The following is a 909611-nucleotide window of genomic DNA, read 5'->3' on the forward strand; positions in this document are numbered from 1 at the left end:
GACCAGCCCGGTCAGTCCGACCAGGAGTGACAATGCCAGCGGCCACTGGCTCCGGCGGTGGGTCTCGCCTGCCATCAGCACGTCACACCTGGGGCCGCCGTACGGTTCACCGGGGGAGGCCCGCTTCGGCGGCCTCGACCACGTTGGTGAGGAGCATCGCGCGGGTCATCGGGCCGATCCCGCCGGGCATCGGGGCGATCCAGGCCGCCTGCTCGCGGGCCGCCGGGTCGATGTCGCCGACGATCTTTCCCTCGGCGTTCCGGCTGGTGCCGACGTCGAGGAGCACCGCGCCCGGCTTCACCATGTCCGCCGTGATCAGCCCGGCCGAACCGGCCGCCGCGATCACGATGTCGCCGGTACGCACCACGGCGCCCAGGTCCTTCGTACCGGTGTGGCACTGGGTGACAGTCGCGTTCTCGCTCCGCCGGGTGAACAGCAGCCCCATCGGGCGCCCCGCCGTCACACCCCGCCCGACGACGACCACGTGCGCGCCTGCGATCGGTACGTCGTACCGCCGGAGGATCTCCACGCAGCCCTTCGGAGTACACGGCAGCGGGCCGTCCTGCCCGAGCACCAGCTTGCCGAGGCTCATCGGGTGCAGGCCGTCAGCGTCCTTGGCCGGATCGATCAGCCCGAGGATCGTGTTGGTGTCGACGTGCTTCGGGAGCGGGAGCTGGACGATGAACCCGGTGCAGTCCGGGTTCTCGTTGAGCTCCCGCACCTTGGCCGCGATCTCGTCCTGGGTCGCGGTGTCCGGCAGCTCGACCTGGATCGAGGAGATCCCGACCGCCGCGCAGTCCCGGTGCTTGCCGGCCACGTACGCCCGGCTGCCCGGGTCGTCCCCGACCAGAATCGTCCCGAGCCCGGGCACCACACCCTGCTCGGCCAACTTCGCGACCCGGACCTTCAACTCGTCCTTGATCGCCGCCGCCGTCGCCTTACCGTCCAGAATCTGCGCCGTCACCCGAAGAGTCTCCCACGCCCCGCTCCGGCCCCTGCCCGCGGACCGCCAGGCCATCACAATCGGCCCCGCGGCGCCCGGCTGAGCGGGGAGAGCCGGTGCCGCGGCGATTGTGATGGCGTGGACGCCCGGTCCTCAGCATTGGCGGCGCGGTGGTAGTTGGTCGGTGTGAGAGGGGCGGCGGGTGCGGAGGGTTGTCGTGGGGCGGACGTCTGGTCCTGAGCAACGGTGGCGCGGTGGTAGTTGGTCGGTGTGAGGGGCGGCGGGTGCGGGTTGTGGTGGGGCGGACGTCCGGCACTCAGTAATGGTGGTGCGGTGGCGGGTTCGCAGGCGTGAGAGGTCCCGGTGCCGGGCGGCTGCGGAGGGTTGCTGAGTGGTGGGGGTCCGGGCAGCGTGCCGGGGTGAGGCTGTGGCGCCGGGGGCGGCGCTCGGTGGGGTTGGCGTGCGGGCCGGCCGGGCGGTTGGGGTCGCCCGGCCGGGGGTTCACGAGGTGAGCTTGTAGACGGTGGTGGTGCCTACGGTGGTGGCGGTGTAGTTGGACTTGACCCAGGACTGGATCTCGCTGGCTGCGGAGGAGCCGCCGGGGCCGCCTTGGCCGCCGCCCTGGCCGCCGGAGATGTAGTATGTGATCTTGCCTTCGGCCACCCATTGCTTGAACTGGGTGAGGGTGGGGGCGTTGTCGGTGCCGCTGAAGCCGCCGATGGCGATGACGGACTTGCCGGTGGCCAGTTCGAGGGAGGCGGCGGACTGGGAGCCGCTGGTTGCGGCGGCCCAGGTGGTGGTGGTCTTCGAGAGAAGAGCCGTCAGTTCGCTGCTGGCTGAGGCGTCGCCGCCCATCCGACCACCACCCATTTCCGCCCTCCCGGTCGACCCCGCCCCGGTGGATCCGGTCGAGCCAGTGGAACCCGTCGAGCCGGTCGATCCGGTGGAACCCGTGGATCCGGTCGACCCCGCCCCGGTGGATCCGGTGGATCCGGTCGATCCGGTGGAACCGGTGGATCCGGTCGAGCCCGCCCCAGTGGATCCGGTGGAGCCGGTGGAGCCGGGGTTGGTGTTGGAGGTGCCTGGGGGTGTGGTGCCGGTCGGCGGGGTGCCGCCGCCCGGGCCGCCCATTCCGCCGCCGCCCATTCCGCCGCCCATTGCGCTGGAGGTTGGGCCTGCGGTGGGGATGGAGCCGTTGTGGGGTTGGGCCGCGGTTGCGGCGGCGTAGGCCGTGCTGCCGAGGCCGAGGCCGAGGGATACCGCGACGGCCAGTACGACGGCGGGTAGTGCCCGGCGGACGTGCCGTCCGAGGAGTAGCAGCAGGGTGGCCAGTACGCCGGTCGCCACGATCGCGTACTTCGCCCACGGCGCGAACGTCGGCGTACGGGTGAGCAGTACGTAGTCCCACACCACCGTCGGCAGGATCATTGCCGCCAGCAACCACCGCTGCTTCCGGCCGATCCACACCCCCAGTCCGACCAGGCCGCCGATCGCCGGCGCCAGGGCGACCGCGTAGTACGGGTGAATCGTCCCGGTCATGAAGCTGAACACCGCGCCGGTGACCAGCAGCCAGCCGCCAAACAGCACGATCCCGGCGCGCAGCAGGTCGGTCCGCGACGCCCGCCGTGTCGCCCACAGTCCGCCGACCAGCGCGATCAGTGCCGCCGGCAACAACCACGAGATCTCGGTCCCGAACGCGGTACCGAACATCCGCGTGATCCCCGTACTCCCGCCGAACCCGGTGTTCCCGCCACCGCCACCGCCACCGCCACCGCCGCCGCCGTTCCCGGACCCGCCCAGCAACCGCCCCAGCCCGTTGTACCCGAGCGCCAGCTCCAGCAGTGAATTGTTGGTCGACCCGCCGATGTACGGCCGACTCGACGCCGGCCACAGCTCCACGAGCGCGACGTACCAGCCAGCACTCACGAGCACCGCACCGAACGCCCCGACCAGATGCAGCAACCGCTTCCGCAGCGACGTCGGCGCCGCGATCAGGTACACCAGCCCGAACGCCGGCAGTACCAGGAACGCCTGCCCCATCTTCGTCAAGAAGGCGAACCCGATCGCCGCCCCCGCCAGCATCAACCAGCGGGCCGACGCCTTCTCCAGCGCCCGTACGACGAAGTACGCCGCGGCTACCAGCAACAGCACCAGCAACGCGTCCGGGTTGTTGAAGCGGAACATCAGTACGGCGACCGGAGTCAACGCGAGCGCACTACCGGCGATCAACCCGGCAACCGGCCCGGCCACCCGCTTGCCGGTCAGGTAGAGCAGCCCGACCGCGGCGATCCCCATGAACGCCTGCGGTGCGAGCACTGTGAAGCTGTTGAACCCGAACGCCCTCGCGAACGCCGTCGCCACCCACAACGCGCCCGGCGGCTTGTCGACGGTGATCGCGTTCCCGGAGTCGAGGGACCCGAAAAGCCAGGCCTTCCAGCTCTGCGTCCCGGCCTGTACGGCGGCGGCGTAGAAGCTGTTCCCGTACCCGGACGCGGTCAGGTTCCACAGGTACAGGAACGCCGTACCGATGAGCATCGCCAGCGCGGCCGGCCGGACGTACGCCGACTGCCCGGACGGTCCGCGCACCAGCCGTCGCAGCCTGCCTGGTGGTTGCACCGGGGTCTGAGGTTCCGAAGGGCGGTCGAGCAGCGTCGTCATGATCATCTCCAGTTCGCGGGACGGGCTTCCACTGACGACGGTGCCAACTGGGCCTCCGACGACCCTGGGCGGAGCCTGGGAGGTCCCTGTGAGCCGGGAATACACCTGCTCTTGCCGCGGTTCGACCAGATAGTTTATTCTTGAACTACCAACCGAACGAGGAGCGCGCCATGCCCGCCGTGACCGTCAGCGACATCACAGTCCTGCCCCGGATCAGCCCGCAGGACCCGGCCGTCGTGCGTGAGCGTCCCGTGAAGTCTGTGACGTCCGCGCCGAGCGGCTACGAAGGGGAGGGCTTCCCGGTACGGCGTGCCTTCGCGGGTGTCGATCTCCGTGACCTGGACCCGTTCATCCACATGGACCAGATGGGCGAGGTCGAGTACGCGCCGGGCGAGCCGAAGGGCACCCCGTGGCACCCGCACCGCGGCTTCGAGACCGTCACCTACATGCTCGACGGGATCATGGAGCACCAGGACTCCAACGGCGGTGGCGGCGTGATCTCCAACGGCGACACCCAGTGGATGACGGCCGGCAGCGGCCTGCTGCACATCGAGACGCCGCCCGAGCAGCTCGTGGTCAGCGGCGGCCTGTTCCACGGCATCCAGCTCTGGGTGAACCTGCCGAAGGCGCTCAAGTGGGCCCCGCCGCGCTACCAGGACATCCGCGGCGGCGACTCGGCCCTGCTCAGTACGCCGGACGGCGGCTCGCTGGTCCGCGTGATCGCCGGCTCGGTCGACGGCCACGACGGTCCCGGTACGACGCACACCCCGATCACGCTGGTACACGCCACGGTCAGCCCGGGCGCGGAGCTGGTGTTGCCGTGGCAGCCGGACTACAACGCGCTCGTCTACGTGCTGGCCGGTCAAGGTACGGTCGGCTCCGAGCGGCGCCCGGTCCGCAAGGGCCAGCTGGCCGTCTTCGGCGCCGGCGACGTCATCCGTACGGCGGCGAGCACCTCGCAGCCGCAGGCCGAGCCGAACCTCGACGTCCTGGTGATCGGCGGTCGCCCGATCCGCGAGCCGGTCGCGATGGCCGGGCCGTTCGTGATGAACACCCGCGCCGAGGTCATCCAGGCGTTCGAGGACTTCCAGGCCGGCAAGCTCGGCACGATCCCCGCGGTGCACGGCGCCCCGACGGAGCTCCGCAGTACCGAAAACTAACCCTCGGGGTAGAACAGGAACAACGTGCAGCCCGCGACTGATTGCGGGATGTGCGACGACCCGGCCGGGGCGTGGATGAACGAACCGGCCGCGTAGTCGCGTTCACCGTCGTTGAAGACGCCGTCGACGACGAACACCTCCTCCGGGCCGGGTTCGTGCACGTCGATGCCCTCCCAGGTCGAGCCTGGCTCCATCTGCAGGACGAACGCCTTCGCGACGGCACCGGACCACAGCGGCCGGAGCCGGATGCCGGGGAACAGTTCACGGACCGGCGCGTCGTCGACCGATGCCCACTCGTATTTCTCCATGTCTTGATCCTGGCGTTGTCCACAGCCCGATACCCAGTGTCCGGATAGTCCCGAGCAGGTACTTTTCTGCCATGCCCTCTTCCGCCGTGCACCGCGTCGTCGCGCTGGTCACCGCTCCGCAGGCGAGTTTCGAGTTCGGCTGTGCGGCGGTGGTGTTCCGGGATCCGCCGTACCGGTTATCGGTCTGCACGGAGGTGCCGGGGAACGTGCGGACTGCCGAGGGGTTCGACATGGTGGTCGGGCCGGGGCTGCGGGCGCTCGACCGGGCCGACACGATCGTCGTACCGGGCTGGTTGCCGATCAACCGGGAACCGTCGGACGCGGTCCTGCGCGCGCTGAGGCGGGCGCATCGGCGCGGCGCGCGGTTGGTGAGTATCTGTTCCGGGGCGTATCTGCTGGCCGCTACCGGGCTGCTCGACGGGCGGCGGGTGGCCACGCACTGGCGGTATGCCGAGGAGTTGCAGCGGCGGTTTCCGAAGGTGCAGGTGGATGCGGAGGTGCTGTACGTCGATCACGGGGACGTGGCGAGCAGCGGCGGGTCGGGGACCGGGATCGATCTTTGTCTGCAGCTGGTGCGGAGAGATCTGGGGGCGGGGTACGCCGCACGGGTCGCGCGGCGGATGGTGATGCCGCCGCATCGCGAAGGGGGTCAGACGCAGTACCGCTCCGAAGGCCCAGAACTCGAACGTGAGGAGCGCGGGGCGCCGGGGCGGGGCGCTGGTGGTGAGTCGTTGGCGGTGGTGTTGGAGTGGGCGGCCGAGAGGCTGGGGGAGGAGTTGACTGTCGACGACCTGGCGCGGCGGGGGAGTGTGTCGCAGCGGACGTTGGCCCGGCGGTTCGGGGAGCAGTTGGGGGTGTCGCCGGGGCAGTGGTTGCTGGCGCAGCGGATTGCCAGAACACGTGTTCTGCTGGAGGAAACGGAGCTTTCCGTGGAGGCGATCGCCGCACGCGTGGGGCTCTCGTCGGCGACGAACCTGCGGCGCCGGTTCCGGGCGGCGCTGCAGACCACGCCGAGTGCGTACCGCCGGGCGTATCAGGGCAGGTAGTCGTCGCTGTCGTCGAGCGTGATGTAGTGCTCGATCCGCGGGTCGTCCGGATCGCCGCCGGACAACTCCACGAACCGCCGCGCCGCCGGGAGTCCGCCGTACTGCGGATTCAGCCCGCCGCGCAGGCTCTTGAACATCAGCGCCAGGTCGACGTACCGATCGCCGGCCCCGAGCCGGCTGACATCCAGTACGCCGCTGAACTGCAGCGTCGACGGGTCGACGAACACGTTCGGCGCCGCGTAGTCCCCGTGCGTCACCGCGTCCCCCGCACCGGGGAACGGCGACCGGAACGGGCACCCGGTCAGCGAATCCAGCGCCCGCCGCCCCTCAGCGATCGCCGCCAGCACCGCAGGCCGATCGCGAGCCGCCCATGGCTGCGACGCGTCCCGCCCCGCCAGCTCCGCCGTCAGCAACCAGTTGTTGCCTCGATCAACGATCCGCGGACACGGAAACCCGGCCGCCCACAGCCAGGCCAGCCGATCGCCCTCCGCGTCGACGCCCTGACCGGTCTTGTAGTACAGCCGTTCCGACGACCGCTCCAGCCGAACGACGGTCGCCGACGAGTGTCCGAGCTGAACCACGGAGCCGTCGTCGGCACCGAACCGGTCCAGGAGCGCAGCGATGTCCACGCACCGCAGACTACTGACTGGCCCCCGTCAGCGGCATCCTGAGGGGATGACGATGGACAGTACGGTCGACTGCCCGCAGTGCAGCCGGCCGTTGCCGACCGATCGACGGTACGCCGTCTGGTGCCGGCACTGTGAGTGGAACCTGGAGCCGGCACCCGCCGCGCAGGAACCCGCCTGGCAGCTCGACCGGGAGCGCAAACTCGCGGACGCCCTCACCGAGCGCCCCGCAGCCGGTCCGGAGCGCTCGCTCGGCGCGTTCCTGCTCTCGCTGCCGGTCCTGCTCGTGCCACTGCCCGGGCTGCTCGGTGGGATCGCCCTGCTCGCGTTCTACCGCCCGCTGTGGTTCGCCGCGCCGTTCGCCGCGGTCCTGTTCGTCCTCACCGCGGTCTTCCGCCCGCGCATCACCCGTCTTCCGGACAGCGCCCGGCCGGTGAGCAGAGCGGAGGCGCCGCAGTTGTACGACGTACTCGACCGCCTCGCCGCGCAGACCGGGTCGCCGAAGCTGGAGTACGTCGTCGTCACCGTCGACGAGCGCATCGCGATCGACCGCATCGGTTGGCGGTACCGCCGTACGCTCCGCATCGGCCTCCCCTCCTGGTCCGTACTCGGCCCACAGGAGCGGTACGCCGCCCTCGCCCACGCCCTGTACGACGACCAGCGCGGCGTCCACGACCGCGTCCTCGGGGCCGCCCAGCACATCATCGGCGAACTCGCGGCGACCGTGACGCCGGGCAGGCTCGACTCGGCCGGGTCGGGGCGGATCCACCACAGGGAAGGCGTCGTCACGATCCAGCAGGGCAGCGACGACCAGATCCTGCACAGCTGGCTGGTCAAGCTCTCGAACGCGGTCCTCGGCCCGCCGATCCGCTGGTACTGGCGGCTGCTCCACCGCCTCGACCTGGCCGGTCGGCAGCGGCGTGAGTACCGCATCGACCGCCGGGTGGCCGAGCACGTCGGCTCGGAGCCGGCCGCCGCCTCTCTCGAACGCGTGCTGCTCGCTGGCATCTGTGTCCGCGCCGCCGAACGCGTCGTCCGGTTCGATCGTGCGCGCGACCCGCTCGACACGTTGCGGCGTACCGCTGCCGAGATCCCCGAGCACGAGTTCGCGCGACTGGTGCGGGTCGACCGGGCGCAGAACGGGCGTAGCGACGCGGAGCATCCGCCCACCTGGCAGCGGACGCGCCTGCTGCGCGCGCACCCGACGCCGACGACCACCGTGTTCGCGCCGTCCAACGACGACGAGCTCGCCAAGGCCGCACGGGCTGCCCTGGCTGCGCTCCACGACTGACGAGATCCGGCAGTCGTCCAGCGTCAGCACCCGGGTGCACGGATAGGGTCGCCGGTATGACGACTGTTGCCGCCGACCTCGCGCCCACCGGTGTCCTGCGCGCGTCCATCAACCTCGGCAACCCGGTGCTCGCGCAGGGTACGCCGGACGCGCCGGCCGGGATCACCGTCGACATCGCGCGGGAGCTGGCGAAACGCCTCGAGCTGCCGCTGGAGCTGGTCTGCTTCGACGCGGCCCGGAAGTCGTTCGAGGCGCTGACCACCGGGCAGGCGGACATCTGTTTCCTCGCGATCGAGCCGGCTCGCGCGGCCGAGGTGGCCTTCACCGCGCCGTACGTCGTGATCGAGGGCGTCTTCGCCGTACTGCGGGACTCGGCGCTGACCACGGTCGCCGAGGTGGACGCGCCGGGCGTGCGGATCGGCGTGAAGCAGGGCTCGGCGTACGACCTCTACCTGACCCGGACGGTGCAGCACGCGACGATCGTCCGGGGCGCCGACGGCGTCGACGTATTCCGCGCCGACGGGCTCGACGTCGCGGCCGGGATCCGGCAGCCGATCACGCGGTACGTCGCCGAGCACCCGGACCTCCGGCTGATCGACGAGCGGTTCATGCAGATCCAGCAGGCCGTCGGTACGACGAAGGACAAGAACGAGCAGACGGTCGCCTACCTCCGTGACCTGGTCGAGGAACTGAAGGCGGACGGCTTCGTCGAGGCCTCCCTCACCTCCGCCGGGCAGTCCGGCTCACTGGTCGCCCCCTGACATAAAGTAGTCAGGCAGGAACCTGCCGTGGCAGGTGTTCCTGGCAACCTTTCGCCCGGTCCCGGACATCTACCGGTGAGTGGCCGCCCAACTCCACTCCGTGAGTGGTCTGGTGCGGTCCGATGTGAGGTCATCGATCGGGAGGGACTCATCGTGCTGTCCACACCACGATCGAGGCGCATCGGCGTAGCCGCCGTCGCCTCGATCGCCGTTCTAGGGCTCGGGCTGTCCGCCGCGGGCCAGGCCGTCGCAGGACCACAAGCCGGACCGCCGGCCACCAGGTCGAAGTCGCCGGACCGCAGTGTCACGCTGATCACCGGCGACCGGGTGACGCTGCTGGGCGGTGACCCGGCGCGCGCGACGATCACGCCCGGCGCCGGCCGGACCAAGGTCGCGTTCAGCTCGTACCGCGAGCAGAACCACCTGTACGTCGTACCGTCGGACGTCCGCGCGCGTCTGGCCGAGGGGAAGCTCGACAGCCGGCTGTTCGACGTGAACGAGCTGATCAAGGACGGGTACGACGACCGCTCGAGCAGCACGCTGCCGCTGATCGTCACGTACCGCGGCCAGGCCCAGCAGCGTGCCGCCGTACCGGGGGCGACCGTCGCGCGTCAGCTCCCGGTGATCAACGGTGCCGCGCTGAAGGTGACCAAGGAAGCCAAGGTGCTGAACAGCGCCGGCATCGACAAGGTCTGGCTGGACGGCAAGCGCAAGGTCACGCTGGACCAGTCGGTCCCGCAGATCGGCGCGCCGACCGCCTGGCAGGCCGGGTACACCGGCAAGGGCGTCCCGGTCGCGGTCCTGGACACCGGCATCGACAAGTCGCACCCGGACCTCGCCACCCAGGTCGTCGGCATGAAGAACTTCACCGACGCCCCGGACGGAGACCACTTCGGCCACGGCACCCACGTCGCGTCGACGATCGCCGGTACGGCGGCCGCGTCGAACGGTAAGTACAAGGGCGTCGCCCCGGATGCGCGGCTGTACGACGGCAAGGTCTGCGACGACGGCGGCAGCTGCCAGGACTCCGCGATCCTGGCCGGGATGGAGTGGGCCGCGAAGGACATCAAGGCGAAGGTCGTGAACCTGAGCCTCGGCGGCACCGACACCCCGGGCATCGACCCGCTCGAGGAGGCCGTGAACCGGCTGACCGCCGAGACCGGCACGCTGTTCGTGATCGCGGCCGGCAACGACGGCCCCGGTGCGCGCACGATCGGCTCGCCCGGCAGCGCGGACGCCGCGCTCACCGTCGGCGCGGTCGACAAGCAGAACGGGCTGGCCGACTTCTCCAGCCGCGGCCCGCGGATCGGCGACGGCGCCGTGAAGCCGGACATCAGCGCGCCCGGTGTGTCGATCGTCGCCGCGAAGGCGAAGGACTCGGTGATCGGCGAACCGGTCGGCGACCAGTACCTGCGACTCGACGGTACGTCGATGGCGACCCCGCACGTCGCCGGGTCGGCCGCGATCCTCGCGCAGGAGCACCCGAACTGGACGGCCACCGAGCTCAAGGGCGCGCTGATGGGTTCGGCCAGGCCGGCCGCGGACCAGACCGCGTTCGAGCAGGGCGCCGGCCGGGTGGATGTTGCCAAGGGCATCAAACAGACCGTGATCTCGGAGCCCGGCGACCTGTCCTTCGGTACGGCGGCGTGGCCGCACGGCGACGACACCCTGGTCACGAAGACGCTGACGTACCGCAACCTCGGCGACAAGGCCGTGACGCTCAACCTGGCCGCGACCCTGAACGGTCCGGACGGCGCAGCGGCTCCGGCTGACGCACTGAAGCTGAGCGCGACCACGGTGACGATCCCGGCCGGCGGCACCGCTGCGGTGCAGGCGACCTCGAACACCAAGCACAACGGCCCGGACGGCTTCTACTCGGGCCGGATCACCGCGACCGGCGGCGATGTCAGCGTCACCTCCGCGATCGGTCTGGAGAAGGAGAAGGAGAGCTACAACCTCACGCTCAAGGCGATCGGCCCGGACGGCAAGCCGGCCGAGTTCGCCGGTGCGCTGGTGGGGGTGAACAGCGACCTGTTCCAGTTCCTCGGCGACGGGAGCACCGCGCTCACGCTGCGGCTGGAGAAGGGCGAGTACCTGGCGCAGAACAGCCAGTTCGTGGAGAAGGCGGACGGCAACTACGCGTCGTACGACCTCGTGCAGCCAGCGGTCCAGCTCACCAAGGACACCACGGTGGTGTTCGACGCACGGGCGGCGAAGCCGGTGAAGGTGACCGTGCCGCAGGCCGGTGCGCAGGCGGCGCTCGCCGACATCGGGTACGACCGCAGGTCGGCGGACGGTCTGCACAGCTCCGGCTACTCGGGCCTGCAGTTCGGGTTCGGTGAGAGCTACACCGCACAGGTCGGCTCCGCGGTCCTGCCCCCGCAGCAGTTGACCAGTCATGTGGCGTCGCAGTGGGCGAAGCCGGACGCGAACGGGAACTTCGGCAACTCGCCGTACCTCGTCGGGCAGGTGAACACCTTCCCGGGCGTGTACCCGACCGGCTTCGTGCGGGCGGTGAAGCCGAGCGAGCAGGCCGCGGTCCAGCAGACCGTGAACGCCACCAGCGATCGTGCACTCGAGCGCGTCGTGCAGGGCGTCGGGCCGGGCATGGGTGGTAGCTGGGCGATCGGCCTGTCGTACGGCAAGGCGCCGCTGACGACGACGCTGTACGCGGACGGCGAGCCGGTCACCTGGCAGAGCGAGTTGGACGAGGTCGTTCCGAGTACCGACCCGAACGACCCGTTCCCGCAGACGGTCAGCCGGCTGACCTCGCCGACGAAGTCGTACCGGGCGGGCCGGACGTACCACGAGCGGTTCAACGCGGCGGCGTTCTCGATCGCGCCCGACCAGGCCATCCGGACGGACGGCAACCTGTACGTGTCCGTGTACGGTCTCGCCGACGCGGACGGGAACAACGGCGGCATCCTCCCCGACACGGGATCGAGCAAGCTGATCCAGAACGGGAAGGTCGTCGCGGAGTCGCCGTACTTCGGGTACGTCGAGGCGGCCGGCCTGCCGGCGGCGAAGTCGACGTACACGCTGGAGTCCTCGCAGACGCAGTCGACCAGCCCGTTCGCCACCCGGACCGAGCTGAAGTGGACGTTCAGCTCGGCGGCGACCGCGAAGGGGACCCCGCTGCCGTTGCTGGGGATCCGGTACCGGCCGAAGGTCGACGACCACAACCTCGCCGACCGCAAGCCGGTCACGGTGCTGCCGGTCGTCGTGGATCCGCAGGCCGGGGAACAGTTGCCGGTGATCCGGAAGTTCACCGTCCAGGTGTCCGGTGACGAGGGCAAGACCTGGCACCACGCCGCGGTCGTGCCGATCGGGCACGGCCGGTACAAGGCGATCTTCGAAACGCCGGAGGGCCAGAGCATCTCGCTGCGGTCGAAGCTCGCCGACGGTTCGGGCAATCAAACGGACCTGACCGTAATCAAGGCCTACGTCTTGCGCTGAGACAGACAGAGGGCCCCGACGAGCGGGGCCCTCTGTGTCAGGTGCTGGTTCAGCCGATCAGGCCGAGGTCCTTCACCGCGTCGCGCTCCTCGCCGAGCTCGGCGGTCGAGGCGTCGATCTTGCCGCGGGAGAACTCGTTGATCTCCAGGCCCTGGACGATCTCCCAGTTGCCGTCCTTCGTGGTCACCGGGAACGAGGAGATCAGGCCCTCCGGGACGTCGTACGAGCCGTCGGAGACGACCGCCATCGAGGTCCAGTCGCCCTCGGCCGTGCCCTTCAGCCAGTCGCGGGTGTGGTCGATGGTGGCGGCCGCGGCGGAGGCGGCCGAGGACGCGCCCCGGGCCTCGATGATCGCGGCGCCGCGCTTCTGCACCGTCGGCAGGAAGTCGCTCTCCAGCCAGGCCTGGTCGTTCACGACCTCGGCGGCGTTCTTGCCGGCCACCTCGGCGTGGAAGATGTCCGGGTACTGCGTCGCGGAGTGGTTGCCCCAGATCGTCATCCGCTTCAGGTCGGTGACGTGCACGCCGGCCTTCTTCGCCAGCTGCGCCAGCGCCCGGTTGTGGTCAAGGCGGGTCAGCGCCGAGAACCGCTCGGCCGGGATGTCCGGCGCGTTGCTCTTCGCGATCAGCGCGTTGGTGTTCGCCGGGTTGCCGGTGACGGTGATCCGGATGTCGTCCGCGGCGTGGTCGTTCAGCGCCTTGCCCTGACCGGTGAAGATCGCGCCGTTCGCCTCGAGCAGGTCGCCGCGCTCCATACCCTTCGTCCGCGGCCGCGCACCCACCAGCAGCGCGACGTTGACGCCGTCGAAGACCTTGTTCGGGTCGTCGCCGATCTCGATCCCGGCCAGCGTCGGGAACGCGCTGTCGTCGAGCTCCATCACGACGCCCTCGAGCGCCTTCAGCGCCGGGGTGATCTCCAGCAGCCGCAGCTCCACCGGGGTGTCGGGCCCGAGCAGCGCACCGCTTGCGATCCGGAACAGCAGGCTGTAACCGATATTCCCCGCGGCCCCGGTAACGGCCACCTTCACCGGTGTAGTGCTCACGACTCGCTCCTAGCTCATCAGATTGTGTGCTTCGGACGCTAGCAAGCCGCGTCCTCGGTACCAACGCTGGGGGCGGGCGATTACCTCACATCCCGATGGATCGTTCACCGATCGGTCATCCGGCGACGACTTCGTGATCATCAGGCACCGGGGCGCGTCCGGGTACCGGCCCGAGCACACGCTGGCGTCGTACGAGCTGGCCGCCCCGATGGGTGCCGACTTCATCGAGCCGGACCTGGTCACCACCAAGGACGACGTGCTGGTCACCCGGCACGAGCCGGAGATCTGCGGTACGACGGACGTCGCGAACCACCCGGAGTTCGAGGACCGGAAGAAGACCAAGCTGCTGGACGGCGTCGCCACGACCGGCTGGTTCACCGAGGACTTCACGCTGGCCGAGCTGAAGACGCTGCGCGCGGTCGAGCGGATCCCGGCGGTCCGGCAGCACAACACGGTGTTCAACGGGCGGTACCAGATCCCGACCTTCCAGGAGGTGATCGACCTGTCGAAGCGCCTGCCCAAGGAGCTCGGCCGGCCGATCGGCATCTACCCCGAGACCAAGCACCCGACGTACTTCCGCGCACAGGGACTCCCGCTCGAGCCTGAGCTGCTGGTGCAGCTGACCAGCGCGCCGTACGACTTCGTGGTCTCCGGCGACAAGCGCACGTACGCCGACATCGTCAGCGCGGCCGGGCTGGTCGTGCATCCGTACACGTTCCGGGTCGAGAACACCTTCCTGCCGGCCGACTTCCGCAGCTCGGCGGTCGCCTCGGACTCGGGCGACCTGCTCGGCGAGATCGCGGCGTACCGGAAGGCCGGGATCGACGGCCTGTACACCGACAACACCGACATCGCCGTAGCCGAGGAGAAGGAAGCCCGCTAGTCCGACCCACCGTGTCGTCGTCCGCCACCGGATTCCGGGCGGCCGGGCTCGCTGGACGTGGGGCTTGGTGGTCCTGGGCCCGCTGGTCCTGGAAGGATGGTTGTGTGGAGCGGCGGACAGGATCAGGGCTGGCGAGTGTCGAGGCGGAGCAGGACGGGACGTTCGTACTGCGCATCGACGGGTCGCCGCAGTCGCAGGTCGACCTGGCCGATCCGAGCCACCTGTCGTTCGAGTACATGCGCCGGATCGGCGACGTCGTGGACGCGATCGCGCCACGACGTCAGCCGATCGCGGTGCTGCACATCGGCGGCGCCGCGCTGAGCCTCCCGCGGTACGTCGCGGCGACCCGTCCGCGCTCCCGGCAGATCGTGCTCGAACCGGACGAGGACCTGACCGAATTCGTCCGCGAGGCGCTGCCGCTGCCCAAACGCTCCGGGATCAAGGTCCGCCCGGTCACGGGGCGGGCCGGGATCACCGAGCTGTACGACGACTCGATGGACCTGATGATCCTGGACGCCTTCGAACACGAGGCAGTCCCGTCGAACCTGGTGACAGCGGAGTTCTTCGGCGAATGCGCCCGGGTACTGCGGCCGACCGGCGTACTGGTCGCCAACCTGATCGACGGCCAGGCCGGGCTGCCCTTCGTCCGCCGTACCGCAGCCACCGTCCTGTCGGCGATCGGCCCCGGCGTAGCCCTAGCCGAACGCAAAATCCTCCGCGGCAAAGGCTTCGGCAACGTCATCCTGCTCGCCTCCCCCCACTCCCTACCAGACCTCACCGCCCCCGGCCGCCACGCCCAGCCCCCCTACGACGTCACGCCCCTCCAAGACCTAGCCGGCAAAGCCACCCCCCTCACCGACACCGAACCCTTCACCACCCCCCGCGCCCCCGCCTCAATCTTCCGCACCTGAACCCCAGCCCGAAACCCCCGCCGGCACCATCCAACGGCCCCGCCCCCCGCCCATCGACCGTCACCGCCAACGACTGGCCCGCCGCTCAACGACTGACCCCTCCGCTCGGCGGCAGGCCTGCCCGCACGTCAGCCGGCGTACGGAGTCGGGTGGTCAGGCGGTCAACGGGTTGTGGTTCGGGCTGGTTCGCTGGCGCTCAGCCTGTCCAGGGTTCGGGCGACGGCGGTGCGTTCTTCCGCGGTGGCGCCGACCGTGCGGACCAGGTGGTCGAGGCGGTCTCGGCCGGGTGCGCGGGTGCCTCGGAGCCAGGCCTGGATTGTTGCCCGGGGAATCCCGGTCTCCTGCTCGAGGGCCCGCAACGAGCGCGGCTGCGCGAGCGCCGCAACAGCTGCCCCCAGCTGCTCGAGCGACTCAGCCTTGTCCAGCAAGCTGACGACGTCGCGCGGATCGCGGCTCGCCTCGTCCCAGCGCCGTCGCCAGACCGGCATCAGGTCCGCGGGTACCCCACATCCCCCGAGGAACGCCGCCGCCACCTCCCACGTCGGCAACTGCTTCCCGCTGGTGGCGCGGATCAGATGCGGATGCGAGTAGTGCGCCCGCTGCGCCAACTCGCGATACGTCACCGCCGCATGCCGCCGTACCCGTTGCAAGGCCGCTGCGAACCCCTCGACATCCTGCACGTGATCAAACATAACTCAACACGTTTCAACAGATCAAGCGCCAGTTACCCTTGGGGACGTGTCTGTCGCAAAGGTCGCCGCCCTCACCTACTACCCGGTGAAGGGACTCGCCGGGATCCCCGTCGAATCCGCCGAGCTCGGCCCCACCGGCCTCCTGAACGACCGCCTCTTCATGCTGGTCGAACCCGACGGCACCTTCCTCAGCCAACGCAAACTCCCGGCGATGGCGACACTGCGAGCCTCCTTGGCCGGCGACGTACTCCGGCTCTCCGCCCCGAACGCCCCCGACCTCGAACTCACCGTCCGGTACGACGGGAAGCGCCGCGACGTCAGCCTGTTCGGCAAGTGGTTCGGGCAGGGCGTCGTACAGGATCCGGACGCCGACGCCTGGTTCACCGAACGCCTTGGTACGCCGACCGCCCTCGTCCGCGTCACCCCCGAACACGAACGCCCCGGCTGGGGCGCCCACCGCGGCCTGACCGGGTACGGCGACGCGCACGCGCTGATGATCACGTCCCAGTCCTCCCTCGACGGCCTCAACGCCCGCATCCTCGAGCACGGCGGCACCGCAATACCGATGAACCGCTTCCGCCCCAACCTCGTCATCTCCGGCTGGCCCGAACCGCACACCGAGGACAAGATCCTCCGAATCACCGCCGGCACCGCCACGATCGGCTACTCCGCCCGCGGCATCCGCTGCGCCGTACCGACCGTGGACCAGTCAACCGGCACCAGGTCCGGCCCCGAACCGACACGAACCCTCGCAACGTACCGCCGCGAACCCACGTACGGCGGCGGCGTCAGCTTCGGCATCAAAGCCGCAGTACTTGCCCCCGGCAACATCCAGGTAGGCGACGAAGTCACCGTCCACGAATGGATCCCACCCAACACCGACCCCGCCGAACCAACCACCCGCTAGACCTGACAACCCCCGCAAACAACTGACAGCCAAGGCCCTACCCGAGACAAGCCCGGCCACACCAGCCCTATACGCGAGCGGCAACCGGCGAAAGGGCCAACAGCCACGCGGCGACCTGGAGAAGAGCCGACAGGTGGTACTGCCCTAGGCCGGGCCGATGAGCACCCATCCGACGAACCGCCAACAACCGAGCAGCTCCCGGTAGCGCTGCCAGCTGCCACGGGATAGCACGGACAACCGAGCAACCACCTGGGAATGCTGGCAAACACGAGGTGCTACCTGCGGCAGGCGGGCGCAAGGCGGGGTGCTACCTGGGCGGGGGGAGCAGGCGGGGTGCTACCTGGGCGGGGGAGCATGCGGGGTGCTACCTGGGGAAGCGGGGGAACGGGTGGGGTGGTGCGACCTGGGGAAGCGGGGAACAGGTGGGTACTGCCTGGAACGGGCTGACAGGTGAGCAGCTACCCGTGGAAGAGCTGACGAACGTGCAGGCTCAGCCGGCCAGCCGACCGCGGCCCTGCCGGGACAACCTGCTTCTTCCCGCGCGGTGGTAGCTGGAGGGCCGGGGCGGGTGGCGCGACGGTCAGGTTGTTGCGAACGATGGAGGCCCGGTGCTGGGGTCGTTCGCCGGGTTTCCATCCCAGACCGCAAACCGTGCAGCCTCGGCATAGGTAGCGGCATCCGCACGCCACCGACTCGCCCGCTCGCGCGCCACGACCGTCTTGGACGAGACCGTCTCGGCCCGAGCCGTCTCGGCCTGAGCCGTCTCGGCCTGAGCCGTCTCGGACAGGGTCGAGTCGGGCTGGGCGTTCCCGGACAGAGCTGTCCCCGGCGAGGATGCCTCAAGCGGGGCTGTCTCGGGCAGGGCTGATTCGGGCAGGGCTGATTCGGGCAGGGCTGTCCTCGGCAGGGCCGGGGTGGCGTGAGCTGGTTCGCTCCAGGGGACATCTGCTGGGGTTGTCGTTCGTGGTGGGCTTTCCGCCGCGAACGGCTCACCCCACGGGTCAGCCTTCGGGGGCGAGGTTTGCGTAGACCCGTTGAGTGAGGCTTCGGGGCGTGCGGGACTCGCACCCGGTACGTCGGATGGTCCGAGTGGTTGGGCTGGACGACCGGATGCACCGGATGCACCGGATGCACCGGCTGGACCGGCTGAACCGGCTGCACCGGCTGGTCTGGTTGGGCCAGCTGGTCGGGGTGGTTGGGGTGGTTGCTGGTGGAGGGGTGGTGGGTTGGCCCAGGTGGGGCGGGCGACGTGGACTTGGCCGTGGGTGATGGTGATGGTCCAGCGGCCTTTGTGCAGGTCGGTGTGGTGCCGGCGACAGAGCAGCACGAGATTGTTCAGGGCTGTCGGACCGCCGTCGATCCAGGAGGCCAGATGGTGTGCGTCGCACATTACTGGGGGTGCGGCGCAGACGACGCAGCCGCGGTCGCGGGTGTTCAGGGCGCGGCGGATGGGTTTGGTGACGAGGCGTTCGGAGCGGCCGACGTCGAGGGGTTCGGAGTTCGAGCCGAGGACGATCGGGAGGATGTTGGCGTCGCAGGCGAGGCGGCGGATGGTGGCGGCGGACAGGCCGTTGCTGTAGACGGTGTGGCCGATGGTGTCGGCGGTGGCGGCTTTGAGGTCCTGCAGGTCGATGGTGACGGTGATGTTCGCCTTCGCCCCGTACCCCGGTACCGGTGCACCCCGTCCGGAGCCTCCGGCCGTACGAGTCTGCCCGCGTGGTGCGACATCCGCAGCCGGGCCGGTGGCGGGGGCGGCGCCTCGTGGGCTGGCCGCCGAGCTGCCCGGCGGGCTCGTCGGTACGTCGGCCGGCCAGTTGCTCGGTGCGCCGACCGGTCGGGTGGCCGGTGGGATGGTCGGGGCGTTGCCCGCTGGGTCGGCGGGCGAGCTGCCCGGCAGGCTCGCCCGTACGTCGGCCGGCGAGCTGGCCGGTGGGGTTGTTGGTGGGGTGGGCGGTGCGCTGCCCGGTGGGGTGGGCGGTGTGCTGGTCGGCGGAGTGGCTGGTGGGGTTGCTGTGTTGGTGTCCCAGGTGGTGGCGGCGATGGTTAGGGCGGTGGACAGGGCGTCGGCTTGGCGTTTGTCGTGGGAGCGTGGGTCTGGTTCGCCGTCGATGGTTTTGTGGGGGCGGGCGCCGGCGTGGACGATGGCGCGGAGGAGTTCGGCGTTGTCGTTGGCCAGGTAGCCTTTGAACTTCACGCCGCGGTCGGCTGAGGTCAGTGTCAGTGACTCGCGGGCGGCGGCTTTGTGTTCTTCGGGCTCGGGGCCGTCGGAGTCGAGCAGGTCGCAGACGTCTCGGGCGGCGGCGCGGAGTTCTGCGGGTGACAGGTGGGCTGCGAGGGCGACGAACTGTTCCTCGACGATGTCCAGGTCCTTGACCGGTACCCGGGGACGGACCCGTTCGAGCTCGGACACGATCGCGGCCGCCTGCGCGGTCCGCAACAGCCGCACACCCCCTACACCACGCACACCAGGCACACCACGTGGCACGCCATCGGCCGGCACGCCATCGGGCCTGCCGGCCCGGGCGTCGTTCCCGGTGCCCGCAGCGTCCCCGGTGTCCGGGGTGACGGTGCCGTCAGCCTCGCCGGTGCGGCTGCCCTCGCCGGCGCCATTGCCCTCGCCGGCGTCGGTGTTCGTGTCGGTGTTGGTATCGGGGTCGGTGTCGGTGTCGGTGTCGGGGTTGGTGGGGAGTTGGATGCCGTTGGTGAGTGCGGTGGCTATCGCGTTGTATTTGGGGAGGGCTTTGGCCAGGCGGACGTCGCGCCAGACTTCGGCGCGGTCTCGGCGGTGGCGTTTGGAGACCAGTTCGACGGCGTCGCGGGCGCCGAGTTCCTGGGCCTGGCCGGTGTCCTCGACGCGGGCGATCAGCTGTAGCCGGACCTCTTCGAGATAGGTGATCGTGGCGTCGACCGTGTCGAGGGCAGGCAGCACCTCGCCGTCGCTCAGCGACACCACCGATCGCCCGTCGAGAACATCCATGCCCACAACGGTACCCGCGGCCTCCGACAGTTTTCAAAACCGGAATCGCCTTGTTTTCAAGGGACATTCGGGATCTGAGGTTATCCACAAGCCCGAACTGATACATGAACCCTGTGGATCTTGCCTAAGGCAACCATATGGATTCGCACGGGCGTCCGGGCCAGAAGCGCTGGTTTGCCGTCGGGTGGTTAGCAGCCGACGCGGGCGCGGCCCGCGACTGCCTTGTAGGTGCAGGTGTCGAAGGTTTTGCCTGCTGGGGTTTGGAAGCGGGCGGTGTCGCCGGTGTTGTTCCAGACGTACCAGCTTTGGTTCCAGTACAGGGTGAGGGCGCGGTTGCGGTTCTTGCCGGTGCGGACGATCACCGTCGAGCGGCCTGGCAGGACGTAGCCGCGTGGGAAGACGAACACGTGGTTCGCAGTGTCCAGTACGCGGAAACCGGACAGGTTGATCGGGCGTGAGCTGATGTTCCGGACCGTGAAGAACTCGTTGTTGATCTGGGCGTTGGTACGGGTGTCGGCGCCTGGCGGGTCGTACTGGATCCCGCCCAGGACCGCGGTGATCGCCGCGTCGGCCGTCAGTGGTGCGAGTACCGCAGTACCGGCAATGACCACGGCGGCCGTGGCGGCGGAGAAGAGCGCGCGAAAACGTTTTACGAACACAGGAAATATCCCCCTTGGCAGTGGGCCGATGTCCCCCCGGCCCGGTGTACTCAAGCTGCCGGTTCCCCCCGGCGGTCGCACGCTAGCGTCACGCTCCGTACCCGTCAAGCTCTCAAGCAACCGTTTTCGGAACGCCGTGTTCGAGCATTTCCACGCGGTCCTCCAGGCCGGCCTCCCGGAACGCCGCGAGGAACTGCTCCGGGCCTTCGCTGAAGTGGGTCCAGCCCTCCGTGTGTACAGGCACGATGGTCGCGTCGCCGAGGATGCGAGCAGCGTCGACCGAGTCCTCCGACGTGAGCGTCAGGTTGTCCCCGTTGAGCAACCCGGTACGGGCCGCGCCGGCGAACAGAACCGCGACGTCGATCGGCGCGAACCGGTCCGCGATCTCCTTCACATGGCCGAGCGACGCGTTGTCGCCGGAGACGTAGACCGTCGGCAATCCCTCGCCCTGCAAGACGAATCCGGTGACGAACCCGACGACCGCCTCGGCGCCCTCCGGGCCGTGCAGTGCCGGTACGCCGGTCACCGTGACCACGCCACCGTCCGGTCGGGGAAGTTCGATCGCCTCCCAGTTCTCCAGGCCGCGAACCCCCTCGATGCGCAGCGCCGCTCCGGGCGTCGAGAGGACCGTCGGGACCGACTGCAGCAGCGCACGGCCGGCGTCGTCGAGGTTGTCCTTGTGTTCGTCGTGCGAGAGCAGTACGACGTCGACCGGGCCGAGCTCCGCGGCCGGGATCGCCGGGCCGGTCAGCTTGGTCATCACCCGGCCCGGGAGCTGGTAGTCGCGCGGCTCGTCGAAGGCCGGGTCGGTCAGGAACGTGATGCCGCCGAGGTTCAGGACGGCGGTCGGGCCGCCGATGTGCGTGATCTCCATGGCCACGATCCTCCGCGACGCGGACCGTTCGTACCATTGGCCCGAGAGCCATAGTTGCCGAAGATCGGGCCATCCGGGTAATACTGGGCTCATGCGTACTGTCGCGGTTCTCGCGTACCCCGGGATGAGCCCGTTCCACCTGTCCGTGCCGTGCCTGGTCCTCGGCGAGCGGCGCGGCCTGCCGGACCGGTACGACGTACAGGTCTGCGCTGAGCAGCCGGGCTCGTTCCCGACCAGCGCCGGGTTCGGGATCACGGTGGATCACGGGCTCGACGTGCTGGAGCGGGCCGACGTCGTCGTGCTGCCCAGCTGGGAGCCCGGGCTGGTCGCGTCCGACGTACTGCTGGCGGCGATCCGACGGGCGCACGCGCGTGGTGCGACCGTGGTCGGGCTGTGTGTCGGCGCATTCCTGGTCGCGGAAAGCGGTATCGCGGAAGGGCGTGAGGTGGTGACGCACTGGCGGTTCGCCGACGAGCTGCGGTCGCGGTACCCGGCGTTGAAGGTCCGGGCGGATGCGCTGTGGTCGGATCAGGGTGACCTGGTCACATCGGCCGGTACTGCGGCGTCGCTGGACTGCTGCCTGCACCTGGTGCGGACGCACCACGGGTTCGAGATCGCGGAACAGGTCGCCCGGGACATCGTGGTCGCGCCGCACCGGAGCGGTTCGCAGGCGCAGTACATCCCGGTCCCGGTGCCGCCGGACCCGGCCGACGACGTGATCGAGAAGGCGATGGTGTGGGCGCGGACGCGGCTCGACCAGCCGGTCACGCTCGACGAATGGGCCGGGGCGGTGGCGTTGTCGCGGCGTACGTTCACGCGGCAGTTCCGGGCGCGGACCGGGAGTTCGGGGCAGGCATGGTTGTTGCGGCAACGGCTCGACCGGGCGCGATTGTTGCTGGAGACAACCGATCTGCCGGTGGAGCGGGTCGCGGCGGAAAGCGGGTTCGGCAGCAGCGACGCGCTCCGGCACCACTTCCACACTGTGCTCGGTACGACGCCGCAACGGCATCGGCAGGAGTTCTACAGCAGCACGAGCAGGATGTAGACCACCGGCGCCGCGAACGTGATCAGCAGGATCCAGGCCATCATCCGGTGCCCGGGCTTACCGCGGTCGAGGGACGAGGCGAAGTACAGCACGGCGCCTTCCTCGGTATGCCGGCTGAGCCCGATCTTGCGGGCCTCGTCCGGCCGCGGATCCGGTCGCTCCTCGGCCAGCGCATCCGGATGAATCCCGTAGTGCGCCGGCCCGGCCGGATCCACGTCATCACGCTCGAAGAACATCCAGCCTCCCGCAGGTTGGTGGACCAGGTCGCCCAACCATGGTCGCACCAACCGGCAAGAAGAGTGCCGAACTACTACGAGAACTTCGCCACCCACGCGTTGCGGTCGGTGGAGCCGAGGCACCCGATGATGATCGGAATCGTGCACCGTTGGGCGGTGCCGAAGCCGACGCCGAGCGTCGTCAGGCCGCAGTTCAGAACGGTGCTGCTGCTGCTGCTGCTCGACATCAGCTTGTTGTAGGCCTGCTGCGCGGTCATCTTGTCGCCGCCGGCGCCTGCCTGCGAGTCCGAGCTGGAGTTCATGCCGCTGCCGGACGTTGCCCGGCTGTCTGCCGTCGACCTTGCGCCGCCGGTCAAGCTCGGGTCCTGCTTCAGACTCGCGCAGCCGTTGTTAACCCGAGCGTTGTCGATCAGATCGAACAGCTGCTTCTCGTTCGGCTGCATGCGGCCGTCGACCGGTGGCGGGGTGGTCGTCGGGGGTGGGGTGGTGGGGGTCGGCTTGGTGGTGGTGGTGATGGTGCGGCCGGGGGACGTTGGGTGCGCGGTGGGTTTGGTTGACGTCGGGGGTGGGCCGGACGTCGGGGTGCCGGTCGGGACCTTGGTGGGGGAGTCCGTCGGCGTGTCGGTCGGGGTGTCCGTCGGGCTGTTCGTCGGTGTGGCGGAGGGGGTGTTCGTGGGGGTCGCGGAGGGGGTGGCCGTTGGGGTTGCCGTCGGGGTGACCGTGACGCGTGCTGACGGGGTTGCGACGGCTGCCTTGGTGGAGGGGGTGATGTACGTGTCGTCGGTGCGGGTCACCATCGGCACTGAGGCGTCTGCCGGGTCGTTCTGGGGCTGGTGCAGGAGGATCCAGGAGATCGGGGTGATTACCAGGAGTACGGAAGCCACCGCGATCGCCGCTCGCCGTCCGCGGGAAGCCCGCCCTACCCGGCCGGCGCTTCGGCGGCCCGGTCCCGAACCTCCGGGGCCGGGGCTGCCGGGGCCGGAGCCGCCGGGGCCGGAGCTGCCGGGGCCGGAGCTGCCGGGACCCGAGCTGCTGGGGCCGGAGTTGCCGGGGCCGGAGCCGGAAGGGCCGGTTCCGGATCCACCGGCGCCGGAACCGCCACGGCCGCCGGCGGCTGCTACGTGCTCGCCGTCAGCTGCGTACGCTCCCGCACCGGTCAGCCCGCTCGCCGCGAACGCACCAGCACCTGCCGCGACGCCGTACTCACCGGAGGCGCCGGTACGTCCAGCACTCGATGCTGCGCCGTACCCGCCCGCGGCGCCGGTACGTCCAGCACTCGACGCTGCGCCGTACCCGCTCGCTGCCTCAGTACTTCCAGCAGCAGCGGCTGAACCGTACTCGGTGGCTGGTCTCGTGCGCCCGGCGCTCTGCGACGTGCGGGTACCAGCTGCATCTGTCGGCGGGCTGTAGTTGCTGGTCGCGGCGGAGGCGTCGGTGCCTGTGATCGCGCCGTACTCGCCAGATGGCGTGCTGTGGCCGGTGGAGGCCGCGCCAGTTGCTGCGCCGTACTCGGGGGTTGCTGTTATGCCGTCAGTTGGTGGGTTGTAGGTCCGGTCTGTGGTGTTTGACCCGGCGGCTGAGCCTGCGGCGGCCAGGCTGCCTGCGGCGGAGCCGGCTGCTGCTAGGCCTGCGGCTGCGCTGGTGTCGGATGCGCGGCGGGGGTTTGTGGCTGGGGTGGGGGTGTCGGTGGTGTTGCTCGTGCTGGCGGCCAGGCGGTCGGTTGAGGCTGTGCCGAACCAGGTGTCGGGTTCGCCGCTGGTTGTTGAGCCTGTTGGGGTGGCTGCTGGGCCCAGTGAGGCCCAGTCGTCGGCTGCTCGGCGGGAGGACCAGGTACCTGCGGCCTCACCGAGGGAGGCGCCGGCCACGCCTGCGGCGCCGGACTCGCCACGAGCGGCTGACCCACCACCTGCGGAGGACCCACCACCTGCTGCGGACGCGGATCCGCCAATGGCGGCGGACGTCGACCCACGAGCGCCGGACGCGGACCCACCAGCAGAACCGGACCCACCAGCGGACGCGGACCCACCAGCGGACGCGGACCCACCAGCGATCGCGGACCCACCAGCGGACGCGGACCCACCAGTGGGCGCGGGGTCTGGGGTTGGGGAGAGGGACTGGTTGACCCAGGAGGGGGTGCTGCGGGTTGGGTGGGGAGTCTCGGGGGTTGCTACCTCGGGAGTTGTGTAGCTGGGTAGTGCGCCGCGGGGTGCGTACTGGGGTGTGGCGGGGCGGGACTGGTTGCTGCCGGCCCAGAAGGGGGACTCGGTGCCGCCCTTGGGTGCGTTGGCCCAGAAGGGGGACTCGTCGCTCGAGCGCGGTGCGTACCGCGGTGGTTCGGGCGGGGTGGATTCCGCGGGCGGAGTAGGACGGTTGCCGGAGCGCGACGAGCGGGCCGCTCGGGTCGCCTTCCGTCGTGGTTTGTACCGGCCGTTGCCGGACTCGGACATTATTTCGTTGTTCCCTTCAAAGTCGCGCCCCCAGGACGTGCCTCATCAACGAGACGAGCCTCACCAGCCGCCTCTCCGGAGCCCCCCAGGAACGTCCGGCAACATGACAAGGACGGATCTACCCGCCGCGACCGGCCGCCAAGCGGCCGGACATTGTGGCTCTGGGACAACATTCCAGCCACACTCGGTGCTCTCGAAACAATGACATCCACGATGACATCCACGGGCGGCCTCAGCTTCGCCCGAAGTCCTGGACCCAGCTGCCCGGTCCGTAGTCGGAGCGCACCTGGCCCGGGTCGTAGCCGACGCCGATCGAGGTGAACCGGCAGTTCAGGATGTTCTTGCGGTGCCCGTCGCTCTGCATCCAGGCGGCGACCACCTTCTGCGCGGTGTCGTACCCGGCCGCGATGTTCTCGCCCCACGTCGACCCGCGGTACCCGGCGGCCGTCATCCGGTCGCCCGGGCCCTGGCCGTCGGGGTTGGTGTGGTCCATGTAGTGCCGGCGGACCATGTCCGACGCATGCTTGCCGGCCGCCTCGACGAGTGCGCTGTCCAGCTTCAGCGGGCCGCAGCCCTGCTGCTGGCGGATCTGGTTCGTGTAGTCGAGGACCTGCCGTTCCTGCGCGTTCGTCCCGCCGCCGCTGACCGGCGGCTGCGGGGTGTCGCTCGGCGTCGGCTGGGTCGTCCGGGTCTTCGTCGGCGTACTCGACGGCTTCCCGGTCGGCGTCGTACGCACGCTCGGCTTCGGTCGCCCGGTGGCAACGCCGGTACTGCGTGGCGCGGTCGGCGACACGATCACGGTGGTGACCCCGACCGTGGGCGTGGCCGGCGTCGTCAAGGAACTGGTCGGCGAACCACTCGGCGTACTCGAGGTGTCGGACGACGGTGAAGCGGGTGCCGAGCCGACGGCTGCCGGACCGACGACGGCGGTCGAGGTCACGCCGTTCGGCAAGGTCTTCGTGATCGTGATCAGCGGCCCGGCGGTCGTACCCTCGACCGTCGCGCTGTCGTCGACGGGGCTGTTCTCGACGACGCTCACGACCCGCTCGGCGCCGTCGGTACGGGCGTTGCCGTGCGACATCAGCCAGACCACCGGGCCGATCGCGACCAGGACCGAGAGCGCGCTGACAGCCGGGCCGACCAGACCGCGGCTCCGCCGGGGAGCTCTTCTACTGCCGCGGTGCTGCCGGGGGGTAGGCGAATCCGTCATGGGGTGGGCGAATCCTCTTCGTTTCTTCGTGATACCGAAACAGCGCGTCGTTCCCCGTGGTACAGCCAGGTCCCCCCTGGTCACCGAACAGCGACCTTAACCGACGCGCGAGGTCATCGTTACGTGGACGTGAACCCTCTTAACAATTCCTGAAGAAAACGATTGACTGAAAGCTGCCCACCGGCCGGTGTCAACCGCCGAAGTCCTGTACCCAGCTCCCGTTGCCCCACTGCGGTTTCACCTGGCCGGGGTCGTACCCGATGCCGATCAGCGAGTATCCGCAGTTCAGGATGTTCGCCCGGTGCCCGGGGCTGTTCATCCAGCCTTTCATGACCGCCGCCGGACTGGTGTACCCGACCGCGATGTTCTCGGCCATCGAGCCGCCGCCGAACCCGGCCGCCTTCATCCGGTCGAACGGGCTCCGGCCGTCGAGGCTGTCGTGAGCGAAGAAGTGCTCGTCGACCATGTCGGTCGCATGTGCCTGGGCCGCCTTCGTCAGCGACTTGCTGGTCTTCAGCGGACCGCAGCCGGCCTTCGCGCGTTCCTGGTTGGTGAGCCCGAGCACCTGCTGCTCGGCGGACCCGTTCCCCTCGACCTTCGGCGGCTTCGTGCTCTTCGTTTTCGTCGGCGTGGGAGTCGGCGTGGGAGTCGGCGTTCGAGTCGGTGTTCGAGTCGGCGTACGAGTGGTCGTGGGCGTCGACGTGGGACTCGGAGAAGGAGCAGAAGTACGAGAAGTACGAGTCGTAGTAGGCGTGCGAGGGGTCGCAGTAGTACGCGTGGTTGGACGAGTCGGCGTACTTGTGGGTGTCATGCTTGGCGGGGTCACGCTGTACGCCGGCTTGGCGGATGTTCGCGTAGACGCCGTCGACGCGACCGGGTTCTCCTGGCCGGCCGGCCGCGGAGTACCGGACTGCCGCATGACGAACCACCCGACACCCGCGAGCAGGATCAGCGCCGACAACGATGCGAGCAGCGGACCGGCCACACCGTTACCCGGTGACCGCCTGTGGTTCGTCATGCTGAGCAGCCTTGCCCAGGTCAGCGGGTGCCAACTCGCAGCAGCACAAGCACTTCACGAAGCTCTGACGATGGCAATCGTTTGAAAGATCGCCCGAACGATCACCGCGAGCGGGCGATCACGATGTCCGCGATCACCTTCCAGCCCAGGCTTCGGTACAGCCGGAGGCCGTCGATGGAGGCGATCAGGATGCCGCGCTTGGCGCCCTTCGCCGCGGCCGCCTCGACCAGGGACGCCATCACCGCGCTGCCGAGTCCACGCCGCCGGTGCGCCGGGTCGGTCTCGATCCGGTCCGCGACCGCGTCCTCGCCGACCACGGCCATCCGGCCGCTGGACACCACGCCGCCGTGCAACGTGGCGCGGGTGATGATGAGGTCGTCCTCGAGTTCGGCGTGCAACGCGTAGCGCTCGTGCAGTTTCAGGGCCGGCTGCTCGGACAGCTGGATCGTCATCAGCCAGTCCTGGTCCTGCTGAACCTCGAGACCAAGATCCTCGAGCTGCTCGATCCGGGCCTCCTTGTCGTCGGTGGCCAGCGTGATCCAGCCCGAGCCGCGTCCACCACCGTCGGCGAACGCCAGCTGGGCGGCGCGTTCCACCCGTTCCGGTTTACCGTCGGCATCCAGTACGACGTACTCGGTCGGCCGGCTCTCCTCACCTGCCCGGACGATCAGAATGCCGTTGTTGTCGTCCTCAACCGTGGTCCAGCCCCTCGAGACGGACCACCCGGCCTGCCAACGGCGGACGAGTTCCTCACGATCTATCACCCGTCGATTCAAGCAGCCCGGCCGCGCAACGGCGAGGGGAACCGGTGTCGGATGACACCAACTGGCCGTAAATCCCTGCCTGCGCTCGGTGACCAATACTCCCGCGACCGAACCCGGGTCAACCCCTCAGCGTTCACCCGCCGAGCAGGTCGTCGGAGAGCAGATCGGTGGCGAGCAGGTCGTAGGTGAGCAGGTTGTCGTAGCTGCCGTCCCGGCGCGGGTCGGCGCGGCGTTCGTCGCCGACCTTGGTGAATCCGTTGACCTCGGCAACGTGCGCGGACGCGGTGTTCACGTCGGCGCACCTCACCACCAGCCGGTGCCGGCCCAGCCCGCCGTCCTCGACCGGCCGGAACGCGTGCGCGATCGCCAGTTGTACGGCGGTCGTCATCACCTTGCGGCCGCGCGCCTCCGGGTGCATCCAGTACCCGATCTCGCCGCGCGTGCCGTCCAGCCGGCTGCTCATCCCGAAGACACTCACGTTCCCCAGCAGTTCGTCGGTCTCGGCGTCGGCGATCGCCCACGACACGGCATCACCGCTCGCGGCCGCATCCGCCCGGCTGCTGATGAATTCCTTGGCGCCGTCGAGGTCGTACGGCGACGGCATCCCCGCCAACCAGTGCTGCGTCCGTTCGTCGTTGCACGCCTCCATCACCCGCTGCGCATCCGACTCGCGCAACGGCCGCAGGCGAATCCCCTCGCCCTCCACGACAGGCACCGTCCACCAGGTGCCCTTCGGTTCGAGCTCGTCGTCGCGGCCGACCGTGGCGACCCACTCGTCCTTCCGTACGCCGCGCGACCGCCCGCCGTCCGGGATCGTCACCAGCCCGTGGAAGCCGGCCTTCCAGGCCACCCGGCGGCTCGCGAAGTTCCCGACGTACGCGCGCCAGATCACCCGATTCCAGTCCAGTACGTCGAACGCGTACCGCACCACCAGCCGCAGCGCCCGCGTCATCACCCCGTTGCCGCGGACCTCCGGCGACACCGCGAAGCCGACCTCGCCGACCCCGCCCTCACCGTCGCGCAGGTCGACGGTGCCGGCGTACTCCCCGGCGTACTCGATCGCCCACGCCCACGAGGTGTTCGCCCGCCAGCCGGCCGGGATCACCTCGGTGAGGTAACCGACGGCGTGCTCGTGCAGGTACGGGACCGGGATGGTGGTCCACTTCTGCATCACCGGGTCCTGGCACATCCGGTACGCCGGCTCCACGTCGGCGGCGATGTGCGCACGCAGGGTCACCACGTCGTCGGTCAGCACCGGTACGTCTTCAGGGAATCGCATGCTCCAGGGTGACGCGCTGCCACCGGTCGGGCAACAGATTTCCCTGCCGGCGGGGCTATTCTGTGGTCGTGAACGCAGCCGGAGCAGAACCGCCCCGCGGCCGCGGTGGCCAGTTGGCCGCCCAGCGGCAGGCCACGATCGTTGCCGAGGTCAACAGCCGGGGCGCGATCACGGTGGCCGAACTGGTCGACCGGTTCGGCGTCTCGGACATGACGATCCGCCGCGACCTGGACGCGCTGGACTCCAGCGGCCTGCTGCACAAGGTGCACGGCGGCGCCACGTCGGTCGGCCTGCGCAGTGCGCACGAGCCGGGGTTCGACGCCAAACTGACGCAGGAGTCCGCGGCCAAGCAGGCGATCGCGGCCGAGGCCGCCACCCGGGTGCAGCCGGACAGCGCGATCGGCATCGGCGCCGGTACGACGACGTACGCGCTGGCCCGGCAGCTGTTGCGGGTGGAGAACTTGACAGTTGTCACGAACTCGGCGCGGATCGCGGACGTGTTCCACGGCAACAGCCGTTCGGATCGCACGGTCGTCCTGATCGGCGGGATCCGGACGCCGTCCGACGCGCTGGTCGGCCCGATCGCCACCGCGGCGCTCGCGTCGCTGCACCTGGACCTGCTGTTCCTCGGTGCGCACGGTGTCGACGCCGAGCACGGGCTCAGCACGCCGAACCTGATGGAGGCCGAGACCAACCGGTCGTTCATCGCCGCGAGCCGTGAGGTGGTCGTGGTCGCGGACCACACCAAGTGGGGGACCGTCGGCCTGAGCACGTTCGCGACCTGGTCCGACCTGGACGTGATCGTCACCGACGACGGACTCTCGACAGCCGCCCGCAAGGCGATGCGCGACACGGGATGCGAGCTGGTGATTGCTAGCTGACCCTGGAAGCACCCGCCGACGGGGTCGCGGCGAGCGAGCTCGGCGCCGTGAAACCGTGTTCCGCAAAGGCTTTCTCGATCGCGGACAGCACGGCGTCCGCCGCCGACGCCTCCACGAGCGCGATGATGCAGCCGCCGAATCCGCCGCCGGTCATCCGGGCACCGAGCGCACCGGCCTCCAGCGCGGTGTCGACCGCGACGTCCAGCTCCGGAACGGTGATCTCGAAGTCGTCCCGCAGCGACACGTGCGACGCGGTGAAGAGCGGCCCGACCTCGCGGAGCTTCCCGGCCCGCATCAGTGCGACCGCGTCCTCGACCCGCCGGATCTCCGTCACCACGTGCCGGACCCGCCGCCGTACGACGTCGTCCGGCAACCGCCCCAGCGCGTCGTCGAGGTCCTCGACCGCGATCGAGCGCAGCGCCGGTACGCCGAGCTCGGCCGCCGCCTGCTCGCAGCTCTTCCGGCGCGCGGCGTACTCGCCGTCGACGTGCCGGTGCGGCGCCTTCACGTCGACGACCAGCAGCGCCAGGTCGTCGGCGGACGGGTCGAACGGGATCTGGTCGGTGGACATCGCGCGGATGTCGAAGTACAGCGCGTGTCCTGCCGAGCAGCACATCGACGCCATCTGGTCCATCAGCCCGACCGGCGCACCGACGTACTGGTTCTCGGCCCGCTGGGCGAGCCGCGCGACCTCGGCGGGATCGACCTCGAGCTCACGCAGGCCGAGCAGCGCGACCAGCGTCGCGCAGAGCAGCGCCGCGGACGAGGACAGACCGGCGCCGGACGGGATGTCGGACTCGAACCGCAGGTTCGCGCCGCCGATCGGGTAGCCGGACTCCCGCAGGATCCAGGCCGCACCGGCCGGGTACGCCGCCCAGTCGCCGACCGATTCCGGGGCCAGCTCATCGATCGCGAACTCGGTGACCCCCTTTTGCCCGGCGGAGGCGACCGCGATCCGGCCGTCGTCGCGCCTCGAGGCGGTGACCACGATCCGGTTCGGCAGCGCGATCGGCAGCACCAGCCCGTCGTTGTAGTCGGTGTGCTCGCCGATCAGGTTCACCCGCCCCGGTGCCCGCCAGCGGCCGTCGGGCGCCGTACCGAAAACGGTTTCAAAAGAAGAGCTCACGAGCCAACCTTCCGCAAAGTCTCGGCCACGTCCTCGGGCCGGGTGTCGCTGATGAACGCGCCCATACCGGACTCGGAGCCGGCCAGGTACTTGATCTTGTCCTTGGCCCGCCGGATCGACAACACCTCCAGGTGCAGGTAGCCGAGCTCGCGGTCGACCCGGACCGGGGCCTGGTGCCAGGCGGCGATGTACGGCAGCGGCTCGCCGTACAGACCGTCGAGGCGCTGCAGGACCTCCAGGTACAGCTCGGCGAAGTCGTCGCGCTCACCGACCGACAGCTCGTCGATCCCGCCGACCTGGCGGTGCGGGTACAGGTGCACCTCGACCGGCCAGCGGGCGGCCTCCGGGACGAACGCGGTCCAGTTGCCGTTCTCCCCGATCACCCGGGTGCCGTCCTTGCGTTCCGCGGCCAGGACGTCGGCGAACAGGTTGCTGCCGGCAACCTCCTGGTGCTTGCGGGCCTGCGCCAGCAGCGTACGCATCCGCGGCGGGACGAACGGGTACGCGTAGAGCTGGCCGTGCGGGTGGTTCAGCGTGACGCCGATCTCCCGGCCCCGGTTCTCGAACGGGAACACCAGCTCGACGTCGTCCCGGGCGCTGAGCTCGGCGGTCCGGTCGGCCCAGGTGTCGACGACCAGCCGCGCCTGGCCCTGCGACAGGCCGGTGAACGAGCCGTTGTGGTCACTGGTGAAGCACACGACCTCGGTCCGGCCGGGGCCTGCGAAGGACGGGAACCGGTTCTCGAAGACGGCGACGTTGTAGTCGTGGTCCGGGATCTCGGTCGGGTTGCCCGGCTTGCTCGGGCACAGCGGGCACTGGTCCGCCGGCGGCAGGTAGGTCCGCGTGTTGCGGTGCGTGGCGTAGGTGATCACGTCGCCGGTCAACGGGTCCGTGCGCAGCTCCACCTGCGGCTGTGGGGCGGCCAGGCCGCGGGTGTCCTCGAGCGGCACCCGGACCGGCGCGTCGGCCGGGTCGTAGTAGATCAGCTCGCGGCCGTCCGACAGCGTGGTGTCGGTACGGCGTACACCGCGGGGTGTGTTCATCGTGTGACCTTCCCGGCCGTACGACGCGTCCGGCCAGGAATCATCGTAAACCAACAAACTCGAACACGCATGGTAGACCGGCCGCCCGCTAGTCTTGGTCAATGGACGACTACGCCCAACGCACGCCCTCTCGACAGCTGACGAGAGGGCGCTAGGAACTCCGACCCATGAACGAAACCCTGCTGAACATCGTTCTGATCCTGGTCTTCGTGCTGATCGGTGGCGTCTTCGCCGCCGCCGAGATGGCCCTCGTGTCACTGCGGGAGAGCCAGCTGAAGGCCCTGTCACATCGCGGCAGACGCGGCGAGATCGTCGCCAAGGTCGCCGCCAACCCGAACCGCTTCCTGTCCGCCGTGCAGATCGGCGTGACGCTGATGGGCTTCCTGTCCGCCGCCTTCGGTGGCGCAACCCTCGCCGACGGCCTCGCGCCGCACCTGCGCAAGCTCGGCCTGCCACAGTCGCTGGCGAGCACGGTCGCGCTGATCCTGATCACCATCTGCATCTCCTACGTCTCGATCGTGATCGGCGAGCTGGCCGCGAAACGCCTCGCGCTGCAGCGCGCGGAAGGCTTCGCGCTCGCCCTCGGCCCGCTGGTGGACCGGCTCGCTTCTGGCGCCCGCCCGGTGATCTGGCTGCTCTCGAGGTCCACCGACCTGGTGGTCCGCGCGCTCGGCGGCGACCCGAACGCGAACCGCGAGGTGATGAGCGACGAGGAGCTTCGCGGCCTCGTGACGGCCAGCGAGTCGCTCGGCGAGGAGGAGCGGAAGATCGTCGACGACGTGTTCGAGGCCGGCGGCCGGCAGCTCCGCGAGCTGATGCTGCCGCGCACCGAGGTGGACTTCGTCGACGCCGAGATGCCGGCGTACAAGGCGGTCAAGTTCGCCGCCGAGCGGCCGCACTCGCGGTACCCGGTGATGAACGGCTCGGCCGACGACATCGTCGGGTTCGTGCACGTCCGGGACCTGTTCGACCCGGCTGTCGCGACCCGTTCGGTCCGGGTCGGCGACCTGGCCCGTGACGTGCTGATGCTGCCGGACACCGCCAAGCTGCTGCCGACACTGACCGAGATGCGCCGCCGCAGTACGCACCTGGCGATCGTCCTCGACGAGTACGGCGGTACTGCGGGCATCGTCACGCTCGAGGATCTGGTCGAGGAACTGATCGGCGACATCAAGGACGAGTACGACGAGGAACCGGCCGAGACCACCCGGCTGGGCAGCGGCGACCTGGAGATGGACGGCCTGCTGAACCTCGACGACTTCGCCGACGCGACCGCGATCGAGCTGCCCGACGGCCCGTACGAGACGGTCGGCGGGTTCCTCGCCGCCAGCCTCGGCAAGGTCCCGTCGGCCGGCGACGAGGTCCGGCTGCACGCGCACACGCTGACCGTCAGTGAGATGGACGGCCGCCGGGTCGCCCGGGTCCGCCTGCACCTGCTCACACCGGCTGAGGAACAGCCTGAATCGCCAGCGCCCGCCGTCGAGTGAGTACCACCAGCCCGCCGGCGACGTACCCGAGTCCCTGGACGACCAGGACCGGGATGATGCCGACGGCGTCGCCGAGGACACCGGCCGCCGCGATGCCCACCAGCACCGCGACGCTCTCGGCGGCGCCGACCGCGCCGTAGATCCGGCCGCGGGTGCCGTCCACGGTGAGGTTCTGGAAGACGGTCATCATGCCGGCCACCATGAGAGCACCGGGCAGGCCGACGGCGATCATGCAGACGAACGCCGGGATCACACTGCTCGACACCAGCGGGTAGAGGAACATCGCGGTGTCGATCAGGCCGAACGCGAACGCCCCGGCACCCCAGAGCGCGGCGGCCGGGAGACGGGAGCCGATCGCGGCGGCGATCAGCCCGCCGACGATCCCGCCGATCGCCTGGGACGAGACGATCAGCCCGTACACCTTCCCGTCCCCGCCGAGCTCCGCGCTGACGAACGGGGCGAACAACGTACTCATCACGCCCTCGCCGACCCCGGTGACCAGGCAGAACACGAAGAACAACCGCATCGCCGAGCCCGCGACGCACAGCCGCAACCCCTCGGTCCACTCCTCCTTCAGCCGCCGGATCGCGCCGCCCGCCGTCTCCTCGTCCTTGGGCGGCCGGTGCCGCCGGTGCCGCATGGCGGCGACCAGTACGACGGCGACGAGGAACGTCGCGGCGTCCCCGAGCGCGAGCAGGGTGAGCCCGCCGGCGGCCGCGAGTACGCCGCCGAGCGCCGCACCGATCAGCCGCGCGAGGTCACGGATCTGGCTGTTCAACGCGTTCGCGGTCACCAGTTGGTCGGGGTTCACCAGCAGCGGGACCAGTGACTGTTCGGCGGGCGTGAAGAACTGCTGCAGACAGCTCTGCGCGAGGACCACGGCGTACACGATCCAGATCAGGCTCGCGCTGTGTACGGCGATCAGCGGGAGCAGGACGACCGCGTTCAGCACGTTCGTCACGATCATCGTGGTCCGCTGGCTCCACCGGTCGACGAAGACGCCGGCGAGCGACCCGAGCAGTACGGCGGGCAGGAACGAGGCCAGCAACAACCCGCCGGACGCCAGCGTCGATCCGGTCAGGACGTACACCTGGAAGGCCAGACCGGTGCGCAGCAACCAGTCGCCCACCAGCGAGATCAGCCCCCCGCCGAGCAGCAAGCGATAGTCGCGCTGCCGAGCAAGAACGCCCCACAAGTCCTTCATCGCTCAGGTCCTCTCTGGTGATCCATCGCCGACTGCTGGGCCCCCGGCACAGCACCTCACCCCCACACACCGACCCGACCGCACCGACCTGCCGCACCGACCCGATCGCACCGACCCGATCGCACCGACCGACCGCACCGACCGACCGCACCGACCGACCGCACCGACCGACTGCACCGACCTGCCGCACCGACCGACCGACCTGCCGCACCGACCGACCGACCTGCCGCACCGACTGACCGACCGCACCGACCTGCCGCACCGACCTACCGCACCGAGCGCCTCCTCGCTACGGCGCTGGATCACCAGGGAGGACCTGCTCCTCCGGGGTGATCGTGACGATCTGGGTGAACGAAACGTGCCGACTGCCCGGCGGGCGGGTGGACTTGTCGTCGATCGGCCGCTCGTCGACCCAGCGCTGCAGCAGGTCGTTGACCTGCCCAACGATCTCAGCGAGCTCCTCGCCGGTCAGGTACAGCCCGGTCTGCCCGATACCGGAGTTGTCCCGCCAGACCGGGTCCGCGTCCGGGCGGTGCTGCTGCCACTTCGCGAGCGCGTCGAGCGCGCGTTCGGCCATCAGCTGCTCGAGTACCTCGGCGGCCGCGGCGACCTCCGGTCTCTTGAGCGCGTCCTGCCAGGACTGCGACGTCGACACCACCCGCCACGGCCGCTCCCGGTTGTCCTTCCCCGGCGCCGGCTCGACGAAGTCGTACTTCGCGAGCTGCCGCAGGTGGTGCGACGCCAGCGCCTGACTGATCCCCAGCCGCCGCGCCGCGTCCGCCGCGGTCATCGGCCCGTCCCGCCCGAGCAACGACTGCAGATCCAGCCGCACCGGATGCGCCATCGCCCTGATCGCCAGCGGATCGTCCAGCAGCCGCGCCCGCCGCGGATCCTTCTCCAAAGACATGCTTGGAATATGGGCCACCCCAAACCCAATGTCAAGCCATCGCTTGGAATACCCTCGCCCCGCTCCAGCCCAACCCAAGCCCAGCCCCCGCCCAAGCCCAGCCCCCCGCCCAAGCCCGGCCCCCGCCCAAGCCCAGCCCTCGCCCAAGCCGAGCCCTCGCCCAAGCCGAGCCCTCGCCCAAGCCCGGCCCCCGCCCAAGCCCAGCCCCCGCCCAAGCCCGGCCCCCGCCCAAGCCCGGCCCCCGCCCAAGCCCGGCCCCCGCCCAAGCCCAGCCCCCGCCCAAGCCCAGCCCTCGCCCAAGCCCAGCTCGTGCCCAGCCCCGCCCAAGCCCGGCCCCCGCCCAAGCCCAGCTCGTGCCCAGCCCCGCCCAAGCCCAGCTCGTGCCCAGCGCTCCAGCGTTTCGGGGGTTAACCACTGACGTTGTCCCTTCACTCCTGGCATGCAGCTGGTGAAGGGACAACCCGCGGGGTGAACCCCTGAAATGGCACCGGGGCGGGCCCGGACAGGCGGGCCGGGTCGGGGGTGGGCCGGTCAGGTCAGGCCGGGCGGGTCAGGTCGGCTCAGGTCAGCCCGGGTCGGTCAGGCCGGGTCAAGTCGGGCCGAGTCTGGCGGGCCGGGCCGGGCCGGGTCGGGCTGGGTCTGGCGGGTCGGGCCCAGGCAGATCGGGCTGGGTCAGATCGGGCTGGGTCAGATCGGGCTGGGTCAGATCGGGTCGGGTCGGTCAGGCCGGGTCAAGTCGGGCCGAGTCTGGCGGGCCGGGTCTGGCGGGTCGGGCCCGGGCAGATCGGGCTGGGTCAGATCGGGCCGGGCCGGGCCGGGCCGGGGCAGATCGGGTCGGCTCAGGTCAGGCCGGGTCGGTCGGGCCGGGTCGGGGTGGGGGCTGCGGGTCGGGTCGGGGTTTGGGTTCCGGCGTGGGGCGGTCCGAGGTGGTCAGGTGGAGTGGGTGTGGAGCCAGTGGAGGGCTTGGTCGGCCTGGTTCAGGATGGTGATGTGGCTGAGGTTTTCGTGGGTGGCGAGGGTGGCGGTCGGGATGGTGGCGGCCAGCCATCGGGCGTGTGAGCAGGGGATGATGCGGTCGGCGGTGCCGTGCAGGAGCAGGGTGGGGGCGGTGATGGCGGCCGGGTCGCAGCCCCACGGGAGGACGTAGGAGCAGTCGTCGTCGACGGCGCCGTCGGGGCCGTTCGGCATCGCCTTGTCGCCGGCGACCGAGCCGAGCCAGCCCCACGCGCCGCCGAACATCGCGAGGTCGGTCTCGGTGAACTCCGGGTCGTACTCGATCTCCTCGTTCCGCATCCGGGCATCGCGTCCGGCCGCGGCGGCCCGGAGCGAGGCGACCCCGGACGCGATCATCCCGCCGTACCAGTCGAGGCCGGCGGCAGCGGTGGAGGCGGACGTGTCGGCGGAGTGGGCTGTGCCGGGGGAGTGGGTCGAGTGGGCAGTGGTGGTGGGGTACGGCGCGATGGCGGCCAGGGTGGCGACGGCGGTGGTGCGGTTGCCGAGGAGGGCGGTGGCGCCGAGGGCGTAGGTGCCGCCGCCGGAGTATCCGAGTTGGGCGAACGAGCCGATGCCGAGGGTGTCGAGGACGGCGGTCAGGTCGGTCGCGACGTCGGCGACGGTACGGCCCGGTGCGGCCGTGGATCCGCCGTACCCGGGCCGGTCGAACGAGATCCAGCGGATCCCGAGCCGCTCGCTCGCCGCGGCCAGCGGGGCGGGCGGCGTACCGAGGTTCGGCGTCCCGTGGTGCCAGACCACCGCGAGCCGGTCGGTGGCTCCTGGCGCGCTGTCGTACCCGTGCAGAACCCGGCCGTCCGCGAGCCGGAAGTCGATCTCGTCCATGAGGCCCAGCCTAAGAGGGCGAAATGTCGAGGACCGGCGGGCGCTTCCGACCTCTGCTGCGAAGATCCAGTCACCTGTTCCGAAAGGACACCCGGACATGAAGTACCTGCTGATGATCCACAGCAACCCGATCACCTGGGGCCACCCGTCGTTCCTGCACACCGAGGAAGGCAAGGCGCTTCCGAAGAAGGCCCGTGACGCGCTGGCCGCCCAGCTCGACAAGCTCCTCGACGAGCTGCACGCCAGCGGCGAGCTGATCAACGCTGTACCGCTCGACCCGCCGTCGAAGACCCGCGTGGTCCGCGTCCGCGAAGGCGTCCGCGCCACCACCGACGGTCCGTACTCCGAGGCCAAGGAACAACTCGCCGGCGTCTTCCTGATCGACGTCGCCGGCCAGGACCGCGCCGAGGAGATCGCCGCCACCATCCCCGAAGCCGAGTTCTATGCCGTCGAGGTCCGCCCCGTCTCGGTCTTCGACTGACCACCTGGTAGTAGCGGCGGGTCAGTCGACCAGGCGGGCGTGGGTTTGCGGGGTGGCCAGGGCGGTGTCGAGGGCGCCGAGGGCCAGCCAGGTGGCGCCGCCGACGCCGTCGCGGGCGGTGCGGACGTCGCCGGCGAAGTATTCCCGGATCAGTTGACCGACCGGTGAGGATTCGCCGGCGACGCTGCCGGCCAGCACCATCGGGCCGATGTCCGACGCCGTCTTCAGCCGCGCGGCCGTTTCCGTGAGCAGTTCGGCTGCGCGTTTCACCAGCATCTGTGCAGTTTTGTCGTGCTGGGCGTACGCCGTGATGACCGTCGGTGCCAACTCTGCGAGCATGACCGGTGGCCGACTGTTCACGGTCATCACCAGCTGGTCACGCAGCGCGTCGTATCCTTCACGTTGTGCGGCAGCATGCTCGTCCCGGCCGGGCAGGATCGCCTGTACGACGGACTGTCCGAGCAACCCCAGCGGCTCCCGGAGATCCAGCGACTCCAGGACGCTGCGTACCGCCTCCCGGCCGAGCCAGAAGCCGGACCCGTCGTCCCCGAGCAGCCAGCCGTGCCCGCCCGCGGTCCGCTGCAGCTGGTGGTTGCGCACCAGCCCGACATTGCTCCCGGTGCCCGCGATCAGCACCGTCCCGTCGGGTTCCGGCGTACCCGAGGCGAAAGCGACCTCGAGGTCGCCGATGTACTGGGGCGCCGACCTGAGCCCGGCGCCGGTCCACGCAGCCTCGAACTGGGCCGCCACCTCCGGCCGCTGCAGCGCGACGCCGCCGGCCATCCCGACGACCGCGGACTTGACCGCGGCCGCATCGAGCCCGGTGAGTGCGGCGTGCAGGGCCTGCCCGAAGTTGGCCGCCGCACTTGCGGGATGGCTGGTCGGATTGCCGCCCGCGGCCGCACCGCGACCGACTACGTTGCCCTCGGAGTCCGCGATCACGATCCGCGTGGAGGTACCGCCGAGGTCCCCGCCCAGGACCAGTTCGTCCGACATACGCAATGCTCCAAACTGCTTACGCAACAGTCCCGATTGGGGAGATCACACGGATGAGCCTTGACTTTAGCTGCGAGTTGAGAAAAGTTCTGTCCAGCAAACCGCAAACTTGCGCATTTGTCGGCACTGCGTGTGTCGCTGTGAGCCGATTTCGAGGGGTGGGCCGCTGATGGCCAGCAGTAGCACGGGGGAGACCGACGGTGTCCAGGGCGTGAGTGCGCAGGCTTATGTGCACACCCTGACGCCGATCCTGGCCGCGGTCAGCACCCAGATCGACGGTCCGATCCAGGCCGGCGCCGACCTGATGACCGCCGCGCTGCGGGCGAACGGCGTGATCCAGGCGTTCGGCTCCGGGCACTCCGAGGCGCTCGCGATGGAGATCGCCGGCCGCGCCGGCGGGCTGATCGCCACCAACCGGATCGCGTTGCGCGACCTGGTGCTGCTCGGCGGCGAGCCGCCGGAGCTGCTGCGCAGCGCCGAGCTCGAGCGCGACCCGGCGTACTCGCGGAAGCTGTACGAGCTGTCCGCGGCCCGCGAGGGTGACATGTTCATCATCGCGTCGAACTCGGGCGTCAACGGCTCGATCGTCGAGCTGGCCAGTGTCGCCAAGGAGCACGGACACCCGCTGATCGCGATCACCTCGCTGCAGCACACCGGCGGGATGGAGTCCCGGCACCCGTCCGGCAAGAAGCTGATCGACTTCGCCGACGTGGTGCTCGACAACCACGCGCCGTACGGCGACTCCGTCCTGGACCTGCCCGGCGACGCCGGCAAGGTCTGCGCGGTGTCGTCGATCACCGCCGCGCTGATCGCCCAGCTGCTGGTCGCCGAGGTACTGCGCCGGATGACCGACGCCGGCGAGACGCCGCCGGTGTACCTGTCCGCGAACATCCCGGGCGGCGACGAGCACAACCACGCTCTCGAGGCGCGGTACGCCGGCCGGATCCGCCGTACCGCCTGAAGCCTGAAGGCTGTAGCCACCCTGAGGCACTAGCCTGCCGGAGTGCTGAGACGGCGGACGTTACTGCAGGGGGCGCTGGCCGGTGCGCTCCTGAGCGGGTGCTCCAAGGCCCCGGGCGCCCCGGCGGTGTCGCCGGAGAACCCGTTCACCGTGGACGGGAGCGCTCCGGTCGACGTCGTCATCACCGAGGAGTACGGCGGGTTCGCGGCGGCGGCGTACCGGAAGAAGTACGCCGGGGCGACGATCACGCCGAAGCTGTCGACGCAGCTGCTGGACGAGCTGATGCCGCGGTTCGCCACCGGAACGCCGCCGGACGCCGTGCTGTCCACCGGCGACCAGAAGCTGGAGCTCGGCCGCCTGGTCAAGGACGGCCAGCTCGCCGACCTGCAGCAGCTGCTGGACGCGCCGTCGTGGGACAACCCGGCGGCCAAGGTCAAGGACCAGCTGCTGCCCGACATGCTGGACGCCGGCCGGTTCGACGGGACGCAGCGGACCCTCGACTACATCTCGACCGTGTACGGGATCTGGTACTCGGCGAGCCTGTTCCAGCGCAACGGCTGGCAGGTACCGCAGACCTGGCCGGACCTGCTGGCGCTGGGCGCCGACATGAAGGCGGCCGGGCTCGGGCCGTTCATCTACGCGGGCACCCACCCGTACTACCTGCTCGAGCTGGTGCTCACGCTGGCGGCGAAGACCGGCGGCCCGGACGTGACCAAGCGGATCGACAACCTCGAGGACGGCGCCTGGAAGGACGCGAACGTCACCCGGGCGGTCAACGCGGTCGGCGAACTCACCAAGCGCGGCCTGCTCGCGACCGGCGCCGCGCAGTACGACCACATCGGGTCGCAGAAGCGCTTCCTCGCGTCGAAGGCCGGGATGCTGCCGTGCGGGAACTGGCTCGAGAACGAGATGAAGGGCCTGATCCCGGACGGGTTCGCGCTGACGATGTTCGCCGTACCGCCGCTGGACTCGTCGCCCGCGCTCGCGAGTGGGCTGCACGTCGCGGCGACCGCGCCGTTCCTCGTTCCGGAGAAGGCGAAGCACAAGGCCGGCGGGCTCGAGTACCTGCGGGCGCTGCTGTCCGCGGACGTCGCGAAGCAGGTCAGCTCCGAGTCCAAGCAGCTCACGATCGTCCGCGGTTCGGCCGACGGGCTGGAGCTGACCACCGCGCTCAGCTCCGCCCGCGACCTGGTGTCCGCGGCCGGCGACCAGGTGATCAGGTGGTACTTCGACACCTGGTACCCGGGGTTCGCCACCGCCGCGGCCGAGGCCACCGGACAGTTCATGGCCGGCGGGCTGCAGCAGTCCGAGTGGACCGCTCGCATCCAGGCAGCCGCGGACAAGGTCAAGCAGGACGACGCGATCACGAAGTACCGCCGGGACTGATTCTCGCCGTACGCTCTGTAGTGGGAGTGAGAGCGATGGCATGGCTGGTGTCGTTGGGTGTGTTCCTGGTGCTCTGCGTCCTGCTCGGAGTGTTGCTGCCGAACCCGCCGCCGGCGCGCTGGCGTCGCGGTCTGCAGCGCGGGGCTGCCTGGCTACCTGAGCGGCTGATTGGGCGGCTGATTGGGCGGCTGCGCCCGGCGACGCCCCCGGAGCCGGACCCGTTCGACACGCTCCGGCTGCAGACCCGCCTCGGCACGGTCTCCACGAAGATCCGCAGTATCGAGTCCACGCCGCACATCTACGCGCGCGCCCACCGCCTGATGGCTCTCGAGGCGGCGTACGACGACCTGCTCGACGAGGCCTGCCGGCTGGCCGGCTGCCCCGACCCGCCCGACACCAAGCGCTCCGAGGCGAAACGCTGGGAAGAAGAGCAGGCCCTGGCCGCCCGCGGCTGGAGCTGGTGAAACCTAGTGTCCCGAGATGGGACTGATACGCCTCCCGGGTGTGGGGCGAACTTCCACCGCTGGCAGAATCACCCTTATGTCTCATGCTGCGTCTGACCCCTCCGCAGCCGGTTCCCAGCGCCGCCCCCGCGTGCTCTCCGGGATCCAGCCGACGGCCGACTCCTTCCACTTCGGCAACTACCTCGGTGCGGTGCGGCAGTGGGTGGCCCTGCAGGACGACCACGAGGCGTTCTACTGCGTCGTCGACCTGCACGCGATCACCGTGGAGTACGACCCGAAGGCCCTCCGCGAGCGCACCCGCCGGTCCGCGGCGCAACTGCTCGCGGCCGGTATCGACCCGGAGCGCTCCACCCTGTTCGTCCAGTCGCAGGTGCCCGAGCACGCGCAGCTCGCCTGGGTGATGTCCTGCATCACCGGGATGGGCGAGGCCAGCCGGATGACGCAGTTCAAGGACAAGACCGCGAAGGGCGGCGCCGACCGCGCCACCGTCGGCCTGTTCACGTACCCGATCCTGCAGGCCGCGGACATCCTGGTGTACCAGGCCGACCGGGTCCCGGTCGGCGAGGACCAGCGGCAGCACGTGGAGCTGACCCGCGACCTGGCGCAGCGCTTCAACCACCGGTTCGGCAAGACCTTCCGGGTGCCTGAGGCGTACATCGTCAAGGAGACCGCGAAGATCTTCGACCTGCAGGACCCGTCGTCGAAGATGAGCAAGTCCAGCTCGTCGGCGGCCGGCATCATCGACCTGCTCGACGAACCGAAGGCGAGCGCGAAGAAGATCCGCTCCGCGGTCACCGACTCCGGCCGGGACGTGGTCTTCGACGAGGAGAACAAGCCCGGCGTCGCGAACCTGCTGACCATCTACTCGGCGCTCACCGGCCGGAAGATCAGCGAGCTCGAGGACGAGTACGCCGGCCGCGGGTACGGCGACTTCAAGAAGGACCTGGCCGACGTGGTGGTCGAGTTCGTCACGCCGTTCCGGGAGAAGACGCTGACCTACCTGGACGACAAGGCGCAGCTGGACGCGATCCTGGCGGCCGGCGCCGAGCGCGCCCGGGCGGTCACCGAGCCGACCCTGGCCAAGGTCTACGACCGCCTGGGTTTCGTCCCCGGCCCGGCCCGGGCATGACGACTATTGGCGTCGCCATCCCGATCGCGGAGCCGTACGGCACGGAGCTGCAGAAGTACCGGGCCGACTTCGGCGATCCGATGGCCGCGTCGATCCCGACCCACGTGACGCTGCTGCCGCCGACGGAGATCGCGGCCGGGGACCTGGAGACGATCGACGCGCACCTGCTCGCGGTCGCCGCCCGGTTCCCGCGGTTCCGGATCCGGTTGCGCGGTACGGCGACCTTCCGGCCGGTCTCGCCGGTCGTGTTCGTGCCGCTTGCGGAGGGCATCTCGTCGTGTGAGGTGCTGCAGTCGCAGGTGCGCTCCGGGCCGTTGCAGGTCGGCCTGAAGTTCCCGTACCACCCGCATGTCACGGTGGCGCACGACCTGGACGAGGACGCCCTCGACCGGGCGTACGACGCGCTGTCGGAGTACGACTGCGACTTCGACGTCGAGTACTTCAGCCGTTACGAACACGGCGCCGACGGCGTGTGGCGCCCGCAGCGGTCGTTCCCGCTGGCAGGCTGACCCTCCTCACCTCGGGTACTGGAGACGGATGAAGCAGCTGAAGGCGGTCTGGCGGCGGTTCAGCCGGACCCAGCTCTGGCGAGCCTGGCAGCGGTACGGGAAGCAGCGCGGCGGGCGGCTGGCGGCGGCGAGTACGTTCTTCGGGTTCCTGTCGCTGTTCCCGCTGATCGTGCTGTCGGCCGCGGTCGTCGGGTCGCTGCTCGGCCACGACGCGATCCAGGCGCTGAAGGACTCGCTGCAGCAGAACCTGCCGGGGATCGGCAACAAGATCGACATCGACGGGCTGATCTCGCACGCCGGCACGATCGGCGTGGTGTCCGGTGTCGGCCTGCTGTTCACCGGGCTGGGCTGGATCGACGCGATGCGGGCCTCGATCCGGCTGATGCACGACCTCGACGACGATCCCGGCAACGCGATCCAGCAGAAGGCCGCGGACTTCGGCGCGCTGCTCGGGCTCGGCGTGATCGGGCTGATCGCGACCGGCGCTTCGTCGGTCCTCACCGGGCTGTCCGAGCGGATCGTCCGGTCGAGCGACCTGGAGGGCACCTGGCTGGCGAGCTGGGGCCTGCAGCTGATCAGCATCGTGGTCGGCATCGGCGCGGGCGCCCTTCTGTTCGGGTACCTGCTGACGGCGTTGCCGCGGATCGTGCTGCCGCCGAGGATCGCGCTGATCGGAGCGCTGGCCGGCGGAGTCGTGTTCTACCTCGCGCAGCGGCTGGGCAACGTGTACGTCGACCACGTGATGGGCACGAACGCGGCGTACGGCACGCTCGCCCTGCCGCTCGCGCTGCTGGTGTGGATCTACCTGGTGATCCGGGTGATCATGCTGATCGCCGCGTGGACCACGGAAGCAACCCTCGACCGCGCCGGTGGTCCGGGCGCGGTGCGCGCCGGTGAGCCCGCGGTCGAGGCCGAGCCGGTCGCGGAGCCCGAGCCCTTGCTGCTCGGCCCGCCTGGCAAGCGCTACAAGGTCGTCCCGATCCCGGAGCGGAAGGCCGACACGGTCGCGGTGGCCGCCGGCGCCGTACTGGGAGCCACGCTCACGACGCTCGCCGTACAGGCCGTCCGTGCGGTCCGCGCCGTACGGCGCCAGTGATGTGTCAGTGATGTGTTAGTGACGGCGGCGCCGTAGCGCCCGGGGACGGCGGAGGAACAGGCCGAGCAGCAGGACCGGCGGGCCGGCGTACGCCCAGGCCGGGACCCGGAGGGCGAGGGACGTGACCGCCTGGCCAGGGCCGAGCGCCGTACGGGCCGGTGGCTCGCCGGCCTTGCGAGCGGTCGGCTTGTCCTGGTTCTTGCCTTCGGTCTGCGTCTTCGGTGGCGGCGCGGCGGCCGGCTTGACCAGCGTGCCGACCGGCTTCAGCTTGCCGTAGTTCGCGAACGTCCAGGTCAGCAGGTTGCTCGCGTCCTGGGTGATGCCGTGCGGCGCGTTCATCATCGTCACGACCAGCGTGTGCCCGTCACGGCGGGCGGCGCCGACGAACGTGTTGCGCGCGAGTGTCGTGTACCCGGTCTTCACGCCCAGCGCGCCGTCGTAGCCGAACAGCAGCTTGTTCTGGTTCGCGACCTGGTAGGTGCCCTTGTTCCCGGCGTTCGGGAAGTTCGTGTACTTCGTGGACGCGTACATCGCGAAGTCCTGCCGGGCCAGGCCCGCCTGCGCGAACAGCGCCAGGTCGTACGCGCTGGAGTACTGCCCGTCGGCGTCCAGCCCGGTCGGGTCCGTGACGGTCGTGTCGAGCGCGCCGAGGTCGTTCGCCTTCGCGTTCATCCGCTGGACGGTCGCCGGGATCCCGCCCTCGTCGTGCGAGCAGAGCGCGTGTACGGCGTCGTTCCCGGAGGCCAGGAACATGCCACGGAAGAGCAGGTCGACGGTGTAGTGCAGTCCGGGGTACACCCCGACCTTGCTGCCGATGATGCCGGCGTCGGCCGTCGTACCGATCACCGGATCGGTCTTCTTCAGCCGCGGCAGCAGGACCAGCGCGGTCAGCGTCTTGAGCGTGCTCGCCGGGCGCAGCCTGGCGTGCGGGGCCTTGGCCGCCAGCACCTGACCGGTGTCCAGGTCGGCCACCACGTACGCCGACGCCTGCACGGCCGGCGGTGCCGCCCCGTCGGCGACCACCGTCGGCTTCGCGGTCAGCAACTCGCCGCCGACCATTTTGTCGTGGCCTTGCGGGCCCTGGTCGGCGGCGGTCGCTGTCAGAGGTCCGGTGGCCACCAGTGCGGTGGTCGCGCAGGCCGTCAGAAGCAAACGCATCGGCCGCACTCTAGTTGCCGAACGGTCCAGATGTCACAGTCGGGTCTCGTACCGCGGGTCAGGCGCGGTAGGCGGTCCACATGTTGCTCATCCGGGTTGACTGGCCCGGGTCGAACCGGTTATGGCCACCGCGCCGCATTGACAGCCGTCGTTAGTCCTGAGTCAATGGACTGGAAACAGACCAATAGAGTTCGGGAGTGGTCGTGTTGGGTGTCGAGGAGTTGCGGCGGCTGGTCGAGGCCGGGGTGGTTGACACGGTGTTGGTGGCGATCACGGATATGCAGGGGCGGTTGCAGGGGAAGCGGTGTGGGGCTCGGTACTTCATGGAGGAGGTGCTGAAGCACGGGACCGAGGGGTGTAACTACCTGCTGGCTGTCGACGTGGACATGAACACGGTCGACGGGTACGCGATGTCCTCCTGGGAGCGCGGGTACGGCGACATGGTGATGGCGCCCGACCTCGACACGCTGCGGCTGGTGCCGTGGCTGGAGGGGACGGCGCTGGTGCTGTGCGATGTGCAGTGGCTGGACGGTACGCCGGTGATCGCGTCGCCGCGCCAGGTGCTCCGCAGGCAGCTCGACCGGCTGGCCGAGAAGGGGCTGAAGGCGTACGTCGGGACCGAGCTCGAGTTCATCGTCTTCGACGACACCTTCGAGACCGCCTGGAACAAGCGGTACCGCGACCTGGTCCCCGCGAACCAGTACAACGTCGACTACTCGCTCGTCGGCACGTCCCGGATCGAGCCGCTGCTGCGCGACATCCGCAACGGGATGGAAGGCGCCGGCATGTACGTCGAGTCCGCGAAGGGCGAGTGCAACCTCGGCCAGCACGAGATCGCGTTCCGGTTTGACGAGGCGCTGGCCACCTGCGACAACCACTCGATCTACAAGACCGGCGCGAAGGAGATCGCGGCGAAGCACGGCAAGAGCCTCACGTTCATGGCGAAGTACGACGAACGGGAGGGCAACTCGTGCCACATCCACCTGAGCTTCCGCGCCGGCGACGGCGATCCGGTGCTCGCCGGTGAGCGTGATCATGGGTTCTCCCAACTGATGGAGCACTTCATCGCCGGGCAGCTCGCCTGCCTGTCCGAGTTCACCTATCTGCTGGCGCCGAACATCAACTCCTACAAGCGATTCGCGAAGGGCAGCTTCGCGCCGACCGCGGTCGCGTGGGGTCTCGACAACCGCACGTGTTCGCTGCGCGTGGTCGGTCACGGCGACTCGCTCCGGGTCGAGAACCGCCTCCCCGGCGGCGACGTGAACCCGTACCTCGCGGTCGCCGCGATCATCGCCTCCGGCCTGCACGGCATCGAGCAGGAACTGGAACTGGAGCCGCTGCTCAAAGGCAACGCGTACGAGTCCGACAAGGTCCACGTCCCGACCACGCTGCGCGAGGCTTCCGCGCTGTTCGCCGGCTCGAAGCTCGCCCGGACGGCGTTCGGCGACGAGATGGTCGACCACTATGCGAACGCCGCCCGCGTGGAACTCGACGCGTACGACGCGGCCGTCACCGACTGGGAGCGCGTCCGTGGCTTCGAACGGCTCTGAGCGGCCCCGGATCGGCATCACGACGTACCTCGAACCGGCCACCTGGGGCATCTGGCACCGCGAAGCGGCGCTCGTACCGCGCGTCTACCTGGACGCGGTCGCCGCGGCGGGTGGTACGCCTCTCCTGCTGCCGCCCGTGGGCACCGATCCGTCCGTACTGGGTTTGCTGGACGGTCTGGTGATCGCGGGTGGATGCGATGTCGACCCAGGTGCGTACGACGCGACACCGCATCGCGAGACCGTCGACACCCGGCCGGACCGAGACCACCACGAAGCAGTCCTGATCCGAGAAGCCCTGGATCGTGAATTGCCGTTGCTGGCGGTGTGCCGGGGGCTGCAGATGCTGAACGTGGCGCTCGGGGGGACCTTGGAGCAGCATCTGCCTGACGTCGTTGCGCACGACCGGCACCGGCCCGCGCCGGCGGTCTTCGGGCGGGTCGACGTGAAGGTCGAGCCCGGCACACTCACCGCACGGATCCTCGGCGAGCATGCGACCGGCAGCTGCTACCACCACCAGGCGCTCGATGTGGTCGCGCCCGGTCTCAAGGTCACCGCTCGGGCGGACGACGGAACGGTAGAGGCCGCCGAGGTGGAGGGCAAGAAGTTCGCACTAGGCGTGCAGTGGCACCCGGAGGAGAACCCCGAGGACCTGCGTCTGTTCACCGCACTGATCAGGAGCACCAATGACGTATGACGTACTCGATCCGGCGACCGAGAAGGTGGTTCGGACGGTCGAGCTGGCCGACGAGGTGGCCGCGGACGCGGCGATCGAGCGGGCGCGGAAAGCGTTTGATTCCTGGCGGAACGTGGCGCCGGCCGACCGCGGCCGGCTGCTCCGGCGGTTCGCGGACGCGGTCGACGCAGACCTGGAGAACCTGGCCGCGCTCGAGGTGGAGAACGCCGGTCATACGATCGGCAACGCCCGCTGGGAGGCCGGCAACGTCCGCGACGTGCTCACCTACTACTCGGCCGCCCCGGAACGCCTTTTCGGACAGCAGATTCCGGTTTCCGGCGGGATCGACGTGACGTTCCAGGAGCCGCTCGGCGTGGTCGGCGTGATCGTCCCGTGGAACTTCCCGATGCCGATCGCCGGCTGGGGTTTCGCGCCGGCGCTGGCGGCCGGCAACACCGTCGTACTGAAGCCCGCGGAGCTCACGCCGCTGACCGCGATCCGCCTCGGTGAGCTCGCACTCGAGGCCGGACTGCCCCCGGGCGTGCTCGAAATCGTCCCCGGTAAGGGAAGCGTTGTCGGAAACCGTTTCGTCACGCATTCCGCGGTACGCAAGATCGTCTTCACCGGATCCACCACCGTCGGCAAACAGATCATGGCCGGGTGCGCCGACCAGGTGAAGCGGGTGACGCTCGAGCTGGGCGGGAAGTCCGCGAACGTCGTGTTCGCCGACGCGGATCTGGAGAAGGCAGCAGCGCAGGCGCCGTACGGCGCGTTCGACAACGCGGGGCAGGACTGCTGCGCGCGGTCCCGGATCCTGGTGGAGCGGTCGGCGTACGACAGGTTCATGGAGCTGCTGGAACCGGCGGTCAAGAACTTCAAAGTTGGTGACCCCAACGATCCGGCGACGGAGATGGGGCCGCTGATCTCGAAGGCTCAGCTGGAGCGGGTTGCTTCGTATGCCGAGAACCCGGCATTCCAGGGAAGTGCGCCAGCCGGGCCCGGGTTCTGGTTTCCGCCGACGGTGCTGGCGCCACCGTCGGAGCGAGCCGCGCGCGAGGAGATCTTCGGGCCGGTCGTCGCCGTGATTCCGTTCGAGGACGAGGCGGATGCGGTGCGGATCGCCAACGACAGTGAGTACGGGCTGTCCGGGTCGATCTGGACGCGCGACGTCGGACGGGCGATCCGGGTCGGTCGCGGGGTCGAGGCCGGGAATCTCTCGATCAACTCGAACTCGTCGGTCCGGTACTCGACACCGTTCGGCGGGTACAAGCAGTCCGGCCTCGGCCGGGAGCTCGGCCCGGACGCGCTGGCCGCGTTCACCGAGACCAAGAACATCTTCATCTCCACGGAGGACTGAATGACTGTTGACATGGGTGGCAACGCTCATCGCCTGGAAGGCCGTGTCGCAGTGGTGACCGGCGGCGCGAGCGGCATCGGGCTGGCCACGGTACGGCGGTTGGCCGCCGAGGGCGCGCACGTCGTGATCGGTGACCTCGACCCGGCGGCCGGCAAGAACGCGGCGGACGAGGCCGGCGGGCTGTTCGTGCCGACCGACGTCACCGACCCGGCCGCCGTGGACAACCTGTTCAAGCAGGCCTTCGACACGTACGGCGCGGTCGACATCGCGTTCAACAACGCCGGCATCTCGCCGCCCGACGACGCCTCGATCCTGGACACCGGCCTGGAGGCGTGGCGGAAGGTCCAGGAGGTCAACCTGACCTCGGTGTACCTGTGCTGCAAGGCCGCGATCCCGTACATGCAGCGCCAGGGCAAGGGCTCGATCATCAACACCGCGTCGTTCGTCGCGATCATGGGCGCGGCGACGTCGCAGATCTCGTACTCCGCGTCCAAGGGCGGCGTACTGGCGATGAGCCGGGAGCTCGGCGTCGAGTTCGCGCGGCAGGGGATCCGGGTGAACGCGCTCTGCCCGGGCCCGGTCAACACGCCGCTGCTGACCGAGCTGTTCGCGAAGGACCCGGAACGCGCCCAGCGCCGCCTGGTCCACGTCCCGATGGGCCGCTTCGGCGAACCGGAGGAGATCGCCGCCGCCGTGGCCTTCCTGGCCAGCGACGACTCCTCGTTCATCACCGCCAACACGTTCCTCGTCGACGGGGGAATCTCGGGCGCCTACGTGACCCCGCTCTAGTCTGGGCACATGGTCGTTCAGGCAGATGACGCGGTGTTCCGGCCGGTGCGGGCCGGGAACCCGTTCGAGGAGACGGTCGAGCGGTTGCTGCAGGCAATCAAGCTCGGCGTCGTCGTGCCCGGCGACCGGTTGCCGCCGGAGCGCGAGCTGGCGGCCCGGCTGAACGTCAGCCGGGTCACGCTCCGGGAGGCGATCCACGCGCTCACCGAGGCCGGGTACGTCGAGTCGAGAAGAGGCCGGTACGGCGGGACGTTCGTCAACGAGCAGCTCCCGAAACCCCGCCGTACGCCGGCCAAACGGCTCGCGCGGGACCTGGCCGCCGGCCTCGACGACGCCCTCACGCTCCGGGTCGTGCTGGAGACCGGCGCCGCCGAGGCCGCCGCGTCCCGCGCGCTCAGCGACGCCGAACGCGACCACCTGCAACGCTGCCTGGCCGAGACCGCCGCCGCGAGCCTGACCGACTACCGCCGGCTCGATTCCCGCCTGCACCTGGCGATCGCCGAGGTCACCGGTTCGCCGTCGCTGACGTCCGCGATGGCCGACGTCCGCATGCGTCTGAACGGGCTCCTGGACGCGATCCCGCTGCTGGAACGCAACATCGAGCACTCCAACGAACAGCATGCAGCGATCGTCGACGCGATCCTGGCCGCGGACTCCGAAGCCGCCCGCCGCGCGATGCAGGAGCACCTGCAGGGTACCGCCGTACTGCTGCACGGCTTTCTCGACTGACTCCTTGACACGCGGGTCACCGGGCTGCCTCAATGAATTAAAGGTCTGGGGGGAGACCATTGAGGCGCCACTGTCCAGGAGGCCAGCAGTGAGCAACGACCGTGCCGAATCCGCCGCCCCGATGACCGACGACGAGAAACGCCTGCACCAGTTGGGCTACGCCCAGGAACTGTCCCGGACGATGTCCGGGTTCTCGAACTTCGCGGTGTCCTTCACGATCATCTCGATCCTGTCCGGCTGCCTGACCCTGTACGGGTTCGGGATGAACACCGGCGGCCCGGCGCTGATCGTCTGGGGCTGGCCGATCGTCGGGCTGATGACGTTGTTCGTCGGTCTCGCGATGGCCGAGGTCTGCTCGAGCTTCCCGACCGCCGGCGGCCTCTACTACTGGGCCGCGAAGCTCGCGCCGTCGAACGGTGCCGCCTGGTCGTGGTTCACCGGGTGGTTCAACTTCCTCGGCCAGGTCGCGGTGACGGCCGGCATCGACTTCGGCGCGGCGTTCTTCCTGAACGCGTTCCTCGACCTGCAGTTCGGCTTCACCGCCACCCCAGGGCACACCATCTTGCTGTTCGGGATCATCCTGCTGGTGCACGCGCTGCTGAACTCGCTCGGCGTGAAGCTGGTCGCGAAGCTCAACGACATCAGCGTCTGGTGGCACATCGTCGGCGTGCTCGGGATCGTCGTCGTGCTGGTCGTCGTACCGTCCAAGCACCAGTCCGCGTCGTTCGTGTTCGGGCACTTCGTGAACAACACCGGCTGGGGCTCGACCTTCTACGTCGCACTGCTCGGCCTGCTGCTGGCGCAGTACACCTTCACCGGGTACGACGCGTCCGCGCACATGACCGAGGAGACGCAGAACGCCGCGATCGCCGGGCCGCGCGGGATCGTGATGTCGATCCTGGTCTCGCTGGCCGCCGGGTGGGTGCTGCTGATCGGGCTGACGTTCGCGATCCAGAGCTACGACGGCGCACTGAAGAGCTCGACCGGCGTACCGCCCGCGCAGATCTTCATCGACGCGGCCGGCGCGGTCACCGGGAAGATCCTGCTGCTGGTGGTGATCGGCGCGCAGTTGTTCTGCGGGATGTCGTCGGTGACCGCGAACTCGCGGATGATCTACGCCTTCTCCCGGGACGGCGCACTGCCCGGGTCGTCGCTGTGGCACAAGATCAACGCCAAGACCCGGACACCAACGAACGCGATCTGGCTGGCCGCCGGCGGCGCGTTCGTACTCGGCCTGCCGTACCTGTGGAACGCGACGGCGTACGCCGCGGTGACGTCGATCGCGGTGATTGGCCTGTACATCGCCTACGTCCTGCCCACGTTGCTCCGGTTGCTGCAGGGTGACCGCTTCCAGGCCGGCCCGTGGAACCTCGGCCGCTGGAGCCGGCCGATCGGCATCATCGCGATCGTCTGGGTCGTCTTCATCACGATCCTGTTCATGCTGCCGCAGGTCAGCCCGGTCACCGGTAGTACTTTCAACTACACGCCGATCGCGGTACTGGTCGTGCTCGGGTTCGCGGCGGGGTACTGGTTCCTGTCCGCCCGCCACTGGTTCACCGGCCCGAAGGTCCAGGGCACCGAGGCGGAACTGGCCGCGATCGAACGCGACCTCGAATCCATCTAGACAGCTCACGCAGCGTGCCGGGGCCCAAGCGTGCCCCGGCACCATCGTGCCGTGTCGTTTCGCCTGCGGGCTGTGATAATCCTCGAAGGCCACATAACGAGGGAGCGGCCTTCAGGGAGCTGGATGACTGACGACGAGCTGGTCGGACGTGCCGGACTGGTCGAGCGCGCAACAAAGCAGCTCGAGACCAGCGGCAGCGTGCTGCTCTACGGCCCGACCGGTATCGGAAAGTCTGCCCTCGGCCGGGCTCTGGTCGCGGACTTCGCCCGCAAGGGATCCCGGCTGCTCAGCGCGGCGCCGTCCAACTCCGAGGCCGGCCTGCCGTACGTCACGCTCCTGGACCTGCTCTCCAGCCAGCTCGAGTTCGCCTGGCAGGTGCTGCCCGACCACCTCCGCCAGCCGCTCGAGGTCGCGCTGCTGAAGGCCAGCGCGCCGGACACGGTCCGTGACGAGCTCGCGGTCCGGCTCGCCGTACTGCACGTCCTCCGCCGCCTCGCCACCACGGGACCGGTGCTGATCGTCGTCGACGACATCCAGTGGGTCGACCCGTCCAGCCTCGAAGTGCTCACGTTCTGTGCTCGCCGGCTGTCCGACGGCGTCCACGTGCTCGCCACCGAACAGGTAGCAGACGGTGACCTCCCAGTGATGGCGGACGCGTGCCCGGAGCCGGTCCTGCAGCTCGAGGTCCCGCCGCTGACGGAGCCCGACGTACTCGGCCTGCTCCGGCAGCGGCTGTCCAGCCCACTCCCGGTCCGTACGGCGCGCCGCATCTTCGCCGCGAGCGCGGGCAACCCGTTCATGGCTCTCGAGCTGGGTCGCGCCGTACTGCGGCACCCGAAGAGCGTCTCGCCCAACGATCCGCTCCCGGTCTCGAACCGCCTGAAGACCCTGCTCAGCGAGCGGCTCGCCGACATGTCCGCCGGTACGCACGAGCTGCTCCTGCACGCCGCGTCGTCGCCGCGCCCGACCACGACCCAGCTCGCCCGGTCGCTGGAGCGCCCGATCGACGCCGACCTGGCCGCCGCCGAGACGCTCGGCCTGATCGACATCTCCGCGGAACGGCTCCGCTTCACGCATCCGCTGCTGCGCGAGTTCGTGTACGCCGAGGCGACGTCGGCGGACCGCCGCCGGGCACACGCCAAGCTCGCCGCCGTGGTCGACGAGCCTGTCGAGAACGCCACCCATCGCGCGCTCGCCACCCAGGAAGCCGACGTGCACCTGGCCGCCGCGATCGAGGAGGCCGCCACGGTCGCCGCCGGCCGGGGCGCGCCCGGCGCCGCCGCCAACCTGTGGCGGCTGAGCGCGGAACGTACGCCGGTCAGCGAGCCCGACGAACGCGCCCGCAGGCTGACCCGGGCCGCCGACGACGCGGTCGCCGCCGGTCACCCGGCCGAGTCGGCCGACATGGCGCAGCTCGCCGCGCAGGTCGCGACCAGACCGGAGACCAAGGTGCCGGCGCTGCTGCTCTGCGCCGACGCGGTCTGGCCGGACCGGGACCGTCGGGTGGAGCTCCTGGCGGAGGCGTTCGCGGCCGCCGTCGGCAACAAGAGGCTCGAGGCGCGGGTCCGGATCGAGCGGGCCAACAGCCACTACTTCGACCGCAGCCTCGACGCCGCCCAGGAGGACGCGCGGATCGCCGAGCAGCTGGCGCGGGAGGCTGGTGACACCGAGGCCGTCGTCGACGCGTTGAGCGCGGCCAGCTCCGTGCTGGTCGTCCGCGACGCGGGCGAGTCCGCGGACGCGCTGCTGCAGCAGGCCGCCGAGCTCGCGAAGGGGCTGCCGCTCACCCGGACCACCGTGAACGCCCGCCAGATGGCCGCGATGCAGGAGCTGTTCCGCGGCCGGACCACCGAGGCGATCACCGCGATCAACGCGCTCGCCGACGAGGTCCGCGACCACGGCGCGATGCGCTGGCTGGCGTCCGTACTGATCTCCGCGACGGCGATCTACGAGCGCAGCGGCCACGGCGCCGACGCGCTGGCCGCCGGGCACGAGTGCCATCAGCTGATGCAAGACATCGGCGACGAGTCCGAGGTCGGCCTGGTGATCGCGAGCCGCGCCGAGTGGGCCGGCGGTACGGCGGCGATGGCACGGCAGCTCGCGGAGGCCGCGCTCGAGAGCGTCCGGCTGGTCGGGAACGACGAGTGGACCGGCCCGGCGCTGGCCGCGATCGGGCTGACCGGCGTCCTGGCCGGCGACCCGCAGCGGGCCGTCGAGGCGTTCGACGCGATCGCGGACTCCGGCGACACCGCGATGCCGTTCGACCCGGCGATCATCCCGTGGCACGCCGACTACGCCGAGGCGCTGGTCGGGGCCGGGCGGCTCGACGACGCGGCTGCGCTGATCGCCGAGATCCGCACCCGCGCCGAGAACCTCGACCGCGTCGTGGTGAAGCTCGGCCTGGACCGCGCCGAGGCGCTGCTGGTCGCCAAGCAGGGCGACCCGGCCGCGGCGCTGGAACTGCTGGAGAAGTCGATCGGTACGGCGGGGGACCGGGTCTACCGGCTCGACCTGGCGCGCGGTGAGCTGACCCGCGGCCGGATCGCGCGCCAGGCCCGCCGCCGTTCGGTCGCCCGGACCGCGTTCCTGGACGCGATCGAGCAGTTCGAGGCGTACGGCGCACCCGCCTGGCGGGAGGTCGCGGAGACCGAGCTGGCGCGGCTCGACGTACCGAGCCGGAGCCGGCAGCCGTCGGAGCTGACCGACAACGAGCAGCAGATCGTCTCGATGGTCCGGGACGGCTCCACGAACCGCGAGATCGCCGCCGCGCTGTACCTGTCGGTGAAGGCCGTGGAGTCCCAGCTGACCCGTCTCTACCGGCGCTTCGGGGTGGCGAACCGGACCCAGCTGCTGAGGACTGTGGACCGGCCTGGTCACAATGGCTAGGTGAAACTCGAACGCAAGCACGCGGTTGTCCTGCTCGGTATCGCCGCCTGGAATGTCATCACGTACGCGCGTTTCATCAAGGCGCTCGCCGACACCGAGGGCCGGCCGACCGGGTACTACGTGGCGCACACGATCCTGATCATCGTGAACTTCCTGATCGCGGCGCTGCTCGGCACCTGGGGTGTCCGTGCGTACAAGGGGGCGTCCAAGGCAACTAAGAGGGAGTCGCAAAGCTCTTCGGTGTGACGCCGAGCACCTTCTTGAAGTGCCGGGTGAAGTGCGACTGGTCGTAGAACCCGGCCAGGGTCGCCACCTCGGCCGCCGGGTACCCGTCCAGCAGGTACCGCCGGGCGAGATCGACCCGCCGCCCGGTCAGGTACCGGTGCGGCGGCATCCCGTACTGCCGACCGAACGCCCGCACCAGATGCACCGGATGCGCATGGACGACCTTCGCCGCCTCCTCCAACGTGATCCCCTCGGCGACCTGCGCATCCAGCAGGTCCCGCAGCTGACCCGCCACACCGGCGTCCCGCAGTCGACCGCCCACGCCGGGGTCCCGCAGCCGGCCCGTGCCAACGCCGTGGCGCTCACCCGGCTCCCCGACCTGCCGCATGAGGTGCTGCCGGAGCCGCTCCTCGATGAACACCAACCGGCTCTGGGCCTCCAGCTCCTCCTGGCCGTCCAGGAACACCCGATGCAACTGGTGAATCCGGTGCCGCAGCAACGGGTCGACGTACTCCGGCTGATCGACCGCCGCCCCGATCAGGCCCTCCCCAAGCCGATCGGGTGCCAAATAGAGCACCCGCTTGCGGAAGCCCCCAGGCCTGGCAGACCGCCCGTCGTGCGGGACATGCGGCGGCAACAACGACACCTGGGCCTGCGCCAGCCCGTGCTCGTGCCGATCCAGGTCGTACCGCACGGCACCCTCGTCGACGATCAGCACCGTCCACGCGTCGTGCGTATGACTCGGATACACGTGCGACGGGAAATGCGCATGCAGCACCTCGACGACCCCGGCCACCCCGGGCCGCCACGCCCGCACCTCGGCGCCGCCGCTCATGGTTAGAACATAACCTGCTACCCGTGAAGGTCTATGTGAGTGCGGACATGGAAGGCGTCACCGGGGTCGTCGACGCGGAGGACGTGCAGCCGCCCGGGCGGGACTACGAGCGGGCCCGGGTGCTGATGACCGAGGACGTGAACGCCGCCGTCCGCGGTGCGTACGCCGCCGGCGCCACCGAAGTACTGGTCAACGACGCGCACGGCCCGATGCGCAACCTGCTGCCGGACCTCCTCGACCCGCGCGCCCTGCTGATCAAGGGCCGCCCGAAGCCGATGGGCATGATGGAGGGCCTGACTCCCGAGTACGACGCCGTCGTCTGTATCGGCTTCCACGCCCGCGCCGGTGTCCTCGGCGTCCTCAGCCACAGCTTCATGGGCCACGAGATCGAGGACATCTGGCTGGACGACCAGCTCACCGGCGAGATCGGCCTGCTGCACGCGGCCGCCGCGGCTCACGGCGTACCGGTAGCCCTGCTGACCGGCGACGACACCGCCTGCGACGAGATGAAGGCGTGGGACGCCGCCGTCGCGACGGTCCCCGTCAAGTTCGCCAAGGACCGCTTCGCCGCCCAACTCGTCCCCGTCACCGAGGCCCGCGCGGCGATCGAGACAACAACAGCCGACGCCCTGCGCAGCCTCCGCACCTCCGACCCCCAGCCCGGCCCCCGAACCCTCGCTGTCCGCTGGCAGTCCGCCTCAGTCGTCTCCCACGTCACCGCCATCCCCGGCGTTACCCGACGCGACGATCGGACGGTCGTGGTGGAGGCGGACATGCTCCAGCTCTACCGCCTGTTCAACTTGTTCCTCCGGGTTTGTACGGCGGTCACGTCGAACCCGCCGTACTGCTGAACCTGCGCGCATGCACAAGTCCCTCGACGGCCCCGATTTCGCCGCCGAATGGGCACTTCTGCGTGCGTGCAGGACCAGGTTAAGAACGTACAAGACCAGCGGCAGACCCGCGCAGGACCATCAAGTGGTGGAAAAGTTCGAGACGAAGATTGCCGTGCTGCTGCGGGACGATCTGGCCGTCTGGCAGCGGTTGAACGTGACGGCGTTCCTGGTCAGTGGGATCGCCGGGACGCACCCCGAGATCATTGGTGAGCCCTACGAAGACGCGGACGGCACCAGCTATCTGCCGATGTTCCGGCAGCCGGTGATGGTGTTCGAGGGGTCCAAGGAGTTCATGACCACCGCTCACGAACGCGCCCTCGGTCGCGGCATCGAGCACTCGGTCTTCACCCAGGACCTGTTCGCCACCGGCAACGACCACGACAACCGGGCCGCGGTCCGCGCCGTCCCGACCGCCGAGCTCGACCTGGTCGGCATCGCCGTCTACGGCCCGAAGAACGCCGTCGACAAGACCCTCAAAGGCGCCACCAAGCACCACTGAGTGAATCAGCACCTCGAGCCGGAAACCCGTGTCACAACTCCGCCCGTGCATGGCCGGCCCCCCGGCCGCACCTTGGCGTGGAGCTGATCAGAACCCAACCTTGAGAACCCACCAACCACATTCCGAGGCGAAATCTGGTTGACCCGTGCCCAAGGTATCGGCCCGAGTGGGCCGAGTGGTCGAGTGGGTCGGTGAGCGGAAGGACCGTGTTGCCGGCAATCGATTGCTTACGGCAAGGTGGCGACGCTCGGCGCGGAACCGCCGAGCACGGGCCACCCGCGCCACCCGGGGATGGGGCGCACGGGTTGGTGCTCGAGTTTCGGGTACGGCAGGCTAGCGAGGGGCGAACTTCGTCCAGGTGGCGCCGTTGTCGGTGCTCAGGACCACCCCGGTGGTGCGGCGTTTCGGGACCTCGGGGCCGTAGAGGAGGTGCTGGTCGCCGGAGAGGTCGGCCAGGTCGCCGGGGTAGCCGCCGTTGAGTTTCGCGGCGCCCTCGCTGATCCGGTACACCCGCGGCCGGTCCCCGGAAGCCCCGCCGATCATCATCGCCGTACCGTCGTCGAAGGCGACCGGTGACGTGCTCAGGCTGGCCGGTGGGTTCTGCACGGGGGTCCAGTGGTTGCCGCGGTCCGTGGAGATCGCCATCTTCGCGACCTGCTGCCCGCTGCCGGTGACGACCACCGTGGTGCTGACCAGCGTCTGACCGTCGGGGCTGACCGCGAGCCCGCCGAGCTGGTTGCGGGTGTCGAGCGACTGCGCGCCCCACGTCTTGCCGCCGTCGTCGGTCCAGACGATGTCGGTACGGCCGATCCCGCTGAGCATCCAGCAGCGCCCGGTGCCGTCGCAGATCGGGGAGCGGGTGCCGCGGCCCTGGAGGATCCGGACCGTCGAGTCCTGCGGGTTCACCACCGCGATCCGGCCCGGCACGATCTGGTCGGACAGCACCTCGCCCTGCGAGAACGTCGTGGTCGGCACCCGGTACCGGAGCTTGGTGAGCTGCGGGCCGTCGTACGTCAGCCGGAACATCATCGACGCGCTGCCGTCCAGCGTGCCCTCGAGCGGCGGCGCGACCGCGATCGCCTCGGTGCCGGTCTGCAGGGTCACGTACGGCACCGGCCAGGACGGTGCGGTGGCGCGGACGCCGTCGCGGTCGATCACGGCGGCGTACTTGCAGCCCGGGCCGGTGGTGCAGTCCGACCAGCCGGCCGCCCAGCGGTTCCTGGTGGCCATCGTCATCGACAGCACCTGGGCGCGCGCCGAGGTCACCACCGCGGTGCCGGGAGGCCCGGCGACAGCGGGCGAGACCGCCGGCGGTTTGTCCGCCACCGCCTCGGGCGTCGACAGGTGCAGTACGGCGACGACGATCGACGTCACCGCCGCGAGCACCCCGACGACCAGGATCGGCGGCATGCTCCGGGGCAGGCCGCAGCGTTCCAACAGCTCCACCGAGCGACGGTAGAAGCGGTCGGACAGCTCACGCAGGCGCGGCTCCACTGTCACCCCCCAAGGCAGAGATCTCCCCCGCACGGCAGGGTCAGGTCGGCGGCAGAATCTTACCTGGGAGGAGGCTTACCCTCACACCCGACGGAAAATGAGCGCTCGTTTGACTTCCTGGATCGCCTTGGTGACCTCGATGCCGCGGGGGCAGGCCTCGGTGCAGTTGAAGGTGGTCCGGCAGCGCCAGACGCCTTCCTTGTCGTTCAGGATCTCCAGCCGCTGCTCGGTGCCCTCGTCGCGGCTGTCGAAGATGAACCGGTGCGCGCCGACGATCGCCTGCGGGCCGAAGTACTGCCCGTCCGACCAGAACACCGGGCAGGACGTCGTACACGCCGCGCACAGGATGCACTTCGTGGTGTCGTCGAAGCGGTCCCGGTCGGCCTGCGACTGGATCCGCTCCCGGGTCGGCTCGTGACCGTCGGTGACCAGGAACGGCATCACCGAGCGGTACGCCTCGAAGAACGGGTCCATGTCGACGACCAGGTCCTTGAGCACCGCGAGCCCCTTGATCGGCTCGACGGTGATCTCCTTGTCCGGGTTCAGGTCCTTGATCAGCGTCTTGCAGGCGAGCCGGTTCCGGCCGTTGATCCGCATCGCGTCCGAGCCGCAGACGCCGTGCGCGCAGGACCGGCGGAACGTCAGCGTGCCGTCCTGCTCCCACTTGATCTTGTGCAGCGCGTCCAGCACCCGGTCGGTCGGCTCCAGCGTGACGGAGTACGTCTTCCACTCCGCCTCGTCCAACACCTCGGGGTTGTACCGGAGGATCTTGACCCTGACGTCCATCAGTACTTGCGCTCCATCGGCTTGTAGCGGGTCTGCACGACCGGCTTGTAGTCCAGCCGGATGTTGACGTTGCCCTCGGCATCGATCTCGCGGTACGCCATCGTGTGCCGCATGAAGTTCACGTCGTCGCGGGTCGCGTAGTCCTCGCGGAAGTGCCCGCCGCGGGACTCCTTGCGGGCCAGCGCGCCGGCCACCAGCACCTCGGCCAGGTCGAGCAGGAAGCCCAGCTCGACGGCCTCGAGCAGGTCGGTGTTGAACCGCTTGCCCTTGTCCTGTACGGCGACGTTCGCGAACCGGAGCTTGAGCGCCTCGAGGTCGACCAGCGCCTGCTTGAGCGAGCCCTCGGTCCGGTACACCTGCGCGTTCAGGTCCATCGTCGCCTGCAGGTCGGAGCGGATCGCCGCGATCCGCTCCGCACCGGTGGAGTTCCGCAGGCCCTCGACCAGGTCGACGACGTACTTTTCCGGCTCGGAAGGCAGCTCCTCGAACGACGCGGTCTCGGCGTACTCCGCGGCGGCGATCCCCGCGCGCCGCCCGAACACGTTGATGTCCAGCAGCGAGTTGGTACCCAGCCGGTTCGCACCGTGCACGGAGACGCACGCGACCTCGCCTGCGGCGTACAGGCCGGGGATCACGTCGTCGTTGTTGGCCAGCGCCTCGCCCTTGATGTTGGTCGGGATGCCGCCCATCGCGTAGTGCGCGGTCGGGAACACCGGGATCTGCTCGGTGTACGGCTCGACGCCCAGGTACGTCCGCGCGAACTCGGTGATGTCCGGGAGCTTCGCGTCGATGTGCGCGGGCTCCAGGTGGGTCAGGTCGAGCATCACGTACGCCTTGTCGGGCCCGCAGCCACGACCTTCGCGTACTTCGTTCGCCATCGCCCGGGCCACCATGTCGCGCGGCGCGAGGTCCTTCACGGTCGGCGCGTACCGCTCCATGAAGCGTTCGTTGTCCGCGTTCCGCAGGATGCCGCCCTCACCACGGGCCGCCTCCGACAGCAGTACGCCGAGACCCGCCAGGCCGGTCGGGTGGAACTGGAAGAACTCCATGTCCTCCAGCGGAAGCCCCTTGCGCCAGACGATGCCCATCCCGTCGCCGGTGAGCGTGTGCGCGTTGGACGTCGTACGGAAGACCTTGCCGAAACCGCCGGACGCGAAGATCACCGACTTGGCCGAGAACACGTGCAGCTCGCCGGTGGCCAGCTCGTACGCGACCACGCCGCTCGCCTTGCCGTCGGTCATCAGCAGGTCGAGAACGTAGTACTCGTTGAAGAACTCGACGTTCTGCTTGATGCACTGCTGGTACAGCGTCTGCAGGATCATGTGACCGGTACGGTCGGCGGCGAAGCAGGAGCGCCGTACGACGGCCTCGCCGTGGTTGCGGGTGTGCCCGCCGAAGAACCGCTGGTCGATCTTGCCCTCGGCCGTCCGGTTGAAGGGGAGGCCCATCTTCTCCAGGTCGAGGACCGCGTCGACGGCCTCCTTGCACATCACCTCGGCCGCGTCCTGGTCGACCAGGAAGTCACCGCCCTTGACGGTGTCGAAGGTGTGCCACTCCCAGTTGTCCTCCTCGACGTTCGCCAGCGCGGCGCACATGCCGCCCTGGGCCGCGCCGGTGTGCGAGCGAGTCGGGTAGAGCTTGGTGAGTACGGCGGTCCGGGTCCGCTTGCTCGACTCGAGGGCCGCGCGCATTCCGGCTCCACCGGCGCCGACGATGATCACGTCGTACTGATGCTGTTGCATGACGTCCTTTATTTGCAGACCGACAACGTGGAGTTGGGGTCGAGGCAGGGGTCGAAGGTGAAGATCACCAGGGTGCCGAGGACCACGACCACGACCGCGGCGGTGATCAGCAGGGCCTTCAGCCAGAACCGGGTCTGGTCCTTCTCGGCGTAGTCGTTGATGATCGTGCGCAGGCCGTTCGAGCCGTGCAGCATCGCCAGCCACAGCATCAGCAGGTCCCAGACCTGCCACAGCGGGTTGGCCCACTTGCCGGCCACGAAGCCGAAGTCCAGCGCGGTGATCCCGCCGCCGAGCATCAGGTTCACGAACAGGTGCCCGAGCACCAGGATCACCAGGGCGAGTCCGGACAGCCGCATGAACAGCCAGCTGTAGAGCTCGAAGTTGGTCTGGCCGGAGCGGTTCCGGCCGCCGCCCTTCAGGTTTCTCGATCGGCTGCTCGACCGGGGAGCCGCGATGGCTGGAGTGGATTCTGGCATCTCAGCCTCCGAACACGTGGGTCAGATGCCGGATGACGAACGGGACGAACAGCACGACCCAGAGCACTCCGACGCCGATCATCAGCTGCCGCTGGTAGCGCGGGCCCTTGGCCCAGAAGTCCACCAGGATCAGCCGGATGCCGTTGAACGCATGGAACAGGATCGCCGCAACCAGGCCGACCTCGAGGAGTCCGATGACCGGGTTCTTGTAGGTGCCGATCACCTCGTTGTACGCGTGCGGCGAGACCCGGACCAGCGCGGTGTCCAGCACGTGCACCAGCAGGAAGAAGAAGATCCCGACACCGGTGATCCGGTGCGCGACCCATGACCACATGCCCTCCCGGCCGCGGTAGAGCGTGCCGGCTGGTTTGCTGGGCAAACCGTCCTCCGATCGGACCCGAAGAACCTGGCGGAATCCAGGTCGATTCGATGCTAATCCCGCCGTACCGGCCGAAAGGTCCTTACAGGTGTGAGATCCGTCGCGTCGGTGGCCCATCCGCCTGGGCCGCGAGTGGCCCTCGACTCCGGGCTTGACTTCAACTTGACTTGAGTTCGTTGCCTATGAACATGACGGATGAGCGTGGCATGACTCAAGAGGGGAACAACACGGTGAGTTTCTGGATTTGTGCGACCTGTGCGGTCGAGCACTCCGAGCAGGTCGAGGTGTGCGCGATCTGCGAGGACGAGCGGCAGTGGGTGCCCGCCGACGGGCAGCACTGGACGACGCTCGACGAACTGGCCGGTACCGAGGTCACGATCGACGAGGTCGAGCCGGGCCTGTACGGCATCCGCTCGAAGCCGCCGGTCGGGATCGGCCAGCAGTCGATGCTGTTGACAACGACCGACGGCAACCTGCTCTGGGACCCGATCGGCTACCTGGACGACGACGCCGTCCGCCGGGTGCGGGATCTCGGCGAGGTGGTCGCGATCGTCGCCAGCCACCCGCACATGTACGGCGTCCAGGTCGAGTGGAGCCATCGCCTGGGCGACGTGCCGGTGTACGTCGCGGAGGCCGACAAGGAGTGGGTCGCCCGCCAGGACGCGGTAATCCGGACCTGGTCCGGTCAGCTCACCCCGCTACCCGGCGTGACCGTCCTGCAACCCGGCGGCCACTTCCCGGGCAGCGCGGTCGTGCACTGGGCGAACGGTGCCGACGGCAAGGGAGTGATCCTGTCCGGCGACACGATCTTCGCCAACCCGGACCGCACCTCGGTCAGCTTCATGCGGAGCTACCCGAACCGCATTCCACTGTCCGGCGCGGTCGTCGACCGGGTCGCCCGCTCGCTGGACCCGTTCGAGTACGACCGCCTCTACAACAACTTCGGCGCCTCGATCCCGGTCGACGCGAAGGCAGTCGTACGCCGCTCCGCCGACCGGCACGCCGCCTGGGTCCGAGGGGACTTCGACCACCTGACGTGAGATGCGTACCGACCGACGGGCAGTGGTGCCGTCGCCGACAGGAGCGCACGCTCAGCGTTCAGCGCCGATCGCCGCTGAGCAGGACTACTGCCCGTCCTTCGGTACAGCTCAGGCCGCGAGGCGCGAGCGGGCGAGGCGGCTGTGGAGCGTCAGGAGGCGGTCGGTGCAGGTTTGCCAGGTGTAGAGCTCGGCCCGGCGGCGGGCCGCCGAGCGGCGGCCGGGGAGGTTGGCGAGTGACAGGACTGCGTCGGCGAGGTCGGTGGGGTTGGCGGGGGCCCAGCGGCCGCAGGTTTCGTCGACCAGTTCGCGGGCGCCGCCGGTGTTCGCGGTGACCACCGGGGTGCCGGCGGCGAGGGCTTCGAGGACGGCGAGGCCGAAGGTTTCGCCGGGGCAGACGGACAGCGCGATGTCGGCCTCCGCGAGGTGCTTGGCGAGGGTACGGCGGCCGTCGACGTACCCGTGGAAGTGGACCGGCGCGTCAGCGGCGATCTCCTGCAGTTCGTCGAGGTGCGGGCCGGTGCCGTACACGTCCATCCGCAGGTTCACGCCGCGGCGGTGCAGCTCGGCCGCCGTGGCGACCGCGAGGTGCGGACTCTTCTCCCGGGACAGCCGCCCGGCGTGGACGAGCTTCAGTACGCCGTCCTGGGCCGGTTCGCCCAGCGACGGGTGGAACGTGTCGAGGTCGACCCCGAGCGGGATCCGCACCAGCGGCGTCGTCACCTCGTCGAACTCGGCCGCCGCGTAGCGCGAGGTCACCACGACCGCGTCGTACGTCCGGCCGAGGATCTTGTACAGCGCGGCGACGGTGGCGACCATGTGCAGCTGGCTGTACTTCACGCCGTCGGCGCCCCACCACACCTGGCGCAGGTTCGCCCCGCCGAGCATCCGGCCGGGCCGCAGTACGTCGTTCCCGCCGAGCTGACCCGGCCGCGCGGCGCCCAGGGCGAGCATCGCGTCCAGGCGTTCGTGGCTGAACAGGACCGTGCCGATGTCGTTCCGCCGGGCCCAGCGGGCGACCGGGAGCAGCGTCGACTTGTCGGAGATCTCGACCGTGGTCGGCTGGAACTTCTTCAGGATGTCGATCACGGTCCACGGGTTGGTGATCAACCGGTACCCGCCGCTCACCTTCGGGGCCTTCACCCGGACCACGGTGCCGAGCTCGGTCTCGACCACGACGTCCTTCTCGCCGGGCGTGATCACGATCCGCTCGGCGCCGGCCTCGACGTACCCCTGACCGACGTGCTCGATCGCGGTCCGCATCCCGCCGGACGTCGGCCCGACGAAGTTCGCGAGCTGCGCGATCCGGAGCCCTGTCATGCGACGCGCCGGACCGCGGCGGCGTCCCGGAGTACTTCGGCGTAGTGGCGGTCGACGAGGTCGTCGACGACGGCCGGCCAGGTCCGGGACTGCACCCGCTGCAGGCCGCTCGCCGCCATCCGGCCGCGCGCCGTCGGGTGGTCCAGCAGCGTCTGTACGGCGTTCCGCAGCGAGCCGGGCTTGCCGGGTTCGAAGAGCAGACCGTTCTCGCCGGGGTGGATCAGGTCGAGCGGGCCGCCCGCGGCCGGGCCGACGGTGGCGACGCCGGAGGCCTGCGCCTCCTGGATCGTCTGGCAGAACGTCTCGTGTTCACCGGTGTGTACGAACACGTCCAGCCCTGCGAAGATCGACGCCAGGTCGGCGCCCCGGCGCATTCCGAGAAAGGTTGCCGTCGGCAACGCGTTCTCCAGGGACGCGCGGTCCGGGCCGTCGCCGACGACCACGATCCGGCAGTCCAGCCCGGTCAGCTCCGCGAGCCGCCGGACCTTCTTCTCCGCGGCCAGCCGGCCGACGTACCCGACGATCGGTTTGCCGTCCGGGGAGATCTCCCGGCGCCAGTCCTCGTCGCGGTTCGCCGGGTCGAACAGGTCGAGGTTCACACCGCGGCCCCATCGGTACACCCGAGGTACCCCGCGCTGCACCAGCGCGTCGACGGCTGAGGTCGAGGGCGCGAGGGTGCGGTCGGCGCGGGAGTGGGTCCGGCTCACCCAGCGCCAGATCCCGCGGTCCGCGGCGGCGTACCAGGGGTACTGGCGGGCGAAGCCGGCGATGTCGGTCTGGAAGATCGCGACCGTCGGTACGCCGAGTTTCCGCGCCGCGCGCAGCCCGTACGCGCCGATGATGAACGGCGACGCGAGGTGCACGAGGTCCGGCTTGAAGTCGGCCATCGCGCGCTCGATCGACGGGTCCGGCAGGCCGACCGGGTACTCCTTGTACCCCGGCGTCCGGAAGCTCCGGGCCCGCAGCACCGGTACGTCGCCGTACGTGTCGGGGCCCGGTCCGGGGGCGATGATCAGCAGGTCGTGCCCGCGGGCGCGGAGCCGGTCGGCGACGTGGCGAGCCGTGTTCGCCACGCCATTGATCTGCGGCAGGAAGGTCTCGGCCACCATCACGATTCGCACATCTCGAAGGTTCCTCACCGCTCATGAACCCTGGGCGACACTCTCGTGACACGGCGTCGATGCCCTGTCGACGGCTGCAGGGCCTTGAAGTGTCCTCCAGATGGCCACCGAGCTGTGCTTGGTTAGTCGTATGCGAACTCTGGGGATCGCGGTCGCGGACCAGGCTCTCGCCGACGCCCTGACCTGGCGTGTGATCTGTATGACCATCTGTCCCCGGCGGCGCTCGGGTTCGGTCGGGACGCGTGACCCGGAGTGCCGGAGGTCATACCAGTGCGGCGGTGGTTCGGAATACCTTGGGGGGATGAGTCATCGCAGCGAGTCGGGGTTCGAGTTCGCGCCGGTGTACGGGCCGCTGGACGGGTTCGACCCGGCGGCCAAGCTCGGCGAGCCGGGGCAGTACCCATACACCCGGGGCGTGTACCCGACGATGTACACCCAGCGGCCGTGGACGATGCGCCAGTACGCCGGGTTCGGCACCGCGGCCGAGTCGAACCAGCGGTACCACCAGCTGATCGACCATGGGACGATGGGCCTGTCCGTCGCGTTCGACCTGCCGACCCAGATGGGGTACGACTCCGACGCCCCGATCGCGCACGGCGAGGTCGGCAAGGTCGGGGTGGCGATCGACTCGATCGACGACATGCGGGTGCTGTTCGACAAGATCCCGCTCGACCAGGTGTCGACGTCGATGACGATCAACGCGCCGGGATCCGTCCTGCTGCTGCTGTACCAGTTGGTCGCGGAGGAGCAGGGCGTCGCCGGTGACAAGCTCACCGGCACGATCCAGAACGACGTACTGAAGGAGTACATCGCCCGCGGCACCTACATCTACCCGCCGAAGGAGTCGCTGCGGCTGATCAGCGACATCTTCGCGTACTGCCATGCCGAGCTGCCGAAGTGGAACACGATCTCGATCTCCGGCTACCACATGGCCGAGGCCGGCGCGACGCCCGCGCAGGAGATCGGGTTCACCTTGGCGAACGGGATCGAGTACGTGCGGGCCGCGATCGCGTCCGGGCTGGACGTCGACGAGTTCGCGCCGCGGCTGTCGTTCTTCTTCGTCGCCCGGACGACGCTGCTCGAGGAGGTCGCGAAGTTCCGGGCGGCGCGGCGGATCTGGGCGCGGGTGATGCGGGACGTCTTCGGCGCCACGAATCCGAAGTCGCTGATGTTGCGCTTCCACACCCAGACGGCCGGCGTACAGCTGACCGCCCAGCAGCCCGAGGTCAACCTCGTCCGCGTCGCGATCCAGGGCCTCGCCGCGGTCCTCGGCGGCACCCAGTCGCTGCACACCAACTCGTACGACGAGGCCATCGCGCTCCCGACCGAGAAGGCCGCCCGCCTCGCGCTCCGCACCCAGCAGGTCCTCGCCTACGAGACCGACGTGACCGCGACCGTCGACCCCTTCGCCGGCTCGTACGTCGTCGAGTCGCTGACCGACGAGGTCGAGGCCGCCGCGGTCGAACTCATGGACCAGATCGAGGAGTACGGCGGCGCGGTCGCCGCGATCGAGCAGGGCTTCCAGAAGCAGGAGATCGAACGCTCGGCGTACCGGATCGCCCAGCAGATCGACTCGGTCGAACGCGTCGTCGTCGGCATGAACAAGTTCAAGATCGCCGACGAGGAACCGTACGAACCCCTCCGGGTCGACCCGGCCATCGAAGCCCAGCAGGTAGCCCGCCTCACCTCCCTCCGCGCCACCCGCGACCAGGCCGCCGTCGACGAGTCCCTCGCCGCCCTCAAGAAAGCTGCCCAAGGCAACGAAAACTGCCTCTACCCGATGAAACAAGCCCTAAAATCCCGAGCCACTGTAGGCGAAGTCAGCAACACCCTCCGCGAGGTCTGGGGCACCTACATCCCCGCCGACACCTTCTGAGCGGTGTCCCGGTGGACGGCCACGCAGGCAAAACCCGCCGTTCGGGGGCTGTTCGGCCCAGTTTCCCGAAGTTTTGCCTGCATGACCCGCAGATCGCCTCTTGGTATGCCGAGCTTGGAGTCCCAGAGGCTCAGTAGATCCACTCTCGTTGAGCGTGTGCTCAACGGCGACAACAGCAGGCGAGGGCAGCTGAAGGTGGTGCCTTCGTCACGGAATGTACTGTCCGGGCGGGTCCACTGCTCCGTCGCGTCAGTCGAGGAGGGCTGTCGAGGTGAGGAGGGTGGTGCCTAGGGTGATGGCTTCTTCGGAAGGGGTGAAGCCGGGGGTGTGGAGGTCGGCGGCTGATTCTTGGGTGGGTGGGCGGACGCCTAGGCGGGCCATGGCGCCGGGGACGTGTTCGAGGTACCAGGCGAAGTCTTCGCCGCCGAGGCTCTGGTCGGTGGGGGCGAGGGCGCTGGTGCCGAGGGTCTGCTGGACGGCGTTCTGCAGGACGCTGATCGCGGTGGTGTCGTTCATGACGGGTGGTACGCCGTGGGTGACCTCGGTGTCGACCTCTACGCCGTACGGCGCGACGAGCTGAGCGGCGAGTTCCGGGAGGAGTTCCTCGGCGAGGCGCCAGGCGTTGGCGTCGAGGCAGCGCAGGGTGCCTTCGGCCTCGCCGCGGGATGGGATGGCGTTGGCGGCGGAGCCGGAGGTGATGCGGCCCCAGACGAGGGACATGCCGGCGCGCGGGTCGACGCGGCGGGACAGGGCGGCGGGGAGCTCCGACACCAGGATCGCGAGTGCATAGACCAGATCAGCCGTCAGATGCGGACGAGACGTGTGACCACCCGGCCCTGTCAACCGCACCAGCAGCTTGTCGGCAGCGGCGGTCAAAGCCCCGACCCGGAGCCCGACCTGGCCGACCTGCAGCCGCGGGTCGCAGTGCAGGCCGTAGATCCGGCGTACGCCGTCCAGCCCGCCCGCCGCGATCACCCCGAGGGCGCCGCCGGGCATGACCTCCTCGGCCGGCTGGAAGATGACCCGGACGCGCCGGTCCAGCTGCCCGTCGCGCGCCATCCCGGCCAGTACCAGAGCCGCCCCGAGCAAAGCGGACGTGTGTACGTCGTGCCCGCACGCGTGCGCCACGCCGTCGATGGTCGACCGCCACGGCGCCTCGACGGCGTCCGGCACCGGGAGCGCGTCGATGTCGGCGCGCAGCGCGACGCAGGAGTCGCCCGCGCCGATGTCGCAGATCAGCCCGGTCCCGGTCGGCAGCACCCGCGGCGACAGCCCGGCGCGGACCAGTTGCTTCTCGAGCAGTTCGGTCGTCCGTACTTCGTGCCACCCGAGCTCGGGGTGCGCGTGCAGGTCACGGCGTACGGCGACCATGTCCTCGCGCACCGCCTCGACCCGCGCCAGGACGTCGGCGACCAGCAACTGATGACTCATCCCGAGATTGTGACACCCGCGCTCGGCATCGCCCTCACCCAGCGCCCCGACCACGGAACGTGAGCGTAACCACGGAGCGTGCACACCGTGACCTCGAAACAGCAGCCCGTGACCACACCGGAGAAGTTGCCGAAATGTGACGGATGAGCCGGTCACTTTCCGGTATCGAGGCCTGCTCGTCGTTCAAAGAACGACGGACCGCGCCCTATAGTCTGCGAATGGTACGTGGGGGAAGGCGTGCCGGTTAAAGGATTCTGGTCGACGAAGGAGACGTTCGGTGAAGAAGTACGTGCGGGGAACGGCGATCGTGGGCGTACTGACGCTCGCCGTCGCCGCGTGTGGCAGCAAGCCGACCGACAACAGCTCGAGCGGCAGCACCGCCAACAAGAACTTCAAGGCCTGCATGGTCTCCGACTCGGGGGGCTTCGACGACAAGTCGTTCAACCAGACCTCCTACAAGGGTCTGCAAGACGCGGTCAAGGAGAAGGGCCTCACCGAGGTCAAGGCCGAGTCGAAGTCCGACAACGACTACACGACGAACATGACCGCGATGGTGAGTGCCAAGTGCAACGTCATCGTCGCCGTCGGCTTCAAGCTCGAGGACGCCACCGAGGCGGCCGCCAAGGCGAACCCGAACATCAAGTTCGCGATCGTCGACTCGGCGCCGAAGGCCCCGATCGCCAACCTGAAGCCGCTCCTGTTCAACACCGCGCAGACCAGCTTCCAGGCCGGCTACCTGGCCGCCGCGATGACCAAGTCCGGCAAGGTCGGCACGTTCGGCGGTCTGCAGATCCCGACCGTGACGATCTTCATGGACGGCTTCGCCCAGGGCGTGCGGTACTACAACCAGAAGAAGAGCAAGAACGTCCAGGTGCTCGGCTGGGACGACCAGAAGCAGAAGGGCCTGTTCACCGGCGACTTCGAGGACAAGGCCAAGGGCCAGAACAACGCGCAGAACCTGATCACCCAGGGCGCGGACATCCTGTTCCCGGTGGCCGGCCCGTCGGGTCTCGGCGGCCTGCAGGCGGCCAAGGCCAGCAACGGCAAGGTGAACGCGATCTGGGTCGACACGGACGGCTGCGTGAGCGCCGCGGAGTACTGCCCGAACCTGCTGAGCAGCGTCGAGAAGGGTATGGACGTGGCCGTGAAGGACGCGGTCGTGTCGGTTCTCGACAACAAGTTCGACAACACGCAGTTCACCGGCACCTTGCAGAACGGCGGTACGGCGATCGCGCCGTTCCACGAGTTCGACAGCAAGATCCCGGCGGACGTGAAGTCCGAGCTGGACACGATCAAGGCCGACATCATCAGCGGCAAGATCGTCATCGAGTCGAAGGTCCAGCCCAAGGCGTCCTGATCCGCACATCTGCGTAGTACGGTGCGAGCCAGGTAGGCAGACCCACAAGGTCCTGCCTGCCTGGCTCGCCGTCTGAAGGGAAGGCTGCGCATGCATCTCGAGCTCTCCGGGCTGACCAGGAGTTTCGGCTCGCTGGTCGCCAACGACCACATCGACCTGGTGATCGAGCCGGGCGAGATCCATTGCCTGCTCGGTGAGAACGGGGCCGGCAAGAGCACCCTGATGAACATGCTCTACGGGCTGCTGCAGCCCGACTCGGGCGAGATCGTGATCGACGGCGAGAAGGTCCGGATCACCTCGCCGAGCGACGCGATCCGGCACGGCATCGGCATGGTCCACCAGCACTTCACGCTGGTCCCGGTGTTCACCGTCGCCGAGAACGTCATGCTCGGCCGCGAGACCACCCGCGGCGGCGGCGTACTGGACCGGAAGAAGGCGCACAGCCGGGTCACCGAGCTGTCCGACCGGTACGGCCTGGCGGTCGACCCCGAGGCCATGGTCGAGGACATCCCGGTCGGCGTCCAGCAGCGCGTCGAGATCATCAAGGCGCTCGCCAACGACGCCCGGGTACTGATCCTGGACGAGCCGACGGCGGTGCTCACCCCGGCCGAGATCGACGACCTGATCGCGGTCATGCGGCAGCTCAAGGAGAGCGGTACGTCGATCGTCTTCATCACCCACAAGCTCAAAGAGGTGAGGGCGATCGCGGACAAGATCACCGTGATCCGCCGCGGCAAGGTGGTCGGCCAGGCCGAGCCGTCCGCGTCCGAGGAGGAGCTCGCCGAGCTGATGGTCGGCCGGGCGGTCGACCTGGTCGTGGACAAGGCCCCGGCGGAGCCGCAGGACACCGTACTGCGGGTCACCGGGCTGACCGTGATCGACGAGCGCGGGTTCACCGCCGTCGACGACGTGGACCTGGAGGTCCGGGCCGGCGAGATCCTCGCGGTGGCCGGTGTCCAGGGCAACGGTCAGACCGAGCTCACCGAGGCGCTGCTCGGGCTGACGCCGATCGCGGCCGGCTCGATCACGTTGTCCGGCGAGGACCTGACCACGAAGTCCACCCGGCACCGGCTCGAGGCGGGTATCGGGTACATCCCGGAGGATCGCGCGCACGACGGCTTCGTCGGCTCGTTCACGGTCGCCGAGAACCTGATCCTGGACCTGTTCCGGGAGGCGCCGTTCGGCAACGGGCTGGCGCTGCGTACCGACGAGATCGACAAGAACGCGACCGCCCGGGTGCAGGAGTTCGACATCCGTACCCAGGGCATCGGCCTGCCGGTGTCGTCGCTGTCCGGCGGTAACCAGCAGAAGGTCGTGCTGGCCCGCGAGCTGTCCCGCCCGCTGAAGCTGCTGGTCGCCTCGCAGCCGACCCGCGGGGTGGACGTCGGCTCGATCGAGTTCCTGCACAACCGGATCGTCGAGGAACGCGACCACGGTACGGCGGTCCTGATCGTCTCCACCGAACTCGACGAGATCGCCGCGCTGGCGGACCGGGTCGCGGTGATGTACCGCGGCCAGGTGGTCGGCGTGGTACCGGCCGACACGCCCCGCGACGAGCTCGGCCTGATGATGGCCGGCGCCTCCAAGGCCGAGGCCCACGAGACGGCGATCGAGAACCCGACCACGTTGGGAACCATCTGATGAGCACCGAGACAACGGCCGCGCCCGCGCCGGCCAAGGGGGAACCGCCACGTTCCGGTCTGCCGTCGTGGGCGGTCCAGGGACTGGTGTCGCTGAGCGCGATCGTGCTGGCGCTGGTGGTCGGTGCGGTCCTGATCATCATCGGCGACCAGGGAGTCCAGAAGGCGGCCGGGTACTTCGGTGCCGCGCCGATGGACACCTTCTCCGCGGCCGGCAGCGCGGTCGGCAATGCGTACCAGGCGCTGCTGTCCGGCGCGCTCGGCGGGATCACGCCGATCAGCGAGTCGTTGACCCAGGCAACACCGCTGATCTGCGGCGGCCTGGCGGTGTCGCTGGCGTTCCGCACCGGGTTGTTCAACATCGGTGCCCAGGGCCAGCTGATCGGCGGCGCGATCCTCGCGGCGTACGTCGGGTTCGCCTGGCACCTGCCGCCGGTGCTGCACGTCGTCCTCGCGGTGGTCGCGGGCCTGGTCGGCGGTGCCGTGATGGGCGGGGTGGTCGGCCTGCTGAAGGCCCGGACCGGCGCCCACGAGGTGATCGTGACGATCATGCTGAACTACGTCGCGCTCTACCTGCTGCAGTGGCTGCTGACCACGACGACCTTCCAGCGGCCGGGTCGGACCGACCCGATCTCCCCGATCGTCGACGCCAACGCGCAGTTCCCGAAGTTCGGCGGCACCCGGCTGCACCTCGGGTTCGTGCTCGCGCTGCTTGCCGCGGTGTTCGTCTGGTGGCTGCTGAACCGCTCGACGATCGGCTTCGAGCTGCGCGCGGTAGGCGCGAACGCGGACGCCTCCCGGACCGCCGGGATGTCGGTCGGCCGGGCGTACGTGATCGCGATGGTGGTGGCCGGCGCGCTGGCCGGGCTGGCCGGTGTCCAGCAGGTGCTCGGCACCGACCTGCCGCTGACCGACGGGGTCGCGGCCTCGGTCGGGTTCGACGCGATCACGGTCGCGCTGCTCGGTCGCGGTACGCCGATCGGCACCGTGCTGGCCGGCCTGCTGTTCGGCGCGCTGAACGCGGGCGGTCTGCAGATGCAGCTGATCACCCAGACGCCGTTGACCCTGACCACTGTCCTGCAGGCCGTGATCGTGCTGTTCGTCGCGGCTCCGGCGCTGGTGCGCTCGGTCTTCCGCTTCCTGCCCAAGGAACGCGGTGCGGGTGCCGTCCTCGCGAAAGGCTGGAACGGATGAGCGAGCGGAGCGAGCGAACAAAAAGCACCGGCGAGACAACTCCGGACGCGGTACCCTCACCTGCCGCGCCGCCGAAGCCGGAGATCATCGAAGGGCCGGCCGAGCGGACCCGCCGGCAGCGTGTCGGCAGCGTGATGCTGGTGTTCGCGCTGATCGGCCTCGGCCTGGCGATCTTCACCAAGGGCGGCAAGGCGACGTTCCAGCTGGTCTCCGGCGACCTGCAGCACAACCTGCTCGGGCTGCCCGCGCAGCCGGTCGGGCTGATCCTCGGCATCCTCGGTACCGCGGCCGCGGTCGCGTACGTCGTACCGTCGGTCCGGCGGCGGGTCCCGCAGCGGTACGCCGGCTGGCTGGCCGCCGTACTGGGGATCTGCTTCATCGGCGCGTTCCTGTGCTGGGCCTCGGCCGGTAAGACCTTCCCGCTGGCGAACCAGTTCCAGGGCACGCTGAACTTCGCGACGCCGCTGATCCTCGGCGCCCTGGCCGGCGTGATGTGCGAGCGGGCAGGTGTCATCAACATCGCGATCGAGGGCCAGTTCCTGGTCGGCGCGTTCACCGCGGCGCTCGTGTCGAGTACGACGCACAGCGGGGTCGCGGCGCTCGCCGCGGCGGCCGCGACCGGCGTACTGATGGCGGCGCTGCTGGCGGTGTTCTCGATCAAGTACCTCGTCAACCAGGTCGTCCTCGGGGTCGTGCTGGTGGTGTTCGCGACCGGTATCACCGGGTTCCTGTTCGACCAGTTCATGCAGCCGAAGGCGGACCAGCTGAACACGCCGGTGGTGCTGTCCGCGATCAAGATCCCGGTGCTGGGGGACATCCCGTTCATCGGGCCGATCCTGTTCCGGCAGACGATCCTGGTGTACCTGATGTACCTGGCCGTCGCGGTGGTCACGTTCGTGCTCTTCGAGACCCGCTGGGGCCTGCGGATCCGCGCGGTCGGCGAGCACCCGAAGGCGGCCGACACGGTCGGCATCAAGGTCAAGCGGATCCGGTACTCCGCGGTCCTCGCGGCCGGCGTACTGGCGGGTCTCGGCGGCGCGTTCTTCACCGTCGGGTACGCCGGGTCGTTCAGCAAGGAGATGACCGCGGGCAACGGGTTCATCGCGCTGGCGGCGCTGATCATGGGCCGCTGGCACCCGGTCGGCGCGACGGTCGCCGCACTGTTCTTCGGCTTCGCGACGCAGTTGCAGTCCCAGCTGCAGATCATCCAGATCCCGATCCCCGGCTCGCTGCTGCTGATGGCGCCGTACGTCGCCACCATCATCGCGGTCGCCGGACTGGTCGGCCGGGTCCGAGCCCCGAAGGCCGACGGTGAGCCCTACGTCACCGACTGAGATCGACTGGCCGGCACTCCGGGCGGCGGCAGTCGAGGTCATGCACCGCGCGTACGCGCCGTACTCCGGGTTTCCCGTGGGCGCGGCGGCGTACGTCGACGACGGGCGGGTGGTTGCCGGGTGCAACGTGGAGAACGCGTCGTACGGGATCACCCTGTGTGCGGAGTGCGGGCTGGTGTCGGAGTTGCACCGGACCGGTGGCGGGCGGCTGGTGGCGTTCACCTGTGTGGATCGGCACGAGCATCTGCTGACGCCGTGCGGACGGTGCCGGCAGTTGCTGCACGAACACGGCGGCCCAGCGCTGCTGATCGAGACCACGACCGGGATCCGGCCGCTGCGCGAGCTGCTGCCGGACGCGTTCGGACCCGAGTTTCTGGAGGACTGATGAGCTTCGACGCTGTGGACGTGATCCGTACCAAGCGCGACCGGGGCGAGCTGAGCGACGGCCAGATCGACTGGGTGATCGACGCCTACACCAAGGGCGACGTCGCCGACGAGCAGATGTCGGCGCTCGCGATGGCGATCCTGCTGAACGGGATGAACCGCCGCGAGATCGCCCGCTGGACCGCCGCGATGATCGCGTCCGGCGACCGGATGGACTTCGGCACGCTGTCCCGGCCGACCGCCGACAAGCACTCGACCGGCGGCGTCGGCGACAAGATCACGTTGCCGCTGGCACCGTTGGTGGCGGCCTGCGGGGTCGCCGTACCGCAGCTGTCCGGCCGCGGACTCGGGCACACCGGCGGCACCCTGGACAAGCTGGAGTCGATCCCCGGCTGGCGGGCGTCGCTGTCGAACGACGAGCTGATGCGGCAGCTGGAGGACGTCGGCGCGGTGATCTGCGCCGCCGGTGACGGCCTGGCCCCGGCGGACAAGAAGCTGTACGCGCTGCGCGACGTGACCGGTACCGTCGAGGCGATCCCGCTGATCGCCAGCTCGATCATGAGCAAGAAGATCGCCGAGGGCACCGGCGCGCTGGTGCTGGACGTGAAGGTCGGCTCCGGCGCGTTCATGAAGGAGCTCGCCGACGCCCGCGAGCTGGCCGAGACGATGGTTGCCCTGGGCACGGACGCCGGCGTGAAGACCGTTGCGCTGCTCACCGACATGTCGGTCCCGCTCGGCCTGACCGCCGGGAACGCCCTGGAGGTGCGCGAATCGGTCGAGGTGCTGGCCGGCGGCGGTCCCGCGGACGTGATCGAGCTGACCGTTGCCCTCGCCAACGAGATGCTCGCCGCGGCCGGCGTCACCGGAGTCGATCCGGCCGAGAAGCTTCGCGACGGTACGGCGATGGACGCCTGGCGGGCGATGATCTCGGCTCAGGGCGGTGACCCCGCGGCGGTACTCCCGGTCGCTCCCGAGCAGCACGTCGTACCGGCTCCGGCTTCCGGCGTACTGTCCAAGCTGGACGCGCTCGCCGTCGGGGTGGCTGCGTGGCGGCTCGGTGCCGGTCGTGCGCGTAAGGAGGACCCGGTCTCGGCCGTGGCCGGTGTGGAGCTGCACGCCAAGCCGGGCGACCGCATCCAGGAGGGACAGCCGCTCCTGACCCTGCACACCGACGACCCGACGCGGATCGACCGCGCTCTGGAGTCGCTGACCGACGCGATCGCGGTCGCCGACTCCTACCAGCCGGGCCCGCTGGTGATCGACCGCATCACGGCCTGACGGGATTGGCTCAGGGTCAGTTCGACGGCGCGGTCAGGCGGGTGCGCTGGTCCTTGACCAGGGTGGTGATGAGGCCGGTGTCCGGGGTCAGCGCGGTCCCCAGGGCGGCGGCCTCGCGGACCGTGAACTCGACGACGATCTCGCCGATCGCGAGGCTGGCCTCGGCTACGGCTACGGACTGGTCGGCGGCGCCGTCGTACTGGACGTTCGCGTCGGAGAGCGCGTTCGGGAGGGCGAACGGGTGGTCGTGGGTGTCCTGCTTCCAGAGACCGTCCTGCAGGGCCTGCGCCTTCGTCGCGGAGCCGGTCTTGAACAGCTGGACGGTGTAGCGCTTCTTCTTGTCGGGGCTGAGCCGGGTCGCCCGGTACCCCTCGACGAAAGCGGCGTTCAGCAGCAGGGCGCGGTCCACCGCCGGGTCGGCGGACCAGGTGTTCAGGTACGACGTCGCCGTGAACGCGCCGGTGAGGCTGCCCGGATCGGCGACGTACCCGCGGGGCAGCACGACCAGGTCGGCGAGCGTGTTCTTCGCCGTCTTGTCCGCCGTACCGGTGAGCGCCGAGTGCTTCGCGGCCGGCGTCTCGGCAGCCGTCGCCGAACTACGGCCGTCACTCCCACAAGCCGTCACGCCGAGCAGCAGCGCAGTCACTACAACGGCAACTCCTGCAGCATTCCGTCTCACTGTCCCTCTCCGTCCGGCCACTCGCCCCGAGTGCATCCGATGATTGGCACCGATACCAACAGAAGTTGGTTAACTTCAGGCGAACAATCTTGTGTCAGGACGAGGTTGTCGCGGTGAGAAGGGTCTCGATCCGGGCCCGGGCGGCCTTCGGGTGCAGGGGTTCGCAGCCGGCGGCGACGCACCGGGCCACCACCTGCGGATCGTCACGAAGCAGCAACAGACCGCGACGGAGCAACGTCAGCGGGGGTTTCCGGTGCTCGCGCAGATCGCGCTGGAAGCGCCGCGCGAACGTGACGATCCGGTGGTGGTAGACGCAGATCGCCGCGGCGAGCAGGCCGCGCTCGGTGAGCGCGCCGGTGATCTGGTCCGCGAAGATGCCCTCGGCAACGATCAGCGGAGCGTCGCCGATGCTGACCGGGCGGTGACCGACGGTACCGTCGGCGGCGATGTCGTAGACCGGAAGTTCCGCGGATCCCGTCGTACACAACTGCTCGAGGGCCGCGACCGCACGGTCGCCGTCCCAGGACCGCGGGTCGTCCCAGTCGACGATCCCGAGCGGCGACCGCGGCATCGCCTCGTCGTCCCCGTCGCGGTAGAAGTCGTCCAGCCGCACCACCGGCAACCCGACCCGCTCCGCAAGCCGCGACTTCCCCGCCCCCGAAGGGCCGGCCAGCAACACCACCCGTGAACGCACCGCCTCATTCTCTTCCACTCCATCCAGTAACAGTCAATCCGGTCCGCCCGATAACCAGACATGCCAAAGCTGAAGCTGGGTGCAGCCTTGTACGCGCTGCTTGCGCTCGTCGAGTTGGTGTCCGCTGTGCTGGTCTACGCGGCGCACGGCGACTACGCCCAGGGTGAGCCGTGGTTTCTGGTGGTGGTCGCGAGCATGTTGGCACTCATCGGCGTGCTGTTGGGCGTCGGCGCGGTCACCCGGCGCGGGCTCGTGGCCGACGACGGGCCGTGGATCTGCCGGAAGGGCTGGATCGTGGTGATCGGCCTGACTGCGGCGACGTTCGCGGCGCTGATGCTCAGTGATACGGGCACCATCCGCACGTTTCCGAACCCGGCAATCGTGTTCTTACCGAATTTCGTCAAGCGGCTGCAGGAGAAGTACTACGAGGGCGTGGAAGAGGCCGAGCGGGAGATTAATGCAGCAGAGCCTGATGGTGAGCGGCCGACGACTGGTTGAACCAGGTGTTGGTGCGGTCGGTGAGTTCTGCTTCGCCCGTCGTCCAGCGTTGGCGGAACCAAGGGTGGCCGGACTCGGCGCCGCGGCGTACGTAGTCCATGCACCAGATGTGGTTGTCGGCGGCCGCGTCCACCAGGCGGGCGCGGTCCGCGTCGGTCAGGCCGTAGGTGTCGGCGAAGCGGCGGAAGCGGGTCAGTGAGCGGCCTCGGCGTACGTCGTGGGTGTCGGGGTCGGGGCGGAGCGGGGCCCACAGGCGGATCGCGGTCGCCACGTCCCACAACGCCGACCCCGGTCCGGCGAGGTCGAAGTCGATCAGAGCTACCGCGACGCCGTCCCGGAACACCACGTTGTCGAGGTTCGGGTCGTTGTGGCTGATCAGCCCGGTCACGTACGACGCCGGCACCGGCTCGGCCCACGCCAGCCCGACCGGCCGGAAATCCGCCACCGCCTCGTGGTACGCCCGCAGCAGCAGCGCGACGCTGTCGAGCGCCTCGTCCGTCATCGACCACGCCGGGTACGGCGCCTGCACCGTCTCGCCAGGCAGATACGACAACACCTCCCGCCCCTGCGAGTCGACGCCCAGCAATCGCGGCGCACCGTCGAACCCGACCCGCTCGAGGTGCTCCAGCAGCGCGTGCGTCGCCGTACTACTGGCGCGCAGCGGTCGTCGGACGGTGTCTCCGACCCGCACGACGAACCCGCGGTTCGCAGTCCCGCCGAGCAGCAATGTCTCGTCAGGCATCGCGCGCTAGTCTGTCGCGTTCAGCAGCGCCTTCGCCAGGGGTGCGTGGGTAACGATCGCGTTCACCAGCCCGCTGCGGACGGCGGCGCGGACCGCGGCCACCTTCGCGAGCCCGTACGGGATCGCGATCACCTCGTCGATCTTGTCCATCTGCTCGGCGTTGATCGCGATCACCCGGTCCGTGACCCGGCTCTGCACCGCGACACCGTCGGCGTCCACGAAGACCCCCGAGATGTCGGCCACGACGCCGCGCCGCTGGAGCTGTTCGCAGGCCTTCTCGTCCATCGCGTCGTACAGCGTCGACTGCCCGGCCTCCCAGGACCCGAGCCCGACCACCGCCTTCGACACCGAGTCGAAGTGGCTGATCGCCTCGGCCACCTCGGGCTGCTGCCGCAACGCCCGCGCCGTCGCTGCGTCCGGGACCACGAGCGGCGCATAGAACAGGTACGCCGGACCGCCCGACAGCCGAGCCGTGTGCCGGACCAGTTCGACCGAGTTCGCCTCGACGTCCGGGCGGGTGAGCGCACCGGTCAGCTGTACGACGGGCACCGGGGCGAGGGACGTGAGCTGCTCGGTCATCGCGGTCACGGCCCGCGCCCATGCGAGCCCGAGCACGTCGTCGGGCGTGACGATCTCGGACAACAGGTCGGCGGCGGCCTTACCGAGCTGGGTACGCAGCGCCGGCTCGTCCACCTCGGGGGTGTCGACGACGATCGCGCGGCGCAGCCCGAGCGCCTCCTGCAGACGGGCGGACAGGTCCAGGTCGATGGCGCCCGGATGGCTGATCTCGATCCGCACCAGCCCGCTGCTGCGCGCCTGGTCGAGCAGCCGCGCGACCTTGAACCGGCTGAGCCGGAACTCGTCGGCGATCTCCACCTTCGAGCGCCCGTCGACGTAGTACCGCCGCGCGATCGACGCCGTCAGTACCAGCTGCGCCGGCCCCAGGGTATCCATCAACGCTCCCCACTCCCGTCGCCCGCTCATATGAGCACGCGTGTACCCAAGTGTTGCACAGACCCTTGACAGGTCAAGAGGCCTCCGGTCTACTCGTGCTGTGAGCGGAGGCTCGCTCAGATGAGCAAGCCAAAGACAAAGCCAAAAGCACCCGCCTCGCTTCGCTCGGCGGGGGTGTAGGTCGAGGGAGTGGCTGTGCTGAGTAGGCGCAAACGCATCGGAGTGGCCGGGGTCGCGGTGCTGATGACCGCGGTCACCGGCTGTGCGGGCTGGGGCGGTGGCGTCGGCGGCGGTGGTGCGGACAGCATCAACGTGCTGATGGTGAACAACCCGCAGATGGTGGATCTGCAGAAGCTGACCGCCGACAACTTCACCAAGCAGACCGGTATCAAGGTGAACTTCACCGTGCTGCCGGAGAACGACGTCCGGGACAAGATCAGCCAGGAGTTCTCCAGCCAGGCCGGTCAGTACGACGTCGCGTCGGTGAGCAACTTCGAGATCCCGATCTACGCGAGGTCCAAGTGGATCGCGCCGTTGTCGGACTACATCGCCAAGGATCCGTCGTTCGACCAGAGCGACATCCTGAAGCCGATGACCCTGTCGATGACCGGCACGGACGGCAAGATCTACGGCGAACCGTTCTACGGCGAGTCGTCGTTCCTGATGTACCGCAAGGACATCCTGGCCGCCAAGGGCATCACGATGCCGGCCAAGCCGACCTGGCAGGAGGTCGCGGACATCGCGGCCAAGGTCGACCATGCACAGCCCGGTATGCGCGGGATCTGCCTGCGCGGCCAGCCCGGCTGGGGCCAGCTGTTCGCCCCGCTCACCACGGTCGTGAACACCTTCGGCGGCACCTGGTTCACCAAGGACTGGCAGCCGCAGGTCAACTCGCCGGCGTTCACCGAGGCGACCAAGTTCTACGTCGACCTGGTCCGCGCGCACGGTGAGGCGGGCGCGCCGCAGGCCGGCTTCACCGAGTGCCTGAACAACACCATCCAGAGCAACGTCGCGATGTGGTACGACGCCACCTCGGCGGCCGGGTCGCTCGAGGCGCCGAACTCGCCGGTCAAGGGCAAGATGGGATACGCGCCGGCACCGGTGATGAAGACCGACAGCTCCGGCTGGCTGTACGCGTGGGCGTGGGGGATCCAGCAGGCGTCGACGAAGAAGGACAACGCCTGGAAGTTCATCTCCTGGGCGTCCGGCAAGGACTACGAGAACCTGGTCGGCCAGAAGGTTGGCTGGTCCAACGTTCCGGCCGGCAAGCGGGCGTCGACGTACCAGAATCCGGAGTACCTGAAGAGCGCGGCGGCGTTCGCGGAGCCGACCAGGAGCGCGATCGAGCACGCGGACCCGAACAACCCGGGCACCCAGCCGCGGCCGGCGCCGGGCATCCAGTTCGTCGACATCCCGGAGTTCCCGGACCTCGGGACCCAGGTCAGTCAGGACGTGAGTTCGGCGATCGCCGGGAAGACGAGCGTCGACGACGCCCTGAAACAAGGACAGAAACTCGCAGGCGACGTCGCCGAGCGGTACCGCTCGCGCCAGGCGAAGAAGTAAGGGGGACAGGTCATGTCTGTTGACTCCAAGTCTGACACCGGCGCGAAAGCAGGCCGCCGCCGCGCGGCCGCGCGGTCCGGCTCACAGGGCACGATGATGCGCACGGCCGGCGACTGGGCCCGTCGCGGACCGTTGCTGCCCGCGCTGATCTTCATGATCGTCGTGACCCAGCTGCCGTTCGTGGTGACGATCATCGTGTCCTTCATGAACTGGAACGCGTACTACCCCGACGACCGCGGGTTCGCCGGATTCGCGAACTTCCGCCGGGTGCTGACCGACGCGAACACCCGGCACGCGATCTGGGTGACGATCCTGCTGACCGCGGGCGTCGTGCTGGTCAGCCTGGTCCTCGGGCTGCTGATCGCGCTGCTGCTGGACCGCAGGTTCCGCGGCCGGGGCGCCGTCCGGACGATGATGATCACGCCGTTCCTGGTGGTCCCCGTCGCCGCGGCACTGCTGTGGAAGCACGCGCTGTACAACCCGACGTACGGTCTGTTCAACGGTGTGCTGAAGTGGATCTTCGGTGCCAACGCTCCACAACCCGACTGGATCAGCAACCAGCCGTTGTGGTCGATCATCTTCGCGCTGGTCTGGCAGTGGACGCCGTTCATGATGCTGATCCTGCTGGCCGGGCTGCAGAGCCGGCCGCTGGACGTCATCGAGGCGGCCGGGATCGACGGCGCGAACCAGTGGGAGATCTTCCGCTACATGACGCTGCCGCACCTGCGTCAGTACCTGGAGCTGTCCGCGCTGCTCGGGTCGATCTACGTCGTACAGAACTTCGACGCGGTCTTCACGATCACCTCCGGCGGCCTCGGTACGGCGAACCTCCCGTACACGATCTACCAGACCTTCTACACCGCGCACGACTACGGACGGGCGTCCGCGGCCGGCGTGATCGTTGTGATCGGCACGATCGCGATCGCGACCTTCGCCCTGCGCTCGGTGTCCACACTGTTCCGAGAGGAGACCGGCAAATGAGTTCCCAGGTCACGATCGTGACTGGGAAGAAGAATCGCGGTGGTGGGTTCGTCCTCAGCGGTGTGGCGTGGATCGTCGGGATCCTGTTCGTGCTGCCGGTGCTGTGGATGCTGCTGACCTCGTTCCACTCCGAGCCGAACGCGGCCAAGAACCCGCCGGACGTCGCGGCGCCGCTGACGCTGGACGGCTACCGGTCGTTCTTCAGCACCGGACCGTGGCCCTCGATCGCGAACTCGCTGACCTCGAGCATCCTGTCCACGGTGCTGGTCATCCTGCTCGCGTTCCCGGCGGCGTACGCGTTGTCGATCCGGCCGGTTCGCAAGTGGACCGACGTACTGTTCTTCTTCCTGTCCACGAAGATGCTGCCGGTGGTGGCCGGGCTGCTGCCGATCTACCTGTTCGCGCAGTCGGTCGGGTTCCTGGACAACATCTGGCTGCTGATCATCCTGTACACCTCGATGAACCTGCCGATCGCGGTCTGGATGCTGCGCAGCTTCCTCTCCGAGGTGCCGGTGGAGATTCTGGAGGCTGCCTCGGTCGACGGGGCTTCACTGATCCGCACGCTCAGATCGGTGGTCGCGCCGGTCGTGACACCCGGGATCGCCTCGGCCGCGCTGATCTGCTTCATCTTCAGCTGGAACGAGCTGCTGTTCGCCCGGGTCCTGACCGGCACGGTGGCGCAGACGGCTCCGGTGTTCTTGACTGGGTTCGTGACCAGTCAAGGATTGTTCCTCGCCAAAGTCTGTGCCGCGTCCATCGTGGTGTCGCTGCCGGTGCTGATCGCCGGGTTCGCCGCGCAGGACAAGCTCGTCCAGGGCCTGTCGCTGGGGGCGGTCAAGTGAAGTTGTCCGCTGCTGGTGTCGATGCTCTTGGCAAGGATGTCGCGGTTCCGGGGTACGACCGTACGGCGGTGACGCCGGGGATCGTGCACTTCGGCGTCGGCGGCTTCCATCGGGCGCATCAGGCGATGTACCTGGATCGGTTGATGAACGAAGGGAAGGCGCTCGACTGGGGGATCGTAGGGGTCGGGGTGCTGCCGAACGACCGGCGGATGGCGGAGGTGATGGCGGCCCAGGACTGCTTGTACACGTTGGTGATCAAGCATCCGGACGGCACGCTGGAGCCGCGCGTCATCGGCTCGATCGTGGGCTACTTGTTCGCCCCTGACGACCCGGAGGCAGTGCTGGCGCGAATGGTGGATCCGGCCACAAGGATCGTGTCGTTGACGATCACCGAGGGCGGGTACCACGTCAACCAGGTGACGGGGGAGCTGGACGCCTCGGATCCAGCGCTGGCCGCGGACCTGGTCCCGGGGGCGACGCCGGGGAGTGCGTTCGGGTTCATCGTCGAGGCGCTGCGCCGGCGGCGGGAGGCCGGCGTACCGCCGTTCACCGTGATGTCCTGCGACAACATCCCCGGGAACGGGCACGTGGCACGGAAGATGATCGCCGGGTTCGCCCGGCTGAAGGACCCCGTCATGGCGGAGTTCCTGGAGAACGAGGTGCGGTTCCCGAACTGCATGGTGGACCGGATCACGCCGGTCACCACGGATGCGGACCGCGCGGCGCTGGCGGACCGGTTCGGGGTCGAGGACGGGTGGCCGGTGGTGTGCGAGCCGTTCACCCAGTGGGTGCTCGAGGACGACTTCGGCGGTGTGCGGCCGCCGTACGAGGATGTCGGCGTCCAGATCGTCGAGGACGTCGAGCCGTACGAGCTGATGAAGCTGCGGCTGCTCAACGCCTCGCATCAGGCGCTGTGCTACCTCGGCTTCCTGGCCGGGTACCGGTACGCGCACGAGGTGTGCCAGGACAAGCTGTTCGTCGACTTCCTGCTCGGCTACATGGACAACGAAGGTACGCCGACGTTGCCGCCGGTGCCCGGGGTGGACCTGGAGCGGTACAAGCACCAGCTGATCGAGCGGTTCGCGAATCCCGAGGTACGGGACACGCTGGCGCGGCTGTGCGCGGAGAGCTCGGACCGGATCCCGAAGTGGTTGCTGCCCGTGGTTCGTGAGCAGTTGGCGGCCGGGCGGGAGATCAAGCGGTCGGTGCTCGTGGTCGCGTCGTGGGCGCGGTACGCCGAGGCCGTCGACGAGCAGGGGAACCCGATCGAGGTCGTGGACCGGTTGCGGGACAAGCTGGTCGAACGGGCGCAGCACAACCGGGAGGATCCGCTGGTGTTCATCTCGGACCCGGACCTGTTCGGGGACCTGGCGTCCGACGAGCGGTTCGTGACGCCATACCGCGCCGCCCTGAAGTCGCTCCACGAGATCGGCGCCCGCGCAACGCTGGAAGCACTCTAGTGTGGGGGCATGACTGAGCTGAGGCTGGTCGCCGGGGTGGACTGCTCCACCCAGGCGACCAAAGTTCTGGTGTGCGACGCCGAGACCGGAGCGGTCGTCCGCGAAGGCCGGGCACCGCATCCCGACGCCACCCAGGTGGATCCGGCCGAGTGGTGGAAGGCGTGGGAGACCGCGTCCGACGGCCTCCTCGACGGCGTCCGGGCGATCGCGGTCGGCGGCCAGCAGCACGGCATGGTCCTCCTCGACGATGCCGGCCAGGTCGTCCACCCGGCCGTCCTCTGGAACGACACCAGCTCGGCAGACGCCACCACCGAGTTGATCGCCGAGCTGGGCGGCCCCGAGGCGTGGGCCGAAGCGATCGGCTCGGTCCCCGTCCCGTCCTTCACCGTCACCAAGCTGCGGTGGATGCGGGACGAGGCGGCGGGCAACGACGTACGGCGGGAGGCTGTCCGGAGGGCTGCGGCGGTGGTGCTGCCGCACGACTGGATGACGCACCAGCTGGCCGCCGATCGGTCCGGGATCGAGGGGATCACCACCGATCGGGGAGATGTCTCAGGGACCGGTTGGTGGTCGCCGACGACGGACAGCTATCGGACCGACCTGGTGGAGCTCGCGTTCGGCCGGCAGCTGCAACTGCCGCGGGTTGCCGGGCCGGCGGAGATCGTCGGGCAGACGGCGTTCGGTGCGGCGATCGCGGCCGGTACCGGGGACAACGCGGCCGCGGCGCTCGGGCTCGACCTGCAGCCCGGTGACGTCGCTGTCTCGCTCGGCACCAGCGGTACGGCGTTCGCGCGGTCGGCGCACCCGACCAAGGACGCGACCGGCCTGGTCGCCGCCTTCGCCGACGCCACCGGCGAGTACCTCCCGCTCGTCTGCACGCTGAACGCGGCCCGCGTGATGTCCGCGACCGCGCAGATGCTCGGCCTGGAACTCTCCGCCTTCGACGAGGCCGCGATCACTTCACCCGGCAGCGACGGCCTGGTCCTGCTCCCGTTCCTGGACGGCGAACGTACGCCGGACCTCCCGCACTCCACCGGCCTCGTCTACGGCCTGACCCGGGCGACCATGCAGCCCGCAACCATGGCCCGCGCCGCGGTGGAAGGCCTGCTCTGTGGCCTGGCCGACGCCGTCGACGCGCTCCGCGACCAGAACGTCCCGGTCCGGCGCGTCCTCCTGCTGGGCGGCGGCGCCCGCTCCCGCGCCGTACAAGCCCTGGCCCCCGCCCTCCTGGGAGCCGAGGTCGTCCTCCCCGAACCAGCCGAGTACGTAGCCCTCGGCGCCGCCCGCCAGGCCGCCTGGGCCCTCTCCGGCGCCCCGACCCCACCGACCTGGCAGATCCCCCTCACCAAACCCGAACCCGCCGTCACCGTCGACGCCGCCACCATCCGCGCCAATTACCACCAAGTCCTCACGAACACCCGCCCTCTCCTCTCCCAGCCGTACAGCCGTTAGGCGGGGAAAGAAATGGTCGTATGCTGACGGTTTCTTTCCCCCTCAGCCGGACTTGGCAATGCGCCTGAGCGCAGTGCGGAGAACTACCGGGGCGTCGCCGAACAACTCCTCGTCCAGGGCCTGGGCGATCGCGATGGCCTTGCGGGTGGTGCGGCGGCCCGCCGGGGTGAGCTGGAGCCGGTAGGCGCGACCGTCGGAGGGATCCGGCGTACGACTGAGGAGGCCGGCTTCCTCGAGGTTCTTGACGACCTTCGAGGTCATCATCCGGTCGGCGCCGGCGGTCTGTGCGACCTGCTGCTGGGTCGGCGCGCCGTGGGTGTGCTCCGCCCATCCCGCGGACGCGAGCAGCAGGAACTGGGTCGGCGTCAGGCCGATCTCCCGCAGGCGCCGGTCCAGCTCGGCGCGCCACCGCAGGGCCGCGTGGTGCAACCAGAACCCGGGCGAGGCCAGCGGGCCTTCGGCAGTCTCGTGGGCCTCGCCGGCGGTCACGCGACCGCCGCGGCGCGGGCTTCGAGGGCCGCCCAGGTACGGAAGAAGTCGTGGCGCATCCGGCGGCCGAAGTGGAGCCGGAACAGCGGGACGAGCGGACCGGTGACCCGAACGGTCCGGGTACAACGGATCTTGCCGCCGGGCAGTTGCTCGTAGTCGTTGGACCCCCACAACGTGCCGCCCGGCAGCTTGCACTCAGTCGCCCAACGACGCTCCGGAACGACTTCGGTCACCGTGAACGCCGCGCCGGGATTGCCCTTCTGCTTGACCCATCCGGTGCTTCCGACCGCGAAGTCGCCGTCCAGCCGCGCGACGTCCTCGTGCGGATCCCACTCCGGCCACCCGGCGACGTCGGTCACAACTCGCCACACCGCGGCGGTCTGCCCGGTGATGACGGTCTCTTCTCTGATTTCGTACATCGCGACCTCCTGTTGTCGCGACAACAGTAATTGTCGTCGCGACAACAAGTCAAGAGGTGCTGGAAACGACCTCTACAGTTGGTGGATGGTGTACTTCGGTGGGTTGCTCGGGCTGGTCGGGCTGCTGACGCTGTTGTTTCGCGACGGTGATGTCGTCGGGCTGCCTGCGGCCGGCGTCGGGGTTGGGTTGCTGGTGCTCGGCGCCGGGCTCGGCGCGCTGGGCGTGGTTCGCCGGCGCGTCGTACGCCGCCGGAAGATCGAGCGCGGCGAGCCGGTCCCGGTGGGCAACGTGCTCGAGCGGGCGCAGGCCCTGCCGCGGTTGCTCCGCGACGTACGCCGTGGCGCCTACACGGACCTCCCGCGGAACCGGACGTTCCTCTGGCTGCTCGCGATCGTCTACCTGGTGTCGCCGATCGACATCATCCCGGATCTGCTGCCGATCATTGGTGTCACCGACGACGCCGGTGTGTTCATGTGGCTGCTCACCAGCGTCTCCACGGCCGCCGGGCTCTACCTGCGCAAGGAGCGCGAGCAGCTCCCGCAGCAGCCGCCGCCGCGCGGCCGCCGGGCTACGGACGACGGCTGAGCCAGTCGGCGACGTCCTCGGCCGCTTCCTCGAGATGCTCGTAGGCGAACAGCTGCAGGGCGTCCGTCGGCGTACCGCGGCCGCCGAGACGGTTGGCCGCGGCAACCAGTTCCTGCGCGGCGGCGAGTACCCGCGCCGCCTGCGCCGCCGCCTCCGCCGGATCGTCCAGCGACACGGCCGCAGCCGCCAGGTCCGCGACCTCGCAGGCCTGGTAGGCCATCGCGACCCGCGCCGGGCTCATCTGAAGGCCCTAACGAAGAACAGCCCGGTCATCAGTACGGCGGTGCTCAGCACCAGCCCCCGCAGTACGCCGGCCGGCAACCGCCGGACGACATGTGCTCCGCCGTACCCGCCGATCGTCGCGCCGGTGAGCATCGCGACCAGCTGTGACGGCTGCGCCAGTACGTCGGCCGCGAACACGAAGATCACCGCCGCCGTCAGGTAGACCGCAGCGACCTGGACGACCCGCAGCGGGTTGCCGCGGGCCGGGTCGAGGGTGGTCGTCGCGGTCCAGAACGCGAGCATCATCAACCCGACCGCGCCACCGAAGTACCCGCCGTAGATCGCGAGCAGGAACTGTCCGGCCAGGATCGCCGCCGGCCCCGGATACCCGAGTCGTAGTGCAGCGGTAAGCCGCTTGCCGAAGGCCAGCACGAGGGTCGCGAACGCGAGCAGCCACGGAACGGCCGCATCGAATGACGCCGACGGCAGCAACAGCAACAACCCGGCCCCGATCGCACCACCACAGGCGCTCGCGAGAGTCAGCCGCAGCGGCGACGGCCGGTGGAAGCCCTCGAGTTCGCGGCGGTAGACCCACGCGCTGGTCGCGTTCCCGGGCAGCAGCGCGACGGTCGTGGTCGCGTTCGCGGTCACCGGCGGCATCCCGGCGCCCACCAGCGCGGCGAGGGCCACGAAGCTTCCGCCGCCGCCGACGGCGTTCAGGGCGCCGGCCGCGACACCGGCCAGGAGGATCAGCAGCACCCTTCGAGGATCCGGGTTCCGCGGACACTCCACAATGCGCGATCCCCGTAGTCAGCCTCAGCCTGGGACGTAGGCTGAGGGCATGCGGTACGACCTCGACGATCTCCGGCTGTTCACGCACGTCGCGGCGGAAGGCTCGATCACCGCCGGAGCGCGGGTGATGCACCTCAGTCTGCCTTCGGCCAGTGCGCGGGTCAGGGCGCTCGAAGCGCAGGCCGGCGTACCGCTCCTGGTCCGCGAGCGGCGCGGCGTCCGGCTGACCCCGGCGGGCGCCACGCTGGCGCGGCACGCGCGGGAGGTGCTGGCCGAGACGACCCGCCTGGACAGCGCGGTCGCGTCGTACGCCGTCCCGCGCTCGGCCCCGATCCGGCTGGTCGCCGGCGGGTCCGCGATGCACCAATTGGTCCCGCTCGCGCTCGCCACGTTCCTCCGCGACCATCCGGAGTACGACGTGAACGTGAGCGAGCGGCGGACCGTCCGGATGGTCCGCCTGCTCGCGGCGGGCGAGGCGGATCTCGGCGTGATCCTGGACGACGAGCCGACCCCGCTGCGCACCGAACCGCTGGCCGACGACTCGCTGGTCGTGATCGGCCAGGCGGGCGGCACGCTGTCGGGGCGGGCGTCGATCGCGTACGCCGAGGTCGCGGAGCACCCGCTGGTGGGGCTGGATCGGAACTCGCCGCTCAGCCAGTGGATGGACGATCGGCTCGGCCCGCAGGCGCCGGCGCCGCGGTACCGCACGCTGGTGCCGACGTTGCACGCGCTGATCACGCTCGCGACGGCGGGCGCCGGGCTGGCTGTCGTACCGCGTCGTGCTGTCGATCCGAGCGCCGAGGTCGACATCTGCCCGCTGCAGGACGCGTGGTCGACCCGGCATCACCTGGTCTGCTACGCGGCCGATGCCCCGGAGGCGGCGTACCTGCTGGCGGAGCACCTGCACGCAGCAGTTAGCGTTCAGGCATGAGCGCGGACATCCCACTGCAGGCGTTCGAGGCCCTGTTGCACAGTCCGAACGCGCCGACGGTCTGCCGGGCGCTGAACATGTACCAGGTGGCCGCGGCCTACACCCAACTCAGCGGCGGCAACCCACTGGAGCCACTGGCCGCCGACGTACGCCAGGTAGCCCTCGCCATCCTCTCCCACCCACCGGTCGAGGCGAGCGAGGACATTGCCGCCGCTTTCGACCACGTGAGCGCCCTGAACGTCCTCACCACCCTCGCCCAGCCGGAAGACCTCGACGTGATCACCGGGATCCTCGATGGCACGTCCGACGACCAGGTGCGCGCCATCGCCGAGTTGGCGGCGCAGACCGCGCGCCGGGGGTAGTGGACCTGCATGCATGCAGAACCCCCGGTTTCAGGCCCGGAACCGGCCGCGCCTGCGGGTTGTGCATGCGCTGGCGTCCTCAGCGCACGGTGAGCCGCTCCGCGACAGCCTTCCGAGCCTGGTGGATGCGGGCTTTGACGGTGCCGAGCGGGACGTCCAGCTCGTCGGCGATCTCGGCGTACGAGAGGGCTCCGAGGTCGCGCAGGACGAGGGGCTGGACGAGTTGCGGGTGGCTGGACTCGAGGGCTTCCAGGGCCTCGAGCAGGTCCAGGCGGGAGCCGGCGATGACCGACGTTGTGCGTGGGTCGACGGACTCCGGGAGCACCTCGGCGGACTGCTCGACCGAGCGGCGCTTCAGCGTCCGGTAGGTCTGGCGCGCCTGGTTCGTGGCCACGATCGTCACCCAGCCGGCGAAACTCCCGGTGCCCCGGAACGTGTGCACCTTGTTCGCCACCTGGAGGAGCGTGTCCTGGACCGCTTCCTCGGCGTCCTCCCGGTGCGGCAGGAACTTGGCCACCCGGCGCTGCACCTGCGGACGGATCGCCTGCAGAAGTTGTGGAAGCACCGTCTGGTCCCCGGCCGCGGCCCGGGCTCCGAGTTCTTCCAGTTCCTCCGTCATGCTCCCCCTTGTGGACTGGTTTGTGACCGACAATAGCCGGGATGGATGTCATCGGGCGGTACCGGTTACGGGACAAGATCGGCGCGGGTGCGTTCGCGACCGTCTGGCGGGGGTACGACGACGACCTGGACGTCGACGTCGCCGTCAAGGTGCTGGCGGACAACTGGGCGTCGCGGGCCGACGTGCGGGAACGCTTCCTGTCCGAGGCGCGGCTGATGCGGCGGATCTCCAGCGACCGGGTGGTCCGGGTCTTCGACCTGGGCAAGCTCGACGACGGCCGTCCGTACTTCGTGATGGACTACGTCGGCGGCGGCACGCTGGCCGACGTACTGCGGCAGGGCCGGCTGGACGCGGTGGACGCGCTCTGGTGGGGCGCCGACCTGGCACGGGCGGTGGCCGCACTCCACGGCGAAGGCGTCGTACACCGCGACGTCACCCCGGCGAACCTGCTGCTCCGGCCGGGCGACGAGGCCGGCGGCGGGACGCACCGGATCGTGCTCGCCGACCTCGGCCTGGCGAAGCGCGCCGCGGAGGCGTCCGGCCTCACCCAGGCCGTCGGTACGCCGTCGTACATGGCGCCGGAGCAGGGCCGCGGCGACGGCGGCTTCGACGAACGCGCGGACGTCTACGCGGTCGGCGCGGTCACGTACGCACTGCTCACCGGCCATCCGCCGTACACCGCGGCCTCGATCGGCGACGTCCTGAACCGTGACCCGGACCTGCCGCCGCAGAGCCTCCGCCCGGTGCTGCACGACTCGGTCGGCCAGCTCGACGACGTCTTCGCACGGACGCTCGCGTACCGGGTCGCCGATCGCTGGGAGCGTGCCGACACCCTGGCCGACCGGCTGGAGGCGGAGGCGTACCGCCTGGAGCAGGAGGCACCGCAGCGCGCCGCCGAGCGGACCACGATCACTGAGGACGACCTGGACACCACAGTCGCCACCGATCCGCCGGTACGCCGCCGGCGCCGGATGCGCGCGTGGTTCCTACTGGCACTGCCGATCGTCTTCGCAGCAGCCGGCATCGGCGGATGGATCCTGTTCGGGCGATAACTCAGTAGACGACGGTGATTCGTTTCGCGGTCGGGTCGATCCGGGCCTCGCCACCGTACGGGAGGGTCAGCATCGGGTCGGTGTGGCCGATGTCGAGGCCCTTCACCACCACCGCGTCGGGGTTGTACTCCGTCAGCACTCGATCGACCGCGAGGTACTGATCGGTGACGTAGGCGACCGACTGCTCCGGCGTCAGCTCCTGGAACAGCGACCGCGACTTCGGCCGACCCCACAGCACAGCCTCGAAACGCTCCAGCAACCCGCGTTCGCCCATGTTCCGGAGGATCCGGTACACGGTCTCGGCGGACGGCATCTCCTCGCTGGTCTCGCCGAACAGGACACCGCCGTACGACTCGGTCGGCAGCATCCAGCGGTTCGCGGACAGCTGGAAGTCGAGGATCTCGACGCAACCGCCCCAGAGCTTCCCGGTCACCTCGCGGGTGCCGTTCCACAGCCATCCGGTCCCCGGGAACAGCGGCGGCTCGGTCTCCAGGTTCGCCGGGACGTTCCAGTCGTGGTCGGCGTCGGTCCAGCCCGTGGCCGGCGTCAGGTCGAACTCGCCGCCGGTGAACAACGCCGCGCGCAACGACCGCTCGGTGTCCGGGTGCATCGCGCCGCCGCGGCCGAACTGCACCATCACGCTGCCGCCGTAGTACCCCGGCAAGCCCTGTGAATAAAGGAAGTTCAGCAGGTTCGTGTTGTCGCTGTACCCGAAGAACGGCTTCGGATCCGCGTGGAACACCGCCGGGTCGAGGTGCTTCAGCACCGTGAGCTGGTCGTCGCCGCCGATGGTCGCGAACACCGCCCGGATCGACGGATCCGACCAGGCCGCATGCAGATCGGCGGCGCGCTCCGCCGGCGTACTCCCGAGCTTGCGGGTGGTCGGGTACTCGACCGGCTCCAGCCCGAAGTCGTCGCGCAGCCGCCGCAGCCCCAACTCATAAGGCCCCGGGAAGATCTCCGGCAGCCCGCGGGACGGCGAGACGATCGCGACCCGGTCACCTGGCTTCAAAACTGAGGGCATGTCTCACAATCCCACGCCTACTGCGGGGCACTCGGCACGGCACCTCGCCGCACGGGTGCAAAGGCCACGATGCTCCGCATCGAGACCTTCGCCCCCGCGCGCCGAGCTACCGCACCGAGCACCTCCTCGCGACGGCGTGGGATTGTGAGACATGCCCTAGACTCCGATCGGGTGCCAGACGGTTTTCAGTTCGAGGTACTGCGTGAGCCGGGACAGGCCCTGGTCCGCGGACCAGTCCTCCTCGGCGGGGCGGCGTACCCGCTTGAGGTTGCCGGCGGCGGCGATCTCCAGGTCGCGGGCCTCGTCCGCGGTCTCGATCCCGCACAGGTCGATCGCGTTCACGTCCTGGTGCGACGCCAGCCACGGCCCGATCTCGGACGCGGAGCCGGTCAGGAGGTTCACCACCCCGCCCGGTACGTCGGAGGTCGCCATCACCTCGCCCAGCGTCACGGCGGGCAACGGGCGCTCGTACGACGACACCGCGACCACCGTGTTGCCGGACACGATCGCAGGCGCGATCACGCTGGTCAGGCCGAGCAGGCTGGAGTCCTGCGGGGCGAGGACCGCGACCACACCGGTTGCCTCGGGCAACGAGAAGTCGAAGTACGGGCCGGCCACCGGGTTCGAGGAGCCGACCACCTGGGCGATCTTGTCGGCCCACCCGGCGTACCAGACCCAGCGGTCGATCGCCTCGTCCACGACTGCGCGCGCCTTCGAGATCGACAGCCCCTCGGACTGCGACACCTCCGCGCTGAACTGCTGGTGCCGGCCCTCCATCACCTCGGCGATCCGGTACAGCACCTGGCCGCGGTTGTACGCCGTCCGCGCGTGCCAGCCGTTGAACGCCTTCCGGGCCGCGACCACCGCGTCCCGGGCGTCCTTGCGGGAGGCCTGCGACGCGTTCGCGAGGAACTTGCCCTTGGCATTGTTCACGACGTACGACCGGCCGGATTCGCTGCGTGGGAAGGCGCCGCCGATGTAGAGCTTGTAGGTCTTGCGCACTTCGAGCCGTTGCGTGGCGGTGTCCTTAGTGGGCAAGGTAGGCCTCCAGACCGTGGCGACCGCCTTCGCGGCCGTAGCCCGACTCCTTGTACCCGCCGAACGGCGAGGTCGGGTCGAAGCGGTTGAACGTGTTCGCCCAGACCACGCCCGCGCGCAGCTGGTTCGCCATCCAGAGGATCCGGGAACCCTTGTCGGTCCAGATCCCCGCGGACAGCCCGAACGGGGTGTTGTTCGCCTTCTCGACCGCCTCGGCCGGAGTGCGGAACGTCAGCACCGACAGCACCGGCCCGAAGATCTCCTCGCGGGCGATCCGGTGCGCCTGCGAGACACCCGTGAAGACGGTCGGCGGGAACCAGTACCCCTGCGGCGGCAGCTCGCACGCCGGCGACCAGCGCTCGGCGCCCTCGTCCTCGCCGATCTGCGACAGCTCGCGGATCTTCGCCAGCTGGGCGGCCGAGTTGATCGCGCCGATGTCGGTGTTCTTGTCCAGCGGGTCGCCGACCCGCAGGGTCTCCATCCGGCGCTTCAGCCGGCCGAGCACCTCGTCGTACACGCTCTCCTGGACCAGCAGCCGCGAACCCGCGCAGCAGACGTGGCCCTGGTTGAAGAAGATGCCGTTGACGATGCCCTCGATGGTCTGGTCGATCGGCGCGTCCTCGAAGACGATGTTCGCCGCCTTGCCGCCAAGCTCCAGCGTGACCGCCTTGTGCGTCCCGGCGACCGACTTCGCGATCGCGCGGCCGACCGCGGTCGACCCGGTGAACGCGACCTTGTCGACGTCCGGGTGCTCGACCAGCGCCTGACCGGTCCGGCCCGCACCGGTGACGATGTTGACCACCCCCGGCGGCAGATCCGCCTGCTGGCAGATCTCCGCGAACGCGAGCGCGGTCAGCGGGGTGGTCTCGGCCGGCTTCAGTACGACGGTGTTGCCCGCGGCAAGCGCCGGGGCGATCTTCCAGGCCAGCATCAGCATCGGGAAGTTCCACGGGATCACCTGGCCCGCGACACCCCACGGCTGCGGGTCGTCACCGACACCGGCGTACTCCAGCTTGTCGGCCCAGCCCGCGTAGTAGAAGAAGTGTGCGGCCACCAACGGGATGTCGACGTCGCGGGACTCGCGGATCGGCTTGCCGTTGTCGAGCGACTCCAGCACCGCCAGCTCACGCGAGCGCTCCTGGATCAGCCGGGCGATCCGGAACAGGTACTTCGCCCGGTCCTTGCCGCTCATCGGGCCCCAGACCTTGTCGAACGCCTTCCTTGCGGCGCGAACCGCCTTGTCGACATCCGCCGGCCCGGCCTCGCTGACCTCGGCCAGCACCTCTTCGGAGGCAGGGCTGACGGTCTTGAAGGGCTTGCCGTCGGTGGCGTCGGTGAACTGGCCGTTGACGAACAGCCCGTACGACGACTTGATGTCGACGATCGCCCTCGACTCCGGGGCGGGTGCGTACTCGAATCTGCTCATGCCTGTCAGTCCAAGGTGAAGTAGTCGGGGCCCGGGTAGTGCCCGGTGGCCAGCTTGGTGCGTTGCATCAGCAGGTCGTTCAGCAGGCTGGACGCCCCGAAGCGGAACAACTCCGGGTCCAGCCAGTCCGGTCCGGCCGTCTCGTTGACCGTGACCAGGTACTTGATCGCGTCCTTCGACGTCCGGATGCCGCCGGCCGGCTTGACGCCGATGTGCAGCCCGGTGGCCTCGTGGTAGTCGCGGACCGCCTCCAGCATCACCAGCGTGACCGGCAGCGTGGCCGCGGGGGACACCTTGCCGGTGGAGGTCTTGATGAAGTCCGCGCCGGCCAGCATCGCCAGCCAGGACGCCCGCCGGACGTTGTCGTAGGTGACCAGCTCGCCGGTCTCCAGGATCACCTTGAGATGTGCGTCACCCGCGGCCTCGCGGATCGCGGAGATCTCGTCGAAGACCAGCGCGTACCGCCCGGAGAGGAAGGCGCCGCGGTCGATCACCATGTCGACCTCGTCGGCACCGGACGCGACCGCGTCCCTGGTGTCCTGGACCTTGATCGCCAGGCTGGAACGCCCGCTGGGGAAGGCGGTCGCGACACTCGCGACGTTGATCCCGGAGCCCTCCAGCTCGCGCTTCGCGGTGGCGACCAGGTCCGGGTACACACAGACAGCGGCCACCTGCGGAGCGGTCGGGTCGGCCGGGTCGGGCCGTTTCGCCTTCGCACACAGGGCCCGCACCTTGCCGGGGGTGTCCTGGCCCTCCAGCGTGGTCAGGTCGATCATCGAGATCGCCAGGTCCAGTGCGTAGGCCTTGGCGGTGGTCTTGATCGACCGGGTGCTCAGGGTGGCGGCACGGGCCTCCGCGCCGACCTGGTCGACGCCCGGCAGCCCGAGCAGGAACCGGCGCAGCCGATCCTCGGACGAGGTCACGTCGGCCAAGCTGTCGACGCCGCTGTCGAGTGTGGTCACCCAACGCAGTCTAGTGCCGATTCTGAGCGCCGGTTACGTTGTGCTGGTGAAGTCGAAATCGCCGGAGAGCGAGCAGTACCTGTCCCCGTCGAACCGGATCACCGGGACCGTCGTGCTGGTGATCGGGGCACTCGGCCTGCTCGACGTGGTCCTGGAATGGCGGACCGCGACGGGTGTCCTGGTCGGCAGCATCATCGGGATCTTCATGGTGCTTACGTACGTCGGCCTGATCCGGCCGTCGGTGACGCTCGACCCGGACCACCTGCTGCTCCGCAACCACCTGCGCGACCACCGGATCCCGTGGTCGAAGGTGACCGGCGCCGACGTCACCGACCTGCTCCGGGTGCACACCGAGGCGAACCGTTACCGCGCGCCCGGCGTCCAACTGGTCATGCGCGATCTTCGGAAGCAACGGGTCGGCGGCCGCAAGCTCGCCGCGGACAGCTCGATCTCCAAGGCCGACATCGTGGTCAGCCGGATCGAGAGCCACCAGGAGCAGTACGCCGGGAAGTCCGGCGGCGAGGTGGTCACCGCCTGGGCCCGGCCGGAGCTGATCGTGCTCGCGGCGCTGGCCGTGATCGCCGTCGTCGCAGGCATCCTGCGCTGATCAGGTGCTGATCCGTTGCTGACCCGACGTACGTTCGTCCGCGCCGGCGGCGCTGCGGCCGTCGCCGGCGTCGCCGGTGTCGCTGCCCTCGAGACCGGCACGGTCCCCGGCCGTGGCCGGGTCCACCAGCTCCTCGGACTGACCGGACCGGACGGCGTGGTCCCCGACGTCCCCGCGGGCCCGGTCGTGTCCGGGACCTTCGCGTCCCGCGCCCGCCGTACCGACGTGGGCTACAGCGTCATCTACCCGGACGGGTACGACGCGACCGCCGAACTGCCTGTCGTCCTGGCCTTGCACGGCCGCGGTGGCGACCACACGTCCGCGATCAACGACCTCGGGATGGACCGCTTCCTCACCGCGACCGTCCGGGCAGGCACGCCGGCCTTCGCGCTCGCGTCCGTGGACGGCGGCCGGGATAGCTACTGGCACCGGCGGGCCAACGGCAACGATCCCGGTTTCATGATCGCGCAGGAGTTCCTGCCGCTGCTGGCCGGCCGCGGCCTGCGTATCGCCCGGTACGGCGTCTTCGGCTGGTCGATGGGCGGGTACGGCGCGTTGCTCTGGGTCGCCCTGCACTACTGGCAGCGTCAGGTCGGGCCGGCAGCGCGGGCGGTCGCCGTCGGGGCGCTCAGCCCGGCGCTGTGGCACCGGTACGAGGATGCGCAGCCCGGAGCGTTCGACGACGCGGCCGACTTCGAGAGCAACCAGCTGTTCGGCCGTCCGAACGGGTTCCGGGACGTGGCTGCCCGGATCGACTGCGGGCGGGACGACCCGTTCGCGGCAGCGGCCCGCGATCTGCGCACCGAGCTGGACGCGGACGGCGGGCAGCAGCCCGGTCTGCACACCGGTGGTTACTGGCGGCGCATGCTTCCTGACCAACTGCGATTCCTGGGTGCGAAACTTGGCGGCTGAGAAGCAACTCGGCGGAACTGTGGCGCGAATCGCCGCGTCAGAGCCCGTGTTCCCGCCCTGGTGAACCCCTGTGCACCTCAGGATTGGTCCAACAGGTCCCTTAGACACATCGAGAGTGGAGCTCATGGTCAACCTCTCCCGTTTCACCCTGCGTGGCATGGCCACCGTCGGTGCCCTGGCCGGCTTGGCCGCCGTGGCACTGCCGAACGCCCAGGCCGCGCAGACCACCAGCACGGCGACCACGGCCAGCACGGCCGCGACCGCGTCTCAGTCCGCGCCGGTCGACGGTACGGCGTACGCGATCGGCAACCCGCCGGCTGGTGATGCACTGACCACGAAGTCGTCGCTGACGAACGTCGTGCAGTACAACCGGCTGTACAAGACCGGCGCGATCCCGACCTCCAACTGCAAGGAGCTGAACGTCTCGCTGCGGACGTTCTCCGGTGTCGTGGCGTACGAGAACAATCTGTTCAAGTGTCTGTACGGCTCCTGGGCGCTGCCGCTGAAGCAGGCCGGCGCGGCGTACAAGGTCGCCCCGAAGCTGGTCGTGCACAACAGCCGCACGGTCAACTCGAACTGCGGCGTCGTCACCGACACCGCGTTCTTCTGCGGCTACAACGGCAAGGCCTGGATCTACATCCCGGCGTACCAGATCATGAACTACTGGAAGCAGAGCCCGACCATGGCGCGGGCGTACGCGACCTTCACGCTGTCGCACGAGTACGGCCACCACGTGCAGTGGCTGACCGGCATCCTGAACGCGTCCTGGCAGCGGTCGGCCGCGTTCAGCACCAACGCCGCCCGGCTCGAGGAGAGCCGTCGTCGTGAGCTGCAGGCGTCCTGCCTGGGCGGTGCCGTGGACGGCGCGAACAAGCGCAACTACCCGTTCAGCGGCGGTTTCATGAGCCAGTACAACTGGGTGATCAGCCACAGCGGTGACCAGCCGGGCGGACCGCGGGACCACGGCGCGATCAAGAACCACGCGTTCTGGGTGACCGCCGGCTTCAACGCGCGGCACAGCTTCACGGTCGCGGGCAACTGCAACACCTTCAGGGCAGCCTCCAGCGCGGTCGCCTGATCGCACCGAGGTTCTGACGTAACTCAGCCGCCCGGTACGCGTTGGCGTACCGGGCGGCTGTTGCGTTTTGGCGACACCTGCACGATCTGCGATCGTGTGGTTACTTGTTCGGAGTGCGCAGGCCCTAGAGTTCTGAGTCGATCGTCGAACGGCAGGAGTCAGAGTGAACTACGACGAGTTCAACACCGAGTACGCGAAGGTGCTGGACAAGATCAAGAGCGGTCGGTCCACCTGGTCGGAGCTGTCCGGGCACGTCACCCGGCTGCGCCAGGCGACCGCGGGCATCACCGTGCCGGTGGAGCGCACCCAGGTCGACCACGACCTCACGGCGCTCAGCCAGATGGTGGACATGTCCCGGCGGACCAACGACAAGGAAGACGTCTGGACGGTCACGTCCGACGCGATCCGCAAGGCCAGCAGCCAGGAGGGTACGGTCGCCGACCGGATCGCCCGGATCGAGGCCGCCATCAACGACATCTCCGCGTTGGCGAACCGGAACCCGGACGAGCGGGACGCGCTGATGCAGTCCACCAGCACGCTCCGCATCCTGCACTCGTCGCTGCAGAGCTCTCTGCGCGCCGAGGCAGCCGAGGCAGCCGCAGCCGCTCGCTGAGCCCCGGAACCACCCGCCAGGTGTTCCGGCTCAGATACCTGCCGCGGCAGCCAGATCTGTTGTGATGGCTGCCAACGCGCCCGCTGCCTCGATCCGTGCCGCGGCCACGTCCGTGGTGACCGGCACGACCACCTCGAGGTAGCACTTGAGCTTCGGCTCGGTCCCCGACGGCCGCACGACCACGCGTGCGCCGTCGGACAGCGTGTAGCGCAGGCCGTCCGTCGGGGGCAACGACTCGGACCCCTGACCGAGGTCGTCGATCCGCTGCACGCTGTACGCACCCAGCGTCGTCGGCGGTGCCGCGCGCAACCGGTCCATTGCCTGCGCGATCAGCGACAGGTCCTCGACGCGCGCCGACAGCTGGTCGGTCGCGTGCAGGCCGTACTTGACCGCGAGATCGTCCAGCAGGTCCACCAGGGTCCGGCCGGCTGCCTTCGCCTGGGCCGCGAGCTGGAGCACCCGGACCAGCGTCGACACGCCGTCCTTGTCCTTCACCGCCGCCGGGTCCACGCAGTACCCGAGCGCCTCCTCGTACCCGAAGACCAGCTCCGGGACCCGGCCGATCCACTTGAAGCCGGTCAGCGTCTCGACGTACCGGACGCCGTACGACGCGGCGATCTTGCCGAGCAGCGACGACGAAACAATCGAGCAAGCCGCGACGCCGTCCGGGCCCGACGACAGCAGGAACTCGCCGAGCAAGGCGCCGAGCTCGTCGCCGCGCAACATCCGCCAGCCGTTCACATCCGGTACGGCGACGGCGCAGCGGTCCGCGTCCGGGTCGTTCGCGACCGCGATGTCCGCGTCGATCGAGCGGGCCAGGTCCAGCGCCGCGTCGATCGCGCCCGGCTCCTCCGGGTTCGGGAACGAGACAGTCGGAAAGTCCGGGTCCGGGTCGGCCTGCGTCGCGACCACCTGCGGTACGGCGAACCCGGCGCGGGCGACGGCCGCCTCGACCAGGGTCCGGCCGACGCCGTGCAGCGGGGTGTACGCGACCTTCAGGTCCCGCGGGGCGTCCGCGGGGACGAGCTGGGCGATCCGGTCCAGGTACGCGTCCAGCAGGTCGTCGCCGGCGGTCTGCCAGTCGTCGCCGCGCGGGACCTCGGCCAGCGGTCCGACGGCGGCGATGGCGGCCGCGATCTCGGCGTCCGCGGGCGGCACGATCTGCGAGCCGTCACCCAGGTAGACCTTGTAGCCGTTGTCCTGCGGCGGGTTGTGGGACGCGGTCACGACCACGCCGGCGACCGCGTGCAGGTGCCGGATCCCGAAGGCGACCACGGGCGTCGGGGCCGGGCGGTCCAGCAGTACGGCGTCCAGGCCGGCGCCGCGGATCACCGCCGCGGTGTCCCGGGCGAACACGTCCGACTTGTGCCGGGCGTCGTACCCGATCAGGACCGGGCCGTCGGTCAGGCCCTTCGCCTTCAGGTACGCCGCGAGACCGGCGGCGGCGCGGATCACGACCACCCGGTTCATCCGGTTCGGTCCGGCACCGACGGCCCCGCGCAGGCCCGCCGTACCGAACTCCAGGGTGCCGGAGAAGCGGTCGGCCAGCTCAGCTGTGTTCCCTGCGGCCAAGAGTTGAGTCAGCTCGGCGCGCGTGTCGGGGTCGGGGTCCTCGCGCAGCCAGGCTTCGGCGGCTGCCTTCAGGTCTTGGTTCACATGCGCACTCTAATGACCCGACGACTGACACGGCCGGGACCGGATGTCCGCCACGTAGTCGTCGGGTGCGCCGGCCGCCTCGGCGGCCTCGGCCAGGATGCCCAGGTAGCGGGCCGACGGCAGCCCGCCCTCGTAGGCGTTCAGCACGTACATCCAGGCCAGCTGCTCGCCGTCCAGGGTCTGCACCCGGACCTGGATCTTGCTGTACACGCCCTGGTCGATGGCCTCCCAGTCGTCGAGGCGCTCGACGTCCTTCGGGTGTACGTCGTACAGCGCGACGAAGACCTGGTTGGCGGGGTCGGCCGGGTCCTCGACCACGGTCGCCATCGCGCCCTCCCAGCCGAGCTCCTCGCCGCCGAAGGTGAGCCGCCAGCCGGCGATCCAGCCGGTCCCGCGCAGGGGCGAGTACGGGCACCGCTCGGACATCAGGTTCGGGTCCAGATTCGACGCAAACGCGGCGTACAGGGTCACGGAAAAAGAGGATACGGAACAATGGCCTCTCGTGGCGCGAGTTGTGATCATCGGAGGCGGTCCAGGCGGGTACGAAGCGGCGAGTGCGGCCGCCCAGTTAGGGGCGGAGGTGACGGTCGTCGATTCCGACGGGATCGGCGGTTCCGCTGTGCTCACGGACTGCGTACCGAGCAAAACCCTGATCGCCACCGCGGAGGTGATGACCGAGGTGGAGGAGGCCGGCGAGCTCGGGGTCCGGCTGGACGACGGCGACGGTGACACCGTGGATCCGGCGAACTCCGTGCGTGTCGATCTCTCCGTCGTCAACAAACGGGTGAAGGCGCTGGCCGCCGCCCAGAGCGAGGGCATCTCGCGGCGGCTGGAACGGGACAAGGTGCGGCTGATCAAGGGCCGCGGCCGGATGGACGGCCCGGAGACGGTGGTCGTCGGGGACGAACGGCTCGCCGCCGACGTGGTGCTGATCGCCACCGGGGCACGGCCTCGCATCCTCAAGGGTTCGGAGCCGGACGGCGAGCGGATCCTCACCTGGGAGCAGGTCTACGAGCTCGAGGAGCTGCCGGAGCGGCTGATCGTGGTCGGGTCCGGTGTCACCGGGGCGGAGTTCGCCAGCGCGTACGACGCGCTCGGGAGCGACGTCGTACTGGTGTCGTCCCGGGACCGGGTGCTGCCGGGAGAGGACGCCGACGCGGCCGCCGTACTGGAGGACGTGTTCAAGCGGCGCGGGCTGACCGTGCTGAGCAAGTCCCGGGCCGAATCCGTGCAGCGCCGCGGCGACGGAGTCGTGGTGACGCTGACCGACGGCCGCACGGTCGAGGGCTCGCACGCGCTGCTCGCGGTCGGGTCGCTGCCGAACACCGACGACCTGAATCTGGCCGAGTCGGGCGTGTCGCTCACCGACGGCGGGTTCGTGCAGGTCGACCGGGTGTCCCGGACGACGGCCCGCGGGGTCTACGCGGCCGGCGACTGCACCGGCGTACTGATGCTCGCCTCGGTGGCCGCGATGCAGGGCCGGATCGCGATGGCGCACGCCCTCGGCGACGCCGTCACACCGTTGGACCAGTCAACGGTGTCCGCCAACGTCTTCACCGCCCCCGAGATCGCCACCGTCGGCCTCACCCAGGCGGTCGTGGACGCCGGCGGCAGCACCGGGCTGGTCGTCAAGGTCCCGCTCTCCGACAACGCCCGCGCCAAGATGCAGGGCGTCCGCGACGGCTTCGTGAAACTCTTCTGCCTCCCGAACACCGGCATCGTCGTCGGCGGCGTGGTGGTGGCCCCCCGGGCCAGCGAACTCATCCACCCCATCTCGCTGGCCGTAGGCGCCCGCCTCACCGTCGACCAGGTAGCCCAGTCCTTCACCGTCTACCCGTCGATCTCCGGCTCGATCGCGGAAGCAGCCCGCCGCCTCCACCTGCGCAACTGACCTACTCGCCGCACGCCAGGTCGCCGGAAAAGTTGTCGGCAACTTTGGTGGTTGGGCTCGCATCGAGCAGGTTGTGGAGAGCCTGAGACAAGCCCCCGCGGTCGCGGCGTCGGCTGGACGAGCTGGACGAGCTGGACGAGCTGGAACAGCGTTTGCCAGTACCCGGGTTGGGCTCTACACGATCCACATCCCGGCGGACACCCGGTGACTTCCCGCTGGGGGCTCGATGACGCCCTTAACAGAAACGGTGAATGATTCCTATGAAACTCCAGCGCGCATCCGCGGCAGCGGCTTCGGCGCTCCTGCTCGGCGGCGTTGCCGTCGCGTCCGCGGCGACCGCCGGTCCGGCGGCCGCGGCCCCGACGGCAACCACCGGCCCGACCGCCGCCTGCAGCGTGACCGCGGGTTCGATCACGAGCGCCGGTGATTTCGCGGGTACGACGGCGACGGCGACCGTGCCGCCGACCGGCGAGCACGGCAAGGGTCCGCACCTGTTCACGCCGGGCATCGCGAAGGCGAGTTCGACCTGGACCACGTCCCTCGACGTACCGGCCGGCTCGACGACGTCCGGTCTGGTCGTCCTGAACGACACGCTGTACTCGGCGTACTACTCCGACACCTCCGGCGTGCCGCCGACCGGGCTGAAGAAGATCGGCTCGGGCTGGAAGTACTTCTCGATGGTCGAGGCGTCCTTCTGGCAGAAGGCGCCCGGTTCGACGGTGACGGCGAGTGCGCTGTACGGCTTCGACGGCGGCCCGGGGTTCCTGCACCGCTGGGTCGCGGACGCCAAGGGTGCCCGGCACGGTGAGGTCGCGACCGGGTTCTCCGCGGTGAAGACGATGGCGCTGATCAGCGAGACGCAGACCTACGACACCTTCCTGGCCAACACCCGCGGCGGCGCGCTGTACACGATCCGGATCCCGCGGACCTCGCCGATGAAGCCGATCGTGAAGAAGGTGCGGACCTCCACCTGGCAGACGTTCGAGTCGCTGGTCGCGGAGAAGTGCGGCGCGCAGGGCACGCTGCTGACCGCGATCGACAAGGACACCGGCACGGCCTACCTGTACGCCGTTGGCCACGCCAACGGTACCGCGACCGTGATCAAGGGCCTCGGCAAGGTCCCCGGGACGTTCAAGGACCCGGTCTACTTCCTCGGCACCGCCGAGGGACAGGCCCCGCTGTTCGGCGAGTGAACCCATGACAAGGCCCCGATGACCAGCAGCTGGTCACCGGGGCCTCGTCGTCGCTAGAAGTCGCCGCCGAAGTCTCCGCCGCCGAAGTCGCCGAAGTCGAAACCGCCGCCGTCCCCGCCGTCTCCGCCGCCTCCGTCACCGAAGTCGCCGCCGTCCCCGCCGTTGTCCCCGGAGTCGCCGTCGGACATTCCGTCCTGGTAGCCGTCCGCGTAGTCGCCGTACCCGCCGCCCGCGAACATGCCGCCGAGCGCAGTACCGATGAACATGCCGGTCAGCACGCCGCCGACGCCGCCGAACAGACCCTGCGCGTACGGCGAGTACGCCGGGCCGGCCTCCCAGTACGGCACCCGCTGCGGGCCGACCATGACCTTGCGGACGTCCGGCTCGGCGCCGACGCGGACCCGCTCGGCGTCGGCCGCACAGGCCGGCACCTCGCGCGGCGCGCCGCCCGGCGGCGACCACATCACGTCGACCACCGACGGGCCGTGCTGCGGGTTGAAGAAGCAGGCCGGGCGGCGCTGCGGCAGCGGCTCGCCGTTCACCCGGGCCTTCACACACGCGGCGGCGTACCGGCCGTCCTCGAGGATCTCGATCACGTGTTTGATCTGGTCGGCCTGGGTCACCTGCCCGACCGCCTGCTTGGCGGACTCGTAGGAGTCCAGTGCGCGCTGGTAGTCCTGCCGCGCGCCGTCACCGAGGTCCTTGCCGACCATGTCCAGGTCGAGCGCCTGCAGCTCCTCGCCGAAGCGGGTGATGTCCTCGTCGGCGGTCCGCTTGACCGCGTCGAGCTCGGCTGCGGTGATCTCGTGCTGCTTCTTGTTCCGCAGCTGGGTCCGGCGATAGGAGTTGTACGCCAGCACCGCGATCACCACGACCGCGATGATCAGGATGAATTCCATGACGGGCCTCTCTCGGGGGTCCTTTCCGCCAACCCTATCGAATGCCTCAAGTCGGCGGTCGCCACGCAGGGTGATGCAATCCCAGGAAAGCGGTCACCGGCGACGCATAATCGAGGAGCGCGCCGCCCAGCGTCTGTCCTACCCCCGCCGGAAGGCTGTCCATGGGCAAGACCGCGCGACTTCTCCCGCTCGTGCTGACCGCGACCGCACTCGTCCCGCTGCACCCCGCCGACAACCCCTCCTACCAGGAGATTCCCCTCGACGGACCGTCCGTCCAGGCCCGGACCGCGCCGTACGGAATGGTCGGCGTCACCTGGCCGGAAAGTGTGCGGAACGTGACCGCCAAGGTCCGGGTGGAGCAGAACGGGAAATGGACCGATTGGCAATCGTTATCGGTCGAGGACGATCACGGCCCAGATGCATCGGACACCGAAGGAATTCAGCGGGCCGGGACCGAACCCTTATGGGTCGGAAATGCGACCGGTGTCCAGGCCAGCGCGACCAGTGACGCCGGTACGCCGGTTTCCGGCGCCAAGGTGGTGCTCATCCAGCCGGGTGTCCTCGCCTCGGACGCCGACGTGCCCGACGGGGTCAGTGCGACGTCCAGCGCGTCGCCGTACCCGATGCCGTTGATGGTCAGCCGACGGCGGTGGGGCGCCGACGAGGGGCTGCGGACGTACAACGGGGCGTCCTGCGCGCGGCCGAAGTACACGACGACAGTGCTGGCCGCGTTCGTGCATCACACCGCGGACCGCAACGACTACACCCGGACGCAGGTCGCGGCGATGGTGCGGGCGATGTACGCGTACCACGTGAAGAGCCGCGGCTGGTGCGACCTCGGGTACAACTTCCTCGTCGACCGGTTCGGCCGGATCTTCGAGGGTCGCGCGGGCGGCGCACAGCTGCCGGTGCTCGGCGCGCACACCGCGTCGTACAACGCGAACTCGTTCGGCGTCGCGGTGATCGGGAACTTCGACCAGGTCGCGCCGCCGGCGGCGATGCTCGAGTCGACGGCCCGGGTGATCGCGTGGAAGCTGGACGCCAACTACCGGTCGCCGTCGGCAACGATCAAGCTCGACGGAAAGTTTCTGCACACGGTTTCCGGACATCGCGACACGAAGGCCACGGACTGTCCGGGAACCCAGCTGTACAAGAAACTCGGCTGGCTGCGGCAGCGGGTGAACACGTTGATGGGCGGCACGTTCTCCACCCCGATCTACCGGTACGCACGGAAACTCGGTTTCCGGAACCTCGGCCAGCCGTTCTGGGGCGAGCACCCGACGCGGACCGGGAGGGCGACGTACTTCGCTACCCGGGACGTCTTCTACTCCGTTGCCACCGGCCCACATTCCACCGCCGGCGCTTTCCGGACCCGGTTCCGGCAGCTCGGCGCGGGAAGCGCGCGGCTCGGGTTGCCGATCACCGACGCGTACCAGGTGCACGGCGGGGTCCGGCAGAAGTTCCAGCGCGGCTGGCTGGTCTGGGACCGCCGCGCCCGGCAGGTCCACGTCGTCTACGGGAGAGCAGAATGAGAAAACGTGTGATCGCGGCGGTCGTGCTGTCGTCGACGGTGGTCAGTACGACCGCACACGCCCGCGAGATCACGCCGGCCGTGCCTGCCGTGACTGGGCCGGACACCGCGATCAACGGCCGCGGGTTCGGGCACGGTCGCGGGCTGTCCCAGTACGGCGCCCAGGGGGCCGCGCTCGCGGGGAAGTCGGTGAAGCAGATCCTCGACTTCTACTACCCGGGTACGACCTCCGGGAGGGCGACCGGCAACATCCGGGTGCGGATCAGCGCCGACACCACCGACGGCGTCCGGGTCGGCGCGGCGAACGGGCTCGCGGTCCGCTCGTTCGCCACCGGGAAGGTCTACCCGTTGCCCAAGGCATCGACGATCAACCAGTGGTCGATCGACCCGAACGGCGAGCACGGCACCAAGCTCAGCTCGTACAACGCGACGACCAGGACCTGGACGCTGTACAAGACGTTCACGGGGATGGCACAGTTCGAGGGCGCGTCCGTGATCGGGCTGGTGCTGCCGAGCGGCGACGTACGGCGGTACCGCGGTGCGCTGCGGGCGATCGACGTCTCCGGTTCGCATCTCGACACCGTGAACGTGCTGCCGCTCGAGTACTACCTGCGCGGCGTCGTACCGCGGGAAGCCGTGACGAGCTGGCGGGCGGCGGCGCTCCAGGCCCAGGCCGTTGCCGCGCGCACCTATTCGGTCTTCCACCGGGACCGCGCAGGCGCGAAGGCGTACGACCTGTGCGACACCACGTCGTGCCAGGTGTACGGCGGGTACGACGCCGAGGAGACGTCGACGAACACCGCGATCGCGGCGACCGCCGGGCAGATCCGGCTCTACCAGGGCAGGCCGATCTTCGCGGAGTTCTCCTCGTCGAACGGCGGGGCGACGGCGGCCGGTGACGCGCCGTACCAGCTGACCAAGGTGGACGGCTGGGACGCGTACCCGCGGAACGGGAACCCGAACGTCACCTGGAAGGTGACCCGGACGGCCGCCGAGATGCAGGCGGTGTTCGACGTCGGGTCGATCCGGTACGTCCGGGTGCTGAAGCGGACCGGGGTCGGCCCGGGCGGCGGGCGGGCGCTCACCGTACAGGCCGTCGGGTCCCGCGGGTCGCGGGTGCTGACCGCGGACCAGGTCCGGATCCGGCTGCACCTCCGCTCGGGCTGGATCAGCTTCGCGGCCCGCTGACCTGATATGCCAACTGCGGTCGCCGAAGAGCCGGTGGCTGAACCATTGACGTGCCCGCTCTGCGCCGGTTAGAACGTGACATCGCTGTCAACCACCGCCCAGGAGGAGCAGGTCGATGCGCACAAAGCTTGGTATATCAACACGTCTGGCCGCTGGAATGCTGACGGTCGCGGTCCTTGGATCGCTGAACCTGGCCACGGCGAGTGCAGGCCCCGAGGGCGGGGCCGACCCCGTCGCAGCGGCTCGGGCCAGGGCGTCGTACGACGCCATCAACACGTACTTCGACGCCGGCCGTGGGCTGCTGCTCGAGGAGTACCCGAACACCCAGTCCAACGCGTACTCGTACGTCTGGCCGTACTCGCAGGCGGCGATCGCGGCCGAGGACCTGGCCGGTGTACCCGGCGCGGGCCGCGCCGGGTCCGCGGAGGCGGACCGCCGGGTCGCGGCGTACCAGTTCTACTGGAACTCCGGGACCACGCCGACCGGGTACGACTCGTACGTCCGGCCGCCGAACGGGCAGGGCGGCGACAAGTTCTACGACGACAACGAGTGGATCGGCCTGAACATGATCCAGCGCTACAAGCGGACTGGTGACCGCGCTGCGCTGGCTCGTGCCAAGGACATCTTCGCGCTGGTCGTGCACGGCTGGGACACGGATCCGTCGCACCCGTGCGCGGGTGGCGTGTACTGGACGCAGGCGCCGTGGAGTCAGGACCGCAACACGGTGTCGAACGGTCCGGGAGCGGAGCTCGGTGCGCACCTGTACCTGCTGACGCACGACAAGTCCTACCTGACGTGGGCCAAGAAGATGTACCAGTGGGCGCAGACCTGCATGCTGGCGCCGAACGGTCTGTACTGGGACCACATCGACCTGGCCGGGAACGTCGAGAAGACGCAGTGGAGCTACAACCAGGGCGTGATGCTCGGCGCCGGCGTGTTGTTGTTCAAGGCAACGGGTGACGGGCGCTACCTGCGGGACGCGAAGTCGGTGGCGAACGCGTCGCTGGCGTTCTACGACACCCCTGAAATGCTCGCGAAACAAGGCGCCGCGTTCAACTCGATCTGGTTCAAGAACCTGCTGATCCTGGACTCGGTCAGCCCCGACCCCCGCTACCGCAAGGCGATGCAGTCCTACGCCGACTACAACTGGAACACCACCCGCGACCCCGCCACCAACCTGTACAAGTTCCGCGCGGGCACAGTAGAACTCCTCCAACAATCAGGCATCACCCAGGTCCACGCCCTCCTGGCCTGGCCCCGCTCCCGCTACGGCCTCCTCGCCTAACCAGAAACCGTTACGTCCGAAGATGTGAGGGCTCGCACCCACACTTCTTCGGACGTAAGCGGTGGTCAGGCTGCTGCTGTTGCGGTTTTGATGTCGACCGGTGTGATGGGGGTGCCGTCCTGCGGGCTTTGCTGGGGAGTGACGCCCGCCTCCGCCGCCTTGTCGATCAGCTTCAGACTCGGCTCGTCGATCGTCCCGAACGCCGTGTACTGCGCCGTCAACCCGGAAGCATCGCCGTACACAATGAAGAACTGACTGCCATTCGTACTCGGCCCCGAGTTCGCCATCGCCAGCATCCCGCGCCCGTACTTCAACGTCGGATAAACCTCGTCCGCAAAGCTGTACCCCGGCCCACCCGACCCGGTCCCGGTCGGATCCCCGCACTGCAACACCTGCAGCCCCGCACCAACGGTCAACCGATGGCACTTCGTGTTGTCGAAGTACTTCTGCCCGACCAAGCTCAGGAAGTTCTTCACCGCACACGGCGCGAGCGCACTGTCCAGCGTCAGCTGCAGATCCCCGATCGACGTGGACAGGCTGACCTTCGACGTACCGGACGCCTTCGTCTTCCCGTCCGCCGGCAGGTTCACCTTCTTCGCCGCCGGATCAGCGCTCTTCTTGTACGTGCAGTTCATCTCGGCAGCCAGCGGCTTCGCCCGCTTCGGCGCCGGGAACATCGCGGTCGGGATACTCGACGGCTTGTTCTCCGGCGCCACCGACGGCGCGGCCGCCGGCTTCCCGGCACCGCCTCCGAAGACCACGAACGCCCCGACGACGACCACGACCACCGTCACGACCGCCGCCACGGTGACCGCGACGTTCCGGCGCTGTCGCCGGTGCTCCGCGTCCCGCTCGGCCTGTCGCTTCGCCTTCCGCGCCGCCAGCTGCTGCTGGTGGGTCTTCTTGGACATGCAGTAACCCTCCTCAACCGGATGCCTGGACGGAACCTACAGCGTCAACCTGAGAACTGTCTGTCAAACCGAGGTCTGCAAGCACGATTACCCGATCGTTAGCGGTCAGCGCCAGTGCGGCCTCCCGCGGAGGGTTCAGCACGACGCCGTACCCCGGCGGCTGGTGGAACCTGCTCGCGACCCGGTACCCGATCGCCGTCTCGCCCCGCCGGCGCGCTGCCTCCGCGACGGTCGCGAAGTTCGCGACGGTCCCCGGTACGAGGTAATCGCCGGCCGGCTTCAGGTAGATCTCCGCGCCCTCCGGCCCGAGCAGCTCGGTGAACACCTCGGCCAGGTGCAGGTTCTGGCTGAGCTGGGTGAGCAGCAGGCTGATCAGTTTCTCGCTGACCACGAAGTCGTCGGCCTCGGTGACCTGCGCGATCTCCCGGTTGGCGTCGTCGTTGATCTCGCTGACGATCGAGTACGGCGCGTTCAGCCGCTGCTCGAGGTCGCGGATGTGCAGCAGGGTCAGCAACGTACGGGCGTCCGCCTGCTGCTCGTCGAGGTCGTCCGCGGCCAGGATGATCACGTGCTGGTAGCCGCCGACGTCGAGTGCCTCGAGGGCGCCGCGGTTCGTCGGGTCGCAGGTCGTCGTACCGATCGTCAGGTTCGGGTACGTACCGGGCCGCGGCTCGCCGGTACCGGCGATCTGCAGGTGCGAGCCGCAGGTGGCGAAGCCGTCGAGCAGGTCGAGGATCTTCGGGGCGCGCTTGTTCCAGCCGATCATCAGCGTCCGGGCGGGGCACGGCTCGGGTTCGGCCGACAGCGCGATCGCGTCCTCGACGATCTGCGCCGGGGCCGCCGACCGGCGGATCAGCGCCTCGTCCTCGGCGAGCAGGATCAGCTCGTCGCCGTCAGCCAGCACGGCGTCGACGGACGGGTTCAGTACGACGCGCCCGTCGACGTACCGGATGCCGACCGGGATGCCGCGGTCGTACGTCCGGCTGGCGTCGCCGAACGGCTGCCCCACCGCCGCCGGATCGCTGCGCAGGTAGAACTCGTTGCCGCCGAACGACAGCAGCTCCATGCACACCGCCGACAGCCCGGACTGCCGGTGCGCCTGCACGATCAGCCGTACGGCGAGGTCGTCGGCGCCGATCAGCTGCGTCCGCGGACCTCCCGCGAGCTGTGCCGCGGCCAGGTTGTCGGACTCCCGCAGCGCCGCCACCACCTGCGGCCCGTCGGCGCGGCGGGCCCGTTCGCCGAGAGCGAGCAGGATCTTGATCACCTGGATGTCCGCGTCCTCGGTGGCCGGCGGGAGCACCATCACCGAGCTGGCCGCGGACAGGTTCACCAGGTCGAGGTCGGCCGGGCGCAGCGGATTCCCGGTCCGGCAGACCACGACGGTCTTCCCGTGGTCGCCGATGCGGGCACGGAGCTCGTCCTCCATCTCCACCTTGTCCTTGTCGGCGAGGATCGCGACGCAGGTACGGCGCTGGTCCTGGTTGGCCTGCACCAGCTCGGCGACCACCGTGAACACCTGCTCGGACCACCCGAGGACGACCGTGTGCCCACGCTCGACGACCCGCGAACGCCCCTTCCGCAGGTCCTCGATCTTCGCGTCCAACCCGGTTGTGATGACTCCGATGAACGCACTCACGACGAAGATCCCGCCGATCGTGATCAGCAGCATCAGGAACAGGAACAGCGGACTCCCGCTGTCGCCGGCGACCGTGCCCGTGTCGATCGCCCGCATCAGCGTCATCCAGAACATCTCCGCCCAGCCCCCGTGCTGAACGACATCCTTCGGCACCAGCCAGATCGCCAGCAGCGACATCACCAGCACCAGCACCGCCGAGGCGCACCCCAGCCACACAATCAACGCCGGCGTCCCCCGCGACATCGTGCTGTCGAACCAGTACCGAACCCGCTCCCGCCACATACCCCACTCCTCACATCCAACCCAACCCGCGCACTATGCCACGCCGAAGGTGAACGAGCACCCGCCACCGGGGAACGCGACACCACTGGTCCGGTTGCCACCTCCGGCGAGTGCGCGTCCGGTGCTGAGGCGCGGCCGTCTTGGCGCCCCGGCTATCCCCAGGGGAGGCTGCTCGTTCAGCTCGAGTCCCACCCCAGCTGAGGTGGGGTGGCGCGGGCCTTGCGCACGGCACCTCAGCTGGAGTGCGGCCGAGATGCGGCTGATCCCGGCCGGGTCAAGGAAGTGCTTCAGCCGCAGGAGTTGCGTGGAATGCATCGGCAGACCCTCGGACCTGGCCGGATAGATGTAGGCGATGTCAGTGGACTCGTCCGACCAACGAGTTGTTCCTCCGATGGTGCGCGCCGTCAGGCAGCCGATGGTGCGTGCCGTCTGAATTTTCCTGAATCCGCAGTACGCCGTGGGCGCGCTGGCGAGGTGCGTCGGGCGGCGGCTGCAGAACGAGACGGTCACGCAGCGATCTGGGGGAGCCCGGGCTGGGTGCTACGGGTACCCGGCTGGGTGCGCGAGCCGACGCTCGTTCCGCCACTTATCCACGCCGTCCGCCGATCCCCGATCCCCGACCGTCGATCCCCACGCGCCGGTCCCCACGAGGGCCGATCCCCAACGAGGGCCATCCCCACGAGCCAATCCCCCGAGAGGACCGATCCCCACGAGCCAATCCCCCCAGAGGACCGATCCCCACGAGCCAACCCCCGAGTGCCGATCCCGTCCGCTGATCCCCATGCGCCAATCCCCCTAGCGCCGATCCCCGTGCGCCGATCCCCGTGCGCCGATCCCGCGGGCGCCGATGATCTGGAAGGGGCTCATCTAGAAGGGGGGTAGGTCGTGCGGTGGGTCTGGTGAGGATGGTTGCTGGGTGATGGGTCCGCGGGCTGGTGGGATGGTGGTGTATCTGTGGCCGGTGGGTGCGGTCAGGGTGAGGGAGCCGTCGGGGTGGTGGGTGGTGGTCCAGCCCCAGGTTTTGGTGTCTTTGATGACGTGGTGGTATTCGCAGAAGGGTGCGAGTCCGGCGAGGCTGGTTTCTCCGGTGCGGGCGTATGGGGTGATGTGGTCGCGGTCGCATTCGCGGGAGGTGCGGTTGCAGCCGGGCCAGGCGCAGACGGGGTGTCTGGCCAGCAGGGTTTCGGTGACCAGTGTGCCGGGGTCGTGGCGGGTGGTGGAGGCTTCGAGTACGGCGCCGTTGGTGGGGTCGGTGAGGAGTCGGCGCCAGGTGCCGTTGGTGGCGATGCGGCGGGCCATGTCGGCTGGGATGGGGCCGTAGCCTGCGAGTTCGCAGGTGTCGTCGTCCATGCCGAGCAGTGTGGTGATCGGGATGAGGACTTCGATGTGGGGCCGTCGCCGATGCTGATCGGGGAGTCGTCGGCCGAGCCAGTCGAGCCCGTTGTGCAGGATCTGCTCGAACAGGTCGGCGACCACGTCGGCGCGCCGCTGTGGCGCGATCCGCCCGTCGGGCCCTGTCCCGGCAGCAGGGCGAGCGGTGCCGGGTGGTCCTGCTTCTGGTCCGGCTGGGTGAGCGGGGTTGTCTGGTCCCGGCCCGGCTGGGTGAGCGGGTTTGTCTGATCCCGCCCGGGCAGGGTGCGCGGGGCCGTCAGGTCCCGGCCCGGCTGGGTCGATGGCGTCGGCGGTGGCGGGGGTTTGCGGGTCGGTCGGCGCCGCGGTGTGGAGGTCGTGAGTGGTGGCCTCGTGTGCGAGTACTTCGGCCGCCGGCTGCTCGGTGGTGGGCAGGCCGGCGTACCCCTCGGTGGTGGGCGAGTCGGTGCGCGCCTCGGCTGGAGTGGGCGAGCCGGTGCGCGCCTCGGCTGAAGTGGGCGAGTCGGTGCGTCCCTCGGCTGTACTGGGTGAGGTGGTGTGGGTGTCGGTTGGGCTGGGTGGACTGGATGGGGCAGTGTTTTCGGCGGGGGTGCTGGAGCGGTCGGTGCTGGTGTTTCGGTGGCGGCGGGTGAGTGTGCCGGATGTGCCGTCTGCATGGCTGCGTGGCGCCTGGTCGGGTTCAGGCTCTGGGGCGGCAGTGTGATCGGCGTCGTCGGCGGGCGCGTCGGCGGGCGTGCTGGGGTTCGTGGGTGTGGGGTTGTTGTCGGGTGGGGTGGTGCGGGTATCAGAGGGCCGCGCGGGGGTGCTGCGTTTGGCGAGGTCGGCCATGGCTTGGATGACGATCCACATTTGCTGGATTTTGTCGGCGGTGTGCACGATCCACAGCCCGGCCATGCCGTCGGCGAGGGGGACGATCTTGCAGGTGCGGTCGGTGGTGGCGGCGTGGTGCCGGTCGGTGTGTTCGCGGGTGGTGTGTTTGGCGACCTGGCGGCGCAGGGAGGCGTTCAGGTTCTGGTGGGTTTGGCCGGGGGCGCGTTTCAGGACGTGGGTTTCGACGGCTTGGGCTGCGGTGGGTGGCAGGGTGCGGGTGGCTTCGGAGATGGCGAGGGCTTTGGAGAACGTGAGTGCGCCGCAGCGCAGGGCGGTGTGGGTGGCGGTGAGGGTGCTGGTGAGGTGCAGGGCGGTGTCGATGTGTCTGGCGGCGGTGGTGGTGGACAGGTGCAGGGCGGCGGCGATCTCGGCGGCCCAGGAGCGTTCGGGGTCGATGGGGCGGCCGGAGGGGTCGAGCTGGGTTGGGCGGGGGATCTCGGTGGCCTGGGTTTTGCGTTGCCGGACGAAGCAGGCCTGCGCGCCGGTCCTGATCGAGGCGGCCCAGGCTTCCATCCGGGCTGCGGCTTTCATTGCCTCGATCAGCGCGATCGGGGACTCGCATTGCGGGCGTAGCTGTTCCAGGGCGGCGGCCAGTTCGGCGCCGGGTGGCAGGAACACCCAGGCCGGTGCCTTCAACCGCAGCATCGCGCGTTCGGCCTCGTCCTGGTCGACTCCGGCCCACTCCTCCCAGTCCAGCCGGTCGACCCGCGACATCGGCGGCAGGTCGTCGTACAGGTCCTCCTCGGACAGGTACCGCGGCACACACGAACCATCAACGTCATACAGATCGTCAAGATCGTACGAATCATCCGGCGGAACGAGGAAGGATCCGTCGGGTGGCGCGCACAGACAAGCCCGTGGAGCGGAACTCTCCGCCGGGCCGGCATCCGGGCTGATCGCCACTGCGTTCATGGATTGATAATAGAACAGATGTTCGAAGTGGCCAAATCTGGGAGCTCTTTGGAGACTGTGATGTCTCAGGACTTCGGTGACGTTTGGGGTTTGTCGGTGTGTGGTCCGGGTGGTCTGCCGTTGCCGACGTAGGCGGTGCCGGGTGGGGTCGGGTGTGTTCGATGAGGATCTCGCCGTGGAGGTCGGTGATGGTGATCGTGTCGCCGGTCTTGTTGCCGTTGGTGATGACGAGGACGTGCTGGAAGCCTCGTCGCCCGTCGACCATGTACTGGGTCTTGTCCAGGTAGAAGGCGCCGTTGCTGGTCAGCGTCTTCACGACGGTGTCGTCGGGCAGGTCTGTGGGTGCCGGTGCGGGGGCGGGTCGGGGCCGGCTGGCGGGACGGCGGATCAGGTCGTGGGTAGGGCGAGGTGCCTCGGCCTTCGCGGTGGTCTGCCAGGCGGTCAGTGGTGTGACACGGCCGGGCAGTCCTTAGTGGGGACGTTGGGTGTTGTAGATGTGGTCGAAGGCGTCGACCTGGGTCTGCAACTGGGCCAGGTCGGCGGCGAGTGGTTGTTTGTCGAGGTAGCGGAACAGGGTCTGGTGGAAGCGTTCGTTTTTGCCCTGGGTGGTGGGTTTGTAGGGCTTGCCGGTGATCGGTTCGACGCCCAGGGCCATCACGTGGACGACGAGCTGTCCCAGGAGTCCGCGGCGTGACGGGTTGAGCGCGGACCCGTTGTCGGACAGCAGCCGTTGCGGCACGCCATGGGCGGCCACGGCCTTGTCGAACACGACGATCGCGGCCTCGGCGGTCTCGCCCCACGCGACGTGGGAGGCGACCGCGTAGCGGGAGTGGTCGTCGATGAGCTGGAAGATCACGCATTTGCGCCCCCGGGTGAGCACGTATTCGGTGGCGTCGAGCTGCCAGCACGCGTTCGGGGCTGGATACACGAACCGGCGCCACGCCGCCCTCGGCTTCTTGCACCCGGACGGCCTGCGTCTTGACTTCGTCGGTCAGTTTGGACGGGCTCGTCCTCGGCCGGCGGGTCCGGGGCTCGAGCACTGCGGCCGGCCCATCGACCAAGGCGCGCTTGCGCAGCTCGTAGAACGACTTGCGGGAGATGCCGTGCTCGACACAGAACGTCGACACCGCCCCGCGAGGAGCATCATCGGGCCACTGCGAGATCGCGAGCCGAACACGAGGATCGATGGGTTCACTGGCAGCCGTCCCCGAACCGTCGGGGCTGAAGTGTCACCACCAAGAACACCCAAACCGTCACCGATGTCCTGATGCAGAACTGTCACCTATGTCCTGAGACATAACAGGAGCTCTTAGGAGATCTCCTGTCTCAGGACAGGAGCTCTTTGGAGACCTCGAAGGTGGTGTCGATCGGCGCAGGCGTGTTCGTAAGGACGGGATGAGGGCTGCCCGGGAGCGGCGTGCTGACGGGAGCTGAGAAGGACGTTGCTGATGATGGCGTAGACGGAGTTGGGCGCCGCCACCTTCCGCCGCTCGAGCGCTCGCCATGGGCGTCGTGTTCGGCCCCGGTTCTCGGGCTGCTCGGGTTGGCATGCTTGAGTTGCCGTACGGCCTGATCGTGGGCTCGACCAACGGCTGGGGTGGTGTCTTGTTCTTCGCGGTCTTCTGGTTCTGGCCGCTCTCAGGCTCCCGCTCAGAGTTCGACGAGGGTCCAGCGGAGGTAGGTTTCGTCGATGTAGGGCGTCCAGGCGCGGGGTGGGGATGTGGGACTGGGTGGCGGCGTGGGTTCGGTAGGCGTGGGCTTGTAGTGCGGGTTGATTGTGGGCGAGCGAGTCCGCGACGTCGGCGTACATCTCGCTTATGGTGAACCACTTCGGGCCGTCGAAGCCGCCGCCCTCGGCGTCGAACGTGCCGACGGAGCCGTGCAGGTCGCCTTGGCGCAGATCCACGAGGAGATGGGAATCGGTGCCTGCGTCGCCGATCGGGAGGAATCCGTCGAGCCATTCGGAGGACCGGCTGCCGGCCGGCTGGGTCTCGGCCGGACGGTCCCACTCGGAGTAGATCCTGCACAGCATCTCGCGGTCCCGTAGCATCCGGTCGATGCCCATCGGGGTGTACAGGACGGGGATGAGGTTTCCGAAGGCCGCCCGCCGGCCGAATCCGTTGTTCATCAGCAACCAGGCGATCAGGTCGCTCGGCAGGCGGCGATCCATCGCGGTCCGGAGCGCGGAGATCTCGCCCATCGACGCCGGCGGCTGGAGGTGTTCGAGGGCAGGTGGCAGGTGCTGCTCCAGCCAGGCGACGATCGAGTGCCACGACTCGGCTACCGGACGGCTCATAACTCCCGGATGATGTCAGAAGCCGGGCTCAACTCGTACGGGGGAAGAGGCGGCCGGCGAGATCGAGGCCGGTGATGGTGCCGTCGGAGGCGCGGGTGAAGTAGCCGAGCTGGCCGGTCAGGCCGCCTTCGGTGACGATGTATTCGTCGTTGGGGAGCAGGCCGATCTCGGCGGCGGGGTAGTCCGGGGGCATCTCGGCGTCGGAGGCGGCGCGGAGTTCGGGTTTGATGCCGACGGCGAGGGTGATGTGGGTGCCGTCGGTGGCGATGTCCAGGTTCATCGCGTCGATCTCGTAGCGGCCGGCGGCCTCCTGTGCGCGGGTGGCGTCGTACGGCAGGGGTTCGGGGTCGTGCTCGGTCAGGCCGAGGAAGTGTTCGAGCGCCCACCGGACCACGGTCTGGTTGAAGGTGTAGCCGTCGGGTCCGCCGTTCGTCAGGGACACGATCGCGAAGTTCCGGTCCGGTACGACGAGCAGCTCGGCGAACTGCCCGTTGCCGGAGCCGCCGTGCCCGATCGTCCGGACGCCGTCGATGGTCCGCGTGAACCAGCAGATCCCGATCCCGTCGCCGAACGAGCTCGCCCGCAGCTCGACGGTCCGGTCGCGCATCCCGTGCAGTACGTCGGCCGGCAGCAGCCCGTCACCGGTACCGAGGTGAAACCTTGCCCAGCGCAACAAATCGCCAACGGTGGTGACCACGCCGCCACCGGGGTTGTTGCCGCGCTCGCCGGCCCGGTTCGCCTTCCACGGTACGGCGGGCCGCAGCGTGCCGTCGTCCCCGCGGTTGTGGCCGACGACGAACTTCCGGATCATCACCTCGTCCACGTCGAACAAGGTGTTGCGCAACTCGAGCGGTTCCAGCAGCAACGAGGCGATCGCCTTCTCGTACGGCTGCCCGGTGACGTTCTCGATGATCCGCCCGGCCAGGTTGTACCCGGCCTGGCTGTACGACGCCCTGCTGCCGGGGACCGCGATGATCGGCAGCGTCGCCAGCTTCCGCACGAACGCGGCCAGCGACACGTCCCCGTCCTCGGTGTCGATGACGTTCCACTCCAGGCCGCCGGTGTGGTTGAGCAGGTTGAGCACGGTGATCCGCTCGGCGACGTCCTCGTCGAGCAGCCGCAGCTCGGGAACGTAGCGCCGTACCGGAGCGTCGAGCTGGACCTTGCCCTGCTCGACCAGCCGCAGCAGCGCGGTCGCGGTGAAGGTCTTGGAGACCGACGCGATGTGGAACAGCGTGTCCCGGTCGACCGGCTGCGGGTTGGCCAGGCTGGTCACGCCGTGCGTCACCACCGTCTCCTCGCCGTCCATCAGCACTCCGACGGCCACTCCCGGGATCCCGAACTGCTCCGCGCTCTTCGCGACGAACTCGGTCAGCATCTGCCTCACTCCTTCTCGACTTGAACTAAGTGCAAGTAGACTCTAACCCGACAATTGAACTAAGTTCAAGTCATGCCCCGAGACGTCCTCACGGTCGACCAGATCCTCGCCGCGGCCATCGCGCTGCTCGACGAGGAGGGCCTCGACGGCCTGAACATGCGCGCCCTCGGCCAGCGGCTCGGATCGGCGCCGACCGCGATCTACTGGCACATCAAGACCAAGGACGAGCTCGTCCAGCGGGCCGGCGACGCGATCTGGGCGGAGATCACGCTCCCCGATCTGGACGCCACGGACTGGCGTACGGCGGCTACGGGACTGGCGACCGGTCTCCGCGCGATGCTGCTGCGGCACCCCTGGTACGGGCAGGCGTTCGGCAGCCACCTGATGTCCGGCCGCGGCAAGTTCCGGTACGACGACCACACGCTGGACCTCTACGAACGCGCCGGCTTCGCCTCGGCGGACGCGGATCGCGCAGCCGCCACGGTGCTCGTCTACGTCCTCGGAAGCTCGCTCGGTGCCGCCGCGGAGGTGTCGCTGAACCGGCGGCTGAGCCGTGGCGGGCAGGACGCCGAGCGCACGATCAAGGAGTTCGTCGGCGAGGCGGCATCCGTGGCGGCGGAGTTCCCGCGGCTACGGGTGCGCCTGGAGACGACGGCCGCGACGGAGTACGCCGCGGCGCCCGACGACGCGTTCGAGTTCGGGCTGCGGGCGATCCTCGACGGCTTCGGGACCCGGCTTCAGCTGTGACCGCCGCCCCAGACGACGCAGAACTCGTTGTCTTCGACCGCGTCGATGACCGGGACGGGCTCCACCCGATCAGCCCTTGATCTCGCAGATGGTGGCACCGGCCGCGACGGTGGCGCCGACCTCGGCGCTCAGGCCGGTCACGGTACCGGCCTTGTGGGCGTTCAGCGGCTGCTCCATCTTCATCGCCTCGAGGACCACGATCAGGTCGCCCTCGGCGACGGTCGCGCCCTCCTCGACCGCGATCTTGACGATGGTGCCCTGCATCGGCGACGTCAGCGAGTCACCGGACGCCGCGGAGCTCTTGGTACCGCCCGCGCGCCGGGCCGGCTTCTTCTTGCCGGCAGCCCCGGCGGCCGGCGCGACCCCGCCCAGGCCGGCCGGCAGCACGACCTCGAGCCGCTTACCGCCGACCTCGACCGTCACCTTCTCCCGCTCGGCCTCGTCAGGCGTTTCGGCCGTCGGCCCGTCGTACGGCGTGAGCTGGTTGTCGTACTCGGTCTCGATCCACCGGGTGTGCACCTTGAACCCTTCGGTCCCGACGAACGCCGGGTCCGAAACCACCGAAGAATGGAACGGGATCACCGTCGGCATGCCCTCGACGACGAACTCGCGCAGCGCCCGCCGCGACCGCTCCAGCGCCTGCGTCCGGTCCCGCCCGGTGACGATCAGCTTGGCGACCAGCGAATCGAACGCACCCGGCACGGTCTCGCCCTGGTCGTACCCGCCGTCCAGCCGTACGCCGGGACCCGAAGGCGCGTGCCAGCGCAGCAAGGTCCCCGGGGCGGGCAGGAACCCGCGGCCGCCGTCCTCGGCGTTGATCCGGAACTCGATCGAGTGCCCGGACACCGCCGGGTCGTCGTACCCGAGCTCCTCGCCCTGAGCGATCCGGAACATCTCCCGCACCAGGTCCAGCCCGGTGACCTCCTCGGACACCGGGTGCTCGACCTGCAGCCGGGTGTTCACCTCGAGGAACGAGATCAGCCCGTCCTGCCCGACCAGGAACTCGCACGTCCCGGCGCCGACGTACCCGGCCTCGCGGAGGATCTTCTTGGACGACGAGTACAGGATCTCCAGCTGCTCAGCGGACAGGAACGGCGCCGGCGCCTCCTCGACCAGCTTCTGGTACCGGCGCTGCAGCGAGCAGTCCCGCGTCGACACCACCACAACGTTGCCGTGGGCATCGGCCAGGCACTGCGTCTCGACGTGCCGCGGCTTGTCCAGGTACCGCTCCACGAAGCACTCGCCGCGGCCGAAAGCGGAGACAGCCTCCCGGGTCGCCGACTCGAACAGCTCCGGTACCTCGTCCAGCGTCCGGGCGACCTTCATCCCGCGGCCGCCACCGCCGTACGCCGCCTTGATCGCGATCGGCAGCCCGTACTCCTCGGCGAACGCGATCACCTCGGAGGCATCCGCGACCGGGTCCGGCGTACCGGGAACCTGCGGCGCGCCGACCCGCTCCGCGATGTGCCGTGCCTTGACCTTGTCGCCGAGCGAGTCGATCGCCGACGGCGGCGGGCCGATCCAGATCAGCCCGGCGTCCAGGACCGCCTGCGCGAAGTCGGCGTTCTCGGCCAGGAAGCCGTAGCCCGGGTGCACGGCGTCCGCCCCGGAGCGGGCCGCCACGTCCAGGATCTTGGCGATGTTCAGGTAGGAGTCGGCCGGCGTCGACCCGTCCAGCGCGTACGCCTCGTCGGCGAGCCGGACGAAGAGCGCGTCCCGGTCCTGGTCGGCGTACACGGCGACGCTGCCGAGCCCCGCGTCGGCGGCGGCCCGGACGACCCGGACGGCGATCTCGCCCCGGTTCGCGACCAGCACCTTGGTGATCTGCTTGCTGTCGGACACAGCTGGCTCCCTTCGGCTGGCCCGAGTCTAGGGTCAAGCAGCCGTCCAGGAGGACAGGGCGTTGATCACACCACGGTGCTGGTCACCCTGTCCACCTGGTGGACAGCACTCCAGGGCTCAGCGGTAGGCCTTCGAGACCGCGTCCAGGAGTCGTTCGAGCGTGTCGTACGTCGGGGTGTCCGCGACGTCGATCACGTCCTTCGCGACCGGGATGTTGCGCTGGCTCACCACGTCCGCGAACTGGGTCTCGTCCGCGGTCCGGAAACCGTGCCGGGCCGCGAGCCGCTGCAGTTCGGTGTCGGTCGAGAGCAGTTCGCCGAGCTTCTCGCCGTTCGCGTTCAGCGAGACCAGCGTGTGCTTGGACTGCACGGTCGGCGACGGGTACATCAGCACCATGCCCGGCTTGAGCTTGCGCTCCACCGCGGCCTCGACGAACTGTGCCTCGTAGATGTTGACCATCGGCGACTTGCCCATGCCGAGCGACAGGTAGTCGTCGAACGGGCCTTCGCTGGAGTTGTCGGTGTAGCCCTGGTTAACGAACAGCGGCGCGACCAGCGGGAGCACCTTCCGCTCGTCCGCCGCGCTCTGCACCACACTGTTGTGGTTGGCAACATACGTGACGATCGACAGGAACATCGCCGCCGAGTTCGAGGTCCGCGGGTCGGTGGTGGTGATCAGGATCCGCTTGTTCACCGGGTACGTCGTGTTGCCGCGGATGTTCGTCCAGCGCCAGTTCGCCTTCGCGAGGTCGACGTACTTGCGGATGTCGAAGTACCAGGTGCCGTTGATCTTGCGGGCGATCCCGCTGGCCGACAGCAGGTCGACGATCGGCTGGTACGTCGCGATCGCCATCGGCGAGGAGAACACGGGGTAGGTCTTGCCGTGCACCGCGGGACGGCCCGAGGTGGGCTGCAGGATCCGCTCCGCGGCGGTGCTGCTGGACGGGAACGCGAAGTCGTACTTGCCGAGGTCGACCGAGGTGGCGATCTCGCGCGACCCGGCGGTGTCGACCTGCACCGCGAACCCGTGCTTGGCGAGCGCGGCCTTGACGTCGGGGTCCTCGAAGTACGCGCGCTTCTCGGAGCCGATGACCCCGCTGACGGTGATGAGTCCGGGGTTCGCCTGCGCGTCGTTGCCGTTGCGTACCACCAGCACGGTTGCCACGGTCGCCAGCACCAGAACCCCGGCAACCGCAGCCGGCAGCGCGATCGGGAAGCGGCGGCGGAAGGCACCGAACCCTCCCTGACCGTCCCGACCGCCACCACCCGCGGCGCCGTCACCGGCTGTCTCGGTGGCCGCCGCGGCGTGCTTTCCAGCTTCCAGGGTGACGGCCGGTCTGGTCCACTTGGCCTTGCGTTCGTCCGGTGCGGACTGCTCGGCCGGGTCGGGCTTCGGGGTCAGCTCCTCGCGAACGATTCGTTCGATCAGGATCGGTACATAGTCGCGGACCGGGTCGCCGGCGAAGGTCTCGCGGGCGGCGCGGATCGCGGTCTCGATGTCTTCGGGAGTATGGATGTCGGCGAAGGTCGAGGTGAGCCTGCTGGTCAGGTTCTCGATCGCCTTCTGTTCACGCACGGTGTCAAGCTTCAAGAGGATGTCTCCACATGACGGTCACTTGAGCGGCGCCGGACCTGAAGCCCCCGTATGCGGCGCCACGCATATCCTTCCGTCTGAGAGGTCCAACCAGAGGAGACGTGATGACCGGAATTCTTGAGCCGTTGGCAGGTTCCGCCCCGGCGGTCTGGGAGAAACTCGACGACCGGTTCGCCGGGATCCGCGGCGACAGCCGGCTCGAGCGGCTGTGGACCGGCGGCCGCTGGGTCGAGGGCCCGGTGTACTCCGCCGCCGGCCGCTACCTGCTCTGGAGCGACATCCCGAACGACCGCATCCTGCGTTGGGACGAGACGTCGTACCAGGTCTCCGCCTTCCGGCACCCAGCCGGCAACACCAACGGCCACACCCGGGACACCGAGGGGCGCCTGGTGAGCTGCGAGCACGGGAATCGCCGGGTGACACGGACCGAGCACCACGGGGGCATCACCGTGCTCGCCCACGAGTACGACGGCAAGCGCCTGAACAGCCCGAACGACGTGGTGGTCAGGCGCGACGGATCCATCTGGTTCACGGACCCGGCGTACGGCATCGACTCCGACTACGAGGGCTACAAGGGCGAGATCGAGACCGGTGGTTGCCACGTCTACCGGGTCTCGCCGGACGGCGTCCTGACCCGCGTCGCCGACGACTTCGACCGGCCGAACGGGCTGGCCTTCTCGCTTGACGAGTCCTTGCTCTACATCACCGATTCCGAGGCGGCGACGATCCGCGTCTTCACCGTCGACGGCGACAAGCTCACCGGCGGCGAGCTGTTCGCCGAGTGCGGCAACGGCGTCTTCGACGGCATCCGCCTCGACACCCAGGGCCGGATCTGGGCCTCGGCCGCCGACGGTGTCCACATCTACCACTCCGACGGCACCCTGCTCGGCAAACTCCTGGTCCCCGAAACCGTCAGCAACCTCGCCTGGGGCGGCCCCAAACGCAACCGCCTGTTCCTCACCGCGACAACCTCCGTCTACTCCCTCTTCACCACCGCCAACGGCGCCCCCGAGGCCTACGGCCCGCACCGCTGAAATCCGTTCGCGTCAGGGCGGCGGGCGGGAGATGATGGTCTGCTGACCTGATGCGAGGAGGAGCTGTGACTGTGGTCGGCGAGCGAGTGCCCGAACATCTTCGAGGGCTTGCGGAGCAGGTGGTGAAGTCCGCCGAAGCGGACGAACGGATGCTGGCGGTGGTCGCCGGCGGATCGATCGCCGCCGGAACGAGCGACGAGTACTCGGACCTGGATCTTGTGCTGGTGTGTACGCCGGAGAGCCACGAGCAGGTGCTAGCCGCGGCCACCGAGTTCGCAGAACGCGTCGGGCCGGTGCTGACCAGCTTCACCGGCGAGCACGTCGGAGAGCGGCGGCTGCTCATCGTCCTCTACGGCCCGCCGTTGGCGCACGTGGACCTGAAGTTCGTCACGCCCGAACAGCTCCAGGACCGGGTCGAGGACGGCATCGTGCTCTGGCAGCGCGACGATGTCGTCGCGCGCGGGTACGCCGGATCGGTGCCGCACTGGCCGGAACCGGATCCGCAGTGGATCGAGGACCGGTTCTGGGGCTGGGTGCACTACATCGAGGTGAAGATCGCCCGCGGTGAGCTGTTCGAGGCGATCGACGGGCTGGCCGCGCTGCGGTCGGCCGCGATCGCTCCGCTGGCGCTCCGCGGCCGGACCGCGAGGCCGTCCGGCGTCCGGCGGCTGGAGGCACTGGTGCCCGAGCTCGTCCCGGAGCTGCGCGCCACCGTCGCGACCGCGGACGCCGACGACTGCCGGCGCGCGTTGCGGGCGGCGGTCGCCGTCTACCGCACGGTCCGCGAGGGCGTGCCGATGGTACGGCGGACCGCCGCCGAGGAAGCCGTTGTCGGCTTCCTCGGCTGAACCTGCGTGCAGGCAGAACCCCGCTCCACCGTCCTCGAACCGCCCGTTCGAGCGGGTTCTGCCTGCGTGGCGGTCCGCGTTACAACTTCTTGAGTTGGTCGATGGCGGTGAAGACGGCCAGGAAACCGAAGGCGAGGAACGAGAACAACAGCACCGCGGTGCGGGAGGTGGTGATGCGGATGGCGTCGGGGAGGGCTCGGGAGTTCATCCACCAGAGCAGGGCGGAGTAGATGAACATCATGGTGCCGGCGGTGCAGGCCGAGATGACCAGGAGGACGAGGGGCTGGGTGAGGCCGGCCAGCAGGACGATGATGCCGAAGGCAACGAGTCCCCAGACCAGCCAGAAGTAGAGCTTGGACTCGGTGATCTTCGACGTCCGCAGGTAGCGGGCCTTGATCATGTCCGAGGCCAGCCGGGACGTGTAGTCGACGATCCCGGCCGCCGCGGCGAACAGCGAGAACGCGCCGACTGCCCAGAACAGGTACCCGAACCAGCCGCCGGCGATCGTCTGCAGCGTCGTACCCTCGAGCTTCAGGAAGCCGATGCTGTTCTGCACACCGGCGTTTCCGAACAGGGTGGCGTGGGCGAGCATCGAGGTGAACGCGATCGTCAGTACGGTGATCGCCACGAAGGTCGAGGCCTGCTCGATGTTCGCGAACCGCCACCAGCGCCGCCAGCGGGCGAGGTTCGCGTCGTCCGGCGGGAACGTGTAGCCGTTGGCGGTCGGGTCGGCCTCGGTCTCGCCGGTCACCGGCGACGTCAGCCGCGGCACGTGCACGCCCATCCCGAAGCCCTTGTCGCGGATCCAGTTGCTCTGGACGAGGTTCTGCCCGCCGCCGGCACCGGCGTACGCGATCGCGCCCATCACCAGCGCGAACCCGAGCTGCTCGGCCGGGAACTGCGGCTGGGTCACCGCGTGCCCGAGCGCGCCGTAGGTCTTCCCGCGGATCGCGAACACCAGCGCGAGCACGACGAGCAGCGCGACGGCCGCGATCTTCACCGCGATCAGCCGCTCCAGCATCACGTAGACGACCGGCGCGAGGGTCAGGATCGCGCCGATCACCAGCAGCATCACGATCGCGATCCAGCGCGGGTCGCCGCCGCCGAACAGGTAGGTGAGCATGCTCGCCGAGCTGGTCGCCCAGCCCGGCCAGAGGTTCGCGAAGTACGTCATGATCGCGAAGAACAGGCCCCAGTGCTTCCCGTACCGGTTGAAGCCGGTCAACGCTGTCTCACCAGTTGCCAGCGTGTACCGCTCGATCTCCATGTTCAGGAACCATTGGACGACCACGCCGACGACGGCGCCCCAGAGGAACACCAGGCCGACCTGGCTGGAGATGTACGGCCAGAGGATGAACTCGCCGGACGCCAGCCCGACACCGGCGCCGACCATACCGGGGCCGATGATCTTCCAGGTGCTCGCGGGCGGCTCGGGAAGGTCGCGGACCTGCGGTGCGGGCAGGTTCTTGGTCGGTAGTGCGAAGTGTCCGTGGTCGGTCGGTGCGGTGTCTGTCATCAGGCTCCCTCACTGGTCGACCCCCTGGACCGGAGGGTAGCGAATACTGTCGACAACGGCGACCCGACACAGACCGATGGCAGACTGGCGCTCATGGGTGGGGTGACAGTTCTGACCGCGTCGTACGCCGGGGCCGCGAGTGCGCCGGCATACGCCCGGCTGGCGGGGTTGGCTGCCGAGCTGGCGGGGGAGCAGCTGGTACGGCGGGACGCCGGATGGCCGGTACTCCTGTACGCCTCCGCGGACGAAGCGATCGAAGCGGCCAAGGCCCTCCGCGAGGCGGCCGCGCTGGTGCCGGCGGGCGAGCTGCTCCGGATCGCGCTGCACACCGCGATGGCGGTCGCCCCGGCGGTCCGCCACGCGGAGCAGTTGCTCGCGATCGCCAACCCCGGCCAAACGTTGCTAACCGCAACAACCACGGCCATGGCCGAGGCCCGGGGCATCTCGGATCTTGGTGTGCACAGGTTGCGGGATCTCGGATCGGCGGAGCGGATCTTCGAGTTGACGGCGACCGGCGTACCGCTGCACTCGCTGGACTGCGTACCGAACAACCTGCCGGTGATGTTCACCAGCTTCGTCGGTCGTACGACGCAGGTCGCCGCGCTGCGCACGCAGCTCGCCGGCAGCCGGCTCGTCACGCTGACCGGCCCTGGCGGCAGCGGCAAGACCCGCCTGGCCGCTCAGACCGCCGCGCACCTGGCGGAACGCTGGACGGACGGCGTGTGGTGGGTCGACCTGTCAGCCGTGACCGACAGCACCCAGATCCCCGAGATGGTGGCGGCCGCGGTCGGCCTGCTCGTCGAGCCGGGCGATCGCCTACTGATCGGCCAACTGCGGCACAAACAGGCCCTCGTCTGCCTCGACAACTGCGAGCAGATCATCGACGGCGTCGCCGAGTTCGTCACCGCCCTGCAGACCGGCTGCCCCGAGCTCAGCATCCTCGCCACCAGCCGCGAACCTCTCGACGTCCCGGGCGAGTCCGTCTGGCGAGTCCCCGCGCTCTCCCCGGACGAAGCCCGAACCCTCTTCCTGGAACGCTCGGACGCGTCAGCGGACGACGTCGAGGCCGAGCGGGCGGTCAGGGCGATCTGCCTGCGGCTGGACGGAATCCCGCTGGCGTTGGAGCTGGCGGCCGCGTGGGGCCGGACGTTGACGCCGATGCAGATCGAAGCAGGCCTGGAGGACCGGTTCGGGCTGCTGACGAAGAACGTGCGCGGAGCTGCGGCACGGCAGCGTACGTTGGCGGCCTCGATCGACTGGAGCTACGACCTGCTGGATGACGACGAGCGGCAGGCGTTCCGTCGGCTGGCCGTCTTCGCAGGTGGGTTCACACTCGAGGCCGCGGCAGCGGTGAGCGGCGCCGTACCGAACATCCTCGCGCGGCTTGTCGACAAATCGCTTGTCGTCGCCGAGGACGGGCGGTACCGCTTGCTGGAGACGATCCGCGAGTACGCCGCCACCCGCCTGGCCGACGACGACGTACGGGATCGGCATCTCGACCACTACCTGTCCGTCGCCGAGGCCGCGGAAGCGCTGCTGGACAGTGATCGGGACGCCTGGCGGGCGCTGATCGAGCCGGACCGGGAGAACTACCGCGCCGCGCTCGAACACGGTCTCGCCGCCGACGACCCGGACCGCGGCCGCCGGCTCGCCGCCGCGCTCCGCTGGTTGTGGAACCTGCAGGCGACCGGCGCCGAGGGCATCGGCTACCTGCGGCGGGCTGTCGACCGCGCCCCGGACGACCGAACGTTGCTGCAGGCCCGCTTGTTCTACGGCTATGCGACGGTCGCCGACACCGTCGACCCGTTCGGGTACGACGCCGCCGGCCGCGGACTCGACCTCGCCACCGAGCTGGGCGACGACCGGCTGCGTTCGCTGTTCCTCGCGATGGTCGCCGTCGGCGAGTTCTTCACCGACTTCCAGAAGGCCTGGGACCTGACGGCCGAGGGCGTGCGGCTCGCCGACGGCATCGGCAACGAACACGCCCGGAACGCCAACGTCGGCCTGCAGTGCGTCCTCCTGTCGCTGTGGGACCGCCACGACGACCTCTACCCGCTGCTGGACCGTGCGGCCACCGGCCTGATCACCAGCGGCGAACGCGGGATCGCGTCGACAGTCCTCACCACCTGGTCCGAGAGCCTGATGTCCACCGGCGAACCACGGAAGGCCGTCGAGCTCGCCGAACGCGCCCTGGCCGCGGCGGAACCGCTCGCCGACTTCCACCGCGTCGGCTCGGCCCGCGCCCAGCTCGCCTCCGTCCTGGTACGCACCGGGCGGCCCGACGAGGCCCGCGCACTGATGCGACCGCTGCTCGAGCTGGCCGACACGGGCTCCGTCGTACCGAATCTCGGGCAGGTGATGAGCGTGATCTCGTACTGGACGGGGGAGTACGACGCTGCCGTCGAATGGCTCGCCCGTGACACCGCGCCGGACAGCCCGCTCGCCGGGACGTTCGCGCCCGCGATGCTGCTCCCGACCGTCGCCGCCGCCAAGCGTGCCCTGGGCCAGGACACGACCGAGCTGCTCGAACGTGCCGCCGACCTGGCCCGCGCCTACAACCTCCCGCGGATCCTCGCCGACGCACTCGACCAGCTCGGCCGGACCGCGATCGCCGAACGACCCGACAAGGCCGCCGAACTCCTGCACGAGGCGCTGACGATCCGCGTCGACCACGGCCTCCGCACGTACCTCATCGACAGCCTGGAATCCCTTGCCCTGCTGGCGAATCACACCAACCGCCCCGCGGACGCGGCTCGCCTGGCCCGCGCGGCTTCCAACGCCCGCGACGACATCGGCCTCGCCGTACCGGCCGACCACCCCGAACTGCCGTTGTCCGACGAGGCGCCGCTCACGCTGGACGAGGCCGTCGCCTACGCCCGCCGTACCCGAGGAACGCGCGGCCGCCCGTCCTCCGGCTGGGCCAGCCTCACCCCGACCGAGGAACAGGTCGTCGCGCTGGCGGTCGAGGGCCTCAGCAACCCGGAGATCGGCGAACGCCTGTTCATGAGCCGTGGCACCGTCAAGACCCACCTGGCCCACGTCTACACCAAACTCGGCGTCGCCAACCGGACCGAGCTGGCGTCCCTCAAGAAGCCCTGACCAGCTCCACAGCCTTCGCGATCCGTCGCCGGCACCTCCACCCAGGCGCCGCCGGCGTCGTTCACCACGATGTTGCCCTCGAACGTCGCCATGTCCGGCAGCCTAGGACGCCAGCTTGCTGGGCCACCAGACCTTCTTGCCGATGTCGTGGGCCAACGACGGGACGAGCAGGGAACGTACGACGGTGGTATCGAGAAGTACGCCGAACGCGACCATGAAGGCGATCTGGGCCAGGAACAGGATCGGAAGGACCGCCAGCGCCGAGAACGTCGCGGCGAGGACCACCCCGGCCGACGTGATCACGCCGCCCGTGACGGCCAGGCCGACCAGGATGCCCGGTCTGGTGCCTTGTTCTTGGGACTCCTCACGGACCCGGGTCATCAGGAAGATCGAGTAGTCGATGCCCAGGGCAACCAGGAACACGAACGCGTACAACGCGATCCCCGGGTCCGCGCCCGGGAACTTGAACACGTGGTTGAACACCAGCGCGCTGACCCCGACCGTGGCGCCGAACGACAGCACGTTCGCGATCACCAGCAGGACGGCGGCGACCAGCGAGCGGAGCAGCAGCATCAGTACGACGAAGATCACCGCGAGGATCGTCGGGATGATCACCTTGAGGTCGCGTTGCGCCGCGTCCTGGACGTCGAGGTTGATCGCGGTGTTGCCGCCGACCAGGACGTCCGGGCTGATCGAGTCCAGGTCCGCCCGCAGGTGCTTGACCACCTTGATCGCGGCGGGCGAGTCGGCCCGGATCTTGAGCGTGGCCTGGACCAGGACCTTGCCGTCCACAACCTTCGGCGGTACGCCGGGAGCGACCGACGCGGAGGCGGCGCCGACACCGTCGACCTTCATCGCGGCCTGCGCCACCTGATCCGCGAGCGCCACCGGGGTGAGGATCTCGACGGGCGTACCGGCGCCGGCGTCGAAGTGCTTGCCCAGCTGCTCCTGCCCGGTGACCGACTCGACCTTGTTCAGGAACAGGTCCTCCTGCGACGTACCGCTGGCCTTGAACGTCGGCAGGAACGCCGCGCAGGCCAGCAACGCCAGCGCACTGATCACCCAGACCCGCCGCGAACGCCGGCCGACCAGCCCGGACACGCGGCCCCAGAGCCGCCGCCCGCCGACCTGGTCGCGGGAGTGCACGTGATCGACACGCGGGATCGACGGCCAGAAGATCCGCCGCCCGAACGCGAGCAGGACCGCGGGCAGGAACGTCATCGCCGCGATCAGCGCACCGGCGATCCCAAGCGCACCGACCGGGCCGAGACCCTTGGTGCTGCCAAGCCTGGAGAGCAGCAGACAGAGCAGACCGAGGATGACGGTCGCGGCGCTGGCTGCGATCGGCTCGACCGCCGCCCGCCACGCGACCCGCATCGCCTGGTACTTGCTCTCGTAGTCGTGCAGCTCCTCCTTGTAACGGGAGACGAGCAGCAAGGCGTAGTCCGTCGAGGCGCCGACGACCAGGATGAACAGGATGCCCTGACTCTGCCCGTTCAGCTGCAGAACGCCGTGCTTGGCCAGCGGGTAGACGACCGAGGCGGCCAGTGCGAGCCCGAAGACCGCGGTCAGCAGTACGGCGATCGGCAGGATCGGGCTGCGGTACACGATCAGCAGGATCACGAACACGACCGCGAGCGCGACGCCGAGCAGGATCCCGTCGATCCCGCTGAACGCGACCACGAAGTCGGCGAACACACCGCCCGGACCGGTGACGTACACCTGCAGCCCGGCAGGAGTGAGCGTGTCCTTGATGTCGGCGCGAAGTGCCTTGGCCACGGCGTACAGCACGGTCTCGCCCTGGCCGACGACCTCGTCGGCACGGTTGCCGTCCACCTGCACGGTGAGTAGCAGAGCCTGGTGGTCGTCGGACGGCCGTGCGGTCCCGACCGGGGCGACCAGGTAGTCGCCGACCTTCTTGCCGGCCCCGAGGTCGAGCGCCGGGATGCCGGCCACGAACGCGGTGACCTTGTCCTTGTCCGCGGTGCCGATCGGGGTGTCGCGTTCGATCAGGACGAAGTACGGCAGGGCCTTGGAGTCGAAGAACTTGGCCGCCTCGTCAGCCACCACCGTCGACTCGGCCTTCTTCGGAAGGAAGTTGGCATTGTCGTTCTGCTGGACCTCGCTGAGCTTGCCGACGGCCGGACCGCCCACGGCGCCCAGGACGAGCCAGACGATCAGTACGGCGGCGATCCCCGCCCTCCACCTCCACCGGTTCACGTGCCGCAGAGTACCCGCAACCTCTCAGTCCCCGCCGGAGGGTGTGCGGGACCCGTTTCGGCGGCGTAACAACAAGATGACTACGCGGAAACACCCCGGTCATAACGTCCAGGCCTAATCGATGAGGTCGGATGATCGGAGACTTGCGATGACGCTCGAGGCAGGACAAGCGGCTGTCGCCACCCGCGAAGCAAGTGGCGCGGTCGGTACGGTCGAGGCCCCGCGACGCGCGCGCTGGATCGACGTCTGGGATCCCGAGGACGCCACGTTCTGGGCCGGGAAGGGCCGTGCGGTCGCCCGCCGGAACCTCTGGCCCTCGATCTTCGCCGAGTTCCTCGGCTTCTCCGTCTGGCAACTGTGGAGCATCGTCGTGGTCTCGATGCCCAAGGCGGGCTTCAGCTACGACACGAACCAGCTGTTCTGGTTGGTCGCGCTGCCGAGCCTGGTCGGCGCGACGCTGCGGCTGCCGTACACGTTCGCCGTACCGCGGTTCGGCGGGCGGAACTGGACCACGGTTTCCGCCTTGCTGCTGCTGATCCCGACGGCGGGACTGGCGTACTTCATGACGCAGCCGCACACGCCGTTCTGGCTGATGGCCCTGGTCGCGGGGACCGCGGGCGTCGGCGGCGGAAACTTCGCCAGCAGCATGACGAACATCTCCTTCTTCTACCCCGAGAAGGAAAAGGGTTTCGCGCTCGGCGTGAATGCTGCCGGCGGGAACCTCGGGGTCGCGGTCGTCCAGCTCGTGGTGCCGATCGTGATCGTCGCCGGTGCCGGCCTGGCGCTGAACCGGTCCGGCCTGATGTGGCTGCCGCTGATCGTCCTGGCCGCAGTCTGGGCCTGGAAGGCGATGACGAACCTGTCGGTGGCGAACTCGTCGTTCCGTACGTCGATCGCCGCGGCGAAGCGGCCGCACACGTGGGTGATCTCGTTCCTCTACATCGGGACGTTCGGGTCGTTCATCGGGTTCGGGGCGGCGTTCCCGCTGCTGATCAAGACCACGTTCCCGGACGTCACACCGGCGCACTACGCGTTCCTGGGCGCGCTGGTCGGGTCGATTGCGCGGCCGTTCGGCGGCAGGCTGGCCGACCGGGTCGGCGGCGCGTGGGTGACCGTCTGCTCGTTCGTGGTGATGGGGCTCGGGATCGTCTCCGCGATCTTCTCCCTCAAGGCGGGGAGCTTTCCGGCGTTCCTGGCGAGTTTCCTGGTGCTGTTCGTGGCCAGCGGGATCGCGAACGGGTCGACGTACCGGATGATTCCGGCGGTCTTCCGGCTCACCACCGCGGACGACCCGGGCCGGGCCCGGCGGGAGGCCGCGGCCTGTATCGGAATCGCGTCCGCGGTCGGCGCGTACGGCGGTTTCCTCGTACCGCGGGGTTTCGCGATGTCGACGAGCCACTTCGGCTCGCTGATCCCGGCGCTGTACGTGTTCTGCGGGTTCTACGTGCTGTGCCTCGTGGTGACGTACTTCTGCTACCTGCGCAAGGGTGGCCCGCTCAGCCAGGAGCGCGTGTGACAGCTGTTCCGACTCACTGCCCGTACTGCGCTCTGCAGTGCGCGACCACGCTGCACCCGGTCGAAGGGCCGGGTGCGGTGGAGGTGCGACCGCGGGCCTTCCCGACCAACCGAGGTGGGTTGTGCCGGAAGGGCTGGACGGCTCCCGACGTACTCACGGTGCCGGACCGGCTCACCGTGCCGCTCGTCCGCAACGCTGCGGGCGAACTGGAGGAGACCAGTTGGGACGACGCACTGGACTTCGTCGCGTCGCGGATCAAGTCGTTGCAGGCCGCGCACGGGCGGGACTCGGTTGCGGTGTTCGGCGGCGGTGGGCTGACCAACGAGAAGGCGTACGCGCTGGGGAAGTTCGCACGGGTCGCGCTGCGAACGGCGAACGTGGACTACAACGGACGGTTCTGTATGTCGTCCGCGGCGGCCGCGACGAACCGGGCGTTCGGGATCGACCGGGGGCTGCCGTTCCCGCTGGCGGATCTCGGCGGCGCGGACGCAGTACTGCTGGTCGGCAGCAACCTCGCGGAAACGATGCCGCCGGCGGTCGCGCATCTGCAGGGCGCCAGGGGCGCGGGTGGACTTCTGGTCGTCGACCCGCGCCGCTCGGCCACCGCAGGCCTGACCGACGACGAGAACGGCATCCACCTCCAGCCAACCCCCGGGACGGACCTGGCCCTGCTCCTCGCCCTGACCCACGTAGTCCTCCAGGAAAGCCTTGCGGACAACGTATTCCTGGGCGAACGGGTCGATGACCCTGACCTGCTGATTCGTTCGACTGCCTCCTGGTGGCCGGAGCGCGCCGAGCGGATGACCGGCGTACCAGCTGCGACCATCCGGCGTGCGGCGCGGGTACTCGCGGCGGCTGCTCCGGTGCACGGTGGCGCGGGCGCGTTCATCCTGACCGGACGTGGGGCTGAGCAGCACACCAAGGGCACCGACACGGTGACGGCATGTATCAACCTCGCGCTGGTGCTCGGGTTGCCCGGGCGGGTGGGAAGCGGGTACGGCTGCATCACCGGGCAGGGCAACGGGCAGGGCGGGCGTGAGCACGGGCAGAAGGCGGATCAGCTGCCTGGCTACCGGAGCATCGCGGACCCGGCAGCGCGTTCGCATATCGCGCAGGTTTGGGGGGTTGCCGCTGAGGAGTTGCCGGGGCCCGGGAAGAGTGCGGTTGAGCTGATCAACGCTTTGGGTACGGCGGACGGGCCGCGGGCGTTGCTGGTGCACGGGAGCAACCTGCTCGTGTCGGCGCCGAACCTCGCGTCCGTCCGGGAGCGGCTGTCCGCGCTGGAGTTGTTGGTGGTCGCGGATGTCGTGCCGTCGGAAACGGCATTGCTGGCGGACGTGGTCTTTCCGGTGACGCAGTGGGCCGAGGAGGAAGGCACGATGACGTCCCTCGAAGGGCGGGTACTGCGGCGGCGCGCCGCGGTCGCCGCACCGGGCGAGGTACGGAGCGATCTCGCGGTCTTCGCGGGGCTCGCGGAAAGACTCGGGATCCCGAGGTTTTCCGCGGATCCGGCCGAGGTGTTCGAGGAACTGCGCCGGGCGAGTGCCGGCGGCAAGGCCGACTACTCGGGGATCACCTGGGCGCGGCTGGACGCGGGCGAGGCGCTGTTCTGGCCGGTTCCGTCCGAAGGGCATCCGGGGACGCCGCGGTTGTTCGCCGACGGGTTCGCGACGCCGGACGGGCGGGCGCACGTCGTACCGGTCGATCACCGCCCGGTCGCGGACGACCTGAGCGGGCAGGCCCCGCTGTACCTGGTGACCGGGCGGTTGCTGCAGCACTACCAGAGCGGCGCGCAGACCCGGCGGGTGCCGGAACTGGTGGCGGCCGAGCCGGAGGTGTTCGCGGAGATCCACCCGCGGGTGGCGGCGCAGCTGGGGATCGGCGACGGGCGTCCGGTACGGCTGCGGACCGCGCGCGGGTCGATGGTGCTGCCGGCCCGGATCACGCCGGACGTCCGGCCGGACACCGTTTTCGTACCGTTCCACTTCGGCGGGGCGGAAGCGGTCAATGAGCTCACGAACGACGCGCTGGACCCGGTGTCGCGGATGCCGGAGTTCAAGGCGTGTGCGGTGCAGGTGACGGCCGCCGAGCTCGGCGCGACGGGGGTGCCGGCATGAGGGTCGTGATCATCGGCGGCGGGATGGCCGGGCGACGGCTGGCCGAGCTGTTGCCGTCGTACGACGTGACCGTGCTGGCGGACGAGCCGTCGTACAACCGTTCCCGGCTGACCGAGTACGTCGCCGGGCGGGCCGAGGTTGCCGTCGGCAACGAGCCGGTGGTGGGTGCGGTCGGGGTGGATCGGGTACGGCGGGTTGTCGTCGGGGCTGATGGTGCCGAGTACCCGTACGACCGGTTGGTGTTCGCGACCGGTGCGGTGCCGGTCGTGCCGCCGGGGGTCGAGGGCGGGCTGGTGTTGCGTTCCGTCGACGATGCGCGGGCCGTGGTCGCGGCGGCGGGAGCGGCGCGGCGGGCCGTCGTACTGGGCGGCGGGGTACTCGGCGTGGAAACCGCTTGCGCACTGCGCGAACGCGGCGTCGCGGTCACGCTGGTCCACGACGGGGAAACCCTGCTCGACAAGTCCATCCGATCGTCGGCCGGCCGTCGGCTGACCCGTGCGGTACGCGGACTCGGTGTCGAGGTGCTCCTCAACTCCCAACTCTCCAAGACTCAGCTGAAGAACAACCGCTTCCATGCCCTGCACCTGCGGAACGGCCACCAGGTCTACGGCGACCTGCTGGTTGTCGCCTGCGGCGTCCAGCCCCGCACGGAACTGGCCGCCGGACTGACAGTCCACGACGGAATCGTCGTAGACAACACCTTCGCCAGCCCGGACGACCCCACCATCCACGCAATCGGCGACTGCGCCGAACTCGCAGGAGTTGTTGCGGGCACCGTCGCGTCGGCGTGGTCCCACGCAGAACAACTGGCTGCCCACCTGCACGCCCCTGCCCCACCAGCACTACCCGAGGAGGAGACGGATGCTCCGCCCCCCACAGCGCTGGGGATGGGTGCTTCCGGTGGTGCTGGGGTGGAAGTTGTGCGGGTTACGGCGGGTGGGCTGGATGTGCTGGTGATGGGGGACAAGGACGAAGTTGGCGAGGTCGTTCGGCTCGAGGATCGGGAGCGGTACGTGCGGGCCGTGCTGCGGGACGGGGTGGTGCGGGCTGCAGTGGCTGTGGGGGCTCCGGAGGTTGCGGCGGAGTTGGTGTTGCTGGCGGACCGGGGGACGCCTGTCGTGGCGGACGGGTTGCTTGGTACGCCCAACGAAGTACCGCAGAAGAAGATGGCGACCGTGTGCAGGTGCAACGGCGTCACCAGGGTCGCGATCGAGGCGGCCTGGCGTGGGGGTGCCGACAGTGTCGCCGGCATCGCCGCGACGACGCGGGCGACGACCGGGTGCGGGAGCTGCACCGGCGCCGTCGGCGAACTGCTCGACCGCTTCCGGCGCGGCGAGACCGAACCAGTCCCGAGCAGGAGGGCGACGATGGCAGAGCTGAACAAGGCCAAGCACGTGGTGGTGGTCGGCGGGGGTATGGTCGCGCACCGCCTGGTCGAGGCGATCCGGCAGCGCGACACGACCGTCGAGTACCGGATCACCGTGTACGCCGAGGAGCCCCGGCTCCCGTACGACCGGGTAGCCCTCACCAGCTACTTCTCCGGCCGCGACCCGCAGGACCTGTCGCTCGGCGACCCGGACCTGTGGGACGACCCGGCGGTGAACCTCCGCAAGGGCGTGAAGATCACCGCGATCGACACCACAGCGAAGACCGTGACGACGGTCCGCGGTGACCAGGTCGGGTACGACGAACTCGTCCTGGCGACCGGCTCCGCGGCGTTCGTCCCGCCGGTGAAGAACAACGACGCGCAAGGATGTTTCGTCTACCGCACGATCGACGACGTCGCAGCGCTCCGCGTCTACGTCGAGCGGCTGAAGTCCGAAGGCAAGCAGGTCAACGGGGTCGTCGTCGGCGGCGGCCTGCTCGGCCTGGAGGCAGCCGGTGCGCTCAGAGCCCTCGGCGCCGCGACCAAGGTCGTCGAGTTCGCCCCACGGCTGATGCCCTTGCAGGTCGACGAAGGCGGCGGCGCGGCCCTGTCCCGGTTGATCACCGCCCTCGACGTCGACGTACTCACCGAGACCGCGTGCCAGCGCGTCAAGCTCACCTCGCAAGGTGCCGCCCGCGCGATGGCCGTTGCCGACGGCCCTGATCTGCCCGCCGACGTGGTGGTGTTCGCGACCGGCGTCCGCCCGCGTGACGAGCTCGGCCGCGACGCGGGTCTCGAGATCGGCGAGCGCGGCGGCGTGATCGTGGACGAGGCCTGCCGTACGTCCGTTCCTGGTGTCTGGGCGATCGGCGAAGTCGCGTGCATCGACGGGCGGGTGTGGGGCCTGATCGCCCCGGGCTACACGATGGCCGAGATCGTCGCGGACCGGCTGCTCGGCGGCGTCGCGACGTTCCCCGGCGCGGACACGTCGACGAAGCTGAAGCTGCTCGGCGTCGACGTCGCGAGCTTCGGCGACGCCTTCGGTACGACGGAGGGCGCGCTCGACATCGTGTACGCCGACCCGGTGGCGGGTGTCTACAAGAAGCTCGTGCTGTCCGATGACGCCCGTACCCTGCTCGGCGGCATCCTGGTCGGCGACGCGTCGGCGTACTCCGGACTCCGCCCGATGGTCGGCCGCGAACTCGGCGCCGACCCGGCCGCGTTCCTGCTGCCCGAAGGCGCCGCACCCGTGCAGCTCGAGCTGCCCGACGACGCCCCGGTCTGCTCGTGCAACAACGTGTCGGCAGGCACGATCCGGTGCGCCGTACGCGACGAGGGCTGCACCGACATCAAGTCGGTCTGCGGGAAGACTCGCGCGGGCACCAGTTGTGGATCCTGTCTGCCGATCGTCAAGAACCTCCTGAACTCCGAGCTCACCAAGGCCGGCGTCGAGGTCAGCAAGGCGCTCTGCGAACACTTCGCGCTGTCCCGCGCCGAGCTGTTCGACGCCGTCCGGGTCACCGAGCTGCGCACGTTCAGCGAGATCGTCGAGCGGCACGGCACCGGGCGCGGCTGCGACATCTGCAAGCCCGTGGTGGCGTCGATCCTGGCGAGCATCGACCCGGCCGGGCACGTCCTGGACGGCGAGCGCGCGACGCTGCAGGACACCAACGACCACGTGATGGCGAACATGCAGAAGGACGGCACATACTCCGTCGTCCCCCGCATCCCCGGCGGTGAGATCACACCGGAAGGGCTGATCACGATCGGCGAGGTGGCCCGCGACTTCGGGCTGTACACGAAGATCACCGGTGGGCAGCGCGTCGACCTGTTCGGCGCCCGGATCGAACAACTGCCGGCGATCTGGAAACGGCTGGTGGAGGCCGGCTTCGAGTCCGGGCACGCGTACGGCAAGGCGCTCCGGACCGTGAAGTCGTGCGTCGGTTCCACCTGGTGCCGGTACGGCGTCCAGGACTCGGTCGGGATGGCGATCGCGCTGGAGCTCCGGTACCGCGGGCTGCGCTCGCCGCACAAGCTCAAGCTCGGCGTCTCCGGCTGCGCCCGCGAATGCGCCGAGGCGCGCGGCAAGGACGTCGGCGTGATCGCGACCGAGAAGGGCTGGAACCTGTACGTCGGCGGCAACGGCGGGATGACGCCCCGGCACGCGGAGCTGCTCGCCTCCGACCTGAGCGACGAGGAGCTGTTCCGGACCGTGGACCGTTTCCTCATGTACTACATCCGGACCGGAGACCGCTTACAGCGGACCTCGGTGTGGATGCGGGAGATCGGCCTCGACCAGGTGCGCGACGTCGTACTGAACGACAGCCTCGGGATCGCGGCCGACCTGGACGCCGCGATGGCGCGGCACGTCGACTCGTACGTCGACGAGTGGCGGGCGACGTTGGACGACCCGGACAAGCTGGCCCGGTTCGTGTCGTTCGTGAACGCGCCGGACCAGCCCGACGCCGACCTGCGGTACGTCGTCGAACGCAACCAGCCGCGCCCGGCCACCCCGGCCGAACGCGGGCAGCTGGAGCCGGTGCTGCTGGCCGGTCCCCGATTGGAGGTCCGCCGATGAATGTCTGCGCTTTCGACGTACTGCTGCCGGAGCGCGGCGTGGCCGCGTTGCTCGGCGACGTACAGATCGCGCTGTTCCGCACCCACGACGGCGAGGTGTTTGCCATCGGCAACCAGGACCCGTTCAGCGGGGCGAACGTGATGTCGCGGGGCATCGTCGGCAGCCGCGGCGACGTACCGACGGTGGCGTCGCCGATGTTCAAGCAGGTCTTCGATCTGCGCACCGGGGCGTGCCTGGACGATCCGTCGGTATCGCTGCCGGTGTACCCCGTGACGATCCGCGACGGTCAAGTAGTGGTGGGTTCGGGTGACCACTAGGACCGGCCCGCTGAGCGGCTGCACGATCGCGATCACCGCGCACCGGCGCGCGGAGGACCTGATCGCGTCGTTCGAGCGGCGCGGGGCGAAGGTGCTGCACGCGCCGACGCTGCAGATCGTGCCGGTCGCCGACGACCGCGCGCTGCTCGAGGCCACCCGGCGGGTGATCGCGAACCCGCCGGACGACGTGGTGGTGACGACCGCGGTCGGGTTCCGCGGGTGGGTGGAGGCCGCCGACACCGCCGGTCTGGCGGCGGAGCTGCTCGGCACGCTCGAGCAGGCCCGGATCCTCGCCCGCGGCCCGAAGGCCCGCGGTGCGATCCGGGCGGCCGGGCTGGTCGAGCACTGGTCGGCGAGGTCCGAGACGACGGTCGAGGTCGTCGAGTGGTTACGCACCCAGGGCGTCGGCGGCCGGAAGATCGTCGTACAGCTGCACGGGCTGTCGGATCCCGCGCTGCAGGACGCGTTGCGGGCGGCGGGCGCGTCGGTCCGGGGGCTCGAGGTCTATCGGTGGGGTCCGGCGCCTGACCCGGTGGTGGTGGAGCGGATGATCTCGCAGGTGCGCGGCGGGACCGTGGATGCGGTCGTCCACACCTCCGCTCCGGGTGCGCAGGCGATGCTGGACGCCGCGGCGCTGACCGGGCAGTACGACGAGCTGGTGGCGGCGTTGCGGACCGGGCGGGTGCTGAACGCGTGCGTGGGTCCGGTGACGGCAGGGCCGTTCGTGGCGTTGGGGCTGGAGCCGTTGGTGCCGGATCGTTTCCGGTTGGGGGCGTTGATCCGGAGCGTCACCGATCAGCTCACCGAGGACAACGCGCGGTCGATCGAGACGGAGTTCGGCCAGCTGGTGATCCGCGGCGGCGCGGCGGTGCTGGACGGCGTCGTACTGCCGTTGGGACCTGGGCCGCGGGCCGTGCTCGCCGCGCTGGTCGCCGCCGGTGGGGACGTGGTGTCGCGGCCGGAACTGCTCGCGGTGCTGCCTGGCGCGGAGGATGTGCATGCGGTGGAGGTGACGGTGAACCGCCTGCGTACGGCGGTCGGACGGCCTGAGCTGGTCCGTACGGTGGTGCGGCGCGGGTATCGCCTCGCGGTCGAATCGGCCGGGGTGCCGACATGACCGATCTGATCGCGGTGGCTCACGGTACGGCGGATCCTTGCGGGATCCGGGTGGTGCACGATCTCGTACGGGAGCTGGCTGTGCTGCGGCCGGACCTCCCGGTCTCGCTGGGCTTCGTCGATCTCGTCACGCCCGCCCTGCCGTCGCTGGTCCGGCGGGTCACCACGGACGCCGGCGACGCGGTCGTCGTACCGCTGCTGCTCAGCTCGGGGTATCACGTGTACGTCGACGTCGCGGCCGAGGCCCGGCGCTACCCGGGACGGGTCCACGCGGCGGCTGCGCTGGGGCCGGATCCGGTGCTGGTCGACGTACTGGCGGATCGGCTGGGGGACCTGTCGCGGATCGACGAGGTCGTCCTGGCCGCGGCCGGTTCGTCGGACCCGCGGGCGCTGGACGACTGCGAGACAACAGCCGAACTCCTGGGTGAGCGCGTCGGCCGCCCCGTTGCTGTCGGCTACCTCTCTGGTATCGGTGAACGCCTGCCCGACGTTCTCGACCGGATCGTGGGTCGCGTTGCGGTTGCGACGTACCTGCTGACTCCGGGCTTCTTCGCCAACCGCGTCCACCGCCTGGCAGGCGGTCGCCCGGTCGCACCACCGCTCGGCGCCGATCCGCGGCTGGCCGCGCTCGCCCTCCGCAGGTACGACGAGGCCCGGGCGAAGGCACCCGCCGGACCGCCACGGACAGTGAGCGTGTCTGCTTGCCTCCGGAGGCCCAGCAGGCGCATCGTGGGGGTGTGAGCGGGATGCGGAAGTGGGACGAGCTGAGCCCCGGGAAGCAGCGGCTGATCGTGGTCGGGGCGGTGGTCGAGACCGTGTTGAAGGCCGTCGCGCTGGCGGATCTCGCGCGCCGTCCCTCGGCTCAGGTGCGGGGACCGAAGCCCGTGTGGGCGGTGTTCCTGACGTTGTTCAACTCGGTCGGCGCGGCACCGGCGGCGTACTGGCTGTTCGGGCGGCGCAAGACCTAGCAGTTCGGTCTTTTGGGGGCATCATGCCTGAGGCTGTACACACGGTCCGGATCAACCGGTCGCCGGCAGATGTGTTCGCGTACTTCGCGGACGGCGAGAACGACCCGCAGTGGCGTCCCTCCGTCAAGGAGATCAGCCGCAGCGGCCCGATCGGGCCGGGTTCGACGTACCGGCAACGGATCGCGGGACCGGGCGGCCGGGCGATCCCCTCGGACTACCGCGTGACGGCGTACGAACCCGACAGTCATCTGGCGTTCAAGGTCACCGCGGGGCCGGTGCGCCCGGTCGGGGACTACCGTTTCGCGCCGGTCGACGACGGGACCGAGGTGACGTTCAAGCTCTCCGCGGACCTGTCCGGCCTGAAGAAGCTCCTGATGTCCAAGCCCGTCCAGCACTCGATGAACGCCGAAGTCGCATCCCTCAACCGCGCCAAGAACATCCTCGAGCGCTAGCACCGAGGTGCCTCCTCGCAGGCGCAGTGCGCGAAACCCTAAAGGCCTACGAAGACGCCCAGTGGATCCCGCGCCCGCCTCGTCTGCCCAGGTTGGGGAGGATTTACTGCCCGAATCGGGACGAGATCCTCCCCAAGTGGTCAGCCGTGGAACCGGATGCGCCGCTACAGCACTGGTCTGCGCGGATGGGGGTCCACGACGTCAGGTGGAACGGGTCGTCGGAGCAGCGCATCCAGGTCGGATCGCTCAGCTGGCGACGTCGGATACCGGAGCCGGCTGACCTTGGCTGATGGGTTGCGGCTGAACCGGATCGCGGACAGCTGGGACAACAGCATCCACTTCGTCGTCCGCGCGGCCTGCACTCGGCTCGAGTGCCGGATGTCGAGGTCTCCTGGGAGTACGGCGTACCTGGGCTCTCCATCGGAGGCGGAGGGTACGTCGTTGCGCCGGATGTCAGGTCCTGGTTCGATCGATCCGCAGTACGGCGGGAGGTCGCGTTCCGGCGGTTGATCGAGCGGTGGCGTACGGCGGGTGGCGTCGAGTTGGCTACGTGGTTCGACTACTCGCGCGCCGAAGCCGAGAGCACAGGACTGGTGCGCCTCGAGCAGTAGGTCACGCTGTGCCGTTGCGGAGGGCCTTCAGGTCGGTGTGGCAGCGGGTTTCTACTTCGGCGAGGTCTTGGAGGGTGTCTTCGATGTCGCGGCGGCGTTGTTCGAGTTCCTGGCGGCGGTGGGTGATCTGGTCGAGGAGGTAGACGAGTTGGCCCTCCTCGCCGGGTTCGGCGTCGTACATGTCGACGATCCTGGCGATCTCGTCGAGGGAGAAGCCGAGGCGTTTGCCGCGCAGGATGAGGGAGAGGCGGACGCGGTCGCGGGGGTGGTAGACGCGGGTAGTGCCGCGGCGTTCGGGGGTGAGCAGGCCGCGGTCCTCGTAGAAGCGGATCGTGCGCAGGGTGACCTCGAACTCGGCGGCCAGTTCGGCTATCGACCAGGTTGTCACCGGGATATTGTGCACGCACCCCAGCGTGCTTTACGTTTACGTAAGCGTCAAGCGTGAAGGGGTGCTGCATGTTCGAGTTGTCCGCGGAGCATCAGGAGTTCCGTCGTAGCGTTCGCGACTTCGCGGCGGCGGAGATCGCGCCGCACGCCGCGGAGTGGGACCGGAAGCACTACTTCCCGGTCGAGGTGGTGCAGAAGATGGGGCAGCTCGGGCTGTTCGGACTGACCGCGCCCGAGGAGTACGGCGGTGCCGGCGGCGACTTCACCAGCCTGTGCGTGGCGATCGAGGAGATCTCCCGCGTCGACCAGTCGATGGGGATCACGCTGGAGGCCGCGGTCGGGCTCGGGATCAACCCGATCCTGACGTTCGGGACCGAGGAGCAGAAGGCCACCTGGCTGCCGGAGCTGGTCGCGGGCCGCAAGCTGGCCGGGTTCGGGCTGACCGAGCCCGAATCCGGGTCGGACGCCGGCGCCACCAAGACCCGCGCCGCGCTGGACAACGGCGAGTGGGTGATCGACGGCTCCAAGCAGTTCATCACCAACTCGGGTTCGAGCATCACGAGCTGCGTGACGGTCACGGCCCGCACGGGTGAGCGCGACGACGGCAAGCCGGAGATCTCCACCATCATCGTCCCGAGCGGTACGCCGGGATTCACCGCGGAAGCGGCGTACGACAAGCTCGGCTGGCATGCGAGCGACACGCATCCGCTGTCGTTCGTGAACTGCCGGGTCCCCGAGGCGAACCTGCTCGGCCGGCGTGGCAAGGGGTTCGGCCAGTTCCTCGCGACGCTCGACGACGGGCGGGTGGCGATCGGCGCGGTCGCGCTCGGCTGTATCCGGGCCTGCCTGGAGATGTCGGTCCAGTACGCCGGTGAGCGGCAGACGTTCGGCGTACCGATCGGCCGCAAGCAGGGGGTCGCGTTCCAGATCGCCGACCTCAAGGTGATGGCCGACGCCGCGGAGCTGCTCGTCTACCGGGCTGCCGCGCTGAAGGACGCCGGGGCCTCGGTCCAGGAGTTCAAGCAGGCCGCCGCGGTCGCCAAGCTGTACGCGACCGAGTCCGCGGTGACCGCGACCCGGATCGCCACCCAGGTGTTCGGCGGCTACGGCTTCATGGAGGAGTACCCGGTCACCCGCTTCTACCGCGACGCCAAGATCCTCGAGATCGGCGAGGGCACGTCGGAAGTCCAACGCATGCTCATCGCCCGCAGCCTCGGCCTCCCCGTCGAATGATCCGTTACGTCCGAAGAACTGTGGTCTACAGCCCGCGGATCTTCGGACGTAGCAGGTAGAAAGGCAGTTATGACGCGCGATCATTGGACCGAGGTGAAGGTTGCTCGCGAGGCGACGCTCGCGCCGCCGGAGAAGGCGGCCGCGAAACTCGCGAGTCAGAACAAGCTGTACGTCCGTGACCGGATCGCGCTGCTCGTCGACGAGGGCAGCTTCGTCGAGGACGCGCAGCTCGCGAACGCGCTGAACCCGGGCCTGCCCGCGGACGGCGTGGTCACCGGCCGCGCGCTCGTCGACGGCAGGCCCGCGCTGCTGGTCGCCAACGACCCGACCGTGAAGGCCGGATCGTGGGGCGCCCGGACGGTCGAGAAGATCGTCCGGGTCACCGAGGTGGCGCTCCGCGACGAGCTGCCGATTTTCTGGCTGATCGACTCGGCCGGCGCCCGGATCACCGACCAGGTCCAGCTGTTCCCCGGTCGCCGGGGCGCCGGGCGGATCTTCCACAACCAGGTCGCGCTGTCCGGCAAGGTCCCGCAGATCTGCTGCCTGTTCGGCCCGTCGGCCGCCGGAGGGGCCTACATCCCGGCGTTCTGCGACATCGTGATCATGGTCGACGGCAACGCGTCGATGTACCTGGGCTCGCCCCGGATGGCCGAGATGGTCGTCGGCGAGAAGGTCACGCTGGAGGAGATGGGCGGCGCCCGGATGCACACCAGCGTCTCCGGCTGCGGCGACCTGCTCGCGGCCGACGACACCGAGGCGATCGAGCTGGCGAAGCAGTACTTCTCCTACCTGCCCGGTTCGTGGCGGTCGCGGCCCCCGTCGTACGACGCCTCGGACGCGGGCCGGGACTTCACCCGCGACCTGGTGCCGGCCGAGGAGAGCATCGGGTTCGACATCCACGACGTGATCGACGCGGTCCTGGACGCGGACACGTTCTTCGAGATCAAGCCGGCGTACGCGCCGGAGCTGGTGGTCGGGTTCGGGCTGCTCGCCGGTCAGGTGGTCGGGATCGTCGCGAACCAGCCGGCGGTGAAGGGCGGCGTACTGTTCGTCGACTCCGCCGACAAGGCTGCGCGGTTCATCTGGCTGTGCGACGCGTTCAACGTGCCGCTGGTGTACCTGTGCGACGTACCGGGGTTCATGATCGGCAGCGAGGTCGAGCGGGCCGGGATCATCCGGCACGGCGCGAAGATGATCACCGCGGTGTCGGAGGCGACCGTGCCGACGGTGTCGGTGATCGTCCGGAAGGCGTACGGCGCCGGGCTGTACGCGATGTGCGGCCCCGGCTTCTCGCCGGACGCGTGCGTCGCGCTGCCGACCGCGAAGATCGCCGTGATGGGTCCGGAGGCGGCGATCAACGCCGTGTACTACAACAAGATCCAGGAGATCGCCGACTCCGGCGAACGGGTCGAGTACGTCGCCAGGCTCCGCGAGGAGTACGAGACCGACATCGACATCCTGCGGCTGGCCGCGGACCTGGTGATCGACGCGATCGTCGAGCCGGAGAACCTCCGCACCGACCTGATCGCCCGGCTCGCCGCGGCCCAGTCCAAGGACCGGACGTTCTCGCACCGCAGACACGGGGTCCCGCCGGTGTAGATAGTGTCCGGACCATGAGTGCAAACGATTTCGCGCTGAAGGTTCGGGCTCGCGAGCAGCTGGTGGGGTACTGGATCACGTTGGACTCGCCGGCGGCCGCCGAGCGGATCGGGCGGCTCGGGTACGACTACGTGGTGCTCGACGGGCAGCACGGGTTGATCGGGTACCGGGGACTGGTGACCGGGTTGCTGGCGATCGACGCGGGCTCGTCGATCGGCCCGCGGGCGTCGGTCGGGCTGGTGCGGGTGGAGGCGAACGACCCGACGCCGATCGGGCGGGCGCTGGACGCCGGGGCAACCGGGGTGATCGTGCCGCTGGTCGACACCGCGGACGACGTGGCGCGGGCGGTCCGGGCCGCGAAGTACCCGCCGGCCGGGGCGCGGTCGTTCGGGCCGATGCGGGCCGCGCTGCGGATCGGCCCGGTGCCGGCGGACAGCAACGAGGCGACCGTCGTACTGGCGATGATCGAGACGCCGCTCGGTCTGCGGAACGTGGCCGAGATCTGCGCGACGCCCGGTCTGGACGGCGTGTACGTCGGCCCGTCGGACCTCAGCCTCGCCCTCGGCGCGAAGTTCCCGGGGGATCCGGAGGTGGACGGCCCGTTCGAGGAGGCGGTCGAGTTGATCGCGAGGACCGCGCGGGAGGCCGGGGTCGCGGCCGGCATTCACACCTTCGACGGGGAGGCGGCGAAGCGGCGGCTGGCCCAGGGGTACACCTTCGCGACGGTCGCCTCCGACCTCAGCCACCTGGAAGCCGCCGCCGCGGCCCACCTCACCACTGCCCGGTCCTAGGAACACCCCGCCGCCCTCTCGGGTTAAGTTCGTTGAGAGCACATCGAGGAGGCCGGGATGAGGGCACCCGAGCGCGGCGCGTTGCCGCTGGGGCTGGCTGGGACGCTCGGGCGGGCGTACGGGCGGCTGACCGAGACCGTGCAGGGGTTGAGCGACGCTGACTTCGCGCGCGAGACCCGCTGCCCGGGCATGCCCGTCGGTCCGCTGCTGGTGCATCTGCTGTACGACGCGGAGCGCGCGCTGACCGCGTTCGCCAGCCCGGCCGTGGCCGAGCCGGACCGGGACTTCGTCAGCTACTGGAACGACGTACCGCCGCAGGGCGACACGAGCTTCGTGCGGACCGTCGCCTCGGCGTACCGGAAGCCCGCGATGCTGGTGCAGCACTGGCGGGAGGTGTCCGAGGCTGCCGTCCGCGCGTCCGCGGCCGCGCTGGCCACGAAGGGCCACCGCGTCGAGACGCAGGGCCACGTCCTGCGCGCGACCGACTTCGTCGCCACCTTGGTGCTCGAGGCAACGGTCCACCACCTCGACCTGATCGTCGGCCTGCCCGCTGCCCCGGAGCCCGATCCCGAGGCGCTGCAGGTCACCGCGCGCACGTTGGACGGGCTGTTCGGCCCGGACGCGTGGGACGTGATCGCCTGGGACACCACGACGTACGTCCTGAAGGCCACCGGGCGCGTCCCGCTCGACGAGTCCGACCACGACATGCTCGGCCCGCACGCGAACCGACTGCCGCTACTGGGCTAGAAAACTCCGGCGAACGGGTCTTCCAGGTTGTTCCAGTCGAGGCTGGCCAGCTCGGACTCGGTCAGCAGGCAGGCGTCGAGGACGGCCTGCAGCCGGGCAGGGTCGAGGCTCATTCCGGTGGCGACCACTGTGCATTCGGCCAGGTGCTCGGTCTCCGACCACTCGCCGAGCATCCCGAGGGACGCGCTGTAGCCGGCGGACTCCCAGCGCACCCGCTGGGTCGGACGGTTCGCCAGCCAGACCACGCCGCGGCTGCGGACGACGCCGTCGACGATGTCCTCGAGCGCGTCGTTCAGCCGGGCCGGATGCAGCGGCCGCGTCGACCGCCACAGCACCGTCGTCACCCCGTCGTCGCTCGGCTGCACGCGGTCCGACGTCGCCGGCTCACCCGCCCACGCCTCGGCAGCGTCGAAGTCGAACCGCCTGGTCCGTGCGACCTGACCGTCCGGTACGCCGGACGCCCCCGCCGTCACCACCGTGGTCCGTGGGTTCAGGTGCTCGAGCAGGTGCTCCAGCCGCTCGGGCGCCGTACTGCGATGGGCGTTCGCCAGCACGCAGACGTCGGCGTACTCGATCTGGCGTGCAGTTAGTTCCGCGACGTTGCGCCGGTCCGGCAGCCCGAGCGCCAGGCCGCGCTCGGCGAGCAGCTCGTCGCCGGACAGTTGTGCGACCACCAGTACGGAGTCGACGACGCAGGTGACGGTGTCGACGCGGATCTCCGGCAGTGCCGAGACGAGCGTGCTGACCAGCGGCCGGGCCTCCATCGCCGGGGGCGCCGAGAGTACGAGGTGGTCCCAGTGCGCGCGCTCGACGAGGGTCTCCAGCAACGGCACCAGCGACTCGATCAGCTGGCACGCGCCGCAGTCGTCGCCGACCGTGAACTCACCCGCATCGATCGGCCCCGATCGGTCGCGCACCCGCCAGGACAGGACGCCGCGACCGGGGAGCTCGTCCTGGTCGACCTCGACGACCACTGTGGTCGCATCGGTCATCGCCTCCAGGACAGGCTCCCGCAGAGTCGCGGAAAGCCCCACCAACAAGGACAACGGAGTCTTCGCTCGGGCGGTCATGAGCACATTATATGAAAACGGTTTTCATCAGTCCACCGGTACGGCGTGTCCGAAAACAGGAGGCCGCAGGTCCCGATCTTCTGGTAGGCAAGGAGCATGGCGATCGAGATCGGGAATTTCGCGGGTGCGTGGGCCGAGTTGCTGGAGCTGCTGGACATGGCGTTCTCGGCGCCGTGGACCGACGAGCAGTACGAGTCCGAGCGGCAGATCTGGGAACCTGAGCGGAGCATCGTCGCGACCGACGACGGTCAGCTGGTCGGGCACACCGGCTCGTTCTCGCACCTGATGGCGGTGCCCGGCGGGCAACTGCCGACCGCGGGCGTGACGATGGTCGGCGTGCGGCCGACGCACCGGCGGCGCGGGATCCTGCGCGACCTGATGCGGACGCAGTTGACCGACGTACACGAGGCGGGCGAGCCGCTGGCGGCACTGACCGCGAGCGAGCCGGTGATCTACCCGCGCTTCGGGTACGGGCTGGCGTCCGATCACCAGGCGATCGTCGTACCGAAAGCGTCCCGCGCACTGCGCCCAGTGGCCGGCATCGACGACGTACGCATCCGGTACGTCGACGCCGACGAGAGCCTGGCGCGCTGCGCGGAACTGCGGAACAAGCTCGCGCTCGAGCGGCCCGGGATGTTCCAGCACAACGAGAGCTGGCAGCAGTACGCGATCAGCGCCACCGTCGTCAGCGACATCGCGAACGCCTCCAGGATCCGGTGTGTCGTCGCCGAGCGGGACGGCGAGCTCACCGGCTTCGCGCACTACCGGACGACGCGCGCTGACAAGGGGTACGTCGACGTACTGCGGGTGCATGCGGCCGACCTCGCGTCGCACGCCGCGCTCTGGCGCTACCTGCTCGAGCCGGACCTGCTCAGCCAGACGCACTGCGAGATGCTTGCGTCCGACGACCCGCTGCTGGACCTGCTGCTCGACCCGCGGGCGCCGGGCGCGATCACCCGCGACGGCCTGTGGGTGCGACCGGTCGACGTCGGTCGCGCCCTGGCCGGGCGGACGTACGCGCGGGACCTCGACGTGGTGATCGAGGTGGTCGACGACTTCCTGCCGTGGAACGCGGGCCGCTGGCACCTGACCGGCGGTACGGACGGCGCGACCTGCGAGCAGGTCCGGCGGGACGCCGACCTCACGCTCGACGTACGCGATCTGGGGGCCGTCTACCTGGGTCGCCCGTCGCTCGCACGGCTCGGCCGCGCCGGCCTGGTCACCGAACACACGTCCGGCGCTCTGGCCGCGACCGCGGAAGCGTTTTCCACATCTCGGCTTCCGTTCCTCGACACGGGCTTCTGACGAGGTAGCCTGCCGGGATGCAGACGCAGCGTAGGGGTGCGCTCGCGGCGGCTGTCGTTGTGTTCGTGGGGATCGTGGTGGCTGGGTTCGTCGTGCTCGCGTCCGCGAGTGGGCCGGTGCGTCCGGTCAGCGACAGCACACTGAAGGCGAGCCCGCGTCCGCTGCCGACCCGGATCGTCACCCAGACGCCGCCGTCCGCGGCCACGCCGTCGCCGCGGCTGCTGCCGCAGCACCAGACGCCCGGGTGGCTGCTCGGGCTGTGGCAGGCGATCGTGTACCTGATCATCGCCGCGGTCGTGGTGTTCGTCGTACTCGTGATCGTCCGGGTCGTACGCCGGATCCGGCTGCCGAAGGCGGAGCCCGCCGACGAGAACTGGGAGCGGGTCAAGGCCGAGCGGCTGGCCGAGGCGGTCGACACCGGCCTCGCACAGATCGAGAGCGGTACGGCGTCCGACGCGGTGATCGCCTGCTGGGTGGCGCTCGAGGAGGCGGCTGCGTCGGCAGGCGTCGCGCGGGAGCCGTCCGAGACGCCGGCCGAGTTCACCGTCCGGGTCCTCGGGGTCGGCGGGATCTCGGAGCCGGAGCTGATCCGCCTCGGCCGGCTGTACCGCGAGGCGCGGTACTCCACCCACGGCTCGACCGAGGAAGCCCGCACGATTGCCCGCGCCGCCCTGCTCCGCCTCCGCGACGAACTCGCCACGGCCCACCCGGCAGACGCCGAGGTCGCCCCATGACTGTGCACATGCCGCGACTCCGTCGCGGCGCGTCATGGGGCTGTGACTCCGGGTCTTCCCTCGTCGCTCTGGTCGCTTCGCTCCCGCCGCTCCTCAGTCCAGACCCGGAGGCCCCATGACTGTGCACATGCCGCGACTCCGTCGCGGCGGGTCATGGGGCTGTTGCTCCCGGTCTTCCCTCGTCGCTCTGGTCGCTTCGCTCCCGTCGCTCCTCAGTCCAGACCGGGAGGCCCCATGACCTACCGGTGGAGTGCGCTGGAGGAGAAGGGGCCGCCGCCGGAGGTCAAGAAGCGGCGGTTGCCGAACAAGATGCTCGTCCAGCATCTCGGCATCGCGGTGCTGGTCAGTCTGGTGCTGGTTGGGATCTTCGGGGCCGCCGGGATGGCACCGCGGCCGTTGTGGTTCGTGGCTGCGGCGCTCGGCGTCGGGCTGGTCTCGCTCGGGATCCGGCTGTTGCTGCCGGAGGTGCTGGAGACCAGCTGGCCCGGCCGGCACGACGACCGGCTGGCGGCGCTCCGGATCCGGAACAGCGACAACCGGACCCAGTTCCTCGCCACCTGGCTGCAGGAGTCGAGCCGCGAACGGCGGGCCGGCGAAGGCTCGCAGACCTTCGCCCGCCGGATCCGCCCGCTGCTGCTCGAGCTCGCCACCGACCGCCTGGTGCACCGGCACGGCGTCGACCCGGACCTCGAGCCTGACCGAGCCCGCGAGCTGACCGGCGACCGGCTCTGGGCGCTGATCACCGGCGACGACAGACGCACCGCGTCCCTCGACGAGATCGAGGACGCGATCCACACCATCGAGAACCTGTGAGGGATAGTGACTGAGGAGCTGACGCTCGGAGAGGTTTCCGGGCTGAGCCGGCAGGTGCTGGAGCGGGTCGGCCAGGCCGTGGTCGGGAAGAGTGAGGCGCTCGAGCTGGTACTGGCAGGCATTCTGGCCGGCGGGCACGTGCTGCTCGAGGACTACCCGGGCCTGGCGAAGACGCTGGCCGCGCGGTCGTTCGCGCAGGCGCTCGGGCTGGAGTTCCGGCGGGTGCAGTTCACGCCGGACCTGCTGCCGTCGGACGTGACCGGCGCGTTCGTGTACGACCAGAAGGAGTCCGAGTTCGTCTTCCGGCCAGGCCCGATCTTCACCGGTCTGCTGCTCGCCGACGAGATCAACCGCACGCCGCCGAAGACGCAGGCCGCGCTGCTGGAGTCGATGCAGGAGCACCAGGTCACCGTCGAGGGCCAGACGTTCCCGCTGCCGACCCCGTTCCACGTGCTCGCGACCGCGAACCCGGTCGAGTACGAGGGCACGTACCCGCTTCCCGAGGCGCAGCTCGACCGGTTCATGCTCCGGATCGGCTTCGGGTACCCGAGCCCGGCGGAGGAGTGGGAGGTGCTGCGCCGACGGATGAGCCGCCGTCGCGAGGACCAGTCGGTCGACGCGGTGACCGACGCGGCCGGCCTGCTCGCCGCGCAGCGGACCGTCGAGACGGTGACGGTGGACGACACGGTCGGTCAGTACTGCGTGGATCTCGCGACCGCGACCCGTCGTGACTCGCAGGTCCTGGTAGGCGCGTCGCCTCGTGGTTCGCTGGCGCTGCTGCTGACGGCGCGCGCGTACGCGGTGATCCAGGGCCGGGACTACGTCGTACCGGAGGATGTGAAGACGGTCGCCGTGGCCGCGCTGGCGCACCGGATCACCGTACGGCCGGAGCTTTGGCTGCACGAGGTGACCGGGGCGACCGTCGTGCGAACCGTGCTGGGGTTGGTGCCCGCGCCGCCCACGGTCGCGGTCGCCCGATGAGTTGGCGGCCGACCCACGCGCAGATCCGGGCGATCTGCGTCGCCGCGGTGCTGCTCGGTGCGGCCGTGCTGCTGCGCCGGCCGGATGCGGCCGTGTTCGGGTTGCCGATCGCGTTCCTTGCCGTGTGGGGACGGTACTTCCGGCCGCACGCGCGGCCCGAGGTGCACACCGAGCTGGACGCGGACGTGCTGTTCGAAGGGCAGGGTACGACGTACCGACTGCGGGTGCCGGGGGTCGTGGACCCGGACATCGACCTGATCGTGGCGGCGTTGCCGCGGACGTTGTGGTTCCAGTACGACCCGCCGCAGGCCGCGATCGCCGAGCCGGTATCCGGCGGTGAGGTGACGCTGGAGGTCGGCGTCCGGTCGAAGCGCTGGGGGCTGCGGTCGTTGGAGCGGCCAACGGTGACGGCGACGTCGGCGGTGGGCGCGTACCGGGTCCAGGTGACGTCGGCGGAGCCGCAGGCGGTGACGACGCTGCCGTTGCGGGAAGGATTCGAGGCGGTGGACGCCGTACCGCGGCCGGCCGGCCTGGTCGGGCTGCACCGGTCGCGGCGGCCCGGCGAGGGGACGGAGCTGGCCGGCGTACGGCCGTTCCGGACCGGCGACCGGTTGCGCCGGATCAACTGGGCGGTGTCGGCCCGGACGCAGGAGCTGCATGTCACGTCGACCTGGTCGGACCGGGACACCGAGGTCGTGATCATGGTCGACACCGGCGGCGAGATCGGGATCAGCGAGGGCATCGACGGGCGGTCGTCGAGCCTGGACACCGCCGTACGGGCGGCCGCGGCGGTCGCCGAGCACTACCTGCGGAACGGCGACCGGGTGCGGCTGATCGACACCGGCAGCCTGTTCCGCGGCGTCCGGTCAGGAAGCGGGCGCGGGCATCTGCGGCGGATCCTGGACACGCTGGTGCACGCGGACCGGCGCGGCCGGCAGCAGGACCAGGAGCAACTCGCCAGGCGGAACCGGGTCCGCTCGGACAGCCTGGTGCTGGTGCTCAGCCCGCTGCTGCGCCAGACGATGCTCGGCTACATCGTCACGCTCGTGCACTCCGGCTGTACGGTGATCGCGATCGACACGTTGCCGCCCGACGTCGCCTCGATCATCGACGTCGACGCCCACGACGTACGGTCCTGGCCGCTCGCGTGGCGGCTGCGGCTGCTCGAACGCCGGCGTGACCTCGACCGGCTCAGCGACCTCGGCGTACCGACGGTTCCGTGGCAGGGGTCCGGGACGCTGGACGAGGTACTGCGGGACGCGGCGCGACTGTCCGCGGCGCCGAGGATCCGCTCTTGAGTGCCGACGAGAGGATCACCCTCTGGCTGGCGCAGCTCCGCGCTGCCGGACGTACGGTGCTGCTGGCCCGCTTGGTGATCGCGCTGACCGGCGCGATCGCGCTTGTCGTGTCGGCCGTCCAGCCGTGGGACCAAATGGACCTCGTTCCGTACGTCGGCGTACCGCTGCTGCTCGCCGCCGTCGTACTACCGGACTCGCTGGCCGCGATGCTGTTCATGCTGGTGATCGCCCTCGGCTGGCTGATGCGCGCACCCACCACCGTCAGCTGGGGCCTGGTCCTCACCGCGGCCGCCCTGGTGATCCTCCACCTCTCGACCGCCTTCGCCGCCCAACTCCCGTCCTACGCCCGCGTCCACCGCACCGCCCTGCACCGCTGGTGGTTGCCCGCAGCAACAGCCACCGTCCTGGCACCCCTGATCGCCGGCGCCGCCGCGCTCGTCCACCACGCCAACGTCCCCGGCTCCCTCGCCGTAACCGCCGCCGCCATCACCCTCACCGCCCTGACCATCTGGCTCACCACCGGCCAGAAACTCAGCCGCGACTGAACCTGCGCGCATACGGAACCTCCCACAAGCGGGAGGCTGTGCCCCTTCTGCCGGGGTTGTGTATGCCTGCAGAACCAAACTAGTCGAAGGTCTTGGCGATCTCGGTCGCCCAGGGCATGGGGATGGGGTTGGGGCCGAGCACCTGCATGGCGGACATGACGGTCATCAGCATGCCGGCGGAGAGGAACTCGCGGGCCTGTTGCGGGGTGGCGCCGGTGAGGGTGCGGATCAGGGTGTAGATGCTGCCGAAGCGTTCGCGGACGCAGTCGCCGATGGCCGGGTCGCCGCTGGCGGAGAAGCCGTGCAGGAGGACCAGGAGAATCTCGGGCTCGGCGAGCAGACGGTGGTAGTTCTGCCCGAGGTAGGACAGCTCGGGCTTCTCCTCGGCGGCCTCCCGGAAGAGCTGCTCGATCCGCGTGCAGACATGCTGTACGGCGGCCAGGAACAACTGCTGCTTGGTCCCGAACAGGCGGATCACGTACGGCTGGGAGACACCGGCCAGCCGGGCGATCTCGTCGGTCTTGGTGCCCTCGTAGCCGGACACGGCGAACGCTTGCACCGCCGCCCGCAGGACCTCGTCGCCGCGTTCCTTCGCGGTCAGCCGCACCTTCGGAGTCACTCGTTCCCCTCTCGTCGGTTGACATGTTATCAGTGGATGCATACTCTCGTCATCGAGCTTGTTATCAGTCAATTACAACAAGGGGTACGAGATGACATCGACCGCTCTCCAGGAGAGCCGAAGGACGGTCCCGCGCGGCCTCGGTGTGGTGCTCGCGGCGGTGGGGATCCCGACGTTCATGGTCACGCTGGACAACCTGGTGGTGACCAACGCACTGCCGGTGATCAAGCACGAACTGAACGCGTCGCTGTCCGACCTGCAGTGGTTCGTCAATGCCTACACGCTGGCCTTCGCCGCGCTGCTGCTGACCGCGGCCGCGATCGGCGACCGGCTCGGCCGGCGGCGGATGTTCCTGGCCGGGATCACGCTGTTCACGCTCGCGTCGGCCGTCTGCGCGCTGGCCACCGAGCCGTGGATGCTGACCGGCGCGCGGGCCATCCAGGGCATCGGCGCCGCGGCCGTGATGCCGCTGTCGCTGACCTTGCTGGCCGACGCCGTACCGGAGCGGCAACGGAGCGCCGCGATCGGCATCTGGGGCGGCATCTCCGGGCTCGGGGTGGCCGTCGGCCCGGTCGTCGGCGGCGCGGTCGTGGACGGCCTGAACTGGCAGTGGATCTTCTGGCTGAACGTCCCGGTCGGCGTCGTCGCCGTAGTGCTCGCCGCGCGCGTCCTGACCGAGTCCACCGGTACGGCGAAGCGCCTCGACCTGCTCGGGTTCGTCCTCGCGACGGCCGGCGTACTGTCCGTCGTCTGGGGCGTCGTGCACGGAGCCGACGACGGCTGGACCTCGGCCGGCGTACTCGGCACGTTGATCGCGGGCGGCGTCCTGCTGGCCGCGTTCCTCGGCTGGGAGCGTCGTACGGCGGCCCCGATGCTGCCACTGCGGTTGTTCGCGGTCCGCTCGTTCAGCATCGTGAACGTACTGGCGTTCACGTTCGCGGTGGGGGTGTTCGGATCGGTGTTCCTGCTGGCGCAGTACTTCCAGGTCGTGCAGGGTTTCACGCCGTTCCAGTCCGGCGTCCGGACGTTGCCGTGGACCGCGGCCCCGCTGGTGGTCGCACCGATCGCGGGCCTGATCGTCGACCGGGTCGGTGCGCGGACGCTGATCGTGACCGGGCAGGTGTTCCTCGCGACCGCGCTCGCCTGGATCGCGGTGATCACCACGGCGACGACGCAGTACGGCGAACTGGTCGCGCCGTTCGTCCTGGCCGGCGTCGGGATGGGGCTGACCTTCGCGCCGTCCGCGAGCGTGGTGATGGACAGCGCGTCCGAGGCGGACCGGGGTGTGGCGTCCGGGACGAACAACACGATCCGTGAGGTAGGCGTCGCGATGGGCGTCGCCGTACTGGCCTCGGTGTTCGCGTCGGCCGGTTCGTACGGATCACCGACGCAGTACGTCGACGGTCTCGTCCCCGCGGTCTGGACCGGCGCCGCGGTGGTCGCGGCCGGTGCCGTCGTCGGGCTCCTGCTCCCGGGACGCCGGCGTTCTGCTGGACACTAAAGTGTGACCGTGCTCGATGCAGACGACGTACGACGGATCGCGCTGTCCTTCCCGGAGACGGTGGAGAAGCGGCGCTGGGGGCACCCGACGTTCGACGTCGCGGGGCGGATGTTCGTCACGGTCCCGGACGACCGGACGTCGTTCGCGGTCCGGTGCCCGCGGCTGGAGCGCGACGAGTTGATCGCCGCGGAGCCGGAGAAGTTCTGGGTGCCGAAACACGAGGCGGGCTCGAACTGGGTTCGAGCCCGCCTCGCCGTGCTGGAGGACGCCGGCGAGCTGCGGGACATCCTGCTTGATTCGTGGCGGCAGGTCGCGCCGCCGGAGTTGTCAGCTGACGTTCGCCGGTGACGCCGAGAAGGTGTTGCAGCTGGCCGGGTTCCCGGTCTTGAACGACTGGCCCATGAACCGGCCCTGGCTGGCCACGCTGCCGTGGTCGCCTTCCTCCGGCTTGTCGCCGGCGGTGACGACGTACTTGTTCCAGACGTACAGCATGTTGCCGTTGATCGGGTAGCTGGCCTTGTTCACCGCCAGGAACACCCCGGCGAAGCAGTTCGCCTGGAGCTCCATCCGGCGGGTCATCCGGGTCTGGCCGGCGTAGTCGGTCTGCTCGTACCGCAGCTTGCTGGCCGCCTGCAGGATGCCGGTCATGTTCTGTACGCCGTGGCCGAACTCGTGCGCGAGCGACCGGGAGTACCACATCCGCGCGTACGCCTGCGCGATCGGATCTCCGGGGTACTCCGTGTACGCCTGGACGAACACGTCGACCTTCATGTACAGCATGTTGTTCGCCGAGCAGAAGAACGGCACGCTGATCGCACCGCCGCCGCACGGGTTGGTCACCGTGGTCCCGGACCAGTAGGTCATCTGCGGCGACTCGAACGTGTACCCGGCCTTCTCGACCAGCGGCTTCCAGGACTGGTCCAGGCACGGCTTGAGCGCGGCCCAGTAGGCGGCCGCGTTCTTCGCGCTGGTCGGCCGGACCTTCGGCTCGTGGCAGTTCACCGAGGCCATCTGGCCGACGTTGTAGATCGCGTTCTTCGCCACGATCGTCTCGCTGGACGCCTGCGTGGGTGAGCCGGTCGAGGTCGAGGTCGGCCGTCCGGTCGGCGCGCCGGTCGGCTTCGGGGTGTACCGGGTCGGCGTCACCGGCGGCGTGGTGACGTCGTTGGCAGCCTTCCTCACCAGGCCGATCAGCGTGGCGCCGACGATACCCACGGCGACGATCGCGAAGATCGCGATCAGCGGGGCCTTCGACTTCTTCCGCCGCGGCGGCTGCCAGCCGGGCCTGCCCGGGCCGGGGCCGAAGCCCGGCCCCCAGCCGTAGCCGGGACCCTGCTGCCGCGGCGGACCGTACTGCGGCGTGTACTGCGGGGCGCCGTACTGCTGCGGCGGGCCGTACTGTCCCTGCGGAGGAGGCGGGCCTGGCTGCTGGTACTGCGGGTTCTGCTGGTACGGCGGGTTCTGGCCCGGCGGCCCGTAGGGTGGCTGGCTCAACGCGCCGTTCCTCTCGTCCCTCGTGCTGGCATTCAGCGACCGCCACAGTATCGGCCGGCAAAGAGGTCAGCCCGCGCGACCCCGGCCGGGTAGGGTCGGCCAGGTGACGGAAGCTACCAAGCCGAACAGCCCGATCGACCAGCTCGCCGAGCGGCATCTCGAGCAGGACGTCGTCCTCGACCCGCTCGGCGCCACCGAGATGGGCATCGCCGGCCACGACCACGAGCTGCCGGACTTCACCCCGGACGGGTTCGCGGCCCGGATCGACCTGACCCGGCGGTCGCTCGCCGAGGCCCGCGCGATCGAGCCGTCGAGCCCGCGCGAGGAGGTCGCCAAGGATGCGTTCGTGGAGCGGCTCGGGCTGGAGCTGGAGATGTACGAGGCCGGCGTACCGCAGCATCAGCTGAACGCGATCTCGTCGGTGCCGGCCGCGCTCCGGCAGGTGTTCGACCTGATGCCGACCGGTACCCAGCAGGACTGGGAGGTGGTCGCGATCCGGCTGAACCAGATCGGTACGACGCTCGACGGGTACCGCGACACGCTCCTCGAGCAGGCCGCGCTCGGCCGGATCTCAGCCGTACGGCAGGTGACCGGGCTGGCCGACCGGATCGCCAGCTGGACCGGTGCCGACGGCGACGACTTCTTCGCCGGACTGGCCGCACAGGCCCCCTCTGGTGCGGTGAAGCCGACCGTGGAGGCCGCGGCCGCGTCGGCGCGGAAGGCGTTCGAGCAGTTCGGCGCCTGGCTGACCGCCGAGCTCGCGCCGCGGGCGCCGGAGCGGGACGCGTGCGGCCGCGAGGTGTACGAGCTGGCCTCGCGCAACTTCCTCGGCGCGAAGGTCGACCTCGAGGAGACGTACGCGTGGGGCTGGCAGGAGCTGGCCCGGATCGAGAGCGACATGCAGGACATCGCCGCCGGGCTGAACGGCGGCGAGCGGAACATCGAGGCCACCGCCGCGCTGCTGGACAACGACCCGGCGCGCAGCATCCAGGGCAAGGAGGCGTTCCGGGACTGGATGCAGCAGCTGTCCGACGCGGCCGTCGCCGAGCTGGGCGGTACGCACTTCGACATCGCCGACGAGATCCGCACGCTGCAGTGCATGATCGCGCCGACCTCCGACGGCTCGATCTACTACACGCAGCCGAGCGAGGACCTGACCACGCGGCCGGGCCGGATGTGGTGGGCGGTGCCGAACGGCGTCGAGACGTTCGCCACCTGGCGCGAGGTGACCACGGTGTACCACGAGGGCGTGCCGGGGCATCACCTCCAGGTCGCGCAGACCATGCTGCGGACCGACCTGCTGAACCGCTGGCAGCGGATCGCCTGCTGGGTCTCCGGTCACGGCGAGGGCTGGGCGCTGTACGCCGAACGCCTGATGGAGGAGATCGGCTACCTCGAGGACGCCGGCGCCCGGTTCGGGATGCTGGACGCGCAGGGCTTCCGGGCCGCGCGGGTGATCGTCGACATCGGCATGCACCTGGAGCTGGAGGTGCCCCGGGACAACCCGTTCGGCTGGCGGCCGGGGGAGCGCTGGAACGCCGCGCTCGGGTTCGAGTTCCTGCGCGCGCACTGCCGGATGGAGACGGAGTTCCTGCAGGCCGAGCTGAACCGGTACCTCGGCTGGCCGGGGCAGGCGCCGTCGTACAAGGTCGGTGAACGGATCTGGCTGCAGGCGCGGGAGGAGGCCAAGCAGCGCAAGGGATCCGCGTTCGACCTGCGCGAATTCCACCGGGACGCGCTGAACCTGGGGTCGATCGGCCTGGACCCGCTGCGCCGGGCGCTGGCGAAGCTGTGAGCATCCGATTCGTGCTGGCGTCGGCGTCGCCGGCCCGGCTGAAGACGCTGCGCAGCGCGGGGATCGAGCCGGAGGTGATCGTCTCCGGCGTCGACGAGGACGACATCACCGCGGAGAACCCGGGTGAGCTCGCCCGGCTGCTCGCGACCCTGAAGGCCCGCGCGGTGGTCGCGGGCCTGACCGACCACGCGACCGTGCTCGGCTGCGACTCGGTGCTGGAGTTCGACGGGGAGCCGTACGGGAAACCCGGGACGCCGGACGTCGCTCGCGAGCGCTGGAAGATGATGCGCGGGAAGAGCGGTGTACTGCACACCGGGCACTGTCTGATCGACACTTCCGGCAAGCAGGAACTGCGCGAGCTGTCGTCGACGAAGGTGCAGTTCGCGGAGGTGACCGACGAGGAGATCGACGCGTACGTCGCCACCGGCGAACCCCTCGTGGTCGCCGGAGCGTTCACCGTCGACGGCCTCGGCGGGCCGTTCGTGACCGCGATCGAGGGCGACTACCACAACGTCGTCGGCCTCTCGCTGCCGTTGCTGCGCCGGATGCTGATCCAGGTCGGCATCTCCTGGCCCGCCTTGTGGAACTCCCAGAAGCCCTACACGTACGACGAGCCGGTCGCCTCGACGTACGACGAAACCCGCGGCGGCCAGGTCCGGGCCCAGGCCGCCGCGCACGCCGTCGACGAGTTGCTGCCGAAGGGCAGCCGGGTACTGGAACTGGCTGTGGGTACCGGCATCGTCGGCGCCGAGCTTGTTGCTCTTGGCAACCTTGTGCACGGGTTCGACCTGTCGACCGCGATGCTGCAGCGCGCCCGGGTCCGGCTGCCCGGTCATGTCGCGGCCGCCGACGCCGCGCGACTGCCCGTCGCCGACCGTAGGTGCGACGCGGTCGTCGCGGTCTGGCTCCTGCACCTCCTCGACGACAGCGAACCGGTGATCGCCGAGGTCGCCCGCGTCCTCCGCACGGACGGCGTCTTCATCACCACCACCGAGAAGTCCGACGCCAGCAGGTACGCCGACACCCGCGGCCCGGCGGACACCCGCTCCCAGGACGCCCTCGCCCACCTCACCGCGGCAGCTGCCCGCCACGGCCTCACACTGGACGGCGCCACCACCTTCCCCGGCCCGGTACGCAACACCGGCGAGGCTCCGGTTTATCCACTCGTCCGGTTCCGGCGCGTTTGATCGGCAGCTCGACAGGAGGTGTCGCCGTTTCCGGCACCTTCGGATGCCAGGCTAGGCGTGACCCGCCGGTCTAGTAGAGGTTTACGTACTGTCGAGCTGCAGGATTATGGGTGCGCCGACGCGCGCCACTGCCCAGGCCCAGGGTGGAACGGCGTACGGGCGTTGCGCCAGTAGGTCGCCCAATTACTGGAGCGGTCGGTGCCGGGCGCCGGCACGACGCCGCGTGCAGCGACCACCGCGACCAGCGCCGCGAGCTCCTCGACAGTAGGCTCGCCCTTCACCACCCGCAGCACAGCCTCGCTCATCGAGCACTCCTTTCTCGTAAGCGTCGTTACAGCGGGATGTTCCCATGCTTCTTCGGCGGCAGGGTGTCGCGTTTGGTGCGGAGCAGGCGCAGGGCGCGGACGATCTCGGCGCGGGTCTCGCTCGGCTTGATCACCGCGTCGATGTAGCCGCGTTCGGCCGCGATGTACGGGTTCGCCAGGTGGTCCTCGTACTCGGTGATCAGTTCCTGGCGGCGGGTCTCGGTGTCACCACCGGCGTCGGCGACTGCTGTGAGCTCGCGGCGGTGCAGGATGTTCACAGCACCTTGGGCGCCCATCACCGCGATCTGCGCGGTCGGCCAGGCGATGTTCATGTCGGCGCCGAGGTGCTTCGAGCCCATCACGTCGTACGCGCCGCCGTAGGCCTTCCGGGTGATCACCGTGATCATCGGGACGGTCGCCTCGGCGTACGCGTAGATCAGCTTCGCGCCGCGGCGGATGATGCCGTTCCACTCCTGGTCGGTGCCAGGCAGGAACCCGGGGACGTCGACGAAGGTCAGGATCGGCAGGTTGAACGCGTCGCAGGTCCGGACGAACCGCGCGGCCTTCTCGGACGCGTCGATGTCCAGCGTGCCGGCGAACTGCAGCGGCTGGTTCGCGACCACGCCGGCCGGGCGGCCCTCGACCCGGCCGAAGCCGACGATCAGGTTCGGCGCGAACAGCGTCTGTACCTCGAGGAAGTCGCCGTCGTCGACCACCGCCTCGATCGCGGTGTGCATGTCGTACGGCTGGTTCGGCGAGTCCGGGACCAGCGTGTCGAGCGCGAGGTCCGTGTCGGTCGGCTCGAGGTCGGCCGGGGCGTCGTACACCGGGGGATCCTCGAGGTTGTTCTGCGGGAGGTGACCGACGAGCGCCTTCACCCACTCGATCGCGTCCTCCTCGTCGGAGCCGAGGTAGTGCGCGTTGCCGGACTTGGTGTTGTGCGTCCGGGCGCCGCCGAGCTCCTCCTGGGTGACGTCCTCGCCGGTGACGGTCTTGATCACGTCCGGGCCGGTGATGAACATGTACGACGACTCGTCGACCATCACGGTGAAGTCCGTGACCGCGGGGGAGTAGACCGCGCCGCCGGCACACGGGCCCATGATCAGCGAGATCTGCGGGATCACCCCGGACGCGCGGACGTTGCGGCGGAAGATCTCGCCGTACAGGCCGAGGGAGACCACGCCTTCCTGGATCCGGGCGCCGCCGGAGTCGTTGATGCCGATCAGCGGGCAGCCGATCTTCATCGCCAGGTCCATCACCTTGACGATCTTCTCGCCGAACACCTCGCCCAGGCTGCCGCCGAACACGGTGAAGTCCTGCGCGAACACGCACACCTGGCGGCCGTCGATGGTGCCGAACCCGGTCACCACGCCGTCGCCGTACGGGCGGTTCGACTCCAGGCCGAAGCTCGTCGACCGGTGCCGCGCGAACTCGTCCAGCTCGGAGAAGGAGCCCTCGTCCAGCAGCAGCTCGATCCGCTCGCGGGCAGTCTTCTTGCCGCGGGCGTGCTGCTTCTCCACCGCACGCTCCGACCCGGCATGCACGGCCTCGTCGAGCCGGTGCTCGAGGTCCGCGATCTTCCCGGCGGTGGTGTGGATGTTCACGGTCTCTCCCATGAACGGGCAGCCTACGCGCCAGTACGCCGTCCCGCCTGTGACCTCCGCCGCAGCCGACGCACTGAACCCGTCCGGGGATAGGTTTCCGGCGTGGCTGCCGCGGATGTCGACAAACTTGCGCACAGGGTCATCCAGCTCGTCGAGCGGGACACCGTCGACGGGGTGTCGGGACTGCGGCCGGGGGACCGGCTCGCGCTGGACCCCGCGCACGTGGAACTGCTCGAGCCGCTGGCGCAGAACCTCGACCTGCCGGGGCGGCTGGCGCCGATGATGCGGAGGTTCACGAAGCGCCAGGACCCGGAACGGCCCGACCGCAGGGACCCGCTCTGGCACGACCCGCGGGAAGGCGCCCGCCGTGGGCTGACCACCCTGGTCGCGCGGTGCGCGGACGCTCTCGAACCGGATCCGCAACTGCCGCCGCCGGACGACGCCGAGGCCAGGAACCGGCTGGCGACCGCGGTCTCCCGCGCGTACGCCGCCAACGCGACACCGCGACTTGTCGAGCACCTGTTCCCGAACGGCCGGCCGGACGACCTCGGCCTGTTCACACCGCCGCAGCTCGAAGGCGACGTGGCGGCGGCCCGGGCGATGGCGATCGCGATCGGTGCCCGGACCGCGACCCGGGAGGAGGACGTGCTGCGAAAACTCGTTGCCGAAGGCCACGGGGGTGCGGCGCACGCGGCCGCCGACCTGCTGCTGAAGGAGCGGCCGGACTTCAAGTCGCTGCCGACCGGGGAGCAACCCGGGATCCGCCGGCACCTGGCCCGCGGCATCGAGGCTGGGTTCGCCGTACGGGACGTCCGCGAGGCCAGGCACCGCGAGCTGACCGAGGAACTGGAGAACCGCCGCGAGGACGTCACCGGCGGCGCCGGAACCATCGACACCGCGAGCGCGCTGGCCACCGACGAACTGACCAAGCTGAACGCCTTCCTGCAGGACATCGACTACTGGCAACAGTCAGCCACCACCGAGCCTGGCCTTGCCGAGGTGCGCGCGATCGTCACCGACCGGCTGGTCACCAGGGTCGAACACCACGCCGGAATCGACACCTCCCTCACCCGCGCCGAGCTGAAGTCACCCTCCGCCGTGTCGGCCGCCGCCGCGGACGCGATGGTGGCAACCTCCACCATCCCCCGCGAGAGCCGGCCCGCCGCAGTACAAGCGACCGCGACCATGCTCACCGAAGGCTTCGACGAGCTCCCCCAGCATCTCGCCATCTGGCAGGCCGAGGCCCGCGACATCCCCCGCGAAGCCGCCTCGTACGGCGCCGCCCTCGGCGATCGCACCATGGCCGCCGTCCGCACCTTCGAACACCACCCACCCGAGCCCCTCCCCGACCCCTCCACCCGCTTCGCCACCGACCCAGCCCTCTCACGCCCCGAGGTAGTCCCCGCCACCCCCGCGACGTCCACCGCGACCCCCAGAACCACCCGGCCCACCCCAGCCCAAGCCCGCACCGTGCCCGGTGCTCCGAGCAGGTAGGGCGGGCTACGTCGGGCCGGTGGTGAAGAGTTTGGGGAGTCGGGCGGCCTGGGCCAGGTCGCCGCGGACTGTGAGGCGTTGTTTGAGGAGGGCGAGGATCGGGTCCTCGTTGCCGGTGACGACGCGGAGCAGGGTGGTGGGGTCGGTACGGATCGAGATGTCGGGGGGAGTGGGCTGCGGGGAGATCACCGTGCAGTGGCCGTCGTGGATCCGTAGCCAGTACTCGTCGACGGTACGGCCGGGCCCGCGCGCGCCGGTGATCTGCCAGCCGATCACAGCGTCGAACCCGGCCGCCCGGGCGGGTCGGAGGTACTCCGGCATCCGGCGAAAGATCTCGCGCAACGCGATCTCTCGTACTCCCCCGATGAGTCGATGCCGGAGCTCCCGCTCCGACGTCCGGTCGACCAGTCGAGCGAGCTCGCTCGCGTCCAGGGCGGTCACACCCTCGGACTCGAGCCAGCCGGCACTGCCTCGTTCGGTCATCGACCACCCCCGCGGCAGTTCCTACCAGACTGTAGGAATTTGCTACGGTGTTGTAGCTTTGTCAAGTGGTCGGGGACGCTGAGAAACGCCGGCGGGCGCCGCACCTCGGGCCGGAGCGGCGTCGGCCGCTGATCCTGGACGCCGCCCTCGGGGTGTTCGCGGCCAAGGGATACTCCGGTACGACGATGCAGTCCGTCGCCGACGCCGCGGGTGTCACCAAACCCGTCGTCTACGACTGCTTCGCGAACCGTGACGAGCTCCTGCTGGCGCTGCTCGCCCGCGAGGAGCAGCACCTGGTGATCACGATCGTCGGCGCCCTGCCCCCGGACCCCGGCGTCGGTACCCCCGAGGAACACGTCCGTGACGGCCTGACCGCGTTCCTCACCGCCGTACAGAAGAACCCGCAGTCCTGGCGCATCGTGTTCGGAGCGCAGTACGGCGCAGCGCCCGTTGTCGCCGAGCGGGTCCGCGCCGCCCGCGCGTTTCTGGTCGAGAGCCTGCGGCTGACCCTGATGAAGTCGCTCCCGGACGTCACCGACCCGGACGCGAACCTCCCGGTGCTGGCCGAGCTGCTCGCGTCGATGACCGAGACCTGCGCCCGGATGCTCGTCAGCGACGCCACCGACGCCACCGACGCCACCGACCGCACGCCGGCCGAGCTCGCCCGGACGGTTTCCCAGGTGGTCGCGGGTGGTTTCCGAAACGTTTGATTCACATACTGTGAAGTAACTGAACACACGGTCACGATCGGCTTCCAGTAGGCGGACTCGGCAGCACCGACGGGCGTCCGCCGATAGGGTGGGCGAACGTGACCGAGACCGGTAGTGAGACCCGTACCCGCGCGCGGTTCGAGGTGCCTGAGGAACTCAGGGCCGACGTCCGCCTGCTCGGCGAGATCCTCGGCAAGGTGCTCGTCGAGTACGCCGGTCAGCCGCTGCTCGACGACGTCGAGAAACTGCGCGAGCTGACCATCGCCGGTGACGGCGCCGCGGCCGAGGAGCTGGTGGCGTCGTGGCCGCACGAGCGGGCCGAGGACGTGGCCCGGGCGTTCACCTGCTACTTCCACCTGACGAACCTCAGCGAGGAGCTGCACCGCGCCCGGGTGCTCCGCGAGCGCGATCGGGCCGGCAGCGAGGCGGTGGTGTCCGAGCTGGCCCAGGCCGTCGAGCAGATCGCCCGCGACAGCGGGGAGCAGCAGGCGCGGGCGTTGCTGAACGGGCTGGAGTTCCGCCCGGTGCTGACCGCGCACCCGACCGAGGCCCGGCGCCGCGCCGTACTGGCGACGATCCGCCGGATCACGTCGCTGCTCGACGCGCGCCACGACCCGCGCGCCGGCGACAGCGACCTGGCCGAGAACCGGCGCCGCCTGGTCGAGCAGGTCGACATCCTCTGGCGTACGTCGCAGCTCCGGACCAGCCGCCCCACGCCGCTGGACGAGGTCCGCTCCGCGATGGCTGTCTTCGAGGAGACCTTGTTCGACGTCGTCGGCAACGTGTACCGCCGGCTCGACGACGCGCTGTCCGGAGACGCGGCCGGGACCAGGACCCCGGTGGTGGCGCCGTTCGTCCACCTGGGTTCGTGGATCGGCGGCGACCGGGACGGCAACCCGAACGTCACCGCCGCGATCACCCGCGAGGCGATGCAGATCCAGGCCGACCACGTGCTGCAGGCGCTCGAGCGGGCCACCGAGGCGCTCGGGCGGTCGCTGACGCTGGACGCCGCGACCACCCCGCCGTCCGCGCCGGTACGCCGGATCCTGGAGGACGCCCGCGCGGTCAACCCGGAGCTGATCGCGGACATCGAGACCCGCTCGCCGGCCGAACCGCACCGGCAGCTGCTGCTGCTGGCCGCGCGCCGGCTGGCCGCGACCCGGTCCCGTGACGCCGACTTCGGGTACCCGCGGTCCGCCGACTTCCTGCACGAGCTCAAGGTCCTGCAGGACTCGCTGGTGACCGCGGGCGCGCCGCGGCAGGCGTTCGGCGAGCTGCAGCAGCTCATCTGGCAGGTCAACTCGTTCGGCTTCCACCTGGCCGAGCTGGAGATCCGCCAGCACTCGTCGGTGCACGCCAAGGCGCTCGAGGAGGTGCTCGGCGGCGGCGAGCTGTCCGACCAGACCGAAGAGGTGCTCGCCACCCTCCGGGTGATCTCCCAGATCCAGCAGCGGTTCGGCCCGGACGCGTGCCGCCGGTACGTCGTCTCGTTCACCCGCAACGCCGGCGACCTGGCCGCGGTGTACGAGCTGGCCGACGCCGCGCTCGACGGCCGCCCGATCGAGCTGGACGTCGTACCGCTGTTCGAAACCGGCGAGGACCTGCAGAACTCGGTCGAGGTGCTGGACAACGCGATCCAGCTGACCCGGGTCCGGCACCGGCTGACCGCGAACGACCGGCGCTTCGAGGTGATGCTCGGGTACTCCGACTCCGCGAAGGACGTCGGCCCGGTCTCGGCGACGCTGGCGCTGTACGACGCGCAGGCGCGGATCACCGCGTGGGCGCAGCGGAACGCGATCCGGCTGACCCTGTTCCACGGCCGCGGCGGTGCCCTCGGGCGTGGCGGCGGCCCGGCGAACCGCGCCGTCCTGGCGCAGGCTCCCGGGTCGGTGGCCGGGCGGTTCAAGCTCACCGAGCAGGGCGAGGCGATCCCGGCGCGGTACGGCAACGCGCCGATCGCGCAGCGGCACATCGAGCAGGTGACCGCGGCGACGCTGCTGGCGTCGACGCCGGCCGTCGAGGAGCGGGCGGCCGCTGCGGCCGACCGGTTCGCGGTGGTCGGGAAGACGCTCGACGAGGCGGCGCGGACGGCGTACCACCGGCTGGTGAAGGCGGACGGGTTCGCGGAGTGGTTCAGCACGGTGACGCCGTTGGAAGAGCTGGGGCAGCTGCCCCTCGGTTCGCGGCCGGCCCGGCGTGGTGTCGCGGTCTCGTCGCTGGAGGACCTGCGGGCGATCCCGTGGGTGTTCGCGTGGTCGCAGGCCCGGGTGAACGCTCCCGGTTGGTACGGCCTCGGTACGGCGCTGGCAGCGGTCGGCGACGTGGACCTGCTGCGGGACGCGAACCAGAACTGGCCGCTGTTCCAGGTGATGCTGGAGAACGCGGAGATGTCGCTGGCCAAGACGGACCGGCGCATCCTCGGCCGCTACCTGGAGCTGGGCGACCGGCCCGACCTGACCCAGCAGATGCTGGACGAGCACGCGCTCACCACCGAGTGGGTGCTCAAGGTGCTCGACCAGGAACGCCTGCTGCAAGGGCGGCGGGTGCTGGGGCGCGCGGTCGAGCTGCGGAACCCGTACGTCGACGCGCTCAGCTACCTGCAACTGCGGGCGTTGCGGACGCTGCGGACCGACGACTCGCTTGACGAGCAGCAGATCGTCCGCACCCGACAGCTGCTGTTGCTGACCGTTTCCGGTGTTGCCGCAGGTCTGCAGAACACCGGATGAGTTTCAGCGAGCTGGAACGGCCCCCGCTGGACGAGAAGTTCCTGCGGGGGCGGTTGGTGCGCCCTGGTTCGTTCTGGACGCAGATCGACGTCGTGGAGGACACGCCGTCGACGAACGCCGACGTGGCAGCTGCGGCCGCAAGTGGTCAGCCTGAGGGCCTGGTCATTGCTGCTGAGCACCAGTCCTCCGGGCGTGGGCGGCTGGGGCGCACGTGGACCACACCGCCACGCTCTGCCTTGTTGATGTCGGCCCTGCTGCGTCCTACGGGTGTCGACGCGGCACGGTGGCCGTGGTTGGGCCTGCTGGTGCCTCTTGCGGTCGCGGCCGCCGTACGGCGGGTTGCCGAGGTGCCTGCCCAGGTGAAGTGGCCCAACGACGTACTGGTGGAGAACCGCAAGCTGGCCGGGATCCTGCTGGAGCGCATCGAGGGGCCGGCAGTCGTCATCGGCATCGGCCTGAACGTGAGCCTCCGCTCCGACGAGAGGCCCCACGAGGCCGCGACCTCCCTCGCCCTGGAACACGCCACCACCACGGACCGAGCCACGATCATGGCCGCCGTGCTCCGAGAACTCGCCTCTCGCTACCAGTCCTGGGTCGACGCCGCGGGTGATCCCGCGACGGTGCTCCCGGAGTACCGCGAGCTGTCCGCAACCCTGGGCCAGGCCGTACGCGTCGAGCTTCCGGACGGGACCTTCCTCGAAGGAACCGCCCGCGACCTGGCCGACGACGGCCGCCTCGTCGTGGACACTCCCGCCGGGATGCGACCGCTGGCAGCAGGCGACGTGACGCATCTCCGCACCACCTGAATCGCCGGCGGCGGGGAAACAAATATGCACGGAGCGAACATTTCTTTCCCCGCAGCACCGGCTTCAGTCCGTGCAGATTCTGGCCGCCGTGTCGGGAGGGGACAACCGGACCTCCGACCTGTGAGACTGGGGGTATGGCGATCTCCGCGAAGTTGTTGGGTGAGGACGAGTACGTCGTCGTCAGCACCCGGACGCACTGGAAGGCGATGATCGGCCCGGTCCTCCTGCTCCTGGTGGTGGCGGGGCTCGGCGCGTTCCTGGCCGCGATCGTGCCGTCCGGGTCGCTGCAGAGCCCGGCCCGGATCGCGATCCTCGCGGTCGGCGTGGTGCTGATCGCGGCGTTCGCGGTCCGGCCGTTCCTGGACTGGTTCTTCTCGACGTACACGATCACCAACCGGCGGCTGATCACCCGGCACGGCGTGCTCACCCGGACCGGCCGGGACATCCCGTTGATGCGGATCAACGACGTGTCCTACGAGCACGGCCTGATCGACCGGATGCTCGGCTGCGGCACGCTGCACATCGAGTCCGCCGGGGAACGCGGCCAGGTGGTGCTGCCCGACGTACCGCACGTCGAGCACGTCCACCTGCAGATGTCCGACCTGCTGTTCGGTGGTCCGGACGGCAAGATGGGCGACGGCATCCTGGACGACGAGGAGCCGCCGGAGCACATGCGCCGCCGTCCGCCGGAGCAGCCGCCGAAGCAGCAGCCGCGCGGGGACGACGGCGACACGATCTTCAGCTCGGGCGACGAGCGCTAGTGCCCCGATAGCGTCAAGCTACATCGCTCACGGGACACTAGAAGATCTCCAGGCTCACCGGCGAGACCGGCCAGCGGAACGCCGCGGTCGTCCGGTGCAGTGCGCCGGACGTGTGCTCGACGACCCGGCCGGTGGCGGCGAACTCGGTCAGTGGCCGCTCGCCGAGGTAGACCGCTCCGAGCTCGGTGACCGACAGGCTCAGGTCGGGCGTGTCGTCGGTCCGTTCGCAGGTCACCGACGATCCGTCCGCGGTCAGCCGGAACCGCCCGGCGTTCGCCTCGATCAGGTCGTCGCGCACCTCGAGAACGACCTCGACCGGTACGGAGTACTGCCGCTGCCGCAATGCCCGCGGTACGTCGGTCACGCGCACCCAGAGCGACTCGCCCACCCGGCGCTCGAGCGCGGTCGGCGTCGTGACGAGCTGCTGCAGCGGCTCGTCCATCGCGCCGTGCCCGTAGTTGAGCTTCGCGCAGAGGTCCATCGTCAGCAGGTGCTGCCACAGCTCCCGGTACGCCGTCGGATCCGGCGCCGCGATCTCCTCCACGGACACCTCGTTCGCCGGGCCGACCGGGAGCCAGTTCATCTTGCCCCGCCAGAGCGCGTAGCCGTCGATCGTGCCGTCCTCGGCGCGGTGCACCAGGATCTCCTGCGCGGTCTGCCCGCCACGCTGCTCCACGTTGTCCTGCAGGCGTTTCTGCCACCGCGGCCCGGACCGCCCGGACACGCCGGGGCGCTGCTCCTGCAGGCGACGCAGTACGGACGGAAGCTCCTTGACCGCCTCGTCGATCGTCAGTACGCCGAGCGCGCCCGGCCGGATCCGATCGTTGGTCGGACCAACGCGGTGAAGGTCGATCTCGTAGTTCGTCGCCCAGGCGCACGCCGCATACCCGAACCGCCCGTAGATCCCCGACTCGGTCGCCCACAGCGCCGCGATCGCTTCCGGTACGTCGCGCAGCTGCTGCCCGATGAGGCGCGCCATCAGGCCCCTCCGGCGATGCGTCGCGAGTACGCCGACCCCGGTCACGTGCGCCGCGTCCACCACCGCACCCGGCACCGAGAGGTCCCGCGTCAGTGCCATCACGGTCCCGACGACCGCAGAGCCGTCGGTCGCCACCAGCGTCCGATCGGCCTCGAACAGTTGCTGGTCGAGCTCGTTCTCCGGCCCCGGGTCGAACATCATCGCCGCACTGAAAACCGCCTGCACCGCGCCGAACTCGTCCGCACCGGCCGCTCGTACCTCGATCTCACTCATTCCCGCATCTTCACATGCGTTACGCACAACTATCGCCCCCCAGCGACCATCAAGGCAGATATAGGGGGTGGGACCAATGATCAAACCACTCGGAACGATCGCGGCGGCCGTACTCGTCACCGCGACGCTGGTGCCGACGACAGCGACCGCCAAGACGATCGCCCGGACGATCGCCCAGCCGGCCGTCAACTGCTCGGTGAGTGCTTCGTCGATCACGGCCGCGGGGGACCACGACAACGTGGCGGTCGTGTCGACCACGCCGCCGGGCGCCACGAAGTCGCCGCTCGGGCGGGGTGCGTTCACGGCCGGCCAGGTGAAGGACATGGCCACGATGGCGGTGCTCGACGACGGCTTCGGCGGGTACTCCGTGTACGGCTACGTCATCATCGGCGACAGCCTGTACCAGGCGACGTACAGCGGTCACAAGGGGACCGCCGACCGTCCGGCCGGGCTGCGGCGGATCGGTGGCGGCTGGGGGAAGTTCACGATGGTCGAGGAGGCCGAGTACCAGGGCCCGACCCAGGCCGGGATCTCCCGGTGGACCGTCTACGCGCTGCGCAACGACGGCGTACTCTTCCGCTGGACCGTCAGCTCGAAGGGCGTCTGGCGGAGCGCCGGATCCGCGCCCGGGTTCGCGGCGGTCACGTCGATGGCGCTGGTGAGCAAGGCGGCGACGTACGACACGTTCGTCGCGAACGCACGGGGTGGCGCGCTCTACACGATCCACATCCCGACGAGCGCACCGATGAAGCCGGTCGTGAAGCAGGTCCGCAGCAGGACCTGGCAGGGCTTCGAGACGCTGCTCGCCCAGAAGTGCGGCGCATACGGCACGGTCCTGCTCGGGATCGACAAGGACACCGGTACGGCATACCTGTACGCCGTCGGCCGCTTCACCGGAACGAGCACCGTGATCCGGTCGCTGGGCAAGGTCCCCGCGACATTCCCCGACACCGTCTACGCCCGGATCAAGGACCCGGGCGCCCCGTTGAATGGGGAGTAGGTCAGCGAACGACGGGCAGGTCGCCCGTGGACTCCCCGTCGAGCTCCGCCGGGGAGTCCGGCGCCGGGGTGTGCTCGACCTCGTCGAGCGCGATCTCTTCCTTGAAGACGAACTTCCGGTACGACCAGAACCGGAACAGCGTGCCGAGACCGAGGCCGACGAAGTTCGCGGCGATGTTGTCCGACAGCCAGCTGTGCAGATCCAGGGCGTAGCGCGAGAAGGCCAGGCAGCCGGCCGCGATCAGCAGGCCGATCCCGTTCAGCACGAAGAACAGCACGTACTCCCGGTGCAGGCCCGAACGCTCCCGGTGCCGCCACGTCCAGTACCGGTTTCCGAAGTACGTCGCGACCGTGGCGACCGTCGTCGAGATCAGCTTCGCGGTCAGCGGCTTGTGGTGCAGCATGCCGATCCCGGAGGCCCCGAGGACCGTCGGGTTGTCGAACACGAGCCAGTTGTAGATCGGCAGGTCCACGACCAGACCGAGCACACCGACCAGACCGAACTTGGCCACTTCGTGCACCAGGTGCTGGAACTGGTGGTACAGCTTGGTGACGAGCTTCAACGGGGTTCGGAACCTTCTGTGATCACACCGCGACGGCAGGGCAGCTTCCCACGGTACCCGGCTTGGGGGCGAGCCCGAAATCGCCAGCGCGCCGCGGCAGCCGCCGTACGACCGATGATGTATGGACATTAGGCTCACGGTTGTGAAGTTCGATCGCAAGGACCTTCCCGTCGGTACGCCGGTGGTCGGCATGGTCGGTGGCGGCCAGTTGGCCCGGATGACCCAGGAAACAGCCGTCGCACTAGGCATCCAGCTCCGCGTGCTCGCCGAAGGCCCGGCGGTCTCGGCGGCCCAGGCGGTCGCGGACGCCCCGGTCGGCGACTACAAGGACCCCGAGACGGTACGGCGGTTCGCCGCGGAGTGCGACGTGGTGACGTTCGACCACGAGCACGTGCCGACCGAGCTGCTGCACGCGCTCGAGGCGGACGGCGTCAAGGTGCACCCCGGTCCGGACGCGCTTGTGCACGCCCAGGACAAGGCCGTGATGCGCGCCCGGCTGGACACCTTCGCCGCGCCCGCGCCCGCGCACCAGGTGGTCGGTACGGCGGCCGACGTCGCGGACTTCGCCAAGCGGGTCGGCGGCTTCCCGATCATCCTCAAGACCACCCGCGGCGGGTACGACGGCAAGGGCGTCTGGTTCGTCGACGGGCCGGACGACCCGCAGGTCGCGACCGCGTTCGGCAGCGGCGTACCGATCCTGGCGGAGGAGAAGGTGGACTTCGTCCGCGAGCTGTCCGCGATCGTGGCGCGGTCGCCGCACGGCCAGGCGGTCGCGTACCCGATCGTCGAGTCCGTGCAGCGCGACGGCATCTGCGTCGAGGTCACCGCGCCGGCGCCCGGGCTCGACCCGGCGAAGGCTGCCCAGGCGCAGCAGACCGCGCTCCGGATTGCCGGCGAGCTCGGCGTGGTCGGCGTCCTCGCGGTCGAGATGTTCGAGGCCCGCGACGGCCGGCTGCTGGTCAACGAGCTCGCGATGCGCCCGCACAACACCGGGCACTGGTCGATCGACGGCGCGGTCACCTCCCAGTTCGAAAACCACCTGCGGGCGGTGCTCGACCTGCCGCTCGGCTCGCCGGCCGCGCGGGCGCCGTACACCGTGATGGTCAACGTGCTCGGCGGCGACGTCGAGGACATGCACCGCGGGCTGCTGCACTGCCTGGCCCGCGACCCGGGTCTGAAGGTGCACTTCTACGGGAAGTCGGTGCAGCCGGGCCGCAAGGTCGGCCACGTCACGGCGTACGGCGACGACCTGGAGGAGACGCGCTCCCGCGCGCGGCACGCGGCCGCCTATCTGACCGGCACCATCGACGAATAGGAAGACCATGATCGGGATCGTGATGGGGTCGGACAGCGACTGGCCGACGATGAAGGCGGCCGCCGAGGTGTGTACGGAGTTCGGCGTGCCCTTTGAGGCAGACGTGATCTCGGCGCATCGGATGCCGGCCGAGATGCTCGACTACGGAAAGTCAGCCCACGAACGCGGCCTCAAGGTGCTGATCGCGGGCGCCGGCGGCGCCGCGCACCTGCCCGGGATGCTCGCCGCGGTGACCCCGCTGCCGGTGATCGGCGTACCGGTGCCGCTCAAGTACCTGGACGGGATGGACTCGCTGCTGTCGATCGTGCAGATGCCGGCCGGAGTTCCGGTTGCGACCGTCTCGATCGGGAACGCTCGCAATGCGGGGCTGCTCGCGGTCCGGATCCTGGCCGCCGCCGACGAGAAGTTGCTGGACCGGATGATCGCGTTCCAGGAATCCCTCGCCGAGGTGGCGCGGGCCAAGGGGGCTACGGTGCGTGACGGGGCGGCAGAGCTGCGTAAAGGCTGAGGCAGTCACTGGTTTTCCACAGGAGGGGGCGGGTAGTCATGAGTTCCCATTGGTTGTCGTCTAAGGTCGTCGATCGTGACTCCGCCCACTGAATCGGACACGCAGCGCATTCCGGTCCGCTACTGGATCTGGTTGTTCGGCGCCGCCGTGTCCCTCCTCGGCGACCTGACGATGAGCTTCGGCATCGGCTGGTCCGCCACCCGGCACGGCGGCAGCGTCGCCGGCCTCATCCTGCTCCTCGCCGCCGCCCCCCGCGCCGCCCTCCTCCTGGTCGGCGGAGCAGTAGGCGACCGCTACGGCGCCCCCCGAGTCCTCCTGGCCAGCTGCACAGCGATGTTCGTGGTGACGGCCGCTCTGGTTCCGGCGTCGGCGGCCGTGGGCGAACCGGTCTGGCTGCTGGTGATCCTGGCGCTGGTGGTCGGATCGATCGACGCGTTCTTCCTGCCGTCCTCACGGGCGATGCCCCGCTTGCTCGTTCCGCCGCAGCAGGTGCCGCGGGCGCTCGCGAGCTTCCAGGTGACGGGTGTGGTGTTCGCGGTCACGGGTACGGCGGTCGGCGGAGTCCTGGTCAGCTGGTCAGGGCTGAAGGCCGCCGGTGGGTTCGACGCGCTGACGTTCGGCGTGATGATCGTCGTACTGCTCGTCCTGCGGAAGACGATGGCGCCGGCGGGCCGGATGCCGAGCGGGATGCTGCGGTCGATCGGCGCCGGGATCCGGGTGGCCTTCGGCCGTCCGCTGACCCGGGCGCTGCTGATCACGATGTTCGTCGCGGCCGGCCTGCTGATGCCGCTCGACGCACTGCTGTTTCCGCTGCTGGCGCGGGACCACGGCTGGAACGCCGCGACCGCCGGACTGCTGATCGCCAGCCGCAGCCTCGGCGTCGGGGTGATCGCGCTGCGGATCCTGATGCGGGGCGCGTTCCCGCGGCCGGGCATCGTCGCGGCGCTCGGCCTGCTGCTCGCAGCGGTCGGCTTGCTCGGCCTGGCGTTGCTGGACCCGTTGCCGCTGACGTTCGCGGCGGGTGTGGTGAGCGGCGTCGGAGTCGGCACGTTCACCGGTCACGTCCTGCCGTTGCTGATGAACTCGGTGGAGCGAGAGTTCCAGTCCCGCCTGCAGTCCATCGTCGTACTCAGCCAGAACATCGCGCTGATGGTGATGAACCCGCTACTGGGCGGCCTGGCCGACGTACGCAGCCTGGGCATCACCGGTGTCTGCCTGGGGATCTCGGTGCTGGCAGCCATCACCGGTGGCGTCGTACTGACCCGCCCCGTCGTTCGTGCGGCGACTGTCGCCTAGGGCTTTCCGGGTGCGCGGTAGGTCCAGCCGGCTGCGCGCCAGGCTTCGGCGTTCAGGTTGAGGCGGGCGTCCACGACGACCGGGGTGCTGACGACGTTCTTCAGGGTGGCCGGGTCGAGTTGGCGGAACTCGGGCCACTCGGTGAGGTGCAGTACGGCGTGGGCGTCGCGGCAGGCGTCGACGGCGGACTGGGCGTAGCGCAGGGTCGGGCGGACGCGGCGGGCGTTCTCCATCGCCTCCGGGTCGTAGACCGTGACGTTCGCGCCGTGCAGCTGGATCCGGCCGGCCACGTCGAGCGCGGGCGAGTCGCGGACGTCGTCGGTACCGGCCTTGAACGCGGCGCCGAGCACCGTGACGTTCTTGCCGGCCCACTCGCCGCCGAGCATTTTGTGGGTGATGTCAACGATCCCGGCGCGCCGGTGGTGGTTGATGTCGTCGACCTCGCGGAGCAGCGTGATGACCTCTTCGACGCCGAGCTCGCCGGCCCGGTGCATGAACGAGCGCAGGTCCTTCGGCAGGCAGCCGCCGCCGTACCCGGGGCCGGCGTTCAGCATCCCGCGGCCGATCCGCTTGTCGTACCCGAGCGCGTCGGCCAGCTGGGTGACGTCCGCCCCGGTTGCGTCGGCCAGCTCGGCGAGCGCGTTGATGAACGAGATCTTCGTGGCCAGGAAGGCGTTCGCGCCGCCCTTCACCAGCTCGGCGGTCGGCAGGTTGCAGACCACCACCGGCGAGCCTTCGGCGATCGGGGTCGCGAAAACCTCCCGCAGCCGGGTCTCCGCGGCCTCGGACTGGACGCCGAACACCAGCCGGTCCGGGTGCAGCGTGTCGTCCACGCCGTGCGCCTCGCGGAGGAACTCGGGCTGCCAGGCGACCTCGACCGTCGTACCGGCCGGGGCCTCGGCGTGGAAGCGCTTCTCGACGAGTTTCGACGTACCGACGGGGACCGTGGACCGGCCGACGACCAGGGTCGGCTTGGTGAGCAGCGGCGCGAGCATGTCGACGACCGAGTTGACCTGGCTCAGGTCGGCGGCCTCGCTGCCCTCGAGCTGCGGCGTGCCGACGCAGACGAAGTGCACGTCGGCCCAGTCCGCGATCTCGCGGTAGTCCTTGGTGAACCGCAGCCGGCCGGAATCCACGTGCTTCTTCAGCAGCGGGTCCAGCCCGGGCTCGTACAGCGGGGCCTTGCCGTCGTTGAGCAGCTTCAACCGGTGCTCGTCGATCTCGACCCCGATCACGTCGAAACCGAACTCGGCCATCCCGGCGGCAGTGTTCGCCCCGAGGTAGTTGGTACCGATCACGGCGATCCGCAGGGGGCGGGAGGTCGCTTCACTCATGTCCGGGACTCTACCCATCGTGGTTAGCAGCCGGTGACCGGCTCATGTCTGGAGAGTGCGTACTTGCTCACTTTCGGCGTACGACGCACCCCACGCGCAGGTTGTTCGTCGTACAGTGCAACTCGTGAGTAACCCATTCGAGCTGTACGCGCTGCCCGAGGAGTACCAGGCGATCCGCGAGGCCGTTCGCGACGTCTGCGACGCCAAGGTCGCCCCGCACGCCGGGGACGTGGACGAGCTGGCCGAGTTCCCGAAGGCGTCGTACGACGCGCTGAAGGCGTCGGACTTCCACGCGCCGCACATCCCGGAGCAGTACGGCGGTGCCGGCGCGGACGCGCTCGCCACCGTGATCGTGATCGAGGAGGTCGCCCGCGCGTGCGCGTCGACGTCGCTGATCCCGGCCGTGAACAAGCTCGGCTCGCTGCCGCTGCTGCTGGCCGCGTCCGACGAGGTGAAGCAACGCTACCTGCCGCCGGTGGCCGCAGGTGACTCGATGTTCTCGTACTGCCTGTCGGAGCCGGAGGCCGGTTCGGACGCCGCCTCGATGAAGACCCGCGCGGTCCGCGACGGCGACGGCTACCTGCTGAACGGCGTGAAGCGCTGGATCACCAACGCCGGCGTCAGCGACTTCTACACGGTGTTCGCGGTCACCGACCCGGACGCGCGCTCGAAGGGCATCAGCGCGTTCGTGGTCGAGAAGTCCGACGAGGGCGTGTCGTTCGGCGCTCCGGAGAAGAAGCTCGGGATCAAGGGCTCGCCGACCCGCGAGGTGTACTTCGACAACGTCCGGATCCCCGCGTCCCGACTGATCGGCGCGGAGGGCACCGGGTTCGCGACCGCGATGCAGACCCTCGACCACACCCGGGTGACGATCGCCGCGCAGGCGCTCGGCATCGCGCAGGGCGCGCTCGACTACGCGCTCGGCTACGTCCAGGAACGCAAGCAGTTCGGCAAGGCGATCGCCGAGTTCCAGGGCCTGCAGTTCATGCTCGCCGACATGGGCATGAAGATCGAGGCGGCCCGCCAGCTCACCTATGCGGCCGCGGCCAAGTCCGAACGCGGCGACGAGGACCTCACCTACTTCGGCGCCGCCGCCAAGTGCTTCGCCTCCGACACCGCGATGGCCGTCACCACCGACGCCGTCCAACTCCTCGGCGGCTACGGCTACACCCACGACTACCCGGTCGAACGCATGATGCGCGACGCCAAGATCACCCAGATCTACGAAGGCACCAACCAGGTCCAGCGCATCGTGATGGCCCGCCAACTCCTGAAGGGCATCGGCTGACCGTCATGACCACGATCGACCCGGCGGTCCGCGCCGAGCTGGACAGTCTCCGCGACAGTATCGACAACCTCGACGCGGCTCTGGTTCACATCCTCGCCGAACGCTTCAAGTACACGCAGCAGGTCGGGCGGCTGAAGGCCGAGCACGCGCTGCCGCCCGGTGACCCGGCCCGCGAGGCCAACCAGATCGCCCGGCTGCGCGGCCTCGCCGAGACCGCGAAGCTCGACCCGGCCTTCGCCGAGAAGCTCCTCGGCTTCATCATCAGCGAGGTCATCCGGCACCACGAGCAGATCGCCGAGAGCACCAGGAGCTAGGTCCTGTCTGGTAATCCAGCGATCCGCCCCGCGGCGACACGCTGGGTGATTGCGTAAGAACTCTCCGGATGCGGCATGATTTGCGCGTTGCAGTCTGTGACTGCCGGGGTGGAAGGACCAGAAGGTGGCGCCAGGTGGTGCCCAGGTCGCTCGTGGTGCGTTGGCCGGGCTGCCTGAGGCGTTGGGGAGGATCGCGGCGGAGGGGGACTGGGACGCGCTGCAGCGTGTCTGTGACGAGCATCTACTGTCGGTGGAGGGGGAGCTGGCGACACGGTTGCTGGACGCGCTGACGCTGGTGCCGGACGACGAGTTGCGGGCCCGCCCGCGGTTGATGCTGTCGTGGCTGAGCGTGTACTACGCGGCGACGCAGCCGGACGCCGTCGAGCTTCGGCCGTTTCTGCGGCACTACACCGAGCTCGGGACCCGGCTCGCGGCGTCGATGGACATCGACAGTGAGACGTCGGTGGCGACACTGACGACGGTCGGGGTCGCGGCGATGATCGCGCTGCGGGAGCAGGGGCGATGTGTCGAGGCGGAGGAGCTGGGGCAGCGGCTCAGTGCGCGGGCCGCGCAGCTCAGCCCGCTGCCTGGGGTCGACGGTGCCTGGCGGCCGGGGTGGCTGCCGTTGCAGCGCGGCCTCACCCGGACGTTGATGGACGACCGGCCGGCCGCGGTCGAGCTGTTCCGGCACGCGTTCGAGCTCGCGACCCTCGAGCCGGCCACCGCCGCCACCGCGCTGAACGCCGCCGCGAACCTCGCGATGATCTTCGCGAATCTCGGCCATACCGGGTCCGCGCAGCAGTGGCTGCAGCGGATGCAGGAGTTCGAGGTGCCGTCCCAGCGGGTCCGGTACCTGCTCACCGCCGGCGGATCGATCGCCGAGGGCTGGGACGCCCTGGACCGGTACGACGACACCGAACTGGCGAGCCTGCTGGAGATCGTCGGCGACGGCACCCGGCGGATCGAGGTCTGGCCGTTCGCGGCGGCGCTGGTGTTCGCCCACGGGCTGTACCGCGGCGACCAGGCGTCGGCGCTCGCGCATCTCGGCACCCTCCGCCTCAGCCACGCGCCCGAGCTCACCGAACTCACCGCGGCGTCGCAGGTACTGCGGCGTGCGTGGATCGACCTGCTGATCGCCACCGGCCAGGGAACGCGCGCGTTGCGGCTGATCAAGGAAACGGGCGCGCACGAACCGTGGCTCACGCTTTCGACCGCACGGATCCGGTTCCTCAACGGCGAGTACGCCGCGGTCCGTGCGCTGGCGTCCCGGCTGCCGTGGGACACGGTCACGTCGTACCGGGATCTGCGGCAACTCCTGCTGCTCAAGGCGATTGCGGCATCGCGGATGGGCGACGTACCGGAAGCGCGGGCGGCCGCGGACCTGGCTGATCGGCTCCGGACGCCGGACGAGGTGCTCTCGCTGGCGTCGCTGTCTCCGGCCGAGCGCGCGGAAATCCAGGAAATCAAGGAATTTCCGTTGACCGACGAGGCCCGCGAACGGCTCGCCCGGGCGCGGGGAGTGTTTCCGGATCGCCTGGATCTGGTGGAGCTGACCAGCCGGGAACACGCCGTACTGACCGAACTGGACGCCGGCGGGAGTACGCCGGAAATCGCCGGAAAACTGGTGGTTTCGGTGAACACCGTGCGCACCCAGGTGAAAAGCGTCTACCGCAAACTCGGCGCCTCGACCCGCGAGGACGCGGTACTGCGTGCATACGAGCTCGGCCTGCTCTAGAACAACGTGCTGCCCAACGGGCGCCGTGGATCGAACCCGGGGAGGATCAGGAACGTCGCGCTGGCTGTCGTCTTCGTGAACGGCAGCAACGCGTCCCCGTTCTCCATGTGGGTAAGGGTTGCGGTGAACGTCCGCAGGTCGTTCTGGAAGCTGACGAAGAGCAGACCCGGTGCCGGTTCGTCGATGCTGTACGAACGACGGAGCATCAGCCGGACGCCGACCACGGCCGCGTGCGCACGACGGGCGTGGGCGTCGGCCGGCACGAGGTACCGACCGTCGGGCGTCTTCGCACCAAGATCGGGGCCGTCGGCAACAACTCCGCCGGACAACGGGATCCCGGTGTCCCGGTGCCGGCCGATCACAGCCTCCTGGTGCGCGGCGGACAGCCCGGCGAAGCGGCGCAGGTCCAGCTCCATCCGGCGCAGTACGGCGATCGTGCCGCCGGCCACCGGCGCGGGTTCGTCGAGCCAGAGGTTCAGGCTCTGCTCCGCCTCGGTGTGCGGACCGACGATGCCGTCGACGAATCCCAGTTGGTTGCGTGGCGCGGTGAGGCCTTCGGCCACCTGTACGGCCGGCCCTCGTCGTGCTGACTGGCGCCAGCGTTCCCGCAGCCGATCGCCGGCCCGGTCCAGCAGGGCGGCGGCCGCGACCGAGAGGACCAGCGGGTCGCTCGCACAGATCTGCAGCAGTACGTCGCCGCCGCGCGCCGCGGGGGCGATCTGTTCGTGCGCGAAGGCCGGCAGGTCGGTCGCGCCGGGCAGGGTACGTCCGGCCATCCGCACCAGCCGCGGGCCGACGCCGACCGTCACGGTGAGATCGCCCGGCACAAGCCCGACCAGCCGCGGCTCCGTCCCCGCCGACAGCGCAACGATCGTCTCCCCAAGCTCAGCAAGCAGCCGCCCAACGGCGGACAGGGGCCCGGATGGGGCACCCGACGGCACGGCGGACGGGGCGGCGGAGGGGGCGGCCGACTGAACGGCGGATGGGGCGAGGGACGGGGTGATGTCGGCGATGATTGCCAGCAGGTTGGGTTGTGGGGTGTGGGGTGTTGCGATGCCTGCTTGGTGCGTGCCGGTCGGCGTGACCTGGCCGGGTGCCGAGGCAGTGGCTGCCGGTGCTGCGGGCTGCCCGTTGGAGTCAGCGGAACAGCCTGCCGTCAGGACGGCCGCGGAGGCGGCGCCGAGGAGTGTGCGGCGCGACGGGCGGTCGTCTGCTCGGATCACGGAGCGAGAGTGCCACATCACCCGCAGTACTCGCGAATCGGTCGTCCGTGCCACACTGCCGCCATGTCACGTGGAGGTTGCCGGGCCCAAGTTCTGACAATGGTCCTGGTCCTGGGGGTCCTGGCACTGGCGGGGTGCAGTGGAGCGGAAGCAGATCAGGTACGGCGGCCCGCGGGCGCGCACGTGACGATCCGGGTGCCCGCCGACGCCCCGACCATCTCGGCCGCGGTATCGGTCGCGCAGCAAGGGGATCTGGTCCTGGTCGCGCCGGGTACGTACCACGAGTCGGTGCGGATCACGACCGCGCACGTCACGCTCCGCGGGGAGTCCCGGGACAAGGTCGTCATCGACGGCGAACTGCGGCAGCCGAACGGCGTCGTGGTCACCGCACCGGGTGTCGCGGTCGAGAACCTGACCGTCCGGGGCAACACACAGAACGGCGTCCTCGTCACCGGCTCGGTGAAGGCCGCCGACACGCAGCCCGGGCAGGGCGGATACGACACCGGTGACGAGCCGGTACGGTTCCTCGACTCGTTCCTGGTGTCACACGTGACGTCGACCCGCAACGGCCTGTACGGCATCTACGCGTTCTCCGCGCGGAACGGCGTGATCACCGATTCGTACACGTCCGGCGGTGCCGACTCGGGGATCTACGTCGGCCAGTGCAAGCCGTGCCACGTCGTGGTGCAGGACAACGTCGCGGAGTACAACGCGGTCGGCGTCGAAGGCACCAACGCGAGCGGCGAGATGTACTTCGTCCGCAATCGCATCACCGGCAACCGGGTCGGGCTCACCACGGGCTCCGACCACCAGGAGAAACTGCTGCCGCAGCAGGGCGCCGTTGTCGCGGGCAACCTGATCGCGGGCAACCAGCAGGCCGCCACGCCCGAGCAGGCGGACGGCGGCTGGGGCATCGGCGTCGGGGTCGACGGCGGCAGCGGCAACCAGATCGTGCGCAACCGGATCACCGGCAACGTGAACGCCGGCGTGGTGCTCACCGCGACCCAGGACATCGCGCCGGACGGCAACACGATCGCCGGCAACACGTTCGCGGGTAACGCCGTCGACGTCGGCTGGACGTTCCCGACCCCGACGAAGGGCCACGGCAACTGCCTGACCGCCACGACGGCCCGAACAGTGCCGGCCGGGCTGGCGACCACCTCCCCATGTCCGCGGTCCGGCAGCCCGTCGGCTGTCGCCCCGCCCGGCCGCTCGTCCTCGTCGGCTGTGTCGCCGTCCGGCACGTGGACCGGCCCCACCCCGCCGCCCGGCATCCCGTTCAACGAGGTAGCGCCGCCACCGGCGCAGCCGCAGTTCCCGAACGCCACAACCACCGGCGCCACAACCGTCCCGGCCGTCCCCGCGCTGCCGAACCTCGCCCAGCTAACGCCTCCGGCGCCATCGTTACTAGCCGCCCAAGCCCTGGCCAACGCCAGCTGACCCCCCGCGCTGCCCCACGCCCTGCGCCGTGTCCTGCGCTGCGCCCTGCGCTGCTCGGAGGACTACTTCGGGGCGACGTACGGCTGGGTGTCGAAGTCGATGACGACCGGCTGCGGCTCCGAGGCGACCGCGACCTGCACGCGGTACATCGTGCCGTCGGCGCCGATCCAGTACCGCACGGTCCCTTCGGTGTCGGGGCGATCGCGCGCGCCCGGCCCGACCATCACGTCGGTCTGGTGCCCGTTCACCGTCTCCTGACCGATTCGGCTCGCGCCGTTCTGCGGCAGCAGCTGGGCGTTGTCCGGCCGGTCGGCCCCGAGCCCCAGCGCGATCCGCAACGCGGTGTCGAGCGCACTGCCGGCCGTCTGCAGCGGACGATTGGTCCACCCCACGGTCGCCGACGCGGCGGACAGCTCCGTCGACGTCCACCGGATCGGCCCGTCGCTCGAGGAGTTGCGCCCGTCGCCGCGCAGTACGCCGTACGCCCGCTTCGCCCGGAAGTCGACGGACGCGGTGACGGTCAGCCCGCCGGCGGTGTCCGGCACGGTGATCCGGACCGCGCGCCCGCCGGATGCGTAGTTGCGGAACCGGGTGATGGCCAGCCGGTTCGCCTCGTCCGCGGTGAGTGCCCGCGGCGCGGAGGCGTCGGAGTTCGAGCTGACGACGAGCAGCACGGTGGCCACCGCGGCGCAGGCCGTGACTCCGGCCGCGATCACCCATCGGGCGCGCCGGGTGAGACTTCGCAGGTTCCGCATGGCGCCGCACGCTAACAGGCCGGCAGATTCACCCAGTAATTCACCCGATACGGACGGTCACAGAGTGCGCCGTTCTGGTTGGCTGAGTCGATTTGAGTGCACCAACCAAAGGGGACAGCAACAACTATGAGAAGACGGCTGTTGCGTGCAGGCTTGTCGGCCCTCTTGTTGGCCGGCGGCGCTGCAGGCGCGATGGTTCCGGCGAGCGCCGCAGCCATCCAGGACCAGGACGGCACACTGACCGTCCAGGTGCTGCGCGATTTCTTCGGCACCGGCGTGATCAACGCCGCGATGGACACGCCGCAGCAGGGCATGGCCGTCGAGGTCACCGACACGGCGGGCCACCACGTCCGGGGTACGACGGACGCGACCGGCAAGGTCGTCGTACCGCCGTCGTCCACGCTGGCCGGCGGGCAGTACCGGGTGGACGTGTCGATCCCCGCGCCGTACGACGGGTACCTGCGCGCGGCGCCCGCGTCGACGAAGGACAACCACTTCGACAGCTTCACGTCGTTCGTGGACGTCCGGAACGGCAAGGCGGACTCGGTGATCACCGCAGTCTGGAACCCGGCGGACTACACGCTGCCGGACTCCAAGTACTACGTACCGGTGCAGAGCCCGGCCGTGAACGCCGACGGCAGTGCGCCGGACCCCAACGCCCGCGCGCTGGTGTCGTTCGGCCAGGACGCGCGCGGTACCTGCCCTGACCAGCTGGCCTGCCCGGCGGTGGTCAACACGCAGTCGCAGGTGGGGACCACGTGGGGCCTGGCCTACGACAAGTACCGCAAGCGGATCTTCCAGGCCGCGTTCGCGAAGCGCTTCACGGAGTACGGTCCGGAGGGCGGCGGCGCGATCTACACGACCCCGCTCGACGGTTCCGGTACGCCGACGCTGTTCGCGAAGGTGACCGGCGCGGCACTGACGCCGCACGGCCCGGGGGACATGCGCAAGGACCAGCTGTTCACGGACGCGCCGGGCAAGGAGAGCCTCGGCGGTCTCGCGCTCTCCGAGGACGGCACGACCCTGTACGCGGTGAACCTGCGGAGCCGGCGACTCCTGAGCTTCGACGCCACCGGCGCCAAGGCCGCGCTGCCGGCGAAGTCCGTACGGATCCCCGATCCGGGCTGCGCGTCCGCGAGTGACTGGCGGCCGTTCGCGCTGACCGCCCACGACGGCAAGCTGTACGTCGGTGGCGTGTGCTCCGCGGAGAGCACCCAGCAGCGCGCCGACCTGAAGGCTGTCGTCTACACCTACGACGGTACGACGTTCGCGCCCGTACTGACGCAGCCGCTGACCTTCACGCGCGGCCAGGTCCTGATGGGCATGACCCAGCCGACGGCCGATCACTGGAACCCCTGGGACACCCGGCTGTCGAACTGGGACAGCCGTGCGATCGGCGTGAACCTGTACGTCAACCCGCAGCCGGAGCTGGCCACGCTGGCCTTCACCCGGAACGGGTCGATGATCGTCGGCTTCCGCGACCGGTTCATGGATGTGATCGGCAACGGCATGGACCCGCGGCCGGGGAACGACACGATCCAGGCGGGCATGTCCGGCGGCGACATCAACATGGCCTGCGCCAAGCCGGGCGGTGGGTACGACTGGGAGGGTACGGGCGACTGCCCGAACCACGGCACGTTCGCGACGAACGGTCACGAGCCGGGCGACGTCAAGGAGTACTTCCACGGCGACTTCTTCGATCCGAACCGCTCCGGCAACGGGCTGCACCAGGAGACGTCGCAGGGTTCGGTGGCGTACATCCCGCAGCAGCAGTGGGTGGTCAGCACCGAACTGGACCCGGCGCGGGACGTCAGCTCGAACGGTGCCGGCTTCTACAACGTGGAGACCGGGGTCGGCCCCGGGCAGGACAACCCGGCGCACGGGTACCAGTTCGTGGGTGCGACCAACAGCTTCGGGAAGGCCGGCGGTCTCGGTGACGTCGCCTACGCCGCCGCGAACGCGCCGATCCAGATCGGCAACATCGTCTGGTTCGACGGCGACCACAACGGCATCCAGGATCCGTACCACGAGGACGAGGTTCCGCTGGCGGGAGCGACCGTGAACCTGCTGGACGCGTCCGGGAAGCAGGTTGCCGGCACGAAGACCGACCCGGCGGGCGAGTACTACTTCGGCGGCGTCGGGGCGGAGTACGAGCTGACACCGGGAGCGAAGTACACCGTGGAGTTCAACGTGTGTACGGCGGACACCGGTAACGTGCCGCGGCAGCCGGCGGCCACGGAACTGCGGTTCACGCTCCCGGTCGCGGGCGCGGATCGTGCGCACGACTCGAACGTCACACCGCCGACGAGTGGGCAGCTCTGCAAGGGATCCACACAGGTGACCGCGCCGAGTACGCCGGGCGGGGTCGACCACACGATCGACGCGGGGGTCTACCTCCCGCCGCCGACCCCTCCGACGACGCCGACACCGACGCCGACTCCCACGCCGTCGCCGTCGCCCAGCCCGTCTGCGACGCCGAGCACGACGCCGAGTGCGACGCCCACCGTGGCGCCGTCCACGACGCCGCCGGCCAACCCGCCCAAGCCGGGCGGGCCGCTGGCGTCCACCGGTGCGGAGGTCTCACCGCTGGTGTTCATCCTGGCGGGGGTCCTGCTGGCCGCGGGTGGCGTGTTCCTGCTGATCAGCCGGAAGCGCCGGACGAGCCGGCAGCACTAAGACCGCTGAGCGTCCTGCCCGACCCGCTCTCGGGCAGGACGCGACGGTCAGCCGCGTTCGGGGTCGGCGCCGGCGGCCTTGGTGACGCGGTCGCCGACCTCGAGGGACTTCCACAGGTCGCGGTTCACCTTGACGTCGCGGACCTCTCCGCCGTCCAGCTCTACTTCGAGTTTGCGGTAGAGGTTCGCGCCGTCGTACATGGCTCGTGACTTCTTCACGACAACCCCGCTCCAGGCATCCCCGTCAGCCATTGGTAACTCCTTCGTCACGGTGAGTGGACTCCTGCAGGGTATCTCCGGCTCAGCCCATCGCGAGGTCGTTGACGAAGCTGTCGGACCAGTCGGACAGGGTGGGGAGCCGTTCGGACCAGACCTTGGTCCGGGGAGTGCCGGCGGTGCTGGGTTCGCCGTTCTCCGGCCAGTAGCCGATCATCGACCGCAGGGTGCCGAGGTGTTCGCCGAAGTGGTCGTCGCCGGGCACGATCGCGGCGACCCGGACGGCGCCCAGCCGGGCGACCACCTCGGGGTCGCGGAACGCGGTCCGGATCGCACCGCCGAGGTTCGCGAGCTGGGAGTCGCAGGGCTGCGCGGCCACCGGCTCGGCGATCACCAGGATGTGGGTGTCGGGGAGGTACCGGCCCTGGCGCTCGGCGATCCGGTACAGCTCGGTCAGCCGGGTCCGCAGGTGCGGCGTGGTGGCGAGCCCGGTGCCGTGGTCCTCGCAGGACGACGCGTGCAGGTAGGTCAGCGTGCACTCGGTCCAGCTCTGGCAGAGGATCCGGATCGCCTCGAACGCCGGGTCCTCGCCGACCGTCCGGTACGTCTTCCGCAGTTCGTCGAGCGCCACCGTCAGCGGGACCTCCCGCTCCGCGAGCCGCCGCCCCGCCGCGGCCGCGTGCGGAACCGGGTCCGACCCGGCCGCCAGCGACTGCAGCAACGGCCGGAAAACGGTGTCGTTGCTCGGCCCGTTCAACCGATGCCGCCCACGGCCCGGCGTCGGCTCCGAGATCTCCGGCTCCGGCTCCGGAGTAGTGGTGGTGGGCGGTTGTCTGCGCAGCTTGTCGATCAACATGGCGGATCCCCGTTTGACTACCGATCGTGGTCACCTACCTGGCCGGCAGGCAACTCGTACGCCCTGAGACGCTCGTCCTGGCGAAGCATGACGCGGGTCTGCCAGAAAATTCGGAAGGTACGCCGGGGACTCCGGGAAACTGTCGCCGGCGACAATCAGGTTGAGTGCTGCCGCCAAGAACAGCCAGTTACCAGAGTTGTGGCTGGATCGCCGGGTCGGTGTAGTCAGGGTCGGGGTTGCGCCGGACGAGGTCGTCGTTCGGATGGCCGGAGCCGGGGCGCCAGCGGTTGTCCGAAGGCTGCAGGTGGATGGCCAGCGACCGGCGCGGCGCCGTACTCAGGTTCGCCGAGCTGCCGTGCACTGTCCGGCAGTGGTGGAAGCTGACCTGCCCACGCTTCATCCGCGGTACGACGGGAGCCGGGTCGAAGCCCTGCGCGACGATCGACGCCTCGAGTCCGGCCGCGTCCTGCGAGAAGAAGTCCAGCCCGGTCACCGGCCAGCGGTGGCTGCCGGGCATGAACGCGACCGCCCCGTTCACCTCGTCGACGTCGTGGAACCCTACCCACGCGGTCAGCATGTTGTCCGACGTACACGACTGCCAGTACTGCCGATCCGTATGCCAACCGACCGTCGCCGCCGGCCCGCCCGGTGCCGATTCGCTGGGAGGCTTGTACAGCAGCTGGTCGTGCCACAGCCGGATCCCGTCCGCCCCGGACAGCGCCGCGGCCGTTTCCGCGATCGCCGGATGCCGGACCAGCGCCGCCAGCTCGTCGACGCGCAGCGACGAGTAGTCGTTCTTCCGCAGTACGTCGCCGTGCTCCGGCTGCCAGCCCCGCGTCGCCGGTACGTCGGGCAGCACGTGATCGTGGTCGTTCGCGTAGAACCGGTCCATCCCGCGCTCGGCCGCGTCGAGTACGTCGGGCGGCACGATCACCGGCGAGATCCAGTACCCGTGCTCCTGGTAGAAGGCAATGTCGTCAGCGTTCATGGGACCACGGTAGAAACCGGCGACCGCTTCGGGCGTTGCCGATGTTCAGCCGGATGGACACAATCTTCAGGTGTCCCTCTATCGCCCCGACGGGCTCCGCGCCGGCTTCCACGCCGAAGGGTTCGCGCCGGGCAGCGGCCTGTTGCACGCCGGCGAGCAGTGGGTGCCCGAGCAGTTCCTGATCGAGCCGCACGAGCATCCCGTCTGGGAGATCTACCTGCAGCAGCACGGCACCACGCACTGGGTCGCGGGCGGCGAGAGCTACGTGCTGCACCCGGGCCACGTGTTCGCCGTACCGCCCGGCGTCACCCACCACCTCGCGGGCCGGTCCGGCAACCACCACTTCTTCTTCGCCGCGATCGACCTCGACGCCGTCGGCCGGCGCCATCCTGGTCTGGCGATGCCGGCGGCCGTCGTCCATCGGGAGGCCGGGGAACTCGCGTACGCCTTCGCGCAGCTGGTCCGGGAGCTGACGACCCGCTACGAGTACGCCGACACCGGTCTGACGCTCGCCGTCGACCATCTGGTGCTCGCCTTCTCGCGGTCGATGGCGCCGACCGCCGTACCGCAGCTCGCTATGCATCCCGCCGTGCGGACGGTGAAACGCCTGCTGGACCAGGAGTTCCACGAACGCTGGACGTTGAAGGAGCTGGCGGACCGGGCCGGGCTCGCACCGGCGTACCTGGCCGAGCTGTTCGCCGCCGAGCTCGGCCAGCCGCCGCACCGCTACCTCAACGAACGCCGCATCGACCGCGCCCGCCAGTTGCTCGAGTCCAGCGACGTCACGATCACCGCCCTCGCGCTGAGCCTCGGCTTCAGCTCCAGCCAGCACTTCGCCCGGGTGTTCCGGCAGCTCACCGGCAGTACGCCGACCGCGGTCAGATCGTCACGAGCGCGGTGACGCCGAGCGCGATCCCGACCAGATAGGTGCCCATGGGCGCGGACCGCGATCAGCAATCGGTCGGCGGGGTCGGCGAGCACGAGTACGCCGTCGTCCGCGACGTCCTCGACCGGCTGGTCGGCGTCCTCGACCGGTTCGCGTCCGAAGCGGATCAGGCCTCGTCCGCGGCCGGCGGCAGCGTCGGGTAGTCGCCGATCGGGTAGAGGCCGACGGTGAAGCCGTACGTCGTACCACCCGCGCGGGGCAGCTGGTCGAAGGTGTGGATCAACGCGTCCACCTGCTGCCAGAACTCGGCGGCCCGCTCGTCGGGGATCCGGGCGTGCCGGATGAACGAGCGCAGCTCGCCCGCGTCGTACGCCGGCTTGGACTCCTGGGCCGCCACCTCGAAGTCGTTGAAGTCGTCCGGCAGTCGCCCTTCCGCGCCCTGCCGGCCCAGCCCGACGAAGAACATCCGCGCCGCGCGCCCGTAGAACCGCTCCTCGATCGCCCGCACCCGCCGGGTCCGCACCACCCGCAGGATGCCCGCGTCGGTCAGCACCTTCACGTGGTGCGCCACCGTGCTCTTCGGCCGGCCGACCGCGGTGGACAGCTCGGTCACGGTCGCCGCCCGCTCGTGCAGCAGCCCCAGGATCGTGGTCCGCAGCGGGTCGCTGATCGCCCGCACCTGCTCCGCGGTGGTCAGCTCGACGGTCTCCGCGAGCTCATAGTCCGGGATTCCCGAGAGCTTGTTGATCGACATGGTTCGAATAGACTAGCATCGCGGATTGTTCGAGATATTTGGATCATTGGAGCTGATGATGGCTGAGGTCGTGATGTACCACCACGCGCAGGGGCTGACCGACGGGGTGAAGGCGTTCGCCGACGAGCTCCGGCAGGCGGGGCACACCGTCCACACGCCGGACCTCTACGAGGGCAACACCTATGCCACCCTCGACGAGGGCATGGACTACGCCCGGGCGACGGGCTTCGGCGCGATCGCGGAGCGCGGTGTCGCGGCCGCGCAGAGCCTGCCGGAGAACGTCGTGTACGCCGGGTTCTCGCTCGGCGTGGTGCCCGCGCAGCAACTCACCCAGACCCGCGCGGGCGCGGCCGGCGGGTTGTTCTACTACTCGTGCCTGCCGGCCGAGGAGTTCGGCAGCTGGCCGGACGGCGTACCGGCGCAGGTGCACGCGATGGAGGAGGACCCGTTCTTCGCCGAGGAAGGCGGCGACATCGACGCGGCCCGCGCCCTGACCGCCGCGGCCGACACCGTCGAACTGTTCCTCTACCCCGGCAAGGAGCACCTGTTCGCGGACTCCTCGCTGCCGGGCTACGACGAGGGCGCCGCGAAGCTCCTGCTGCAGCGCACCCTCGACTTCCTCGCCGCGATCAGGTAGCTCTCAGCTAGTTCGGCCTAGCCTTCGGGGCCATGCGAACACGAGTTTTCCCGGCCCCGAAGGTCCCAGCGGTGTTCCTGATGTTCTGGGCGGTCAAGCTGCTGACCACCGGGATCGGCGAGACCGCGGCGGACTACCTCGGCACCGTCAGCATCCCGCTGGCTGCCGTTATCGGGCTCGGTAGCTTCAGCACCGCCATCTATCTGCAACTGAAGGCCGACACCTACCATCCGGTGCGCTACTGGGCCACCGTGCTCAGCGTCGCCCTCTTCGGCACGATGGTCGCCGACGGACCGCACATCGCGCTCGGTACGCCGTACTGGTTCGACTCGATCGTCTACCTCGGCCTGCTCTGCGGCCTGCTGACCTGGTGGCAGCGCAGCGAGGGCACCATCTCGGTGCACTCGATCACCACCGCCCGGCGCGAACGGTTCTACTGGGGCGTCGTGCTGCTCACGTTCGGCCTCGGTACCGCGGTCGGCGACGCCACCGCCATCGACTTCGGCCTCGGCTTCACCTGGTCGATCGTGCTCTTCGCCGTGCTGATCGTCGTACCGCTCGGCCTCTGGAAGCTCGGCCTGAACGCCACGATCGCCTTCTGGGCGTCGTACGTGCTGACCCGGCCGCTCGGCGCGTCGATCGCCGACTGGTTCGGCAAAGACATCCACAAGGGCGGCCTCGGCTGGGGCATCGGCCCGGTCACGCTGGTCGGGCTGCTGCTGTTCGCCGTGCTGGTCGCCTACCTGAGCCTGACGCACAGCGACGTCGACCACGCCGCCGACCACGCCCGCGAGTCAGCTGTCCGTGAGCCCGACCCGGTCCTCGAGTGACCGCTCCGCGAATCCTCCGGCCGGGACCGGCTCGGCGGCGCGGCGGGCGGGGATGAACGACGCGACGGCCAGTGCGGTGAGCGCGGCGCCGGCGCCGATCAGCAGGACGACCCGGAAGCCACTCTGCGATGGCAGGGTGTAGCCGCCCAGGCTGACCGTCAGGTTGGCCAGGATCACGCCGGCCACCGCGCTGGACACCGAGGTGCCGATCGACCGCATCAGCGTGTTGAAGCTGTTCGCGGCCGCGGTCTCCGAGACCGGTACGGCGGACATGATCAGCGCCGGCATCGCGCCGTACGCCAGGCCGATACCGGCACCGATCAGCAGCGACACCAGGACGAGCTCCCAGACCGAGCTCATCAGCACGCTGCCCACGCCGTACCCGGCGGCGACCACGAGCGCGCCGAGCATCAGCGTGACCTTCGGGCCGCGGGTGCTGGAGATCTTCGCCGAGAACGGCGCGGTGACCAGCATGACCAGACCGGACGGGCCCATCACCAGACCGGACGCGAGCATCGACTGGCCCAGTCCGAAACCGGTTGCCTTCGGCATCTGCAGCAGCTGCGGCAGCACCAGCGACATCGCGAACATCGCGAACCCGAACACCATCGACGCGAGGTTCGTCAGCAGTACCTGTGGGCGCGCCGTGATCCGCAAGTCGACGAGCGGTTCGCTGGTACGGCGTTCCCACCAGCCCCAGGTGAGCAGTGCGACGACCGCGAGCGCGAACAGGCCGACCGTCCGGCCGCCGGTCCAGCCCCAGCTCGCGCCCTGGGAGATTGCCAGCAGCAACGAAATCAGGCCGACCGACAGGCCGATCCCGCCGAGCAGGTCGAAGTGGCCGCCGGAGCGCACCGACGACTCCGGGACGAAGCGCAGTACCAGCCCGAAGACGATCACGCCGAGTGCGGCCGAGAGCCAGAACAGCGTGTGCCAGTCGAAGTTGTCGGCGAGCAGCGCGGCCGCGGGCAGGCCGAGCGCGCCGCCGACGCCGAGGGAGGCGCTCATCTGCGCGGTCGCGGTACCGAGCTTCTCGGGCGGCAGTTCGTCGCGCATGATGCTGATGCCGAGCGGGATCACGCCGGCGGCGAGGCCCTGGAGTGCGCGGCCGGCGATCATCGGCACGAGCGAGCTGCTCAGTGCGGCGACGACCGAGCCGGCGACCAGCATGCCGACACTGATCAGCAGCATCCGGCGCTTGCCGTACATGTCGCCGAGGCGGCCCATGATCGGGGTCGCGACCGCGGCCGCGAGCAGCGTGGCGGTGATCGCCCAGGCGGTCCCGGCGGCCGAGGCGTGCAGCAGCCGCGGCAGCGTGGGGACCAGCGGGATCACCAGGGTCTGCATCAGCGCGACCGTGATACCGGCCGAGGCGAGCACCGGCACGACGGTCCCGGCGCGCACGGATGGAGCAGCGGACATCAGCAGCCTCCTGGGCTGAGAACAGATAGTTGGTTTCTGCAACCAATAGCCTAAGTCAGGCAGTTGACTTAAACAAGCGAGCGAGGCAAGCTGGAGGAACAACCACACGGAGGTGATGGCCTGTGACCGACAGTGAGCAGCTCGTCCAGTACCCGATCCCACCCGTCGACGCGATCGAACCGCCGCCCGAGTGGGAGCGGCTCCGGCGACGGTGCCCGGTGGCGCAGGTGCAGCTGCCGAGCGGCGACGAGGCCGCCTTGCTCACCCGGTACGACGATGTCCGCCAGGTGCTGTCCGACGCCCGGTTCAGCCGGACGGCGGAGGGGTCCGCGCGGGTGTCCGCGGAAGGCGCCGGCGTCTTCGACCGGCGGCGCCCCGGCGTACCGCAGTCCGGGGACGGGCACCAGCGCTGGCGGCGGATGATCACCAAGTGGTTCACCGCGAAGCGGATGGCGGCGCTCCGGCCGTCGATCGAGGCGATGGCCGACCAGCTCGTCGACGGCATGGTCGCGGCCGGTCAGCCGGCCGATCTGAAGGCGGCGCTCGGGTTTCCGCTGCCGGTCTGGGTGATCTGCGAGCTGCTCGGCGTCCCGGCCTCCGACCGGGAGCGGTTCTCGTACTGGTCCGACACGTTCCTCAACCTCAGCCGGTACTCGGCCGCCGATATGGAGGCCGCGCACGCCGAGTTCGCGGCGTACATGACCGGGCACATCGAGGCGAAGCGCGCGCAGCCGGGCACCGATCTGCTGAGCGACCTGATCACCGGCACCGACGCGGCGGGCGAGAAGCTGACCGACGACGCGCTCGTCTCGACCGGGATGGGCCTGCTGATCGCCGGGCACGAGACCACCACCAACATGATCGGCAAGATGATGGCGATGCTGCTCGCCGATCGGTCGCGCTGGGAGCAGCTGCTCGCCGACCCCGCCCTCGTCCGTACGGCGGTCGAGGAGGCGTTGCGGTACGACGCGAACGCCGGGTTCGGGATGATCCGTTACGTCACCGAGGAGCTCGAGCTGTCCGGCGGCGTCCTGCCCGCGGGAACGACCGCGGTGTGCAGCATGGCGTCGGCGAACCGGGACGAGCGGATCTTCGCGGACGCCGCGGACATGGACCTGACCCGGACCCCGAACGTGCACCTGGCGTTCGGCGCCGGGCCGCACTCCTGCATCGGCCAGTCGCTGGCGCGGACCGAGTTGCAGGTCGTACTGGAAGTGTTGTTGCGTCGGTTGCCGACGTTGGCACTCGCAGTGCCGGCGGCGGAGCTGCCACTGGTCGAGGGGCTGCTCGTCGGCGGGCTGCGGGAGGTAAGGGTGATCTGGTGATGATGGCGAAAGAGGTGCGGGGCGCGCGGGTGAACGCGACCCGGGAGCTGATCCTGGCGACGGCGGAGCGGATGTTCGCCGAGCGCGGTGTGCACGAGGTGTCGAACCGGCAGATCAGCGAGGCGGCCGGGCAGGGCAACAACACCGCGGTCGGGTACCACTTCGGGACCAAGACCGACCTGGTCCGGGCGATCGTCCGCAAACACGCGGAGCCGGTCGAGGCGCGCCGCCGGGAACTGCTCGCGGAGCTGGGCGCGGAGCCCGACGTACGGGACTGGGTGACGGTGCTGGTGCGGTCGGCGACGGACCACATGGGCAGTCTCGGTACGCAGAGCTGGCTGGCGCGGTTCAGCGCGCAGCTGATGAACGACCCGGCGCTGCGGGAGATCCAGTTGCTGGAGTCGCGGAGTTCGCCGTCGCTCACCCGGGTCGTCGACGGGCTGGCGTCGCGGCTCGCCGATCTGCCGCCGGCGGTGCGGATCGAGCGCGGCGACATGGCGCGGCACCTGATCGTCCAGATGACGGCCGAGTTCGAGCTGGCGCGCGCGGAAGGGCGGCCGACCGCGCGGGCGACGTGGGAGGAGATGGCCGACGGGTTGATCGACGGGATCGTCGGGCTGCTGACCGCGCCGGTGACTTCGTGAGCGTGCTGGTGGTGGGTGCCTCCGCGGCCGGGCTGACGACCGCGGAAGCCCTGCGGCGCAAGGGTTTCCGGGATCCGATCACTGTGCTCGGGGCCGAGTATCACAGGCCGTACGACCGGCCGCCGTTGTCCAAGCAGTTTCTGTTGGGGGACTGGGACGAGACTCGTACTCGCTTGCGGCCGGACACGATGCTGACAGCCCTCGACGCGGAGTTCGTGCTCGGCGATCCTGCGGTCGCGTTGGACGGACACACCGTCCACACCACCTCAGGCCGATCCCTGACCGCCGACCACGTGGTGATCGCCACCGGCCTCACCCCACGCCGTCTCCCGGGCCCAGACCTCGAAGGCGTCCACGTACTCCGCACCCTCGACGACGCGGCCGCACTGCGCAGATCCCTCACCCCTGAGGTGCAGGTGGTTGTTGTGGGCGACGGGGTGCTTGGGGCGGAGATTGCTGCGACCGTCTGCAAGCTCGGCCTCTCCGTGACGCTTGCCGGCCCACAGGCGGCGCTGATGGAGGCTCAGCTTGGTGCTGTTGTGGGGGGATTGCTGGGGGAGTTGCACACGGCTGCAGGTGTTGAGCTTCGGTTGGGTGTTGCGGTTGATGGGCTGACAGGTGTGGGCGGGCGGGTGAGCGGCGTACGGCTGGCAAACGGGGACTTGTTGCCGGCTGACGTGGTGGTGGTTGCGTTGGGGGCTGCGCCGGCTACCGGGTGGTTGGAAGGTAGTGGGCTGACGGTTGAGAACGGTGTGGTGTGTGACGAGTACTGCCGCGCCGCGGACGGGGTGTACGCCGCGGGCGATGTCGCGCGCTGGCGTGCCGAGGACAGGCTTGTCCGGCTGGAGAACCGGACCAACGCCACCGAGCAGGCCCTGTGCGTCGCCGCGAACATCCTCGGCGAGAGGCAGCCATACCGCCCGATCCCGTACTTCTGGACAGACCAGTTCAGCACCCGGCTCCAGGTTCACGGCCGCCCGTCCGCGGACCTGACGATTGCCGAGGGCAACATCGGCGAGCGCTTCGTCGCGCACTACCGCGACGCCGGCCGGATCGTCGGTGTCCTCGGCTGGAACGCACCGAAACAGACCCGTGCGCACCGGCAGCACCTGGTACGTACGTAAACCTCTCTGGGGAAGGACACATATGACAACGCCGGCCTATCCGATGACCAGGGCAACAGGTTGTCCGTTCGATCCGCCGCCGCAACTCCGTGAGCTGCAGGCGGAGGAGCCGCTGACCAAGGTGAACATCTTCGGCAAGGACGCGTGGCTGGTGACGCGGTACGACGACCAGCGCACGCTGCTCGCCGATCCGCGGCTGAGCTCCGACGTCCGGCAGCCCGGCTACCCGAGCCCGACCGGTGAGCCGCCGCGCAAGGACGGGGTCGGGATCGGGTTCATCCTGATGGACGACCCGGAGCACGCCCGGCTGCGGCGGATGGTGACCGCGCCGTTCATGATCAAGCGGATCGAGGCGATGCGTGCCGGCGTACAGCAGATCGTCGACGGCCTGATCGACGACCTGCTGGCCGGGCCGAACCCTGTGGACCTGGTCGAGGCGTTCGCGCTGCCGGTGCCGTCGCTGGTGATCTGCCGGCTGCTCGGCGTCCCGTACGCCGACCACGACTTCTTCCAGCAGAACAGCAAGAACCTGATCCGGATGTCCGCGGCCCCGGAGGAGCGGGCGGCGGCGCACGGCAACCTGGCGACGTACCTGGACAACCTGGTCGGCGAGAAGCTGGAGAACCCGGCCGACGACCTGCTGTCCGGGCTGACCGAGCGGGTGAAGGCGGGCGAGCTGACCCGCCAGGACGCCGCCGGGATGGGCGTCCTGCTGCTGCTCGCCGGGCACGAGACGACCGCGAACATGATTGCCCTCGGCACCCTTGCGCTGCTGGAGCACCCGGACCAGCTCGCCGTACTGCGGGAAACCGACGACCCGAAGGTGGTGGCGGGCGCGGTCGAGGAGCTGCTGCGCTACCTGAACATCACACACAACGGCCGGCGGCGTGCGGTACTCGAGGACATCGAGCTGCACGGTCACGTGCTGAAGGCCGGCGACGGCGTCATCCTGCCGAACGACATCGGCAACCGGGACCCGTCGGTGTTCGCGGATCCGGACGCGCTGGACCTGAGCCGGGACGCGCGCCGGCATGTGGCGTTCGGGTTCGGCGTACATCAGTGCCTCGGGCAACCGTTGGCGCGGCTCGAGCTGCAGGTCGTTTACAGCACGCTGTACCGGCGGATCCCGACGTTGCGCCGGGCGGTCGGGCTGGAGGAGATCCCGTTCAAGCACGACGGCGCCGTGTACGGCGTCTACTCGCTTCCCGTGACGTGGTGAAAGGACTCTCAATGAAGGTGATCATCGACCAGGACAAGTGCGTCGCGTCCGGCCAGTGCGTGACGGCCGCGGCCGACGTGTTCGACCAGCGCGACGAGGACGGCATCGTCGTACTGCTCACCGACAACCCGCCCGAGGAACGCGCGGCCGACATCCACCAGGCCGCCGCGGTCTGCCCGGCGCTGGCCATCGTCGTCGAGGACTGAGAACGCGGCTACAGTGCTGTAGATGATCAACGGAGCGCACGCGATCATCTACAGCACTGACGCGGACGCGGACCGGGCGTTCTTCCGGGACGTGCTGGAGTACCCGTCCGTCGACGCCGGCCACGGCTGGCTGATCTTCAAACTCCCACCTGCCGAAGTCGCGGTGCATCCGGCCGAGGCGGCGTCGCACGAGTTGTTGCTGATGTGCGACGACCTCGAGCAGACGATGAGCGATCTGACGGCGCGGGGAGTGGAGTTCGTCCGACCCGTGGAGCGGCAGCGGTGGGGTGTGCTGACGGCGTTCCGGCTGCCGGGCGGCGGCGAGGTCGGGTTGTACGAACCGCTGCACGAGCGGGCGCATGATCTCTGAGTTCCGGATCGCGATCGCCGACGCGGAGGTCGCCGAGCTGCGGGAGCGGCCGGCGCGGGTTCGTTGGCCTCGGCAACTACCCGGCGGGTGGGAACGCGGGGTGCCGGTCGACTACCTGCGGCGCGTGGCCGAGCCGTGGGCGAGGTACGCCGACCTGCAGGGAACGCGTCCGCAAACGGTTTCCTTCGGGCTGAGCGACTCGCCGGTCGGGCAGCTGGCGTGGATCCTGGAGAAATTCTGGGAGTGGACCGATCCCGCGATCCGCCGGGTGCTAGACCGCCGGCACCGAATCGTCCATTGGTCGGAGTTCACCAGCGGCGGGCACTTCGCCGCACTCGAGGCACCCGGTCTGCTCGTGGACGACATCCGCGCGTTCTTCCGGCTGGTCCGGTAGCCGCGCCGGTGCGACGAAGCTCAGCAGCGCCCCGTCGCGGTCGACCGTCGCGTCCGGCCAGCGCCGCCGTACCATCCGCAGCGAGCGCTCGTTGGCGGCGCTGACCACGAACAGGAAGTGCGTCGCCCCGGCGGCGATCGCGTCCGCGGCGGCGATCGACAGCATCCGGATCCCGAGCCCGCGGCGCTGATCGTCCTCGGCGATCACCGCCGCGAGCTCCGCGGTCGCCTCACCTGGAGCCCAGGCCCACATGGCGTGCCCGACGATCGCCGGGCCGCGGGTGGCGACGAACGCGGCGCCGGCCGGGCAGAGCATCCGCAGCAGCAGCGCGGACCGCGGCGGCGACCCGATCGCGGTCTGGAACCGGAAGTAGCGGCTGAGCTCGGTCAGCCCGGTCAGCATCCTGGCCAGCTCGTCCGTGTCGGGTTCGCCGGCGCGGCGGACGAGTGGCGGTCCCGTCTGAGTCTGGTTCACGGATTCAGCGTTGCTGGCTTGGCTGAGTCTGTCAAGCAGACTTATCATCGATCACATGGATACGGCGGTGAGCGAACGGGTTCCGGAAGCGATGAACTGGTCCACGGAGAACTGCACGATCTCCCGGACGATGGACATCCTCGGCGACAAGTGGACTTTTCACGTACTGCGGGAGGTCTTCGTCGGCGTGCGCCGCTTCGAGGACATCCGGGCCCGGGCGGGTGTCCCGCGCCAGGTGCTGACCGAGCGGCTCGCCGCCCTGATCGAGCGCGGCCTGATCCGCCGCCACCCGTACCGCCTGCCCGGCCAGCGCGAACGCTCGGAGTACCGCCTCACCCAGGCCGGCCTGGACCTCTACCCGGTGCTGGTCGCGATGGTGCAGTGGGCCGACCAGTACCTCCCGCTCGACGCCGGCCCGCCGCTCGAGCCGCGCCACCGCGGCGACTGCGGCGAGCGCGTCAGCGTGGTGCTGCAGTGCGAGGGCGGCCACCAGCCGACCCCCCGCGAGGTCGCCTTCCGCCCCGGCCCAGGGGCGCAACGCCGCTAGAGCTCGTCGAGCCGTTCGATGGCGCGGCGTAGCAGGCCCTCGGTCTCGCGGGGCTGGGCCGCGGTGATCGAGACGGCGTCCATCGTGACGACGTACGTGTCGAGCTCGTCGCGCTTGTCCAGGTAGACCGCGCTGCTCAGGTGCTCGATGTAGACGATGTCGGGCAGGTCGGCGTCGTTGTACCGCAGCAGCGTGAACGCGCCGCCGGTCGAGGTGTACCCGCCCATCTCGAACGGGATGATCTGCAGCGTCACGTTGTGCCGCCGGGACGCCTCCAGCAGGTACTCCAGCTGCGTCCGGAGGATCTCGGGGCTGCCGATCGGGCGGCGCAGCACCGCCTCGTCCATGACCGCCCACAGCCGCGCCGGTCGTTGCCGCGTCAGCACGTCCTGACGGCTCATCCGCAACGACACCAGGCGGTCGACCTCGGCCTTCGGCAGCGGCATGTCCTTTCGGGCCATCTGGATGACCGCCCGCGCGTAGTCCGGCGTCTGCAGCAGCCCGGGCACGAACTGCAGCTCGAACGTACGGATCAGGTCGGCCGCCATCTCCAGGCCGAGGTACGAGTGGAACCACTGCGGCGTCAGGTCGTCGTACCGCTGCCACCAGCCGGGGTTGTTCGCCTCCTGGGCCAGCGTCAGCAGCCGCTCGCGCTCGTCCGGGTCGTCGAGCTTGTACAGCGTCAGCAGGTCGTCGACGTCGCGGACCTTGAAGCCGACGCGGCCGAGCTCCAGGCGGCTGATCTTGGACTCCGAGCCACGGATCGCCCAGCCCGCGTCGGTACGTGTCACGCCCGCGGCCTCGCGCATTCGGCGCAGGTACACGCCGAGCATGATGCGCAGGGCGGTCGGGCCGCCGTACGCCCCCGGCTCGGTCACCTCTCGCCTCCCAGCAGCTGACACCGGATGGAACAGCTGATCATTTCACAACAGATCGGGAACGCGTCCACCCCGACCCGCAGACACGGTGTGTTCAGCGCCCCGTACAGTCAGTAGAGTCGGCGGAACAGACTCCCGATCACTCTCTGCGAGGTCCACCGTGCCAGATGCCACCAAGGCACCCAGTTCCAACCCGGTGGGCGTGGACACCACTCGGGCGAGTATCGCCCGGGTGTACGACGCCGCGCTGAACGGCAAGGACAACTTCGAGGTCGACCGCGAGGTGCTTCGCCAGGTCGCCACCGTCGCGCCGCAGGTCGCCGACCTGGCCTGGTCGAACCGGAAGTTCCTGATCCGGGCGTGCCGCTTCCTGGCCGACAACGCCGGCATCACGCAGTACCTCGACTGCGGGTCCGGCCTGCCGACCGCCGAGAACACCCACCAGGTCGTGCAGCGCCTGCAGCCGGACGCCAAGGTGCTGTACGTCGACAACGACCCGGTGGTGCTCGCGCACGGCCGGGCGCTGCTCGAGGAGAACGAGAACACGCTGTTCGTCAGCGCCGACATCTTCGACCCGGACGAGGTGCTGAGCAGCCGGGAGGTGCGCAGCTTCCTCGACTTCAGCGAGCCGATCGCCGTGATCCAGAACGGCACCCTGCACCACTACATCGGCGACGAGGGCGCGCAGATCATGCAGAAGTACGTCGACGCCGTGGTGCCCGGGTCGTACACGGTGATCGCGCACTTCTACGACCCGGAGACCCCGGAGCACTCCGAGGTCGCCCGGAAGATGGAGGAGAAGTTCGTGCACAGCCCGATGGGCAGCGGCCGGTTCCGCACCCGGGAGGAGCTGCTGTCGTTCTTCCCCGGCCAGGAGCTGGTCGAGCCGGGCCTGGTGCTCTGTGACGACTGGTGGCCGGACGGGCCGCGGATCAAGCCGCTGAACCAGGTCGAGGAGTGCATCGTCGGCGCAGTCGGCCGCAAGATCTGAGTCAGCGGTAGCGCAAGACTGCGGTTGCCCGGGGCATCAAGTGCCCCGGGCAACTTTTTTTGGGTCAGACGTGCTCGGAGACCAGGGTCGCGGCGGTGTTCTCCTCGAGCGCCTGGAAGACGTGCGGCAGGTCGCCCGGGTAGGCGATGTAGTCGCCCGGCCCGAGTTCCACCGGGTCGTCGGTGGGGCCGACGAGGGCCCGTCCGGAGCCGAGGATGACGTGCTCGACGACGCCGGGCATGTGCGGGTCGGACTTCCGGCCGGGGCCGGGGGAGGCGACGATCCGGTAGATGTCCCGGCGGGCGTTCGGGGGGCTGGACGCGACCAGCGTGGCGCTGTAGTCGGCGTGGTCGGAGTAGATCGCCGGGCCTTCGCCGGCCCGGATGATCTGTACCTTCGGGCGCGGCGGGTCGAGGAGCGCGGCGAACGGCGTGTCGAGCGCGACCGCCAGCGCCCACAGGGTCTCCACGCTCGGGTTGCCGGTGCCGGACTCCAGCTGGGACAGCGTGGACTTCGCGACGCCGGCCCGCCTGGCGACCTCGGTCAGCGACAGGCCGGCCCGGGCCCGGTGCCGGCGCAGGGAGGCGGCGATCACGTCCAGTGGTGCCTTGCTGTCCATCGGTGTTCGCTCCATCGGTCTGATCGTTCGGCTTGACGAACCGGCAGTGGATTGTTCATCATAATGCCCATGCGTTCGATTTGGCGAACACTCGATCGGGGACTCGCCCGCGACATCGCCCTGGTCTGCCTGGCCGACGGTGTCGTAGGGCTGTCGTACGGCGCGATCAGTGTCGGCGGCGGGTTGCCGTTGTGGGTGCCGATCCTGTTGTCGATCGTGGTGTTCGCCGGGGCGTCGCAGTTCCTGTTCGTCGGGATCGTGGCGGCCGGCGGCAGCCCGATCGCCGCGATGATCGCCGGCCTGCTGGTGAACAGCCGGCACGTCGCGTTCGGTCTGGCGGTCAGTGACGTCATCGGCGGCGGCTGGCGGCGGTGGCCGGGCAGTCACCTGATGACCGACGAGAACGTCGCGTTCGCGATGGGGCAGGACGAGCCGGGGCAGCGGCGCGCGGCGTACTGGGCAGGTGGGATCGGCATCTTCGTCTGCTGGAACGTCGGCGTGGTGATCGGTGGACTGGCCGGTTCGGTGATCACGAACACCGACGTCTTCGGGCTGGATGCGGCGTTCCCGGCGGTCCTGCTGGCGCTGGTCCTGCCCGCGTTGCGTGACCGCAGAACGCGGACGGCGGCCCTCGTCGGCGTCGTGATCGCACTCGCCGCGACGCCCTTCCTGCCGGCCGGCGTGCCCGTATTGCTGGCCCTTGCCGGCCTCTTGTTCTACCGCGCGGACAAACCCGCGCTGGAGGTGGCCCGATGACGAACACGCCGCTGCTGCTGACCGGCATCGCAGTACTTGCCGTAGGCACCTTTTCGCTGCGGTTCGCGGGGCCTGCGCTGCGGAGCCGGATCGAGATACCGGAGAAGGCACAGCAACTGCTCGCCGCCGCCGCGATCGTGCTCCTGACCGCGCTGGTCGCCACCTCCGCGCTGACCCAGGGGCACGGTCCGGCCGGGATCGCCCGGCCCGCCGGGGTGCTGGTCGGCGGGGTGCTCGCCTGGCGGAAGGTGCCGTTCGTGCTGGTCGTGGTGGCGGCCGCCGCGACCGCCGCGGGTCTTCGTCTGCTCGGCGCACCCTGACGCCCGATACGGTGCAGTCATGAGCATGCCCGGGATGTCCGCAGCGCCCAAGAAGTCGATCCTGCCCACGCTCGCGATCGTCTGCTTCGTGGTCGGCGCGGTGCTGACCGCGTTCTTCGTCTGGCGGATCGTCGTGACCGCCCCGAGTACGCCGCAGCCGATCGAGGGTGGCACGGTCCACCTGAAGAAGGAGGGCCTGACGATCTACTCGTCCGTCCCGGTGCTGACGCCGCCGTGCACGGTGAAGGACGCGAGCGGCAACGACGTACCGACGAAGAAGCCGGGCGGGTCCGAGACGATCACGATCAACGGCGACACCTGGTACGTCGTGGCGCGGTCGGCGTCGACCGTGCCGGCCGGTGACTACAGCATCTCGTGCACCGACAGTGGGACCAGTGCGACGTACGCGGCCGGGCCGAAGTCGTCGATCGGCGCGTTCGTGCTGTCGATCTTCGCGACCGTCCTCTCGCTGCTGATCTTCCTCGGGCTGGGCGTCACGTTCCTCACCATCGGCCTGGTCCGCAAGAACCGCGGCCGCCGCCCCACCGGCACCTTCCCCACCCAACCAGGTGCCCCCGGCAACTACCCTCCCGGCAACTATCCCCAGCAGCCGATGCCGCCCCAGCAGTCCAACACCTTCCCGGCGCCGCCGCCCTACAATCCCGGCCAGAACCCGGACCGCCCCCAGGGGCAGTGATGGATCTCGACTGGCCCGGGTGCCGCAACGTACGGGACGTCGGCGGGCTGCCGACCGCTGACGGGCGGGTGCTGAAGGACGGCGTGCTGATCCGCTCCGACAGCCTGCAGTACCTGACCGCGGACGGGGTCGAGGAGGTCCGGCGGTCCGGTGTGCGCCGGATCCTGGATCTGCGTGGCGACGGCGAGGTGGCGGCCTCGCCGACGCCGTTCACCGGTACGCCGCTCGCGGTCCGGCAGTCGCTGCAGGACCCGGCCGACCCGGACCACGGGCAGCCGACCATCGTCGACGCCTGTACCTGGATGCTCGACCAGCGGCCGGAGCTGTTCGCGGCCGCGGTGAAGGCGATCGCGGACGAGCCGGAGGGCGCGGTCGTCGTGCACTGCCACGGCGGCAAGGACCGCACCGGCATGGTGGTCGCGCTGGCGTTGAGCGTCGCCGGCGTACCGGAGGACGAGATCGTCGCCGACTACTACCTCACCCAGGCGCGGCTCGCGGGCTGGCTGGAGGAGCAGCTGGCGGCCGAGCCCGACACCTCGAAACACCCGGAAATGATCGAGTTCCGCGACACCCGCGCGGAGTCGATCGTCGCGATCCTGCGCCATCTGGACACGAAGTACGGCGGGGCGGAGGCATACCTGCTGCACGGTGGTATCACTGAAAACGACCTCAGCAACCTGAAAGCCCGCTTAGTGGGCTGACCTGCGTCACGACGGCGTCACACAGCGCAGTACATTGCTGCAATGCCGACCGCCGCAGTGCCGACAGAGCCGACCGGGGTATCCGTGGACCCCGCGGCACTGGCCGAACGCTACGGACTCTCCAAGAGCTCGATCCGCCCGCCGCTCGGCTCGTACCTGCGCGAGCTGTGGAGCCGTCGTAAGTTCGTCGTCAGTTACGCCACCGCACGCACCTACGCCATGTACGCCGGAGCCCGCCTGGGCTCGATCTGGCAGATCCTGACCCCGCTGCTGAACGCCGGGGTGTACTACCTCGCGTTCGGCGTCCTGCTCGGGACCAAGAACGGGATCAACAACTACGTGGCCTTCCTGCTCAGCGGGGTGTTCGTGTTCACGTTCACCCAGCGCTGCATGACCGAAGGGTCGCGTTCGCTGGCGCTGAACCTGTCGCTGATCCGCACCCTGCACTTCCCGCGCGCCACACTGCCGTTGGCCTACGTGCTGAACGAGCTGAACCAGATGCTCATCTCGCTGGGCCTGCTGTTCCTGGTCGTCGGCTTCACCGACGGGCCCGCGTGGCGCTGGCTGCTGGTGGTGCCGGCGATGCTGTTGCAGGTGATGTTCAACATCGGCATCACCCTGGTCTTCGCGCGGATCGGAACGTTCGTGACCGACATCAGCCAGCTGCTGCCGTTCATCACCCGCACCTGGCTGTACGCGTCCGGGATCTTCTTCTCGCTGCCGTACAAGCTGTCCCAGCTGCACGCCCCGGGCTGGGTGGTCCAGGTACTGGCGTTCAACCCGATCTCGGCGTACATCGACATCGTCCGGCGTTCGTTGCTCACCGAGCACCAGAAGAACCAGCTGCCGTACGCGTGGACGATCGCGGTCGTCTGGGCGTTCGTGATGCTGGCCGGCGGACTCTGGTACTTCTGGCGGGCGGAGGACCGTTATGGGCGTGGCTGATTCGGTGGCTGGTTCAGGGGTTGAACCGACGGTCATCGCGGACCGCTTGGACATCATCTACAAGGTGATCGCCGGCCAGGGCGGCAAGGGTACGGCGGCGACCGCGCTGCGGCGGATCGTCAACCGCCAGGACCGGCCGACGATCCGCGAGGTGCACGCGGTCAGGAACGTCAGCTTCACCGCCTACAAGGGCGACGCGATCGGCGTCATCGGCCGCAATGGCTCCGGCAAGTCGACGATGCTGCGCGCGATCGCCGGCCTGCTGCCGCCGGTGTCCGGCGCCGTCTACACCGGCGGCCGCCCGTCGCTGCTCGGCGTCAACGCGGCGATGATGAACGACCTCACCGGCGAACGGAACGTCGTCCTCGGCTGTCTCGCGATGGGCATGTCCCCGGCCGAGACCCAGCGCCGGTACGCCGAGATCGTCGACTTCTCCGGGATCGGCGACTTCATCGACCTGCCGATGTCGACGTACTCGACCGGCATGCAGGCCCGGCTGAAGTTCGCGATCGCGTCCGCGAAGACGCACGACATCCTGCTCGTCGACGAGGCGCTGGCGACCGGTGACGCCGAGTTCCGGGTCCGGTCGGAGCGCAAGATCAAGGACCTCCGCGACCAGGCCGGCACCGTGTTCCTGGTCAGCCACAGCCTGGACGTGGTGCAGGAGACCTGCAACCGCGCCCTGTGGCTGGACGCCGGCGTACTGAAACTCGACGGCCCGGTCGACGAGGTCATCGCCGCCTACATCCGCTCCACCCGGGCAGGCTAGCGCGGTCGCACACCAGTGGATATCCACTGGTGTTGGGGGTTCTCCACCGGTACTGGAGTGAAGAACCCCCACTGCGAAGGGATATCCACTCGCGAGGAAGTTGTCCACAGATGCCTGGTCGGGGGCCTCCGGCGCTGGCTGTTCGTTGGATGCTTGATGGGTGAACCAGCGGCTCAGACTCATCGCGCAGCAACAAGGTGGCGTCTTCAGCCGTCGCCAGGCCCTTGCCAGTGGATGCACCCACGAGCAGATCGTCCGCTGCCTGCGGGACGGTAGCTGGGAACAGGTCCGACGCGGTCAGTACGCCGAGATGCTTGACCTGACGGGTCTGCCGCCGTGGGAACGCGCCCGTCTGCTGCACCTCCGGCAGGTGCATGCGGTGGTGAACGCGATGCGCCCGCGCTCCGTCGCCGTCAGCCATCAGTCGGCGCTGGTCCTGCACGGTCTGCCGATCTGGGGCCTCGACCTGAGCCGCGTGCACGTCACCCGGGTTGACGGACGGTCCGGTGGTGTCGTCGCCGGCGTACAGCATCACCTCGGAGTGCTGACCGACGCCGACCTGAGCGTCGTCAACGGCCTCCTCGTGACCAGCATGGCGCGGGCGACCCTCGAATCCGCTTGTACGACGTCGTTCGAGGTGGGGGTGGTCGGGGTTGACGCTGCGCTGCGCGCCGGCTGCCTCGGGGAGGACGAGGTACGGCGTCTGCGGTGCGCGACGGCGTTCTGGCCCGGATCCGCCGCAGCCCGGAAAGCGCTGCTGTTCGGGAACGGACTGTCCGAGTCGGTCGGTGAGTCACGGCTCCGGGTGCTGATGTACGAGCATGGCCTGCCGCGACCCCGGCTGCAGACGGAGTACTACGACCGTCTCGGCCTCATCGCCCGGGTCGACTTCGACTTCGACGGGTACGAGACGGTGGTCGAGTTCGACGGGGCGCTGAAGTACGGCGGCGGGTCACCCGAGGTCCTGATCCGGGAGAAGCGCCGCGAGGACCGCCTCCGCGCCCGCGGCCTGTCCGTGATCCGCACCGACTGGTCCGACTTCGATCATCCCGCCGAGCTCGCCGCCGGCATGTTCCGAGTCCTGAACCGCTACCGCCGCCCCGCCTGACCGCCACCCCAGCCGGGTCGCTGGATATCCACCCGCGTTGGGGGTTCTTCCATCGCATACCAGCGGAGAACCCTCAACACGAACGGATAACCACTCGGTTGGGAACCGGTGGGTCAGACGGCCTTCGGGCGTTCGGGGAGGCCGACCAGGAAGCCGAGGCCCCAGGAGACGTGCATGGTCGCGCAGACCAGCGGCATCCAGAACAGCGCCTTCCAGGGCAGGTAGCGGCCTTCCATCGCGGAGCCGAAGATCAGCAGCAGGGCATAGCCCAGCGGGGCCAGGAAGCCGATGTCGAGCCAGCTGACACCGGTGGCCAGGCCGATGATCCCCAGGATCGTGCCGACGGCCAGGCCGATGACCGCGACCGGCGGTGCCAGGTACCGCTTGCTGGCGGTCTCCGGGTGCCGGCGGATCACCTCGCGGCGCCACTGGCCGGTGTGGAAGAACTGCTTCGCGACCGCGGACAGCGAGGACCGCGGCCGGTACGTCACCGAAAGGTCCGGGCTGAACCAGATCAGCCCGCCGGTCTTCCGGATCCGGTAGTTCAGCTCCCAGTCCTGGGCCCGGTGCATGGTCTCGTCGAAGCCGCCGACCCGCTCCAGCGCGGCCCGCCGGAACACGCCGAGGTACACCGTGTCCGCGGGGCCGGCCGTGCCGCCCTGATGGAACGTCGAGGCACCCAGACCGAGCCGGGAACGGTACGCGCAGGCGACCGCCATCTCGGTCGGGGTCCGACCCTCGGCCGCCATCACGCCGCCGACGTTGTCCGCGCCGCTCTCGTCCAGCACCTCGACCGCGCGGGTGATGTACCCGTCGGTGAGCGCGCCGTGCCCGTCCACCCGGACCAGGATGTCGTGCTTGGCGTGCGCGATCCCGACGTTCAGCGCGGCCGGCGTCTTGCCGGTCGGGTTCGGCACGATGCTGATCCGGTGGTCCTTCTCGGCCAGCTTGTCCGCGATCTCCTCGGTCCGGTCCTTGCCCGGGCCGATCGCGAGGACGACTTCGAGCTCACCCGGATAGTCCTGGTCGAGGACGCGGCCGACCGCCTCCTCCAGGTGACGTTCCTCGTTCAGCACGGGCATCACGACGGACACGGGCGGCCAGTGGGACAGCGGCATATCAGGTCAGGCCTTACAGATCGAGGCGACGTCGTCGACGCCGTTGGCGGGTGGTGTGGTCGTTGAGCTTGTCGGCTTCTTGCTCGGTTTCTTCGTGGTGCTGGTGCTCGGGGCGCTGCTGGACCTCCCCGCGGTGCTACGCGGAGTGGTCGAGGTCTTACCGTCTCCTCCCGAGCCGTCGTTGTCCAGCGATTCGGACTTGGCGATCGCCTCCGCGACCTTGGTCCGGATCAGTGCGAAGTCCGGGTCGCTGCCCTTGATCAACGGCGGAACCGCGGAGAAGCTTGACACCGGTAGCTTCTTCGCGTCCAGTGCGAGGTCCGTGAAGGTGCCCAGTTCGCCGGCGGGGATGTTCGTCTGGACCACTTCCTTGCTGGCCGACGCGATGCCCTGGAACTTGGTCAGCACGACCTGCGGCGACAACTGGTTGAGCATCGCCGAGATCACGCACTTCTGCCGTGCCATCCGTGCGTAGTCCGACGAGTCGGCGCGGGACCGGGCGAACCAGAGCGCGTGGTACCCGTCCAGATGGACGTTCTTGCCGGGTTCGATGTAGCCCTTGATCGGTGTGCTCTCGCCGCCGATCGGTACCCGCACACTGATGTCCAGGGTGATCCCGCCGACGGCGTTGATCAGGTCGCGGAAGCCCGTCAGGTCGATCAGCGCGTAGTAGTTGAGCTTCAGCCCGGTGGTCGCCTGGATGGCCTGGCTGGTCGCGGTCACGCCGGGATGCGGGTCGCCCGGGAACAGCTGCTTGTGATCGGTCGCCCAGGTGAACACGCCGTTCAGCCAGCAGTTCGGGGTGCAGCCCTTCCACTGGAAGCCCTGCGGGAACTGCTTGGCCATCGCCGTACCCTCCGGGAACGGCACCTTGGAGAGGTTCCGCGGTACCCCGATCAGCACGGTCCGGCCGGTGTTCGCGTCGATGCTCGCGATCGTCATGCTGTCCGGCCGGGTGCCGACGCGGTCCGCACCCGAGTCGCCTCCGAGCAGCAGCACGTTGTAGCGGCCCTTGTCGGCCTTCGAGGACTTGCCGCTGCCGAACACGCTGGCGACGAAGTCGCGCTGGGTGTTCACGATCACGCTCGCGTAGATCAGCGCCCCGACCACGACGAAGATCAGCGCGCCGTCGAGGATGCTGGTGATCAGCCGGTGGTTGCGCTCCAGCGTCAGCGGCTGGCTGATCCGGTACGCGTCCACGAACAGCGCCGCCCAGCCGAGGGCGAGCACGATCAGCAGGATCTGCACCAGCCGGAGAGTGCTGGGCCGGGCCAGGATGTTGATCGTCCCGGAGCGCCAGATCAGGCCCAGGACGACGAAGAAGACGATGATCGCGATCAGCCCGGCGACCACCCGCCAGGCCCAGCGGCCGGCCGTCCTGGAGCCCGCGACGATCTGGGCCGATCCCGGCAGGATCAGCGTCATCAACAGCAGTGTCAGTGCCCGCTTGAACCGGACCGGCTCGCGGAGACTGCGCAGGTCTGGCTTCTCCTGCGGCATGACGTCCTTCCCCTGAAAATCCCAGGCAGTTCCCTCCGGGCGGTCTGCTCCCGACCGTACCTGGTTGCTTGTCATCACTTGGTACGACGTGCCGGTGGCACCGATGGTTCGCACCCGGGCGGATCCGGAGACGAAGGGTAGCAGCCCGGACACGGAGCGCAGGAAATCCCCTGCTCTGACCCTGCTTGACACAGCTGTGATGGTCGGCGGCGGACAGATGCGTTACGAAGTCCTTTACGTACAACCAGTGAGGAAACCGCCCCCATGAAACTGTTCCGTACGCTTCTGGCCGCCACCGCGGTCGCCACCACGACACTTCTCGGTACGACGTCCGCACAGGCGGCCGCGCCGGGAGCCGACTTCACCGGCATCGCCGCGCTGAGCAACTGCTCCGCCTCCCTCGTCCGGTACACCGAATCCGTCGACACCGACAAGGCCCTCGTACTGACCAACGGGCACTGCTACGAAGGGGGGTTCCTGCAGCCCGGCCAGGTGCTGGTGAACAAAGCCTCGACCCGGTCGATCACGCTGCTGAACCCGGACTCCAGCCGGGCCGGTACGGTCCGCGCCGACAAGATCCTGTTCGGCACCATGACCAAGACCGACCTGATCGTGTACGAGGTGAACGAGACCTACGCCTCGATCAAGAGCCGGCTGAGCGTCACCCCGCTGACCCTCGCCAAGCAGGCCCCGGCCGACGGCGCCGGCATGGCGGTCGTCTCCGGGTACTGGAAGCGGATCTACACCTGCTCGGTGCAGGCCACCATCCCGCAGCTTCGCGAGGGCGACTGGACCTGGCAGAACTCGATCAAGTACCACCAGCCCGGTTGCGAGACGATCGGCGGTACGTCGGGATCGCCCGTGGTCAGCACCACCACCGGCGAGATGATCGGGATCAACAACACCGGCAACGAGAACGGCGAGCGCTGCACCGTGAACAACCCGTGTGAGGTGGACGCCAGCGGCAATGTCACCGTCGAGCAGGGTGCGGCGTACGGCGAGCAGACCTGGTGGCTGTACACCTGCCTGACCGCCGGCCGCACGATCGACCTGAACAAGTCCGGCTGCGAACTGCCGAAGCCGGCCAGCCGCCGCTGACGCTTCGTAAAGTTGCCTGCGGGGTGACGCACACCACTTGGAAATCCGGTAACGTCCCCCCGCATGGCTGTCGACTCCGCTACAGACCACGTCTCCACGCCCAGTTGGCCGAGCCCGTTCGGAGTACGGACGCGGTTGGTCGCGTCCAGCGCGCTGATGCTCTTCACCGAGCTCGCGCTGATCCGCTGGACAGGCTCGAACGTCGTCCACCTGAGCTACTTCTCGAACTTCGTCCTGCTCGGCTCGTTCCTCGGCATCGGGATCGGGGTACTGCGCTCCAGCCGCGCGAAGCGGCTGCCGTACTACTCGCCGATCATGCTCGGACTGCTGGTCCTGGTGATCGCCTGGAAGCCCGTCACGGTCGACCGGGGCAGCTCGTCGAGCGTCATCTACTTCACCAGCCTGAACACCACCGGCCCGCCGGTCTGGGTGATCCTGCCGATCATCTTCGTCGCGGCCGCCGTGGTGCTGGCCGGCCCGGCGGAGCTCGTCGGCCGCTGTTTCGCGGAGCTGCCGCGGTTGACGGCGTACCGCTTCGACCTGGTCGGCAGTCTGGTCGGGATCGTCTCGTTCACCGCGCTGTCGTTCCTTGGGGCGCCGCCGATCTGGTGGGGCCTGATCGTCACGATCGTGTTCGCGGTGCTGATGATCCCGCGGACCGTGACGGCGCCGGGGAAGCGTGTGGTGGCGACCGCGGTCAGTGCTGCGCTGGTGCTGACGCCGCTGATCGTGATGCTCGGCGTGCTGTTCCACGAGTCGACCAAGTCGGACCTCAGTTGGTCGCCGTACTACAAGGTGCAGACCAAGCAGTACACCTGGGAGAACGTCCCGCTGCTCACCATCACGGTGAACGGCGTACCGCACCAGCAGGCGATCCCCGCGGACGCGCGGCTGCAGTGGGAGCCGCAGTACGGGCTGCCGTACGAGCGGGCGACCACCGGCAAGACGCCGAAGAACGTGCTGATCATCGGGGCGGGTTCCGGCTCCGACGTGGCGATCGCGCTGAAGAAGGGCGCGACGCACGTGGACGCGGTCGAGATCGACCCGCGGATCCGCGACCTCGGCAAGCAGCTGAACCCGGACCGTCCGTACCAGGACCCGCGGGTGACGTCGCACATCGACGACGGGCGGGCGTTCCTGTCCCGGACCGACAAGAAGTACGACATGATCCTGCTGGCGCTGCCGGACTCGCTGACCCTGGTCAACGGTGCGAGCTCGCTGCGGCTGGAGAGCTACCTGTTCACCAAGCAGGCGTTCGAGTCGGCGCGCGAACACCTCAACCCAGGTGGCGCGTTCGCGATGTACAACTACTACCGCGAGACCTGGCTGATCGACCGGCTGGCCTCGACCGCACAGGCGGCGTTCGGGCACAAGCCGTGCGTGGACAAGATCGGTGACGGTCTGCAGCAGGCCGTCGTCACTGTCGGCCTGACCGAGCAGGACCAGTCCTGCGCGTCCGAGTGGGCCGGGGCGACCTCGGCGACGCCCCCGCCGGCGACCGACAACCGCCCGTTCCTGTACCTGTTCACCGACCGGATCCCGTCGTTGTACCTCATCACGCTCGGGTTGATCCTGGTCGCAGGCCTCGTCGGCGTCGGGATCGCCGGCGGCGGCGCGTCGTACCGGCGGATGCGTCCGTACGCGGACCTGTTCCTGCTCGGCGCCGGCTTCACGCTGCTGGAGACGAAGAGCATCACCGGGTTCGCGTTGCTGTTCGGTACGACGTGGGTGGTGAACGCGATCGTGTTCGCGGGCGTGCTGGTGGCGGTGCTCGCCGCGGTCGAAGTGACGCGGCGGTTCAAGACCCCACCGGTGAAGGTGATGTTCGCCGTGCTGTTCGGCGGGCTCGCGCTGTCGTGGGTGTTCCCGGACAGCTGGCTGCTCGGGATGCCGCTCGGCCTTCGGGTAGTTGTCGCTGTCCTGATCGCGTTCACGCCGATCTTCGCGGCGAACGTGATCTTCGCGAAGCGCTTCACCGACACCGCCGACGGCACGGCGTCGTTCGGCGCGAACCTGCTCGGCGCGATGCTCGGTGGCTGCCTCGAGTACGCCGCACTGGTGATCGGCTTCCACGGCCTACTGATCATCGCCGCCCTGCTGTACGCCGGCGCCTTCCTGCTGACACCGAAGCTCAAAGTCTTCGGGTCTGCTGGCAGCTAACTGGTAGTTGGTACAGGTTCGGCCCGTTCGCGAGGGTTCGGCGGGGTGCGGGTGGCAGGATCTGGGACATGACGTGGCTTGTGACTGGTGGTGCCGGGTACATCGGAGCGCATGTGGTGCGGGCGTTCCGCGACGACGGGATCGACGTGGTCGTGATCGACGACCTGTCGAGCGGGAAGGCCGAGTTCGTTCCGGACGGCGTGCCGTTCGTGCGGGCGAACCTGCTCGACGGCAAGGCGGTGCGCGAGGCGCTCGACGGGGCCGAGGGCGTGGTGCATCTCGCCGGGTTCAAGTACGCCGGGGTCTCGGTCGAGCGGCCGTTGCACACGTATACACAGAACGTGACCGCGATGGTGTCGCTGCTCGAGGCGATGGCAGAGCAGTCGGTGCGCAACATCGTGTTCTCGTCCAGCGCCGGGGTGTACGGGACGCCGCGCGACGAGGTGGTGACGGAGGACACCGCGCCGGACCCGCAGTCGCCGTACGGCGAGTCGAAGCTGATCGGCGAGTGGCTGCTCCGCGACGAGGCGGCCGCCGCGGACCTGCACCACACCTCGCTGCGGTACTTCAACGTGGTCGGTTCCGGGGACCCGACCGTGTACGACGCCAGCCCGTACAACCTGTTCCCGATCGTCTGCGACCTGCTGACCCAGGGCAAGACCCCGCAGATCTACGGCACCGACCACCCGACCCCGGACGGTACGTCGGTGAAGGACTACGTGCACGTCGCCGACCTGGCCCGCGCGCACGTCGCGGCTGCCCGCGCGCTCGAGGCCGGCAAGACCCTCGAGCGCGTCTACAACCTGGGCAGCGGCACCGGTACGTCGGTCCGCCAGATCATGGACGCCGCCCGGCGCGTGACCGGGATCGACTTCACCCCGGCCGAAGGCCCGCGCCGGCCCGGCGACCCGTCCCGCGTGGTGGCGAACGGCGACCTCGCGGCCCGCGACCTCGGCTGGCGGAACACCTACACGGTCGACCAGATGTTCGCGACCGCGTGGGAAGCCTGGCCTTCCAGTACTCCTTCTTCTAGTACTCCTTCTTGAAGAACCCAGACGGGCCGAGGTTCATCCCGCCCGGCCCGGTGAGGACGCCGCCTTCCACCGGGAGGGTGTGGCCGGTGATCCAGGAGGCGTCGTCCGAGGCCAGGAAGGCCACGGCGGCGGCGATGTCCTCCGGCTCGCCGACCCGGCCCAGCGGGTACAGCTTGCCGAAGCGTTCCAGGGTCTCCGGCTGGCTGTCCCAGTTCGGGGTCTTGATGGTGCCGGGGGCAACGACGTTGAAGCGCACACCGAGCTCGCCGTACCGCGCGGCGTAGTTGACGGTCAGCGCGATCTGGCCGGCCTTGGCAGCGGCGTACTCGATGTTGCCGAAGGCGGCGAGCCCGTTGACCGAGCTGATCGTGACCACGTTGCCGCGGTGCTTCACCAGCTGCGGGAGTGCGGCCTGGATGCAGCGTGAGGCGCCGACCAGCGTCAGGTCCAGCTGTGCGTGGAACTCCTCGGCGGTGGCGTCCTCAGGCACCGACCGGACGATGCAGCCGCCGGCGTTGTTCACCACGACGTCCAGCCGGCCGAAGCGGTCCACCGCGGCCGCGACGGCGGCGTCCACGTCGTCGCGGTTCGTCACGTCCACGCGGACCGGCAGCGTCTGCTCGCCGATGCCGTTCGCGACCTCGGCGAGCTTGTCCTCCTGGAGGTCGGTGACCACGACCGACGCCCCCTCGTCGGCCAGCCGGCGCGCGACTGCCGACCCGATTCCCTGCGCCGCCGCTGTGATCAGCGCTACCTTGCCCTCGAACCGTCGCACTACCCCTCCAGGATTCGGTCGACCTTCTCGTCCGCGACCCGGCGCTCCAGTTTCGCGGCGTCCAGGTTGCGGCAGAGCACGATCGAACCACCTCCGGCGATCACACCGACCAGCAGGCCCAGACCGTCCCGGTCCGTGAGCGTGCGGGTGACGAGGATCCGGTCGGCGACGGGGTCCGCCGTACCGATCAGCTGCTCGTGGGTGAGTTCGTCGTACGCCGGGGAAGTGGGCGTGGGGGCGTCGTACGGAGAGAAGACGTCCGGGTGGTTGTAGACCTCGGCGCCGTAGTCGTGCACGCCGTCCGGCAGCGGTTCGCGGAAGCGGCCGCCGAGCGGGAGGAGAGCCGACGCGACGGTCTCGCGCTCGCCGCGGATCGCGAAGTCCGGGCCGGTGATCGCGATCGTCCCGGTGCCGCTGGTGAGGACGGCGCCGGCCGACCAGGTGGACAGCGCCCAGACCACGCCGAGCCAGTGCGGGGGGAGGCCGATCGCGACGGTGTCGCCGGACTCGACGTCGTACTCGTCGGTGAGCAGGTTGGCGGTTTTGGCGACCCAGTTCGCGGTGGTCACCGCGCTGAGCTCGATCCGTTCGCCGGTCGCATCGTCGTAGTAGGTGAGGAACGGCCGGGCGCCGTCCCGGCGGACCGCGGCCGCGAACAGCTCGGGCAGGACTTGTGACATATGGCCCACCCTACGGTTCGCGGATCGGCGTACGTTGGGAGGGAATGAGTGGAGAGAAGGGCAAGTCATGGTGCCAGAGCTCGCGCTGCCCGAAGGCGGCGAATGGATCGTCATCCTGGTCATCGTCGTACTGCTGTTCGGTGCGAAGAAACTCCCGGAACTGACCCGCAACGCCGCCAAGGCCATGAAGGAATTCGAGAAGGCCCGCCAAGGCGACGACGAACCCCCGGCCCAGGTCACCCAAACCCAAGCCCCAGCTGCGTCCCAGGCACCGACCCAAACCCAGACAGCAGCCCCAGCTCAGCCCCAGGCAACAGCTCCATCCGAGCCACAGGCACCCACTCCCTCTCCCACCCCCAGCCAGCCTGAGGTGTCGGCGCCTTCTGCTGGTCCGGTGCAGGCGGAGGGGTCAGGCGAGGGGGAGTTCGGTGGTGGCGGCTCGGAGGGCAGCCGCTAGTAGGGCGACTGGCTCCGGCAGCCGGCCGGGGAGGCGGGCGAGGATGGTGCGGCGGAGTTCCTGTGGGCCGCCGCGTACGGTGATCACCCGGACACCAGCCGGCACGGCCGGTGCCATCGACGCGGAGATCGTGGTGATCCCGGCCCCGGCCGCCACCAGCTGCAGCTTCGCGAACCAGTCGCGCACCGTGTGCGCGACCACCGGCCGCTCGTCCAGCCCCGGCCACACCCCCATCAGCAGCTCCCCGCTGGACGCCGGCCCCGCGATCCATCGCTGACCTCGCAGCTCGCCGATGTCCACCGCGTCGTACGCCGCCAGCGGATGCCCGGTCGGCACCGCCAGCATCAGGCTCCGCTCTGCCAGCGTCTCCAGCTTCAATGCCGGAGTCTCCGCGTCCGGCGGCCGGAACGGCGGCGCCGACGCGATCACCGCGAGGTCGATCGTCCCGGCCCGCAACGCCCGTACCAGCGCCGGCGTGGACCCCTCCCGCGTCGTCACGGTCACCGCCGGATGCGTACGCCGTACCGCGCTGATTGCCCGCGGCAACAACACCGCCCCGGCGCTCGGGAACCACCCGAGCCGTACCGTCCCGCCCGCGACCGGCAACCCGGCAAGCTCCCGCGCCGCCGCGTCCAGCTGGTCGAGGATGACCGCCCCGGTCCGCAGTACCACCTGCCCGGCCGCGGTCAGTACGACGCCTTCGCGCCGCCGCTCCAGCAGCCGGCTGCCCGCCGCGCGTTCGAGCGAGGCGATCTGCCGCGACACAGCCGATTGTGTATACCCGAGCGCCGCCGCGGCAGCCGTGAACGTACCCCGCTCCGCCACCTCCCGGAACACCCGCAACGCCACCAGCGAGACATCGGTGAAGTCCATGACGTATACGCATACCACCTGTGCCGAACTTTCGCTGGAGTCATACCTCTCGCAGACCTACGTTTGCCCCATGAGAATCGCACTGATCACCGGAGCCAACCAGGGCATCGGCTACGCACTTGTAGAAGAACTCGCTCACCGCATGAACCCCGAAGACCTCGTACTGCTGACCGGCAGAAGCCCCGAACGAGTCGCGGCCGCCACCCGGTCGGCCGTAGGTGGGGGAGCTCGGGTTGAGGGGCGGGTGCTGGATGTCACCGACGGGGAGGCGGTGCGGCGGCTGGCTGATGAGGTTGGCGGTGTGGACATCGTGGTGTCCAACGCGGTTGGTCCGTTGGAGCCGGGGAAGGCGCCGGGGGAGCAGGTGGACGAGTTCGTGGATGTGGCGAATGTGGGGGCGCAGTTCATGCTGCGGGCGTTCGGACCGATCTTGCGCCCTGGCGGCCGGTTGATCGTGGTCGCGAGTTCGCTCGGGACGCTCGAGCAGTTGCCGGAGAGTCTGTGGGGGCGGTTCGACGGTGCCTCGCTGGACGATGTGGAGAAGGTCGTCGAGGAATGGCGTACGGCGGTCCACGACGGTACGGCGGTCGCGCAGGGCTGGCCGGAGTGGATCAACCTCCCGTCGAAGGTCGCCCAGGTCGCGGCGGTCCGCGCGGTCGCCGGCGAGCGACGTGAGGACGATCTCGCCGCCGGCACCCTGGTCGCCTCCGTCTGCCCCGGGCTGGTCGACACCCGCGCCTCCCGGCCGTGGTTCGACGACTTCAGCCAGGCGAAGTCCCCGGCCGACGCGGTCCGCCCGATCGCCGACCTGATCCTCGCCGACGCCGTCGACCCGGCCTTGTACGGCGAACTGATCCGTGACGGCAAAGTCGTCCCGTGGAAGCCGTCCACGGCCAGGTAGCCCGCAGGCGTGGTGTGCGGCCGAGGTCGGCGGCGCACTCCGGATGCGCGCGTACACCCGGGCGGCCGAGGACGGCCTGGACGTCACCGACCCCGCAGTACCGCAGTCGCTCGAGTTCTCATAGGGTTTGGTCATGTTGATCCTGGCCGGCCTGGGCCTGATCCTGGCGCTGACCGTTGCCACCGGCTACTTCGTGTCCCAGGAGTTCGCGTACGTCGCCGTCGACCGGAACCGCCTGAAGACCCTCGCCGAGGACGGTGACGCGGCGGCCGCCCGGGCGCTGAAGGTCACCGCGCGGCTGTCGTTCGTGCTGTCCGGCGCGCAGGTCGGAATCACGATCACCGCGCTGCTCGCCGGGTACTTCGCCGAGCCGTACCTCGGCGAGGGCCTGCAGCACCTGCTCGGCGCGGCCGGCGTACCGGAGGCCGTGAGCCTGTCCGTCTCGGTGATCCTGGCGTTGCTGCTGGCAACGATCATCCAGATGGTGCTCGGTGAGCTGGCCCCGAAGAACCTGGCGATCGCTCGCGCGGAGGCGATCGCGCTGCGGTTGTCCCGTTCGACGCTGCTGTACCTGGCGGTGGCCGGGCCGGTGGTCCACCTGTTCGACTCGGCGTCCAACCGGATCCTCCGCCGGGTCGGGATCGAGCCGGTCGAGGAGCTGCCGCAGGGCGCGACGCCGCAGGAGCTCGACCGGATCATCGAGACGTCGTACGAGCAGGGCCTGCTGGACCAGGACACCATGCGGCTGCTGGACCGCGGCCTGGACTTCCGCGGCCGGACCGCCGGCGAGGCGATGGTGCCGCGCGTCGACGTCGTCACCATGCACCGCGACGAGCCGCTGACCCGGGTGGTCGAGCTGCAGGACACCGGGCACAGCAGGTTTCCGGTGATCGGCGAGTCGGTCGACGAGGTGATCGGCGTGGTCGCGATCGGCGACGTCGTCGAACTCGAACCGGCCGATCGCGCGACGATCGCGGTCGGCTCGCTGGCGACCCAGCCGGTCGCCGTACCGACGACGCTGCCGCTGCCCGCGGTGCTGGAGCGGCTCCGGACCGCGCGCCGGCAGCTCGCGATCGTCGTCGACGAGTACGGCGGGTTCGCGGGCATCGTGTCGCTGGAGGACATCGCGGAGGAACTGGTCGGCGAGATCCGCGACGAGGACGACCTGCCGGAGACCGGCCTGGTGCAGGGCGGCGACGGGTCGTGGGTGGTGCCGGCCAGGTGGCGGCTCGACGAGGTCGCCGAGGCCACCGGCGTACCGCTGCCGGAAAGTGACGACTACGAGACGGTGTCCGGGCTGGTGATGGCACGGCTCGGCCGGATTCCGGACGTCGGTGACACGCTGGTGGTGGAGTTGCCGCAACGGATCGACCACGACGGGAAGCCGGTGCCGACGGAGTACGTACGGCTCACTGTGCAGACGATCGAGCGCCGGGTGCCCGGCATCGTCCTGATGGAGAAGACGGCATGAGTACGACGTGGGCGCTGATCATCTCCGCCGTACTGCTGGCGCTGAACGGGTTCTTCGTCGCGGCCGAGTTCGCGCTGGTCGCGTCGAAGCGGCACCGGCTCGAGGAGGCGGCGGCGTCCGGCAGCCGGTCCGCCCGGGCCGCGATCGCCGGGGTCAGCGAGTTGTCGTTGATGCTCGCGGGGGCGCAGCTCGGGATCACGCTGTGCACGCTGGGGCTCGGTTCGCTGAGCGAGCCGGCGATCGCGCATCTGCTGCATCCGCTGTTCGAGCTGGCCCACATTCCGGAGGGCGTCGGGCACGTGGTCGCGCTGATCCTCGCGGTCGGCGGGATCGGTCTGCTGCACGTGCTGCTCGGGGAGATGGCGCCGAAGTCGTGGGCGATCAGCGATCCGGAGCGGTCCGCGCTGATCCTGGCGCTGCCGTTCCGCGGGTTCACGTACGTGTTCCGGCCGCTGCTCAGCCTGCTGAACTGGATCGCGAACCTGTGCATCCGGCTGGTCGGCGTGACGCCGCAGAACGAGATCGCCAACGCCCACGGCCCGGACGAGCTGCGGCTGCTGATCGAGTCCTCCCGCGAACACGGGACGCTCGAGCAGCCGGAGCACGAGCTGCTGACCGCGATGCTCGCGTTGCAGAACACCACGGTCGGTCAGGTGATGACGCCGATCGCGGAGCTGTCCACGGTCCCGGTGACCGCGTCCGCTCGCGAGATCGAGCTGACGAGCCGTCGCGAAGGACACTCCCGCCTGGCCGTTGTTTCCGGTACGTCGATCTGCGGCATCGTGCACGTCCGCGACGCGGCCCGGGCGACCACCGCCGGCGACACCGAGAGCCGGGCGTCGGACCTGATGATGGCCGCGCTCGAGCTCGGCGACAACACCCCGGTGGCGACGGCGATCCGCACCATGCGGGAGGAACGCTCCCAACTCGCCGTAGTCTGCGGCGGCGACCAAGCGATCGGCGTAGTCGCCCTCGAGGACCTCCTAGAAGAGGTAATCGGCGAGTTCGACGACGAAACCGACCCCATCGTCACGGCCGCCCGTCCCGAGTGACGTTCTTTGGGCACGCACCAACCGTTCTGAGGCCTTCGACGTGGTTGGTGGGTGCTCAAGGTTGCCGGGTTACCGTGTGGTGTGGCGATTTCGCGGCTTGGGCTGGTGGTTCATCAGGGGCGTCCGGTGGCGGTGGAGACCGCGGGGACCGTACGCCGGTGGGCCTCCGCGCACGGCATCGGCTGTACGGACATCGATGTCTGGAAGGACCACGAGGAACGGCGTACCGGCACCGACGAGCTGCATCATGCCGGTGACCCGGACCTGGTCGTCACGCTCGGCGGCGACGGCACGTTCCTGCGTGGCGCGCGGATCGCGGCGAAGAACAACGCCGCCGTCCTCGGGGTCGATCTGGGCAAGGTCGGGTTCCTGACCGAGGTCGCCTGCAAGGACGTCGAGGCCGCGCTGGAAGCGGTGCACCACGGCGGCGCGACGTACGAGGAACGGATGACCCTGACGATGCGGGCGTCGCGGCCGCTGGAGATCCCGCAGGGCATCGAGTCGCTGCTGCGGTACGGCCACGGTCCGGCGCTGCCGCCGCCGCCGATCCGGCACGAGATGGCCGAGGGCGACGGCTGGGGGATGGCGCTCGACGTCACCGCGCTGAACGACGTGGTGGTGGAGAAGCTCGCGCGGGATCACCAGGTGGCGCTGGGCGTGTACCTGTCCGGGCGGTTGCTGGCGTCGTACTCCGCGGACGCGGTGATCGTGGCGACGCCGACCGGGTCGACGGCGTACAGCTTCGCGGCCGGCGGGCCGATCCTGTCGCCGAACACCGAGGCGATCGTGTTCACTCCGGTCGCACCGCACATGACCTTCAACCGTACGGTCGTCGCCGCACCGGACGAGCCGATCGCGGTGCGGGTGCTGCCGCATTCGGGGCAGGCGGCGGTGAGCATCGACGGGCAGCTGCGCGGCGTACTCGATCCGGGGGACTGGATCGGGGTCTACGGATCGCCGCAGCGGTTGCGGCTGGTACGGCTGCGCCCGACCGACTTCTACGGCCGCCTGCGCGACCGCTTCCGCCTGACAGACGCACCGGCGACAGCGCAGGACGGCGAGGCCGAACTGTTCTGGCAGCCCGCGGACTCACCCGTACCGCCAGACCTCAAGCACCTACGGATTCCGCAACCGCCCAGTGACGACCGGTAGGGTCTCCGCATGCGAAACGTGGTGATCCTGGCGGGTGGTTCAGGGACGCGGTTGTGGCCGATGTCCAGAGACGACAGGCCGAAGCAGGTGCTGCCGCTGGCGGCCGGCCAGTCGCTGCTGCGGGTGGCGTACAACCGTCTGCTGGGACTGGTCGCCCCGGAGAACATCTACGTGTGTACGGTCGGCGCGATCACGGACGTCGTACGCAAGGAGCTGCCGGAGCTCGGCCCGCACAACATCATCGGCGAACCGGCCCGCCGGGACACCGCGAACGCGGTCGGGCTGGCGTCGGCCGTGGTCGCGCGGAACAACCCCGACGCGATCGTCGCGTTCGTCGGGTCCGACCACCTGATCAGCCCCGAGGACGAGTTCCGGACCGCGATCGAGCACGGGTTCGAGGTGGTCGAGGCGCGCGGGCGGTCACTGGTCACATTCGGCATCGAGCCGACCCACCCGCACACCGGCCTCGGGTACATCGAACGCGGCGAGCCGATCGAGGGCACATCGGCGTACGTCGTGGACCGCTTCCGGGAGAAGCCGGACCGCGCGACCGCCGAGGAATACCTGGCCACCGGGCGGTTCTGGTGGAACTCCGGCATGTTCGTCTGGCGGGCGTCGACGGTGCTGAACGTCCTCGACACCCTGCTGCCGGACTCGGCCGCCCGGCTGCGCGAGGTCGCCGCCGTCTGGGACACCCCTGCACGTGAGGCGACGCTCGCGGAGATCTACCCAGGGTTGCGAAAGATCAGCGTCGACTACGCGGTGATGGAGCCCGCCTCCCAGGGCAAGGTCGACGCGGACGTGGTCGTCGTACCGATGCCCGTGCACTGGCTGGACGTCGGCTCATGGGCCGCCCTCGCGGACACGTACGACGCCGACCCGAACGGCAACCGCACCGACAGCAGCACCCTCAGCTGCCTGCTCGACTCCCACGACAACATCATCGTCACCGACGACCCCGACCACCTGGTCGCCACCGTCGGCCTCCGCAGCCACATCATCGTCCACACCCAGGACGTCACCATGGTCTGCCCCCTCTCCGACGGCGAACGCGTCAAAGAACTGGTAGCCCAGGTCCAATCCGACCACGCCGACTACATCTGACCCACACAACACGAGGGATATCCGGACAACACGAGCGGACATCCGGACAACACGAGCGGATGTCCGGGCAACACGAGTGGATGTCCGGACAACACGAGGGGATGTCCGGCTCTTCTGCTCGATGTGTGGGTGGTGGTTGTCCTGATTCGGGGTCGTGAGACAGGTTGTGGTGGGTGGAGACCTGGTATTGCCTGTCTCCTGCCACCAGTGCCTGTTCCCGGTCTCCACCGTCGCCCCGCAGTTGCTGCACACCCCGCCACGGGATTCCCCACTGCCGGAACGCGGCGCGGCGCAGCCCTCCCCGGCAGGGGGCCGTCGACTCGGGCCGCGCCCTGCCGTACACGCTCGCACCAGCAGGACCTGTGGCGTGACGGCGGGGTTTGACAGGGGGTTGCCCGCCGCATCACCGGGGTTGCCCCGTCGTTTGGAGGGTTGCCTGCTCAGATTTTGAGGGGGCAACCCTCCCGTTGAGCGGGCAACCCCGCCGCGAGACCGGCGAAGCCGCGGCTGGTGGCCGGGATGGTGGATGGTGGAGGGTTTTCTGGGATAGCGCCGGACAGCCTCCACCGATGTGCTGGAAGTCTCCACCCAAGCGTGAATCAGGCCGGCGAGCGGAGCCGACGGACGGTGGACCGGGCGAGCCATCCGGTTCGACCCAGTTGCGTCCCGCAGAGTGGTGTACGACGTGGTGGTGGCCGGCCCGGGTGTGGACGTGGGTGCGGTCACCGCGTGATTCTTCGAGGAATCTCTCACAACCCACTCGAAGAGAAGAGCACAGCGATGACCGCATCACCCAGTATCGACCCTGCCGAGTTCTTGCACGAGCACCTGCAGCAGGCCAGTCCTGATCTGCTGCGCGAGCTGATGGAAGGCTTCGTGAACACGTTGCTGTCGGCCGATGCCGACAGCGTGTGCGGCGCCTCGTACGGAACCCGCGACCCCGAACGAGTGAACTCTCGCAACGGCTACCGCCATCGCGAGCTGGACACGAGGATCGGGACGCTGGATGTCGCGGTCCCGAAACTGCGCGAAGGAACCTATTTTCCCGACTGGCTGCTCGAGCGGCGCCGGCGTGCCGAAGCCGCGCTGACCAGTGTGGTGGCGACCTGTTATCTGCTTGGGGTGTCGACTCGGCGGATGGACCGGCTGGTGCAGTCGCTCGGTATCACGGGCCTGTCCAGGTCGCAGGTGTCGGTGATGGCCAGGGACCTCGACGAGCTGGTCCGCGACTTCCGCGAACGACCGTTGAACGAAGGGCCTCACACGTTCGTGGCGGCGGACGCGTTGACGATGCGAGTCCGCGAAGGTGGCCGGGTGATCAAGATCGCGGTCATGGTGGCCACCGGCGTGAACGCGGACGGGTTCCGCGAAATCCTCGGCGTCTCCACCAGTACCGCCGAGTCCGGGGCCGGCTGGAACTCGTTCTTCAAAGACCTGGTCGCCCGCGGCCTCAACGGCGTCGCACTCGTCACCAGCGACGCCCATGCGGGGCTGGTCGACGCGATCGGTGCGAACCTGCCCGGCGCATCCTGGCAACGCTGCAGAACCCACTACACCGCCAACCTGATGGCGATCTGCCCCAAACACGCCTGGGGAGGCGTGAAAGCGATGCTGCACTCGGTGTTCGACCAAATCGACACCACCGCCGTCCACGCCCAGTACGACAAACTCCTCGACCAGACCGAAACCACCCTGCCGGCCGTCCACGCCCACCTCGACGACGCCCGCGGCGAAGTACTCGCGTTCACCACGTTCCCCCGCGACGTCTGGCGACAGATCTGGTCCAACAACCCCAACGAACGCCTCAACCGCGAAATCCGGCGCCGCACCGACGTCGTCGGCATCTTCCCCGACCGCGGCTCCATCATCCGACTCGTCGGCGCCGTCCTGGCCGAACAACACGACGAATGGGCCGACGGACGCCGCTACCTCGGCCTCGAAGTCCTCCACCGCAGCCGACTCACCCTCATCACCAACCCCGACCAGACCACCACAACCACCATCGCCAGCGCCATCAGCGCCTAACCAGACAACGACGAATCACAAACCGTCGTACACCACTCCACGGGACTTGACCTTCGACCCGTATCGCGCGGGCGTGACAAGTCGCCACGGCTCAATCAGAAGAGCCGGATATCGGCTCGTGCTGGGGGTTCTCCGGCGGTGCGCTGGCGAAGAACCCCAACGCGAGCGGATAGCCCTCGAACGAGGCGGGAGGTCAGCCGACGGCCGCCGCCGGCATGCGCGCTCCAGCGCGGTGACCACACCGCCGCCCCGCGCACCCGAACCACCGGACGGACCCGCCCAACGCACAGACCACCGGGCGGACCCGCCCAACGCACAGACCACCGGGCGGATCCCGACCGGCCCTCGGAATCCCGCCCGGACCGCGCGGCGTCCGGGCCCGACCGCCGGCTGGACCAGTCGTCGGCACCCGACCGCCGGCTGGACGAGCCGTTGCCGGAGTGGGCGGATCGGTATCCGCTCGAGGTACGCCGCCGACTCGCAGCAGACGATACGTTCGCCAGACTCCAGTACACGTCGCCCCGCGACGCCGAACCGGACCGCGCAGCCGACACCAGGCAACCAGCCACGACGCCCGAAGTACCTGAACCCGACGCTCCGGACCGCGCCGAACTCGACGCTGCCGAACCTGTCCGCGAAGCCTCGGCGGATCAACTGCCCCAGCTGTCGGCGAAACTCCGCGAGCAGCTGGCCAAGGATCCAGTCTTCACACGCGAAGGCTGGAGCCGCCCAGACCACGAAGTCCGCGACGCGGATCCCGAAGACCAGCCGCAGGATCTGGGAGACCAGCCGCAGGATCCCGAAGACCAGCCGCAGGATCTGGGAGACCAGCCGCAGGATCTGGGAGACGAGCCGCGGGATCTGGGAGACGAGCCGCGGGATTTGGGAGACGCTGGCTCAGGCTCGGCGAGGTCGCCGGTCGACCTCATCGAGGAATCACCGACCGGACAGAAGCCGACGGACGACGCTGATGCGCACACCCCGCGCGATGACGACATCGTCGATCAGTCGACTGATCCGATCCGGCCCGAGGACCTCCGACAAGAGCGCCGTACCGACCACGACAACAGCACCGCACACCCATCCGACGATGCACGTGCGGAGACACCCGATGACATCCACCGAGCCGTCGACGCCGAGGCCGACAGCGCCGGCCCCGCACACCCGCGACGAGACCGCCGAGCCGTCCGCGGTCGAGCCCGCAGCGGATCGGTCCGTCGACGACGCTGACGCACCCGAGCACGAGTTCGTCGAGGATGCGGATCCGAAGGACATGGAGACGTACCGCCGGATCCGCGAAACCGACGACGTGGATGCCGTCGCCGAGAACACGGGCTTCCCCCGCGAGGTCGTCGACGCTGTGAAGGATCACCTCTTCATGCGCGAGCACGATGTGGCGGTGAGGCCGGGGGTGCTCAAGCATGGCGCCTTCACACCGCTCGAAATAGTCGGTCTGTTGTGGGACCGGGGTGCATCGGGTGCCGAGCTGACAGACGAAGAGCGCACGCAGTTCTGGTCGCTGCTCGCGCACGAGTACGTCGAGGCAAAACTGATGCAAGCCGGCCTTCCGTACAACTCGGCGGACGCGGATGCGTGGAACGAGTACGGGATGTCGAAGGTCACTCCTGAACATCCGACGGCGCACAACATGGCACCACGGAGTCTGCAGGAGCGCAGGGTGGACCTGCTCGCGCACTGGGAGAAGCTGGATATATCGAGAGGTGGGCTGCTAGTGGCGGACGATTTGTCCAACCTGGACGAGGTGGTTCGGGTGGCAAAGGAAGGACTGGGGTTGTGACGGATACGGCGGCGTGTGAGCGGTTGCTCGAACGCCTGATCGCAGCGCGGTGGGACGACCAAGAGGCCGAAGATCTGCACCAGACCTCGCGGGGTGCGTTGGCCAGCGAGTTCTTCCGGCGGAAGGCCGTCTGGGCGAACGCACTGGGCATCACCAAACTGTGGCCACTCGCTGAGGTTGCTCTGGCGTTCGACCCGTCGATCGAAACCGATCCGCTGTGGCTGGAGCGGCTTGAGACCGCCGTCGGTCATGAGTTGATGCCGCAGGTCCGCCGGGTGGTGACAGACATGTTCCGGTGGGCGTCGCTGGGCAACGGTCCGAAGGAACGATTCCCCGACTTCGATGATCCGTACGAGCCAATGGCGCAATTGCTGGAGCGGGGTGGCCAGTTCTGGCCGGGCCAGGGAGGGATCGATCTCCCCATCGCCACCGCCTCCTACGGCAGCCTCAGCAAGCGACTCGCCCAGGCACCGATCCCGATCGACGCCGAAGCTCTGGCTGTACTGGACGAGAGGGACCGGATCGAGCTCGAGAAGATTCGTGCCCGGGCGGCCGCGCGACGCGCCGCGGAAGCCGCTGGGCAGGAGCCCGGTGGGTCTGGCGACTCTGCGTGATGTGGAACGACCCCGGGAGTGGTGCTCTCGGGGGCGTTCGGGGAGGGTCAGCCGCCGTTGGGTTCCTGGGCGTCGGTGGCGGGGTATTTCTCCATGAACTGTTTGAGGGCCTCGCCGCTCACCGAGCTGCAGAACTGGCGGTGGCCGTAGGACTTCTGGTCGGTGCCGGGGCCGCTCCAGTGGGCGAAGGCGAGGTTCTTGCCGTCCGGCCAGCCCTTGCCCTCGGACTGCTTGTAGGGGGCGGCGATGAGCTTGTTCAGCGAGGTGTCCGGCAGTTTCGACTTGGCGATCTTCTCGATCTTGTCGATCTGGTCCTTCGGCAGGGTGTCGCGGTACCAGAGGATCGTGTACCCGTGCTCGAGGTTGTGCACCAGGTTCTCCACCGGCGGCCGGTCGGTCATCGAGTAGAACTTCTTGCCGAACGGCGCCCAGACCGCGTAGTGCGGGCCGGAGGACGGCGGGGACACGGAGTACAGGATCTTCTCGCCGTCGGGGCGGTGGTCCTGGGTGCCGCCGGCGGTGTCGTTGGTGGCCGGGTCGCAGGACGCGGAGCCGGCCGCGACACCGAAGTCGGTGAGTGCCTGGTTCTTGGTCCGGGAGTCCTGGACGAGCTTGATCGCCGGGTAGGCGATGATGGCCAGTCCGACCACGATCGAGCAGACCACGATGATCACGGTACGGCGGCGGTCCGAGGCGGCCTGCTCGCGCTGCATCTTCTCGATCATCTGGCGGCGCGAATGTTTCTGCGACGACGCTTTACCCACAGTGTTGTTCTTCCCGGGTAGGGGCGGCCATCGCGCCGCCGTGCGAAGGCAGTGTACGAGGTGACCCTAAGAAGTTGCCTAGAAAACTACCTCGACCGTGAGCCGAACGTGACCGTCGCCGCACTGCCGGGACCGGGCCGCACCGCGACCCCGTAACCCTCCGCATGCAGCAGCACCGCGAGCCGCTCCGCGACCACCCCGACCGTCACGGGATCCTCACCGACCACGGTGACAGCGTTGCCACCGACCTCCAACCGCACCCCGTCGACACCCGGCAGGTCCGACCACACCGCGGTATCCGCCTCCCGCGGCCCGGCCGGTGGTTGCCGGTCGAGTACGGCGGCCCGCGCCGCCTCGCGGGTTCCGAGGCTGAACATGTCGTGCTCGGCGTCCCGTACCAGCGCCCGCGCCCCGGGACCATCCGAGCCGACCGGCAGTACGACGTCCTCGAGCCCGCGCAGCACCGCGACCGGTACGCCGTCGGCCTTGCCCTTCACCAGTTCGCTGGCGCCCGCGATCTCGTCCGCGAGCGCGGGCTCGGTGACCGCGAGGACGTTGCCGTGGCTGTCCGTCGTACCGCGCAGGTCCTCGACCACGCGGACCCCGGCGGCGCCGATCGCCACGTCGGTCTGGCCGGTGCGCCACGGGCGGCCGAGCGTGTCGGTGACGACGACGCCGACGTTCACGTCGTACCGCTCCTTCAAGGCCGAGCGCAATGAGCGCGCGGACTCGTCCGGGTCGACCGGGAGCAGCAGGACCGTGCCGGGCGCCGTGTTCGAGGTGTCGGTGCCGGCCGCGGCCATCACCAGGCCGTGCCGGGTCTGCACGATCCGGGTGTCGCCGCGTTGCGCGACCACCCGGACGAGCTCGGCGTCGATCGCCTCCTGCCGGGTGCCGTACGTGAGCCGGCCCTCCGCCTTGCTGACGATCTTGGACGTCACCGAGACCACGTCGCCGTCGCGCAGGTCGGTGCCGTCCGCGATCAGCGCGGCCAGGTCGGCCCCCGCCGCCACCTCGGGCAGCCCGGTCACCGGAAAGATCTCCAGGTGCTTCCTCATCGCCGTACGGCCTCCGCGAGGGTCAGTGCCGCGTCAGCCATCGCGGCGGTGGTGGTCTCGTCCGTCATCCACAACGGCACCGCCTGGACGTGAATTCCGGCTCCGGCGATCGAATCCGCCTGGATCGCGTCCGAGGTGTCGATCAGCCAGCCGTCCAGGATGCCGCCGGACGCGCGCGAGCCGTAGTACCGCGCGACCGCCGACGCGGTGGCCGCGACGCCGACCGTGGCCAGCACCTTGTCGGCCATCCCGCGGACCGGGCCGGTCCCGATGATCGGCGACAGCCCGATGACCGGGGCGGCGGTCTCCCGGACCGCCTCCCGGATTCCCGGTACGCCGAGGATCGTGCCGACCGAGACCACCGGGTTGGACGGCGGGACGATCAGTACGTCGCAGTCCGCGATCGCGTCCAGGACGCCGGGCGCGGGCTTGGCCTTGTCCTGGCCGACGGCAACGATCTGGTGTGCCGGGATGCCCGCCTGGTAGCGGACCCAGTACTCCTGGAAATGAATGGCCTTGCGGCGGCCCGGCTGCTCCGGGTCGTCCACCACCACGTGGGTCTCGATCCGGTCGTCGCTCATCGGCAGCAGCCGGACCGGGAGCTTCCAGCGGGCGCAGAGCGCTTCGGTGACCGCGGTCAGGCTGTACCCGGCGTCCAGCATCTGGGTCCGCACCAGGTGCGTCGCGACGTCGCGGTCGCCGAGCCCGAACCAGGTGGGCTCCACGCCGTACGCCGCGAGCTCCTCCTTGATCACCCAGGTCTCGTCCTCACGGCCCCACTTGCGCTCCTCCGAGATGCCGCCGCCGAGGGTGTACATGACGGTGTCGAGGTCGGGGCAGACCCGCAGGCCGAACAGGGTGATGTCGTCCGCGGTGTTCCCGACGACGGTGATCTCGGCGTCGGGACGGGCCTTGAGCAGACCACGCAGGAAGGCGGAACCGCCGATGCCGCCGGCCAGCACGGTGACACGCTCGGGGAATCGCTTGGGCAGGTGGGTGCGAACTTGCATGGGAAGAGTCTGCCCGAGTCGTCAATGCGTCGGCCCACCGCACGACTATGCTGCGGTGAGTCATCAGATCCGCACAGCTCAGTTGTACGGCCCCCCAACATCCGAGGAGCCCTCGTGGTCACCGACGCAACCAAGAAGCTCAGAGAGCCGGTCGCGTACATCTTGCTCGCATTCACCGGCCTGCTCGCACTGGCAGCGCTCTTCCAGTTGTTCGTCGGCGGGATCGGCTTCGTGGCCGCATCCGCGGGCGTGCACAGCATCATCGTCCCGCCGTCCGTCACCACGATCGCGCTGATCCCGGCGCTGGTGGGCGCGGTCTGGCTGGTCAACGAGGGCGAGCGCACGCCGAACGCCCGGATCGTCACGCTGGCCGCGCTGGTCATCACCGGTCTGTTCCTGCTGATCGGCCTGGTCGCGACGTTCGCGCAGTTCAACGGCGGCGGCACGGCCGGCGAGAAGATCGTCGGTTTCATCGCCTCGCTCGGTGGCCTCGCGCTGTACGGCGGTGTCGGGCTGTACGCACTGAAGACGTTCCAGGCGCTGCCGGCGCCGGTGAAGGCCCCGAAGGCGGGGCAGTTCCAGCAGCCGGGCCAGCACGGGCAGCAGGGCCAGTTCGGTGGCCAGCAGGCGCAGTACGGCCAGCCGGGCTACGGCCAGCAGCCGGGCTACGGTCACGACCAGCAGGGTCAGTACGGCGGTCAGCAGTACGACCAGGGCCAGCAGCAGTACGGCGGTTACGCGGCTGCCGGTGCGGCAGGTGGTTACGCAGCGGGTCAGGGCGACCAGCAGCAGTGGCCGCAGGAGCAGGGCTGGAACCAGGGCGAGCAGCAGCAGGCCTGGTCCGCCGGTGACGTCGAGGCCCAGCAGGCCGGTCAGCACACGGACCCGCAGGTCGCACAGCCGGCCGCACAGCCGGAGCAGGCGTGGCCGGCCGAGGGCCAGGCCGCTGCCGAGCCGACGCAGGCGTGGAACTCCGAAGGCCAGCAGCAGTGGAGTGGCCAGGAGCAGGGCCAGCAGTGGCCGCAGGAGCAGCAGCAGTGGGGCGGCGACGCCGGTCAGCAGCACGGCCAGCAGCAGTGGAGTGGCCAGGACTACGGCCAACAGGGCCAGCAGGCCCCGCAGGGCCAGGAGTGGGGCCAGCCGGAACACGCTGCTGCTGAAGGTTCGCACGAGCAGCCCGAAGCCCAGCAGGGCCAGCAGGCCTGGCAGCAGGAGCAGTCCTGGCAGGCCGACGACAAGCCGGCCGAGCAGCCGGCGGCCACAGAGCCTGCACAGCAGGCGGAATCGGCCGACGAGACCCGCGTCGACCCGCGTGTCGAGGGCGACAAGAACGACCCGAACCAGCCGGGCCAGGGCCAGCAGGGCTGGTGGTCCCAGCCTTCCTGACCGGTCAGCAGATCGGTCGGCGGCTGGGGCAGCAAGCCCTTACCGCGGCTGCGGAAAAATCGCGGCACCACGAGGTTTGAAGCCGGGTACCCGGCGCGAGAGGCCTGCATCTGCAGGCCTCTCGTTCTTTTGCGGGCGTGTTGCGGATGGTCCCAATAGCAGAGCACGGCTTGACTTTCGTGCATTGCAGGAATGTAATTTCAACCGTGTCGTTCGTTAGGACACTCGGTATCGGGGACCGTTGCAGAGCGTAGGACGGACGAGGTCAGGCATGTGGACCGCAAACCCACATGTACAGGGGAACGAACAGGGTCGAGGAGGTCGTACCGTGACAGAGCTGATGGCGATTGTCGACGGTGAGGCGATCGAGGAGGAGCCGAACTGGCAGGAAAGGGCGCTGTGCGCCCAGACCGATCCAGAGGCTTTCTTCCCGGAGAAGGGCGGTTCCACCCGCGAGGCCAAGAAGGTGTGCCTCGGCTGCGACGTCCGGGGCGAATGCCTCGAGTACGCGCTGCAGAACGACGAACGCTTCGGAATCTGGGGCGGTCTGTCGGAGCGGGAGCGCCGCAAGCTGAAGAAGAAGGCCGTCTGACAGCCGGCTGAGAGCACAACGCAACAGCAGAGACTTCCGCGAGGCCCTGGACGATCCGTCGTCCGGGGCCCGCGGCTTTTCCACAGGTGAGGCCGTGGCTTTCCAGACACTCCGAGAGCGGCTGTATGGTGAGTCCTCGCCGGGACCTGCGGTCGCGGTGACCGTCCGCAAGCATCGAGGTGTCACAGCTCCGCATGGAACAAGAAGCTCCGGCTGGTTGGGAATTCTTCGACTCCGTCGACTTCCCGACCGATCACACTGGCGGCCACATGCGCCGTCCGCGGGTCCGGCATGTCGTCACCGCCGTGGTGGTCGGGCATGAGGGCGCGGCCTGGCTGCCGCGGCTGTCCGAGTCCTTGTGGGCACTCAACCCGCGTCCGGACCGGCTGATCGCGGTCGACACCGGCTCCACCGACGAGACCGCCGAACTGCTGGCCGCGATGCCCGGCGTCGAGCCCGTGGTCAGCGTGTCCGCGCGGACCGGCTTCGGCGTGGCCGTCGCCCGCGGCCTGGAAACGCACGGTTTCGCGCCGATCCCGAGCGCCGTCGGTCCGTACGGCGACGACGGCCAGGTGCCGGTGGTGGAGTGGCTGTGGCTGCTGCACGACGACTGCGCGCCGGCTCCGAAGGCACTGGAGAAGTTGTTGCTCCAGGCCACTATTTCGCCGGAAACCGGAGTGTGGGGTCCGAAGCTCCGGCTCTGGCCGCGGGACCGCGAGCTGCTCGAGGTCGGTGTCACCACGTCGCTCGGCGGTCGCCGCGACACCGGGATCGAGAACGGCGAGCTCGACCAGGGCCAGCACGACCAGCCGCGGAACGTGCTCGCGGTCAGCTCGGCCGGCATGCTGGTCCGCCGCGACGTCTGGGAGGCGCTGCACGGGTTCGACCCGCGGCTGCCGATGTTCCGCGACGACATCGACTTCGGCTGGCGCGCGAGCCGCGCCGGGTACCAGGTCGGCGTCGCGCCGGACGCGGTCGTCTACCACGCCCAGGCCGCGGCCACCGGCGAGCGGGCACTGGCCGGCACCCGGCGGCACGCGTACCAGCTCGACCGCGCCCATGCGTACTACACCGTTCTTGCGAACGCTCCTGGCAAACTGCTGCCGCTGCTGATCCTGCGGTTCCTGTTCGGCACCGTGCTGCGGTCGATCTGGTTCGTGATCGGCAAGACACCGTCCGGCGCGGTCGACGAGTGGACGGCGCTGCTGGGCACGCTGCTCGCGGGCGGCTGGACCACGGCCCGGAAGAACCGCCGGGATCTCAACCAGGTCCCGTACGACGACATCAAGGGCCTGTTCTCCCGGTCCGTGCACGCACTGCGGCACAACCTGGAGGAGACCACCAGCACGATCTCCGAGCGGATCCGCGAAGCCTGGGCGGACGAGCCCGACGAACAGGTCGTCACCACGGCCCGCCGGGCGAAGTCGACCGCGCGCGTCGCGGTCGACCAGCCGCGCTGGCGCCGGCAACTGATCCGGCGGCCGTTCCTGGTCGCTTGGGTGGTGCTCGCGCTCGGGGCGGTCCTGGCGGCTCGTGGCCTGATCGGCGGCGGTACGCTGCGTTCGCACCTGCTGCTCCCGGCTCAGGAGAACCTCGCGGCGCTGTGGCACGCGGCCGCGTCCGCTCCGCCCGGCGTCACTCCGCCGGCGTGGTTGGGGCAGATGTGGGCGTTCTCCACGATCCTGTTCGGTCCGGGCGGTGCGACGAACATCCTGCTGCTCGGCGCGGTTCCGCTGGCCGGTCTCGCGGCGTGGGCGTTGCTCCGGTCCTTCGTCGTCGACCGCGTGGCCCGCGCCTGGGGCGCATCGGCGTACGGGCTGGCGGTCTTCACGAACGGTGCGATCTCGCAGGGGCGGCTCGGGACGTGTGTGGCGGCGATCGTGCTGCCGCTGCTCGGTGCCGCCGTCCACACCGTCGCGCGGCGGCGACGTGTGGTTGTGCAGGGCAGCTGGCGGGCCGCGTGGTTCGCCGGCGCCTGTCTGGCCGTGCTGTTCGCGTTCACGCCGGCGCTCGGTCTGCTGATCGCCGTCGTCCTGGTGCTGGGCGCGGTGTTCGGCCTCGGCTGGCGGCGCCAGGGGCGACAGCTGGTCTTCTCGGTCGTGCTCGGTCTGCTGCTGGTGCTGCCGTGGACGATCGACCTGGTGCGGCACCCGTCGAAGCTGGGCCAGGAAGCGGGCGGCCCGCCGACCGCCGCGGTCGGTCCGGGTGACAGCCTGCTGCATCTGCTGACCGGTACGCCGATCGGTGCCCCGACGCCCTGGTGGTTCGCCGTACCGCTGATCGTGGTGGCGCTGGTCGCGCTGCTGCGCGAGTCGCGGCAGCGGTACGAGTTGCTCGGCTGGTTCGCCGCGCTGGCCGGTCTGGCCGGGACGCTGCTCTCGAGCCGGCTCGGCGGCGGCAGCGGGCCGTTGATGTTCCTGATGACGGCCGGCTGGATCATGTCGGTCACGGTCGCCTGGGACTCGGTCGGGAAGTCCCGGGAGCTCATCGTCCAGGGCGTGCTCGGGCTCGCGCTGGTGACGACGATCGTGACGGCGGGCTTCTGGATGGTGCGCGGCGCCGACGGTCCGCTCTGGCGCGGCTCGGCGCAGGACCTCCCGGCGTACCTGGTGGCCTCGCAGGATCCGCCGGACAACCAGTCGATCCTGGTCGTACGCAAGGCGGACGGCGGCCAGATGCGGTTCTCGCTGGTGAAGAACGGCGGCCCGCGGATGGGCGCGCTCGAGGCGGCGCCGACCCCGGCGCAGACCAAGCCGATCACCGACGTCCTGGCGACCCTCGGCGGTGGTGGTAGCGGCGAGGAGGGGCGGCAGTTGGCCGGCCTCGCGATCGACTACGTGTACCTGCCCGGTCCGGTGGACCCGACGTTGCAGGCGGCGCTCGACTCGCTGCCGGGCCTGACCCGGGCCAGCGCGAACGACGGCGACGCCTCGTGGCTGGTGGACCGCTCGAAGATCGAGGGCAGGACGCCGATCGTCGACCAGACGCATTCGCTGTGGCGCATCCTCGGGCTGATCGGCTGGATCATCGCGCTGATCTTCTGCCTGCCGACGGTCCGCCGTACCGTCGCCGTACCGCAAGGCACGCACGCGAGAAGGGACCCCCGGTGAGCCGGTTGCTGTCCGACCCGCGCCTCCGGATCGGGGCCGTCGTCGCCGCCATGGCCGTGCTGGCCGGGCTCGGAGTGATCACTCATCCGGGCAAGGCCGACACCCGCGTGGAGGCGGCCGCCGCCAAGCCTGCGCGGGCCGTCGTGAACCGGACGGCGCTCGCGTGCCCGGTGGTCGCGCCCGGCGGCAGGATGACCAGCGTGGTGAACGCGGTCTCGCCGACGCTGCCCGAAGGTACGGCGACCTCGCCCGGGACCGCTCAGCCGTTGTCGATCGTGCCGCTGCCGGCCACGTCCAACCCGGTCGGATCCCTGCTCAAGCGCGGCACCATCGGCTCGAGCCCCGTGGCGGTCAGCCCGGTGCCGCTGTCGATCCAGGGCAGCGGTCCGCTGGCGGCCGGGACGGTCGGCACGAGTACGACGACCGCGCCGGACGGCGAGGTGAACCGCGGGATGGCCAGCGTGCCGTGCCAGCTGCCCGGATCGGACTTCTGGTTCGTCGGCGCGTCCGGGGCGAGCGATCGCCGCGACGTCCTGGTCCTCACGAACCTGGACAGCATCAACGCCGAGGTGAACGTCAGCGTGTACTCCCGCGCCGGCTCCGCCGACCTGCCCGCGGCCCGCGGCATCGTGGTGCCGGCCCGCGGTACGTCGGAGGTGTTCCTCCGGCAGGTCGCTCCGAACCTCCGGGACATCGCCCTGCACGTCGAGTCGACCGGCGGCCGGGTCGCCGCCGCGGTCCGGTCGAACGCATCGACCGGTAGCAGTCCGGCCGGTGTGGACTGGCTGAACACGTCGGCACCGCCGGCCACCATGGTGTTCGTGCCCGCGGTGGCGCCCGGCGGCGGGGGACGGATCCTCTCGATCGCGAACCCGACCGACCTGCAGGCGACCGCGAGCCTGACGATCAACGGCCCGAACGGCCCGTTCAAGCCGGCCGGGCTGGAGACCGTCGCGGTGCCCGCCGGTACGGTCCGGACGATCTCGCTCGGCAAGGTGCTGAACGGCGATGCGAGCGCGATCACGATCAACTCCGACCAGCCGGTGACCGCGGCGATGCGGACCACCGACGCCAGCCAGACCGAGTTCTCGTCGATCGGGTCCGCGGAGGCGTTGACCGGCCCGGCGTACCTGGTGCTGCCGGTGCACAAGCAGCCGGCCGTTCTACAGGTGACGGCGCCGGGGAAGACCGGGAGCGTCAAGTTCGAGCTGCGCGATGCGGCCGGACGGGTGCTGGTCACGCGGGCGCTCGACGTCCTCAACGGTGCGACGACGCCGATCTCGTTCCCGGCGCAGCCGCGGCCGACGTACCTGATGGTGCAGCAGACCCGCGGGACCGTGGTCGCGGGCGTCACGCTGATGCCGGCGCCGAAGCCCGCGAAGGACGACGTACCGCAGGTGGCCGCGTGGCCGCTGTCGACGTCCTTGGTGTTCCAGGCCCAGCTCGGCGCGCAGCCTGACGTGAGCGCCGCGCTCCGTTAACCCTCGGTGGTGTTGGCGCCCGGGTCCTGGAGCATCCGGAGGTGACCGCGGCGGGCGACTTCGACCGGGGCGCCCGGGGTGCCGGCGCGGGGCTCGCCGCGCGGTGGGAGCGGGCGGGCTGCTTCCCGGACCGCGTTCGCCAGCGCCTCGAGGTCGTCCGACGACGGACCGGCCGCGGCCGGGTCCGGAGCGAGCCGGATGACCTCCCACCCGTTCGGCGCGGTGAGGCGGTCGGCGTGGTCGGCGCACAGGTCGTAGCAGTGCGGCTCGGCGTACGTGGCCAGCGGACCGAGGACACAGGTCGAGTCGGCGTACACGTAGGTGAGCGTCGACACAGCCGGCTTCTGACATCCGGCGCGCGAACAGATCCTGGCGATGCTCACGGACAGACATTACGCCCACTAGGCTGAGTGCGTGACCGAGGCTCGCCGTCATCGCAGGCACATAGACCGCCACGGCCGTGGAATGCTCGGCCCGATCAGCCGGCCGAGCAGGTTCGCGCCGCGTGGCCTGCCGCTGCAGCGGTCCGCCGCCGCGCAGTTCGACGAGGTGGTCGCGATCGAGGTGACCCGGCTGGAGAAGCGGCTGCCGCAGGTGATCGCCCGGGTCGAGTTCGCGATCGAGGACGTCCCGAACCTGGAGCTCGACGCGACCGAGATCCCGCTCACCCACGCCACCGGCGGTACGTCGCACGAGCCGTACCGGATCGTGGTGTTCCGGCGCCCGATCGAGCTCCGCGCCGAACGCTCCGGCAGCAGCCTGTCCTGGCTGGTCCGGTCGGCCCTGGTGCTGGAGCTGGCCGACGTACTGGCGCTGGCTCCCGAGCAGATCGACCCCGACTTCGATCCCGACGGCGACTGAGGCCTCGTTACCGGTCTGTTACTCAACGCCGGTTGACCGATGTTGAAACCTGTTCCGTAGTGTGGGAAGCAGTTGTGTCCTTCGTTGTCATCGGGAGAGGATCGTGGGTGTGAACGATCAAAAACTGCGGGTCGGTGTGGTCGGACTGGGTTTCGCCGGCAGGACCGCGCTGGAGGCGTTCTCCGAGTTGCCGGACGTCGAGGTGATTGCGCTGGCGGGCCTGGAGAAGGACACGCTGACCAGCCTCGGCGAGAAACACGGCGTACCCCATCTGTACGAGAAGTGGGAAGACCTGCTCGCGACGCCGGGGCTGGAGGCGGTCAGCATCGGTACGCCGACGCAGCTGCACGCCCCGATCGCGCTGGCGGCGCTCGGCAAGGGTCTGCACGTGCTGTCCGAGAAGCCGCTGGCCCGGACGGTCGCCGAAGGTACGGCGATGGTCGAGGCCTCGAAGCAGGCCGGCCGGGTGCTGAAGGTGGTGTTCAACCATCGCGAGCGCGGTGACGTGGCGGCCCTGAAGCACCAGATCGACGAGGGTCAGCTGGGCCGGATCTACTACGCGAAGGCGCACTGGATGCGCCGCAACGGCATCCCGGGGATGGGCGGCTGGTTCACGAACCGGGAGCTGTCCGGCGGCGGGCCGCTGATCGACCTGGGCGTGCACATCCTCGACATGGCGCTGCACCTGCTCGGCGAGCCGGAGATCAGCACGGTGTCCGCGGACACGTTCGCGGAGCTCGGGCCGCGCGGCAAGGGCAGCGCGAGTACGCCGGACCGCCCGACCGTCGACACCCTCGGGTCGAAGTTCGAGGTCGAGGACCTGGCGACGGCGTACCTGCGGCTGAAGGGCGGCGGCGCGCTGCAGCTGGAGACCAGCTGGGCGACGTACCGGGCGCCCGGCGACAACTTCGGGATCGAGCTGTTCGGCACCGAGGGCGGCGCGAAGATCGACGTACAGAACTACACCACCGCGGACACGCTGCGGATCTTCACCGACGTGGCCGGGGTCCCGGCCGAGGTGAAGCCGGCCACCGGTGCGGGGCCTCGGGCACCGCGCGGTGGTGAAGGAGTTCGTGCGGATCGTGCGGAGCGGTGAGTGGGAAGGCCAGAACGGGTCCGAGGCGCTGCTCCGGACCGAGATCATCGACGCCTGCTACGCCTCGGCGAAGGCGGGACGAGAGGTTGTGCTCAATGCCTAGGACAGCTCAGGGTCCGATCCGCGTCACGGTGTGGGGCGAGAACGTCCACGAGGGACGCGACGAGACCGTCCGGAAGGTCTACCCGGACACCATGCACGAGACGATCGCGGCGGCGCTGCGGGACAAGCTCGGGCAGGAGGTCGTGGTCCGTACGGCATGGTTGCAGCAGGACGAGCACGGCCTCACCGAGGAGGTGCTCGCGGACACCGACGTACTCACCTGGTGGGGGCACGCCGCGCACGGCGACGTCGACGACGCGATCGTGGACCGGGTCCAGCAGCACGTGCTGTCCGGGATGGGCCTGATCGCGCTGCACTCCGCGCACTTCTCGAAGATCTTCATCCGGTTGATGGGGACGACCTGCTCGCTGGACTGGCGGGCCGAGAACGACCGCGAGCTGATCTGGACGGTCGCCGCCGGCCACCCGATCGCGCAGGGCGTCCCGCACCCGCTGGTGATCGAGCGCGAGGAGATGTACGGCGAGCTGTTCGACATCCCGCAGCCGGACGAGCTGGTCTTCGTCAGCTCGTTCTCCGGCGGCGAGGTGTTCCGCTCCGGCTGCTGCTACCGCCGCGGCCAGGGCCGGGTCTTCTACTTCCGCCCCGGCGACCAGGAGTACCCGACGTACCACCAGCCCGAGATCCACCAGATCCTCGCCAACGCCACCAAATGGGCCGCACCGGTGGTCCCGCGCCAACTCCCCACCGTCCACCACCGCGCCACCCCGGGCTGGTTCGAGAAGGCCTGAGATACACGTTGGTCGGTGGGCCGGATAGGGTCCGTGCATGGTTGATGTTGCGGGGATCTTCAAGGCTTATGACGTGCGGGGGGTTGTGCCCGAGCAGCTGGACGAGACCGTGGCTCGGGCTGCTGGGGCTGCGTTCGTCGAGGTGCTGGATGTGCTCGCGGGACCCGGGGCCGTGGTGATCGGGTACGACATGCGGCCGTCCAGCCCGGCGTTGGCGGCGGCGTTCGCCGAGGGTGTGACCTCGACCGGCGCGGACGTGATCGACATCGGCCTCGCGTCCACCGACCAGCTGTACTTCGCGTCCGGGCGGCTCGACCTGCCCGGCGCGATGTTCACCGCGAGTCACAACCCGGCGCAGTACAACGGCATCAAGATGTGCCGCGCCGGCGCCGCCCCGGTCGGCGCCGACTCGGGGCTGCGGGACATCGCCGACCTGGTCGCGAAGGCCCTGACCGAAGGCCCGGCGACCGGCTCGACCCCGGGGCACCTCACCCACAAGGACCTGCTCACGGCGTACGCCGATCACCTGCACGACCTGGTCGACCTGAGCGGCATCCGCCCGCTCACCGTGGTCGTCGACGCCGGCAACGGCATGGGCGGCCACACCGTCCCGGCAGTCTTCGCCGACGGCCCGGTGACGATCATCCCGATGTACTTCGAGCTCGACGGCAACTTCCCGAACCACGAGGCGAACCCGCTGGACCCGAAGAACCTGGTCGACCTGCAGGCCAAGGTCCGCGAGACCGGCGCCGATCTCGGCCTCGCGTTCGACGGCGACGCCGACCGCTGCTTCGTGGTGGACGAGCAGGGCGACCCGATCTCGCCGAGCGCGATCACCGCCGCGGTCGCCGTCCGGGAGCTCGCCAAGCACCCCGGTGCGACGATCCTGCACAACCTGATCACCTCGAAGGCGGTCCCGGAGCTGATCGCCGAGCACGGCGGCGTACCGGTCCGGACCCGGGTGGGGCACTCCAACATCAAGCAGAAGATGGCCGAGACCGATGCGGTGTTCGGCGGCGAGCACTCCGCGCACTACTACTTCCGCGACTTCTGGCGCGCCGACACCGGCATGCTGGCCGCGCTCCACGTACTCGCCGCGCTCGGCGAGCAGGACCGACCGGCCGGCGAGCTGTTCGCGGAGTACGAGCGGTACGTCGCCTCCGGCGAGATCAACAACAAGGTCGCGGACGCGGCGGAGACGGTCGCGGCGATCGAGGATACGTATTCTGGCCGCAGCGAAACGGACGGCGTGACCATCGACCACCTGGACGGGTTGACGGTATCGGCGGGACAGTGGTGGTTCAACGTCCGTGCGTCGAACACGGAGCCGTTGCTGCGGCTGAACGTCGAGGCCGCGGACCGTGCCGGCATGGAACGCGTCCGTGACGAAGTACTGGCCCTGATCACCGGCGCATCGGTGGAGGAGAACTGAATGGCAGTCAATCTGGACCCGGACCTGCTGAGCATCCTGGTCTGCCCGAAGTGCCGCTCGGAGTTCCGCGTGGACGACGAGGCGAACGAGCTGATCTGCACCAACGCGGCCTGCGCGCTGGCGTACCCGGTGCGTGACGACATCCCGGTGCTGCTGATCGACGAGGCTCGGGACACTCGTGCGGAAACCGAGTCCGCGAGCAACTGATGAGTCTCTTCGACGACACGCGGCTTGACGACCCGGCCGCACTCTCGGCGGCGGACCACCTGCTGCGCCGGCTGGCGACAGCCGGGGCACGTGTCCGGGCCGAGCTGGAGGCGTCCGAGGACGTCTTGTCCAAGCTGACGTCCGACGGTTTCCGCCCACGGGCGGTTGTAGCCGTCGGCCGGGACGCCCGGCTGGTCCGCGCCGTGCTGGAGACGGTCTGCCCGGTCCCGTTCCTCGCCTGGCCCGGCCCGGGCCTGCCCGGTTGGGCCGGTCCGCTGGACCTGGTCGTCGTACTGGGTGGTGCGACCGAGGACCCGGACGCGGTCTCGGCGGCCGGTGAAGCGGTACGCCGTGGTTGCGGGCTGATGGTCGCGGCGCCCGAGGACTCACCCGTGGCGATCGCGTCCGCGGGGCTGCGGCACGCGATCCGGCTGCCGTCGCAGTCCGACGACCAGCTGGCGTCCGCGGTCGCAGTACTGCAGGCGTTGCACCAGATGGAGCTTGGCCCGGAGGTCGACCACAAGGCCGTTGCGTCGATGCTGGACGACGTAGCGATCGAGTGCTCGCCCAACAAGGACGTGGCGTCCAACCCGGCCAAGGACCTCGCCCTGGTGCTGGCTGACGCGCTCCCGCTGGTCTGGGGCGGTTCTGTGCTGGCGGCGCGGGCAGCTCGCCGTGTGGTCGAGGCGTTCCGGCTCGCGAGTGGCCGGCCGGCCTTGGCTGCTGACGCGGGGCACCTGCTTCCGGTACTTAACCAGCCGCCGCGGGACCTCTTCGCTGACCCGTTCGACAAGCAGGAGGAGCTGCGGCCCGCTCTGGTCGTGCTGGACGACGGCATGGAGGACGGCGGCGTCGCAGAGCAGCGCCGCAAGCTGGAGGATAAAGCGCAGGCACACGACGTCCGCGTGTACATCGTGACGCAGGCGAACGGTACGGACATCGCCCGGTACGCCGCATTGACCCAGCACGGCCGGTACGCCGCGGCGTACCTCGGTCTCGGCCTGGGCCGCTACGGTACGGCGACCGACGCCGACCCGGCCGAGCCTGGTATCCCGTCGGAGGACCCGGCGTGGTAGTCCCGCTGCAGAACACGATCCGCGACTACGCGTGGGGCTCGCCGACCGCGCTGCCGAAGCTGCTCGGCGTCGAGCCGACCGGCAAGCCGCAGGCGGAGCTGTGGATGGGCGCGCACGAGTCCGCCCCCTCGGTGCTGCCGTCCGGGGACACGCTGTACGACGCGGTCTCGTTCGATCCGGCCGCGGTGCTGGGGGAGGAGACGGCCGAGCGGTTCGACGGCCGGTTCCCGTTCCTGGCGAAGCTGCTCGCGGCCGCGCAGCCGCTGTCGATCCAGGCGCATCCCTCGCGGGAGCAGGCGATCGACGGGTACCAGCGCGACGAGGCGGCCGGGATCCCGCGGGATGCCGCGGACCGGAACTACAAGGACGCCTGGCCGAAGCCGGAGATCCTGATCGCGCTCGAGCCGTTCGACGCACTGGTCGGTTTCCGGCCCCTCGACCGGACCGTCGCGTTGCTGGACGCAGTGGCACCCGAAGGATTCGCTGAGTTCGCCGACCTGCTCCGGAACGGCAAGCTGCGCGAGGTGTTCACCGATTTCATGAGCCGCGACCGGGACGCGATCCGTCCGCTCGTCGCTGCTCTCGGTCAGGCTGTTGCCGGTTCGGCCGGCGACTTCGCGCTGGAGCGGGAAACCCTCGCGACGTTGTGCGCCGACTTCCCGGACGATCCCGGCGTACTCGCGGCGCTGCTGCTGAACCGGGTGCGGCTGCAGCGGTTCGACGCGGTGTACCTGCCGGCCGGCAACGTGCACGCGTACCTGCACGGGCTCGGGTTCGAGGTGATGGCGAACTCCGACAACGTGCTGCGCGGCGGCCTGACCCCCAAGCACATCGACGTACCGGAGCTGGTCTCGGTGGTGGACTTCGAGCCGCTGGCCGACCCGGTACTGACCGCGACGCCGGACGGTGTGTACGAGACGGGGTGCGAGTACTTCGCCGTACAGCGGGTCGAGCTGACGAACGACGAGCGCACGGTGGACGGCGTCGGTCCGCGGATCGTGTGCTGCGTGGACGGCACTGTGGATGCCGTCGGCAAGGAATCCGCTGTGACGTTGTCCGCGGGACAGTCGGCGTTCCTCTCCGGACCCGAAGGACCCTGTACCCTGCGTGGTTCCGGCACGGCGTTCGTCGTGTCCGCATCCTGAATCGCGCATCGGTTTCCTGGGAGGATCTGAACAACCATGGCTGGTGGCGGTAACAAGGCCGTTGTCGCGGCGCTGGCGGCCAACCTCGGGATCGCGGTGACGAAGTTCGCCGCCTGGGCGCTGACCCAGTCGGCCTCGATGCTCGCCGAGGCGATCCACTCGCTGGCCGACTCCGGCAACCAGGGCCTGCTGCTGCTCGGCAGCAAGCGTGCCAAGCGGGCCGCCGACGAGTTGCACCAGTTCGGCTTCGGCCGGGAGCGCTACGTCTACTCGTTCGTCGTGTCGATCGTGCTGTTCAGCGTCGGTGGTCTGTTCGCGCTGTACGAGGGGTACCATAAGGTCCACGATCCGCACGGGATCGACAGCTGGCAGTGGGTTCCGGTGGCCGTGCTGCTGCTCGGCATCGTGATGGAGGGACTGTCGTTCCGGACCGCGGTGAACGAGTCCAACAAGCTGCGCGGGAATGTTTCCTGGGTCCGGTTCATCCGGAACGCGCGGGCGCCGGAGCTGCCGGTGATCCTGCTCGAGGACTTCGCCGCACTCACCGGCCTGGTGCTGGCGCTGCTCGGCGTCATCCTGACGCTTGCCACCGGCAACGGTGTGTTCGACGGCCTGGGATCGATGGCGATCGGCGCGCTGCTGGTCTGCGTGGCGATCTTCCTGGCGATCGAGATGAAGTCGCTGCTGCTCGGCGAGTCCGCGACCCGCGAGGCCCAGCAGCGGATCGTCGCCGCCATCGAGAACACGCCCGGCGTCACGCGGATGATCCACATCCGCACCCTGCACCTCGGCCCCGAGGAGGTGCTGGTCGCGGCCAAGGTCGCGGTCGAGCCGACCTCCGACGCGGCCGTGGTGGCGCAGACCATCAACGCCGCCGAACACGCGATCCGCGAGGCCGAGCCGATGAGCCAGCACATCTACCTCGAGCCCGACATCTACGTCGAGAACTACACCCGCGAGGACCGCCCCGCCGTACCGGACGCGCCTTCGCACTGACACCGGCTGTCAGGCTGTCGCCGTACGCTTCTTCCCGAGCCGGTCCTGGTCAGGCCACTTGACGTCGTACGCCCAGCCGAGCTGTTCGGATCGCCTGATGATCCAGGCGTTGATGTCGATCTGTCCCTTGAGTACGCCGTGGCGGGCGCAGGTGGGGTCGGCGTGATGGAGGTTGTGCCATGACTCACCCTGGCTGAGGATGGCGAGCCACCAGACGTTGCCCGACCTGTCGCGAGCCTCGAACGGCTTCTTGCCGGTGACGTGACAGATCGAGTTGATCGAGAACGTGACGTGGTGCATCAGCGCGACGCGGACCAGCGTGCCCCAGAAGAATCCGGTCGCGGCGCCGTGCCACGACCTGTCCAACAGTCCGCCGATCAGCGCGGGCGCGAGCAGGGAGACCGCGGCCAGGCTCCGGAAGTGACGCGAGATCGCTGCCATGTCGCGGTCGCGCAACAGGTCCGGCGCGTAGTGCCTGGGCTCGGCGCGATCCACCCCCCACAGCACCCACCCGGCATGGGCGAAGACGAATCCCTTGGTCACCGCCCAGGCCGTGGTGCCGTAGCGCCAGGGCGAGTGCGGATCGCCCTCGCGGTCGGAGAACTTGTGGTGCTTGCGGTGGTCGGCCACCCAGCGGATGACCGGCCCCTCGAGGGCCAGGCTGCCCGCGATCGCGAGGGCGATCTTGAGACCGCGCTTGCTCTTGAAGGAACCGTGGGTGAAGCAGCGGTGGTAGCCGGTGCCGATGCCGGTGGTGGTGATCACGTAGAACACGACCAGGAGGAGGAGGTCGTGCCAGCCGATCCAGCCGCCCCAGGCGAAGTACATCGCGGGCAGCAGCGCGAGGGTGGGCACGACGATGAACACCCAGATGAGCCCTCGCTCGAGTCTGCCGCCGACCGCTTGGAACTCGCTCGCGGCCGAATCGCCGGGATCAGCTGCTGAAGCCATGATCGACACCCCCGTAAGCATTTCGTCGGAGTCCGCTGGGGACTGGGGCAGCATCGCTCCCGGCCAGCGGAGCGTGGCACTTGGGACGATATCGCCGATCCGCGCCCACAGCATCTCGAAGCTCCTTGCCGGCCTCGGAGGTCAGCGGGGTCTGGGCGGCAGTACGCCGGAGCGGCCGAGCCAGCGGAGGGCGCGTTCGCGGTCGATCTCGGCCTGCGTGGGCGGGGCGCTGAGCCGTCCGGTGCGGTAGCCGAGGTTCCGGATGTCGGCGGCCACGGACGGTTCGGCGAGCGCTCTGAGGGCGAAGGCGAGCGCGGCCGGCGTCACGTCGTACCGGCGTTCGAGATCGAGCGCGAGTTGTACGGCGGCCAGGTCGCGGTCGTCGTACTGGCGCTGCGCTGTGTGCTCGGATCGCGAGCGCGGGAGCAGCCCGAGGGCCTCCCGGTAGCGCAGCATGCGCGGAGTGGTACCCAGTTGGCGAGCGGCCTCGGTGATGCGCATAGCTCAATCTTGACATTTCGATGTCAAAAACGCGCCTGGAGCGATCAAACCGCGTGGCTCGGCCCTCTAGGCTCAGGTCGGTAAGAATCCAGTCTTCAGGGGAGCGGCATGACCTTCGACTACAAGGTGGCGGACCTCGGACTCGCCGAGTTCGGGCGCAAGGAGATCCGGCTGGCCGAGCACGAGATGCCCGGCCTGATGGCGATGCGCGCGCAGTACGGCGAGAGCAAGCCGCTGGCCGGCGCCCGGATCATGGGCTCGCTGCACATGACGATCCAGACCGCGGTGCTGATCGAGACGCTGACCGTGCTCGGCGCAGAGGTGCGCTGGGTCTCCTGCAACATCTTCTCGACCCAGGACCACGCGGCCGCCGCGGTCGTCGTCGGCAGCGGTTCGGCCGACGCTCCCGCCGGTGTGCCGGTCTTCGCCTGGAAGGGCGAGACGCTGGAGGAATACTGGTGGTGCACCGAGCAGGCGCTCACCTGGCCGGGCGGCGAAGGACCGAACATGATCCTCGACGACGGCGGTGACGCCACGATGCTCGTCCACAAGGGCACCGAGTTCGAGAAGGCGGGCGCCGTACCGGACCCGTCGACCGCTGACTCCGAGGAGTACGGCGTCGTCCTGAAGCTGCTCACCCGCACGCTCGCCGAGTCGCCGTCGAAGTGGACCACGATCGGCCAGGGCATCAAGGGTGTCACCGAGGAGACCACCACCGGCGTGCACCGGCTGTACGAGATGCACAAGGCCGGCGCGCTGCTGTTCCCGGCGATCAACGTCAACGACTCGGTCACCAAGTCGAAGTTCGACAACAAGTACGGCGTCCGGCACTCGCTGATCGACGGCATCAACCGCGCCACCGACGTCCTGATCGGCGGCAAGGTCGCGGTGGTCTGCGGGTACGGCGACGTCGGCAAGGGCTGCGCCGAGTCGCTGCGCGGTCAGGGCGCCCGGGTGATCGTCACCGAGATCGACCCGATCTGCGCGCTGCAGGCCGCGATGGACGGGTACGAGGTGACGACGGTCGAGGACGTGGTCGGGATCGCCGACTTCTTCGTCACCACCACCGGCAACAAGGACGTGATCACCGCGGACCACATGGCCGCGATGAAGCACCAGGCGATCGTCGGCAACATCGGCCACTTCGACAACGAGATCGACATGGCCGGGCTGTACAAGACCGCGGGCGTCGAGCGGGTCAACATCAAGCCGCAGGTCGACGAGTTCCGGTTCCCTGACGGCCACACGATCATCGTGCTGTCCGAGGGCCGGCTGCTGAACCTCGGCAACGCGACCGGCCACCCGTCGTTCGTGATGTCGAACTCGTTCACCAACCAGGTGCTGGCGCAGATCGAGCTGTTCGTGAAGACCGCCGACTACCCGACCGAGGTGTACGTACTGCCGAAGCACCTCGACGAGATGGTCGCCCGGCTGCATCTGGACGCGCTCGGCGTGAAGCTCACCGAGCTGACCAAGGAGCAGTCCGCGTACCTCGGCGTACCGATCGAGGGCCCGTACAAGGCGGAGGCCTACCGCTACTGAGTGGTCCCCCGCGCACGGCGAATCGCCGCGAGGGTTTATCGGCTTCGTCGAGTACGGCGACCTCGGCCGCGTCCCACCCAGGCCTGCCAGTCCTCGACGCGGGGTGGTTAGAACTCGTTGCTTCCGGGGGCTGCCCAGCCCTGGGCGTTGACGATGGCCGGACGCGAGTTGGCCGGCGGGGTGGGCGGCGCGAATAGCCCAGGCGGGGCGACGGGTGGAAGCACGCCGTACGGGCTGGGTGGGGCGAACGGCCCTTGCGGGATGCCGTACGACGATCCGCCGGGGACGAACGGGGCGGTGTATGGGCTGGGGGTGAAGGGGCCGGTGTGGAAAGTGCGTTGGGTGGACAGGCGGTGGAGTTCGCGGCGGCGGCGTTCGGCGAGGACGGCGGAGAGGTAGGCGGGGGCGATGATCGGGTGCGGGGGCTGGGGGGCGGTGGCGGCGGCGACCCGGGCGGCGAGGGCTTCGCCGAGGGCGAGCTGGGGGCCGGGGAGGAGTTCGGTGTACCGCGCCAGGTAGTCGCGGGCCGTGTTCGCGAGGTCGTCGGACAGCCGCGACAGCTCGAGCGACTGCGCCCACTGCACCAGCAGGCCCGGGACGAACAGCGGCGGCGACGCCATCGGCTGCTGCCGTTCGCGGATCACGACCGTACCGGCGACCATGTCCCCGATCCGCTTGCCCTGTTTGTTCATCAGGCTGGCGACGATCCCCGGACTCGCAGCGAACCACGGCGCGAAGTCCACGAACAACCACAGCAGCGTCCGCACCAGCGCGTGCCGGAACCGGATCGAGCTGCCGTCGTCGCGGACCACCTTCAGCCCGAGCACCATCTTCCCGATCGTCCGCCCGCGGGTCAGCGTCTCCATCACGACCCGGTAGCCGATCAGCACCAGCAGTACGACGACGAAGATCAGCGCGACCGTCAGCGCCTGACTGGTCTTGCTCCCGAGCAGGAACCCGGCGAGCAGACCGACCAGTACGACCAGCACGGTGCCCTGCAGCAGTACGTCGATCGCACACGCCAGCGCCCGCGTCGGCATCCGGGCGATCCGCACCTGGAGGACGACCGCCTCACCGGTGACCAGCTGAGACACGTTCGTCGCCCCCCTCCTGCGTAGACACTCGGTCCGGTTAGTCTGCCATCACACGGGTGGAGGAGGTGGCTGTGGACGTAGAAGCGTTTGTGTCGGTGCACCAGCCGCAATGGGACCGCCTGGCGCTCCTGACCCGTCGCCAGCGCCGCCTGACCGGTGCGGAGGCCGAGGAGCTCGTAGTGCTCTACCAGCGCGTCGGCACGCACCTGGCCGCGCTGAGAGCCGGCGGTGCCGACCCTGTGTCGATCGGTCGCCTGTCCGGGCTCATCGCAGACGCCCGTGGTGCGGTCACCGGTGCCCAGGCGCCCGTCTGGCGGGACATCTCGAAGTACTTCCTGGTGAGCTTCCCGGCCGCGCTGTACGCGTCCAGACGCTGGTGGATCACCATCGGCCTGCTCTTCTACCTGGTGGCGGCCTGGACCGCCTGGCGGGTGCTGGCGCATCCGGAAGTGGTCAGCTCGATCGCTACGCCCGAAGAGGTCAAGCAGCTCGTCAACCACGACTTCCAGTCGTACTACTCGGACAACCCCGCTCAGGACTTCGCTCTGCGTGTGTGGATCAACAACGCGACGATCAGTGCCGCCGTACTGGCACTGGGCATCCTCCTGGTCCCCTCGGTCTTCGTACTGTGGGACAACGCGATGAACCTCGGCCTCAGCGCCGGCCTGATGATCGCCAACGACAAGGGCGGCCTCTTCTTCAGCCTGATCACGCCGCACGGTCTGCTGGAGCTGACGGCGGTCTTCATCGCCACGGCGGCCGGCCTGCGCCTCGGCTGGTCCTGGATCGTCCCAGGTCCCCGCACCCGCATGCAGTCCCTCGCACAAACCGGCCGCGCCACTGTAGGCATGGCGATCGGCCTGGCGGCGGTCCTCCTCGTCACCGGCCTGATCGAGGCGTTCGTCACCCCGTTCCTGCCCGGCCCGGTCCGCGTCACCATCGGCATCGTCGTCGAGCTGGCCTTCTTCACCTACGTCTGGACCTTCGGCCGCCACGCCTACCACCACGGCGAGTACGGCGACATCGACGAGTCGGACCGCGAAGCGACGGCACCGGTCTCCGCCTGACAGGTTGTCGCGCTGGGTTTTCCCGTTGGGCACCGGCAAGGAATGAGTACCGCCCAGCAAGTGCGACACAGCCGGACCTATGACATTGCCATCACGGTCGGCCTGGTCGCGTACGGCATCGTCCATCTGCTCGTGGCCTGGATCGCACTCCAGCTGGCGTTCGGCAGGCCGTCGCAGGAGGCCTCCCAGCAAGGCGCCCTCAAGGAGCTGGCGGGCCGGCCGCTCGGCGGCGTACTGCTATGGGTTGTCGCGGCCGGCCTGTTCGTCCTGGTGATCTGGCGGGTGCTGGAACTCGGCTGGGGCCACCGCGACCTGCACAAGAAGCTGTCCTCGGTCGGCCGCGCGATCGTCTACCTGGTGCTCGGCGTGAGCGCGGTCAAGGTCGCGGTCGGCGCCGGCGGTTCGAGCAGTGGGGAGCAGCAGACGCTGTCCGCACGGCTGATGTCCCACGCCGCGGGCCGGGTGCTGGTCGTGGGCATCGGCGTCGCGATCATCGGGATCGGCTGTTACCAGGTGTACAAGGCGATCACGAAGAGCTTCACCGAGGATCTGGCCGGCGGCGTCGCGGAGGTCACGGTGCTGCTCGGCCGGATCGGGTACGCCGCGAAGGGCGTCGCGTTCGTGGTCGTGGGCGGACTGTTCGGGTGGGCCGCGATCGGCTACGACCCGCAAAAGGCCGGCGGTCTCGACACGGCCCTGCGCACGATCAAGGACCAGCCGTTCGGCTCGGTGCTGCTGACGGTGCTGGCCGTCGGGATCGCGGCCTTCGGCGGCTACTGCTTCAGCTGGTCGCGGAACGCCCGCCGGTGAGGTCGTCGCTGCGTCCCGCCGCGATGCGGGACCACTGGGCGATCGGCCGTCCGTCGATCACCTTGGGTGATCTCGACGGTTCGGTGGCCCACTGCTTCGGCCAGCCGGCCGGAGAGTCCTCGTACGGTTCCTGGCGGCCGTAGACCATCAGGTCCATCAGCGCGTAGTTGTTGTCCATCACCTCGACGCCACGCATCGTCGTCCAGTACGTCTCGTAGACGCGGTCGCCCTGGCGGACGTACGAGATCAGGTACATCTGGCCGATTTTCCGGCCCTCCAGGAGGTGCTCCAGCGAGCCGACGGCGGAGTACCACGGCATGCTCCAGCCCATGAAGTCGTGGTACGCACGGCTCTCGGCGTACGGGCCCTGGCAGAAGACGGCGAACGTGATGTCGCGGGACTGCAGGTACGAGATCTCCTGGATCTGGCCGGCGCACCACGTGCAGCCTGGGCACTGTTCGGTGGCCGGGTGGCCGGTGTGCCACATGTAGTAGTACGCGAGCAGCTGCTTGCGGCCGTCGAACGCGTCGAGCAGGGTGACCGGCCCGTCCGGACCGGTCACCGTGAGGTTCGCGTCGACCTCGACCATCGGGAGCCGCCGGCGTTGCGCGGCGATCTCGTCTCCTTCGCGGGTGTGCGCCTTCTCGCGGACGTGTAGTTCCTCGAGATCCGCGGTGAACGTCGTACGGTCGACAACCGGCGGGAGTGCTGTGCTGTCTTCAACGCTTCGCTTCATGTCAGCCTTCATATCAGCAACGTCGGAGCCGTCTGGACGTTCTCGACACGGTCAGGCGGGCAGGTCTCTGCGGCGCAGGCCGACGAGGCCCGCCAGGCCGACTGCCAGCGCGATCGCCAGCAGTACGACGAGTGGGCCGACTGAGACCGGTCCGCCCGGTAGCGACGGGAGGTGGGTGAACGGGGAGATGTCGCGGATCCACGGAGCGGTGGCGACGCCGGCGCTGACCAGGCCGATCACGATGCACACCGCCGGCCCGGCCCAGGACACCATCGACGCCTGCGGGACGAACCCGAAGATCGCGATCGCGAACGCGGCCAGGACCCAGACGGCCGGCAGTTGTACGAGCGCTGCACCGATCATCCGCGGCAGTTGACCGCCGACGTCGCCGATCGCGAGGCCGTACGCCAGTCCCTGCGTGACACCTGCGGCGAGCAGTGCGACGGCCGGACCGAGCAGGCTGAAGACGAGATGGCTCGCGGCCCATTGCCAACGGCTGGTCGCGGTCGCCAGCACCGGCTCGACCCGCCCGCTACTCTCCTCGACCCGCATCCGGAGCGTGGCCTGGACGGCGTACGCCGACGCGATCAGGCCGACCAGCAGCATCACCCCGGCCAGGAACGAGTCGATCAGCCCGGCCGCGCCGCCCATCCGCCGGAACATCTCCTGGATGGTCGGATCGTCGCGCATCATGTCGCCGACACCCTTCGCGACCCCGCCGAACAGCAAGCCCAGCAAGGCGAATCCGGCCGTCCACGCGACCAGCAGCCCGCGGTGCAGCCGCCAGGCCAGCGCGAGCGGCGACCCGATCGTCCCGTCCGCCGGCCCGAGCCGGTCGGGCAGCAGGCCCGCGCCCACGTCCCGTCGTACGGCGAGATTCACGGCCACAACCACCAGCAGTACGGTCACCGCCAGGATCGCCAGCCCCAACCACCAACGGTTCTCGGCGTACGGGTGGATCTGCTGTGCCCAGCCGATGGGGGAGATGTACGACAACCAGGCGAGCGGGCCGTTGGTGTGCGCACTCGTGTCACCGGCGGCGCGTAGTACGTAGGCCGCGCCGAGTACGCCGATCGCAATACCACGGGCCGTTCCGGAACTGGCGGTCAGCTGTGCCGCGACGGCGCCGACGCCCGCGAACAGGAACCCGGCCCCGGCGTACTCGATGCCGATGGCAACCGATCCGGCGAGCGGCAGGTTCTGGCTGTGCATGCCGAGGGCAAGCAGTACGGCGAGGACGACGTTCGCGCCGAGGGTGCTGGTCAGCGCGGCGGCGAGCTGGGCGTGCCGGCCGACAACGGTTGCCCCGAGCAACTCGCGGCGCCCGGTCTCCTCCTCGACGCGGGTGTGCCGGATCACCGTGAGCAGGCTGATCAGCCCGACCATCACCGGGACGAATCCCAGCCGCCAGGTGACGAACTCGCCGAGCGTCGACCCGGAAAGCTCGCCGTACAAGGTGATGAAGCCCGCGTTGCTCGCGTACTTGACGCGCGAGTCCGGCGTCGGGAACAGGTCGCCGTACTGCTTGACGTAGCTCACCGAGATCGCCGTGAGCAGGATGATCCACAACGGCAGGACGATCCGGTCGCGGCGCAGGATCAGCCGGATCAGCCCGCTCGTACCGGCGAGGCTCTTCATTTGACGGCCTCGGGTTCGTACAGCCGGAGGAACAGCTCCTCCAGCGACGGCGGCTGACTGACCAGACTCCGTACGCCGATCTCGGTGAGCCGCCGCAGTACCGGGTTGATCTCGTCGGTGTCCACGTCGAACCGGACGTGGCCGTCGTCGACCTGCAGATCGTGCACGCCGGTGAGCTGCGCGAGACCGTCCATCGGGCCGGCCAGCTCCGCCTGGATCGACGTACGGGTAAGGTGCCGCAGCTCGTTGAGCGTGCCGCTCTCGACGGCGCGGCCGGCGCGGATGATCGTCACCCGGTCGCACAGCGCCTCGACCTCGGACAGGATGTGGCTGGACAGCAGCACGGTCCGGCCCTCGCGGTCGCTGATCTCCTGCACGACCTCGCGGAACACCTCCTCCATCAACGGATCCAGGCCGGAGGTCGGCTCGTCGAGCAGCAGCAGCTCCACGTCCGAGGCGAACGCGGCGACCAGCGCGACCTTCTGGCGGTTGCCCTTCGAGTACGCACGCGCCTTCTTGCGCGGGTCCAGGTCGAACCGTTCGAGCAGCTCCGCCTTGCGCTTCTTATCCACGCCGCCGCGCATCCGGCCGAGCAGGTCGATCGCCTCGCCGCCGGACAGGTTCGGCCACAAGGTCACGTCGCCCGGCACGTACGCGAGCCGCCGGTGCAGGGCGGTCGCGTCCGACCACGGGTCGCCGTCCAGGACCGTTGCCTTCCCGCCGTCCGCGCGGGTCATTCCGAGCAGGATGCGAATGGTGGTGGTCTTCCCCGCGCCGTTCGGGCCGAGGAACCCGTGCACCTCACCGGTTCGCACCGTGAGATCGAGACCGTCCAGGGCGTAGGTCCGCCCGAACCGCTTGACCAGACCTTCCGTGCTGATCGCAGCCGGCATGATCATTTCTCCTGTTTCCGAATGGTTTCGACTTGTTCCTGCGTGACGATCGGGATGCTGAACACGTCCAGCAGCCCCTGGCCGATCCGCGCGTACCCGGACGGCGTGGTGATGTCCTCGCCGAGCGCCTTCGACACCTGGTCGCGGAACGCGAACACGCTCAACTTGATCGCGGCCAGCGCGGCGGAGTACGCCCGCCGGTCGTGTGGCTCGATCCCGTACCCCTCGGACCACTCCTCGATCGTCTCGACCGCCCCCAGAAACAGGGCCGTCGCCGTCTCGGAGCCGTCCATCATCGAGCGGACCAGGTACAGCTGCAGCGGAAAGACCCGCGGATGCAACGCGACCGGATCGAGCGCCGCGACACCTCCACTGGTCGCCAGCTCCGTACTGACCTCGAGCATCCGCTCCTTCGCGTAGTCGTCGCAGGCCTCCCGCAACGACTCCTTCGACCCGAAGTGATGCCGCACCAGCCCCGACGAAACCCCCGCCGCCGCGGCAATGTCCCGGATCGACGCCCCCTCGATCCCGCGCTCCCCGAACAACCTGATCGCCGCATCCCGAATCCGGGCCCGCGCCGTCAGGTCCTCAGCCCGCCGATCCATCCCAACTCCTCTCGCTACACACAACAGCAAACTACTACACGGTCGTGTAGTCAACTGGAAAGAAGATTACTTACGTGTGACAAAGTTTCGTATCTCGTTGACAGGAGAGCGCTTGCTGGTGTGGGTTCGTCCCCAAACACCAACACCGGCTGGGGAAGGTGGGCGGCCCGATGAGGAAGTGGCTGGCGGTGCTGGCGGCGTTGTGTCTGCTGGCGGTGGGGCCCGGTACGGCGGTTGCGGCCGGACCGGGGAACAAGAAGGTGATCAAGATCGGGGTGACCCAATCGGTCGACTCGATGAACCCGTTCCTGGCCGTGCGGCTGGTGACGGGGCAGATCCAGCGGTTGATCTACGGGTTCCTGACCGTGCCCGACTCGAAGACGCTGCAGCCGAGCCCGGACCTCGCGGAGTCGTGGACGACGTCGCCGGACGGGCTCACCTGGACGTTCAAGATCCGGCAGGCGAAGTGGTCGGACGGCCAGCCGATCACCGCGGACGACGCGGCCTGGACGTTCGGCAAGATGATGACCGACGACGGCGCGAAGACCGGCAACGGGCCGGCGGTGGAGAACTTCCGGAGCGTCAGCGCGAACGGCCAGGAGCTGACCATCAAGCTCAAGGCCCCGCAGGCGTCGATGCTCGACAACCCGGTGCCGATCATGCCGAAACACGTCTGGGAGAAGATCAAGGACATCTCGAAGTACGACGGTGAGACGTACCCGACCGTCGGCAGCGGGCCGTACGTCGCGGTCGAGCACAAGAAGGACCAGTTCGTCCGGCTGGAGGCGAACCCGGACTACTGGCGTGGCCGCCCGAAGGTCGACGAGCTGCAGATCATCTTCTACGACAACCCGGCCGCCTCGATCGTCGGGCTGAAGAAGGGCGACATCGACCTGATCGGCCGGCTGAACCCGCCGGACTTCGAGTCGCTGAAGGGCGACGGCAACATCGTCCAGTGGAACACCCAGGGCCGGCGGGCGGCGTACCTGCAGATCAACCACGGCGCGACCACCAGCGACAACAAGCCGATCGGTGGCGGGCATCCGGCGCTGAAGGATCCGCGGGTACGGACCGCGCTGCACTACGCGATCGACAAGCAGAAGCTGGTCGACGAGGTGCAGGGCGGGCTGGCGAAACCGGCCGACGGGTCGATCATCCCGCCGCTGTACAAGGACTTCTTCTGGGCGGCGACCGGTGCGGAGAAGGTCACGTTCGACCTCGCGAAGGCGAACAAGATCCTCGACGACGCGGGCTATAAGAAGGGCCCGGACGGGGTCCGGACGATGCCGGACGGGTCGCGGAAACTGCAGTTCCGGTTCAGCATCCACACCGGCACCCCGATCGAGGACAAGCTCGCCGAGTACCTGACCGGCTGGTTCAAGGAGATCGGCGTCACGCTGACCACGAAGCGCCTGGACTCCAGCAAGTTCACCGAGGAGACCGGGACCACGGCACTGTTCGACATCGCGATCAGCGGCTGGTCGGTGAACCCGGACCCGGAGGAGGTGCTCGCGACGCACCTCTGCAGCCGGCGCCCGACCGCGACCGGTGAGGGCGGCGGGACCGAGTCGTTCTACTGCGACCCGACGTACGAGAGCCTGTATCTCCAGCAGCAGAAGGAGCTCGACCGGACGAAACGGGCCGGCATCATCAAGAAGATGCAGGAGCGGCTGTACGTCGACGCGCCGGTGATCGCCCTGTACTACCCGAACGACCTCGAGGGCTACCGCAAGGACCGGATCGCCGGCATCACGCCGATCCCGGAGGACAAGGGCCTGCTGTACGGCGGATCGGGTTACTGGCCGTTCTACACGCTGGAGGCGGTGTCGACCGACGCCAAGGCCTCCGGTGGATCGAACGGCGGCCTGATCGCCGGTGTCGCGGCCGGTGTCGTCGTGCTGGCGATCGGCGGGCTCTTCCTGGCACGCCGGCGCCGGGGCGTCGCCGACGAGCGCGAATGACGACCACATGACCAGCGCTGTCGATGAGTTGGAGGAGGCCCCCGCCCGCCGCGGTCTGCTGCGGTACGCCGCGACGAAGGCGGGCGGGGCTCTGCTCAGTATCGCGATGGTAATCGTCGCGACGTTCTTCCTGTTCCGGCTGCTGCCGGGCGACCCGGTCCGTGCGCTTGCGCAGGGACGGAACATGACGCCCGAGCAGCTGGACCTGGAGCGCGCGCGACTCGGGCTCGATAAGCCTGTACCTGAACAGTTCCTGCATTTCGTCTCGCAGACGCTGCGCCTGGACCTCGGCGTTTCGTACGAGTACAAGCGCCCGGTCCTCGACCTGATCGGTGAGCGGATCGGGTCGACGCTGCTGCTCACGGGGACGGCGCTGGTGCTGGCGGTCAGCCTCGGCCTGTGGCAGGGCGCCCGCGCCGGGTGGAAGCCGGGCAGCAGGTTCGACAAGGTGTCGACGGCGATCTCGCTGGTGCTGTGGTCGGTGCCGACGTTCTGGCTCGGGCTGTTGCTGCTGATGGTGTTCGCGGCCGGCATCGGCCCGATCCCCGGGATCTTTCCGACGCGTGGCAGTTCGAGCGTCGACAAGCCGGGCGGGTTCGCCGGTGTGCTGGACGTCGGGCAGCACATGGTGCTGCCGTGCCTCACGCTCGTCGCGGTGGTGTATGCGCAGTACCTGCTGGTGATGCGGTCCTCGGTGATCGACGAGGTCGGCCAGGACTACATCACCACCGCCCGGGCGAAAGGATTGCGCGACGACGACGTACGCCGCAAGCACGCCGTACCGAATGCGCTGCTGCCGACCGTGACGCTGGTGTTCCTGCGGATCGGGTTCGTCGTCGGCGGCGCCGTGACGGTGGAGGCGATCTTCAGCTGGCCGGGGCTCGGGCAGCTGTTCTACGAGGCGATCCGGGTGCCGGACTTCACGTTGATGCAGGGCACTTTCCTGCTGATCACGGTTTCCGTGATCGTGATGAACACGCTTGCCGACGTGGTCTACCACGTCCTCGATCCAAGGGTGCGGTCGGCATGAGCAGTGTCGTACGGGTACGGCGGAAACGGGCTTTCGGAAAGTTCTGGAACGATTTCCGAAAACGTCGCGCCGGAGTTTCCGGGCTGGTGATCCTCGGGGTCGCGGTGGTGCTGGCGTTGATCGCGCCGCTGTTCATCGACGCCGGCGTGACGAACGTCGTCAGCGGGACCGGCGCGAAGCTGGCGCCGCCGAGCCTCGACCATCCGCTCGGCACCGACGAGTCCGGCCGGTCGGTGCTGCTGATGATCTGGTGGGGTTCGCGGACGTCGCTGCTGATCGGTTTCCTCGCGGCCCTGCTGAGCATGGTGATCGGGACCGTGCTCGGAATCGCGGCCGGGCATTTCCGCGGCTGGATCGGCGCGGTGATCCTGCGGGTGACCGACTGGTTCCTGGTGCTGCCGTCACTGGTCACCGCGCTGGTCCTCGCGGCGATCCTCGGCGGCTCGACCGCGACGATCATCGTGGCGATCGGTGTCACCTCGTGGCCGTCGACGGCGCGGCTGATCCGTGCGCAGACGCTGGCCGTCGAGGCGCGCCCGTACATCGAGAGGTCGCTGGCGCTCGGGGCCGGCCACTGGCACATCGCGACCCGGCACGTGCTGCCGAACGTCGCACCGTTGCTGTTGGCAAGTACGACGCTGGAGGTGGCGAGCGCGATCGTCACCGAGTCGACGCTGGCGTTCCTCGGCGTCAGCGCCAACAAGACCTCGTGGGGGACGATGCTGCGCGGCGCGTACGACTGGGGCGCGGCGACCGCCGGCGCGTGGTGGTACATCCTCGTACCGGGTCTGTGCATCGTGACCGTGGTGATGGCGTTCACCTTGTGTGGAAGGGCTCTGGAGACAGTGCTCAACCCACGCCTGCGGACCCGGGAGGCCTGATGCTCGCACTCGAAGAGCTCTCCGTCACGTACAGCCTCGGAGCCGTCGAGGTTCCCGCCGTCCGTGGAGTGTCGCTGGAGCTTGCCGCCGGAGAGGCGCTCGGGCTCGCGGGCGAGTCGGGGTCGGGGAAGTCCTCGGTCGCGCTCGCCCTGCTCCGGCTGCTGCCGCGGTCGGCCGTCGTCGGCGGGCGGGTGCTGCTCGACGGCGAGGACGTGCTGACGATGAACTGGGGCCGGTTGCGTGCGGTCCGCTGGTCGTCCGCGTCGATCGTGTTCCAGGGCGCGCAGCACGGCCTCAATCCGGTACGCCGGATCGGCGACCAGATCGCGGAACCGCTGCAGGTGCACAAGCTGGCGTCGGGCGCCGCCGCCGACGCGCGGGTGAAGGAGTTGCTCGAGCAGGTCGGTTTGCCGGCCTGGCGGGCGCGTAGTTATCCGCACGAGCTGAGTGGTGGCATGAGGCAACGAGTGATGATCGCGATGGCGCTGGCGTGTGCGCCGCAGCTGATCATCGCGGACGAGCCGACGACCGCGCTCGACCTGATGGTGCAGGCGCAGGTGCTGACGCTGATCCGGCAGCTGATCGCGGAGCACGGGATCTCGCTGCTGATGATCTCGCACGACCTGTCGGTGCTCGCGGACGTGTGCGACCGGTTGGCGGTGATGTACGCCGGGCGCCTGGTCGAGGTCGGGCCGTCGGCGGGGGAGTTCCGGCACCCGTACAGCAAGGCGCTGGCGGACGCGTTCCCGACGGTCGGGGATCCGGCGTCGCGGCTGGCGCCGCGCGGGCTGGCCGGTGATCCGCCGGATCCGCAGCGGTTGCCGGGCGGGTGCGCGTTCCACCCGCGCTGTCCGGTCGCGGTCGAGGAGTGCGCGAGTACCGACGTACAACTGCTGGTGTCAGGCGACCGGGCGGCCGCCTGTGTCCTGGTGGGGGAGTGACTCTTGCTAGAGGCAACTGAGCTGCAGGTCGAGTTTCCCGGTCGCGCCGGGCGCCGGGCGCGGGCGGTCGACGGCGTCAACCTGTCCGTCGGAGCCGGCGAGATCGTCGCGCTGGTCGGCGAGTCCGGGTGCGGCAAGACCACCCTGGCTCGCACTCTCCTCGGCCTCGAACGCCCGTCCGCCGGCCGGATCACGTACGACGGCACGCCGCTGAACTACTCCACCCGCGCCCTGCGCACCTTCCGCCGCCAGGTCCAACTGGTCCTCCAGGACCCGATGGGCTCCCTCAACCCCCGCCACACCGTCTACGAGGCAGTGGCGGAAGGCCCTCGCATCCACGGCCTGCCCGATGAGGAATCCATCGTCACCTCCGCCCTGGCGCGAGCGGGTTTGCGGCCGCCGGAGCGGTTCTTTCAGCGATATCCGCACGAGTTGTCGGGTGGGCAGCGGCAGCGGGTGGTGATTGCCGGTGCGTTGGCGCTGGAGCCGAAGGTGCTGATCGCGGACGAGCCGGTGGCGTCGCTGGATGCCTCGGTCCGGGGTGAGATTCTCGCGTTGCTGCTCCGGCTGCGCGACGAGCTCGGCCTGTCCGCGCTCGTCGTCACCCACGACCTCGGCCTGGCCTGGAACATCGCCGACCGGGTCGCCGTCATGTACCTCGGCCGGATCGTCGAGTCCGGCCGTACCGAAGACGTCCTCACCAACCCGCAGCACCCGTACACCCAGGCCCTGCTCTCCGTCCTCCCGGAGTCCCCGGCCCGCATCGTCCTCACCGGCGAACCGCCCGACCCCACCCGCATCCCCTCCGGCTGCCGCTTCCACCCCCGCTGCCAACTGGCCGCCGCCGGCACCGCCGTCGGCGCCTGCACGACCACCCCACTCCCCGTTCTCTCCACCGCCACCGGCACCCAGGTCGCCTGCCACTTGGTTCCAGCCGTTGACAATAGTTAACAGATGGTAGAACTATTGCGGCATGGCGCAAGATCAGGTGGATCGGTTCTTCGAGGTACTGGCTGATCCGACGCGACGGCACGTCGTGCAGCTGCTCGGCGACGGTCCCCAGCGGGCCGGCCGGCTGGCCGCCGCGACCGGGACCTCGTCGCCGGCCATGAGCCGGCACCTGCGAATCCTGCTGGCGGCCGGGCTGGTCGCCGCCGAGCGGGTCCCGGACGATGCGCGCGTCCGCGTGTTCCGGCTCAACCCCGAGCCCGTCGTCGCCGTACAGGCCTGGCTCGACCAGGTCCAGGCGCACTGGCGCGACCAGCTCGGCGCCTTCAAGTCTCATGTCGAGCAGAAGGAGAAGTCCGATGACTGAACCGTCCGCGACCGCAGCGGTCGAGGTCGCCATCGACCCCGCGACAGCGTTCAAGGTCTTCACCGAGGAGATCGACCTGTGGTGGGTCCGCGGCCCGATCAACTTCTGGGACTCCGCCCGCGCGGTCGAGATCCGGATCGAGCCGGGCGTCGGCGGCCGGATCCTCGAGGTGTACGCCGACGACGCGCTGGAGCGGGGCGTGATCACCGCCTGGGAGCCGGGCGCACGGTTCGAGTACCGCAGCTCCACCGACGACACCGAGACCACCGTCACCTTCGACCCGACCGCCGCCGGTACCCGCGTGACCGTCGTCGAGGCGCTGGTCCCGGGTGGCACCGACGCCGTCTACTCCTGGCAGAACGTGCTGCACTGGTTCCCCGCCTGGGTCGCCCGCCGCGACATCGCACCACACCAGGTCCGCGAGGTCGGCCGGCTCGCGGTCGCCTTGTCGTACGACGATCCCGCCGCCGCGGCGCGCTGGCTGCACACCGTGTTCGGGCTCGAGACCTGGGACCGCGTCCCCGAAGAGGGCCGGCAGCCGTCGTGGATCGAGCTGCACGCCGGCGCGTCCTCGATCATCCTGCTCCGCCGGACCGAGTCGGGCGCTCCGGGCGCCGACCACGCGACCTGGGTGTACGTCGACGACCTCGACGCGCATTTCGCGCACAGCCAGGAGAACGGCGCCAAGCTCCTCTCCGAGGTCCACCAGCACGGGTACCGCTGCTACGAGGCCGAAGATCTCGAAGGCCACCGCTGGACCTTCCTCCAGGCCCGCCCGACGATGCAGTGACCGAACAACCTCTCACGGGCGGCCGGATGACGCCCGGCGTGGTGCGGGTCGGTGACACGGTACGCCGGCCCGCATCGGAGCGTTCCGCATTCACCGCGGCCCTCCTGGAACTCCTTGCCGACAAGGACTTCACGCCCAACTACCTGGGCCAGGACGAGTACGGCCGCGACATCCTCACCTACCTGGAAGGCGACGTACCGTCCAGGTGTCAACGGTGGGAGGACCAACAAATAGCGGCGGCCGCCACCCTCCTTGCGTGCCTTCCACGACGCGACCCGCGACTCGTGCCTGTCCGGCGACCACGAGGTCGTCTGCCACCACGACCCGGCGCCCACCAACTTCGTCTTCACCGACGGCCTCCCCACGGCCCTGTTCGACCTCGACCTGGCCGCCCCCGGCGACCCCCTCGAAGACCTCGGCTACGCCGCCTGGACCTGGTGCATCGCCTCCAAACACAACGACCCCACCAGACAGGCCCACCAGGTACGCGTCCTGGCCGACGCCTACGATCTACGCGACCGGTCAAGCCTCGTCGACGCGATCCTTCAAAGCCAACTGGACAACGTGCAGTTCTGGATCGACAGACCCTGCGACGCCGCACCCGAACGCACCGCCTGGTCCCACCGCGAGCACGCCTTCACGCTCACCAACAGACAGCTGTTCGAAGAAGCCCTCGCCTGATGCGCGGCTCAATCGCGCGGAGATTCGATCGCAGCCAGCAGTTCGTGCATCGTCGACGACGGGTTGTCGTCCGGGAAGTTGCTGTCGTTGCGTTCGTGCCGGGTGGCTAGTCGCATCGCTCGCTCGCAGGCGTCGTGCCTGAGTGGCATGTACTTGGCACCATCCAGTCGCTTACCGGAACGACCGTCCAGTTGACGACTGACAGCCTCTGCGTCGCGCGTCTGCAAGAAGCCGGCTTGCTCCTGAAAATGCAGGATCAACCACAACTCGAAGCACGGATTTGATACGGCGATCCGGATTCCTTCGGCCGCGGCCAGCCGCAGGGCTCGATCCAGATGCGGATGGTGTTGCGGCCACTCGACGTCGAACACACACCAGCATTCATCGATCTCCGGGTCCCGGTGCAGTCGTTCGACGGCCTTGGTCACGAGATCCATCGGAAGTCCGTACGACGGATCGATCACCAGACTGATGGCGGTATTGGCCCGGATCTCCGGGAGGCGCTTGACTGCGTTCAGATAATCCGGCTCCGACGCCTGGCCCTCGCAGAAGATCAGTACCGTCTTGCGTTCGGGACGGCTCGCTGTCCTGCGTCGGAGGTCTTTCGGCTTTCCGCGGACCTGTCATCAGGCGATCAGGCCGAGTGCTCGCAGGAGCTCGGTGCGGTCTGTGTCCGGCAGCGCGCCGAACCTACCTTGAAGGTAGGCCCGCTCCAGGTTGACCGACGTCCGGACCCGCTCGCCTGCGAACTCCGCCAGCGCGCCGAGGCGGGTTATGCCGTCATCGGACTTCTCCGTCAGCCAGACCTCGTCGCGGTTCAGGTGGTTGAGCAGGCTCGTGTCGTGGGTAGTGAAAATCAGTTGTGCATCTCGAGGATTGGTTGCTGGATCCTGGAACAGCGAGATGACCTGCTGTGACAGTGTCGGGTGCAGGCTTGCGTCCAACTCGTCGAACAGCAGCACCGATCCCTGCTTCAACGCCATCAACACTGGACCGATCATTCGGAACCACGTGCGCGTGCCTGACGACTCGGCGGCGAAGTCGAGGGGAACTGCGCCCGTTCCTGTTCGGTGTGTCAGGCGAAGTCGCTGCGCACGTCCTCGCAGCGGGGCGCCCCGGAGCGTGGGTTCCGCTGCTTCGGCCGGCACTACGTCGTCGATGCCCAGGTCGGCCAGACGAAGCAATGCCAGACCCTGCGCCCGGTCTGTGCTGTCGAAGGCGCTCGGGTCGCTGATCTCGAACAGTGATTGCTGGCCGGACTCCAGGTCGGGTTCGAAGAGGCTGGTGGTCGGTCTCCAGTCGATTGCGCCTGGGCGGCCAGGAGTTGCCAGGCCAAGGGTCTGAATCCGCAGAAGCTCCGCGGCGAAGTCTGACACCAGCGGTTCGTCGAATCGCCTTGCGATTGACAGCGCAAGGGTGCGGTCCGTCAACAGCTCTCTGGTGCCGGAGAGGCTGCCGAGGCCTCTTTGAAGCTTGAGGTCACGAGCTTCACGCTCGAAGACACGACGTCGCTTCTTTTCGGGATAATGGAACAGGCCCTCGTAGGCGACCGCCTGTCGATCGAGTTCGACCAGGTACTCGAACCGGACTCCGCGGATCGCACATTCGACAGCGAACTGTGTCGGCCTGTCCGAGCCGCTGCTGAATGCAAAAGGCTCGACCGGGATCGTCTCGTCCCACATCTGCAACGAGAGTCGGACCGCGTCCCGCAGCCAACTGAGCGCGGCAATGATATTGGACTTGCCAGCAGCGTTCGGGCCGAAGATCGCTGCCACGTGGAGCAGGCTCTCGCCCAGGTTGGGCACCTCGCGGGCCGTCTCGCGCCCCGAGTCGACCGCGACCATCGACAGCTCGACCGGATCCAGGACGGAGCGGAAGTTGGACACCTCGAAGCGGATCAACATGTACGGTCCTTACGTCGCAGACTGCAATCATAGCCCCGTTCTCGTCGAAAACGTGCAAGATTCGCTATTTGCCTGCGCAGCTCTTACAGTCGGCCGGCCTTCTTGAGGGACAGGTAGGTGTCGGCCAGGGCCGGGGCGATCTTGTCCGGGGGCTCGTCCAGCACGGTGACTCCGGCGCGGGTGAGGGTGGCGGTCAGGCGTTCGCGGTCCAGGCGGGTGCGAGCGGCCGAGGCGGCGCCGTACACCTCGACCAGATCGCCGCGGGTCGACTCCAGCTCGGTCAGCCGCGGGTCGGCAACCGAGGCGAGCAGTACGACGTGCCGCCGCAGCAGTGGACCGATGACCGGCAGCAGGGACTCCTCGATCGCGGCCGGATCCAGCCCGGTCAGCAGCACGACCAGCGAGCGCTGACCGAGGCGTTCGAGGACCTGCGAGACGACGATCCGGAAGTCGGTCTGGACGAGCTCGGCCTCGACGTTCGCCAGCGCGTTCACGAACGACGGCAGCACGTCCTGCGGCGCGGGCCGTCGGACGTCCGCCCGTACGGCGGAATCGCAGGCCAGCAAGGAGACCCGGTCGCCGGCCCGGGTGGCGAGTGCGGCCAGCAGCAGTGCGGCGTCCATCGCGTGGTCCAGCCGGGGCGCGTCGCCGACCCGGCCCGCGGACAGCCGCCCGGAGTCGATCACGATCGCGACCTGCCGGTCCCGCTCCGGCCGCCAGGTCCGCAGTACGACGTTCCCGCGCCGAGCCGTGGCCCGCCAGTCGATGCTCCGGACGTCGTCACCGGGGACGTAGTCCCGCAGCGAGTCGAACTCCGTGCCCTGCCCGCGCACCAGCAACGCCGTACGTCCGTCCAGCTCCCGCAACCGCGCCAGCCGTGACGGCAGGTGCTTGCGGCTCTTGAACGGCGGCAGCGCCCGCACCGTCCACGGGACCTGGTGCGAACCCTGCCGTCCCGCAAAGCCCAAGGGGCCGATGGCTCGTACCGTCACCCGGCTCGCCTGCCGATCCCCGCGACGTGTCGGCACCAGGTGAGTCGTCACCCGACGGCGCTCACCCGACGGCAGGTCCAGCTGGTGCGGCGGATCCAGTACGCCGGCAGACGGCGGCCAGGCGTCCCGGAGCAACCCCCGCACCCGACGGCCCGGGTTGGTGACCAGCATGTTCACGACGGCCTGCTCACCCAGCCGTACGGCGTTGTCGCCCTCACGGCTGAACTGCAACCGCCGCGGCGACCCGGCCAGCAGGATGTCCACCAGACACACCACCAGCACCACTCCAACGACCACACCGATCCCGGCCCACGACGGCATCACCAGAGCCACGAAGATGACTCCAGCAGCAGCCAAGAGGCCGGCCCGGCCAGTAAGAACCATCAGCGTGGGACCGGCACCGTAGCGAGCACGCTTTCCAGTACTGCGTCCGGGCTGACACCTTCGAGCTCCGCCTCCGGGCGCACCTGCACCCGGTGCCGCAGACATGGACGCGCCATCGCCTTCACGTCGTCCGGAATCACGTAGTCCCGGCCCGACAGCCAAGCCCACGCACGGGAGACCGCCAGCAGCGCAGTAGCGCCCCGCGGCGACACCCCTAGCTGCAGCGACGGTGACTGACGCGTGGCGCGACACAGGTCCACGACGTACGCCAGGACGTCCTCCCGGACCGCAACCTGACGTACGGCGTGCTGCGCGGCCTCCAGGTCTTCGGGCCCAGCCACCGGACGTAGACCTGCAGCCGCTAGGTCGCGCGGGTCGAAGCCCTGCGCGTGCCGAGCGAGTACGGCGATCTCCGCGTCGCGGGGCGGGATGTCCAGCGTCACCTTGAGCAGGAACCGGTCCAGCTGCGCCTCCGGCAGCGGGTAGGTGCCCTCGTACTCCACAGGGTTCTGGGTGGCGGCCACGACGAACGGGACAGGTAGCTTGCGCGGTTTACCGTCAACCGTGACCTGACGCTCCTCCATGGCCTCCAGCAGCGCAGCCTGGGTCTTCGGTGGCGTCCGGTTGATCTCGTCCGCCAGCAGGATGTTCGTGAACACAGGCCCGGGCCGGAACTCGAACTCCGAAGTCTTCGCGTCGTACACCAGCGACCCGGTGACGTCACCCGGCATCAGGTCGGGCGTGAACTGCACGCGCTTGTTGTCCAGCCGCATCGCTGTCGACAGTGCCCGCACCATGAGCGTCTTCGCCGTACCAGGAACGCCCTCCAGCAGCACGTGCCCGCGGCACAGGAGGGCGAGCACCAGCGCGGTCACTGCGGTGTCCTGTCCGACCACCGCCTTGCCGATCTCGGTCCGGAGCGCGACCAGCGCCTGCCGGGCCTGGTCCGCGGTGACCTCGGTAGTCGTCACGGGTGTCGTACCTCCTGCGTCAGTACGTCGAGTTCATGGGACAGGGACATCAGAGCGGCGTCAGTGAGGGGCGGAAGCCCGTAGAGCAGTTCGTACAGCATCGCCGGGTCCCGGTCGGTCCGTGCAGCGACCGTAGCGACAACAGCCGACGGGTCCGCCCGCCGGGGGATGCCGTGCGCCTTGTGCAGCTGGCCGAGCGCTGAATCGCGTAGTGCGGCCGCAGCACGGTCACGGGCCCTTGACCGCCGGTAGAGCCGCGCCCTGCCCTCCGTGGTCTCGGCAGCGTGCACGATCACCGGCAGCCGCTCGGCCACGACAGGGCCGAGCCGCCGTCCGCGCCAGATCGCTACGACCAGCACGGCGAACGCCAACGCCCAGCCGATGTAGCGGACGTACGGCGGGATCAACGGCGGTCCGTCCTGGCCTGGGTTGACGCCACGGGACTGGAACTGCGGCAGGTACCACGTGAGGTCCTTGTGCGTGCCGATCAGATTGAGCGCCAGCGCCGCGTTGCCGTCCTCTGCCAGCTGGTCGTTGGTGAACGACCTCGCCGTACCGACCACGTCGATGATCCGGTCGCCGAGCTGCAACCGCACCACGGTGTTGTGGATGCCGTCGCCGTAACAGCTGGTCGCGGCCTCCGGTGCGCTGTACGTCGGCCCGCTGACCGTCGCCGTACCGGCCTTGACGGCGGCCGGAAGGCTGCAGCCGGGTTGACGACTGCCCGACGACACCGAGTCGCCGCTGAGCTGCACCCCTGGTGCGAGTGCTCGCAGTGCCTCGCCGCTGGGCCGGATCAGGACGACGTGGCTCCACTCGGCCTGAGCGATCCGCTGCCAGTCAGCAGAGTCCAGATAACCGGACGGCCCCACCAGCAGCGTCTTGCCGTCACCTGGCTGCGTGGCGTCGTCCAGCGACTCAGTGCCGTGTACGTCGACGTTGTGGTTCTTCAGCAACGCCGACAGCGCACGTGCCCCGTCCACCTTCGTGGAGTCCGGACTGAACGTTCCCGAGGTCTGCGACGACGTAGCGATCAGTACGACGATCGCGGCCAGCACGATGAGACCTGTCACCAGCAAGGGCGTCCGCAAGGCCCGCCAGCTCTCAACGACTCCCCGTGCCTCTGACGTACTCATACAGCCACCCGCGCGGTCCGTGCAGCGTCGTCAGCAGCCACGACAGCGGCGTACCGCTCCGGCGTGCCAGGGCGGTTGCCGTAGACAACCTCCGTGAACACGTGGGCGGCCGGCTGCAGCACGTCCCGCAGTACGGGAGCTGCCTTGGACGCGTCGGTGACCACCTCGTACGCCGTACGTCCGGGCCGCTCGTCCAGCACGGTCCGCTCGGTCAGCTCGGCCACGCACGCACGGAACCGGCTGCGGCAGGCCAACGCGAAGTCACCGGACGCGGCCTCCCGCTCCGCCAGCGCGCGGTACTCAGCTGCGCTCTGCGGCCGGGCCGTGTCGAAGACGGCCTGCGACGTCACCTTCTTGCTGGTCCGCAGCACACCGGCTCGCCAGAGCACCACGCCGACGACAAGTAGCAGCAGGCAGATCAGCACGGCCAGACCGGCGTGGCCGTTCGGTGACGAGCCGGTCAGACTGTCCAGCAGGTCCTTGATCCAGTTGACGACCTTGCCGAGCGCCTTGCTGATCAGCGAACCCGAGTCCCGGTACGTCGACTTGGACAGCTCCTTGGCCGCCTCCTGTGCGGCCTGGTCCCGGCTGATGTCGACCGGCGGCTCCAGCGGGAAGAGGATCACACGCTCTCCCCGGATCGCAATGCCGGACGCATCCACAGGTCGAGACCTTCCCGCCGGACCCGGAGGTCCAGGTAGATCAGGGCCTGGACGGCCGACATGAACGCCAGGCTCGCGATCACCGTCATCAGCGACGCGGTACCGACCGCGACGCCGAGCACGATCGTCACCGCGGTGGCGCCGGTGCCGTCGGCCGGACCGGCCCAGGAGCTGACGGTGAACATCAGCGACGTGATCCCGAACTGCAGGGCGTAACTGATGATGTTCACCACCACCCCGCCGAACAGCAGGATCCCGAACACCCGCCAGAACTTCCCACGCACCAGCCGCCACGAGCGCCGCAGCGCCCCCCAGACACCCACCCGCTCGGGGATGTACAGCCCGATGTCGGGTGAATGCCGCCCCTCCATCAGTACGACGGTCCCGGCGAGCACGAGCCGGACACCGAAGATCAGCACCAGCACCCCGCCGACGAGCATCATGACCAGCGCCACGGCACCCGCGACGTCCGAGGAGACCGCTGCGTTCGCACCGGCGCCGATCCCGAGTACGGCGAGGCCCCAGCCGCCGATGAGCAGCACGAACGACAGGGACTGCATCAGGCCGACAGCAGCGAGTGCGGGCAGTGCGGGCCGCACCAGCCGCAAGAGCTCACGCGGACCGGCCCTGTGCGCCAGCTGGCTGCGGACCGCGGCCAGGGCGATGATCCCGGCCAGCATGCTCGACACCACCGAGAACAGCACCACCTGGACGCCGTACGTCAGCAGCAAGCCCGCACCGGCCTGTCCGAACGGGTCGTTCGCGCGCAAGAACCCGGCCAGACCACCTGGTACCGCAACCTCGGTCAGCGCGGCCTGCAACGCCAGCAGCGCGATCCCGGCCAGCACCGGCAGGCCCAGCATGATCGTCTTGTTGTCGGAGATGGTCCGGGCCGCGTTGTCCAGCAGGTCCGCGGGCAGCCACGGCCGCAGCGGTTCCGATGCCACGTCGTCGTGCAAAGTCATGCTCTGATCGGCCATCGGCGGACCCTCTTCCCCGGGTGACGAGTTGTGGTGGACCCCGGACGTGCACCATGATCCCGGATGATCACAGCCCAACTCGGGGTCACACGGCGATCCGGCGTGTGCACTACCGCGGGAATGGGACACTATCCGTAGTGCGTACGGCCTGGCACCCGCCGCGCGCATTCCGATCGGTCGGCAGAAGCGGACGGCAAGGAGCTATGGGCGTGGCAGACGGAAACCGGACGATGCGGGGCCGGATCCTCATCGTCGACGACGACACAGCGTTGTCGGAGATGCTCAGCATCGTGCTGCGCAACGAGGGATACGACACCTATCTGTGCGCGACCGGCGACAAGGCGGTACCTGCGTTCCGCGAGTTCAAGCCGGATCTGCTGCTCCTGGACCTGATGCTGCCGGGGATGGACGGGATCGACGTCTGCCGCGCGATCCGGGCCGAGTCCGGCGTACCGATCGTGATGCTGACCGCGAAGAGTGACACCGTGGACGTGGTGCTCGGGCTCGAGTCGGGTGCCGACGACTACGTGGTGAAGCCGTTCAAGCCGAAGGAGCTGGTGGCCCGGATCCGGGCCCGGCTGCGCCGGATGGACGAGCCCGGTCCGGAGTCGCTGGCGATCGGCGACCTGACCATCGACGTCGCCGGCCACTCGGTGAAGCGGGCCGGCGAGACGATCCAGCTGACGCCGCTGGAGTTCGACCTGCTGGTCTGCCTGGCGTCGAAGCCCTGGCAGGTGTTCACCCGCGAGGTGCTGCTGGAGCAGGTCTGGGGGTACCGGCACGCCGCCGACACCCGGCTGGTCAACGTGCATGTCCAGCGGCTGCGCTCCAAGATCGAGAAGGACCCTGAGCACCCGGAGATCGTGGTCACGGTCCGCGGTGTCGGATACAAGGCGGGTGCGGACTGATCGAGTACGGTCGCGGCCAAGAGTCGCAGACGGCCGCCGATGAGCAGGTAGCGGCATCGGTGACCGAGTCCGGCCCGAGCACCAGAGAGGGCACCGGGCAGCAGGCCCCACCCGAGCAGGAGGTGGCCGCGTCCCGCGGGACGGAGCTTGAGCTCACGTCAGCCGCGGCGGACTGGTCTGCCCAGCCGCAGCCGCTCTGGCGTACCCACCCGAGGCACTGGCCGGACATCTGGCGGCGCTCGATCCAGGCCCGGATCGTCACCGGCACCCTGCTGATGTCGACGCTGGTCCTGATCCTGGTCGGCTGGGTGATGATGAGCCAGGTCACCGACGGTGTGCTGGAGTCCCGCCGGGGCAGCGCACAGGCCGAGGTCCGTGCGCAGCTCCAGCAGCTGTCCGCCTCGATCGACGCCGCGAACCGGAACACCGTCAACCAGCAGCTGTCCGAGCTGGTCCTCGGCTCCAACCGCCCGGGCCTGTACGACGTGCTGCTGGTCCCGACCGACCAGGCCGCGTCGAACGCGATCCGCTACACCGGACTGGTCGACAGCGACTCGATTCCGCCGGCGCTGGCGTCGTCCGTGGTCAGCGACGGCGCCAAGCTGTGGGACACCTACACACGGATCAACTACCGGGACAGCCCGAGCGTCCCGGGCCTGGTGATCGGTTCCCAGATCCGGATCGACTCCACCGGCGACAAGTACTCCATCTACTTCCTGTTCCCGCTCACGGCGCAGCAGGAGACCCTGGACGTCGTCCAGCGCGCTCTTGTGACCGCGGGTCTGCTGCTGATCGTTCTTCTCGGTGCTATCGCCTGGCTCGTCACACGGCAGGTCGTCACGCCGGTCCGGATGGCCCGGCGGATCGCCGAGCGACTGGCGGCGGGCAAGCTCGAGGAGCGGATGCAGGTCCGCGGTACCGACGACCTGGCCCGGCTGGCGGTCTCGTTCAACAAGATGGCGTCCAACCTGCAGCGGCAGATCCGCCGGCTGGAGGAGCTGTCCCGGCTGCAGCGCCGGTTCGTGTCGGATGTGTCGCACGAGCTGCGGACACCGCTGACCACGGTCCGGATGGCCGCCGACCTGCTGCACGAGAGCCGCGACCAGTTCGACCCGATCAGCCGCCGCTCGGTGGAGCTGCTGCAGAACGAGCTCAACCGGTTCGAGGAGCTGCTGGCGGACCTGCTGGAGATCAGCCGGTTCGACGCCGGCGCGGCCGCCCTGGACCTGGAGGACGTGGACCTGCGCGACATCGTCAACCGCGTCCTGGAGAACCACGAGACCCTGCTGGAGCGCAAGGGCTGCCCGGTCGAGCTGGACATGAAGGCGCCGTGCCGGGCCAAGGTCGACTCCCGCCGGATCGAGCGGATCCTGCGGAACCTGATCGGCAACGCCATCGAGCACAGCGAGGGCCTGCCGATCAAGATCAGCACGGCGTACGACGACGACGCCGCCGCGGTCGGGGTCCGCGACCACGGGGTCGGGTTCCGCGCCGAGGAGGCGGAGATGGTGTTCAGCCGGTTCTGGCGGGCGGACCCGGCGCGCGCCCGGACCACCGGCGGTACCGGCCTCGGCCTGTCGATCGCGCTCGAGGACGCCCGGCTGCACGGCGGCCGGCTGGACGCGTGGGGCTCGCCCGGCGAGGGCGCCTACTTCCGGCTGACGCTCCCGCGCCGCCCGGACGTGGCGCTGACCGGGTCGCCGCTGCCGCCGCGCCCGCCGGATGCGAGCCGGGTGATCGCGGAGCTGGTCGACGTGGGCGCGCCGTACCAGAAACTGAACGGCGGTGACGACCGGTGAGGCGCAGGCTGCTCGCGGTGCTGGTGTCGGTCGCCGTGCTCGGCGGCTGCGCGGCCGTGCCGACCAAGGGCACGATCCGGAGCGGTGATCGCGCCGGATCGGCCCCCGACCTGGGCGGCGTCGGCGTCGAGGCCAAGCCGCCGCGGGCGAACGTCGGCGACATGTCGATCGTCAGCGGATTCCTGGAGGCGATGTCGGACTCCCAGGCGTACGACGTGGCCCGCCAGTACATGACTCAGGCCGCCGCCGGCAACTGGAAACCCGAGTCGCAGACCGTGGTGTACGACCAGCAACCCGACTCGCTCACCCGCAAGGGCGACGGGATCCAGCTGACCGCCAAGAAGATCGCCACGATCAACGACCGCGGTGAGTGGATCCCGGCGCCCGCGAACGCCAAGGCCGACTTCTTCTTCAAGCTGAAGAAGGTCAACGACCAGCTCCGCGTCGACACGGTCCCGCCGGGCGCCTACCTCGGCAGCAACCAGGTCGACCTGAAACTGGCCGCCCGCGACCTGTACTTCTTCAACCAGACCAAGGACATGCTGGTCCCGGACCCGGTCTACCTGCCGCAGAACCTGCCGTCCGGCCAGGCAGCGACCCAGATCATCCAGGAGCTGCTGAAAGGCCCCACCGGCCGGCTCGGGAACGGCGTGGTCTCCGCGGCGCCGCCCGGTACCGAGGTGCAGGTGTCGGTCCCGGTCGACCTGGGTGTCGCCAACGTGGCGCTGAACGACACAGCCAGCTCGCTCCGCGACCAGGACCGGCAGCTGCTCGCGGCGCAGATCGTCTGGACGCTCAACCAGCTCAACCTGCGGGCCAAGATCACCGTCGGCGGCGCACCGCTGCTCCCGGACTACCCCGAGGTGCTGCCGTTCCCCACCTTCAACCAGTACGACCCGCAGGTGCCGGCCGCGTCGATGACCAGGCTGTACGGGCTGCAGAAGGAGCTGCCGCAGCGGATCGTCGGGCAGGACGGCTCGACGGACGTGTCCGCCCAGCCGCTGAACAACAGCCCGCTGTCGCTCTACCGCGCCCAGTCCCTGGCCGTCACGCTGGTCGGGGACGCCGGAGCGATCGTCACGTCCGATGGCCACGATGTCGTGTACGGCGGGCTGGACCCGGCCGGCAAGGACGACAAAAAGAAGAAGTCCAGTTTCAAGGTCGACGGCAAGACGCTGCCGCCGAGCTTCGACAAGGAGAACAACCTCTGGGTGCTGGACCGGGCCGACACCGACCACCCGCGGCTCCGGGTGCGGACCCAGGACGGCGGGCTCACCCCCGTCCAGACCGACTTCAAGGGCGACACCCCGGTGACGCTCCGGATCGCGCCGGACGGCGTCCGGGTGCTGCTGGTGATGCAGCAGGCGCACACCAGCCAGAACTACGTCGAGACCGCGACCGTCCAGACCACGAACGGTGGCAAGCAGCTCGTGCTCGGAGCGTTCCGGCCGTTGCAGCTGCAACTCACCAGCATCTCCGACGCCGCCTGGAGCAAGGCCGGCTTCATCGTCATCGGCGCCAAGGACACGTCGGTGCGGCAGATCTGGTCGGTCAACGTCGACGGCTCCAGCCTGCAGCTGCTGCCCGGTTCGTCGCCGAACTTCGCGCCCGAGCACGTCGTGTCGAACGTGAGCAAGGACACCCTTCCGGTGATCGAGGACGACAACGGCAGGATCCACTGGCTGACCAAGGACCTGCTCTGGGTCGGCATGGACGCCGACGGGGATCACCCGCCGATCGTCCCGACGTACCCCGGCTGAGCCCGTGCGGTTGTCCACAGGCGCCGTACGGCGGACTTGTGGGCGCCACGGCGGGTCCCGGATCGTGGTGGGGTGCCGGTGCGGGACGCCTTCGTCGATCTGCTGCTGGGCGGGCGCTGCGCGGGCTGCGACCGGCCCGGCGTCACTCTCTGTGGTGGTTGCCGACGGCTACTGACGGGTGCGACTCCGTTCCGTGCTTGGCCGGACCCACGACCCGCCGGTCTGCCGCCGCCGACCGCTGCCGCGCCGTACGCCGATCAGCTCCGGAACGTGATCCTCGCCCACAAGGAACACGCCCGGTACGCGCTGGCCCGGCCGCTCGGCCGGCTGCTCGCGGATGCCGTCCGGACCGCCCTCGGGGACCGGCGGGCGGTGTGGCTGTGCCCGGTTCCGTCGCCCCGGGCAACGGTCCGGCAGCGCGGGCACGACCCGCTCCGGCGGATTACGAAGGCTGCCGTCAGATCCCTGTGCAGGCAGGGGATCGACGCCCGCGCGGCGGCGGCGCTGCGGATCGTCAGGCGCCCCGACGATCAGGCCGGGCTGTCCGCGGAACGCCGTACCGCCAACCTGGACGGGGCTTTCGCGGCGCGTTCGCCATGGGCTGAAACGCTGATCGATCAGCCGGTCCTGCTGGTCGACGACGTGATCACCACCGGTTCCACGCTCACCGAAGCCTCCCGGGCCTTGGAAACGGCGGGCGTCCGGGTGCTCGGCTGCGCCGTCCTGGCCGCCACCGCGCGACACCGGACGTCTGGTTCATGAGAACTTCTCTACCGGTTTTCGCCGAAGCCGACTAGCGTTGGCCTATGACACCCGCTAGGGCTTGTCGGGCAGTGGAGTGGTGCAGGACCGGATCAGCCGGATTCCTGGCCACGGGGTCCGACCGGCTCGACTGCGGGTGTTCTCGTTTCGGGCGCCCCAATCGCATCCAGCTGAGCGAGAACAGGAAGGACGGGGGCCTGCAGACGTAACAGAGAAGTCGCCGATCGATGGAGGTTTCCGTGGACGTCGTTGTCAAGGGTCATCACTGCGAGGTCAGTGACCGCTTCCGGCAGTACGTCGAGGAAAAACTCGAGCGGATCGAGAAAGTCGATCACCGGGTACTGCGTTGCGAGGTGGAAGTCAGTCAGGAGAAGAACCCGCGACAGCACGATCGGGCGATGCGTGTCGAGCTCACCATGTACACCAAGGGCCCGGTGGTCCGCGCAGAGGCGTGCGGCGAGACCAAGTCGGCGGCCTTCGACGTCTGTCTGGACCGGCTGCGGACCCAGGTCCGCAAGGCGGCCGACCGGCGCCGGGTGCACCGCGGTGAGCGGGCGCCGGAAGGCCTGCGGCACGTGAACGCGAAGCAGCCGCTCAACGGCAACGCACCTGTAGTGGAGGAACCAGTCGCCGAGGACGAGGTGGCGACGCACAAGTACGGATCCCTCACGGTCACCGGCGACGGTCCGCTGGTGATGCGCGAGAAGACCCACTCCGCCAAGCCGATGACCCTGGACCAGGCTCTCTACGAGCTCGAACTGGTCGGGCACGACTTCTACCTGTTCGTCGACGCCGACGAGAACCAGCCGAGCGTGGTCTACCGCCGTCGCGGTTACGACTACGGCGTGATCCGGCTGTCCGTCTGAGCCTTCGGGAGGAGCACCAGAAAGGGCCCGGGCTCGCCGGGCCCTTTCGCGGTAAGCGTGTCAGCTGTCGATCTGCTGCTGGAGCTCTGTCGCGTACGTCGCCACCTGGGCGTAGACGCCCGGGTTGCCGGCGTCCGCGCAACCGACGCCCCAGGAGACGACGCCGAACAGACGGCCGTTGAGGACCAGCGGGCCGCCGGAGTCGCCCTGGCAGGAGTCCTTGCCGCCCTGCTCGTAGCCGGCGCAGATCTCGCCGTCGGGGGTGTAGCCCTGGCTCGCGTACGCCTTGGCGCAGTAGTCGTCACCCAGTACCGGTACGTCGACCTTCTGGAAGGTGTCCTCCGGGGCCGGTGCCCTCCGTGGAGCCCCAGCCGTACACGACCGACGCCGCGCCGGCCTTGTCCGCGGCCTTGTCGGTCTCCAGCGCGAGCGTGTCCACACCGTCGAACGGGGTGGCCAGCGTCATCACGGCGACGTCGTGGGCCGGCGACTTGCCGTACTGCGGGTCCACCCAGATGCCGGCGATCTTGGATTCCTTGCCGGTGGACTTGTCGGACAGGTCGTCACGGCCCTGGATCGCGGTGTAGGTGCCGACCGCTTCCTGCGCGCAGTGCGCTGCGGTGACGATCTTGTTGGCCTTCACCAGCGTCGAGCCGCACCACTCACCGGTGGCGTCGGGGGAGCCGCTGTTGGACAGCTGGATGGCCCACGGGGCGTCGGCGGTGTGGGCGATGGTGCCGCCGACGATCCGGTTGACGGGTCCACCGGGTGCCTGCGCGGCCGACGCGGTGCCGGCCACGGCCACCGCTCCGAGGGACGCCGCGGTCAGGACACCGGCCGCGAGGGCAGCGCGGACCACAGACTTCTTTCCTGTCATGCCTCACTCCAGGGTGATAGGGGCCGCACGGGCGGACGGCCTCCTGGCAGGTTCCCCCGAACACCATCCGTAGCGCACCTCCCACTTTCGGTAACTCCGGAGTTATGCCGTCCTTCCTTGAGCACCCACCAGCCAAATTCGGGCTGTGGAACTGGTTGGTGGGGGCTCAAGGAAGGAGTGCGGGCGGATTGTCGGTGGCGCCCGGGAGAATCGGCCCCATGATGACTGAGGTGCTGTCGACGGGGCAGGCGCGGCGGGTTGCGCTGGCGGCGCAGGGGTTCATGGATCCGCGGCCGAAGGGGGTGCCGGATGCGCGGGCGTTGTCCCGGGTGCTGGGGCGGATCGGGCTGATCCAGATCGACTCGGTCAACGTCCTGAGCCGCACGCAGTACCTGCCGCTCTACTCCCGCCTCGGGCCGTACCCGCGCGACCTGCTGGACCGCGCCGCCGGCCGGGCCCCGCGCCGCCTGGTCGAGTACTGGGCGCACGAGGCGTCGCTGATCCCGGTCGAGACGCACCCGCTGATGCGCTGGCGGATGGCCCGGGCGACGCAGGAGGCGTGGGGCGGTCCGCGGTCGATCGCGAAGGAGCGCCCCGACCTGGTCAAGCAGGTGCTCGCCGACGTCCAGGCGCACGGGCCGCTGACCGCTCGCGAGATCGACGACGACGTCGAGCGCACGAAGGACAACTGGGGCTGGAACTGGTCCGACGTGAAGCGCGCGCTGGAGTTCCTGTTCTTCGCCGGGGACATCACCGTCGCCCGGCGCAACCAGCAGTTCGAGCGGCTGTACGACGTACCGGAGCGGGTGCTGCCCCGGGCGGTGGTCGACACGCCGACGCCGTCGCTCGACGAGGCGCATCGCGGGCTGGTGTCGATCGCGGCCCGGGCGCACGGGGTGGGGACCGCGCAGTGCCTGCGGGACTACTTCCGGACCGCGCCGGAGCCGACCCTGCAGGCGATCGCCGAGCTCGTCGAGGAGGGCGAGCTGCTGCCGGTCCGGATCGACGGCTGGAAGCGCCCGGCGTACCTGCACAAGGACGCGCGGCTGCCGCGCCGGGTGAACGCCCGCGCCCTGGTCAGCCCGTTCGACTCGCTGGTGTACGAGCGCACCCGGACCGAGGTCCTCTTCGACTTCCGGTACCGGATCGAGATCTACGTCCCGGCCGGGAAACGCGTCCACGGGTACTACGTGCTCCCGTTCCTGCTCGGCGACCGGCTGGTGGGCCGGGTCGACCTGAAGGCGGACCGCGCGTCCGGCGTACTGCTGGTCCAGTCGGCGCACGCGGAGCCGAAGGCGCCGGTGGAGACCGCCGCCGAGCTGGCCGCCGAGCTGGTCCAGCTGGCCGGCTGGCTCGGGCTCGAGCAGGTCCGGGTGGCCGGTGGCGGTGACCTCGCGCCCGCGCTGAGTGACGCACTGCGCGGTTTCTGAGAGCATGCTGGGAACTTTCCGGCCGGCTCACGCGTGGGTGAAGTAGGGCTCGAGGCACGCTGCGGGCGTGGCTTGGCACACCCGGCCCCGTACGATGGGGGACGCACGCCTTCCCGTGGGGTTGGCTGTGCCCTGTCGGCGTTCGGCCGTACCCAGGCTTCACCAGCAAGGAGAGAACTCCCCACCATGAAGGTTGTCGACAAGGTCCTCCGGATCGGCGAGGGCAAGATCCTTCGCGAGCTCACCCGCATCGCGAAGATGGTCAACTCCATCGAGGACGACTTCGTCGCCATGTCCGACGAGGAGCTGCGGGGTCAGACCGCGGACTTCAAGCAACGCGTCGAGAACGGGGAAGACCTGTACACGGTGATGCCGGAGGCCTTCGCGGTGGTCCGGGAGGCGGCCAAGCGGACCCTGCACCAGCGGCACTACGACGTCCAGATCATGGGTGGCGCGGCGCTGCACCTCGGCAACATCGCCGAGATGAAGACCGGTGAGGGCAAGACGCTGGTCGGCACGCTGCCGACGTACCTGAACGCGCTGTCCGGCAAGGGCGTGCACGTGGTCACGGTGAACGACTACCTGGCCAAGTACCAGGCCGAGTGGATGGGCCGGGTGTACCACTTCCTCGGCCTCGACTACGGCGTGATCCTGCCGGAGATGTCCCCGGCCGAGCGCCGGATCGCGTACGCCAAGGACATCACCTACGGCACCAACAACGAGTTCGGCTTCGACTACCTGCGCGACAACATGGCGGGCAGCATCGATGACTGCGTCCAGCGCGAGCACAACTACGCGATCGTGGACGAGGTGGACTCGATCCTGGTCGACGAGGCCCGGACCCCGCTGATCATCTCCGGCCTGGCCGAGGACCCCCAGAGCTGGGCGGAGTCCCAGCGCTGGTACGTCGAGATGGCCCGGATCGCGAACTCGCTGAAGGCCTGGACGCTGGCCGACGAGGCGGAGCTGAAGAAGAAGAACCCGCGGATCACCGACCTGGAGATCGACGAGACCAAGCGCCGGGTCGCCGACTACGACGTGGACGAGAAGAAGCGCACGGTCGCGGTCCTCGAGCGCGGGATCGAGAAGGTCGAGGACCGGCTCGGCATCGACAACCTGTACGAGTCGGCCAACACCCCGCTGATCAGCTACCTGACCAACGCGCTGAAGGCCAAGGACCTGTTCTACCGGGACAAGGACTACGTGGTGGTCGGCGACGGCGAGGTGCTGATCGTCGACGAGCACACCGGCCGGTCGCTGAACGGCCGCCGGTACAACGAGGGCCTGCACCAGGCGATCGAGGCCAAGGAAGGCGTCGAGATCAAGGAGGAGTACCAGACCCTCGCGACGATCACGCTGCAGAACTACTTCCGCCTCTACAGCAAGCTGGCCGGCATGACCGGTACGGCGATGACCGAGGCGAACGAGTTCTCCAAGGTCTACAAGCTCGGCGTGGTGCCGATCCCGACCAACAAGCCGATGATCCGGGTCGAGGAGCGAGACCTGATCTACCGCACCGAGGACGCCAAGTTCGCGGCGGTGGTCAAGGACATCGTCGACGTGCACAAGACCGGGCAGCCGATCCTGGTCGGTACCACGTCGGTGGAGAAGTCCGAGCGGTTGTCCCGGCAGCTGCTCAAGGAGAACATCAAGCACGAGGTGCTGAACGCGAAGCAGCACGAGCGCGAGGCCGCGATCATCGCCGAGGCCGGCCGCAAGGGCGCGGTCACGGTGGCCACCAACATGGCCGGTCGTGGTACCGACATCATCCTCGGCGGCAACCCGGAGTTCCTCGCCGACAAGGAGCTGCGGGCCCGCGGCATCGACCCGGCCGAGGACGTCGAGCAGTACGAGGCGGAGTACCCGTCGGTGCTCGAGCAGTTCGAGAAGCAGGTGAAGGAGGAGCAGGAGGAGGTCCGCGCGCTCGGCGGCCTCTACGTCCTCGGCACCGAGCGGCACGAGTCCCGCCGGATCGACAACCAGCTGCGCGGTCGCGCCGGCCGACAGGGCGACCCGGGCAAGTCCCGGTTCTACCTGTCGCTGGAGGACGACCTGATGCGGCTGTTCAAGCGTGAGATGGTCGACTGGGCGATGTCGCGGAACAACGACGACAGCCAGCCGCTGGAGAACAAGGTCGTCACCAAGGCGATCGCGTCCGCGCAGGGCCAGGTCGAGGCGCAGAACTTCGAGACCCGGAAGAACATCCTCAAGTACGACGACGTGATGAACCGTCAGCGGCACGTCGTCTACGACGAGCGCCGCCGCGTGCTCGAGGGTGCCGACCTGCGCGACCAGGTGCAGGACATGCTCGACGAGACCGTCACCGGGTACGTGCAGGGCGCGACCGCGGACGGCTTCGCCGAGGACTGGGACCTGGACGCGCTGCTCACCGCGATGAAGACGCTGTACAAGTCCGAGCTCACCGAAGAGGACCTGATCGAGGAGGCCGGCGGCGAGAAGGCCGGCCTGACCCAGGACTTCCTGATCGAGCGGTTCCTCGACGAGGCCCACGCGGCGTACGAACAGCGCGAGGAGTTGCTCGGTGAGGAGGCGATGCGGGAGCTGGAGCGGCGCGTCGTGCTGAGCGTGCTGGACCGCAAGTGGCGCGAGCACCTCTACGAGATGGACTACCTGCGCGAGGGCATCGGCATGCGCGCGATGGCGCAGCGCGACCCGCTGGTCGAGTACCAGCGCGAGGGCTACGACATGTTCGCCACGATGATGGAGTCGATCAAGGAACAGTCGGTCAACTTCGTCTTCAACGTCGAGGTGGACGTGGAGGCGATGCGCGCCGAGATGGAGCTCGCGAACGAGGCCGCACTGGCCGACGAGGACAGCCTCGAAGGCCGCCGGATCGAGGACATCCTGAAGCCGAACGCGCCGGTCGCGGAGTTCGCCCGCAAGGGTGAGGCCGCCGACGAGGACGAGCGTCCGCAGGACACCCGCCCGCAGGACACCCCGCGGCAGGCGCCGCGGCTGCGCGCGAAGGGCCTGACGAACGAGCCCCGGCAGCAGCGGCTGACGTACTCGGCGCCGACCATCGACGGTGACGACGAGGTCGCGATGCACCAGGAGGGGGCCGAGGACGGCAACCTCGAGTACGCCGGTACGCCGCGGAACGCCGCCTGCCCGTGCGGCTCCGGCAAGAAGTACAAGCGTTGTCACGGCGACCCCCAGTCGGACGTCTACAAGTTCTGAGCACCACCCGCTGACGGCCGGCCCCACTCTCGGGACCGGCCGTTCCGCATGTGTCGCCGGCCGATGCCGTGAACACCTTCTGGGGTCGGGGGACAGGCAATACCTTGTTCACGGACCCGGGCGGGTGTTTCCGCTCCCGGGAGGTGGCGCGGGTGTTCTCGCCCCCGGGATGTGGCGCGCGGCATGGCGGGCTGGGGGTGGGGTGTGGTGCGCTGGGTGCATGTGGCTGACGGAGAAGTTCGGGCTGAGGGTGCCGGTCGTCGGAGCGCCGATGGCCGGCGTGAGCGGGGGAGAGCTGACGGCGGCGATCTCCGCCGCAGGTGGGTTGGGGATGCTGGGCGCGGGATCGGCGGCCTCGGCGGACTGGATCCGGACCGAGGGCGCGATCGCGGCGGCGGACGGGAAGCCGTACGGGATCGGGCTGATGGCCTGGTCGGTGGCTGACCACGCCGAGCACCTGGAGGCGGTTCTCGAACTGCGCCCGGCGCTCGTCTCGCTGAGCTTCGGCGACTATGCGCCGTACGTCGGCACCCTCCAGCAGGCCGGCATCGTCGTCGCGACCCAGGCCGGGACCGTCGCCGATGCCCGCGCAGCAGTCGCCGCCGGCGTCGACGTGATCGTTGCCCGAGGCGCCGAGGCCGGCGGCCACGGACGGAACGCCGTCGGCACCCTGCCGCTCCTCCAGGCGATCCTCGACCTCACCGACCTCCCGGTACTGGCCGGCGGCGGCATCTCCGGCCCGCGCGGTCTGGCCGCCGTCCTCGCGGCAGGCGCCGTCGGCGGCTGGATAGGTACGGCGTTGCTCACCTGCGTCGAGGCCCAGACGAAGGAGCCCGCCCGCCGACGCATCATCGAGGCGGACGAGACCGACACCGTCTACGGCACCGTCTTCGACGCGGCCTCCCGCGCCGGCTGGCCGGACGAGTTCGGCGGCCGGGCCCTCCGCAACGCCTACTTCGACCACTGGCAAGGCCACGAGGAGGACCTGAAGTCCGACGACACCGCCCACGCCGAGTACGTCGACGGCACCCGCACCGCCGACCCGGCCCGCGCCTCCATCTACGCGGGCCAGGGTGTCGGCGCCCTCACCGGCCAACCGACAGCGGCCGAGGTACTGACCGGTTTCGCGACGTACCGCGACTACCTGAGGACCGCCCTCAACGGCGGGTCCAGGTAGTTGTGGTGGGCAAGGACCAGGTCGTTGCAGAGGGACCAGATCTGTTCTACGGGGAGGGTTCCTGCGGTTGCGGGGTCGAGCATGACGGCCTGGCGGATTGCTCGGGGGTCCTCGGTGAGGGCTGCTTGGACGGTCAGCTCGGCGACGTTCAGGTACGAGCGGTTGAGGGCCGCGCACTGGGATGGGAGGTCGCCTACCGCGGTTGGCTGGATGCCCGAAGCGTCCACCAGCGACGGGACCTCGACGACGGCCCCGGACTGCAGGTTGGAGATCAGGCCGGTGTTGGGGACGTTGGCGTAGACCGTGCGCGGGGTGCCCGTCACGATGCTGTGGATGATCTGCGGGGCGTATTCCATCGTGGGTTCTACCTCGACGGGGTTGCCGGACTTCAGGGCGTTGCGGGTTTGTTCGTACGTCGCCAGGTTCTCCGCGACGATGTCGAGGTACGCGCCGACCGGTAGCCGGAGCCGTTCGACCTCGCTGGTGTGGCCGAGGTACCAGGGCACGTACTCCGAGGAGTGTTCGCTGGTCTCGGTCGGGTAGAAGCCGAGGCGTCGGTACATGTCGACGCGGACCCGCCGGAGCAGCTCCGGGTCGGTCGCGATCGCCTCGTCCAGCCGGTCGTACAGGTTCTCCCGGCCGCGTTCGAAGCGCAGTACCCACGACTGGTGGTTGACGCCGGCGGCCAGGTAGGTGACGTCGTCGTACGGTACGCCGACCAGCTCGGACAGGCCCTGCATCGTCCAGTACACCGAGTGGCAGAGGCCGACGACGTTCCGGACGCCGAGCGCCTTCAGGTACCAGACGTTCATCACCATCGGGTTGGTGTAGTTGAGCAGCCAGGCGTCCGGGCAGACCTCCTTGATGTCGTCGGCGAGGCCTCGCAGTACCGGGAAGGTCCGGAGCGCGCGGAACACGCCGCCGACGCCGAGCGTGTCGCCGATCGTCTGCCGCAGCCCGTACCGCGCCGGGATGTCGAAGTCGACGTGCGTGGCCGCGTTCATGCCGACCTGCACGATGTTGATCACGAAGTCGGCCCCGTCGAGCGCTGCCCGGCGCTCGAGGTGCGTGGTGATCTGCGGGGTCACGTCGTGCTCGCGAGCGATGTACGCCGCGGCCGCTGCCGCCGTGCCCAGCCGCTCGGGATCGATGTCGTGCAGCCGGATCTCCAGCGGCCCCAGCTCGAGACCGAACAGATCGGCCAGCAGCCCTTGCGTGAACACCACGCTGCCCGCTCCGATGAACGCGATCGTCGTCATGGCGTCACACTCCCGATGGCCTCGTCCCAGGACGGTTGCGCCGCGGTCCCGCCGGCGCCGCGGGTGGACAGCGAACCGCAGGCGGCCGCGATCGCGAGTGCTCGGTCCGGCTTGGATCCGTTCAGTACGGCGGCCACCCACCCGGCGTCGAAGCTGTCGCCGGCGCCGACGGCGTCGACCGTGTCCACCTTGAGCGCCGGCGCGGTGATGACCTTGGACCCGTTGTGGGCAAGGGCCCCCTGCGAACCGTTCTTGACGACGACGAGCGTTCCTCCGCGGGCCAGTCGGCGCGCGAGGATGCCGGCCGCGTCCTCGACCGAGTGATGGCCGGTGAGCGCCAGCGCCTCGGCCGCGTTGGGCAGGAAGTAGTCCGTGACCCGCAGCACCGGGTCGAGAACCATCCGGTCCCACTTCCCGGCCGGATCGTCGTTCGGATCCAGCGAAGTGGTCGCCTTGGCCGCCTTGGCCTCCTTGAAGATCCCCGCCAGCCCGGCCGCCAACTCCGGCATCAGGTAGAACGACCCCGCATGGACGTGCCGCACCGACCTGATCAGGGTGCGCGGCACATCCTCCGCCGAAGTACTCGGCAAACATCCCGGGGAGGTCAGGATCGCGCGATCGTCGCCCGACGTGAGGATCGTCGTCAGCGGTGTCGGCAACGAAGGGTCCACCGCCAGCGCGTCGACATTCACCCCGCGGTCGGACAACGCCGTACGCACGAAGTCGCCCGCCGGATCGTCACCGACCCGCCCGGCGAACGCGACCCGTAGCCCGAGCCGGGCCGCGCCGCAGGCCATGATCGAGGCGGAGCCGCCGAGGACGAGGGAGCCGTGCGGAACGAGTCGCTCCCGCTGGCCGAAAACGATCGGCTGGTCGACGGGCCCGACAACCACGTCGGGGTTCGCGTCGCCGATCACGAGTAGGTCGAACATCTTGTCAGCCTTTGAGTCCGGTGGATGCCAGCGAGCGGATGAACGCCTTCTGGGCAAGGAGGAACCCCAGCAGGACCGGCAGCACCGTGATGACGTTGCCGGCCATCACGGCCGACCACTGGGTGTGGTGCTGCCCCTGGAACGTCGTCAGTCCCAGCTGGAGGGTGTATGTGGAGTCGCTGTTGATCGCGATCAACGGCCAGGTCAGGTCGTTCCAGGTGGCGAGGAAGGTCAGTACGGCGACCGTGCTGAGCGCCGGCCGGGCGAGCGGCAGCACGATCGACACCAGGATCCGTAGCCGCCCGCAGCCGTCGATCCAGGCGGCCTCCTCGAGCTCGCGGGGCAGCGAGACGAAGAACTGCCGGAACAGAAAAACGGAAAGCGGTGTCACGAGTGAGGGGACGATCAGCGCACCGAGGGTGTCGATCAGTCCGAGCTGCTTCATCACCAGGAACGTCGGGATCATCGTGAGCTGGAACGGGATCACCATCGTGGCCAGCATCAGCCCGAGCACGAGCTTCGACCCGGCGAACCGGATCCGCGCGAACGCGTACCCGCCGAGCGATCCGAGCACCAGGTTCGCGGTCACGGCGACCGCGGAAACGATGAAGGAATTCAGGAACCAGCGCGGAAACAGTGCGTTTCCGAGCACGTACCGGTACCCGTCGAACTTGATGCTGTGCGGCCACAACGCGGGCGGAAAGCGGTTGATTTCCGCGTTGCTCATCACCGAACTGACCAGCAGCCAGATCAGCGGCAACGCGAACAGCAACGCCAGCGGCGCGAGGACGAGGTGCCATCCGCTGATCCGTCTCATCGGGCCGCCACCCGCCGCCGGTAGAGCTGCAACGCGACGCCGACCACCAGGAGCGCGACCGCCAGCGTGTACGCCGCTGCCGCGCTGTACCCGGCCGTGAACGTCTTGAACGCCTTCTCCCAGATGAAGTACACGATCACCGTCGTCGACCCGAGCGGCCCGCCCTTCGTGGTGACGAACACCAGGTCGAAGACCTGCAACGCGTTGATCGTCTGGAACAGCAGCAGGAAGATCGACACCGGCGCCAGCGCGGGCAGCGTGACATGCCGCAGTACGCCCCAACGACCCGCGCCGTCGATGCGTGCGGCCTCGACCAGCTCGCCCGAAACCCCTTGCAGACCGGCCAAGTAGACGATCACGCAGAAGCCGGTGCCGCTCCACAACGAGATCGCGACCAGCAGGTACAGCGCCTGTCCCGGATCGCTGAAGAACCCCTGCGCGGGCAGTCCGGCCTTGTGCAGCAGGGAGTTCGCGACGCCGAACTCGGGATCCAGTACGAACGAGAACAGCACGCCCTGCGCCGCCGCCGACACCACGAACGGTACGAACACCAAGGTCCGGTAGAGCCCGATCAGCGCGATCTTCCGGTCCAGCGCGATCGCGATCGCGAGCCCCGCGATCACACTCAGCGGTACGTAGAGCGCCGTGTAGACGAGCGTGTGCGAGACCGCCGAGCCGAACGTCGGATCCGTCAGCAGCGCCTTGTAGTTCGCCAGGCCGACCCACTCGCTCGGGGAGACCAGGTCGTTGACCTGGAACGACAGCAGCAACGACCACAACACGGGTACGACGCTGAGCCCGAGGATGATCACCACCGACGGACTCACGAACGCCCAGCCGGTCGCCCCTTCACCCCGCCGGCGCCGCTTGGCCGCCCGGCTGCGCGGATCGACGGTGAACGTCCCGACCACGCTGCTATGACCGGCCATCAGCTCGGCACCGCCAGCAACTGGTTGCACTGGTCAACGGCCTGTTTCAACGCGTCCGCCGGGCTCTGCTTCCCCAGCAGTACGGCCGCGATCGCCTGCCCGACCTGCTCCGAGATCTTCGGGTACGTCGTGATCGTCGGCCGCACCTTCGCGGTGTCGAGGACCTTCACGAACACCTCCAGCCCGTTCGTCTCGGCCGAGTGCTTCTTCCAGGCCGGCAGGTCCGCGGTCGCCTTGGTGATCGGCAAGCTGCCGCCCTTGATGTCCCACTGGATGTCCTGCGCCGGTTCGGCCAGCCAGCTGACGAACTCGGTCGCCGCCTTCACCTTCGCCTTGCCGTTGTCGAAGATCGTCCAGGTGTCCGGCCCGGAGATCGTCACCGGCTTCCCGGAGTACGTCGGCAACGGTACGACGCCGTAGTCGATCCCGGCGTCCTTCAGTGCCGGGAGCTGCCAGGGGCCGGTGGCAACCATTCCCATCCGCCCGCCGAGGAACACCTGGTACAGCTGCTCGCTGCCGGGCTTCGGGTCGACGTACAGCGACTTGTCGGTGCGCAGCCTGTCGAGGGTGCCGAGTGCCTGCTCGCCGACGGCGTCGAACCCGACCTTCTTGCCGTCGCCGCTGACCACGTCGCCGCCGAGGTCCCAGATCATCGGCCAGATCCGCCAGACCGTGTCCTCGTCGCCGACGCCCGGCCAGCCGGTGCCGAAGACGCCCTTCGCCGGGTTGGTCAACTGCTTGGCGGTGGCAACGAAGTCGTCCCAGGTCCAGCCGTCCTTCGGCGGCGCGACGCCGGCGGCCCTTGAACAGCAACTTGTTGTAGACCACGCAGAGCGAGTCGAGCAGCGCGGGCGCGGCCCGGACCTTGCCCTTGACGCTGACCGCGTCCTTCGCGGCCGGCCAGTAGTCGTCGATCTTCAGCTGTCCGGTCAGGTCGGCGACCTTCGGGCTCTTCGTCAGGCTGGCGAGGTCGGACCCGAAGATGTACGCGATGTCCGGGTAGGACCCCGCCGCCAGCCCCGCGGTGACCTTCTGCAGCATGCTGTCCGCGGTCACCCCGCCACCGCCGCCGACCACCTTGATCTTCGGGTGGCTCTGGTTGAACGCGGCGATCAGCGAGTCGATCGCCGCCTTGCCCAGATCCACCTGGCCGTGCCACAGATCGAGCGTGACGACACCGTCGGCGCCGGCGCCCTGGCCGTCGTTCTTGCCGCAGGCCGCCAGTGTTCCGGCGGCAGCCGCGGCGGCCGCGGCCCGGAGGACGTCGCGGCGGGACAGGTTTCGAGCATGCTGAGACATGTCGGTCTCCAGAAAGGGAGCAGGAAAAGGAGTTTCAGCAGGTCTTGCGGACGTACCCGGAGTTGCCCGGGACGGACAGGTCCGCATCGCCCTGCACGATCGACAGCGTTCCGCCGTACTGCGAACACGCTTTCCGGCGGCCGCTGTCGGTGGAGTCGATCACGATCACGTTGTTGCCGAAGGCACTGACGTCGCGGGTTTCGACCGCGCTGCTACGAGCAGGCGGCGGGTGCGTCTGGACACGATTGCTCCATCGGTCCCGGGGACGCGACCCCGCCTCGGGTTCTCACCAACCCTGGCGCCGGAAAACCGGACTCCAGACCTTCGGTCTGCTACCGGCTGGGTGCGTCACTGCGGCCAGTTAAGCGACACGCCAGGGGAGCAGTCAAGCGATCGGGTGCAAACGAGTGCGCGGAACCGCCTGCAGATTGCGGTACTGCGCACCATCTGAGTTCTTGACATCCGCGATTTAAACCGGTTTAAATGCTGCTTAAACCGGTTTAAAGGAGCGCCAGCGTGACGAAACGGCCGACGATCGCGGATGTGGCCCGCCGGGCGGGAGTGTCCAAGGGATCGGTCTCGTTCGCCCTCAACGGGCGGCCCGGGCTGGCGAGTGCGACCGTGGACAAGATCCTCGCAGCCGCCGACGAGCTCGGCTGGCGGCCGAGCAACCGTGGGCGTTCGCTGTCGGTGTCGAAGGCGTTCGCGCTCGGCCTGGTGATCACCCGGGATCCAGCGGTGCTGTCGTCGGATCCGTTCTTCCCGGCGTTCATCGCCGGAGTCGAGAGCGTGCTGTCGACGCACGGCCAGGCACTGGTGCTGCAGGTGGTTGCCGACGGCTCGGAGGCGGACGGCTACCGGCGGCTCGCGCAGGACGCGCGCGTCGACGGCGTGTTCCTGTCCGACCTCCGGCACGACGACCCGCGGATCGACCTGCTGGTCGAGCTCGGCCTCCCCGCGGTGACCCTGAATCGTCCGGACGGTGAGTCGCCGTTCCCCGCCGTCACCCTCGACGACCGGCCGGGCACCGTCGCGGTCGTCGAGCACCTGCTCGGCCTCGGGCATACCCGGATCGCGCACGTCGCCGGTCCGCCCGCCTTCGTGCACGCGACCGCGCGGTCCACGGCGTTCGTCGCGACCCTGGCCGCGGCCGGGCTGGCGCCGGTGGCGGTCGAGGCCGGCGACTTCACCGCGGCCGGCGGGATCGAGGCCACCCGGCGGCTGCTCGCGCTGCCGGAGCCGCCGACCGCGATCGTCTACGCGAACGACCGGATGGCGATCGCGGGCCTCGGCGCCGCCCAGGCCGCGGGCCTGACGGTGCCGGACGACCTGAGCGTCGCCGGCTTCGACGACAGCGAGCTCGCCGAGTACGTCCATCCCGGGCTGACCACGGTGCGCGCCGATCCGTTCCACTTCGGCGCCGCCGCGGCCCGGACCCTGAACCGGGTCGTCGACGGCGAATCCGACGTACCCGATGTCGAACTGCCGCCGGCGGAACTCGTTGTCCGGCGTTCCACTGCTGCACCCCCTGCCGAGGAGGACACATGAGGTTACAAGCTGGACTGCTGGCCATCGCCCTGGCCGGCTCGCTCGCCGCGTGCGGGAGCGGCGGTGGCGGCGCTGGTGACGCCGGCGCCGCGGCCAAGGCCCGCGGGCCGATCAAGATCTGGTACTCGAACAACGCCGAGGAAGTGGCCTGGGGCAAGCAGATGGTCGCGGCCTGGAACGCCCAGCACGCGGACCAGAAGGTCACCGCCCAGGAGATCCCGACCGGGAAGTCGTCCGAGGAGGTGATCGGCGCCGCGATCACGGCCGGCAACGCGCCGTGCCTGATCTTCAACACCTCACCGGCCTCGGTCTCGCAGTTCCAGAAGCAGGGCGGCCTGGTTCCGCTGGACGCGTCGTACGTCGAGGAGCGATCGGGGGACGTCGCTCAGCAGTACAAGTCGCCGGACGGCAAGTACTACCAGCTGCCGTGGAAGTCGAACCCGGTGATGATCTTCTACAACAAGAAGATCTTCGCGAAGGCCGGAATCTCGAATCCCTCGTTGCGGACGTACGACGAGTTCCTCGCGACGTCGCGGAAGATCGTCGCGTCGAAGGCCGCGAAGTTCGCGATCTATCCGGCGCCGAGCAACGAGTTCTTCCAGTCCTGGTTCGATTTCTACCCGCTGTACGCCGCCGAGACCGGCGGCAAGCAACTGGTTGCCGACGGCAAGGCAACGTTCGCCTCCGACGAGGGTAGGAAGGTCGCGCAGTTCTGGCGGACTCTGTACGCCGAGAAGCTCGCCTCGCAGGAGAAGTACACCGGGGACGCGTTCGTGGACGGCACCGCCGCGATGGCGGTCGTAGGCCCGTGGGCGATCGCGACGTACAAGGGCAAGGCCGACTGGGGCGTCGTCCCGGTGCCGACCTCGTCGGGCAAGCCCGCGGCGGAGATTCACACGTTTTCCGACGCGAAGAACGTCGCGATGTACTCCGCCTGCCAGAACCGCGGGACGGCCTGGGACGTGCTGAAGTTCGCCACCAGCAAGGAGCAGGACGGCAAGTTCCTGGCCGCGACCGGGCAGATGCCGCTGCGCAAGGACCTGGCGACGACGTACGCGGACTACTTCACGAAGAACCCTGACTACAAGCTGTTCGCGGACCAGGCCTCGCGGACCGTCGAGGTGCCGAACGTGCCGAATTCGATCACGATCTGGCAGACCTTCCGTGATGCCTACTCCAAGTCGGTGATCTTCGGTCAGCAGGACGTCGGCGCGGCCCTGGACGGCGCCGCACAGAAGGTCGATCAGCTCGTCAAACAGTCATGAGACGTGGGCTGATCGGCCGGCTCCTCGGTGCGCACCCGGTCGGGACGGCGTTCGTCACGCCGTACGTCGTGTTCCTGGCCGCGGTGTTCGCGTATCCGCTCGGGTTCGCCGTGTACATGTCGTTCCACGACTACTTCTTCGCGGCGCCCGGCGCGGTCGTGGAGCGGCCGTTCGTCGGGTTCGACAACTACGTGACGGTGCTGTCGGATCCCGCCGTACGGCGGGCGTTCGGGAACGTGCTGATCTTCCTGGTGATCAACGTTCCGCTGACCGTCGTGCTGTCGCTGGTGCTGGCGAACGCGCTGAACGCGGCGATCCGGTGGCGGACATTCTTCCGGGTGTCGTACTACGTCCCCTACGTCACGGCTTCCGTTGCGGTCGTCGGGGTCTGGCTGTTCCTGTTCAACTCGAACGGCCTGGTCAACTCCGTCCTCGGCCCGCTCGCGCCGGACCCGTCCTGGCTGGTGAACTCCGGGCTGGCGATGCCGACGGTGGCGATCTACGTGACGTGGAAACAGCTCGGATTCTTCATCCTGCTCTACCTGGCCGCGCTGCAGAACGTTTCCAGGGACCTGTACGAGGCCGCGGCGATGGACGGCGCGGGACGGTGGAAATCGTTTCTCAACGTGACCGTTCCGGGCGTCCGGCCGGCGACCACGCTGGTCGTGCTGCTCGCCACGGTCACCGGCGCGAACCTGTTCACCGAGCCGTACCTGCTGACTGGCGGCGGTGGACCGGACGGTGCGTCGGCGTCACCGGTCCTGATCATGTACCAGCGCGGAATCGAGCAGGGAAACCCGGATGTCGGTTCCGCGATCGGCGTTCTGCTGGTGATCGGCGTACTGCTGCTCGCACTGATCGAGCGTCGCTTCGTGGGGAAGGAGGAGTCATGAGGCTGAGGTTCGTCGCGCTGCTGATCGGTGCCTTCGTGTTCCTGTTCCCGTTCTACTACATGCTGATCGGCTCGTTGCAGGCGGAACCGGATCCGTCGGTTTCCGGAGCGTTTCCGAAACCCGGAAACCTGACTTTCCACAACTACGCGGAGATCAACAAGGCGATCGACCTCGGCCGGTCGCTGATCAACTCCGGCATCTTCACCGGCGGCGTGATCCTCGGGACGCTGGTGTTCGGCGTCCTCGCGGGCTACGCGCTGGCACGGCTGCAGTTCCGCGGGCGGGGTCTGGTGTTCAACCTGATGCTGCTGATCCAGGTCGTGCCGTTCCAGTTACTGACCATCCCGCTGTACGTCCTGATCGTGCGCAGCTACGGCCTGGCCGACTCGTACCTCGGGATGATCCTGCCGTTCCTGATCAACTCGACGGCCGTCTTCGTTTTCCGCCAGTACTTTCTGCAGTTGCCGGCCGAACTGTTCGACGCGGCCCGGATCGACGGGGCGTCCGAGGTGAGCATCCTGTGGCGGGTCGCCGTACCGCTCGTCCGGCCGGCGCTGCTCACCGGCGTGCTGCTGACCTTTATCGGACCGTGGAACGAGTTCCTCTGGCCGTTCCTGATCACCAAGCAGCAGGATCTGCAACCGCTCGCGGTCTCGCTGTCGAACTACCTCACGACCGTCTCGTCCCGGGCGACGAACCCGTTCGGCGCCGTTCTCGCCGGGGCGTGCGTACTGGCCGCGCCAGCGGTGACCCTGTTCGTCATCTTCCAGCGCCGGTTCATCTCCGCGAACCTGTCGTCCGGCGTCAAAGGCTAATTCCAGAAGGGTTTCCTGTGACTTTTCCTTACACCCTCACCCGTGTCGGCGTCCTGATGACCGCGGAGCCCGGCAACGAGCTCGAGGCCGAGGGGGTGCTGAACCCGGCGACCGGGCACACGCCCGACGGGCAGCTGTACCTGCTGCCGAGGCTCGTTGCTGCCGGCAACGTGTCACGGGTCGGGCTGGCCGCCGTGGTGCTCGACGACGGCGTGCCGGCCGGGGTCCGCCGGGAAGGGGTCGTGCTCGCACCGGACGAGGGGTGGGAGCGCGGTACGAACAACGCCGGCGTCGAGGATCCGCGGGTGACCTACGTCCCGTCGCTCGGGTTGCACGTGATGACGTACGTCGCCTACGGTCCGCTCGGTCCGAAGCCCGCGCTCGCCGTGTCGTCGGACCTGCGGGAGTGGCGTCGGCTGGGTCCGCTGCACTTCGAGTACCAACCCGACCTGGACACCGACCTGAACCTGTATCCGAACAAGGACACCGTCTTCTTCCCCGAGCCGGTGCCGGGTCCGGACGGCGAACCGTCGTACGCGATGCTGCATCGGCCGATGTGGGATCTGGGGTGGTTCCGGGAGGGGGAGGGCGTGCACCTGCCGGCCGGGATCACCGACGACCGGCCCGGCATCTGGGTGTCGTTCGTGCCGGTCGCCGCCGTCGAGGCCGACGTCCGGAACCTCGTCCACCTGCGCAATCACCGTCTGGTCGCGATGTCCGAGCACCCGTTCGAGGAGCTCAAGATCGGTGCCGGCCCGGCGCCGCTGCGGATCCCCGAGGGCTGGCTGGTCATCCACCACGGTGTCACCGGTGAGCAGCCGCAGGGTTTCGACCCGACCACCCAGAAGGTCCGGTACGCCGCCGGCGCCCTGATCCTCGACGCCGCGGACGTCACCCGCGTCGTCGCCCGGACCGCCGAGCCGCTGATGGTTCCGGAAACCGAAGCAGAAAAAGTCGGAACCGTCGGAAACGTCGTTTTCCCCACGGCGATCGAGGAGATCGACGGCATCCACTACGTCTTCTACGGCATGGCCGACGCCGCGATCGGCGTCGCCAGATTGGACCGGACCTCGTGAAACCGACCCGCCGCACCGTCCTCGGCGGAGCTGTCGCGGTAGCAGCCGGATCAGCGGTCACCCGGCCGGCTGCCGCCGCCCGTCGGCCGACCCAGCTCTCCAACCTCGCCCACCTGGACTTCCTGCGCGCCGCGGTCACGCCGCCCGCGACGCCGGGCCACACCACCTACGGTTCCGGGCCGATCGGCGTGCTTTGGACGTACGCCGAGCACCAGGCAGACGGGTCGTACCGGCAGGTCGGCGGCGGAACCTACGACGCCACGACGAACACCTACGGCCAGGGCGCGTACAACGCCGACGACATCGCGCGGGCCGCTGTGGTTTACCTGCGGCACTGGCAGCTCTTCCACCGTCCCGCCTCACTCGATGCGGCTCGCGGGCTACTGCGGGCGCTCACCTTCCTGCAGTCCCCGAACGGGAACGTCGTCCTGTGGATGCAGCCCGACGGCACCCTGCACCCGAGCGCTGAACCGGTCGAGCTCCCCGACCCGTCCGACTCCGGTCCGTCGTACTGGCTGGCCCGCACCGTCTGGGCGCTGGGCGAGGGGTACAACGCTTTCCGCCACACGGACAGCGTTTTCGCGAATTTCCTCCGTGGCCGGCTCGAGTTGGCGATCGCAGCACTCGACCAGCAGGTCCTGGTCCGGTACGGCGAGTACAACGTGGTCGACGGGCGCCGGCTCCCGGCCTGGCTGATCGTGAACGGTGCGGACGCGACGTCCGAGGCGGTGCTCGGGCTGGCGGCGTACGTGCGGGCCGGTGGCTCGGTGCCCGCACGCCGAGCCCTCGCCCGGTTCGCGGAGGGCATCGCGAAGATGAGCGCCGGTTCGACCCGGGAGTGGCCCTTCCGCGCGCTGCTGCCGTGGGGCGAGTCGATCTCGGACTGGCACGCCTGGGGCGCGCAGATGCCGTCCGCCCTGGCCGCGGCCGCGTCGGCCCTCGGGCGGCGCGATCTGCTGCCGCCCGCGATCAGCGACACCGCCGGCTTCACCCCGCTGCTGCTCACCGCCGGCGGCCCCGACAACGGCTGGCTCCCCGTCCCGATCGACCGGTCCCAGATCGCGTACGGCGTCGACGCCCGGCTGCAGGCTCTGCTGGCCGTCGACCGCCCCGGACCGAAGCAGCTCGCCGCGTTCGTCGCCGCGTGGTACTTCGGCGGCAACCGCGCCGGCGAAGCGATGTACGACGCCGCCACCGGCCGTACCTACGACGGCATCTCCGGCGACGGCGTCGTCAACCGCAACGCCGGCGCCGAGTCGACGATCCACGATCAGCTCTCGATGCTCGCCCTCGACGCCCATCCGGACGTCGCCCGCCTGTCCGGCGCCCCGACGTACGACGGGCTCCAGATCATCGAGGCCGAGTCCGCCACCGGCGGTCAGGTCGTCACTCCGCCCTCGGCCTGGACCGGAGAATCCCAATGGAGCAACGGCTCCTACCTGTCCCTCGACGGTACGGCGACCTGGATGGTGCCGGCGTCATCACAACAGCGACTGGTCCTGCCGGTGGTCAACCTGGTCGACAGCACCACCCCGGCCAAGACCACCTGGACCAGCGGCACGCGAACGCTGGGCACACTCACACACGTCTGCGGCCCGCAAGGCATCTCCGCTGCCCCTGGCGCGCTGCAGCCGCTGACCCTCGCCAACCCGCTGCCCGCCAACGCCACAGTTCTCAGTGCAACGTCCACGCGCACTGCTCAGTTGGACGCCATACTCCTTCTCCCGGTCGTCAGCAGCCTTCGTATCGGCGAGGCGACGTTGCTGGTGAGTGTCGACACGCATCCGCGCGTGGTGCCTGTGCCGGGCAAGCAGGCGTACAGCTACGACGCCGACGGTCAACTGGTTGCCCGGGGCTCGCGCGCACTCGTCGTACCGGGTGGGTTCACCGTCGTGGTCGGGTGAGCGCCTCGGCGCACCAGTTCGCGACGAACAGCAGGGCCTGGCCGCGTTGCTGGAAGAGGTGCCGGCTGTCGGCCTGCTGGTGGTAGGCGCTGTGCGTCGCGTCGGACGCGCGGCCGAGCAGGCCCGGGAGCAGCCACGCGTACTTCACGCCGGACGCCATCACCGCAAGGCGTACCTGATCCGGGTTTCCGCGCCAGCCCGCCTCGCGCAGGCCGTCGACGTAGTTGGTGATGCAGGTCTCGGCGAGTTCGGGCATCCGTTCGGCCGGCCAGAACAGGTCGAAAACGGCGTCCGGGATGTAGTTGCCGATGTCCTCGCCGAGCGCGCCGTCGCCGAGGAACGACCAGTCGAACAGCGCAAGCTCGCCGGTTGGTCGCTGGATCACGTTCGAGACCCAGAAGTCCAGGTGGCAGCGCGCGCGGGGGAGCGAGCCGACCAGCTTCAGCAGGGCGTCGCGGTGCACCAGGAGGGCCGTCCACGCCTGGCGGAGCTCGGGCGGCCAGTTGTCGCGGACAAGCGGCTGTTGCCAGGCGTCCTCGTCGGTCATCAGCTGCCACGGGACGACGCGGGTCGTCGAGTAGTCCCGGAGGAAACCGGTTGACGTCCACGGACGCTCGGCCGCCGGCAGTGCCTGCCAACGACCGCAGGCCCTGGCGAGTACGGCGTGTTCCGCGAGGCTGAAGTGCGTGCCCGGCGTACCGGCGATGTCCTCCATCAGGATCTCGGCACCGTCGGGCCGCTCGTCCACCTCGGCCCCCGGCAGCACTAGCCCCGCGTCGGCGAGCCGAGCGCGGAGTTCGTCGTCACGGTAGACCTCGAGCTCGCGACGCCAGTAGTTCCAGTGCCGCGGATCGGACGACGCCGCCCATGGACCCGTCTCGGTGGCCGGCCGCTTCAGTTCTTTGCGTACGGCGGTGTGACCGTCGGCGTACGTCACCCGCTCGACTTTCGCCGTCACCGCGTTGAGCGGGTTGTGCCGCAATGCCACCGTCCCGACCTCGGTCATGCCGAGCAGTGTGTCAGCCGATGAGGACCTTCGGTGGCAGTCCGGTGAGGGCTTTCACGTCGCGAGTCAGGTGTGCCTGGTCGGCGTACCCGGTGATCATCGCGACGTCGGCGAGCGGGAGGCCGGTGCGGGCGTGGTCGAGAGCGACGTTCATCCACAGCACGCGGTCGAGGAGCTTCGGGCCGTATCCGAACGCGTCCAGGCAGCGGCGGTGCAGTTGGCGCTCGCTCAGGCCGATGGTCCCGGCCAGGCGGGAGACGCCGGCGGTGCCGCGGAGCAGGCCGCTGCGGACACTGGTGAGGACCTGCGCGGTCAGCCCGTCCGTGGGTCCTTCGGCCAGCCGGGCGACTTCCAGGTCGAGCGCGGCCGGCTGGTCGGGCGCCGATCGGATCCGGTCCAGCAGCCGGCGCGTACGGTTCGGCGACCAGAGCTCGGCGAGCGGGACCTGTTCGTTGAGCAGCTCACGGGCCGGCACGCCGAAAAACCCCGGCGCGGCACCCGGCGCGAACCGGATCCCGGCGTACCGCGTACCCCGCGGCGCGCTCCCCGTCCACGCGCGGTTGTCCGGCCCGGCGACGTACAGCTCGCCGTCCATCAGCATCAGATCCATGCAACCGTCGGGCAGGATCCGGAACTCCCCGCCCTCCGCCGTGCGCGTCCAGAGCTCGGCCCCGGCGATACGCGCAGGCCGCTCCCGATACGGCTCGACAGCTACAGTCACCTCTCCAGTCTGCTACGCCCCACCGACAGTTTCACCGCAGCACTGATCACTGCGGCAGGATCACGTCCACGACCGGGACGTCGACCGGGAGGTACTTGACGAGGGCAACGTTCTCGCGGACCAGTTCGTCGCGCAGCGCGGCCCCGGTACGGCGGTCGATCACGGTCCGCCAGATCTCGTTCCGCCGGAAGTAGTCGCCACCGGCCCGCAGGAAGCGCTCGTCCTTCGAGAACACCCGGTACGACGACTCAGCCGGCACGTCGGCGAGGATCTCGCCCTCCAGGTACCGGTCGCCGACACCGACGCGCAGCTGGAACGTCTGGTCGGTGTCGTTGCGGAACTGCAGGTCCACGTAGTTGTAGACGATGCTGCAACCGACACCCCACGGCAGCACGCGGCCGTTGTCCGGGAACGGGTCGAAGCTGTGCGTGGACCGCTGCGTCACGGTCAACGGCGAGTGCAGGACCATCCAGTGCAGCAGGTTCGCGAGCTGGCAGATGCCGCCGCCGATCCCCGGTTTGGCCTGCCCGTTCGAGAGCCGCATGCCCTTCTGGTACCCCTTGCGGCGGGTCGCGTTACCGACCACCTTGTTGAACGAGAACGTCTCACCCGGCCGGATCAGCAGCCCGTCCACCTGCGCACACGCGAGCTTCAGGTTCGTGACCTTGTTGTGCTGCATCCACATCTCGGTCTCCCCGAGCTGGCGCAGCAGCAGCGACTTGTGGCGCTTGATCCGCACCGGCAGCGCGGTGCCGTCGTGGGTCCCGGCGTACGGCGTGCTGGACCGCATCCACTCGACGCGCTTCACGGCCCGGTGGTAGCGCACGGCCAGCGGGTACAGCAGCGGGATCCGCTCACTCCACCGCTTCCGCCGTACGGCCGGCAGCACTCGCGCGCGCTCGGCACCACTCAGCTCCTGCACCTCGATCCGCCACGACTTCGGCGTACCTTCATCCAGCGGTGTGACAGTTGTGCTCACAGACATACCCGTTTCCCCGAGTCCGATCCGGTCACCGTACGCCGCCGCGCCCCCGACCGCGTGACAACAGCAGCACAATCAAATTGCGCAATCTGAGACGCCCCACACCGGGAAAGAGTTGGCACCCGTTTTCGGCCGGGGTGGTGAGGGTGGTCAGTGACCAACGCGTCGCCGACCAGGTGGCCGTAGCAGGTCCGGGCCCGCGCCCTCGTCAGCCGAGCTCGAGCGCGGTGCACACCCACCGATTCCGACGTACTTCCAGCCGGAGCGCCACGGCCCGCGACCGCTCCCCGTGCCGCACATGGGCCGCAACCTCGGCAATCCCCGGCTCCGGCACGAACACCCGCACCGACCGCACCGTGCTCTTCTCCTTGGCGCTCCGCAGACCCGCAGTCGTGTTCAACCCGAGCAGCCGAACCCGCCGGTTCAACTCGAGGAACACCCGATCATTCGTAAACCGCACCAACTGCGAAATCGGACGATCTCCCACCAACACCTCAGAAACCGCCTGAGCCAACCTCCCACCCCACAACCGAACATCAGGCAGCACCGGCGCGTCCTCCCGCACCAAACCCCGCCGCCCAACGCCCCCACCGTCCTGCCGCCCACCCGCACGACCAACCGCACCGCCAGTGCCCGCACCCGCGGTATCCGCCGAAGCAGCTGCCGTAGCGATGGTGTTGGCGAGCACTGGGCTTGTGCCGGAACTGGTGGTGTTGGTTGTGATGTCTGGTGTGGGAACGGACTTGAGTGGTGCCTGGGCTCCGTCAGTCCGCTTAGGCACCGCGCTTGCCGGCGCGGGCGGGGTAGCGGAGACCCCGAGGCGAGTGATGGCCTGCAGCCGGAGCGCCAGAGCACCTTCCGTCAGCTCCCCGGAGTACCGCGCCGTCGCCGGCACGGAGTGCTCCCCTTCCCCGCGCACCGACCGCAACCGAGGCCGAGTAACCGCCTCAAACATCCCCGACCCCGACAGCTCGCCCGCACCACCAACGACCGAGCCGTCAACAGCCGAGATCCCGACCGCCGAGCTGCCTGCGGTACCACCCTCCGAGCCACCCGCGACACCAGCCGTCGAGCCGTCGGCAGTACCAGCCGCAGGCCCGTGCGCAGTACCAGCTGTGGAAGTGACGGCCGTGCCGGCCGTTGACTCGCTTGCGGTGGGGCCGGCCGGAGCCTCTGCTGGTCGGGTGTCGGCCTCGTCGGCTTCCGTGGTGGTCGGGACCAGGGTGAGGTCCGGGGCGGTGGGGGTGGGGAATTGTTCGGGGAGCTTGGGGAGCGGGTTGACGGGCATGGGAGCCTCCGGGGCTTGTGGTGCAGACGTGCCGGGGGTAGGAGCGGGGCGAGCGTTGGGCGTGTGCGTCGTACCAGCGGGGTCCTCAATGCCTGTGGGTACGGCGGTGAGGGGAGCTTTGGGCTGGAGGTCGTCCGGCTGGAGGCTGTGCTGGCTCATGTCACTGCTCCTGTTGATGAGGCGGGAGGCGGTCGCCGTGGGGTGCGGGCGGGGTGCGGAGGACCTGCCCGGGGAGGATGAGGTCGGGATCGTTCCCGATCACGTGACGGTTCGCGGAGTACCAGTCGTGCCAGCGGGCTGCGATTGCTTCGTTGGTGGCGGACGGGCCGAGCTCGCGGGCGGCGATGCTCCAGAGCGAGTCACCTTCGCGTACGACGACGCTCACCGGGACGGCCGGCCGTAGGTCGGTGTACCGCGTGGGGGCTCCGTCGGTAGGCCGATCCGGCACACCCACACGCCCATCGGGCTGCTGAGCACCAGTCGTCCGCTGCGACGATCCGGTGCCCTGCCCAGGCGTGGTCGGACTACCCGAGCCCGTGCGCTCGGCGGCTGGCTTGGTGGGGGTGATTTGGAGTTCGGAGGGAGGCTCGGTGGCGCGGTAGTCGGCCTGGTCGGTCGCGCCGATCTCGAGGTGCGAGGCCTGCTCGGTTGCGCGGTAGTCGCCTTGCTGGGTGCCGCCGATCTCCAGCTTGGAGGCCGCCTCGGTGGAGGTGAACTGGGTGGCCGACTGGGGGTCGGACCGGGTGACGTGGCGGACGTGGGCCGAGTCGGTCGGTGCGGCGTGGGCGACGCCGACGGTAAGGGGCGTGACGGCCGCGACGCCGAGGCCGGAGCGGAGGAGGGCTCGGGCGGTCTTCGTGGTGATCCTGCCCGCGACGGCGCCTGCGAGCGCGCCGACCACACCGGGGACCTGCTCGAGGACCGTCAGTACGACGGCCAGCGCGAGCCAGCTGTACGCGATCCAGGCGATCGTGCCGACCGCCAGTACGGTCAGCGAGTCCAGGTCGTACGTGCGCAGGCCGCTGATCGAACCGGCGGTCATCCAGCGCAGCAGCCACCCCAGGCCGGCCAGTGCGAGCACCGCGAGGATGCCTTTGAGGGCCCGGATCATCGCATTCATCCCGCTTCGCTCCCGACCTTTGAGTTTGCGTTAGTTTGCTTTGGCTTGATCACTATAGACCGGTACTAGGTTGCCTTTGCAAGTCCTTAACGCACGCTGCGTCGGTTTCCGCTGCAGAGGGTGAACGGCGGCACCCGGGACCGGTAGGTTCACGGTCATGCGGTGGGATGCGTTGTTCGCGGACCTGGAGTCGCAGTTCGAGGCGCTCCAGGAGGGAGATCTGTACGGCGAGGTGGCCGACCGGATCCGGGCCGAGGTCGGGAAGATCACCGTCCTGGACCGGCTGCGCGGCGCGGTGAACACGGTCGTCCGGGTGGAGGTGAACGACGCGGACCCGGTCCGAGGGCTGCTCAGCCGGGTCGGGAAGGACTGCCTGCTGATCGAGACCGAGCGCTACGAGGAGTGGCTGATCCCGGTCGAGGCCCTGGTCGCCGTACACCGGCTGGGACCGTGGGCGGAGCCGGCCGTCGGCGCGGTGGAGGGCAAGCTCGGCCTCGCGCACCTGCTCCGCGGGATCGCCCGGGACCGCTCGCCGGTGACGCTGTTCTGCTCCGGGGGTGGCCCGGTCACCGGGACCGTCGACCGGGTCGGCGCTGACTTCCTGGAGATCGCGGAGCACCCGCTGGACGCGCCGCGCCGCCGTACCGAGGTCTACAACGTCCGCCTGGTGCCGACCCAGGCGCTCCGGGCCCTACGCCGCCGCTGAGCCGAGGGCTAGAGGTGGGCGTCCTCCGAGGCGTCCACCTCTTCGCCGAAGGGGTGGGTGTCGATGAACTGCTTGGTCTCGGTGTAGAGCCGCTCGATGTACTTCTCCAGCTCGGCGGACTCCACCCGCCACTGGCCGCGGCCGCCGATCTTCACGGCCGGGATGTCGCCGCGGCGGACCAGTGCGTAGACCTGGTTGGCGGAGATGTTCAGGACCTCGGCGACGTCGGCGAGCTGGAGGAACCGGGGACCCGGCATCGTCGTACTCCTTCACGTAGTAGCTGGTTCCTTCAGTTTGCCACGGTTGGCGGGTGGATGACCCAGTTTGTCCCCAGGTCATGACAGCCTGTGGATGACCGTTCACGGCCAGCTCGGGGACCAGGCAGAATGTCCGCCGACAGGCGATCGATCGACTGGGGAGACGACGTGGTCGACACACAGGTGCGAAGCGGGTTCGGGGCAGCGGCTGCTCCGGCGCAACGCAGCCGCAAGGCGCGCTGGAAGGACGGCCGCCTGGTGCTCGGCGTCCTGCTCGTCGCGGTGACCGCGTTGGCCGGCGCCAAGCTGCTCGCGTCCGCGGACGACACGACCACGGTCTGGGCGGCCAAGCACGAGCTCCGGGTCGGCAGCCCGCTGACCGACGACGACCTGACCACGGTCCGGGTGCGCTTCACCAGCAGCAACGACTCCGGGAAGTACCTGTCCGCCGACGCGGACCTGAAGGGCCTGGTCGTCGGCCGCGCGGTCGGGCCGGGCGAGTTCGTCCCGAAGGACGCCGCGGTTCCGAAGTCCGACCGGGAACGCACCGAGATGCCGCTCTCGGTCGCCACCGGCCACCTGCCGCCGGACCTCGCGGTCGGCGACGCGGTCGACGTCTGGGTGGTGCCCAAGGAGGAGGGCCACCCCGCGTCCCAGCTGTGGACCTCCGTCCGGGTGCTGCAGGTCGACTCGGTGAAGGGTGTCGCCGGCGGTTCCGCGCGCCGGCAGGTGACGATCGATCTGGCGGCCGCCGACCAGAGCCGGATGGGGACCTCGCTGGCCGCGATCAACGCCGGTGAGCCGACCCTGGTGCGGAAGGCCGGCTGATGTCGATACCGGTGCTGCTGGCCGTCACGGGCGCTCCGTGGGAGGCGGATGCTGTACGGCGGACCGAGCACGCGCCTGGGATCCGGGTCGTCCGGCGCTGCGTGGACATCGCCGACGTGATGGCCGCGGCCGCCAGCGGGCAGGCCCGCGCGGTGCTGGTCGCCGACGCGATGGCCCGGCTGTCGTCGGACGCGGTCGCCGCCCTGCATTCGCGCGGCATCGTCGTACTGGCCCTGGTCGACCCGCTGGAGACCGGTGCACCGTTCGGCGCCGAGGACCGGCTGGCCCGGATGGGGATCGAGCGGATCCTGCCCGCCGACGTCAGCCCGGCGGACCTCGGTCGCGCGGTCGCCGACGCGGTCGAGTCCGGACCGCCGGTCGCCAGCTCGCACTTCGCGGGCGGGTTCGTGCCGCTGACCCCGGAGGACGCGGCGAACCCGCGGCCGCCCGCGTTCCCGCAGGGCACCGGCCGGCTGATCGCGGTCTGGGGCCCGACCGGCGCCCCCGGGCGTACGACGGTTGCCGTCAACCTGGCCACCGAGCTGTCGCTGCGCAGCGTCCCGACCCTGCTCGCCGATGCGGACGTGTACGGCGGGACCGTCGCGCAGATGCTCGGCATGCTCGACGAGACCTCCGGCCTGGCCGCCGCCGCACGGTCCGCGTCGAACGGCTCGCTCGACACGGTGATGCTCGCCCGGTACACCCGCGAGGTGAACCCGCATCTCCTGGTGCTGTCCGGCCTCAGCCGAGCCGACCGCTGGACCGAGCTGCGGCCCGCGGCGGTCGAGTCGATCTGGGCGACGGCGCGGACCCTGGCGCCGCTGACCGTCGTCGACGCCGGCTTCTGTATCGAGACCGACGAGGAGATCTCGTTCGACTCGCTGGCGCCGCGCCGCAACGGCGCGACGGTGTCGACGCTCGAGGAGGCCGACGAGGTGATCGTCGTCGGTACGGCGGACCCGGTCGGCCTGACCCGCCTGATCCGGGCGGTCCACGAGGTGCGCGCCGTCGTGCCGTCGGTCGGCGTCCGCGTGGTCGTCAACCGGCTCCGCTCCGGCGCGCTCGGCGGCTCACCGGGCGAGGCCGCGACGGATGCCCTGCAGCAGTACGCCGGGGTCGACCGCGCGGTCCTCCTGCCGTACGACCTGACCGCCACGGACACCGCGATGGCGCACGGCCGCAGCCTGGCCGAGGCGGCGAAGTCGAGCAAGCTCCGCAAGGCCTTCCAGCAACTGGCCGCCGACGTCGCGGAGGCATTCCATACAGTCCCTGCCTGAACCTCAGGGTTGATCCGGGGGAGATCCCGACCGACAACGGCGTCCCGACCTGACAGGGTTGAGGCATGTCTGAAGTCCAGAGCCACCCGCGGGGCACGATGAGTACCCAGCGGCGGTACGGGATCGCCATCTCGGTCGCGCTGGTCCTCGGCGGTGCCTACTGGGCGCTCACCGGCGTGACCGAAGGCACGAAGAACGACCAGAGCAGCTACCCCGTGCAGGGCACCGAGCTGCTGGTGAATGGTGCGTCCGCGACGATCGAGGTGCGGCCCGGCGACGGCACCGAGGTGAAGGTGGAGCGGCAGTTCGAGCGGAACGTGTTCGGCTCTGACCCGAAGGACAGCTACAACGAGGGCCGGCTCGAGCTGGACAGCGGCGGCTGCGGGTTCCTGTCGTTCGGCTGCAGGACGAGTTACGTACTGACGGTCCCGCGCAACGTGAAGCTGACGCTGGAGGCCAGCAGCGGCCACGTCACGGTGTCCGGGCTCGAGGCCGGCGCGGACCTGAAGACCAGCTCCGGCAGCATCGAGGTGCACGACGTCAGCGGGCCGCTGGACCTGCGCTCGAGCTCCGGCAACCTGGACGCCGACGGCCTGACCTCGACGGCGGTGTCGGCGCACAGCAGTTCCGGCAACCTGGCGCTGGAGTTCGCCGCCGTTCCGCAGTCGATCGACGCGAAGGCGAGTTCGGGCGACGTGTCGATCGCGATCCCGCCCGGCGACACGACGTACAAGCTCGCCACCGACACCTCCTCCGGCGACCGGTCGGCGAACGTGAAGAGCGACCCGAACGCGACCCGGACGATCACCGCGCGGACCTCCTCGGGCGATGTCAGCATCGACTACACGCACTGAGCACACTGTGTGAGATCCAGGGTGGGGAGGGTGATCGCACCTTCGGCCTGAGTAGGCTGGCCGCCATGGTCGAGGTGCGTGGTCTCCTGGTGGACTGGGGCGGCGTCCTCACCTCCGGGCTGGAGCCGGCGCTGCGCCGCTGGGCGGAGCTGGACGACTTCGACTTCGATTCGTACCTCGAAGCGGTCATGAAATGGCTGCCGTCCGAGAACGTGACCGCCGAGCTGAACCCGGTGCACGCGCTGGAGCGCGGCCAGATCGCGGTCCCCGACTTCGAGCGCAAACTCGCCTCGCTGCTGGTCCGCCGCGACGGTACGCCGGTGCCCGCCGAGGGGCTGATCGAGCGGATGTTCGCGCACTTCGAGCACCAGCCCGCGATGGCCGCGCTGGTCCGCCGGGTCAACCAGCACGGGATCCGGACCGCGCTGCTGTCGAACTCCTGGGGCAACACCTACCCGCGCGACACCTGGGACGGGATGTTCGACGACATCGTGATCTCCGGCGAGGTCGGGCTGCGCAAGCCCGAACCGGAGATCTTCCTGCTTGCCGCCCGCCGACTGAACCTGAAGCCGGAGGAGTGCGTCTTCGTCGACGACCTGCAGCTGAACGTCGACGGCGCCCGGGCGGTCGGGATGACCGCGATTCTTCACACCGAGTACGACGAGACCCGGCGAGCGCTGGAAGACCTGTTCGGAGCCGACCTGACGTGACCGTGACCACCCCTCCTTCTTCTCCAGTCCGGCCGGACGGGCGTCGGCGTACGCTGATCGCGATCGTGGCGTGCGCCGTGCTGGTCGCGCTCGGCGCCTGGATCGGCAGCCTGTTCGGCGGCATGATCGACCTGCGCGTGTACCGGATGGGCGGCTCGGTGCTGCTGCACGGCGAGTCGCTGTACGACGCGAAGCTGCCCGGCTCGGGGCTGCCGTTCACGTACCCGCCGTTCGCGGCGATCGCGATGGTGCCGCTGGCCGCCGTACCGTGGGCGCTCGCGCTGATCGCGTGGACGACGATCTCGGTGCTGTGCATCACCGCCTTGTGGCGGATCAGCCTGACCAGGACGTTCTGGTCGTTCGTGACGCAGCGGAAGCGGACGGCGGTGCTGGTCGCGTTGACGATCTTGTCGCTGCTGCTCGAGCCGGTCTGGCAGACGATCCAGTTTGGCCAGATCAACCTGTTGCTGACCGCAATGATCCTGCTGGACCTGGTGCGCCCGAAGGACACCCGGCTGCGCGGGTTCTGGCTCGGCGTCACGATCGGCGTCAAGCTCACCCCGCTGCCGTTCCTCGCGCTGCTCGTCGTGACGAAGCAGTGGCGGGCGCTGCGGAACGCGGTGTTCGGGCTGCTGGCGACGATGGGGATCGGCTTCGCGATCGTGCCGCACCAGTCGTGGCACTACTGGACCAAGGTGATCCTGGACGCGAACCGGGTCGGCGGGATCGCGTACACGGGCAACCAGTCCTTCAACGGCTTCCTGCACCGGATCGGCAACCAGGCGAGCTGGGTGCAGCCGACCTGGTTCGTACTGTCGGCGGTGTTCGGGCTGGCGGTGCTTTGGCTGGCCCGGAAGTACTGGCTCGCGGACGAGCGGGTGACCGCGATCTCCGTGATGGCGCTCGCCGTCCTGTACGCGTCGCCGATCTCGTGGAGCCACCACTGGGTGTGGATCATCCCGCTCGGCGTCAGCCTTATCCGCGGCGTGAACCGCGTCTGGGGCCTGAACCCCGCGGTGGTTACCGGCGTACTGTTCTACGGCTTGTTCGTGCTGCGCTCGATCTGGTGGGTACCGTACCGCGACGACCGCGAACTGAGCTGGACCTTCTGGCAGTCACTCCCCGGCAACTCACACCTGATCGTCGGCATGATCGCCTTCATCCTGCTGATCGTCACCAGCCGCAGCCTGCCCAAGCCGTCAGGCGGAGAAGAGCAGGAGTAGGCCGGCGCAGGTGTAGCCGACCATGACGACGAGTAGGGGGAGCTGGCCGGCTAGGGCCTTGGCACGGGGGAAGAGGGCGACGGCGCGGTCGTGGGCGGAGGTGACGCCCAGGAGGTGGCCGCAGACGACGGCGAGCACCTGGATGACGGCGATCAGCGTGCTGTGGTTGGTGATGTCGGTGTTCACCGCGAGCAGGCCGGTGCCGAAGATGTTGGCGCCGTTGCTCAGCGGGTCGCTCAGGTAGATCAGCGTCCGCTGGCCCTCCAGGATGAACAGCGTCAGGTAGTGCGCCACCACGTACCCGAAGGCGATCGGTACGACGGAGTGTGCGAACAGGCCCGGTAGCGCCGTCCTGGAACTGTCCGAGAGCCGGCCCGCGAGCACCGTCGCGCCGGAGTACGTGACCAGGACGACCAGGATGAAGACGATCAGCGCGCCGGTGCCGAGCCAGGTCATCGAGACGTTCTGGTTCTGCGCCCAGCCGATCCAGGTGGACGAGTTCGAGAACCCGTCGTACGCCGTGGAGCCGAGCAGTGCGGCGACCATCCCCACCAGCCCGGGCTGCGGCTTGAGGCCGTCGAGGTTCTCCAGCGGGCGCCGGACCACCAGCGCACCGTCCGTACGGCGGCCCCACGGCGACAGCCGCGCCATCAACGACGCGTACACCTCGAACGGATCGCCCTGCGCGAACCACTTGTCGCCGAACAGGATCGCCCCGAACATCGTGATCACGACGTACAGCGCGATCCAGGCCTGCAGGACCGGGATGGTCGCGCGGTCCGGAGCGACCAGCTCGAGCCAGGTGAACGCGAAGATGCCGAGCGCGGCCGGCCACAGCCCCACCCAGCGCGGCAGCTCCAGCAGGCCCTTCGACGGCGGCTGGCGGAGCAGCTTCGAGAGCAGCAGGTGGATGGTGCGCAGCGGGTTCAGCGTCCGCCAGACCGGGCCGAGCACGATCGAGATCGGCACCAGCCCGACCCAGACCAGGATGTAGACGAACCCGAAGATCGGGTTCGTCAGCCGGTCCACGCCGAACATCAGCGACACCATCGCGTACAGGAAGATCGCCAGCCCGGCCAGCCGGACGACCCAGCGGAACCAGCCGGCGTCGACGGTCCGGGTGATTGCGGCCGGCAACGGCTTCCCGGACGCGTTCCCGCGGTACTTCGGACTCCGCCAGGCCAGGCCGAGCACGACGAAGGACACCGCGACCGCGACCGAGGCACCCCCGACCGCCAGCCCGAACGGGATCGGCAGGTCCTGCCGCCCGCCGATCCCGTGCAGCGGCAGGATCAGCGGCAGACTCACGAGACGACGAGTTTGGCGACGAGCTTGCCGCTCTTGTGGGTCTCGACCTCGAAGGTGCCCTTCATGTTCGCGGTGAACTTCACCGAGGCGGGCTTGCCCGGGGTGAGCTCCAGCATCTTGTCGTACCCGTGGATGTGCAGTTCCTCGGCGGCGTCGCTGGTCGCGGTGACCAGGACGGTCTGGCCGGCCTTGACCTTGATGGTCGCGCCGCTCGGGTTCACCTTGCCGTTGGCAACGGTGACGGTGATGGTCACGTCGGCCGTCTCGCCGGACGGGGAGCCGGTGTTCGGCGCGCCCGGGGTCGGCGTGCTGGCCGGCAGCGTGGAGGTCGGCGTACCGGAGGCGCTCGGCGACGGGGTGTTGCTGCCGCTGGTGCCGTCGCCTCCGCCGCAGCCGGCCAGGACCAGCATGCCGAGGGTGGGCAGAAGAGCGGTGGCAGCACCGCGAGTGAGCGTCGTACGCATCGGTCCAGGAGCCTTTCGAGGGGTCGTGTGACGTCGCCGGGTGCGGGACACACCCTCTTGCCTGACGAACGCGGATAGCTCAGTGTTCCCGTACAGGAAGTGTTGCAGCACACTGTCGGACCCACCCACTAGGGTGAGAAACCTGTCGACGAGAGGAAGGTGACTGACATGCCGGACCGGCTGACGTCGCTCGATCTCACCTTTCTCAAGGCCGAGTCGCCGGCCACCCCGATGCACGTCGGGACGGTCGACATCTTCGAGCCGCCGGTGCACGGCCCGGGGCTGGCGGAGGGGTTCGACTACGAGAGCCTGGTGGCGCTGATCCGGGACCGGATCGCGTACGTGCCGCGGTACCGGCAGCGGGTCCAGCAGATCCCCGGGCGGTTCGCCGGGCCGGTCTGGGTGGACGACGAGGAGTTCGACATCACCTTCCACGTCCGGCGGTCCGCGCTGCCCCGGCCGGGGACGCACGCGCAGCTGCTGGAGCTGGTCGCCCGGATCATGTCCCGGCGCCTCGACCGGGCCCGGCCGCTGTGGGAGATGTACCTGGTCGAGGGCCTCCAGGGGGACCGGTTCGCGATCATCGCGAAGTCGCATCAAGCGCTTGTCGACGGCAACAGCACGGTCGACATCGGCCAGGTGGTGCTGGACGCCACCGCGCACCCGAAGGACACGCCGACCGACACCTGGCAGCCGGAGCACCCGCCGTCCGCGCTGGAGCTGCTCGCCGGGGTGTTCGCGGACGCCACCCGGAACCCGACCGCCGTGCTGGAGCTGGCCCGTGCCGAGCTGGCCGGCCTGACCGGCTCCACGTCGGTCCGCGAGGTGCTCGGCGGCGTGGTCGGCTCACTGGTCGCGCAGCGGCACGCCCAGGAGAGCTCGCTGCACGTGAAGACGTCCGGTCAGCGCCGGTTCACCACGGTGCAGACCGACCTGGAGGACTACCGGACGATCCGCGCGGCGCACGGCGGCACCGTCAACGACGTGATCCTGGCGGTGGTGGCGGGCGCGTTCCGGTCCTGGATGATGACCCGCGGCGAGGGCGTCGGGCCGACCCGGAGCGTCCGGGCGGTGGTTCCGGTCAGCATCCGCGACGACGAGGACGAGGAGCCGACCTCGCTCGGCTCCCGGGTGATCGCCTCCGCGGTGAACCTGCCGATCGGGGAGAACTCCCCGGTCATGCGGCTGCACCAGATCTCGTACCAGACGAAGGTGCACAAGGACACCGGCCGCGCGGTCAGCGCCCGCTCGCTGGTCGGTATCGCCGGGTTCGCGCCGACCACGTTGCACGCGCTGGCGGCCCGGGTCGCGACCACCACGGTGCGGCCGATCGACGACGTGGTGATCACCAACGTTCCCGGCCCGCAGTTCCCGCTGTACGCGCAGGGTGCCCCGATGCTGGCGTCGTACCCGGTCGTCCCGCTGATGCCCGGGCAGGGCCTGTCGGTCGGCGTCACGTCGTACGACGGCAAGGTGTACTACGGTCTGAACGCGGACCGCACCGCCATGCCGGACCTCGCTGTTTTCGCCCAGTGCGTGACCGACGCGCTGGACGAGTTGCTCGACACCACCAGGGGCAGCCGGAACCGGGCCTCCCGGGGCCGGAAGAAGCCCCGCGGCACGACCAAGAAGGCGGGCTCATGAGGGTCTATGTCCCATCGACGCTCCGGCTGCTGAGCGCGGCGTGCAACGCCGGCGAGGCCGGCCCGGCGCCGCTCACGGTGTACGCCGTGACGCCCGCGCTGCGGGAGTGGTACGCCGAGGGCGACGACGAGGAGCTGGAGTACGCCGCGATGGCGCAGGCGGCCCGCGCCTCGGTCGGACTGCTGGCCGCCGATCCGGGGACCAGCCGGAGACGGGTGGTGATCGCGGCCGAGGTCAGCGCCGTACCGCCGGCGGACGGGTCCGTGGAGCTCGGCGACGCCCGGCTGGAGCTGCACGTGGTGATCCCGTGGCGCTCGGTGGCGTCCGTGCACCTGGACGCCGCCCAGGCGACCACGGTGATCGGTAAGGCCGCCGATCTCTGGGACGCGGCGCACGGTGTCGGATCTTCAGCGGTAGACGACGACGCGGTGTTCGCGCTCGATTCGTGCGAGGCTGAAGACCTGATGTGGTACGCGACACAGGAGATCCCCGATCTGCTCGCGGCGGAGGGGCCGCGCGGCGGACAGCGTATATAGGGAGCTGATGGCGATGCAGGCGATCTGGAAGGGGGCCATCTCGTTCGGGATGGTGACGATCCCGATCAAGGTGTTCTCCGCGACCGAGGAGAAGGACATCTCGTTCCGTCAGGTGCACGTCGCCGACGGGGGCCGGATCCGGTACAAGCGGATCTGCGCGATCGACGGCGAGGAGGTGCCGTACTCCGACATCGGCAAGGGGTACGAGATGCCCGACGGCCGGATGGTGGTGCTGGACTCGGACGACTTCGCCGACCTGCCGCTGTCCAGCAAGAAGGTCATCGACGTGCTGGAGTTCGTGCCGGCCGACCAGGTCGACCCGCTGTACCTCGGCAAGTCGTACTACCTGGCCGCCGACGGCGGGCCGGGCGCCAAGCCGTACGTACTGCTCCGGGACGCGCTGGAGGGGTCCGAGCTGTACGCACTGGTCAAGGTCGCGCTGCGGTCCCGGGAGAGCCTCGGGCTGCTCCGGACCGTCGACGACGTGCTGGTGCTGCAGGTGATGCTCTGGCCGGACGAGATCCGCGACAAGTCGTTCGCGGCGCCGCCGGAGGACGTCGAGATCCGGTCCCAGGAGAAGGCGATGGCGTCGTCGTACATCGACACGCTGCGCGGCGAGTTCGACCCGGACCAGTACCACGACGACTACCGCGAGGCGCTGGAGAAGGTCGTCGAGGCGAAGGCCCAGGGCGTGCCGCTGCCGGAGTCCGAGGAGGAAGAGGCAGGCGAGGGCGCCGAGGTCGTCGACCTGGTGGCCGCGCTGCGCGCCTCGGTCGAGGCCGCCAAGGCACGGCGTGCTGGTGGCGGGTCCGAGTCGGCCCCCGCGAAGAAGGCACCCGCCAAGAAGGCCGCCGCGGCGAAGAAGGCCCCGGCGAAGAAGGCTGTCGCCAAGAGTGCACCGGCGAAGAAGGCTGCGAAGAAGAAGTCTGCATGAGCGAAGCACGGCAACGTCTGGGCCTTCCGGCAGCTGCCGTGGCGGAAGTGATGCATCAGGCGCGTTCGTGCTTGACGGTGCTGGCGTGGCACGATGCTGGTGTCACGCCAGGCCACCCGAACCCGGCGTGCCCAGTACGATCCACCACCTGATCGAGGAGTGCCGCAGCATGGATGCCGTGACCGCCGTACCGACGCCTGCCAACGAGCCTGTGAAGGGCTATGCGCCCGGATCGGCCGAGCGTGCGAGTCTGGAGGCGAAGCTCAAGGACTTCGTGGCGGGCGGGTCGATCGAGCTGACCTGCACGATCGGTGGCGAGCAGAAGCTGGGCGGCGGCGCGCCGATCGACGTGGTGCAGCCGCACAAGCACGCGCACGTGCTCGGCACCCTCGGCAACGCGACCGAGGCGGACGGCCGGGCGGCCGTGGACGCGGCGCTGGCGGCCGCTCCGGCGTGGCGCTCGCTGTCCTTCGACGACCGCGCGGCGATCTTCCTGAAGGCGGCCGACCTGTTGTCCGGCCCGTGGCGCGACACGCTGAACGCGGCCACCATGCTCGGTCAGTCCAAGACGATCCAGCAGGCCGAGATCGACGCGGCCTGTGAGCTGATCGACTTCCTCCGGTTCAACGTGGCGTTCGCGCGGCAGATCGTCAGCGACCAGCCGATCTCGTCGCCGGGCGTCTGGAACCGGGTGGACTACCGGCCGCTCGAGGGCTTCGTGTACGCGATCACCCCGTTCAACTTCACCGCGATCGCCGGCAACCTGCCGACCGCGCCCGCGCTGATGGGCAACACGGTGGTGTGGAAGCCGTCGCCGACGCAGCAGTTCGCCGCGCACTGGACGATGCGGCTGTTCGAGGCTGCGGGCCTGCCGGCCGGTGTGATCAACCTTGTCACCGGTGACGGCATCGAGGTCAGCAAGGCGGCGCTCACCCACCCGGACCTGGCCGGCATCCACTTCACCGGCTCCACGAAGACGTTCCAGTCCCTGTGGGGGACGGTCGGCACGAGCATCGCGTCGTACAGGACGTATCCGCGGCTGGTCGGCGAGACCGGCGGCAAGGACTTCATCCTCGCGCACCCGTCGGCGGACCCGGCGGTGCTGAAGACCGCGATGGTGCGCGGCGCGTTCGAGTACCAGGGGCAGAAGTGCTCCGCCGCGTCGCGGTCGTACGTGCCGCGCTCGGTGTGGAACCTGATCAAGGACGACATCGTCGCCGAGACCGACTCCCTGACCATGGGCGACGTCACCGACCTGTCGAACTTCATCGGTGCGGTGATCGACGACCGCGCGTTCGCCAAGCACAAGGCGGCGCTGGACCGGGCTCGTCAGGTCGCCTCGATCGATGTTGTTGCCGGTGGCACCTATGACGACAGCGAGGGGTACTTCGTCCGCCCGACGCTGCTGGTCTCCGGCGACCCGACCGACGAGATCTTCAGCACCGAGTACTTCGGCCCGATCCTCGGCGTGCACGTGTACGACGACGCGGACTACGAGACGGTGCTGCGCGAGATGGAGCACTCGGCGCCGTACGGCCTGACCGGTGCGGTGATCGCGCAGGACCGGCACGCGATCGCGGCGGCCGCGGAGTACCTGCGGTTCGCGGCCGGCAACTTCTACGTCAACGACAAGCCGACCGGCGCGGTCGTCGGCCAGCAGCCGTTCGGCGGCGCCCGGGCGTCCGGCACCAACGACAAGGCCGGCTCGATGTGGAACCTGATCCGTTGGGCTTCCCCGCGTTCGATGAAGGAGACCTTCACCCCGCCGACCGACTACCGGTACCCGCACCAGGGCTGAGTTATTCGGAGGCGCCGGGCGGCGGCAGTTGCCTATGCTCGGCGCCATGAGGTCCGGCGCGCAGGACGATCCTTACCGCGAGGTGCTCGGCCGGCTGGCCGAGGGGGCCGACCATCGTGACGCCGAGCGGCTGCTGCTCAGCGCCGGGTGGATGCCCTGCGGTGCTGGGGACTGGGCTGTCGCGTACCGTGCGCCGGACGGTCGTGCCGCCGCGCGGGTCAGCCCGTTCGATCCGGCGGGGCCGTACACGGCGGCGTTGTACCGGGAGGCGGCCCACACCGGCCAGGTGCCGCGGCTGTTCGAGCACCGTCGGTTGGTGGGCGGTGGGGACCTGCAGCTCCTCGAATGGCTGTCGCCGGTCGCGGCGGAGGAGGCCGCCGAGTTCCACCGGGCGCTTGCCGCGCGGGAGCCTGAGGTCGCGGCGTTGGTGGATGTCGTACGGCGGGTGCACGAGCGCGGGCTGCGGGAGTCGCCGTGGTTCGCGCCGAAGGTCGACGACAATCCCGACAACATCATGCGCACCGAAGACGGGCGGCTCGTCGCGGCGGACTTGTTCAGCGCGGACGGGCCGAAGCTCTACGCAACCGTGCTCGACGACCCCGACCTCGTGGTCGCCCGGATTCCCGAGAGCGAGCGGCGGTTCATGACCGAGCTTCCGCTGACCTACACAGGCCCCTGGTCGGACGAAACCCGCGAGGCGATGCGCAACGGCCTCGCTGCTTCCGACGCCAGACGTTAGGCGGTGTGGTGCAGTTCCTGCGTGGGCGGGTCGACCAGGAGCGCCGAGCCGCACTTGGTGCAGATCCACTCGTCGGGCTCGTCGATCTGGTAGTCCGACGGCTCGATGCGTTCGAACGGCATCACGGTGGCGCAGAAGGCGCAGTACTGGGTCGCGTCAGATGGGGTTCGGTCGCGCTTCTTGCGCAGGACTGTTCGCATCAGTACGGGTCACCTCCGGTGCAAAGCTTCTTCTCAGGTTCCCACCGGAGGTGCCGTGGTCAGCGCAACGACACGGGGTTTACTTGCCGCTCCACTCGTGACCCAGGTCGTGCTCCTTCTGCAGGCCGTTGCGGATCGCGTCCACCACGAACGGCTCCATCTTCCGGCCGATCAGCGGTACCGCGACCTTGATGTCGAGGTCGATCGCCTGGATGCTCTGCGCGCCGTTCGCCGCGATCCGCGCCGTACCCTTCAGCGTCACCGGGGTGTTGCTGATCTCGCCGGACACGTCCGCGGTCCGCGAACCGTCCGCCGCGGCCGGGTGCCAGGTCTCGGTCTGCACGACGGTCAGCGTCTCGCCGACGAACTTGCGGGCCATGTCCGGGATGTCCTTGGCCTCCATCTTCCGGCTGACGCGGATCACGGTGTCGTTGCCGGACGTGCTGACCTTGACGTCGTACGACAGTGCCTTGGTCTTCTCGCAGGCCCTGCTCGCGGAAGGCCGTGTCCGTCACGATCGCGAACACTTCCTCGGGGGTGGCGTCGTACGACGCCGACATCTTCAGCTCCATGTCGTCATCATGGCATCAACGTCGTGGTTTTCAGACCGTGTTCAGCAGGTCGACCACGGACTGCTGCCGTGCCGCGTCGAGCTTGTCGACCGGTCCGGACCAGCGCAGGCCGTACTGGTCCATCGGCGTCCGGTCGGCCGCGTACGCGCGATCGGCCTGGCGCTGCAGGTACGCCGTGTACGGATGGTCCGACAGCGCCGCGTTGAGCTTGCCGAGGCCGCGGACGTGGGCGCCTTTGAACGACGGGCCGTCGCCGCCGCAGTCGCCGTCCTCGCACGGCTCGCGGAGGATGCCGTCGGCGGTGTGCAGCGATGCCGCGGTCGTCGACGCGTCCGCGAGCTGCCGGGCGCTGGTCAGGTACGCCGAGTTGTTCGTTGCCTTGGACAACTCGGTCAGCGCGCCGATCAGCACGCCCTGGTTGTACGTCCACGCGGTCTGGCCGTTGTTCTTGCACGTGGACAGGTCGATCCCGTCGTTCACCAGGTGCGAGCCGTTGATCATCCCGGTCTGCTGGAACCACGTCCAGCCGTTCTGCGCACGTTGCAGGTACGTCGTGTCACCGGCGATCCGGGTGTGCAGCTGCGCGTTCAGCTGGATGTACAGCGAGTTCGAGATCGCGTTCTTGTACGTCTTCGCCTCGCTCCACCACACCCCGCCGCCGCACGTGTTGTCCCAGTACGCCGCCATGTGGTCCGCGTCGGCGCGCGCCGTCTGCAGGTAGCGCGCCTCGCCGGTCAGGTCGTACGCCGCGACCCACGCCAGCCCCCACCACCCGGTGTCGTCGATGTAGTCGTTGCGGAACTGGCCCTCGAACTTGTTCAGGTTCAGGTCGTACGTCTTGCCGATCGCGTACTTGTAGCTGGTCATCCCGCTGGCCCGGATGTTGTCGATCAACGCGTTCAGCGCATTCGCCGAGTTCCACCAGCCGGTGGTGTCGAACAGCCCGCTGGACAGGTTGTAGTCCTGCATCAGCGCGGTCGCGGCCGCCGTACGCCGGTCCCAGGCGTTCCACGTCACCCGCGCCCACGGCGTACAGGCGATGTCCGCGCGGTCGCCGGCCTTGCCGCAGGCGCGGAGGGCGCCGACGCCGAGGTTGTTCCAGTCGTCGACGTTGTACATCAGCGTCCGCCAGCCGCTCTGCCCGGACGGGATCGCGGTGTTGCCGAGCCGGCTGCCGGCGGACCAGGTACGGCCGCCGTCCATCGAGCGGTCGAGCCAGACCTCGTCGCCGGGGTTGCCGTTCTCGATCGAGGCCCAGCCCATCGCGTCGTCGTCGTCGAGGTGCAGGGTGATCGTGCGGCCGAAGAGGGTTGCCGATACCGGGGTGCGCTCCTTCGGCGCGAGACCGGGGTCGCGGGCGTCGCAGTACTTGTTGCAGATCGTTGCCTGGGCGGACATGTTCACCGGTGGGGTCTCGGCCGGCGCGGGCAGCGGTGCGCCGAGGGGAGCGATCAGGAGGGCAAGGCTGGAAACGATTCCAACGGACATCACGGATCTCCCTGGGGCGGTAGGAAGAGAGCGGTGTCACCGACGGTAGGCGGAGGACCTCAACGCGTCAAGGGTGGAGATCAGAAGACGAGCAGGGCGGCGAGGACCGTCGTGGCCACGACGAGCGCGGTGGCGATCGCGAAGGCGCGGCCCCGGGCGCGGCGGCGGGCGAGGGCGGTGCGGTCGGGGCGGGTGCTGCACGGGTCGAAGCCGAGCGCGTCGGCCGGTGCGAGCACCGAGCCCAGCCGGGCCAGGACCGACCGCTGCTCGGCCTGCCGGGTGGCCTCGTCGACGACCCGGCGGCGCATGAATTCCCGGTGCCCCCTCGGCGGAACCGGCAGCCCCGGCGGGAGCGCTCGCTGGACAACAGCGTGTGCGGCCGCCACCCGCCTCGCCCGGCTGATCGCAGGCGGGAGGATCAGGTAGGCGAGGTGGACGAGCGACCGGTAGTCGTCGAGCAGCAACGCCTCGACCAGCGGTTCCTCCCGCGGAGGCCCCTGAACCGGAGCGCGCATGAACGGAGGGCCGATCGGCGTCTCGACCGTGGCGGACATGCAACTCCTCGACTCGGCGTACCGCTGCATCTTCCTGGACCAACGAACGAATCACTGACCAGTCACGGACCTGTGGGCTAGTCTCCGTCACATGAGCGCTGGCGACGGGGTGACGGGGCAGTGGGGCGGGGTCGACGTGCACTTCGGCGAGGAGGGCGGCCGGCTCACGTACGGCAGTTACCTGCGCCTCACCGAGCTCCTCGACCAGCAGCGGCTGGAGTCGGAGCCGCCGGCGCACGACGAGCTGTTGTTCATCACGATCCACCAGGTGTACGAGCTGTGGTTCAAGCAGAACCTGCACGAGCTGACCGCGTCCCGAGACGCGATGCTGGCCGGTGAGCTGTGGCTGGCCGAGCACCTGCTCCGCCGGGTGCACACGATCGAGCGGGTGCTCACCCAGCAGGTGGACATCCTGGAGACGATGACCCCGCAGGACTTCGGCGAGTTCCGGCACCGGCTGTCGCCGGCGTCCGGGTTCCAGTCGGTGCAGTTCCGCGAGATCGAGTTCCTGTCCGGCGCCAAGGACCCGTCGTTCGTCCGCCGGTTCCGCGGCCTGACCGAGGCGGAGCAGGACCGCCTGCGCCGCCGCCTCGAGGAGCCGACGCTCTGGGACGCGTACCTCGACGTCCTGCGCAAGGGCGGTTTCGACACCGACTCCGAGGACTCGATCCGGGACGCGCTGCGCAAGGTCGCCGGCGACCGCTCGCACTACGCCGCGATCTGGGAGCTCGCCGAGGCGCTCCTCCAGCACGACGAACTCGCCGCCGCGTGGCGCGCCCGGCACGTGGTGATGGTCGAGCGGATGATCGGTACCAAACCGGGCACCGGCGGCTCGTCCGGCGCCAACTACCTCCGCAGCCGCCTGGACCTCCGCTACTACCCGCTGCTCTGGGACCTCCGCTCGAACCTCTGACTCTCTGACCGAAGGGCCGACCGCGTGAAGCTCTACTCCGACGTAGGAGCACAGCGGGCCGGGCAGGTGGTGGGGGATCTGCTGCTGGTCGCCTGGATCTGGTTGTGCGTGGAACTCGGGCTGCTCGTGCATCGGATGGTCGAAGCCCTCGGTACGCCGGGACGCAAGGCCGCCGAGGCCGGCGATGGGCTGGCCGGCGACCTGCGGAAGCTGTCGGCGCCGATCGGGAAGGTGCCGGCGGTGGGCGACGAGTTGCGGGCGCCGATCGACAGCGCGGCCGGTGCCGCGGGCAAGCTGGCGCAGGCGGGGCGGGACCAGGTGCACGCCGTCGACCAGTTGGCGTACGTGCTCGCGGGCGTGACGATCGGCCTGCCGGTGCTGTTCGCCGTACTGATCTGGGTACCGCGGCGGATCCGGTTCGCACGCCGGGCGACCGCGGCGCAGAAGTTCGTCGACAGCGCGGCAGACCTGGACCTGTTCGCGCTGCGCGCGATGGCGAACCAGCCGATGCACGAACTCGCCAGGATCTCCGACGACCCGGTCGCCGCCTGGCGCGACGGGGACGCCGAGGTGATCGCCCAGCTCGCCGGCTTGGAGCTGCGCGCCACCGGGCTCCGGCCGCCCCGCACGTCCGCTTGAACCTGGCTTGAGGATGCCTTGAGCCTGCAGAAGCTACCCTCGGGGACATGGCGCGGGTGCTGCTGATCGAGGACGACGATGCGATTCGGATCTCGTTGGGGAAGTCTCTGACGGCGGCCGGGCACGTCGTGTCGGCGGTCGCGGCCGGTGCCGACGGGGTCGCGGCAGTCGCCCGGGAGAAGCCCGAGGTGCTGCTGCTCGACCTCGGCCTCCCGGATCTGGACGGGCGCGACGTACTCGCGATGGTGCGGGCGGTCAGCGACGTACCGGTGATCGTGGCGACGGCGCGGGACGACGACGCGAGCGTCGTACGGCTGCTGGACGCGGGCGCGGACGACTACGTGATCAAGCCGTTCAGCGCCGCGCAGATGGACGCGCGGATCCGGGCGGTCCTGCGCCGGCTCGGGACGGACCAGCAGGGCGAGTCGACCGTGGAGGTCGGTGGGCTGCGGATCGATCCGCGCAGCCGGGAAGTGAGCGTGGACGGCGCGCCGGTGGAGCTGACCCGCAAGGAGTTCGACCTGCTGCTGGCGCTGTCGCGTCGCCCCGGGGCGGTCGTCAGCAAGCGGGAGCTGCTCGCAGAGGTCTGGGGGCTGCCGTGGGGCGGTGGCGACCGGACTGTCGACGTCCACCTGTCCTGGCTGCGGCGGAAGCTCGGCGAGACGGCGGCCGAGCCGCGGTTCCTGCACAGCGTGCGCGGCGTCGGGGTCAAACTCGCTGTTCCTGACGGAGACGGCTGAGCATGCGCCGCAGGATCCTCCTCCTCTCGGTCGGCATGACCACGCTGGTCGTCCTCGCGTTCGCTGTCCCACTGATCCTCCTGCTGCGCAGTACGACCGCCAGCGAGTCCAAGGACAAGGCGCGCAACCGGGCGGAGACCGTCGCCTACTACGTCGGCGACCAGGGCCGCACCGCCGACGACGTCACGGCGTACATCAACGGGCTCCCGGCCGGGCCGGGGAAGATCTCCGTGCGGATGGCCGACGGTACGACGCTGGGCAGCCCGCCCCCCGGCGGTGTGCCGACGCCGAAGGCGGTGCCGGCCGGGTACGACGACGGCGGCGGCGGCAAGAAAGGCCCCCCGAAGGTCGGGGACGCGGAGTACCGCGACGTGAGCGGCGGCCTCGCGGTCGACGTCGGCGTCGGTACGCCGAACGGCACCGCCTCGGTCTGCCTCTACCTGACCGGCGACGAGCTGTACGCCGGGCTCACACCACGGATCCTGATCCTGGTCGGCGGCAGCCTGGTCGTCCTGCTGCTCAGCATCGTCGGCGCCGAACTGGTGTCCCGCCGGCTCGCGCGACCGCTCGAGGAGACCGCGAGTACGGCGGAACGCCTGGCCCGCGGCGACATGGACGCCCGCGCCCCGACCACCGGCCCCGCCGAGGTCGCCAAGGTCGGCTCCGCGCTCAACGGACTCGCCGACCGGATCGACGAGGTGATCGCCGTCGAACGCGAAGCCGTCGCGGACCTCTCGCACCGCCTTCGGACGCCGCTGACCGCGCTCCGCCTGCAGGTCGAGGCGATGCCGGACCGGGACAGCGCCGAAGAGCTGAACACCCAGGTCACCAGCCTGGAGCGGACGCTGACCGCGGTCATCAGCGCGGCCCGCCGCCCGCAGCGCGAAGGTCGCGTCCCGCACTCGGACGCGGTCGAGGTGAGCCGTCAGCGGGCCGCCTTCTGGGAGCCGCTGTTCGAGGACCAGGGCCGGGAACTGGCGCTGGACCTGCCGGGCAAACCTGCGCCGGTGCGCTCCTCCGCGGAGGACCTCGGCGCGGCGCTGGACGCGCTGGTGGAGAACGTCGTCGCACACACCCCCGACGGGACACCCGCCCGCATCACCCTCACCCGCGCGGACGGCATCGTCCGAATCGTTGTCGCCGACAACGGCCCCGGAATCCCCCTCGGCGCCGGCGAACGCGGCCGCAGCGACCGCGGCTCCACCGGCCTCGGCCTCGACATCGCCCGCCGCTGCGCCGAAGCCGCCGGCGGCACTCTCACCCTGCACCGCAACGAGGTCGAGCTGACCCTCAAGTCCGCCGCCGAGAACTGACCTCGACCTTCCACCATCCCCACGCTATGTAGTTGATCAGCTACATTGAGTTCGTTGTGTGGTATGCCTGGCTGGCGACTGCTGAACAGAACGGGGAGTTCGGATGGCCGTTCGTGGCCGTGGGTTGCGGATGTTGCTCGGGTTTGTGCTCGTGGTCACGACCGGATTGGTGCTACCGGCAACTGCCCGGGCGGACACCGTGCGGGACTTCGGGAAGGTGTTCGGCGCGCAGACGAACGGCGCGGTCCGGATCACCGGGAACAGCCTGCTGACCTGTGACCGGTCGGACGCCACCTGCCGCGCGACGCTCGACGGCGGGCGGACCAAGGCGAACAACAACGACTGGAACATGGAGCTCCTCGACCTGGACTCCGACCCGTCGACGAAGTCCTCCTCGGGCGCGACCGTGGCGCTGCCGGCCGGTGCGCAGGTGCTGTACGCGGGCCTGTTCTGGGGCGCGGCCCGCGGCGCCGGCAAGGGCGGTACCAGTACCACTGACGACGGTACGACGATGCGCCTCCGGTTGCCGGGCAAGTCGGCGTACCAGACCGTCACCGCGGACCGGACCGACTACCTGAACACCGGCTCGAAGAACGACTACTCGTCCTACCTCGACGTCACCGACCTGGTACGGGCCGGGGGCAACGGTGAGTACTGGGGCGCGGACGTCCCGACCGGGACCGGTGCCGACCGGTACGCCGGGTGGAGCCTGGTGATCGCGTACCAGCAGGCCGACGAGCCGTTGCGCGACCTGAGCGTCTTCAACGGGTACGCCAAGGTCTCCAGCGGCGAGCCGGTGCGGACCAGCATCTCCGGGTTCCTCGCGCCGCCGAGCGGTGCGGTCAACGCACGCTTCGGCAGCGTCACGTACGAAGGTGACGCCGGGATCAGCGGCGACTACTTCGCGGTCAACGGCACCCGGCTCGCGGACGCGCAGAACCCGTCGGCGAACTTCTACGGCAGCCGGATCACCGACGGCGGCGAGAACCTCGCCGACCGGACCCCGGCCAGCGTGAACAACCTGGGCATGGACGCGAAGGTGGTGGACGCGGCCGGCATCCTGCCGAACAACGCGACCAGTGCCGAGCTGACCTTCGCGAGCACCGGCGACGTGTACTACCCGGCCGCGCTGACCACCCAGATCGACCTGTACGCGCCGACCATCGTCGGCACCAAGACGGTCCGGAACCTCGCGGGAAACACCCCCGCGAAGGTTGGTGACACCCTCGAATACACGTTGAGCTTCAGCAACACCGGCGACGACGCCGCCCTCCGGTCCGCGGTCCGCGACGAGCTGCCGGCGAACACGACGTACGTCCCGGGCTCGCTGTCGATCGTGTCCGGTGCGGGCGCCGGTGCGAAGACGGACGGATCCGGCGACGACCAGGCGGACTACAGCGGTCGCACGGTCCGCTTCCGCGTCGGCACCGGCGCGAACGCGACCACCGGCGGCCGGCTGGCGAAGGACCAGAGTACGACGGTGCGCTTCCGGGTGACGGTCGACAAGGCCGCCGCCGGTACGACGCTGGACAACGCCGGCCTGCTCGACTACACGGCCGAGACGCTGAACAAGCAGTACACCTACCGGACCGACGAGGTACACACTCCCGTCGCGGCCGAGGCGGACCTGTCGATCACGAAGACCGGCAAGCCGGACCCGGTCGCCGCGGGCGGCGAGGTCACCTACACGTTGGTTGCCCGTAACAACGGTCCGAGCGCCGCGGAGGACGTGAAGGTCACCGACACCCTGCCCGACGGCGTCGAGCTGGTGTCCGCCAAGCCCACCCAGGGATCCTGCACCTCGACGACCTGCTCGCTGGGGACCATCGGTTCCGGGTCGACGGCAACGATCACCATGGTGGTCCGGGTTCCGGCCGCAAGCACCGCGACCAGCCTCACCAACGTGGCGACGGTCACCAGCTCCACCTCCGACCCGAACCAGGACAACAACACCTCCTCCGTCACCACCGACGTCACGCGTACGGCGGACCTCGCGCTGGTGAAGTCCGTCGATCCGGCGCACCCGGCGCCGGGTGAGCCCGTGGTCTTCACGCTCGCCGTCAAGAACAACGGCCCGTCCGACGCCGCGCAGGTCCGGATCGCCGACGCGGTCCCGGCCGGCTTCACGATCACCGGCGTACAGTCCACGGCGACCTGTACGACGGCAGCGCGCGACGTGAACTGCACCCTTCCGCGGCTCGCGTCCGGCGCGAGCGTCGCGGTCCGGGTCGCGGCGACACTGGACTCCGGCTACCAGGGCGGCGCGCTGACGAACACCGCGAAGGTCATCAGCGACACCCCGGACCCGAACGAGTCGAACAACACGGACACCGTGACGATCACCCCAGCGGCACCGAAGGCGGACGTGGTCGTCACGAAGACGACCGTGACCAAGCCGGTCGTCGCGGGCGAGCCGATCACCTACCAGATCAAGGTGCACAACACCGGCCCGTCCGACGCGAAGGCCGTCCACCTGAGTGACGCCGTACCGTCGGCGCTCACCGACGTCACCGCGGACACCTCCGCCGGCTCCTGTGCCATCAGCTCCGGGCAGGTCGCCTGCCCGCTGGGCGATCTCCCGGCCAGCGAGACCGCCATCATCACCGTGACAGGGCTCGTGTCGCCGAAGGCGATCGGTGACCTGACCAACTCCGCGACCGCCGAGAGCACGACGCCGGACCCGGACACCAGCAACAACACCGGACGTACGACGGACACCGTGACGACCAGCGCCGACCTGGCGATCACGAAGACCGCACAGCCGGTCCCGGTGCACGCAGGCCAGCCGGTCACGTACACGCTGACCGTCACGAACAATGGGCCGTCCGCGGCGCAGTCCGTGAAGGTAACCGACCCGGTGCCGGCACCGCTGCAGTACGTATCGGCCAAGAGCTCCGCCGGCAGCTGTACCGAGGCCAGCGGCACCGTGACGTGTGCTGTCGGCACGGTGGCGCCAGGAGACACAGTCACGGTGACCGTGGTGGCAAACGTCCCGTCCGGCACCCCGCCGAACGACCTGAAGAACACGGCGACCGTCTCGTCCCCGACGGCGGACCCTGTCGACAGCAACAACACCGCGACGTACACGATCACCACGGCCGCACAGGCGAACATCACGATCACCAAGACCGCCTCGCCGGACCCCGTGGTCGCGGGCAAGGCGATCACTTACAAGTTGACCGTGCGCAACACCGGCCCGTCGGACGCGCAGGGCGTCAGGGTCGTGGACGACGTACCGGCGGCTGTCACCGGAGTAACAGCGTCCGCGACCGGTGGAGCGACCTGCACTGCGGTCAACGGGCAGGTGCGCTGTCTGGCCGCAACGCTCGCGGCCGGGGACAGCTTCGTCGTCACGGTGACAGGAACGGTCGCCGCGAAGACCGCGCCAGGGGAGCTCGTCAACTCCGCGACAGCCACCGCTGAGACTCCGATGGACCCCACGAAGTCGGACAACACCTCGACCACTACGCCGACCGTCCGGACCGAGGCGGACCTGTCCGTCGTCAAGACCGCGCCTGCAACGGCCGTCGCGGGTGACGAGCTGACGTACACGCTGGCCGTACACAACGCCGGCCCCTCGGACGCTGTCGGAACTGTAGTGACCGACCCGCTTCCAGCAGGTACGACGTTCGTCAGCGCTGCCGGCTGTACGCACGCAGACTCGGTGGTCAGCTGCGATGTCGGCCGCCTGGCACCTGGTGACGGCAAGACGATCACTGTGGTTGTCAAGGTCTCACCGGACCAGCCGGCCGGGACCCTGACCAACAAGGCCACGGTGAGCTCGCAGACACCGGATCCCAACGACAGCAACAACAGCAGCACGGCAGCGACCAAGCTGACCACTGCCGCGGACCTGGCGATCAGCAAGACCGTGCAGCCGTCGCCACTCGTGGCCGGTGGCGAGGCCGTCTACACGCTCACCGTGCACAACAAAGGTCCGTCCACGGCACAGCAGGTCTCAGTGACCGACGCAGTACCGGCTGGCCTGTCGGTGCTGGACGCAACGAGTGCAGACGGTACCTGTACGACGGCCAACGCCACGGTGACTTGTGTGCTCGGCGCTGTTGGTGCTGACGGCAACGCGGTCGTCGTCATCCGGGTAGCCGTCGCGTCGTCGCACACTGCCGCCGTGACGAACAGTGCCTCGGTGAGCAGTACGACGACCGACCCGGACCCGTCGAACAACAAGACCCAGGTGACGACAGAGGTCCAGCAGGTCGCCGACGTCGAGGTCATCAAGACCAGCGACGACGCGACCGTAGTCGCCGGAGGGGGAGTGACCTACCGCCTGACGGTGGTCAACCACGGCCCGTCCGACGCTACTGCGGTCACTGCAACCGACAGCCTGCCGACCGCGCTGAAGGTCACCTCGGTCGACCCGGCGTGCACTGCCACGGGACAGACAGTCCGGTGCGCGCTCGGCACCATCGCCGCGGGCAAGGCCGTGACTGTGGTCATCACCGCAACGCTCGACCCGGCGTACCAGGGGAGGTCGCTGGCGAACACGGCCACGGCCACCTCACCGGTCACGGACCCGGACGAGAGCAACAACAGCTCCACGATCACCACACCGGTCGAGACGCGGGCAGACCTCAGTGTCACGAAGACGTCCGACCCTGCCGGGGTGACGCCGGGCAGTGCGTTCGACTACACGATCGTCGTCAACAACGCCGGTCCGTCGACCGCACGGGCAGTAGTACTGTCCGACACCGTGCCGGCTGGCCTCACGGTCAGCTCTGCGTCGAACGGGTGCACCGTGAAGGGTCGTGCGGTCACCTGTCAGCTGGGCGACCTGCCGATCGGACAGGTGGTCGTAGCGCTCCACGTGCGGCTGGCAGCCGGGTACGACGGTGCCAGCGTCGTCAACACCGCAACCGCGACCTCACACACGACCGACCCGGATCCTTCCAACAACACCGGTACGGCGGAGTCGCCGGTCACCGCGTTGGCCGACCTGGCGATCACGAAGACCATGTCCCCGCCTGCACCGGTTGCTGGGCAGTCCGTGAAGTACGTGCTGACTGTAAAGAACAACGGCCCGTCACACGCCCGCCTGGTGACCATCACAGACGAGCTGCCGCGTGGGCTCAGCAACGTCACCACAACGGGCAGTGCCTGCATCCTGCTCCCGCCGGAAGCACCTGGCGCCCCGGACACTCCTGCAGCAGGCACGGTGCGGTGCAGTACGTCGGAGCTCCCCGTTGGAGGCACGGTCACCGTGACGGTCACCGCAACCGTCGTACCCGGGTTCAGCGGCACCCTGGAGAACCTGGCACGCGTCGGCTCGGCCACACCGGACCCGGTGATCGCCAACAACGAGGCGAAGGTCAGCGGCCGTACGACGCAGTCCGCGAACCTCAGCGTCCACAAGACCGCGTCGGCGGCAACCGTGATCGCAGGGCACTCGCTGGTCTACACGATCGCCGTCCACAACGCCGGCCCGTCGTCAGCAGCGGGTGTCACGATCACCGACGTCCTGGCAAACGGCCTACGCCTCACCAGCACACCGGAGCACTGCACGGCCGCCGGCCAGAAGGTCACCTGTTCTGTAGGCCGCATAGACCCCGGTACGACGGCACAGGTCTCCCTGAACGTCCTGGTGGACACGACGGATACCTCAGTGACCAACACTGCAACGGCCCAGTCGACCACCCCGGACCCCGACCCCAACAACAACACGAGCACTGTCACGGTCCGAGTCACACCACCCCAGCCCGGCCGCCCGAAGCCGGAACTCCCCAACACCGGTAGCGACGTGAGCCCCGCCGTACTCCTGGCAGCCCTGGCCCTGATCGCAGCCGGCGTCGGCGCCATCGTCGCAACCCGCCGCCGCGGCTAACCTGCAACAAGCTGCAACTTTCTCTCAGCTTGTCCCCAGGATCGGCTATAGTCAGCGCGATCTCGGGGGCAGGAGAGATCTTTCTAGAGGGGAAGCCTATGAAGTTGCAGCGTTTTGCGCTGGCCATCGCCGGTGCCGGTCTGCTGGCCGCCGCTGTCGCATCCGTCCCGGCCGCCGCCACCGGCCAGGCCGATCCGAAGCACCCGTTCGCCAAGAACGTGACGCCGAACACGATCAAGGCTGCCGGCGACCCGTGCATCAGCGACGTCATGTCGCCGACCGCCGCGGGCATGTCGCAGGAGACCCTGGCGATGCCTGGACGGCACGTCCAGGCCTTCCAGGACACGGCGTTCAAGTTCGTCGGCAGCCGCGCGAACACGACCTGGTACGGCGCGGTGAACGCCTCGGGCAGCCAGATCTACTACTACGGTCTGTTGCTGCAGGGTGGCAATCTGTACCGGCACACGACATACGTGCGGGACCAGGGTGACACCTTCACCTGGTCGCCCACCTTCAAGAAGGTCGGGTCGGGCTGGACCAGCTTCAAGGCGCTCGCCACGTCGAACTTCAGCGTCGCCGCGCCCCGCCACGCCTACCTGTACGGCCTGAACAACAACGGCAGCCTGTACCGCTACCAGATCGTCGGCGCCGGCTTCCGGTCGCTCGGCCCGATCCCCGGGTTCAAGGGCTTCAAGACGATGACGGTGATCAGCGAGACGGCGACGTACGACACGCTGCTGATGACGACGAACGCCGGTGCGCTCTGGACCGCGCACATCCCGGTCGCCGCCGGGGCGAAGCCGGTGATGAAGCTGATTCGTTCGTCCGGCTGGTCGGCGTACGAGTCGCTCGTCGTCCAGGGCTGCGGTACCCGCGGTGGTTCGCTGCTCGTCGCGGTCGACAACGACACGCAGTCCGGCTACCAGTTCGCGCTGAGCAAGGCGAACGGCGCCGCGACCGCGATCACGCCGTACGGCAAGATCCCGGCCGTCTTCAACGTCGCCGACCACGTCTCGGTCACCACGCACTACGACCAGCTGGCGGGCGAGTAGTCGTCGAAGCCGGTCATCGTCAGGCTCAGCCGGTGCTGTGCGATCTCGTGCGCGTACAGCACCAGCGTCCTGTCGCCCTCGGCGAGCTCATCCAAGAGCTCGCCGAGGGCGGCTCGCCGACGAGCAGCCCACCTCGCCCCGGCAACCGCCTCGGTCTGCTCCCGCAGTCGCCCGACCCGGCGGACGGCGTACTCGGTCAGCTCCGCGTCCTTCAGTAGCTGACCGGCGGCCAGCGTGACGAACGTGCCCTTGGCCGCGATGTTCGTGTAGCTCATCGCGACGTTGCGCCGGATGATCGACCGGGCCGCGTGCCCGAGCGCCGTCCGCACCGCCGTCCGCACCGCCGTTCGGGCCGCCGTTCGGGCCGCGTCGGACAGCCGCGCCTCGTGCCGGAACAGCACGAACGCCAGCTCCCGCCCGATCAAGTCCGCCCAGTTTCAGTCCGGCCGGATCAGCTGGGCGTCGAACCGGTCGTTGGAGTCGTGCACGATCTTGTACCTCCTGCTGGGACGGGACGATCAGCCGCCGGCGACCTCGGACGCCTTCTGCCAGCTGGACTTCAGCGGCCAGGCCTTGAGGTCGGCCGAGGTCGTGCCGTTCTCGGCGAACAGGGTGACGCCGCGGCTTGCCGGATCCGGGAAGATCTGGTCTGTGAGCGTCACCTGGCCCTGGTCGGCGAAGACCTCCACCGACGCGCGGTCGACCAGGATGCGAAGCGTCAGTTCGCCGTTGACGAGGTTCAGCGGAGCACTCTTCACGTCGGCGAACGACGTACTGAAGTCGACCGCCCCGGAGTGCCTGCGATCGACGTACAGCTTCTTGCTCCGGGTGTCGTAGCCGATCTGCGTGTACTGCGTACCGCCGGTACGGACGTTCAACCCGAACCGGCCGGCGGTACCGGCCCGCAGGTGTGCCTCGATCTCGAGCGTGTCGCCGCTGACGTTCACGGCCCTCGTACTGCTCGTAGCCGTGACGTTCCTGACCTGGACGGCCGTCCCGCGAAGGCTCGTGAGGCCGGCTACCGGCTGCTGGACCAGCTGGACCGAGCCGTCGATCGTCCGCAGGGAGAGGTCACGCGGAAAGGTGGTAGCACCCTGCCACGGGGTCGTCGGGATCTGGCCCGCGTACGCCCAGTTGCTCATCCACGCGATCCCGACGCGCTTCCCACCGGTCCCGTTCCACGTGTTCGCGGCATAGAAGTCGCTGCCGAAGTCCATCCAGTGCGCACGCTCGTTCGTACTCGACGCAGGCGAATCGCTCAACCGGAAGTCGTCGGCAAGGACGTGCCCCCACCCGCCACTGCTGTGGTCGACGACCTCGAGATGCGCCTGCTTGCCGATCAGATCCTGTAGATCCCACGACGTCCAGTCGAGCGCCTCACTGTTCGCACCGGTAGCCGACCGTACGACCTTCCCGTCGACGACCAGGTTGACGCCGGTCTGCACATCCCACGGCTTCGCCGGACTGTCCGCGAACAGGATGTCGCCCACCATCAAATGACCCCAGCCGGACGCCTCGGTGTTGTCATCGACGACCTGCAACTGCGCCCGCTTGCCCTGGTACTGGCTGACATCCCAGTTGTTCCAGGTCAGATCCGGCGCATTCGGCCCGCTGGCCGTGGCGACTACCTTGCCGTCGACGAGCAGGTTGACCGCGGTCGGGTTCGGCTGCCCCCACGGGTGGTCGCCGCCCGCCACCTGCAGGTCGATGTACGGGTGGCTGATCGTGAAGACCGGCGACGTGATGGTCCCGGTCCCGGCGTCGCCGTCGGGCGTGAACGTGTCGAGCACCTGTGGCCCAAGCTGATTCGGCAGGCTCGACGGCGACGGACCCGATCCGGCGAACGACCCGGTGGCGGTCCACCCGTCGCCGTACGTCGATCCGGAGAAGTCCGCGAACACCTCGCCCGACGGGAGCGTGCCGAACGGCGTGGCGCCCTCGACGTACGGATGCTGCCCGCCGCCGATCGCGAAGTTCAGGTGCGGCTTGGTGATCGTGAACGCCGGCGAGCTCAACGTCCCGGTGGACCGGTCGCCACCGTTGTAGCTGTTCACGAGACGCGTCCCGACGAAGCCGGACACCTCCTGCTGATCGGGCAGCGTTCCGCTCGCGGGCGCACTCCCGAACGCGTCACCGCTCGTCGTCCAGTCCCCGTAGCTCCCGGACTCGAAGTTCTCCAGCGGTACGCCGGCCGGCGGGGTGTACGTCGCAGGCCCGTCCGGCGTATACGTCGTACCGTCGAACTTCCCCACGAAGTACTGCACCCCCGTGCTGCCGACGCTGACCGACAGCACCCACTTGGTGGTCTTCCCGTCGACCCGCAGCGGAAAGAGATCCGGCATCTCCCACACTCCGCTGATCGAGCCGAACGGCCCGAAGTCGCTGAGATGCTTCCACTGCTTGAGATCCGGCGAGCTGTAGACCGACACCTTGTGCTGGTCCGACAGCGTGATCACCATCCGCCAGCTGTCCTTGTACCAGAACACCTTCGGATCGCGGAAGTCCTTCGAGCCGAGGTCGAGCACCGGGTTGCCGTCGTACCGCGTCCAGCTCCGCCCGTGATCGGTGCTGTAGGCAAGGGATTGCGCCTGGACGCCCGAGCCTTGCTGCACGCTGGTGTACATCGCGACCATCGGCGGGTTCTTCGACGTCCCGAACCCCGTGGTGTTGTGCGTGTCGACGACCGCGCTGCCGGAGAAGAACGCATTGCTTCCGGTGTCGCGCTGCGGGCCGGTGACGGGCACGTTCTGCCAGTGCACGAGATCCTTGCTCGTGGCACCTTCCCAGGTGCCGTAGCTGTAGAGGTGATACTGGCCGTTCTCGTAGACCAGGCCGTTCGGATCGCCCATCCAGCTGTGCGGAAGGCTGAAGTGGAACTGTGGTCGGTAGGGCTCTGCATAGGCACCGGTGGCCAGGCTCGTGGCCAGGACGAGGGACAGCGCCGTACGGAACATGGAGACTCCTGTCAGCGGTCGAGGGTCCAGAAGTGGGCGTTGTGCGGTGCTTCGACGCGCCAGATGGGCGGGGTGGTCGGGTAGACGCGGGTGCTGAGGACACGGCCGGCGCTGGTGAAGACCTCCAGCACCGAGCCGTCGAGGAAGATCCGGGCCGCGGGACGGCCGGATCCCGGATCGAACGCGTCGGACACCTGCATCCGGTCGCGATGGGCGTACGGCGAGAGGCTGGCCTCGGTACGGTCGATCGTCAGCGTGTCCGCGTCCAGCTCGATCACCACCCGCTCGTGGTCGCTGAAGCGGATGATCACCTGCCCGGATCCTTCCGGTACGGCGATCTCGCACTGCGGGCCCGTCGTGCAACCGTCGGCCGGTACGCCGGGGCCGGTGCGGAGCGTGTCGACCGTCGGCACGGGCGCGCTCCGGAGCGACGAGTCGGCGCCGAGCCAGACGACCCGAGGCAGCGAGATGACCCCCGCCCAGTCGTCCCAGCCGTCGCGGTCGCGTCCTTCGGTCAGCCACCCGAAGAGCAGCGGCCCGAACCGGCTGTCGCGCATCGCCGACGCCGCGTAGAAGTTCGTCCCGTGATCGACCCGCTGCGGCGTCACCGGTACGTCGACGTCGAACGACAGGACCTCCGCGGGGCCGCTCTCGGGCGACCACGACGCGACGACCGCGATCCGCCGATTGTCGATTGTCAACAATTGCGGGCATTCCCACGCCGCGCCGGTGTCCTCGCCGCCCGCGACACCACGAGGCAGTTCGGCGAGCGGACCGACGTACGTCCAGTCCCGCAGGTCGCTCGATCGGTAGAGCGTGATGCTCGCGCCGCGGTCGGCGTACCCGGCTCCGACTGCGAGCCACCAGCTGCCGTTCTCCTGCCAGACGAAGGGATCGCGGAACATGATCGCGTCGTCGGCCGGATCCGGCACCACCTGCCGGGCCGGCCCGAACGACCTGCCGCCGTCGTCCGACACCGCGGTCAGCACGGACTGGTACGGGCTTTCGTCGATCCGGCCGGAGTAGTACGCGCGGATCCGGCCGCCGTCGAGGACCGTGTTACCCGACCAGCAGCCGTCGGTGTCCGGCCCGCCCGGCAGCGGGGCCATCGCCGGGCGGTGCAACGTCCAGCGCACGTAGTCGGTCGACGTCGCGTGCCCCCACTCGACCGGTACGTGCATGTCGAGCGTGGGCCGCGACTGGAAGTACAGGTGTACGTCGTCGTCCACCTCGATCGGGCCGTTGGGGTCGTTGAGGTATCCACGCGGCGGCCGGACGTGGAACGCGGGGCGGAGGTGTGCGGCCGTACGAGGGTCGGCCTGGACCTGGGTCAACGGGATGCTCCTGCCGTGATGCCTGCGATGAAGTACCTCTGGGCGAAGACGAACAGCACTACGCTCGGCAGGATCGCCAGAACGACTCCGGCCAGTACCACCGAGATCGAACCGGTGCCGAGGTTGCCCTGCAGGCCGACGAGGCCGAGCGGCAGGGTGAAGCTGTCCTGCGACTGCAGGAAGATCAGCGGCCGGTAGAACTCCGCCCAGAAGCCGGAGAAGTTCAGGATCGCGAGTGTGGCGATCGCCGGGCCGGCCATCTTGGCGTAGATCATCAGGAACGTCTGGAAGTGCCCGGCGCCGTCGATCCTTGCCGCCTCGCCCAGTTCGCGAGGCATCTGCATGAAGTACTGCCGCATCAGGAACGTCCCGAACGCGCTGCCGAGCGCGGAGACCACCAGCGACAGCGGGCTGTCCGAGAGTCCGAGGTACCGGATGATCACGAACACCGGGATGATGATCGTCTGCAGCGGCACCATCATCGTGGCCAGGAAGATCCCGAAGATCACCGAGCGTCCCGGGAAGCTGATCATCGCGAAGGCGTACCCGGACAGCGTGCAGGTGACGGTCTGCCCGGCCACGATCAGCCCGGTGACGAGCACACTGTTCACGAAGAACCGGCCGATCGGGATCCGGTCGAAGACCGCGCTGTAGTTGGAGAAGTCCGGGTGCAGCGGCAACCACTGCGGCGGGTTTCCGAACGCCTCGGCGGGTGTGCGGAGCGAGGTGGTGACCGTCCACAGCAACGGGCCGAGGGCAACCATCGCCGCGACGACCAGCACCATGATGCCGGCGATCCGGCCGATCCGTGCCAGGGTCGTGGTGGAGTGGCTCATTGGTAGAACACCAGCTTTCGTGCCGCGAGGAACTGCAGCCCGGTGATCACCAGGATCGCCGCCAGCAGCACGATCGCGATCGCCGATCCGTACCCGAACTGCAGGTTCTGGAAACCCTTCTGGTACATCTGGATCGTCACCGTCGTGGTCGCCGAACCCGGGCCGCCCTTGGTCATGATGTAAGGCTGGTCGAACAGCTGCATCGCGTTGATCAGGGCAACCACCGCGGCGAACAGGATCGTTGGGCTGATCAACGGGACCTTGATCCGGAACAGTGTCCGCAACGGTCCGGCGCCGTCGATCTGCGCGGCCTCGAGGACATCGGTGGGCACCGACATCAACGAGGCGACGAACAGGACGAACGTGAACCCGACCTGCTGCCACACCGCGATCAGCACGATCGTGCTCGCCGCCCCGAAACCGCTGGTCAGCCACGCCACGTTCGGGATCCCGAGCACGCCGAGGTAGTAGTTCACGACGCCGAACTTGTAGTCGAACAGGTAGCCCATGAAGATCGACACGGCCGCGGTCGACGCCAGCAGCGGCAGGTAGAACGCCGTACGGAACAGTGTCCGTACCCACACCAGCTTGCGCTGGTTCACCAGGACCGCGAGGGCGAGGCCGATGGTCAGCTGCAGTACGACGATCGCGAGCGCCATCCCGAGCGTGACGCCGAACGACTTCAGCACCGGCCCGTCGTTGAACAGCTGCTGGTAGTTCTTCAGCCCGACGTACTGCGGGCTCGAGATCACGTCCCAGGAGAAGAACGACAGGCCGAGCGAGGCGACGATCGGGATCGCGGTGAAGACCGCGACGAACAGCACCGACAGCGCGATCATCGCGAAACCGAACCGCGCTTCCCCGTGCGCGGCCGGATGGCTCCGCCGTTTCACGACCGTCTTCGGTACATCCGCGATGACGGCGGACATCAGCTCGCCCCCGCTGCCTTCTCGAGGTCGGACTGCAGCCCGTCGAGCGCGGCCTTTGCGTTACCGGACGAGATCGCCTGCGTGGTCCGCTGGTTCAGCGCGGTCGCGAGCGCGTTGTAGTACGGCGGGGCGGGGATCGGCGCGGTGTCCGGGTGCTTGGTCAGCGTGTCGTAGAAGACCGACCAGTGCTTCGGCCCGGTCTTGGCGTACCGCGCGGCCGTCACCAGGGACTTCCGGCCGGGGGTCGTCACGTTGCCGGGGAAGACCAGGTCGAACGTGTCCGGCTTCACCAGCAGTTTCAGGACCTCCCAGGCCAGGTCCTTCTTCTTCGACGACTTGAAGATCGCGTACCCGCCGGCGCCGAACAGGTGCCGCTGACTCTTCCACTTCGGGAACATCGTGACGTCGAAGCTGCCGTTCTTCATCCCGGCGTTGGCCAGGCCGCCGGCCCAGAACCCGCCGCCGATCGACATCCCGATCCGGTTCGACGCGAACAGGCCCTGCAGCGTGCCGCCGCCGCCGACATCGGGGGACGGCGAGAGGCCCTTCTTGGTCAGCTCGATCATGTAGTTCAGCGCCTCGACGGTGGCGTCGGAGTTCGCGGTCGGGGCGCCCCACTTCCAGCCGCCCTTGCGTCCAGCGGCGGCCGCGTCACCGGCGTACGCCTTGTTCCACAGCCAGTCGCCGCCGTCGTACTTGCCCTCCTCGAGCAGGTTGGCGTTGTTCGCGTACATGAACGACGTCCAGCTGCCCCACAGCCGGACCACCCAGCCGAACGCGTTGATGCCCTTGAACTTGGCGATTTTCGTCGCCGCGGTCTCGAAGTCCTGGAGTGTCCAGCTCTCGTTCGGCGGTACGACGCCGGCACGCTGGAAGAGCTCGGTGCTGTAGAACATGTTCCCGGCGTTGAAGCTGTCCGGGAGTTCCCACAGGTGGCCCTGGTACATCATCGACTCCACCAGCGCCGGGTGGATGTCGGCGAAGTACTCCTTGAGCGCCGGCAGGTCCTTGGTGACGTAGTCGTCGAGCGGGAGCGCGAGCTCCTTGGACGCCATCAGCTGCAGGCCCTCGGTCGCGACGCTGATGATGTCCGGCGGGGTGCCGGCCGCGATCTGGGTCAGCACCTTCGCCAGGAAGTCGTTCCAGTCGGTGCCGTTGATCGCGGAGATCTCGAACTTGATGCTCGAGTCGAGCTTGGCGATCTGCGGCTGCAACCGGTTCTGCAGCTGGGTGGCCGCCGCCTGCTCGCCGAAGTACAGCATCTTCAGCGACTTCGACGAGCTGCCGCCGCCGTTGCTGCAGGCGGCGAGATCGGCCAGCGCGGCGAGGCTGAGACCGCCGGCTCCGGCCTTCAGCAGGGTCCGGCGGGCCAGCGTCCCACCGGGCGGATGAATACCTGTCATGGGTTCCTCCTAGTCCGCCCAATACGTATTGACCCGGGACGGTAGCAGCGGCTTAGAGTGGGGTCAATACGTATTGGCCCGATCTGTGATAGTTGTTGTCGGCGGTGCCAACGCCGCCGCACCGTGGAGGGGGATCGATGGCGAGGAAGCCTGCCGGCGGGCCGAAACGCGTCACGATGACCGATGTCGCCCGCCGTGCCGGGGTGTCCCAGCCGACCGTCTCGTTCGTGCTGAACGACCGCCGCGACGTCGCGGTCGCCGAGGAGACCCGGCGCCGGGTGCTGCAGGCCGCGGCCGAGCTCGACTTCGTGCCGAACCGCGCGGCCCAGCTGCTCCGGTCGAACCGGTCCTTCACCATCGGCGTCGTGACCAGTGGGATCGTCTCCCAGCCGTACGCCGGTCTGATCGTGCTCGGCCTGCAACAGATCGTCCAGCCGGCTGGATACGTATGTATGGTCGTGGACACCACCGGCGACCCGGGCCAGGGCGACGACGCGGTGGCCAGCCTGGTCGCGCAGGGCGTCGCCGCGATCGTGTACGCGTCGCTCTCGCCGAAGCCGCTGCACCGCAGCCCGCGGCTCGACGGGATCCGGACGATCTTCGTGAACTGCTGGCCGGAGGAGGGGCACTCCGACACGGTGCTGCTGGCCGACGAGTACGCCGGCGGGCGGGCCGCGGCGGCGTCGGTGTTCGAACGCGGGCACCGTGACGTCGCGTTCCTCGGCGGTATGCGCAACGACTACGCGTGCAAGGAGCGCCGGCGCGGTTTCGACGACGCGGCCCGGGCGGCCGGTCTGCGCCCCGCGGATCTTGTGCACCGGTACGGCAACTACCAGATCGGCAACGGGTACGACCTCGCGACCGAGGTGATTCACGAGCACCGGTCGACCGCGCTGGTCTGCGGCAACGACCGGATGGCGATCGGCGCACTGCTCGCCCTGCATGCGCTCGGCCTGACCTGCCCGGACGACGTCAGCATCGTCGGCTTCGACGACCAGCCCGACGTCGCCGACCAGGTCCGCCCCGGCCTGACCACCGCCGCCCTCCCGCACCTCATGCTCGGCCGCCGCGCGGGGGAGCTGGTGCTGGCTGCCCCGGAGGACGCTCCCGCCCGCGAGATCGTCCCCTGCAACCTGATCGAACGCGACTCGGTCGGCGCTCCACCCACCCCGCGCCGCCCGACCCCTCCCACTCCACCCGCTCCGGGTGACGGGCATCGGCGGAGGAACTCGAAGTGATGCATTGGCGGCCGGCGTCGGGGTTTGTCGGGGACGTCATTCCGTTCTGCCACGACGGGCGGATCTGGTTGTTCTACCTGCTGGACGAGCGGCCGGACGACCCGACCGCCGGACCGAGCGGAATGCCGTGGGCGCTGGTGTCGACCACGGACTTCGTGCACTACACGGACCACGGCGTCGTACTGCCTGCCGGCGATCGGGACGCGGTGGACTTCGACTGCTACACCGGCAGCGTGGTCGCGGACGGCTCCCGGCTGCACCTGTTCTACACCGGGCACAACCCGCGGCGCGGCTCGGCGGACGGTGCGTTCCAGGTGGTGTGTCACGCGGTGAGCGACGGCGACCCGACGCGATGGACCAAGCTGCCCGCGGATACCTTTGGTGCACCCAACGGTTTCGTCCCGCAGGACTGGCGGGACCCCTTTGTCTACCGGACCGCTCCGGACGAGCCGTGGCAGCTGGTGCTCGCGGCACGGTACGCCGATGCGCCCGATCGCCGGTGCGGTGTGGTGGCGCGGCTGTCCTCTCCTGATCTGTCGCAGTGGGAACTCGCGCCGCCGTTGTGGGAGCCGCACCGGTACATCACCCAGGAATGCCCGGACGTCTTCCAGTGGGGCGACTGGTGGTACCTCGTGTACTCCGAGTTCAGCGACGCCTTCCAGACGCGGTACCGGATCGCCCGCGGACCGAACGGTCCTTGGCTCGCCCAGCCCCGCGATACCGTCGACGGCCGGGCGTTCTACGCCGCGAAGACGGTGGAGTTCCAGGGCCGCCGGTTCTTCGTCGGCTGGATCCCCACGAAACAAGGCGATGCGTGGCAGTGGGCCGGCGACCTCGCCGTACTCGAAGCACACCAGCAGCGCGACGGTGCGCTCGCTTTCGGACTCCCGTCGGAGGTGGTCGCGGCGTACGGCGATCCGGAAGACGTGAAGCTGTCACCACTCGACGGCGCATCCGCGGAACCCGGCCAAGGAGCCACCGACCGGTACGCCGCCTGGATCGGCGACGTCGTACCGCCGCACTGCCTGATCACGCTGACAGTCGACGTAGCCCCCGACACCCACTCCTTCGGCCTGCTGCTGCACGCGACCGAGGACGGCGAGCAGGCCACCATCCTCCGCCTGGAACCCCAACGCAACCGCCTCGTCCTGGACTACTGGCCCCGCGGCCGCACCGGCCCGGCCCAATGGCAAATCCACGGCGACATCCCCCACGCCGTAGACCTCGAATGCCCCTGCCCCCTCCCACCCGGCCGCCATACCCTCCAGGTCCTCCTGGACGGCCCAACAGCCCAGGCAGCAGTCGATCACCGAGTCACCCTCACCTTCCGCTCCGCCCCCACGGTACGTTCCGCCCACGTCGGTCTGTTCGTAACCGACGGCGCCGTAGACCTCGTCGAGCTCCAGGTCGCCCGGCTCGGTGGATAGATCGCGGCGCCATCGTGTGGAGGTCCGCCGTACGACTCTCCTCTTCCGTCACCGCGTCCAGCAGCCTGTACCGGTTCGGCACCGAAGACTTCGCGCACCCGGTCTCGCGCATTTCGGCTCGAAGGGCTACCTGTTCTGCGCCAGCGTGGGCTACGGCACCCGCTGGACGACATCGATCGCCCGGTCCGCGATCCACGGCCACAACCCTCGCCCGGGTCGACCACGCCAGCCCCATGCTCTGGGCGGCCGAAGTCTTCCAAAGCTCCGACACCCACGGCGCCCTCTACATCACGTACTTCACCGGCGAGTCGGCCTCCCCTCACGTGCACTGCACCGTCGGCATCCAGATCCGCGCCGTCCAGCGGACACCCGGACCGAGACCCGCGTCGTCGGCAGCAGCATCGCGAAGATCATCAGCTCCACCAAGCTCGAAGGCCCGTCCGGGATCGCCCATGGTGACAAGGTCTGGCTCTTCACCTCCCGCGGCGACTACATCAACTGCTCGTACAACACCGACGTCAGGGTCCGCGAGTACGTTCTGGGCGGACCCTTCACCCGCGTGAAGACCCTGATGACAACCGCCTCCACAAAACACTGCGGCCCCCGGCCCCACCGTGATCAACGTCGGCGACACAACCCGCATCGCCTTCCACGCCTGCGTCGACGCCAACCGCACCCACTCGCTGCCCTCGGTGATCCCGGGATCCAGAACGTGTACCGGCGCAGTTCGTACGGCGTCAAGGACTTCAACACCCGCCAGGCCTTCACCGCCACCCTCAACTGGGACTCTCACGGCCGCCCTTACCTGGCCTGGCATTGGGATCGGGACTCGCGACTCGGTGGGTGCCGGTTGGGTCGACGTGGAAGGTGAAGCCGTGGGGTGTGGTCCATTCGAGGGTCTTGTAGTCGATGCGGCGTACGTTCCAGCCGCGGGCGTGGGTTTTGACCCGGTGGCCGAAGCGGCCGAGTGGGGCGAGGTTGGTGGTGCTGGTTTGTGCGGGTGGGCCGAGGGGGTGGTAGGGGTGGATGTGGTCGAGGTCGATGGTGTTGGTGGTTTCGCGGTTGCCGTAGGGGAAGAGTTCGACGGGGTGGGTGAGTTTGATGTGTTCGCGGATGCGGGTGGGGATTTCGTAGGCGTTGACGCTGATGGCGTTGTTGAGGTCGATGACGGGTGTGACGGTGTAGGGGCCGTGGCCGACGAGTTCGGTGAGTTGGGTGGCGAGGAGTGGTCCGATGGTTTCGGCGCGCAGTACGCCGGTGCCGGTGGCGAGGGTGTGGTCGGTGAGGTGTACGACGACCTCGGTCTTGCCTGGCCGCACCGGTGCCTTGCGGGCACGGGTCGGGACCGTCGAGCTGCCCGGTCCATCTGATCCGCCCGCTCCACCCGCTCCACCCGCTCCACCCGCTCCACCCGGTCCGCTCAGTCCACCCGGTTCACCTAGTCCACCCGGTCCGCCCGGTCGACCTGCGCTGTCCGGTCCACCTGGTCCGCACCAGTCGCCTGGGTCGCCTGGGTTGGTTCGGCTGTGCGGGTGGGCGGGGCCGCTCGGGCCGGTGTGGGTGGGATTGGTGTGGGTGGGGTTGGTGTAGGCGTCGTGTTTGATCTGGGCGAGGCGGGCGTTGAGCGCCTTGAGTGCGGCAGGGTCCATCGGCGAACCGTGGTCGGGTTCGCTGTGTGGATGCGGGTGTTGTGCTGGTGGGTGGTTGTCGAACGGGTCGGCCAGTGGTTCGGGGTCATCGGGCCCGGTGGCTTCCAGCCAGGGATCGTCCGGTGGCCCCGTGGGTACCTGCCGGTCGGCCGGGTCGGGAATCGCGGTGCGGCCACACAGGCCGGAACTGGCTGTGCGGCCGGGCAAGCTCAAGTCGTCGATGCCTCCGGAGCTACCTGAGTCGTCCGCCAAGCCGGGGTTGGCGCGACGACTGGTGCTCGGACCAGTGCTCGAACCGGCGCTCGGGGTCGTGCTCGAGGTGGTACTCGAGGTCGTGCACGAGTCGGTGGGCGGGGCGGTGCTCGGGGTGGTGCTGGAGGTGATGCTTGAGTCGGTGTGCGGAGCGGTGCTTGGGGTGGGGTTGGTTGGGGATGGGTTTGGGGTGTGGGGTTGGTGGGTTGGGTCGGCTGTGGCTGTGGCTGTGGTTTGGGCTTGGGTGAGGAGTTCTTGGGTGAAGTAGGGGTCGGGGAGGATGTCGATGGCGTGGGCTCGGCGGTGCTGGAGGGGGCGGGTGTCGCCGAGGGTTTTGAGAGCTTCGGCGATGCTGGTGATGGCGGCGTCGTGGCGGTTGACCGCGGCGGCTGGTGCTTTGATGTAGATGGTCTTGTTGCCGTGGTTGTCGCCGCGGCCGACGAACACGCCGCGTTCGTCCGCGGCGGCAGCGGCCTCGTCGGTGGCGTGTTGCGGGTCGGCGTGCAGCTTGGCGGCCTGGGCGATCTTGTCCAGGCGGTACGGGGAGATGGTGTCGATCAGGGGGGCGGTGCGGCGGTCGACGTACTCGGCGGCCGGGTGGTCGAGGCGGGTGCAGGCGCGCACGATCTGGCGGGCCTTCCAGGCGGTGGCCTCGCCGGTCCGGACACGGGCCCAGGTTTGGGGGAAGCGGTGGCGGAGTGCGAGGGCGTCGGCGATCAGGTCCCGGCCGACGCCGGGAGACACTCCGAGCACGATCGCGAACTCGGCGACCGCGAACTCCGCGATCTCCGGGCAGCCGGCACCGCCCAGAACCACCGCCCGCTCGCGGCCGTCACAGGAACGGCGCGACGGCCGGGAACCACACACCGAGGGGTGGTAGCGGTCGGCGTAGGCCTGGGCGCAGGCGAGCAGATCGGCATCGGACCGGTTCGCGGCCGCGCGGCAGCCAGCGGCCCGCTCCAGCAGGTCGCGGGTCGGCAACGCATCCAGATCACACTCGAACATGTGTTTGATTCTACGGGATCGAGTTCGAGTTCGCCAAGTCGTCGGGAGGCTTGAATTCCGTTGTCCACAAGGGGAAACGTCACATTCCGGGAGGGTCCGAACCGGGTATGCGCCGGCATGGTCGAGAGGGGTTCGCTGAGTCGTGGGTGTTGGCTGGCGGAAACCACCACGATCCACGACTCGAGGAGCGGGGTCGATCCGGGTGGGATGGGGCGGTGGTTGTCGAGGGGGCGGCGCGGCTGTGGTGACCCGCGCCGCCCGATGACGCGCGCCGTGGCGGTGACCGTGCCCGGGTATCGGGGTGGCCTGCGTGGTGGTGCCGTGGGCGGGTGTGGGGGTGCGTGGCGTGGCGTGGCGGTGACGTGGGTCGTTCGCGGTGACGTATGCGGTGTGGCGGTGAGGTGGGTGGTGCGGTGGTGAAATGCGTGGGGTCGCGGTGAGGTGCGGGGTGGGATTGGGTGGGCCTGAGGGGCTCCGGGGTACCGTCTGATGTGGTCTGGGAAAAACCAGTTCAGCTCTTTTCCTGAAGAGGTTCTGCTCTTAGGATGCCGGGCAAGCTAAACCGGTATATCTGGGGAGTGTGAGGCGATGTCGGATCCGGTGAAGGTCTCCCGTAGGACTCTGGTCACCGTTGGTGGGGCCGGGCTGGCGGTGGCGCTGGCCGGGGGTGGCGGCACGGCCGCGGCGGCCTCGGGTGGCGTAGCGGCGGAGGGCGCACCTGGCGGCGTAGTGGAGAACGGTGCGCCTGGCGGCGTTGCGGCGGGGGGCGCGGGTGGTCGTGTGGCGGGGGCTGTGCCGAAGCCGGGGTCGGGTGGGATTCCGCCGGGGCCGTCGACGTACGGGTGGAATCCGGCGGACCTGCTCGACTTCGATCCGGCTAGGCATCCGTGGGGGCGGCACCTGCGTTGTCTGGTCCCGCTGGCGCCGCGGATCGCGCCGTTCGCGCCGACCCAGGCGCACCCGGACCTGGACCCCGGCGTGCGGCTGTCGACGCTCAGCCTGGACGACGCCGGCACCATCTACGAAGGCCGCAACCAGCCGATCGGGCTGGAAGGGCATACCTACACACAGCGGTTCTGGCCGTACATCGACGTCTGGGGGACCTGGCACGGGCAGGTGCTGCCGTCGGTGCCGAGCGACGTGGTCGCGAACCCGGGCGCCCCCGGCCGCAACTACGGCGTCATCGACATCCCGAACCCGGGCTGGACCGAGGCCGCGCACAAGAACGGCGTGAAGACCATCGGCGGCTGGTTCTGGCCGCGGTCCGGTGTCGACTTCGGCGAGTTCCTGGTGCAGGCCGCGGACGGTTCGTTCCCGGTCGGCGACAAGCTGATCGAGATCCGCCGGTACTTCGGGTTCGACGGCCTGTTCATCAACCAGGAAGCCACGATCACCACCACCCAGGCCGGCAAGCTGCGCGACCTGTTCCGCTACATCAAGGCACAGGACCCCGCCTTCTACCTGCAGTACTACGACGCCGACCTGCCGAACGGCGACCTCGACTACCAGAACACGCTGAACGCGCGCAACGTCCCGTGGCTCGGCAGCCCAGGCGACCAGACCGTCGACTCGATCTTCATCAACTACGGCTGGCCGTACGCCGACTCGGACCTGAGCGGCAGCGCGAAGACCGCGACTGCTGCCGGGTTCGACCCGCGCGCGGTCGCGTTCGCCGGCGTCGAGCATCAGCAGGGCGGCTTCAACCCGGAGGAATGCTTCACCGACTACGCGTACCCGGGCCACCCCGGCCCGGTCTCTGTCGGGCTGTTCGTCGAGGACCAGTACTGGGCGACCGCCGCGAACTCCGGCGCCACCACGACGCCGGAAGGACGCGCGAAGTACCGCGACCTCGAACAGCGCTTCTGGTCCGGCCCGACCGGCAACCCGGCGACCTCCGGGCGGCTCGAGCCGCGCAAGCCGCCGTACCGCACGGACGTTCTGAACTACAAGAAGTGGGACGGTATCGCGCACGGCATCGTCGAGCGGTCGACGTACGGCGCGCTGCCGATCGTGACGTCGTTCAACATCGGCGTCGGCAGCACGTTCTACCTCGACGGCAAGCAGGTCCGCGACAGCGGCTGGGACAACCAGGGCTGCGCGGACCGGTCGCTGACCTGGCAGTTCTGGACCGACGGCGTCACGGTGACCCTCGACGAGAGCACGGCGTACGAAGGCGCGCACAGCCTCGCGCTGTCCGGCACGGGCGTCATGCACCTGTTCAAGACCGACATCACCCAAGCCGCCGCCACCGAGGTCCGTGTTGTCGCGCAAGGCCTGTCCACGCTGGAGGTCGGTGTGACCCGCCGTACGAACCCAGGCAGCGTCAAGTGGATCCGGCTGACCGCGGCGAGGCGATCGGCCGGCTGGACCGAGTACCGCGGCCGCGTCCCCCGGGACAACGACCGGATCGCCCGAATCTCCTTGCGTACCAGCGGATCCGGCCACCTGGGCAAGATCCTCCTCGCCGACGCCCGAACCGCCGACACGGCCCCGACCCGCCCCAGAATCTTCACGGTCGCCGACGCAGGTCCCGGCGCCGGCGCGACCCGCCACCTGACCTTCGCCTGGCACCTCCAGCCGGACGCCACGGCGTACGACGTCCTCCAGAACCACCGCTGGCTGGGCCGCGTCCACCGTGACGTGTTCTTCGCCGAATCCGTGGACCTCACCAACGGCCGGACCTTCGACCTCGTCCCGATCGCCCCGAACGGCAACCGCGGCCCGTCCATCCGCACCACCTTGTAGCTCCGCACGGGGGCGCCACGCCGAGTGGCGCCCCGTCGAGTTCTTGCAAAGATCGATCGACATATTGCGCAACTGTGTCCGGGGTATTACGGTCTGTCGCTAACCGCCCCGTCGAGAGTGAGCTGCGCATGTTCCGGTCGATGAATCCCCGGAGGGCACGCGCTGTCGTGCTCGCCGCCTGCGGCGCGCTGGTCGCCGCGAGCCTTTCCGTCCTCGCCCCCACATCCGCCTGGGCCGCCGCATCCGGCGGCGTCGGCGCGACCTTGCCGTACGTCGAAGTACAGGCCGAGAACTCGTCCACCACCGGGACCGTGATCGGGCCGAGCGCCGACTACAACACGCTCGCCGCCGAGGCGTCGTACCGCAAAGCCGTGACGTTGCAGGGCAGCGGGAAGTACGTCGAGTTCACGACGCCGGTCGCGACGAACTCGATCGTGTTCCGCTACAGCATCCCGGACACCGGGTCCGGCTCGGTCTACACGCCGCAGCTGTCGTTCTACGTCAACGGGTCGAAGCAGTCGAACTTCACGCTGACCAACGCGTACAGCTGGTACTACGGCGGCTATCCGTTCACGAACTCCCCGGGCAGCAACCCGCACCACTTCTACGACGAGGCGCATCGGCTGTTCCCGACGACGTACCCGGCCGGTACGAAGTTCCGGCTGCAGGTCGACGCCGAGGACACGGCCGCCTCGTACACGATCGACTTCGCCGACTTCGAGAACGTCGCCGGTGCGCTGACCCAGCCGGCCGGATCGGTCGCGGTGACCAGCCAGGGCGCGGACCCGACGGGTGCCGCGGACTCCACGAACGCGTTCAACGCGGCGATGGCCGCGGCCGGCGCGGGCGGCACCGTGTGGATCCCGGAGGGGACGTTCAAGATCCCAGGGCACCTGATCCTGAACAACATCACGATCAAGGGCGCCGGTATGTGGCACTCGACGATCGTTGGTGCGGCCCCCGGTTTCTACGGCAACTACGCGCCGAACGCGAGCAGAGGCGTACATCTGTCGGACTTCGCGATCTTCGGGGACGTACAGGAACGCAACGACGGCGCGCAGGTGAACGGCATCGGTGGTGCGCTGAACAACTCGACCGTGGACCGGGTGTGGATCGAGCACGAGAAGGTCGGCGCCTGGATGGACGGCCCGCTCGACAACCTGGTTTTCAACGGCATGCGGATCCGCAACGTGACGGCGGACGGTGTGAACTTCCACGACGGCGTCACGAACTCCAAGGTGACGAACAGCGACCTGCGCAACCTGGGTGACGACGGCCTCGCGACGTGGTCGGACCAGAACGCGGACGCGAACGACTCCTTCGACCACAACACCGTGCAGTACCCGATCCTGGCCAACGGCATCGCGATCTACGGCGGCCACGACAACTTCGTCACCGACAACCGGGTCATCGACGCCGGGCTCACGCAGGGCGGCGGCATCCACGTCGCGCAACGGTTCAACTCGACGGCGCTCGGGCGGACCGACGTACTGCGGAACACCATCATCCGGTCCGGCAGCCTGGACCCGAACTGGCAGTTCGGCGTCGGCGCGCTGTGGTTCGACGCCCGCGACGGCGCGATGTCCGGATTGACGAATGTTGACAATCTTCTGATCCAGCAGAGCCCGTACGAGGCGATCCAGTTCGTGTCGGGCTCGAACATCAGCAACGTCAGGATCAACAACGCGACGATCCAGAACACCGGGACCTGGGTGGTCCAGGAACAGGTCGGCGGCTCGGCGACGATCACCAACAGCACCGCGACGGGCACCCAGGCGCCAGGCCCGATCTACAGCTGCGGCGTCGGCTTCACGCTCACCGACGGCGGCGGCAACTCGGGTATCTTCGGCGCCGGACAATGCCAGAACATCACCGCGCCCGCGTTCCCGCCGTACCTGCCGGACAACGGTTCGTCGATCGCGATCAGCCCGACGGCGCTGAGCTTCGGATCGGTCGCGACCGGTACGTCGAGCTCGGCGCAGACCGTCACCGTCACGAACAGCGGTACGGCGGCGGCCCCCGGTCAGCTCGGTCGGGATCACCGGTGACTTCACGCAGACCAGCAACTGCGGCACCAGCATCGCGGCCGGCGCCTCGTGCACGGTGAACGTGACGTTCACGCCGACGGCGGCGGGCGGCCGGACCGGAAACCTGTCCGTCAACGCCGCTGGAGTGCTGAGCACCGTGCCGCTGTCGGGCACCGGCGTCGCGCCCGGGCCAATTCTGAACGCGAACCCGGGCAGCCTGTCCTTCCCGGACACATCGGTGGGCAGCGCGTCGCCGACGCAGACCGTCACGCTGACGAACTCGGGTACGGCGTCTGCGACGGTCTCCGGTGTTGCTGCAACCGGCGACTTCAGCCAGACCAACAACTGCGGAGCCGTCCCGGTCGGCGCGTCCTGCACGGTCACGGTCACGTTCAGGCCGACCGCGTCGGGAGCGCGGTCCGGCGGCGTGACGGTGACGAGCAACGCCAACAACAGCCCGACGTCGATCTCCCTGACCGGCAACGGCATCGGGACCGACACCAACCTCGCACTCAGCAAGCCGACCACGGCCAGCAGCCAGGTCAACGGCACACAAACCCCCGCTACAGCAACGGATGGCGACGCAAACACCTACTGGGAGAGTGTCAACAACGCCTTCCCGCAGTGGTTGCAGGTGGATCTCGGCGCGACCCGAAGCATCGGCAAGGTGACGCTGAAGCTCCCGCCGTCGTCGGCCTGGGGCACGCGTACACAGACGTTGTCGGTGCAGACGAGCGCTGACGGATCCAGCTTCAGTACGGCGGTCGCGTCCGCGACGTACACGTTCACGTCGCCCATGAACGTCGTCAACATCGCCGTACCGACGACCAGCGCTCGCTATGTGCGGGTCAACATCACGGCGAACAGCGGATGGCCCGCCGGACAGGTGTCGGAATTCGAGGTGTACCCGAGCGGTGGCGCGGGGGCGACCCTGAGCGCCAACCCGTCCTCGCTCACCTTCGCATCGCAGACCCTCAACACAACCAGTGCCGGGCAAGCGGTCACCGTGACCAACACAGGCAGCCTCGCGGCCTCGGTCTCGAGCGTCACGGCCACGGGCGACTACACGCAGACCAACAACTGCACGACCATCGCAGTCAGCGCGTCCTGCACGGTCAACGTCAGCTTCCGGCCGACCGCGTCCGGCAGCCGCGCCGGCACGCTGACAATCAACAGCAACGCGACCAACACCCCGAGCACCGTCGGGCTGTCCGGCACCGGCGCCGGCTCGACGAGCACGAACCTCGCCGCGGGCAAGCCCACCAGCGAGTCCAGCCACAACGACGTCTACCCGTCGAGCAACGTGACCGACGGCAACCAGTCGACGTACTGGGAGAGCGCGAACAACGCCTTCCCCCAGTGGATCCAGGTCGACCTCGGCGCCGCCACCAGCGCCAGCCGGATCGTCGTACAACTGCCGGCTTCCTGGGGAGCGCGCACAGAGACCTTGTCGGTTCTCGCCGGCACCAACGGCACGACCTTCGACACGCTGGTCGGCTCCGCGAACTACTCCCTTGCCCCTAGCAACAACAACACCGCAACCATCACCTTCACCCCGACAACCCAGCGCTACTTCCGCCTGAACGTCACCGCCAACACAGGCTGGCCAGCAGCCCAACTCTCCGAACTCCAGATCTGGAACTCCTAGGCTGTGCCAGAGCGCTGTCTCTCGTGCTCAGCTGACCGTTGGTCATCTCGACAGCCATCGGGAACGGGTGCTCGCAGTACTCCTCGACCGTCGGTGCGTGGTACACGACCTGCTCGCCGACGGTCTCGGTCAGCAAAGCGGCGTACTGGGGCCGGTGAGGTGGTCGCCGGCGATGCTGATGGTGGTGCCGATGAGATCGGGGCGCTTGAGGATCGCGAAGGCGCTGCGCCCGATGTCGTCGGGCGCAGCGAAGGAGAACGTGGTCCGCAGGATCGTCGGTACGCCGTACTTCGTGAACAGCGCGTCTGCCTCGCCCTTCGCGTCGAAGTGCGGGACCTTGTAGCGCCCGTCGTCCAGGCTCGGTACGTCGTCCCGCCTGGCGAAGAATGATCGGATGCCCTCGAGTCGACCAGGTGCTGTACGCCGGCGTCGCGGGCGGCCCGCGCCGCGATCTCGGCCTGCTCCAGCTCCATCTCGGCCCGGGTGCGCGTGGCCTGCTGCGCCGGGGTGAGCGGAGCCCAGTAGTTCGTCACCATGTAAGCGCCGTCCGCGCCGTTGAACGCGGCCCGTACGCTCGCCTCGGCGTCGAGGTCGGCCGCCGCCACCTCGGCGCCGGCCGCCGCGAGCTCCTGCGCCTTGGCGGAGTCCGGATAGTCCTTCGGGTTGATGTGTCAACCCAGGTGGGTAGGATGGTTGGTGTGAGCAAGGGACCGTGGCTCGGCGACGGCGAGCAGAAGGCATGGCGCAGCTATCTGCTGATGCAGCGGACGCTGGAGACGCACCTGGAGCGGCACCTCCAGCGGGACTTCGGGCTGTCCACGCCGGACTTCGAGATCCTGGTCAACCTGTCCGAGTCGGAGCACGGCCGGATGCGGGCGTTCGAGCTCGGCCGGTCGACGCAGTGGGAGAAGAGCCGGCTGTCGCATCACCTGTCCCGGATGGAGAAGCGCGGCCTGATCCGCAAGGAGGCCTGCGAGTCGCGGTACCCGGAGATCGTCATCACCGAAGCGGGCACGGCGGCGATCGAGGCGTGCGCGCCGGCGCATGCGGCGCGGGTCCGGGAGTTCTTCGTCGACGTGTTCGGGCCGGAGCGGTTCGCGATGCTCGGCGAGGCCGCGGACGAGGTCGTCGAGGTGGTCGGCAAGCATTGCGCGACCGACTGCGCGCTCGGCTCCTGAGAACTGTTCTCAGGGACCTTTCAGCAGAACTTGACGGTGGCTTGAGCTTCTCTTGGAGCGCGGCTGAAGCGCCTCGGCCGAGTCTTGGGGCATGGTCAGAACAGATGAATCCCAGCCCAACCGTCCGCGCTGGTTGCGCCGCGCGTCGGCCGCCGCGATAGCCACGGCCGTCCTCGGTGTCGGCGCGACCGGGGTGTCGGTCGCGGTCGTCTCGGCGAAGCACTCGAGCAGCAGCACCTCGGGGACGACGTCCAGCAGCTCGACCTCCAGCAGCTCCAGCTCAGGAAGCAGCTCGAGCACCAGCGGTCTCGGCTCGACGGCCTCCGGCTCCTCGACCGCGCAGGGTGGGAGCCACGGATCATGACCGCCGCCCGCACCTGGTCCGCCTGGAGCTGCACGGTCCGCCTGACCGTCGACGATCCGGCCGTACTCGGTGCTGCCTGCGGTGAGCTCAGGACCCTGATGGACCGCGTCGACAAGGCCGCGAGCCGGTTCCGCCCGGACTCCGAGCTGTCGATTGTCAACAATCGTGCAGGTGCCCTCGTGCCGGTTTCCCGGCTGCTGGTCGACCTGGTCGACGTCAGCCTGGTGGCGGCGCAGGTGAGCGGCGGGGCGGTCGACCCGACCGTCGGTCCCGCAGTGATCGCGGCGGGGTACGACGCCGACATCGAGACGGTACGGCGGCGCTTCCCGCAGGAGCCCGGTGAGCCGAAGCCGGTGGCCGGCTGGCAGCAGGTCCGGTTGAACCGGAAGCTGGCGATGCTCGGCGTACCGAAGGACTGCGCGCTCGACCTCGGTGCCACCGCGAAGGCGTGGACCGCGGACCGCGCCGCGAACGTGCTCAGCAAGCGCTACGGCTGCGCGGTGCTCGTCGAGATCGGCGGCGACCTGCGCGCAGCCGGCGTACCGAAGAAGCCGTGGGTCATCACGGTCGCCGAGCGCGCCGGTGAGATCGGCGTACTCGTGACGCTGGGGCACGGCGGTCTGACCAGTTCGACCCGGACGGTACGGCGGTGGCAGACGCCGGCCGGCTACGGCCACCACGTCATCGACCCGCGCACGGGTCTCCCCGCGGACGGGCCGTACCGCACCGCGTCCGTGTGGGCGCCGACCGCCGTACGGGCGAACACCTTCAGTACTGCGCTTGTGGCCACAGGGGATGGCGCGCTCGGCCGGCTGAAGCTTGCTGGGCATCCGGCGCGGTTGATCGACGCGGACGGTGAGGTCACCGAGTTGTCGGGCTGGCCGACGGCGAGCAGGGCCGCCTGATGACGCTCTGGTACCTGGCCCGTGCAGCCGGCGTGGTCACGATGGTCATGTTCACGATGTCGGCAGTACTCGGCATGGTGATGCCGCGAGTGCAGTCGGCCGAACGGCGGTTCTGGCTGCAGTACGTACACCGCTCGGCTGCTGTGACCGGTCTGGTCCTGCTGGTGACGCACGTGGTCGCAGTGATCGCCGACAGCTACGTGAGCATCAGCCCGGTCGTTCTGGTGTGGCCGTTCGCGTCTGGCTACCGGCCGTTCGCCATGGTCGTCGGTGTGCTCGCGCTCTACAGCCTGGTACTGGCGTCACTCGTCGGAGCGGCGCGTGGCCGCCTGGCCGTGTCCGAGAGGTTCACGAAGTACTGGCGCAAGCTGCACATCGCTGCGTCGGTGGGGTGGCTCTTGTCCATCGGGCACGCACTGCTGGCCGGCACGGACCGCAGTACGCCGTGGATGCTCGGCATCACGATCGGCTGTCTGGCCGCGGTAGCGACTGCAGGTGCCTATCGGCTCAACGCACTACCTACCAGAGTTTGGAGGACCCAGTGATCACCGTGGACGACGTGAGAGTGATCGGTGAGGCCAGAGTCCTCGCGGGACTCGACCAGGGGCGCCTGGACTTCCAGCGGCACCTGTTGACGCACGGACAACAGCCTGAGCTGACCCGCCACGAGTACGTGCGGCTGTGTGAAGCAGTAGGACTCAGGGGACGTGGTGGTGCCGCGTTTCCGGTCGCCCTGAAGGTGCAGGACCTTCCGGCTCGTGGTGTGGAAGCCGTTGTGGTCAACGGTTCTGAGAGCGAGCCGGTGAGCCGCAAGGACCGTCTGCTTCTTACCCGTGCGCCCCACCTCGTTCTTGACGGTGCGGTCGGTCTGGCGCATGCACTGCGCGCACCACACGTGCTGATCGCCGTACATGACCAGGAGGCGGCCACGTCGCTCCGGGAGGCGCTGATGGAGCGCGACGACCAGTTGGCGATCGAAGTACGTGAGACACCGGGCCGGTTCGTCGCAGGGGAGGCCCGTGCGGTGTTGAGCGTGCTGGAAGGCGGTACTGCCGTACCACCGGGGCGTCGGGTGCTGCCGACGCGCAAGGGGTACCACCGGCGTCCGACGTTCCTCTCCAACGTGGAGACGTTCGCCCAGCTCGCCGTACTGGCGCGGCTCGGGTCTCGTGGGTACAGCAGCACCGGGCTGAGCAGTGAGCCGGGTACGCAGCTCCTGACGATCGGCGGGGCCGTCCAGCACCCCGGCGTACTGGAGACACCGAACGGTGTCCCACTGGACACAGTCCTGCAGTACGCCGGTGCGGAACCGGGCCCTGTCCTGCTGGGCGGGTACCACGGGCGCTGGCTGCCGAACACCGACGGCCTGACGCTCCAGCGGCCGGAGGTGTCCGCGGGCATCATCCTGGCGCTCGGCTCCGACACCTGTCCGCTGGGAGAGGTCACCCGGGTCGCCGAGTGGCTGAGAGGTCAGTCAGCAGGACAGTGCGGCCCGTGCGTGTTCGGCCTCGGCGCTCTGGTCGACGACTTCGCCCGGATCACGATCGGCGACCCGGACGGCTGGTACGACGCCCAGCGGCATCTCGGGCTGGTTCCGGGCCGAGGAGCCTGCGCGCACCCGGACGGGACTGCGAGGTTCCTCACATCGGCGCTCGAGGTGTTCGAGGACGACGTACGGCGGCATCTCAACCACGAGGGGTGCGGCAGGCCGGTCCGCGGCGTGCTGCCGGTATCGGGAGGCCAGCGGTGAGCAGGCTGGAGATCGACTGGACCCGGTGCGACGGGCACGGCTTGTGCGCCGGGCTGTTGCCCGACGACATCGCCCTCGACGAGTGGGGATTCCCGGTGCTCCGGGGCCGCGAGATCACCGCCGGTGAGCTGCCGGATGCGCGCCGCGCTGTGCTCGCCTGCCCGGCTCTCGCACTGCGTCTCACCAAAGGTCTCACCAAACGATGACAGGCTCGTCCCAACACCACACCAGTGACAAAGGTGGACTAATCTCTGAGTGACCGCACAATGTCGTGCGGTCCGGCGGGAGCCGACCGCCGACGTCACGTGTGGAGACGGTGGGGAATGCAGAGCAAGCTGGACGTCCTGAAGGCCGATGTGATCGCGAAGGCGGTGGCCACGGGGACCCATGGGCACGACAAAGTGGTCGACCCGGTCAGGCTGAAGACCTTCCTCGAGCAGTACTACCGGCATGTTGCCGCCGAGGACGTCGCCGAGCGCCAGCCGAACGACTGCCTGGGGGCCGCGCGGCACCACTACAAGTCGGCCATGTCCCGGCCGCAGGGTACGGCGAAGGTGCACGTGTTCACCCCGACGCCCGAGGAGTTCGGCTGGTCCGCGGCCGGCCGGACCGTGGTCGAGATCGTGGTCGACGACATGCCGTTCCTGGTCGACACCGCGGCGATGGTGATCACCGAGCGGAACCTCGAGCTGCAGCTGCTGATCCACCCGCAGTTCGTGGTCCGGCGGGACGTCGCCGGCACGCTGCAGGAGGTCCTGGACGACACCACCTCGGCGGACGAGCACGACCTGGTCCGCGAGAGCTGGATGCACCTGGAGATCGAGCGGATCGCCGACGTCACCGAGCACCGTGCGCTCGAGCAGGACCTGCTCAAGGTGCTGAACGACGTCCGCGAGGCCGTCGAGGACTGGCCGAAGATGCACGAGAAGGCCGTCAGCATCGCGGCCGGCCTGCACGCCGCCGATCTGCCGGTGCCGGAGAGCGAGGTGGAGGAGGCCCGCGAGCTGCTGGAGTGGCTGGCCGACGAGCACTTCACCTTCCTCGGCTACCGCGAGTACGACTTCACCATGGAGGGCGCGCAGGGCATCCTGCGTGGCAGCGCCGGCACCGGGCTGGGCATCCTCCGGCCGGACCCGAGGCCGGGCTCCGGCAAGCTGCCGCCCGAGGTAAGCGCCAAGGCGCGTGAACGCAAGCTCATGATCCTCACCAAGGCGAACTCCCGCTCCACCGTGCACCGCTCGACCTACCTGGACTACGTCGGCATCAAGCAGTTCGACGAGAACGGCGACGCGGTCCGCGAGTGCCGGTTCATCGGCCTGCTGTCGTCAACGGCGTACACGGAGAGCGTTATGCAGGTCCCGGTGCTGCGGCGCAAGGCGCTGGAGCTGTTCCGGCTGACTGGCTTCGACCCGAACAGCCACAGCGGCAAGGGCCTGCTGGACGTACTGGAGACGTACCCGCGCGACGAGCTGCTGCAAGCGCCGGTGGAGGACCTGCTCCCGATCGTGCAGTCCGTCCTGCACCTGCAGGAGCGGCGCGCGGTCAAGCTGTTCGTACGCCGTGACGTCTACAACCGGTACCTGTCCTGCCTGGTGTACCTGCCGCGGGACCGTTACACGACGGCGGTCCGGCTGCGCATGCAGCAGATCCTCAAGGACGCCATCGGCGCCGAGTCCGTCACGTACGCGGCGTACGTCACCGAGTCCGTGCTGGCCCGCGTGCACTTCGTGGTCCGGATGAAGCAGGGCGAGACCGTAGGCGAGTACGACGCGGACACCCTGGAGCAGCAGGTCGTCGAGGCGACCCGTGCCTGGGAGGACGACTTCACCGCGGCGCTGCACGCGCAGGGCGGCGACGGCGCGGTCACCAAGCTGTTCCGCCGGTACGCCGACGCGTTCCCGGAGGCGTACAAGGAGGACTTCGACGCGCGCGTCGCGGTCAACGACGTCCACGTGCTGGACGGGCTGCCCGCGGACAACGGGCTGGCCATGTCGCTGTACAGCCCGATCGACGAGGAGTGGGAGGGCGAGCGCCGCTTCAAGGTGTTCCGCACCGGGTCGGCGCTGTCCCTGTCGCACGTGCTGCCGCACCTCAGCGCGATGGGCGTGGAGGTCGTCGACGAACGCCCGTACGAGATCCGCCGTGCCGACGGCAGCATGGCGTACATCTACGACTTCGGGCTGCGGGCGCCGGAGGACAGCGAGGAGCGCGAAGAGCTGCGCACACTGTTCTCCGACACGTTCCAGGCGGTATGGGAGGGCCGGGCCGAGTCCGACAGGCTGAATGCGCTCGTACTGCGTGGCAGCCTCAGCTGGCGGCAGGTGTCGATCCTGCGCGCGTACCAGCGCTACATGCGCCAGGGCGGTACGCCGTTCAGCCAGGCCTACATCGAGAACACCTTCCTGAACCACGTGGACGTGGCGGGCCTCCTGGTGCAGCTGTTCGAGACCAGCTTCGACCCGGCGCGCGGTGCGGCCGACGACCCGGACCGGACGATGCGTACGGACCAGCTGGAGAAGGAGATCCTGGCGGCGCTGGACACGGTGCAGAGCCTGGACGAGGACCGCATCCTGAGGTCGTACCTGACCGTCATGAAGGCGACCCTGCGGACGAACTACTTCCAGCCGGGGCCGGACGGCCGGCCGCGGCCGTACATCTCGCTGAAGCTGGAGCCGAAGGCGATCCCGGACCTGCCGCAGCCGCGGCCGGCGTACGAGATCTTCGTCTACTCGCCGCGGGTCGAAGGTGTGCACCTGCGGTTCGGCGCGGTCGCGCGCGGCGGTCTGCGCTGGTCGGACCGGCGCGAGGACTTCCGGACCGAGGTGCTCGGCCTGGTGAAGGCGCAGATGGTGAAGAACTCGGTGATCGTGCCCGTCGGCGCGAAGGGCGGGTTCTACGCCAAGCAACTGCCGGACCCGTCGGCGGACCGGGACGCCTGGCTGGCCGAGGGCATCGCGTCGTACAAGACCTTCATCTCCGGGCTGCTGGACATCACCGACAACATCGTCGCCGGTGACATCGTTCCTCCTCGGGACGTGGTGCGGTACGACGGGGACGACGCATATCTGGTGGTTGCCGCGGACAAGGGAACGGCGACGTTCTCCGACATCGCGAACGGGGTCGCGAAGGAGTACGGGTTCTGGCTGGGCGACGCGTTCGCGTCCGGCGGCTCGGTCGGGTACGACCACAAGGCGATGGGCATCACCGCCCGCGGCGCCTGGGAGTCGGTCAAGCGGCACTTCCGCGAGCTCGGCCACGACTGCCAGAACGAGGACTTCACGGTCGTCGGCGTCGGCGACATGTCCGGTGACGTGTTCGGCAACGGGATGCTGCTGTCGGAGCACATCCGGCTGGTCGCGGCGTTCGACCACCGGCACATCTTCCTGGACCCGGCGCCGGACGCGGCGGTGTCCTTCGCCGAGCGGCGGCGGCTGTTCGAGCTGCCGCGATCCTCGTGGGCGGACTACGACGCGTCGCTGATCTCCGCCGGCGGCGGGGTGTACCCGCGAACCGAGAAGGCGATCCCGATCTCCTCGCAGGTCCGTGAGGTGCTCGGCATCGACGGTAGCGCCACGAAGCTGACGCCCGCCGAGCTGATGAACGCGATCCTGAAGGCGCCGGTCGACCTGTTCTGGAACGGCGGCATCGGGACGTACGTGAAGTCGTCGAACGAGTCGAACGCCGACGTCGGCGACAAGGCGAACGACGCGATCCGGATCAACGGCGCCGAGCTGCGCGCCCGCGCGGTCGGCGAGGGTGGCAACCTCGGCTTCACCCAGCTCGGCCGGATCGAGTACGCCGCGAACGGCGGCCGGATCAACACCGACTTCATCGACAACGTGGCCGGCGTGGACACCTCCGACCACGAGGTGAACATCAAGATCCTGCTGGACACGGTGGTCGCGGACGGCGACCTGACCGAGAAGCAGCGCAACGACATCATCGCGTCGATGACCGACGAGGTCGGCGCGCTGGTGCTGAAGAGCAACTACCGGCAGAACATCGCGCTCGCCAACGCGACCGCGCAGGCGCCGGCGTTGATGCACGTCCACCAGGACTGGGTGCGGCGGCTGGAACGCCAGGGCCTGCTCGACCGGCAGCTGGAGTTCCTGCCGAGCATCCCGGAGTTCAAGCGCCGCAAGGCCGAGGGCCGCGGGCTGACCTCGCCGGAGCTGTCCGTGCTGATCGCGTACACCAAGATCGTCATGGAAGCCGAGCTGCTCAAGACGTCGCTGCCGGACGACCCGTTCCTCAAGCACAAGCTCGCCAGCTACTTCCCGAAGGCGATCCAGGAGCGGTTCGCGGATCAGATCCAGAGCCACCAGCTGCGCCGCGAGATCATCACCACGCAGGTCGTGAACGAGTTCGTGAACACGTCCGGCATCACGGCGTACCACCGGCTGTCGCTGGAGACCGGCGGCAACGAGGAGGACGTCGTCCGCGCGAACCTCGCGGCCTCGCGGATCTTCTCGCAGCCGGAGCTGCTGGCGGCGAACGCCGAGCTGGACAACGTGGTCGACGCCGAGACGCAGACCGGGATGCGGCTGGAGACCCGCACGCTGGTCGAGCGGGCCACCCGGTGGCTGGTGTCGAACCGGCGGCCACCGGTGGACATCGAGGAACTGATCGAGTTCTTCGGCCCCGGCATCGCGAAGCTGACCGCGGCGTTGCCCGAGGTACTGCGGGGTCGCGAGCTGGCGCTGTTCGAGCAGCGCCGGGAAGCCCTGGTGCAGAAGGGGGTCTCGGAGGACTTCGCGACCCGGATCGCGGTGCTGCCGCCGACGTACGCCGGACTCGGGATCGTCGAGACCGCGTCCAGCGACGACCTCGACATCCTCGAGGTCGCCAAGGTCCACTTCGCCCTCGGCGAACGCCTGCAACTGGGCCGCTTCCTCGAACGCATCATCGGCCTGCCGCGCACCGACCGCTGGCAGACGATGGCCCGCGCCGCCCTCCGCGACGACCTGCACTCGGTCCACGCCCGCCTGACCCGCCAGGTCCTGGCCACCACCGACGCCACCGCCGAACCCGAGGACCGCGTCATCACCTGGCAGGACCGCAACGCTGCGGCCCTCTCCCGAGCCGCCTCCATGCTCGAGGAAATAGTAGAAATCGAGGGCCCGGAACTCGCCCACCTCTCAGTAGGCCTCCGCCTGGTCCGCACCCTCCTCGCCAACCAGGCCTAACGTTCGGACACCACGACGTCGACGGAGTACTGGTCGGCCCGGTAGCAGTGGCTGCCGTATTCGACCGGGGTTCCGTCGGCGGCGTAGGCGGCGCGGGTCATGGTGATCAGGGGCTCGGCCTTGGACATGTGGAGGGTGCGGCGTTCCTCGGCGGTGGCGTTGCGAGCGCCGATGCGTTGCCGGGCGACCGCCGGGCGGATGCCGCGGGCGCGGAGTACGGCGTACAGGCCGTCGTTCGTGAGGTCCTCGAGGGTGAGGTCCTCGAGGGCCGGGGGCAGCCAGTTGCGCAGGATCGCGAGCGGCAGGTCGTCGGCGTACCGGAGCCGGACGATCGAGACCAGCGGGGTACCGGGCGGGAGCTCGAGGACGGCGGCGGCGCGTTCGTCCTGCGCGGCGCAGTCCAGCGCGAGTACTTCGGTGTGCGGCGTCCGCCCCTCGCGGGCGAGGTCGTCGTACAGGCTGGTCAGCTCGGCCTTGCGGTGCACCATCTGGTTCGCGACGGTGGTGCCGATGCCGCGGCGGCGGACCAGCAGGCCCTGGTTGACCAGCTCGGAGATCGCGCGGCGCACCGTCGGGCGGGACAGGCTCAGCCGGTCCGACATGCCGATCTCGTTCTCGAACGGGTCGCCCGGGCGCAGCCGGCCGTCCGTGATGGCAGCGGTCAGCTGCTCGGCCAGCTGGTGGTACAGCGGCACCGGGCTGGACCGATCGAGCTGGATCGGCAGGGCGGCATTCATGACCGGATGGTACTGCGTATGTCCACACGTGAGAATGTGTTAACAAAGTCTTGACACCTCTGCCGCAGGCCCGGAAGGCTGGCAGTCAGCGCGCCGCCGTGGCGCGCCCTTACTCGAGAGAGGGCTGCGCGGATGCGGATCGGGTTGGTCGGGATCGGGCGGATCGGGGCGTTCCACGCCGCGACGCTGCAGGATTTGCCGGCGGTGGATCAGGTGGTCGTCGCCGACGCGGACCCGGCCCGGGCCGAGGCGGTCGCGAAGGAGCTGGGCGTTACGTCGGTCCCCGACGTACCGGCGTTGCTCGCGTCCGAGCTGGACGGGTTCGTGATCGCGGCGGCGACCTCCGCGCACGCCTCGCTGATCGAGGCGGGGCTGGCGGCCGGCGTACCGACGTTCTGCGAGAAGCCGGTCGCGCTCGACCTGGCCGAGACCGAGCGGGTGCTCGCGCTGGTCGAGGCCTCGACGGTGCCGGTACACATCGGTTTCCAGCGCCGGTTCGACGCCGGGTACCAGGCGGCGCGGGCGGCGGTCGCGTCCGGCGAGCTCGGCTTCGTGCACCACGTCCGGGCGAACACGAACGACGCGTTCCCGCCGCACCAGGACTACATCCCGCAGAGCGGCGGCTTCTTCCGCGACTGCACGGTGCACGACTTCGACATCATCCGGTACGTCACCGGCCGCGAGGTGGTCAGCGTGTACGCGACCGGCGCGAACCGCGGCGAGACCTTCTTCGGCGAGTACGGCGACGTGGACTCCGCCGCCGCGCTGCTGACCCTGGACGACAGCACGTTCGTCGCGGTCAGCGGGACCCGGTACAACGGCGCCGGTCACGACGTACGGATGGAACTCCACGGCAGCCTCGGCTCGATCGCCGTCGGCCTCGACTCGCATACTGCTCTGCGCTCGGCGGAGCCCGGCGTCGCGTTCCCGGACGGGCCGCCGCACATGACCTTCATGGACCGGTTCCAGCCCGCGTACGTCGCCGAGCTGACCGCGTTCACGGAGGTCGTCGCCGGTACCCGCAAGGTGCCGTGCACGGTCCGCGACGCGCTCGCCGCGTTCCGGATCGCCGACGCCTGTGAACTGTCCCGCCACGAAAACCGCATCGTCACGCTCTGAGGGGGCCTTGACATGACCGACATTGCTGCCCGGATCGCCGGTGCCCCGATCTCGTGGGGCGTGTGCGAGGTCCCGGGGTGGGGCTGGCAGTACGACGCCGCCACCGTACTCGCCGAGATGCGCACGGTCGGGCTCGCCGCGACCGAGTTCGGCCCCGACGGGTTCCTGCCCGACGACCCTTCCGACAAGGCGAAGACGCTCGCGGACGTCGGGCTGCGGGCGGTCGGCGGGTTCGTTCCCGTCGTACTGCATGATCCTGGGGTTGATCCCTCCGTCGAGGTGCTGCGCGCGCTTGAAGGGTTCGTGGCGGCTGGTGCCGGGACGTTGGTGCTTGCCGCCGCGACGGGGCAGGAGGGGTACGACGACCGGCCGGTGCTGGACGCGTCCGGCTGGAGCACCTTGCTCCGTCGGCTCGACGAGCTGTCCGCGCTCGCCGCGTCCCGCGGTGTCCTCGCGACCATCCACCCGCATGTCGGGACCATGGTCGAGAACGCCGACGACGTGTCGCGGGTACTGGAGGGGTCGACGATCGGGCTCACGCTCGACACCGGCCACCTGCTGATCGGCGGGGTCGACCCGGTCGCGCTGGCCGTTGGCAATGCTGCGCGGATCCGGCACACCCATCTGAAGGACGTCGACGCGGCGTGGGCCGCGCGGGTGCAGTCGGGCGAGGTCACGTACACGGACGCCGTACGCGCCGGCCTCTACCGGCCACTGGGCGCCGGTGACATCGACATCACCACGATCGTCAGCACGCTGGAGAAGTCCGGGTACGACGGCTGGTACGTCCTCGAACAGGACACGATCCTGCAGGCACGCCCGGTCGACGAAGGCCCGGTCGCCGACGTACGCGCCAGTGTCGCCCACTTGTACGAGATCGCGGCCGCGGTCCGATGACGCTGCGTGGTTCTTCGGGTTGCGGGGTACCGACGGACCGGCGGGATGGGAAGGTCTGATGGTGGACGACGTACAGCTGGATGTACTGACGATCGGGCGGATCGGGGTCGACCTCTACCCGCTGCAGCTCGGGACGCACCTGGAGGATGTCACCTCGTTCGGCAAGTTCCTCGGCGGGAGCGCGACGAACGTGGCGGTCGCGGCGGCGCGGCACGGCCGGAAGTCGGCGGTGATCAGCCGCACCGGCAACGACCCGTTCGGCACCTTCATCCACCGCACCCTCGGCGAACTCGGCGTCGACGACCGCTTCGTCACCCCCGTCGACGACCTGCCGACCCCGATCACGTTCTGCGAGATCTTCCCGCCGGACAACTTCCCGCTGTACTTCTACCGCTTCCCCAAGGCCCCCGACCTCGTCATCAACCCCTCCGAACTCGACCTGCCCGCCATCCGCAACGCCCGCATCTACTGGTCCACCGTCACCGGCCTCTCCGCCGAACCCTCCCGCTCCGCCCACTTCACCGCCTGGCAAGCCCGCGGCCGGAAGCCTGCTGCTGACGGGTTCACCGTGCTCGACCTCGACTACCGTCCGATGTTCTGGGCGGATCCGAGTGAGGCGCACGAGCAGGTGTCGCGGGCGCTCGAGTACTGCACGGTTGCTGTCGGCAACCGTGAGGAGTGCGAGGTCGCCGTCGGCGAGACCGACCCGGACAAGGCCGCTCAGGCCCTCCTCGACCGCGGCCTCGAACTGGCCGTCGTCAAGCAAGGCCCCCGCGGCACCCTCGCCCGTACCCGCGACGAACGCGTCGAAGTCCCGCCGTACCCGGTCGAGGTAGTCAACGGCCTCGGCGCCGGCGACGGCTTCGGCGGCGCCCTCTGTCACGGCCTACTGGCCGGCTGGCCCCTGGAGAAGATCATCCGCTTCGCCAACACCGCCGGCGCCCTCGTCGCCTCCCGCCTCGAATGCTCCACCGCCATGCCCACAACCACCGAAGTCCTCTCCCACCTGGGACCCGACGCATGACCCCCCACAACGAAGACACCCCCACCAACCGCCAGCACCCCGCCGACCAGCGCTCGGGCGAGCACTCCTCGGGCGAGCACTCCTCTGGCGACCGGTACTCCGAGGGCCAGTACTCCGAAGACGCCCGCCCGATCCCCATCCGCCGCCCCCGCTCCACCGAAGACCGGGACGCCACCATCGACACTCACGCCGACGACCCGGACGCGACCGTTCTCACCCCCACCACCAACGACCCCACCGTCCTGACGCCCCGCGTGGGTCCGCGCCCCCCCGCACCGGACGACCCAACCGTCATCACCCCACCCACCTCCCAGGGAACCTGGTGGGTAGCCCCAACCGACTACCCCCAGTACCCCCACTCCAACCCAGCTTCCAGCACCGCCGAAGCCGCCACCCCCACCAGCAACACCAACCCAGCCACCAGCAACACCAACCCAGCCACCAGCGGAGCCGGTCCAGCAGACACACCGCTCCAACGGACCGAACCACCCGCCACCGAGGCAGCAGACCCAACGCACAGAACTCCCCACACCCAAGCCCGGAACAACGCACCCACGCCAGGCCGGAACATCCCACCCACGCCAGCCAACCCATCCGCCGGCGGGGCAACGCACACAGCCGGACCGAATGAGCCGACCGTGATAGTGCCGCGCTCCGAAGGCCCCGGCGTACCGGGTCCCGACGATCCCACGGTGATCACGGACGCGACCGACCTGAACGTCGGCGTCAACGACCCGACTGTCGCAGTACGCCGTACCGCTGCCCTTGGGCCGGACGACGTAACAGTTCTGCTGGGTTCGACCCCTGACGGCCAGACAACCGTCATAGGAAACCTGAACCTTCCCCCCGGCCGTCCCCCTGCGAACGAACCCCGCCCGGAGCAGTCGCGTGGTAATCAGCTCGCTGCTGACCAAGCCCGCGCCAACCAACCACCACACGACGAGCAGCCGGTCCGTGAGCAGTCGGTTCGTGGCGAGCAGGCGACGGGCGCCGGGCGCTCGGTGGACGACGAGGTGACAGTGCGCGGTGCGGGCTCGGTGGACGGCGAGGAGACGGCGCGCGGCGAGGGCTCGGTGGACGAGGTGACGGTGCGCGGCGAGCAGTCGGCGCGCGGTGTCCGGTCGGCAGCTGAGGAGTCGTCCCCGGGTGGTGGACGGTCGGGTACGTCGGGTGTTCCGCTCGGGCATCAACTGAGTGGACAAACCGTGCGTGGTCCCCAGCAGGCGACCCTCTCCACCCGCCAACCGGCCACCCAACCTACGCAGCCTCAGGCCGAGCCCTCTCTGGGCGAGCAGCAGTCTGAGACCGGCGCGCCACTGGCCGAGCAGGTCCGGGGCGACCAGCCCCAGGCCGGGCAGCCCCAAGCCGGGCGGCTTCAGGTCGAGCAGGTTGAGGTCGGACAGGTTCAAGCCGGGCAGGTTCAGGACGAGCCGCGTCAGAGCGGGAGGGCTCAGGTTGAGCATGCTCGGGTTGAGTTGCCGGGGGTGGCTGGCGAGCAGGAGGTTGCGGCGGGGGCCGAAAGCGCTGGTCTGAGTGAGGGTGGAGGCCAGGGGATCGCGGACGAGCGTTTGGTTGCGCGGTCGGGGGATGTGGATGGCCGTGAGGGTGACCGGGTGTCCTCGAGGGGGGACGAGACGCAGGCTGGTGGGGCTCGGGGAGCCGGTGCGGGGGATGGCGGTGGTGACGGGGTCGGCGGTGCTGGGGCTGCGGGTGCTGCGAGTGCTCGCGGTGGCTTGCGAGAGTCCGGTGTGAGTGATGCCGCGGCTGAGGTGGGTATGGCGGGAGCGGAGGCCGCCGGTACGTCCGCGGGCGCTGCTGCTGCTGGGGGATCTGCTGCGGGGGCTGTGGGTGGAGTTGTCGCCGGCGTCGCTGCAGGTGCTGTTGCGGCGGGTGTCGTGGCTGCAGGTGCTGCGGCCGTCGGGGCTCGTGTGGCTGGCAGGGATGGGACAAGTGCTACGGAGGCAGGGCTGGCGGGTGAGGAGTCTGCTGCTGGTGCTGGGCGTGCGGAGACCGCGCGTGTTGGTGCTGGGCGTGCGGAGGGTGTCGGTGGTGGGCTTGCGGGGGTTGTGCGGGGGGCTGGGTGGGACGAGGTTGCTGGGCGGGTGGGGGAGTTGACTGAGGTTCGGGTTCGGGAGCCGGGGCGGGTGGCTGAGGGGTGGTTGCGGCGGCGGACTCGGGCGTTGGTGGGGGATGATGGGCGGCTGCTGATTGTGGCGGCGGATCATCCGGCTCGGGGAGCGCTGGGGGTTCGTGGGGAGCGGATGGCTATGGGGAGCCGGGTGGACCTGGTTGCCCGGTTGGTGGTCGCGTTGCAGCGGCCAGGGGTGGACGGGGTACTGGCTACGCCTGATGTGCTCGAGGATCTGTTGTTGCTCGGTGCGTTGGAGGGCAAGGTCGTCATCGGGTCGATGAACCGGGGCGGGCTGCAGGGGTCGGCGTTCGAGTTGGACGATCGGTTCACGGCGTACCGGAGTGCCGAGGAGATCGCGGCGCGGCGGCTCGACGGCGGGAAGATGCTGACCCGGATCGATCTCGCGGATGCGGGGACCGTGGCGACGTTGGAGAGCAGCGCCGCGGCGGTGACCGGGCTGGCCGAGCACAAGTTGATGGCGATGGTCGAGCCGTTCTGGTCGACGCGTGGCGAGGACGGGCGGGTGACGAACCTGCTCGATCCGGACTCGGTGATCAAATCGATCCAGATCGCGTCCGGTCTCGGTGCGACGAGTGCGTATACCTGGCTCAAGCTGCCGGTCGTCGACGAGCTCGATCGGGTGATGGAGGCAACGACCCTGCCGACGCTGCTGCTCGGCGGCGATCCGACCGCGGCCCCGGAGACGACGTACGCCTCGTGGGGCAAGGCGCTCGAGCTGCCGTCGGTCCGTGGACTCGTGGTGGGCCGGGCCTTGCTGTTCCCGCCGGACGGCGATGTGGCCGCGGCGGTCGACCACGCGGCCGCGCTGGTGCACGGCAGCGACACATGACCGGCCCGTCCAACGAAGGGCGATTGGGATGACTGAATGGGTTCGGCCGGCCGGTACGGCGGCGGGTGACGGGTTCGAGGTGGTGGTGCGACCCGATGAGTCGGACTGGCATCACAGCGGCCTGTTGGTACGCACGTTGCTGCCTGGCCAGTCGGTGGAGATCGACACGGGGGACTGCGAGTACATCGTCCTTCCGTTGAGCGGGTCGGCCGAGGTGATCGTGGACGGCGAGTCGGTCCCGCTCGGGGGCCGGGCGGACGTGTTCGCCGGTACGACGGATCTCGCGTACGTACCGCGGAACTCGACATTCGCGGTGGTCAGCGCCGGTGGTGCGCGGGTCGCGTTCCCGCACGCGAAGGCGGCTGCGGATCACCCGTTCCGGCGGATCGCCGCCGACGAGGTGGAGACCGAACTGCGCGGCGCCGGCGTCGCCTCCCGGCAGGTCCGGAACTTCGGTACGCCGGGAGTGCTCGACGCCGACTCGATCATCGCCTGCGAGGTGATCACGCCCGCCGGCAACTGGTCGTCCTACCCGCCGCACAAGCACGACGAACACCGGCCGGGGAAGGAGAGTGAGCTCGAGGAGATCTACTACTTCGAGCTGCAGCTGTCCGACGACGTACCGGAAGGTGTCAAGGGCAACGATCCGATCGGGTACCAGCGGGTCTACGGGACCGAGGACCGGCCGATCGACGTACTCGCCGAGGTCCGTAGCGGAGACGTCGTACTGGTCCCGCACGGATGGCACGGCCCGGCGATGGCGCCGCCCGGCTACGACATGTACTACCTGAACGTGATGGCAGGCCCCGGCACCGAACGCCAGTGGCTGATCACCGACGACCCGCAGCACGCGTGGGTGCGCGAGTTGTGGAATTCGCAACATATCGATCCTCGGCTGCCTTTTGGAGGGAAAGACTCATGACGGTGCGTCTCACGGTCGCGCAGGCGCTGGTGCGATTCCTGAGCGTCCAGTACTCGGAGCGGGACGGGGTACGGCAGCGGCTGATCGCCGGGAGCCTGGGCATCTTCGGGCACGGCAACGTGGCCGGCGTCGGCCAGGCGTTGCTGCAGTCCGAACTCGAGGACCCGAAGGCGTTGCCGTACATCCTGGCTCGTAACGAGCAGGCGATGGTGCATACGGCGGTGGCCTTCGCCCGGACCCGTGACCGGCTCCAGACCTACGCCTGCACGGCAAGCGTCGGTCCGGGCTCGACCAACATGGTGACCGGAGCGGCCCTGGCGACGATCAACCGGCTGCCTGTTCTGATCCTCCCTTCGGATGTGTTCGCGACCCGGGTGGCGACACCCGTGCTGCAGGAACTGGAGAGCTTCGGCGCCGGTGACGTGTCGGTCAACGACGCGTTCCGCCCGGTGTCGAAGTACTTCGACCGGGTGTGGCGGCCGGAGCAGCTCCCGTCGGCGCTGATGAACGCGATGCGCGTGCTGACCGATCCGGTCGAGACCGGAGCGGTGACGCTCGCGCTGCCGCAGGACGTCCAGGCCGAGGCCTACGACTGGCCGCACGAGCTCTTCGCGGAGCGCACCTGGTACGTCGCACGCCCCTTGCCCGAGGCATCAATTGTCGACAAGGCGGTAGATCTCCTCCGGACTGCGCAGCGCCCGCTGATCGTGGCCGGCGGCGGCGTGCACTACTCGGGCGCCGAGGACGCACTGCGCGAGTTCGCCGAGCGCACCGGGATCCCGGTGTCGGAAACCCAAGCAGGTAAGGGATCGCTGAGCTACGATCACCCGCAGTCGGTGGGCGCGGTGGGGTCGACCGGGACCACGGCAGCCAACGCGCTGGCGCGAGACGCCGACCTGGTGATCGGCATCGGCACCCGCTACAGCGACTTCACGTCGGCGTCGCGGACCGCGTTCCAGAACCCGCAGGTCAAGTTCCTGAACATCAACGTGGCGCGTTTCGACAGCACTAAGCATGCCGGCCTCCCGGTGGTGGCCGATGCGCGGGAGGCCCTTGTTTCGTTGGGATCCGCGCTCGGCGAGTGGTCTGTTGACGCCAAGTACACCGCAGCAGCCCAGGAACTCACCAGGAACTGGAACGGAACTGTTGACGCAGTTTTCCGGCCCTCCGCCGAGCGAACCGCGGCCGAAGGACTGCTCACCCAAGGCGAGGTGATCGGCACCGTCAACGAATTGTCGGCGGCGTCTGATGTGGTTGTCTGCGCGGCCGGCTCGATGCCGGGTGACCTCCACAAACTGTGGCGGACGCGCGATCCGAAGGGATACCACGTCGAATATGGCTACTCCTGCATGGGATACGAGATCGCCGGCGGACTCGGGGTCCGGCTCGGCGCCCCGGATCGCGACGTGTTCGTGCTGGTCGGCGACGGGTCCTACCTGATGATGTCCAGCGAACTGGCCACCGCGGTCCAGGAGAACATCAAGATCATCGTGGTCCTCGTGCAGAACCACGGGTTCGCCTCGATCGGCGCGCTCTCGGAGTCGCTCGGCTCGCAGCGCTTCGGTACGGCGTACCGCAAGCGCACCGGCGACGGCCGGCTGGACGGCGACTACCTGCCGGTCGACCTGGCGGCGAACGTGCGCAGTTTCGGGGTGGACGTGATCGACGTGCACAGCCGGACCGACCTGGAGCAGGCGATCCGGACCGCGAAGGCGGCAACCGGGCCGATCGCGATCCACGTCACCACCGATCCGCTGATCGGCGGCCCGGACAGCGACTCCTGGTGGGACGTCCCGGTCAGCGAGGTCTCGGAGCTGCAGACCACGCAGGCCGCCGCGGCGTCGTACGAGGAGAGCAAGAAGGCGCAGCGCCCATACCTCTCGCCGGCAGAGGGAGACAGCTGATGGTCGGCATCGGTACGGCGCCGGACTCGTGGGGAGTCTGGTTCGCCGACGACCCGCAGCAGACGTCGTGGACGCGGTTCCTCGACGAGGTGGTCGCGGCCGGATACACCCGGATCGAGCTCGGTCCGTACGGTTACCTCCCGACCGACCCGGTGCGGTTGAAGGACGAGCTCGACCGGCGCGGCCTGACGATGACCGCGGGGACGACGTTCGAGCAGCTGCATCGTCCGGACGGGTGGGACGCGACCTGGCGCGACATCGCGAAGACGGCCGAGCTGACTGCGGCGATGGGCGCGCAGCACCTGGTCGTGATGCCGTCGATGTGGCGCGGCGACAACGGTGAGATCGTCGAGGAACGCCTCGACCACGAAGGCCAGGCGAAGCACGGACAGGCGGTGACCGAGCTGGGTCGGCGGCTGGCCGAGGAGTTCGGGCTGCAGACGCAGTACCACCCGCACGCGGACGGTCACATCGACACGCAGGACACGGTCGAGCGGTTCCTCGCGGAGACCGACAGCGCCTACGTGAACCTGTGCCTCGACACCGGGCACATCAGCTACTGCGGCGGCGACAACCTCGAGCTGATCCGGAAGTACCCGGACCGGATCGGCTACGTGCACCTCAAACAGGTGGATCCGAAGGTCCTCGCGGAGGTCGAGGCCGAGGGCCTGAGCGTCGACGAGGCGGTACGGCGGGGCGTGTTCCGCGAGCCGCCGTACGGCGCGCCGGAGCTGCCGCCGGTGCTGGAAGCGCTTGCCGGGCTGGACGCCGAGGTGTTCGCGATCGTGGAGCAGGACATGTACCCGTGCGCGCCCGACGTACCGCTGCCGATCGCGCAGCGGACGCTGGCGTATCTCACCGCACACGGAGGTAGCCGATCGATCTGACGGCCGAGGGAGTGTGACACTCTCTGGGTCCCAAGCAAGCCCGGAACACCCGAAAGGCTGGTAGCAAGTCATGGTTCGGTGGCAGAAGAAGGCGGTGGCCGCGGTCGCGGCCGTCGCACTCGCCGCGGCTCTGGCCGCGTGCAGCTCCTCCGGCGGGAAGCAGAAGGAGCAGAGCTCCAGCGGCAGCGGCGGAAACGTCGCCGGCACGCCGCGGATGAAGGTTGCCCTGATCACCCATTCGGGGCCCGGCGACACCTTCTGGGACATCGTCCGGCGCGGCGCCGAGGCGGCCGCGCAGAAGGACAACATCGAGCTGCAGTACTCCGCCGACCCGGACGGCGCGGCCCAGGCGAACCTGGTGCAGACCGCGATCGACTCGAAGGTCGACGGCATCGCGGTCACGCTGAACAAGCCCGACGCGGTGATCCCGAACGTCAAGAAGGCGATCGCGGCGGGTATCCCGGTGACGATCCTGAACGGCGGGCTCGACCGGTGGAAGGCCACCGGCGCACTCGGGTACTTCGGCCAGGACGAGCGGATCGCCGGCCAGGCGACCGGTGAGAAGCTCAAGCAGCTCGGCGCGAAGAAGGTGCTCTGCGTCATCCACGAGCAGGGCAACGTCAGCCTGGAGGCGCGCTGCCAGGGCATCAAGGACAAGTTCGGCAACGTCGAGAACGTGAACGTCAACGGTACCGACCAGCCCGGTACGCAGGCGACGCTGACCTCGAAGCTGCAGGCCGACAAGTCCGTCGACTACGTGGTCGCGCTGAACGCCGGCATCGCGCTGACCGCGGTCCAGGCGGTCAAGGACGCAGGCTCGTCGGCGAAGGTCGGCAGCTTCGACATGAGCAAGGAGATGGCGAAGGCGGTCCAGGACGGCACCGTGCAGTTCGCCGTCGACCAGCAGCCGTACCTGCAGGGCTACCTCGCGATCGACGCGATCTGGCTCTACAAGAACAACGGCGACACCATCGGCGGCGGCCAGGCGACGCTGACCGGCCCGGCGTTCATCGACAAGTCCAACATTGCGGCGGTCCTGAAGTACGCCGAAGCCGGGACGCGCTGAGGTAACGCCATGGCCTCGACCATCACTTCACCGGCATCGGCGGACGACCGAGTCTCCGCCCGGTCCCTCGGTGCCCGGTTGCTCAGCCGGCCCGAGATCGGGTCGCTGGTCGGCGCGGCCGTGATCCTGGTGTTCTTCCTGATCACCGCGACGCCGTTCCGCAACATCGACAACACCGGCACGATCCTCTACCAGGCCGCGCTGATCGGGGTGATGGCGGTGCCGGTCTCGCTGCTGATGATCGGCGGCGAGTTCGACCTGTCGGCCGGGGTCGCGGTGACGACGTCCGGCCTGACCGCAGGCATCCTGTCGTACCAGTTCAGTCTGAACGTCTGGGTCGGCGTGATTGTCGCGCTGGTGTTCTCGCTGGCGATCGGTGCGTTCAACGGCTGGCTGCTGATGCGGACGGGACTGCCCAGTTTCCTGGTGTCGCTGGGTACGTTCTTCATCCTGCAGGGCCTGAACATCGCGGTCACCCGGATCACCTCCGGCGCCGTCGCGTCGAACTCGATCAGCGACATGGACGGGTTCGGCGCGGCGAAGGCGATCTTCGCGTCGGAGTTCAAACTCGGTGGCGTCACGGTCAAGATCATCGTCGTCTGGTGGATCGTGTTCGTGGCGATCGCCGCCTGGGTGCTGCTGAAGACGCAGATCGGCAACTGGATCTTCGCCGCCGGCGGTGACGCGGCGGCCGCGCGGGCGGTCGGCGTACCGGTGAAGAAGGTGAAGATCGGGCTGTTCATGGCGGTCGGGTTCTTCGCCTGGTTCACCGGGATGCAGTTGCTGTTCAACTCCAACGGGGTCGTGCAGTCCGGTGAAGGTGTCGGCAAGGAGTTCCTGTACATCATCGCCGCGGTCGTCGGCGGCTGCCTGCTGACCGGCGGCTACGGCTCCGTCCTGGGAGGGGCGATCGGTGCGCTGATCTTCAGCATGGTCCAGTTGGGTGTCGTGTACGCCGGCTGGAACCCGGATTGGTTCAAGGCGTTCCTGGGTGCGATGTTGCTGCTCGCAACCATCGTCAACCTGGTCGTGAAGAACCGGGCGGAGGCGCGATGACCACCACGAAGTCGTTCGCGGACGACGCCACGACCAGCCCGAACACGCCGATCGTGCTGCTCGAGGACATCGGCAAGAGCTACGGCAACGTCAACGCGCTGCGCGGGGTGTCGCTGGCGGTCCGGCAGGGCGAGATCACCTGCGTGCTGGGCGACAACGGGGCCGGCAAGTCGACTCTGATCAAGATCATCGCCGGCCTGCACGACTACACCTCGGGCAAGATGTCGGTGAACGGCGAGGAGCGGCACTTCTCCTCGCCGCGCGAGTCGCTCGACAGCGGGATCGCGACCGTCTACCAGGACCTCGCGCTGGCGCCGCTGATGTCGGTCTGGCGGAACTTCTTCCTCGGCAACGAGCTCACCAAGGGGCCGCTGGGTCTGCTGGACACGGCGCAGATGAAGCGGATCGCGCAGCAGGAGCTGTCCAGGATGGGGATCTCGATTCCCAATCTGGAGCAGCCAGTCGGGAAGCTGTCCGGCGGTCAGCGGCAGTGCGTCGCGATCGCGCGGGCGATCCACTTCGGGGCGAAGGTGCTGATCCTCGACGAGCCGACCGCGGCGCTCGGCGTGAACCAGTCCGGCGTCGTGCTGAAGTACGTCGTGAAGGCGCGGGACGCCGGGATCGGGGTCATCTTCATCACCCACAACCCGCATCACGCCTACCTGGTCGGCAACCACTTCGTCGTACTGAAACTCGGCCGGGTGGCGCTGGACACCCACCGGTCGGAGATCACGCTGGAGCAGCTGACCACCGAGATGGCCGGCGGTTCCGAGCTGGAGGCCTTGAGCCACGAGCTGCGGGAGATCGATCCTGAAGTGGTCGTGGACGAACCACAGGGGAGGGACGATGAGTGACCTGCGGGTCGGCGTCGCCGGCGTCGGTGTGATGGGTGCCGACCATGCCGAGCGCGTCGCGCGGAAGACGTCGGGCGCGCGGCTGGTCGCGGTGTCCGACGCCGATCAGAGCCGGGCCGAGGTACTCGCCGCCCGGTTGTCGGAGGGGCTGGGTGTGCCCTCCAGGAATGATGCCGGGAGGCACTCGGGCGGCGCGGCGTACGGCGACGGCGTCCGGGTGGTGGAGGATCCGCTGGAGCTGATCGCCGCCGACGACATCGACGCGGTGATCCTCGCCTCGCCCGGGTCCGCGCATGCCGAGCAGCTGTTCGCCTGCCTGGACCACGGGAAGCCGGTGCTCTGCGAGAAGCCGCTGACGATGGACGCAGCGTCGTCGCTGCGGGTGGTCGAGGCCGAACACAAGCTCGGCCGGCAGCTGATCCAGGTCGGGTTCATGCGCCGGTTCGATCCGGAGTACGCCGCTCTGAAACAGCTGCTCGACTCGGGTGACCTCGGGCGGACGCTGGTGCTGCACAACGTGCACCGGAACAAGTCGGCCGCACCGTCGTTCCGGAGCGAGATGATCGTCCGGGACTCGATGGTGCACGAGGTGGATGTCGCCCGCTGGCTGTTCGGCGCGGAGATCACCCGGATCACCGTGCGCACCCCGAAGCCGACGAGCCTGGTCGCGGAGGGCGTCCTCGACCCGCAGCTGGCGGTGTTCGAGCTGGCGAACGGCGCGATCGCCGACGTCGAGGTGTTCGTAAACTTCCAGGTCGGGTACGAGGTCCGGTGCGAGGCGGTCGCCGAGCGGGGCAGCGCGACGATCGGGCTCGGGTCCGGCGTGTTCACCCGGGCCGGCGAGCACTGGGGCGGCGCGATGCCGGCCGACTTCCGGATCCGGTTCGAGCAGGCGTACGACATCGAAGTACAGCGCTGGGTCGACGCCACCCGGCGCGGCGAGATCGACGGGCCGAGTGCCTGGGACGGGTACGCCGCGGCGGCCGTCTGCGAGGCCGGGCTCGAGTCGCTGAGCAGCGGCACACCGGTCGACGTCGCGCTGGCCGACCGCGGCAAGGTCCTCGGATGACACAGGAAAGATGAGGAAGCATCGTGAGTACTGAGAACAAGCGCATCACCCACCTTGTCGGCGGCAGCCCGTGGACCGGTGTGTCCGAGCGGACCGGCAAGGTCTACAACCCGGCGACCGGCCAGGTCACCGGCGAGCTGGACCTGGCCTCGGCGGCGACCGTCGACGAGGTCGTCAAGGTCGCTCACGGCGCCTCGAAGGGCTGGGCGCAGACCTCGCTCACCAAGCGTGCCCAGATCCTGTTCGCCTACCGCGAGCTCGTCAGCCGGAACAAGGAGCGCATCGCCGAGCTGATCACGGCCGAGCACGGCAAGGTGCTGTCCGACGCGCTCGGCGAGGTGACCCGCGGGCTCGAGGTGATCGAGTTCGCGTGCGGCATCCCGCACCTGCTCAAGGGCGGGTACAGCTCCGGTGTCTCGACCAACGTCGACGTGTACTCGATCCGCCAGCCGCTCGGTGTCTGCGCGGTGATCTCGCCGTTCAACTTCCCGGCGATGGTGCCGATGTGGTTCGTCCCGATCGCGGTTGCCTGTGGCAACAGTGTGGTGATCAAGCCGTCCGAGAAGGACCCGTCGGCGGCGAACGCGATGGCCGAGCTGTGGAAGGAGGCCGGGCTGCCGGACGGCGTGGTGAACGTCGTGCACGGCGACAAGGAGTCCGTCGACCGGCTGCTCGAGAACCCGGACGTGAAGTCGGTGTCGTTCGTCGGCTCGACGCCGATCGCGAAGTACGTCTACGAGACCGCCACCCGGAACGGCAAGCGGGTGCAGGCGCTCGGCGGCGCGAAGAACCACATGATCGTGCTACCGGACGCGGATCTCGACCTGGCGGCGGACGCGGCCGTGAACGCCGGGTTCGGCTCGGCGGGCGAGCGCTGCATGGCGATCTCCGCGCTGGTCGCGGTGGAGCCGATCGCGGACGAGCTGATCGGCAAGATCAAGGAGCGGATGGGCACCCTGAAGACCGGCGACGGGACCCGCGGGTGCGACATGGGTCCGCTGGTCACCGGCGTGCACCGGGACAAGGTCGCCGGCTACGTCGCGGCCGGGGTCGAGTCCGGCGCGGAGCTGGTGGTCGACGGGCGCGAGGGTGACTTCGACGGCGGCGACGACGGGTTCTGGCTGGGCCCGACGCTGTTCGACAAGGTCACGCCGGAGATGTCGATCTACACCGACGAGATCTTCGGGCCGGTGCTGTCGGTGGTGCGGACGGCGTCGTACGACGCGGCGCTCGAGCTGGTGAACTCGAACCCGTACGGGAACGGGACGGCGATCTTCACGAACGACGGCGGCGCGGCGCGGCGGTTCCAGAACGAGGTCGAGGTCGGCATGGTCGGGATCAACGTGCCGATCCCGGTGCCGATGGCGTACTACTCGTTCGGCGGGTGGAAGAACTCGCTGTTCGGCGACACCCACGCACACGGCACCGAGGGCGTGCACTTCTTCACCCGCGGCAAGGTCGTCACATCCCGCTGGCTGGATCCGTCCCACGGCGGCATCAACCTCGGTTTCCCGACGCACGACTGACAGGCTCCCCTGGGTGTAGCGTCGAAGGGGACCCCCGGGGCATGAGGAGTACCGCGGCGTACCAGGGCCGTCGGCCCGTTCTCAGTCCGCGATCATCAATCCCCGGAGTGTGTCATGTCGAAGAACAAGGGTGGGCGCGAAGTCCGCAAGCCGAAGCAACCCAAACAGCCGAAGGCCAACCCGAGCGACAGCGCGATCATCCCGCCCACCAAACAGACGCGGAAGTAGCCGCCGGACCAGAGGTCTACTGCGCCCATCGGTCCCGGTTTCCGCCGGGACCGATGGGCGTCGTAGCTTGCGAGCGTTGACCGGATGACGTCGGGCTGGGTACCGTCGGTGGGCGCATGAGGGCGCGTCGAGACTCGCCGGAAGGCTGGAAGCCACCTCAACTCCGAGAACCGAGTGAATCCGCGCCGGGCACGTCGCTTGCGAAGGCGCAGCGGGTGTTGGCCGGGGAGTACAGAGAGCGGGACTGGCCTGCGTTGAAGGCTGAGGTTGAGCGGCGGGTGGGGGATACGCCTGCTGCGCCTCCCGGGCTGGCGGAGGAGTTGGCTGAGGCGTTCGGGCTGGGGACCGTGACGGAGGCGGCGCGGCCGGTGGTGTTCACGGCGATGGGGCGGTGCTGGGATATTACGACTGACCGTGGGCGGTGGCTTGCGGTCACGGTCTATCAGTGGATCACGAACGAGCAGGCGGAGGTCGGGGCTCGGCTGCGGGATGCGGCTACCGCGGCGGGGTTGGCTGCGCCGGTACTCGCGCGGAGTCCGCACGGGCGGTTGATCGAGAGTGTGCGGGGGGAGAGCTGGCGCGTTCATGAGTGGCTGGAGGTTGGGCCGTCGCCGGTCTTGCCGGTGGCCGCGGAGCTGGCTCGTCGTGCTGGGGTGGTGTTCGGGACGCTGCACGGGCTTGCCATTGCCAGCGATGAGCCGATCCACGGGTATCTGACGTATCGGCGTTCGTTCGACGAGTGGCAGGAGCTGCTTGGCCGGGCGCGTGCGGCGGGTAAGCCATGGGCGGAGCGGCTCGAGGCGTTGCTGCCGACATTCCGTGAGCTGCAGGCGATCGAGCTCGATGTGCCCGGCGAGTTGATGCTGTGTAACCGGAACCTGAACCCGGAGCATGTTCGGCAGGGGCGTGACGGTGATCTTGTGGTGATGGAGTGGGACTTTGCCGGTTCGCTCACGCCGGAGTTGGAGCTTGGTTCCGCGCTGATGCACTGGGTGTCGCGGCCGGAGGTCAACACCAAGGGACTTCGGGCGTTCCGGGACGGGTACGGCGGGGCGCGGGAGTGGCCGCTTGTAAGGGGCTTGAGGAACTACTGGTGGTTTGACGGCCGTGGCGTCATCCCGGCTGCGACGTAGCACTCGTCGATCAGCTGCATCGTGGCCAGTGCGTCGTCGGCGTCCGTGAGCAGCGGGGCGCCGTTGCGGATCGCGCCGGCGAAGGCCTCCAGCTGGTACGTGTACGACGTACGGGTGCCGAGGTGTTCGACCCAGGTGTCTTCCCTGGTTGTCACGATCACGCGGTCGTCGTTCTGCGGCAGTACGTAGAACGGGGCGAACGCCTCGCCACGGCTGCCGACGACCTTGAGACTGAACTCGACGTTGTCGGCAGCCATGCTGGTCCGCACGGCACCGGTCGCACCGCTCGGGAACTCCAGGTCCGCGTTCAGCCACTCGTCCACGCCAGGCATCCGCTTGCGCTCGCCCGCGCGTGCGTTGAGCAGCTTCGGCGCGCCACCGGCGTAAGCAGCGAACATGCGTTGCGCGTGCAGTGCGTAGCAGCCGACGTCCATCACGGCACCACCAGCGAGCGGCAGCGACCAGCGCGGGTCGTCGTCAGCCGGCGGGGGCATCACCATGGTCGCCTCGACGTGCTGCAGCTCGCCCAGCTCGCCCTTGGCGACCAGCTCCTGCAGCCGCCGCATCACCGGGTGGTAGGCGTAGTGGAAGGCCTCCATGAACACCAGGCCGGACGAGCGCACAGCCTCCTGCACCTGCAGCGCCTCGGCTGCGTTGCTGGCCGACGGCTTCTCGGTCAGAACGTGTTTACCGGCAGCAAGCGCCTGCAGGTTCCACGGGCCGTGCAGCCCGTTGGCCAGCGGGTTGTAGATCGCTTCGATCTCGGGATCGTCTAGCAGTTCCTGGTACGACGCATGGACCCGTTCGACCCCGTGGTCGGTCGCGAAGGCCGCGGCCCGGTCGGCGTCGCGCGCAGCGACCGCGACCAGCCGGGCTCCGGTCAGCTTGGCCGGCTCGACGATGGCCCGGCCGGCGATCCGGGCGGCACCGAGGATGCCGATCCGCAGCGGTTCCATGCCTTCTCCTTCGGTCGGCCGAACGGGACCAGATCCGGTACGGCGGTTCGTCCAAGGGGCGTGTTCCGCCGGTAAGGGTAGTCCCTTGGCCCGGCGGCGAACGCGCCATCCTGCCTGACGGGCGCCGCCGCGGGACACCGGTTGCCCGCGATCCGGACTCGGTTCACCGAACGTTCACCGGTGAGCATGTCTGATCAAATCCTCTCGGTGGCTCGACGGAATCCGGTGCAGCCCTCAGGATGAGCCCATGAGTACCGTCCAGGTCCAGGTCGATCGGAGCAGCCGTACGCCGTTGCACGTGCAGCTGGCGCAGCAGCTGGAGGCGGCCATCCAGGACGGCGAACTACCCGTCGGCTCCCGGCTGAGCAACGAGGTGGACCTGGCTGAGGCGTACGGGCTGAGCCGCCCGACCGTGCGGCAGGCGATCGCCCGACTGGTCGACCAGGGCCTGCTGGTCCGCAAACGCGGCGTCGGCACGCAGGTGGTCGGCAGCTCCGGGCAGGTACGGCGTTCCCTCGAACTGACCAGCCTGTACGACGACCTGGCCGCGGCGCACCGCAAGCCGCAGACCGACGTACTGCGCTTCGGGATCTCGCCTGCAACCGCAGAGGTCGCGACAGCGTTGCAATGCGAGCAGGACGACCGTGTACTCCGGCTGGAACGGCTCCGGCGTGCTGACGGCGAACCCCTCGCTCTGATGCGCAACTGGCTGCCGCCCGAGATCCTGGAGACGGACCCGGCCACGTTGGCCGAGCGTGGGCTCTATGAGCTGCTGCGCGCCGAAGGGATCCGGCTGAAGGTGGCGCACCAGACCATCTCCGCCATACCCGCAACGGTTGAGCAGGCACGGCTGCTGTCGGAGGAGCCGGGCGCGCCGCTCCTGGCGACCACCCGGATCACGTACGACGACCACGGCCAGCCGGTCGAGTACGGCTCCCACCTGTACCGCGCGAGCCGCTACTCGTTCGAGCACACGCTCGTACACCGCTGACCGTCCCAATTGCAGCAAGCTGCAGTTTTCTGGACCTGCAGTGAGTCCGTCGATACGGTGAGTGAGCCATCGGCGTGTCACGGTTATCCACAGGGACGGCGAACGTGAGTGGCGCCCGGTCCGCAGGAGTTGAGAGGATGACCCGCATGGTGACCGAGAGTGGTCACCTGATGCGACTGACACGGGGAGATCGATGACTGCGGACAGGCTGGACGCGCACCGCTCGAGCTGGAACGGTGCCGCGACCGACATGTCCCGGAACGCAGTCGAGCTGATCGACGCACAGGTCCGCGACCTGGTCCGCCGCGAGGGCATCGACCCGCTCCGCGACCCCGGTGCGGTGAACCATCTCGTCGCGACCGTAGTCCGGGAGTACGACGAGCGCAGCCTGACCGGCGTGGTGCCGCCGATCGGCGACCTGGAGGCGGTCAGCCGGGAGGTGCACGACCGGGTCGCGGGCTTCGGGCCGCTGCAGCGCTACCTGGACGACCCGACCGTCGAGGAGATCTGGATCAACGAGCCGAGCCGGGTGTTCATCGCCCGCGAGGGCCGGCACGAGCTGACCACGACCGTGCTGACCGAGGAAGAGGTCGGCGACCTGGTCGAGCGGATGCTGAAGACCACCGGCCGCCGGATCGACGTCTCCCAGCCGTTCACCGACGCCCGGCTCCCGGACGGCAGCCGGGTGCACATCGTGCTCGGCGGCATCACCCAGCGGTACGCCGCGATCAACATCCGCAAGTTCACCGTCCGGGCGACCCGGCTGACCGACATGGTGCAGCTCGGATCGCTGACGCCGCACGCGGCCGCGGTGCTGGAGGCATCCGTTGCCGTCGGCCTCAATGTGCTGGTCTCCGGCGGCACCCAGGCCGGCAAGACCACGATGCTGAACGCCTTGGCAGGCTCGATCCCCGGCAGCGAGCGGGTGATCAGCTGCGAGGAGGTCTTCGAGATCAAGCTGCCGATCCCCGACTGGGTGTCGATGCAGACCCGGCAGGCCGGGCTCGAGGGCACCGGCGAGGTGCGGCTGCGCGACCTGGTGAAGGAGTCGCTGCGGATGCGGCCGTCCCGGATGATCGTCGGCGAGGTGCGCGGCGAGGAGTGCCTCGACCTGCTGCTCGCGCTGAACAGCGGCCTCCCCGGGATGTGCACGATCCATGCGAACTCCGCCCGCGAAGCGCTGACCAAGATGTGCACGCTGCCGTTGCTGGCCGGGGAGAACATCGGGTCCCGGTTCGTGCTGCCGACCGTGGCCGGCTGCGTCGACATCGTCGTCCACCTGGGGGTCGCGGCGGACGGGCGCCGCCGGGTGCGCGAGATCGTCGCGGTGACCGGCCGGGTCGAGGAGCAGGCGATCGAGACCGAGACGCTGTTCAGCACCCGCGACGGGTACCTGCGTCGCGCCGAGGGACAGCTGCCGCACACGGAGCGGTTCCAGCAGGCGGGGTACAACGTGGCCGGCCTGCTGACCGAGCTACCGCGACGGGGCGCCTGATGGGGCTTCTGATCGGGCTGTTCTTCGGGGTCGGGCTGCTGCTGATCGTCGCGGCGTTCGTGGCGCCTGCCGAGGCGGTGCCGGGCGCGGACGGGCGGCTGCGGGGGCCGGAGCCGCGATCTGCTCGCGAGCGCGGGCATCGAGGGTCTGACGCCGGGTGCGTTCATCGGCGCCTGCCTGGTCATGGGGCTGGTCGCGTTCCTGCTGATGTTCGTGGTGTCCAGGACGCTGCCGGTCGCGCTGGTGTTCGCGCTGATGGCCGGCTGGCTGCCGATCGCGCTGGTGCGGTCGCGGGCGCGGAAGCGGCTGGCCGAGTTCCGTGAGCTGTGGCCGGACGTGGTGGACAACGTCGCGTCGGCCGTGCGGGCCGGGCTGTCGTTGTCGGAGGCGCTGGCCCAGGTCGGCGAGCGCGGTCCGTTGCAGCTGCGGGAGCCGTTCCGGCGGTTCGGTGCGGACTACGCCTCGACCGGGCGGTTCGCCGAGTCGCTGGACCGGTTGAAGGCACGGCTGGCCGACCCGGTCGGTGACCGGGTGGTGGAGGCGCTGCGGATCGCGCGTGAGGTCGGCGGCGGCGACCTCGGCCGGTTGCTGCGTTCGCTGTCGTCGTTCCTGCGCGACGACGCCCGCACCCGGTCCGAGCTCGAGTCCCGGCAGTCGTGGTCGGTCAACGGCGCGCGGGTCGCGGTCGCGGCGCCGTGGCTGGTGCTGCTGTTGCTGTCCTTCCAGGGCGACGTCATCCAGCGGTACAACTCGCCTGTCGGTGCCGTGATCATCGCCGTCGGCGCCGTCATCTGCGTGATCGCGTACCGGGTGATGCTGCGGATCGGCCGGCTGCCCGAGCCCGAGCGGGTGCTGCGATGAACCCGATCCTGCTCGGCGGTTTCCTCGGCGCGGTGCTCGGCGCCGGGCTGCTGATCGTCGTACTGCGGTTGCCGTTCCTGCGCAAACCCACCGTGGACGAGCGGATCTCGCCGTACCTTCGGGATCTCGGGGCGCCGGACGTGTTCGTCGGGGTCATCGACTCGCGGTCGCCGTTCTACGCGATCCTGCGGCTGTTCGGTCCGTCGCTGCGGTCCGCCGCACAACGGCTGGAGCGGATCCTCGGCGGCGCGAACACGATCCGCCGGCGGTTGCAGCGGGCCGGGATGGAGCGGACGGTCGAGGAGTTCCGGATCGAGCAGTTGCTCTGGGGAGCGATCGCGTTCGGTGCCGGGCTGGTGATCTCGATCGTCGCGGTCGCGGTCGGTCTCGGGGATCCGGTCGCGCTGCTGGTGTTCTGCCTGGTGCTCGGGATCACCGGAGTGCTCGGCCGCGACACGTACCTGACGTCCCAGGTGCGGCGGCGCGAGCGGCGGCTGCTGGTGGAGCTGCCGACCGTGGCCGAGCTGCTGGCGTTGTCGGTCGCCGCCGGTGAGGGGCCGGCCGCCGCCCTCGACCGGGTCGCCCGGTCGTCCCACGGCGACCTGTCGAACGAACTGAAACGCGTCCTGGCGGAGACCAGGGCGGGAGAGTCCCTGGTCCGCGCGCTCGATGCGCTCGCGGACCGGACCGGGTTGCTGGCGCTGTCGCGCTTCGCGGACGGGCTGGCGGTGGCGCTGGAGCGCGGCACCCCGCTGGCCGACGTACTGCGTGCACAGGCCGGCGACATCCGGGAAGCCGGGCGCCGCGAGCTGATCGAGTCCGGCGCGCGCCGCGAGGTTGCCATGATGGTCCCGGTGATCTTCCTGGTCCTGCCGGTGACCATCGCGTTCGCCTTCTACCCGGGCGCTGTCGGAATCCGGCTGATCGCCGGATGAACTGAGGAGAGGTCATGTCCCTGTACCTGACGAGGCTGTTCCTGACGTTGCTGCTGAAGCCACGTCCGGCGCGGACCGAGCGCGGTGACGTACCCGGCTGGGTGCTGATCACCGTGATGACGGCCGGCCTGGTCGTCGCGATCTGGAAGCTGGCCGGCGACCAGCTCGCCAAAATGCTCACCGACGCCCTGTCCTCGGTCACCAACAAGTAATGCGTCGAGCCCGCCGCGAGCGGGGATCGGCTGTCGTCGACTTCGTGCTGGTCTCGACGATCCTGGTGCCGTTGTTCCTCGGCATCCTGCAGGTCGGCCTGTTCCTGTACGTACGCAACACCGTGACCGCTGCCGCCTCCGAGGGCGCGCACTACGCGGCCGTGCTGAACCGGGCACCGGCCGACGGTGCGGCGCGCACCCGGGAGCTGATCGGCGGCGTGGTCGCGGACAACCTGATCGACTCGGTGTCGGCGGACGCGACCGACATCGACGGGCAGCCCGTCGTCGTGGTGTCGGTGCGCGCGCACATGCCGCCGCTCGGGATGTGGGGACCGGGGATCGCGTTCAGCGTCCAGGGGCATGCGGTGAAGGAGACCGGCGAGTGAAGCTCCGCAGGCGCGACGAGCGGGGCAGCGCGGTCGTGGAGTTCTCCTGGCTGGCGATCCTGCTGATGGTTCCGCTGGTATACATGATGCTCGGCGTGTTCGACGTCCAGCGGGCGTCGTACGGCGCGACCGCGGCGACCCGGGCGGCCGGGCGGGCATTCGTGATCGTCCCGGACGGGGTGTCCGAGGACGAGGCACGGGCGCGCGCGTTCGCCGCGGCGCAGCTGGCGATGAAGGACCAGGGCATGGAGTTGTCCGCCGACGAGCTCCGGATCAGCTGCAACCCGGCCTGTCTGCAGCCGGGCTCGACCGTGACCGTCTCGCTCGAGACCAAGGTCCGGCTGCCGCTGATCCCGGACGCGCTCGGCGGTGAGCCACCGGCGATCCGGATCAGCGCCTCGCACACCGAGGCGTTCGGCGACTACCGCGAAGCCAAGGGCGCCGGATGACCCGCCGCACCCGGGGCGAGAACGGGCAGATGACGATGCTGATCGTCGGGTTCACCGTCGTGATCCTGCTGATGGTCGTCGTGGTCACCGACATCTCGAAGGCGTTCCTGGTCCGGCGTGACCTGGACGCCACCGCCGACGGCGCCGTACTCGCGGCCGCGAACGGGCTGGCCGCGGTCTACGCCCAGCCCGGCGCCGGCGGGAACGCCGCGATCGACCCGGACCGGGCTCGGCGGCTGACCGCGGACTACCTCAATGAAGTTGCTGCGAGCAACAGATTCGACAACCTCGACTGGTCGGTCGACGTCGAAGGTACGACGGTCACCGTCCACCTCACCTCCACCACCCGCCTCCCCTTCCACCCACCAGGCTTCCCCGGCTCGGCCGACGTCTCCTCGGACTCAGCCGCAATCGTCCCGATCCGCTGACCCCACCAGCCGGGTCAGGTGAACAGGCCCGGGTTGTCTGTCAGCCAAGTGGAGAACGAGCGGGCGGTGTGGCCGGTGAGGAACTCGACGGCGGGCTCGATGGTGGCTGGGGTGCCGACGCGGGAGGCCCAGTAGGCCAGGAGGGTTTCGCGTTGGCCTTCGTCGCGCAGCTGCAGCTCGGCGCGGGCCTGGTCCGGGGTGAGGTCGACGGGCTCGATCGGTACGCCGGTGACCGACGTGATGAGCTCGATCTGGTGCCGTCGGGTCATCGACTCCGGTCCGGTCATCGGGTAGCCGCGGCCGTCGTGGGCGTTGCCCGGGCCGTCGAGCAGCACCCGGACCGCGGCGTCGGCGATGTCGCGCTCGTGGATCGGGGCCTCCTCGGCGTCCAGGTACGGCAGCCGGATCTGGCCGGTCGCGCGGACCTGGTGCGCCCAGTACTTGGCATTGCTCATGAACGCGCCGGGCTGCAGGCGAGTGGTCGCGTACGAACCGGCGGCGATCACCTGCTCGGTCTTCGCGTGCGGGTCCGCGGGGCCGCCGAGCGACGACAGCGACGAGAGCAGGACGACCTGTTTGACGCCGGCGGCTTCGGCCGCGGCGGCGAAGGCGGGCGCCGTCGACGGGTCGGAGTACAGGAAGACCTGGCTGATGCCGCGCAGGGCGGGCGCCGGGTCGGCGGCGTCGTACGCGACGGCCGACGGGACGGCGTCGGGCTCGCGGCTGGCGACGCGGACGTCCTGTCCGGCCTCGGTGAGCAGGGCAGCGACGGCGCGGGCGATCGCGCCGCGGCCGCCGGTGACGAGAATCGTCATTGGATGTGCTCCAAAGATGTAGTGACTACAAGAATGGATTCAGTAAAACAGATCCACTACAGTGAGCGCAATGGAGCTCGGGCGGCGGGAACGCAAGAAGCAGCAGACACGGCAGGCCATCTCGGACGTGGCCACCGGTCTGTTCCTCGAGCGCGGCTTCGACGCGGTGACGGTGGCCGAGGTGGCGCGGGCCGCGGACGTCGCCGTACAGACCGTCTTCAACCACTTCCCGGCCAAGGAGGACCTGTTCTTCGACGAAAAAGGGTGGTGGACCGGACCTGCGCGGGCGGTCCGCGAGGCGCCGGCGGACGCGGATCCGGTCAGCGTCCTGGAAACGCAGTACGTGCAGGAGACGCGGGAGCGGCTGAAGGTCGGGCATCTGGCCACCTGGAAGCAGTTCGTGCGGACGATCGAGGGCAGTCCCGCGCTGCTCGCGAGGCGTCGTCTCACCGCCGAGGAGCTGGAGAGATCGCTCACCGAGGCGCTCGACGAACGGACGCCGGACCACCTCCGCAACCGGCTGACCGCGGCCCTGTACGCCGCCGCGCAGAAGGTGCTCGAGGAGAAGCTGATGGCCGTCCTGCCCGACGACGCGTCACCCGCGGAGCTCGAGCAGGCACAGCGCGAACTCGAGGCCGCGGTCACCGAAGTCTTCGCCGTTCTCCGTCGCGGTCTCGGCTGAGCTAAGCTCCTAGGTTGTGGCTGGACTGGATTTTGACGCGGAGCTCAAGCAGCTCGACGCGACGATGACCTCGATCGAGAAAGTGCTCGATCTCCCTGCGTTGCGCAAGGAGATCGACGAGCTCGGCGAGCAGGTCGCTGCGCCCGACCTCTGGGACGACCAGGCGAACGCGCAGAAGGTGACGTCGCGACTGTCCAGCCTGCAGGCCGACGTGGAGCGGGTGACCGCATTGCGCGGCCGCGTCGACGACCTCGGCGTGCTGGTGCAGATGGGCCGCGAGGAGAACGACGCGGACACCCTGGCCGAGGCGGAGAAGGAGCTCAGCTCGCTGAGCAAGTTGATCCAGTCGCTCGAGGTCCGCACGCTGCTGTCCGGCGAGTACGACGAGCGTGAGGCGTTGGTGACGATCCGTTCCGGCGCGGGCGGTGTGGACGCCGCGGACTTCGCCGAGATGCTGCAGCGGATGTACCTGCGCTGGGCCGAGCGGCACGGGTACCCGACCGAGGTCTACGACACGTCGTACGCCGAAGAGGCCGGCCTCAAGTCGACGACGTTCGGGGTGAAGGCACCGTACGCGTACGGCACGCTGTCGGTTGAATCGGGAACCCACCGGCTGGTGCGGATCTCGCCGTTCGACAACCAGGGCCGCCGGCAGACGTCGTTCGCGGCCGTCGAGGTGGTCCCGGTGCTCGAGCAGACCGACGAGATCGACGTACCGGAAGAGGAGCTACGGATCGACGTGTACCGGTCGTCCGGTCCGGGCGGGCAGAGCGTCAACACGACCGACTCCGCGGTCCGGATCACACACCTCCCGACCGGCACCGTGGTCTCCTGCCAGAACGAGAAGTCCCAGCTGCAGAACAAGGCCAGTGCGATGGTCATCATGAAAGCCAAGCTGCTCGCGCTGAAGAAGGCCGAGGAGCGGGCCCAGATCGACGCGCTGCGCGGTGACGTGGCCGGCTCGTGGGGCGACCAGATGCGCTCGTACGTCCTGCACCCGTACCAGATGGTCAAGGACCTGCGGACGCAGTACGAGTCCGGCAACACGTCCGGTGTCTTCGACGGCGAGATCGACGAGTTCATCGAGGCCGGCGTCCGCTGGCGCCGGACCGGCCAGACGGTTGCCGACCACAACTGATCTGCGGGCCGACTGCGGTAGCTGCTTCGGCCTCTGCTGCGTCGTGCTGACGTTCGCGAGGTCGGCGGACTTCGCGATCGACAAGCCCGCCGGCGAGGCGTGCCCGAACCTGAGCGACGACCACCGCTGCACGATCCACAGCCGGCTGCGCGACGAAGGCTTCCCGGGGTGCACCGTGTACGACTGCTTCGGCGCCGGCCAGGAGCTCTCGAAGCGCGGGCCGGAGATGTTCGCCGCGCTCCCGATCCTGCGCCAGCTGCACGAGCTGCTCTGGTACCTGACGGAAGCCCTTGAGTACAACGCGAACGTGCAACCGGCGATCGACCGCGTCGAGAGCGTCAGCCGTACGCCGAACCTCGCGGACGTCGACGTGGCGGCCGAGCGGGCCGTCGTCAACGAGCTGCTGCTGGAGACCAGCCGGGCCGTCCGGGGCAAGCAGCCGAAGAAGAAGGAACGCCGCGGCGCGGACCTGATCGGCGCGCGCCTGCGGCAGGCGGAGCTGTCGAAGGCGAACCTCCGCGGCGCCTACCTGATCGGCGCCGACCTCCGCGAGGCCGACCTGCGGCAGGCGGACCTGATCGGCGCAGATCTCCGGGACGCGGACCTGCGCGGCGCCGACCTGACGGGTGCGCTGTTCCTCACCCAGTCTCAGGTCAACGCCGCGCGCGGCGACCAGTCAACGAAGCTCCCGAACGCTCTTACGCGCCCTTCCCACTGGACCGCAGCTGGTGCGTGACTGGGGTCATCAGCAACGAGATGACCGTGATCGTCAGCGCTACCGCCGCCAGTGCGCCGCCCTGGCCCCAGCTGGTGCCGGCCATCGACAGGTACGCCGTACCGACCGTGGCGGCTCCCAGGGCCAGGCAGGTCTGCTGTGTGGTGAGCAGGATGCCGCTACCCATGCCTGCTTGAGCTGGTGGGACCTGACCGAGCACCACACCCATCAGCGGGACCATGACCAAGCCGGAGCCGAAGCCCGCGATCAGCATCGGTACGGCGAGCTTCAACGGGTTCACGTCCGGCCACAGAGTGAGCGCGACGACCGCGAGTACGGCGTACCCGACGCCCTGGATGATCCAGCCGCGCACGATGAGGCCGGCGCCGTACCGCACCTGCAGGCGTGGGCCGTAGATCGAGGTGATCAGGAAACCGACAGCCATCGGTAGCAGGCTCAGACCGCCTTCCAGTGGGGACATGTGCGCTTCGCCCTGCGTAGCGAGTGCGAACACGAACATGAAGCCGCCGAACGTGGTGAAGAACGCAACTGCCAGCAGCAGACCGGTGCGCATCGCCCGCAACCGCAGCACTGTCGGGGGGATCAGGGGAGACCGACCGGACCGTTCGGACCGGTGCTGGTGTGCGCCGAGCGTCAGTACGGCCGGTATCGTCGCTGCGAGGCAGAGCCAGGTCCAGAGCGGCCAGCCGAGCGGCCTGCCCTCGGTGAGTGGCAGCAGCAGGAGCACCAGAGTCACCGCGAGCAGTGCGGCTCCAACGAGGTCGACGCGCTGTGCCTTGTCGGCCTTGGTCTCCGGGACCAGCCGGATCGCAGCAGCCACGCCCACGGCGCCGACCGGCACGTTGACGAGGAACACTGCCCGCCAGCCGAGGTCGAACACGTTGGCCTCGACCAGTACGCCGCCGAGAATCTGACCGAACGCCGCCGCCGCGCCACCGGCCACGCCGTACAGTGCCATGGCCCGGGCGCGGTGCTCGCCCGTGAGCACGCTGGTGATCGTTGCCAGCACCTGTGGGGTGACGGCAGCGCCGGCAGCGCCCTGGACGACCCGGGCGACCAGCAGCACGCCGATGCTCGGGGCGATGGCGCAGATCAGCGACATCACGGTGAAGCCGATCAGGCCGATCAGGAACAGGCGTTTGCGGCCGAACGTGTCGCCGAGGCGACCGCCGACCACGAGCAGGGTGGCGACGGCGATGCCGTAGCTGCCGACCACCAGCTGGAGCTCGCCGGAGGTCGCCCGCAGGTCGGAGCCGATCGCGGGCAGGGCGACGTTGATGACGAAGAAGGAGAGCATCGGCAGGAAGGCGCCGAAGATCAGAGTCGTGAGCGCCACCGGCTTCAGCGGCACCGCAGCGGCCAGCGGCCGGGCGGGGACACCGGTGGTGGCGGCTTGGAGCTGGTCTGTCATACGTCCAGCCTGAGCCAACCCAGAGCCTGGTGGTGAGAGCCTGGTTATCCTATTACTCGCAGCACCTGGCACCCGGCTCGGCGGATGTCCATGATGGAAGCATGACAGCCATCACCGACACAACGGCAACGGCCCAGCGCCGCGAGCTCGGGGTGTTCCTGCGCAGCCGCCGGGAGCGTATCCGGCCGGACGAGGTCGGCTTCGCGCCGGGCGGCCGCCGCCGTACGCCGGGACTGCGGCGCGAGGAGGTCGCGCTGGTCGCCGGCGTCGGTGTCACCTGGTACACCTGGCTGGAGCAGGGCCGGGACATCAACGTGTCCGCACAGGTGCTGGACGCGATCGCGACGGCGCTGCGGTTCGACCGGCAGGAGCGTAACCACCTGTACCGCTTGGCCGGCCTGCAGTTCGGGCCTACGCAGGGCGCGTGCTCGGCCTTGCCCCCGTCGGTACGGAAGACCCTCGATGCGGTCTCGCCGTACCCGGCGGTGGTACTGAACGAGCGGTACGACATCCTCGCGTTCAACGAGGCCTACTGCCGGGTGGTCATCGACCTCGACCAGGTGCCGGTCGAGGAGCGGAACATGCTCTGGCTGAACTTCGTGTCGGACGCGTGGAAGTGCAGCTTCGTCGACGCCGAGACGACCAAGCACCACATGGTCGCGTCGTTCCGCTCCGCGTCCGCAGAGCACGTCGGCGAGGCCCTCTGGCAGGACCTGATCGAAGGACTGCTGAGCAGTTCGCCGTACTTCGCGGAGCTGTGGGAGCGGTACGACGTGGCGGCGCCGAGCACCCGGATGAAGACGCTGGAGGTCGAGGGCTTCGGGCTGCTCCGGATCGATCCGGTGAACCTGTGGCTGTCGCAGCTCGGGCCACTGCGGGCGACCGTCTACACGGCGTTCGACGACGAGACCGAGGACAAGCTGCGGCGGATCGTCTGTGTCAGCTGACCGGGGCCGAGGAGGTTCACGCCGTGTCGCGGTCGGGCCAGGCGGCTTTCAGGGTGCCGAGGGCGACCGTGATCGCGGGGCGGCGGGACGTGGTCGTCCGCCAGACGGCGTACAGCCGGCGGGTCGGTGCGGGTTGCAGCGGTACGACGATTACGCCGTCCGGGACCGGGCCGCGGCCGAGGCGGGGGAGCAGGCCGATGCCGATCCCGCGGGCGAGCATCGCGAGCTGGGTCTGGTACTCCGCGACCGAGTACGCGACCTCCGGCTCGACGCCCGCGCGACGCATCGTCCGGATCAGCCACTCGTGGCAGATCGAGCCGGCCGGCTGGCAGATCCAGCGCTCGCCGACCAGGTCCTCCGCGCGGACGAACGCCTTGCCGGCAAGGCGATGCGTCGCGGGCACCAGGACGTCGGCCGGGTCGGCGCCGAGCTTCACGCGGGACAGCCCCTCGGGCAGGCCGAGCGGGGTGTTGTGCCAGTCGTGGACGATCGCGATGTCGAGCTCGCCTCGATGCACCGCGGCCACCGCCTCGAACGGGTCCGTCTCGGTCAGCCGTACGTCGAGCGTGGGGTGGTCGTCGATCAACCGCGCCAGCGCCGGCGGGAGCAACCCGCGCGCCGCGGTCGGGAACGCGGCGATACCGAGCGTGCCGATCGCCTGCCCGCGCTGCTCTTCCAGTGTCAGCTCGGCGTCCTCGACCAGCTCCAGGATGCGCGCCCCGGTCGCCGCCAACTGCCGCGCTGCGTCTGTCAGGACGATCCCGCGTCCTTGCCGCTCGACCAGCGTCGTGCGCGTCTCGCGCTCCAGCTTCGCGAGCTGCTGCGACACGGCGGACGGCGTGTACCCGAGCACCTCGGCCGCGCGATTGACCGATCCGTACTGCGCCACGGCGTGGAGCGCGCGCAACCGGCCGAGATCGATCATGTAGCACTCCTACATCGATAGCGGTAGCAATCAGTGCTGGTGCTTAAGTATATCCCCGCCGACACTGGACCGTATGAAGCCTCGTGACCTGCTCCTCGCACTCGCCGTCGTGGTTGTCTGGGGCATCAACTTCGTCGTCATCGACGTCGGCCTGGAGGGCATTCCGCCGCTGCTGCTGTCCGCGCTGCGGTTCTTCTTCGCGGCCGTCCCGGCGATCTTCGTGCTCGGCAAACCGCGCGTCCCGTGGCGGTACGTCGTCGGCGTCGGGCTCGCGCTCGGGGTCGCGAAGTTCGGGCTGCTGTTCATCGCGATGGACCACGGCGTACCGGCCGGCCTGTCGTCGCTGGTCCTGCAGAGCCAGGTGATCTTCACGGTGCTGTTCGCGATCGCCGTACTGCGGGAACGCCCGCGGCCGGCGCAGCTCGCCGGTATCGTGATCGCCTGCGTCGGGATCGCGCTGATCGTGCTCGACCAGCAACTGTCCGCGCCGCTCGGTGCGCTCACACTGGTGATCGTCGCCGGCGGATTCTGGGGCGTGTCGAACACCATCACCCGGTACGCGAAGCCGCCGGACACGCTGCGCTTCATGGTGTGGGTCAGCGCGGTGGCCGTCGTACCGCTGCTGCTGCTCTCGCTCCTCACCGAAGGACCTCGCGCCGACATCGACGCACTCCAGGGGATCCGGCTGAGCGGGATCGGCGCGATCGCGTACCTCTCGTTCGCGGCGACGCTGTTCGGGTTCGGCGTCTGGGGTTACCTGCTGCGCCAGTACGACGCGAGCACGGTCGCGCCGTTCTCGCTGCTGGTGCCGGTCGTCGGGATGTCCGCGGCCTGGGTACTGCGCGGCGAGGCGGTCGGGCCGCAGCAGGCGATCGCGTCCGTGCTGGTGATCGGCGGGATGGCGTGCACGATCGTCCGCCGCCGGACCCCGCGGAAGGCGGAGTCCGGCGAACTCGTGTCAACTGCCTGACAGGACCATGGGCGGCATTTCCCAGCCGCGGGCGAGCGACGACGGATACGCCGGCGCCCCGCCCGCGAAGTACTCGGTGAACTTCATGATCAGCGGGTCCCAGCGCAACGGGTCGATGTAGCGGTCGTTGCTCATCAGCAGCTCCTCGCGAACCCGGACCTGCTCGACCTGCATCTCCAGCGCGCACAGGTGCGAGTCCGGGCCACCGATCTCGTGGATCGCCGTGATCCGTCCTTCGAGGTTGATCGGGCTCTCGGCGACACCGTCCAGGCCGATCCCGGTCGCCTCGCGGGTCAGCCCGCCGGCCGCGAACTTGTCCGGCTCGTACCGGTACCCGCGGCCGCGCTTCGCCTCGGACATCTCCTCCGACCCGGTCAGCAGCGCGATCCGGTCGAGCGCCGCGACCATGTCCGGATCGACCAGGTTCAGCACGATCTCCGGCCGGGCGGCGAGGTTCTTGACGGTCTGGGCGCTGGTCCCCATGCCGAGCATCGCGGTGTACCCGAGCCACCACGCGGACGACATCGGGGCGAGGTTCGTGCTGCCGTCGGGGTTCCGGGAGCTGATCAGGACGACCGGCGTACCGAAGTACAGGACCAAGCGACACCGCGCACGGGACGCTTGGGCTGGACAGTTCGCTTCATGCGGGTTGAACGTGGATGCGCGATGATGTGTGAGTGGACGCCGAACAGGTCGGGCGCCTGACCGCACGATGGATCGCCGCGCTGCCCGGCGAGGAGAGCACCGTCGTGTCCGGGCTCGGCGTACAGCCGCTGCTCGCGATCCTGGCCGAGCTCGCCGACGAGCCCGCCCACACGGAGTTGGCCGAGGCGGCCGGGGAACGGTACGGCGGTCTGCTGCAGGCGCCCGAGTTGCGGATGGCGCTGGGGCTGTGGACGCGCCCGTGGCTCGAGCTGCAACCGGGTGTTGATCGGTTCCTGCCGCCGGAGGTCCGCGGCCTGTTGACCGATCAGGACGCGCTGGACGCGTGGGTGGTCGAGCACACGGACGGGCTGCTGCAGCGGATGCCGATCGACCTGACGCTCGACGTACTCGTGGTCCTGGCGTCGGCGCTGGTGCTGAAGACCGAGTGGGAGCTGCCGTTCAACGAGCACCGGTGGGGTGTTCGCCGGTGGCTGGACCGGACCGACCGCGACCTCGACAGCTTGCAGGTGTACGAAGGCGCCGCGGGTCCGTTGACCGTGGTGACGGTCCGGGGCACCGGTGAGATCGACGTACGGCTCGTGGTCGGTGACGGCGGGCGAGCGGCCGTGCTGTCGGCGGCGCTGGCGCTTGACGGGGACGGGATGAGCGGGACGGACGTGCTGGCGGCGGAGCGGTCCGCGCCCGGTGTGGAGCTGGTCGAGTCCGTGCGTCCGAGCGTCGTACTCTCCCTGCCGTACTTCGAGATTCAGGCGGAGCACGATCTGCTCCAGCACAAGGACGTCTTCGGGCTCACGGCCGCATCGGACAACAGGCGAGGGCACTTTCCCGGCCTGAGCCCGACGCCACTCGCGATCGACCAGGCGCGGCAGGCCGTGATGGCTCGGTTCACGGCGACCGGCTTCGAGGCGGCCGCGGTCACCGCGGTGGGGATGGCGTTGTCGCGCGGTCCACTTCCCGAGGCGAAGGCGCTGCGGGTGCAGCTCGACCGGCCGTTCGGGTTCGTCGCCGTCCATCGCCCGACCGGGGTGCCGGTGGTCGCGGGCTGGGTGAACTACTCGTAGGGATCGGCAGGTGCGGATCGCCAGGCCATCACAATCGCGGCTTCGGCCGACCGCCGGGCGTACCGACCGCAGTGACCGGCCGATTGTGATGGCCTGGGCATCCGGACGTGGCAGGGTGGAGAGCATGGATGCCGATGTGGTGCGTGCAGTCAACGAACTGACCAGCCGCTGGGCGCGGGCGCTGCCCGCGGAGAACACCGTGGTGGCCGGGCTCGGGGTCTGGCCGTTGCTAGCACTGCTCGCGAGCGGTGCGGACGAGCCGGGGCGCACGGAGCTCGCCGCGGCGGCCGGGGTGGACCCGTCCGGCGGCGCGACCGCTGCGATCCGGCTGATCGAGGCGATCGAGGGGTCCGCTGATCTGCACGCGGCGCTGGGCGTGTGGGTGGACGAGCAGCTCAAGCTCGCGGAGACCTTCGACAGCGTGGTGCCCGCGCCGCTGGTCGGCATGCTGACCGGCAACCCCGCCGTCGACCGGCAGAAGCTGGACGCCTGGGCGGCCGACCACACCGACGACCTGATCCGTGAGATGCCGGTCGATCTGAACGGCGGCATCGAGCTCCTGCTGGCGTCGGCGATCCTGCTGCGGACGAAGTGGGTCCGCCCGTTCGAGGAGCACACCCGCCGGGTGCCGGACGGTCCGTGGGCCGGCTCGTGGCGCTGGCTCGAGCGCTCGACGGCGGACCTCGACAGCATCCGCCGGTACGAGCATCCGTCCGCGGCCTGGCTCACCGTCGTCACGGTTGCCGGCGACGCCGATGTCGACGTACTGCTCGGGATCGGGCAGCCGCAGACGGACCAGGCCGACGTACTCGCAGGTCTGCTGGATGCCGCGGCGGGCCTGGACGACGGCTTGGACGGAGCCGCGTTGATCCAGCAGGGTGAGGTGGGTGCGGAGGTCGCGCCGGGAGTGCGGATCGGGGAGACGACCGCGCCGCGGCCGCAGCTGCAGGTGTCGTTGCCGGCGTTCAGCATCGACGTCGAGCACGACCTGATGGAGTCGCGGGAGTTGTTCGGGCTGACGACGGTGTCGTCGGATCCGGGAGCGCACGGGCACTTCAGCGCGCTCAGTCCGACGCCGCTGCGGATCGACCAGGCCAAGCAGCGGGTGCTCGCCCGGTTCTTCGCGTCCGGGTTCGAGGCGGCGGCGGTGACCGCGATGGCGATGACGCGGGCCGCGATGGTGACCAGCAAGCAGCGGCGCCTGGAGGTCGCGTTCGACCGGCCGTTCGCGTTCGTCGCCGTACTGCGGGACTCGCGGCTGCCGATCGTCGCCGGCCGGGTCGAGGTACCTACCGAACCTGGAGCGTGAACAGCCGGTTGAGCAGCGCGGACGCCTCGTCGACGGCCGCGCGGTCACCGGTCAGCAACAGGTCGAACAGCAGGCCGCGGGACGCCGCCAGACCGAGCCGCGCGTACGCCGGTGCCTGGTCGGTGGGGATGCCGACGCGGACACACAGGTCGGTGAGTGGCGGTAGCCAGACGTCGATCAGGTCGGCCTTGAGCGACTCGGTGTGCGGGAGATCCTGCATCGCGTGCGCGCTGAGCTCGAAGAACAGCGGCCCGTAGACGAGCGTCGCCTCGGTCACCCGGCGCCAGAACTGCTCGGCCTGCTCCTCGATCGGCAGGTCCGACAGGTCGGCGAGCAGGTCACGCTGCTGCTGCTCGACGATCCGGACCACTTCGGCCAGCAGACCCTCGCGGGAGCCGAAGTGGTAGATCAGCATCCGGTGACTGGTACCGATCGAGGACGCGATGGTGCGCAGGCTCGCGTCCCCGATCCCGTTCTGCGCGAAGTGCTCGACCGCGTCATCCAGCAGCGTCGAGCGACTCACTGACTTCCTTCAGCTTCTGGGTCTCGGTGGTGACGTAGCTCTTGGTGAGTCCGGCGTACAGCTTCCCGAACAGCCAGCCGAGCGGACCTTCCTGGACGATCGTCGCGGTCGCGACCGTACCTTCCGGCGTGCTGATCACGCGGTGGCCGCCGGTGGTCCTGATCCCGGGGGCCTTGGAGACCCACTCGAAGTACTGCCCCTCCTCGAACGCGGTCACCTCCCAGACCGCGACCGGGAGCTTGGGCTGGCGGATCCGGGTGCGGGCGCCGACGTGCAGCCGGCCCGCGTCCAGCCGCTCGACGGACTCGACGGTCGGGGTCCAGTCGGGCCACCGCTCGACGTCGCTGAAGACCTCCCAGACCCGCTCGGGGGCGGCCTGGATAGTAGTGGAGTGATCGAAGCGCATGTACCAAATGGTACATGGACCTGTGTCACTCACCAACGCCCGCCAGCTCCGCCCACCGGCGGTGGACGGAGCGTGAGCAGTCGGTAAAACCGGACCCTTGGTGAGTGGCGGGGGTCCGGGGTGCGGGTAGGGTCTTGGGCCATGGCTGACCAGAACGTCCCGCAGAACGTCGAGAACGAGCAGGACCCGGGCGCGAGCACCCAGATGTTCCGCGCCTTCGTCAACGAGGGCCAGGCCGAACCCAAGAGCGAACCGAAGATCAACGGCCGGGTGCTGGCCATCGTCGGTGCCGCGGTGATCCTGATCGCCGTCGTCGCCGCGATCGCCGTTCTGTAGCTGACCGACCTGCACGTCGAGGTCGTCCGGGTCCTTCACCGACCCCGACGGCCGATTCGGCAACCCCCGCCGAACCCCGCATCCGCACCCTCTAATACCACGCGAAGCATTCGGCGCGGTTACCGGTTGTTCGCATCCGTTGACGGCTGACCCGGGACGGATGGAGCATGGGGGCTCGGCTACTTGGGGAGGTTCTTGTGGCGGCGGTTGTCAGGGCTGCGCTTGTTCAGACGTCGTGGACGGGTGACAAGGAGTCCATGATCAAGGTGCACGAGGACTATGCGCGGCAGGCTGGTGCGGCCGGGGCGCAGGTGATCTGTTTTCAGGAGTTGTTCTACGGGCCGTACTTCTGTCAGCAGCAGGATGCGGAGTACTACGAGTACGCCGAGTCCGTCCCGGGCCCGACCACCGAGCGGTTCGCAGCCCTCGCACGGGAGCTCGGGCTGGTGATGGTGCTGCCGGTGTACGAGCAGGAGCAGCCGGGGGTGCTGTACAACACCGCTGCGGTCATCGATGCCGACGGCACCTATCTGGGGAAGTACCGGAAGAACCACATTCCGCAGGTGAAGGGGTTCTGGGAGAAGTTCTACTTCCGGCCGGGCAACCTCGGGTACCCGATCTTCGACACCGCGGTCGGGTGGATCGGGGTGTACATCTGCTACGACCGGCACTTCCCGGAGGGCTGGCGGGCGCTCGGGCTGGCCGGGGCGAAGATCGTGTTCAACCCGTCGGCGACCAGCCGCGGGCTCTCGGCGTACCTGTGGAAGCTGGAACAGCCCGCGAGCGCGGTCGCGAACGAGTACTTCATCGGTGCGATCAACCGGGTCGGGATCGAGTCCGAGTTCGGCGACAACGACTTCTACGGTACGTCGTACTTCGTCGACCCGGAGGGGAAGTTCGTCGGCGAGGTCGGCCACGACCACGATCCGGAACTGATCATCCGCGACCTGGACCTCGGCCTGCTGGACACCGTCCGGGACCGCTGGCAGTTCTACCGCGATCGCCGCCCGGATGCGTACGGAGACCTGACGAAACCGTAGAGGGGACCGGGAATGTTGTTGCTCGTCAAGGGTGGAACCGTCGTCGGACCGACCGGAACCAGGACGGCGGACGTGCTGGTCGACGGCGAGAAGATCGTCGCTGTCCTCGACCCCTCGTTCACGCAGACGATCACCGCCGACCAGGTGATCGATGCCGCCGGCAAGTACGTGATCCCGGGCGGGATCGACGCGCACACGCACATGGAGATGCCGTTCGGCGGTACGTCGGCCAGCGACACGTTCGACACCGGCACCCGGGCCGCGGCGTACGGCGGGACCACCACGATCATCGACTTCGCGATCCAGCGCACCGGTGAGGTGGTGCAGGACGGGCTGGCCGCCTGGCACGCGAAGACCGAGGGCGAGTGCCACATCGACTACGCGTTCCACATGATCCTCGGCGGCGTCGACGCCGACGCGCTGAAGGCGATGGACCAGCTGGTCGCCGACGAGGGCATCACGAGCTTCAAGCTGTTCATGGCCTACCCGGGCGTCTTCTACTCCGACGACGGGCAGATCCTGCGCGCGATGCAGACCGCGCGGGAGAACGGCGCGCTGATCATGATGCACGCCGAGAACGGGATCGCGATCGACGTACTGGTCCAGCAGGCGATCGAACGCGGCGAGACCGACCCGATCCACCACGGCATCACCCGCCCGGCGGCGCTCGAGGCCGAGGCGACGAACCGGGCGATCGCGCTCGCCGAGGTCGCCCGGGACTGCCCGCTGTACATCGTGCACCTGTCCGCGAGCCAGGCGCTCGAGAAGGTCGCGGCCGCGCGGCACGAGGGCCGCAACGTGTTCGCGGAGACCTGTCCGCAGTACCTCTATCTGACCCTCGAGGATCAGCTCGGCGCGCCCGGGTTCGAGGGCGCGAAGTGGGTCTGCTCGACACCGCTGCGCAGCAAGCACGAGACGCACGCGCGGGACCTGTGGAAAGGCCTGCGGAACAACGAGCTCGCGGTCGTGTCCACCGATCACTGCCCGTTCTGCATGAAGGACCAGAAGGAGCTCGGCCTCGGCGACTTCTCCAAGATCCCGAACGGGATCGGCGGCGTCGAGCACCGCGTGGACCTGGTCTTCCAGGGGGTTGTGGACGGCAAGCTGTCGCTGGAGCGCTGGGTGGAGACGGTCGCGACCACGCCGGCCCGGATGTTCGGGCTGTACCCGCAGAAGGGCGTCGTGCAGCCCGGCTCCGACGCGGACCTGGTGATCTACGACCCGAACGGTACGACGCGGATCGGCGTCGCGACGCACCACATGAACATGGACTACTCGGCGTACGAAGGGGTCGAGATCCAGGGCCGGGTGGGTACGGTGATCTCGCGCGGCGAGGTGATCGTGGCCGATGGCAACTACCATGGCCGCAAGGGACGCGGGAAGTTCCTGAAGCGCGGCCTGTCGTCATACTTGATGTAGGGGGAGACGCCCGTGGACTTCGGTGTGGTGTTCCAGTGTGATCCGCCCGCGTCCACGGTCGTGCAGCTGGCCCGGCAGGCGGAGGACGCGGGGTTCGGCTACGTGTGGACGTTCGACTCGCACCTGCTCTGGCAGGAGCCGTTCGTGATCTACAGCCAGATCCTCGCGGCCACCCGGCGGGTGATCGTCGGGCCGATGGTGACGAACCCGGGGACCCGGGACTGGACCGTGATCGCGTCCCAGTTCGCCACGCTGAACGAGATGTTCGGCAACCGGACGATCTGCGGGATCGGCCGCGGCGACTCGGCGCTGCGCACGCTCGGTGCGAAGCCCGGCACCATCGCCGAGCTGAAGCAGTGCGTCGAGGTCGTGCGCGCGCTGGCCCGCGGCGAGACGGTCGAGTACCGCGGGCAGCAGCTGAAGTTCGCGTGGGTCGACAACGGTGCGCTCGACGTCTGGGTGGCGGCGTACGGGCCGCGGGCTCTGCAGGCGACCGGTGAGGTCGGCGACGGGTACATCCTGCAGCTCGCCGATCCGGACATCGCGGAGTGGATGATCACCGCCGTACGCCGGGCCGCGGAGCAGGCGGGCCGCGATCCGCAGGCGATCAAGTTCTGCGTCGCGGCGCCGGCGTACGTCGGGGACGACCTGGCACACCAGCGCGAGCAGACCCGCTGGTTCGGCGGCATGGTCGGGAACCACGTGGCCGACATCGTGGCGCGCTACGGGACGTCGAGCGCCGTACCGCGCGCCCTGACCGACTACATCGAGGGCCGGAAGGGCTACGACTACACCGAACACGGCCGCGCCGGCAACACGCACACCGACTTCGTTCCGGACGAGGTCGTCGACCGCTTCTGCATCCTCGGCCCGGTCGAGAACCACCTGTCCCGCCTCGCCGACCTGAAGGACCTCGGCGTCGACCAGTTCGCCCTCTACCTCCAGCACGACGCCAAGGAACAGACCCTGGCGTCGTACGGCAAGGACATCATTCCGGCGTTCTGAGCCACGATCAAGGCCCGTGCCGTCGACCCCCGTACAGACGCGGAGCGCGCCGAGAGCAAGCGGGCGGCTCGCGAGCGGCTGGACACGTATGTGCGCGGACACCAGCTCGCCGAGATGCGTAAGGCGGCTGGTGTAACGCAGGCCGAGCTGGCTGCGACACTGAAGGTGTCGCAGGCTCGCATCTCGAAGATCGAGCACGGTGAGGTCTCTGGCATCGACGTCATTCGCCCCCCGCTCACCCTGTGCCTCGTCTAAGGCGTCCAGCGGTAGGCGCCCGGGAGGAGGTCTGTGGCGAGGGCCGAGCCGGGGCCGGTGGGGGACGGCAGGATGACGCGGATGGTCGGGTGGTAGTCGACGAAGACCTGGCGGTCTCGGCCGCACGGGCCGACGACGCCGCGGCCTTCGTTGCCGACGGCCACGATCGTGGTGAGTTCGCGGGCACCCTCGGCGCGGGCCCGGCCGAGGGCGACCAGCTCGGCACAGGGGCCGCCGGTGAAGTGGTACAGGTTGATACCGGCGTACATCCGGCCGTCGATCCCGCGGACCGCGGCGCCCATCGTGTGGACGCCGTCCGGCCCGTCGGTGTTCGTGTCGACCGTCCGGCGGGCCAGCTCGATCAGCTCGCGGTCGTCGTCGGTCAGTGGTTGCAGGGCGAGCGTCATCCGGCGATCCGCTTCAGCTCGGCCTCCGTCACGGTCTTCACGGTCTTGATCTCGGCGGCCGGGTCGGCGCCGCTGCGGATGATCTTGTTCAGCGCGTCGGAGTACGCCGAACTGGCCTTCGGCGACCAGAGCATCGGGTTCTGCGGGTGGCCGTTGTCGTTCAGCAGCTTGACCGCGTCGGCGGCCGGGCCGGACTTCAGCCTCCCGGCCTTCGCCGAGAGGCTCTTCCGGGCCGGTACGTGGAAGCCGTACGACTGCGCGAAGTCCAGCTGGTCGTCGGTCTGGTCGACCCACAGCCACTTGACGAACTTCTTCGCCGCGTCCAGGTTCTTCGACTTCGCGTTCACGCAGGCGCCGTACGCCCCGACCGGGACGCTCGGCGCGCCGGTGGTCGCGTTCAGCTTCGGCCACGGCAGTACGCCGTAGTCGCCGGGCAGCGCCTTCTCGATCACCGGCAGCGTCCACAGGCCGGTGAACTGCATCGCGGTCAGGCCCTGCGTGAACGCGGACGGGTCCGACCAGTCGGTCGGTGCCCCGAGCAACAACACCTTCGAGGTCCAGAGCTCACGCAGCTTGGCCAGCGACTCGAACGCGGCCGGGTCGTCGAACCCGAACTGGTTGTCCTTGGTCAGGTAGTCCAGGCCGGCCGACCAGAGCGCCGGGCCGCCGAGCACGCCGACACCGCCGTCGTTGCCGACGAACAGGCCCTTGACCTTGTCGGTGGTGAGCTTCTTCGCGGCAGCGAGCAGCTCGTCGACGGTCTGCGGCGGCTTGACACCGGCCGCGCTCAGCAGGCTCTTGCGGTACACGAGCAGCTGCATGTCGATGACCTGCGGGATCGCGTACAGCTTGCCCTGGTACGACATCCGGTCCAGGAGCGCGGAGTTGAAGTCGCTCTTCGCATCGCCGAGCAGGTCGGTCAGCTCGACGACCTGCTTGCCCTTGACCATGTCGATCGTCGGGCCGTTCGGGTACTCGAAGACGTCCGGGCCTTGGTCGGTGAGCAGCGCGGTCGCGGCCTTCTTCTCGTAGTCGCCCGGCGACCACTGGACCGTCACCGTCGCGTCCGGGTACGCCTTAGCGTACTTCTCCACCGCCTGCTGGGTACCGGCCTCGCCGTACTGGTGGTACCACTGCTGCAGGGCCGGTTTCGACCCGTTCGAACCGCCCGACGACGGGCGCCCGGAGTTCGAGCCGCACCCCGCCACCGCCATCGCCGACAGCCCGGCACCGATCCCGAGCAACCGCCGCCGCGTCATTCCACCAGTCATCTTGCCGCCTCCGTTCAGCGCACTCGCGCAGCCTGCGTAGACCCTACGACCGCGGAGGCCGAACAACGCGGTATTTCCAGCGGTTGGGAACGGGTATGGTTGTCGCATGCATTCCCTCCGTGACTAGAGACGGCTCCCACGCGGTGCGTGGTTCTGAGCCCATTCCCGTCTCTTTCCTGGAGCGTTCTCGTGTCCGGCACCATTCGTGCCGGGAGCTACCGTGACGTCCTGCTGTTGCCGTCGGCGCTGCGCACGTTCGTGCCTGCGCTGCTCGGCCGGCTGTCGTACGGTCTGCTCCCGTTGTCCCTGCTCATCACGGTCCGGCAGTCCACCGGGTCGTTCGCCGTCGCCGGCGCCGCGGTGGCTGTCTTCGGCGTGACCTCGTTGTCGATGCCGTACAAGGCGCGCCTCGTCGACCGGTACAGCCAGCGCCGCGTCCTCCCGTTCCTCGCTCTTGGCGCGTCAGCCGGCCTGTTTGTGACTTCCGGTACGTCGGGTTCCGCCGTACTGCTGCTCGTCGCGGCGACCGGCCTGCTCGCGCCGCCGTTGGGGCCGTCGATGCGCTCGAACTGGCGGCTGCTCACCGACGGCCTGCCGCTCAAGGAGCGTGCGTACGCGCTGGACGCCGTCGCCGAGGAGTGCCTGTTCCTGGGCGGCCCGCTGATCGCCGGCACACTGATCAGCGCGTTCGCGGCGCCGGTCGCGCTCTGCTGCTCGGCGGCGCTGATGCTGGTCGGCACGCTGGCGATGGTGACGAGCCCGGTGACGACCCACACGGCCGCGCCGGCCCCGTCCCGGCATCCGCTCGGCCCGCTCGTACTCCCCGGGCTGCGCCGGATCCTGCTCGTCATCATGCTGACCGCGTCGGGCATCAGTACGGCGTACCTCTGTGTCGCCGCCGTCGCGCAGCAGGCGGGCCGTCCGGGCGCGGCCGGGTACGTCGAGGCGGCGATCGCGGCCGGCAGCGTACTCGGCGGCATGCTCTGGGCCCGCCGTACCCACACCCGCCCCTGGCCGATCCACCTCGCCGGTCTGATCGCCGTACTGGCGGCCGGCCTGATCGCAGCCTCGTTCATGCCCGGCCTGATCCTGCTCGGGGTGGTCCTGGGCGTCGCGGGCGTAGCCGTCGCCCCGCTCTTCGTGGTCTCCTACCTGGCCGCCGACCAGGTGACCCCACCCCACCAACACACCGAAGCCAGCACCTGGATCAACACGGCCAACAACGTCGGCTCCGCAGGAGGCGCCGCCCTGGCCGGCCTCCTCGTCGACCACACCACCCCGTCCTGGGGCTTCCTCACCGGAGGTGTGCTACTCGCGGTCGTCGCGCTGAGCGTTGGACGGAGGAGTTAGGCGGGGGCCGGGGTGGGGGAGTCGTTGCCGTTGTCGGGGTGGGCGTTGGCGATTCGGGCCACCGCCTCGTCGGGTTTGCGGCCGGCTCGGCGGGCCGCTTCGACGTGCAGGCGGGCCAACTCGATCACCTGGCGGGAGACCTTCACGGTCCGCTTGTCAGCCATGGTCACTGTCTCCCTCGACGACCTCGATGTCAGCTTCCGCAATATCAGCGTACGCGTCCGCTCCGACCCGGTCGATCGCAACGGCGGCGGTCAGTGCGGCGACCAGGTCGTAGTCCTCCGGCTGTAACAGCTCCGACCGCATCAGTGAGCGGAGCGTGACCACGCCGGCGTCCGTCCCGGCGTCCTCGCCCTCGAGGATCTGCTCGACCGCCCAGCGCACCATCCGCATGGTCTCCTCGCGGTGCCGCCAGGTGTCGAGCTCGCGGTCGGACTTGCGGGTCAGGTAGGCCCCGAGCATCACGCCACCGAGCGCGAGCAACGGTGACAGCACCGTCATAACGACCCCGACGACCGAGATCCAGGTAGGAATCACGGACACCTCCGAATTCCATGCAATGAAATGGTCTTGACCGGTCGATGATGCTACGAAGGAGCATTCCATCGACGACCGACAGGCCAGCCTGACAAGGAGTAGTGTCACCGTGACGGACCAGCAGGACGGGTACGACGTATTCGTACAGGGGACCGTGTTCTACGACATCGTCATGACCGGCCTGGCGTCCGCCCCGACCACCGGTACCGAGATCTTCGCCGAGGGGATGGGTTCCTGCCCCGGCGGCGTCGCGAACTTCGCGATCGCGGCCGCCCGGCTCGGCCTGAAGAGCGGCCTGGCCGCGGTCTTCGGTGACGACGTGTACGCCGACTTCTGCTGGCGGACGCTGGCCGACCAGGAGGGTGTCGACCTGTCGCACTCCCGCCGGATCGGGCACTGGCACTCGCCGGTGACGGTGTCGATGTCGATCAACCGCGACCGCGCGATGGTGACCCACGCGCACGAGGCGCCGGGCGACCCGAGCAAGCTGGTCGGGCCGGGGCTGAAGACCCGCTCCGCGATCGTCCCGGTCGCCGAGGAACTGCCCGGCTGGACCGTCGAGGCGCGGGAGTCCGGCGCGCTGCTGTTCGGGGACGTCGGCTGGGACCCGACGGACGAGTGGTCACCGGCCGTGCTCGACGTACTGGACGGTTTCCACGCGTTCACGCCGAACGCGGACGAGGCGATGGCGTACACCCGGACCGACACCCCGAAGGCCGCGCTGCACAAGCTCGCCGAGCGGGTGCCGCTCGCGGTCGTGACGAACGGTTCGGAGGGAGTCCTCGCGATCGACTCGGCCACCGGTGAGGAGGAGCGGGTGCCGGCGCTGCCGGTGCACTCGTACGACCCGACCGGCGCCGGCGACGTATTCCTCGCCTCGCTCGTGCTCGGCACGCTCCGGGGCTGGCCGCTGGCGCACCGGCTGGCGTTCGGCAACCTGTGCGCCGGGCTGTCCGTGCAGCAATTCGGCGGCTCGCTCGCCGCGCCGGGCTGGGGCGACATCATCGACTGGGTCCGCGACCACAGCCGGCACCGCCCGGGCGACGTCGACCCCGACGTACTGCGGCACTACGCGTTCATCGGCGACGTACTCCCGGCAGGCCCGGTCCCGATCGTCAGGCGAGCCTCCGCCACGATCGCCCGGCAGTCCGACGCCTAGAACGTCCGTTTCAAACACACCGGGTATCGGACGGGGGTGTACGCAGCGGCAGGTCTGTTCGGCGGCACGCCGTGGAACGCCTAGACTGACCGGCGGCCGCTCCGGTGGCGTACGGTGCACTTCGTGGTTACCGTCACGTCGCTCCCTGTTCCCGACCACGGCCGGATGAACCCGTGATCCGCTTCGAGAATGTTTCCAAGACGTACGAGGGCCAGTCCAAGGCCGCTCTGCTGAACGTCAACGTCGAGATCGAGAAAGGCGAGTTCGTCTTCCTGGTCGGTACCTCCGGGTCCGGCAAGTCGACGTTCCTGCGCCTTGTGCTCCGTGAGCACCGGACGTCCAAGGGCCACATCATGGTGGCCGGCAAGGACCTGAACCGGCTGGCGAGCTGGCGGATCCCGCAGATGCGCCGGCAGATCGGAACCGTGTTCCAGGACTTCCGGCTGCTGCCGAACAAGACCGTCGCGGAGAACGTCGCGTTCGCGCTGCAGGTGATCGGCAAGCCGCGGTCGCACATCCGCAAGACGGTCCCCGAGGTGCTCGAGCTGGTCGGTCTGGACGGCAAGGAGGACCGGCTCCCGGACGAGCTGTCCGGCGGTGAGCAGCAGCGCGTCGCGATCGCCCGCGCGTTCGTGAACCGGCCGATGATCCTGATCGCCGACGAGCCGACCGGAAACCTCGACCCCGGTACGTCGGTGGGCATCATGAAGCTGCTGGACCGGATCAACCGGACCGGTACGACGGTCGTGATGGCCACCCACGACGTGTCGATCGTCGACCAGATGCGCAAACGCGTGATCGAGCTGGAGAACGGTCATGTCGTCCGCGACGAGTCGCGCGGCGTCTACGGCTACCAGCACTGACCGCCGACACAGTGACTGCTAGGGACTGACTGACGAAATGCGCCTGAACTACATCCTCTCCGACCTCGGTATCGGCCTGCGGCGGAACATGTCGATGACGATCGCGGTCGTCGTCACCATCTGGGTCTCGCTGTCGCTGTTCGGCAGCGCGTTGCTCGCCCACGAGCAGGTGAACCTGATGAAGGGGAACTGGTACGACAAGATCCAGATCTCGGTGTTCCTGTGCACCAAGGACTCCGGCGGCCGCGGCTGCTCCGGCGCCGAGGTGACCCAGGAACAGAAGAACCGGATCCAGCAGGTCATCGCGTCGAATCCGGACACCGCGCCGGACGGCGTGTTCACCGAGACGAAGGCGCAGGCGTTCGACTCGTTCAAGAAGCTGTACAAGGACTCGCCGATCGTCAGCACGGTCACCCAGGACCAGATGCAGGAGTCGTTCCGGATCCGGCTGAAGGACCCGCAGCGCTACCAGAACCTGACCAGCGCTGTCGCCGGCCTCCCCGGGGTGGACACGGTCCAGGATCTCAGACAGTACCTCGACCCGCTGTTCAAGGCGCTGAACTGGCTGCAGGTGGGCTCCTACTTCGGAGCGGGCCTGCTGCTGGTCGCCGCGCTGATGCAGATCGCGAACACGATCCGGCTGGCGGCGTACGCGCGCCGGCGTGAGATTGGCATCATGCGCCTCGTGGGTGCGTCCAACTTCTACATCCAGCTGCCGTTCCTGCTGGAGGCGGTGCTGGCGGCCATCATCGGCGCCGCGTTCGCCTGCGGCACGCTGTGGATGATCGTGTACTTCATGGTCATGCGCCAGGCCCAGGCGACGTTCCGGGTCTGGCAGTGGGTCGGCGCGTCCGAGACCTTCCGCGTCACGCTGATCATGGTGCTGGTCGGCCTGGTGCTGGCGGTCATCCCGACATTCCTGACGACGCGGAAATACCTCAAAGTCTGACCTGGGTGACCTATCGTGCAGTATCAGGAGTCACACGAGTAACTCCTGTACCGCAAAACTTCATCCAGAGCAAGGGGTCGACCTGTGGTCCCGCACTTCCCCGGTGCGAACCCGCGTCAGCGGGGGAGCATCAAGCGAGACGACAGCACCGGTACCCCAGCCGCGCCGTACCCGCGATCACGTACTCGACCGCCGGGCCGGCAGACCTTGGTTACCGCTTGCTGCCTTGTCCTGTCCCTGTCCGCCGGCGTCCTGGCCGCGGTTCCGTACGCTCCGTCCGCGGAGGCGAGACCGCCGGATCCAGCCGTCAAGAAGAAGCAACTCGACTCGAAGATCAACCAGTCCAAGGCTGATCTCGACGACGCGTCCGACCAGCTCGGCAAGTCCGTTGCCGCGTACAACCAAGCCGTCACGAAGTACCAGGCCGTGCAGGCCCGGTACGCCGTCGCGCAGGGGCAGCTCGCCGCCGCGAAGGCCGCCGATGCGGTTGCCGCGGGCAAGCTTGTCGCGGCCGAGGCGGCGGTCAGGACGGCGACGTCCGACGTGGCGGCCGGCCAGCGGCAGATCGCCGAGAAGCGTTCGGTGGCGGGTCGCGCCGTACGGTCGGCGTACCAGCAGCAGAACGGTCTGGTCGGGCTGTCGATCGCGCTCAGCGGCGCGGCGCCGGCCGACATCGCGACCGGGATGCAGGTACAGCGGAACGTGTTCGGCATCCAGAGCAACGCGATCGCGAACCTGAACACGGCGCAGGCGCAGCTGGCCAGTAAGCAGGTCAAGCTCACCGCGGCGGAGAAGGACGCCGAGACCGCCCGCGCCGAGGCGGCCGCGACGGTCAAGAAGGTCACGGAGCTGACCAAGCAGGTCGCGGCCGACCGGGCGGAGGCGGCATCGGTCGCGGCGGTCAAGCTGACCGCGTTCAAGGCTGCGGAGAAGGAGAAGAACTCCGAGCTCGCGCAGTACAACTCGCTGCTGCGGGAGCGGAACCGCGTCCAGCAGATGCTGATCGCGCAGGCGAAGGCCGAGAAGGCCGCGGCCGCGCGCCGGAACATACCGGATCCGGTGCCGACCGGTGGCGGGCGGCTCGCGTATCCGGTCAGCAGCTACATCACGTCGCCGTACGGCATGCGGTTCCACCCGATCCTGCACATCTGGAAGCTGCACGACGGCACCGACTTCAGCGCTCCCTGCGGTACGCCGGTCCGCGCCGCGGCGGACGGGGTGGTGACGGACAAGTACTTCAACGGCGGATACGGGAACCGGCTGTTCATCTCACACGGGGTGATCGCTGGTCACTCGATCACGACGGTCTACAACCACCTGTCGAAGTACAAGGCGCAGGTCGGCGAACGGGTGCAGCGCGGCGAGATCATCGCGTGGTCCGGTACGACCGGGTACTCCACCGGGTGCCACCTGCACTTCATGGTCTACAAGGACGGCACCGTGGTTAATCCGATGGGGTGGCTCTGAGGTATCTGGGATACTGGCCGGATGGTGAAACAGTCCGGCCGGGAGAAGCCGATCGCGCAGAATCGCAAGGCGCGACACGACTACCACATCGATGACGTGGTGGAGGCCGGGCTGGTGCTGACCGGGACCGAGGTCAAGTCCCTCCGGCAGGGCCGGGCCTCCCTGGTCGACGCGTTCGCCGCCGTCCGCGGGAACGAGCTGTGGCTGCAAGGGATGCACATCCCGGAGTACAAACACGGCACCTGGACCAACCACGAACCCCGCCGTACGCGGAAGTTGCTGCTGCACAAGGACGAGGTCGAGAAGCTGATCCGGGCCGTCGAGCAGCAGGGCGTCTCGCTGATCCCGCTGTCCCTGTACTTCAAGGACGGCTACGCCAAGGTCGAGCTGGCCACCGGCCGCGGCAAGAAGGACTACGACAAACGCCACGCCCTCGCCGAACGCCAAGCCACCCGCGAAGCCCAACGAGCCCTCTCCGACCGCCGCCGCGGCTGACCCTGTGGAAAAGTCCACCGGCTGATCGCCGAATCCGGATACGCTCAAGCAGGAAGAACAGGGGCGGGGCGGCGACGCCCGGAGCCGGGGTGGGGTTCGGTCAGGGGTCGTTCCGGGCTGAACCCGATGGGGTGGAGGAGCTCGGGCGCGCACAGTGGGAGCATGTCCACTTCAGAGTTGCTGGTGACGTCGGCGCAGCGGGATCGGGCCGTCGAGATCCTGAAAGAGATGTACGCCGACGGCCGCCTGGACCACATGGAGTTCGACCTCCGGCTGGACAAGGCCCTCAAGGCGCGGACCCGGGCCGAGCTGAACAGCACGTTCGACGGGCTCGTCGCCCGGCCGGTGCCGACGTTCGCCCCGGCCGCCTTCACCCGGCCCGCGCCGCCGCAGACCTACCAGGGCGACGGCCGCGGGATGGGCACGATCGCGCACTGGCTCGGGTACCCGACGTTCTTCGTCGGCCCGGCGCTGGTCGTCGCGACGGCCGGCCAGAAGAACCCCGCCGTACGCCGGCACGCCGTCGAGGCGCTGAACTTCCAGCTGACCGCGGTCGGGGCGTTCGCGCTGCTCGGGATCATGACCGGGTTCACCCACGGGTTCCTCGGGTTCCTGTTCCCGATCGTCGGGATCCTGTGGTTCCTGCTGACCGGCATCGGCGGTCTCGCCACCGCGGCCGGCGGTAAGTTCCGGTACCCGTTCACGCTGCGCCTGATCAAGTAGGCCCTACCCTGCTGGAATGGGCGTTCCGGTCGGGGTGCGGTGGGAGGTCGGCGCGTTCCTCGGCCTGACCGCGGCGACCGGGCTGATCGACGCGGTGAGCTACCTGAAGCTCGGACACACCTTCGTCGCGAACATGACCGGAAACGTGGTGTTCCTCGGGTTCGCGGTGGCGCCCGGGTCGGGGTTCCGCCTCGGCCCGCCGGTGGTCGCCGTACTGGGGTTCGTACTCGGCTCACTGCTCGGCGGCCGGGCGGCGCGGGTCCTGGAGGCACGCCCGCGGCGCTGGCTCGGGATCGCCTTCGGGGCACAGGCCGCGGCGCTCCTGCTGTGCGGGCTGCTCGTCGGAGTCGGCGTACTGCGGGATTCCGGCGGTACGTCGTACCTGCTGATCCTCGCGCTGGCCGGGTGCTTCGGGCTGCAGAACGCGACCGTACGGCACGTCGCCCCGAAGGACATGACGACGACCGTACTCACCCTGACCCTGACCGGCCTCGCCGCCGACAGCGTGCTCGGAAACGGCCGCGCCGCCCCGCCGTACCGCCGCCTCGGCTCGATCCTCGCCATGCTCGCCGGCGCCGCCACCGGCGCCCTGCTACTCCAGGTCACCACCGCCTGGGTGATCGCCCTCGCCGGAGCCGTGGTCGCCACCGCGGCGGCGATCTTCCTCCTGGCGCCCGCGGACTGAGGGAATGTCAGGTGCGGGCGGCTGGTTGGACTTGGTAGTGTGGAGCTTCCACCGCGGTACGGGTGGGAGTTTGACAACTCAACAGGGGGTGAACGGTTTCGACTTTGGACGTATGTTCCAAGGGAAGCGGGCCGAGGATCCAGGGTTATCTCGTAAACGATCTCTGGAAACCAATAACTGCCAAAACTCAGCGCAGTAGCTTCGCTCTCGCCGCCTGACGGCCTGAGCACTTAAAGAAGCGGTCAGCCCGGGGATGCTCTCGCCCCGGTTCCTGGCCTCAGCTAGAGAGCTTGCTTTGTTAGTCCGGTCACGGGGCTAACACGGGACATTTACAGTGACTGAGCCTGTCAGCGAGATGTCTGTACAAACGCTGGGGCTGAGAAAAGCGACATTCAGACTGCGCCCGGAGAAGCCTTGAAGCAACGCCGAAGGACGCGGGTTCGATTCCCGCCACCTCCACCCCTGAAGAACGCGCAGGTCAGCCCCGCTGACCTGCGCGTTCTGCTGTCTGCGACCACACAGCGACCGCTTGATGCCGTCTCGCGGTCGAGGATTGTGGCTGCCGCCGCGAACGCCACACCGCGACCAAGGTAGACGTCCATCGGCATCGATGGCTTCGCGTGATCGCCAGGTCTACGGTTGGCATCCCGACCAAGCGGCGGGTGCACGCGGTCTACCTCCGGACTTGACACTGTCCCGCGAGCCGAGGCGCCGGGATTGTGAGCGTGTCGGTCTACTGCTGCGCCAAACGGCGCGCCTCCAGGGCGTTGAACACGTAGATTTGCCCGTACTCGTTGACCGCGATCCCGACCAGTTGAGGCTTCGCCTCGGTCAACGCCACCAGCGCCCACACCAGCAGCCGCAGCCCGAACGTCAGCAGCGACAGCACCCCGTGCAGCAGGTGGTTGGTCGCGGCCGGCATCCGCCACACGTGCGCCTGATATACCCCTACCCAGGTGACGCGGTTTCCTTGCGATGCTTCCAGCATCAGCGCGTTGTGCAGGATCTGCCGACGCTCCACGTCTGTGATCATCTCTCGCTCCCCCTTATGGTTAATCGCGGTTCGGGGGACTGTGTTACGGGGGGCAGTCCGTATCCATCGCCAGCCAGACGAAGCCGAGCGCGAGGGTACGTCGGCACCGGGTGGCCGCCATGGACCACGGCGACGGCTGGGGTAGGTACTCCAGTTCGTGCTTCGTCGTGATGTCCCGCAGTCCGAGCAACCGGGTGGTGCTCGAAGTCGATGGGGTGCGCAGTCCGAGCGGTCGGCCGCGAACGCGACGCCGCCGAATTAGCTCAGATCGGTGGAGGGCTCGCCGTACAGGCAGGCGAGGTGTGCCGAACCGACCGCAACTTCAGGGGTTCACCTTGCAGGTTGCCCGTTCACCCGCCGCATGCCATTGGTGAAGGGGCAATGTGATGGGTGAACCTCTCAAACGGCGTCCGCCGCGAGGAGAGTCGAGCCGCTCTGGTTCAGCGGCGACACCTCGCAGCCTGGACGGCGTCAGCGACAGGTTGGTGGCGGTGATGACCTCGAGATGTTGGGGCAGTTGTGGGATCAGCTGGAGCGCGAGCTTCAGGGGGCGATGTTGTGGTCCGGGCTGGGGCCTGGCGACAGGACGAGTTGCTCGGAGCGGATGGTGTCGGCCTCGCCGAGCGCGGCGTACTCGGTCACGGTGAGGAGATGGGTGGACGGCAGCGGCATGGCTGTCATTGTCTCCACCTCGTCCAACGACCAGCGTTCCGTGTGCCGGCCGGTGAAGGGTGGGCGGCATCTGGAGTTGGGGACGTTGATCGTTACACCTGGGTCGTCGGCGCTGGAGGCGGCGGTTGCCGGACCTGCAGGTACTTACCTTCTCCGTTGACGTCTGTTCAGCCCGGACCCGTTCGTCGGTGGGTTAGACGAAAGGATTTGGACATGCTGCGTGAAGTCAACGGTGTCGAGTTGTGGGTGGACACGTTCGGGGAGCCGGCGGATCCGCCGGTGCTGCTGATCGGCCTGAGCTGGCCCGACGACCTGTGTACCCAGCTGGCCGGGCGGTACGTGACGCGCTACGACCTGCGCGACACCGGCCGTTCGACGTACGCCGACCCCGATGGGCCGAAGTACGACCTCCGGGACCTGGTCAGCGACGCGGCCGAGCTGATCGACGGGCGTGCCCACGTGGTCGGCCTGGGCGTCGGCGGGTTCATCGCGCAACTGCTCGCCCTCGACCACCCCGATCGGGTCGCCTCGCTGACGCTGGTCTCGACCCGATCGGTCGCGCCCGGGCCGGTCGACCCCGACCTCGAGGACCACGAACTGGCGGTGATGCAGCAGATGTTCGGTCGGCCGCAGCCCGACTGGGCCGATCGGGACAGCGTGGTCGACTACATGACAGGCTCCGCACGGTTGCTGGCCGGGTCGCAAGGGTTCGACGAGCAGGACACAAGGACGGCGGCGGGCCGTGTGTTCGACCGATCCCGCAAGTCGGCAGCGGCACAACGCGCGAGCCACCTCGGCACCACGTTCGCAGCCGTCAACTGCCAACCCCGCTGGCGCGAACGGCTCCCCGGCATCACGGCAAAAACCCTGGTGATCCACGGCGACGAGGACCCCTTCTTCCCGCACCAGAACGGCGCAGCCCTGGCCGCCGAGATCCCGCACGCCACCCTCCTCACCCTCCCCGGCATCGGCCAAGGTCTCCCGCGCGCCAGCTGGCCGATCGTCGTACCCGCCCTCCTCAGCCACACGGCGTAGCCGTTCTCATACAGGTGGGGGATGTTGCGGTACGCCGGGGTCGCGGAGCCTGGAGGGTATGGGTGAGGGAACGGTCACTGCGCTGGGGCATGCCGGATTGCGGGTCGACGGGGACGGGGTACGGGTTCTCGCGGACCCGTGGCTGTCGCCGGGCGGGGCGTTCCTGGGCGCCTGGTTCCCGTTTCCGGACAACTCGCACCTGCTGACGGCGGAGACGCTCGACGTCGACGTGGTCGTGGTGTCGCACGAGCATCTGGACCACCTGGACCTCGACCTGATCGCGGGCCTGCCCGCGACGGTGCCGGTCGTCGTACCGCGGTATCCGTCGACGATCATGCAGCGCCGGTTGCGCGCGATCGGGCGGACGCGGATCGTCGTCCTCGACGCCTGGGAGCGGTACCGGCTGAACGACCGCGACTGGCTGACCGTGATCCCCGAGCAGTGCCCGATGAGCCACGATTCCGCCGTACTGCTGAAGATCGGCGCGCGGAGCGTCCTGCACACCAACGACGCCCGGATCTCGCTCGCCCAGGCGCGGCGGGCGATGACCGAGGCCGGCGGGCAGCTGGACGTGATGGGCGTGCAGATGTCCGGGGCGAGCTGGCACCCGGTGCGGTACGAGTACGACGAGGTCGAGCGGGAGCGGATCTCGACGATCAAGCGGGTCGGCAAGTTCAAGGCCGTCACCCGGCTGATCCGGCAGGTGCAGCCGCGGCTGGTGATGCCGTACGCCGGTCCGCCGTGCTTCCTCGACGACGACCTGTTCGAGCTGAACAGCGGCCTGCAACCGGGCGGGATCTTCCCGGACCAGGGCGAGGCGCTGGCCTGGCTCGCGGACCGGATCCCCGACCAGCGCGGCGTCTGCCTGCTGCCGGGCGACCGGATCCGGCTCGACGACCTCGAGGTCGTCCGGGACCCGCACTGGAACGGCTTCGCCCTGGACGCCGGACCGGAGCAGCGCAGGCAGTACCTGAAGGAGTACGCCGCCCGCCGCCGGCCGGCCATCGACGCCGCCTGGGCCGCGAACCCCGTGTCGCGGCCCGGGTTGGCCCATCGCTTCAAGGCGCACCTGGAGTCGCTCGGCACCCTCTCGGAGTACTTCCTGGCCCGGATCGGCATGACGCTGCGCTTCGACGTCTCCGGTCCGTACGGCGGTGTCTGGGACGCGCACATCGGACCGGACCGCGTCGTCGTCGACCTCGACGGCGGGACCGGGCACGCCGACTACACGCTCACGATGGACGGCCGCTGGCTCGACGGCGTGGTCTCCGGCCGGACCCGCTGGGAGGAGCTCCTGCTCTCCCTGCGCTTCACCGCCCGCCGGCAGCCCGACCGGTACAACGACTACCTGGTCGGCCTGCTCAAGCACGCGGACCGGGCCGCGCTCAGGGCCGTCGAGCGTTTCGAGGCCGCCCGCGATCCGGAGGAGACCACCACGATCGTTGTCGGTGGCAAGCAGTTGCAGGTGAGCAGGTACTGCCCGCACGCCGGCGAGGATCTGGCCGAGACCGGCGTGGTCGTGAACGGCGTACTGCGGTGCCTCGGCCACAACTTCGAGTTCGACCTGACCGACGGCACCTGCCTCAACGCCCGCTGTGACCCGCTTCTGGTGACACCGGCGCCGTACGTGGAAGAGGCAGTCTGACCGGCTGCTGCAGGTCCGCCAGCCCGACGACGAACAGCCCCGTCACCAGGACGTAGTACAACGTATGGCGGATCGTCGGCCGGTCCAGGTACTCCCGGTCCGCGGCCACCCGCAGCGGCACGAGTACGTCGAGGTACCAGCGCTCCACGTCCGTCCAGGCAGCGGGCGGTACGGCGGAACGCTCGCGGTAGCGCAACTGCGCCGGACCGGTCAGCCCGGGCCGCGCGAGCAGCACCGGCCGGCACGCGTCCGGGTAGCGCGCCGCCAGAATCGCGCTCTCCGGACGCGGACCGACCAGCGTCATCTGGCCGCGGACCACGTGCCACAGCTGCGGCAGTTCGTCGATCGCGGTCCGCCGCAGGAACCCTCCGAGGCGGGTGATCCGGGCATCCGCGGCTGCCGTCACTTGGGGGCCCGAGGCAACTGTCCGCATAGTGCGGAACTTGTACAAGGTGAACGTCCGCCCGTTCTCACCCACCCGCGCCTGGCGGAACAGCACCGGCCGGCTGCTGGTGACAAGCACCAGTACGGCGACGATCGCCAGGAGCGGAGCCGCCACCACCAGCAGCAGCCCGCCCATCAGTACGTCCAGTAGCCGCCTGCCCGGACCGACCCGTGCTGACATGGTTCTCTCCTAACCGGTGCCGGCGGCAACGAAGACCGCGGTGAACGCCTGGGCGGCGAGATCGCACTCGTGGCCGAAGGCGGTGATGTCGGTGGGCATCATCGATGGCGTCATGTGGGTGATCAGCCGGACCCCGATCCGGCGCTGGGCCAGCAAGGAGGTCCAGAGCGGGTTGGTGCTGAGGTCCGGGGCGAGCAGGCTGAAGGTCTTGCCCTGGTAGTGCTGCCGCCAGGTCCAGATGTCCACCGCCTGTGCCCCGGCCGCGACGGGTTCCGTGATGTAGGTGGCCGTGTCGGTCGCGGCCTGGGCCGCGGCTCCTTGGTAGCCGTCGGCCGCAGCCAGGGCCTTTCGGGACTGCAGGATCGTCATGGCTTCCCAGCCTTGGGCGCGGACGCGGTTCCAGATCTCGGTCTGCGCGGCCTGCTGGGTGAGACCCCAACTCGCGTAGGTACTCGGGCTCAGCAGTCCGGTGCTGAGATCCAGCCGGTCGATCAGATGAGCCCGCAGATAGCCCTCGATGGCGATCGCGCTCGCCGCCGGGTACTTGAGCCGGACCCGCTGCGCGCACCCCTCCTGGTTGCCGCCGCGCCACGGCAGGCACCCGAGCTCCGGTACGACGGTGTCCACCAGAAGCGGCATGCCCGGGGCAACCTGTGCCAGGCTGCTCCGCGCCTGCCGGAGGAAGTCGGTGGCCTGCGCCACCGAGGTGAGCCCGTCGCCGTACCCGATCTCGTCGGAGATCTTGAACCCGGCGGTCCCGGGGACCGCGGCCAGCTGGCCGAGCCGGGCGATCGCTCCCTGGAACGCGGCCGGCCCGTCGAGCCAGCGCTTCACCAGGTCGGTTTCCCACCAGATGGCCACACCGCGCTGGTGCAGCGCGGTCGCGAGTGCGACGTACCGGTCGCCGGGCAGCACGACAGGTGCGGTGCTGGGCGTCGTCGTACCCGACGGCGACTGCGTGGGAACCGACGACGTCGCCGGCGGGCTGCCGTCCGGAGTGGACTGCGGCTGGTTGCTGGGCGTGCCGCCCGAGCAGCCGGCCAGCACCAGCAGGAGACCGGTGGCGATTGCGATCGCTTTCATGGTGTTCCCTCTCCGACAGCTACGGCTGTACGACGGCGTGCCGCCGGCGCGCTCAGCCGCAGCAGCAGGCCGATCAGCAAGACATCGGTGGCCAGGTACGCCGCGGTGGACGCCACCGCTGCGCCCATTGCTCCGTGGCGGGGTATCAGCGTGACATCGAGCACGACCGTGACGACGAGCCCGGCGCCGAGGACGATCGAGTTGAGTCCCGGACTGCCGCGACCGTAGAGGTACGCGCTCGCGACGCCCGAGCCCCCGGCCAGCACCATGCCCGCGACCAGTACCCGGGCCGGCGTCACGGCCGATTCGAACGAGGTGCCGTACAGCAGCCGCATGACCGGTCCGGCGAGCAGCGCGACCGGGATCGCGGCGGCCGCGACACCGGCCAGCGTCGGCCGGATCAGCCGCCGCGCGATCTCGGCGGCACGCTGCTGCTCGAGTTTAGCCAGTCGCGGGTAGAAGACCCAGGTCAGCGCGGTACCGGGCAGCCGCAGCAGTTCGGCGTACTTCGAGGCGACCGCGTACCCGCCGAGGACGGCCGGGCCGGCGATCGCACCGAGGATCGCGACATCGAGGCGGAGGTTGAGCAGCGTGATCAGGCCGCCCACCTGACCGCGCAGTCCGTACGACGCCACGCTCCTGGTCAGGTCCTTGTCCGGCCGGCCCCACCACCCGCGGTCGCCGCCGGCCAGACCGAAGCGCCGCCAGCCGAGCCGGCGGGCGACCCGGCGCCAGGCGTCGACCGCGACGACCAGGTCGGCGAGCCCGAGCCCGAGGATGATCGCGCCGATGCCGTGGATGCCGACGACGAGCGGCAGCACGAAGCAGGGCAGGAACGCCAGCTCCTCGGCCGCGATCACCACGTCACCGCCGCGCCGGTCCTCCAGCCCTTGCAGAGCGGTCTTGCCCAAGGTCAGCAGAAGTTGGCTGGCCACGGTCGCCCCCGCGGCCGCGATCAGCCAGGGCGCCTCGTGCGGGAAGAAGACCTTCGCCAGCAGCGGCGACGCGGCGATCCAGAGCGCCGTACCGGCGGCTGCACCGGCGGCTCCGATCGCCATCAGCGTCGGCCAGAGCCGGGGAAGGTCCCGTCGAGGTACGGCGAGGAAGTACGCCAGCGCTCCGGGCAGGCCGAGGACGCACAGCACACCGACCAGGCCGGGAAGCATCCGCAGCAGCGCGTACTCGCCGACCGCCGACGGCCCGCCGGTCCGGGCGACCAGCACGGTGGCCAGGGTCAGCCCGAGTATTGCGAGCAGCCGCGCCGAGCAGTTGGACAGCACCGACCGGATCATGTCTTCTCCTCACGCTGGTCCTGCATCGCGAGCACGAGCGCCGCGATCAGGCCGAGCCAGGTCCAGAGATGCCGGAAGTGCAGGACCTCGTAGAACCCGGCCGCGGTCGCCATCACCGGGCCGATGACGGCCAGGAACCACGGTCTGGGGACGAGTTCGGCGTACGGTTTCGGCAGGTTCCCGAAGACCAGCCGCAGGCAGCGGACGAACAGCGCGACGCCGAACAGCAGCAGCCCGATCCCGCCGATCACCCCGCGCTCCAGCAGCGTCGCGAGGTAGTCGTTGTGGGCTTCCTTGACGTACGGCGCCTGGGTCGCCTCCAGCGTGGCTTTCGTCCGGGCGGGACCGTAGCCGGTGGCGTCGCCGTTGAGGAACAGGGCCGTGCCTTCGCTGACGATCGTTGCCCGTTCGCTGCTGGAGCTCCCGCTGCGCCCGAGCGAGTCGCGGAGCAGCGGAATGCTGCCGGCCGCCTGCGCGCGCAGCGAGCTGAGGTCGACGCGCGGCATGACGACACCGGCGACGAGTCCGCCGGCCAGCGCGGCGGTCGCGAGAAGCGCGGCCCCCGCGACGGCACCCCGGCGGCGGTAGATGGTCACCACGACGGACAGCAGCAGGCCGATCAGCAGCGTGAGCATCGCACCGTTCGAGCCGGTGAACCCGATCGCGATCAGCACCAGTACGTAGGCGATCCGGCGGACGCCGGGGGAGCGCGGATGCTTGCAGGCGGCGATGACGAACAACGAGACGACCAGGTAGTTGCCGGCCAGGTTCGGGTCGCCGAAGGTGTACGGCGCCCGGACGCCGTCCTTGGCGGACACCCCGGTCAGTGCGCTGATACCGGCCAGGTACGCGAACACCATCACGCCGGAGTAGACGGCCGCCGTACGGCACCAGGCCACCGTGACGGCGCGGACGATCGCGGGATTGTGCCGGCCGAGGGCGAGCGTCATTCCCCAGGTGAACAGCAGGAGGTCCTGGATCAGCACCAGCCCGGTGGCAGCCGGTGCGACGGAGATGTACGCCGCGAACGCTCCACCGAGCATCATCCCGGCCACGCCCGCCGCGTACGGCAGCCGGATCGGGAGGTGCTCGCGTCCGGCCCAGAGCAGGCCGAGCACGATGCAGAGCAGGATGCCGGCGTCCGCCGCGGCGGTGTTGCCCGGGCCGGCCGGGGTCAGGAACGGCAGCAGACAGGTTGTCAGGCCGGTCATCGCGACCAGCATGTCGCCGCGGGGCAGGCCGGGCGAGCCGACGATGCCGATCGGCTGCACGGGCTCCGTCGCGGGCAGCGTCGTCGTCATAGGACCTCAACTCCGACGGGTCCGTCGGTGAGCGGCCAGTACGGCAGCCCCGCCAGCAGTTCGAGGTGGTTCGCGGCGAACTCGTCGTCGTTCGCGGACGCGGCGATCTCGCCGAGGCCGGCCAGCGCGGCGCCGTACCAGAGGACCGTCGGCAGGCCGAGGTGGTCGAGGCCGGTGCGGAGGTACAACCGGACGAGATCGGGGAGCCAGCCGGCTTCGAGCAGGCCGTACCTGATCCCGGCACCGAACCCGGTACGCCGTAGCCCGCGGTGCCCGTGCACCTCACGGCCGGGCCGGGTGTGGCGGTCGAGGTAGAGGCAGTAGCTGAGCGCGAACCGGATCAGGTCGCGCAGCGGCGATCCGCTGCGGGCGCCGTTCTCCCAGTCGACGACACCGGAGATCCGGCCGTCGTCGACGAGCAGGTTCCCGAACCAGTAGTCGCCGTGGACGACGGTCGCGGCGACCCGCTGGCTGTGCAGTTGCCGGTCCGCGGCCGCGAGCCGGACCTGCGCGGCCTCGAACATCGGGTGTCCCGACCAGCGTTCGCGGACCGCGCCGGAAACCTCGCTCGCCCAGGTGATCCGCCCGCTCGTACCGGCTGTCGCCAGTTGCAGATGCCGAAGCCAGCCGCCGGCCAGCGCGAAGTCCTCCGCCACGGCTCGCGGCCGGGACGTGTGCAGCCAGCGGTGGTACCCGACACTCATCGGGACGCCGCGCACCACCGTCGTGACGGCGGCCGGCAGCCCGTCGCTGTCGAGCGTCTCCAGGTAGCGCGGAACGGTTCTGCCGAGCTCGCCGAGGTCCGCCTCGCCGATCGCGATCAGCATCCGCGTCTCGCGGGAGATGGCGCCTGCGGCCGCGACCGTGACGGGGATCTTGATCGCCACCGGGCCGGCCGGACCGTCGGTGTAGGTTCCGGCAGGCGGAGTCACGATGAAGGTCCGCTTGGCGTCCGGGTCCTTCGACGTCGCGATCAGCACCCCGCGGCTGCCGGGCGCGAACAACAGGTCGTGCACGGACCGCGGCCGGGGCTGGAACGCCTTCGATGCTTCGGTCATCGCCGCCTCCCGACCACTACGCGCGCCGGTGCGAGCGCCCCGGTCCACCGCCACGGCGCCCGCCGCGCGAGCCCGAGGGCGGCGGATGCCGGTACGGCGAACGCGAACCCCGGAGGTACCGTGGCCACCGCGGTCCAGAAGTACCGGACCGCTTCCTCGACGTCGTCGACGACGACCATCGGCCGATCGAGCGTCGGCAGTACGACGAACTCCCGCTCCAGTACGACCCCGAGCTCCTTCGCCGTACGGCGAAGCCGGTGCCGGCTGCGTGGCCGCTGGTCGACCAGCACCACCGGGCCGTCGGAGGACAGCTGGTCGGCCCGCACCGGACCGTCGCGCAGGTCGATCCCGACCGTTCCGGGCGGGCACAACTGCAACCACGGCGCGATTGGCTGCCGGCGATCAGCCTGCTCGCGATCGCCCTGCCCGCGTTCACTCTGCTCGCGATCGCTGGGGGCCACGTGCTCGACCGGACTCGTCATGACGTCACCAGCTCCGTTCGCCGACCGGCGGAGTACACCTCGTCGAGAACCTCGGCCAGGCTCTCGGCGTTGTACGTGCTGCCGGCGGCGGCCTGCCCGCGCCGGGCCATTCGTTGGGCCTTCCTACGATCGGCGAGCAGGTCGTCGATCGCCTCGGCCAGCAGCCGCGGGCGCCCCGGCGGAACCAGCAGACCGCTCTCGCCGGGGACGACCAGGTCGGGTACCGAGTTGACCGCGGTCGCCACCACCGGAATCCCGCAGCGCATCGCCTCGACGACCGCACAGGGCAGGCCTTCGTACCGGCTGGCCATCGCGAACACGTCGAACGCGGGCAGCAGCTGCGGTACGTCGGACCGCTCGCCGACGAACCGGAACCGGTCCGTCAGTCCCGCGCGGCGGACCAGTTCCTTCGCCTCGCGGTCGCCCGGCCCGGAGCCGATCCAGACCGCGACGGCGTCGGTGTGCCGCAGTACGGCGATCGCGGCGATCAGGTGTTCCGGAGCCTTCTGGTAGTCGATCCGGCCGACGGTGCCGATCAGCGGCGTGGTCGCGTCGACCCCCAGCTCGGCGCGGGCCGCCGTACGGGAACTCTCGGTCCGCGGAACGGTGACCGCGTCCACCACCGGAGTGATCGTCCGTAGCGTGCTCGGGGTCGCGAGCCCGAGCCGCAGGGCTTCCGTCGCGACACCGGTACCGATCGCGAGTACGTCGTCGGTGATCCGCGCCAGCCGGCGCTCGACGGCGATGTACGCCGCCCGTCGTACCGGGTTCTGGAACTGGTGGAACGGGAAGCCGTGGTAGGTGTGCACGATCCGCGGCACCCGGGCACGATGCGCGGCGAGCCGGCCGAGGGCGCCGGCCTTCGCGCTGTGGGTGTGGACGACGTCGTACCCGCCCTCCGTGCACAGCTCGGTCAGCCGCCGCAGCGCCCGCCGATCGTCGTTCGGTGACAGCGGGGAGACCAGGGACGGCTCGATCAGTACGCGCATTCCAGCGGCGGCCGCGCGATCGGTCAGCGGGCCGCCCTGCCCGGTGATGATCGTGACCCGGTAGCGGCTGGGGTCGAGCGGCAGCACACCGCGCAACGCGACCCCACCCGCACCGGCGATGAACCGGGTGACAATCACGGCCACCTCGATCCGCCCGCCCTCGATCCGGCCGCCCTCGATCGGGGCGCCTTCGGGTTGCGTGCTCATCAGCCGGCCCGCCCGGTCCGGATCGCGGCCAGCGGATGCCGCAGCAACTCGGTCAGCCCGGCCCCCGGCTCACGCCCGAGCAGCAGTTCGACAGCCGGCAGCCGGGAGCTGAGCCGTACGGCGACCTCGCCGATCGGCGGATGCACCGGCCCGCAGCCGGTCGCCGTCGCGACCACGGCCGCGATCGACCAGAACCGCCGGAGCTCGCCTGCCGCGTACGTCCCGGCGACGAGCCGCCGCGCGGCCGCAGCCGCACTCAGCTCACGCAACTCGGGCGCCTCCTGAGATCCGCGCCGCAGTACGACGATCAACTCCGGAGGCAACGACCTGACTCGGTGCGTCCAGGCCTGCTCGCGCCGCCCGTGCATCGCCCGGCGGCCGGTGCCGTCGAGCAGCCGCAGCGGTTCGGCCACGCCGTACGCCGTCGACCCGTCGGAGACCGCCAGGTTGTCGCAGGTCGCCCGCGAACCGTCGGCCATCGCCCGCGCGACCAGCGTGGACTTGCCCACCCCGCCAGGCCCGGCCAGCAGGACCACGACACCGCCGACCTCGACGATCGACACGTGCAGCGGTGCGAATCCCTGCTGCAGCGCAAACCACAGCGCCGGGTAGTGCAGCAGCACCTGGCTGTTCAGCGCATTCTGCCGCGCCGGAAGCAGCCGGCCGGCGGCGGTCTCCCGGTACGACGGCCGCCACCGGCTCGCGACCCGGAGCCCGTCCGCGTCGATCGCCCACCGCTGGTCGAAGCCGGAGCCACCGACGTTCCGCAGTACAACCTCGCCGCCGGGCGTCACCCAGACGCCGCGGGTGATCAGCTCCGCGTCGCGGATCCCGAACGGCTGCCGGGTGTTCTCGACCGACAGGACCACGTTCGGCGGGTCGGCGGCCGCGAGCCCGGGCCGCTCCGGCCCACCCGCAGCGGCGAGAAGCGTTTCTACGACGCGCTCCGACCCGTGCACCGCGACCCGCTGGCCGGCAGTGTGCAACAGCCCTGCGCTCATCCCTGCATTCATCTGCGCGCTCACCGCGACCTGCCGAACCGGCGCTGCGCCGGACCGTTCACGAGGCCGAGCACCGGCCACCGGACCGCCTTCAGTACGTCGTCCAGGTCGTCCAGCCGGCGCAGCAGCACAGTGCCGGCGGACACGACGACCACCCCGGCCGTCATCTCGTCCGCGGGCGTGACCGCGGACAGTCCCGTGAAGCGGACATCGGTGAAGCCGGACAGGCCGGTGTCGTCGAGCTCGAAGACCGAGCTGTTGTCGTCATGCCCTGCGGGTTGCTTCGACGGCTGCGAGCTGTGCGACATGCCGGACAGAGCGAACAGCAGCGTGCTCACGGTGTCCTGGTCGCCCTCGTCGGCACCCATCAGTACGACCGAGTCGACACCCTGCCGACGGGCGGCCAGGGCCATGGTGTTGCGGAGCGAGCCGATTTCCTCGGTCGACTTGCCGAGCACCGGGGCCTGCAGCAACCGGGCCAGTGCGCGGATGCCGTTGACGCGCGGACGGAACGTCTCCAGAACGGTCGCCGCCGTCAGGCCGAGGACCAGACCGAGGAGCAGCGCCAGCGCTAGCTCCGGGAGGATCGAACTCGGTTCCCGCCGGACGTCGGGCTGGTTGCTCACCAGAACCACCTGGTCCCGGGTCGCGTTGTTCGCGACCAGGGTCGCCCGCTGGCCGTTCAGTTCGCTCAGCAGCTGGTTGGCCGACTGGATCTGGACACCGAGGTCGGCGCGGGCGGTCACGTCCGCGATCCCGCGCAGCTGGGCGACCAGCTTGTCGCGACGGGCGGTGGCGTCGTCGATCTGGGTGGTCAGGGCGGCCACCGTGATCCGGTACGTCGCCTGGTCGCCCTGGTTCATGAACAGCACCACCCGCGGGGCGAGCTCGCTGACGATCCGGGCGGCCGCGAGCGCGTCGTCGTCGGTGACGCTCAGCTCGACGACCGAGGAGCCGCCGATCCGCTGCGCCGACACGTTGTTCGCCGCGAACAGGTCGACGTCCCGCGCGGCCTTGGCGGCCTGCAGCGCCGTACCGAGCAGACTCGGCGTGGTCGCCACCGCGAGCACCCGGCTGTTCATGCCCTCGGCCTCGGACGTCGACTTCGGCGAGCCGGCGATCACCTGCATGCGGATCGAGGCGATGCTCGGATCCGGCCGGTGCGCCAGCAGGACCGCGGCGCCGGCGATCGGTATCAGCACGCACACCAGGATCAGCGCGAGGTGGGCCTTGACGATCCGGCGGAACATCTCTTCGAGCGTCATCGCTGCGTCCTTCGTCCGTGGCCGGCCATCACGGAATGACCAGCACTGTCTTGGTGGCGGAGGCAGACAGCCCGCCGGTGTCGGTGACGGTCACCTTGACCGTGTAGATACCGATCGCGTTGTAGGTGCAGCTCACACTCGAACTGGTCTGCGGCTTGACGGTTCCGCCGGCGCCGCAGCTGAAGGTGTAGGTCGCGATCGGTGTCTTGTCGACGTCGGTCGACTTCGACGCGTCCGCCTGGACGGACTGCTTGATCCTGACGATCGTCTTGTTGACGGTGAGCACCGCGGTCGGCGGCTGGTCGGCCAGGATCGTGACCTTGGCCGTCGCCCGGCTGGTCAGGCCGCCGGTGTCGAGCACGGTGACCGCCGTCGTGAAGGTGCCGGCCGTCGTGTAGGTGCAGCTGGTCGTCGCCGTCGTCAGCGCGCCGGTCGTCTGGCCGTTGCCGCAGTCGAACGTGTAGCTGGCCAGTGGCCGGCCGTCGGCGTCGGACGAAGCGGAGGCGTCGAGCACCACCGTCTGCGGCGCGTAGGCCTGCGTGGGTGTTGCCGTCAGCCGTGCCGTCGGTACGCCGTTGGGCTGTACCACGACCGGAGCGCCGGTCCAGGTGTCGGTGCGGCCGGCGGTGTCGGTCACGACCAGGGTCGGGGTGTACGACCCGGCCGAGGTGTAGCTGCAGGTGCCGCTCGCCTGGGCGACCGTCGTACCGTTGCCACAGGCAATGAGGTACGACGCGATCGGTGCGGCCAGGCCGGCACTCGAGGTGCCGTTCACGGTCACGTCCACCGGCGCGAAGCCGGAGGCCGGCGTCACGGTCGCCCGGGCGACCGGCCCGATGTACTCGAACCCGCCGAGGTCGGCGTAGGTGACCGGTCCGGTGCCGCTGTTCGCGACCAACGGATCGTCGACCGGCGCGCTGCCGTCCTTGTCGGTGGCGCTCCAGCCGGCCGGCGAGGTGTCGGCCGCGTCGATGGCCGGGGACGTGGAGGTCAGGTGCAGGTCGCGCGTGGTGAGGTTGACGAACCGCGGATTCGCGGACTGGCCGGCCGCCTCCTGGGCGCTGCCGCTCTGGAAGGTGGCCAGCGTGGTGTAGTCCGTCCCGGACCACTCGTACAGCGGTCCGCCGGAGGTCTGGAACACCAGGTCGCGATCCAGCGTCGTGCCGGTGGTCGAGGTGCTGTCGACCCGGATCTCGGCGACCGTCCGGGTGCTGCCGACGGCGTTGTCCGTCGTCACGTTGTCCCGGGCGAGGGCGCCGCTCGAGCCGCCCTCGAAGTTGATCCCGGCGGTGGCGTTGCCGACCACGGTGTTGCCGATCACCTGCGAGCCCGGAGCCGCGAAGTCGTCGATGCCGTGGTCGCCGTTGTCGTACACCACGTTCCGGCGGACCAGGGTCCCGGAGGCGCCGGTGTAGGACTCGATGCCCGAGTCGTCGTTGCTGTACGACAAGTTGCCGTCGACAACGGTGTTCTGCGCGGACGACGACACGTCGATACCGGCCGCGATCCGGGCCGAGAGCCGCTTGTTCCGGTACGTCGTCACGCCGGTCACGGTGTCCCGCGCGCCGCCTTGCACGCTGACGCCGTGGAAGTTGTTGTCGTGCGTGACCGAGGCGCTCAGGGTGCTGTCGGTGGTGTTGAAGAGCCGGACCCCGATGGACTGGTTCGCCGACGCCTGGATGCCGCTCAGCATCACGTTGCCGGAGTTGTCGGCCGTGACGCCCTGGGCGCCCGACTGGGCGGTGTCGATGGTGCCGAGCGACACGCGCTGCACGGTGTCGAAGTACACGCCGCTCAGGTTGGTCTGCCGGACCGTGAAGCCGCTGACGTTCACGTCGGAGACCTGGCGGAGCAGGATGCCGAAGCTCCGGGCGCCCGCGCCGATGGTGTGTCCGGTCGCCGGGTTGGTCCCGCCGGTGTCGACGTACAGGGTCGCGGTCGGGGTGTCGTAGAACCACGTGCCGCTGGTGGTCGTCGTACTACTCGTTGCCTTGGCCAACGGTTGCCCGTCCAGGAAGACCTGAGTGGGTACCGGGGTGAAGGCGTGCTTCCAGGCGGTGGTGGTGGTCGCGGACCAGCCGGCCGCGTCGGACACGTCGTTCGTGCCGAGGATGACGGCCGACGGTGACGTCGCGCGCAGCGTGATCGGCGCGCCGGGTTCGCCACTTGCGGTCAGCTGGACCTGCTCGCGGTACTGGCCCGCACCGACCAGGACGGTGTCGCCGGCGAGCGCCTTCTTCGTGGCGGCGCCGATCGTGCAGAACGGTGCGGTGGCGCTGCCCGGGCCGGTGTCGCTGCAGGCCGGGTTCGTCTGCTCGACGGAGTACGTCTGCAGCTGCCGGCTGCTGACGACCTCCTGCGCGCTGGCGGTGTCGGTCAGGCCCGCGGTGTCGGTAACCGTCGCGATGACCGTGAACGTACCGATGGTCGTGTACTTGTGGGTCGCCGTCGCTCCTGGCTGCGGACCGACCACGGTGCCGTCACCGAAGTCGAAGGTGTACGACGCGATACCGCTCACGTCGGCGTCGCTCGAACCGCTCGCGTCGGCCGTCACCGGCGTCGACGGCGGCACGTTCACCGCGCTGAGGTCGAGCACCATGGTCGCGTGCGGCGGGTAGTCGGTCGCCCCCGCGATCGGCTGGAACTCCAGAGCACCGCGGTCGGCGTACGCCGGGGTACCGGCGCCGGTGTCCGGCACGATCGGGTCGTCGGCCGGCGCGTTGCCGCCCTGGTCGGCGGCCACGAAGTTCGCCGGCGAGGAGTCGGCGGAGTCGACGGCGGCGGAACCGGCCTTCAGCCCGAAGTCCGCGCCGGCCGGGTTGACGAACGCCGGGTCGAGCGCGAGGCCGTGGGCCTCCTGGCCGGTCGCGGTGGCGAACGCGGTCAGCGTCTTGTAGATGATGCCGTTGACCTTGGTGGTCGGCGCGACCACGTGGTTGTAGGCCATGTCGCGATCGGCGCTGAGACCGGAGTACGAACCGGCGTCGACGTACAGGTCGTACTCGGTCGCCGTGGTGCCATTGTCGACGAGCAGATTGTTGACAACCGTGGCGCCGGTCGAGTTGCCCTCGATCGAGATGCCGTCGCGCCGGTTCCCGTACGCCGTGTTGTTCAGGTACTGCACGCCGGTCGAGGTCAGGGTGTCGAAGCCGTGGTCGCCGTTGCCGTACGAGAGGTTGCGCGCGACGAGGGCGCGATGGCTGCTGCTGTAGACCTGGATCCCGCTGTCCTGGTTCTGGTACGCGACGTTGCCGATCACCCGGTTGTCCGGCGAACTGGTGTCGACGTCGATGCCGTTCGCGGTGGCGTTCGGATTCAGCGAGACGTTGGCGTACAGCGTGTTGCCGGTCAGCAGGTTGTTCGGAGAGGTGGCCAGCCCGATCCCGTGCAGGCCGTTGTTGTGACTGCTGGACGCGGTGACCGTCACGCCGCTGGACGCGTTGAGCTTGATCCCGGTCGACAGCGCGTTGTCCACGGCCGCGGAGCGGATCGTGATCGAGCTGTTCGGGCAGGTATCGACCAGTACGCCGTTGCCGGCCGACTGGGACGTGGTGACGTGGTCGACCGTGATTCCGGACGACGACAGCAACCGCACACCGGACAGGTTGGCGCGGTCGAGTTCGAGGTTGCTGACGACAACGTTCTGCTTGCTGCTGGTGGTGACACCGAACGACTGCGCACCGGCCTCGACCTGGTGCCCGTCTCCCGGGTTCGCGCCGCCGAGGTCGACGTACAGGACCTTGGCGGTCGTGTCGTAGAACCAGCTGTTCGGCGTGGTCGTGGTGGCGGAGGTGGCGCTGGCCAGGCGCTGGTTGTCGACGAAGACCTGCTTCGGTGCGGACGGCGGCGCGTACGGCGTGGACCAGGCCGTCGTACCGGTCGCGGTCCAGAGTGTCGCGCCGGTCAGCGACCGGGTGCCGAGCACGACGACGCCCGGAGCGTCGCCGGTGACCGTGATCGGGCCTGTGGCGGTGCCCGACGCGTTGATCGTGACCTGCTCGCGATAGGTGCCCGGGGCAACGTGCACGGTGTCGCCCGGGAGCACGGCCTTCTTGGTGCCCTGGGAGATCGTGCAGAACGGCGCCGCCTGCGTGCCGGCGCCGGTGTCGCTGCACGTCACCGTGTTGTTGACCCAGTAGCCGGTACCGGCGGCGGACGCCGGGCTGCTCGTGACGACCATCAGCAGGGCCGCGGTCATTCCGATGACCGTGCCCGCCGCAGTGTTGCGTAGCCCTTTGTGCATTGTTCTCTCCGAACGTCAGTGCAGAACTGCGACAGGTCGCATCCGCGCGACCGGCCGGACCAGGCCGTGGCGGACGAGGACGTCGAGGGCCGCGTTCACACCGCGGTCGTCGAAGTGGTGAGCGTCGGTGGGTGCGCCGTCGTCGTACCGGTAGCGCAGCGTTTTCCGTTTGAGCGGGTCGTCGCCGGAGATACCGCGGGCCACCAGGTCGGAGACCACGGTGCCGGCGCCGTGACAGGCGGAGTACAGGCTGGTCGCGGCGCGGTCACCGGCCACGGCCAGGTAGCTCGAGGTGCGATGGGTGCCGGGCAGCAGGACGGCCTGGCCGGTCTCCGCGAACGTCGTCCCCGGGGTCATCATCGAGGCCGGGAAGGCCCGGCAGGAGTTGTGCCGGTGCACGACGCCGGTCCGGTCGCCGACCGGTTCCTCGTAGATGCTGTTGTGCGGCGAGTCGACGACCAGCCGGCCGACGGCGCCGCCGAACGAGTCGGCCGCGATCCGGCGCAGCGCGGCGTACGTCGCGGTCCGGAACGCGAACCCGTAGTTCATCGCGGCCGCGGTCGCGAGCATCAGCCGCTGGCCCTCGTCACTGGCCAGCGGAAGCGGCGTACAGCCGGCGGTGAAGTACAGCCCGAGCCGGGCGCGCAACTGCGCGAAGGACCGTGCCGAGCGGAGGTGGAACCACGGCTTCAGCGCGGCGTTCACGGCCTTGATCTGTGCCGGGTAGTCCTTGCGGCGGAAGAACAGCCGGCCGATCTCGCCGGTGAACACCCCGCCACCGCCGTGGTACTGGATGGTCAGCTGCCCCTCGGCGACGCCGAGTTTCGCGGCCCGCTCCGGGTCCAGGATCTCCTCGACCCGCTGGAGCTCGACGAAATGGTTGGACGGGCCAATGGTGCCGAAGCGGTACCGGGCCAGCTGGAACGCGACCCCGGGCAGCTCGGCCCGCAACCGGTCGAGGCCGCCGTACCGCTCGAGGTCGATCCGGCCGCCCTCCTCGATCCGCTCCAGGTCCGCCGCCGGGGCGTCCCAGCGCTCGACGCTGAACTCGGAGCCGGCGCCGACCGCCCGGAGCACCTCCTGGCGGCTGAGCTCGGCGGTGCCGCGGGTCGGGTACGGGTAGCGTTCCCGGACCGCCCGCATGAACACGTCGACGGCCTTCTCGTCCGGTACGTCGGAGTCGACCGCGATCAGCGCCATCCCGCAGTTCACCGAGGAGCTGGTCAGCTCCGGACGGACGGTGCCGCGGGTCGCGACCGCGACACTCGACGGCAGCTCCATCTTCGACTTGTGGTGGAAGTCCGGCAGGACCACCGGTGGCGCCGCCAGGTCCGCGCCCTCGACACGATGTCCGAGCGCCGAGATCGGCGCCCGGCCCGCGGGAAGCAGGGTGGGGTCATCGAAGACCGTCGGGGGGATGGTGACGGTACCGTCGAGGACGCGGACGTCCGGTGGCGGGCTGGCCTCAGTGGTCATGCTCTACTCGCAGCCTGTTCGTCGTCGGGCGGTACTCCGGGACCAGCCGGCACAGGTGCCGGAACACCTCGTCGGGCCGGTTGTGCGCGGCCGCGTCGTACAGCTCGCGCAGCCCGGCCCGGAACCCGGCCGGCGGTGGCGGCGCGACGGTCATCGAGATCCGCGGGTGATCGGTCGGGGTGGCTTCCTCGCCGGCGCCGAACAGCTCCTCGGTGAGCTTCTCGCCGGGCCGCAGCCCGGTGTACCGGAAGTCGACGTCGCGGACGTTCAGCAGACCGGCGAAGTTCCGGACCAGGTCCACGATCCGCACCGGTTCGCCCATGTCGAGCACGTACGTCGCGGAGCCGTGCGACATCCGGGCCGCCTCCAGGACCAGCCCGACCGCCTCCTCGATCGTCATGAAGAACCGGCTGATGTCGGGATGCGTGATCGTCACCGGTAGGCCGCTGGCGAGCTGGTCGCGGACCACGTGCAGCAGCGAACCGCGGCTGCCGAGCACGTTCCCGAACCGCACCGCGGTCAGCACCGTCGTGGCCGGCTGCTGCGACTCCAGGATCAGCTCCGCCAGCCGTTTGGTTGCCCCGAGCACCGATGTCGGGTTCGCGGCCTTGTCGGTGGAGATCAGCACGAACTGTTCGACGTCGTGGGCGACGGCCGCCTCGACCAGGTTCTGGGTGCCGAGGACGTTCGACTTCACCCCCTCGCAGGGATGCCGCTCCAGGACCGGCAGGTGCTTCAGCGCCGCCGCATGGAAGACGATCTGCGGGCGGTGGTCGCGGAACAGCTGGTACAGCCGCTCGCTGTCGCGGATGTCGGCGACCACGGTGTTCTCGGTGTCCAGCAGCGCCTCGCCCCACAGCTCGAGATGGCTGCGGTGCAGGTTGGACTCGTCGTGGTCGAGCATGATCAGCTGCTCGGGACCGAAGCCGTGGACCTGGCGGCACAGTTCACTGCCGATCGAGCCGCCCGCGCCGGTGACCAGCACCCGCTTGCCGGCGATCGCGTCCCGGGCATGCCGGCTGACGACGTGCATCTCGGGCCGCCCGATCAGCGGGCCGACCTGCAGGGCCTGCATGTCGGTGCCGGCGATCTGCCGTTGCAGTGCGGACAGGAACGGCGGCAGGTGCAGCACGGTCGCGCCCAGGGCGGCCGCGCGCAGGCCGAGCTGCCTCACCTCGTGTGCAGGCATCGACGGGATGGCGACCACCACGACGTCGACCCGGCTGCGTTCGAGGACCTTCTCCAGGTCGGCCAGAGTGCCGAGGACCCGGCGCCCGCCGTACCGGCGGCCCCGCTTGGTGGTGTCGTCGTCCAGGAACCCGACCGGCTCCAGGCCGAACGAGCTGACCCGGTGCAGGTCGCGGGCCAGCGCGACCCCGGCCTCACCGGCGCCGACGACGACGGTCCGCAGCAGCAGGCTCCTGTCGCTGTTCTGTAACAGCAGAGGCTGAGTCATTCCGTTCCCTTTCCTGAGATGCCCCGATGCGCGATGCCGGTGACCGCCCTGCACACCGCGTCGACCTGCGCGTCGGTCAGTCGCGGATACATCGGCAGCGACAGCAGCTGGTCGAACAGCGCGTCCGCCCCGGTCAGCCCGGTCGACGGAATCAGCGCGGCCTGGCTGAAGTAGGCGAGCCGGTGGACCGGGACGAAGTGCACCGACGTACCGATGGCGCGTTCCGAGAGCGCCGCGATGACCTTGTCGCGATCACCGCCGCCGTTCAGCCGCAGCCGGACCGGGTACAGGTGCCAGGCGTGCGTGCCGTCCCCGGGTGCCGGGCGGTGCGGGAGCCGGACGCCGGGCAGCCCGGCGAGTTGTTCGTCGTACCGCGCCGCGATCTGCGCACGGCGGCGCTGCCAGGCCGGGAAGTGCGCGAGTTGCGCGCGGCCCATCGCCGCCTGGACGTCGGTCATGTTCGCCTTCAGGCCGGCGTCGGCGACGTTGTAGCGCCAGCTCCCGCCGGGCAGGTACCGGCGCCACGCGTCGGCGGTCATCCCGTGCAGCCGCGCCCTGCGCAGCCAGTCGGCGCGCGCGTCGTCGTCGGTGGTGATCATCCCGCCCTCGCCGAGCGGCAGGTTCTTGGTGGCGTAGAAGCTGAAACAGGTCGCGCCACAGCCGGAGCCGACCGGCACCACACCGGCGTACGTGCCGAGCGCGTGCGCGGCATCCACGACCACCCGGTCGAGCGGTACGCCGGCTGCCTCGGCCAGTGCCGGTACGTCGGCGACGTCGCCGGCCCAGTGCACGACGACCATCGCGGCCGGTCGCCCGTACGCCTGTGCGGCGGTGCGTACCGTCGCAGGCGTCGGCATCCCGGTGGCCGGGTCGACGTCGACCAGGACCGGCTGGAGCCCGGCGTGCACGATCGCGTGGACGGCGCCGCAGAACGTCATCGTCGAGCTCAGCACCAGCGACCCCGGCGGCAGCCCGAGCGACCGCAACGCGAGCTCGATCCCTTGTGTGCAGGACGAAACGGCCACCGCGTGCGTGGCCCCGACCGCGGTCGCGAACTCGGCCTCGAACGCCACGGCCTCGCGACCGGTGGTCACCCAGCCGGACTGCAGCACCCGCAGTGCGGCGGCCTGCGCGTCGGCGGTGATGTGACAGTCCGCGAACGGTACGGCGATCTCGCCGGCCGGTGCCGGCATCGTCACGACCCGCGGCACAGCAGTGATTCGGGTAGTCATCCCGATGCCCCCCTCGAAGCCCCCCACGGGCCCTGATGTCCCTCGACGCTACGGGCTGTGACCACGGCCCGCGCCCGCTGAGGAGACGAGAACCTCTACGTCAAGCGGATGACCCGGGGCCGGTGGCGATTACGGACCCCTCGGTCTCGTCGATGCCGGTCACACCGTGTGAGCGGGCAAAGGCGACCAGTGCGAGCGTCGAATGCTGCCCCGAACGGCGGAGCAGACTCTGGATGTGCGTCCGGATCGTGTTCGTGGACACGAACAGGTGCGCGGCGGCCTCGGCCCGGGTCATCCCGGACACCAGGCAGCGCAGGACATCGAGCTCCCGGTGGGTGAGCTGGTCCACGAACCCGGAGGCGGCCCGTTGCCGGCGTACGTCGCTCATCAGGTGCCGGAGGACCGGTTGCAACGTCGCCGGTGACAGGTACACGTTGCCGTCCAGCACCTGCCAGAGCGCCTCGACCAGCGCGCTCAGCTTCGTCGTCTTGGACAGCCAGCCGCGGGCGCCGGCTTCGAGCGCCTGCACGATCGACCGCGGATCCGTGCTGCCGGACAGCATCACGACGGCGGTCGGGGCGGGGTCGTTCGCGAGTTCGGCGAGCAGGTCGTTGCCGGACTCCTCGGCCAGCGAGAGGTCGAGCAGCACGATGTCCGGGCGGCCGGCGGCGATCAGGGTCCGGGCCGTGTCGAGGTTCGAGGCGACGCTGACCTCGCTGATGCCGGCTTCGGCCGCGAGCAGGCTCCCGAGCGCCTCGGCGAAGACGCGGTGATCGTCGACGAGCAGAACCGCGATCCCGTCCGGGCCGCTCACCGGTGCCCGTCCGCGACGAGCTCCTGGACGTCGACGAGTCCCGCGGAGGCGGCCGCGTGGGCGATCTTGCCGCGGGCGTGGACGCCGAGTTTGCGCAGTACCTGCTGGACATGGGTACGGACGGTGTGCGTGCTGACGCCGAGCCGGTCGGCCATCCACTGGGTGGAGTGGCCCTGCACCACGAGGCGCAGTACCTGCAGTTCCCTGCTGGTCAGCGGTTCGACGACGGCCGCTCGGCGGCGGCGCTCGGAGACCGGCCGGCCGGCGACCACACGGTTGCCGCCAGCAACTGACTCGACCGCGTCCACGAGCGTCAGCAGCGCACAGGACTTGCTCACCACCCCGTCGGCGGTCCCGCGGTCGTACGCGTCCCAGACGAGGTCGTCCTGCGGGTCGGCGAGCAGTACGACGTACGGCCTGGGGCGGAGGTCGCGGAGTCGCGCGGCCGTCGCCGGGGAATCGACGACGAACAGCTCCGGCTGTACGCCGTCGTCGAGCAGTTGGCGGGCGTCGTCGGTGGTGAGCACGACCTCGTGGCCGTGCCGGGCGAAGGCGGCCGAGAGGACCGCGGCGAACAACCATTGACCGTCGCAGATCGCCAGCCTCATGCCGACCTCACCGCGGGCTTGCCGGCGGGCAGGCAGAGCCGGACGGTGGTTCCGCTGCCGGGCAGGCTGACGATCTCGATCCGGCCGCCGAAGGCCCGGGCGGCGGCCGCGACCACCTGCAGGCCGTGCCCGGTGCCGGCGGCGATCTCGCCGAAACCAGGGCCGTCGTCCGACACCTCGACGGACGCCTCACCGTCGGCCGAGTCGACCCGCAGCTGGACCTGACCGCCGCTGCCGGCCGCGCGGCAGGCGTTGTCGAGCAGGTTGCCGACGGCCCGGCGCAGCAACGCCTGCTCGCCGGCGACCATGACCCGCGGAGCGCGCTCGAAGATCACCGGCACCCGGTACGTCAGCCGCACCAGGTCGGCGCACTCGCCCGCGAGCTGCGTCAGGTTGACGCCGCCGATCCGCCGCGCCGGCGTCTGCTCGAAGTCCAGCAGTTCGGCGATCGCCCGGAACTGCTGATGGATCAACGCCAGCCCGCCCGGGCCCACCAGTTCGGCGGCGGCCGGGTCGGACAGGAACAGCCCGGCGGCGACGTACTGCCGCAGGTCGTGGCACAGCTCTAGCAGGTGCTGTGAGTCGTCGTACCCGATCGTCGTTGGCGACGCGTCGGCAGCGCTCATGGGTGACCCCCCTCAGGTCCACCCGAGTCGGCCGCCCACCGCGGCCCACGTCGCCAAGCCCTCGACAACCACGGACGGTGACACACCGCCCCCGGATTCCCCGCCGAGCCCCCCAGGCCACGCGTCTCGGTCCCAGGCACCAGTAGAGGTCCCCACCAGGCAAAAGAGGCAGGGGATCGGCGTATACGTCATGATTCGGTCATGTTTGCGTCATCTGTTGTTCAGCTCTGTATGACGCCGAATCGTTACTGACCGTAATCAGGGCTGGTATTCGTACGCTCCGAGATCGTCGTACGGCCGGGGGCCTTCCGCGAAGGTGTTCGGGGTCGCCGGGTCGTCGACCCGGGGCAAGCCCCCGATGTCGGTGGACTGGGCTCCGGAGACGCCCGAATCGCCTCGATCGATCGCCGCAGAGCCCGCCTGGAGCCGGAGGTCCCAGGTCGACGCGGACGCGAACAACGGGTCGGCCTGGACCCCGTGCGCTTCCTGGTGGGTCGCGGCCTGCATGGCGGCGAGCGAGGTGTACGTCGTACCGAACGCGTACATCTTGCCGCTCTTCGTCAGCCAGACCAGGTTGTGATCGACCGTCGTCGAGGCGGGCGCGGAGTCCCAGATACCGATGTTGCCGGCCCGCCGTGAACAGGCGATGCCGTTGTACGTCGGATAGACGCCGTTGTCGACCGCGACGTTGTCGTAGACCAGGTAGTTGCCGGAGGTCCCCTCGACGTTGATGCCTGTCGTGCAGTTGCGGTAGACGGTGTTGCTGATCAGCCGGCCGCCGGTGACGTTGAGGTCGTCGATCCCGTGGTCGCCGTTGTTGTACGTCACGTTCAGCGCTGCCAGGTTGTCGTTGCCCCCGGGGTAGAACTGGATGCCGGAGTCCTCGTTGTCGTGGGTGACGTTGCGCAGCACGGTGTTGCCCGGGCTGATCACGTTGATCCCGTTGGCGTTGCGGCGGAACCCATCGGCGTTGAAGGCGGCGGAGTTCTCGCTGACCAGGATCCCGGTCGAGCCCGAGGTGATCAGGATGCCGGTGCCGTTGTTGTGGTTCACATCGTTGCCGCTGACAACTGACGAGGTGGACGAGCGAATACTGATCCCGTACGCCGTCTGGCCCGAGGCGGGCCGGCCCGCGCCGGTGACCGTGTTGCCGCTGATCGTGATGTCGTGGCTCCCGGACACATAGACGCCGTCGTACCGGGTCCCGGTGAAGGTAAGGCCGGAGACGGTGATGTAGGCGCGCGAGGTGATGTTCGCGCCGTAGCTCGCGGGCGCGATGACCGGGTGCCGGCCGGGCCAGGCGGTGACCGTGATCGGAGCGGACGCCGTTCCCGAGACCGCGGGTTTGACGGTCTCGCTGTAGGTCCCGTCACCGACGTACAGCGTGAAGCCGGGCGCGAGCTTGCTGACACCCTTGACGACGGTGCAGTACGGCGTGTCCGACGTACCGGGACCGGCATCGGAGCAGCCGGCGGTCCGGTCGACGTACACGGTGGTTGTCACACCACGGGCGACGAGCGGGCACGCCACCGCGGCCCCTGAGAGCAGGAGCACGCCGCCCAGTCTTCCAGCGATCCCCATGGCACCAGCGTTACTCCGGTTGGCGGCGGTTCGCATCGCCCAATTGGCGTAGGTCCTGTCTGGTGGTCCAGACAGGACCTAGTCGATCCCGCGCACCGGGCGAGAACGGGCTGCGTACGCCCGGCCGGCCGCGCCGCCGGCCGCGACGAGGGGGTGTCGTCGACCGGAACCGGTGCGGCGTCCGGAGCATGTGGGGTGCGTCCGGCGCGTCGGCGACGTACGCAGCATGTTCCCCTCCTGGCAGGGTGACGGCGGACATCGTCCCGCGGCAAGGGAGATGACGGGGCCGTCATCGAGTGGACAGGACTCGCGCGCTACGCCGGCAGCCGGAGTTCGAAGACGGCGCCGCCGTCCGCGGCGTTCCGCGCGGTGAGCGTGCCGCCGTGGGCGATCGCCGTGGACCGGGCCATCGCGAGGCCGAGACCGGTGCCCATTCGGCCGTTCGGCGCGATCCGGTGCCAGAACCGGTCGAACACCTGCGGCAGGTCGATCGGGTCGATCCCCGGCCCGGAGTCGGTGACCTCGACGCTGCACCAGCCCCCCGAGCGGGCGCAGTACAGGCTGATCACGCCGCCGTCGGGTGTGAAGTTGACGGCGTTCTCGACCACGGCGTCGAGGGCCATCTCGATCCACTCCGGGTCGGCGGTGATCGTGCCGGTGGGTGCACAGTCGACCTGCCAGACGTGGTCCGGGTTGGCGGACCAGTTGGCCGCCAGCTCGTGGACCAGGCGGCACAGATCGACCGGCAGGGTGGACAGCCCGTCGCCCGCGTCCATCCGGGCGACCGCGAGCAACCGGTTCGACAGAGCGGACATCCGGTCGAGCTGCAGCATCGCCACGGACAGGTCGGAGCGGACCTCCGCGTCCAGATCGGCGGCGGTCGCCAGCTCCAGGTGGCCGCGGGCGATCGTCACCGGGGTCCGGATCGCGTGCGAGGCGTCCCGGAAGAACTCGCGTTCCCGCTCGACCGCGCTCAGCTGGCGGTCGGCCATCCCGGCCAGTTCGGCGACCGCGGCGGCGCGCCTCCGGACGTGCCAGACCATCACCAGCAGAACCAGCGGCATCAACGGGATCTCGGCGAGCTCGGCGCTCGGCAGCCGGCCGTCCGCTGCCTGCCCGACCATCAGCCCGCCGCTGGCCAGCGTGATCGCCGCCGTCATCGCGAGCGTCGGGACCACCGGCCAGATCCGGTACGCGTAGGCGATCGCGACTGCGAGGAACATCAGGTGGAACGGCCCCGCCTCGTGGCCGGGGAGCGCGACCATCAGCCCGAGCATGCCGACCACGACCGCGGCGACCGCCACGTCGATCAGCACGCCGAACCGCTGCGCCGGCCTCGCGGTCCGGTACACGTCAGGCGCTCTGGAGCTGGTAGCCGACGTTGCGAACCGTCACGATCAGGTCCGACCGGAGCTTCGATCGCAACCGGCCGACGCAGACGTCGACGACGTTGGTGGAAGGATCGAAGTCGTAGCCCCAGACCTCGGACAGCAACTCCTGCCGCGAGCAGACGGCGTCCGGATTGCGCATCAGGTACCGCAGCAGCAGGAACTCCCGCTTCGGCAGCACCGTGGGCCGGCCGTCGACCAGCAACTGCCGGGCCTCCAGATCGAGCACCAGGTCGCCGACCCGGAGCTGGTTCTTCCGCCGGTTCGAGGCGTCCTCGCCGAGCCGGCCGCGGACCCGGGCGATCAGCTCCCGGATCGCGAACGGCTTCGCCAGGAAGTCGACCGCACCCTGCTCCAGGCAGCCGATCCGGAGATGTACGTCGGCCGTGGCCGACAGGATCAGCACCCGGAACCCGGGATCCTGCGCCAGCAGCGCCGACAGCACCGCCTCGCCGTGCATCCCCGGCATCACCAGGTCGAGCACGATCAGCGCCGGCTGCTGCTCGAGCGCCAGCCGCAGGCCCCCCAGCCCGTCGGTCGACCCCAGTACCTGGTACCCCTCCGCCTCGAGTGCCCGCCGTACGAACCGGATCAGGTCCGGCTCGTCGTCAATCACCAGAATCTTGGTCATCCGTGCCCCCCTCAGGATGATGACCACACATACCACTGGTCTTATTGTCGACTCTCCCGCCCGCCCACGGAACCCCCCGTAACACTTTTGTGCCACTCTCTGTTAATCACCCGTTCACCTCGGGTGTCTCAACTGACCCTCGACACTCTTCCGGTCGCGCTCTGTAGCCAACCTCCCTAGGCTGAGAGCCGCCGAGCCGGAGTACCGGCATCTGACCGTGGTGTCAGTGGGGTTTGGCATGCTGGTGGTGTGGGTGAGATCGAGGTGGTGGGTGGGGTCGCGGTCGAGAGTTTCGGGGCCGGGCCGGGGGTGGTCGTGGTGCCGGGGACCAATCGGCGGGCGCGTCATTACGAGGCGTTTGCCCGGGAGTTGGCGGGGGCGCACACGGTGCATGTGATCGAGCGGCGCGGGCGTGGGGCGAGCGCGGCGCGGGGTACGTCGTACAGCGTCGAGGCCGAGGTCGACGACGTGCTCGGGGTGCTGGAGCGGACCGGGTCGCGGGTGGTGTTCGGGCACAGTTACGGCGGGCTGATCGCGTTGCACGTCGGGCTGCGGCGGCCGCTGGACGCGTTGGTCGTGTACGAGCCGGGGGTCAGCCTGGACGGCTCGTTCGACCTGAGCTGGATGGAGGCGTTCAACCGCAAGGTCGCGGACGGGCGCTTCGTGTCCGCGATGACGACGTTCCTGAAAGGCGCCCAGCTGTTGCCGTTCCGGGCAACTCCGTTGCTATGGGCAATCTCCGTGCTGCTGCTCTTCGGGCGCGAGGAGCGGGACCTGATGCCGCTCACGCCGGCCGAGCTCGGCGAGATCGCGCGGCTCGACTCCGACGGCAGCCGGTACGCCCGGATCGCGGCCCCGACGCTGCTGCTCGGCGGCGCGAAGACCCCGGCGTACCTGACCGGCGTACTGCCGCAACTGGCGAAGATCCTGCCCAGCGCCGAGTATTCGATCCTCCCCGGCCTCGACCACAACGCCCCCGACGAAACCGCCCCGGACGAGGTGGCCCGCCAGCTCCGCCAGTACCTGGTCCGCCGCAACCGCTGATAGAGGAGATCTGTGGACAGGCCAGTTGGAGAGTTGTTGCGGGAGTGGCGTAGGCGGCGGAAGCTCAGCCAGCTGGACCTGGCGATCCAGGCGGACGTGTCGGCGCGGCACGTGAGCTTCGTGGAGACCGGGCGGACGATTCCGAGCAGTGCGATGGTGCTGCGGCTGGCCGAGCAGCTCGCGGTGCCGTTGCGGGAGCGTAATCGGCTGCTGGTCGCTGCCGGGCACGCCCCGGTGTACCGGCAGACGGCGCTCGACGACCCGGACCTGACGCGGGTCCGTGCGGCGCTCGAGCAGTTCCTCCAGGCGCACGCGCCGTACCCCGCCCTGGCCGTCGACCGGCGCTGGAACCTGCTGCTGGCGAACGACTCCTTCAACGCGTTCCTCCGCACCGTCGACAAGTCGTTGCTCGAGGCACCGGTCAACCTGATGCGCCTCGGCCTGCACCCGGACGGCCTCGCGCCGCGGATCGCGAACCTGGAGCAGGTCCGCGGCTACCTGCTGCCCCGTCTGGCCCGGCAGGCCGCGACGACCGGAGACCCGGTGCTGCATCAGCTGTACGACGAACTCGTTGCCCACGGCCCCGTCGTACCCGCGCTGCCGGACCCGGCCGAGATCGCGCTCCCGATCCGGATCCGGCACCGCGGCGTCGAGCTGACCTTCCTGACCGCGGTCACCACGTTCGGTACGGCGTTCGATATCACGCTCGAGGAGATCGCGGTCGAGACCTACCTCCCGGCGGACGCGGCCACGTCGGCGTACTTCCGGCGTACCTAACGCAGCGGCCGGAACGTCCGTTGCAGGCCGTCCTGCTCGAGTTTCGCGACCAGGCTGGTTTCGATGTTTACTTGCTGAGGAGCACTCCGGAGACCGCGAAGGTGGTGGTGCCGGACTTGAACGTGAGCACCGCCTGGGTGGCGCTGTCCGGGAGGTGGCCCTTGAACGTGATCGTCCCGTGGTCGCTGCCGCCCGCGTCGATCCGGCTCGGCCAGGAGCTCTTGCCCGGGTCGGCATGCAGTGCGGTGCCGTCAGCGGCGGTGAACGTCGTACCGTCGATCGGGATCGTGAACGCCTGCTTGCCGCTGTTCCCGACCTGGACCTCGATGCGGGTGAAATGGCTCGTGTACGTGACGTTCTCGACCGTGACGCTGATGCCGGAGCCGGCCTTCGCGACCGGTTTCACCAGCCGGTCGGCGCCGGACTCGTTACCGGTCAGGTAGCCGGACACGTACTCCGTCCCCGCGGTGAGCGCGAACCCGCCGACGCCGATGCCGACCAGGACCACGCCGATCGCGATCAGCACCGACACGTCGAACCGGCCCGGCCGGTGCGGCTTCGGGGCAGCCGCGTCGATCAGCGCGAGCACCATACCGGTGACGAGCGCGATGCTGGGCGCGACGAGCCAGCCCAGCATGCTGCCGGGGCCGGCGGCGAAGAAGCCGGCGATCAGGTTGACGACCAGGCCGAGTACGACGATCCCGCCGGAGACAATCAGGACCCGCGACAGCCGAACGGTACCGACCGCTTCGTGGTCCGCATCCGGGAAGTCTGCGTGCTGGTCTGCGTGCTGGCCTGGGTGCTGGTCTGAGGGTTGGTCTGGGTGCTGGCCCGAGTCTTGGTCTGGGTGCAGGTCTGAGTGTTGGTCGGTGGGTTGCTGGTCGGTGCCGGCTCCGCGCCGGTCGTCGCCCGTACGGCGGTCTGTTGCAGCGGGCCAGCTGTCGGACTCGTTCCAGTTCGGCGCCGACTGTTCGATCTGCCCCGACACCTCCCACGGCGACCGCACCGGCTCCGGGTTGTCCGCCGACGGGTAAGCCGCCCACGTCCCCCCACCCCGCCCCTCGAACCCCGGCACCAACCCAACAGGCCCGTCCTCCCGCCCGACGTACCCACCACCACCCTCCGGCGCGAACAGCCCCGCGCTACCGGCGGGATTGCCAGCTGCGGCGTCACCGGAGCCAACTCCATCCGGCGGACCCTCAGGCGCGAACGGACTCCGGCCTCCGTCGCTCGGCGGGTAACCATCCGTCCGCGGGGCGGACCCGCCGGCTGCTGCGAGACCATCGGGCGCGAACGGGCTCAGGCCCGCGTCGTCCGCGGGGTAGCCGTCATCGGTTGGGATGCTGTGGTCGGTTGGGATGGTCGGGTGGGGTGGGGTGGTGTGGTCGGGTGGGAACGGAGTGGCGGGGTGCGGCTGGTCGGTGAACGGTGGGCCGGGGTGGTACTCCGCGGGGGCGGTGCTCGGTGGGAGACCGTCGGGTAGGGGTGGCGTCGTGGCTGGGGGTTGCGTCGGGGCGGCGGCGCGGTGGGAGGTTGGTGCGGGGGCTGGTGGTTGGGCGGGGTCCGCGTTCGGCGGGTACGTCGGTGCGCGGTGGGAGGCCGGGGCGCCTGGTGGGGCTGCTGGGGCCGCAGCTGAGTCGGTGGGGGCGCGGTGTGAGCCCGTGGACGGGCCGGCCGGCGGGGCTTCGGTGGACGAGTGGAGGTCGGGTACGGCGGCGTACACGTCGTCTCCGAGTGGATCCGCCAGAGCCGGTGCGTCGGCGGGTCCGTAGGACGCGACCCCGTCGACGGGTGCGTAGGACGCGGCCTCCTCGGCGAGTGTGTACGGCGCGGCCTCGTCGGCGGGTGCCTCGGCGTGCGGCAGCGCGCTTGCGGGGTCGGCGTACGAAGGGGTGGCGTATGGCGGTGGGGTGGGCGGAGCGGGGTACCGGGGCTCGGCGTCGGGGGAGGTGTGTCCGCGTTCGGCGGGCATGCGTTCGGGGGCGGAGGGCGGGTCCGCCTTGGGGGTGGTGTGGAAGGTGAGGATGGAGCGGCCGATGTGGATTCGGTCGCCGGGAGACAGCGGGGTGGGGGTGGTGAGGCGGTGGCCGTTGAGGCCGGTGCCGTTGCGGGACTCGTCGTGCAGGATCCAGGTGCCGGCGTCGCGGGTGAGGCGGGCGTGGATGCGGGAGATCTGGTCGTCGGCCTGCAGGCGGATGTCGGCGTTCGAGGCGCGGCCGATGGTGATCGTGGTGGCGCCGGGTGGCAGCGGCCAGCGCTGGTCGCCGGCGGACAGCACGAATTCGGTTTCCACACACACCCCAGCGTCGTCCCGTCGCGCCGCGCGAGCCGCACGTCCCGCGGCGGCCGATCTCCGGCGCCCCGCAGCCGCACCTCGTCGCAGCATCCCGTCTCCGGACCGTGCCCCGCAGCCTTGTCGAGCGGCCTGCGGAACTCCGGTCCGTCTGCGCGATTCTGCCATTCGCACCTGCACCAGAACACCAGCAGTTCGCTGACCGCGCAACTTGACGACTGTCCGCGTTGGCACCCCCGCGCGCCGTGATGATTCTCAGCTTGGCCGCTCCCATGTCAGCGCTAAGTAGTGATGACAACGCGGTCAGTTGTCATCGGCGTGCCAACGGCACGAAAGCGCCTTGCCCGCCCACGGCGCCGGACATAGTGTCACGCCGCGCGATTCATCGGGATGGAATGGAAAGGGGCTTTCCGAGGCAGCTCCCGAATGAAGAGGCCGGAGGTTCCAGGCGAAGTGGTGCACCTCCTGCAGTCCGGCCGAGCGCGCAACCCGCCCAGCACCCAGTTTGTGAAGGGACCACTACCAATGGTCTTGTTCCAGCGTTCCCGCAAGCCTGCCGTCGTGCTCGGGGTCACCAGCCTCGCCGCGGCAGCACTCGCCGGACTCGGTACGTCGGCCGCAGGCGCCGCGCCGAGTGCGGCCCCGCCGCCCCGTCCGTCAGCTGCGCAGTCGAAGGCGTTCGCCGCCGGCTCCGCGTCCTCGCTGGTGGCCGGCCGGCCGAGCGCCCTGCACGCTTCGAAGGACGACAAGTTCACCGCGAAGCCGGTGATCTCGGACCGGTCCGGTCTGCAGTACGTCCCGTACGAGCGCTCGTACAAGGGTCTCCCCGTCGTCGGTGGCGACTTCGTCGTCGTGACCGACAGCAAGGGAGCCGTGAAGTCCACCTCGGTCGCCCAGACCACCGCCGTACCGGATCTGGCGACGTCCACGAAGGTCACGGCCGCCGCCGCGCAGAAGGCCGCGAACAAGCAGCTGAAGGTGGTCAAGTCCTCGACCACGCCGACGCTCGCGGTCTACGCCCTGAACGGCACCCCGAAGCTCGCCTGGCAGTCGCGGGTGAGCGGCAGCAACGGCAAGGAGCCGTCGAGCCTGTCGGTGTACGTCGACGCGCAGACCGGCAAGGTGCTCGGTACCAAGGAACACGTGATGTTCGGCAACGGTACGTCGGCCTGGAACGGCCCGAACCCGGTGCACCTGGACACCACGCTGTCCGGCAGCACGTACTCGATGACGGACCCGTCGATCACCAACCTGTCCTGCCAGGACGCGGCGAACAACACCACGTTCACCGGTCCGGACGACAACTGGGGCAACGGGACCGCCACGGTCAAGGAGACCGGCTGCGTCGACGCGCTGTTCGCCGCGCAGACCGAGAAGAAGATGCTGACCGACTGGCTCGGTCGCAACGGCATGGACGGCAGCGGCGGCGCCTGGCCGATCCGCGTCGGCCTGGCCGACGAGAACGCGTACTACGACGGTTCGCAGGTGCAGATCGGCCACAACAGCCAGAACCAGTGGATCGGCTCGATCGACGTCGTGGCGCACGAGATGGGTCACGGTATCGACGACCACACGCCGGGCGGGATCTCCGGCAACGGCACCCAGGAGTTCGTCGCGGACACCTTCGGTGCGACCACCGAGTGGTACGCGAACGAGCCGGCGCCGTACGACACGCCGGACTTCCTGGTCGGTGAGCAGATCAACCTGGTCGGCAACGGCCCGATCCGGAACATGTACAACCCGTCGGCGCTCGGCGACCCGAACTGCTACTCGAGCGCGATCCCGACGACCGAGGTGCACGCAGCGGCCGGTCCGGGCAACCACTGGTTCTACCTGCTGTCCCAGGGCAGCAACGCGAACCCGGCCAGCCCGACCTGCAACAGCTCGACGGTGACCGGTCTGGGCATCCAGAAGGCCATCAAGATCATGTACAACGCGATGCTGATGAAGACCAGCAGCGCCTCGTACCTGAAGTACCGGACCTGGACCCTGACCGCGGCGAAGAACCTGTACCCGGGCAGCTGCACCGAGTTCAACACCGTCAAGGCGGCGTGGGACGCGGTGAGCGTACCGGCGCAGTCCGGTGACCCGACCTGCAGCGCCACCGGTGGCGTCACGGTCAGCAGCCCGGGCAACCAGACCGGCACGGTCAACACGGCGCTGACGCCGTTCACGCTGACCGCGTCCGGCGGCACCTCGCCGTACACCTGGTCCGCGACCGGCCTGCCGGCCGGTGTCACGATCGGTTCGTCGACCGGCACCGTGTCCGGTACGCCGACCGCGAGCGGCACGTTCAACGTCACCGCGACGGCGACCGCGAGCGCGGGCGGTTCGGGCTCGGCGCAGTTCACCATCACCGTCAGCGGCGGTACCGGCAGCTGCTCCGGCCAGAAGCTCGGCAACCCCGGCTTCGAGACCGGTACGGCGGCCCCGTGGACGTCGTCGACCGGCGTGGTCGACAACACCACCTCCCAGCCCGCGCACAGCGGTTCCTGGAAGGCGTGGATGAACGGCTACGGCCAGACGCACACCGACACGCTCAGCCAGTCGGTGACGATCCCGGCCGGGTGCTCGGCGACGTTCTCCTTCTACCTGCACGTCGACACCGCGGAGACGACCACGTCGACGCAGTACGACAAGCTCACGGTGAAGGCGGGCTCGACGACGCTGGCGACGTACTCGAACCTGAACGCGGCGAGCGGTTACTCGCTCAAGTCGTTCAACCTCTCGTCGTTCGCCGGCCAGACGGTGTCGATCAGCTTCAGCGGCACCGAAGACAGCTCCCTGCAGACCTCGTTCGTCGTCGACGACACGGGCGTCAACCTGAGCTGACCTAACCAGCGAACCGGCCGCCGTACCCCTGTCATGGGGTACGACGGCCGGCTCGTTTCTCAGCCGAGCGTCATCCGGGGCTCGCCGTTGACCAGGCCGGTGCCGGCGATCGTGCAGGTGCCGCCGCGGTTCTGGGTGTACGTCTGGCGGACGCAGTTGCGGAGCGCCAGCTGGGCCCAGTAGTTCGGGTGCAGGGACTCCTGGATGAAGTAGTTCGAGCCGACTGTGGTGACGGTGCGGATCTGGTTGATCCACTCGGTCCGGTCGACGGCGGTCGGCTGGGTCCAGGAGCTCAGGCCGACCTCCTCGTACAGGCCGACGCCCTTCTCGCACAGCCGGCGGCCGTTGAAGGCGGACTGGAGTTCGAGCAGCCGGGTGTTGCTCAGACCGGACTGGCCGATCGCGTCCCGGACCGTGCTGTTGATCGTGACCAGCGCGGTGCTGTTCGCCCAGTCGGCGTCGGCGTTCCAGAAGCCGCAGCCGCCGGTGCTCTGCCGGGTGTACCCGCTCTGGCTGTACCGGAACCCGCTGGCGGACGGGATCGGCGACGGATACGTCTGTACGACAAGGTTCCAGGCGGTGTCGCCGTACCCGGCGTTCCGCATCGCGGTGCGCAGGTTCTGGAACGCGGTCACGATCCTCGCCCGGACCGCGGTGATGTTCGCCGACGTGAAGTTGGCGACGACCGAGGAGTCGTCCTTGCAGTAGTCCGGGTTCCAGGACGGCGACAGCAGGAAGTCCTGCACGCACTGGCTGACGATCGACGCGAAGTTGAAGTCGTTGCCGCCGATCGAGACGACCACCTGCTTCACGTTGTGGCTCGCCGCGAACTGCTGCAGCAGCTTCGCCTGCCCGAGATGCCCGGCGCCGTCGTCGTAGAAGTCCAGGCCCGGCTTGAAGTAGTCGCCGGTGCCGGTCGTGGTGCGGGCGCCGGAGCAGGCCAGGTTCAGCCCGCCGACGCCGCCGCCGACGTACGCCTCCGCGGACAGGCTGCGGTGGCAGCGCGGGATCTGTTCGGCGGTGTGACCGGCGTTGTCGTCGTACGCGTGCGCACCGAGCGCGTCGGCCGGTGCCTCGGAGTCGTTCGAGCTCCCGGCCCAGCGGCCGGCCTCGCCCGAGATGTAGGAGTCCCCAACGGTCACGACGTACGGCGTCCCGGATCCGGGACCGTCGGCGTGCGCCGGGGGAGCGACCAGGCCGAGCCCGGTCAGGGAGAGTAGGAGGACTGCTGCGGACACTCGACGACTTCGCATTGGAAGGCCTCTCACGCCGGGAGTTCGGTAGACCGAGCGTACTGACCTGCACGCTCTCTGTCACCGCTCCGTCACCGCTTCGGCAGCGCGAGGTGCGGATCTCCAGGCGATCACAATCGGCGCCTCCAACCCCGCGCAGGCGGAGCGCAGGTCCGCGGCGGGCAATTGTGATGGCGTGGGGATCCGGGGTCGGGCAGCACGGCACGGCGCCGGACCCCGCTGGGCTCGGGCGCTGATCGCCCTCTTTCGACACTCCTGTCCCATCTGTGGGCGGATTCTGAGCTGCGCAGAGTCGGGCATGAGGTGCAATCGCGCCGGGATTCGGGGATAGGCCCGCGTGCCGGAGGCGTTGAACAGGTTATTGCCTGGGTGGATGCACCAGCACTTGTGCAACGGCCCTCGGCCTGCGCCGACGCCCTCGGCCGCCGGTGCGAACCCGTCCATCGGGCCGAAGAGCCTCCTTACTACGTTGTAGCGCTTTAGGGTATTTACTTAACTTCGTGAAGCATTGACAACGAGACTGTTCGGGTAAATAGTTCCGTCCTGAAATCAATCAGAAAGCAGAGTGAATCAACAGTGGCGAACATCGAGATTCTGCAGCTCCGGGCCGCGGGCGTCAGCCTGGTGCTGGACTGCTCCGGTCCGGCGTTGCCGTCCGTCCTGCACTGGGGTGCGGACCTGGGCGACCTGACCGGGAACGCTCTGCTGGAACTGCGGCGCGGCGCCGGGACGGCACAGAACGGCAGCGGCCTGAACGAGGACCTCCCGGTCGCGATCGTGCCGGAGTACTCGGCCGGCTGGTTCGGCCTGCCCGGTCTGAACGGGCACCGCGACGGCCAGGACTTCTCTGCGAGCTTCCGCCTCACCAACGTCGCGCAGACCGGCAACACGGTGCAGGTCGAGGCCGCCGATGCCGGACTCGAGCTGAAGCTCACGATCGAGCTCACCGACTCGGGTCTGGTGAAGACCAAGGCCGACCTGACCAACGCCGGTACGACGCCGTACACCGTCGACGGGCTGTTCATCGCGCTGCCGGTGCCGACCGAGGCGACCGAGCTGCTCGACATGACCGGCCGGCACATCGGTGAGCGGCACCCGCAGCGGCACGCGTTCACGCAGGGCACGCACATCCGCGACAACCGCCGCGGCCGGACCGGCGCCGACGCCACGCTGTTGCTGCTGGCCGGCACCGAGAGCTTCGGCTTCCGCACCGGCGAGATCTGGGGCGTGCACACCGCCTGGAGCGGCAACCACCGTTCGTACGCCGAGCGCGGCATGACCGGGTACGGCGTGATCGGCGGCGGCGAACTGCTGCTCCCGGGCGAGGGCCGCCTGCAACCCGGTGGTACCTACAGCACCCCGTGGATCTACGGCTCGTACGGCGCGGGCCTCGACCAGCTCGCGGATCGCTTCCACGAGTACCTGCGGGCGCGGCCGAACCACCCTCGGAGCGAGCGTCCCGTCGTACTGAACACCTGGGAGGCTGTGTACTTCGACCTCGACCTGGCGAAGCTGAAGTCGCTCGCGGACGCGGCCGCCGAGGTCGGCGCCGAGCGCTTCGTCCTGGACGACGGCTGGTTCCGGGGCCGTCGCGACGACCACGCCGGGCTCGGCGACTGGTACGTCGACGAGGGCATCTGGCCGAACGGCCTGCACCCGCTGGTCGATCACGTGAAGGGTCTCGGCCTGCAGTTCGGGCTGTGGGTGGAGCCGGAGATGGTGAACCCGGACTCGGACCTGGCCCGCAAGCACCCGGACTGGATCCTCGCCACCGGCGACCGGATGCCGCCGACGGCGCGCAACCAGCAGGGCCTGAACCTGGGCATCCCGGAGGCGTACGACTACATCCTCGAGCGCCTGGACAGCATCCTCGGCGAGTACGACATCGCGTACCTGAAGTGGGACCACAACCGCGACTTCGTCGACGGCGGCAACCAGCACACCGGTACGGCGGGGATCCACGAGCAGACAGCGGCCGTGTACCGGCTGATCGACGAGCTGAAGCGCCGGCACCCGGGCCTGGAGATCGAGTCCTGCTCGTCCGGCGGCGCCCGCGTCGACCTCGGCATCCTGGAGCGCACCGATCGGGTCTGGGGCAGTGACAGCAACGACGCACTCGAGCGCCAGACCATCCAGCGGTACACGCAACTGCTGCTGCCGCCGGAGCTGATCGGCTGCCACGTCGGCCCGCCGCGGGCGCACACCACGGGCCGGACGCAGACGCTGTCGTTCCGCGCGATCACCGCGCTGTTCGGGCACTTCGGGATCGAGTGGGACATCGCGTCGGCGAGTGCCGAGGAACGCGCAGAGCTGGCCGGTTGGGTCGCGCTGCACAAGGAGCTGCGGCCGCTGCTGCACACCGGTCGCGTGGTCCGCGCGGACCGTGGTCCCGAGGACGTGCTGGTGCACGGCGTCGTCGCGCAGGACGGCTCCCGCGGTGTGTTCAGCGTCGTACAGGTGGCTCAGTCGGTGACGTCGGCGGTCGGTCGCGTGCGGCTGCCTGGGCTCGACCCGCAGACGACGTACCGCGCCAGCTTGGTCACGACACCCGGTCTCGAGTCGCGGTCCGCGGGCTGGTCGGCCGACGGTGGAAGCGTGGAACTGAACGGCGCCGCCCTCGCCTCGGTCGGAGTGCTCATGCCTGCGCAGTGGCCCGAGAGCGCGATCTTGCTCGACGTAACAGCGCTCGGGTAGTCCGCCCGGGCGCAGGCACAGAAGAAGGAGATCCCCCGTGACCACAACCAACGCACCACCAGACGCCGAACGAAGTCACGGGGGACAGGCCGCGCCGCCGGGGAAGAGGCGCAGCCTGGGAGACCTCAAGGTCGCGATGATCTTCCTCGCCCCGGCCACGCTCGGGTTCGTGGTGTTCTACATCTGGCCGACGCTGCGCGGCGCGTACCTGAGCTTCACCGAGTACAGCCTGCTCTCGGCGCCGAAGTTCAACGGGCTGGCCAACTACGACCGGATGATCCACGACAGCTTCTTCTGGAACGCGCTCGGCGTCACGGTCGAGTACGTCGTGATCAACATCGGCCTGCAGACCGTGCTGGCGGTCGGGATCGCGATGCTGATGTACCGGCTGACCAAGTCGATCACGGTCCGGGCGATCATCCTGGCGCCGTACCTGGTCGCTAACGTGGTCGTCGCGCTGGTCTGGTACTGGATGCTCGACGTGCAGGTCGGCGTCGTGAACACCTTCCTGAGCTGGTTCGGGGTCGACCCGGTGGCGTTCTTCGGCGACTCGCACTGGGCGATCCCGACCGTTGCCGGGATCAACGTCTGGCGGCACATGGGGTACACGGCGCTGCTGGTCTTCGCCGGACTCCAGACGATTCCGTCGTACGTCTACGAGGCCGCCGAGGTGGACGGATCGACCGAGTGGAAGACGTTCTGGCGGATCACGCTGCCGCTGCTGCGGCCCGTGCTGGTGATGGTCCTGGTGGTCACCATGATCGGGTCGTTCCAGATCTTCGACACCGTCGCGGTGACGACCCAGGGTGGTCCGATCAACGCGACGCGGGTCATCTACTACTACATCTACGAGCGCGCGTTCACCCGGTTCGACTTCGGGTACGCGTCGGCGATGGCACTGGTGCTGTTCGCGATCCTCGCCGTGGTGTCGCTGGTGCAGCTGCGGCTGCTGCGGGCCAAGGAGAGTGATCTCGCATGAGGCGGCAGGTCAGTGTTGGCCGCACGGTCGCCTGGGTGCTGTTGTTCATCCTGCTGATCGTGACACTCTTCCCCTTCTACTGGATGTTGCGTACGGCGTTCTCCGACAACACGCAGCTGCCGGGGCACCCGCACTCGCTGCTGCCGGTGGAGACCACGCTCGGCGCGTTCCGGCGGGTGCTCGGGCTGGCGTCGATCAAGGAGGCGCAGGCACAGGGCGGTTCCGGTGCGGCCGTGAACTTCTGGCTGTACCTGCGTAACTCGTTGGTAGTGGCAACGGTCACGACCGTGTGCCAGGTGTTCTTCAGCGCGATGGCGGCCTACGCGTTCGCCCGGCTGCGCTGGCCGGGGCGGGACAAGGTGTTCGCGTTGTTCCTGGCCGCGCTGATGGTGCCGCCGATCTTCACCACGCTGCCGAACTTCGTGCTGATCAAGAACCTCGGGCTGCTGAACAGCTTCGCCGGCATCATCCTGCCGGGCGCGTTCATGACGCCGTTCGCGATCTTCTTCCTCCGGCAGTTCTTCCTCGGTATCAACCGGGAACTGGAGGAGGCGGCGATGATCGACGGCGCCGGGCACCGGCGGATCTTCTTCGGGCTGATCATCCCGATGAGCGGTGCGCCGATCGCGACGCTGGCGATCCTGACCTACATCAACTCCTGGAACGACTATTTCTGGCCGCTGCTCGTCGGGCAGCAGGAGAACGTCCGGGTGCTGACGGTCGCGCTGGGCGTGTTCCGGTCGCAGACGCCGCAGGGCGGTCCGGACTGGGCCGGGCTGATGGCGGCGACGCTGGTCGCGGCGCTGCCGATGATCATCCTGTTCCTGGCGTTCGCCAAGCGGATCACGAACTCCATCGGCTTCTCGGGGATCAAATGAGACTCTCACGAAGGACCTTGCTGAAAGCAGGACTCGGCGCGCTCGCCGTACCGGCTGTTGCCGCCTGCAACAACGGGGCCGCGGCCCGGGGCGACGGCGAGATCATCTACTGGCTGTGGGACTCCGCGCAGCTGCCGATGTACACCGAGTGCGCGAAGCTCTTCCACGAACAGAACCCGAAGTACTCGGTGAAGATCGAGCAGTACGGCTGGAACGACTACTGGTCGAAGCTCGTCACCGGATTCATCTCCGACACCGCGCCGGACGTCTTCACCGGGCACTCCTCGAAGTACCCGCTGTTCGCGGACAAGGGCCAGGTGCTGCCGATCGACGACTACGTCAAGCGGGACAACGTCGACCTCGGCATCTACCAGAAGGGTCTCGCGGACCGCTGGATCGGTGCCGACGGCCACCGGTACGGCTTACCGAAGGACTTCGACACCGAGGTCTACTTCTACAACAGCGCGCTGACCGAGGCCGCCGGGATCAGCACGGAGCAGCTGAACTCGATGACGTGGAACCCGCAGGACGGCGGGACGTTCGAGCAGATCGTCCGCCGGCTGACGGTGGACTCGAAGGGGCGCCGCGGCGACCAGCCCGGGTTCGACAAGGGCACTGTGAAGGTCTACGGACTCGGGTACGGCGACGCCGGCGGCGGAGACGGGCAGACCAGTTGGAGCTGGTACGCCGCGAGCAACGGCTGGAAGTACTCCGAGGGCGAACCGTGGGGGACGAAGTTCTTCTACGGCGACCCGAAGTTCACCGACACGATCGCGTGGTGGCGGGGCCTCATCACCAAGGGCCTGATGCCGACGTACGCACAGGCGAAGTCCGGGGTGGACGTGACCACCACCTTCGGTGCGGGCAAGTACGCGATCACCCCGAACGGCTCCTGGATGCTCGGGACGTACGGCCAGCTGAAACAGGTGAAGACCAAGCTGGCGCGGCTGCCGATCGGCCCGATCGGCAAGCGGATGTCGATGATGAACGGCCTCGCGGACACCATCTGGGCCGGGACCACGCGGCGGGAGGCTTCGTGGGCGTGGGTCAAGTTCCTCGGGTCGCAGGCGGCTCAGGACATCGTCGCCAAGGCGGGGGTGGTGTTCCCGGCGGTGGCGGCGAGCATGCCGGCAGCCAAGGCGGCGTTCGCGAAGAGCGGCTGGGACGTGACACCGTTTTTGGAGCCGGTCGAGGCGGGCGACGTGTTCCCGTACCCGGCCAACCCGAACGCAGCGGACGTGACCGCGGTGATGACCCCGGCGATGGAGTCCGTGATGTCGTTCGTGGCCGAGCCGTCGTCGCTGGCGAAGGCGAACAACGACGTCAACAAGATCCTCTCCGCGAACGCTTGAGGCCGACCTTGAGCACCCACCAACCGTTTCGGTCGCCGGAATCCGGTCGGTGGGTGCACAAAGTACCTCGGGGTTTCCTCGGGGTAGGTGTACGCCCGGGGGAGTACGTCGTACTGCGTCCAGCGGTGCAGCGTGCTCCTCCGGGGGTAGCGGAGGTGCCGCCGCTGAGGCGACGCGGATCGGGGGTGTTCGGCGACAACCTTGGTGCCATCGGAGAACCTTCGAGCACCGAGGAGAGTCATGAACGAGGAGCAGCCGGGCGGACCCATCCGCATCGGCGACCGTGAGCGCGAGGACGCGGTCACGCGTCTGGGCGAGCACTACCAGGCCGGCCGGCTGAGCGCGGAGGAACACTCCGAGCGCGTCGAGCAGGCGCTGAAGGCGAAGACCGAGAGCGACCTGACCGCTCTGTTCGCGGACCTTCCGGGTCCGCACCACGCCGCGGCGAGTGGCCCAGGTGGAGCGGGCCCTGACAGCGGCGAGGGCTGGGCCGGTCCGTGGGGCTGGCGTAAGCCGCCGTGGACTGCACCGGAGAACGCGGCGGCGTCCAGCGGCCCGGGGAACGCGCGGAAGGGTGCCGGGTTCGGCGGGCCGTTCGGTGGGCCGCGGCCGGAGTGGGCCCGGCGTGGGTTCATCGGGCGGATACCGCTTCCGCTGCTGATTCTGCTCGGCGTACTGGGTGTCCTGGCCTCCATCGGCTGCGTAGTGGGCGGCGGGCACCCGCCGATCCTGCCGATCGCGCTGATCGTCGCCGCGGTGTTCGTGATCCGCAAGCGCCGGATGGAGCGCCGGGCATGAGAAACGTGTACCGGATCGTCGGCATGACGATCGCGATCGCGGTCGTCCTGCAGGTCGCGTCGATCGCCCTGTCCGGCTTCACGATCGCCAAGGACGCGAACGACGGCGCTTCGATCGGCGCCGACTACAGCAACTTCGGCGAGGCGTACCACAGCATCGCGGGCTCGGTGATCGGCCTGCTCGCGCTGGTGTTCCTGATCGTGTCGTTCCTGACCGACGTACCGCGCGGCCGGGTCCTGGCCGGGATCGTGGTCGGCCTGGTGGTCGTGCAGTTCCTGCTCGCGGTGGTGTCCTTCGGCGTACCGGCGCTCGGCGTCCTGCACGGCATCAACGGCCTGGTGATCGCGGGGATCGCGAGCGCCGGCGCCCGGCGGGCCGCCGTACCGAAGGAATCCGTGACCAGTGCCTGAGGTCAGGAAACGGAAATGGGGCCGACTGGTCGCACTCGGGGTGGTCCTGGCGGTACTCGTACCGCTCGGCTACCTCTGGGCGACCAGCCTGGTCCCGGGCTCGTACAACCCGGCGGAGATGGGGTACGCCGACTACGGCGGCGGCCCCAGCTCGATGGGGCACATGGACCACATGGACCACATGGGCGGGATGAGCGTCGCCGACCTGACCGGGCCGAAGACGGGTACGCCGGACGTGAACGTGACGCTGGTCGCGCGCAAGCAGAAGTTCCAGCTCGCGTCCGGCGAGACCGTCGACGGATACACGGTGAACGGGACGTCGCCAGGCCCGCTGATCCGCGCGAAGGTCGGGGACCTGGTGCAGGTCACGTTCGTGAACGAGTCCGTGAAGGACGGCGCCACGCTGCACTGGCACGGGATCGACGTACCGAACGCGGAGGACGGGGTCGCCGGGGTCACACAGGACGCGGTGCCGGTGGGCGGGAAACACGTGTACCGCTTCAAGGCGGAGCAGGCGGGGACGTACTGGTACCACTCGCACCAGGTGTCCAGCGACGAGGTGAAGGGCGGGCTGTTCGGCCCGATCGTGATCGCGCCGGCCACCCCTGGTGAGGTGATCGCGACGATCCACACGTACGACGGGAAGCGCACGATCAACGGGCGGACCGGGGCGGCGCGGGTGGATCTTCCGGCGGGTACGGCCGCGCGGGTGCGGGTGATCAACACCGACAACGCGATCCTCCGTGTCGGGCTGCTCGGGACGCCGTACAAGGTGGTCGCCGTCGACGGTCACGACGTACACGGTCCTACGCCGGTGACGGCTGCCTATCCGCTACCTGCCGGCGGCCGCGTCGACCTCGAGGCGGTCGTACCAGCACGAGGGATGCGGTTGGTGGCCGGTGCGTCGTCGTTGTCGCTCGGCATCGCCCCCGCAGGCACCGACCCGCCGACCGGCGACCTGCCCGGCGACACGGTGGACCTGCTGACGTACGGAACGCCGGCGCCGCTGGGCTTCGACCCGTCCAAGGCGAACCGGAACTTCGACTACCGCATCGGCCGGACGGCCGGCTTCCTGGACGGCAAGCCCGGCCTGTGGTGGACGATCAACGGCCACATGTTCCCCGACGTACCGATGTTCATGGTGGCCGAGGGGGACGTCGTCCGCATGAAGATCTCCAACACCAGCGGCCAGGCCCACCCCATGCACCTGCACGGTCACCACGCGGTAGTCCTGTCCCGCAACGGCGTACCCGCCACCGGCACTCCCTGGTGGACCGACACGCTGGAGGTAGGCAACAAGGAAACCTACGAAATAGCCTTCGTAGCCAACAACCCGGGCCTCTGGATGGACCACTGCCACAACCTCCCCCACGCCTCCCAAGGCCTCATGACCCACCTCATGTACGAAGGCGTAACCACCCCGTACCGGGTAGGCGGCAAGGCCGGCAACACGCCGGAGTAGTCAGGACGCCTGGGTGAGGGTGGCGAGGTGGGTGCAGGCGGCCTGGAGGGCGGCTGGTTGGGTGGTGTAGGTGCCGTGCCAGAGGGGGTTGTCGGGTTGGGGGTCGAGTTCGTCGTCGACGTCGGCGTACCACTCGTCGGTGGTCCGGAAGATCCGTGCGTGTAGATGGTTGTCGTTCACCGCCACACTCCTGGAGTGAGAACCGTGTACCCAACTCCAGGATGTGACCACGATTCGGATGATCCGGTGAACGACACGCCTACGTGACCAGGACGGTGATGCGCTGGGCGGTGTTGTTCGCGAAGCCGCCGCGGTTCCACTCGGCCTCGACGGGTTGTTCGCGGCCGCTGGTGTCGGACGCGCGGACCGTCAGCACGTGCTCGCCCGGCGTCGCCTCCCAGTCGTATGCGAAGGCCCGCCAGGCGAAGTCGTCGTTGCCGGGGGCATCCAATCGTGCCGGGTGCCAGTTCACCCCCGCGTCGGTGCTGACCTCGACCCGGTCGATCGGCGCCCAGCCCGACCACGCCCGGCCGAACAGCGGAACGGGGCCCGCGGCAACGAACCGGTGCCGGCTCATGAAGTCCGGGAACCCCGGCGGCACCAGCAGCGCCCGCGGCTCGATCCGCGTCACCGCGCGCCCCGGGTCGTCCGGCCCGGTCCGGAACCGGTACGCGACCGCGTGCTGGAACCCGTCGAACGCGTGGTCGATCACCTCGATCGACCGCAGCCACTTCACACTCGCCATCCCGTACCACCCCGGTACGACGAGCCGCAGCGGATACCCGTGCTGCGGCGGCACCGGCGTACCGTTCATCTCCCACGCGACGATCGCGCCCGAGTCGAGCGCCTCCGAAACCGTCAACGCCCGCTGGTAGTCCTGCTCGACCCCGCGCTCGACCCCATGATCCGCGCCGGTGAACACCACATCCACCGCGTCCGTCCGCAGCCCGGCCGACCGCAGCAGATCCGCCAGCGGCACGCCCGTCCACTCCGCCGTACCGACCGCCTCCGACAGCCACGGCTGACTGATCGGCCGCGGCTGCAGGGTCGCCCGCCCGTTCCCGGCGCACTCGAGCGTGACCCGGATCGTCCGCCGCCCCATCGCCCGCAGCTCGGTCAGCCCGAAAGACAACGGCTCCTCGACGCACCCGTCCAGGCTGAGCCGCCAGTCGCCCGCGTCCGTCGCCGGGATGTCGTAGTGCACGAGTACGTAGTGCAGCCCCGGCGGCGTCACGTCGTACCGCAGTCCCTCCAGCGGCATAGCGTGGTTCCGCGCCGCGAGCTGGAGCTCGTCGGGCGTGATCCCCTCACCCGTGTCCGCCAGCCTCCCGCGGACACTGAAATCGCCGATAGTCATACGGATCCCCCTCCCCAGGACCAACCCTAGAGGTAGGGACCGGCTACAACCACCCGTTGTCGAGCGCGATCCGGGCGGCCTCGGCACGGGTCCGGGCGCCGGTCTTGCCGATCGCCGCGGACAGGTGGTTGCGGACGGTGCCTTCGGAGAGGTGCAGTTCCTTCGCGATGTCGGCGACGGTCCCGCCGTCCCGGGCGGCCCGCAGTACGTCGGACTCGCGTCCGGTCAACGGGCTGGTTCCGGCCACCAGCGTCTCGGCCGCGAGCGACGGGTCGACAACGCGGAGCCCTTGGTGCACCCGCCGTACCGCGTCCGCCAGTTGCGTCGCGGGCGTGTCCTTCACGACGAACCCGGCGGCGCCGGCCTCCATCGCGCGGCGCAGATACCCGGGCCGGCCGAACGTGGTCACCATCAGCACCCGGACCCCCGGTACGGCGGTACGCAGCGCGGCGGCCGCCTCGATCCCGTCCAGGCCCGGCATCTCCACGTCGAGCAGCGCGACGTCGGGGTGCGAGTTCTTCGCGGCGTCGAGCACCTCGTCGCCGCGGCCGACCTCGGCCACCACCTCGAGGTCGGGCTCGAGATCGAGGAGGGCGGCGAGCGCGCCGCGGACCAGCGCCTGGTCGTCGGCGATCAGCAGTCGGATACTCACAGCCCCAATACTCACAGACCCATCCTCACAGCCCAGCTCTCGTACGTCGCCACGGCCCGTCCCGCGACGGCCCTCACCGGGCGGCCCGTCCCGCCACGGCCCTCACCGGCCGACCTTGACGGCGAGGCGGAACCCGCCGCCGGGCGCCTGGCCGACCTGTACCGCGGCCTCCGCCTGGTCGGCCCGCTCCCGCAACCCGACCAGCCCGTGACCCGACGCGCCCCCTCCGGGCGTCGGACCCTTGCCGTCGTCGAGTACCTCGATCTCCCCGGCGCTGAGCTTGATCGTGCAGCGCTTCGCGCCCGAGTGCCGTACGACGTTCGTGACACCCTCCCGGACCACCCAGGCGAACAGCTCCCGGTTGTCCTCCGGTACCTCGTCGACCGTGGTCGGCAGGTCCGCCTTGATCTCGGCCGCCTGCAACGCGGACCGCGCGGACACCAGCTCACCGGCCAGGCTGAGCTCCCGGTACCCGGCGACCGCGGCCCGTACGTCGGCCAGCGCCGCGCGGGCCAGGCTCTCGACGTCCGCGACCTCCGACGCGGCGCGCTGCGGGTTCGCCGCGATCAGCTTGCCGGCCAGCTCGGCCTTCACCGTGATCACGGTGAGCGAGTGGCCGAGGATGTCGTGCAGGTCGCGGGCGAACCGGTTCCGCTCCTCCTGGACGGCCAGCTCGGCCATGTCCCTGCGGGCGGCGTCCAGCTCGATACTGCGCTGGATCGCGCGCCGCATCCCGTACACCGCGAGCGCGCCCAGGAAGATCGCGAAACCGTAGCTGCCGTCGTCGCGCCAGCCGGGCACGACCCGCATCGAGATCTCCGCCCCGGCCAGCAGCGTCAGCACCAGTGCGGCTCCGGCCGGGAGGGACAGCAGCATCACCCCGCAGGCCGCGATGTAGACCAGCCCGGTGAGCGCGGTCTGCCCGGCGGTCGGGATCATCAGCAGGCACAGCAGCAGCATCACGGCCAGGTAGCCGATCCGCTGCCAGGGCAGCAGGTCCCCGTGCTTGACGGTCCAGCGGACCAGCCCGAAGAACCCGAGGTAGCTGGCCGCGAACAGGATCACCGTGACGAACCCCAGCACGCGGACGGCGCCGTGCTGGCGGTCGGCCACGCTCTGCAGCGGCTGCGAGAGGTAGAACAGCCAGATGGCGCCGCCCACCCAGGCCCAGCGGCCCGGGCCTCTGCCGATCCGGTTGGCCACGCCGTCCAGGATCGTCGGATTCGTGTTCACGGTGGTCACGGTAATCCTTCGGGACTCGCCCTGGGGCTGCTCTGCCTCAGGCGCGGGCGGTGTCGGCGCGGAACCGGCGCAGGCCGATGAAGCCGAGGACGACGGTCCAGCCGATCACCACCAGCAGCGCGTGGGTGTCCAGGCCGCTCTGCGCGAGCGCGCTCCGGGACGTCTGGCCGGTCCAGTACGCCGGCGTCAGCTCAGCGACGTACTTCATCGCCTTGGGCATCTGGTCGACCGGCAGCCAGAGGCCGCCGAACGCCGCGATCAGCATCGTGCTCAGTCCGGTGATCGGCTGCACGCTGTCCGGCTTGGCGACGTACCCGATGACCAGGCCGATCGCCGCGAACGGCAGGGCGCCGAGCCAGGACACCAGCGCGACGGTCACCCACTGCGCGACGCTCAGGTGCACGTGGCCGAACGTCATGCCGAACAGGAACACCACGAGCAGCGGCGGGATCGCCAGCAGCAGGCTCAGGATCACCTTGTTGACGACGTACGCCTGCGGCTTCAGCGGGGTCAGCCGGAGCGTCCGGTTCCAGCCGCCGTCGCGCTCGGCCGCGATCGCGCCGCCGCTGCTCATCGCGGCCGACATCGAACCGAACATCGCCATGCTCACCATCACGTACGCGATCGCGGAGATCCCGCCCTCGCTGGCTTCCTTCGGGATCGTCAGCCCGAAGATCAGGAACAGCACCACCGGCATCAGGATCGAGAAGATCATCACCCGGCGGTTCCGCAGGGTGCGGCGGATGTCGAAGATCAGATAGTCGCGGTTCATGCCAGCGTCTCCTGTGCCTTGTCTTGGTGTGCCTTGTCCTGGTGTGCCTTGTCTTGATCGGTGATGGCCAGTACGGCGTCCTCGAGGTCCGCCGAGGTCACCTCGATGTCGTGCGCCTGGGTGTTGTCCAGCAGGTACCGCAGCGTGTTGTCGGAGTCCGCGCACTGCAGCAGGACCACCTCGCCGCGGGTCTCCACGTTGCGTACGCCGGGAAGCGCCGCCAGCGCGGCCAGGTCGGCGCCCGGCACGGTGGCGCGGATGGTACGCCCGGAGACGCTCGCCTTGATCTGCGCGGCGGTGCCGTCGGCAACCACCTTGCCTTGCCGCATCAGCACCACGCGGTCGGCGTACGAGTCCGCCTCTTCCAGGTAGTGGGTGGCGAACAGCACGGTCCGGCCGCGGGCGGTCTCGGCGTGCATCGACGCCCAGAAGTCGCGGCGGGCCTCGACGTCCATGCCGGTCGTCGGCTCGTCCAGCACGATCAGGTCCGGCTGCGGGATGATCGCCATCGCGAACCGCACGCGCTGCTTCTGCCCGCCGGACAGGCCCTTCATCGTCCGCTTGGTGAGGTCGGCGATCCCGGCGCGCTCCAGGGCTTCCTGGACCGGCATCGGGTCCTTGTGCAGGCCGGCCACCAGGTTCAGCAGTTCGCCCACCTTGGCGTCCTCGATGATGCCGCCGCTCTGCAGCATCACCCCGACCTGTCCCTTGGTGATCGCGTCGGTCGGTGTTCCGCCGTACACGTGCACCGTCCCCTGATCCGGTCGGACCAGCCCGAGCAGCATCTCGATCGTGGTCGACTTCCCGGCCCCGTTCGGCCCCAGCAGCGCCACCACCTCACCGGCCCGGATGTCCATGTCCACCCCGGCGACGGCCTGCACGTCCGCGTACTTCTTGGTCACACCCCGCAGGCTGACCGCAGTCGTTGTCGTCATACCAAGAGCATCCCGAAACCCGCCCCCGATCACCTGGACCACCCGTCACAACTCACCCATGACATCCGTCAGCCCACTCTCAGGGTGGCTTCTCGGGGTGGCTCCTCAGGGGTCGAGCAGGGGCTACTGGTACGCCGGCAGACCGAGGAGGTGGTCGACCGTGGTGAAGTCGTAGCCCTGCTCGCGGAGGCGCGGGACGAGGAGCTTGACTGCTGCGACGGTCGCGGCCCGGTCACCGCCCTTCCCGTCGAACCCGTCGTGGAAGATCGTGATCGAGCCGGAGCGGGTGCTGCGCAACGCCTGCCGGGCAATGCTCTCGGGACTGGGTTGCGCCACCTCGAGCAGGTGGCAGAACTCGCCGGAGATCACCCGGAGCCCGTGCTGGTCCAGCAGGCCGGGAAGCGCCGGGATCCGGAGCAACCACGGCGGCCGGTAGAGCGCCGGCCGGAGCCCGACCTCGGCGAACGCGGCCATGCCCTGGTCCAGCTCGGCGGCGAGCGAGCGCGCACGCAGGTACCGGGTGAACTCATGGGTGTGACCGTGCAGACCGACCACGTGCCCCGCGTCCACCAGCCGTTTCGTCACGTCCGGGTGACGCTGGACGGCGCGGCCGACCTGGAAGAACGTGGCCGGGATGCGCTCGCGCTCGAGGTAGTCCGCCAGCTCCGAGGTGTACGGCTCGTTCGGCCCGTCGTCGAACGTCAGTGCGACGGTCCGCCGGTTGTCCGGACCGCGGTAGGGAAACGGCCCGATCGCCTGCGAGTACGGCGACATCATGAACCAGTACGCCGCGCCGGCCGCTGCACCCACCGCTGCCGGGACGGCGACCCGTCGCAGGCTCATCGTTTCGCCAGCCACGTGTCCTGCACCAGCTCGGCGGCGACGACCGCGACGGCGACAATTCCTGCCAGCCAGACCATGCCGACCACCCGCGCCCTGAACCACTGCCGGCGCGAGGACGGCTGGGAACTGCCGGACAGGGCCGGTCGCGATGAGCCCGGCACGGAGTTCCGGAATGCTGGTGCCGTGCCGATCACCGCCCTGCCGGCCATCCGGTTCAGAGCGACCGCGAGCGCGTAGTAGAAGATGAACGACACGACGAGGTTGTACGCCAGCCCGTGCGTCAACCGGCGCGCGGAGGTGAAGGTGGGGTTCGTCAGGTCGAAGGCGACGCGTCCGCGGGCCTGCAGCTGGGACAGCAGGCCCAGCTCGTCGGCGCCCTGGGTGCCGGTCAGGTCGTAGCCCGACCAGGCGTCCTTGCGGAACGCGATGTTGGTCGCCGTGACGTAGAGGACCCGCCCGGTCAGCCGGTAGACGAGATGCACCAGCCCGAACAGGATCGCGGCGTACGCCCGGCCCCACCACGGCCCGCCGACGTACCGGCAAGGTCCCGCCACCGCCACCTGGTCCGGCTCCTGCCGGAAGGTCCGGTCGATCCGGGACAGCCAGCCGCTGTCGAAGACCGTGTCCGCGTCGCTCGACACCACGATCTCACCCCGGGCCGCGACACTGCCCCGATGCCGGGCGGGGCAGACGCCGGGCTGCTCCTCGGCCACCACGACCGCGCCGTGCCGCCGGGCGATCTCCGCCGTCCCGTCGGTGCAGTTGTTGTCGACGACAACCACCTCGTACGCGCCCGCGAAGTCCTGCTGCGCGAGCGAGCGCAGGCAGTCCGCGATGAACCGCTCCTCGTTGTAGGCCGGGATCACCACGGTGAACCTGGGCGCCTGATCAACGCTCATCTCGCGCGTCCTTCCGTGGGCTCCCGCCGGTCCTGACCGCAAACGCGACCAGCCTGCCGTCCGGATCCGGAGTTGGGTGAACCCCACCCGAACGGCAGGCGAAAGGAAGGAGGCAGAACCGGGCTGTTCTCGACATGTCGCACAGGCTAAGGAGACCACGTCCGCGGCAACTAGGGTGCTACCTCCCGTATCCGTAGGGTGGTTAACCCCCGGTGGACGCCGAGGTCAGACATCCGGATGCGCCGAGACGAAGCTCTGGAAGGCGCTGTACGGCGGGTTCAGCGGCGTACCGTCCGCCTCCGTCAGCCCCCACTGGGCGCCGCCGTCGAGTTCGTAGAACATCGACGACAGGAACCCGTCGGTGGTCCGGGCGGCCTGGAACCCGGCCAGCTGGGTCTGGAGGTACGCCGCCCGGTGTGTCGTGCCCTGGTTGGGGTCGGAGTTCCACTCGGTCAGTAGGAACGGCTTGCCGAACCGAGCCTTCACGTACACCGGCAGGTTGAACGACGGCCCCGCGCCGTCCGTGCCGATGTGGAAGATGTCGCCGTCGCCCTCGTAGTTGTGCCAGGTGGTCAGGTCCCAGCGGATCTGCGGGTAGCCGCCGGTGCCGTCCGGCTGCATGCCGTCCCAGAGGGCGTCGGCCGCGGCGATGTCGGAGTTGCAGAAGTTGATCCCGCACAACGCGCTCGGCTGGGCGGTCTTCACGCCGTCGATCAGCCCCTTCATGAACCCTCGCATGATCGGCCAGTTGGCGTTGTTGAAGTCGATCGCCTTGGTGCCGGCGTCGGCCTGGTGCCCGGGCAGGATGATGTACGGGTCCCGGGTGAGCTCGTTGCCGCACTCGTACATCGTGACGCCGTGCGGCGCGCAGGCCTGAGCCACCTGCGTGCCGACCGCGCGCGCCGCGTAGTACGCGTCGGACTCGTTGCCGTACGCAAGGTTGCCGGCGGCGTCCCGGAGGCCGGCATCGATCACCGGGAACGTGGTCCTGCCGGCGCTGCTCAGGTAGCTCGCGATGTTCGCGACCGCCCCGATCGTGCTCGCGTCGCCGCCGGTGTTCACCCGGAACACGGTCGCTCCGAGATCGGACATCCGGGCGGCGATGGTGGCCGGCGACAGCTGCGTGTCGTGGTGACCGTTGACGCCGTACATCAGGCCCGCCGGCACGGACAGCGGGACGCGTGGGTCGGCGCATTTCAGCCAGGCGTCGTTGAGTACGACGTACCACTGGCCGCCGGTGCCGCAGTGGTAGACCATCCCGCCGTACCAGAGCAGGACCGTGACGTTGAAGGTGTTCCCGACGGTGCCGCCGTTGCGGTAGATGACGCCGCCGGACAGCGTCCAGACGTTGCCGCCGTTGTCGGTGATCGAGGTGGCCGAGGGGATGGTCGTGCCGTCGGGCGAGGCGTTGGGCGAGTCACCCAGCGACGCGGCGGTGGCGGGTACGCCGGTCGTCAGCGTGACGGCGGCTGCTGCGGCGGTGCCGAGCAGGACGCGGCGGGAGATGGATTCGGGCATGCGGTAGCTCCTCGGGGTGCGGACGAGGTGGTGTGCGCAATCGTGTGCGCAACTCAGGTTGCGCCGCTGGTGGGATGTCGTCAAGAGCTCGGCCCCCGCCGTTGACAAGGTTGTCTCAGCGGTTCTACCGTCCCCGATCATCAGCCAATTCCTGCGTGAACCTCCTCGAACGACGGAGTCCTCGTGAAGATTCGCCCGCTCTCGGCAGGGCTCGCCCTTGTGGTGCTCTGCGCAATCGCTACCCCACCATCCGTGCAAGCGTTTTCGCGAGCCCTGCCCGCGGATCCGGCGGTGCCCGCGCGGCCCGCGCCGCCCGTGGACTGCACCCCGGCACCCGCCAACCCGACCACCGACAACGTCGCCGACTACCGCCTGGACACGAACGTGGTGGCGCCGGGCCGCTGGTCGTACCAGTTCATCGACGGCAACGCCACCGGCCTGCTCGGGAAGGGCGGCTCCGGCGCGTTCGCGGCCGACGAGTGGGCCGCCGACGTGCAGAAGCCGGAACACGCCTGGTTCGTGAAGGCGGACGGCTCGATCGGCACCGACTACCGGTCGATCTCGGAGACCTACACGGTCGCCGACCAGGCCGACGGCAAGACCGTGCACGTCCGCGGCTCGTTCAGCTCGCCGGGCGGCCGGTTCCGGGTCCTGCTCGCGCACGACGGCGACTCGGCCAAGGTCACCGGTCCGTTCACCGAGTTGTATACGTATTCGGGAACAGCCGCCGCGTTCGACCTGAACCTGGTCGCCGCGAAGGGCGACGACATCCTGTTCGTCAGCGACCAGGTCAGCACCTGGTGGGTGCCCGGGAAGCTGAAGGCCTCGATCACGACCGAGTTGGCCCCGGAGACGGCCGCCGTCACCGCGACACCTGGCCCCGGCGCGGTCGCCACCGGGACGACCGTGCAGCTCGCGAGCGCGACGCGGAACGCCTGCGTCACCTACACGACCGACGGCAGCGACCCGGCCACGTCGACGACCGCGCAGCCGTACCGCGGCCCGATCGCGATCACCGCCGACACCGACGTCAAGGCCGTCGCCGGCGCGACCGGTGATGCGCCGAGCGTCGTCGCCGACCTGCCGTTCGTACTGCAGGAGCCGTTCCGCGCGTTCGCCGGGGAGAACCAGGGCAGCCAGACCGGGCTGGTCGCCGGTATGCAGTGGGACCGGATGGACTTCGACTGGGGCTCCGTCGAACCCAGGAAGGGCCAGATCGACAAGGCCGCGGTTGCCGAGTACGTTCGGCAGTTCAACCTCGCGAAGTCTCACGGCATCACGATCCTGCCGGTCCTCGCGTACACCGCCGGCTGGGCCGCGAACCGTACCGGCTACTCGTACGACTTCCACGGCAAGACCTACGAGTACGGCGCCGTCACGTCGGAGAACAACGGCCAGTTCACCCGGCACCTCACCATCAAGCAGAACGGCAAGGTGCTGTCCTCGAAGGACGTGCAGACCAGCATCGGCCGTACGCCGCCGCAGAACCCGGACGACTGGAAGAACTTCGTCAAGATCGCCGTCGACACCCTGAAGCCGCTCGGTATCACGTACTTCCAGATCTGGAACGAGGCCTACCCCGGCTCCGGGTTCTGGGAGGGCGGCATGGATCAGTACATGACCGACATCCATCTGCCGGCCGCCAAGGTGCTGCACGACAACGGCGTCAAGGCCGTGTACGGCGGCTGGATCTGCGGCGCCCCGCTGAGCGAGTACATCGCGCTGCTGGACAAGTACAGGGCCTGGCAGGGCATCGACGTGTTCGACATGCACTACATGCCGCTCGGCACCATGCAGACCATCTACGCGGCGGCGCAGCAGCGCGGCGTGAAGGACCCGGCCGTCTGGCAGACCGAGCTCGGCTTCACCACCGAGGACAAGTTCGTAGCCGACGTCTACCCGCGCGCCTTCCGCTGGGCGCTGAGCAAGGGTGGCAACAACCTCGACCGGTTCAAGCTGTTGTACTTCGCCGAGTGGGCGCCGGACGACCCGAACGCGTTCGGCTACAACCGGACCCTGCGGACCGGCAGCAACCTCAGCCCGAAGGGCAGGACGCTCACCACGCTGGCCAACCTGCTCCGCGGCACGAAGGCGGAGGCGTACGACAACTTCACGACCACGCCCGAGCTCAAGCCTGAGCTGAACGAGGCGCTGTCCACCGCGAACGGCTTCCGCCTGGACGACAAGCGCGTCGTACTCGCGATCGACCTGAAGCGGCAGAACCAGGCCGACATCTTCGAGGACCCGAACACCGGCGACACCATCCACCTGAACTTCGGCGACCCGACGATGACGGTGACGTTCCGGAATCTCACTGCCAACGTGAAGTCGCTGGAGCGTGTGGACCTCTACGGGAACCGTACGCCGCTGCAGTGGAGGAGCATCGGCAAGAACCAGGTCCAGGTCGACGTACCGATCATCGACCCGGACGGGACAGTGAAAGCGCTCAACCAGACCGAGAACGAGGACGTCTTCTACCTGTCCCTGCAGCAGAACTGACCGCGCAACGGGCCGCCCTTCCACGGGGAGGGCGGCCCGCCGGCGTCAGAAGGCCAAGGCCTTCATCCAGTCCTCCTCCAGCAGCGCATGCCCGCCGGGCCGGACGTGGTACCCGATCCCGCCGGGACCGAACGCCGGCCGGGCCGCCTCGACGGCCAGGTACTCGCCGACCGGATCGGCCCACGCGTCGTCCTCCGCGCTGCATACGTATACCCGGCGTGGTGCGATGCTCGCGAGTAACTGGTGCTGGTCCACCGGCAGCTCGTCCTCCTTCCCGGCGTACTGCGCGAACGAAGGGACGAACCAGTGCGGGAACTTCCTCGTGATCGCCTCGATGTCCTCCCCGCCCGGGTGCCGGAAGAGCGCGGCGCCGCAGCAGCCGGAGTCGTTCGAGACCGTCAGCGCGAACCGCTCGTCCTGGACGCCGGCCCAGAGCGCGGCCTTGCCGAGCCGGGAGTGGCCGATCACGACCGCGCCCGCCGGGTCGATGCCGTCGACGGTCCCGGCGATGTCGAGCAGCCGGGACAGACCCCACGCCCAGGCGGCCACCGCGCCCCAGGACTCCGCCGGGAACAGTCCGCGCACGCCGGGGGTCGGCGGGTTGGGGTCGTCCGGTTCGATCTGGCGGTACTGAGCGGTGAGTACGGCGTACCCGGCCTCGACGATCTTCTGGTACGGCCAGTCGGTGAGGGTCTGGTCGTTCCCGTCGAAGTTCAGGATCACCACGACCGGGGCGTCTTCGCGCGTGGGCAGGTGCAGGAGGGTGTCCAACTCGAGGTCGCCCAGCGGGCACCTGACGGTGGCGCGGTGCCTCAGGCGGTCCGCTGTGCCGTCGAGTACGCCGTCCTCGCGGGACTGGAGCACGACGTCCGCGAGCTCGCCGCCGGGCGGCGTACAGCCGTAGATCGTGCGGGTGAACTCGCCGACGAGGTCGGGTCCGAGCGGTGGCAGGGGTGGTAGGTCCGGCATCGCTGCTCCAGTCCGTGTGCGCAAGTATTTTCGCGGCCAATTCTCCCCGGTCAGAGGGCATTCATGCGCAACTGTTTACACTCGGGTTCGGGACGAGCCGACAGGAGGACCGATGCCGAAGCGGGCCAGCATGAGTGACGTCGCGCGGGTCGCGGGCGTCTCGCTGACCACGGCGTCGCGGGCGCTGAACGGCGTCGGCCGGGTGTCCGCGGAGACCCGGGCCCGGGTGATCGAGACCGCGGAGCGGCTGCAGTTCCAGCCGGACATGCTGGCGCGGTCGTTCGTCACCGGCCGGAGCTTCATCGTCGGCGTCCTCGCCGAGTCCGCGCTGGGCCGGTTCAGCATGCCGCTGATCATGGGGGCGACCAACTATCTCGGGCGGGAGAACATCGCCACCGTCACGCTCGACGCGCGGGGTACGCCGCGGGTCCTGAACGACTACCTGAAACGGCTCCGGTCGCGCCGGATCGACGGCCTGCTGGTCGTCGGCGACGATCCGAACCGGGCCAGCCTGGTGCTGTCCGAGGACTTCGCCGTACCGGTGGTGTTCGCGTCCTCGTCCGCCACACCGGAGACCGACTACGTGGTCGCGCCGGACAACCGCGGCGCCGGGCGGGCGGCCGCCGAGTACCTGATCGGGCTCGGCCGCCGGAACATCGCCCACGTCACCGCGGCCGTCCACGAACCGGCCGTCGACGCGCGGGTCGAGGGGTTCACCGACGCGATGCGGTCCGCCGGGATGCCGATCGCGATGGGCGGCCCGCTGTACGGAAGCTACCGGCAGGGCTGGGGCCTGAACGCGGGGGAGCGGATCCTCGCCGGCGGCCGGCCCGTCGACGCGATCTTCGCCGCCAACGACGAGATCGCGATCGGCCTGTTCGCGACCTTCCACCGGCACGGCGTCCGGGTCCCCGACGACATCGCGATCGTCGGCTACGACAACCGGCTGGCCGGCGTGATGCGCCCCGACCACCCGCTCAGCACCTTCGACCCCGACCTCAGCATCGTCGGCGAACGCGCCGCCGAACGCCTCCTGCAGGCCATCGGCGGCACCACCACCCCCGGCATCCACTACGTCCAGCCCACCTTCGTCGAAGGCCGCTCCACCATCGGCCCCACCCTCGAGCCGTACGACATCCTCTGACGCAAACCCGAGGCTGCTTTGGTGCCAGCTCCCCTTGCAGCGGAGGCCATTCGAGAGGTTCAGCCGTCACCGTGCCCCTTTACCAACGGTATGCGGGGCGTGAACGGGCAATTTCAAGGGTGAACCGGGTCTTCTGCGCTCCGCGCGGCAGCCGGATCGACGCGTCCAGGCCGGCGTGCTGGTCGTTTCGCGCGGAGAGGACTGCGCCGGGCCGGGCCCCGGAACTGCCACTTGAGTTGTGGAGGTGTTGTGGATGGCCCGTGGCCTGGGTTGCCGCGGCAGTTGCAGCGTGAGTTCTGGCTGTTGGTGCGTGCTGGTGCGGAGTATGCGGATGTCAGCTCGGCCGAGGGTGCGCCCTCGGCCGAGCGCTTGCCAAAGGCAAGTACCCGCGCCGCCCGCGTGCTGTGCGCCGCTTCCACTGCGTGCCACCTGCTGCGTGCCGTGCGCCGCATACCGTTCAGGGCCGGGCCGCGCCGAAAGCCGTCCAGTGAGACCGACGCCAGGGCGAAGAAACTGGACGTCCTTTCGTCGAGATGCCGGTACGTCGGAGCGGCGGGTGGCGGGGCGATTCCCGACCTGGTTACCAGAGCTTGTCGATGGTGCCTGGGTGGAGCGGGATGCGGGCGTTGTCGAAGGACGGCGCGGCCTGTTGGGCGTCGGGGCTGAAGAAGGCTCCGAGGGCAACCTTGTCGAAGGCCGGTTGGTCGCTGGGGAACGGGTCGTTGGGGGTGCCACCGATCAGGGTGGTGCCGGGGAGGTGGTGCCAGCCGGCGGATTCGTAGAACGGCAGCAGTGGGCGGTCGCAGGTGAAGATGCCGAGGTCCAGGTGCTCGTCGATCATCGTGGTGCGGGCGGCCGTGACCAGGCGGTGGCCGTGGCCCTGGCCGCGGAGGTCGGCGCGGGTGACGACCGTACTGAGGCCGCCGGCCTGGAAGGTGTTGCCGGCGTGCCGGAGCTCCTTGCGCAGGATGTCCAGGGCGGCCACCACCACGCCGTCGTCGACGAGGAGCATCGACAGCGGCCGGAGTGCCGGGTCGTGGACGGGTCCGTCCGTGGGATCACCCGGCCAGGCCTGGTTCTGGAGCGCGTGGACCTGGCGGCGGAGGGCTTCGGGTACGGCGGATTCGGCGTACGACTCGATCCGCATCAGCTGGTCTTGAGGGTGTGCAGGCCGTGCCAGAGCAGGTCCTGGAGGGTACGGGCGACCTTCTCGGGCGTCGGCGGGTTCGCGCTGCGGGTCCGCCAGATCGCGAGCCGTTCGGTGGCGCCGGAGATGCTCTGGGCAACGATCTGGATCTCGTCGTCGTCGGCCGGGCGGTCCGCCGGTACGTTCATCCGGACCATGGTGGCGATCAGCTCGATGAAGGCCGCCCGTACCTCGTCGGTGGCCTCCGCGGCCGGTCCCGCGCTCAGCATGCCCTCGTCGACCAGCACCGACCACGCCTGCGGGTGCTCGTCGAGGAACCGGAACCAGGCCAGGAAACCGGCGTACAGCGCGTCCTCGGCGTTCGCGGCCGCCATCACCGCGTCGGCGACGGTGTCCAGCAGTTGCCCGCGGAGCCGCGCCAGGCAGGCGAGGAACAGGCCGTCCTTCGAGCCGTAGTACTGGTAGATCAGCGGTTTCGACACCCCGACCTGCGCGGCGACGTCGTCCATCGAGGTGCCCTGGTACCCGCGTTCGCCGAAGATCCGCTCGGCGGCCTCGAGGATCTCCCGCTCGCGGGCGGCCCGGTCGCGCCGGCGCTTGGGTGCGGTGGTGGACGTCACTTGCGAAGTCTAACTGACTCCGAGTAACTTACTGGGAGTAAGTTCTAGCCGAGGGAGGCCCGGAATGAGCGAGCAGCACCGGATCGTGGTGGTCGGCACCGGATTCGCGGGGATCGGGATGGCGGTCCGGCTGAAGCAGGCCGGGTACGACGACTTCGTCGTCCTGGAGCGCGCGGACGACGTCGGCGGCACCTGGCGGGACAACACCTACCCGGGCTGCCGGTGTGACGTGCCGTCGCACCTGTACTCGTTCTCGTTCGCGCCGAACCCGGAGTGGTCGTCGACGTTCTCGCCGCAGCCCGAGATCGAGGACTACCTGCGCAAGGTCACCGACGCGTTCGGCGTCCGCCCGCACATCCGCTTCGGCCACGCCGTCGAGACCGCCGACTGGGTGGACGGCAAGTGGCAGGTCGTGACGAGCCAGGGCACCTTCACCGCGGACGTCCTGCTCTCCGGGATGGGCCCGCTCGCGGAGCCGTCGCACCCGAAGCTGCCCGGGATCGAGGACTTCGAGGGCGAGGTCTTCCACTCCGCCCGCTGGAACCACGACCTGAACCTCGGCGGCCGCAAGGTCGCGGTGATCGGCACCGGTGCCTCGGCGATCCAGTTCGTGCCGGCGATCCAGCCGGAGGTCGAGGAACTGCACCTGTTCCAGCGGACGCCGCCGTGGGTGATGCCGCGGCCGGACCGGAAGATCTCCGCGGCCGAGAAGGCGATCTACCGGCGCTTCCCGCTGGCGCAGAAGGCAATCCGGGCCGGCATCTACTGGGGACGCGAGTCGATGGTGCTCGGGTTCGCGAAGCTGCCCGCGATCATGAAGCAGGCGCAGAAGGTCGCCGAGAAGCACCTCGCCCACCAGGTCCGCGACCCGTTGCTGCGGGCCAAGCTCACCCCCGACTTCACCCTCGGCTGCAAGCGCGTGCTGATCTCCGACGACTACTATCCGGCGGTCGCGCGGCCGAACGTCGAGGTGGTCACCGACGCGATCGCCGAGGTGACGCCGACCGGCATCATCACCTCCGACGGTGTGAAGCACGAGGTCGACACGATCATCTACGGCACCGGCTTCAAGGTCACCGACCTGCCGGTGATGGACATGGTGCACGGCCGCGACGGGGTCTCGCTGCGGCAGGCGTGGACCGACGGCATGGAGGCCCACCTCGGTACGGCGATCAACGGCTTCCCGAACTTCTTCATGCTGATCGGGCCGAACACCGGCCTCGGGCACAGCTCGATGGTGTTCATGATCGAGTCCCAGATCGCCTACATCGTCGACGCGCTGCGGACCATGGATGCGCAGGGTTTGCGGGAGGTCGAGGTACGGCGGGACGTGCAGCGCGCGTTCGTCGACGGGGTCCGGGCGTCGATGCGGAACACGGTCTGGACCCGCGGCGGCTGCAGCAGCTGGTACCTCGACTCCGAGGGCCGGAACACCACGCTCTGGCCGTCGTTCACGTTCCGGTTCCGGCGGCTGACGCGGCGCTTCGATCCTTCGGAATATCAGACTCTCGTTATGTGACATCGAGCGTGTTACATTCGATCGGTCGGATAGTCCGGATGATCGGAGTGCACGGTGCTGCCACTGCACGGGATCGGCGGTCGAGGGGACCTGCCGGTGCCGCTGTGGCTGGCGATCTACTCCGCCGGCGCCGCGGTCGCGGTGTCGTTCTTCGCGCTGGCCGCGTTCTGGTCGCGCCCGCGGTTCGAGGGGACCGCGGGCGCGCCGCTGACTGTCTGCACGCGGATTGTCGACAATCGGATCGTTCGCATCGTGCTCAAGGCGCTCGGTGTCGCGGCGCTCGCGTTGTTGCTCGGCGCCGCCTGGTTCGGGAACCCGACGCGGAATCCCGCGCCGACCTGGTTGTACGTGTGGATCTGGGTCGGGATCATCCCGCTCTCCCTGCTCTGCGGCCCGATCTGGCGGCTCGCGAACCCGTTGCGGACGATCGCCGGCCTGGTACGGCGTCCGTCGTACCGGCGACTGCCCGGCCGGGTCGCGTACTGGCCGGCCGTCGTGGGGCTGGCCGGGTTCCTCTGGCTGGAACTCGTGTACCCGGACGGGTCGGACCCGCGGGTGGTCGCGATCGCGGTCACCGCCTACGCCGTCGTGAATGTTGCCGCGGGCATCGTGTACGGCCCGGCCTGGTTCGCGATCGGGGACAGCTTCGAGGTGTACGCCGACGTACTGGCGCGGCTGAGTCCTGTTGGCCGCACCAATGGTCAGCTCGTACTGCGTAACCCGCTCGCCGGGCTGGCGACGCTGCCACAGCGGCCGGGGATCGTCGGGCTGCTGTGTTTGTTGCTCGGGTCAACGGTCTTCGACGGGATCTCGCGCTGGTCGGCGTGGTCGCAGCGCACGGGGGAGCTCGATCGCCCGCAGCATCTTGCCGTGTACACACTCGGGCTGATCGTCGCGGTGGCGATCGTCGCCGGGCTGTTCCTGCTCGCCGCGCGGACCACCGGCGCCGCGCAGATCCGGCCGGGCCGGATCGGATCCGCCGGGCTGCCCGGGGCGTTCGTACACTCGCTGGTGCCGATCGCGATCGGGTACGCCGTGGCGCACTACTTCTCGTTCGCGATGTTCCAGGGGCAGGACGGCTGGCTGCTCGCGACCGACCCGTTCGGGCGCGGCTGGGACCTGTTCGGGACGAGCGGGGCGCGGATCGACTACGCGTTCCTCGGGACCGGTCTGATCGCGGGTGTGCAGATCGGCGCGATCGTGCTCGGGCATGTGCTGGGCGTGGTGTCAGCGCACGACCGCGCGACGGCGCTGTTCCGGCGCCGGCAGTTGCGGCGGGCGCAGTACCCGATGCTGGCCGCGATGGTCGCGTTCACCGCCGGCGGGATCGCACTGGTGACGGCCTCATGATCGCGCTGCACCTGGGTGGGATCCCCGAGACCGCGATGGTCCTCGGCCCGGTGTTCCTGATCATCGCCTTCATCCGCATCGCCCGCCGCAACGAGGCAACCCTCCCCGACGACGAGGACGATTGGGACGCGGACCTCGGCGATCTTCCCCATAAGTGAGGCCCGGAGGACCCCCTGCGGTCCGCCGGGCCCCACTCCGTTCCCCGTTGGTTCAGGCAGCCAGAGCTGGTTCGTAGGTGCCGCTGAGGCGCGGCAGGTCGGTGCTGGTGACGAGCTTGGCGAGTTCGGCGCAGCCGGCCGCCAGGGCGGACTCCAGGGTCGGCCACCTGTCGACGCACCAGTACGGGTCGTCCGGCTGCCGGTCGTTGTCGTCGTCGATGTCGGCACACCAGCCGCCGGTGCGGACGTGGTGGACGTGGAGCCGGAGCTTCATCTGAGTGCTGCCTTCAGAACGGTAGCTTGCGGCCGGACGGCGTCCGGAGGTCGAGGGTCTGGTCCTGCGTCTGGCGGCGGGTCGTGCTGGTGCGGGGCCGCCGACGGATCTGGATCTGGCGCATCCTCTTCCTCCTGCCTGGTGTTTGTCTGACAGCTACACGCTCCCGCATGAGGCCCGGTTCACACATGCGGAGGATTACCTATCCATCCCTTGACTTTCCCTAAGGGAAGACGCTGAGTCCGCCGTACCGGTTCCCTAGCCAACCGACGGAGAAACCACGATCTACGGCGAATCGGCCCTAGGCCTGAGCCGCCGCCTCCCGCGCAAGCACCCGCTGCGAGGAGACGACGGACGAGCGGAGGCCTGTGGTCGCCGGTCCCGGGTGCCGGGGGATGGATCTCGGGGTCGGGAGGTACTTCTTCGGTGCGGGCCGAGGCTGAGGCGGCCGACTTCGCCGAAGCGATCGAGGCCGCGACGTCCAGGCGGATGTCGGCAGCGAACTTCCTGGAGGCCGCGGTGGCGATGGACAGCGCCCGGGATCCCGTGGTGAGTCGCCGGTTCGACGAGCTCGTCGCTGCGGCCGAGATCGAGGTGGACCCGGTGGCCGAGGCGCAGGTCCGGATCGCCCGCGAGGCCTATCGCGACTTCGGCAAGGGCAGCGGCCATCCCGCGGGCCTCAACTTCGGTGACTGCTTCGCGTATGCCCTCGCCAAGGAAGCGGGCGAGCCTCTGCTGTTCAAGGGCAAGGACTTCATCCACACCGACCTGGCTGCAGCCCTGCCCGGCTCAGCCGGTTGAGGGCAGGCCTCTGGGCTCGAGGCCCAGTTCTTCGTAGGCGACTTGTTCTATTTCGCGGGCCATGGCTTCGCGGAAGGCGGCGACGAGGGCCTGGCCGGCCAGGGGGATGATGCCTTCGAGGGTGCGCTGGATGTCGGGCCAGCCGTCGGCGGGCATCCCGGCGGCGGTGAAGTCGCGCCAGACGGTCGAGCGGAACAGTTCGACGTACGTCTTCGCGACCGCGTCGGCCTGCGTGAACAGCTTCGGCAGCATCTCGAAGATCGCCTGCATCGGGACGCCGAGCTTGATCACCTCGAGGCCGGTGCGGAGCAGGTCGGGGTTCCGGATCCGCAGCCGGCCGTCCGGCAGCCGCTCCGCGATGCCCAGTTCGACGATCTGCGCGATCACCGCCGGATCGTGCGGTACGCCGGCCCGCTCGGCGAGCTGGTGCTCGTCGAGCTCCTCCGGCTCGGCCGGGGTCCACGGGTTCACCAGCGTCTCGAACACGCCGAGCGCGAGCTCGCCGTCCGGCAGTTCGCCCATCATCCGCTCGACCGCGGCCAGCGTGTAGCCCTTGTCGAGCAGCTCCCGGACCAGGGTCAGGCGGGCCACGTGCTCGGGTCCGTAGTACCCGGTCCGGCCGACCAGCCGGGGCGGCGCGATCAGCCCCCGCCCGGCGTACGCGCGCACGTTCCGCACCGTCATGCCCACCTTCGCGGCGAGCTGGTCGACGGTCAGCTCCTCGTCCGGCTTTCGTTCCACCCTTGACAGTCTTCCAGACTCCACGTTACATAGTGTATGTAACATGCTTCATGGCGCATGTCCCGAATGCCCTGAACTGAATGCCCCTGGAGGAGACCGCCGATGGCGATCCCGCTGGCGACCACCGGTACGGCGACGTTCGACCAGATCGCCATCGTCACCGGCGTGGTCGGCTGCCTGTACGTCGCACTCGCCGTGCTCCTGTGGCGGGAACGCACCGGCCACGGAACCCTGGTAGGGAGGTTCGCGGACACCATCGGGAGACTGGACGGAGCCCCCCGGTGGGCCGCGCTCACGCCGTACCTGCACGCGGTCTCGCTGCTGGCCTGCGCGTTCGGGGTCTGGTGGGACATCGCGATCCACATCGACCGCGGCCGCGACACCGGCCCGTTCGGCACCGCGGCGCACTACCCGATCTTCTTCGGCATCCTCGGCGTGATCGTCTCCGGCGTACTGCCGATCGCGCTCGCCCGCAAACCACTGCCGGCCCGCATCATCAAGCTCACCAAGGGCTGGCGGATCCCGTGCAGCGCGGCGCTGGTCACGGTCTGCGGCACGTTCGCGCTGGTCGGATTCCCGCTCGACGACGTCTGGCACCGGTTGTTCGGTGAGGACGTCACGCTGTGGGGGCCGACGCACCTGCTGATGATCGGCGGCGTGGTGTTCTCGATCTTCGCCCGGCTGCTCGCGATCGCCGAGGTGGAACAGTTAGGTCCTGTCTGGCAATCCAGCCAGGACCTGGCCGGCCCGAACAAGCGCCGGATCTTCCAGGAGATGGTGTCGGTCGGCGCGCTGCTGATCGCCTGGGACCTGTTCAGCACCGAGTTCAACTACGGCGTACCGCAGTTCCCGCTGATCCTGCAGCCGATCCTGATCGCGTTCGGCGCCACGCTCGGGTTCACGATCCTGCGTGCGCGGCGCGGGCCGGGGTCCACGTTCGTCGCGCTGGGCGTGTACCTGCTGATCCGCGGCGGGATCGCGTACGCCGTCGCCGAGCCGCTCGGCCAGATCGTCGGGCACTTCCCGCTGCTGATCGTCGAGGCGGTCCTCGTCGAGGTAACGGCGTTTGCCCTCGGCAACAAGAACCGCTTCCGGCTCGGCCTGGTCGCCGGCGTGCTGATCGGGACCGTCGGCGTGGTCGCGGAGTACGCCTGGAGCCACGTCTGGATGCCGATCGCCTGGCCGTCGTCGATGCTGCCGTCCGCGATCGGGTACGGCGTGGTCGTCGGCGCCGGGGCCGGTCTCGTCGGAGCCTGGCTCGCGACCCGGTACGCCGAGGTGGCCGGCGAGGAGCGCGCGACCGGGATCAAGCCCGTCCGGGCGGTCGCGGTCCGGCGTACCCATCAACTCGGTGCCGTCGGGCTCGTGGCGGTCGCCGCCACGGTGTTCTTCTGCGTGCCGCGGTCCGCGGATCCGGGCGTGAGCGGGGTCGTGTCGTTGGAGCGGGTGGCCACGGGGGCCGAGCCGACGGCGTACGTCACGATCTCCCTCACCCCCGCGGACGCAGCCGCCCAGGTCGACAGTGCGCGCTGGTTCGAGGCGCTGGCCTGGCAGGGCGGCGGGCTGGTGTACCACCCGATGGAGAAGGTTGCCGAAGGCACCTACCGGTCGCGGGGCGCGCTGCCGATGTACGGGAAGTGGAAGTCGATGGTCCGGCTGCACCAGGGGCAGCGGGACATGGTCGCGGCCTGGGTGTACGCGCCGGAGGACGCGGCGATCGCGAAACCGGTCGTCCAGGTGTCGAACGGGCAGACGGTCGAGTTCATCGACGAGCAGCAGGTACTGCGGCGTGAGGAACGGACCGACGTGCCACGATGGATGTGGAACGCCGGGTACGCGCTGCTGGCGGTGGTCGGGCTGCTCGAGGTGGCCGGGATCGCCTGGCTGGTCGGGCGCGGCGCCCGCGGCGGACGGATGCGAGCGGCTCATCTGGCCGCCGATGAACGGGAACGGGAGATTGCGTGACGATCCAGCTCGAGCGCTCCGGGGTAACCACCTCTGATGGAGTGCGCCTGAACGTCGAGGTGACCGGGCCGGCCGACGCACCGGTGACGGTGCTGCTGGTGCACGGCTGGACGTGCTCGACCCGTTCCTGGCACAACCAGGTCGAGGGGTTGCCGCAGATCCTCGGGCCGGACGCCGTCCGCGTGGTCACGTACGACCACCGCGGCCACGGTCGCTCGGACGCCGCGCCGCCCGGGTCGACCCGGCTCGACCAACTTGCCGACGACCTGGTGACCGTGCTGGACGAGGTCGTCGGCGACGGGCCGGTCGTGTACGCCGGCCACTCGATGGGCGGCATGACCCTGATGGCCGCCGCCGACCGCTACCCGGAACTGTTCGGCACCCGCATCCGCGCGGCCGCCCTGATCAGCACCACCTCCGGCCACCTCACCGAAGGCGCCCTCGGCATCCCGGCCCGCCTCGACCCCACCGCCGCCCGAATCGCCCCGCGGGTCCTGAACGCGGTAGGCCGAAGAATCGACCGCCGAGCAGCAGCACGAGCGGCCGCCGGGAGCCGCGGCTCGGAGGCGGCCGGCGAACTCCACCAGGCGACCGCCCTGGTGGACGGAGGCCGCCAGGCCGCGACCGGAACCGGCGCTGCCCGGAGCGGGCAGGAGAGCGCAGGCCGCCGGGACAGGGTGCCCGCGGCGGGGTCGGTGGCGCGGCTTGCTGGCGTTGGGCGGCGCGCTGCGGTGCGGGCGGCGCGGTTGCAGGGGCCGGTGCTTCGGCGGGTGGTGTTCGGGAAGAAGGCGGATCCGGCCGAGGTGGAGTTGTTCATGGAGGACCTGGCCGTGGTGCCGGGGGCGTCGTACGGAGGGTTCTTCGAGACGATGCTCGAGCATGACCGCGGTGACGCGCTGAAGGTGCTGGAACAGTTGCCGGTGGAGATCATGCACGGCACCTGCGACCGGCTCCTCCCGCCGCGGCACGCCAACCGGATGGCCGCCCAGCTCCCCACCGCCCGGCTCTGGATCTACCCCGGCGCCGGCCACATGCTCATGCAGGAACGCCCCCGCGACATCACCCATCGCCTCGCCTCGCTCGTCCGCAAGGCGTCCACCTGAGAGATCTGGTCTGGCTCGTCCGCAAGGCGTCCGCCTGAGAGGCTCATCACGGCCCACTACGGCGTACTCGCCTACGCTCGACCCGTGCAGAACCTTCTCTCGGACGTCGTGGTCGTCGACCTAACGCGCGCCCTCGCCGGCCCGCACGCGGCAATGATGCTGGGGGATCTCGGCGCACGGGTGATCAAGGTCGAGACCCCGAACGGCGGCGACGACAGCCGCGGGTGGGGCCCGCCGTTCGTCGACGGTGAGTCGACGTACTACCTGTCCGCGAACCGCAACAAGGAGTCGGTCACCGCGGACCTGAAGTCCGAGGACGGCAAGGACTTCCTCACCAGGCTGGTCCGCAAGGCCGACGTACTGATCGAGAACTTCCGCCCCGGCGTGCTCGACCGCCTCGGCTTCGGCACCGCGCGGCTGCACGAGCTCAACCCCGGCCTGGTGATCCTGTCGATCACCGGCTTCGGGCACGACGGCCCCGAGGGCGGCCGCGCCGGGTACGACCAGATCGCCCAGGGCGAAGGCGGCCTGATGAGCATCACCGGCGAGACCGAGCCGACGAAGGTCGGCGCCCCGATCTCGGACCTGCTGGCCGGCATGTACGGCGCTTACGGTGCGCTGGCCGCGCTGCACGAGCGGGCCATCACCGGCAAGGGCCGCGTGGTGCGGACCAGCCTGCTGGCCGCGGTCGTCGGCGTGCACGCGTTCCACGGTACGAAGTGGACGGTCGCGCACGAGCTGCCGGAGCGGGTCGGCAACCACCACGCGCAGATCGCGCCGTACGGGCTCTATCGCTCCCGCGACGACATCGTGCAGGTGGCGGTCGGCAGTGAGGGACTGTGGCGGCTGTTCGCGCCGATCGTCGGACTGGCTGCGGACGACGCACGTTTCGCGGTCAACTCGGAGCGGGTCGCGCACCGCGACGAACTGACCGCCGCGATCGAGGCCGCGTTCGCCGGGGACTCGGCGGACGTGTGGCTGGAACGCCTTGCGGAGAAGGGGATCCCGGCCGGCAAGGTCCGCGACTTCCGGCAGGTCTACGAGTGGGACCAGACCCGCTCCCAGGGCCTCCTCGTCGACGTCGAGCACCCCACCCTCGGCACCATCCAGCTCCCCGGTCCACCCCTGCGCTTCGACGACAACCCGTACGCCGGCGCCCGCGAAACCAACCTCCCGCCGCCCCGGCTGGGCGAGCACAACGAGTCCGTCCGCGCCTGGCTGGAGGAGTAGGAGCGGACCTGCAGCACTCAGCAACCGGCGCCGTGCCCACGAGTTCACGCTTGCGGGGGCGGCGCCGGTGTCTGTCCGCACGGGTTGATGAGTGGTGGCGGTCCGCACTTTTCGACCGAGATGGAAAGGCTGCCGAGACCGGACCTCGACGGCGAAGCTGGGTCACGGATGGGTCCGTTGACCTGGTGAGGGGTTGACGGGCCCGCGGGCGGCGGTCTAGCGTCCGGGAAATCGATTACTCGCCCGATCGCGGAGGTGCTGTGTTGAATTGCCACGCCTCCGGCGCGGCGGGGTCATGGGGCTGGGGCTCCCGGCCTTCCCTCGTCGCTCGAGTCGCTTCGCTCCCGCCGCTCCTCAGTCCAGGCCGGGAGGCCCCATGACACGGCCTGACCTCGTGACGATGAGTGCGATCGGGAAGCGGTACGGCGGAGTGCGGGCCTGTCACGAGGTGGACTTCGTGCTCGGGGCCGGTGAGGTGCATGCGCTGCTCGGGGAGAACGGGGCCGGCAAGAGCACGCTGATGAAGATCCTGTCCGGCGACGTCACGGAGTACGCGGGCAGCATCGCGATCAACGGCGAACCGGTGCGGTTCAACGGCCCCACCGACGCGCAGACCGCGGGGATCGCGATGATCCACCAGGAACTCGACCTCGTCCCGGCACTGTCGGTCGCGGACAACATCTTCCTCGGCCGCGAGCTCCGGACGCCGTACCGGACCGTCGACCGCCGCCGGATGGAACGCGAGGCGCGAGACCTCCTCGACCGCAGCGGCGTCAGCCTCGATCCGCGCCGCCCGGTCGGCGAGCTCCGGGTCGGCGAGCAGCAGCTCGTCACGATCGCGAAGGCGATCTCCCTCGACGCCCGCGTGCTGATCATGGACGAGCCGACCTCCGCGCTCACCAGCTCCGAGGTCGAGCGGCTCTTCGACGTGATCCGCGAGCTCCGGCAGAGCGGCGTCGGGATCGTCTACATCTCGCACCGGATGGAGGAGATCGCCCAGGTCGCCGACCGTGCGACCGTCCTCCGCAACGGCCGCATCGTGACCAGCTTCGACCCGCGCGAACTCAGTACGGCGGAAGTCGTCGAGGCGATGGTCGGCCGGCCCGTACAGACCATGTTCACCACCCCCGACAGCGACACCGGCGACGAACTGCTGCGCATCGAGGACCTCGTCGTGAAGGCGAAACGCCCCGGCCGCCGCGACCCGGACGGCATCTCGCTGACCGTCCGCGCCGGCGAGATCGTCGGCCTCGCCGGACTCCTCGGCGCCGGCCGCACCGAACTCCTCGAGACCCTGTACGGCGTCGCGCCCGGCGGCACGCTGACGGGCCGGATTCTCCTGCAGGGCAAGCCGATCCGGCCGCGCAGCCCGCGGCAGGCGCTGGCGCACGGCATCGGGTTCGTCCCGGAGGACCGGCGCGCGTCCGGGCTCGTGCTGTTCCACTCGATCCTCGCGAACACGGTGCTCTCGAGTCTCCCGGCGTACGGCCGGTTCGGCCGGTTCGGCCGGTTCGGCATTGTCGCGCGCCGGCTCGAGCGGGCCGCGTCGGCGTCGATGGCGGATCGGTTGCGGCTGAAGTTCGGGCGGATGCAGGACGAGGTCGGCACGCTGTCCGGCGGGAACCAGCAGAAGGTCGTGTTCGGCCGGATGCTGCTCACCGAGCCGAAGCTGCTGCTCCTCGACGAGCCGACCCGCGGCGTCGACGTCGGCGCGAAGGCCGAGATCTACCGGCTGCTCGGCGAGCTCGCGGGGCAGGGCATCGGCGTACTGCTCGCCTCGTCCGAGCTCCCCGAACTGGTAGGAGTCTGCGACCGCGTCGTCGTGCTGCGGGACGGGCGCGACGTGGCGTCGTTCAGTACGGCGGACTCGGGCGAGGGCGATCTGCTGGCCGCCGCGATGGGACAAATCGAAGTCGGAGGAGTGCGATGACCGACGTACAGGACCGGCCGGCGGTGGGCGCGCCGGCCGGGCAGCGCAGCGTGGCCGCGACGCTGTTCCGGTTCCAGAGCGTCTTCGGGCTGATCGCGGTGTTCGTCGCGGCGATCATCTTCTCGCCGCGGAAGAACGGCGAGATCCTGTTCATCAGCGCGGACAACCTGGCGAACGTGGTCCGGGCGGTGTCCGAGATCGGGATCATCGCGGTCGGGATGACGTTCGTGATCCTGATCGGCGGGATCGACCTGTCGGTCGGCGCGGTGCTCGGCCTGGCCGCGGTCGGTTCCGCCGTACTGATGGTCGAGAACGACTGGGGTTTCCTGCCGTCGGTCGTGCTCGTGCTCGCGATCGGCCTGGTCTTCGGTGCCCTGCAAGGGATCGCGACCGCGATGATCGGGATCCAGTCGTTCATCGTGACCCTGGCCGGCCTGCAGATAGCCAGAGGTCTGGCGCGGATCTGGTCCGGCGGGCAGGGCGTCGCGATCGCGTACGGCAACGGGCCGAACGAGGCGCCGGCGTCGTTCGCGCTGCTCGGCGAGCGCACCTTCGGCGGCCTGGTGCCGATCCCGGTGATCATCTTCGCGGTGGTCGCGGCTGCCGCGGTGGTGTTCCTGCGGGTCAGCGCGTTCGCCCGGCACCTGTACGCCGTCGGCGGCAACGAGAAGGCCGCGCGGCTGTCCGGCGTACCGGTGGTCCGGGTGAAGGTCGCGGTGTTCGCGATCTGCGGGTTGCTCGCGTCGCTGGCCGGCATCGTGCACGCCGTCCAGCTCAACCAGGGCAGCCCGAACGACGGTATCGGCTACGAGCTGGACGCGATCGCCGCGGTGGTGATCGGCGGCACCAGTCTCGCGGGCGGCCGTGGTTCGGTGGCCGGGACGGTGGCCGGCGCGCTGCTGCTCGGCGTACTGAACAACATCCTCGCCCTGAACAACATCGACTCCAACATCCAGCTCCTGATCAAGGGACTGGTGATCGTTGCCGCCGCCGCGCTGCAACGGCTCCGCCCCACCTCGTAAGGAAGGCTCTGTCATGCGTTCTGTGAGAATTCCGTTGGCCGCGGCAGCTGTGGCCGCGCTCGTGCTGGCCGGTTGCGGGACCACCAGCGAGCGAACGGCGGGTTCGTCGCCCGGCGCGTCCAAGTCCTGCAAGGGGGCCGACGGCAAGTACACGATCGGGATGAGCCAGGCGAACGTCGCCGAGCCGTACCGGCAGCGGATGGACGACGACATCAAGAACGCGGCCAAGGACGTGCCGCAGTTCGACGTGAAGTTCGCGGACGCTGCGCAGGACAACGCCAAGCAGGTCGCGGACGTGGAGAACTACATCACCCAGCAGATCGACCTGCTGATCATCAGCCCGAACGAGGCGAAGCCGCTGACCGCGGTGGTGAAGAAGGCGTACGACAAGGGCATTCCGGTGATCGTGCTGGACCGGAAGGTCGAGGGGGACGCGTACACCGGGTTCATCGGCGGCGACAACGTGCAGATCGGGCGCGAGGCCGGCAAGTACATCGCGGAGAAGCTGCTGCCTCAGGGCGGGAACGTCGTCGAGCTGAAGGGCCTGGCCGGGGCGACGCCGCAGGCCGAGCGGCACGAGGGATTCGTCGAGGGGATCAAGGGCAACCCGAAGGTCAAGGTGATCGCGAGCGCGAGCGGTGACTGGCTGCGGGAGAAGGGCCAGTCGCAGATGGACGCGCTGCTGAAGGCGAACCCGAAGATCGACGTGGTGTTCTCGCACAACGACCCGATGGCGGAGGGCGCGTACCTGGCCGCGAAGGCGGTCGGCCGGGAGAAGCAGATGAAGTTCACCGGCATCGACGCGCTGCCGATCCCGTCCGGTGGGATCAAGGCGGTCGAGCAGGGGCGGCTGTCCGCGACGTTCACGTACCCGACGAACGGCAAGGAAGCGATCGCCGCCGCGAAGAAGTTGCTCATCGACTGCGGCACGATCCCGAAGACGCAGACGCTCCCGACGCGCCTGATCGACCCGTCCAACGCGGCGAAGATCTACGCCGAGGAGAACCCCAACGGGTGACGGGTGGACCGGCACGCAGGCAGAACCTCCCGAAGACCCCGGTTTGCGGCCGTTCAATGCCACTTCTGCCTGCGCGCAGGTCCGCTCACCGCCGCGAGCTTGCCCGCTCGATCAGGCGGGCGCCGAGGGTGGTGGCCGTCGGCGGGCGCGTGGGGTCGGCGATCCTCGCCAGCAGGAGGCGGGCGGCGACGGCGCCCAGCTCGTACGCCGGTTGTGCGACCACCGTCAGCGGTGGATCGACCAAGGCGGCCCACGGGGCGTCGTCGAAGGTGACCAGGCCGACGTCGCGGCCGGCCCGGACACCACGTTCCTGCAGGGCCTGCAGCACTCCGACGGCCATCGCGTTGTTCGCGACGAGCAGCGCGTCCGGCGGCTCCGGTTGCGCGAGTAGGTCGAGCGCTGCCCGGTGTGCGCCGTCCGCCTTGAACTCGGTACGACGTACCAGCTTCGTCGTACTCCGGCGCCCGGCCGCCCTCAACGCCTCCCGGTATCCGGCCAGCCGGTCGTCCGCGGTCCGTACCCCGGACGGCCCGGTGACACAGCCGATCCGTTCGTAGCCCTGGGCAACCAAATGTGCGGTCGCCTCGCGGGCGGCCGCGCGGGTGTCGACCAGCACCACGTCGCTGTCCGCACCGGGCAACGGCCGGTCCACCGCGACGTACGCCGTACCCCGTGACACCAGCTTCGCGACCGACGACTCCGGCCCGCTCGGCGACAGGATCACCCCGGCGACCCGCTCCTGCAGCGCGACGTCGAGGTACCGGCGCTCCTTCGCCGCGCTCTCGTCGGAGTTGCACAGTACGACGGAGTACCCGACCTCGTGCGCGACGTCCTCGACCCCGCGGGCGATCGCGGTGAAGAACGGGTTCTCCACGTCGGAGATGATCAGCGCGACCACCGCGGCCTCCTGGCGGCGCAGGTTCCGCGCCGGGCCGTTCGGCTGGTACCCGAGCTCGGCGGCCGCGACCCGGACCCGCTCGGCGAGGCCGGGATCGACCGTCGGCTTCCCGTTCAGCGCCCGGGACACGGTCGCCGTGGACACCCCGGCGCGCGCGGCCACGTCGCTGACAGTCGGCACTCTGACTCCTTCCCTGACGGAACAGTAGCGGGACGAGTAATGGATTACCCAGTGGTCTGTGGTGCACTTTACGTACGTAACCCTCGAGCCTTACCAGTGACATGAGAGGATCACCCGCGTGACTGCCTTGCCGAGTGTTTCGTACTCCATCACCGTTCGCCTCGAGGTGCCCGCGGGTGGCTCGACGGTGAGCAAGCTGACGACCGCGGTCGAGCAGGCCGGCGGTCTGGTCACCGCGCTCGACGTCACTGCCTCCGGCCACGAGCGGCTGCGGATCGACGTCACCTGTGCCGCGGCCGACACCGAGCACGCCGGCCGTCTGGTCGAGGCGATGCGCGCCGTACCGGGCGTGGAGATCGGCCGGGTCTCGGACCGGACCTTCCTGATGCACCTCGGCGGGAAGATCTCGATGGAGGCCAAGCACCCGATCCGTAACCGGGACGACCTCTCGATGATCTACACCCCAGGTGTCGCACGGGTCTGCCTGGCGATCGCGGCCAACCCCGAGGACGCCCGCCGGCTGACCATCAAGCGGAACAGCGTCGCGGTCGTCACCGACGGTTCCGCCGTACTGGGGCTCGGCAACATCGGCCCGAAGGCCGCACTGCCGGTGATGGAGGGCAAGGCCGCGCTGTTCAAGCGGTTCGCCGAGATCGACGCCTGGCCGCTGTGCCTGGACACCCAGGACACCGAGGCGATCATCCAGGTGGTCAAGGCGATCGCTCCCGGGTTCGCCGGGATCAACCTGGAGGACATCTCCGCGCCGCGCTGCTTCGAGATCGAGGCCCGGCTGCGTGAGGAGCTCGACATTCCGGTCTTCCACGACGACCAGCACGGTACGGCGGTCGTCGTGCTGGCGGCGCTGTTCAACGCGCTCCGCGTGGTCGGCAAGGACATCACGAACGTGCGGGTCGTGCTGTCCGGCGCCGGCGCGGCAGGTACGGCGATCCTCAAGCTGCTGCTCGCCGCGGGCCTGAAGGACGCGGTGGTCGCGGACATCGACGGCGTCATCCACACCGAGCGCGACGGCCTGTCGCCGGAGCTGCGCTGGATCGCCGAGAACACCAACGCGGCCAAGTACAGCGGCAACCTTAAGGGTGCGCTGGCCGGTGCCGACGTGTTCATCGGCGTCTCCGCGCCGAACATCCTGAACGGCGCCGACATCGCGACGATGAACGACGACGCGATCGTGTTCGCGCTGGCCAACCCGACGCCCGAGGTCGACCCGGCCGAGGCCGGCGAGCACGCTGCCGTGGTGGCCACCGGCCGCAGCGACTACCCGAACCAGATCAACAACGTGCTGGTCTTCCCCGGGGTGTTCCGCGGTCTGCTCGACGCGCAGTCGTCCAAGGTGTCGGTCGACATGGAGCTGGCCGCCGCGAAAGCGCTCGCCGGGGTGGTCACGGACGAGGAGCTGAACGCGACGTACATCGTGCCGAGCGTCTTCCACCCGGAGGTGCACACCCGGGTCGCCCACGCGGTCCGCGACGCAGCCGGCGGCAAGGCCCCCGCCCACGAGAACTTCCCGGACGACACCCCCGCCTTGTGACGGTCACCACGGAGAACACCTCACAGGTCTCGGTCTGGGTCTGGCGGATCGCGTTTGTCGGGGCGGTGGCGTTGCAGTTGTACGGCGTGTACGCGCCGCGTGAGGCCGGTCCGGATGTGGGCATCCCGCAGATCGACAAGGTCGCGCACTGCGTCCTGTTCGGTGCGGTGGCGTTCACCGGGCTGAAGGTCGGCCTGCCGGCCCGCTGGTTGCTCGGGGTGCTGGCCGCGAACGCGGTGGTCAGTGAGCTGGTGCAGCACTGGTTCCTGCCGCAGCGCGACGGCGACCCGTTCGACGCGCTCGCGGACCTGGCCGGGGTCGCGCTCGGCGCCTGGCTCGCGACATTGCGACGCCCGCGGGCAGCCCGCCGTACGCCATGATGGAGACATGACGGTCTCGACCCTGACCGGATCGCTGCTGGTGGCGACTCCGTTGCTCGACGAGCCGCCGTTTCGCCGCTCGGTGATCCTGCTGCTGGACCACGACGACGACGGCGCGCTCGGGGTGGTGGTGAACCGGGCCGCGGACCTGTCCGTGGACCGGGTGCTGCCGAACTGGTCGACGGCCGTCGACGAGCCCGGCGTGCTGTTCATGGGCGGCCCGGTCGGCACCGACAGCGCGCTCGCGGTCGCCGAAGTGGACGCGGGCACCGACCCGCCCGGCTGGCGGGAGTGCTTCAGGCGGATCGGGCTGGTCGACCTCGACGTACCGCCGGAGCTGCTCGAGGGCGCGATCACCCGGATGCGGATCTTCGCCGGGTACGCCGGCTGGTCCAGCGGTCAGCTCGAGGGCGAGATCGCCGAAGGCGCCTGGTACGTCGTGGAGTCCGAGCCGGCCGACGTCTTCGGCCACGACCCGGACACCCTCTGGCGCCGGGTCCTCCGCCGCCAGACCGACCAGATGGCCTACGTCTCGACCTACCCCGACGACCCGACGCAGAACTAGCTACTCGTCACCCTGGCCGCCGCCGTCGCCGTCGCCCGGGTTGAGGGAGTCCCAGATCTCCTTGCACTCCGGGCAGACCGGGAAACGCTGCGGGTCGCGGCTCGGGACCCACACCTTGCCGCACAGCGCGACCACCGGCGTGCCCATCACCATCGCCTCGGTCAGCTTGTCCTTCGGCACGTAGTGCGAGAACCGCTCGTGATCGCCGGGCTCTGCGGGTGACGGCTTGGTCCGCTCGTCGACAACCGTCTCCGCGCCGGGGGTCAGCTGAGTACTCATACCCCCGAGTGTAGGACGTGTCACCAGCCGATCCGGAACTTTTCCACAGCTCGGGGAATCCCGGGGCAACCCGGGGCAGATCGCGGCACCTTCTCTGACGTGACCGACCAAAGGAGGCAGTATGAGTCTCGTGGAACCCATCCCGACCGAACCTGCGGTGCCTTGGCGCCCCGTTCAGCCGTTGACCAGGGACGACCTGGATCGGATGCCCGATGACGGGCATCGGTACGAGCTCATCGACGGAGTGCTGATCGTGAGCCCCGCGCCAAAGCGCGTCCATCAGCACGCGTTGGGCAACCTGTACTACCAGCTCAGGACACTCTGTCCGGCTGAGCTGACAGTTCTGTTCGCACCGTTCGACGTGGCACTGGCCGAAGACACCGTGATCCAACCCGACCTGCTGGTCGCACGAAGTGACGACTTCACCGAGCACGACCTCCCGGGGCCGCCGCTGCTTGCGGTCGAGGTGTTGTCGCCGAGCACCCGCCGGTTCGACCTCATGCTCAAGTGGTCGCGGTACGAGGCGGCGGGGTGTCAGGCGTACTGGGTGGTGGATCCCGACACGCCGAGTCTGATCGCGTGGGAACTGCGGGACGGCGCATATGTGCAGGTCGCGAAGGTCACCGGCGACGAGGCGGCCCACCTGACGAGTCCGTTCGGCGTGACGGTGGTGCCTGCGGATCTGATCTCGTAACGGATCTCGGGTAACCTTCCTGCCCGGCACACTGTCGACTTCGGGGGAGTAGCTGTCTGTGGATTCGCACGTGCCGGCCAATTCTGCTGTCCTGCCGCCGGCCTACCCGGACCGGGCGGCGTGGGGTACCGCGAGCAAGCTGCGAGCCTGGCAGGCCGAGGCGCTGCAGCTGTACCTCGACAGCAACCCGCGGGACTTCCTCGCGGTCGCGACGCCGGGCGCCGGTAAGACGACGTTCGCGCTGACGGTGGCCGCCGAGCTGCTGCACCGGCGGCAGATCGAGCGGATCACGGTGGTGACGCCGACCGAGCACCTCAAGACCCAGTGGGCCGATGCGGCGGACCGGGCCGGAATCGCGATCGACCCCGCGTTCGCCGGGCGTCGCGGCAAGACCAACAAGGACTTCCAGGGCGTCGCGGTGACGTACGCCGGTGTCGCCGTGAACCCGCTGGCCTTCCGGGTCCGGACCGAGCGGTTCAAGACGCTGGTGATCCTCGACGAGGTGCACCACGGCGGTGACGCGCTGAGCTGGGGAGACGGCGTCCGCGAGGCGTTCGAGCCCGCCGCGCGCCGGCTCTGCCTGACCGGTACGCCGTTCCGCAGCGACGACAACCCGATCCCGTTCGTCACCTACGAAGAGGCCCACGACGGGGTCGCCCGGAGCAAGGCGGACTACTCGTACGGGTACGGTCGCGCGCTGGAGGACCACGTCGTACGGCCGGTGATCTTCATGTCGTACTCCGGGGAGATGCGCTGGCGGACCAAGGCCGGGGACGAGGTCGCCGCGCGGCTGGGCGAGCCGCTGACGAAGGACCTGACCGCGCAGGCGCTGCGGACCGCGCTGGACCCGACCGGTGAGTGGATGGGCGCGGTGCTGGCGGCCGCGGACAAGCGGCTGACCGAGGTACGGCGGCACATGCCGGACGCCGGCGCGCTGGTGATCTCGGGCGACCAGAACACGGCCCGCGCGTACGCGAAGACGCTGCGGGAGATCACCGGGGAGTCGCCGACCGTGGTGCTGTCGGACGAGAAGGCGGCGAGCAAGAAGATCGCCAAGTTCTCCGAGGACGAGTCGCGCTGGATGGTCGCGGTCCGGATGGTGTCCGAGGGCGTCGACGTACCGCGGCTTGCGGTCGGTGTGTACGCGACGCCGACGTCGACGCCGCTGTTCTTCGCCCAGGCCGTCGGACGGTTCGTCCGGGCCCGCAAGCGTGGGGAGACGGCCTCGGTGTTCGTGCCGTCGGTGACCCGGCTGCTCGGGTTCGCGGCCGAGATGGAGGTCGAGCGCGACCATGTCCTCGGCCGCAAGAAGAGCAACGAGGACGGCGACATCTTCGCCCTCGAGGACGACCTGCTGAAGCAGGCGAACCAGGCCGAGGGCGCCAGCGACGAGCTCGAGGGGAACTTCGAGGCGCTCGGGTCGGACGCGAGCTTCGACCGGGTCGTGTTCGACGGCGGCGACTACGGCACCGGCGGCGACAACGCGTCCGACGAGGAGCTGGACTTCCTCGGGCTGCCCGGTCTGCTGGAGCCGGACCAGGTCCGCGAGCTGCTGCACAAGCGGCAGCAGAAGTCGCTCGCCGCCCAGAAGCTAGCCACACAGAAGAAGGCCCAACGTCCGGAAGATCGCGAGGACCCGACGCCGACCGAGCTGGCCACGCACGAGCAGATCGCGCTGCTCCGCCGCGAGCTGAACAGCCTGGTCGCGGCCTGGCACCACCGCACCGGCCAGCCGCACGGCGTCATCCACAACGACCTGCGCCGCAAGCTCGGCGGTCCGGCCGCGGCGCACGCCTCGTCGATCCAGCTCAAGGAGCGGATCGAGCTGATCCGCGACTGGGCCACCCAGCGCCGCGCCTGAGATCGCCCCTGATGGGCTGGGGGCCCAGCACCCCGCCCGAGGTGCTGGGCCTCAGTCCATCAGGGGCGGTAGACCCGCACGTAGTCGATCTGCATCGACTCCGACGTCACGGTGGGTGGGATCTTCCCGTACACGAACAGGTCCAGGATCAGCGCGTCGCCGGTCCCGGCGTACGCGCCCTGGCGGCAGATCTCCTTGCCGTCGACATACCAAACCGTATGGTCTGGTCCCAGCTGCTCGGCGATCGTGTGCCAGTCGGTGGTGAGGTCGGCCGGCGCCTGGTACGTGCAGCTGCCGCCGGGGGCCTGGTGGTTGGTGAGGTACAGGGCCTGGTGGTTGTCGCTGTAGAACTCGTACGTGTCCTGCTCGTTCGAACCGTTGCCGTTCCAGGTCCACGTCGACGGCCAGAAACCCTTGGCCGACGGGAGTTTCAGCCGCGTCTCGACGTAGTCGCCGGGCTGGACGGCGAAGGACTTCGACGGCTCGTGCCCGCATGCCTGGCCGGTGGTGATCAGCGCGCCCGACCACTCGTAGCCCGGCGCCGGGTTGTTCTTCGTGGCGGTCATCGTCAGCTTGCCGTCGCGCACCGACAGCGCGTCCCAGGTGTGCCACTCGAGCTGGTCGTTGCCCTTGTTGCCCAGGCACTGGTCGCCTTCGGCGTTCGAGTGGATCGCCCACTTCGTCCGGTCGATCGCCGTACCGTCGAACTCGTCGGCGAACACCAGCTTCCCCGGCTCGGCCGCGTCTGCTGCGCGCAGTGGAACGACGAGCAACCCGAGCACCACCACGGCCGTAAGTAACTTACGCATCAGGCAACCCTCTCCGTCGGAAAACGACGGATCAAACAGTCGCTTGATCAGGGCTTGGTTGTCAACTCCTGTATCCAGGGAGTGCCGGTCCCAGGGTCGGCTCGCTCTGCCTCGGGCGGCCTGGGGGACGGAGGTTGGCGGCATGAACACGAACAAGGTCGCGCTCGTCACGGGCGCCAACAAGGGCATCGGCATCGAGATCGCACGGCAGCTGGGGGAGCGCGGGTTCATCGTGCTGGCCGGATCGCGGGACGCGGACCGTGGTGCGGTCGCGACGAAGGAGCTGGTTGCCGAGGGCCTCGACGTGGTCGCGCTGCCGGTGGAGGTGACGGATCCGGAGTCGCGGATGTCGACGGTGCTGACGCTCGGGTACAACTCGTCGAAGGCGGCCGTGAACATGGTGACGGTAATGCTCGCCAGCGAACTGCGCGGCACCGGCATCCTGGTCAACGCCGCCGACCCCGGCAACTGCGCCACGGACATGGGCGGCTGGACCGCGGCGCGCACACCTGCGCAGGGTGCGGCCGTCGCGGTAGGGCTGGCGACGCTGGACGCCGACGGCCCCACCGGCCAGGTGTACGCCGAAGAAGGCCGCCCGCCCTGGTAAACCGGTGGGTCAGACGATGGCGCCGGACCAGGCCAGGGCTTGTTTGAGGAGCTGGCCGCGGCCGCCCTCGAGGTCGTTGAGGAGGCTCGGCGCCAGGGCCTCCTCCGGGGTCAGCCAGGTGAGCTCCAGCGCGTCCTGGCGCGGGTTGCACTCGCCGGTGACCGGTACGACGTACACCAGCGCGACCGCGTGCTGCCGCGGGTCGTGCAGCGGGGTCATCCCGGGGAACGGGAAGTACTCCGCGATCGTCACCGGGACCAGCGACGCGGGCAGCCGCGGGAACGCCGCCGGCCCGAGGTCCTTCTCGATGTTGCGCTGCAGCGCGTCGCGGATCGACTCGTTGTGCATCACGCGGCCCGACACCAGAGTGCGGATGATCTCGCCGGTCGCGGGTGAGGTGCGCAGCAGCACCCCGATGTGCTCGATCTGGCCCAGCGTGTCGACCCGGGCGGGGACGGCCTCGACGTACAGGATCGGCACCCGCGTCCGGGTCTCGGCGAGCGCGAACTCGGACAGCCAACCGGGATTCGGGTCAGGCGTTTGCAACGACGACGTCATGAGCACATCTTTGCTTACGGCCTGAAAGCGGATCGGTACTGGGAGGGGCTGAGGCCGAAGGTCGCCCGGAATCGCCGCGTCGCGTGGCTCGGATCGTGCCACCCGACTGCGGCGCCGATCGTCGCGACCGGGAGTTCGGTCTCGATCAGCAGCCCGGCTGCTCGCTCGGCCCGGATGCGGTTCAGGTAGGCCATCGGCGACATCCCGACGGACTTGCCGAACAACCGAACCAGGTACCCGGGCGCAACGCTGACGCGGGCCGCGAGCCGTTCGAGCGTCCAGGGCTCGGCGAGGTCGGCCTCCAGCAGCCGCATGGCGTGCTGCACCGCCGGATGCACCGCCGCCCGCACCCCCGTCCCTACGCCGCCCGTCCCGGACACGCCGGGTATGAGGGCGCCGGACAGCAGCCCGAACACATCCGGTCCCAGGTAGGCGTTGCGTACCACCAGCCCGTCGCAGTCGACGTACCCGTGCCACTCGCCGGGCCGCAGTACGACGACCGAATCCGGGCCCAGCTCCACCTCGCCGCCGGCGGACACGTGGGTGCCGCGGCCGGCCACCACGACCGCGATCTCGAAGAACGCGTGGCTGTGCGGCGCGACGTCCGCGACCACCTCCAGCCGCTCACCTGCGACCGGCAGCCGCGGATCCGGGAATACCGCACTGCTCAGCACGTTGTGCACGACCGGCCTCCCAGGAGGTCAATATCAGTCAACCCGTGGTCAACAAGATCCTGTCCCCGGCGGCACCGACCCGCGAGGCTGGAAACACCTTCCAGTACGACGGAATCCAAGGAGCCGACCGATGACCACCACCGACCCTACGGCAACCACGGCGCTCGACGAAGAGACCATTTCCGCCTACCGCCGGAACGGCGTCGTCCGGATCCGGAACATCATCGGCCGCGACGAGGCGGCCCGCTTCCGCGACGCCGCCGTCGCCCACACCGCACAAGCCGACGACCTGTTCAAGGAGTCGAAGATCTTCAACCAGTACGTCAACGTCTGGCGGCAGAACGACGTACTCAAGGAACTCACCCTCGACCCGCGACTGGCGGCCGCCGCGACCGCGTTGGCCGGCGTACCGGTCCGGATCTGGCACGACCAGTTGCTGATCAAACCCCCGCACAACGGCGCCGCGACCGAGTTCCACCAGGACGCCCCGTACTGGCCGCACGCCGGCTCCCGCGCCTCGCTGTCCGCATGGGTGGCGCTGGTCGACGTACCCGTGGAGCGCGGCTGCATGACCTTCATCCCCGGCTCGCAGAACCACCAGGACCTGCGCAGCCAGGACCTGTCCGACCGCGACGACATGTTCCGCGCGGCGCCCGACCTGCGCTGGGAGGAGCGGCTGACGATCCCGTTGCAGGCCGGCGACTGCACCTTCCACAACGCCTACCTGGCGCACTCCGCGACGCCGAACTTGACCGACGACCCGCGGATCGCGCACGTGAACATCTACTTCGACGCCGAGGCCACGTACACCGGCGGCGGGCACGTGGTCACCGACGGGCTCGGGCTGACGGCCGGCGAACCACTCGACCACGAGCTGTTCCCGACGGTCTGAGATTCACACCGTGACATAAGTTGTCTGCGTGCGTCTGCTCACCGACATCCGCCCGCTGCGCGAGTCCGCAGACTTCCGGCGGCTGTGGATCGGGTCGACGGTGTCGCAGCTCGGTCAGCAGATGACCGCGGTGACGGTCTCGATCCAGGTGTACGCGCTGACGCACTCGACGTTCTCGGTGGGGCTGGTCGGGCTCTGCTCGCTGGTCCCGCTGATCGTCTTCGGGCTGTACGGCGGCGCGATGGCCGACGCGATCGACCGCCGTACGCTCGCGCTCGTCTCGTCGACCGGGCTGTGGCTGCTGTCGATGGTCCTGGTCCTGCAGTCGCACCTCGGCTGGGGACAGGTCGGGGTGCTGTACGGCGTGGTCGCCTGCCAGTCGGCGTGCTTCGCGGTGAACAACCCGGCCCGGTCCGCGATCATCCCGCGGCTGATCCGGCCGGAGCTGCTGCCGGCCGCGAACACGCTCAGCCAGGCCGCGTTCAACCTGGGCTTCACCGCCGGGCCGCTGCTCGGTGCGGCGGTGATCGCCTGGCAGGGGTTCGCGGCGGCGTACCTGGTCGACGTGATCACGTTCACCGCGGCGCTGTACGCGCTGTTCCGGCTGCCTCCGGTCCCGCCGACCGGCGAGGTCCGGCGGGCCGGGCTGCGCTCCGTGCTGGAGGGGTTCACGTTCCTGCGCACGGCTCCGGCGTTGCTGGCGACGTTCCTCGCGGACATCCTCGCGATGGTGTTCGCGCAGCCGCGCGCGCTGTTCCCCGCGGTGGCCGGGGCGTTCTTCGGCGGCGGCGTACGGACGGTCGGCGTCCTGCAGGCCGCACCGGCGATCGGGGCGCTGATCGGCGTGCTGTTCTCCGGGTGGGTGACCCGGGTCCGCCGTCAGGGCGTGGCGATCGTCCTCGCGATCACGGCGTACGCCGCGGCCGTCGGGCTGTTCGGGTTGTCGCGGACGATCTGGCTGGGCGTCGCGCTGCTCGCGATGTCCGGGGCGGCCGACATGGTGAGTTCGGCGTACCGGAACACCGTGCTGCAGTCCGCGGCGCCGGACGCGATGCGCGGGCGGTTGCAGGGGGTGTTCATCGTGGTGGTCGCGGGCGGGCCGCGGCTCGGCGACTTCGTCGTCGGTACGACGTCCTCGCTGACCAGCCCGACCGTCGCGCTGCTCGGCGGCGCCGCGGTCTGCGTCACCGGGCTGCTGATCCTGCTCGCCCGGAACCGGCCGTTCCGGGCGTACGACGCGCGGACGCGGGCGCTGAGCTAAGAGGGTGTCTGAGAACTCTGACCCGGTCAGCCGCCGGTGGCGAGTTTCTTCAGCACGGTGAACCAGGAGTCCAGGTCCGGGTTCACCGCGGTCATCTCCTTGCCGCCGACCGTGACGATCTTGCGGTCGCCGAGCGGCTTCTTCAGCTTGATCGGGGTCAGCGAGATGTTGCTGTCCGGCGGGCACGGTACGTCGCTGTCGAGGTAGATCTTGATCTCGGTGTCCGACTGCTCGACCCGGAGATCGCTGACGCACTTGCCGCCGGCAGGGACCAGCAGGTTGGCCTCGTCGTACTTCGGAGCGTTCTGGATCCACTTCAGGTACTTCGGCCGCTTGCCCTTCACCAGCTGGTAGTACTGCAGCGGCTGCGGGGACTTCTCCTGCGCGGTCCCGGTGCCGTCGCCGAGGAACGTGCCGTAGATCATCTCGTAGCACGGGTCCTTGATGTCCGGGCCGTCGATCGCGCCGAACGCGCGGGCCGCCTTGTAGCAGCCGACCGCCTCGCGGTTCAGCGAGACGTTGAAACCGATGATCGCGAGCGCGCCGACCACCAGCGAGATCGCCAGCATCCGGCGGGACCGCAGCTGCTGCGGGCCGAGAACACCAGCCGCCCGGCGGGTCTCCTCCGGCGTGGCGTCGGCCGGCAGCGCCGTACTGCGGAACAGCGCCATGATCGAGCTCGTCCACTGCGGGTTGACGATGGTCGGAACGGCGTAGACCAGAATCAGACCCACGATCACGAGGACGGCGGGGAGCAGCGACCAGTAATTTCGCACGGCAGCAAGATACGGGGCCACCGGGCCGTGCCCGAATAGCGGATAGTCTGGCCAGGTGCCAGCCGAGACCTCGCAGACGCTCGACCGGGGACTCACCGTCCTCGAGTTGCTGGCGGACGCCCCGGACGGGCTCTCCATCACCGAGCTCGCGGCGGCGCTGGGGGTCAGTCGGACGGTGGTGTACCGCCTGGTGAACACGCTGGAGCTGCACCGGCTGGTGCGCCGGGACAGCGAGGGACGGGCGCGGCTCGGTCTCGCCGTACTGCACTACAGCCGCCGCGTGCAGCCCACGCTCCGTGACGCGGCGCTTCCGGTACTGCGTTCGCTCGCCGAGGACACCGGCGCCACCGCACATCTCACCGTCGCCGACGGCGAGGAGGCGCTGGCGATCGCCGTCGTCGAGCCGAGCTGGACCGACTACCACGTCTCCTACCGGATGGGCTCCCGCCACGCGCTGGACCAAGGCGCCGCCGGCAAAGCCATCCTCGCCGGCCGCCGCAAACCCGACCCCGCCGGCCGCCCCTTCGTAGTAACCGCCGGCGAACTCCAAGCCGGCGCCCAAGGCGTCTCCTCCCCGGTCCTGGGCGTCCCCGGCGTCGAGGCATCCATCGGCGTGGTGGTCCTCGGCAAGCTCGACCGCGACTTCGTCGGCCCGAGGGTCGCCCGAGCCGCGGTCGAGGTAGCCAAACGCCTAGCCTGACCCGCCCGCCACCCCAACGCACCTGCCGCCCCCGGCACCTGCCGCCCCCGGCACCGCCGCGCCCGGCACCTGCCGCGCCCGGCACCTGCTGCCCCGGCACCGGCTGCCCCGGGCACCGCCGCGCCCCGCCCCCGGCACTCGGCACCGCCGCGCCCCGCTCCCGGCACCCGGCACTCGGCACCGCCGCGCCCCGCTCCCGGCACTCGGCACCGCCGCGCCCCGCTCCCGGCACCCGGCACTCGGCACCGCCGCGCCCCGCTCCCGGCACCCGGCACTCGGCACCGCCGCGCCCCGCTCCCGGTACCGCCGCGCCCCGCTCCCGGCACCCGGCACTCGGCACCGCCGCGCCCCGCTCCCGGTACCGCCGCGCCCCGCTCCCGGTACCGCCGCGCCCCGCTCCCGGCACCCGCCGCTCCCGGCGGCCGGGCGACAGCTTGCGTCCCATGTCGCGCCCGGCCGCACCTCCTTGCATTTGAGGGGTGAACCTCTCAAATGCACCCTTTGCCTCTCGCATGCGAGGGGCAAAGGGGCAACCCGAGAGGTTAACCACTGAAATGCCGGGTGCCCGGTGGGGTCGGGTACGGGCTGGTCGGTGCGGCGGTGCGGCGGTGCGGCGGTGCGGCGGTGCGGCGGTGCGGCGGTGTGCCGGGGTGCCAAGCGGGTGCTGATCACCCCCTGATCCGGGGTTCCCGGTGTGCGGGTGTGCGGATGCGCGGGGTGCTGGTGTGAAGCCGGCGGTCTACGGGGCTGGGGTTAGTGTTCGCGGGTGGCCGCGTCGACCAGGGGTAGTACGCGGTGGGGGATTTGTTCGGCCAGCGCGATCACCGTGGACGCACGCTGGATGCCTCGGACGATGACTACCTGGTCGATCACCCGTTGCAGGTCCGCGTTGGAGCGGGCGACTATTCGGCACCAGAGGTCCTCGGCGCCGGTGATCGTGTGCACTTCCAGTACTTCGGGGATCCGGGCGAGGGCTTCGGCGACCGTGGTGTGACCTGAGCCCTGCTCGATCTGCAGGGTGGCGAACGCCGTGACCGGGTAGCCGATCGCGGTGGTGTCGATGTCGGGCCCCCAACCGCGCACGACCCCGTCGCGCTGCAACCGGTCCAGCCGTGCTTGCACGGTCCCGCGTGCGACCCCCAACCGCCGCGACGCCTCGAGTACGCCGACCCGCGGCTCGGCGGCGAACAACCGCAGGATCCGGGCGTCCAGCTTGTCCACCGACATACGAGTCCTCCGCTGATAGTCAGACTGACCAAATAGCCTAGCAAGGTCGGCAGAAGACTAGACAGCTTGCCTAGTCAAACAACGAACTGTTGCGCAACCTGCCGCCCACAAACAAGGCTCGGTGACACCACCTCGACCCGGGAGGACCCCCGATGACCAGCACCGACCTCACCCCTGCAGAGCTCGACGCCGATCTCGACCTCGACCAGCTGAAGCAGCTCGTCGGCCTGGTGCCGTACGACGAGAGCACCGACCCGTTCCCGGTCACCGCGATGGACGCCGTGGTGTTCGTGGTCGGCAACGCCACCCAGACCGCGAAGTGGTACCAGCTCGCCTTCGGCATGGACCTGGTCGCGTACGCCGGCCCCGAGACCGGCAGCAAGGACGCCAAGTCGTACGTCCTGAAGGCCGGCTCCGCCCGTTTTGTCATTTCAGGCGGTGTCGGCCCGAAGAGTCCGCTGCTCGACCACCACCGCAAGCACGGCGACGGTGTTGCGGACATCGCCCTCGAGGTCCCGGACGTGGACAAGTGCATTGCGCACGCGCGCAAGGTCGGCGCGATCGTCCTGGAGGAGCCGAACGACGTCTCCGACGAGCACGGCACGGTCCGCCGCGCGGCGATCGCGGCGTACGGCGACACCCGGCACACGCTGATCGACCGGAGCAAGTACGACGGCCCTTACCTGCCCGGCTTCGTCGCGGCGACCACGCGGGTCACCCGCCCCGCCGGACACCCGAAGCGGCTGTTCCAGGCGGTCGACCACGTCGTCGGCAACGTCGAGCTCGGCAAGATGGACGAGTGGGTTGCCTTCTACAACAAGGTGATGGGCTTCGTGAACATGGCGGAGTTCATCGGTGACGACATCGCCACCGACTACTCGGCGCTGATGAGCAAGGTCGTCGCCAACGGCAACCACCGGGTGAAGTTCCCGCTGAACGAGCCGGCGGTGGCGAAGAAGAAGTCCCAGATCGACGAGTTCCTGGAGTTCTACGACGGCGCCGGCGCGCAGCACATCGCGCTCGCCACCAACGACATCCTGCGCACCGTCGACATCATGCGGGCGAACGGCGTCGAGTTCCTGAACACCCCGGACTCGTACTACCAGGACCCGGCGCTGCGGGCCCGGATCGGCGAGGTCCGGGTGCCGATAGAGGAACTGCAGTCGCGCGGCATCCTTGTCGACCGGGACGAGGACGGCTACCTGCTGCAGATCTTCACCGCGCCGATCGGCGACCGGCCGACGGTGTTCTACGAGCTGATCGAGCGGCACGGTTCGCTCGGCTTCGGCAAGGGCAACTTCAAGGCGCTGTTCGAGGCGATCGAGCGCGAACAGGAGCGCCGCGGCAACCTCTGACGGCCGCTTTGACGATCAAAAGCTTGCCAGCAGCAACTGGACACGGCGTGTCGCCGTCCGATTACCGGAATGACTGTCCGGGCAGGCTCCGTTCGCGTAGTGTGCCTTCCTGAGTGCGCGTCGGGGCGTGCGCTCAGGAAGGGTTTCGTCATGAAGACACTGGGCTTGCTGCTCAGCACCGCCGGTGTGGGGATGGGCGCGATCGCCCTCTCCGCGATGCCGGCCGCGGCGGTCAACGCCGCCAACTGTTCTGGTGCCACATCCATCGCATCGGCGCCGATGCTGCGAAATCACCAGCCGCCGAGCTGGGGCACGATCCGGCTGGTCCGGGACGGCTGCTCGCAGTACTGGGCCGAGATCACCATGGCGTCGCCGGTGGTGGCGAACGCCCAGGCCAACGCCTTCCTGGTGCAGTCCGGCGGCGGCAACGACGGCCGGGTGCTCAGCTGCGACAGCAGCGGTGGCAACGGCTCCGTCATCCAGGGCCAGCGCACCTGCCGGACACCGAAGGTGAAGGCCACCGGCGGAAACATCACGTTCACCGCGATCGGCCGCGAGTACCACAACTACGGCGGCGGCTACCAAGAGATCTCGGAGAACGCCACTACGCGCACGCGCTGAGACTGGGGTGCGCAGTACCGCGCGGTAGTAACTAGGCTCGGCATATGAGTGAGGTTGTCGAGCAGCTGCGTCAGGTGCTGCCGCCCGAGGCGTTGGTGACCGATCCGGACCGGATGGAGAGCTACCGGTACGACCGGGCGATGTTCTGCCCGGCCGGGATGCCGTTGGCCGTCGTGCTGGCCCGGGAGACCGCGCACGTCCAGGCGGCGGTGCGGGTCGCGAACGAGGCCGGCGTACCGATCGTCCCGCAGGGGGCGCGTTCCGGCCTGTCCGGCGCCGCCAACGCGCTGGACGGCTGCATCGTGATCTCGCTGGAGAAGATGGACCGGATCCTGGCGATCGAGCCGGTGGACCGGTACGTCGTCACCCAGCCGGGCGTCTACAACGCCGTACTGTCCCGTGCGGTCGCCGAGCACGGGTTGTTCTACCCGCCGGACCCGTCCAGCTGGGAGTTCTGCTCGATCGGCGGCAACCTGTCCACGAACTCGGGCGGCCTGTGCTGCGTGAAGTACGGCGTGACCACGGACTACGTGCTCGGCCTGGAGGTCGTGCTCGCCGACGGGCGGATACTACGGACCGGCCGGAAGACCGTGAAGGGTGTCGCCGGGTACGACCTGGCCAAGCTGATCGTCGGCAGCGAGGGCACCCTCGGCATCATCACCGAGGCGACCCTGATGCTCCGCCCGGCGGCCGCGAAGCCCAAGACGATGGCCGCGCTGTTCGGCTCCGGCGTCGAGGCCGGCAACGCGATCCTGGAGATCATCCGCAGCGGCGTCTCGCTGAGCCTGCTGGAGATCATGGACCGGACCACGATCCAGGCGGTCAACAAGTACAAGCGGATGGAGCTGCCCGAGGAGGCGGCCGCGATGCTGATCGCGCAGTCCGACGCGGGCGGCGAGGCGGGCGCGGCCGACGTCGCCGCGGTCGCGAAGCTGTGCCGCGACCACGGTGCGCTGGAGTGCATCGAGGCCGAGGACGACGCGGAGGGCGACCTGCTGCTCGAGGGCCGCCGGGTCGCCCTGACCGCCTTGGAGCAACTCGGTACGACGATGATCGACGACGTCGCCGTTCCGCGGTCGCGGCTGGCGGAGTTCATCGGCCGGCTGGAGCAGCTGTCCGTGGAGCTGGACATCACGATCGGCGTCCTCGGGCACGCCGGCGACGGGAACATGCACCCGACGGTGGTGTTCGACCAGGCCGACCCGGCGCAGTCCGAGCGGGCGCAGCAGGCGTTCGAGCGGGTGATGGAGATCGGGCTCGAGCTCGGCGGCACGATCACCGGCGAGCACGGGGTCGGCGTCCTGAAACGGACCTGGCTGGCCCAGGAGATCGGGCCGGTCGCGCTGGACGTGCACCGGGCGATCAAGCACGCCCTGGATCCGAAGAACCTGCTGAACCCGGGCAAGATCGTGGCCGATTGAGCTTGTGACGTAACCGCAACAGAACTGCCGAGCCCATTCGACGTCCACGGCCATCGAATGTGACGTCGGGACTGGAGCATAGGAAGCTAGGTTGTTGAACTCGCGGGGGGACCGGATGCAGGGTAGGAGGCGCCCGATGGGTCGGTGGCGCCGTGCCGTGCTTCCCGCGATCGCCGCGGTGGTCGCGACCGCCGCGCTTTCCGCCTGCGCGAACGGCGGCGGGCTGCGCGTCGAAGGCCCCGAGTCGCCGCCGTCGGACACCCCGACGCCGTCGGTTGCGCTCGGCACCAGCACCCCGTCGCCGCCCCCGGAACGCACCCCGAAAGTGGCCGTTGACCTGTACAAAGTTCGGGCCCGGCTGCTCGCCGACAAGCACCTGACCGGCTACGACCGGACAGTGCTTTCGAATTGCACGGTGATTTCGCGTTGCCTCAGCAGGGGTAAGACCGTTGATGTATTGCACAGCGGTACACCTCAGCAGATCGTCCTGATCCACACCCTGGACAAATTCGTCTTCGGTATCTTCCTGATCGCCGTCGAGCCCACGGGCCTACGGCCGATCTGGAACCTGGATGTCGAGCAGCCGACCGTGAACGCCAGCCCGCAAGGGGACCTGGTGGTCGAGTCGAAGATCTTCACGATCAACGACCCGGTTTGCTGCCCGTCGGGTCGCCGGGTCGAGGTCTACCGTTGGAACGGTCGGCAGATGACCAAGGTGAGTTCGACGGACCAGTAGGGAGACTGAAGTTCGGTGGTACCGGAAGAACCGGCAGCGCGCATTCTCATGGTCGAGGACGACGCGGTGATCCGTGAGGCGACCCAGTTGACCCTCGAGCGGCACGGCTACGACGTGACCACGGCCGAGGACGGCCTGGAAGCGATCGAGCGATTCGAGAAGATCCATCCGGACGTCGTGATGCTGGACATCATGCTGCCCGGGCTGGACGGGATCTCGGTGTGCCGCCGGATCCGCGAGACCAGCACGGTCCCGATCGTGATGGTCTCGGCCCGCGGCGACGCGCTCGACGTCGTACTCGGCCTGGAAGCAGGCGCCGACGACTATGTGACCAAACCCTTCGACACCCAGGTGCTGGTGGCGCGGCTGCGGGCGGTGATGCGGCGCGCGGTCTCGGATCCGGAGCGCCCGGCACCGACGGCCGGGTCCGGCGTCGAGTCGTTCGGCGACCTGGAGCTGGACCGGGAGGCTCTGGAGGTACGCCGTGGTGGCGCGATCGTCCAGCTGACTCCGACCGAGCTCAAGCTGCTGATCGAGTTCGCGAACAACCCGGGCGTGGTGCTCAGCCGCTCGACGCTGCTGCAGCGCGTCTGGGACTACGAGTGGGGCGGCGACGGCCGGCTGGTCGACGTCCACCTGCAGCGGCTGCGGACCAAGATCGGTGCCGACCGCATCGAAACCGTCCGCGGCTTCGGGTACAAGCTGCGGGCTTAGTCGATGGGGCTCAGTTGATGGGGCTGCGCGGCAAGCTCGGCCTCATCTTCCTGCTGGTCTCTTCGCTCGCGATCCTGGTGCTGTGCGTCGCGGTCTACACCCAGGCCCAGTCGGCCCGGCTGGACCGGACGCGCAGCTTCGCGGACGAGCGGATCCAGCTCGCGGCGCAGAGCTACGACACCAACGACGTACCGGTGTTCGGGGCGAAGCTCGACGATCCGGATCTGCCGCCGCAGCTGCGGGACGCGGTGCTGTCCGGGAAGCGGGCCACGTTCAAGACCGGGTCGCCGCACGCGAAGATGTGGGCGGCGGTCGCGGTCAAGGACGGCAAGGTGCTGTCGATCGAGCAGGACTACGACAACACCGACGACTCGATGCAGGCGCTGCAGCAGGCGCTGATCCTCGGCGGGATCGGTACGGTCGCGCTGGTCGCGCTGGTCAGCGTGATCCTCGCGGGCAGCCTGTCGAAGCGGATCGTCGCGGTCGCGGGTACGGCGCGGCGGATCGCGGCCGGCGATCTGGACGCATCCGCGGCCGCGGCCGTCGGCAAAGGCAAGGACGAGGTGCAGTCGCTGGCGACGGCGCTCGACACAATGGCCAGCTCGCTGCGCGGTCAGCTCGAGGCGGAACGCCGGTTCACCGCGGACGTCGCCCATGACCTGCGGACGCCGGTCACGGGTCTGACCACGGCGGCGGAGCTGTTGCCGCCGGGGCGTCCGAGCGAACTGGTCCGGGACCGGGCGAAGGTACTGCGGCGGCTCGTGGAGGACCTGCTGGAGATCGCCCGGTTCGACTCCGGCGTCGAGCAGGCGGACCTGGAACTGGTCGGGCTCGGCGCGTTCGTGGGGTCCGCGGTCGGACGGTTGCGGATGCAGCAGGCGCTCGCGGCCGACGACGTGATCGTGCACCTGAACGGCCCGGACGAGACGGTGTCCACGGACTCCCGGCGGATCGAGCGGATCCTGGCGAACCTGATCGTCAACGGCCTGCGGCACGGCAAGCCGCCGGTCGAGGTGACGGTCAGCGGTCGGACCGTCGAGGTGGTTGACCACGGCAACGGCTACCCGGAGGAACTGATTGCCGAAGGCCCGCGCCGGTTCCGCTCGGGAATGGCCGAGCGGGGCGTCGGCCACGGCCTCGGGCTGACCATCGCGGCCGGCCACGCGAAGGTTCTCGGCGCCGAACTCACCTTCGGCGAGGCTCCTGGCGGGGGTGCGCTGGCACGGCTCGTGCTGCCCGCCGGACCTGAGACGGAGTCGTAACACAACCTTTCCGGTGATCGCCGCGTCTTCCTCTCCGTAACACCAACAAAACGAGGGGAAACCACAGATCATGCGTACTCAGTTCGTTCGTCGTACCGCCGCCGCTTTCGCCGGTGTCGCCCTGGCCGCCGCCGGCCTCGGTGTCGCGGGTGCCCTGCAGGCCAACGCCGCCACGACGCAGCCGACGGCCGTCAGCACGCCGGCCGCGGCGAAGTCGATCACGATCAAGTCGGACAAGGCCACCGCGAAGGCGTGGGCGAAGGTCTCCTTCACCGGCAAGACCTCCGGGATCGCGGCGAACACGGTCGTCCAGGTGCAGCGCCTGGAGAACGGCAAGTGGGTCAACTTCCCGGCCACCACCAAGGTGACCGGCCGCGCAACTTACTCGGTGTGGGTGCAGAGCGGCCGGGTCGGCGTCAACACCTTCCGCGTCGTAGCCGCGAACACCGCGTCCGCTCCGGCCTCGGTGACCATCACCAAGTAGCCCGATGCCGGCGAACCGCCGGGGGCGGGGACAAGTACTGGGGGCGTTGCACAAGACATAACCTGTGCAACGCCCCCAGCTGGTGTTCAAGTCCCCGGTCAGTGGGTTCCGTAGACGTTCAGCTCGGCAGCCGAGCCGAAGACCGCGCCGTTGAGCGAACTGGTGCCGACGAACTTCACATACCGGCCGGGCTCGGCGGGGAAGTCCAGCCGCTGTACGGCGGTCGAGTTCGGGAACTGGCCCGACGCAACCGGCGTACCCCAGTCCTGACCGTCCGCACTGACGTAGACCTCGTACCCCTTGAACATCCCGTTCGTACCGCTCTGCCGGGGCAGATAGCTCAACCCGTTCACCTGGTACGTCGACCCGAGGTCGAGCGTCATGAAGTGTGGGAAGCCGGCCGGCGTACTGACCTGGGACCAGGCGGAATGCCAGATGGTGCTGGGGTTTCCGTCCAGCGCCATCGTCGCCGCGCCGCCGGTGGCGACGTCCTCGCTGTCGACGTCCACCACCTTGATCCGCGACTGCGGGACGATCCCCGGCGGCAGGACGGTGGCCTCGCCGGTGATCGTCGCCTGACCACCCGTTGCCGTCAGCACGTACTTTCCTTCCGGCGTACCGGCCGGCGGGCTGACGTCCCAGGTGGTTGTCGCGGTCGCACCGGCGGCGACCGTGGCGTGCGTCGCCGGAGTGGTCGCGGTGACGGTCCAGCCGTCGGGCGCGGTCAGCCCGAGCGTGATGTTGCTGGCAGCCACCACGTCGTTGTTGGTGAACGTGGTGGTGACGGTGTTCGCCTCACCCGGCACGAGCCCGGTCAGACCGGTCACGGCGACCGAGGTGCAGTCCGCCGGTTCGGTCGTCGTACCGAGGTCGGTGACGGCGAAGTTGTCCATCACGAAGTCGGTCTGGTCGCCGCCGTCGGTGAGCTTCCGCAACCCGACCCAGTTGTCACCGCCACAGCCGGCGACGAACTCCTGGTCGAACGTCGCCTTGGTCCGCTGCTCACCGATCGGCGTCGCCTTCACTTCCACAGATCCCGGCCGGTCGACGCCCTGGATCCACGCGTACTGCCCCGCACGTCCGCTCTCGTAGTCGAAACTCACCTTGTACTTGTGGCCCGCCTGGAAGTTCACCGTCCACGGCGCGGTCCGATAGACGAGCCCCTCGTTCTCCTCGTGCGACTTCAGCGACCAGTTCCCGTCCAGGACATCGTCGACAAGCTTCCCGTTCCACCCAGCCTGCGTGTACGGCGCATGCTTCTTGGCAAGCACCGTCCGCGGATCGGTAATCCCGCCGGCATCTCCCTTGATGAACGGCCCCCACCCCTGATCCACGTTCTCGAAGTCCTCCACTCCCCGGGCGGGGGTCGTCTCGACCACCCGCACGTCGTCCACCCGGACCTGCGCAGCTCCCGCGGCTGCTCCGATGGCCAGATCGGCGGTGCTCCCCCTGGCCTGGAAGACGACTCGGGCCCGCTGGTAGTACGCGCCGTGCTTGTCATCAGCAGCAACCATGTTCTTCACCGTCGACCGAGTGATCACGTTCGTCACCCCGTCGACGCTGATGGTCGTCGGACGGTTTGCCTCCACCCACGCGGATGCGCTGTACGTACGACCCTTCGTGAGTCCGGTAATACGCTGGCTCACCGACGAAGCCTTTGTCCCGAGCTGGGCGACGTGCTGCCCGTTCTCGAGCGTCGCGATGCCCGCACCGCCGGTCGCGTCCCAGGCCGCCAGGTTCCCGGCGTTGAAGCCCGGGTCCTTCAGATGCGTGTCTTCACCCCAGTTCACGGCCCGCGGCTTCGGAGCGGCGACCGGGTAGAGGACGTACGGCTTGCCCGGGATTGCGTCGAGCGTGATCGAGCCGTGGTTGACCCGGATCGTGACCGGCTTGGCCCTGCCGGTGTCGGTCAGCTGGTACGCCGTGAACGTCTTCACGCCCGCGAACGCCGCCGGCAGCTGCCAGGTCGTCCGTCCGCCGGCCGGGTTGTAGTGGTACGACTTCTTGCCGTTGTCCCACGGCAGCAGGTACTTGTCGCCGTCCAGCACCTTCGCGTTCCCGACGTACACAGTCCGCTTCCCGTTCTCGACCGCACCCCGGACGCCGCCGGTGAACCTGATGTCGTCGGCCTTCCAGTCCAGGATCTTCTGCTGCTGCAGGAACTTCGCCGGCAGGTTGCGCTGCCAGATGTTCGCGTAGAACGCGTTCCAGTCGGTCTCGCCGGTCCAGCCCTCGAACTCGACGATCGCGGACTGCCCGAGGATCGGGTCGTTGTTCCAGACGTCCTTCTCGTGGTTCCGGACGAACCGGATGATCTTCGAGTTCAGCCCCTTGTTGGTCGGGCCGCCGTAGTCGAGGTCGTTCGCCCAGTGCGACCAGAGCGACGTCCGCTCGTGCCGGTCGGCCCACTCGGTGGCGATCTGCCAGCCCTGCGCGGTGAGCTGCCGGGTGAGGCCGTCGGCGAGCCAGCCGGACTGGTAGTACACGTCGATGTACAGCTCCTGCAGGTTCTTGTCGGTCTCGTCGCGGAGCTGCTGGAACCGCTTCACGATGTTGCCCGAGGCAAGATCGGGGCGCTGCTTGATGTAGTAGCTCTGGTTCAGCCAGTTCCAGCCCTTGGCATTCTTGTCGACCAGGTCCTCGCTGAACGCGTTCGCCTCCGGGTACGACTCGGTCGCGTTCACGTGGACGCCGAACGCCGCGTTCCACGACTTGCCCTGCTTGAGCAGCGTGTTCAGGTCGGTCAGACCGCCCGCGCGGAGGTTGTAGTTGCCGCCGTAGTCAGGGTGTCCCGAGTCGTGCCCCTCGGACGCGTAACCCTTCAGCAGCGCCATCTGGCCGAGCCCGTCGGTCGACAGCGAGATCCGCTTGACGTCGTCGAGGGTCCGCAGGAACGGGTGCGTGGCCTGGCTGGCGAAGTTGAACGGGATGTGCGTGATCACCCGGTCCTTGACCTGGTCGCCGCCGTTCGGCTCGGTCATGATCGAGCGGAACGCGACCGCGCCGTCCTCCCAGTCGACGGTCTTGTCGTGGTTCGCGTCCGGCGTCACCACGACCTTCGCCCAGGGGAGCGGTTCGGTGTACGGCGAGGTGTCGGCGCGGTACGTCCACTGACCGCTCCAGACGCCGACCCGCGTGCTGCCGTCGCTGCCCTTGCGGGCCTGATGCCAGAAGCGGGCGCCGTCGTCGACCGACTGCCCGGACGGCTTGTCGTACGTCGAGTTCGACTCGATCCCGGCGGCCAGCCCGCTGGTGTTGACGAACGCGTACGCCGCACCCGTCGCGGACGCCTCGCCCGGCGTGCTCGCGGTGACCGGGGTGATCTTGTCGGCGTTCCGGGTCGAGTCCGGGTCGAGGGTCGTGAACGCGGTCGTCGCGCCGGCGTCCGTACTCGACACCGACACCAGGTCCTGGTTCGGGATGTCGATCGTGTGCACGCGGCTCGTCCCTGGCGTCCCGGTGTCGCGGACCGCGTCGATCGCGAAGGTCGTCACCCGGCCGGCGACGCTCAGACTGGTGTCCAGCTCGACGCCGGGCAGCGCGTCGAAGCCGAGCGTGTACGACGCCTTGGTGTCAGCGATCGCCGGCGGCGCCACGAGGTGCGCGGTGCGGGCGACCCCGTCGATCGTGACCGTCGAGATCGCGTCCGGTTGTCCGCCGAGCGCTTGCCCGGAGGCGTTGTCGACGTACCTGATCACCCGCGGGAAGTCCGCCCCCACGGTGACCGTCAGCTCCGGCGACCGCAGCGCCGGATCGCCACCCACCGGCTGCGCCTGCGCGCCGGCCGGCGCGACCAGCACGGCGGCGGCCATGGCTACAGCCAGTACTCCACACCCCACTGAACGTTTCATGCGGACGAAGTTCGCACGCAACCGCTAACTCGTCAAGAGAAACGAACAGTAATGAACAAGATTTCCCCGAGTACGGCGTGGCGGTGAGTGGGTGTGAGGACAGGCGTGGGGGTCGCGGAACAAGCTGTTACTTGTCCCGTGACCCCGGGGTGATGCGCCCGGTTACCTCGCCGAGGCCGAGGCCGAGGCGGGACCCGTCGGAGCCACGTGCCCAGGCGGAGATTGTGAGCTCGTCGCCGTCTTCGAGGAAGGTGTGGTGCTTGCCGTTGACGAGGAGGGGTTCGCGGCCTCCCCAGGTCAGCTCGATGAAGGAACCGCGCTGGTTCTTCTCCGGGCCGCTGACGGTGCCGGACGCGTACAGGTCGCCGGTGCGGACGCTGGCGCCGTTGGCGGTCAGGTGGGCGAGCATCTGGGCGGGGGACCAGTAGAGGTCGCGGTACGGCGGGCTGCTGACCAGGTGACCGTTCAGGTAGACCTCGAAGGTGATGTCGTAGTTCACCAGGTTCTTGCCGGCCAGGTACGGCAGCACGGGTGGGTCCTGGGCCGGGAGGGGTACGGCGGATGCCGCGAGGGCGTCGAGGGAGACGACCCAGGGGGAGATGGACGTGGCGAAGGACTTGCCGAGGAACGGGCCCAGCGGGACGTACTCCCAGGCCTGTAGGTCGCGGGCCGACCAGTCGTTGACGAGCACCACGCCGTACACGTGCTCCTCGAAATCCTCAACAGACACAGGCTTTCCGAGCGTCGACGGTGTGCCGACGACGTACCCGAGCTCGACCTCGATGTCGAGTCGCTGGGACCGGCCGTACGTCGGGACCGTCGCGTCCGAGGCCTTGCGCTGGCCGGACGGGCGGACGATGTCGGTGCCGCTGGCAACGATCGTGCCGGCGCGGCCGTGGTAGCCGACCGGGAGGTGCTTCCAGTTCGGGAGCAGTGGCTCGGAGTCCGGGCGGAACAGCCGGCCGAGGTTCGTCGCGTGCTGCTCGGAGGCGTAGAAGTCGACGTAGTCGGCGACCTCGACGGGGAGTTGCATGCCGACCGCCGACTGCGGGATCAGATGCGGCTCCACCGTGTCCCGCTCGGCGGAGTTGCTGACCAGGTCGAGCAGCCAGTTCCGGGTCGCACGCCAGGCCGGGCGGCCGAGGGCGAGGAACGCGTTCAGGCTCGGCTGCGCGAACAGCTGGGCGCCGTCCAGCATCTGTGCCGACGCGACCGGTGCGAGGTCGATAACCTGGTCGCCGATCGCGGCGCCTACCCGCGGCTCCTCGTCGCCGTGCCGGAACACGCCGAGCGGCAGGTTCTCCGGCCCGAACGGCGAGCCGTCCGGGATGTCGATCCAGCTCATGATGCCTCCGTCAAACCCAGTGTTGTCAGGTCGTTCCGCGGTTCGTCGATGCTGCACGATCCGAACGACGTGAACCATCGCCGGGTGCTTGCCGCCTGGTCGTCGGTCAGCCCGCGGGCCTGCTCGGCCAGTGCCTGGCCGTCGCGCCGCTCCAGCAGTTGAATCAGCTCGTCGTGCGCAGCCCCGTCGAGCGACGCGCGGGTCGCCAGCAGCACGTTGAGGAAGCCGTGGTGCTCGAATCCCGTGTCCTCGGCGGTATGGCGGACCGCGTTGTGCAGCCCTGCCGTGCACTTGAAGGCGACCTCCCGATCGAGGCAGGCCGTGATGAAGGACGCCACCTGGCCGGCCGACGGGAACAGGGCGGCGTCCATCCCGCCGGTGCGTAGTTTCGCGGCGTACCCGGCGTCGGCGACCACGTCGAGCGCACGCTCCCACGCTCCGTCCAGGCCGAGTTCGACGTACGCCGTCTCCTCGTCGAGGCAGCCGTCGCACGCGCGGACGACGCGCAGCGCGTTGCGGGACAGGTCGTCCTCGTCGCGCAGCCGGACCTCGACCGCGGCCACCTCGACGTCCTTCGAGCGGTCGCCCCAACGGATCGCGGGCTCGATCCCGCCGGCGCCGCCGGAGATCACCACCGAAACCCGCAGCGGGCCGGAGCCCCCGCCGGTGCGGGCGGTCTCGGCGACCTTCAGCAGGTCCTGGTCGGTGCAGACGAGCGGGCCGACCAGGTCGGCGTACGGCGACTGCAGGTGCGAGCGGTGGGCGGGGACCGCTTCGGGCAGCGGCAGGTCGCCTGGGGGGAACATCGACGCGTCGTCGACCAGGTGCCGGTACAGGGCAGGGACGGTTGACATGCTCCAGAGCCTAACGGATGCTTTCGGTAAGCGGACGCACGCGTTCGATTATCGTTCAACGGAGTAAGTATGGCGTTCTATCGGCAGGTCGGGGAAGTACCACCGAAACGGCACACCCAGTTCCGGAAACCGGACGGCGGGCTGTACTACGAGGAGCTGATGGGCGAGGAGGGCTTCTCGTCCGACTCCTCGCTGCTGTACCACGCCGGCGTACCGTCCGCGCTCGTCGACTCCCAGGTGTGGGACCTGCCGGACCTGGCCACCGTCCCGAACCACCCGCTGACGCCGCGCCACCTGAAGCTCCACGACCTGTTCACCGACACGTCCAAGTCGAACGCCGTCGAGGACCGTCGCCTGGTGCTCGGCAACGGTGACGTCCGGATCTCGTACGTCGTCGCCGAGCAGCCGTCGCCGTACTACCGGAACGCGATCGGCGACGAGTGCGTGTACGTCGAGAAGGGCTCGGCCACCGTCGAGACCGTCTTCGGCGTACTGAACGCGGTCGAGGGCGACTACGTGATCATCCCGCGCGCGACCACGCACCGCTGGCTGCCCGGGCCGGACGGCGTGCACGCCTACGCCATCGAGGGCAACTCGCACATCGCGCCGCCGAAGCGCTACCTGTCCCGGTACGGGCAGTTCCTCGAGCACTCGCCGTACTGCGAACGCGACCTGCACCCCACCACCGAGCCGTTCGTCGAGGAGGGGACGGACGTCGAGGTGCTGGTGAAGCACCGCGGGAACGGTCCCGGCGGGATCGTCGGCACGCGGATGACGTACGCGACGCACCCGTTCGACGTGGTCGGGTGGGACGGCTGCCTGTACCCGTACACGTTCAACGTGAGCGACTTCGAGCCGATCACCGGGCGGGTGCACCAGCCGCCGCCCGTGCACCAGGTGTTCGAGGGGTACAACTTCGTGGTCTGCAACTTCGTGCCGCGGAAGGTCGACTACCACCCGCTGTCGGTGCCGGTGCCGTACTACCACTCGAACGTCGACTCCGACGAGGTGATGTTCTACTGCGGCGGCGACTACGAGGCCCGGAAGGGCTCCGGGATCGGGCTCGGGTCGATCTCGCTGCACCCGGGCGGGTACGCCCACGGCCCGCAGCCGTCCGCGATCGAGGCGTCCCTCGGCGCCGAGCGGTTCGAGGAGCTGGCGGTGATGGTCGACACCTTCCGCCCACTCGAACTGGGTGAAGGCGGCCAAGCGGCAGACGACGGCGTCTACGCCTGGACCTGGGCCGGAAGGCGCAAAAACTGACGGTGTGTGGGACTCTTTCCCGGTGAGTGAGGACGGGGACGCAACTTCACAGGTCGCGGAGCTGGACGCGGCAGACGACACGCCGGAGGTAGCGATGCCGCCAGGTGATTCGGGACAACCGTTCGTGGTCGGGATCGACCGGGACGCGGTGCTGCGCCGGCGCGAGGTGGTGCGGACCGTGGAGCGGCGTGGCGCCTGGGCGACGGCGATCCTCGGCGCGATCGGCATCGTCGCCGCGGTCTACGCGCTGTTCGCGTTCCGCGGCTCCGGGATGTGGCCGTTCGCGCTGCTGCTGATCCTGGCGATGCTCCCGCTGGTGCTCAGCACGCTGCTGGTGTACCGCGTACAGACCGACCGGCAGCAGTGGTACGACGCGAACGAGCTGCCGCCGGTCGCGATGCGGATCTCGGTGAAGGGCCTCGAACTGGCGTGCGACGGCGCGGCGTTCCCCGTCGTACTGCCGTGGGCGACCGTCCGCGGCTTCACCCAGCACAAGCTGCTCGGTCAGTACATGCTCGACCTGGCGCTGGAGCGCGGCGTCGGCGCGACCACCGCGGGCGTCCGCGGGCTCGACCAGCGGCCGGTCCGCAGCGTCGTCAAACCCAACCCGCTGCTCCGGCCCACCGGCATGTTCCTGATCAAGGCCCTCGACCAGCCCGTCCACGTCATCGACGAAGCCCTCCGCCACTTCTCGAACGGCACCGCCGGCGTACAGCGCTAGGGCATGGGGCCGGGAGTCACGCCCTAGCAGGGCAGCGAGCGGTAGGTGTACCCCTGCTGGGTGAGTTTCGTGAGGGCTTGATCCAGGGCGGCGACGGTTTGGGAGCGGTTGCCGCCGCCGTCGTGCATCAGGATGATCGCGCCGGGGCGGGCGCCGGCCATGATCGCGTGCTCGACGTGGGCGGTGCCGGGCTTCTCCCAGTCCTTCGTGTCGACGTCCCAGAGGACCTCGCGCTGGTGGTACGCCGCGGCGATCGCCTGCACCTTCGCGTTGGTGCCGCCGCCCGGCGGGCGTAGGCACTTCGACTTGATGCCCATCGCGATCTCCTGCTGGACCTTGGCGTCCGGCAGCAGCGTGAGCGTCTTGTGGTCGAACGTGTGGTTGCCGATCCGGTGCCCGGCGGCGCGCTCGGCGGCGATCAGGTCGGGGTACTGCGCCACCTGGATCCCGAGCACGAAGAAGGTGGCCTGCGCGTGGTGCTTCCGCAGTACCTGAAGAACCTTCGGCGTCCACTCGTGCTGCGGGGCCGTCGTCGAAGGTCAGGTAGAGGACCTTCCCGTGGCCGGCCAGGTTCCAGTCGTCCGCGGGCAGTGTCGTCGGGGTCGTCGGGGTCGGCTGCACCGGCTGCGTGCTCTCCTTGCCGGCCGACGGTTCACCACGCTTCGACGTACCGGGCGTACTGAGGAGTCCGTGGTCCGGCGTCGTACTGACCACGGGCGCGGCGGACGTCACGGAAGGACCGGACGGCGAGGCGGCTTGGGCGAGGACGGCACCGCACAGCAGGGCGGCGACCAGCGGCAAGAGTTTGCCGGGCGGCCCGGTCACGGGGCCTCCCGCCCTGGACTGAGGAGCGGAGGGAGCGAAGCGACCGGAGCGACGAGGGAAGGGCGGGAGCTGAAGCCCCGTGACCCGCCGCGCCGGAGGCGTGGCATGAGGGCGGTCATGGGCGGCATCCTCTCGCGAGGAAGGGGGCATCCGTTCACCGGGCCGGGGCGTGTCTCGCTTATCGTGTGCACTCGTGCCGGAGATCCCGGCGAAGCGACCTTGTGAGGCGGGGCGATGACCGACAGCGGTGAGCGGAACACGATGACGCGACGCACAGTGATCGGTGCGGGGATCGGTGCGGGGATCGGCGGCGCGGCGGCGCTGACCGCGGCCGGATTCGAGCCGGCGCCGGCGTTCGCGGGCGGTTCGGGGAAGACGGTCCGGCTGACCGTGATGGGCACCACCGACCTGCACGGCAACGTGTTCAACTGGGACTACTTCAAGAACGCCGAGTACGACGACTCCGCGCACAACGACATCGGCCTGGCGAAGATCTCCACGCTGGTCAGCGCCGTCCGGGACCGGATCGCGGCGGACCGGCACGCGCCGCGCCCGCTGATGCTGGACGCGGGCGACACCATCCAGGGCACCCCGCTGGCCTACTACTACGCGAAGATCGAGCCCATCACCGGCGGCCACACGCACCCGATGGCGGCCGCGATGAACCGGATCGGGTACGACGCCGCGGCGCTCGGCAACCACGAGTTCAACTACGGCCTCGACATCCTCCGCAAGTTCCAGCGCCAGTTGCGTTTCCCGCTGCTCGGCGCGAACGCCCAGGACTGGACGACCGGCCTGCCCGCGTTCCCGCCGTACGTGCTGAAGCGGGTGCACGTCCCAGGCGAGAAGCCGATCACGGTCGGCATCCTCGGCCTCACGAACCCGGGCATCGCGATCTGGGACAAGGCGAACGTCGAGAACAAGCTCAAGTTCGGCGGCATCGTCGAGCTCGCGCGGCAGTGGGTCCCGAAGGTCCGCGCCGCGGGCGCCGACCTCGTGATCGCCTCGGTGCACTCGGGCATGGACCTGTCCTCGTCGTACGGCGACGCGCTGCCGTACCCGGAGAACGCGTCCGTACTGATGGCCGAGACCGTCCCGGGCATCGATGCCGTACTGGTCGGCCACGCGCACCTGGAGATCCCGGAGCGCCTGGTCACGAACAAGACCAGCGGCGAGCAGGTCGTGCTGAGCGAGCCGCTGAAGTGGGGCATGCGGCTGTCGCTGTTCGACCTGGACCTGCAGAAGGTCCGCGGACAGTGGAAGGTAGTCGCCCGGCACAGCCAGGTGCTGAACGCGAACACCGTCGACGCCGACCGGGACGTGGTCGCGCTGCTGCAGAAGGACCACGACAAGGTCGTCCAGTACGTGAACTCGAAGATCGGCACCTGCACCGAGGCGATGTCCGCGGCGACCGCGCCGTGGGAGGACACCGCCGCGCTCGACTTCGTGAACTTCGTCCAGGCGGACGCGGTGTCGAAGGCGCTCGCCGGTACGCCGCAGGCCTCGCTGCCGGTGCTGGCGATCGCGGCCCCGTTCAACCGGGACGCGGCGATCCCGGCCGGTGACGTATCGGTCCGCGACGTCGCGGGGCTGTACGTCTTCGACAACACGCTGCTCGCGGTGACGATGACGGGCACGCAGGTCAAGGAGTACCTCGAGTTCTCCGCGCAGTACTTCAAGCAGATCAGTGGCACCGGCCCGTTCCCGTCGGACCAGGTCACCAACGCGCCGACGTCGACCGCGCCGAACGGTACGCCGGACTACAACTACGACATCGTCGGCGGCCTGACCAAGCCGCTGACGTACAAGATCGACATCGCCAAGGCGCCCGGCGCGCGGATCACCGACCTCGCGTACGGCGGCACCCCGGTCGCCGCCGACCAGCAGTTCGTTGTCGCGGTCAACAACCACCGCCAGTCCGGCGGCGGCAACTTCCCGCACATCAAGACCGCCCCGGTGGTCTACAACCGCCAGGTCGAGATCCGCCAGCTGATGATCGACTACGTGACCACCACCGGCACCGTCGACCCGAAGACCTTCCACACCACCGACTGGTCCCTGACCTCCAACGGCACCCCGATCACCGTCACCACCTGAACCTGCAGGCATACACAACCTGCCAGGTGCCGCCCAGCCTGTCCGACCGGTTGACCGATTCCCGGGATCATCCGGCAGGGCAGGCTGCGGCCGGGGACGCGATCCCGCCGGGCAGCCCGGCGTTCGCGCTGACCCGCGAGCACCTCGACAACCTCCGTCGTACCGTCGAGTCTGCCCCGGAGCGGTCATGAGCACCTTTCCGGAAAGAATCCGTCGCCACGCGACGAGAAGTTTCCGGAAACTGGCGGAGATGACGACCTACGAGGCGGCGGTGCGGGAGGCGCCGCTGGTGATCATCCCGGTCGGCCGCCGGTCCCGTACGGCGTCTCCCCGCACCACATCGCGTTCGCCGGCACGATGAGGTTGTCACCGGCAACCTTTCTGCAGGTACTGCGGGACCTGGTCGGGCACCGCGGCAACAACCCGGCCTGTCCGTGCTCGCGCAGGAGTACGTCCGCACCGGCGTGACGTACGCGTGGACGCCGGTCACGTCCGTGGTGCCGGACCTGATCACGGACGTCAGCGCCGTACACGGCCACGCCGGCGAGGCGGAGACCGCGCAGGCGTCCCCCTAGAAGCCCCCGTCAAGGTTCCCGCCCGTGTGTGTGCCGGTCGACAGGTAGAGCACCGGCGAGACGCCGTACGCGCGATCACGTTTACGCTCAGGTGCACTACCTGACCGGTCGACACCTCCTGTCGAGAATGCACACCAGGAGGGCGCCGCCACCAAGGCGTTGTCGCCGGCCTGCGTCGGTACCTGGTGCGTCCCCGCAGGAGGCAATAGGTCAGTCGTCGCGGAGCGGTGTCCGTCTAGGTGACGGTGATGCCGGCGTTGCGGAGGTCGGTCAGGGCTTGGTGGGTGGTGGGTTCGGCTACGCCGGCGGTGAGGGTGGTGAGGACGGTGGTGTCGAAGCCCTGGGCCTTGGCGTCGAGGGCGGTGGCACGGACGCAGTAGTCGGTGGCGATGCCGCAGACGTCGACGTCTGTGACGCCCTTGCCGCGGAGCCAGTCGGCGAGTGGGTGGCCGCCTTCGTGGGACTTGCCTTCGAAGCCGGAGTACGCCGCGGCGTACTCGCCCTTGTCGAAGATCGCGTCGAACGGTTGCGGGTCGAGGTTCGGGTGGAAGCTGACGCCGTCGGTGCCGGCCACGCAGTGCGGAGGCCAGGAGTTCACGAAGTCGGGCGTCTTGGAGAAGTGGTCGCCCGGGTCGATGTGGTGGTCACGGGTGGCCACGACGTACGCGTACTGCCGCTCGTCCGGCTCCGCCTCGTGCCACTCGTGCAGCAGCTCGCCGATCCGGAACGCGACGTCGGCGCCGCCGGCGACGGCCAGGCTCCCGCCCTCGCAGAAGTCGTTCTGCACATCAACCACGATCAGTGCCCGGGCCATCGCGCCGCTCCTTTGCCGGAGTACTCCTGAGCCCACCGTACAAGCGCCGACGCCGTCCAGGCTGCATTACGAGGGAATCAGGTCGCCGCCCGTGACGTGCAGGAGCTGGCCCTGGATCGACCTGGTACGCGGGGACGTGAGGAACAGGATCGCGTCGGCGAGCTCGGACGCGTCCGGCAGGTGCCGCGCGGTGAAGCCGGCCGCGATCCGCTCCAGCGCGGGCTGCGGAATCACTCGGTGTACGCCGTTCTCCAGCGTGATCCCGGGCAGTACGACGTTGACGAGTACGCCGTCCGCGCCCAGATCGTGCTGCAGGCTCGCGGCCAGGCCGTGCAGCCCCGCCTTGGCCGCGCCGTACGCCCAGGAACCGGCCATGCCGCGTTCCGCCAGGTCGGTCGAGAGCAGGACGAGCCGCCCATGTTCCGAGCGCCGCAGCGCGGGCGCGACCTGCTGCACCAGGTGGAAGTTCCCTTCGAGGTTCGCCCGGATGATCCCGGTCCACCACTCCGGCCGGGACTCCTCGATCCGCGACGGCCGCTCGTCGTACCCGAGCGTGCCCCAGCTGACCGCGTTCGCGACGACCGCGTCGAGACCGCCCCAGTGCTCGACGGTCGAGGCGACCGCCGCGGCGATGGTCTCCGGCGCACCGAGATCCATCGGTACGACGTACGCCGTGCCGCCGGCCGCCTCGATCTCCTCCGCGACCGCCTCGGCGGCGTCCTTCCGGGTGTTGTAGGTGATCGCGACCCGCGCGCCTTCCCGCCCGTACGCGATCGCGGTGTCCCGCCCGATCCCGGACGACCCGCCGGTCACCAGCACTGCCACGTCCTTGAAACCCAGGTCCATGACCCGTCCTCCTGGTTATAGTTAGTCGGCTAAGCAGAAAACTTAGCCGACTAATAAACTCGATGCAAGCCCGGTTTCCGGAAGCCATGTGCTGACAGTTATGGTTTGACGGCGCATTGTTACCGAGTCATGGGGCCGGCATCTTCCGCCGGGGCGGGCCCTTGGGGGGTTCGTTCATGAAGAAGGCCGTTCTGGCCGCGGTTGTCGCCGCGGCCGTCATTGCTGCTGCGTTGGTTCCGTCCGGGCCTGCGGTGCAGGCTGCGACCGGGAGCGCGGCGCGCAGTGCGCCGCGCGGGTTCGGGTCCGCGTTGTCGTCGGTGGAGCAGCTGTCCTGGCAGACGAACGCGAGCGTGAACGCGGTCGCCGTCGCCGGGGACCTGGTGTTCGCCGGTGGTCTGTTCACCCGGGTCCGGCCGCCGGGCAAGGCCCGTGGCGTGGGGGACGTGGCGCGGAAGTACTTCGTGGTGCTCAACCGGACCACCGGCGTACCGACGCGGTTCGCGCCGAGCGTGAACGGGCCGGTCTGGAGCATCGCCGCGTCGCCGGACGGCCGCCGGGTCGTGATCGGCGGCGACTTCACCGTGGTGGACGGCGTACCGCGGTCCCGGGTGGCGATGTTCGACGTTGCCACCGGCAAGCTCGTGGCCGGCTGGGACCCGGTGGTGAACTACCGCGTCGCCGCACTGAAGGTCACCGCCGGCACGGTCTATCTCGGCGGCTCGTTCGGCGCCGTCGACAAGGTCGCCCGGGAGCGCCTCGCCGCGGTCGCGCTGAGCACCGGCGCGCTGCTGCCGTGGGACCCGGGCGCGAACGACGACGTCCACGCGCTCGAGGTGTCGACCGACGGTGCGCGGGTCTTCGTCGGCGGCGGGTTCACCACGATCGGCGGCCGCGACCAGCACGCGCTCGCGATGCTGAACGCCCGGACCGGCGCGGTGCTCGCGATGCCCGCCGCGGCCGCGATCCCGCCGCTGTCCGAGGAGTGCGACAGCCGGGTCAAGGACCTCGAGGTCCAGGGAGACAAGGTGTTCGCGTCCAACGCCGGCACCAACAGCATGCAGTGCTACGACGGCGTGCTCGCCGCGGACAGCACGACCGGCAAGCTGCTCTGGCAGAGCAAGTGCCTGGGCGCGACCGAGGCGATCGTTGCGATCGGCAACTGGCTGTACAAGGGCTCGCACGCCCACGACTGCAGCGCGGACGGGGAGTTCCCCGACAAGACCGGCATGCATCACCTGCTCGTCTACAGCACGATCACCGGCAAGCTCGGTCCCTGGTTCCCGAACACGGATGCCGGCGGTACGACGCTGGTCGGCCCACTCGCGTTCGCGTCCGGCGGCAACGACCTCTGGGCGGGCGGTGACTTCACGGCGGTGAACGGCAAGCCGCAGGAGGGGCTGACCCGGTTCACCGACGTACCGGGCGGTGCCGCGCCGGCGCGTCCGGCCGCGCCGAAGGTGGCGAGCGCGCGGCCGAACAAGGTGACGATCGCCTTCGAGACCGTGCTCGACCGCGACAACCTGACGCTCACCTACCTGCTGTACCGCGGCAACACCCGGATCGGCAGCTGGTCGCGGACGTCGAACTCGTGGACCAGGCCGACCGTCACCTCGGTGACCGACTCCGGCCTGACCAGCGGTCAGACGCTGTCCTACCGCGTCGAGGTCAGCGACGGCCGCAACGTCAGCAGGAGCGCCGCGGCCACCGTCAAGGTCCGCTGACCGCTAGCACCGGGTTCCACGAGCAGGTACGACGAGCTCGGCCAGGTAGGCGTCGATCTTCGCCCGGGCGCACGCGTTGAACTGGTACAACGTGTGCCCGGGCCCGTCGTGGTAGATCGACCCGCTGCCCGGCACCTGGTCGACCACCCGCGACGCCGCCTGGAACTCGCTCCAGTTCCCGGCCATCAGCAGCGGCGGCAGACCGTCCGGCAACGCGGCCGGCCGGTTGCGTACTGGGATCGGCCAGCCGACGCAGGACAGCATCGCCTGCTCGATCGTCGCCACCGCCCCGGTGTACGGCGCGGCCGCGCGCATCCGGCGTACCTGCTGCTCGAGTTGCCGGTGGTCGGCCGGGTGCGGCCAGTCGGTGCACTCCACGACACCCGGCGAGGCGGTCATCGCGAACGGCGCGTTCGGCGGATCCGGGATGAAGCCCGACGCGTCCCCAGTCGACGCGGCCTTCTCGAGTGCCGCGGCGAGTCGCGGGTACGACGCCGCGCCCACCCGCGCGAGGGCGACACCTTGCGCGCGGATGTCGTCGCCGCCGTACTTCACGTCGCCGGCCGGTAGCGGTGTCCGATCGGCGCGGGCCGTGATCCGCTGCCAGAGGGCCGGCGCGTTCGCGCAGTTTCCTTGCGTACGGCACCAATCGAAGAACCGGATCAGGTAGCTCTGGACGTCCCGCGCGAGCCGCGCCAGCTCACGGTCCCAGTCCGCGGCGCTGTGGTTCCAGGTCCCGTCCAGCACCATCGCGCGGACCCGCTGCGGGAACAGCTGCGCGTACGCCTGCCCGATGAACCCGCCGTACGACGCGCCGTAGAAGCTCGTCTGCCGCTCGCCGAGCGCCTGCCGGATCGCGTCGGCGTCGCGGGCGTGGGTGGCCGAGTCCATCGCGCCGAACAGCTCCGGATCCTTCGCCTGGCAGCGTTCCGCGGCCGCGCGGTTGGTGGCCGCGATGCGATCGAACTCCGCCTGGTCCCGCGGCAGCGCCGGGATCCGGGCCCCGGTCCAGTCGCACCGGAGGTTCGTACTGAGGCCGGGGAGGTTCGGCCCGCCGCGGAGGTCCCAGGTGACGATGTCCATCTTCTGCCGCAGCCCGGCGAAGGACTCCCCGCCGCCGTACTTGCGCATGAGATCGATGCTGATGCCGACCGGGCCGCCGAAGTTGACCAGCACCGAGCCTTTCGGCTTCGGGGCCGTGGAGCGGAGCCGGCCGATGGTCAGCGTGAGCCGGCGGCCGTTCGGGTGGTCCCAGTCGACCGGGACCTTCAGCGTGGCGCATTGGATCCCGACCGAGCCGGGGCCGCCGGGGCATTCGCCCCAGGTGAGCGTTTGGGCGGGTGGGGTGAGGACGTTGGTCGTCAGCATCCCGCTCGCCGCGAGTGCGAGTAGTTTCAGCATGCGGCTCACGGTTCCGCGGATTCCCCGTCCGCACATCGGACCAGGAGCCGTCGGACCACGGTCCGAGGCGAGGTGCCGAGCCGTCGGCTAGGTTCGACGCGTGACGGAGTACGGCTTGGCCAGGCGGCAGTTGATCGCCGTGGACTGCTTCGTCGCGATCGGGTACGCCGTACTCGTCCTGGCCACCACATCCACCACAGCAGGGCTCGTTGCGCTGGGGCTCACCCTGCCGATCGCGGTACGGCGGATCTGGCCGGTGCCCGCGTTCGCGATCGCGGCGGTCGTCTCGGTCGTCGCCGTCCTCGCGAACGCGCTTCGCGATCCGCTCCTGGCGGCCGCCTACGTCCTGTACGTCGTCGCGCTCACCCGGCCCTCGTCCCGCCCGGTGTCGAGCCGCCGCCTGCTCGGGCTGGCCGGCGGGCTCGGGTTCGTCGTACTGCTGCTCGCCGTGGTGGCCGGTGCGCCGGCAGGTCAGTCGCGGGCCGCGGTCGTGCTGACCGGGTTCGCCGCGCTGTACGGCGCGTGGGTCCTCGGACAGGTCGTCCGGGACCGGCGCGCGGCGGCCGCCCGCGCCGCGCAGGCGCTCGCCGAGCAGGCCGTCGCCGCGGAACGGTTGCGGATCGCCCGCGAGCTGCACGACATCGTTGCCCACAGCATGGGTCTGATCGCGGTCAAGGCCGGAGTCGCGAACCATGTCCTGCAGGTCCGTCCGGAGGAGGTGTCCGACGCGTTGTCCGTGATCGAGTCGACCAGCCGGGACGCGTTGGTCGAGCTGCGGCACATGCTCGGACTGCTGCGGACGTCCGACGACGAACCCGCGGACCTCACCCCGCCTGCCGGGCTGGCCGCGCTGCCGGAGCTGGTCGCCCGCGTCGAGTCCACCGGCGTCCGCGTCGACCTCACGCTCGACGTACCCGAACCGCTCCCGGAGGCCGTCGGGCTGACCGTCCACCGGATCGTCCAGGAGTGCCTCACGAACGTCACCAGACACGCCCGCGCCGACCACTGCCGCATCACGGTCACCGGCAGCGGGAACGCAGTACACGTGGAAGTGACCGACGACGGCGCCGGCGGTACGGCGGTCGAGGGACACGGGCTGATCGGGATCCGCGAGCGCGTCAGCGTGTACGGCGGGACGTACCGCGCCGGGCCGTTGCCGGGTGGCGGCTTCGAGGTCGTCGTACGGCTGCCGCATGCCTGAGATCCGGGTTTTGGTCGCCGACGACCAGGCGTTGCTGCGCGGGAGCTTCCGGGTGCTGATCGACACCACGCCGGGGCTGATCACGGTCGGCGAGGCGGCGAACGGTGTCGAGGCCGTCGAGCTCGCGCGCCGGGAGCAGCCCGACGTCGTACTGATGGACGTCCGGATGCCCGTGCTGGACGGCATCGAGGCCACCCGGCAGATCTGCTCCGAGAGTGTCAGGACCAAGGTGCTGATCCTGACGATGTTCGACCTCGACGACGCGGTGTACGCCGGGCTGCGCGCCGGGGCGAGCGGCTTCCTGCTGAAGGACGTACCGCCGGTCGAACTGCTCCAGGCGATCACCGTCGTCGCGGCCGGCGAGGGACTGCTCGCACCGTCGATCACGCGCCGGCTGATCGCGGAGTTCGCGCGGCTGGCCGAGCCCGGGCAGGCGCCGCTGGCCGGGCTGACCGGCGTGACCGACCGCGAACGCGAGGTCCTGACGCTGATCGCGCGCGGCCTGTCGAACCAGGAGATCTGCGACCACCTGAACGTCGGCCGTGGCACCGTGAAGACCCACATCGGCCACCTCCTCGCCAAGCTCCACGCCCGCGACCGCGCGCAGCTGGTGATCGCCGCCTACGAGTCGAACCTGGTCCAACCACGCCGCCGCTGACCTACGGAGAGTGAGTCTGCGGGGTCGGCGATAATCGGGGGGTGACGGGTCCCGAGCAGTTGGCAGTTGTCGGTGCGGGGCTGGGTGCGGGGATTCTTACGTCGACCGTCGGTGTCGCTTCGTTGCTGAGCTTTCCGGTGCTGATCGCGTTGGGGATTCCGCCGGTGGTTGCGAACGCGTCCAACACGCTGGGTTTGCTTCCGGGGGCGCTGAGTGGCGCGTTCGGGTACCGGCGTGAGCTGCGGGAGGTGCCGCGCCGGCAGGTCGTTGTCGTCGTACTCGTCTGTGCCGTCGGCGCGATCGGCGGCGCGGCCCTGCTGCTGGCGCTGCCGTCCCGGGTGTTCGCGTCCGCGGCACCGTGGCTGATCCTCTTCACCTGCCTGACCGTCGGCGTCCAGCCGTGGATCTCCCGGTGGCTGCGTTCCCACTCCCAGCACCCGCACGACCTCCGCCGATCGATGACCCCGGCGACCATCGCCGGCACCGCGTTGACCGGCGTGTACGGCGGCTACTTCGGCGCAGGCGCCGGCGTGATGATGATGGCCGTCCTGGGCCTCGGCCTGGACCTGGAACTCCGCGTCGTCAACGGGTTGAAGACCCTCGCCCTACTCGCCGCCAACCTGGTCGCCGGCACCATCTTCCTCTTCATCGCCGACCTCAACCTCCCCGCCGCCGCCCTTCTCGCCACGGGATCCGTCATCGGCGGCTACCTCGGCGCCCACATAGGCCGCCGCCTCCCCGCCACCTACCTCCGCACCCTGATAGTCCTGGCCGGCCTCACCGCCGCCACCCTGATGCTGTTCTAGAGGTGCGGGACGATCGCGAGGGCCGTGATCAGCAGGCAGATGGTGCCGTTGAGGTACGGGTGGCTGGCCAGTACCGCGATGAACTCGCGGATTGTTGCTGTTGGCCAGTAGTAGGCCGCAGTGGGGGAGCCGACGACCTGGCCGTTCACCTTTGCCTTGCGGGCGGTGAGGGCGGCGCGGAAGGCGTGGAAGTTGTTCGTGACGATCAGGCAGCGGTACGCCGGGCGCAAGCCGGCCATCAGGTCCCGGCTGAAGGTCAGGTTCTCCCAGGTGGTGGTTGACCTGTCCTCGCGGAGGATCTGGTCCTCCGGTACGCCGTGCTCGACGAGGTACGCCGCCATCGCGTGGGACTCGGGCAGGTCCTCACCCGGGCCTTGGCCGCCGGACGTCACGATCCGGGGCGAGCGGCCCTTGCGGAGCGCCCGCTCGTACACCTGCCGTGCGCGGTCGAGGCGGCTCGCGAGCAGCGGCGGGACGCGCGATCCGATCAGGCCGGAGCCGAGTACGACGACGAAGTCCACCTTCCGCGACGAGCGGACCCGGCTGTAGAAGAACGCGTACACCAGGAAGCAGAGGAAGAGGAACGAGATATAGGTCAGTACGCCGAGCAGCACCGACCGTACGGCGGCCAGCGGCTCCCACCCGATCTTCTGCACCAGCACGCTGAAGATCACGAATCCGATGATCCCGAGCCCGACGATCAGCGACAGCAGGTTCGACAGCCGGCGGCGTTCCCGGCGCAGCATCGTCACCCCGTTGATCACCAGGAACACCGCGAGCAGGCCGATCGCCACCGGGATCGCGATCACGATCGCCCACACCATCGCGACCGCCACCGGCTTGCTCACCGTCTCGACCGCGAAGATCACGCCGAGCCCGGCGAACATCAACGTCAGAACCAGGAAGATCCCGTTCTTGAACAGCCGCCGGTCCCGCCAGAAACTGACGCCGAAGATCAGGAGCCAGAACCCGGCGGCACCGAAGCAGATGACCATCGGGCGCCATCCAACCACGCACGGTCGCCGGGGTGGGGGAGGCTCGGTGTGTGGACGGGACCAGGCCGATCCGGACCCGGTGTGCGAGGCTGCAGGAATGACGAGGAACTGGGCCGGAAACGTCGAGTTTGCGAGTGAACTGCGGCGACCACGCACGGTCGGGGAACTGCAGGAGTTGGTGGCGCGGGCCGAGAAGGTTCGGGTGCTGGGCACCGGGCACTCGTTCAACCGGATCGCCGACACCTCCGGTGTGCTCGTCGGCGTGCAGGAGTTGCCGCAGGTGATCGACATCGGCGACCCCGGCAGACATGGCGTGACGGTGTCGGCCGGGACGCGGTACGGCGAGATCACGGCCGCGCTGCAGGCCCGGGGGCTGGCGTTGCACAACCTCGGGTCGTTGCCGCACATCTCGGTGGCGGGGGCCTGTTCGACCGGTACGCACGGCTCGGGCGACACCAACGGGCCGCTCGCGGACGCGGTCAACGCGATCACGTTCGTGAACGCGGACGGCGAGCTCGTCACGCTCACCCGTGACGACCCGGACTTCGCGGGTTCGATCGTCTCGCTCGGGGCGCTCGGCGTCACCGTCAGCCTCACGCTCGACGTACAGCCGTCGTACGAGATCAGTCAGGTCGTGTACGACGGCGTGCCGGTCGACCGCCTGCAGTCGGACTTCGCCGACGTGATGGGCAGCGCGTACAGCGTCAGCGCGTTCACCGACTGGGTCGACCCGGAGGTCATGGTCTGGCGCAAGCGCCGCGAGCTGAGCGAACCCGAGCCGCAGTGGATGGGTGGCCGGCTCGCGGACGGCGCGCGGCACCCGATCAAGGTGATGCCGGCCGACTACGCGACCCAGCAGGGCGGCGTACCCGGGCCGTGGAACGAGCGGCTGCCGCACTTCCGGCTCGAGTTCACCCCGAGCAACGGCGACGAGCTGCAGTCCGAGTACTTCGTGCCGCGCACCCGGGCCGCCGAGGCGGTCGACGTACTGCGGGCCCTCGGCAACCGGTTCGCGCCGGTGCTGCAGGTGTCGGAGGTGCGGACCGTCGCCGCCGACGAGCTGTGGCTGAGCCCGAGCCAGGGCCGCGACACGGTGGCCCTGCACTTCACCTGGATCCAGGACGAGGCCGCGGTCCGGCCGGTCGTCGCGGACCTGGAGGAGGCGCTCGCCCCGCTGGACACCCGCCCGCACTGGGGCAAGGTCTTCGAGGCGGACGCGGCCACGCTGGCGGAGCGGTACCCGAAGGTGAAGGACTTCGTCGGACTCGCGGCGAAGTACGACCCGGCGGGCAAGTTCCGCAACGAGTACCTGGACACCTACCTGCCGCTATAGCTGGGTGACGTCCTCGAGGGTCGAGGTGATCGACCAGAGCAGGTTCCGGATGGTACGGCGGTCGTCGGCGGTCAGGTTGGCGAGGGCGCGGCGGCCGGCCCGGTCGTAGACCTCCTGGACGGTGTGCGCGAGCGCGACGCCGCGGTCGGTCAGCTCGATGCCGACCTGCCGCGCGTCGGTCGCGCTCTTCACCCGCCGTACCAGCCCGGCCGCCTCCATCCGCTGCGTGGTCTTGGTCGCGGTCGGTACTTCGACGTCCAGCACCTTCGCCAGCCGCGCCACCGGGAGCGAACCGTGGTGCAGGAGCTTCGCGAGCACCAGCTCCTGCCCGGTGTGCAGCTCGGTCCCGGCCAGCTCCTCGGCCACGGCCTTCCGCGCGGCCCGCTCCGCGAACCGCAGCGCGATCAGTACGTCGGCCTCGTCGGCAGGCGCGTCCGGCGACCACTCCTCACTCATGTGTGGCTCCGGGACCGGAACGGGTTCCGCGCGTCGTAGTCGCCGACGTACTCGGTGGGGATCGCCGGCTCGCCGCGGCTCAGCTGGTTGGCCGAGCGGGGCAGCTCGTAGCGGGCCTTCTCGTGGTGGGCCTGCGACTCCTCCGGCGTGGTCCGGCCGACGATCTTGCCGGACTCGACCAGCGACTTCAGCAGCATGCGGTCGTCGCCGTCGTCGACCGGCTGCTCGCCGACGCCGATCAGCTCGACCTCCGCGACACCGGCCGCGGACCGCCGGCGCAGCGCCCACTTCCGGCCACCGATCGAGATCTTGTCCGGGCTCTTCTTCGCCACCGGCACCAGCTCGCCGCTCGCGTCCTCCCGGGCGACCAGCTTGTACACGAACCCGCACGTCGGGTAGCCCGAGCCGGTGACCAGCGACGTACCGACGCCGTAGCCGTCCACGGGCGCCGGCGCGAGCGCGGCGATCTGGTACTCGTCCAGGTCGCTCGTCACGATGATCCGGGTCTTCGTCGCGCCCAGCGAGTCCAGTTGCTCACGGACCTGCGCGGCCAGCGACGGCAGGTCGCCGGAGTCCAGCCGTACGGCGCCGAGCTCCGGGCCGGTCAGCTCGATCGCGGTCCGGACCGCCTCGGCGACGTCGTACGTGTCGACGAGCAGCGTCGTACCCTTGCCGAGCGCGTCGAGCTGGGACCGGAACGCGTCCCGCTCGCGGTCGTGCAGCAGCGTGAACGAGTGCGCCGCCGTACCGGTGCTCGGGATGCCGTACCGGCGGGCGGCCTCCAGGTTCGAGGTGGCGCCGAAGCCCGCGATGTACGCCGCCAGCGCCGAGGCGGCCGCGGCCTCCTCGTGGGTCCGCCGGGAGCCCATCTCGATGCAGGGCCGCCCACCGGCCCACCAGGTCATCCGGGAGGCGGCCGAGGCGACCGCGGAGTCGTGGTTCAGGATCGACAAGAAAACGGTTTCCAGGAGGACTGCCTCGGCGAACGAGGACTCCACCACCAGGACCGGCGAGCCCGGGAAGAAGATCTCGCCGTCGGCGTAACCGGAGATGTCGCCGGTGAACCGGTAGCCTGCCAGCCAGTCCCGGGTAGCCTGGTCGACGACGCCGCGATCGGCCAGGAAGGCGATCGTCTGCTCGTCGAACCGGAACTGTTCGAGCGCGTCCAGGAGCCGGTTGACGCCGGCGACCACGCCGTACCGCCGACCGTCGGGCAGCCGCCGGGCGAACAGCTCGAACACCGAGCGGCGCTCCGCCGTGCCGTCCGCGAGCGCAGCCTGCAGCATGGTGAGTTCGTAATGATCGGTCAGCAGGGCCGTCGAGTGGGTCACGAGGGCAGCCTATTGCGAACCCGGAACCGATGATGGAGAGAATGGACTGGTGAGCACCGCACCGAGCGAGCTGGAGAGCCCCGAGGTCGACGAGGCGATCGAGCTGAGCCCACCCTGGGTGACGATCGTCTGGAACGATCCGGTCAACCTGATGGACTACGTGACGTTCGTCTTCCAGACGTACTTCGGCTACTCCAAGCAGAAGGCGGAGAAGCTGATGATGCAGGTGCACTCCGAAGGCAGGTCGGCGGTGTCGAACGGGAACCGGGAAGCGATGGAACGCGACGTGGAAGCGATGCACTCCTACGGCCTGTGGGCCACCTGCGAGAAGTCGTGACGCGGTTCCGCAAGCGCCGCAAGACCGTCGTCCTCAGTTTCGCCGAGCACGAGGCGGACATCCTGGCGAACCTCCTGCGGAACCTGGTCGAGCTGCTGTACGACGGGTTGCCGCCGCGGACCACCACGCCCGTGGACCCGCTGGAGGCGCTGCTCAGCGACAACGACGGCCCGACCTCGCCGCCCGAGGACGTCGTACTGCAGCGGCTGCTGCCGGACGCGTACAAGACCGACGACATGGCGTCGTCGGAGTTCCGGCGGTTCACCGAGCGCGGGCTCCGCGAGGGGAAGGTCACCGACGCGAAGCGGGTGCTGTCCGCGCTGGAGGAGTCCCGCGCCGACGAGATCGCGCTCGAGCCGGACGAGCAGCTGTCCTGGCTGCGCGCGCTGAACGACCTACGGCTGGCGATCGGCACCCGCCTCGACATCAAGGACGAGGACGACTACGCCACCTGGGAGAAGCTCGACGACGACGACCCACGGCGCCTGACGTACGACCTGTACGACTGGCTCGGCTACCTCCAGTCCGCCCTCCTCCACAACATGCGCTGACACTAGGGTTGGCCGCATGGAGACGCGGCGGCTTGGGCGGACCGGGCGAAATGTGGGTGTGGTCGGGCTCGGGGCTTGGCAGCTCGGGGCGGACTGGGGCGCGGTCGGCGAGAGCGACGCGCTCGCGGTGCTGCACGCCGCGATCGACGGTGGGGTGACGTTCATCGACACCGCGGACGTGTACGGCGACGGGCGCAGCGAGCGGCTGGTCGGGCAGGTGCTCAAGTCGGTCGGCGGCCTGACCGTGGCGACCAAGATGGGGCGCCGGGTCGAGCAGGTCCCGGAGAACTACACGCCGGCGAACTTCCGTGCCTGGAACGACCGCTCCCGGCGGAACCTCGGGGTCGACACGATCGACCTGGTCCAGCTGCACTGCCCGCCGACGGCCGTGTACTCGGACGACGCCGTGTTCGACGCCCTCGACGGGATGGTCGACGAGGGGCGGATCGCGGCGTACGGCGTGAGCGTCGAGACCTGCGCCGAGGCGCTGACCGCGATCGCCCGTCCGAACGTGGCGTCCGTCCAGATCATCCTGAACGCTTTCCGCCTGAAGCCCCTCGACGAGGTCCTCCCTGCCGCGCAGGCAGCCGGGGTCGGCATCATCGCCCGCGTCCCGCTCGCCAGCGGCCTGCTCTCCGGCAAGTACGACGAACACACCACGTTCGCCCCCGACGACCACCGCACGTACAACCGCCACGGCGAGGCCTTCGACGTCGGCGAAACCTTCTCCGGCGTCGACTTCAGCACCGGCCTCGAGGCAGCCCGCCGCCTCACCGCAGCCGTGCCGGAAGGAGCCACCCTGCCCCAGTTCGCCCTCCGCTGGATCCTCGACCAACCAGGCGTGTCGGCCGTCATCCCGGGCGCCCGCAACCCCGCGCAGGTAGCCGGCAACCTGGCCGCCGCCGACCTCGCCCCGCTCACCGCCGACCAGCTGGCCGCGGTCCGCGAGGTATACGACGAGCTGATCCGGCCGCAGGTCCACGACCGCTGGTAGCGCGGACGCCCAGGCCATCACAATCCGGCGCTCCGGGTGCCCCCAGGCGTAGCCGCCGCCCCGGGCGGCCGATTGTGATGGCCTGGCGGTCCGCTCCGACGCTGTCCCAGCATCTGGACGCACCGTGCGGTCGGCGGGATGCCGCGATTCGGCCAACTACCGTGGAGGTGTGCTGGTCATCGAGGAGGCGACGTATGAGGCGATCGTCGCGCATGCCCGGAAGGATCATCCGGACGAGGCGTGTGGGGTGGTTGCGGGGGCGGAGGGGTCGGATCGGGCGACCCGGTTCGTGCCGATGCTGAATGCCGCGATGTCGCCGACGTTCTACGAGTTCGACTCGGGTGATCTGTTCCGGCTCTACAAGGAGCTGGACGAGCGGGACGAGGAGCCGGTGGTGATCTACCACTCGCACACCGCCACCGAGGCGTACCCGTCGCGGACCGACATCAACCTCGCCCAGGAGCCGGGGGCGCACTACGTCCTGGTATCCACCCGGGACGGCGCACATGACCCGGCGTACGACGGGCCGATCGAGTTCCGGTCGTACCGCATCGTCGGCGGCGAGGTCACGGAAGAAGAAGTGCGCGTGGTTGGTTCCTATGAAGCTGTATCTGTTGAAGATGGCCCAGAAGGAGAAGACTGAGATGGCGATCGAGCTGCGCGTGCCGACGATCCTGCGCACCTACACCGGCGGGGCGAAGGCGGTCACCGGCGCCGGCGCCGACCTGGCCGCGTTCATCGACGACGTGAACGGCAACCACCCGGGCCTCAAGGAGCGCATCGTGGAGGGCGACCCGGAGGAGCTGCGCCGGTTCGTGAACGTGTACGTGAACGACGAGGACGTCCGGTTCACCGGCGGCCTGAAGACCGAGGTCAAGGACGGCGACGTGGTCGTCGTGCTGCCGGCGGTGGCCGGCGGCTCGATCTGATGCGTTTCGACAGCCTGCTCGACTCGGTCGGCGGTACGCCGCTGGTCGGGCTGCCCAAGCTGTCGCCGTCGGCCGACGTACGGCTCTGGGCGAAGCTCGAGGACCACAACCCGACCGGTTCGATCAAGGACCGGGCGGCGCTGCGGATGCTGCTGGACGCCGAGAAGGACGGCCGGCTGCGCCCGGGCAACACGATTCTCGAGCCGACGTCGGGCAACACCGGCATCTCGCTGGCGATGGCCGCCAAGCTGCGCGGGTACCGGATGGTCTGCGTGCTGCCGGAGAACACCTCCGAGGAGCGCCGGCAGATCCTCCGGATGTGGGGTGCCGAGATCATCTCGTCGCCGGCCGCGGGTGGGTCCAACGAAGCGGTCCGGGTCGCGAAGCAGGTCGCGGAGGAGCACCCGGACTGGGTGATGCTGTACCAGTACGGCAACCCGTCGAACGCGCTCGCGCACTACGACGGCACCGCCCGGGAGATCCTCGACGACCTGCCGTCGGTGACGCACTTCGTCGCCGGCCTCGGCACCACGGGCACGCTGATGGGGGCCGGCCGGTTCTTCCGCGAGCACAAGCCGGAGGTGAAGATCGTCGCCGCCGAGCCGCGGTACGGCGAACTCGTCTACGGCCTGCGCAACCTGGACGAGGGCTTCGTCCCCGAGCTGTACGACAAGACGCTGATCGACGCGCGCTTCTCGGTCGGGCCGCGGGACGCCGTCCGCCGGGTGCGCGAGCTGCTCGACAACGAGGGCATCTTCGCCGGGATCTCCACCGGCGCGATCCTGCACGCGGCGCTCGGCCAGGCGGCCAGGTGCGTGCGGGACGGCGAGCAGGCCGACATCGCCTTCGTGGTCGCGGACGGCGGCTGGAAGTATCTGTCCACCGGCGCCTACGAGGGCACCATCGACGAGGCCGAGGATCGCCTCGAGGGACAGCTCTGGGCCTGAGCCGGGCCGGCGGGCGGAGAGCCGGGCCGGGCTCGGTGCCTGATTGTTGCCTCGGGCACCTTCTTGCAGGGGTTTGCAGGGGTTAGGTCATCGTCCGCCTACGGTTGTTTGAACAGGACCTTGCGGCCGAGTCGGGGGTGGACCCCGCGTCCCTTGCAACTGCTGCAGGGGCGTTGGGCGTAACTGAAGATGCTGCCGTGGTGCCGGCCGGCACCCTTGCACCTGGTGCACTTGGCATTCGGGTGCAGCGACAGCGAGACGACGTACACAGCGACGATCGCCATCAGCAGCAACAGCAGCAGACCCATCGGTCCGATCGAGGACGCGACGTCCGCGGCTGTGCCGTTGTTCGACTCCGCACTCTGGCTCGCCGCTTGTCCTGCGACAGCGACGTGGTCGGGCTGCGGAGTTGGTGCAGCGGTGGTCAGGGTCACCGCGAGGTGATGCAGCAGGTTCATGGCATCACGAGGGGCGGTCGAGCAAACATCGCTCCAGAGTGGCGTGCATCACGCGAAAAGGCAATTCCATAACGTAAAGATGTGGACAACCTCGGCGTGTCGGTTGCAGAGATTAGGTAAGGCTGGCTTGTGATCTGCCCGCTGCCGGACCTGTATAAGCTCTTCCCGTGGCTGACGCACCGGTGGGGATCTTCGACTCAGGTTTCGGGGGACTCACCGTCGCCCGCGCGGTTCTCGACCAGTTGCCGCACGAGCCGATCCTGTACCTCGGCGACACCGCCCGGCAGCCGTACGGCCCGAAGCCGATCGCCGAGGTCCGCGAGTACGCGCTCGAGTGTCTCGACCACCTCGTCGACGCCGGCGTGAAGATGCTCGTGATCGCCTGCAACTCGGCGAGCGCCGCGATGCTGCGCGACGCCCGCGAGCGGTACGACGTACCGGTCGTCGAGGTGATCCTGCCGGCCGCGCGGCGGGCCGTCGCCGCGACCCGGAACCAGCGCGTCGGCGTGATCTGCACGAAGGCGACCGCGCAGTCGCTGGCGTACGAGGACGGGTTCGCGGCCGCGCCGCAGGTGGAGCTGTTCACCCGCGCCTGCCCGCAGTTCGTGGACTTCGTCGAGTCGGGCGTGACGTCGGGGCCGGAGTTGCTGGAGGCTGCGCACGAGTACCTGGACCCGCTGGTCGAGGCCGGCGTCGACACGCTGATCCTCGGGTGCACCCACTATCCGTTGCTCACCGGCGTCATCTCGTACGTGATGGGCGACAACGTCACGCTGGTCAGCAGTGCGGAGGAGTGCGCGAAGGACGTGTACTCCGTGCTCACCAAGGCGGACCTGTTGCGCCCCGACGACCTGCCGACGCCGGAGCACCGTTTCGTGACCACCGGTAACCCGGCCGAGTTCGCCGCGATCGGCTCGCGCTTCCTCGGCCCCGCACTTTCGAACGTGGACCAGTTCGCCTGGGTACGTTGACGGTGTGGCCTGATGTGACCTGAATCGTCCTGCGCCACAGGCGACTCGCCGGTAGGGTTTCAGGTATGAAGCTCACCGTGATCGGTTGCTCCGGGTCCGTACCCGGGCCGGACTCGGCCGCCTCGAGCTATCTGGTCACCGCCGACGGGTTCAGCCTGGTTCTCGACCTCGGCAGTGGCGCGCTCGGTTCGCTCCAGCGGCACCTCGCGGTCCCGGAGATCGGGGCGATCGGCCTGTCCCACCTGCATCCTGACCACTGCATGGACCTCTGCGGGCTGTACGTCGCGGCGCGCTACGCACCCGGGTCGCCGATCCCGCGGATCCCCGTGTTCGGGCCGCCCGGTACGTCGGAGCGGATGGCGCTGGCGTACGACCTGCCGCTCGATCCCGGGATGGAGGAGGAGCTGGAGTTCCATACCTGGCAGGAGGTTCAGCGGATCGGGCCGTTCACGATCCGCACCGCGCCGATGGTGCACCCGGTGCCGGCGTACGCGCTGCGCGTTGAGTACGGCAACAAGTCGCTCGTCTACACCGGCGACACCGGGCCGAACGACGCGCTGGTGGAGCTTGCCCGGGGCGCCGATGTGCTGCTGTCCGAGGCCGCGCTCCCGGACAACGACCCGAGCAACCCGGCCGACCTGCACCTGACCCCGTCGGATGCCGGTGAGCACGCGAAACGGGCCGGCGTGAAGCGGCTCGTGATCACGCACGTGCCGCCGTGGTTCGACCGTGACACGCAGGCCGAGCACGCCCGGCGTACCTTCTCCGGCCCGGTCGAGATCGCTACCCCGCATGCCGTTTTCGACATCTGACGGCGTGCGGTTGTGGACCGCAACGACCGGTACGACCAGTACGGAGCCGGCGCGGCCGCCGGTCGTGATCCTGCACGGCGGGCCGGGGCTCTGGGACGACTACGAAGTACTCGCGGAGATGCTCGACGACCTGACCGTCGTCCACCGCTTCGACCAGCGCGGCTGCGGCCGCTCGGGTCCGTCGGACACGCAGACGATGGACCGGCTCGCGCAGGACATCGACGAGCTCCGCGCGTACTTCGGTCATGAGCGGATCGTTGTCCTCGGCCACTCGTTCGGCGCCTCGCTCGCGATGACGTACGCCGCGGCGTACGGCGATCACGTCGCCGGCCTCGTGTACCTGGACGGGGTCGGTGTCGGCGACTGGCGGACGGCGTACCACGAGGAACGCGCGCGCCGGATCACGCCGGAACAGGACGCCCGGCTGGAGGACCTGTCCGGCCGGCCGCGGACACCGGGTGAGGAGATCGAGTTCCGGGCGCTGTCGTGGTTCACCGACCACGCGGACTCCGGGCGCGCGATGGAGTGGGCGTACGCGAGCGCGTCCGTCGACCTGCCGATCAACTTCGCCGCCAACCGTGCGCTGGGGGCGACCGGGCGCAAGACGCACGACGAGCTGAAGGCACTGGCTGCCACGATCCAGGCCCCGGTCACGTTCGTCCACGGCGCCGGCGACCCGCGCCCGGCCTGGGCCGTCCGCGACCTCGCCGACCACGTGCCGAACCACACCTTTCACCTGATCCCGGCCGCCGGTCACTCGCCGTGGCTGGAACAGCCCGACCTCGTCCGGGAGGTTCTCCGCAGCGCCCTGGACAGATCGCAATTCTGAGATCTACTCTCAAATTAGAGTTGATCTCAGAAAGGTGTTTGTCATGCTGGATCCGCGCCGGTGGTGGGCCCTGGCGGCGATGTCCGTCAGCCTGATCGTGATCGGGCTGGACCTGACCGTGCTGAATGTCGCGTTGCCGACGCTCGCGACCGATCTGAAGGCGTCCACGAGCCAGCTGCAGTGGTTCGCGAACGCGTACACGCTGGTGCTCGCGTCGCTGCTGCTGCCGGCCGGGCTGCTCGGCGACCGGTTCGGGCCGAAACGGCTGATGCTCGGGGCGCTCGTGGTGTTCGGGCTGGCGTCGGCCGCCTGTGCGTTCGCGCAGACGCCGGGCCAGCTGATCGCCGGCCGCGCGGCGCTCGGGATCGGGTCCGCGTTCCTGATCCCGCTGTCGATGTCGCTGCTGAACATCCTGTTCGCGCCGGAGGAACGGCAGCGCGCGATGACGATCTGGCTGATGGCGAACTCGATCGGCATCCCGCTCGGCCCGCTGCTCGGCGGCTGGCTGCTCGACCACTACCGCTGGGGCTCGGTGTTCCTGATCAACCTGCCGCTGGTCGCGGTCGGGCTGGTCGCGGTCGCCGTCCTGATCCCGAGGACGGCCGGTCACCGGTCGCGGCGGATCGACGTACCCGGAATCCTGCTGACCGCGGCGGGGCTGGTGGCGCTGACGTACGGGTTCATCGCCGTGGGGGAGCACGGGTGGGGCTCGGCGTGGGCGCTCGGCGGGATCGCGGCCGGGCTGGTGTTCCTGGTCGCGTTCTGGGCGTGGGCCCGGCGTACGGCGGATCCGTTGATCGAGCTGTCGTTGTTCCGCTCGGCGGGTTTCACCTGGGGCACGCTGCTCGCGACGCTGGCGTCGTTCGCGCTGGTCGGGTTGCTCTTCGTACTGCCGCAGCTGTTCCAGGCTGTGCAGGGCGCCGACGCGTTCCAGGCCGGGCTGCGGCTGCTGCCGATCATCGGCGGGATGCTGATCGGCGCGAAGATCGCCGAACGCCTGCTGGAGAAGGCGGGCGCGCGGGTGTCGGTGGTGTTCGGGTTCGGGCTGATGCTGGCCGGGCTGGCGATCGGTGCGCTCACCAAGGCCGGTGACGGGTACGGGTTCACCGCGATCTGGGTCAGCCTGGTCGGGCTCAGCATCGGCTTCACGCTGCCGCCGATGAACGGGATGGCGCTCGCCGCGCTGCCGCTCGACCGCAGCGGCTCGGGATCCGCGCTGATCCAGGCGTCCCGGCAGGTCGGCGGCACGCTCGGCGTCGCGATCCTCGGCACAGTGCTGAACGCGGCCTACCGGAACCAGTTGGACGTCGGCGGCCTGCCGCCGGAGGTCGCGCACATGGCCCGGGACAGCGCGTCCGCCGCGATCGCGATCGGTTCGCCCGACCTCACCCGCTCGGCACGGTCCGCGTTCGTCGACGGCATGGACGTGACGCTCTGGGTGTGCAGCGGCCTTGCGGCGGTGTCGATCGTGCTGGCGCTGGCGTTTCTGCCACGTCGTACGGGCGCCGTCGTGCCGGAAGCGGTCACAATCAAGGCACGTGAGTGAGCGAAGCGAGCTCACCGTCAAACACAGCGGTCCGCCGCGCAGCGGCGCCCGCAGCGAAGCGAGGACGTCGATGAGTGGTTTGCGGGAACGGAAGAAGGCGAAGACCAGGGCCGCGATCCAGGAGCATGCGCTGCGGCTGTTCCGGGACCAGGGGTACACCGAGACGACGGTCCAGGAGATCGCCGCCGCGGCCGAGATATCGCCGGCCACGTTCTTCCGGTACTTCCCGACCAAGGAGGACGCGATCGTTTTCGACCGCCTGGATCCGGTGATGATCGAGCTGTTCCGCAGTCAGCCGACCGGCCTGCACCCGACCGAGGCGCTCCGGGCCGCGATCCGGCAGAGCATGGACGTGCTGAGCGAGGACGAGTGGGCGCTGGAGTCCGAGCGTCAGCGGCTCGTGATGAGCGTGCCGGAGCTACGGGGCCGGATGCTCGACCAGCTGTACGCCGGTATCGACCTGCTCGCCGGTCTCGCGGCCGAGCGCACCGGCCGTGCCGCCGGCGATCTCGCAGTCCGCGCCTGGGCGGGAGCGGTCGTCGGCGTGGTGATGGCGACGTACCAGTTCCTGGCTGTCGACGCCCCGCTCCCGGAGTACCTGAAGACGATGGACGAGGCCTTCGACCAACTAGCCGGCCTCCCGTTGCAACGGTAGGACGACCTCGCCGGGGCGGAGGCCGAAGGCGGCGGCTGCTGAGCCGCCGCGGATCACCAGCTCGGTGAAGCCGGTGCCGGAGCTGCCCGGGACGATGCCCGGGGTGTTCCGCGGTACGGCGGTCAGGTGCGGGTAGCAGGTCACGTCGACGATCGTCGTACTGCCGTCATCGTTGCGCTGGGCAACGGACAGCGCGCCGCCGGGGACCAGGTCGAGGCTACGGTCGAGCTTGCAGTTTCCGAAGTTGTCGACGTGCGCGACCACCGGATCGGCGTCGGCGAGCTCCGGTACGGCGGTCTCCGCCGCCGGCACGGGACGCCCGTCGGCGACCCATTTCGCCAGCAGCGGCACGTACCACAGGCTGCGGAACTGGGTGCCGGCGATCTTCTCGACGTCCGCCTGCCCGAACCCGGCCGCCGTCACGGCCTCGCGGATGTCGGTGACGTGGACCTTCTCGATCCCGAGCTCACGCCGTACCAGCGACAGCACGCGCGCGTTGAAGGTGCTGACGACCAGGTGCTTGCCGTAGTGGAAGAAGCAGAACGGTACGCCGTTCGGCCAGACGCCGTCCCGCGGCGCGATGTTGAGCAGCGTGATGGTCGGACGGCCTTCCTCGCCGAGCAGCTCCAGCGATATCAGGCAGTCGAGCAGGGTGAGCGCGGCGAACGACTCCGGATCAGGCCCGTCGGCGGCGACGATCGTCGGGGCCTGGCCGAAGAGCGCGCCGATCCGGGTGCTGAGTCTGGCGCGGGCGTTACCGTCGTGACAGTCGGTGATGTACGTGATCATGTGGCACTCCAGGTGGTTCGCAGCTTCGGGTGAACGAAAAGAGGCCCCCGACATCGGGGGCCTCTTGCTGCAAGCACACGTGCCTACGCCGCTGAAGTCCTCCCGCATCGAGGGCTCAGCATTCGCAGTGCGGCGTACCAGGTCACGTCGATGAGAGTAGCACCCTCAGCGAGCCTGCCCGTTGTCGAAATAGCTGATCAGGTTCGGGTCCAGGGCGGGCACGTCCTGCGGTACGCCGTCGGCGCGCAGGGACTGGGTTGCGGCGTACCCGGCGGCGACCGCGGCGCGGGCTGCGACCGGAGATGTCAGGGTCGCGCCGCCGTCCCGGACGAAGTTCACGAACTCCGCGACGAGGTGCGGGTCGGCGCCGCCGTGGTTCTCGCTGTCGCCCTCGATCTCGACGACCTGGTCGGCGTCCTCGCGGTACCCGGAGCGACGGCTGTTCCACACCTTTACCACGCCGCCCGGCCCGTCACCGAAGTTCTCCAGCCGGCCGTGGGTGCCGATCACCGTGTAGTTGCGCCAGTAGTCCGGCGTGTAGTGGCACTGCTCGTAGGTGAGGAAGACGCCGTTGTCGAGCAGCAGGTTCGCCATCGAGATGTCCTCGACGTCCATCACCGGTGCCAGGCCCTTCTGCTCCAGCGGCGGCCAGTTGTCGCTGGACACGAAGTCCTTGAACCGCTGCCCCGTGCGGTCCTGCCGGTCGGTGATCCCGCCGTACAGCGTGAGCGCGCCCATCGCGTTCACCCGGGTCGTGTACCCACCGGCCAGCCAGTGCATCACGTCGATGTCGTGGGCACCCTTCTGCAGCAGCAGCCCGGTGGTCCGGCTGCGGTCGGCGTGCCAGTCCTTGAAGTAGAAGTCGCCGCCGTGGCCGACGAAGTGCCGGCACCAGATCGCCTTCACGTCACCGATCGCGCCGTCCTGGATCAGCTTGCGCATCGTCAGTACGACGGGCATGTGGCGCATGTTGTGGCCGACGTACAGCCGTGCGCCGGAGTCGTACGCCGCCTGCAGGACCCGGTCGCAACCCTCGGTGGTGATCGCCAGCGGCTTCTCCACGAACACCGGGACGCCCGCCTGCAGGAAGTCGACGGCCGGACCCTCGTGCAGGTCGTCGGGCGTGGTCAGGAACACGCCGTCGAGCTTCTGGTCGAGCAGTTCGGTGTGGTCGGCGTACGCGGTCGCCTCCGGGTACAGCTCGAGGGCCGCGTCCCGCTGCGGAGCGGACGGGTCGGCCAGGGCCACGACCTCGGAGCCCTCGCCGGGACGGTGCGCGTACTGGGCGATGCGGCTGCGGGCCCCGAGGCCCACGACGCCAAACCGAAGATCAATCATTCCAGGCACTCCTGCACATAGTTGTTTACAACACCCTAACTCCGAGCAATTCCGGCAATCAATCACCCATCCTCCAGTTGGAATTGGGCTGCCGGTCACCCGCCGCACATCGGCGTCTCGCTCCGTACCGTCACCATGGCGGAATGTGAGCCTCCACTACGTGGCACTGGGGGACTCGACCACCGTAGGGGTCGGGGACCCGATGAACGGCAGCAGTACGACCGACCTGTCCGGTGCCGGTGCGCGCCCGGGCGAGGGGTGGCGGGGCTGGGCCTCGCTGCTCGCCGACTCCCTGGCCAGCTCCCACCGTGTGACGTTCTCCAACTTCGCGACCAGCGGCGCCACCGTGCCGGTCGTCGCGACCGAGCAACTGCCCGCTACCGGCGCCGGCCCCGATCGACATCGCCTCACTGATCGTCGGCGTCAACGACACCCTCCGGTCGACGTTCGACGCCGGCCGGATCCGCGACCACCTTCACCAGTGCGCGGAGCACCTGACCGCGCGCGGCGCCGTACTGCTGACCGTCCGGTTCCACGACCACGGCAAGGTGTTCGGCCTGCCGCGCTGGCTGCGGCGGCCGCTGTGGCAGCGGATCGAGCAGGTGAACGTCGCGTTCGACGACCTGCACACCCGGTACGGCGGGATCCGGCTCGACATGGCCGACTACCCCGAGGTGTACCGGCGGGACTTCTGGAGCGTGGACCGGCTGCATCCGGGGGAGCGCGGGCACCGCAAGCTGGCCCGGGCGTTCGCGGACGAGCTGGCAGGCCGCGGCGTGCGGATCGACGTACCGCCGGACCTGGACTGCGCGTCCCGCCCGCCGAGCAAATGGGCGGACGCCGTCTGGCTGGTCCGCGAGGGCGCTCCCTGGGTCGGGCGCCGCGCCCACGACCTGCTGCCCTGGGCCGCCCGGATGGCCGTCACGCAGGTGCGCCCGCAGATCAGCCCGCTCGGTCGTCCGGCCGGTCCGCTCGTCCTCCCGCCGTCGTCCATCGCCCTTCCGCCCTCGTCCCATTCGGAGGTGCGGCGCCTGGAGGCATAGGGTCTGATTCATGGCCCGTATCGATGGACGTAATGCTGACCAGCTCCGCCCGGTGAAGGTGACCCGGAACTGGCTCGACCACGCCGAGGGCTCGGTGCTGGTCGAGTTCGGGCGCACCCGGGTGCTGTGCGCGGCGAGTGTGACCGAGGGCGTGCCGCGCTGGCGGAAGGGCTCCGGGCTCGGCTGGGTGAGCGCGGAGTACGCGATGCTGCCGCGGGCCACCAACACCCGCTCGGACCGCGAGTCCGTGAAGGGCAGGATCGGTGGCCGTACCCACGAGATCTCCCGGCTGATCGGGCGCTCGCTGCGGGCCGTGATCGACTACAAGGCGCTCGGCGAGAACACGATCCTGCTGGACTGCGACGTGCTGCAGGCCGACGGCGGCACCCGGACCGCGGCGATCACCGGCGCGTACGTCGCACTCGCCGACGCCGTGTCCTGGTTGCGGGAGCGGAAGCTGCTGAAGAGTGAGCCGCTGACCGGCAGCGTCGCCGCGGTGTCGGTGGGGATCATCGACGGTACGCCGATGCTCGACCTCTGCTACGAGGAGGACGTCCGGGCCGAGACCGACATGAACCTGGTGATCACCGGCGACGGGAAGTTCATCGAGGTGCAGGGGACCGCGGAGGGCGCGCCGTTCGACCGCTCCGAGCTGGACAGCCTGCTGGAGCTCGGACTTTCCGGGTGCGCGGATCTCGCCAAGCTGCAGCAGGAGGCCCTGGCGTGAGTCGGGTTTTGCTTGCCTCGAACAACAAGAAGAAGCTCGAGGAGCTGCGGCGGATCCTGACGCCGATCGTGCCCGGTATCGAGGTGCTCGGGCTCGGCGACGTGCCGCCGTACGAGGAACCGGCCGAGACCGAGCCGACGTTCGAGGGGAACGCGCTGCTGAAGGCGCACGCGGCGCTGAAGGCGACCGGCCTGCCGTCGATCGCGGACGACAGCGGGATCTGCGTGGACGCGCTGAACGGGATGCCCGGCGTACTGTCGGCGCGCTGGTCCGGGCCGTCGAAGGACAACCACGCGAACAACGTGCTGCTGCTCGGTCAGCTCGAGGACGTACCGGACGAGCGGCGCGGGGCGTCGTTCGTGGCGGCGGTCGCGTTCGTGCGGCCGGGCGGGCCGGACGAGATCGTCCTCGGCGAGATGCGCGGCTCGGTGATCCGTTCGCTGCGTGGCACCGGCGGGTTCGGGTACGACGTACTGTTCCAGGCCGAGGGGTACGACCGGACGACAGCCGAACTGTCGATCGAGGAGAAGGACGCGATCAGCCACCGGGGCAAGGCGTTGCGCTCGCTCGCCCCGATCGTCGCGAAGGCATTGGGGAGCTAGGGATGTTGTTCGCCGGATCTGACCGGGACGGGGTCGCCGACGGGCGGATCACCGTCGCCTATCGCCGCTGGGCCGAGCCGCGGGTCGCCGAGGGACGGGTGTACCGCACGAACGCGGGGCGGATCGAGGTCGACAGCATCCGCCCGGTGAATCCCGAGCTGATCGCGGACACCGACGCCGACCTGCAGCTGGCCGATCGGCAGAACGCCCGCGACGTCCGCCGGCGGCTGCGGGGCGACGAGTCGTTGCCGACGTTCCTGATCCGGTTCCATCTCGTCGAGGGACCGGATCCGCGGGAGGAGCTGGCGGCGCGGACGTCCTTGAGCGCTGAGGAGTTCGCCGACCTGCAGGACCGGCTCGCGCACTTCGACTCGCTGAGCCAGCACGGGCCGTGGACGCAGGACACGCTCCGCCTGATCGAGAGCAGTCCGGCCGTGCGGGCCGGGGACCTGGCCGCGTCGGTCGGCCGTCAGACCGCGCCGTTCAAGCTCGACGTACGGAAGCTGAAGAACCTTGGTCTGACCTACAGTCTCGAGGTCGGCTACCGGATCTCCCCCCGGGGTGCGGCGTACCTGGACGCGACTAGGAGCGCGTGAGCCCGAGCGTTGCCAGCAGGTCCTCGTGCAGCTCGAACCACACCCGGTGACACGAGTCCACGTCGCTGCGGTCCACCCACTTGTGCTCGATGGCGGCCGAGAACCGTACGTCGTACCCCCGGAAACGGGGGAGCGCCGTCGTCAACCGCCGCACGAGTGGCGCAAGCGCGACCCCCAGCACCCGAAGCTCGTCCAGCACACCGGCGTCCCAGGCGGCATCGGAATGATCGTTCACGCCCAACGGATCCCCGTCCACCGGCCGCAACTGCCAATCCGTGCACGCCTGCTGCAAGATCCCGTTCAGCGGCAGGAACTCGTCGTACACCTGCTGCACCGTTTCTGTGCTGCTCTCGTCCTTCAGCAGGCGCTCGTTCTCCGAGCGTCCTTCCTCCGTGAGCGACCAGCCCGAGGTGCCGGCGAAGCTGCTGTACGTCGTCCACCCGCGCGCCTCGGCGTCCTCGAGCGCGTCCTGCGTCTCGTCGACGGGCAGGTCGAAGCGCTTGGCAACCGCAGGGGTGTCCGCGAACCCGAGCAACCGGACCGCATGCAGCACCAGCAACATCACGACACCCCGTCCTGCCGCGCCGCCAGCCGGTTGAACCGCTGCTGACATGCCTGCGGCGAACTGAACCCCATCGCGTCCGCCATCTCCGCCCAGGTCAGTCCCGAACTCCTTGCCAGGAACAACAACCCCGCCTCGACCTCGTCCACCTCGGCGCGCGCCGCCGGCAGCAACGCCAGCGCCGCCAGCAGGTCGTCGTCGCCCAGCTCCGCGGCCCGCCACGCCGCGAACTGCGTGAGATCCACCGCCGACAACGGCACCGGCGGCGGCCGCCACGGCCGCGCCGGCAACTCGTCGGCCCCCCTCGCCAGCAGTTGCTCGCGAGCCGTCCGCTGGCGCTCGGCCTGCAGCTGATCCGCGTTCTGGTTGCGTCGCATACCAATACAGTGGATCATCAACAAAACGTTGTCAACAAAACATTGTCAACGCTCCGTTGCTAGAAGGTTGGCCGATGCTGATCCCCCTCTCCCAAGCCACCCCCACGACCTGCGGTCCCAAAGCCGCCTCTCTAGCCACCCTCCTCCAAACACACCTCCCGGTCCCCGACGGCGTAGTAATCCCCTTCCCCATCTCACCTACGCCTGACGGAAACGCTGGGATTGGTGGGGAGTCGGTGGTTGGGCGGGGGTGTGGTGGTGGGCTTGCGGCGGAGGAGGTTGAGGAATTGCGGCGGTGGTTGGTGAGTGCGGGGGATCCGGTGGTTGCCGTGCGGTCGTCGGCGTCCAACGAGGACACGGGCCTGGCATCGGCGGCGGGGCAGCATGACAGCTTCCTCGGCGTACACGGGATCGACGCGGTCGTCGACGCCGTACGGGCGTGCCGGGCGTCGCTCTGGTCCGAGCGTGCAACGGCGTACCGGAAGGATTCCCCGACACCCGCGATGGCCGTGATCATCCAGCATCACGTGGACGCGGCGGTCTCCGGCGTCCTGTTCACCTCGCCCGACGGTTCGACCCTCATCGAGGCATCCTGGGGCCTGGGCCCGAGCGTCGTCGAAGGTCACGTAACCCCCGACCGCTACGAAGTCCGCAACGCTGGAGTCACCCGGACGATCGCCGACAAACCCACAGCGCTGGTCCGCGACGGCTCCCACCTGGTCACCCGCCCGGTCCCCGCCGATCAGCGCCGTACGCCGACCCTCTCGGACGCCACCGCCGTACACCTGGCGACCCTCGCCCACCGAGCCGCCACCACGTTCGGCTCCCCACAAGACATCGAATGGGCCATAGCCGCCAACACCATCTGGCTCCTGCAATCCCGCCCAGTCACCACCCACCCACCAACCCCCACACCTACGCCACCCTCCACCAGGGCCGTCCTCAGTGGTACTCCCGCCAGTCACGGTGTGGCGACCGGATCGGCGCGCGTCGTCCGTGGCCCGGCTGACTTCGGGTTCGTCCGGCCCGGTGACATCCTCGTCTGCCCGTACACCGACCCGGCCTGGACGCCGCTCCTGTCCATCGCCGCCGGCGTGATCACCGAGACCGGCGGCGTCCTCTCCCACGCGGCGATCGTCGCGCGCGAACACGGCATCCCCGCCGTACTCGCCGTCCCGCGAGCAACCGACCGCATCCCCACCGGCGTCACCATCACCCTCAACGGCTCAACCGGCGCCGTGCACCTCAACCCCGCTTCAGAAACCTGAGATAGAACGCAAGAAACACCAACACGATCCCGACGTTGGCGAACAGCCGCGGCCAGAACTGGTGCCGGAAGAACCCCACATCCACACCAACCACAACCGCGACCATCATCGCCACGTAGACACCGGCGAGCACCTGTCTCCCCATGCTCCGATGGTACTGCCGACTACCGACAACTCCGCGCCCCAGCTGAATGAAACTCCCCGAGGCCGTAGAGACTTCAGTCCTGTCGCCTCGGTTCGTGGTTGCGGCGAGTGAGCTCGCGGTCGACCGGGGAAGCGCGTAGTGGCGTCAGTTGTGGTACTTCCGGTCGTCGTTCTACGAGTTGGACGGCGGGACGCACTTGGGGTCGACGAGGGCGGGCGGTACGCCGCTGATCCCGCCGTGCACTGCGTTGCAGAGTTTCGTGTCGTCGCATCCGGATCGTAGATCTCTTGAAAACAAGGGGGTTCGTTGTGAGAACTGTCGGAGGCGGCGGCTAGAGTTGCCGGTATGGATGTTCTCGGTGGACGCTCAGTGGTTGCCTTGGGCAACCATGAGGTGCTGCCTGCGCTCGACGCGGTCGACGCCGAGATCATCCGGCTGCAAGGGATCCGGCTGCAACTCGTCACCCGCGCAGAAGAAGACGGCCACGCCCAGGAACTCGGCGCCCGCGACACCGTCGAGCTGCTCAACCTGCGGCACCGCCGCGACCGCTCCGAGGCCTGGCGCGATGTGCGTCTGGCCCGCGTGTTGCCCAGGTACGGCGCGGTCGGTGCGGCCCTGGCTGACGGGATCCAGTCCGGCGATGGCACGGTGCGGCTCATGCAGACCGCGCACGCGTTCGCGATCGTCACCGAACTCGAACGTGTCCGTGCTCGCGTCCCGGTCGAGGACCTGGACGTCGCTGAGACTCAGCTGGTGTCCCTCGCGGCCCACCTGACCCCGAAGGAGTTGCGGTCGGCCGCTCATGAACTCTGTAACCTGCTCGATGCTGACGGCGTCGAACCGGAGGAACACAAGGCGTACGCGCGGGAGTCGCTGACGTTGACCACGGCCGAGAACGGCGTGAAATTCAGGGGCTACCTCGCCAACGAGAACGCCGAACTGCTGCGCGCCATCGTCCACGCCGGCGCCCGCCCCCACAAAACCGTCGACGGCGAACACGACCCCCGGTCCCGCGACAAGCGCCAGGCCGACGCACTCACCACCGCACTGACGGTCGCCGCGAACGCCTGGGACACCGCTCCGGCCGGGCACGGCGCGAAAGCGACCATCACCGTCACCATCGACCTCGACGACCTCACATCAGCCACCGCCGACGCGACCGGCCAGACGGTCTACGGCGACGCCCTGTCCGCCGCCGCGATCCGCCGCCTGGCCTGCGACGCCAATGTCATCCCGCTGGTCCTGGGCTCCACCTCCGAACCGCTGGACGTCGGCCGCCGCGAACGCCTGGTCACCAAACACACCCGGCACGCCCTGAACGCCCGCGACCGCGGCTGCGTGGTGTGTGCCGCGCCGCCGGTCATGTGCGACGCCCATCACCTCACTTCCTGGCTGGACGGCGGCCCGACCGCCCTGACCAATCTCGTGCTGCTGTGCCGCCGCCACCATGTAGACCTCCACGCCGGCCGCTGGCACATCACCATCACCAACGGCAAAGTCCACATCGCCCGCCCCACCTGGGCCAACCCACCAAGCACCAGCCCACCAAGCACGAGCCCACCAAGCACCAGCCCACCAAGCACGTGCCCACCAAGTACCAGCCCACCGGCACGCGCTCGCATCGCGCAACCGGATCCCCCAGCCGGTCAACCACTGCGCGACACACCCAATACACCCAACGCATCGGACACACCCGGCACACCCGAGCCACCGGGCGCCGTACCCGCATGCCCCGACGATCCCGGCAACAAACCCAGACCGCCCGAACCCCACAAGCCGCCAGGCGACCCCTGGGGCGACATAGACGTGCCCGCCCCACGCACCAGCCGATGGAAAGCCGACGAAGCGACCCTCACCGCCGCAGCCCGCTTCGCCGTCTGGGGCGAACGCACCCCCACCGAACCCGCCACCGGCCCACCATCTTTCGCAACCATCTGAGCCAGGCTGGGTCCGAGGGCAGACTGAGGTACCGCGCTCCTTGTGCTGCTGGGGGATCCCCGCCTGATCACCACGACCTCGACGGCGCCGAGGGCGCTCTCCGTGGATCGCGAGGGCGACGCCACCCGACCATCTCGGCGACGTGCGGCTGTCGCCGAGGAGAGTCCAGTGTCAGCCGCAGCAGCCCGAAGACTTGGTGGTGTCGTTCTCGATGACGGTCAGCAGGCCGCCGCTGATCCCGGTCGCCAGTCCACGGTCGGCGAGTACGGCTTGCGGCGCGGGGCCGCAGCAGCCGTCGGCCTCGTCCGCGCTGCCGCCGTAGGCGAGGTTGGACGAACAGACGCCCGTTTCGGGGAGGTCGAGCTGTACGTCGCGGGCGGCGTCCCAGTCGCCGGCCAGCGCGGCGACCACGGAGCGAGCCTGTTCGTAGCCGGTGGCAAGGAGGAACGTCGGAGCGCGCCCGTACGACTTCGCGCCGACGGCGTAGTACCCCGGCTCCGGATGCGCGAGCTCGTCGGCACCATGCGGCGGAACCGTCCCACACGAATGCTGATTCGGGTCGATCAGCGGCGCGAGCGCGCGGGTCGAGCCCATGATCGGGTCGAGGTCGAGCCGTAGTTCGGAGACCATGTCGTGGTCGGGACGGAACCCGGTGGAGTTGACCACGGTGTCCGCGACGACGGTCCGTTCCCCGGCGGCGAGCACGACGCGGCCGTTCGCCGTACCGATCGACTCGATGCGGAACGAGCTGACCAGCTCAACCCGCCCGGACTGCACGAGCACCTTCAACCGGGAGCCCAACGCGCCACGGGCGGGGAGTTCGTCGGCATCACCGCCGCCGTACGTACGGGCCTGATCGGTGCCGCGCACCACCCACACGATCTCGGTCCCGGGCTCCTCGTCGGAGAGCCGTCCGAGGTCGAGCAGTGTCGTCGCCGCGGAATGCCCGGCGCCGACCACCGCCGTACGACGACCCGCGTAGCGCTCCCGATCCACTCCGAGTACGTCGGGCAGCGCATGGGCGACCCCATCCAGCCCCACCTCACCGCGAGCCGGGATGCCCGAACCGCCGAGCACGTTCGGCCGTCGCCAGGTCCCGGCCGCGTCGATCACCGCGGACGCGAGCAGCTCGCTCCCGTCGGCCAGCCGGATCAAGTACGGCGCGTTCTCGCGGCCCGCGGTACGGACGCGATCGAACCCGACCCGCGTCACCGCGACCACCTGAGCGTGGTACCGGATGCGATCGTTCAGTGCGGGCGTCTTGGTCAGCGGAGCCAGGTAGGCGTCGATCAGCTCGCCGCCGGTCGGCAGCTTGCCAAGCTCGGGCTCCACCCACCCGGTCGGCTCCAGTAGTCGCCGGGCCGCGGCGTCGATGTCGTACCGCCAGGGACTGAACAGTCGTACATGCCGCCACTCCTCGATCGCCGCCGCGACGCCCGGACCGGATTCGAGTACGGCGAAGTCCAGTCCGCGTTCTGCGAGGTGTGCGGCTGCTGCCAGGCCGATCGGTCCTGCGCCGATGACGACGATCGGCGCTGCTGTCTGCTCGACCACGATCCCACTCCCTGTCTAGAAGATCATCGAAACAACAGTCAGCTTGCCTCCTGATTAGACAAGAGTCAAGATAGATCCATGTCGAAACAAGAGATCGCGCTGACCGCACGGGCCGCCGGTGGTTGCTGTGCGCCGATCTCTGCTGCCGCGCTCGATGAGGCGGGGGCCGCGGAGGGTGCTGCGGTGTTCAAGGCGCTGGCGGATCCGATCCGGCTGCGGCTGTTCTCGATCATCACCTCGGCGGGCGGCGAGATCTGCGTCTGCGATCTGACGCCGCAGTTCGAGGTGAGCGGGCCGACGATCTCCCACCACCTGAAGGTGCTGCGCGCGGCCGGCCTGGTGGACTGCGAGCGGCGCGGGACCTGGGTCTACTACTGGCCGGTGCCCGAGAAGCTGCGCTGGGTCGCGGACCTGCTGGCCGCACCAGAAGCCACCCCGCAAGCCGTACCGGAAGTCACACCGGAAGTCGCACCGCAAGCTGCGCCCCAAGCCGCGCCGCAAGCTGTACCGGAAGTCGCGCCCGAACTTGCGCCGGAAGCTGTGCCAGAAGCCGTGCCGGCCGGCTGATCCGCCCGGGCGCTCGTCTTCGGCCGGTCGGTGGGTTGTTCGCGTTTGACTCTCGGAAATACCTCAGTAATTATTGAGTCAATGAACACTGAGCGATTCAATCTGGCGGAGCGAGCCCGGATTCATGCGGCGCTCGGCGACCCCGCACGCCTCGCGATTGTCGACGCCCTCGTCGGAGGCGACGCCGCGCCCGGCGAACTCGGCGCCGCCCTGGACCTGCCGACCAACCTGATCGCCCATCACCTCAAAGTGCTCGAAGACGCCGGCCTCGTCGTCCGGACCCGATCAGAGGGCGACCGCCGCCGTACCTACGTCCGTCTCGAACCCGAGGCCCTGTCCGCGATCGCCACGCCCGTGCTGCTCGCGGCGAAGCGGGTGGTGTTCGTCTGCACCCAGAACTCCGCCCGCTCCCAGCTCGCAGCCGCGATCTGGTCCCGCCGCAGCCACGTCCCCGCGGTGTCGGCCGGCACCGAACCCGCGGACCGGGTGCACCCGCGCACGTTGAAGGTTGCCCGCCGCCACGGCCTCGACCCGTCCGGCTGGCGTCCCGTTCAGTTGCGCGACGTCGTTCACCCCGACGACCTGCTGATCGCGGTCTGCGACAACGCCCACGAACAGCTGGTCGCCGAACGCCTGGTCCCCGAGCACCTGCCCCCCGAGCGCCTGGTCCCCGAGCACGTGGTCCCCGAGCACGTGGTCCCCGAGCACGTGGTCCCCTTGCACCTGCTCCCCGAGCACCTGCCCTCCGAGCACCTGCCCTCCGAGCACCTGCCCTCCGAGCACCTGCTCCACGAACACCTGGTCCCCGAGCCCCTGCTCTCCGAACAACGCCCCCGTCTGCACTGGTCCGTCCCGGATCCCGCACCGGCTGACACCGACGCGGCCTTCGAAGCCGCCTACTCCGAGCTCGCCGACCGCATCGACCGGCTGGCCCCCGCCCTGGCCCCCGGACAGGTGCGCCGCGGATGAGCCACGCGCACCCCTTGTGGCGCCGTACGTTCGCCGAAGGGCTCGGGACCGGCCTGCTGGTGACCGTCGTCGTCGGCTCCGGAATCGCCGCCGCCAGCCTCTCGCCCGGTTGCGTCGGCCTGCAGCTGCTGGAGAACTCGTTCGCCACCGCACTCGGACTCGCCGTCCTGATCCTGATGTTCGGCCCGATCTCCGGCGCGCACTTCAACCCCGTCGTCTCCGCGGTCGACTGGTGGCTCGGCCGACGTTCGGGCTCCGGCCTCACCGCGCAGGATCTCGCGGCCTACCTCGCCGCCCAGCTCGGCGGCGGCATCGCCGGTGCGATTCTGGCGAACTTGATGTACGGCGAAACCGCCGTGTCCTGGTCGACCACTCACCGCTCCGCCGGACACCTGTACGTCGGCGAAACCGTCGCCACCGCGGGACTCGTCCTGCTCATCTTCTCCCTCGCCGCATCCGGCCGCGCCAAGGCCGCACCGGCCGCGGTCGGCGCCTACATCGGCGCGGCCTACTGGTTCACGTCGTCCACCTCGTTCGCCAACCCGGCCGTCACCGTCGGCCGGGCGTTCACCGACACCTTCGCCGGCATCGCACCCAGCTCCGTCCCCGGCTTCATCGCCTTCCAGCTCGCCGGCGCCGTCGTCGGCGCCGCCCTGGTCGTGGCCCTCTATCCCAACGCGGGTAAGGCCGTCACGCCCCACACCGAAACCACTGCGGGAGCATCCTCGTGAGCAAACCCAGCGTCCTGTTCGTCTGCATCCACAATGCCGGCCGCTCCCAGATGGCGGCCGCCTGGCTACGCCACCTGTCCGGCGACACGGTCGACGTACGCTCCGCAGGCTCCGAGCCCGCCGATCAACTCAACCCCATGGCAGTCGAGGCCATGCGTGAGGTAGGCATCGACATCACCGCCGCCACACCCCAACTCCTCGCCCCCGAAGCCGTCCAGACCAGCGACGTGGTCATCACGATGGGCTGCGGCGACACCTGCCCGTTCTACCCCGGTAAACGGTACGAGGACTGGAAACTCACCGACCCCGCCGGCCAGCCTCTGGAAGTCGTCCGCGAGATCCGCGACGACATCCGCACCCGGGTGACCGAACTCCTTGCCGACCTACCAACCACCTGAACAAACCTGTGCCAGAGACGGGAGTTGAACCCGCACGCCCGGGGGCGCCGGCACCTAAAGCCGGTGTGTCTGCCGTTCCACCACTCTGGCCGAGGAGGCTGGCCTCCCCTGGGGGTACATCTTAGGGGAGGCCAGCCGGCTCAGCGGCTCTGGAGGGCGTCGATGAAGACGCTCTTGAGGTCACTGGGGTTCTTGGCGACGTACGCCTGGCCGCCGGTGGCCTGGGCCAGGGCGGTCAGCTCGTTGGCGTTCGCCTCGGGGCCCATACCGAGGGCGATGATGCGGACGGGGCGGGACGGGTCCTGGAGGCCCTGGAGGGTCTGGACGGCCTTGTCCAGGGTCGGGCTGTTGGGGTCGTCGTTCTTGCCGTCGGTGAACAGCAGGATGGTGTTGACGGCGCTCGACTTGTACGTCTGGCGGACCTGCCGGACGGCCGCGATCGCGGTGTCGTACAGGCCGGTGCCGCCGCCGATGATCGGGTGCTGGCTGTTCAGCTGGCTGACGATGGTCTGCCGCTGCGCCTTTGTCAGCGGTGCGATCGGTACCAGCGGCTTGTAGTCGGCGTTGTCGGACCCGATCTTCGTCGAGAACGTCCACAGGCCGAGCTCGGCGCTGTCCGGGAACAGGTTCAGGCCGCTCGAAGCCGCCTCGACGGTGAGCTGCCAGCGGGTCTTGTCGCCGACCTTCTCGGCCATCGAGCCGGAGACGTCGATGACGGCCAGCGAGTGCGTGGACAGCGACAGCCGGGTCCAGTTCTGCAGCGTGCTGTCGATCGCGGAGCTGGTCGGCTTGGTCAGCTGGGTCACGTCACCGACACCGCGGCCGCCACTCAGCGGGCTCAGCGTGGTGTCGCGGAAACCGGCCTGATCCCGGGCCTGTGCGGCCGAGTCGGTGAGCAGCTCGGTGGCCAGCGCCTGCGCCGCGTCGCTCGCCTGCTGGTTGTCGGACTTCGCGGTGACCACGATCGGGTAGTCCAGCGTCAGCGTGCCGGTGGCCGGCAGGATCGCCTTCAGCTGGGCGTCCGGGTGCGCTTCCTGGTACTTCACGAAGCTCTGCTCGGACGCCGGTACGACGGTTTTGCTGCCGTCCTGGTCCGCCCGGCCGAACAGCGCGTTCACGTCCGTGTACGGCTTGGCCATCGAGCCGAGCCGTTGTGCCAGCGGTACGACGACCTGTGACACCTGGGTGTCCGACGCCGAGGTCTTCTGCCGCTCCGACTGCACCGCGAGCAGCGTGAGCGCACCCGGTGAGGTGCTCAGCGGATCGAGCAGGGCCGGCTCGGTGGCGCCGAGCAGCCGCAGCCAGCTCGAGATGTCGCCGAAGTTCTCGTTGCGGCCGACCAGCACCAGCGGTGAGGTGGCGACCGAGGGGACCGCGATGCTCGGGACGTTCTGGCCGTCGTCCGCTTGGGCGACCCACAGCGAGGAGTCCGGCACCCAGAGGTCCGGCCGGCTGTCGCTGCCGTGCGCGACGTCCCGGGCGACCTGGGCCGACGGCGCCGCCGTGATCGTGACCTGGTAGCAGGCGTTGCCGTCCTTGCCGCCCTTGGCCGACAGCGACTTGGCGGCGGCCTCGAGCGGGGCCTGCATCTCCGGGGTGGTGGACAGCCGGATCTGGGTCGGGTCGGTGCAGGACTTACCGCCGCCGAGGAATCCGTCGGCGCCCTGCTGGGATCCGAAGGAGCGGACCACAAAGACGGCGCCCAGTGTGAGCACCAGAATCCCGACCGCGGTGATGTACACCGAGCGACGGTTGTTGTTACTACGCGTCACCGCAGAGGAGTGTTTTCCCATCGCGGCAGGTCCCTCCCTCCCAGATGCTGCCAGAGGCTGACTGCGCGCGCAGAGTACCCAATTTCCGCACGTCACGGAGAAGGCCGCGATCGGCGTGACACAGCCGTCGCCGAACCGGAACCTGCCACGGCGTACAGCTCATTCACAGGAACGCCGGAAAACTCACCGTGTGTGCCGGTGCCGCTGCGGTCAGCTGAGATCCTGCTGTGATCCAAATCACAGCAGGACTTTACTCAAGCGACCGTTCTATGGACCACATCCGTGAAACGGTCGGAGGTTTCCCTCCGAAGTAGGTCCTGACAAGGTTGTCTTTGGGTCAGCGGTGTCAGAGACCGAGGTCGCGGCGCAGCTTGGCGACGTGCCCGGTGGCCTTCACGTTGTACTGCGCGACCGCGATCTTCCCGTCCTGGTCGACGACGAACGTGGACCGGATCACCCCGGTCACCTTCTTCCCGTACATGGTCTTCTCGCCGAACGCGCCGTACGCCGTCAGCACCTCCTTGTCCGGGTCGCTGAGCAGCGGGAAGGTCACCGCGTCGCGCTCGCGGAACTTCGCCAGCTTGGCCGGCTTGTCCGGGGAGATCCCGAGTACGGCGTACCCGGCGGCCTGCAGCGAGTCGAGCGAGTCGCGGAAGTCGCAGGCCTGCTTGGTGCAGCCCGGCGTCATCGCGGCCGGGTAGAAGTAGACGATCACGTTCTTCCCACGGAGGTCCGCGAGCGCCACGTCGTTGCCGTCGGCATCGGGCAGGGTGAAGTCGGGTGCGGTGTCGCCGACGGACAGACGATCGGACATCAGGTCCTCCACGAGATAGGTCTACTGGGCGCAATGTTACGTGCGCGGTGACGTGCGCGGCGGCCTGGGCAGTTGCGGCTAGCCTGAGGCGATGCGGGCCATGACAGTCACGCCGGGCAAGAGCGACTCGGCGGCAGTGGGCGACGTACCGGAACCGCCGGTGGTCGACGGGTCGATTCTCGTGGAGGGCCTGCTGACGGGCATCTGCGGGACCGACATCGAGCTGGTCACCGGAGCGTTCGGCAGCGGCCGTCCGGGTGCCGACAGGCTCGTCATCGGGCACGAGTCGCTCGGACGCGTGCTGGAGGCACCGATCGGCTCCGGCTTCGCCGCCGGGGACTTGGTAGCCGGAGTGGTACGTCGGCCGGACCCAGTGCCCTGCCCGGCGTGTGCCCGCGGCGAGTGGGACTTCTGCCGCAACGGGAAGTACACAGAGCGCGGTATCAAGGACATGGACGGGTACGGCGCCGAGCGCTGGCGGGTCGACCCGTACTTCGCCGTACCGGTGCCTGCTGCGCTCGGGAACCTCGGCGTACTCGTGGAACCGGCCAGCATCCTCACCAAGGCGTGGGAGCAGGTGGACCGGGTAGGGCAACGCTCCTGGTACGCACCGCAGCACGTGCTGGTCACGGGCGCCGGGCCGATCGGCCTGCTGGCCGCACTGATCGCACGGCAGCGTGGGTACGGCGTACACGTGCTGGACCGGGTCACCGACGGGCCCAAGCCGGAGTTGGTACGGGAGCTCGGTGCGACATACCTGACGGACCTGCAGCGACTGGACGTCGTACCGGATGTGGTGATCGAGGCAACCGGTGTCGGGCAGCTGGTGTACGACTGTGCCTCACTACTGCCACCTGCAGGCGTCATGTGCCTCGCTGGGATCCACCCCGGCCCGGCCACTGTCGACGTACAGCTGGACGCGCTTGTGCGGCAGCTAGTGGTGCGGAACGCCGCACTCGTAGGCACGGTCAACGCTGGTAAGAGGCACTACGCGGACGCTGTGGACGTGCTGACCAAGGCCGACCGGACCTGGCTGGAACGGCTGGTCACCCGGACCGTGCCGCTGTCCGAATGGCCGAAAGCACTCGTTCGGGAACCGGAAGACATCAAGGTGGTCGTGGACTTGCGGAGCTGACCTGCGAGGATGGGTGTGACCAGGGGCAGCTCGGGGCATGCCCCGCCGACGGAAGGGAGCCGACACGTGTCGGACACGAAGGCTCGGACCGCCGAGCAGATCGAGGCGGACATCGCCGCCACCCGCGACCGCCTGGCCTCCACCGTGGACGAGCTGGTCGACCGGGCGAACCCGAAGGCCGTCCTCGAGCGGCAGGTCGAGCAGGCCAAGTCCCAGGTCTTCGACGAGGACGGGCAGCTGCGCACCCAGAAGATCGTCGCGGTCGCCGGTGCGGTCGTCGGCGTGGTCGGCGTGCTGCTGGTGATCCGCCGGCTGGTGGGTCGCCGGTGACTCCTCGCAAGCGGCTCTCCGACGACAAACTGCCGATCCGGATGCTGCACGACCGCGTCCTGGTCTCCCTCGAGCAGGAGGGCGAGCGCAAGTCGTCGGCGGGCATCCTGATCCCCGCCACCGCCCAGCTGGGCCGCCGGCTGTCCTGGGCGAAGGTGGTCGCGATCGGCGCCAACGTTCGTACCGTGGAGGTCGACGACCGGGTGCTGTTCGACCCGGAGGACCGCGCGGAGGTGGAGGTGCGCGGCGACGACTACATCCTGCTGCGCGAGCGCGACCTGCACGCGGTCGCCGCCGGCCGCCTCGAAGACGGCCAGACCGGCCTCTATCTCTGATCGTGGGGCTGTGGACAGCCGAACACCGTCGCTGAGCAGGTGGGGGAGAATAGCCGGGTGATCTTCGAGACCTCCAGTCGCCTGCCGGACTTTCCGTGGGACAAGCTCGCCCCGTACCAGCAGAAGGCGGCCGCGCATCCCGACGGCATCGTGGACCTGTCCGTGGGAAGTCCGGTGGACCCGGTGCCGGACCTGGTGAAGCAGGCGCTGGCCGACGCGGCGGACGCCCCGGCGTACCCGACGACGATCGGTACGTCGGCCGCCCGGCAGGCCGCGGTGGACTGGATGCGGCGGCGGCTCGATGTGACCGGTGTCGACCCGAAGAGCGGCGTGCTGCCCGTGATCGGCACCAAGGAGCTGATCATGATGCTGCCGACGCTGCTCGGCATCGGCGCCGGCGACACGGTCCTGATCCCGGACCTGGCCTACCCGACCTACGAGGCCGGTGCCGCGCTCGCCCGGGCGACCAGCGTGCCGGTCGCGGACCCGGCGGCGTACGACGGGCCGGTGCGGGTCGCGTACCTGAATTCCCCACGCAACCCGTCCGGCCAGATCACGCCCGCGGCGGACCTGCGGCGTGCGGTCGAGTGGGCGCGTGCGAACGACGTACTGCTGGTCAGCGACGAGTGCTACACCGAGTTCGGCTGGGACGAGAAGCCGGTGTCGGTGCTGCACCCGGACGTGTCCGGCGGGAGCTTCGACAACCTGCTGGCGGTGCACTCGCTCTCGAAGCGCTCCAACCTGGCCGGGTACCGCGGCGGCTTCGTCGCGGGGGACCCGACGGTCGTCGCGGAGCTGCTCGCCGTACGGAAGCACGCCGGGCTGATGGTGCCGTCCCCGATCCAGGCCGCGATGGCGGCGGCGTTCGCGGACGACGTACACGTGGAGGAGCAGCGCGCCCGTTACCTGCGTCGCCGTGCGGTGCTGCGGGACGCCCTGACCGACGCCGGCTGGGAGATCACCCTGTCGAACGGCGGGCTGTACCTGTGGGCGTCGCACCCGTCGTACGACGCGTACGGCTCGGTCGGCGCGCTGGCGGACAAGGGGATCCTCGTCGCCCCCGGTGTGTTCTACGGGACTGCGGGTGAGCGGCACGTGCGGGTGGCGCTGACCGGGACCGACGAGCGCGTCGACGCAGCGGTCAAACGGCTGTCGGAGTAGAAACTTCGCGGCTTCGTGTGACGTCCTCCCGGTGTCACTGCCTCTAACAGGGGTAAGTGATGTCGAGGGAGGGGAGGGCACATGCGGCTGCATCTGCTCGGGGTCGTGGCGGTACTGCTGGCTGGTGTCACGCCGACACCTGCACCAACACCATCACCAACAGCCTCACCAACACTGACTCCCACACCGGCGGTGGTGTCCCCGACGCCGACGCCGGACTGGTCGATCACGCTGGCCCAGCCGGCCGCGTCCTGGGAGGACCGGCCGACCGTCTTCACCGGCAAGATCAGCAAGCCGGTCACCGGCTCGTACGTCACGCTCTGGCAGCGCGTCCCCGGCGCCTGGGTGCTGCGCGGCTCCACCCGGACCACGGCCGGCGGCGCGTACCGGTTCAGCTACGTGTCGGCGGTCACCGGCACCTGGGCGTTCCGCACGATGATCGGCGTCAAGGCCGAGACCGCGCTCGCCATCTCGGACTACCGGACCGTGCCGATCCAGGACCGGAAGATCGTCCTCAACACCCCGGCGTCCTGGTACGCGACGCTCACCGGCGTCTCGGTCGCCGGGAAGCTCGTGCCGGCCGAGCCGGGCAAGGAGGTCGCGCTGCAGCAGTACCTCGGCAGCGGGAAGTGGCAACTCCTGAACGTCGCGACGATGGATGCCGGAGGCAACTTCCGGCTCCGGGTGCCCGACGACCTGCCGGCCACCCGTACTGTCCGCGTGGTCACGCGTGGCGTCAGCCAGGCCGCGATGGAGTACTCCGCGCTCGCGAAGATCGTGATCAGGGCGGCACTCAACCCCAAGGTGTACGCCGTCTCCGCGGCGATGGTGCCGAACACGTACCGGGCCGGATGCCCCGTGAAACCGTCGGCGCTACGCCTGCTGCAGCTGAGCTACTGGGGCTTCGACGGCCGCGTGCACCGCGGTGAGCTGATCCTCCGGGACGCCGCGGTCGCGAAGATGATCACGGTCTGGACCTCGACGTTCGCGGCGAAGTTCCCGATCCGGCAGATGCGCCGGGTGGATGCGTTCGGCGGCAACGACGTCCGGTCGATGGCGGCGGACAACACGTCGGCGTTCAACTGCCGCCGGGTGACAGGCGATCCGTACTCGCTGTCGCCGCACTCGTACGGCTGGGCGATCGACATCAACACTGTCGAGAACCCGTACCTGGCCGCGAACGGCGTCTGGTACCCGTCGAACGGCCTGGCGTACCGCAACCGCGCAGTGGTTCGTCCGGGCATGCTGTTCGCCAACAGCGTCGCCACGAAGGCCCTCATCGGTCAGGGCTACTTCTGGGGCGCCGGCTGGGCCAAGCCCGACTACCAACACTTCGAGCCCAGGTGAAGCCGCTGGTGGTCGCATGCGCGCTGGCACTCCTGCTGACAGGCTGCAGCTCCAAGCCCGCGGCTGAGCCGCCAACGCACTCTGCCCCCTCAAAGGCAATCCCCAGCATGGTCAGCGGCACGGTGCCCGTTCCCACCAACACGCTCCCCACCAACGAGCCGACCGACGCTGCCGTCCCACCGCAGCTCCCGGAACGAGCGACCGCCCCACCACCAGCCAACGCCGGACCGCTAACAGCCAGCAACCTCCCAGCCCCAGAGAAGCTGGGTGCCGGCTGGAAGACCTACACCGACCCAGGCGGCGCAGAAGCCGGCTTCATCGGCAACAACACCTGGACCCGCCGTCGTGACCCCCACCAAGCCTCCTACGAAGCCCTACCTTCCGGCTGCTCCGGCCAACCGGTCAAAGGCTCCCTCGCCGTCCCCGCCTACGCCCTGACCGGCAGCTACCGCACCCCGGACCACCTACCCGCCACAGCCCTCCTACTCCGCTTCAAGGACGCCACCGGAGCCGAGAGCTACTACGCGGGTTACCAGGCACGTATGCACGCGTGTGGCTCCGGCGGCGACCTCTCCGTCAAACAACTCTGGGACACCACCACAGCAGCGACCGCCGTACGCTCATACGCCGGAGCTGAGTCCTACGTCGACCTCTCAGTAGTCCGTGGCTCCACAGTCGCCCTACTGGCCACCACCTCCACCCACCCGGACCAACAGTCCGACTGGGCGCACACCGTCGTACCAGCCCTGGAGTCCGTCATCGACTAGGGCGAGTGCTGGAAGATGTATTACCTTTCAGTATTTCGTGACCTACACTCCGGTTATGGGTGACTTCGACCGGTATGCCCGCCTGACCGCGCAGCTCGACGCGCCGTACGCCGTGATCGACCTGGCCGCGTTCCGCCGGAACGCCGACGACCTGGTCCGCCGGGCCGCCGGTACCCCGGTCCGGATCGCCTCCAAGTCGGTTCGCTGCCGCCCGCTGATCGCCGCCGCGCTCGAGCGGCCCGGGTTCCACGGCGTGATGAGCTACGCGCTGCCCGAGGCGCTCTGGCTGGCCCGGAACGGCGTCGACGACATCCTGCTCGGCTACCCGACCGCGCACCGGGCGGCGCTCCGCGAACTCTCCGAGGACCCCGAGGCGGCGTCCCGGATCACGCTGATGATCGACTCGCCGGAGCACCTCGGATTCATCAAGGCCACCGCGACCGGGACTGCCCGGATCCAGGTCTGCCTGGACGTCGACGCCTCGCTGCGGATCCTCGGTCAGCACCTCGGCGTCCGGCGGTCCCCGCTCCGGACCGCGACCGACGTGGCGACCCTCGCCCGTACGGTGGCGGCCGACAGTGCGTTCGAGCTGACCGGCGTGATGTTCTACGAGGCGCAGATCGCCGGGCTGCCGGACACGTCGCCGGCCGTCCGCTGGGTGAAGCGCCGTTCGGCCGCGGAGCTCGCGGACCGGCGCGGCGCGGTTGTCGACGCGGTCAAGCAGGTGGCGCCGCTGCGGATCGTGAACAGCGGCGGCACCGGCAGCCTGGAGATCAGCAGCGCCGATCCGGTCGTCACCGAGGTCACCGCCGGCTCCGGCCTCTACGGCCCGACCCTGTTCGACAAGTACGACGTCTTCCAGCCCGAGCCCGCGATGGCGTACGCGGTGGACGTAGTACGGCGGCCCGCGCCGCGGATCGCCACGCTGTTCGGCGGTGGGTACGTCGCGTCCGGTCCGGCGAAGAAGTCGCGGCTCCCGCTGCCCGCATCGCCGTCCGGGCTGAAGCTGCTCGGCACCGAGGGCGCCGGGGAGGTGCAGACTCCGGTGCAGGGACAATCGGCCGATCGGCTGAAAATCGGCGACAGAGTGTGGATGCGCTACGCCAAGGCAGGCGAGATGCTGGAGCGGTTCGACGTCCTGCACGCGATCGACGGCGAGGACGTCAGCGAGCTCGCGACGTACCGGGGCGAAGGGAAGAACTTCGGATGAGCACCTGGCGGAACTGGTCCGGCACCGAGTCGGCGACCGGCATCGAGACTCTGCGACCAGGGTCGACCGACGAGCTCGCGGCGACGGTGAAGGCCGCGGCCGAGCAGGGCAAGAAGCTCAAGGCTGTCGGTTCCGGGCATTCGTTCACCGGCTGCTCGGTGCCGCAGCAGGTGATGGTCCAGCTCGATGGCCTGTCCTCGATCCTGCACGCGGACCAGGCGTCCGGCCGGGTCACGGTCGGTGCCGGCACCGACCTGCGGAAGCTGACCGCTGGGCTCGCCGCGTTCGACCTGGCGATGGCGAACCTCGGCGACATCGACAAGCAGACGATCTCCGGTGCGATCTCCACCGGGACCCACGGGACCGGTGCTCAGCTCGGCGGCCTGGCCACCCAGGTCGTCGCGCTCGACCTGGTCACCGCGGACGGCTCGGTCCTGCACTGCTCGGCCGAGGAGCACCCCGAGGTGTTCGGCGCGGCCCGAATCTCGGTCGGCGCGCTCGGCGTGATCAGCGCACTGACCTTGCAGTGTGTGCCGGCGTTCCTGCTGCGTGCGCAGGAGATGCCGCTGCCGCTGGCCGACGTCCTCGACGGCTTCGACGAGTTTGCCGACGGCAACGATCACTTCGAGTTCTACTGGTTCCCGCACACCGAGATCGCGCTCACCAAGCGGAACAACCGGGTCGGTGCGGACGTTGCTGCGGCGCCGGTCGGGCGGGTCCGCGGCTGGGTGGACGACGAGTTGCTGTCCAACAAGGTGTTCGAGCTGACGAACCGCCTGGCCGTACGGCGGCCCGGGATGGTTCCGCGGATCAACCAGCTCGCGTCCCGCGCACTCTCGGCCCGGGAGTACGTCGACGCGTCGTACAAGGTGTTCTGTTCCGAGCGGAGTGTCGTGTTCCGCGAGTCGGAGTACGCCGTACCGCGGGAGAGCGTGGTCGAGGTGCTGCACCGGTTGCGGGACTGGATCGACGCGTCCGGCGAGCGGATCCCGTTCCCGATCGAGGTCCGGGTGGCCGCGCCGGACGACATCTGGCTGTCCACCGCGTCCGGCCGCGCGACGGCGTACATCGCGATCCACCAGTACCACCGGCTGCCCCACGACCCGTACTTCCGGGCCTTCGAGAACATCGTCGCCGACTACGGCGGTCGGCCGCACTGGGGCAAGCTGCACACGCTGACCGCGACCGACCTGCGCGCCAGGTACCCGCGCTTCGACGACTTCCTCGCCGTCCGCGACCGCCTCGACCCACACCGAACCTTCGAGAACGCCTACACCCGCCAGGTCTTCGGGGACTAGCCTGCGAGCATGGAGCTCGAACCGGTTGTCGAGGATTGGCAGAAGGCACTGGCGGTCGTCGCGCATCCGGACGACCTGGAGTTCGGTGCGGCGGCGGCGATCGCGCGCTGGACCGGGCAGGGAAAGCAGATCGTGTACTGCCTGCTGACGTCGGGGGAGGCCGGCATCGACGGCGTCGACCCGGCCGAGTGCGGCCCGCTGCGGGAGGCCGAGCAGATCGAGTCGTCGCGGATCGTCGGGGTGTCGGCGGTCGAGTTCCTCGGCCAGCCGGACGGCACGATCGAGTACGGCGTACCGCTGCGCCGCGTGATCACCGCAGCGATCCGCCGGCACCAGCCCGAGATCGTGATCACCAACAACTTCCGCGACACCTGGGACGGCGACGCGCTGCTGAACCAGGCGGACCACATCAACACCGGCCGCGCGACCCTCGACGCGGTCCGGGACGCCGCGAACCGGTGGATCTTCCCGGACGCCGGCGACAAGTGGGACGGCGTCCGGCAACTGTGGGCGGCCGGCTCACCCAGCGGGCGGCACGGCGTGGACACCACCGGGAGCTTCCAGACCGGGGTCCGGTCGCTGAAGGCCCACAAGGCCTACATCGACGGCCTGAACTGGCCCGACTTCGACCCGGAGGAGTTCCTCGAAGGTGTGTCGCGTCCGGCCGGCACGCTGCTCGGCACGAAGTACGCGGCCCGATTCGAAATCTTCACTCTTTGAGGTACTCCTGCAAGTGCGGCGGCGTCGGCTTCGGCCGGCGCGGCTCGCGGTCGCCGGCGGTGCCGGGGCCAGGCGGGTTGTTCGGGCCGGCCCAGGAGCGGATCAGCGCCCGGCCGCCCTTGCGGGTCAGCCGGTGCAGGTCGATCCGCTCGACGTCGCCGGCCGGGATGCCGAGCTGGGCGAGGCTGCGGTTCGCCATCGCGCAGGCCGCGTCGTGCTTGCGCGGCGACATCTTCTGCTGCAGGACGATCGCGATCGAGCCGTCCGGCAGGTCCTCGATCCGCTGGAACCGCATCCCGTTGTCCAGCGACCAGGAGTGCAGGGCCAGGTCGATGTAGTCGGCGTTGGAGACTCGCCGATCGGGCTTCGCGCGCGCAACCACTTCGTATCGGGCCATGTCCCGATCATCCGTCGCCGGCCGCCGGATTTCCAGGAATCTGCGATCAGCGAAGTACGTCGATCGCCGCCGCCACCCGGGCCGGGTCCGAGATCAGCGTGAGGTGGTTCGCGTTCGGGATCAGCGTCGGCGCGGGCGCGCCGATCCGGGTCGCGGTCTCGGCCGCGTTGCCGCCGTTGGTGTCGTTCGCGCCGAACACCACCGACTTGGGGAGCTTCAGCTCCTTCAGCTTCGCCAGCCGGTCGGCCGGGACCGCGGGAATCCCGTTCGCGGTCATCTGCCACACCGCGTTCTCCGCGCCGGGCTGCCGGAACGGGCGGGTCCACTCGTCGACGTCCATCTGCGGGCAGCCGGGCGTGCAGACGCTGTTGTAGATCTTCTTCAGCAGCCAGCCCTGGTCCAGCACCAGCCGGAACAGCGAGGTCCGGTACGGCGGGATGATCAGCCAGCTCGGCGGACCGGGTTTCCCGCCCGGCAGCGGCAGGCCGTCGCCGTCCAGGAACATGATCCCGCCGACCCGGCCGGGCGCCTCCAGCGTCGCCTCGGCCGCGACCCCGGCACCGAGCGAGTGCCCGACCAGGATCGGCCGCGGCTGACCGGGACCGCCGAGGTGCATCGCGTCCAGGAACCCGAGCAGCTGCGCCGCGAGATGCTCGATCGTGTACGGCGCCTTGCGCTCGGAGTACCCGTAGCCGGTGATGTCGTACGCGTACACGCGGTGCGTCTTCGCGAGCAGCGGCACCAGCCGCGACCAGGTGTCGACGGACTCCGCCGCACCGTGGACGAGCACGACGGGTGTGCCCGACGTACCCCAGGTGTCGTACCGGGTGTTGATGCCGCCCGCCTCGACGTACTTGAGGCCCGGCGGTGGCGCAGCTGTTCCGTTGGTGGCGAAGTTGAAGCCGAACGACGCGACAGTGACGATCAGCCAGAGCCCGAGGAGTCCCAGGAACCCCCGCCACAGGAACCGTTTCACGCCCCTAGTGTTACAGCACCACCTAGAGCTGCAGGACGCGCTGGGCTTCGGTGAGTACGGCGGGGGAGGCGAGGGAGTGCCAGCGGGGCAGCTGCTCCTGGAGGAACGGGCGGAGCTGGTCGGCCCGTTTCGCGTCGTTGTCGAGGACGTCGAGCTCGTTGACGATCGTCAGGTCGACGAAGTCCCGCAGGGCGGCGGCGCCGAGCTCCTCCGACGTACCGGTGAAGCGGTCGGTGACCGTGCGGTGCTCGGCCAGGTCCCGCCAGGTCGTCTCCCGGTCGCAGGCGCCGTACCGGTAGACGATCGCCTCGGCCTCGGCGCCGATCACCGATTCCAGCACCGGGCGCTCGGTCTGCCAGTCGAACAGGTGCGTCGGGTAGCCGTCGGTCCCGTACGCCGCGTGCGCCAGCCCGGCCAGCACCAGCGTGTCGGAGGCGCCGAGCGACCCGAGGCGCTTGGCAACCCGGTGCAGGTGCACGTACAGCGTGCCGCCCGCATGGTCGAACTCGTCCGCGCCGCGCACCAGCAGCAGCGAACCCAGGTCCTCGAGAGTGCTCATCCGACCCCTTCTCACCCCGGAGCGGCCACGTCCTGCAGATCACCCACGGTAAGGCCAATAGGCGGCCCCCGCCCAGCACCTCGGCGTGCCGTTTCAGTCACACGGCGGGGGCGTGAAACAAGAACTGGTGACGTGGGATTGGAAATGACCTGTGCAGCGCCACCGCCACGCCGGCCCAGCCCCACTCTGGGGCTACGCTCGCAGCTCAGCCGACCCCGGCGCCAGCTCAGGTTGTTGCTATGGGCAAGGGCTGAGGGTACGGCAGGTCCGGGGTGGTTGAACAGGAAGTGGTGGGCTCCGGCAGGCAATGACCTGTTCAAGGCGCCGGCAGCCTGGTGGACCTCCCGGGAGTTGGTCGAGTTGCCCGCGGTCGCCCACCGCGCCCTGCGGCACGGTGATCGCCGTCATGATGCCCCGTGCTCCGAGCAGAATCAGGCGATCTCGGCGACGTGCAGGGCGATCAGCGGTCCGCCCGCCTGCATGAGCCGCCCGCCGTCACGCAGTCCGCCTAGTACGACGGCCGCGAGGCCCAGGGAGTCGACGAAGGCGGCGACTGTGGCGTTGGCCTCGGTGTCGTCGCCCGCGAGGAAGATGACGAGGCGGCCGTCGGTCCGGTCCGCGCTCTGTGCGACGACGTTCATGAAGACCGTGTTGAACCCCTTGACGACGCGTGCGCCGGGCATCAGCGTCGCGATGTACTCACTGCCGGTCTGATCGCCGAGATCGACCGGGGCTTGCATGTCGTGGTGGTGCCACTGGTTCGTGGTGTCGATGACGATCCGCCCGTTCAGGTCGCCCCCGTTCTCGAGGGCGGCGGGCACCTGGTCCCAGCCGACCGCCAGGATCGTGATGTCGGCTCGGGCGGTGTCCTCGACAGTGCCTGCGGATGCACCCTCGCCCAGTTGGCCGACGAGATCGGTGAGGGACTCGGGGCCGCGACTGTTGCTCAGGATGACCTGGTGACCGGCCGCGAGGGCGAGTCGGGCGATTGTCTGGGCAACACGACCCGCTCCGATGGCGCCGATGGTCAGCTTGTCGTTATCTGACATGTGATCCTCGTACTTTCATGGAATCGGAGAGGTGTCAGGCGCTTTTCGGCCAGTGCGGGAAGGCGTGTCGCCTACCCGCGATGGTCGCGATCGCCGTGGGAATCATGATGGCGACGGCTGTCCATGGAATGGAGGTGACGCCGAGTCCGGAGAGCAGGAGTCCGCCGAAAACTCCGCCGGCCGCGATGCTGAGATTGAAGACGGTCACGAGCATCGACTGGACGCCGTCCGTACCGGCCGCCCGGATGCCGGCGGTGACGAACAGCGTGGCCGAACCGCCGAACCCGAAGCCCCAGGCGGCTACGCCCAGGTAGAAGATCACCGGACTCAGCACAGCGAACCCGAGGACGAAGGCGCCGCCGCCGAGGACCACCATGCTCATGACGACCAGCCGACGGTGGTGCGGGTCGACATAGGATCCGGTTGCCCAGATGCTGAGCAGCGCGGCTGCACCGAAAACGACGAGGACCCACTCGACCTGGCCGCCGGCATGCGCAGCGATCGCCAGCGGAGCGATGTAGGTGTACAGGATGCTGTGGGCGACCATGAATCCGGCAACGACCCCGAGAATCGGCCGTACCCCAGGGGCACGGAGGATGGTCACGAAACGAACGTGGTCTTTCTCGGCCTGGCCCGGAAGGCTCGGCAGTGAGACCAGCACCCAGACGATCAGGGCGACGCTGATAGCCGCCGCCACGGCGAAGGTCGCCTGCCAGCCGGCTTCATCGCCCAAGAAGGTGCCCAGCGGAAGCCCGAGCGACAGGGCGATGGGCGTGCCCGCCATCGCAATGGCGATGGCCTTGCCCTGCAACGCCGCGGGGGCGATCCGTGCCGCGTACCCGCCGAGGTTCGACCAGATCAGTCCCGCTCCGACGCCGGCGACGAAGCGTGCGACGAGGATGACCATGAAGCTGCTGACGAGCGCTACGACTGCGTTCGCCAGTGCGAAGGTGACCAGCGCCGCCACCAGGACGATCCGGCGGTCCAGGTTCTTCAACGCCGAGTTGATCGGGATCGCCGTGAACGCCGTAGCGAGCGCATACACCGTGACCGTTTGACCGGCGGCGGCCTCCGAGAGCCCGAGGCTGTTCGACATCGTCGGCAGCAAGCCGGCAGGGATCGTCTCGTTGATGATTCCCAGGAAGCCCGCTGTGAACAGCGCCAGGAGGCCTGACAGCGGGAGCCTTGCCTCCTTCCGAACGCGGGGTTCTGCATTGGTTGGCAATGACATGTTCAGTCCTTTCGATGGCCGGCCAGCGAGTCCCGCACGGCGGCCAGGCCGTCGGCGTGCGAGATCACCGGCTGGTATCCGAGTTCGGCGACGGCCTTTTCGGTTCGCAGCGTGCACATCTGGCCGAGGAACCACCGGGCCGGAACGGCGATCTGCCGGGCGGCGGTTTCGGCGTCCACGTCGGGAATCGGGGAGCTGACGTCGTACATCGCGAAGTGGGTCTCGAGGAATTCCCGGAGGATCACACGGTGCTGATCGGTGATGAAGTACGCCTGACCGGGTCGGCCGCGACGCCATCCGAGAATGAGGCCCTCAACGGCGTTGTCGACGAACGTCACATCGGTCGTGTGCCGGCCGCCCTCGATCCAGGCGAAGTGTCCAGCCTTCGCCGCCGCCGCGAGTCCCTCGACGAGGAAGCTTCCGGGCCCCCAGACGAACCTTGGGCGGATCGACACCGTGGCGAGACCCGGCCCGCTCGCATCCAGCACGATCGCCTCCGATCGGGCCTTCGCCGCGCTGTATGCAGCTTCTGAATCCGGCCGGAGCGGTGCGGTCTCGTTGACGTCCACGAGCGGCTCACCGGCCAGGAGAGCAGCTTCGCTGCCGCAGTGAACGAGCCGGGGAACGCCGGCGAAGCGGGCTGCGTCCAGGGCCGCCCGAGTGCCTCCGACCGACACGAACTCCTGCCGCGCGCGGTCGGCCGTGATGTCCGTCTCCGCCGCGAGGTGGAACAGCACCTCGCTGCCCGTGACGTGCTCCTGCCACGTGGCCGCATCGGTCAACTCACCCCGCACCGGCTCCGCGCCCAACGCCGTCACGACGTCAGCCGACGCCGTACTGCGGACCAGGACGCGGACTGTATGCCCGTCGCCGAGAAGCCGGCGAACCAGCCTCCGGCCGATGAAACCCGACCCACCCGTTATGAATGCCTGTGCCATCTGGCTCTCTCTCAGCGAAGGGTGCCCTCTCCCCGAGATCGGGAAGAACGCTCTTGCCTGGTCAAACCGGCACTGGGACTTTCCGCTTCCCTCCATCGCATTGATACTTCGATGGCCTGCGATAAGATCTATGGATGGCAAGCTTGCGGGCGCTGGAGTGTTTGGTCGCGGTCGCGGACACGGGATCGATCACGCGAGCGGCGCGACTGCTGCACTCGTCGCAACCGGCGATCTCCCATCAGCTCGCCGGACTGGAACGCGAGGCCCGGACGGAGTTGCTTCGCCGCGAACCGCGCGGTGTCAAGCTCACCCCAGCTGGACGAGCCGCCGTCGTCGATGCGCGGCGAGCCATTGAGGCGGCTGCATCGGCGGTGCGCTCGGCACGCGCGGTAGGCGAGGCGACCGGGGGAGCGCTGCGACTGGCGTGCGCGCAAAGTCTGACCGTTCCGCTGCTTGCGCCGGTCATCCGTGACTGGCATCGGCGTCAGCCGGAGGTAGCGATCAGTCTGCGGGAGTCCGCGGTGCCGGGCGAGCTCTTCGGGTTCATCGAGGCCGACGAAGCGGACGTGGTGCTGGTGCCGGGTCCAGTGGCCGAGCGATTCACCTCCACGGTGGTCGCCGAGGAGGAGATCGTGCTGACGGCGCCGAAGGACCACCGTCTTGCCGAGCAGTCGTCGGTGAAGCTGGGCGATCTCGACGGTGAGCGGCTCATCCATTTCGCGCCGGACAACGGGCTCGGCAGCTGGCTCGATTGGTCGCTCAGTCGGGCCGGTGTCCGCCCGGAGCCGGTGATGAGAACATCGGTGACTACCGCCGCTCCGCAGCTCGCGGCGGCCGGGCTCGGCGCCGCGGTGACACCTGTCAGCGCGGTGAGCGCGGGCTTCCTGGGCGCGGTCCGATCCTTCTCGCCACGATGGACCAGGCAGTTGGTCGCGGTGACCCCTGGGGGTGCGGATCCACTCGCCACACGATTCATCGCCAACCTGCGGGCGCGTGGCGTTCGAGTGCCCCGCGATGTCCAGGCCCAACTCACCAAGGCTCGGTGAAGAGCCGGACCGCCAGCGAGTTCCAGAACCCGCCCGCAACCACCTCACACAGTTGCGGACGGGTTCTGACTTTTCCTACCCGTGGTCGTCAGGGAAGGTGACCACCACGGGGAGCCTGCGTCGGGATCAGGAGTGTTGTCAGTCCAGGTCGGCGAGGGCCTTGCGGGCGACCTCCAGCTCGGCCTCGAGGGCGGCGACCTTGGCGGCCTGCTGGGAGCGGGCCTCCTCGATCACCTCGTCGATCGGGGTCGACAGGTCCTCGTGCAGCTCCTTGGCCGCGCGCGACACCGCGGCCGCGGCGACGGCCAGGTCGCGCGCCAGGTACGTCGTGCCCTGCCTGAGCTCGGCGTGCCACTCGCCGTCGGCCGTGCCGGTGACGGTCAGCGTGAGCTCGATGGTCTTGGCCTTCTTGCCGGCCGCCTTCTTCGCCGGAGCCTTCTTCGGCTTCGGCGCTTCGACGGATTCGGGGGCCTCGACGACCTCGGGAGTATCGACAACCTCGGGAGTGTCGACCAGGTCTGACGGCGCTTCTACTGCAAAGGTGTCTACAGTCATCGTTGCGGCGATCTCCTTCTGACTGGCTGGATCGCTATTAGAACATATGTTCGACAGACACGCCAACCAGCTTGCGCAGGAAGTGTGATGTCTCAGGACTTCGGTGACAGTTCTGCATCAGGACATCGGTGACAGTCGATGTCTCAGGACTTCGGTGACGTTTGGGGTTTGTCGGTGTGTGGTCCGGGTGGTCTGCCGTTGCCGACGTAGGCGGTGCCGGGTGCGGGTCGGGTGTGTTCGATGAGGATCTCGCCTTGGAGGTCGGTGACGGTGATCGTGTCGCCGGTCTTGTTGCCGTTGGTGATGACGAGGACGTGCTGGAAGCCTCGTCGCCCGTCGACCATGTACTGGGTCTTGTCCAGGTAGAAGGCGCCGTTGCTGGTCAGCGTCTTCACGACGGTGTCGTCGGGCAGGTCTGTGGGTGCTGGTGCGGGGGCGGGTCGGGGCCGGCTGGCGGGACGGCGGATCAGGTCGTGGGTGGGGCGGGGTGCCTCGGCCTTCGCGGTGGTCTGCCAGGCGGTCAGTGGTGTGATGCGGCCGGGTAGGCCTTGGTGGGGACGTTGGGTGTTGTAGATGTGGTCGAAGGCGTCGACCTGGGTCTGTAACTGGTCCAGGTCGGCGGCGAGTGGCTGTTTGTCGAGGTAGCGGAACAGGGTCTGGTGGAAGCGTTCGTTTTTGCCCTGGGTGGTGGGTTTGTAGGGCTTGCCGGTGATCGGTTCGACGCCGAGGGCCATGACGTGGACGACGAGTTGGCCCAGGAGTCCGCGGCGTGACGGGTTGAGCGCGATCCCGTTGTCGGACAGCAGCCGTTGCGGCACGCCGTGGGCGGTCATGGCCTTGTTGAACACGACGATCGCGGCCTCGGCGGTCTCGCCCCACGCGACGTGGGAGGCGAGTGCGTAGCGGGAGTGGTCGTCGATGAGCTGGAAGATCACGCATTTGCGCCCGCGGGTGAGCACGTACTCGGTGGCGTCGAGCTGCCAGCAGGCGTTCGGGGCCGGATACACGAACCGGCCATGCCGCCCTCGGCTTCTTGCGCGGTTCCAGCCGCGCCACGCCGGCCCGCCGGAAGATCCGGGCCAGTGACGCGACCGACGGCACCAGCTCCAGGCCCATTGCGTGCATCTTGTCGTGCACGCTGATCGGGCCGCAGTCCAGCCCAGACTGCTCGAGTGCAGCCCGGACCCCGATCGCCTGCCGCTCGACCTCGTCGGTCAGCTTCGACGGGCTCGACTTCGGTCGCCGCGACCTCGGCTCCAACGCTGCCGCGGGCCCGTCAGCCAGGGCGCGCCGCCGGATCTCGTAGAACGTCTTGCGCGAGATGCCGTGCTCGGCGCAGAACGTCGAGACCGCCCCGCGAGGCGCATCAGACGGCCACTGCGTGATCGCGAGACGGACACGAGGATCGATGGGTTCATTGGCAGCCACCGCCCGAGCCTCGGGGCGGAAGTGTCACCACCAAGAATCCTTGCAGTGTCACCGATGTCCTGATGCAGAACCGTCACCTATGTCCTGAGACATAACAAGCTTGCGCAGGAAGCGATCGACCCGGTCCGCCGGCGCCGGCCCGGCGTCCATGCACGCCTGTACGGCGGCGGTCGCGCGAACCGACAGCGCCTCCTTGAAGATCAGCTGCATCCGGCGGTTCAGCGTGCTCTCGTGCAGCACCTTGTAGAGCCCCGCGTACTCCTGGGTCCAGGTCCCGGGGAACAGTAGCCGCGCCCGCAGGCGTGCCACCGGATTGGCGCCGGCGGCCGCCTCGGCCCGCTCGAGGTCGCGCAGCCGCCGAGCGTGGCAAGGCGTTCGGCATCTACGGCGCAGTCATGGGGAGTGCTTCGGGCCTGGGTGTACTGGCAGGCGGCGTACTGACGCAGTACCTGGACTGGCGGTGGTCCATGTACGTGAACGTCCCGATCGCCGCACTGGCAGCAGCAGGCATCCTGTACGCCGTCCGCCCGGCGCCACGCACCAGCGGACTGCGAGTCGACGTACTAGGGGCGTTGCTGGCGACCGCGGGACTGATGGCTGTCGTCTTCGGGTTCGCGCGAGCAGAGTCGGACGGCTGGGGCGCGCCGCTGACCTACGCGTCGCTGGGCGCTGGAGTAGCGCTCCTGGCAGCGTTCTTGGTGGCACAGGCTCGCGTGAGCAACCCGCTGTTGCCGCTGAGGGTCTTGAGAGATCGCAGGCGCGGCGGCTCGTACCTGGCCGTGCTGACAGTCGGGTTGATGGTCGGCGTACGTGCTGTCAGCCGCCTGTTCGCGAAAGTCAGCGTGAGGGCGCTGATCTGCCCCGGGCTGCTCACCATCGCCGCAGGGCTCGCTCTGCTCGGGCTGGTGCGTGCAGACAGCAGCTACTGGCTACACGTGATGCCCGTGTTCCTGCTGGTAGGTCTTGGGACCGGGTGGGTGCTGGTGACCGCCAACAGCACCGGCACCCTTGGCGCCGGCTCCGACAGTGCGGTAGCCGGCGCCACGGTGATGACGTCGCAACAGGTAGGTGCCTCACTGGGCACGGCCTTGCTCAGCTCGCGGTCTACTGGGTGCTCTCGGAGCGGTCGCCCGACCACTCCAGGTGGAAACTGCCCTCACGGTCGACGCGCTTGTAGGTGTGCGCGCCGAACAGGTCGCGCAGTCCCTGGATCAGCGCGGCCGGGAGACGCTCCGCCCGCAGACCGTCGTAGTACGACAGGGCGGCTGAGAAGCCAGGAGCCGGTACGCCGACGGTCGCCGCCGTCGCGACCACCCGTCGCCAGGCCTCCTGCCCGCTGGCGACCGCATCCTTGAAGTAGCCGTCCACGAGCAGCGAGGGCAGCGCCGGGTTCCGGTCGTAGGCCTCCGTGACACGGTCCAGGAACCGTGCCCGGATGATGCATCCGCCGCGCCAGATCTTCGCCATCGCGCCGAGGTCGATGTTCCAGTCGTACTCCTCGCTGGCGGCCCGGATCGCGTCGAAGCCCTGGGCGTACGCCACGATCTTCGACGAGTACAGCGCATGCCGCACGTCCTCGACGAACGCCTTCCGGTCGACGTCGACCTTTACCTCGGTTGGCCCCGGAAGGACGCCGGCGGCAGCCTCCCGCCGTACGACGTCACCGGACAGCGAGCGCGCGAAGACGGCCTCGGCCATGCCGCTGACCGGTATGCCGAGGTCGAGCGCGGACTGGACCGTCCAGCGGCCGGTGCCCTTCTGCTCGGCCTGGTCGAGGACGACGTCCACGAACGGGCCGCCCGTGGTGGGGTCGGTCTGGCTCAGCACCTCGGCGGTGATCTCGATCAGGAACGACTCGAGGTCGCCGGTGTTCCAGTCCCGGAACACGTCCGCGAGCTCGGCCGGAGACAGCCCGAGCACGTGCCGGAGCAGGTCGTACGCCTCCGCGATCAGCTGCATGTCGGCGTACTCGATGCCGTTGTGCAGCATCTTCACGAAGTGGCCGGCGCCGTCCGGGCCGACGTGCACGCAGCACGGCTCGCCGTTCACGTGCGCGGAGATCTTGGTCAGCATCGGCTCCAGCGCGGCGTACGACTCGGGGGAGCCGCCGGGCATGATGCTCGGGCCGTTCAGTGCGCCCTCCTCGCCGCCGGACACGCCGCTGCCGACGAAGTGCAGGCCCTTCTCGCGCAGCGCGGCCTCGCGGCGCCGGGTGTCCAGGAAGTGCGCGTTGCCGGCGTCGACGACGATGTCGCCCTCGTCCAGCAGCGGCACCAGCTCGTCGATGACCGCGTCGGTCGGGGCCCCGGCCTTGACCATGACGATCACCCGGCGCGGCGGCTCCAGCGACTCGACGAAGCCCGCCAGATCGGTGGACGGGACGAACTCGCCCTCGGAGCCGAACTCCGCCACCAGGGAGTCGGTCCGCGCCTGGGACCGGTTGTGCAGGGCGACACGGAACCCGTTACGTGCGAGGTTCCGGGCCAGGTTGCGGCCCATCACCGCGAGGCCGGTGACGCCGATCTGGGCTTTGCCGTCAACAGCACTGGTGCTCATCGAATCTCCCGCAAAGTCTGAAGTTGTGTGCGGGGTCCAGTCTGCCTGAGGCCTTCTCATCGGGAAACATCGGTGGTAAACATCTCAGAAATCGATTTCCCATCACGAAGGACCCGCCCATGCTCCGTCGTGTCATCGCTCTGGCCGCCTGTGTGCTCCTGGCACTGCCCACCACCGCGTCAGCCAATCCACCCGGGAACGACAACGGTCCGGTCGGTTGGGACGTGTACCGGAATCTGGACCGGTTGCCCGAGCTGCAAACCGGAGTCCGCACCAAACAGTTCTCCAGCTTCGGCCGCGACGGGACCAACAACGACGGCTTCGACGGCACCTACTCCTGCCTCCGTACGACGGACGCGGGGTGCGTCATCGCCGAGGCCAGCGGCGCCGGGGAGATCGCGTCGATCTGGTTCACCCGCGACGGGGGCAACGTGACCAAGACCGGCACGATCACGGTCGAGCTCGACGGCAAGCAGGTGCTGCACGGGTCGCTGCAGGACATCGTCGACGGCAAGCTCGGCGCCCCGTTCAGCTACCCGCTGGTCGCGAACGGCGTGCAGAGCAGCGGCGGCGTCTACCTCCGGGTGCCGATGCCGTACCGGTCCTCGATGCGGATCACCACCCAGAACAACCCGCTCTTCTACCACGTCGACTACCGCCAGTTCCCGGACGCGAACGGCGTACGGACGTTCGACCCGACGGACAAGGCCGAGGACGTCCTGGCGATGCTCAACGCCGCGGGCACCAAGGACCCCAAGCCGGCGAAGCCGAACGCCACTACGACCGCCACGCCGCTGAACCTTGCCCCGGGCAAGCAAGTCACGCTGGCGGACACCCGCGGACCCGGCGAGCTGAGTGCGCTCAGGCTGAAGCTGCCCGACATCGTCGGTCTGGACCTGAAGAGCCTCGCGGACGACGGCCGCGCGTTCCTCGGCGGCAGCACGTTCACGCTGAAGATCGACCCGGCGAACACGGGCGTGAAGCTGACCCGCCGGATGGACCTCCGGATCGGCAACCAGCGGGCCAAGATCCTCGTCGACGGCGCACCGGCCGGTGAGTGGGCGCCGCTCAAGGCGCAGGGCGCGCAGTGGTACGACCAGTCCGTCGACCTGCCGGCCGCCCTGACCGCGGGCAAGTCGCAGATCACGATCACCAACCAGTTCGTCTCGTCCGACCTGGACTTCAACGAGTTCGCGTACTGGGTCGACTCCACGGCAGGGCGCACCGACACCCTCGACGTCGGCCCGAACCACGTCGCCGACGAGCAGGCCCACGGGTACTCGATCAGCAAGCAGAACTGGAGCGGCGAGCACGCGATGACGTACGCCGCGACCGATGCCGACGCGGCCCGGGTGAAGCCGTCCGACACGCTGCTGGCCGGGGTCCGCGTCCAGGTGACGATCGACGGCCAGAAGCGCGTGGACGCGCCGCTCGGCGAGTTCTTCGGCTCCGGCCTCGGCGAGAACCCGGTGCACTCGCTCTTCTTCGCGATGGACCCCAACGGCTGGTACTCGTCCTGGTGGCCGATGCCGTACGTCGCCCGCGCGACGGTGACGCTGGTCAACCCGACGACGTACCCGCTGAAGGGCCAGGCCGAGGTGACGGCCGCTCGCGACGGGAGCAAGGCGGCCCAGCTGGCGACCGGGAAGATCGGGTACTTCACCGCGATCTCGAAGCGCGGCGAGACCACGCAGGGCAGCGACTGGACGTTCGCGGACGTGGCCGGGCGCGGGAAGTTCGTCGGCGTCTCGCAGACCATGGAGGGACTGCTTGCCGACGGCAACACCCGCGGGTACCTCGAGGGTGACGAGCGGGTGTACGCCGACGGCGAGCGGACGCCGGCCATCCACGGCACCGGGACCGAGGACTTCTACGAGTCCGGCTGGTACTTCAACGCCGGCACCTACTCGACCCCGTTCCACGGCAACTCCGCGCACGAGGTCCGCGCCGGCTTCTGCACCAACGAGTGCGACGGCGCCTGGCGACTGCACATCACCGACTCGGTCGCGTTCGAGAACCAGCTCCACTTCGGCATCGAACACGGCCCGCAGGACGACCACCCGGCGATCTACGGCTCGACGGCGTTCCTCTACAAGGCCGCCGGCTTCGGCGCCCGCGAGACCGACCGCATCGACGTCGGCTCCGCGACAAGCCGCCAGCAGCACGGCTACACCGACAACGGCATCCAGACCGACCTGACCTCCGTGTACGAAGGCGACCACGACGACATCACCCTCACCGACCAGGTCCGCACGACAACCCAACCGATCCACTTCCGCGTAGCCGTCGACCCGGCCAACCGGGGCGTGACCCTCCGCCGGACCAGCGATCAGAACACTCCCGGGCAATCGGTGCAGGTAGTTGTCAACGGCAAACAGTCGGGCACCTGGCTGCAACCCCTCGGCAACACCCACCAACGGTGGCTCGACGACAACTACCAACTGCCGGCAGCCCTCACCGCCGGTCGCGACCACCTCGACATCGAACTCCGGCCCACCGGCCCGGCGTGGACAGCTTCGTCGTACGTCGTCCAAACCCTCACCAGGCCGTACGAGGACCGCCGCGCGCCGGGTGCCGTCACCGGCCTCGCCGCCGACGGACGACCGGACAACGCGATCAACGTGGCGTGGTCGGACGTGGCTGACGACAGTGGGATCGCGTACTACAACGTCTATGGGACCAAGGCCGGCGGACCGGAGAAGCTGCTGGGGACGAGTCCGCTGCCCGGCTTCCTGCACCGAGGCCTAGGACTGGGAGAGACGTGGACGTATCGGGTTTCCGCGGTGGATCTTGCAGGGCATGTCGGGCCCAAGTCGGCGGGTGTGCAGGGGACCAGCGGGCGGACGTTGCGGATCGAAGGGGAGGCGATGTTGCCGCCGGTGTCGTCCACCGTTGCCGTTGATCCGCAAGGGAACTGTTGTGGGGTCAGCTGGTCCGGCGGTGCGCAGGCGTGGATCCACGGGGCGAAGGCCGGTGACCAGGCGGTGTTCGCCTTCGACGTCCCGACGACCGGCACGTACCAGTTGTCGACGGTACTGACGAAGGCCGCCGACTACGGGACCGTCGACGTACAGGTGGATGGCGGTACGGCGGTGTCGTTCGACGGATACCAGTCCTCGGGGGTGGGCACGCAGATCGTTGACCTGGGCACCGTTCAGCTCGGCGCCGGCACGCATCGGCTGAGCGTGACAGTTACCGGCAAGAACGCGGCAGCAATCGGCTACCTCGCCGGGGTCGACGTGGTCGATCTTAAGCTCGGCACGTGAACCCTTTGGAAGGACGCCGTACCGCGCTCGTCCTGATCGACCTGATGCCACGGATCGTCGCGTTGCCGACCGCGCCGTTGAGCGGTGCCGACGTACTGGAACGATCCGTGGCACTGGCCGCGGCGACCCGCACGACCGGCGGGCTGGTGGTGAACGTCCGGGTGGAACGCCCGGGCGTCGAGGTCCAGCCCGACGGCAGTGGTTTCGCGCCCGGGGCCGAGTCGCAGCCCGGTGACCTGGAGATCGTGAAACGCACGATCGGCGCCTTCGGCCGTACGCCGCTCGACGCCGAGCTGCAGTCCCGCGGCATCGCGAACGTCGTACTGGCCGGGATCGCCACCAACTTCGGCGTCGAGTCGACCGGCCGCGCCGCCTCCGACCTCGGCTACGAGACCTTCTTCCTCACCGACGCGATGACAGGCCTCGACGGCGACGCGCACACCTTCGCCACGACGTACGTGTTCCCCCGGCTGGGCACGACCTGCGACACCGCGGAATACCTGCAGGCGTTGACCGGATAAGCCCGGATCCGTGGACGCAGCGCCGGTCCGGCACCCGTGGCCACCCTGGGCGGCCGAATCGCCGCAATCCAAGGGGTTGACCTCTCACATTGTTCCTTCGCCCACCGCATGCCAGGGGCGAAGGAACAACGTCAGAGGCCAACCCCTGAGATGATGCCCACCGGACCACTCACTTCACCGCCAAGGTCCTACCGTCCACGGGTTCAGGATAAGGTCGGGCAATGGGGTCGTTCGAGGTGCTGCTGGACGACGAGCGGACGCAGCTCGACGCGTTCGTCGAGGAGCATCGCAGCGCTATCGAGGCGACCCTCGACGGGCTGACCGAGGAGCAGGTCCGCCGTCGGCTCGTCCCGTCGGCAACCACCTTGCTCGGGCTGCTCAAGCACCTCACGTGGATGCAGCGGGTGTGGTTCGAGGAGTGTCTGGGCGGTAAGTCCCGCCGGGAGCTCGGGCTGGTACAGACGCCGAACGACTCGTTCCAGCTCACCGACGACGACACGATCGCGTCGGTCACGGCCGCCCATCGGAAAGCGTGCGCGACCGCCAGGTCGGCGGTCGCCGACCTGGCGCTGGACGCGGTCGTGACCGGGCATCCGAGGGGACCGCGCACGCTGCGCTGGGTCTACCTCCAGGTCCTGCGCGAGCTGGCCCAGCACCGCGGCCACGCCGACATCCTGCGCGAACAAGTGCTAGCCGAATAGTGCGCGGTTCTCCTGCGTCCAGGTCTGGAGCGTGCGGGCCGGGTGGCCTGTCGCGTCGGTGACCGTGGTGTTCACCGAGGTCTCGTCGACGGTCCCGTCGCCGAAGAACGACTCGATGGCGGCGGCGTACGGCTCGGGCATGGTGGTGTGCAGCTCGGCGTGGGTCTCCGCGCGGCTCATCGGGTACGCCGTCAGCGGCCGGCCGAGGGTTTCCGCGAGGACCGCGACCTGCTCCACCGGCGTCAGCGCGACCGGCCCGGTGAGCCGCAGTACCTCGGAATCGTGAGCGCCCTGCAGCGCCCGGACCGCGATGTCCCCGATGTCGCGCGGGTGGATCGTCGACACCGGCACCTCGGGGAACTGCACGCGGACCTCGTCGCCCGCCCGGAGCTGGTCGCGCCAGCGCAACGTGTTCGACATGAAGGAGTTCGGCCGCAGAAAGGTCCACTCCACGTCGGCCGCCCGGACCGCCTGCTCGGTGGCGTGGTGGTACGCGGCGACCGCGTTCGTCAGCTCGCCGTCCAGCGAGCTGCTCGACAGTACGACGACCTTCCGCACGCCGGCGCGCACCGCGTTCGCCAGTAATTCGTCGAGCCGTTCGTAACCGCTGAGCAGGAAAATCCCGCTGACCCCGGGTAATGCGCCGACGAAGGTTTCCGGCCGATTGAGGTCGCCGTACACCGGCTCGATCCCGGCCGGCAGGTCTGTCGCGGTCCGGACCAAGGCCCGGCCGGGGACGCCTTGCTCCGCGAGTGATTGCACGACCGCGCCGCCGGCGTTTCCGGTCGCGCCCGTAATCAGGATCGTCATTGCTCAACCCTGGCACAAAAGCGGGACCCGGAATAGCAGGAATCTTTTGTCCGTACATTACAGCGAAATGTCGGTTCGTCATCGATCGTGTTCATGTTCCGCTTCGGCCTAGTTCACTACGCGTTGTCCGCATCTGGTGACGCTCCATATCGACTGCGCTGGGGGAGAGGTTGGAGGAGGGCTGGTGGGGGTGCGGATGCAGTTCCTGGAGGACCCGCGAGGCGGTGACCGGATCTGGCGGCTGCTCTCCGGGAACAACCGCCCGTTGGCGATGGGCCGCGGTGACCGGCGGTCCCCGCTGGACGTGCTGGCCGCCGTCCGTCACCTCGCGCGGGAGGCCGAGCCGACGCTGCGCCGCGCCGCGGACGGCCGCTGGCGATGGGAGCTGACCACCGACGACGGGCGGTGCCGTGGCACCAACCCGTCGCGCGAGGACTGCTGGGTGCAGTTCATCCCCGGTACCTGGGCGACGTTCGGTGCCGACGGCAACGGTGACGGGATCCGCGATCCGCACAACGTCTTCGATGCGGCGCGGGCGACCGGGGACTACCTGTGCCAGGTCGGCGCCGACCTGAGCAATCCGCAACAGCTGGTGCAGGCCGTACTGCGGTACAACCACTCGATGGACTACGTCTCCATGGTGCTCCGCTGGATGCAGTCGTGCAGCCGCCAGACCGTCGCGATCCCCGACTCCCACGACCACATCCCCGACGCCGGCAACACCGGCAACACCCACACCACCGACGACAAGTCCCACCGCACCACCCCACCACCGCCCCCAGGCATCACCCCCACACCATCACCCACCGCGGTCCCCACCGCCCCACCGTCGGCCATCATCCCGACCCCCACCCAACACCCCGTCCGTCCCACCACCCCAACCTCCACCAGACCCCCGTACATCCCCCCGCCAACAACCCACCCCACCCCACCCCCGCCCACAACCCTCGAAAACACCCCAACCCCCACCCCCGACCCAACCACCCCACCCGACACCCCAACCCCCGAGACGACACCCTCAATCACCCCACCCGACACCTCCACCTCGACCACGCCGTAGAACCCAGGGACGCGAACCACCCGGCACCTCGACGTCGAGCACGTCGTAGAACCCCGTGACGCGCGAACCACCCGGCGCCTCGACGTCGGGCACGTTGTAGAACCCCGTGGCGCGAACCACCCGGCATCTCGACGTCGGGCACGTTGTAGAACCCCGTGGCGCGAACCACCCGGTACCTCGACGTCGGGCACGTTGTAGAACCCCGTGACGCGAACCACCCGGCATCTCGACGTCGGGCGCGTCGTAGAACCGTGACGCGCCAACCACCGCGTCGGCCGACCGCTCCACGATCCCGACGACAGACTGCTGCCCCACAAGCGCGGCGCTGGGCGGCCACCCGCGACTGCGGCGTCGGATGACTGCCCCACGAGGGGTCGCTGGACTGTCGCTGCGCCCGCGACGGCGGATGGCTGTCCCACGAGGACGCGCCGGACGGTCGCCCCTGCGGCTGCGCCCGCGACGGCGGATGACTGTCCGACGAGGAGGCGCCGGACGGTCGCCCCTGCGACCGCCGTGGCGGGTGGTCGTCCCGCGACCCGCGGCGGCGCGTGGTTGTGGTGACCGAGGTGGCGGGTGGCTGGCCCACGCGGGGGCGTTGGACGGTCGCGCTGCGATCGCGGCGGGAGGTTTGTGGTGCGGTGGCGGGGCGGGTGGTTGGCCAGTGAGCTTGGGCGGGTGGTTGTCGTGTGGCGGGTGGTTGTGCTTGTGATCGGCGAGTGCGTGGGTCAGGCGGCGGGTCGGGCGTCGGACCGCCGGCACTGACCAACCACAGGGTTGGGCGGGCCTCCTGCGATCGCCAGGCGGGTGGGTCTGGTGGGGCGGCCGGTTGGTGAGTGTTGGAGGTCCGCGGTGTGGTGCTGATCGGGGGTGGCATCGGGTGGGGTGTCAGCTGAGCTCAGGTCCCGAGGATGGTCGGCCGTTCAGGCAGCTGGGGTGTGCCGGGCGGCCGACCGTGGATGGTCGGCCGTTGAGACGGCTGGGGCCGGCCGGCCGTGGATGGTCGGTCGTTGAGGCAGCTGAGGTGTGCCGAACTGGCCGTGAGTTCAGGGGTTCACCTCTCGCGTTGTCCGTTCAGCCCCTGCATGCCGGTGGTGAAGGGGCTATGTGAGGGGTGAACCTCGCAAGGGGGATGCGCCGCCTGCCGTCGGTGGGGTCGGGGTTGCTCGGTGCCAGGTTCGGGGGCCGGATTTGAGGATGACCGGGAGGTCGACCTCGGTGGCTGGGTTGTGCTGGCGGATGCCGTTGAGGGTTACCGCGCCCTGACGGAGGAGGCGGCGGAGGTCGGAGTTGCTCGCGTTCGGGTGGGCCGCCCGGAGGAGGTCGAGGACCGTTGGGTGGGCCAACGCAACGGTGAGCTCCGGCATGTCCGCCGGCTCCGTGCGGTCGGTGAACGTACGGCGGAACGCGTCGAGCTCGGCCTTCGCGACGCCCGCGCCGTGGTACCGGGTGACGACCGCCGCCGCGAGCCGGAGCTTGGCGTCCCGCGCCGCCGGCCCCGACGCGTCCGCGAGCGCGGCAACCGTCTCCGGTGGCAGCTCGGTGTACACCCGGGCGTAAGCCTCCACCAGCTCGTCCGGAATGCTCATCAGCTTCCCGAACTTGTCCCGCGGGCTGTCGGTCAGCCCGATGTAGTTGTTCAGCGACTTCGACTGCTTGGCGCGACCATCGATCCCGGGCGTGATCGGCGTGGTGATCACGACCTGCGGCGGCGCCCCCAGCCGCTGCTGGAAGTGCCGGCCGAGCTGCTCGTTGAACAGCTGGTCCGACCCGACGATCGTCAGGTCGCTCTCCATCGCGAAGCTGTCGTACCCCTGCAGCACCGGGTACACCAGCTCGTGCACCGCGATCTCCCGCCCCGCGGCGACCCGGTCCCGGAACATGTCCCGCGCCATCAACTGCGCATGCGTGACCTGCGCGAACAACCCGAGCAGCTCCGCCACCGGCATCGCGTCGTACCACTCGGAGTTCCGCCGTACCTCGAACACCGACGGGTCAGTCCGCAGTACCAGCGAGACCTGTTCGAGGAACGATGCGGCGTTCGCGTCGATCTGCGCGGGGGTGAGGACCGGGCGGGTCTCGGAGCGCCCGGTCGGGTCGCCGACGCGCGTGGTGAGATCGCCGAGCAGGAACACCACCCGGTGCCCGAGGTCCTGCAGTTGGCGCATCATCCACAGGTTGACCGCGTGCCCGAGGTGCAGGTCGGGCGCGGTGCAGTCCACGCCGTACTTGATCCGCAGCGGCCGTCCGGAGTCCAGGCGTTCGCGCAGGTCGTCCGCACCGACGATCAGGTCGGTGGTACGTCGTAACCGGTCGATCACAGCGTTCATCAAGGGGTTCCTCTCAGGGCGAGGCACCCGTGCCACCAGTGCCTCCGGCAAACGGAACGAGGCAGGAACCGGACGGTTCCTGCCTCGGAGGCTCTGGGTGGTGCAGACTGCAGGGACTACCGAACGTCGGCCCCTCCCAGAGCCGGTCGATAGATCACACAGTGCTTGGTCACACGGTGAGGCTAGCAGGCACCCAGCCACAGCCGGAACCGGATTAGGCTCGACCACGTGATCGACGAGCGGGTGGTACTGGTGGACGACGGCGGGCGCGCGATCGGGACCGAGGCGAAGGCAACAGTCCATCACGCGGCGACGCCGCTGCACCTGGCGTTCTCCAGCTACGTCGTCGACGCGGACGGGCGGGTGCTGCTCACCCGGCGCGCACTGCACAAACCGACCTGGCCGGGCGCCTGGACGAACAGTTGCTGCGGGCACCCACTGCCGGGGGAGCCGGTCGCGGACGCGGTCCGCCGGCGGCTCGCCGACGAGCTAGGCATCGTGGTGGACACGGTCGACCTGGTGCTGCCGGAGTTCCGGTACCGCGCCGAGATGCCGAACGGCATGGTCGAGAACGAGATCTGCCCGGTGTACCGAGCGCGGTGGACCGGTGACCCGACGCCGAACCCGGCCGAGGTCGCCGACTACCGCTGGTCCTCATGGCGAGCGGTCCGCAGCATCCCCGACCTCTCGCCCTGGTGCCTCCTGCAACTCGGCGAACTCCCCACCGAGCCGGCCGACTGGCCGATCGCGGACCCGTCCCGGCTACCAGCCGCCGCCCAGATCTGACTCCAGCAGATCACCGTGTACGGCGACCGCCGCGGTGCTGGCGTGCCCCGCCGCCCCGATCGCGAGCAACGCCGGCGCGGCCGTCGTACCGACCGCGTACACCCCGGGCACAGTGGTCCGTCCGCCTTCGTCGACCACGACCGCACCGTCGGCGACCTGGCACCCGAGCCGCTCGGCCAGATCGCTCTGCTGATGCTGCCGCACCACCACGAACACGCGCCGCGCGGCCAGCGATTCCCCGTTGACCAGCCGCACCCCTGACCCGACCTCGGCCACGCGCTCGGTGCGCACCTTGACTCCGGCGGCCGCCAACCGATCCAGGTGCGTCCCGCTGAGTGCATCGCCGTCCGTGCACAGCACCACGTCGTCACTCCAGCGACTCAGCAGCAAGGCCCGCGCCACCGACCGATCCGGCGCACCGCGCATCCCCAGCTGCACCAGCGGCTGATCCCGTACCTCCCACCCATGGCAGTGCGGACACGCCACAACGGACTGCCCCCACCCATCGGCCACCCCGGGGACGTCGGGCAGCTCGTCCCACAACCCGGTCGCCAATACGACGACCCGCACCTGCCGCCCGTCGACCACGAACCCGTCGTCGTCCGGCGTCACCTCCTCGACGCGACCGTCCCGTACCTCCACGCCGTACGTCGCCAACTGCCGCCGTCCGATCGCGAGCAGCTCAGCGGGCGCGACGTCGACGGCGCCGAGGTAGTTGTGCACGTGCGACGCCGTCCGGTTCCGGGCCTGCCCGTCGTCGAACAGCACCACCTGCCGCCGCGCCCGCCCCAACGTCAACGCAGCCTGCAGCCCCGCGACACTTCCACCGATGACCGCAACATCCATGTTGCCATCATACGAGACCGCAAGTCTCACATAATGGAACCAAGCAGATCTGGACCAGCCCAGGTGCGTCGCGAGGTCTCCGCCTCCCGGATCAGCGAGACCAGCTTGGCGTTCACCGGCGCGGTCCGGCCGAGGGACGCGGCGAGCCGGACGACCTCGCCGTTCAGGTAGTCGATCTCGGTCGGGCGGCCTGCCTCCAGGTCCTCCCACATCGACGTCCGGGCCAGCGGATCGACGGCCAGCACCTTGCTCGCGAGGCGCCGGAACAGGAAGTCCGGCAGCCGTAGTACGGCGGGGAAGCGCTGCATCGGTACGGCGAGGAGCTGCGCCGGCCGGATCCCGGCCGCGGCGAGCAGCTCCAGCGCCTCGGCCTGCGCGGCCGCCAGACAGCGGCGGTACGCGCGCTGCGAGAGCTCGTCGCGCAGCGGCAGGTTCGACAGGGCGTTGATCGGGTTGTTCAGGTTCAGCAGGAGCTTCGACCACTGGACCGGCAGGACGTCGTCATGCTGGGTGAGCGGCAGGCCCGCACGCTCGAAGGCCTCCGCGTACGGCGCCAGTGCCGGATCCCGTTGTACGTCGAGCTTTCCCTCGGTGCCCTGGTGGAACACGCCGCCGCCGCGATTGAGCACGTTGAACGGCACCATCCCGGCCACCACGACCTGGGACGGCAGTCGCGACCGCAGGACCTCGGCGTTCCGTACGCCGTTCTGGAAGCTCACCACCACCGCGTCCGGCGGCAGCACCTCGGCCAGCTCGTCAGCTGCCTGTGAGGTCGCCGCCGACTTCACCGTCACCAGCACGAGGTCGGCGCCCGCGGCACCGGCGGGCGTGGTCTCGAACCGGACGTCGGCAACCTGCAGGTCGGCGCCCAGGTAGTCGGTCAGCCGCAACCCGTGCGCCGCCACCTCGTCCGCCGTCCGCGGCCGGCCGACGAACGTCACCGGCGTCCCCGTCGCCGCGAGCCGTCCGCCGACGTAGCAGCCGATCCCGCCGGCACCATAGACAGCGATCATGAGGGACAACGTACCGAAGAACGGGCAGTACCCCGCAGTGAATCGTTTCGATCCGTTCCGGCGGATCGAAACGGCCTACTACTGCCCGTCCTTCGGTACAGCCGGTCAGTGCAGCCGCACCCGCGGATCCAGTACGGCGTACCCGATGTCGACCAGGATGTTCGCGACGACGACCGCGGCGGAGGCGAACAGGACGATGCCGATGATCACCGGCAGGTCCTGCTGGTTGATCGCGACCACCGCGGTCTGCCCCAGCCCCGGGAGGCTGAACACGGTCTCGGTGACGACCACGCCGCCGACCAGCTGCCCGAGGTCGATACCGAACTGCGTGACCACCGGCGTCAGCGCACTGCGCAGACCGTGCCGGACGATCACCCGGCTTTCCCGGATTCCTTTCGAGCGGGCAGTCCGGATGTAGTCCTCGCCGAGCACGTCCAGCATCGATGCCCGGGTCAACCGGGTATACGTTGCCGCCAGCAACAGTGCGAGCGCGATCCAGGGCAGGAACAGATGCTGGAACCACGCCCCGGCACCGCTGGTCAGCGGCGAGTACCCACCGGCCGGGAACCAGCGGAAACCGGCCAGCGTGAGGCGGAAGTACAGGAAGTACAACAGCAGCAGGCCGAGCAGGAACGACGGGAACGAGTAGAAGAACAGCGAGAACAGCGTCAGCCCGCGGTCCGCCAGCGACCGTGGATGGATCGCCGAGATGACCCCGTTGAAGACGCCCAGCAGCAACCAGAGCACGGACGCGCCGAGCGCCAGCGAGATCGTCACCGGCAGCGCCTGCCCGATGATCGTGGTCACCGGCACCTGGTGGTAGTAGTCGTACCCGAGGTTCCCCTTCGCCGCGTTGCCGAGGAAGTGCAGGTACTGCTGCCAGACCGGCAGGTCCAGGCCAAGCCGGTGCTTGATCAGCGCGATCGTCTCCGGCGTCCCCTGCCGGCCGGCGAGCGTCTGCGCGACGTTGCTCGGTGCAACGAAGAACAGGGCGAACACCGCGATGCTGATCAGCCACAGGACCAGGAGTCCGTGGCCGATCCGTCGTACCAGGAACATCGCCATGATCAGCTCCGATCCCCGCGGGGGTCGAACGCGTCCCGGACCCCGTCACCGAAGAGGTTGAAGGCGAGCGTGGTGACCAGCAGCGCCAGACCGGGGAACATGATGAACCACCACGCGGTCGTGTAGTAGTTCTGCGACGCGCTGATCATCCCGCCCCAGTCGGCCGTCGGCGGGGCGAGACCGAGCCCGAGGAAGGACAGCGTCGCCTGCGTGACGATGACGACCGGGATCAGCAGCGTGCTGTACACGATCACCGGTGCGATCACGTTCGGCAGTACGTCGACGTACATGATCCGGGCGTCGCCCGCCCCGAGCGATCGGGCCGCCTCGACGTACTCGCGTTCCCGGATCGACAACACCTGACCGCGGACGATCCGGGCCACCGAGGCCCAGCTGAAGAAGCCGATCACCAGCACCGTCACCGTCAGGCTCGGGCCGGTCACGGACACCAGCGCGATCGCGACCAGCAGGAACGGTACCGACAGCACCACGTCGATCAGCCGCGCCAGAATCGTGTCGGTGATCCCCCCGAGGAACCCCGCCGCGAGTCCTAGCACGACACCGATCGCGACCGTGATCGCGGTCGCGATCACACCGACCAGCAGTGAGATGCGGGCACCGTAGGCGATCCGCACCAGGATGTCCCGGCCGAGGTCGTCGGTGCCGAGCCAGAACGTGCCGTTCGGCCCGCGCGGCAACCCGTCCGGGGTGAGCCCGATGGAGCGGTACTGCTCGTTCGGCGGATGCCCGGTGATCGCCGCGAACAGCGGCGCCAGGAGCGCCATCAGCACGATGAGCACGATCACGACCAGCGAGATCATTGCCACCTTGTCCTTGCGCAGCCGCCGCATCGCGAGCGCGAACGGGCTGCGGCCTTCGATGACCTTCGGCTCATCGACGACATCGACCAACTCGAGGGCAGTACTCATGAAACCTTCAAGTCAGGGACAGCGGTGGACAGGTCCTCGCCCACCGTCAACGGGTAGAAACATGCGGTCCGGTGGCCGGGCGCATCGCCCAGCACCGGCTCCAGCGGTGGTTCGTCGGCCGCGCAGTCCAGCCGGGCCTTCGGGCACCGCGTGTGGAACCTGCACCCCTCCGGCGGGTTCGTCGCGGCCGGGATGTCGCCACCGAGGATGATCTGTTCGCGGCTGTCGGCGGTGTCCGGGTCGGCCACCGGCAACGCCGACAGCAACGCCCTGGTGTACGGGTGCCGGGTCTGCCCGAACAGCTCGCCGGTCGGCGCCAGCTCGACGATCTTGCCCAGGTACATCACCGCGATCCGGTCGCTCACGTGCCGGATCACGGACAGGTCGTGCGAGATGAACACGTAGGTCAGGTCGAACTCCTTCTGCAGGTCGGAGAGCAGGTTGATGATCTGCGCCTGGATCGACACGTCCAGCGCCGACACCGGCTCGTCGCAGATCACGAGTTTGGGCCGTAGCGCGAGTGCACGGGCGACCCCGATCCGTTGCCGCTGGCCACCGGAGAACTCGGCCGGGAACCGGTTGTAGTGCTCGGGGTTCAACCCGACCAGCTCCATCAGTTCCTGGACCTTCTTCTTCCGTTCGTTGCCGGAAGCAATCTTGTGGATGGCGAACGGGTCGCCGATGATCGACCCGACCCGGCGGCGCGGGTTCAGCGATCCGTACGGGTCCTGGAAGATCACCTGCACGTCGCGGCGCAACGGCTGCATCGCCTTCCGGGACAGCTTGGTGATCTCCTTGCCCTCGAACCACACCTTGCCCGACGTCACGTCGTACAGGTGCGCCATGCACCGCGCCAGCGTGGACTTCCCGCAGCCGGTCTCGCCGACCAGTCCGAGGGTCTCGCCCCGGTGCACCTCGAGCGAGACGCCGGCGACGGCCTGGACCACCTCCTTCGAGTGGGTCGGGAAGTCCTTCCGGACGTCGTCCACCTTGAGCAGTACTTCGTCGTTCACGACGCCACCGCCTCGTCCGCCTGGTGGGGGAGCCAGCAGGCCGACTGGTGCCGGGGATCGCCGCCCACGTTGAGCAGCGGTGGCGTCTCCGAGCACTTGTCGAACACGTGCGAGCAGCGGGTCGCGAACGGGCAGCCCTTCGGCAGGTTGATCAGGCTCGGCGGAGTGCCCGGGATCGGTGTCAGCCGGTCCTCGCTGCGCGCCGGCAGCGAGGCGAGCAGGCCCTGGGTGTAGGGGTGGTGGTTGCGGTAGAAGATGTCCCGGCGCGGTGCGCGCTCCATCACGGCACCGGCGTACATCACGACCACCTCGTCGGCCATCTCGGCCACCACGCCGAGGTCGTGGGTGATCAGGATGATCGCGGTACCGAATTGCTCCTGCAGGCGGCGCATCACGTTCAGCACCTGGGCCTGGACGGTCACGTCGAGCGCGGTGGTCGGCTCGTCCGCGATCAGCAGCGCCGGGTCGAGCGCCATCGCCATCGCGATCATCACCCGTTGCCGCATCCCGCCGGAGAACTGGTGCGGGTAGTCGTCGATCCGGTCCGCCGCCCGCGGGATGCCGACCAGCGTGAGCAGCTCGGCGGCCCGTTTCCGGGCCGCCTGCTTGCTGATCTCCAGGTCGTGCGCCCGGATCATCTCGACGATCTGCCAGCCGACCCGGTACTGCGGGTGCAGGCTGGACAGCGGATCCTGGAAGATCATCCCGATCTGCGCACCGCGCAGCCGGCGCAGCGTGCGTTCGTCGGCGGTGATCAGGTCGGTGCCGTCGAAGTACGCCGTACCGGACACCTTCGCGCCTCGGGTGAGGCCGGTGATGGTCTGGGTGGAGACGCTCTTCCCGGATCCGGACTCACCCACCACGGCGAGGGTCTGGCCGGCTTCCACGTCGTACGACAGCCCCCGAACGGCACGGACGGTGCCGTCCGGGGTGTCGAAGGAGACCTTGAGGTCCCTTACTTCGAGTAGAGCCATGGGGTCAGCCCTGCTTGTCCTTGTCGATCCACACGTTGGTCGGGTCGAAGTTCTGGATCGCGGGGACGTAGTTGGCGTTGTGCACCTGCGCCGCGTGGTAGTTCGGGTTCTTCGGGTTGGTCAGCGGGAAGAACGGCGCGTCGGCCATCACCTGTGCGTCGGCCTTCGCCCACAGCGTCGACGCCTGGTCCTCGGTCGGAGCCTTGATGGCCTGGTCGATCAGCGCGTTGGTCGCGGAGCTGGTGTACAGCCCGAAGTTGCTGCCGATCGGCGGGTACGACGGCTCGCCGGAGAACAGCGGGTTGAAGAACGACAGGGCCGCGTTGCCGTACCAGTCAGCACCCCAGCCGGCCAGCGACAGGTCCCAGACGCCACGGCGTGCGACGCTCGGCACCTGCAGGTACTTGACGTAGAAGTCCGCGTTCGGCGACGGTACGCCGGTCACCGTGATGCCGGCCTTCGACAGGTCCTGCTGGACCGTCTGGAAGGCCTTGCTGCTGCCCTCGGAGGCGTTCCGGTACAGGAACTTCAGCGTCAGGTGCGGGAATCCCGCCTCGGCCAGCAGTTGCTTGGCCTTGTCGACGTTGTACGGGTACGGGTCGTTCGGCTTCGAGCCGACGATGTTGTCCGGCAGCACCTGGGTCAGCGGCGGGTTGATGGTCGGTCCGCCGAGTACCTGCAGGACGTTGGAACGGTTGATCGCGTAGCTGATCGCCTGCCGCACCTTCACGTTCGCGAGCGCCTTGTTGTTGTTCGGCGACGCGGTGTTGTAGACGACGTACGGGTTGCTGGACGCGGTCGGGCCCAGGTTCAGGTTCGGGTCCTTCTTGGCGATCAGGGCCGGCAGCTGCGACGGCGGCGGCCCGGCGTCGAACTCCATGTCGGCGGTCGGGGTGCCGGTCTGCAGCTGTTGCTGGATCGAGTCCTGGCTGACCGTCTCGTTCACGACGATCTTGTCGACGTACGCCTTGCGGACCGGGTCGGAGGCGGCGTCCCAGGCGGAGTTGCGGGAGTACGTGATCGACTTGGTCGGAACCCACGAGTCGACCTTGTACGGGCCGTCGGACGGGAAGTGGTTGCCGAGCTCGGTGCTGGCCGGCAGGTACTTGAGTGCCTCGACCGGCGCCGGCGAGAAGGCCGACAGCGTCAGCATGTCGACGAAATACGTGGCCGGCTGGGTCAGGTGGAAGACGACCGTGGTGTCGTCCTTCGCGACCACGCCCGGCAGCGGCGTCTTGTCGATGTACTCCTGGATCCCGGCGACCGTCTTCGGCGCCTTCGCGAAACCGTCCGCGAACGCCTTGTACCCGACGATCAGGTTCGCGAAGTCCGGGATGCCGCCGAACGGCTGCTGCGGGTTCGCGGTCCGCTTGACGCCGCGGACCAGGTCGGCCGCGGTCACCTGCCGGGCCGGGGTGGTGTCCCACTTGGCGCCCGGGCGGAGCTTGATCGTGTAGGTGAGGCCGTCGGCGCTGAGCCCGCCGTTCGCGGCGGTCGGGATGTCCGTGGCCAGGTCGGCCACCGGCTTGGTGTTGTCACTACCGGGATCGGCCGGATAGGTGAACAGCTGGCGGCTCCACATCCGCAGGTTCAGGTAGCCGATCGAGTAGTAGCTCACGTTGGGATCCATGTAGTCGACGTCGCCCGTCCCGAGCATGTTCAGGGTGCCGCCGGTGACCGGGGTGCCGGCTGTGCTGGATCCGGACGGTGTGTTCCCGCCATTGCTGCAAGCCGCGAGCATGATGCCCGTCACGGCGGCAAGGGTGATTGCCGCCAGCCGTCTTCTGGCCATTGGTCCTCCTCCAGGACTCGGTACGGCCGAAGCTAGAACTTCCGGGCGCAGCCGGAACCGCGGTCACCGAACCGTCAACCAGATGTCACCCGGCACCCGCCCGAAGATGTCGGATTCATGACAACTGTTACCGGCGCTTCGACCGTCCGTGAGCGACACTGGACCCGTGGCACACAGCCTGTTGCTGGTCGATGACGAACCGCGGATCCGGCGGGTACTGCGACTTGCCCTGGAGGACGAGGGCTACCAGGTCTCCGAGGCCGCCAACGGGTACGACGCGCTCGCGGCCCTGCGCCGGGAGCCGCCGGACGTGGTGCTGCTGGACCTGATGCTGCCGGACCGGGACGGTTTCACGGTCTGCCGGGAGATCCGCCGCTCCAGCGACGTACCGGTGATCATGGTGACCGCGCGGACCGACAGCCACGACGTGGTCGCCGGCCTGGAGGCGGGCGCCGACGACTACGTGACGAAACCGCTTGTTGCCAAGGAGTTGTCGGCCCGGATCCGGGCGCTGCTCCGCCGGGTCGAGCCGGCCAACGCGCGGCAGGCCGACCTGATGGAGGTCGGCGACCTGCGGATCGACGTACCGGGTGCCGAGGTCACGCGGGACGGCGAGGTGCTGCCGCTGACCCGTACCGAGTTCAAGCTGCTCGCCGAGCTGGCCGGTGCCGAGGGCAAGGTTCTCAGCCGGGAGCAGCTGCTGTCGAAGGTCTGGGGCTACGGGTACTTCGGGGACAGCCGGATCGTCGACGTCCACGTGCGGCGGCTGCGGCTGAAGATCGAGCGCGACCCGGCCAGCCCGAAGCACCTCGTCACCGCCCGCGGCCTGGGCTACCGACTGGTGAGCTGACCTTGCTGGGACGATTCACCCTCCGGGGCCGGGTGATGCTGGCCTACGGCCTGCTCGCTCTCGGGTTGTCCGCCGTACTCGCGATGGTGACCTGGGGCGTGGTCTCGGACTACCTGACCCAGCAGCGTGAGCAGTCGGCGAAGTTCACGACCGAGGACCACGAGGCGGCGCTGCGGTACGGGTTGTTCGGCCCGCCGGCGCCGTGTCAGCCGGCCCGGGAACATGCCGAGTGCCCGAGCCCGTCGCTGCTGCCCGGGGTGTCCCCGATGGACGTCCTGAACAGCCTGCCCTCCACCGACGCGGCGGCCTCGATGCTGTACCTCGACGAGCACTGGTACGCGATGACCGGGAAGCCGTCGGACCTTCCCCCGGACCTGATCCAGACCGCGCTCGGTGGTAAGGCGGTGCAGCGCCGGATCGAGGTCGGCGGGCAACCGGTGCTCGCGATCGCGGTACCGGTCGGCCCGGCGGGCGACGCGTTCTTCGAGTGGCATCCGCTGGCGAGCCTGGACGACACGCTGCGGACGCTGAAGATCACGCTGATCGCGGCGGCGGTCGCGACCACCCTGATCGGCCTCGCGGTCGGGCGGCTGGCGAGTACCGTCGCGCTGCGGCCGCTGGCCGAGCTCGCCGGGGTCGCGGACGCGGTCGCGCGGGGCAAGCTGGACGCCCGGTTGCAGGCCGAGAACGACAAGGACCTCGGTGGTCTGGCGCGGTCGTTCAACCAGACCGCCGAGGATCTGGAACGCCGGGTGGCCGCGGACGCCCGGTTCGCCGGCGACGTCAGCCACGAGCTGCGGACGCCGCTGACGACGATGCTGAACTCGATGCAGCTGATCCAGAACCACCGCGACGAGCTCCCGGCCGCGGTCCGGGAGCCGGTCGAACTGCTCGGCGACGACCTGGACCGGTTCCGGCGGCTGGTGATCGACCTGCTGGAGATCTCCCGCGACGACGGCGGCGACCGGGGCAGCCGGGAGATCGTCCGGATCGCCGACCTGGTCAGGGCCGCGGCCGACGCGGCCGCCGGACGCGAGGTCACCGCGGTGGAGCACGAGGCCGAGGGGCTCACGCTGCAGGCCGACAAGCGGCGGCTCGAGCGCGTGGTCGCGAACCTGGTCGAGAACGCCGAGGACCACGCCGGCGGCTGCAAGGGTGTCGGCGTACGGACCGGAGGTCTCGGCGTGGTGATCACGGTCGACGACGCCGGTCCCGGGATCGCGGTCGAGGAGCGGGCGCGGATCTTCGAGCGCTTCGGCCGCGGCGAGACCTCCGGCCGCGGCCGCGGTGTCGGACTTGGCCTGGCGATCGTCGCCCGGCACGTCCAGTGGCACCACGGAACCATCCGCGTCACCGAGCGGCCTGGCGGCGGCGCGCGGTTCGTGATCGAGCTGCCCGCGAAAACCAGCTGACGGCGGTTGCCCGCTCCGGTTACCGTGGGCGCATGGCTACTTGCCTCTGTGTCTAGCCGGCGCACTCACTCCCACAGGTGAAGTGCGTCCACTAGTATTCACGGAGAGTAACCATGATCACCGTTCGCGGTGTTGATATTCGCGTCGCCGCCCAGCTGCTGCTGGCCGACATCTCGTTCACCGTCGGCGCCGGGGACCGCGTCGGGCTCGTCGGCCGCAACGGCGCCGGCAAGACCACGCTGATGAAGACCCTGGCCGGTGAGGCACGTCCCGCCACCGGGCAGATCGCCGTCACCGGGTCGATCGGCTACCTGCCGCAGGACCCGCGGGCGGCCGATCCCGCGATCACCGTCACCGATCGCATCCTGTCCGCCCGCGGTCTCGATGACGCCGTACGGCGGTTGCGCGCGGCCGAGACCGCGATGAGTACGGCGACCGGTGCGACCCAGGAGAAGTCGATGGCGGCGTACGCGCGGGCCGAAGCGGCGTTCCAGGCGGGCGGCGGGTACGCGGCCGAGGCGGAGGCGGCACGGCTCGCGGCCGGTGTCGGCCTGCCGAACCGGGCCATGCAGCAGCCGATCGGCGAACTGTCCGGCGGTCAGCGGCGGCGCGTGGAGCTGGCCCGGATCCTGTTCGCGCAGCACGACACGTTGCTGCTCGACGAGCCGACCAACCACCTCGACGCGGACTCGGTGCTGTGGCTGCGGCAGTTCCTGCTCGGGTACCCGGGCGGCCTGATCGTCATCAGCCACGACCGGGAGTTGCTGAAGGCAACGGTCAACCGGGTCTTCCACCTGGACCCGCAGCGGCTGACGATCGACCTGCACAACACCGGCTGGACGAAGTACCTCGAACAGCTGAAGCTGGACGAGCGGCGGCGGCAGCGGGAACGCGTGGTCGCCGAGCGGAAGGCCGCCGCGCTGCACACGCAGGCGGCGAAGATGCAGGCGGGCGCGAACACCGCGGTCGCGGCCAAGAACATGGCGCGGCGCGCGGACAAGCTGCTCTCGGACCTCGAGCCGGTACGGCGGGCGTCCCGGGTCGCGAAGATCCGGCTCCCGGCCCCGGCACCGTCCGGCCGCACGCCGCTGTCCGCGGTCGGCCTGAAGAAGTCGTACGGCGCTCTGCAGGTGCTGAACGGCGTGGACCTGGCCGTCGACCGCGGCAGCCGGGTCGTCATCCTCGGGCTGAACGGTGCCGGCAAGACCACGCTGCTCCGGCTCCTCGCGGGGCGGGAACAGCCGGACGCCGGTCGCGTCGTACCGGGGCACGGTCTGCGGCTCGGGTACTTCGCCCAGGAGCACGACACGCTGGACCTGGCGGGCACCGTACGGCAGAACCTTGCCGCGGTCGCGCCCGGTCTGACCGACGGCGAGGTGCGGAACGTGCTCGGGTCGTTCCTGTTCAGCGGCGACGACGTGGACAAGCCGGCCGGCGTCCTGTCCGGCGGCGAGAAGACCCGGCTGGCGCTGGCCGGGCTGGTCCACTCGAGCGCGAACGTGCTGCTGCTCGACGAGCCGACGAACAACCTCGACCTGGCGTCCCGGGAAGAGGTGCTCGGGGCCGTCGGCAGCTACCCGGGCGCGATCGTGATGGTCACCCACGACGAGGGCGCCATCGAGTCCCTCCGTCCGGACCGCGTCCTGCTCCTCCCCGACGCCACCGAGGACCTCTGGTCCGACGACTACCGGGACCTGGTGTCGCTGGCGTGACTCAACCCGGGGGTTGAGGCCCGGGATCCACCCGGGTCTCACCTCCGGGCTGACGTTCCGGAGCGCGAATCCGAGGAGGGTTGTGACCAACAACGAAACCTCCTCGGAAGGAACTGAAATGTCGGCCGTAATCGGAATCCTGATTGGCGTGCTTGTGCTGGTACGGGTGATCGGCCGGCAGGTGACCGGCTCCCTGGTCACCCAGAAGGGGCTGTTCCTGATGCCCGCGATCCTGCTGGGTATCGGCGTCCTCTCGCTGGCCTCGGTGGTACACACCGCGACCCCCGGCGAACTCGCCTTCCTCGCCCTCGACTGCGTCGTCCTCCTCGGCCTCGGCGTCGCCCGCGGCGCCAGCATCCGGCTGACGAACACCGACCAGGGGCTGTGGCAGAAGGGCACCACCGCGACGCTGCTGCTGTGGCTCGTGACGATCGCCCTCCGGGTCGGTACGGCGTTCGCGTCGGCGGCGCTGTGGCCGCACAGTCCGGTCGGCCAGGCCACGATCGCACTGACCATCGGCCTCACGATCGGCGCCCAGAACGCGATGGTCTACCGCCGGGCGCTCGCGACGAACGTCCCGCTCGCCGCGCAGCGGGCATGATGTCAGCATGAGTTGGACGCTGGCGGGCCAGGTACGGGACTCCTCCGTGCCTGGCCTGCTGCTGCGCGCGGTGCCCGGCGTGATCACGATCATCTCGGTGGTGGTCGCCGCGCGCGGGAAGGACGAGCAGCGGCTGCCGTTCTGGGCGGTCGTCGTCCTCGGCGTGATCGTTGTCGTCAGCAACGTCTCGCTGTTCGGCCTGAAGTACGGCGAACCGCCGGGACCGGCCGGGTACGGGATGCTGGTGTTCACGGCGGCCGGGTGCCTGCTCTGGTACGCGCTGCCGGCCAGCGCGATGATCGTCATCCCGTACTGGGCCAGCCGCGGCGCGGTCCGGTACTTCCGGCCCGGCCGGCTGGAGTGGGCCGTCGTCGCCGTCAGCATCGTCGGCGTGAGCGTGCCGCTGTACATCACCACGCGGTCGGCCCCGGGCGCGTTCGGAGCGGCGTTCGGGCTGGTCGCGCTGACCCTCGCGGCGGTCAACCGCAGGTCGCGGGAGCAGCAGCTGGAGGAGCTCGAGGTGTCGCTGGCCCGGAAGCAGGCCGCGATCGAGGAGCACGGCCGGGCCGCGGCGCTGGCCGAGCGGGCGCGGATCGCCCGCGACATGCACGACGTACTGGCGCATTCGCTGGCCGGGCTGTCGCTGAGCCTGCAGGGGGCGCGGCTGATGCTGGTACGGGACGGCGCCTCGCCCGAGGCGATCGAGCAGGTGACGCGAGCGCAGGGGCTGGCCGCGGAAGGGCTCACCGAGGCGCGGCGGGCGGTCGCCGCGCTGCGGGAGGACGCGGTTCCCGACGTACGGGCGCTCGGGGATCTGGTGACGGCGTACCGGCTGGAGAGTGGTGCGGAGGCTTCGTTCGAGGTTGAGGGTGCGGAACGGGAGTTGCCGGCGGAGGTGATGAGCACGTTGTACCGGACGGTGCAGGAGGCGTTGGTGAACACGCGCAAGCACGCACCGCGCGCGCCGGTGCAGGTGCGGTTGTCGTACGGCGACCCGATCCGTCTGGTCGTCGACGACACGCAGGACAAGCGCCCCGAGCGGGCAGCGCCGGGTGGCTATGGTCTGCTCGGGATGCGCGAACGTGCCGACCTGGTCGGCGGCTCACTGGAGGCCGGCCCGACATCGACGGGCTGGCGGGTAGAACTGAAGGTGCCTGCGTGAAGGAGCGAAGCGAGTTCACCAGAAGACACAGCGTGGTCCGTGCCTCAGCCGCGCCCGGAGCGAAGCGAGGACGCGGATGAGCTTGCGAGTGGTGGTCGCCGACGACCAGACCGTGGTCCGGGACGGGCTGGTGACGTTGCTGAAACTGCTGCCCGGTATCGACGTGATCGCGGCGGCGTCCGACGGGCGGGAAGCGGTCGAGCTGGTGGCCGAGCACGATCCCGACGTACTGCTGGTGGATCTGCGGATGCCGACGATGGACGGTGTCGAGGCGACCCGGCAGGTGCGGACCGGGTACCCACGGACCGAGGTCGTGGTGCTGACGACGTACAGCGACGACGACTCGGTGATGGCCGCGTTGAAGGCCGGCGCCCGCGGGTTCCTCACCAAGGACGCCGACGCCGAGTCGATCGGCCGTGCCCTGGAGGCGGCCGCCGACGGTCAGTCGATCCTCGACGCCGACGTCCAGCGCCGCCTGATCGAAGGCACCACTGCCACCCCGAAACCACCCACCGACTCCGGCCTCACCCCCCGCGAACTCGAAGTCCTCCGGCTGATCGCCGAGGGCCTCTCCAACACCGAGATCGCCCGCCACCTGGTAGTCAGCGAAGCGACGGTCAAAACCCACATCAACCACCTCTTCGCCAAAGCCAACCTCCGCGACCGAGCCCAAGCCGTCGCCTACGCCTACCGCCTAGGCCTCGCCTGACGCACCCCATCCATCAACAGATCAAGGTGCCCCGATGCTGCGCGATCGCCGGCAGCGGCCAGGCCGCCGCCTCGGCGTAGCTCACCTCGGACAGTCTGGCCAGGCCAGTGGCCTCTGCTCCGCGGACGACCGGGCAGGCGGCAGGTAGTGCACCAACGAGACACTGTACGCACGAACGCGCTGACGCTCAGGTGCACTACCTGGTTGCCCGACATCTCCTGTCGAGCTGACCGCCGTTCGGCGCCACCGCCCCGCGCTCGGTTTCCTGCCATCTTTGAGAAGCCACCGGTCATTCCCGGGCCGGCGAAGTGGTTGGTGGCTTCACGAAGTTGGGCCTGACACGCTGTGGTTGCTGGCTTGCGGGTGGTGCGTTACTTTGAACGTATGAAGAGTTCTGCAGATGTGCAGCATGACTCGTGCAACGTGCGGTTGGTGGATCCGGAGCGGGTGGCGAGTGTTGATGCCAGGATGCCGGGGGAGCAGGACATCGTCGACACGGCGGACGTGTTCGGGCTGCTCGGGGATCCGCGGCGGCTGAAGCTGCTCGTGGCGCTGCTCGACGGGGAGTTGTGCGTCTGCGACCTCGCCGCGATCACCGGGCTCAGCGAGTCCGCGACCTCACACGCGCTCCGGCTGCTGCGTGCACACCGAGTCGTCGCCGTACGGCGGGACGGGCGGAACGCCTTCTACCGGCTCGACGACGCGCACGTACGGATGCTGCTGGATCTCGCCGTCGCGCACACCGAGCACACCGACGCCATCCACCCGGAGAGGGCGGACGCATGAGCGCACGGCACGAGCACGGTTCGGAGACTGCTGCCGCAGGGCGTGGTCGGGGGCAGGGTCAGGGCCACGGGCACGGGCACGCCGTCAACGCGGCCGCGGACCGGAAGCTGCTCAGCGGCGCGCTCGCGCTGATCGTCGGGTTCATGATCGCCGAGGTGATCGTGGGACTCGCGGCCGGTTCGCTGGCCCTCGTCACGGACGCCGCCCACATGCTCACCGACGCGATCGCGATCGCCCTCGCCCTCCTCGCGATCCGCCTCGCCGCCAAACCACCGCGCGGCGGATTCACCTACGGCTTCAAACGCGTCGAGATCCTCTCCGCGCAGGCGAACGGCATCACGCTCCTGCTCCTCGCCGTGTACTTCGTCTACGAGGCGATCAACCGCCTGATCCACCCGCCCGAGGTCCAAGGCGCGCTGGTACTGATCACCGGCCTGGTCGGCATCGTCGTGAACCTGCTCGCCACCTGGCTGATCAGCAAGGCGAACCGCTCCAGCCTGAACGTCGAGGGCGCCTTCCAGCACATCCTCAACGACCTCTTCGCGTTCATCGCCACCGCGATCGCCGGTCTGGTCGTGCTGCTCACCGGCTTCGCCCGCGCGGACGCGATCGCCGCGTTCGTGGTCGCCGTACTGATGCTGAAGGCCGGTATCGGGCTGGTCCGCGACTCCGGCCGGATCTTCCTGGAGGCCGCGCCGGCCGCGATCGACCCGCAGGCCCTCGGTGCCGAGCTGTGCGCGGTTGACGGCGTCGTCGAGGTCCACGACCTGCACGTCTGGGAGATCACCTCGGGCGAGCCGGCCGCGTCCGCGCACATCCTGGTCGCCGAAGGGCTCGACTGCCACCAGATCCGGATCCGGATCGAGGAGGTGTTTGCCGAGCGCCACCAGCTGACGCACTCCACGCTTCAGGTCGACCACGCGACCGCGGGCCTTGCGGAGCACTGCACTGACTCCCACGGGGTTGTACACAGGTCGCCTACAACCGCTGGGCAAGCACCTGACCCGGCCAGTCCGGCCCATTGACCCGCGGTACGGCGAACTCGGCGTACCGCGTGAACCCCTGCCGCTCGTAGTACCGGACGAGCGCCTGGTCGTCGCCCGCGAAGCAGTCGACCCGGAGCAGCCGGACGCCGTCCGCGCGGGCCAGTTCGCGGGCGTGGTCGAGCAGAGCGGCGCCGAGGTTCTGTCCCGCGGAGGCGCGTTCGGTGACGAGCAGCCGGACGTACAGCTCAGGCTCGGCCGCCGGCGGCACGTAGTCCAACGCCGCCCCGACAGCGAGAGCCCCGACGACGCGTCCGTCCGCCCCGTCCGCCCCGACCGCCGGTCCGTCCGCCCCGACCGCCGGTCCGTCCGCCCCGACCACCGGTCCGTCCGCGTCGACCACCCGGCCGTCCGCCCCGACCACCCGGCCGTCCGCTTCGGCGACCCACAGTTCGCCCTCGTCCGCGAAGCCGGTGAGCTGCGCGACCCGGCGTGGGCTGGTCGAGTGCGGCGTCGTACCCCACTGCCCGGTCCGCCCGCGGGCGACCAGCCACTCGGTCGCCCCGTCGAGGAGACTCAGAACCGCCGGTACGTCGTCCCGCCCGGCCCGGCGGATCGTGATCTGCACAGTTTTCAGAATAGTGTCGAAATCCCGGCGGCAGCCTCTACCCAGTTGTGTAGAGAGGAGCTCACGATGAGCAAGCTGGACAAGACGTTCACCGCGCCGCTGCTGAAGAGCGACGCCAAGGGCGGTTGGACCTACGTGCAGATGCCGGGTTCGGCCGAGTACTTCGGGACCCGCGGACTGGTCAAGGTCCGCGGCACCATGGACGGGCACCCGTTCGAGAGCTCGTTCATGGCGCTCGGTGACGGGACCCACAAGCTGCCCGTGAAGGGTGCCTTGCAGGCGCTGCTCGGCAAGCAGCCGGGGGAGCGGATCACCGTACATCTGGAAGAGCGTCTCTGATGAGAGTGACTTCCATTTGATCTGAGATCACCGTCACAGCGGGTCATGTTCTGAGTAAGGACTCTGTGAAGAATCGGTGCTGACCCGCTGCTCGGGGTGGGGATCCTTCCGGCCGGACCGTAAGTTCGGATCGGGTGGTCCGACGAAGAGGAGTGAACGAAGTGCTACGGGGCTCAGCAGGCATGCCGTTGGCGTGCCCAACATCAACGGTTCCGGATTTTTCGTGACCGCGCTGAAGAAGGTGCCCGGCGTCGCCGGGGCGGTGCTGCTGCTCGGCGGCGCGCTGCTCGGGTTCCGGACGGTCTCCGCGAGCGGGGCGGACTGCGGTTCGGCGTTCCGGCCGGCCGCCGGGATCACGCCGATGGCCTGCGACAACGCGCTGAACAGCGCGAGCACGCTGACGACGGTGGTCATCATCGCCGGCGTGCTCTGCCTGATCGGTGCGATCGCGGTGAAGCTGCTCAGCGACCGAGGACAGCAGAAAGTCACTGCCTGATCCGCAGGTTCTGTGCCACAGTGCGGCAGTGACGATCGAACCGTTCCGGCTGGACGTGCCGGAGAGCGAGCTGGACGACCTGCGCCGACGGCTGGACCTCGTGCGCTGGCCGGCCGAGCTACCGGGAGCCGGCTGGACCCGCGGCGTACCGCTCGAGTACCTGCAGGACCTGGTCGCGTACTGGCGGGACGGGTACGACTGGCGCGCTGCTGAAGCCCGGTTGAACACCTGGCCGCAGTACACGACGGTCATCGACGGCGCCTCCGTGCACTTCGCGCACCTCCCGTCGACGTCACCGGAGGCGATCCCGCTGGTGCTGACGCACGGCTGGCCCGGATCGATCGTCGAGTTCACGTACGTCGCTCCGCTGCTGAGGGACTTCCACCTGATCTTCCCGACCATTCCGGGGTTCACGCTGTCCGGCCCGACGCGTGAGGCCGGGTGGGAGTTCCAGCGGGCGGCGCGCGCGTGGACTTCGCTGGTGACGTCGCTCGGGTACGACCGGTACGGCGTACAGGGCGGGGACTGGGGCGCCGCGATCTCGCGTGAGGTCGGGCGGATCGACGCCGAGCGGGTGATCGGCGTACACCTGAACCTGATCCCCGGCGCGGGCGCGACGTCCGAGCCGACGTCGGCGGAGCTTGCTGCGCTGGACGCGGAGGAGCAGGAGCGGACGTGGGCGTCGTGGCGGCGGCAGCAGGGGTTCGCCTCGGAACAGCAGGGGTACGCCGACCTGCAGTCGACGCGGCCGCAGACGCTGGCGTACGCGCTGACCGACTCGCCGGTCGGGCAGCTGGCGTGGATCGCGGAGAAGTTCGCGACCTGGTCGGACACGCCGATCGACCGGGACATCCTGCTCACCAACGTGATGCTGTACTGGCTGACCCGGACCGGCGGATCGTCCGGCGCGATCTACTACGAGCGCGCGCACGCGGCGTACTGGGGTCAGCCGCCCGAGCCGTCGCGAACGCCGACCGCGCTGCTCGACCTCGCGCACGAGAACTTCATCCCGTTGCGGCACAAGGCCGAGCAGAGCGACAACATCGTGCGCTGGACTTCGCATCCGCACGGCGGGCATTTCGCGGCGCTGGAGCAGCCGGAGCTGCTGGCCGCGGACATCCGCGCGTTCTTCAGGGCTTGAGGATCAGCTTCCCGGTGGACCGGCGGGCCAGCAGGTCCTCGTGCGAACGGCGGGCCTCTTCCAGCGGGTACTCGGCGCCGACGAGCGGGCGGAGTTGCTTGCGGGCGGTGAGATCGAGCATCGCGGTCAGCGGGTACTCGTACATGCCGGGCAGGTTCATCGCGGGCACCAGCCAGAAGCCGGCCACCGAAAGGTTGCGCTGGGCAAGCGCGCTCGGGTCGATCGGCGGTCGTCCTTCGCGCCCGGCATTGCCGTAGTTCACCAGCCGCCCGAAGTCCGCCAGGCAGTCGAGTCCGGCCTGCGTCGCCGCGCCGCCGGTGGGATCCAGGACGATGTCGACGCCGCCGTCCGAGGCTCGTCGGACCCTCTCCACGTAGCCGTCCAGGTCGTTGTCCACGGCAACGTCCGCGCCGAGCTCCAGCGCCAGCTCGCGTTTGGCCGGCGTGGACGCTGCCGCCACCACCCGGCCGGCGCCGAAGTGCTTGGCGAGCTGGATCGCGAGCGAGCCGACACCACCCGCGGCCGCGTTCACCAGCACGGAGTCGCCGCAGTCCATCCGGGCGCTCTTCCGCAGTACGTGCCAGGCCGTCAGCCCCTGGATCAGCAGCGCGAGCGCCTGCCCGTCGGTGACCTCGTCCGGTACGTCGACGGCGCGGTCCTTCGGCGCGACCGCGTACTCGGCGTACCCGCCGCCGGTCGTGAGGATCGGGGCGAGGATCCGCCGGCCGGTCGTCGTGCGCCCGACGATCTCCACGCCCGGTACGAACGGCAGCGTCACGCCGCCGCGGTACGAGCCGTCGGTGCGATGGGTGTCGGCGAAGTTCACGCCCGCGGCGCTGACCTCGACGAGCAGCTGATCCCTGCCGGCGACCGGCGGATCGAGCTCGGCCGGGACGAGTACCTCGGGGCCGCCGAACTCGGTGACCTGGATCGCGCGCATCTGGTTCCTGTCCGATCTGCTGGGCGAACTATCGTAACGACATGAGTTTTACCGGTTTCCCGGCGGCGGCGCTGGACTTCTACGACGATCTCGAAATGGACAACACCAAGAGCTTCTGGACGGCGCACAAGCACGTCTACGAGGAGTCGGTGCGGGCCCCGATGGCGGAGCTGATGGCCGAGCTCGAGGAGGAGTTCGGTGCCGCGAAGCTCTTCCGCCCGTACCGGGACGTCCGCTTCGCGAAGGACAAGACGCCGTACAAGACCCACCAGGGCGCGTACGTCGCGGTCGCGCCGGCCACCGGCTGGTACGTCCAGGTGTCAGCCCCCGGCGTCCGCGTCGGCGCCGGCTTCTACGACGCAAGCTCGGACCGCCTGGCCCGCATCCGCACCGCCATCGCCGACGACCGCCGCGGCAAACAACTCGAGAAGATCCTCGCCAACCTCGCCAAGGCCGGCTGGAGCATCGGCGGCGACAAACTCAAAACCACCCCCCGAGGATACGACCCCGACCACCCCCGTATCGACCTCCTCCGCCACAAATCCCTCAACGTCGGCAAGAGCTACGGCTTCGACCCCTTCATCCACACCCCCACCCTCACCACCCACATCCGCACCGACTGGCAAGCCACCAAACCCCTCATCACCTGGCTCACCGACAACACCTGAGCAACAAGGGAAAGCGAAGGTACGGCGCTTGCCCGGGCCGGCCCTGCTGCGTAGCGAAAGAGAAAGAAGTCGAGGAGAAAGACGGGAGGCGGGTGTGGCCGACCGACGGTCGGCGGGGTGTGGGTGTTGACCCGACTCGGTGGCTGGACTCGTCGGCCGCATGCTGTTGGTGATGGCGTCGCTACCGCTAGTCGAACAGGTCTGCTGAGTCGAGCACGGGGGAGACCGGCGCGGGGGTGCGCGCCGTAGTACCGGCGCCGACGGGACACCGGGTGAGCCAGTCACGGTGACTGATTCCGTCGGGGCTTGTGGCGTAACCGTGACGGGTGTCGTAGCCGATGAATGCGGATCCGGTCCGCCACATCCCTTCGTGAGATAGCCGCTGCCAAACGCACCGCCGTACGCGCTGAGCATCTCCGAGGGTTCCTGGGCCATGTACTCCGCGAATCCGGACCTTGGGAATGTGGTTGTCGACGAACAGCAGTTCATGGCCAGCAGCGGAAGTACCTTCGCGGTGGCCAACAGCCGGCGCCCTTGGGATCAACTGCCATCTGGCACGAACCTGTGCATCAAGACGATCAACAATCGCAGCGGGGTCGTGACGGTGACGTGGACGCGGAATCCTGACGGCATCGTCGACCACGTGACCGTCGCCGGCACACTCTGGAGACCGGTCAAGGAGCGATCATCGCCAGCTCTGACCTGCGACGGATGAGTACGTCGTTGGGGCTACAGGACGCCGATGCCGGACTCGAAGTCCTTGCGGATCTTGGTGAGGATTTCGGGGGTTTTGCTTGGTGGTGGGGCTGCGACGCACAGGGCTTCCATGGCGGACGTGTACTGGTCGAGTTCCTCGGGCTTGTCCAGGTACAGGGAGCTGTCGAGGTGCTCGATGTAGACCTTGTTGGGCAGGTCTTCCTCAGGGAAGCGGAGAATCGAGAACGCACCTGCGCTCGCGGCGTGGCCGCCGAGCGCGAACGGCACGATCTGCAGCGTGACGTTCGGCAGCTGCGACTTCTCGATCAGGTTGTCCAGCTGGTCGATGATGCACTGGACACCGCCGATCGGCCGCCGGAGCGCCGCCTCGTCGACCACGGCCCACAGCCGGACCGGATCCGGACGCGTCAGGATGTCCTGACGGTTCAGCCGCAGCCGCAGACGGCGCTCGATCTCCTCCGTCGGCACGACCCCGCGACCGAGCTGGATGACGGCCCGAATGTATTCGGCCGTCTGCAACAGCCCAGGAACGAACTGCAGTTCGTAGACGCGGATCATCTGCGCTGCGGCTTCGAGATCGATGTAGCTGTGGAACCAGTTCGGCAGCACGTCGCCGTACCGGTGCCACCAGCCGGGGTTGTTCGCCTGGCGGGCGAGTTCGAGCAGCCGTTCGCGCTCTTCGGCGTCGTCGAGGCCGTACAGGGTGAGCAGGTCGCTGACGTCGCGCTCGCGCAGACCGACGCGGCCCAGCTCCATCCGGCTGATCTTCGACTCCGAGGACCGGATCTCCCAGCCGGCGTCGGACCGGCTGATACCGGCCGCCACCCGCATCCGTCGCAGGTGCCCTCCGAGGACCATCCGCAGCGCGGTCGGCCCGCTTTGCGCGCCCGACACGGTCACACCCACCTCCCAGCGGCCCCAGCGATCACCAGTGATCCACAGACGCACATCATCGCACGCGGCGGCGCCGTTATGCCGAAGTCCTTACAAAACCACGACACACGCGCATCGAGCATCACGGAGCGTGAGTCTAGCCGACGAGCGATCCATCGATTTGTCAGTACATGAATCCTCGTCCAAGGCCCGCTGAACACCGTTCGATCTCGCCTGATTCGGCCCGATCCAGGCTTGGAGGGGTGCAAAGTGGTCTCGAATTGGAAAACGTGCGGATGCACGTGCATCGGGCGCTTGCATTCGCTACGTGCTGACGCCATGATTACTTCATGCACAGAAGGTGAGCTGGATCATGCGATACGTGACATCGCGTGCGCCGGCAGGCCGGTCCTACAGAGCGCCGACGGCCCCCCGTTGGCATGACTGGTTGGGGAACCCGTGTCGATGAACGACAACGACAGTGAACTGGTGACGCACTCCGCCGGCACGGCTGGTGGTGGCGCGCCCGAGGAACTGACGGAACGGGAGATCCAGGACCTGGTCGCGCGCTGCCCCGAACAGCAGCGCTGGGCTTTCGAGGGCTGGTTGCGCGGTGTCCGTCAGCTCGACGGCGACCCGATCGTGAGCCTGGCCCCATGACCACAGGAGGAGGACGGAAGATGGTGCGGATCTGGCTGGGTGATCACCTGATTGCCGAGTATGCCGCCGAGCCGGACCGCGCCTCGCGGTACCAGCGGGTGATGACCCCGAAGTTCACCGGATTGCGAATCACCGTTGACAATTCGGTCACCGGGAAGGCCTCGGAGCTGCCGAGCGAGCAGCTCTGGCCGCTCACCGTCCAGTAAGTCCGTACCTGCCCCTCAGGCACGTCAGGGCCGACTCTCGCCGGAGAGTCGGCCCTGACGCTTTGTACGTCGTCGTACGGCGCGTCGCGGCGTCCCGCGGGACTCCGGCGCGGGGACCGGCGCACTGCTTCTGCCTGGGCACATGAAAGGGCCCCTTCGTCACTCGCCTGGCGAAGGGGCCCTTGCTTCGGTGGTGCTGGTGTTGCTCAGATCAGGTCGTCGAACTCGCCGTCGTGAACGCCGCCGAGGAACGCCTCCATCTCTGCCTTCGTGAACACCAGAGCGGGGCCGTTGGCGAAGCGCGAGTTGCGCACCGCGGTGCCACCGTCCGGCAGTTTCGCTACCTCGACGCAGTTGCCCTGGGGTCCGCTGCGCTGGCTCTTCTTCCAGCTGAGGCTGATGTCGGAGTCGCCTGCCATGCCGTTGTAGATCTCTGTCATGGTCTGCACCTTTCATATGCGGCTGCAGATGCACGTGCATTTGGGCTTGCATCTGCATCGTACACACTTTTGGGTCCTGTGTCCGCACCCTTACTTCTGGTAATCGCGATCCGCTGAAACGAGCGTTCGATCACCGGATCCGGTCGCGGTCGGTGACGATTCAGGGGTTCGGAGCGGGTGCGTGCATGAGATCCGCTGAGCTGGGTACGTCTTCAGATGCAGGCATGACCGTGGTTCAGCGAAGTGCCACGCCGCGAAGACACAGTCGCGAGGTCATACCAATGGTCACCAACACGATGGAGCGGGCTTCGGCCCGGTACGGCGCCCCGACCGATCGGGCCGCCCGTGAAGCAGCCACCCGGGAACTGATGGAACGCAGGGCGGCAAGCACCTCGGCGGACGAGCGCCAGGAAATCCTGGAGCAGGTCGTCGAACTGAATCTGGAGATGGCCCAGGGCGTCGCGCGCCGCTTCCGCGGCCGGGGTGCCGAGGCCGACGACCTGGAGCAGGTCGCGTACCTGGGACTGGTCAAGGCGGCGCACCACTACCGGCTGGAGGCCGAGACCCCGTTCATCGGGTTCGCGATCCCGACCATCCGGGGTGAGGTCAAGCGGTACTTCCGCGACTGCGCCTGGACGGTCCGGATCCCGCGCCGGCTCCAGGAGATGCAGGGCACGATCGCGAACAAGCTGCCGGAGCTGGAGCAGGAGCTGAACCGCGAGCCGACGCCGGCGGAGCTGGCCGAGCACCTCGAGGTCGAGGTCACCGAGGTCGAGCAGGCGCTCGCGGCGAAGGGCTGTTTCAACGTGCTGTCGCTCGACCGCCCGGCCGAGGCGGACGCCGAGCTGACGCTGGCGGACGTGGTCGCGGACGACGACGACGCGAGCATCGACCAGCTGGAGACGGTCGAGATGCTGGAGCCGGTGCTCGCCGATCTCGGCGACCGCGACCGCCGCATCCTGCAGTTGCGCTTCGTCGAGGGCTGGACCCAGTCCGAGATCGGCGACGACATCGGTGTGAGCCAGATGCAGGTGTCCCGGGTCCTCCGCCGGATCCTGGACGACCTGCGGGACAAGCTCGTGCCGGAGCAGGCGGCGGCTTAGGCGGACCGCCAGGCCATCACAATCGGCATCGGCAGGAGTGCCTGAGCGCGGCGCTCCCCGGATGCGGGCGATTGTGATGGCCTGGGCGTCCGCGCCTTCGCGACTCGCTGGCTGCCGATCTCACTCCGCGTGCCGGGGGAGCGGCACAATGGGGGTGGACGAGGGGATGAGTCGTTGTTGTTGGCCTTGCGGATGTTCCGCACCGTGCCCGCGGACGCGGTCGCGGTGCTTCGTGCGTATCCGCCGATGGTGGTCTGCTTCGCCGCCGCGCTGACCGGCACCGCGCTGGTGTTCGACGTCTTCTACCTCGTCGCCAGCCCCGGACTCACGCTCGCACTTGTATATACAGTGCCGGTGCTCGCCGGTCTGATCGCCGGATTGGTCGCCGCGGCCGACGACGTCGGGCTCGAGCGCCGGGTGCTGCTCCGGACCGTTGCCCTGGCCGTTGCCCTCGGCATCACCAACGCGATCGTGGTCGCGATGGTCGCCGCGATGTTCCGCACCAGCCCGTCGAACTGGACCGCCGGCGGGCAGTCGGTACTGTTCGCCGCCTGCACCGTGCTCGCGGTCGCCGTCTCGATCGTTGCCTGCCGCAAGCTGATCGGTGCGCTCGGCATCGAGCTGCGGACCCGGCTCCCGCACCGCAGCCGGCCCCGTAGCCCGATCGCCGCTCCTACGGTCGCTGCCCCGCGCCCCCGCCCCAGCAAAGAGGCGGCAGCTCGCGCCGAGCCGCCGCCTCCGCCGCCCGAGCCGGCCGTCGAGGAGGAGACGATCCCCGTCTTCGTGCCGCCGCCCCCGAAGATCGTCGACCTCGACGAGGCCCGCCCGATCACCTCGTCCGCCGCCGCCACCCCCAGCGCAGCGCGCCCGCGCCGTACACCCCGCCGCACCAACAAGCCGGGCCGCCGCCCCGGCACTTGATCCCCGCCGCACACCCGGCGGACCGACAAGCCGGGCCGCCGCCCTGGGACCTGTTCCGCCGTACACCCCGGCGGACCAACAAGTCCGGCCGTCTGATTTCGGCTAGCAGGTCTGGTCGGTGGGTAGGCGGCCGCTGAGCAGGTAGTCGATCACCTTCGTGTCGACGCATTCGTTGCCGTACTCACCGAAGATCCCGTGCTTGCGCGCGTTCCGCACCGTGATCATCCGTGCCGACGGCAGGTCCTTCCGCAACGCGGTGGCGTACGGGTAGATCGCGCGCGGGTCGCCGTCGGCCGCCACGATCAAGGCCGGCTCCGTGTTGGCGATCCGTGTCGGTGCCTCCTGTGGCCGCACCGGCCAGGACGCGCACGGCGAGATCATCCGCGTCAGCGACGCGAAGTGCGGTTCGGTACGCCGGTGCTCCTGGATGTCGCGCCAGTACACCTGCGGGTCCCGCGGCGCCGCCCGGTCGCCGCAGAGGATCGCGATCTGCGCACTCGCGACCTGCGACGACGCCGGCGTCAGCACCGAGTCCAGGAACCCGCCCAGCTCCGCCCCGGGCTGCACCGGTCCGTACGTCGCGTCGAGCAACGTCCAGACGAACCCGGCGTACGTCGCCCGCGCCGCATCCCGGTCGTCCGCCAACGGCCCGAACAGCAACAGCGGCACCACTCCGTCGTCGAGCCGGTACTTCCCGACCGGCAACCCGCTCCGCCCCGCGACCCGCAGTACCCGATCCACCGACGCCAGCACCTGCGCCGTCGTCGCCCCAGGTGGTACGTCGAGTTGCGCGCCGCCGCCCAGGTGGCCCAGCTACGCAACGCGGACTCGTTGGCGGGACCAATGGTGCGGAGCAGGCGTGGACCGTACGGCACGGGATCGATCGGGCCGTCCAGCAGTACCCGATCCGTCCGTCCCGGGAACAGCTGCAGATACACCGACCCGAGGTAGGTCCCGTACGAGTACCCGAGGTACGAGATCTTCCGTTCGCCCAGCGCGGCCCGCACCTGGTCGATGTCCCGCGCGGTGTTCCGGGTGTTCACGTACTGCAGGTACTGCCCCGCGTTCGCGCCGCACCGCCGGGCCACGTCCGCGACCTGCGCGGACACCCGGTCGAACGACGCCCGGTCCGCACCGCCGGCCCACGGCCAGGCGGCGTACGGGAGCTTGCAGTCGATCGGCGTACTCCGGCCGACGAACCGCGGGTCGAGTCCGATCAGGTCGTACCGCGTCCCGGCCGCCTTCATCTCGGGCCGCAGTCGCAGCGGCATGCTCAACCCGGGTCCGCCCGGTCCGCCGTCGTTGAGCACCATCGCGCCGATCCGCTCGCCGGTCGCCCGGAGCCGGGACAGCGCGAGCGTGATCTTCGGCCCGTCCGGCCGCGCGTAGTCGAGCGGCACCTTCAGATCGCCGCACTCGGCACCGGCCCGGTCGAGCGCGGCTCCTTCCTCGTCCGCGGCGTCGAGCCGGCACTGATGCCACTCGATCTGCGGGCGTTCCACCGGCGCCGCGACCGGCATACCGAGCAGCGTGAGCACCACAAGCAGTTTCATGGTGTCGACGCTAGAGATCGGCGCGCCCGCGCACAGTGGACCGGCGACCCGGCCGACGGTCGCGCACGCGCTACCTGGAACTGCGACACTGTCCGACGTGTGGGATCTGATCGTGGTCGGAGCGGGACCGGCGGGGGCGTCGGCCGCGCTGGGGGCGTTGGCGGCGGACCCGAGTTTGTCGGTGCTGCTGCTCGACAGGCACGACTTCCCGCGGGACAAGGCGTGCGGTGACGGCATCGCGCCGCACGTACTCGACCTGCTCGCCGGCGTCGGCGTGACCGGGATCCTCGACGACTGGACTCCGGTACGCCGGTTCGTGCTGAACCGCGGGTCCGCCGGCGTCGACCGGGAGCTGTCCCGGCCGACCTGGGTGGTGCCGCGGACCGTGTTCGACCACCGGCTGGTCGAGGCAGCCCAGGCGGCCGGTGCGCAGTTCGTCCGGCGGCGCGTCCGCGGCCTCGCGGTCAGGCGCGGTTCCGTCGCGGTGGACGACCTCGACGCGCGCTTCGTCGTCGGCGCCGACGGCGCGCATTCCGTCGTACGGCGGGAGCTCGGCGTGAAACCCGGACCGGTCGCGCTGGCGATCCGCGGGTACGCGCCGACGCCGGCCGCCCGCGCGGCGAGTCAAGTGATCGCCTACGGCCCGGGACGGCAACCGTCGTACGCCTGGTCCTTCGACCGCGGCGACGGCTGGTCGAACGTCGGGTACGGCGAACTCCTCGCCGGCACCCGCCCGACGCGCGCCGACCTGCTGCGGAACCTGGAACAACTCCTGCCCGGCGCGAGCGACGGCGGCGAATCGTGGTGGGGGCACCACCTCCCGCTGGCCGGCTGGTCCTGGCGACCGCGCCGCGGACCGGTGCTGCTCGCGGGCGACGCGGCCGGGCTGATCAACCCGATGACCGGCGAAGGCATCTACTACGCGGTCGCCACCGGGCTGCTCGCCGGCCGCGCGATCGCGGACGCACTCCGGGCGGGCTCGTCGGACGCCGGTACGCCGTACCGCCGCCGCACGTCCCGCCTGCTCTCCAGGCACCTGCGCGACACCGCGCTCGTCGCCCAGCTCAGCCGGTCGGACCGCATCCTCGACGCCGGAATCCGCGCGGCGGCCGGCGATCAGCACATCTTCGACGACCTGGTCGAGCTAGGTCTCGCGGACGGCGGCCTCACCCGCCGGCTGCTCCGCACCATCCTGCCCTGAGCTCTTCGCCGCGTACTCCAGTACGTCGGTCACCCGCTCGACAGGCCAGCCGAGCGCGGCGGCGAGCTCCTCGGCGTCCAACCTCTCCTGAAGAACCGCGAGCACCGCGAGGCAGTCCTGGAAACCGGCGCCGCCGGACATGTCCTCGCTGAGCCGCGCGAAGAAGTCGGCCATGTGAGACAGGCGCTGCCCCGCCGGGGTGTCCGCCCCGAGCAGGGCGATTCCCTCGGCGGCGGTCTCGGCCCAGTTGTTGTTGGTACGCGCGCTCACCTCCCAGGCCTTGAACCACACGTCGTCGGCGACCACGTAGTGCTGCAGACGGCGTACCGGGTCGGGCTCGCGGTGCACCATGCCGACCTGCTCGAGGTACCCGATCGCCTTCGAGATCGACGCGGGGCTGACCTGCAAGTCGCGGACGAGCTCGGCCGCGGTCAGGGTGCGCGAGTCGGACGTATAGAGCAGAGCCAGCACCCGCGACGCCATCCGCGGCAACCCACCCTCGACCATCATCTCGGCAAACCGCTCCACAAAAGCCCGTCGAGGATCCCCGGCGCCGCCCGGCCCACCCGCGCCCGCTGCGCCGTTCTCGCGCCCCGTGCGACGCCGGGCGCGAGCCGCCGTCGCGTAGTGCGCGTGATCGGCGCGATACCCGCCCGCGCCGCCGTTGCGCGCGACCTCCCGGCTGATCGTCGACGTCGGCCGCTCCAGCCGCCGCGCGATCTCGGTGTACCCGAGCCCGCCCGCCAGCCCCTCCGCGATCTGCAGCCGATCCTGATGACTCAGCCTGCCTCCCGGCATCCGAAACCTCCGCGCATTCACCATCAGCCCATTGCAACGAATTGCATTCCGCGGCATCCTCATTGCACAGAATGCCATAAATAGCAGGAAAAACCGAAGGCAGCGACGAGCGACAACATTGCCGATTGAGTAAACGCAACCTACCTTCAGCACCATGGTGATGACAGTTGACGGCCTCCGGATGCGGTACGGCGACACCGACGTCCTCGACGGCGTCTCGTTCGAGGCCCGCCCCGGCGAGGTGCTCGCCCTGCTCGGCCCGAACGGGGCCGGCAAGAGCACCACGATCGAGATCCTCGAAGGCTTCCGCCTCCGCTCCGCCGGCCACGTCGACGTACTCGGCGCCGACCCGGCCACCGCCGGTGAACGCTGGCGCTCCCGGATCGGCATCGTGCTGCAGTCCTGGCGCGACCACGGCAACTGGCGGGTCGGCGAACTCCTCCAGCACCTCGGTTCCTGCTACACGCCGTACCGCAGCCCCTGGCCGACCGCCGAACTCCTCGACGCCGTCGGCCTGACCGAGCACTCCGGGCAGAAGATCAAGACCCTCTCCGGCGGTCAGCGCCGGCGCCTCGACGTCGCGATCGGAATCGTTGGCCGCCCCGACGTTCTGTTCCTCGACGAGCCGACCACCGGGTTCGACCCGGAGGCCCGTTCGGAGTTCCACGAACTCGTCCGCCGGCTCGCCGCCGAGCAGGGTACGACGGTCCTGCTCACCACCCACGACCTCGACGAGGCGAGCAAACTCGCGCACCGGATCCTGGTCCTCGCCGCGGGCCGCATCATCGCGTCCGGCAGTGTCCCCGACCTGACCCAGCTGATCGCGGGCGAGGACGAGGTCGGCTGGACGGTCGACGGGCAGCGGTTCCGCAAGTCCACGTCCGACGCGACCGCCTTCGTCCGCGAGCTGTTCGCGACGTACGGCGACGCGCTCGGCGAGCTCGACGTACGCCGCGCGTCCCTCGAAGACACCTACCTCGCACTCGTCCGGGAGCAAGCATGAGACGCGGCTGGCAGCGCGGGCTGATCGAACTGCGGCAGTCCTTCACCAATGGCCCGGAGCTGGTCAGTCACTTCCTCTGGCCGGTACTGATGCTGGTCGCGCTGTTCTTCCTGCGGCATCGCGACTTCGGGTCGAGCGGGATGCTGCTCGGCGCGCTCGCCCTGCCGAGCATCCTCGGGATGAACGCGGCGATGGGCATGGTCAGCATGAGCCAGCAACTGACGGCCGACCGCGAGGACGGGACACTGCTCCGGGCCAAGGCCATACCAAACGGTATGGTCTGTTACCTGGTCGGCAAGGTGGTCTCGGTCGCTGGTGGGCTGATCGTCGACCTGGCGATCCTGCTGATCCCCGGGCTGTTCCTGGTCCACGGGATCGCGGTCGGGGCGGCGCACTGGTTCACGTTCGTCTGGGTGCTGCTGCTCGGCCTGGTCGCGACGCTGCCGATCGGCGCGGTCCTCGGCTCGGTGTTCACCACCGCGCGGTCGCAGGGCCTGATCCAGTTGCCGATGCTCGGGCTGATCGCGATCTCCGGCATCTTCTACCCGATCACCGCGCTGCCGGGCTGGCTGGCGGGGATCGGCCAGCTCACTCCGGTGTACTGGATGGGCCTCGGCATGCGGTCGGCGATGCTGCCGTCCGAGGCAGTGGCTGTCGAGGTCGGACACTCGTGGCGCCACCTGGAGACGGTCGGCGTCCTCGGCCTCTGGGCGGTCGCGGGCCTGCTGCTGGCTCCCGTCGTACTGCGGCGAATGGCACGCCGCGAATCCGGCTCCAAGGTCGCCGAGCGTCGCGAACGTGCACTCCGCCGCGTCGCATGATGGATCCATGGACGAGATGCAGGCATGGACAGTCGCCCGACCGGGTCCCATCGACAGCGGTCCGCTCCGGCCGGTACGCCGTACCGTTCCGGAGCCTGCGGCCGGCGAGGTCCTGGTCGAGGTCGAGGCGTGCGGCATCTGCCGGACGGACCTGCATCTGACGGAGGGCGATCTGCCGCCGAAGCATCCGGGAGTCGTCCCCGGGCACCAGGCCGTCGGCAGGGTGGTCGCTCGGGGCGGCCGCGCTGCGACAGGCGGGCGAACTGCGACAGGCGGGCGGGATGGCGGGGGAGGTGTTGTCGCGGACGGCGGGAGTGTCGAACGGTTCGGGATCGGGGAGCGAGTGGGGATTGCCTGGTTGCGGGGGACGTGCGGCGTGTGCGAGTTCTGCCGCGGCGGTTTCGAGAACCTCTGCCCGCGATCGACGTACACCGGCTGGGACGCCGACGGCGGATTCGCGCAGTACGCCGTGGTGCCGCAGGAGTACGCGTACGCGCTGCCGGACGACCGTCCCGCCGCGGAGCTCGCGCCGTTCCTGTGTGCGGGGATCATCGGCTACCGCTCCCTGCTCCGGGCGAACCTGCCGCCGGGCGGCCGGCTCGGGATCTACGGGTTCGGGTCCAGCGCGCATCTGACCGCGCAACTCGCCACGGCACAGGGCGCGGAGCTGTTCGTGATGACCCGCGGCGAACGGAACCGCACCCTCGCCCGGGAGCTCGGCGCCGTGTTCGTGGGGGAGACCGCGGACCGTCCGCCGGTCCCGCTCGACTCGGCGATCGTGTTCGCCCCGGCCGGCGACGTGGTCCCGTACGCACTCGAGGCGGTCCGGCCGGGTGGGACGGTCGCGGTCGCCGGCATCTATCTGTCCGACGTACCGGCCCTGAACTACGAGCGGCACCTGTTCCACGAGCGCGACCTGCGGAGCGTCACCTCGAACACCCGCCGGGACGGCGAGGAGCTGTTCCGGCTGATCGCCCGGCTACCGGTCACCCCGCACATCACGACCGTGCCGTTCGATGCCGTCGACCGCGCGCTCGCGGACGTCGCCCACGGTCGCGCGAGCGGCTCGCTGGTCGCCGTACTCGACTAGGTCCTGGCTGGATCACCAGACAGGACCTATGAAAAATCGGGTGAACCGATCTGCGCCGGGGTGCGTTAGAACTGGGTGAAGATTCCACCAAGGGGTCCTGCGGACTTCAGCAGCGGTGGCTAGCTGCGTTAGATTTGATCAAATCTTACCGAGCTGCCAGGGAGTGAACGTGCGGATGTGGGATCTGACCCACCACTCGTGGTCGGTCCTCGTCGTACCCGCAGGCACCAGAGAGGGCGGCCGGTGCTGAGCAAGCTCCTCGGCGCGGTGGGTGCAGTCCTGCTGATCGTCGGGGTGGTGCTCGCCGTTCGCCCGGTCCACGCCGGCGGCGACGCCTGCGGCTCGGTCTTCCAGCCCGACGAGGGCATCACGCCGATGCAGTGCGACGCCCGCCTCAGCAGCCGCGGCACCCTCGCCGCCGGCTTCGGTGTCGGCGGCCTGGCCCTCGGCCTCACCACCCTCACCCTCACGACCATCCGCGACCGCCGCTCCCGCACGCTCTCCTGAGGGTCTGACCTTGACGTAGTGCCCAGGTCACAGAACCAGGCTGACCGTCGCGAACGAATGCGGCGGCAGCGTCACCCGCAGCCCGCGTGGCTCCGGTTCCACTGCGAGTGCCACCGGAACGACCGCGTCCGGGTCCGCGACCGTGTTGTGCGCCTGCGGGTTCGATGCCGTCAGCAACCGTCCGGACGCTTCCCAGGATGCCGCACCCCGAAGATCCAGTACGACGTCCAGTGCCGTCTCCGGGTCCAGGTTGCTGAGCGACACCAGCGCCCGGCCGTCCTTCACCGATGCGGACGCCGACACCAGCTCCGTCGCCGTACCGTCGAGATCGTGGGTGCGACCCTCGACCACGTGCACCGGCAGCGACTGTGCGTCGTGGTGACCCTTGTTCATCTCGAAGACGTGGTACGTCGGGGTCCGGACGAGTGCGCCGTCATCGCCGGTCAGCAGCATCGCCTGCAACACGTTGACGGTCTGCGCGATGTTCGCCATCACCAGCCGCTCCGAGTGCCGGTGGAAGACATCGAAGTGCAGGCTCGCCACCAGTGCGTCGCGCATCGCGTTCTGCTGATACAGGAAGCCTGGGTTCGTCCCCGGCTCGACGTCCCACCAGGTGCCCCACTCGTCCAGTACGAGGCCGATCTTGCGCTCCGGGTCGTACGCGTCCATCAGTGCCGAGTGCGCCTTGATCACCCGCTCGATGCCCTGGGCCTTCTGGATCGTCCGGTAGTAGCCGTCCAGGTCGAAGTCGGTCGCGCTGCCCTTGTGCTCCCACGTCCCGGCGACCGTGTAGTAGTGGAACGAGATCGCCTGGAAGATGTTCTTCGGTTCGCGGCCGCAGCCCAGGCAGCTGACCGCCTTCAGCAGCGCCTCGGTCCACGCGAGGTCGTCGTCCGCCGCGCCGGCCGCGATCCGGTACAGCTTGTTGTCGCCGTGGTCCTTGAGGAACGTGGCGTAGCGCCGGGCGAGGTCGGCGTACGCCTCGGCGCGCAGGTTCCCGCCGCAGCCCCACGCCTCGTTGCCGATGCCCCAGAACGGCACCTGCCACGGCTCGTCCCGCCCGTTCGCCTTCCGCTCGCGGACCATCGGGCTGTCGCCGTCGCGGGTCAGGTACTCGACCCACTCGCTCATCTCCCGCACGGTGCCGCTGCCGACGTTCCCGTTCAGGTACGGCGCGGCACCGAGCAGCTCGCACAACGCCATGAACTCATGGGTGCCGAAGTGGTTGTTCTCCTCGACGTTGCCCCAGTGCGTGTTCACCATCGACGGCCGGTCCGCCCTGGGGCCGATGCCGTCCTTCCAGTGGTACTCGTCCGCGAAGCACCCGCCGGGCCAGCGCAGGTTCGGGATCTCCAGCGCCCGCAGCGCCTCGACCACGTCGCTCCGGATGCCACCGACGTTTGGGATCGGTGAGTCCTCGCCGACGTAGAACCCTCCGTAGATGCACCGCCCGAGGTGCTCGGCGAAGTGCCCGTACAGGTGCCGGCTGATGGTCGCCCCCGGTACGTCAAGGTCGATAACGACGCGTGCTTCAGACATTGAGCCCTCCGTTGTCCTTAGAGTGGTCGATATGGGGAAGCCGTCGAGTGTGGTGACGATGGCCGATGTCGCGCGATTCGCGGGGGTCTCGACGATGACCGTGTCGAACGTGATCAACGGCCGGCCGCGGGTCGGTCCGGAGACCCGCGAGCGGGTACTGGCGGCGATCGGCGAGCTCGGATACCAGGTCAACCTGGCCGCCCGGCACCTGCGCGCCGGGCGCACCGGCGTGATCGGCCTCGCCGTACCCGAGCTGGAACGCCCGTACTTCGCGCAGCTCGCCGGCCGGCTGGCGGACCGCTTCGAGGTGCACGACCTGCGGATCGTCACCGAGCGGACCGGCGCCAGCCGGGAGGGGGAGCTGGACGCGGTCGCGTTCTCCCGGTTGCGGATGTACGACGGGCTGATCCTGAGCGTGGTCGACATCGACCCGGCCGAGCTCGGCCAGCTCCGGACCGACGCGCCGGTGGTGATGATCGGGGAACGCGCGCTGCCGTCCCGCTTCGACCACGTGATGATGGACAACGTCGACGGCGCCCGCCAGGCGACCGCGCACCTGCTGGCCACCGGCGCGCGCCGGATCGCGATGATCGGCGGCGACCCGGCCGGTACCGCGACGATGCCCGCGCTCCGTGCCGAGGGATACACGATCGCGCACGCCGAGGCCGGCGTACCGGTCGATCCGGAGCTCAACACCCGGTGCTCGTTCGGCCTGCGGGACGGGTACGACGCGATCCGGGGCCTGCGCGATCGCGGGATCGGCTTCGACGCCGTGTTCGGGCTGACGGACGTGGTGGCGATGGGGGCGTTGCGGGCGCTCGCCGACGCCGGGCTGCGGGGGCCGGACGACATCCAGGTGATCGGCTTCGACGATATCGACGAGTCCGCGTACCTGGTCCCGGCACTGTCCACCGTCGACCCGGGCCACGACGTGATGGCCGACGCGATCACCGCGCTGCTGATGGCGCAGATCAACGGCAACGCCGGCGGCGACCCGCAGGAACTCGTCGTCCCCGCGCAGCTCGTCGTCCGCGGTACGACGAGGTGAGGGCGGGCCGGGCGTGTGCACGGTAGAGGTATATCGATAAACCCACGGATCGGGCAAGACCTGGAGGTTTCGGTGCTTCACTCCGCACCGTCCTTCAGCTGAGGTGCGTACCGACGAACGGGCAGTACACCCCCGAATCCCGGTCCGACCGGAGTGCGCCCCGCCTGCCGATACGCCAACCCGAGGACCACTACCCGTTCTTCTGTACACCTTCTGCCCGGGCCGCCAGGGCCCGGTTCATCGCGTCGAACTGCGGCTTGATCGTGTTCTTCAGCATCGACTGGGTGAAGGGGACCGCGGCGCCGCTGAACTTCTCCTCCTGGACGAGGTGCGTGCGACCGCCGGGCAGGGGTGTGATCCGGAAGGAGTGCTCACCGTCGAACAGTGCGCCGGGTGGGACCTTGCCGATCCAGCGGAGTTCCTGGTTCGGGACGACCGCGAGCAGCGTCGGGGTGAACCTGGTTTCGCCGCCCTTGGTGTCGCGGAGCACGTTGGTGATGGTGCCGCCGACCTTCAGTTCGCCGGTCGACGAGATGATGAACGGGTTCCAGTCCGGATACGACTGCCGGTCCATGAGGGCCTTCCAGACGTGCTCCGGCGAGGCGTCGATGTCGAGCTCGGTGTGCAGTACGAACGGTCGCGCGACCGTGTAGACCGTCCAGCCGGCGAGCACCACCAGAACGGTGCCGAGGGCAACGAGGAACTTCTTCATGACTGCTCCGGTCCGAGGGTACTGAGCACCAGTGCCCTCACATAGGCGGGATGGATCGGCTCGCCGGTGATCAGCAGCCGGTAGTACAGCGGGCCGACGAACTGGTCGACGAGGACCTGCGGATCGGCGTGCACGGGCAGCAGCCCGTCCGCCTGCGCGTGCGCGATCACCGCGGTGACGGCGGCGTGCCGCTCGGCCCAGAGCGCGCGCACGCTGTCGCCGACGCGCGGCTCCCGGGCGGCCGCCGCGGTGAGGTCGGCGACCAGCGTGGTGGGGATGGCTTCGAGGGTGGCGGCGATCCCGGTGACCAGCTCGGTCAGGTCCCGCCGCGGGTCGCCGCTCGGCTCGAACGGTACGGCGCTGCGCAGGCCGGCGATCAGCGCGACCACGAGCTCCGCCTTGCTCGGCCAGCGCCGGTAGAGCGTGGTCTTCGCGACCCCGGCCCGCTCGGCGACCCGGTCGACCGACATCCCGTCGTACCCCCGGGCCCGCATCTCGGTCATCGCGGCGTCCAGCACCCGCGCCTCGACCCCCGCGTCCCGCGGCCGTCCGCGTCCGGCCATGCGCCGCCTCCTTTATCGCTACTGCAGTGTCGAAAAGAACCGTAGCAGGGTTTACGCAACTGCGGTAGCGGAAATAAACGCTGCCATCCGTTGTCAGGTATCGCTGTCACCGTTGGTAGGTGACTTCGCGGACCCGGTTGCTGCTGCCCGCAACGTTCATCACCTCCCTCGGGAACAACATCCAGCTACTGGGCGCCGCGCTGCTGCTGGTTCGCGCGCACGGGTCGATGCTGGACGTCGGGTGGTTGTTCATCGCGGTCGCGGTCCCGCAGGCGGTGCTCTCGCCGTACTTCGGCCGGCTCGCGGACCGGTTCGACCGGCGGCGGCTGTGGGTGGTGTGCGATGTGCTGAGCGCCGGCGTCGCGCTCGCGTTGCCGGTCGGTCTCGCGCTGGGTGTGCCGCAGCAGCCGCTCGTCTACGCGACCAACTTCGCGCTGGCTGTCATCGCCGCCCAGTTCACCCCGGCCAGCGCTGCCCTCATCCGTGAACGCGTCGCCGCCGACCGCCTCCGCCACTTCAACGCCCACTACGAAATAGCCCTCCAGTCCGGCATGCTCCTCTCCGCAGCCGTCGGCGGAGTAGCACTCCAGTACTTCGGCCCTCAACCCCTCTTCACCTTCAACGCCTGCACCTTCGCCCTCTCGGCCCTGCTGGTAGCAGCAGTAGGCGCCAAGCGCGGGACCGTCGTCCCCATCAAGCCCTTGCCTGTATTGCACCCAACGAATCGCGGACAGGTTCTTGGGCTCGGGCCGTTGGTTGTGCTGTTCGGGCAGGGGCTTGTGGTGGTGACTGTGTTCAACGCGTTGATGCCGGTGCTCGTCGTGGGGGAGTGGCATCGGGGCGCAGGGGTGCTCGGGGTGACGGATGCGCTGGGTGGGGTCGGGTTCTTGCTGGCGGCAACCGTCTACCGGTGGTCGGGGAAGTGGTTGGGGGATTTGCGGTTGGCGGTCGGAGGGTTCCTGGTCTGCAGCGGTTTGCTGGTGCTGCAGCCGCTCTTCGGAGTGCCGGCGCTGATGGGACTCGTGCTGCTCGGCGCGTTCTTGTTCGGGCAGTCGCGGATCGCCACCCGGTCGCTGCTCATGACCTCCGTCGACGAGTCCCGCGTTGGCCACGCCTTCGGTGTCGCCAACGGGTACGGTCTCGCCGCGACGGTCGTCGTGATGCTGATCGCCTCCCTCGTCACCGGCCGCTCCGACACCCGCTTCGGGTTCGCCGTACTCGCGCTGATCGGCGTACTGTCCGCAATCCTCGCCGCCGTCTGGATCTCAACCATTTCCCGGCGGGCCGCATCCAACCAGCATGAACCGCGCCCAGTCGTTCGATCACCTGGCGGAGCGCTATGACCGGCTCGGCGAGCTGACCGCCGACCACGTCACCGCCTGGCTCCCCACAGTCCTCCCGGCGAACCGCCGCCGCGCCATCGACCTCGGCTGCGGCGCCGGCCGGCACGCCGTCGTACTCGCGGACCACTTCGACCAGGTCGACGCGATCGACCTGTCCGGCCCGATGATCCGCCTCGCCCGCCGCAAGCGCCCGCGCGCGAACATCTCGTACGTCGAAGCCGGCATCCTCGACATCACCGGCCAGTACGACTTCGTCACCAGCTCCGCGACCCTGCACCACGTCGCGGACCTCCCCGCCGTACTGCGACACATCCGCTCGCTCCTCGCCCCCGGCGGGATCGCAGCCCTCGCCGACACCGTCTCAGCACGCCCCGCGACCCCACGCTGGTGGCTGTACGGCGGGCAGCTCCGCATCCTCACCCGCAACCTCGCGAGCCGGAATCCGCACGCCTGGGAGATCTTCCGGCTGGCCACCGGCGACTGGCTCGAGCACCGCGCCTCCGACCGGTACCTGAGCCGCGAGACCTTCGAGCAGACGTACGCAGCCGCGCTCCCCGGCGCCCGCTTCACCCGCGTCGGCAACCAGCACGCGGCGCTCTTCGAAAAATAACAGCACTTATATAAGTGCTGTTATGATCGCCCCATGGAGGATCCCACCGAACAGAGTTTGTGGCGGCCGTTGCACGAGCTGCTGACCCGGATGGACGGCGAGATCGGCCGGATCTACACCGACCGGGCGGTCCAGGGCCTGAAGCCGACATACGTCCGTGAGCTGCTCCAGCTGCATCTCAAGGGCCCGATGACGATCACCGAGCTGGCCGACGCGATCGGGCGCACGCACTCGGCGCTCAGCCAGAAGGTGTCCGCGATGCGCACCGCCGGCCTGGTCCGGACCGTGCCGGGCGCGGACGCCCGCAGCAAACAGGTCACGTTGACCGCGAAGTCCAAGAAGCTCGTCGAGCTGCTGGCGGACGAGTGGCGCGCGACCGAGGCCGCGCTCGCGGAGCTCGAGGCAGAGCTGCCGTACCCGATGTCCCAGGTCGTCCGCGATGTCGAGGAAGCCCTTGCGAAGAAGAGCTTTCACGACCGGATCGCGGACCAGCTGCGGTGAAGAACGCGCTCATCGACCTCGGCCCGCTGAAGGTCCTGACGTACCGGAGGCTGTGGATCGGGCAGGTGCTGTCCGGGTTCGGCGGTCAGCTGACGTTCGTCGCGGTGATGTTCCAGGTCTGGGACCAGACGTCGAGCCCGGCGTGGACCGGCGCGGTCGGGCTCGCGCAGGCGTTGCCGCTGATCGTGCTCGGGCTCTTCGCCGGCACCCTCGTCGACCGGCTGGAGCGCCGCAGGATCTACCTGGTCACCACGATCGGCCAGTGGCTGGTCGCGACGGTGATGGCGAGCCAGCTGCTGTTCGGCCGGGTTCCGGTCGGCGTACTGCTGGCGCTGATCGCCGTCCAGTCGTCATTCGGCGCGACCGCCGGACCGGTGGCGCGGACCGTACTCCCGAAGCTGCTGCCCCGCGACCAACTGGCTGCCGGCATCGCGCTGAACCGGATCGGTTTCCAGGGCGCGATGCTGCTCGGCCCGGCGCTCGGCGGCTTGATCGTCGGCGCCTGGGGAGTCGGCGTCTGCTACCTCATCGACGCACTCAGCTTCCTGGCGGCGTTGTACGGCGTACTCGGGCTGCCGCGGATGCAGATCGAGAGCGCCACGAAGCCGGGTCTGCGCGGGGTGTGGGACGGGCTGCGGTTCGTGACCGCGACGCCGGTGATCCGCGGGGCCTTGATCACCGACCTGGCCGCGACCGTGTTGTCGATGCCGATCAGCCTGTTCCCGGTGATCAACGCCGAGCGGTTCGGCAACAACCCGCGGACGCTCGGGCTGTTCCTGACCGCGATCGCCGTCGGCGGGGTCGCCGCGTCGTTGTTCTCCGGTGCGTTCACCCGGCTCCCGCGGCACGGTGCCGTGATGCTGTGCGGTTCGGCGGCGTGGGGGATCGCCCTGCTGCTGTTCGCGTTCTCGCCGGTTCCGTGGCTGGCGTTGGCATGCCTCGCGATCGCCGGTGCCGCGGACACGGTCGCCGTCGTGTCCCGCAGTACGATCGTCCAGCTCCACACGCCGTCGGAGTTGCTCGGCCGGGTGAGTGCCGCCGAGCAGATCGTCGGTCAGGCGGGTCCGGACCTCGGCAACCTCCGCGGCGGACTCGTCGCCCAGCTGACGTCACCGGTCGCATCGCTGGCGTCGGGCGCCTTGCTGTGTGTCGTGGCCGTTGCGGCGGTGGCGGCGACCACTCCGGGTCTGTCAGCGCGCGACGGTGCGGAAGCCGGCGTTGCCCATTGACGAGTCCGGCGTGTTCGACGAGCGGGCGGCGTTGCGGTAGCGGTTGCAGTACGAGTCGTGGCACAGGTACGAGCCGCCGCGCATCACCCGGGCCGCGCCGAGCGAGGGACCGGGCGGGTTCGCGGCGGGGGAGAACTTGTAGTACCGCGGGCCGAACCAGTCCCCGCACCACTCCCAGACGTTCCCGACCATCTGCCACAGGCCGTACCCGTTCGGTTCGAACGTGCGCACCGGGGCAGTGGTGAGGAAGCCGTCCTCCTCGGTGTTCGTCCGTGGGAACTCGCCCTGCCAGATGTTGCACCGCCACTCGCCGCTGTCACCGCCGCTGTCGCCGCCGCCGAGCTCGTCGCCCCACGGGTACCGCTTGCCTTCCAGCCCGCCGCGGGCGGCGTACTCCCACTCGGCCTCGGTCGGCAGCCGCCGTCTCGCCCACTTGCAGTACGCCGTCGCGTCGTTCCAGCTCACGTGCACGACCGGGTGGTCCTCGAGCCCGTCCAGGTCCGACCGCGAACCGCCCGGATGCCGCCAGTCGGCACCGCGGACACCCGCCCACCACGGGGTCCCGGACGCCGGCCCCATCACCTCGTCCGGCGCGGCCGCGAGCGCGAGGTGGAACACCGCGGAGTACCCGAAGGTCTCGGCCTCGGTCCGGTACCCGCTGGCATCGACGAAGCGCGCGAAGTCCGCGTTGGTCACGCTGGTCGCATCGATGCTGAACGGCGCGAGCTCGACCTGATGCACCGGCGTCTCGCCGTCGGCAGGGTTCTCGTCACCGTTGCCGTTACCCATCGCGAACACCCCACCACCGAGCCCGACCTGCTCGACCCCATGCTCCCCCTGCCCGGCCGGCACCGCGGGAGGCGTCACCCCGCCAGCACGAGAAGGCGCACAACAGGACGGCTGCTCGTCGGTCATACCTGCAGCTTAGATTCGGCGCCGGAACGCGTCGGAAGGTAGCTCACCTGTCGGAGGTGCGTAGCTTCAGTTGAGGTCCAGAAAGTCCCGGAGCCATTGGTCGATCTCGTCGAGGCAGCCGGCCTCGACCTGCCCCGCCGGTCGGCTGATCCGTTGGCGGCTGATCGTCCGCGGCTGTTCCGTGAGGGCCCAACTCGCCTTGTGCAGCTTGAGTTTGGTTCCGCTCAGCCGCACGTGATGGGGCCAGCCGCGGTCCTTCGTCGTGACCGGCAAGGCGATCGCCAGATCCGGCACCGCGTCGAGATAGTCGTTCGAGGCGACGATCACCGCCGGTCGCTCGCCGAACTGCTCACGCCCAGGAGTCGGGTCGGAGTCGACCCACACCACGTCGCCGCGGCGTAGTTCACGCATCAGCCAGACCGTCCTCGCCCGCCTCGTCCCAGGCGGCGGTGACCTCGTCGTAGTCGCTGTCGCGGTTGCCCTCGGCGTATGCCCGACGGACGGCGGCGAAGCGCTGGTGCCGGGCATGCTCGTCCGTCACCCGCTGCAGGAACTCCGCAGCAGTCAGTCCTTCGGCACGCGCGGAGCGCATGATCGAGTCACGCACGTGCTTCGGCACCTTGAGGGAGGTCATCTCGGACATGCCACCAGGCTACCAGATCGTATCCAAGGAGGGGATACCGTTCGGCATACCGTGGGGGTCAGTCCAGGCTCGGCGGGCCTTGTTCGATGCGGTGCAGGACGGGGCCGAGGCGGTAGAAGTCGGTGCCGGTGATCAGTTGGCGTTCGTCCCACCAGGTGGCGCCGGCTTCGGCGAGTGGTTCGATCAGCGGGCGGGCGTCCTTGGCGGGGCTGATGCCGCCGACGATCACGTCGTACGGCGTACTCCGGTCCGCGCGCTGCTGATCCAGGAACGCGATCAGCTCGCGGACCTCCTCGACCGCCGGCGCCTGGCCGTGGTTGGCGTTCGCGAACAGCGGTACGGCGCCGTCCCAGCGGGCCGCGCGCCGCATCGGGGCCTGGCGCGGCCAGTACCCGGCGATCCAGACCGGCGGGCGCGGGCGCTGCACCGTTGCCGGCAGCAACTCCACGTCGTCGGCCCGGTAGTGCTTGCCGTCGTGGTCCACCCGCTCGCCGGACCAGTACGCGGCCATCAGACCGAGACCTTCGTCGAGCTTCTCGGCGAGCACCTTCGGATCGGTCTCGTCACCGAAGCTGCCGAACTCGTCGTCGATCGGCCCGCCGAGCCCGGCGCCGAAGATCACCCGGCCGCCGCTCAGCGCGTCCAGCGTCGCGACCTGCCGGGCGAGCTGCTCGGGGCGCCGCCGCGCGACCGGCGTGACCAGCGGACCGAGCCTGATCCGCGACGTCGCCAGCGCGGCCGCCGTCATCAGCATCCACGGATCGCCGAACGGCTGCCCGCGCCGCCGCTCCTTGCTGTGCACCACGTGGTCCCAGAAGAACAGCCCGTCCCACCCGGCCTCCTCCGCGGCGCGAGCCACCTGAGCGACCGCGTGAGCGTCGGCGAAGTCCCCGAAGTTCGGGATGTTCACAGAGAAACGCATGATCACAACCTACGGTGTCGGCACCTGTAACGTTCGGGTCGTGCGGATTCTCTTTGTCGGGAACAGCTTCACGTCGAACAACAACCTGCCCAAGCTGCTGAAGGGCCTGGCCGGGGCGCGCGGGATCGAGATCGAGCACAAGGTGATCTCGGCCGGTGGCGCCTCCCTGCGGCAGCACCTCAACGCGGGCAAGGCCCTGGACGCGATCGCGAACGGCGGGTACGACGTCGTCGTACTGCAGGAGCAGAGCACGCTCCCGATCAAGAGCCCGGCACGGTTCCGGGAGAGCGCCCGCGACTTCAACGAGGCGATCGCCGCGGCCGGTGCCCGGACCGCGTTCTACCTGACCTGGGCCCGGAGCAACGCGCCGGAAACGCAGCAGGCGCTGACCGACGCGTACGCCGGCGCCGCGTCCGAGCTGGGCGGAACACTGATCCCGGTCGGCATGGTCTGGGAGCGGTTCCTCGCCACCCACGACAAGCCGGTGCTGCACGAGTCCGACAACAGCCACCCGACCCTCGCCGGCAGCTACCTCGGCGCCTGTGTGTTCCTGATCGCCCTCCTGAACGAGGACCCGGTCGGCATCGACGTACCGATCAAGGGCCTCGACGACGAGACCGCCAACCTGGTCCGCCAGGCGGCCTGGGACATCTGCACGGAGCTGGCCGGCTAACCGCTGAGAACAGACTGAGCGGGCGGTTGAGCGGCTCTGTACTTGTTAGGCAAGGCTCGCCTGTCTTATTGTCGGCGCGGCCATCAATCGTCGCGTCGCTCGGAGCACGTCATGTCAGGTACACAGATCGCCCTACTCGGCGCCATCGCAGGGTTCACCATCTTCCTGGGGCTCCCGCTGGGGCGTCTTCGCAATCCCGCTCCACGACTGAAGGCCGGGCTCAACGCCGTCGCGATCGGCATTCTGATCTTCTTGCTGTGGGACGTCCTCAAGCAGGCCTGGGAACCGACCGACTCCGCGTTGACCGACCATCACTGGGGCAAGGCGGCCGTCTCCGGACTCGTCCTTGCCGTCGGCCTCGCCGCCGGCCCTGGTCGGTCTGGTCCGCTACGACCGCTGGAGCGCCCGCCGGCACGCCTCCGCAGCGGCCGGGTCGTCGCACGGACCAGGCGCGGCGGCGGCGACCGAACTCGCCGGAACCGGAGCGTCGGCGGCCGCCCGCCTCTCGCTGATGATCGCGATCGGAATCGGTCTGCACAACTTCGCCGAAGGCCTGGCCATCGGAAACTCCGCCGCCTCCGGAGACATCTCGCTGGCCGTCCTGCTGATCGTCGGCTTCGGTCTGCACAACGCCACCGAAGGCTTCGGCATCGTCGCCCCGCTGGCCGCCGAGGGCACCCGGCCGGCCTGGGGAACGCTGGCCCTGCTCGGCCTGATCGGCGGCGGCCCGACGTTCGTCGGCACCCTGATCGGTCAGCATGTGGTCAACGACACGCTGGCCGTGGCCTTCCTCGGCCTGGCGGCCGGCTCCATCCTGTACGTCGTCATCGAGCTGCTCGCGGTCGCACGCCGCGCCAACCTCAAGGAACTCACCACCTGGATGATCCTGGCCGGACTCTTCCTCGGCTTCGGGACCGACGCCATCATCACCGCGGCCGGCGTCTGACCATCCAAGGACATCGAAGGAACGGTCTACTTCGCGTCGTGGAAGACCAGCCCGAGGGTATGGCGCTGGCCTGAGCGGATCGCGGAGACGCCGTGCCGGACCGGGGCCGCCGACCAGCCGCGGGACGAGCGGACCGGGCGGTCGCGGGTGGTGAAGAGCAGGCCGTGGCCGTGCGGGATGAGCGTCGACGTACCGCGGGACTGTGCGCGCGGGCGTTGCTCGACGAGCAGGAACTCTCCGCCGGTGTGGTCGATGCCGGGTTCGTTCAGGTTGATCACGACCTGCAGCGGGAACACCTTGTCGCCGTACAGGTCCCGGTGCAGCGCGTTCCAGTCGCCGGCGCCGTACCGCAGCAGGATCGGGGTCGGGCGGGTCTGGCCGGCGCGGTGGCAGACGTCCAGCCATTCGTCGAGCGTGTCCGGCCATTCGGCGTCGCGGCCGAGCTTGGCGTACCAGTCCCGCGCGATCGGCAGCAGCCGCGGGTAGAGCGCGTGCCGGAGCGCGTCGATCGCCTCCGGGAACGGCTGGTCGAAGTACCGGTACTGCCCTTCGCCGAACCGGTGCCGGGCCATGTCGATCGTCGCCCGGAAGCGGCGTACCTCGTCGTACATTCCGGCGATCACCGCCGCCTCGGCCGCCGTCAGCAACTGCGGCAGCAGCGCACACCCGAGATCGTTCACCTCCGCGGTGACACTCTCCCAATCGGCTCCGGCCACACGTCGTTCGTACTTGTTCATACCTCCTGAACGGTCTGGCGCAGGATCGTGTGAGTCTGCTCCAGCACGGTGATCGGGGCCAACATCGTCGCGTCGTCGAGTGGGCGTTCGCGGGTTTCCAGCATCCGCAGGAAGACCTTCAGACCCGGTACGACGTACTCCGAGTCGAGCCGTACGTCGCGACTGACCAGCGCGGTCCGTCCGACGAGCTCCGCGTGGAAGGGGACCCGGCCGGCGTCGGTCGGCTTGACCAGCTGCAAGGTGACGAGGACGCCGTTGCAGCGGTAGCGCACGACGACCGTGGATCCGGCGCGCTCGACCTCGACCGGGCCCGGCTCGCCCGGCGCGAGTCGTTGCGCCAGGTCGGCCGCGTGGATCCCGTAGAAGAAGATCCCGCTGTACTCGCTGTCCGGATCCGCCGGCCCGGTGACGGTGATCGCCTGCAGATCCTCGACCTGCGCGGCCGCCAGCTCGTCGGCGTCCGGGACCCAGCGGACCGCGGAGTACGACGTGACCGGTGCGCCACCGCGCCGTGCGGCGTCGAGGATCGCCTGTGCGTCCGCAGTACTTGCCGCCAGCGGCTTGTCCACCCACACCGGCACGCCGGCTTCGAGGAACGGGACGGCGTGCTCGCGATGCCGCGCGCCGTCGCGGTTCGTGACGATCAGCGCGTCGACCTCGCCCAGCAGCTCTTGAGAGGTCGGGACGATCCGCGTGATCCCGCCGGCCGCGGCGAGCTTCTGGTTCCGCTCGTCGTCAGCGCCGACCAGCGCGACGATGCGGGCTTCGTCCGAGCTGTGGTCGGCGTTCAGGTGCCGGACGATCTCGTCGGCGTGGCTGTTCTCGGTACCGACCAGGGCGATGCGCATCAGTCCTCCAACTCGACAGGACGCCCGGTACGGGCGGACTCGTACACGGCAAGCACGGTGGCCAGCGACCGCCGGCCCGCTTCCACCGTCACCGCGGGCGGACGGCCCTCGCGGACGGCGGCGATGAAGTCGCGATACTGCGCGAGATGCGCCAGCTCGACGGGACCCCAGTCGTCCGGGCCGTCCAGCGCAGGTGCTGCGGGTTCCTCGGCGTTCGCGGCGGCGAAGTACGCGAGCTGGTCGTCGTCGAGGATCGCGGTGCCCTGGTCGCCGTGGATCGTCAGGCGGACCGGCCGGCCTGGGTACGCCGCCGTACTGGCGAGCATCAGGCCGATCGCCCCGCTCTCGAACACGATCGACGCGCCCGCCAGGTCCTCCACCTCGATGCCCTCGTGGGCGAGCCGGCCCGTCTGCGCGCTGACCCGCACCGGGCGGCCGAGCATCCAGACCAGCAGGTCGAGCGCGTGGATGCCCTGGTTCATCAGCGCGCCACCGCCGTCGACCGCCAGGGTGCCGCGCCAGTCGTCGCCGTCGTAGTACGACTGCGGGCGGAAGAACGCGGACTCGGCGATCCCGGAGGTGACCCGGCCGAGCGCGCCGCCGTCGATCGCCGCCCGGATCTGCGCAACCGGCGGCTGGAACCGGCGCTGGCTGATCACGGACACCGTCAACCTGCTCGCCCGCTGCGCCGCGATCAGCCGATCCGCAGCGGCGAGCGTGATGTCCACCGGCTTCTCGACGATCACATGCTTACCGGCTTCCAGCGCCTCGATCGCGACATCCGCGTGCAATGCGCTAGGCAGGCAAATCCCCACCGCGTCGAGTTCTTCCGCCGCGTAGGCGTCAGCCGGCGTCGCATACGCCCGCGCACCGTACTGCTCCGCCAGCTTCCCGCCACGCTCGAGGTTCTGATCGACGACCGCAACCAGAGCGGCCTCGTCACCCAGGGCGTCAATCAAACGCGCATGCACGGTGCCGATCGCCCCGGCACCAATCAGAGCAAAACGCATGAGACCTCTCTTCAGTTGATGGTCCAGTCGATGGGTACGCCGCCCTGCTCGGCCGACTGCTGGGCCAGCAGGGCGATCCGGGTGGCGAGGATGCTTCGGTCGGTGGCGATGTCCGGTTCGTTGCCCGCGGCAAGCGCCTGCAGCGGCAGTTCGGCCGGGCGGTGGCCGGCGGGCAGCGGTACGTCGTACGGCGCCGCCTCGTGGGTGGTGAGGACGAGCCGGTTACGCGCCCACAGGAGCTCCGCCGTCCCGTGCGTCCCGACCAGCTTCATCCGGTAGTCCCCGTGAACCGGCGACCCGGCCGGGTTCATCCAGTCGACGCCCGCCGTGACCACCGCACCGGCTCCGTTCAACGTCGCCACGCCGTACGACCCGCCGATGACCGCGCCACTGACGGTCCCGCTCGTCATGCCGGTGAAGAGCAGGGCCGCGTCGATGTCGTGAACGGCGAGATCGTTCAGCACCCCGCCGTACCGCTCCGGCTCGAAGAACCAGTCCGGCCTCGTCGGCCGGTTCAGCTTGTGCGGGCCGGACGACGTCACCCCGTGGATCGTCCCGAGCTGACCGACGATCTCCCGCGCGGCCAGCGTCACCGGGTAGTAGCGCTTCTCGAACAGCACAGTCACGTGCCGGCCGGTACGCCGCGCAGCCTCCGCGATCGCATCCAGGTCCTCGAGCGTCGTACACAACGGCTTGTCGGCCAGCACATGACACCCCGCGTTCAGCGCATCGACGACCACCCGCCCGCGGTCGCCGTAGATCCCCGCGACCATCACCACGTCCGGCTCGACCTCGCGCAGCATCTCCTGGTGGTCGGTGAAGACCTTCGCGTCGTACGGCGCGGCCCACCGCTCGGCGGTCTCCCGGGACGGGTCCGCGACCGCGACCAGCACGGCTCCGGCCAGGTGATCGAGCTCCGCGGTCAGGTAGGCCACGTGCGGATGGGCGGCACCGGCGATCGCGATCCGAGTCATGCCCGTGAGTTGATCATGCAACCGGTTGCATTGCAACCATCCATTCTGTGAGACAAGGTCCAGTAAGTCGATCTGTTTAGTACCTTTTGATCACGGAACGTGACCCGAAAGAAGGACGAGATGACCGAACCCAGCTGGTCGTTCGAGACCCGGCAGATCCATGCCGGGCAGACCACCGACCCGACCACCAAGGCCCGGGCGCTGCCGATCTACCAGACCACGTCGTACACCTTCGACAGCACCGACCACGCGGCCGGCCTGTTCGGGCTGAAGGAGTTCGGCAACATCTACACCCGGATCCAGAACCCGACCCAGGACGCGGTCGAGCAGCGGATCGCCAGCCTGGAGGGCGGCACCGCGGCGCTGCTGCTCGCTTCCGGCCAGTCCGCCGAGACCCTCGCGCTGCTGAACGTCGCGGAGTCGGGCGACCACCTCGTCAGCAGCCCGAGCCTGTACGGCGGGACCTACAACCTGTTCCACTACACGTTCCCGAAGCTCGGGATCGAGGTGTCGTTCGTTGACGACCCCAACGACCTCGAGTCCTGGCGGGCCGCCGTCCGGCCGAACACCAAGGCGTTCTTCGCGGAGACGATCGCGAACCCGAAGAGCGAGATCCTCGACATCGCCGGCGTCGCGGACGTCGCGCATGCCGCGGGCGTTCCGCTGATTGTCGACAATACTGTTGCCACGCCGTACCTGATCCGCCCGATCGAGCACGGCGCGGACGTGGTGGTGCACTCGGCGACGAAGTACCTGGGTGGGCACGGGACCGCGATCGCGGGCGTGATCGTGGACTCCGGAAGGTTCGACTACGCGGCCGATCCGGAGCGGTTCCCCGGGTTCAACCAGCCGGACCCGAGCTACCACGGGCTGACCTACGCGCGGGACCTCGGCGTCGGATCCGACCTCGGCAACCTGGCGTACATCCTGAAGGCCCGCGTGCAGTGGCTGCGCGACCTCGGGCCGGCGGCGTCGCCGTTCAACGCGTTCCTGATCGCGCAGGGCCTGGAGACGCTGTCGCTCCGGATCGAGCGGCATGTCGACAATGCGCTGAAGGTGGCGCAGTGGCTGGAGCAGCGGGACGAGGTGGATTCGGTCGCGTACGCCAGCCTGCCGTCGTCACCGTGGTACGAGCTGGCGCAGAAGTACGCGCCGCGCGGCGCCGGTGCGGTGGTGGCGTTCGAGATCAAGGGCGGTGTCGACGCGGGCAAGCGGTTCGTGGACGCGCTCAAGCTGCACAGCCACGTGGCGAACATCGGCGACGTACGCTCGCTCGTCATCCACCCGGCGTCGACGACGCACAGTCAGCTGTCGGCCGAGGATCAGCTCGCGTCCGGCGTGACACCGGGGCTGGTCCGGCTGGCGGTCGGGATCGAGCACCTCGACGACATCCTCGCGGATCTGGAGGTCGGCTTCGCGGCGGCGAAGTCCTAGACCGTGAAGCGGTTCGCCGAGGTTGGGGATCTCAGGCTCGAGCGCGGTACGACGCTGCCTGGCGTGCGGATCGCCTACGAGACCTGGGGCCGGCCGAACGTTGCCCGGGACAACGCCGTACTGATCTGTCATGCGCTCACCGGTGATGCGCATGTGATCGGACCGGCCGGACCCGGGCAGCCGACGCCCGGCTGGTGGGACGGGCTGACCCGGTACCTCGACCCGGCGGACTGGTACATCGTCGCGGCCAACGTGCTCGGTGGTTGTCAGGGAACCACCGGGCCGTCGACCGAGGCCCCGGACGGGCGGGCGTGGGGGAGTCGCTTCCCCGCGCTCACCGTCCGGGACCAGGTTGCCGCCGAGGCGGCACTGACCGATGCCCTGGGCATCGATCGCTGGGCGGCGGTGATCGGCGGTTCGATGGGCGGCATGCGTGCACTGGAATGGCCGCTGATGTACCCGGACCGCGTCGGTACGGCGGTCGTCCTCGCCTCCACACCTGCCGCCTCGGCCGAACAGATCGCCTGGAGCGCACCGCAACTCGCCGCGATCACCTCCGACCCGGACTGGCAGAACGGCGACTACTACGGCACCGGCCGTACGCCGGCCACCGGGCTGGGCATCGCCCGCCGGATCGCCCACATCACCTACCGCTCCGAATACGAGCTCGCCTCTCGCTTCGGCCGCACCCGCCAGGGCCCCGACGACCCGAGATTCGCCGTCGAGTCCTACCTCGACCACCACGCCACCAAACTCATCAACCGCTTCGACCCCGGCTCGTACCTGACCCTCACCAAAGCCATGAACACCCACGACATAACCCGCGGCCGTGCCGGGGACCTGGCTGCCGTGCTGGGAAGACTCAAGGCCCGCCTGGTGGTAGCTGCTGTCGACTCCGACCGCCTGTATCTTCCGGCTCAGTCCAGGTCCGTCGTCGTCGCGCATCCGGCGGCGGGTCCGTTGCACGTGATCAGCTCGCCGTACGGGCACGACGGGTTCCTGATCGAGCTGGATCAGGTGGGGAAGCTGATTACCTCACAACTGCGAGTCTGAAGGTCATGCCTTCGGACGTGAGTACCTTGAGGCGGGTCGGTGAGACGCCGGGACTGTCGTAGAAGCGGGTGCCTTCGCCCAGCAGTACGGGGGCGATGTGGAGGGCGAGTTCGTCGACCAGGCCGGCTTCGAGGGCCAGGCGGGGTACGGCGCCGCCGGTGACGATCAGGTCCTTGCCGCCCGCCGCCTTCAGGCCGTCGGCCACCACGTCCCGGATGTCGCCGGAGACGTACGTGAACTCCGGCGCCACCCGTGTCGCCGGGTCCTTGTGCGTGTAGATCAGGATCGGCCCGGTCCAGCTACCGCCGTACGGGCGGTTCTCGCTCATCACCTCGACCAGCCTGCCGCCGCACAGGAACGCGCCGCAGTTCGCGACCACCTCCGCGCCGAGCCCGGACGGACCGCCGTCGGCGAGGAACATCCAGCCGACGCCGTCGTCGCGGTCGCCGATGAAGCCGTCGAGGGACATCGTCATGTGCCAGATCACTTTTCCGGTCATGACCACCAGCCTGCGCCCGACCGGATTCATGCGTCCAATGCCAATCCGGCGGCGAACACATAGATACCATCGATACATGCTCGACCTCGTCCGGCTGCGGGTGCTGGCCGCGGTCGCCGCGCACGGTTCGGTCACCGCGGCGGCCACGGCGCTGCACTACACGCAGCCCACCGTCAGTCATCACCTCGCCCGGCTGGAGGCCGCGACCGGCGCGAAGCTGGTCCGCCGGTCCGGCCGCGGCATCCGGCTCACCCCCGAAGGCGAGGTGCTCGCGCGTCGCGCGGCGGAGATCGTCGGCCGGGTCGACGCCGCCGACGCGGAGCTCGCCGCGCTCGTCGGCCTGCGCTCCGGGCGGGTCCGGGTCGGCGCGTTCAGCTCCGCGCTCAGCGAACTCGTCCCACCCGCGGCCGCCGGCCTCCGCCGCGACCACCCGAACCTCGAGCTCGAACTCACCGACGCCCACCCGCGGGTCGCCGTACCGCGGTTGCGGGCCGGCGAGCTCGACCTCGCGATCGTCTTCCGGTACGACGGCGAGCTGCCGGACGACGGCATCCGGTACACGTACCTGCGCGACGACCCGATGCACCTGCTCAGCCGCCGTACCGGGGAGACGCTGGCCGACCACCGGGACTCGGACTGGATCGCGGGCTGCGTGAACTGCCGCCGCGAGCTGCTGCAGCACTGCGCGGACGCCGGGTTCACGCCGCGGATCGCGTTCACCAGCGACGACCTGATCGTCAAGCAGGCCTTCGTCCGGGCAGGCCTCGGCGTCACCACCACACCCGGCCTGGCCCTCCGCGCACACCGCGCCGCCGGCGTCCGCTCGACCGAACTCCCGATCGTCCGCCGCATCTTTCTCGCCACCTACGGCGAACCGCCGGATCCACCGGCCACAGGAGCCTTCATAGATGCGCTAAAACGAGTAACACTGGACTAAGGCCTGTCTCCCAATCCCGCGCCTACTGCGCGGGCGGGGGACTGCGGTTGGAGGACCGGGTGATGGGGCACTTGGTGGGAATGGTGGACGTCGGGCTGCGGTACGAGCGGATCTGGCGGGCGGCCGTAGGGCTGCTTGCCGCGATCGGGGTGCTGTCGGCGCTCGTGTTCGTGTCACCGGCGACCAACCTGGCGGCGTTCCTGGTGGCCGCGTTGACGATCGGCGCGGTCTACCTGAGCATCGGCCTGGGCCGCGACCTGCCGAACGCGGACCTGGTCCGGGCGGTGCCGCGCGGAGCCGTGCTCGGTGCGCTCTGCGTACTGGCGGTCTGCGGGTACGCCGCCGCCGTCGGCGCGCGCACCGTGATGCTGCTCCTGGTCGTCCTCGGCGCCTCCCCACCAGTCATCAGCTGGCTGCGCTCGGGATCCTCGGACGGCGAACCCGCCTGGACCGGCCGCGCAACCTCAGGCTGGGGCGAGCGAGGCCAAGGCTCCGGCCCGGCACGAGGCGCGGGCTCCGCGTGGGGTGGACCGCACGGCGACGCGAACCGCCGCCCGGCGCGCCCCGGCTGGGGCAAGCGGAACGCGGCCGACGCCGCATCACGGCGCGCGGGCTCTGCGTGGGATGAGCGGCACCGGGAGGACGGTGCGCCGCGGGGGCCGGGCTCCGGGTGGGACGCTCCGGGCCGGGGCGACGGTGCGCCGCAAGGCGCGGGCTTCGGGTGGGACGAGCCGGGCCGGGGCGACGGTGCGCCGCAGGCGGGCTCCTTGTGGGATCAGCCGGACCGCGGCGACGGTTCGGCGTACCCCGGGTGGAGCAAGCGAGACGAGGGCGCTGCGGGATCCGGGTGGGGGAAGTCGGACCGGGGCGATGGTTCGGCGGGCGGCACGCATTTCGGGTGGCTGCGTCGGCGGTCGCGCCGGGTGGAGAGAAAGTTGCCGACGGCTCCTTCTTTGCGGGACTTGCCGATGCCGAAGTACCTGACCGCCGTCGTGCGCAGCGTCGGCGAGCTGACCGACGAGGAGCTGTGCCTTGCCTGGCGGCGCAGTTTCACCCAGCTGGAGCGCGCCGTACGCGTCGACCACCGCCAAGCGATGGTCGACGTACGCCGTGCCTACCTGGACGAGCTCGAACGCCGCCACCCCGACTCCTTCGCCACCTGGCTCGCCTCGAACCCCCGCGCCGCCGGCAACCCCGCCCGCTTCTTCACCCACCGAGCAGACCACTAGCCGAAGGTCGCACGGAGGTCCGCGGCGATCAGCTCGACCGCGTGCCTCCCGGCTGACAAGGCGGCCGGGAAGTTCAGGAACGCGTGCATCGTGTCGGCGTACTCGATCAGTTCCGTCGGTACGCCGTCCTGCTCGAGCCGGGCCGTGTAGGCGACCGCGTCGGCGCGCAACCAGTCCCGCCCGGCCGCCAGCATCAGCGTCGGTGGGAGACCTTTGAGTGAAGCGGCCTGCAGCGGTACGGCGCCCGCCGGGATCTCGCGGGTACCGAAGTACCACTCGTGCCAGTCTGCGCTCGGATCCAGGTCGAGGACCGGGTAGCAGAGGATCTGCCGTTCGGGGAGCGGAGTACCGGCGTCCCGCGCGAGCAGGCAGGCGCCGGCGGCCAGTGCGCCGCCCGCGCTCTGGCCGCCGATCGCGATCCGTCCGTCGCCGTGCAGGTGTTCGCGAAGCCAGCCGAGCGTGTCGTAGACGTCCTGAAGTCCTGCTGGGCAAGGGTCTTCAGGTGCCAGGCGATAGTTGACTGAGACAACCGTAACGTTGCCGTCGGCAGCTATCCGGGAGGTCGCGTACTCGATGTCGCGGAGGTCTCCGCCGACGAAGCCGCCGCCGTGCAGCCAGAGGAGGATCGGGCGCGGCCGGATCGAATGCCGGTAGACGCGGGCCTGCAGCGTTCGTCCGGGAAGGTCGACGGAGATGTCCTCGGTGGCGACTCGTGGGTCGGGTTCGCCGGCGATGGCGGGGTCGGGGAGGTCCTCCCGATCGAGCAGCAGCGCCTGGTACGGGTCGAGGTCGGGGTTGGCCGGCAGGTCGGCGAGGCGCTTGAGGAGTGCGTCGGTCTCCGGGCCGAACTGTGGATTGTCGACAATCGTCATGCAGACACCGGCTGAAGGTGTCGCGCCGCGTGCGCGAACAGCATTCCGTCGGGCGTCGTCGACACGTACTCGGCCAGCGCCCCGATCCCGCCGTCGAACCCCGCGCCGGTGGCCGGATCCGCCCAGGCTGCTTCGTCGTACTGCGTGAGCTCGGCGACCAGCGCGTCGCCGACACTGCGGAACCGGTGCAGTATCAGCTCGGACGGGATCCGCCGGCCGGCCTCGACGCCGCCCAGGTTGAGCGCGCTGCCGATCTCCGCGGTCTCCCAGCGCGGGTCGAGACTCCAGTGCAGCCGGCCCGCCCGGGCATCCTGGAGTACGGCGAGGTTGATCTCGTCCCACATCAGCACGTGCGCGACGAGGTCGTGCAGCGAGTCGCAGAAGTGCCCGAGCGGACCGTCGTGGACGTCGTACGGCGCCCGTAGTTCGTCCTCGGTCCTTCCGTCGATCCGGCTCAGCAACAGCTCCTGGTCGCGGCGGATCATCCCGGCCGCCTGGGCCGGTGTCGTCGTCGGTGTGCGCATGACCGTCAATCAACCAGCCGCCCGCGCTCCGCGCCGCCGGATTGCGCGAAGTTCTCAATCCGCCGAGCGGTACGTCGCCATCTTGGCGCGGGCGCCGCAGGTGTTCATCGAGCACCACCGGCGCCGGCCGGCGCGGCTCGCGTCGACGAACAACAGCGAGCAGTCGTCCGCGGCGCAGGTCCGGATCCGCCCGCCCAGCGGGCCGGTGAGCAGGTCGATCCCGTCTCGCGCCAGGACGCCGAGCAGGTCTGTCGCAGTCGGCGAGGTGCCCTCCAGACTGCGCTCCGCGGTCAGGCGCGGCCCGGGCAGTCGGCGGCTGCTCCACCGGTTGACGACGCCGACATCGGCCGGCAATGCGGTGCCGGAGAACAGCCGGTACAGCGCTTCGCGCAGCTCGACCGCCAGGCCGCGGACGGCGCGCGACACCTGCGGCGCGACCTGCGCGAGACCGGCTTCCTGGAACCAGCGGCCGAGGTCCGCCGGCTCCGGGATCCGCTCGAACGGCGCCTGCTGCCGCTTGCCCAGGGTCGCGGTGAAGTCCACCGACGGGCGGCCCCCGACCCAGGTGAAGCTAGTCTGCATGGCGGATAGTCTATCATTTGTGTTACCAGACAAACCGGTAACAGAGGAGGCGGCGTGAAGATCGGGATCGTCGGCGCGGGCGGTGTGGGCGGGTACTTCGGCGCCCGGCTGGCGGCGGCCGGGCAGGATGTCGCGTTCGTGGCCCGAGGCAAGCACCTGGAGGCGATCAGGTCGGCCGGGCTGGTCGTGCACAGCCCCGCCGGTGACCTCCAGCTGCCGGTGCGCGCGACCGGCGTCCCGGCGGAGATCGGCACGGTCGACTATGTGCTGATCTGCGTGAAGACCTGGCAGCTGCCCGACGTGATCGAGGCGATCCGCCCGCTGGTCGGCCCGGACACCGCGATCGTCACGGTGCAGAACGGCGTCGAGGCCCCCGACCAGGTCGCGCAGGTCTACGGGCGGAACGCCGTACTGCCCGGCGCCGCCGAGGTGATCGCGTACGTCGAGGGTCCCGGCGTGATCCGGCATCTCGGCAACGGGAAACTCACCGTCGGCGAGTGGGAGAACGGACCGGCCCCGCGGCTCGAACGACTCCGGGACGCGTTCGTCGCCGCCGGACTGCAGGCGACGATCCCGGATGACATCTGGGCGGCGCTGTGGACGAAGTTCCTCTCGGTCGTCCCCACCGGCGGCCTCGGCACGGCCACCGGCGCCGGGTACGGCGTACTCCGCACCCAGCCCGCCACCCGCCAGCTCCTCACCGAGGCCACCGGCGAGATCCGCGACCTCGCCCGGGCCCGCGGGGTCCAGCTGGCCGCCGACGTCGTCGAACGCACCCTCGACTGGATCGACCAGCTCCCGGCCGACGGCACCACCTCGCTCCAGCGCGACCTGATCGCCGGCCGCCCGTCCGAGCTCGACGCCTGGACCGGCGCCGTCGTCCGCCTCGGCCGCGAGTCCCGCGTCCCGACCCCGATCAACACGCTGCTCTTCGAGTTCGCCACCGCCCGAGTACTTGCCAGCGGCAACTAGGCCCTGTCTGGTAATCCAGCGGGGAACTTAGCCGGCCGGGCGGCTGTGCTCACGGCCCGAGCTGTGCATAATCGGGCGGAGAAGCGAGGGAGGGGCGATGGAGATCGAGCGGCACAAGGCAGTCGTCCGCGAGTTCGACGACCTGGGCAACGGCAGCGGCGACCTGGATCGCCTCGACGTGTTGTGCACTCCGGACATGGTGAACCATGCGCTCGCGCCGGGCATGCCTGCGGGCCTGGACGGAACCCGGCAGTTCCTTCGGCGGGCCCGGCGTGACGTCCATCCCGCCCGCTGGATCGAATCGGCGGTCGTCGCCGAGGGCGAGCTCGTCGTACAGTTCGGCAGCCGCGAGGTGTACTGGCCGGGCGGCAGTTTCCGTGGGTTCGAGCTGAGCGCCGGGGTGGTGAGCCGTGACGTCGCCTTCGCGTACCGGTTCCGGGACGGCCGGATCAGCGAGCGCTGGGCCATTCGTGACGACCTGGCGATGGTTCACCAGCTCGGAGCGAGCAACCCGGGCGAATCGCCGGCCGGCCAGGGCGGGTACGTACTGGCGCATCCTCAGTGCCGCGACTCCTCGAAGCCGAGTTCGGTGAGGATGTCGTCGACCGGGCGTCCGGGGGCGGCGGCGGTGACGAGGCCGCGGATGCAGGCGGTCATGACCATCCGGAAGTAGGCCTCGCCGCTGATCTCGGGGAGTTCGGTCTGGGCGCCGCCGAGTACGTCGTCGCCGGCGAGCAACTCGTACACCTTCTCTAGCTCGCGACGGTGCGAGCCTTCGAAGTACGGGCGATGACGTTCCTCGGCGGCGCTCAGGTTGATCGCGAGCGCGGCGACGCTGCCGGACAGCATCAGCGCGGCGCCTGGGCCGTAGCCGCGCCGCCCGAGCGCCTCGACCGCCTCCCGCTGGAGCCTGACGCCGGCGGCGCCGCGGGGGAACAGGCCCTGCATGTACACGGCCAGCCCCGGGTGGCCGAGGACGAAGTCGTGGATCTGCTGGGCGAACGACAACAGGTGTGCCTTGATGCCGTCAATCGGATTGTCGACAATCTGCAGATCCCGCAGTACCGCTTCACCGACCAGCGCCTCGAGGCCGAGTTTGCCGTCGACGTGCCGGTACAGGGCCGTCGGGCTGACGCCGAGTGCGGTCGCGACGCCGTTCACGGTCAGGTTGGGCAGGCCGAGCCGCAGGCCCTCGCGTTCGATGTCTTCGACCGTGATCTGTGCCTGGCGACCGCCGGTCTTCCGGCGGGGCGGATTCGCTGTCACAACCCTCCTCTGTACGGGGCTGACCCCAAAGTTATGCTACTAACTTAGATCGACGCCGTCGCTGACGGTGATCTGTTCTGTTCCCTTACTCCTCAGGAGATCATGGTGAGCGCACCTCGCCCCACCCGGCGCACGATGCTCAAGGCTGCCGGCGGGTTGACCGTCGCCGCCGGCCTCGGCGCCGGCACCATTCTGGCCACCTCCCTCGCCGCGAACGCCGCCGACGACGGGTTCGGCCTGCACATCACGGATCGGAACGAAAGCGATCCGCGGATGTGGTACTACCGTTTCCAGACCGCCGAGATCAGCTGGGCGCCGGGCGTGAACGTCCTGCTGCCGAGTGACTATCACACCAGCGGGCGCACCTACCCCGTGCTGTACCTGCTGCACGGCGGCAACGGCGACTTCATCGAGTTCGACCACCACCACATTCGTGAGCTGACGGCGGACAAGCCGCTCATCGTGGTGATGCCCGACGGTGGCAAGGCCGGCTGGTACTCGAACCCGGTCAGCAGCAACTCCGGCCCGCACAACTGGGAGAGCTTCCACCTGAACCAGCTCGTGCCGTGGGTGGACGCGAACTTCCGTACGTACTCCGAGTTCGCCGGCCGCGCCGTCGCCGGCTTCTCGATGGGTGGCTTCGGCGCACTCAAGTACACCGCGAAGTACTACGGGCACTTCAGCTCGATCAGCGCGCACTCCGGTCCGCCCAGCCTCCGCCGGGACGCCGGGCTGGTCGTGCACTGGGCGAACGTGTCCTCAGCGGCCGTCGACCTGGCCGGCGGCACGATCTACGGCGCCCCCGCCTGGGACGAGAAGCGGGTGTCGGCCGACAACCCGATGGAGAACCTCGAGCGCTACCGCGGCAAGCGGATCTTCCTGGTCGCGGGCACCAGCCCGAGCCCCGACCCCTTCGACTACGCCAACGAAACCCAGGTCCTGGCGGGCCAGCGCGAGTTCAAGGCGGCCCTCGACAAGGCCAACATTCCGTACACCGCCCACGAGGACCCGGGCGGCCACATGATCCGCGAAGACCGCCTCGCCGAAGACCTGGAAGGCATCGTCGCCCACCTGAAGAAGGCCTGACCCGCCACGTCCGTTTGAGTGGTTAACCCTCGAAGATGCCCGTTCGCCCCTCGCATACGAGGGGTGAACGGGCATTTTGCGCGGTTAACCACTGAACGGCCGGCGTGCGGCGTGCGGCGGGCTGGGCCGGCGAGCGGGCCGGCGGGCGGCGCCGGGCTGGGGGCGGCGGGCGTGGACGGCCAGCTGGGGTCGGCGGGCGGCGGGCGTGGACGGCGGGCTGGGCCGGCGGGCGGGGTCAGTCGTCGGCGAGGCGGCGGAGGAGGGCGGCGAGGGTTTGCTGCTCGTCGGGGGTGAGGCGCGCGAGTTGGCTGACCATGACGTCTCGGCGTTTCTCGCGCAGGGTGGTGAGGATCTGGCGGCCGTCGGGGGTCAGGTCGACCAGTGTTGCGCGGCGGTCATGGGGGTCCGGTTGCCGTACGACGAGGCCGGCCGCCTCCAGGTCGTCCACGACGGAGGTCGCTGAGCGCGGCACGATGCCCAGGCGGGCGGCCAGTTCGCTGAGGCGGATCGGTTGGTCGGCGTGGTCGAGGGTGCGGAGCACCCGGAACTGGCCGTGCGTGACGTTCTCGCCGAAGCCCTCGCGGGAGGCCCGGCGCTGGCGGCGGACGATGCCGTCCAGAAGCGCCGCGATCTGCTCGGCCGAGTCGGCGGAGTCGTCGGGATCACGCATGTGCAGAGCCTAGTGGTCGGCGTACGGCGAGGTGCCGCGGACGCGGTTGGGAACAAACAGGGATCTTGTGAGGTTTGCTCATATTGAGTTAACCTCAGTATATCTGGTCCCCTGGCGAAAGGAACTGCATGTCGCAGATGTCCGGAATCCCGGGCGGGGGAGGTGGCGGCGGGCGCGCGATGCGCTCGCTGCTCAAGGACTCCTCGGTCCGGCATCACAAACTGTCGGCGGGCACGCTCCGCCGGATCCTCGGGTTCGCCCGTCCGTACCGCGGCTATCTGGCCGCCTTTCTCGTTCTGGTGGCGTTCGACGCCGGCACCGGCGCCGCCACCCCGCTGCTGTTCAAGGCGATCATCGACAAGGGCATCGTGCCCCGGCACGCCGACGTGGTCGTCTGGCTGGCGCTCGTGGTCGCGGTGCTCGCGCTCGCGAACGGCGCCATCACGCTCGGCGAGCGATGGTTCTCGGCGCGGATCGGTGAAGGTCTCGTGTACGACCTGCGCACCGCCGTATTCGACCATGTCCAGCAGTTGCCCGTCGCGTTCTTCAGCCGCACGCAGACCGGCGCCCTCATCCAGCGGCTGAACGGCGACGTGCTCGGCGCGCAGCAGGCGTTCACGTCCACGCTCTCGAACGTGGTCAGCAACCTGCTCAGCGTGGTCCTCGTCCTCGGCGCGATGTTCGTGATGTCGTGGCAGATCACGCTGCTCGCCCTCGTCGTACTGCCGCTGTTCGTGATCCCGGCCCGGCTGCTCGCCGGAAAGTTGCGGGCGGCAACGGCGGAGACGTACAAGCTGAACGCCACCATGGCGCAGACGATGACCGAGCGCTTCAACGTCGCCGGTGCGATGCTCGCCAAGGTCTTCGGCCGTACCCAGGACTCGTCGCAGGACTTCGCCGGCAAGGCCGCCCGGGTCCGCGACATCGGCGTCACCACCGCGATGTACGCCAGCGTGTTCCGGGTCTCGCTGACCCTGGTCGCGGCGCTCGCGGTCGCGCTCGTGTACGGCGTCGGCGGCGTACTCGCGGTCGCCGGGACGCTCGGTATCGGCACGGTCGTCGCGCTGACGGCGTACCTGAACCGGCTGTACGGACCGCTCACCGCGCTGTCCAACCTCCAGGTCGACGTGATGACCACGCTGGTCAGCTTCGAGCGGGTGCTCGAGGTGCTGGACCTCCCGCCGATGGTTGCCGACCGCAAGGATGCGCAGGCGCTCCCGGCGAGCGCGGAGCCGTCGATCGAGTTCGACCACGTCTCGTTCCACTACCCGTCCGCCGAGGAGGTGTCGCTCGCCTCGCTCGAGTCGGTGGCGACGCTGTCCGCGAAGACCGGGGACGAGGTCCTGAAGGACGTCACGTTCACCGTCGAGCCCGGGCAGCTGGTCGCCGTCGTCGGCCCGTCCGGCGCCGGGAAGTCCACGCTGTCGTCGCTCGTCTCCCGGATGTACGACGCCACCGGCGGAGCCGTGCTGGTCGGCGGGCACGACGTACGCGAGGTCACCCAGAGCTCGCTGCGTGCGGCGATCGGTGTGGTCACGCAGGACTCGCACATGTACCACGACACGATCCGCGCGAACCTGCAACTGGCCCGGCCGGACGCGACCGACGCGGAGCTGCACGAGGCGCTCGAGGCCGCGCAGATCGCGACGCTTGTCGGCAATCTGCCGGACGGGCTGGACACCGTGGTCGGCGATCGCGGGTACCGGTTGTCCGGCGGGGAGCGGCAGCGACTGGCGATCGCCCGGCTGCTGCTCAAGTCGCCGTCGATCGTGATCCTCGACGAGGCGACCGCGCATCTGGACTCCGAGTCCGAGGCCGCGGTGCAGACCGCGCTGGCGAACGCGCTGGTCGGCCGTACCTCGCTGGTGATCGCGCACAGATTGTCGACAATCCGCAACGCCGACGTGATCCTGGTGCTCGACGACGGGCGGATCCAGCAGCGCGGCACGCACGCCGAGTTGCTCGCGCAGGGCGGCCTGTACGCCGACCTGTACGCGACCCAGTTCGCCAAAGCAGCCTGAGGGCGGCCTGACCACCAGCCGGACCCCTGGTCGCGGGCGGGGCCGCCGCCGGGGGAGGATTCCGGTATGAGAGATCGGATGACTGCGGCCGCCACCGAGCTGACGTACGACGCTCCCGCGGCGAGCTGGCTGGAGGCGCTGCCGCTCGGCAACGGCCGGATCGGTGCGATGTGGTTCGGCGGTACGGCGCAGGACCGGATCGCGCTGAACGACGAGACGTGCTGGTCGGGGAGTCCGGCGACGACGCAGCGGCTGGCGACTCCGAACGGCGAGGTCGGGTCCGCTGCGCTGGAGCGGGTGCGGGAGGCGATCGTGCGGGGAGACGTGCGGGCCGCGGAGGAGCTGGCGGGCGGGTTCCAGAGCGGGCACTCGCAGGCGTATCTCCCGCTGGGCGATCTGGTGCTGGACTTCGAGCGCGACGGTGAGGTCGCGGGGTATCGGCGACGGCTGGATCTGGACACCGCGGTCGCGCGGGCGGAGTACACCATTGGCGGGGTGGAGGTCTGGCAGGAGGTGTACGTCAGTGCGCCGGCGCGGGCATTGATCCTACGTCTGGGGGTTGCGGAACCGGTCACGGTGACGCTCAGTCTCAGTTCGCAGCTCCGCTCGACCACCCAGGCCCTCGGCGAGAACGGCCTCGCGTTGCTCGCCACCTGCCCGTCGTCGGTCGCACCACCCCACAAGGGCAGCGGCGAGCCGATCCAGTACTCCGACGGGGACGACCGCGGGATGAACGCCGCCGTCGTACTCCGCGCCCAGACCGACGGCATCCTCACCGCGGCCGACCACGCGCTGACAGTCGCCGACGCGACCGAGCTGTACGTCGTGCTGTCCACTGCCACGGGCTACGAAGGACCGCACACGCCGCCAGCCCGCACCCGTGAGGAATGCCGCGAGCTGGCGGACACAGCCGTCCGCGCCGCCCTCGCCCGGTCCATTGGGTTGCGGGAGGAGCATGTGCGTGACCACCAAGAGCTGTTCCGGCGGTCGGTGCTTGTGCTGCCTTCGGGGGCAGAGTTGACCACGGATCGGCGGCTGGTGAGTGCGGGGGACGATCCGGGGCTGGCAGCGCTGATCTACAACTTCGGGCGGTACCTGATGATCGCCAGTTCGCGTCCCGGCGGGCTGCCGACCAACCTGCAGGGGATCTGGAACGAGCATCTGCAACCGCCGTGGAGCAGCAACTACACGGTGAACATCAACACCGAGATGAACTACTGGCCGGCCGAGACCACTTCGCTCCCGGAGTGTCACGAGCCGCTGCTCACCTACGTGAAGAACCTCGCCCTGGCAGGACGCAGTACGGCGGAAGTCCTGTACGGCGCCGCCGGCTGGGCCGCGCATCACAACGCCGACGCGTGGTGCTGGACAGCCCCCGTGGACGGCAACCCGAAGTGGGCGAACTGGCCGATGGCCGGTGTCTGGATGTGCCGTCATCTGTGGGACCACTACGCGTTCACCGGCGACCGGGATTACCTGAACGACGTCTGGCCGGTCCTGAAGGGCGCCGCCGAGTTCTGCCGTGACTGGCTGATCGAACTCCCGGACGGCACCCTCGGCACCGCGCCGTCCACCTCGCCCGAGAACGAGTTCATCGCGGCGGACGGCAAGCCCGCCTCGGTCACCACCTCGTCCACGATGGACCTCTCGCTGATCGCCGACCTCTTCGACCGCTGCGCCCAGACGGCCGAGGCCCTCGACCTGACCGACCCGTTCATCGAGGACCTGAAGGCAGCCCGCAAGCGCATCCCAGACCCGAAGATCGGTGGCCAAGGGCAACTCCAGGAGTGGCGAGACGATCTCCCCGAGGCCGAGCCGCTGCACCGGCACACATCGCACCTGATCGGCCTGCACCCCGGCGACCAGATCACTCCGGACGGTACGCCGGAACTCGCCGCGGCCGCCGCCCGTACCCTGGAGCTCCGCGGCGACAAGTCCACCGGCTGGTCGCTGGCGTGGCGAATCGCCTTGTGGGCAAGGCTTCGCGACGGCGCCGCCGCGCACCGCCTGGTCCGCGAGCTTCTCACGCCGGCCGGCGACTCCGGCACCGACTACGTGGGCGACGGCTCCGGGCTGTACCCGAACCTGTTCTGCGCGCACCCGCCGTTCCAGATCGACGGCAACTTCGGCGCCACCGCCGGGATCGCGGAGATGCTGCTGCAGAGCCACACCGGCGAGCTCGAGTTCTTCCCGGCGCTGCCGACCGCCTGGCCGGAGGGCCAGATCACCGGACTCCGCGCCCGCGGCGGGATCGGTGTCGATCTCACGTGGTCCCCCGAAGCCGCCAACGCAGTCATCACCTCCGACCATGACGCCACCGTCGTACTCCGCCACAAGGACCGCCGCGAGGAGGTGTCCCTGACCGCGAACGCCCCGCACACCTGGACAATCAACGGATGAGCTTCGTGATCGGCGTCGACATCGGTACCGGCAGTACGAAGGCCGTTCGCTGCACGCTCGACGGTGAGGTGGTCGCGGTCGCCCGCCGCGACCACGCGCCGAGCCTGCCGCGGCCCGGGTGGGCCGAGATGGATCCCGAGCGCGACTGGTGGGGCGACGTCGTGGAAGTCCTCGCCGAGCTGGACTCCACCGACGTCGTCGCGGTCTGCGTCTCCGGCCTCGGCCCGTGCGTCGTACAGACCGACGTCGACCTGCGCCCGCGGCGCCCGGCGATCCTGTACGGCGTCGACACCCGGTCGACGCGCGAGATCGCCGAGATCACCGAGCAGCTCGGCGCCGGCGCGATCCTCGAGCGCTGCGGAAAAGACCTGTCCAGCCAGGCGATCGGCCCGAAACTCGCCTGGCTCAAGCGCGACGCCGGTGAGGCGTGGCGGCCCCAGGACCGGTGGTTCAGCGCACACACGTACGTCGTCGCCCAGCTGACCGGCGAATGGGTGCTCGACCACCACACGGCCAGCCAGTGCGACCCGTTCTACGACATCCACCGCCAGGACTGGGCCACCGACTGGGTCGAGCAGGTCCTGCCGGGCCTCGCCCTGCCGCGCCTGGTCTGGCCCTCCGAACAGGTCGGCACCGTACGCCGGGACGCCGCCGCACAGACTGGTCTAGCCGAAGGTACGCCGGTCGTCGCGGGCACCGTCGACGCGTGGGCGGAGGCCTTCAGCGTCGGCGTCCGCCACCCGGGCGACCTGATGCTGATGTACGGCTCGACGATGTTCTTCGTCCAAGTGTTGGCCACCCCAACGAGTGTGCGAGGGCTCTGGACAACGTCCGGCGTCGAACGCGGATCGCACACGCTGGCCGCCGGGATGGCGACCTCCGGAACCGTCACCACCTGGCTGCAGGACCTCACCGGCGGCGTCCCGTTCGAGACCCTCCTGCGGGAAGCGGCCGCCGTACCCGCGGGCAGCGAAGGGCTCGTCCTGCTCCCGTACTTCAGCGGCGAGCGCACCCCCGTCTACGACCCGCTGGCGCGCGGCGTGATCGCCGGCCTCACGCTCCGCCACGGGCGCGGTCACCTGTTGCGCGCGACGTACGAAGGAATCGCCTGCGGGGTGCGGCAGATCCTCGACGTGTTCGGTCCGGCGGAACGCATCGTGGCCGTCGGCGGCGGTACGCAGGGCGGCCTGTGGACGCAGATCGTCAGCGATGTCGCGGGCGTCCGGCAAGTCGTTCCACAGCAGACGATCGGGGCGTCGTACGGCGGCGCGCTGCTGGCCGCGATCGGCGTCGGCGCGGTACCACCGGACACGGACTGGACCAGGCCGGATCACGTCGCCGTACCCGATCCGGCAACGGCAGCGACGTACCGGACGCTCTTCGAGACGTACACCGAGCTGTATCCCGCGACCCGTGACCTGATCCACCGGATCGCTCAGTGATATCGATAAGTGAGGTCGTGCAGGTGCAGCACGGTGCCGCTGTCGATGTCGCGGTCGAGCAGCGACCAGATCGCGCGCGCCGCCGTCTCGGGCTTCTCCAGCCTGCCCAGTGCCTCGAGTTCCCGGAAGCGGACCGTTTCCGGGAAGTCCTCGGGATCGGCGCTGCGCAACAGTGCCTGCATGTCGGTGTCGAGCGTGCCGGGCGCGACCGAGAGCACCCGGCAGCCGGGACTTCGGCGGCGTTGCTCCAGACCGACGGTGCGAACCCACTGGTCCAGCGCGGCTTTGCCTGCGCAGTAGCTGGATTCGCCTTCGTGCGGGCGGTTCGCGGCACCCGACGACACCATGATCAGGTGCTGCTCGCAGTCGCGCCCGTCGAGCGCGCTGAGGAACGAGTGCCCGAGGACCTGAGCGGCAGCTGAGTTCAGCAGGACGTTCCGGGTGTACTGCGCGGTGTCGACACGATCCGCCGGGCCGAGCGGGGCCAGGGTTCCGGCGTTGTGGATGAACACCACCATCGCCGGCTCGCCGTCCCCGATCCGCTGCCGGAAGTCCTTGTCCACCACGGGCCACGAGTCCGGATCGGCGAGATCCACGGCCACGTGCTGGGTTCCCGGTGTCCCGCCGCGGCGGGAGATGTCGACCAGCTCCGCGTTCTCGAACGGGACCGTGGCCGCGAGCGCGGCACCCAGCCCGGCCGAGGCCCCGGAGATCCAGATCAGGATCCGGCGCAGCGGAATCATCGTTGCCTCAACCCCGAGCGCAGGCCAAAACCCAGCGTCATGCAGTTCCCCCCTGCCCAACGTCTTGTGAAGAGCAGCGTACGTCGGGAATCGCCGCAGCCGAAGAGTTCTCGGCATTTCTTGCCACAAAGCGATCGCGCGGTCGCGGACTGCTCGCTAACCTCTGCAGGTGAGCGACTGGAACTGGCATTGGGACGAGACGTTGTACGCCGGCAGTGCGCGGCACTACGCGGTCGGGCGGATGGCCTACCCGGCGGCGCTGGGCGACGTACTCCGGGACGAACTGCAGCTGAACGGGCACGGCAGACTGCTCGACGTCGGCTGCGGGCCGGGGCCGGTGACGTTGTTGCTGGCGCCGTACTTCGCGGAAGCGGTCGGTGTCGACGCGGACGCCGACATGCTCGACGTGGCGGCGGCGCGGGCCGCGGAGACCGGCGTACGCAACGCGAAATGGCGGCAGCTACGGGCCGAGGAGCTGCCTGCGGACCTCGGGACGTTCGACGTGGTGGCGTTCGCGCAGTCCTTCCACTGGATGGATCAAGCGCTGGTTGCGCGACTGGTCCGCGGGATGCTCGCGCCCGGCGGGGCGTGGGTACACGTCGGCGCGACGACGCATCGCGGGCTCGACGGTACGGCGGAGCTGTCGCACCCGAGGCCGCCGTGGGCCGCGATCGACGAGCTGGTGGCCCGTTACCTCGGTCCGGTACGACGGGCCGGCCGGAGCGTGCTGCCGACGGGCACGCGGGGCGGTGAGGAGGACGTGATGCGCGCGGCGGGGTACGCCGGGCCGACGAAACTGGTGGTCGGCGGGAACGAGATCGAGGACCGGACCGTCGACGACGTGGTCGCGTCGGTGTTCTCGTTGTCGAGCTCGACACCGCATCAGTTCGGCGCGGACCGGCCGGCCTTCGAGGCGGAGCTGCGCGAGCTGCTCACGAACGCCTCCGACCACGGGCTGTTCGCCGAGGAGCGGCGCGAGATCGAAGCGGTGATCTGGCGCTGAGCGCCTGCTGAGTGCCGGCCGCGATTCTGCTGAGAGGGCGGCCGCGCACACGGCGGCCGCGGCGGGTGCCGCGGCCGCTGGGTGTGCTGCGTCAGGCCGAAATCAGGACTGGTTGTCCTGGTTGTTGTCCTGGTTGTTGCCGCCGCCCTGGCCACCGAGCTGGTCCTTGGCGAAGTTCTCGCCCTGCTCGATCTGGTCCCCGAACTTGTTGCCGGTCTTCTCGTTCAGGAACTCACCGGCCTTCTCGAGGCCCTGGTTGACCTGGTCCGGATGGTCCTTGGCCAGCTCTTCGGCCTTGTCCTTCATCTCGTCGAACAAACCCATCGTCTTTCCCCGTTCCTCGATGGTTGCCTTCCACTACCTAGCCCGTCTTACCCGATCAGGCCGATTCCACACAAGGACTCGCCGTCGGTTGGCGCGGCGTTCACTCGGCAAACGGATTCCGGTCCGCCTGCAGCGCGGGGAGTACGCTCGCGGCGAACACGCCGTACAGGTGCCGCTGGAACATCGGCCCGAAGCTGACCCGGGCCACGCCGCGGCCTGCGTAGTCGGCGACCGAGTGCGCGCCCTGCCCGTAGGCGACGTTCACCGGACCGGCCAGTTCCTTCGTCAGCGTGCCGATCACGTCGAGGTCGCCGACCCCGATCGGATACACACAGTCAGCCCCGGCGGCCAGGTATTTCGTACCGCGATCGATTGCCGTCCGTAACTGTTCCGCCGCCGTACCGGCCTTGCGGATGAAGGTGTCGATCCGGGCGTTGACCACCAGTGCGTCACCGGCCGCGGCCCGGACCGCCGCCAGGAAATCGGCCTGTTCACCCGGGTCGATCATCGCTCCGGTCGCCGGGTCGGAGTCCTCCAGGTTGAGGCCGGCCGCGCCGGTGGCGACGAAACGTTCGACGAGTTCGGCCGGGGCCAGCCGGTACCCGCGTTCGAAGTCGACCGTGACCGGGACCGAGACCGCCTGCGCGATCCGGGCCGCTCCGGCGAGTACGTAGGCGACCGGCGCGTGCTCGCCGTCGTCGTACCCGAGGACCGCGGCCGTCGCGTTGCTGCTGGTCGCGACCGCGGCGAACCCGGCCTGCTCGATCAGCCGCGCCGACGCGGCGTCCCAGGCGTTCGGTACCACCAACGGCGTACCGGAAACGTGCAGGTCTCGCAAAGTAGTTGCCAACGACATCAGGATCTCCCATCGATCAACGGCAGCCCGAAGGCCGGGAACAAAGCAGGTTGATGGAACGCGAGCACCGCCGCGACCGCGTCCTTCGTGAGCGTCAGCACCTTCACCGAGTGCGCGTGGAACTGGCCGTCGGTGCCGCGGATGTACATCGCGAACGCCGGCTGCCCGTTCGCCGAGGTGGCGACCAGCCGGCGCCGGTCCGGACCCGGCCGGAGCTTCGAGTCGAGCAACCGCAGTACGTCGGCACGCCCGCTGAACCAGGTCGGGATCGGCGGCATCTCCCAGCGCGCGTCCGCGGTGAACAGCCCTTCGAGGAGCACCAGGTCCTTGCTCTCCATCGCGGCCTGGAACTGGTCCAGCAACGCCCGCCGCAGCGGTTCCTCCGGTTCGCTCAGCTCGTCCTCGCGCGGCCGCAGCCGGGCGAGCTCGGCGCGGGCCCGCTGCAGCGAACTGTTCACCGCGGCGGTCGTTGTGTCGAGCAACGATGCGACGTCGGCGGCCGGCCAGGTGAGCACCTCGCGGAGGATCAGCACGGCGCGTTGCCGCGGCGGCAGGTGCTGCATGGCGGCGACCATCGCGAGCCGCAGACTCGCCCGGTCGCCGACCACGGTGGCCGGGTCCGCCCCGAGCAGCTGGTCCGGGAACGGCTCCAGCCACGGCACCTCGAGCGCCTGGGCATGGATGTCCTCCGGATCGTTGCCCGGGGCACCCAGCGCCGACGGGACCACCCGCCGGCTGCTGTGCTGCAGGAGGTTCAGGCACACGTTGGTGGCGATCCGGTACAGCCAGGTCCGGACCGACGAACGGTGCTCGAAGTCCGCGTGCCCACGCCAGGCGCGCAGGTACGTCTCCTGGACGGCGTCCTCGGCGTCGTGCAGCGAGCCGAGCATCCGGTAGCAGTGCGCGACCAGCTCGCCCCGATGCTCCGCGAACTCCTCCTCGAGGTTCATCGGACTCCTTCCACCACCTTCGCCTTCGCCTTCGCGTCGGCCCGTGTCGCCGGGGGCCGGGTGGTCCGGCCGCGGGCCGCGATCACGAGGCCCGACAGCGCCGCGAGCAACGACAGTACGCCGGAACCCGCGAGCGCCCGGGTGAAGCCGTGACCGGTGTAGCCGCCGGCCGCGGTGAACACCGAGCCGAGCACCGCGACACCGGCCACACCGCCGAGCTGGCGGTTCATGCTGTAGATGCCGGACGCGATCCCGACCGACTCGCGCGGCAGCGAGGACATCGCCGCGCTCTGCGCCGCGGGCATCGCGAGCGAGATCCCGGACCCGGTGACCATCAACGGCACGACCAGCTCCCAGTAGTGGCTGGTCCCGCGACTGACCCAGAACATGCCGGCCGCCTGCAACGCCATGCCGATGACGACCAGCGGACGCTCGCCGACCCGGTCGACCAGCCGCCCCGCGATCGGCCCGATCACGAACAGCGTCGCCGTCCACGGCAGCAGCTGCAGACCGGCCTTGAGCGGCGCCGACCCGAGCACGACCTGCATGTACTGCGAGAGGAAGAACACCGCGCTGAACAGTGCCGCGCTGAGGAAGAAGCCGGCCGAGTTCGCCGCCGTGAACGTCCGGTTCCGGAAGAACGCGAGCGGCACCATCGCATGCTCGGTACGGCGTTCCCACACCCCGAAGCCGATCAGCATCACGGCACCGATCCCGAACGCGGACAGTACTTCGGCGCTCGTCCAGCCCGCCGACCCACCACGTACCGTGCCCCAGACCAGCCCGAGTACGGCGAGGCTGATCAGCACCGCGCCGACGAGATCCAGCCGCCGGGCCGGGCCGGTGGACTCCGGGACCTTCGCGAGCACCAGACCGATCGCGAGTACGCCGATCGGTACGTTGATCCAGAAGATCCACTGCCACGACAGTCCTTCGGTGACCGCGCCGCCGATCAGCGGACCGCCGAGTACGGCGATCCCGGTCACGCCGCTGAACACACCGATCGCACGACCCCGGCGTTCCGGCGGGAACGCCGCACCGAGCAGGCTCATCGCCAACGGCATGACGAACGCCGCACCGGCACCCTGCACCGTCCGCGCCACGATCAGGAACGGCAGTGAGGTCGCCAGCGCACAGGCGACCGACGCGGCCGTGAACAGTGCCAGGCCGGCCGCATAGGTACGCCGCCGCCCAAGGCGGTCGCCGATCGCGGCGGCCGTCATCAGAAGCATCGCAAAACTCAACGCATACGAGTTGACCGTCCACTCCAACTGCTCGGCCGAAGCACCGAGATCACCCCGGATCGTCGTCAGCGCCGCAGCCACCACCAGGGTGTCCAACGCCACCATGAACGAACCGAGAGAGGTCAACCCCAAAACCCATCGTTCGCGCACAAGCCCCTCCAGGAATCGCTGTCACCCCTGTAGACCAGCGAGTCCCCCCAAACTCATCGCTCCGATGAGCACGAGTTCTCTCAGCGTTCGGTGCGGGAGTCGACTTGGATGAGGTTTTGTTGGCCGGCGGCGACCAGGGTGTGGGTGGTGGGGGTGATGCCGTAGACCTCCAGGCGGCAGATCGTCAGGGTGCGGCCGGGTTTGATGACGGTGCCGACGGCTTCGAGGTGGTCGCCTTCGGCGGGGGCCAGGAGGTTGATCTTGAACTCGACGGTGAGGACCGACGTACCCTCGGGGAACAGGGTGAAGGCGGCGTACCCGCCGGCGCTGTCTGCGATCGAGCTGGTGGCGCCGGCGTGGAAGTAGCCGTGCTGCTGGGTGACCTCGGGGCGGCTGGGCAGCTGGATGTGTACCTCGGCCGTCGCCTCCACCATGCCAGGAGACTACTGGGGGAGCGGAATCAGCGCCGCGGCCGGCATCGTCGGGGTCCGTGAGCCGCCGTCGGGTTCCACGGTGAGGCCGAACGTGGTCATCCCGGTGGTGGAGCCGTCGATCACCCGGGTCAGGTCGCCGGCGGCGAGGCCGATCGAGTGCGCGGTCTGCCGCGGGTCGATCATCCAGAGCTGCCAGGTCCGGTCGGACGGGAGCTTCGGGAGGTCACGGAGTACGACGACCGACTTGTTCGCCCGGCCGGACGTGACGACCGTGGCCTGGCCACCGCCCCGGACGGCACCGTGCACGGTGTGTGCGTCCGGCTCGGCGAGTACGGCGGCCACCTGCCGGCTCGCCTGCTCCGCGGTCGTCCGGCCCTGGTACTGGTCGATCGCGATCCCGCCACTCAGCGCGACCAGCGCGGCCGCCGCGGCGAGGGCGAGCAGCGAACGCCGGCCGATGCGACGCCGTACGGCGGGAACCGGCGCCGGGTCCTGGACCAGCGGCGGGAGCTGGCGGACGTGCTCGATCGCGGCCATCACGTCGGCCTTGAGCGCCGGCGGTGGCGGGGTCGCGACCTGGGTGGCGAGCTTGACCGCGGCGGCGCGGAGCTCGGCGACCTCGGTCCGGCAGAACGCGCAGCCGGTGAGATGGGCCTCGAAACGGGCCCGTTCGTCGTCCGGCAGGGCGTCGAGGACGTACGGGCCGGTGAGGGTGTGCACGTCGGATTCGGTCATCACGCCTGCCCCTTCGTGGTTCCGAGGCAGTCGCGGAGCCGGATCAGGCCGTCGCGCATTCTCGCTTTGATAGTCGGAAGCTTGGCGCCGAGCTGCTGGGCGACCTCGGGATAGCTGTAGCCGTTGTAGTACGCGAGCTCGATCGACTCGCGTTGCAGCTCGGTCAGGCTGCCGAGGCAGCGGCGTACCTGCTCGGCTTCCAGCCGGGTACTCACGGTGTCCGCGACCTGGTCGAACTCGACGTCGACCGAGCGGGCGCCGACCTGTTCGGTGCGGTCGGCGGCGGCCTGCTCGGAGCGGACCCGGTCGACCGCGCGGCGGTGCGCGATGGTCAGGATCCACGAGTGCGCGGAGCCGCGGTCGGCGTCGTACCGGGTCGCCGTCCGCCAGACGTCGAGCATCACCTCCTGGGTGACCTCCTCGGACTGCGCCGGGTTCCGGAGGACCCGGCGGACCAGGCCGAACACCCAGGGGGCCACCCGGTCGTAGAGCGTGCTGAACGCGGCGGCGTCGCCGGTTGCGGTCAACGTCAGCAGGTCGCCGTCCGTGATCCCGCCGGACCGCTGCTGCGGTCCGGCCGGCCAGGGGAGCGCGGTGGGTTCGGTCACGATCAACTCACCGTAGCGTTCGCGGGCATGACGTTGCGCCTTCCTCGGAGGGTGCTTCCAGAGGTACTTCGGCGCCGGTCCCGGGCCGGATGGGTCGTTCGGGAGACCTGAAAGTGAATGTTTGTGCACCCCTGCCGGCGTAGAGTCGCCTGCCGGTCGGAACCGTCGTGGAGAGGTGGAGCAAGTGCTTCGAAAGCTGATCACCGCGGCCGTGGCGGCGACTACTGCCGGTACGTCGCTCCTGCTGATGCCGGCCGCGAACGCGGCACCTGAACCGTCCGTGCAGCTCGGGGGAGTGCACGACGGCCAGGTGACGCTCGACGGACTCACCGAGCTCGTCATCCAGCGGATCCTGATCGGCGACGACGTCGCGGCGTCGAAGTACTTCAGCGGCAAGCCGGTCGACGACCCGGTCCGGGAGCAGCAGATCCTGACTTCGGTACGGGCGTCGGCCGGTCGGCTCGGCATCGACCTGGACGCGACCGCGGCGTTCTTCCAGGCACAGATCGACGCCAGCAAGGTCGTGCAGCGCGGGCTGCTCGCGGACTGGGCCGCGCACCCGGACAAGGCGCCGACCAGCGGCCCGGACCTGAACGTGATCCGCGAGAAGCTCGACGCGCTCACCACCCAACTGCTGGCCGAACTGGTCCGCGTCGATCACCTGCGCCAGAGCGGCCTGCGCTGCGACATCGCGCTGGTGGTCGCCAACGCGACCGGTGCGGCCCGTCACCACCTGGACCCGCTGCACCGCCGCGCGCTGCGGACCGGCTCGGCGGCGACCTGCTGATCACCCCATCCGCGTCAGTGGATCCCTGTGCATACAGAACCTCCAGAATCAGCCTCGGACTCGTCGTTCTGAGCGGGTTATGCGTGCGTGTGGGTACAGCCAGGCCCTACGCGGTGGCTGCGCGGGAGGCGCGGGAGGCGCGGGCGACCAGGAGGTGCAGGGTGACGGTGATTGCCAGTACGACGGCCGAGACGCCGAGCAGCCCGTTCGGGGCGGCGCCCGCGGTCAGGGCGACGCCGCCCAGGCCGCTGCCGAGGGCGGAGCCGAGGGAGATCGCGCTGCCGTTCAGCGCCATCACGATCGCCGCCGAGTCCGGCGCCATCGAGGCGAGGCGCGCCTGCTGGGGTACCGCCCCGCCGCCATTGCCGACGCCGGCCGAGAAGAACCACACCAGGCCCCAGACCGCCGCCACCATGGCCGGCGCGAACATCAACGCGACGATGCCGAGTACGGCGTTCAGGAACAGCCCGACCAGTACGACGGTCAGCACCTTCAGCGCGGTGAACTTGTCGACCAGCCGTCCCGTCACCGCGTTGCCGGCCATGCTCGCGACGCCGTACCCGAACATGATCGCGATCATCGCCCACTTGACGTGGAAGTGCGGCTCGAGGATGAGCGTCGCGTACGTGAAACACGCGTAGCTGCTGCACAGGATGCCGGTGGTGACGAGCAGACCGGCCACCAGCCGCGGCTGCCCGAGCGGGCGCAGGCGTTCGACGAGAGTCCCGCCGGGCAGATGCAACCGCGGCAGCCGGAGCAGGATCCCGGCCAGCGCGATCGTGCCGACCACGGCGACCATGATCATCGGGAACCGCCAGCTCGACTGCCCGATCACCAGCCCGATCGGTACGCCGAGCGCGGTCGCGGTCATCCACCCGCCGAGCACGAACGACAACGCCTTGCCGTGGTGCTCGGACGGGGTCAGCGCGAGCACGTACCCGGTGACGGCCGCGTTCAGCAGGCTGCCGCCGAGCGCCGCGAGCACCCGGCCGCTCAGCGCGACCGGGTAGTTCGTCGCGACCGCGACCACCACGTTGCCGAGCACGAACACGCCGAGTGCGAGCGCGATCGTCGTACGGCGTTCCCAGCGGGAGGTCAGGGTGCCGAGCACCGGACCGGCCAGCGCGGCGGTGAAGGCGAACACCGACATCAGCTGCCCGGCCGCGGCCGGGGTCACCTTCAGGTCGCCGGCGATCTGCGGCAGCAGACCGGCCAGCACGTAGCCGTCGATGCCCATCGAGAACGTCGCGACCGCGAGCCAGATGAACGGGCGGTAGGAGAAACCCCGCCCCTCGGCCGTCGTATCGGCGGGTCGCGTGTCCGTCATCTGCCAATCTCACCCCGAGCGGCTGGCTCACGGCAAGAGGAAGTTGATCAAATCTGTCAGGAACTGCGAATTCAGGTGCAGCTCCGATCACAATTACGGAGGCTGTATTCCATAGTCGTGGATCTTGCGGTAGATGGTGGCCCGGGACATGCCGAGGGATTTCGCGGCCCGGCCCTTGTGCCCGTCGTTGGCGATCAGGCTGCGGATGATCGCGTCGCGCTCGAGCGCCTCCAGCTGGCTCAGGCTGCGGCGGCTGACCGCCTGGGTCCGGCCCGGCAGGTCCGCGGGCACGATGACGCCCGCCCGGCGCCGCCGTACGACGACCTGCTGCAGCACCTGGCACAGCTCCGCCGTGTTGCCGGGCCAGGCCGACCGCAGGAGCTGCTGCATCGTGTCCGGCCCACAGGTGAGCTCGCCGTGGCTGAGTTGGTCCAGGAAGTACGGGACCAGCTCGCGGACGTCCTCGACATGGTGTCGCAGCGGCGGTACCTCGACGGTCAGCGGGAACAGCGTGAGCAGCTCACCGAGGTGCTGTGGTTCGTCGCCGGTGAGCGTCAGTACGACCCACGGAGGCTCGGCAGGCCGGCGTTCGAGGACGTCGTACAGCGCCTCGGCGAGGGCGTCCACCTCGGCCGGATCGAGTGCCTCGACATGCTGGACGACCAGGGTTTGCACCGAGTCGTCGGACAGCTCCGCTTCGAGTTCGGCGGCGAACCCGTCGCCCGGTCGCGCGGCGTCGACGACGTGGAACAGGCCTGTCCGGTTCTGCCGGTGCGCGGCCCGTGCCAGCGCGACCTTGCCGACGCCGCGCTCGCCGGTCAGCACGACCCACTCACCGGCGCGGCAGGCGTTGTCGGCCTCGCGGCTGCTGCCGAGCCACGGCGCGCTCCGGCCGACCAGCCCGGGCAGCACCGGACGTGGCGGCGGGCGATGGCCGGACTCGGGAGACCGCAGGGCGAGCGCCGTCGACTGCGGGCTGACCTGGATGATCCCGGCTCCCGGCCGTCCGCCCACGGGCCGGCAGGTGATCCGGGCCCAGGACCCGCTCGGCAGCTCGGTCAGGATCGCCTCGGTCGCTCCGCCCACGAGCATCTCCGACGCGTACGCAAGGACCGCGCGCTGGTCGTCGGTGTCCAGCGACTGCCGCGCCTTCGCGTTCATCAGCAGCAGGTCCTCGTCGACCGCGATGACCAGGTCGCCCAGCCGGCGGGAGTGCTGCAGGTAGGTCTCGAGCAACGTCAGCTCGCGGGGGGAGCTGTCCTTGAGCAGCGCCGCGCGGATGTTCTCCGCCGTGGTTTTGGCGAGCGCCATCAGCAGTGACCCGGCGTCCTTGCGCCAGCAGGTCAGGTCGATGGCCCCGATCGTCTTGCCGTTCAGCGGATTCTTGATCGGTACGCCGGCGCACGCCAGGTCCTCCAGGTCCTCGGCGTAGTGCTCGTGCCCGAAGACGTGCATCGGACCGCCGCCTTCCAGCGCGGTACCGATGCCGTTCGTGCCGGCGAACTCCTCGGAGTAGCTGAACCCCGGCGCCAGGTAGACCCGGTCGAGGTGCCTGGCCAGCCCGGTGTCGGCGGTCAGCCGTTGCAGTACCAGGCCGGACCGGTCGGTGAGGATCACGCTGATCGGTTGCCCGTCGAGGTTCTCGTGCAGCTTCCGCAGGACCGGGCCGGCGCTCCGGGCGAGCGGGACCTCGAGGTCCGGGTCGGCGACGTACGGCAGCTCGATCTTGTCCGGCGGCAGCTTCCAGTGCTGCGACCGTACCCAGGAGGCGAGGATCGGCGGCCGGACGTCGCGGACTTCGACGGGATCGAACGTGAGGAAGTTCAACCGGGCCGTGGCGGTCCGGAGGTTGTCGTCCGCCGTAGGTGTGAGCTCGTCCACGGGGCCTCCCTGACGCTTCCTTCGAGCCTAGTGCAGTGGGCCGCAAGTGCTGTCTCAGAATGAGACAACCGCCCGGTGACGCGGGGGTTGTGATGGGCAGATGGAGGACGAGTCGTACAACCCGTGGTCCGTCGTACATCTGGTCTTCGAACACCTCGCCGACGCCGGCCTGCACCCGGTCCTGGGCGCCACCGGGCATCCCGGGGAACCGGCCGCGGAACTGCTCCGCTGCCTGGGGATCCGGCCCGATCCGCAAGGCGATCAGCGGCTGGCCGAGCAGACCGACGCCAAGCTCGCGGAGCTCCGGGACGCCTTCTTCGGGGAATCCTGACCGCTTCTCAATTTGAGACCTCCATCACACTCCGGCCCGGGCTGTACTGCAGGTGACAGCCGGTCACATGAGCGGGAGGAGTGCCATGAGTCGCCAGAGTGTGGCGAAGGCCCACCAGAAGATCCAGGAGTTGTCCTGGGAACCGGCGTACCACGAGCCGGTCTCCCAGTACGGCACCGACTACACGTTCCGGAAGGCCCAGAAGAAGGACCCGCTGAAGCAGGTACTGCGGTCGTACTTCCCGATGCAGGAGGAGAAGGACCACCGGGTGTACGGCGCCTCGGACGGCGCGATCCGCGGCAACATGTTCCGCCAGGTCCAGGAACGCTGGCTGGAATGGCAGAAGCTGTTCCTGAGCATCATCCCGCTGCCGGAGATCTCCGCCGCCCGGGCGATGCCGTTGCTGTTCCGGACCGTGCCGAACCCCGAGCTGCACAACGGGCAGGCCATCCAGATGATCGACGAGGTCAGGCACTCGACGATCCAGCAGAACCTCAAGCGCTTGTACATGAACAACTACATCGACCCGGCAGGCTTCAACTCGAGCCTGCGGAACTTCCAGAGCGACTACTGCGGCACCATCGGCCGGCAGTTCGCCGAGGGGTTCATCACCGGTGACGCGATCACCGCGGCCAGCATCTACCTGACGATCGTGGCCGAGACCGCGTTCACCAACACGCTGTTCGTCGCGATGCCGGCCGAGGCCGCCGCGAACGGCGACTACCTGCTGCCGACGGTGTTCCACTCGGTCCAGTCCGACGAGTCCCGGCACATCAGCAACGGGTACGCGACACTGCTGATGGCGCTGGCCGACGAGGACAACCACCAGTTGCTGGCCCGCGACCTGCGGTACGCCTGGTGGAACAACCACCGCGTCGTCGACGCGGCGATCGGCACGTTCATCGAGTACGGCACGAAGGACCGCCGCAAGGACCGCGAGTCGTACGCCGAGATGTGGCGCCGCTGGATCTACGACGACTACTACCGCAGCTACCTGGTGCCGCTCGAGAAGTACGGTCTGGAGATCCCGCACGACCTGATCGAGGAGTCCTGGAACCAGATCTGGAACAAGGGCTACGTGCACGAGGTCGCACAGTTCTTCGCCACCGGGTGGCTCGCCAACTACTGGCGGATCGACCCGATGACCGACAAGGACTTCGAGTGGTTCGAGTACAAGTACCCGGGCTGGTACGACAAGTACGGCGCCTGGTGGGAGAACTACAACCGGCTCTCCCGGCCGAACGGGCACAAGCCGATCGTCTTCGAGGACGTCGACTACGAGTACCCGCACCGCTGCTGGACGTGCATGGTGCCGTGCCTGGTCCGCGAGGACATGGTGATGGCCAAGGTCGACGGCCAGTGGCGGACGTACTGCCACGAGATGTGCAAGTGGACCGACGAGACCGCCTTCCGGCCGACGTACCAGGGCCGGCAGACGCCGAACATGGGCAAGCTGATCGGTCACCGCGAGTGGGAGACGCTGTACCACGGCTGGAACTGGGCCGATGTGGTGTCCGACATGGGCTTCGTCCGCGACGACGGCAAGACGATGGTCGCGCAGCCGCACCTGGATCTGAACCCGGACAAGATGTGGACGCTCGACCACCTGCGCAAGTGCCCGCCGCTGGCGAGCCCGAACGTACTGCTGAACGAGATGAGCGACGACGAACGTACGGCGTTCGCGGCCCGCTACGTGAAGGGTGGTCCCGCCGGACGGCCCGCGCCGGCCGAAGCCTGATGGCCTGATGAAGCACGTCGTGAGGTTCGAACCGGTCGGCATCGAGATCGAGGTCGACGAGGACCAGACGATCCTGCGGGCCGCGGCCGAGCAGGGCGTGATGCTCATGCACGGCTGCAAGGAGGGACAGTGCGCGTCCTGCAAGTCGTTCGTCCTCGACGGTGAGGACATCGACCTGGACCGGTACTCGACCTTCGCGCTCCCGGAGTACGAACTGGACGAGGGCTACACGCTGCTCTGCCGCGCGCACGCCTTCGAGGACCTCACGATCGAGCTGCTGAACTACGACGCGGAGATGATCCGCTCCGGGCTGCCGATCCAGGAACGCACCGCCGAGGTCGTGGCGATCACCCCGGTGACCCACGACCTGCGGCACCTGGTGCTGCGGCTCACCGAGCCGGGGGAGCTGAAGTTCTTCCCCGGGCAGTACGTCGACATCGCCGTTCCGGGCTCGGCGGAGACCCGCTCGTTCTCGATGGCGAACACGTCGAGCCGGGCGAGCGGGGAGCTCGAGTTCGTCATCAAGGTGTACCCGGGCGGCGTGTTCTCGGAGTTCCTCGACCGGCGCCTGCAGGTCGGCGACCGGCTGGAGCTGACCGGGCCGTTCGGGGTGTTCACCCTCCGGGACAACCTGGACGCCCGGTTGGTCTTCCTCGGCGGCGGCGCCGGGCTGGCACCGATCCTCGCGTTGCTCCGGTCGATGGCGGAGCGGGGGATCGACCGGCCGACCACGTTCTACTACGGCGCGCGGACGCCGCGGGACCTGTGTTTCGAGGACGAGCTGGAGGCGCTCGCGCGGAAGCTGCCACGGTTCAGGTACGTGCCGGCGCTGTCGGACCAGGATCTTGGCGGCGAGGACTGGGACGGCGAGAACGGCCTGATCACCGACGTGGTCAAGCGGCTGGAACCGGACCTGACCGGAGCCGACGCCTACGTGTGCGGACCGCCGCCGATGGTCGAGGCGGCGATCCCGCTGCTCGAGCGGATCGGCGTGGCGACCAAGCACATCTACTACGACAAGTTCACGACGACCGGCGACGCCGGTGACTCGAAGGTGCTGGAGGCAAGATGACCACCACACAGGACTCACCCAAGACTGAACGCAGTGTGCCGAAGCCGGTCTTCACCGACGCGGAGGCAGGTGCTCGGGAGTTCCCGGACTCGACCGTGCGGCACTACAACTACTACAAACCGCAGAAGCGCAAGCAGAGCCACTACGAGGACGTCACGGTGGACGTCCAGCCGGACCCGCGGCACTACCTGAGTCAGGGCTGGCTGTACGGCTTCGCCGACGGCCGCGGCGGCTACCCGCTGGACTGGACCGTGCTGAAGGCGTGGGGCTCGGACAAGCCGTCTCCGGAGCGCGGACCCGGTACCGGCGGTCTGTTCGTGAAGGAATGGCCGGCCACCGGCTGGCACGAGTTCCGGGACCCGAACGAGGAGTGGGAGCTGACGCTCTACCGCTACAACTCGAACGTCGTCCGCCAGGTCACCCAGAACGTCGAGGCCGCCAAGGCGTCCAAAGCCTTCGAGCAGTGGAACCCGAACTGGGTGCGGTTCGTCGAGCAGCACATCGGCGCCTGGATGCACGTCGACCACGGCCTCGGCCTGTACCTGTACGCGAACGCCAACCGGCGCGCGCCGACGAACATGCACAACAACGCGATCTCGGTGAACAGCATGCACCGGATCCGCGCCGCGCAGGACCTGGCGCTCTACAACCTCACGCTGTCGGAGGAGATCGAGGGCTTCGACGGCAGCGCGCACCTGGAGACCTGGAACCACGACCCGGCCTGGCAGGGCGTCCGCGCGGTCGCCGAGGAACTGACCGCGATCGACGACTGGTGCGAGGCGATCTTCGCCGCGAACGTCGTCTTCGAGCCGCTCGTCGGCGAACTGTTCCGCAGCCAGCTGGTCCAGCAGGCCGCCCCGCGCAACGGCGATTTCGTGACGCCGACGGTGGTCGGCGCGGCGGAGTACGACTTCGCGGAACGCGACCTGCGGTACACCACCGCGATGTTCGAGCTGCTGACGAACGACAAGGAGTTCGCCGGGCACAACAAGGCGATCCTGGCCGACTGGGCGAGCACCTGGACCGCGAAGGCACTGACCGCGGCCCGGACCCTGCAGCCGCTCTGGTCGCAGCCGGACGCCAAACCGCCGCGGTTCGAGGACGGTCTCGACCGCGTGAAGAACCGGTTCAGCGGCATCCTCGCCTCGCTGGGCCTCGAGGCACCGAAGGAGTTGGCACAGTGACCACGCTCAGGGCCGTCGCCGAGAGCCCGTTCAAGTCCGACAGCACCGCGTCCAACAAGTGCGGTGTCACGCTGATGAACAACCAGGTCGGCGCGATCGTGGCCGAGGTGATGACCGGGCTGGACAACGTCACGGTGACGCCTCTGCCGTCGATGATCCGGGTCGACGCGGTCGGCCGGATGGACTTCGTGTACGACGACATCTCCGAGGCGCTCGGCGAGGAGCCCGGGTTCTTCGACCAGGCGGAGTTCGAGGAGAACATGTCCACCCACTACGGGCGGATGGTGCACCTCGACGACCGGACCATCATGTTCGCCAACCCCGAGGACGCCGCCGACTACATCGGCTTCGACCTGACCGCATCCAGCTGACAAGGGGGCCTTTTCGTGTACGAGAAGAACGGTGAGAAGTACTTCGTGGTCGACAGCCACATGCACATGTGGAAAGCCGGCCCGGACAACTGGGTGAAGGGCGCGGAGCAGTACGCGAAGGGCTGGATCGAGTGCTTCCACGCGTACCAGAGTCTCGGTCCGCCGGCGACCCACTGGACGATCGAGAAGTTCATGAGCTACACCGAGGACGACCTGATGAAGGACGTGTTCGAGGACGGCTACGTGGACGTCGCGGTGTTCCAGCCGACGTACCTCAAGGAGTGGTACAGGGAGGGCTTCAACACTACCGAGCAGAACGCGAACCTCGGTGAGAAGCACCCGGGGATGTTCGTGCTGAACACCCGGTTCGACCCGCGCGACGGTGACGCCGGCCTGGAGGAGCTCGCGCACAACGTGGATCGGTACGGCTCCACAGGCGTCAAGCTCTACACGGCCGAGTGGAACGCGGGATCCCGCGGGTACAAGCTCACCGACCCGGCGGCGTACACGTACCTGGCGAAGGCGCAGGAGCTCGGGATCAAGAACATCCACGTCCACAAGGGCCCCACGATCTGGCCGCTGGACAAGGACGCGTTCGACGTCTCGGACGTCGATCACGCCGCGACGGACTTCCCCGAGCTGAACTTCATCGTCGAGCACGTCGGCCTGCCGCGGATCGAGGACTTCTGCTTCATGGCCACCCAGGAACCGAACGTGTACGCCGGTCTGTCGGTCGTCATCGGCGGCCTGATGCACGCCCGGCCGCGGTTCTTCGCGAAGGTGATGGGCGAGCTGCTGTTCTGGGTCGGCGAGGACAAGATGACGTTCGGCAGCGACTACGGGATCTGGGAACCGAAGTGGCAGGTCGAGGGGTTCGTGGACTGGGAGTTCCCGGACGATCCGGAGTTCTCCGACTACCCGCGGCTGGGGGTCGACGGCAAGAAGAAGATCCTCGGGCTGAACGCCGCCAAGCTGTACGACCTGAAGGTTCCGGACGAGCTGCAACTGAAGGAGGCGACGCCGGCCGCGCAGGACGACTCGAAGTTGGTCACGTCGTAATGCTGACCGGGGCGGTGGGGCGGGGCAGCAAGGAAATGGCGGTCATGGCTGAGCGGGACCGGGTCCTGGACGCGTTGGGCGCGGTCCGGGACCCGGAGCTGGACGAGTCGATCACGACGCTGGGTTTCGTGTCCACCTGCGTCGTGTCGGCCGCCGGTGACGTGGTCGTCCGGCTCCGGCTGCCGACGTACTTCTGTGCGCCGAACTTCGCCTTCCTGATGGTCGCCGACGCGTACGACGTGGTCGCTGCACTGCCCGCCGTACGCTCGGTCGACGTCGCGCTGGAGGATCATTTCGCGGCCGCGCAGATCAATGCCGGGGTAGCGGCGCGGGCCGGTTTCGTCGCGTCCTTCGACGGTGAGGCGACGGCCGAGCTGGACGAGTTACGCCGTACCTTCGTCGCCAAGGCGGTGCTGGCCGGGACCGATCAGGTCTGCCGGCCATTGGTTGCGTCAGGCATCGATCCGGCCGGCGTCGCCCGGCTGACGATCGCCGACCTGCCGACGTCACCCGCGCTCGACCGGCTGCTCCGGCGCCGTGCCGAGCTCGGGCTGCCGGCGGGTCCGGACGCGCCGCTGCTCGTCGACGTCGGCACGGGGGCGGCGGTCGCCGCCGCCGGGGCGGCGCGGCACCTCGGGCTGGCCCGGCTGACCCGGACCGGGATCGAGGCCAACACCGGGATCTGCAGGGGAATGCTGAGGCACCGGTACGTCGGGACCGGTGCGGGCGAGGAGGAGCTGGGATGAAGGCCGTTCGACTGCACGGGTACCACCGGCAACCAGTCGTCGACGACGTACCGGAGCCGGTCGTCAAGGGACCGCTGGACGTCGTCGTCAAGATCGGCGGCGCCGGCGTGTGCCGTACCGACCTGCACATCATCGAAGGGCAGTGGGACGCCGCAATGCACCCGGCGCTGCCCTACACGATCGGGCACGAGAACGCCGGCTGGGTGCACGAGGTCGGCTCCGCGGTCACCAACGTGCAGGTCGGCGACACGGTCATCCTGCACCCGACGCCCACCTGCGGGCTCTGTCGTGCGTGTCGGGCGGGGGACGACATGCATTGCGTGAACAGCACTTTCCCGGGGCTCGACAGCGACGGCGGGATGGCGGAGTACCTTCTCACGTCCGCGCGCGCGTGCGTGAAGCTCGATCCGGCGACCCAGCCGCAGGACGTCGCCGCGCTCGCGGACGCAGGTATCACGGCGTACCACGCGGTGCGGAAGGCGTTGCCGTTGCTGCCGCCCGGTACGACGGCGGTGGTGATCGGCGCGGGCGGTCTGGGCCACATCGGCGTACAGTGCCTGGCCGCGCTGACCGCGGCGCGGATCATCGTCGTGGACCGCAACCCGGACGCGTTGAAGCTGGCCGAACAGCTCGGCGCCGATCAGACAGTTGTTGCTGACGGCAAGCAGGTGGAGAGGGTCCTGGAACTGACCGGCGGGGCGGGCGCACAGGTGGTCCTGGACTTCGTCGCCGAGCAGGGCGCGGAGCAGGACGGCTTCGCGATGACCGGCCGGGGCGGGTCGTACTTCGTGATCGGGTACGGCGGCCAGGTGCAGATCCCGACCCTCGACATCATCTCGACCGAGCGGAACATCGTCGGCAACATCGTTGGCACGTTCAACGAACTGGCCGAGCTGATGGCACTCGCCGAGGCCGGCAAGGTCACGCTGCACACCCGCACCTACCCCCTCGAAGCGGCCGCCGAAGCAATCGCCGACCTCGACGCCGGCCGCATCCGCGGCCGCGCGATCCTCGTTCCGTAAAAGACCATTTCCGTCCCCTCCTCCGCTCTTTTCTCTTCTTCTTTTGTCTTTCTGTCCACCTAGCACATGACCGGAGGGGTTTTCATGGCGAAGGAACTGCGGTTCGGAGAAACTGCTCGCGAACTGCTGCTGGCCGGGGTCGACCAGTTGGCGGACGCGGTCAAGTCGACGCTGGGCCCGAAGGGGCGCAACGTGATCCTGGAGAAGATCACCGGCTCGCCGGTGGTCACCAACGACGGCGTCACGATCGCCCGCGAGGTCTACCTCAAGAACCAGTTCGAGAACATGGGCGCGCAGCTGGTCAAGGAAGCCGCGATCAAGACCAACGACATCGTCGGCGACGGCACCACGACCGCGACCGTGATCGCGCAGGCGATCATCCGGGAGGGAATGGCGGCGATCGACTCCGGCGGCAACCCGGTGCTGGTGAAACGTGGCATCGACCTGGCCGTGGCTCGGTTGGTGGACCGCCTGCGCGAGGTCGCACACCCGGTCCAGACCGAGCACGACTATGCCCGGGTCGCCGCCATCTCGGCGAACGACGACGACATGGTCGGCGCGGTGATCGCGAGGGCCCTGCACCGGGTCGGGGACGGCGGCATCGTCACCGTCGAGGAGTCCGCGGCCCACGGGATGAGCGTCGACTTCGTCGAGGGATTCGAGTTCGACAACGGCTACCTGTCGCCGTACATGGTCACCGATCCGGGCACCCTGCAGGCCGTCCTCGACGACCCGTACATCCTGTTGTGCAGCGAGAAGATCACCAAGGTACAGGAGGTGATGCCGCTGCTGGACAAGATCATGCGCGACCCGCGGCCGCTGGTGATCATTGCCGAGAGCCTCGAAGGTACGGCGCTCAGCATGCTGGTGCACAACCACGTCAACGGGCTGTTCCAGTGCGTCGCGGTGCGGGCGCCAGGGTTCGGCGACCGGCGGTTGCACAAGCTGGAGGACATCGCGGCGATCACGGGTGGCGCGGTGTACAGCCGGCACTCGGGCTTCAGCCTCGAAACCATGACGATCGACCAGCTCGGCCGGGCGGACCAGGTGCGGGTCAACGCGGACCGTACGGCGATCGTCGCCGGCTCAGGGCATGAGCAGGACGTGGCGTTCCGGGTCGCTCAGCTCCGCGCCGAGCTGGAGCGGGCGACGTTCGGCGTCGACGAGGACGTACTGACCGAGCGGATCGGCGCGCTGTCCGGCAAGGTCGCGATCATCCGGGTCGGCGCGCCGACACCTGTCGAACTGAAGGAGCTGCAGCATCGCGTCGAGGACGCACTCTCGGCGACCCGCGCCGCGATGGCCGAGGGAATCGTCGCCGGCGGCGGGATGGCGCTGCTGCACGCAGCACCGGTGCTCGACGACCTCGACGTACGGGGCGACTACCGGATGGGGGTCGAGATCGTCCGCCGCGCGCTGCGGGAACCGGCGTACCTGATCGCGGCGAACGCCGGCTACTCCGGCGCCGAGGTCCTCGAACGTACCACCGCGATGGACGTCGACGACGGCTTCGACGCCCTCGAAGGCCGCTACGGCAACATGCTTGCCATGGGCATCATCGACCCCCTCCGGGTAGCCCGCTCCGCCCTCCAGAACGGCGCATCGGTAGCGGGCCTGCTCCTCACCACCAACACCCTCATCGCCGAAGAACAAACCCCCTGGGGCGGCAGCGCCGCCCTGATGACCGAATACGGCGCCCTCGACGAAGGCCTCCACCAACCGTCCCCCGACTCCAGCACCCCCCAATCCCTCGGCCTCGGCCCCTCCGTCGGCTGAGACGGCCTCAGTGGTCGGCGTCCACGGCGGGTTGGGCTACGCCGCGGGTGCCGGCCATGGCGCCTCCGGCGACGCCGTCGACGAGGTAGCGCTGGAGGTGTTACTGCGCGTGCGAGATGTGCAGGTCGACAGTACGTATACGTGTAGTACCCGCGCTCGCACGCCTGGCGACCGGCTGGATCCCCGGACCGTGGACGTATACGTACTGTCGACCTGCACAACATCCGAACGGCAGTCGTCCGAGCCGCCGCCGAACGGCGCGCAGATCGCGGTTGGCCGGAACTCCCCAGTCACCGACCCGTCCGACGCTCAGACGACCGACGGCCGGATATCCGTCGGGCGGGGGCGGTGGGGGTGACACTTAGCGGCCTTCGGTGCTGATCAGTACGACGGAGCTCGCCGGCAGCGCGGCGGCCCGGGCGCCGGCGAGGGCTGCTGCGCCGCACGGGCCGGCCGGGATGTTGTGAGCGTGGAGGACCTTCATCGCGGCGTGGGCCTGGTCGTCGGTGACCGTGACGGCGGCGTCGAGGTGGTCGCGGATGGTGGGCCAGGCGATGGACGAGACGGTGCCGCAGTTGAGGCCGGCCATGATCGTCGGCGCGGAAGTGTCAACGGACACAGGCCTTCCGGCCTTGAGGGATGCCCCGACGCAGGCTGCGGTGGTCGGCTCGACGGCGAGGACCTTGGCCCGGCCGCGGTAGTGCTCGAGCGCGGACTGGAGGAGGGAGCCGACGCCGGTCGGGACCACCACCAGCTCAGGAATGCCTGGATGTTGTTCGTCGATCTCGCTGAAGAGGGTGTCGTAGCCGGCGACGATCCAGCGCGGGACGGCCTCGTACCCGGGCCAAGCTGTGTCCTGGATCAGTACGTCGTCGCCGTCGACGGTGCCGGCCGCCAGCTGTACGGCGTCGTCGTACGGACGACCGGTGTCGATGACGGTCGCGCCCTCGTCGCGGATCGCCTGCACCGTCGGCTCCGGCAGGCCAGCGGGTACGTAGATCCGCGCGGCGACCCCGAGCGTCCGGGCGAGGTACGCGAGCGCACGCCCGTGGTTGCCGTCGGTCGCGGTCACCAGCGTGACGTCCTTGATGTCGGCAGCCAGTTCGGCGAACGTCCGCGCCGGGCCGAGCGCCTGGTTCACCGCCCACGACGCGCCGAGCACCTTGAACGCGGGCAGCCCGAACCGGTTCGACTCGTCCTTGACCCAGACGCTGCCGACTCCCAGCAGCTCCGGCACCTCGATCAGCGGCGTCGGCGCGTACCCGGGCATGCTCCGATGGAAGTCGACGGTGTTCGGCATCCTCCGAGTTTGCACCGTCAACACCCGCGACGCCGCTCCCGGGAGCCGAAACCGTGCTCCGGGATCCGAACCGTGCTCCGGGATCCGCAGATTGCGTTGGCGTCCCGGCTGCGGACGTGTGTCACTTCGTCGCAGGGTGTGCCAGAATTCATCGCAGAGCGTCTGACCCCGGACCCGTGTCGTAGCTCGCGATCGTCGGCGAGACAGGGGAGGGCTGCGATGACAGTTGGGGATCTGACGCGGGACTACCGGTCGAGGCTGGCCGAGCTGCTCGGCGAGCCGTTGATGGTGGACGACCCGCTGATCACGACCGCACAGGCAGCGGTCCTGCTGGGCGTTGAGCCGCAGCGCGTCGCCGGGCTGGTCCGCGCCGGGCATCTGCCGGCCCGGTCGCGGTCGCATCGCCGGTTGTACTTGTCCGACGTGGTCCAGTCAGGTCTCGACCAGTGGATGTCGGTCGCCGAGGCGGGCGCGGTCCTCGGCCTCGGGCAGACCGGCGTACGGCGGTTGATCTCCGCCGGCCTGCTGGCAGCGCACGGCAAGGAGCTGCCGCTGCGCCGCGCCGAAGTGGAAGTGCTGGCCACGCTGCGCGACGGATGGCTGACGTTGTCGACCGCCGCGAGCGCGCTCGGCGTGGACGTCGACGAGGTCCAGCGGCTCCTCCGGAACCGGCATCTCACCCACACCTGCGACGTGGCCCGCCCGGTGTACCGGCACGAGCTGGCCTTTGTTCTCGCCGCCCGCCGGTGACCAGGTCCTGTCTGCGCGGTCGGCGTGTGATGATCGGTCGGTGGAATCACACAGCCGGCAGGTGACCCTCGACGAGGTCGCGGCGCGCGCCGGGGTGTCCCGGTCCGCGGCGTCGCGGGTGCTCAACGACGCGCCGCATGTCAGCAAGGCGAAGCGCGAGGCCGTCCGGCGGGCGATCGCCGAGCTCGGATACGTGCCCAACGCAACGGCCCGGGCGCTGGCGTCCCGGCAGTCGGGCTCCGTCGTACTCGCGGTGTCGGCCGAGGACCCGGCGGTGTTCGCGGACCAGTTCGTCGCGGAGGTGGTGGTCGGCATCCTGTCGGTGCTGGAGGAGACGGACCTCGAGCTGACGCTGGTGACCGCGACGTCGAGCCGAGGGCAGCAGCGGCTGGAGAAGCTGCTGCGGAGCCGTACGACGGCCGGCGTGATGCTGATGTCGATGCACGGCGACGAGCCGATCGCGCGGCTGGCGGAGGACGCGGAGCTCCCGGTCGTGTTCGGCGGGCAGCCGCTGACCTTCGAGCCGCGGTACTACGTGGACGCCGACAACCGCGGTGGCGCCCGGCTCGCGACCGAGCACCTGATCGGGATCGGGAGGACGCGGATCGCCACGATCACCGGCCGGATGGACGAGGCCGCGGGAACCGCGCGGTACAAGGGATTCCAGGAAACCCTCGCGGTCGCCGGCCTCGATCCGAGGCGGGTCGTGCACGGAGACTTCTCCGAGGACGGCGGGCAGCGGGCGATGACGGAACTGCTGGCGAGGCATCCGGAGACCGACGCGGTGTTCGTCGCCTCCGACCAGATGGCGATCGGAGCGCTCGGTGCACTGACCGCGGCCGGGCGATCGGTGCCGTCGGACGTCGCGGTCGTCGGGTTCAACGACATCCCGATGGCCCGGCACACCACCCCGCCGCTGACCACGATCAGCCAGCCGATCCGGTCACTGGGCCGGGAGATGGCCCGCATGCTCCACGCCGTACTCAACGGCGAGCACCCGTCCCCACTGATCCTCCCAACCCGCCTGGTGTTCCGCGACTCCGCCGCAGGACCTAGTTGCCGTTGATCAGGTGTGTTGCCAGGTCGGGGCTGAAGGTGCCGGCCGGGATGCCGGCGCCGATCCCGCAGTCGCCGTCCGAGTCGCCGGGGACCTTGATCCAGAGCCGCATCTCGGGGCCGCCGCCGTTCTGCGAGGTGACGCCGAGCTTGCGGCCCGGCGGGTTGCACCAGTCGTTGCCGGTCCCGTTGCCGTTCCGGCTGGTGTCGACGACGTAAGGCTTCTGCGCCGGGAGGTGACTGTTCACCGCCTTGCCGTACGTCACGGACTGCGCGGTGGTGTAGTAGTTCGAGACGTTCAGCGCGAAGCCGTGCGCGTTCGCCAGGCCCGCACCGGTGAGGCGCTGCGCCATCACATCGGCCGCGACCCAGCCGGCGTTCCCGCCGTCGAGGTACGCCCACGCGTTCGGAGCGTTGCTCTTGAACTGCTGCAGGGCGTAGCTCAGCATGCCGTTCCGCTCGGCGATCTGGTCCGCGTTCATGCAGTTGAAGTCGCCGAGCGCGTCGGGCTCGACCACCACGATCGCCGGACGGTTGCCGACGGCAACGGCGAAGTCATGGATCCAGGTCCGGTACGCCGCCGGTGACCCGGCCCCGCCGCCGGAGTGACCGCCGCAGGCGTCCCGGCCCGGGATGTTGTACGCGACCAGCACCGGCAGTTTGTCCGCGCGATCGGCGGTCCCGACGAAGTTGCCGACCGCCGTACCGATCGGGCTGCTCCAGTTGCCGAACCAGCGGGCCATCGGCTTGGACGCGATCGAGTTCTGGATGGCGGTCTTCCGGCCGTCGTTCGGGTTGTTGCGGACCCAGGTGGCCGGGTTCGAATCCGGGTCGACGTAGAAGCCGCTGGTCGACCGGGTCGGGTTGCCGGTCGTGGCGGCGCCCGCGGCCTGGTGGGCGGGGATCACGGCGGCGAGCGCGAGCCCGGTCGCGACCAGGCTCTTGACGATCCGTCTCATCTGCTTGCTCCAGTTTCGAGTCGGGGGCGGACACTCCGGGAGCGCTTCCAGTTCCTGACCGATCGTGACCGATCGCTCACGCTTCCGTCAACCGCCCGTCCCCAACTCTCAGTCGGTGGGAGCGCTTCCAGTCAGCTCACCGGGCGTGCGCGGCCGAGCGTCGACGGGGTGAGTACCGGGTGCGCCCGCAGGTACGCGATGAACCCCTCGTGGTCGCGGTCGTTGCGGACCGGGTCGGTGAAGCCGGTGAACACCGTCGTACCGTCGCCGCCGATCAGCGTGTACGCGAGCGCGGCGACCCGGTACTTCCGGTTCAGGTCGAGCGGCTTGCCGTCGATCAGGATCGCTGCCGGGTCGACCCGTTGGCCGATCGGCTTGCTGGTGTCGTAGCTGTAGCTGACGTTCTGCGACACCGCGAACGGCGCGAACTTCACGGTCCCGTTCGCCTGGGGCACCCACTGTGCCTCGAACGCGGCGTGCAGTTGGGTCCCCGGCAACGTCACGGTCAGGATCGGGTTGCCGTACCCGAACGCGTTCCACGCCTCGCCGAACAGCACGGTCCCGTCCGCGTCCGCCGCATTGGTGCCCTTGGCAAACAACAGGTCACCGGTCAGCGCGTTCGACCCGGACACTGGCTTGGTCGAGATCAGCGCCAGGTCGGCGCGGCCGTCGCGGTGCTGGTTCGCGTCCCAGTGCGCGAAGTCCGCGGCCAGGTTGCCCATCGTGCTCTCGCCCGACGCGTTCGCGATCCGGGTGAAGTCGCCGGTGACCTTCGCGAGCGGAGCGGCGTACCGCTTGGCGCCCTTGGCGGTCCAGTAGTCGGCGATGTACTGGAGTTCCTCGTCGACCGGTACGTCGCGGGTGTTCGCGTGGTTCGTCGACGTGGTCAGCTCGCGGATCACCGCGCCGGTGCGCGGGTCCAGCTTGAGGTTGATCTCGTTGATCAGCGAGCCGTGGTTGCCGGCCTCGACCACCGGGCGCGGTACGCCGTTCGGGTCCGGGACCATCATGTTGAATCGGCAGTGCCAGTGCCCGGTGACGATCGCGGCGATGTCCGGGGACGCCTGCGCGGCCAGCTGGAACACCGGGCCGGACGGGTTCGTGCCCGCGTTGTAGTCGTTCCCGGCGACACCGCCGTCGTGGATGTTGATCACGATCGCGTTGACCCCGCGGGCCTTCAGCTGGGCGGCGAGCTTGTTCGCCTGCTCGACGTCGGACAAGGACTTCAGCCCCGGCTGGTACGACGTGGACCCGACCTCGGTGCCCATCACGGTCAGGTGGATGAACGCGATCGGCAGCTTGCGCCCGCGGCCGGCGTCGACCCATTCGATGTTGTACGGCGGGACGATCGTGCGGCCGGTGCCGGCGTACACCATGTTCGCGGTGTAGAAGCGGAAGTTCGCGCCGCGGAACTTGTGGCCGGTGGAGTCGACGAAGTTGTCGTCGCGGCCGTTCACCGGGTACGGCGCACCGTGCTCCATGTGGTCGACCAGGAAACTCACCGAATGGTCGAGCTCGTGGTTCCCGACCGTACTGAACTGCAGGCCGAGCGCGTTCAGCGCCTCGACGGTCGGCTCGTTGGCGTGCGCATCGATCTCGAACGGCCAGCCGGAGAAGTTGTCCCCGGAGGAGAAGAAGATCGAGTTCTTCCGGCCCTGGCGAAGCTGCTTGAGGTGCGTGGCCAGGTACCCGACACCGCCGACGGTCACCTGGACGCCGCCGGCGCCGGTGATCACGCTGCCCTGGCTCGGCGTCGTCGGCTGCAGGTAGCCGTGCAGGTCGGTGATGTTCAGCAGTTGCACGTCGACGTACTCGGAAGCGCTGTCGAGTGCGTGCGGGGTGGCGTAGGCGACGTCGCCGACGGCAGTGGCGGTGGCGAGGGCTCCGGTGGCGGTGAGGAACGTCCGGCGGCGGATCCGACTGTTCACAGCGAACCTACTTCCTGGCAGGGGGTTGCGCGTTCTTGCGCATTATTGCCTCTTTCCGACATTATTAAGCCGCGAGATCGGATAGCCGTCAACGGCCTGCTGAACAAAGGCCAATCGGCTGCTGAACTCAGATGCTGCGTGCGACCAGCGGCCGAAGAGGGCCGCGGGTGGGGGTGAGGAGGCGGTCGTTGAGCGCGTCCAGGGCGAGGCTGGCGGCGCCGAGTGCGACGCAGAGCGCGCCGAGCGCGGAGGCGCGTACCTCGGGGACGCGCGGGCAGAGACGCTCGAGTTCGGTGGAGAGTGGTTCGAGCAGTACGTCGGCCGCCTGGGAGAACGCGCCGCCGAGGACGAGCACGCGTGGGTCGACGATCGCGATCGCGGTGGCGGCCGCTACTGCCATCGCCTGCGCGTACTTCCGCACCGCGGCCCGCGCGGCACGATCCCCGTCCCGCGCGGCGGCGAACGCCCGCTCGGCCTTGTCCACCGTCGGGACGCCGGCCGGCACAACAGCATGCAGATACTCGAGCGCCGCCTCCCAGGCGACCCCGGTCAAGGCCGACATGTCAGCCGCCGCCCCGAACGCTCCCCGCCGCAACTTCCCATCCATCACCAACGCAAGCCCAGTTCGCCGCCCCGCATGCAAAAACACCATGTCCGCAGGGGCGGAGGCGGTGGGGGGCCGGGGTCTGCGTTGTTCGGCGAGGGCGGCCAACTGGCTGTCGTTGTCGGCTACGGCCAGGTGGGTTTTGAAGTGGGCCGGGAGGTTGGTGCCTGCCCAGTCGGGGATGGCGTTGGCCTGGACGACGGTGCCGGTGGTGTCGACGATTCCTGTGGTGCCGGCGCCGACCGCCCACACCCGGGTCGGTGGTACGCCGGCCTCCTGGGCGCAGGCGGCGACCACCTCGTCGGCGACCGCGAGCCGTTCGGCGCGCGGCAAGTCGGGCGTCACGGTCTGCCGGGTACTCCCGAGCATCCGCCCGTCGAGGTCCGTGAGTACCCCGCGCACGGAGTACGCCCCGATGTCGAGCCCCACGACGTACCCGGCCTCCGCACGAAAACGGTAGCTCCGCGCCGGCCGCCCGCGCCCGCGGATCGCCGGGCTCTCCTCCACCAGCCAGCGCCGCTCGACCAGACTCGCCAGCACCTCTTCGACCGCAGTACGCCCGAGCCCACTCTCGTCGACGATCTGCGCTACCCGCAGCGTCCCACCCGACCGCACAGCGGCGAGCACCGCACGCTCGTTGAGCCGCCGCAACCGCGATGGATCCCCGCCGTCCGCCACCATGATCGCCCCAGCATAGGACCGCCGCGTACCGAAGGACGGGCAGTACTGGCGATCCCAGCGGTCGCCCCAGCGTGGCGACCGCCTGAAGCAGGCACACGCGCAGCACCACTGCCCGTTCTGCGGTACGCGCCTACTAGTGCGCAGCGCGGGCGCACCGTTGAGGTCCTCGATCGCGTACCGCGAACCGGCCGGGCGGCGAGGGGACCGCCATCAGCGCTTCGACATCGCCGTTCTCGCAGGCGGCGAGGAAGCGTTCGGTGACCTGCTGCTGGATGGCGCGATCGGTGTCGTACCGCCGCCGGCGAGCGACGACGGCCTTTCGGGTGGTGAGCGTGGACTCCGGGCGCCACGGGCCGACGTACGACTCCCGCCGTACCGTCGCATCGCGCAGCCGGTCGATCGCGAGCTTGGTGGTGGCGCTGCCGGGCAGCCGGTACGCGACGGCGTACGACAGACCGCGAAACGATCGCTCATCAGAGGTGGTTGCGCCCGCGTCCTCAGGCGGGCAAACCTGGGACATTGCACTTCAACAAACCGTTGACGGCGTACGACCCGTGTGCCACTCTGTCGCTGTTCGGAATCTTCTTTCCGTAGAGCGGAAAGCGTTGGAGGCAGTCATGGCATCCACCACCCCTGCACCCGCCCGCCCCGAAGACGAACGGCTGCCGTTCGCGCAACTCGTCGTCTACGGCACCCAGCACATCCTGACGATGTACGGCGGGCTGATCGCACCGCCGCTGATCGTCGGCAGTGCGGCCGGGCTGTCCGCGCAGGACATCGGGTTGCTGGTCACGGCCGGCATCTTCATCAGCGGTCTCGCGACGCTGCTGCAGTCGTTGGGACTGGGACCGTTCGGGGCCCGATTGCCCATCGTGCAAGGGATCTCGTTCGCCAGCGTGTCGACGATGGTGTCGATCGCCTCGCACGGCGGCGTCCGGCCGGTGTTCGGCGCGATCCTGGTGGCGGGCCTGGTCGGCGTGATCGCGTCGTCGTTCTTCGCCCACCTGGTGAAACTGTTCCCGCCGGTCGTCACCGGTTCGATCATCACGGTGATCGGGGTGTCGCTGCTGCCGGTCGCGTTCGACTGGGCGCTCGGCGGGGTCGCCGCGTTGGGGTACGGGAACCCGAGCAACATCGCGCTCGCGGGCCTGACGCTGCTGGTGATCCTGGTGATCAGCCGGGTCTTCCAGGGGTTCGTGTCCCGGCTGTCGATCCTGATCGGGATGATCGTCGGCACACTGGTCGCCGTACCGTGGGGCAAGGCCGACTTCTCCGCCGTACCGCACGGGAAGGCCGTCTCGTTCCCGCCGATCTTCGGGCTCGGTACGCCGGTGTTCGACGCCGGCGCGATCGTCGCGATGACGGTCGTGATCTTCGTGATCATGACCGAGACGATGGCCGACATCATCGCGATCGGGCAGATCGTCGAGACGCCTGTCGATCACAAGCGGGTGGCGAACGGGCTGCGCGCGGACATGCTGTCGAGCACCGTCGCGCCGGTCTTCGGCGCGTTCCCGGCGAGCGCGTTCGCGCAGAACGTCGGGCTGGTGGCGATCACCGGGATCAAGTCCCGGTTCACGGTCGCGGTCGGCGGCGGCGTACTCGTACTGCTCGGGCTGGTACCGATCTTCGGCCGTATGGTCGCGGCGATTCCCGCTCCGGTGCTCGGCGGCGCCGGCATCGTGCTGTTCGGCTCGGTCGCGGCGAGCGGCATCCGGACGCTGTCCCGGGTCGAGTACGCCGACAACCTGAACCTGGTGGTGGTCGCCGTGGCGATCGCGATGGGCCTGGTGCCGATCGCCCGCCCGCACTTCTGGGACAAGTTCCCGTCCGGCGTCGGCGTCGTGCTGGACTCGGGCATCAGCGCCGCGGCCGTCACCGCCGTACTGCTCAACCTCTTCTTCAACCGCTGGCGCGCCCTCGTGAAGGACAAGCCGTCCGTCTTCGCCGCAGCCCCCGACGAACGCGGCAACACCCTCCCGACGGACTCCTGAACCAACGGATCGTGGTCACGCCGTCACGTTATGAAGTACGGTGCTGACTGGTCCGGTCTGTTTGGAGGGGCGGTGGTCGTGAGCGAACTGCGCGGGAGGGCCGGCGACCGCGAACCCAGCCGGCCCGAGCAGATCCCGGACCCACGGCCCGACCGGCCTGATCCTGAACCGGAAGAGCCGCTTCCGGACTGGGCGGACCGCTACCCACTCGAAGTACGCCGCCAACTCGCCACCGACGACACCATCGCCAGGCTGCACCACATCTCACCCCGCGCCCCGACCGAACCATCAGCGATCGAGAACGCCGACCAGGACCCGCTGCCGCGCGTCGAGCACGACGCCGCCGAGCCCGTGCGCGAACCTTCGATCGACCACCTGCTACACCTACCGGCAAAGCTCCGTGACCAGATGGCGAACGACCCGGTCTTCACCCGCGCCGGCTGGGCCCGGGATGACCCAGATTCCCCCCAGAACCAACCGCGCCCGAGTGCCACAGACGACTCCAATCGGGCCCCGGCGAGGCCGTCCCCCACGCTCGAACAACCGGCGACACCGCAACCGACCGAGCAGAAGCCACCGCACAACAACCCTCCACAACCACCGCGACTCGACGCGATCACCGACCATCCAACAACCCCGACCGACCGGCCCGCCCCCGCCGTACAAGACCATCGCCCACCCCCCAACGCCACCGAACCCCACCCGCAATCCGTGGACCCGCCCGCCGACAGGGAACCACATCCGCCGTCCGTGGACCCGCGCGGCGGCAGCGGACCACGTCCGCCGTTCGTGGACCCAACCGACGACGCGCGCACGACGTCCGCCGAAGCGAGCCGCCGACCGGCCGCCGATCAACCGCTCACGGCACCCCTGAACGCCGGCGGCGACGGGTCAGATCAAGCAGACGACCTGACCGCCTCCGAGTTCGAAGCGGACCCGCACGTCGAAGGCACGGACACGCCCGAGCACGAGTTCATCGAAACGCCCGACGATCCGCGCGACATGGACACCTACCGCCGAATCCGCGAGGCTGACGACCTCGACGCGGTCGCGACCAACAGTGGATACCCACGCGAGGTCGTCGAGGTGGCGAAGGACAACCTCTTCATCCGCCAGCACGACGTGGTGGTGAAGCCCGGGGAGGTCAAGCACGGCAACTTCACGCCGCTGCAGGGGATCGGACCGTTGTGGGAGCGCGTCGCTTCGGGAGCCGAGCTGACGGATCGGCAGCGAACCGAGTTCTGGTCGCTGGTGGCACACGAGTACGTCGAGGCGAAACTGATGGCGGCCGGAGTGCCGTACCTGATGGCCGAACCGGACGCCTGGGACGAGGACGGCAGACCGAAGGTTGAACGGGAGTACCCGACCGCGCACACCGTGGCGCCGCTGAGCCTGCAGTCAGCCAGGAAGGATCTCTTGCGACTATGGGACACGAGGCTGGACATCCCGAGAGGTGATCTGCGGGTGGCGGAGGATTTGTCGAACCTGGACGAAGTGGTACGGGTCGCTAGGAAAGGTTTGGGATTGTGACTGATACGGCGGCCTCTGAGCGACTGTTGGCGCGGCTGGTGGCGGCGAAGTGGGACGACGAAGAGGCGGAGGAACTGAACTACCTCTCGCGCGGGCGGTTGGCGAACGAGTTCTTCCGGCGTAAGGCAGCCTGGGCGAACGCGCTGGGTGTGACGGACCGTTGGCCGTTCTCCGACATCGCTGTGGCCTTCGATCCGGCGGTGGCAACCGACTCGGTGTGGCTGGAGCGACTGGAGTCCGCGATCGGGCGTGAGTTGCAGCCGTTGGTTCGCAAGGTCGTGACCGACATCTTCCGCTGGGTGTCCCTGGGCGACCGACCCAAGGAGCGGTTCCCCGAGTTGGATGATCCATACGAGCCGATGGTGCAGGTCTTCGAGCGTGGTGGTGAGTTCTGGGAAGGCCAGGGCGGGATCGAACTCCCCATCGGGCCGCTGCTCTACTTGGACATTGCCGACCGGTTGGCGCAGCCGCCGTTCGCGATCGATGCCGCGACCCTGGCCGAATTGGATGAGAGGGATCGGACCCGGTTGGAAGCGGCACGGGCCCGGTTGGCAGCGCAACGCTCACAGCGACTCGGGAGTCCGGACAAGACCGCGGGATAGCTTCGCTCGAGGCCAGGGTGGGGACGATGGGTCGAACCTGGACGGGACGGCGCGGACGTCAGCCGAACATTGAAGACAATCACCGTTCTATATCTCTACGTTTCTGTTCTTTCCCTTGATCTTCTCTTCTTTCAGTAGGTTAGAAACCCTCAGTCGAGCGCCGAAGCAGGACGTCACTCCGTATTCTTCTTTTCTGTTCTTCTTGGTGGGTTCACTACAGGTCGGTGTGGCCGAGCCATGGGTGGGTGGTGAAGGTGGCGGTTGGGGAGTCTGGGGTTTCTAGTTCGAGGATGGCGAGGTTGTTGGTGCCGGCAACGAGTAGGGGGGCCGGGACGTACAGGGTGTGCTGGGGGCCGCGGCGCCAGTAGCGGCCTAGGCAGAAGCCGTTGATCCAGGCGAAACCCTTGCCCCAGGCATCGGTTCGGAGGAACAGGTCGGACTGGGCGTCCGCCTCGAACGTTGCTCGCCAGGCGGTCGGGCCGGTGCCGATGGTGGTCGGCGTTGGGCCGGCCGAATGCCACAGGCGGGGGAGGTGGTCGAGGTCGATCGGGCAGACGGACCAGTCGGACAGCTCGGTGGTGCCGAGGAGGAGCGGGGCGATCAGGCCCTTCGGCTCGCCGATTCGTGCGCCGTAGTTGACACGTCCCATGTCCTCGACGACGAGTTCGAGCCGGCCGCGGGTGTGCGGGAGCATGATTGTGCGCTCGTGTCGTTCGCGTTCCAGTACGCCGACCGGTGCGCCGTCCAGGAACACCTGCACCCGGTCGCGGACCTCGCCGAAGGTCAGTGCTGCCGGCCCGCCGTGGCGCAGTTCGGTGCGGAAGATCGCCAGCCGGGCGTCGAGCTCGTCCAGGGTCGGTACGTCGTGGTGCTCCGACCAGCTCCCGCCCGGACAGGCGAGAAGCCCGATCGGGTCCGCCAATGCAACGTTGAACTCAGGCGCAGCCGCCGCTGGCGAGAGCGACGATGAGGGCGCAGGCGAGGACACCGACGAGGGCACCGACGAGGGCGCAGCCGCCGACGAGGGCGCGGGTGGAGGCACCGACGACGGTGTCGGGGCGTGTCGGGAGATCGCTTCGCGGAAGGCGAAGTACTTTGCGGTTGGGTTGCCTGCCTCGTCGAGGGGGGCGTCGTAGTCGTAGGAGGTCACGGTTGCGCGGTACACGCCCTTGTCGTTGGCGCCGCTGGTGAGCCCGAAGTTCGTCCCGCCGTGGAACATGTAGATGTTCACGGAGGCGCCCGCGGCGAGCAACGCGTCGAGCTCAGAAGCCGCGTCGGCCGCCGAGGTCGTGTGGTGCCGGCCGCCCCAGTAGTCGAACCACCCGTCCCAGAACTCCATGCACATCAACGGCCCGGTCGGCTGGTGCTTGCGCAGGGTCTCCAGCCGCGCCTCGACCCGGGACCCGAACGACCCGGTCCGCAGTACGCCGTCCAGCCCGCCCGCGGTGAGCATCTCGTCGGTCGGCTGGTCGACCGTGACGAGCGGAACCGTCGTACCGGCGGTACGGATCACCTCGGCGAGCGCCTTCAGATACGTCTGGTCGTCCCCGAAGGCGCCGTACTCGTTCTCCACCTGTACGAGGAGGACCGGCCCGCCCTGGTCGATCTGCAGCGGCCCGACGATCTCCAGCACGTCCTGGAGATACCGAGTCACCGCCGTCATGAACTGCGGCTCGAGCCGCCGTACGCCGAGACCCGCCGTACGCAGCAGCCACGGAGGTAGGCCTCCGTTGTCCAGCTCGGCGCAGATGTACGGGCCGGGCCGGACGATCGCGTACATCCCCGCCGCGGCCACTTCGCGCAGGAAGCGGCCGAGGTCGAGGATCCCGGTGGTGTCGAACTCACCGGGCCGTGGGCTGTGCAGGTTCCACGGGACGTAGGTCTCGATGGTGTTGAGCCCCATCTGCCGTGCCTTCTCGATGCGGTCGGCCCAGTAGTCCGGATGCACCCGGAAGTAGTGCAGCGCACCGGAGATGATCTGGAACGGGCGGCCATCCAGCAGGAAGTCGGATGGACCGATCGTGAAGTCGGGCACGTGTTCTCGTTTCGGTAGGGGCGGTCAGCCGTTGACCTGGAAGCCCTGCTGGTTACCATACGAAACCAGCGCGTCCTGCCAGGATTTCAGGCCGGTGTTCAGGTCGGACTTGGACTGGTACGACTTGCCGACGGTGTCGCCGTAGATGCTGTTCGCGTAGAGCTCGTACGGCAGGTAGGTCCAGCCCTTGACCACGGAGTCGGCGGCACCGGTCAGTACTTCGTTGATCTTCTGGCCGCCGAAGTACGCGCTGCCCTTGCCGACGAACGCCGGGTCCTTCAGGTCGGCCGTGGTGGCCGGGAAGCCGCCGCTGGCGAGGAACGTCTTGACGCCCTCGTCGTGGTTCAGCCAGCGGACGAACGCCGCCGCGAGGGCCGGATTCTTGCTCTGCTTGAGGACGGACTCGGTGCTGCCGCCGTTCTCCGCGGTGGCCGGTTGGCCGTCGTACGTCGGCATCGGCGCGACCGCCCACTTGCCGGCGCCGGCCTTCACCGAGGACTCCATCACGCCGGGCATCCAGGCACCGGTCGGCAGCGTCGCGATCGTGCCGTCGCCGAGCGCCTTGTACCACTCGTCGGTCCAGCCGGGGATGCTCGACACCAGGCCGCCCGTGACGAGCTGGTTCCAGGTCGCGGTCCACTTCTTCGAGCCGTCGTCCTGCAGGTTGATCGTGACGTTCTTGCCGTCGGTCTTGAACGGCGTACCGCCGGCCTGCCAGATCATGCTGGTGGTGAACCCGGCGTCGCCGGAGTCGTTGCTGATGTACGCCTTCGGGTTCGCGGCGTGCAGCTTCTTCGCGGCGGCGACGTACTCGTCCCAGGTCTTCGGTACGGCGATGCCGTACTTGGCGAAGACCTCCTTGTTGTAGAACAGCGCCATCGGCCCGGAGTCCTGCGGCAGCCCGTACAGCCCGCTGCCCGCGTGGACCGAGGCCCAGGTGGAGGCCGTGTACGACGACTCGTACTGCGAGAACCCGTACTGGTTCAGGTCGACCAGCGAACCCGGCAGTGCGAACTGGGGGAGTGCCTGGTATTCGACCTGTGCGACGTCGGGAGCGCCCGAGCCGGCCTTGATCACGTTCTGCAGCTTGGTGTACTGGTCGTTGCCGGTGCCGGCGTTGACCAGGTTCACCTTGACGTTCGGGTACTGCTTCATGAACGCGTCGACCTGCGCCTGCGCCGACGGCGTCCAGCTCCAGTACGTGAGCTCGCCGCCCGCCTTCAACGCGGCGTCGACCGCGTCAGCAGAGCCTGTGGTCGTGCCGCCGCTGGCACTGTTGTTGGACGATCCGCCGCCGCACGCCGCGACGACGGCCAGCGCCGTCAGTGCGGCCCCGGCAACCACCAGCTGCCGGAGGCCACGAAGGTGTGACTTCATGCTGTTTCCTTTCACTTCACACTGCCGGCGCTCAGGCCTGATTGCCAGAAGCGCTGGAGAAGGAGGAAGGCGATCACCAGCGGAACGATGGTCAGCAACGATCCGGTGATCACCAGGTTGTAGATGGGACGGGCGCCCACTCCGGTCGCCTGGTTGCTCCACTGGGTGAGCCCGACGGTGAGCGGGTACAGATTCGGCTTGCTGAGCATGATCAGCGGCAGGAAGTAGTTGTTCCAGGTCGAGACCATCGCGAACAGCAAGGTGGTCACGATGCCCGGGCTGAGCAGCCGCAGCGCCACCGTGAAGAACGTCCGGACCTCCCCGGCGCCGTCGATCCGGGCCGCCTCGAGCAGCTCCGGTGGGACCGCGTCGGCGGAGTAGACCCACATCAGGTAGAGGCCGAACGGGCTGACCAGCGACGGGATGATGATCGCCCACACGGTGTTGGTCAGCCCGAGGTTGGAGAACATCAGGAACGTCGGTACGGCGAGCGCCGTCCCGGGTACGGCGACCGCGCCGAGCAGTACGGCGAACACCGCGCGGCGGCCGGCGAACTTGTACTTCGCCAACCCGTAGCCGGCGGCCGTCGCGAGGAGTGTCGCCCCGCCGGCGCCGACCACGACGTACAGGAGCGTGTTGCCGAGCCAGCGCAGGAAGATCCCGTTGTCGTACGTCAGGGTGTCCTTGATGTTGGCGAAGAACGCGAAGCTCTTGCCGAACCACAGGCCGGGCGTGGACAGCAGGTCGTCCTGGGTTTTCGTTGCGCTGAGCAACAACCAGACGAGCGGGACGATCGTGTAGAGCAGGTACAGCACCATCACGCCGGTGAGTACCTTGGAGCGCTTCGGGCGCAGGGGCGACGTCATGACACTCACAGGGCCTCCCTGGATCCGCGGAGTTGCACGACGTACGCGATGATCGCGGTGATGATGCCCATCACGATCGCGACGGTGGCGGAGTAGTTGAACTGCTGGCCGGCGAACGAGAGGTTGTAGGCGTACATGTTCGGCGTGTAGTACGTGTTGATCACGTTCGGCGCCAGCGTGCGCAGGATGTTCGGCTCGTTGAAGAGCTGGAAGCTGCCGATGATCGAGAAGATCGTCGCGATCACGATCGCCCCGCGGAGCGCCGGCAGCTTCACCGCGAGGATGGTCCGGAACGTGTTGGCGCCGTCGATCGCGGCCGCCTCGTAGAGCTCGCCGGGGACCGTCCGCAGCGCCGAGAAGAAGATCAGCATGTTGTAGCCGACGAACTCCCAGGTGACGATGTTCGCGATCGACGGCAGCATCCAGCCGCCGCTCAACGGCTTCAGCGCCGTACCGAGCAGGTCGTTGAGGTTCGCCGCGAGGCCGAAGTTGTCGCCGTAGATGTAGCCCCACATCAGTACGGCGACCACGCCCGGTACGGCGTACGGCAGGAAGATCACGATCCGGAAGAAGCCGGCCGCGTGCAGCCGCGCGCTGTCGATCGCGAGCGCCGCGAGCAGCGCCAGCGCCAGCATCACCGGCACCTGCACGACCAGGAAGATCGCCACCCGGCCGAAGGACTCCCAGAACTTCGGGTCCTGCAGCGCCTCGGTGTAGTTGCTCAGGCCAACGAACGCGCGGCCGCCGAAGAACGCCTGCTCACGGAACAGGCTGAGATAGATCGCGTACCCGATCGGGGCCAGGAAGGTGACCGCGAAGACGGCCAGGAACGGGCCGACGAACAGCCACCCCTTACCGTCCTTCGACGCCCGCTTCCGCCGGGTCGCGGGCCGTACCACCACCCGCTGGGCCACGGACTCCGCCATGTCCGTCGACCTCCGTTTCTGTTTGTTTCTGTTTACGCAAACATCTGAGCCGGACGCTAGCCTGTTTACGTGAACATGTCCAGCGATGTGTGACGTAGGAATCAGCGGGGCCTGCGCGGTGCGGCGGTGCGGCGGTGCTCGGACGATCAGCGGCGCTTACGCGGTGCGGCGGTGCTCTCACGGATGATCAGCGGTGCGGCCACCGTGCCGTGGAAGTCGGTCAGCGGGGCGCCCTGCCGGAGCTGCCGGAGGATCAGCTCGACCAGTTCGTTGCCGATCTGCTGGAACTGCTGCCGGACGGTGGTCAGCGGCGGCCAGAAGTGTTCGGCCAGGTCGATGTCGTCGAAGCCGACGACGCTCACGTCCTGCGGTACGCCGCGGCCGGCCTCGTGCAGTGCGTGGATCAGCCCGCACGCCATCTCGTCGTTCGCCGCGAACACGGCCGTGACGTCCTTGCGCTTCGCGAGCACCTTGCCCAGCTCGTACCCGGAGTCCGCGGACCAGCCGCCGCGGAGGATCGCCGGCACCCTGCGGCCGGCCTCCTCGAGCGTCTGTCGCCAGGCGGTCGCGCGCAGATCGGCCGGCCCGGAGTCGTCCGGCCCCGCGAGGTGGTGGACGGTCTTGTGCCCGAGGTCGAGCAGATGCTGTACGGCGGCCTTGCTGCCGCCGACCTGGTCGGCGCCGATCGCGGGGTGGTGGCCGATGAACCGGGAGTCCGAGACTGCTACCGGCAGAGTCGGGGGCAGCGCGAGGGTGGTCGGTGTGGCGGTCTCGGCGCGGATGATGATCAGCCCGTCGATCGCCTGGTGGTTGAGCTGCTGCACGGCGTCGCTGACGTCGCTCGACGACGGCGTCTCGACGTCGACCAGGCTGACCGAGTACCCCTCGCGGCGGGCGGCCTCGATGACCGCCTCGATGGTTTTCGACTCGCCGGTGCGGATCACCTGGTGCGCGATCAGCCCGATCGAGCGGAAGTTCCCGCGGCGGAGTGCGCGGGCGGCGTGGTTCGGTGCGTAGCCGAGCTGCCGCATGGCTTCGAGGACGCGTTCCTTCGTCTCCGGGCGGACCGGCTCCGCGCCGGTGGAGACCCGGGAGACGGTCTGCGCAGAGACCCCGGCCAAGCGCGCCACGTCACCGATCGAGGGCCCCGACTTCGGATGCCCCTTGACTCCGCGACGCGACGGCTTGGGCTGGTTCGACATGGGATCAATATAGGGAGTGTTCTCAGTTGTCGCGGGAGATCAGCAGCCAGCTGAGCTGGATGTCGGGGGAGCGGGTGGGGGTGATTGTGACCGTGATGTTGCCGTCGGCGCCGACCTGGATGCCGGCGTAGGACGCGGCGGTGCCGGTTGCGGTGAAGAGGCGTTGATTGTCGACAATCCGGTTGTTGATTGTTATCTGGGCCGCGCGGTTCGCCCACGGCCAGGGGTCGTAGTAGCCGGCGTGGACCGTGTAGATGCCGGGGGCGAGGCCGCCGAAGGTGTAGACGAGCGGCTCGTGGTTCTTGGCGTAGCGGAGGGTCGTGTAGAGGTCGCCGGTGCCGGACGGGGCGCTGGATCCGGTGTAGCCCCAGGTGGTGCCGGTGCTGGGGTCGGTGCCGAGCGGTTGCTCGGGTGCCGAGTTGAGCAGCGGCTGCTGCGCGGCGAGCGTGGTCCAGTCGGGCGTGGCCGTGCCGCCGGCGTTCACGGCGTACCGGAGATTGTGGGGGACCACAACGACCGAGCGGGTGAAGGTCCGGCCGTCGGCCAGCGTGCCGCGCAGGTTCCCGGGTCCGGGTTGCGTGACGCTCGCCGGGTCCCAGGTGACGGCGACCTGTTGCGCGCCGCGCGCGGTAGTCACCGTGACCGCAGACGGCAGGTTGCTGGTGTCGTTGAGCCAGACGTGGTCCGGGATCGTGCTCGTCACGGTCCAGCGCGTGTACGGCGTGAGGTGGCTCAACGACCACTCGGTGTCCGGGCCGACGGTCAGCGAACCGCCTTCACCGAAGGTCATCGGCATCCACACGTACGGCGCGTTCGCGAGATCGCTCGGCGTCCAGCGGTCGCCCATGAACAGGAACTTGTTCTGCTTCTGGTCGATCGTGATCACGTTGGTGCTCTGCGACCCGTACGTCGTCGCCGCGCCGGATCCGCTGATCGGGACGCCGCGATCGGTGAACTGACCGAGGATGTTCGGCGAGGTCGCGTAGTGCAGCGGATTCGGGTCCCATCCCGTCGCGCCGGACGTCAGCAGGTAGTACGTGCCCTCGGACTTGAACATCGCAGGCGCTTCGCGCTGGTTGCAGACCAGCGTCCGGGTGAAGTCCTTGCCCTGCACGGCCCGGTCGGGCGACGCGGACAGATACGTGTAGGACTTGTTCAGCTTGGAGATGTACATCGTCCGGTTCTCCTCGGACGAGTAGATGATGTACGCGGTACCGTCGTCGTCCACGAACAGGTTCATGTCCCGCGCCATCCCGCCGGCCGGGTCGAACGACGATCCGCTGCCGCACCACGGGACCGAGTCGCTCGGCACGTGGTCGAGGCGGTACGAGTCGATCCAGCGGAACGGGCCTTTCGGCGAGTCCGCGATCGCCACGCCGGCCTCGGCGCGCGCGTAGTTCGACGTACTGGTCGGCGACGACGGCCCGTCGGAGTGCACCCACATCACCCACTTGCCGGTGGACCTGTTGTAGACGACCTTCGGCCGCTCGAGGATCGACGAGGTCGCCCAGCCGTCGGTGCGCACGTTGTTCGTCGACAGATCCCGCCAGACGGTCTCCTTCTGCGCGGGCGTGTAGTGCTTGTAGAGCTTCGCGAAGTACTTGTCGTTGTCGAACTGGTCGACCGAGCTCATCGCCCGCAGCGCGAGCCCCTCGTCCTTCCAGTTGTAGAGGTCGTACGACGAGTACAGGTGCACGCCGGGGCTGTTGTAGTACCCGTTGCTGCGGTCCTCGCCGTACCAGTAATAGACCCGCCGCCCGTCCTCGTCCTTCGCGGCGACGACCTGTCCACCGTGCGCCTGGATCACCTTCCCGCCCGTGTCCAGCCACGGCTGCCCCGGCCGGAACGAGCCGTTCGGCGCCGCCGTACTCGTCGGCACCACCCACAAGCTGAGGCCGAGCGCGGCCAGCAGCACACCAATCACCATCCGAGTCCTGTGCACATCTGCTCCTCGGTTGCCACCAGGAATGTTTACGTGAACAGAGTCGGCTGATCGAGCCGCCCGCGCCACCCCTGGGCGTGTCGAATTGCACGTATTGACATTCGGGTGAGGGGGCTTCCGGAGCAGACCGCTGACGTACTCCCCGCGTTCGTAACTCTCGGACCTGGGGGCGTTGTGTCGGTTCGTCCTGTTCAGCTGCTGCGGTGGGGGCTGCCGGCGGCGTTGGTGGCTGGTTCGTTGGTCGCGTTGACCGGATCGTCGGGGTCGGCGGCCGAGCCGGGGCGAAGGTCAAGGCGGACCCCGCCGTCGAGCTTGCCGCGCTGAGCTACCGGCGGCAGGTGGCCGCCGTACAGGACGGCAATGCACTCGCCAGCAAGCTGCTGAGCCGCGGCGCCAGCCTCGCGGTGCACAACTGGTCCGGCCGGCCGACGGTCCCGGCCGTCGGCGCGCGCCCGGACGACTTCTCGCAGTACGCCGACCCGCAGCAGCGTCGCCGTACCGGTCAGCACCAGCACCTTCCCGCGCTGCCGCCGAACTCGTGCCCAACGCCAACGTAGGAACGACGCGAAGTGCAGCACGGGGTGACACCCCCGGTCGCCCACCGTCGCGATGTCAATCACAAGCTCAACCGAAAGAAGCAGCCGTCCGCGCACGTTCGGCCAACTTCAGAGGACTCCCTTTGGGCTGCGGTGGAAGCCTGGGAGATCCTCGTGACCGATGCGGTGGAGCAGTTCCTCGAAGCGCTGTATGAGGGCGATCGGGCCACCGCACAAGCTGGTCAACCAGGCGATACTTGTGCTGGAGCGCAACGGTCCAGCTGAAGGCCGCCCGCTGGTGGACACCATTACTGCGTCGTCGATCCCGAACATGAAGGAGCTGCGGCCGGGGTCGATGGGTAAGAGTGAGGTTCGCATTCTGTTCGTGTTCGATCCGTAGCGGTCCGCGATCCTGCTGATCGCCGGTGACAAGGCCGGCCAGTGGCAACGCTGGTACCGGGAAGCGATACCGCAGGCCGAGCAGTCGTACGCGATGTTTGAAGGAGCGCCGGAAGGAGATCGGGCGATGGGCGGGTACCGCAAGTGGCGAGATACCGACCACCTCGAGCGCGCCGTCGAGACGGCCGGTGGCCCGGACGAGTTCAACCGCGAAGTGCAACGAATGCGAGACGGGGCCCGTGGCTGGCGGCTTGCCGAGCTGCGCAAGCGTCGTCGCCTGACCCAGGCAGAGGTGGCACACCGGATGGGGATCTCCGTTTCCCGCGTCTCGCAGATCGAGAAGGGTGACGTCTCCACCCGAGACGTTCTCGACCGCTACGTCGCCGCCCTCGGTGGCACGCTCCACCTGGTGGCCGACTTCGGCGACGAGCAGCTCAAGGTCGGCTAGTACCGACTCCCAGGGCGACGTGCCGGAACAGCTCAGCCGGCTAGTAGTTGGATCTCTGCCAGGTTGGTGAAGCCGCCGTGGGGGTCGGTGATTCGGATCGCTGGGTACGTCGCTTGGGTTGCCAGGGGGTAGGTGTACCACTGGTCGCCGGAGGTGATGCCGGTGATGGTGGTGAGGGTTGTCCAGGTTGTGCCGCCGTCGGTCGAGGCCTGGACCAGGTCACCGTTGGCGCGGTCGGGGAGGTTGCTGCGTGGGTGGACGCGGACCGTGTCGAAGGTCAGGGTTGTACCGGGCGGCGGAGTGACGGAGACCCAGCCGGTGCTGGTCGTGGTGTCGGTGAACGTGGTCAGGTCGCCGTCGAACATTCGCCAGCCGTTGGCCTCGGGGGTGCCGACGCCGGGGTACGCCGGGCTCGACGCGACCACCCAGCTCTGCTGGATCGGCACCGTGCGGACGTGCGTGTTCCAGAGCGCGAGCGACGTACCGTCCGTGGTGTAGACGATCGTCGCACCGGTCTGCCCGGCCGCGGTCGTGTAGTCGACGGTGAACTGCAGCGCCCGACCATAAGCGACGTCGTCGGGCAGCGTGACAGTCGCCGTCCAGTGCTGGTCGTCGGTGTGGCTGACCTGCGCCGCGAGACCCTCGATCGACGCCTCCAGGTGGCTCAGCGGCTCGGCGGCCGCCATCGTCAGCGTCACCCTGTCACCGTTCTGCGCCAGCTTCGGATCGCTGTCCGACGACGACAGCGACACCGCGTTCAGCGCCGTACTGACCTCCGCCCGCTGCCCGTAGATCCGGAACTCGCTGAAGCTGGAGATTCCTGGGTACGCCGGATCCGTGGGCGGGCCGGGATGATCCACCTGCAGCTTCAGGAACCGGAAGCCGAGGCCCTTGACCTCGTCCCGGACCGCGATCTTCTCCAGCGCGAACCCTTGACCCGAGGTGTCGGTGGTCTCCCGCGACGTCAGCACCGTCCAGGTCCGGCCGTCGTTCGAGCCGTACACGTTCGCGCCCTGCGTCCGGTTACCGAAGTTGTACCGCGCCTGCAGCCCGAAGGCGTCCGCGGTGACCCGGAAGACGGCACCGAAGTCGATGACCGCGGGCGCCCGCAGGTCCCCGGAGTAGGTGTTGAAGTCGCCGTCGAGCATGTTGCCCAGGGCAACCTGTGACAGCGACGCCGACGTCGCCCGTCCCCAGTAGTCGAACGAGCCGTCGTCGCTCAGCGTCGGGGTCAGCTTCTCGAGGTGCGCGACCGCGGTCTGCAGCGCGACCAGATCCGCGGCGAAGGTCGCCGGTTCCGCCCCAACTCCTGCCTCGGCCGCGGCCTTGGCCGACTCGACCGCAGTACGAGTGGACCGGACGTACGTCGTTCCCGCGTCGTAGCCCGTGAGCGCCGAGTTGACGGCGTCCTGACGAGTCGCGCTGACCGACAGGCGCACCCGCAGTACTGAATCCGTGGTCGCGTTGGAGGCGACGACGAACGTGTCGTGGTCACCGACCTGGCCAGGGTTCGGCTGCCAGGTCAACGCACCGGTCGCCGGGTCGAGCGACGCCCCCGCGGGAAGAGCCGCACTGTAGGACAGGGCGTTGGTGGCGGACAGTGTTGTGGAGAAGAGCTCGCCGGCCACCGCGAGCAGCTGTACGTCGGATCCCTGGGCGAACTGCGGCGGCGTGAGCTGGTCCTTCGCCTGCAGGTTGATCGCGTCGACGTCGACGGTGATCGCGGGCGACCCGGTGACCGTGTAGTACGCGAGCGAATCGCCGCCGGCGTTCCCGCGGAGCTTGCTCGTGTCCATGTCGTACGTGACGTACCGCCAGGCGCCGTGCGTGTCCGGCAACGTCAGCGTGTAGTACGGAGCGAGCCCCTGCTCCTTCCGGAGTTGCAGCGTCGCCGTACCGTTCGTACGGATCCGGACGCCGACCGGGCTGTACCCGTTCCGGTTGTCGTACAGCATCGTCCGTACGGCGATCGTCGTACCGCCGCGCAGGGGCCGCATGCGCACGTACCCGTCGCGCACCGACGTACCCGGGGTGAGCGGCGTACTCCGCGTCTCCGCCTGCACCAACGCGTCACGCTGCACCGGAGGCGCCGAACCGGCGACCGAGGCCGGGAAGGACAGCCACGAGTCCGGGTTGAAGTCGGGGTTGCTGTTCCAGAAGTTGTACGACGACGTACCCCAGTAGAACTGGGCGCCCGAGTCCTGCCTGGTGGCGACCTCGGTGATACTCGGCGCGACCGCGGAGATCGCCGGCCCGAGCTTCTGCCGGTAGATCGTGTAGAGCTCGTTCGTCGGATCGAAGATCCGCCCGCGGTACGCCTGCGACAGCACGCCGCCGCGCTGGGTGGTATCGATCCACGGGATGGTCTTGCCGATCATGAACGCGAAGAACTGCTCGGCCCCGCGGAGTAGCCGATCGCCGCCGAAGGCGTACACCGACACCGCGTCCGGCCGGGCCGACACGGTGCCGCGGACCGGGTCCAGCCTGGTGCCCTGGATGTCGATGACACGGGCGAGTTGGGTCAGCATCGTCACGTCGTCCCAGGCGTGTGCCTGGTCGCGGCCCATCTCCTGCAGCTGGACGAACGTCCTGTGGTACGGGTTCCGCGGGTCGTGCTTGGAGATCACCGGCATCACCTTGCTGAGCGCGCCGTTGGTGTCGTCGTCGGGGTTCGCCGAGTTCACCGAGAACCACTCGACTGCCTCGCGGTAGCGCGGCAGGTTGTCGGTGAATACGTAGCCGGCGATCGCGCCGATCAGCGAGTAGCTGTGCTGGCCCATGAAGTTGCGGTTCCGGTACAGGAACGCACTTGTCAGCGGCACGATCAGATTCCCGGTGAGGTCCGCGGTGTCGCCGTCGCTCCACTTCAGGTCGTAGCCGTCGGCGGCCGGCGCGGTGACCGACGAATAGCGCAGGATCTCGGCAGCCGCCAGCATCCGCAGCAGCGGTGCGCCGCTGTGGATGTGCGCGTCCGGGTAGTAGACGTAGCCGTTCGGATCCATGTGCGCCCAGATCCGGATCAGCTTCAGACTGTTCTCGCGGTAGACCGGGTTGCCGTTGAGGAAGTACAGGATCGCCTGTGTGTACGCGCGGAACGCGTCGTCGATGAACTTCGACTCGACGCCCTGCGAGTTGAAGGCGGCGGTCCCCGGCCGGTCCACGACGGAGCCCTGGTTGCGGGAGCTGAACGTCGTCGAGGCGTACGTCGTGGCGGTCATCGCGGCGTAGTACGACGCCCACGGCTCGACTCCCGCGCGGGTCTGCTTGCGGGCCAGTTCGAGCGACGACGCGCTCACCGCCAGCCCTGGGTGGACGAAGCCGGCACTCGACCGCACGGGGGTGAGTACCGGCAGCGGATCAGCGGCGGGTGCAGCGGCGGCGACCGGTACGACGCCGACGACAGCGAGGAGCACGGCCAGGACGGCCAGTGCGATCGATCTGAGACAAGCCATCGAACACTCTCCAGCGGGTGTGACGGGGTGGTGACAGGCGCGTCGGAGCCTCGCACCGGCACCCACCCACCGCCAGCGCCCGGCAACGCCCGAAATTTTTGCTCCGCTGATAGTTAACGTTTTCTATGCCAATCTGACCGCATGTCTCCCGTACCCGCGAAACCGCCGGCGCTGGTCGCCCTCTCCGCCGAGCACTGGCCGCCGCTGTTCCCGCCGGACCTCCGCCGCCGGCTCGACCGGTTGGTGCGCCTGGAAGGACCGGTCGACCGCTTCGACCTGGATCGGCTGGCCGAGGTGGAGGTCCTGATCACCGGGTGGGGCTGCCCCGCCGTCGACCGTCACGTCCTGGAGGCGGCACCCAAACTGCGGGCGGTACTGCACGCCGCCGGGAGCGTGAAGGGGCACCTGAGCCGCGAGGTGTGGGAGCGCGGCATCGTGGTCTCGTCCGCCGTGGACGCGAACGCCGTACCGGTCGCGGAGTTCACGCTCGGCGCGATCCTGCTGGCCGGCAAGGGCGCCTTCGACCTGCGCGAGCGGTACCGGCGGGAGCGGACGTTCGAGCTCGGCCACATCCACCCCGGCATCGGCAACCACGGGCGGACGGTCGGGCTGATCGGTGCCTCGCGGGTCGGCCGTCAGGTCCTCGAACTGCTGCGGCCGTTCGGGTTCCGGGTCCAGGTCCACGACCCGTACGCCGCCGACCTCGACGTACCGCTGGTCGACCTGAGCACGCTGCTGCGTACCAGCGACATCGTCAGCGTGCACGCCCCGCTGACCGCGGAAACCCAGCAGTTGCTGGGCTCTGCCGAACTCGCCCTGCTCCGGGACGGTACGACGTTGATCAACACCGCACGCGGGCAGGTCGTCGACACCGACGCGCTGATCGGAGAGTTGATCTCCGGCCGGATCAGCGCCGTACTGGACGTCACCGAGCCCGAACCGCTGCCGTCCGACTCGGTGCTCTTCACGCTGCCGAACGCCTTCGTCACGCCGCACATCGCCGGCTCGCACGGCAACGAACTCGCCCGGCTCGGCGGCTGCGTGACCGCAGAACTCGAGCGCTTCCTGGCCGGCGAGCCGCTGCACTTCGGCATCAGCGCGACAGACCTTGACCGCGCCGCCTGACGACAAAGACAACGTTTGCCATCCAGATTCACGGTCTTGACGTCACAAACCCACGGCGCTACCTTCATCGGCAGATGGAAAGCGCTTTCTAGATCAGCTGCCGAAGGAGCTCCGGAGATGACCACCCGAACCCCACTGCGCACCAGCCTCCGGCTGGGATTGCTGGCGCTGCCGGCGGTCGCGTTCTTCCTGGTGTTCAGCTACGCGCCGCTGGCCGGTCTGGTGGTGGCGTTCAAGGAGTTCGACATCAGCAAGGGCATCTTCGGCAGCCCCTGGAACGGTCTCGCGAACTTCCGGTACTTCTTCAGCTCCGGCGACGCGCAGCGGATCCTGCTGAACACGATCGTGCTGAACGTGCTGTTCCTGGCCGCGACCCTGGCGGCCGGCGTGACGCTGGCGATCATGCTGAACGAGATCCGCGGCCGGTTCTTCAAGCGTGCGGCGCAGTCGACGATCTTCTTCCCGTACTTCGTCTCGCCGGTCGTGATCGCGATCATGCTGCAGGTGCTGCTGTCCGGGCCGAACGGCTCCGGAGGTGTCGTCAACGACGCGCTCACCGGGCTCGGACTGCCTGAGGTCGGCTGGTACACCGAGCCGGGGCCGTGGCCGTGGATCCTGACGTTCGTCAAGGTCTGGCAGCTCGGCGGCTACATGAGCGTGATCTTCCTGGCCGCGATCACCTCGATCCCGGAGGACGTCTACGAGGCCGGCCAGATCGACGGCGCGAGCCGCGCGCAGATGGCGCTCCGGATCACCCTTCCACTGCTGAAGCCGACCGCCGCGGTGCTGCTGGTGCTCGGCGTCGGCCGGATCTTCTACGGCGACTTCGGCACGATCTACGCGATCGTCGGCGACAACGGGACGCTGTTCCCGACCACCGACGTGATCGACACCTACGTGTTCCGGTCGCTGCGCCAGATCGGCGACTTCGGCACCACCGCCGCGATCGGCCTGTTCCAGTCGGTGGTCGGTTTCGTGCTGGTGTCGACCGCGGTGCTGATCCAGCGCCGGTACTCCAAGGAGACGAGTCTGCTGTGACCACCATGCCATCTGTGACCTCGAGCGTCGCGAAGACGACAGCCCGGACCACGGCGCGAAGGGCCGGTGGCCTGGAGCCGTTCACGCTGATCAGCATCGCCGGCGTCGCACTGTTCATGATCGCCTGCCTGATCCCGTTCTGGGTGATCCTCTCGGGTTCGTTCACCGACGAGCAGACCCTGGCCGGCAAGGGCTACAGCCTGCTCCCGCACCCGTTCTCCCTGGCCGCGTACAAGCTGATCTTCACCGGCCCGACGCTGGTCAGCGCCTACGTCGCCAGCGTGTTCATCACGCTCGTCGGTACGGCGCTCGCGCTCAGCTTCACGTCCGGCCTCAGCTGGGTGATCGCCCGCCGGCTGCCGTACGTCAGCCGGCCGCTCGCGATCTTCGCGTACATCCCGATGCTGTTCAGCGGCGGACTGGTCCCGCTCTACCTGCTGGTCACGCAGTACCTGAAACTCCAGAACAGCTACTTCGCGGTGATCCTGCCGTTGCTGGTGGCACCCTTCCTGGTGTTCATCCAGGTGTCGGCGTTCCGCCAGCTGCCCGAGGAGATCCTCGACTCCGCCCGCGTCGACGGCGCGGGGGAGCTGCAGATCTTCTTCCGGATCGGGCTGCCGCTGTCGAAGCCGATCCTGGCCGTCGTCGGGCTGTTCTACGCGGTGCACTACTGGAACGAGTGGTTTACCGCGCTGCTGTTCATGTCCGACGTCCACAAGTACCCGCTCCCGCTGCTGTTGCAGAACCTGATCTCGAACGTCTCCTTCTCGCAGATGCTGCCGGCAGCGGCGCAACAGACGACGCCGGTCTACCAGCTCCGGCTCGCGCTCACGGTCGTCACCATCGGCCCGATCCTGCTCGCGTACCCGTTCGCGCAGCGCTACTTCGTCAAAGGCATCACCTTGGGAGCCACCAAAGGCTGACGGCTCCACCACTCTTCAGGAGGAATTGTGCCCGCCACATCTCCCGCCGGCCTCAGCAGGCGCGGCTTCCTGGCCGCCGGCGGCGGCCTTTCCCTCGCGGCCGCGCTCGGTCTGAGCGGCTGCGGAGGTTCGCCCTCGTCCGGTTCCGGCAAGTCCGCGGACACCCTCGCGCTGCTGCTCCCCGGTGATGCTCCGGCCGGCTGGGACGCAGTACTTGCCAAGGTCAACGAGAAGCTCGGGAAGGACCTCGGCTTCACGATCGCGCCGCAGTTCACCGCGTGGTCGAACTACCAGCAGCAGACGCTGCTCAAGTTCACCGCCGGCGAGACGTTCGACACCGCGCTGCAGGCCCGCTGGCTGAACATGATCCAGCTGGTCGCGAGCAAGTCGCTGGTCCCGGTCGGCGACCTGATCCCGAAGTACCCGAACCTGAGCAAGCACCTGGATCCCCAGCTGCTCGACCAGAACAAGTGGTCCGGCAAGCTGTACGGGATCCCGCAGGTGAACTCGGCCGCCCGGTTCCAGCACTTCACCGTCCGCCAGGACCTCGCCGACAAGCTCGGGATCGGCGACATCACGACGTTCGACCAGCTGGAGAAGTACTGGTACGACGTCAAGCAGAAGGCGAAGATCACCCCGGTCGGGATCTCCTCGAACATGCCGAAGCTGCTGGTCGCGTTCGCGCCGGTCGGCTGGCTGAACCAGCACGACTGGGAGAACCCGCATGTCAGCGTGCAGACCTTCAGCGGCGGCTCGTTCCCGTTCTTCCTCGCGCAGGACGGCAAGAGCACCGGGTCGGCGCACCCGATCCCGTTCTGGGAGGCGCCCGGCGTCGTCGACGCGCTCCGCAAGGTCCGCCAGTACTACCTCGACGGCATCATCAACAAGGACGCGCTGAACGTCGACTCGAGCACGATCGGGTCGCAGTTCGAGGCCGGCCGGATCGCGACCCGGTGGGCGATGACGGACGGTCTCTCCTCGCAGTCGCTGGCGCCGCTGCGCAAGGCGGTACCGGCCGCGCAGATCGCGAACGTCGTACCGCTGCGTGGCGGGAAGGCCGCGAAGCCGAACCAGACGTTCCAGGCGGACAACTTCGTCGTGCTGAACGTCAAGGGCCAGAGCAGCGAACGCGCGATGCAGCTCGAGGACTGGGTCTCGATCAAGGAGAACCACGACCTGATCAGCTACGGCGTCGAGGGCAAGGACTGGAAGCCGGTCGGCACCGACAAGTTCGAGCAGCTCACGCAGTACGGCTTCCCGGGGTTCGCGCTGTGCTGGCGGCAGAAGCTCGAGCTGAAGATCAAGGACATCACGCCGACCGAGAACGCCTGGTTCGAGTGGGCGCAGAGCTACGGCAACTTCACCTTCGATCCGTACGCGTCGTTCGTCCCGGACGTGACGCCGGTGAAGCGGCAGGACAGCCAGGTCGTCGCCGCGATGACGCAGTACGGCAACCCGTTGTGGATCGGCGCGGTCGACGTCGACAAGGGGCTCGACACGCTGAAGAAGGCGGTCGAGAAGGCCGGGCTGGCCGACCTGCAGGGGGAAATGGAGAAGCAGGCGAACGCGTACCTCAAGGGTCAGTGACCTCGGTGTCCGCCCCACGGAGGAAGCTCGCGGTGGTCGCCCGCGAGGCAGGTGTGTCGATCTCGACGGTGTCGAAGGTACTGCGCGCCTACCCGGACGTCGCGCCGGCGACCCGGACCCGGGTACGTGAGGTACTGCGGCGGGCCGGCTACCCGGTGGATTCCGATGCCTCGGGCAACCGTCGCGAGGAGTCCGTACTGGTCGACGTGGTGGTCGCCAGCCAGAGCAGCGGCCGGGCCGGCGAAGTACTCGCCGGCCTGGCCGACGCCGCCCGGGAGCCGGGGCTCGCGCTGGTCGTCACGACGGTGAACGGGGGAGAGCCGGTGCCCCGGCTGTGGCTGGAACGGCTGTTCGCCCGTGGTACGCGTGGGGTGGTCGGTCTGGATGTGGAGTTCACCGACACCCAGTTGGCCTACCTCGCGGCCTATGAGATCCCCTGTGTGGCGGTGGATTCCCGAGCGTCGATTCCCGAGGTGCTGGCGGCCGTCCTGGATGGCAAGTACCTCAGCCGAGCCGGCTGACCGAGCTGCGGACCACGACGTGGGTCGTGAAGAGCCGGTGGTCGCCGGTCCAGTCCGGCTGCTGGTGCCGGGGGTCCAGCGCGATCTGCGCCGCGGTCCGGCCGAGTTCCTCGTACGGGACGTGCACGGTGGTCAACCTGGGGCGGAGGTCCTGAGCCAGTTCGACGTCGTCGTACCCGACCACCGAGAGGTCGTCGGGGACGGTGAGGCCGAACTCGGCCGCGGCGGCGTACACACCTGCGGCGACGACGTCGGTGGCTGCGAAGACGGCGGTGAAGTCCTGGCCCACGACCAGCCGGTTCCTGGCCAGCTGATAGCCGGAAGTCCGGGTGAAGACCCCGTGCTCGACCAGCGTCCCGTCGTCCGGTACGCCGAAGTCGCGGAGCGCCCGGCGATGGCCCGCCAGGCGCTGCATGCTTGTGCTCTGCCGCTCGGGACCGCCGAGGAACAGGATCTGGCGGTGCCCCTGCGACAACAGGTGGCTGGTCATCGCGTACGCGCCCTGCTCGTTGTCGTACTCGATCACGGCCGTCGGTACGTCGTCGCCGAGCGCCGGCCGGCCGCACAGCACCAGCAGCGAACCGGCGGCGTGCAGCGAGCGCGCCAGCTCGGTCATCCGCGCGCGATCGTCGGCCGACTCGTTGGTCACGCCACCGATCAGGATGACCGCACCCGCCCGCTGCTCCCGCATCAGCTGGACGAGTGCGAGTTCCCGTGCCGAGTCGCCCTGGCTGGTCCCGATCAGGCTCAGCCAGCCGCGGCGGGAGGCCTCCTGCTCGACACCGTGCGCGGCGTCCGCGAACGACTGCCCGCGGACGTCGGCGAGGATGAACGCGATGGTCTTCGACTGCACCCCGGCGAGTGCTCTGGCATGCGTGTTGGCGGCGTAGTTGAGCTCGCGGATCGACCGCAGTACGCGCTGGTTCGCCGAGCGGGAGACCGGGTAGTTGCCGGCCAGCACGCGCGACACGGTGGCCGGCGAGACGCCCGCGTGCGCGGCGACATCGGCCAGCGTCGGCGAGTTGGTGGTCTTGCGCTTAGCGGGCATTGTTCTCCCGGGGCGGAGCGGCCGAGTCCCTGATCACGACGTGCGTCCCGAGCAGCAGATGCTGGTCCAGCGCGTACTCGTCACGGTGCAGTGCCAGCCGTACGGCGGCGCGTCCGAGCTCCTCGTGGGGGATGTGCACCGTGGTCAGTGCCGGGCTGAGGTCCGCGCTCAGCGGGATGTCGTCGTACCCGGCGACCGAGATGTCCTCGGGGACCCGCAGACCCGCCTCGCGGAGCGCGGCGAGGATCCCGCTCGCGACCATGTCGGTGATTCCGAGGATCGCGGTCATCGCAGGCTCAGTTCCCGTGTCGCGGGCCAGCAACGCCTTGGTCTGCCGGTAGCCGGACTCGCGGTCGAACGTCCCGCCGACCACCAAGCTGTCGTCGACGGTCAGGCCGTGCGCCCGGTGTGCCCGGGTGTAGCCCTCGAAGCGTGCGCTGGTGGTGGTGTGGTTCGGCTCCGCGGCGCCGACGAACGCGATCCGCCGATGGCCCAGCGAGATCAGGTAGTTCGTCACGGCGAACGCGCCGCCCTCGTTGTCGTACTCGACGACGGTCGACGGGGCGTCCGGGCCGATCGGTGGGCGGCCGCAGAGCACCAGCCGGGAGCCGACCCGCTCCAGCGAACGGGCGATCTGCGCCATCCGCTCGAGGTGCTCCGGCGTACGCAATCCACCACCGACCAGGACGACCGCCTCGGCCTGCTGCTCGCGCATCAGTTCGATCAGCTCGAGCTCGCGGTCGGCGTCGCCGTGATGCGTACAGACCAGGCAGACCCTGCCCTCGGCGGTGGCCTGCTGCTCGACGCCCTGCCCGATGTACGCGAACAGCGGGCCGACCAGGTCGCGGACGATGAACGCGACGGTCCGCGTCGAACCGCCGACGAGCGCACGGGCCTGGGCGTTGATCACGAAGTCCAGGTCCTGCACCGCCCGGAGCACGCGCTTGCGGGTCGAGGCGCTGACCGGATAGTTGCCGGCGAGCACCCGCGACACCGTCGTCGCGCTGACCCCCGCGGCCACCGCGACGTCCTTCACCGTCGGACGGCCTCCGGCGATCGCTCTGGCCACGCGGGAACTCCTGTTCCGCTCGAAAATTTCTGCCCCTGCACCGCGTAGAAAACGTTAACTATGCTGCCATTCATGACGGCGATTGTCGAAGCCGGGGTACCGCTCCGGTTCCATGCCGCGGGCCGGCCACCGCGGTCGACTGGCGACACCGGCGCCGGTGATCCGCTGCTACTGGTCCACGGCTGGGGCGGCGACGCCCGCGCCTGGAGCGGCCTGGACTTCGGCCGGCGCCAGGTCGTCACGGTGGATCTCCGGGGCCACGGGCACTCTCCGGTACTGCGGAACGGATACCGGCCGACGGACTACGCGCGTGATCTCGCGGGCGTAGTCGAGCGGCTGGACCTCGGCCCGGTCGTTGCCGTCGGCCACTCGATGGGCGGACAGATCGTCGCCCAGCTCGCTCTTGAGTACCAGGAGCTGGTGCGTGCGGTGGTGGCGGTGGATCCGGCGTACGGTGCGGACGAGGCCGAGGCGGCGACGTTCGCGGACCGTCTTGCTGCGCTGCGGAAGGACGGTGCCGCCGCAGCGGTCCGGCAGCTCGGGCTGCCTGCCGGTGCTGTCCGCGACCAGTTGCTCGCGACGCCGGGCCACGTGCTCGCCGACAGTTATGCGGGGATGTACACGGACCCGGACGCATTCGGCGCACGCCCGGCAGCCCGCGCTCGGTTGTCCGGCCTGGGGCAACCGCTGCTGACTCTGCGATCCGTCCCGTCGATGGCGGCCTGGGACGTCGGGCTGTCGCTACCGTACGGATCCCGAATCGCACTGTGGACCGGCTGCGGCCACTTCCTCCACCACGAACGCCCGCACCAGTTCGTCGCCCTACTGGAAAGCTGGCTGACCTCCCTCCCCGAGCCGCGTGCACATGCTGGCAGCAGCGAAAGTTTCAGTGTGGGTAGGACGCGGCCGGGCCGTTGACCGGCTGTGGGTTCCTCTCATTACCTTGGCCGCTCAATCAGCGGTTTTTCGAGGAGGAGTGCAGATGCCGAAATCCGATGTCGCCTCGTTGTCGACCATGAGTCGTCGCTCGTTGCTCATCGCTTCCAGCGGCTCGGTTCTGGCGGCTCAGCTCGGATCCGCCGCAGCGGCGCCCGCGGCATCCACCGGCTCCGCTGCGGCTGCGGCGTTCAGGCATCCAGGACTGCTGCACGACGCCGACGACCTGCAGCGGATGCGGCGGTGTGTGGCGGACCAGGCGAGTCCGGCGTACGACGGATTCCGGGCGATGGCGGCGAACGCCAGGTCGTCGTACGACTATGTGATCCGCAACATCGGGCAGATCACCTCGTGGGGGCGTGGGCCCGCGAACCACATGAACGAGGCGGTGAGCGATTCGGGGGCGGCGTACCAGAACGCGTTGATGTGGTCGGCGACCCGTGATGTCCGGTACGCCGACAAGTCGCGGGACATCCTGGACGCGTGGTCGAGCAGTCTGACGGCGATCACCGGCGCGGACGGTCAGCTCGGTGCCGGGTTGCAGGTGTTCAAGTTCGTGAACGCTTCGGAGATCCTGCGGCACAGCGGGTACGACGGGTGGGCGCCGGACGCTGTCCGGCGGTGTGAGGAGTCGTTTCGCAGGGTGTGGTACCCGGCTGTCTCCCTTCGACCAGCTGTCGGGCGTGGTTCTCGACCGCGGCACACCACAGTTCGTCCAGCGACTGCGCGTCGCGACCGGCCTCGTCACCGCGAGCGGCACCGCGACCGGCACCGGTACGCCCGCCTGGCTGCGCATCCGGCGTACCGGAAACGTCTTCGCGGCCGACGTCTCCGCCGACGGCGAGAACTGGACCGCGATCGGCGTACCGGGCGAGATCGCGTCCTTCGGGGCAGCGCCGTACTACGCCGGCCTCGCGGTCGTCTCCGGCGACCCGTTCGTCCTTGCCACTGCCGTCTTCGACAACGTGACCCTGTCCTGAGCACAACAGTGGCCCGGCCGTCACGGCCGGGCCACTGTTGGTTCTACTTGGCGGGTCTACTTGGCGTATGCGAGCGTTCCGAAGCCCGTCTGGTCGAACCCGCCGCTCGTCGAGCCGTAGTCACCGCCGCCACCCTCGGGCCGGACCTGTGCGGCCATCGCCGAGATGTACGGCACCGAGAGGTTCCTGCGGCGCGTGTAGTGGAAGTGCAGGATCTCCCACACCGGCCGCGACTGCCCGCGGCTCGCGCTCGAGATCACCGTGTGCTCCTGATAGGCGCAGTTCTGCCCGGTTCCCCAGGTGTACTTCGTGAACGGCACATCCTCACCCAGGTTGTACTTCGCGACGTACTGCGCGGCCTTCATGAAGCGGTTGTCGTCGTACCCGTAGAGGTCGTCGCCCTGGTTCCAGGCCATCTCGCAGAACGCGCCCAGCTGGCCCATCCCCATCATCGTGTGCCCCTGGTCCCGTCCGGACTCCTGCCACTGGGCGAGGCCTTGGTCGTCGTACACGAACGGCACCGCGTGTGCGATCGAGCCGTTGCCGGCGCCGTTCTTGAAGTAGTTGACGGCCTGGTCGTACTTCGCGGCGTCGTCGCAGAGGATGCCGATGGCAAGGATCGAGTTCATGGTGCAGAGATCCCAGTTGGCCCAGTAGTTCGTGATGCAGGCACCGTTGTGGTTCTTCAGGAAGTCGTTGTTGATCGGATAGAAGACGTTGAGCATCATCGTCTTGAACCGGGCCAGGTCGAAGCCCGGGTAGTCGCGCATCAGCTCCGCGACGTTCGCGAACTGGTACCCGTAGATGCCGGCCGCCAGGAACCGGTCTGCGTTGCCAGTCACCGTGGTCAGTGTGGACGACCAGGCGTTGAGGATGTTGCGGGCGCAGTCGCCGTTCGCCGCGGTGCCCTGGACGTGCCAGCGGAGCGCGTTCTGGTAGGCGGCGTGGATGTCGTTGTAGAGGATGCCGTAGTTCTCGCCGGTGCCGCCGCGGATGACGGTCGCCTGCGGGTTCGGCTGCCAGGTCGACTGGGCGTGCCCGTTGGCGACCAGCCGGTTCCAGCCGGACAACCACGGGTCGTTGCCAGCGGCAACACGGACCTTGGCCCGGTTGAGATCACCCCAGTTGTGCAGTCCTCCGGGGTGGGTGAAGGTCGCCGGAGCGGCGTCCGCGGGTGCGCCGACGACGGCGACTCCGGCGGTGGCCGCAGCCATCGCGCCGGCCGACCTGAGCAGTGTGCGTCGATCGATCATCTCTCTCCTTGGGGCGGTAGGCGGTGCTGCCGAGGTGTTGTACGCAAGCGCAGACGGGTGGTGCCTGCAATCATTCGGGACTCCTCAACTCCACTGAGAGGGTTCTGAAACCTTGCACAGGCAGGCCGAACCCGAGCAATAGCAACCACGACCAGCGAAATTTTCGCGCCGCCGGACCGGCGGTCAGTGCAGCCAGGTGTAGTGGTGTTCGGGGCGGCCGGTGGAGCCGTAGTGGAGGGTCAGGGTGACGCGGCCGGTTTTGGCGAGGTCGGCCAGGTAGCGCTGGGCCGTACCGCGGGAGATGCCGGCGTCGTCGGCGACCTGGGCCGCGGTGACCGAGCCGCGGGCGGCGATCAGGATGTCCCGCACCAGGGCGGTGGTCTCCTGCGAGCGTCCCTTGGCCGCGGACAGGTCGCCGCTGTGCAGGACGGCGTACGCGTGGTCGATCTGCGTCTGGTCGACCGGGCGCGGTCCGGTGAGGGTCGCCCAGCTGCGTGCGTACGCCGTGACGCGGTCGGCGAGGACCTCGATCGGGAACGGCTTCAGGATGTAGTTCACGGCACCGGCCCCGAACGCCCGGCGGACCGTCCCGGGATCGTTCGCCGAGGTGATCATGATGCACGGCGCACCGAGCCGGCCGATCAGCGTCGTACCGGGCGCGTCCGGCAGGTACTCGTCGAGCAGCACCAGGTCCGGGCGCTGGGCCCGCGCCAGGCGGAGCGCGTCGGTCGCGCTCCGGGCCTGGCCGATCGCCTCGCAGTCCGCGAGCGTGTCGATCGCGTCGGCGTGCAGCTTCGCGACCCGGAAGTCGTCGTCGACCACGAGCACCCGGAGCTTCATGGCAGTACCGCCGTCGTCGGGGCCGCGACGACGTCCTCCAGGCGGGCCGAGAAGACCGCGCCGTGCGTTCCGGATCCGCCCGGGTCGGCGAGCAGTACGTCGCCCCGGTACCGCCGGGCGGTACGGCGGGCCAGGCCGAGCCCCAGCCCGTGGCCGTCGCGGGCGAGCTCCCGGGTGGTGAAGCCCGGCTGGAAGATCTCGTCCCGCGCCCCAGCCGGTACGCCGGTACCGGAGTCGACGACGTGCACGACCAGCGCGTGCCCGTCCGAGGCGAGCGTGATCTCGACCCACGCGCCGCCGGACCCGGCGGCGGCGCGGATGCCGTTGTCGACCAGGTTGCCGACGACCGTGATGCAGTCCAGCGGCTGCGTCAGGCGTCCGTCGACCCAGGTCGTGTCCCCGAGCCGCAGCCGGACTCCGGCCTCCGAGGCGGCGGCCGACTTCGCGGTCAGCAACCCGGCCAGGTACGGATCGGCGATCCGGTCGCCCCAGACGGTGGTGGACCCGCCGAGCTCCCGGAGGTAGTCCCGGGCCTCGTCGACGTGGCCGAGCCCGAGCATGCCCGACACCGCGTGGATCCGGTTGTTGTGCTCGTGGGCCTGGGCCCGCAGCGCGTCGGTGAGAGCGCGGGTCGCCTCGAGTTCGCGGGCGATGCTGTCGAGGTCCGAGTGGTCCCGCAGTACCAGCACCTGCCCGAGGTCGGTGCCGTCGCGGACGACGGCCAGCCGGGTCGCCCGTACGGTGTTGTCGCCGATCACCGTCGTCTCGCCGACCGGCGCGTCATCGCGGGTCAGCAGCGCCACGACCGGCTCGGGCAGCCCGGCGTCCCGGACCGGCCGGCCGGCCGGCCGAGCACCGAGCAGTCGTTCGGCCTCGCTGTTGCAGGCGGTGACGATGCCGCTCGGGTCCACGGCGACGACCCCGTCGCGGACACCGCTCAGCACCGCCTCCTGCCCGCGCAGCAGGTCGGCCAGTTCGGCGGGTTCGAGGCCGTGGGTGGTACGCCGGAACCGCCGGGCCAGTGCGATCGCGCCGCCGATCCCGAGCAGCAGCGAAACGCTGCCTCCGGCAACGAGTTGGCGGGTGAGCGTCCACACGCGTTCGTTGACCCGGCTCATCGCCAGGCCGACGCTCACGGTCCCGACGATCCGCCCGTCGGCGGCGCGCAACGGGACGCTGCCGGTGGCCGACGTACCGGAGGCCTCCTGGTCGATCGTCATCAGCTGACCGCCGGTGCGTACGGCGGTCAGGTCGGTCCGGATCCGGTCGCCGACCGCCGCCGGATCCGGACTGCTGTAGCGGATGCCCGAGGTGTCGGCGACGACGACGTACTGCGCGTTGGTCCCGGACCGCACCCGCTCGGCCTCGAGCTGCACGGGTCCGCCGGGTGTGGGCACATCGCCGAGCCACTGTGCGTAGCGGTTGTCCAGCGCGACCCCGCGGGCGATCGTCAGCGCCCGGATCTCGAACTGCCGCTGCACGATCGCGCGGACGACGTACGTCGCGATCACCACCGACGTGACGAGCGTGGCGGCGACCAGCGCCGTGACCAGCAGCAGCAACTGGTCGCGCAACCGCAGCCGCGGCCTCCGCACGGCGACACTGATCAGGCGCACAGCCCGAACCATAGTGCGAACGCCGCGCCGGCGGATCAGCGAGCGCCTGTGTTCTTTATGAACTCAACGCCGGGAACGCGCGCAATGTAGGCCGGGCCAATGCTCTTTCCTACCGTGACGGTCCACCGAACGAGGAGGACAGCATGAGACAACGCCCGGTACGACTCGCGACGATCCTGGTGACGTGCGCGGCTCTTACCGCCGCCGGCGCAGTCAGTGCCCTGGCCGTGCCCGACCTGAACGCGAAGGAGCTGACGATCTGGGCCGTCGCGCCGCAGCAGACGGTGACCAAGCAGACCGACGAGCAGGACAAGTACAACCAGGCGCACGGCCGGCCGACGCCGACGCCCGAGTTGCTCCAGCCGACCCTCGACAGCAGCCTGGCCGCGTACAAACCGCTCGGGAAGAACAAGCTGAGCGGGACCTACAACTGCGGCGCGTCCGACGTGCTCGCGGCGCTGTCCAAGGACTGGGTGAAGGAGTTCACCCAGCTGTACCCGAAGGTGAAGATCAACCTCGATCCGCCGTACGCCGGCAGCCTCGGTGCGCTCGCGCTGATCGACGGCAAGCTCGACTGCGTGTTCGTGTCCCGGGAACTCAAGCCGTCCGACGACGTGGCGTTCCGGGCCAAGTTCGGCTACGGCCCGACGTCGATCCCGATCTCCGGCGGCAGCTACCGGCACTTCGGCTTCCTCGACTCGATGGGCTTCGTGGTGAACGCGGCGAACCCGGTCAACCGGCTGTCGTTCGACCAGCTCGACCGGCTGCTGTCCACCACCCACAACCGCGGCGGTACGCCGATCCGTACCTGGGGCGACCTCGGGCTGACCGGGGAGTGGAAGGACAAGCCGATCCACATCTACGGCATCCAGCCGTGGAACGGGTTCGAGGAGTTCGTCCGCGAGCGGGTGCTCGACTACAACGGCAACCGTGGCGAGTGGCGGGCCGCGGGTACCGATCCGCAGGTCTCCTGGGACACGACGGTCTTCAAGCAGGCCGAACACGTCGGCAAGGACCCGTACGGCATCGCCTACACCGGCATGGCGTACGTCGACCAGCCGGTGAAGGTGCTGTCGCTGAGCAACCACGACAACGATCCGGCGTACGCACCGACGTACGAGAACGTCGCGTCGGCGCAGTACCCGCTGAGCCGGCTCGTCTACCTGAACCTGAACAAGGCGCCGGGCCGCGCGATGGACCCGGTGATGAAGGAGCTGATCAAGTTCGTCATCAGCAAGCAGGGGCAGCGCGTCGTCGGCAACCAGGGCGTGTTCCTCCCGCTTCGCGGCTTCCAGAGCGCGGCGTCCGCGCAGCAACTGCGATCCCTGCCCTGAGCGGACAGCGGCTCGACGGCTGTCCCGGCGCGCGCCGGGACAGCCAGGGAGCTCAGGCGTCGCGGCGCAGCACGAGGACCAGCGACAGGGCGAGGGGAAGCACGGCGTACGCCACGCAGATGAGCAGGCCCTGGAGCAGACTCGGTGAATTGGGCGGCGGTGCCGGGGTGCTGATGAGGGCGTTGCCCGCCGACCAGAGGTTCCACTTCGTGGGCCACGTGGCCCAGTCGGAGGTACGGGCGGCCACCACCGGGAGGATGAAAACGAGAGCGAACAACGTGCTGATCGCGCCGGCGGTATGCCGGATCAGCGCCCCGAGACCGACACCGAGCAGGGTCAGGGTGAGCAGGTACGCGGTGGCGCCGAGGACCGCTCGGAGTGCCCCCGGCGAACCGAGTGAGACGTCCAGGTGTTCTCGATGCAGACCGGCTTGCGCGACGAAGAAGCAGGCGAAGGCGAGCACGCCGCCGGCAACGATCGCGGTCGTCGCCGTGACCGCGGCCTTGGCCAGCAGTACGGCGAGGCGGCGCGGTACGGCGGTGAACGTCGTACGGATCTGCCCGGTGGTGTACTCCGAGGTGATCGCCAGCGCACCGAGGACTCCGAAGGCGAGCTGGGCGAAGGCGAGACCGTCGAAGCTGAGGTTCACCGGGTCGAAGGCGAGCTTGTCGGCAGGGGAGAGGGCAGCGTAGCCGGCGGCCCGCCCGGTCGCCGAGAACAGCGCCCCGGCGATCGACACGGCCGCGGCGGCGAGCAGGCTCAACGGCGTCGAGCGGACGGAGCGGAGTTTGGTCCACTCGGAGGCGACGACGGGGATCATCAGTTGCTCCTGAAGTCGGAGTCGGCGAGGTCGAGGTAGACGTCCTCCAGGGACCGTCCGTCGCGGGTGAACTCGGCGAGCGGCCCGTCCGCGATCAGCCGGCCGCGGCCGAGCACGACGAGGTGGTCGGCGACGAGCGCCATCTCGCTCATCAGATGGCTGGACACGAAGACGGTCCGGCCCTCGCCGGCGAGGTCGCGGAGCAGTCCGCGGATCCAGCGGATGCCTTCGGGATCGAGGCCGTTCATCGGTTCGTCGAGCAGCAGGACGGCCGGATCACCGAGCAGCGCCGCCGCGATCCCGAGCCGTTGCCGCATTCCGAGGGAGAACCCGCCGACCCGGCGGCGGGCGACGTCGGTCAGCCCGGTACGCCCGAGCACCTCGGCGATCCGGCGCCGCGGGATCCGTCCGGCCTGGGCGGTGCAGAGCAGGTGGTGGTACGCCGACCGCCCGCCGTGCAGGCCGTTCGCGTCCAGGAGCGCGCCGACTTCCCGTAGCGGTTCGCCGAGTGCGGCGTACCGGGACCCGTTGACGAGCGCCGTGCCGGAGTCGGGCCGGTCCAGGTCGAGCAGCAGGCGGAACGTCGTCGACTTCCCGGCGCCGTTCGGGCCGAGGAACGCGGTCACCCGTCCGGGCCGCACGGTGAGGCTGAGGTCGTCGACGGCCCGCGCCGATCGGTAGCGTTTGCTGAGGTTGGTCAGTTCGATCATGACTTCAGCCTGGATTCCGGCACCGGGCCGGGGCATCTGGCCGGAGGCGGATCCCGGAGTTGCTACCTCTGTCCGGAGATATCTGTCCTGAGGATGATGACCGGCGTCCGTCGCCCGCCTACCGTCGTGTCCATGGCCTTCCAACTGACCCGGATGCGTCCGCTGCAGCTCGCCGTCCTGGAGTGGATCCCTGCTGGTCTGTACGGCGTCCTCGCCTGGGCGCTGGCGCACAGAGGTCCGATGGCCCCGGCTCTGGTGGGGAGCGCTGCGGCGGCAGTGGCGTTGGCCCTGGTAAGTCTGCGGCCGGCGTGGTCGTTGGGGTGTGGTCTGGTGCCGCTGGCGTTGTCGCCGTTCGAGCCGTCCCTCGGCTTCGTCGCCGTGCCGTTGGTCTGTCTGGCCGTGTTCCGGCTCTCGGACCGTCGGCGATCGCTCGTCGCGGTGGTCGTCGCCGAGGCCGGTGTCGTAGCGACCGCCTTGCCGGACTTCCGCCGGTCCGGTGGGATCGTGCCGTTCGGTGCGATGGTGCTGGGCGCCTGGATCGTCGGGCGGATGGCCGCGCGGTACCGCCGTCAGTCGGAGGAACTTGCCCGGCAGCAGGAACGGATGCGGATCGCTCGCGAACTCCACGACATCGTTGCCCACAGCATGGGTGTGATCACGGTCCAAGCGGGCTACGGCAGCCTGGTGATCGACGAACAGCCGGCCGCGGCCCGGGCCGCGCTGGCGACCATCGAGCAGACCGGTCGGCAGACACTGGCCGAACTGCGCGGTCTGGTCGGCGTCCTCCGGTCCGACGAGCAGCTCGAGCTCGCGCCGACGCCCGGCCTCGCGCAGCTGGACGAACTCGTGACCCAGACCGCGAAGGCAGGCGTCCGGGTCAACCTGACCGTCACCGGCAGCTCGGCCGGGATCCCGGCCGGGATCGGGCTTTCGGCGTACCGGATCGTCCAGGAGGCCCTGACGAACGTCGTGAAGCACGCGTCGACGCCGTCGGCCGACGCAACCGTCGACTGCGGCGCCGACGCGTTGTCGATCGAGGTCGTCGACCACGGCGCCGGCTGCCCGGACCGTCCGCGGCCGGGCCACGGCCTCACCGGGCTGGGGGAGCGAGTCGCGCTGTACGGCGGCAGCCTGCACGCGGAACCCCTTCCGGACAAGGGCTTCCGCGTCCTTGCCCGGATCCCGCTCGGGGTGGAGGCGTCGTGACCATTCGCGTCGTGATCGCGGAGGACCAGGAGCTGGTCCGCGCCGGCCTGAAAGGCATCGTCGGCACCGCCCCGGACCTCACGGTGGTCGGTGAGGCCGGCGACGGTGCGGCGGCGATCGAGGTCGCCGCCTCGACCGGTCCGGACGTGGTGCTGATGGACATCCGGATGCCCGGCGTCGACGGGCTCGAGGCGACGCGGGTCATCACCCGGTCCTCGCCGGCGCGCGTCCTGATCCTGACCACCTTCGACCTGGACGACTACGTGTACGCCGCCCTGCGCGGTGGCGCGAGCGGCTTCCTGCTGAAGGACACGCCGCCCGCCGACCTGCTGGCGGCGATCCGGGTGGTCGCGGCCGGCGACGCGCTGCTCGGGCCGTCGATCACGCGCCGCCTGATCGACAAGTTCGTGGAGCCGGCCGCGCCGTCCGGCGGACAGCGACTTCCGCCGGTCACCGGCCGCGAGCGCGAGGTACTGCTACTGATCGCGGACGGACTGTCCAACGCCGAGATCGCCGCGTCGCTCCACATCGAGGTCGGCACCGTCAAGACGCACGTCGCCCACCTGCTCACCAAGCTGGATGCCCGCGACCGTGTCCAGCTCGTCATCCTCGCGTTCCGCGCCGGCCTGGCCCGCACCGGGTAATTCGGTCCCCGCGACCTCGCCGGCGCCGTACCGATCCGGCAGGAACAGCCGGAAGACGGCGGGTGCGGCCGACGCCACGACCAGCCGGCCGCCCATCGACTCGGCGAGGTTCCGGGCCAGCGCGAGACCGATGCCCGATCCGCTGCCATTACCGGAACGCTGACCGCGGCGGAAGATGTCCGGGACGTCGGCGCCGATGCTGCCCTCGTCCTGGACGTCGACGGCGGTCGTGTCGAGGACGTCGCGGGCCGCGACCCGGACCGTGCCGTGCCCGTGGGTGCGGGCATTGTCGAGGAGTACGTCGAGGATCTGCCGGCCGTTCGCGAGCGGTACGGCGCGGAGTTCGACCTGGTCCTCGATCGTGAAGACGAGTCGGCGGCCGCGCTCGGCGAGCAGGCCGTGCCAGCGGTGCCCGGTCTCGGTGAACAGTTCGCCGATCGTGCCCAGTGGACCGTGCGGTTCGTCGGCGGGGAGCTGCGACAGTTCGAGCACGTCCTGAACGGTTCGCTGCAGCGCTCCGGTCTGCTGCAGGGCGTCGTCGACGGCGCCGCGGGTGTCGGCGTCGGGGTCGGTCTGGGCGGTCTCGAGGGTCAGGCGGAGCCCGGCGAGCGGAGTTCGCAGCTGATGAGCGGCGTCGGCGGCGAAGTGCCGGGCGTGGTCCAGCACGTGGCCCAGGCGCTCGACCATGGTGTTCTGGGCGTTGGCGAGGGCGTCGACCTCGGCGATGCCGGTCGGGGTCGCGCGGGCGGACAGATCGCCGGCGGCGACGGCGTCGGCGGTACGGGCCAGGGACTCGAGCGGGGCGCTCAACCGCCTGGCCTGCCAGGTCGCGACCGTGACACCGATCAGCAGGGCGACGACGGCACCACCGAGTACGGCGAGCCAGGCGAGCACGATCCGGGTCCACACCGCGCTGACCGGCGAAGAGGCGCGGACCACGCCGATCACCGCCTCGGACGATGCGACCGGTACGGCGACGACCAGCGAGCCGGCGGCTTCGCCCTGGACGACGTGCCCGGCGAGACCGGCTCGGGTGCTGTCGTCGGCGACCTGTGGTCCGGTGCCCGCACGCAGCCGGAGCGTCCGGTCGTAGACCGCGAGCTGTCCGTCGGTCGTGGGCCGCGGCAGCTCGACCGGGTCGTTGGCGGCGAAGTCGGGGCCGACCTGGACCGCGGCGGCCAGGGCGGCGCGTTCGAGCTCGGCGCGTTCGTCGGCGAAGAACGAGATCCGGATGCCGATCGCCAGCGGTACCGCGACCAGGATCAGCGAGACCAGGGCGGCCGCGAGCGCGACCCGGACGACACGACGCCGCATGTCACCATCATGCCGGGGCGTCAGCCGTGCCGCGCAAGGTTTTGCCGTCCTCTAACCTCGGTCGGATCGGACGCTTACCCGCCAGTTCCTAGCCTCGAACGAATGAAGATACTCGCGCTCTCCCTCGGTGCCGCCGTACTTCTGACCGCCTGTGGTGGCGGCGGCTCTGCTGGCTCATCGGCTGCGCCGCCCCCGGTGACACCGACAGCCTCCACTCCCGCACCGTCGACGCCGGCGACCCAGCCGGCACCGTCGGCCCAGCCTTCGAAGCCGGTGGCCACGGAGTCCAATCCGCCGGGTGACATCCCGGACAACCAGGCGTACGTCGCGTTCCAGGGCGCCGGCTTCGCGGTGAAGGTGCCGGAGGGCTGGGCACGCACGGTGACCGGTACGACGACCGCGTTCACCGACAAGCTGAACCGGATCGAGACCACGCCGTCCAGCATGTCCGCGGCGCCGACGCCCCAGTCGGCGCAGACCACGGTCGTCGCGGAACTCAGCCGGAGCGTGCCGCGGTTCGCGATGGGCAAGGTCAGCGAGATCACCCGGTCCGCGGGCAAGGTCGTGCTGGTCACGTACCAGGGCGACTCGGCGCAGGACCCGGTGACCGGCAAGGTCGTCCGCGACGCCTTCGAACGGTACCTGTTCTACCGAGGCGGCAAGCAGGTCGCGCTGACGCTGGTCGGGCCGGCGAACGCCGACAACGTCGACCCGTGGAAGACCGTCTCCGACTCGTTCCGGTGGGCCTGATGACCGACGACGTGTTGTGGTGCCACGACCTGTACCGGTTCTATCGCTCCGGTGACGAGGAGACGCTGGCGCTGCGCGGCGTCAGCCTGCGGGTCGCCCGCGGCGAGGTCGTTGCCGTGGTCGGACCGTCCGGCTCCGGCAAATCGACGTTGCTCGCCTGCCTGGCAGGGCTGGACGAACCGGACGGCGGCGCGGTGACGCTCGGCGGTGAACGGGTCAGCCACCGGCCGGAGGCCGAGCGTGCGCGGATCCGCAGCCGTCGCCTCGGCGTCCTGCTGCAGTACGGAAATCTCGTCACACATCTGTCGGTGCGGGCGAACATCCAGCTGGTCCAGGCCCGGGCCAAGGGCGAACGGCCGGCGCCTGACGACCTGCTCGAGCAGGTCGGGCTGCGGGAGCGGGCGTCCGCACTGCCCCGTGAGCTGTCCGGCGGAGAGCTGGCCCGCGCGGGCCTTGCGGTTGCGTTGAGCAACGATCCCGACGTACTGCTGGCCGATGAGCCGACCGGTGAGCTCGACGGCCGGACCGAGCAGGTCGTCCTGGACCTGATCCGGGCCCGCGCCGGCGACGGCCGCGGCGTTCTGCTGGTGACACACAGTCCGGCGGTGACCGGGATCGCGGATCGCGTGATCACCTTGTCCGACGGGAGGATCGCGGCATGACGCTCGTTCGGTGTACGGAGGCCGCCCGCACCTTCGGTCAGGGTGATCAGGCAGTGGTGGCGGTGCATGGCAGCACCTGTGCGGTCGAGCCGGGTGCGCGGATCGCGATCACCGGCTCGTCCGGCTCCGGAAAGTCGACCCTCCTGCATCTGCTGGCCGGCCTCGAAACCCCGACCGGTGGAGCGGTCGAGTGGCCGGAGCTGGGAAACAGTGCGGCGGAGCGTTCGCGTGACATCGCCGTCGTCTTCCAAGGACCCAGCCTGTTGCCGGCGTTGACCGTGGCGGAGAACGTCGGCCTGGCCGCCGTACTCACAGGCGTTTCCGAGACCGAGGCCGATCGGCGCGCGGCCGCCGCGATGGAGACGGTCGGCGTCGCCATGCTGACCGATCAGCTCGCCGACACGCTGTCCGGTGGGCAGGCGCAGCGGGTGGCCATCGCCCGCGCGATCGCCCTCCGGCCGCGGCTGGTACTCGCCGACGAGCCGACCGGGCAACTCGACGGGGAAACCGGCGCGCACGTTCTCGACGTACTGATGGCGGCTGTCGCCGAGACCGGCGCTGCGCTGGTCGTGACGACGCATGATCCGGCCGTCGCCGGACGCCTTGGTGAGCATTGGCAGATGAATGACGGCCGGCTCGTGGTGCCGGCCCGGGAAGGTGTCCGATGATGACGCTCTGGTTGCGCGGCCTGGTTCAGCGCCGGGCGTGGCGGTTGCTGGCAACTGCGGCGGGTGTTGGTCTGTCCGTGGCGCTGATCGCCGCGATCGGCGCGTTCCTGACCGCCTCCAAGGCGACGATGACGGCTCGCGCGGTGGCGACGGTCGCGGTCGACTGGCAGGTCGAGGTACAGCCGGGCGGTGACCCGGCAACGGTGCTCGCCGCGGTGCGGCAGGCTCCGGGGATCGCGCAGGCGCTGCCGGTCCAGTTCGGCCGTACGACGGGATTCCAGGCCGCGATCGCCGGATCGACGCAGTCCACCGGGCCGGGCGTCGTCCTGGGGATCCCGAAGGACTACCGCGCCACGTTCCCGGGCGAGGTACGGCAGCTGACCGGGCGATCGGACGGCGTCCTGCTGGCGCAGCAGACCGCGGCGAACCTGCACGCGGCGCCCGGCGACACGATCCGGATCGGCCGGCCAGGACTGCCGCCCGTGTCGGTGACAGTGGACGGCGTGATCGACCTGCCGCAGGCCGACTCGCTCTTCCAGAAGGTGGGCGCGCCGCCGCAGTCGCAACCGTCCGCGCCACCCGACAACGTCCTGCTGCTGCCCGCCGACCGCTTCGCTCAGCTGATGGGCCCGGTCGCCGCCGTGGACCCGCAGGCGATCAGGACCCAGGTCCACGCGAACCGTACCGCGGCGCTGCCGCATGCTCCGGCGGCCGCCTATACCTCGGTCGTTGGGGCCGCCCACAACCTGGAGGCGGCGTCGACGGGATCGGCCGTGGTGGGGGACAACCTGGCGGCGGCGCTCGACGCGGCGCGGAGTGACGCGGCGTACGCGCAGATCCTGTTCCTCTGCCTCGGTCTGCCGGGCGCTGTGCTGGCGGCATTGCTGACCGCTGCGGTGGCCGGATCCGGAGCCGTCCGGCGACGGCGCGAACAGGCGCTGTTGCGGGTCCGCGGATTCGGGATCCGCCGGGTTGTCGGCCTGGCCGCGCTGGAGGCCGGGCTGGTCGGCGTTCTCGGCGGACTGCTGGGCGTGCTCGTGGCGGCGATCGTCGGGCGTACGGCGTTCGGCAGTACGTCGTTCGGCGCCGGGACGGGGGCTACGTTGCTGTGGTTCGGCATCGCGTTCGGCGTCGGTCTGGTGATCGCCGGGCTGACGGTGCTGCTGCCCGCGGTCCGTGATCTGCGCGGCAGCAGTGTGGTCGCCGCGCGCCGTCAGGTCGACCGGGCCCGCAATCCGTTGTGGATGCGTCTCGGGCTCGACTTCATCTGCCTGGTCGTGTCGCTGCTGGTGTTCCGTGCGTCGAGCGGCAACAACTACTCGCTGGTGCTCGCGCCCGAGGGCGTACCGCAGATCTCGGTGTCCTACTGGGCGTTCTTCGGGCCGGCCTTGTTGTGGATCGGCGGGGCACTGTTGCTGTGGCGGCTCGCGTCGCTGGCGCTGGCGCACGGGCGCGGCGCGTTGACGGTGCTGGTACGGCCGCTGACCGGACCGCTGGCGCGGACGACCGCCGCGAGCATGTCCCGGCAGCGCACGCCGCTGGTGCGTTCCGTCGTACTGCTGGCGCTGGCGATCTCGTTCGCGGTGTCGACGGCGACGTTCAACGCGACGTACCGGCAGCAGGCGGAGGCCGATGCACAACTCACGAACGGCGCGGACGTCACCGTCACCGAGTCGCCAGGAGTCGTCGCGGGACCGGGCGCCGGTACTGCACTGGCCGCGATCCCCGGAGTACGCAAGGTGGAACCGCTGCAGCACCGGCTCGCGTACGTCGGGTCGGACCTGCAGGACTTCTACGGCGTACGGCCGGACACGATCGCCGGCTCGACCGCGTTGCAGGACGCGTACTTCGTCGGCGGTACGGCGCGGGCCCTGCTGCAGAAACTGGCCCAGCGGCCGGACTCGATCCTGGTCAGCGACGAGACCGTGAAGGACTTCCAGCTGTCGCCCGGGGACCTGATCCGCCTGCGGCTGCAGGACAGCCGGACGAAGGGCTTCCGGACCGTGGCCTTCCACTATGCCGGGATCGTGAAGGAGTTCCCGACGGCGCCCCGGGACAGCTTCTTCGTCGCGAACGCGGCGTACGTCGCCAAGGCGACCGGTAACGATGCGATCGGGTCGTTCCTGGTGGACACCGGCGGCAAGAACCAGGCGGCGGTCGCGGCCGCCGTACGCAGCAAGCTCGGCGACTCCGCGAAGGTCACGGACCTGACGCAGGTCCGGGCGCAGGTCGGGTCCAGCCTGACGTCGGTCGATCTGGCCGGGCTGACCCGGTTCGAGCTGGCGTTCGCGGTGCTGATCGCGGCCGGTGCGGGTGGTCTGGTCCTGGCCCTCGGGCTGGCCGAACGGCGTCGTACCTTTGCGATCGCGACCGTGCTCGGGGCTCGCCGCGGGCAGTTGCGCGGGTTGGTGCTGAGCGAGGCGCTCGCGGTGACGATCGGCGGCCTGATCGGCGGTGCGCTGGTGGCGTGGGGGCTGTCCGGGATGCTGATCAAGGTGCTGACCGGCGTGTTCGATCCGCCACCGTCGACGGCGGCCGTGCCGTGGCCGTACCTTTCGGCGACGCTGGTGGTCGCGGTGGCGGCGATCGCGGTCGGTGCGCTGGCGAGCGCGCAGGGGTCGACGAGACCCGCGGTCGAGGAGCTGCGGGAGCTGTGACTCAGCTTGTCCTCAGTTGGGCGGTCCTACGGTCGGGGGTGTGAAATCCACGGCCGAACGTACTCCGGTGGTCATCGTCGAGGACGATGACCGGATCGGGCGGTTGCTCGAGCGGGCGTTGACGGGGAACGGGTACGAGTCCTTCTGGGCGCGTACCGGGCGGGCCGGTCTGGCTGTTGCGCGCCGGGAACAGGCCGAGGTCGTCCTCCTGGACCTCGGCCTCCCCGACGCGGACGGGGTGGATCTCGCCCGGCGGTTGCGGGCCGAGCTGCCGGGGCTCCTGCTGGTGATGCTGACCGCGCGCGGCGAGGAGATCGACATCGTGTCGGGTCTGGACGCCGGGGCGGACGACTACCTGGTCAAGCCGTTCAGCCTGACCGTGCTGCTGGCGCGGCTTCGGGCGCACCTCCGCCGTCGCCCGGCGCCGCGCGTCGAAGGCCCGGTGGCGATCGCGGACCTGACCGTGGACACGGCAGCACGGCGCTGTACGGTCGCCGCCGCCGAGCTGCCGCTGCGGCCGAAGGAGTACGAGCTCCTGGAAACCCTGGTCCTGAACGCCGGTGCGGCGCTCTCCCGCGAGGACCTGATGGCGACGGTCTGGGACGAGAACTGGTACGGCTCCACGAAAACCCTCGACGTGACGATCGCGGCTCTACGTCGCCGACTGGAGTCGGCCCGCGACGCCGTACCGTCGCTGCGGCTGCCTACGGTGTCGACGCTTCGCGGCCACGGGTATCGCTTGGATCCGCCCGCCACCCACTGAGCAGGTGCACCAGCGTGGCGAGCAGGCACAGCCAGGTCACCGCCACCGTCCACCCCGCCAGTACGTCGGTCGCCCAGTGGTAGCCGAGGTACACGCGGCTGAGCCCCATCGCGACGCTCAGCACGACAGCGACCGCCGTACCGGCGATCTTCAGTGCCCGGGACACGCCCGTGTACCAGAGCAGCGCTGCGAGCAGCAGGAAGAACACTGTGCCGCTCAGCGAGTGCCCCGACGGGAACGAGAACCCGTTGCTGACCGTGCCGAGGACGATGCTCGCGTCCGGCCGATGCCGGCCGATCAGCACCTTGAGGGCGTACGTGAGGATCGCGGCACCCGTCATCCCGGCGGCGAGGACGACGGCAGGTCGCCAGCGGTGGGTGCGAAGCCGGATCAGGCCGGCGGCGATCACGGTGAGAACAGTGAGCACCGGGACCTGGCCGACGAAGGTGATCGCCCGGGCGAAGAAGCTCAGCACATCGGTGCGGTGGGCAACGAAGTTCGTGGTCAGCTGCGGGTCGAAGGCGGCGAGGCCGTCGCCTTCCACCGCTGCGTCCGCCTGGACGACGAACGCCAGCGAGCCGAGGACAGTCAGTAGCAGACCGGCGGTGGTACGTGGTGCCACGTGCACAGATCAGCCGCCGTCGGGGTCGAGGCGGTAGCCCATGCCGCGCTGCGTCTGGATGGCGTTGCGTTCGAAGGGCGCGTCGAGTTTGAGGCGCAGGTACCGGATGTAGACCTCGACGACGTTCGGATCGCCCTCGAAGGCCGGGTCCCAGACGCTGTCCAGGATCTCGGCCTTGCTGACGGTCTCGCCGCGATGCCGCATCAGGAACTCGAGCAGGCCGTACTCGCGGCGGGTCAGCACGACCTCCTGGCCGGCGCGTTCGACGCGGCGCCGGACCGGGTCGAGGGCCAGGTCGCCGGCGGTCATCACGACCGGGCGTTCGGGGGCGCCCCGCCGGATCAGCGCGCGCAGCCGGGCGACCAGCACGATGAAGCTGAACGGCTTGGTCAGGTAGTCGTCGGCGCCGAGGTCGAACGCGTCGGTCTGGTCGTAGTCGCCGTCCTTCGCGGTCAGCATCAGCACCGGCGACCAGACGCCGCGTTCGCGGATCTGCTCGAGCACCTTGTAGCCGTTCAGTTTCGGCAACATGATGTCGAGCACGATGACGTCGTACGCGTTCTCCGTCGCGGCCCAGACGGCGTCCTCGCCGTTGTGCACGACCTCGACCACGAACCCGTCCTCGGTCAGCCCGTGCCGAACCGTCTCGGCCAGGGGGACCTCGTCCTCGACAATCAGCACCCGCATGGTTCCAGTGTCCTGCCAGGTTGCTGAGAGCAACCTGAGTCAGCGTGTCGGCAGCGGCAACGTGACCGTTGCGACGGTTCCCTGTGAGGCTGCCGGGGCCAGTGTGACGGTTCCGTGATGCGCTTTGGCGATCTCCTGGACGATCGACAGGCCGAGCCCCGAGCCGCCGCTGGCCCGCGCCCGGCTGGTGTCCAGCCGGACGAAACGCTCGAAGACCCGCTGCCGGTCGCTCTCCGGGATCCCGTCGCCGTCGTCCTCGACCGTGACGACCGCGCTGCCGTCCTGCTCGGTCGCGCTCAGTCGTACCGTGCTGTGCGCGGCGGTGGCGGCGTTGTCCACCAGGTTGCGGATCAGCTGGCTGAGCCGCAGCGGATCACCGACGACCCGGACCGGCCGTACGTCGGACTGCACCTCGAGCCGCTGAGCCGCCCGCAGCCGCCGGACCTCGGTGTCGAGCAGATCGTCCAGGTCGACGTCGGCGCGGTGCAGCGGCAGTGCGGCGTCGTCGGCCTTCGCGAGCAGCAGCAGGTTCTCCACCAGCCGCTGCATCCGGACGGCCTCGCCCTTCATCAGCTCGTGCAGCCCTTGCCACGCCTGCCCGCGGGATGTCGGTTCGATCACGTCCAGGCCGGCCGACACCGTCGCGAGCGGTGACCTGAGCTCGTGGCTGGCGTCGGCGACGAATCGGCGCTGGTTCGCCTGGCCGGCCTGCAACCGGTCGAGCATCTCGTTCATGGTCGCCGCCAGCCGGGCGATCTCGTCGTCGGTCTCCGGCACCGGGACGCGCTCGGTCAGATCGCTCGACTCGATGCCCTGCACCCGCGACCGGATCCGTTCCACCGGACGCAGCGCCTGCCCGGTGAGCATCCAGCTCGCCGCGCCGACCACGATCAGCAGAACCGGGAACCCGAGCAGCAGGTACTGCGTGACCGTGGCAACGGTCGCCCGCTGTGTCTCGACCGACGACGCGACCACCGCGGTGTACGTCGTACCGCCGTAGTCGACGCCGCGGGCAACGATCAGGTAGTCGTGATCGTCGTCCAGCAAGGGCATTTCGCCGACCTCGGCCCGCAGGACCGTACCGGCGGCCGGCCGCAACCGGGTCAGCGGAACCGTGTCCGCCCGCGCCGACGACGCCGCGACGACCCGCCCGGAACTGTCCAGCACCTGCACGATCTGGCTCGCCCTCGTGGTCCTGGCGAGATCCGCGCTGAGGTTGTCGACACCTTCGTCGCTGACCTGCGACGCGACGTCGGAGACCCGCACGTTGGCGGCATCGGAGGCCGCGCTGATCAGCCCCCGTTGCAGGAGCAGCAGCAGTACGCCGGCCCCGAGCGCCATCGCTGCCGCGACGACGACCACCGCGGCCGCGGTCGATCTGCTCCGCACGGTGGCTCGGCGGAGCCAGGAGATCGCCGGCAAACTGACAGCTCCTTCCGAGAGACCCCTGGCCCAGTGTCGGCCGTCCTGCCTGAGCATCTCCTGAGACGTCCAGCTCGGCACGTCCGACTCAGCACGCTCTCAGTGCGAGGTGCCTAGCGTCGAAAGGGTGACATCCGAAGATCACGGCCCCACGACGCTGTCCGGCTGGGGCCGCACGATACGCCGGAGGTGTGAGGTGCGGCGACCGACGTTCGACGGCGGGCTGGTCGAAGCGGTCCTGGACACGCCGCGGCTGACCGTGCGCGGTGCCGGGAAGAGCTACGGCGACGCCGCGCTCCCGGGCGAAGATGCCGGTGACGTGCTCGACCTGACCGCGTTCGACCGGATCGTCTCGTTCGACGAGGGCGACGGTGTCGTGATCGTCGAGGGCGGCGCGCTGCTGAAGGACGTGATCGACCAGACCCTCCCGCTTGGCTGGAAACTCCCGGTGGTTCCCGGGACCGAGCGGATCACGATCGGCGGCGCGATCGCGTCGGACGTCCACGGTAAGAACCATCCGGGCGCGGGTTCGTTCGGCCAGCACGTGCTGTGGATCGCCTTGCTGCGTTCGGACGGCACGATCGCCCAGCTGTCGGCAGGCCAGGACGCGGACGGGTTCTGGGCCACGATCGGCGGTATGGGGCTGACCGGCGTGATCCTCCGGGCGGCCATCCAGCTGCAGCGGGTGGACACCGGCTGGATGATCCGGAACCGCCGCCGGACCCGTTCGCTGGACGAGACCGTCGCGGCGATGCAAGCGGGCGAGACCCGGCAGGAGCTCGATCCGGAGCGGCATGTCGTCGCCTGGCTGGACGCGCACACCCACGGCGCGAGCCTCGGCCGCGGCATCGTCGACGAGTACTACGGTGCCTCGACGCTGGACCTCCCGGGCGCCGTCGCGCCGTTCCCCGAGAACAGGTCGTCCGGCAGCCGGCACCCCCGATCGCTGCCCGGTCCCGGCGTGGTGACCGGCGCGACGATCGCCGCGGCGTCGGCCGCGCGCTGGCACCTGAGCAGGTCCGGGAACTCGCAGCTCGTCGCGATGCGCTCCGCGTTGTGCCCGCTCGATCGCGCCGACGGCTGGCCCGCGGCCTTCGGGCGGAGCGGGCTGGTGCAGTACCAGTTCGCCGTACCGCCGGAAGAGATCGGCACGATCCACGAAGTACTCGCGTACCTCGGCACCCACGGGCTGACGCCGGCGCTGGCGACGTTGAAGAACCTCGGCTTCGGTACGGCGGGCGCGCTGTCGTTCCCGATCCCGGGCTGGACGCTCGCGGTCGATCTCCCGGCGCGCCGGCTGCAGCCCGGCACCATGCACCCGATCGACAAGCTGATCGCGGGCGCCGGCGGCCGGGTGTACCTGGCGAAGGACGCGGTCACCGACCCGGAGCTGATCCCGTTGATGTACCCGCGGTTGCCGACCTGGCGACGTACACGGCAACGGCTGGACCCGGCCGGGCGCTGGACGTCCGGGCTGGCCGAGCGCCTCGGACTGCTGTCATGACCGCGGGATCGGTCCTACTTGTTGGTGGCTCCTCCGAAATCGGGATGGCGGTACTGATGCAGTTGCTCGGCCCAGCGCCGCGGCAGGTGATCCTGGCCGGCCGCCCGAGCGGCGAGCTCTGGCGGAACGCCGAGAAGCTCCGTGAGGCCGGGTATCCGGTGGACACGGCGGAGTACGACGCCGCGCTCGACACCGGCGAGCTGGACGGGATGCTCGACAAGGTCTGTGCGGAACGCCCGCTGGAGCTGGCGATCGTCGCAGTCGGATCGATGGCGACCACCTCCTTCGCGGAGGGGCTGCTGGTGAACGGTACGGCGATCTCGCTGCTGCTGCAGGCCTTGGTACGGCGGAAGCCCGAGCAGGTCGTGCTGCTGTCCTCGGCGGCTGCGGTCCGGCCGCGGGCGTCGATCGCGGCGTACTCGCTCGGCAAGCAACTGGCGGACTCGACCGCGCTGGTGCTGGGGCGGCAGTCCGACGTGCGGGTTCTCGTCGTACGGCCTGGGTTCGTGACGACGCGGATGACGGCCGGGCTGTCGAAACCGCCGCTGGCGACGACACCCGAGCGGGTGGCCCGGCGGGTCGCGGCGGCGATCGAGCTGCGCAAGACCGTTGTCTGGGTACCAGGCGCGATGAGTCTCGCCGTACGGGTGCTCAACCTGCTGCCCCGCAAGCTCCTTCCGGCGGCCTGGCGATGAAGATGAACCGGAAGCGGCGGCGCTTGCGTAAACGGTGGATCGCACTGGCCATCTGCCTGTTGCTGGTGGTCCCCGCGGTCTCGTACGTCCGCGCGCTGCTCTACCCGGGCAACGCGAGCTTCAGCGTGCGGACCGTCGAATGGTTCCGCGACCACGGCGGCGGCGGTCTGATCGACGCGATCGAGACCTGGAAGTACTCGCACCAGCAGCCACCCGCAACCGGCGCACCGATCGATGTCACCACGCCCGCGACCGTTCCGGCTCCGACGACCGGTCGGCCAGGGGTGCGCCCGACGTCCACCGGGTTGCCGGCCGTCCACTTGCTGCCGGGTATCCCCGCGCTTCCACACGAGGGCGCCTGGTCGGTGGCGAGGCAGTCCACGACCGGCGTACCGCTGATCTGGACGAACTGGTTCCGCGTCGACCCCGGCCACCTGCCGGTGACGGCCGCGGCCGCGCTCATGCCGCGCAACACCTACCACCTGCACCTGCAGCCCGGCACCCGCGAGCCGACCGTCGGGATGCAGTCCAAGACCGGGTACTCCGTGCCACAAGCCGACCGGTCGGCCCTGGTGGCGACGTTCAACGCCGGGTTCAAGATGAACGACTCGCACGGCGGCTGGTGGACGACCGAGTCCGCCGCCGTACCGCTGGTCGACGGCCGCGCGTCGGTGGTGATCTCCCGCGACGGCTCGGCGCGGATCGGTACCTGGAACCGGACGGTACGGATGACGAAGGACGTCGTCGCGGTCCGGCAGAACCTCGATCCGGTGATTGCCGACGGCCAGGTCGTGCCCGGGCTGACGGTGAACGCGAACGGTCGCTGGGGAACGGTCAAGAGCCAGTTCCAGTACACCTGGCGGTCCGGTCTCGGAACCGATGCCAACGGCAACTTGATCTACGTGGTCGGCAGCAAGCTCACGCTCGCCACGCTGGCGGCGGCGATGCACCAGGCCGGCATCGTGCAGGGCATGGAACTCGACATCCACTCGGCGATCGTGAGTTTCGGCATCGAGCAGCCGGGGCCGAACGGCACGGTCACCGGGCACCGCCTGCTGCCGTCGATCAGCTCTCCGGCCAACCGCTACCTGGTCGACGACCAGCGTGACTTCTTCTATGTGACGGCGAAATGACCAGCGTTCAGACACCAGTTCCCGTTGTCCAGCAGGAGGGTACGGCGCGCGCCCTGCTGCGGCTGAGTCGGCCGCAGCAGTGGCACAAGGCCGTGATGCTCTTCGCCGCGCCGGCTGCTGCCGGTGCGTTGGAGTCGCCCGGCATCGTACTGCGGGCTGCGATCGCAGCTGCCGGGTTCATCCTGCTGGCGGTGGCGATCTATGCGTTCAACGACATCCGGGACGCGCCCGACGATCGGCGGCATCCGCGTAAACGGCTCCGGCCGGTCGCCTCCGGTGCGTTGAGCCCGCTGGTCGCGGCGGTGTTCGGCGTCACGTCCGCCCTGCTGGGGCTTGCGATCGTGAGCGGTCTTGGCTGGCAGACCTTCGCGCTGGCGGCGGCGTACCTGATCGCACAGGTGCTGTATGTCTCCGGGCTGAAGCATGTCGCCGTGATCGATCTGATCATCGTCGCGCTGGGTTTCGTACTGCGGGCGGCCGCTGGTGGGACGGCTACCGGGCTGCCGGTGTCGCATTGGTTCCTGCTGGTCTCGTTGTTCGGCGCGATGTTCCTCGTCACCGGCAAGCGCAAGGCCGAGTACCACGCGGCCGGCAACGCGGTCAGCCGTCCGGTCCTGGCGGCGTACTCGAGCTCTTGGCTCGACCAGGTGATGACCGTCGCACTGCTCGGGACCGCGATGTCGTACGGGATGTGGGCGTTCCAGTATCTCGGCCACGACGTGTACCGCGAACTGCTCGCGATCTCGTTCCTCCCGTTCTTCACCGGGCTGCTGCGGTACGCCCTCCTGGTCTCGACCGGGCGCGGTGAGGAGCCCGAGCACGAGATCTTCCGCGACCGGGTGCTGCTGGTCGCCGGGCTCAGCTGGGCGGCGCTGCTCGGGGTCGGGCTGTACTGCGCTTGATACGCGCCACGTAGTACCGTAGTCGGATGCAGGCCAACGACTCCCAGACGCTGGTGCTCTCGGTGCTGGCGGACGGCCCGAAGCACGGCTACGCGATCAACAACGCCATCGAGGAGCTGACCGGCCAACGCCTCGGCGCCGGCAGCCTGTACGGCGCACTCACCCGCCTGGAGGCCAAAGGCCTGATCGAAACCCTCGAAGAGCAGGGCCGCCAACGACCCGTCCAACTCACCCCCACGGGCCGCGAGCTCCTGGAGAAGGAACTGCGGGCAATGGCGCGGGTCGCAACCGCCGGCCTCCGCAGCCTTGGGGTGCACCTCACGTGAACCGCAGGCAACGAGGCGCCGGGCCCGGAGCTGCACGCGATGGCGCCGACGGTGATTCGAACACCGTCGGCTCGCCGAACGCGGACGTGACCGGGGCGCGGCGGGGTTTTGGAGACGGAGCCGCGGGTGATGGTGGCGGCGGTGGTTCGAACGGCGTCCGGTCGTCGAACGCGGATGGGACCGGGCCGGGGGTCGGGGTGCGACGGGTTCGGTGGGGTCCTGGGTGGTTGTTGGTGCGGTTTTATCCTCGGCCGTTTCGGGAGCGGTGGGGGGCGGATCTGACGGGTGAGGTGGATCGGGCGGGGTGGCGGGGGATGCCGCAGCTCGTTTGGGCGATTGTGGGGATGTGGCTGCATCCGGCGATCTGGCCGGCCGACTCGATGGTCGAACGCCGGCGCCGGGTCGCCGCGCTCACGGTCGTCGTCACGGCGGCTGGGTGGTTGACGGCACACGCCGTGCTGGAGCTGACCGGCGCGGTGCCGCGGGCGCTGGCGCACTCGTGGATCCTCACGGTCTGCGACACGATGACGTTCCTCGGGTTCCTGCTCGCGCTGCCGATTCCCCGGCTGCGCTCGATCGTTCAGTTGGCGGTCCTCGCGGCCCGGCGGATCGCCGTGCCGGTCGCACTCGGCGCGGGCGTGGTGGTCGCAGTGCACCGGGATCTCGCCGTACCGGCCGTGGTGAAGCTCGCGGTCGTCGCCGCCTGGTGGCTGGCGTTGATGCTGATCGCCGGCCAGGTGATCCGCACCGTCGCGGACGTCGATCTCGCGGCGGTCGCGGTACCGAGCCCACGCCGCCTCCGCCTCGGCCTGTGGACGACCGCCGCGGGCCTCGCGGGAAGCGGCCTGACCATCCTGATGCCTGCGCTGGCCGGCACCGGCGACCTCGCCGGCGTGCTCGGCGGTTGCACTGTCCTCGCACTCGCCGCCGCCGTGAACGGCACGGTCCGCGACCTCGCCGAGGTCCGAACCGTCTAAGCCTGGATCCGTGGAAGTGCCCGCGATTCCAGCGGTTCACCCCTGAGCTTGTCCGTTCGCCGCTTGCATACCACCAGCGAACGGGCCAACTCGCAGGTTAACCCACCATATGGAGCCTGCCGGATCGAGGACCACTTCAGGTCCAGCAGCACCAGCGCGGCAAGCGGCTCCACCCCCGGTGTCGCGGACACCATTCAAGAGGTTCACCCACCACCTTGCCCCTTCACCAACGGCATGCGGCGGGTGAACGGGCAACGTGCGAGGTGAACCCCTGAAGTGGGGGGCTCTTCTGCTCGATGTGCGGGTGGTTGTCCCGGTTCGGGGTCGTGAGACGGGTCGTGGTGGGTGGGACCTGTGGATCGTGGGGGTGGCGGATCGCCAGGCCATCACAGTTGGCGTCGGGTGGATCGTGGCACGCTCAGGAGTGCTGCGGTCGCGCAGTTGTGATGGCCTGGGGATCCGGGGGCCGGCCAGGTGATCGACCTCGGTCCGGGCGGTCAGCGTGGCGCGGTCAGCGTGGCGTCCGGGTACGTGGTGCGTAGGGTGTCGATGGTGGCCGGCGGGGCGTTGCGTACGGCGTGGTCGAGGAACGTCGTGACGTAGTCGTTCTGGATCGTCAGCGCCCGGCGGCCGTCGATGCTGCCGAGGCCGATCAGGCTGCGCAACGGCCGGCCCAGGAAGTACAGGTCGTAGTCGGTGAAGTTCAGGTGGTGGGCGCCGGAGACCACGACCAGCCAGTGCGGGCTCGTGCTTGCCTTCAGCAACTGTGTGGCGGTCGCCTGTTCGCCGCCCTGGTCGGTGGCCTTGGAGCCGCAGGTGCCGGTGGTGCAGGAGTCCTCGGCGCCGAGGATCATGAACGGCTTCGCGAGCCCGGTGCCGACGACCTGGCCGAACTGCGTGCCGTCGAGGTCGACCGCGCCGGCGCAGCGCGGGTCCACCCGGCATGCCTCGAGTGATGACGCTCCGCCGAACGAGTGCCCGACGTACGCCACCTTCGGCTCGATCTTCCCGCCGAACTGCCCGGTCCCCCCGAGCGCGACCACCTGCCCGGCGACGAACCGCGCGTCCGTCGCCCACTCGGTCGCCAGCCGGTCGCCGGTCCGCTGGCTCTCCCCGGTGTGCCCGCCGGCATCCGGGGGATTGCCCTGGGAGTTGCTCGTGACGGCCTGCCCGCCGAGCACGGTCAGGTTCGCGCTGTACGTCGGCGTGAGCCCGGCGACGACGTACCCGTGACTCGCGAGGCTCTCGGCCAGCGCGCTGTACTGCGGTGCGGCGAACCCGAGGCCCGGCTCGAGAACGACGACCGGGAATCGCCCGCCGGCCACCGCGGCGCCGTCGATCGAGCGCACCCGGATCTTGCCGAAGTCGGTCTCGAACCAGCCGGCCGGCGCGCCGAACGCGAGCTTCGACCAGAGCCCCGGGGTGTACGCCGGATGCGCGCCCTGCGCGTCCGCCGGCGCCGGGTACCACAGCCAGACGGACAGCCGGCGCGGTCCGTGGTGCGGGTCGAGCGGATCGGCGCGCCCGGCATCGACCCACTCGAAACTCGTCCGGCCGACCTGGTACTTCCCGGTCAGCTCGGGCAGCACCACCTGCCGCGCACCGAACGCCGCCATCGCCAGCATGTACCAGGCCAGCAGCACCATCACGCTGCCGATCCCGATCAGTACCCGTCGCAACCACCGATGTCTCCGCATGACGGCCATAGTACACGCTGCGTACTACGCGACACGTACCAGTTCGCTCAGTTTCTTTTCAGGCAACCGCCAGTAGCGTCGCCGCCATGAGGCGGCTTGTGCGTGGCGTGGGGGCAATGCTGCTCGGGTTCCTGTCCCTTGGCGCGGCGGCGCAGGCGTCCGCCACTTCTGGTCCGGTGCACGCCACCTCCGGCTCGGCGCAGGTCGTGCTGGTTGGGGTGGATGGGCTCAAGTGGTCCGATGTGTCGGCTAGTGGGACGCCGAATCTCTGGCGGCTGGTCGGGGAGTCGGCGGTGGCGGCCGTGTCGGTGCGGACGGTGGATGTGGTCGGTTGTGCTGCGGATGCCTGGCTGACGTTGAACACCGGCGTACGGACGGCGGCGCCGCGGGGTGAGAGCGGTGGCTGCGTTGCTCCGGGCGGGTTGGTCGCGCGGGGGAGTGTGTCGCGGTGGTCCGACATCGAGATGCTGGGGACGCAGTCGTCGTACGACCCGGAATTCGGACTGCTGGCCGCGGGGGCCGCCCAGCGCGGGTGCGCGACGGCGGTCGGCCCGGGGGCGGGTCTTGCGCTCGCTGATGCCCGCGGCCAGGTCGCGCACTACACAGCACAGTTGCAGGGTGCTGATCTGAACGCCTGTCCGCTGACGGTCGTCGATCTGGGCGGCGGTCCGTTGGCTGCCGTGGACGCGGAGATCGGCAAGGTGCGCGCCGCCGTGCCGTCGGCTGAGCTAGTGATCGTAGGTCTGCCTGACGGAACGGCGCCGCATCTGCAGGCGTTGCTGGTCCATGGGGGTGGGAATGGTCTGCTCGATGCGAACTCGACCCGCCACCGCGGACTGGTACAACTCACCGATCTGACGCCGACCGTGCTCTCGGCGCTGGGGGTCGCCTCGCCTGATCGAGCCGTCGGTTCGGTACTGCGGACCGAGTCCGGGGCGCCGCGTGATCCGCAGGCGCTGGTCCAACAGCTCGGGCAGTTCGATCGTGCGGCGCAGACGATTGATCGCAACGTCACGGCGTTCTACTGGCTCGCCGGTGTTGGTGCGCTGGTTGCCAGCGGTCTGCTGATCGCGTTCGGGCGGTCGCGCTGGCTGCTCCTCGTCAGCGCCTCGTTGCCCGTAGCATCGTTCCTGGCGAATCTCCTGCAGTGGTGGCGATTCTCCGCCGCCTCGCTGGTGCTGTGGATCGGCGTGATCGGCTGGGCAGTCATCGTCGGCACGGTGGCCAGGTTCGGTCCGTGGCGGCGGCAGCGGCTCGGGTCGGCAGGGTTCGTGGCCGCGGTGACGGCGGTGGTTCTGGCGGCCGACGTGGTGACCGGGTCGCGGTTGCAGCTGTCCAGTCTGTGGGGGCTCTCGCCGCTGGACGCGGGACGGTTCTACGGGGTCGGGAACGTCGCCTTCGGTGCCTTGGCGATGGCCGTTCTGATCAGCGGTGCGTGGGTCGCAAGCGTGCTACCCCGGCGCTGGGCGGTGTTGTGCGTCGCCGGAATCGGATTGGCCGCGGTGGTGGCGGACGGATGGCCGTCGTACGGCGCGGACTTCGGGGGAGTGCTGGCGCTCGTACCAGGCGTCGCCGTCCTGGTCGTGGCGGTCGCCGGGATTCGGGTCCGCGCCCGGTGGGTGCTGATCATCGGCGCGGGAGCGGTCGCGGCCGTCGTGGGCATCGCGCTGCTCGACTGGTCGCGAGGATCAGGCCGCCGTTCGCACCTCGGCAACTTCGTGCAGCAGGTGTTCGACGGAACTGCCGGCAGCACCCTGCACCGCAAGGTCGACGCCAACGTGCAGTCGTTCGCCGGCCGGCCGTGGCTCGCCGTACTGGTCGCACTCGTGGTCCTGCTCACCGCCGTGCTGGTGATCCGCCCGGAACGACTTCGGGCGGCTCAAGTCCTCAACACCGAACCGGTCCTCCGGCCGTGTATCGCGGCCTGCCTGGTGACCGCCGTGGTCGGGATGGCGGCCAACGACTCGGGCGTCATCGTGCTCGGGATCTGTTGTGCCGTGGCGCTTCCGCTGCTCGTGCACGCTATGCGGGATTCGGCGACGCAAGACCCGCGTCGTACGCGAATATGACTGCCTGAACCCGGTCCCGGGCGCCGATCTTCGCGAGTACGCGGCCGACGTGGGTCTTCACCGTCGACTCGGACAGGTGCAGCCGGGCGGCGATCTCCGGGTTGGTCCAGCCGCGGCCGATCGCGATCAGGATCTCGCGCTCGCGGTCCGTCAGTGTCCGGAGCCGCCCGCCGTCCGGGGCCGCGCCGGGCAGCTGGTACGCGTACGTGTCGAGCAGCCGCCGGGTCAGTGCGGGCGCGATGATCGCGTCGCCGGCCGCGACCGCGCGGATACCGCCGAGCAGCTCCTCGGGCCGCGCGTCCTTCAGCAGGAACCCGCTCGCCCCGGCCCGGAGCGCCGCGTGCGCGTACTCGTCGAGGTCGAACGTGGTCAGCACCAGGATCCGCGAGCGATTGCCGCTGGCAACGATCCGGCGGGTGGCCTCGATACCGTCCATGCCGGGCATCCGGATGTCCATCAGCACCACGTCCGGGTGCAGCTCGGCGGTCCGCCGGACCGCTTCCGAACCGCTCCCGGCCTCGCCCGCGACCTGCGTCTCCGGGACGGACTCGAGCAGGATCCGGAGGCCGAGGCGCTGCAGCGGCTGGTCGTCGACGATCAGGACCGTGGTCATGGTGTCCTTTGCGGGGCGAGGTCGAGCTCGGTCTGCACGCGCCAGCCGCCGGCCGGGGTCCGGCCGGTGCGCACGACACCGCCGTACAGCGCCGCCCGCTCCCGCATGCCGATCAGACCTTGCCCAGGAGCGGACTCAGCAGTCGTTTCAGGGGTCAGCGGTACGTCGACAGGCCCGGTGTCCTCGACCTGGATCCGGAGCCGCTGCTGCACGACCTCGAGGGACACCCGCGCATCGGTGTCCGGGCCGGCGTGTTTGAGCGTGTTCGTGAGCGCTTCCTGGACGATCCGGTACGCCGCCAGCTGGAGACCGCGGTCGGCCGGGAACTCGCCCGCGGTCCGGTAGCTGACCCGCGGACCGGCGGCCCGGAACCGTTCGCAGAGCGCGTCGACGTCCGCGATCCCGGGCTGCGGGCTGAGCTCCGGTACGGCAGTCTCGTCGCGCAGCGCACCGAGCGTCCGCCGGAGGTCGTTGAGCGCCTCGCGACCGGTCTCGCCGATCAGCGTCAGCGCCTGCGCGGTGCGCTCCGGATGCACCCGGACCGCGTACGCGCCGCCGTCCGCGAGCCGGATGATCACCGACAGGTTGTGGCCGAGGATGTCGTGCATCTCGCGGGCCACCCGGGCCCGTTCGCCGGCGACCGCGAGCAGCGTGCGCTGGTCGCGTTCGATCTCCAGCCGGGCGGCCCGGTCCCGGAGCGCGGCGAGCTGTGAGCGCCGGATCCGGACCACCAGGCCGAGCGCGATCGCGGCGGTCATCGCCATCACCAGGAAGAACGCGATCTCGGCGACCGACACGATCCCCGCGATCCGGATCACCGCGAACGTGAACGCCGCGATCGTGATCGCCGACGCCCAGAGCAGCCGGCGCAGCGAGCTGTGCAGCGTGAGGCTGTAGAGCGCGATCAGCACCGCGACGTCCGCCCGGAGGAACACCAGCAGCGACCACTGCACGACGAAGGCGGCCGCCGTCAGGACGAACGCGGTCATCGGTGCGCGCCGCCGTACGAACAGCGGCAGCATCAGGCCGGCCTGGAGCGCGATCATGCCCCAGCGGGGCAGCTCCGTGAAGACACCTGCCACTTCCCGGGGATCGCCGCCGCGGAACTGGTCCGGGACGCAGAACAGCAGCACAGCACCGACCACCACGAGCGTGTCGAGAACCCACGGGCGTGCGCGATCGGCGCGGCGGAGCCGCCGGGCGACCTGGCTGAGGCTGACCACCCAGGGGTGGCGCCACAGCGGATCAGGGTCGACCGGCGGCATCTGTCCACCAAGCGCCGTCGTCACGACTCCATTGTGACCGTCGATGTCCATGGCAGTGGACGGTTCTCAGCTGCCGCTCAGGCGTCGCTGTGGGACAGCCGCCAGGCCGCACCGGCCAGCGCCAGCGCCGTCCAGGCCACGAACACCAGGAAACCCGGACCGGCCGACAGCGTGTGCGGCCCGTGCTGCAGCGAGAACATCGACTCGCCCGCGACACTCGGCAGGTACGGCTGGATCGCGTTGTGCCAGGACGTCGGCAGCAGCGAGATCAGGCCCGGGATCAGCATCAGGGCCCCGACCAGCACGGAGATCGCGCCGGCGACCGACCGCAGCAGTGCGCCGAGGGCGACCCCGATGACGCCGATCAGTGCGAGGTACACGGTTGCCCCGAGCAGGCTCCGCAGCACCCCGCTGCTCGAGATCGTCAGCGCCGCCGGTGTGCTGTGCAGGATCCCGCTGTCCACGAAGAAGGCAACGAACGACCCGACCAGTGCGAGGACCAGCGCCACCACGCCGTACACCGTTGCCTTCGACCACAACACCGGCAACCGGCGCGGGACCGCGGCGAGCGTGGAGCGGATCGCCCCGGTCGAGTACTCGCCCGCGGACACCAGGACGCCGAGCACCCCGAGGGCCAGCTGCGAGATCGGTACGCCGAACAGCGACAGGCTCAACGCGGTCGCGTCCGCGAAGTCCGGGTCCATCGGCCGGCCCGAGGTGAAGGAGTGGTGGTAGCGCCAGGCGGCAATGATGCCGAAGGCAACCAGGAACAGCATCGCCAGTCCGAGCGTGATCCAGGTGGACCGCAACGACCACAGCTTGGTCGACTCCGACTGCAGGACATGCGAACCGGTGACCCGGTACGCCGGTTTCGTGGCGGCTACGGGTTCCTTGTGTGCGATCGCGGTCATGCGGCACGCTCCTCGAGATCGGTCGTGCCGTGGTACACCACGTCGTCGCGGGTGAGGTCCATGAACGCCTGCTCGAGCGACACCTTCACGGTGGTCAGCTCGTACAGCGCGATCCCGTGCTCGGCGGCCCTCGTGCCGATGGAGCGGGCCGGCAGACCGGTGATCTCCAGCTCTTCGGACCCGGCCTGGCCGACGATCTGCACCCCCGGACCGGCCAGCGCGTCCCGCAGCTTCGCCGGGTTCGCGGTCGCCACCCGGACGGCGTCACCGCCCGCCTGCTGGACCAGTTCGTCGACGGTCGTGTCGGCGAGCAGCCGGCCCCGTCCGACGACGATCAACCGGTCCGCGACCAGCGCCATCTCGCTCATCAGGTGCGAGGAGACGAACACCGTCCGCCCCTCGGAGGCGAGCCGGGTGAGCAGGTTGCGGATCCACAGCACGCCTTCCGGGTCCAGCCCGTTGACCGGCTCGTCCAGCATCACGGTCGCCGGATCCCCGAGCAGCGCGCTGGCGATGCCGAGCCGCTGACCCATGCCGAGCGAGAACTGACCTGCCCGCTTCTTCGCGACCGACTGCAGGCCGGTCAGCTCGATCACCTCGTCCACCCGGCGGCGCGGGATGCCGTGCGTCTGCGCCTGGGTGAGCAGGTGGTTGAAGGCGGACCGGCCGGGATGCACCGACTTCGCCTCGAGCAGCGCACCGACCTCCTGCAACGGCGACGAATGGTCCCGGTAGTGCTTGCCGTTCACCGTCACCGACCCGCTGGTGGGCGCGTCCAGTCCGAGGATCATTCGCATCGTCGTCGACTTCCCGGCGCCGTTCGGCCCCAGGAACCCCGTGACGGCGCCCGGCCGGACCGTGAACTCCAGCCCGTCGACCGCCGTCGTCTCGCCGTACCGCTTCGTCAGCTGCCTCGCTTCGATCATGGAGCCAACCTAGGGACCACCGACGGTGGGAACCGTAGTACCGCGGCCCGATCTTCGGACGGCCCGTCGTACCGCGGTACTACGTCGGGCCCGAGGTCCGGTGTCGACCGTGGTCGTTGTTGTGGTTAAGGTAAGGCATGCCTAAGTTTCACGATCGACTTCGCCCCGCCCGGCGGCGCCCGGTCTGGGGTCTGCTGGCGGTCCTCGCGACCGTCGCACTCGCTGCCTGTGGCGGGTCGTCCTCGGGAGCCGAACCGTCCGGATCCGGCCCAGGTTTCGGCACAGGATCCGGCACAGGATCCGGCAAGGAGACCGTGACCGACGTACTCGGCCGCAAGGTCGAGGTCCCGGTCCCGGCCCAGCGGGTGCTGCTCGACGGTGGGCGCCTGCTCTACACGACGTCGCTGCTGAACAAGGCGAACCCGCTGGAGCACATCGTCGGAATGCCCGCCGACCTCGAGCAGAACGACCCGGACACCCTGAACGAGTTCCGGAAGAAGTTCCCCGACATCGACAAGATCCAGCGGATCGGCGACGTCTGGGACGGCTCGTTCTCGCTGGAGGCCGTGCTCAAGCTCCGGCCGGACGTGTTCTTCCTGAGCGCGTCGAGCTACCAGGCGGCGATGGACGCCGGGATCGTCGACCGGCTGCAGAAGGTCGGCGTACCGACCGTGGCCGTGGACTACTTCGACGATCCGCTCAAGAACACCGTGCCGAGTGTCCGCCTGATGGGGACGGTGCTGGGCAAGACGACCGAGGCCGAGGCGTTCGCGACGTACTACGAGTCGGCCGTCGGCACCGTCCGGTCGCGGCTCGACGCCGCCAAGCAGCCGCCCACCCCGACCCTGCTCTGGCGCGCTCCGGGGTACTTCGACTGCTGCTCGAGCTTCTCGAAGTCGAACCTGGCCGAGCTGGTCACGTTCGCCGGCGGCAAGAACCTCGCCGACGAGATCCTCAAGACGCCGCAGGGCACGATCAGCCCGGAGACGGTGCTGACCCGCAATCCCGACGTGATCATCGCGACCGGCGCCAACTGGGTGCCGGGTACTCCGGCCAAGCCCGGGACGTTCGTACCGCTCGGGTACGACGAGACCCCGGCCAAGGCGAGTGCGCAGCTGGCCTCGATCGTCCACAAGCAGGCCGGATTCGATCAGCTGAAGGCGGTCCGGGCGCAGCGGACGTACGTCGTGTGGCACCACTTCTACGACTCGCCGTACAACTTCCTGGCCATCCAGTGGTTCGCGAAATGGCTGCACCCGGACCTGTTCAAGGACATCGACCCGGACGTCGCCATCAGGGAGCTGCACGAGAAGTTCCTGCCGTTGCCGTACCGGGGGACGTTCTGGTCAGAGCTTCCGCGGTGACGTCGGTGACCGCAGTGACCTCGGTGATCGAGGCCGGGCCGGAGGCGATCGCGGCCGAAGTCGTCCGCGATCATGGGATCCAGCAGCGTCGCCGGCGGCTGACGGTCGCCGGTCTGGGACTCCTGCTGCTGGTGGCCGTCGTCGGCGATGTCATGGTCGGTGGCGAGGGGCTGCGACTGGCCGATACCGTACGGGCGCTCTTCACGCCGTGGCATGCGCCGACGATCGACGAGCAGATCGTCTGGAACATCCGGATGCCGATGACCGCGACCGGAGTGCTGGTCGGTGCCGCGCTGGCGCTGGCCGGGGCCGAGATGCAGACGATCCTGAACAACCCGCTGGCCGAGCCGTACACGCTCGGGGTGTCCGCCGCCGCGAGCTTCGGCGCCGCGCTGAGCCTCGTGGCCGGGCTGTCCGCGCTGCCGCTCGGCAGCCTGCTGGGCACGGCCGGGATGGCGTGGGTGTTCGCGATGCTGGCCAGCGCGGTGATCATTGCCTTCAGCATCATTCGGGGTCCGCACACGGAGACGATGGTGCTGCTGGGGATCGCGATGGTGTTCCTGTTCACCGCCCTGCTCAGCCTGCTGCAGTACGTCGCCTCGGACGCGCAGCTGCAGCAGGTGGTGTTCTGGACGCTGGGCAGTCTGAGCCGGGCCAGCTGGCAGCAGGTCGCGATGATGGCGGTGGTGCTCGCGATCGCCGTACCGCTGCTGCTGCGCGCCTCCTGGCAGCTGACGGCGATGCGCCTGGGCGACGACCGGGCCCGTGCGCTCGGCGTCAACGTCGCGAAGGTGCGGATCGTGGTGCTGGCCGGGATCTCGCTGGTCGCGGCGACCGGAGTCGCGATCGCCGGCAGCATCGCGTTCGTCGGCCTGGTCGGGCCGCACGTCGCCCGGATGCTGGTCGGTGAGAACCACCGGCATTTCGTGCCCGCCTCGATGTTCGGCGGTGCGTTGCTGCTGGTCGCGTCGTCGCTGGTCAGCAAGCTCCTGGTACCGGGCGTCATCATCCCGGTCGGGATCATCACCTCGATCGTCGGCGTACCGGTCTTCCTGGGTCTCATCCTCTCCAGACGGCGGCAGCTGTGGGCCTGACCTTGGAGGTGCACGAGCTCGCCTTCGGCTACGGCCGTACGCCGATCCTGCGCGGGGTGACGTTGCCGGCGGTCCGATCGGCCGAGGTGACCGCGGTGATCGGGCCGAACGGCTCCGGCAAGTCGACGCTGCTGCGCTGCATCGCCGGCTTCCACCGGGTCCAGGGCAAGGTCGCCGTGAGCGGCGGCGCGGGCTCGGGAGACATCCTGTACCTGCCCCAGGACCCGCCGCCGCCGAGTTCGATCACGGTATTCGAGGCCGTCATGCTCGCCCTGCGCATCGGACGGTACTCCGGTCCGCAGCGCAGCTACGAGTTGCAGGTGGCGACGACGTTGACGGCGCTCGGCCTGAACACGTTCGCCACCAGGCGGTTGGCCGACCTGTCCGGCGGCCAACGGCAGCTCGTCGGCCTCGCCCAGGCGATGGCCAGGCGGCCGGGGGTCCTGTTGCTCGACGAGCCGACCAGCAACCTGGACCTGAGGAACCAGCTCCAGGTCTTCCGGCTGGTCCGCGACATCGCGACGACCCAGCAGACCGCCGTACTCACCGTGGTGCACGACCTGGCGCTGGCGGCCTGGGTCGCCGATCACGTCGTCGTCCTCGCGAACGGCGTCGTGCATTCGTCCGGGCCGCCCGCCGAGGTCATCACGCCGGAGATGCTGCGCGACGTCTATCAGGTCGCCGGGTCCGTCCATCGCACGCCCGACGGCACCCTGACCGTCGCGGTCACCGACAGCCTCTGACCCGGCCGGGACAGGGCGCCGCACTTGGGGGGACGGCGCCCTGTCGCTCGATCAGCCGAAGGTCTTCAGCAGGGCCGCGACCGCGACCTTCTCGGCGGTCGGGTCCTTCTTCTCGCGGACCGACGTGAACAGCCCGTCGTTCTGGCTGTCGATGAAGCTCCAGGCCTTGCCGTCGAGCGGCTGGAGCTTGGGCTGGTCGTCGTCCCAGGCCTTCTCGTAGGCGTCGACGCCCTGGTTCAGCGCGGCCTGGTCGCCCTTCGCGAGGGCCGTGTTCATGCCCGCCACGATGGTGCGGAAGCTCGCCACGTCGGCGGCGGGGAAGTGCGCCAGTGCCTGCTTCGAGCTCAGGTGCAGGTTCGACGCCGGGTTCGGGCCCTCGCCCTCGGCGGCGGCGTTGGCGTGCGGTTGCGCGGAGGCCCAGTTCAGCACGAAACCGGCGGCGACGGCGGCCGCGGTCATCACGCCGACCATCGGCCACTCGAGGTGCTTGCGGTGGTACTTCGGCGTCCGCTCGCGGTGCTCGTGGCCCTCGATCACGTCGGACTTGGTCATCGTCAGGTACACGACAGTGGCCAGGATCGCGGCCAGGAAGATCAGGCTGGTGACCAGCGTGCCGAGGCCGAGGCCCTTGTCCGGAACCTTCGGGGAGGCGAGCCAGTCGCCCAGGTTCGCGCCCAGCGGGCGGGTCAGGATGTACGCGAGCCAGAACGCCAGCACCGGGTTCGCGCCCATCCGCCAGCAGCCGACGATGATCGCGATCAGCGCCAGCGGCAGGAGCACGGACACACCCGGGCTCCAGCCGGTCAGCTCGAGCGTCCAGTCGCCCGCCGCCGTACCGAGCGCGAAGGTGACCAGCACCGCCAGCCAGTAGAAGGCCTCACGGGGCTTGCTGACGATGCTGTGGATCGACAGCGTGCGTTCGCGCCCCCACCAGATCCCGAACACCACCGCGAGCGCGACGGCGAACACCGAGGTGCTGATCCACAGCGGTACGCCGAGCTGGTCGGTGAGGATGTCGGTGTACAGCGTGCCGGTGACGCTGACGACCACGACGGTCGACCAGTAGGCGGCCGGCTTGTAACGGGACGTGCTGAACTGCCAGATCAGGACGGCCGCGAACACCACGGTGAAGATCACCGCGGTCATGCCCAGCCCGACGCCGAGCTGCATATTAATCCAGTCCGCGAAACTTTCGCCGACGGTCGTGCAGAGAATTTTGATCAGCCAGAACCAGATTGTGACTTCGGGCACCTTGTTCAGCAACACACGAGGTGTCGCTGTGCGGGTTGCGGTGTTGGTAGTCATGCTCCCCACCCTCGCGCGCGCAACCTGCAGACAACCTGACTAGCGCCTCGGGAACCGCACTTCGACGTGGCCGCGGCCGTCGGCGACCGCGCGGACCGTGAGCCCGGTCGCGGTGGCGATCCGGCGGACCACCGCCAGCCCGAGCCCATGGCCCCGGGTACGGCTGTGGCCGGGCGTGAAGACCCGCTCGAGTTCGTCCTCCCGGAAGCCGGGGCCGTCGTCGAGGACGTGGACGACGACGTGGTCGTCGTACGTCTCCGCGGTCAGCGCCGTGCTGCTCCGGGCGTGCCGGGCGGCGTTGTCGAGCAGCGGCGCGAGGACGGCCACCACCACGTCGGCGGGGACCGCCACCTCGAGGTCGGGCGGCAGGTCGAGGTCCACGACCCGGCCTTCCACGACCTGTTCCAGGACCGATGCCAGCCGGCAGCTCGCCTCGCGGGGCATCCGGGAGCGGGCGGCGTCGAGGATCGCGCTGACCGCCGTACTCAGCCGGTCCGTCTCGGTGAGGACCAGTTGCGGGTCGACCTGGGCGCCGGACAGCTCCGCCAGTTGCGCCTCGCCGCGCAGTACGGACATCGGGGTCCGTAGCTCGTGGGCGATCTCGTCGGTCAGCCGGCGTTCGTCGGCGATCGTGTCCGAGACCCGGTCGAGCAGCCGGTCGAAGGTCTGCGCGAGCTCGCCGAACTCGTCCCGCGGCGGCCCCAGCCGGAACCGCCGGTCCGGGTCGTGGTCGCCCCACTCGTCGGCCAGCGCGGACATCCGGCGGACGACGTGCAGCGAGCGGCTGACGCCGACGTACGCGATCACGGCGGCGAGCGCGATCGCGAACGCCCCGAGGATCAGCGACATCACCAGGCTGCGCTGCTCGGAGCTCTCGTACGGCGTGAGGTCCACCATCACGACCACGGTCACGTGCTGCCCCTGGATCGGGAGCGGGACGCCGTACAGCAGGTACTGCGGGGTGGTCACGAACTCGCTCTGGCCGGACCCGCCGAGGCGCTGTACGTCGTCGGAGGTCGACGGGTGCAGGGTGCCGTCGATCAGGTGGCCGTCGGCGTACACCCAGGTGACCGTGTCGAACGCGTCGCCGGCGCCCTCGACCAGGCGGAGCTTCCCGCCGACCACCTCGACCGTCGCGGCGACCGCCTCGGCGCGGGTGCGTGCGAGTGTCCGCGTGTCGGCGTCGGTCGCACGGGTCAGCAGGACGTGACTGAGCACCACGAGCACGGCGACGACGAGCGTCGCGGTCAGTACCGCGAGGGAGACGATCCGTCCGCGGAAACCGGTCAGTCCCATCGGTAGCCGACCCCGCGGACGGTCGCGACCCGCTCCGCGATCCCGAGTCGGTCGAGCTTGACCCGCACCCGGCGCAGGTACGAGTCGAGCGTGTTCTCGCTGACGTACGCCCCGTGCGGCCAGCCCGCCGCGACCAGGGCGTGCCGCCGTACCACCTCACCGGGAACCGAGATCAGCCGCCCGAGCAGCCGGAACTCGGTCGGCGTCAACGACTCCCCGTCATCGCCCCGCCGTACCTCGTGACTCGTCGGATCCAGCATCACCTCGTCGACCGTGACGTTCACCGTCGTCCGCCTGAGCAGCGCCCGGACCCGCAGCAGCAGCTCCGGTACGTCGAACGGCTTGGTCAGGTAGTCGTCGGCGCCCGCCTCGAACCCGCTCACCTTGTGATGCAGCCCACTCAGCGCGGTCAGCATCAGCACCGGCGCATCCACGCCGTGCGCCCGCAACGCCAGGCACACGTCCCGCCCGTCCGCGTCCGGAAGCCCCAGATCGAGGACCACGACGTTCGGCGCCGGCTCCAGCTGCGCCAGCAGCTCCCGGCCGCTGGCAGCGGCAACGACCGAGTGCCCGTCACCTTCCAGCGCCCGCCGCAGCACGCCACGCAACGCACGATCGTCCTCACACACCGCAACTATCGCCACCAAAGCAAACTACCGGCCCGTAGCTGTGCGCCGGCTTAGCGGTACGCCGCGAGCGTGCTCTACCTCGAGGTGTGATGCAGCTTGGGGCGGTTGCGGTGCGGGTGGACGGTCGTGCTGAGGGTGGCAGGCCGGTCAGCGGCTCGGTGGGGGTGCGGTCGACTCGCGGAATATGAGGCGGTTGATCTTCTGTTCCGGCAGCGTCGGGGGCCGGCTCGCCGCGGATCTCGGCCAGTAGCCGCTGGATCGCGGCCCGGCCCTGGGCCTCACGGTCGACGGCGACGGTCGACAGCGACGGGGTGGCGAACCGGCCGATCTCCTCGTCGTCCCAGCCGAACACGCTGAGGTCGCCGGGCACGCTCCACCCGCGGGCGAGCGCGCCGCGCACCACGCCCATCGCGACCACGTCGTTGCCCGCCACCACCGCGGTCACGTCGGTGCCGTCCGGCAGTGCCGTGATCGCGTCGAACCCGCGCTGCGCGGACCAGTCGCCGTCGACGACGCCGGCCGACCGCAGCCCGAGGCGCTCGACGGTCTCCAGGTAGACGCGCTTCCGGTTCCGCGCCGAGGCGAAGTTCTCGATGTCGCCGGAGACGTGCAGGAAGGTCCGGTGCCCGAGGCCGGCCAGGTACTCGATGATCTCCCGGACCGGGGTCGCGTCCGCCAGCTCGGCCAGGCTGTGCAGTTTGTCGTCGTACGCACCGCTCTCGACGATCGGCACCCGGTTCGTCTTCTTGCCCTTGAGGGTGATCGGGGAGAACGCCAGGATGCCCTCGACCTGACCGGATCTGGCCAGCTCGTCGATCCGGGCCGACCGCGCCGCGGGCCCGCCCTCGACGCTGACGATCTCGACCTGGTAGCCGGCCTCGTGCGCGGTCCGGGAGGCCGCGGCGAGCAGCCGGCCGGGGAAGTGCATGCCGTAGGCAAGCACGATCGCGAGCCGGTTGGTGTGCCGGGTGCGCATCGACCGGGCCACCAGATTCGGCCGGTAGTCGAGGGTCTTGACCGCGAACTCCACCTTCACCCGGGTCTTCGGTTTGAGGCTGTCCTTGTCCTGCAGGTAGCGGGACACCGTGGTGTGCGAGACACCGGCCAGGCTGGCCACCTCGTGAATGGTCGCCGGCCGTCTGGATGTCGACTCTGCCACGAACCCCCTCCTTCTCCCCGGGATCATCCGAGGCCCCGCAGCCTATCACCGAGGTCTTGACACCCAAACAATGCTGCGGTTAGCTACCGGCTCAGAAGTGGATCGATCACTTTTTATTCGGACCGCCGACCAGAGGAGAGTCTGTGGGTGAAAAGCGCTCGCTGGCAACGCGTTTGAGGCGTGATTACCCCGTGTTGCTGCTGGCCGTCCCGGGTCTGCTGATAATACTGGCGTTCCAGTATTATCCGCTCTGGGGAAATATCATCTCGTTCCAGGACTATCAGCCGTACCTGGGTGTCGGTAAGAGTCTGTGGTCCGGTTTCCAGAATTTCTCGGTGATCTTCAGTGGTGATCCGGAATTCCTGAACGCGGTCAAGAACACGCTGATTCTGACGCTGATTCAGAGCGTCATCGTGTTCCCGGCGCCGATCGTGGTGGCGCTGGTCCTGCACAGCCTGCTGTCGAACAAGCTCCGGCAGTTCGTGCAGACGATCATCTACCTGCCGCACTTCATGTCCTGGGTGATCGTGGTCGCGATCTTCCAGCAGGTGCTCGGCGGCACCGGGATGATCAACAACTGGCTGCGCAGCCACGGGTACAGCCCGATGCACATCATCGGCAACGTGGAGGCGTTCCGGGCGCTGCTCACCTCGCAGGTGCTGTGGAAGGACACCGGCTGGGCGACGATCCTGTTCCTGGCGGTGCTGTCCCAGATCGACCGCTCGCTGTACGAGGCGTCGGCGGTGGACGGCGCGGGGCGCTGGCGGCAGACCTGGCACGTCACGCTGCCCGGGCTGAAACCGATCATCATCCTGCTGCTGATCCTGAAGCTCGGGGATTCGCTGACCGTCGGGTTCGAGCAGATCATCCTGCAGCAGCAGGCGGTCGGCGTCGACGCCAGCGACGTACTCGACACGTACGTCTACAACAACGGCATCCTCGGCGGCAACTGGGGGGTGGCAGCGGCGGTCGGCCTGGTGAAGAGTGCCGTCGCCCTGGCCCTGGTGCTGTCCGCCAACAAGATCGCCCACCGCCTCGGCGAGGAAGGCGTGTACCGCGGATGAAGACCACATCGCAACGACAGTCCCGCACCATGGTCGGCGGCATGCCGATGCCGGGCGTCACCGAGCGCGCCGTCAAGGCGGTGTTCCTGACCATTATCTGCGCGATCGTCGTGCTCCCGTTCGTCGGCGTGATCTCGACCAGCCTCGCTCCGGCCGAGGAAGTCACCAAGGCCGGCGGGTTCGTGATGTTCCCGACGCGCGGGATCGACTTCACGGCGTACCGTTCGATCCTGTCCGGCGGGACCGTGACGCAGGCGCTGCTGGTCAGCGGCTTCGTCACCGTCGTCGGTACGACGATCGCGGTCGCGCTGACCTGCACCCTCGGGTGGGCGCTGAGCCGCCGCGGCACGGTCGGCAACCGGGCGCTGCTCCTGCTGGTGCTGATCAGCCTGCTGTTCAACCCGGGGCTGATCCCGTCGTACCTGGTGGTCCAGCAGTTCGGTCTGCTGAACAGCCTCTGGGCAGTGATCGTGCCGGTCAGCGTCAGCGCGTTCAACGTGATCGTCGTGCGCTCGTTCTTCGTTGGCCTGCCCAACGAGATCATCGACGCCGCGCGGATCGACGGCGCGTCGGAATGGAAGCTGTTCCGCTACATCGGCCTGCCGCTGTCCAAGGCGGTGATCGCGGTGATCGGCCTGTTCTACGGCGTCGGCTACTGGAACAGCTTCTTCAACGCGATGCTCTACCTCAACGACAGCGCCAAGTGGCCGCTGCAGCTGGTGCTCCGGACGTACGTCGTGAACGGCGTCGAGCTCGGCGGCCAGGACCTCGGGCTCTCGGGTGAGGCGGCACCGCCGCAGACCTCGATCCAGATGGCGATCCTGATGATCTCGGTGGTCCCGATCCTCTGCGTCTACCCGTTCATCCAGCGCCACTTCGCGAAGGGCGTCCTCACCGGCGCCGTCAAGGGCTGACCCCGAAAGTCTTCTCAGAGAGGAACATCCATGAGTGTCTACGATGCGCGGCTCGGCCGCCGGGCCGTCCTCGCCGGTGGTGCGGCGCTCGGGCTGGCCGGCACGGTCGGCTGCTCCAACAACGGCCGCGGTGCGTCGTCAGCGGGTAACGACGAGGCGAGCAAGACCAGGATCCGGCCGGCGTACGAGCGGTACGACGGGGTCAAGCCGGACCTTGCCGGTGCCGAGTACAAGATCCCGGACGCGTTCAACAAGTACCCGGCCGACCCGGTCCAGGCGATCACCCAGGCGCCGGGCGACGGCAAGCCGATCACGGTCACGACGTACACGAACACGCCGATCCCGCCGAAGCTCGAGCAGAACACGTTCTGGCAGGAGTTCAACAAGCGGGTCGGGTCGCCGGTCCAGGTGAACCTGACGCCGTCGGTGGACTACGACAAGAAGTTCGCCACCGTGGTCGCCGGTGACCAGTTGGGCGACATCTTCACGGTCGGCGCGGTGCCGCAGACGCCGCAGATGCTGGCCGCGAAGGCCGTCGACCTGACCGCGCACCTGTCCGGCGACAACGTCAAGAAGTACCCGTACCTGGCGAACCTGCCCGAGCTCGCCTGGAACTCGGGCATCTTCGACGGCAAGATCTACGGCGTCCCGGTTCCGCGCGGCGCGATCAGCTCGCAGGTGATGTACAGCCGCGGCGACATCCTCGCGGCACAGGGTCTGAAGGCGGAGGTGAAGAGCTCGGACGACTTCCTCGAGCTCTGCAAGGCGCTGACGAACAAGAAGCTGAACCGGTTCGCACTGGCCACCGCACCGACCCAGTTCGTGCGGAACATGTTCGACGTCCCGAACACCTGGAGCAAGGACGGCGACAAGCTGGTCAGCTCGCTCGAGCACGAGGCGCAGGAGGAGGTGCTCGGCATCCTGCAGCAGCTCTGGAAGTCGGGCTACATCCACCCGGACGCGTACTCCGGGCAGAACCTGGACATGAAGACCCGGTTCGCGAACGGCTCCAGCCCGCTCGTCCAGGACACCTTCAGCGGCTGGCCGACGTACCTGCAGACGATGACCGACCCGAAGGCGGAGATCGCGATCATCGCGCCGCCGAAGCACGACGGGTCCGGGAAGGGCACGATCTGGCTGGGCGCGCCGGCGATCGGCGTCACCGCGGTCAGCAAGAAGGCCGAGAGCCGGGTCGAGGCGCTGCTCGGGTACCTGAACTTCCTGGCGACGCCGTTCGGCACCCAGGAGTACCTGTTCCGCAAGTTCGGCCTGGCCGGCGTGCACCACAGGCTGGTGAACGGCAACCCGGTGCTGAACGCGAAGGGCTTCAGCGAGGTCCAGCTGGGTCTGATGTACCAGGCGGACGCGCCGTGGACGATCTTCCTGCCCGAGCACGTGGGCAGCGCCGAGAACCAGTTCAACGCGATGAAGGGGGTCGTCCCGACCGCCCTCGACAACCCGGCGGCCGGTCTGTACTCCGAGACCGGCAACCGCAAGAACAAGCAGCTGAACGACGCGATCGGGCAGGTCACCGACGACATCGTGCAGGGCCGCAAGCCGGTATCGGCCTGGGCACCCGCGGTGAAGAAATGGAAGAGTGACGGTGGGGACAAGATCGCCGAGGAACTCGCTCAGGCGCTCAAGTCCTCGCGCTGACCGTCCGAACCGGAACCACCTTTTACGGAAGGAACACCTTGACCTCCAGTCAGCACGTCAGGTTCGCCGCCGTCGGGCTTGACCATTCCCACATCTTCGGTCAGGTCGCCGGCCTGATCCGGGCCGGTGCCGAGTTCGTCGGGATGGCCACCGACGACCCGGCCGCCGCGGTCGCGGTGCAGCTGCGCGAGCGCTACCCCGACGTACCCTTCGCCGACGACCCGGACGAGCTGATCGCCCGGGACGGGATCGACGTGATCGTGACCGCGGCCGTGCCGGACCGGCGCGGGCCGATCGCGGTCGCAGCGCTGCGGGCCGGCAAGGACGTGGTCGCCGACAAGCCCGGCTGCGTCACACTCGACCAGCTCGCCGAGATCGAGCGGGCGGTCGCCGAGACCGGCCGGTTCTGGTCGGTGACGTTCTCCGAGCGGTTCGAGGTGCCGAGCGCGATCAAGGCCGGCGAACTGGTCCGCGAGGGCAGGATCGGCACCGTCGTCCAGACGCTCGGTCTCGGGCCGCACCGGATCGGCGACCGCGCGCACCTGGCCGGCGGCGCGGGCCGTCCAGACTGGTTCTACGACAAGGCGCGGTACGGCGGCATCCTGGCCGACATCGCCTCCCACCAGGTGGACCAGTTCCTCTGGTTCACCGGCGCGAAGACCGCCGAGGTGGTCAGCAGCTCGGTCGGGAACTTCGCCAACCCGGACGACCCGGGCCTGCAGGACTTCGGCGAGATGCTGCTCCGCAGCGAGAACGCCCAGGGCTACATCCGGGTCGACTGGTACACCCCAGCCGGCCTGCCGACCTGGGGTGACGGGCGGCTGCTGATCCTCGGCACCGACGGCTACATCGAGCTGCGCAAGTACATCGACATCGAGGGTCGCGAAGGCGGTAACCACCTGTTCCTGGCGAACCAGGAGGGTACGCAGTACATCGACTGCTCGGACGTCGAGACCTCCTACTACCCGGATCTGATCCACGACGTCCAGCAGCGGACCACCACGGCCGCGCCGCAGGAGCACACGTTCGAGACCATGCGGCTGGCGTTGACGGCCCAGGAGAACGCAGTGCTGCGCGGAGCCGCCCGATGACGGGCGATGTCCTCAAGGTCGCGATCGTCGGGTGCGGCAACATCAGCCGCAGGCACGCCGAGGCCTACGCGAGCACCGGCCGGACGGAGCTCGTCGGTACGGCGGACCTCGACGAGGAGAAGGCACGGACGCTGGCCGAGCGGTTCGGCGGACGCCCGTACGGCAGCCTGACCGAGCTGCTGGCGGCCGAGCAGCCGGACCTGGTCTCGATCGCGACCCCGCCGGAGAGCCACGGCGAGCTCGCGGTCGAGGCGCTGGCGGCCGACATCTCGGTGCTGCTGGAGAAGCCGCCCGTGCTGAGCCTGGAGGAGCTGGACCTGGTCGCCAAGGTCGAGGGGATCAGCGCGGGCTCGGCGTCCGTGGTGTTCCAGCACCGGCACGGTTCCGGGGCGATCCGGGCGCACGACCTGCTCGCCCGCGGTGCGCTCGGCCGGCCGCTGGTCGCGGTCTGCGAGACGTTGTGGTTCCGGCCGACCAGCTACTTCGACCTGGAGTGGCGCGGTACCTGGATCGGCGAGGGCGGCGGCCCGACGCTCGGGCACGGCATCCACCAGATCGACCTGCTGCTGCATCTGCTCGGGCCGTGGAAGACGATCGACGCCACCGCCGTACGGCTGGACCGGCCGGTCGAGTTCGAGGACGTGTCGATGGCGTCGGTGGTGTTCGAGAGCGGCGCGGTGGCGACCGTGATCAACAGCCTGCTGTCGCCGCGGGAGCTGAGCCGGATCCGGATCGACACGGCCGGCGGCACGCTCGAGGTGAACCATGTCTACGGGTACTCCGACAAGGACTGGACGTTCCACCCCGCGCCGGACGCGGCGAAGGCGGCGACCCTCGGCCTGGACCCCGGTGTCCGCAAGGCCGAGGCCGGCGGGTCCGTGGCCGCTACCGACCCGTGGACCGCGTCGGCGGGTGTCGATGTGCCGAGCAACCACGAGGCACAGATCAGCCGCCTGGTCGACGACCTGCTGGCCGGGCGTACCCACAGCACGTCGCTGGCCAGTACGCGGCCGACGATGGAGTTCGTCACCGCGCTGTACGCGTCGGCGATCACCGGCACCCGGGTGCACCGCGCGGAGCTGACACCCGGGCACCGCTTCTACGACATGTTCCACGGCGGCTTCTCGATGACCGAACTCGCCGAGGCGTTCCGCCCCTGACAGGTTCGTGCGGCGTCCGCCCCGGCCCAGCAGGCGATGTCCGCCGGGGCGGCCGCCGCGACTAGCTGCTGGGAACTGGGGCGTGCCAGCCGCGGGCGATCGCGAGTAGGCGCCAGGTGATCGCGACGGCGGCGCCGACCGTGGCGACGGCGGGGGAGGGGAGCGGGAGTTGGTGGCCGATGACGGCGAGGGTGGCGCCGGCTGCGGCGGGGATCGCGTAGAGCTCGCCCGGGCCGAAAACGGTGGGGACGCGGAGGGCGACGACGTCGCGGAGTACGCCGCCGCCGACCGCGGTGACGATGCCGAGGGCGATCGCGGGCAGCGGCCCGAGGCCGTACTCGAGGGCCTTGAGGGCGCCGGCGACACAGAACAGCCCGAGGCCGAACGCGTCGAGGACGTCGACGGTTCGTTCCCGGCGGGCGACGGCCGGGTGGAACCAGAAGGTGGCGAGGGTGGCGACCACCGGGACGAGAAGGTAGCGCCAGTCGGCGAGGGCGGCGGGAGGCGTCGCGCCGATCAGGACGTCACGGATCCATCCGCCGCCCAGCGCGGTCAGGGCCGCCAGCGCCAGCAGTCCGACGATGTCGAGTCGCCGGCGTACGGCCAGCAAGGCGCCGGAGATCGCGAACACGAGCATTCCGGCCAGATCCAGAACGAGCAGCAGAGACGCCATTCGGCCAGGGTCTCAGGAATTCCTGCCGGGACGTGACGGACCTGGCGTCGTGGTCAGGGCTTGCGGCCGACGCCGACCCAGAGGCTGCACATGATGTCGGTGAACTCGCCGCGGTCGACGTACTGCTGGGTTTCGTCGTCCGGGAACCAGCGGAACGGGGACACGACGCCGGGCTCGACCAGCTCGGTGCCCTCGAAGAAGCGGGTCACCTCTTCCTTGCTGCGGACCTGTGCCTCGCCGCCGTCGGCCTTGTAGACGACCATCGCCCGCTCCCACAGCTCCGGCGCGAAGTCCGGCGTGCAGTGCGAGAAGATCAGCAGCGAGCCCGGCGCGAGCGGCTCGACCAGCTGATGGACCAGGTCGTACGGCTTCAGGTGGTCCGGCAGGTAGTGGAAGACGCCGACGATGCTGAGCGCGACCGGCTTGCCGAAGTCGATCAGGTCCTTGACCTCGCCGGACTTCAGGATCGCCTGCGGGTCGGTGACGTCGGCCTCGAGGTACGCCGTCTTCCCCTCCGGCTTGCTGACCAGCAGCGCGCGCGAGTGGGCCAGCACGATCGGGTCGTTGTCGGCGTACACCACGTGCGCCGACGGGATGATCTCCTGGACCACCTCGTGCAGGTTCGGCTCGGTCGGGATGCCGGTGCCGATGTCGAGGAACTGCGTGATGCCCTGCTCCGCGGCGTACTTCGCGGCCCGGTGCATCCACATCCGGTTCGACTGGGCGGCGGTCCGGAACCCCGGGAACGCCTGGAGCAGGTGTTCCGCGGCCTGCCGGTCGGCGGCGAAGTTGTCCTTCCCGCCGAGGAAGTAGTCGTACACCCGGGCCGGGTGCGGCCGGTCAAGGTTCAGCTGGTCGTACATCCCCGGTTCGGCGTCGTGCGATTCGGCCATGAACATCCCATTCGCGGTGCGGTCCAGAACTGAAAGTCATCGTAACCGGCGCACAACTCACCGTGACACCCGGCAGCAAAACCCTACTCCGGCCAGGCGTCACTGCCCCAGTGTCCGGCGCGTCCCGGGAGCACCTTGACCGAAGCTTTGCACCGGGGCCGGCCGGCGTTTCCGGAGTGGCATGCGATAATGATAACGGTTGTCATTTCACTCCGCTCGAAGGTTGGTCGTACCGTGAATCGCAGACTGCTCGTTCTGCCTGCTGTTGTCGCCGCTGTGGCCCTCGGGGTCAGTGCCTGCTCGTCGGGGGACGCCGCTCCGGCGGCCGCCGGGAAGATCAAGGTGGTGGCGTCCACCGATGTCTGGGGTGACCTGGCCGCCGGCGTCGGCGGCGGCAAGGTCGAGGTGACCTCGATCATCAACAGCCCGGGAGCCGACCCGCACGAGTTCGAGGCCAATACCCGGAACCAGGCGGCCCTGGCCGGTGCCGCGGTGGTGATCGAGAACGGCGGCGGGTACGACGACTTCATGGACCGGATGCTGAAGACCGCGAAGAACTCGTCGGCGACCCTGCTGAACGCGGTCACCATCTCCGGCAAGAAGGCGGCCGCGGGCGAGGCGCTCAACGAGCACGTCTGGTACGACTTCCCGACGGTCGCGAAGGTCGTCGACCAGCTCCAGCAGGCGTACGCGAAGGCCGCGCCGGCGGACGCGTCGACGTTCCAGCAGAACGCCACCGCGCTGAAGCAGAAGATCGACGGCCTGGTGAAGCAGGAGGCGACGCTCAAGGCGAAGTACGCCGGGCAGCCGGTCGCCATCACCGAGCCCGTACCGCTGTACCTGCTCGACGCGGTCGGCCTGCAGAACAAGACGCCCGCCGAGTTCAGCAAGGCGATCGAGGAGGGCAGCGACGTACCGGTCAAGGTCCTGAACGCGACGCTGCAGCTGTACAGCAAGCACGAGGTGAAGCTGCTCGCGTACAACGAGCAGACCAGCGGCCCGCAGACCGAGAGGCTGCTCAACGCCGCCAAGCAGAACAACATCCCGGTGGTGCCCGTCACCGAGACGCTCCCGAGCGGCAAGGACTACATCGCCTGGATGACCGCCAACCTCGACGCGGTCGGCGCCGCGCTCGGGCGATGAGCGTCGTCCTCACCCTGGAGCAGGCCGCGCTCGGCTTCGGGTCCCGCACCCTCTGGGACGGCCTCGACCTGCAGGTGCACAGCGGCGAGCTGATCGCCGTACTGGGCGCCAACGGGTCCGGCAAGTCCAGTCTGCTCAAGGTGATCCTCGGACAGACCCGGCTCCGGTCCGGTTCCGCGACGCTCCTCGGTACGCCGGTACGTCGGGGTGACCGGCGGATCGGGTACATCCCGCAGCAACGGCTCGCGGAGGACGGCGCACCGCTGCGTGGCCGGGACCTCGTCGCGCTCGGCGTGGACGGGCACCGGTGGGGCGTGCCGATCCCGTCGCGGCGACGTCGGCAGCGGGTGAATCAGCTGCTCTCGTCCGTCGGGGCCGAGGCGTACGCGTCCACCCCGTTGTCGTCGTTGTCGGGCGGTGAGCAGCAACGGCTGCGGATCGCGCAGGCGCTGGCGGCCGAGCCGCGGCTGCTGCTGTGCGACGAGCCGTTGCTGTCGCTGGACCTGCCGCATCAACGGCTGGTCAGCGATCTCGTCGACGACGCCCGCCGGCGGCTCGACCTCGGCGTACTGTTCGTCACCCACGACATCAACCCGATCCTGGACAAGGTGGACCGGCTGCTCTACATCGCCAACCACCGGTTCCGGATCGGTACGCCGGACGAGGTGCTGACCACCGAAGTACTGAGTGAGCTGTACGACGCACCGGTCGAGGTCATCCGGCACAACGGGCGGATCCTGGTCGCGGGCGTGCCGGACCACGACCCGTACCACCATCCCGAACAGGCCGGTGCGCGATGATCGCCCTGGACAGCATCTGGTCGCAGATCTTCAACTTCTCCGGGTACGGGGAACTGCTGCCGTTGCTGAGGAACTCGATCATCGCGTGCGTCGTGCTCGGCGTCGTCGGCGGGCTGATCGGGGTGTTCGTGATGATGCGCGACATGGCGTTCGCGGTGCACGGCGTCAGCGAGCTGTCGTTCGCCGGCGCGGCGGCCGGGCTGCTGTTCGGCGTCAGCGTCGTCACCGGGGCGCTCGTCGGATCGCTGGTCGCGGCGCTGCTGATCGGCGTACTGGGTGCTCGTGCGCGGGACCGCAACTCGGTCACCGCGGTGCTGATGCCGTTTGGCCTCGGGCTCGGCATCCTGTGCCTCGGCCTGTACCACGGGCGCGCGGCGAACAAGTTCGGCCTGCTCACCGGGCAGATCGTGGCGATCGACGACCCGCAGATCAAGTCGCTGATCGCGATCTCCGTCGTGGTCGCCGTCGGACTGGTCCTGGTCTGGAGACCGTTGCTCTTCGCAAGCACCGACGCCGACGTCGCCGCCGCGCGCGGTGTCCCGGTCGGCGTACTGTCGATCGTCTTCATGATCCTGCTCGGCCTCGCGGTCGCGGTCTCGGTACAGATCGTCGGAGCGCTGCTCGTCCTCTCGCTCCTCGTCACCCCGGCCGCCGCAGCCCTCCGGGTCTCGTCGTCACCGGTCGTCGTCCCGCTGCTCAGCATCGCGTTCGCCGTCACCGCGTCCGTGGGCGGAATCCTCCTGTCCGCAGGCAGTTCGGTGCCGATCAGCCCGTACATCACCACGATCTCGTTCACCATCTACGTCTTGTGCCGCCTGGCGCCCTCTAAGCTGGCTCGGTGAATCATCGGTCCGATCTGTCGGCGTTGCTCCGGAGCGGGCGCGGCACGGAGTTGCTGCTGTACGGGATGACGCCGCCCCGGCAGTCGATCGCCCCGGACGCGCTCGAACGCTTCACCGCGGTGACGCGGACCCGGCTCGAGCAGCTCGACATCGATGCGCTGATCCTCTACGACATCGACGACGAGGCACAGCGGACGCCGGACGAGCGGCCGTTCCCGTTCAGCCCGACGATGGACCCGGCGGACTTCCTGGCCGACCACCTGTCCTGGTGGGACCGGCCGACGATCGTGTACCGCTCGGTCGGCAAGTACAGCGAGGCCGAGCTGGACTCGTGGGTACGGCGTCCCTCGGACCAGCTCGGCACGGTGATGGTCGGCGCACCGACGAGCTCCGCCGACGTACGAACGACGCTGCCCGCCGCGTACGACCTGTGGCAGCGGTCCGGGTCGGCGCTGCCGCTCGGCGGTGTGACGATCCCCGAGCGGCACTCGTCCCGCCAGGACGAGCACCACCGGCTGCTCCGGAAGCAGCACAGTGGATGCTCGTTCTTCGTCACCCAGGTCATCTACGACGTCAGCGCCGCGATGGACCTGGCCTCCGACTACCTGTACCTCTGCCGCGAACGGAACGTCGAGCCGGTCCCGATCGTGTTCACGCTCTCGATCTGCGGCTCGGTGAAGACCCTGGAGTTCCTCGCCTGGCTCGGCGTCCGCGTCCCCCGCTGGCTCCGCAACGAACTCGTCCACGCCACCGACCCGGTCGCCGACTCGTACGCCCACTGCGTCACGATCGCCCGCACCCTCTCGACGTACTGCCGCGACCGCGACCTCCCCTTCGGCTTCAACGTCGAAAGCGTCTCCACCCGCCGGATCGAGAACGACGCAAGCATCAACCTGGTCAAGGAACTCCGCACGTTCGTCGGCTGAGCGGTTCGGTCGCTGAGCGGTTCGGTTGACGTGCCGGGGCGGGATCCGTACGCTCCCAGACAGTGACGGCGCAAGGAAGCCGATGGGAATTCGGCACGGTCGCGCCACTGTGAGCCGGTCGCCTTCGGGTGCCGGCGAGTCAGATACTTCGCCGTCGCGACGCTCCACTGGTAGCGGGACGCAGGATCCCCTGAAGGAGGCTTCACGTGAGTAATCTGTCTGCCCAGACGACTGTACCGACGACCACGTCGACCACGATCGTTCTTCCGGTGTCGAAGGCCGTGCTCTGGCTGGTCGGTACCGCGGTCCTGGCGCTCCTGGCGTACTACTTCATCGGCGTCGACCAGGGTGCGTACTCGATCTTCGGCAAGGACATGCACATCCACGAGTTCGTGCACGACGCGCGGCACTTCCTCGGCTTTCCCTGCCACTGACTGCCACTGATATGGAACGGCAACTGATCCTCCGCGGCCTGCTGGCCGGCGGAGCCGGTGGCCTGGTCGCGTTCGTGTTCGCGCGGATCTTCGCCGAGCCGCAGATCCAGGCCGCGATCGACTACGAGAGCGGCCGGTCCGCCGCCCAGCAGACCCTGGACAAGGCGGCCGGACTGCCGGTCGAGGCGGCCGAGCCGGACCTGTTCAGCCGGACGCTGCAGGCGAACGTCGGAATCGGCCTCGGCATGATCCTGTTCGGGATCGCGATGGGCGCGCTGTTCGCGGTCGCGTACACGATCTGCCTCGGCCGGGTCGGCAAGCTCCGGCCGCGGACGCTGGCGATGCTGGTCGCGGTCGGCGGTTTCCTCGGGATCTACTTCGTACCGTTCCTGAAGTACCCGGCGAACCCGCCGGCGATCGGCCACGAGGAGACCATCCACGACCGCGGCAACCTCTACCTGCTGATGGTGTTCTGCTCGCTGGTCCTCCTGGTCGGTGCCGTTGCCCTGGGCAAGCGCCTGACGCCGCGCCTCGGCAACTGGAACGCGACTCTGCTGGCGATTGCGGCGTACGTCGTGGTGATCGGTGTCCTGATGGCCGTCCTGCCGTCGCTCGGGCAGCTCGCGGCCAACGTGCAGGAGTACGGCCGGCACGCGACGGAGACCCCGCTGCCGCTGACCGACGACAAGGGCACGATCGTGTACCCGGGCTTCGACGCGGACCGGCTGTACGCGTTCCGGTTGTACTCCGTCGGCGCGCAGGTCCTGCTCTGGGGCGTGATCGGCCTGGTGTTCGGCCTACTCGCCGACCGCCTGCTCCGGCCGCGGACGGCCACCCCGGTGGCGAGTACGGTGTGACACTCCTCGACCGGATCGCCGGCCTGGGACCGTTCTTCGGAGTCGCGCAACACACCGACCCGTCGCCGGAGCCGCCCTGGCGCCGCATGTCCGAGATCGTGGACGATCCGTCGGTCCTGGAGGACCGCGTCGCCCAGACGCGGGCCTACCTGGGCGCGGTGAGCGGCCAGGAAACCGAGGCGATCGAAGTACGCGTGGCCGCATCGGTAACCCACCTCGGCCTGGTCGCCCGCCTGATCTCACCGGCGCTGGCATCCGCCGTACTGGAGCGCCGCGTCCCGATCCTCGCCCTCGACCAGCTCCACTGGCAGCCGATCCTCGGCGGAGCGTTCCCGCTCTCCTTGCCGCCGATCCCTCCAGCTGGTGGAGATCTGTACCGGGAACTCTTCGACGGCCCCATCCCCGCGATCGCGCAAGCCTTCCAGCTCTCGGACCACATCCTCACCGGCAACGTGGCCTCAGCCGTCAACGGCGCAGCCACCGCCATGGCGAACGCCGACCCGACCCTCGCCGACCCCGCCCGTACCCTCGCAGCCCAGCTCCTCGCCACCCCACCCCTCCGCGACGCCCACACCACCAACCCGTTCCGCCGCCGCAGCTGCTGCCTCATCTACCGCGCGGCCCGCGACCACAACGGCCCCCTCTGCGGCGACTGCGTCCTCGCCGCTCAGTCGAGGTAGCCGGTTGCCGGGTTGATGCCGGAGAGGAAGTCGCCGATGGCGCGGTGGTGGTCGGCGTCGGTTCTGGTGTGGTCGGAGGATCCGGACTCGGTGAAGCCGTAGCCGGGGTTGGGCCCGGTCAGCCAGGTGTAGTCGAACGTGCCCGGGTGACCCTCGCGGGTGGACACCTCGAACCGTTCGCCGTCGACCTCCAGCGTCCGGCTGACGGATGCCTGGAAGCGGATCAGGTACCCGTCCGGATCGGTGACGAGGAACTGCTCGACACCGACGTCACCGTGGTCGGTCCGGTACCACTTGATCTCGGGCTCCATGAACAACGGCCGTCCGGCCCGGCGCAGCGACTCCACGATCGGCGCGATCGACGGTACGGCGACCTGCAGATTGACGCCCCGCCCCAACGGCCGCTCCAGCGCCGCGGTCACCCAGTTCCGCCCGGCCCCGACCTCCTCGAGCATCACATGCGCCCCGCCGAGTACGACGTACGCGAACCCCTCCTCGGGCCGCTCGTACCGGATCTCGAACCCGCACACCCCACACCAGAACTCGGTGCTCACAGCAACCGACCCGACAAGCAACTCCGGAACAAGCGCAGGATCCATTACCCCATCCTGTCACCCGGGCGGCGGCAACCGAATTGCGTTAGGCCCGTTTCAGGAGGGCCTTGGCGGTGAGGGCTACGGGGGTTTGGGGGTCGTGGGTGAGGGACTCGAGTATGTCGTGGGTGATCGGCGGCGGGAGTTCGCCGAGGGCCTGGACCAGGCGGAGGCGGGCCTCTGGGGCGGTGTTCGGGGCAGCGAGTTTGTGGGCCAGGGTGGTGAGGATGTGCGCGGCGGTCCCGGGGGTCGCGGACAGGGCACCGAGGGCCTCGGCGGCGTCGACGTCGTTGGCGCCTTCGATGACGAGGGCAACCAGGGCGGGTACGGCGGAACGCTCACCGCGGGTGCCGAGGGACAAGGCGGCGTGCTTGCGTACGGCGAGGTCCGGGTCCTTCAGCGCGCCCGTGAGTACGGGGACCGCGTCAGGCGTGGTGACCTCGGCGATCGCGACGACGGCTCGGCGGCGGATGGTGACGTCCGCCGAGCGGAGGGCGGGCGTCAGGGCGGCCAGTACGTCGTCCGTGGACCGGGCCAACGCCCAGCGCAGGGCGCCGGCGACGTTGGGGTCGGACTCGGTGAGGAGGGCGGCGGCGAGGATCTCCGTCGGCAGCTCGTCGTCCGAAGGAGCCAGTACCGCCTGCTGCCGGCGGGCGGCGCTCGGGGAGTTGAGGCTGTGCAGCAGCTCGACGACACGCAGTACGTCGGGCCAGTCGCCGGGGGTCGCGCCCTCGATGGCGCGCAGCCGGTCGAGGAGTTCCTGTTCGCGGTGCAGGCGTTCCTCGGTACGCCGGATCAGGTCGCCCAGCAGCGCGGGCGCCGCGAATCCGGGGTCCTCCAGCGCGCGGCCGATCTCGCGCAACGACAGGCCGAGCGAGCGCAACGCCTCGACGTGGAAGATCCGCCGGATGTCGTCGTCGGCGTACTCCCGGTACCCACCGACCGTCCGGCCGGTGGGCCGCACCAGCCCGAGGGACTCGTAATGCCTGAGCATTCGCGAGCTCACCCCGGACCGGCGGGCCACCTCACCGATGAGCATGCTGCTCCCGGACCTGTTGGGGGCCGAGGGCAACGGCTCGTTTCGCCTCGTCGAGCAATGCGCCGAAGTTCGCGTCCGGGTCGTGCAGCAGCCGCTCGGTGGCACGGGCGTGCGCCTGCACCTTCGGCTTCGGGCTCGACAGACCGCTCGCCAGCGCAGCCTCGGCCGCGTCGCCCAGCTCGACCAGCGCCCGGCTGAGACTCAGCTGTACGTCGCGGTCGCCGCGCCCGAGCTCCGTCACCAGCTCCGCCGCGAGCTGCTGCTCTTCGCCGACCGGAACCAGCCCGGCCGCCGTACGCCAAGCGGTCCGCCTGACCTCGTCGTTCGGGTCGTGCAGCAGTTGCCGGGTGATCGCCGGCCAGGTCGCCGGGTCCTTGAGCTTCGACAGCGTGTGCAGCGCCTGGCTCCGGGCCTGGGCGTTCGCGGAGTCCAGCTCCGCGACCACCAGCGGCACCGTCACGTCGCGCGGCAGCTGGATCAGCGCCCAGGTGAGCATGTCGCGCACGAAGAAGTCCGGCTCCACCCCGCAGCGCGCCACCAGCACCCGCACCAGCTCCGGATCGGCCTCGGCGCCGACCGCCATCGCCGCCCGCAGTCGCGTAGACGTGTCCGCCGCCTCCAGCAGGCGCAGGTCGTACTTCGGGTTCACACGAACCACCTCCTGCCCACAGTCAAGACCTTGACACGGTGTCAAGGTCAAGCATCGCCGAAATCCGGAAGCCAGGTGCCGCCGCGGCGGCTAGTCTCGATGGTTGGTCCACGACGAGGAGGCCCTGTGTTCCAGCCGTTGCTGGCATCCGCGACTCGAGCCGTTGAGAAACTTCGTGACATCGGTGAACCACTACCCGACGACCTGACCGGCCGGCTGGCCGCCGCGACCGACGCCGCACAGGTCGACGAACTGCTCCGCCCGTACGTGATTGTCGAGACCGAGATCGACGAGCAAGGACTGACCGCCAGTACGCCGGGGGCCGCGCCGCCGCGGCTCGTGCAGCACGGCTGGCGGAGCTTCCTGGTCCGGGTCGCGAACCCGCACGGGCTGCTCGGCGACCTGTCCGCGCCGTCGAACCACGTGCTCGGGAACGTCGATTTCCACAGCCATTCGGCGCGGGTCGCGATGCCGGACACGCTGACCGTCGTACCGCGGATCGAGAACAGCCGGCTGGAGGTGAAACTCGCCGGTCCGACGGATGTGTCCGGCGTGGACGTCGAGTACAAGGTGATCAGCCTGTACAGCCGCGACGGTGGCACGCACGGCGGTCAGCTCTCGTTCGTGCTGGCCGTCGAGGAGGCGTTCGACAGCATCACCCGTCCGCCGATACAGAAGGCCTGGCAGCGGATGGGGTTCGAGACCCGCCCGTACGCCGCGAAGTACGACTTCGAGTGCGCGCCCGCCCGCGACCTCCGCCTCGACGTCCGAGAGCCCGACGGCAGCAGCAGCGTGGCGGCGCTGACCGTCCGCGACGCCCAGCGCCGCGCGTACCCGTCGAAGGCGATGCGGCTGGCGCCGGACATGTTCTTCCACGATCACGTGTACCGGGCGACCGGCGAGGTGCTCACGCTCCCGGCCGGGCGGTACGAGATCGCCGCGCGGCGCGGCCCGGAGTACCGCGAGGTGTACGTCGAGGTCGACGTGGCGGCGGACACCGAGTCGCTGACGATCGAGCTCGACCGCTGGGCCGATCCGGCCGCGCATGGGTACTACTCGGGCGACCCGCACATCCACGCCGGCGGCTGCTCGCACTACAACGTCCCGTCCGAGGGTGTCACACCGGAGACGATGATCCGGCACGTCCGCGGCGAGGGTCTGTGGATGGGCAGCGTGCTCACCTGGGGACCGTGCTACTACCACCAGAAGCAGTTCTTCAGCGGCTCGTCGATCAGCCCGCGCGCCGAGCTCGAGTACCCGGCGATGCAGCAGGCGCAGGGGATGACGTGGGACCCGCAGGACACCGACCGCGACGGCCAGAGCCTGCTGCGGTACGACCTCGAGGTGTCGGGGTTCCCGTCCAGCCACTCGGGGCACGTCATCCTGCTCGGGCTCACCGACCAGGACTACCCGGGGACCAAGCTGATCGAGGACTGGCCGTCGTGGAACCTCCCGGTGATGCGTTGGGGGCACGCGCAGAACGCGCTGGTCGGATACGCGCACTGCGGCCTCGGGCTCGCGGTCGACACCGACGAGCTGCCGAACTACGTCGTACCGGGGTTCCAGTCGATCGGGTCCAACGAGATCGTCGTCGACGTGCCGCTGGGGGCGGCCGACTTCCAGTGCGGGGCCGAGTTCGCGCCGGCGGCCGAGCTGAACATCTGGTACCACCTGCTGAACGTCGGCTACCGCACGTTGATGCTCGGCGAGACCGACTACCCGTGCATCTACGACGACGGCCCGGGCGTCGGGCGCACGTACGTCCAACTCCCCGAGCCGCCGCAAGGCCCGCAGGCCCTGGAGACGTGGCTCGGCGGGTTGAAGGACAGGGCGTCGTACTTCGGGGACGGCCGCAGCCATGTCTACGACTTCGCGGTCAACGGCTCCGCTGGGCGTGAGGTCGGCGTCGAGGCCCCGGGACCGGTGAAGGTGACGGCCACGGTCGCGGCCTGGCTGCCGGAACTGCCGCCGGCGCCACCGGCTGCGGGTCAGCCGGTGTACTCCGCGCCGGTCGGCTGGCACCTCGAGCGGTCGCGGATCGGGCAGACCCGCAACGTTCTCGTCGAGGTGCTGGTGAACGGCGTACCGGTCGACTCCCGGGAGCTCGTTGCTGACGGCAACGAGCAGCCGCTGGAGTTCGACCTGGACCTGGAGCGGTCGTCCTGGGTCGCGGTGCGGATCCTGCGCAGCGTCCACACCCAGCCGGTCTTCGTCGAGATCGCCGGGCAGCCGATCCGGGCGTCGCGGCGCAGCGCGCAGTGGTTGCACGACTCGGTCGACGCGCTGTGGAAGGCGAAGTCGGGCTTCATCCGCGACGGCGAACGCGACGCGGCACGGTCGGCGTACGACGAGGCCCAGGCCGCCTACCTGACCCGGCGCGACGAATGCGAGGTGGACTGATGGCGGGCTGCTGCGATCCGGTCGAGACGACCGCGGCGATCTCGGTGGTGATCAATCCGGAGGCCCGGGTGAACGTCGCCCGGACCGGCAACCGGGTGCCGAGCCTGGCCGCCGGTGAGTGGCACACGATCGAGTTCCCGATCGTCAACACCGGGTACGTGACCGGTCAGCTGGTGATCGAGAGCGACCCGGTCCCGGGCGTCGAGCTGGACCTGCCGGTGCACGAGCTCACCGGCCAGCCGACTCAGGACGGCAGCCTCCGGGTGCGGTTCGACGTACCGACGGTTGTCGACGTCACGCTGCGCTTCCGTGCGTTGGGCTCGCTCGGCGGGCTCGCCCTCCACAGCTCCCTGCACCTGATCCTCCGATCCCACCGGGCACTCCTCCCACTCGCCTGAGAAAGAGTAGGAAAGAGCCGGGAAAGAAGAGAGAGTCAGCCTGAATCCGTGGATGGTAGGACCTTGGCGGTGAAGTGAGTGGTCCGGTTCCACTTCATGTGGGCACCATCTCAGGGGTTGGCCTCTGAGATGGTTCCTTCGCCCCTGGCATGCGGTGGGCGAAGGAACGATGTGAGAGGTCAACCCCTTGGATTACGGCGATTCGGCCGGCTGGGCGGCTGAGGCGGGCCCACCTCTGCAGTCCAAGCTCAGATCCGTGGAAGGTCGGCCGCCCAGGTGGCCAAGGGTGCCAAGGGTGCCGAACCACCGGCGATCTGAGGGGTTATCCACCGGTGGTGGGGGTTCTCTGCTGGTGTGCGCGATTGAGTTGCCGTCCTCATGAGCGAACGCGGATGATCGTCTTTCCCTTGGTGCGTTCGGTTGAGTTGAAGGTGGCGACGGCGTCGTCGAGGGTCGCCAGCGTGCCGATGTTGGTGCGCAGGCGGCCGTCGCGGATGCGTTGGGCGAGTTCGGTCAGTTGGGTGCGGTCGGCCTCGACGACGAAGTCGATCGCGAGGCCGTCGGCGGGGCGTGCCTCGACCGGGCCGACGACGGAGATCAGGATTCCGCCGGGGCGGATCAGTGCCGCGGACCGCTTCTGGATGTCGCCGCCGATGACGTCGAACACCAGGTCGACGCCGCCGACGTCCTCCAGTACGTCGTTGCCGAGGTCAACGAACTCCTGCGCGCCGAAGTCGAGCGCCTGCTGCCGATCGGCGGCGCGTCCGGTGCCGATGACGTAGGCGCCGGCCTCGCGGGCGAGCTGCGTCACCATCGTCCCGACCGCCCCGGCCGCGCCGTGCGCGAGCACGGTCTGCCCCCCGCGCAGACGCCCTAGGTCGAACAGCCCTTGCCATGCGGTCAGCCCTGAGATCGGCAGGCTCGCGCCCACCGTGAAGTCGACGTCGCCCGGCAGTGGCGCGAGGTTACGGGCCTCGACGGCCACGTACTCGGCCAGCGTGCCGTCCCGATGCCAGTCGGTCAGCCCGAACACCCGCTGGCCCACCGCGAGCCCAGTCGTGCCGTAGCCGAGGGCGGTGACCACTCCGGCCAGTTCGTGGCCGGGGATCGACGGCGCCCGGTCCCGGTCGGCGCGATCGGTCCAGGTCGACGGCCACTCCAACTCGGTCGGGACGTACCCCGACGCATGAACCTCCACGATGACGTCGTTGATCGCCGCCGGCGGCTCAGGGCGCTCGGCCAGCGTCATCCCGGCCGTTCCCGCAGCCTGGTCCGTCACCACGATCGCCTTCATCAGGAACCTCCCAAGATTGGACTATTTCGTCCAGAGTATTACGGCGTCGTACGGTCGGCAACCGCCGGGGGCGGTACCGTTGGCGTCGTGACTCGAGGAACCGCGGCGGACGCCCAGCCTCGCCGCCTGACGTCGCGCGGCATCGCGACCCGGGCGCGCATCGTCGGCGCGGCCGCGGACCTGATGTACGTCCGCGGCGTCAACGCCACCACCCTCGACGATGTCCGCGCGGCGAGCGGTACCAGCAAGTCCCAGCTCTACCAGCACTTCGCCGACAAGGACCAATTAGTCCGAGCGGTCGTCTCACTGCGGGCCGGTCAGGTCCTCGAACGCGAGCAGGGCTACCTGGAGCGGCTGCGTTCGTTCCGCGGACTGCTGCGCTGGCGGGACGCTTTGGTCCAACGTAACGCCCTGCAGAACGGTGCGTACGGCTGCGCCCTCGGCTCCATGGCAAGCGAGCTGTCCGACCAGGACGACGAAGCCCGCGCGACACTGGCCGAGACCTTCGCGGAGTGGACCGGCCTGATCGCCGCCGGCCTTCGCCGAATGCAGACCAGCGGCGCCCTCAGCGAATCCGCCGACCCCGGCAAACTGGCCGTCGGCCTGATGGCCGCACTGCAGGGCGGCTACCTCCTCGCCGAGACCCAGCACGACATCACACCGATGGAAACCGCCCTCGACATGGCCCTCGACCACATTCGCTCGTTCCTCACCAAGTGAAGATCTCTCGGTAGAGGCCTTCACCCTGGCTGGTGGTGCGGCTCGTAGGTCACGGCGGCCATGAGAGGTGGTTGATGCCTTCGCTGGTGACTCGGATCTGGAGTTCGGCGGCCACCGCGGGGCCGAGGTTTCCGACGTCGACCAGTACGGTTTCGCCGGTGACGGTGAGCAGTCTGATGGCACACTCGGCAGTCAAGGCTGCCCAGAGGATGTCGTCGCGCGGGTTCGGAATGCCCAGCAGTTCGGTGATCACGCCGTCGATCGGCTCCGGATCCAGCCAGCGGCCTGAGGGTGGGGTGGAGCCTGGTGTGCGGTCGACCCAGATGATCGTGTTGTCCACGGCTTCAGGTGCAGGTGGATCGTCGTTGTGCGCGGGGAGAGCGAAACGTGGCGGATTCTGTCTCGAGCTCCCGGACAGCTGGAGCCTGGACTCGGTCTGGATGGCCGGCGCGAGTGCGTCCAGCGCATGGGCGACGTAGTACCCGTCCGGCCCGTGCGACATGATCCGGGCCAGCGGCCCCGGGAAGCTGATCCCGTGCCCGTCGTCGTGCAACTCGGTGAAGAGGATCCGGGCCTGCGGAAACTTCTGCCGCAGGCTCCCGAGCAACTGCCCACTCACCACCGGCGTGAGCAGGATGTTCGCGGTCGACGGCGCCGTCCTGATGTCCACCACGACGTACCCCTCGCCGAGCAGTTCACTCAGCTCGGCTCTGGCACCGGCGGACAGCGGCATACCGGTCACCACCAGAACGTCCCCAGAACCGCCAGCACCCATGCGCCGACGCTACCTGACGAGCGTCCCTGCGGCCCCGGGCAACCTTGAGAACCCACCAACCACTTTTACCCACGCGATGTGGTTGGTGGGTTCTCAAAGCCGGGTCCTGGTCAGCCCGACGCCGCCGGACAGCAATGCCCCGGGGCCAGGACGCTAGCTGTTCCAGCGGGTTTTGTAGGTGAGGTAATTCCGCTGGGTTGCGATGTGGTCGGCGATGTACTTGGCGTCGTGCCAGACGCCCCAGATGAAGCTGGAGCCGCGGCGGGAGAGCCAGGGGAGGCCGACGAAGTAGACGCCGGGTTCGGTGGAGACGCCGCGGCGCTGGCGGGGGCGGCCCGATTCGTCGAAGGCGTCGACCTGGAGCCACGTGTAGTCGGTGGCGTAGCCGGTGGCCCAGAGGATGCAGCTGATGCCGCCCAGGTCGAGTTCGAGGAGCGGGTCGGTGACGGACTCGGGGTCGGGGCCGAGGGCGCGGGCCGCGGGTTCCTCGGGGAGGTCCAGGCCGTTGCGTTCGACGTACGCGTCGGCCTGGTCGAGCAGGGCAAGGTAGTTCGCGTCGCCGCGGGCGATGTTCTCGCCGAGGTCGTTCGCGAACCGCAGTACGCCGTTGTCGTACGACGCGGTCATGCCGGCCAGCTGGATGCCCGAGGCGGCCAACGCGCGGAAGTCGACGGTGTGGCCGCCGTTCGCGCCGCTGACCGCGATCGTGACGTGCTCGGCGCCGGCCGGTGGTGTCTCCAGGTCCCAGAGGCCGAGGACCCCGAGCCACCAGCAGAAGTCGCGGCCGCGGTAGCTGCGCGGCGGCCGGTCGTGCGGGCCGACCGAGAGGTACACCTGCCGCCCGGACCGGCGGAGCTCGTCGGCGATCTGGACGCCGGACGAACCGGCTCCGACCACGAGTACGGCGCCCGCGGGCAGCTCGCCGGGATTGCGGTACGCGTTGGAATGCAGCTGCACCGGGCCTGCGTTGGCCGGGACGATCGGGGGAATGACCGGCCGCTGGAACGGCCCGGTCGCGGCGACGACGAAGCGGGTGTCGACGGTGCCGTCCGAGGTCTCCACGCGGAAACCGGGACGGCCGTCGTGCCTGCGGACCGACGTGACCTCGACACCGGTCCGGATCGGCGCGGAGATCTTCTCGGCGTACGCGACGAAGTAGTCGGCGACCTCGTCCTTCCCGGCGAAGCCGTCGGGGTCCAGGTCGAAGAACTCCAGCCCGGGGAACCGATCGTGCCAGGCGGGCCCGTTCGCGACCAGGGAGTCCCAGCGCGCGGTCCGCCAGCGTTCGGCGACCCGGTCCCGTTCCAGGACCAGATGCGGTACGCCGAGGTTGCCCAGGTGCTCGCTCATCGCGACGCCGGCTTGGCCCGCGCCCACGACGACGACCTCCACCTCCAGGTTCGACATCCCAACCTCCAGTCCGAGACAGCATCGTTCGCCCTTGAATCCTCAGCGTCCGGCAATCCCCGTGTCCAACAGATCTTCCTGGCGTTCTAGTTCCGCTCGATCGATGCAAGATCTAAACTGGGTCATGGCCCAGTACACCCTCAGGCAGCTGGAGTACTTCGTTGCCGTGGCGGAGGCGGGCAGCGTGACCGCCGCTGCGCAGTCGATCCACCTGTCGCAGTCCGCGCTGTCCACGGCACTGGTCGAGCTGGAGCGGGCGCTCAACGTGCAGCTGCTGCTGCGGCACCACGCGCGCGGGGTCACGCTGACGTCGGCGGGCGAGCAACTGCTGGCGGCGAGCCGGCTGCTACTGCGGCAGGCGGCGGAGCTCGCGGACGAGGCGCGCGGCCTCGGCGACGAGGTGGGCGGGACGCTGCACCTCGCCTGCTTCGGCGTACTGGCGCCCTATCTGCTCCCGGAGCTGCTCGCGGAGGCTGCCGAGCGGCTGCCCGGTCTGGCGGTGAACACGAGCGAGGTCGACCTGGCCGAGCTGGTCGAGGGGGTGGCGAGCGGCCGGTTCGAGATCGCGGTCGGGTACGACATCACCGCCGATCCGCGGGTGGAGGTCACCTCGCTGTACACGTTGCCGCCGTACGTCCTGCTGCCGCGCACGCACCGGCTCGCCCGGCGGAAGAAGGTCAAGCTGGCCGAGCTGGCGGACGAACCGCTGGCGCTGCTGGATCTGCCGTACAGCCGGGACTACTTCACCGGGATGTTCCGCGCGGTCGGCCTGAACCCGACGCCCCGCTTCCGCTCCACGAGTGCGGAGACCTGCCGGGCGCTGGTGGCCCGCGGCCTGGCGTACACGGTGCTGAACGCCCGCCCACGCGACCTCGGCCGGGCCGACGCGCGCGAGGTGGTCGCCGTCGACATCGCGCACGACGCACCGGCGCTGGACGTCGTACTGATCAAGGCGACCGGTGTCCGTCCGACCCGGCGGGTGGCCGCGGTCGAGGAGCTGATCGGCGACCTCGTCGAGCGTGGATCGATTGCGTCGATGTTCGGGGCCAAATAGATCGTCTCGACAGCACCCGCCGGGCTTTCTAGGCTCGGTGGTATGACGCACGCAGAGCCGATCGTCGTCGGCGGCCACACCCGGATCCGTCCGTTCAACACCCGCGACACCTACCCCGAGCAGAACCTCGACAACGATCTCTGCCAGGCCGTGGTGGCCGGCAACACAGTCTACGTCCGCGGGCAGATCGGGCAGGACCTGGACACCAGCGAGTCGGTCGGTGTCGGTGACGTCGAGGCCCAGACCGAGCGGGCGATGGCGAACATCGACCTGCTGCTGCGGGAGGCCGGGGCGCGGCTGGAGCACCTGGTCAAGCTGACGATCTACATCGTCGACCCGCGCTACCGGGAGACGGTGTACCGCACGATCGGCCGCTGGACGAAGGGCGTGCACCCGATCTCGACCGGCATCGTGGTCTCCGCGCTGGCCCGCCCGGAGTGGCTGGTCGAGGTCGACGCGATCGCCGTGATCCCGGAGGGCGGGCGGTGACGTTCTCGGTCCTGGGCACCGACGGGAACGGCGCCGTCGGCATCGCGGTCACGTCGTCCAGCCCGGCCGTCGCGGCCCGGTGCATCCACCTGCGTGCGGGCGTCGGGGGAGCGTCGTCGCAGAACGTCACCGATCCCCGGCTCGGTACCGAGTTGCTCGACCAACTCGCCGGCGGCGCCGATCCGCGGACGGCGCTCGCGAACGTCGTACGCGACCGTGAGCTGATCGAGCACCGCCAGCTGACCGTGCTCGCCCTGGACGGAGTGGGCGCGGCGTACTCCGGTGACCAGGCGCTCGGCGTCCACCACGACCGGGTCGGAGCCCAGGTGGTTGCTGCCGGCAACATGCTCGCCGGGCCGGAGGTCGTGGACGCGATCGTCGAGGCGTTCGAGACCTCGACCGGTGAGCTGGAGGAGCGCCTCGTCCGCGCATTGGAAGCAGGACTGGCGGCCGGCGGCGAAGCCGGTCCCGTCCACTCCGCAGGGCTTTCCGTCGTACGGCGGGTGCCGTGGCGCGAGACCGATCTGCGGGTCGACTGGAGCGACGAGCCGGTCCAGGAGCTGCGCGCGCTGCTCGACCTCTGGCTTCCGCAGCGCGACGACTACGTCACCCGTGGGCTCAACCCGGCGGCGGCGCCGTCGTACGGCGTTCCCGGCGATGAGTGACGCCAGGCAGCTCGTCCCACGGACGGTCGCGGCCGACGCCGAGCGGTTGATCCGGCTCTCCGAGCAGCTGCACGCACATCCCGAGACCGCCTGGCAGGAGCACCGCTCGGCGCGCTGGGTCGCCGAGGCGCTGGACGAGGCCGGCTTCACCGTGACCTCGCAGTACCTCGGACTCGAGACGGCGTTCCTCGCAACCTTTGGCAGCGGGCCGTTCCGGCTCGGTCTTTGCGCCGAGTACGACGCGCTACCAGGCCTCGGGCATGCCTGCGGGCACAACCTGATCTCGGCGATCACGGTCGGTGCGGCTCGTGCGCTTGCGCCGCTGGCCGACGCGGCCGGCCTCACGATCGAGGTGTACGGCACGCCCGCCGAGGAGGGGGGTGGCGGCAAGATCGAGCTGCTCGACCGCGGTGCCTTCGCCGGACTGGACCTGGCGATGATGGTGCACCCGGCGCCGGTGGACGTCGCCGAGGCCGAGCCGTTCGCGGTGTCGCACTCGCACATCACGTACCAGGGCAAGGCCGCGCACGCCGCGGCCTACCCGGAACAAGGCGTCAACGCGGCCGACGCCTTCACGATCGCCCAGGTCGCGATGGGCCTGCTCCGTCAGCAGCTTCCGTCGACGGTGCGGGTGCACGGCGTGATGACCAACGGCGGAGAGGCCCCGAACGCGATCCCGGCCCGCACGGAGGGGCGTTGGTACGTGCGCGCCGAGTCGCTCGCGCAGCTCGCCGAGACGGAGGAGAAGGTACGGCGCTGCTTCGAGGCCGGCGCCCTCGCCACCGGGGCGACGCTCGACATCGCCCCGGAGAGCAAGCCGTACGCGGAGTTCCGCACGTACGAGCCCGCGCTGCGCGCCTACGTCCGGAACGCCGAGTCGCTGGGCCGCGTGTTCGACCCGGGTACGCCGGCGCGCCGGATGAACCGCGCCTCGACCGACATGGGCAACGTGTCCCAGGTCGTACCGGCCATCCACCCGTACGTCGGTATCGGGGCGCTGCCGGCGCTGAACCACCAGCCGGAGTTCGCCGCGCACTGCGTCGGCGGCGATGCCGAGAAGGCGTTGCTCGACGCCGCGACCGCGGTGGCGTGGACCGCGCTGGACATGGCCGCGCGATGATGCGGACCGAGTCCGACTCGCTCGGACCCTACGAGGTCCCGGCGACCGCGTACTGGGGCGTGCACACCGCGCGGGCGCTGACGAACTTCGCGGTCAGCGGCACCACGGTCGGCAGTCATCGCGAGCTCGTCGCCGCCCTGGGCGCGGTCAAGCTCGCCGCCGCCCGGGCGAACCATGACCTCGGCCTCCTCGACGACCGGCGCTACACCGCGATCGCCGCGGCTGCCGAGGAGGTGCGTGCCGGGATACTCGACGACCAGTTCGTCGTCGACGTCATCCAGGGCGGCGCCGGTACGTCGACGAACCTGAACGCCAACGAGGTCATCGCGAACCGTGCGCTGGAACTCCTCGGACTGCCGCGGGCGACGTACGACGAGGTGCATCCGCTCGACCACGTGAACCGGTGCCAGTCGACGAACGACGTCTACCCGACGGCGGTCCGGCTCGCGCTGATCACGGCGATCGACCGCCTCGCCGGGGCCACGGCTGCCCTGGCGGACACGTTCGCGGCGAAGGCCACGGAGTTCCGCGCCGTACCGAAGATCGGCCGGACGCAGCTGCAGGACGCCGTACCGATGACTGTCGGGCAGGAGCTCGGGGCGTTCGCGGTGACGTTGCGCGAGGAGCTGGCGCGGCTGCAGGACTCGCGCGGACTGCTCTGCGAGATCAACCTCGGCGCGACCGCGATCGGTACCGGGATCACTGCGCATCCGGAGTACCGGCGGCGGGCGGTCGCGCACCTCGCGGAGCTCACCGGTCTGCCGTTGTCCGGCGCGGCTGATCTGGTCGAGGCGACCGGCGACACCGGCGCGTTCGTCCAGGTGTCGGGCGTGCTGAAGCGGATCGTGGTCAAGGCGTCGAAGATCTGCAACGACCTGCGGCTGCTGGCGTCCGGGCCGCAGGCCGGACTCGCGGAGCTGCAGTTGCCGGCGCGCCAGGCGGGGTCGAGCATCATGCCGGGCAAGGTGAACCCGGTGATCCCGGAGCTGGTCAACCAGGTCGCGTTCTGGGTGATCGGCACGGACGTCACGGTCACGATGGCTGCCGAGGGCGGGCAGCTGCAGCTCAACGCCTTCGAGCCTGTGATCTGTCACGGGCTCCTGCAGGGGTTCAGTTGGACGGCTGCGGCCTTCGATTCGCTGCGCGGGTTGTGCGTCGACGGGATCAAGGTCGACGAGGTCGCGCTCACGGCCGCGGCCGCTCGCAACGTCGGGCTGGTCACGGCGCTCACACCTCACCTCGGCTACACCCGAGCAGCCGAGCTCGCGAAGGCGGTCCTCACCGGGGCCGGCGACGTACGCTCGCTGGCGCTGGCCACCGGCGACCTGACGGCTGAGGAGCTGGACACGCTCCTCAGCCCGCAGGTTCTCGCCAACCTCCAAGACCTCTAGTCAGTGGCAGCAACCATCTGAAGTGCTGGTCGGGCGGGGTGCGTCGAGGGCTGGGTTCTGGTTGAAGAAGCCGCTCGGTTTGAGGGTGAAGCCGGTGTAGTCGACCGGCATGATCGGCCAGTCCTCCGGGCGCGGGAAGTGCGTCAGGCCGAACGTGTGCCAGACGACGATGTCGGTGCCGTCGATGTCGCGGTCCGCCCTCGTCCAGGTGTCGATCCCGGTGTTTCCTCTGCTCTGGTTGACGAATCGGCCTGACGGGTAGCGCTCGTCGTCGTCCTGCGCGGTCACCCACAGATGCTTGGTGGTGAAGGCGGCCCGCCGCGCGATCGAGGACGACGGGTCGGCCAGCAACGTCGGCTGCCCTTCGGGATGCAGCGTGTACCCGACCGGCTGACCGAGCGCGTTCGTCACCTCCGGATTGACCAGTTGCCAGGTCCGTCCCACCGCGCCGTCCGCGAGCCGAGCCGCCTCGCCCTCGGTCCGGAGCCGCGTCGAGCGCCGGGTGAACGCGTTGCCGTACGGGTTCTCGCCGGACACCGGCACCCGTACGGCGTCCACCTCATCGACCGCGTTGCCGACGCCGTCGATCATCAGGTCGAGCCGCGCGGAGAAGAGATGCTGGTGGTACGGCGCGCCGACGCCGGGCGCGATCTCGCTGGCCCACGGATACCCGGCACCGGGGTACGCGGATGCGAAGACGACACCGGTCGCCTTGCACTCGAGCTCGATCGTGCCGTCCAGGTACAGGTACCAGTAGAAGCCGTAGTCGTAGTTGCCGACCGTGATGAAGAACGAGATCACCAGCCGCCGCTGCCGCCGGGTCGAGCTGGTGCCGTTGTAGGAGTCGGTGTGCTTCCACAGCACGCCGAAATCCTCCTCGTGCATGCAGATGGCGTTGTCGATCCGCCGCGGCCGTCCGTCGTCGTCGGCGACTACGGCGTCGAAGTAGTGGATCTCGCCGAGGCAGTCGCAGCCGAGCGCGAGCGAGTTCGCCTCCTTGCCGAGCGAGTACTCGCCGGCGTCGAAGTAGTTCTGCCAGAACCGCACCGGCGACGGGTCGCCGTACGGCACGACCATCTCGGCGACGGAGGCGCGGTAGACGATCGGGCGCACGCGCCCCTGGGACCGGTCGTGGAAGCCGAGCTGGTGCAGGGTCAGTCCCTCGACCTGGTCGAACCCGATCCGGAACTCCCAGTTCTCCCAGCGCACCAGGTCGCCCTCGACGGTGAAGCTCGGCCCCTCGGGCTGGGTGATGACGATCGGCCGCTGGCTCGTCCTCTCGGGCACCGTACCCGGGCCACGCTCGAAGTCGGCCCGCTCCAGCGGTACGTCGAAGTCGCCGGCGTCGAGCAGCTCGACGACCTCGGCCGAGTTGAGGTCGACGTACACGACGACGCCGTCGATGGGGTGTGCCCAGACGTTGTCGTCGTCGTCCAGCTGCAGGAACGACAGGCAGCGGACCAGCCGGCGCCCGTCCTCGCCGGGGAAGTCGAAGTGCCCGGCGCTGAGCGCGGAGATCCGGATCCGCTCGGGTGTCGTGAGGCCGCGGCGGGCCATCGCCGCGCACCACTTCTCGTCGGCCCACAGGATCCGCTCGACGAGATCGAACTCCTCGCCCATGATCGGCGGCTGGCCCTCGCCGACCAGATCGACCTCCCGGCGGGACACGACCCGGTCCTCGGTCAGGGACACGACGACCTCGGTCACCGTGCCTGCGCCGCGTTCGAGCAGCACCGAGCACACGCGCCGGTCCCAGGCCTGCCCGGGCTGCCAGGCGAGGACGTCCGCCTTGGCCGGTTCGGCGAGCTGGACCAGCGGGAAGCGGGTCGTCCGCCCGACCAGGCCGGCCGCGTCCAGGATGCTGCGGTTGTGCTCGATCTCCGCGGCGCTGAGCCGGTCGAGCGGGTGCGTGGGGCCGGTGGTGCGCGGGCGGTCCGGGTTGGCGATGGTGGTCATGCGACGCCGCTCCTGTCGTGATCGGTGTGGTCAGGATTGGTGTGGTCAGGCGTGTCGAGCGTGACGGCCCGTCGTACCGGCGCACCGCGGAGGTAGCCGATGATGCCGAGGGCAAGCAGTACGACGAGGGTGCCGATCGTGAAGATCTCGAAGGTGCCGCGGCTGACGCCCCAGACGTCGTGGAAGCCGTACTCGATGCCGAACAGCGGCTCGAGCGTGCCCGGGAAGATCGCCACCCAGGAACCGAGCAGGATCCACGCGAAGCACAGCCACCCCATCGCCGCGAACCAGCGGTCCGGGAGCGGTACCCGGAACGGGCGAGGGCGGTCCGGGTCGACCTTGCGCAGCCGGATCGCCGCGGGGATGACGAGCAGGTACGAGAGCAGGAACGTGGTGATCGCGATCGTCAGCACCACCCCGAAGATCGCCCCGGCACTGCCGCTCACCTTCATCGCGACGAGCATGAAGACCGTCGCCACGGTGCCGGAGAGGAAGTTGACCCGCACCGGTGTGCTCAGCCGGCGGTTGAAGATGCCGAAGAAGCCGCCGAAGAACGCGCCGTCCGCGGCCGCGATCGCCTGCATCCGGTCCGAGATGATCATCCACGCCGCCCCTTGCGTCATCAGGACGAACACGAGGCAGACGGACAGGATCTTCAGCATCACGTCCGCGGCGCCGCCGTACACGCCGAAGACGGTCGCGGTGGCGTCGAAGAACCCGCCGATACCGGTGATCTTGTCCTTCGGAACCACCAGCAGGATCGAGAAGATCGGCAGCAGGTAGCACAGTGCGGCGATGCCGCTGGACCGCAGGATGCCGAACGGTACGTCGCGGCTGGGGTTCTTCATCTCACCGGCTGCACTGTTGCCCGACTCGAACCCGAGGTAGGCGAAGAGCAGCAGCGGCGTGGCGCCGAACAGCCCGGTCAGTGTGGGGGAGAAGTCATGGATCGAGAGGTCGGCGACGCCGTTCTTGGCGGCGTACAGCGCGGCGGTGCCGACGAAGAAGACCAGCAGCGCCACCTTCAGGATCGCGCCGACGGTCGGAAGCCATTTGCCGTACCGCAGGCTGACGATCGCGGCCAGCACGGTGAGCCAGATGAAGACGAGCTTGAACACGTAGTCGGCCGTCGACCCCCCGGTGATCTTCGTGAGGTTGACGTTCCAGCCCTCGGTGGCGAGGAAGGCCATCGAGCCGCCGACCCAGACCGGCTGGGTGACCCACGTCAGCAGCGCCGCGATCGCGCCGGCCTTGCGCCCGAACGCATCGCGGACCCAGGTGTACGCGCCGCCCTCCTCGGTGAAGGCGGCACCGGTCTCGGCGAAGAGCAGGCCGTACGGGATCAGGAAGAGCGCGGCGAGTACCAGGGTCCAGGTGAACGCCTCGGCGCCGTACGTCGAGACCTGGCCGAGCGTCTCGAGCCCGACCACCGCGGCGATCAGCAGGAAGACCAGGTCGAACCGGCCCAGGGTCTTGAGCAGCTTGGACTCTTGCTCCTGGGCGAGAGCGGTCGGTGTCGCGGACATCGCGATCCTCCTGTCAGTGGTGGACGGGGGTGCCGTCGACGTAGGTGGCGAGTACGGTCACGGACGACAGCTCCGCGGGGCTGACGGTGAACGGGTCCTGGTCGAGGACGACCAGGTCGGCGGGCGCGCCCGGCCGGAGGGTTCCGGTCCCGTCCAGCCGCGAGGCGCGGGCGGCGCCGGCGGTCGCGGCGTGGAAGGCGGTGGCCACGTCGACTCCCTCGTCCGGCAGGAGCGGAACGGTACGGGCGTGTTCGTCCTGGGCGTGCGGGTCGCCGTCCGGAGCTGTCCGGTTCACGGCGACATGCATGCCCCACAACGGGTTCGGGCTGCTGACGGGCCAGTCCGACCCCATCGCCAGCTCCGCGCCGGCCGCGTGCAGGCTGCCGAACGCGAAGTGGTGCCGGCGCTGGGCGTCGGTCAGGTACGGCAGCTTGGTCTCGACGAGGACCTGGTCCTCCCGCGCCCACAGCGGCTGGATGTTGGCGATCACCCCGAGCTCGGCCAGCCGCGGTACGTCGGCCGGGTCGATGAGATCGAGGTGCGCGAGCTGATGACGGGCGTCCGGCCGCCGGGGCGCCGCCGCTTCGATGGCGTCGAGGCACTCGCGGACCGCGCGGTCGCCGACGGCGTGCAGATGCAGGTCGAACCCTTCGGCGGTCAGCGTCTTCGCGATCAGGCCGAGGAACTCCGGATCCACGAAGCTCAGGCCGCGTTCGCCCGGACGACCGTGGTAGTGGTCGATGACGGCGGCCGTGAGGTTCTCGCAGACGCCGTCCTGCATGATCTTCACGGCGCTCGCCCGGAAGTGCGGCCAGGCCTCGGACTCCGCCCGGCGCTGCAGCAGCAGGTCGAGCTGCGAGAGGTCCTGGTCGAGGTCCCACCACAGCGCGCCGGTGACCTTGGCCGTCAGGCGCTGCGACTCGGCCGCCTCGCGGTACACGGGAAACAGATCCGGTACGCCGAGCATCTCGCCGACGGCGGCGTCCTGCCAGCCGACGATCCCGAGCGAGTGGAGGTACCGCTGCGCCTCCAGAAGGGCGGCGACCAGTTCCGCCCGGCCGGGCTTCGGTACGAGGCCGGTGACCAGGTCGGCCGCCGACTCCATGAGGAATCCGGTGGCGTGCCCGTGCTCGTCCCGGTGGATGCGGCCGCCGGCCGGGTCCGGAGTCGCGTCGTCGATCCCCGCGCGCCGCAGCGCCGCGGTGTTGACCCACACTCCGTGCGCGTCGTGGCTCGTCAGTACGGCGGGCCGCGCGCCGACGAGCCGGTCGAGCTCGGCGGCCGAGGGGAAGCCGCCGGGGAACACGTCGCCGTACCACCCCGAGCCGAGGAACCACTCGCCGTCTCCCGGCTGGTGCTCGGTGATCCGGCGGCGGTAGTCGTCGAGGCCGTGCAGGTCGTCCAGGTCACAGCGCAGCCGGTTCAGCCCGGCCATCACGGGGTGCACGTGGGCGTCGACGAATCCGGGTGTGACAACACCGTCGAGGCCGTCGACAACCTCCGTACGCCGGCCGACGAGTGCGTCGCAGGCCCTGCGACCGAGGGCTACGACGACGCCGTCCCGAACCGCGACGGCGTCGGTCGGCGCGGTGTACGCGTCGGGGCGGACGACGCCGCGCAGCACCATGTCGGCGGACCTGCCGCTCCGGTCGGTGGACATCGCCTCTCCCTCCGGTTCTTTGATGGTGATCGCAAAGAATTTGATCAGGTTCTTGTCATCGCACTGCAAAGTTCAGGTTTCGGCAATGTTTCAGAAGACTCGATTCTTTGATGCATGTCATAGATAATTCCGGGGTGGCGCGTCCCAAGGATCAACGTGAGCGGCGTGGCGACCTCGTCCGGGCGGCGGCGCGGGCGATCGCCGAGACCGGCGTCGCCGGCCTGCGCATCCGCGACGTCGCCGCGCAGGCGGGCCTGTCCGCCGGCCTGGTGACCTACTACTACCGCGACCTCGACGAGCTGGTGCTCGACGTGCACGCGGACGCCGTACGCCGCTTCTACTCCGCCCGCCGCGAGGCCATCGACCGGCTGGACGACCCGCTGCTGCAACTCGCCGAGCTGGTCCGGCGGGGTACTCCGGACGACGTCGACGACCTGCACTTCCGGGTGCTGTACCAGCTCCACGTGCACGCTGCGCGGAGTACCGCGCACGCAGCGCTCATGAGCTCACTCTGGGCGCAGGAGGTCTCGCTCTACGAACTCGTCCTCGCCCGCGGCGCCGAGCGCGGCGTACTCGCCCTGCGGAGCTCACCGCGAGAGATCGCCGAGACGGTGGTCGCGCTGGAGGACGCGGTCGGGCTGCACGTGGTGGGACACAATGCTGCTGTGAGCGTCGAGCGCGCTCGGGCGCTGGTGACGGCGCTCGTGGAGCGTGAGGTCGGGTGCTCGCTCGTTACCGCCGTGTGAACTCGGCAGGAGTCATCGACTTTCCTGATCCAGGACGCGTATTTTCTGTGATGGACAGATGGCTCACACCCGGTCGATGGTGATCTGAACCGCCGAGTTCCAGGAGCACCCATGAGCGCGACATCCGAGAGCACCCGCCGAGAGGCACTCGAGCACCGGACCATCGAGCACATCCCGGTCGACGAACGGCACGGGCGCTGGACCCAGCTGTTCACGATCTGGTTCGGCTCGAACATCATGCTGCTCACCGTCGCGACCGGCGTACTGGCGACCGCCGTCTACCACCTGCCGGTCTGGGCCGCGGTCGTCGCCCTGCTGATCGGCAACGTGGTCGGCGGCGTCGTGATGGCGCTGCACGCCGCGCAGGGTCCGCAGATGGGCGTCCCGCAGATGCTGCAGACGCGGGCCCAGTTCGGGTCGTACGGCAGTCTGCTCGTCGTCACGATCGTCGTGGTCATGTACACCGCGTTCTTCGCGTCGAACATGGTGCTCGGCGGCCAGGCGCTCGCCGACCTGACCTCGATCGGGGAGACGCCGGGCATCGTCCTGGTCGGTGTGCTCGGCGTGGTCGGCGCGATCTACGGCTACCGGGTGATCCACGCGATGGCCGGCGTACTGAGTGCGCTCGCGGGTCTCGCGCTGGTGGCCGCGTTCGTGATGCTGTTCGCCGTCGTCGGGCTGCCGGCGGGGACGCTGTCGAGCGGCAGCTTCGGCTGGTCGGGCTTCATGGGCACGGTGTCGCTCGCCGCGCTGTGGCAGATCGCGTACGCGCCGTACGTCTCGGACTACACCCGCTACATGCCGAAGGACACGGGCGTACGCGCCGCGTTCTGGGCGACGTACGCCGGATGCGTGCTCGGCTCGCTGTTCCCGATGCTGCTCGGCTCGGTCATCGGCGCGGCCTGGCCCGACGCCGACACGGTCACCGGCGTGCACACCGCGGGCGGTGCCATCGGCGCCGTCGTGCTGGCGATCTTCGCGATCAGCATCGCCGCCACCAACGCGATGAACCTGTACTGCGGGGCGCTGTCCAGCCTGACGATCGGCCAGACCCTCAGGCCGCGGTGGCAGCCGGGTGCCACCACCCGGACGGCGGTCTGCACCGTGATCTTCGCGGTCGCGCTCGTCATCGCGCTGGCAGGCAAGGGCAACTTCCTGGGGAACTTCGAGAACCTGATGCTCCTGCTGCTCTGCGTGCTGATCCCGTGGACGGCCGTCAACCTGGTCGACTACTACCTGATCCGGCACGGTGAGTACGACATCCCGTCGCTGTTCGAGCCGGGCGGCGGCGTCTACGGGAAGATCAACGTCCCGGCGGTCGGCTGCTACCTGCTCGGGATCGCGGTGCAGGTTCCGTTCCTGTCGAACGCGCTCTACACCGGCCCGGTCGCGAAGGCGCTCGGCGGCGTGGACGTCTCGTGGATCGTTGGACTTGCCATCATTGCCCCGGTCTACTACGTGTGGGTGCGTGCGACGACGGGTTCGCGCGAGCGGATCGCAGCCGAGCCGGTCACGACCCAAGGGGAGCATGCATGAGCAATCGGACCAACGAGCACTGGAGGGACCTCGCGGCGAAGCTCGAGACGCCTTCGCTGGCGTGGATCGACGGCCCGGTCCCGGCGCTCCGCGGCGCCACGCGCTCGACGGTCGACCCGGCGACGGGGCTCGTCCTGGCCGACGTCGCCGAGTGTGACGCCGACGACGCCGATCGCGCCGTGGCCGCGGGCCGGCGCGCTTTCGACGCCGGTCACTGGTCGACGGCGCATCCCCGGGAGCGGGCCGCCGTACTGACCCGCTGGGCCGACCTCGTGGTCGAGCACCTCGACCAGCTGGCGCTGCTCGACTGTCGTGATGCCGGCAAGCGGATTGTCGACACCACCTCGATCGACGTCCCGGGTTCGGCCGCCATCCTGCGGTGGTACGCCGAAAGCCTCGACAAGGTGTACGGCGAGGTCGCGCCGACCGGGAGTGCCGACCTGGCGGTGGTGACGCGCGAGCCGCTGGGCGTGGTCGCGGCCGTCGTACCGTGGAACTATCCGCTCGAGATGGCCGTGTGGAAGCTTGCGCCGGCACTCGCGGCCGGCAACAGCGTCGTACTCAAGCCGGCTGAGGATTCGCCGCTGTCGGCACTCCGGCTGGCCGAGCTTGCGGCCGAGGCGGGTCTGCCGGAGGGTGTGCTTTCCGTCGTACCCGGCAGCGGACCTGTTGTCGGCGCCACGCTCGGGCGGCATCACGATGTGGACGCGGTGACGTTCACCGGTTCGACCGCGGTCGGCCGGCTGTTCCAGACGTACGCCGGTGAGTCGAACATGAAGCAGGTGTGGCTCGAGGCCGGCGGCAAGAGCGCGGTCGTCGTACTCGACGACGTCCATGACCTCGACGCGGTCGCCGACGGTGTTGCCGCGGGCATCTTCACGAACTCGGGGCAGGTGTGTTCGGCCACGTCGCGGCTCGTCGTACAGCAGGGCGTGGCGGAGGAGCTGATCGGCCGGGTCGTCGAGCGGGCCGCCGCGATCGTGGTCGGGGATCCGCTCGACCCGGCGACCCAGATGGGGCCGTTGGTCAGCGAGCGGCAGGCTCAGCGGGTGCTGGCGTTGATGGAGCGCGGTGCCAAGGAGGCCGGCCAGGCGTTCGGCGGCGGCGTGGTCGACGGTGCGCCGACGACCTGCTTCGTCCGGCCGCAGGTTCTCACCGGGGTCGCGCCGGACGCGTCGATCGCGCAGACCGAGGTCTTCGGTCCGGTGCTGACCGTGCACACCGTCGGCACCGAGGACGAGGCCGTCGCGGTGGCGAACGGTACGCCGTACGCGCTGGCAGCAGGGCTGTGGACCGACGACCTGCGCCGGGCGCACCGCGTGGCGCGCCGGCTGCGGGCGGGGACGGTGTCGGTGAACTGTGTCGACGCGCTGGACGTGTCGACGCCGTTCGGCGGGTTCGGTCATTCCGGCTACGGCCGCGACCTGTCGCTGCACGCGCTCGACAAGTTCACGGGTCTCAAGACGACCTGGTTCCACTATGGCTGAGACCTTCGAGTACGTCGTGGTCGGCGGCGGCACGGCGGGCGCACTTCTCGCCACCCGGCTCGCGGAGGCGGGCCGCGACGTGGCGCTCGTCGAATGGGGACCTGACGACGAGCCCGAGCCGCGGGCCCGCGAGCTGCGGCGCTGGGACGAGATGCTCGAGGGCGAGTACGACCTCGACTACCGTTCGAAACCCAACGAGCGCGGCAACTCGCACCTCCGGATGGCGCGGCTGCGGATCCTCGGCGGCTGTTCGACCGCGAACACGATGATCGCGTGGCGCCCGCTGGCCGGCGACCTGGAGGAGTGGGTGCGGCTCGGCGCGGACGGCTGGGGACCGGACGAGGTGCTCCCGCTGTACGACCGGTTGCGGACGCCGATCCACCCGGTCGCCGAGGCGGACCGCAACCCGTACGTCGCCGACGTCGTGACCAGCGCCGCGAAGGCTCTCGGCGTACCGGAGCAGGAGCGCTGGAACGACGGCCGGCTGGAGGATTCGGCGAACGGCACGGGCTTCTTCGAGGTGGGCTACACCCCGGAGACGCACCTGCGATCGTCGACGTCCATCCACTACCTGCACCCGGCCCGCGCCGCCGGAACCGGCCCCGCCGTCCTGCTCGGCCTCCGGGCCGTCCGCGTGCTGATCGACGATTCGCAACGGGCGATCGGGGTGCGGGTTCGCGACAACGACGGCGTCGAGCGCGACATCCTCGCTCGCGGCGAGGTCATCCTGTGCTGTGGTGCGATCGACTCGCCGCGCCTGCTCCAGCTGTCGGGTGTCGGTCCACGTGAGGTGCTCGAGGCGGCCGGCGTACCGGTTCGTGTCGAGCTGCCCGGTGTGGGGGAGAACCTGCAGGACCACGTCGAGGGATTGGTCGTCTGGGAGGCGGCGACGACGCCGCCGGACGTGCGCGCCAGCGGCTGGGACGCGGGCGCCATGGTGAGCCTCGGCCCGGACAACCGCCCCGACGTGATGATGCACTTCCCGGTCGAACCCTGGGCCGTCCACGCCGACCGCTACCTCTCCGACCACGCTCAGGACCCACTCCCCGAGCGGATCGTCGCCATCGCCCCGAACGTCGCCCGCCCGCGCAGCCGCGGCCGCGTCTGGATCGAGTCGTCCGACGTCGACGCGGCACCCGCGATCGACTACCGCTCCTTCACCGACGAGGACGGCTACGACGAACAGATGCTGCTCGAGGGCGTCCGGCTCGCCCGCCGGATCGCCGCGGAGGAACCGATGCGCTCCTGGATCACCCGCGAGGTCTTCCCCGGAAAAGATGTCGAAGGCAACGACCTCTCGACCGTCCAGCGCGCCGTCCACCAAACCGTCTACCACGTCAGCGGCACCTGCCACATCGGTCCCACCTCCGACCCCACCGCCGTCGTGGACCCGCACCTCCGCGTCAACGGCGTACAGGGTCTCCGAGTGGCCGACGCGTCGGTCTTCCCGACCCTCACCGCCGTCAACCCCGTCGTAACAGTCATGCTCGTCGCCGAACGCGCCGCCGCCCTGATCCTCTTGCCCTGACCCCGGGGGCAAGGTTCGATACTGCGTGGATGATCTTCACGCACGCCGAACTCACGTACCTGACCGAGCAACGCCTCGGCCGCCTCGCGACCGTCTCGCCGGTCGGCGACGTTCAGAACAATCCGGTCGGCTCCGCGGTGGCGTTGACGGATGTCGATCCGCCCCTGCCGTACTTGTCCCGGGAGATCATCCGCCTGGTCCCGGCGACGATCATCACCTGGGGTCTCGACGGACCGCGATCAAGCCGCAAGGTCGTTGGTTTCTAGGGGTTTTCTGAGGTTGGCCGACGGCTCGTCTAGGGCGGGGCGGCTGGAATGGCAGGCATCATCGAACAGAGGAGCCTGCCATGCACATCGACCGTCGTCTCGCCGGAGCCATCGCCGGAATCGTCACCGCGGCGGGGATCGCGATCCCCGCCGCCGCGCTGACCTCGGGCAGCACGCCGTCGCCGACACCCGCCGCGCGCAAGTCCGTGTCCTCATCCCAACTGACAACCCTTGCCAAGTCAGCCGGGATGGCCGAGAGCCGGCTGACGGACGGACTGATCGCGGCCAAGCGGGCCGGTGGAAACAACGCGGCGGGGATCGCCGCCTTCGCCGCCTCGACAGGAGTCCCGCGGGCGACGGCCGAGCGGATCGTGTACGCCGTGTTCGGCGCGCGCAGCAACAACAGCCTGGCCGGTCCGGTGGCTGTCTCCGCACTCGCCAACCGGCTCGGCGTACCCGTCGCCGCCGCGCAGCGAGCACTCGACCGGCTCGACGCCTTGAGCCACGAGACCGGCAGCATCGACCCGAAGAGCACCGCGTTCGCCGGCATCGCCAAGGACGCCGGCGTACGCCCTGCTCAGCTCGCAGCGGCCTTGGACACGGTCAAACGGAGCCTTCCGGCGAAGTAGCCGGCGGCGGAACCGGCGAGTACGGCGCACAATGAGTCGCGTGCGCGTCCTGGTGGTCGACGATGATGCGGCGGTACGCCGTTCGCTGGCGGTCGCGCTCGCCCGCGACGGGTACGACGTACTCACGGCGGACGGCGGCAGTGCGGCCCTGGCCGAAGCGGAGGGCGGCGTCCTCGACGCGATCGTGCTCGACGTCGCGATGCCCGAACCGAACGGGCTCGAGGTGTGCCGCCGGCTGCGTTCGCGGGGTGATCGGACCCCCATCCTGATGCTGAGCGCGCGCGAACTCGTCGACGACCGGGTCGCCGGGCTGGACTCCGGCGCCGACGACTACCTCACCAAGCCGTTCGCCCTGATCGAGCTGCGCGCGCGGCTGCGGGCCATGTTGCGGCGCAACGACACAGCCACCGAGCAGCTGGTCTACGCGGACGTGGTGATCGACCTGGCCGGATCCCGCGTGCTGCGGGGGGATCGGGAGATCTCGTTGAGCCGCACGGAGTACCTGCTGCTGGAGTTGTTCCTTCGCAACCCCGGCCGGGTCCTCAGCCAGTCGAGCATCTACCAGGCGGTCTGGGGCTACGACTTCGGTCCGCGATCGAACAACCTGTGGGTCTACATGAGCTACCTGCGCGGCAAGCTCGAGGCTGGGGGCGAGCCACGCATCCTGCAGACCGTCCGCGGCCTCGGCTATGTACTGCGGGACGCGCCGTGACGCTGCGGAGCCGGATCTCCGGCGCTGCAGCAGTCATCGTGCTGGTGGTTGTGGCTGCGGTGAGCACCGTGCTGTACCTGTCGTACGCCGCCAGCCTCCGGGGTCGGGTGGACGCGTCCTTGGTGGATGCGGCCCAGCAGGCGTCCGCGATCGCCCAGCGGCTGAAGCAGGCGACGAGCGACAAGGGAGCCACCCCCGACCTTGGCAAACCGGTCACGGTCGGCACGATCGACGTACAGCTGTTCCCTTCGCCGGTCGACGCCGGTCAGCCCGCCCGATTCGGGCCGCTGGACAGTCGCGACGCGGCCGTCGCCCAGGGGGCGCAGTCCGCGTACTTCGCCGACGTACGGTACGGCGACCAGCCGTACCGGACCTACACCGCGCCGATGCCGGACACCTCGACCGGTGCGCTGGTCCGCACCACCCGGGCCGGGAACGCCGACGACGGTGCCTTAGGCAAGGCGGCGCTGCTGCTCGTCGTACTGACTGCCGCCGCGACGCTGCTGACGTACGGCGCTGCCCGGCTTGCAGCGGGCCGCATCCTCCGCCCGGTGTCCGAGCTCACGGCCGCGGCTGAACAGGTCACCCGGACCCGTGACCTTTCCGCACGCCTGCGTGCCACCGGGACCGACGAAGTGGGGAGACTCGGCGCCGCGTTCGACACGATGCTGGCCGCGCTGCACGATTCGGTGACGACCCAGCGTCAGTTGGTCGCGGACGCGTCGCACGAGCTGCGTACGCCGCTCACCAGCCTGACGACGAACCTCGACCTGCTCGAGGACGGCGCCGCGTTGTCCGACCCGGAGGCTCCTGCCCTGGTCCGGGCCGCGCGCGATCAGGCAGGGGAGCTGGACCAGCTGATCAGCGACCTGATCGATCTCGCCCGGTACGGCGAATCCGAGCCACATCGGGAGACCGTACGCCTCGACGTCCTGACCGCCGCCGCGATCCATCGCCTGCTGCAGCGATCCCCGGCGAGTGCGGTCGAGGCCGACCTGCGCCCTTGTCTGGTGTTCGTCGATCCCGCGGCGGTCGAGCATGCCGTGAGCAACCTTGTCGACAATGCGCTCAAGTGGAGTCCGCCCGGACTCGCCGTCCAGGTCCTCGTCGAAGACGGCCGGGTGTCGGTGACGGATCACGGCCCCGGCATCGGTCACCAGGACCTGCCGCATATCTTCGAACGCTTCTACCGAGCCCCCGCCGCCCGGGGCATGCCCGGATCCGGCCTCGGTCTGGCGATCGTCGGCAGCGTCGTACAGACCAACAACGGCACCGTCGCCGTCCGCACCGACCAGCAGGGATCGACGTTCAGCCTGACATTCCCCGTCGAGGACCGGCCCGAAGACTAGGGTGCACTGCACGCCCACCGCCTTGCGGACCAGACGTGAGTGAGTGCGGGCGTGGGGAGGTAGGGGTCGAGGTTGCGCCAGGCACGGTCGACGTATTCCTGCTTCTCGCCGACCGGGGCGACGTAGTGCAGTGCGCCTTCGGCGGCGTTCTTGCCCTGGAGGCGGGTGATGATCCAGGCGGCGAGGTAGTGCGAGGCCAGGCAGCCGCCGGCGGTGGCGAGGTTGTCCTTGGCGTAGAAGGGCTGGTTGAGTACTTCGACGCCGGCGGCGATAACCCAGGGCTTGGTGGTCAGATCCGTGCAGGCGGGGACATCGTCGAGCAGGCCGAGCTTGGCCAGGACGAGCGCGCCGGAGCACTGTGCCGCGATCAGCTGGCGTGAAGGGTCCAGGCGGCGCAGGATGTTCATGATCGCGGGGTCTTCGACGACTTCGCGGGTGGCGACGCCGCTGCCGACGATGACGGCGTCCGCGTCGCAGGCCTCTTCAAGGGTGGACATCTGCTCGATGACCACGCCGTTCATCGACGTCACCTTGGGGCTCGGGGTGGCGATGGTGACGCGCCAGTCGTCGGTCTTGACGCGGTTGAGTACGCCGAGTGCGATCAGGGAGTCGAGCTCGTTGTAGCCGTCGAAGGTGAGGATGGCGATGTGCACGGGCTGTCCTTCCGGCGTGGGTGGATCGCTCGACGGTAAGAACCCCAGACCAGGACAGTCAAAGAATTGTCATGGATACAATCCGTTGCATGGCAGCCTCGCGGTACAAGTTGCTGGTCGATGCGCTCGCCGCCGACATCCGGACCGGCCGGCTGGCCGCGGGCTTGCGGTTGCCGACGCATCGCGGGCTCGCCGCCCGGGAGGGCATCGCGGTGGTGACCGCGACCCGGGTGTACGCCGAACTGGAAGCGATGGGCCTGGTGAGCCGGGAGCAGGGCCGCGGCACGTTCGTACGCGACATCCTGATCCCGGCCGGTCATGGCATCGATCAGCAGGTCGTCGCGACCGACGCGGTCGACCTCAACTTCAACTATCCGTCGCTGCCCGGGCAGGCCGATCTCCTCCGGCAGGCCCTGCGCGAGGTGGCCGGCGCCGGCGATCTCGAAACGCTGCTGCGCTACCAGCCCCATCGAGGGCGTCCGCAGGACAGGTCCTCGATCGCCCGGCACCTGACGCGTCGGGGAGTGACCGCCGACGCGGATCAGGTCCTGATCACCAACGGCGCGCAGCACGGCCTGGCCATCACCGTCATGGCTGCGCTCAACGCCGGCGACGTCGTCGCGGTCGACGCTCTCACATACCCGGGTTTCAAGGTCCTCGCGCAGGCCTTTCAGCTTGAGCCGGCGCCCGTACCGGTCTCCGCCACAGGCCCGGATCTCGATGCCCTCGGCAAGCTTTGTGCGACCCGCCCTGTGCGCGCGATCTACACGATGCCCACCTTGCACAACCCCCTGGGCTGGGTGATGCCGGCGACCGACCGACGTCGCCTGGTCAAGATCGCCCGGTGGCACGGTTCGCTGATCATCGAAGACGCCTCCTACGCGTACCTGGTCGAGGACCCTCCGCCGCCGCTGGCGGCAACCGCGCCGGACATCACGGTCTACGTCTCGGGACTGTCCAAGAGCGTCGCCACCGGCCTCCGGGTCGGCTTCGTCATCGCCCCGCCCTCGATGGTGCCGTCGCTCGAACGCGCGATTCGGGCGACGACCTGGAACACTCCGGCCCTCACCACCGCGATCGCCTGCCGCTGGCTCGACGACGGCACGGTGGACCGCTTGGAAGTACGGAAACGACACGACGCCACGGCTCGCCAGACGATCGCCGTACAAGAGCTTGCCGGCCTACCACTCGTCGGTCATCCGTCGTCCTACTTCACCTGGCTCCCGCTGCCCGACGACGCCCGCGCCGATCGCCTGACCGCCACCCTCGCGCGCCGGCACATCTCGGTCTCCACAGCGGAACCGTTCACCACGTCCACGCACACACCGCAGGCGATCCGCCTCGCCCTGGGCTCCACCGACCTGGACAGCCTCCGGTCAACACTGCGCACAGTACGACAAGCCACCATCGAGGACCCCTACGTTTGAAGCCATTCCTGCTCGACTGGCTCCTCTGACGCCGGTCTCCGGGTCGAACCGGGGTTGTCCCCGGGTGCCTGACAGGCGTCGATTCAAATAGTGTGCGGCATATAGTTTTTCTCGCATACTATCTGGAGGTCTCTTATGAGCCAGGCGCAGCAAGCGCGGCCGGCGAGCGGTGCGGCGGCCGGCGCGGTGCCCGTCGGAGAGCGGATTCTGGCGCCGGACCTGGCGCGCGGCTTCGCGCTGCTACTGGTGGCGCTCGCGCACTCGACCGGGATCCTGAACCACACCGTGCCCGGGGTCGACCTCGAGCCGCACGGTCTCGAGCGGGTCTTCTACCTCGTGATGTTCGTGTTCGTGCATGCCTGCGCGTTGCCGCTGTTCGCGATGCTGTTCGGGTACGGACTGGTGCAGTTCCAGCGGCACCAGGACGATCGAGGTGTTCCGGCCGTCACGACGCGTGCCGCGCTGCTGCGGCGTCATCTCGGGCTGTTCGTCATCGGCGCGCTGCACGGCATCTTCTTGTTCGTCGGCGACGTCCTGGGTGCGTTCGCCGTGGTCGGCGCCGTGCTCACCGTGCTGGTACTGCGGCGTGGGAAGTGGGTCTACCGGGTGGCGCTCGGGTACCTCGCGTTCGGGCTGGTCTATCTCGCCGTACTCGCGGTACGCGTCTACCCGTCGATGGCCGCCGGCACGACAACCGATGTACCGGCCGGGCCGGACACGACCGCGCAGGTCAGCACTTACGCGGCCTCGATCGCCGACCGCCTGACCGACTGGCCGCTCAGCACCCTCGTGTTGCTCTCGACCATTCTGTTCGCCTGGGTCGGTGTCTGGGCGGCGCGCAAGCGGGTCCTCGAAGAGCCGCAGCGGCATGGGAGGTTGCTGTGGTCGGGCGTGATCGCCGGTTTCGGCGTCGCGATCGCCGGCGCGTTGCCGATGGCACTCACCGCGGCGGCCATTGCCGGGCCCAGCCAGTCGCTGGCGGGCGACGCGAAGCACTTGTACGAGGGAGCCGGGCTCTTCGGTGCGGTCGGGTACGCGTGCGTCTTCGGTCTGATCGGCAGGCGGCTCGCGCGACGCCCGCGTCTCAGCACACCGGCGCGAGCGTTGGTCGCTCTCGGACAGCGGTCGCTGACCTTCTATCTGTTCCAGTCGGTGTGCTGGCTGGTCCTGCTGACCCACTACGGTCTGCGTCTCGGCGAGCGGACCGGCAGTCCGGCGTACACCGCACTCGTCTGCGCGGTCGGTGTCTGGCTGGTCAGCCTGGTCGCCGCCTCGCTCTTGCACCGTCACGGGTGGCGGGGACCGGTCGAGCGGCTGATCCGGTGGTTCACACATCGAGGCCATCAGCGATGATCTGACTATGCAATCCGAGCATCCGGCCGAGCTGGCCCGGCTCTGGCGGGCCGCCGGTCCGTCGCGGCTGGGCCGGCGTCCCGAGCTCGACACCGAGCGCGTCGTCCGGAGTGCCGTCGAGCTGGCCGACCGCGACGGGGTCGACGCGGTCACCCTGGCCAGGCTCGCCGGCTCGCTTGGCGTCACGACGATGGCGCTCTACCGGCATATCGGGTCGAAGGACGAGTTACTCGGCCTCATGCAGGACCTGGCCGTCGGCGAGCCGCCGGAGATCAAGGACGCCGGCGACTTCCTGTCCGGTCTGCGGGAGTGGGCGACGGCGTTCCGTCGGGTGTACGACGATCACCCGTGGCTGGCCGGCGTCACGCTCGCCTCGCCACCTCTCGGCCCGTACAGCGTCGCGTGGATGAACCTGGCGCTCGTCCTGCTCCGGCCCACCGGGCTCGACTGGGGCGAGAAGCTCGCCGTCCTCGGCATGCTCAGCGGGTACGTCCGCCAGTCGGCCCAGCTCGCGATCGGCTTCGCCCAGAGCGGCGCAGGCACCCCCGAGGCCGAGGCGGCGTACGGCCGGAGCCTCGCCCAGCTCATCGACCCGCAGACCTATCCCGAGGTCGCGCAACTGGTCGCATCCGGCGCGCTCGGAGCACCCCCGGCCGAAGGCGACCCGGACGAATTCACCTACGGCCTCACCATCATTCTCCACGGCATCGCCCACCCGCCTGCCCACGAACGGGCCGTCCCGAAGTAGGCGGCTCGCGCCGCCGTGTGGTCGAGGACGAAGTTGTCGCTGACGGTGATCGAGCCTCGGGCTGGGGCGTGGATCTCGAATCGGCCTTCGGCATCGGTGTGGAAGTTGCCGCGCGGGTTCCACTCCGGGGTCCGTCCTCGACGACGTGTGGCGACCTTCTCCTCGCAGCTGGGAGGGGGTCGGGGACGACGCGACGAGCTACTCTCCAGCCTGCTGCTGTCGGTGGGTGTGTGGGCGGTGGCCCGGTTCCTGGTGTGGCGTCCGTTGCACGGTCGGGATCACCGGCGGAGGTAGGGTCGCTGCCTCCTGGTTCTCCAGGTCGTACTGCTTGACCGTGTCCTGGTGTGTCGGGATTCCCTTGGGGTACGGGCGTTTGCCCTGCCCGTTGAGCCGTAGCGCGGACGTCAGGTCGCCTACTGTGGCCCGCCGCCAGGCGCTGATATTCGGCTCCCGTACGCCGAAACGGCGCTCCAGGAACTTCAGCGTCGACGTGTGGTCGAAGACCTCGCTGCAGACCCACCCGCCCTGGCTGAACGGCGAGACGACGATCGTCGGGACCCGGAATCCCAGCCCGATCGGGCCCGCGATACCACCGGCCGATGCGGGCAGCGGCGACACCGTGACGTACTCGTCGGGTGTGCCGGGCGGCGGGACCGGCGGCGCGACGTGATCGAACCGGCCGTCGTTCTCGTCGTACGTGATGACGAACATCGTCTTCTCCCACACGTGCGGCGTCGAGGCCAGGGCGTCCAGGATCGTCGCCATGTACTCCGCACCACCGGCGACGAGGTTGCCGGGACCCTCGGCACCCTCGGGCAGGCCGTACACCTTCGGCAGGTACTGGGCGTCCAGCCAGGTCACCGAGGGGAGCTCGTCGCGCCGGATCACGTCGGCGACCATCGACGGCGAGTAGGGCACCATGCCGTTGTCGTACAGCGGGTCGCCTGGCTTGGCCTCCGCGAAGTTCTTGAACCAGCCGTGCCCGGTGTCGTACGGGTTGGCGGTGAAGTACTTCCAGCTCACACCCGCCCGCTGCAAACGCTCTGGGTAGGTCGTCCACGTGTAGAACGCCTTCGGCGCCGAACTGTCCAGTACTGGGCCGTTGCCGAGCCCGTGGGGGTCGAGGGTGCCGCTCATCGCCATCACACGGTTCGGGTGCGTCGGGCCAATGACCGAGCAGTGGTAGTTGTCGCAGACTGTGAAGGCGTCGGCGAGCGCGTAGTGGAACGGCAGGTCCTCGCGCGTCAGGTACCCCATCGTGAACGGCCCGTGCGCGCCGTCGCTCGCCGTGTGCTCGACGACCCAGTTGTCCATCGCGCCGTTGTTCCACGACCGATGCTGGACAGGCCACGCGTGACCGGTGCCGTACGCACGCGCGGAGTTCGTCGTCTTGGTGTTCTGGCGGAACGGCAGCAGGTAGCCGTCGGGGTGGTTGGGATCCGGCTGCCGGAAAACGGACTCACCGGACGGCAGCCGCATCGCGGTCGGATCGTCGAACCCGCGGACCCCGCGCAGCGTACCGAAGTAGTGGTCGAACGACCGGTTCTCCTGCATCAGCAGGATGACGTGCTCGATCTGCCGGATCGACCGGAGCTCCGGCGCAGGCGCAGCCAGCGCCTTCCGCATCGACGTCGGCAGCGCCGTCAGCGCAGCCGCACCGCCGGCCGCTCCGAGCAGGCGCCTACGGGTGATTCCTTGCGATCCCTGTGACTCCACCATGGTCCTCTCGTCCACCGCGCCCCGCCCATGCCGGCGAGCGCCACACCGACCAGCAAAACCCGCACAGAGGGCCACCGAGGAGAAAACCACGTGCAGCGCGCGTGAACAGTCCCCAGCGCCCGGGTGCCACGCTCTACGCACGCCCGCTAGCCCACCGGCTTTGCTCGGCGTCCGCTCCTGCTGTTTCTCGAGTTGCGCGGCAGTGGCTGTTGCCGGCCGAGGACCTCATCGGCGCTGTCTTCGAGGACCGTATGGGCGCCTATGTCGACGCCGTCGCCAACGCGCTCGCAGACGTACAGCGGATGGCTCGAACTGATCGCCCCCGCCAAGGGCAGCGGACAAGTGCGCCCAGACTCGTGCTTGAGGACCGTCCGGTTCTGCTGATGGCCAACGCCGGTGTCATCACCGCCCCCGATTGCCTGGCGCCGCACGGTGGCCTACATGCTCCAGTCGTACGCCGCCGACCCGGGCCGAAGCCAGGAACTGCCGGCCGCCTCACCAGGACCGGGGCACCCGGTGCACACGGTGGTGCCGAGTTGATGGCAGCTCGAGCAGATGATTGCCGTCCGCTTCATCGACGAGAGTGACCCGGGTGTCGGTCCCGCGGTCAGCTGTCGGCGAGGCGTTCCATCAGGTCGGTGCGCGACGGGGATCTCGTGGTACGCAAGTCGCGGTACGGCGCCTTCAGCACGACCGACCTGCACGCGGTCCTCGGGGACGACGCGATCGACACCTTGGTGGTCGGTGGGATCTCGACGGCGGGCGTGGTCCTGTCGACGGTTCGGGACGCGTCCGACCAGGACTACCGGATCTTCGTCCTCGCCGACGCCACCGAGGACCTGGACCCGGAGGTGCACCGCGTTCTGATCGAGAAGGTGCTTCCCCGGCAGGCCGACGTGATCACCACGTCGGAGCTGGCCGGCCTCGTCCGCGGAGCCTGATCGGCATCGGCACCTCCGCCAGGTAGCCGGCGGCGATGGGTGATCATCCGGCGCCGTGCGAGCGGTGCCGGTCTGAGCGAGCCTCCGGGTGGCCTGCTGGTCGGCGCCTTCGGGTGGCGTTCGGCATTCCTCGTCAATCTCCCGTTCACGATCATCGCGCTGGTTCTCACGCTCGCCTGGATTCCCCGGGACGCTCCACTCCGGCGCCGGCCGGCTTGTTCCGGACGTTCAGTTACCTCGGGTCGGTCGCCTCGTCGATCGTCACCGGTGTCGTCTTCCGGCACGAGGTCACCGACACCGGCCTGCACCTGGTGGCGGCGATCCTGGCCAGGGTCAGTCTGGTGCTGATCGCGCTCACGCTGTTCGAACGCAGTCTGCGATCGAAGGCGTAGTACACACAGGGCGCAGTACTCAGAGGTGCAGTACGAGGTCGGCGTTGTGGGCCGACGCGGCGACGGCGTCCGCGTTGCGCTGGTCGCTGCCCTCGGCCCAGGCGCGCGCCGCAGCGGGAGTCTTGTCGTACGCGATGTGCCTGGCGATCAGGCGTTCGAGCCGCGCGGCGTCGTCGAGTTGCAGGTACCACGTGGCGTCGAGGAGGTCGCGGACCTGCCGCCACGGGTGCGTGTCGAGGAGAAGATAGTTGCCTTCGGTCACGACGATCGGTGTGTCGGGTGAGATCGGGATGCTCGACCCGACCGGCTCCTCGATGTCGCGGAAGAACGTGGGTGCGTAGACGACGTCCTCGTCGGGGGAGCGGAGCCGCCGCAGCAACGCGACGTACCCGGCGGCGTCGAAGGTGTCAGGTGCGCCCTTGCGGTCGCGACGGCCGAGCGAATCGAGTACGGCGTTGCTGAGGTGGAAGCCGTCCATCGGAACCAGCACGGCGTCGGTTCCGAGCTCGCGCACGAGTGCCTCGGCGACGGTGCTCTTGCCGGCGCCGGGCGGTCCGGCGAGGCCGATGAGGGTACGGCGGGACCCGGCCGCAACCTGGCGTGCCCGCTCGGCCAGCGCGGCGACCTGCGTGACCGCCGTCATCGAAGACCCCGGTACTTGCGGCGTCCGCAGCCACACGAGTCGCGGTGATGGAACTCGGTCGGCACCGCCACCGACTGCGGCGGCCGATCGGGTGTCTTCATCCTGGCCAGCAACAGGTCGACCGCGGTCGCGGCAAGCGTGGCCGCGTCCTGGGCCATCGCGGTGATCTGGGGCTCGAAGAGGTCGGCCCATTCGAAGTCGTCGTAGCAGATCAGTGCGATGTCGCCCGGCACCCGGAGGCGGCTCTGCTTGATGGCTCGCATCGTGCCCAGCGTCATCTGGTTGTTGGAGACAACCAGCGCGGTGGCCCGCTCGTCCGGGTTCGCAAGGTGTGCGGCGACGCGGTGCTCGGTGATGCGTTCGTCGGACTCGCCCGTGATCACCAGGCGCGGGTCCGCGACCAGGCCGAGTTCGCGGACCGCCTTCTGGTACCCGCTCAGCCGGTCGTGCGCGGACATCGAAGTGAGGGCGCCCTGGACGTACCCGATCCGGCGATGGCCCTGCGCCGCGAGGTGGGCGGTGAGGTGGTAGATCGAGTCCACGCACTCGGAGTACACCTGGTCCCCGGGCAGCGTCGAGCGGCGGTCGAGGAACAGCAACGGGAAACTGTCGTCGAGCAACGTGGCGAAACCGTCGGTGAGCTCGGAGTCGCCCTCCAGCGGGCTGACGATCAGGCCGCTGACCCGGCGGGCGAGCAGGTGGTCGATCACGTCCGCCGCGACCGCCGGGTCGTCGTTGGTGTCGGCAACGATCATCGTGTAGCCGGCGTGCCGGAGCAGCCGCTCGATGTCCCGGACGAGCTCCGCGAAGTACGGGTTGGTCACCACGGACATCGCGACACCGATCGTGTCGGTCGACCGGGTAGCCAGCGCGCGGGCCGCCAGGTTGTGCCGGTAACCGCTCCGGGCGACTGCCTGCAGGACGAGTTCCTCGGTCTCCGGTGCGACCTTGCGGGTCTTGTTCAGCACGTGCGAGACCGTCGTCGACGACACACCTGCGAGCCGCGCCACCTCCGCCATCGTGGCCACCGCAACTCCTCTCTGCACTGGACCGGGCGATCTGAAGATATCTCCGCGCAAGGCCTTGCGCAAGCGCTTGCGATCGTGTCACGGTGACCACGCAAGCGCTTGCGTCCCCAGGCGCCACACCGGACTTCGCGGGGATCCCGCCCGCTCCCGGTCCGCAGATCAGCCCGACTCGCCGAGGAGACGAGTGCCATGAGAAGGGATGCTCACCCAACGGGTGGACGGGCTGGTGCTCGTCCCGACCGACCCGGACACGATGCAGCCGTCCGTCCTGAAGGCGAAGGCGCTGAAGATCCCCGTGGTGACGGTCGGCACCACGGTCACCGACCAGAGCTATCTGACCGCCGCGATCACCGGCGACAGCGTGCTGCTGGGCGTCGTACTCGCCCTGCGCCGTCCGGCGCGTCAGCCGCGGTACGAGGGCTGGCGGCTCATCCACAACGGAATGGTCGCGATCGTCGTGATCTGCGCCTGGCTTCACGTCTGGTGGCTCCGGCACCTGGTGTCGCACGTACTGGTGGCTGCCTGGTTCGTGCTGTGCGGGCTGGTGCTGGTCGGCCTGGCCGTGCGGCGGTTTCACCCTCGATGGACTCGAGGGCTCACCAGGATTCGTGTTCATCGGAGCCGGCGTCGGTATCACGCCACTGCTGAGCATGCTCCGCACGCTGGCAGATCGGGCCGACCGCCGCCGGGTCTGGCTGATCACCTCTGCCCGCGGCCCGCACGATCTGATGTCGCGGTCCGCGGTCGAGGAGGTCCGGGCACGGATGAACCTCAAGGTGATCGAGGTGGTCAGCGCGCCCGAACCAGGGTGGACCGGCGAGGTCGGGCGGATCGGCCACGATCTCCTCAGCCGCAACCTTCCGCGCCGCACGCACCGGCTCGAGTACTTCGTCTGCGGCCCGGCCCCAATGGTCACCTCCGTCACCGGAGACCTCGCCGCCCTCGGCGTCCCGCACCGCCGCATCCACACCGAACGCTTCGGCTCCGTCTAGCCAGCAGACGCTGGCCGTGGAGCGGATGAGCCGGCAGGTCAGGTGATCGCCGAGCTCGATCAGTGCTTTCTCAGCCCCTTCGCGTACCTCGAACCTGGCTGGGTACGGAGGTGGGTCTCGAGTGGGGAGCGAGGCGGTCGGCGAGGAGGGCGTAGCCGTCGGGGCCGGGGGTCTCGGCGGTCGCCGACCCCAGCTTGCTGCCGCGGCGGCGGGCCGCGCTCGGCGGTGAGCTGTCGCCGCTGTTCTACCGCGAGCCGTTGCAGGTCGTGCGGGCGGCCGGGGCTTGGGTGCACACCGCGGACGGGCGGCGTTACCTCGATGCCTGCAACAAGGTTCCGGTCGTCAGGCACGCGCATCCGGCCGTAGTACAGGCGATTTCGCGCCGCCGTACTGAACCTCAATTCTCGCTACCTGCATCCGCACGCCGTCGCGCTCGCCGAACGGCTCGTCGCCACGATGCCGGACGGGCTGGACACGTGTGTGTTCGTCAATTCCGGCAGCGAAGCCAACGACCTAGCCTGGCGGATGGCCAGGATCGCCACCAGCCGGTCCGGGGTGCTGGTCGCGGACCTCGCGTATCCCGGGGTCAGCGCGGCCACGGCGGCGTGGTCGACGAACACGTACCAGCCCTCGGCGCGACCCGCCGACGTCGCGACCTTCGAAGCGCCGCGACGGTCGGCGGACGGTCGCGAGCCGGGTGGCTCGGATGCTCGTCAGCGGGTCGGCGGCGGTTGCGGCGAGTTGGGCCGGGGTGGTCATCGGGTGGCGTTGCTCGCGGTGGACGGTGTGTTCAGCAGCGCGGGGATCTGGCCGGCACGCTCGACGCGAGCCCGCGCCCCGCGGCGCCGGTGCTGGCGGGCGCCGAAGACCGGTTCGTGCGGATCGGCCCGGCCTCCGAGGAGGACCTCTACCTCTGCGTCGGGCACATACCCTCGTGATGACCCTCGTGATGACGCAGTGGCCTAGTACTTTCGGCCGGGGTGCGAACCAGTCGCGCGCTTGATGTGGGAGGACGGCCCTCGTCGGCAGAGTGAAGGCCGTCAGAAACGTGTGCAGGCTGGAGGGAAGTCAGGATGCGAAAGGTCGTGACCATCGCCGTCGCTGTTGCCGCAATGGCAGGAGCAACGGTCTCGGGGGTTTCGCAGGCGAGGACGGTGACCGCTGCGGACACCGCGACGCCCAAGCAGGACATCAAGTGGGGGCAGTGCGACAAGGACGTCGGCGACGGGCTGCCGTTGCCGGAGGGGATGCAGTGCGGGACCTTGAAGGTCCCCTTGGACTACCAGAAGCCCGAGGGCCGCACGATCGATATCGCGGTCTCGCGGGTGCCCAGCAAGAACCCGGAGAAGCGGCGGGGCATCTTGCTGACCAACCCGGGCGGTCCGAGCCCGGGGCTCGGCTACCTGGCGTTCCTGGTGACGGTGAAGATGCCGAAGGCCGTGCTGGACAGCTACGACCTCATTGGCTTCGACCCGCGAGGGATGGGCCGGAGTACGCCGGTGAAGTGTGACCTGACCGAGGAGCAGCAGATCTTCGGCAACATCCCGCCGTACGCGCGGAACGCGGGCGAGGTCGCGAAGCGGGCCGAGCAGTCCCGGCAGATCGCCGAGCAGTGCGCGGCCGCGGACACCGCCTGGATGCTGCCGTACGTCAGCGCCAAGAACACCGCGCGCGACATGGACAGCATCCGGACCGCGCTGGGTGCGGAGAAGACGTCGTACCTCGGTGCGTCCTGGGGCACCTACCTCGGCTCCGTCTACGCCACGATGTTCCCGAACCGCACCGACCGTGTCGTCCTGGACAGCAACCTCGGTCCGGCCGGCTGGGACTACCAGAGCCAGCGGCTGTGGTCGCAGGGCATGGACGACCGCTTCCCCGACTTCGCGAAGTACGTCGCTGCCAACCACCGCGAGTACGGCCTCGGCCGGACGGCGGCACAGGTGAAGGCGAAGTACCTCCAGCTGGCCGCGCGCCTGGACAGGACACCGGTCAAGGGTCCGGACGTCGTCTGGGACGGGGCGCTGCTCCGGCTGATCACGTTCGGCTACTCGTACGGCGCGACGCAGCTGGCCACCCTCGCCGAGGTCGTCAAGGCACTCGAGGCGAACCAGCCGCCCCCGCCGCTGCCCGCGGGCGAGACCGCCAAGGCGACGGCGGCAAGTGTGGACAACCTCATCTCCGCGCGGTACTACATGATCTGCAACGACTCGCACTGGCCGACGTCGCTGAAGTCGTACCAGCGGAACGTGGCGATCGACCGGATCCGGCACCCGCTGTTCGGTGCGGCCGGAGCGAACATCAACCCGTGCGCCTACTGGCCGAAGCCGGTCGAGGAGCCGGTGAAGGTCGGCGGCAACGGCCCGTCGAACGTGCTGATGGTGCAGAACCTCCGCGACCCCGCGACACCTCTGGCCGGCGCCGAGCAGCTGCGGAAGGCGCTCGGCGACCGGGCCCGGATGGTGACGGCCGACCAGGGCGGGCACGGCGTCTACCTGCTGAACAAGAATCAGTGCGCGAACACGGCCGCGACCTCGTTCCTGCTGACCGGCAAGCTGCCCGACCGCGACTACCACTGTTCCGCGGACGCGACACCCCGCTGATCGGGCCGTGACGTGGGGGCCGCGATGATGGGTGTTCCGCACGACGAGGAAGGACGACGTACCCGGTGATCCGAAGCACCAACCGGACCTTGGCCCGCATCCTTGTCGTCCTGGAGGTCGTGGCTCTTGTAGGCCTCAACGGTGACGAAGCGGTACGTCGGTTGTTCCTGCACGACCAGGTCACTCCGGGCGGTGTCGCGTTCTTCGGGTCCGGTGTGGTGATCAGCGCGCTGGTGCTCCTGCGGCGCCGGTACCCGGGAGCGATCGCGGAGCTCGTGGCGTCCGCGTTCGCGCTCTCGCTGATCTGCAGCGCGGTCGGCTTCTTCGCGAAGCCGGCCGCGCCGTTCGGAGGTGACGGCGAGACGCTCGCGCTGGCCCTGCTGGTCGGAGCCGGCTGCCATCGGCTGCGGTCCCTGCCGGCGGCCGCGGTCACGATCGCCGGTGGGCTGGCGATCATCACGTCGCCGATGCTCCGCTACGGCAGGGATTCGACCACGCTCACCCTCGCGGTGCTGTGGACCATCCTGTGGGGCTGCAGCGTCGCGATCGGGCTGATGCTGCGGGACGCCGACGCGCGGCACGAGGTCGCGCTGGCGGCGGCGCGGAACCGGGAGCGGCTCGCGCTCGCCCGGGAGCTGCACGACCTGGTCGCCCACCACATCACCGGGGTGGTGGTCCGAACCCAGGCGGCCCAGGTCGTACTTGCCGACGGCCCCGAACGGGAGTTGCTGCATGAGATCGAGGGCGCAGGCGCCGAGGCGCTGGCCGCCGTACGGCGTCTGGTGACGATGCTTCGGAGCCCTGAGCAGACTGTGCCGCTCACCTCCGATGGGTTGGTGGAAGCTGTCGAGTCGGCCGTTGAAGGTCACGCGAACGTGGACCTGCGGCTTGCGCCGAGCCTGGACGATCTGACGGTCGCGCCGGAGACGGTGTCGACCGTACATCGTGTCGTCCTGGAGTCGTTGACGAACGTCCGCAAGCACGCGCCGGACGCGCGGACGGTCACGGTTGCGGTGGAGCCCACAGTCGGGCAGGGCAAGGCCCTGCTCCGCGTCGAGGTCAGGAACGACGGGATCCGGCCGGGACGTGCGCGGCGCTCGACCAGTGGTTTCGGATTGATCGGCATGGGGGAGCGGATCGGTGCGCTCGACGGCACGCTCACGGCCGGTGAAGAGGACGACCACGGCGAGCGCGGGTGGCGCGTACTCGCTGAGCTACCGCTGCCTGATGGGGTGGGAGCGGGACCGGAGAAGGGAACGGCACCGTGACAGGGCGGACAGGGCGGACAGGGCGGACTGTGCGGGTCCTGCTCGCGGACGACCAGGCGCTGGTGCGTACCGGCTTCCGGCTCATCCTCGAGCGCGAGCCTGACATCGAGGTCGTCGGCGAGGCGGCGGACGGCAACCAGGCGGTGACGCTCGCTCGTGAGCTGCAGCCGGACGTCACGCTGATGGACATCCGGATGCCGCAGCTGGACGGCCTCAGCGCGACCCGATTGCTCGCCGGACCGGAGGTGGCCGATCCGCTGCGCGTGCTGGTGGTCACGACCTTCGACCTCGACGAACTCGTGCACGAGGCGCTGCACTCCGGCGCGCGTGGCTTCCTGCTGAAGGACGCCGGCCCGCGGCTGCTCGTCGAAGCCGTGTACGCCACCGCGAACGGCGATTCCCTGGTGTCGCCGTCGATCACAACCCGTCTCCTGCAGCATTTCAGTACGCCGAGCGGCAAGATGCGCCGCGCCGCGCCGCCGCTGACCGACCGCGAGCTCGACGTGACGCGGGCGGTCGCGCGCGGCCGGACGAACGCCGAGATCACCGACGAACTGGTGATCTCGCTGTCGACGGTGAAGTCGCACCTGGCCTCGATCCAGCGCAAGATCCAGGCCCGCAACCGGACCGAGATCGCTGTCTGGGCGTGGGAATCGGGCCTCGTGCGCTGACCGGCGCTGGACCTCAGCTCGCACGTACGCCGCCAGGCGGATCGAGCAGCGCCAGGAGAATCCGTTGCAGCTCAGCGCGGTCGTGCGGAGTGACCTGCGCCAGCCTCCGGTCGAACGCCTTCGCCAGTGCGGCGAATGCGCCGTCTCTCGCGGCCTCGCCGGCGTCTGTCAGCAGGAGCCGGTGCCGCCGCAGGTCCGCGTCGTCGATCTCGCGTCGCATGAACTCCTTGGCGACGAGGTTGCGCACGTAGGCCGTCACGCTCGCCTTGGGGATCACCAGCTTCGCCGCCAGCTCGGCCGGGTACGGCGAGGCAGCCACCTCGGCGAGCACGAAGAACTCCTTCGCCTCCAGCCCGAGCTCGGCCAGTTCGGCGCTGCAGGCGTCCAGCACGACGGTCAGCAGGCCATGGTTCAGCGTCCACAGCTGTGCGGCGTCAACGGGCACGTGAGCTCCTGTCGAGATGGTACGGACTTGGGCTAGTTCGATACTGTACTACTGATCATTTCGAACTTGCTGGATCTCGAACAGATCCTCCGTGAAGGGTGCCGTCAAATGCTGGAACACGTCACGATCCCCCGCGGGCCGATCGAGCTCGCGGCCGACCTCCACCTACCCGGCAACATCGACGAAGCCTCGCCGTTGCGCGCCGTCGTGCTCTCCACCCCGGGCAGCAGCGTGAAGGAACAGATCGGCGCGAACTATGCGTCCCGCCTGGCCGCCCGGGGTATCGCAGCGCTCGTGTTCGACCCCGCCCATCAGGGCCAGAGCGGTGGCGAGCCCCGCGACCTCGAAGACCCGTACCGCCGCGGCGAGGACATCTCCTACGCCATCGACACGCTCAGCAGGATCCCCGGAATCGACCCGCACCGCATCGGCGTGCTCGGCATCTGCGCCGGCGGAGGCTACGCGGTACACACCGCCCGCACCGACCACCGCATCAAGGCGGTCGGAACGGTTGTCCCCGGCAACATTGGCACGTCGTTCCGCAGCTTCCAGCCGGACGGCCCCGCGGCCGCGCTCGTCGCCCTGGCCGAAGCGCGCATCGAGGAGACGCGCACCGGCGAGCTGACCCGCGAGAACTGGCTGCCCGACACCCTCGAGCATGCCGCGGCAGCAGGCCTGATCGACATCGACACGACCCAGGCGATGACCTACTACCGGACCGAGCGGGGTGGGCACGAACGCTCGACGAACCGCCGCCTCTCCCGCGGCGACGCGCTGCTCCTCGGCTACGACGCCTATCACCTGGTCGACCAGCTCATGACCCAGCCGCTCCAGGTCATCCTCGCCGGCCGCATCGGCAACACCGGCTCCTACGAGTCCGGCATGCAGCTCTGGAAGTTGGCACCCAACCCGGTCGACCTGACGGTGATCGAGAACGCCGGCCACTACGAGATGTACGACGTGCCCGAGTACGTCGACGCCGCCGTCGATCGGCTTGTCGACTTCTACTCGGACCACCTGTAGATCGGCGGGCCGCCCCCGGACCCGGTCAGCGGGAGAGACATGCGATGAAAAGGTCGAGCAAAAGGTGACCTGCAGACACGAAGAAACCCAGGCCACCTACGTGACCTGAGCTTTTGTGCGCCGCCAGTCGCTGTTAGGTCGAGGTGCGCCGATAGACGCCGGTCAAGAAGGCCGCGCCACCTCGCGCAGGTACCAGGAGAATCGAATGCATTCGTTGACGTGTCTGAGGTGTCCGCCGAATCATGCAGCTTCATCGAAGCCCAGGGCGTCGCGCAGGTCGTGTGCGAAGCCTCGGTTCAGCTCTGGGTGCTTGTCCAGGTCGGGACAGAACATCAGGGCCACCAAGCGGATCTTCAGCGGGCCGGCCATGTGGCCGACGCCCTGTGCCACACGCCCGATCACACCGGCCGGCGCCTTGTGCTGTGGTCTGACGACTCGCTTCCGGTTGTGACCGGAATAGCACGGGATTACAGTCTGTGCACGAACAACTACAACGGGGGAGTTGGACGTGGCGGAGTGGGTGAGTGCGCTCGCGGCACTGGGTGCGTTGGTAGCCGCAGTCTTCGCAGGTATCGCCGCCTGGCGGCTTTACAAGATCGAGGACGACCGCGAGCAGCGGGCCCAGGCTCGGCAGGTGTCGGCGTGGATCTCGGTGAAACTCGACGATCAGGACGAGCCGTACGGCATCGAGCTGACGAACGGGTCGCTGGCGCCGGTGTACGACGTGACCATTCGGTCGACCAACAGGAACGGTGTCGAGCAGCCGGCCCTGAACCTGACTGTTCTGCCGCCTGGCCGCTTCTTCGCCGAGCGGGCTGAATCGAAGTATCACTGGGATCATCCGGACCCGGCAGACGACTTTTCGTGTCCTCTGCGGCCGGTTGCCAGAACAGACAAGTGGCAGGTGCGGGAGCTGATCTTTCGGGACAGTGCCAACGTCACCTGGGACCGCGACGCGGCCGGCGTACTCCGCAAGTCACGGCTCCGAGCGGAGTGAGCCGATGGCCAGACGACGGAAGGCAACGAAGCTCGACGATCTGGGTGGCCTGACCGTAGTGGCAGTCCTCGCGTACCTCGGCTATCCGCCAAAGGACTACCTGCTGGAGTGGATCGTCATAGGTACCGCCACCGTGCTGTTCTGGATCGCGTTCTTGATGCCGACGAAGTGCGATTACCTGACGCAACGACGGAAGCCGTGCGACCGCGGCGTCCGGGGAAAGCTCCGTGGCTGTTCGGATCACGGGCGTTGGAAGCGTGACGCAATGTGGGCCGCTCTTGGCGGAGCCAACCCTGGCCGTCTCTTCCGGGTGATGTGGGCTGCACCCGATTCTCGAGCACAACCACGGTCAGTCCGCACACCCGGCTCGCCTGCCGAGTCGAACGCCAAACGCGGCCTCTACGATCTGCTGATGTTGCTCACCGCAATCATCAGTGCCGCGGGAGCCGTTCTCGCGCTCGTCGTCAAATGACCTCCGGTGGCGACCGGGCGGCTCCGTCAACAGGACGCCGAGCGCCCGGCTCGGTTTGTTGAGCTGAAGCACGCGCTCTGTTCGCCGACTGCTCGGCCCCGGGGGCTCAGCCAGTAAATTCGTTGACGCCGAGGGCGAAGTCCCCGTGGCCAACCCCGTTGCCGGCGAGGCCCACCGTGACCACGCCCACTCCTTCCAGCCAGTGCGCCATTTTCAGGCCGCCGACGTCCAGCGGGCGCAGCCCGAGGCTCTCGACGAATGCCGCCACGTCCGCCTTGGCTTGCGCATTGTCGCCGGCGATGAAGACGTCGGGCCGGCCCTTCTCCAGGACATTGCGGAAGATGGTGTTGAAGGCCTTCACCACGCCGGCGCCGGCCGGGGCCACCTTGGCGACCTCCTGCGCGATCGAGGTCTCCTCGCTGTGGGCCAGTCCGTCGAACGTGGCGTTGAAGGGGTTGCTGATGTCGACGATGACCTTGCCCGCGAGGGCGTCTCCGTACTCGGCGACGACCGGAACGACACCGTCGTACAACACGGCCGTGATGACGATGTCCCCGGCCGGGACGGCGCCCCACTTGCCCGTCGTCGCGCCGCCGCCCAGAGCGTTGGCCAGGGCATCGGCCTTGGACTGATCGCGTCCCATGACCTCGACGGTGTTGCCGCCCGCCACCGCGAGCGTGCCGATGGTACGGGCCATGTTCCCCGTACCGATGAGGGTGATGCTGCTCATGAGGTGTGCTCTCTTCCTGGTGTGTGGTTCAGATGGCGGTGGTGCCGCCGTCGGCGACCAGTTCCAGGCCGTTGACATAGCTGGAGTCGTCGGAGGCGAGGAACAGGGCGACGGTGGCGACTTCTTCCGGGCGGCCCATCGTCCCGCGGGGGATGAGGGACTCGAATGCGGCCTTCGTCGCCTCGTCGAACAGTTCTTCCTGTTTGGCGGTGGCGACCTGGCCGGGGGTCAGGACGTTGACGCGGATCTTGCGGTCGCGCAGTTCGTTGAGCCAGACGCGGGCCCAGGCCTGGTGGACGGCCTTGCTTCCGGCGTAGAGGCTCCAGCCGGGGAAGGCGCCGAGGGAGGCGTTGGAGCCGGTCATGAAGATCGAGCCGTTGTCGTTGATCAGCGGCAGTGCCTTCTGCACGGTGAACAGGGTGCCGCGCGCGTTCAGCCAGAAGGCGCGGTGGAACTGTTCCTCGGTGATGTCGCCGAGGACGGCGGGTTCGCCCATCCCGGCGCTGGCCCACAGCACGTCGATCGAGCCCTTTTCCCGCTTGACGGTGTCGTACAAGCGATCCAGGTCGTCCAGTTCGGCCGCGTCACCCTGGACGGCGGTGACGTTGCGGCCGATCAGCTTGACGGCGTCGTCCAGTGCTTCCTGCCGCCGGGCCTGGATGAAGACGTGCGCTCCTTCCTCGACGAATAGTTTGGCGCCGGCCAGTGCCATGCCGGTGGATGCGCCGGTGATCACCGCTACCTTGCCGTCGAGCTTTCCCACGATCACTCCGTTGAATTGAGGGGTTCGATTCTTATATACACCAGGTTGTGTATGTAACGTACTGGATGGCTGGCCGGAGCGCAAGCTACATACACCGGTCGGTACCGAACGGTCTATGCTGGAGGCATGACGGAGTTGGAGAAGGGCCCCCTGGGTCGGCGCCGCGGCAGGGGCGCACGCGAACGCATCCTCAGCGCATCACAGCAGCTGTTCCGCGATCAGGGCATCAACCGCACCGGCATGGACCAGCTCTGCGCCGTGGCCCAGGTGTCCAAGCGCACGGCCTACCAGCACTTCACCAGCAAGGACGAACTCGTCGCCGAGTACCTGCGCCGATTCGATCCCGACGTCATGCCCGGAGTGTTCGACCGCACCGATCTCACACCCCGCGAACGACTCCTCGCCGCCTTCGAGATACCCGCGTCCACGCCCCTGTGCCCCTACATCGCGGCGGCCGTCGAACTCCACGACCCCGAACACCCCGCATCCCAGTACGCACGCGACTACAAGACCGCCATCGCCGCACGGCTCAGCGAAACCGCCCGCGAAGCCGGCGCCACCAACCCCGAACAACTCGGCGAACAACTGGCCCTGCTCATCGACGGCGCCTCGGCCCGCACCCGAGTCCTCAACAGCGAATCCTTCCCGACCGCAGCCGCCATCGCCGCCGTCCTCATCGACAACGCCATCCCCGCGTCATCTCCTCGCCAGCCCAGCGATGACCGCGGAACTACCGGCTCTGCTCCAGCTCGCTCCGGCGGACGGCGCGCTGGTAGTTGGTGAGAACGCCATACCGCCGGCCGGCACCAGGAGCTGCGTCGGACTGACCGCGGACAGCCCAGCCGGCGCGGGAGCATTGTCCGGACCGGTCCGTGGTCGAGAGGTCGAGCATCACCGGAGACGTACCGTCGTTCCGGAGGTGACGGTCCCCGTTGCCGGGGTGTCGTCGTCGGCCGGCCAGGGCTGCGAGCCGAGAGCCAGACTGGAAACACCAACAAGTCCAGCAACTCATCGTATCCAGGCGGTTGCTGGGCAGGACGTTCGCCGGGCTCAGATAGCCTTGTTCGTAGGACCTCCTAGCGCGGCATGCTGGGCTGATGGCTGTGTATACGGTCGGTTCTCGGTCCGGAAGTGGTAGGTGCCGGAGCCGATGCCGAACACGGCACGGTCGCCGTCCATCCGGATGAAGCGGACCCCCTCGGCGGTGGCTGCGGGCCGCGCCGCTGCCTGGTGGTCCTCGGTGACCTCGTCCGGGGATGCCGCGGGGACGAAGACCTGGGCCGTGGTGTTTGCGGGGATCGTGACAGTCAGGCGTAGCTCGCCGTTGCGCTGGTCCCACCGCGAGCCGACGATGCCGTGCACTGTGCGAACGGACGCCGACACGTGGTCCAGGCCGGCCGGGATGTGCGGTCGGATCGCTGTCCGTGCGTAGCCGGGAGCAGCCGGCTTGATCCCGGCGAGATCGCGGTAGAACCAGCCCTCGATGCTGCCGAGGAAGGCGTGGTCGCGTGACCGCGTGTTCGTCTCCCAGGCCTCCCACAACGTGGTGGCGCCGTTGTCGATCCAGAACCCCCAGCTCGGGTAGGTCCGCTGGGTGGCGATCGCGAAGGCGAGGTCGACGTGACCCTGGTCGGTCAGGACCGACAGCAGGGCCTTGGTCCCTGCGTGGCCGGTGTTCAGGTGGTTGCCTCTGGCCCGTATGTCGGCGACCAGGTGCTGGGTCACCTGATCGACGAGCTCTGCCGGGACCAGGCCGAGTGACAGTGGCACCGCGTTGGAGGTCTGCCGGTACCCGACCTCACGGTCGGTGCGGTAAACCCCGGCCGTGCGATCCAGGAACTTCGCGTTGAACGCGGCCTCGATCCGCCCGGCGAGCTCGCCGTAACGCTGCGCGTCGCCATCGTTGCCGAGTTCGTGGGCTGCCGCGGCCAGTGCCTCGGCGTACCGGTAGAAGTAGGCGGTCGCGGTGAGCTGTGCGCCTTCCGGTGGCCAGGGGAAGGACCCGGACGTTGCCGGTGATACCCAGTCGCCGTAGAAGCCCTGCTGGATCAGGCCGTCCGAATGGGTCGTGAGATGGTCGACGTACCGCGCCATCGAGTCGTAGCTGACTGCGAGAACGTCACGGTCGCCGTAGTCCTGGAAGAGCTGCCACGGAATGTCGACCAGCGCACCGGCCCAGATCGGGTCGGTGTAGCCCGCCGGGCCGGGATTTGGCGACAGGTCGACGCCGGCTCCGTCGGGCGCCTGGTTGTCCCGAACGGAGCCGAGCCAGTTGCGGTAGAACCGGTGCATCCCGAAGTTGTCGATGGTTGCCGGCAGCAACACGTTGACGTCGCCGAGCCAGCCGCGCTTCTCGAACATCGGAGTGTCGGTCAGCACCGAGTGGAGGTTGTTCAGGATCGTCCGCCGGCTGATCTCGTGGATGGTGTTCAGCAGCGGCTCAGAACTGCTGAAGTGCCCGGTCGACGGCACGGCACTGTGCACCACTCTCGCGGTCAGATCGTCGACGGTGGGGACGCCCGGATACCCGTCGACCTGCACGTACTGGAAGCCCTTGTAGCTGAAGCTCGGTTCCCAGGTCTCCGGTCCGTCGCCGCGCAGCAGGTAGCGATCGGTCTGCACCGGGCCGTTCGTCAGGCCGGCATCGCCGCGATTGTCGACCGTGCCGTCCGCCTGCAGCGTTTCGCCGTACCGTAGCGTGATCTCGGTGCCTGCGGGACCGGTGACTCGCAGCTGCGCCCAGCCCGCGGTCACCACCGGGAACTGGAACACATGGCTGCCGGGCAGGGGATTGGTGATCTGAGCGGCGCGCAGGGTGTCGACGACCTGGATCGTCTCCACCTGTTGCGAACGCAAGTTCGGCGTCGGCGCCGTCATCTCGGCGGCGAGGTGCCAGCTACTCGCATCGAAGCCCGGTCGGTCCCAGCCGGGCTGAACCAGGCGTGCGTCGTAGGTCTCACCCAGGTAGACCGAGTCGCGCGTGGTCGGGCCGCTGCTGACGAGCCATCCGGTGTTGCTCACGACGGTGTCCTGGGCGCCGTCCGTGTAGTCGACCTGCAGCTTGAGCAGCAACCGCGGACTGCCGAGCCACGGCGCGGTCGCCCAGTACTTCGTGTCGTCGGGCGTCAGACCGTAGAAGCCGCGGCCGAGGGTGACGCCAAGGACGTGCGGACCCTGCCCTCGGACCGCGGCCGTGACGTCATGGGTGGTGTACAAGGCTGTCCGGTCGTAGCAGGTGACGCCTGGATCGAGCACGCTGTCGCCGACGCGCACACCGTCGATCGTCAGCACGTGGTATCCCAATCCGCTCAGGTATGCCCGGGCTCGTGCGACCTGCTTGCTGACGGAGAACTCCTTCCGCAGTTGAGGGCTGCCGGAAGTCGCTGTGCTCGAGGCAAGCTGGTTCTCGGGTACGCCGATCCATCGCGCGCCCGCCCAGTCCTTCTCGTGGAACAGCCCGGTCTCCCACCAGCCGGTCCGGCTCCACGGCGACGCGCGGCCGTCCCGATCCCAGCACCTGACCCGCCAGTGGTACCTGGTCCCGGGGATCAGCTCCGGCCCGTCGTACGGAACGCCGGCCGACTGTGCCGAAGCGATCCGGCCGCTGTCCCAGACATCGGCCTGGCTCCGCGCCAGCAGGGCCTCGCTGGACGCGACCACGAGCTGATAGGCGCTCTGCGACTGGCCACGCCGGCCGGACTGGAGGATCCACGCCAGCCGTGGCCGAGAAACATCGACGCCCAGAGGGTTGACCGCGTACTCGGTGAACAGCGCCGACACGGCGAGTTGTCCAGGCGCCCCACAGCTCGTCGTCATCGCGCCACCTCGATCCCGGGATCGCCCGGCCTCCGGCGACATCCGCACGCTAGCTCGTCGTGGTGACGGTCCCAAGGCGAGCGTCCGGTTGTGGCCGCGCGGTGCTGTCACGCGTCAAGAGGTGACGGTCGTGCTCAGCCTATGATGGAGCTCATCGCGCTGAAGGAGAAGGTGAGAGAGGTACGACGTGGCCGGGCGGGTCGGAATTCGTGAGGTGGCGGCTCGCGCCATGGTGTCCGTCGGTACGGTCTCGCACGTCCTCAACAGGCCGGAGCTGGTCTCGACCGCGACGCTGAAGCGTGTCCTTGCCACGATGGACGAGCTCGGCTTCGTGCGGAACGATCTCGCCAGGCAGCTCAAGATGGGCGGCGGCACGACGCTCGGCATGATCGTGCTGAACGTGGCCAACCCGTTCTTCGCCGACCTGGCGCACGCCTGCGAAAGCGCGGCGGAAGCCCGCGGGCACACCATCATCTTCGGCAGCAGCGATCAGCTCGGTGGCCGCGAGGACCGCTACATCGAGCTCTTCGAGGAGCAGCGCGTGAGCGGCATGATCATCGCTCCGCTGGCGGGCGAGACAGCGCGCATCCAACGGGTCATCCGTCGCGGTATGCCGGTCGTGCTCTTCGACATCCATGCTGTCGAAGGAGATTTCTGCTCCCTGGCGCTCGACGGCGATGCCGGCGGACATCTGGCGGTCCGGCACCTGCTCGACACCGGGCGGCGGCGGCTCGCCTTCCTGGGCGGTCCGCTCCACCAGGTCGAGGACAGATGGAAGGGTGCACTTCGGGCGGCCGGCGAGGTCGCAGGTGCGAGCCTCACCCACATCGATACCGCTGATCAGACGATCGCCGACGGCAGGTCGGCCGGCGACCGGCTGGCCGCTATGCGACCGGACTCGCGTCCCGACGGGGTTTTCGCCGCGAACGACCTGCTGGCCCTTGGCCTGATGCAGTCTCTCCTGATTGCCGACGGCATCGAGGTTCCTCGCGATATCGCCATCGTGGGTTACGACGACATCGATTACGCGGCATCGGCGGCCGTGCCACTGACCACCGTGCGTCAGCCGAAGCAAGCACTGGCGGAGGAAGCGGTTCGTCTGGTCCTCGACCACGTCGCGAACGGTGGCGGGCATGTCCACGAGCACGCCCTGCTGCCCCCCGAACTCATCGTCCGGGCGAGCACCGAGAATCGGTCGGCACCGAGCTGAGATCGAGTCCTCCCCAGCAACTCGATCTGCTCGAAGGCCGGCGTCCCGGTGCCGCGATCAGTTCCGGCATCCGCCCTTGACAAGATTATCCACCTCGCCCAGTATGGCCTGAAAGCTTTCAATCTGAAAGCTTTCAATCTCGATGAATGTGCCCGGTGACCGGTCGGAGCGCACGCTCATTGAGGAATGAGTCGCGCATTCATGCCGCATTCAGATCGAACCGGAGGAAAGCGACAATGACGTCACGCACAACGCCTCGCCGGGTGGTTGTTGCCGTCGCGGCAGCCACCATGTTCACCGTGCTCGCGGCGTGCGGTGGGAACGCCGCATCCAATTCCGGAAGTGCCGGCAAGGTCGACGGAAGTTCTATCGTCCTTAACACCATCACCGCGCTCGAGCCGCAGTTCAAGAAGTACGCGGAGGCGTACATGAAGGCGTTCCCCGACCGCAAGGTCGAGGTGCGCAGTACCACCGACAAAGCTGATGAGTACGCGCAGCAACTCGCCACGGCGCGACTGAGCGGGGAACTGCCGGACGTCTTCTTCAACGTCGACTTCCTGGCCGACACGCTGGCGTCCGACAACGTAACGCTCGACCTGGCGCCAGGACTGAAAGCGGGCAAGCTCGGCCAGCTCGGTGCGGACTCCTTCCTTCCGCAGTTCGTCGGCCAGTACCGGCCACTCGCGAAGCCCGAGCAGATCACCGGCCTTCCGGTGAGCGCCGACTCGGTAGGCCTGTTCTACAACAAATCGCTGTTCGACCAGGTCGGGGTGAAGGAGTACCCCAAGGCCGACTGGACCTGGGACGACATGCTGCGGGTCGCGACAGAGATCCAGACGAAGTCGGGCGGCCGGATCACGGGAATCGGTGCTCCGCTGGGGGACGGCAGTGCCCAGATCGTCTTCGGGCCCGTGATCAAGGCGTTCGGCGGATCGGTCTACGATCCGGCCACCCACAAGTCCGGGATCGGTCAGCCGGCCGCCCTGAAGGCGTGGAAGTTGCTCTTGAGCGCCTACGGAAAGGCGTCCGGCCCGTACACCGCGACAACCGGCGACCCGAAGCAGACCTTCGGCTCGGGGAAGGTCGCCATGGCGATCGCGTCGCGGGCCACGATCCCGCAGACCAAGACGTCGCTCGGCAAGGCCGACTGGAACGTTCAGGTGCTGCCGACGATCGATGGCCACTCGACGGCCGGCGGCGGATCGTACGGGCTGTCGATCGCGCAGACCAGCAAGAACCAGGATGCCGCGTGGGCGTTCCTGAGCTGGTTCTATGACACGAAGGCCGGCATGAAGGTCGCCGAGGACGTCGGTGGGGTCATTCCGCCGACGGCCGACGGTATCGCCAACGGTACCTGGAAGGACGGCACCCCACCGCCGGCGAACATCGCCATCTTCGGTGCTTCGGCTCGCACTGCCGTGCTGCTCGCACAATTGCCAGGCTCGTCGTCGACCACCATGACGGCGGCGACGAAGAAGGCAACCCAGGAGGTACTGCTGAAAGGGCGATCGATCGCCGATGCGTTCGGCGAGGCAGAGAACACCGTCAATGCCGCAATCCAGAAGCAGAGCAAATAGAAATGGTGCATCGGAGCGGGATGATCTACCCCGCTCCGGTGCACCCGATATCAGCGGAGGTCCGGGTGCCGACCCCAATCCTTGATCTGTCATTGCCTCGGCCGGACGAACAGAAGAAGCCGCGGCCGTCCGAGAAGCCAGCAGGCCGGCGCGGCCGCAACCTCGATGCCGTGACGGCCGCCGCCTTTCTGACGCCGGGAATGCTGGCGTTCGCGCTCTTCGTGATCCTCCCGGCCGTGGGCGGCCTGGTTCTGACCTTCTTCCAATGGGATCTCTTCGGTACGCCGAAATGGGTCGGGCTCGCGAACGTCAGCCGCCTGTTCGGTGACGCGGACATGTGGCACGCGCTCGGGGTCACCGCGCTGTTCGTTCTGATGGGCGTCGTACCGACGATCCTGATCGGCTTCGTCCTGGCCGTTCTCGTCAATACGAAGATGCCGGGCGTCGGAGTCGTCCGGGTGTTCTACTTCGCGCCGATGATCGCCTCCGCCGCCGTCTCGGCGCTCATCTGGGTCAACCTGTACAACTCGACCGGGCTCGTCAACCAGGTGCTCGCCTGGGCCGGAATCAGCGGACCGAACTGGCTCTCCGATCTGACCTGGGCACGCCCCGCGCTGGTGGTGATGATGATCTGGTCGGGTCTCCCGCTCGTCATCATCCTGTACCTTGCCGGCCTCCAGCGGGTATCCGAGGACATCTATGCGGCGGCAGCTCTCGACGGCGCGAGCAAGTGGCGGCAGATCTGGTCGATGACCTGGCCGAACGTCTGGGGCACGACCCTGCTCATCGCCGTCCTCGAGACGGTTGGCTTTGTCAGCGGGTCGTTCGAGGTCGCGCTCATCATGACCGACGGAGGACCGCTCGGCACCACGCAGTCGCTCGCGCTCTATGCGTACAAGGTCGCCTTCTCCGAGCGCGACATCGGCTATGCGAGCGCTCTGTCGCTGTTCCAACTCGTCCTCATGATGGCGGTCGTGCTGCTCGTGCGCGTGATCGTACGATTCCGAAAGGAGCGCAGCTGATGCGTACTTCTCGTCGTCACAGCGTCGTCCGTTACGTGGCGATCGTGGTCGGCGCGCTGGCGATGGCGACGCCGCTGCTGTTCATGGTCTCCAGCTCGCTCAAGTCCGGCGCGGAGGTCAACGCCTTCCCTCCGAAGCTCCTGCCCGAGACACCGATCTGGCAGAACTTCGTCGAGGCCTGGAGGTATCTGACGCCACAAGTGATCGCCAACACCTTCATCTTCAGTCTGGGCATCATCGGTCTCCAGCTGCTGCTCGCGCTGCCCGCCGCCTTCGCCCTCGCGAAGATACCGTTCAAGTGGTCGGCAGCGGTGCTGGCCGTTCTCGTTGTGCCGATGTTCGTCCCGGGCAACCTCACGCTGATTCCGCTCTTCGTCATCACCTTCCAGCTCGGCTGGCTGAATACGTATGCCGGCCTGATCGTCCCGATGGCGGGCCAATGCGCGTTTGCGATCCTGCTCTTCCGGCAGTTCTTCGCAAGCCTGCCGGCCGGTCTCATCGAGGCGGCGCGGATCGACGGCGCAGGCTGGGGTCGCGTGCTGACGTCGATTGCCCTTCCGCTGGCGCGACCCGCACTCGCCACCTTCTGCTCGATCAGCTTCCTGACGGCGTGGAACATGTACATCTGGCCGCAGGTCATCGCTCCGAACCCGGCCAATCGGGTGATCAACGTCGCCCTCGCGCCACTGGCGGGTGGCCAGAACTCGACCGTCTCACCGGCTGTCGGTCTAGCCGGCGGGGTGATCGCCATGCTGCCCGTGCTTGTCGTGTTCATCGTGTTCCAGAAGTGGTACCTGAGGGGCGTCGTCGGAACGGGCCTCGAATAGAACGACCTGTCTGAACGCGGTGCGCTGACGGATGCCCTGCAGGAGGGCACCGCTCAGCTCGGAATTTCGAGGCGCGTCATGGCGTGTCAATGCGTCCGGTGAACTCGATCATTGATTTGGCCAGTTCTTCGGGAGCCTCCATAGCGGCGTAGTGGCCGACGCCTTCGAGAGATATCGAGCTCACTTCGCTCGCCGCGGCCTGGGTCATGGTGGTCAGGGTGAAGGAGCCTGCGCGTGCCCCGACCGCGAGAACGGGCACATTCAGCCCGGGAGTGCGGGCGAGGGCCCTGATCTCGGAGCCCTCGCGCAGCATCGACTGGTAGAGGCCGATCGCTCCGCGCCATCCGTCGGGTCGCGCATAGGTGCGGGCGAACTCGTCGACGTCGGCTTCGGTAATCGCTCCCGGAATCGCACTCAAGGTCGGGAACACGAACTGTCCCAGGAACTGGCGCTCGCGGCCGGTCAGCAGCATCTCGGGGATGCCGGGTGCGGCGAGAACCCCGATGTACCAGACGCCGCCGTGGGTGATGTCGGCCAGCGCCTCCATTCCGAATCCGGGTAGCCCTGTCTCGATCGCCGTGAGGCTCAGCAGGTCGCGCGGATAGGTGGTCGCGAGGCGGAACACGCTCGCCCCGCTGATGTCCTGCCCGGTGACATGGACGGGGCCCACGCCGAGCTGCTCAATCAGTTGGTGCAGGTCCTCGGCCGCCGTCGCGCTGTCGTACGGGCCTGCACCGTTGCCGGAATCCCCGAAGCCGCGGAGGTCGACGGCGAACACTCGGTGGTGAGCGGCGAGCAGCGGGATGAGCTTGTGGAAGGACCACCAGGTCTCGGGAAACCCGTGGACCAGCAGTATCGGGGTTCCGCCGGTTCCCGCCGCCACGTAGTGCAGCGTGGTTCCGTTCACCTCGACGCGGTGGTGGGTGATCCCCGGAATCGTTGCACCGGCCGGTGTCACGGTCATCGTGTCTCCTCAATTAGACAACCTGGTTGCCTAGATGTTAGCCAACCTGGTTGTCTAATTGCAAGTCCCGTACCCTGCTGCCATGTCCCGTTCCGGTGCGGATCTCGCGCTGCTCCTGCTCGGAGGCTTCCGTTCGCTGGTGGACGACGCGACCGACGAGCTTGCTCAGCGCGGCTACCAGGACGTACGCCCCGTTCACGACTTCGCCATCCGGGCCATCGCCGCGGGCGCCGATGACGCCACGCGGCTCGGTCGCCGCTTGTCGGTCTCCAAGCAGGCGGCCGCGAAGACGATCGCGGTCCTGCTGGAACGCGGATACGTGACCCGCGACACCGATCCGCTCGACGGCCGCCGCAAGCGTCTCCAGGTCACGGCCCTCGGCTTCGAGGTGCTGCGCCAAGGCGAGGAGATCTTCGACGAGCTGCGCGATCGCTGGGAACGACGGATCGGCCCGGCCGAACTCGAGCGCCTTGAAAAGCACCTGGCGATCCTGGTCGGTGCTTCCCCTGTCCGCTTCGACGCGCCCGGCTGGATGACGCGCGACCTCGGTGAGCCGTCCTAACGCAGCTCCGGGTCCTCTCCAGTCACAGCGCCGGGGATGTCCGATCAGTACGCCGACTGCGAGCGGTGGCGCTCTTCCGGTGACGCGAGGCCGCCGTGTCTGCGGTCAGGGTGCGTAGCTCGTGGAGAATGTCCGCTGTGATGTCGGCGAGCGATCGCTGCTCGCCGTCGCGAATCCATTGGGTGAACGCGATGCCGAAGACGGTGGCGCCGGACTCCGCTGCCAGGGTGGCCGCGAGCTGGTCGACGCCTCGGGCGCCCAGGGCGTCGGCGACCGTCGTGGCAAGGCCGGCGAGCTTGTGCGACTCGCGTTCGCGCAGTGCGGGGTTCTGCTCGATCACCGATTGCCGGGTGCGGGAGTGCGGCCGCCGCTCGTCCGGGAAGAGGGGCCGCCGCGGACTGCAGGGCGCAGGCGACGATGTCGATCGGCGATGCGTCTGATGGCGCGGCGTCGACGCCGTCGAGGAACGCGCGGACGAACACGTCCTGCCCGTGGAACAGGACCTCGCGCTTGTCGCTGAAGTGGCGGAAGAAGGTGCGTTCGGTCAGGCCGACGGACTGGGCGATCTCGGTCGCTGTCGTCTGCTCGTAGCCGCGGGTCGCGAACAGTTCGAGCGCCGCCTGTTGCAGCCGCTCCGGCGTACCCGGTTCCCAACGCGCCATGGGACGCAGTGTAGCCATGGCAGTGACTGACATCATAGGTGTTAGGCTATGTCTGTGACTGACATCAGACACCTGTCCACTGCCGGCAATCGCCCCGCGAGGGGCGTCGAGGGAGATCACGTCATGCACGTTTTCGTCACCGGAGCGTCCGGTTGGATCGGCTCCGCCGTCGTCGACGAACTGCTCGCCGCGGGCCACAAGGTCACCGGCCTGGCGCGCTCGGACAGGGCCGCCGAGGCGCTGCAGGCGAAGGGTGCCCAGATCCGTCGAGGGGACCTGGACGATCTCGGCAGCATCCGCGCCGGCGTCGAGGACGCCGAGGCCGTCATCCATCTCGCGAACAAGCACGATTTCTCCAACCCGGCCGCCTCGAGCGCGGCTGAGCGGGCCGCCGTCCAGACGATCGGCGACGCGCTAGTGGGTACCGGTCGCCGGTTCCTGTTCGCATCGGGCGTCGCCGGCCTCGCCCAGGGCAGGCCGGCCACCGAGGACGACGCGTCCGCGGCCCACGGTCCGGACTCGCCGCGTGGCGGGAGCGAGAACCTAGCGTTCGAGTTCGTCGATCGCGGTGTGCACAGCGTGAGCCTGCGTTTCGCGCCGACTGTGCACGGCGTCCGCGACCACGGGTTCATCGCGGCGATCGCCGGCGTCGCCCGTGAGAAGGGCGTGTCCGGCTACTCCGGTGACGGGACCAACCAGTGGGCCGCCGTACACCGAGCCGACGCCGCGCGACTGGTCGCTCTCGGCCTCGAGAAGGCACCTGCGGGCGCGCGCCTGCACGCCGCCGCCGAAGAGGGCGTTTCCACTCGCGAGATCGCGGAGGCGATCGGCCGTGCGTTCGACCTGCCCGTCAGGTCGATCGACCCCGGCGACGCCCGGGACCACTTCGGGTGGATCGGCAACTTCTTCGCCATGGACCTCCCGGCGACCAGCACGGCCACGCGGGAGCTCCTCGGCTGGACACCCGTTGGTCCGACCCTCATTCACGACATCGACACCGGCGCCTACTCGGCACGCTGACGGCGGCCGATGCGTCCGCGTGCCGCACGATCTTGCGGGTCACCGGCTACAGCTCACTCGACTGCACTCGGATCGCGCGGCCCGGCTTGTACCGGCGCTTGATCGTCCGTCCGCTGCCGGTGAGGGTGACCGTGTCGCGCGTCACCAGGACGTCGAGCTGCTGTCCGCGCCAGTGGAGGTGACGTACGCCGGCGTTGGCCAGGCTCGACGGCAGGTTCGGGGTGATGACCAGCGCATCCGGCTCGGCTTCGACCCCGATGAAGGCATAGAGGAAGCTGGCCGGCGCCAGTCCGCTCTCCGGAAACGGGACATCGGTTCCGACCGAGCTCCCGTCCGGACCCCCGACCGGGTTCTCGCCGCGGAACAGGGGAGCACCGCCACAGATGTGGTCGGGTTCGCTCCACCGATCGAGGATCGTTGTCATCCGCGCCCAGGCATCATCGGCGGACAAGTAGCGGGCGCGCGCCAGCACGTCGAATCCTGAGGTGTAGAGGATGGCTCCGCCGTCTTGCACCTCGTCTCCCCATGGGTTCGTGAGGTGGCTCAGGAAGAACCAGTAGCTGTTGCGACGCGTCGTGGACCTCGGGGCGAAGACCCACTTCGAGTAGATGTCGGCCGGTCCCTCGAAGTGGTCCCCGAGCGCCGCGACGAACCTGGTCGAGGCATCCGGCGCGCGAACCCCGTCGGTGTACGCCGCCGCGCCGGCTACAGGCGTAGCCGACGACCACCACGCGAGCGTGCCGGTGACCTGTGAGACCTCCAGGTAGTAGACGCCAGGCGGCTGCTTGGGCAGATCGACGTGCGCCACCTGGCCGTCGATCCAGTCGCTGAACCGCTGCTCGGCGATCTTGACAGCCCCTGCTCCCGGCAGGCCCCGGTAGAACGCCATCGTGAACGCTGCACCGCGCTCGCCGTACGTGGGGAATCGCGCGGCAACGCTGGTGAACTCGGCGCCCGCGGTGAAGCTCTGCCCCAGTGAGTGGCCCGCTGCGATCTTCGGCGCCAGGCCGCCACTCTCGATCATCACGACGGCTTCCTGAAGCTCGGTGTGCCCGTTGTCCAGCCAGTCGAAGATCCGCGCGGCCCGCTCCTGGCTGGGTAGGCCGAACGACGCCGCCTCGAGATTCACGTACGTCGAACCGAAGTCGTGTGCGACACCGTCGGCGTCGATGGCCTGGACGTACCGGCCCGCCGCATCGTTCCAGAACAGCTGGTTGTAGCGGGTCCGGGTCCGCTCGCGCAGCGACCTCAGCTCTCTCGCCCTCGCCTTCTTTCCGACGTGATCCTCGAGCTGGGCCATCGCCTCGAGAGCCCCGTAGAAATAGGCGTTGAGGTAGGCGTCCTGATGGCCGAACGACGTGACGTCCCAGTAGTTGGACGCCAGCGATCCGTCCCGTCCGCTGTGGTCGGGCGACGTGATCGTGACGATCCCACTCGCGCCGCCGAGTGAGTTGAGATAGAAGTTCATCGCCTGCCGCACTCGCGGCAACATGGTGGCCAGGAAGCCGGAGTCGCCCGTCCAGGAGTAGTAGCGCCAAGTGCCGAGGACGTACATCGCATTGGACGTGAAGTGTCTGGCGTCGAACAGTTTCGGGTCGGGGAAGGGCCAGGCCGGCGAATCCGTCCACGACCAGACGTACCCGTCGCTGTTCAGTCTTGTATTCAAGAGGGAATCGGCCTGTGCCTTGGAACCGGCCGTGCCGGTCCAGTCCAGGATGCGTCCGTTCCAGTCGGCCCAGTCCATCGCGTGCCCAGTGAAGCGGAAGCTGAGGGCCCGCTCCCAGTAGAAGGTGGACAACTGCGCCGCCCTCCGCTGGTCGGAGGCCACGAAGACCGGGAAGACGTCCGGCAGTACGTCGGAATGCGGCTGGACCTGCACCGCGAGCGTGCGGGAGATGGCTTGCTGTGCGTCCGCGCTACCGGAGTTCAGCGTCATCGCCATCGACTGGGCGGTCATCGTGCCGTCGAGGACCGGCTCGGTTCCGGTGATCCGGAGATCGTACGGGCCGCTGCCGCCTGCCGTGACCGCAGTCGATCCCGATACCGGGGTCGTCCACGCGTTCCGGCGCTTGTGTTGCTCGGCGGGCATGTAGTCGCCGGCGTCTCCGTAGAAGCGGTCGAACAGGACGCCGTCGGCCGCGGCGACGGAGTACCCGTCACGCAGCCACGACGTGTTGAGCGTCAGGCCGGGGTCGGACCGTGGATCCTTGTTCCACCGAATGTCGTACGTCATCGCGACGTTCGGGCCGGAGAGCTTCAGGTCCCACGACGCGACGCCGTCGACGTTGAACCCCGTGACCTCGATCGTCATGGTGCGACCCGCCTGCACCTGACGATCGATGTACGCCGACCCGCCGACGTCGACGGTGGTAGTGCCGAGACGACTCCACCAGCCAGGGGTCCCCGCACGGTACGACAGCTCCAGGTAATAGGCACCGGCCGGCTGATCCGGTACGTCGAGGTAGGCCCATCCGTTGTCCTGCACCGGGTTCACCTCGCGACTGGCGATCTCGGTGAGACCGCCGGCGGGCGTCCCGGCGTACAGGGTGATCGTCACCGCCGAGTTCTGGCTGTTCCAGCTGGGGAACTGACCACCGACCCGGGAGAAGCGATACATCGTCGCGGTGAACGACTGGCCGAGCGTGTGTCCCGCGGTCAGCGGGACGGGCGAGTTGAGCTCCCGCTGCTCGAGGTTCAATGCCGACGGCAACTGAATGCCCGCCAAGCTCAGCGCCGTGCTGCTCGCCGTCCAGCTGACGCCGCCGTTGAACCCCGCGTCGAAGAAGTCCGTCGCGCCGAGAAACACCGAGCCGAACGCGGTGGGCTCGTAGCTGCCGGAGCCAGCCGGATCGCACGCGAACCGGGTGAGCTTCCCGTAGGCCCCGGACAGACTGACGAACCCGTTCTCCAGTCGGTACGTCGCCCCCTCTGTCGCAGACGCCTGGAGTGGGCGCCCGAGGCCGCTCCCGGCGAGGACCAGGCTGCTGCCCGCCCCCTGGAGGAACCTGCGCCGGCTGATCCGGAAGCGCGTGCTGCCTGTGGCCATGGAGATCTCCAATCGCTCGATCGAGGGGTGACGTTCGCAGCTCGAAGCACGCCAATATTGCCGTCGGAGCGAGCACCGGAACGGCAGAACCAGGGGACTTGAAAGCTTTCAGGTAGCGTCACAGACCAAATCGAGAACTGTCAACCATCTGCCGGTTGTGGCCACGTGGTCGCCGGCCGGCGGCGCCGCGGATCGCCGGCCCGACGCCGCTGCTTCTGTTGCCCTAAGCAACTAGTGTCGGGCGATGTTGTCCAGATTGAACTCAGAGGGCCGGACTCAGCCCCTCGAAACGCACCACCCAGCGCTGATCTGCGGGGAAGCCTGGCGCATGCCGATCGGTTGCGCCGTCCCAGCCCGCTGCCATGAACGCGACGGCGTACAGCAGCCCGCCATTGCTCGGGAAGTACGGGAACGGCCCGCCGGTCGCCAGCCCCGCGTCGTCGAACTGGAAGCGGTCCGCCGGCCGGAGGAGGAAGTCCACCGCGTCGTCAGGTCGCCCGAGCCGCGCGGCGCACATCGCCAGCATCGGGAAGTCCCACCCCCAGATGCGGTCGAACTGCCAGCCGGTGAAGACCCGGTCGGCAGTCCGGGCCATCGTGGGAACATCGACGCCGTCTCCCGGCAGCCAGCCGAACGGGCCGATCAAGGCGGGGTGCTCGTAGTTCTTCTGCGTCCACATGTTCTCGACGCCCTCGTGCAGCACGTATGCCTCGTCCTGTACCGGCAGTGGCGCGAGCTTGTCGTGGACCTGCTGCCAGTCCGGATCGGGGTGCAGTCCGAGACGTTCGCGCCACTGCTGTGCGACGCGCAGGCCGAAACGCCAGTAGGCAAGCTCGAACGTCGGGTTCTGCGTGCTTCCGGGATCGGTGTTCTCCGAAACGAGGTGCACCGGCGGGCCGAGGACGTAGCGGCTCGTGCCTTCGTCCCAGAAGGCCGAGGAGGCGAGAAAGTCCGCAGTGTCGAACACGATGTCGCGCCACTTCCGCAACGTGCCCTCATCGGGGTGTGCCTGGTAGTCCAGCTCAGCCAGGAAGATCGCGTGCGGCTGCTGCCACATCAGCAGGGCATTGATGACGTGCGGTGACTCGAGCCCGCCGGCCGTTGTGCACTTCGGCCAGCGCGCTCCGCGGAAGCCCTGTTCCTTCGCCCGTTGCCGCGACGACCGGTGGAGGCGTTCGTAGATGCTCAGACTGCGATCGAGGATCGGCCAGTGATTCCACAGCGCCCAGTGCGCGGCGTGCCACCAGTACATCTCCATGTGGAACTTGCCGTGCCAGCCGTTGTTGACGAGCCCGGCCTCCTGCGGCGGCAGCGAGCCCGCCTCGTTGGCGCGCATCAGGTACCGCGACAGTATGATCCGCCGCTCGAGCTCCCGCCAGCGCGGGTCCGTGCTCTCGGACAGGTCGATCGCACCACCGGAGAGCCAGTACTGCCGCCAGCCCCGAATGCTCGCGGCAAAGGTTGCGCCCGGTGTCGGTACCGAATCTGACGGCGCCTGCGCGAATGCGCAGACGAAACTCACCTGATCGGAAGGCCCCTGGGCAGCGAGCCGGTAGCGATGCCGATCGGCCGCTGCTCCGATTGGCGGGTGGTTGCCGGGCACGGCCGAGTCCGGGCCGGCGAAGACGCCGTGCCCCTCCCAGGCGATGTCGACGTGGTACTCGGTGGAATCCATCCGGTGCGTGATGCCGGCGTGCTGCCCGTACGTCGTCACCGTGCTCACGTGGGCGTCCGGGCGGCCGTAGTCTCCTACGTACTCGGCGAACTCCTGCCCGTCGGCGTACGGGAGGTCGACGACGATTGCCAACTGGCCGGCTGCGATCAGCGGCGAGTCGATCTCCACGGCCATGGCGTCATGGTCGGGGTGGCAGCACGTTCGGACGTGCACTGGTTCGCTGGCGAGTTCGAACCTGCTGTCGATGATGCCGGTCCACAGGTCGAGTTCCTGCCGGATGTTCTTGAGGTCGTCGGCGACGGCGGCGCGACCGTCGGGCAGGGTGAGTTCCAGGCCGATCCGCCCGAGGTTGATGCGTGCCGGGTTGGCGTAGAGCCACGACGACAGTTCGGGCTGGTCCGGATTCGGGATGGGGAACCCGACAGGGCCGCCGGGTGTGTCCCAGACCTCGCCGCGGAAGTCCGAGGCATGCTGCCCGGACGGCAGTGGGAAGCTGTGCCATCCCCAGTCCGACATGGTGTTGAAGGGTACGAACGTCTGCAGCCCCGTGACGTCGACGCCGAACGCGAATCCTCCGTTCCCGACCTGCAGGGGACTGTGCGGGTTGAGAGCATCGCGCACCACTCGGTGGCGGGCTACGAGCGCGTGCCGATCGATCATGGTGACTTCCTACCAGCGTGGCACATCGGCAGCCACGGATCCACAGGGACGTGACCGCATCCGGCCAGCGCTCAGCCGGGCCGCCACCGCTGTCGACGACCACCCGATGGTGTCTCACGGGCTCGACCTTGGACCCGAGTTGAGCTGACAGCGAAGCATCGCGGGACCGCAGATCGATCCATAGCGGCGAGCATGACGACCGGGGTGCTGACCACTGTGGTCGTCAGCGTGGCAGCGTCGGCAGGTTCATCAGCTCGTGGTGGGCAAGGGCTCGTCGAAGCACTCGCTGGACACGGTCATCGCGCGCTCACGACGGAGGCTGTGCCGACCGTGATCGCGCCCGCGGCACCGAAGTGCAGACGGCGGAGAAGGATCTCGCCGGCCGCTGCGCGCTCCCGGTCGTAGACGACGGCGAGCTCACCGCTGGAGAGCTGCGTCGCATCGGGATACGTGACGACTTCTCGATCGTCGAGGAGCGTCCGTTCGCTCCAGGTCAACCCGTCATCGGAGGAGGTGAGCGCGCAGAGACCGGTGCGCTCGCTGTCGTGGGCGTTGCGCACGAGCATCAGCCGGCCGTCCTGCAGCCGGCGAAAGAACACGCGACTGGAGGTGTGCGGGTTGAATCCGCTGGGCCGCGCGATGGTCCAGTGCGCGCCGCCGTCCGGTGAGAACGACTCCGCGAGCCCGTCGAGGGTACGGATGAGCATCCAGAGGTCGCCCGAGCGCAATTCGACAATCATGTGCTCGTCGAAAGTGCGAATGGCCGACGGCACCTGGGCGCTCCCACGAAGCGCCCAGGTTTCGCCCTCGTCGGTCGATGCGTAGACGTTCGGGTCGCGGGGTTCGCCCAGTTCGCGGAGCGGTCCCTGCCCCCAGACAGACGCCGGAAGCAGCCAGGCGCCCGATGACAGCACGATGGGTTTGTTCATCGAGACGCCGTTCGTCAGTCGTCGTGGCTCCGACCAGGAGAGGTCGGCATCGGTGCCGGCGACCTGGCCGGCGGACGCATGCCTCGCCCAGACGCCGCCGGCTCCGTCGAACAGTTCCGCGATCGACTCGTCGGTCTGGTTCCAGAAGTGCCAGAGCCGTCCGCTCGGGTCCACCCAGAGTGTGGGATCGAAGACCCGCACTCCGCCCGGTCCCTCGATCTTCGCGATCCTGGTCCATGATGCGCCGTCGTCGGTACTGCGTTCCAGCACGGCGAAGTTGTCGGCGGACGGCTCCTTCGGGCCACCGGTGTACCACGTGACCCAGAGGGCTCCGTCGCCGGTCTGCGCCACCCCGGGGATGCCCTGCCACAGCACTGTCTCGCGGTCGGGACGGTCGGTGACGATCGGTGCGGGGAAGGTGATGATGTCGGTCATCGTTCTGGTCTCTCCCGGGTGCGGACGGTCAGGGTGGCAGAGCGGGTCCGCCGATCGAGGATCGACCATCGACCGGCGGACGCGGGTTCAGGAACGCCCGTCAGCCCTTGGCCCAGCTGTCGGTCCACGCGCCGTCGGCGGCGAGTTCCTTGGCTGTGTCGACCCACTGCTTGTGCATGTCGGCCAGTTGCTGGTCGAGGGACTTCGTTCCGGTGAGGTAACCGGTGTAGATGCCCTGGCCCGAGAGCGCCTTCGGAACGAACTGGGGATCGGGCACGGTCGGGCTGAGCGCCCACTCGCCCGCGGTGAGTCCTTCGAGCCCGGGCGCCGGGGCGGCCTTCGTCAGTGACGGGATGCCGCCGGTCTTGTTCAGCCACGGTTGTGCGCCTTCAGGACTGCTGACGTACTGCAGGAACTTGATGGTTGCGTCGAGCTTGGCGCCCCTGATGTACGAGGGGATCATGTAGCTCGTTCCACCGACAGTCGCGCCGAGGCGAGCCTTCTCGCCGGTCGAGAGCGGGCTGTCCTCCTTGGTGATGGTTGGGAACGGCATCGTGGCCCATTTCCACTGCGTGTCCGCGAGGTTGTTGGCGGAGAAGTTGGCGCCGAACGACATGGCCGCCTTGCCGGAGAGAAACTCCTGCCCTCCGGTGAACGCTGCGCCTGTGGAGGAGACGCCTGACCAGTTCTTGGTCGCGCATTCGTCGACGACCTTCTTGGCCAATTCGAGGCCGGCCCCGATCTCCGGCGCCTTCTCCGGAGTGAACTCGCCGGTCAGGATGGCCTTCGCGAAATCCTTCTTGGAGATCTGCGTGGACGAACCCGGGGTTCCGTCGGCGGCGAACTGGTTCAGCTGCTCGAAGTGCTTGGTGAGCAGCATCGACATGATCGGCTTGACCGTGCTGTTCTGCGCGATCCAACTGTTGTCGTACGCCAGGGGGGTGTATCCGGCCTGCTTCAGCTTGCCGCAGGCAGCGATGAGTTCTCCGTAGGTCGTGGGGGCCGCATCCACCCCGGCCTTCGCGAAGGCGTCCTTGTTGTAGTAGAGACCGAAGATGTAGAGATTGAACGGGATGAACTCGTAGTTGTTCGCCGCGTTCCGCGCTGCCGTTGCGTGCGGCCCGAAATAGTCCTGGGTGAAACCGTCGAGCCACCGCTTGCTTCCTGCGACGTAGGGATTCGGCTTGTCCAGGTACTTGTCGAGCGCAACGATCTGGTCGGGCTTGTGGGAGGTCTGCGAGAAGATCAGCTCCGGCGCAGTGCCGGCGGCGAGTTGCGTCGCGAGCGTCTGCTTGAACTCGGCGAGCGGCAGCACCGTCGTCTTGACCGTGATGGACGGTTCGCGCTTTTCGAAGCGCTTCACGAGATCTTCCCAGGCCGGTCCGAACGAGGCCGGATCACTGTTCCACTGGTTAGGGCCGGCGAGGGTGATCGTGATCTTTCCTGAGCTGTCGGTCGAGGGCTGTGAACAGGCGGCTGTCGACAGGAGGAGCGCCCCGGTCAACGCGGATGCGAGGCTCACTCTGAGGAAACGACCGTGATTCATGCCGTGCCTTTCTGGCGGTGTCGTTGTGGGGTGTGCTGCCGAACGGAGGCTTGGGTCGTGCCGGAGCGCAGGTCGTTCGGGGAAGGGCAGTATCAGTGGGAGCCCGGGAGTCCGCCCTGGACGCCGGCGAGGAAGTACTTGGACAGGAAGGTGAACAGCAGCAGGAGCGGCAGGCTCGCCAGCAGATAGCCTGCGAACATCGGGCCGTAGTCGGTGCCGGCTTGCCCCTGGAAGAAGATCAGGCCGACGCTCACCGTTTTGAGCTCGTTCTGGGTGATCGTGAGCAAGGGCCAGAAGAAGTCGTTCCACACCCCGATGACGGTGATCAGCGAGACGGTGCCGATGACCGGCAGGGAGAGCGGCATCATGATCGACCGGAACAGCCTCGCGGTGCCGGCGCCGTCGATCCGCGCAGCGTCGAAGATCTCTTGCGGGATGCCTTCGATGAACGTCTTCATGAGGATCGTTCCGAGCACGGAGCCGGCGGCGATGTGCGGGATGATCAGCACCCAGATCGTGTTCAGCATCCCGAGGTCGCGCATCATCACGAAGAGCGGGATGAGGCTGGCGATTCCGGGCACCATCATCAGGGCGATCACCAGAGTGAAGAAGAACGTTCTGCCGGGGAACTCGAACCGGGCCAGGACGAATCCGGCGAGCAGGCTGAGCGCGACGATGCCGACGATGGACGCTGCCGCCACGACGAGCGAGGTGATCATGTAGGGCTGGATCTGTCCCCACGCTGTCCCGTAGTTCTCGAGGTGCAGCGGCCAGGAGGGCAGCCAATAGTCTTTGGCGAACTGCTCGTTGGACTTCAGCGAGGTGCCGAAGACGAACAGGTAAGGCAGCAACCCGATCGTCGCCAGCACGGTGAGCGCGATGTAGATGCCGGTCTGGCGCGAGCGTCGCCGTTTCGGGGCCGGCGGCAGCGCCGCGGTGGTCGCGGTCGATGACGTGGCGTCGAGTGTGATCGAAGTCATCCTTGCTCACAGCCCCTTGACGTTCGTGGTGGAGTCTTTGCGGCGGAAGACCGCGACGATGGCGCTCAGGAGAACGGTGAGCGCGAACAACGTCGTCGAGAGCGTGGCGGCATATCCCCAGGCCTGACCGTCGTACGCCTGGCTGAGCATGTACAGCACCGGCACCATGGTGGCGTTGTCCGGGCCCCCGTGGGTCAAGACGTAGGCGACGAATCCGTATTGGAGCGTCTGGATGATGACGAGAATGACGAGTAGCTGCACCTGGCGGGCCATGAGAGGGATGTCGATGGCCCACAAGCGGCGGACGCGGCCGACGCCGTCGATCGCGCAGGCCTCGAAGATCTCTTTGGGAACGTTCTGCAGCGTCGAGTAGAAGATGAGGAACGGGAGCCCGGCCACGAAGGGGAACCCGATGAAGAGCAGGGCAAGCAGGGCGAGGCGCGAATCGCCGAGCCAGTTCTGGGCCAGATCGCCGAGCGCGAACCCGCGCAGGATCTCGTTGAGGACACCGGAGTTCGGCTGGTACAGGAACGACCAAACCAGTGCCGTCACGATCCCGGGAAACGCCATCGGAACGATGAGCAGGGTGCGGAAGACGAACTGTGCGCGCTGGCTTCGGAGTGAGACGAGCAGTTCGGCCGCGAGCAGCGGGAACACCCAGGTGACGATGCTGAAGGCGAAGATGATGCCGAGGTTGCCGAACGACTGCCACCAAACAGTGTCGCCGAACATCCGGATGTAGTTGTCGAAGCCGGTGAAGGTGGAGGTGAATCCCGGGTTCCAGTTCCAGAAGGAGTTCCAGATGCCGTTCAGCGCCGGATAGTACTGGAACACCAGCAGAGTGATCGCGAGCGGCGCCAGGGCACCATAGACGCCCCAGTGCGTCTTCTTGCGGCGGCTCTGCTTCTGTGGTCGTCCGCGTCGGATGGAGCTGGGTCCGTCCCGCGCGGAGAGGAGGTCCTCCTTCGACCGCAGATCTGCCATCAATCCTCCTTGTTCGAGTCAGCCAGCGCCGGGCCTCGACAGTGACCCTTGGCACTCGTCAACCTAGGTATTAGCATCTTAACTTGTCAACATGTCGGCGGCTGGCATCGGAGTAGAGACAATGACGTTCCTTCGCAAGATCCCCGAGCTTTCCTCCCTGCTGGCGATCGGGATGGCGACAGCCCTCGCCGCGGCGCCCCTCACGGCAGTGGCAGCAGCGCCGCCGCATCGAGCAGTTGCGGGCACCCGAAGCGGGCCGACAATCCCCACGCATCCGGGGCCGAAGAACGACGACTATTTCATCGGCGCGAACTACTTCGGCGGGTGGAAGAGCGGTCCCAACTTCCACTTCGACTACGCGAACGGCACGGATTGGCGACCCGACCATCCCGAGCTCGAACCGAAGTACGGGTGGTATGACGACAGTCAGCCAGTGATGGATCAGCAGATCAAAGACGCCAGCGCCAACGGCCTGGACTACTTCGTCTTCGACTGGTACCCGGAGCGGCCGACGATCAACGACGGCGGTGACCTCGGCGGGCTGCACACAGGGATGAACCTGTTCCGGACTTCGGCCGAGAAGAACCGGATGAAGTTCATGGTGAACTACATCGACGGCGGCCCGTTCAACATTGGCGCGCTGAGAACGCCGGGAATGACGCAGGCCCAGTACGAGGCGGTACGTGCGGCGGAATGGGACACCATCACTACCAAGTGGGTGCAGCTGTTCTCCGACCCTTCCTACGTCACCATCGACGGCAGTCCAGTCATCGAGATCTACGACGTGCAGCGGTTCACCACCGACTTCAGCACTGGAACGAGATCGGGACTCAGCCCGCACGAACTGGCGAAGATCCCGGAGGAGCGTGCGGTGATGCGGGCTGCGGTGGACGTGCTGAAGGCCAAGGCCGCGGCGGCGGGATTCCCGGACGTCATCATCGGTGGCGGTCTGCAGCAGCCGGGATGGTCGGGCGAGTACGTCAATGCGCACGACTACGACGGGCTCTACGACTTCTTCACCGCCTACGCCTGGCACGACATGAAACGGGTTCCGGCGGCGGACAACAGCTACTACAACCTGATCCGTGACAACCACGACTACGTGTGGAACTACTTCGCCAAGTACAAGAACCCGGCCGCCGACTACGTTCCGGTGATCACGCAGGGCTGGAACAACATCGTGCATCCGGACTATCCCAAGTGGTCGATCGACAAGACGCCCGAAGCGTTCGGCAACTCGTTGCGGGAGGCGAGGGCCTACCTCGACCAGCATCCGCAGACCAACCTCTCCACAGGCAGCTCCATCAAGATGGCAATCATCGGAAGCTGGAACGAGCTCTTCGAGGGGCACTACTTCATTCCGACGAAGGCCGACGGCGACGCGTATACGAGTCAGGTCGGCCGTGTCTTCGGGGCAACCGACACCGGCGCGGCGGCATCGGCTCGCGCCGCCAATCTGGTGGATGTGGTGACGGCGTATCTGAGCCGGCTCGACCGCAGGCTGGCCGACACCCCCGTCTCGTCGGACGAACACGCGACCCTCACCTCCGCCAAGGCTCCTGCTCAGCAGATCGTCGCCGCACTGGATGCGCCTGCGAGTCTGACGCAGGCGCTGACGAAAGTTGCGCCGCTGGTGAACGCACTGCCCGGCGCGCTGAGGGGTACTGCGCTGTCCAGCGGTGACCTCGGGCCCGTGCAGCGAGCCTGGTCCAGCCTTGTCGAGGCCGCTTTCGGGCTGACCGTCACCGCCTCTTCGTCCGACTACTCGGCGACCCATGGCGAGTCCGTCTCGCTTGGGGTCGACGTACAGGGGAGCGCCCCGGTGTCGAACCTCGCTTGGAAGGTGCGGTTCCCGTCCACGTGGCCGACCGCCGACATCCAGCTCGCCGGAAACCACCAGAACACGACCACGGTGGTGCCGCAGGCGGTGGGGGACGGCACGCTCTACAACGTGTCGGACATGTTCCCCGGCCCGAGCGACATGATCGGGAATCGGCAGGACCTCTCCGTTGACTACACCTTCACCGTGGGCGGTGTCGACGTGAGCGGATCGGTTCCGTTGCCGCTCACGGTGATCCGCGATCTGTCCTCCCGGATCATCAGGAACGGATTCGACGGCACCACCAACCGGCACTCGGTGTGGATCCATAACCAGACCGACCGGTCGATCTCGGGAACCCTCGCCCTTGCCTCCGTTCCTGGCGTCACGGCCACGGCCGACACCTCTGCGGTCACGCTCGCTCCGGATGAGCGGCGCGAGATCCCGGTCACCTTCGTGAACGAGACGGGAGCGGATGCCCAGATCGCCGCGACCTTCACTTGCGAAGGGAGGACGGTGTTGCTTGGAACCGCGGCGGTCAGCCCGAAAGAGATGTCGGTCACGACCGTGCCGACCCTCGACGGAACCGTGCGGTCCGACGGGATCGCGGAGGTGAACAACATCAAAGGCCGACTCCAGGTGGGCAACGCCGCGCGAGCCGACGGCACGAACACGGAGTACCGGCCGATCGTCTCGTTCGATCTGACGAGGTTGGCCGGCGGTGTGGTCACTCGTGTGATGCTCGACCTCACCGAATTCGAGTCCGGGAATCCGTCGGGAGTCGTGATCGAGCACCTCAATCCGCTGACCACCCTGAGTGCCGCGAACTTCTCAGCTGCGGCTCGGGCGACGGCACCCTTCCCCATCGAAGGCGCTCCCGCCGCGCCCGGAACGCACCGGCAGGTCGACGTCACGTCGTGGGTGCAGGCGGACCTCGCCGCGGGTCAGACGTTGAGCACGTTCCGCCTTCGGCTCGCTGTGGTCGCCCCGGCGACCACGTCGTACCGCGCGTTTCGTCCGACCGAGTACACCAGCGCCGACGACTCTGATGCGCCCCAGCTCAAGGTGGTCTTCGCGCCGTAGCAGAAGGCCGAGCTGGTGACCTCGCGTGCTCTCGACGGCAACGTCCGCTCTGCTGGGTCGCCGACCTGAACAACGCCAACGGCGGCCTGCAGGTGGGGAACGTCGCCCGCGCGGGCGACGGCGACACGGGCTCATCGCGGTGAACGCAATCGCCTATTGAGCTGGGTTCCTCGCCGGTCGCCGATGCGATCGGCGGGGAACAGCCGGGCCAGGATCCAGCACCCGACCGTGCAGATTGATCGTCACGGCGAGCACGACGCGTTCGGAGTTGTCCTCGTCGTGGCTGCCGATCCGCTTGTCGAGCAGGATCTCGGCCGCACGCTGTCCCATCTCGTACGACGGGACGGCGGCGGATGCGACGGTGAGCGGAAGGGCGTCGTACGGCCCCGCCTCGTCCATGCCGGCGAGTTCCATCTCCTCGGGGATGCGCACTCCAGAACGGTTCAGCTCGTTGGTCGCCGACGCCAGCACGAAGCCGTTGGCGCAGAGCAGCGCGGTCGGCTTGGCCTTCAGCATCTGCGCGAGCACGGACGATCCGGCGCGCGCGTTGAGGGGGACGTAGGAGCGGAGCGCCGTGAGCTCGCTGAGCACCGGTAGCCGGTGCTCCTGCAGCGCGCGCAGGTGGCCTGAGAGCCGGTCGCGCACCGAGGTGGCGGCGATTTCGCCCCACAGGGTGCCGATGCGGGTGTGACCGCGGCGGATGAGGGCCTGGGTGAGCTCGTAGCCGATGGCGAAGTCGTCGAGGAGCACCGCATCCATGGAGATCTCTGGCCAGTACCGATCAGCGAAGACAATCGGAACGTCGGCCCGGCGCAACCGGGAGACCGCCTCGTGGTCGGCCGCGCCTTCGACGGGGTAGATGATCACCCCATCGACGCCGCCCGCGCTCGCGCGTTGGAGCGCCTGGGATTGACGGTCTTCGCGACCGTGGGAGTCCGCGAGCAGGAGATGGAAGCCGCGCTCGGTGCAGACCGACTCGACGCCGCGCACGAAGTTGGAGACGTGTCCGCTCGTTAGGCTCGGTACGACGCAGAGGATGTTGTTCGCGGTGCCGTCGTTCTCGCGAGGTACAGTCGTCGTCTCAGCGACGAACGTGCCCTTACCGCGTCGCCGGGTTACGAGCCCCTCGACCTCGAGTTCGTTGAGCGCCCGTGCAGCGGTGAGCATGCTCACGTCGTAGATGTCGCAGATCTGCTGCTGTGTGACGAACGACTGGCCAGGGGTGTAGTCGCCCCCGATGATCTGAAGGCGCAGATCATCCTTGATCTGCTCGTACTTCGGCCTCGAACTGGACGACATCGGGCTCCCTCGACTACTGACAGGTCGGTCGGCTAATTAACATCATAAAGAACTGTGTCGATGACTTCCCGGACCGAGGACGGGGCCGCGGCCTGCCCGGTCGCGCATGGACCGGATCAGGCGTCCCTCGACTTCCGAGCCGTCGTCATGTACCGACCTATTCCCTGCCTTCTTGGAACGTTCGATGTCCATCGCACATGTCATGTTAACTATACAAGATGTCCAGCCTGTTTGATTGTTCAGCGGCCAGGTCAACGCTGCCCGGGTCGTAGCGCCGCCGGTGGCGGCCGTGGTCTCGGCGAACTCGGTGAAGCGTTCCTTCGCGACGGCTTCGGGTGGGCGCGGTGCAGCCGAGATCGAGGGCCTTGGCGACGCCCCATCGAGCCGCCGGTTCTGGCGCTCGACGGTCCCCTCGACCACCTCACCGGGTGGTCAGGCCCTCGCTGACAACGAGATACCGTCTCGTCCGCACCCGATGGGCACTTCTGCCGAATCGCCACGATCCGCGGCTCGAAATTGCCTTGCCGGTCCCACGGCACGTCGATGGTGCCCCTTGCCGACATCGGTCAGCAACAACCCACCCTCACAGGAGAGCCTTGTCGAGGGCAGGCTCGTCAATGCACACCATTTCCCTAGATCCACGCACGGGAGAACAGGACGTCGTACGGCCCGGCCGGCCGTACGTTCGGGTGGGCTGATTCGGCCTGTGTGAAGGTTTTGCGGATCGCCTCGAGGTACGCGAAGCCGTACAGGGGGCTGGGCGCGATGCTGTGGCCTTCACCGTATTCGGCGAAGTTGTCGACCAGGAGCATGCGTTCGGTGATCGAGCCGGTCTTGTTTCCTGCCACCCCGCCGAGGTAGGTGTCTCTGGCCCATTTGAGCACTTCTTCGAACTGCGGCGGCGTGTGTACGTAGAGAAACTTGCCAGGGGTGGCGGCGGGGTACCAGGAACGACTGTCCCAGCTGACCGACGGGCATGCGATCGCCTCGACGCCGTTGGCGGTCGCGAGATTCATGAAGCTTTGCAGGGCCGCGACGCCCTTGCCGATCCTGCTGTAGGCGGTCACGTAGTCCACGCCGGCTGCCGCCGACGGGGTCATGCTGGACGGCTCCGGGCCGCCGTTCAGGCCAACGATGAGCGGTGTGCCGACCCCGCGAGCGGCGACAGCGGTGCGGATATCAGCGAACAGCTGGTTGACCGCGGCGACCGACCCGAGAGGCGCGACGGCTGTCTGCCAGTTGAAGAAGAACAGCACCGGCTGACCGTTGACCCGCAGCGACGTCGGGTGCCTGAGGAAGGTCTCGACCCAATACGGAACCAGAGTGTTGACGATGTAGTCGTGAGGCTGGGCGCCGCACTGCGTGATCTCGAACGACACGTCCCAGATCAGCGCCTGCTTCACCTGTCCGGACGTTCCGCTGTGCATGAGGTAGTTGATGAGCCAACTGTTGGCGACGTACGGTGCCCCGGGAGCCTTGGCCCCGTAGGTGAAGTGAGTGATGAAGTCGATGCCGCTTTCGGCCATCCACTTCACCTGCCAGTCGACTACTTCTGGCTGCATGAGGTCGAAGTAGTAGCCGAGGTACGGGGTCTTGTCCGACGTCGAAAACTTGGTCCAGAGCCGTTGATTGCAGTTGTCGCCGATCGACCCGGCCCAGCTTTGAACGCCGATGAGGCCTGTCGACGTCGAGACCTTGTCGATCGTCGGCACCGTGCTGGGGAAGTAGGGCGCGACCCGCAGCAACCGTGTCTCGAGCCGCTCACCGGCCTCGCTCACGTGGAGCCGGAGCGAGTTGATCACGCTCGTCGAAGCCTGGATCGGCACGTCGGTGTTGGCCGCCTGTGCCACGCCGTTGACGTACGCCGTCATTGTGTGGTTCAGGAGGTCGATCCTGAACATGACGACATAGGGGATACCGGAGGCGAAACCCGACCAGGCCACCTCGTTGTGGGCGCCCACGCTGAACCGGATGTCGCCCGAGGAGACGGTCAGCGACGCCGCGAAGCCTTGATCGCCCAGCGCCGTGAACTGGGCGCCTCCCGACGTCTGGCCGAAGATGAGATGTGCCTCGATCTCGACGATGCCTTCCGCCTGATCGAACGGCCGCTCAACGTCGACGAGTCCGGTTGCCTGGGTTCCGCGGCTGAGAGTCAGTCCGTTGCGTCCTTCGACGGTCGCCGTCCCGTTCGTCTGCTGGGCCGTGTACTCGGCCGGAAGCTGACCAAGAGGCACGGTCATGAAGTCGTCGAAGAACGGCGCGATCTTGTAGATCCGGTTGCCTCCGAACAGCGTCAGCGCCTGGTTTCCTGTGACCTCGACGCTTGTCCCTGTCAAGCGCAGCGGATAGCTTCCTGGGATCTCGACATCCGTCGCGACCACGACGTTGTCGATCCACACGGTGAATTTGCGGGTCACCAGGTTGAGTTTCACGCGGACACCCCACCAGGTGGTGGCCGCGACAGGGATGAGCTGAAGCACCTGTCCACCTGGGGTCTGTGGATCCAGGTCGAGGACGAAGAAGCCCGCCTGGATGCCGAAGGCGATGGCGTCGCCGGCATCCGTCGACAGCCGCCATCGGGCACCGTCTGCCTGGGTATTCGTGACCGCGGCGAAGAACTCCCACTGCACGAGGCCGCTGTTGTCGATGGCAAGCGATCGCTCGACAGCGGTGCGACCGCCTAGTCCCTGGTGGACCAGTCCGAAGCCGCCCGCATAGATCTTGTACGGCGGAAGCGCTGCCGGTCGCTGGACGTAGACCCAGGTGAGACCGTCGTCCCGAACCTGCCCTTGAACGGTCCCGCCGCTCTCGTCGAACAGCCATCCGTTTGCCCAGCTCCCCATGGTGGAGTCGTGATAGCCCTCGAGCAGGTCACGGTTCTGCCCGCTCGTGTCGCCATCACTGCCGATGATCAGGCTCTGGACGTCAACGGCTCCAGAAGTGGACTGCTCTGCCGGGGCCAGCGCGACCTGGGTGATCGTCCCCGACCAGTACTGGTTTTGGCTGAGATCGACGCTGTACTCGCGAGATCCATCTCGCGGGTGGATGAGGAAGGCCTGGCTCTTCTTTTGGTCGAATGTCGGGTCAGCTGCTGTTTGCCAGTAGATCCGAGCCGACGTGGTGGGGGTGTCGTTGGCGAGCGTGACGACGGCGTACCGCGCAGTGGATGCGGCGAGCGAGAGCAGCGGTGAGGTCAATCGCGCGCCCTTCGCGTGCAGCTCGAGCCGAAAACTCCTGCTTGGACGGGCCTTCCGCATTCCCTTGCCGACTCTCCAGCCGGGGCTTCCGGTGCTGAAATTGGCCGCCCACGCGGTGGGCTGGGCGGAAGAGAACGAGATCGAGTCGAAGAGCTGCTGCCCTGAACTCGCACCGAGGGCCGGCTGGATCCTGACCTGGTCGATGTGGTTGGACGCAGACCATGAGGAAATCGCAGCGACGTTGATGGAGTACTCGCGGAACCGGCTGTCGTTGGCGACGATGTCGATGGTTGCCGAGCGGCCCGTACTGAATCCAGCGTCGTTCACGCCGCGCCACAGGAGGCGGAGCTGCGTCGCTGTAGTCTCGTTTCGCATTCGGACACGGATGCTCTGGACGACCGAGGTATCGAGCGCCAGACCCCGGCGGGAGTCCAGCGAAGCGTTGGTCGCGCTGAGGTCGAGACGAAGGGCTCCCCTCAGCGCGGTGACGGCGCAGCCGACCGGGTTGCTCCATCCCTCGGTTCCATACGCGAACTCGTACGTCCGCGTGCCGGGGGCGGGGTCGAAGGCGTGGAACGCGACGAGAACGACGCCGACGTTTCCGCTCGACGCCTCGGTCGCAGGCGCGAAGCGGACCTGGCGGATGGTACCGGTCCACTCGGTCTCGCCGCCGAGCTCGAGGACGTATTCGACGTAGTCGGACGAGTCATGGTGGGTCTCGAACTCGACCACCCGCGTAGTGTCGAAGGCAGGCGAGGCATCGGTCGTCCAGCTGAGGGTGGCCGTGGCGCTCGTAGTGGGGTTGTTCATCACGACGCGGATCTGCGTGAACACGGCGGCGTCGAGGTCCAGGGGCGTTTCGCTGTCGAACGAGGCATCCAGAGTGGTGAGCGCCAGGTCGAGGTGATGATCGGCCAGGGTCGGCGTGCATCCGGCGAAGCCGTTCCAGCCGGCGTACTGGTCCAAGCTGTTGTAGAAGCGGTATTCCAGCGCCTCAAGCCGCGGCTCCGGCGCGGTCATCGCGGCACCAAGGTCTACCGCCGCGCTCGCGGTTCGGGGTGGCGCCAGGTTCGCGTCCACTACCCCTAGCGCAGTTGCGGCGCCGATGATCGTCATGCTCCTGAGCACCGTTCGGCGCGAGATCGCGTGTTGGCTTCCCATCGACATCCGTGCCTCCTGTGGATCGATTCAGTTTTGTGCCGGTAAAGCTAGGGCTGCGCACCACACGCGTCAAGAACTTGTCACGCCCGAGTTTCCAGCGCACGGCTCCAGATGCCTCGTATTACAAGGAATCTGACCGTCGAGCGTTGACGGCACAGGGAGGCGTCGGGTACGTTCGCGGCGAATGAAACGATATCATTCGTTGTTCACCGAGCGATCACTTCCATCGACATGAAGGAGCGTGTGCGTGGCCATCGAGATGCCGGCAGACAGCTCACGGAACGAGACTCAACGCCGCTCGCGCAAGCGGCGGCGGTCCTACGGGCCGTACCTGGTGGTCGTCCCGGTCATGCTCACCATCGGGGTCTTCCAGTACTACCCCGCCGTCAACGGAATCTTCCGGTCGTTCTTCGCCTGGAATCCCGCCGGGGACTCTCCGTTCGTCGGAGTTCAGAACTACGCGCGGATGATGTCGGACTCGGCCTGGTGGCTGTCGTTCCGCAACCTGGGAATCATCTTCGTCTTCGGTGTGGCCTCGTGGTCGATTCCCCTGCTTGCCGCCGAGCTCGTGGTCTCGTTGCGGAGCGCACGGGCACGGTTCGTCTTCCGCACGCTGCTCATCCTCCCGATGGCGTTCCCCGGCGTCGTGACAGCGCTCATCTGGTCGTTCATCTATCATCCGAACGACGGCGTCCTGAACAGGATCCTCAGGGACGCTGGGCTCGGAAAGCTCGCGTCGAACTGGACGGGCGATCCCGCTCTCGCGCTCGGAGCCCTGCTCTTCATCGGCTTCCCGTTCATCGCTGGTCTGCCGTTCCTGATCTTCCACTCCAGCCTGTCGAACATCCCACCGGAGATCTTCGAAGCCGCACAGCTCGACGGCGTGGGCCGGATCCGTCGCTTCTGGACGATCGATCTGCCGCTCATGGCGTCCCAGGTCCGGCTGCTCCTGTTCCTGGCGGTCGTCGCGACGCTCCAGTACGGCTTCGTCGCCTACATCGTGACGAAAGGCGGCCCTGACAACGCCACGGCGGTGCCAGTGCTGCAGATGCTGAACGAAGCGTTCCAGGGCGGGGACTGGGGATACGCCGCGACTCTTTCCACCACGCTGTTCGTCATCACGCTCGCATTCAGCCTGATCGTGATGTTCGCGAGGAAGAAGACCTCGAGAGCAGCCTCCGAAGACGGGCTTATGTAATGGCCGGCGTACAGACGACCGACGAACGGGCCGGCGTCGTGCCGGCGCGGCCCCTGGCCCGCGAAACGACACCGCGCCGCGCCCGGTTCGCACCGGGGCGTCGGCAATGGGGAATCACGATCACGCTCTCGGCGATCGTGGCAGTATCACTCGCGCCCTACCTGCTCATGGTCTTCGTCTCCGGCAAGTCGCGACAGCAGTACGAGCACACGTTCTGGCAACCGGACTGGCCCATCCAGTGGAGCAACTACGCGGTGGCGTGGAAGCAGATCGCGCCCTACATGCTGACGTCGGTCGTCGTTGCCACGGTCTCCATCGTCGGAATCGTCGCCATCTCGGCGGTCACGGGATTCGTCATCTCGCGTTACCGCTTCGTCGGACGCAACCTGTTCTTCGCCCTGATCGCGGTCCTGCTGATGATCCCGAGCATCTCGAGCCTCGTCCCGCTGTTCGTGATGATGCGGGACTTCCAGCTCCTCAACACGATCTGGGTGATGATCGTGCCGCACGTCGTCGGCGGGGCGGTCATCGGCACAGTCCTCATGCGCACCTTCGTCGACGGGATCCCGCAGACGATCTTCGATGCCGCCCGCATCGACGGCGCCTCTGCTCCCCGCCTCTTCCGGTCGATCATGATCCCGTTGTCCTATCCCGTCATGGGATCGGTTGCGCTGATCACGATCAACAGCGTGTGGAACGACTTCTTCTGGCCCCTTCTGACGATCTCGGACAACAGGCTTCGGCCCATCTCCGTTGGGCTCCTGTTCTTCTCAGGCCAGAACGGAACCGACTACGGGCCGATGTTCGCGGGCTACCTGCTCTCGAGTCTCCCCCTCGTCGTCCTGTTCTCGTTCCTCTCCAAGTATTTCCTGGCCGGCATTCAGGGCGGCCTCCCCGGTTCCCACTGATCGTTCCATCCACAGCTCACCAAAAGGCGCCAGCAGCCAGAAGAGAGGATGCATCGTCGTGTCTAGACTCAGTAGCGGTGTCAGAAGAGGCCCGACAGCTCTCGGAGCACTCGTGAGTGTCGCGCTGGTCGCGTTCAGCGCCGGATGCGGGGCCTCGGACGGTGGTGCGTCCGGGGATCACGTCACTATTACGCTCTCCGGCCCCAACCAGTGGAACAATTCCTCGGACTCCTTCGGGAAGGCCTGGGACAAGTTGATCGCCGGCTTCGAGGCCGCGGAGCCGAACATCACGGTGAAGACGACCGTGCTTCCCGCCAACTCGTGGACCGACACCCTCTCGACGCAACTGAGCGCCGGCACCGCGCCGAACCTCGTCTTCCAGCAGGCCCCTCACAAACCCGACCAGGTCGTTGCACTCGACAAGTACCTCCAGGAGCCGAACCCCTACATCCCGGAGAACAAGCACTGGATCGACAACTTCAACTCGGCGCACTTCGGTACCGGCAACGAGCGGTCGCTCGATGCGAACGGCCACTACACCTACGTGCCTTTCAACCTCACGTCGCTCGGCATCTACCGCAATGACACTCTGCTGAAGAAGGCCGGCGTCACGTCTGACATCTCGACCTTCGACGACCTGATGAACGCCTGTACCAAGATCAAAGCGGCCGGGTTCACGCCCATGGCCATGGACAGTGGCGCGAACGCGGCCGACTGGACGTTCTGGTCACTCGGCTCGATGTTGCTCCGGAAGTACGCGGGCAAGGTCAACGTCTTCGATTCGGCCGGAAACCCGGGAACGGCGCGGCAGGTGACGCAGAAGGGACTCGCGAAGGCCGTGCTGACCGGTGAGCTGAGCGCGACCAGCACACCCGAGGTCAAGGACATGCTGAAGCTGACCAAGCAGCTCTACGACACGTGCGCCACCCCGAACTGGTCCGGTGTCGCGGCCGGCAGCGCCGGCGACGAGTTCAGCGGCGGTAAGGCCGGGTTCATCTTCAGCACGAGCTTCTACAGTTCCTGGCTCGATGGCGTCGGCTTCAAGTACTCCACGATGCCGTTCCCGACTGTCACCACGTCGGACTCCGAGTATGCAGACGGCAGCGTCGCCCAGTTCGGTGCTTCCGACGGCGGAACGTCGTACATGGTCTCGGCGACGACCAAAGGCTCAGAGCTGGCAGCGTCGATCAAGTTCCTCCAGTACGTCACCAGCGCGAAGGGCGGGCAGGCGTGGCTCGACGCCACTGGAGCCATTCCGTCCACCCTTGACGCCAAGACACCGGCCACCGCCGCGGGGCTCCTGCGTGGTAAGTGGTCGGAGACTCCGCCCATCAAGTTCTTCACGAAGGCGCCCAAGGCGAAGAGCGGACAGAACGTGTACGAGGGGTATCTGATCGGATCCAAGTCGCTCGACGCCCAGGCGGAACAGATGGAGACCGACAGCATGGCCGGCTGGAAAGAGGTCGCAACAGCATCCGGCTGGACGGATGACTGGGCGAAATAGGCGCGGTCGATGAATCGTTTCGTTCGGCGCCGACATCCGCTTTCCGGCGTGAGACGTGGCCCCCATGGGGGGCCACGATGCCTCCGCGACGGTCATCCGGACCGACTAGAGTGGAACGTACCATAGCGGTGGTACGACAGATTGGCGGCAATGAGCAGCGGAGGGACACTGTGGTCAGTATCCGGGATGTCGCAGACAGTGCAGGCGTGGCCGTGGGAACAGTGTCGAAGTACCTGAACACTCCGGATCGTGTTTCCGCCGGGAAGACGAAACTCATCCGCAAGGCCATTCGCGACCTCGGCTATGTGAGGAACGACGCTGCCCGCCAACTGCGGGCCGGGCACAGCAACACCTTGGGCTTTGTCGCCCTTGAACTCAGTAACCCGTACTTCGCTGACGTTGCCCGCAGCGCAGAGCGGAGGGCTGCCCAGAAGGGGCTCGTCATGGTGCTGGTCAGCAGCAACGGCGACCGGGAACGCGAAGCGCAGTACGTCGACCTGCTCATTCAGCAGCGGGTATACGGCGTGGTTCTCGCCTCCGGCATGACCCAGGACCGCGATCTCGATCTGCTCTTCGATCGAGGGATCCCCACTGTGCTCCTCGATGCGTACGCCAAGTCGGATCGCTTCTCGAGCGCCAGAGTCGACGACTACCTGGGTGCCAAGCAGGCCGTAGACCACCTGATTGCGCAGAGATGCCGATCGATCGCCTTCGTCGGAGGCGAAGACAGCGTGCATCAGATCGCAGAGCGGCGCCGCGGCGCCCGCGCGGCGGTCGACGCAGACGGAGGCGTGACCTTGGAGACGATTCCGACCGAAGAGCGTACGATTCAGGCCGGACGAGATGCCGGCGAGGCGATCGCCGCCCGAGCGGCGAGGCAGCGGCCTGACGGGATCTTCGGCGCCAACGACTCGATCGCGATCGGGATCATGCAGGTGCTGGTGGGCAAGGGCATCCGGATACCCCAGGACATCGCGATCGTCGGCTACGACGACATCGACTTCGCCACGTCGGCGGTCGTGCCGCTGACGACCGTGCGCAGGTCGGGCGAGCTTCTCGGGCGCGCTGCGGTCGATCTGATGGTCGATCAGGCCGAGTTCGGATCGCCGGCCGTGCGGGACATGGTCATCCAGCCCGAGCTTGTCGTCCGGGCGAGTTCGCTGCGGAGTTCCAAGGCCTCATGACGAAACGGAGGGGACCGCGGCAACAAGACATCGCCCGGATGGCCGGCGTCTCGCAGACCATGGTGTCACTCGTCCTCAACGGGCGTGCCGCGAGCGCAGGAGTCACGGAAGAGACCCAGAAACGCGTTCGCGACATCATCGAAGAGCTGGGATACGTTCCCAATGTCGCCGCGCGCTCCCTCCGGGGTGGCCGCAACGGCATCCTCGGGGTGCACACCTTCGAGCCCGTCTTCCCGGTTGTCCTTGGGGACTACTATCACGATTTCCTCGTCGGGATCGAAGAGCAGGCCATCCGGATGGGGCAGGACCTGTTGCTCTTCGCATCTACTCAGAGCGAGGACGGTACGCGCAGCATCTACGGCAGAGGCACGAACCGCCTGGTGCTCGCGGACGGATCGGTCATGCTCGGTATGCGGACGAATGACGAGGAACTGACCCGGCTCGCCGGGGAGGGTTATCCGTTCGTCTTCATCGGCAAGCGTGATGTCGCCGGCGTCGCGTTTCCGTACGTGACTGCGGACTACGAGGGGGCGACCGCCGGCGCCGTGCAGTTGCTCCACGACCACGGCCATCGCAGGCTCGGCTACCTCGGACTCATCCACCGCATCGTCCCGCTCGACCTCCGTTTGCGCGGCTTCGAACACGGCATGGCGAGCCTCGGGGCCGATGGAACGACGCCCTGGTTGCTCGATCCCACTCGCCTCACATCGGAGTGGGTCGCCGACCGCCTCGCCGAGGGGATCACGGCGTTCCTCGTCGAATCGATCGATCTCGTAGACCCGTTCGTCGCGGCGGTGGCCGGACTGGGGCTTGAGGTCCCCTCCGACCTCTCCGTGGTTCTGCTCGACGTGGCCCCCAAGGATTCGGTCGCAAACGGCTGGAGCCGCATCGGGCTGCCGAGGCGCGAGCAGGGGCCGGCGGAGCGTCACGCTGCTTCTGCAGCTGCTCGATGGCGAGATCTCCGCCGACCATTCCGAGACCGTCGAATGTGAGCCACCGTCCCTCGCGAGCGTCGCCGACCGGTAGGGACGGACGCCTGTGCTGTGAGCCAAGCGGCTCAGCCCACGAGATCGCGGCCCTGGGTTCGAACGGATTCCGGCCACTCGAGCGCGATCCCGAGCCGGTTGCGGAGTAGCGACTGATAGTCCTGCAGCAGTCCGGGCTTGCTACGGACCTCCTCCGGCGATACCTGTTCGGTCGCGCAGAATCCCGCGAGAGCGCCGACCGCTTCGCCGATCGACCACTCGACGGGATGCAGTCGGTAGGCCCCGTTGGTGATGTGCGTCGTCCCGATGTTCTTTCCGGCTGCGAAAAGGTTCCCCACATCGCGGGGTAGCAGCGCTCCGAGAGGTATCTGGAACGGGAAGCAGTCGATGTCGATATAGCTCCTGAAAGCGCTCGGATGGAGATCGATCCGGTAGAAGCCGATGCCCACCGAATCGGCGAAGCTCTCCGACCACGGTCGCGACTCGCGCATTTCACGCCCGATGTGTTCTTCCGTGATCGTGAAGTGCGCTCGGATGCGGCGGGACTCGCGAATGTAGGCCTCCTTCGCCAGGCCGTCCACGGTCCCGAGCACGTCGCCTCGCAGGTGGAGCTCCGGATAGCCGATGCCGCCGTCCGACCGGGGCGCCTCGGTCTGCATCCAGTACACGAACGACAGCGTCAGAGCCCGCGCGCCGTCGAGCGCATCCTGCTGGGCCGCATCGGACACTCCGGCAAGCGGCCGCTCCCAGTAGTCGGCTTGTGGCCAGTTCATGAGGGTGACGTCGCCACTGGGCCATCCAGGTCCCATCGCGTAGCGGGACAGGATCCGCCGGTAGTGCCAGAGGTCCGGTTGCAGCGATGTCTCGGCCTCGGCCGGAGTGGTTGCGAACATCGGCCGCGTGCGACGCTCGAGGGACACCGGGTCGACATCGTCCCAGGACAGCTGAGATCCCGGCCAGAACGGCGCAACCGTTGACCGCCAATATCCGTAGTCTGTCGGCGGGTCGATCACGTGGTCTTCGCCTGCCCGGTACTCCAGCGCGGCACACCACGTCACAGCCTGCTGGTCAAAGGGATTCGCGACGGGTGGCGCGTGCAGCTCGCCCGTCTCGCTGGACGCTTCCGCTCCGATGACGTGATCGAGATTCCCGAGCGGGAGGAGATCGCCAAGCTCGGTCGCGTCTGCGAAGAACCGCGCTTCGAGTCGCGTTTCGGACCCGTCGCGTCGATCGCGCACCACTACCGCTTGCACCCGTGGCCCGACCCGCTCCAGCTCGATCGGCTCGCTGTGTTTGAGGATTGTCAGCAGACCCGATGCGACGAGTGGGGAGAGCATCTCCTCGATCGTGTGAGCAGCCACTCTGGGCTCATGGCACAGACGTGAGACAAACCCGTTGCCAGGATTGAGGTTGACCGCGCTCACGGCCGTGTCCGAGAGCGGGTAGTTGGTGCGGTAGTGATCGCGGATGCGGGTCCGCAGCTCGGAATAGCTGGGCGAAATCTGTTCCGTTTCGATCCACTGGTGTTCGTCGGGCGGAACCCCCTGCGTCGACAGTTGCCCGCCGAGCCAGTCGCCACGCTCGGTCAGGATCACCCGCTGACCGAGACGGGCTGCGGTCAGCGCTGTGGCTACGCCGCCGAGTCCGCCTCCGATGACGACGAGGGTCGCTGCGTGATGCTTCCGCGGCATATGTAAGTACCTTTCAGGAGCGGCTGCAAAAGTTCTCTAATACGAATTAGACCAAAGTAGCAGAAGTCTGCTTCAATGACGGGACGAGGGTTGATCGAGCCTCCACGAAGCACACCTCAACGAGGAGAATCGTGTCTCCAAGCCAACTATCCGTCCAGCTGTACACCGTGCGAGAAGCGGCGCAACAAGACTTGCTCGCTACGCTTCAGCGCCTTGCGGACCTCGGCTTCACCAAGGTCGAACCATTCGACTTCACCAATTTCGAGAAGCTCGGCGACGCTTTGCAGGCGACAGGCCTCGCAGCTCCGACCTCCCACGCGCACTTCCTGGGCGACGATGTGGATCGGAGAGCCGTGTTCGAGGCGGCGCGGGAACTCGGCATCGAGACCGTGATCGATCCGGCCACCGCGCCAGAGCGCTGGCAAAGTGCGGCCGGTGTCGCCGAGATCGCTGACGAATTGAACGCCGCAGCGGAACTCGGCGCTGGTTTCGGCATCCGAGTCGGCTATCACAACCACGCCTACGAGCTCGAAAGCGTCATCGACGGCCAGACGGCCTTCGAACTGCTCGCGACTCGCCTCGCCCCGGAGGTGGTTCTCGAAGTCGACACATACTGGGCGGCCGTCGGCGGCCGGCACCCTGTGGAACTTCTCCGGCGTCTCGGCGGCCGCGTCACCGCGCTGCACCTCAAAGACGGACCAGGCACCAAGGACACCTTGGACCAGGTTGCGCTTGGCAGCGGCTCGATGCCGCTGCGGGCGATCATCGAGGCAGCTCCAGCCGCGCTTCGAGTGATCGAGCTCGACGACTCCCGCCGCGATCGCTTCGAAGCGATCGCCAGCAGTTACAAATACCTTCTCGAGGAGGATCTCGCATGAGCGGATCCGGTCGCGCCGGCGTCGGTGTTGTGGGTGCGGGCGTCATCAGCACGCAGTACCTGGAGAATCTCACCAGCTTTCCCGACCTCGATGTTCGCTTCGTCGCGGACATCGATGAAGCGCGCGCGGCGGCACAGGCCGAGAAGCACGGCGTTCACGGCCACGGATCAGTGGAGCAACTGCTCGCCGATCCTGACATCGAGATCGTAGTCAACCTCACGCTCCCGAAGTCCCACGTCGACATCGCGCTCCAGGCCCTGGCCGCAGGCAAGCATGTCTGGAGCGAAAAGCCGATCGCGCTCGATCGCGCGAGCGGCAGCCGGCTCATGGAGGCGGCGCACGCAGCCGGGTTGCGCGTGGCCGCGGCACCGGACACGTTCCTCGGCGCCGGGCTGCAATCGGCTAGGCGTCTGCTCGAATCCGGCGGAGTCGGCGCTCCGCTGACCGCGCTGACGCTTTTCCAGAGCCCCGGCCCCGAGTCGTGGCATCCGAACCCCGACTTCCTTTTCCAAGAGGGCGCGGGACCGCTTTTCGATGTCGGGCCGTACTACATCACGACGCTCGTCCAGCTGTTCGGGCCCGTGTCCCGCGTTACTGCGGTGGCGTCCAAGGCGAAGCCGTTCCGGACGATCGGATCGGGCGACCGCGCGGGCGAGCAATTCGAAGTGACCGTTCCGAGCCAGGTAAGTGCCCTCTACGAGTTCCAGGGCGGGCAGACAGCGCAGAGCATCTTCAGCTTCGACTCGAAGCTCGGGCGCAGTCTGGTCGAGGTCACCGGCGTCGAAGGCACCCTGATCGTGCCGGATCCGAACACCTTCAAGGGCGACCTCGTCGTGTACCACGGCCCAGAAGACGTCGAGACGATCGCGTCGGTCGGCGTCACGACCACGCGCGGCACCGGCGTGGCCGAACTGGCTCAGGCGATTCGGGCCGGGCGCCCCGAGCGAGCATCCGGCGAGCTGGCCTTCCACGTGCTCGACATCATGGAGTCCACCATCGACTCGGCCACGAACGGCGTGCCCGTGGACATCGCAACCACAGTCACGGTCGCCCCGACGCTCGACAAGGGCTGGGACCCGCGTGCACGGACGCTGATCGCATGACCGCGGCGGCCTGGTTCTTATCAGAGCGCAACGACCGTCTGCGCCGCGGACGCCGTCCGGTCGCGTTGCCCGGGTCTTCCTTCGGGAGCGCTGCGCCGACGAACATCCGTCAGGCCGCCGAGGTCGCCCAGATCGAACCGGTGTCCGTGGGAACCGTCTCCATCGTATTCAATCGTCCGGGGGTGACTGGCCACACGGCGGGTCGCGTCGATGACGCCATGAACGAACAGAGGTTCGTCCAGGACGAGGTTGAGCGGCAACTGAACAACGGACGAAGCCGGTGCATCGGGATCGTCGTGCTCGATGTCGGCGATCCCTTTTTCGCGGACGTCGCACGGGGGGCAGAGATGAGCGCCAAGGACTGCGGCTTCGCCCTCCTGATCGGATGCTCGGACGATGATCGCGATCGCGAATCCGACTACCTCGACCTCTTCGAAGAACAGCGCGTCCATGGTGTGCTCATCGCACCCACGGGTAACGCCATAGTCGGACTGGAGCGCCTGCGCTCCCGAGGCATCCCGGCCGTGCTCCTCGGTCGCGTTGCCGGCGAGGGCGAGTTCTCGTCGGTTTCCGTCGACGACGTCGCTGGCGGGCGGCTCGCGGTCGAGCACCTTGCCGAGACCGGGCGCCGCCGAATCGCCTTCGTCGGAGACGGGTCGAAGTTCGGACAGGTGCACGACCGCCACGTCGGCGCCAGGCAAGCCGCTGCCGACCATCCGTACATAGCTTTCGAATCGATCGAGACGGTAGCGTCGACGATGACCCAGGGCGTGCTGGTGGCCGAGGAGATCGTCAGACGCCCGCCCGCGGATCGGCCAGATGCGTTCTTCGCGGCCAACGACCTCGTCGCCGTTGGGCTCTTGCAAGGTCTGCTCAACAACCAGGTCCGGGTTCCCGAGGAGATCGCCCTGATCGGCTACGACGACATCTCGTTCGCCGAATCCGCCATAATCCCGTTGTCGTCGATCACCCAGCCGAGCGAGCTCATCGGCTCGGCCGCCGTCGAACTCCTACTCCGGCAAGGAGACGGGCACAGCAGCACGCACGAGCAAGTCGTCTTCCGGCCGACGCTCGTCGCGAGGCAGAGCACGGCGGTCCCATCAGCCGAGCAGTAGAACGCCGGCAACCCTGTACTGTCCGAACGTGTCGGGCACCATCGCACCGGGACAGATGTCCGGCCCTCCGGTCGGTCACCGGTTGTGACCCGGTGGCAGGTGCTCGGCCAGGAACGCGTACGTGCGGTCCCAAGCGAGAGTTGCTGCCTCGGTGTCGTACATAGCGGGCCGGGCGTCACAGGCGAAGGCGTGGCCCGCGCCCGGATACAGGTGGCCCGGCAGCGATGCCGGGGGCCGTAGAAGACGATGGTGCTCGCAAGAGAGTCGATCGCGGTAGCCGCCGCTCACCGAAACAGAATCCTAAGACAGCGACCCGCTCAGCCGTGATGCCCGCGTCGGAGGCCAGGTCGTCCACCACCGCCTGCACGTCGGCCACGATCTCGTCGATGCCGAGGGCACCTATCAATGGCATTGCCTGCTTGTGCTGGTCGTATTCGAGCACACCGGTACCGCTGCGGTGAGAGAGGTCGGGAGCAACGGCAAGATACCCATGCTCGCGATGCGACGTGTGACGCTCTCGATGTGGTCGTTCACGCCGAACGCCTCCTGCAGCACGATCACCGCAGCGTCGATGTTCTCCTCGGCTCTTCCTTCATACACACGCATCTCGCCCGAGCCGGTCGACATCATCCTCCACTCGGTCGCAGGGCCTGTCTGTGTCTGGCTCATCGTCACCTTCCTTGCTGGTCATTTGCCGTCGATCACGGTTAGTTGCCGTTCCCGCTTACCGAGGCGCTCTGCTCCTGTCGCGGTCTCGATGATCGCGTCGCCCCAGGTGACGCAGTGCTGGCGTGCGAACGTCGGCGGCGCCTCCGGCACGTGCAGATAGGGCTTCAGGACGAAGGTCGTGTTCGCGAGGATCGGTTGGTCCGGTACACGCATGTGATCCAGGCCTGGCACCAGGAGCGGGCCGTCATTGCCCAGTCCACGCCCGTGGACTGGCAACCGGTGCATATTCGAAGTATGCGGTATTCCTGTCCACAGAGGGATCGGCGACTGCGACGACTGGCTCTGGTTCGTGAGCAGTGCTGGGTTATGAGGACTGGGCACCTCGGCGAGCTTCGACAAGTTCGCTCAAGTGCGCGTGAGCTCGGACGCCTCGAATACCCGCCCTTTGCCTGTGCACGAGAGGATGCCAATTCGGCTTGTTTCTATGAAGCCGCCACCGACGGTTATCTGATCGCCTAGCCGGCAGGCGACTTGTCCGTTTGCGTCAATCAGAGCGGGCGTGCCGTCACGGAGTGCGACACTCCAGCCTGGAGACCAGGCCACATCGATGTCGACGAGTCTCTCGGTGCTGGCACCAGTACCCATCGGGGTGCGGACCACCAGGCAGTTTGTGGAAGCGTCGATCTCGAGAGTCCCGGACAACCCAGCCTGCATCCACACGGTAGGCACTTTGCGTTGAACAGTCAGACCGGGCAGCGCAGCATCGCGGTTCCGCTTCTCGTCACGATTCATCGGATCATCTCCAGCGCTGTCTCTGAGCAGCCGATCATCTAGCGGGCCAGCAACCTCGACCGCGGGCACCTTCAGGCGTCCGCGGTCGAGGAAGGGTCCGTGGCCCTTTGACGCTTGGGGCCTCACTCGAAGCCTGGCTAGGGCAGGAGCAGCGAGGCCTGCAGTTTGTCGCTGATGTAGGTGACCGGTACCCAGAGACACCCACCCTGGTACGGTCCCGCGGAGACTTTACCGCGATGCTGACCCCACGCAATGACGTCGCCGGGGTAGGCGTCGTTGGGACCCATCGTGGTCAGCCAGGGCGCGCCCGAGTCGCCATTCGCGCAGTCCGTTGTCCACATCAGGACGGCGTAGGCGCCTATACCGCTATCCCAAAAGTTCGTGCTCCTGATGGTTGACTGCACGAGCCCGCTCACGGCGCTGCTCATGGCGACGGTCTTGCCCACCGCCGGCGCGGCCACGCCGCGCACAAACCGGCCGTTGGTTGTGCCCTGGTCTCCTACGGGCGGTGTCAGCGGTGATGGGCGACCAGGTCGTGGGCGCGGGTGGCGTCGTCGTCGCGGGGTTCGGTGTGGATGGTGGCTGAGGTGAGGCGGCGGACGCCGTGGATGAGGTCGTGTTCGACTTGGTGGCTGAGGTGGTGGGCGTCGACGAGGGAGGTGTTCGAGTCGATGGTGATGCGTGCTTCGGCGCGGAGGCTGTGGCCCAGCCAGCGAAGTTGGATGCCGGAGACGTCGATGACGCCGGGAGTGGAGCGGATGACCTGTTCCGTCCGGTCGACGAGAGACGGGTCGACGGCGTCCATCAGGCGGCGGTACACCTCGCGGGCGGCGTCGCGTAGTACGAACAGGATCGCGATCGTGATCAGCAGGCCGATGATCGGGTCGGCCAGCGGGAACCCGAGCCAGGCGCCGACCGCGCTCAGTACCACGGCCAGGCTGGTGAAGCCGTCGGTGCGGGCGTGCAGCCCGTCGGCGACCAGCGCGGCCGAGCCGATCCGCGTGCCGGTGCGGATCCGGTACTGCGCGACGACCTCGTTGCCGAGGAATCCGACGACACCGGCGATGATCAGTACGCCGACGTGCCGGACGTCGGACGGGTGGATGAAGCGCATGACCGCCTCGTACCCGGCGTACGCCGACGACAGTGCGATCAGGACCACGACGATGATGCCGGCCAGATCCTCGGCGCGGCCGAAGCCGTAGGTGTACGCGCGGGTGGCGAGCCGGCGGCCGACCAGGAACGCGATCGCGAGCGGGATCGCGGTGAGCGCGTCGGCGTAGTTGTGCAGGGTGTCGCCGAGCAGCGCGACCGAGTTCGTGTAGATCACGATCACGGTCTGGATCAGCGCGGTGACGATCAGGCCGGCAAAGCTGATCTTCAGGCAGCGCATGCCCTCCTGGCTCGCCTCGAGTGCGGAGTCGACCTTGTCGGCGCTGTCGTGCGAGTGCGGAACGAAGATCTCCTTGACCTTGCCCAGGAAACCGTCGTTGTGCTCATGCCCATGACCGTGTCCAGCAGTTGGCTCCGGGGCGTGCCCATGGCCGTGTCCGTGACCGGCAGTGGGGGAGTCGTCGTGGGGATGCCCGTGGCCGTGTTCCGTGGCGCTCATCGGCTATGTCCTCTGATCGGTCAGGAGTTGGCAGCGGTCGGGTCGACGTGGGTCACCGCACCGGCAGCCCGGTGGTGCTCGGGAAAGCCCCCGCTGGAGTGCTCGGCGTGATAGATCGCGTCCTCGACCAGCTGGCCGGCATGCGAGTTCTCGATCCGGTAGAAGACCTGGTTCCCCTGCTTACGTGCGCGTACCAGGCGCGCCAGCCGCAGCTTGGCGAGGTGCTGGGAGACGCCGGCCGAGGACTTGCCGACCGTCTCCGCCAGCTCGTTGACCGAGCGCTCTCCGTCGAGCATGGCCCAGAGCAGCCGCACCCGGGTGGCGTCGGACAACATCCGGAAGACCTCAACGGCCAGCGCCACGTGGTCGTCGTCCGGTGTGGATCTAGTTGCCTGCGTATCTGCGCGCATACGCAGATGCTAAGGTGTGCTGGTCAGCTCGGCAAGCCCAGCGAGATCAAAGTCGTGAACGAACGGACCCGCTCGCGCAGCGTCGGCACGTTCGCCCGGTTCTTGCGTACGACGCGACGGCGGCTGCCCTTGTCGAGGCCCAGAGACGATGCGCGCTGCTGCCTGTGCAGATCGTCGAGCCGGCCGCTCCGGCGATGCGGCGGAAGGTCGTCTGCACGTCGGCTCGGATGCGGACCTGGTGGTGTTCTCGCCTGAGCAGATCCGCGATCAGGCGACGTACGCCGATCCGACGCGACCCAGGGTTGGGATGCGTCATGTGCTTGTTGGCGGCGTGCCGGTTGTACGCGACGGTCAGCTCGACCGGAAAGTTCGCTCGGGGCCGCTGGATCACTTCGCACTGGCCGGTTCGAAGCGCTCGGGTGCCAGAAAGTCGATGTCGCGGGTGCTCGCACCGTCGATGACGAGGTCCGCCACGATCCCTTCGATCCCGGTCTGCGGGCTGACCGGGTCGGGTCGGAGGCCTGGCAGGACACGGACGACGTCTGCGAGCCGGAGTGCGAAGGCGGGGTCGACCGTCCGGGAGACGTTGCCCAGGTCATCGATCTCGGGGTGGGTTTCGAACTTGATGCCGACCTTGACGGTCGCCCCGTCCAAGGACGGGAAGCCGTAGGCGTTGAGGTCTCCGACGCGTTCGAAGACACCGAATCTGTCGGGGTGGAAGTCCTCGGGGCGGTGGGCGAGGTACCAGCCTTGGACGACCCGGCGAGGTATGACGCGGTGCGCGGCGGCGCCAGGGACGAGTTCCTTCGCCCACGCACCTGGGGCGATCACGACTTGCTGATAGGTCCGTTCACCCTGCCGCGTAGCGACGGTGATCCCTGTTGGACCCGGGGTGATCGCAAGGACCTCGTCGTAGCGGCTCACCTCGGCGCCGAGTTTCGCACCCTCGGCTGATCGCCTTCACCAGGATGGTCGAGGTCGAGGGCTTGGCGTTCGGTGTCGCCGGTGAGGAATGCCTTGGACAGTGGATACCGATCGTACGGGCGATGGGGCTCGGCGCCGACGACGGTCAGGTTGCCTCGAAGCCGAAGTGGCGGAGTGCCCACGCGGCGTGGTGGCCTGCGAGGGAGGCGCCGGCCGCCACGATGTGTCGGAGTGGCACTGCTCAGCCGGCTGTCTGGTCGGCCTTGCGCCACGCCGCTCGGGCGAGCAGGCGCAGGCCGTTGAGGCCGACAACCATCGTCGAGCCCTCGTGCCCGGCGACGCCGAGTGGCAGCGGGAGGATCCAGAGGATGTCCCAGATGACCAGGACGGTGATGACCGTCGAGGCGAAGACGAGGTTCGCCTTGACCACCCGATGAGCGCGGCGGGCCAGGCCGATGACCTTCGGCACGGTGGCGAGTTCGTCCCGGACGATGACCGCGTCGGCGGTCTCGAGCGCGAGGTCGGATCCGTTCCGGCCCATCGCCAGGCCGAGGTCCGCGGCCGCCATCGCGGGAGCGTCGTTGACGCCGTCCCCGACCAGCATCACCCGGTGGCCGTCGGCCTGGAGGCCGCGAACCGCGGCCACCTTGTCCGCGGGCAGCAGCCCGGCGCGGACATCGGTGATGCCGACCTCCTGAGCGAGCCGGCGGGCGGCACGTGCGTTGTCACCGGTCAGCAGAATCGGGCTGCGGCCCGTCAGTTCCTTCAGCTTCGCGACGGTCTCGGCGGCGCCGGGGCGGACCCGGTCGGCGAGCCCGAGAACACCGGCCGGGACGTCGTCGACGGTGACGACGACCGCCGTACGGCCCGCTTCTTCCAGGTGTGACACCACAGCCCGCGCCTGGGCCTGGGCCGGTCCGGGGGAAACGCCGTCCAGAAGCACCGGGGATCCGACCCGGACCGTCGCACCGTCCACGAGCGCGGTCACTCCTCGCCCGGGGGTAGAGCTGAAGTCAGCGCTGTGCGGTACGGCGACCTCCGCCTCATGCGCCGCCATGACGACAGCCCGCGCAAGGGGATGCTCGCTCGGGCGCTCCGCGGCTGCGGCAAGCGCCAGTACGTGCTCGGTGGTGAGGCCGGCTGCCGCGACGAGCTCGACTTCCGCGACCCTCGGTGTTCCTTCGGTCAGGGTGCCGGTCTTGTCGAACGCGACCAGGTTCGTCGTACCGAACTTCTCCAGTGCGACCGCGGATTTGACGAGTACGCCGTGGCGTCCGGCGTTGCCGATCGTGGACAGTAGCGGCGGCATGGTGGCGAGGACGACCGCACACGGCGATGCCACGATCATGAAGGTCATCGCGCGCAGCAGGGTCGGCTCGAACGCTGCGCCCAGCGCGAGCGGGATTCCGAACACGGCGAGCGTCGCGACGACGACGCCGACCGAGTAGCGCTGCTCGACCTTCTCGATGAACAGTTGGGTGCGTGCCTTGGTCTGCGACGCCTCTTGCACCATGGTGACGATGCGTGCCACGACAGAGTCGCGTGCGGCCCGGTTCACCACGAGCTTGAGGGCGCCGGTGCCGTTCAGGGTGCCCGCGAAGACCTCGTCGCCGGTGGTCTTCGGCACCGGCAACGGTTCGCCGGTGATGGATGCCTGGTCGACCTCGCTCAGGCCTTCGAGTACCTCGCCGTCGGCGCCGACGCGTTCGCCCGGCCGAACCAGTACGACGTCACCGACGACGAGGTCGGCGGTGTCGACCAGTTCCTCGCCGCCGGCCGTGGTGAGCCGGGTCGCCTGTTCGGGGGCGAGGTCGAGCAGCGCGCGTACGGAGTCCGCCGTACGCCTGGTGACGAAGGCTTCCAGCGCGCCCGAGGTCGCGAAGATCACGATCAGCAGCGCGCCGTCGAACACCTGGCCGATCGAGGCTGCGAGCAGGGCGGCGACGATCATCAGGATGTCGACGTCGAGCGTCTTCTCGCGCAGCGCGCGCAGGCCGGACAAGGCCGGCTCCCAACCTCCGGCTGCGTAGCAGGCCAGGTAGCAGGCCCACCAGAGCGGCGGAGGTGTACCGAGCGCGTGGAGTGCGGCACCGACGAGGAACAACGCCGTCGCAATGGCTGCCCAGCGGACCTCCGCCATCGAGACCAGCGACCACAGCCGTGAACGCCGGGTGCTGGGACGCGCGCGATCCTGGGGAACTTCACGGGCGGGTGCGGACAGCGTCGAGGTCATGACGTCCTCTCGGAGACGTGGAAGCGGTGCCCGAAAACAGTAAAACATGAACACGTATTCATGCAAGACTGCGTTGACGCGGGTATGCTCCGGCTATGGGCCACGGAGTGGACGGGCGTGCAGTCGCGCCGGCGCGACTGGACTTGGCATCGGCCAAGGCCGTGTCCGCCACCCTTCAGGCGCTGGCGACGCCTAGCAGGCTGCTGATCCTGGGGCGTTTGCGGGAGGGTCCGGCCACCGTCGGCGAGCTGACGGAAGCCGTTCAGATGGAGCAGTCCGCGGTGTCCCAGCAGCTTCGGCTGCTCCGCAATCTCGGACTCGTCGAGGGCGTTCGCCAGGGGCGCAGTGTCGTCTACTCCCTGTACGACAATCACGTCGCCCAACTGCTCGACGAGGCCGTCTACCACGCAGAGCACCTACGGCTCGGCGTACCGGACGAACCACCGTCAGCTGCGTCCCGCGCCTGACTGCGGCTCAGCCCGCAACGGGAGCTCGGGTAGCCACGGCCGTCCGGCAGGAGTGCGGGAAGGGGGGTCGGACTGCAGGGAACCGGGGTGCGCGGCACTTATCACCGATCGGTGGTCGCCTGAGGCCGGTACCTTCGGCCGGTGACTCGGGCGCATGCGGCAGGTGTCCCGGCCTGCTGTGCGCGCCGCTCGTGCACCTGTTCGCCCGGGTAGGCGTGCGCGGTGATCAGGTGCCGGACGGGGTGACGGCCAGGATGCGCTGTGCCTTCTCGACGGCGGTGGAGGTCGCGCCGTCGACGTCGTCCGGGAGGCCGTTGACGACCGTGACGGCCACGACGACGTCGTCCACGCCGGTGGTGACCATGATGACCTCGAATCCCTCGAGGGCCCCGGACGTGGCGGTGAAGCGTACGGCAACGGGGTCGGTGCCGGCTCGTGGCGCGGAGACCTCGCGGACACTGATCGGGGAGCTGCCCGCGCCCGCGACCTTGAGTGTGAGGGTGCGGCACGCCGTGATGGCCTGCTTGAAGGACTTCTGTAGCGCGCGGACTGCTGCGGGCGAGCCCATCGCGTCGATGCTCTCGTCCACGAAGGGGCCCTCTGCGCCGCCCGAGTACGACTGACCGGCGGAGGCCTTCGAGCCGGGCGGGTTGTCGGCGTTGGTGAGGGCAACGAGTTTGGCGCAACGGGAGTCCTTGGCCGATACCGTCACGTCGGAGTTGTCCCCGGAGCCGTTCTTCTCGAGGGAGAATCCGGCCGGCAGATCCGAGAGCGCGAGTAGCGCCTTGGTGAGCTGCGCCGCCGTCCGCGCCGGCTTGGCGGGTACGGGCGACGGTACTGCGGTCGCAGCCGTGACCGGTGTTTCCGACGGTCCCGGCGTCGGCGTGGCCGGAGCCGACGACGGTGCCGATGCGGGCGCCCGCGAGGGCGTGGACGAGCCGGTGCTTGAGCTGCCGGAGCATGCGGTGAACGCGAGCAACGCGGCAGCGGCACAGACCGGCGTACGGAAGGGCTTGAGCATTGAGGTCTCCTGATGTGTGGGCATAGCTCGGTCGGCGCCGACCAGACTTCCCGGCACACCAGAAGGACGGAGCCCCTCGTTATCGACTACATCGCCCGTGCCGCGCGGGTGTTACACAGCGGATGCCAACCTTTCGTACCTCTTCTGGCTCAGCCGATGCGCGATCGTCTACTTCCTGTGGGACAAGGCGTTCAGGTCCCTCGACTTCGGCTACGGCTCGGCGGCGGCGTACGTGCTGTTCGCGATCACGCTGCTGACCACGATCGGGGTCGTCGTCTACTCCCGGCGGAAGAACATGGAGGCGTTCTAGGTGACCGTTGACACAACCTCAAAGGCTCCGAAGTCACGTCCGTCCGGCTGGCACCTGTTGCTGGCGCCGGTGGCGCTGCTCTTCCTGCTGCCGTTCCTGCAGATGTTCCTCGCGTCGGTGTCGCCGGCGGCCGAGCTGCTCAAGTTCCCGCCGCCGATCATCCCGTCACGGATCGACTTCAGCGGGTTCGTGACCTTGTTCACCGAGTCGGACGCGCTGCTGTGGCTGGGCAACACCGTGCTGGTGGCAACGTCGGCGATCGTGTCTCATCTGGTCCTGTGCTCGCTGGCCGGATACGGATTCGCGCGGCTGGCGTTTCGGGGGCGAACAGCCGGCATCTTCATGATCCTCGCAACGATCATGATTCCCACCCAGCTGCTGATGATCCCGACGTACCTCCTCTTCTCACGGCTGCGGCTGATCGACAGCCTCGGCGCCGCCATCGTGCCCTGGCTCTCGTCAGCGTTCGGGATCTTCCTGATGCGGCAGTTCTTCCTGTCGCTGCCGAAGGAGCTCGAGGAGTCTGGTCTGATCGACGGCGCGAATCGCTGGCAGGTCTTCTCCCGTATCGTGCTCCCGCTGGCGAAGCCCGCGCTCGCGACCCTGGCGATCTTCACGCTGCTCGGCTCGTGGAACGACCTGGTCTGGCCGCTGATCGCGATCAACAACGACCACGCCTTCACCCTGCAGCTCGGGCTGGCGAACTTCCAAGGCACCCGCCGGACCGAGTGGTCCTTGCTGATGGCCGGCAACGTTGTAGCCACGTTGCCCCTTATCCTCTTCTTCCTGATCGCCCAGAAACAGTTCGTCGCCACCATGACCCTCTCCGGCCTCAAGGGCTGACCCAGGCGAGACCGCCGTCGATCGGTTCTTGATCGGAATCCGACGGCGGCACTGGAGACTCGACTCGAGGCACTAAAGCGTTGGCTGCGCCGGGGAGGTCAGCCGTCGGAGGTCAGGGTGAAGATCCAGATGCCGGCGAGGAACATGCGGCGGCGGCCAAGGATGTCGCCCGAGCGTCCGCCGAGCAGAGCAGACCGCCGAACGTCATGACCTGACGGCAATCCAATTCGACGACTGCGGCCACCTGATCCCAGTGGATGCACCAGACCGCTTGCTGGCGACCTCGATCCCATGGCTCAACGTGTCATTGCCGGACTGAGCCCTGCCACAGCTAGTCGGAACAGGCGGTCGGCCTGGGCGGCGGGATCGGGATAGTGCGCGGTGGCCAGGGCGATTCCAACCGCGAAGGTGATGAGGTCCTCGACCGTCAGGTCCTTGGACACCATGCCGTCTTGCGCCGCACGCTGAAGGAGCGGAGCTGCTGCGTCCTCCAAGGCTGCAGAGCAGCTGTTCTTGTGTACGTCGCCGTCGTACGCGAGCGCCTCTGCCAGCCCGCGGGCGGTCACGCAGTACGCGACGACCTCGCTCAGCCAATCGACGAGAGCGCCACGGCTGTCCCGGTTGTTGATGAGGTCCAGGGCGCGGACGCACAAGGCCTCGATGCGCTGTCGGGAGACTGCCTCGAGAAGGGCGCGGCGGGTGGGGAAGTGCCGCCGGACGGTGGCCGAGCCGACGCCCGCGGTGCGCGCGATCTGTTCGAGCGAGGCGCCGGCGCCGTGCGCGGCGACCTCGTCTGCGGCCACGGCGAGGACCCGCGCGTAGTTCCGGCGGGCATCGGCCCGTTGCGTACCAGACATCGCGCGCCTCCAGGGTTGCTAAATGGCGGGACCCGCCATATCGTACCGGACAGGTAAACGGCGACCCCCGCCACTTAGTTTCTCGAGGAGCGCAATGTCCACAGCTTCCAACCCCGTCCTGGTGACCGGTGCCACCGGCAGACAGGGCGGTGCCACTGCCCGTGCCCTGCTTGCGGCAGGTGTCCCCGTTCGCGCACTGGTCCGCGATCCGGCAACCGATCGGGCCAGAGCGATCGCCGGGCTCGGTGCCGAACTTGTCACCGGCGACCTGGACGATCGGGACTCGATCGTCCGCGCCGCGGACGGCGCCCGGGCGGTCTTCTCGGTACAGATGCCCGCGATCACCGCAGCCGGCTTCGACTTCGAGGGTGAGGTTGCCCAAGGCATCAATCTCGTGGAGGGGGCGAAGACTGCCGGTGTGCCCCAGTTCGTGCACACCTCGGTCACCGGTGCCGGTCAGCACACAGAAACGCCGGGGTGGGCCGAGGGACGCTGGGCATCGATGGAACCGACGCTTGGCGCCAAAAGCGCGATCCAGGACCGGGTGCGGGGGGCCGGCTTCCAGCACTGGACGATTCTCAAGCCAGGTTTCTTCATGGAGAACTTCCTGCCCTCGATGCAGTTCCTGTTCCCACGTGGTGTCGAGGGCGGGCTGGTCAGCGTCCTGAACCCCGGGACCCGGCTGTCGCTGGTCGCGGTGGACGACATCGGCACTGCGGCGGGCCGCGGCCATCGCCGACCCTGAGCGTTTCGACGGCCTCGAGCTGGAGCTGGCCAGCGACTACTTGTCGATGACGGAGGTCGCCGAGACACTCTCGCGGGCGCTGGGTAGGCGGTTGTCCGCGCCAGACATGACGGAGACAGAGGCGCTCGCGGCCGGTATGCCGGCGATGGGTGCCGGGCACGAGTTCCTGAACGTGGCCGGCCAGCCAGGACGTCCGCAGTACGCGCGGGGTCTCGGCATCCCACTCACCAGCTTCGATGCCTGGGCGCACCGGCACCTGCGGCCCGCGGCCTGAGTGTCCGGCATCATCGGTCGAAGACGTCGCGGTGGTGTTCGACGTGCTCGCGAGATTCTTGGGCCTACTTGGTGAGTTCGGTCAGCGGTGGCAGGAGTGATCGGCCGAGCGGCGTCAGTGCGTAGTCCACGCGCGGTGGGACCTCCGCATAGGCGGTGCGGGTGACGAGCCCGTCGCGTTCGACGGCTCGCAATGTCTGAGTGAGCATCCGATGCGAGATGCCAGGCAGGTCTTTCATGAGCTCGGTGAACCGGCGTGGCCCGTCGACGAGGCGCGCGATCGTGGCCAGTGACCAGGTGTCGCCGATGCGGCGGTGGACCTCCCTGGTGTAGCGCCGGAGGAGTCCGTACTGCACAAACCGATCCCGGTCGTGGCAAGTTCTTCCATTTCTTCCCTCGATGTTCGTGACGCACTAATCAGTGCGTGATCTGGAGTCGGTATGGAAAGCGTCGCGCGGTCGTTGGCGTCTGTCGACGGTCCATTTCCGGGCCGATCCTGACAGAACTGGAGTACGACGATGACGACCATCGCCATCATCGTCGCAAGCACCCGTCCGGGCCGTTACGGTGCGGCCGTCGGTCAGTGGGTTCAAGAGCGAGCGGCCGCCCGTGGTCGTCAATACCGCAGCCGGGGTCCTCCTGGGCCGCAAGCACACGGTGGGCGACTACCTGCGCGGATTGGGCAAGGGCTGTGCCGAGGGCGCGCTGATGATGGTTGGCGGCGAGTTCCTGAGCGTAGGACTGCGTGGTGTCAGGCCACTGACGAAGCTGCTGGACGACGCCGCGGAGACAGCGGCGAAGGCGTGCAGCTTCACTGGCGAGACGCTTGTACTGATGGCCGACGGCACCAAGAAGCCCATCTCGAAGGTCGAGGTCGGCGACGAAGTGCTGGCGACCGACCCGGAAACGGGTGAACAGGGCCCCCACAGGGTCACCGAGGTCTTCGAACATTCCGATGACGTGATCGACCTCGAGGTGGCCGGAGATGTCGTCACAACCACCGCGAACCATCCATTCTGGGATGCCACCGATCAGCGCTTCGAGCCCGCCGCCGAGCTGGACCGAGGTGACCAAGTCCAGTCCGCCGACGGCCGGCGCTTCACTATCGGCGGTCTCAAGACCACAACCACCCACCGCGCCACGGCATACAACCTGAGTGTCGAAGGCATCCACACCTACCACGTAGGCGCCGACGAACTGCTGGTCCACAACTCCTGCGGTGTGCCGATCTCGAAGGGCCGCTGGGACCATATCTGGGATCGGCACGTCAACCGCGCGAAGTATCCGAACAAGAGCAAGTTCAACACGACGAACAAGTCGAAGATTGATCGAATGATCAATCGCGCACTGGGTGGTGAGACTGGCGACGGCGTCTACTTCTACCGGTTCCCGTCGTCGATCGGGACAACGGCGACGAGCGAAGCGCAGTACTACATCCGAGTCGTGATTCGTAAGGGCAAGGTGATCACGGCTTTCCCATCGGGTACACCGTGAGCCGCTTCGGTAGGGTGCTGTCACCATGGGCGTAGATGTCGTGCTGAAACAGGTGAGCCAGCCGGGGACGAGTTCGAAGCGCCGTCGGCTGACTCAGCTGGACATTGTGCCGGACGCGGATGATGTGTTAGCCAGAATCTGCGAACGTAGCAAGCTTCCGATGCTCAGCCGGGTCGATCCGTACGGCGACCTGATCCTGACGGCAGCGGAAATGCCCCAGTTCCTCGAGGAGGTGGAGACGGAGCGGAAGCTCGCCACCGAGGATCAAGAGCGTGCGCTCCTAGCCGCCGTCCACCACCTCGGCGAACGCTGCTCGACGGAGCTGTGCACCGAACTCCATCTCGAAGGTGACTGACCTCTACCCGGAGCCGCCGCATCTGACAATTGCGATGTGGGTGGCTGAGGACGAAGAATTGGCCTTCAGCCCTTCTACGGACTGATCGATGAGATGATTGGGTTCCTGCGACTCCGGGTGACACCGCCCTTCCGCCGACTGTGGAACCACGATGCCGCAAGCGCTCATCGGTCTGGCGGGTCCGACTGCGCGCGTCAGGGCATCGCAAAGGCAGTCGACCTGCCCCTGCCCCTGCCGGGCTGGCGCGATGTGTTCGTCCCACTGTCCGTTGCCAGTTGCGTCCAGGGGCTTGCCCTAACGTTCCGCGGGTTGCCAAGCCTCCACACGAACTGTGTCAGCGGCGTCGCGCAGGGAGGCTAAGGTCTCTTTAGCCGGGTGCGCGTCGGTGTCGGTCACGACGTAGCCGTGTTCGCCGCGGGTCGCTAGCCACTGACCCACGACGTTGACTCCGGCGCCTGCCAGCGTGTTGTTGATGGAAGCGAGCACACCCGGGACATTGCGGTGCAGGACGGCAATCCGGAAGGCCGCGCCACCGGGCGCAGGGGCAACCTCGGGAAGGTTGACCGACAAGGACGTGGCGCCGGCCGCGATGAACCCGGTGAGCTTGGTCGACACGAAGGTGCCGATCTCTTCCTGTGCCTCCGCGGTCGACCCTCCGACGTGTGGGGTGAGGATGACGTTGTCGAGGCCGCGCAGCGGGGACTCGAAGGGGTCGCCTTGCGCCTTCGGCTCGACCGGGAACACGTCGATTGCCGCTCCGGAGAGGTGCCCGCTCAGGATGTGTTCGCGCAGTGCCAGGTCGTCGACCACCATGCCGCGTGAGGCGTTGATGAAGACGGCTCCTGGCTTCATCCTCGCGAACTGTTCCGCGCCGAAGAGGCCCGCGTTGCCGGGTCGGCCGTCCACGTGGATGCTGACGACGTCGGACTCCGCGAGGAGCTCGTCGAGCGAGCCCATGCGGCGCGCGTTGCCGTGCGCGAGCCGGTCGGCGGTGTCGAAGAACGCGACCCGCATGCCAATGGCTTCGGCCATGTTGGACAGCTGTGACCCGATGTTTCCGTAGCCCACGATCCCGAGGGTGCGACCGCGGGTTTCGTAGGCGCCCTTGGCGGACTTGTCCCAGATCCCGTCGTGCATGCGCTGCGTCTTCTCGGGGAGGCGACGTGCCAGGGCAAGGACCTCGCCGATGACCAGCTCGACGACGCTGCGGGTGTTCGAGAAGGGAGCGTTGAAGACGCCCACTCCCAGCTCGGTCGCGTGGGTCAGGTCGACCTGGTTCGTGCCGATGCAGAAACACCCCACCGCGCGCAGGTTTGGGGCTGCATCGAGGACGGCGTGGGTGACCTTGGTGTTGGACCGAATGCCGAGCACGGCGACACCGGCCAAGGCCTCGATGAGCTCGGCCTCGTTCATGGAGCCGGGGCGGACGTCGACGTCGAACCCCATCCGGCGGAATGTCTCCCGGGCGACGGGGTGGACGTTCTCGAGCAGCAGTGCCTTCACGCGTTGTCTCCCTTGCGGCCACCCGTCCGCCGGGCGGCCTGAGATGAGTTCTTGTGGGTCTCAGATTGCCCCAGCCGACGGGCCGGAGGCGATTGTGTGCATCACGTGAGATGCCGGCTGGAGGTTTCGAACCAGCAGCTGCCCGGTGTGCACCAGGTGCTGCCGCATCGCCGTCTCGGCGGCGGCGCCCCTGCGGTCGAGGATGGCGGTGACTATCGGTGCGTGCTCGGCGCAGATCTCGGGCAGCGTCCGTCCTGCGGTCGTGGTGCGCGGGCCGAGCAGGGCGGTCGTGGTGCGCATGCCTTCGATGATGGCCGCGGCCCGCTGGTTTCCGCCGGCGCGCATGAGTCGGTCGTGCAGCGCGCGGTCCGCGACCCAGAACCCTTCCTCGTCGCCCGTCGCGTCTTCGAGGGCCTCGAAGGCCAGGCGGATCTCGGCGTGCTCGGCGTCCGTGGCGCGTTCCGCCGCGCGGCGGGCGGCGGCCGGCTCGAGGGCGAGGCGGATGTCGATGATCTCCTCGATGTCGTGCGCCTGTGGTGTCAGGACCTGGAAGCCGCGGTTGCGGTTGATGCGCACGAGGCCGGCCTCGGCCAGTCGCAGCAGCGCCTCCCTCACCGGGCTGCGCGAGACGCCGAGCAGGTCCGCGAGCTGGTAGACAGAGTAGGTGTCGTCCGGGAGCAGCTCACCGGAGGTGATCCCCGCGCGGACGGCTTCGACGACCCCGTCCGCGAGGGAGGGTGCGCCGAGAGGGAGCGACAGCCGGACCATGGGTAACATGTTACCCATGGTCGAGGAGTCCACGCAGGTGGTGCGGGCGCTGGAAGGCGCAGGCCTGGAGGTCCGGGCCGACGCGGGCACTCGCAGCATGTATGCGTCCGATGCCTCGCTGTACCGGATTCCGCCGCTGGCGGTGGTCCGGCCCCGGGGCGTCGAGGACGTCGCCGCCGCCCTGGCCGTCGCCCGCGAGACCGGGGTCCCGGTCACCTGTCGTGGTGCGGGGACGTCTGTCGCGGGCAACGCCGTCGGGCCGGGCGTGGTGCTGGACTTCTCCCGTCACATGAACCGAGTGCTGGCCGTCGACCCGGAGGCGCGGACCGCGGTCGTCGAGCCCGGCACGGTGCACGCCGTCCTCCAGAAGGCTGTGGCACCGCATGGGGTCCGCTTCGGGCCAGACCCGTCGACGCACCCGCGCTGCACGATCGGGGGGATGATCGGTAACAACGCGTGCGGGTCCCGGTCGCTGGCCTACGGGCGCACCTCGGACAACGTGACCGGCCTCGAGTTGCTCATCGCAGCCGGTGATGAGCTGGTCACGGGCTACGACGAGACCGGTATGCCGTTTGCCCGGGGCGGCGCGGACGTGGTCCTCGACGTCCGCGCGGTGATGTCCCGTCACCTTTCGACGGCGCGCACCGAGTTCGACCGCTTCGGTCGGCAGGTCTCCGGCTACGCGGCGCACCACCTGCTGCCCGAGCGGTTCGACCTCACCCAGGCCCTGGTGGGCTCGGAAGGAACCCTCGGGGTGATCACCCGGGCCAGCGTGCGGCTGGTCGTCGACGCGCCCGTGCGGGTCGTCGTGGCACTCGGGTTTCCCGACATCGTCACGGCAGGTCGCGCTGCTCCCGGGGTCGTGGCGCACGGGCCGACCTCCTGCGAGGGCTTGGACTCCCGGCTGGTTGACGTGCTCCGCGCTCGCCGCGGGCCCGGCGCCATACCTGCGCTGCCCAAGGGCCGGGCGTGGCTGTTCGTAGAGTTCGCCGGCGAGGAGCTAGGGGAGGTCAGGGATCGGGCCCGGCGCCTGGTGGGGGAGCGGCTCGGCGATGACGGCGTCATCGTCGAGGACCCTGTCGTGCAGGCCCGCTTGTGGCGCATTCGCGAGGACGGCGCCGGCCTCGCGGGTCGGGCGCCGTCCGGCAAACCGGCCTGGCCGGGGTGGGAGGACGCGGCCGTGCCGCCCGCTCGCCTGGGGGAGTACCTCGCAGCCTTCGACGAGCTCGTCAGCTCCTACGGCATGACGTCGGCCCCGTTCGGTCACTTCGGCAACGGGTGCTTGCACGTGCGGCTGGACCTGCCGCTGGACCAGCCGGACGGCACCCGCGTCATGCGCGAGTTTCTCACCGAGTCGGCGCGGCTGGTCGGCGGGTTCGGCGGATCGCTCTCGGGCGAGCACGGCGACGGGCGTGCCCGATCCGAGCTGCTGCCGCACATGTACTCGCCCGACGCGATCGCCCTGTTCGGCGGGATCAAGCGCGCCTTCGACCCGGACAACCTTCTCAACCCCGGGGTGCTCGTCGACCCCGATCCTGTGGACAGGAACGTGCGACCTGCTGGAAGGTTCCCGATCCGGAGTCTGGCGATGGCCTACCCGCACGACCACGGAGACCTCGGGCAGGCAGTGCACCGCTGCACCGGGGTCGGCAAGTGTCGGGCCGACAACTCCGCTGCCGGCGGTGTCATGTGCCCCTCCTACCTGGCCACTCGGGAGGAGAAAGACTCCACCCGAGGCCGGGCCCGGATCCTGCAGGACGTTGTCCGCGGCGAGCTGCCCTGGTCGCACCCGTCGGTGCACGACGCGATGGATCTGTGTCTGGCGTGCAAGGGGTGCGCATCGGACTGCCCCACCGGCATCGACATGGCGACGTACAAGTCCGAGGTGCTGCACCAGACCTACCGGCGCAGGATCCGCCCCCGCTCCCACTACACACTTGGCAAGCTGCCCATGTGGGCACGGCTCGCGGGCCGCGCGCCGACGCTGGCCAACAGGGCCCTTGCCCTGCCTCTCGTCGGCCCCATCGCGTTGTGGCTGGCCGGCGTCGACCGTCGCCGCTCCCTACCCGCGTTTCCCCAGCGCCCGTTCCGCCGCACCTTCACACCGCTCGCTTCGGACCTTAGGCCAGTGGTGTTGTTCGCCGACTCGTTCACCGACGTCTTCTCACCTGAGATCGCCGACGCCACGGTGCGGGTGCTGCGAGACGCCGGCTACGAACCGCGCCTCCCGAGCGGCTCGGTGTGCTGTGGCCTGACCTGGATCACGACCGGACAGCTCGACTCGGCCAAGGACATCCTGCGCCGCACCGTCGCCACCCTCGCGGCGGACGCGCGGGCCGGCATACCTATCGTCGGGATCGAGCCATCCTGCACCGCGGTCTTGCGCTCGGACGTCCACGAGCTACTCCCCGGCGACGAGGACGCTGCCCTCGTCTCGTCCCAGGTCCGCACGCTCGCGGAGCTCCTCGCCGAGACCTCAGGCTGGCAAGGCCCCGACCTGACCGGGACAAAGGTCATCGCCCAACCCCACTGCCACCACCACGCCATTCTCGGCTGGAAGACGGACGCAGACCTGCTCGCCGACACCGGCGCCACGGTGCAGACCCTGGCCGGCTGCTGTGGCCTTGCCGGGAACTTCGGCGTCGAGATCGGCCACTACGAGGTCTCCGTGGCCGTCGCCGACCAGAACCTCCTACCCGCCATCGACGCGAGCCCGGACGCAGTCGTCCTGGCAGACGGGTTCTCCTGCCGCACGCAGATCGCTGATCTACGACACCGGCGCAGCGTGCACCTGGCGCAGCTACTCGATCCAGCCAATCCCTGAAGGGACCAGCCTTCAAGCGTTCACCAAACTCGAGACTCGCCGTGCTCGACCGGCTGAACGTCAAGCTCTCGGGGGAGAGCGCCTTCGAAGACTGCGATCTGTCGACGGACGACGGCAGGTTGGTCTTCGCGAAGATCAAGGGGCGGTCGGCAACGTTCGGCCGCCTCTGCACCCAAGCGGTCGTGTCGGCGGAGATGCTGGTTCGTGAGCCTCAGGTGAGGATCGAACTTCTCAGCCGGGCGATGGACGCGAACGCCGGTCACGAGATCCTGGACGCCGTTCAGGATCGTCTCGGGCAGCTCGAGGCACGTGAACAGGGGTGCCTGAAGATCTGCCTGCTACTGCTCGGCACGTGGAACTTGGGCGGCGGCGGGGTTGGCGGGTTGGCGGTGGAGGTAGGTGTCTTGGGTGATGGAGACTTTGGCTTGGCCGAGTTGGTCGGCGATTTGGCGGGCGGTGTGGCCGGCGTCGTCGAGGGCGGTGGCGGTGGTTTTGCGGAGTGCGTGGGAGCGGATCCAGGCGAGTTTGTCGGATTCGGCCGGTTCGGCGGAGTCTCTGAGCCGGGCAAGCAGATCAGGGGTGTTGTCCAGGTCGATCCCGTAGGTCTTGGCGAGGCTGGAGACGAGTCGGTGGTTGGGTTTGAGTCGGCCGGTTTCGATGAGTTCGAGTCTGGTTTGGGGCCAGCCGAGGGTCAGTGCGGCTTGCTTGCGGCTGAGGTGGGCCTGGCGGCGGAATGCGCGCAGGGTTTGGCCGAGCTCTCGTCGGGCGGTGCTGGCGACGGGGGACAGGGCGGTGCGGAGGGCGCGACGGGTGTTGGAGGGGTCTCGGTAGTTGCCGATCGTGTCGGGGAAGACTGGGGCGTCGGGTTGCGTGTCGCCGGTATGGCGGGCGCGGAGGCTGGTTGTGGCCCAGGTGGGGAGGCTGAGGATGCGCTGGCCGGTTCTGGACTTGGTGGTCTTACGGATCAGGCCTTCGCCGGGTGGCCGGGCGATGCTGTGGGTGATCTCGACGGCGCCGGTTTCGAGGTCGACTTGGTGCCAGAGGACGGCGAGGGCTTCGCCGATGCGGACGCCGGTGGCGAGCATGAATGTGACGAGGTCAGGCAGGTCAGCTTCGACGGCGTGTTCGTCTGCGGTCAGGCTCTTCTGCAGGAGGGTGACTTCTTCGGTGGTGAGGGCTCGGAGTGGCCGCTTGGGTTTGGCTTCGATGGCGTCGACCTCGCGGGCGGGATTGACGGTGATGGCGCCATAGCGGACGGCGAGCTTCATCGCGCCGGAGATGACCGCGCGGCAGGTCTTGGCGGTTGAGGGCCGACGTGGTCCTTGATCTTGAACAGGACGGTGTCGAGGCACGGGGTGGTGGCCTCGCCGATGTGGAGTTCGCCGATTGCGGGTCGGACGTGGTTCTTGAGCGCGCGCCGATAGGTGTCCAGAGCGTTGCCCGTCGGCCACGAGCCTCTCGAATCTCTTCTCCCAGAGATCGAGGAGGTGGTTGATCTTGTGCATCTCGGTGAGGTCTGCCGAGTGTCTGGTTCTGGCGCGGTTCTGGAGCTTGAGGATCAGGGCCGCTCGGGCGGCGGTCTTGGTTGAGCCGGTGGCGGTGACTGGGCGGACCGTGCCGTCGTGGTCGCGGAACTTGGCACGGGCCAGGTGCTTGAGGGGTTTGCCGTTCTTGGTGGTCTTCAGGGTTCTGGTGGAGATCTCTCCCCAGGTTCCGATGGGCAGCGGTGTCCTCGGCATGTCTTGCCTCCAACCGGTGTGAGCGTTTCCTATTCAACGCTTGGCCGGTGCGAGAGGTGAGGGACGACGGTGACGTCGCACGCCGATGTGAGGTGACGCACAGTCACGGTCACCTGAAGGCTGCAAGGCCTAGCCGACGGGAGAGATGCGCGGGCCGAAAAGGTCGAATAAAAGGTGTCCTGCAGGCATCGAGAAACCCAGGCCACGCTGTGACCTGGGCTTTTGTGCGCCGCCAGGGACTCGAACCCCGAACCCGCTGAATTCCAGCTGAGATTGATCATCATTTGTCGATGGTGCGCGAAAACTCTTACAGGTAACGGATTCCGCGGCTGCTTGTTGCGCATAAGTTCTCATCGGCAACCATCCTCTCGCGCTGATTGAGGTGCGTAAAGAGGTGCGTCGGGGACGGACCTGTCGAAGAAGGGCGTCGTGGCGATCAGCGGGGTGACCTGTTGTTCAGGTCCACCGGGCGTTGTCTGGATCCCAGGCCTTGCCTCGGGCCTCGCCGCTGATGAGTGGGTCGGCGAAGGCTGTGATCACGGCGACTGCATCCGCGAACCTAGGTGGGTAGCCGGTGGCGGCTGGGCCCTGACGTCGTAGCCATGCGGTGTAGGAGGGCTGTCGTCGCTGGGCGAGGTCGGTGATGCTGGAGCTGAGTGGTCGCAAGGTGATCTGTCGGTGGGCTGCTGTGGCGTCGAGAGCTGTGGATACTTCGTCGGCGCGGAGGGTGTTGGCGCGTAGCAGGCGGTAGAGGTCGCCGTAGTCGCGGTCGCGGGTGTTGAGGTCGCCGAGTTCAATGGCGGTGGAGAGTTTCTCGGCGATGACGGTGGCGAGTGGGTAGCCGAGGATGGTGAAGGTCTCGGCCTCGAGGAGTTGTTGGTATGCGATGAGTTGGGGCTCGGGGGTGATGGGGTCGCCGAGGCTGACGTCGAGTTGGAGTTTGAGTTGGGCTCGGGCGATTGAGGCGGGCATGACGAGTCGGAGTCCGTGGTAGCGGCCGTCGTCTCGAATCGGCGTGGTTCTGAGGCTTGCGCCGTCGAACGTGACGCCGTCGTCGACTTCGGTCGCGGCGATCGTCCTGATTCGGCGGATGATCTCGGTGTCCTCGCCGGCGAAGTCTTGCCCGAGTATGTCGATGTCGCGGGTCGTGCGGCGGGCGCCGAACTGGGCGAGGAGTAGTCCGCCTTTGAGGACGAAGTGTTCGCGGCTGGCTGGTGATGTGGCGAGCCGGTAGAGGAATCGTTCGAGGACGTACTCGACCATGACTTCGTCGGTGGCGCGCCGTTGTCGGCGCGCTGAGTTCCGCAAGTCGTTGTAGATGCGGCCGGCAGTGGTGTCGCGGGCTGGGTTGACCATCAGGCGAGCACCGCTTCGACAGCTGGCCGGATGACGGAGAGGGCATGCAGTTCACGCGCGATGCGTTGGAGATTCGCGACGCCGTCAGGCCCACTGGTTCGCAGGTACCGGCCGAGTGCCGCCAGGGCCAGTGTGTGGCCGACGCGGTTGCGGTGGCGCATGGCATCGACCACGCTGCGGGCTGCGTCGTACACCGGCACGAACTCGCCCGGTGCCGCCTCGTACTGCTCGATGTTGAGGTCGAAGGTCATGGCCGCGTACTGCGCGACGACGATGGGTGGGTACGAGATCGCCGGACGCCGGGCGCCACGCGGTACAGCGATGTGTACGGCGGCCGGTATGTCGTCGATCAGATCGTGCAGCGCGAGCGCGGACTCGCCGCAGACCACTGCACCCGACGCCCGTGCGTGGACAGCCAGCAGATCGAGGTGCGCAGTCTCGGGGGCGTCGGACCGCCGGTAGACACCGCGCGAGAGTTCAATCGCGGCCCCCTCGCTGACCAGCGTCGCCAGATCCCGTGATGGCAGGCCGGCCCGGCGTGCCTGCGCCGTGCTGAACGTGGGCGGCAGCAGTGCCAGCCGTTGGCGTGTGCGAGGTGACTCCAAGGGCGTCATGTACCAAATCATACCCCATGAGACTATTAAGGGGGACGATTTGATACATGCTTCGGATCTCCGGTCAGAACCGATCAGCTGATGTGGCTCACGAGGATTGGCGCACCGCGACGGCCGACGCAGCTCGTCACGACGGATCTACGTCCAGCCGGACGGAGGTACCAGTTGAGGCATCCAGGGAAGCCAGGAAGGGTGTTCGGCCCGAGCTTCTTGTGGTTCATGGGCGACGCTGTCTCACGGTGCAACTGCTGATGACAGGTCGGCGAGTAGATCGTCTAGTAGGGCCTCTTCATGGACGGCCTGGGCTAAGTGGTCGATCGCCGACCGCAGGTCTGGGTGATGGCCGGGCTTGGTGCCGTTGGCGGCGTGACGGAGGTAGGTGGCGACATCGAAGCGCCACATTTCTGCGGCCGGTGCCACGGACACGAGTTGTTTGACGACTACTAGGCCCGCATGGTCGAAATCCGCCCGGATGCTCAGTGGTATGTCGGCAGCAGCCAGCCCGGCGACCAGGTCGAGAGCTGCCGTGGTCGGCACACCGTCGGTGCAGATCAGCGGTGGACAGTCGGCTCCGAGCCGATCCGCAGCCGCCTCGGCGACTGTCGGATTCTCGCAGACAAAGGCTGGTCCACCCACTGCCCTCCAGCCGCCACGCAACGAGCGTAGGGACAGCCAAACCGGTTCGCCAACGGAGGCGGAGCACAAGCGGACGGCGTGTGCGTTTCCTTCCAGTGCGAGATTCACTGCGAGGACTCGAGACGAGACCTCGTCGCAGAGTACGCCGACCGCCGCCCACGCCAGCCGCCAGATCCGGCCGGCCCGCCCCGGTCGCGCCAGTCCATGGGCCGTCGCCGCCAGTCGTGCTACAAGCTTTCCGAGCAGCTGGTCTGCGTCCAGTGCGTGTGCGTCGCCAAGGAGAACACTGGCAAGTTGCGCATGCCGAATCGGTGGTGTGGTTGCGTCAGGCAACTGTATCCAGATCGCGCTCACCTCCCGGACAACCCCGAGGCGGTCTCCGGTGCCGGCCGCCGGCAGGATCGGCTCGTCGGCCAGCCAGTCGCGAGCGACCTGCGGCGGCACTCCGGCCCAGATCAATTCGGCCTCGGCGGACTCGTCCTCAGCCAGAGCCCGTTCGCTTTCCATCCGCCGTACGTCGGCGTCGAGCTCGACTTCGCCGTACAGCGCCTCGACGAGCCGACGGACCGTCATCCCGTGTTCGGCCAGTCGCGCGGCGACGTCACGGAGCTGAACCGGCCGGCCGGAGAGCGCCCAGCTGTTGCCCAGGAGCCTTCCCACCTCCTGTCGCTGGCTCGATGAGAGCGCCAGCGCACCGAGGCGGCCGTTCTCGGTGTCGTGCCCACGGCGCGCTCGGTTCTGTACGGCGCGGAGAACCGTTGCCGGTCCGTCGAGCTCGGACCATTGCCGGATTCCTTCTGGTACGCCGCTCATTCGGCGCCTGCAACCGCGATCGGCAGCGCTTGCTCGACCTGAGTCAGGTTCTTGCCCAGCCAGAGATAGCTGTCGACATCCACGCCCGGCAGGAGCTTGTCGCGAGCCAGGTCGTAGATGGCGACGGCCGGCACCGTACGGTACGTGCACCATTCGTCGTGGGCGGTCAACATGATGTCGAGGTCGAATTCCACGGTGAGGCCCATGAACGACTCCTTGACGGACGCATCGACACCGGTCATTGCTTCGTCGAGCCAGATCCATCGTGGCGCTCCGCGGCCGGCCGCGTTGTAGGCGACGACCGCTGCGGCGAACAGCGGCTGAGACAGCAGGACTACCTTTTCGCCGCCGGACTTGGAGCCGTGACTCGCATTGTCGAAACGGCGCCACACGCCTCCGTCGCCGCCCCGGAACTGCAACTCGATGCGCAACCACCGACGGTAGTCGAGCGCACTCGCCAGTTGTTCCTTCCAGTCGCTCGCGCCCCCGGCCTTTGCGTCGGCCCGGGCCGCATCGATCTTTCGGGACAGGAAGTTGCGTACCTGTTCCTGACGATCCGCGCCGAGTTGAGCGTATCCGTGGCCGAGTGCCTTGACCACGACCACCGCCTCCGGATCGGCCGGGTCGGGCACTCGCTCCAGCCGAACGACGTGCCCCTGTCCCGTCGGATGCTTCGCGAGTTGCCGGTTGATGTCGAGGAAGGTGCCCTCGGCGTAATCGAGCCGCTCCTTCAGGTACTCGATGAAGTTGGACTCCAGCAGGGTTCCCAGGACATCGCGTTGCTCGGTGTTATAGCGGTCCTCCAGCTCCTGGACGGCGGCGGCCAGCGCGTTGCTGGCCGGCTGGGGAGCCTGCCATCCGTGCGTTGCATCAGTGAGCACCAACACGAGCGGAACCGGTCCGTCGTCGTCGATCCGCATGTCACGCGTCGGAAGTAGCTGCTGCCGGAGTTCCTGAAGGCTGGTCAGGCACCTCCGCCACGCTCGTTCCTCGGCGGCGGGCTCGGTCACGTCCCGCAACGCCCGCCGTGCAGCCCGTGCGCTCTCCCGGCCGGTCTCGACCACGCGCCTGTCGGGCGCCGAAAGGTCTAGTGGCCCGAGCAGGTCCGCGTCGACCACCGCCCACCAGGCGGTTAGCGCTTCGTTACGGGCGGTCTCGGCTGCGACGCGGCGCTCCTCATGCTGGGCGAGTACCGCCGTTGCGGAGGCGACGGTGACACGCGCCTCGGTCAACTCGTTGCCCAAGCGCGTCATCGAAGTGCCGAGCTGAGTGAGGCGCTCGGCCAAGCGGTCTGCTCTGCCCAACATGTCGTGATGATCCGACTGCAGGGTCGTTTCCGCGATCGTGAGCTGGATACGGACCTGCCGTTGCTCCGTCGTCAGTCTCTCCAGCTCCCGAACGACCTCCTCCAACTCGATACCGCGGTCCTCCGCTGTGGTCTCGGCGGCGTGGAGCGCATCTTGCCGCGACTTGTTCAACTCGATCAGTGCGGACAGTTCCAGCACCGCCTGGCGGCAATGGTTCAGCGCCCGGCTGTAACTTTGCAGACCCTCCATGGGGAACTCGAAACGAGCGGCATGTTCGGCGAGGCCTGCCCGCTTGTCGTCTGCCTCGGCCTGGATCGTGCCGTGCCGGGCGACCTCTGTTGCGTGCTCCCGCTCCGCGTGGCCCGACAAGTCCGTGCTGACCGCGAACGTGCGAGCAGCCTCGATGACTGGCCGCTCGGACGGCACTGCGGCGTATTCGGTCTCGAGGAGGTCCAGTTGGCTCGCGAGGAGGATGAGTTCGGCCTCGATGAGGGTCAAATCCTCGTCAACCCAACGTAGTTCGGCGCCGGCCGCGTCGATGGCCCGGAGACGGGCCGCCTCGCGCGCTGCGATTCCGAGGTACGACGCGCTCTGCGCGGGCGCGGCTCGCCCGGTCAGGGAACCGACTGACCAGCAGCCATCGCGGCTCAGCCAACTCCCGTCCTCCGGAGCGGATGCTCGATCGGCGAACCAGCCGAACCCGGCGAGTAAGGCCGCGACCACGTCCACCGGCACACCGTCAGCGGAAGCTGGTTCGAGCACGTCGTTCAGGCTCGCACCGGGCACTGCTCGCGGCCGCAGCTGGACGTCGAAGGGTTCGTTGCCATCAGCATCGACCAGCAAGCCGGACGGCGTGACCCAGGCATCGAGGATCCCGGCGGCAGCGAGCGCAGCCTCCAGAACGTCGAGGTCAGTTGGAGCCAGCACGTCCCGGGGGTTCACACACTTCCAGAACGGCGCACCTCGGCCGGCCGACGTGTCCGGACGGTCGCGACGACTCCACGTCACCGGCTTCGGCGGCGGGTTCTCGGAGATCGATCGCAGGCGATCGATGTCTGCTTCGAGTCGCGACTTCTCGGCCCGCAGCGGCTCTCGGCGGGCTTCGGCCACCGCGATCCGCCGCTGCAACTGCTCTCGGTGCCCGTCGAAATGCTGCCGGACCGCAGCGCGTGGCGATGTGGTCGATGAACCTACTGTGGTCAACTCGGCGACCAGGTCACACCAGTGTTCGACCTGCTCATCCGTCGTCGGGGCGGCTGTCAAACTGCGGGCCCATTTCCGCAAGTTCACGCGCAGGTCGTCGACGGCGGTCTCCAATTGCGCCAGCCGCTCCCCGGCCTCCGATGCCGCCTCGTCGCGACGTGCGGCGTACCGAGCGACGCGTCTTTGCGATGCCTCGGCTTCGGCAACTGCTCTCCCGAGGTCGGCATGCAACTGCTCATGGTGCTCGAATCGCTCGAACCTTCTGTCGATCGCGACCCGCAGACCGGCGATGTCCAGGTCCGGCAGGTGCCGCTCGGTCGCAGCGGCGAGGCCGACCTGCGCGGCGAGTTCCGTCAGAGTTCTAGCCTGCGTGGACTGTCGCTCGGCCACCGCCGCGGCCTCGGTCAGGGCGGCGGTGACGACCGCCTGCGACTGCTCCACAGCTAGGACCGATTTGCTGTGCCGCTCGTTCACACTCCCGCGGTGCTGGGCCACGGTTGCCAACGCACTGCGAAGGGTTTCGACTCGGCCCGCCGCAGCTACCGCATCGGTGTACGCCTGCGATTTCAGCAGCTCGCGATATTCGACCTCGCGGTCGTCCCGGTCGATGCGCACCCTTTCGAGCTCACTCGTCACTTGACCGACTTGCCGCGTGGCTTCGGTGAGCTCGCCGTCAGCGCGGTTCTTGAGATCCGTGGTTCGTTCGAGTTGGCTGGTGGTTCGTGACAGTTCGTCGGCCCGCGAGCGGACGACGATCGAGGCCCATGGCTTCCACGCATGGCTGGTGTAGTACGCCAGTGCATGGGCGGCCTGCTTGGTGGTGTCGACCTTGGAGCGGAGTTGGTCGAGCCGATCCCACCCGTCGGCGAGGTTGTCGATCTCCTCGGCTGCGATCGGCGGCAGGGCGTCTCGCAGGGTGTCGGCGAGACTCGCCGGGTTCAGACGTTCGCCCAACTTCGGTTTCCGGAGTTGCTTGAGCAATTCGGTCAGGTTGTTGTAGGCGTCGATCTCCATGCCGAACAGCTCACGCGCCAGGTGCGCACGGTACTGTGTCGCGCTCTTGTAGACCTGTATTCCGGGAAGCTTCTTCAGTTCCGTTTCGTCGAGCGGCCGTCCAGAGTGGGTCAGCTCCAGCGCACTGCCGATCCGATGCCGAGTGACCAATTGCCAGGTCTGCACCGGCGCGGTTCCGGTCCCACGGCGCGCGCTGGCGCCGAGACCGCAGGTGAAGTACTCCGCCTCGCCGTGATCGCCGATCCGCCCGAACTCCGCCCACGCGTAACCAAGTCCGGCGTCCCTCAGCTCCCGTGGATCGTCGGCCTCACCTGTGGGCAGCAGGTTGAACCGCATGGTGCGATGTTGCGAACCGAATGGATCCAGAATTGATGCGCCGATCTCACCGCGCATCAGCATCAAGGTCGTGAGCTCGAGAACCTTGGTCTTGCCCGCGCCGTTCCCGCCGCGCAGCACCAGGCGCCCGTCGGCGAACCAGAACTCGGCCTCGTCGTACTCCCAGAGATTGACGATTCCGACGCGCAGCGGCTGCCAGCGGGTCAGCTGCGCGGTCGGCAGGCCACCGGTCCGTGCGGCGTCGAGCCAGGCCTCGCCGTCGACGCGTGCATCAGTCATCGGTTCCTCCGTCGGATCGATCAGTTGTCTCTTGGACAGCGGGACCGCGATAACGTGCCGCCGCCGGTGTCAGATGAAACTCGCCCGGCGTCTCGGCCGGTCGCAGCAGATCGAGCGCCGCAAGCGTTTCGAGGGCACCGGCGGCCATCGCTCCCTGCACTGTTGTTCCTGCGGTCATCGCCGTCGGATACCGGTCGGCGATGTCGTCGGCGGCGAGCTCGATCCGGTCGCGTCCGAACGGCTTGCCGGTGCCGATGTCGCCCAGCAACTCGTCGAGGATCAGCAACGTGCAGAAGTCCGCGGCGCGCAGTCTGGGGAAGGGCAGGTCAGTGTGCTTGTCCTCGGTCACCACCAGCGCGATTCCCTCGGCGCGTTCCTCGGCGGTCCAGCCGGTCATCTCCTCGCACCAGGACAGGAGCCGCCGTCGCTGGTTCGTCAGGTACGCGCGCTCGTCGTCCGACAGGTCGGCGAAGTAGCAGACCGGTAGTTCGAGGAGCCGGCGAAGGACGCCGAACCTGGGGGACTCCGCCTCTTGGCCGCCCGCGGAATCGAGCGCTGCATTCAAGCTGACCGGGTCGATCATCCGCAGCAACAGCTCACGTCGCACGTCGAAGGCATCGCCGACCTTGTTGCGCTGCCGCGCCCAGTCATCGTTCTGATCGGTTGTTGCTACGCCGAGCGGTCGTAGGCCGCCCAGGTCCACCAGCACCTGGAGCCCCCGCACGAACAGCACGCGTTCCGTATACCGATCGGGGTCGTAGGGCGTGACGCCGGTCTGCTCGCGGTCGGTCAAAACCCGGACCCGGTCGGAAAGCTCCTGAGTGCTCGTCACATCTTCCGCATCCTCGGCCGCGGCGGCGGTGAGTACTGCCAGGATCAGCGCGCGCCGCCCTGGCATGTCCGTCGGCCGCGGCGCGTGGACCTTGGCGTCGGTGGGAAGCCGGTACAGCCGAGCTGCGGATTCAGTCAGGAGCAGCCGGTAGCCGAGCCGGTTCACGAACCAGTCGGCCAGCGTGGAGCGATGCGCGAACACCAGCGGCCATAACTGCGGGCAGGCGTCGCGGGTGACGACCGAACACTGGAGCAGTCCGACGAACGCCTGTTGGAGGTCGCTGGTCACAGATGCCGCATTTCGAACGTCCAGTCCCGCGTCACGAAGCCGCCGTCCTCGGTTTTCAGCACTGCCGATCTGGCATCCTGCTCGACGGTCAAGCTGACCTCCCACTGCCCGTCAGGACTGACTGCTGTACGCCGACCATCGACGGTCCGGCCGGTGCGACGGACGGCGCCGACCAGGTCCAGCAGGAGTTCGAACTCTGCTCGGCTCAGAGACTCCCACGACGCGATCCGGGTGCCGGTCCGCTGTACCAGGGAGACAGCCGCTTCACTGCGCTCCGCGCGAGCAGCTCGCCGGGCCTGGGCTGCAGCGGCTTTGCCGTCCGCGTAGTTCGGAGTCATCGGCCGTCGTCCGACGGCGGCGCGCGCACCCTGGCGTCGGTACCGGGCGGTCACGGGCGCCGCCGGAGCATCGACCCACGGCAGAGCCGAGTCATCCGCCGAGTCAGCGGGCAGTTGCAGATGACGCGCTGAGAATGCGCCTGCGGCCGTGTGCCAGATCCGCCATGCTTCCAGGTCCGACGGCGCTTGTTCGAGTGCGGCGGCGAGGTGCAGCAGCTCCGGACGGCGGGTCACCGAACCCGCACTGTCCATCAGGATGTACATGTTGCGAGCCCACGGCGCCACGAGATCCCGCAGTTGGCGACGGAGGCGCCGCGCCTGACCGGCCGGCGACGCGAACCACGCCGCCAGCGCTGTCCACGTGTGCGTCCATCGCTCGACCTGACTGTCGACCAACGACTCGGGGACTTCGTCGGCGAGAGCCGCCCGTATACACGCCCGCCACGTCGACGCGCTCAACAGCGGGGTGAGTTCCTCCACCAGTTCCGCGATCCGGGGACTGTTGACGTCGACCTGCTCACCCCACATCGAGACGTAGGCCTGAAGCGTCCGCCACAACATGTCCTGCTTCGCCTCGTCGGGACCGCCGGACAGGGCATGCGCAAGGCCACGTTGCCAGCCGCGCGCTGCGGTCGCCATCGCCTGGTGCAGGGTGATGACCTGCTGAAACTCCCCGGCCGCATCGACGAAACGCTGCCTCCGCACGGCCTCGGCGAAGGCTGCAAGACGGTCGTGAATCGCCCGCGGCGCAAGGGTCAGATCGCCTTCGGTTGCTTCGTCCTGCGACTGCGGATCGGCCAGGAAGCTGTGCAGGCGGGCTGCCGCGGGCGTCAGTTGAAATCGATCGCGCCGGCGCAGGAAGTCTTCGCCACGGCGCGCGGGCTCCTGCCATGACGTGAGAACATCCCAGTGCACCAACCGCTGCAGTCGGTCCTCGAGTTTCCAGGCGTCGTCGGCAGCCAGTTCTTCGGCGAGCTCAACCGAAAGGACCTTGGCCAACCGAATCGAGACTGCGGCGGCGACTTCGTCGTAGGACAGTCCAGTCAGGCTGTTGTCCTGCTCCGCCAGGAGCACGTCGACGATCACGCGGTACTGGGCCGCGTACCGCGTCGCCAGGTACGAGGTCATCGGCACACGTCCCGGCAGGCCCGCCAAGGCCCACGAATCCGGCCCCTCGGCAAGTTCCTCATCATCCACAGCGCTGTCCCGAAACTGGCCGTCTGAAGGAGTGGATCCAGGCATCAGACTGAGGCCCTGCCTTCGGCGTCAGGGTTCAAGATCTCTGCCATTTCCGGCGGAATCGTGAAACTGACCGCCGTTGCACCGCCGTCGTAGTTTGCGGTAAGCGCCACCTCGGCCCCCGCCATCAACCGGCCCTCTTCCTCGAGGAGTCTGGTGATCCTCGTCGTCGGCCGGGTGAATCCGCGAAGCAGCCGATCCTCGCCGGAGCCCGCGACCTCGTAGACCTGGTCGCGACTGACTGTGCCGCCCTGCGCGGCAGCCATCCGGATGATCTCGGTATGTGGCGATCCTTCGGCATCAAGCCGCTTGAACAGCTCCAAGATGGCGGACCGGGTCCAGCCCTCGTTGTCGGTGGTACTCGCCCTCGCGACGTCCGCTGCTGCCTCCGGAGAAACAGCCACCTGAAGAGCCGCCGCATGCTCGATCAGCTGCACAGGCCGCAGCATGAACAGCCGTCGCTCCGAGTCTGCCGCGAACTCGTGAACCAACTCCTGACGCGGGCCCATGAAGTGGTTGCGGTGCTTCCACCACCAGTCCTCCTTCTCATCACCTGTCACGATGACCAGCGGGAGGTCGCGACGATTGGCTTCAGCAATCGACTGGATCCACACCAGATAGTCGCCGCTGGCGCCGTCGGCTGCATCACCGGGGGTTTTCTCCGCGTCCTTGTAGCCGGGCGGGATCTTCGCCTGGACTCGTCGTTCCCCTTCGGCCAGTGCGGATTTGTGCTCGTCCTCTGTCAGTGGAGGTCCGACATGAGCAGGCAGGAGGTCATTGAGGAGGTCGAGCACCGTGTCGCGGCTTCCGTCGTACGAGATGGTGCCGGCGCCCTGCACCTCGGTGTCGATCAGGTTGCGGGCCTGTCCGTAGCCGGCCTCCAGCGCCGCGGTGACCAACTGCTTGGTGTCCTCCGGAACGGCGGTCTGCTTGGCCCACGCATCGATGGCGCTGACGGCCGCAGCGCGGGTCTTCTCGATCGCCTTGCCGACTTCGTCAGTCGCCTGGTTCATGCTGTCGATCGCGAAGCATCGATTCCGCCAGAACTCCCGAGCGGCCTGATGACTGACCCAGGCCCGATCTCCGGCAGCCTTCAACACCTCTACCAGTGCCTGTCGCGCCTTCGGGCTGTACCGATAGAAGTTCAGTAGCACATTCGCATCGAGACTCAGCAAACCCCCGGTCAGCGCCTCGTCGACATCGCTGTCGGTCTGCGGCACATTCGCGCCGAATCCGGACCTCAAGGCAGTACCCACGCGCATCCCCCACTTGCAATGAACCACCGTCATGCACACTACCGACCACAGCCGTAGCCCACCACCGGTCACTCACTCTGCGTGTCGGGCGGGCGCGGATGAGGCTAACTGCTCGGCTGCGACCGTGATGGTGGATTCGCACACTGTGGGGCTCAGATAGCCGAAGATGGAGTGGCACCGGCGGATGTTCCAGCCCTCGATGTGGTCGACGATCACGCTGGTGGCGGCTTTCACGGCAGGCCGGGTTTGTCGAAGGCGTGTTCGAGGGCTTGGGCGGCGGCGGGGTTGGCGGGTTGGCGGTGCAGGTAGGTGTCTTGGGTGATGGAGACTTTGGCTTGGCCTAGTTGGTCGGCGATTTGGCGGGCGGTTTGGCCGGCGTTGTCGAGGGCGGTGGCGGTGGTTCTGCGGAGTGCGTGGGTGCGGATCCAGGCGAGTTTGTCGGATTCGGTGTGCAGGATCGCCTCCTGAAGTTGGGCGAGCAGGTCGGGGGTTGTGTCGAGGTCGATGCCGTAGGCCTTGGCGAGCGCGGAGAGGAGCCGGCGGTTGGGTCTGATGCGGCCGGTTTCGATGAGCTCGAGTCTGGTTTGGGGCCAGCCCAGGGTCTGTGCGATTTGCTTTCGGCTGAGGTGTTTCTGGCGGCGGAGGGCACGGAGAGTTTGGCCCAACTCGCGTCGGGCGGTGCTGCCGACGGGGGATAGTGCTGTGCGGAGGGAGCGGCGGGTGTTGGAGGGGTCGCGGTAGCCGCCGATCGAGTTGGGGAAGACCGGGGCGTCGGGGTCGGTGTCGGTCGCGTAGCGGGCACGGAGGCTGGTGGTGGCCCAGGTGGGGAGGCTGAGGACGCGCTCTCCAGTTCTGGATTTGGTGGTTTTGCGGATCAGGCCTTCGCCGGATGGCCGGGCGATGGTGTGGGTGATTTCCACGGTGCCGGTTTCGAGGTTGACTTGGTTCCAGAGGACGGCGAGGGATTCGCCGATGCGGACGCCGGTGCCGAGCATGAACGTGACGAGGTCGGGCAGGTCGGCCGTGACGGCGTGCGCGTCGGCGGTCAGGCTTCTTTGCAGGAGATTGACTTCTTCGGCGGTGAGGGCTCGGGGTGGGTTCTTGGGTTTGGCTTCGATGGTGTCTATTTCGCGGGCGGGGTTGACGCTGAGGGCGCCGTAGCGGACGGCGAGGTTCATTGCGCCGGAGATGACGGCGCGGCAGGTTCTGGCGGTGGGGGCGCCGGCGTGGTGCTTGATGTCGGTGAGGACAGTGTCGAGGCGCTGGGTGGTGGCTTCGCCGATGTGGAGTTCGCCGATGGCGGGACGGACGTGGTTCTTCAGGGCGCGCCGGTAGGTGCCGAGAGAGGTCGGCGATCGCGTGCCGTCGGCGACCAGTCCTTCGAACCTCTTCTCCCACAGGTCGAGGAGGTGGTTGACCTTGTGGGCAGCGGTCAGGTCGCCGGAGTGATTGGTTTGTGCGCGCTTCTGGAGCTTGGTGAGCAGGGCGGTTCGTGCGGCGGTCTTGGTGGTGCCGGTGGCGGTGACGGCACGGACCTTGCCGTCGTGGTCGCGGAACTTGGCGTGGGCCTGGTGCCTGAGGGGTTTGTCGTTCTTCTTGGTCTTCAGGGGCCTGGTGGAGATCTCTCCCCAGGTTCCGATGGGCAGCGGTGGCCTCGGCATGTCTTGCCTCCAACCGGTGTGAGGGTCAGAGGTTCAACGCTTGGCCGGTGCGGAAGATCTGCGAGGTCGCTGACTGTCGCGGTTCGATGTGATGTGACGCACAGTCACGTCGCCTGAAGGCCGCACGGTTCAGCCGGTCGGAGAGATGTGTGGCTGAAAAGGTCGAATAAAAGGTGTCCTGCAGACATGAAGAAACCCAGGCCACGCGCGTGACCTGGGCTTTTGTGCGCCGCCAGGGACTCGAACCCCGAACCCGCTGAATTCCAGCTGAGGTTGACCATCGTTTGTCGACGATGCGCGAAAGCTCTTACTGGTAAGGGATTCGCGGGTTGTTGCGTTCGCATCGTTTCTCATGGATGACCATCCTCTCGCGCTGATTGAGGTGCGTAAAGAGGTGCGCTGCGCCCTCTGACTAGGTGCAGTGTCGCCGAACATCGACGCTGATGCGACTGGCGGTGATGGTCGCGGCAGTTGGCGACATGTCACGATCCCGCTCGCTCATTGACGGAAATGATCGGCTCGTCTTCACCGGGGTAGACGGGCGCGCTTCCCGCAGTCGCTCTCGGCGGGTCCTGGCAAAGCGCGTCGGAGGTGGCCGCGTCGTAGGCGTCGGCGACCGGCACCTCCCGCGAGATGGCCACCAAGGTCCTCGGCGAGTACGCCGACCGCGGCCTGCTCCACGTCGGCCGCAGCAGTATCACCATCCTCGGCCCGGCACCATGGCCGCCGAAGCAGGCGACTGAGGACGGCGAAAGTGCTGGCGGGCCGGTGCCCGGTGCTGCCGGCTCGCTCGTTCGCCGCCTCAGCCTGCTGGGACAACGACCGTGGAACTACTCTCGCGGGTCTTGTTGAAGTTGATCACCCCGTCGATGTTGAGTCGGATGCCCTCGGCCCGGACCGGAGTGCCGTCGCTCGGGATCTTGTCACCGATCAGGCAGTCCACCCAGAGCGCCGCGGCAGCTTCAGGTGGTTCCGATCGGAGTCAAGGTCACGTCGAGCTTGGCCAGGCCCCCGCACAGGAAGTCCGGCACGCCGTCTCCGCCGCAGCCGTAGAACAGGAAACTCACCAGCCGATCCGCGGTGAACGTGCCCCCGTGCCCTCACACTGCCACTGGGCGCCCGGTGGATTAAGGTGCCTTCACCGTCCGCGGCCTTGGTCGTGCGGTCGAACGTTGTCGTGCCGTCCAGGAGGACGACGTCGCCATTCGACGCTTCCGCGATCGCGTACGGTGGCGATCCTGCCTGGCTCACGGGGTTGCCGTCTGCAGTGGAGCTGCAGATCAGTGCGAGCCAGAAGTCTGCCGGGCGAGCAGGCGTGGAAGGTTTCGGCTGGTGAGCACTACGCGCGTTAGGCTTGCGAGGACTGCGAATCCCATCGGCCAGTTGACTGCGGGTGCCACGGCGACGATGGTGGCGAGCATGGCGGTGTCGAGCATGATGAGTACGAGACTCGCCGGGCCCGCGAGCCGTGTTGTGGTGAGGTTTTCGCTCCTTGCGACCGCGAGCAGCGTCGCCGCGACGGTCAGCAGGAGCGTGCCGTAGATGGCGGCCGGGGATGGTGGAATGTGCCAGGTCCAGGCTCGCGTGGTAATCAGGGTCGTTCCCCACAGCAGCGCGAACACGGGTGCGGTGGCCAGGAGCGCGATCGCGGTCCGGTGGCCCGTGGATTGGTGTGCGAACGCCGTGGTGACCTGCCGCGGGTGGCCGAACTCGGCGATGGCCGAGCGGGCCGCGTCCGTCGCGGACAGGCCCCGGCGCCGGTGGTGTTGGTAGGTCTCCTCGAGGCCGTCGGCCAGCTCCTCGATGGCGGTGGCGGGCAGGCGCCGGGCCAGGGTGTCGAGGTAGCTGCGGATCAGGTCGTGGTCGGCCATGGCCTCGGCTCCAGCAGCGCGGTGACCGCGGTGGCGAACTCGCGCCAGTTGGCGCGTTCGCCGTTGAGCTTGCGGTGCCCGTCGTCGGTGAGTTCGTAGCTGCGGCGGCGTCGACCGTCGACCGTCGACCAGGCACCGCTGATCAGGCCGGCGCGTTCGAGCCGGTGCAGGGCCGGATAGACGGTGCCGGTGGGCAAGTCGAATCGGCCGCCGCTGCCGTCACGCAGCGCCTCCTTGATCGCGTAGCCGTGTTGCGGCCCGTCCTTCAGCGTGGCCAGCAGCAACACGTCGAGGTGACCCTTCAAGACTTGCGCATCCGCCCTCATAGGTAGTTATCCTACAGCAAGCGGATAGGTAGTAATCCTAGCTATGGGTGGGCGGTGGCGTGATGAGCGATCCGGTGATCGTGGCCGAGGGACTCGTGAAGCGGTTCGGTGCGGTCGAGGCGCTGCGAGGCGTGGACCTCGAGGTCCCGGCCGGCAAGGTGCTGGGGCTGCTCGGCCCGAACGGGGCGGGCAAGACCACCGTGGTCCGGATCCTGACGACGCTGCTGCGCCCCGATGCGGGCCGGGCGACCGTGGCGGGCCTGGATGTGGTCCGGCAGGCGGCGGCGGTGCGGCGGCTGATCGGGTTGTCGGGCCAGTACGCCGCGGTCGATCCGTATCTGACCGGCCGGGAGAACCTGCAGCTGATCGGACGGCTCTCGGGCTTGAACCGTGCCGCCGCCCGCCGACGTTCCGGCGAACTGCTGGACACCTTCGACCTGACCGGCGCGGCGGATCGGGTCCTTCGTGGCTACTCCGGGGGCATGCGGCGGCGCCTCGACGTGGCGGTCAGCCTGGTCGCACGGCCGTGGGTGCTGTTCCTGGACGAACCGACCACCGGCCTGGACCCGCGAGGCCGGATCGGGCTGTGGCAGACGATCGCGGCCTTGACCGCGCAGGGCACGACGGTGCTGCTCACCACGCAGTACCTGGAGGAGGCCGACCGGCTCGCCGACAGCATCGTGGTCATCGACACCGGACAGGTCATCGCGAGTGGAAGCTCCGACGAGCTCAAGGCACAGGTCGGCGGTGACCGCCTCGAACTGAAGGCCGCGCAGAATGTCGACCCGCTCGCGGTGGCGGCCGCCGTGGCCGGCCTCGGGTCTGGTCCGCCGGTGGTGGATCGCGACGAGGCGACGGTGGTGCTGCCGGTCGCGGACGGTCCAGGGGTTCTGGGCGAGGCGGTGACCCGGCTGGCCGCGGCCAATGTGCGGGTGACCGACGTGGCCTTGCGCCGGCCGTCGCTCGACGACGTGTTCGTGGCCCTGACCGGCCAGTCGGCGAGTGCTGAGGCCGGCTCGGATCTCGCGAAGAGCGGGGGCGCGCGATGACGACCAGGAACGACGTCCCGGTCGCGGAATCCGCTGAGCCGGGCGCGGTGCGGCCTGTGGACCGGCCGCGCGGTCTGCGCTGGTTGCTGGGTGACGTGTCGGCCATCACGGGCCGGAACCTGCGCCGGCTGATCCGGGTGCCGACTCTGATCGCCTTCGCCACCGTGCAGCCCGTGCTGTTCGTGCTGCTGTTCACCTATGTCTTCGGCGGCGCCATCCATCCACCGGGCGTGGCCAAGTACGTCGACTTCCTGCTGCCGGGGATCTTCGTGCTCGCGATCGCGTTCGGCGCCTCGCAGACCGGCGTGGCGATCGCCGACGACCTGGCCACCGGCATGATCGACCGGTTCCGCGCGCTCCCCATGACACGGTCCGCGGTGCTGGCCGGACGCACCGCGGCCGACGCAGCCCGGAACCTGTTCGTCCTGCTGCTGATGACCGGAGTCGGTTACGCGATCGGGTTCCGCTTCCACGCCGGCGCAGCGGCCGCAGCCGCGGCGATCGGGCTTGCGGTACTGATCGGCGTCGCGTTCTCGTGGATCAACGCCCTGGTCGGGCTGCTGGTCCACGACGCCGAAACAGCGGGGCTGGCCGGCCTGATGCCAGTCATCGTCTTGGTGTTCACCAGTTCCACCTTCGTCCCGGTCGCCACCATGCCCGGCTGGTTGCAGGCGTTCGCGAAAGTCAACCCGATCACGGTCACGGTCGACGCGCTGCGCGCCCTGGTCCTCGGCGGCCCGACCGCCGCGCACGTGTGGCAGGCGCTCGCCTGGATCATCGGGCTGCTCGCGGTCACTGTGCCCACCGCGGTCGTGCGCTACCGCCACACCACCGCCGACTGACCACAGCTGGTCGTCCATGTTGCGCAGCCATTGCCCCAGGCAACACTCGACGTGTGGCCAGGCTGACGTCCGACCTGATCGGCCAGGTAGGGCTGGAGCTTGCCCGGGCGATGGAGCAGCTGCACGGGCCTCACTGCATGCCCGGTGGAGCACGCTTCGAGTTGAAGTGGGACGGGTTCGTTCACGGAACAAGTCAAGCCAAGGGTCCGCGCGACTGCGCCGACGGTGACGGCAGCACCGTCGTTGCAGCTACGCAGCCGATCGATGACATGGCAGGCGAGGTGTGATGGCGAGGCTGAGTCCGCCGAGGAGGCAGGCGGCGGCCGCGGCGAGGACGAGCGGCGTGTAGCCGAGCGCTGTGGCGAGCGTGGCCGCTGCCAGGGGTGCGGTGGCGGCCGCGATGGTGGTCGGGGTGCCGAGGAAGCCCGCGATGGTGGCGTAGCCGTGGTCGCCGTAGCGGTCGAGCAGGATGGCCGGCTTGGCGATGGACGCGACGCCGAACCCGAGCCCGAACGCGACCAGGCAGGCCGCCGCGCCGGCCACGCTGCGGCCGGCGGCGGGCAGCAGGCCGAGGGCGATTCCTTGCCCGGTGACGATGATGGCGCTGATCGATGTGATCGGCAACCATCGGCGCAGCACGGTCACCAGCACCCGGCCGGTCACCGACAGCAGCCCGAGTAGGCCGGCGAGCGTCGCGGCGGTGGTGGGTGAGTGTCCGAGCCTGGTCAGGTAGGTGACCAGGTGGACTCCGATGACGGCGAGCGCCGCGCTGTGCAGGACGAATGCGACCGCGAGCAGCCAGAAGCGACCCGGCGCGGCTGGCGATCGTCGGCACGTTGATGGGCGGCGATGTCGCACCTGGCGAGCTCGGTGCGGCGCTCGGCATGCCGACCAACCTGGTCGCGCACCATTTGAAGGTCCTCGAAGACGCCGGGCTCGTGGTCCGGACCCGCTCCGAGGGCGACCGGCGGCGCACCTACGTGCGGCTGCGGCCGGCGGCGCTGGCAGCGATCACAGTCCCGGCCTTGGCGGCGGCCAAGCGGGTGGTGTTCGTGTGCACACAGAACTCGGCCCGCTCCCAGCTGGCCGCCGCGATCTGGTCGCGCCGAAGCCATCTGCCGGCCGTGTCGGCCGGCACCGAACCGGCCGACCGGGTGCATCCCCGCGCGCTGAAGGTTGCCCGCCGCCACGGCCTCGATGCCGCCGGGTGGCGTACCGCGCACCTCGACGACGTCGTACGCCGCGACGACCTGCTCATCGCCGTGTGCGACAACGCCCACGAACACCTGCCGCCCGAGCAGCAGCCCCGGCTGCACTGGTCGATCCCCGACCCGGCACCGGTCGACACCGACGCGGCCTTCGAAGCCGCCTACACCGAACTCGCCGACCGCATCGACCGGTTGGCGCCCGTCCTGTCGCCCGAGGCGGCATCCACCTCCAGGAGCGAATCATGACCGAGCTCGCCTGGCACCGACGCGAAGACCTGTCCATCGACCAGCAACTCGCGCTGACGACCGCGGCCTCGCGGCTCACCGACGAGTTCGCCGGCATCTACGGTCCCGAGACGATCGAACGGTTCGTGCACTCCAGCTACTACCAGTTCGCCACCGGCAGCACGGTCCCGAACTTCCTTCCCCTGCTGGCCGAACGGTTCGCGCGGCAGCGCCTGAATGCGCTCGCGCGGGTCGAGGGTCACCACGACGACGGCAAGCCGGTCGTGCTGTTCTTGTGCGTCCACAACGCCGGCCGGTCGCAGATGGCGCTCGGGTTCTTCCAGCACCTGGCCGGCGACAACGCCGTCGCGTGGTCCGGCGGTTCCGAGCCCGGCCTCGAGGTCAACCCCGCCGCCGTTGCCGCGATGGCCGAACGAGGCGTCGACATCGCCGGCGAGTTCCCCAAGCCGTGGACCGACGAGATCGTCCGCGCGGCGAACGTCGTAGTCACGATGGGCTGCGGCGACGCGTGCCCGGTCTTTCCCGGCACCCGCTACGAGAACTGGGACCTCGACGACCCGGCCGGGCTCGACGTGACCGGAGTGCGCCCGATCCGCGACGAGATCGAACGCCGGGTCCGCGCGCTGCTCGACGAACTCGCCGTGCCGGTGAGCCGCGCATGAGCCACGCACAACCGCTGTGGCGTCGGACTGTCGCCGAGGCGCTCGGCACCGGGCTGCTGGTGACCGTCGTGATCGGCTCGGGTATCGCGGCCGCCAATCTGTCGCCTGGCGACACCGGCCTGCAGCTGCTCGAGAACGCCTTCGCCACGGCGCTCGGCCTGGCCGTGCTGATCCTCATGTTCGGGCCGGTGTCCGGGGCGCATTTCAACCCGGTCGTGTCCGCGGTCGACTGGTGGCTCGGGCAACGCGACCGCACGGGCCTGACCCTGCGAGACCTCGCCGCCTACGTTCCGGCACAGATCGCCGGTGCCGTTGCCGGCGCTGTCCTGGCGAACCTGATGTATGGCGAAGCCGCGGTGTCCTGGTCGACTACACACCGCTCGGCAGGACACCTGTGGATCGGTGAGACCGTTGCCACCGCGGGTCTGATTCTGCTCATCTTCTCGCTGGCCTGGTCCGGGCGGGCCGCGATCGCGCCCGCCGCGGTCGGCGCCTACATCGGGGCGGCGTACTGGTTCACCTCGTCGACATCGTTTGCCAACCCTGCGGTCACCGTCGGCCGCGCGTTCAGCGATACCTTCGCCGGTATCGCTCCGGCATCGGTCCCAGGCTTCGTGTTCTTCCAGCTGTTCGGCGCGATCCTCGGCGCCGGGCTGGTGGCCGTGCTCTATCCCCACCTGGGCGACGCCGCGGACGAGATCGTCGTCCCACACACCGATACAGCCGATACCACCGAAGCCGGCAACACCATTAAACCCACCGATACTGGAGTCCGCTCGTGAGCACACCCGTCGTCTTGTTCGTCTGCGTGCACAACGCCGGCCGGTCCCAGATGGCCGCCGGGTGGCTGCGGCACCTGGCCGGCGACACCGTCGAGGTCCGCTCGGCCGGATCCGCGCCGCGCGACCAGATCAACCCGGTCGCGGTCGAGGCGATGCGCGAGGTCGGCATCGACATCACCGCCGCCGTACCCCAACTGCTCGAGACCGAAGCCGTCCGTGGAAGCGACGTCATCGTCACCATGGGCTGTGGCGACGCCTGCCCGATCTTCCCTGGCAAACGCTACGAGGACTGGGAACTCACCGACCCCGCCGGACAACCGATCGAGGTCGTCCGCCAGGTCCGCGACGAGATCCGTGAACGGGTCGAGAAGCTCGTCGGCGAACTCCAGGCCGCCTGAGACCCGCACAACCACGGGACCGCGAGGATCGCAGCGATGAAGCTGGTCATCATCGGCGGCAGCGACGCCGGTATCACCGCAGGCCTGCGCCCGCGAACTCGACCCCACCACCGACGTCCAACTCGTCGTCGCCGACGACTATCCCAACTACTCCATCCCGTACCACGTGTCCGGTGAAGTTCCCGACTGGCACTCGCTGGCGCACCGCAGCACCCAAGACCTCCGCGACGCCGGACTCCGGCTCCATCTCAACGAACGCGCGGTCCGCATCGACTCCGACGCGCACGTCGTGCACACCCGGTCCGCGTCCGGTGGCACGCGGGTCGTCGACTACGACCGGCTCGTCGTCGCGACCGGCGCCGTACCGGCCAGGCCACCGATCGCCGGCCTCGACCGGCTCGGACCGGCCGACGGTGTCCACCTGCTCCACACCATCGACGACACCCTCGCCATCACCCAGACACTCGACGACGGCGCCCGCTCCGCGGTCATCGTCGGCGCCGGCTACATCGGCCTCGAGATGGCCGAAGCGCTGCGCAACCGCGGCCTGAACGTCACCGTCGTCGAACAGCTCCCGCAAGTTCTCCCGCGCACCCTCGATCCCGAACTGGCCCGGCTGATCGAGGACGAACTCGACCGCAACGGCGTCCAGGTCTCCTGCGGCAGCATTGTGACCAGGATCCTGCGCGCAGGATCACAACTGCAGGTCGCTGTCGCCGCAAGCCCGTCTGTCGACGCCGAAGCAGCGGTCCTGAGCGCCGACCTCGTGCTGGTCGTCACAGGGGTTCGGCCCGACACCCAACTGGCCGTCGCCGCCGGCGCCAAGACCGGAACCGCCAGGGCCCTCGACGTCGACAGCGGCATGCGCACCAACCTGCCGGACATCTACGCCGCCGGAGACTGCGTCCACACTCACCACCGGCTGCTGACCGAACCCACCTACGTTCCGCTGGGCACCACCGCCCACAAACAAGGCCGGGTCGCGGGCGAGAACGCCGTCGGCGGCTTCGCCACCTACGCCGGATCACTCGGGACCCAGGTGGTCCGGATCTTCGACCTCGTCGCGGCCGCCACCGGCCCTGCGCGATGCCGACGCGACGGCAGCTGGCTACCAGGCGGCGACGGCCGCGACCAGCGCGTACGACCACAAGGTCTACTACCCGCAGGCCACGATGATTGCCCAACGCCTCACCGCGGACACTGTCAGTCGTAGGTTGCTCGGCGCACAGCTGGTCGGCCACCTCAACGCACAAATCGCCAAACGCGTCGACATCCTCGCCACCACCTTGTTCTACAGCGGCACCATCGACGACATCGGCGACCTCGACCTGTCCTACACACCGCCCCTCGGCTCACCCTACGACGCCATCCAGGTCGCCGCCCACGCCTGGCAGAGCCAGCAGTAGAAGGCGACCGCACGTAGCGACACGGCTCACCGCGACGCTGTCGGGGTGGCGCGAAACCATTGCCTGAGGCAACACTGAGAATCGTGGCCAAGCTGGCGCCCGACCCGCTCGAGTCGGTAGCGCTGGAACTTGCCCGGGCCGAGGAGAAGCTGCCCGGGCCGCACGACATGCCAGGCGGCTCCTGCTTCGAATTGGATTGGACGGGTTCATTCACTGAGCCCTGTCAACCGCCGGTGATGCGCCCGCGGCGGCTACTTCCAGAACCGGCTCCAGACGGCCTGCTTGACCTGACTGAGGGTGTTGATGACGTCTTGATCTGTTTCGGCGTTCTGGGTGACGCCGAGCGCTTGTCCGATGTCGCGCCATGAGGGGCCTGTCGCACGGCTTCTCCGACGGCTTCGCCGAGTGCCTTGTCGAGCGCGGTCGAGGCTCGGCAGCATTCCTGGTCCGCCTGGAGCGAATCGTGCTGCCAGCCGGCGCGGTGCGTGAGGCGCAGGCTTGCCCCGTGCCCGGAGATCCGTAACTGGGGAGTTCGCGTCAACATCGCTCCACCTCGCTGCTTAGTGACCTACTTGGAGCTTAGAACTCCGAAAGGCCCTGTGAATGGGTCTGGATGGGCCCGTTCGGGTACGTGGCTATTGGCGGTGGCGGCGCGGAGGATGGGCGTATGACTGTTGCGCCGGAGAGTGTCCAGCAATCGACACCGGTGTGCTGGTGTTGTGCCCGTGAGTTCGATGATCGAGACCTGGTGCGGCTGGGTGCCCACCCCGAGGTCGGTGTGTGTCTGGGGTGCGCCCGGTTCCTGCAACGCAAGGCCGAAGAGCGCGAAGATCAGCTGCGACCATCCCGCGGGACGCGGCTGAGGGAAGTGGTGCGGTCGGCGCGGGAGTGGGTGATCGGCCACCGCCGGCACGACCTTCCGGTGATCGGTGGCCTGTTGCGGCGGATCGACCGGCGGCTGCCGTAGCCGGTCAGGCGGTGGTGAACAGGTGCCCGAATGGGCGCGGCCGTGGATCCTCGATGATGCCGGGATGCCCGGCGGCACGGAGCCGGGCAGGTGCAGGATCAGGTCGGGCACCCCGAATGGGCGCGGGCGAGCTCGACCAGTCGCGGGTTCGGCTGTCTGGGTGGTCATTCGGGATTGACTCCCTTTCAGGTCGCGATGGCGCTGGCTGTTTGCCGGTCTTTAGGTGCCGACCTCGCGGTGGACGCCGCCGGCGGCGGTGTTGACGCCTTCGGCGAGGGTGGGGTGGATGTGGATGGCGTCGGCGATGTCGGTGTAGCGGGCGCCGGTGTGCATGGCGATGACGGCTTCGTGGACGAGTTCGGCGGCGTGCGGTCCGGCGATGTGGCAGCCGAGGATCTTGTCGGTGTCGGCGTCGACGACGAACTTGATCAGGCCGCGGGTGCTGCCGATGGCGCGGGCTCGGACGACTCCGGCGAAGTCTTGGCTGCCGATGACGACGTCGTGGCCGGCGGCGCGGGCTTGGGGTTCGGTGAGGCCGACCGCGCCGACTTCGGGGTCGAGGAACACCCCGTGCGGCACGACCCGGCCGGCGGTGGTGCGGGCCTGGCCGCGGAACGCGGCGCGGTAGGCGACGTCGGCGTCGTGGCGGGCGGTGTGGGTGAACATCGGACCGCCGCGGATGTCGCCGATCGCCCACACGTTCTCCGCTTTGGTGTGGAGGGTGTCGTCGACGGTCAGGAAGCCGTGGGCGTCGGGTTCGAGCCCGAGGTGTTCCAGGCCGAGATCGTCGGTGTTCGGTGTGCGGCCGGTGGCGATCAGCAGGTGGCTGCCTGTGAGGTGGGTGCCGTTGTCGCAGTGGATGCAGATATCGCCGGCTTTGCCGTCGACGGCGACGCAGGCGGTGTCGGTCAGGATGTCGATGTCGTCGGCGGTGAAGCCGTCGGTGACGGCGGCGGAGATGTCGGGGTCCTCGGCAGGTAGGAGCCGGTCGGCGCGCTGGATGATGGTGACGCGGGCTCCGAAGCGGCGGAACATCTGGGCGAACTCGCAGCCGATGTAGCCGCCGCCGACGACGATCAGGTGCTCGGGCAGTTCGCGTAGGTCCAGCAGGGTGCGTGAGGTCAGGTACGGGATCGTGTCGAGGCCGTCGATCGCCGGGATGGCGGTCCGGAGCCCGGTGGCCACGACGATCCGGTCGGCTTGCAGGTCGCTGCCGTCGACCCGGAGCCTGCGTCGGCCGGTGAAGTGGCCCTCTGCTTGGTAGAGGTCGACGGTGGCGGCGCGCTCGACGGTGCGGTAGGAGCCTGTCCGGATGGTGTCGACGATCTTGTCCTTGCGGTCGACGACCGCGGCCAGGTCGACCTCGGGGTCGCCGACGCGGACACCGAACTCGCCGGCCCGGCGGATCTGGGCCGCGACGGCCGCGGAGGCGATCATCGTCTTGGTGGGGATGCAGCCCCGGTTCAGGCAGGTGCCGCCGAGTTTCTCCTTCTCGACGAACGCGACTCGGCCGTGCCGGCCGGCCCGCAGTGCCAACGGAAGACCCGACATGCCGCCGCCGAGCACGAGGGTGTCGTAGCGTTCCACCATTGTTCGTTCGACCTCCTGGATGTTCTGGATGTGCTGCGTTTCGTTGTTGTGGCGGGCGGCTGTCAGGCGGGCGGCAGGTGTTGCTCGAGCAGCCGGCGAGGCCAGGGAGGTGTGAGGCTGTGTTGATCCGCGGGTCGCGGCGACCCAGGGGGTGGCGGCTCAGCAGCAGTGATTCCCGGGGCGGTCCTGGTCGAGCGCGGCGGGGACCGGCTGTGGCGCGGTCTCCGGGGCGGTCTTGGGAGCGCAGCAGTCCGCATCGCTCCGCTGGGAATCGCCGTCGTGGGCTGCGGCGGTAAGCCGCCCAGCGTTGCGGGTGCGGAGCCGGTAGCGGAGGGTCAGGGCGGCGGCGAGGAGAACGGCGGTGGCCGCGAGCCACGCGATGAGGGTGGTGTGGGCCTGGACCCAGGTGGAGATAGTGGCGGAGAAGCGAGCCAGGCCGCCCGAACTGGCGCCCGAAATGGCGGCTGTGGTGGTGCCGCGGGTGGCGGCGGGGTACCAGTACCAGACCAGGTAGCCGCCGGTGACGACCACGACGGTGGCGGTGATGCGGGGGGCCGTACCGGGCGAGGGCGGTGATGCGGCGGGTGAGGGTGGTCCCGGCTGCCGCGGTGGTGACTGCGACGAGCAGCAGGACGGTGGCCGATCCGGCGGCGTAGGCGGCGAAGACAGCGAGCAGTCCGGCGTAGCTGGCGGTGGCCTGGGCCTGGGCGATGACGGCGAGCAGGACCCCGGAGGTGCATGACAGGGAGGCTGCGGCGTAGCCGATGCCGAAGCCCAGCATGCGGCGTGTGCTGGGTGGACCGGCGGCTGCCCGGGCGGGGGAACCGGGCAGTCGAAGGGACGGGGAGCGGCCCGACAGGATCGCCAGGCCGAGCAGCACCAGGACGATGCCGGTGGCCAGTCCGAGCCACGGGGCGGCGCGGATCAGGACGCGCGCCCCGGCGCTGACGATCAATCCGGCTACCGCGAGGGTGCCGGCGAACCCGATCGTCAGCGCGGTCCCGGAGCGCAGGGCGCGGCCGAGCCGGACCGGCAGGGGCGAGATGTCGGTGTCGCCGAGCGTGTGGGTGATCCAGGCCGGGAGCAGGGCGAAGCCGCAGGGGTTGACCGGCGCGGCCATGCCGGCGGCGAACGCGAGCTCGAGCAGCCCGGTCACCGGGCGCCCGCGGTTTCGAGGGCGGCCTGGATCTTGTCCGGGCCGGGGTCGGTGGCGCGGAAGGTGACCTGGCCGGCCGGGTCGACGACGATCAGCGTGGACGGCGCGGCGACCGTGTACTTCTGGGAGAGGGCGGCGCCCTTGTCGATGACCACAGGCAGGTTTGGTCCGTCGATGGAGCCGAGGAACTCGCCGATGGTCTTGGGTGACTCGCTCGGGTCCATGTCGACGGCGACGACGGAGGCCTTCCCGCCCAGCGCCTGGCCGGCCTGGGCCAGCGAGCTGGCGCCGTTGACGCATTCGCCGCAGCCGACGGAGAAGAAGAACAGCGCGGCCGGCTTGTCGCCTGGCAGTTTGAGCTTCGCACCGCCGATCGTGGTCATCTCGGTGGCCGCCGCTGCCCCGGGACTGGTGGCCGTACTGCCGGTGCCGGTGCCGCTGGCAGCGCCAGGGTCCTGGGCGCCACAGGCGGCCGCGCCGGCCGCGATCAGGACGGTCGCGGCGACCGTGAGAGCTGCGCGGCGGGACCGGCGGCGGGGCAAGCGGAGGGGCAAGCGGCGGGGCAAGGCGTTTGTCATCGGGCGCGGGAGCCGTTCCGGTCGGTGGGGGTGTCGTGCGGGCGGCCCTGGCCGGTGGGGTTCGTGCCCGGTCCGGTGGGCGGGCAGCACTCGTCGCGTCCTGCCCGGCGGGGCCGGATGACCGCGGTGACCGCCGCGGCCGCGACGACGACCGCGGCACCGATCACCCAGGGGTTGCCCAGGAAACCGCCGATCCCGGCGAGCGCGCCCGCGGCGAACAGGGCGGGTCCGGCGCAGCAGAGGATCACCAGCAGGGCGGCGCCGATGCCGGCCGCGGCCATGCCGGTACCGGAGGATTCCTGGTCGCGGCGCGGAGGCCGGTGGGTGTCGGGCATTTGGGCTCCTGGCGGGTCAGGGCGGGTCAGGGCTGGTCAGGGCTGGTTGTCGGGGATGCGGGCGCAGCAGGTCAGGGCGGTGGCGTTGTCCGCGGCCAGGGCGCGGGCGAGTACGACGAGGTCGACGATGCGGGGGTCGCCGACGGAGTAGCGGAGCTTCTTGCCGTCGCGGCGGGCGGTGACGTAGCCGCAGTCCACGAGGCAGGACAGGTGCACCGACACCCTGGGCTGCGAGATGCCGGCGTGCTCGACGCAGTCGGCCGACGTGCGCTCGCCGGCCAGGATGAACTCCAGCAGCTTCAGCCGGGTCGGGTCGGACAGGGCGCGGAAGAATTTCGCGACCGTGTCGAGATGGGTGCACGCGACCTCGCCGGTGACCGCCGACGTGGTCTGGGCGGGGGCGATGAGGCGCTGGGGCACGAGGGTCTCCAAACCTTGAGGCATTCACACCGAAGTATTCGCTTTCCCGCATAGTATGATCACGGCAAGCTATTCGGCAAGGCGCATATCAACAGGTCCGGGTTCCGGGCTCTGGATCAGGAGGCAGCGACATGACGGAATCCGGTTTCGACCTGGCGGTCATCGGCTCCGGTTCGGCGGCGTTCGCCGCGGCGATCGCGGCGACCAATCAGGGCGGGCGGGTGGTGATGGTCGAGCGCGGCACCACCGGTGGCACGTGCGTGAATGTGGGCTGCGTGCCGTCCAAGGCGCTGCTGGCCGCGGCCGAGGCGCGCCACGGTGCCGGCACCGCGGGACGGTTCCCGGGTCTGGCTGCGGCTGAGGTCCCGGTCGGCTTCCCGGCCTTGATCGCAGGCAAGGACGCCCTGGTCGAGCAGTTGCGCGCCGAGAAGTACGCCGACCTGGCCGCCGGGTACGGCTGGGAGATCGTGCACGGCACCGCCACGTTCACCGGGACCGCCCAGGCGCCGGTCCTGGAGGTGGCGTTGAACGAGGGCGGCTCCCGCCGGATCGAGGCCGCCCACTACCTGGTCGCGACCGGCTCCGCGCCGTGGGCGCCGCCGGTCGAGGGCCTGGACGCGGCCGGGTATCAGACGTCCACCACGGCGATGGCCCTCGGTGCCCTGCCGGAGTCGATGGTGGTGGTCGGCGGGAACGCGGTCGGCCTAGAGCAGGCGCAGCTCTTCGCGCGGCTCGGCACAGAGGTCACGGTGATCGAGGCGCTGGACCGGCTGGCACCGTTCGAGGAGCCGGAGATCTCCGCCGCCATCGAGCAGGTGCTCGCCGATGAGGGCATCACCGTCCACACCGGTGCGACCCTCACGGCCGTCGAGCACGACGCGGACGGCTACACCCTGACCATCAGTCAGGGCACGGGAACCGACTTGCCGGCAGGCACGATCGGCCTGCGGCGCGCGGATGCGGGCACCCGGGTGCGTGCCGAACAGTTGCTGATGGCAACGGGCCGCCGTCCGGTCACGGCCGGCCTGAATCTCGACGCGGCCGGGGTGAAGACCGGCGAGCGCGGCGAGGTCGTGGTCGACGAGTTCCAGCGCACCACCAACGAGCGGATCTGGGCCGCAGGCGACGTCGTCGGCGGACCGCAGTTCGTGTACGTCGCTGCCGCGCAGGGCACGCTGGTCGCCGACAACGCCCTGGCCGGTGCGGAACGCGCCCTGGACTACGCCGCGCTGCCTCGGGTGACCTTCACCAGCCCGGCTATCGCCGCGGTCGGGATGACCGATGCCCAGGTCGCCGAGGCAGGCCTGCCCTGCGACTGTCGCACCCTGCCGCTGGAATACGTGCCCCGCGCGCTGGTCAACCGCGACACCCGCGGCCTGGTCAAGCTCGTCGCGAACGCCGACACCGGCCGCGTCCTCGGCGTCCACGTCCTGGCCGACGGCGCCGGCGACATCATCACCGCCGCCACCTACGCCATCAGCGCCGGGATGACGGTCGACCAGCTCGCGCACACCTGGGCGCCGTACCTGACGATGACCGAGGCCCTCAAGCTCGCCGCCCAGACCTTCACCGCCGACGTCGCCAAGCTGTCCTGCTGCGCCGGCTGACCCGGGATCTTGGAGGCTTCGATGACCTCGCAGACGAGCGCGCAACGGACCCGGCCGATGACGGTCGGCGAGCTGTCTCGCCGTACCGGCGTACCGGTCAAGGCGCTGCGCGAGTACACCGACCTCGGCCTGATCTACACCCGCGGCCGCAGCCCGGCCAACTACCGCCTGTACGACGACGACGCCTTGTGGTGCGTACGGTTCATCGGCGAACTGCGTGGCCTCGGCATGACGATCGCCGAGATCCGCGACCTGACCGCCGGATGGCCGGACGGCGCCGGCCGACCGCCCGGCGCACAGCTGGCGGATCTCCTTCGCCGGTCCCGGATCCGGGTGGAGCAGCGGATCGCCGGGCAGCAGCAGATTCTGCGCCGGATCGACTCCTTCGAGGCCGAACATCGCGCGGACCTGGTCAGGGGTGACGTCTGCTGGGCCGGTGATCCACGCTGTGCCGCGGGGGCTTGACCCTCACCCCGGGGTGAGTCCCTACCGTCGCAACAGACGCAGCCGAAGCGTCATCGGCAGACCGCGAATGAGGCCCGTCGAGCACAACACCGCGATGGAGGAATTCGACGATGACCAGTACCGCCGACAGCAGCCTCAAGAAGTTCGCCGAGCAACTCGGCTTTGCCCTCATGAATGAAGCACAGGCCACGCTCTCATCCGAGTTGCGCGAGCTGCATCGGGCGGTCCTGACCGCGTTCGCCGACAGCGGTACGGCGCCGACGGTTGCCTGGATCAACGACCGGGCGAGCCTGCTCGGCCTCGACCCGGCCCTCGCGCTGCACGACCTCGATCAGGCCGACCTCGTCCACACCGCTGACGGTGTCGTCACGGTCGCGTACCCGTTCTCCGGTGTCCCGACGCGGCACCGGGTCCAGTTCGAGGACGGTCCGGCGGTGTGGGCCATGTGCGCCGTCGACGCGCTCGGCATGCCCGCGATGACCGGCCGTAATGTTGGCATCGCCAGTACCGACCCGCACAGCGACGAGGCGATCGAGATCAGCTTCCGGGACGGAACCTGGAGCTGGGATCCGCGCAGTACGGTCGTTCTGCTTGCCGGCACCACCGGATGCTGCACGGCTGCCGACGCTGCCTGCCGGTACGTCGACTTCTTCGCCGGCCCCGCGAACGCTCGAGCCCACCTGGAGGCCCACCCGGAACTGGCCGGCGAGATCTACGACCAGGCCAGTGCGGTCGAACGGGGAAACGTCGTCTTCGGGCCGCTGCTGGGCCGATAGGGAGCCGACAGGAGTGCTACTGCGGCGGCTCGTGGTCGTCGGGGCGGAGCATGAGGTCGAGGGCGAGGGCGAACTGGGCGTCGGGGCAGCTCTGGCCGCAGAAGATCTCGGCGGCCGCGACCAGTTCGTCGGGTGTGCCGGGCCGCAGTAGGTCGCTGATGTCGGGCGCGCAGCCTTGCTGGCCGGTGCCCCAGGTGAGGTCGGCCAGCGTCGTACCGAGTGCCGTCGAACTGACGGCGCGCAGCAGGTCGTAGGCGCGCGGCTCGGGAAGGCCGGCCCCGGTGGCGGAGGTGACGTGGGCCAGCACGGTGCGCAGCGCTGACTGCGGCATCACCCGCTGGGTGGTCATGAGTGGCGCGGCATTCGGGTGGCGGAGCATGACGTCGCGGATCGCCCGGGCGAGCGCTCGGAACCCGAGCCGCCAGTCCGCCTGTGCGGGCGCGGCGGCCGCGATCTCCTGCCAGAGCAGGTCGACCACGCCGTCGAGCAGGTCGTCCTTGCCGGCCACGTGGTTGTACAGCGACATCCCTTTGACGTCGAGGACGGCGCCGAGCTTGTGCATGCTGAGCGCGCCCAGGCCGTGTTCGTCGATGTAGCCCAGGGCGGCCGCGACGATGTCGCCCCGGGACAGGCCGGCCCGCTGGCCCGCGGTTCGAAGAGTTTTGGTCACCACCCTTGAAAACATACGGCATAAGTTCTAGCGTTTCCACTGAAACTTATGCCGTAAGTATCGGAGGATGCGGATGTCTGAGGTACTCGCCACCGCCGCACCGCAGGGGACACAGCTGATGGCGATCGAGGTGCGGGAGTTGACCAAGCGGTACGGCGATCTCACCGCTGTCGAGGGTGTGTCGCTCGACGTGCCGGCCGGGCAGGTGCTCGGTCTGCTCGGGCCGAATGGCGCGGGCAAGACCACCACGATCAAGATGATGACCGGGCTGGTGACGCCGACGTCGGGCACGGTAAGTCTCGGCGGGTACGACGTCAGCAGGCGTCGCAGCCAGGCAGTGCAGCAGGTCGGCGCGGTGCTGGAGGGATCCCGCAACGTGTACTGGTCGCTGTCGGCGTGGCAGAACCTGCTGTACTTCGGTCGCCTGAAGGGGCTGCGCAAGTCCGAGATCCGGCCGCGTGCGGAGCGTCTGCTGCGCGAGCTGGGGCTGTGGGAGCGCCGCGACCATCAGGTCGGCGGCTTCTCCCGTGGCATGGCGCAGAAGGTCGCCGTGGCGGCGGCGTTGATCACGGATCCGCCGATCGTGCTGCTCGACGAGCCGACCATCGGGCTCGACGTGGAGGCCGCCCGTACCGTGCGGGACTGGGTGCTTCGGCTGGCCCATCAGGAGGGCAAGACCGTCGTACTGACGACGCATCAGCTCGCGATGGCCGAAGAGCTGGCTGACCGGGTCGCCGTGATCCGGGAAGGCCGGATCATCACCGACCTGCCGACCCGCGAACTGCTCGACCGCTACGTCGAGGACCGCTACGACATCACGATCGACAGCACGCGTGGCGTCGACGGGCTCCGCGTCGCCGGGGTGCCGGAACTGACCGCGAGCTCGGCGGACGGCCAGGCGGCGGTGCACCTGCCGACCGCCGACCAGGACGTCCTGTACACCGTGCTGGCAGCCCTCCACGCGGACAGCGTGCCGGTACTCGACGTCAGCCGGGTCCGGCCGAGCCTGGAGGACGTCTTCCTCAAGCTTCTGAGGAGCGCGTGAGCATGGCGATCAACACGGCATTGGCTACCAGCCCGCCGGTACAAGCCGGGCTGCGGATGCTCGGGAACGAGACTGCGAAGGCTCTGCGGGTGATGTGGGTCCACAAGGCGCCACTGGTCTTCCAGTTGCTGGGGATGACGGCGACGTTCTGGGTGATCCAGCTGTTCATCGGTGGCGGCCGGTACGTCGGTGAGCTGCTGGCCATGATCTTGTCCGGCTACCTGGCCTACGTGGTCAGCTATATCGCGGTACTGCGGATCGCTGCGGGGGTCTTGGAGGAGATGTTCACCGGCACGCTCGAACAGAGCCTGCTGAGCCCGTTGCCGCCCTGGGTGCAGTCGGCCGGCCGGCTGGCCGCGACGCTGGTCGAGGCGGTGCTGACCGCCGCCGTGGTCGCCGTGTTCTATCTGATCGTGTTCGCGGCGATCGGCGTCGACATGCCCTGGCGCTGGTCGGCGATCGTTCCGGCCGTGATCACTCTGGCCGACATCGCGGGCTTCGCGCTGCTGTTCGGCGGCCTCGCCCTGATCATCAACTCGATCGGCGCCATCATCCACGTCGTCCAGGGCCTGATCATGTTCCTCAACGGAGCACTCATCCCGGTCTTCGTGTTTCCCGGATGGCTCGAGACCGCCGCGAAGATCGCCGTACCGACGACCGTGGGTGTCGACGCCGCACGGCAGATCCTGATCGACGACGCGTCCCTCGGACGGGTCTGGGGCAACGGCACGCTGCCGTGGGCCGTCGTGCACGCCGCGACCATGCTGATCCTCGGCTGGACGGTCTACGCGGCCGCGATCCGCCGCGGGCTGCGCGAAGGAAGGCTCGGAGCCTGATGACCACCACCCTTACGACACCGACCAGGTTCGGTCCCGGGCGGCTGCTGACCGCGATCGGCAACGAAACGCTGAAGGGTTTGCGGCACGGGTGGAGCGAGCGGCTGCAGATCCTGATCGAGATGCCGCTGTTCGTCACCTTCCTGCTGTTGCTGGGGTTCACCACCGGCAAGGCCGACACCATCGTTGCCACCGGCAAACTCGACTGGTCCCTCGACCCGCACCGGACCACCTGGCTGTTCCTCGGCATCGGTGTCGGCTTCATCTACACGTATCTGCACGTCCAGAAGATGTTCTGGCGCCTCCTCGCGGAGATCCAGACCGGCACCCTCGAACAGACCTACCTCAGCCCGCTACCGTCCTGGGTCCACGTCGTCGCCGGCCGGGTGCTCGCCGCCGTCGCCGAGACCGCCGTCGTCGTCGGCGTCGTCTACTTCGTGACTCGGCTGGCGACGCCGCTGGAGCTGCACTGGAATCCGGCTGCGCTCGTACCGGCGCTGTTCCTGATCCTGGGATCCGCCGGGCTCGCGTTGATCGTCGCCGGTGTCACGCTGGTCTGGAAACGCGTCCAGCTTCTGAACGACCTCGTACTCCTGCTGGTCATGTTCTTCGCCGGCACCGCGCTGCCCACCGACCAACTGCCCGGCTGGAGCCACCCGATCAGCAACGCCCTGTTCATGACCCACTCGATCGCCGGCCTGCGCACCGTCATGCTCGACGGCAACCACCTCACCTGGAACGGCGCCGGCGGCCTCGCCTGGATGCCGGCCACCGCCGCCGACTGGTTCGTCGTGGGGCTCGCCGTCTTCCGGCTGTGCGAACGCACCGCCCTCCGCCGCGGCAGCCTGGCCGGCACATGACACGATCGTCAAAATAGATTGACGATCAGCGAGCGTCAATCTATTTTGACAAGATGACGGTGGATGCCGGGGAAGGCAGAAGGCTGATGACTGCGGCGAGCAGCAAGGAGCCGGACGTTGGCCTGGCGGCCGTCGTCGCGTTGCGGCAGCTGGTGGAGGTGCTCGAAGACCTTCAGGTCGCACGGGCGCGCGAACTGGGCTGGTCCTGGCAGGACATCGCCACTCGCCTGGGCGCGAGCAAGCAGGCTGTGCATTACAAACACGGGCTGCGGAGCCGCCGGCGTACCGGGAGGTCATGATGGCGAACTGGTTGCGGCGCGGGCTCCGTCGTGCGACAGGCGACGACGGAACAGGCGAGTACTGGGCCCGGTTCACGCCCGAGAGCCGTCAGGTGATTCGGCACGCGTTCGCTGAGGCGCGTGAGCTCGGGCAGCACTGCATCGGCGACGAGCATGTACTCCTGGGCGTACTGCGCGTCGGCGGCCGCGGGGCCACGCTGCTGGAAGGTCATGGCGTCGACCTCGCCACGGCGCGCGACGAATTGGGGAGGATCGGCCCGACGCTCGGGGAGGCCACCGATCCGGCCGACGCGCTACGCGGCGTGGGTGTCGACGTCGAGGAGGTGCGTCGGCGATTGGAGTCTTCGTTCGGCCCGGATGCCGTGAGCGCGGCCGAACGCCGTGTACGGCGCCGGCCGCGGTGGCGGGGCGGGCATCCGCGGCCGAGTGCGTTGTGTGTGCACCTGGTCGCCAAACGTGCCTTCGCGTTCGCGGCCGATGTCGCGACCCGGCACGGCGAGGCCGGGATCAACCCGGAGCACTTGCTGTACGGCGTACTCCGCGATGCCATGGACCCGGTCGGGACCCAGCTCAGCCGCCGGAGCCGCCGGGCGCTGGCTTCGCTCGGGTTCGTGCCGGGCCGGCCCAACCCGGTTCGGCTCGCACTGCAGTCCCACGGCATCGACCTGACCAGGCTTGCCGCGCAGATCGCGCCATAGCTCGCCCTGGCTGGTCAGGAGCATGATGACGGGGTGACTGTGGCTCCTCAGCAGCGGATGTCGGCCGGGCGGGTGCTGCTGGGCTATGCGCGGCCGCATCGCGGTGCGCTGGTGGTCGGCGGTGTGCTGAGTCTGGCGACGGCGGCGAGCGGGTTGGCGTTGCCGCTGGTGGTTCGCACGCTGATCGGCAACCTGGGCGGCCATGGTCCGGTCGGAGGCCTGGTAGTGCTGATGTCGGTGCTGGTGCTCGCGAACGCCGGCATTGGTGCGCTGGGCGGATTCGTGTTGCACCGGACGGCGGAGTCGGTGGTCCTGGAAGCACGTCACCACCTGATCGGCCGCCTGCTGCGGTTGCGCCTGTCGGCGGTGGAACGCCACGAGCCCGGTGACCTGATGTCGCGGGTGACCGCGGACACGACGCTGTTGCGGGAGGTCACCACCGATTCCCTGGTCGGCGGCATCACCAGCGTGCTGGCTCTGACGGCGACGGTGGTGATGATGGGGCTGCTGGACCTCACACTGGTCGGCGTGACGCTGCTCGCGCTCGCCCTGGCCGTGGTGGTCATCGGGCTGGTGGTGCCGCGGATCCATCGCGCGGCCCGGCACGCGCAGGAATCCGTCGGTGTCATCGGTGCCGCGCTGGAGCGGATGTTCGGGGCGTTCCGCACGGTCAAGGCATCGGGCGCCGAGGACCGCGAGACCGAGCGGATCCGGGCCGCAGCGACGGAGGCGTGGCGGGCGAGCGTACGCGCGGCCAAGTGGGAGTCGGTGGCCGGTAACACGGGCGGCCTGGCGGTGCAGGCGGCGTTCATCGGCGTACTGAGTGTCGGCGGCGCCCGGGTGGCCAGTCACGCGATCGACGTCGGAACGCTGGTCGCGTTCCTGCTGTACATCTACTACCTGATGCCGGCGGTCAACCAGTTGGCCGGAGCGGTGACGCAGTACCAGGTCGGCGCCGCCGCGGTCGCGAGGATCCAGGAGGCCGAGGCGCTGCCGGTCGAACCGGTCGGCTCCTCCGATGACGAGCCGGTCTTCTTGGCGGTCGACGGTCCGGCAGCGGTGACGTTCGAAGGGGTGTCGTTCCGGTACGACCCGCAGCTTCCAGTTGTCCATGACCGGGTGAGCTTCGAGGTGCCGCCCGGCGGGATGACGGCGTTCGTCGGGCCGTCGGGTGCGGGTAAGACCACGGTGTTCTCGTTGATCGAGCGGTTCTACGAACCCGGCAGCGGCCGGGTGCTCGTTGACGGGACCGACGTACGGGCGTGGCACCTGACCGACCTGCGATCCGCGATCGGGTATGTCGAGCAGGACGCCCCGGTGCTGTCGGGCACCTTGCGCGAGAACCTGTTGTTCGGCGCTCCCACCGCGGGACGCGACGAGCTCGAGCAGGTGCTCGACACCACCCGGCTGACGGCGATGGTCCGTGCGCTGCCCGACGGGTTGGATACCACTGTCGGTCATCGCGGGATGAAGTTGTCCGGCGGTGAGCGGCAACGGGTCGCGATCGCCCGGGCGCTGCTGCGGAGGCCACGGCTGCTGCTACTCGACGAGGCGACCTCACAACTCGACGCGGTCAACGAGGCCGCACTGCGCGACACCATCGCCGATGCCGCCCGCACCACCACCGTGCTCGTCGTCGCCCACCGGCTCTCGACGGTGACGCTGGCCGACCGCATCATCGTCATGGACGCCGGCCGCGTCTGCGCGACCGGCACCCACCGAGAACTGGTTGCCGCCAGCCCCCTCTACGCAGAACTCGCCGCCACCCAGTTCCTCGCCACCTCCGGCCGGCTGTGAGTCTGCTCAGACAGCACCGACGTTCGATTTGTCGCGCCCCGGCCGCCGCGCGCTCCGTACCTGGTTGCCGCTGTGCTGCTGGTGGCTCTGGAGATCCGGCAGCAGTCACGAGTCGCGCTCCTCATGCAGACCTGGCCGTGACGTTGCCGGCGACGATCCTCCGCCCGGGCTTGACTCCGTACCTCGGTACTGGGGGAACCCTGGTAACGATCCACGAAGGGAGCGGAGCGAGCATGAATGTCTACAGGCAGCATCAGACCAGGGAGGAATGCTGTCCGCCTGGAGCCGAGTACGGCAAGGCACGGCGAACGATCGGTCCCTGGGGTACCGCGGCACGGCTGGTCGCTGCTGCGGGTGGACTCGCCTGGGCAGTTGTGGTCCCACACGAGCATCCGCTGCTTGATCTCCCCGGCGCCAGTTCGGACGCGGTGGGTCTGCTGGTCGGCTTGGTGGTGGCCCCGATCGTCCTGACGCTCGCGGCCCTGGCGAGGGGCCGCAGTGCGCCGAGGCTTCAGCTGGGGCACGGAGCGGCCTGCGCGGTCACGGTCCTGGTCGTTGGCGTTGCGCAGTTCTATCCCGCCGCGACGTTGATGACCGTCTCCGCGCCGCTGGTGTTGCTGGCGGCGCTCGGACGCAACGGCTGCGAACTGCTCGCCGTACCGAACCTGGTCCTGCGGCGCGACGACTACCTGTTCTGCCTGCCCTTCAGCCCCCTCGACGCCTGGGAACGCCGACACCAGACGACCGCATCTCGTGCGGGTGCGGGCATCCGTACCGAATGACGTCAGCTCGACGGGCACGTGCACACGTCATGGGCCCTGTCGACGCTGTCCTCGTCGATGGCCTCGATCGTTCGCACCATCAACCCGCACAGCCGGCCCGTGCCCGGTCCGTGACAGATCGCACCCGTCGCCGCCAGGCAGTCCCGCATCCGGCTCAGATCGGCGATCCTCCGGTCCAGGTCGGCCACCCGCGCGGCGGTGATCGCGCGAGCTTCAGCGCAGCTCCCCGCGCCGGAGTCGGCGAGCCGCAACAGGTGCTCGATGTCCGCCAGCGAGTACCCGAGCTCCTGGGAACGTTTGACGAACCGCACCAGATTCACCGTCCAGTCCGGATAGTCGCGGTATCCGGTCGGCGTACGGGCCGGCATCGGCAGGATCCCGCGCCGCTCGTAGTACCGCAGCGTCTCAGGATTCACGCCTGCCTTCCGCGCGAGCTCACTGGTCCACACAGCCCCAGACTGAACCCCGTACCCGACTACAGATCAAGCGACCGCAGCCACCCGAAGCGCCGGCGGCGAAGGTGCGCGATGGTTTGCGGGCCGTGCTCGGGTCGGATGAATATCGCGCCGGCGCTCGTCAAAGCGAGGGGGCGACGTACTCGTGTTGCAGGTCGCTGACCGTCGCGATGTGGTCGAAGTCGTGGTCGGCGGTCAGTACGGTGGCGTCGTTGGTGATGGCGTAGCCGGCGATGAGGATGTCGAGTGAGCCCGCTGCGCGGATGAGGCCAGAGTTCCACAGGGCGCTTTGGATGCTGAGCACCAGCGATTCGTCGGGCGCGTGCTCGAGTGGAAATCCGAGGGAGATCTGCTTCCGGTGGCGTGCGTGCTCTTCGGGTGTGCGGGCGCTGTGGCAGAACTCGAGCACCTGCGGCGCGCACGTGACGAAGAGATCAGCCGGTGCGCGCTCTATGCGCCGCAGCCGCGCGGTGATGCCGGAGTCGCCGGATGCGAGCCTGGCCCAGACGGAGTTGTCGACCAGGTAATCGGTCACGAGGCCTGCGTCTGGGGCTTGGCCTGGCCCGGCGCGACGACCGGTGCGCCGAGTTCGCTTTCGAGGTCGCTCAGTGCCGCGATGCCGTCGATCATCGCGCCTTTCTGTTTCGAGGCGATGAGACGGCGTAGTGCGAGGTCGAGGACGGCGCGGTTCGACCGCTCGCCGGTGAGCGCCCGGGCGCGCTCGACCAGCTCGGGGTCCAGGTCAACGCTGGTCATTGCCATGATGAGATCCTCTCTCGATATATGAGTGATTATATAACGAGATCGGGGCATTTGCGAGCTGCGGCCTCCGAGCCGCGGCCGAGTCGAAGTCGTCCTGGATCGAACCGATCTGTCGTCGCGGCTAGACTCGGTTGTGGGTGTGAGAGGGCGCCTCCGGGTCCGCGGACAGGACTGAGTCCACCTCTGTGGTTGATCGGCATGTCGGTGACGATCTCCTCGGCTCGCTGCGCGGACCACGGGCCTGGTAGGAGTCGTCATGTCCAGTCCTCCCGACCGCCCCGACCTGGATCAGTTGCGCCGTCGGGCCAGGGAGCTGGTCCGTGCGGCGCGTTCCGGAGATGCTTCGGCGCTCGCCCGGATCGGCCAGGTCTCCGATGCGGTGACGCTGTCGGCGGCCCGGCTCGCGCTCGCGCGGGAGTACGGATTCGCGAGTTGGGCACGGCTGAAGGCCGCGGTCGATGCGCGTACGACGGACGTCGACCAGCGGGCGAGAGCGTTCTGTGAGGCGAGCATCCGGGACTGGACCGGGCGGGCCGTCCGGATGCTCGACACGACGCCGGAGCTGGCCCGGTACGGCTTCGCGACTGCGGTTGTTCTTGGTGACGTCGCGCGTGTCGGCGACGCGGTGGCGCGGTTTCCTGGGTTCGTGACCCGGGCGGACCCGCAGACGGGTTGGACGCCGCTGCACCTTGCCTGCGGGTCGCGGTGGCATCGCCTAGACCTGGCGCGTGCGGACGGTCTGGCTTCGGTTGCGCGGTTGCTGCTGGACGCAGGTGCCGATCCGGCAACCCGGACTCGTGATGGTTGGACGCCGTTGCGTTGCGCGGTGGCGGGAGCTGCGAACCCCGCCGTTGTCGGATTGCTGCTGGAGCGCGGCGCCGTACCCGACGACCACGACCTGTATCTGGCCTGTTTCGGCGACGACGATCACCGAAGCTTGCGCCTCCTACTCGCCCGTACCACCGATCTCCGCGACACGACTGCGCTGGCCGCACCGATCAGCACCGGCGACACCGAGGCCGTGCGACTCCTGCTCGAGGCCGGAGCCAACCCCAACCTGGCGGCGCCTGCCGAGTTGTACGGCGCCGGCGTCGACGATCCGCCGTGGCCGACGGTGTACGCGGCCGTTCACGCCGGCTGTCCGGTCGAGCTGCTGCAGCTGTTGCTGGACCATGCCGCGGACCCGGATACTCCCGGCCCGGACGGCCGGACTCCGTACCAACTCGCCGTACGGCTCGGCCGGGCCGATCTCGCCCAGCTCCTACGGCGTCACGGCGCCGAGCCGGACGCGACCGAGGTGGACCTGTTCCTCGCCGCCTGCCTGCGGGCCGAGCGTGCCGTCGCCGAGAGGATGCTGCAGCGTGGCCTGGTATGCCTCGACCAACTGGACCCCGAGGACCGGGCGGTCGTCATCCGCGCCGCGAACGAAGGCCGGACTGACGCCGTACGCCTGCTCCTTGACCTAGGGCTGCCCATCGACACCCGCGGCGGGGACGGTGCCACGCCGCTGCACGCCGCGGCCTACTCCGGGAGCGCTGACACCGTGCGGCTGCTGCTCATCCGTGGCGCCGACCTCGAGGCCCGGGACAGCACGCCACTGGTCTGGGCCATGGTCGGAAGCGGCGAACGCCCGACCGACAACCCGGACGCCGACTGGGTCGACACGGTACGAGTGCTCCTCGACGCCGGAGCACCCATCGCCGAGATCACGTTGTCCACCGAGGATCCCAAGCCACCCAGCCCTCAGATCGCGCAACTCCTGCGCGAGCACGGCGTGTCCGAGGAGACCGGCGACAACTGACGGAGTTCCTCGCCGCCTCGCGCGCCCGCTCCGGAACCAACGACAACGGCCGGCCCCGCCCAGGCCACCGTCTACACCCGTGAGATCGGCGAACTCACCAACGCATCATGCCAGCCAGTCGAACGCGCGGCCCCGGCGCTCCTCGAGCCGCCCGGCATCGGCCCGACAGAGCCGCGATCCTCGGTGTTGAGTGGCCAAGGGCAGGTTCAGGCCACGTCGGCAGATCGGAGCGGTCAGCACCACAGATACACCACGGATGATGGTGTTTCCGCCTTCTGGTTGTCAGGCGAGCTCTGGGTCGTCGAAGGCGTGTTCAAGGGCCTGGGCGGCCGCTGGGTTAGCGGGTCGGCGGCCCATGTAAGTGTCTTGGGTGATGGAGACTTTGGCTTGGCCGAGTTGGTCGGCGATTTGGCGGGCGGTTTGGCGCCGGAGGACGCGGAGCGTTTGGCCAAGCTCGCGTCGGGCGGTGCTGCCGACGGGGGATAGGGCGGTGCGGACGGCTCGGCGGGTGTTGGAAGGGTCGCGGTAGCCGCCGATCGAGTTGGGGAAGACTGGGGCGTCGGGACGGGTGCCGGTGGTGTGGCGCGCGGAGGCTGGTGGCGGCCCAGATGGGGAGGCTGACGACGCGTTCGCCGGTTCTGGATTTGGTGGTCTTGCGGATCAGGCCTTCGCCGGGTGGCCGGGCGATGGTGTGGGTGATTTCGACCTTGCCGGTATCGAGGTTGACTTGGTTCCAGAGGACGGCGAGGGCTTCGCCGACGCGGACTCCGGTGCCGAGCATGAACGTGACCAGGTCGGGGAGGTCGGCTTGCAAGGCATTCCCGTCTGTGGTCAGGGTCTTCTGCAGGAGGGTGACTTCTTTGGTGGTGAGGGCTCGGGGTGGGTTCTTGGGTTTGGTTTCGATGGTGTCGACTTCGCGGGCGGGGTTGACGGTGATGGCGCCGTAGCGGACGGCGAGTTTCATGGCGCCGGAGATGACGGCGCGGCAGGTTCTGGCGGTGGGGGCGCCGGCGTGGTGCTTGATGTCGGTGAGGACGGTGTCGAGGCGCTGGGTGGTGGCTTCGCCGATGTGGAGTTCGCCGATCGCGGGACGGACATGGTTGTTGAGGGCGCGCCGGTCGGTGGCGAGAGTAGTGGGTGAGCGTGTCCCGTCAGCGACCAGTCCTGCGAACCGTCGCTCCGACAGGTCGAGCAGGTGGTTGACCTTGTGGTTCGTGCTGAGGTCGCCGGAGTGGTTGGTTCTGGCGCGGTTCTGCAGCTTGAGGAGCAGCGCGGTTCGGGCGGCGGTCTTGGTTGTGCCGGTAGCGGTGACGGCGCGGACCTTGCCGTCGTGGTCACGGAACCTGGCGTGAGCCAGATGCTTGGCGGACTTGCCGTTCTTGCCGTTCTTGCCGTTCTTGGTGGTCTTGAGGGTCCTGGTGGAGATCTCTCCCCAGGTTCCGATGGGCAACGGTGTTCTCGGCATGTGTCTCCTCCAACCGGTGTGAGCGTTACCTGTTCAACGCGTGGCCGGCGTAGAGGATCGGCTAGCTCGGTGGTGACGCTGCTATGTAACGTGACAGACAGCACGACCGGATGAGTTCAGCACGAGCGGTCGGCGAGAGAGACGTGCGGCTGAAAGCGTCGAATAAAAGGTGACCTGCGGGCATAAATCCGCCCTGTCTGGCGATCGACGACGAAGCTCGGGTCGCCGTACCCGTGCGGTGCCGGGTCCTGGCGGACGATCTGTTGGTCCTGCCAGGTCTTGCCGTTGTCGGTACTGCGGCGCAGCACCATGTGAATATTCGACGGCAGGTCGCCGTACGCCGAGCGGCATGCGGCGCTAGCCGTACGTCGCGCCGGCGGCGATGTTGGTGGCGAAGTTCCCCGGATCGACGTACGCAACGGTCGCGACGAACGCCGGCCCGAGCGGCAACAGCCCGGCCCGGTTCAGTTGCCGCCTCAACGGCGCCGGTGCATACACAGGCTCGCTCTTCCCGTCGGCAACAGTTCGTTAGGCCTTCGGAGCCGCCGGTGATGCAGATGGCCGGAAGTATTTCTGTTTCCGACCCATCCGGACCGTCGCCCGCGCCGAACACCCTCCGGGCGCGGGTGTGATCCAGATCACATCACATGCGATCGAGTCGCAGGTGGCTCGGTGCGGGGCGGTTGTCGCCGGCGTCCACCCAGAGGGAAGGGACAGACATGAGTGACGCAACACGCCGGGGTTTCCTGGTGTTCGCGGGAGCGGGGACCGCGGCGACGGTCGGCGCCATGGCGGGGTCGAAGTTGTTCGGCGAGCGGGCGGCCGAGGCCGCGGGTGGGGACCAGTTGCAGGCGGGTGACCTGGCGACTGCCGAGTCGTTCGTGGTGCACGTGAAGGACGTGCGTAAGGGGGAGATGGCGATCCTGGTCGGGGACCGCGAGGTTGTCGTCACCGATCGCGAACTGGCCGCGCGCCTGGCCGGCGTCACCACCGCCTGATCCGAGCAGTTCACACCAAGCTTTCACTGGAGGAAAGTCATGTCTTCGCATCGCGAAGCACCTGAGATCTCGAAGGACCCGGTCGCGGACAACACCGATGTCTACGCGTTCGTCAGCCCGGATCAGCCGGACACGGTGACGTTGATCGCCAACTTCATCCCGTTCCAGAACCCGTACGGGGGCCCGAACTTCTACGAGTTCGGTGACGACGTCCTGTACCAGATCCACATCTCCAACAGCGGTACCGGCCGGGCCGACATCAGCTACCAGTTCCGGTTCCACGCCAAGATCCGGAACGACAAGACCTTCCTGTACAACACCGGACCGATCAGTTCCATCACGGACGCGACATGGAACCGGCCGCAGTACTACACCGTCACCAGGGTCGAGGACGGTCTCTCCCGGGTCCTCGCACGCAACCTGCTCGCCCCGCCGGTGAACGTGGGCGTTCGCAGTACGCCGAACTACGCGAAGCTCGCGGGTGAGGCGATCCATACCATCGGCAAGCACCGCAAGGTCTTCGCAGGTCAGCGCGCCGACGGGTTCTTCGCCGACCTCGGCAGCATCTTCGACCTCGGGACGCTGCGGCCGTTCCAGATGGCCCACCTGATCCCGTCGGCCGCCGCGATGGGCGTGAACGGTCTGCAAGGATCCAACGTGCACACCATCGCGCTCCAGGTCCCGATCACGGACCTGACCCGCGACGGGCGGAAGCCAACTGACGTGATGGATCCGAAGGCCGTGATCGGCGTCTACGCGTCCGCGAGCCGGCAAGCGTCGAAGATCCTGGACGACGTGCTGGGCATCGCGATCTGGAACGGTCCGCACAAGCAGGTGTCCCGGCTCGGAAACCCCTTGTTCAATGAGGTCATCGTGCCGATGGCGGAGAAGGACAAGTGGAACAGCCAGGCTCCGCACGACGACAAGCGGTTCGCCGAGTACGTGACGAAGCCCGAGCTTGCCGGGTTGCTGCCGGTACTGTATCCAGGCGTCTTCCCGCATCTTGCGGCGTACAAGAAGCCCCGCGCGGATCTGGCGGCGATTCTGCTGACCGGGATTCCGAAGGGAGTCGTACCGGGATTCCAGAACTCCACGGGGCCGGTGCCGGCCGATCTGCTGCGTCTCAACGTCGCGGTCCCGCCCTCGAAGTCGCCGAATCCGCTGGGGCTGGTGGCCGGTGATGCGGCAGGTTTCCCCAACGGGCGCAGGGTTTTCGACGACGTGGTCACCGTGGAGCTACGTGCTGTCGCGGGTCTCACGATCCCGTTGGTCGATCCGACGTTCAAGCCTGACGCGGCGACGTCCGCGATCAAGGACGGTACGTCGAACACGAACTCGGACTACCTCACGTCGTTCCCGTATCTCGGTACTCCGGCAGGCGGATACCAGTCCAAGCCCGGCACCCCGGCCGCGTGATGACCGGCGACGCGACATCGGTCGAGAATCCGCACGCGGGCAAGGGATCGTCCGTCCTGCTCGACATCGGCGGCGATATCGGGGCACTCGTCATCACGATGCCGGCGGAACTCGACGGTGAGGAGATCGAACTCCGCCCGACCGGGCGCACGGTTTTCTCGAGCAGCCACACCGAACATTACGGCCACGGCCACGCGCACGGGCATGGTCATGCTCATGGGCACGCGGGCGTGTTGCCGCATGTGGCGGTAGTGCCTCGGCCCTCGCCGGCGGGGGAGATTGTGCACTCGGCGGTCTTCTTCGAAGTCCCACAAGGCAGCTACGAGCTGTATGTCCGTCCTGACGGACCCGTGCGGTTGAAGGTGGATGTCGCCGGAGGCTCGGTGACAGAGGCCGCCTGGCCGCAGTAGGCCGCGACTCAGCTACAGACCGCCGGAAGCCGAACCACTTCCGGCGGTCACGGACGTATCACCCATCTACCATCGAGCGACGTACGGGCGCCGGTCCGGCGTACCTTATTGCGATGTATAGCGGCATGATCAGGCGACGCCGTACTTGTACAGCTGACCTTCGACCAGATGCAGGCCGTCCTGGCCCGGCAGGGTGTCGATCTTGGCGTCGATCCTGCGTGCCTGGCTCAGACCGTCGGGGCCACCGAAGAGGTACCTCAGAAGGTGGCGTACGTCCTCCTCGGGCATGACTCCGGAGCCGACGATTCCCCAGCCGTGCCGAAGGGCGAAGCGGGTGATTCGCTGCGCGCGAGGGTTGTCCTGCAGCCGGCTGCGCGCCTGGCTGTTGTAGAACGCGATGTGGCGGGTCTCCTGTTTGGCGATGCGGTGCAAGATCTCGGTCAGGAGCGGGTTGTCCTCGACGGCGATGAACCGCGTGTACCCGGCATGAGTGCACCACTCGTTGATCGCGCCCCAGGTCATGTGCGTGGCGATGAAGTCCGGGCCAAGGACGTTGGCGAGCAGGGATTGCACGATCGGTGACACACGATCCTGCCAGCCGAGGCGTTTGCGCAGTGCCCGCGTGTGCTCGGGGCCGGTGGGTACGTCGTGCACGTCGAGGACTGCGTCGAGCACCTCGCCGTGCCAGTACTCCTCGTAGTTCCACATCGTCAGGAATGTGGTCACCTCAGGGTCCGCGTGCGAGGGGGTGACCAGGAGGTCCCGCAGGTAACAGACGGTGTGAGTCTCGACGTCGCTCATGTACCGCAGGCACTGCAACGCCCCGGAGGACAGCCGCTGGGTGCGGAACTGGCCGAGGTCGAGGTCGTCCCACCGCAGTCGTTGTGCTGTGCTTGCGTACGTTGCGACATCGAAGCTCATACAGGGTGTTCGGCGCCACCTCCCGGGTGGATGGGAGTTGACCGATCAGTGGGTGCAGGCCGGCTGAGGCTACGTAGACCCGCGGACAGGGTTTCGGCGACCCGCTGCGGCTCGGTTCCGCGATGGCGGGCGATCTCGTAGTAGGTGAGACCGCCGAAGTACGCCTGGGCCAGGTCGCGCCGTTGCTCGTCCGACAGTCGCTCCGATCGCAGGAGGTCGCCTGTGCGGTGCTCGTCGCCCGCCAGGACCGCAAACCTGTGCGCCAACTGAGTGGCCCACTGGACGAGCGATTCGCGATTGGGGTCGTATTCGCCGTGGTTGCGGCACAAGTACCTGAAGACTTGAAGGCAGATGGCCTGGGCCTTCTCGGGACAGGCGCTCATACCGAGCGCCACTCCGTACAGAGGACCGCTCAGAGCCTCATAGAGGGCGGCGACTGCCGCGCGGCGGTCTGGAGAATCCAGTTGGTCGAGTGACGCGACGATTGCTGCGTAGGCTACGGGCACCTCAGGCATGTAGCTCACTTCTCTGCGCCCTGGGGGCGTGATCGTGGGGCTGGCCGACGCTGTTGGACCGATAACAGTCTTACACCATCAGCCTCCACATTAGGCTTCATGGTGATGTGGAAGCCGCGGTTGTTGCATCGAGATCACGTCACGGCACCCGGACCGATCAGGTCATCGGGACGAGCGCGGCAGCGGGAAGTGTGGGCTTCGCGGAGCCGCCGGCGGGCTCGACCGTGAGACCGAAGGCGACCTTTCCCTTGACCCCGCCGCTGATGAGACGGGTCAGGTCACCGCTTGCCAGGCCGACCGAGTGCGCGACCTGTGACTGGTCGATGAGCCAGAGCTGCCAGGTCTCGTTGTTCGGCAGTTGCCGTAGGCCACGGAGGACCACGACAGCCGCGTCCGCGCGGTTCGAGGTGACCACCGTGGCCTGGCCACCGCCGTCCACGTCCTTGTGGACGGCGGTGGCGTCAGGTTCAGCCAACACGGCGGTGAGTCGGTCGTTGGCCTGGGCGACGAGCGACTTCTCGTGGTACTGGTCGATCGCGATGCCGCCGCTGGCGGCCACTGCCAAGGCCGCGGCGGCCAGTGCCAGCATCGTGCGCCTACGGACTCGCCGTGTCCCGGTCTCGGCGTTGTCGTTGCCCGAGGAATCACGAACCAGTGGTGGCAGTTGGCGGACTTCCCCGATAGCGGCCATGACGTTGGCCTTGAGGGCTGCGGGCGGCCGCGTGGAGACATCGGCGGCAAGCCGTACGGCGGCCTCCCGGAGCTCGTCGACTTCGGCCGCGCACGACGAGCAGCTCGCGAGATGCTGCTCGAAGGTGGCTCGTTCGGTGTCCGGTAGTGCGTCGAGCGCATAGGGGCCGGCCAAGGTGTGGACGTCGGGTTCGGTCATGGCGTTTGCCCCCCAGCGGTTCCGAGGCAGTCGCGGAGCCGGATCAGGCCGTCGCGCATTCTCGCTTTGATCGTCGGTAGCTTGGCGCCGAGCTGCTCGGCGACCTCGGGATAGGTGTAGCCGTTGTAGTAGGCCAAGGTGACCGACTCGCGCTGCAGGTCGGTCAGGGTGTCCATGCAGCGGCGGACCTGTTCGACCTCGAGCCGGTTGGTCACGGTGTCGGACACCTGATCGAACGCCGGATCGACGGATCGGGCCGCCACCGCCGTCTCGCGCTCGACGGCGGCCTGTTCGGAGCGCACCCGGTCGACGGCCCGGCGGTGGGCGATGGTCAGGATCCAGGAGTGGACGGACCCGCGGGCCGGGTCGTAACGGTTCGCCGTACGCCACAGGTCGATCATCACCTCCTGGGCCACTTCCTCGGACTGCGCCGGGTTGCGCACGACCCGGCGTACCAGACCGAAGACGCGTGGCATGGTCAGGTCGTACAGCGAACTGAAAGCCGTTGCGTCTCCACCGGCAACCCGAGTCATGAGTTCGTGCAGCTCCGCGCCAGGCCGTGGTCCGTTGGAGCCTGGCCAGGGAAGCGCCACGTGATCGGTCACGGTTCGTCCTCTGCTGGGTGAGTCAATCGTAGAACGTGTCATGCAGGGACCGATGCCAGCGGCATGTGGTGACGGGGGTCGGTGGCATCGGTCCGGTCCACGGGGCAGCTGTGGCCGATCAGGCCGGCGGCATCAGGACGGAGTCGATCAGGTAGACGGTGGCGTTGGCGGTCTTGACGCCGCCGCAGATGACGTTGGCGCCGTTGACCTTGAGGTTGTCGCCGGAGCCGGTGACGGTGAGGTCTTGCTTCTCGACGGTTGGGTGTTTGCCGACGACTGCGGTCGGGTCCAGTTGTCCGGCGACTACGTGGTAGGTGAGGATCTTGGTGAGTAGGGCGCTGTTGGTTTTGAGGGTGTTGATGGTTGCGGCGGGGATTTTCGCGAAGGCGGTGTCGACGGGGGCGAAGACGGTGAATTCGCCGCCGTTGAGGGTGGAGACGAGGTTGACTTTGGGGTTGAGTTTGCCGGAGACGGCGGCGACGAGGGTTTTGAGGAGTGGGTTGCCGGAGGCTGCGGTGGCGACGGGTGCGGCGGCCATGCCGTCGATGGAGCCGGCGCCGGCTGGGTTGGCTTTGGCGTAGGCGGCGCACCCGGGGCCGACCATGCCGCCCGAGGCGTTGCTGGTCGACGGGGTCGTGCTCGGGGTCTCGCTGGGCGTCTCCGCGGGGGCGGAGGACGACGACGTGCTGGTGGAGGGCGAGCTGCTCGATGTGTTGTTGCTGCTGCCGCTGCAGGCGGCGCTGGCGAGAAGGAGTGCCAGTGTGGTCGCGGCGAAGCCCGCGCGGACGATCTTTCGGGACATGACGATCTCTTTCCTGATGGGGACGCGAGCGGCTTCGCTCACACCTGACAGCTACGATTCGGTGCCGGCCCGGATCCGGATGGGTGCTGTCAGCAAGATTCTTTCTGCCGCGGATCTGACCGATCCGCGGCGTACCCGGCGTCGAACACCTGACATGAGCGAGAAGGCGATACGACGTGCTGCCGGCGGCCTTGGCGGATTGATGGCGGCGGGAGCAGCCCTCGGCCTCGGGTACCTCGCCGCCGACTTGTCCGGCGGGCCGTGGCCGGTCGACGCGGTCGGCGTACAGGTGATCGACTGGTCTCCAGGTCCGGTGAAGGACTGGGCAGTGCGTGAGCTCGGTACGGCTGACCGGACGTTGTTGCGGATTGGCATCTCAGTGACGCTCGTCCTCGTCGCAGTGGTCGCCGGTGTGCTCGGCAGCAGTGCGTGTCCCCAGCTGCGCCGTGCGGCGGTCGGGATCGCCGCACTATTAGGTGCTGTCGGCATCGTTTTCGCGGTGACGAGTCGCTCGGCGACCGCCAGTGTGATCCTGCGGCTCGTTCCGGCGTCGGTGAGCTTCGTCGTTGCAGTCGTCGGCATGTATTTGGTCGTTCGTGCCCTGAACCGTCCGCGGGTGAGCGCACCGGTGCCTTCTCGTGAGGAGGCTACGGTGCCTGCTGGTGAGGAGCAGGAGCGACCGCCGGGATTCGACCGGCGCCGATTCTTGCTGACGGTGTCGGCGCTGGCGGCCGCCGCAGCTGGTGGCGTCGGCGTGTCGGCTCTGGTGTCGACTGGGACGGGTGAGGCGGCCAGGGCGAAGTTCCGTGTGCCGCGTCCGACGGATCGGGCTCCTGCGATTCCGGCGGGCGCACAGGTGGATGCACCGGGTGTGGCTCGTTTCGTGACGCCGAACCCGAGGTTCTATCGGGTGGACACACTGTTGGAGGTCCCGCGGATCAATCCCGACCAGTGGGAGCTGCGGGTGCACGGCATGGTGGACAAGGAGCTGCGGCTGTCGCTCGGCGACCTGGTGAACCGGCGGCTGGTCGAGCGGGACATCACCCTGACCTGCGTCTCGAACGAGGTCGGCGGCCCGTACGTCGGGAACGCGCGCTGGATCGGCGTACCGATCGCCGACGTGCTCAAGGAAGCTGGTGTCCGGAGCGGAGCAGACGCCGTGCGGTCCACGAGCGTCGACGGCCTGACGATCGGTACGCCGTTGAGCGCACTCACCGATGGGCGGGATGCCCTGCTCGCGGTGGCGATGAACGGTGAGCCGTTGCCCTTCGAGCACGGGTTCCCGGTCCGGATGGTGGTTCCTGGGCTGTACGGATACGTGTCAGCGACGAAGTGGATCGTCGATTTCGAGGTCACCAGGTTCCAGGACTTCGCGGCGTACTGGACCGAGCGCGGGTGGGCCGTGGAAGCCCCGATCAAGACTGCTTCACGGATCGACGTGCCGAAGGGCTTCGCGACTCTGAAGGCTGGTCCGGCCGTCGCGGCCGGTGTCGCATGGGCTCAGCGGCGGGGTGTCCGGAAGGTGGAGGTTCAGTTGGACGACGGTCCGTGGCAGCAAGCGCAGTTGGCTGCGCAGGACACCGTCGACACTTGGCGCCAGTGGACCTTCCGCTGGAACGCCACCCCCGGCACGCACAAGCTGACCGTGCGGGCGACGGACGGGACAGGCCGGCTGCAGACCGCCGACCAGGCGCCACCGCGCCCGAACGGGTCGAGCGGGCTGCACAACACCGTCTTCATGGTCGAGTGACCCATCCGAGCCGGCGATTGCTCCGAAGGCCTGGTCAGTGCTTCTCGTGAGGAGATGATCGGCAATGCCAGAAGATCGTGCCCAGCCCGCCCTGACCTGTCTCGGTGAGCTCCGATGAGAGCCTGGAAACCGATCTGGCGCTGGCTCGCTGCCAGCAGCGTCTTCGCTGTCCTGGTAGCGGTCGCGGTTGTTGCCTTCGGCCCTGACGGTGCCCAACTGCCGGCGGGCGCTCCGGCACCTGCCGCGTCGAAGGCGGCGCGGCCGTCGGCGCCTCCGGCCGATGACGAGGCTCTGGTGAACCGGATGCTTGATCAGCTCCGGGCCGGGAAGCCAGTCGAGCCACAGTTCCCGGCCGGGGACAACCCGGCCGCCGGTGCGCCGATCGAGGCGATCCGGGCGAAGCCGGGGCAGCAGTTGCACCTGGGCGAGCTGGAGATCCCCAGGCTGGGTGTGAGACAGCCGCTGAACAACGGCGTCGACGAGGCCGCGCTGGTGCACGGGGTCGGTCATTGGCCGGGTACGCCGTTGCCGGGCAGCCCGGGGAACAGCGTGATCAGCGGGCATCGCAGTACGCACGAGAAGCCGTTCCTGTACTTGGACCGGCTGCGCCCTGGCGATCCGATCATCGCCACGGTCGGCTCGACGCGAACGACGTACAAGATCGTCAGAACCACGATCGTTCCGCAGGCGCAGTACGTCGCCTTCGTCCTCAAGCAACCCAACAGACCGGGCGAGAAGCTCATCACCTTGTTCGCCTGCAACCCGATCACCGCCCACTACCAGCGCATCGTCGTCCAGGCGCGCGCCGGTTAGGGAGGCGATACCTGGCAGCTTCGAACTGTTCGCACCGTGAATCGATCCATCGAGGAGAGTCATGGGTATCAGCAAGATCTTCGGGGGCCGTCCGGTCCTCGAGTTCGCCGACGAGCAGAGCCGGCGCAGCTTCCTGCGCAACGCGGCGCTGGTCGGAGTCGGCCTGACGTACGCCGCATCGCGGCTGGGTGATCCGGTGGCGTTCAGCGCCACCGATCGCGGGTTCGGACCGCAGGCCGCGAAGAGCGATCTCGACATCCTGAACTACGCGCTGACGCTGGAGTACCTGGAGTCGGCGTTCTACACGACGGGCCTGAAGGCCAAGGTCCTGAAGGGTCGCGAGCTGGCGCTGATCGATCCGATCCAGCAGCACGAAGCCAATCACGTAACGGCGGTCAGGACGACCATCCAGGATCTGGGTGGCAAGCCGGTGGCGGCGCCGAAGGTGAAGTTCCCGGCGGGCACCTTCTCCAGCCGGGAGGCGTTCCTGAGGACGGCCGGCACGTTCGAGGAGCTGGGCGTGAAGGCGTATCACGGTCAGGTGCCGCTCGTGAAGGACGGTCACATTCTGGCCGCGGCGGCGTCGATCGCCGGGGTCGAGTCCCGGCACGCCGCGATCATCGCCCAGATCTCGGGCGGGAACCCGTTCCCGGCCCCGATCGAAGCCCATCTCGGAATGGCGTCGGTGCTCAAGGCCGCCATGCCGTTCATTGCGAAGTAAGGAGGACAGCTGATGACTGACACCGTTCGTGATCTGATCCACGGCAACGCCTCCATGGTGGCGCCCGGTGCCGCACTCGGTGCTTTGAGCCATGGTTTCGAGCTGGCCAGCGCGAAGGACTTCAGCAGCGACGTCGAGGTCCTGAACTACGCACTGACGCTGGAGTACCTGGAGGCCGAGTTCTATCGCCAGGGCAATTCGGCAGGCCTGCTGAAGGGCACGGAGAAGAAGTACCTGATGCAGATCGGTGCCGACGAGGCGTCGCACGTCGCGACCGTCACCGCAACGATCCAGAAGCTCGGCGGTACGCCGGTCGGCGCGCCCGCAGTCGACTTCGGCGGAGCGTTCGAGAACCGGAAGAGCTATCTGACGACGTCGCACATCTTCGAGAACAAAGGCGTGGGCGCGTACCTGGGTGCCGCGGGGTTCGTGAAGGACAAGATGATCCTGCAGGCCGCAGCCGGCATCTTCGGTGTCGAGGCCCGGCATGCAGCCGTCGTCGGCAACCTGCTCGGCCTGAAGGCCGAGGGCGGCGTCTACATGGGCTCGACCGAGGTCGGAATCCCGAAGGCGGACGTCCTCAAGGCGGTGGCCCCGTTCCTGCAGGACCCGGGGAAGGTCGTTGCTGCGATCACGTTGTAACGCGGCGGAGACGGCGGGTTTCGAGCGTTGCCGGCAGGCCCAGGATGGATGCCTGGGCCGGCCGGCACGGGGATCAGGCGGGGGTTTCTGCGAGGGCGAACTCCAACTTGGAGATCTGGTCGCTGAGACCGTTACAGACGCGGTGCGGTCGGAGTAGCCGTGCATCGAGGCTGTGAACTGCTGGTCGCCTGCGGGTGAGAACAGCCAATAGAGGCCGTCACCGGTGTTCGGGTCGTCGGGGTGGCGACCGGGCTGGCGTCTCCACTGAGGCCGCCGGCGACGGCGGCTCCGTTGATGCGTGTGTTCGTGCTGTCGGTGACGTGTCCGACCACGAGTCCTCCTGATTGCGGGGTGCAGATGCGGTTCCCGAGGAACACGTTGTCGATGCCCCACCATTTCGACCACTGGCCGACGTGCCCGAACCGGACCTGGACGCGTGCTTTGTGTGCGGCCCGTGGCACTTGTACGACGACCTGCCCGGCGCCGGCGTATTCCACGTACCGATGCTGCTGCACACATTGGCCCAGGTGGCGCCGCCGGCGCTGGACGCGGCGGACGCTACACGGCGCGCGTTGGTCCTCGACGTGATCTCGGAGGCCGGCACCGTCACGGTCAGGCGAATGCACTGAAGCACCTCGGCGCAGCGCATCTCGCGCTAGGCCGGCCCGAGGCCGCTGTCCGCCGGCTCACGTCGGCTCTGGACATCTGGGACGAGCGGCAGAGCGAGGTCCTCTAGGCCCGAGACGCTCAGCTGGCTGGCGTTGGCTTATCGGGGGTCGAGGTGAGGCCGCACGCGCTCGCGCCGCACGCGCATTGGCGATCCTCGGTGACAGGCAGCCTGCTTTCCCGGCGAGGCTTCTTGAGCAGCTGGAAGCAATCACTCAGCGGCCGTCTCGCGTGAGAGCCGGCAGGGCTGCATGCTCACGGATTCCATCGCCTCCGGGGTTGTCAAACAGGTGACCGTCGGGATCCTTGAACGTGATGGGGTGGTCGACCAGGTCAGCCGAACTGGCGGGCGCGCCTGTCTGGCCTAGGACGGCGAATCCACCCCAACACCTGCTCGATCCCAGCGTCCTTCAGGCAATCCAACGCCAAACCAGCAGTTGCCCCAGCAACCACCCTGAAGAGCAAGCAGCGGAAACCCTTGCCTCCAGCAACCGCCGCTGTCCAGTGAATAGCCGGCCTGGTCGGTTCCCGATTCTGTACCACCACAGCAGGACACGGCGCAGCTATGCGCCGGAATCAGGCGAGCCGGCCTGTGTCCCGGCGTAAGCCTGCTGGCCACGATCGCCGCGCATCGGTCCTTCCACGTCGGGCCAGTCGGCCGTACAGCGGTGCTGAACGCCACCGGCCCCTGACCACCATGCTGCCATGACGATCGGCCCGGCGTTCCCATCCTGGACCTGACACAGAAGGTCGTGTTCGCCTGGGAGCAACACGCACCGGGCGGATGCCGCTGCGCGTGCCAGCTCGGCCACGGCGGCCACGGAACCTGTCTGGAGCCGGACCGCTCGGCTTGCGCATCGTCGCGCAGGCCTCGCCCGTGGACGGCCGCCGAAATCACCGATCCCCTGCAGATCTGCGCGGCCTGCTACGACGCGATCGCCCTACTGGTCAACAGCTCATGTAGGAAGTGCATATCACCCGACGGGGTTACGAGGTCCGCAAGTTCGAGCCACCGCCACCGTTGCATGGTGATCGCCGTCGTCGGACATGGCCGACAGGATGGCCATCAGCAGCGGCGGAGACGCGCTTCCATTACTGGAGCCTCGCGGCGTGGATCAGAAGGGACTGTTCGGGGTGGAGCTCCGGCACTGGCAGGCCGATCTTTGTCAGCACCGACCCTGGCATGGTGAGCGTCTCGGTTGTCCATTGGGTCGCTGGTTGTTCACCGACGCCGATGAGGCTGACCCGGTATCGTCGCTCGGCGTCGAGGCCGCGGAGCCGGGTCCACAGCGGCGCTCCCGGTACTGCCCAGGTGAGTGACGCGACCTCGAACAGTCCCTCGGACCGGTCGGGCGCGACCACGCCGTGAATCCAGACCGCCGGATCCGGGTCGGGCCCGCGGTAGACCAGACCGGTGTTGATCAGGTGCCGATGCTTCTTGTACAGGGCGATCCACTGCGCGAGCTCGCGACGCTCTTCCTCGGTCGCCGACGCCAGGTCCCATTCGACCCCGAGGTGGCCGAACAGCGCGGTCGAGGCACGGAACGACAGCTCGTGCCGCCGGCCGGTGGTGTGCGATCTGGCCGACGCGATGTGCGAGCCCATCAGTTCGGTGGGGATCAGCTGGGCGGTCCAGCGCTGCAGCCGCTGGCGTTCCAGCGGATCGATGCAGTCCGATACCCAAACTCGGTCGGTGTGCTCGAGTACGCCGAGATCGGTCCGGCCGCCGCCACCGGCACATGACTCGATCTCCAGGTCCGGATGGGCCGCTTTGATGTCGGCGAGCAGCCGGTAAAACGCGAGCGTCTGCTCATGCTCACCGGGTGCGCCGCCGCACACCTGGCTGCCGGCCTCCACGTGGTTCCGGTTGTGATCCCACTTGACGTATTCGATGTCGTATTCGTCGAGAATTCGCAGTACCTGCTGGAGAATCGTGTCGTAGCACTCGGGGATCGCGAGGTTGAGCACGTGCTGGTTGCGCTGCTCGATCGGCAGCCCGGCGCGTGCTGCGAGGATCCAGTCCGGATGTGCACGGGCAAGGTCGGAGTCGAGGTTCACCATCTCCGGCTCGAACCAAAGGCCGAACTGCATGCCCGCCGCAGTGACGGCCTTGACCAGCGGGTGCAGCCCGTCGGGCCATACCTCGGACGCCACCGTCCAGTCCCCAAGCCCGGCACGCGAATTGCGTCGGCCGCCGAACCAGCCGTCATCGAGGACGAACCTTTCCACGCCGACGTCGGCGGCCAGCGCGGCCAGTTCGATGAGGCGGTCGGCGTCGTGGTCGAAGTAGACCGCCTCCCAGACGTTGAGGGTGACGGGTCGACGGGCGTCCACGTGCTGCGGGCGGGACCGCAGGTAGGCGTGGAACCGGTGGGCCACGGCATCCAGTCCCTCGCCGTACGACGCGTACAGCCAGGGCGTGCGGTAGGTCTGGCCGTGAGTGAGGGTGATCTCGCCGGGCAACAGGAGTTCGCCGCCGCCGAGCAGCCGGAGGCCGGTGGTGTCGTGCTCGGCCGTGTGCCGGTGGTTGCCGCTCCAGGCGACGTGAACACCCCACGTCTCACCGTGCTCGAAGTCGCTGCCGGGCACGGTCGCATGGACGACGTACGCCGTGTCGTGTCCGGTCATCCCGCGCCGGTTCTCGCGCAGATGCGTGCCGACGGCGAACTGCTCACGCTGGACGTACTTCTCCATGCCCCAACGCCCGGTGAAGTCGACGAGCTCGGTCGCCCGGGCAGGCACCGGGAGTGACAGAGAGAGTTCGTCGAGGTCGTAGTCGGCGCCTTCGTTGCCGAGCTCGGCCCGCATCCGGACCAGTCCGGACGGCAGCATCTCGATCGTCAGCCCGAGTCGCAGGGCTGCCTCGGCATCGAGCGCGTCGACCTGGACCGTGGCGGCACCGGTCTCTCGATAGTCCGCAGCCGCTGCTCCGTCGATGGTGACGGATTCGACGCCGAACGCGGTTGACCATCCTCGGCCGGAACGCGATCCCTGCAGGCCCGGCCGGCCCATCCACCCGCTTCGCGGTTCCGGCAGCACGGGCGGTGGCTCGACGATGAGCTCCCCGGCTCGCTGTCCGGCTCCGCCGGCGGCCAGCACGGCAGCTTCCGCCGCCGCCCGGTCGAGGCTGCCGAGGTCGGCGCCCCAGTGCCGTACGTACGGCAACTGCCCGGCGGCCACCTCCAGCAGCAGGGAGCATCCCTCCGCCCGCAGATGAATGATCTGCGGGCGGCTGCCGGCAGCGGATCGGTCGGTCACGGGGCCTCCATGGCGGAAAGTCCAGCCTCTCGATCGAGCTGGAGCAGGTTTTGTGATAGCTTACGTAAATCCTTACATAAATCGAGGTGGGATGTGCGTACTTCGTCTGCGCCGCGCTCGCTGATGAGGGCCGTCTGAGCTATGGCCGTCACGCTGCAGCGACTCGAGGTCTTCTGCGCTGTCGCGCGGAGTCTGTCGTTCTCCAGTGCCGCGCGCGAGCTGTACACCTCCCAGCCGCATGTCTCGAACCAGATCCGGCGGCTCGAGGAGCACTACAAGGTCGAGCTGTTCGTCCGCGCCCGGCAGGGCATCAGGCTCACCGACGCCGGCCTCGCCCTGTTCGAGCAGGTCGACCGGATCCTGTCCGACCTCCAGGACGCCGAGCAGGTGCTGGTGGACTTTCGGAGCGCGCGCCGGGGTGTTGTTCGGCTTGCGGCGACGACGAGCATCGGCAGCCATGTGCTGCCGGGCATCGTGGCCGGGTTCCGGCGTGAACATCCCGGAATCTCTGTTTCGCTGCTGATCGGCAACACCGAGCAGGTCCAGTCCATGATCGACGACGGACAGGTCGACGTGGCGGTGACTCCGCTGTCCGCCGGCGTACGGCCGCTCGGCGGGGAGCCGTTCCGGTCCTACGACCTGGTGGTGGTCGCGAGGGCCGGGACGGACCTCCCGGATCCGATCCCGGTGGCGGAACTGGCGGCCCAGCCACTGGTGGCCCGGGAGAACGGGTCTCGCACCCTCGAGTTGATGCGCGATCTGCTGGCCGGCCACCCGACCACCGTGGTGGCCCAGCTCACTGGGCCGGTCGCAGTGATCGAGGCCGTCTGCGCCGGCGCGGGCGTCTCCGTCGTGTCGTCGAGTGCCGCACAGATGTGGGCAGCGGCGGGACTGGTGTCGATCCTGCGCATCGCGGACCGAACACCGATGCATCACTACCACCTCGTGTACCCGCCCCGTCGTACCTTCCCGGCGGCGGCGCGCGAGCTCATCACCTATCTCCGGGGACATACCCCGCCGGCGGTCGCCTGCCCTGACGGATCGGTCAGCCCTTCATACCGGCGAATGCCAGACCCGCGATGACCCGGCGCTGCAAGGCGATGAAGAGCGCGACCATCGGCAGCATGACGAGCAGCGACACGCCCATGATCTGTGGGTAGAACGTCTGGTGTTCGCCGGTGAACGACGCGATGCCGACGGCCAGCGTCATCTTCTCCGACTGCGAGGCCACGATCAACGGCCACAGGAATGAGCCCCAGGAGTCGATCAGGGTGACCACGGCGAGTGCGGAGAGCCCGGGGGAGGCAAGCGGCAGCATGATCCGGAAGAAGATCGTCGCTGGTCCCGCGCCGTCGATCCGGCCGGCTTCCTCGAGTTCCTTCGGCAGTCCCATGAAGAACTGGCGCATCAGGAACGTGCCGAACAGGCTGACGAGGCCCGGAGCGACCAGGCCGGCCATCGTGTTGAGCCAGCCGAGCGCCTGAACGATCTGGTACTGGCTGATGAGTAGCAGTTCGCCCGGGATCATCAGGATCGACAGCAGGACGCCGAAGATGAGGTTCTTGAAGGGGAAACGCATCCGCGCGAACGCGTAGCCCGCCAGCGAGCAGAACAGCACCTGGCTGACGGTCCGGATCAGCGAGAAGACGGCGGTGTTGCGGAGTTGGTCCCAGAAGGGAAACGAGTTGATGCCGTTGACGTAGTTCTCCCAGCGCAACTCTCCGGGGAACAGTTGCTTCGGGATCGACTGCACCTCGGCGTTGGTCATGAACGACGCCGACAGTTGGTAGAGGAACGGGAACACCATCAGGAACCCGCCGATCCCGAGGATCAGGTAGGCGACCAGGTTCGATCCGTGTCGACCCGGCGCGCGCAACTCACTCATAGTGCACCCACTTTCGTTGCAGCCGGAACTGGCCGTAGGTGACCAGGGCGATGATCAGCAGCAGTACGACGCCGATCGCAGCCGCGTAGCCCTTGTCGTTGACCATGAATCCCTTGCTGTAGAAGAAGAAGACGAGGGTCTGCGTCTGCTTGATCACCGGGCTGGTGTTCCCGATCATCAAGAAGATCAGGTCGAAGACCTTGAAGGCGCCGATGGCGGTCATCACGGTGAGGAAGAAGATGCTCGGGGTGAGCAGCGGAATCGTAATGTGCACGAGCTGCCGGAATGGCCCCGCCCCGTCGAGCTCGGCTGCCTCGTACACCTCCGGGGAGATCGCCTGCAGGCCGGCGCCGAGGATGATCATGTTGAAGCCGAGGCTCATCCAGACGCCGACGATGCCGACCGCAACTACCGCGACGACCGGGGTCTGCAGCCAGTAAGGGCCTTTGATGCCGACCAGCGACAGGACGTAGTTGATCATGCCGTAGTCGCCGTTGTAGAGCAGCTTCCAGACCGTCGACACGGCGGCCGGCACCGTGACGACAGGCAGGAAGAAGAGGACCCGGAAGAAGCTCCGGAACCGGAGGCCCGGCCGGTTGAGCAGGCTCGCCAGCCAGATCGCCAACGGGATGCCGGCAAGTGCGACCGCGGCGTACAGCACAGTGTTGCCCAGAGCAACGAGGAGGTCCGGGTCCGAGAACAGCCGGGTGTAGTTCGCGGTCCCGATCCAGCTGACACCGCCGAAGGCGCCCCACTTGGTGAAGCTGAAGTACACCGACTGGGCGGTCGGCCAGACGTAGAACGCTCCGATGCCCAGCACGGTCGGCGCGACGAAGAGCCACGGCGCGAGGCCGTCGTACCGGTTCCGGCGCCG

Annotated in this window: 866 protein-coding genes, 1 tRNA gene, 1 other RNA gene, 16 pseudogenes and 1 riboswitch (2 of these 885 cut by a window edge); of the genes and pseudogenes, 509 read left to right on the top strand and 375 right to left on the bottom strand. The window is 69.1% G+C overall.

Annotated elements, in window-relative coordinates; genetic code table 11:
- From JOF29_RS30545 to JOF29_RS30555, 3 genes are all read right to left on the bottom strand, one after another.
- Positions 1 to 75 carry the 5' end (the start) of a DUF3017 domain-containing protein gene (locus tag JOF29_RS30545; protein WP_209697859.1) on the bottom strand. 195 nt of this gene lie to the left of the window's left edge, so 75 of the gene's 270 nt are visible here — the first part of the coding sequence; the start codon lies at positions 73 to 75; its stop codon lies off the left edge, out of view.
- Positions 76 to 106: 31 nt separating this feature from the next.
- Positions 107 to 964, bottom strand: a complete 858-nt coding sequence (locus JOF29_RS30550) for a bifunctional methylenetetrahydrofolate dehydrogenase/methenyltetrahydrofolate cyclohydrolase (RefSeq protein WP_209697860.1) — start codon at positions 962 to 964, stop codon at positions 107 to 109.
- Between the two features lie 480 nt (positions 965 to 1444).
- Positions 1445 to 3601 (bottom strand): ArnT family glycosyltransferase, encoded by a 2157-nt coding sequence (locus JOF29_RS30555; RefSeq protein ID WP_209697861.1) that lies wholly within the window; start codon positions 3599 to 3601, stop codon positions 1445 to 1447.
- A gap of 170 nt (positions 3602 to 3771) precedes the next feature.
- Here JOF29_RS30555 and JOF29_RS30560 point away from each other — a divergent pair, with 170 nt between their 5' ends.
- The gene (locus tag JOF29_RS30560) at positions 3772 to 4761 is read left to right on the top strand and encodes a pirin family protein (RefSeq protein WP_209697862.1); all 990 of its coding nucleotides are present in this window, start codon (positions 3772 to 3774) and stop codon (positions 4759 to 4761) included.
- Here JOF29_RS30560 and JOF29_RS30565 read toward each other — a convergent pair.
- A complete protein-coding gene (locus tag JOF29_RS30565; protein WP_209697863.1) occupies positions 4758 to 5069 on the bottom strand; it encodes a cupin domain-containing protein in 312 nt (103 codons plus the stop codon). The genes JOF29_RS30560 and JOF29_RS30565 overlap by 4 nt on opposite strands.
- A gap of 71 nt (positions 5070 to 5140) precedes the next feature.
- On the opposite strand from JOF29_RS30565, the gene JOF29_RS30570 reads away from it, so the two are divergent.
- Positions 5141 to 6115, top strand: a complete 975-nt coding sequence (locus JOF29_RS30570; RefSeq protein ID WP_209697864.1) for a GlxA family transcriptional regulator — start codon at positions 5141 to 5143, stop codon at positions 6113 to 6115.
- Here the strand turns inward: JOF29_RS30570 and JOF29_RS30575 are convergent.
- Entirely contained in the window at positions 6103 to 6744 is a 642-nt protein-coding gene (locus JOF29_RS30575; RefSeq protein WP_209697865.1) for a phosphotransferase, read from the bottom strand. The genes JOF29_RS30570 and JOF29_RS30575 overlap by 13 nt on opposite strands.
- A gap of 46 nt (positions 6745 to 6790) precedes the next feature.
- Between JOF29_RS30575 and JOF29_RS30580 the strand changes: the two genes are divergently transcribed.
- From JOF29_RS30580 to JOF29_RS30590, 3 genes are all read left to right on the top strand, one after another.
- Complete coding sequence (locus JOF29_RS30580; RefSeq protein WP_209697866.1) at positions 6791 to 8032, top strand: M48 family metallopeptidase; 1242 nt, start codon at positions 6791 to 6793, stop codon at positions 8030 to 8032.
- A 56-nt stretch (positions 8033 to 8088) separates the two neighbouring features.
- Positions 8089 to 8793, top strand: a complete 705-nt coding sequence (locus JOF29_RS30585) for a transporter substrate-binding domain-containing protein (protein WP_209697867.1) — start codon at positions 8089 to 8091, stop codon at positions 8791 to 8793.
- A gap of 153 nt (positions 8794 to 8946) precedes the next feature.
- Entirely contained in the window at positions 8947 to 12249 is a 3303-nt protein-coding gene (locus JOF29_RS30590) for a S8 family peptidase (RefSeq protein ID WP_307863768.1), read from the top strand.
- Positions 12250 to 12298: 49 nt separating this feature from the next.
- Here the strand turns inward: JOF29_RS30590 and JOF29_RS30595 are convergent, their stop codons facing one another.
- Complete coding sequence (locus JOF29_RS30595) at positions 12299 to 13291, bottom strand: malate dehydrogenase (RefSeq protein WP_209697868.1); 993 nt, start codon at positions 13289 to 13291, stop codon at positions 12299 to 12301.
- 133 nt (positions 13292 to 13424) lie between these two features.
- On the opposite strand from JOF29_RS30595, the gene JOF29_RS30600 reads away from it, so the two are divergent.
- Positions 13425 to 14174 (top strand): glycerophosphodiester phosphodiesterase family protein, encoded by a 750-nt coding sequence (locus JOF29_RS30600; RefSeq protein ID WP_307863769.1) that lies wholly within the window; start codon positions 13425 to 13427, stop codon positions 14172 to 14174.
- A 104-nt stretch (positions 14175 to 14278) separates the two neighbouring features.
- Positions 14279 to 15085, top strand: a complete 807-nt coding sequence (locus JOF29_RS30605; RefSeq protein ID WP_209697869.1) for a spermidine synthase — start codon at positions 14279 to 14281, stop codon at positions 15083 to 15085.
- A 161-nt stretch (positions 15086 to 15246) separates the two neighbouring features.
- On the opposite strand, the gene JOF29_RS30610 is transcribed toward JOF29_RS30605, so the two are convergent.
- On the bottom strand, positions 15247 to 15765 hold the full coding sequence (locus tag JOF29_RS30610) for a helix-turn-helix domain-containing protein (protein ID WP_209697870.1): 519 nt from the start codon (positions 15763 to 15765) through the stop codon (positions 15247 to 15249).
- 58 nt (positions 15766 to 15823) lie between these two features.
- Here JOF29_RS30610 and JOF29_RS45625 point away from each other — a divergent pair, with 58 nt between their 5' ends.
- Positions 15824 to 16684 carry an MOSC domain-containing protein gene (locus tag JOF29_RS45625; protein ID WP_209697871.1) on the top strand — a complete coding sequence of 287 codons (861 nt, stop codon included), beginning with the start codon at positions 15824 to 15826 and terminating at the stop codon, positions 16682 to 16684.
- Positions 16685 to 17264: 580 nt separating this feature from the next.
- Here the strand turns inward: JOF29_RS45625 and JOF29_RS30620 are convergent.
- The 3 genes from JOF29_RS30620 to JOF29_RS30630 form a co-directional block, all read right to left on the bottom strand.
- Complete coding sequence (locus tag JOF29_RS30620) at positions 17265 to 19661, bottom strand: HNH endonuclease signature motif containing protein (protein WP_209697872.1); 2397 nt, start codon at positions 19659 to 19661, stop codon at positions 17265 to 17267.
- Positions 19662 to 19849: 188 nt separating this feature from the next.
- Entirely contained in the window at positions 19850 to 20320 is a 471-nt protein-coding gene (locus tag JOF29_RS30625) for a lamin tail domain-containing protein (protein ID WP_209697873.1), read from the bottom strand.
- Positions 20321 to 20432: 112 nt separating this feature from the next.
- Positions 20433 to 21194: an MBL fold metallo-hydrolase gene (locus JOF29_RS30630; RefSeq protein WP_209697874.1), complete on the bottom strand. Its 762-nt coding sequence runs from the start codon at positions 21192 to 21194 to the stop codon at positions 20433 to 20435.
- Between the two features lie 91 nt (positions 21195 to 21285).
- On the opposite strand from JOF29_RS30630, the gene JOF29_RS30635 reads away from it, so the two are divergent.
- Positions 21286 to 22239, top strand: coding sequence for a GlxA family transcriptional regulator (locus tag JOF29_RS30635; RefSeq protein WP_209697875.1), 954 nt, complete (start codon positions 21286 to 21288; stop codon positions 22237 to 22239).
- Here JOF29_RS30635 and JOF29_RS30640 read toward each other — a convergent pair.
- From JOF29_RS30640 to JOF29_RS30670, 7 genes are all read right to left on the bottom strand, one after another.
- Entirely contained in the window at positions 22215 to 22475 is a 261-nt protein-coding gene (locus JOF29_RS30640) for a hypothetical protein (protein ID WP_209697876.1), read from the bottom strand. The two genes, JOF29_RS30635 and JOF29_RS30640, sit on opposite strands and share 25 nt — an antisense overlap.
- A gap of 74 nt (positions 22476 to 22549) precedes the next feature.
- On the bottom strand, positions 22550 to 23359 hold the full coding sequence (locus tag JOF29_RS30645; RefSeq protein WP_307863770.1) for a spore germination YkwD domain-containing protein: 810 nt from the start codon (positions 23357 to 23359) through the stop codon (positions 22550 to 22552).
- Between the two features lie 272 nt (positions 23360 to 23631).
- Positions 23632 to 23868, bottom strand: coding sequence for a hypothetical protein (locus tag JOF29_RS30650; RefSeq protein WP_209700307.1), 237 nt, complete (start codon positions 23866 to 23868; stop codon positions 23632 to 23634).
- A 1286-nt stretch (positions 23869 to 25154) separates the two neighbouring features.
- A complete protein-coding gene (locus JOF29_RS30655; RefSeq protein WP_209697877.1) occupies positions 25155 to 26132 on the bottom strand; it encodes a CAP domain-containing protein in 978 nt (325 codons plus the stop codon).
- Positions 26133 to 26322: 190 nt separating this feature from the next.
- Entirely contained in the window at positions 26323 to 27150 is an 828-nt protein-coding gene (locus tag JOF29_RS30660; RefSeq protein ID WP_209697878.1) for a CAP domain-containing protein, read from the bottom strand.
- 101 nt (positions 27151 to 27251) lie between these two features.
- Entirely contained in the window at positions 27252 to 27914 is a 663-nt protein-coding gene (locus JOF29_RS30665) for a GNAT family N-acetyltransferase (RefSeq protein ID WP_209697879.1), read from the bottom strand.
- Positions 27915 to 28047: 133 nt separating this feature from the next.
- A complete protein-coding gene (locus JOF29_RS30670; protein WP_209697880.1) occupies positions 28048 to 29193 on the bottom strand; it encodes a GNAT family N-acetyltransferase in 1146 nt (381 codons plus the stop codon).
- Positions 29194 to 29261: 68 nt separating this feature from the next.
- Here JOF29_RS30670 and JOF29_RS30675 point away from each other — a divergent pair, with 68 nt between their 5' ends.
- Positions 29262 to 30074: a DeoR/GlpR family DNA-binding transcription regulator gene (locus tag JOF29_RS30675; protein WP_209697881.1), complete on the top strand. Its 813-nt coding sequence runs from the start codon at positions 29262 to 29264 to the stop codon at positions 30072 to 30074.
- Here JOF29_RS30675 and galK read toward each other — a convergent pair.
- Together galK and galT are read right to left on the bottom strand one after the other, a co-directional pair.
- Positions 30067 to 31200, bottom strand: coding sequence for a galactokinase (gene galK, locus JOF29_RS30680; protein ID WP_209697882.1), 1134 nt, complete (start codon positions 31198 to 31200; stop codon positions 30067 to 30069). The genes JOF29_RS30675 and galK overlap by 8 nt on opposite strands.
- Positions 31197 to 32243 (bottom strand): galactose-1-phosphate uridylyltransferase, encoded by a 1047-nt coding sequence (galT, locus tag JOF29_RS30685; RefSeq protein ID WP_209697883.1) that lies wholly within the window; start codon positions 32241 to 32243, stop codon positions 31197 to 31199. The genes galK and galT overlap by 4 nt, the downstream gene beginning before the upstream one ends.
- Before the next feature lie 167 nt (positions 32244 to 32410).
- On the opposite strand from galT, the gene JOF29_RS30690 reads away from it, so the two are divergent.
- Positions 32411 to 33730 (top strand): hemolysin family protein, encoded by a 1320-nt coding sequence (locus tag JOF29_RS30690; protein WP_209697884.1) that lies wholly within the window; start codon positions 32411 to 32413, stop codon positions 33728 to 33730.
- On the opposite strand, the gene JOF29_RS30695 is transcribed toward JOF29_RS30690, so the two are convergent.
- From JOF29_RS30695 to JOF29_RS30705, 3 genes are all read right to left on the bottom strand, one after another.
- A complete protein-coding gene (locus tag JOF29_RS30695; RefSeq protein WP_209697885.1) occupies positions 33681 to 34934 on the bottom strand; it encodes an MFS transporter in 1254 nt (417 codons plus the stop codon). The two genes, JOF29_RS30690 and JOF29_RS30695, sit on opposite strands and share 50 nt — an antisense overlap.
- Before the next feature lie 289 nt (positions 34935 to 35223).
- Entirely contained in the window at positions 35224 to 35841 is a 618-nt protein-coding gene (locus tag JOF29_RS30700; RefSeq protein ID WP_209697886.1) for an ArsR/SmtB family transcription factor, read from the bottom strand.
- 930 nt (positions 35842 to 36771) lie between these two features.
- Positions 36772 to 37677 (bottom strand): alpha/beta fold hydrolase, encoded by a 906-nt coding sequence (locus JOF29_RS30705; protein WP_209697887.1) that lies wholly within the window; start codon positions 37675 to 37677, stop codon positions 36772 to 36774.
- Positions 37678 to 37774: 97 nt separating this feature from the next.
- On the opposite strand from JOF29_RS30705, the gene JOF29_RS30710 reads away from it, so the two are divergent.
- Positions 37775 to 38158 carry a YciI family protein gene (locus JOF29_RS30710; protein ID WP_209697888.1) on the top strand — a complete coding sequence of 128 codons (384 nt, stop codon included), beginning with the start codon at positions 37775 to 37777 and terminating at the stop codon, positions 38156 to 38158.
- 21 nt (positions 38159 to 38179) lie between these two features.
- Here JOF29_RS30710 and JOF29_RS30715 read toward each other — a convergent pair whose 3' ends face one another.
- On the bottom strand, positions 38180 to 39154 hold the full coding sequence (locus tag JOF29_RS30715) for an N-acetylglucosamine kinase (protein WP_209697889.1): 975 nt from the start codon (positions 39152 to 39154) through the stop codon (positions 38180 to 38182).
- A 169-nt stretch (positions 39155 to 39323) separates the two neighbouring features.
- Here JOF29_RS30715 and JOF29_RS30720 point away from each other — a divergent pair, with 169 nt between their 5' ends.
- From JOF29_RS30720 to JOF29_RS30745, 6 genes are all read left to right on the top strand, one after another.
- Positions 39324 to 40115 (top strand): sugar isomerase domain-containing protein, encoded by a 792-nt coding sequence (locus JOF29_RS30720; RefSeq protein ID WP_209697890.1) that lies wholly within the window; start codon positions 39324 to 39326, stop codon positions 40113 to 40115.
- Positions 40116 to 40157: 42 nt separating this feature from the next.
- On the top strand, positions 40158 to 41501 hold the full coding sequence (gene ngcE / locus JOF29_RS30725; RefSeq protein WP_209697891.1) for an N-acetylglucosamine/diacetylchitobiose ABC transporter substrate-binding protein: 1344 nt from the start codon (positions 40158 to 40160) through the stop codon (positions 41499 to 41501).
- A gap of 35 nt (positions 41502 to 41536) precedes the next feature.
- A complete protein-coding gene (locus JOF29_RS30730; RefSeq protein WP_209697892.1) occupies positions 41537 to 41965 on the top strand; it encodes a hypothetical protein in 429 nt (142 codons plus the stop codon).
- Positions 41966 to 42041: 76 nt separating this feature from the next.
- Positions 42042 to 43094, top strand: a complete 1053-nt coding sequence (gene trpS / locus JOF29_RS30735) for a tryptophan--tRNA ligase (RefSeq protein WP_209697893.1) — start codon at positions 42042 to 42044, stop codon at positions 43092 to 43094.
- Positions 43091 to 43603 carry a 2'-5' RNA ligase family protein gene (locus JOF29_RS30740; protein ID WP_209697894.1) on the top strand — a complete coding sequence of 171 codons (513 nt, stop codon included), beginning with the start codon at positions 43091 to 43093 and terminating at the stop codon, positions 43601 to 43603. The genes trpS and JOF29_RS30740 overlap by 4 nt, the downstream gene beginning before the upstream one ends.
- 28 nt (positions 43604 to 43631) lie before the next feature.
- A complete protein-coding gene (locus JOF29_RS30745; RefSeq protein ID WP_209697895.1) occupies positions 43632 to 44699 on the top strand; it encodes a YihY/virulence factor BrkB family protein in 1068 nt (355 codons plus the stop codon).
- Between the two features lie 15 nt (positions 44700 to 44714).
- Here JOF29_RS30745 and JOF29_RS30750 read toward each other — a convergent pair whose 3' ends face one another.
- A complete protein-coding gene (locus JOF29_RS30750; RefSeq protein ID WP_209697896.1) occupies positions 44715 to 45857 on the bottom strand; it encodes a D-alanyl-D-alanine carboxypeptidase family protein in 1143 nt (380 codons plus the stop codon).
- 197 nt (positions 45858 to 46054) lie between these two features.
- Between JOF29_RS30750 and JOF29_RS30755 the strand changes: the two genes are divergently transcribed.
- The 8 genes from JOF29_RS30755 to JOF29_RS30790 all read left to right on the top strand — a co-directional run bounded on the left by JOF29_RS30755 (position 46055) and on the right by JOF29_RS30790 (position 55711).
- A complete protein-coding gene (locus JOF29_RS30755) occupies positions 46055 to 47407 on the top strand; it encodes a glutamine synthetase family protein (RefSeq protein ID WP_307863771.1) in 1353 nt (450 codons plus the stop codon).
- On the top strand, positions 47388 to 48101 hold the full coding sequence (locus tag JOF29_RS30760) for a gamma-glutamyl-gamma-aminobutyrate hydrolase family protein (RefSeq protein WP_209697897.1): 714 nt from the start codon (positions 47388 to 47390) through the stop codon (positions 48099 to 48101). The genes JOF29_RS30755 and JOF29_RS30760 overlap by 20 nt, the downstream gene beginning before the upstream one ends.
- Positions 48091 to 49437, top strand: a complete 1347-nt coding sequence (locus JOF29_RS30765) for an aldehyde dehydrogenase family protein (protein WP_209697898.1) — start codon at positions 48091 to 48093, stop codon at positions 49435 to 49437. The genes JOF29_RS30760 and JOF29_RS30765 overlap by 11 nt, the downstream gene beginning before the upstream one ends.
- A complete protein-coding gene (locus JOF29_RS30770) occupies positions 49438 to 50226 on the top strand; it encodes a 3-oxoacyl-ACP reductase (protein ID WP_245359633.1) in 789 nt (262 codons plus the stop codon). It abuts the gene before it with no gap.
- Positions 50227 to 50235: 9 nt separating this feature from the next.
- Entirely contained in the window at positions 50236 to 50955 is a 720-nt protein-coding gene (locus JOF29_RS30775; protein ID WP_209697899.1) for a FadR/GntR family transcriptional regulator, read from the top strand.
- A gap of 88 nt (positions 50956 to 51043) precedes the next feature.
- Positions 51044 to 52579, top strand: coding sequence for an amino acid permease (locus tag JOF29_RS30780; protein ID WP_307863772.1), 1536 nt, complete (start codon positions 51044 to 51046; stop codon positions 52577 to 52579).
- Positions 52580 to 52702: 123 nt separating this feature from the next.
- The gene (locus JOF29_RS30785) at positions 52703 to 55465 is read left to right on the top strand and encodes an AAA family ATPase (protein ID WP_209697900.1); all 2763 of its coding nucleotides are present in this window, start codon (positions 52703 to 52705) and stop codon (positions 55463 to 55465) included.
- Positions 55466 to 55711: an SCO4848 family membrane protein gene (locus JOF29_RS30790; protein ID WP_209697901.1), complete on the top strand. Its 246-nt coding sequence runs from the start codon at positions 55466 to 55468 to the stop codon at positions 55709 to 55711. It begins immediately after the preceding gene.
- Here JOF29_RS30790 and JOF29_RS30795 read toward each other — a convergent pair.
- Positions 55680 to 56525 carry a helix-turn-helix transcriptional regulator gene (locus JOF29_RS30795; protein ID WP_209697902.1) on the bottom strand — a complete coding sequence of 282 codons (846 nt, stop codon included), beginning with the start codon at positions 56523 to 56525 and terminating at the stop codon, positions 55680 to 55682. The genes JOF29_RS30790 and JOF29_RS30795 overlap by 32 nt on opposite strands.
- Before the next feature lie 23 nt (positions 56526 to 56548).
- Between JOF29_RS30795 and JOF29_RS30800 the strand changes: the two genes are divergently transcribed.
- Positions 56549 to 57376 (top strand): M55 family metallopeptidase, encoded by an 828-nt coding sequence (locus JOF29_RS30800; RefSeq protein ID WP_209697903.1) that lies wholly within the window; start codon positions 56549 to 56551, stop codon positions 57374 to 57376.
- Positions 57377 to 57503: 127 nt separating this feature from the next.
- Positions 57504 to 57917: a DUF2000 family protein gene (locus tag JOF29_RS30805; protein ID WP_307863773.1), complete on the top strand. Its 414-nt coding sequence runs from the start codon at positions 57504 to 57506 to the stop codon at positions 57915 to 57917.
- Between the two features lie 333 nt (positions 57918 to 58250).
- On the opposite strand, the gene JOF29_RS30810 is transcribed toward JOF29_RS30805, so the two are convergent.
- From JOF29_RS30810 to sdhC, 5 genes are all read right to left on the bottom strand, one after another.
- Positions 58251 to 59363 (bottom strand): WD40/YVTN/BNR-like repeat-containing protein, encoded by a 1113-nt coding sequence (locus tag JOF29_RS30810; RefSeq protein ID WP_209697905.1) that lies wholly within the window; start codon positions 59361 to 59363, stop codon positions 58251 to 58253.
- Between the two features lie 129 nt (positions 59364 to 59492).
- Complete coding sequence (locus tag JOF29_RS30815) at positions 59493 to 60197, bottom strand: succinate dehydrogenase iron-sulfur subunit (RefSeq protein WP_209697906.1); 705 nt, start codon at positions 60195 to 60197, stop codon at positions 59493 to 59495.
- Positions 60197 to 61939: a succinate dehydrogenase flavoprotein subunit gene (gene sdhA, locus JOF29_RS30820; protein ID WP_209697907.1), complete on the bottom strand. Its 1743-nt coding sequence runs from the start codon at positions 61937 to 61939 to the stop codon at positions 60197 to 60199. Before sdhA ends, JOF29_RS30815 begins: the two co-directional genes overlap by 1 nt.
- An 8-nt stretch (positions 61940 to 61947) precedes the next feature.
- Positions 61948 to 62415, bottom strand: coding sequence for a succinate dehydrogenase hydrophobic membrane anchor subunit (locus JOF29_RS30825; protein ID WP_209697908.1), 468 nt, complete (start codon positions 62413 to 62415; stop codon positions 61948 to 61950).
- A gap of 1 nt (position 62416) precedes the next feature.
- Positions 62417 to 62794 carry a succinate dehydrogenase, cytochrome b556 subunit gene (gene sdhC / locus JOF29_RS30830; protein ID WP_209697909.1) on the bottom strand — a complete coding sequence of 126 codons (378 nt, stop codon included), beginning with the start codon at positions 62792 to 62794 and terminating at the stop codon, positions 62417 to 62419.
- Between the two features lie 230 nt (positions 62795 to 63024).
- On the opposite strand from sdhC, the gene JOF29_RS30835 reads away from it, so the two are divergent.
- Positions 63025 to 63834 carry an MBL fold metallo-hydrolase gene (locus JOF29_RS30835; RefSeq protein WP_209697910.1) on the top strand — a complete coding sequence of 270 codons (810 nt, stop codon included), beginning with the start codon at positions 63025 to 63027 and terminating at the stop codon, positions 63832 to 63834.
- A gap of 108 nt (positions 63835 to 63942) precedes the next feature.
- Here the strand turns inward: JOF29_RS30835 and JOF29_RS30840 are convergent, their stop codons facing one another.
- Together JOF29_RS30840 and JOF29_RS30845 are read right to left on the bottom strand one after the other, a co-directional pair.
- A complete protein-coding gene (locus tag JOF29_RS30840; protein WP_209697911.1) occupies positions 63943 to 65151 on the bottom strand; it encodes a glycosyltransferase in 1209 nt (402 codons plus the stop codon).
- The gene (locus JOF29_RS30845) at positions 65148 to 66272 is read right to left on the bottom strand and encodes a glycosyltransferase family 4 protein (protein ID WP_209697912.1); all 1125 of its coding nucleotides are present in this window, start codon (positions 66270 to 66272) and stop codon (positions 65148 to 65150) included. Before JOF29_RS30845 ends, JOF29_RS30840 begins: the two co-directional genes overlap by 4 nt.
- A 301-nt stretch (positions 66273 to 66573) precedes the next feature.
- Between JOF29_RS30845 and JOF29_RS30850 the strand changes: the two genes are divergently transcribed.
- On the top strand, positions 66574 to 68148 hold the full coding sequence (locus JOF29_RS30850; protein WP_209697913.1) for an acyl-CoA mutase large subunit family protein: 1575 nt from the start codon (positions 66574 to 66576) through the stop codon (positions 68146 to 68148).
- Positions 68149 to 68397: 249 nt separating this feature from the next.
- Here the strand turns inward: JOF29_RS30850 and JOF29_RS30855 are convergent, their stop codons facing one another.
- Complete coding sequence (locus tag JOF29_RS30855; RefSeq protein WP_209697914.1) at positions 68398 to 69579, bottom strand: amidohydrolase; 1182 nt, start codon at positions 69577 to 69579, stop codon at positions 68398 to 68400.
- Positions 69580 to 69856: 277 nt separating this feature from the next.
- Here JOF29_RS30855 and JOF29_RS30860 point away from each other — a divergent pair, with 277 nt between their 5' ends.
- From JOF29_RS30860 to JOF29_RS30885, 6 genes are all read left to right on the top strand, one after another.
- Positions 69857 to 70936, top strand: a complete 1080-nt coding sequence (locus JOF29_RS30860; RefSeq protein WP_307863774.1) for a BMP family lipoprotein — start codon at positions 69857 to 69859, stop codon at positions 70934 to 70936.
- A 90-nt stretch (positions 70937 to 71026) separates the two neighbouring features.
- A complete protein-coding gene (locus tag JOF29_RS30865) occupies positions 71027 to 72577 on the top strand; it encodes an ABC transporter ATP-binding protein (RefSeq protein WP_209697915.1) in 1551 nt (516 codons plus the stop codon).
- A complete protein-coding gene (locus JOF29_RS30870; RefSeq protein ID WP_209697916.1) occupies positions 72577 to 73770 on the top strand; it encodes an ABC transporter permease in 1194 nt (397 codons plus the stop codon). The genes JOF29_RS30865 and JOF29_RS30870 overlap by 1 nt, the downstream gene beginning before the upstream one ends.
- The gene (locus tag JOF29_RS30875; protein ID WP_209697917.1) at positions 73767 to 75104 is read left to right on the top strand and encodes an ABC transporter permease; all 1338 of its coding nucleotides are present in this window, start codon (positions 73767 to 73769) and stop codon (positions 75102 to 75104) included. Before JOF29_RS30870 ends, JOF29_RS30875 begins: the two co-directional genes overlap by 4 nt.
- Positions 75082 to 75489, top strand: a complete 408-nt coding sequence (locus tag JOF29_RS30880) for a cytidine deaminase (protein WP_209697918.1) — start codon at positions 75082 to 75084, stop codon at positions 75487 to 75489. Before JOF29_RS30875 ends, JOF29_RS30880 begins: the two co-directional genes overlap by 23 nt.
- Positions 75489 to 76766, top strand: coding sequence for a thymidine phosphorylase (locus JOF29_RS30885; RefSeq protein WP_209697919.1), 1278 nt, complete (start codon positions 75489 to 75491; stop codon positions 76764 to 76766). Before JOF29_RS30880 ends, JOF29_RS30885 begins: the two co-directional genes overlap by 1 nt.
- Positions 76767 to 76782: 16 nt before the next feature.
- On the opposite strand, the gene JOF29_RS30890 is transcribed toward JOF29_RS30885, so the two are convergent.
- Positions 76783 to 77412, bottom strand: coding sequence for a hypothetical protein (locus JOF29_RS30890; protein ID WP_209697920.1), 630 nt, complete (start codon positions 77410 to 77412; stop codon positions 76783 to 76785).
- Between the two features lie 127 nt (positions 77413 to 77539).
- Complete coding sequence (locus tag JOF29_RS30895) at positions 77540 to 78139, bottom strand: uridine kinase family protein (RefSeq protein WP_209697921.1); 600 nt, start codon at positions 78137 to 78139, stop codon at positions 77540 to 77542.
- A gap of 60 nt (positions 78140 to 78199) precedes the next feature.
- On the opposite strand from JOF29_RS30895, the gene JOF29_RS30900 reads away from it, so the two are divergent.
- On the top strand, positions 78200 to 78637 hold the full coding sequence (locus tag JOF29_RS30900) for a hypothetical protein (RefSeq protein ID WP_209697922.1): 438 nt from the start codon (positions 78200 to 78202) through the stop codon (positions 78635 to 78637).
- On the opposite strand, the gene JOF29_RS30905 is transcribed toward JOF29_RS30900, so the two are convergent.
- Positions 78594 to 79379: a phosphotransferase gene (locus JOF29_RS30905; protein ID WP_209697923.1), complete on the bottom strand. Its 786-nt coding sequence runs from the start codon at positions 79377 to 79379 to the stop codon at positions 78594 to 78596. The genes JOF29_RS30900 and JOF29_RS30905 overlap by 44 nt on opposite strands.
- A 6-nt stretch (positions 79380 to 79385) precedes the next feature.
- Entirely contained in the window at positions 79386 to 80333 is a 948-nt protein-coding gene (locus JOF29_RS30910) for a sugar-binding transcriptional regulator (RefSeq protein WP_209697924.1), read from the bottom strand.
- A gap of 195 nt (positions 80334 to 80528) precedes the next feature.
- Between JOF29_RS30910 and JOF29_RS30915 the strand changes: the two genes are divergently transcribed.
- The 5 genes from JOF29_RS30915 to xylB are packed head-to-tail and all read left to right on the top strand — an operon-like array spanning position 80529 to position 86631.
- Positions 80529 to 81896, top strand: a complete 1368-nt coding sequence (locus JOF29_RS30915) for an ABC transporter substrate-binding protein (RefSeq protein ID WP_307863775.1) — start codon at positions 80529 to 80531, stop codon at positions 81894 to 81896.
- Between the two features lie 12 nt (positions 81897 to 81908).
- Positions 81909 to 82877 (top strand): carbohydrate ABC transporter permease, encoded by a 969-nt coding sequence (locus JOF29_RS30920; RefSeq protein WP_209697925.1) that lies wholly within the window; start codon positions 81909 to 81911, stop codon positions 82875 to 82877.
- Positions 82874 to 83719 (top strand): carbohydrate ABC transporter permease, encoded by an 846-nt coding sequence (locus JOF29_RS30925; protein ID WP_209697926.1) that lies wholly within the window; start codon positions 82874 to 82876, stop codon positions 83717 to 83719. Before JOF29_RS30920 ends, JOF29_RS30925 begins: the two co-directional genes overlap by 4 nt.
- Positions 83716 to 85179 (top strand): mannitol dehydrogenase family protein, encoded by a 1464-nt coding sequence (locus JOF29_RS30930; RefSeq protein ID WP_209697927.1) that lies wholly within the window; start codon positions 83716 to 83718, stop codon positions 85177 to 85179. Before JOF29_RS30925 ends, JOF29_RS30930 begins: the two co-directional genes overlap by 4 nt.
- A 9-nt stretch (positions 85180 to 85188) precedes the next feature.
- The gene (xylB, locus tag JOF29_RS30935) at positions 85189 to 86631 is read left to right on the top strand and encodes a xylulokinase (protein WP_209697928.1); all 1443 of its coding nucleotides are present in this window, start codon (positions 85189 to 85191) and stop codon (positions 86629 to 86631) included.
- A gap of 42 nt (positions 86632 to 86673) precedes the next feature.
- Here xylB and JOF29_RS30940 read toward each other — a convergent pair whose 3' ends face one another.
- Both JOF29_RS30940 and JOF29_RS30945 read right to left on the bottom strand, forming a co-directional pair.
- Positions 86674 to 87120 (bottom strand): MarR family winged helix-turn-helix transcriptional regulator, encoded by a 447-nt coding sequence (locus JOF29_RS30940; protein ID WP_209697929.1) that lies wholly within the window; start codon positions 87118 to 87120, stop codon positions 86674 to 86676.
- A complete protein-coding gene (locus JOF29_RS30945) occupies positions 87117 to 87539 on the bottom strand; it encodes an SRPBCC family protein (RefSeq protein ID WP_209697930.1) in 423 nt (140 codons plus the stop codon). Before JOF29_RS30945 ends, JOF29_RS30940 begins: the two co-directional genes overlap by 4 nt.
- An 85-nt stretch (positions 87540 to 87624) precedes the next feature.
- Between JOF29_RS30945 and JOF29_RS30950 the strand changes: the two genes are divergently transcribed.
- Complete coding sequence (locus JOF29_RS30950; RefSeq protein WP_209697931.1) at positions 87625 to 88125, top strand: YkvA family protein; 501 nt, start codon at positions 87625 to 87627, stop codon at positions 88123 to 88125.
- On the opposite strand, the gene JOF29_RS30955 is transcribed toward JOF29_RS30950, so the two are convergent.
- Entirely contained in the window at positions 88109 to 88366 is a 258-nt protein-coding gene (locus JOF29_RS30955; RefSeq protein ID WP_209697932.1) for a hypothetical protein, read from the bottom strand. The genes JOF29_RS30950 and JOF29_RS30955 overlap by 17 nt on opposite strands.
- Positions 88363 to 89106 (bottom strand): sulfite exporter TauE/SafE family protein, encoded by a 744-nt coding sequence (locus JOF29_RS30960; protein WP_209697933.1) that lies wholly within the window; start codon positions 89104 to 89106, stop codon positions 88363 to 88365. Before JOF29_RS30960 ends, JOF29_RS30955 begins: the two co-directional genes overlap by 4 nt.
- Before the next feature lie 82 nt (positions 89107 to 89188).
- On the opposite strand from JOF29_RS30960, the gene JOF29_RS30965 reads away from it, so the two are divergent.
- Entirely contained in the window at positions 89189 to 90070 is an 882-nt protein-coding gene (locus JOF29_RS30965) for a LysR family transcriptional regulator (RefSeq protein ID WP_209697934.1), read from the top strand.
- Complete coding sequence (locus tag JOF29_RS30970; protein WP_209697935.1) at positions 90067 to 90432, top strand: hypothetical protein; 366 nt, start codon at positions 90067 to 90069, stop codon at positions 90430 to 90432. Before JOF29_RS30965 ends, JOF29_RS30970 begins: the two co-directional genes overlap by 4 nt.
- Before the next feature lie 79 nt (positions 90433 to 90511).
- Here the strand turns inward: JOF29_RS30970 and JOF29_RS30975 are convergent, their stop codons facing one another.
- Complete coding sequence (locus JOF29_RS30975; protein WP_209697936.1) at positions 90512 to 91051, bottom strand: RNA polymerase sigma factor; 540 nt, start codon at positions 91049 to 91051, stop codon at positions 90512 to 90514.
- 41 nt (positions 91052 to 91092) lie between these two features.
- Between JOF29_RS30975 and JOF29_RS30980 the strand changes: the two genes are divergently transcribed.
- Positions 91093 to 92103 carry a serine/threonine-protein kinase gene (locus tag JOF29_RS30980; protein ID WP_209697937.1) on the top strand — a complete coding sequence of 337 codons (1011 nt, stop codon included), beginning with the start codon at positions 91093 to 91095 and terminating at the stop codon, positions 92101 to 92103.
- A 1-nt stretch (position 92104) separates the two neighbouring features.
- Here the strand turns inward: JOF29_RS30980 and JOF29_RS30985 are convergent, their stop codons facing one another.
- From JOF29_RS30985 to deoC, 4 genes are all read right to left on the bottom strand, one after another.
- Entirely contained in the window at positions 92105 to 93127 is a 1023-nt protein-coding gene (locus tag JOF29_RS30985) for a S66 family peptidase (protein ID WP_209697938.1), read from the bottom strand.
- 156 nt (positions 93128 to 93283) lie between these two features.
- The gene (locus JOF29_RS30990) at positions 93284 to 94165 is read right to left on the bottom strand and encodes an aldehyde dehydrogenase family protein (protein WP_209697939.1); all 882 of its coding nucleotides are present in this window, start codon (positions 94163 to 94165) and stop codon (positions 93284 to 93286) included.
- Positions 94155 to 95591 carry an aldehyde dehydrogenase family protein gene (locus tag JOF29_RS30995; RefSeq protein WP_209697940.1) on the bottom strand — a complete coding sequence of 479 codons (1437 nt, stop codon included), beginning with the start codon at positions 95589 to 95591 and terminating at the stop codon, positions 94155 to 94157. Before JOF29_RS30995 ends, JOF29_RS30990 begins: the two co-directional genes overlap by 11 nt.
- A gap of 5 nt (positions 95592 to 95596) precedes the next feature.
- Positions 95597 to 96553, bottom strand: a complete 957-nt coding sequence (gene deoC / locus JOF29_RS31000; RefSeq protein ID WP_209697941.1) for a deoxyribose-phosphate aldolase — start codon at positions 96551 to 96553, stop codon at positions 95597 to 95599.
- 46 nt (positions 96554 to 96599) lie between these two features.
- On the opposite strand from deoC, the gene JOF29_RS31005 reads away from it, so the two are divergent.
- From JOF29_RS31005 to JOF29_RS31020, 4 genes are all read left to right on the top strand, one after another.
- Positions 96600 to 97160 (top strand): PH domain-containing protein, encoded by a 561-nt coding sequence (locus tag JOF29_RS31005; protein ID WP_209697942.1) that lies wholly within the window; start codon positions 96600 to 96602, stop codon positions 97158 to 97160.
- Between the two features lie 15 nt (positions 97161 to 97175).
- A complete protein-coding gene (locus JOF29_RS31010; RefSeq protein ID WP_209697943.1) occupies positions 97176 to 98072 on the top strand; it encodes an alpha/beta hydrolase in 897 nt (298 codons plus the stop codon).
- Positions 98073 to 98229: 157 nt separating this feature from the next.
- Positions 98230 to 99150, top strand: a complete 921-nt coding sequence (locus JOF29_RS31015; protein ID WP_209697944.1) for a neutral zinc metallopeptidase — start codon at positions 98230 to 98232, stop codon at positions 99148 to 99150.
- Positions 99151 to 99313: 163 nt separating this feature from the next.
- Positions 99314 to 99763: a hypothetical protein gene (locus tag JOF29_RS31020; RefSeq protein WP_209697945.1), complete on the top strand. Its 450-nt coding sequence runs from the start codon at positions 99314 to 99316 to the stop codon at positions 99761 to 99763.
- 30 nt (positions 99764 to 99793) lie between these two features.
- Here JOF29_RS31020 and JOF29_RS31025 read toward each other — a convergent pair whose 3' ends face one another.
- Both JOF29_RS31025 and JOF29_RS31030 read right to left on the bottom strand, forming a co-directional pair.
- Complete coding sequence (locus JOF29_RS31025; RefSeq protein WP_209697946.1) at positions 99794 to 101419, bottom strand: phospho-sugar mutase; 1626 nt, start codon at positions 101417 to 101419, stop codon at positions 99794 to 99796.
- A 9-nt stretch (positions 101420 to 101428) separates the two neighbouring features.
- Entirely contained in the window at positions 101429 to 101890 is a 462-nt protein-coding gene (locus JOF29_RS31030) for a gamma-glutamylcyclotransferase (RefSeq protein WP_209697947.1), read from the bottom strand.
- A gap of 31 nt (positions 101891 to 101921) precedes the next feature.
- On the opposite strand from JOF29_RS31030, the gene JOF29_RS31035 reads away from it, so the two are divergent.
- Both JOF29_RS31035 and JOF29_RS31040 read left to right on the top strand, forming a co-directional pair.
- A complete protein-coding gene (locus JOF29_RS31035) occupies positions 101922 to 103310 on the top strand; it encodes an NAD(P)H-quinone dehydrogenase (protein WP_209697948.1) in 1389 nt (462 codons plus the stop codon).
- A 260-nt stretch (positions 103311 to 103570) separates the two neighbouring features.
- On the top strand, positions 103571 to 104503 hold the full coding sequence (locus JOF29_RS31040; protein ID WP_245359639.1) for a hypothetical protein: 933 nt from the start codon (positions 103571 to 103573) through the stop codon (positions 104501 to 104503).
- A 53-nt stretch (positions 104504 to 104556) separates the two neighbouring features.
- Here JOF29_RS31040 and JOF29_RS31045 read toward each other — a convergent pair whose 3' ends face one another.
- Positions 104557 to 105402: a hypothetical protein gene (locus tag JOF29_RS31045; protein ID WP_209697949.1), complete on the bottom strand. Its 846-nt coding sequence runs from the start codon at positions 105400 to 105402 to the stop codon at positions 104557 to 104559.
- 161 nt (positions 105403 to 105563) lie between these two features.
- On the opposite strand from JOF29_RS31045, the gene JOF29_RS31050 reads away from it, so the two are divergent.
- From JOF29_RS31050 to JOF29_RS31060, 3 genes are all read left to right on the top strand, one after another.
- Positions 105564 to 106934: a peptidoglycan recognition protein family protein gene (locus JOF29_RS31050; RefSeq protein ID WP_209697950.1), complete on the top strand. Its 1371-nt coding sequence runs from the start codon at positions 105564 to 105566 to the stop codon at positions 106932 to 106934.
- A complete protein-coding gene (locus JOF29_RS31055; RefSeq protein ID WP_209697951.1) occupies positions 106931 to 108121 on the top strand; it encodes a SpoIID/LytB domain-containing protein in 1191 nt (396 codons plus the stop codon). Before JOF29_RS31050 ends, JOF29_RS31055 begins: the two co-directional genes overlap by 4 nt.
- Before the next feature lie 157 nt (positions 108122 to 108278).
- A complete protein-coding gene (locus tag JOF29_RS31060; protein ID WP_209697952.1) occupies positions 108279 to 109406 on the top strand; it encodes a glycoside hydrolase family 76 protein in 1128 nt (375 codons plus the stop codon).
- A gap of 65 nt (positions 109407 to 109471) precedes the next feature.
- Here the strand turns inward: JOF29_RS31060 and JOF29_RS31065 are convergent, their stop codons facing one another.
- The 7 genes and pseudogenes from JOF29_RS31065 to JOF29_RS31095 all read right to left on the bottom strand — a co-directional run bounded on the left by JOF29_RS31065 (position 109472) and on the right by JOF29_RS31095 (position 119065).
- Positions 109472 to 110317 carry a peptidylprolyl isomerase gene (locus tag JOF29_RS31065; RefSeq protein WP_209697953.1) on the bottom strand — a complete coding sequence of 282 codons (846 nt, stop codon included), beginning with the start codon at positions 110315 to 110317 and terminating at the stop codon, positions 109472 to 109474.
- Positions 110318 to 110330: 13 nt separating this feature from the next.
- Positions 110331 to 112238 (bottom strand): CASTOR/POLLUX-related putative ion channel, encoded by a 1908-nt coding sequence (locus tag JOF29_RS31070; protein ID WP_209697954.1) that lies wholly within the window; start codon positions 112236 to 112238, stop codon positions 110331 to 110333.
- 867 nt (positions 112239 to 113105) lie between these two features.
- The gene (locus JOF29_RS44830; RefSeq protein WP_209697955.1) at positions 113106 to 115241 is read right to left on the bottom strand and encodes an HNH endonuclease signature motif containing protein; all 2136 of its coding nucleotides are present in this window, start codon (positions 115239 to 115241) and stop codon (positions 113106 to 113108) included.
- Between the two features lie 43 nt (positions 115242 to 115284).
- Positions 115285 to 115707 carry a hypothetical protein gene (locus tag JOF29_RS31080; protein ID WP_209697956.1) on the bottom strand — a complete coding sequence of 141 codons (423 nt, stop codon included), beginning with the start codon at positions 115705 to 115707 and terminating at the stop codon, positions 115285 to 115287.
- Between the two features lie 156 nt (positions 115708 to 115863).
- Positions 115864 to 116578: pseudogene (locus JOF29_RS31085) on the bottom strand (DDE-type integrase/transposase/recombinase); the annotation flags it as partial.
- A gap of 122 nt (positions 116579 to 116700) precedes the next feature.
- The gene (locus JOF29_RS31090; RefSeq protein WP_209697957.1) at positions 116701 to 117687 is read right to left on the bottom strand and encodes an SMI1/KNR4 family protein; all 987 of its coding nucleotides are present in this window, start codon (positions 117685 to 117687) and stop codon (positions 116701 to 116703) included.
- Between the two features lie 28 nt (positions 117688 to 117715).
- Entirely contained in the window at positions 117716 to 119065 is a 1350-nt protein-coding gene (locus tag JOF29_RS31095; RefSeq protein ID WP_209697958.1) for a serine hydrolase domain-containing protein, read from the bottom strand.
- 72 nt (positions 119066 to 119137) lie between these two features.
- Here JOF29_RS31095 and JOF29_RS31100 point away from each other — a divergent pair, with 72 nt between their 5' ends.
- Positions 119138 to 119812 carry a TetR/AcrR family transcriptional regulator gene (locus JOF29_RS31100; RefSeq protein WP_209697959.1) on the top strand — a complete coding sequence of 225 codons (675 nt, stop codon included), beginning with the start codon at positions 119138 to 119140 and terminating at the stop codon, positions 119810 to 119812.
- A 69-nt stretch (positions 119813 to 119881) separates the two neighbouring features.
- On the opposite strand, the gene JOF29_RS31105 is transcribed toward JOF29_RS31100, so the two are convergent.
- Positions 119882 to 121654 carry an acetyl/propionyl/methylcrotonyl-CoA carboxylase subunit alpha gene (locus tag JOF29_RS31105; protein WP_307863776.1) on the bottom strand — a complete coding sequence of 591 codons (1773 nt, stop codon included), beginning with the start codon at positions 121652 to 121654 and terminating at the stop codon, positions 119882 to 119884.
- Positions 121655 to 121771: 117 nt separating this feature from the next.
- Positions 121772 to 123229, bottom strand: coding sequence for a three-helix bundle dimerization domain-containing protein (locus JOF29_RS31110; RefSeq protein WP_307863777.1), 1458 nt, complete (start codon positions 123227 to 123229; stop codon positions 121772 to 121774).
- A 122-nt stretch (positions 123230 to 123351) separates the two neighbouring features.
- Between JOF29_RS31110 and JOF29_RS31115 the strand changes: the two genes are divergently transcribed.
- Together JOF29_RS31115 and JOF29_RS31120 are read left to right on the top strand one after the other, a co-directional pair.
- The gene (locus JOF29_RS31115) at positions 123352 to 124281 is read left to right on the top strand and encodes an SMP-30/gluconolactonase/LRE family protein (protein ID WP_209697960.1); all 930 of its coding nucleotides are present in this window, start codon (positions 123352 to 123354) and stop codon (positions 124279 to 124281) included.
- A gap of 65 nt (positions 124282 to 124346) precedes the next feature.
- On the top strand, positions 124347 to 125129 hold the full coding sequence (locus JOF29_RS31120) for an aminoglycoside 6-adenylyltransferase (protein WP_209697961.1): 783 nt from the start codon (positions 124347 to 124349) through the stop codon (positions 125127 to 125129).
- Between the two features lie 79 nt (positions 125130 to 125208).
- Here JOF29_RS31120 and JOF29_RS31125 read toward each other — a convergent pair whose 3' ends face one another.
- Positions 125209 to 126645 carry an Nramp family divalent metal transporter gene (locus JOF29_RS31125; RefSeq protein ID WP_209697962.1) on the bottom strand — a complete coding sequence of 479 codons (1437 nt, stop codon included), beginning with the start codon at positions 126643 to 126645 and terminating at the stop codon, positions 125209 to 125211.
- A 93-nt stretch (positions 126646 to 126738) separates the two neighbouring features.
- Here JOF29_RS31125 and JOF29_RS31130 point away from each other — a divergent pair, with 93 nt between their 5' ends.
- Positions 126739 to 129744 carry a helix-turn-helix transcriptional regulator gene (locus JOF29_RS31130; RefSeq protein WP_209697963.1) on the top strand — a complete coding sequence of 1002 codons (3006 nt, stop codon included), beginning with the start codon at positions 126739 to 126741 and terminating at the stop codon, positions 129742 to 129744.
- Between the two features lie 102 nt (positions 129745 to 129846).
- Here the strand turns inward: JOF29_RS31130 and JOF29_RS31135 are convergent, their stop codons facing one another.
- Entirely contained in the window at positions 129847 to 131964 is a 2118-nt protein-coding gene (locus JOF29_RS31135) for an MMPL family transporter (RefSeq protein ID WP_307863778.1), read from the bottom strand.
- 148 nt (positions 131965 to 132112) lie between these two features.
- Here JOF29_RS31135 and JOF29_RS31140 point away from each other — a divergent pair, with 148 nt between their 5' ends.
- From JOF29_RS31140 to JOF29_RS31180, 9 genes are all read left to right on the top strand, one after another.
- Positions 132113 to 133480, top strand: coding sequence for an MFS transporter (locus JOF29_RS31140; RefSeq protein WP_245359641.1), 1368 nt, complete (start codon positions 132113 to 132115; stop codon positions 133478 to 133480).
- Positions 133477 to 135597, top strand: a complete 2121-nt coding sequence (locus tag JOF29_RS31145) for a molybdopterin oxidoreductase family protein (RefSeq protein WP_209697964.1) — start codon at positions 133477 to 133479, stop codon at positions 135595 to 135597. Before JOF29_RS31140 ends, JOF29_RS31145 begins: the two co-directional genes overlap by 4 nt.
- The gene (gene nirB, locus JOF29_RS31150) at positions 135594 to 139541 is read left to right on the top strand and encodes a nitrite reductase large subunit NirB (RefSeq protein WP_209697965.1); all 3948 of its coding nucleotides are present in this window, start codon (positions 135594 to 135596) and stop codon (positions 139539 to 139541) included. The genes JOF29_RS31145 and nirB overlap by 4 nt, the downstream gene beginning before the upstream one ends.
- The gene (gene nirD / locus JOF29_RS31155) at positions 139538 to 139858 is read left to right on the top strand and encodes a nitrite reductase small subunit NirD (protein ID WP_209697966.1); all 321 of its coding nucleotides are present in this window, start codon (positions 139538 to 139540) and stop codon (positions 139856 to 139858) included. Before nirB ends, nirD begins: the two co-directional genes overlap by 4 nt.
- Entirely contained in the window at positions 139848 to 140975 is a 1128-nt protein-coding gene (locus JOF29_RS31160; RefSeq protein WP_209697967.1) for a uroporphyrinogen-III synthase, read from the top strand. Before nirD ends, JOF29_RS31160 begins: the two co-directional genes overlap by 11 nt.
- Positions 140972 to 141715 (top strand): sirohydrochlorin chelatase, encoded by a 744-nt coding sequence (locus JOF29_RS31165; protein ID WP_209697968.1) that lies wholly within the window; start codon positions 140972 to 140974, stop codon positions 141713 to 141715. Before JOF29_RS31160 ends, JOF29_RS31165 begins: the two co-directional genes overlap by 4 nt.
- Complete coding sequence (locus JOF29_RS31170; RefSeq protein ID WP_209697969.1) at positions 141712 to 141942, top strand: DUF5652 family protein; 231 nt, start codon at positions 141712 to 141714, stop codon at positions 141940 to 141942. The genes JOF29_RS31165 and JOF29_RS31170 overlap by 4 nt, the downstream gene beginning before the upstream one ends.
- Positions 141943 to 141965: 23 nt before the next feature.
- Positions 141966 to 142394, top strand: coding sequence for an SRPBCC family protein (locus tag JOF29_RS31175; protein WP_209697970.1), 429 nt, complete (start codon positions 141966 to 141968; stop codon positions 142392 to 142394).
- A gap of 371 nt (positions 142395 to 142765) precedes the next feature.
- Positions 142766 to 143005 carry a hypothetical protein gene (locus tag JOF29_RS31180; RefSeq protein ID WP_209697971.1) on the top strand — a complete coding sequence of 80 codons (240 nt, stop codon included), beginning with the start codon at positions 142766 to 142768 and terminating at the stop codon, positions 143003 to 143005.
- A gap of 1 nt (position 143006) precedes the next feature.
- Here the strand turns inward: JOF29_RS31180 and JOF29_RS31185 are convergent, their stop codons facing one another.
- A complete protein-coding gene (locus JOF29_RS31185) occupies positions 143007 to 143393 on the bottom strand; it encodes a MerR family transcriptional regulator (RefSeq protein WP_307863779.1) in 387 nt (128 codons plus the stop codon).
- Between the two features lie 68 nt (positions 143394 to 143461).
- Here JOF29_RS31185 and JOF29_RS31190 point away from each other — a divergent pair, with 68 nt between their 5' ends.
- The 4 genes from JOF29_RS31190 to JOF29_RS31205 all read left to right on the top strand — a co-directional run bounded on the left by JOF29_RS31190 (position 143462) and on the right by JOF29_RS31205 (position 147762).
- Entirely contained in the window at positions 143462 to 144625 is a 1164-nt protein-coding gene (locus tag JOF29_RS31190; protein ID WP_209697972.1) for an acyl-CoA dehydrogenase family protein, read from the top strand.
- Positions 144626 to 144694: 69 nt separating this feature from the next.
- A complete protein-coding gene (locus JOF29_RS31195) occupies positions 144695 to 146224 on the top strand; it encodes an acyl-CoA carboxylase subunit beta (RefSeq protein WP_209697973.1) in 1530 nt (509 codons plus the stop codon).
- Positions 146225 to 146238: 14 nt separating this feature from the next.
- Positions 146239 to 147015, top strand: coding sequence for an HpcH/HpaI aldolase family protein (locus JOF29_RS31200; RefSeq protein ID WP_209697974.1), 777 nt, complete (start codon positions 146239 to 146241; stop codon positions 147013 to 147015).
- Positions 147016 to 147072: 57 nt separating this feature from the next.
- On the top strand, positions 147073 to 147762 hold the full coding sequence (locus JOF29_RS31205; RefSeq protein WP_209697975.1) for a maleylpyruvate isomerase family mycothiol-dependent enzyme: 690 nt from the start codon (positions 147073 to 147075) through the stop codon (positions 147760 to 147762).
- Here JOF29_RS31205 and JOF29_RS31210 read toward each other — a convergent pair.
- Positions 147759 to 148832 (bottom strand): CobW family GTP-binding protein, encoded by a 1074-nt coding sequence (locus JOF29_RS31210; RefSeq protein WP_209697976.1) that lies wholly within the window; start codon positions 148830 to 148832, stop codon positions 147759 to 147761. The two genes, JOF29_RS31205 and JOF29_RS31210, sit on opposite strands and share 4 nt — an antisense overlap.
- Positions 148833 to 148928: 96 nt before the next feature.
- Between JOF29_RS31210 and JOF29_RS31215 the strand changes: the two genes are divergently transcribed.
- The 6 genes from JOF29_RS31215 to JOF29_RS31240 all read left to right on the top strand — a co-directional run bounded on the left by JOF29_RS31215 (position 148929) and on the right by JOF29_RS31240 (position 154508).
- Entirely contained in the window at positions 148929 to 150137 is a 1209-nt protein-coding gene (locus JOF29_RS31215; RefSeq protein ID WP_209697977.1) for a GNAT family N-acetyltransferase, read from the top strand.
- Positions 150138 to 150154: 17 nt separating this feature from the next.
- Positions 150155 to 150871 carry a DUF4129 domain-containing protein gene (locus JOF29_RS31220; RefSeq protein ID WP_209697978.1) on the top strand — a complete coding sequence of 239 codons (717 nt, stop codon included), beginning with the start codon at positions 150155 to 150157 and terminating at the stop codon, positions 150869 to 150871.
- Positions 150872 to 151105: 234 nt separating this feature from the next.
- Positions 151106 to 151684 (top strand): hypothetical protein, encoded by a 579-nt coding sequence (locus tag JOF29_RS31225; protein WP_209697979.1) that lies wholly within the window; start codon positions 151106 to 151108, stop codon positions 151682 to 151684.
- A 6-nt stretch (positions 151685 to 151690) separates the two neighbouring features.
- Positions 151691 to 152665 carry an AAA family ATPase gene (locus JOF29_RS31230; RefSeq protein ID WP_209697980.1) on the top strand — a complete coding sequence of 325 codons (975 nt, stop codon included), beginning with the start codon at positions 151691 to 151693 and terminating at the stop codon, positions 152663 to 152665.
- Positions 152662 to 153963, top strand: a complete 1302-nt coding sequence (locus JOF29_RS31235) for a DUF58 domain-containing protein (RefSeq protein WP_209697981.1) — start codon at positions 152662 to 152664, stop codon at positions 153961 to 153963. Before JOF29_RS31230 ends, JOF29_RS31235 begins: the two co-directional genes overlap by 4 nt.
- On the top strand, positions 153960 to 154508 hold the full coding sequence (locus JOF29_RS31240) for a hypothetical protein (RefSeq protein WP_209697982.1): 549 nt from the start codon (positions 153960 to 153962) through the stop codon (positions 154506 to 154508). Before JOF29_RS31235 ends, JOF29_RS31240 begins: the two co-directional genes overlap by 4 nt.
- 79 nt (positions 154509 to 154587) lie before the next feature.
- Here JOF29_RS31240 and JOF29_RS31245 read toward each other — a convergent pair whose 3' ends face one another.
- Positions 154588 to 155127 carry a TetR/AcrR family transcriptional regulator gene (locus tag JOF29_RS31245; protein ID WP_307863780.1) on the bottom strand — a complete coding sequence of 180 codons (540 nt, stop codon included), beginning with the start codon at positions 155125 to 155127 and terminating at the stop codon, positions 154588 to 154590.
- A 91-nt stretch (positions 155128 to 155218) separates the two neighbouring features.
- Here JOF29_RS31245 and JOF29_RS31250 point away from each other — a divergent pair, with 91 nt between their 5' ends.
- Together JOF29_RS31250 and JOF29_RS31255 are read left to right on the top strand one after the other, a co-directional pair.
- Positions 155219 to 156628, top strand: a complete 1410-nt coding sequence (locus tag JOF29_RS31250) for an MFS transporter (RefSeq protein ID WP_209697984.1) — start codon at positions 155219 to 155221, stop codon at positions 156626 to 156628.
- A 9-nt stretch (positions 156629 to 156637) separates the two neighbouring features.
- Positions 156638 to 156976, top strand: a complete 339-nt coding sequence (locus JOF29_RS31255) for an MmcQ/YjbR family DNA-binding protein (RefSeq protein WP_209697985.1) — start codon at positions 156638 to 156640, stop codon at positions 156974 to 156976.
- Here the strand turns inward: JOF29_RS31255 and JOF29_RS31260 are convergent.
- The gene (locus JOF29_RS31260) at positions 156956 to 158122 is read right to left on the bottom strand and encodes a neutral zinc metallopeptidase (RefSeq protein ID WP_209697986.1); all 1167 of its coding nucleotides are present in this window, start codon (positions 158120 to 158122) and stop codon (positions 156956 to 156958) included. The genes JOF29_RS31255 and JOF29_RS31260 overlap by 21 nt on opposite strands.
- Before the next feature lie 103 nt (positions 158123 to 158225).
- Between JOF29_RS31260 and JOF29_RS31265 the strand changes: the two genes are divergently transcribed.
- The gene (locus JOF29_RS31265) at positions 158226 to 159917 is read left to right on the top strand and encodes a DUF885 domain-containing protein (protein ID WP_307863781.1); all 1692 of its coding nucleotides are present in this window, start codon (positions 158226 to 158228) and stop codon (positions 159915 to 159917) included.
- Positions 159914 to 161104, top strand: a complete 1191-nt coding sequence (locus JOF29_RS45630) for a Maf family nucleotide pyrophosphatase (protein WP_307863782.1) — start codon at positions 159914 to 159916, stop codon at positions 161102 to 161104. Before JOF29_RS31265 ends, JOF29_RS45630 begins: the two co-directional genes overlap by 4 nt.
- Positions 161105 to 161208: 104 nt before the next feature.
- Here JOF29_RS45630 and JOF29_RS31275 read toward each other — a convergent pair whose 3' ends face one another.
- Together JOF29_RS31275 and JOF29_RS31280 are read right to left on the bottom strand one after the other, a co-directional pair.
- Complete coding sequence (locus JOF29_RS31275) at positions 161209 to 161409, bottom strand: acyl-CoA carboxylase epsilon subunit (protein ID WP_209697987.1); 201 nt, start codon at positions 161407 to 161409, stop codon at positions 161209 to 161211.
- A 26-nt stretch (positions 161410 to 161435) separates the two neighbouring features.
- Complete coding sequence (locus JOF29_RS31280; protein WP_209697988.1) at positions 161436 to 163025, bottom strand: acyl-CoA carboxylase subunit beta; 1590 nt, start codon at positions 163023 to 163025, stop codon at positions 161436 to 161438.
- Positions 163026 to 163115: 90 nt separating this feature from the next.
- Here JOF29_RS31280 and JOF29_RS31285 point away from each other — a divergent pair, with 90 nt between their 5' ends.
- Positions 163116 to 164507: a hypothetical protein gene (locus JOF29_RS31285; protein ID WP_209697989.1), complete on the top strand. Its 1392-nt coding sequence runs from the start codon at positions 163116 to 163118 to the stop codon at positions 164505 to 164507.
- A 6-nt stretch (positions 164508 to 164513) separates the two neighbouring features.
- Here JOF29_RS31285 and JOF29_RS31290 read toward each other — a convergent pair whose 3' ends face one another.
- Entirely contained in the window at positions 164514 to 164990 is a 477-nt protein-coding gene (locus JOF29_RS31290) for an SCP2 sterol-binding domain-containing protein (RefSeq protein ID WP_209697990.1), read from the bottom strand.
- Between the two features lie 65 nt (positions 164991 to 165055).
- On the opposite strand from JOF29_RS31290, the gene JOF29_RS31295 reads away from it, so the two are divergent.
- From JOF29_RS31295 to JOF29_RS31310, 4 genes are all read left to right on the top strand, one after another.
- Complete coding sequence (locus tag JOF29_RS31295) at positions 165056 to 165700, top strand: TetR/AcrR family transcriptional regulator (protein ID WP_209697991.1); 645 nt, start codon at positions 165056 to 165058, stop codon at positions 165698 to 165700.
- A 98-nt stretch (positions 165701 to 165798) separates the two neighbouring features.
- On the top strand, positions 165799 to 168426 hold the full coding sequence (locus tag JOF29_RS31300; RefSeq protein WP_209697992.1) for a phosphoenolpyruvate carboxylase: 2628 nt from the start codon (positions 165799 to 165801) through the stop codon (positions 168424 to 168426).
- Positions 168423 to 169232 carry a biotin--[acetyl-CoA-carboxylase] ligase gene (locus JOF29_RS31305; RefSeq protein WP_209697993.1) on the top strand — a complete coding sequence of 270 codons (810 nt, stop codon included), beginning with the start codon at positions 168423 to 168425 and terminating at the stop codon, positions 169230 to 169232. The genes JOF29_RS31300 and JOF29_RS31305 overlap by 4 nt, the downstream gene beginning before the upstream one ends.
- Positions 169233 to 169366: 134 nt before the next feature.
- Complete coding sequence (locus JOF29_RS31310) at positions 169367 to 169993, top strand: PH domain-containing protein (RefSeq protein WP_209697994.1); 627 nt, start codon at positions 169367 to 169369, stop codon at positions 169991 to 169993.
- A 37-nt stretch (positions 169994 to 170030) separates the two neighbouring features.
- On the opposite strand, the gene JOF29_RS31315 is transcribed toward JOF29_RS31310, so the two are convergent.
- The gene (locus JOF29_RS31315; protein WP_209697995.1) at positions 170031 to 171245 is read right to left on the bottom strand and encodes a GNAT family N-acetyltransferase; all 1215 of its coding nucleotides are present in this window, start codon (positions 171243 to 171245) and stop codon (positions 170031 to 170033) included.
- Between the two features lie 76 nt (positions 171246 to 171321).
- Between JOF29_RS31315 and JOF29_RS31320 the strand changes: the two genes are divergently transcribed.
- On the top strand, positions 171322 to 172245 hold the full coding sequence (locus JOF29_RS31320) for a hypothetical protein (protein ID WP_209697996.1): 924 nt from the start codon (positions 171322 to 171324) through the stop codon (positions 172243 to 172245).
- Between the two features lies 1 nt (position 172246).
- Here the strand turns inward: JOF29_RS31320 and JOF29_RS31325 are convergent, their stop codons facing one another.
- Positions 172247 to 172807, bottom strand: coding sequence for a GtrA family protein (locus JOF29_RS31325; protein ID WP_209697997.1), 561 nt, complete (start codon positions 172805 to 172807; stop codon positions 172247 to 172249).
- 142 nt (positions 172808 to 172949) lie between these two features.
- On the opposite strand from JOF29_RS31325, the gene JOF29_RS31330 reads away from it, so the two are divergent.
- The 3 genes from JOF29_RS31330 (at position 172950) to JOF29_RS31340 (ending at position 175926) form a co-directional block, all read left to right on the top strand.
- Positions 172950 to 174122: a 5-(carboxyamino)imidazole ribonucleotide synthase gene (locus JOF29_RS31330; RefSeq protein ID WP_307863783.1), complete on the top strand. Its 1173-nt coding sequence runs from the start codon at positions 172950 to 172952 to the stop codon at positions 174120 to 174122.
- Between the two features lie 7 nt (positions 174123 to 174129).
- Positions 174130 to 174630, top strand: a complete 501-nt coding sequence (gene purE, locus JOF29_RS31335; RefSeq protein WP_209697999.1) for a 5-(carboxyamino)imidazole ribonucleotide mutase — start codon at positions 174130 to 174132, stop codon at positions 174628 to 174630.
- Positions 174631 to 174705: 75 nt separating this feature from the next.
- The gene (locus tag JOF29_RS31340; RefSeq protein ID WP_209698000.1) at positions 174706 to 175926 is read left to right on the top strand and encodes an MFS transporter; all 1221 of its coding nucleotides are present in this window, start codon (positions 174706 to 174708) and stop codon (positions 175924 to 175926) included.
- Here the strand turns inward: JOF29_RS31340 and JOF29_RS31345 are convergent.
- A complete protein-coding gene (locus JOF29_RS31345) occupies positions 175923 to 177260 on the bottom strand; it encodes a UDP-glucose dehydrogenase family protein (RefSeq protein WP_209698001.1) in 1338 nt (445 codons plus the stop codon). The two genes, JOF29_RS31340 and JOF29_RS31345, sit on opposite strands and share 4 nt — an antisense overlap.
- Positions 177261 to 177384: 124 nt before the next feature.
- Here JOF29_RS31345 and JOF29_RS31350 point away from each other — a divergent pair, with 124 nt between their 5' ends.
- The 3 genes from JOF29_RS31350 (at position 177385) to JOF29_RS45635 (ending at position 180597) form a co-directional block, all read left to right on the top strand.
- Positions 177385 to 178548 (top strand): acyl-CoA dehydrogenase family protein, encoded by a 1164-nt coding sequence (locus JOF29_RS31350; RefSeq protein WP_307863784.1) that lies wholly within the window; start codon positions 177385 to 177387, stop codon positions 178546 to 178548.
- 5 nt (positions 178549 to 178553) lie between these two features.
- Positions 178554 to 178862: a chorismate mutase gene (locus JOF29_RS31355; RefSeq protein ID WP_209698003.1), complete on the top strand. Its 309-nt coding sequence runs from the start codon at positions 178554 to 178556 to the stop codon at positions 178860 to 178862.
- 124 nt (positions 178863 to 178986) lie between these two features.
- Positions 178987 to 180597 (top strand): helix-turn-helix transcriptional regulator, encoded by a 1611-nt coding sequence (locus JOF29_RS45635; protein WP_209698004.1) that lies wholly within the window; start codon positions 178987 to 178989, stop codon positions 180595 to 180597.
- Here JOF29_RS45635 and JOF29_RS31365 read toward each other — a convergent pair.
- A complete protein-coding gene (locus JOF29_RS31365) occupies positions 180594 to 181820 on the bottom strand; it encodes a Dyp-type peroxidase (RefSeq protein ID WP_209698005.1) in 1227 nt (408 codons plus the stop codon). The two genes, JOF29_RS45635 and JOF29_RS31365, sit on opposite strands and share 4 nt — an antisense overlap.
- A 99-nt stretch (positions 181821 to 181919) precedes the next feature.
- Here JOF29_RS31365 and JOF29_RS31370 point away from each other — a divergent pair, with 99 nt between their 5' ends.
- Positions 181920 to 183260 (top strand): right-handed parallel beta-helix repeat-containing protein, encoded by a 1341-nt coding sequence (locus tag JOF29_RS31370; protein WP_209698006.1) that lies wholly within the window; start codon positions 181920 to 181922, stop codon positions 183258 to 183260.
- Between the two features lie 62 nt (positions 183261 to 183322).
- Here JOF29_RS31370 and JOF29_RS31375 read toward each other — a convergent pair whose 3' ends face one another.
- Positions 183323 to 184015 (bottom strand): hypothetical protein, encoded by a 693-nt coding sequence (locus JOF29_RS31375; RefSeq protein WP_209698007.1) that lies wholly within the window; start codon positions 184013 to 184015, stop codon positions 183323 to 183325.
- A gap of 153 nt (positions 184016 to 184168) precedes the next feature.
- On the opposite strand from JOF29_RS31375, the gene JOF29_RS31380 reads away from it, so the two are divergent.
- Positions 184169 to 186691, top strand: a complete 2523-nt coding sequence (locus JOF29_RS31380) for an SdrD B-like domain-containing protein (protein ID WP_209698008.1) — start codon at positions 184169 to 184171, stop codon at positions 186689 to 186691.
- A 47-nt stretch (positions 186692 to 186738) separates the two neighbouring features.
- Here JOF29_RS31380 and JOF29_RS31385 read toward each other — a convergent pair whose 3' ends face one another.
- From JOF29_RS31385 to JOF29_RS31395, 3 genes are all read right to left on the bottom strand, one after another.
- Positions 186739 to 186942, bottom strand: coding sequence for a DUF7489 domain-containing protein (locus tag JOF29_RS31385; protein WP_209698009.1), 204 nt, complete (start codon positions 186940 to 186942; stop codon positions 186739 to 186741).
- Between the two features lie 49 nt (positions 186943 to 186991).
- Entirely contained in the window at positions 186992 to 187762 is a 771-nt protein-coding gene (locus JOF29_RS31390; protein WP_209698010.1) for a hypothetical protein, read from the bottom strand.
- 187 nt (positions 187763 to 187949) lie between these two features.
- Positions 187950 to 188750, bottom strand: coding sequence for a phytanoyl-CoA dioxygenase family protein (locus JOF29_RS31395; RefSeq protein WP_209698011.1), 801 nt, complete (start codon positions 188748 to 188750; stop codon positions 187950 to 187952).
- 70 nt (positions 188751 to 188820) lie between these two features.
- On the opposite strand from JOF29_RS31395, the gene JOF29_RS31400 reads away from it, so the two are divergent.
- Positions 188821 to 189651, top strand: coding sequence for a helix-turn-helix transcriptional regulator (locus JOF29_RS31400; protein ID WP_209698012.1), 831 nt, complete (start codon positions 188821 to 188823; stop codon positions 189649 to 189651).
- A gap of 32 nt (positions 189652 to 189683) precedes the next feature.
- Entirely contained in the window at positions 189684 to 189839 is a 156-nt protein-coding gene (locus tag JOF29_RS31405) for a hypothetical protein (protein WP_209698013.1), read from the top strand.
- Here the strand turns inward: JOF29_RS31405 and JOF29_RS31410 are convergent.
- Positions 189803 to 190390, bottom strand: coding sequence for an ArsR/SmtB family transcription factor (locus tag JOF29_RS31410; RefSeq protein ID WP_209698014.1), 588 nt, complete (start codon positions 190388 to 190390; stop codon positions 189803 to 189805). The genes JOF29_RS31405 and JOF29_RS31410 overlap by 37 nt on opposite strands.
- Positions 190391 to 190448: 58 nt before the next feature.
- On the opposite strand from JOF29_RS31410, the gene JOF29_RS31415 reads away from it, so the two are divergent.
- Complete coding sequence (locus JOF29_RS31415) at positions 190449 to 191027, top strand: dienelactone hydrolase family protein (RefSeq protein ID WP_209698015.1); 579 nt, start codon at positions 190449 to 190451, stop codon at positions 191025 to 191027.
- Positions 191028 to 191059: 32 nt separating this feature from the next.
- Positions 191060 to 191857: a COG4705 family protein gene (locus JOF29_RS31420; RefSeq protein WP_209698016.1), complete on the top strand. Its 798-nt coding sequence runs from the start codon at positions 191060 to 191062 to the stop codon at positions 191855 to 191857.
- Here JOF29_RS31420 and JOF29_RS31425 read toward each other — a convergent pair.
- On the bottom strand, positions 191822 to 193279 hold the full coding sequence (locus JOF29_RS31425; RefSeq protein WP_209698017.1) for an MFS transporter: 1458 nt from the start codon (positions 193277 to 193279) through the stop codon (positions 191822 to 191824). The two genes, JOF29_RS31420 and JOF29_RS31425, sit on opposite strands and share 36 nt — an antisense overlap.
- A 122-nt stretch (positions 193280 to 193401) precedes the next feature.
- On the opposite strand from JOF29_RS31425, the gene JOF29_RS45640 reads away from it, so the two are divergent.
- Genes JOF29_RS45640 through JOF29_RS45645 form a run of 7 tightly spaced genes read left to right on the top strand, consistent with a single transcriptional unit; the run spans position 193402 to position 198561 of the window.
- Complete coding sequence (locus JOF29_RS45640; RefSeq protein WP_209698018.1) at positions 193402 to 194604, top strand: cytochrome P450; 1203 nt, start codon at positions 193402 to 193404, stop codon at positions 194602 to 194604.
- On the top strand, positions 194604 to 195248 hold the full coding sequence (locus JOF29_RS44840; protein WP_209700096.1) for a TetR/AcrR family transcriptional regulator: 645 nt from the start codon (positions 194604 to 194606) through the stop codon (positions 195246 to 195248). Before JOF29_RS45640 ends, JOF29_RS44840 begins: the two co-directional genes overlap by 1 nt.
- Complete coding sequence (locus JOF29_RS31440) at positions 195245 to 196372, top strand: NAD(P)/FAD-dependent oxidoreductase (protein WP_209698019.1); 1128 nt, start codon at positions 195245 to 195247, stop codon at positions 196370 to 196372. Before JOF29_RS44840 ends, JOF29_RS31440 begins: the two co-directional genes overlap by 4 nt.
- A gap of 22 nt (positions 196373 to 196394) precedes the next feature.
- Positions 196395 to 197591: a cytochrome P450 gene (locus JOF29_RS31445; protein ID WP_209698020.1), complete on the top strand. Its 1197-nt coding sequence runs from the start codon at positions 196395 to 196397 to the stop codon at positions 197589 to 197591.
- Positions 197592 to 197602: 11 nt separating this feature from the next.
- The gene (locus JOF29_RS31450; protein WP_209698021.1) at positions 197603 to 197797 is read left to right on the top strand and encodes a ferredoxin; all 195 of its coding nucleotides are present in this window, start codon (positions 197603 to 197605) and stop codon (positions 197795 to 197797) included.
- A 22-nt stretch (positions 197798 to 197819) separates the two neighbouring features.
- Positions 197820 to 198167, top strand: coding sequence for a VOC family protein (locus tag JOF29_RS31455; protein ID WP_209698022.1), 348 nt, complete (start codon positions 197820 to 197822; stop codon positions 198165 to 198167).
- The gene (locus JOF29_RS45645; RefSeq protein WP_307863785.1) at positions 198157 to 198561 is read left to right on the top strand and encodes an epoxide hydrolase N-terminal domain-containing protein; all 405 of its coding nucleotides are present in this window, start codon (positions 198157 to 198159) and stop codon (positions 198559 to 198561) included. Before JOF29_RS31455 ends, JOF29_RS45645 begins: the two co-directional genes overlap by 11 nt.
- 78 nt (positions 198562 to 198639) lie before the next feature.
- Here the strand turns inward: JOF29_RS45645 and JOF29_RS45650 are convergent.
- A pseudogene (locus JOF29_RS45650) lies at positions 198640 to 199083 on the bottom strand (GNAT family N-acetyltransferase); the annotation flags it as partial.
- Between the two features lie 7 nt (positions 199084 to 199090).
- Here JOF29_RS45650 and JOF29_RS31465 point away from each other — a divergent pair.
- Positions 199091 to 199582: a winged helix-turn-helix transcriptional regulator gene (locus JOF29_RS31465; RefSeq protein WP_209698024.1), complete on the top strand. Its 492-nt coding sequence runs from the start codon at positions 199091 to 199093 to the stop codon at positions 199580 to 199582.
- Here the strand turns inward: JOF29_RS31465 and JOF29_RS31470 are convergent.
- Positions 199579 to 200460 (bottom strand): Sco1979 family transcriptional regulator, encoded by an 882-nt coding sequence (locus tag JOF29_RS31470; RefSeq protein ID WP_307863786.1) that lies wholly within the window; start codon positions 200458 to 200460, stop codon positions 199579 to 199581. The genes JOF29_RS31465 and JOF29_RS31470 overlap by 4 nt on opposite strands.
- Before the next feature lie 202 nt (positions 200461 to 200662).
- On the opposite strand from JOF29_RS31470, the gene JOF29_RS31475 reads away from it, so the two are divergent.
- A complete protein-coding gene (locus tag JOF29_RS31475) occupies positions 200663 to 201451 on the top strand; it encodes an SAM-dependent methyltransferase (protein WP_307863787.1) in 789 nt (262 codons plus the stop codon).
- Between the two features lie 64 nt (positions 201452 to 201515).
- On the opposite strand, the gene JOF29_RS31480 is transcribed toward JOF29_RS31475, so the two are convergent.
- On the bottom strand, positions 201516 to 202085 hold the full coding sequence (locus JOF29_RS31480; protein WP_245359643.1) for a helix-turn-helix domain-containing protein: 570 nt from the start codon (positions 202083 to 202085) through the stop codon (positions 201516 to 201518).
- A 54-nt stretch (positions 202086 to 202139) separates the two neighbouring features.
- Between JOF29_RS31480 and JOF29_RS31485 the strand changes: the two genes are divergently transcribed.
- The 7 genes from JOF29_RS31485 to JOF29_RS31515 all read left to right on the top strand — a co-directional run bounded on the left by JOF29_RS31485 (position 202140) and on the right by JOF29_RS31515 (position 207366).
- Complete coding sequence (locus tag JOF29_RS31485; RefSeq protein ID WP_209698026.1) at positions 202140 to 202826, top strand: AzlC family ABC transporter permease; 687 nt, start codon at positions 202140 to 202142, stop codon at positions 202824 to 202826.
- The gene (locus tag JOF29_RS31490; protein ID WP_209698027.1) at positions 202823 to 203146 is read left to right on the top strand and encodes an AzlD domain-containing protein; all 324 of its coding nucleotides are present in this window, start codon (positions 202823 to 202825) and stop codon (positions 203144 to 203146) included. The genes JOF29_RS31485 and JOF29_RS31490 overlap by 4 nt, the downstream gene beginning before the upstream one ends.
- A 19-nt stretch (positions 203147 to 203165) precedes the next feature.
- A complete protein-coding gene (locus tag JOF29_RS31495) occupies positions 203166 to 203843 on the top strand; it encodes a hypothetical protein (protein WP_209698028.1) in 678 nt (225 codons plus the stop codon).
- Positions 203843 to 204544 carry a tyrosine-protein phosphatase gene (locus JOF29_RS31500; protein ID WP_209698029.1) on the top strand — a complete coding sequence of 234 codons (702 nt, stop codon included), beginning with the start codon at positions 203843 to 203845 and terminating at the stop codon, positions 204542 to 204544. Before JOF29_RS31495 ends, JOF29_RS31500 begins: the two co-directional genes overlap by 1 nt.
- A gap of 42 nt (positions 204545 to 204586) precedes the next feature.
- Positions 204587 to 205489 carry an ABC transporter permease gene (locus tag JOF29_RS31505; protein ID WP_209698030.1) on the top strand — a complete coding sequence of 301 codons (903 nt, stop codon included), beginning with the start codon at positions 204587 to 204589 and terminating at the stop codon, positions 205487 to 205489.
- On the top strand, positions 205482 to 206258 hold the full coding sequence (locus tag JOF29_RS31510) for an ABC transporter ATP-binding protein (RefSeq protein WP_307863788.1): 777 nt from the start codon (positions 205482 to 205484) through the stop codon (positions 206256 to 206258). The genes JOF29_RS31505 and JOF29_RS31510 overlap by 8 nt, the downstream gene beginning before the upstream one ends.
- 160 nt (positions 206259 to 206418) lie before the next feature.
- Positions 206419 to 207366: a type IV toxin-antitoxin system AbiEi family antitoxin domain-containing protein gene (locus JOF29_RS31515; RefSeq protein WP_209698032.1), complete on the top strand. Its 948-nt coding sequence runs from the start codon at positions 206419 to 206421 to the stop codon at positions 207364 to 207366.
- 113 nt (positions 207367 to 207479) lie between these two features.
- Here the strand turns inward: JOF29_RS31515 and JOF29_RS31520 are convergent, their stop codons facing one another.
- Both JOF29_RS31520 and JOF29_RS31525 read right to left on the bottom strand, forming a co-directional pair.
- Entirely contained in the window at positions 207480 to 208484 is a 1005-nt protein-coding gene (locus tag JOF29_RS31520; RefSeq protein WP_372446379.1) for a glycosyltransferase family 2 protein, read from the bottom strand.
- 6 nt (positions 208485 to 208490) lie between these two features.
- The gene (locus tag JOF29_RS31525; protein ID WP_209698033.1) at positions 208491 to 209984 is read right to left on the bottom strand and encodes an LCP family protein; all 1494 of its coding nucleotides are present in this window, start codon (positions 209982 to 209984) and stop codon (positions 208491 to 208493) included.
- Positions 209985 to 210248: 264 nt separating this feature from the next.
- Here JOF29_RS31525 and JOF29_RS31530 point away from each other — a divergent pair, with 264 nt between their 5' ends.
- From JOF29_RS31530 to galE, 3 genes are all read left to right on the top strand, one after another.
- A complete protein-coding gene (locus tag JOF29_RS31530; RefSeq protein ID WP_209698034.1) occupies positions 210249 to 211082 on the top strand; it encodes a S1 family peptidase in 834 nt (277 codons plus the stop codon).
- Positions 211083 to 211145: 63 nt separating this feature from the next.
- On the top strand, positions 211146 to 213242 hold the full coding sequence (locus JOF29_RS31535; RefSeq protein ID WP_209698035.1) for a spermine/spermidine synthase domain-containing protein: 2097 nt from the start codon (positions 211146 to 211148) through the stop codon (positions 213240 to 213242).
- A 68-nt stretch (positions 213243 to 213310) separates the two neighbouring features.
- Positions 213311 to 214288, top strand: a complete 978-nt coding sequence (gene galE, locus JOF29_RS31540) for a UDP-glucose 4-epimerase GalE (protein ID WP_209698036.1) — start codon at positions 213311 to 213313, stop codon at positions 214286 to 214288.
- On the opposite strand, the gene JOF29_RS31545 is transcribed toward galE, so the two are convergent.
- Together JOF29_RS31545 and JOF29_RS31550 are read right to left on the bottom strand one after the other, a co-directional pair.
- Complete coding sequence (locus JOF29_RS31545) at positions 214272 to 215051, bottom strand: SDR family NAD(P)-dependent oxidoreductase (RefSeq protein WP_209698037.1); 780 nt, start codon at positions 215049 to 215051, stop codon at positions 214272 to 214274. The genes galE and JOF29_RS31545 overlap by 17 nt on opposite strands.
- Complete coding sequence (locus tag JOF29_RS31550) at positions 215051 to 215731, bottom strand: TIGR03089 family protein (RefSeq protein ID WP_209698038.1); 681 nt, start codon at positions 215729 to 215731, stop codon at positions 215051 to 215053. The genes JOF29_RS31545 and JOF29_RS31550 overlap by 1 nt, the downstream gene beginning before the upstream one ends.
- Before the next feature lie 67 nt (positions 215732 to 215798).
- On the opposite strand from JOF29_RS31550, the gene JOF29_RS31555 reads away from it, so the two are divergent.
- A complete protein-coding gene (locus JOF29_RS31555; RefSeq protein WP_209698039.1) occupies positions 215799 to 216188 on the top strand; it encodes a twin-arginine translocase TatA/TatE family subunit in 390 nt (129 codons plus the stop codon).
- Here JOF29_RS31555 and JOF29_RS31560 read toward each other — a convergent pair.
- The gene (locus JOF29_RS31560) at positions 216141 to 217061 is read right to left on the bottom strand and encodes a LysR family transcriptional regulator (protein ID WP_209698040.1); all 921 of its coding nucleotides are present in this window, start codon (positions 217059 to 217061) and stop codon (positions 216141 to 216143) included. The two genes, JOF29_RS31555 and JOF29_RS31560, sit on opposite strands and share 48 nt — an antisense overlap.
- 70 nt (positions 217062 to 217131) lie before the next feature.
- Between JOF29_RS31560 and JOF29_RS31565 the strand changes: the two genes are divergently transcribed.
- From JOF29_RS31565 to JOF29_RS31600, 8 genes are all read left to right on the top strand, one after another.
- Positions 217132 to 217962: an SDR family NAD(P)-dependent oxidoreductase gene (locus JOF29_RS31565; protein ID WP_209698041.1), complete on the top strand. Its 831-nt coding sequence runs from the start codon at positions 217132 to 217134 to the stop codon at positions 217960 to 217962.
- Positions 217963 to 218095: 133 nt separating this feature from the next.
- Positions 218096 to 219433, top strand: a complete 1338-nt coding sequence (locus JOF29_RS31570) for a hemolysin family protein (RefSeq protein WP_209698042.1) — start codon at positions 218096 to 218098, stop codon at positions 219431 to 219433.
- Positions 219430 to 220485 carry a hemolysin family protein gene (locus tag JOF29_RS31575; protein WP_209698043.1) on the top strand — a complete coding sequence of 352 codons (1056 nt, stop codon included), beginning with the start codon at positions 219430 to 219432 and terminating at the stop codon, positions 220483 to 220485. Before JOF29_RS31570 ends, JOF29_RS31575 begins: the two co-directional genes overlap by 4 nt.
- A gap of 126 nt (positions 220486 to 220611) precedes the next feature.
- Positions 220612 to 221637 (top strand): NAD(+)/NADH kinase, encoded by a 1026-nt coding sequence (locus JOF29_RS31580; protein WP_307863789.1) that lies wholly within the window; start codon positions 220612 to 220614, stop codon positions 221635 to 221637.
- 9 nt (positions 221638 to 221646) lie between these two features.
- Positions 221647 to 222741 carry a mannose-1-phosphate guanylyltransferase gene (locus tag JOF29_RS31585; RefSeq protein ID WP_209698045.1) on the top strand — a complete coding sequence of 365 codons (1095 nt, stop codon included), beginning with the start codon at positions 221647 to 221649 and terminating at the stop codon, positions 222739 to 222741.
- Positions 222742 to 223521: 780 nt separating this feature from the next.
- A complete protein-coding gene (locus tag JOF29_RS31590) occupies positions 223522 to 224766 on the top strand; it encodes an IS256 family transposase (RefSeq protein ID WP_209698046.1) in 1245 nt (414 codons plus the stop codon).
- Between the two features lie 1111 nt (positions 224767 to 225877).
- The gene (locus tag JOF29_RS31595; RefSeq protein ID WP_209698047.1) at positions 225878 to 226564 is read left to right on the top strand and encodes a hypothetical protein; all 687 of its coding nucleotides are present in this window, start codon (positions 225878 to 225880) and stop codon (positions 226562 to 226564) included.
- A 23-nt stretch (positions 226565 to 226587) separates the two neighbouring features.
- Positions 226588 to 227178: a hypothetical protein gene (locus JOF29_RS31600; RefSeq protein WP_209698048.1), complete on the top strand. Its 591-nt coding sequence runs from the start codon at positions 226588 to 226590 to the stop codon at positions 227176 to 227178.
- A gap of 47 nt (positions 227179 to 227225) precedes the next feature.
- On the opposite strand, the gene JOF29_RS31605 is transcribed toward JOF29_RS31600, so the two are convergent.
- The 3 genes from JOF29_RS31605 to cofD all read right to left on the bottom strand — a co-directional run bounded on the left by JOF29_RS31605 (position 227226) and on the right by cofD (position 230010).
- A complete protein-coding gene (locus JOF29_RS31605) occupies positions 227226 to 227903 on the bottom strand; it encodes a thioredoxin-like domain-containing protein (protein WP_245359645.1) in 678 nt (225 codons plus the stop codon).
- A gap of 125 nt (positions 227904 to 228028) precedes the next feature.
- Positions 228029 to 229000 (bottom strand): coenzyme F420-0:L-glutamate ligase, encoded by a 972-nt coding sequence (locus tag JOF29_RS31610; RefSeq protein WP_209698050.1) that lies wholly within the window; start codon positions 228998 to 229000, stop codon positions 228029 to 228031.
- The gene (gene cofD, locus JOF29_RS31615; RefSeq protein WP_209698051.1) at positions 228997 to 230010 is read right to left on the bottom strand and encodes a 2-phospho-L-lactate transferase; all 1014 of its coding nucleotides are present in this window, start codon (positions 230008 to 230010) and stop codon (positions 228997 to 228999) included. The genes JOF29_RS31610 and cofD overlap by 4 nt, the downstream gene beginning before the upstream one ends.
- A 114-nt stretch (positions 230011 to 230124) precedes the next feature.
- Here cofD and JOF29_RS31620 point away from each other — a divergent pair, with 114 nt between their 5' ends.
- The 4 genes from JOF29_RS31620 to JOF29_RS31635 all read left to right on the top strand — a co-directional run bounded on the left by JOF29_RS31620 (position 230125) and on the right by JOF29_RS31635 (position 236579).
- The gene (locus tag JOF29_RS31620) at positions 230125 to 231396 is read left to right on the top strand and encodes a hypothetical protein (protein WP_209698052.1); all 1272 of its coding nucleotides are present in this window, start codon (positions 230125 to 230127) and stop codon (positions 231394 to 231396) included.
- Between the two features lie 340 nt (positions 231397 to 231736).
- The gene (locus JOF29_RS31625) at positions 231737 to 231988 is read left to right on the top strand and encodes a WhiB family transcriptional regulator (RefSeq protein ID WP_020389877.1); all 252 of its coding nucleotides are present in this window, start codon (positions 231737 to 231739) and stop codon (positions 231986 to 231988) included.
- A 194-nt stretch (positions 231989 to 232182) separates the two neighbouring features.
- Entirely contained in the window at positions 232183 to 235098 is a 2916-nt protein-coding gene (locus JOF29_RS31630) for a glycosyltransferase family 2 protein (RefSeq protein WP_209698053.1), read from the top strand.
- A complete protein-coding gene (locus JOF29_RS31635) occupies positions 235095 to 236579 on the top strand; it encodes a DUF5719 family protein (RefSeq protein ID WP_209698054.1) in 1485 nt (494 codons plus the stop codon). The genes JOF29_RS31630 and JOF29_RS31635 overlap by 4 nt, the downstream gene beginning before the upstream one ends.
- On the opposite strand, the gene JOF29_RS31640 is transcribed toward JOF29_RS31635, so the two are convergent.
- Entirely contained in the window at positions 236576 to 236962 is a 387-nt protein-coding gene (locus JOF29_RS31640) for a DUF3499 domain-containing protein (protein ID WP_209698055.1), read from the bottom strand. The genes JOF29_RS31635 and JOF29_RS31640 overlap by 4 nt on opposite strands.
- Before the next feature lie 31 nt (positions 236963 to 236993).
- Here JOF29_RS31640 and JOF29_RS31645 point away from each other — a divergent pair, with 31 nt between their 5' ends.
- The 9 genes from JOF29_RS31645 (at position 236994) to JOF29_RS31680 (ending at position 244243) form a co-directional block, all read left to right on the top strand.
- A complete protein-coding gene (locus tag JOF29_RS31645; RefSeq protein ID WP_307863790.1) occupies positions 236994 to 237440 on the top strand; it encodes a metallopeptidase family protein in 447 nt (148 codons plus the stop codon).
- A 109-nt stretch (positions 237441 to 237549) separates the two neighbouring features.
- The gene (locus JOF29_RS31650) at positions 237550 to 238536 is read left to right on the top strand and encodes a Gfo/Idh/MocA family protein (RefSeq protein ID WP_307863791.1); all 987 of its coding nucleotides are present in this window, start codon (positions 237550 to 237552) and stop codon (positions 238534 to 238536) included.
- A complete protein-coding gene (locus JOF29_RS44850; RefSeq protein ID WP_281067446.1) occupies positions 238514 to 238639 on the top strand; it encodes a hypothetical protein in 126 nt (41 codons plus the stop codon). Before JOF29_RS31650 ends, JOF29_RS44850 begins: the two co-directional genes overlap by 23 nt.
- Positions 238632 to 239387 carry a ThuA domain-containing protein gene (locus JOF29_RS31655; protein WP_209698056.1) on the top strand — a complete coding sequence of 252 codons (756 nt, stop codon included), beginning with the start codon at positions 238632 to 238634 and terminating at the stop codon, positions 239385 to 239387. Before JOF29_RS44850 ends, JOF29_RS31655 begins: the two co-directional genes overlap by 8 nt.
- A 37-nt stretch (positions 239388 to 239424) precedes the next feature.
- Complete coding sequence (locus JOF29_RS31660; protein WP_209698057.1) at positions 239425 to 240819, top strand: phosphomannomutase/phosphoglucomutase; 1395 nt, start codon at positions 239425 to 239427, stop codon at positions 240817 to 240819.
- Complete coding sequence (locus JOF29_RS31665) at positions 240820 to 241026, top strand: Trm112 family protein (RefSeq protein ID WP_209698058.1); 207 nt, start codon at positions 240820 to 240822, stop codon at positions 241024 to 241026.
- Positions 241026 to 242102, top strand: a complete 1077-nt coding sequence (locus JOF29_RS31670; protein ID WP_209698059.1) for an SIS domain-containing protein — start codon at positions 241026 to 241028, stop codon at positions 242100 to 242102. The genes JOF29_RS31665 and JOF29_RS31670 overlap by 1 nt, the downstream gene beginning before the upstream one ends.
- Positions 242096 to 243247 carry a mannose-6-phosphate isomerase, class I gene (gene manA / locus JOF29_RS31675; RefSeq protein ID WP_209698060.1) on the top strand — a complete coding sequence of 384 codons (1152 nt, stop codon included), beginning with the start codon at positions 242096 to 242098 and terminating at the stop codon, positions 243245 to 243247. Before JOF29_RS31670 ends, manA begins: the two co-directional genes overlap by 7 nt.
- Before the next feature lie 36 nt (positions 243248 to 243283).
- Entirely contained in the window at positions 243284 to 244243 is a 960-nt protein-coding gene (locus tag JOF29_RS31680) for a cation diffusion facilitator family transporter (RefSeq protein ID WP_209698061.1), read from the top strand.
- Between the two features lie 9 nt (positions 244244 to 244252).
- On the opposite strand, the gene JOF29_RS31685 is transcribed toward JOF29_RS31680, so the two are convergent.
- On the bottom strand, positions 244253 to 245194 hold the full coding sequence (locus tag JOF29_RS31685; RefSeq protein ID WP_209698062.1) for an acyl-CoA desaturase: 942 nt from the start codon (positions 245192 to 245194) through the stop codon (positions 244253 to 244255).
- Positions 245195 to 245335: 141 nt separating this feature from the next.
- Positions 245336 to 245695 carry a MerR family transcriptional regulator gene (locus JOF29_RS31690; protein ID WP_209698063.1) on the bottom strand — a complete coding sequence of 120 codons (360 nt, stop codon included), beginning with the start codon at positions 245693 to 245695 and terminating at the stop codon, positions 245336 to 245338.
- A 108-nt stretch (positions 245696 to 245803) separates the two neighbouring features.
- Here JOF29_RS31690 and ahcY point away from each other — a divergent pair, with 108 nt between their 5' ends.
- Positions 245804 to 247237, top strand: coding sequence for an adenosylhomocysteinase (gene ahcY, locus JOF29_RS31695; protein ID WP_209698064.1), 1434 nt, complete (start codon positions 245804 to 245806; stop codon positions 247235 to 247237).
- A 107-nt stretch (positions 247238 to 247344) separates the two neighbouring features.
- On the opposite strand, the gene JOF29_RS31700 is transcribed toward ahcY, so the two are convergent.
- Positions 247345 to 248331 (bottom strand): RDD family protein, encoded by a 987-nt coding sequence (locus tag JOF29_RS31700; RefSeq protein WP_307863792.1) that lies wholly within the window; start codon positions 248329 to 248331, stop codon positions 247345 to 247347.
- Positions 248332 to 248402: 71 nt separating this feature from the next.
- On the opposite strand from JOF29_RS31700, the gene JOF29_RS31705 reads away from it, so the two are divergent.
- Positions 248403 to 249398, top strand: coding sequence for a stage II sporulation protein M (locus JOF29_RS31705; protein WP_209698065.1), 996 nt, complete (start codon positions 248403 to 248405; stop codon positions 249396 to 249398).
- A 60-nt stretch (positions 249399 to 249458) separates the two neighbouring features.
- Positions 249459 to 250208, top strand: a complete 750-nt coding sequence (locus tag JOF29_RS31710) for a DUF1206 domain-containing protein (protein ID WP_307863793.1) — start codon at positions 249459 to 249461, stop codon at positions 250206 to 250208.
- On the opposite strand, the gene JOF29_RS31715 is transcribed toward JOF29_RS31710, so the two are convergent.
- The 4 genes from JOF29_RS31715 to JOF29_RS31730 are packed head-to-tail and all read right to left on the bottom strand — an operon-like array spanning position 250180 to position 254080.
- Positions 250180 to 250944, bottom strand: coding sequence for a DUF899 family protein (locus tag JOF29_RS31715; RefSeq protein ID WP_245359647.1), 765 nt, complete (start codon positions 250942 to 250944; stop codon positions 250180 to 250182). The two genes, JOF29_RS31710 and JOF29_RS31715, sit on opposite strands and share 29 nt — an antisense overlap.
- A gap of 51 nt (positions 250945 to 250995) precedes the next feature.
- Complete coding sequence (locus tag JOF29_RS31720; RefSeq protein WP_209698068.1) at positions 250996 to 252582, bottom strand: ABC transporter permease; 1587 nt, start codon at positions 252580 to 252582, stop codon at positions 250996 to 250998.
- Positions 252579 to 253475: an ABC transporter ATP-binding protein gene (locus JOF29_RS31725; RefSeq protein ID WP_209698069.1), complete on the bottom strand. Its 897-nt coding sequence runs from the start codon at positions 253473 to 253475 to the stop codon at positions 252579 to 252581. The genes JOF29_RS31720 and JOF29_RS31725 overlap by 4 nt, the downstream gene beginning before the upstream one ends.
- 2 nt (positions 253476 to 253477) lie before the next feature.
- Complete coding sequence (locus JOF29_RS31730; RefSeq protein ID WP_209698070.1) at positions 253478 to 254080, bottom strand: TetR/AcrR family transcriptional regulator; 603 nt, start codon at positions 254078 to 254080, stop codon at positions 253478 to 253480.
- A 170-nt stretch (positions 254081 to 254250) separates the two neighbouring features.
- Here JOF29_RS31730 and JOF29_RS31735 point away from each other — a divergent pair, with 170 nt between their 5' ends.
- The 8 genes from JOF29_RS31735 to JOF29_RS31770 all read left to right on the top strand — a co-directional run bounded on the left by JOF29_RS31735 (position 254251) and on the right by JOF29_RS31770 (position 261679).
- Complete coding sequence (locus JOF29_RS31735; RefSeq protein WP_209698071.1) at positions 254251 to 256041, top strand: ABC transporter substrate-binding protein; 1791 nt, start codon at positions 254251 to 254253, stop codon at positions 256039 to 256041.
- A gap of 7 nt (positions 256042 to 256048) precedes the next feature.
- Entirely contained in the window at positions 256049 to 257071 is a 1023-nt protein-coding gene (locus tag JOF29_RS31740; RefSeq protein ID WP_209698072.1) for an ABC transporter permease, read from the top strand.
- Complete coding sequence (locus JOF29_RS31745; RefSeq protein WP_209698073.1) at positions 257068 to 257952, top strand: ABC transporter permease; 885 nt, start codon at positions 257068 to 257070, stop codon at positions 257950 to 257952. Before JOF29_RS31740 ends, JOF29_RS31745 begins: the two co-directional genes overlap by 4 nt.
- Positions 257952 to 258893: an ABC transporter ATP-binding protein gene (locus JOF29_RS31750; RefSeq protein ID WP_209698074.1), complete on the top strand. Its 942-nt coding sequence runs from the start codon at positions 257952 to 257954 to the stop codon at positions 258891 to 258893. Before JOF29_RS31745 ends, JOF29_RS31750 begins: the two co-directional genes overlap by 1 nt.
- Before the next feature lie 3 nt (positions 258894 to 258896).
- Positions 258897 to 259844: an ABC transporter ATP-binding protein gene (locus tag JOF29_RS31755; protein WP_209698075.1), complete on the top strand. Its 948-nt coding sequence runs from the start codon at positions 258897 to 258899 to the stop codon at positions 259842 to 259844.
- Between the two features lie 22 nt (positions 259845 to 259866).
- Positions 259867 to 260208: an ArsR/SmtB family transcription factor gene (locus JOF29_RS31760; RefSeq protein WP_209698076.1), complete on the top strand. Its 342-nt coding sequence runs from the start codon at positions 259867 to 259869 to the stop codon at positions 260206 to 260208.
- Positions 260201 to 260998, top strand: a complete 798-nt coding sequence (locus JOF29_RS31765) for a VOC family protein (RefSeq protein ID WP_209698077.1) — start codon at positions 260201 to 260203, stop codon at positions 260996 to 260998. Before JOF29_RS31760 ends, JOF29_RS31765 begins: the two co-directional genes overlap by 8 nt.
- A 252-nt stretch (positions 260999 to 261250) precedes the next feature.
- Entirely contained in the window at positions 261251 to 261679 is a 429-nt protein-coding gene (locus JOF29_RS31770; RefSeq protein WP_209698078.1) for a phosphotransferase, read from the top strand.
- Between the two features lie 8 nt (positions 261680 to 261687).
- Here the strand turns inward: JOF29_RS31770 and JOF29_RS31775 are convergent, their stop codons facing one another.
- The 7 genes from JOF29_RS31775 to JOF29_RS31805 form a co-directional block, all read right to left on the bottom strand.
- A complete protein-coding gene (locus JOF29_RS31775; protein ID WP_209700102.1) occupies positions 261688 to 262236 on the bottom strand; it encodes an RloB family protein in 549 nt (182 codons plus the stop codon).
- 69 nt (positions 262237 to 262305) lie between these two features.
- Complete coding sequence (locus JOF29_RS31780) at positions 262306 to 263583, bottom strand: AAA family ATPase (RefSeq protein ID WP_209698079.1); 1278 nt, start codon at positions 263581 to 263583, stop codon at positions 262306 to 262308.
- Positions 263584 to 263666: 83 nt separating this feature from the next.
- Positions 263667 to 264908, bottom strand: coding sequence for a DUF58 domain-containing protein (locus tag JOF29_RS31785; protein ID WP_307863794.1), 1242 nt, complete (start codon positions 264906 to 264908; stop codon positions 263667 to 263669).
- Positions 264909 to 264958: 50 nt separating this feature from the next.
- Positions 264959 to 265930, bottom strand: a complete 972-nt coding sequence (locus tag JOF29_RS31790) for an AAA family ATPase (protein ID WP_209698081.1) — start codon at positions 265928 to 265930, stop codon at positions 264959 to 264961.
- Positions 265927 to 267066 (bottom strand): DUF4350 domain-containing protein, encoded by a 1140-nt coding sequence (locus tag JOF29_RS31795; RefSeq protein WP_209698082.1) that lies wholly within the window; start codon positions 267064 to 267066, stop codon positions 265927 to 265929. Before JOF29_RS31795 ends, JOF29_RS31790 begins: the two co-directional genes overlap by 4 nt.
- Complete coding sequence (locus tag JOF29_RS31800) at positions 267063 to 267692, bottom strand: DUF4129 domain-containing protein (protein ID WP_209698083.1); 630 nt, start codon at positions 267690 to 267692, stop codon at positions 267063 to 267065. Before JOF29_RS31800 ends, JOF29_RS31795 begins: the two co-directional genes overlap by 4 nt.
- Positions 267689 to 268708: a hypothetical protein gene (locus tag JOF29_RS31805; protein ID WP_209698084.1), complete on the bottom strand. Its 1020-nt coding sequence runs from the start codon at positions 268706 to 268708 to the stop codon at positions 267689 to 267691. Before JOF29_RS31805 ends, JOF29_RS31800 begins: the two co-directional genes overlap by 4 nt.
- A gap of 230 nt (positions 268709 to 268938) precedes the next feature.
- Here JOF29_RS31805 and mtrA point away from each other — a divergent pair, with 230 nt between their 5' ends.
- The 5 genes from mtrA (at position 268939) to hpf (ending at position 274803) form a co-directional block, all read left to right on the top strand.
- Complete coding sequence (gene mtrA / locus JOF29_RS31810) at positions 268939 to 269616, top strand: MtrAB system response regulator MtrA (protein ID WP_209700103.1); 678 nt, start codon at positions 268939 to 268941, stop codon at positions 269614 to 269616.
- Between the two features lie 59 nt (positions 269617 to 269675).
- The gene (gene mtrB / locus JOF29_RS31815) at positions 269676 to 271415 is read left to right on the top strand and encodes an MtrAB system histidine kinase MtrB (RefSeq protein WP_307863795.1); all 1740 of its coding nucleotides are present in this window, start codon (positions 269676 to 269678) and stop codon (positions 271413 to 271415) included.
- The gene (locus tag JOF29_RS31820; RefSeq protein WP_209698085.1) at positions 271412 to 273175 is read left to right on the top strand and encodes an LpqB family beta-propeller domain-containing protein; all 1764 of its coding nucleotides are present in this window, start codon (positions 271412 to 271414) and stop codon (positions 273173 to 273175) included. The genes mtrB and JOF29_RS31820 overlap by 4 nt, the downstream gene beginning before the upstream one ends.
- Before the next feature lie 72 nt (positions 273176 to 273247).
- On the top strand, positions 273248 to 273937 hold the full coding sequence (locus JOF29_RS31825; protein ID WP_307863796.1) for a ComF family protein: 690 nt from the start codon (positions 273248 to 273250) through the stop codon (positions 273935 to 273937).
- Positions 273938 to 274176: 239 nt separating this feature from the next.
- Entirely contained in the window at positions 274177 to 274803 is a 627-nt protein-coding gene (gene hpf / locus JOF29_RS31830; RefSeq protein ID WP_209698087.1) for a ribosome hibernation-promoting factor, HPF/YfiA family, read from the top strand.
- A 60-nt stretch (positions 274804 to 274863) separates the two neighbouring features.
- On the opposite strand, the gene JOF29_RS43835 is transcribed toward hpf, so the two are convergent.
- Complete coding sequence (locus JOF29_RS43835; RefSeq protein WP_372446425.1) at positions 274864 to 275112, bottom strand: trypsin-like serine protease; 249 nt, start codon at positions 275110 to 275112, stop codon at positions 274864 to 274866.
- Positions 275105 to 275680: a S1 family peptidase gene (locus JOF29_RS31835; protein WP_245359652.1), complete on the bottom strand. Its 576-nt coding sequence runs from the start codon at positions 275678 to 275680 to the stop codon at positions 275105 to 275107. The genes JOF29_RS43835 and JOF29_RS31835 overlap by 8 nt, the downstream gene beginning before the upstream one ends.
- 218 nt (positions 275681 to 275898) lie before the next feature.
- On the opposite strand from JOF29_RS31835, the gene JOF29_RS31840 reads away from it, so the two are divergent.
- The 3 genes from JOF29_RS31840 to JOF29_RS31850 all read left to right on the top strand — a co-directional run bounded on the left by JOF29_RS31840 (position 275899) and on the right by JOF29_RS31850 (position 281485).
- The gene (locus JOF29_RS31840; protein ID WP_209698088.1) at positions 275899 to 277110 is read left to right on the top strand and encodes a winged helix-turn-helix domain-containing protein; all 1212 of its coding nucleotides are present in this window, start codon (positions 275899 to 275901) and stop codon (positions 277108 to 277110) included.
- A gap of 186 nt (positions 277111 to 277296) precedes the next feature.
- On the top strand, positions 277297 to 280308 hold the full coding sequence (gene secA / locus JOF29_RS31845; RefSeq protein WP_209698089.1) for a preprotein translocase subunit SecA: 3012 nt from the start codon (positions 277297 to 277299) through the stop codon (positions 280306 to 280308).
- Positions 280309 to 280528: 220 nt separating this feature from the next.
- Positions 280529 to 281485: an NAD(P)H-dependent flavin oxidoreductase gene (locus JOF29_RS31850; RefSeq protein WP_209698090.1), complete on the top strand. Its 957-nt coding sequence runs from the start codon at positions 280529 to 280531 to the stop codon at positions 281483 to 281485.
- Here JOF29_RS31850 and JOF29_RS31855 read toward each other — a convergent pair.
- The 7 genes and pseudogenes from JOF29_RS31855 to JOF29_RS44860 all read right to left on the bottom strand — a co-directional run bounded on the left by JOF29_RS31855 (position 281449) and on the right by JOF29_RS44860 (position 286884).
- Positions 281449 to 282744, bottom strand: coding sequence for an alpha-glucosidase/alpha-galactosidase (locus JOF29_RS31855; protein ID WP_209698091.1), 1296 nt, complete (start codon positions 282742 to 282744; stop codon positions 281449 to 281451). The two genes, JOF29_RS31850 and JOF29_RS31855, sit on opposite strands and share 37 nt — an antisense overlap.
- Positions 282741 to 283676: a carbohydrate kinase family protein gene (locus tag JOF29_RS31860; RefSeq protein ID WP_209698092.1), complete on the bottom strand. Its 936-nt coding sequence runs from the start codon at positions 283674 to 283676 to the stop codon at positions 282741 to 282743. The genes JOF29_RS31855 and JOF29_RS31860 overlap by 4 nt, the downstream gene beginning before the upstream one ends.
- A gap of 4 nt (positions 283677 to 283680) precedes the next feature.
- On the bottom strand, positions 283681 to 284493 hold the full coding sequence (locus JOF29_RS31865; RefSeq protein WP_209698093.1) for a carbohydrate ABC transporter permease: 813 nt from the start codon (positions 284491 to 284493) through the stop codon (positions 283681 to 283683).
- Positions 284490 to 285422 carry a carbohydrate ABC transporter permease gene (locus JOF29_RS31870; RefSeq protein ID WP_209698094.1) on the bottom strand — a complete coding sequence of 311 codons (933 nt, stop codon included), beginning with the start codon at positions 285420 to 285422 and terminating at the stop codon, positions 284490 to 284492. The genes JOF29_RS31865 and JOF29_RS31870 overlap by 4 nt, the downstream gene beginning before the upstream one ends.
- Positions 285422 to 286159, bottom strand: a pseudogene (locus tag JOF29_RS44855) (extracellular solute-binding protein); the annotation flags it as partial. The gene JOF29_RS31870 and the pseudogene JOF29_RS44855, both read right to left, overlap by 1 nt.
- Positions 286160 to 286283: 124 nt before the next feature.
- Positions 286284 to 286808 (bottom strand): annotated as a pseudogene (locus JOF29_RS45655) (extracellular solute-binding protein); the annotation flags it as partial.
- Complete coding sequence (locus JOF29_RS44860) at positions 286756 to 286884, bottom strand: hypothetical protein (protein ID WP_281067447.1); 129 nt, start codon at positions 286882 to 286884, stop codon at positions 286756 to 286758. The pseudogene JOF29_RS45655 and the gene JOF29_RS44860, both read right to left, overlap by 53 nt.
- Before the next feature lie 353 nt (positions 286885 to 287237).
- Between JOF29_RS44860 and JOF29_RS31885 the strand changes: the two genes are divergently transcribed.
- Genes JOF29_RS31885 through JOF29_RS31910 form a run of 6 tightly spaced genes read left to right on the top strand, consistent with a single transcriptional unit; the run spans position 287238 to position 294222 of the window.
- Positions 287238 to 288269, top strand: a complete 1032-nt coding sequence (locus JOF29_RS31885) for a LacI family DNA-binding transcriptional regulator (RefSeq protein WP_209698095.1) — start codon at positions 287238 to 287240, stop codon at positions 288267 to 288269.
- On the top strand, positions 288266 to 289534 hold the full coding sequence (locus JOF29_RS31890) for an extracellular solute-binding protein (protein WP_209698096.1): 1269 nt from the start codon (positions 288266 to 288268) through the stop codon (positions 289532 to 289534). The genes JOF29_RS31885 and JOF29_RS31890 overlap by 4 nt, the downstream gene beginning before the upstream one ends.
- Entirely contained in the window at positions 289531 to 290427 is an 897-nt protein-coding gene (locus JOF29_RS31895) for a carbohydrate ABC transporter permease (protein WP_209698097.1), read from the top strand. Before JOF29_RS31890 ends, JOF29_RS31895 begins: the two co-directional genes overlap by 4 nt.
- On the top strand, positions 290424 to 291242 hold the full coding sequence (locus tag JOF29_RS31900) for a carbohydrate ABC transporter permease (protein WP_209698098.1): 819 nt from the start codon (positions 290424 to 290426) through the stop codon (positions 291240 to 291242). Before JOF29_RS31895 ends, JOF29_RS31900 begins: the two co-directional genes overlap by 4 nt.
- Before the next feature lie 17 nt (positions 291243 to 291259).
- Positions 291260 to 292318, top strand: coding sequence for a glycoside hydrolase family 130 protein (locus JOF29_RS31905; protein WP_307863798.1), 1059 nt, complete (start codon positions 291260 to 291262; stop codon positions 292316 to 292318).
- Positions 292315 to 294222, top strand: coding sequence for a hypothetical protein (locus JOF29_RS31910; protein ID WP_209698099.1), 1908 nt, complete (start codon positions 292315 to 292317; stop codon positions 294220 to 294222). The genes JOF29_RS31905 and JOF29_RS31910 overlap by 4 nt, the downstream gene beginning before the upstream one ends.
- On the opposite strand, the gene JOF29_RS31915 is transcribed toward JOF29_RS31910, so the two are convergent.
- The 5 genes from JOF29_RS31915 to JOF29_RS31935 all read right to left on the bottom strand — a co-directional run bounded on the left by JOF29_RS31915 (position 294203) and on the right by JOF29_RS31935 (position 299339).
- Positions 294203 to 295228 (bottom strand): aminoglycoside phosphotransferase family protein, encoded by a 1026-nt coding sequence (locus tag JOF29_RS31915; protein ID WP_209698100.1) that lies wholly within the window; start codon positions 295226 to 295228, stop codon positions 294203 to 294205. The genes JOF29_RS31910 and JOF29_RS31915 overlap by 20 nt on opposite strands.
- A 13-nt stretch (positions 295229 to 295241) precedes the next feature.
- Positions 295242 to 295949 (bottom strand): DUF6597 domain-containing transcriptional factor, encoded by a 708-nt coding sequence (locus JOF29_RS31920; protein ID WP_307863799.1) that lies wholly within the window; start codon positions 295947 to 295949, stop codon positions 295242 to 295244.
- A 46-nt stretch (positions 295950 to 295995) separates the two neighbouring features.
- Positions 295996 to 296928 carry a VanW family protein gene (locus tag JOF29_RS31925; RefSeq protein ID WP_307863800.1) on the bottom strand — a complete coding sequence of 311 codons (933 nt, stop codon included), beginning with the start codon at positions 296926 to 296928 and terminating at the stop codon, positions 295996 to 295998.
- A gap of 211 nt (positions 296929 to 297139) precedes the next feature.
- The gene (locus JOF29_RS45660; RefSeq protein WP_307863801.1) at positions 297140 to 298378 is read right to left on the bottom strand and encodes an Rv3235 family protein; all 1239 of its coding nucleotides are present in this window, start codon (positions 298376 to 298378) and stop codon (positions 297140 to 297142) included.
- 1 nt (position 298379) lies between these two features.
- Positions 298380 to 299339 carry a LysM peptidoglycan-binding domain-containing protein gene (locus tag JOF29_RS31935; RefSeq protein WP_209698103.1) on the bottom strand — a complete coding sequence of 320 codons (960 nt, stop codon included), beginning with the start codon at positions 299337 to 299339 and terminating at the stop codon, positions 298380 to 298382.
- Positions 299340 to 299496: 157 nt separating this feature from the next.
- Between JOF29_RS31935 and JOF29_RS31940 the strand changes: the two genes are divergently transcribed.
- Positions 299497 to 300045 (top strand): hypothetical protein, encoded by a 549-nt coding sequence (locus JOF29_RS31940; RefSeq protein WP_209698104.1) that lies wholly within the window; start codon positions 299497 to 299499, stop codon positions 300043 to 300045.
- 8 nt (positions 300046 to 300053) lie between these two features.
- Here the strand turns inward: JOF29_RS31940 and JOF29_RS31945 are convergent, their stop codons facing one another.
- Positions 300054 to 300302 carry a helix-turn-helix domain-containing protein gene (locus tag JOF29_RS31945; protein WP_209698105.1) on the bottom strand — a complete coding sequence of 83 codons (249 nt, stop codon included), beginning with the start codon at positions 300300 to 300302 and terminating at the stop codon, positions 300054 to 300056.
- 129 nt (positions 300303 to 300431) lie between these two features.
- Here JOF29_RS31945 and JOF29_RS31950 point away from each other — a divergent pair, with 129 nt between their 5' ends.
- The 5 genes from JOF29_RS31950 (at position 300432) to JOF29_RS31970 (ending at position 305194) form a co-directional block, all read left to right on the top strand.
- Positions 300432 to 301130 carry a CpaB family protein gene (locus JOF29_RS31950; protein ID WP_245359654.1) on the top strand — a complete coding sequence of 233 codons (699 nt, stop codon included), beginning with the start codon at positions 300432 to 300434 and terminating at the stop codon, positions 301128 to 301130.
- On the top strand, positions 301130 to 302407 hold the full coding sequence (locus JOF29_RS31955; RefSeq protein WP_209698106.1) for a CpaE/TadZ family protein: 1278 nt from the start codon (positions 301130 to 301132) through the stop codon (positions 302405 to 302407). The genes JOF29_RS31950 and JOF29_RS31955 overlap by 1 nt, the downstream gene beginning before the upstream one ends.
- A 65-nt stretch (positions 302408 to 302472) precedes the next feature.
- Positions 302473 to 303261 (top strand): DUF4097 family beta strand repeat-containing protein, encoded by a 789-nt coding sequence (locus JOF29_RS31960; protein ID WP_209698107.1) that lies wholly within the window; start codon positions 302473 to 302475, stop codon positions 303259 to 303261.
- A 65-nt stretch (positions 303262 to 303326) separates the two neighbouring features.
- Complete coding sequence (locus JOF29_RS31965) at positions 303327 to 303971, top strand: HAD family hydrolase (RefSeq protein WP_209698108.1); 645 nt, start codon at positions 303327 to 303329, stop codon at positions 303969 to 303971.
- Positions 303968 to 305194, top strand: coding sequence for a glycosyltransferase 87 family protein (locus tag JOF29_RS31970; RefSeq protein WP_307863802.1), 1227 nt, complete (start codon positions 303968 to 303970; stop codon positions 305192 to 305194). Before JOF29_RS31965 ends, JOF29_RS31970 begins: the two co-directional genes overlap by 4 nt.
- Here JOF29_RS31970 and JOF29_RS31975 read toward each other — a convergent pair.
- The gene (locus JOF29_RS31975) at positions 305171 to 306502 is read right to left on the bottom strand and encodes a hypothetical protein (protein ID WP_307863803.1); all 1332 of its coding nucleotides are present in this window, start codon (positions 306500 to 306502) and stop codon (positions 305171 to 305173) included. The two genes, JOF29_RS31970 and JOF29_RS31975, sit on opposite strands and share 24 nt — an antisense overlap.
- A complete protein-coding gene (locus JOF29_RS31980) occupies positions 306499 to 306966 on the bottom strand; it encodes a cupredoxin domain-containing protein (RefSeq protein ID WP_209698109.1) in 468 nt (155 codons plus the stop codon). The genes JOF29_RS31975 and JOF29_RS31980 overlap by 4 nt, the downstream gene beginning before the upstream one ends.
- A gap of 168 nt (positions 306967 to 307134) precedes the next feature.
- Between JOF29_RS31980 and JOF29_RS31985 the strand changes: the two genes are divergently transcribed.
- The 5 genes from JOF29_RS31985 to JOF29_RS32005 all read left to right on the top strand — a co-directional run bounded on the left by JOF29_RS31985 (position 307135) and on the right by JOF29_RS32005 (position 312617).
- A complete protein-coding gene (locus JOF29_RS31985) occupies positions 307135 to 308610 on the top strand; it encodes a WS/DGAT/MGAT family O-acyltransferase (RefSeq protein ID WP_209698110.1) in 1476 nt (491 codons plus the stop codon).
- Complete coding sequence (locus tag JOF29_RS31990) at positions 308607 to 309146, top strand: DUF6912 family protein (RefSeq protein ID WP_209698111.1); 540 nt, start codon at positions 308607 to 308609, stop codon at positions 309144 to 309146. Before JOF29_RS31985 ends, JOF29_RS31990 begins: the two co-directional genes overlap by 4 nt.
- Positions 309147 to 309153: 7 nt before the next feature.
- Complete coding sequence (gene ku, locus JOF29_RS31995; protein WP_245359656.1) at positions 309154 to 310080, top strand: non-homologous end joining protein Ku; 927 nt, start codon at positions 309154 to 309156, stop codon at positions 310078 to 310080.
- 169 nt (positions 310081 to 310249) lie between these two features.
- Positions 310250 to 311878 (top strand): L-glutamate gamma-semialdehyde dehydrogenase, encoded by a 1629-nt coding sequence (gene pruA, locus JOF29_RS32000; protein ID WP_209698112.1) that lies wholly within the window; start codon positions 310250 to 310252, stop codon positions 311876 to 311878.
- A gap of 46 nt (positions 311879 to 311924) precedes the next feature.
- Positions 311925 to 312617, top strand: coding sequence for a hypothetical protein (locus JOF29_RS32005; protein ID WP_209698113.1), 693 nt, complete (start codon positions 311925 to 311927; stop codon positions 312615 to 312617).
- Here JOF29_RS32005 and JOF29_RS32010 read toward each other — a convergent pair.
- From JOF29_RS32010 to JOF29_RS32025, 4 genes are all read right to left on the bottom strand, one after another.
- Positions 312614 to 312817 (bottom strand): hypothetical protein, encoded by a 204-nt coding sequence (locus tag JOF29_RS32010; RefSeq protein ID WP_209698114.1) that lies wholly within the window; start codon positions 312815 to 312817, stop codon positions 312614 to 312616. The two genes, JOF29_RS32005 and JOF29_RS32010, sit on opposite strands and share 4 nt — an antisense overlap.
- A gap of 79 nt (positions 312818 to 312896) precedes the next feature.
- Positions 312897 to 313283, bottom strand: a complete 387-nt coding sequence (locus JOF29_RS32015) for a DUF2505 domain-containing protein (protein ID WP_245360748.1) — start codon at positions 313281 to 313283, stop codon at positions 312897 to 312899.
- 136 nt (positions 313284 to 313419) lie between these two features.
- On the bottom strand, positions 313420 to 314877 hold the full coding sequence (locus tag JOF29_RS32020; protein WP_245359658.1) for a glycoside hydrolase family 76 protein: 1458 nt from the start codon (positions 314875 to 314877) through the stop codon (positions 313420 to 313422).
- An 80-nt stretch (positions 314878 to 314957) separates the two neighbouring features.
- Positions 314958 to 315431 carry a hypothetical protein gene (locus JOF29_RS32025; protein WP_209698115.1) on the bottom strand — a complete coding sequence of 158 codons (474 nt, stop codon included), beginning with the start codon at positions 315429 to 315431 and terminating at the stop codon, positions 314958 to 314960.
- Between the two features lie 91 nt (positions 315432 to 315522).
- Here JOF29_RS32025 and JOF29_RS32030 point away from each other — a divergent pair, with 91 nt between their 5' ends.
- The 6 genes from JOF29_RS32030 (at position 315523) to JOF29_RS32055 (ending at position 325927) form a co-directional block, all read left to right on the top strand.
- Positions 315523 to 316344, top strand: coding sequence for a tryptophan 2,3-dioxygenase (locus JOF29_RS32030; protein WP_209698116.1), 822 nt, complete (start codon positions 315523 to 315525; stop codon positions 316342 to 316344).
- 24 nt (positions 316345 to 316368) lie between these two features.
- Positions 316369 to 316983: a hypothetical protein gene (locus JOF29_RS32035; RefSeq protein ID WP_209698117.1), complete on the top strand. Its 615-nt coding sequence runs from the start codon at positions 316369 to 316371 to the stop codon at positions 316981 to 316983.
- Positions 316984 to 317030: 47 nt separating this feature from the next.
- Positions 317031 to 317723: a response regulator transcription factor gene (locus tag JOF29_RS32040; RefSeq protein ID WP_209698118.1), complete on the top strand. Its 693-nt coding sequence runs from the start codon at positions 317031 to 317033 to the stop codon at positions 317721 to 317723.
- A 2-nt stretch (positions 317724 to 317725) separates the two neighbouring features.
- Positions 317726 to 319036, top strand: coding sequence for a sensor histidine kinase (locus JOF29_RS32045; protein ID WP_209698119.1), 1311 nt, complete (start codon positions 317726 to 317728; stop codon positions 319034 to 319036).
- A gap of 103 nt (positions 319037 to 319139) precedes the next feature.
- A complete protein-coding gene (locus JOF29_RS32050) occupies positions 319140 to 324875 on the top strand; it encodes a CLIPPER-2 domain-containing protein (RefSeq protein WP_209698120.1) in 5736 nt (1911 codons plus the stop codon).
- 98 nt (positions 324876 to 324973) lie between these two features.
- Entirely contained in the window at positions 324974 to 325927 is a 954-nt protein-coding gene (locus JOF29_RS32055) for a hypothetical protein (RefSeq protein WP_209698121.1), read from the top strand.
- Here JOF29_RS32055 and JOF29_RS32060 read toward each other — a convergent pair.
- The 6 genes from JOF29_RS32060 to JOF29_RS32085 all read right to left on the bottom strand — a co-directional run bounded on the left by JOF29_RS32060 (position 325903) and on the right by JOF29_RS32085 (position 333383).
- On the bottom strand, positions 325903 to 326352 hold the full coding sequence (locus JOF29_RS32060) for a hypothetical protein (RefSeq protein ID WP_209698122.1): 450 nt from the start codon (positions 326350 to 326352) through the stop codon (positions 325903 to 325905). The genes JOF29_RS32055 and JOF29_RS32060 overlap by 25 nt on opposite strands.
- Before the next feature lie 93 nt (positions 326353 to 326445).
- Positions 326446 to 328881, bottom strand: coding sequence for a glycoside hydrolase family 32 protein (locus JOF29_RS32065; protein WP_209698123.1), 2436 nt, complete (start codon positions 328879 to 328881; stop codon positions 326446 to 326448).
- 11 nt (positions 328882 to 328892) lie between these two features.
- Entirely contained in the window at positions 328893 to 330215 is a 1323-nt protein-coding gene (locus JOF29_RS32070) for a glycoside hydrolase family 32 protein (RefSeq protein WP_209698124.1), read from the bottom strand.
- Positions 330212 to 331051 carry a carbohydrate ABC transporter permease gene (locus JOF29_RS32075; protein ID WP_209698125.1) on the bottom strand — a complete coding sequence of 280 codons (840 nt, stop codon included), beginning with the start codon at positions 331049 to 331051 and terminating at the stop codon, positions 330212 to 330214. The genes JOF29_RS32070 and JOF29_RS32075 overlap by 4 nt, the downstream gene beginning before the upstream one ends.
- Positions 331048 to 331980, bottom strand: coding sequence for a carbohydrate ABC transporter permease (locus JOF29_RS32080; protein WP_245359659.1), 933 nt, complete (start codon positions 331978 to 331980; stop codon positions 331048 to 331050). Before JOF29_RS32080 ends, JOF29_RS32075 begins: the two co-directional genes overlap by 4 nt.
- On the bottom strand, positions 331980 to 333383 hold the full coding sequence (locus JOF29_RS32085; protein WP_209698126.1) for an ABC transporter substrate-binding protein: 1404 nt from the start codon (positions 333381 to 333383) through the stop codon (positions 331980 to 331982). Before JOF29_RS32085 ends, JOF29_RS32080 begins: the two co-directional genes overlap by 1 nt.
- Before the next feature lie 137 nt (positions 333384 to 333520).
- Between JOF29_RS32085 and JOF29_RS32090 the strand changes: the two genes are divergently transcribed.
- Both JOF29_RS32090 and JOF29_RS32095 read left to right on the top strand, forming a co-directional pair.
- On the top strand, positions 333521 to 334621 hold the full coding sequence (locus JOF29_RS32090) for a LacI family DNA-binding transcriptional regulator (protein ID WP_209698127.1): 1101 nt from the start codon (positions 333521 to 333523) through the stop codon (positions 334619 to 334621).
- Positions 334621 to 336048 carry a glycoside hydrolase family 32 protein gene (locus tag JOF29_RS32095; protein WP_209700113.1) on the top strand — a complete coding sequence of 476 codons (1428 nt, stop codon included), beginning with the start codon at positions 334621 to 334623 and terminating at the stop codon, positions 336046 to 336048. The genes JOF29_RS32090 and JOF29_RS32095 overlap by 1 nt, the downstream gene beginning before the upstream one ends.
- Before the next feature lie 319 nt (positions 336049 to 336367).
- Here the strand turns inward: JOF29_RS32095 and JOF29_RS44870 are convergent, their stop codons facing one another.
- Positions 336368 to 336502 carry a hypothetical protein gene (locus JOF29_RS44870; protein ID WP_281067448.1) on the bottom strand — a complete coding sequence of 45 codons (135 nt, stop codon included), beginning with the start codon at positions 336500 to 336502 and terminating at the stop codon, positions 336368 to 336370.
- Between the two features lie 322 nt (positions 336503 to 336824).
- Positions 336825 to 338954 carry a DUF222 domain-containing protein gene (locus tag JOF29_RS32100; protein WP_209698128.1) on the bottom strand — a complete coding sequence of 710 codons (2130 nt, stop codon included), beginning with the start codon at positions 338952 to 338954 and terminating at the stop codon, positions 336825 to 336827.
- Between the two features lie 588 nt (positions 338955 to 339542).
- Here JOF29_RS32100 and JOF29_RS32105 point away from each other — a divergent pair.
- The 4 genes from JOF29_RS32105 (at position 339543) to JOF29_RS43855 (ending at position 345717) form a co-directional block, all read left to right on the top strand.
- The gene (locus JOF29_RS32105; protein ID WP_209698129.1) at positions 339543 to 341699 is read left to right on the top strand and encodes an endo-beta-N-acetylglucosaminidase; all 2157 of its coding nucleotides are present in this window, start codon (positions 339543 to 339545) and stop codon (positions 341697 to 341699) included.
- Between the two features lie 140 nt (positions 341700 to 341839).
- Positions 341840 to 343747, top strand: a complete 1908-nt coding sequence (locus JOF29_RS32110) for a glycosyl hydrolase family 28-related protein (protein WP_209698130.1) — start codon at positions 341840 to 341842, stop codon at positions 343745 to 343747.
- Between the two features lie 61 nt (positions 343748 to 343808).
- Positions 343809 to 345374, top strand: coding sequence for a discoidin domain-containing protein (locus JOF29_RS32115; RefSeq protein WP_209698131.1), 1566 nt, complete (start codon positions 343809 to 343811; stop codon positions 345372 to 345374).
- A gap of 97 nt (positions 345375 to 345471) precedes the next feature.
- A complete protein-coding gene (locus JOF29_RS43855; protein ID WP_245359661.1) occupies positions 345472 to 345717 on the top strand; it encodes a hypothetical protein in 246 nt (81 codons plus the stop codon).
- A 112-nt stretch (positions 345718 to 345829) separates the two neighbouring features.
- Here the strand turns inward: JOF29_RS43855 and JOF29_RS46130 are convergent.
- Positions 345830 to 345979, bottom strand: a pseudogene (locus JOF29_RS46130) (NmrA/HSCARG family protein); the annotation flags it as partial.
- A gap of 93 nt (positions 345980 to 346072) precedes the next feature.
- Between JOF29_RS46130 and JOF29_RS32125 the strand changes: the two are divergent.
- Entirely contained in the window at positions 346073 to 346552 is a 480-nt protein-coding gene (locus JOF29_RS32125) for a MarR family winged helix-turn-helix transcriptional regulator (RefSeq protein WP_372446384.1), read from the top strand.
- 9 nt (positions 346553 to 346561) lie between these two features.
- Here JOF29_RS32125 and JOF29_RS32130 read toward each other — a convergent pair whose 3' ends face one another.
- Positions 346562 to 346852: a hypothetical protein gene (locus JOF29_RS32130; RefSeq protein ID WP_209698133.1), complete on the bottom strand. Its 291-nt coding sequence runs from the start codon at positions 346850 to 346852 to the stop codon at positions 346562 to 346564.
- A 60-nt stretch (positions 346853 to 346912) separates the two neighbouring features.
- Between JOF29_RS32130 and JOF29_RS32135 the strand changes: the two genes are divergently transcribed.
- From JOF29_RS32135 to JOF29_RS32155, 5 genes are all read left to right on the top strand, one after another.
- On the top strand, positions 346913 to 347821 hold the full coding sequence (locus JOF29_RS32135; protein ID WP_209698134.1) for an FAD:protein FMN transferase: 909 nt from the start codon (positions 346913 to 346915) through the stop codon (positions 347819 to 347821).
- Positions 347821 to 348366, top strand: coding sequence for a hypothetical protein (locus tag JOF29_RS32140; protein ID WP_209698135.1), 546 nt, complete (start codon positions 347821 to 347823; stop codon positions 348364 to 348366). Before JOF29_RS32135 ends, JOF29_RS32140 begins: the two co-directional genes overlap by 1 nt.
- 14 nt (positions 348367 to 348380) lie before the next feature.
- Complete coding sequence (locus JOF29_RS32145) at positions 348381 to 349571, top strand: NADH-ubiquinone oxidoreductase-F iron-sulfur binding region domain-containing protein (RefSeq protein ID WP_209698136.1); 1191 nt, start codon at positions 348381 to 348383, stop codon at positions 349569 to 349571.
- Positions 349568 to 349777: a ferredoxin gene (locus JOF29_RS32150; protein WP_209698137.1), complete on the top strand. Its 210-nt coding sequence runs from the start codon at positions 349568 to 349570 to the stop codon at positions 349775 to 349777. The genes JOF29_RS32145 and JOF29_RS32150 overlap by 4 nt, the downstream gene beginning before the upstream one ends.
- Before the next feature lie 117 nt (positions 349778 to 349894).
- Complete coding sequence (locus JOF29_RS32155) at positions 349895 to 354757, top strand: NAD-glutamate dehydrogenase (RefSeq protein WP_209698138.1); 4863 nt, start codon at positions 349895 to 349897, stop codon at positions 354755 to 354757.
- Here the strand turns inward: JOF29_RS32155 and JOF29_RS32160 are convergent.
- Complete coding sequence (locus JOF29_RS32160; RefSeq protein ID WP_209698139.1) at positions 354754 to 355494, bottom strand: GntR family transcriptional regulator; 741 nt, start codon at positions 355492 to 355494, stop codon at positions 354754 to 354756. The genes JOF29_RS32155 and JOF29_RS32160 overlap by 4 nt on opposite strands.
- A gap of 132 nt (positions 355495 to 355626) precedes the next feature.
- Here JOF29_RS32160 and JOF29_RS32165 point away from each other — a divergent pair, with 132 nt between their 5' ends.
- From JOF29_RS32165 to JOF29_RS32230, 14 genes are all read left to right on the top strand, one after another.
- On the top strand, positions 355627 to 356613 hold the full coding sequence (locus JOF29_RS32165) for a Gfo/Idh/MocA family protein (protein ID WP_209698140.1): 987 nt from the start codon (positions 355627 to 355629) through the stop codon (positions 356611 to 356613).
- A gap of 12 nt (positions 356614 to 356625) precedes the next feature.
- Positions 356626 to 357510 (top strand): sugar phosphate isomerase/epimerase family protein, encoded by an 885-nt coding sequence (locus JOF29_RS32170; RefSeq protein ID WP_209698141.1) that lies wholly within the window; start codon positions 356626 to 356628, stop codon positions 357508 to 357510.
- A 58-nt stretch (positions 357511 to 357568) separates the two neighbouring features.
- Complete coding sequence (gene iolC / locus JOF29_RS32175) at positions 357569 to 358534, top strand: 5-dehydro-2-deoxygluconokinase (protein WP_209698142.1); 966 nt, start codon at positions 357569 to 357571, stop codon at positions 358532 to 358534.
- A gap of 1755 nt (positions 358535 to 360289) precedes the next feature.
- A complete protein-coding gene (locus tag JOF29_RS32180) occupies positions 360290 to 360649 on the top strand; it encodes a hypothetical protein (RefSeq protein WP_209698143.1) in 360 nt (119 codons plus the stop codon).
- Complete coding sequence (locus JOF29_RS32185; RefSeq protein ID WP_209698144.1) at positions 360637 to 361515, top strand: Cgl0159 family (beta/alpha)8-fold protein; 879 nt, start codon at positions 360637 to 360639, stop codon at positions 361513 to 361515. Before JOF29_RS32180 ends, JOF29_RS32185 begins: the two co-directional genes overlap by 13 nt.
- A gap of 28 nt (positions 361516 to 361543) precedes the next feature.
- Positions 361544 to 362437, top strand: a complete 894-nt coding sequence (gene iolB / locus JOF29_RS32190) for a 5-deoxy-glucuronate isomerase (protein ID WP_209698145.1) — start codon at positions 361544 to 361546, stop codon at positions 362435 to 362437.
- Positions 362434 to 364341 carry a 3D-(3,5/4)-trihydroxycyclohexane-1,2-dione acylhydrolase (decyclizing) gene (gene iolD / locus JOF29_RS32195; RefSeq protein ID WP_209698146.1) on the top strand — a complete coding sequence of 636 codons (1908 nt, stop codon included), beginning with the start codon at positions 362434 to 362436 and terminating at the stop codon, positions 364339 to 364341. Before iolB ends, iolD begins: the two co-directional genes overlap by 4 nt.
- Entirely contained in the window at positions 364341 to 365228 is an 888-nt protein-coding gene (locus JOF29_RS32200) for a TIM barrel protein (protein ID WP_209698147.1), read from the top strand. The genes iolD and JOF29_RS32200 overlap by 1 nt, the downstream gene beginning before the upstream one ends.
- Before the next feature lie 70 nt (positions 365229 to 365298).
- Positions 365299 to 366294 (top strand): sugar ABC transporter substrate-binding protein, encoded by a 996-nt coding sequence (locus JOF29_RS32205; RefSeq protein WP_209698148.1) that lies wholly within the window; start codon positions 365299 to 365301, stop codon positions 366292 to 366294.
- A gap of 9 nt (positions 366295 to 366303) precedes the next feature.
- Positions 366304 to 367350 carry an ABC transporter permease gene (locus JOF29_RS32210; RefSeq protein ID WP_209698149.1) on the top strand — a complete coding sequence of 349 codons (1047 nt, stop codon included), beginning with the start codon at positions 366304 to 366306 and terminating at the stop codon, positions 367348 to 367350.
- Positions 367347 to 368204 carry an ATP-binding cassette domain-containing protein gene (locus tag JOF29_RS32215; protein WP_209698150.1) on the top strand — a complete coding sequence of 286 codons (858 nt, stop codon included), beginning with the start codon at positions 367347 to 367349 and terminating at the stop codon, positions 368202 to 368204. Before JOF29_RS32210 ends, JOF29_RS32215 begins: the two co-directional genes overlap by 4 nt.
- The gene (locus JOF29_RS32220; protein WP_209698151.1) at positions 368197 to 369273 is read left to right on the top strand and encodes a Gfo/Idh/MocA family protein; all 1077 of its coding nucleotides are present in this window, start codon (positions 368197 to 368199) and stop codon (positions 369271 to 369273) included. The genes JOF29_RS32215 and JOF29_RS32220 overlap by 8 nt, the downstream gene beginning before the upstream one ends.
- A gap of 23 nt (positions 369274 to 369296) precedes the next feature.
- Positions 369297 to 370799 (top strand): CoA-acylating methylmalonate-semialdehyde dehydrogenase, encoded by a 1503-nt coding sequence (locus JOF29_RS32225; protein WP_209698152.1) that lies wholly within the window; start codon positions 369297 to 369299, stop codon positions 370797 to 370799.
- Positions 370800 to 371281: 482 nt separating this feature from the next.
- Positions 371282 to 372160, top strand: coding sequence for an aminoglycoside phosphotransferase/kinase family protein (locus tag JOF29_RS32230; protein ID WP_209698153.1), 879 nt, complete (start codon positions 371282 to 371284; stop codon positions 372158 to 372160).
- Here the strand turns inward: JOF29_RS32230 and JOF29_RS32235 are convergent.
- Positions 372115 to 373116: a Gfo/Idh/MocA family protein gene (locus tag JOF29_RS32235; protein WP_209698154.1), complete on the bottom strand. Its 1002-nt coding sequence runs from the start codon at positions 373114 to 373116 to the stop codon at positions 372115 to 372117. The two genes, JOF29_RS32230 and JOF29_RS32235, sit on opposite strands and share 46 nt — an antisense overlap.
- 247 nt (positions 373117 to 373363) lie before the next feature.
- On the opposite strand from JOF29_RS32235, the gene JOF29_RS32240 reads away from it, so the two are divergent.
- From JOF29_RS32240 to JOF29_RS32275, 8 genes are all read left to right on the top strand, one after another.
- Positions 373364 to 374107, top strand: a complete 744-nt coding sequence (locus tag JOF29_RS32240; protein ID WP_209698155.1) for a GntR family transcriptional regulator — start codon at positions 373364 to 373366, stop codon at positions 374105 to 374107.
- Between the two features lie 193 nt (positions 374108 to 374300).
- Positions 374301 to 375602 carry a TadA family conjugal transfer-associated ATPase gene (locus tag JOF29_RS32245; protein ID WP_209698156.1) on the top strand — a complete coding sequence of 434 codons (1302 nt, stop codon included), beginning with the start codon at positions 374301 to 374303 and terminating at the stop codon, positions 375600 to 375602.
- Between the two features lie 183 nt (positions 375603 to 375785).
- Positions 375786 to 376463 carry a type II secretion system F family protein gene (locus tag JOF29_RS32250; RefSeq protein WP_245359665.1) on the top strand — a complete coding sequence of 226 codons (678 nt, stop codon included), beginning with the start codon at positions 375786 to 375788 and terminating at the stop codon, positions 376461 to 376463.
- Complete coding sequence (locus JOF29_RS32255) at positions 376460 to 377398, top strand: type II secretion system F family protein (protein WP_209698157.1); 939 nt, start codon at positions 376460 to 376462, stop codon at positions 377396 to 377398. Before JOF29_RS32250 ends, JOF29_RS32255 begins: the two co-directional genes overlap by 4 nt.
- Positions 377399 to 377412: 14 nt before the next feature.
- On the top strand, positions 377413 to 377610 hold the full coding sequence (locus JOF29_RS32260) for a hypothetical protein (RefSeq protein WP_209698158.1): 198 nt from the start codon (positions 377413 to 377415) through the stop codon (positions 377608 to 377610).
- Positions 377610 to 377996: a TadE/TadG family type IV pilus assembly protein gene (locus JOF29_RS32265; protein ID WP_209698159.1), complete on the top strand. Its 387-nt coding sequence runs from the start codon at positions 377610 to 377612 to the stop codon at positions 377994 to 377996. The genes JOF29_RS32260 and JOF29_RS32265 overlap by 1 nt, the downstream gene beginning before the upstream one ends.
- Positions 377993 to 378445, top strand: a complete 453-nt coding sequence (locus tag JOF29_RS32270; protein ID WP_209698160.1) for a TadE/TadG family type IV pilus assembly protein — start codon at positions 377993 to 377995, stop codon at positions 378443 to 378445. Before JOF29_RS32265 ends, JOF29_RS32270 begins: the two co-directional genes overlap by 4 nt.
- Complete coding sequence (locus tag JOF29_RS32275) at positions 378442 to 378873, top strand: pilus assembly protein TadG-related protein (RefSeq protein WP_245359667.1); 432 nt, start codon at positions 378442 to 378444, stop codon at positions 378871 to 378873. The genes JOF29_RS32270 and JOF29_RS32275 overlap by 4 nt, the downstream gene beginning before the upstream one ends.
- A 14-nt stretch (positions 378874 to 378887) precedes the next feature.
- Here JOF29_RS32275 and JOF29_RS32280 read toward each other — a convergent pair whose 3' ends face one another.
- Complete coding sequence (locus JOF29_RS32280) at positions 378888 to 379688, bottom strand: NAD-dependent epimerase/dehydratase family protein (protein WP_209698161.1); 801 nt, start codon at positions 379686 to 379688, stop codon at positions 378888 to 378890.
- A gap of 70 nt (positions 379689 to 379758) precedes the next feature.
- On the opposite strand from JOF29_RS32280, the gene JOF29_RS32285 reads away from it, so the two are divergent.
- From JOF29_RS32285 to JOF29_RS32295, 3 genes are read left to right on the top strand one after another with little or no spacing between them, the layout of a single operon-like run.
- Positions 379759 to 380370 carry a TetR/AcrR family transcriptional regulator gene (locus JOF29_RS32285; protein ID WP_209698162.1) on the top strand — a complete coding sequence of 204 codons (612 nt, stop codon included), beginning with the start codon at positions 379759 to 379761 and terminating at the stop codon, positions 380368 to 380370.
- A gap of 16 nt (positions 380371 to 380386) precedes the next feature.
- Positions 380387 to 381508 carry a peptide chain release factor 2 gene (gene prfB, locus JOF29_RS32290; RefSeq protein WP_209698163.1) on the top strand — a complete coding sequence of 374 codons (1122 nt, stop codon included), beginning with the start codon at positions 380387 to 380389 and terminating at the stop codon, positions 381506 to 381508.
- Entirely contained in the window at positions 381492 to 382244 is a 753-nt protein-coding gene (locus tag JOF29_RS32295; RefSeq protein ID WP_209698164.1) for a pentapeptide repeat-containing protein, read from the top strand. Before prfB ends, JOF29_RS32295 begins: the two co-directional genes overlap by 17 nt.
- On the opposite strand, the gene JOF29_RS32300 is transcribed toward JOF29_RS32295, so the two are convergent.
- The gene (locus tag JOF29_RS32300) at positions 382207 to 383655 is read right to left on the bottom strand and encodes an MFS transporter (protein ID WP_209698165.1); all 1449 of its coding nucleotides are present in this window, start codon (positions 383653 to 383655) and stop codon (positions 382207 to 382209) included. The genes JOF29_RS32295 and JOF29_RS32300 overlap by 38 nt on opposite strands.
- Before the next feature lie 101 nt (positions 383656 to 383756).
- On the opposite strand from JOF29_RS32300, the gene JOF29_RS32305 reads away from it, so the two are divergent.
- On the top strand, positions 383757 to 384602 hold the full coding sequence (locus JOF29_RS32305) for a helix-turn-helix transcriptional regulator (protein ID WP_209698166.1): 846 nt from the start codon (positions 383757 to 383759) through the stop codon (positions 384600 to 384602).
- Positions 384603 to 384618: 16 nt separating this feature from the next.
- Here JOF29_RS32305 and JOF29_RS32310 read toward each other — a convergent pair whose 3' ends face one another.
- On the bottom strand, positions 384619 to 385527 hold the full coding sequence (locus JOF29_RS32310; protein ID WP_209698167.1) for a LysR family transcriptional regulator: 909 nt from the start codon (positions 385525 to 385527) through the stop codon (positions 384619 to 384621).
- 73 nt (positions 385528 to 385600) lie between these two features.
- Between JOF29_RS32310 and JOF29_RS32315 the strand changes: the two genes are divergently transcribed.
- Positions 385601 to 386497: an EamA family transporter gene (locus tag JOF29_RS32315; RefSeq protein ID WP_209698168.1), complete on the top strand. Its 897-nt coding sequence runs from the start codon at positions 385601 to 385603 to the stop codon at positions 386495 to 386497.
- Here the strand turns inward: JOF29_RS32315 and JOF29_RS32320 are convergent.
- Positions 386486 to 387097, bottom strand: a complete 612-nt coding sequence (locus tag JOF29_RS32320; RefSeq protein WP_209698169.1) for a flavin reductase family protein — start codon at positions 387095 to 387097, stop codon at positions 386486 to 386488. The genes JOF29_RS32315 and JOF29_RS32320 overlap by 12 nt on opposite strands.
- A gap of 77 nt (positions 387098 to 387174) precedes the next feature.
- On the opposite strand from JOF29_RS32320, the gene JOF29_RS32325 reads away from it, so the two are divergent.
- Together JOF29_RS32325 and JOF29_RS32330 are read left to right on the top strand one after the other, a co-directional pair.
- Positions 387175 to 388224 (top strand): serpin family protein, encoded by a 1050-nt coding sequence (locus tag JOF29_RS32325; protein ID WP_209698170.1) that lies wholly within the window; start codon positions 387175 to 387177, stop codon positions 388222 to 388224.
- Positions 388225 to 388348: 124 nt separating this feature from the next.
- Positions 388349 to 389533: a serpin family protein gene (locus JOF29_RS32330; RefSeq protein ID WP_209698171.1), complete on the top strand. Its 1185-nt coding sequence runs from the start codon at positions 388349 to 388351 to the stop codon at positions 389531 to 389533.
- On the opposite strand, the gene JOF29_RS32335 is transcribed toward JOF29_RS32330, so the two are convergent.
- Both JOF29_RS32335 and JOF29_RS32340 read right to left on the bottom strand, forming a co-directional pair.
- A complete protein-coding gene (locus tag JOF29_RS32335; RefSeq protein ID WP_209698172.1) occupies positions 389514 to 390056 on the bottom strand; it encodes a TetR/AcrR family transcriptional regulator in 543 nt (180 codons plus the stop codon). The two genes, JOF29_RS32330 and JOF29_RS32335, sit on opposite strands and share 20 nt — an antisense overlap.
- A complete protein-coding gene (locus JOF29_RS32340; RefSeq protein WP_209698173.1) occupies positions 390031 to 390462 on the bottom strand; it encodes an SRPBCC family protein in 432 nt (143 codons plus the stop codon). Before JOF29_RS32340 ends, JOF29_RS32335 begins: the two co-directional genes overlap by 26 nt.
- A 141-nt stretch (positions 390463 to 390603) precedes the next feature.
- Here JOF29_RS32340 and JOF29_RS32345 point away from each other — a divergent pair, with 141 nt between their 5' ends.
- The 5 genes from JOF29_RS32345 (at position 390604) to JOF29_RS46135 (ending at position 394517) form a co-directional block, all read left to right on the top strand.
- Entirely contained in the window at positions 390604 to 390798 is a 195-nt protein-coding gene (locus JOF29_RS32345; protein WP_209698174.1) for a hypothetical protein, read from the top strand.
- A 167-nt stretch (positions 390799 to 390965) separates the two neighbouring features.
- Positions 390966 to 391838, top strand: a complete 873-nt coding sequence (locus JOF29_RS32350) for a nitrilase-related carbon-nitrogen hydrolase (RefSeq protein ID WP_281067449.1) — start codon at positions 390966 to 390968, stop codon at positions 391836 to 391838.
- A gap of 12 nt (positions 391839 to 391850) precedes the next feature.
- Positions 391851 to 393257, top strand: a complete 1407-nt coding sequence (gene hydA / locus JOF29_RS32355) for a dihydropyrimidinase (RefSeq protein WP_209698176.1) — start codon at positions 391851 to 391853, stop codon at positions 393255 to 393257.
- A gap of 12 nt (positions 393258 to 393269) precedes the next feature.
- Complete coding sequence (locus tag JOF29_RS32360; RefSeq protein ID WP_209698177.1) at positions 393270 to 394262, top strand: TIGR03842 family LLM class F420-dependent oxidoreductase; 993 nt, start codon at positions 393270 to 393272, stop codon at positions 394260 to 394262.
- 90 nt (positions 394263 to 394352) lie between these two features.
- Positions 394353 to 394517 (top strand): helix-turn-helix domain-containing protein, encoded by a 165-nt coding sequence (locus tag JOF29_RS46135; RefSeq protein ID WP_209698178.1) that lies wholly within the window; start codon positions 394353 to 394355, stop codon positions 394515 to 394517.
- Here the strand turns inward: JOF29_RS46135 and JOF29_RS32370 are convergent.
- Positions 394514 to 394924, bottom strand: a complete 411-nt coding sequence (locus tag JOF29_RS32370; protein ID WP_209698179.1) for a cytidine deaminase family protein — start codon at positions 394922 to 394924, stop codon at positions 394514 to 394516. The genes JOF29_RS46135 and JOF29_RS32370 overlap by 4 nt on opposite strands.
- A complete protein-coding gene (locus tag JOF29_RS32375) occupies positions 394921 to 396195 on the bottom strand; it encodes an ABC transporter substrate-binding protein (RefSeq protein WP_209698180.1) in 1275 nt (424 codons plus the stop codon). The genes JOF29_RS32370 and JOF29_RS32375 overlap by 4 nt, the downstream gene beginning before the upstream one ends.
- Before the next feature lie 189 nt (positions 396196 to 396384).
- On the opposite strand from JOF29_RS32375, the gene JOF29_RS32380 reads away from it, so the two are divergent.
- Positions 396385 to 397545, top strand: a complete 1161-nt coding sequence (locus JOF29_RS32380) for an MFS transporter (protein WP_209698181.1) — start codon at positions 396385 to 396387, stop codon at positions 397543 to 397545.
- Here JOF29_RS32380 and JOF29_RS32385 read toward each other — a convergent pair.
- The gene (locus tag JOF29_RS32385; RefSeq protein ID WP_209698182.1) at positions 397542 to 397709 is read right to left on the bottom strand and encodes a hypothetical protein; all 168 of its coding nucleotides are present in this window, start codon (positions 397707 to 397709) and stop codon (positions 397542 to 397544) included. The genes JOF29_RS32380 and JOF29_RS32385 overlap by 4 nt on opposite strands.
- Positions 397702 to 398088 carry a hypothetical protein gene (locus JOF29_RS32390; RefSeq protein ID WP_307863804.1) on the bottom strand — a complete coding sequence of 129 codons (387 nt, stop codon included), beginning with the start codon at positions 398086 to 398088 and terminating at the stop codon, positions 397702 to 397704. Before JOF29_RS32390 ends, JOF29_RS32385 begins: the two co-directional genes overlap by 8 nt.
- Before the next feature lie 103 nt (positions 398089 to 398191).
- Here JOF29_RS32390 and JOF29_RS32395 point away from each other — a divergent pair, with 103 nt between their 5' ends.
- The 8 genes from JOF29_RS32395 (at position 398192) to ssrA (ending at position 404885) form a co-directional block, all read left to right on the top strand.
- Complete coding sequence (locus JOF29_RS32395; protein WP_307863805.1) at positions 398192 to 399241, top strand: carbohydrate kinase family protein; 1050 nt, start codon at positions 398192 to 398194, stop codon at positions 399239 to 399241.
- Between the two features lie 173 nt (positions 399242 to 399414).
- Complete coding sequence (gene ftsE, locus JOF29_RS32400) at positions 399415 to 400104, top strand: cell division ATP-binding protein FtsE (RefSeq protein ID WP_077013482.1); 690 nt, start codon at positions 399415 to 399417, stop codon at positions 400102 to 400104.
- 37 nt (positions 400105 to 400141) lie between these two features.
- The gene (gene ftsX, locus JOF29_RS32405) at positions 400142 to 401053 is read left to right on the top strand and encodes a permease-like cell division protein FtsX (protein WP_209698183.1); all 912 of its coding nucleotides are present in this window, start codon (positions 400142 to 400144) and stop codon (positions 401051 to 401053) included.
- A gap of 207 nt (positions 401054 to 401260) precedes the next feature.
- Entirely contained in the window at positions 401261 to 402520 is a 1260-nt protein-coding gene (locus JOF29_RS32410) for a peptidoglycan DD-metalloendopeptidase family protein (RefSeq protein WP_245359671.1), read from the top strand.
- Positions 402521 to 402541: 21 nt separating this feature from the next.
- Complete coding sequence (gene smpB / locus JOF29_RS32415) at positions 402542 to 403015, top strand: SsrA-binding protein SmpB (RefSeq protein WP_209698185.1); 474 nt, start codon at positions 402542 to 402544, stop codon at positions 403013 to 403015.
- Positions 403016 to 403177: 162 nt separating this feature from the next.
- The gene (locus tag JOF29_RS32420; RefSeq protein ID WP_209698186.1) at positions 403178 to 403738 is read left to right on the top strand and encodes a DUF1707 and DUF4870 domain-containing protein; all 561 of its coding nucleotides are present in this window, start codon (positions 403178 to 403180) and stop codon (positions 403736 to 403738) included.
- Positions 403739 to 403754: 16 nt separating this feature from the next.
- Positions 403755 to 404423, top strand: coding sequence for a YoaK family protein (locus JOF29_RS32425; RefSeq protein WP_209698187.1), 669 nt, complete (start codon positions 403755 to 403757; stop codon positions 404421 to 404423).
- An 84-nt stretch (positions 404424 to 404507) separates the two neighbouring features.
- Positions 404508 to 404885: a transfer-messenger RNA gene (gene ssrA, locus JOF29_RS32430) on the top strand.
- A 271-nt stretch (positions 404886 to 405156) separates the two neighbouring features.
- On the opposite strand, the gene JOF29_RS32435 is transcribed toward ssrA, so the two are convergent.
- Both JOF29_RS32435 and JOF29_RS32440 read right to left on the bottom strand, forming a co-directional pair.
- Positions 405157 to 405456, bottom strand: coding sequence for a hypothetical protein (locus JOF29_RS32435; protein WP_209698188.1), 300 nt, complete (start codon positions 405454 to 405456; stop codon positions 405157 to 405159).
- Between the two features lie 543 nt (positions 405457 to 405999).
- Positions 406000 to 406137: a hypothetical protein gene (locus JOF29_RS32440; RefSeq protein ID WP_209698189.1), complete on the bottom strand. Its 138-nt coding sequence runs from the start codon at positions 406135 to 406137 to the stop codon at positions 406000 to 406002.
- 204 nt (positions 406138 to 406341) lie between these two features.
- On the opposite strand from JOF29_RS32440, the gene JOF29_RS32445 reads away from it, so the two are divergent.
- Together JOF29_RS32445 and JOF29_RS32450 are read left to right on the top strand one after the other, a co-directional pair.
- Entirely contained in the window at positions 406342 to 407163 is an 822-nt protein-coding gene (locus tag JOF29_RS32445; protein WP_209698190.1) for an alpha/beta fold hydrolase, read from the top strand.
- Between the two features lie 58 nt (positions 407164 to 407221).
- On the top strand, positions 407222 to 408808 hold the full coding sequence (locus JOF29_RS32450; protein ID WP_209698191.1) for an MBL fold metallo-hydrolase: 1587 nt from the start codon (positions 407222 to 407224) through the stop codon (positions 408806 to 408808).
- On the opposite strand, the gene JOF29_RS32455 is transcribed toward JOF29_RS32450, so the two are convergent.
- The 19 genes from JOF29_RS32455 to JOF29_RS32545 all read right to left on the bottom strand — a co-directional run bounded on the left by JOF29_RS32455 (position 408747) and on the right by JOF29_RS32545 (position 432166).
- On the bottom strand, positions 408747 to 409433 hold the full coding sequence (locus JOF29_RS32455) for a sugar transferase (RefSeq protein ID WP_209698192.1): 687 nt from the start codon (positions 409431 to 409433) through the stop codon (positions 408747 to 408749). The genes JOF29_RS32450 and JOF29_RS32455 overlap by 62 nt on opposite strands.
- A 9-nt stretch (positions 409434 to 409442) precedes the next feature.
- Positions 409443 to 410516, bottom strand: coding sequence for a hypothetical protein (locus JOF29_RS32460; protein WP_209698193.1), 1074 nt, complete (start codon positions 410514 to 410516; stop codon positions 409443 to 409445).
- Entirely contained in the window at positions 410513 to 411808 is a 1296-nt protein-coding gene (locus tag JOF29_RS32465; RefSeq protein ID WP_209698194.1) for an oligosaccharide flippase family protein, read from the bottom strand. The genes JOF29_RS32460 and JOF29_RS32465 overlap by 4 nt, the downstream gene beginning before the upstream one ends.
- Positions 411805 to 413109 (bottom strand): O-antigen ligase family protein, encoded by a 1305-nt coding sequence (locus tag JOF29_RS32470; RefSeq protein WP_209698195.1) that lies wholly within the window; start codon positions 413107 to 413109, stop codon positions 411805 to 411807. Before JOF29_RS32470 ends, JOF29_RS32465 begins: the two co-directional genes overlap by 4 nt.
- Positions 413106 to 414167, bottom strand: a complete 1062-nt coding sequence (locus JOF29_RS32475; RefSeq protein ID WP_209698196.1) for an aminoglycoside phosphotransferase family protein — start codon at positions 414165 to 414167, stop codon at positions 413106 to 413108. The genes JOF29_RS32470 and JOF29_RS32475 overlap by 4 nt, the downstream gene beginning before the upstream one ends.
- Entirely contained in the window at positions 414164 to 414649 is a 486-nt protein-coding gene (locus JOF29_RS32480; RefSeq protein ID WP_209698197.1) for a hypothetical protein, read from the bottom strand. Before JOF29_RS32480 ends, JOF29_RS32475 begins: the two co-directional genes overlap by 4 nt.
- The gene (locus tag JOF29_RS32485; RefSeq protein ID WP_209698198.1) at positions 414646 to 415845 is read right to left on the bottom strand and encodes a glycosyltransferase; all 1200 of its coding nucleotides are present in this window, start codon (positions 415843 to 415845) and stop codon (positions 414646 to 414648) included. Before JOF29_RS32485 ends, JOF29_RS32480 begins: the two co-directional genes overlap by 4 nt.
- Positions 415845 to 416846: a hypothetical protein gene (locus JOF29_RS32490; protein WP_209698199.1), complete on the bottom strand. Its 1002-nt coding sequence runs from the start codon at positions 416844 to 416846 to the stop codon at positions 415845 to 415847. Before JOF29_RS32490 ends, JOF29_RS32485 begins: the two co-directional genes overlap by 1 nt.
- A gap of 20 nt (positions 416847 to 416866) precedes the next feature.
- The gene (locus tag JOF29_RS32495; RefSeq protein ID WP_209698200.1) at positions 416867 to 418111 is read right to left on the bottom strand and encodes a GumC domain-containing protein; all 1245 of its coding nucleotides are present in this window, start codon (positions 418109 to 418111) and stop codon (positions 416867 to 416869) included.
- Between the two features lie 28 nt (positions 418112 to 418139).
- Positions 418140 to 422309 carry a right-handed parallel beta-helix repeat-containing protein gene (locus JOF29_RS32500; RefSeq protein WP_209698201.1) on the bottom strand — a complete coding sequence of 1390 codons (4170 nt, stop codon included), beginning with the start codon at positions 422307 to 422309 and terminating at the stop codon, positions 418140 to 418142.
- Between the two features lie 60 nt (positions 422310 to 422369).
- Positions 422370 to 423830 (bottom strand): RtcB family protein, encoded by a 1461-nt coding sequence (locus JOF29_RS32505; RefSeq protein WP_209698202.1) that lies wholly within the window; start codon positions 423828 to 423830, stop codon positions 422370 to 422372.
- On the bottom strand, positions 423820 to 425286 hold the full coding sequence (locus tag JOF29_RS32510; protein ID WP_209698203.1) for a polysaccharide biosynthesis protein: 1467 nt from the start codon (positions 425284 to 425286) through the stop codon (positions 423820 to 423822). Before JOF29_RS32510 ends, JOF29_RS32505 begins: the two co-directional genes overlap by 11 nt.
- Positions 425283 to 426518, bottom strand: a complete 1236-nt coding sequence (locus tag JOF29_RS32515; protein WP_209698204.1) for a DegT/DnrJ/EryC1/StrS family aminotransferase — start codon at positions 426516 to 426518, stop codon at positions 425283 to 425285. The genes JOF29_RS32510 and JOF29_RS32515 overlap by 4 nt, the downstream gene beginning before the upstream one ends.
- 100 nt (positions 426519 to 426618) lie before the next feature.
- Complete coding sequence (locus tag JOF29_RS32520; RefSeq protein WP_209698205.1) at positions 426619 to 427332, bottom strand: response regulator transcription factor; 714 nt, start codon at positions 427330 to 427332, stop codon at positions 426619 to 426621.
- Positions 427329 to 427940, bottom strand: coding sequence for a response regulator transcription factor (locus JOF29_RS32525; RefSeq protein ID WP_209698206.1), 612 nt, complete (start codon positions 427938 to 427940; stop codon positions 427329 to 427331). The genes JOF29_RS32520 and JOF29_RS32525 overlap by 4 nt, the downstream gene beginning before the upstream one ends.
- Positions 427937 to 428566, bottom strand: coding sequence for a sensor histidine kinase (locus JOF29_RS32530; protein ID WP_209698207.1), 630 nt, complete (start codon positions 428564 to 428566; stop codon positions 427937 to 427939). The genes JOF29_RS32525 and JOF29_RS32530 overlap by 4 nt, the downstream gene beginning before the upstream one ends.
- A gap of 258 nt (positions 428567 to 428824) precedes the next feature.
- Complete coding sequence (locus JOF29_RS32535; protein ID WP_209698208.1) at positions 428825 to 430147, bottom strand: right-handed parallel beta-helix repeat-containing protein; 1323 nt, start codon at positions 430145 to 430147, stop codon at positions 428825 to 428827.
- A gap of 314 nt (positions 430148 to 430461) precedes the next feature.
- Complete coding sequence (locus JOF29_RS32540) at positions 430462 to 431499, bottom strand: sensor histidine kinase (protein WP_209698209.1); 1038 nt, start codon at positions 431497 to 431499, stop codon at positions 430462 to 430464.
- Position 431500: 1 nt separating this feature from the next.
- Positions 431501 to 432166, bottom strand: a complete 666-nt coding sequence (locus tag JOF29_RS32545) for a response regulator transcription factor (protein ID WP_209698210.1) — start codon at positions 432164 to 432166, stop codon at positions 431501 to 431503.
- 249 nt (positions 432167 to 432415) lie between these two features.
- Here JOF29_RS32545 and JOF29_RS32550 point away from each other — a divergent pair, with 249 nt between their 5' ends.
- Together JOF29_RS32550 and JOF29_RS32555 are read left to right on the top strand one after the other, a co-directional pair.
- Entirely contained in the window at positions 432416 to 433210 is a 795-nt protein-coding gene (locus tag JOF29_RS32550) for an alpha/beta fold hydrolase (protein ID WP_209698211.1), read from the top strand.
- 12 nt (positions 433211 to 433222) lie between these two features.
- Positions 433223 to 433987 (top strand): helix-turn-helix domain-containing protein, encoded by a 765-nt coding sequence (locus JOF29_RS32555; protein WP_209698212.1) that lies wholly within the window; start codon positions 433223 to 433225, stop codon positions 433985 to 433987.
- 67 nt (positions 433988 to 434054) lie between these two features.
- Here JOF29_RS32555 and JOF29_RS44875 read toward each other — a convergent pair whose 3' ends face one another.
- Positions 434055 to 436280 carry an FHA domain-containing protein gene (locus JOF29_RS44875; protein ID WP_209698213.1) on the bottom strand — a complete coding sequence of 742 codons (2226 nt, stop codon included), beginning with the start codon at positions 436278 to 436280 and terminating at the stop codon, positions 434055 to 434057.
- Between the two features lie 525 nt (positions 436281 to 436805).
- Between JOF29_RS44875 and JOF29_RS32565 the strand changes: the two genes are divergently transcribed.
- On the top strand, positions 436806 to 439112 hold the full coding sequence (locus JOF29_RS32565) for a M4 family metallopeptidase (RefSeq protein ID WP_209698214.1): 2307 nt from the start codon (positions 436806 to 436808) through the stop codon (positions 439110 to 439112).
- Between the two features lie 59 nt (positions 439113 to 439171).
- Here the strand turns inward: JOF29_RS32565 and JOF29_RS32570 are convergent, their stop codons facing one another.
- Complete coding sequence (locus JOF29_RS32570; protein ID WP_209698215.1) at positions 439172 to 440350, bottom strand: SGNH/GDSL hydrolase family protein; 1179 nt, start codon at positions 440348 to 440350, stop codon at positions 439172 to 439174.
- A 591-nt stretch (positions 440351 to 440941) separates the two neighbouring features.
- Between JOF29_RS32570 and JOF29_RS32575 the strand changes: the two genes are divergently transcribed.
- The 7 genes from JOF29_RS32575 (at position 440942) to JOF29_RS32605 (ending at position 448938) form a co-directional block, all read left to right on the top strand.
- A complete protein-coding gene (locus tag JOF29_RS32575; protein WP_209698216.1) occupies positions 440942 to 443059 on the top strand; it encodes an alpha-galactosidase in 2118 nt (705 codons plus the stop codon).
- Positions 443060 to 443096: 37 nt separating this feature from the next.
- On the top strand, positions 443097 to 444038 hold the full coding sequence (locus tag JOF29_RS32580; RefSeq protein ID WP_307863806.1) for a carbohydrate ABC transporter permease: 942 nt from the start codon (positions 443097 to 443099) through the stop codon (positions 444036 to 444038).
- Entirely contained in the window at positions 444035 to 444916 is an 882-nt protein-coding gene (locus JOF29_RS32585; RefSeq protein ID WP_209698217.1) for a carbohydrate ABC transporter permease, read from the top strand. The genes JOF29_RS32580 and JOF29_RS32585 overlap by 4 nt, the downstream gene beginning before the upstream one ends.
- A 17-nt stretch (positions 444917 to 444933) precedes the next feature.
- Entirely contained in the window at positions 444934 to 446268 is a 1335-nt protein-coding gene (locus JOF29_RS32590) for an ABC transporter substrate-binding protein (protein WP_245359675.1), read from the top strand.
- 240 nt (positions 446269 to 446508) lie between these two features.
- A complete protein-coding gene (locus JOF29_RS32595; RefSeq protein WP_209698219.1) occupies positions 446509 to 447066 on the top strand; it encodes a DUF1707 SHOCT-like domain-containing protein in 558 nt (185 codons plus the stop codon).
- Positions 447063 to 447476 (top strand): hypothetical protein, encoded by a 414-nt coding sequence (locus tag JOF29_RS32600; protein ID WP_209698220.1) that lies wholly within the window; start codon positions 447063 to 447065, stop codon positions 447474 to 447476. The genes JOF29_RS32595 and JOF29_RS32600 overlap by 4 nt, the downstream gene beginning before the upstream one ends.
- The gene (locus JOF29_RS32605) at positions 447469 to 448938 is read left to right on the top strand and encodes a multicopper oxidase family protein (RefSeq protein ID WP_307863807.1); all 1470 of its coding nucleotides are present in this window, start codon (positions 447469 to 447471) and stop codon (positions 448936 to 448938) included. Before JOF29_RS32600 ends, JOF29_RS32605 begins: the two co-directional genes overlap by 8 nt.
- On the opposite strand, the gene JOF29_RS32610 is transcribed toward JOF29_RS32605, so the two are convergent.
- From JOF29_RS32610 to JOF29_RS32650, 9 genes are all read right to left on the bottom strand, one after another.
- Positions 448939 to 449118: a hypothetical protein gene (locus JOF29_RS32610; RefSeq protein ID WP_245359677.1), complete on the bottom strand. Its 180-nt coding sequence runs from the start codon at positions 449116 to 449118 to the stop codon at positions 448939 to 448941. It lies immediately after the preceding gene.
- A gap of 79 nt (positions 449119 to 449197) precedes the next feature.
- Positions 449198 to 450295 carry a sulfite oxidase gene (locus tag JOF29_RS32615; protein ID WP_209698222.1) on the bottom strand — a complete coding sequence of 366 codons (1098 nt, stop codon included), beginning with the start codon at positions 450293 to 450295 and terminating at the stop codon, positions 449198 to 449200.
- A 43-nt stretch (positions 450296 to 450338) separates the two neighbouring features.
- Positions 450339 to 450956 (bottom strand): response regulator transcription factor, encoded by a 618-nt coding sequence (locus tag JOF29_RS32620; protein WP_372446426.1) that lies wholly within the window; start codon positions 450954 to 450956, stop codon positions 450339 to 450341.
- Positions 450957 to 451049: 93 nt separating this feature from the next.
- Positions 451050 to 452180 carry a sensor histidine kinase gene (locus JOF29_RS45665; protein ID WP_209698224.1) on the bottom strand — a complete coding sequence of 377 codons (1131 nt, stop codon included), beginning with the start codon at positions 452178 to 452180 and terminating at the stop codon, positions 451050 to 451052.
- A gap of 46 nt (positions 452181 to 452226) precedes the next feature.
- Entirely contained in the window at positions 452227 to 452961 is a 735-nt protein-coding gene (locus JOF29_RS32630) for an ABC transporter permease (RefSeq protein ID WP_209698225.1), read from the bottom strand.
- Positions 452958 to 453896, bottom strand: a complete 939-nt coding sequence (locus JOF29_RS32635; protein ID WP_209698226.1) for an ABC transporter ATP-binding protein — start codon at positions 453894 to 453896, stop codon at positions 452958 to 452960. Before JOF29_RS32635 ends, JOF29_RS32630 begins: the two co-directional genes overlap by 4 nt.
- 123 nt (positions 453897 to 454019) lie before the next feature.
- Positions 454020 to 454739: a polysaccharide deacetylase family protein gene (locus JOF29_RS32640; protein WP_209698227.1), complete on the bottom strand. Its 720-nt coding sequence runs from the start codon at positions 454737 to 454739 to the stop codon at positions 454020 to 454022.
- Positions 454736 to 455638 (bottom strand): glycosyltransferase family 2 protein, encoded by a 903-nt coding sequence (locus JOF29_RS32645; RefSeq protein ID WP_209698228.1) that lies wholly within the window; start codon positions 455636 to 455638, stop codon positions 454736 to 454738. The genes JOF29_RS32640 and JOF29_RS32645 overlap by 4 nt, the downstream gene beginning before the upstream one ends.
- Before the next feature lie 225 nt (positions 455639 to 455863).
- A complete protein-coding gene (locus JOF29_RS32650) occupies positions 455864 to 457156 on the bottom strand; it encodes a hypothetical protein (protein ID WP_209698229.1) in 1293 nt (430 codons plus the stop codon).
- A gap of 252 nt (positions 457157 to 457408) precedes the next feature.
- Here JOF29_RS32650 and JOF29_RS32655 point away from each other — a divergent pair, with 252 nt between their 5' ends.
- Entirely contained in the window at positions 457409 to 459655 is a 2247-nt protein-coding gene (locus JOF29_RS32655) for a chitobiase/beta-hexosaminidase C-terminal domain-containing protein (protein ID WP_209698230.1), read from the top strand.
- A 45-nt stretch (positions 459656 to 459700) separates the two neighbouring features.
- Here the strand turns inward: JOF29_RS32655 and JOF29_RS32660 are convergent, their stop codons facing one another.
- The gene (locus tag JOF29_RS32660; protein ID WP_209698231.1) at positions 459701 to 460624 is read right to left on the bottom strand and encodes a glucuronyl esterase domain-containing protein; all 924 of its coding nucleotides are present in this window, start codon (positions 460622 to 460624) and stop codon (positions 459701 to 459703) included.
- A 112-nt stretch (positions 460625 to 460736) separates the two neighbouring features.
- Here JOF29_RS32660 and JOF29_RS32665 point away from each other — a divergent pair, with 112 nt between their 5' ends.
- Positions 460737 to 461768 carry a LacI family DNA-binding transcriptional regulator gene (locus JOF29_RS32665; RefSeq protein ID WP_209698232.1) on the top strand — a complete coding sequence of 344 codons (1032 nt, stop codon included), beginning with the start codon at positions 460737 to 460739 and terminating at the stop codon, positions 461766 to 461768.
- Positions 461769 to 462348: 580 nt separating this feature from the next.
- Here the strand turns inward: JOF29_RS32665 and JOF29_RS32670 are convergent.
- Positions 462349 to 462915, bottom strand: a complete 567-nt coding sequence (locus JOF29_RS32670; RefSeq protein WP_209698233.1) for a GNAT family N-acetyltransferase — start codon at positions 462913 to 462915, stop codon at positions 462349 to 462351.
- Positions 462915 to 463535 carry a TetR/AcrR family transcriptional regulator gene (locus JOF29_RS32675; RefSeq protein ID WP_209698234.1) on the bottom strand — a complete coding sequence of 207 codons (621 nt, stop codon included), beginning with the start codon at positions 463533 to 463535 and terminating at the stop codon, positions 462915 to 462917. The genes JOF29_RS32670 and JOF29_RS32675 overlap by 1 nt, the downstream gene beginning before the upstream one ends.
- 64 nt (positions 463536 to 463599) lie before the next feature.
- Between JOF29_RS32675 and JOF29_RS32680 the strand changes: the two genes are divergently transcribed.
- Genes JOF29_RS32680 through JOF29_RS32690 form a run of 3 tightly spaced genes read left to right on the top strand, consistent with a single transcriptional unit; the run spans position 463600 to position 466562 of the window.
- Entirely contained in the window at positions 463600 to 465054 is a 1455-nt protein-coding gene (locus JOF29_RS32680) for a flavin-containing monooxygenase (protein WP_209698235.1), read from the top strand.
- A gap of 54 nt (positions 465055 to 465108) precedes the next feature.
- Positions 465109 to 466404 (top strand): hypothetical protein, encoded by a 1296-nt coding sequence (locus JOF29_RS32685; protein WP_209698236.1) that lies wholly within the window; start codon positions 465109 to 465111, stop codon positions 466402 to 466404.
- The gene (locus tag JOF29_RS32690) at positions 466401 to 466562 is read left to right on the top strand and encodes a hypothetical protein (RefSeq protein WP_209698237.1); all 162 of its coding nucleotides are present in this window, start codon (positions 466401 to 466403) and stop codon (positions 466560 to 466562) included. Before JOF29_RS32685 ends, JOF29_RS32690 begins: the two co-directional genes overlap by 4 nt.
- 52 nt (positions 466563 to 466614) lie before the next feature.
- On the opposite strand, the gene JOF29_RS32695 is transcribed toward JOF29_RS32690, so the two are convergent.
- Positions 466615 to 466836, bottom strand: coding sequence for a hypothetical protein (locus tag JOF29_RS32695; protein WP_209698238.1), 222 nt, complete (start codon positions 466834 to 466836; stop codon positions 466615 to 466617).
- A gap of 426 nt (positions 466837 to 467262) precedes the next feature.
- Between JOF29_RS32695 and JOF29_RS32700 the strand changes: the two genes are divergently transcribed.
- The gene (locus tag JOF29_RS32700) at positions 467263 to 467637 is read left to right on the top strand and encodes a type II toxin-antitoxin system VapC family toxin (RefSeq protein WP_209698239.1); all 375 of its coding nucleotides are present in this window, start codon (positions 467263 to 467265) and stop codon (positions 467635 to 467637) included.
- Here JOF29_RS32700 and JOF29_RS32705 read toward each other — a convergent pair.
- Positions 467626 to 468378 carry a MerR family transcriptional regulator gene (locus JOF29_RS32705; protein WP_307863808.1) on the bottom strand — a complete coding sequence of 251 codons (753 nt, stop codon included), beginning with the start codon at positions 468376 to 468378 and terminating at the stop codon, positions 467626 to 467628. The genes JOF29_RS32700 and JOF29_RS32705 overlap by 12 nt on opposite strands.
- 102 nt (positions 468379 to 468480) lie before the next feature.
- Between JOF29_RS32705 and JOF29_RS32710 the strand changes: the two genes are divergently transcribed.
- The 6 genes from JOF29_RS32710 to JOF29_RS32735 all read left to right on the top strand — a co-directional run bounded on the left by JOF29_RS32710 (position 468481) and on the right by JOF29_RS32735 (position 476646).
- Positions 468481 to 470343 (top strand): hypothetical protein, encoded by a 1863-nt coding sequence (locus JOF29_RS32710; protein WP_209698241.1) that lies wholly within the window; start codon positions 468481 to 468483, stop codon positions 470341 to 470343.
- Positions 470340 to 471446: an alpha/beta fold hydrolase gene (locus JOF29_RS32715; protein ID WP_307863809.1), complete on the top strand. Its 1107-nt coding sequence runs from the start codon at positions 470340 to 470342 to the stop codon at positions 471444 to 471446. The genes JOF29_RS32710 and JOF29_RS32715 overlap by 4 nt, the downstream gene beginning before the upstream one ends.
- An 84-nt stretch (positions 471447 to 471530) precedes the next feature.
- The gene (locus tag JOF29_RS32720) at positions 471531 to 472676 is read left to right on the top strand and encodes a CaiB/BaiF CoA transferase family protein (RefSeq protein ID WP_209698242.1); all 1146 of its coding nucleotides are present in this window, start codon (positions 471531 to 471533) and stop codon (positions 472674 to 472676) included.
- 376 nt (positions 472677 to 473052) lie between these two features.
- On the top strand, positions 473053 to 474606 hold the full coding sequence (locus tag JOF29_RS32725; protein WP_209698243.1) for a sugar ABC transporter ATP-binding protein: 1554 nt from the start codon (positions 473053 to 473055) through the stop codon (positions 474604 to 474606).
- A complete protein-coding gene (locus tag JOF29_RS32730; RefSeq protein ID WP_209698244.1) occupies positions 474603 to 475628 on the top strand; it encodes an ABC transporter permease in 1026 nt (341 codons plus the stop codon). Before JOF29_RS32725 ends, JOF29_RS32730 begins: the two co-directional genes overlap by 4 nt.
- A gap of 13 nt (positions 475629 to 475641) precedes the next feature.
- Positions 475642 to 476646, top strand: coding sequence for a substrate-binding domain-containing protein (locus JOF29_RS32735; protein WP_209698245.1), 1005 nt, complete (start codon positions 475642 to 475644; stop codon positions 476644 to 476646).
- An 85-nt stretch (positions 476647 to 476731) separates the two neighbouring features.
- Here the strand turns inward: JOF29_RS32735 and JOF29_RS32740 are convergent, their stop codons facing one another.
- Positions 476732 to 477724 carry a LacI family DNA-binding transcriptional regulator gene (locus JOF29_RS32740; RefSeq protein ID WP_209698246.1) on the bottom strand — a complete coding sequence of 331 codons (993 nt, stop codon included), beginning with the start codon at positions 477722 to 477724 and terminating at the stop codon, positions 476732 to 476734.
- 118 nt (positions 477725 to 477842) lie between these two features.
- Between JOF29_RS32740 and JOF29_RS32745 the strand changes: the two genes are divergently transcribed.
- From JOF29_RS32745 to JOF29_RS32755, 3 genes are read left to right on the top strand one after another with little or no spacing between them, the layout of a single operon-like run.
- On the top strand, positions 477843 to 479273 hold the full coding sequence (locus JOF29_RS32745) for an NAD-dependent malic enzyme (protein ID WP_209698247.1): 1431 nt from the start codon (positions 477843 to 477845) through the stop codon (positions 479271 to 479273).
- Positions 479270 to 479653: a VanZ family protein gene (locus tag JOF29_RS32750; protein ID WP_245359679.1), complete on the top strand. Its 384-nt coding sequence runs from the start codon at positions 479270 to 479272 to the stop codon at positions 479651 to 479653. The genes JOF29_RS32745 and JOF29_RS32750 overlap by 4 nt, the downstream gene beginning before the upstream one ends.
- 7 nt (positions 479654 to 479660) lie before the next feature.
- On the top strand, positions 479661 to 480218 hold the full coding sequence (locus tag JOF29_RS32755; RefSeq protein ID WP_209698248.1) for a YqgE/AlgH family protein: 558 nt from the start codon (positions 479661 to 479663) through the stop codon (positions 480216 to 480218).
- Here JOF29_RS32755 and JOF29_RS32760 read toward each other — a convergent pair whose 3' ends face one another.
- Positions 480219 to 480497 (bottom strand): DUF3039 domain-containing protein, encoded by a 279-nt coding sequence (locus JOF29_RS32760; RefSeq protein ID WP_209698249.1) that lies wholly within the window; start codon positions 480495 to 480497, stop codon positions 480219 to 480221.
- 121 nt (positions 480498 to 480618) lie between these two features.
- Here JOF29_RS32760 and JOF29_RS32765 point away from each other — a divergent pair, with 121 nt between their 5' ends.
- Together JOF29_RS32765 and JOF29_RS32770 are read left to right on the top strand one after the other, a co-directional pair.
- Positions 480619 to 481191, top strand: coding sequence for a Uma2 family endonuclease (locus tag JOF29_RS32765; RefSeq protein ID WP_209698250.1), 573 nt, complete (start codon positions 480619 to 480621; stop codon positions 481189 to 481191).
- Between the two features lie 58 nt (positions 481192 to 481249).
- The gene (locus JOF29_RS32770) at positions 481250 to 483052 is read left to right on the top strand and encodes a DEAD/DEAH box helicase (RefSeq protein ID WP_209698251.1); all 1803 of its coding nucleotides are present in this window, start codon (positions 481250 to 481252) and stop codon (positions 483050 to 483052) included.
- A 59-nt stretch (positions 483053 to 483111) separates the two neighbouring features.
- Here JOF29_RS32770 and JOF29_RS32775 read toward each other — a convergent pair whose 3' ends face one another.
- Positions 483112 to 483861, bottom strand: coding sequence for a glycoside hydrolase family 16 protein (locus tag JOF29_RS32775; RefSeq protein ID WP_209698252.1), 750 nt, complete (start codon positions 483859 to 483861; stop codon positions 483112 to 483114).
- A gap of 142 nt (positions 483862 to 484003) precedes the next feature.
- Here JOF29_RS32775 and JOF29_RS32780 point away from each other — a divergent pair, with 142 nt between their 5' ends.
- Positions 484004 to 484468: an SDR family NAD(P)-dependent oxidoreductase gene (locus JOF29_RS32780; protein WP_209698253.1), complete on the top strand. Its 465-nt coding sequence runs from the start codon at positions 484004 to 484006 to the stop codon at positions 484466 to 484468.
- A 9-nt stretch (positions 484469 to 484477) separates the two neighbouring features.
- Here the strand turns inward: JOF29_RS32780 and JOF29_RS32785 are convergent, their stop codons facing one another.
- Entirely contained in the window at positions 484478 to 485026 is a 549-nt protein-coding gene (locus JOF29_RS32785) for an NUDIX hydrolase family protein (RefSeq protein WP_209698254.1), read from the bottom strand.
- Between the two features lie 14 nt (positions 485027 to 485040).
- Positions 485041 to 485709, bottom strand: a complete 669-nt coding sequence (locus JOF29_RS32790; RefSeq protein ID WP_209698255.1) for an AraC family transcriptional regulator — start codon at positions 485707 to 485709, stop codon at positions 485041 to 485043.
- A gap of 121 nt (positions 485710 to 485830) precedes the next feature.
- Between JOF29_RS32790 and JOF29_RS32795 the strand changes: the two genes are divergently transcribed.
- Together JOF29_RS32795 and JOF29_RS32800 are read left to right on the top strand one after the other, a co-directional pair.
- A complete protein-coding gene (locus tag JOF29_RS32795; protein WP_245359681.1) occupies positions 485831 to 486592 on the top strand; it encodes a phytanoyl-CoA dioxygenase family protein in 762 nt (253 codons plus the stop codon).
- 28 nt (positions 486593 to 486620) lie between these two features.
- Positions 486621 to 487853 (top strand): MFS transporter, encoded by a 1233-nt coding sequence (locus JOF29_RS32800; protein WP_209698256.1) that lies wholly within the window; start codon positions 486621 to 486623, stop codon positions 487851 to 487853.
- Positions 487854 to 487879: 26 nt separating this feature from the next.
- Here JOF29_RS32800 and JOF29_RS32805 read toward each other — a convergent pair whose 3' ends face one another.
- Positions 487880 to 488629 (bottom strand): hypothetical protein, encoded by a 750-nt coding sequence (locus tag JOF29_RS32805; protein ID WP_307863810.1) that lies wholly within the window; start codon positions 488627 to 488629, stop codon positions 487880 to 487882.
- A gap of 55 nt (positions 488630 to 488684) precedes the next feature.
- Between JOF29_RS32805 and JOF29_RS32810 the strand changes: the two genes are divergently transcribed.
- Positions 488685 to 489329 carry an IclR family transcriptional regulator gene (locus JOF29_RS32810; protein WP_209698258.1) on the top strand — a complete coding sequence of 215 codons (645 nt, stop codon included), beginning with the start codon at positions 488685 to 488687 and terminating at the stop codon, positions 489327 to 489329.
- A 753-nt stretch (positions 489330 to 490082) separates the two neighbouring features.
- On the opposite strand, the gene JOF29_RS32815 is transcribed toward JOF29_RS32810, so the two are convergent.
- A complete protein-coding gene (locus JOF29_RS32815) occupies positions 490083 to 490556 on the bottom strand; it encodes an Lrp/AsnC family transcriptional regulator (RefSeq protein ID WP_209698259.1) in 474 nt (157 codons plus the stop codon).
- Positions 490557 to 490708: 152 nt separating this feature from the next.
- Here JOF29_RS32815 and hppD point away from each other — a divergent pair, with 152 nt between their 5' ends.
- The 7 genes from hppD (at position 490709) to JOF29_RS32850 (ending at position 497149) form a co-directional block, all read left to right on the top strand.
- A complete protein-coding gene (hppD, locus tag JOF29_RS32820; protein ID WP_245359683.1) occupies positions 490709 to 491911 on the top strand; it encodes a 4-hydroxyphenylpyruvate dioxygenase in 1203 nt (400 codons plus the stop codon).
- Positions 491912 to 492061: 150 nt separating this feature from the next.
- Positions 492062 to 492532 (top strand): hypothetical protein, encoded by a 471-nt coding sequence (locus JOF29_RS32825; protein ID WP_209698260.1) that lies wholly within the window; start codon positions 492062 to 492064, stop codon positions 492530 to 492532.
- A gap of 44 nt (positions 492533 to 492576) precedes the next feature.
- Positions 492577 to 493953 carry an FAD-binding oxidoreductase gene (locus JOF29_RS32830; protein ID WP_209698261.1) on the top strand — a complete coding sequence of 459 codons (1377 nt, stop codon included), beginning with the start codon at positions 492577 to 492579 and terminating at the stop codon, positions 493951 to 493953.
- Between the two features lie 178 nt (positions 493954 to 494131).
- Positions 494132 to 494689: a hypothetical protein gene (locus tag JOF29_RS32835; RefSeq protein WP_307863811.1), complete on the top strand. Its 558-nt coding sequence runs from the start codon at positions 494132 to 494134 to the stop codon at positions 494687 to 494689.
- Between the two features lie 48 nt (positions 494690 to 494737).
- Complete coding sequence (gene cseB, locus JOF29_RS32840; RefSeq protein ID WP_209698263.1) at positions 494738 to 495403, top strand: two-component system response regulator CseB; 666 nt, start codon at positions 494738 to 494740, stop codon at positions 495401 to 495403.
- A 17-nt stretch (positions 495404 to 495420) separates the two neighbouring features.
- On the top strand, positions 495421 to 496665 hold the full coding sequence (locus tag JOF29_RS32845) for a HAMP domain-containing sensor histidine kinase (protein WP_209698264.1): 1245 nt from the start codon (positions 495421 to 495423) through the stop codon (positions 496663 to 496665).
- Positions 496666 to 496735: 70 nt separating this feature from the next.
- A complete protein-coding gene (locus JOF29_RS32850; protein WP_209698265.1) occupies positions 496736 to 497149 on the top strand; it encodes a hypothetical protein in 414 nt (137 codons plus the stop codon).
- A 98-nt stretch (positions 497150 to 497247) separates the two neighbouring features.
- Here the strand turns inward: JOF29_RS32850 and JOF29_RS32855 are convergent, their stop codons facing one another.
- From JOF29_RS32855 to JOF29_RS32865, 3 genes are all read right to left on the bottom strand, one after another.
- Entirely contained in the window at positions 497248 to 501000 is a 3753-nt protein-coding gene (locus JOF29_RS32855; RefSeq protein ID WP_245359685.1) for an endo-alpha-N-acetylgalactosaminidase family protein, read from the bottom strand.
- A 127-nt stretch (positions 501001 to 501127) separates the two neighbouring features.
- Positions 501128 to 502345, bottom strand: a complete 1218-nt coding sequence (fahA, locus tag JOF29_RS32860; RefSeq protein WP_209698266.1) for a fumarylacetoacetase — start codon at positions 502343 to 502345, stop codon at positions 501128 to 501130.
- A complete protein-coding gene (locus JOF29_RS32865) occupies positions 502342 to 503199 on the bottom strand; it encodes a hypothetical protein (RefSeq protein WP_209698267.1) in 858 nt (285 codons plus the stop codon). Before JOF29_RS32865 ends, fahA begins: the two co-directional genes overlap by 4 nt.
- Before the next feature lie 69 nt (positions 503200 to 503268).
- Here JOF29_RS32865 and JOF29_RS32870 point away from each other — a divergent pair, with 69 nt between their 5' ends.
- Together JOF29_RS32870 and JOF29_RS32875 are read left to right on the top strand one after the other, a co-directional pair.
- Positions 503269 to 504462 (top strand): homogentisate 1,2-dioxygenase, encoded by a 1194-nt coding sequence (locus JOF29_RS32870; protein WP_209698268.1) that lies wholly within the window; start codon positions 503269 to 503271, stop codon positions 504460 to 504462.
- Positions 504463 to 504484: 22 nt separating this feature from the next.
- A complete protein-coding gene (locus tag JOF29_RS32875) occupies positions 504485 to 505183 on the top strand; it encodes a hypothetical protein (RefSeq protein ID WP_307863812.1) in 699 nt (232 codons plus the stop codon).
- A 23-nt stretch (positions 505184 to 505206) separates the two neighbouring features.
- Here the strand turns inward: JOF29_RS32875 and JOF29_RS32880 are convergent.
- Positions 505207 to 505689 (bottom strand): annotated as a pseudogene (locus tag JOF29_RS32880) (polysaccharide deacetylase family protein); the annotation flags it as partial.
- Positions 505690 to 505811: 122 nt separating this feature from the next.
- On the opposite strand from JOF29_RS32880, the gene JOF29_RS32885 reads away from it, so the two are divergent.
- From JOF29_RS32885 to JOF29_RS32905, 5 genes are all read left to right on the top strand, one after another.
- On the top strand, positions 505812 to 506030 hold the full coding sequence (locus JOF29_RS32885) for a hypothetical protein (protein WP_209698269.1): 219 nt from the start codon (positions 505812 to 505814) through the stop codon (positions 506028 to 506030).
- Positions 506031 to 506242: 212 nt separating this feature from the next.
- Positions 506243 to 508105, top strand: coding sequence for a bifunctional metallophosphatase/5'-nucleotidase (locus tag JOF29_RS32890; protein WP_245359688.1), 1863 nt, complete (start codon positions 506243 to 506245; stop codon positions 508103 to 508105).
- Positions 508106 to 508131: 26 nt separating this feature from the next.
- On the top strand, positions 508132 to 508296 hold the full coding sequence (locus JOF29_RS32895) for a hypothetical protein (protein ID WP_209698270.1): 165 nt from the start codon (positions 508132 to 508134) through the stop codon (positions 508294 to 508296).
- Positions 508297 to 508444: 148 nt separating this feature from the next.
- On the top strand, positions 508445 to 508573 hold the full coding sequence (locus tag JOF29_RS46140; RefSeq protein WP_372446427.1) for a hypothetical protein: 129 nt from the start codon (positions 508445 to 508447) through the stop codon (positions 508571 to 508573).
- Entirely contained in the window at positions 508540 to 508680 is a 141-nt protein-coding gene (locus tag JOF29_RS32905; protein ID WP_209698271.1) for a hypothetical protein, read from the top strand. Before JOF29_RS46140 ends, JOF29_RS32905 begins: the two co-directional genes overlap by 34 nt.
- A 235-nt stretch (positions 508681 to 508915) precedes the next feature.
- Here the strand turns inward: JOF29_RS32905 and JOF29_RS32910 are convergent, their stop codons facing one another.
- Together JOF29_RS32910 and JOF29_RS32915 are read right to left on the bottom strand one after the other, a co-directional pair.
- A complete protein-coding gene (locus tag JOF29_RS32910; protein WP_209698272.1) occupies positions 508916 to 509494 on the bottom strand; it encodes an isochorismatase family protein in 579 nt (192 codons plus the stop codon).
- Positions 509495 to 509560: 66 nt separating this feature from the next.
- Positions 509561 to 510340, bottom strand: coding sequence for an SDR family NAD(P)-dependent oxidoreductase (locus tag JOF29_RS32915; protein ID WP_209698273.1), 780 nt, complete (start codon positions 510338 to 510340; stop codon positions 509561 to 509563).
- Positions 510341 to 510516: 176 nt separating this feature from the next.
- Between JOF29_RS32915 and JOF29_RS32920 the strand changes: the two genes are divergently transcribed.
- Entirely contained in the window at positions 510517 to 512061 is a 1545-nt protein-coding gene (locus JOF29_RS32920) for a WD40 repeat domain-containing protein (RefSeq protein WP_209698274.1), read from the top strand.
- Positions 512062 to 512064: 3 nt separating this feature from the next.
- Here the strand turns inward: JOF29_RS32920 and JOF29_RS32925 are convergent, their stop codons facing one another.
- Entirely contained in the window at positions 512065 to 513462 is a 1398-nt protein-coding gene (locus JOF29_RS32925; RefSeq protein ID WP_209698275.1) for an alpha/beta fold hydrolase, read from the bottom strand.
- A 100-nt stretch (positions 513463 to 513562) separates the two neighbouring features.
- Between JOF29_RS32925 and JOF29_RS45670 the strand changes: the two genes are divergently transcribed.
- The 3 genes from JOF29_RS45670 to JOF29_RS32940 are packed head-to-tail and all read left to right on the top strand — an operon-like array spanning position 513563 to position 516127.
- Positions 513563 to 514663, top strand: coding sequence for a sensor histidine kinase (locus tag JOF29_RS45670; protein ID WP_209698276.1), 1101 nt, complete (start codon positions 513563 to 513565; stop codon positions 514661 to 514663).
- A complete protein-coding gene (locus JOF29_RS32935) occupies positions 514656 to 515321 on the top strand; it encodes a response regulator (protein WP_209698277.1) in 666 nt (221 codons plus the stop codon). Before JOF29_RS45670 ends, JOF29_RS32935 begins: the two co-directional genes overlap by 8 nt.
- Positions 515322 to 515362: 41 nt before the next feature.
- A complete protein-coding gene (locus tag JOF29_RS32940) occupies positions 515363 to 516127 on the top strand; it encodes a sulfite exporter TauE/SafE family protein (RefSeq protein ID WP_209698278.1) in 765 nt (254 codons plus the stop codon).
- Here JOF29_RS32940 and JOF29_RS32945 read toward each other — a convergent pair.
- Positions 516124 to 517122 carry a YdcF family protein gene (locus JOF29_RS32945; RefSeq protein WP_209698279.1) on the bottom strand — a complete coding sequence of 333 codons (999 nt, stop codon included), beginning with the start codon at positions 517120 to 517122 and terminating at the stop codon, positions 516124 to 516126. The two genes, JOF29_RS32940 and JOF29_RS32945, sit on opposite strands and share 4 nt — an antisense overlap.
- Positions 517123 to 517219: 97 nt before the next feature.
- On the opposite strand from JOF29_RS32945, the gene JOF29_RS32950 reads away from it, so the two are divergent.
- On the top strand, positions 517220 to 518455 hold the full coding sequence (locus JOF29_RS32950; protein ID WP_209698280.1) for a D-arabinono-1,4-lactone oxidase: 1236 nt from the start codon (positions 517220 to 517222) through the stop codon (positions 518453 to 518455).
- Here the strand turns inward: JOF29_RS32950 and JOF29_RS32955 are convergent.
- Positions 518450 to 518911, bottom strand: a complete 462-nt coding sequence (locus JOF29_RS32955; RefSeq protein ID WP_209698281.1) for a MarR family winged helix-turn-helix transcriptional regulator — start codon at positions 518909 to 518911, stop codon at positions 518450 to 518452. The two genes, JOF29_RS32950 and JOF29_RS32955, sit on opposite strands and share 6 nt — an antisense overlap.
- Positions 518908 to 520242: a nicotinate phosphoribosyltransferase gene (locus JOF29_RS32960; RefSeq protein WP_209698282.1), complete on the bottom strand. Its 1335-nt coding sequence runs from the start codon at positions 520240 to 520242 to the stop codon at positions 518908 to 518910. Before JOF29_RS32960 ends, JOF29_RS32955 begins: the two co-directional genes overlap by 4 nt.
- Before the next feature lie 49 nt (positions 520243 to 520291).
- Between JOF29_RS32960 and clpS the strand changes: the two genes are divergently transcribed.
- The 6 genes from clpS to JOF29_RS32990 all read left to right on the top strand — a co-directional run bounded on the left by clpS (position 520292) and on the right by JOF29_RS32990 (position 524000).
- A complete protein-coding gene (gene clpS, locus JOF29_RS32965; protein WP_209698283.1) occupies positions 520292 to 520579 on the top strand; it encodes an ATP-dependent Clp protease adapter ClpS in 288 nt (95 codons plus the stop codon).
- On the top strand, positions 520576 to 521130 hold the full coding sequence (locus JOF29_RS32970) for a DUF2017 domain-containing protein (protein ID WP_209698284.1): 555 nt from the start codon (positions 520576 to 520578) through the stop codon (positions 521128 to 521130). Before clpS ends, JOF29_RS32970 begins: the two co-directional genes overlap by 4 nt.
- Before the next feature lie 16 nt (positions 521131 to 521146).
- The gene (locus tag JOF29_RS32975; RefSeq protein WP_209698285.1) at positions 521147 to 522124 is read left to right on the top strand and encodes an aldo/keto reductase; all 978 of its coding nucleotides are present in this window, start codon (positions 521147 to 521149) and stop codon (positions 522122 to 522124) included.
- 169 nt (positions 522125 to 522293) lie between these two features.
- Positions 522294 to 522767 carry a M67 family metallopeptidase gene (locus JOF29_RS32980; protein WP_209698286.1) on the top strand — a complete coding sequence of 158 codons (474 nt, stop codon included), beginning with the start codon at positions 522294 to 522296 and terminating at the stop codon, positions 522765 to 522767.
- Between the two features lies 1 nt (position 522768).
- A complete protein-coding gene (locus tag JOF29_RS32985) occupies positions 522769 to 523053 on the top strand; it encodes a MoaD/ThiS family protein (protein WP_209698287.1) in 285 nt (94 codons plus the stop codon).
- The gene (locus tag JOF29_RS32990) at positions 523053 to 524000 is read left to right on the top strand and encodes a PLP-dependent cysteine synthase family protein (protein ID WP_209698288.1); all 948 of its coding nucleotides are present in this window, start codon (positions 523053 to 523055) and stop codon (positions 523998 to 524000) included. Before JOF29_RS32985 ends, JOF29_RS32990 begins: the two co-directional genes overlap by 1 nt.
- A gap of 98 nt (positions 524001 to 524098) precedes the next feature.
- Here the strand turns inward: JOF29_RS32990 and JOF29_RS32995 are convergent, their stop codons facing one another.
- Complete coding sequence (locus tag JOF29_RS32995; protein WP_209698289.1) at positions 524099 to 524458, bottom strand: hypothetical protein; 360 nt, start codon at positions 524456 to 524458, stop codon at positions 524099 to 524101.
- Positions 524459 to 524625: 167 nt separating this feature from the next.
- Here JOF29_RS32995 and murI point away from each other — a divergent pair, with 167 nt between their 5' ends.
- The 5 genes from murI to JOF29_RS33020 all read left to right on the top strand — a co-directional run bounded on the left by murI (position 524626) and on the right by JOF29_RS33020 (position 529271).
- Positions 524626 to 525429, top strand: a complete 804-nt coding sequence (gene murI / locus JOF29_RS33000; protein ID WP_209698290.1) for a glutamate racemase — start codon at positions 524626 to 524628, stop codon at positions 525427 to 525429.
- A gap of 65 nt (positions 525430 to 525494) precedes the next feature.
- Positions 525495 to 526241, top strand: coding sequence for an MBL fold metallo-hydrolase (locus JOF29_RS33005; protein ID WP_209698291.1), 747 nt, complete (start codon positions 525495 to 525497; stop codon positions 526239 to 526241).
- Positions 526222 to 527070 (top strand): alpha/beta fold hydrolase, encoded by an 849-nt coding sequence (locus JOF29_RS33010; RefSeq protein ID WP_209698292.1) that lies wholly within the window; start codon positions 526222 to 526224, stop codon positions 527068 to 527070. The genes JOF29_RS33005 and JOF29_RS33010 overlap by 20 nt, the downstream gene beginning before the upstream one ends.
- 43 nt (positions 527071 to 527113) lie before the next feature.
- Positions 527114 to 528616: a DHA2 family efflux MFS transporter permease subunit gene (locus JOF29_RS33015; RefSeq protein ID WP_209698293.1), complete on the top strand. Its 1503-nt coding sequence runs from the start codon at positions 527114 to 527116 to the stop codon at positions 528614 to 528616.
- Positions 528609 to 529271: an acyl-CoA-like ligand-binding transcription factor gene (locus JOF29_RS33020; protein WP_209698294.1), complete on the top strand. Its 663-nt coding sequence runs from the start codon at positions 528609 to 528611 to the stop codon at positions 529269 to 529271. The genes JOF29_RS33015 and JOF29_RS33020 overlap by 8 nt, the downstream gene beginning before the upstream one ends.
- On the opposite strand, the gene JOF29_RS33025 is transcribed toward JOF29_RS33020, so the two are convergent.
- On the bottom strand, positions 529245 to 530060 hold the full coding sequence (locus JOF29_RS33025; RefSeq protein ID WP_209698295.1) for an SAM hydroxide adenosyltransferase: 816 nt from the start codon (positions 530058 to 530060) through the stop codon (positions 529245 to 529247). The two genes, JOF29_RS33020 and JOF29_RS33025, sit on opposite strands and share 27 nt — an antisense overlap.
- 165 nt (positions 530061 to 530225) lie before the next feature.
- The gene (locus JOF29_RS33030; protein WP_209698296.1) at positions 530226 to 531398 is read right to left on the bottom strand and encodes a Gfo/Idh/MocA family protein; all 1173 of its coding nucleotides are present in this window, start codon (positions 531396 to 531398) and stop codon (positions 530226 to 530228) included.
- A gap of 202 nt (positions 531399 to 531600) precedes the next feature.
- On the opposite strand from JOF29_RS33030, the pseudogene JOF29_RS46145 reads away from it, so the two are divergent.
- From JOF29_RS46145 to JOF29_RS33050, 5 genes and pseudogenes are all read left to right on the top strand, one after another.
- Positions 531601 to 531687 (top strand): annotated as a pseudogene (locus tag JOF29_RS46145) (hypothetical protein); the annotation flags it as partial.
- Positions 531688 to 531811: 124 nt separating this feature from the next.
- The gene (locus JOF29_RS43880; RefSeq protein ID WP_504739551.1) at positions 531812 to 532441 is read left to right on the top strand and encodes an SGNH/GDSL hydrolase family protein; all 630 of its coding nucleotides are present in this window, start codon (positions 531812 to 531814) and stop codon (positions 532439 to 532441) included.
- 10 nt (positions 532442 to 532451) lie between these two features.
- Entirely contained in the window at positions 532452 to 533168 is a 717-nt protein-coding gene (rph, locus tag JOF29_RS33040; RefSeq protein ID WP_209698297.1) for a ribonuclease PH, read from the top strand.
- Positions 533165 to 533770 (top strand): RdgB/HAM1 family non-canonical purine NTP pyrophosphatase, encoded by a 606-nt coding sequence (gene rdgB / locus JOF29_RS33045; RefSeq protein ID WP_209698298.1) that lies wholly within the window; start codon positions 533165 to 533167, stop codon positions 533768 to 533770. Before rph ends, rdgB begins: the two co-directional genes overlap by 4 nt.
- 2 nt (positions 533771 to 533772) lie before the next feature.
- Positions 533773 to 534366, top strand: coding sequence for a hypothetical protein (locus JOF29_RS33050; RefSeq protein WP_209698299.1), 594 nt, complete (start codon positions 533773 to 533775; stop codon positions 534364 to 534366).
- On the opposite strand, the gene JOF29_RS33055 is transcribed toward JOF29_RS33050, so the two are convergent.
- A complete protein-coding gene (locus JOF29_RS33055) occupies positions 534353 to 534928 on the bottom strand; it encodes a transcriptional regulator (RefSeq protein WP_209698300.1) in 576 nt (191 codons plus the stop codon). The two genes, JOF29_RS33050 and JOF29_RS33055, sit on opposite strands and share 14 nt — an antisense overlap.
- Positions 534928 to 535305: a hypothetical protein gene (locus JOF29_RS33060; protein WP_245359692.1), complete on the bottom strand. Its 378-nt coding sequence runs from the start codon at positions 535303 to 535305 to the stop codon at positions 534928 to 534930. The genes JOF29_RS33055 and JOF29_RS33060 overlap by 1 nt, the downstream gene beginning before the upstream one ends.
- A gap of 287 nt (positions 535306 to 535592) precedes the next feature.
- Here JOF29_RS33060 and JOF29_RS33065 point away from each other — a divergent pair, with 287 nt between their 5' ends.
- A complete protein-coding gene (locus JOF29_RS33065) occupies positions 535593 to 536573 on the top strand; it encodes a PEP/pyruvate-binding domain-containing protein (RefSeq protein WP_245359694.1) in 981 nt (326 codons plus the stop codon).
- On the opposite strand, the gene JOF29_RS33070 is transcribed toward JOF29_RS33065, so the two are convergent.
- A complete protein-coding gene (locus tag JOF29_RS33070) occupies positions 536551 to 536718 on the bottom strand; it encodes a hypothetical protein (protein WP_209698303.1) in 168 nt (55 codons plus the stop codon). The two genes, JOF29_RS33065 and JOF29_RS33070, sit on opposite strands and share 23 nt — an antisense overlap.
- Before the next feature lie 345 nt (positions 536719 to 537063).
- On the opposite strand from JOF29_RS33070, the gene JOF29_RS33075 reads away from it, so the two are divergent.
- Positions 537064 to 538656: an HNH endonuclease signature motif containing protein gene (locus tag JOF29_RS33075; RefSeq protein WP_209698304.1), complete on the top strand. Its 1593-nt coding sequence runs from the start codon at positions 537064 to 537066 to the stop codon at positions 538654 to 538656.
- Between the two features lie 171 nt (positions 538657 to 538827).
- Here JOF29_RS33075 and JOF29_RS33080 read toward each other — a convergent pair whose 3' ends face one another.
- Positions 538828 to 540210 (bottom strand): FAD-dependent oxidoreductase, encoded by a 1383-nt coding sequence (locus JOF29_RS33080; protein WP_307863813.1) that lies wholly within the window; start codon positions 540208 to 540210, stop codon positions 538828 to 538830.
- A gap of 78 nt (positions 540211 to 540288) precedes the next feature.
- Here JOF29_RS33080 and JOF29_RS33085 point away from each other — a divergent pair, with 78 nt between their 5' ends.
- The 4 genes from JOF29_RS33085 to JOF29_RS33100 all read left to right on the top strand — a co-directional run bounded on the left by JOF29_RS33085 (position 540289) and on the right by JOF29_RS33100 (position 542875).
- The gene (locus JOF29_RS33085; RefSeq protein WP_209698305.1) at positions 540289 to 540777 is read left to right on the top strand and encodes an ArsR/SmtB family transcription factor; all 489 of its coding nucleotides are present in this window, start codon (positions 540289 to 540291) and stop codon (positions 540775 to 540777) included.
- Positions 540778 to 540858: 81 nt separating this feature from the next.
- Entirely contained in the window at positions 540859 to 541746 is an 888-nt protein-coding gene (locus JOF29_RS43885) for an arsenate reductase/protein-tyrosine-phosphatase family protein (RefSeq protein ID WP_245359696.1), read from the top strand.
- The gene (locus tag JOF29_RS33095; RefSeq protein WP_209698306.1) at positions 541743 to 542477 is read left to right on the top strand and encodes an aquaporin; all 735 of its coding nucleotides are present in this window, start codon (positions 541743 to 541745) and stop codon (positions 542475 to 542477) included. Before JOF29_RS43885 ends, JOF29_RS33095 begins: the two co-directional genes overlap by 4 nt.
- On the top strand, positions 542474 to 542875 hold the full coding sequence (locus JOF29_RS33100; RefSeq protein ID WP_372446387.1) for an arsenate reductase ArsC: 402 nt from the start codon (positions 542474 to 542476) through the stop codon (positions 542873 to 542875). The genes JOF29_RS33095 and JOF29_RS33100 overlap by 4 nt, the downstream gene beginning before the upstream one ends.
- 9 nt (positions 542876 to 542884) lie before the next feature.
- Here the strand turns inward: JOF29_RS33100 and JOF29_RS33105 are convergent.
- The 3 genes from JOF29_RS33105 to bcp all read right to left on the bottom strand — a co-directional run bounded on the left by JOF29_RS33105 (position 542885) and on the right by bcp (position 545461).
- Positions 542885 to 542965, bottom strand: a tRNA-Leu gene (locus JOF29_RS33105).
- 50 nt (positions 542966 to 543015) lie between these two features.
- Positions 543016 to 544647 carry a substrate-binding and VWA domain-containing protein gene (locus JOF29_RS33110; RefSeq protein WP_307863814.1) on the bottom strand — a complete coding sequence of 544 codons (1632 nt, stop codon included), beginning with the start codon at positions 544645 to 544647 and terminating at the stop codon, positions 543016 to 543018.
- A 346-nt stretch (positions 544648 to 544993) separates the two neighbouring features.
- The gene (gene bcp / locus JOF29_RS33115) at positions 544994 to 545461 is read right to left on the bottom strand and encodes a thioredoxin-dependent thiol peroxidase (protein ID WP_209698308.1); all 468 of its coding nucleotides are present in this window, start codon (positions 545459 to 545461) and stop codon (positions 544994 to 544996) included.
- 91 nt (positions 545462 to 545552) lie between these two features.
- Between bcp and JOF29_RS33120 the strand changes: the two genes are divergently transcribed.
- The 9 genes from JOF29_RS33120 to JOF29_RS33160 all read left to right on the top strand — a co-directional run bounded on the left by JOF29_RS33120 (position 545553) and on the right by JOF29_RS33160 (position 553764).
- Positions 545553 to 546596: a glucose 1-dehydrogenase gene (locus JOF29_RS33120; RefSeq protein WP_209698309.1), complete on the top strand. Its 1044-nt coding sequence runs from the start codon at positions 545553 to 545555 to the stop codon at positions 546594 to 546596.
- Positions 546597 to 546662: 66 nt separating this feature from the next.
- A complete protein-coding gene (locus JOF29_RS33125) occupies positions 546663 to 546926 on the top strand; it encodes a DUF3618 domain-containing protein (RefSeq protein WP_209698310.1) in 264 nt (87 codons plus the stop codon).
- Entirely contained in the window at positions 546923 to 547261 is a 339-nt protein-coding gene (locus JOF29_RS33130) for a GroES family chaperonin (RefSeq protein WP_425557303.1), read from the top strand. The genes JOF29_RS33125 and JOF29_RS33130 overlap by 4 nt, the downstream gene beginning before the upstream one ends.
- Before the next feature lie 60 nt (positions 547262 to 547321).
- The gene (dapC, locus tag JOF29_RS33135) at positions 547322 to 548422 is read left to right on the top strand and encodes a succinyldiaminopimelate transaminase (protein ID WP_209700132.1); all 1101 of its coding nucleotides are present in this window, start codon (positions 547322 to 547324) and stop codon (positions 548420 to 548422) included.
- Positions 548423 to 548503: 81 nt separating this feature from the next.
- On the top strand, positions 548504 to 549769 hold the full coding sequence (locus JOF29_RS33140; RefSeq protein WP_209698311.1) for a M15 family metallopeptidase: 1266 nt from the start codon (positions 548504 to 548506) through the stop codon (positions 549767 to 549769).
- A gap of 122 nt (positions 549770 to 549891) precedes the next feature.
- Entirely contained in the window at positions 549892 to 550536 is a 645-nt protein-coding gene (locus JOF29_RS33145) for a hypothetical protein (protein WP_209698312.1), read from the top strand.
- Positions 550537 to 550591: 55 nt separating this feature from the next.
- On the top strand, positions 550592 to 551746 hold the full coding sequence (locus tag JOF29_RS33150) for an amino acid deaminase/aldolase (protein WP_209698313.1): 1155 nt from the start codon (positions 550592 to 550594) through the stop codon (positions 551744 to 551746).
- Entirely contained in the window at positions 551743 to 553044 is a 1302-nt protein-coding gene (locus tag JOF29_RS33155) for a D-arabinono-1,4-lactone oxidase (protein WP_209698314.1), read from the top strand. Before JOF29_RS33150 ends, JOF29_RS33155 begins: the two co-directional genes overlap by 4 nt.
- Positions 553045 to 553053: 9 nt before the next feature.
- Positions 553054 to 553764 (top strand): PIG-L deacetylase family protein, encoded by a 711-nt coding sequence (locus JOF29_RS33160; protein ID WP_209698315.1) that lies wholly within the window; start codon positions 553054 to 553056, stop codon positions 553762 to 553764.
- Here the strand turns inward: JOF29_RS33160 and JOF29_RS33165 are convergent.
- The 6 genes from JOF29_RS33165 to JOF29_RS33190 all read right to left on the bottom strand — a co-directional run bounded on the left by JOF29_RS33165 (position 553754) and on the right by JOF29_RS33190 (position 558914).
- Positions 553754 to 554161 (bottom strand): hypothetical protein, encoded by a 408-nt coding sequence (locus JOF29_RS33165; protein ID WP_209698316.1) that lies wholly within the window; start codon positions 554159 to 554161, stop codon positions 553754 to 553756. The two genes, JOF29_RS33160 and JOF29_RS33165, sit on opposite strands and share 11 nt — an antisense overlap.
- Positions 554162 to 554207: 46 nt before the next feature.
- Positions 554208 to 555137, bottom strand: coding sequence for an alpha/beta fold hydrolase (locus tag JOF29_RS33170; RefSeq protein WP_209698317.1), 930 nt, complete (start codon positions 555135 to 555137; stop codon positions 554208 to 554210).
- Positions 555138 to 555159: 22 nt separating this feature from the next.
- On the bottom strand, positions 555160 to 555696 hold the full coding sequence (locus JOF29_RS33175) for a DUF6817 domain-containing protein (RefSeq protein WP_209698318.1): 537 nt from the start codon (positions 555694 to 555696) through the stop codon (positions 555160 to 555162).
- Between the two features lie 431 nt (positions 555697 to 556127).
- The gene (locus JOF29_RS33180; protein WP_209698319.1) at positions 556128 to 556745 is read right to left on the bottom strand and encodes an NADPH-dependent F420 reductase; all 618 of its coding nucleotides are present in this window, start codon (positions 556743 to 556745) and stop codon (positions 556128 to 556130) included.
- Between the two features lie 34 nt (positions 556746 to 556779).
- Complete coding sequence (locus JOF29_RS33185; RefSeq protein ID WP_209698320.1) at positions 556780 to 557976, bottom strand: MFS transporter; 1197 nt, start codon at positions 557974 to 557976, stop codon at positions 556780 to 556782.
- Between the two features lie 2 nt (positions 557977 to 557978).
- The gene (locus JOF29_RS33190; protein ID WP_209698321.1) at positions 557979 to 558914 is read right to left on the bottom strand and encodes an NAD-dependent epimerase/dehydratase family protein; all 936 of its coding nucleotides are present in this window, start codon (positions 558912 to 558914) and stop codon (positions 557979 to 557981) included.
- Positions 558915 to 559048: 134 nt separating this feature from the next.
- Between JOF29_RS33190 and JOF29_RS33195 the strand changes: the two genes are divergently transcribed.
- A complete protein-coding gene (locus tag JOF29_RS33195; RefSeq protein WP_209698322.1) occupies positions 559049 to 559960 on the top strand; it encodes a LysR family transcriptional regulator in 912 nt (303 codons plus the stop codon).
- 138 nt (positions 559961 to 560098) lie between these two features.
- On the opposite strand, the gene JOF29_RS33200 is transcribed toward JOF29_RS33195, so the two are convergent.
- From JOF29_RS33200 to JOF29_RS33210, 3 genes and pseudogenes are all read right to left on the bottom strand, one after another.
- Complete coding sequence (locus tag JOF29_RS33200; RefSeq protein ID WP_209698323.1) at positions 560099 to 560515, bottom strand: DUF6319 family protein; 417 nt, start codon at positions 560513 to 560515, stop codon at positions 560099 to 560101.
- A gap of 491 nt (positions 560516 to 561006) precedes the next feature.
- A pseudogene (locus JOF29_RS33205) lies at positions 561007 to 561943 on the bottom strand (integrase core domain-containing protein); the annotation flags it as partial.
- A 48-nt stretch (positions 561944 to 561991) separates the two neighbouring features.
- Entirely contained in the window at positions 561992 to 562252 is a 261-nt protein-coding gene (locus JOF29_RS33210) for a hypothetical protein (RefSeq protein WP_209698324.1), read from the bottom strand.
- Between JOF29_RS33210 and JOF29_RS46150 the strand changes: the two are divergent.
- A pseudogene (locus JOF29_RS46150) lies at positions 562246 to 563016 on the top strand (MFS transporter); the annotation flags it as partial. The gene JOF29_RS33210 and the pseudogene JOF29_RS46150 overlap by 7 nt on opposite strands.
- Positions 563017 to 563047: 31 nt before the next feature.
- Here JOF29_RS46150 and gnd read toward each other — a convergent pair.
- Entirely contained in the window at positions 563048 to 564499 is a 1452-nt protein-coding gene (gene gnd, locus JOF29_RS33215) for an NADP-dependent phosphogluconate dehydrogenase (RefSeq protein WP_209698325.1), read from the bottom strand.
- Between the two features lie 119 nt (positions 564500 to 564618).
- Between gnd and JOF29_RS33220 the strand changes: the two genes are divergently transcribed.
- From JOF29_RS33220 to JOF29_RS33230, 3 genes are all read left to right on the top strand, one after another.
- Positions 564619 to 567765 carry a DUF2961 domain-containing protein gene (locus JOF29_RS33220; RefSeq protein ID WP_209698326.1) on the top strand — a complete coding sequence of 1049 codons (3147 nt, stop codon included), beginning with the start codon at positions 564619 to 564621 and terminating at the stop codon, positions 567763 to 567765.
- A complete protein-coding gene (locus JOF29_RS33225) occupies positions 567762 to 568286 on the top strand; it encodes an isochorismatase family protein (RefSeq protein ID WP_307863815.1) in 525 nt (174 codons plus the stop codon). Before JOF29_RS33220 ends, JOF29_RS33225 begins: the two co-directional genes overlap by 4 nt.
- A 221-nt stretch (positions 568287 to 568507) precedes the next feature.
- Positions 568508 to 568987: a DinB family protein gene (locus tag JOF29_RS33230; RefSeq protein ID WP_209698327.1), complete on the top strand. Its 480-nt coding sequence runs from the start codon at positions 568508 to 568510 to the stop codon at positions 568985 to 568987.
- Here JOF29_RS33230 and JOF29_RS33235 read toward each other — a convergent pair.
- A complete protein-coding gene (locus JOF29_RS33235; RefSeq protein WP_209698328.1) occupies positions 568976 to 569797 on the bottom strand; it encodes an NmrA family NAD(P)-binding protein in 822 nt (273 codons plus the stop codon). The genes JOF29_RS33230 and JOF29_RS33235 overlap by 12 nt on opposite strands.
- A gap of 184 nt (positions 569798 to 569981) precedes the next feature.
- Between JOF29_RS33235 and JOF29_RS33240 the strand changes: the two genes are divergently transcribed.
- Entirely contained in the window at positions 569982 to 570857 is an 876-nt protein-coding gene (locus tag JOF29_RS33240; RefSeq protein WP_209698329.1) for a lytic transglycosylase domain-containing protein, read from the top strand.
- Between the two features lie 1100 nt (positions 570858 to 571957).
- Here the strand turns inward: JOF29_RS33240 and tyrS are convergent.
- Positions 571958 to 573184: a tyrosine--tRNA ligase gene (gene tyrS / locus JOF29_RS33245; RefSeq protein WP_209698330.1), complete on the bottom strand. Its 1227-nt coding sequence runs from the start codon at positions 573182 to 573184 to the stop codon at positions 571958 to 571960.
- Between the two features lie 228 nt (positions 573185 to 573412).
- On the opposite strand from tyrS, the gene idi reads away from it, so the two are divergent.
- Positions 573413 to 573970: an isopentenyl-diphosphate Delta-isomerase gene (gene idi / locus JOF29_RS33250; RefSeq protein ID WP_209698331.1), complete on the top strand. Its 558-nt coding sequence runs from the start codon at positions 573413 to 573415 to the stop codon at positions 573968 to 573970.
- Here idi and JOF29_RS33255 read toward each other — a convergent pair.
- From JOF29_RS33255 to JOF29_RS33285, 7 genes are all read right to left on the bottom strand, one after another.
- Entirely contained in the window at positions 573947 to 574816 is an 870-nt protein-coding gene (locus JOF29_RS33255; protein ID WP_209698332.1) for an NAD(P)/FAD-dependent oxidoreductase, read from the bottom strand. The genes idi and JOF29_RS33255 overlap by 24 nt on opposite strands.
- A gap of 26 nt (positions 574817 to 574842) precedes the next feature.
- On the bottom strand, positions 574843 to 575829 hold the full coding sequence (locus JOF29_RS33260; RefSeq protein ID WP_209698333.1) for a 2-dehydropantoate 2-reductase: 987 nt from the start codon (positions 575827 to 575829) through the stop codon (positions 574843 to 574845).
- 105 nt (positions 575830 to 575934) lie between these two features.
- Entirely contained in the window at positions 575935 to 576894 is a 960-nt protein-coding gene (locus JOF29_RS33265) for an ABC transporter permease (protein ID WP_209698334.1), read from the bottom strand.
- Between the two features lie 2 nt (positions 576895 to 576896).
- Positions 576897 to 577823 (bottom strand): ABC transporter permease, encoded by a 927-nt coding sequence (locus JOF29_RS33270; RefSeq protein ID WP_209698335.1) that lies wholly within the window; start codon positions 577821 to 577823, stop codon positions 576897 to 576899.
- Complete coding sequence (locus tag JOF29_RS33275) at positions 577820 to 578836, bottom strand: ABC transporter ATP-binding protein (RefSeq protein WP_307863816.1); 1017 nt, start codon at positions 578834 to 578836, stop codon at positions 577820 to 577822. Before JOF29_RS33275 ends, JOF29_RS33270 begins: the two co-directional genes overlap by 4 nt.
- Positions 578833 to 579810, bottom strand: coding sequence for an ABC transporter ATP-binding protein (locus tag JOF29_RS33280; protein WP_209698336.1), 978 nt, complete (start codon positions 579808 to 579810; stop codon positions 578833 to 578835). Before JOF29_RS33280 ends, JOF29_RS33275 begins: the two co-directional genes overlap by 4 nt.
- 4 nt (positions 579811 to 579814) lie before the next feature.
- The gene (locus JOF29_RS33285; RefSeq protein WP_209698337.1) at positions 579815 to 581602 is read right to left on the bottom strand and encodes an ABC transporter substrate-binding protein; all 1788 of its coding nucleotides are present in this window, start codon (positions 581600 to 581602) and stop codon (positions 579815 to 579817) included.
- A gap of 166 nt (positions 581603 to 581768) precedes the next feature.
- Between JOF29_RS33285 and JOF29_RS33290 the strand changes: the two genes are divergently transcribed.
- The 8 genes from JOF29_RS33290 to JOF29_RS33325 all read left to right on the top strand — a co-directional run bounded on the left by JOF29_RS33290 (position 581769) and on the right by JOF29_RS33325 (position 589859).
- Entirely contained in the window at positions 581769 to 582452 is a 684-nt protein-coding gene (locus JOF29_RS33290) for a response regulator (RefSeq protein ID WP_209698338.1), read from the top strand.
- A 2-nt stretch (positions 582453 to 582454) separates the two neighbouring features.
- On the top strand, positions 582455 to 583864 hold the full coding sequence (locus JOF29_RS33295) for an ATP-binding protein (protein ID WP_209698339.1): 1410 nt from the start codon (positions 582455 to 582457) through the stop codon (positions 583862 to 583864).
- A 113-nt stretch (positions 583865 to 583977) separates the two neighbouring features.
- A complete protein-coding gene (locus tag JOF29_RS33300) occupies positions 583978 to 585576 on the top strand; it encodes an ABC-F family ATP-binding cassette domain-containing protein (protein WP_209698340.1) in 1599 nt (532 codons plus the stop codon).
- Between the two features lie 118 nt (positions 585577 to 585694).
- Complete coding sequence (locus JOF29_RS33305; protein ID WP_209698341.1) at positions 585695 to 586177, top strand: hypothetical protein; 483 nt, start codon at positions 585695 to 585697, stop codon at positions 586175 to 586177.
- A gap of 7 nt (positions 586178 to 586184) precedes the next feature.
- The gene (locus JOF29_RS33310; protein ID WP_209698342.1) at positions 586185 to 587339 is read left to right on the top strand and encodes a sensor histidine kinase; all 1155 of its coding nucleotides are present in this window, start codon (positions 586185 to 586187) and stop codon (positions 587337 to 587339) included.
- A 76-nt stretch (positions 587340 to 587415) separates the two neighbouring features.
- A complete protein-coding gene (locus JOF29_RS33315) occupies positions 587416 to 588048 on the top strand; it encodes a response regulator (RefSeq protein WP_209698343.1) in 633 nt (210 codons plus the stop codon).
- Positions 588049 to 588432: 384 nt separating this feature from the next.
- On the top strand, positions 588433 to 588834 hold the full coding sequence (locus JOF29_RS33320) for an ArsR/SmtB family transcription factor (protein WP_209698344.1): 402 nt from the start codon (positions 588433 to 588435) through the stop codon (positions 588832 to 588834).
- Positions 588831 to 589859 (top strand): cation diffusion facilitator family transporter, encoded by a 1029-nt coding sequence (locus tag JOF29_RS33325; RefSeq protein ID WP_209698345.1) that lies wholly within the window; start codon positions 588831 to 588833, stop codon positions 589857 to 589859. Before JOF29_RS33320 ends, JOF29_RS33325 begins: the two co-directional genes overlap by 4 nt.
- Here the strand turns inward: JOF29_RS33325 and JOF29_RS33330 are convergent.
- Entirely contained in the window at positions 589813 to 590445 is a 633-nt protein-coding gene (locus JOF29_RS33330) for a GNAT family N-acetyltransferase (RefSeq protein ID WP_307863817.1), read from the bottom strand. The two genes, JOF29_RS33325 and JOF29_RS33330, sit on opposite strands and share 47 nt — an antisense overlap.
- A 66-nt stretch (positions 590446 to 590511) precedes the next feature.
- On the opposite strand from JOF29_RS33330, the gene JOF29_RS33335 reads away from it, so the two are divergent.
- The 3 genes from JOF29_RS33335 to JOF29_RS33345 all read left to right on the top strand — a co-directional run bounded on the left by JOF29_RS33335 (position 590512) and on the right by JOF29_RS33345 (position 592421).
- Positions 590512 to 590784 (top strand): DUF1905 domain-containing protein, encoded by a 273-nt coding sequence (locus tag JOF29_RS33335; protein WP_209698346.1) that lies wholly within the window; start codon positions 590512 to 590514, stop codon positions 590782 to 590784.
- Between the two features lie 193 nt (positions 590785 to 590977).
- Positions 590978 to 591280 carry a hypothetical protein gene (locus JOF29_RS33340; RefSeq protein WP_209698347.1) on the top strand — a complete coding sequence of 101 codons (303 nt, stop codon included), beginning with the start codon at positions 590978 to 590980 and terminating at the stop codon, positions 591278 to 591280.
- 28 nt (positions 591281 to 591308) lie between these two features.
- Positions 591309 to 592421 carry an epoxide hydrolase family protein gene (locus JOF29_RS33345; RefSeq protein ID WP_209698348.1) on the top strand — a complete coding sequence of 371 codons (1113 nt, stop codon included), beginning with the start codon at positions 591309 to 591311 and terminating at the stop codon, positions 592419 to 592421.
- On the opposite strand, the gene JOF29_RS33350 is transcribed toward JOF29_RS33345, so the two are convergent.
- Positions 592411 to 593361 (bottom strand): quinone oxidoreductase family protein, encoded by a 951-nt coding sequence (locus JOF29_RS33350; RefSeq protein WP_209698349.1) that lies wholly within the window; start codon positions 593359 to 593361, stop codon positions 592411 to 592413. The two genes, JOF29_RS33345 and JOF29_RS33350, sit on opposite strands and share 11 nt — an antisense overlap.
- A 41-nt stretch (positions 593362 to 593402) precedes the next feature.
- Between JOF29_RS33350 and JOF29_RS33355 the strand changes: the two genes are divergently transcribed.
- Entirely contained in the window at positions 593403 to 594029 is a 627-nt protein-coding gene (locus tag JOF29_RS33355; RefSeq protein ID WP_209698350.1) for a DUF2461 domain-containing protein, read from the top strand.
- A gap of 463 nt (positions 594030 to 594492) precedes the next feature.
- On the top strand, positions 594493 to 594744 hold the full coding sequence (locus JOF29_RS33360; RefSeq protein WP_209698351.1) for a hypothetical protein: 252 nt from the start codon (positions 594493 to 594495) through the stop codon (positions 594742 to 594744).
- 14 nt (positions 594745 to 594758) lie between these two features.
- On the opposite strand, the gene JOF29_RS33365 is transcribed toward JOF29_RS33360, so the two are convergent.
- Positions 594759 to 595646, bottom strand: a complete 888-nt coding sequence (locus tag JOF29_RS33365; protein WP_307863818.1) for a Sco1979 family transcriptional regulator — start codon at positions 595644 to 595646, stop codon at positions 594759 to 594761.
- Between the two features lie 438 nt (positions 595647 to 596084).
- Between JOF29_RS33365 and JOF29_RS33370 the strand changes: the two genes are divergently transcribed.
- Entirely contained in the window at positions 596085 to 596279 is a 195-nt protein-coding gene (locus JOF29_RS33370; protein WP_209698352.1) for a hypothetical protein, read from the top strand.
- A complete protein-coding gene (locus tag JOF29_RS33375; RefSeq protein WP_245359700.1) occupies positions 596276 to 596485 on the top strand; it encodes a hypothetical protein in 210 nt (69 codons plus the stop codon). Before JOF29_RS33370 ends, JOF29_RS33375 begins: the two co-directional genes overlap by 4 nt.
- A gap of 206 nt (positions 596486 to 596691) precedes the next feature.
- Here JOF29_RS33375 and JOF29_RS33380 read toward each other — a convergent pair whose 3' ends face one another.
- Positions 596692 to 596925 carry a DUF397 domain-containing protein gene (locus JOF29_RS33380; protein WP_209698353.1) on the bottom strand — a complete coding sequence of 78 codons (234 nt, stop codon included), beginning with the start codon at positions 596923 to 596925 and terminating at the stop codon, positions 596692 to 596694.
- Between the two features lie 281 nt (positions 596926 to 597206).
- Between JOF29_RS33380 and JOF29_RS33385 the strand changes: the two genes are divergently transcribed.
- Positions 597207 to 598028, top strand: coding sequence for a SigB/SigF/SigG family RNA polymerase sigma factor (locus JOF29_RS33385; RefSeq protein ID WP_245359702.1), 822 nt, complete (start codon positions 597207 to 597209; stop codon positions 598026 to 598028).
- A gap of 174 nt (positions 598029 to 598202) precedes the next feature.
- Positions 598203 to 598949: a hypothetical protein gene (locus tag JOF29_RS33390; protein ID WP_245359704.1), complete on the top strand. Its 747-nt coding sequence runs from the start codon at positions 598203 to 598205 to the stop codon at positions 598947 to 598949.
- A 102-nt stretch (positions 598950 to 599051) separates the two neighbouring features.
- Here JOF29_RS33390 and JOF29_RS45675 read toward each other — a convergent pair whose 3' ends face one another.
- Together JOF29_RS45675 and JOF29_RS33400 are read right to left on the bottom strand one after the other, a co-directional pair.
- Positions 599052 to 599516 (bottom strand): alpha/beta hydrolase, encoded by a 465-nt coding sequence (locus JOF29_RS45675; protein ID WP_209698354.1) that lies wholly within the window; start codon positions 599514 to 599516, stop codon positions 599052 to 599054.
- Positions 599471 to 600502 (bottom strand): alpha/beta fold hydrolase, encoded by a 1032-nt coding sequence (locus JOF29_RS33400; RefSeq protein ID WP_209698355.1) that lies wholly within the window; start codon positions 600500 to 600502, stop codon positions 599471 to 599473. Before JOF29_RS33400 ends, JOF29_RS45675 begins: the two co-directional genes overlap by 46 nt.
- Here JOF29_RS33400 and JOF29_RS33405 point away from each other — a divergent pair.
- Positions 600501 to 601703: an NAD(P)/FAD-dependent oxidoreductase gene (locus tag JOF29_RS33405; protein WP_209698356.1), complete on the top strand. Its 1203-nt coding sequence runs from the start codon at positions 600501 to 600503 to the stop codon at positions 601701 to 601703. The two genes, JOF29_RS33400 and JOF29_RS33405, sit on opposite strands and share 2 nt — an antisense overlap.
- Here JOF29_RS33405 and JOF29_RS33410 read toward each other — a convergent pair.
- On the bottom strand, positions 601647 to 602501 hold the full coding sequence (locus JOF29_RS33410) for a GbsR/MarR family transcriptional regulator (RefSeq protein WP_209698357.1): 855 nt from the start codon (positions 602499 to 602501) through the stop codon (positions 601647 to 601649). The genes JOF29_RS33405 and JOF29_RS33410 overlap by 57 nt on opposite strands.
- 154 nt (positions 602502 to 602655) lie before the next feature.
- On the opposite strand from JOF29_RS33410, the gene JOF29_RS33415 reads away from it, so the two are divergent.
- The 4 genes from JOF29_RS33415 (at position 602656) to JOF29_RS33430 (ending at position 605922) form a co-directional block, all read left to right on the top strand.
- Positions 602656 to 603504 (top strand): ABC transporter ATP-binding protein, encoded by an 849-nt coding sequence (locus tag JOF29_RS33415; protein WP_209698358.1) that lies wholly within the window; start codon positions 602656 to 602658, stop codon positions 603502 to 603504.
- On the top strand, positions 603501 to 604325 hold the full coding sequence (locus tag JOF29_RS33420; RefSeq protein ID WP_209698359.1) for an ABC transporter permease: 825 nt from the start codon (positions 603501 to 603503) through the stop codon (positions 604323 to 604325). Before JOF29_RS33415 ends, JOF29_RS33420 begins: the two co-directional genes overlap by 4 nt.
- A gap of 7 nt (positions 604326 to 604332) precedes the next feature.
- The gene (locus JOF29_RS33425; RefSeq protein ID WP_245359705.1) at positions 604333 to 605415 is read left to right on the top strand and encodes a zinc-dependent alcohol dehydrogenase family protein; all 1083 of its coding nucleotides are present in this window, start codon (positions 604333 to 604335) and stop codon (positions 605413 to 605415) included.
- A gap of 243 nt (positions 605416 to 605658) precedes the next feature.
- The gene (locus JOF29_RS33430; protein ID WP_209698360.1) at positions 605659 to 605922 is read left to right on the top strand and encodes a hypothetical protein; all 264 of its coding nucleotides are present in this window, start codon (positions 605659 to 605661) and stop codon (positions 605920 to 605922) included.
- Between the two features lie 27 nt (positions 605923 to 605949).
- Here JOF29_RS33430 and JOF29_RS33435 read toward each other — a convergent pair whose 3' ends face one another.
- Positions 605950 to 607461: an alpha-N-arabinofuranosidase gene (locus JOF29_RS33435; RefSeq protein ID WP_209698361.1), complete on the bottom strand. Its 1512-nt coding sequence runs from the start codon at positions 607459 to 607461 to the stop codon at positions 605950 to 605952.
- A 31-nt stretch (positions 607462 to 607492) separates the two neighbouring features.
- Between JOF29_RS33435 and JOF29_RS33440 the strand changes: the two genes are divergently transcribed.
- On the top strand, positions 607493 to 608509 hold the full coding sequence (locus JOF29_RS33440; protein WP_209698362.1) for a LacI family DNA-binding transcriptional regulator: 1017 nt from the start codon (positions 607493 to 607495) through the stop codon (positions 608507 to 608509).
- Positions 608510 to 608699: 190 nt separating this feature from the next.
- On the opposite strand, the gene JOF29_RS33445 is transcribed toward JOF29_RS33440, so the two are convergent.
- Entirely contained in the window at positions 608700 to 609221 is a 522-nt protein-coding gene (locus JOF29_RS33445) for an SRPBCC domain-containing protein (protein WP_209698363.1), read from the bottom strand.
- The gene (locus JOF29_RS33450) at positions 609218 to 609784 is read right to left on the bottom strand and encodes a TetR/AcrR family transcriptional regulator (RefSeq protein ID WP_209698364.1); all 567 of its coding nucleotides are present in this window, start codon (positions 609782 to 609784) and stop codon (positions 609218 to 609220) included. Before JOF29_RS33450 ends, JOF29_RS33445 begins: the two co-directional genes overlap by 4 nt.
- 119 nt (positions 609785 to 609903) lie before the next feature.
- On the opposite strand from JOF29_RS33450, the gene JOF29_RS33455 reads away from it, so the two are divergent.
- The 4 genes from JOF29_RS33455 to JOF29_RS33470 are packed head-to-tail and all read left to right on the top strand — an operon-like array spanning position 609904 to position 613467.
- Positions 609904 to 611127, top strand: coding sequence for an MFS transporter (locus JOF29_RS33455; protein WP_209698365.1), 1224 nt, complete (start codon positions 609904 to 609906; stop codon positions 611125 to 611127).
- Positions 611084 to 611737 carry a class I SAM-dependent methyltransferase gene (locus JOF29_RS33460; protein ID WP_209698366.1) on the top strand — a complete coding sequence of 218 codons (654 nt, stop codon included), beginning with the start codon at positions 611084 to 611086 and terminating at the stop codon, positions 611735 to 611737. Before JOF29_RS33455 ends, JOF29_RS33460 begins: the two co-directional genes overlap by 44 nt.
- 33 nt (positions 611738 to 611770) lie before the next feature.
- Complete coding sequence (locus tag JOF29_RS33465) at positions 611771 to 612238, top strand: MarR family winged helix-turn-helix transcriptional regulator (protein WP_209698367.1); 468 nt, start codon at positions 611771 to 611773, stop codon at positions 612236 to 612238.
- Positions 612235 to 613467, top strand: coding sequence for an MFS transporter (locus JOF29_RS33470; RefSeq protein WP_209698368.1), 1233 nt, complete (start codon positions 612235 to 612237; stop codon positions 613465 to 613467). The genes JOF29_RS33465 and JOF29_RS33470 overlap by 4 nt, the downstream gene beginning before the upstream one ends.
- On the opposite strand, the gene JOF29_RS33475 is transcribed toward JOF29_RS33470, so the two are convergent.
- The 4 genes from JOF29_RS33475 to JOF29_RS33490 form a co-directional block, all read right to left on the bottom strand.
- Complete coding sequence (locus JOF29_RS33475) at positions 613429 to 614382, bottom strand: formylglycine-generating enzyme family protein (protein ID WP_209698369.1); 954 nt, start codon at positions 614380 to 614382, stop codon at positions 613429 to 613431. The genes JOF29_RS33470 and JOF29_RS33475 overlap by 39 nt on opposite strands.
- A gap of 66 nt (positions 614383 to 614448) precedes the next feature.
- On the bottom strand, positions 614449 to 614793 hold the full coding sequence (locus JOF29_RS33480) for a type II toxin-antitoxin system PemK/MazF family toxin (RefSeq protein ID WP_209698370.1): 345 nt from the start codon (positions 614791 to 614793) through the stop codon (positions 614449 to 614451).
- Complete coding sequence (locus JOF29_RS33485) at positions 614786 to 615025, bottom strand: hypothetical protein (RefSeq protein WP_209698371.1); 240 nt, start codon at positions 615023 to 615025, stop codon at positions 614786 to 614788. The genes JOF29_RS33480 and JOF29_RS33485 overlap by 8 nt, the downstream gene beginning before the upstream one ends.
- A 58-nt stretch (positions 615026 to 615083) precedes the next feature.
- Positions 615084 to 615947, bottom strand: coding sequence for an LLM class flavin-dependent oxidoreductase (locus JOF29_RS33490; RefSeq protein ID WP_209698372.1), 864 nt, complete (start codon positions 615945 to 615947; stop codon positions 615084 to 615086).
- A gap of 40 nt (positions 615948 to 615987) precedes the next feature.
- Here JOF29_RS33490 and JOF29_RS33495 point away from each other — a divergent pair, with 40 nt between their 5' ends.
- Both JOF29_RS33495 and JOF29_RS33500 read left to right on the top strand, forming a co-directional pair.
- Positions 615988 to 616620 (top strand): SGNH/GDSL hydrolase family protein, encoded by a 633-nt coding sequence (locus tag JOF29_RS33495; RefSeq protein WP_209698373.1) that lies wholly within the window; start codon positions 615988 to 615990, stop codon positions 616618 to 616620.
- 346 nt (positions 616621 to 616966) lie between these two features.
- Positions 616967 to 617566 (top strand): ZIP family metal transporter, encoded by a 600-nt coding sequence (locus tag JOF29_RS33500; protein ID WP_209698374.1) that lies wholly within the window; start codon positions 616967 to 616969, stop codon positions 617564 to 617566.
- Between the two features lie 26 nt (positions 617567 to 617592).
- Here the strand turns inward: JOF29_RS33500 and JOF29_RS33505 are convergent, their stop codons facing one another.
- The 4 genes from JOF29_RS33505 to JOF29_RS33520 are packed head-to-tail and all read right to left on the bottom strand — an operon-like array spanning position 617593 to position 621135.
- Entirely contained in the window at positions 617593 to 618303 is a 711-nt protein-coding gene (locus JOF29_RS33505; RefSeq protein ID WP_209698375.1) for a 2OG-Fe(II) oxygenase, read from the bottom strand.
- Positions 618300 to 619151 (bottom strand): Gfo/Idh/MocA family protein, encoded by an 852-nt coding sequence (locus JOF29_RS33510; protein ID WP_209698376.1) that lies wholly within the window; start codon positions 619149 to 619151, stop codon positions 618300 to 618302. Before JOF29_RS33510 ends, JOF29_RS33505 begins: the two co-directional genes overlap by 4 nt.
- Positions 619151 to 620161, bottom strand: a complete 1011-nt coding sequence (locus JOF29_RS33515) for a Gfo/Idh/MocA family protein (RefSeq protein WP_209698377.1) — start codon at positions 620159 to 620161, stop codon at positions 619151 to 619153. Before JOF29_RS33515 ends, JOF29_RS33510 begins: the two co-directional genes overlap by 1 nt.
- A gap of 11 nt (positions 620162 to 620172) precedes the next feature.
- Positions 620173 to 621135, bottom strand: a complete 963-nt coding sequence (locus JOF29_RS33520) for a Gfo/Idh/MocA family protein (RefSeq protein WP_209698378.1) — start codon at positions 621133 to 621135, stop codon at positions 620173 to 620175.
- A gap of 120 nt (positions 621136 to 621255) precedes the next feature.
- On the opposite strand from JOF29_RS33520, the gene JOF29_RS33525 reads away from it, so the two are divergent.
- Together JOF29_RS33525 and metX are read left to right on the top strand one after the other, a co-directional pair.
- Positions 621256 to 622569: a bifunctional o-acetylhomoserine/o-acetylserine sulfhydrylase gene (locus JOF29_RS33525; protein WP_209698379.1), complete on the top strand. Its 1314-nt coding sequence runs from the start codon at positions 621256 to 621258 to the stop codon at positions 622567 to 622569.
- A gap of 3 nt (positions 622570 to 622572) precedes the next feature.
- Positions 622573 to 623622 (top strand): homoserine O-acetyltransferase MetX, encoded by a 1050-nt coding sequence (metX, locus tag JOF29_RS33530; protein WP_209698380.1) that lies wholly within the window; start codon positions 622573 to 622575, stop codon positions 623620 to 623622.
- Here the strand turns inward: metX and JOF29_RS33535 are convergent.
- A complete protein-coding gene (locus tag JOF29_RS33535) occupies positions 623600 to 624121 on the bottom strand; it encodes a dihydrofolate reductase family protein (RefSeq protein WP_209698381.1) in 522 nt (173 codons plus the stop codon). The two genes, metX and JOF29_RS33535, sit on opposite strands and share 23 nt — an antisense overlap.
- Before the next feature lie 76 nt (positions 624122 to 624197).
- On the opposite strand from JOF29_RS33535, the gene JOF29_RS33540 reads away from it, so the two are divergent.
- Both JOF29_RS33540 and JOF29_RS33545 read left to right on the top strand, forming a co-directional pair.
- A complete protein-coding gene (locus tag JOF29_RS33540) occupies positions 624198 to 625058 on the top strand; it encodes a LysR family transcriptional regulator (RefSeq protein WP_209698382.1) in 861 nt (286 codons plus the stop codon).
- Positions 625059 to 625120: 62 nt separating this feature from the next.
- Complete coding sequence (locus JOF29_RS33545) at positions 625121 to 626287, top strand: hypothetical protein (protein WP_209698383.1); 1167 nt, start codon at positions 625121 to 625123, stop codon at positions 626285 to 626287.
- On the opposite strand, the gene JOF29_RS33550 is transcribed toward JOF29_RS33545, so the two are convergent.
- The 3 genes from JOF29_RS33550 to JOF29_RS43895 are packed head-to-tail and all read right to left on the bottom strand — an operon-like array spanning position 626284 to position 628265.
- Complete coding sequence (locus JOF29_RS33550; protein WP_209698384.1) at positions 626284 to 627159, bottom strand: alpha/beta hydrolase; 876 nt, start codon at positions 627157 to 627159, stop codon at positions 626284 to 626286. The genes JOF29_RS33545 and JOF29_RS33550 overlap by 4 nt on opposite strands.
- Positions 627156 to 627683, bottom strand: a complete 528-nt coding sequence (locus JOF29_RS33555) for a hypothetical protein (RefSeq protein ID WP_209698385.1) — start codon at positions 627681 to 627683, stop codon at positions 627156 to 627158. Before JOF29_RS33555 ends, JOF29_RS33550 begins: the two co-directional genes overlap by 4 nt.
- 54 nt (positions 627684 to 627737) lie before the next feature.
- Positions 627738 to 628265: a CGNR zinc finger domain-containing protein gene (locus JOF29_RS43895; RefSeq protein WP_245359708.1), complete on the bottom strand. Its 528-nt coding sequence runs from the start codon at positions 628263 to 628265 to the stop codon at positions 627738 to 627740.
- A gap of 54 nt (positions 628266 to 628319) precedes the next feature.
- Here JOF29_RS43895 and JOF29_RS33565 point away from each other — a divergent pair, with 54 nt between their 5' ends.
- Entirely contained in the window at positions 628320 to 629237 is a 918-nt protein-coding gene (locus JOF29_RS33565) for a 2-dehydropantoate 2-reductase (RefSeq protein WP_307863819.1), read from the top strand.
- 97 nt (positions 629238 to 629334) lie between these two features.
- Positions 629335 to 629910, top strand: coding sequence for an ester cyclase (locus JOF29_RS33570; RefSeq protein WP_209698386.1), 576 nt, complete (start codon positions 629335 to 629337; stop codon positions 629908 to 629910).
- On the opposite strand, the gene JOF29_RS33575 is transcribed toward JOF29_RS33570, so the two are convergent.
- Positions 629796 to 630503 carry a TetR/AcrR family transcriptional regulator gene (locus JOF29_RS33575; RefSeq protein WP_209698387.1) on the bottom strand — a complete coding sequence of 236 codons (708 nt, stop codon included), beginning with the start codon at positions 630501 to 630503 and terminating at the stop codon, positions 629796 to 629798. The genes JOF29_RS33570 and JOF29_RS33575 overlap by 115 nt on opposite strands.
- A gap of 102 nt (positions 630504 to 630605) precedes the next feature.
- Between JOF29_RS33575 and JOF29_RS33580 the strand changes: the two genes are divergently transcribed.
- Complete coding sequence (locus JOF29_RS33580; RefSeq protein ID WP_209698388.1) at positions 630606 to 631589, top strand: alpha/beta hydrolase; 984 nt, start codon at positions 630606 to 630608, stop codon at positions 631587 to 631589.
- 235 nt (positions 631590 to 631824) lie between these two features.
- Here the strand turns inward: JOF29_RS33580 and JOF29_RS33585 are convergent, their stop codons facing one another.
- Positions 631825 to 632259: a MarR family winged helix-turn-helix transcriptional regulator gene (locus JOF29_RS33585; protein ID WP_209698389.1), complete on the bottom strand. Its 435-nt coding sequence runs from the start codon at positions 632257 to 632259 to the stop codon at positions 631825 to 631827.
- A 128-nt stretch (positions 632260 to 632387) separates the two neighbouring features.
- Here JOF29_RS33585 and JOF29_RS33590 point away from each other — a divergent pair, with 128 nt between their 5' ends.
- From JOF29_RS33590 to JOF29_RS33600, 3 genes are all read left to right on the top strand, one after another.
- Positions 632388 to 634280 carry an ABC transporter ATP-binding protein gene (locus tag JOF29_RS33590; protein WP_307863820.1) on the top strand — a complete coding sequence of 631 codons (1893 nt, stop codon included), beginning with the start codon at positions 632388 to 632390 and terminating at the stop codon, positions 634278 to 634280.
- 66 nt (positions 634281 to 634346) lie between these two features.
- Positions 634347 to 636680 carry a glycoside hydrolase family 95 protein gene (locus JOF29_RS33595; protein ID WP_209698390.1) on the top strand — a complete coding sequence of 778 codons (2334 nt, stop codon included), beginning with the start codon at positions 634347 to 634349 and terminating at the stop codon, positions 636678 to 636680.
- Positions 636677 to 638122 carry an FGGY-family carbohydrate kinase gene (locus JOF29_RS33600; protein WP_209698391.1) on the top strand — a complete coding sequence of 482 codons (1446 nt, stop codon included), beginning with the start codon at positions 636677 to 636679 and terminating at the stop codon, positions 638120 to 638122. The genes JOF29_RS33595 and JOF29_RS33600 overlap by 4 nt, the downstream gene beginning before the upstream one ends.
- Here JOF29_RS33600 and JOF29_RS33605 read toward each other — a convergent pair.
- Positions 638116 to 638865 (bottom strand): SDR family NAD(P)-dependent oxidoreductase, encoded by a 750-nt coding sequence (locus tag JOF29_RS33605; RefSeq protein WP_209698392.1) that lies wholly within the window; start codon positions 638863 to 638865, stop codon positions 638116 to 638118. The genes JOF29_RS33600 and JOF29_RS33605 overlap by 7 nt on opposite strands.
- A gap of 169 nt (positions 638866 to 639034) precedes the next feature.
- Between JOF29_RS33605 and JOF29_RS33610 the strand changes: the two genes are divergently transcribed.
- Positions 639035 to 639868 carry a class I SAM-dependent methyltransferase gene (locus JOF29_RS33610; RefSeq protein ID WP_307863821.1) on the top strand — a complete coding sequence of 278 codons (834 nt, stop codon included), beginning with the start codon at positions 639035 to 639037 and terminating at the stop codon, positions 639866 to 639868.
- A gap of 102 nt (positions 639869 to 639970) precedes the next feature.
- Here JOF29_RS33610 and JOF29_RS33615 read toward each other — a convergent pair whose 3' ends face one another.
- The 7 genes from JOF29_RS33615 to sigK form a co-directional block, all read right to left on the bottom strand.
- Positions 639971 to 640192: an antitoxin gene (locus JOF29_RS33615; RefSeq protein WP_209698393.1), complete on the bottom strand. Its 222-nt coding sequence runs from the start codon at positions 640190 to 640192 to the stop codon at positions 639971 to 639973.
- A gap of 100 nt (positions 640193 to 640292) precedes the next feature.
- Positions 640293 to 641048, bottom strand: a complete 756-nt coding sequence (locus tag JOF29_RS33620) for an isocitrate lyase/PEP mutase family protein (RefSeq protein ID WP_209698394.1) — start codon at positions 641046 to 641048, stop codon at positions 640293 to 640295.
- Entirely contained in the window at positions 641048 to 641998 is a 951-nt protein-coding gene (locus JOF29_RS33625; protein WP_209698395.1) for a sigma-70 family RNA polymerase sigma factor, read from the bottom strand. The genes JOF29_RS33620 and JOF29_RS33625 overlap by 1 nt, the downstream gene beginning before the upstream one ends.
- Complete coding sequence (locus JOF29_RS33630) at positions 641995 to 643368, bottom strand: DHA2 family efflux MFS transporter permease subunit (RefSeq protein ID WP_245359710.1); 1374 nt, start codon at positions 643366 to 643368, stop codon at positions 641995 to 641997. The genes JOF29_RS33625 and JOF29_RS33630 overlap by 4 nt, the downstream gene beginning before the upstream one ends.
- A gap of 104 nt (positions 643369 to 643472) precedes the next feature.
- Entirely contained in the window at positions 643473 to 643826 is a 354-nt protein-coding gene (locus JOF29_RS33635; RefSeq protein ID WP_209698396.1) for a PaaI family thioesterase, read from the bottom strand.
- Between the two features lie 9 nt (positions 643827 to 643835).
- Positions 643836 to 644561, bottom strand: a complete 726-nt coding sequence (locus tag JOF29_RS33640; RefSeq protein WP_209698397.1) for an anti-sigma factor — start codon at positions 644559 to 644561, stop codon at positions 643836 to 643838.
- Complete coding sequence (gene sigK / locus JOF29_RS43900; protein WP_307863822.1) at positions 644561 to 645169, bottom strand: ECF RNA polymerase sigma factor SigK; 609 nt, start codon at positions 645167 to 645169, stop codon at positions 644561 to 644563. Before sigK ends, JOF29_RS33640 begins: the two co-directional genes overlap by 1 nt.
- Before the next feature lie 184 nt (positions 645170 to 645353).
- Here sigK and aroQ point away from each other — a divergent pair, with 184 nt between their 5' ends.
- Positions 645354 to 645956, top strand: a complete 603-nt coding sequence (aroQ, locus tag JOF29_RS33650) for a gamma subclass chorismate mutase AroQ (protein ID WP_307863823.1) — start codon at positions 645354 to 645356, stop codon at positions 645954 to 645956.
- A gap of 106 nt (positions 645957 to 646062) precedes the next feature.
- Here the strand turns inward: aroQ and JOF29_RS33655 are convergent, their stop codons facing one another.
- Both JOF29_RS33655 and JOF29_RS45680 read right to left on the bottom strand, forming a co-directional pair.
- The gene (locus JOF29_RS33655) at positions 646063 to 647283 is read right to left on the bottom strand and encodes an MFS transporter (protein ID WP_209698400.1); all 1221 of its coding nucleotides are present in this window, start codon (positions 647281 to 647283) and stop codon (positions 646063 to 646065) included.
- A 93-nt stretch (positions 647284 to 647376) separates the two neighbouring features.
- Positions 647377 to 649164, bottom strand: a complete 1788-nt coding sequence (locus tag JOF29_RS45680) for a sigma-54-dependent Fis family transcriptional regulator (protein ID WP_209698401.1) — start codon at positions 649162 to 649164, stop codon at positions 647377 to 647379.
- A 100-nt stretch (positions 649165 to 649264) separates the two neighbouring features.
- Here JOF29_RS45680 and JOF29_RS33665 point away from each other — a divergent pair, with 100 nt between their 5' ends.
- From JOF29_RS33665 to groL, 9 genes are all read left to right on the top strand, one after another.
- Positions 649265 to 649495, top strand: a complete 231-nt coding sequence (locus JOF29_RS33665; RefSeq protein ID WP_209698402.1) for a hypothetical protein — start codon at positions 649265 to 649267, stop codon at positions 649493 to 649495.
- A gap of 85 nt (positions 649496 to 649580) precedes the next feature.
- Positions 649581 to 651233, top strand: coding sequence for a ferritin family protein (locus JOF29_RS33670; protein WP_209698403.1), 1653 nt, complete (start codon positions 649581 to 649583; stop codon positions 651231 to 651233).
- Between the two features lie 19 nt (positions 651234 to 651252).
- Complete coding sequence (locus JOF29_RS33675) at positions 651253 to 652305, top strand: FAD-binding oxidoreductase (protein ID WP_209698404.1); 1053 nt, start codon at positions 651253 to 651255, stop codon at positions 652303 to 652305.
- Entirely contained in the window at positions 652302 to 653489 is a 1188-nt protein-coding gene (locus JOF29_RS33680) for a ferritin family protein (protein ID WP_209698405.1), read from the top strand. Before JOF29_RS33675 ends, JOF29_RS33680 begins: the two co-directional genes overlap by 4 nt.
- A complete protein-coding gene (gene mimD, locus JOF29_RS33685) occupies positions 653486 to 653860 on the top strand; it encodes a propane 2-monooxygenase effector subunit MimD (RefSeq protein ID WP_209698406.1) in 375 nt (124 codons plus the stop codon). Before JOF29_RS33680 ends, mimD begins: the two co-directional genes overlap by 4 nt.
- 15 nt (positions 653861 to 653875) lie before the next feature.
- Entirely contained in the window at positions 653876 to 654919 is a 1044-nt protein-coding gene (locus JOF29_RS33690) for an amidohydrolase family protein (protein ID WP_209698407.1), read from the top strand.
- Between the two features lie 44 nt (positions 654920 to 654963).
- Entirely contained in the window at positions 654964 to 655665 is a 702-nt protein-coding gene (locus JOF29_RS33695) for an iron-sulfur cluster assembly protein (protein WP_209698408.1), read from the top strand.
- Positions 655662 to 656687 (top strand): NAD(P)-dependent alcohol dehydrogenase, encoded by a 1026-nt coding sequence (locus JOF29_RS33700; protein WP_209698409.1) that lies wholly within the window; start codon positions 655662 to 655664, stop codon positions 656685 to 656687. The genes JOF29_RS33695 and JOF29_RS33700 overlap by 4 nt, the downstream gene beginning before the upstream one ends.
- An 84-nt stretch (positions 656688 to 656771) precedes the next feature.
- Complete coding sequence (gene groL / locus JOF29_RS33705) at positions 656772 to 658463, top strand: chaperonin GroEL (protein WP_209698410.1); 1692 nt, start codon at positions 656772 to 656774, stop codon at positions 658461 to 658463.
- Between the two features lie 361 nt (positions 658464 to 658824).
- Here the strand turns inward: groL and JOF29_RS33710 are convergent, their stop codons facing one another.
- Positions 658825 to 659763, bottom strand: a complete 939-nt coding sequence (locus tag JOF29_RS33710; RefSeq protein WP_209698411.1) for a pyridoxal-phosphate dependent enzyme — start codon at positions 659761 to 659763, stop codon at positions 658825 to 658827.
- Between the two features lie 219 nt (positions 659764 to 659982).
- Here JOF29_RS33710 and JOF29_RS33715 point away from each other — a divergent pair, with 219 nt between their 5' ends.
- Positions 659983 to 660513 (top strand): helix-turn-helix domain-containing protein, encoded by a 531-nt coding sequence (locus JOF29_RS33715; protein ID WP_209698412.1) that lies wholly within the window; start codon positions 659983 to 659985, stop codon positions 660511 to 660513.
- Between the two features lie 40 nt (positions 660514 to 660553).
- Positions 660554 to 661579 carry a LacI family DNA-binding transcriptional regulator gene (locus JOF29_RS33720; protein WP_209698413.1) on the top strand — a complete coding sequence of 342 codons (1026 nt, stop codon included), beginning with the start codon at positions 660554 to 660556 and terminating at the stop codon, positions 661577 to 661579.
- Here JOF29_RS33720 and JOF29_RS33725 read toward each other — a convergent pair.
- From JOF29_RS33725 to JOF29_RS33740, 4 genes are all read right to left on the bottom strand, one after another.
- Positions 661566 to 662528, bottom strand: coding sequence for a glycoside hydrolase family 6 protein (locus JOF29_RS33725; protein WP_209698414.1), 963 nt, complete (start codon positions 662526 to 662528; stop codon positions 661566 to 661568). The two genes, JOF29_RS33720 and JOF29_RS33725, sit on opposite strands and share 14 nt — an antisense overlap.
- A 131-nt stretch (positions 662529 to 662659) precedes the next feature.
- The gene (locus JOF29_RS33730) at positions 662660 to 664456 is read right to left on the bottom strand and encodes a bifunctional metallophosphatase/5'-nucleotidase (protein WP_307863824.1); all 1797 of its coding nucleotides are present in this window, start codon (positions 664454 to 664456) and stop codon (positions 662660 to 662662) included.
- A gap of 127 nt (positions 664457 to 664583) precedes the next feature.
- Entirely contained in the window at positions 664584 to 665741 is a 1158-nt protein-coding gene (locus JOF29_RS33735) for an ROK family transcriptional regulator (protein WP_209698415.1), read from the bottom strand.
- Positions 665742 to 665874: 133 nt separating this feature from the next.
- Positions 665875 to 666261: a hypothetical protein gene (locus tag JOF29_RS33740; protein ID WP_209698416.1), complete on the bottom strand. Its 387-nt coding sequence runs from the start codon at positions 666259 to 666261 to the stop codon at positions 665875 to 665877.
- 97 nt (positions 666262 to 666358) lie between these two features.
- On the opposite strand from JOF29_RS33740, the gene JOF29_RS33745 reads away from it, so the two are divergent.
- From JOF29_RS33745 to JOF29_RS33755, 3 genes are all read left to right on the top strand, one after another.
- A complete protein-coding gene (locus JOF29_RS33745; protein WP_209698417.1) occupies positions 666359 to 667735 on the top strand; it encodes a nucleobase:cation symporter-2 family protein in 1377 nt (458 codons plus the stop codon).
- Between the two features lie 78 nt (positions 667736 to 667813).
- Positions 667814 to 669265 (top strand): hypothetical protein, encoded by a 1452-nt coding sequence (locus JOF29_RS33750; RefSeq protein WP_209698418.1) that lies wholly within the window; start codon positions 667814 to 667816, stop codon positions 669263 to 669265.
- Positions 669262 to 669867 carry a hypothetical protein gene (locus JOF29_RS33755; protein ID WP_209698419.1) on the top strand — a complete coding sequence of 202 codons (606 nt, stop codon included), beginning with the start codon at positions 669262 to 669264 and terminating at the stop codon, positions 669865 to 669867. The genes JOF29_RS33750 and JOF29_RS33755 overlap by 4 nt, the downstream gene beginning before the upstream one ends.
- 214 nt (positions 669868 to 670081) lie before the next feature.
- On the opposite strand, the gene JOF29_RS33760 is transcribed toward JOF29_RS33755, so the two are convergent.
- From JOF29_RS33760 to JOF29_RS33785, 6 genes are all read right to left on the bottom strand, one after another.
- The gene (locus tag JOF29_RS33760) at positions 670082 to 671902 is read right to left on the bottom strand and encodes a glycoside hydrolase family 35 protein (protein WP_209698420.1); all 1821 of its coding nucleotides are present in this window, start codon (positions 671900 to 671902) and stop codon (positions 670082 to 670084) included.
- Positions 671903 to 671926: 24 nt separating this feature from the next.
- Complete coding sequence (locus JOF29_RS33765) at positions 671927 to 673279, bottom strand: ABC transporter substrate-binding protein (RefSeq protein ID WP_209698421.1); 1353 nt, start codon at positions 673277 to 673279, stop codon at positions 671927 to 671929.
- 11 nt (positions 673280 to 673290) lie between these two features.
- Positions 673291 to 674145: a carbohydrate ABC transporter permease gene (locus JOF29_RS33770; RefSeq protein ID WP_209700147.1), complete on the bottom strand. Its 855-nt coding sequence runs from the start codon at positions 674143 to 674145 to the stop codon at positions 673291 to 673293.
- A gap of 5 nt (positions 674146 to 674150) precedes the next feature.
- Positions 674151 to 675071, bottom strand: coding sequence for a carbohydrate ABC transporter permease (locus tag JOF29_RS33775; RefSeq protein ID WP_209698422.1), 921 nt, complete (start codon positions 675069 to 675071; stop codon positions 674151 to 674153).
- A 146-nt stretch (positions 675072 to 675217) separates the two neighbouring features.
- Complete coding sequence (locus JOF29_RS33780) at positions 675218 to 676273, bottom strand: LacI family DNA-binding transcriptional regulator (RefSeq protein ID WP_209698423.1); 1056 nt, start codon at positions 676271 to 676273, stop codon at positions 675218 to 675220.
- A 22-nt stretch (positions 676274 to 676295) separates the two neighbouring features.
- Positions 676296 to 678200 (bottom strand): glycoside hydrolase family 43 protein, encoded by a 1905-nt coding sequence (locus JOF29_RS33785; RefSeq protein WP_209698424.1) that lies wholly within the window; start codon positions 678198 to 678200, stop codon positions 676296 to 676298.
- Between the two features lie 218 nt (positions 678201 to 678418).
- Between JOF29_RS33785 and JOF29_RS33790 the strand changes: the two genes are divergently transcribed.
- The 3 genes from JOF29_RS33790 to JOF29_RS33800 all read left to right on the top strand — a co-directional run bounded on the left by JOF29_RS33790 (position 678419) and on the right by JOF29_RS33800 (position 679598).
- Complete coding sequence (locus tag JOF29_RS33790) at positions 678419 to 678772, top strand: hypothetical protein (RefSeq protein ID WP_209698425.1); 354 nt, start codon at positions 678419 to 678421, stop codon at positions 678770 to 678772.
- A 190-nt stretch (positions 678773 to 678962) separates the two neighbouring features.
- Positions 678963 to 679151 carry a type II toxin-antitoxin system RelE/ParE family toxin gene (locus JOF29_RS43905; protein WP_245359718.1) on the top strand — a complete coding sequence of 63 codons (189 nt, stop codon included), beginning with the start codon at positions 678963 to 678965 and terminating at the stop codon, positions 679149 to 679151.
- A 126-nt stretch (positions 679152 to 679277) separates the two neighbouring features.
- Positions 679278 to 679598: a helix-turn-helix domain-containing protein gene (locus tag JOF29_RS33800; RefSeq protein ID WP_245359720.1), complete on the top strand. Its 321-nt coding sequence runs from the start codon at positions 679278 to 679280 to the stop codon at positions 679596 to 679598.
- Between the two features lie 32 nt (positions 679599 to 679630).
- Here the strand turns inward: JOF29_RS33800 and JOF29_RS33805 are convergent, their stop codons facing one another.
- Positions 679631 to 683050: a discoidin domain-containing protein gene (locus JOF29_RS33805; protein WP_209698426.1), complete on the bottom strand. Its 3420-nt coding sequence runs from the start codon at positions 683048 to 683050 to the stop codon at positions 679631 to 679633.
- A gap of 141 nt (positions 683051 to 683191) precedes the next feature.
- On the opposite strand from JOF29_RS33805, the gene JOF29_RS33810 reads away from it, so the two are divergent.
- The 5 genes from JOF29_RS33810 (at position 683192) to JOF29_RS33830 (ending at position 688244) form a co-directional block, all read left to right on the top strand.
- Positions 683192 to 684175 carry a hydroxyacid dehydrogenase gene (locus JOF29_RS33810; protein ID WP_209698427.1) on the top strand — a complete coding sequence of 328 codons (984 nt, stop codon included), beginning with the start codon at positions 683192 to 683194 and terminating at the stop codon, positions 684173 to 684175.
- Positions 684176 to 684292: 117 nt separating this feature from the next.
- A complete protein-coding gene (locus JOF29_RS33815; RefSeq protein WP_209698428.1) occupies positions 684293 to 685213 on the top strand; it encodes an ABC transporter permease in 921 nt (306 codons plus the stop codon).
- A gap of 14 nt (positions 685214 to 685227) precedes the next feature.
- A complete protein-coding gene (locus JOF29_RS44895) occupies positions 685228 to 686136 on the top strand; it encodes a carbohydrate ABC transporter permease (protein WP_209698429.1) in 909 nt (302 codons plus the stop codon).
- A gap of 27 nt (positions 686137 to 686163) precedes the next feature.
- A complete protein-coding gene (locus tag JOF29_RS45685) occupies positions 686164 to 687723 on the top strand; it encodes a DUF3502 domain-containing protein (protein ID WP_209698430.1) in 1560 nt (519 codons plus the stop codon).
- 5 nt (positions 687724 to 687728) lie between these two features.
- A complete protein-coding gene (locus JOF29_RS33830; protein WP_209698431.1) occupies positions 687729 to 688244 on the top strand; it encodes a LacI family DNA-binding transcriptional regulator in 516 nt (171 codons plus the stop codon).
- Here JOF29_RS33830 and JOF29_RS33835 read toward each other — a convergent pair.
- Positions 688228 to 689292 (bottom strand): LacI family DNA-binding transcriptional regulator, encoded by a 1065-nt coding sequence (locus tag JOF29_RS33835; protein ID WP_209698432.1) that lies wholly within the window; start codon positions 689290 to 689292, stop codon positions 688228 to 688230. The genes JOF29_RS33830 and JOF29_RS33835 overlap by 17 nt on opposite strands.
- A complete protein-coding gene (locus JOF29_RS33840) occupies positions 689282 to 690361 on the bottom strand; it encodes a LacI family DNA-binding transcriptional regulator (RefSeq protein ID WP_209698433.1) in 1080 nt (359 codons plus the stop codon). The genes JOF29_RS33835 and JOF29_RS33840 overlap by 11 nt, the downstream gene beginning before the upstream one ends.
- Before the next feature lie 72 nt (positions 690362 to 690433).
- Between JOF29_RS33840 and JOF29_RS33845 the strand changes: the two genes are divergently transcribed.
- A complete protein-coding gene (locus tag JOF29_RS33845; RefSeq protein ID WP_209698434.1) occupies positions 690434 to 691279 on the top strand; it encodes an alpha/beta fold hydrolase in 846 nt (281 codons plus the stop codon).
- Positions 691280 to 691615: 336 nt separating this feature from the next.
- On the opposite strand, the gene JOF29_RS33850 is transcribed toward JOF29_RS33845, so the two are convergent.
- Positions 691616 to 691807 (bottom strand): hypothetical protein, encoded by a 192-nt coding sequence (locus JOF29_RS33850; protein WP_209698435.1) that lies wholly within the window; start codon positions 691805 to 691807, stop codon positions 691616 to 691618.
- A gap of 173 nt (positions 691808 to 691980) precedes the next feature.
- On the opposite strand from JOF29_RS33850, the gene JOF29_RS33855 reads away from it, so the two are divergent.
- On the top strand, positions 691981 to 692277 hold the full coding sequence (locus JOF29_RS33855) for a DUF1349 domain-containing protein (RefSeq protein ID WP_209698436.1): 297 nt from the start codon (positions 691981 to 691983) through the stop codon (positions 692275 to 692277).
- A gap of 56 nt (positions 692278 to 692333) precedes the next feature.
- Here JOF29_RS33855 and JOF29_RS33860 read toward each other — a convergent pair whose 3' ends face one another.
- The 3 genes from JOF29_RS33860 to JOF29_RS33870 all read right to left on the bottom strand — a co-directional run bounded on the left by JOF29_RS33860 (position 692334) and on the right by JOF29_RS33870 (position 695986).
- The gene (locus JOF29_RS33860) at positions 692334 to 693530 is read right to left on the bottom strand and encodes an alginate lyase family protein (protein ID WP_209698437.1); all 1197 of its coding nucleotides are present in this window, start codon (positions 693528 to 693530) and stop codon (positions 692334 to 692336) included.
- Between the two features lie 183 nt (positions 693531 to 693713).
- A complete protein-coding gene (locus JOF29_RS33865) occupies positions 693714 to 694370 on the bottom strand; it encodes a response regulator (RefSeq protein ID WP_209698438.1) in 657 nt (218 codons plus the stop codon).
- Positions 694367 to 695986 (bottom strand): sensor histidine kinase, encoded by a 1620-nt coding sequence (locus JOF29_RS33870; protein WP_209698439.1) that lies wholly within the window; start codon positions 695984 to 695986, stop codon positions 694367 to 694369. The genes JOF29_RS33865 and JOF29_RS33870 overlap by 4 nt, the downstream gene beginning before the upstream one ends.
- Before the next feature lie 143 nt (positions 695987 to 696129).
- Between JOF29_RS33870 and JOF29_RS33875 the strand changes: the two genes are divergently transcribed.
- The gene (locus tag JOF29_RS33875; protein ID WP_209698440.1) at positions 696130 to 697320 is read left to right on the top strand and encodes a PstS family phosphate ABC transporter substrate-binding protein; all 1191 of its coding nucleotides are present in this window, start codon (positions 696130 to 696132) and stop codon (positions 697318 to 697320) included.
- A 52-nt stretch (positions 697321 to 697372) separates the two neighbouring features.
- Here the strand turns inward: JOF29_RS33875 and JOF29_RS33880 are convergent, their stop codons facing one another.
- Together JOF29_RS33880 and JOF29_RS33885 are read right to left on the bottom strand one after the other, a co-directional pair.
- A complete protein-coding gene (locus JOF29_RS33880) occupies positions 697373 to 698140 on the bottom strand; it encodes an ABC transporter permease (RefSeq protein WP_209698441.1) in 768 nt (255 codons plus the stop codon).
- Positions 698140 to 698850 (bottom strand): ABC transporter ATP-binding protein, encoded by a 711-nt coding sequence (locus tag JOF29_RS33885; protein WP_209698442.1) that lies wholly within the window; start codon positions 698848 to 698850, stop codon positions 698140 to 698142. Before JOF29_RS33885 ends, JOF29_RS33880 begins: the two co-directional genes overlap by 1 nt.
- A 132-nt stretch (positions 698851 to 698982) precedes the next feature.
- Between JOF29_RS33885 and JOF29_RS33890 the strand changes: the two genes are divergently transcribed.
- Together JOF29_RS33890 and JOF29_RS43925 are read left to right on the top strand one after the other, a co-directional pair.
- The gene (locus JOF29_RS33890) at positions 698983 to 700056 is read left to right on the top strand and encodes a sensor histidine kinase (protein ID WP_209698443.1); all 1074 of its coding nucleotides are present in this window, start codon (positions 698983 to 698985) and stop codon (positions 700054 to 700056) included.
- Complete coding sequence (locus JOF29_RS43925) at positions 700053 to 700700, top strand: response regulator (RefSeq protein ID WP_307863825.1); 648 nt, start codon at positions 700053 to 700055, stop codon at positions 700698 to 700700. The genes JOF29_RS33890 and JOF29_RS43925 overlap by 4 nt, the downstream gene beginning before the upstream one ends.
- Positions 700701 to 700745: 45 nt before the next feature.
- On the opposite strand, the pseudogene JOF29_RS33895 reads toward JOF29_RS43925, so the two are convergent.
- Positions 700746 to 702014: pseudogene (locus JOF29_RS33895) on the bottom strand (sensor histidine kinase); the annotation flags it as partial.
- Between the two features lie 102 nt (positions 702015 to 702116).
- Here JOF29_RS33895 and JOF29_RS33900 point away from each other — a divergent pair.
- Genes JOF29_RS33900 through JOF29_RS33920 form a run of 5 tightly spaced genes read left to right on the top strand, consistent with a single transcriptional unit; the run spans position 702117 to position 707514 of the window.
- Positions 702117 to 702764: a hypothetical protein gene (locus tag JOF29_RS33900; protein WP_209698445.1), complete on the top strand. Its 648-nt coding sequence runs from the start codon at positions 702117 to 702119 to the stop codon at positions 702762 to 702764.
- On the top strand, positions 702764 to 703426 hold the full coding sequence (locus tag JOF29_RS33905; RefSeq protein ID WP_209698446.1) for an ABC transporter ATP-binding protein: 663 nt from the start codon (positions 702764 to 702766) through the stop codon (positions 703424 to 703426). The genes JOF29_RS33900 and JOF29_RS33905 overlap by 1 nt, the downstream gene beginning before the upstream one ends.
- Positions 703423 to 704094, top strand: coding sequence for an ABC transporter ATP-binding protein (locus JOF29_RS33910; protein WP_209698447.1), 672 nt, complete (start codon positions 703423 to 703425; stop codon positions 704092 to 704094). Before JOF29_RS33905 ends, JOF29_RS33910 begins: the two co-directional genes overlap by 4 nt.
- Complete coding sequence (locus JOF29_RS33915; protein ID WP_209698448.1) at positions 704091 to 706751, top strand: ABC transporter permease; 2661 nt, start codon at positions 704091 to 704093, stop codon at positions 706749 to 706751. The genes JOF29_RS33910 and JOF29_RS33915 overlap by 4 nt, the downstream gene beginning before the upstream one ends.
- 40 nt (positions 706752 to 706791) lie before the next feature.
- Entirely contained in the window at positions 706792 to 707514 is a 723-nt protein-coding gene (locus JOF29_RS33920; protein WP_209698449.1) for a response regulator transcription factor, read from the top strand.
- On the opposite strand, the gene JOF29_RS43930 is transcribed toward JOF29_RS33920, so the two are convergent.
- Genes JOF29_RS43930 through JOF29_RS33935 form a run of 3 tightly spaced genes read right to left on the bottom strand, consistent with a single transcriptional unit; the run spans position 707456 to position 710245 of the window.
- Positions 707456 to 708136 carry a phosphatase PAP2 family protein gene (locus JOF29_RS43930; protein WP_209698450.1) on the bottom strand — a complete coding sequence of 227 codons (681 nt, stop codon included), beginning with the start codon at positions 708134 to 708136 and terminating at the stop codon, positions 707456 to 707458. The genes JOF29_RS33920 and JOF29_RS43930 overlap by 59 nt on opposite strands.
- A 9-nt stretch (positions 708137 to 708145) precedes the next feature.
- Positions 708146 to 708823 (bottom strand): response regulator transcription factor, encoded by a 678-nt coding sequence (locus JOF29_RS33930; protein ID WP_209698451.1) that lies wholly within the window; start codon positions 708821 to 708823, stop codon positions 708146 to 708148.
- A gap of 39 nt (positions 708824 to 708862) precedes the next feature.
- Entirely contained in the window at positions 708863 to 710245 is a 1383-nt protein-coding gene (locus tag JOF29_RS33935) for a sensor histidine kinase (RefSeq protein ID WP_209698452.1), read from the bottom strand.
- A gap of 127 nt (positions 710246 to 710372) precedes the next feature.
- On the opposite strand from JOF29_RS33935, the gene JOF29_RS33940 reads away from it, so the two are divergent.
- The 6 genes from JOF29_RS33940 (at position 710373) to JOF29_RS33965 (ending at position 715782) form a co-directional block, all read left to right on the top strand.
- Entirely contained in the window at positions 710373 to 711749 is a 1377-nt protein-coding gene (locus JOF29_RS33940) for an FAD-binding oxidoreductase (RefSeq protein ID WP_209698453.1), read from the top strand.
- On the top strand, positions 711746 to 712444 hold the full coding sequence (locus JOF29_RS33945) for an SDR family NAD(P)-dependent oxidoreductase (protein ID WP_281067453.1): 699 nt from the start codon (positions 711746 to 711748) through the stop codon (positions 712442 to 712444). The genes JOF29_RS33940 and JOF29_RS33945 overlap by 4 nt, the downstream gene beginning before the upstream one ends.
- Positions 712445 to 712467: 23 nt before the next feature.
- Positions 712468 to 713577 carry a phosphodiester glycosidase family protein gene (locus JOF29_RS33950; protein ID WP_209698455.1) on the top strand — a complete coding sequence of 370 codons (1110 nt, stop codon included), beginning with the start codon at positions 712468 to 712470 and terminating at the stop codon, positions 713575 to 713577.
- Positions 713574 to 714479: a decaprenyl-phosphate phosphoribosyltransferase gene (locus JOF29_RS33955; protein WP_209698456.1), complete on the top strand. Its 906-nt coding sequence runs from the start codon at positions 713574 to 713576 to the stop codon at positions 714477 to 714479. Before JOF29_RS33950 ends, JOF29_RS33955 begins: the two co-directional genes overlap by 4 nt.
- Positions 714480 to 714505: 26 nt before the next feature.
- The gene (locus JOF29_RS33960; RefSeq protein ID WP_209698457.1) at positions 714506 to 714805 is read left to right on the top strand and encodes a PadR family transcriptional regulator; all 300 of its coding nucleotides are present in this window, start codon (positions 714506 to 714508) and stop codon (positions 714803 to 714805) included.
- Positions 714806 to 715119: 314 nt separating this feature from the next.
- Entirely contained in the window at positions 715120 to 715782 is a 663-nt protein-coding gene (locus JOF29_RS33965) for a hypothetical protein (RefSeq protein WP_209698458.1), read from the top strand.
- Between the two features lie 497 nt (positions 715783 to 716279).
- On the opposite strand, the gene JOF29_RS33970 is transcribed toward JOF29_RS33965, so the two are convergent.
- Positions 716280 to 717479, bottom strand: coding sequence for an alpha/beta hydrolase family protein (locus JOF29_RS33970; protein WP_209698459.1), 1200 nt, complete (start codon positions 717477 to 717479; stop codon positions 716280 to 716282).
- A gap of 86 nt (positions 717480 to 717565) precedes the next feature.
- On the opposite strand from JOF29_RS33970, the gene JOF29_RS33975 reads away from it, so the two are divergent.
- The gene (locus tag JOF29_RS33975) at positions 717566 to 719548 is read left to right on the top strand and encodes a hypothetical protein (protein WP_209698460.1); all 1983 of its coding nucleotides are present in this window, start codon (positions 717566 to 717568) and stop codon (positions 719546 to 719548) included.
- Here the strand turns inward: JOF29_RS33975 and JOF29_RS33980 are convergent.
- Genes JOF29_RS33980 through JOF29_RS33995 form a run of 4 tightly spaced genes read right to left on the bottom strand, consistent with a single transcriptional unit; the run spans position 719502 to position 723263 of the window.
- The gene (locus tag JOF29_RS33980) at positions 719502 to 720161 is read right to left on the bottom strand and encodes a response regulator (protein WP_209698461.1); all 660 of its coding nucleotides are present in this window, start codon (positions 720159 to 720161) and stop codon (positions 719502 to 719504) included. The genes JOF29_RS33975 and JOF29_RS33980 overlap by 47 nt on opposite strands.
- Positions 720158 to 721450, bottom strand: coding sequence for a sensor histidine kinase (locus JOF29_RS45690; RefSeq protein WP_209698462.1), 1293 nt, complete (start codon positions 721448 to 721450; stop codon positions 720158 to 720160). Before JOF29_RS45690 ends, JOF29_RS33980 begins: the two co-directional genes overlap by 4 nt.
- A gap of 53 nt (positions 721451 to 721503) precedes the next feature.
- Positions 721504 to 722337 carry a hypothetical protein gene (locus JOF29_RS33990; protein WP_209698463.1) on the bottom strand — a complete coding sequence of 278 codons (834 nt, stop codon included), beginning with the start codon at positions 722335 to 722337 and terminating at the stop codon, positions 721504 to 721506.
- Positions 722334 to 723263, bottom strand: a complete 930-nt coding sequence (locus tag JOF29_RS33995) for an ABC transporter ATP-binding protein (protein WP_209698464.1) — start codon at positions 723261 to 723263, stop codon at positions 722334 to 722336. The genes JOF29_RS33990 and JOF29_RS33995 overlap by 4 nt, the downstream gene beginning before the upstream one ends.
- 137 nt (positions 723264 to 723400) lie before the next feature.
- On the opposite strand from JOF29_RS33995, the gene JOF29_RS34000 reads away from it, so the two are divergent.
- Genes JOF29_RS34000 through JOF29_RS34010 form a run of 3 tightly spaced genes read left to right on the top strand, consistent with a single transcriptional unit; the run spans position 723401 to position 726464 of the window.
- Entirely contained in the window at positions 723401 to 724627 is a 1227-nt protein-coding gene (locus JOF29_RS34000) for an ABC transporter substrate-binding protein (RefSeq protein ID WP_209698465.1), read from the top strand.
- A gap of 5 nt (positions 724628 to 724632) precedes the next feature.
- Entirely contained in the window at positions 724633 to 725721 is a 1089-nt protein-coding gene (locus JOF29_RS34005; protein WP_209698466.1) for a FecCD family ABC transporter permease, read from the top strand.
- Positions 725712 to 726464: an ABC transporter ATP-binding protein gene (locus JOF29_RS34010; protein ID WP_209698467.1), complete on the top strand. Its 753-nt coding sequence runs from the start codon at positions 725712 to 725714 to the stop codon at positions 726462 to 726464. The genes JOF29_RS34005 and JOF29_RS34010 overlap by 10 nt, the downstream gene beginning before the upstream one ends.
- 51 nt (positions 726465 to 726515) lie before the next feature.
- On the opposite strand, the gene JOF29_RS34015 is transcribed toward JOF29_RS34010, so the two are convergent.
- From JOF29_RS34015 to JOF29_RS34030, 4 genes are read right to left on the bottom strand one after another with little or no spacing between them, the layout of a single operon-like run.
- Positions 726516 to 727769 carry a COG4705 family protein gene (locus JOF29_RS34015; RefSeq protein ID WP_209698468.1) on the bottom strand — a complete coding sequence of 418 codons (1254 nt, stop codon included), beginning with the start codon at positions 727767 to 727769 and terminating at the stop codon, positions 726516 to 726518.
- A gap of 39 nt (positions 727770 to 727808) precedes the next feature.
- A complete protein-coding gene (locus tag JOF29_RS34020; RefSeq protein ID WP_209698469.1) occupies positions 727809 to 729065 on the bottom strand; it encodes a HAMP domain-containing sensor histidine kinase in 1257 nt (418 codons plus the stop codon).
- Positions 729056 to 729709, bottom strand: a complete 654-nt coding sequence (locus JOF29_RS34025) for a response regulator transcription factor (protein WP_209698470.1) — start codon at positions 729707 to 729709, stop codon at positions 729056 to 729058. The genes JOF29_RS34020 and JOF29_RS34025 overlap by 10 nt, the downstream gene beginning before the upstream one ends.
- The gene (locus JOF29_RS34030) at positions 729687 to 730853 is read right to left on the bottom strand and encodes a LacI family DNA-binding transcriptional regulator (RefSeq protein ID WP_209698471.1); all 1167 of its coding nucleotides are present in this window, start codon (positions 730851 to 730853) and stop codon (positions 729687 to 729689) included. Before JOF29_RS34030 ends, JOF29_RS34025 begins: the two co-directional genes overlap by 23 nt.
- Before the next feature lie 191 nt (positions 730854 to 731044).
- Between JOF29_RS34030 and JOF29_RS34035 the strand changes: the two genes are divergently transcribed.
- Genes JOF29_RS34035 through JOF29_RS34055 form a run of 5 tightly spaced genes read left to right on the top strand, consistent with a single transcriptional unit; the run spans position 731045 to position 736738 of the window.
- On the top strand, positions 731045 to 731917 hold the full coding sequence (locus tag JOF29_RS34035) for an ABC transporter permease (RefSeq protein WP_307863826.1): 873 nt from the start codon (positions 731045 to 731047) through the stop codon (positions 731915 to 731917).
- The gene (locus JOF29_RS34040) at positions 731914 to 732831 is read left to right on the top strand and encodes a carbohydrate ABC transporter permease (RefSeq protein ID WP_209698472.1); all 918 of its coding nucleotides are present in this window, start codon (positions 731914 to 731916) and stop codon (positions 732829 to 732831) included. The genes JOF29_RS34035 and JOF29_RS34040 overlap by 4 nt, the downstream gene beginning before the upstream one ends.
- 30 nt (positions 732832 to 732861) lie before the next feature.
- Positions 732862 to 734487 carry an extracellular solute-binding protein gene (locus JOF29_RS34045; RefSeq protein ID WP_209698473.1) on the top strand — a complete coding sequence of 542 codons (1626 nt, stop codon included), beginning with the start codon at positions 732862 to 732864 and terminating at the stop codon, positions 734485 to 734487.
- A 38-nt stretch (positions 734488 to 734525) separates the two neighbouring features.
- Positions 734526 to 735578: a Gfo/Idh/MocA family protein gene (locus JOF29_RS34050; RefSeq protein WP_209698474.1), complete on the top strand. Its 1053-nt coding sequence runs from the start codon at positions 734526 to 734528 to the stop codon at positions 735576 to 735578.
- Positions 735575 to 736738 carry a Gfo/Idh/MocA family protein gene (locus JOF29_RS34055; RefSeq protein ID WP_209698475.1) on the top strand — a complete coding sequence of 388 codons (1164 nt, stop codon included), beginning with the start codon at positions 735575 to 735577 and terminating at the stop codon, positions 736736 to 736738. Before JOF29_RS34050 ends, JOF29_RS34055 begins: the two co-directional genes overlap by 4 nt.
- Before the next feature lie 61 nt (positions 736739 to 736799).
- Here the strand turns inward: JOF29_RS34055 and JOF29_RS34060 are convergent, their stop codons facing one another.
- Positions 736800 to 737411, bottom strand: coding sequence for a trimeric intracellular cation channel family protein (locus tag JOF29_RS34060; RefSeq protein WP_209698476.1), 612 nt, complete (start codon positions 737409 to 737411; stop codon positions 736800 to 736802).
- Positions 737412 to 737464: 53 nt separating this feature from the next.
- Positions 737465 to 738304 carry an SAM-dependent methyltransferase gene (locus tag JOF29_RS34065; protein WP_245359724.1) on the bottom strand — a complete coding sequence of 280 codons (840 nt, stop codon included), beginning with the start codon at positions 738302 to 738304 and terminating at the stop codon, positions 737465 to 737467.
- 234 nt (positions 738305 to 738538) lie between these two features.
- Here JOF29_RS34065 and JOF29_RS34070 point away from each other — a divergent pair, with 234 nt between their 5' ends.
- The 7 genes from JOF29_RS34070 (at position 738539) to JOF29_RS45695 (ending at position 743986) form a co-directional block, all read left to right on the top strand.
- On the top strand, positions 738539 to 739447 hold the full coding sequence (locus JOF29_RS34070; RefSeq protein WP_209698477.1) for a metal ABC transporter solute-binding protein, Zn/Mn family: 909 nt from the start codon (positions 738539 to 738541) through the stop codon (positions 739445 to 739447).
- Positions 739444 to 740247 carry a metal ABC transporter ATP-binding protein gene (locus JOF29_RS34075; RefSeq protein ID WP_209698478.1) on the top strand — a complete coding sequence of 268 codons (804 nt, stop codon included), beginning with the start codon at positions 739444 to 739446 and terminating at the stop codon, positions 740245 to 740247. Before JOF29_RS34070 ends, JOF29_RS34075 begins: the two co-directional genes overlap by 4 nt.
- Positions 740244 to 741089, top strand: a complete 846-nt coding sequence (locus tag JOF29_RS34080; protein WP_209698479.1) for a metal ABC transporter permease — start codon at positions 740244 to 740246, stop codon at positions 741087 to 741089. The genes JOF29_RS34075 and JOF29_RS34080 overlap by 4 nt, the downstream gene beginning before the upstream one ends.
- Positions 741086 to 742015: a methylenetetrahydrofolate reductase gene (locus JOF29_RS34085; RefSeq protein ID WP_307863827.1), complete on the top strand. Its 930-nt coding sequence runs from the start codon at positions 741086 to 741088 to the stop codon at positions 742013 to 742015. The genes JOF29_RS34080 and JOF29_RS34085 overlap by 4 nt, the downstream gene beginning before the upstream one ends.
- A gap of 23 nt (positions 742016 to 742038) precedes the next feature.
- Positions 742039 to 742184: riboswitch (cobalamin riboswitch) on the top strand.
- Positions 742185 to 742221: 37 nt separating this feature from the next.
- Positions 742222 to 742449 carry a CbtB domain-containing protein gene (locus JOF29_RS34090; RefSeq protein WP_307863828.1) on the top strand — a complete coding sequence of 76 codons (228 nt, stop codon included), beginning with the start codon at positions 742222 to 742224 and terminating at the stop codon, positions 742447 to 742449.
- Positions 742450 to 742460: 11 nt separating this feature from the next.
- Positions 742461 to 743306: a CbtA family protein gene (locus JOF29_RS34095; protein WP_209698480.1), complete on the top strand. Its 846-nt coding sequence runs from the start codon at positions 742461 to 742463 to the stop codon at positions 743304 to 743306.
- A complete protein-coding gene (locus JOF29_RS45695) occupies positions 743303 to 743986 on the top strand; it encodes a (2Fe-2S)-binding protein (RefSeq protein ID WP_209698481.1) in 684 nt (227 codons plus the stop codon). The genes JOF29_RS34095 and JOF29_RS45695 overlap by 4 nt, the downstream gene beginning before the upstream one ends.
- Here the strand turns inward: JOF29_RS45695 and JOF29_RS34105 are convergent.
- Genes JOF29_RS34105 through JOF29_RS34115 form a run of 3 tightly spaced genes read right to left on the bottom strand, consistent with a single transcriptional unit; the run spans position 743974 to position 746267 of the window.
- Entirely contained in the window at positions 743974 to 744585 is a 612-nt protein-coding gene (locus tag JOF29_RS34105; protein WP_209698482.1) for a bleomycin resistance protein, read from the bottom strand. The two genes, JOF29_RS45695 and JOF29_RS34105, sit on opposite strands and share 13 nt — an antisense overlap.
- 40 nt (positions 744586 to 744625) lie before the next feature.
- Positions 744626 to 745618, bottom strand: a complete 993-nt coding sequence (locus tag JOF29_RS34110) for a HEAT repeat domain-containing protein (RefSeq protein WP_209698483.1) — start codon at positions 745616 to 745618, stop codon at positions 744626 to 744628.
- Positions 745605 to 746267, bottom strand: coding sequence for a HEAT repeat domain-containing protein (locus JOF29_RS34115; RefSeq protein WP_307863829.1), 663 nt, complete (start codon positions 746265 to 746267; stop codon positions 745605 to 745607). Before JOF29_RS34115 ends, JOF29_RS34110 begins: the two co-directional genes overlap by 14 nt.
- Before the next feature lie 126 nt (positions 746268 to 746393).
- Between JOF29_RS34115 and JOF29_RS34120 the strand changes: the two genes are divergently transcribed.
- Together JOF29_RS34120 and JOF29_RS34125 are read left to right on the top strand one after the other, a co-directional pair.
- Entirely contained in the window at positions 746394 to 748667 is a 2274-nt protein-coding gene (locus JOF29_RS34120; RefSeq protein WP_209698484.1) for a CehA/McbA family metallohydrolase, read from the top strand.
- On the top strand, positions 748667 to 749065 hold the full coding sequence (locus JOF29_RS34125; protein WP_209698485.1) for a hypothetical protein: 399 nt from the start codon (positions 748667 to 748669) through the stop codon (positions 749063 to 749065). Before JOF29_RS34120 ends, JOF29_RS34125 begins: the two co-directional genes overlap by 1 nt.
- A 376-nt stretch (positions 749066 to 749441) precedes the next feature.
- On the opposite strand, the gene JOF29_RS34130 is transcribed toward JOF29_RS34125, so the two are convergent.
- Entirely contained in the window at positions 749442 to 750359 is a 918-nt protein-coding gene (locus tag JOF29_RS34130) for an NADP-dependent oxidoreductase (RefSeq protein ID WP_209698486.1), read from the bottom strand.
- An 87-nt stretch (positions 750360 to 750446) separates the two neighbouring features.
- On the opposite strand from JOF29_RS34130, the gene JOF29_RS44905 reads away from it, so the two are divergent.
- Positions 750447 to 751079 (top strand): TetR/AcrR family transcriptional regulator, encoded by a 633-nt coding sequence (locus JOF29_RS44905; protein ID WP_209698487.1) that lies wholly within the window; start codon positions 750447 to 750449, stop codon positions 751077 to 751079.
- Between the two features lie 49 nt (positions 751080 to 751128).
- Here the strand turns inward: JOF29_RS44905 and JOF29_RS34140 are convergent, their stop codons facing one another.
- Both JOF29_RS34140 and JOF29_RS34145 read right to left on the bottom strand, forming a co-directional pair.
- Positions 751129 to 751854 carry a hypothetical protein gene (locus tag JOF29_RS34140; RefSeq protein WP_209698488.1) on the bottom strand — a complete coding sequence of 242 codons (726 nt, stop codon included), beginning with the start codon at positions 751852 to 751854 and terminating at the stop codon, positions 751129 to 751131.
- Positions 751855 to 752007: 153 nt separating this feature from the next.
- A complete protein-coding gene (locus JOF29_RS34145; RefSeq protein WP_209698489.1) occupies positions 752008 to 753261 on the bottom strand; it encodes a flavin-containing monooxygenase in 1254 nt (417 codons plus the stop codon).
- Between the two features lie 124 nt (positions 753262 to 753385).
- Between JOF29_RS34145 and JOF29_RS34150 the strand changes: the two genes are divergently transcribed.
- From JOF29_RS34150 to JOF29_RS34170, 5 genes are read left to right on the top strand one after another with little or no spacing between them, the layout of a single operon-like run.
- Positions 753386 to 754315, top strand: a complete 930-nt coding sequence (locus JOF29_RS34150; protein ID WP_209698490.1) for a LysR family transcriptional regulator — start codon at positions 753386 to 753388, stop codon at positions 754313 to 754315.
- A 42-nt stretch (positions 754316 to 754357) separates the two neighbouring features.
- Complete coding sequence (locus JOF29_RS34155; protein WP_209698491.1) at positions 754358 to 754804, top strand: RidA family protein; 447 nt, start codon at positions 754358 to 754360, stop codon at positions 754802 to 754804.
- On the top strand, positions 754801 to 755469 hold the full coding sequence (locus JOF29_RS34160; RefSeq protein WP_209698492.1) for a DUF1028 domain-containing protein: 669 nt from the start codon (positions 754801 to 754803) through the stop codon (positions 755467 to 755469). Before JOF29_RS34155 ends, JOF29_RS34160 begins: the two co-directional genes overlap by 4 nt.
- Positions 755462 to 756589, top strand: a complete 1128-nt coding sequence (locus tag JOF29_RS34165) for a M20 family metallopeptidase (protein WP_209698493.1) — start codon at positions 755462 to 755464, stop codon at positions 756587 to 756589. Before JOF29_RS34160 ends, JOF29_RS34165 begins: the two co-directional genes overlap by 8 nt.
- Positions 756586 to 757980 (top strand): aspartate ammonia-lyase, encoded by a 1395-nt coding sequence (locus tag JOF29_RS34170; protein WP_209698494.1) that lies wholly within the window; start codon positions 756586 to 756588, stop codon positions 757978 to 757980. Before JOF29_RS34165 ends, JOF29_RS34170 begins: the two co-directional genes overlap by 4 nt.
- Here JOF29_RS34170 and JOF29_RS34175 read toward each other — a convergent pair whose 3' ends face one another.
- The 3 genes from JOF29_RS34175 to JOF29_RS34185 are packed head-to-tail and all read right to left on the bottom strand — an operon-like array spanning position 757981 to position 763122.
- Positions 757981 to 759936, bottom strand: coding sequence for a primary-amine oxidase (locus JOF29_RS34175; RefSeq protein WP_209698495.1), 1956 nt, complete (start codon positions 759934 to 759936; stop codon positions 757981 to 757983).
- Positions 759933 to 761462: an APC family permease gene (locus JOF29_RS34180; RefSeq protein WP_209698496.1), complete on the bottom strand. Its 1530-nt coding sequence runs from the start codon at positions 761460 to 761462 to the stop codon at positions 759933 to 759935. The genes JOF29_RS34175 and JOF29_RS34180 overlap by 4 nt, the downstream gene beginning before the upstream one ends.
- A 13-nt stretch (positions 761463 to 761475) precedes the next feature.
- Positions 761476 to 763122 (bottom strand): amidohydrolase, encoded by a 1647-nt coding sequence (locus JOF29_RS34185; RefSeq protein ID WP_209698497.1) that lies wholly within the window; start codon positions 763120 to 763122, stop codon positions 761476 to 761478.
- A gap of 134 nt (positions 763123 to 763256) precedes the next feature.
- On the opposite strand from JOF29_RS34185, the gene JOF29_RS34190 reads away from it, so the two are divergent.
- The 8 genes from JOF29_RS34190 to JOF29_RS34225 all read left to right on the top strand — a co-directional run bounded on the left by JOF29_RS34190 (position 763257) and on the right by JOF29_RS34225 (position 771375).
- Positions 763257 to 763868, top strand: coding sequence for a TetR/AcrR family transcriptional regulator (locus tag JOF29_RS34190; protein WP_209698498.1), 612 nt, complete (start codon positions 763257 to 763259; stop codon positions 763866 to 763868).
- Between the two features lie 111 nt (positions 763869 to 763979).
- A complete protein-coding gene (locus JOF29_RS34195; protein ID WP_209698499.1) occupies positions 763980 to 765404 on the top strand; it encodes a purine-cytosine permease family protein in 1425 nt (474 codons plus the stop codon).
- Positions 765401 to 766891, top strand: coding sequence for an aldehyde dehydrogenase family protein (locus tag JOF29_RS34200; RefSeq protein ID WP_209698500.1), 1491 nt, complete (start codon positions 765401 to 765403; stop codon positions 766889 to 766891). The genes JOF29_RS34195 and JOF29_RS34200 overlap by 4 nt, the downstream gene beginning before the upstream one ends.
- Positions 766884 to 768419 carry a GMC family oxidoreductase gene (locus JOF29_RS34205; protein WP_209698501.1) on the top strand — a complete coding sequence of 512 codons (1536 nt, stop codon included), beginning with the start codon at positions 766884 to 766886 and terminating at the stop codon, positions 768417 to 768419. Before JOF29_RS34200 ends, JOF29_RS34205 begins: the two co-directional genes overlap by 8 nt.
- A 29-nt stretch (positions 768420 to 768448) precedes the next feature.
- A complete protein-coding gene (locus JOF29_RS34210) occupies positions 768449 to 768685 on the top strand; it encodes a PNPOx family protein (RefSeq protein ID WP_209698502.1) in 237 nt (78 codons plus the stop codon).
- An 80-nt stretch (positions 768686 to 768765) separates the two neighbouring features.
- Positions 768766 to 769314: a hypothetical protein gene (locus JOF29_RS34215; RefSeq protein ID WP_209698503.1), complete on the top strand. Its 549-nt coding sequence runs from the start codon at positions 768766 to 768768 to the stop codon at positions 769312 to 769314.
- A 31-nt stretch (positions 769315 to 769345) separates the two neighbouring features.
- Positions 769346 to 770026: a response regulator transcription factor gene (locus tag JOF29_RS34220; RefSeq protein WP_209698504.1), complete on the top strand. Its 681-nt coding sequence runs from the start codon at positions 769346 to 769348 to the stop codon at positions 770024 to 770026.
- The gene (locus JOF29_RS34225) at positions 770023 to 771375 is read left to right on the top strand and encodes a sensor histidine kinase (protein ID WP_209698505.1); all 1353 of its coding nucleotides are present in this window, start codon (positions 770023 to 770025) and stop codon (positions 771373 to 771375) included. Before JOF29_RS34220 ends, JOF29_RS34225 begins: the two co-directional genes overlap by 4 nt.
- On the opposite strand, the gene JOF29_RS34230 is transcribed toward JOF29_RS34225, so the two are convergent.
- Complete coding sequence (locus JOF29_RS34230; RefSeq protein WP_209698506.1) at positions 771372 to 772028, bottom strand: DJ-1/PfpI family protein; 657 nt, start codon at positions 772026 to 772028, stop codon at positions 771372 to 771374. The genes JOF29_RS34225 and JOF29_RS34230 overlap by 4 nt on opposite strands.
- Before the next feature lie 89 nt (positions 772029 to 772117).
- Between JOF29_RS34230 and JOF29_RS34235 the strand changes: the two genes are divergently transcribed.
- From JOF29_RS34235 to JOF29_RS34245, 3 genes are all read left to right on the top strand, one after another.
- Positions 772118 to 773455 (top strand): aminotransferase-like domain-containing protein, encoded by a 1338-nt coding sequence (locus tag JOF29_RS34235; RefSeq protein WP_209698507.1) that lies wholly within the window; start codon positions 772118 to 772120, stop codon positions 773453 to 773455.
- Positions 773456 to 773590: 135 nt separating this feature from the next.
- Positions 773591 to 774808 (top strand): DUF418 domain-containing protein, encoded by a 1218-nt coding sequence (locus tag JOF29_RS34240; RefSeq protein WP_209698508.1) that lies wholly within the window; start codon positions 773591 to 773593, stop codon positions 774806 to 774808.
- A 7-nt stretch (positions 774809 to 774815) separates the two neighbouring features.
- Entirely contained in the window at positions 774816 to 775556 is a 741-nt protein-coding gene (locus JOF29_RS34245) for a TetR/AcrR family transcriptional regulator (protein WP_209698509.1), read from the top strand.
- A gap of 198 nt (positions 775557 to 775754) precedes the next feature.
- Here the strand turns inward: JOF29_RS34245 and JOF29_RS34250 are convergent, their stop codons facing one another.
- The gene (locus tag JOF29_RS34250; protein WP_209698510.1) at positions 775755 to 777275 is read right to left on the bottom strand and encodes an alkaline phosphatase family protein; all 1521 of its coding nucleotides are present in this window, start codon (positions 777273 to 777275) and stop codon (positions 775755 to 775757) included.
- 638 nt (positions 777276 to 777913) lie between these two features.
- Between JOF29_RS34250 and JOF29_RS34255 the strand changes: the two genes are divergently transcribed.
- The 3 genes and pseudogenes from JOF29_RS34255 (at position 777914) to JOF29_RS34260 (ending at position 778608) form a co-directional block, all read left to right on the top strand.
- Positions 777914 to 778216 (top strand): cysteine hydrolase family protein, encoded by a 303-nt coding sequence (locus tag JOF29_RS34255; protein ID WP_209698511.1) that lies wholly within the window; start codon positions 777914 to 777916, stop codon positions 778214 to 778216.
- 39 nt (positions 778217 to 778255) lie between these two features.
- Positions 778256 to 778378, top strand: a pseudogene (locus JOF29_RS46155) (hypothetical protein); the annotation flags it as partial.
- A 53-nt stretch (positions 778379 to 778431) separates the two neighbouring features.
- Complete coding sequence (locus JOF29_RS34260) at positions 778432 to 778608, top strand: hypothetical protein (protein WP_209698512.1); 177 nt, start codon at positions 778432 to 778434, stop codon at positions 778606 to 778608.
- A gap of 19 nt (positions 778609 to 778627) precedes the next feature.
- On the opposite strand, the gene JOF29_RS34265 is transcribed toward JOF29_RS34260, so the two are convergent.
- Positions 778628 to 779251, bottom strand: a complete 624-nt coding sequence (locus JOF29_RS34265) for a nucleoside/nucleotide kinase family protein (protein WP_209698513.1) — start codon at positions 779249 to 779251, stop codon at positions 778628 to 778630.
- Positions 779248 to 780270 carry a LacI family DNA-binding transcriptional regulator gene (locus JOF29_RS34270; protein ID WP_245360851.1) on the bottom strand — a complete coding sequence of 341 codons (1023 nt, stop codon included), beginning with the start codon at positions 780268 to 780270 and terminating at the stop codon, positions 779248 to 779250. The genes JOF29_RS34265 and JOF29_RS34270 overlap by 4 nt, the downstream gene beginning before the upstream one ends.
- Before the next feature lie 617 nt (positions 780271 to 780887).
- Between JOF29_RS34270 and JOF29_RS34275 the strand changes: the two genes are divergently transcribed.
- Positions 780888 to 781271 (top strand): ferredoxin reductase domain-containing protein, encoded by a 384-nt coding sequence (locus tag JOF29_RS34275; protein WP_209698515.1) that lies wholly within the window; start codon positions 780888 to 780890, stop codon positions 781269 to 781271.
- 755 nt (positions 781272 to 782026) lie between these two features.
- Here the strand turns inward: JOF29_RS34275 and JOF29_RS34285 are convergent.
- Complete coding sequence (locus tag JOF29_RS34285; protein ID WP_209698516.1) at positions 782027 to 782197, bottom strand: hypothetical protein; 171 nt, start codon at positions 782195 to 782197, stop codon at positions 782027 to 782029.
- 147 nt (positions 782198 to 782344) lie between these two features.
- Between JOF29_RS34285 and JOF29_RS34290 the strand changes: the two genes are divergently transcribed.
- The 3 genes from JOF29_RS34290 to JOF29_RS34300 all read left to right on the top strand — a co-directional run bounded on the left by JOF29_RS34290 (position 782345) and on the right by JOF29_RS34300 (position 785810).
- Positions 782345 to 783871, top strand: a complete 1527-nt coding sequence (locus JOF29_RS34290) for an alpha/beta hydrolase (protein ID WP_209698517.1) — start codon at positions 782345 to 782347, stop codon at positions 783869 to 783871.
- Positions 783872 to 783936: 65 nt separating this feature from the next.
- Positions 783937 to 785139, top strand: coding sequence for a sensor histidine kinase (locus tag JOF29_RS34295; RefSeq protein ID WP_209698518.1), 1203 nt, complete (start codon positions 783937 to 783939; stop codon positions 785137 to 785139).
- Positions 785136 to 785810 carry a response regulator gene (locus JOF29_RS34300; RefSeq protein WP_307863831.1) on the top strand — a complete coding sequence of 225 codons (675 nt, stop codon included), beginning with the start codon at positions 785136 to 785138 and terminating at the stop codon, positions 785808 to 785810. The genes JOF29_RS34295 and JOF29_RS34300 overlap by 4 nt, the downstream gene beginning before the upstream one ends.
- Positions 785811 to 785823: 13 nt before the next feature.
- Here the strand turns inward: JOF29_RS34300 and JOF29_RS34305 are convergent, their stop codons facing one another.
- Positions 785824 to 786255, bottom strand: a complete 432-nt coding sequence (locus JOF29_RS34305; RefSeq protein WP_209698519.1) for a MarR family winged helix-turn-helix transcriptional regulator — start codon at positions 786253 to 786255, stop codon at positions 785824 to 785826.
- 108 nt (positions 786256 to 786363) lie between these two features.
- Here JOF29_RS34305 and JOF29_RS34310 point away from each other — a divergent pair, with 108 nt between their 5' ends.
- Positions 786364 to 787278, top strand: coding sequence for an alpha/beta hydrolase (locus JOF29_RS34310; protein ID WP_209698520.1), 915 nt, complete (start codon positions 786364 to 786366; stop codon positions 787276 to 787278).
- Positions 787279 to 787518: 240 nt separating this feature from the next.
- On the opposite strand, the gene JOF29_RS34315 is transcribed toward JOF29_RS34310, so the two are convergent.
- On the bottom strand, positions 787519 to 787668 hold the full coding sequence (locus tag JOF29_RS34315) for a hypothetical protein (protein ID WP_209698521.1): 150 nt from the start codon (positions 787666 to 787668) through the stop codon (positions 787519 to 787521).
- Positions 787669 to 787786: 118 nt separating this feature from the next.
- Here JOF29_RS34315 and JOF29_RS34320 point away from each other — a divergent pair, with 118 nt between their 5' ends.
- Together JOF29_RS34320 and JOF29_RS34325 are read left to right on the top strand one after the other, a co-directional pair.
- Entirely contained in the window at positions 787787 to 788275 is a 489-nt protein-coding gene (locus JOF29_RS34320; protein ID WP_209698522.1) for a hypothetical protein, read from the top strand.
- A 4-nt stretch (positions 788276 to 788279) separates the two neighbouring features.
- The gene (locus tag JOF29_RS34325; RefSeq protein ID WP_209698523.1) at positions 788280 to 788747 is read left to right on the top strand and encodes a hypothetical protein; all 468 of its coding nucleotides are present in this window, start codon (positions 788280 to 788282) and stop codon (positions 788745 to 788747) included.
- A gap of 106 nt (positions 788748 to 788853) precedes the next feature.
- Here the strand turns inward: JOF29_RS34325 and JOF29_RS34330 are convergent, their stop codons facing one another.
- Complete coding sequence (locus tag JOF29_RS34330; protein WP_209698524.1) at positions 788854 to 789477, bottom strand: NADPH-dependent F420 reductase; 624 nt, start codon at positions 789475 to 789477, stop codon at positions 788854 to 788856.
- A 28-nt stretch (positions 789478 to 789505) separates the two neighbouring features.
- A complete protein-coding gene (locus JOF29_RS34335; protein WP_209698525.1) occupies positions 789506 to 790240 on the bottom strand; it encodes an SDR family NAD(P)-dependent oxidoreductase in 735 nt (244 codons plus the stop codon).
- Between the two features lie 126 nt (positions 790241 to 790366).
- Here JOF29_RS34335 and JOF29_RS34340 point away from each other — a divergent pair, with 126 nt between their 5' ends.
- The gene (locus tag JOF29_RS34340; RefSeq protein WP_209698526.1) at positions 790367 to 791023 is read left to right on the top strand and encodes a TetR/AcrR family transcriptional regulator; all 657 of its coding nucleotides are present in this window, start codon (positions 790367 to 790369) and stop codon (positions 791021 to 791023) included.
- Between the two features lie 267 nt (positions 791024 to 791290).
- Here JOF29_RS34340 and JOF29_RS34345 read toward each other — a convergent pair whose 3' ends face one another.
- Positions 791291 to 794056: a family 78 glycoside hydrolase catalytic domain gene (locus JOF29_RS34345; protein WP_209698527.1), complete on the bottom strand. Its 2766-nt coding sequence runs from the start codon at positions 794054 to 794056 to the stop codon at positions 791291 to 791293.
- 187 nt (positions 794057 to 794243) lie between these two features.
- Here JOF29_RS34345 and JOF29_RS34350 point away from each other — a divergent pair, with 187 nt between their 5' ends.
- The 4 genes from JOF29_RS34350 (at position 794244) to JOF29_RS34365 (ending at position 798692) form a co-directional block, all read left to right on the top strand.
- Positions 794244 to 795266 carry a LacI family DNA-binding transcriptional regulator gene (locus tag JOF29_RS34350; RefSeq protein ID WP_209698528.1) on the top strand — a complete coding sequence of 341 codons (1023 nt, stop codon included), beginning with the start codon at positions 794244 to 794246 and terminating at the stop codon, positions 795264 to 795266.
- Between the two features lie 236 nt (positions 795267 to 795502).
- Entirely contained in the window at positions 795503 to 796843 is a 1341-nt protein-coding gene (locus JOF29_RS34355; RefSeq protein ID WP_209698529.1) for an extracellular solute-binding protein, read from the top strand.
- Between the two features lie 20 nt (positions 796844 to 796863).
- Positions 796864 to 797865 carry a carbohydrate ABC transporter permease gene (locus JOF29_RS34360; RefSeq protein WP_209698530.1) on the top strand — a complete coding sequence of 334 codons (1002 nt, stop codon included), beginning with the start codon at positions 796864 to 796866 and terminating at the stop codon, positions 797863 to 797865.
- A gap of 44 nt (positions 797866 to 797909) precedes the next feature.
- Positions 797910 to 798692 (top strand): carbohydrate ABC transporter permease, encoded by a 783-nt coding sequence (locus tag JOF29_RS34365; RefSeq protein ID WP_209698531.1) that lies wholly within the window; start codon positions 797910 to 797912, stop codon positions 798690 to 798692.
- Between the two features lie 76 nt (positions 798693 to 798768).
- Here the strand turns inward: JOF29_RS34365 and JOF29_RS34370 are convergent, their stop codons facing one another.
- Positions 798769 to 799599 (bottom strand): alpha/beta fold hydrolase, encoded by an 831-nt coding sequence (locus JOF29_RS34370; RefSeq protein WP_307863832.1) that lies wholly within the window; start codon positions 799597 to 799599, stop codon positions 798769 to 798771.
- A gap of 139 nt (positions 799600 to 799738) precedes the next feature.
- Here JOF29_RS34370 and JOF29_RS34375 point away from each other — a divergent pair, with 139 nt between their 5' ends.
- Entirely contained in the window at positions 799739 to 800218 is a 480-nt protein-coding gene (locus tag JOF29_RS34375; RefSeq protein ID WP_209698533.1) for a MarR family winged helix-turn-helix transcriptional regulator, read from the top strand.
- Between the two features lie 22 nt (positions 800219 to 800240).
- Here JOF29_RS34375 and JOF29_RS43945 read toward each other — a convergent pair.
- Together JOF29_RS43945 and JOF29_RS46160 are read right to left on the bottom strand one after the other, a co-directional pair.
- Positions 800241 to 800588 (bottom strand): annotated as a pseudogene (locus tag JOF29_RS43945) (acyl-CoA-like ligand-binding transcription factor); the annotation flags it as partial.
- 139 nt (positions 800589 to 800727) lie between these two features.
- Positions 800728 to 800916 (bottom strand): annotated as a pseudogene (locus JOF29_RS46160) (helix-turn-helix domain-containing protein); the annotation flags it as partial.
- 18 nt (positions 800917 to 800934) lie between these two features.
- Here JOF29_RS46160 and JOF29_RS34385 point away from each other — a divergent pair.
- Positions 800935 to 801900: an SDR family oxidoreductase gene (locus JOF29_RS34385; RefSeq protein WP_307863833.1), complete on the top strand. Its 966-nt coding sequence runs from the start codon at positions 800935 to 800937 to the stop codon at positions 801898 to 801900.
- Between the two features lie 46 nt (positions 801901 to 801946).
- On the opposite strand, the gene JOF29_RS34390 is transcribed toward JOF29_RS34385, so the two are convergent.
- The 6 genes from JOF29_RS34390 to JOF29_RS34415 all read right to left on the bottom strand — a co-directional run bounded on the left by JOF29_RS34390 (position 801947) and on the right by JOF29_RS34415 (position 812155).
- Positions 801947 to 804946, bottom strand: a complete 3000-nt coding sequence (locus JOF29_RS34390; RefSeq protein ID WP_209698535.1) for an MGH1-like glycoside hydrolase domain-containing protein — start codon at positions 804944 to 804946, stop codon at positions 801947 to 801949.
- A gap of 262 nt (positions 804947 to 805208) precedes the next feature.
- Positions 805209 to 807281 carry a hypothetical protein gene (locus JOF29_RS34395; RefSeq protein WP_209698536.1) on the bottom strand — a complete coding sequence of 691 codons (2073 nt, stop codon included), beginning with the start codon at positions 807279 to 807281 and terminating at the stop codon, positions 805209 to 805211.
- Positions 807282 to 807577: 296 nt separating this feature from the next.
- On the bottom strand, positions 807578 to 808645 hold the full coding sequence (locus JOF29_RS34400) for a sialidase family protein (RefSeq protein ID WP_209698537.1): 1068 nt from the start codon (positions 808643 to 808645) through the stop codon (positions 807578 to 807580).
- Between the two features lie 100 nt (positions 808646 to 808745).
- Positions 808746 to 810191: an ABC transporter substrate-binding protein gene (locus JOF29_RS34405; protein WP_245359730.1), complete on the bottom strand. Its 1446-nt coding sequence runs from the start codon at positions 810189 to 810191 to the stop codon at positions 808746 to 808748.
- 92 nt (positions 810192 to 810283) lie between these two features.
- Positions 810284 to 811171, bottom strand: coding sequence for a carbohydrate ABC transporter permease (locus JOF29_RS34410; protein ID WP_209698539.1), 888 nt, complete (start codon positions 811169 to 811171; stop codon positions 810284 to 810286).
- A gap of 6 nt (positions 811172 to 811177) precedes the next feature.
- Positions 811178 to 812155, bottom strand: coding sequence for a carbohydrate ABC transporter permease (locus JOF29_RS34415; protein ID WP_209698540.1), 978 nt, complete (start codon positions 812153 to 812155; stop codon positions 811178 to 811180).
- Between the two features lie 121 nt (positions 812156 to 812276).
- Between JOF29_RS34415 and JOF29_RS34420 the strand changes: the two genes are divergently transcribed.
- A complete protein-coding gene (locus JOF29_RS34420; protein ID WP_209698541.1) occupies positions 812277 to 815057 on the top strand; it encodes a glycoside hydrolase family 71/99 protein in 2781 nt (926 codons plus the stop codon).
- 153 nt (positions 815058 to 815210) lie between these two features.
- On the opposite strand, the gene JOF29_RS34425 is transcribed toward JOF29_RS34420, so the two are convergent.
- Both JOF29_RS34425 and JOF29_RS34430 read right to left on the bottom strand, forming a co-directional pair.
- The gene (locus JOF29_RS34425) at positions 815211 to 816356 is read right to left on the bottom strand and encodes a GntR family transcriptional regulator (RefSeq protein ID WP_209698542.1); all 1146 of its coding nucleotides are present in this window, start codon (positions 816354 to 816356) and stop codon (positions 815211 to 815213) included.
- Between the two features lie 632 nt (positions 816357 to 816988).
- Entirely contained in the window at positions 816989 to 820669 is a 3681-nt protein-coding gene (locus JOF29_RS34430; protein WP_209698543.1) for a glycoside hydrolase family 71/99 protein, read from the bottom strand.
- Between the two features lie 292 nt (positions 820670 to 820961).
- Between JOF29_RS34430 and JOF29_RS34435 the strand changes: the two genes are divergently transcribed.
- From JOF29_RS34435 to JOF29_RS34455, 5 genes are all read left to right on the top strand, one after another.
- On the top strand, positions 820962 to 821912 hold the full coding sequence (locus JOF29_RS34435) for a carbohydrate ABC transporter permease (RefSeq protein ID WP_307863834.1): 951 nt from the start codon (positions 820962 to 820964) through the stop codon (positions 821910 to 821912).
- Positions 821912 to 822820, top strand: a complete 909-nt coding sequence (locus JOF29_RS34440; protein WP_209698544.1) for a carbohydrate ABC transporter permease — start codon at positions 821912 to 821914, stop codon at positions 822818 to 822820. The genes JOF29_RS34435 and JOF29_RS34440 overlap by 1 nt, the downstream gene beginning before the upstream one ends.
- 112 nt (positions 822821 to 822932) lie before the next feature.
- A complete protein-coding gene (locus JOF29_RS34445; RefSeq protein WP_209698545.1) occupies positions 822933 to 824324 on the top strand; it encodes an ABC transporter substrate-binding protein in 1392 nt (463 codons plus the stop codon).
- 77 nt (positions 824325 to 824401) lie between these two features.
- Positions 824402 to 825508 carry a LacI family DNA-binding transcriptional regulator gene (locus JOF29_RS34450; RefSeq protein WP_245359732.1) on the top strand — a complete coding sequence of 369 codons (1107 nt, stop codon included), beginning with the start codon at positions 824402 to 824404 and terminating at the stop codon, positions 825506 to 825508.
- Positions 825505 to 826500, top strand: a complete 996-nt coding sequence (locus JOF29_RS34455; protein ID WP_209698546.1) for a LacI family DNA-binding transcriptional regulator — start codon at positions 825505 to 825507, stop codon at positions 826498 to 826500. Before JOF29_RS34450 ends, JOF29_RS34455 begins: the two co-directional genes overlap by 4 nt.
- A gap of 65 nt (positions 826501 to 826565) precedes the next feature.
- Here JOF29_RS34455 and JOF29_RS34460 read toward each other — a convergent pair whose 3' ends face one another.
- Positions 826566 to 828185: an FAD-dependent oxidoreductase gene (locus JOF29_RS34460; protein WP_209698547.1), complete on the bottom strand. Its 1620-nt coding sequence runs from the start codon at positions 828183 to 828185 to the stop codon at positions 826566 to 826568.
- Between the two features lie 167 nt (positions 828186 to 828352).
- Between JOF29_RS34460 and JOF29_RS34465 the strand changes: the two genes are divergently transcribed.
- The 3 genes from JOF29_RS34465 to JOF29_RS34475 are packed head-to-tail and all read left to right on the top strand — an operon-like array spanning position 828353 to position 831281.
- A complete protein-coding gene (locus JOF29_RS34465; protein ID WP_307863835.1) occupies positions 828353 to 829063 on the top strand; it encodes a sugar phosphate isomerase/epimerase family protein in 711 nt (236 codons plus the stop codon).
- Positions 829060 to 830166, top strand: a complete 1107-nt coding sequence (locus tag JOF29_RS34470; RefSeq protein ID WP_209698548.1) for a Gfo/Idh/MocA family protein — start codon at positions 829060 to 829062, stop codon at positions 830164 to 830166. Before JOF29_RS34465 ends, JOF29_RS34470 begins: the two co-directional genes overlap by 4 nt.
- Entirely contained in the window at positions 830163 to 831281 is a 1119-nt protein-coding gene (locus tag JOF29_RS34475) for a LacI family DNA-binding transcriptional regulator (RefSeq protein ID WP_209698549.1), read from the top strand. The genes JOF29_RS34470 and JOF29_RS34475 overlap by 4 nt, the downstream gene beginning before the upstream one ends.
- Positions 831282 to 831356: 75 nt before the next feature.
- On the opposite strand, the gene JOF29_RS46165 is transcribed toward JOF29_RS34475, so the two are convergent.
- The 8 genes and pseudogenes from JOF29_RS46165 to JOF29_RS34515 all read right to left on the bottom strand — a co-directional run bounded on the left by JOF29_RS46165 (position 831357) and on the right by JOF29_RS34515 (position 837921).
- Positions 831357 to 831503 (bottom strand): dienelactone hydrolase family protein, encoded by a 147-nt coding sequence (locus tag JOF29_RS46165; protein WP_372446428.1) that lies wholly within the window; start codon positions 831501 to 831503, stop codon positions 831357 to 831359.
- Positions 831457 to 831950: pseudogene (locus tag JOF29_RS46170) on the bottom strand (dienelactone hydrolase family protein). The gene JOF29_RS46165 and the pseudogene JOF29_RS46170 overlap by 47 nt, the downstream one beginning before the upstream one ends.
- Before the next feature lie 18 nt (positions 831951 to 831968).
- Positions 831969 to 832163 (bottom strand): hypothetical protein, encoded by a 195-nt coding sequence (locus JOF29_RS34490; RefSeq protein ID WP_209698551.1) that lies wholly within the window; start codon positions 832161 to 832163, stop codon positions 831969 to 831971.
- A gap of 192 nt (positions 832164 to 832355) precedes the next feature.
- Positions 832356 to 832742: a hypothetical protein gene (locus JOF29_RS34495; protein ID WP_209698552.1), complete on the bottom strand. Its 387-nt coding sequence runs from the start codon at positions 832740 to 832742 to the stop codon at positions 832356 to 832358.
- Positions 832743 to 833253: 511 nt separating this feature from the next.
- Entirely contained in the window at positions 833254 to 834354 is a 1101-nt protein-coding gene (locus JOF29_RS34500) for a cation diffusion facilitator family transporter (protein ID WP_209698553.1), read from the bottom strand.
- Between the two features lie 20 nt (positions 834355 to 834374).
- Entirely contained in the window at positions 834375 to 834764 is a 390-nt protein-coding gene (locus JOF29_RS34505) for an ArsR/SmtB family transcription factor (protein WP_209698554.1), read from the bottom strand.
- A gap of 387 nt (positions 834765 to 835151) precedes the next feature.
- Positions 835152 to 835694: pseudogene (locus JOF29_RS34510) on the bottom strand (FAD-dependent oxidoreductase); the annotation flags it as partial.
- A 235-nt stretch (positions 835695 to 835929) separates the two neighbouring features.
- Complete coding sequence (locus JOF29_RS34515; RefSeq protein WP_209698556.1) at positions 835930 to 837921, bottom strand: heavy metal translocating P-type ATPase; 1992 nt, start codon at positions 837919 to 837921, stop codon at positions 835930 to 835932.
- Between the two features lie 95 nt (positions 837922 to 838016).
- Between JOF29_RS34515 and JOF29_RS34520 the strand changes: the two genes are divergently transcribed.
- A complete protein-coding gene (locus tag JOF29_RS34520) occupies positions 838017 to 838388 on the top strand; it encodes an ArsR/SmtB family transcription factor (protein WP_209698557.1) in 372 nt (123 codons plus the stop codon).
- Between the two features lie 226 nt (positions 838389 to 838614).
- On the opposite strand, the gene JOF29_RS34525 is transcribed toward JOF29_RS34520, so the two are convergent.
- Positions 838615 to 839409, bottom strand: a complete 795-nt coding sequence (locus tag JOF29_RS34525; protein ID WP_209698558.1) for a hypothetical protein — start codon at positions 839407 to 839409, stop codon at positions 838615 to 838617.
- Between the two features lie 97 nt (positions 839410 to 839506).
- Here JOF29_RS34525 and JOF29_RS34530 point away from each other — a divergent pair, with 97 nt between their 5' ends.
- Positions 839507 to 839719 (top strand): sugar ABC transporter permease, encoded by a 213-nt coding sequence (locus JOF29_RS34530; RefSeq protein ID WP_209698559.1) that lies wholly within the window; start codon positions 839507 to 839509, stop codon positions 839717 to 839719.
- A complete protein-coding gene (locus JOF29_RS34535; RefSeq protein ID WP_307863836.1) occupies positions 839720 to 840562 on the top strand; it encodes a carbohydrate ABC transporter permease in 843 nt (280 codons plus the stop codon).
- A 296-nt stretch (positions 840563 to 840858) separates the two neighbouring features.
- On the opposite strand, the gene JOF29_RS34540 is transcribed toward JOF29_RS34535, so the two are convergent.
- Complete coding sequence (locus JOF29_RS34540) at positions 840859 to 841419, bottom strand: TetR/AcrR family transcriptional regulator (protein ID WP_209698560.1); 561 nt, start codon at positions 841417 to 841419, stop codon at positions 840859 to 840861.
- Between the two features lie 94 nt (positions 841420 to 841513).
- Here JOF29_RS34540 and JOF29_RS34545 point away from each other — a divergent pair, with 94 nt between their 5' ends.
- Both JOF29_RS34545 and JOF29_RS34550 read left to right on the top strand, forming a co-directional pair.
- A complete protein-coding gene (locus tag JOF29_RS34545; protein WP_209698561.1) occupies positions 841514 to 842164 on the top strand; it encodes an NmrA family NAD(P)-binding protein in 651 nt (216 codons plus the stop codon).
- Between the two features lie 106 nt (positions 842165 to 842270).
- A complete protein-coding gene (locus JOF29_RS34550) occupies positions 842271 to 842438 on the top strand; it encodes a hypothetical protein (protein WP_209698562.1) in 168 nt (55 codons plus the stop codon).
- A 64-nt stretch (positions 842439 to 842502) separates the two neighbouring features.
- Here JOF29_RS34550 and JOF29_RS34555 read toward each other — a convergent pair whose 3' ends face one another.
- Positions 842503 to 842793: a winged helix-turn-helix transcriptional regulator gene (locus tag JOF29_RS34555; RefSeq protein WP_307863837.1), complete on the bottom strand. Its 291-nt coding sequence runs from the start codon at positions 842791 to 842793 to the stop codon at positions 842503 to 842505.
- Between the two features lie 253 nt (positions 842794 to 843046).
- Between JOF29_RS34555 and JOF29_RS34560 the strand changes: the two genes are divergently transcribed.
- On the top strand, positions 843047 to 843931 hold the full coding sequence (locus tag JOF29_RS34560; protein WP_209698563.1) for a polymorphic toxin-type HINT domain-containing protein: 885 nt from the start codon (positions 843047 to 843049) through the stop codon (positions 843929 to 843931).
- 25 nt (positions 843932 to 843956) lie between these two features.
- The gene (locus JOF29_RS34565) at positions 843957 to 844286 is read left to right on the top strand and encodes a hypothetical protein (protein WP_209698564.1); all 330 of its coding nucleotides are present in this window, start codon (positions 843957 to 843959) and stop codon (positions 844284 to 844286) included.
- A 294-nt stretch (positions 844287 to 844580) separates the two neighbouring features.
- Here the strand turns inward: JOF29_RS34565 and serA are convergent, their stop codons facing one another.
- Both serA and JOF29_RS34575 read right to left on the bottom strand, forming a co-directional pair.
- Entirely contained in the window at positions 844581 to 845789 is a 1209-nt protein-coding gene (gene serA / locus JOF29_RS34570; RefSeq protein WP_209698565.1) for a phosphoglycerate dehydrogenase, read from the bottom strand.
- Between the two features lie 60 nt (positions 845790 to 845849).
- A complete protein-coding gene (locus JOF29_RS34575; protein WP_209698566.1) occupies positions 845850 to 846557 on the bottom strand; it encodes a GntR family transcriptional regulator in 708 nt (235 codons plus the stop codon).
- Between the two features lie 16 nt (positions 846558 to 846573).
- Between JOF29_RS34575 and JOF29_RS34580 the strand changes: the two genes are divergently transcribed.
- Both JOF29_RS34580 and JOF29_RS46175 read left to right on the top strand, forming a co-directional pair.
- On the top strand, positions 846574 to 849381 hold the full coding sequence (locus JOF29_RS34580) for an FAD-binding and (Fe-S)-binding domain-containing protein (protein WP_245359735.1): 2808 nt from the start codon (positions 846574 to 846576) through the stop codon (positions 849379 to 849381).
- A pseudogene (locus JOF29_RS46175) lies at positions 849378 to 849626 on the top strand (TIGR04141 family sporadically distributed protein); the annotation flags it as partial. The gene JOF29_RS34580 and the pseudogene JOF29_RS46175, both read left to right, overlap by 4 nt.
- A gap of 93 nt (positions 849627 to 849719) precedes the next feature.
- Here JOF29_RS46175 and JOF29_RS34590 read toward each other — a convergent pair.
- The 12 genes from JOF29_RS34590 to JOF29_RS34645 form a co-directional block, all read right to left on the bottom strand.
- Positions 849720 to 850649 (bottom strand): helix-turn-helix domain-containing protein, encoded by a 930-nt coding sequence (locus JOF29_RS34590; protein WP_209698568.1) that lies wholly within the window; start codon positions 850647 to 850649, stop codon positions 849720 to 849722.
- A gap of 927 nt (positions 850650 to 851576) precedes the next feature.
- Entirely contained in the window at positions 851577 to 852476 is a 900-nt protein-coding gene (locus JOF29_RS34595) for a nucleotidyl transferase AbiEii/AbiGii toxin family protein (protein ID WP_209698569.1), read from the bottom strand.
- A complete protein-coding gene (locus JOF29_RS34600; RefSeq protein ID WP_209698570.1) occupies positions 852476 to 853090 on the bottom strand; it encodes a type IV toxin-antitoxin system AbiEi family antitoxin domain-containing protein in 615 nt (204 codons plus the stop codon). Before JOF29_RS34600 ends, JOF29_RS34595 begins: the two co-directional genes overlap by 1 nt.
- Positions 853091 to 853324: 234 nt before the next feature.
- Positions 853325 to 854539: a DUF2399 domain-containing protein gene (locus JOF29_RS34605; RefSeq protein WP_209698571.1), complete on the bottom strand. Its 1215-nt coding sequence runs from the start codon at positions 854537 to 854539 to the stop codon at positions 853325 to 853327.
- Positions 854536 to 858678 carry a TIGR02680 family protein gene (locus JOF29_RS34610; protein WP_209698572.1) on the bottom strand — a complete coding sequence of 1381 codons (4143 nt, stop codon included), beginning with the start codon at positions 858676 to 858678 and terminating at the stop codon, positions 854536 to 854538. The genes JOF29_RS34605 and JOF29_RS34610 overlap by 4 nt, the downstream gene beginning before the upstream one ends.
- Complete coding sequence (locus tag JOF29_RS34615) at positions 858671 to 859903, bottom strand: TIGR02678 family protein (protein ID WP_307863838.1); 1233 nt, start codon at positions 859901 to 859903, stop codon at positions 858671 to 858673. The genes JOF29_RS34610 and JOF29_RS34615 overlap by 8 nt, the downstream gene beginning before the upstream one ends.
- Positions 859795 to 861378, bottom strand: coding sequence for a DUF2397 domain-containing protein (locus tag JOF29_RS34620; protein WP_307863839.1), 1584 nt, complete (start codon positions 861376 to 861378; stop codon positions 859795 to 859797). The genes JOF29_RS34615 and JOF29_RS34620 overlap by 109 nt, the downstream gene beginning before the upstream one ends.
- Positions 861378 to 862664, bottom strand: coding sequence for a PIN-like domain-containing protein (locus JOF29_RS34625; RefSeq protein ID WP_209698575.1), 1287 nt, complete (start codon positions 862662 to 862664; stop codon positions 861378 to 861380). The genes JOF29_RS34620 and JOF29_RS34625 overlap by 1 nt, the downstream gene beginning before the upstream one ends.
- A 197-nt stretch (positions 862665 to 862861) precedes the next feature.
- Positions 862862 to 864292, bottom strand: coding sequence for a tyrosine-type recombinase/integrase (locus JOF29_RS34630; protein WP_209698576.1), 1431 nt, complete (start codon positions 864290 to 864292; stop codon positions 862862 to 862864).
- Positions 864293 to 865094: 802 nt separating this feature from the next.
- Positions 865095 to 865235: a hypothetical protein gene (locus JOF29_RS34635; RefSeq protein ID WP_209698577.1), complete on the bottom strand. Its 141-nt coding sequence runs from the start codon at positions 865233 to 865235 to the stop codon at positions 865095 to 865097.
- 337 nt (positions 865236 to 865572) lie between these two features.
- The gene (locus JOF29_RS34640; RefSeq protein WP_209698578.1) at positions 865573 to 866163 is read right to left on the bottom strand and encodes a permease prefix domain 1-containing protein; all 591 of its coding nucleotides are present in this window, start codon (positions 866161 to 866163) and stop codon (positions 865573 to 865575) included.
- Positions 866145 to 866489 (bottom strand): PadR family transcriptional regulator, encoded by a 345-nt coding sequence (locus JOF29_RS34645; RefSeq protein ID WP_209698579.1) that lies wholly within the window; start codon positions 866487 to 866489, stop codon positions 866145 to 866147. Before JOF29_RS34645 ends, JOF29_RS34640 begins: the two co-directional genes overlap by 19 nt.
- Before the next feature lie 62 nt (positions 866490 to 866551).
- On the opposite strand from JOF29_RS34645, the gene JOF29_RS34650 reads away from it, so the two are divergent.
- The gene (locus JOF29_RS34650; protein WP_209698580.1) at positions 866552 to 867538 is read left to right on the top strand and encodes an ATP-binding cassette domain-containing protein; all 987 of its coding nucleotides are present in this window, start codon (positions 866552 to 866554) and stop codon (positions 867536 to 867538) included.
- Positions 867535 to 868380, top strand: a complete 846-nt coding sequence (locus JOF29_RS34655) for an ABC transporter permease (RefSeq protein WP_209698581.1) — start codon at positions 867535 to 867537, stop codon at positions 868378 to 868380. Before JOF29_RS34650 ends, JOF29_RS34655 begins: the two co-directional genes overlap by 4 nt.
- A gap of 249 nt (positions 868381 to 868629) precedes the next feature.
- Here JOF29_RS34655 and JOF29_RS34660 read toward each other — a convergent pair whose 3' ends face one another.
- Positions 868630 to 869238 (bottom strand): MFS transporter, encoded by a 609-nt coding sequence (locus tag JOF29_RS34660; protein ID WP_209698582.1) that lies wholly within the window; start codon positions 869236 to 869238, stop codon positions 868630 to 868632.
- Here JOF29_RS34660 and JOF29_RS34665 point away from each other — a divergent pair.
- From JOF29_RS34665 to JOF29_RS34695, 8 genes are all read left to right on the top strand, one after another.
- Positions 869220 to 869834, top strand: a complete 615-nt coding sequence (locus JOF29_RS34665; protein ID WP_245360871.1) for an arsenate reductase/protein-tyrosine-phosphatase family protein — start codon at positions 869220 to 869222, stop codon at positions 869832 to 869834. The two genes, JOF29_RS34660 and JOF29_RS34665, sit on opposite strands and share 19 nt — an antisense overlap.
- On the top strand, positions 869831 to 870496 hold the full coding sequence (locus JOF29_RS43950) for an arsenate reductase ArsC (protein WP_209698584.1): 666 nt from the start codon (positions 869831 to 869833) through the stop codon (positions 870494 to 870496). Before JOF29_RS34665 ends, JOF29_RS43950 begins: the two co-directional genes overlap by 4 nt.
- A complete protein-coding gene (locus tag JOF29_RS34675; RefSeq protein ID WP_209698585.1) occupies positions 870493 to 871278 on the top strand; it encodes an aquaporin in 786 nt (261 codons plus the stop codon). The genes JOF29_RS43950 and JOF29_RS34675 overlap by 4 nt, the downstream gene beginning before the upstream one ends.
- Positions 871275 to 871676, top strand: a complete 402-nt coding sequence (locus tag JOF29_RS34680) for an arsenate reductase ArsC (RefSeq protein ID WP_209698586.1) — start codon at positions 871275 to 871277, stop codon at positions 871674 to 871676. The genes JOF29_RS34675 and JOF29_RS34680 overlap by 4 nt, the downstream gene beginning before the upstream one ends.
- Before the next feature lie 166 nt (positions 871677 to 871842).
- A complete protein-coding gene (locus tag JOF29_RS34685) occupies positions 871843 to 872889 on the top strand; it encodes an NAD(P)/FAD-dependent oxidoreductase (RefSeq protein WP_307863841.1) in 1047 nt (348 codons plus the stop codon).
- Position 872890: 1 nt separating this feature from the next.
- On the top strand, positions 872891 to 873082 hold the full coding sequence (locus tag JOF29_RS43955) for a hypothetical protein (RefSeq protein ID WP_245359739.1): 192 nt from the start codon (positions 872891 to 872893) through the stop codon (positions 873080 to 873082).
- Positions 873083 to 873165: 83 nt separating this feature from the next.
- Positions 873166 to 873450, top strand: coding sequence for a hypothetical protein (locus JOF29_RS34690; RefSeq protein ID WP_209698587.1), 285 nt, complete (start codon positions 873166 to 873168; stop codon positions 873448 to 873450).
- A 299-nt stretch (positions 873451 to 873749) separates the two neighbouring features.
- Positions 873750 to 874049, top strand: coding sequence for a hypothetical protein (locus JOF29_RS34695; RefSeq protein WP_209698588.1), 300 nt, complete (start codon positions 873750 to 873752; stop codon positions 874047 to 874049).
- Positions 874050 to 874268: 219 nt separating this feature from the next.
- Here the strand turns inward: JOF29_RS34695 and lpdA are convergent, their stop codons facing one another.
- Together lpdA and JOF29_RS43960 are read right to left on the bottom strand one after the other, a co-directional pair.
- The gene (lpdA, locus tag JOF29_RS34700) at positions 874269 to 875639 is read right to left on the bottom strand and encodes a dihydrolipoyl dehydrogenase (RefSeq protein ID WP_209698589.1); all 1371 of its coding nucleotides are present in this window, start codon (positions 875637 to 875639) and stop codon (positions 874269 to 874271) included.
- Between the two features lie 159 nt (positions 875640 to 875798).
- Positions 875799 to 876170 (bottom strand): hypothetical protein, encoded by a 372-nt coding sequence (locus JOF29_RS43960; RefSeq protein WP_245359740.1) that lies wholly within the window; start codon positions 876168 to 876170, stop codon positions 875799 to 875801.
- On the opposite strand from JOF29_RS43960, the gene JOF29_RS43965 reads away from it, so the two are divergent.
- The gene (locus JOF29_RS43965) at positions 876160 to 876381 is read left to right on the top strand and encodes a hypothetical protein (RefSeq protein WP_245359742.1); all 222 of its coding nucleotides are present in this window, start codon (positions 876160 to 876162) and stop codon (positions 876379 to 876381) included. The two genes, JOF29_RS43960 and JOF29_RS43965, sit on opposite strands and share 11 nt — an antisense overlap.
- Positions 876382 to 876791: 410 nt before the next feature.
- Here JOF29_RS43965 and JOF29_RS34710 read toward each other — a convergent pair whose 3' ends face one another.
- Genes JOF29_RS34710 through JOF29_RS34720 form a run of 3 tightly spaced genes read right to left on the bottom strand, consistent with a single transcriptional unit; the run spans position 876792 to position 878128 of the window.
- The gene (locus tag JOF29_RS34710) at positions 876792 to 877349 is read right to left on the bottom strand and encodes a TlpA family protein disulfide reductase (RefSeq protein WP_209698590.1); all 558 of its coding nucleotides are present in this window, start codon (positions 877347 to 877349) and stop codon (positions 876792 to 876794) included.
- Between the two features lie 20 nt (positions 877350 to 877369).
- Positions 877370 to 877708, bottom strand: a complete 339-nt coding sequence (merT, locus tag JOF29_RS34715) for a mercuric ion transporter MerT (protein WP_245359744.1) — start codon at positions 877706 to 877708, stop codon at positions 877370 to 877372.
- 36 nt (positions 877709 to 877744) lie between these two features.
- Positions 877745 to 878128, bottom strand: a complete 384-nt coding sequence (locus JOF29_RS34720) for an ArsR/SmtB family transcription factor (RefSeq protein WP_307863842.1) — start codon at positions 878126 to 878128, stop codon at positions 877745 to 877747.
- Positions 878129 to 878259: 131 nt separating this feature from the next.
- On the opposite strand from JOF29_RS34720, the gene merA reads away from it, so the two are divergent.
- From merA to JOF29_RS34735, 3 genes are all read left to right on the top strand, one after another.
- Positions 878260 to 879735, top strand: a complete 1476-nt coding sequence (gene merA / locus JOF29_RS34725; RefSeq protein WP_209698592.1) for a mercury(II) reductase — start codon at positions 878260 to 878262, stop codon at positions 879733 to 879735.
- Between the two features lie 21 nt (positions 879736 to 879756).
- On the top strand, positions 879757 to 880200 hold the full coding sequence (locus JOF29_RS34730) for a MerR family transcriptional regulator (protein ID WP_209698593.1): 444 nt from the start codon (positions 879757 to 879759) through the stop codon (positions 880198 to 880200).
- Between the two features lie 110 nt (positions 880201 to 880310).
- Positions 880311 to 880976: an alkylmercury lyase family protein gene (locus JOF29_RS34735; RefSeq protein ID WP_209698594.1), complete on the top strand. Its 666-nt coding sequence runs from the start codon at positions 880311 to 880313 to the stop codon at positions 880974 to 880976.
- Between the two features lie 16 nt (positions 880977 to 880992).
- On the opposite strand, the gene JOF29_RS34740 is transcribed toward JOF29_RS34735, so the two are convergent.
- Positions 880993 to 881649 (bottom strand): TetR/AcrR family transcriptional regulator, encoded by a 657-nt coding sequence (locus tag JOF29_RS34740; protein WP_307863843.1) that lies wholly within the window; start codon positions 881647 to 881649, stop codon positions 880993 to 880995.
- A 70-nt stretch (positions 881650 to 881719) separates the two neighbouring features.
- On the opposite strand from JOF29_RS34740, the gene JOF29_RS34745 reads away from it, so the two are divergent.
- The 7 genes from JOF29_RS34745 (at position 881720) to JOF29_RS34775 (ending at position 887963) form a co-directional block, all read left to right on the top strand.
- Positions 881720 to 882691, top strand: coding sequence for an ABC transporter ATP-binding protein (locus tag JOF29_RS34745; RefSeq protein ID WP_209698596.1), 972 nt, complete (start codon positions 881720 to 881722; stop codon positions 882689 to 882691).
- 2 nt (positions 882692 to 882693) lie between these two features.
- The gene (locus JOF29_RS34750; protein WP_209698597.1) at positions 882694 to 883527 is read left to right on the top strand and encodes an ABC transporter permease; all 834 of its coding nucleotides are present in this window, start codon (positions 882694 to 882696) and stop codon (positions 883525 to 883527) included.
- Positions 883527 to 884387, top strand: coding sequence for an ABC transporter permease (locus tag JOF29_RS34755; protein ID WP_209698598.1), 861 nt, complete (start codon positions 883527 to 883529; stop codon positions 884385 to 884387). Before JOF29_RS34750 ends, JOF29_RS34755 begins: the two co-directional genes overlap by 1 nt.
- A gap of 53 nt (positions 884388 to 884440) precedes the next feature.
- Positions 884441 to 884686, top strand: a complete 246-nt coding sequence (locus JOF29_RS34760; RefSeq protein WP_245359746.1) for an RNA polymerase subunit sigma-70 — start codon at positions 884441 to 884443, stop codon at positions 884684 to 884686.
- On the top strand, positions 884683 to 885384 hold the full coding sequence (locus JOF29_RS34765) for a Clp protease N-terminal domain-containing protein (RefSeq protein WP_209698599.1): 702 nt from the start codon (positions 884683 to 884685) through the stop codon (positions 885382 to 885384). Before JOF29_RS34760 ends, JOF29_RS34765 begins: the two co-directional genes overlap by 4 nt.
- A gap of 33 nt (positions 885385 to 885417) precedes the next feature.
- Positions 885418 to 887181 carry an ABC transporter ATP-binding protein gene (locus JOF29_RS34770; RefSeq protein ID WP_209698600.1) on the top strand — a complete coding sequence of 588 codons (1764 nt, stop codon included), beginning with the start codon at positions 885418 to 885420 and terminating at the stop codon, positions 887179 to 887181.
- A 233-nt stretch (positions 887182 to 887414) separates the two neighbouring features.
- Entirely contained in the window at positions 887415 to 887963 is a 549-nt protein-coding gene (locus JOF29_RS34775; RefSeq protein WP_209698601.1) for a hypothetical protein, read from the top strand.
- A 2-nt stretch (positions 887964 to 887965) separates the two neighbouring features.
- Here JOF29_RS34775 and JOF29_RS34780 read toward each other — a convergent pair whose 3' ends face one another.
- The 3 genes from JOF29_RS34780 to JOF29_RS34790 all read right to left on the bottom strand — a co-directional run bounded on the left by JOF29_RS34780 (position 887966) and on the right by JOF29_RS34790 (position 889180).
- Positions 887966 to 888412, bottom strand: a complete 447-nt coding sequence (locus tag JOF29_RS34780; protein ID WP_209698602.1) for a MerR family transcriptional regulator — start codon at positions 888410 to 888412, stop codon at positions 887966 to 887968.
- Between the two features lie 127 nt (positions 888413 to 888539).
- Positions 888540 to 888953: a PIN domain-containing protein gene (locus tag JOF29_RS34785; protein WP_209698603.1), complete on the bottom strand. Its 414-nt coding sequence runs from the start codon at positions 888951 to 888953 to the stop codon at positions 888540 to 888542.
- A complete protein-coding gene (locus JOF29_RS34790; protein ID WP_209698604.1) occupies positions 888950 to 889180 on the bottom strand; it encodes a type II toxin-antitoxin system VapB family antitoxin in 231 nt (76 codons plus the stop codon). Before JOF29_RS34790 ends, JOF29_RS34785 begins: the two co-directional genes overlap by 4 nt.
- Positions 889181 to 889436: 256 nt before the next feature.
- Here JOF29_RS34790 and JOF29_RS34795 point away from each other — a divergent pair, with 256 nt between their 5' ends.
- Positions 889437 to 890981, top strand: coding sequence for an ankyrin repeat domain-containing protein (locus JOF29_RS34795; RefSeq protein ID WP_209698605.1), 1545 nt, complete (start codon positions 889437 to 889439; stop codon positions 890979 to 890981).
- A 337-nt stretch (positions 890982 to 891318) separates the two neighbouring features.
- On the opposite strand, the gene JOF29_RS34800 is transcribed toward JOF29_RS34795, so the two are convergent.
- The 3 genes from JOF29_RS34800 to JOF29_RS34810 all read right to left on the bottom strand — a co-directional run bounded on the left by JOF29_RS34800 (position 891319) and on the right by JOF29_RS34810 (position 892944).
- Positions 891319 to 892446 (bottom strand): site-specific integrase, encoded by a 1128-nt coding sequence (locus JOF29_RS34800; protein ID WP_209698606.1) that lies wholly within the window; start codon positions 892444 to 892446, stop codon positions 891319 to 891321.
- 116 nt (positions 892447 to 892562) lie between these two features.
- A complete protein-coding gene (locus tag JOF29_RS34805; RefSeq protein WP_209698607.1) occupies positions 892563 to 892757 on the bottom strand; it encodes a sialidase family protein in 195 nt (64 codons plus the stop codon).
- A gap of 46 nt (positions 892758 to 892803) precedes the next feature.
- A complete protein-coding gene (locus tag JOF29_RS34810) occupies positions 892804 to 892944 on the bottom strand; it encodes a hypothetical protein (protein ID WP_245361309.1) in 141 nt (46 codons plus the stop codon).
- A gap of 221 nt (positions 892945 to 893165) precedes the next feature.
- Here JOF29_RS34810 and JOF29_RS34815 point away from each other — a divergent pair, with 221 nt between their 5' ends.
- Genes JOF29_RS34815 through JOF29_RS34825 form a run of 3 tightly spaced genes read left to right on the top strand, consistent with a single transcriptional unit; the run spans position 893166 to position 895270 of the window.
- Positions 893166 to 893444, top strand: coding sequence for a hypothetical protein (locus tag JOF29_RS34815; RefSeq protein ID WP_209698608.1), 279 nt, complete (start codon positions 893166 to 893168; stop codon positions 893442 to 893444).
- Positions 893445 to 893483: 39 nt separating this feature from the next.
- Positions 893484 to 894860 (top strand): DUF4331 domain-containing protein, encoded by a 1377-nt coding sequence (locus tag JOF29_RS34820; protein WP_209698609.1) that lies wholly within the window; start codon positions 893484 to 893486, stop codon positions 894858 to 894860.
- Complete coding sequence (locus tag JOF29_RS34825; protein ID WP_209700162.1) at positions 894860 to 895270, top strand: hypothetical protein; 411 nt, start codon at positions 894860 to 894862, stop codon at positions 895268 to 895270. The genes JOF29_RS34820 and JOF29_RS34825 overlap by 1 nt, the downstream gene beginning before the upstream one ends.
- A 129-nt stretch (positions 895271 to 895399) precedes the next feature.
- Here JOF29_RS34825 and JOF29_RS34830 read toward each other — a convergent pair whose 3' ends face one another.
- The 5 genes from JOF29_RS34830 to JOF29_RS34850 all read right to left on the bottom strand — a co-directional run bounded on the left by JOF29_RS34830 (position 895400) and on the right by JOF29_RS34850 (position 899002).
- On the bottom strand, positions 895400 to 896191 hold the full coding sequence (locus JOF29_RS34830) for a ferritin family protein (protein WP_209698610.1): 792 nt from the start codon (positions 896189 to 896191) through the stop codon (positions 895400 to 895402).
- On the bottom strand, positions 896188 to 896706 hold the full coding sequence (locus JOF29_RS34835) for a sigma-70 family RNA polymerase sigma factor (protein WP_209698611.1): 519 nt from the start codon (positions 896704 to 896706) through the stop codon (positions 896188 to 896190). The genes JOF29_RS34830 and JOF29_RS34835 overlap by 4 nt, the downstream gene beginning before the upstream one ends.
- A gap of 157 nt (positions 896707 to 896863) precedes the next feature.
- Positions 896864 to 897595 (bottom strand): anti-sigma factor, encoded by a 732-nt coding sequence (locus JOF29_RS34840; protein WP_209698612.1) that lies wholly within the window; start codon positions 897593 to 897595, stop codon positions 896864 to 896866.
- Positions 897592 to 898242 (bottom strand): sigma-70 family RNA polymerase sigma factor, encoded by a 651-nt coding sequence (locus tag JOF29_RS34845; RefSeq protein WP_209698613.1) that lies wholly within the window; start codon positions 898240 to 898242, stop codon positions 897592 to 897594. Before JOF29_RS34845 ends, JOF29_RS34840 begins: the two co-directional genes overlap by 4 nt.
- A gap of 76 nt (positions 898243 to 898318) precedes the next feature.
- Positions 898319 to 899002: a fasciclin domain-containing protein gene (locus JOF29_RS34850; RefSeq protein ID WP_209700163.1), complete on the bottom strand. Its 684-nt coding sequence runs from the start codon at positions 899000 to 899002 to the stop codon at positions 898319 to 898321.
- Positions 899003 to 899204: 202 nt separating this feature from the next.
- Here JOF29_RS34850 and JOF29_RS46180 point away from each other — a divergent pair, with 202 nt between their 5' ends.
- The 6 genes from JOF29_RS46180 (at position 899205) to JOF29_RS46185 (ending at position 904784) form a co-directional block, all read left to right on the top strand.
- Positions 899205 to 900752, top strand: coding sequence for a molybdopterin-dependent oxidoreductase (locus tag JOF29_RS46180; protein ID WP_443667605.1), 1548 nt, complete (start codon positions 899205 to 899207; stop codon positions 900750 to 900752).
- A gap of 114 nt (positions 900753 to 900866) precedes the next feature.
- Entirely contained in the window at positions 900867 to 901565 is a 699-nt protein-coding gene (locus JOF29_RS34860; RefSeq protein WP_209698614.1) for a class E sortase, read from the top strand.
- 61 nt (positions 901566 to 901626) lie between these two features.
- A complete protein-coding gene (locus JOF29_RS34865) occupies positions 901627 to 902286 on the top strand; it encodes a ferritin-like domain-containing protein (protein ID WP_209698615.1) in 660 nt (219 codons plus the stop codon).
- 12 nt (positions 902287 to 902298) lie between these two features.
- Positions 902299 to 902928, top strand: coding sequence for a ferritin-like domain-containing protein (locus tag JOF29_RS34870; RefSeq protein WP_209698616.1), 630 nt, complete (start codon positions 902299 to 902301; stop codon positions 902926 to 902928).
- A 413-nt stretch (positions 902929 to 903341) separates the two neighbouring features.
- Positions 903342 to 903557, top strand: coding sequence for a hypothetical protein (locus JOF29_RS34875; protein ID WP_209698617.1), 216 nt, complete (start codon positions 903342 to 903344; stop codon positions 903555 to 903557).
- 789 nt (positions 903558 to 904346) lie between these two features.
- Entirely contained in the window at positions 904347 to 904784 is a 438-nt protein-coding gene (locus tag JOF29_RS46185; RefSeq protein WP_372446398.1) for a DUF6372 family protein, read from the top strand.
- Here the strand turns inward: JOF29_RS46185 and JOF29_RS34880 are convergent.
- On the bottom strand, positions 904687 to 906852 hold the full coding sequence (locus JOF29_RS34880; protein WP_209698618.1) for an alpha-galactosidase: 2166 nt from the start codon (positions 906850 to 906852) through the stop codon (positions 904687 to 904689). The genes JOF29_RS46185 and JOF29_RS34880 overlap by 98 nt on opposite strands.
- Positions 906853 to 906993: 141 nt before the next feature.
- On the opposite strand from JOF29_RS34880, the gene JOF29_RS34885 reads away from it, so the two are divergent.
- On the top strand, positions 906994 to 907935 hold the full coding sequence (locus JOF29_RS34885; protein WP_209698619.1) for a LysR family transcriptional regulator: 942 nt from the start codon (positions 906994 to 906996) through the stop codon (positions 907933 to 907935).
- On the opposite strand, the gene JOF29_RS34890 is transcribed toward JOF29_RS34885, so the two are convergent.
- Positions 907898 to 908737, bottom strand: coding sequence for a carbohydrate ABC transporter permease (locus tag JOF29_RS34890; protein WP_245359748.1), 840 nt, complete (start codon positions 908735 to 908737; stop codon positions 907898 to 907900). The genes JOF29_RS34885 and JOF29_RS34890 overlap by 38 nt on opposite strands.
- Positions 908730 to 909611: the 3' portion of a carbohydrate ABC transporter permease gene (locus JOF29_RS34895; RefSeq protein ID WP_209698620.1), read on the bottom strand. Its footprint extends 69 nt past the window's final position; only the last 882 of its 951 coding nucleotides appear in the window; its start codon lies beyond the right edge, outside the window; the stop codon is at positions 908730 to 908732. The genes JOF29_RS34890 and JOF29_RS34895 overlap by 8 nt, the downstream gene beginning before the upstream one ends.

The organism is Kribbella aluminosa, assembly GCF_017876295.1.
In the GTDB taxonomy this organism is placed as follows: domain Bacteria; phylum Actinomycetota; class Actinomycetes; order Propionibacteriales; family Kribbellaceae; genus Kribbella; species Kribbella aluminosa.

Bases quoted from the DNA above. Each gene is read 5' to 3' on its own strand.
- JOF29_RS30700 (WP_209697886.1), bottom strand. From the start codon at position 35,841: ATGTCTTTGGAGAAGGATCCGCGGCGGGCGCGGCTGCTGGACGATCCG.
- JOF29_RS31505 (WP_209698030.1), top strand. From the start codon at position 204,587: ATGCCGACCGCCGCAGTGCCGACAGAGCCGACCGGGGTATCCGTGGAC.
- JOF29_RS34450 (WP_245359732.1), top strand. From the start codon at position 824,402: ATGCCTCCGCGACGGTCATCCGGACCGACTAGAGTGGAACGTACCATA.
- JOF29_RS32515 (WP_209698204.1), bottom strand. From the start codon at position 426,518: ATGACTACCCGAATCACTGCTGTGCCGCGGGTCGTGACGATGCCGGCA.
- JOF29_RS32055 (WP_209698121.1), top strand. From the start codon at position 324,974: ATGAAGTTGCAGCGTTTTGCGCTGGCCATCGCCGGTGCCGGTCTGCTG.
- JOF29_RS33505 (WP_209698375.1), bottom strand. From the start codon at position 618,303: ATGAACAAGTACGAACGACGTGTGGCCGGAGCCGATTGGGAGAGTGTC.
- JOF29_RS34390 (WP_209698535.1), bottom strand. From the start codon at position 804,946: ATGGCCACAGGCAGCACGCGCTTCCGGATCAGCCGGCGCAGGTTCCTC.
- JOF29_RS33425 (WP_245359705.1), top strand. From the start codon at position 604,333: ATGGACGAGATGCAGGCATGGACAGTCGCCCGACCGGGTCCCATCGAC.
- JOF29_RS33845 (WP_209698434.1), top strand. From the start codon at position 690,434: ATGACGGCGATTGTCGAAGCCGGGGTACCGCTCCGGTTCCATGCCGCG.
- JOF29_RS32330 (WP_209698171.1), top strand. From the start codon at position 388,349: ATGGATGCCGATGTGGTGCGTGCAGTCAACGAACTGACCAGCCGCTGG.
- JOF29_RS33800 (WP_245359720.1), top strand. From the start codon at position 679,278: ATGGGCGGGTACCGCAAGTGGCGAGATACCGACCACCTCGAGCGCGCC.
- JOF29_RS31735 (WP_209698071.1), top strand. From the start codon at position 254,251: ATGAGGAAGTGGCTGGCGGTGCTGGCGGCGTTGTGTCTGCTGGCGGTG.
- JOF29_RS31485 (WP_209698026.1), top strand. From the start codon at position 202,140: ATGCGTTCGATTTGGCGAACACTCGATCGGGGACTCGCCCGCGACATC.
- JOF29_RS33465 (WP_209698367.1), top strand. From the start codon at position 611,771: ATGGAGGATCCCACCGAACAGAGTTTGTGGCGGCCGTTGCACGAGCTG.
- JOF29_RS32260 (WP_209698158.1), top strand. From the start codon at position 377,413: ATGTCCCTGTACCTGACGAGGCTGTTCCTGACGTTGCTGCTGAAGCCA.
- JOF29_RS34095 (WP_209698480.1), top strand. From the start codon at position 742,461: ATGGAACGGCAACTGATCCTCCGCGGCCTGCTGGCCGGCGGAGCCGGT.
- JOF29_RS30965 (WP_209697934.1), top strand. From the start codon at position 89,189: ATGCGGTACGACCTCGACGATCTCCGGCTGTTCACGCACGTCGCGGCG.
- JOF29_RS30855 (WP_209697914.1), bottom strand. From the start codon at position 69,579: ATGAGTCATCAGTTGCTGGTCGCCGACGTCCTGGCGCGGGTCGAGGCG.
- JOF29_RS32640 (WP_209698227.1), bottom strand. From the start codon at position 454,739: ATGAGCCTGCGACGGGTCGCCGTCCCGGCAGCGGTGGGTGCAGCGGCC.
- JOF29_RS32505 (WP_209698202.1), bottom strand. From the start codon at position 423,830: ATGACCACTGAGGCCAGCCCGCCACCGGACGTCCGCGTCCTCGACGGT.
- JOF29_RS33540 (WP_209698382.1), top strand. From the start codon at position 624,198: ATGCTCGACCTCGTCCGGCTGCGGGTGCTGGCCGCGGTCGCCGCGCAC.
- JOF29_RS33765 (WP_209698421.1), bottom strand. From the start codon at position 673,279: ATGAAGTCACACCTTCGTGGCCTCCGGCAGCTGGTGGTTGCCGGGGCC.
- JOF29_RS31480 (WP_245359643.1), bottom strand. From the start codon at position 202,085: ATGGAGCGAACACCGATGGACAGCAAGGCACCACTGGACGTGATCGCC.
- JOF29_RS34045 (WP_209698473.1), top strand. From the start codon at position 732,862: ATGAGTGTCTACGATGCGCGGCTCGGCCGCCGGGCCGTCCTCGCCGGT.
- JOF29_RS33355 (WP_209698350.1), top strand. From the start codon at position 593,403: ATGAGTTTTACCGGTTTCCCGGCGGCGGCGCTGGACTTCTACGACGAT.
- JOF29_RS30950 (WP_209697931.1), top strand. From the start codon at position 87,625: ATGGTGTACTTCGGTGGGTTGCTCGGGCTGGTCGGGCTGCTGACGCTG.
- JOF29_RS31095 (WP_209697958.1), bottom strand. From the start codon at position 119,065: ATGCTGACCGAGTTCGTCGCGAAGAGCGCGGAGCAGTTCGGGATCCCG.
- JOF29_RS33995 (WP_209698464.1), bottom strand. From the start codon at position 723,263: ATGATCGAAGCGAGGCAGCTGACGAAGCGGTACGGCGAGACGACGGCG.
- JOF29_RS32865 (WP_209698267.1), bottom strand. From the start codon at position 503,199: ATGTCAACCGTCCCTGCCCTGTACCGGCACCTGGTCGACGACGCGTCG.
- JOF29_RS31415 (WP_209698015.1), top strand. From the start codon at position 190,449: ATGGCTGAGGTCGTGATGTACCACCACGCGCAGGGGCTGACCGACGGG.
- JOF29_RS30870 (WP_209697916.1), top strand. From the start codon at position 72,577: ATGAGCACCGAGACAACGGCCGCGCCCGCGCCGGCCAAGGGGGAACCG.
- JOF29_RS30750 (WP_209697896.1), bottom strand. From the start codon at position 45,857: ATGCGTTTGCTTCTGACGGCCTGCGCGACCACCGCACTGGTGGCCACC.
- JOF29_RS34865 (WP_209698615.1), top strand. From the start codon at position 901,627: ATGGGTATCAGCAAGATCTTCGGGGGCCGTCCGGTCCTCGAGTTCGCC.
- JOF29_RS33265 (WP_209698334.1), bottom strand. From the start codon at position 576,894: ATGGCGATGTTCCTGGTACGACGGATCGGCCACGGACTCCTGGTCCTG.
- JOF29_RS32650 (WP_209698229.1), bottom strand. From the start codon at position 457,156: ATGCCCGAATCCATCTCCCGCCGCGTCCTGCTCGGCACCGCCGCAGCA.
- JOF29_RS33095 (WP_209698306.1), top strand. From the start codon at position 541,743: ATGAGCCACGCGCACCCCTTGTGGCGCCGTACGTTCGCCGAAGGGCTC.
- JOF29_RS33545 (WP_209698383.1), top strand. From the start codon at position 625,121: ATGGGGCACTTGGTGGGAATGGTGGACGTCGGGCTGCGGTACGAGCGG.
- JOF29_RS31950 (WP_245359654.1), top strand. From the start codon at position 300,432: ATGTCCGCCGACAGGCGATCGATCGACTGGGGAGACGACGTGGTCGAC.
- JOF29_RS33960 (WP_209698457.1), top strand. From the start codon at position 714,506: ATGCAGGCCAACGACTCCCAGACGCTGGTGCTCTCGGTGCTGGCGGAC.
- JOF29_RS30560 (WP_209697862.1), top strand. From the start codon at position 3,772: ATGCCCGCCGTGACCGTCAGCGACATCACAGTCCTGCCCCGGATCAGC.
- JOF29_RS34800 (WP_209698606.1), bottom strand. From the start codon at position 892,446: ATGCCGAGAACACCGTTGCCCATCGGAACCTGGGGAGAGATCTCCACC.
- JOF29_RS33230 (WP_209698327.1), top strand. From the start codon at position 568,508: ATGGGGTCGTTCGAGGTGCTGCTGGACGACGAGCGGACGCAGCTCGAC.
- JOF29_RS34270 (WP_245360851.1), bottom strand. From the start codon at position 780,270: ATGGCGGAGGTGGCGCGGCTCGCAGGTGTGTCGTCGACGACGGTCTCG.
- JOF29_RS33305 (WP_209698341.1), top strand. From the start codon at position 585,695: ATGTCGGCCGTAATCGGAATCCTGATTGGCGTGCTTGTGCTGGTACGG.
- JOF29_RS33150 (WP_209698313.1), top strand. From the start codon at position 550,592: ATGGGTGACTTCGACCGGTATGCCCGCCTGACCGCGCAGCTCGACGCG.
- JOF29_RS34600 (WP_209698570.1), bottom strand. From the start codon at position 853,090: ATGACGCCCTTGGAGTCACCTCGCACACGCCAACGGCTGGCACTGCTG.
- JOF29_RS32490 (WP_209698199.1), bottom strand. From the start codon at position 416,846: ATGAGCGCAGGGCTGTTGCACACTGCCGGCCAGCGGGTCGCGGTGCAC.
- ftsX (WP_209698183.1), top strand. From the start codon at position 400,142: ATGCGCCTGAACTACATCCTCTCCGACCTCGGTATCGGCCTGCGGCGG.
- JOF29_RS31835 (WP_245359652.1), bottom strand. From the start codon at position 275,680: ATGACAGGAAAGAAGTCTGTGGTCCGCGCTGCCCTCGCGGCCGGTGTC.
- JOF29_RS32300 (WP_209698165.1), bottom strand. From the start codon at position 383,655: ATGACAGACCAGCTCCAAGCCGCCACCACCGGTGTCCCCGCCCGGCCG.
- JOF29_RS31850 (WP_209698090.1), top strand. From the start codon at position 280,529: ATGTGGCTGACGGAGAAGTTCGGGCTGAGGGTGCCGGTCGTCGGAGCG.
- JOF29_RS31610 (WP_209698050.1), bottom strand. From the start codon at position 229,000: ATGAGGAAGCACCTGGAGATCTTTCCGGTGACCGGGCTGCCCGAGGTG.
- JOF29_RS32815 (WP_209698259.1), bottom strand. From the start codon at position 490,556: ATGTCGGTGGACAAGCTGGACGCCCGGATCCTGCGGTTGTTCGCCGCC.
- JOF29_RS33635 (WP_209698396.1), bottom strand. From the start codon at position 643,826: ATGGTGGAGGCGACGGCCGAGGTACACATCCAGCTGCCCAGCCGCCCC.
- merA (WP_209698592.1), top strand. From the start codon at position 878,260: ATGACGGAATCCGGTTTCGACCTGGCGGTCATCGGCTCCGGTTCGGCG.
- JOF29_RS34550 (WP_209698562.1), top strand. From the start codon at position 842,271: ATGACGGAGACAGAGGCGCTCGCGGCCGGTATGCCGGCGATGGGTGCC.
- JOF29_RS31840 (WP_209698088.1), top strand. From the start codon at position 275,899: ATGATGACTGAGGTGCTGTCGACGGGGCAGGCGCGGCGGGTTGCGCTG.
- JOF29_RS31065 (WP_209697953.1), bottom strand. From the start codon at position 110,317: ATGTCCAAGAAGACCCACCAGCAGCAGCTGGCGGCGCGGAAGGCGAAG.
- JOF29_RS34155 (WP_209698491.1), top strand. From the start codon at position 754,358: ATGACGCACGCAGAGCCGATCGTCGTCGGCGGCCACACCCGGATCCGT.
- JOF29_RS33350 (WP_209698349.1), bottom strand. From the start codon at position 593,361: ATGCGCGCGATCCAGGTCACCGAGTTCGGCGGCCCCGAGGTACTCGTC.
- JOF29_RS34820 (WP_209698609.1), top strand. From the start codon at position 893,484: ATGTCTTCGCATCGCGAAGCACCTGAGATCTCGAAGGACCCGGTCGCG.
- JOF29_RS31530 (WP_209698034.1), top strand. From the start codon at position 210,249: ATGAAACTGTTCCGTACGCTTCTGGCCGCCACCGCGGTCGCCACCACG.
- JOF29_RS31780 (WP_209698079.1), bottom strand. From the start codon at position 263,583: ATGTTGATCCGCTTCGAGGTGTCCAACTTCCGCTCCGTCCTGGATCCG.
- JOF29_RS33025 (WP_209698295.1), bottom strand. From the start codon at position 530,060: ATGATCACGTACATCACCGACTGTCACGACGGTAACGCCCGCGCCAGA.
- JOF29_RS34795 (WP_209698605.1), top strand. From the start codon at position 889,437: ATGTCCAGTCCTCCCGACCGCCCCGACCTGGATCAGTTGCGCCGTCGG.
- JOF29_RS30785 (WP_209697900.1), top strand. From the start codon at position 52,703: ATGACTGACGACGAGCTGGTCGGACGTGCCGGACTGGTCGAGCGCGCA.
- JOF29_RS31555 (WP_209698039.1), top strand. From the start codon at position 215,799: ATGGTGCCAGAGCTCGCGCTGCCCGAAGGCGGCGAATGGATCGTCATC.
- JOF29_RS31320 (WP_209697996.1), top strand. From the start codon at position 171,322: ATGATCAAACCACTCGGAACGATCGCGGCGGCCGTACTCGTCACCGCG.
- JOF29_RS33010 (WP_209698292.1), top strand. From the start codon at position 526,222: ATGCCGTTTTCGACATCTGACGGCGTGCGGTTGTGGACCGCAACGACC.
- JOF29_RS31890 (WP_209698096.1), top strand. From the start codon at position 288,266: ATGAGGTTACAAGCTGGACTGCTGGCCATCGCCCTGGCCGGCTCGCTC.
- JOF29_RS34375 (WP_209698533.1), top strand. From the start codon at position 799,739: ATGTCCCGTTCCGGTGCGGATCTCGCGCTGCTCCTGCTCGGAGGCTTC.
- JOF29_RS46180 (WP_443667605.1), top strand. From the start codon at position 899,205: ATGGCGGCGGGAGCAGCCCTCGGCCTCGGGTACCTCGCCGCCGACTTG.
- JOF29_RS33410 (WP_209698357.1), bottom strand. From the start codon at position 602,501: ATGCCGGGAGGCAGGCTGAGTCATCAGGATCGGCTGCAGATCGCGGAG.
- JOF29_RS34490 (WP_209698551.1), bottom strand. From the start codon at position 832,163: ATGCGTGTACCGGACCAACCGATCCTCGCGAACACGACCTTCGTCCTG.
- JOF29_RS33140 (WP_209698311.1), top strand. From the start codon at position 548,504: ATGCGGCTGCATCTGCTCGGGGTCGTGGCGGTACTGCTGGCTGGTGTC.
- JOF29_RS30570 (WP_209697864.1), top strand. From the start codon at position 5,141: ATGCCCTCTTCCGCCGTGCACCGCGTCGTCGCGCTGGTCACCGCTCCG.
- JOF29_RS31130 (WP_209697963.1), top strand. From the start codon at position 126,739: ATGGGTGGGGTGACAGTTCTGACCGCGTCGTACGCCGGGGCCGCGAGT.
- JOF29_RS34015 (WP_209698468.1), bottom strand. From the start codon at position 727,769: ATGACTACCAACACCGCAACCCGCACAGCGACACCTCGTGTGTTGCTG.
- JOF29_RS31870 (WP_209698094.1), bottom strand. From the start codon at position 285,422: ATGGCCGGTCATAGCAGCGTGGTCGGGACGTTCACCGTCGATCCGCGC.
- JOF29_RS30970 (WP_209697935.1), top strand. From the start codon at position 90,067: ATGAGCGCGGACATCCCACTGCAGGCGTTCGAGGCCCTGTTGCACAGT.
- JOF29_RS31590 (WP_209698046.1), top strand. From the start codon at position 223,522: ATGACCGCATCACCCAGTATCGACCCTGCCGAGTTCTTGCACGAGCAC.
- JOF29_RS31445 (WP_209698020.1), top strand. From the start codon at position 196,395: ATGACAACGCCGGCCTATCCGATGACCAGGGCAACAGGTTGTCCGTTC.
- JOF29_RS34130 (WP_209698486.1), bottom strand. From the start codon at position 750,359: ATGAAGGCGATCGTGGTGACGGACCAGGCTGCGGGAACGGCCGGGATG.
- JOF29_RS31955 (WP_209698106.1), top strand. From the start codon at position 301,130: ATGTCGATACCGGTGCTGCTGGCCGTCACGGGCGCTCCGTGGGAGGCG.
- JOF29_RS32345 (WP_209698174.1), top strand. From the start codon at position 390,604: ATGGCTGACCAGAACGTCCCGCAGAACGTCGAGAACGAGCAGGACCCG.
- JOF29_RS30840 (WP_209697911.1), bottom strand. From the start codon at position 65,151: ATGACAGGGCTCCGGATCGCGCAGCTCGCGAACTTCGTCGGGCCGACG.
- JOF29_RS30775 (WP_209697899.1), top strand. From the start codon at position 50,236: ATGGTCGTTCAGGCAGATGACGCGGTGTTCCGGCCGGTGCGGGCCGGG.
- JOF29_RS33930 (WP_209698451.1), bottom strand. From the start codon at position 708,823: ATGCGGGTGCTGATTGTCGAGGACGAGGTCCCCCTGGCCGAGACGGTT.
- JOF29_RS31370 (WP_209698006.1), top strand. From the start codon at position 181,920: ATGGTCCTGGTCCTGGGGGTCCTGGCACTGGCGGGGTGCAGTGGAGCG.
- JOF29_RS33475 (WP_209698369.1), bottom strand. From the start codon at position 614,382: ATGACCGACGAGCAGCCGTCCTGTTGTGCGCCTTCTCGTGCTGGCGGG.
- JOF29_RS34540 (WP_209698560.1), bottom strand. From the start codon at position 841,419: ATGTCTGGTACGCAACGGGCCGATGCCCGCCGGAACTACGCGCGGGTC.
- JOF29_RS32010 (WP_209698114.1), bottom strand. From the start codon at position 312,817: ATGCGAACAGTCCTGCGCAAGAAGCGCGACCGAACCCCATCTGACGCG.
- JOF29_RS33175 (WP_209698318.1), bottom strand. From the start codon at position 555,696: ATGAGCACTCTCGAGGACCTGGGTTCGCTGCTGCTGGTGCGCGGCGCG.
- JOF29_RS34565 (WP_209698564.1), top strand. From the start codon at position 843,957: ATGGGCGTAGATGTCGTGCTGAAACAGGTGAGCCAGCCGGGGACGAGT.
- JOF29_RS34790 (WP_209698604.1), bottom strand. From the start codon at position 889,180: ATGGCAATGACCAGCGTTGACCTGGACCCCGAGCTGGTCGAGCGCGCC.
- JOF29_RS32985 (WP_209698287.1), top strand. From the start codon at position 522,769: ATGGCGATCGAGCTGCGCGTGCCGACGATCCTGCGCACCTACACCGGC.
- JOF29_RS33060 (WP_245359692.1), bottom strand. From the start codon at position 535,305: ATGCGACGCAACCAGAACGCGGATCAGCTGCAGGCCGAGCGCCAGCGG.
- JOF29_RS33700 (WP_209698409.1), top strand. From the start codon at position 655,662: ATGAAGGCCGTTCGACTGCACGGGTACCACCGGCAACCAGTCGTCGAC.
- JOF29_RS32500 (WP_209698201.1), bottom strand. From the start codon at position 422,309: ATGACCGCGGCCCTGCTGATGGTCGTCACGAGCAGCCCGGCGTCCGCC.
- JOF29_RS31985 (WP_209698110.1), top strand. From the start codon at position 307,135: ATGCCGGACCGGCTGACGTCGCTCGATCTCACCTTTCTCAAGGCCGAG.
- JOF29_RS34675 (WP_209698585.1), top strand. From the start codon at position 870,493: ATGAGCCACGCACAACCGCTGTGGCGTCGGACTGTCGCCGAGGCGCTC.
- JOF29_RS31625 (WP_020389877.1), top strand. From the start codon at position 231,737: ATGGCGATTGTCGACGGTGAGGCGATCGAGGAGGAGCCGAACTGGCAG.
- JOF29_RS31630 (WP_209698053.1), top strand. From the start codon at position 232,183: ATGGAACAAGAAGCTCCGGCTGGTTGGGAATTCTTCGACTCCGTCGAC.
- JOF29_RS34580 (WP_245359735.1), top strand. From the start codon at position 846,574: ATGGTCGAGGAGTCCACGCAGGTGGTGCGGGCGCTGGAAGGCGCAGGC.
- JOF29_RS34080 (WP_209698479.1), top strand. From the start codon at position 740,244: ATGATCGCCCTGGACAGCATCTGGTCGCAGATCTTCAACTTCTCCGGG.
- JOF29_RS32780 (WP_209698253.1), top strand. From the start codon at position 484,004: ATGAACACGAACAAGGTCGCGCTCGTCACGGGCGCCAACAAGGGCATC.
- JOF29_RS33015 (WP_209698293.1), top strand. From the start codon at position 527,114: ATGCTGGATCCGCGCCGGTGGTGGGCCCTGGCGGCGATGTCCGTCAGC.
- JOF29_RS34610 (WP_209698572.1), bottom strand. From the start codon at position 858,678: ATGACTGATGCACGCGTCGACGGCGAGGCCTGGCTCGACGCCGCACGG.
- galE (WP_209698036.1), top strand. From the start codon at position 213,311: ATGACGTGGCTTGTGACTGGTGGTGCCGGGTACATCGGAGCGCATGTG.
- JOF29_RS34505 (WP_209698554.1), bottom strand. From the start codon at position 834,764: ATGCGCGCAGATACGCAGGCAACTAGATCCACACCGGACGACGACCAC.
- JOF29_RS32095 (WP_209700113.1), top strand. From the start codon at position 334,621: ATGCATTGGCGGCCGGCGTCGGGGTTTGTCGGGGACGTCATTCCGTTC.
- JOF29_RS33515 (WP_209698377.1), bottom strand. From the start codon at position 620,161: ATGCGTTTTGCTCTGATTGGTGCCGGGGCGATCGGCACCGTGCATGCG.
- JOF29_RS32100 (WP_209698128.1), bottom strand. From the start codon at position 338,954: ATGTTCGAGTGTGATCTGGATGCGTTGCCGACCCGCGACCTGCTGGAG.
- JOF29_RS34890 (WP_245359748.1), bottom strand. From the start codon at position 908,737: ATGAGTGAGTTGCGCGCGCCGGGTCGACACGGATCGAACCTGGTCGCC.
- JOF29_RS32645 (WP_209698228.1), bottom strand. From the start codon at position 455,638: ATGAGCGTTGATCAGGCGCCCAGGTTCACCGTGGTGATCCCGGCCTAC.
- JOF29_RS32910 (WP_209698272.1), bottom strand. From the start codon at position 509,494: ATGGCCCGGGCACTGATCGTGGTTGATGTGCAGAACGACTTCTGCGAG.
- merT (WP_245359744.1), bottom strand. From the start codon at position 877,708: ATGCCCGACACCCACCGGCCTCCGCGCCGCGACCAGGAATCCTCCGGT.
- JOF29_RS34475 (WP_209698549.1), top strand. From the start codon at position 830,163: ATGACCGCGGCGGCCTGGTTCTTATCAGAGCGCAACGACCGTCTGCGC.
- JOF29_RS34870 (WP_209698616.1), top strand. From the start codon at position 902,299: ATGACTGACACCGTTCGTGATCTGATCCACGGCAACGCCTCCATGGTG.
- JOF29_RS30995 (WP_209697940.1), bottom strand. From the start codon at position 95,591: ATGAGCAGATTCGAGTACGCACCCGCCCCGGAGTCGAGGGCGATCGTC.
- JOF29_RS32915 (WP_209698273.1), bottom strand. From the start codon at position 510,340: ATGGACCTGGGTTTCAAGGACGTGGCAGTGCTGGTGACCGGCGGGTCG.
- JOF29_RS33380 (WP_209698353.1), bottom strand. From the start codon at position 596,925: ATGACAGAGATCTACAACGGCATGGCAGGCGACTCCGACATCAGCCTC.
- JOF29_RS32765 (WP_209698250.1), top strand. From the start codon at position 480,619: ATGAGTCTCGTGGAACCCATCCCGACCGAACCTGCGGTGCCTTGGCGC.
- JOF29_RS31275 (WP_209697987.1), bottom strand. From the start codon at position 161,409: ATGAGCGAGGCTGTGCTGCGGGTGGTGAAGGGCGAGCCTACTGTCGAG.
- JOF29_RS34240 (WP_209698508.1), top strand. From the start codon at position 773,591: ATGAGCCAGGCGCAGCAAGCGCGGCCGGCGAGCGGTGCGGCGGCCGGC.
- JOF29_RS30770 (WP_245359633.1), top strand. From the start codon at position 49,438: ATGACTGTTGACATGGGTGGCAACGCTCATCGCCTGGAAGGCCGTGTC.
- JOF29_RS43950 (WP_209698584.1), top strand. From the start codon at position 869,831: ATGACCGAGCTCGCCTGGCACCGACGCGAAGACCTGTCCATCGACCAG.
- JOF29_RS32255 (WP_209698157.1), top strand. From the start codon at position 376,460: ATGAACCCGATCCTGCTCGGCGGTTTCCTCGGCGCGGTGCTCGGCGCC.
- JOF29_RS31900 (WP_209698098.1), top strand. From the start codon at position 290,424: ATGAGGCTGAGGTTCGTCGCGCTGCTGATCGGTGCCTTCGTGTTCCTG.
- JOF29_RS31605 (WP_245359645.1), bottom strand. From the start codon at position 227,903: ATGATCGAGAAGATGCAGCGCGAGCAGGCCGCCTCGGACCGCCGCCGT.
- JOF29_RS34310 (WP_209698520.1), top strand. From the start codon at position 786,364: ATGCTGGAACACGTCACGATCCCCCGCGGGCCGATCGAGCTCGCGGCC.
- JOF29_RS31760 (WP_209698076.1), top strand. From the start codon at position 259,867: ATGGCGCAAGATCAGGTGGATCGGTTCTTCGAGGTACTGGCTGATCCG.
- JOF29_RS34440 (WP_209698544.1), top strand. From the start codon at position 821,912: ATGGCCGGCGTACAGACGACCGACGAACGGGCCGGCGTCGTGCCGGCG.
- JOF29_RS31570 (WP_209698042.1), top strand. From the start codon at position 218,096: ATGTTGATCCTGGCCGGCCTGGGCCTGATCCTGGCGCTGACCGTTGCC.
- trpS (WP_209697893.1), top strand. From the start codon at position 42,042: ATGTCTCATGCTGCGTCTGACCCCTCCGCAGCCGGTTCCCAGCGCCGC.
- JOF29_RS32005 (WP_209698113.1), top strand. From the start codon at position 311,925: ATGAGGTCCGGCGCGCAGGACGATCCTTACCGCGAGGTGCTCGGCCGG.
- JOF29_RS34345 (WP_209698527.1), bottom strand. From the start codon at position 794,056: ATGACGACGAGCTGTGGGGCGCCTGGACAACTCGCCGTGTCGGCGCTG.
- JOF29_RS34170 (WP_209698494.1), top strand. From the start codon at position 756,586: ATGATGCGGACCGAGTCCGACTCGCTCGGACCCTACGAGGTCCCGGCG.
- mtrA (WP_209700103.1), top strand. From the start codon at position 268,939: ATGCGGGGCCGGATCCTCATCGTCGACGACGACACAGCGTTGTCGGAG.
- JOF29_RS34055 (WP_209698475.1), top strand. From the start codon at position 735,575: ATGACGGGCGATGTCCTCAAGGTCGCGATCGTCGGGTGCGGCAACATC.
- JOF29_RS33440 (WP_209698362.1), top strand. From the start codon at position 607,493: ATGGGGAAGCCGTCGAGTGTGGTGACGATGGCCGATGTCGCGCGATTC.
- JOF29_RS33580 (WP_209698388.1), top strand. From the start codon at position 630,606: ATGGTGAGCGCACCTCGCCCCACCCGGCGCACGATGCTCAAGGCTGCC.
- JOF29_RS31575 (WP_209698043.1), top strand. From the start codon at position 219,430: ATGAGTACGACGTGGGCGCTGATCATCTCCGCCGTACTGCTGGCGCTG.
- JOF29_RS30795 (WP_209697902.1), bottom strand. From the start codon at position 56,525: ATGAGCGGCGGCGCCGAGGTGCGGGCGTGGCGGCCCGGGGTGGCCGGG.
- JOF29_RS33050 (WP_209698299.1), top strand. From the start codon at position 533,773: ATGTTGTTCGCCGGATCTGACCGGGACGGGGTCGCCGACGGGCGGATC.
- JOF29_RS34355 (WP_209698529.1), top strand. From the start codon at position 795,503: ATGACGTCACGCACAACGCCTCGCCGGGTGGTTGTTGCCGTCGCGGCA.
- JOF29_RS33595 (WP_209698390.1), top strand. From the start codon at position 634,347: ATGAGAGATCGGATGACTGCGGCCGCCACCGAGCTGACGTACGACGCT.
- JOF29_RS34620 (WP_307863839.1), bottom strand. From the start codon at position 861,378: ATGCCTGGATCCACTCCTTCAGACGGCCAGTTTCGGGACAGCGCTGTG.
- JOF29_RS32425 (WP_209698187.1), top strand. From the start codon at position 403,755: ATGGGCGTTCCGGTCGGGGTGCGGTGGGAGGTCGGCGCGTTCCTCGGC.
- JOF29_RS43905 (WP_245359718.1), top strand. From the start codon at position 678,963: ATGAGGGCGATCGGGCCACCGCACAAGCTGGTCAACCAGGCGATACTT.
- JOF29_RS31410 (WP_209698014.1), bottom strand. From the start codon at position 190,390: ATGTCGATCAACAAGCTCTCGGGAATCCCGGACTATGAGCTCGCGGAG.
- JOF29_RS33780 (WP_209698423.1), bottom strand. From the start codon at position 676,273: ATGTCGAACCAGCCCAAGCCGTCGCGTCGCGGAGTCAAGGGGCATCCG.
- JOF29_RS31200 (WP_209697974.1), top strand. From the start codon at position 146,239: ATGAGTGCAAACGATTTCGCGCTGAAGGTTCGGGCTCGCGAGCAGCTG.
- JOF29_RS31720 (WP_209698068.1), bottom strand. From the start codon at position 252,582: ATGAAGAGCCTCGCCGGTACGAGCGGGCTGATCCGGCTGATCCTGCGC.
- JOF29_RS43895 (WP_245359708.1), bottom strand. From the start codon at position 628,265: ATGCAGACTAGCTTCACCTGGGTCGGGGGCCGCCCGTCGGTGGACTTC.
- JOF29_RS33890 (WP_209698443.1), top strand. From the start codon at position 698,983: ATGGCCTTCCAACTGACCCGGATGCGTCCGCTGCAGCTCGCCGTCCTG.
- JOF29_RS34595 (WP_209698569.1), bottom strand. From the start codon at position 852,476: ATGGTCAACCCAGCCCGCGACACCACTGCCGGCCGCATCTACAACGAC.
- JOF29_RS33555 (WP_209698385.1), bottom strand. From the start codon at position 627,683: ATGCGCACACCGACGACGACACCGGCCCAGGCGGCCGGGATGATCCGC.
- JOF29_RS31525 (WP_209698033.1), bottom strand. From the start codon at position 209,984: ATGCCGCAGGAGAAGCCAGACCTGCGCAGTCTCCGCGAGCCGGTCCGG.
- JOF29_RS34860 (WP_209698614.1), top strand. From the start codon at position 900,867: ATGAGAGCCTGGAAACCGATCTGGCGCTGGCTCGCTGCCAGCAGCGTC.
- JOF29_RS34175 (WP_209698495.1), bottom strand. From the start codon at position 759,936: ATGACCACCATCGCCAACCCGGACCGCCCGCGCACCACCGGCCCCACG.
- JOF29_RS34395 (WP_209698536.1), bottom strand. From the start codon at position 807,281: ATGATCGATCGGCACGCGCTCGTAGCCCGCCACCGAGTGGTGCGCGAT.
- JOF29_RS32475 (WP_209698196.1), bottom strand. From the start codon at position 414,167: ATGACCGAAGCATCGAAGGCGTTCCAGCCCCGGCCGCGGTCCGTGCAC.
- JOF29_RS32305 (WP_209698166.1), top strand. From the start codon at position 383,757: ATGACAGCCATCACCGACACAACGGCAACGGCCCAGCGCCGCGAGCTC.
- JOF29_RS32870 (WP_209698268.1), top strand. From the start codon at position 503,269: ATGGCGTTCTATCGGCAGGTCGGGGAAGTACCACCGAAACGGCACACC.
- JOF29_RS34455 (WP_209698546.1), top strand. From the start codon at position 825,505: ATGACGAAACGGAGGGGACCGCGGCAACAAGACATCGCCCGGATGGCC.
- nirB (WP_209697965.1), top strand. From the start codon at position 135,594: ATGAGGGTCGTGATCATCGGCGGCGGGATGGCCGGGCGACGGCTGGCC.
- JOF29_RS33420 (WP_209698359.1), top strand. From the start codon at position 603,501: ATGAGACGCGGCTGGCAGCGCGGGCTGATCGAACTGCGGCAGTCCTTC.
- JOF29_RS31190 (WP_209697972.1), top strand. From the start codon at position 143,462: ATGTTCGAGTTGTCCGCGGAGCATCAGGAGTTCCGTCGTAGCGTTCGC.
- JOF29_RS32830 (WP_209698261.1), top strand. From the start codon at position 492,577: ATGAGTGAGGTTGTCGAGCAGCTGCGTCAGGTGCTGCCGCCCGAGGCG.
- JOF29_RS33570 (WP_209698386.1), top strand. From the start codon at position 629,335: ATGGAGATCGAGCGGCACAAGGCAGTCGTCCGCGAGTTCGACGACCTG.
- JOF29_RS31385 (WP_209698009.1), bottom strand. From the start codon at position 186,942: ATGGCTGACGGGGATGCCTGGAGCGGGGTTGTCGTGAAGAAGTCACGA.
- JOF29_RS34655 (WP_209698581.1), top strand. From the start codon at position 867,535: ATGACGACCAGGAACGACGTCCCGGTCGCGGAATCCGCTGAGCCGGGC.
- JOF29_RS33680 (WP_209698405.1), top strand. From the start codon at position 652,302: ATGACCACCACACAGGACTCACCCAAGACTGAACGCAGTGTGCCGAAG.
- JOF29_RS32530 (WP_209698207.1), bottom strand. From the start codon at position 428,566: ATGAGCGCTGCCGACGCGTCGCCAACGACGATCGGGTACGACGACTCA.
- JOF29_RS32215 (WP_209698150.1), top strand. From the start codon at position 367,347: ATGACCACCACGAAGTCGTTCGCGGACGACGCCACGACCAGCCCGAAC.
- JOF29_RS34775 (WP_209698601.1), top strand. From the start codon at position 887,415: ATGAATGTCTACAGGCAGCATCAGACCAGGGAGGAATGCTGTCCGCCT.
- JOF29_RS34730 (WP_209698593.1), top strand. From the start codon at position 879,757: ATGACCTCGCAGACGAGCGCGCAACGGACCCGGCCGATGACGGTCGGC.
- JOF29_RS33865 (WP_209698438.1), bottom strand. From the start codon at position 694,370: ATGAAGCTCCGGGTGCTCGTGGTCGACGACGACTTCCGGGTCGCGAAG.
- JOF29_RS32090 (WP_209698127.1), top strand. From the start codon at position 333,521: ATGGCGAGGAAGCCTGCCGGCGGGCCGAAACGCGTCACGATGACCGAT.
- JOF29_RS33990 (WP_209698463.1), bottom strand. From the start codon at position 722,337: ATGACCGCGATCGCACACAAGGAACCCGTAGCCGCCACGAAACCGGCG.
- JOF29_RS32065 (WP_209698123.1), bottom strand. From the start codon at position 328,881: ATGTTCCGTACGGCGCTGTCCCTCGTCCTGGCCACGAGCCTGGCCACC.
- JOF29_RS32795 (WP_245359681.1), top strand. From the start codon at position 485,831: ATGACCACCACCGACCCTACGGCAACCACGGCGCTCGACGAAGAGACC.
- JOF29_RS30905 (WP_209697923.1), bottom strand. From the start codon at position 79,379: ATGCCTGACGAGACATTGCTGCTCGGCGGGACTGCGAACCGCGGGTTC.
- JOF29_RS32600 (WP_209698220.1), top strand. From the start codon at position 447,063: ATGAGAAACGTGTACCGGATCGTCGGCATGACGATCGCGATCGCGGTC.
- JOF29_RS32630 (WP_209698225.1), bottom strand. From the start codon at position 452,961: ATGAACCGCGACTATCTGATCTTCGACATCCGCCGCACCCTGCGGAAC.
- JOF29_RS31205 (WP_209697975.1), top strand. From the start codon at position 147,073: ATGAGGGCACCCGAGCGCGGCGCGTTGCCGCTGGGGCTGGCTGGGACG.
- JOF29_RS32635 (WP_209698226.1), bottom strand. From the start codon at position 453,896: ATGACGACAACGACTGCGGTCAGCCTGCGGGGTGTGACCAAGAAGTAC.
- JOF29_RS33005 (WP_209698291.1), top strand. From the start codon at position 525,495: ATGAAGCTCACCGTGATCGGTTGCTCCGGGTCCGTACCCGGGCCGGAC.
- JOF29_RS33550 (WP_209698384.1), bottom strand. From the start codon at position 627,159: ATGACGATTGTCGACAATCCACAGTTCGGCCCGGAGACCGACGCACTC.
- JOF29_RS33405 (WP_209698356.1), top strand. From the start codon at position 600,501: ATGGTGTCGACGCTAGAGATCGGCGCGCCCGCGCACAGTGGACCGGCG.
- JOF29_RS33200 (WP_209698323.1), bottom strand. From the start codon at position 560,515: ATGACTGTAGACACCTTTGCAGTAGAAGCGCCGTCAGACCTGGTCGAC.
- rph (WP_209698297.1), top strand. From the start codon at position 532,452: ATGGCCCGTATCGATGGACGTAATGCTGACCAGCTCCGCCCGGTGAAG.
- JOF29_RS32050 (WP_209698120.1), top strand. From the start codon at position 319,140: ATGGCCGTTCGTGGCCGTGGGTTGCGGATGTTGCTCGGGTTTGTGCTC.
- JOF29_RS31055 (WP_209697951.1), top strand. From the start codon at position 106,931: ATGAGAAAACGTGTGATCGCGGCGGTCGTGCTGTCGTCGACGGTGGTC.
- JOF29_RS32210 (WP_209698149.1), top strand. From the start codon at position 366,304: ATGGCCTCGACCATCACTTCACCGGCATCGGCGGACGACCGAGTCTCC.
- JOF29_RS32485 (WP_209698198.1), bottom strand. From the start codon at position 415,845: ATGAGCACGCAACCCGAAGGCGCCCCGATCGAGGGCGGCCGGATCGAG.
- JOF29_RS32955 (WP_209698281.1), bottom strand. From the start codon at position 518,911: ATGAGTGAGGAGTGGTCGCCGGACGCGCCTGCCGACGAGGCCGACGTA.
- xylB (WP_209697928.1), top strand. From the start codon at position 85,189: ATGACTGAGCTGAGGCTGGTCGCCGGGGTGGACTGCTCCACCCAGGCG.
- JOF29_RS34215 (WP_209698503.1), top strand. From the start codon at position 768,766: ATGCACATCGACCGTCGTCTCGCCGGAGCCATCGCCGGAATCGTCACC.
- JOF29_RS31425 (WP_209698017.1), bottom strand. From the start codon at position 193,279: ATGTCCGCTGCTCCATCCGTGCGCGCCGGGACCGTCGTGCCGGTGCTC.
- JOF29_RS33415 (WP_209698358.1), top strand. From the start codon at position 602,656: ATGGTGATGACAGTTGACGGCCTCCGGATGCGGTACGGCGACACCGAC.
- JOF29_RS30715 (WP_209697889.1), bottom strand. From the start codon at position 39,154: ATGTCGGACGAACTGGTCCTGGGCGGGGACCTCGGCGGTACCTCCACG.
- JOF29_RS32495 (WP_209698200.1), bottom strand. From the start codon at position 418,111: ATGACGCTCGAAGAGATGTTCCGCCGGATCGTCAAGGCCCACCTCGCG.
- JOF29_RS45660 (WP_307863801.1), bottom strand. From the start codon at position 298,378: ATGAGCCAGCACAGCCTCCAGCCGGACGACCTCCAGCCCAAAGCTCCC.
- JOF29_RS31895 (WP_209698097.1), top strand. From the start codon at position 289,531: ATGAGACGTGGGCTGATCGGCCGGCTCCTCGGTGCGCACCCGGTCGGG.
- JOF29_RS30635 (WP_209697875.1), top strand. From the start codon at position 21,286: ATGCGTACTGTCGCGGTTCTCGCGTACCCCGGGATGAGCCCGTTCCAC.
- JOF29_RS32615 (WP_209698222.1), bottom strand. From the start codon at position 450,295: ATGACTATCGGCGATTTCAGTGTCCGCGGGAGGCTGGCGGACACGGGT.
- JOF29_RS34645 (WP_209698579.1), bottom strand. From the start codon at position 866,489: ATGAGGGCGGATGCGCAAGTCTTGAAGGGTCACCTCGACGTGTTGCTG.
- JOF29_RS31725 (WP_209698069.1), bottom strand. From the start codon at position 253,475: ATGCCGGCTGCGATCAGCACGGAAGGTCTGGTCAAGCGGTTCGGGCGG.
- JOF29_RS31715 (WP_245359647.1), bottom strand. From the start codon at position 250,944: ATGAAGCGAAGCGTTGAAGACAGCACAGCACTCCCGCCGGTTGTCGAC.
- JOF29_RS34195 (WP_209698499.1), top strand. From the start codon at position 763,980: ATGAGCGCGACATCCGAGAGCACCCGCCGAGAGGCACTCGAGCACCGG.
- JOF29_RS31420 (WP_209698016.1), top strand. From the start codon at position 191,060: ATGCGAACACGAGTTTTCCCGGCCCCGAAGGTCCCAGCGGTGTTCCTG.
- JOF29_RS34525 (WP_209698558.1), bottom strand. From the start codon at position 839,409: ATGCTCAAGCCCTTCCGTACGCCGGTCTGTGCCGCTGCCGCGTTGCTC.
- JOF29_RS34545 (WP_209698561.1), top strand. From the start codon at position 841,514: ATGTCCACAGCTTCCAACCCCGTCCTGGTGACCGGTGCCACCGGCAGA.
- JOF29_RS31915 (WP_209698100.1), bottom strand. From the start codon at position 295,228: ATGACCGAGGTCGGGACGGTGGCATTGCGGCACAACCCGCTCAACGCG.
- JOF29_RS30565 (WP_209697863.1), bottom strand. From the start codon at position 5,069: ATGGAGAAATACGAGTGGGCATCGGTCGACGACGCGCCGGTCCGTGAA.
- JOF29_RS31235 (WP_209697981.1), top strand. From the start codon at position 152,662: ATGAGTTGGCGGCCGACCCACGCGCAGATCCGGGCGATCTGCGTCGCC.
- JOF29_RS32710 (WP_209698241.1), top strand. From the start codon at position 468,481: ATGGCGATCCCGCTGGCGACCACCGGTACGGCGACGTTCGACCAGATC.
- JOF29_RS32595 (WP_209698219.1), top strand. From the start codon at position 446,509: ATGAACGAGGAGCAGCCGGGCGGACCCATCCGCATCGGCGACCGTGAG.
- JOF29_RS33120 (WP_209698309.1), top strand. From the start codon at position 545,553: ATGCGGGCCATGACAGTCACGCCGGGCAAGAGCGACTCGGCGGCAGTG.
- JOF29_RS33640 (WP_209698397.1), bottom strand. From the start codon at position 644,561: ATGACCGAATCCGACGTGCACACCCTCACCGGCCCGTACGTCCTCGAC.
- JOF29_RS32730 (WP_209698244.1), top strand. From the start codon at position 474,603: ATGACCGACGTACAGGACCGGCCGGCGGTGGGCGCGCCGGCCGGGCAG.
- JOF29_RS33860 (WP_209698437.1), bottom strand. From the start codon at position 693,530: ATGATCGATCGACGCACACTGCTCAGGTCGGCCGGCGCGATGGCTGCG.
- JOF29_RS33725 (WP_209698414.1), bottom strand. From the start codon at position 662,528: ATGAGACGGATCGTCAAGAGCCTGGTCGCGACCGGGCTCGCGCTCGCC.
- JOF29_RS33885 (WP_209698442.1), bottom strand. From the start codon at position 698,850: ATGATCGAACTGACCAACCTCAGCAAACGCTACCGATCGGCGCGGGCC.
- JOF29_RS33510 (WP_209698376.1), bottom strand. From the start codon at position 619,151: ATGCGCATCGCCCTGGTCGGTACCGAGAACAGCCACGCCGACGAGATC.
- JOF29_RS34630 (WP_209698576.1), bottom strand. From the start codon at position 864,292: ATGCCGAGGCCACCGCTGCCCATCGGAACCTGGGGAGAGATCTCCACC.
- JOF29_RS32280 (WP_209698161.1), bottom strand. From the start codon at position 379,688: ATGACGATTCTCGTCACCGGCGGCCGCGGCGCGATCGCCCGCGCCGTC.
- JOF29_RS34220 (WP_209698504.1), top strand. From the start codon at position 769,346: ATGAGTCGCGTGCGCGTCCTGGTGGTCGACGATGATGCGGCGGTACGC.
- JOF29_RS32085 (WP_209698126.1), bottom strand. From the start codon at position 333,383: ATGACAGGTATTCATCCGCCCGGTGGGACGCTGGCCCGCCGGACCCTG.
- JOF29_RS31315 (WP_209697995.1), bottom strand. From the start codon at position 171,245: ATGAGTGAGATCGAGGTACGAGCGGCCGGTGCGGACGAGTTCGGCGCG.
- JOF29_RS31990 (WP_209698111.1), top strand. From the start codon at position 308,607: ATGAGGGTCTATGTCCCATCGACGCTCCGGCTGCTGAGCGCGGCGTGC.
- JOF29_RS44840 (WP_209700096.1), top strand. From the start codon at position 194,604: ATGATGGCGAAAGAGGTGCGGGGCGCGCGGGTGAACGCGACCCGGGAG.
- JOF29_RS31175 (WP_209697970.1), top strand. From the start codon at position 141,966: ATGCCTGAGGCTGTACACACGGTCCGGATCAACCGGTCGCCGGCAGAT.
- JOF29_RS34235 (WP_209698507.1), top strand. From the start codon at position 772,118: ATGGCAGCCTCGCGGTACAAGTTGCTGGTCGATGCGCTCGCCGCCGAC.
- JOF29_RS33615 (WP_209698393.1), bottom strand. From the start codon at position 640,192: ATGGGTTTGTTCGACGAGATGAAGGACAAGGCCGAAGAGCTGGCCAAG.
- JOF29_RS34330 (WP_209698524.1), bottom strand. From the start codon at position 789,477: ATGAGCAGCATCACCCTCATCGGTACGGGGAACATGGCCCGTACCATC.
- bcp (WP_209698308.1), bottom strand. From the start codon at position 545,461: ATGTCCGATCGTCTGTCCGTCGGCGACACCGCACCCGACTTCACCCTG.
- JOF29_RS30955 (WP_209697932.1), bottom strand. From the start codon at position 88,366: ATGAGCCCGGCGCGGGTCGCGATGGCCTACCAGGCCTGCGAGGTCGCG.
- JOF29_RS33815 (WP_209698428.1), top strand. From the start codon at position 684,293: ATGACCACCCGAACCCCACTGCGCACCAGCCTCCGGCTGGGATTGCTG.
- JOF29_RS33535 (WP_209698381.1), bottom strand. From the start codon at position 624,121: ATGACCGGAAAAGTGATCTGGCACATGACGATGTCCCTCGACGGCTTC.
- JOF29_RS32045 (WP_209698119.1), top strand. From the start codon at position 317,726: ATGCGCCGCAGGATCCTCCTCCTCTCGGTCGGCATGACCACGCTGGTC.
- JOF29_RS32435 (WP_209698188.1), bottom strand. From the start codon at position 405,456: ATGATCACAGACGTGGAGCGTCGGCAGATCCTGCACAACGCGCTGATG.
- JOF29_RS31125 (WP_209697962.1), bottom strand. From the start codon at position 126,645: ATGACAGACACCGCACCGACCGACCACGGACACTTCGCACTACCGACC.
- JOF29_RS31210 (WP_209697976.1), bottom strand. From the start codon at position 148,832: ATGACCGCCCGAGCGAAGACTCCGTTGTCCTTGTTGGTGGGGCTTTCC.
- JOF29_RS31935 (WP_209698103.1), bottom strand. From the start codon at position 299,339: ATGAATGCGATGATCCGGGCCCTCAAAGGCATCCTCGCGGTGCTCGCA.
- JOF29_RS33370 (WP_209698352.1), top strand. From the start codon at position 596,085: ATGAACGACAACGACAGTGAACTGGTGACGCACTCCGCCGGCACGGCT.
- JOF29_RS34145 (WP_209698489.1), bottom strand. From the start codon at position 753,261: ATGTCGAACCTGGAGGTGGAGGTCGTCGTCGTGGGCGCGGGCCAAGCC.
- JOF29_RS32925 (WP_209698275.1), bottom strand. From the start codon at position 513,462: ATGCTGAAACTACTCGCACTCGCGGCGAGCGGGATGCTGACGACCAAC.
- JOF29_RS33910 (WP_209698447.1), top strand. From the start codon at position 703,423: ATGACGCTCGTTCGGTGTACGGAGGCCGCCCGCACCTTCGGTCAGGGT.
- JOF29_RS33735 (WP_209698415.1), bottom strand. From the start codon at position 665,741: ATGGTGGCGGACGGCGGGGATCCATCGCGGTTGCGGCGGCTCAACGAG.
- JOF29_RS34165 (WP_209698493.1), top strand. From the start codon at position 755,462: ATGAGTGACGCCAGGCAGCTCGTCCCACGGACGGTCGCGGCCGACGCC.
- JOF29_RS34105 (WP_209698482.1), bottom strand. From the start codon at position 744,585: ATGGATCCTGCGCTTGTTCCGGAGTTGCTTGTCGGGTCGGTTGCTGTG.
- JOF29_RS33315 (WP_209698343.1), top strand. From the start codon at position 587,416: ATGAGCTTGCGAGTGGTGGTCGCCGACGACCAGACCGTGGTCCGGGAC.
- JOF29_RS34000 (WP_209698465.1), top strand. From the start codon at position 723,401: ATGCCTAAGTTTCACGATCGACTTCGCCCCGCCCGGCGGCGCCCGGTC.
- JOF29_RS34805 (WP_209698607.1), bottom strand. From the start codon at position 892,757: ATGGTGCTGCGCCGCAGTACCGACAACGGCAAGACCTGGCAGGACCAA.
- JOF29_RS33055 (WP_209698300.1), bottom strand. From the start codon at position 534,928: ATGTTGCTGGTGCTGCATGCGGTCCGGTTGCTCGGGTTCGCGGACACC.
- JOF29_RS32340 (WP_209698173.1), bottom strand. From the start codon at position 390,462: ATGCGCTTCGATCACTCCACTACTATCCAGGCCGCCCCCGAGCGGGTC.
- JOF29_RS31655 (WP_209698056.1), top strand. From the start codon at position 238,632: ATGCCTAGGACAGCTCAGGGTCCGATCCGCGTCACGGTGTGGGGCGAG.
- JOF29_RS31660 (WP_209698057.1), top strand. From the start codon at position 239,425: ATGGTTGATGTTGCGGGGATCTTCAAGGCTTATGACGTGCGGGGGGTT.
- JOF29_RS33520 (WP_209698378.1), bottom strand. From the start codon at position 621,135: ATGACTCGGATCGCGATCGCCGGTGCCGCCCATCCGCACGTGGCCTAC.
- nirD (WP_209697966.1), top strand. From the start codon at position 139,538: ATGAATGTCTGCGCTTTCGACGTACTGCTGCCGGAGCGCGGCGTGGCC.
- JOF29_RS34650 (WP_209698580.1), top strand. From the start codon at position 866,552: ATGAGCGATCCGGTGATCGTGGCCGAGGGACTCGTGAAGCGGTTCGGT.
- JOF29_RS32105 (WP_209698129.1), top strand. From the start codon at position 339,543: ATGTCGGATCCGGTGAAGGTCTCCCGTAGGACTCTGGTCACCGTTGGT.
- JOF29_RS34835 (WP_209698611.1), bottom strand. From the start codon at position 896,706: ATGCCTGAGGTGCCCGTAGCCTACGCAGCAATCGTCGCGTCACTCGAC.
- JOF29_RS33525 (WP_209698379.1), top strand. From the start codon at position 621,256: ATGACCGAACCCAGCTGGTCGTTCGAGACCCGGCAGATCCATGCCGGG.
- JOF29_RS32135 (WP_209698134.1), top strand. From the start codon at position 346,913: ATGACCGCCGCCCGCACCTGGTCCGCCTGGAGCTGCACGGTCCGCCTG.
- JOF29_RS30765 (WP_209697898.1), top strand. From the start codon at position 48,091: ATGACGTATGACGTACTCGATCCGGCGACCGAGAAGGTGGTTCGGACG.
- JOF29_RS33975 (WP_209698460.1), top strand. From the start codon at position 717,566: ATGAGGCGGCTTGTGCGTGGCGTGGGGGCAATGCTGCTCGGGTTCCTG.
- JOF29_RS31290 (WP_209697990.1), bottom strand. From the start codon at position 164,990: ATGACCGAACGAGGCAGTGCCGGCTGGCTCGAGTCCGAGGGTGTGACC.
- JOF29_RS32265 (WP_209698159.1), top strand. From the start codon at position 377,610: ATGCGTCGAGCCCGCCGCGAGCGGGGATCGGCTGTCGTCGACTTCGTG.
- JOF29_RS32460 (WP_209698193.1), bottom strand. From the start codon at position 410,516: ATGAAAGCGATCGCAATCGCCACCGGTCTCCTGCTGGTGCTGGCCGGC.
- JOF29_RS30730 (WP_209697892.1), top strand. From the start codon at position 41,537: ATGGCATGGCTGGTGTCGTTGGGTGTGTTCCTGGTGCTCTGCGTCCTG.
- JOF29_RS32235 (WP_209698154.1), bottom strand. From the start codon at position 373,116: ATGGAACCGCTGCGGATCGGCATCCTCGGTGCCGCCCGGATCGCCGGC.
- smpB (WP_209698185.1), top strand. From the start codon at position 402,542: ATGGTGAAACAGTCCGGCCGGGAGAAGCCGATCGCGCAGAATCGCAAG.
- JOF29_RS32220 (WP_209698151.1), top strand. From the start codon at position 368,197: ATGAGTGACCTGCGGGTCGGCGTCGCCGGCGTCGGTGTGATGGGTGCC.
- JOF29_RS32165 (WP_209698140.1), top strand. From the start codon at position 355,627: ATGCGGATCGGGTTGGTCGGGATCGGGCGGATCGGGGCGTTCCACGCC.
- JOF29_RS31520 (WP_372446379.1), bottom strand. From the start codon at position 208,484: ATGCCGCTGTCCCACTGGCCGCCCGTGTCCGTCGTGATGCCCGTGCTG.
- JOF29_RS32110 (WP_209698130.1), top strand. From the start codon at position 341,840: ATGAATCCCCGGAGGGCACGCGCTGTCGTGCTCGCCGCCTGCGGCGCG.
- JOF29_RS32585 (WP_209698217.1), top strand. From the start codon at position 444,035: ATGAGGCGGCAGGTCAGTGTTGGCCGCACGGTCGCCTGGGTGCTGTTG.
- JOF29_RS33195 (WP_209698322.1), top strand. From the start codon at position 559,049: ATGGCAAGCTTGCGGGCGCTGGAGTGTTTGGTCGCGGTCGCGGACACG.
- galT (WP_209697883.1), bottom strand. From the start codon at position 32,243: ATGAACACACCCCGCGGTGTACGCCGTACCGACACCACGCTGTCGGAC.
- JOF29_RS34840 (WP_209698612.1), bottom strand. From the start codon at position 897,595: ATGACCGAACCCGACGTCCACACCTTGGCCGGCCCCTATGCGCTCGAC.
- JOF29_RS32755 (WP_209698248.1), top strand. From the start codon at position 479,661: ATGACGGTCTCGACCCTGACCGGATCGCTGCTGGTGGCGACTCCGTTG.
- JOF29_RS34755 (WP_209698598.1), top strand. From the start codon at position 883,527: ATGACCACCACCCTTACGACACCGACCAGGTTCGGTCCCGGGCGGCTG.
- hppD (WP_245359683.1), top strand. From the start codon at position 490,709: ATGACCAGCACCGACCTCACCCCTGCAGAGCTCGACGCCGATCTCGAC.
- JOF29_RS31115 (WP_209697960.1), top strand. From the start codon at position 123,352: ATGACCGGAATTCTTGAGCCGTTGGCAGGTTCCGCCCCGGCGGTCTGG.
- JOF29_RS33785 (WP_209698424.1), bottom strand. From the start codon at position 678,200: ATGGTGATTGGTGTGCTGCTGGCCGCGCTCGGCCTCAGCTTGTGGGTG.
- JOF29_RS30640 (WP_209697876.1), bottom strand. From the start codon at position 22,475: ATGTTCTTCGAGCGTGATGACGTGGATCCGGCCGGGCCGGCGCACTAC.
- JOF29_RS33620 (WP_209698394.1), bottom strand. From the start codon at position 641,048: ATGTCGTTGGCAACTACTTTGCGAGACCTGCACGTTTCCGGTACGCCG.
- groL (WP_209698410.1), top strand. From the start codon at position 656,772: ATGGCGAAGGAACTGCGGTTCGGAGAAACTGCTCGCGAACTGCTGCTG.
- JOF29_RS31595 (WP_209698047.1), top strand. From the start codon at position 225,878: ATGACATCCACCGAGCCGTCGACGCCGAGGCCGACAGCGCCGGCCCCG.
- JOF29_RS31965 (WP_209698108.1), top strand. From the start codon at position 303,327: ATGGTCGAGGTGCGTGGTCTCCTGGTGGACTGGGGCGGCGTCCTCACC.
- JOF29_RS31960 (WP_209698107.1), top strand. From the start codon at position 302,473: ATGTCTGAAGTCCAGAGCCACCCGCGGGGCACGATGAGTACCCAGCGG.
- JOF29_RS33300 (WP_209698340.1), top strand. From the start codon at position 583,978: ATGATCACCGTTCGCGGTGTTGATATTCGCGTCGCCGCCCAGCTGCTG.
- JOF29_RS32170 (WP_209698141.1), top strand. From the start codon at position 356,626: ATGACCGACATTGCTGCCCGGATCGCCGGTGCCCCGATCTCGTGGGGC.
- iolC (WP_209698142.1), top strand. From the start codon at position 357,569: ATGGTGGACGACGTACAGCTGGATGTACTGACGATCGGGCGGATCGGG.
- JOF29_RS34495 (WP_209698552.1), bottom strand. From the start codon at position 832,742: ATGAATCGTGACGAGAAGCGGAACCGCGATGCTGCGCTGCCCGGTCTG.
- JOF29_RS33165 (WP_209698316.1), bottom strand. From the start codon at position 554,161: ATGGCCCGATACGAAGTGGTTGCGCGCGCGAAGCCCGATCGGCGAGTC.
- JOF29_RS30720 (WP_209697890.1), top strand. From the start codon at position 39,324: ATGGCCAGCAGTAGCACGGGGGAGACCGACGGTGTCCAGGGCGTGAGT.
- JOF29_RS31860 (WP_209698092.1), bottom strand. From the start codon at position 283,676: ATGTTCGACCTACTCGTGATCGGCGACGCGAACCCCGACGTGGTTGTC.
- JOF29_RS32250 (WP_245359665.1), top strand. From the start codon at position 375,786: ATGGGGCTGGTCGCGTTCCTGCTGATGTTCGTGGTGTCCAGGACGCTG.
- JOF29_RS31855 (WP_209698091.1), bottom strand. From the start codon at position 282,744: ATGACGACGATCGCGTTCATCGGAGCGGGCAGCGTGGTGTTCACGCAA.
- sdhA (WP_209697907.1), bottom strand. From the start codon at position 61,939: ATGCAACAGCATCAGTACGACGTGATCATCGTCGGCGCCGGTGGAGCC.
- JOF29_RS34735 (WP_209698594.1), top strand. From the start codon at position 880,311: ATGACCAGTACCGCCGACAGCAGCCTCAAGAAGTTCGCCGAGCAACTC.
- JOF29_RS33590 (WP_307863820.1), top strand. From the start codon at position 632,388: ATGTCGCAGATGTCCGGAATCCCGGGCGGGGGAGGTGGCGGCGGGCGC.
- JOF29_RS31565 (WP_209698041.1), top strand. From the start codon at position 217,132: ATGAGAATCGCACTGATCACCGGAGCCAACCAGGGCATCGGCTACGCA.
- JOF29_RS32785 (WP_209698254.1), bottom strand. From the start codon at position 485,026: ATGACGTCGTCGTTGCAAACGCCTGACCCGAATCCCGGTTGGCTGTCC.
- JOF29_RS32510 (WP_209698203.1), bottom strand. From the start codon at position 425,286: ATGACTCAGCCTCTGCTGTTACAGAACAGCGACAGGAGCCTGCTGCTG.
- JOF29_RS31250 (WP_209697984.1), top strand. From the start codon at position 155,219: ATGACATCGACCGCTCTCCAGGAGAGCCGAAGGACGGTCCCGCGCGGC.
- JOF29_RS31060 (WP_209697952.1), top strand. From the start codon at position 108,279: ATGCTGACGGTCGCGGTCCTTGGATCGCTGAACCTGGCCACGGCGAGT.
- JOF29_RS32525 (WP_209698206.1), bottom strand. From the start codon at position 427,940: ATGAGGCTGGCGATCTGCGACGGTCAATGGTTGTTCGCCGCGGTCCTC.
- JOF29_RS31665 (WP_209698058.1), top strand. From the start codon at position 240,820: ATGGCAGTCAATCTGGACCCGGACCTGCTGAGCATCCTGGTCTGCCCG.
- JOF29_RS32735 (WP_209698245.1), top strand. From the start codon at position 475,642: ATGCGTTCTGTGAGAATTCCGTTGGCCGCGGCAGCTGTGGCCGCGCTC.
- JOF29_RS32080 (WP_245359659.1), bottom strand. From the start codon at position 331,980: ATGTCCGCCGTCATCGCGGATGTACCGAAGACGGTCGTGAAACGGCGG.
- lpdA (WP_209698589.1), bottom strand. From the start codon at position 875,639: ATGGTGGAACGCTACGACACCCTCGTGCTCGGCGGCGGCATGTCGGGT.
- JOF29_RS33835 (WP_209698432.1), bottom strand. From the start codon at position 689,292: ATGCCCGCTAAGCGCAAGACCACCAACTCGCCGACGCTGGCCGATGTC.
- JOF29_RS34250 (WP_209698510.1), bottom strand. From the start codon at position 777,275: ATGGTGGAGTCACAGGGATCGCAAGGAATCACCCGTAGGCGCCTGCTC.
- JOF29_RS31945 (WP_209698105.1), bottom strand. From the start codon at position 300,302: ATGCCGGGTCCCCGGTTCCTCCAGCTCGCCGACGTCGCCGAGGTCCTG.
- JOF29_RS32445 (WP_209698190.1), top strand. From the start codon at position 406,342: ATGCTGCGTGAAGTCAACGGTGTCGAGTTGTGGGTGGACACGTTCGGG.
- JOF29_RS34575 (WP_209698566.1), bottom strand. From the start codon at position 846,557: ATGGTCCGGCTGTCGCTCCCTCTCGGCGCACCCTCCCTCGCGGACGGG.
- JOF29_RS30705 (WP_209697887.1), bottom strand. From the start codon at position 37,677: ATGGACGAGATCGACTTCCGGCTCGCGGACGGCCGGGTTCTGCACGGG.
- JOF29_RS33710 (WP_209698411.1), bottom strand. From the start codon at position 659,763: ATGCCGAACACCGTCGACTTCCATCGGAGCATGCCCGGGTACGCGCCG.
- JOF29_RS32920 (WP_209698274.1), top strand. From the start codon at position 510,517: ATGAAGAAGGCCGTTCTGGCCGCGGTTGTCGCCGCGGCCGTCATTGCT.
- JOF29_RS32020 (WP_245359658.1), bottom strand. From the start codon at position 314,877: ATGTCCGTTGGAATCGTTTCCAGCCTTGCCCTCCTGATCGCTCCCCTC.
- JOF29_RS32775 (WP_209698252.1), bottom strand. From the start codon at position 483,861: ATGCGTAAGTTACTTACGGCCGTGGTGGTGCTCGGGTTGCTCGTCGTT.
- JOF29_RS33970 (WP_209698459.1), bottom strand. From the start codon at position 717,479: ATGCGGAGACATCGGTGGTTGCGACGGGTACTGATCGGGATCGGCAGC.
- JOF29_RS31560 (WP_209698040.1), bottom strand. From the start codon at position 217,061: ATGGACTTCACCGATGTCTCGCTGGTGGCGTTGCGGGTGTTCCGGGAG.
- JOF29_RS30815 (WP_209697906.1), bottom strand. From the start codon at position 60,197: ATGGACGTCAGGGTCAAGATCCTCCGGTACAACCCCGAGGTGTTGGAC.
- tyrS (WP_209698330.1), bottom strand. From the start codon at position 573,184: ATGAACGCTGTGATCGACCGGTTACGACGTACCACCGACCTGATCGTC.
- JOF29_RS31280 (WP_209697988.1), bottom strand. From the start codon at position 163,025: ATGGGAGAGACCGTGAACATCCACACCACCGCCGGGAAGATCGCGGAC.
- JOF29_RS34065 (WP_245359724.1), bottom strand. From the start codon at position 738,304: ATGGCCGAATCGCACGACGCCGAACCGGGGATGTACGACCAGCTGAAC.
- JOF29_RS32480 (WP_209698197.1), bottom strand. From the start codon at position 414,649: ATGACGAGTCCGGTCGAGCACGTGGCCCCCAGCGATCGCGAGCAGAGT.
- JOF29_RS32535 (WP_209698208.1), bottom strand. From the start codon at position 430,147: ATGGGGATCGCTGGAAGACTGGGCGGCGTGCTCCTGCTCTCAGGGGCC.
- JOF29_RS34110 (WP_209698483.1), bottom strand. From the start codon at position 745,618: ATGCTCATCGGTGAGGTGGCCCGCCGGTCCGGGGTGAGCTCGCGAATG.
- ku (WP_245359656.1), top strand. From the start codon at position 309,154: ATGGCGATGCAGGCGATCTGGAAGGGGGCCATCTCGTTCGGGATGGTG.
- JOF29_RS31765 (WP_209698077.1), top strand. From the start codon at position 260,201: ATGACTGAACCGTCCGCGACCGCAGCGGTCGAGGTCGCCATCGACCCC.
- JOF29_RS32995 (WP_209698289.1), bottom strand. From the start codon at position 524,458: ATGAACCTGCTGCATCACCTCGCGGTGACCCTGACCACCGCTGCACCA.
- JOF29_RS33625 (WP_209698395.1), bottom strand. From the start codon at position 641,998: ATGAACCTCGAGGAGGAGTTCGCGGAGCATCGGGGCGAGCTGGTCGCG.
- JOF29_RS34750 (WP_209698597.1), top strand. From the start codon at position 882,694: ATGGCGATCAACACGGCATTGGCTACCAGCCCGCCGGTACAAGCCGGG.
- JOF29_RS33075 (WP_209698304.1), top strand. From the start codon at position 537,064: ATGGATGTTCTCGGTGGACGCTCAGTGGTTGCCTTGGGCAACCATGAG.
- JOF29_RS33585 (WP_209698389.1), bottom strand. From the start codon at position 632,259: ATGCGTGATCCCGACGACTCCGCCGACTCGGCCGAGCAGATCGCGGCG.
- JOF29_RS33460 (WP_209698366.1), top strand. From the start codon at position 611,084: ATGAACCGCGCCCAGTCGTTCGATCACCTGGCGGAGCGCTATGACCGG.
- JOF29_RS31050 (WP_209697950.1), top strand. From the start codon at position 105,564: ATGGGCAAGACCGCGCGACTTCTCCCGCTCGTGCTGACCGCGACCGCA.
- JOF29_RS31070 (WP_209697954.1), bottom strand. From the start codon at position 112,238: ATGTGGCGGGAGCGGGTTCGGTACTGGTTCGACAGCACGATGTCGCGG.
- JOF29_RS31090 (WP_209697957.1), bottom strand. From the start codon at position 117,687: ATGAGCCGTCCGGTAGCCGAGTCGTGGCACTCGATCGTCGCCTGGCTG.
- JOF29_RS32450 (WP_209698191.1), top strand. From the start codon at position 407,222: ATGGGTGAGGGAACGGTCACTGCGCTGGGGCATGCCGGATTGCGGGTC.
- JOF29_RS32565 (WP_209698214.1), top strand. From the start codon at position 436,806: ATGGTCTTGTTCCAGCGTTCCCGCAAGCCTGCCGTCGTGCTCGGGGTC.
- JOF29_RS32690 (WP_209698237.1), top strand. From the start codon at position 466,401: ATGATCGCGCTGCACCTGGGTGGGATCCCCGAGACCGCGATGGTCCTC.
- JOF29_RS31940 (WP_209698104.1), top strand. From the start codon at position 299,497: ATGCGGTGGGATGCGTTGTTCGCGGACCTGGAGTCGCAGTTCGAGGCG.
- JOF29_RS33255 (WP_209698332.1), bottom strand. From the start codon at position 574,816: ATGGATGTTGCGGTCATCGGTGGAAGTGTCGCGGGGCTGCAGGCTGCG.
- JOF29_RS33435 (WP_209698361.1), bottom strand. From the start codon at position 607,461: ATGTCTGAAGCACGCGTCGTTATCGACCTTGACGTACCGGGGGCGACC.
- JOF29_RS34825 (WP_209700162.1), top strand. From the start codon at position 894,860: ATGACCGGCGACGCGACATCGGTCGAGAATCCGCACGCGGGCAAGGGA.
- JOF29_RS34745 (WP_209698596.1), top strand. From the start codon at position 881,720: ATGTCTGAGGTACTCGCCACCGCCGCACCGCAGGGGACACAGCTGATG.
- JOF29_RS31310 (WP_209697994.1), top strand. From the start codon at position 169,367: ATGGCGATCTCCGCGAAGTTGTTGGGTGAGGACGAGTACGTCGTCGTC.
- JOF29_RS33810 (WP_209698427.1), top strand. From the start codon at position 683,192: ATGTCTCCCGTACCCGCGAAACCGCCGGCGCTGGTCGCCCTCTCCGCC.
- JOF29_RS34205 (WP_209698501.1), top strand. From the start codon at position 766,884: ATGGCTGAGACCTTCGAGTACGTCGTGGTCGGCGGCGGCACGGCGGGC.
- JOF29_RS33600 (WP_209698391.1), top strand. From the start codon at position 636,677: ATGAGCTTCGTGATCGGCGTCGACATCGGTACCGGCAGTACGAAGGCC.
- JOF29_RS33445 (WP_209698363.1), bottom strand. From the start codon at position 609,221: ATGAAGAAGTTCCTCGTTGCCCTCGGCACCGTTCTGGTGGTGCTCGCC.
- JOF29_RS33160 (WP_209698315.1), top strand. From the start codon at position 553,054: ATGGAGCTCGAACCGGTTGTCGAGGATTGGCAGAAGGCACTGGCGGTC.
- JOF29_RS34605 (WP_209698571.1), bottom strand. From the start codon at position 854,539: ATGAGCGGCGTACCAGAAGGAATCCGGCAATGGTCCGAGCTCGACGGA.
- JOF29_RS31220 (WP_209697978.1), top strand. From the start codon at position 150,155: ATGCAGACGCAGCGTAGGGGTGCGCTCGCGGCGGCTGTCGTTGTGTTC.
- JOF29_RS32465 (WP_209698194.1), bottom strand. From the start codon at position 411,808: ATGATCCGGTCGGTGCTGTCCAACTGCTCGGCGCGGCTGCTCGCAATA.
- pruA (WP_209698112.1), top strand. From the start codon at position 310,250: ATGGATGCCGTGACCGCCGTACCGACGCCTGCCAACGAGCCTGTGAAG.
- JOF29_RS31390 (WP_209698010.1), bottom strand. From the start codon at position 187,762: ATGTTGATCGACAAGCTGCGCAGACAACCGCCCACCACCACTACTCCG.
- JOF29_RS34695 (WP_209698588.1), top strand. From the start codon at position 873,750: ATGACTGTTGCGCCGGAGAGTGTCCAGCAATCGACACCGGTGTGCTGG.
- JOF29_RS34020 (WP_209698469.1), bottom strand. From the start codon at position 729,065: ATGGGACTGACCGGTTTCCGCGGACGGATCGTCTCCCTCGCGGTACTG.
- JOF29_RS32825 (WP_209698260.1), top strand. From the start codon at position 492,062: ATGAAGACACTGGGCTTGCTGCTCAGCACCGCCGGTGTGGGGATGGGC.
- JOF29_RS32350 (WP_281067449.1), top strand. From the start codon at position 390,966: ATGGGGGCTCGGCTACTTGGGGAGGTTCTTGTGGCGGCGGTTGTCAGG.
- JOF29_RS34830 (WP_209698610.1), bottom strand. From the start codon at position 896,191: ATGAGCTTCGATGTCGCAACGTACGCAAGCACAGCACAACGACTGCGG.
- JOF29_RS33400 (WP_209698355.1), bottom strand. From the start codon at position 600,502: ATGAAACTGCTTGTGGTGCTCACGCTGCTCGGTATGCCGGTCGCGGCG.
- JOF29_RS31500 (WP_209698029.1), top strand. From the start codon at position 203,843: ATGGATCTCGACTGGCCCGGGTGCCGCAACGTACGGGACGTCGGCGGG.
- JOF29_RS33450 (WP_209698364.1), bottom strand. From the start codon at position 609,784: ATGGCCGGACGCGGACGGCCGCGGGACGCGGGGGTCGAGGCGCGGGTG.
- secA (WP_209698089.1), top strand. From the start codon at position 277,297: ATGAAGGTTGTCGACAAGGTCCTCCGGATCGGCGAGGGCAAGATCCTT.
- JOF29_RS34405 (WP_245359730.1), bottom strand. From the start codon at position 810,191: ATGAATCACGGTCGTTTCCTCAGAGTGAGCCTCGCATCCGCGTTGACC.
- JOF29_RS31495 (WP_209698028.1), top strand. From the start codon at position 203,166: ATGAGCATGCCCGGGATGTCCGCAGCGCCCAAGAAGTCGATCCTGCCC.
- JOF29_RS31680 (WP_209698061.1), top strand. From the start codon at position 243,284: ATGGCTGGTGGCGGTAACAAGGCCGTTGTCGCGGCGCTGGCGGCCAAC.
- JOF29_RS34140 (WP_209698488.1), bottom strand. From the start codon at position 751,854: ATGGGTGCTGGCGGTTCTGGGGACGTTCTGGTGGTGACCGGTATGCCG.
- JOF29_RS30660 (WP_209697878.1), bottom strand. From the start codon at position 27,150: ATGACGAACCACAGGCGGTCACCGGGTAACGGTGTGGCCGGTCCGCTG.
- JOF29_RS30580 (WP_209697866.1), top strand. From the start codon at position 6,791: ATGACGATGGACAGTACGGTCGACTGCCCGCAGTGCAGCCGGCCGTTG.
- JOF29_RS34430 (WP_209698543.1), bottom strand. From the start codon at position 820,669: ATGACGATCATCGGCGCCGCAACTGCGCTAGGGGTAGTGGACGCGAAC.
- JOF29_RS34150 (WP_209698490.1), top strand. From the start codon at position 753,386: ATGGCCCAGTACACCCTCAGGCAGCTGGAGTACTTCGTTGCCGTGGCG.
- JOF29_RS34640 (WP_209698578.1), bottom strand. From the start codon at position 866,163: ATGGCCGACCACGACCTGATCCGCAGCTACCTCGACACCCTGGCCCGG.
- JOF29_RS31355 (WP_209698003.1), top strand. From the start codon at position 178,554: ATGACCACGATCGACCCGGCGGTCCGCGCCGAGCTGGACAGTCTCCGC.
- JOF29_RS30985 (WP_209697938.1), bottom strand. From the start codon at position 93,127: ATGCCCTCAGTTTTGAAGCCAGGTGACCGGGTCGCGATCGTCTCGCCG.
- JOF29_RS30920 (WP_209697925.1), top strand. From the start codon at position 81,909: ATGTCTGTTGACTCCAAGTCTGACACCGGCGCGAAAGCAGGCCGCCGC.
- JOF29_RS33375 (WP_245359700.1), top strand. From the start codon at position 596,276: ATGACCACAGGAGGAGGACGGAAGATGGTGCGGATCTGGCTGGGTGAT.
- JOF29_RS31375 (WP_209698007.1), bottom strand. From the start codon at position 184,015: ATGCGGAACCTGCGAAGTCTCACCCGGCGCGCCCGATGGGTGATCGCG.
- JOF29_RS31750 (WP_209698074.1), top strand. From the start codon at position 257,952: ATGCTCGCACTCGAAGAGCTCTCCGTCACGTACAGCCTCGGAGCCGTC.
- JOF29_RS32240 (WP_209698155.1), top strand. From the start codon at position 373,364: ATGAGTACCGTCCAGGTCCAGGTCGATCGGAGCAGCCGTACGCCGTTG.
- gnd (WP_209698325.1), bottom strand. From the start codon at position 564,499: ATGAGCACCAGTGCTGTTGACGGCAAAGCCCAGATCGGCGTCACCGGC.
- JOF29_RS33665 (WP_209698402.1), top strand. From the start codon at position 649,265: ATGGAGGACGAGTCGTACAACCCGTGGTCCGTCGTACATCTGGTCTTC.
- JOF29_RS32245 (WP_209698156.1), top strand. From the start codon at position 374,301: ATGACTGCGGACAGGCTGGACGCGCACCGCTCGAGCTGGAACGGTGCC.
- JOF29_RS33695 (WP_209698408.1), top strand. From the start codon at position 654,964: ATGGCTGAGCGGGACCGGGTCCTGGACGCGTTGGGCGCGGTCCGGGAC.
- JOF29_RS34500 (WP_209698553.1), bottom strand. From the start codon at position 834,354: ATGAGCGCCACGGAACACGGCCACGGGCATCCCCACGACGACTCCCCC.
- JOF29_RS32945 (WP_209698279.1), bottom strand. From the start codon at position 517,122: ATGGTCATCTGCTTCGGTGCCGCCGGGTTCTGGCTCCTGATCTTCGGC.
- JOF29_RS33270 (WP_209698335.1), bottom strand. From the start codon at position 577,823: ATGAGTACTGCCCTCGAGTTGGTCGATGTCGTCGATGAGCCGAAGGTC.
- JOF29_RS31865 (WP_209698093.1), bottom strand. From the start codon at position 284,493: ATGAGACGGATCAGCGGATGGCACCTCGTCCTCGCGCCGCTGGCGTTG.
- JOF29_RS33310 (WP_209698342.1), top strand. From the start codon at position 586,185: ATGAGTTGGACGCTGGCGGGCCAGGTACGGGACTCCTCCGTGCCTGGC.
- JOF29_RS32890 (WP_245359688.1), top strand. From the start codon at position 506,243: ATGACCGACAGCGGTGAGCGGAACACGATGACGCGACGCACAGTGATC.
- JOF29_RS31535 (WP_209698035.1), top strand. From the start codon at position 211,146: ATGGCTGTCGACTCCGCTACAGACCACGTCTCCACGCCCAGTTGGCCG.
- JOF29_RS32370 (WP_209698179.1), bottom strand. From the start codon at position 394,924: ATGACGCTCGCCCTGCAACCACTGACCGACGACGACCGCGAGCTGATC.
- JOF29_RS33490 (WP_209698372.1), bottom strand. From the start codon at position 615,947: ATGCGTTTCTCTGTGAACATCCCGAACTTCGGGGACTTCGCCGACGCT.
- JOF29_RS31795 (WP_209698082.1), bottom strand. From the start codon at position 267,066: ATGAGTACGTCAGAGGCACGGGGAGTCGTTGAGAGCTGGCGGGCCTTG.
- JOF29_RS34410 (WP_209698539.1), bottom strand. From the start codon at position 811,171: ATGACTTCGATCACACTCGACGCCACGTCATCGACCGCGACCACCGCG.
- JOF29_RS33715 (WP_209698412.1), top strand. From the start codon at position 659,983: ATGACAGTTGGGGATCTGACGCGGGACTACCGGTCGAGGCTGGCCGAG.
- JOF29_RS30925 (WP_209697926.1), top strand. From the start codon at position 82,874: ATGAGTTCCCAGGTCACGATCGTGACTGGGAAGAAGAATCGCGGTGGT.
- JOF29_RS32385 (WP_209698182.1), bottom strand. From the start codon at position 397,709: ATGGCTGACAAGCGGACCGTGAAGGTCTCCCGCCAGGTGATCGAGTTG.
- JOF29_RS30555 (WP_209697861.1), bottom strand. From the start codon at position 3,601: ATGACGACGCTGCTCGACCGCCCTTCGGAACCTCAGACCCCGGTGCAA.
- JOF29_RS30900 (WP_209697922.1), top strand. From the start codon at position 78,200: ATGCCAAAGCTGAAGCTGGGTGCAGCCTTGTACGCGCTGCTTGCGCTC.
- JOF29_RS34425 (WP_209698542.1), bottom strand. From the start codon at position 816,356: ATGTCGTCCAGTTCGAGGCCGAAGTACGAGCAGATCAAGGATGATCTG.
- JOF29_RS30875 (WP_209697917.1), top strand. From the start codon at position 73,767: ATGAGCGAGCGGAGCGAGCGAACAAAAAGCACCGGCGAGACAACTCCG.
- JOF29_RS30585 (WP_209697867.1), top strand. From the start codon at position 8,089: ATGACGACTGTTGCCGCCGACCTCGCGCCCACCGGTGTCCTGCGCGCG.
- JOF29_RS31405 (WP_209698013.1), top strand. From the start codon at position 189,684: ATGGGCGCGGACCGCGATCAGCAATCGGTCGGCGGGGTCGGCGAGCAC.
- JOF29_RS34815 (WP_209698608.1), top strand. From the start codon at position 893,166: ATGAGTGACGCAACACGCCGGGGTTTCCTGGTGTTCGCGGGAGCGGGG.
- JOF29_RS34415 (WP_209698540.1), bottom strand. From the start codon at position 812,155: ATGGCAGATCTGCGGTCGAAGGAGGACCTCCTCTCCGCGCGGGACGGA.
- JOF29_RS34850 (WP_209700163.1), bottom strand. From the start codon at position 899,002: ATGTCCCGAAAGATCGTCCGCGCGGGCTTCGCCGCGACCACACTGGCA.
- JOF29_RS32695 (WP_209698238.1), bottom strand. From the start codon at position 466,836: ATGAAGCTCCGGCTCCACGTCCACCACGTCCGCACCGGCGGCTGGTGT.
- JOF29_RS33325 (WP_209698345.1), top strand. From the start codon at position 588,831: ATGAGCGCACGGCACGAGCACGGTTCGGAGACTGCTGCCGCAGGGCGT.
- JOF29_RS33485 (WP_209698371.1), bottom strand. From the start codon at position 615,025: ATGTCCGAGATGACCTCCCTCAAGGTGCCGAAGCACGTGCGTGACTCG.
- JOF29_RS34185 (WP_209698497.1), bottom strand. From the start codon at position 763,122: ATGTCCACCGACCGGAGCGGCAGGTCCGCCGACATGGTGCTGCGCGGC.
- JOF29_RS34180 (WP_209698496.1), bottom strand. From the start codon at position 761,462: ATGTCCGCGACACCGACCGCTCTCGCCCAGGAGCAAGAGTCCAAGCTG.
- JOF29_RS31455 (WP_209698022.1), top strand. From the start codon at position 197,820: ATGATCAACGGAGCGCACGCGATCATCTACAGCACTGACGCGGACGCG.
- JOF29_RS31450 (WP_209698021.1), top strand. From the start codon at position 197,603: ATGAAGGTGATCATCGACCAGGACAAGTGCGTCGCGTCCGGCCAGTGC.
- JOF29_RS32140 (WP_209698135.1), top strand. From the start codon at position 347,821: ATGACGCTCTGGTACCTGGCCCGTGCAGCCGGCGTGGTCACGATGGTC.
- JOF29_RS32850 (WP_209698265.1), top strand. From the start codon at position 496,736: ATGCGTACTCAGTTCGTTCGTCGTACCGCCGCCGCTTTCGCCGGTGTC.
- JOF29_RS34845 (WP_209698613.1), bottom strand. From the start codon at position 898,242: ATGACACGTTCTACGATTGACTCACCCAGCAGAGGACGAACCGTGACC.
- iolB (WP_209698145.1), top strand. From the start codon at position 361,544: ATGACTGAATGGGTTCGGCCGGCCGGTACGGCGGCGGGTGACGGGTTC.
- JOF29_RS32285 (WP_209698162.1), top strand. From the start codon at position 379,759: ATGGAGCTCGGGCGGCGGGAACGCAAGAAGCAGCAGACACGGCAGGCC.
- JOF29_RS32950 (WP_209698280.1), top strand. From the start codon at position 517,220: ATGACGAGGAACTGGGCCGGAAACGTCGAGTTTGCGAGTGAACTGCGG.
- JOF29_RS34060 (WP_209698476.1), bottom strand. From the start codon at position 737,411: ATGGCGTCTCTGCTGCTCGTTCTGGATCTGGCCGGAATGCTCGTGTTC.
- JOF29_RS31100 (WP_209697959.1), top strand. From the start codon at position 119,138: ATGCCCCGAGACGTCCTCACGGTCGACCAGATCCTCGCCGCGGCCATC.
- JOF29_RS32180 (WP_209698143.1), top strand. From the start codon at position 360,290: ATGCCGCGGCTGAGGTGGGTATGGCGGGAGCGGAGGCCGCCGGTACGT.
- JOF29_RS33945 (WP_281067453.1), top strand. From the start codon at position 711,746: ATGACCGCGGGATCGGTCCTACTTGTTGGTGGCTCCTCCGAAATCGGG.
- JOF29_RS32975 (WP_209698285.1), top strand. From the start codon at position 521,147: ATGGAGACGCGGCGGCTTGGGCGGACCGGGCGAAATGTGGGTGTGGTC.
- JOF29_RS31395 (WP_209698011.1), bottom strand. From the start codon at position 188,750: ATGAACGCTGACGACATTGCCTTCTACCAGGAGCACGGGTACTGGATC.
- JOF29_RS31215 (WP_209697977.1), top strand. From the start codon at position 148,929: ATGGCGATCGAGATCGGGAATTTCGCGGGTGCGTGGGCCGAGTTGCTG.
- JOF29_RS30740 (WP_209697894.1), top strand. From the start codon at position 43,091: ATGACGACTATTGGCGTCGCCATCCCGATCGCGGAGCCGTACGGCACG.
- JOF29_RS31585 (WP_209698045.1), top strand. From the start codon at position 221,647: ATGCGAAACGTGGTGATCCTGGCGGGTGGTTCAGGGACGCGGTTGTGG.
- JOF29_RS33260 (WP_209698333.1), bottom strand. From the start codon at position 575,829: ATGATCGCTGTCTATGGTGCCGGCGGGATCGGCTGCTACGTCGGCGGA.
- JOF29_RS30655 (WP_209697877.1), bottom strand. From the start codon at position 26,132: ATGACGGATTCGCCTACCCCCCGGCAGCACCGCGGCAGTAGAAGAGCT.
- JOF29_RS33385 (WP_245359702.1), top strand. From the start codon at position 597,207: ATGGTCACCAACACGATGGAGCGGGCTTCGGCCCGGTACGGCGCCCCG.
- JOF29_RS33180 (WP_209698319.1), bottom strand. From the start codon at position 556,745: ATGTCAGATAACGACAAGCTGACCATCGGCGCCATCGGAGCGGGTCGT.
- JOF29_RS30650 (WP_209700307.1), bottom strand. From the start codon at position 23,868: ATGCAGCTGGTACCCGCACGTCGCAGAGCGCCGGGCGCACGAGACCAG.
- JOF29_RS30945 (WP_209697930.1), bottom strand. From the start codon at position 87,539: ATGTACGAAATCAGAGAAGAGACCGTCATCACCGGGCAGACCGCCGCG.
- JOF29_RS31465 (WP_209698024.1), top strand. From the start codon at position 199,091: ATGGATACGGCGGTGAGCGAACGGGTTCCGGAAGCGATGAACTGGTCC.
- JOF29_RS33190 (WP_209698321.1), bottom strand. From the start codon at position 558,914: ATGGCACAGGCATTCATAACGGGTGGGTCGGGTTTCATCGGCCGGAGG.
- JOF29_RS34075 (WP_209698478.1), top strand. From the start codon at position 739,444: ATGAGCGTCGTCCTCACCCTGGAGCAGGCCGCGCTCGGCTTCGGGTCC.
- JOF29_RS33745 (WP_209698417.1), top strand. From the start codon at position 666,359: ATGGCATCCACCACCCCTGCACCCGCCCGCCCCGAAGACGAACGGCTG.
- JOF29_RS30975 (WP_209697936.1), bottom strand. From the start codon at position 91,051: ATGACGGAGGAACTGGAAGAACTCGGAGCCCGGGCCGCGGCCGGGGAC.
- JOF29_RS30630 (WP_209697874.1), bottom strand. From the start codon at position 21,194: ATGGAGATCACGCACATCGGCGGCCCGACCGCCGTCCTGAACCTCGGC.
- JOF29_RS34040 (WP_209698472.1), top strand. From the start codon at position 731,914: ATGAAGACCACATCGCAACGACAGTCCCGCACCATGGTCGGCGGCATG.
- JOF29_RS31805 (WP_209698084.1), bottom strand. From the start codon at position 268,708: ATGGCCGATCAGAGCATGACTTTGCACGACGACGTGGCATCGGAACCG.
- JOF29_RS34765 (WP_209698599.1), top strand. From the start codon at position 884,683: ATGATGGCGAACTGGTTGCGGCGCGGGCTCCGTCGTGCGACAGGCGAC.
- JOF29_RS33185 (WP_209698320.1), bottom strand. From the start codon at position 557,976: ATGTCATTGCCAACCAATGCAGAACCCCGCGTTCGGAAGGAGGCAAGG.
- JOF29_RS32375 (WP_209698180.1), bottom strand. From the start codon at position 396,195: ATGACTGGTGGAATGACGCGGCGGCGGTTGCTCGGGATCGGTGCCGGG.
- fahA (WP_209698266.1), bottom strand. From the start codon at position 502,345: ATGAGCTGGATCGACATCCCGGACGGCTCGCCGTTCGGGCCGGAGAAC.
- hydA (WP_209698176.1), top strand. From the start codon at position 391,851: ATGTTGTTGCTCGTCAAGGGTGGAACCGTCGTCGGACCGACCGGAACC.
- JOF29_RS34400 (WP_209698537.1), bottom strand. From the start codon at position 808,645: ATGACCGACATCATCACCTTCCCCGCACCGATCGTCACCGACCGTCCC.
- JOF29_RS32725 (WP_209698243.1), top strand. From the start codon at position 473,053: ATGACACGGCCTGACCTCGTGACGATGAGTGCGATCGGGAAGCGGTAC.
- JOF29_RS32660 (WP_209698231.1), bottom strand. From the start codon at position 460,624: ATGCCGGACCTACCACCCCTGCCACCGCTCGGACCCGACCTCGTCGGC.
- JOF29_RS34245 (WP_209698509.1), top strand. From the start codon at position 774,816: ATGCAATCCGAGCATCCGGCCGAGCTGGCCCGGCTCTGGCGGGCCGCC.
- JOF29_RS30885 (WP_209697919.1), top strand. From the start codon at position 75,489: ATGAGCTTCGACGCTGTGGACGTGATCCGTACCAAGCGCGACCGGGGC.
- JOF29_RS34515 (WP_209698556.1), bottom strand. From the start codon at position 837,921: ATGACCTCGACGCTGTCCGCACCCGCCCGTGAAGTTCCCCAGGATCGC.
- JOF29_RS33480 (WP_209698370.1), bottom strand. From the start codon at position 614,793: ATGCGTGAACTACGCCGCGGCGACGTGGTGTGGGTCGACTCCGACCCG.
- cseB (WP_209698263.1), top strand. From the start codon at position 494,738: ATGGTCGAGGACGACGCGGTGATCCGTGAGGCGACCCAGTTGACCCTC.
- JOF29_RS34590 (WP_209698568.1), bottom strand. From the start codon at position 850,649: ATGAAGCTCGCCGTCCGCTATGGCGCCATCACCGTCAATCCCGCCCGC.
- JOF29_RS33740 (WP_209698416.1), bottom strand. From the start codon at position 666,261: ATGTCCCAGGTTTGCCCGCCTGAGGACGCGGGCGCAACCACCTCTGAT.
- JOF29_RS33070 (WP_209698303.1), bottom strand. From the start codon at position 536,718: ATGGGGAGACAGGTGCTCGCCGGTGTCTACGTGGCGATGATGGTCGCG.
- JOF29_RS31740 (WP_209698072.1), top strand. From the start codon at position 256,049: ATGACCAGCGCTGTCGATGAGTTGGAGGAGGCCCCCGCCCGCCGCGGT.
- JOF29_RS31045 (WP_209697949.1), bottom strand. From the start codon at position 105,402: ATGGAATTCATCCTGATCATCGCGGTCGTGGTGATCGCGGTGCTGGCG.
- JOF29_RS33285 (WP_209698337.1), bottom strand. From the start codon at position 581,602: ATGGCCAGAAGACGGCTGGCGGCAATCACCCTTGCCGCCGTGACGGGC.
- JOF29_RS34325 (WP_209698523.1), top strand. From the start codon at position 788,280: ATGGCCAGACGACGGAAGGCAACGAAGCTCGACGATCTGGGTGGCCTG.
- JOF29_RS33605 (WP_209698392.1), bottom strand. From the start codon at position 638,865: ATGATTCCGCTGCGCCGGATCCTGATCTGGATCTCCGGGGCCTCGGCC.
- JOF29_RS32275 (WP_245359667.1), top strand. From the start codon at position 378,442: ATGACCCGCCGCACCCGGGGCGAGAACGGGCAGATGACGATGCTGATC.
- JOF29_RS32455 (WP_209698192.1), bottom strand. From the start codon at position 409,433: ATGTCAGCACGGGTCGGTCCGGGCAGGCGGCTACTGGACGTACTGATG.
- JOF29_RS32075 (WP_209698125.1), bottom strand. From the start codon at position 331,051: ATGAGCCACTCCACCACGACCCTGGCACGGATCGGCCGGATCGCCGGC.
- JOF29_RS33280 (WP_209698336.1), bottom strand. From the start codon at position 579,810: ATGGCTCTACTCGAAGTAAGGGACCTCAAGGTCTCCTTCGACACCCCG.
- JOF29_RS30620 (WP_209697872.1), bottom strand. From the start codon at position 19,661: ATGGATGTTCTCGACGGGCGATCGGTGGTGTCGCTGAGCGACGGCGAG.
- JOF29_RS34760 (WP_245359746.1), top strand. From the start codon at position 884,441: ATGACGGTGGATGCCGGGGAAGGCAGAAGGCTGATGACTGCGGCGAGC.
- JOF29_RS33030 (WP_209698296.1), bottom strand. From the start codon at position 531,398: ATGATTGATCTTCGGTTTGGCGTCGTGGGCCTCGGGGCCCGCAGCCGC.
- JOF29_RS33220 (WP_209698326.1), top strand. From the start codon at position 564,619: ATGCTCCGTCGTGTCATCGCTCTGGCCGCCTGTGTGCTCCTGGCACTG.
- JOF29_RS33770 (WP_209700147.1), bottom strand. From the start codon at position 674,145: ATGACGTCGCCCCTGCGCCCGAAGCGCTCCAAGGTACTCACCGGCGTG.
- JOF29_RS30850 (WP_209697913.1), top strand. From the start codon at position 66,574: ATGAGTCATCGCAGCGAGTCGGGGTTCGAGTTCGCGCCGGTGTACGGG.
- JOF29_RS30865 (WP_209697915.1), top strand. From the start codon at position 71,027: ATGCATCTCGAGCTCTCCGGGCTGACCAGGAGTTTCGGCTCGCTGGTC.
- JOF29_RS30690 (WP_209697884.1), top strand. From the start codon at position 32,411: ATGAACGAAACCCTGCTGAACATCGTTCTGATCCTGGTCTTCGTGCTG.
- JOF29_RS33655 (WP_209698400.1), bottom strand. From the start codon at position 647,283: ATGACGGACACGCGACCCGCCGATACGACGGCCGAGGGGCGGGGTTTC.
- JOF29_RS32310 (WP_209698167.1), bottom strand. From the start codon at position 385,527: ATGATCGATCTCGGCCGGTTGCGCGCGCTCCACGCCGTGGCGCAGTAC.
- JOF29_RS30910 (WP_209697924.1), bottom strand. From the start codon at position 80,333: ATGGATACCCTGGGGCCGGCGCAGCTGGTACTGACGGCGTCGATCGCG.
- JOF29_RS31980 (WP_209698109.1), bottom strand. From the start codon at position 306,966: ATGCGTACGACGCTCACTCGCGGTGCTGCCACCGCTCTTCTGCCCACC.
- JOF29_RS31730 (WP_209698070.1), bottom strand. From the start codon at position 254,080: ATGGATCGGCGGGCTGAGGACCTGACGGCGCGGGCCCGGATTCGGGAT.
- JOF29_RS32040 (WP_209698118.1), top strand. From the start codon at position 317,031: ATGGCGCGGGTGCTGCTGATCGAGGACGACGATGCGATTCGGATCTCG.
- JOF29_RS32025 (WP_209698115.1), bottom strand. From the start codon at position 315,431: ATGTCCGCCACGGTCGAGACGCCGATCGGCCCTCCGTTCATGCGCGCT.
- JOF29_RS33965 (WP_209698458.1), top strand. From the start codon at position 715,120: ATGCCGCAGCTCGTTTGGGCGATTGTGGGGATGTGGCTGCATCCGGCG.
- JOF29_RS31015 (WP_209697944.1), top strand. From the start codon at position 98,230: ATGGCCACCGTCGGTGCCCTGGCCGGCTTGGCCGCCGTGGCACTGCCG.
- JOF29_RS33915 (WP_209698448.1), top strand. From the start codon at position 704,091: ATGATGACGCTCTGGTTGCGCGGCCTGGTTCAGCGCCGGGCGTGGCGG.
- JOF29_RS31140 (WP_245359641.1), top strand. From the start codon at position 132,113: ATGACGCTCGAGGCAGGACAAGCGGCTGTCGCCACCCGCGAAGCAAGT.
- JOF29_RS33875 (WP_209698440.1), top strand. From the start codon at position 696,130: ATGAGACAACGCCCGGTACGACTCGCGACGATCCTGGTGACGTGCGCG.
- JOF29_RS33775 (WP_209698422.1), bottom strand. From the start codon at position 675,071: ATGGCGGAGTCCGTGGCCCAGCGGGTGGTGGTACGGCCCGCGACCCGG.
- JOF29_RS30825 (WP_209697908.1), bottom strand. From the start codon at position 62,415: ATGCCAGAATCCACTCCAGCCATCGCGGCTCCCCGGTCGAGCAGCCGA.
- JOF29_RS33900 (WP_209698445.1), top strand. From the start codon at position 702,117: ATGAAGATACTCGCGCTCTCCCTCGGTGCCGCCGTACTTCTGACCGCC.
- JOF29_RS33335 (WP_209698346.1), top strand. From the start codon at position 590,512: ATGAGCAAGCTGGACAAGACGTTCACCGCGCCGCTGCTGAAGAGCGAC.
- JOF29_RS30695 (WP_209697885.1), bottom strand. From the start codon at position 34,934: ATGAAGGACTTGTGGGGCGTTCTTGCTCGGCAGCGCGACTATCGCTTG.
- JOF29_RS32855 (WP_245359685.1), bottom strand. From the start codon at position 501,000: ATGAAACGTTCAGTGGGGTGTGGAGTACTGGCTGTAGCCATGGCCGCC.
- JOF29_RS34290 (WP_209698517.1), top strand. From the start codon at position 782,345: ATGCGAAAGGTCGTGACCATCGCCGTCGCTGTTGCCGCAATGGCAGGA.
- JOF29_RS33905 (WP_209698446.1), top strand. From the start codon at position 702,764: ATGACCGACGACGTGTTGTGGTGCCACGACCTGTACCGGTTCTATCGC.
- JOF29_RS31305 (WP_209697993.1), top strand. From the start codon at position 168,423: ATGAGTTTCAGCGAGCTGGAACGGCCCCCGCTGGACGAGAAGTTCCTG.
- JOF29_RS32665 (WP_209698232.1), top strand. From the start codon at position 460,737: ATGCCGAAGCGGGCCAGCATGAGTGACGTCGCGCGGGTCGCGGGCGTC.
- JOF29_RS34625 (WP_209698575.1), bottom strand. From the start codon at position 862,664: ATGACGGTGGTTCATTGCAAGTGGGGGATGCGCGTGGGTACTGCCTTG.
- JOF29_RS34460 (WP_209698547.1), bottom strand. From the start codon at position 828,185: ATGCCGCGGAAGCATCACGCAGCGACCCTCGTCGTCATCGGAGGCGGA.
- JOF29_RS32760 (WP_209698249.1), bottom strand. From the start codon at position 480,497: ATGAGTACTCAGCTGACCCCCGGCGCGGAGACGGTTGTCGACGAGCGG.
- JOF29_RS32160 (WP_209698139.1), bottom strand. From the start codon at position 355,494: ATGAATGCCGCCCTGCCGATCCAGCTCGATCGGTCCAGCCCGGTGCCG.
- JOF29_RS34665 (WP_245360871.1), top strand. From the start codon at position 869,220: ATGGGCGGCGATGTCGCACCTGGCGAGCTCGGTGCGGCGCTCGGCATG.
- JOF29_RS31745 (WP_209698073.1), top strand. From the start codon at position 257,068: ATGAGCAGTGTCGTACGGGTACGGCGGAAACGGGCTTTCGGAAAGTTC.
- JOF29_RS32990 (WP_209698288.1), top strand. From the start codon at position 523,053: ATGCGTTTCGACAGCCTGCTCGACTCGGTCGGCGGTACGCCGCTGGTC.
- JOF29_RS32200 (WP_209698147.1), top strand. From the start codon at position 364,341: ATGGTCGGCATCGGTACGGCGCCGGACTCGTGGGGAGTCTGGTTCGCC.
- JOF29_RS33320 (WP_209698344.1), top strand. From the start codon at position 588,433: ATGAAGAGTTCTGCAGATGTGCAGCATGACTCGTGCAACGTGCGGTTG.
- JOF29_RS32205 (WP_209698148.1), top strand. From the start codon at position 365,299: ATGGTTCGGTGGCAGAAGAAGGCGGTGGCCGCGGTCGCGGCCGTCGCA.
- ahcY (WP_209698064.1), top strand. From the start codon at position 245,804: ATGACCTTCGACTACAAGGTGGCGGACCTCGGACTCGCCGAGTTCGGG.
- JOF29_RS32470 (WP_209698195.1), bottom strand. From the start codon at position 413,109: ATGACGACGACGCTGCCCGCGACGGAGCCCGTGCAGCCGATCGGCATC.
- JOF29_RS34340 (WP_209698526.1), top strand. From the start codon at position 790,367: ATGACGGAGTTGGAGAAGGGCCCCCTGGGTCGGCGCCGCGGCAGGGGC.
- JOF29_RS34520 (WP_209698557.1), top strand. From the start codon at position 838,017: ATGGGCCACGGAGTGGACGGGCGTGCAGTCGCGCCGGCGCGACTGGAC.
- JOF29_RS32155 (WP_209698138.1), top strand. From the start codon at position 349,895: ATGCAGAGCAAGCTGGACGTCCTGAAGGCCGATGTGATCGCGAAGGCG.
- JOF29_RS32545 (WP_209698210.1), bottom strand. From the start codon at position 432,166: ATGACCAAGATTCTGGTGATTGACGACGAGCCGGACCTGATCCGGTTC.
- JOF29_RS34360 (WP_209698530.1), top strand. From the start codon at position 796,864: ATGATCTACCCCGCTCCGGTGCACCCGATATCAGCGGAGGTCCGGGTG.
- JOF29_RS30745 (WP_209697895.1), top strand. From the start codon at position 43,632: ATGAAGCAGCTGAAGGCGGTCTGGCGGCGGTTCAGCCGGACCCAGCTC.
- JOF29_RS32030 (WP_209698116.1), top strand. From the start codon at position 315,523: ATGAGCGCTGGCGACGGGGTGACGGGGCAGTGGGGCGGGGTCGACGTG.
- JOF29_RS32315 (WP_209698168.1), top strand. From the start codon at position 385,601: ATGAAGCCTCGTGACCTGCTCCTCGCACTCGCCGTCGTGGTTGTCTGG.
- JOF29_RS34210 (WP_209698502.1), top strand. From the start codon at position 768,449: ATGATCTTCACGCACGCCGAACTCACGTACCTGACCGAGCAACGCCTC.
- JOF29_RS31490 (WP_209698027.1), top strand. From the start codon at position 202,823: ATGACGAACACGCCGCTGCTGCTGACCGGCATCGCAGTACTTGCCGTA.
- JOF29_RS32420 (WP_209698186.1), top strand. From the start codon at position 403,178: ATGTCCACTTCAGAGTTGCTGGTGACGTCGGCGCAGCGGGATCGGGCC.
- JOF29_RS34265 (WP_209698513.1), bottom strand. From the start codon at position 779,251: ATGACGGCGGTCACGCAGGTCGCCGCGCTGGCCGAGCGGGCACGCCAG.
- JOF29_RS45645 (WP_307863785.1), top strand. From the start codon at position 198,157: ATGATCTCTGAGTTCCGGATCGCGATCGCCGACGCGGAGGTCGCCGAG.
- JOF29_RS31550 (WP_209698038.1), bottom strand. From the start codon at position 215,731: ATGTCACAAGTCCTGCCCGAGCTGTTCGCGGCCGCGGTCCGCCGGGAC.
- cofD (WP_209698051.1), bottom strand. From the start codon at position 230,010: ATGCAAGTTCGCACCCACCTGCCCAAGCGATTCCCCGAGCGTGTCACC.
- JOF29_RS31195 (WP_209697973.1), top strand. From the start codon at position 144,695: ATGACGCGCGATCATTGGACCGAGGTGAAGGTTGCTCGCGAGGCGACG.
- JOF29_RS32845 (WP_209698264.1), top strand. From the start codon at position 495,421: ATGGGGCTGCGCGGCAAGCTCGGCCTCATCTTCCTGCTGGTCTCTTCG.
- JOF29_RS33980 (WP_209698461.1), bottom strand. From the start codon at position 720,161: ATGACCACGGTCCTGATCGTCGACGACCAGCCGCTGCAGCGCCTCGGC.
- JOF29_RS31040 (WP_245359639.1), top strand. From the start codon at position 103,571: ATGAAACTCCAGCGCGCATCCGCGGCAGCGGCTTCGGCGCTCCTGCTC.
- JOF29_RS32680 (WP_209698235.1), top strand. From the start codon at position 463,600: ATGAGCGAGCAGCACCGGATCGTGGTGGTCGGCACCGGATTCGCGGGG.
- JOF29_RS30710 (WP_209697888.1), top strand. From the start codon at position 37,775: ATGAAGTACCTGCTGATGATCCACAGCAACCCGATCACCTGGGGCCAC.
- iolD (WP_209698146.1), top strand. From the start codon at position 362,434: ATGACGGTGCGTCTCACGGTCGCGCAGGCGCTGGTGCGATTCCTGAGC.
- JOF29_RS30980 (WP_209697937.1), top strand. From the start codon at position 91,093: ATGGATGTCATCGGGCGGTACCGGTTACGGGACAAGATCGGCGCGGGT.
- JOF29_RS34125 (WP_209698485.1), top strand. From the start codon at position 748,667: ATGGCGGGCTGCTGCGATCCGGTCGAGACGACCGCGGCGATCTCGGTG.
- JOF29_RS33880 (WP_209698441.1), bottom strand. From the start codon at position 698,140: ATGATCCCCGTCGTCGCCTCCGAGTGGACCAAACTCCGCTCCGTCCGC.
- JOF29_RS34470 (WP_209698548.1), top strand. From the start codon at position 829,060: ATGAGCGGATCCGGTCGCGCCGGCGTCGGTGTTGTGGGTGCGGGCGTC.
- JOF29_RS30670 (WP_209697880.1), bottom strand. From the start codon at position 29,193: ATGCGATTCCCTGAAGACGTACCGGTGCTGACCGACGACGTGGTGACC.
- JOF29_RS44870 (WP_281067448.1), bottom strand. From the start codon at position 336,502: ATGGGCGATCCCGGACGGGCCTTCGAGCTTGGTGGAGCTGATGATCTT.
- JOF29_RS34200 (WP_209698500.1), top strand. From the start codon at position 765,401: ATGAGCAATCGGACCAACGAGCACTGGAGGGACCTCGCGGCGAAGCTC.
- JOF29_RS33155 (WP_209698314.1), top strand. From the start codon at position 551,743: ATGAGCACCTGGCGGAACTGGTCCGGCACCGAGTCGGCGACCGGCATC.
- JOF29_RS33235 (WP_209698328.1), bottom strand. From the start codon at position 569,797: ATGACGATCCTGATTACGGGCGCGACCGGAAACGCCGGCGGCGCGGTC.
- JOF29_RS31225 (WP_209697979.1), top strand. From the start codon at position 151,106: ATGACCTACCGGTGGAGTGCGCTGGAGGAGAAGGGGCCGCCGCCGGAG.
- JOF29_RS33955 (WP_209698456.1), top strand. From the start codon at position 713,574: ATGACCAGCGTTCAGACACCAGTTCCCGTTGTCCAGCAGGAGGGTACG.
- JOF29_RS34885 (WP_209698619.1), top strand. From the start codon at position 906,994: ATGGCCGTCACGCTGCAGCGACTCGAGGTCTTCTGCGCTGTCGCGCGG.
- JOF29_RS34420 (WP_209698541.1), top strand. From the start codon at position 812,277: ATGACGTTCCTTCGCAAGATCCCCGAGCTTTCCTCCCTGCTGGCGATC.
- JOF29_RS33670 (WP_209698403.1), top strand. From the start codon at position 649,581: ATGAGTCGCCAGAGTGTGGCGAAGGCCCACCAGAAGATCCAGGAGTTG.
- JOF29_RS43885 (WP_245359696.1), top strand. From the start codon at position 540,859: ATGAACACTGAGCGATTCAATCTGGCGGAGCGAGCCCGGATTCATGCG.
- JOF29_RS32935 (WP_209698277.1), top strand. From the start codon at position 514,656: ATGCCTGAGATCCGGGTTTTGGTCGCCGACGACCAGGCGTTGCTGCGC.
- JOF29_RS31345 (WP_209698001.1), bottom strand. From the start codon at position 177,260: ATGAGTGAAGCGACCTCCCGCCCCCTGCGGATCGCCGTGATCGGTACC.
- purE (WP_209697999.1), top strand. From the start codon at position 174,130: ATGATCGGGATCGTGATGGGGTCGGACAGCGACTGGCCGACGATGAAG.
- JOF29_RS31670 (WP_209698059.1), top strand. From the start codon at position 241,026: ATGAGTCTCTTCGACGACACGCGGCTTGACGACCCGGCCGCACTCTCG.
- JOF29_RS31690 (WP_209698063.1), bottom strand. From the start codon at position 245,695: ATGCGCATCACCGAGGCCGCTCGCCAACTGGGTACCACTCCGCGCATG.
- JOF29_RS32670 (WP_209698233.1), bottom strand. From the start codon at position 462,915: ATGCGGATCGAGTCGTACGCCGAATCCGCCGTACCCGAAGCCCTCCGC.
- JOF29_RS31685 (WP_209698062.1), bottom strand. From the start codon at position 245,194: ATGGCTTCAGCAGCTGATCCCGGCGATTCGGCCGCGAGCGAGTTCCAA.
- JOF29_RS33085 (WP_209698305.1), top strand. From the start codon at position 540,289: ATGTCGAAACAAGAGATCGCGCTGACCGCACGGGCCGCCGGTGGTTGC.
- JOF29_RS31165 (WP_209697968.1), top strand. From the start codon at position 140,972: ATGACCGATCTGATCGCGGTGGCTCACGGTACGGCGGATCCTTGCGGG.
- JOF29_RS32440 (WP_209698189.1), bottom strand. From the start codon at position 406,137: ATGACAGCCATGCCGCTGCCGTCCACCCATCTCCTCACCGTGACCGAG.
- JOF29_RS33805 (WP_209698426.1), bottom strand. From the start codon at position 683,050: ATGGCTTGTCTCAGATCGATCGCACTGGCCGTCCTGGCCGTGCTCCTC.